General features: G+C 63.4%; 653 protein-coding genes, 10 tRNA genes, 2 rRNA genes and 3 pseudogenes (2 of these 668 cut by a window edge). 379 read left to right on the forward strand and 289 right to left on the reverse strand.

Annotated features, from left to right (window positions below; translation table 11 throughout):
- The 12 genes from H0S73_RS11560 to H0S73_RS11615 form a co-directional block, all read left to right on the forward strand.
- Positions 1-700, forward strand: the 3' portion of a protein-coding gene (locus tag H0S73_RS11560) for an SPOR domain-containing protein (RefSeq protein WP_181052292.1). It extends 698 nt beyond the left edge of the window; the window shows 700 of its 1,398 coding nt (coding positions 699-1,398); its start codon lies off the left edge, out of view; the stop codon is at positions 698-700.
- A gap of 78 nt (positions 701-778) precedes the next feature.
- Positions 779-1,798 (forward strand): beta-N-acetylhexosaminidase, encoded by a 1,020-nt coding sequence (gene nagZ / locus H0S73_RS11565; protein WP_181052293.1) that lies wholly within the window; start codon positions 779-781, stop codon positions 1,796-1,798.
- A 40-nt stretch (positions 1,799-1,838) separates the two neighbouring features.
- A complete protein-coding gene (locus tag H0S73_RS11570; protein WP_181052294.1) occupies positions 1,839-2,639 on the forward strand; it encodes a segregation and condensation protein A in 801 nt (266 codons plus the stop codon).
- Position 2,640: 1 nt separating this feature from the next.
- The gene (gene scpB, locus H0S73_RS11575) at positions 2,641-3,360 is read left to right on the forward strand and encodes an SMC-Scp complex subunit ScpB (protein ID WP_181052295.1); all 720 of its coding nucleotides are present in this window, start codon (positions 2,641-2,643) and stop codon (positions 3,358-3,360) included.
- The gene (locus H0S73_RS11580) at positions 3,357-4,481 is read left to right on the forward strand and encodes an ABC transporter ATP-binding protein (protein ID WP_181052296.1); all 1,125 of its coding nucleotides are present in this window, start codon (positions 3,357-3,359) and stop codon (positions 4,479-4,481) included. The genes scpB and H0S73_RS11580 overlap by 4 nt, the downstream gene beginning before the upstream one ends.
- A 57-nt stretch (positions 4,482-4,538) precedes the next feature.
- Positions 4,539-4,781 (forward strand): twin-arginine translocase TatA/TatE family subunit, encoded by a 243-nt coding sequence (locus H0S73_RS11585; RefSeq protein WP_181052297.1) that lies wholly within the window; start codon positions 4,539-4,541, stop codon positions 4,779-4,781.
- 73 nt (positions 4,782-4,854) lie between these two features.
- A complete protein-coding gene (tatB, locus tag H0S73_RS11590) occupies positions 4,855-5,460 on the forward strand; it encodes a Sec-independent protein translocase protein TatB (protein ID WP_181052298.1) in 606 nt (201 codons plus the stop codon).
- The gene (gene tatC / locus H0S73_RS11595; protein WP_181052299.1) at positions 5,457-6,260 is read left to right on the forward strand and encodes a twin-arginine translocase subunit TatC; all 804 of its coding nucleotides are present in this window, start codon (positions 5,457-5,459) and stop codon (positions 6,258-6,260) included. Before tatB ends, tatC begins: the two co-directional genes overlap by 4 nt.
- Positions 6,261-6,362: 102 nt before the next feature.
- Positions 6,363-7,724, forward strand: a complete 1,362-nt coding sequence (gene serS / locus H0S73_RS11600) for a serine--tRNA ligase (RefSeq protein ID WP_181052300.1) — start codon at positions 6,363-6,365, stop codon at positions 7,722-7,724.
- A gap of 3 nt (positions 7,725-7,727) precedes the next feature.
- The gene (gene surE, locus H0S73_RS11605) at positions 7,728-8,492 is read left to right on the forward strand and encodes a 5'/3'-nucleotidase SurE (protein ID WP_181052301.1); all 765 of its coding nucleotides are present in this window, start codon (positions 7,728-7,730) and stop codon (positions 8,490-8,492) included.
- 13 nt (positions 8,493-8,505) lie between these two features.
- Positions 8,506-9,189, forward strand: a complete 684-nt coding sequence (locus H0S73_RS11610; protein WP_181052302.1) for a protein-L-isoaspartate O-methyltransferase family protein — start codon at positions 8,506-8,508, stop codon at positions 9,187-9,189.
- A 150-nt stretch (positions 9,190-9,339) separates the two neighbouring features.
- On the forward strand, positions 9,340-10,392 hold the full coding sequence (locus H0S73_RS11615) for a peptidoglycan DD-metalloendopeptidase family protein (RefSeq protein ID WP_343058330.1): 1,053 nt from the start codon (positions 9,340-9,342) through the stop codon (positions 10,390-10,392).
- Positions 10,393-10,491: 99 nt separating this feature from the next.
- Here H0S73_RS11615 and H0S73_RS11620 read toward each other — a convergent pair whose 3' ends face one another.
- A complete protein-coding gene (locus H0S73_RS11620; RefSeq protein ID WP_181052304.1) occupies positions 10,492-11,367 on the reverse strand; it encodes an ATP-binding protein in 876 nt (291 codons plus the stop codon).
- 225 nt (positions 11,368-11,592) lie between these two features.
- On the opposite strand from H0S73_RS11620, the gene yajC reads away from it, so the two are divergent.
- The 5 genes from yajC to H0S73_RS11645 all read left to right on the forward strand — a co-directional run bounded on the left by yajC (position 11,593) and on the right by H0S73_RS11645 (position 15,811).
- Positions 11,593-11,925 carry a preprotein translocase subunit YajC gene (gene yajC / locus H0S73_RS11625; RefSeq protein WP_246388841.1) on the forward strand — a complete coding sequence of 111 codons (333 nt, stop codon included), beginning with the start codon at positions 11,593-11,595 and terminating at the stop codon, positions 11,923-11,925.
- A 92-nt stretch (positions 11,926-12,017) separates the two neighbouring features.
- Entirely contained in the window at positions 12,018-13,625 is a 1,608-nt protein-coding gene (gene secD / locus H0S73_RS11630) for a protein translocase subunit SecD (protein WP_181052305.1), read from the forward strand.
- 12 nt (positions 13,626-13,637) lie between these two features.
- Entirely contained in the window at positions 13,638-14,576 is a 939-nt protein-coding gene (gene secF, locus H0S73_RS11635) for a protein translocase subunit SecF (RefSeq protein ID WP_181052306.1), read from the forward strand.
- A gap of 4 nt (positions 14,577-14,580) precedes the next feature.
- The gene (locus tag H0S73_RS11640) at positions 14,581-14,967 is read left to right on the forward strand and encodes an Mth938-like domain-containing protein (protein WP_181052307.1); all 387 of its coding nucleotides are present in this window, start codon (positions 14,581-14,583) and stop codon (positions 14,965-14,967) included.
- Between the two features lies 1 nt (position 14,968).
- Positions 14,969-15,811 carry a phytoene/squalene synthase family protein gene (locus H0S73_RS11645; protein ID WP_181052308.1) on the forward strand — a complete coding sequence of 281 codons (843 nt, stop codon included), beginning with the start codon at positions 14,969-14,971 and terminating at the stop codon, positions 15,809-15,811.
- 27 nt (positions 15,812-15,838) lie between these two features.
- On the opposite strand, the gene H0S73_RS11650 is transcribed toward H0S73_RS11645, so the two are convergent.
- On the reverse strand, positions 15,839-16,063 hold the full coding sequence (locus H0S73_RS11650; RefSeq protein ID WP_181052309.1) for a hypothetical protein: 225 nt from the start codon (positions 16,061-16,063) through the stop codon (positions 15,839-15,841).
- A 152-nt stretch (positions 16,064-16,215) separates the two neighbouring features.
- The gene (trmFO, locus tag H0S73_RS11655; RefSeq protein WP_181052310.1) at positions 16,216-17,634 is read right to left on the reverse strand and encodes a methylenetetrahydrofolate--tRNA-(uracil(54)-C(5))-methyltransferase (FADH(2)-oxidizing) TrmFO; all 1,419 of its coding nucleotides are present in this window, start codon (positions 17,632-17,634) and stop codon (positions 16,216-16,218) included.
- 92 nt (positions 17,635-17,726) lie between these two features.
- Here trmFO and H0S73_RS11660 point away from each other — a divergent pair, with 92 nt between their 5' ends.
- Positions 17,727-18,476 (forward strand): glucose 1-dehydrogenase, encoded by a 750-nt coding sequence (locus H0S73_RS11660; protein ID WP_181052311.1) that lies wholly within the window; start codon positions 17,727-17,729, stop codon positions 18,474-18,476.
- Between the two features lie 79 nt (positions 18,477-18,555).
- Here the strand turns inward: H0S73_RS11660 and H0S73_RS11665 are convergent, their stop codons facing one another.
- Both H0S73_RS11665 and H0S73_RS11670 read right to left on the reverse strand, forming a co-directional pair.
- Entirely contained in the window at positions 18,556-18,711 is a 156-nt protein-coding gene (locus H0S73_RS11665) for a DUF1127 domain-containing protein (protein WP_009764574.1), read from the reverse strand.
- A gap of 297 nt (positions 18,712-19,008) precedes the next feature.
- Positions 19,009-19,893: a calcium-binding protein gene (locus H0S73_RS11670; RefSeq protein WP_181052312.1), complete on the reverse strand. Its 885-nt coding sequence runs from the start codon at positions 19,891-19,893 to the stop codon at positions 19,009-19,011.
- 290 nt (positions 19,894-20,183) lie between these two features.
- On the opposite strand from H0S73_RS11670, the gene H0S73_RS11675 reads away from it, so the two are divergent.
- Together H0S73_RS11675 and H0S73_RS11680 are read left to right on the forward strand one after the other, a co-directional pair.
- Positions 20,184-20,990 (forward strand): hypothetical protein, encoded by an 807-nt coding sequence (locus H0S73_RS11675; protein WP_181052313.1) that lies wholly within the window; start codon positions 20,184-20,186, stop codon positions 20,988-20,990.
- 82 nt (positions 20,991-21,072) lie between these two features.
- Positions 21,073-21,393, forward strand: a complete 321-nt coding sequence (locus H0S73_RS11680; protein WP_181052314.1) for a hypothetical protein — start codon at positions 21,073-21,075, stop codon at positions 21,391-21,393.
- A gap of 39 nt (positions 21,394-21,432) precedes the next feature.
- On the opposite strand, the gene H0S73_RS11685 is transcribed toward H0S73_RS11680, so the two are convergent.
- Positions 21,433-21,717, reverse strand: coding sequence for a porin (locus H0S73_RS11685; RefSeq protein ID WP_181052315.1), 285 nt, complete (start codon positions 21,715-21,717; stop codon positions 21,433-21,435).
- A 58-nt stretch (positions 21,718-21,775) separates the two neighbouring features.
- Positions 21,776-22,327, reverse strand: coding sequence for a DUF2231 domain-containing protein (locus H0S73_RS11690; RefSeq protein ID WP_181052316.1), 552 nt, complete (start codon positions 22,325-22,327; stop codon positions 21,776-21,778).
- A gap of 209 nt (positions 22,328-22,536) precedes the next feature.
- On the opposite strand from H0S73_RS11690, the gene H0S73_RS11695 reads away from it, so the two are divergent.
- The 5 genes from H0S73_RS11695 to H0S73_RS11715 all read left to right on the forward strand — a co-directional run bounded on the left by H0S73_RS11695 (position 22,537) and on the right by H0S73_RS11715 (position 26,237).
- Positions 22,537-23,661, forward strand: coding sequence for a GGDEF domain-containing protein (locus H0S73_RS11695; RefSeq protein ID WP_181052317.1), 1,125 nt, complete (start codon positions 22,537-22,539; stop codon positions 23,659-23,661).
- Positions 23,662-23,877: 216 nt separating this feature from the next.
- A complete protein-coding gene (locus H0S73_RS26355; RefSeq protein ID WP_425488191.1) occupies positions 23,878-24,090 on the forward strand; it encodes a DUF6894 family protein in 213 nt (70 codons plus the stop codon).
- Between the two features lie 207 nt (positions 24,091-24,297).
- Positions 24,298-24,720, forward strand: a complete 423-nt coding sequence (locus H0S73_RS11705; protein WP_181052319.1) for a hypothetical protein — start codon at positions 24,298-24,300, stop codon at positions 24,718-24,720.
- An 84-nt stretch (positions 24,721-24,804) separates the two neighbouring features.
- Positions 24,805-25,032, forward strand: coding sequence for a DUF6894 family protein (locus H0S73_RS11710; RefSeq protein ID WP_181052320.1), 228 nt, complete (start codon positions 24,805-24,807; stop codon positions 25,030-25,032).
- Between the two features lie 302 nt (positions 25,033-25,334).
- Entirely contained in the window at positions 25,335-26,237 is a 903-nt protein-coding gene (locus H0S73_RS11715; protein ID WP_181052321.1) for a hypothetical protein, read from the forward strand.
- Between the two features lie 73 nt (positions 26,238-26,310).
- On the opposite strand, the gene H0S73_RS11720 is transcribed toward H0S73_RS11715, so the two are convergent.
- Positions 26,311-27,120 (reverse strand): class I SAM-dependent methyltransferase, encoded by an 810-nt coding sequence (locus tag H0S73_RS11720; RefSeq protein ID WP_181052322.1) that lies wholly within the window; start codon positions 27,118-27,120, stop codon positions 26,311-26,313.
- Positions 27,121-27,397: 277 nt separating this feature from the next.
- On the opposite strand from H0S73_RS11720, the gene H0S73_RS11725 reads away from it, so the two are divergent.
- A complete protein-coding gene (locus tag H0S73_RS11725; RefSeq protein ID WP_181052323.1) occupies positions 27,398-28,174 on the forward strand; it encodes a bestrophin-like domain in 777 nt (258 codons plus the stop codon).
- A gap of 61 nt (positions 28,175-28,235) precedes the next feature.
- Here the strand turns inward: H0S73_RS11725 and uvrA are convergent, their stop codons facing one another.
- Together uvrA and H0S73_RS11735 are read right to left on the reverse strand one after the other, a co-directional pair.
- The gene (gene uvrA, locus H0S73_RS11730; RefSeq protein ID WP_181052324.1) at positions 28,236-31,217 is read right to left on the reverse strand and encodes an excinuclease ABC subunit UvrA; all 2,982 of its coding nucleotides are present in this window, start codon (positions 31,215-31,217) and stop codon (positions 28,236-28,238) included.
- A gap of 209 nt (positions 31,218-31,426) precedes the next feature.
- The gene (locus H0S73_RS11735; RefSeq protein ID WP_181052325.1) at positions 31,427-32,746 is read right to left on the reverse strand and encodes a calcium-binding protein; all 1,320 of its coding nucleotides are present in this window, start codon (positions 32,744-32,746) and stop codon (positions 31,427-31,429) included.
- Positions 32,747-33,002: 256 nt separating this feature from the next.
- Between H0S73_RS11735 and H0S73_RS11740 the strand changes: the two genes are divergently transcribed.
- From H0S73_RS11740 to H0S73_RS11755, 4 genes are all read left to right on the forward strand, one after another.
- On the forward strand, positions 33,003-33,350 hold the full coding sequence (locus H0S73_RS11740; protein ID WP_181052326.1) for a hypothetical protein: 348 nt from the start codon (positions 33,003-33,005) through the stop codon (positions 33,348-33,350).
- Between the two features lie 131 nt (positions 33,351-33,481).
- Positions 33,482-34,021, forward strand: coding sequence for a single-stranded DNA-binding protein (locus H0S73_RS11745; RefSeq protein WP_181052327.1), 540 nt, complete (start codon positions 33,482-33,484; stop codon positions 34,019-34,021).
- Between the two features lie 340 nt (positions 34,022-34,361).
- Complete coding sequence (locus H0S73_RS11750; protein ID WP_181052328.1) at positions 34,362-34,589, forward strand: DUF6894 family protein; 228 nt, start codon at positions 34,362-34,364, stop codon at positions 34,587-34,589.
- Positions 34,590-34,733: 144 nt separating this feature from the next.
- Positions 34,734-35,852 (forward strand): M20 family metallopeptidase, encoded by a 1,119-nt coding sequence (locus H0S73_RS11755; RefSeq protein WP_181052329.1) that lies wholly within the window; start codon positions 34,734-34,736, stop codon positions 35,850-35,852.
- Between the two features lie 4 nt (positions 35,853-35,856).
- Here the strand turns inward: H0S73_RS11755 and H0S73_RS11760 are convergent, their stop codons facing one another.
- Positions 35,857-36,495 (reverse strand): MarC family protein, encoded by a 639-nt coding sequence (locus H0S73_RS11760; protein WP_181052330.1) that lies wholly within the window; start codon positions 36,493-36,495, stop codon positions 35,857-35,859.
- Positions 36,496-36,564: 69 nt separating this feature from the next.
- Here H0S73_RS11760 and H0S73_RS11765 point away from each other — a divergent pair, with 69 nt between their 5' ends.
- From H0S73_RS11765 to H0S73_RS11795, 7 genes are all read left to right on the forward strand, one after another.
- The gene (locus H0S73_RS11765) at positions 36,565-37,419 is read left to right on the forward strand and encodes a PP2C family serine/threonine-protein phosphatase (protein WP_181052331.1); all 855 of its coding nucleotides are present in this window, start codon (positions 36,565-36,567) and stop codon (positions 37,417-37,419) included.
- A 501-nt stretch (positions 37,420-37,920) separates the two neighbouring features.
- Positions 37,921-38,349 carry a nucleoside diphosphate kinase regulator gene (gene rnk / locus H0S73_RS11770; protein ID WP_181052332.1) on the forward strand — a complete coding sequence of 143 codons (429 nt, stop codon included), beginning with the start codon at positions 37,921-37,923 and terminating at the stop codon, positions 38,347-38,349.
- A 1,371-nt stretch (positions 38,350-39,720) separates the two neighbouring features.
- Positions 39,721-42,411, forward strand: coding sequence for a DNA gyrase subunit A (gene gyrA, locus H0S73_RS11775; protein ID WP_246389268.1), 2,691 nt, complete (start codon positions 39,721-39,723; stop codon positions 42,409-42,411).
- Positions 42,412-42,772: 361 nt separating this feature from the next.
- A complete protein-coding gene (gene coaD / locus H0S73_RS11780) occupies positions 42,773-43,273 on the forward strand; it encodes a pantetheine-phosphate adenylyltransferase (protein ID WP_181052334.1) in 501 nt (166 codons plus the stop codon).
- A gap of 32 nt (positions 43,274-43,305) precedes the next feature.
- Positions 43,306-43,854 (forward strand): peptidylprolyl isomerase, encoded by a 549-nt coding sequence (locus tag H0S73_RS11785; protein ID WP_181052335.1) that lies wholly within the window; start codon positions 43,306-43,308, stop codon positions 43,852-43,854.
- A 32-nt stretch (positions 43,855-43,886) separates the two neighbouring features.
- Complete coding sequence (locus H0S73_RS11790) at positions 43,887-44,363, forward strand: hypothetical protein (RefSeq protein WP_181052336.1); 477 nt, start codon at positions 43,887-43,889, stop codon at positions 44,361-44,363.
- A 51-nt stretch (positions 44,364-44,414) separates the two neighbouring features.
- Positions 44,415-44,882, forward strand: coding sequence for a peptidylprolyl isomerase (locus H0S73_RS11795; protein WP_181052337.1), 468 nt, complete (start codon positions 44,415-44,417; stop codon positions 44,880-44,882).
- Positions 44,883-44,937: 55 nt separating this feature from the next.
- Here the strand turns inward: H0S73_RS11795 and H0S73_RS11800 are convergent, their stop codons facing one another.
- The gene (locus H0S73_RS11800) at positions 44,938-45,384 is read right to left on the reverse strand and encodes a hypothetical protein (RefSeq protein ID WP_181052338.1); all 447 of its coding nucleotides are present in this window, start codon (positions 45,382-45,384) and stop codon (positions 44,938-44,940) included.
- A 189-nt stretch (positions 45,385-45,573) separates the two neighbouring features.
- Between H0S73_RS11800 and queA the strand changes: the two genes are divergently transcribed.
- The 15 genes from queA (at position 45,574) to H0S73_RS11875 (ending at position 59,854) form a co-directional block, all read left to right on the forward strand.
- Positions 45,574-46,650 carry a tRNA preQ1(34) S-adenosylmethionine ribosyltransferase-isomerase QueA gene (queA, locus tag H0S73_RS11805; RefSeq protein WP_181052339.1) on the forward strand — a complete coding sequence of 359 codons (1,077 nt, stop codon included), beginning with the start codon at positions 45,574-45,576 and terminating at the stop codon, positions 46,648-46,650.
- A gap of 116 nt (positions 46,651-46,766) precedes the next feature.
- Positions 46,767-47,948, forward strand: a complete 1,182-nt coding sequence (gene tgt, locus H0S73_RS11810; RefSeq protein WP_181052340.1) for a tRNA guanosine(34) transglycosylase Tgt — start codon at positions 46,767-46,769, stop codon at positions 47,946-47,948.
- A gap of 134 nt (positions 47,949-48,082) precedes the next feature.
- A tRNA-Lys gene (locus tag H0S73_RS11815) sits at positions 48,083-48,158 on the forward strand.
- 727 nt (positions 48,159-48,885) lie between these two features.
- Positions 48,886-49,863, forward strand: coding sequence for a phosphate acetyltransferase (locus H0S73_RS11820; RefSeq protein ID WP_181052341.1), 978 nt, complete (start codon positions 48,886-48,888; stop codon positions 49,861-49,863).
- A 3-nt stretch (positions 49,864-49,866) separates the two neighbouring features.
- A complete protein-coding gene (locus H0S73_RS11825) occupies positions 49,867-51,075 on the forward strand; it encodes an acetate/propionate family kinase (RefSeq protein ID WP_181052342.1) in 1,209 nt (402 codons plus the stop codon).
- A gap of 17 nt (positions 51,076-51,092) precedes the next feature.
- Positions 51,093-51,605, forward strand: coding sequence for a hypothetical protein (locus tag H0S73_RS11830; RefSeq protein ID WP_181052343.1), 513 nt, complete (start codon positions 51,093-51,095; stop codon positions 51,603-51,605).
- 35 nt (positions 51,606-51,640) lie between these two features.
- Entirely contained in the window at positions 51,641-54,055 is a 2,415-nt protein-coding gene (locus H0S73_RS11835; protein WP_181052344.1) for a DUF3141 domain-containing protein, read from the forward strand.
- The gene (gene fabI, locus H0S73_RS11840) at positions 54,052-54,858 is read left to right on the forward strand and encodes an enoyl-ACP reductase FabI (protein ID WP_181052345.1); all 807 of its coding nucleotides are present in this window, start codon (positions 54,052-54,054) and stop codon (positions 54,856-54,858) included. The genes H0S73_RS11835 and fabI overlap by 4 nt, the downstream gene beginning before the upstream one ends.
- A gap of 40 nt (positions 54,859-54,898) precedes the next feature.
- The gene (locus H0S73_RS11845; protein ID WP_181052346.1) at positions 54,899-55,999 is read left to right on the forward strand and encodes an AI-2E family transporter; all 1,101 of its coding nucleotides are present in this window, start codon (positions 54,899-54,901) and stop codon (positions 55,997-55,999) included.
- A gap of 10 nt (positions 56,000-56,009) precedes the next feature.
- Positions 56,010-56,657, forward strand: a complete 648-nt coding sequence (locus H0S73_RS11850; RefSeq protein ID WP_181052347.1) for a CoA transferase subunit A — start codon at positions 56,010-56,012, stop codon at positions 56,655-56,657.
- Between the two features lie 4 nt (positions 56,658-56,661).
- Positions 56,662-57,363, forward strand: a complete 702-nt coding sequence (locus tag H0S73_RS11855; RefSeq protein ID WP_181052348.1) for a 3-oxoacid CoA-transferase subunit B — start codon at positions 56,662-56,664, stop codon at positions 57,361-57,363.
- A complete protein-coding gene (locus H0S73_RS11860; protein WP_181052349.1) occupies positions 57,360-57,830 on the forward strand; it encodes a hypothetical protein in 471 nt (156 codons plus the stop codon). The genes H0S73_RS11855 and H0S73_RS11860 overlap by 4 nt, the downstream gene beginning before the upstream one ends.
- Positions 57,823-59,058, forward strand: a complete 1,236-nt coding sequence (locus H0S73_RS11865; protein ID WP_181052350.1) for an HlyD family secretion protein — start codon at positions 57,823-57,825, stop codon at positions 59,056-59,058. The genes H0S73_RS11860 and H0S73_RS11865 overlap by 8 nt, the downstream gene beginning before the upstream one ends.
- Before the next feature lie 23 nt (positions 59,059-59,081).
- The gene (atpC, locus tag H0S73_RS11870; protein WP_181052352.1) at positions 59,082-59,483 is read left to right on the forward strand and encodes an ATP synthase F1 subunit epsilon; all 402 of its coding nucleotides are present in this window, start codon (positions 59,082-59,084) and stop codon (positions 59,481-59,483) included.
- A 29-nt stretch (positions 59,484-59,512) separates the two neighbouring features.
- Positions 59,513-59,854 carry a phasin family protein gene (locus tag H0S73_RS11875; protein ID WP_181052353.1) on the forward strand — a complete coding sequence of 114 codons (342 nt, stop codon included), beginning with the start codon at positions 59,513-59,515 and terminating at the stop codon, positions 59,852-59,854.
- Between the two features lie 64 nt (positions 59,855-59,918).
- On the opposite strand, the gene H0S73_RS11880 is transcribed toward H0S73_RS11875, so the two are convergent.
- Positions 59,919-60,245 carry a DUF1476 domain-containing protein gene (locus tag H0S73_RS11880; RefSeq protein WP_181052354.1) on the reverse strand — a complete coding sequence of 109 codons (327 nt, stop codon included), beginning with the start codon at positions 60,243-60,245 and terminating at the stop codon, positions 59,919-59,921.
- Between the two features lie 207 nt (positions 60,246-60,452).
- Between H0S73_RS11880 and H0S73_RS11885 the strand changes: the two genes are divergently transcribed.
- Complete coding sequence (locus H0S73_RS11885; protein WP_181052356.1) at positions 60,453-60,779, forward strand: ATPase inhibitor subunit zeta; 327 nt, start codon at positions 60,453-60,455, stop codon at positions 60,777-60,779.
- A 35-nt stretch (positions 60,780-60,814) separates the two neighbouring features.
- On the opposite strand, the gene H0S73_RS11890 is transcribed toward H0S73_RS11885, so the two are convergent.
- The 5 genes from H0S73_RS11890 to H0S73_RS11910 all read right to left on the reverse strand — a co-directional run bounded on the left by H0S73_RS11890 (position 60,815) and on the right by H0S73_RS11910 (position 63,741).
- Positions 60,815-61,348 (reverse strand): hypothetical protein, encoded by a 534-nt coding sequence (locus H0S73_RS11890; protein WP_181052357.1) that lies wholly within the window; start codon positions 61,346-61,348, stop codon positions 60,815-60,817.
- Between the two features lie 96 nt (positions 61,349-61,444).
- Positions 61,445-62,191, reverse strand: a complete 747-nt coding sequence (locus tag H0S73_RS11895) for a hypothetical protein (RefSeq protein ID WP_181052358.1) — start codon at positions 62,189-62,191, stop codon at positions 61,445-61,447.
- 16 nt (positions 62,192-62,207) lie between these two features.
- Positions 62,208-62,726, reverse strand: coding sequence for a hypothetical protein (locus H0S73_RS11900; RefSeq protein WP_181052359.1), 519 nt, complete (start codon positions 62,724-62,726; stop codon positions 62,208-62,210).
- A gap of 111 nt (positions 62,727-62,837) precedes the next feature.
- Positions 62,838-63,419, reverse strand: coding sequence for an HdeD family acid-resistance protein (locus H0S73_RS11905; protein WP_181052360.1), 582 nt, complete (start codon positions 63,417-63,419; stop codon positions 62,838-62,840).
- Between the two features lie 58 nt (positions 63,420-63,477).
- Entirely contained in the window at positions 63,478-63,741 is a 264-nt protein-coding gene (locus H0S73_RS11910) for a hypothetical protein (protein ID WP_181052361.1), read from the reverse strand.
- Positions 63,742-64,224: 483 nt separating this feature from the next.
- Between H0S73_RS11910 and H0S73_RS11915 the strand changes: the two genes are divergently transcribed.
- Positions 64,225-64,725: a hypothetical protein gene (locus tag H0S73_RS11915; RefSeq protein ID WP_246388844.1), complete on the forward strand. Its 501-nt coding sequence runs from the start codon at positions 64,225-64,227 to the stop codon at positions 64,723-64,725.
- Positions 64,726-64,757: 32 nt separating this feature from the next.
- The gene (locus H0S73_RS11920) at positions 64,758-65,108 is read left to right on the forward strand and encodes a hypothetical protein (RefSeq protein ID WP_181052362.1); all 351 of its coding nucleotides are present in this window, start codon (positions 64,758-64,760) and stop codon (positions 65,106-65,108) included.
- A gap of 780 nt (positions 65,109-65,888) precedes the next feature.
- On the opposite strand, the gene H0S73_RS11925 is transcribed toward H0S73_RS11920, so the two are convergent.
- Positions 65,889-67,271, reverse strand: coding sequence for an HTH domain-containing protein (locus tag H0S73_RS11925; protein WP_181052363.1), 1,383 nt, complete (start codon positions 67,269-67,271; stop codon positions 65,889-65,891).
- 451 nt (positions 67,272-67,722) lie between these two features.
- Here H0S73_RS11925 and H0S73_RS11930 point away from each other — a divergent pair, with 451 nt between their 5' ends.
- Positions 67,723-69,429: a methyl-accepting chemotaxis protein gene (locus H0S73_RS11930; RefSeq protein WP_181052364.1), complete on the forward strand. Its 1,707-nt coding sequence runs from the start codon at positions 67,723-67,725 to the stop codon at positions 69,427-69,429.
- A 324-nt stretch (positions 69,430-69,753) separates the two neighbouring features.
- Positions 69,754-70,302, forward strand: coding sequence for a GNAT family N-acetyltransferase (locus H0S73_RS11935; RefSeq protein WP_181052365.1), 549 nt, complete (start codon positions 69,754-69,756; stop codon positions 70,300-70,302).
- Between the two features lie 163 nt (positions 70,303-70,465).
- Here the strand turns inward: H0S73_RS11935 and H0S73_RS11940 are convergent, their stop codons facing one another.
- The 4 genes from H0S73_RS11940 to argH are packed head-to-tail and all read right to left on the reverse strand — an operon-like array spanning position 70,466 to position 74,456.
- Positions 70,466-71,299, reverse strand: a complete 834-nt coding sequence (locus H0S73_RS11940; protein WP_181052366.1) for an ABC transporter substrate-binding protein — start codon at positions 71,297-71,299, stop codon at positions 70,466-70,468.
- Positions 71,300-71,329: 30 nt separating this feature from the next.
- Complete coding sequence (locus H0S73_RS11945) at positions 71,330-72,094, reverse strand: amino acid ABC transporter ATP-binding protein (RefSeq protein ID WP_181052367.1); 765 nt, start codon at positions 72,092-72,094, stop codon at positions 71,330-71,332.
- Positions 72,095-72,097: 3 nt separating this feature from the next.
- Complete coding sequence (locus H0S73_RS11950; protein ID WP_202049960.1) at positions 72,098-72,973, reverse strand: amino acid ABC transporter permease; 876 nt, start codon at positions 72,971-72,973, stop codon at positions 72,098-72,100.
- A 58-nt stretch (positions 72,974-73,031) separates the two neighbouring features.
- Positions 73,032-74,456 carry an argininosuccinate lyase gene (gene argH / locus H0S73_RS11955; RefSeq protein WP_181052369.1) on the reverse strand — a complete coding sequence of 475 codons (1,425 nt, stop codon included), beginning with the start codon at positions 74,454-74,456 and terminating at the stop codon, positions 73,032-73,034.
- Positions 74,457-74,581: 125 nt separating this feature from the next.
- Here argH and H0S73_RS11960 point away from each other — a divergent pair, with 125 nt between their 5' ends.
- Positions 74,582-75,475, forward strand: a complete 894-nt coding sequence (locus H0S73_RS11960) for a LysR substrate-binding domain-containing protein (protein WP_181052370.1) — start codon at positions 74,582-74,584, stop codon at positions 75,473-75,475.
- Positions 75,476-75,657: 182 nt separating this feature from the next.
- On the opposite strand, the gene H0S73_RS11965 is transcribed toward H0S73_RS11960, so the two are convergent.
- On the reverse strand, positions 75,658-76,668 hold the full coding sequence (locus H0S73_RS11965) for a YeiH family protein (protein WP_181052371.1): 1,011 nt from the start codon (positions 76,666-76,668) through the stop codon (positions 75,658-75,660).
- Positions 76,669-76,771: 103 nt separating this feature from the next.
- On the opposite strand from H0S73_RS11965, the gene H0S73_RS11970 reads away from it, so the two are divergent.
- A complete protein-coding gene (locus H0S73_RS11970; RefSeq protein WP_246388845.1) occupies positions 76,772-77,665 on the forward strand; it encodes a LysR family transcriptional regulator in 894 nt (297 codons plus the stop codon).
- Between the two features lie 189 nt (positions 77,666-77,854).
- On the opposite strand, the gene pdxR is transcribed toward H0S73_RS11970, so the two are convergent.
- Positions 77,855-79,336 carry a MocR-like pyridoxine biosynthesis transcription factor PdxR gene (gene pdxR / locus H0S73_RS11975; protein WP_181052373.1) on the reverse strand — a complete coding sequence of 494 codons (1,482 nt, stop codon included), beginning with the start codon at positions 79,334-79,336 and terminating at the stop codon, positions 77,855-77,857.
- Between the two features lie 154 nt (positions 79,337-79,490).
- On the opposite strand from pdxR, the gene H0S73_RS11980 reads away from it, so the two are divergent.
- From H0S73_RS11980 to H0S73_RS12030, 11 genes and pseudogenes are all read left to right on the forward strand, one after another.
- Positions 79,491-80,504, forward strand: a complete 1,014-nt coding sequence (locus H0S73_RS11980) for a TRAP transporter substrate-binding protein (protein ID WP_181052374.1) — start codon at positions 79,491-79,493, stop codon at positions 80,502-80,504.
- Positions 80,505-80,574: 70 nt separating this feature from the next.
- Positions 80,575-81,123, forward strand: a complete 549-nt coding sequence (locus H0S73_RS11985; protein WP_181052375.1) for a TRAP transporter small permease — start codon at positions 80,575-80,577, stop codon at positions 81,121-81,123.
- Between the two features lie 35 nt (positions 81,124-81,158).
- Entirely contained in the window at positions 81,159-82,499 is a 1,341-nt protein-coding gene (locus tag H0S73_RS11990; protein ID WP_181052376.1) for a TRAP transporter large permease, read from the forward strand.
- Between the two features lie 122 nt (positions 82,500-82,621).
- Positions 82,622-82,996 (forward strand): nuclear transport factor 2 family protein, encoded by a 375-nt coding sequence (locus tag H0S73_RS11995; RefSeq protein WP_343058452.1) that lies wholly within the window; start codon positions 82,622-82,624, stop codon positions 82,994-82,996.
- Positions 82,997-83,023: 27 nt separating this feature from the next.
- Positions 83,024-84,421 (forward strand): NAD(P)/FAD-dependent oxidoreductase, encoded by a 1,398-nt coding sequence (locus H0S73_RS12000; RefSeq protein ID WP_181052378.1) that lies wholly within the window; start codon positions 83,024-83,026, stop codon positions 84,419-84,421.
- Between the two features lie 47 nt (positions 84,422-84,468).
- A complete protein-coding gene (xsc, locus tag H0S73_RS12005) occupies positions 84,469-86,244 on the forward strand; it encodes a sulfoacetaldehyde acetyltransferase (protein WP_181052379.1) in 1,776 nt (591 codons plus the stop codon).
- Between the two features lie 64 nt (positions 86,245-86,308).
- On the forward strand, positions 86,309-87,367 hold the full coding sequence (gene pta, locus H0S73_RS12010; RefSeq protein WP_181052380.1) for a phosphate acetyltransferase: 1,059 nt from the start codon (positions 86,309-86,311) through the stop codon (positions 87,365-87,367).
- Positions 87,368-87,434: 67 nt separating this feature from the next.
- Entirely contained in the window at positions 87,435-87,653 is a 219-nt protein-coding gene (locus H0S73_RS12015; protein ID WP_181052381.1) for a hypothetical protein, read from the forward strand.
- A 40-nt stretch (positions 87,654-87,693) separates the two neighbouring features.
- A pseudogene (locus tag H0S73_RS12020) lies at positions 87,694-87,966 on the forward strand (aminotransferase); the annotation flags it as partial.
- Positions 87,967-88,159: 193 nt separating this feature from the next.
- Complete coding sequence (locus tag H0S73_RS12025; protein WP_181052382.1) at positions 88,160-88,588, forward strand: Lrp/AsnC family transcriptional regulator; 429 nt, start codon at positions 88,160-88,162, stop codon at positions 88,586-88,588.
- 115 nt (positions 88,589-88,703) lie between these two features.
- Positions 88,704-91,739 carry an aminotransferase class III-fold pyridoxal phosphate-dependent enzyme gene (locus H0S73_RS12030; protein WP_181052383.1) on the forward strand — a complete coding sequence of 1,012 codons (3,036 nt, stop codon included), beginning with the start codon at positions 88,704-88,706 and terminating at the stop codon, positions 91,737-91,739.
- Between the two features lie 253 nt (positions 91,740-91,992).
- On the opposite strand, the gene H0S73_RS12035 is transcribed toward H0S73_RS12030, so the two are convergent.
- A complete protein-coding gene (locus tag H0S73_RS12035) occupies positions 91,993-92,700 on the reverse strand; it encodes a FadR/GntR family transcriptional regulator (protein WP_181052384.1) in 708 nt (235 codons plus the stop codon).
- Between the two features lie 254 nt (positions 92,701-92,954).
- On the opposite strand from H0S73_RS12035, the gene H0S73_RS12040 reads away from it, so the two are divergent.
- The 6 genes from H0S73_RS12040 to hydA all read left to right on the forward strand — a co-directional run bounded on the left by H0S73_RS12040 (position 92,955) and on the right by hydA (position 98,431).
- Positions 92,955-93,758 carry a transporter substrate-binding domain-containing protein gene (locus H0S73_RS12040; protein ID WP_181052385.1) on the forward strand — a complete coding sequence of 268 codons (804 nt, stop codon included), beginning with the start codon at positions 92,955-92,957 and terminating at the stop codon, positions 93,756-93,758.
- 78 nt (positions 93,759-93,836) lie between these two features.
- A complete protein-coding gene (locus tag H0S73_RS12045) occupies positions 93,837-94,508 on the forward strand; it encodes an amino acid ABC transporter permease (protein WP_181054317.1) in 672 nt (223 codons plus the stop codon).
- Positions 94,505-95,239, forward strand: a complete 735-nt coding sequence (locus tag H0S73_RS12050) for an amino acid ABC transporter ATP-binding protein (RefSeq protein ID WP_202049800.1) — start codon at positions 94,505-94,507, stop codon at positions 95,237-95,239. Before H0S73_RS12045 ends, H0S73_RS12050 begins: the two co-directional genes overlap by 4 nt.
- A gap of 11 nt (positions 95,240-95,250) precedes the next feature.
- A complete protein-coding gene (locus H0S73_RS12055; protein WP_343058336.1) occupies positions 95,251-95,769 on the forward strand; it encodes an ureidoglycolate lyase in 519 nt (172 codons plus the stop codon).
- 8 nt (positions 95,770-95,777) lie between these two features.
- The gene (locus H0S73_RS12060) at positions 95,778-96,992 is read left to right on the forward strand and encodes a cysteine desulfurase-like protein (RefSeq protein WP_181052387.1); all 1,215 of its coding nucleotides are present in this window, start codon (positions 95,778-95,780) and stop codon (positions 96,990-96,992) included.
- Positions 96,993-97,006: 14 nt separating this feature from the next.
- Positions 97,007-98,431 carry a dihydropyrimidinase gene (gene hydA / locus H0S73_RS12065; protein WP_181052388.1) on the forward strand — a complete coding sequence of 475 codons (1,425 nt, stop codon included), beginning with the start codon at positions 97,007-97,009 and terminating at the stop codon, positions 98,429-98,431.
- Positions 98,432-98,480: 49 nt separating this feature from the next.
- Here hydA and H0S73_RS12070 read toward each other — a convergent pair whose 3' ends face one another.
- The 10 genes from H0S73_RS12070 to H0S73_RS12115 form a co-directional block, all read right to left on the reverse strand.
- The gene (locus H0S73_RS12070; RefSeq protein WP_181052389.1) at positions 98,481-99,410 is read right to left on the reverse strand and encodes a dihydrodipicolinate synthase family protein; all 930 of its coding nucleotides are present in this window, start codon (positions 99,408-99,410) and stop codon (positions 98,481-98,483) included.
- Between the two features lie 61 nt (positions 99,411-99,471).
- Positions 99,472-100,941, reverse strand: coding sequence for an ABC transporter substrate-binding protein (locus tag H0S73_RS12075; protein ID WP_181052390.1), 1,470 nt, complete (start codon positions 100,939-100,941; stop codon positions 99,472-99,474).
- Positions 100,942-100,955: 14 nt separating this feature from the next.
- On the reverse strand, positions 100,956-101,969 hold the full coding sequence (locus tag H0S73_RS12080) for an ABC transporter ATP-binding protein (protein WP_181052391.1): 1,014 nt from the start codon (positions 101,967-101,969) through the stop codon (positions 100,956-100,958).
- Complete coding sequence (locus H0S73_RS12085; RefSeq protein ID WP_343058338.1) at positions 101,966-103,069, reverse strand: ABC transporter ATP-binding protein; 1,104 nt, start codon at positions 103,067-103,069, stop codon at positions 101,966-101,968. Before H0S73_RS12085 ends, H0S73_RS12080 begins: the two co-directional genes overlap by 4 nt.
- Positions 102,967-103,839 carry an ABC transporter permease gene (locus H0S73_RS12090; RefSeq protein WP_181052392.1) on the reverse strand — a complete coding sequence of 291 codons (873 nt, stop codon included), beginning with the start codon at positions 103,837-103,839 and terminating at the stop codon, positions 102,967-102,969. Before H0S73_RS12090 ends, H0S73_RS12085 begins: the two co-directional genes overlap by 103 nt.
- A 7-nt stretch (positions 103,840-103,846) precedes the next feature.
- Positions 103,847-104,812 carry an ABC transporter permease gene (locus tag H0S73_RS12095; RefSeq protein ID WP_181052393.1) on the reverse strand — a complete coding sequence of 322 codons (966 nt, stop codon included), beginning with the start codon at positions 104,810-104,812 and terminating at the stop codon, positions 103,847-103,849.
- A gap of 84 nt (positions 104,813-104,896) precedes the next feature.
- The gene (locus tag H0S73_RS12100; protein ID WP_181052394.1) at positions 104,897-106,465 is read right to left on the reverse strand and encodes an ABC transporter substrate-binding protein; all 1,569 of its coding nucleotides are present in this window, start codon (positions 106,463-106,465) and stop codon (positions 104,897-104,899) included.
- Between the two features lie 48 nt (positions 106,466-106,513).
- The gene (locus H0S73_RS12105) at positions 106,514-106,912 is read right to left on the reverse strand and encodes a VOC family protein (RefSeq protein WP_181052395.1); all 399 of its coding nucleotides are present in this window, start codon (positions 106,910-106,912) and stop codon (positions 106,514-106,516) included.
- Complete coding sequence (locus H0S73_RS12110; protein ID WP_181052396.1) at positions 106,905-108,287, reverse strand: dihydroorotase; 1,383 nt, start codon at positions 108,285-108,287, stop codon at positions 106,905-106,907. The genes H0S73_RS12105 and H0S73_RS12110 overlap by 8 nt, the downstream gene beginning before the upstream one ends.
- Positions 108,284-108,928: an aspartate/glutamate racemase family protein gene (locus H0S73_RS12115; protein WP_343058339.1), complete on the reverse strand. Its 645-nt coding sequence runs from the start codon at positions 108,926-108,928 to the stop codon at positions 108,284-108,286. The genes H0S73_RS12110 and H0S73_RS12115 overlap by 4 nt, the downstream gene beginning before the upstream one ends.
- 206 nt (positions 108,929-109,134) lie before the next feature.
- On the opposite strand from H0S73_RS12115, the gene H0S73_RS12120 reads away from it, so the two are divergent.
- A complete protein-coding gene (locus H0S73_RS12120; protein WP_181052397.1) occupies positions 109,135-109,842 on the forward strand; it encodes a GntR family transcriptional regulator in 708 nt (235 codons plus the stop codon).
- Between the two features lie 356 nt (positions 109,843-110,198).
- Here the strand turns inward: H0S73_RS12120 and H0S73_RS12125 are convergent, their stop codons facing one another.
- The gene (locus H0S73_RS12125; RefSeq protein ID WP_181052398.1) at positions 110,199-110,909 is read right to left on the reverse strand and encodes a L,D-transpeptidase family protein; all 711 of its coding nucleotides are present in this window, start codon (positions 110,907-110,909) and stop codon (positions 110,199-110,201) included.
- Between the two features lie 359 nt (positions 110,910-111,268).
- On the opposite strand from H0S73_RS12125, the gene H0S73_RS12130 reads away from it, so the two are divergent.
- The gene (locus H0S73_RS12130; RefSeq protein WP_181052399.1) at positions 111,269-111,532 is read left to right on the forward strand and encodes a hypothetical protein; all 264 of its coding nucleotides are present in this window, start codon (positions 111,269-111,271) and stop codon (positions 111,530-111,532) included.
- 429 nt (positions 111,533-111,961) lie between these two features.
- Positions 111,962-112,195 carry a DUF6894 family protein gene (locus tag H0S73_RS12135; RefSeq protein ID WP_181052400.1) on the forward strand — a complete coding sequence of 78 codons (234 nt, stop codon included), beginning with the start codon at positions 111,962-111,964 and terminating at the stop codon, positions 112,193-112,195.
- Positions 112,196-112,258: 63 nt separating this feature from the next.
- Here the strand turns inward: H0S73_RS12135 and H0S73_RS12140 are convergent, their stop codons facing one another.
- From H0S73_RS12140 to H0S73_RS12150, 3 genes are all read right to left on the reverse strand, one after another.
- The gene (locus tag H0S73_RS12140; RefSeq protein WP_173947258.1) at positions 112,259-112,513 is read right to left on the reverse strand and encodes a hypothetical protein; all 255 of its coding nucleotides are present in this window, start codon (positions 112,511-112,513) and stop codon (positions 112,259-112,261) included.
- Positions 112,514-112,606: 93 nt separating this feature from the next.
- Entirely contained in the window at positions 112,607-113,233 is a 627-nt protein-coding gene (locus H0S73_RS12145) for a 2-dehydro-3-deoxy-6-phosphogalactonate aldolase (protein ID WP_181052401.1), read from the reverse strand.
- A gap of 90 nt (positions 113,234-113,323) precedes the next feature.
- Positions 113,324-113,608 (reverse strand): hypothetical protein, encoded by a 285-nt coding sequence (locus H0S73_RS12150; protein WP_181052402.1) that lies wholly within the window; start codon positions 113,606-113,608, stop codon positions 113,324-113,326.
- A 309-nt stretch (positions 113,609-113,917) separates the two neighbouring features.
- Here H0S73_RS12150 and H0S73_RS12155 point away from each other — a divergent pair, with 309 nt between their 5' ends.
- From H0S73_RS12155 to speB, 3 genes are all read left to right on the forward strand, one after another.
- A complete protein-coding gene (locus H0S73_RS12155; protein ID WP_181052403.1) occupies positions 113,918-114,433 on the forward strand; it encodes an Lrp/AsnC family transcriptional regulator in 516 nt (171 codons plus the stop codon).
- 99 nt (positions 114,434-114,532) lie between these two features.
- Positions 114,533-115,732, forward strand: a complete 1,200-nt coding sequence (rocD, locus tag H0S73_RS12160) for an ornithine--oxo-acid transaminase (protein WP_181052404.1) — start codon at positions 114,533-114,535, stop codon at positions 115,730-115,732.
- Positions 115,733-115,750: 18 nt separating this feature from the next.
- Positions 115,751-116,791 carry an agmatinase gene (gene speB, locus H0S73_RS12165; RefSeq protein ID WP_181052405.1) on the forward strand — a complete coding sequence of 347 codons (1,041 nt, stop codon included), beginning with the start codon at positions 115,751-115,753 and terminating at the stop codon, positions 116,789-116,791.
- A 138-nt stretch (positions 116,792-116,929) separates the two neighbouring features.
- Here the strand turns inward: speB and H0S73_RS12170 are convergent, their stop codons facing one another.
- The gene (locus H0S73_RS12170; RefSeq protein ID WP_181052406.1) at positions 116,930-117,904 is read right to left on the reverse strand and encodes an acetyltransferase domain-containing protein; all 975 of its coding nucleotides are present in this window, start codon (positions 117,902-117,904) and stop codon (positions 116,930-116,932) included.
- Between the two features lie 87 nt (positions 117,905-117,991).
- Here H0S73_RS12170 and H0S73_RS12175 point away from each other — a divergent pair, with 87 nt between their 5' ends.
- From H0S73_RS12175 to H0S73_RS12185, 3 genes are all read left to right on the forward strand, one after another.
- On the forward strand, positions 117,992-118,705 hold the full coding sequence (locus H0S73_RS12175; protein ID WP_181052407.1) for an SIR2 family NAD-dependent protein deacylase: 714 nt from the start codon (positions 117,992-117,994) through the stop codon (positions 118,703-118,705).
- 127 nt (positions 118,706-118,832) lie between these two features.
- Positions 118,833-119,453 carry a cold-shock protein gene (locus H0S73_RS12180; protein ID WP_009491555.1) on the forward strand — a complete coding sequence of 207 codons (621 nt, stop codon included), beginning with the start codon at positions 118,833-118,835 and terminating at the stop codon, positions 119,451-119,453.
- The gene (locus tag H0S73_RS12185) at positions 119,453-119,920 is read left to right on the forward strand and encodes a DUF192 domain-containing protein (protein ID WP_181052408.1); all 468 of its coding nucleotides are present in this window, start codon (positions 119,453-119,455) and stop codon (positions 119,918-119,920) included. Before H0S73_RS12180 ends, H0S73_RS12185 begins: the two co-directional genes overlap by 1 nt.
- 71 nt (positions 119,921-119,991) lie before the next feature.
- Here the strand turns inward: H0S73_RS12185 and H0S73_RS12190 are convergent, their stop codons facing one another.
- The 20 genes and pseudogenes from H0S73_RS12190 to H0S73_RS12275 form a co-directional block, all read right to left on the reverse strand.
- Complete coding sequence (locus tag H0S73_RS12190; protein ID WP_181052409.1) at positions 119,992-120,252, reverse strand: PilZ domain-containing protein; 261 nt, start codon at positions 120,250-120,252, stop codon at positions 119,992-119,994.
- A 542-nt stretch (positions 120,253-120,794) separates the two neighbouring features.
- Positions 120,795-121,904 (reverse strand): tyrosine-type recombinase/integrase, encoded by a 1,110-nt coding sequence (locus tag H0S73_RS12195; RefSeq protein WP_181052410.1) that lies wholly within the window; start codon positions 121,902-121,904, stop codon positions 120,795-120,797.
- Positions 121,905-121,927: 23 nt separating this feature from the next.
- Positions 121,928-122,092, reverse strand: a pseudogene (locus H0S73_RS26360) (helix-turn-helix domain-containing protein); the annotation flags it as partial.
- 372 nt (positions 122,093-122,464) lie between these two features.
- A complete protein-coding gene (locus H0S73_RS12200) occupies positions 122,465-122,893 on the reverse strand; it encodes a hypothetical protein (protein ID WP_181052411.1) in 429 nt (142 codons plus the stop codon).
- Entirely contained in the window at positions 122,890-123,555 is a 666-nt protein-coding gene (locus H0S73_RS12205; RefSeq protein WP_181052412.1) for a hypothetical protein, read from the reverse strand. The genes H0S73_RS12200 and H0S73_RS12205 overlap by 4 nt, the downstream gene beginning before the upstream one ends.
- On the reverse strand, positions 123,548-123,835 hold the full coding sequence (locus H0S73_RS12210) for a DUF551 domain-containing protein (protein WP_181052413.1): 288 nt from the start codon (positions 123,833-123,835) through the stop codon (positions 123,548-123,550). Before H0S73_RS12210 ends, H0S73_RS12205 begins: the two co-directional genes overlap by 8 nt.
- Entirely contained in the window at positions 123,825-124,397 is a 573-nt protein-coding gene (locus tag H0S73_RS12215; protein WP_181052414.1) for a hypothetical protein, read from the reverse strand. Before H0S73_RS12215 ends, H0S73_RS12210 begins: the two co-directional genes overlap by 11 nt.
- The gene (locus tag H0S73_RS12220; protein WP_181052415.1) at positions 124,394-124,666 is read right to left on the reverse strand and encodes a hypothetical protein; all 273 of its coding nucleotides are present in this window, start codon (positions 124,664-124,666) and stop codon (positions 124,394-124,396) included. Before H0S73_RS12220 ends, H0S73_RS12215 begins: the two co-directional genes overlap by 4 nt.
- The gene (locus H0S73_RS12225; protein ID WP_181052416.1) at positions 124,663-125,022 is read right to left on the reverse strand and encodes an HNH endonuclease; all 360 of its coding nucleotides are present in this window, start codon (positions 125,020-125,022) and stop codon (positions 124,663-124,665) included. The genes H0S73_RS12220 and H0S73_RS12225 overlap by 4 nt, the downstream gene beginning before the upstream one ends.
- Positions 125,019-125,453: a hypothetical protein gene (locus H0S73_RS12230; protein WP_181052417.1), complete on the reverse strand. Its 435-nt coding sequence runs from the start codon at positions 125,451-125,453 to the stop codon at positions 125,019-125,021. The genes H0S73_RS12225 and H0S73_RS12230 overlap by 4 nt, the downstream gene beginning before the upstream one ends.
- Entirely contained in the window at positions 125,450-126,067 is a 618-nt protein-coding gene (locus H0S73_RS25735; protein WP_246388847.1) for a trna delta -isopentenylpyrophosphate transferase, read from the reverse strand. The genes H0S73_RS12230 and H0S73_RS25735 overlap by 4 nt, the downstream gene beginning before the upstream one ends.
- The gene (locus H0S73_RS12240) at positions 126,067-126,570 is read right to left on the reverse strand and encodes a siphovirus Gp157 family protein (protein ID WP_181052418.1); all 504 of its coding nucleotides are present in this window, start codon (positions 126,568-126,570) and stop codon (positions 126,067-126,069) included. Before H0S73_RS12240 ends, H0S73_RS25735 begins: the two co-directional genes overlap by 1 nt.
- Positions 126,570-126,836, reverse strand: a complete 267-nt coding sequence (locus H0S73_RS12245; protein ID WP_181052419.1) for a hypothetical protein — start codon at positions 126,834-126,836, stop codon at positions 126,570-126,572. Before H0S73_RS12245 ends, H0S73_RS12240 begins: the two co-directional genes overlap by 1 nt.
- Entirely contained in the window at positions 126,833-126,979 is a 147-nt protein-coding gene (locus H0S73_RS12250) for a hypothetical protein (protein WP_181052420.1), read from the reverse strand. Before H0S73_RS12250 ends, H0S73_RS12245 begins: the two co-directional genes overlap by 4 nt.
- Positions 126,976-127,104, reverse strand: coding sequence for a hypothetical protein (locus tag H0S73_RS26095; RefSeq protein ID WP_281369164.1), 129 nt, complete (start codon positions 127,102-127,104; stop codon positions 126,976-126,978). Before H0S73_RS26095 ends, H0S73_RS12250 begins: the two co-directional genes overlap by 4 nt.
- Positions 127,101-127,295 (reverse strand): hypothetical protein, encoded by a 195-nt coding sequence (locus tag H0S73_RS12255; RefSeq protein ID WP_181052421.1) that lies wholly within the window; start codon positions 127,293-127,295, stop codon positions 127,101-127,103. Before H0S73_RS12255 ends, H0S73_RS26095 begins: the two co-directional genes overlap by 4 nt.
- 166 nt (positions 127,296-127,461) lie before the next feature.
- A complete protein-coding gene (locus tag H0S73_RS12260; RefSeq protein WP_181052422.1) occupies positions 127,462-127,719 on the reverse strand; it encodes a hypothetical protein in 258 nt (85 codons plus the stop codon).
- A 1-nt stretch (position 127,720) separates the two neighbouring features.
- Positions 127,721-127,966, reverse strand: a complete 246-nt coding sequence (locus tag H0S73_RS12265) for a hypothetical protein (RefSeq protein WP_181052423.1) — start codon at positions 127,964-127,966, stop codon at positions 127,721-127,723.
- Between the two features lies 1 nt (position 127,967).
- Positions 127,968-128,228, reverse strand: a complete 261-nt coding sequence (locus tag H0S73_RS12270; RefSeq protein WP_181052424.1) for a hypothetical protein — start codon at positions 128,226-128,228, stop codon at positions 127,968-127,970.
- A gap of 4 nt (positions 128,229-128,232) precedes the next feature.
- The gene (locus H0S73_RS12275; protein ID WP_181052425.1) at positions 128,233-128,655 is read right to left on the reverse strand and encodes a hypothetical protein; all 423 of its coding nucleotides are present in this window, start codon (positions 128,653-128,655) and stop codon (positions 128,233-128,235) included.
- 200 nt (positions 128,656-128,855) lie between these two features.
- Between H0S73_RS12275 and H0S73_RS12280 the strand changes: the two genes are divergently transcribed.
- Both H0S73_RS12280 and H0S73_RS12285 read left to right on the forward strand, forming a co-directional pair.
- Entirely contained in the window at positions 128,856-129,089 is a 234-nt protein-coding gene (locus H0S73_RS12280) for a hypothetical protein (RefSeq protein ID WP_181052426.1), read from the forward strand.
- Between the two features lie 14 nt (positions 129,090-129,103).
- Positions 129,104-129,427, forward strand: a complete 324-nt coding sequence (locus tag H0S73_RS12285; protein ID WP_181052427.1) for a hypothetical protein — start codon at positions 129,104-129,106, stop codon at positions 129,425-129,427.
- Positions 129,428-129,430: 3 nt separating this feature from the next.
- On the opposite strand, the gene H0S73_RS12290 is transcribed toward H0S73_RS12285, so the two are convergent.
- Positions 129,431-130,090, reverse strand: a complete 660-nt coding sequence (locus tag H0S73_RS12290; protein ID WP_246388849.1) for a helix-turn-helix domain-containing protein — start codon at positions 130,088-130,090, stop codon at positions 129,431-129,433.
- Here H0S73_RS12290 and H0S73_RS12295 point away from each other — a divergent pair.
- From H0S73_RS12295 to H0S73_RS12385, 19 genes are all read left to right on the forward strand, one after another.
- Complete coding sequence (locus H0S73_RS12295) at positions 130,089-130,304, forward strand: helix-turn-helix domain-containing protein (protein ID WP_181052428.1); 216 nt, start codon at positions 130,089-130,091, stop codon at positions 130,302-130,304. The two genes, H0S73_RS12290 and H0S73_RS12295, sit on opposite strands and share 2 nt — an antisense overlap.
- A 748-nt stretch (positions 130,305-131,052) precedes the next feature.
- Positions 131,053-131,358 (forward strand): helix-turn-helix domain-containing protein, encoded by a 306-nt coding sequence (locus H0S73_RS12300; RefSeq protein ID WP_181052429.1) that lies wholly within the window; start codon positions 131,053-131,055, stop codon positions 131,356-131,358.
- The gene (locus H0S73_RS12305; RefSeq protein ID WP_181052430.1) at positions 131,358-131,702 is read left to right on the forward strand and encodes a PDDEXK family nuclease; all 345 of its coding nucleotides are present in this window, start codon (positions 131,358-131,360) and stop codon (positions 131,700-131,702) included. The genes H0S73_RS12300 and H0S73_RS12305 overlap by 1 nt, the downstream gene beginning before the upstream one ends.
- Positions 131,702-131,995 (forward strand): hypothetical protein, encoded by a 294-nt coding sequence (locus tag H0S73_RS12310; RefSeq protein WP_181052431.1) that lies wholly within the window; start codon positions 131,702-131,704, stop codon positions 131,993-131,995. The genes H0S73_RS12305 and H0S73_RS12310 overlap by 1 nt, the downstream gene beginning before the upstream one ends.
- Positions 131,992-132,222, forward strand: coding sequence for a hypothetical protein (locus tag H0S73_RS12315; RefSeq protein ID WP_181052432.1), 231 nt, complete (start codon positions 131,992-131,994; stop codon positions 132,220-132,222). The genes H0S73_RS12310 and H0S73_RS12315 overlap by 4 nt, the downstream gene beginning before the upstream one ends.
- Positions 132,219-133,637: a replicative DNA helicase gene (locus tag H0S73_RS12320; protein WP_181052433.1), complete on the forward strand. Its 1,419-nt coding sequence runs from the start codon at positions 132,219-132,221 to the stop codon at positions 133,635-133,637. The genes H0S73_RS12315 and H0S73_RS12320 overlap by 4 nt, the downstream gene beginning before the upstream one ends.
- Positions 133,638-133,639: 2 nt before the next feature.
- Positions 133,640-134,140: a DUF1376 domain-containing protein gene (locus H0S73_RS12325; RefSeq protein ID WP_181052434.1), complete on the forward strand. Its 501-nt coding sequence runs from the start codon at positions 133,640-133,642 to the stop codon at positions 134,138-134,140.
- Positions 134,137-135,045, forward strand: a complete 909-nt coding sequence (locus H0S73_RS12330; RefSeq protein ID WP_181052435.1) for a DUF1376 domain-containing protein — start codon at positions 134,137-134,139, stop codon at positions 135,043-135,045. Before H0S73_RS12325 ends, H0S73_RS12330 begins: the two co-directional genes overlap by 4 nt.
- Entirely contained in the window at positions 135,042-135,371 is a 330-nt protein-coding gene (locus H0S73_RS12335) for a hypothetical protein (RefSeq protein WP_181052436.1), read from the forward strand. Before H0S73_RS12330 ends, H0S73_RS12335 begins: the two co-directional genes overlap by 4 nt.
- Positions 135,368-135,949: an MT-A70 family methyltransferase gene (locus tag H0S73_RS12340; protein ID WP_181052437.1), complete on the forward strand. Its 582-nt coding sequence runs from the start codon at positions 135,368-135,370 to the stop codon at positions 135,947-135,949. The genes H0S73_RS12335 and H0S73_RS12340 overlap by 4 nt, the downstream gene beginning before the upstream one ends.
- The gene (gene nusG, locus H0S73_RS12345) at positions 135,946-136,578 is read left to right on the forward strand and encodes a transcription termination/antitermination protein NusG (protein ID WP_181052438.1); all 633 of its coding nucleotides are present in this window, start codon (positions 135,946-135,948) and stop codon (positions 136,576-136,578) included. Before H0S73_RS12340 ends, nusG begins: the two co-directional genes overlap by 4 nt.
- A gap of 135 nt (positions 136,579-136,713) precedes the next feature.
- Entirely contained in the window at positions 136,714-137,421 is a 708-nt protein-coding gene (locus H0S73_RS12350; RefSeq protein ID WP_181052439.1) for a GIY-YIG nuclease family protein, read from the forward strand.
- 236 nt (positions 137,422-137,657) lie between these two features.
- Positions 137,658-137,858 carry a hypothetical protein gene (locus H0S73_RS12355; RefSeq protein ID WP_181052440.1) on the forward strand — a complete coding sequence of 67 codons (201 nt, stop codon included), beginning with the start codon at positions 137,658-137,660 and terminating at the stop codon, positions 137,856-137,858.
- Positions 137,859-137,887: 29 nt separating this feature from the next.
- A complete protein-coding gene (locus H0S73_RS12360) occupies positions 137,888-138,058 on the forward strand; it encodes a hypothetical protein (protein WP_181052441.1) in 171 nt (56 codons plus the stop codon).
- Positions 138,042-138,524, forward strand: a complete 483-nt coding sequence (locus H0S73_RS12365) for a terminase small subunit (protein ID WP_181052442.1) — start codon at positions 138,042-138,044, stop codon at positions 138,522-138,524. Before H0S73_RS12360 ends, H0S73_RS12365 begins: the two co-directional genes overlap by 17 nt.
- 37 nt (positions 138,525-138,561) lie before the next feature.
- Positions 138,562-139,935, forward strand: a complete 1,374-nt coding sequence (locus tag H0S73_RS12370) for a phage terminase large subunit (RefSeq protein WP_181052443.1) — start codon at positions 138,562-138,564, stop codon at positions 139,933-139,935.
- 262 nt (positions 139,936-140,197) lie between these two features.
- Positions 140,198-142,078 carry a portal protein gene (locus H0S73_RS12375; RefSeq protein ID WP_181052444.1) on the forward strand — a complete coding sequence of 627 codons (1,881 nt, stop codon included), beginning with the start codon at positions 140,198-140,200 and terminating at the stop codon, positions 142,076-142,078.
- Between the two features lie 108 nt (positions 142,079-142,186).
- The gene (locus tag H0S73_RS12380; RefSeq protein WP_181052445.1) at positions 142,187-143,014 is read left to right on the forward strand and encodes a hypothetical protein; all 828 of its coding nucleotides are present in this window, start codon (positions 142,187-142,189) and stop codon (positions 143,012-143,014) included.
- Between the two features lie 3 nt (positions 143,015-143,017).
- On the forward strand, positions 143,018-144,157 hold the full coding sequence (locus H0S73_RS12385) for a phage capsid family protein (protein ID WP_181052446.1): 1,140 nt from the start codon (positions 143,018-143,020) through the stop codon (positions 144,155-144,157).
- Here H0S73_RS12385 and H0S73_RS12390 read toward each other — a convergent pair.
- Complete coding sequence (locus H0S73_RS12390) at positions 144,154-144,687, reverse strand: HNH endonuclease (RefSeq protein ID WP_181052447.1); 534 nt, start codon at positions 144,685-144,687, stop codon at positions 144,154-144,156. The two genes, H0S73_RS12385 and H0S73_RS12390, sit on opposite strands and share 4 nt — an antisense overlap.
- Before the next feature lie 75 nt (positions 144,688-144,762).
- Here H0S73_RS12390 and H0S73_RS12395 point away from each other — a divergent pair, with 75 nt between their 5' ends.
- The 9 genes from H0S73_RS12395 to H0S73_RS12435 all read left to right on the forward strand — a co-directional run bounded on the left by H0S73_RS12395 (position 144,763) and on the right by H0S73_RS12435 (position 153,555).
- Positions 144,763-145,167: a hypothetical protein gene (locus H0S73_RS12395; RefSeq protein ID WP_181052448.1), complete on the forward strand. Its 405-nt coding sequence runs from the start codon at positions 144,763-144,765 to the stop codon at positions 145,165-145,167.
- Positions 145,168-145,172: 5 nt separating this feature from the next.
- Positions 145,173-145,520, forward strand: a complete 348-nt coding sequence (locus H0S73_RS12400; protein ID WP_181052449.1) for a hypothetical protein — start codon at positions 145,173-145,175, stop codon at positions 145,518-145,520.
- Between the two features lie 48 nt (positions 145,521-145,568).
- Positions 145,569-145,910, forward strand: a complete 342-nt coding sequence (locus H0S73_RS12405) for a hypothetical protein (RefSeq protein ID WP_181052450.1) — start codon at positions 145,569-145,571, stop codon at positions 145,908-145,910.
- A 67-nt stretch (positions 145,911-145,977) separates the two neighbouring features.
- A complete protein-coding gene (locus tag H0S73_RS12410; RefSeq protein ID WP_181052451.1) occupies positions 145,978-147,291 on the forward strand; it encodes a hypothetical protein in 1,314 nt (437 codons plus the stop codon).
- Positions 147,291-148,250 carry a hypothetical protein gene (locus H0S73_RS12415; RefSeq protein ID WP_181052452.1) on the forward strand — a complete coding sequence of 320 codons (960 nt, stop codon included), beginning with the start codon at positions 147,291-147,293 and terminating at the stop codon, positions 148,248-148,250. Before H0S73_RS12410 ends, H0S73_RS12415 begins: the two co-directional genes overlap by 1 nt.
- Before the next feature lie 28 nt (positions 148,251-148,278).
- A complete protein-coding gene (locus H0S73_RS12420; RefSeq protein WP_181052453.1) occupies positions 148,279-149,028 on the forward strand; it encodes a hypothetical protein in 750 nt (249 codons plus the stop codon).
- Between the two features lie 69 nt (positions 149,029-149,097).
- Positions 149,098-149,634, forward strand: a complete 537-nt coding sequence (locus H0S73_RS12425) for an HNH endonuclease (RefSeq protein ID WP_181052454.1) — start codon at positions 149,098-149,100, stop codon at positions 149,632-149,634.
- Positions 149,635-149,641: 7 nt separating this feature from the next.
- The gene (locus tag H0S73_RS12430; protein WP_181052455.1) at positions 149,642-151,543 is read left to right on the forward strand and encodes a cell wall hydrolase; all 1,902 of its coding nucleotides are present in this window, start codon (positions 149,642-149,644) and stop codon (positions 151,541-151,543) included.
- On the forward strand, positions 151,543-153,555 hold the full coding sequence (locus tag H0S73_RS12435; protein WP_181052456.1) for a hypothetical protein: 2,013 nt from the start codon (positions 151,543-151,545) through the stop codon (positions 153,553-153,555). The genes H0S73_RS12430 and H0S73_RS12435 overlap by 1 nt, the downstream gene beginning before the upstream one ends.
- A 237-nt stretch (positions 153,556-153,792) precedes the next feature.
- Here H0S73_RS12435 and H0S73_RS12440 read toward each other — a convergent pair whose 3' ends face one another.
- On the reverse strand, positions 153,793-154,068 hold the full coding sequence (locus H0S73_RS12440) for a hypothetical protein (RefSeq protein WP_181052457.1): 276 nt from the start codon (positions 154,066-154,068) through the stop codon (positions 153,793-153,795).
- Between the two features lie 103 nt (positions 154,069-154,171).
- On the opposite strand from H0S73_RS12440, the gene H0S73_RS12445 reads away from it, so the two are divergent.
- From H0S73_RS12445 to H0S73_RS12470, 6 genes are read left to right on the forward strand one after another with little or no spacing between them, the layout of a single operon-like run.
- Complete coding sequence (locus tag H0S73_RS12445) at positions 154,172-154,501, forward strand: hypothetical protein (RefSeq protein ID WP_181052458.1); 330 nt, start codon at positions 154,172-154,174, stop codon at positions 154,499-154,501.
- Complete coding sequence (locus H0S73_RS26100) at positions 154,501-155,553, forward strand: gp53-like domain-containing protein (RefSeq protein ID WP_181052459.1); 1,053 nt, start codon at positions 154,501-154,503, stop codon at positions 155,551-155,553. The genes H0S73_RS12445 and H0S73_RS26100 overlap by 1 nt, the downstream gene beginning before the upstream one ends.
- 2 nt (positions 155,554-155,555) lie before the next feature.
- Positions 155,556-155,975 carry a hypothetical protein gene (locus H0S73_RS12455; protein ID WP_181052460.1) on the forward strand — a complete coding sequence of 140 codons (420 nt, stop codon included), beginning with the start codon at positions 155,556-155,558 and terminating at the stop codon, positions 155,973-155,975.
- A gap of 25 nt (positions 155,976-156,000) precedes the next feature.
- Entirely contained in the window at positions 156,001-156,687 is a 687-nt protein-coding gene (locus H0S73_RS12460; protein ID WP_181052461.1) for a glycoside hydrolase family 108 protein, read from the forward strand.
- Positions 156,687-157,241, forward strand: a complete 555-nt coding sequence (locus H0S73_RS12465) for a hypothetical protein (RefSeq protein WP_181052462.1) — start codon at positions 156,687-156,689, stop codon at positions 157,239-157,241. The genes H0S73_RS12460 and H0S73_RS12465 overlap by 1 nt, the downstream gene beginning before the upstream one ends.
- Positions 157,242-157,243: 2 nt before the next feature.
- Positions 157,244-157,573, forward strand: a complete 330-nt coding sequence (locus tag H0S73_RS12470) for a hypothetical protein (protein ID WP_181052463.1) — start codon at positions 157,244-157,246, stop codon at positions 157,571-157,573.
- A 105-nt stretch (positions 157,574-157,678) separates the two neighbouring features.
- Here the strand turns inward: H0S73_RS12470 and H0S73_RS12475 are convergent, their stop codons facing one another.
- The 4 genes from H0S73_RS12475 to H0S73_RS12490 form a co-directional block, all read right to left on the reverse strand.
- Positions 157,679-157,873: a hypothetical protein gene (locus H0S73_RS12475; RefSeq protein ID WP_181052464.1), complete on the reverse strand. Its 195-nt coding sequence runs from the start codon at positions 157,871-157,873 to the stop codon at positions 157,679-157,681.
- Positions 157,874-157,999: 126 nt separating this feature from the next.
- Positions 158,000-158,371, reverse strand: coding sequence for a hypothetical protein (locus H0S73_RS12480; RefSeq protein WP_181052465.1), 372 nt, complete (start codon positions 158,369-158,371; stop codon positions 158,000-158,002).
- A gap of 78 nt (positions 158,372-158,449) precedes the next feature.
- Positions 158,450-158,845 carry a hypothetical protein gene (locus H0S73_RS12485; RefSeq protein WP_181052466.1) on the reverse strand — a complete coding sequence of 132 codons (396 nt, stop codon included), beginning with the start codon at positions 158,843-158,845 and terminating at the stop codon, positions 158,450-158,452.
- On the reverse strand, positions 158,842-159,684 hold the full coding sequence (locus H0S73_RS12490) for a hypothetical protein (protein ID WP_181052467.1): 843 nt from the start codon (positions 159,682-159,684) through the stop codon (positions 158,842-158,844). Before H0S73_RS12490 ends, H0S73_RS12485 begins: the two co-directional genes overlap by 4 nt.
- A 174-nt stretch (positions 159,685-159,858) precedes the next feature.
- Here H0S73_RS12490 and H0S73_RS12495 point away from each other — a divergent pair.
- The 3 genes from H0S73_RS12495 (at position 159,859) to H0S73_RS12505 (ending at position 160,375) form a co-directional block, all read left to right on the forward strand.
- Positions 159,859-159,935: transfer RNA gene (locus H0S73_RS12495), tRNA-Pro, on the forward strand.
- Positions 159,936-159,972: 37 nt separating this feature from the next.
- Entirely contained in the window at positions 159,973-160,278 is a 306-nt protein-coding gene (locus tag H0S73_RS12500; protein WP_181052468.1) for an ETC complex I subunit, read from the forward strand.
- Between the two features lie 20 nt (positions 160,279-160,298).
- Positions 160,299-160,375, forward strand: a tRNA-Arg gene (locus H0S73_RS12505).
- 10 nt (positions 160,376-160,385) lie between these two features.
- Here the strand turns inward: H0S73_RS12505 and H0S73_RS12510 are convergent.
- Complete coding sequence (locus tag H0S73_RS12510; RefSeq protein WP_181052469.1) at positions 160,386-162,260, reverse strand: PHA/PHB synthase family protein; 1,875 nt, start codon at positions 162,258-162,260, stop codon at positions 160,386-160,388.
- Positions 162,261-162,596: 336 nt separating this feature from the next.
- On the opposite strand from H0S73_RS12510, the gene H0S73_RS12515 reads away from it, so the two are divergent.
- Entirely contained in the window at positions 162,597-163,004 is a 408-nt protein-coding gene (locus H0S73_RS12515) for a hypothetical protein (protein ID WP_181052470.1), read from the forward strand.
- Positions 163,001-163,318: a c-type cytochrome gene (locus H0S73_RS12520; RefSeq protein ID WP_181052471.1), complete on the forward strand. Its 318-nt coding sequence runs from the start codon at positions 163,001-163,003 to the stop codon at positions 163,316-163,318. Before H0S73_RS12515 ends, H0S73_RS12520 begins: the two co-directional genes overlap by 4 nt.
- A 68-nt stretch (positions 163,319-163,386) precedes the next feature.
- On the opposite strand, the gene H0S73_RS12525 is transcribed toward H0S73_RS12520, so the two are convergent.
- Entirely contained in the window at positions 163,387-163,662 is a 276-nt protein-coding gene (locus H0S73_RS12525) for a lipoyl synthase (protein WP_181052472.1), read from the reverse strand.
- A gap of 250 nt (positions 163,663-163,912) precedes the next feature.
- On the opposite strand from H0S73_RS12525, the gene H0S73_RS12530 reads away from it, so the two are divergent.
- Positions 163,913-164,107, forward strand: a complete 195-nt coding sequence (locus tag H0S73_RS12530; RefSeq protein ID WP_181052473.1) for a hypothetical protein — start codon at positions 163,913-163,915, stop codon at positions 164,105-164,107.
- A 108-nt stretch (positions 164,108-164,215) separates the two neighbouring features.
- Here H0S73_RS12530 and H0S73_RS12535 read toward each other — a convergent pair whose 3' ends face one another.
- Both H0S73_RS12535 and H0S73_RS12540 read right to left on the reverse strand, forming a co-directional pair.
- Positions 164,216-165,202 carry a phasin family protein gene (locus tag H0S73_RS12535; RefSeq protein WP_181052474.1) on the reverse strand — a complete coding sequence of 329 codons (987 nt, stop codon included), beginning with the start codon at positions 165,200-165,202 and terminating at the stop codon, positions 164,216-164,218.
- An 81-nt stretch (positions 165,203-165,283) separates the two neighbouring features.
- Positions 165,284-165,481 (reverse strand): hypothetical protein, encoded by a 198-nt coding sequence (locus H0S73_RS12540; protein WP_181052475.1) that lies wholly within the window; start codon positions 165,479-165,481, stop codon positions 165,284-165,286.
- Positions 165,482-165,837: 356 nt separating this feature from the next.
- Between H0S73_RS12540 and H0S73_RS12545 the strand changes: the two genes are divergently transcribed.
- Together H0S73_RS12545 and H0S73_RS12550 are read left to right on the forward strand one after the other, a co-directional pair.
- On the forward strand, positions 165,838-167,043 hold the full coding sequence (locus H0S73_RS12545; protein WP_181052476.1) for an efflux RND transporter periplasmic adaptor subunit: 1,206 nt from the start codon (positions 165,838-165,840) through the stop codon (positions 167,041-167,043).
- On the forward strand, positions 167,043-170,195 hold the full coding sequence (locus H0S73_RS12550) for an efflux RND transporter permease subunit (protein ID WP_343058454.1): 3,153 nt from the start codon (positions 167,043-167,045) through the stop codon (positions 170,193-170,195). The genes H0S73_RS12545 and H0S73_RS12550 overlap by 1 nt, the downstream gene beginning before the upstream one ends.
- An 18-nt stretch (positions 170,196-170,213) precedes the next feature.
- On the opposite strand, the gene H0S73_RS12555 is transcribed toward H0S73_RS12550, so the two are convergent.
- On the reverse strand, positions 170,214-170,588 hold the full coding sequence (locus H0S73_RS12555) for a hypothetical protein (protein ID WP_181052478.1): 375 nt from the start codon (positions 170,586-170,588) through the stop codon (positions 170,214-170,216).
- A 148-nt stretch (positions 170,589-170,736) separates the two neighbouring features.
- On the opposite strand from H0S73_RS12555, the gene H0S73_RS12560 reads away from it, so the two are divergent.
- The gene (locus tag H0S73_RS12560) at positions 170,737-172,782 is read left to right on the forward strand and encodes a prolyl oligopeptidase family serine peptidase (protein WP_181052479.1); all 2,046 of its coding nucleotides are present in this window, start codon (positions 170,737-170,739) and stop codon (positions 172,780-172,782) included.
- Between the two features lie 294 nt (positions 172,783-173,076).
- Complete coding sequence (locus tag H0S73_RS12565; RefSeq protein ID WP_181052480.1) at positions 173,077-175,500, forward strand: helicase-related protein; 2,424 nt, start codon at positions 173,077-173,079, stop codon at positions 175,498-175,500.
- A gap of 3 nt (positions 175,501-175,503) precedes the next feature.
- Here H0S73_RS12565 and H0S73_RS12570 read toward each other — a convergent pair whose 3' ends face one another.
- Complete coding sequence (locus H0S73_RS12570) at positions 175,504-176,673, reverse strand: M20 aminoacylase family protein (protein WP_181052481.1); 1,170 nt, start codon at positions 176,671-176,673, stop codon at positions 175,504-175,506.
- A gap of 98 nt (positions 176,674-176,771) precedes the next feature.
- Between H0S73_RS12570 and H0S73_RS12575 the strand changes: the two genes are divergently transcribed.
- The 6 genes from H0S73_RS12575 to H0S73_RS12600 all read left to right on the forward strand — a co-directional run bounded on the left by H0S73_RS12575 (position 176,772) and on the right by H0S73_RS12600 (position 182,733).
- Positions 176,772-177,458, forward strand: coding sequence for a phosphoribosyltransferase (locus H0S73_RS12575; RefSeq protein WP_181052482.1), 687 nt, complete (start codon positions 176,772-176,774; stop codon positions 177,456-177,458).
- 188 nt (positions 177,459-177,646) lie between these two features.
- Entirely contained in the window at positions 177,647-178,687 is a 1,041-nt protein-coding gene (locus tag H0S73_RS12580; RefSeq protein WP_181052483.1) for an ABC transporter substrate-binding protein, read from the forward strand.
- A 10-nt stretch (positions 178,688-178,697) separates the two neighbouring features.
- Positions 178,698-179,546, forward strand: a complete 849-nt coding sequence (locus H0S73_RS12585; RefSeq protein ID WP_181052484.1) for an ABC transporter permease — start codon at positions 178,698-178,700, stop codon at positions 179,544-179,546.
- Positions 179,543-180,334: an ABC transporter permease subunit gene (locus H0S73_RS12590; RefSeq protein ID WP_181052485.1), complete on the forward strand. Its 792-nt coding sequence runs from the start codon at positions 179,543-179,545 to the stop codon at positions 180,332-180,334. The genes H0S73_RS12585 and H0S73_RS12590 overlap by 4 nt, the downstream gene beginning before the upstream one ends.
- Before the next feature lie 6 nt (positions 180,335-180,340).
- A complete protein-coding gene (locus H0S73_RS12595) occupies positions 180,341-181,405 on the forward strand; it encodes an ATP-binding cassette domain-containing protein (RefSeq protein ID WP_181052486.1) in 1,065 nt (354 codons plus the stop codon).
- Between the two features lie 2 nt (positions 181,406-181,407).
- On the forward strand, positions 181,408-182,733 hold the full coding sequence (locus tag H0S73_RS12600; protein ID WP_181052487.1) for an amidohydrolase family protein: 1,326 nt from the start codon (positions 181,408-181,410) through the stop codon (positions 182,731-182,733).
- A 3-nt stretch (positions 182,734-182,736) separates the two neighbouring features.
- On the opposite strand, the gene H0S73_RS12605 is transcribed toward H0S73_RS12600, so the two are convergent.
- Complete coding sequence (locus tag H0S73_RS12605) at positions 182,737-184,611, reverse strand: adenine deaminase C-terminal domain-containing protein (RefSeq protein WP_181052488.1); 1,875 nt, start codon at positions 184,609-184,611, stop codon at positions 182,737-182,739.
- A gap of 83 nt (positions 184,612-184,694) precedes the next feature.
- On the opposite strand from H0S73_RS12605, the gene H0S73_RS12610 reads away from it, so the two are divergent.
- The gene (locus tag H0S73_RS12610; RefSeq protein ID WP_181052489.1) at positions 184,695-185,618 is read left to right on the forward strand and encodes a nucleoside hydrolase; all 924 of its coding nucleotides are present in this window, start codon (positions 184,695-184,697) and stop codon (positions 185,616-185,618) included.
- Positions 185,619-185,635: 17 nt separating this feature from the next.
- The gene (locus tag H0S73_RS12615; RefSeq protein WP_181052490.1) at positions 185,636-186,163 is read left to right on the forward strand and encodes an ankyrin repeat domain-containing protein; all 528 of its coding nucleotides are present in this window, start codon (positions 185,636-185,638) and stop codon (positions 186,161-186,163) included.
- 2 nt (positions 186,164-186,165) lie between these two features.
- Here H0S73_RS12615 and H0S73_RS12620 read toward each other — a convergent pair whose 3' ends face one another.
- The 6 genes from H0S73_RS12620 to H0S73_RS12645 form a co-directional block, all read right to left on the reverse strand.
- Entirely contained in the window at positions 186,166-187,023 is an 858-nt protein-coding gene (locus H0S73_RS12620) for a class I SAM-dependent methyltransferase (protein ID WP_181052491.1), read from the reverse strand.
- Complete coding sequence (locus tag H0S73_RS12625; RefSeq protein WP_181052492.1) at positions 187,020-188,174, reverse strand: NAD(P)/FAD-dependent oxidoreductase; 1,155 nt, start codon at positions 188,172-188,174, stop codon at positions 187,020-187,022. Before H0S73_RS12625 ends, H0S73_RS12620 begins: the two co-directional genes overlap by 4 nt.
- Positions 188,171-188,842 carry a methyltransferase domain-containing protein gene (locus H0S73_RS12630; protein ID WP_202049804.1) on the reverse strand — a complete coding sequence of 224 codons (672 nt, stop codon included), beginning with the start codon at positions 188,840-188,842 and terminating at the stop codon, positions 188,171-188,173. Before H0S73_RS12630 ends, H0S73_RS12625 begins: the two co-directional genes overlap by 4 nt.
- 50 nt (positions 188,843-188,892) lie before the next feature.
- Entirely contained in the window at positions 188,893-189,984 is a 1,092-nt protein-coding gene (locus H0S73_RS12635) for a type III polyketide synthase (protein WP_181052494.1), read from the reverse strand.
- Between the two features lie 117 nt (positions 189,985-190,101).
- On the reverse strand, positions 190,102-191,025 hold the full coding sequence (locus H0S73_RS12640) for a DMT family transporter (RefSeq protein WP_181052495.1): 924 nt from the start codon (positions 191,023-191,025) through the stop codon (positions 190,102-190,104).
- Between the two features lie 93 nt (positions 191,026-191,118).
- The gene (locus H0S73_RS12645; protein WP_181052496.1) at positions 191,119-191,424 is read right to left on the reverse strand and encodes a hypothetical protein; all 306 of its coding nucleotides are present in this window, start codon (positions 191,422-191,424) and stop codon (positions 191,119-191,121) included.
- Positions 191,425-191,801: 377 nt separating this feature from the next.
- On the opposite strand from H0S73_RS12645, the gene purT reads away from it, so the two are divergent.
- From purT to H0S73_RS12665, 4 genes are all read left to right on the forward strand, one after another.
- Positions 191,802-192,974 carry a formate-dependent phosphoribosylglycinamide formyltransferase gene (gene purT / locus H0S73_RS12650; RefSeq protein WP_181052497.1) on the forward strand — a complete coding sequence of 391 codons (1,173 nt, stop codon included), beginning with the start codon at positions 191,802-191,804 and terminating at the stop codon, positions 192,972-192,974.
- A 147-nt stretch (positions 192,975-193,121) separates the two neighbouring features.
- On the forward strand, positions 193,122-195,242 hold the full coding sequence (locus H0S73_RS12655; protein WP_181052498.1) for a PAS domain-containing protein: 2,121 nt from the start codon (positions 193,122-193,124) through the stop codon (positions 195,240-195,242).
- On the forward strand, positions 195,242-195,673 hold the full coding sequence (locus tag H0S73_RS12660; protein WP_181052499.1) for a response regulator: 432 nt from the start codon (positions 195,242-195,244) through the stop codon (positions 195,671-195,673). Before H0S73_RS12655 ends, H0S73_RS12660 begins: the two co-directional genes overlap by 1 nt.
- Positions 195,670-196,722 carry a sensor histidine kinase gene (locus H0S73_RS12665; protein WP_181052500.1) on the forward strand — a complete coding sequence of 351 codons (1,053 nt, stop codon included), beginning with the start codon at positions 195,670-195,672 and terminating at the stop codon, positions 196,720-196,722. The genes H0S73_RS12660 and H0S73_RS12665 overlap by 4 nt, the downstream gene beginning before the upstream one ends.
- Before the next feature lie 14 nt (positions 196,723-196,736).
- Here the strand turns inward: H0S73_RS12665 and H0S73_RS12670 are convergent, their stop codons facing one another.
- Positions 196,737-197,078 carry a hypothetical protein gene (locus H0S73_RS12670; protein WP_181052501.1) on the reverse strand — a complete coding sequence of 114 codons (342 nt, stop codon included), beginning with the start codon at positions 197,076-197,078 and terminating at the stop codon, positions 196,737-196,739.
- Between the two features lie 414 nt (positions 197,079-197,492).
- Here H0S73_RS12670 and H0S73_RS12675 point away from each other — a divergent pair, with 414 nt between their 5' ends.
- On the forward strand, positions 197,493-199,136 hold the full coding sequence (locus tag H0S73_RS12675; RefSeq protein WP_181052502.1) for a Na/Pi cotransporter family protein: 1,644 nt from the start codon (positions 197,493-197,495) through the stop codon (positions 199,134-199,136).
- A 6-nt stretch (positions 199,137-199,142) separates the two neighbouring features.
- Here H0S73_RS12675 and H0S73_RS12680 read toward each other — a convergent pair whose 3' ends face one another.
- Positions 199,143-199,343, reverse strand: coding sequence for a hypothetical protein (locus tag H0S73_RS12680; protein ID WP_181052503.1), 201 nt, complete (start codon positions 199,341-199,343; stop codon positions 199,143-199,145).
- A gap of 127 nt (positions 199,344-199,470) precedes the next feature.
- Here H0S73_RS12680 and gcvA point away from each other — a divergent pair, with 127 nt between their 5' ends.
- Positions 199,471-200,406, forward strand: coding sequence for a transcriptional regulator GcvA (gene gcvA / locus H0S73_RS12685; RefSeq protein ID WP_181052504.1), 936 nt, complete (start codon positions 199,471-199,473; stop codon positions 200,404-200,406).
- A 21-nt stretch (positions 200,407-200,427) separates the two neighbouring features.
- On the opposite strand, the gene mdoH is transcribed toward gcvA, so the two are convergent.
- Positions 200,428-202,623: a glucans biosynthesis glucosyltransferase MdoH gene (mdoH, locus tag H0S73_RS12690; protein ID WP_181052505.1), complete on the reverse strand. Its 2,196-nt coding sequence runs from the start codon at positions 202,621-202,623 to the stop codon at positions 200,428-200,430.
- Positions 202,599-204,119 (reverse strand): OpgD/OpgG family glucan biosynthesis protein, encoded by a 1,521-nt coding sequence (locus H0S73_RS12695; RefSeq protein WP_246388851.1) that lies wholly within the window; start codon positions 204,117-204,119, stop codon positions 202,599-202,601. The genes mdoH and H0S73_RS12695 overlap by 25 nt, the downstream gene beginning before the upstream one ends.
- 235 nt (positions 204,120-204,354) lie before the next feature.
- Between H0S73_RS12695 and glmU the strand changes: the two genes are divergently transcribed.
- The 3 genes from glmU to H0S73_RS12710 all read left to right on the forward strand — a co-directional run bounded on the left by glmU (position 204,355) and on the right by H0S73_RS12710 (position 208,235).
- A complete protein-coding gene (gene glmU, locus H0S73_RS12700; RefSeq protein WP_181052506.1) occupies positions 204,355-205,731 on the forward strand; it encodes a bifunctional UDP-N-acetylglucosamine diphosphorylase/glucosamine-1-phosphate N-acetyltransferase GlmU in 1,377 nt (458 codons plus the stop codon).
- A 111-nt stretch (positions 205,732-205,842) separates the two neighbouring features.
- Positions 205,843-207,669, forward strand: coding sequence for a glutamine--fructose-6-phosphate transaminase (isomerizing) (glmS, locus tag H0S73_RS12705; protein WP_181052507.1), 1,827 nt, complete (start codon positions 205,843-205,845; stop codon positions 207,667-207,669).
- Positions 207,666-208,235, forward strand: coding sequence for a GNAT family N-acetyltransferase (locus H0S73_RS12710; protein WP_181052508.1), 570 nt, complete (start codon positions 207,666-207,668; stop codon positions 208,233-208,235). Before glmS ends, H0S73_RS12710 begins: the two co-directional genes overlap by 4 nt.
- Here H0S73_RS12710 and recG read toward each other — a convergent pair.
- A complete protein-coding gene (gene recG / locus H0S73_RS12715; RefSeq protein WP_181052509.1) occupies positions 208,187-210,304 on the reverse strand; it encodes an ATP-dependent DNA helicase RecG in 2,118 nt (705 codons plus the stop codon). The two genes, H0S73_RS12710 and recG, sit on opposite strands and share 49 nt — an antisense overlap.
- 89 nt (positions 210,305-210,393) lie before the next feature.
- Between recG and H0S73_RS12720 the strand changes: the two genes are divergently transcribed.
- A complete protein-coding gene (locus tag H0S73_RS12720) occupies positions 210,394-210,690 on the forward strand; it encodes an FAD assembly factor SdhE (protein WP_181052510.1) in 297 nt (98 codons plus the stop codon).
- Between the two features lie 271 nt (positions 210,691-210,961).
- Positions 210,962-214,483, forward strand: coding sequence for a transcription-repair coupling factor (gene mfd, locus H0S73_RS12725; protein ID WP_181052511.1), 3,522 nt, complete (start codon positions 210,962-210,964; stop codon positions 214,481-214,483).
- A 139-nt stretch (positions 214,484-214,622) separates the two neighbouring features.
- On the opposite strand, the gene H0S73_RS12730 is transcribed toward mfd, so the two are convergent.
- Together H0S73_RS12730 and H0S73_RS12735 are read right to left on the reverse strand one after the other, a co-directional pair.
- On the reverse strand, positions 214,623-214,967 hold the full coding sequence (locus H0S73_RS12730) for a response regulator (RefSeq protein ID WP_181052512.1): 345 nt from the start codon (positions 214,965-214,967) through the stop codon (positions 214,623-214,625).
- Between the two features lie 127 nt (positions 214,968-215,094).
- A complete protein-coding gene (locus H0S73_RS12735) occupies positions 215,095-216,909 on the reverse strand; it encodes an extracellular solute-binding protein (protein ID WP_181052513.1) in 1,815 nt (604 codons plus the stop codon).
- Between the two features lie 218 nt (positions 216,910-217,127).
- Here H0S73_RS12735 and H0S73_RS12740 point away from each other — a divergent pair, with 218 nt between their 5' ends.
- Positions 217,128-217,916: an invasion associated locus B family protein gene (locus tag H0S73_RS12740; RefSeq protein ID WP_181052514.1), complete on the forward strand. Its 789-nt coding sequence runs from the start codon at positions 217,128-217,130 to the stop codon at positions 217,914-217,916.
- A gap of 73 nt (positions 217,917-217,989) precedes the next feature.
- On the opposite strand, the gene hspQ is transcribed toward H0S73_RS12740, so the two are convergent.
- Positions 217,990-218,319 carry a heat shock protein HspQ gene (hspQ, locus tag H0S73_RS12745; RefSeq protein WP_181052515.1) on the reverse strand — a complete coding sequence of 110 codons (330 nt, stop codon included), beginning with the start codon at positions 218,317-218,319 and terminating at the stop codon, positions 217,990-217,992.
- Positions 218,320-218,539: 220 nt separating this feature from the next.
- On the opposite strand from hspQ, the gene H0S73_RS12750 reads away from it, so the two are divergent.
- Positions 218,540-219,511 (forward strand): AEC family transporter, encoded by a 972-nt coding sequence (locus H0S73_RS12750; protein WP_181052516.1) that lies wholly within the window; start codon positions 218,540-218,542, stop codon positions 219,509-219,511.
- A 233-nt stretch (positions 219,512-219,744) separates the two neighbouring features.
- On the opposite strand, the gene H0S73_RS12755 is transcribed toward H0S73_RS12750, so the two are convergent.
- On the reverse strand, positions 219,745-220,956 hold the full coding sequence (locus tag H0S73_RS12755) for a UbiH/UbiF family hydroxylase (RefSeq protein WP_181052517.1): 1,212 nt from the start codon (positions 220,954-220,956) through the stop codon (positions 219,745-219,747).
- Between the two features lie 187 nt (positions 220,957-221,143).
- Here H0S73_RS12755 and H0S73_RS12760 point away from each other — a divergent pair, with 187 nt between their 5' ends.
- The 5 genes from H0S73_RS12760 (at position 221,144) to pncA (ending at position 226,609) form a co-directional block, all read left to right on the forward strand.
- A complete protein-coding gene (locus H0S73_RS12760) occupies positions 221,144-222,691 on the forward strand; it encodes an ATP-binding cassette domain-containing protein (protein WP_181052518.1) in 1,548 nt (515 codons plus the stop codon).
- Entirely contained in the window at positions 222,681-223,757 is a 1,077-nt protein-coding gene (locus H0S73_RS12765) for an ABC transporter permease (RefSeq protein WP_181052519.1), read from the forward strand. Before H0S73_RS12760 ends, H0S73_RS12765 begins: the two co-directional genes overlap by 11 nt.
- On the forward strand, positions 223,754-224,671 hold the full coding sequence (locus H0S73_RS12770; protein WP_181052520.1) for an ABC transporter permease: 918 nt from the start codon (positions 223,754-223,756) through the stop codon (positions 224,669-224,671). Before H0S73_RS12765 ends, H0S73_RS12770 begins: the two co-directional genes overlap by 4 nt.
- Before the next feature lie 103 nt (positions 224,672-224,774).
- Entirely contained in the window at positions 224,775-225,857 is a 1,083-nt protein-coding gene (locus H0S73_RS12775; protein ID WP_181052521.1) for a BMP family ABC transporter substrate-binding protein, read from the forward strand.
- A gap of 98 nt (positions 225,858-225,955) precedes the next feature.
- Positions 225,956-226,609 (forward strand): bifunctional nicotinamidase/pyrazinamidase, encoded by a 654-nt coding sequence (gene pncA, locus H0S73_RS12780; protein WP_181052522.1) that lies wholly within the window; start codon positions 225,956-225,958, stop codon positions 226,607-226,609.
- Between the two features lie 135 nt (positions 226,610-226,744).
- On the opposite strand, the gene rimO is transcribed toward pncA, so the two are convergent.
- On the reverse strand, positions 226,745-228,061 hold the full coding sequence (rimO, locus tag H0S73_RS12785) for a 30S ribosomal protein S12 methylthiotransferase RimO (RefSeq protein WP_181052523.1): 1,317 nt from the start codon (positions 228,059-228,061) through the stop codon (positions 226,745-226,747).
- A gap of 403 nt (positions 228,062-228,464) precedes the next feature.
- Positions 228,465-230,438, reverse strand: a complete 1,974-nt coding sequence (locus tag H0S73_RS12790; RefSeq protein WP_181052524.1) for a heparinase II/III family protein — start codon at positions 230,436-230,438, stop codon at positions 228,465-228,467.
- 548 nt (positions 230,439-230,986) lie between these two features.
- Between H0S73_RS12790 and H0S73_RS12795 the strand changes: the two genes are divergently transcribed.
- Both H0S73_RS12795 and H0S73_RS12800 read left to right on the forward strand, forming a co-directional pair.
- Positions 230,987-232,537, forward strand: a complete 1,551-nt coding sequence (locus H0S73_RS12795; protein ID WP_181052525.1) for an oligosaccharide flippase family protein — start codon at positions 230,987-230,989, stop codon at positions 232,535-232,537.
- A 72-nt stretch (positions 232,538-232,609) separates the two neighbouring features.
- Positions 232,610-233,647 carry a glycosyltransferase gene (locus H0S73_RS12800; RefSeq protein WP_181052526.1) on the forward strand — a complete coding sequence of 346 codons (1,038 nt, stop codon included), beginning with the start codon at positions 232,610-232,612 and terminating at the stop codon, positions 233,645-233,647.
- A gap of 335 nt (positions 233,648-233,982) precedes the next feature.
- On the opposite strand, the gene H0S73_RS12805 is transcribed toward H0S73_RS12800, so the two are convergent.
- The 6 genes from H0S73_RS12805 to H0S73_RS12830 form a co-directional block, all read right to left on the reverse strand.
- Entirely contained in the window at positions 233,983-234,855 is an 873-nt protein-coding gene (locus H0S73_RS12805; RefSeq protein ID WP_181052527.1) for a calcium-binding protein, read from the reverse strand.
- Between the two features lie 68 nt (positions 234,856-234,923).
- On the reverse strand, positions 234,924-235,742 hold the full coding sequence (locus H0S73_RS12810; RefSeq protein WP_181052528.1) for a methyltransferase domain-containing protein: 819 nt from the start codon (positions 235,740-235,742) through the stop codon (positions 234,924-234,926).
- Positions 235,743-235,794: 52 nt separating this feature from the next.
- Complete coding sequence (wecC, locus tag H0S73_RS12815) at positions 235,795-237,069, reverse strand: UDP-N-acetyl-D-mannosamine dehydrogenase (protein ID WP_181052529.1); 1,275 nt, start codon at positions 237,067-237,069, stop codon at positions 235,795-235,797.
- Positions 237,066-238,193, reverse strand: a complete 1,128-nt coding sequence (wecB, locus tag H0S73_RS12820) for a non-hydrolyzing UDP-N-acetylglucosamine 2-epimerase (RefSeq protein WP_181052530.1) — start codon at positions 238,191-238,193, stop codon at positions 237,066-237,068. The genes wecC and wecB overlap by 4 nt, the downstream gene beginning before the upstream one ends.
- A gap of 62 nt (positions 238,194-238,255) precedes the next feature.
- Positions 238,256-238,873, reverse strand: coding sequence for a WecB/TagA/CpsF family glycosyltransferase (locus tag H0S73_RS12825; protein ID WP_343058353.1), 618 nt, complete (start codon positions 238,871-238,873; stop codon positions 238,256-238,258).
- A 198-nt stretch (positions 238,874-239,071) separates the two neighbouring features.
- On the reverse strand, positions 239,072-239,806 hold the full coding sequence (locus H0S73_RS12830) for a sugar transferase (protein ID WP_181052532.1): 735 nt from the start codon (positions 239,804-239,806) through the stop codon (positions 239,072-239,074).
- Between the two features lie 604 nt (positions 239,807-240,410).
- On the opposite strand from H0S73_RS12830, the gene H0S73_RS12835 reads away from it, so the two are divergent.
- The 3 genes from H0S73_RS12835 (at position 240,411) to H0S73_RS12845 (ending at position 243,593) form a co-directional block, all read left to right on the forward strand.
- Positions 240,411-241,103, forward strand: a complete 693-nt coding sequence (locus tag H0S73_RS12835; protein WP_181052533.1) for a heparin lyase I family protein — start codon at positions 240,411-240,413, stop codon at positions 241,101-241,103.
- Positions 241,104-241,319: 216 nt separating this feature from the next.
- A complete protein-coding gene (locus H0S73_RS12840; RefSeq protein ID WP_181052534.1) occupies positions 241,320-242,252 on the forward strand; it encodes a Wzz/FepE/Etk N-terminal domain-containing protein in 933 nt (310 codons plus the stop codon).
- Between the two features lie 63 nt (positions 242,253-242,315).
- Complete coding sequence (locus H0S73_RS12845) at positions 242,316-243,593, forward strand: polysaccharide biosynthesis/export family protein (RefSeq protein ID WP_181052535.1); 1,278 nt, start codon at positions 242,316-242,318, stop codon at positions 243,591-243,593.
- Positions 243,594-244,096: 503 nt separating this feature from the next.
- Here H0S73_RS12845 and H0S73_RS12850 read toward each other — a convergent pair.
- Positions 244,097-244,855, reverse strand: coding sequence for a polysaccharide deacetylase family protein (locus tag H0S73_RS12850; RefSeq protein WP_181052536.1), 759 nt, complete (start codon positions 244,853-244,855; stop codon positions 244,097-244,099).
- Positions 244,856-245,190: 335 nt separating this feature from the next.
- Here H0S73_RS12850 and H0S73_RS12855 point away from each other — a divergent pair, with 335 nt between their 5' ends.
- From H0S73_RS12855 to H0S73_RS12885, 7 genes are all read left to right on the forward strand, one after another.
- Positions 245,191-245,859 (forward strand): N5-glutamine methyltransferase family protein, encoded by a 669-nt coding sequence (locus tag H0S73_RS12855; protein WP_181052537.1) that lies wholly within the window; start codon positions 245,191-245,193, stop codon positions 245,857-245,859.
- Between the two features lie 346 nt (positions 245,860-246,205).
- Positions 246,206-247,336, forward strand: coding sequence for a hypothetical protein (locus H0S73_RS12860; RefSeq protein WP_181052538.1), 1,131 nt, complete (start codon positions 246,206-246,208; stop codon positions 247,334-247,336).
- Positions 247,337-247,395: 59 nt separating this feature from the next.
- Complete coding sequence (asnB, locus tag H0S73_RS12865) at positions 247,396-249,345, forward strand: asparagine synthase (glutamine-hydrolyzing) (protein WP_181052539.1); 1,950 nt, start codon at positions 247,396-247,398, stop codon at positions 249,343-249,345.
- A 20-nt stretch (positions 249,346-249,365) separates the two neighbouring features.
- A complete protein-coding gene (locus H0S73_RS12870) occupies positions 249,366-249,635 on the forward strand; it encodes an acyl carrier protein (RefSeq protein WP_181052540.1) in 270 nt (89 codons plus the stop codon).
- 27 nt (positions 249,636-249,662) lie between these two features.
- Positions 249,663-251,207 carry a class I adenylate-forming enzyme family protein gene (locus tag H0S73_RS12875; RefSeq protein WP_181052541.1) on the forward strand — a complete coding sequence of 515 codons (1,545 nt, stop codon included), beginning with the start codon at positions 249,663-249,665 and terminating at the stop codon, positions 251,205-251,207.
- On the forward strand, positions 251,204-252,208 hold the full coding sequence (nadE, locus tag H0S73_RS12880; protein WP_181052542.1) for an NAD(+) synthase: 1,005 nt from the start codon (positions 251,204-251,206) through the stop codon (positions 252,206-252,208). The genes H0S73_RS12875 and nadE overlap by 4 nt, the downstream gene beginning before the upstream one ends.
- Before the next feature lie 145 nt (positions 252,209-252,353).
- Positions 252,354-252,797, forward strand: a complete 444-nt coding sequence (locus H0S73_RS12885; protein ID WP_181052543.1) for a lipid-binding SYLF domain-containing protein — start codon at positions 252,354-252,356, stop codon at positions 252,795-252,797.
- A 463-nt stretch (positions 252,798-253,260) separates the two neighbouring features.
- Here H0S73_RS12885 and H0S73_RS12890 read toward each other — a convergent pair whose 3' ends face one another.
- Positions 253,261-253,782: a GIY-YIG nuclease family protein gene (locus tag H0S73_RS12890; RefSeq protein ID WP_343058355.1), complete on the reverse strand. Its 522-nt coding sequence runs from the start codon at positions 253,780-253,782 to the stop codon at positions 253,261-253,263.
- A 540-nt stretch (positions 253,783-254,322) separates the two neighbouring features.
- Between H0S73_RS12890 and H0S73_RS12895 the strand changes: the two genes are divergently transcribed.
- Positions 254,323-257,112 (forward strand): SH3 domain-containing protein, encoded by a 2,790-nt coding sequence (locus H0S73_RS12895; RefSeq protein WP_181052544.1) that lies wholly within the window; start codon positions 254,323-254,325, stop codon positions 257,110-257,112.
- A 25-nt stretch (positions 257,113-257,137) separates the two neighbouring features.
- Here H0S73_RS12895 and H0S73_RS12900 read toward each other — a convergent pair whose 3' ends face one another.
- The 3 genes from H0S73_RS12900 to H0S73_RS12910 form a co-directional block, all read right to left on the reverse strand.
- On the reverse strand, positions 257,138-258,580 hold the full coding sequence (locus tag H0S73_RS12900; RefSeq protein ID WP_181052545.1) for a porin: 1,443 nt from the start codon (positions 258,578-258,580) through the stop codon (positions 257,138-257,140).
- Between the two features lie 145 nt (positions 258,581-258,725).
- Entirely contained in the window at positions 258,726-260,294 is a 1,569-nt protein-coding gene (locus tag H0S73_RS12905; RefSeq protein WP_181052546.1) for an aspartate:alanine exchanger family transporter, read from the reverse strand.
- 291 nt (positions 260,295-260,585) lie between these two features.
- Positions 260,586-262,142 carry an L-serine ammonia-lyase gene (locus H0S73_RS12910; protein ID WP_246388864.1) on the reverse strand — a complete coding sequence of 519 codons (1,557 nt, stop codon included), beginning with the start codon at positions 262,140-262,142 and terminating at the stop codon, positions 260,586-260,588.
- Positions 262,143-262,773: 631 nt separating this feature from the next.
- Between H0S73_RS12910 and H0S73_RS12915 the strand changes: the two genes are divergently transcribed.
- Positions 262,774-263,763, forward strand: coding sequence for a 2-hydroxyacid dehydrogenase (locus tag H0S73_RS12915; RefSeq protein WP_181052548.1), 990 nt, complete (start codon positions 262,774-262,776; stop codon positions 263,761-263,763).
- 58 nt (positions 263,764-263,821) lie between these two features.
- Here the strand turns inward: H0S73_RS12915 and H0S73_RS12920 are convergent, their stop codons facing one another.
- Together H0S73_RS12920 and H0S73_RS12925 are read right to left on the reverse strand one after the other, a co-directional pair.
- Positions 263,822-264,082, reverse strand: coding sequence for a hypothetical protein (locus tag H0S73_RS12920; protein ID WP_181052549.1), 261 nt, complete (start codon positions 264,080-264,082; stop codon positions 263,822-263,824).
- Between the two features lie 63 nt (positions 264,083-264,145).
- Complete coding sequence (locus H0S73_RS12925) at positions 264,146-264,664, reverse strand: Spy/CpxP family protein refolding chaperone (protein WP_181052550.1); 519 nt, start codon at positions 264,662-264,664, stop codon at positions 264,146-264,148.
- Positions 264,665-265,240: 576 nt separating this feature from the next.
- Here H0S73_RS12925 and cax point away from each other — a divergent pair.
- Positions 265,241-266,371, forward strand: coding sequence for a calcium/proton exchanger (gene cax, locus H0S73_RS12930; protein WP_181052551.1), 1,131 nt, complete (start codon positions 265,241-265,243; stop codon positions 266,369-266,371).
- A 41-nt stretch (positions 266,372-266,412) separates the two neighbouring features.
- On the opposite strand, the gene H0S73_RS12935 is transcribed toward cax, so the two are convergent.
- The 3 genes from H0S73_RS12935 to H0S73_RS12945 all read right to left on the reverse strand — a co-directional run bounded on the left by H0S73_RS12935 (position 266,413) and on the right by H0S73_RS12945 (position 269,626).
- Complete coding sequence (locus H0S73_RS12935; RefSeq protein ID WP_246389281.1) at positions 266,413-268,074, reverse strand: SulP family inorganic anion transporter; 1,662 nt, start codon at positions 268,072-268,074, stop codon at positions 266,413-266,415.
- A gap of 199 nt (positions 268,075-268,273) precedes the next feature.
- Entirely contained in the window at positions 268,274-269,119 is an 846-nt protein-coding gene (ppk2, locus tag H0S73_RS12940) for a polyphosphate kinase 2 (RefSeq protein WP_181052553.1), read from the reverse strand.
- A gap of 237 nt (positions 269,120-269,356) precedes the next feature.
- Positions 269,357-269,626 carry a hypothetical protein gene (locus H0S73_RS12945; protein WP_181052554.1) on the reverse strand — a complete coding sequence of 90 codons (270 nt, stop codon included), beginning with the start codon at positions 269,624-269,626 and terminating at the stop codon, positions 269,357-269,359.
- Between the two features lie 247 nt (positions 269,627-269,873).
- On the opposite strand from H0S73_RS12945, the gene H0S73_RS12950 reads away from it, so the two are divergent.
- Positions 269,874-270,227, forward strand: coding sequence for a hypothetical protein (locus H0S73_RS12950; RefSeq protein WP_181052555.1), 354 nt, complete (start codon positions 269,874-269,876; stop codon positions 270,225-270,227).
- Positions 270,228-271,018: 791 nt separating this feature from the next.
- Here H0S73_RS12950 and H0S73_RS12955 read toward each other — a convergent pair.
- A complete protein-coding gene (locus tag H0S73_RS12955) occupies positions 271,019-272,407 on the reverse strand; it encodes an ATP-binding protein (RefSeq protein ID WP_181052556.1) in 1,389 nt (462 codons plus the stop codon).
- A gap of 962 nt (positions 272,408-273,369) precedes the next feature.
- Here H0S73_RS12955 and H0S73_RS12960 point away from each other — a divergent pair.
- Complete coding sequence (locus H0S73_RS12960; RefSeq protein ID WP_181052557.1) at positions 273,370-274,035, forward strand: hypothetical protein; 666 nt, start codon at positions 273,370-273,372, stop codon at positions 274,033-274,035.
- 108 nt (positions 274,036-274,143) lie between these two features.
- Here the strand turns inward: H0S73_RS12960 and H0S73_RS12965 are convergent, their stop codons facing one another.
- Genes H0S73_RS12965 through H0S73_RS12980 form a run of 4 tightly spaced genes read right to left on the reverse strand, consistent with a single transcriptional unit; the run spans position 274,144 to position 279,928 of the window.
- A complete protein-coding gene (locus tag H0S73_RS12965) occupies positions 274,144-276,018 on the reverse strand; it encodes a TniQ family protein (RefSeq protein ID WP_181052558.1) in 1,875 nt (624 codons plus the stop codon).
- The gene (locus H0S73_RS12970) at positions 276,018-277,097 is read right to left on the reverse strand and encodes a TniB family NTP-binding protein (protein WP_181052559.1); all 1,080 of its coding nucleotides are present in this window, start codon (positions 277,095-277,097) and stop codon (positions 276,018-276,020) included. Before H0S73_RS12970 ends, H0S73_RS12965 begins: the two co-directional genes overlap by 1 nt.
- The gene (locus H0S73_RS26245) at positions 277,098-279,341 is read right to left on the reverse strand and encodes a Mu transposase C-terminal domain-containing protein (protein WP_181052560.1); all 2,244 of its coding nucleotides are present in this window, start codon (positions 279,339-279,341) and stop codon (positions 277,098-277,100) included.
- Complete coding sequence (locus tag H0S73_RS12980; RefSeq protein ID WP_181052561.1) at positions 279,338-279,928, reverse strand: hypothetical protein; 591 nt, start codon at positions 279,926-279,928, stop codon at positions 279,338-279,340. The genes H0S73_RS26245 and H0S73_RS12980 overlap by 4 nt, the downstream gene beginning before the upstream one ends.
- Positions 279,929-281,793: 1,865 nt before the next feature.
- On the opposite strand from H0S73_RS12980, the gene H0S73_RS12985 reads away from it, so the two are divergent.
- Complete coding sequence (locus H0S73_RS12985; protein ID WP_246388872.1) at positions 281,794-283,947, forward strand: AAA family ATPase; 2,154 nt, start codon at positions 281,794-281,796, stop codon at positions 283,945-283,947.
- Complete coding sequence (locus H0S73_RS12990; RefSeq protein WP_181052562.1) at positions 283,944-284,132, forward strand: hypothetical protein; 189 nt, start codon at positions 283,944-283,946, stop codon at positions 284,130-284,132. Before H0S73_RS12985 ends, H0S73_RS12990 begins: the two co-directional genes overlap by 4 nt.
- Before the next feature lie 346 nt (positions 284,133-284,478).
- Here H0S73_RS12990 and H0S73_RS12995 read toward each other — a convergent pair whose 3' ends face one another.
- The 5 genes from H0S73_RS12995 to H0S73_RS13015 form a co-directional block, all read right to left on the reverse strand.
- Complete coding sequence (locus H0S73_RS12995; protein ID WP_181052563.1) at positions 284,479-285,312, reverse strand: shikimate dehydrogenase family protein; 834 nt, start codon at positions 285,310-285,312, stop codon at positions 284,479-284,481.
- A gap of 95 nt (positions 285,313-285,407) precedes the next feature.
- Positions 285,408-286,139, reverse strand: a complete 732-nt coding sequence (locus H0S73_RS13000; protein ID WP_181052564.1) for an ABC transporter substrate-binding protein — start codon at positions 286,137-286,139, stop codon at positions 285,408-285,410.
- Positions 286,140-286,170: 31 nt separating this feature from the next.
- Positions 286,171-286,938, reverse strand: a complete 768-nt coding sequence (gene hpaI, locus H0S73_RS13005; RefSeq protein ID WP_181052565.1) for a 4-hydroxy-2-oxoheptanedioate aldolase — start codon at positions 286,936-286,938, stop codon at positions 286,171-286,173.
- Positions 286,939-286,945: 7 nt separating this feature from the next.
- Positions 286,946-287,728 carry a 2-oxo-hept-4-ene-1,7-dioate hydratase gene (gene hpaH, locus H0S73_RS13010; protein WP_181052566.1) on the reverse strand — a complete coding sequence of 261 codons (783 nt, stop codon included), beginning with the start codon at positions 287,726-287,728 and terminating at the stop codon, positions 286,946-286,948.
- 61 nt (positions 287,729-287,789) lie between these two features.
- Complete coding sequence (locus tag H0S73_RS13015; RefSeq protein WP_181052567.1) at positions 287,790-288,683, reverse strand: dioxygenase family protein; 894 nt, start codon at positions 288,681-288,683, stop codon at positions 287,790-287,792.
- Positions 288,684-289,011: 328 nt separating this feature from the next.
- Between H0S73_RS13015 and H0S73_RS13020 the strand changes: the two genes are divergently transcribed.
- From H0S73_RS13020 to H0S73_RS13065, 10 genes are all read left to right on the forward strand, one after another.
- On the forward strand, positions 289,012-289,728 hold the full coding sequence (locus H0S73_RS13020; RefSeq protein ID WP_181054325.1) for a GntR family transcriptional regulator: 717 nt from the start codon (positions 289,012-289,014) through the stop codon (positions 289,726-289,728).
- Between the two features lie 27 nt (positions 289,729-289,755).
- The gene (locus tag H0S73_RS13025) at positions 289,756-290,574 is read left to right on the forward strand and encodes a sugar phosphate isomerase/epimerase family protein (RefSeq protein ID WP_181052568.1); all 819 of its coding nucleotides are present in this window, start codon (positions 289,756-289,758) and stop codon (positions 290,572-290,574) included.
- 71 nt (positions 290,575-290,645) lie between these two features.
- Positions 290,646-291,314 (forward strand): amino acid ABC transporter permease, encoded by a 669-nt coding sequence (locus tag H0S73_RS13030; protein ID WP_181052569.1) that lies wholly within the window; start codon positions 290,646-290,648, stop codon positions 291,312-291,314.
- Between the two features lie 12 nt (positions 291,315-291,326).
- Positions 291,327-291,968 carry an amino acid ABC transporter permease gene (locus H0S73_RS13035; RefSeq protein ID WP_181052570.1) on the forward strand — a complete coding sequence of 214 codons (642 nt, stop codon included), beginning with the start codon at positions 291,327-291,329 and terminating at the stop codon, positions 291,966-291,968.
- Positions 291,969-292,030: 62 nt separating this feature from the next.
- Entirely contained in the window at positions 292,031-292,864 is an 834-nt protein-coding gene (locus H0S73_RS13040; protein WP_425488222.1) for a transporter substrate-binding domain-containing protein, read from the forward strand.
- Between the two features lie 48 nt (positions 292,865-292,912).
- Positions 292,913-293,674, forward strand: a complete 762-nt coding sequence (locus H0S73_RS13045; protein WP_181052572.1) for an amino acid ABC transporter ATP-binding protein — start codon at positions 292,913-292,915, stop codon at positions 293,672-293,674.
- A 42-nt stretch (positions 293,675-293,716) separates the two neighbouring features.
- Complete coding sequence (gene aroQ, locus H0S73_RS13050; RefSeq protein WP_181052573.1) at positions 293,717-294,166, forward strand: type II 3-dehydroquinate dehydratase; 450 nt, start codon at positions 293,717-293,719, stop codon at positions 294,164-294,166.
- Positions 294,163-295,218, forward strand: a complete 1,056-nt coding sequence (locus H0S73_RS13055; protein ID WP_425488192.1) for a Gfo/Idh/MocA family protein — start codon at positions 294,163-294,165, stop codon at positions 295,216-295,218. Before aroQ (H0S73_RS13050) ends, H0S73_RS13055 begins: the two co-directional genes overlap by 4 nt.
- Before the next feature lie 540 nt (positions 295,219-295,758).
- The gene (locus H0S73_RS13060) at positions 295,759-297,651 is read left to right on the forward strand and encodes a TIM barrel protein (protein WP_181052574.1); all 1,893 of its coding nucleotides are present in this window, start codon (positions 295,759-295,761) and stop codon (positions 297,649-297,651) included.
- A gap of 294 nt (positions 297,652-297,945) precedes the next feature.
- Positions 297,946-298,974: an IS110 family RNA-guided transposase gene (locus H0S73_RS13065; protein WP_181052575.1), complete on the forward strand. Its 1,029-nt coding sequence runs from the start codon at positions 297,946-297,948 to the stop codon at positions 298,972-298,974.
- A 474-nt stretch (positions 298,975-299,448) separates the two neighbouring features.
- Here H0S73_RS13065 and H0S73_RS13070 read toward each other — a convergent pair whose 3' ends face one another.
- The 10 genes from H0S73_RS13070 to H0S73_RS13115 all read right to left on the reverse strand — a co-directional run bounded on the left by H0S73_RS13070 (position 299,449) and on the right by H0S73_RS13115 (position 318,469).
- The gene (locus tag H0S73_RS13070; RefSeq protein ID WP_181052576.1) at positions 299,449-300,048 is read right to left on the reverse strand and encodes a hypothetical protein; all 600 of its coding nucleotides are present in this window, start codon (positions 300,046-300,048) and stop codon (positions 299,449-299,451) included.
- 73 nt (positions 300,049-300,121) lie between these two features.
- Positions 300,122-305,824 (reverse strand): DUF4011 domain-containing protein, encoded by a 5,703-nt coding sequence (locus H0S73_RS13075; protein WP_181052577.1) that lies wholly within the window; start codon positions 305,822-305,824, stop codon positions 300,122-300,124.
- Positions 305,825-306,724: 900 nt separating this feature from the next.
- Positions 306,725-307,309: a hypothetical protein gene (locus tag H0S73_RS13080; protein WP_181052578.1), complete on the reverse strand. Its 585-nt coding sequence runs from the start codon at positions 307,307-307,309 to the stop codon at positions 306,725-306,727.
- Positions 307,302-307,976, reverse strand: a complete 675-nt coding sequence (locus H0S73_RS13085; RefSeq protein ID WP_181052579.1) for an SOS response-associated peptidase — start codon at positions 307,974-307,976, stop codon at positions 307,302-307,304. Before H0S73_RS13085 ends, H0S73_RS13080 begins: the two co-directional genes overlap by 8 nt.
- An 82-nt stretch (positions 307,977-308,058) precedes the next feature.
- Positions 308,059-311,316, reverse strand: coding sequence for an error-prone DNA polymerase (locus H0S73_RS13090; RefSeq protein ID WP_181052580.1), 3,258 nt, complete (start codon positions 311,314-311,316; stop codon positions 308,059-308,061).
- Between the two features lie 16 nt (positions 311,317-311,332).
- Entirely contained in the window at positions 311,333-312,877 is a 1,545-nt protein-coding gene (locus tag H0S73_RS13095) for a Y-family DNA polymerase (RefSeq protein WP_246388875.1), read from the reverse strand.
- A gap of 210 nt (positions 312,878-313,087) precedes the next feature.
- Positions 313,088-314,104 (reverse strand): IS110 family RNA-guided transposase, encoded by a 1,017-nt coding sequence (locus H0S73_RS13100; RefSeq protein WP_181052581.1) that lies wholly within the window; start codon positions 314,102-314,104, stop codon positions 313,088-313,090.
- A complete protein-coding gene (locus H0S73_RS13105) occupies positions 314,094-314,876 on the reverse strand; it encodes an ImuA family protein (RefSeq protein WP_181052582.1) in 783 nt (260 codons plus the stop codon). Before H0S73_RS13105 ends, H0S73_RS13100 begins: the two co-directional genes overlap by 11 nt.
- Positions 314,877-315,130: 254 nt before the next feature.
- Complete coding sequence (gene dinB, locus H0S73_RS13110; protein ID WP_181052583.1) at positions 315,131-316,279, reverse strand: DNA polymerase IV; 1,149 nt, start codon at positions 316,277-316,279, stop codon at positions 315,131-315,133.
- A gap of 72 nt (positions 316,280-316,351) precedes the next feature.
- Complete coding sequence (locus H0S73_RS13115) at positions 316,352-318,469, reverse strand: ATP-dependent helicase (protein ID WP_181052584.1); 2,118 nt, start codon at positions 318,467-318,469, stop codon at positions 316,352-316,354.
- 130 nt (positions 318,470-318,599) lie between these two features.
- On the opposite strand from H0S73_RS13115, the gene recA reads away from it, so the two are divergent.
- Complete coding sequence (gene recA / locus H0S73_RS13120) at positions 318,600-319,640, forward strand: recombinase RecA (protein ID WP_181052585.1); 1,041 nt, start codon at positions 318,600-318,602, stop codon at positions 319,638-319,640.
- 121 nt (positions 319,641-319,761) lie between these two features.
- Here the strand turns inward: recA and H0S73_RS13125 are convergent, their stop codons facing one another.
- Positions 319,762-320,034: a DUF2312 domain-containing protein gene (locus H0S73_RS13125; RefSeq protein WP_181052586.1), complete on the reverse strand. Its 273-nt coding sequence runs from the start codon at positions 320,032-320,034 to the stop codon at positions 319,762-319,764.
- 174 nt (positions 320,035-320,208) lie between these two features.
- The gene (locus tag H0S73_RS13130) at positions 320,209-321,216 is read right to left on the reverse strand and encodes a 3'-5' exonuclease (protein WP_181052587.1); all 1,008 of its coding nucleotides are present in this window, start codon (positions 321,214-321,216) and stop codon (positions 320,209-320,211) included.
- A 312-nt stretch (positions 321,217-321,528) separates the two neighbouring features.
- Here H0S73_RS13130 and H0S73_RS13135 point away from each other — a divergent pair, with 312 nt between their 5' ends.
- Positions 321,529-321,900, forward strand: a complete 372-nt coding sequence (locus tag H0S73_RS13135) for a hypothetical protein (protein ID WP_181052588.1) — start codon at positions 321,529-321,531, stop codon at positions 321,898-321,900.
- Between the two features lie 63 nt (positions 321,901-321,963).
- On the opposite strand, the gene H0S73_RS13140 is transcribed toward H0S73_RS13135, so the two are convergent.
- Entirely contained in the window at positions 321,964-322,632 is a 669-nt protein-coding gene (locus H0S73_RS13140) for a DsbA family oxidoreductase (RefSeq protein ID WP_181052589.1), read from the reverse strand.
- A 261-nt stretch (positions 322,633-322,893) separates the two neighbouring features.
- Between H0S73_RS13140 and yghU the strand changes: the two genes are divergently transcribed.
- The gene (yghU, locus tag H0S73_RS13145) at positions 322,894-323,772 is read left to right on the forward strand and encodes a glutathione-dependent disulfide-bond oxidoreductase (protein ID WP_181052590.1); all 879 of its coding nucleotides are present in this window, start codon (positions 322,894-322,896) and stop codon (positions 323,770-323,772) included.
- A gap of 23 nt (positions 323,773-323,795) precedes the next feature.
- Here the strand turns inward: yghU and H0S73_RS13150 are convergent, their stop codons facing one another.
- Positions 323,796-324,542, reverse strand: coding sequence for an extensin-like domain-containing protein (locus H0S73_RS13150; protein ID WP_181052591.1), 747 nt, complete (start codon positions 324,540-324,542; stop codon positions 323,796-323,798).
- Positions 324,543-324,632: 90 nt separating this feature from the next.
- On the opposite strand from H0S73_RS13150, the gene H0S73_RS13155 reads away from it, so the two are divergent.
- Together H0S73_RS13155 and H0S73_RS13160 are read left to right on the forward strand one after the other, a co-directional pair.
- Positions 324,633-325,493 (forward strand): EcsC family protein, encoded by an 861-nt coding sequence (locus H0S73_RS13155; protein ID WP_181052592.1) that lies wholly within the window; start codon positions 324,633-324,635, stop codon positions 325,491-325,493.
- The gene (locus H0S73_RS13160; RefSeq protein WP_343058358.1) at positions 325,490-326,062 is read left to right on the forward strand and encodes a DNA-3-methyladenine glycosylase; all 573 of its coding nucleotides are present in this window, start codon (positions 325,490-325,492) and stop codon (positions 326,060-326,062) included. Before H0S73_RS13155 ends, H0S73_RS13160 begins: the two co-directional genes overlap by 4 nt.
- A 22-nt stretch (positions 326,063-326,084) precedes the next feature.
- On the opposite strand, the gene H0S73_RS13165 is transcribed toward H0S73_RS13160, so the two are convergent.
- The 9 genes from H0S73_RS13165 to H0S73_RS13205 all read right to left on the reverse strand — a co-directional run bounded on the left by H0S73_RS13165 (position 326,085) and on the right by H0S73_RS13205 (position 338,251).
- Positions 326,085-326,522, reverse strand: a complete 438-nt coding sequence (locus tag H0S73_RS13165; protein WP_181052593.1) for a hypothetical protein — start codon at positions 326,520-326,522, stop codon at positions 326,085-326,087.
- Positions 326,523-326,733: 211 nt separating this feature from the next.
- Positions 326,734-327,189: a ubiquitination-like system serine protease family protein gene (locus tag H0S73_RS13170; RefSeq protein WP_181052594.1), complete on the reverse strand. Its 456-nt coding sequence runs from the start codon at positions 327,187-327,189 to the stop codon at positions 326,734-326,736.
- The gene (locus H0S73_RS13175; protein ID WP_181052595.1) at positions 327,186-328,364 is read right to left on the reverse strand and encodes a ThiF family adenylyltransferase; all 1,179 of its coding nucleotides are present in this window, start codon (positions 328,362-328,364) and stop codon (positions 327,186-327,188) included. Before H0S73_RS13175 ends, H0S73_RS13170 begins: the two co-directional genes overlap by 4 nt.
- Complete coding sequence (locus tag H0S73_RS13180) at positions 328,339-329,070, reverse strand: multiubiquitin domain-containing protein (protein WP_181052596.1); 732 nt, start codon at positions 329,068-329,070, stop codon at positions 328,339-328,341. Before H0S73_RS13180 ends, H0S73_RS13175 begins: the two co-directional genes overlap by 26 nt.
- Positions 329,071-329,152: 82 nt before the next feature.
- Complete coding sequence (locus H0S73_RS13185) at positions 329,153-332,548, reverse strand: UvrD-helicase domain-containing protein (RefSeq protein ID WP_181052597.1); 3,396 nt, start codon at positions 332,546-332,548, stop codon at positions 329,153-329,155.
- Position 332,549: 1 nt separating this feature from the next.
- Positions 332,550-333,131 (reverse strand): hypothetical protein, encoded by a 582-nt coding sequence (locus H0S73_RS13190; RefSeq protein ID WP_181052598.1) that lies wholly within the window; start codon positions 333,129-333,131, stop codon positions 332,550-332,552.
- Entirely contained in the window at positions 333,128-333,919 is a 792-nt protein-coding gene (locus tag H0S73_RS13195; protein WP_246388878.1) for an RNA polymerase sigma factor, read from the reverse strand. The genes H0S73_RS13190 and H0S73_RS13195 overlap by 4 nt, the downstream gene beginning before the upstream one ends.
- 17 nt (positions 333,920-333,936) lie before the next feature.
- Positions 333,937-334,125 carry a hypothetical protein gene (locus H0S73_RS13200; RefSeq protein WP_181052599.1) on the reverse strand — a complete coding sequence of 63 codons (189 nt, stop codon included), beginning with the start codon at positions 334,123-334,125 and terminating at the stop codon, positions 333,937-333,939.
- A 418-nt stretch (positions 334,126-334,543) separates the two neighbouring features.
- A complete protein-coding gene (locus H0S73_RS13205; protein WP_181052600.1) occupies positions 334,544-338,251 on the reverse strand; it encodes a vitamin B12-dependent ribonucleotide reductase in 3,708 nt (1,235 codons plus the stop codon).
- Positions 338,252-338,913: 662 nt separating this feature from the next.
- Here H0S73_RS13205 and H0S73_RS13210 point away from each other — a divergent pair.
- Positions 338,914-339,327, forward strand: coding sequence for an NADH:ubiquinone oxidoreductase subunit NDUFA12 (locus tag H0S73_RS13210; RefSeq protein WP_181052601.1), 414 nt, complete (start codon positions 338,914-338,916; stop codon positions 339,325-339,327).
- A 104-nt stretch (positions 339,328-339,431) separates the two neighbouring features.
- On the opposite strand, the gene H0S73_RS13215 is transcribed toward H0S73_RS13210, so the two are convergent.
- A complete protein-coding gene (locus H0S73_RS13215) occupies positions 339,432-340,049 on the reverse strand; it encodes an LbetaH domain-containing protein (RefSeq protein ID WP_181052602.1) in 618 nt (205 codons plus the stop codon).
- Between the two features lie 233 nt (positions 340,050-340,282).
- Between H0S73_RS13215 and H0S73_RS13220 the strand changes: the two genes are divergently transcribed.
- Together H0S73_RS13220 and H0S73_RS13225 are read left to right on the forward strand one after the other, a co-directional pair.
- Complete coding sequence (locus H0S73_RS13220; protein WP_181052603.1) at positions 340,283-340,438, forward strand: DUF1127 domain-containing protein; 156 nt, start codon at positions 340,283-340,285, stop codon at positions 340,436-340,438.
- 176 nt (positions 340,439-340,614) lie between these two features.
- On the forward strand, positions 340,615-341,610 hold the full coding sequence (locus H0S73_RS13225; protein ID WP_181052604.1) for a bile acid:sodium symporter family protein: 996 nt from the start codon (positions 340,615-340,617) through the stop codon (positions 341,608-341,610).
- Positions 341,611-341,761: 151 nt separating this feature from the next.
- Here the strand turns inward: H0S73_RS13225 and H0S73_RS13230 are convergent, their stop codons facing one another.
- Entirely contained in the window at positions 341,762-342,763 is a 1,002-nt protein-coding gene (locus tag H0S73_RS13230; protein WP_425488193.1) for an SDR family oxidoreductase, read from the reverse strand.
- Positions 342,764-342,999: 236 nt separating this feature from the next.
- On the opposite strand from H0S73_RS13230, the gene H0S73_RS13235 reads away from it, so the two are divergent.
- Entirely contained in the window at positions 343,000-343,593 is a 594-nt protein-coding gene (locus H0S73_RS13235; RefSeq protein ID WP_181052605.1) for a DUF2155 domain-containing protein, read from the forward strand.
- A 2-nt stretch (positions 343,594-343,595) separates the two neighbouring features.
- On the opposite strand, the gene aat is transcribed toward H0S73_RS13235, so the two are convergent.
- The 5 genes from aat to H0S73_RS13260 form a co-directional block, all read right to left on the reverse strand.
- Positions 343,596-344,270: a leucyl/phenylalanyl-tRNA--protein transferase gene (gene aat, locus H0S73_RS13240; RefSeq protein ID WP_181052606.1), complete on the reverse strand. Its 675-nt coding sequence runs from the start codon at positions 344,268-344,270 to the stop codon at positions 343,596-343,598.
- 154 nt (positions 344,271-344,424) lie between these two features.
- Entirely contained in the window at positions 344,425-345,786 is a 1,362-nt protein-coding gene (accC, locus tag H0S73_RS13245) for an acetyl-CoA carboxylase biotin carboxylase subunit (RefSeq protein ID WP_181052607.1), read from the reverse strand.
- A gap of 8 nt (positions 345,787-345,794) precedes the next feature.
- Positions 345,795-346,271: an acetyl-CoA carboxylase biotin carboxyl carrier protein gene (accB, locus tag H0S73_RS13250; protein ID WP_181052608.1), complete on the reverse strand. Its 477-nt coding sequence runs from the start codon at positions 346,269-346,271 to the stop codon at positions 345,795-345,797.
- Between the two features lie 25 nt (positions 346,272-346,296).
- Positions 346,297-346,764 carry a type II 3-dehydroquinate dehydratase gene (aroQ, locus tag H0S73_RS13255; protein WP_181052609.1) on the reverse strand — a complete coding sequence of 156 codons (468 nt, stop codon included), beginning with the start codon at positions 346,762-346,764 and terminating at the stop codon, positions 346,297-346,299.
- 380 nt (positions 346,765-347,144) lie between these two features.
- The gene (locus tag H0S73_RS13260; protein ID WP_181052610.1) at positions 347,145-347,924 is read right to left on the reverse strand and encodes a DsbA family protein; all 780 of its coding nucleotides are present in this window, start codon (positions 347,922-347,924) and stop codon (positions 347,145-347,147) included.
- Positions 347,925-348,109: 185 nt separating this feature from the next.
- On the opposite strand from H0S73_RS13260, the gene H0S73_RS13265 reads away from it, so the two are divergent.
- The gene (locus H0S73_RS13265; RefSeq protein WP_181052611.1) at positions 348,110-349,291 is read left to right on the forward strand and encodes a pyridoxal phosphate-dependent aminotransferase; all 1,182 of its coding nucleotides are present in this window, start codon (positions 348,110-348,112) and stop codon (positions 349,289-349,291) included.
- 6 nt (positions 349,292-349,297) lie between these two features.
- Here the strand turns inward: H0S73_RS13265 and H0S73_RS13270 are convergent, their stop codons facing one another.
- Complete coding sequence (locus H0S73_RS13270) at positions 349,298-349,438, reverse strand: hypothetical protein (protein WP_181052612.1); 141 nt, start codon at positions 349,436-349,438, stop codon at positions 349,298-349,300.
- 12 nt (positions 349,439-349,450) lie between these two features.
- On the reverse strand, positions 349,451-352,132 hold the full coding sequence (locus H0S73_RS13275; protein ID WP_181052613.1) for an Rne/Rng family ribonuclease: 2,682 nt from the start codon (positions 352,130-352,132) through the stop codon (positions 349,451-349,453).
- A gap of 608 nt (positions 352,133-352,740) precedes the next feature.
- Between H0S73_RS13275 and H0S73_RS13280 the strand changes: the two genes are divergently transcribed.
- The 3 genes from H0S73_RS13280 to prfB all read left to right on the forward strand — a co-directional run bounded on the left by H0S73_RS13280 (position 352,741) and on the right by prfB (position 357,818).
- Entirely contained in the window at positions 352,741-353,988 is a 1,248-nt protein-coding gene (locus H0S73_RS13280; protein WP_181052614.1) for an N-acetylmuramoyl-L-alanine amidase, read from the forward strand.
- A gap of 110 nt (positions 353,989-354,098) precedes the next feature.
- Positions 354,099-356,552, forward strand: coding sequence for a penicillin-binding protein 1A (locus H0S73_RS13285; protein ID WP_181054331.1), 2,454 nt, complete (start codon positions 354,099-354,101; stop codon positions 356,550-356,552).
- 137 nt (positions 356,553-356,689) lie between these two features.
- A protein-coding gene (gene prfB / locus H0S73_RS13290) for a peptide chain release factor 2 (protein ID WP_181052615.1) occupies positions 356,690-357,818 on the forward strand; the annotation gives its coding sequence in 2 pieces (ribosomal slippage) (positions 356,690-356,758 and positions 356,760-357,818; 1,128 coding nt in all).
- Between the two features lie 54 nt (positions 357,819-357,872).
- Here the strand turns inward: prfB and H0S73_RS13295 are convergent.
- Positions 357,873-359,240: a matrixin family metalloprotease gene (locus H0S73_RS13295; RefSeq protein WP_181052616.1), complete on the reverse strand. Its 1,368-nt coding sequence runs from the start codon at positions 359,238-359,240 to the stop codon at positions 357,873-357,875.
- An 80-nt stretch (positions 359,241-359,320) separates the two neighbouring features.
- On the reverse strand, positions 359,321-359,791 hold the full coding sequence (gene bcp / locus H0S73_RS13300; RefSeq protein WP_181052617.1) for a thioredoxin-dependent thiol peroxidase: 471 nt from the start codon (positions 359,789-359,791) through the stop codon (positions 359,321-359,323).
- A 158-nt stretch (positions 359,792-359,949) separates the two neighbouring features.
- Here bcp and H0S73_RS13305 point away from each other — a divergent pair, with 158 nt between their 5' ends.
- Complete coding sequence (locus H0S73_RS13305) at positions 359,950-363,411, forward strand: YhdP family protein (protein WP_181052618.1); 3,462 nt, start codon at positions 359,950-359,952, stop codon at positions 363,409-363,411.
- Between the two features lie 142 nt (positions 363,412-363,553).
- On the opposite strand, the gene tyrS is transcribed toward H0S73_RS13305, so the two are convergent.
- Positions 363,554-364,816, reverse strand: coding sequence for a tyrosine--tRNA ligase (gene tyrS, locus H0S73_RS13310; protein WP_181052619.1), 1,263 nt, complete (start codon positions 364,814-364,816; stop codon positions 363,554-363,556).
- Between the two features lie 81 nt (positions 364,817-364,897).
- Entirely contained in the window at positions 364,898-365,566 is a 669-nt protein-coding gene (locus H0S73_RS13315) for an alpha/beta hydrolase (RefSeq protein WP_181052620.1), read from the reverse strand.
- A gap of 233 nt (positions 365,567-365,799) precedes the next feature.
- Here H0S73_RS13315 and H0S73_RS13320 point away from each other — a divergent pair, with 233 nt between their 5' ends.
- The 6 genes from H0S73_RS13320 (at position 365,800) to H0S73_RS13345 (ending at position 372,464) form a co-directional block, all read left to right on the forward strand.
- Positions 365,800-366,972, forward strand: a complete 1,173-nt coding sequence (locus H0S73_RS13320) for a cysteine desulfurase family protein (protein ID WP_181052621.1) — start codon at positions 365,800-365,802, stop codon at positions 366,970-366,972.
- A gap of 69 nt (positions 366,973-367,041) precedes the next feature.
- Positions 367,042-368,514 carry a Fe-S cluster assembly protein SufB gene (gene sufB, locus H0S73_RS13325; RefSeq protein WP_181052622.1) on the forward strand — a complete coding sequence of 491 codons (1,473 nt, stop codon included), beginning with the start codon at positions 367,042-367,044 and terminating at the stop codon, positions 368,512-368,514.
- A gap of 134 nt (positions 368,515-368,648) precedes the next feature.
- A complete protein-coding gene (gene sufC, locus H0S73_RS13330) occupies positions 368,649-369,401 on the forward strand; it encodes a Fe-S cluster assembly ATPase SufC (RefSeq protein WP_009490946.1) in 753 nt (250 codons plus the stop codon).
- Between the two features lies 1 nt (position 369,402).
- Entirely contained in the window at positions 369,403-370,716 is a 1,314-nt protein-coding gene (gene sufD, locus H0S73_RS13335; RefSeq protein ID WP_181052623.1) for a Fe-S cluster assembly protein SufD, read from the forward strand.
- Between the two features lie 124 nt (positions 370,717-370,840).
- Positions 370,841-372,070, forward strand: coding sequence for a cysteine desulfurase (locus H0S73_RS13340; RefSeq protein WP_425488194.1), 1,230 nt, complete (start codon positions 370,841-370,843; stop codon positions 372,068-372,070).
- A 19-nt stretch (positions 372,071-372,089) separates the two neighbouring features.
- A complete protein-coding gene (locus H0S73_RS13345; protein WP_181054332.1) occupies positions 372,090-372,464 on the forward strand; it encodes an SUF system Fe-S cluster assembly protein in 375 nt (124 codons plus the stop codon).
- A gap of 155 nt (positions 372,465-372,619) precedes the next feature.
- Here H0S73_RS13345 and H0S73_RS13350 read toward each other — a convergent pair whose 3' ends face one another.
- Positions 372,620-373,372, reverse strand: coding sequence for an SDR family oxidoreductase (locus tag H0S73_RS13350; protein WP_246388880.1), 753 nt, complete (start codon positions 373,370-373,372; stop codon positions 372,620-372,622).
- A 199-nt stretch (positions 373,373-373,571) separates the two neighbouring features.
- Between H0S73_RS13350 and H0S73_RS13355 the strand changes: the two genes are divergently transcribed.
- From H0S73_RS13355 to H0S73_RS13365, 3 genes are all read left to right on the forward strand, one after another.
- Positions 373,572-374,792 carry an FAD-dependent oxidoreductase gene (locus tag H0S73_RS13355; protein ID WP_181052625.1) on the forward strand — a complete coding sequence of 407 codons (1,221 nt, stop codon included), beginning with the start codon at positions 373,572-373,574 and terminating at the stop codon, positions 374,790-374,792.
- 160 nt (positions 374,793-374,952) lie between these two features.
- Positions 374,953-375,333 (forward strand): HesB/IscA family protein, encoded by a 381-nt coding sequence (locus tag H0S73_RS13360; RefSeq protein ID WP_181052626.1) that lies wholly within the window; start codon positions 374,953-374,955, stop codon positions 375,331-375,333.
- A gap of 18 nt (positions 375,334-375,351) precedes the next feature.
- Positions 375,352-375,735 (forward strand): TfoX/Sxy family protein, encoded by a 384-nt coding sequence (locus tag H0S73_RS13365; RefSeq protein WP_181052627.1) that lies wholly within the window; start codon positions 375,352-375,354, stop codon positions 375,733-375,735.
- Here the strand turns inward: H0S73_RS13365 and H0S73_RS13370 are convergent.
- Positions 375,725-377,209, reverse strand: a complete 1,485-nt coding sequence (locus H0S73_RS13370) for a DEAD/DEAH box helicase (RefSeq protein WP_181052628.1) — start codon at positions 377,207-377,209, stop codon at positions 375,725-375,727. The genes H0S73_RS13365 and H0S73_RS13370 overlap by 11 nt on opposite strands.
- Positions 377,210-377,397: 188 nt before the next feature.
- Between H0S73_RS13370 and H0S73_RS13375 the strand changes: the two genes are divergently transcribed.
- The 3 genes from H0S73_RS13375 to H0S73_RS13385 all read left to right on the forward strand — a co-directional run bounded on the left by H0S73_RS13375 (position 377,398) and on the right by H0S73_RS13385 (position 379,472).
- Entirely contained in the window at positions 377,398-378,096 is a 699-nt protein-coding gene (locus tag H0S73_RS13375) for an alpha/beta fold hydrolase (RefSeq protein WP_181052629.1), read from the forward strand.
- Between the two features lie 311 nt (positions 378,097-378,407).
- Complete coding sequence (locus H0S73_RS13380) at positions 378,408-379,037, forward strand: outer membrane protein (protein ID WP_181052630.1); 630 nt, start codon at positions 378,408-378,410, stop codon at positions 379,035-379,037.
- Positions 379,038-379,121: 84 nt separating this feature from the next.
- Positions 379,122-379,472, forward strand: a complete 351-nt coding sequence (locus tag H0S73_RS13385; protein WP_181052631.1) for a VOC family protein — start codon at positions 379,122-379,124, stop codon at positions 379,470-379,472.
- A gap of 64 nt (positions 379,473-379,536) precedes the next feature.
- On the opposite strand, the gene H0S73_RS13390 is transcribed toward H0S73_RS13385, so the two are convergent.
- From H0S73_RS13390 to H0S73_RS13400, 3 genes are all read right to left on the reverse strand, one after another.
- A complete protein-coding gene (locus tag H0S73_RS13390) occupies positions 379,537-379,707 on the reverse strand; it encodes a hypothetical protein (protein ID WP_181052632.1) in 171 nt (56 codons plus the stop codon).
- 221 nt (positions 379,708-379,928) lie between these two features.
- Complete coding sequence (gene glnA / locus H0S73_RS13395; protein WP_181052633.1) at positions 379,929-381,338, reverse strand: type I glutamate--ammonia ligase; 1,410 nt, start codon at positions 381,336-381,338, stop codon at positions 379,929-379,931.
- A gap of 69 nt (positions 381,339-381,407) precedes the next feature.
- Positions 381,408-381,746: a P-II family nitrogen regulator gene (locus H0S73_RS13400; RefSeq protein WP_009490961.1), complete on the reverse strand. Its 339-nt coding sequence runs from the start codon at positions 381,744-381,746 to the stop codon at positions 381,408-381,410.
- 178 nt (positions 381,747-381,924) lie between these two features.
- Between H0S73_RS13400 and H0S73_RS13405 the strand changes: the two genes are divergently transcribed.
- Entirely contained in the window at positions 381,925-383,412 is a 1,488-nt protein-coding gene (locus H0S73_RS13405) for an NAD(P)H-hydrate dehydratase (protein ID WP_181052634.1), read from the forward strand.
- On the opposite strand, the gene H0S73_RS13410 is transcribed toward H0S73_RS13405, so the two are convergent.
- Positions 383,405-384,745, reverse strand: coding sequence for a multicopper oxidase family protein (locus H0S73_RS13410; protein ID WP_181052635.1), 1,341 nt, complete (start codon positions 384,743-384,745; stop codon positions 383,405-383,407). The genes H0S73_RS13405 and H0S73_RS13410 overlap by 8 nt on opposite strands.
- Positions 384,746-384,918: 173 nt before the next feature.
- On the opposite strand from H0S73_RS13410, the gene H0S73_RS13415 reads away from it, so the two are divergent.
- The 7 genes from H0S73_RS13415 (at position 384,919) to H0S73_RS13445 (ending at position 391,971) form a co-directional block, all read left to right on the forward strand.
- Positions 384,919-385,003: transfer RNA gene (locus H0S73_RS13415), tRNA-Leu, on the forward strand.
- A 111-nt stretch (positions 385,004-385,114) separates the two neighbouring features.
- Positions 385,115-386,482 (forward strand): trigger factor, encoded by a 1,368-nt coding sequence (gene tig / locus H0S73_RS13420; protein WP_181054334.1) that lies wholly within the window; start codon positions 385,115-385,117, stop codon positions 386,480-386,482.
- 76 nt (positions 386,483-386,558) lie between these two features.
- On the forward strand, positions 386,559-387,191 hold the full coding sequence (locus H0S73_RS13425) for an ATP-dependent Clp protease proteolytic subunit (RefSeq protein WP_181052636.1): 633 nt from the start codon (positions 386,559-386,561) through the stop codon (positions 387,189-387,191).
- A gap of 221 nt (positions 387,192-387,412) precedes the next feature.
- On the forward strand, positions 387,413-388,681 hold the full coding sequence (gene clpX, locus H0S73_RS13430) for an ATP-dependent Clp protease ATP-binding subunit ClpX (protein ID WP_181052637.1): 1,269 nt from the start codon (positions 387,413-387,415) through the stop codon (positions 388,679-388,681).
- 229 nt (positions 388,682-388,910) lie between these two features.
- Complete coding sequence (lon, locus tag H0S73_RS13435; protein ID WP_181052638.1) at positions 388,911-391,337, forward strand: endopeptidase La; 2,427 nt, start codon at positions 388,911-388,913, stop codon at positions 391,335-391,337.
- Between the two features lie 196 nt (positions 391,338-391,533).
- Entirely contained in the window at positions 391,534-391,812 is a 279-nt protein-coding gene (locus tag H0S73_RS13440; protein ID WP_009490969.1) for an HU family DNA-binding protein, read from the forward strand.
- 83 nt (positions 391,813-391,895) lie between these two features.
- Positions 391,896-391,971: transfer RNA gene (locus H0S73_RS13445), tRNA-Val, on the forward strand.
- A 35-nt stretch (positions 391,972-392,006) separates the two neighbouring features.
- On the opposite strand, the gene H0S73_RS13450 is transcribed toward H0S73_RS13445, so the two are convergent.
- The 6 genes from H0S73_RS13450 to H0S73_RS13475 all read right to left on the reverse strand — a co-directional run bounded on the left by H0S73_RS13450 (position 392,007) and on the right by H0S73_RS13475 (position 395,812).
- The gene (locus H0S73_RS13450; RefSeq protein ID WP_343058360.1) at positions 392,007-392,546 is read right to left on the reverse strand and encodes a DUF1003 domain-containing protein; all 540 of its coding nucleotides are present in this window, start codon (positions 392,544-392,546) and stop codon (positions 392,007-392,009) included.
- Between the two features lie 370 nt (positions 392,547-392,916).
- Positions 392,917-392,994: transfer RNA gene (locus H0S73_RS13455), tRNA-Pro, on the reverse strand.
- Positions 392,995-393,135: 141 nt separating this feature from the next.
- Positions 393,136-393,351, reverse strand: coding sequence for a hypothetical protein (locus H0S73_RS13460; RefSeq protein ID WP_181052639.1), 216 nt, complete (start codon positions 393,349-393,351; stop codon positions 393,136-393,138).
- A gap of 295 nt (positions 393,352-393,646) precedes the next feature.
- Positions 393,647-394,000: a lysozyme inhibitor LprI family protein gene (locus H0S73_RS13465; protein ID WP_181052640.1), complete on the reverse strand. Its 354-nt coding sequence runs from the start codon at positions 393,998-394,000 to the stop codon at positions 393,647-393,649.
- Positions 394,001-394,116: 116 nt separating this feature from the next.
- On the reverse strand, positions 394,117-394,773 hold the full coding sequence (locus H0S73_RS13470; protein ID WP_181052641.1) for a LysE family translocator: 657 nt from the start codon (positions 394,771-394,773) through the stop codon (positions 394,117-394,119).
- A gap of 73 nt (positions 394,774-394,846) precedes the next feature.
- Positions 394,847-395,812: a threonine ammonia-lyase gene (locus tag H0S73_RS13475; RefSeq protein WP_181052642.1), complete on the reverse strand. Its 966-nt coding sequence runs from the start codon at positions 395,810-395,812 to the stop codon at positions 394,847-394,849.
- A gap of 278 nt (positions 395,813-396,090) precedes the next feature.
- Between H0S73_RS13475 and argE the strand changes: the two genes are divergently transcribed.
- From argE to H0S73_RS13520, 9 genes are all read left to right on the forward strand, one after another.
- On the forward strand, positions 396,091-397,245 hold the full coding sequence (gene argE / locus H0S73_RS13480) for an acetylornithine deacetylase (protein ID WP_181052643.1): 1,155 nt from the start codon (positions 396,091-396,093) through the stop codon (positions 397,243-397,245).
- Between the two features lie 195 nt (positions 397,246-397,440).
- A complete protein-coding gene (locus tag H0S73_RS13485; RefSeq protein ID WP_425488223.1) occupies positions 397,441-398,991 on the forward strand; it encodes an ABC transporter substrate-binding protein in 1,551 nt (516 codons plus the stop codon).
- 105 nt (positions 398,992-399,096) lie between these two features.
- Positions 399,097-400,077 (forward strand): ABC transporter permease, encoded by a 981-nt coding sequence (locus tag H0S73_RS13490; RefSeq protein ID WP_181052645.1) that lies wholly within the window; start codon positions 399,097-399,099, stop codon positions 400,075-400,077.
- 10 nt (positions 400,078-400,087) lie between these two features.
- On the forward strand, positions 400,088-401,041 hold the full coding sequence (locus H0S73_RS13495; RefSeq protein WP_181052646.1) for an ABC transporter permease: 954 nt from the start codon (positions 400,088-400,090) through the stop codon (positions 401,039-401,041).
- 11 nt (positions 401,042-401,052) lie between these two features.
- On the forward strand, positions 401,053-402,045 hold the full coding sequence (locus H0S73_RS13500) for an ABC transporter ATP-binding protein (protein WP_181052647.1): 993 nt from the start codon (positions 401,053-401,055) through the stop codon (positions 402,043-402,045).
- A 38-nt stretch (positions 402,046-402,083) separates the two neighbouring features.
- Positions 402,084-403,046: an oligopeptide/dipeptide ABC transporter ATP-binding protein gene (locus H0S73_RS13505; RefSeq protein WP_181054336.1), complete on the forward strand. Its 963-nt coding sequence runs from the start codon at positions 402,084-402,086 to the stop codon at positions 403,044-403,046.
- A 200-nt stretch (positions 403,047-403,246) separates the two neighbouring features.
- On the forward strand, positions 403,247-404,185 hold the full coding sequence (locus H0S73_RS13510) for a bifunctional helix-turn-helix transcriptional regulator/GNAT family N-acetyltransferase (protein ID WP_181052648.1): 939 nt from the start codon (positions 403,247-403,249) through the stop codon (positions 404,183-404,185).
- Positions 404,182-405,069, forward strand: coding sequence for a DMT family transporter (locus H0S73_RS13515; protein WP_343058361.1), 888 nt, complete (start codon positions 404,182-404,184; stop codon positions 405,067-405,069). The genes H0S73_RS13510 and H0S73_RS13515 overlap by 4 nt, the downstream gene beginning before the upstream one ends.
- Before the next feature lie 303 nt (positions 405,070-405,372).
- A complete protein-coding gene (locus H0S73_RS13520; RefSeq protein WP_181052649.1) occupies positions 405,373-405,810 on the forward strand; it encodes a hypothetical protein in 438 nt (145 codons plus the stop codon).
- A gap of 116 nt (positions 405,811-405,926) precedes the next feature.
- Here H0S73_RS13520 and H0S73_RS13525 read toward each other — a convergent pair whose 3' ends face one another.
- Positions 405,927-408,203 (reverse strand): CDC48 family AAA ATPase, encoded by a 2,277-nt coding sequence (locus H0S73_RS13525; protein WP_181054338.1) that lies wholly within the window; start codon positions 408,201-408,203, stop codon positions 405,927-405,929.
- Positions 408,204-408,372: 169 nt separating this feature from the next.
- Positions 408,373-408,897: a hypothetical protein gene (locus tag H0S73_RS13530; RefSeq protein WP_181052650.1), complete on the reverse strand. Its 525-nt coding sequence runs from the start codon at positions 408,895-408,897 to the stop codon at positions 408,373-408,375.
- Positions 408,898-409,028: 131 nt separating this feature from the next.
- On the opposite strand from H0S73_RS13530, the gene H0S73_RS13535 reads away from it, so the two are divergent.
- Together H0S73_RS13535 and H0S73_RS13540 are read left to right on the forward strand one after the other, a co-directional pair.
- The gene (locus H0S73_RS13535; RefSeq protein WP_181052651.1) at positions 409,029-409,805 is read left to right on the forward strand and encodes an extensin-like domain-containing protein; all 777 of its coding nucleotides are present in this window, start codon (positions 409,029-409,031) and stop codon (positions 409,803-409,805) included.
- A gap of 66 nt (positions 409,806-409,871) precedes the next feature.
- Entirely contained in the window at positions 409,872-410,861 is a 990-nt protein-coding gene (locus H0S73_RS13540) for a L,D-transpeptidase family protein (protein WP_181052652.1), read from the forward strand.
- A 5-nt stretch (positions 410,862-410,866) separates the two neighbouring features.
- Here the strand turns inward: H0S73_RS13540 and H0S73_RS13545 are convergent, their stop codons facing one another.
- Entirely contained in the window at positions 410,867-412,783 is a 1,917-nt protein-coding gene (locus H0S73_RS13545) for a PAS domain-containing sensor histidine kinase (RefSeq protein WP_181052653.1), read from the reverse strand.
- A 320-nt stretch (positions 412,784-413,103) separates the two neighbouring features.
- Between H0S73_RS13545 and H0S73_RS13550 the strand changes: the two genes are divergently transcribed.
- Entirely contained in the window at positions 413,104-413,673 is a 570-nt protein-coding gene (locus H0S73_RS13550; RefSeq protein ID WP_181052654.1) for an NAD(P)H-dependent oxidoreductase, read from the forward strand.
- A 2-nt stretch (positions 413,674-413,675) separates the two neighbouring features.
- Here H0S73_RS13550 and H0S73_RS13555 read toward each other — a convergent pair whose 3' ends face one another.
- From H0S73_RS13555 to H0S73_RS13565, 3 genes are all read right to left on the reverse strand, one after another.
- Entirely contained in the window at positions 413,676-414,851 is a 1,176-nt protein-coding gene (locus H0S73_RS13555) for a GNAT family N-acetyltransferase (RefSeq protein WP_181052655.1), read from the reverse strand.
- Between the two features lie 76 nt (positions 414,852-414,927).
- Positions 414,928-415,680, reverse strand: coding sequence for a glycerophosphodiester phosphodiesterase family protein (locus H0S73_RS13560; protein ID WP_181052656.1), 753 nt, complete (start codon positions 415,678-415,680; stop codon positions 414,928-414,930).
- The gene (locus H0S73_RS13565) at positions 415,677-416,147 is read right to left on the reverse strand and encodes a RidA family protein (RefSeq protein WP_181052657.1); all 471 of its coding nucleotides are present in this window, start codon (positions 416,145-416,147) and stop codon (positions 415,677-415,679) included. Before H0S73_RS13565 ends, H0S73_RS13560 begins: the two co-directional genes overlap by 4 nt.
- 125 nt (positions 416,148-416,272) lie before the next feature.
- On the opposite strand from H0S73_RS13565, the gene H0S73_RS13570 reads away from it, so the two are divergent.
- Positions 416,273-417,112 carry a cell envelope integrity EipB family protein gene (locus H0S73_RS13570; RefSeq protein ID WP_181052658.1) on the forward strand — a complete coding sequence of 280 codons (840 nt, stop codon included), beginning with the start codon at positions 416,273-416,275 and terminating at the stop codon, positions 417,110-417,112.
- Position 417,113: 1 nt separating this feature from the next.
- On the opposite strand, the gene H0S73_RS13575 is transcribed toward H0S73_RS13570, so the two are convergent.
- A complete protein-coding gene (locus H0S73_RS13575) occupies positions 417,114-418,382 on the reverse strand; it encodes a DNA polymerase IV (protein WP_181052659.1) in 1,269 nt (422 codons plus the stop codon).
- Between the two features lie 11 nt (positions 418,383-418,393).
- The gene (locus H0S73_RS13580; RefSeq protein ID WP_246388884.1) at positions 418,394-418,684 is read right to left on the reverse strand and encodes a DUF3572 domain-containing protein; all 291 of its coding nucleotides are present in this window, start codon (positions 418,682-418,684) and stop codon (positions 418,394-418,396) included.
- Positions 418,685-418,784: 100 nt separating this feature from the next.
- On the opposite strand from H0S73_RS13580, the gene H0S73_RS13585 reads away from it, so the two are divergent.
- Both H0S73_RS13585 and H0S73_RS13590 read left to right on the forward strand, forming a co-directional pair.
- Entirely contained in the window at positions 418,785-419,156 is a 372-nt protein-coding gene (locus H0S73_RS13585) for a response regulator (RefSeq protein WP_181052661.1), read from the forward strand.
- Between the two features lie 622 nt (positions 419,157-419,778).
- Positions 419,779-421,617, forward strand: a complete 1,839-nt coding sequence (locus H0S73_RS13590; RefSeq protein ID WP_181052662.1) for an adenine deaminase — start codon at positions 419,779-419,781, stop codon at positions 421,615-421,617.
- Positions 421,618-421,639: 22 nt separating this feature from the next.
- Here the strand turns inward: H0S73_RS13590 and H0S73_RS13595 are convergent.
- The 3 genes and pseudogenes from H0S73_RS13595 to H0S73_RS13605 form a co-directional block, all read right to left on the reverse strand.
- Positions 421,640-422,663 (reverse strand): annotated as a pseudogene (locus tag H0S73_RS13595) (linear amide C-N hydrolase).
- Between the two features lie 117 nt (positions 422,664-422,780).
- Positions 422,781-423,899: an FUSC family protein gene (locus tag H0S73_RS13600; protein ID WP_181052663.1), complete on the reverse strand. Its 1,119-nt coding sequence runs from the start codon at positions 423,897-423,899 to the stop codon at positions 422,781-422,783.
- A 73-nt stretch (positions 423,900-423,972) separates the two neighbouring features.
- A complete protein-coding gene (locus tag H0S73_RS13605) occupies positions 423,973-424,155 on the reverse strand; it encodes a hypothetical protein (protein WP_181052664.1) in 183 nt (60 codons plus the stop codon).
- A 133-nt stretch (positions 424,156-424,288) separates the two neighbouring features.
- On the opposite strand from H0S73_RS13605, the gene H0S73_RS13610 reads away from it, so the two are divergent.
- Both H0S73_RS13610 and H0S73_RS13615 read left to right on the forward strand, forming a co-directional pair.
- A complete protein-coding gene (locus H0S73_RS13610; protein WP_181052665.1) occupies positions 424,289-424,453 on the forward strand; it encodes a hypothetical protein in 165 nt (54 codons plus the stop codon).
- A gap of 84 nt (positions 424,454-424,537) precedes the next feature.
- Complete coding sequence (locus tag H0S73_RS13615) at positions 424,538-425,089, forward strand: hypothetical protein (protein ID WP_181052666.1); 552 nt, start codon at positions 424,538-424,540, stop codon at positions 425,087-425,089.
- Between the two features lie 101 nt (positions 425,090-425,190).
- On the opposite strand, the gene rpmG is transcribed toward H0S73_RS13615, so the two are convergent.
- The 5 genes from rpmG to parE form a co-directional block, all read right to left on the reverse strand.
- The gene (gene rpmG / locus H0S73_RS13620) at positions 425,191-425,358 is read right to left on the reverse strand and encodes a 50S ribosomal protein L33 (RefSeq protein WP_009491004.1); all 168 of its coding nucleotides are present in this window, start codon (positions 425,356-425,358) and stop codon (positions 425,191-425,193) included.
- A 200-nt stretch (positions 425,359-425,558) separates the two neighbouring features.
- Entirely contained in the window at positions 425,559-426,284 is a 726-nt protein-coding gene (locus H0S73_RS13625) for an NUDIX hydrolase (RefSeq protein WP_202049971.1), read from the reverse strand.
- A complete protein-coding gene (locus tag H0S73_RS13630; RefSeq protein ID WP_181052668.1) occupies positions 426,262-426,744 on the reverse strand; it encodes a DUF983 domain-containing protein in 483 nt (160 codons plus the stop codon). The genes H0S73_RS13625 and H0S73_RS13630 overlap by 23 nt, the downstream gene beginning before the upstream one ends.
- Before the next feature lie 18 nt (positions 426,745-426,762).
- Positions 426,763-429,087, reverse strand: coding sequence for a ribonuclease R (rnr, locus tag H0S73_RS13635; RefSeq protein ID WP_246388894.1), 2,325 nt, complete (start codon positions 429,085-429,087; stop codon positions 426,763-426,765).
- A gap of 403 nt (positions 429,088-429,490) precedes the next feature.
- Positions 429,491-431,551: a DNA topoisomerase IV subunit B gene (gene parE, locus H0S73_RS13640; protein WP_181052669.1), complete on the reverse strand. Its 2,061-nt coding sequence runs from the start codon at positions 431,549-431,551 to the stop codon at positions 429,491-429,493.
- 223 nt (positions 431,552-431,774) lie between these two features.
- On the opposite strand from parE, the gene H0S73_RS13645 reads away from it, so the two are divergent.
- A complete protein-coding gene (locus H0S73_RS13645) occupies positions 431,775-431,987 on the forward strand; it encodes a hypothetical protein (RefSeq protein WP_181052670.1) in 213 nt (70 codons plus the stop codon).
- Here the strand turns inward: H0S73_RS13645 and H0S73_RS13650 are convergent.
- The 3 genes from H0S73_RS13650 to H0S73_RS13660 form a co-directional block, all read right to left on the reverse strand.
- On the reverse strand, positions 431,975-432,481 hold the full coding sequence (locus H0S73_RS13650; RefSeq protein ID WP_181052671.1) for an MgtC/SapB family protein: 507 nt from the start codon (positions 432,479-432,481) through the stop codon (positions 431,975-431,977). The two genes, H0S73_RS13645 and H0S73_RS13650, sit on opposite strands and share 13 nt — an antisense overlap.
- 5 nt (positions 432,482-432,486) lie before the next feature.
- Positions 432,487-435,180: a type I DNA topoisomerase gene (gene topA / locus H0S73_RS13655; RefSeq protein ID WP_181052672.1), complete on the reverse strand. Its 2,694-nt coding sequence runs from the start codon at positions 435,178-435,180 to the stop codon at positions 432,487-432,489.
- A 136-nt stretch (positions 435,181-435,316) separates the two neighbouring features.
- Complete coding sequence (locus H0S73_RS13660; RefSeq protein ID WP_181052673.1) at positions 435,317-436,954, reverse strand: isovaleryl-CoA dehydrogenase; 1,638 nt, start codon at positions 436,952-436,954, stop codon at positions 435,317-435,319.
- Between the two features lie 253 nt (positions 436,955-437,207).
- On the opposite strand from H0S73_RS13660, the gene H0S73_RS13665 reads away from it, so the two are divergent.
- The 4 genes from H0S73_RS13665 to dprA are packed head-to-tail and all read left to right on the forward strand — an operon-like array spanning position 437,208 to position 441,260.
- Positions 437,208-438,155 carry an aspartate carbamoyltransferase catalytic subunit gene (locus H0S73_RS13665; RefSeq protein ID WP_181052674.1) on the forward strand — a complete coding sequence of 316 codons (948 nt, stop codon included), beginning with the start codon at positions 437,208-437,210 and terminating at the stop codon, positions 438,153-438,155.
- Between the two features lie 8 nt (positions 438,156-438,163).
- Positions 438,164-439,456: a dihydroorotase gene (locus H0S73_RS13670; RefSeq protein WP_181052675.1), complete on the forward strand. Its 1,293-nt coding sequence runs from the start codon at positions 438,164-438,166 to the stop codon at positions 439,454-439,456.
- A 10-nt stretch (positions 439,457-439,466) separates the two neighbouring features.
- On the forward strand, positions 439,467-440,069 hold the full coding sequence (plsY, locus tag H0S73_RS13675) for a glycerol-3-phosphate 1-O-acyltransferase PlsY (protein WP_181052676.1): 603 nt from the start codon (positions 439,467-439,469) through the stop codon (positions 440,067-440,069).
- A 3-nt stretch (positions 440,070-440,072) separates the two neighbouring features.
- Positions 440,073-441,260, forward strand: coding sequence for a DNA-processing protein DprA (gene dprA, locus H0S73_RS13680; protein WP_181052677.1), 1,188 nt, complete (start codon positions 440,073-440,075; stop codon positions 441,258-441,260).
- On the opposite strand, the gene H0S73_RS13685 is transcribed toward dprA, so the two are convergent.
- On the reverse strand, positions 441,257-441,499 hold the full coding sequence (locus tag H0S73_RS13685; RefSeq protein ID WP_181054436.1) for a hypothetical protein: 243 nt from the start codon (positions 441,497-441,499) through the stop codon (positions 441,257-441,259). The two genes, dprA and H0S73_RS13685, sit on opposite strands and share 4 nt — an antisense overlap.
- A 289-nt stretch (positions 441,500-441,788) precedes the next feature.
- On the opposite strand from H0S73_RS13685, the gene arfB reads away from it, so the two are divergent.
- Complete coding sequence (gene arfB / locus H0S73_RS13690) at positions 441,789-442,211, forward strand: alternative ribosome rescue aminoacyl-tRNA hydrolase ArfB (RefSeq protein ID WP_181052678.1); 423 nt, start codon at positions 441,789-441,791, stop codon at positions 442,209-442,211.
- Between the two features lie 4 nt (positions 442,212-442,215).
- On the opposite strand, the gene H0S73_RS13695 is transcribed toward arfB, so the two are convergent.
- The 3 genes from H0S73_RS13695 to epmA form a co-directional block, all read right to left on the reverse strand.
- Positions 442,216-442,584 (reverse strand): hypothetical protein, encoded by a 369-nt coding sequence (locus H0S73_RS13695; protein ID WP_181052679.1) that lies wholly within the window; start codon positions 442,582-442,584, stop codon positions 442,216-442,218.
- Between the two features lie 96 nt (positions 442,585-442,680).
- Positions 442,681-443,730: a lysine-2,3-aminomutase-like protein gene (locus H0S73_RS13700; protein WP_181052680.1), complete on the reverse strand. Its 1,050-nt coding sequence runs from the start codon at positions 443,728-443,730 to the stop codon at positions 442,681-442,683.
- Entirely contained in the window at positions 443,727-444,791 is a 1,065-nt protein-coding gene (epmA, locus tag H0S73_RS13705) for an EF-P lysine aminoacylase EpmA (RefSeq protein WP_181052681.1), read from the reverse strand. Before epmA ends, H0S73_RS13700 begins: the two co-directional genes overlap by 4 nt.
- 188 nt (positions 444,792-444,979) lie before the next feature.
- On the opposite strand from epmA, the gene efp reads away from it, so the two are divergent.
- From efp to H0S73_RS13740, 7 genes are all read left to right on the forward strand, one after another.
- Positions 444,980-445,501 (forward strand): elongation factor P, encoded by a 522-nt coding sequence (gene efp / locus H0S73_RS13710; protein ID WP_245272918.1) that lies wholly within the window; start codon positions 444,980-444,982, stop codon positions 445,499-445,501.
- Positions 445,502-445,578: 77 nt separating this feature from the next.
- Positions 445,579-446,016, forward strand: a complete 438-nt coding sequence (locus H0S73_RS13715) for a DMP19 family protein (RefSeq protein ID WP_181052682.1) — start codon at positions 445,579-445,581, stop codon at positions 446,014-446,016.
- 172 nt (positions 446,017-446,188) lie between these two features.
- Positions 446,189-447,373 carry an aminotransferase gene (locus H0S73_RS13720; RefSeq protein ID WP_181052683.1) on the forward strand — a complete coding sequence of 395 codons (1,185 nt, stop codon included), beginning with the start codon at positions 446,189-446,191 and terminating at the stop codon, positions 447,371-447,373.
- Between the two features lie 169 nt (positions 447,374-447,542).
- Positions 447,543-448,604 carry a Ppx/GppA phosphatase family protein gene (locus tag H0S73_RS13725; RefSeq protein ID WP_425488195.1) on the forward strand — a complete coding sequence of 354 codons (1,062 nt, stop codon included), beginning with the start codon at positions 447,543-447,545 and terminating at the stop codon, positions 448,602-448,604.
- Positions 448,601-449,299 carry an RlmE family RNA methyltransferase gene (locus tag H0S73_RS13730; RefSeq protein WP_181052684.1) on the forward strand — a complete coding sequence of 233 codons (699 nt, stop codon included), beginning with the start codon at positions 448,601-448,603 and terminating at the stop codon, positions 449,297-449,299. The genes H0S73_RS13725 and H0S73_RS13730 overlap by 4 nt, the downstream gene beginning before the upstream one ends.
- 39 nt (positions 449,300-449,338) lie before the next feature.
- Positions 449,339-450,274: a Gfo/Idh/MocA family protein gene (locus tag H0S73_RS13735; protein ID WP_181052685.1), complete on the forward strand. Its 936-nt coding sequence runs from the start codon at positions 449,339-449,341 to the stop codon at positions 450,272-450,274.
- A 140-nt stretch (positions 450,275-450,414) separates the two neighbouring features.
- Entirely contained in the window at positions 450,415-450,909 is a 495-nt protein-coding gene (locus H0S73_RS13740; RefSeq protein ID WP_181052686.1) for a hypothetical protein, read from the forward strand.
- A 60-nt stretch (positions 450,910-450,969) separates the two neighbouring features.
- Here H0S73_RS13740 and H0S73_RS13745 read toward each other — a convergent pair whose 3' ends face one another.
- Positions 450,970-451,827 carry a dienelactone hydrolase family protein gene (locus H0S73_RS13745; RefSeq protein WP_343058366.1) on the reverse strand — a complete coding sequence of 286 codons (858 nt, stop codon included), beginning with the start codon at positions 451,825-451,827 and terminating at the stop codon, positions 450,970-450,972.
- Positions 451,828-451,890: 63 nt separating this feature from the next.
- Positions 451,891-453,327 (reverse strand): DHA2 family efflux MFS transporter permease subunit, encoded by a 1,437-nt coding sequence (locus H0S73_RS13750; protein ID WP_181052688.1) that lies wholly within the window; start codon positions 453,325-453,327, stop codon positions 451,891-451,893.
- Positions 453,328-453,501: 174 nt separating this feature from the next.
- Between H0S73_RS13750 and guaB the strand changes: the two genes are divergently transcribed.
- Together guaB and H0S73_RS13760 are read left to right on the forward strand one after the other, a co-directional pair.
- Positions 453,502-454,995: an IMP dehydrogenase gene (gene guaB, locus H0S73_RS13755; RefSeq protein WP_181052689.1), complete on the forward strand. Its 1,494-nt coding sequence runs from the start codon at positions 453,502-453,504 to the stop codon at positions 454,993-454,995.
- A gap of 21 nt (positions 454,996-455,016) precedes the next feature.
- Complete coding sequence (locus tag H0S73_RS13760) at positions 455,017-455,448, forward strand: MAPEG family protein (RefSeq protein ID WP_181052690.1); 432 nt, start codon at positions 455,017-455,019, stop codon at positions 455,446-455,448.
- A 41-nt stretch (positions 455,449-455,489) separates the two neighbouring features.
- On the opposite strand, the gene H0S73_RS13765 is transcribed toward H0S73_RS13760, so the two are convergent.
- Positions 455,490-455,639, reverse strand: a complete 150-nt coding sequence (locus tag H0S73_RS13765; protein WP_009491032.1) for a hypothetical protein — start codon at positions 455,637-455,639, stop codon at positions 455,490-455,492.
- Positions 455,640-455,761: 122 nt separating this feature from the next.
- Here H0S73_RS13765 and H0S73_RS13770 point away from each other — a divergent pair, with 122 nt between their 5' ends.
- Genes H0S73_RS13770 through H0S73_RS13780 form a run of 3 tightly spaced genes read left to right on the forward strand, consistent with a single transcriptional unit; the run spans position 455,762 to position 459,021 of the window.
- Positions 455,762-457,060 (forward strand): RsmB/NOP family class I SAM-dependent RNA methyltransferase, encoded by a 1,299-nt coding sequence (locus H0S73_RS13770; RefSeq protein WP_181052691.1) that lies wholly within the window; start codon positions 455,762-455,764, stop codon positions 457,058-457,060.
- A 53-nt stretch (positions 457,061-457,113) separates the two neighbouring features.
- The gene (gene guaA, locus H0S73_RS13775; RefSeq protein WP_181052692.1) at positions 457,114-458,670 is read left to right on the forward strand and encodes a glutamine-hydrolyzing GMP synthase; all 1,557 of its coding nucleotides are present in this window, start codon (positions 457,114-457,116) and stop codon (positions 458,668-458,670) included.
- A gap of 3 nt (positions 458,671-458,673) precedes the next feature.
- Positions 458,674-459,021, forward strand: a complete 348-nt coding sequence (locus tag H0S73_RS13780) for an ArsC family reductase (RefSeq protein WP_181052693.1) — start codon at positions 458,674-458,676, stop codon at positions 459,019-459,021.
- Positions 459,022-459,171: 150 nt separating this feature from the next.
- Here the strand turns inward: H0S73_RS13780 and H0S73_RS13785 are convergent, their stop codons facing one another.
- The gene (locus tag H0S73_RS13785; protein WP_181052694.1) at positions 459,172-461,073 is read right to left on the reverse strand and encodes a TRAP transporter large permease; all 1,902 of its coding nucleotides are present in this window, start codon (positions 461,071-461,073) and stop codon (positions 459,172-459,174) included.
- 39 nt (positions 461,074-461,112) lie between these two features.
- Positions 461,113-461,742: a TRAP transporter small permease subunit gene (locus H0S73_RS13790; protein WP_181052695.1), complete on the reverse strand. Its 630-nt coding sequence runs from the start codon at positions 461,740-461,742 to the stop codon at positions 461,113-461,115.
- A gap of 289 nt (positions 461,743-462,031) precedes the next feature.
- Here H0S73_RS13790 and H0S73_RS13795 point away from each other — a divergent pair, with 289 nt between their 5' ends.
- From H0S73_RS13795 to der, 3 genes are all read left to right on the forward strand, one after another.
- Positions 462,032-462,622 (forward strand): NnrU family protein, encoded by a 591-nt coding sequence (locus H0S73_RS13795; protein ID WP_181052696.1) that lies wholly within the window; start codon positions 462,032-462,034, stop codon positions 462,620-462,622.
- A gap of 86 nt (positions 462,623-462,708) precedes the next feature.
- The gene (locus H0S73_RS13800) at positions 462,709-463,383 is read left to right on the forward strand and encodes a tetratricopeptide repeat protein (protein ID WP_181052697.1); all 675 of its coding nucleotides are present in this window, start codon (positions 462,709-462,711) and stop codon (positions 463,381-463,383) included.
- 15 nt (positions 463,384-463,398) lie between these two features.
- Positions 463,399-464,745 carry a ribosome biogenesis GTPase Der gene (gene der, locus H0S73_RS13805; protein ID WP_181052698.1) on the forward strand — a complete coding sequence of 449 codons (1,347 nt, stop codon included), beginning with the start codon at positions 463,399-463,401 and terminating at the stop codon, positions 464,743-464,745.
- A gap of 57 nt (positions 464,746-464,802) precedes the next feature.
- Here the strand turns inward: der and H0S73_RS13810 are convergent, their stop codons facing one another.
- On the reverse strand, positions 464,803-465,855 hold the full coding sequence (locus H0S73_RS13810) for a DUF2125 domain-containing protein (protein WP_181052699.1): 1,053 nt from the start codon (positions 465,853-465,855) through the stop codon (positions 464,803-464,805).
- 71 nt (positions 465,856-465,926) lie between these two features.
- Between H0S73_RS13810 and H0S73_RS13815 the strand changes: the two genes are divergently transcribed.
- Entirely contained in the window at positions 465,927-466,463 is a 537-nt protein-coding gene (locus H0S73_RS13815) for a gamma-glutamylcyclotransferase (RefSeq protein ID WP_181052700.1), read from the forward strand.
- Here H0S73_RS13815 and H0S73_RS13820 read toward each other — a convergent pair.
- From H0S73_RS13820 to ftsE, 5 genes are all read right to left on the reverse strand, one after another.
- A complete protein-coding gene (locus H0S73_RS13820; protein ID WP_181052701.1) occupies positions 466,451-466,849 on the reverse strand; it encodes a hypothetical protein in 399 nt (132 codons plus the stop codon). The genes H0S73_RS13815 and H0S73_RS13820 overlap by 13 nt on opposite strands.
- Positions 466,850-467,097: 248 nt before the next feature.
- Positions 467,098-467,865 carry a lysophospholipid acyltransferase family protein gene (locus tag H0S73_RS13825; RefSeq protein WP_181052702.1) on the reverse strand — a complete coding sequence of 256 codons (768 nt, stop codon included), beginning with the start codon at positions 467,863-467,865 and terminating at the stop codon, positions 467,098-467,100.
- Positions 467,866-467,938: 73 nt separating this feature from the next.
- Positions 467,939-468,718, reverse strand: a complete 780-nt coding sequence (locus H0S73_RS13830; RefSeq protein ID WP_181052703.1) for a YdcF family protein — start codon at positions 468,716-468,718, stop codon at positions 467,939-467,941.
- A gap of 69 nt (positions 468,719-468,787) precedes the next feature.
- A complete protein-coding gene (locus H0S73_RS13835) occupies positions 468,788-469,762 on the reverse strand; it encodes a cell division protein FtsX (protein ID WP_181052704.1) in 975 nt (324 codons plus the stop codon).
- A 5-nt stretch (positions 469,763-469,767) separates the two neighbouring features.
- Positions 469,768-470,472 carry a cell division ATP-binding protein FtsE gene (gene ftsE / locus H0S73_RS13840; protein WP_181052705.1) on the reverse strand — a complete coding sequence of 235 codons (705 nt, stop codon included), beginning with the start codon at positions 470,470-470,472 and terminating at the stop codon, positions 469,768-469,770.
- Between the two features lie 406 nt (positions 470,473-470,878).
- On the opposite strand from ftsE, the gene hpt reads away from it, so the two are divergent.
- Positions 470,879-471,451 (forward strand): hypoxanthine phosphoribosyltransferase, encoded by a 573-nt coding sequence (hpt, locus tag H0S73_RS13845; RefSeq protein ID WP_181052706.1) that lies wholly within the window; start codon positions 470,879-470,881, stop codon positions 471,449-471,451.
- On the opposite strand, the gene H0S73_RS13850 is transcribed toward hpt, so the two are convergent.
- On the reverse strand, positions 471,452-471,961 hold the full coding sequence (locus H0S73_RS13850; RefSeq protein WP_181052707.1) for a TspO/MBR family protein: 510 nt from the start codon (positions 471,959-471,961) through the stop codon (positions 471,452-471,454).
- A 73-nt stretch (positions 471,962-472,034) separates the two neighbouring features.
- On the opposite strand from H0S73_RS13850, the gene H0S73_RS13855 reads away from it, so the two are divergent.
- From H0S73_RS13855 to H0S73_RS13875, 5 genes are all read left to right on the forward strand, one after another.
- Entirely contained in the window at positions 472,035-473,186 is a 1,152-nt protein-coding gene (locus tag H0S73_RS13855) for a trans-sulfuration enzyme family protein (RefSeq protein WP_181052708.1), read from the forward strand.
- A gap of 122 nt (positions 473,187-473,308) precedes the next feature.
- Positions 473,309-475,252 (forward strand): bifunctional 2',3'-cyclic-nucleotide 2'-phosphodiesterase/3'-nucleotidase, encoded by a 1,944-nt coding sequence (locus H0S73_RS13860; protein WP_181052709.1) that lies wholly within the window; start codon positions 473,309-473,311, stop codon positions 475,250-475,252.
- A gap of 367 nt (positions 475,253-475,619) precedes the next feature.
- The gene (locus tag H0S73_RS13865; protein WP_181052710.1) at positions 475,620-476,288 is read left to right on the forward strand and encodes a hypothetical protein; all 669 of its coding nucleotides are present in this window, start codon (positions 475,620-475,622) and stop codon (positions 476,286-476,288) included.
- Positions 476,289-476,375: 87 nt separating this feature from the next.
- Entirely contained in the window at positions 476,376-476,600 is a 225-nt protein-coding gene (locus H0S73_RS13870; RefSeq protein WP_181052711.1) for a hypothetical protein, read from the forward strand.
- 145 nt (positions 476,601-476,745) lie between these two features.
- Positions 476,746-476,901, forward strand: coding sequence for a hypothetical protein (locus H0S73_RS13875; RefSeq protein ID WP_181052712.1), 156 nt, complete (start codon positions 476,746-476,748; stop codon positions 476,899-476,901).
- 32 nt (positions 476,902-476,933) lie between these two features.
- Here the strand turns inward: H0S73_RS13875 and H0S73_RS13880 are convergent, their stop codons facing one another.
- Positions 476,934-477,824 (reverse strand): YihY/virulence factor BrkB family protein, encoded by an 891-nt coding sequence (locus tag H0S73_RS13880; RefSeq protein ID WP_181052713.1) that lies wholly within the window; start codon positions 477,822-477,824, stop codon positions 476,934-476,936.
- Positions 477,825-478,035: 211 nt separating this feature from the next.
- Between H0S73_RS13880 and H0S73_RS13885 the strand changes: the two genes are divergently transcribed.
- On the forward strand, positions 478,036-478,902 hold the full coding sequence (locus H0S73_RS13885; protein ID WP_181052714.1) for a DMT family transporter: 867 nt from the start codon (positions 478,036-478,038) through the stop codon (positions 478,900-478,902).
- Between the two features lie 50 nt (positions 478,903-478,952).
- Here the strand turns inward: H0S73_RS13885 and H0S73_RS13890 are convergent, their stop codons facing one another.
- From H0S73_RS13890 to H0S73_RS13905, 4 genes are all read right to left on the reverse strand, one after another.
- Positions 478,953-479,117: a hypothetical protein gene (locus H0S73_RS13890; protein WP_181052715.1), complete on the reverse strand. Its 165-nt coding sequence runs from the start codon at positions 479,115-479,117 to the stop codon at positions 478,953-478,955.
- A 120-nt stretch (positions 479,118-479,237) separates the two neighbouring features.
- On the reverse strand, positions 479,238-480,329 hold the full coding sequence (locus tag H0S73_RS13895) for a TRAP transporter substrate-binding protein (protein ID WP_181052716.1): 1,092 nt from the start codon (positions 480,327-480,329) through the stop codon (positions 479,238-479,240).
- A gap of 839 nt (positions 480,330-481,168) precedes the next feature.
- The gene (locus tag H0S73_RS13900; protein WP_181052717.1) at positions 481,169-481,783 is read right to left on the reverse strand and encodes a hypothetical protein; all 615 of its coding nucleotides are present in this window, start codon (positions 481,781-481,783) and stop codon (positions 481,169-481,171) included.
- A 119-nt stretch (positions 481,784-481,902) separates the two neighbouring features.
- Positions 481,903-482,625 carry a DUF4142 domain-containing protein gene (locus H0S73_RS13905; protein ID WP_181052718.1) on the reverse strand — a complete coding sequence of 241 codons (723 nt, stop codon included), beginning with the start codon at positions 482,623-482,625 and terminating at the stop codon, positions 481,903-481,905.
- Between the two features lie 145 nt (positions 482,626-482,770).
- Here H0S73_RS13905 and H0S73_RS13910 point away from each other — a divergent pair, with 145 nt between their 5' ends.
- On the forward strand, positions 482,771-483,874 hold the full coding sequence (locus H0S73_RS13910; protein WP_181052719.1) for a S1C family serine protease: 1,104 nt from the start codon (positions 482,771-482,773) through the stop codon (positions 483,872-483,874).
- A 100-nt stretch (positions 483,875-483,974) separates the two neighbouring features.
- Positions 483,975-484,415 (forward strand): ribosome hibernation-promoting factor, HPF/YfiA family, encoded by a 441-nt coding sequence (gene hpf / locus H0S73_RS13915; RefSeq protein ID WP_181052720.1) that lies wholly within the window; start codon positions 483,975-483,977, stop codon positions 484,413-484,415.
- A 116-nt stretch (positions 484,416-484,531) separates the two neighbouring features.
- Here hpf and H0S73_RS13920 read toward each other — a convergent pair whose 3' ends face one another.
- The 13 genes from H0S73_RS13920 to rpsF all read right to left on the reverse strand — a co-directional run bounded on the left by H0S73_RS13920 (position 484,532) and on the right by rpsF (position 499,505).
- Entirely contained in the window at positions 484,532-486,931 is a 2,400-nt protein-coding gene (locus H0S73_RS13920; protein ID WP_425488224.1) for a putative bifunctional diguanylate cyclase/phosphodiesterase, read from the reverse strand.
- Positions 486,932-487,442: 511 nt separating this feature from the next.
- A complete protein-coding gene (locus tag H0S73_RS13925; protein WP_181052722.1) occupies positions 487,443-488,186 on the reverse strand; it encodes an SDR family NAD(P)-dependent oxidoreductase in 744 nt (247 codons plus the stop codon).
- 8 nt (positions 488,187-488,194) lie between these two features.
- Positions 488,195-489,682 carry an amidophosphoribosyltransferase gene (gene purF, locus H0S73_RS13930; RefSeq protein ID WP_181052723.1) on the reverse strand — a complete coding sequence of 496 codons (1,488 nt, stop codon included), beginning with the start codon at positions 489,680-489,682 and terminating at the stop codon, positions 488,195-488,197.
- A gap of 214 nt (positions 489,683-489,896) precedes the next feature.
- The gene (locus H0S73_RS13935) at positions 489,897-490,502 is read right to left on the reverse strand and encodes a CvpA family protein (protein WP_181052724.1); all 606 of its coding nucleotides are present in this window, start codon (positions 490,500-490,502) and stop codon (positions 489,897-489,899) included.
- Positions 490,503-490,680: 178 nt separating this feature from the next.
- Positions 490,681-490,935 carry a hypothetical protein gene (locus H0S73_RS13940; protein WP_181052725.1) on the reverse strand — a complete coding sequence of 85 codons (255 nt, stop codon included), beginning with the start codon at positions 490,933-490,935 and terminating at the stop codon, positions 490,681-490,683.
- 277 nt (positions 490,936-491,212) lie between these two features.
- The gene (locus tag H0S73_RS13945) at positions 491,213-492,409 is read right to left on the reverse strand and encodes a cadherin domain-containing protein (protein ID WP_181052726.1); all 1,197 of its coding nucleotides are present in this window, start codon (positions 492,407-492,409) and stop codon (positions 491,213-491,215) included.
- Between the two features lie 161 nt (positions 492,410-492,570).
- Positions 492,571-493,971, reverse strand: a complete 1,401-nt coding sequence (gene radA / locus H0S73_RS13950) for a DNA repair protein RadA (protein ID WP_181052727.1) — start codon at positions 493,969-493,971, stop codon at positions 492,571-492,573.
- On the reverse strand, positions 493,971-495,137 hold the full coding sequence (gene alr, locus H0S73_RS13955) for an alanine racemase (RefSeq protein ID WP_181052728.1): 1,167 nt from the start codon (positions 495,135-495,137) through the stop codon (positions 493,971-493,973). The genes radA and alr overlap by 1 nt, the downstream gene beginning before the upstream one ends.
- Complete coding sequence (locus H0S73_RS13960) at positions 495,134-496,627, reverse strand: replicative DNA helicase (protein WP_181052729.1); 1,494 nt, start codon at positions 496,625-496,627, stop codon at positions 495,134-495,136. Before H0S73_RS13960 ends, alr begins: the two co-directional genes overlap by 4 nt.
- 407 nt (positions 496,628-497,034) lie before the next feature.
- On the reverse strand, positions 497,035-497,601 hold the full coding sequence (gene rplI, locus H0S73_RS13965) for a 50S ribosomal protein L9 (RefSeq protein WP_009491072.1): 567 nt from the start codon (positions 497,599-497,601) through the stop codon (positions 497,035-497,037).
- Positions 497,602-497,624: 23 nt separating this feature from the next.
- Positions 497,625-498,587: a DUF2232 domain-containing protein gene (locus tag H0S73_RS13970; RefSeq protein WP_181052730.1), complete on the reverse strand. Its 963-nt coding sequence runs from the start codon at positions 498,585-498,587 to the stop codon at positions 497,625-497,627.
- 253 nt (positions 498,588-498,840) lie between these two features.
- On the reverse strand, positions 498,841-499,101 hold the full coding sequence (rpsR, locus tag H0S73_RS13975) for a 30S ribosomal protein S18 (protein WP_036353512.1): 261 nt from the start codon (positions 499,099-499,101) through the stop codon (positions 498,841-498,843).
- A gap of 2 nt (positions 499,102-499,103) precedes the next feature.
- Entirely contained in the window at positions 499,104-499,505 is a 402-nt protein-coding gene (rpsF, locus tag H0S73_RS13980) for a 30S ribosomal protein S6 (protein ID WP_009491075.1), read from the reverse strand.
- A 605-nt stretch (positions 499,506-500,110) separates the two neighbouring features.
- Between rpsF and H0S73_RS13985 the strand changes: the two genes are divergently transcribed.
- From H0S73_RS13985 to era, 5 genes are read left to right on the forward strand one after another with little or no spacing between them, the layout of a single operon-like run.
- Positions 500,111-500,869, forward strand: coding sequence for a pyridoxine 5'-phosphate synthase (locus H0S73_RS13985; protein ID WP_181052731.1), 759 nt, complete (start codon positions 500,111-500,113; stop codon positions 500,867-500,869).
- Positions 500,866-501,264, forward strand: a complete 399-nt coding sequence (gene acpS / locus H0S73_RS13990) for a holo-ACP synthase (RefSeq protein ID WP_181052732.1) — start codon at positions 500,866-500,868, stop codon at positions 501,262-501,264. The genes H0S73_RS13985 and acpS overlap by 4 nt, the downstream gene beginning before the upstream one ends.
- Positions 501,265-501,305: 41 nt before the next feature.
- The gene (gene lepB, locus H0S73_RS13995; RefSeq protein ID WP_181052733.1) at positions 501,306-502,244 is read left to right on the forward strand and encodes a signal peptidase I; all 939 of its coding nucleotides are present in this window, start codon (positions 501,306-501,308) and stop codon (positions 502,242-502,244) included.
- A 3-nt stretch (positions 502,245-502,247) separates the two neighbouring features.
- Positions 502,248-502,958 carry a ribonuclease III gene (gene rnc, locus H0S73_RS14000; protein WP_181052734.1) on the forward strand — a complete coding sequence of 237 codons (711 nt, stop codon included), beginning with the start codon at positions 502,248-502,250 and terminating at the stop codon, positions 502,956-502,958.
- The gene (gene era, locus H0S73_RS14005) at positions 502,945-503,862 is read left to right on the forward strand and encodes a GTPase Era (protein ID WP_181052735.1); all 918 of its coding nucleotides are present in this window, start codon (positions 502,945-502,947) and stop codon (positions 503,860-503,862) included. The genes rnc and era overlap by 14 nt, the downstream gene beginning before the upstream one ends.
- Before the next feature lie 172 nt (positions 503,863-504,034).
- Here era and H0S73_RS26250 read toward each other — a convergent pair whose 3' ends face one another.
- Positions 504,035-505,051, reverse strand: coding sequence for an OmpA family protein (locus H0S73_RS26250; RefSeq protein WP_343058371.1), 1,017 nt, complete (start codon positions 505,049-505,051; stop codon positions 504,035-504,037).
- 236 nt (positions 505,052-505,287) lie between these two features.
- Here H0S73_RS26250 and H0S73_RS25755 point away from each other — a divergent pair, with 236 nt between their 5' ends.
- The 3 genes from H0S73_RS25755 to parC all read left to right on the forward strand — a co-directional run bounded on the left by H0S73_RS25755 (position 505,288) and on the right by parC (position 509,136).
- Positions 505,288-505,791 (forward strand): hypothetical protein, encoded by a 504-nt coding sequence (locus H0S73_RS25755; RefSeq protein WP_181052736.1) that lies wholly within the window; start codon positions 505,288-505,290, stop codon positions 505,789-505,791.
- A gap of 300 nt (positions 505,792-506,091) precedes the next feature.
- Positions 506,092-506,823 (forward strand): DNA repair protein RecO, encoded by a 732-nt coding sequence (gene recO / locus H0S73_RS14020; RefSeq protein WP_181054342.1) that lies wholly within the window; start codon positions 506,092-506,094, stop codon positions 506,821-506,823.
- A gap of 66 nt (positions 506,824-506,889) precedes the next feature.
- Positions 506,890-509,136, forward strand: a complete 2,247-nt coding sequence (parC, locus tag H0S73_RS14025; RefSeq protein WP_181052737.1) for a DNA topoisomerase IV subunit A — start codon at positions 506,890-506,892, stop codon at positions 509,134-509,136.
- A 218-nt stretch (positions 509,137-509,354) separates the two neighbouring features.
- Here parC and wrbA read toward each other — a convergent pair whose 3' ends face one another.
- The 6 genes from wrbA to hemB form a co-directional block, all read right to left on the reverse strand.
- The gene (gene wrbA / locus H0S73_RS14030) at positions 509,355-510,035 is read right to left on the reverse strand and encodes an NAD(P)H:quinone oxidoreductase (RefSeq protein WP_181052738.1); all 681 of its coding nucleotides are present in this window, start codon (positions 510,033-510,035) and stop codon (positions 509,355-509,357) included.
- 95 nt (positions 510,036-510,130) lie between these two features.
- A complete protein-coding gene (locus H0S73_RS14035; protein WP_181052739.1) occupies positions 510,131-510,877 on the reverse strand; it encodes an arginyltransferase in 747 nt (248 codons plus the stop codon).
- A gap of 340 nt (positions 510,878-511,217) precedes the next feature.
- Positions 511,218-511,700, reverse strand: a complete 483-nt coding sequence (locus H0S73_RS14040; protein WP_181052740.1) for an RDD family protein — start codon at positions 511,698-511,700, stop codon at positions 511,218-511,220.
- A gap of 10 nt (positions 511,701-511,710) precedes the next feature.
- Positions 511,711-512,982: a threonine ammonia-lyase gene (locus tag H0S73_RS14045; RefSeq protein ID WP_181052741.1), complete on the reverse strand. Its 1,272-nt coding sequence runs from the start codon at positions 512,980-512,982 to the stop codon at positions 511,711-511,713.
- A complete protein-coding gene (locus tag H0S73_RS14050; protein ID WP_181052742.1) occupies positions 512,982-514,406 on the reverse strand; it encodes a branched-chain amino acid ABC transporter permease in 1,425 nt (474 codons plus the stop codon). Before H0S73_RS14050 ends, H0S73_RS14045 begins: the two co-directional genes overlap by 1 nt.
- A gap of 109 nt (positions 514,407-514,515) precedes the next feature.
- On the reverse strand, positions 514,516-515,559 hold the full coding sequence (hemB, locus tag H0S73_RS14055) for a porphobilinogen synthase (RefSeq protein WP_181052743.1): 1,044 nt from the start codon (positions 515,557-515,559) through the stop codon (positions 514,516-514,518).
- Between the two features lie 311 nt (positions 515,560-515,870).
- Here hemB and H0S73_RS14060 point away from each other — a divergent pair, with 311 nt between their 5' ends.
- The 3 genes from H0S73_RS14060 (at position 515,871) to H0S73_RS14070 (ending at position 518,902) form a co-directional block, all read left to right on the forward strand.
- The gene (locus tag H0S73_RS14060; protein WP_181052744.1) at positions 515,871-516,923 is read left to right on the forward strand and encodes an enoyl-CoA hydratase/isomerase family protein; all 1,053 of its coding nucleotides are present in this window, start codon (positions 515,871-515,873) and stop codon (positions 516,921-516,923) included.
- Positions 516,923-517,384 carry a DUF6163 family protein gene (locus H0S73_RS14065; RefSeq protein ID WP_181052745.1) on the forward strand — a complete coding sequence of 154 codons (462 nt, stop codon included), beginning with the start codon at positions 516,923-516,925 and terminating at the stop codon, positions 517,382-517,384. The genes H0S73_RS14060 and H0S73_RS14065 overlap by 1 nt, the downstream gene beginning before the upstream one ends.
- Positions 517,385-517,633: 249 nt before the next feature.
- Positions 517,634-518,902 (forward strand): L,D-transpeptidase family protein, encoded by a 1,269-nt coding sequence (locus H0S73_RS14070; RefSeq protein WP_181052746.1) that lies wholly within the window; start codon positions 517,634-517,636, stop codon positions 518,900-518,902.
- 104 nt (positions 518,903-519,006) lie between these two features.
- Here the strand turns inward: H0S73_RS14070 and H0S73_RS14075 are convergent, their stop codons facing one another.
- Positions 519,007-520,785, reverse strand: coding sequence for a cadherin domain-containing protein (locus tag H0S73_RS14075; protein ID WP_181052747.1), 1,779 nt, complete (start codon positions 520,783-520,785; stop codon positions 519,007-519,009).
- A 248-nt stretch (positions 520,786-521,033) separates the two neighbouring features.
- On the opposite strand from H0S73_RS14075, the gene glyA reads away from it, so the two are divergent.
- The 9 genes from glyA to H0S73_RS14120 all read left to right on the forward strand — a co-directional run bounded on the left by glyA (position 521,034) and on the right by H0S73_RS14120 (position 530,275).
- Positions 521,034-522,338: a serine hydroxymethyltransferase gene (glyA, locus tag H0S73_RS14080; RefSeq protein WP_181052748.1), complete on the forward strand. Its 1,305-nt coding sequence runs from the start codon at positions 521,034-521,036 to the stop codon at positions 522,336-522,338.
- A 15-nt stretch (positions 522,339-522,353) separates the two neighbouring features.
- Positions 522,354-522,857, forward strand: a complete 504-nt coding sequence (nrdR, locus tag H0S73_RS14085; RefSeq protein ID WP_181052749.1) for a transcriptional regulator NrdR — start codon at positions 522,354-522,356, stop codon at positions 522,855-522,857.
- Positions 522,854-523,993, forward strand: coding sequence for a bifunctional diaminohydroxyphosphoribosylaminopyrimidine deaminase/5-amino-6-(5-phosphoribosylamino)uracil reductase RibD (gene ribD / locus H0S73_RS14090; RefSeq protein WP_181052750.1), 1,140 nt, complete (start codon positions 522,854-522,856; stop codon positions 523,991-523,993). The genes nrdR and ribD overlap by 4 nt, the downstream gene beginning before the upstream one ends.
- Positions 523,993-524,628, forward strand: coding sequence for a riboflavin synthase (locus H0S73_RS14095; protein ID WP_181052751.1), 636 nt, complete (start codon positions 523,993-523,995; stop codon positions 524,626-524,628). Before ribD ends, H0S73_RS14095 begins: the two co-directional genes overlap by 1 nt.
- A gap of 168 nt (positions 524,629-524,796) precedes the next feature.
- Positions 524,797-525,285, forward strand: coding sequence for a 6,7-dimethyl-8-ribityllumazine synthase (ribH, locus tag H0S73_RS14100; protein WP_181052752.1), 489 nt, complete (start codon positions 524,797-524,799; stop codon positions 525,283-525,285).
- Between the two features lie 2 nt (positions 525,286-525,287).
- A complete protein-coding gene (gene nusB / locus H0S73_RS14105; RefSeq protein WP_181052753.1) occupies positions 525,288-525,770 on the forward strand; it encodes a transcription antitermination factor NusB in 483 nt (160 codons plus the stop codon).
- Between the two features lie 28 nt (positions 525,771-525,798).
- Positions 525,799-526,788 (forward strand): thiamine-phosphate kinase, encoded by a 990-nt coding sequence (gene thiL / locus H0S73_RS14110; RefSeq protein WP_181052754.1) that lies wholly within the window; start codon positions 525,799-525,801, stop codon positions 526,786-526,788.
- Between the two features lie 13 nt (positions 526,789-526,801).
- On the forward strand, positions 526,802-527,992 hold the full coding sequence (locus tag H0S73_RS14115) for an MFS transporter (protein ID WP_246388898.1): 1,191 nt from the start codon (positions 526,802-526,804) through the stop codon (positions 527,990-527,992).
- 156 nt (positions 527,993-528,148) lie between these two features.
- Positions 528,149-530,275 (forward strand): sodium-translocating pyrophosphatase, encoded by a 2,127-nt coding sequence (locus H0S73_RS14120; protein ID WP_181052756.1) that lies wholly within the window; start codon positions 528,149-528,151, stop codon positions 530,273-530,275.
- A gap of 124 nt (positions 530,276-530,399) precedes the next feature.
- On the opposite strand, the gene H0S73_RS14125 is transcribed toward H0S73_RS14120, so the two are convergent.
- On the reverse strand, positions 530,400-530,852 hold the full coding sequence (locus H0S73_RS14125; protein WP_181052757.1) for an outer membrane protein assembly factor BamE: 453 nt from the start codon (positions 530,850-530,852) through the stop codon (positions 530,400-530,402).
- Between the two features lie 102 nt (positions 530,853-530,954).
- Here H0S73_RS14125 and H0S73_RS14130 point away from each other — a divergent pair, with 102 nt between their 5' ends.
- From H0S73_RS14130 to lpxB, 46 genes are all read left to right on the forward strand, one after another.
- Entirely contained in the window at positions 530,955-531,485 is a 531-nt protein-coding gene (locus tag H0S73_RS14130) for a ubiquinol-cytochrome C chaperone family protein (protein ID WP_181052758.1), read from the forward strand.
- Positions 531,486-531,497: 12 nt separating this feature from the next.
- A complete protein-coding gene (locus tag H0S73_RS14135) occupies positions 531,498-532,013 on the forward strand; it encodes a YceD family protein (RefSeq protein WP_181052759.1) in 516 nt (171 codons plus the stop codon).
- A 139-nt stretch (positions 532,014-532,152) separates the two neighbouring features.
- Positions 532,153-533,187: a phosphate acyltransferase PlsX gene (gene plsX / locus H0S73_RS14140; RefSeq protein WP_181052760.1), complete on the forward strand. Its 1,035-nt coding sequence runs from the start codon at positions 532,153-532,155 to the stop codon at positions 533,185-533,187.
- Positions 533,188-533,199: 12 nt separating this feature from the next.
- A complete protein-coding gene (locus H0S73_RS14145; protein ID WP_181052761.1) occupies positions 533,200-534,177 on the forward strand; it encodes a beta-ketoacyl-ACP synthase III in 978 nt (325 codons plus the stop codon).
- Between the two features lie 130 nt (positions 534,178-534,307).
- Entirely contained in the window at positions 534,308-534,619 is a 312-nt protein-coding gene (locus H0S73_RS14150; RefSeq protein ID WP_181052762.1) for an integration host factor subunit alpha, read from the forward strand.
- A 7-nt stretch (positions 534,620-534,626) separates the two neighbouring features.
- Positions 534,627-535,145: a MerR family transcriptional regulator gene (locus H0S73_RS14155; RefSeq protein ID WP_246388901.1), complete on the forward strand. Its 519-nt coding sequence runs from the start codon at positions 534,627-534,629 to the stop codon at positions 535,143-535,145.
- 122 nt (positions 535,146-535,267) lie between these two features.
- Positions 535,268-535,344: transfer RNA gene (locus H0S73_RS14160), tRNA-Asp, on the forward strand.
- Between the two features lie 185 nt (positions 535,345-535,529).
- Positions 535,530-535,958, forward strand: a complete 429-nt coding sequence (locus tag H0S73_RS14165; protein WP_181054344.1) for a low affinity iron permease family protein — start codon at positions 535,530-535,532, stop codon at positions 535,956-535,958.
- 174 nt (positions 535,959-536,132) lie between these two features.
- Entirely contained in the window at positions 536,133-536,498 is a 366-nt protein-coding gene (locus H0S73_RS14170; protein ID WP_036351452.1) for an NADH-quinone oxidoreductase subunit A, read from the forward strand.
- Entirely contained in the window at positions 536,489-537,073 is a 585-nt protein-coding gene (locus H0S73_RS14175; RefSeq protein ID WP_181052763.1) for a NuoB/complex I 20 kDa subunit family protein, read from the forward strand. Before H0S73_RS14170 ends, H0S73_RS14175 begins: the two co-directional genes overlap by 10 nt.
- 14 nt (positions 537,074-537,087) lie before the next feature.
- Positions 537,088-537,690: an NADH-quinone oxidoreductase subunit C gene (locus H0S73_RS14180; RefSeq protein WP_181052764.1), complete on the forward strand. Its 603-nt coding sequence runs from the start codon at positions 537,088-537,090 to the stop codon at positions 537,688-537,690.
- A gap of 18 nt (positions 537,691-537,708) precedes the next feature.
- Positions 537,709-538,899, forward strand: a complete 1,191-nt coding sequence (locus H0S73_RS14185) for an NADH-quinone oxidoreductase subunit D (protein ID WP_181052765.1) — start codon at positions 537,709-537,711, stop codon at positions 538,897-538,899.
- A gap of 115 nt (positions 538,900-539,014) precedes the next feature.
- Entirely contained in the window at positions 539,015-540,070 is a 1,056-nt protein-coding gene (gene nuoE, locus H0S73_RS14190; protein WP_181052766.1) for an NADH-quinone oxidoreductase subunit NuoE, read from the forward strand.
- 14 nt (positions 540,071-540,084) lie between these two features.
- Positions 540,085-541,386, forward strand: a complete 1,302-nt coding sequence (nuoF, locus tag H0S73_RS14195; RefSeq protein ID WP_009491121.1) for an NADH-quinone oxidoreductase subunit NuoF — start codon at positions 540,085-540,087, stop codon at positions 541,384-541,386.
- Positions 541,387-541,394: 8 nt separating this feature from the next.
- On the forward strand, positions 541,395-543,473 hold the full coding sequence (nuoG, locus tag H0S73_RS14200; RefSeq protein WP_181052767.1) for an NADH-quinone oxidoreductase subunit NuoG: 2,079 nt from the start codon (positions 541,395-541,397) through the stop codon (positions 543,471-543,473).
- A 12-nt stretch (positions 543,474-543,485) separates the two neighbouring features.
- Positions 543,486-544,511, forward strand: a complete 1,026-nt coding sequence (nuoH, locus tag H0S73_RS14205) for an NADH-quinone oxidoreductase subunit NuoH (protein ID WP_009491123.1) — start codon at positions 543,486-543,488, stop codon at positions 544,509-544,511.
- A gap of 12 nt (positions 544,512-544,523) precedes the next feature.
- On the forward strand, positions 544,524-545,012 hold the full coding sequence (gene nuoI / locus H0S73_RS14210; RefSeq protein ID WP_009491124.1) for an NADH-quinone oxidoreductase subunit NuoI: 489 nt from the start codon (positions 544,524-544,526) through the stop codon (positions 545,010-545,012).
- A 226-nt stretch (positions 545,013-545,238) separates the two neighbouring features.
- The gene (locus H0S73_RS14215; RefSeq protein ID WP_009491125.1) at positions 545,239-545,853 is read left to right on the forward strand and encodes an NADH-quinone oxidoreductase subunit J; all 615 of its coding nucleotides are present in this window, start codon (positions 545,239-545,241) and stop codon (positions 545,851-545,853) included.
- Positions 545,854-545,864: 11 nt separating this feature from the next.
- Positions 545,865-546,173 (forward strand): NADH-quinone oxidoreductase subunit NuoK, encoded by a 309-nt coding sequence (gene nuoK / locus H0S73_RS14220; protein ID WP_181052768.1) that lies wholly within the window; start codon positions 545,865-545,867, stop codon positions 546,171-546,173.
- A gap of 29 nt (positions 546,174-546,202) precedes the next feature.
- Positions 546,203-548,254 (forward strand): NADH-quinone oxidoreductase subunit L, encoded by a 2,052-nt coding sequence (gene nuoL, locus H0S73_RS14225; RefSeq protein ID WP_181052769.1) that lies wholly within the window; start codon positions 546,203-546,205, stop codon positions 548,252-548,254.
- Positions 548,254-549,765 (forward strand): NADH-quinone oxidoreductase subunit M, encoded by a 1,512-nt coding sequence (locus H0S73_RS14230; protein ID WP_181052770.1) that lies wholly within the window; start codon positions 548,254-548,256, stop codon positions 549,763-549,765. Before nuoL ends, H0S73_RS14230 begins: the two co-directional genes overlap by 1 nt.
- A 7-nt stretch (positions 549,766-549,772) precedes the next feature.
- Positions 549,773-551,215, forward strand: a complete 1,443-nt coding sequence (gene nuoN, locus H0S73_RS14235) for an NADH-quinone oxidoreductase subunit NuoN (protein ID WP_181052771.1) — start codon at positions 549,773-549,775, stop codon at positions 551,213-551,215.
- A 2-nt stretch (positions 551,216-551,217) separates the two neighbouring features.
- Positions 551,218-552,042 (forward strand): biotin--[acetyl-CoA-carboxylase] ligase, encoded by an 825-nt coding sequence (locus tag H0S73_RS14240; RefSeq protein ID WP_343058373.1) that lies wholly within the window; start codon positions 551,218-551,220, stop codon positions 552,040-552,042.
- A gap of 5 nt (positions 552,043-552,047) precedes the next feature.
- Positions 552,048-553,721, forward strand: a complete 1,674-nt coding sequence (locus tag H0S73_RS14245) for a ribonuclease J (RefSeq protein WP_181052772.1) — start codon at positions 552,048-552,050, stop codon at positions 553,719-553,721.
- A 23-nt stretch (positions 553,722-553,744) separates the two neighbouring features.
- Positions 553,745-554,149 (forward strand): methylmalonyl-CoA epimerase, encoded by a 405-nt coding sequence (gene mce / locus H0S73_RS14250; protein ID WP_181052773.1) that lies wholly within the window; start codon positions 553,745-553,747, stop codon positions 554,147-554,149.
- Positions 554,150-554,156: 7 nt separating this feature from the next.
- Positions 554,157-554,495, forward strand: coding sequence for a DUF1467 family protein (locus tag H0S73_RS14255; protein WP_181052774.1), 339 nt, complete (start codon positions 554,157-554,159; stop codon positions 554,493-554,495).
- Between the two features lie 391 nt (positions 554,496-554,886).
- Positions 554,887-556,215 carry a proline--tRNA ligase gene (gene proS, locus H0S73_RS14260; RefSeq protein ID WP_181052775.1) on the forward strand — a complete coding sequence of 443 codons (1,329 nt, stop codon included), beginning with the start codon at positions 554,887-554,889 and terminating at the stop codon, positions 556,213-556,215.
- Positions 556,216-556,221: 6 nt separating this feature from the next.
- Positions 556,222-557,511, forward strand: a complete 1,290-nt coding sequence (locus H0S73_RS14265; protein WP_181052776.1) for a lipoprotein-releasing ABC transporter permease subunit — start codon at positions 556,222-556,224, stop codon at positions 557,509-557,511.
- A 2-nt stretch (positions 557,512-557,513) separates the two neighbouring features.
- On the forward strand, positions 557,514-558,209 hold the full coding sequence (locus H0S73_RS14270; RefSeq protein WP_114943812.1) for an ABC transporter ATP-binding protein: 696 nt from the start codon (positions 557,514-557,516) through the stop codon (positions 558,207-558,209).
- A gap of 130 nt (positions 558,210-558,339) precedes the next feature.
- Entirely contained in the window at positions 558,340-558,483 is a 144-nt protein-coding gene (locus H0S73_RS14275; protein ID WP_181052777.1) for a hypothetical protein, read from the forward strand.
- 108 nt (positions 558,484-558,591) lie between these two features.
- Complete coding sequence (gene dnaE / locus H0S73_RS14280; protein WP_181052778.1) at positions 558,592-562,065, forward strand: DNA polymerase III subunit alpha; 3,474 nt, start codon at positions 558,592-558,594, stop codon at positions 562,063-562,065.
- Positions 562,066-562,188: 123 nt separating this feature from the next.
- Complete coding sequence (locus H0S73_RS14285) at positions 562,189-562,674, forward strand: hypothetical protein (RefSeq protein ID WP_181052779.1); 486 nt, start codon at positions 562,189-562,191, stop codon at positions 562,672-562,674.
- Between the two features lie 260 nt (positions 562,675-562,934).
- Positions 562,935-563,957 (forward strand): 30S ribosomal protein S2, encoded by a 1,023-nt coding sequence (locus H0S73_RS14290; RefSeq protein ID WP_181052780.1) that lies wholly within the window; start codon positions 562,935-562,937, stop codon positions 563,955-563,957.
- Between the two features lie 105 nt (positions 563,958-564,062).
- A complete protein-coding gene (gene tsf, locus H0S73_RS14295) occupies positions 564,063-564,992 on the forward strand; it encodes a translation elongation factor Ts (protein WP_181052781.1) in 930 nt (309 codons plus the stop codon).
- 71 nt (positions 564,993-565,063) lie between these two features.
- Complete coding sequence (gene pyrH, locus H0S73_RS14300; RefSeq protein WP_410055108.1) at positions 565,064-565,777, forward strand: UMP kinase; 714 nt, start codon at positions 565,064-565,066, stop codon at positions 565,775-565,777.
- A 72-nt stretch (positions 565,778-565,849) separates the two neighbouring features.
- Complete coding sequence (gene frr / locus H0S73_RS14305; protein ID WP_181052783.1) at positions 565,850-566,410, forward strand: ribosome recycling factor; 561 nt, start codon at positions 565,850-565,852, stop codon at positions 566,408-566,410.
- A 27-nt stretch (positions 566,411-566,437) separates the two neighbouring features.
- The gene (locus H0S73_RS14310; protein WP_181052784.1) at positions 566,438-567,205 is read left to right on the forward strand and encodes an isoprenyl transferase; all 768 of its coding nucleotides are present in this window, start codon (positions 566,438-566,440) and stop codon (positions 567,203-567,205) included.
- Between the two features lie 2 nt (positions 567,206-567,207).
- Positions 567,208-568,065 carry a phosphatidate cytidylyltransferase gene (locus H0S73_RS14315; protein ID WP_181054346.1) on the forward strand — a complete coding sequence of 286 codons (858 nt, stop codon included), beginning with the start codon at positions 567,208-567,210 and terminating at the stop codon, positions 568,063-568,065.
- A gap of 6 nt (positions 568,066-568,071) precedes the next feature.
- Positions 568,072-569,253 carry a 1-deoxy-D-xylulose-5-phosphate reductoisomerase gene (gene dxr / locus H0S73_RS14320; protein WP_181052785.1) on the forward strand — a complete coding sequence of 394 codons (1,182 nt, stop codon included), beginning with the start codon at positions 568,072-568,074 and terminating at the stop codon, positions 569,251-569,253.
- A gap of 20 nt (positions 569,254-569,273) precedes the next feature.
- Positions 569,274-570,437 (forward strand): RIP metalloprotease RseP, encoded by a 1,164-nt coding sequence (gene rseP, locus H0S73_RS14325; protein WP_181052786.1) that lies wholly within the window; start codon positions 569,274-569,276, stop codon positions 570,435-570,437.
- Positions 570,438-570,602: 165 nt separating this feature from the next.
- Positions 570,603-572,987 carry an outer membrane protein assembly factor BamA gene (gene bamA, locus H0S73_RS14330; protein ID WP_181052787.1) on the forward strand — a complete coding sequence of 795 codons (2,385 nt, stop codon included), beginning with the start codon at positions 570,603-570,605 and terminating at the stop codon, positions 572,985-572,987.
- Between the two features lie 38 nt (positions 572,988-573,025).
- Positions 573,026-574,090 (forward strand): UDP-3-O-(3-hydroxymyristoyl)glucosamine N-acyltransferase, encoded by a 1,065-nt coding sequence (gene lpxD / locus H0S73_RS14335; protein ID WP_181052788.1) that lies wholly within the window; start codon positions 573,026-573,028, stop codon positions 574,088-574,090.
- Positions 574,091-574,130: 40 nt separating this feature from the next.
- Positions 574,131-574,595 (forward strand): 3-hydroxyacyl-ACP dehydratase FabZ, encoded by a 465-nt coding sequence (gene fabZ / locus H0S73_RS14340; protein WP_181052789.1) that lies wholly within the window; start codon positions 574,131-574,133, stop codon positions 574,593-574,595.
- Entirely contained in the window at positions 574,592-575,404 is an 813-nt protein-coding gene (gene lpxA / locus H0S73_RS14345; protein ID WP_425488225.1) for an acyl-ACP--UDP-N-acetylglucosamine O-acyltransferase, read from the forward strand. The genes fabZ and lpxA overlap by 4 nt, the downstream gene beginning before the upstream one ends.
- Entirely contained in the window at positions 575,404-576,267 is an 864-nt protein-coding gene (locus H0S73_RS14350) for an LpxI family protein (protein ID WP_181052791.1), read from the forward strand. The genes lpxA and H0S73_RS14350 overlap by 1 nt, the downstream gene beginning before the upstream one ends.
- Positions 576,254-577,432, forward strand: coding sequence for a lipid-A-disaccharide synthase (lpxB, locus tag H0S73_RS14355; RefSeq protein ID WP_181052792.1), 1,179 nt, complete (start codon positions 576,254-576,256; stop codon positions 577,430-577,432). Before H0S73_RS14350 ends, lpxB begins: the two co-directional genes overlap by 14 nt.
- Before the next feature lie 77 nt (positions 577,433-577,509).
- Here lpxB and gltA read toward each other — a convergent pair whose 3' ends face one another.
- On the reverse strand, positions 577,510-578,802 hold the full coding sequence (gene gltA, locus H0S73_RS14360) for a citrate synthase (RefSeq protein ID WP_181052793.1): 1,293 nt from the start codon (positions 578,800-578,802) through the stop codon (positions 577,510-577,512).
- Between the two features lie 174 nt (positions 578,803-578,976).
- Positions 578,977-580,407, reverse strand: coding sequence for a glutamate--tRNA ligase (gene gltX, locus H0S73_RS14365; protein ID WP_181052794.1), 1,431 nt, complete (start codon positions 580,405-580,407; stop codon positions 578,977-578,979).
- A 181-nt stretch (positions 580,408-580,588) separates the two neighbouring features.
- Here gltX and H0S73_RS14370 point away from each other — a divergent pair, with 181 nt between their 5' ends.
- Positions 580,589-582,550, forward strand: coding sequence for a ComEC/Rec2 family competence protein (locus H0S73_RS14370; protein WP_181052795.1), 1,962 nt, complete (start codon positions 580,589-580,591; stop codon positions 582,548-582,550).
- Entirely contained in the window at positions 582,547-582,822 is a 276-nt protein-coding gene (locus H0S73_RS14375) for a hypothetical protein (protein WP_181052796.1), read from the forward strand. Before H0S73_RS14370 ends, H0S73_RS14375 begins: the two co-directional genes overlap by 4 nt.
- A 79-nt stretch (positions 582,823-582,901) precedes the next feature.
- Here the strand turns inward: H0S73_RS14375 and lexA are convergent, their stop codons facing one another.
- The 8 genes from lexA to H0S73_RS14415 all read right to left on the reverse strand — a co-directional run bounded on the left by lexA (position 582,902) and on the right by H0S73_RS14415 (position 591,367).
- Positions 582,902-583,606, reverse strand: coding sequence for a transcriptional repressor LexA (gene lexA, locus H0S73_RS14380; RefSeq protein ID WP_181052797.1), 705 nt, complete (start codon positions 583,604-583,606; stop codon positions 582,902-582,904).
- A 113-nt stretch (positions 583,607-583,719) separates the two neighbouring features.
- Positions 583,720-584,976, reverse strand: a complete 1,257-nt coding sequence (locus H0S73_RS14385) for a molybdopterin molybdotransferase MoeA (RefSeq protein WP_181052798.1) — start codon at positions 584,974-584,976, stop codon at positions 583,720-583,722.
- Complete coding sequence (gene moaC, locus H0S73_RS14390) at positions 584,973-585,449, reverse strand: cyclic pyranopterin monophosphate synthase MoaC (protein ID WP_181052799.1); 477 nt, start codon at positions 585,447-585,449, stop codon at positions 584,973-584,975. Before moaC ends, H0S73_RS14385 begins: the two co-directional genes overlap by 4 nt.
- A complete protein-coding gene (trpC, locus tag H0S73_RS14395) occupies positions 585,446-586,246 on the reverse strand; it encodes an indole-3-glycerol phosphate synthase TrpC (protein ID WP_181052800.1) in 801 nt (266 codons plus the stop codon). Before trpC ends, moaC begins: the two co-directional genes overlap by 4 nt.
- A gap of 8 nt (positions 586,247-586,254) precedes the next feature.
- The gene (gene trpD, locus H0S73_RS14400) at positions 586,255-587,268 is read right to left on the reverse strand and encodes an anthranilate phosphoribosyltransferase (RefSeq protein WP_181052801.1); all 1,014 of its coding nucleotides are present in this window, start codon (positions 587,266-587,268) and stop codon (positions 586,255-586,257) included.
- A gap of 5 nt (positions 587,269-587,273) precedes the next feature.
- Positions 587,274-587,900 (reverse strand): anthranilate synthase component II, encoded by a 627-nt coding sequence (locus H0S73_RS14405; protein ID WP_181052802.1) that lies wholly within the window; start codon positions 587,898-587,900, stop codon positions 587,274-587,276.
- A 58-nt stretch (positions 587,901-587,958) separates the two neighbouring features.
- Positions 587,959-589,479 carry an anthranilate synthase component I gene (trpE, locus tag H0S73_RS14410; RefSeq protein ID WP_181052803.1) on the reverse strand — a complete coding sequence of 507 codons (1,521 nt, stop codon included), beginning with the start codon at positions 589,477-589,479 and terminating at the stop codon, positions 587,959-587,961.
- A 4-nt stretch (positions 589,480-589,483) separates the two neighbouring features.
- Positions 589,484-591,367, reverse strand: coding sequence for a peptidylprolyl isomerase (locus tag H0S73_RS14415; RefSeq protein WP_246388912.1), 1,884 nt, complete (start codon positions 591,365-591,367; stop codon positions 589,484-589,486).
- 147 nt (positions 591,368-591,514) lie between these two features.
- Here H0S73_RS14415 and tpiA point away from each other — a divergent pair, with 147 nt between their 5' ends.
- From tpiA to pyrG, 3 genes are all read left to right on the forward strand, one after another.
- Positions 591,515-592,282, forward strand: coding sequence for a triose-phosphate isomerase (gene tpiA, locus H0S73_RS14420; protein WP_181052805.1), 768 nt, complete (start codon positions 591,515-591,517; stop codon positions 592,280-592,282).
- A gap of 120 nt (positions 592,283-592,402) precedes the next feature.
- Positions 592,403-592,810 carry a preprotein translocase subunit SecG gene (secG, locus tag H0S73_RS14425; protein WP_181052806.1) on the forward strand — a complete coding sequence of 136 codons (408 nt, stop codon included), beginning with the start codon at positions 592,403-592,405 and terminating at the stop codon, positions 592,808-592,810.
- 105 nt (positions 592,811-592,915) lie between these two features.
- Positions 592,916-594,544, forward strand: coding sequence for a CTP synthase (gene pyrG, locus H0S73_RS14430; protein ID WP_181052807.1), 1,629 nt, complete (start codon positions 592,916-592,918; stop codon positions 594,542-594,544).
- Between the two features lie 78 nt (positions 594,545-594,622).
- Here pyrG and H0S73_RS26105 read toward each other — a convergent pair whose 3' ends face one another.
- Positions 594,623-597,127, reverse strand: coding sequence for a calcium-binding protein (locus H0S73_RS26105; RefSeq protein WP_181052808.1), 2,505 nt, complete (start codon positions 597,125-597,127; stop codon positions 594,623-594,625).
- Positions 597,128-597,274: 147 nt separating this feature from the next.
- Between H0S73_RS26105 and H0S73_RS14440 the strand changes: the two genes are divergently transcribed.
- Positions 597,275-598,138 carry a VOC family protein gene (locus H0S73_RS14440; protein WP_181052809.1) on the forward strand — a complete coding sequence of 288 codons (864 nt, stop codon included), beginning with the start codon at positions 597,275-597,277 and terminating at the stop codon, positions 598,136-598,138.
- A gap of 48 nt (positions 598,139-598,186) precedes the next feature.
- Positions 598,187-598,591, forward strand: coding sequence for a DUF350 domain-containing protein (locus tag H0S73_RS14445; protein WP_181054347.1), 405 nt, complete (start codon positions 598,187-598,189; stop codon positions 598,589-598,591).
- Positions 598,592-598,649: 58 nt separating this feature from the next.
- Here H0S73_RS14445 and H0S73_RS14450 read toward each other — a convergent pair whose 3' ends face one another.
- On the reverse strand, positions 598,650-598,919 hold the full coding sequence (locus H0S73_RS14450) for a transcriptional regulator (protein WP_181052810.1): 270 nt from the start codon (positions 598,917-598,919) through the stop codon (positions 598,650-598,652).
- 263 nt (positions 598,920-599,182) lie between these two features.
- On the opposite strand from H0S73_RS14450, the gene kdsA reads away from it, so the two are divergent.
- The 3 genes from kdsA (at position 599,183) to H0S73_RS14465 (ending at position 601,953) form a co-directional block, all read left to right on the forward strand.
- Complete coding sequence (gene kdsA, locus H0S73_RS14455) at positions 599,183-600,031, forward strand: 3-deoxy-8-phosphooctulonate synthase (protein ID WP_181052811.1); 849 nt, start codon at positions 599,183-599,185, stop codon at positions 600,029-600,031.
- A 169-nt stretch (positions 600,032-600,200) separates the two neighbouring features.
- Positions 600,201-601,379 (forward strand): MFS transporter, encoded by a 1,179-nt coding sequence (locus H0S73_RS14460; protein WP_181052812.1) that lies wholly within the window; start codon positions 600,201-600,203, stop codon positions 601,377-601,379.
- A gap of 49 nt (positions 601,380-601,428) precedes the next feature.
- Positions 601,429-601,953 carry a DUF305 domain-containing protein gene (locus H0S73_RS14465; RefSeq protein ID WP_181052813.1) on the forward strand — a complete coding sequence of 175 codons (525 nt, stop codon included), beginning with the start codon at positions 601,429-601,431 and terminating at the stop codon, positions 601,951-601,953.
- A 1-nt stretch (position 601,954) separates the two neighbouring features.
- On the opposite strand, the gene queF is transcribed toward H0S73_RS14465, so the two are convergent.
- Entirely contained in the window at positions 601,955-602,404 is a 450-nt protein-coding gene (gene queF / locus H0S73_RS14470; RefSeq protein WP_181052814.1) for a preQ(1) synthase, read from the reverse strand.
- A 147-nt stretch (positions 602,405-602,551) separates the two neighbouring features.
- Between queF and eno the strand changes: the two genes are divergently transcribed.
- The 10 genes from eno to H0S73_RS14520 all read left to right on the forward strand — a co-directional run bounded on the left by eno (position 602,552) and on the right by H0S73_RS14520 (position 613,554).
- Positions 602,552-603,835, forward strand: a complete 1,284-nt coding sequence (gene eno / locus H0S73_RS14475; protein WP_181052815.1) for a phosphopyruvate hydratase — start codon at positions 602,552-602,554, stop codon at positions 603,833-603,835.
- A 210-nt stretch (positions 603,836-604,045) separates the two neighbouring features.
- Positions 604,046-604,360, forward strand: a complete 315-nt coding sequence (locus H0S73_RS14480) for an FtsB family cell division protein (RefSeq protein ID WP_181052816.1) — start codon at positions 604,046-604,048, stop codon at positions 604,358-604,360.
- 226 nt (positions 604,361-604,586) lie between these two features.
- Positions 604,587-605,594, forward strand: coding sequence for a pyruvate dehydrogenase (acetyl-transferring) E1 component subunit alpha (pdhA, locus tag H0S73_RS14485; RefSeq protein ID WP_181054348.1), 1,008 nt, complete (start codon positions 604,587-604,589; stop codon positions 605,592-605,594).
- 59 nt (positions 605,595-605,653) lie between these two features.
- A complete protein-coding gene (locus tag H0S73_RS14490) occupies positions 605,654-607,099 on the forward strand; it encodes a pyruvate dehydrogenase complex E1 component subunit beta (RefSeq protein WP_181052817.1) in 1,446 nt (481 codons plus the stop codon).
- A 6-nt stretch (positions 607,100-607,105) separates the two neighbouring features.
- Entirely contained in the window at positions 607,106-607,567 is a 462-nt protein-coding gene (locus tag H0S73_RS14495) for a DUF6980 family protein (protein WP_181052818.1), read from the forward strand.
- A complete protein-coding gene (locus H0S73_RS14500; RefSeq protein ID WP_181052819.1) occupies positions 607,564-607,860 on the forward strand; it encodes a DUF5076 domain-containing protein in 297 nt (98 codons plus the stop codon). Before H0S73_RS14495 ends, H0S73_RS14500 begins: the two co-directional genes overlap by 4 nt.
- Before the next feature lie 30 nt (positions 607,861-607,890).
- Positions 607,891-609,324: a pyruvate dehydrogenase complex dihydrolipoamide acetyltransferase gene (locus H0S73_RS14505; RefSeq protein ID WP_181052820.1), complete on the forward strand. Its 1,434-nt coding sequence runs from the start codon at positions 607,891-607,893 to the stop codon at positions 609,322-609,324.
- A gap of 111 nt (positions 609,325-609,435) precedes the next feature.
- Positions 609,436-610,875: a dihydrolipoyl dehydrogenase gene (gene lpdA / locus H0S73_RS14510; protein ID WP_181052821.1), complete on the forward strand. Its 1,440-nt coding sequence runs from the start codon at positions 609,436-609,438 to the stop codon at positions 610,873-610,875.
- 245 nt (positions 610,876-611,120) lie between these two features.
- Complete coding sequence (locus H0S73_RS14515; protein WP_343058457.1) at positions 611,121-612,032, forward strand: GGDEF domain-containing protein; 912 nt, start codon at positions 611,121-611,123, stop codon at positions 612,030-612,032.
- A gap of 187 nt (positions 612,033-612,219) precedes the next feature.
- A complete protein-coding gene (locus H0S73_RS14520; RefSeq protein ID WP_181052823.1) occupies positions 612,220-613,554 on the forward strand; it encodes a dicarboxylate/amino acid:cation symporter in 1,335 nt (444 codons plus the stop codon).
- 9 nt (positions 613,555-613,563) lie between these two features.
- On the opposite strand, the gene H0S73_RS14525 is transcribed toward H0S73_RS14520, so the two are convergent.
- Positions 613,564-614,481, reverse strand: a complete 918-nt coding sequence (locus tag H0S73_RS14525) for a DMT family transporter (RefSeq protein ID WP_181052824.1) — start codon at positions 614,479-614,481, stop codon at positions 613,564-613,566.
- 150 nt (positions 614,482-614,631) lie between these two features.
- Between H0S73_RS14525 and H0S73_RS14530 the strand changes: the two genes are divergently transcribed.
- The 4 genes from H0S73_RS14530 (at position 614,632) to H0S73_RS14545 (ending at position 619,708) form a co-directional block, all read left to right on the forward strand.
- On the forward strand, positions 614,632-615,990 hold the full coding sequence (locus H0S73_RS14530) for an aminotransferase-like domain-containing protein (protein WP_181054349.1): 1,359 nt from the start codon (positions 614,632-614,634) through the stop codon (positions 615,988-615,990).
- Between the two features lie 29 nt (positions 615,991-616,019).
- Positions 616,020-616,496 (forward strand): GFA family protein, encoded by a 477-nt coding sequence (locus tag H0S73_RS14535; protein WP_181052825.1) that lies wholly within the window; start codon positions 616,020-616,022, stop codon positions 616,494-616,496.
- Between the two features lie 219 nt (positions 616,497-616,715).
- A complete protein-coding gene (locus H0S73_RS14540; RefSeq protein WP_181052826.1) occupies positions 616,716-617,576 on the forward strand; it encodes a GNAT family N-acetyltransferase in 861 nt (286 codons plus the stop codon).
- Between the two features lie 443 nt (positions 617,577-618,019).
- Positions 618,020-619,708 carry an arylsulfatase gene (locus tag H0S73_RS14545; RefSeq protein WP_202049809.1) on the forward strand — a complete coding sequence of 563 codons (1,689 nt, stop codon included), beginning with the start codon at positions 618,020-618,022 and terminating at the stop codon, positions 619,706-619,708.
- Positions 619,709-620,301: 593 nt separating this feature from the next.
- On the opposite strand, the gene H0S73_RS14550 is transcribed toward H0S73_RS14545, so the two are convergent.
- From H0S73_RS14550 to H0S73_RS14560, 3 genes are read right to left on the reverse strand one after another with little or no spacing between them, the layout of a single operon-like run.
- On the reverse strand, positions 620,302-621,384 hold the full coding sequence (locus H0S73_RS14550; RefSeq protein WP_181052827.1) for a tartrate dehydrogenase: 1,083 nt from the start codon (positions 621,382-621,384) through the stop codon (positions 620,302-620,304).
- Between the two features lie 41 nt (positions 621,385-621,425).
- A complete protein-coding gene (locus H0S73_RS14555) occupies positions 621,426-622,589 on the reverse strand; it encodes a mandelate racemase/muconate lactonizing enzyme family protein (RefSeq protein WP_181052828.1) in 1,164 nt (387 codons plus the stop codon).
- 43 nt (positions 622,590-622,632) lie between these two features.
- Positions 622,633-624,339, reverse strand: coding sequence for an IlvD/Edd family dehydratase (locus H0S73_RS14560; RefSeq protein ID WP_181052829.1), 1,707 nt, complete (start codon positions 624,337-624,339; stop codon positions 622,633-622,635).
- Positions 624,340-624,402: 63 nt separating this feature from the next.
- Here H0S73_RS14560 and H0S73_RS14565 point away from each other — a divergent pair, with 63 nt between their 5' ends.
- On the forward strand, positions 624,403-625,080 hold the full coding sequence (locus H0S73_RS14565) for a GntR family transcriptional regulator (protein WP_181052830.1): 678 nt from the start codon (positions 624,403-624,405) through the stop codon (positions 625,078-625,080).
- A 4-nt stretch (positions 625,081-625,084) separates the two neighbouring features.
- Here the strand turns inward: H0S73_RS14565 and H0S73_RS14570 are convergent, their stop codons facing one another.
- The 14 genes from H0S73_RS14570 to pobA all read right to left on the reverse strand — a co-directional run bounded on the left by H0S73_RS14570 (position 625,085) and on the right by pobA (position 650,524).
- The gene (locus H0S73_RS14570) at positions 625,085-625,885 is read right to left on the reverse strand and encodes an MBL fold metallo-hydrolase (protein WP_181052831.1); all 801 of its coding nucleotides are present in this window, start codon (positions 625,883-625,885) and stop codon (positions 625,085-625,087) included.
- A complete protein-coding gene (locus tag H0S73_RS14575; RefSeq protein WP_181052832.1) occupies positions 625,882-626,691 on the reverse strand; it encodes a TatD family hydrolase in 810 nt (269 codons plus the stop codon). Before H0S73_RS14575 ends, H0S73_RS14570 begins: the two co-directional genes overlap by 4 nt.
- A gap of 58 nt (positions 626,692-626,749) precedes the next feature.
- Positions 626,750-628,081, reverse strand: a complete 1,332-nt coding sequence (locus tag H0S73_RS14580; protein WP_181052833.1) for a family 1 glycosylhydrolase — start codon at positions 628,079-628,081, stop codon at positions 626,750-626,752.
- A gap of 45 nt (positions 628,082-628,126) precedes the next feature.
- On the reverse strand, positions 628,127-629,677 hold the full coding sequence (gene metG, locus H0S73_RS14585; protein ID WP_181052834.1) for a methionine--tRNA ligase: 1,551 nt from the start codon (positions 629,675-629,677) through the stop codon (positions 628,127-628,129).
- 46 nt (positions 629,678-629,723) lie between these two features.
- The gene (locus H0S73_RS14590) at positions 629,724-630,788 is read right to left on the reverse strand and encodes a DNA polymerase III subunit delta' (RefSeq protein ID WP_181052835.1); all 1,065 of its coding nucleotides are present in this window, start codon (positions 630,786-630,788) and stop codon (positions 629,724-629,726) included.
- On the reverse strand, positions 630,778-631,452 hold the full coding sequence (gene tmk, locus H0S73_RS14595) for a dTMP kinase (protein WP_181052836.1): 675 nt from the start codon (positions 631,450-631,452) through the stop codon (positions 630,778-630,780). Before tmk ends, H0S73_RS14590 begins: the two co-directional genes overlap by 11 nt.
- Positions 631,452-632,663, reverse strand: coding sequence for a D-alanyl-D-alanine carboxypeptidase family protein (locus tag H0S73_RS14600; protein WP_181052837.1), 1,212 nt, complete (start codon positions 632,661-632,663; stop codon positions 631,452-631,454). The genes tmk and H0S73_RS14600 overlap by 1 nt, the downstream gene beginning before the upstream one ends.
- 172 nt (positions 632,664-632,835) lie before the next feature.
- Positions 632,836-633,834: a septal ring lytic transglycosylase RlpA family protein gene (locus H0S73_RS26255; protein ID WP_181052838.1), complete on the reverse strand. Its 999-nt coding sequence runs from the start codon at positions 633,832-633,834 to the stop codon at positions 632,836-632,838.
- 476 nt (positions 633,835-634,310) lie between these two features.
- Positions 634,311-634,400, reverse strand: a tRNA-Ser gene (locus tag H0S73_RS14610).
- A gap of 131 nt (positions 634,401-634,531) precedes the next feature.
- Complete coding sequence (locus tag H0S73_RS14615) at positions 634,532-643,696, reverse strand: Ig-like domain-containing protein (protein ID WP_181052839.1); 9,165 nt, start codon at positions 643,694-643,696, stop codon at positions 634,532-634,534.
- Between the two features lie 7 nt (positions 643,697-643,703).
- The gene (locus H0S73_RS14620) at positions 643,704-645,152 is read right to left on the reverse strand and encodes an HlyD family type I secretion periplasmic adaptor subunit (protein ID WP_181052840.1); all 1,449 of its coding nucleotides are present in this window, start codon (positions 645,150-645,152) and stop codon (positions 643,704-643,706) included.
- Positions 645,149-647,335, reverse strand: a complete 2,187-nt coding sequence (locus tag H0S73_RS14625; protein ID WP_181052841.1) for a peptidase domain-containing ABC transporter — start codon at positions 647,333-647,335, stop codon at positions 645,149-645,151. The genes H0S73_RS14620 and H0S73_RS14625 overlap by 4 nt, the downstream gene beginning before the upstream one ends.
- Complete coding sequence (locus tag H0S73_RS14630) at positions 647,332-649,032, reverse strand: peptidase domain-containing ABC transporter (protein WP_181052842.1); 1,701 nt, start codon at positions 649,030-649,032, stop codon at positions 647,332-647,334. Before H0S73_RS14630 ends, H0S73_RS14625 begins: the two co-directional genes overlap by 4 nt.
- 322 nt (positions 649,033-649,354) lie before the next feature.
- Positions 649,355-650,524, reverse strand: a complete 1,170-nt coding sequence (gene pobA, locus H0S73_RS14635; protein ID WP_181052843.1) for a 4-hydroxybenzoate 3-monooxygenase — start codon at positions 650,522-650,524, stop codon at positions 649,355-649,357.
- A 144-nt stretch (positions 650,525-650,668) separates the two neighbouring features.
- Here pobA and H0S73_RS14640 point away from each other — a divergent pair, with 144 nt between their 5' ends.
- Positions 650,669-651,562, forward strand: a complete 894-nt coding sequence (locus H0S73_RS14640; RefSeq protein WP_181052844.1) for a helix-turn-helix domain-containing protein — start codon at positions 650,669-650,671, stop codon at positions 651,560-651,562.
- Between the two features lie 84 nt (positions 651,563-651,646).
- Here H0S73_RS14640 and H0S73_RS14645 read toward each other — a convergent pair whose 3' ends face one another.
- The 4 genes from H0S73_RS14645 to H0S73_RS14660 form a co-directional block, all read right to left on the reverse strand.
- Complete coding sequence (locus tag H0S73_RS14645) at positions 651,647-652,144, reverse strand: invasion associated locus B family protein (protein WP_281369167.1); 498 nt, start codon at positions 652,142-652,144, stop codon at positions 651,647-651,649.
- 232 nt (positions 652,145-652,376) lie between these two features.
- Entirely contained in the window at positions 652,377-652,994 is a 618-nt protein-coding gene (locus H0S73_RS26260) for a peptidoglycan-binding protein (RefSeq protein ID WP_343058378.1), read from the reverse strand.
- Between the two features lie 138 nt (positions 652,995-653,132).
- On the reverse strand, positions 653,133-654,188 hold the full coding sequence (locus tag H0S73_RS14655) for a histone deacetylase family protein (RefSeq protein WP_181052846.1): 1,056 nt from the start codon (positions 654,186-654,188) through the stop codon (positions 653,133-653,135).
- 26 nt (positions 654,189-654,214) lie between these two features.
- Entirely contained in the window at positions 654,215-654,658 is a 444-nt protein-coding gene (locus H0S73_RS14660; RefSeq protein ID WP_181052847.1) for an OsmC family protein, read from the reverse strand.
- 134 nt (positions 654,659-654,792) lie between these two features.
- Here H0S73_RS14660 and mazG point away from each other — a divergent pair, with 134 nt between their 5' ends.
- Positions 654,793-655,638: a nucleoside triphosphate pyrophosphohydrolase gene (gene mazG / locus H0S73_RS14665; protein WP_181052848.1), complete on the forward strand. Its 846-nt coding sequence runs from the start codon at positions 654,793-654,795 to the stop codon at positions 655,636-655,638.
- Here mazG and hflX read toward each other — a convergent pair.
- The 7 genes from hflX to dusB form a co-directional block, all read right to left on the reverse strand.
- A complete protein-coding gene (hflX, locus tag H0S73_RS14670) occupies positions 655,633-657,027 on the reverse strand; it encodes a GTPase HflX (RefSeq protein WP_181052849.1) in 1,395 nt (464 codons plus the stop codon). The two genes, mazG and hflX, sit on opposite strands and share 6 nt — an antisense overlap.
- Before the next feature lies 1 nt (position 657,028).
- Positions 657,029-657,283 carry an RNA chaperone Hfq gene (gene hfq, locus H0S73_RS14675; RefSeq protein WP_009491222.1) on the reverse strand — a complete coding sequence of 85 codons (255 nt, stop codon included), beginning with the start codon at positions 657,281-657,283 and terminating at the stop codon, positions 657,029-657,031.
- A 222-nt stretch (positions 657,284-657,505) separates the two neighbouring features.
- Positions 657,506-658,876 carry a nitrogen assimilation response regulator NtrX gene (gene ntrX / locus H0S73_RS14680; protein WP_181052850.1) on the reverse strand — a complete coding sequence of 457 codons (1,371 nt, stop codon included), beginning with the start codon at positions 658,874-658,876 and terminating at the stop codon, positions 657,506-657,508.
- On the reverse strand, positions 658,873-661,122 hold the full coding sequence (locus H0S73_RS14685; protein ID WP_181052851.1) for a sensor histidine kinase NtrY-like: 2,250 nt from the start codon (positions 661,120-661,122) through the stop codon (positions 658,873-658,875). The genes ntrX and H0S73_RS14685 overlap by 4 nt, the downstream gene beginning before the upstream one ends.
- 99 nt (positions 661,123-661,221) lie before the next feature.
- The gene (gene ntrC, locus H0S73_RS14690) at positions 661,222-662,688 is read right to left on the reverse strand and encodes a nitrogen regulation protein NR(I) (protein WP_181052852.1); all 1,467 of its coding nucleotides are present in this window, start codon (positions 662,686-662,688) and stop codon (positions 661,222-661,224) included.
- Positions 662,689-662,697: 9 nt separating this feature from the next.
- The gene (locus H0S73_RS14695) at positions 662,698-663,795 is read right to left on the reverse strand and encodes a two-component system sensor histidine kinase NtrB (protein ID WP_181052853.1); all 1,098 of its coding nucleotides are present in this window, start codon (positions 663,793-663,795) and stop codon (positions 662,698-662,700) included.
- The gene (dusB, locus tag H0S73_RS14700) at positions 663,792-664,811 is read right to left on the reverse strand and encodes a tRNA dihydrouridine synthase DusB (RefSeq protein WP_181052854.1); all 1,020 of its coding nucleotides are present in this window, start codon (positions 664,809-664,811) and stop codon (positions 663,792-663,794) included. The genes H0S73_RS14695 and dusB overlap by 4 nt, the downstream gene beginning before the upstream one ends.
- Before the next feature lie 109 nt (positions 664,812-664,920).
- Here dusB and H0S73_RS14705 point away from each other — a divergent pair, with 109 nt between their 5' ends.
- Both H0S73_RS14705 and H0S73_RS14710 read left to right on the forward strand, forming a co-directional pair.
- Entirely contained in the window at positions 664,921-666,114 is a 1,194-nt protein-coding gene (locus H0S73_RS14705; RefSeq protein WP_181052855.1) for a bifunctional 2-C-methyl-D-erythritol 4-phosphate cytidylyltransferase/2-C-methyl-D-erythritol 2,4-cyclodiphosphate synthase, read from the forward strand.
- Entirely contained in the window at positions 666,111-666,599 is a 489-nt protein-coding gene (locus H0S73_RS14710) for a CinA family protein (protein ID WP_181052856.1), read from the forward strand. Before H0S73_RS14705 ends, H0S73_RS14710 begins: the two co-directional genes overlap by 4 nt.
- Here the strand turns inward: H0S73_RS14710 and H0S73_RS14715 are convergent, their stop codons facing one another.
- From H0S73_RS14715 to H0S73_RS14790, 16 genes are all read right to left on the reverse strand, one after another.
- Positions 666,600-667,085, reverse strand: a complete 486-nt coding sequence (locus H0S73_RS14715; protein WP_181052857.1) for a type II toxin-antitoxin system RatA family toxin — start codon at positions 667,083-667,085, stop codon at positions 666,600-666,602.
- 2 nt (positions 667,086-667,087) lie between these two features.
- Positions 667,088-667,612: a P-loop NTPase family protein gene (locus H0S73_RS14720; RefSeq protein ID WP_181052858.1), complete on the reverse strand. Its 525-nt coding sequence runs from the start codon at positions 667,610-667,612 to the stop codon at positions 667,088-667,090.
- 16 nt (positions 667,613-667,628) lie between these two features.
- The gene (gene lipA, locus H0S73_RS14725; protein WP_181052859.1) at positions 667,629-668,588 is read right to left on the reverse strand and encodes a lipoyl synthase; all 960 of its coding nucleotides are present in this window, start codon (positions 668,586-668,588) and stop codon (positions 667,629-667,631) included.
- 165 nt (positions 668,589-668,753) lie between these two features.
- Positions 668,754-669,821: a 3-carboxy-cis,cis-muconate cycloisomerase gene (locus H0S73_RS14730; RefSeq protein WP_181052860.1), complete on the reverse strand. Its 1,068-nt coding sequence runs from the start codon at positions 669,819-669,821 to the stop codon at positions 668,754-668,756.
- 13 nt (positions 669,822-669,834) lie between these two features.
- On the reverse strand, positions 669,835-671,040 hold the full coding sequence (gene pcaF, locus H0S73_RS14735; protein ID WP_181052861.1) for a 3-oxoadipyl-CoA thiolase: 1,206 nt from the start codon (positions 671,038-671,040) through the stop codon (positions 669,835-669,837).
- A gap of 2 nt (positions 671,041-671,042) precedes the next feature.
- Complete coding sequence (locus H0S73_RS14740; RefSeq protein WP_181052862.1) at positions 671,043-671,831, reverse strand: CoA-transferase subunit beta; 789 nt, start codon at positions 671,829-671,831, stop codon at positions 671,043-671,045.
- On the reverse strand, positions 671,828-672,679 hold the full coding sequence (locus tag H0S73_RS14745; RefSeq protein WP_181052863.1) for a CoA transferase subunit A: 852 nt from the start codon (positions 672,677-672,679) through the stop codon (positions 671,828-671,830). Before H0S73_RS14745 ends, H0S73_RS14740 begins: the two co-directional genes overlap by 4 nt.
- A 21-nt stretch (positions 672,680-672,700) precedes the next feature.
- On the reverse strand, positions 672,701-673,327 hold the full coding sequence (pcaG, locus tag H0S73_RS14750) for a protocatechuate 3,4-dioxygenase subunit alpha (RefSeq protein WP_181052864.1): 627 nt from the start codon (positions 673,325-673,327) through the stop codon (positions 672,701-672,703).
- A complete protein-coding gene (gene pcaH, locus H0S73_RS14755) occupies positions 673,327-674,052 on the reverse strand; it encodes a protocatechuate 3,4-dioxygenase subunit beta (protein WP_181052865.1) in 726 nt (241 codons plus the stop codon). Before pcaH ends, pcaG begins: the two co-directional genes overlap by 1 nt.
- 52 nt (positions 674,053-674,104) lie before the next feature.
- Positions 674,105-674,512 carry a 4-carboxymuconolactone decarboxylase gene (gene pcaC, locus H0S73_RS14760; RefSeq protein WP_181052866.1) on the reverse strand — a complete coding sequence of 136 codons (408 nt, stop codon included), beginning with the start codon at positions 674,510-674,512 and terminating at the stop codon, positions 674,105-674,107.
- Positions 674,505-675,299, reverse strand: a complete 795-nt coding sequence (gene pcaD / locus H0S73_RS14765) for a 3-oxoadipate enol-lactonase (RefSeq protein ID WP_181052867.1) — start codon at positions 675,297-675,299, stop codon at positions 674,505-674,507. Before pcaD ends, pcaC begins: the two co-directional genes overlap by 8 nt.
- Positions 675,300-675,307: 8 nt before the next feature.
- The gene (locus H0S73_RS14770) at positions 675,308-676,024 is read right to left on the reverse strand and encodes an ABC transporter ATP-binding protein (RefSeq protein WP_181052868.1); all 717 of its coding nucleotides are present in this window, start codon (positions 676,022-676,024) and stop codon (positions 675,308-675,310) included.
- Positions 676,005-676,769, reverse strand: a complete 765-nt coding sequence (locus H0S73_RS14775; RefSeq protein WP_181052869.1) for an ABC transporter ATP-binding protein — start codon at positions 676,767-676,769, stop codon at positions 676,005-676,007. The genes H0S73_RS14770 and H0S73_RS14775 overlap by 20 nt, the downstream gene beginning before the upstream one ends.
- Positions 676,766-677,710 carry a branched-chain amino acid ABC transporter permease gene (locus H0S73_RS14780; RefSeq protein WP_246388935.1) on the reverse strand — a complete coding sequence of 315 codons (945 nt, stop codon included), beginning with the start codon at positions 677,708-677,710 and terminating at the stop codon, positions 676,766-676,768. The genes H0S73_RS14775 and H0S73_RS14780 overlap by 4 nt, the downstream gene beginning before the upstream one ends.
- A gap of 70 nt (positions 677,711-677,780) precedes the next feature.
- A complete protein-coding gene (locus H0S73_RS14785; RefSeq protein WP_181052870.1) occupies positions 677,781-678,644 on the reverse strand; it encodes a branched-chain amino acid ABC transporter permease in 864 nt (287 codons plus the stop codon).
- An 86-nt stretch (positions 678,645-678,730) separates the two neighbouring features.
- Entirely contained in the window at positions 678,731-679,912 is a 1,182-nt protein-coding gene (locus H0S73_RS14790; protein WP_181052871.1) for an ABC transporter substrate-binding protein, read from the reverse strand.
- Positions 679,913-680,088: 176 nt separating this feature from the next.
- Between H0S73_RS14790 and H0S73_RS14795 the strand changes: the two genes are divergently transcribed.
- The 12 genes from H0S73_RS14795 to H0S73_RS14850 all read left to right on the forward strand — a co-directional run bounded on the left by H0S73_RS14795 (position 680,089) and on the right by H0S73_RS14850 (position 692,417).
- Positions 680,089-680,868, forward strand: coding sequence for an IclR family transcriptional regulator domain-containing protein (locus H0S73_RS14795; protein WP_181052872.1), 780 nt, complete (start codon positions 680,089-680,091; stop codon positions 680,866-680,868).
- A 158-nt stretch (positions 680,869-681,026) separates the two neighbouring features.
- On the forward strand, positions 681,027-682,376 hold the full coding sequence (gene hemN / locus H0S73_RS14800; protein WP_181052873.1) for an oxygen-independent coproporphyrinogen III oxidase: 1,350 nt from the start codon (positions 681,027-681,029) through the stop codon (positions 682,374-682,376).
- A gap of 120 nt (positions 682,377-682,496) precedes the next feature.
- Complete coding sequence (ccoN, locus tag H0S73_RS14805) at positions 682,497-684,161, forward strand: cytochrome-c oxidase, cbb3-type subunit I (RefSeq protein ID WP_181052874.1); 1,665 nt, start codon at positions 682,497-682,499, stop codon at positions 684,159-684,161.
- Positions 684,162-684,172: 11 nt separating this feature from the next.
- Positions 684,173-684,907, forward strand: coding sequence for a cytochrome-c oxidase, cbb3-type subunit II (ccoO, locus tag H0S73_RS14810; RefSeq protein ID WP_181052875.1), 735 nt, complete (start codon positions 684,173-684,175; stop codon positions 684,905-684,907).
- A gap of 12 nt (positions 684,908-684,919) precedes the next feature.
- Positions 684,920-685,075 (forward strand): cbb3-type cytochrome c oxidase subunit 3, encoded by a 156-nt coding sequence (locus H0S73_RS14815; protein WP_114947708.1) that lies wholly within the window; start codon positions 684,920-684,922, stop codon positions 685,073-685,075.
- Positions 685,076-685,079: 4 nt separating this feature from the next.
- A complete protein-coding gene (gene ccoP, locus H0S73_RS14820; RefSeq protein WP_181052876.1) occupies positions 685,080-685,964 on the forward strand; it encodes a cytochrome-c oxidase, cbb3-type subunit III in 885 nt (294 codons plus the stop codon).
- A 130-nt stretch (positions 685,965-686,094) separates the two neighbouring features.
- Complete coding sequence (gene ccoG / locus H0S73_RS14825) at positions 686,095-687,564, forward strand: cytochrome c oxidase accessory protein CcoG (protein ID WP_181052877.1); 1,470 nt, start codon at positions 686,095-686,097, stop codon at positions 687,562-687,564.
- A 10-nt stretch (positions 687,565-687,574) separates the two neighbouring features.
- Positions 687,575-688,072: a FixH family protein gene (locus H0S73_RS14830; protein ID WP_181052878.1), complete on the forward strand. Its 498-nt coding sequence runs from the start codon at positions 687,575-687,577 to the stop codon at positions 688,070-688,072.
- 13 nt (positions 688,073-688,085) lie between these two features.
- Complete coding sequence (locus tag H0S73_RS14835; protein WP_181052879.1) at positions 688,086-690,323, forward strand: heavy metal translocating P-type ATPase; 2,238 nt, start codon at positions 688,086-688,088, stop codon at positions 690,321-690,323.
- A 3-nt stretch (positions 690,324-690,326) separates the two neighbouring features.
- The gene (gene ccoS, locus H0S73_RS14840; RefSeq protein ID WP_181052880.1) at positions 690,327-690,476 is read left to right on the forward strand and encodes a cbb3-type cytochrome oxidase assembly protein CcoS; all 150 of its coding nucleotides are present in this window, start codon (positions 690,327-690,329) and stop codon (positions 690,474-690,476) included.
- Entirely contained in the window at positions 690,473-691,588 is a 1,116-nt protein-coding gene (locus tag H0S73_RS14845) for a hypothetical protein (RefSeq protein WP_181052881.1), read from the forward strand. The genes ccoS and H0S73_RS14845 overlap by 4 nt, the downstream gene beginning before the upstream one ends.
- Positions 691,589-691,730: 142 nt before the next feature.
- Entirely contained in the window at positions 691,731-692,417 is a 687-nt protein-coding gene (locus H0S73_RS14850; protein WP_181052882.1) for a helix-turn-helix domain-containing protein, read from the forward strand.
- Between the two features lie 132 nt (positions 692,418-692,549).
- Here the strand turns inward: H0S73_RS14850 and H0S73_RS14855 are convergent, their stop codons facing one another.
- The 3 genes from H0S73_RS14855 to H0S73_RS14865 all read right to left on the reverse strand — a co-directional run bounded on the left by H0S73_RS14855 (position 692,550) and on the right by H0S73_RS14865 (position 695,179).
- Entirely contained in the window at positions 692,550-692,918 is a 369-nt protein-coding gene (locus H0S73_RS14855) for a response regulator transcription factor (RefSeq protein ID WP_181052883.1), read from the reverse strand.
- A gap of 124 nt (positions 692,919-693,042) precedes the next feature.
- A complete protein-coding gene (fixJ, locus tag H0S73_RS14860; RefSeq protein ID WP_181052884.1) occupies positions 693,043-693,654 on the reverse strand; it encodes a response regulator FixJ in 612 nt (203 codons plus the stop codon).
- Positions 693,644-695,179, reverse strand: coding sequence for a PAS domain S-box protein (locus tag H0S73_RS14865; RefSeq protein WP_181052885.1), 1,536 nt, complete (start codon positions 695,177-695,179; stop codon positions 693,644-693,646). Before H0S73_RS14865 ends, fixJ begins: the two co-directional genes overlap by 11 nt.
- Before the next feature lie 899 nt (positions 695,180-696,078).
- Here H0S73_RS14865 and H0S73_RS14870 point away from each other — a divergent pair.
- The 4 genes from H0S73_RS14870 to H0S73_RS14885 form a co-directional block, all read left to right on the forward strand.
- Positions 696,079-697,566: ribosomal RNA gene (locus H0S73_RS14870) — 16S ribosomal RNA — on the forward strand.
- A 170-nt stretch (positions 697,567-697,736) separates the two neighbouring features.
- Positions 697,737-697,813: transfer RNA gene (locus H0S73_RS14875), tRNA-Ile, on the forward strand.
- 204 nt (positions 697,814-698,017) lie between these two features.
- A tRNA-Ala gene (locus H0S73_RS14880) sits at positions 698,018-698,093 on the forward strand.
- A 290-nt stretch (positions 698,094-698,383) separates the two neighbouring features.
- A 23S ribosomal RNA gene (locus H0S73_RS14885) occupies positions 698,384-698,893 on the forward strand; it runs 2,302 nt beyond the window's last position.
- The 16S and 23S rRNA genes sit together here with 2 tRNA genes alongside, the layout of an rRNA operon.

A 698,893-nucleotide genomic window follows, 5' to 3' on the forward strand; every position in this document is an offset into this window, starting at 1 on the left:
GCGCGCCAATCAGAACGCGGCGACAAAGGTCGTCAACCGCGAGGAGCAGCCGGTCGACCTGCAGCAGGCCGTGCGCATGAATGGCGGCGCCGTGGCCGACGCCACGGGCGGTACGATCCCTACCAGCTCGGTCAAGCCTCATCAGACCGCCAGTCTGAATCTCGGGGAGCCGAAGAAAGTCCGCACGGTCACCATCCGCCCCGACGGCACCGTGGCGGGCTCGGAGCGTCCAGCCGCCCAGCCGGCGGCTCCCGCAGCCATGACGCTGCCGCCCCAGGCCCAGGCTGCTCCGGTGCAGACCGCATCGGCCCAGCCCCGCGCTGCTGCGAGCACTCCGGTCGCGGCTCCGGCCACGCCCGCTCCGACTCCGAAGCCCGCGGCAGCAACGCCCGCACCGACGCAGGTCGCGTCGGTTCAGCCGGTCGCTCCGGCCGCGGCGGCAGCGGAAACGACGCCCAGCGGCGGCTTTGCCGTGCAGCTCGGCCTCGCCAATTCGGAAGCCGGCGCTCAGACGGCCTTCGCTTCGTTCCAGCGCAGGTACCCCGACCTCGAAGGCATGCCGTCCCTCATCCGCAAGGCCGAGGTGAACGGGAACACCATCTATCGCGTCCGGGTCGGGCCCCTGTCCAAAGACGAGGCCTCTTCCCTCTGCTCCAAGCTGCAGGGCCAGGGCGGCCAGTGCTTCGTCGCCAAGAACTGAGGCGGGATAAACTGAGACAAGATAACTTGGCGGTCGAGATTTCTTGACCCTGCCGAGCAGGAGACTTAAGGCGCGGGTATGAAAACCCGCGCCTTTATTGCTGGATGCTCCGGCACCGAACTCACCCCGGACGAGGTCGCCTTCTTCAAGGAGGCGGATCCCTGGGGATTCATCCTGTTCCGCCGCAATGTAGAGAGCCCCGAGCAGGTGAGGGCGCTCTGCGGTGCCCTAAGGGACGCAGTCGGCCGGGCCGACGCTCCCATCCTGATCGATCAGGAGGGCGGACGGGTTCAGCGCCTGGGGCCGCCGCACTGGCCCAAATATCCTTCCGGCCGCGCCTATGGTCGCCTTCACGCGAACGATCCGCTCGTCCAGCGCGAGATCGCCCGGCTCGGCGCCCGGCTGATCGCCCACGACCTCCGCTCGGTCGGCATCACGGTCGATTGCCTGCCGGTCCTGGACGTTCCCTCGCCGGGCGCCCACGACGTAATCGGGGACCGGGCCTACGGCCAGACGCCGAGTCAGGTCGCGATCCTGGGCCGGGCCGCCGCCGAGGGCCTCCTGGCGGGCGGCGTGCTGCCGGTGGTCAAGCATATGCCGGGCCATGGCCGGGCCGGCGCCGACAGCCACCTGGCGCTTCCCGTGGTCGATGCCTCGCGCGAGGAGCTGGAGCGGCACGATTTCGCGCCGTTCCGCATGCTCACCGACATGCCCCTCGCCATGACGGCGCACGTGGTCTACACCGCCCTGGACCCGGACCGGCCCGCGACCACTTCCCCGGTCGTCATGCAGGAGATCATCCGCGGCCAAATTGGCTATGACGGTCTGGTGATGACCGACGATCTGTCGATGCACGCCCTTTCCGGTTCATTCCGGGGCCGGACGGAGGCCGCCTTTTCGGCAGGCTGTGACATGGCTCTTCACTGCAACGGCAACATGGAGGAGATGAGTGCCGTCGCCGAAGCCGCGCCTACCTTAAGCGGGGAAGCCCTCCGCCGCGCTAACGCTGCGTTAGCACGCATCACCCATGATCCGGAGCCTTTGGATCCTGTGGATGCCCGGTCCAGGCTCGATTCTGCTCTTGCGATGATCGCCTAAAGCTAATGAAGCTTCGAACCCCATGAGTTGAGTACGGTCGATGGCAAATCCCTTACCCTTCGAAGACGTCGAACGCACGGAGCGGGCCGAGAGCGAGCCCGCCCTGCTCGTCGACGTGGACGGGTTCGAGGGGCCGCTCGACCTGCTGCTGGAACTCGCCCGGCGCCAGAAGGTGGATCTCCACCGGATCTCGATCCTGGCGCTGGCCGAGCAGTACATCGCCTTCATCGAGGCCGCGCGCCGCATGCGTCTCGAGCTGGCGGCCGATTACCTCGTGATGGCGGCCTGGCTCGCCTATCTCAAGTCGCGCCTCCTGCTGCCCGAGCCGCCGAAGGGCGAGGAGCCGAGCGCCGAGGAGCTGGCCTCGGCCCTGGCCCTGCGCCTGCGCCGCCTGGAGGCGATCCGCGAGGCCGCCAAGAAGATGGGCGAGCGTGCCTGGCTCGGTCGTGACGTCTTCGCCCGAGGCGCGCCCGAACCCGTGATCATCCTCCGGGATTCCCACTACGAGGCGAGCCTTTACGACCTGCTCAAGGCCTATGCCCAGCAGCGGCAGATCCAGTTCAACGCCCGTGTGTCCCTGCACAAGCGGAACGTCTGGTCGCTGGTCGATGCGCGCGAGGCCCTCGAGCGTCTCGTCGGTCACTTGAACGACTGGGTGACACTCGACACCTATCTGATGGAATACATGGTCGAGCCTTCCATGCGACCGACGATACTGGCTTCGGCCCTTTCCGCCACCCTGGAAATGGTGCGCGAGGGCAAGCTGACGGTTCGGCAGGACGAGGCCTTCGCACCGGTCTGGGTCAAGCCCGTCGCCGATCCGGCCGAGGCAGGAGTTTAAGATGCTGCCCGACATGCAGGAAGACACGACCGAGATGACGGAAGCCGAGGCGCCGGAGATCAGCCATGTCCCCGATCACGGCGAGGCCATGCGGATCGCCGAGGCGCTCCTGTTCGCCGCGCCCGCACCTTTGAGCGCCGAGGAACTGAGCGGGCGTCTGCCTGAAGGCGCGGATGTGGAGAAGATCCTTCAGGACCTGACCGAGCTCTATGCCCCCCGGGGCGTCAACCTCGTCCGGGTGGCCGGGAAATGGACCTTCCGCACGGCCGGCGACCTGTCCTTCGTGCTCGCCCGCGATGTGGTCGAGCAGCGCAGGCTTTCCCGCGCCGCGATGGAGACCTTGGCGATCATCGCCTACCACCAGCCGGTGACCCGCGCCGAGATCGAAGAGATCCGCGGCGTCGCCACGTCCAAGGGCACCATCGATACCCTCCTGGAAACCGGCTGGATTCGTCTGAGGGGGCGCAGGAAGGCGCCCGGCCGTCCCGTGACCTACGGTACGACGCCGGGCTTCCTGGAGCATTTCGGCCTCGATGCCATCGAGGATCTTCCAGGTCTCGAGGAACTCAAGGGGGCGGGCTTCATCGAGGGACGCGTGCCTTCTGATTTCTCGGTGCCGACCCCTTCCGATGCGGATGCCCTGCGCGAGGATGAGGACCCGCTCGACGACGATCTGCTTCAGCCTCTCGACATGCATCAGACCGAGGTGGGCGAGGAATGAACGCCAGACCCGCCGGGTCCGCCCGCGACCTGTTCCGTCTGCCCCGTTGGGGTCAGCGAGGAACGGCCGGCGCGTCGATACCGGCCCAGTTGAGCTTCGAGAGCATCGTCCAGGCCTATGACAGCCAGCGGGCGCTCGACGGCGTGTCGCTGACCATCGAGCCGGGAGAGATCGTCTGCCTGCTCGGTCATTCCGGCTGCGGCAAGACCACCCTGCTGCGCATCGCCGCGGGAGTCGAGATGCCGACTTCCGGCCGGGTGCTCATGGATGGGCGGGAGGTCAGTGGACCTAAGGTGTTCCTGGAGCCGGAACGGCGGGGCATCGGGCTGATGTTCCAGGATTATGCCCTGTTCCCGCACATGACGATCCTCCAGAACATCATGTTCGGCCTGAAGGACCTGTCGGCCTCCGAGGCGGGCATCGCCGCGCGGCGCGCCCTGTCCCGCGTGGGGCTCGAACACTACGCCAACGAGTACCCGCATACCCTGTCGGGCGGCGAGCAGCAGCGGGTGGCGCTGGCGCGCTCGATCGCGCCTCGGCCCGGCGTCCTGCTCATGGACGAGCCGTTTTCGAATCTCGACCGGCGCATGCGCGATGCGATCCGCGACGAGACCGTCGCAATCCTGAGAGAAACCGGCGCTACGACCATCGTCGTCACGCACGACCCGGAGGAGGCAATGCGGATCGCCGACAGGATCGTGCTCATGCGTTCCGGCAGGATCATCCAGCAGGGCGAGGCGGAGGAGATCTATCGGCGCCCGGCGAATCTGTTCGCCGCCCGCTTCTTCTGCGACTTCAACGAGCTTGAGGGCGTGGTTCGCAACGGCCAGGTTTCCTGTCCGGTCGGAATCTTCCCGGCACCGCATCTGGACGATGGTCCCGCCATCGTCTGCGTGCGGCCGCAGGGCCTGAAGCTCAAGCCCGCGGGCTTCTGCCTGCCGGGACGTGTGATGTCTCGTCGCTTTCTCGGCGAGGTCGATCTGGTGCACATTGACGTGCAGGGGGTGGATCGCCCCCTGCAGGCCCGCGTTCACGATCCCGTTGGCGTGAACGAGGGGCAGGATGTGGGCATCGAGATCGCTACTAAGGATGTCCTTGTTTTCGCCGCCTCCGACGCATAGGTTGACGGCGAGTTCATATCGAGAAGCCGCGCCTTCCGGGGCGCAGGAGGAATTGCCATGGGTGGCACGAGTATTTGGCACTGGATCGTCGTGGGTCTGATCGTCGTCCTGCTGTTCGGACGCGGCAAGATCTCCGACATGATGGGCGACGTCGCGAAGGGCATCAAGGCCTTCAAGAAGGGCATGTCCGAGGACGATACGCCGGCAAAGCCGGTGCAGCCGTCCGAGCCGGTCCGCACCATCGATCATCAGAACGGTACGACGACGACCACAGTGACGACCGATCATAAGGTCGGCTAAGCTTTAGTGCGCAGCCACTTTGGTGGCGTGTCAGTACGCGTGAGTACCTAAGAGGCAGGTTCGAGGCCACGTCATGTTGGACATGAGCTGGGGTGAGGTCATGGTGATCGGCGCCGTCGCGCTGATCGTGATCGGCCCAAAGGATCTGCCGAAGGCACTGCGGACGGTCGGGCAGGTGACGGGGAAGCTTCGCCGCATGGCGGCGGAATTCCAGGGGCAGTTCAACGAGGCCATGCGCGAGGCCGAGCTCGACGACGTCAAGAAGCAGCTCCAGGGGATGAACGATTCCGTCTCCTCCGTCGGCAATGCGAGCTTCAACCCCATCCAGACCATACGGGACGAGCTCAAGACCTCCATCGAAGCGCCCGTATCTCCTGACCCGAAGGCTCCCGAGACCGAGACCGGGCCGGCTGTCCCGGCGGTGGCGTCCGAACAGGTGGCGCCTGAGCCGGCGGCACTTGCAAAGGACGCCTCCGACGCCTCGGTCCAAGCGGTTGTGGAAGGACGCGAGCCCGCGCCCACCGATCCCCTGATCGACCTGCCTCCTCCGCCGACCGTCGATCCAGCGACGGAAATCGCCGAATCCTTGCGGCGGGAGGCTGAGTACGAGGCCCAGCAGGCTGCCCTTGCCGAGCAACTTTCAGAAAAACCAGAAAAATCGGACGCGAAAGCCGGATGACCACCGCCGCTGAAGACGATGAGGTCGAAGCTTCGCGCGCGCCTCTGATCGAGCACCTGACCGAGCTGCGTTCACGCCTGATCAAGGCGCTGGTCGCGTTCGTGATCATGTTTTTCATCTGCTTCGCCGCCGCGAAGTACATCTACAACGCGCTCGTCTGGCCCTACGTCCTCGCGGTCGGTTCGCCGGAGAAGGCGCACCTGGTCTATACGCACGGCCTGGAATACCTGTTCACGCAGATCCAGGTGGCGGCCTTCGGTGCCGGCTTCCTGGCTTTCCCGGTCATCGCCATGCAGATCTACAAGTTCGTGGCGCCGGGCCTCTACAAGAACGAGCGTCGGGCCTTCGTCCCGTACCTCTTCGCGACGCCGATCCTCTTCGTCATCGGCGCGGCCTGCGTCTATTTCATCGCCATGCCGCTCCTCATGCGCTTTTCCGTGGGCATGCAGCAGCTGGCGACGGATACGAGCCCGGCCATCGAGTTCCTGCCGAAGGTCAGCGAGTATCTGTCGCTGATCATGACGCTGATCTTCGCCTTCGGTATCTGCTTCCAGCTGCCCGTCATCCTGACCCTGCTCGCCCGCGCCGGGATCATCGACTCGCAGTTCCTGAAGGACAAACGCCGCTACGCCGTCGTCATCGTGTTCGTGATTGCCGCGGTTCTCACCCCTCCGGACGTGATCAGCCAGTTCGCCCTTGCGATCCCCACCTTGCTTCTTTACGAGGCATCCATCTTCTCCGTGACCATGGTCGAGAAGAAGCGTGCGGAAGCCGAGGCCGCGCGCGCGGCAGAGGGGTAGAGACCGAAAGGACTCCACATCGGCCGCCATCCTCGGCATAAGTTGAAGGGGCGGCCTCGTCGAAAAAGGGCAGGTCCGCTCGATGAAGCAGGTCCCCATCCCATGCACGACATCCGTTCCATCCGCGAGAATCCCGCGGCTTTCGACCAAGGCCTCCGGAACCGGGGCATGGAGCCCCTGTCCGCGCAGCTGATCGCCCTCGACGATTCCCGAAAAGGCGCGGTTTCCGCCCTGCAGGCTGCCACCGAGCGCCGCAACGCCCTATCCAAGGAAATCGGTCAGGCGAAGGCCAAGAAGGACGAGGTCCGTGCGCAGGAGCTGATGGCCGAGGTCGCCCGGATCAAGGAGACGATGCCGGAGCTGGAGGAGGGCGAGCGGGCCGCCGAGAAGGCACTGTTCGCGGCTCTCGCCGCCATCCCCAACATCCCGAAGGAGGATGTGCCGGTCGGGGCCGACGAGCACGGCAACGTGGAGCGCCACCGCTTCGGCACGCCGCCGACCCTGAACAGCGCCAAGCAGCATTTCGAGATCGGCGAAGCTCTCGGCCTCATGGATTTCGAAACAGCCGCCAAGCTCTCCGGCTCGCGGTTCGTTGTCCTGAAAGGCGGGCTGGCGCGCCTGGAGCGCGCCCTCGGCCAGTTCATGATCGACCTCCACACCAACGAGCATGGCTACACGGAAGTGAACCCGCCGCTGCTGGTGCGGGACGACGCCATGTTCGGCACGGCGCAGCTGCCGAAATTCGAGGACGACCAGTTCTGGGCCTTCCCCGGCAACTCGCTCGAACAGATCGTGGCCGCCGCGCTCGAAGGTCAGCCGAGCGATGCGATCGCCAAGCTGGTCAAGGACACCCGCTACGGCATGATCCCGACCGCGGAGGTCACGCTCACCAATCTCGTGCGTGAGCAGATCCTCTCCGAGGAGGAGCTGCCCCTGCGCTTCACCGCGCTCACCCCGAGCTTCCGTGCCGAGGCGGGATCCGCCGGACGCGACACGCGCGGCATGATCCGCCAGCACCAGTTCGTGAAATGCGAGCTCGTCTCGATCACGACGCCGCAGACCTCCGCCGACGAGCACGAGCGCATGCTCACGAGCGCCGAGAACGTGCTGAAGAAGCTCGAACTGCCGTTCCGTACCATGACGCTCTGCACGGGCGACATGGGCTTCTCCTCGACCAAGACCTACGACATTGAGGTCTGGCTGCCCGGGCAGGGAATGTATCGCGAGATTTCGAGCTGCTCGGTCTGCTCCGATTTCCAGGCCCGGCGCATGAACGCCCGCTACCGCGCGGCCGGCGAGAAGCAGCCCCGTTTCGTGCACACGCTCAACGGCTCCGGCCTCGCGGTCGGGCGGACGCTCGTGGCCGTACTGGAGAACTACCAGAATGAGGACGGCAGCGTCACGATTCCGTCGGTACTCCAGCCCTATATGGGCGGGATGACCCGCATCGAGCGTCAGGCTTAGACGATGCGCATTCTCTGCACCAACGACGACGGCATTCATGCTCCTGGCTTGAAGACCCTGGAAGCCATCGCCCGCAACCTGTCGGACGATGTCTGGGTCGTCGCCCCCGAGACCGATCAGAGCGGCGTCGCCCATTCGCTCTCGCTCAACGATCCCTTGCGCCTGCGCGAGGTGTCCAGCCGACATTTCGCCGTGAAGGGCACGCCGACCGATTGCGTCATCATGGGCGTGCGTCACCTCATGCGGGACGCCAAGCCTGATCTCGTGCTCTCCGGAGTCAATCGGGGACAGAACGTGGCCGAGGACGTGACCTATTCCGGCACGGTGGCTGGCGCCATTGAGGGCACGATCCTCGGTATCCCGTCCATCGCGCTCTCCCAGGCTTACGGGCCGGGCACGCGCAACGCGCCGCGCTGGCAATGCGCGGAGCATCACGGCCCCAAGGTGGTACGCAGGGTCCTCGAGGCGGGCGTCGACAAGGGCATCCTGGTCAACGTCAACTTTCCCGATTGCGAGCCCGAGGATGTCGAGGGGACGGCTCTCGTCAACCAGGGCCAGCGCACGCAGGAACTCCTGCGCCTCGACGAGCGGCAGGACGGGCGCGGCAACCCTTACTTCTGGATCGCCTTCGAGCGCCGCCCCTTCACGCCCGGCAACGGCACGGATCTCTGGGCCATCGCGAACCGGCGCATCGCCGTCACGCCGCTCCGTATCGACATGACGGACGAGCCGACGCTGACGCGCTACGCGCAGGCCTTCGGCGGTTGAGCGAGCGGACGCGATGAACCAGGACGTGCCTTTCTTAGCCGAAGCGGATCTCCGCGACGAGCAGGAGGCGATCGGCGCTGCGTCCTTCATCCTGTCCCTTCGCGCGAAGGGCATCCGCGACACCGCGCTGCTGCGCGCCATGGAGCTCGTGCCGCGCGAAGTCTTCGCCCCCCGTCGCTTCAGCGATCTCGCCCGCACGGACGTGGCGCTTCCGCTGCCCTGCGGGCAGACTATGACGGGACCTGCCACGGTCGCAGCCATGCTGCTGTCGCTCGGGGTCCAGCCGGGCCAGCGCATCCTGGAGGTCGGCACCGGCAGCGGCTACGTGACCGCCCTGCTGGCGAGGCTCAGCGCGGAGGTCACGAGCGTCGAGCGTTTCAACACGCTGGCGGAAAGCGCCGCGCAGCATCTCAGGATCGTCGAGGCGGGAAAGGTCCGCCTGGAAGTGGGCGACGGCTTGGCTACCCGGGTGCGGGACCGCTTCGACCGCATCCTGCTCAACGGCGCCTGTCCCGAAATCCCCGAGACCGTGACGAATCTTCTCGGACCGGGCAGCCGTCTGGTAGGAGCGGTCACCATCGAGGGCGTGCCGCATCTCGTGCGGATCGAGCGCAACGCCGAGGGGGAACTCGCACAGTCGGTCGGCGCAGCCTTGCGCCTATCGCCGCTCGTCTCGGGGATTGCGGCCACACTCTGACCGGACCGAAATATTTTCGGACAGGGTTACGACAATCCGCACAGCGTCAACCGTTGCTTAACCTGAACAGGCTTTTAATGGCTTCATCGAGTTGCGTTCGGTTGGGGTTGAGTGATGCGGTTGCGTGTGTGTTCTGGGCATTGGGGTGCGGTGTCGCGGATCGCTCTGGTAGGGCTGATCGGCAGTGCGGCGGCGGCTTGCAGTACCGATAGTGCGCGGTTCGCCGAGAACCCGTTCTCGAACCCCTTCGCGGCCAGCGAGCGCATGGACAACACGGCTTCCATGGCGCCTCAGCCCACTCCGTCCTATTCGGCCGCGCCGATGCCGACGCCGAGTGTTCAGGCGCAGGCCCTGCCTCCTGTGCAGTCCCAGCCCCTGTCGCAGCCTGCCCGCATCGCCTCCGCTCCCACGCCCGCTCCGCTTCAGTCTCGGCCCATGCCGGTCGCCCAGGCTGCGCCGGCGCAGCCCGCGAGCCGCCCTCAATTCCGTCTCGTCGATACGTCGAAGGTGCCGGCTGCGACCACGCCTGTCGCGGCGGCCGAACCGGCCAAGCGCGTTCGTCCGGGCATGACCGCGACGGCTCAGGCTCCCGCTCCGGCCGCTGCGGCTCCTGCCCGGTCCGCGCCGATGCAGGTCGCGTCCGCGACCAACGAGCCGCTGGTCTCGGCGCCCAGGCCCCTCGTGTCCGCTCCGAAGCCGGTCGTGGAGCAGCCCAAGGTCGCGGCTCTCACCCAGCCCGAGCAGGTGAAGCCCGCCGTTCAGCCGGTCGCGCCGGCGCCCCAGCCGGAGGCCGCCAAGGCTCCCGTGCAGGAGCCGGAGCAGACTGCCAGCCTGTCGGGCGATTTCCGCTGGCCGGCCCGCGGCCGCGTCATTGCCGGGTTCGGCGCCAATGGCGGCAATGAAGGCATCAACATCGCGGTCCCCGAAGGCACGCCGGTCAAGGCCGCCGAAGCCGGCACCGTGACCTATGCGGGCAGCGAGGTGAAGGGCTACGGCAACCTCGTCCTGATCAAGCACGAGAACGGCTACGTCTCCGCCTACGCCCATAACGGCTCGCTCAACGTGAAGCGCGGCGAGCAGGTGAAGCGCGGCCAGGTGATCGCGACATCCGGCCAGACCGGCAACGTGACCTCGCCGCAGCTCCACTTCGAGATCCGCAAGGGCGCGCAGCCCGTCGACCCGATGAAGCATCTCGGCGGCTGATCAGGCGAATAGTTTAGATCGGTCCAGGGATAACCAGGCTGATCGAATGAGGGGACGGTGGAGCTCAGCCACCGTCCCTTTGTCGTTTCAGATCGGGTTTCAAATCGCCTTGCCCAGGCGCCCGGCCAGATCCTGGATAAACTGCCAGGCCGTGCGTCCGGAACGGGCTCCGCGGGTCGTGGCCCATTCCAGCGCCTCGGCGCGGACAGCGTTGCGGTCCGCCTGCAGGCCGAGATGATCCACATAGGCGAAGACCATGTCGAGATATTCGTCCTGGCTGCATTTGTGGAAGCCGAGCCAGAGGCCGAAGCGGTCGGAGAGCGAGACCTTCTCCTCCACGGCTTCGCCCGGATTGATGGCGGTCGAGCGCTCGTTCTCCATCATGTCGCGCGGCAGCAGATGGCGGCGGTTCGAGGTGGCGTAGAAGATCACGTTGTCGGGCCGCCCCTCGATCCCACCTTCCAGCACCGCTTTGAGAGACTTGTAGGAGGTGTCGTCGGCGTCGAAGGAGAGGTCGTCGCAGAAGACGATGAAGCGGTGCGGATCCGGGCGCAGCAGGCTCATGAGGTCCGGCAGGGTCTCGATGTCTTCCCGGTGGATCTCGATCAGCTTGAGAGGGAGGGCGTCTGCCGTCTTGGTGTGGTTGATTTCCGCATGGACGGCCTTGACGAGGGACGACTTGCCCATGCCCCGGGCGCCCCAGAGGAGGGCATTGTTCGCCGGCAGGCCCCGGGCGAAGCGCTGTGTGTTCTCCGCCAACTGGTCCCGAACCCGGTCGATCCCGCGCAGGAGGCTCATCTCGACACGGTTGACCTTGGGGACGGGGGAGAGCCTGCGCCCGGCGGCCTGCCAGACGAAGGCGTCGGCCTGCGTGAAGTCGGCCTGGGCGGTGCCTGAGGGGGCGAGGTGCTCAAGGGCGTCGGCGATCCGCGTCAAAAGCGCCAGGGATTCGGGGGAGTTCAGATTGGCGGGCATGAATTTCCGGCTTCAAGAAACAGTGAGGATGTCGTGCTTAGCGCGAAAATGGCCGTCCGGTCCACGCAGGAGAGGGCATCGACCCTGCAAGGAGCCTTGGGAAAGGCCTTGAACTTCATTGATTTCGTCGAGTCGATGGGTATAGTCCGCCACGCTTTGTAATCCCGTCCGGCGCGGGCGGGCCCGAAACGGGCCTGCCACGCGCCTTTATCCATGGAGAGCCGCTTGTTCATTTCGCCAGCCTTCGCACAAGGGGCCCCCGCCGGGGGCGGAACGGAGATGATCCTTCAATTCGTTCCGTTCATCCTCATATTCGTCATCATGTGGTTCCTGATCATCCGGCCCCAGCAGCGCCGCGTGAAAGCCCATCAGGAGATGATCAAGAATGTGCGCCGCGGCGACACGGTCGTCACCTCGGGCGGGATCATCGGCAAGGTGACGAAGGTCCTCGAGGATTCGAACGACATCGAAGTCGAGATCGCCGATGGCGTGAAGGTGAAGGTGGCCCGCGCCATGATCTCCGAGGTCCGCTCCAAGAGCGAACCGGTCAAGGCCTGATGTGAAAGGAAGCCGGCCCCCGACTTGTCCGGCAGGGGCCGGTTCGCCGCAGATCCGATGCGGCTTTGTGTGTGAGAAAGGTTGAGCTGACGATGCTGCGCTTCTCGAGGTCGAAGATCATCGCCACCGTGGCGATCATTGTGATCGGCCTGCTTCTTGCGGTTCCGAGCATGATGAATCGCGAGCAGCGTCAGGCCTACCTGAATGCCATTCCGAGCTGGGTTCCGTCCTGGCTCGTTCCGTCCCGGGCCATCGTGCTGGGCCTCGACCTGCAGGGCGGCTCGCACGTCCTCCTGGAGGTCGACGCGCAGGACCTGCTGCGCGGCCAGATCACGCTCCTGCGCGACGACGTTCGCCGCATTCTGCGCGATACCCGGGTTTCGTCCCAGAACGGCATTCAGACCGTCCCGCGGGGCGTGCAGATCCGTGTGCCGGACGCGGCCGACCGCGAGCGGCTGATGCCGCGCCTGAGGGAATTGTCCCAGCCCATCGGCAACGCCATGCTCGGCCAGTCTGGCGGGAATTCGGTCCAGATCAACACCACGCCGGACGGGGTGATCACGCTGACCTACACGGATGCGGGCATCAACGAGCGCATCCGCCGCGCCGTCGACCAGTCCATCGAGGTGGTCCGTCGCCGTATCGATGCCACCGGCACCACGGAGCCGAGCATCCAGCGCCAGGGCGCCGACCGCGTTCTCGTGCAGGTTCCGGGCCTGCAGGATCCGCAGCAGCTGAAGGCCCTGCTGGGTGAAACCGGCAACCTCGAATTCCGCCTGCTGGCTCAAGCAGGCGCCACCGACGTCGACATGCTGCCTATGGAAGACGCGGGCGGCCAGCGCGTTCCGGTCGAGCGCCGGGTGATCGCCGAAGGCGGCGACCTGACGGACGCGCAGCCGGCCTTCGACAGCCAGACCCGTCAGCCCATCGTCAATTTCCGCTTCAACATCCGTGGCGCCCAGCGCTTCGGCCAGGCAACGACGGAAAATCTCGGCCGCCAGCTGGCCATCGTCCTCGACAACCGGGTGATCTCGGCCCCGACGATCCAGTCGCCCATCACCGGCGGCTCCGGCCAGATCTCGGGCAGCTTCACCGTCGAGCAGGTCAACAATCTCGCGGTCCTGCTGCGCTCCGGCGCCCTTCCTGCCAAGCTCACCATCGTCGAAGAGCGCACGGTGGGTCCGGGCCTTGGGCGCGATTCCATCGAGGCGGGCAAGATGGCCACCTATGTGGCGGGCATCTTCGTGGTCATCTTCATGTTCGCCACCTACGGCGTCTTCGGCCTCATCGCGAACATCGCGCTCATCGTCCACGTGGGCCTCATCTTCGGCCTCATGTCGGTGCTCGAGGCCACGCTGACCCTGCCGGGCATCGCGGGCATCGTTCTCACCATCGGCACGGCCGTCGACTCGAACGTGCTCATCTACGAGCGTATCCGCGAAGAGGTGCGTTCCGGACGCTCCATCGTGTCCGGCATTCAGGCAGGCTTCGACCGGGCCTTCGCGACCATCGTCGACTCGAACAGCACCATGGCGATTGCGGCCCTGATCCTGTTCTTCCTCGGCTCCGGTCCCGTGCGCGGCTTCGCCGTCGTGTTCATCCTCGGCATCCTGACGACCGTGATCACCGCCGTCACCCTGACGCGCATGATGATCGCGCTCTGGTATCAGTGGATGCGTCCCAAAGTTCTTCCGTTCTAAGGAGTGCGTATCGTGCGCCTCATTCGCCTCTGGCCCGAAAACTCCCACTTCGACTTCATGCGCCTGCGGCGCTTCTCGTTCCCGCTGTCCGCCATCATTTCGATTGCCACGGCGATCGTGCTCGTGACGATCGGCCTCAACTTCGGCATCGACTTCAAGGGCGGCACGCTCATGGAGATCCAGGCCAAGTCCGGCCAGGCCAATGTCGCGCAGATCCGCCAGACGGCCGAAAGCTTCGGCTTCGGCGACGTGGAGGTGCAGGAGTTCGGTACGGGCGGCGAGGTTTCCCTCCGCTTCCCGATCCAGGCCGGCGGCGAGTCCGCGCAGGCGGCCGTGGTGCAGAAGGCCCGCGACACCTTCAGCAACGAATACGACTTCCGCCGTGTCGAGACGGTCGGTCCGCGCGTGTCGGGAGAGCTCGTGCAGTCCGGCACCATCGGCGTCGTGCTTTCGGTCATCGCGGTGCTGTTCTATCTCTGGTTCCGCTTCGAGCGCGAGCTGGCGATCGCATCCATCATCGGTACGCTCCACGACATCGTGCTCACCATCGGCTTCTTCGTGATCACCCGTCACGAGTTCAACATGACGTCCATCGCGGCGATCCTGACCATCGTGGGTTATTCGCTCAATGAAACCGTGGTGGTGTTCGACCGGACCCGTGAGCTGATGCGCCGCTACAAGACGATGCCGGCCGAAGAACTGCTGAACCTGTCGATCAACCACACCATGTCCCGTACGATCATGACGGCGGCGACGACGGCGCTGTCGCTGCTGGCCCTGGTCCTCTTCGGCGGGCAGGCGATCCAGGGCTTCGCGCAGGTCATGCTCTATGGTGTCGTCATCTGTACTTACTCGGCCATCTGCATTTCGTCCCCCATGCTGATCTATATCGGCCTGCGCGGGTCGGAGAGCGTCAAGGTGCCGGAGGGCAGGGCCGCCGCAGCGGAGTAGGACCATGAGCGAGGGTCGCCTCTACGACGGCTTCCTGCCGGGACGCCATCCGTTCGACGCCTATGGCAATGGCGGCTTTCGCTTCGCGGACATGTCCCATCGCGGGTCGGTGCTCGCCCTGCCGTCGGGGATCAGGGCCTGGCCTGTGAACGCCGTGGCCGAACTCACGGACGAGGTACTGGACCCGATCTTCGCCGAGGCCGGTTCGATCGACCTCCTGCTCCTCGGCACGGGTGCCGACATTGCGGCCATCCCCGGTGCGTTCCGCACCCGGTTCCGTGATGCGGGAATCGGTCTCGACGTGATGCAGACGGGTGCCGCCGCGCGCACGTACAACATCCTACTGGCCGAGAACCGCAAGGTCGCGGCGGCGCTGATCGCCGTCCCCTGACATGGCAGAGGCGATCTCCAACTTCGCCCATTGCGAAGCGCTCGTGCGCGAGGCCGATCCGGATCGCTACTGGGCAAGCCTCTTCGCGCCCGCCGACAAGCGCCCGCATCTCCATGCGCTCTATGCCTTCAACTTCGAGGTCGCCCGCGTCCGCGAGGCGGTCCGTGAAGCGCTCGTCGGCGAGATACGCCTGCAATGGTGGCGCGATGCTCTTCAAGGCGAGGCGAGAGGCGACGTGCGGGCGAACCCGGTCGCCGCCGCTCTCGACGACACCATCGTGCAGTTCCGCCTGCCGCGACAATCGTTCGTCGACCTGATCGATGCCCGGATCTTCGATCTCTACGACGACCCGATGCCGAACTTGAACGACTTGGAAGGCTATTGCGGCGAGACCTCGTCGAGCCTGATCCAGCTCTCAAGCCTCGTCCTCGCCGACGGTTCCAATCCCGGCACGGCGGACGCCGCCGGACATGCGGGTGTCGCTTATGCGATCACGGGCCTTCTGCGCGCTTTCCCGCACCATGCGCGTCAGGGACAGGTCTTCATTCCCGCCGACATCCTGACGCGGCACGGGGTGGTCCGCGAGGATATCGTGACCGGGCGCGGCGGACCGGGGCTCAAAGGGGCCCTGGCCGACCTGCGCGCCATCGCGCGTCGGCATCTCGATCAGGCGCGCCAGTTGCGGACGACGATTCCCGGCGCCTCGAAGCCCGCCTTCCAGCCGCTCGCCTTGGTCGAACCCTATCTCAAGGTCATGGAGCGGCGGGACTACGACCCGTTCCACACCCCCGTGGACCTGCCGCAATGGCGGCGGGTCTGGGCACTCTGGCGCGGGCCGTTCTGAGGATCGGGTGCAAGCCTCCGGGCTCGATCAGCCGTTGTCTCCGTTGTCGATGATGACGTGCTTCTTCCCCAGCGAACAATACTCGATATAAGTCTTGCCGTTCCGGCGGTACTCGATCTTGTGACGGCCCTCGACAGGCTTGCCATCGACAACGCAGTTCAGTTCAGGCTTCGGTTTCGTCTCTTCCTGACCATAGGCGGCAGGAAAGAAGCCGAGAGAAGCTATCAGTCCAAGAACAGCCGTATGCTTCATGAGCGGCACTCCCTAACGTGGATATTGCACTATATATCGTAGCCTAAATCTTGGCCAGGGAGCCAGGGCTTTCGTGTGAAGCGGTTCTTGACGGCGGACAAGAGCCATTTGGCCGAGAACGGCCCTCGTCGCACCGAGAGGCGGTTTGCCCCTTACTCCGCCGCCGCAGGCAAGGCGGCACCCGAGAGCCATGCCGCCAGATCGGCACGCGCCCGATCCGTCAACGCCTTCTTGCGGGCGACGGCCTTGGCCGGGCCGCGCAGGCGCTTGCCATCCTCGGCCTTCGGAGCCTGGGCGAGCGGCGGGAACAGGCCGAAATTGACGTTCATCGGCTGGAAGGAGCGCGGCCCTTCGTCAATGGTCTCGATGTGGCCGCCCGTGATGTGGTTTATGAGGGCTCCCAGGGCCGTGGTGTGCGGCAGGGGCTGGATCGGACGGCCGAGCCGCTCGGCGGCGGCGAAGCGGCCGGTCATCAGGCCCACGGCGGCGCTTTCCACATAGCCCTCGCAGCCGGTGATCTGGCCGGCGAAGCGCAGGCGCGGCATCGCCTTCAGGCGCAGGGTCGGGTCGAGGAGCTTGGGCGAGTTGAGATAGGTATTGCGGTGGATGCCGCCGAGGCGCGCGAATTCGGCGTTCTCCAGGCCCGGGATCATGCGGAGGATGCCCGTCTGGGCGCCGTATTTCAGCTTGGTCTGGAAACCCACCATGTTGAACAGGGTGCCGAGCGCGTTGTCCTGGCGCAGCTGCACGATCGCGTAGGGCTTCTTGTCCGGATTGCGCGGATCGGTGAGGCCCACGGGCTTCATGGGGCCGTGGCGCAGGGTCTCGCGGCCGCGCTCGGCCATGACCTCGATGGGCAGGCAGCCGTCGAAATAGGGGGTGTCGGCCTCCCATTCCTTGAACTCGGTCTTGTCGCCGGCGATCAGGGCATCGATGAAGGCGTCGTACTGTTCCCTGGTCATGGGGCAGTTGATGTAGTCCTTGCCCGTGCCGCCCGGCCCGACCTTGTCGTAGCGCGACTGGAACCACGCGATGTCCATGTTGATGGATTCGCGGTAGACGATGGGCGCTATCGCGTCGAAGAACGCCAGCGATGTCTCGCCCGTCAGCCCGAGGATTGCCTCGGCCAGGGCCGGTGAGGTGAGGGGGCCGGTAGCGACGATCACGGAGGACCATTCCTCGGGCGGCAGGCCGGCGATCTCACCGCGCTCGATGGTGACGAGCGGGTGAGCCTCGAGAGCCGCGGTCACCGCATCGGAGAAGCCGTCCCGATCCACCGCCAGCGCTCCGCCCGCGGGCACCTGGTTGGCGTCGCCCTTGGCCATGATGAGAGAGCCGAGGCTGCGCATTTCCTGGTGCAACAGGCCGACCGCGTTCGTCTCGGCATCGTCCGAGCGGAAGGAGTTCGAGCAGACAAGCTCGGCGAGGCCTTCCGTCTTGTGGGCATCGGTGCCGCGCACGGGGCGCATCTCATGGAGCACGACCGGCACACCGGCCTGGGCGATCTGCCAGGTCGCTTCCGAACCGGCGAGGCCGCCGCCGATGACATGGATGGGTTCGATGGTGCTCATGGTCATTCTCCCGAGCGGCTTTGTTGACTCCCTGGAGAGCCCTGGTCAAGTTGAGCCGGTTTATTGGAAAGGCTTAGAACGCTATGCAATCGATGCGTCCCGTCGTCCTTATTACAGGTGGAAGCCGCGGCATAGGGGCCGCGGTGGCACAGCTTGCGGCGGCGCGTGGTTACGATGTCGCCATCACGTACCGATCCGAGCGGGATGCGGCCGAGCAGGTGCTCGCCGCCTGCCGTGCATCGGGAGCGGCCGTCGCCGCGTGCCAGGGCGATGTAGCCATCGAGGGGGACGTGACGCGCCTGTTCGACGAGGCTGAAGCGGCTTTGGGGCCTATCTCGCATGTGGTCAACAATGCGGGGATCACGGGCAAGTCCAGCAAGCTGGCGGAGGCATCGACCGAGACGATCCGCACCTGCATGGATGTGAACGTGCTGGGAGCCGTCTGGGTCGCACGGGAGGCGGCGCGGCGGCTCTCCACAAGCCGCGGTGGGGCGGGCGGCACGATCGTCAACATCTCGTCCGTCGCGGCCTCCCTGGGGAGTCCGAACGAGTACGTCTGGTATGCGGCCTCGAAAGGAGCCGTCGACTCGCTGACCGTGGGACTGGCCAAAGAACTGGCCGGCGAGGGCGTCCGGGTGAATGCGGTCTCGCCGGGCATGACGAAGACCGACATTCACGAGCGGAGCACCCAGGATGTCGGGCGTCTGGAGCGGATTCGTCCCCTCATCCCCCTCAACCGGATCGGAGAGCCCGAGGAGATTGCCGAGGCCGTGCTGTTCCTGATGTCGGACGCCGCATCCTACATTACCGGCGCCAATATCCCTGTGTCGGGAGGCCGATGACACCCCGGATGCAGGGCTCCAGACAAGCGAAAGCCCGCCGGAGGGCGGGCTAGAGCCTTTGCTGCGATGCAGCGTAAACTTACGCGACAGCGTTCTGGCGAGCGATGCTCTCGATCTGGAAGCGGGAGATGCCGAGATCGTCGAGTTCGCGATCCGAAAGCAGCGACAGCTCACGGACGGTTTCGCGATAACGCATATAAGCGCGGACTTTAGAGAGGATGTACGAAACGAACATGGGAAGCTCCTGAGAAGTGACCGGCCCCTATGACCGGTGGCCTTTGTTCTTGCGTTTGCAGTGCGGATATAAGGGTGTGCAGTGCGGAAGAGGAGTGGTAATAATGTAGGTCTGTTATGCTTTAGTAGCATACCGTCCTAATGCCACATTAACCGTGCTGCGGACCGCGAATGGCTTCCTGGCTCCGAAAACGGAAGCGGCCCCGTTTCCGGGGCCGCTCAGGAGGCTTGGTCAGGTTTCAGATCGCCACCGGAGTGACCGGTTCCCACGGGCTTCGGGCAATGCCCGAGCTTTCGCCTACAGCACGAAGAAATCCGCTTTCGTGAGCGTGAGCCCTGCGTTGAGCTGGGCGAACTTGACCGCCGCGACGCCGCCGTAGCCGTCGGCGTCGTACAGCAGGGCGCCGGTCTGCTTGTTGTAGATGATCCGGTCGGAGGAATCCCGGGCGCCCGAGCCGATGTTGAAGGCCCCGCCTGAGAGCCAGCCATCCCGCCCGACCCGGGTGAAGACCTGATTGTCGAGCATGATCGTATCGTCGCTGGGCCGGAAGTCGACGATGCGGTCGACATTCGTGCGGGACGGGCGCGTGTCGAAAACGAAATAGTCCTTGCCGGAGCCGCCGGTCAGCTGGTCGTTGTCCGCGCCGCCGCTGAGGTAGTCGCTGCCGGCCCCGCCGCTCAGGGCATCGCGGCCGGAGCCTCCGTACAGGTCGTCGTCGCCCCAGTCCCCGAAGAGCTTGTCGCCTCCCTGGTCCCCGTAAACGATGTCGTCGCCGTCATTGGCATATACGAAGTCGTTGCCCGCCCCGGCACGGATGACATCGTCGTAATCGTTGCCGTGGAAAGTATCGTGGCCGCCGTTCAGGTTCACGTACCAGGCATAGCCCTGGAGCGCATCGACCGTCGTGTAGAGGCCGAGATCCTGAATGGTCAGGACGTCCGCGCCGTTGTTCTCGTAGAACAGGTCATCGATGATGACCGTGTATCCGTCGCTCCAATAGCGGGCCGTGAAGTAATCCACCAGCGAACTGCCATACACCTCGTACTCGGCGATCGTGCCGTTGTCATAAACGAGATCCGTCGAGACGGAGGGGTGGGCCCCGATGAATGCCCAGCCTGAGCTGTCGGTGCTGGACATGTCGAAGCCCACACCCGCTGCGTTGAAAGCCTGAAAAACTGCCATGGCTGCGCTATTCCCGATGAACGTCCGATATCGTCAAGCTAGAACGATGAACGTGAACTTAAGCTGTATGCATGCAGGGGTCAGCATTCAGGAGAATGGTAAAGATTTGGTTGGGCGATAGGTTGCCTCCCTCAGGGTTCGTCCCTGTCGGGCGCCGAAACGTCGAATCTTGAACGGATGTTCATCTTCGGATGATAAATCCAGTGTAAAGCCTGTTACTTGAAGTTATTGGGAACACTCCCCGGTGGCCGGCGTTCATCTCCCACCTTTACTATTGTGGAGATTGTTCCGTGAAGAAAATCGCTCTCGGAGCCGCCCTTCTCTTGTTGAGCAGTGCGGCCTACGCACAAACTTCGATGCAGTCGAATACGAACGCCAACACAGGTTCTCAGTCGTCGTCCGAGTCGAATACGCTGCTGCGCAATCAGTCCGGCAGCGGCAATCGGGCCCAGACCGAGACCACCGGCGCGACGCGCAGCGAAACATCTGGTGCGCAGATCAACGTCCGCAGCCGTCAGGAAACAGGCGCGCGCGTCGGCGTCGAGACCCGGGAGCGCTCAGGCGTTTCGGTTCACTCCCGCACGGTTCGCGAGATCGATGAGCCGCGGGTGTCGGTCACCCGCCGCCGCAGCGTGACGACCTATGAAGAGCCCAGCACCGAAATCCATCGCACCGTGGTGAAGAAGAAGCCCACCAAGAAGGTCGCGGTGAAGAAGACGAAGCGCACCAACAAGGTCGTGTCGAAGAAGCGTCGTTATCATGTGGTCGAGGAGCAGCCGGTGGAGGTTCGTCGCCGGACCGTGCGCCGCTATGAGGAGGTCAACGAGCCGAGCGTGTCCGTGCGGAGCCGCACGACGGTTCGCCGGACGCACGACACTTCCCCGAGCGTGGGCGTATCCGTCGAGCAACGTCGCTCCAACGACGTGAATGTCTCGACCACCCGGACGCGATCGAGCGCGCCGGACACGACCGGTTCCGTCTCGACCCGCAGCCGGACGGAGATGAACGGCAACACGTCGAACTCCGGTGGCTCGACCAATATGCGCCTGCCGCAGCAGGGCGGTTCCTCCTCGCAGAGCAACGGCTCGAACCAGTAATCGCGGCGAACAGAGGGGAAGGGGCCTGATGATGGCTCCTTCCCCGGCCCGACTGCCGCCCATCGCGTTCAGGAGACTGACGATGAAGAAGCTCATGGTAACGATCAGCGTAGCGCTCTTGGCTGCTGCTTCCTTCAGCGGCGCTGCCGATGCCCGCCCCGGCAAGGGCAAGGGGCATGCCTATGGACACTACAAAAATCACGCCGCTCAGCGGTATTACGTTCATAGGCGGGGCAGCAACAATGCCGCCATCGCGGCCGGCGTGACCGGCGCAATCCTCGGCGGAGCCCTGGCGGCCACGGCCCGGCCGACCTATCGGACGTATGACAGGTCTTACTACCGGACCTATGAGGCTCCGCGACGGAGCTACTACCGGGAAGAATACTACGACGACGGCTACTGACCGGAAAGAGCGCCTCGGGCGCTCTTTTCTATGGGGCTGTCATCGCCCCATATTTCCAACGGAGATGACGGCCCGGACGGGGCCGTATTCCGTTTGCTTTCTCACGTCGAGACGGATGCGTCCTCCGGATTGCGTCCGGACGGAATCCGAAGCGCGCAGGCGGGACGAGCCGACCAGCGTCTCACCCCGGACGCTGCCGCTGATCCGCACGCAGGTGTCGGAAGCCTGAAGCACGGCAAAGCCGGGCGGGCAGGGCGAGGCGGCTTGCGCCTGACCTGTCAATGCAAGGCCGGAAAGAGCAAGGGCGAAGACATGTCGCTTCATGGCGGGCTCAAGTGTAGCGGTCCCGATCCCGTCATGGCAAGCCGCCGAGCCGGCAGGCTCAGGCCCTGTCCGATCCGCTGCGCCGGCCATAGGAGGCGGCGACATCCGGGCGGTCCACCTCCACGTGAAACTGCTCGGCCTTGGGGCTGTAATCCCGGATGGCGCCGATCCCATAGCGATAGGCGAGCTCGCCGCCGAGCCAGCCGCTGAACAGAAGCAGCGCGGTCTGAATGCCCGACAGCCAGATGCCCCAGCCCTGAACGCCCGTGGCCGGATCGCTCAGGCGCACGCCGACATTGATAAGGGCCAGCGCGACCACCACGAGATTGGCCGCCATATGGGCCCATGAGACCCATACATTGCGCACCCGGTCGATGGTCACGAAATCGATGAGGCCTGGAATGGCGGCGACCAGGGCGGTGACGATGCCGGCGATGAGGAGCCAGTAGGAGACCTGAGCCCAGAAGGGATCCTGGGTGGCCATGAAGGCGATGTCGGTTCCGAAAGCCCCGATCAGGAACGCGACCGGGAAGACGATCAGCATATGGTGCAGCGGATGGCCGGCGACGGCCGCCGTGCTCTGGACGCCGTGACGATGGTACATGCCCATGGTTCCCTCTCCGGTATGGTCTGTGAAGAATGCCCCGGCCCAACCTTCGTTCCGAGTGCCGCCGTGCGGCGCCGCCCGATCCGCCGCAGGGCAAGGTTCTGGACATCGTGGGATGGATGAGAGATAGCGTGAGGTATGTATTCCCTTGCGGAATGGGTCGTGTGAATTCGTCTGCGGCCGTCCGGTCGAACCCTACGGCAGCCGCTTCGATGGTCCTTGATCCTGCTACGCTTACCCTGGCCTTCGTGCTGCTTTCGGCGGCGTTGGGAACCCTGTTGCTGTTTTCCTGGGCCCTGAACCGGAGTGTCGAGGCCCTCGCCTGGTGGGGAAGCGCCTACTGGCTGATCGCCATAGGGATCGGGGTGGCCAATATCAGGCAAGGGCAGCCCGCATACGCGGTTCTTCTCGTGGCCAATGCCTTCAGCATGCTGTGCTACGGCGCCATCTACACGGGCTGCCGCGTATTCAACGGACGCTCCGTGTCCCTGGCGGCCATTCTGGCAGGGGCTGCGATTTGGGTGGCGGCCTTTCCCTTCATCTACACCTCACCGAGCCATCGGCTGCTCCTCGTGTCCTGCCTCACCCTTGTCTATTCGATCCTCTCCGCCTGGGAGCTGGGACGGCATGGGCCAAGACCGTTGGCTTCTTCACGCGTGGTGCTGGCGCTCCTGCTCTGTCTCGCGGCCTTCAATCTATCCCGCATCGCTTTTGCCCTCGCGCCGACTTCGGTGCCCTGGATCGATGGCCTGGCCCATCGCTGGTCGAACTCCATGGCGCTTTTTCTCGTGGTGTTCGGCCCGAGTCTCGCTTTCACGTTTCTGTCCATGGCCAAGGAAAGCGTCGAGTTCGAATACAAGCAGGCGGCCCTGGTCGACCCGCTGACCGGCGTTCCCAACCGGCGCGCCTTCATGCAGAGCGCGTCCAGTCTCATCGGGCGGCCGGGCGACAGGCCCGTGAGCTGCCTGCTGTTCGACCTCGACAACTTCAAGGCCATCAACGACCGCTACGGGCACGATACCGGCGACCGGATCCTCACCATCTTCGGTGAGGTGCTGTCGAGACACCTGCCGCCGCGCCCCTTCGGCCGGCTCGGTGGGGAAGAGTTCGGTGCCATCCTGCCGCTGGCCGCACGGGAGGCCGAACTTCTCGCGGATCGGGTCCGTCATGCCTTTTCGACGGCCAGTGCCGACTTCCTGGGAGACTTGGCCCGGGTCACCGTCAGCGTCGGCTGCGTCACGCGAGCCGGCGTCGATGCGGGGGCGCTGCTTCGGCAAGCCGATGCGGTGCTCTACCAAGCAAAGCGGAGCGGCCGGAACATCGTCATCGCCGCTTGATAAGTCGCACGAGGATCGGAAACCCGGGCATCCGGCGTATGCTGGAGCCGCGTGCCTGATTTCAGTGAGGCTCTGTCCGGCAGGACCGCGGTCATTGCCGGCAGGGCGGGTGAGGCGCGTTCGTTTTTAGGTAGTGTGTATCTGGGCTCCGCAGGATTATAATGCGGAAGAGTATTCCATCATCATGAAGTGTTCGCCGTGATGGAGGGGAGCGATATGCCCCGTTACTTTTTCCATCTCCGTTCGAGAGACCAGTTCATTTGGGATCAGGAGGGAATTGATCTGCCTGATCCCGCCATCGCCAGGGGCGCTGCCGAGAAAGCCGCGACGGAACTCCGCGGTGGCCTCCAGGCGGGCGATCCGGTCTGCTGCTGGACCGTCGCCGTGACAGACGAAAGCGATGAACTCATCCACGTGGCATCGCTCTGATGCGCGTTACGCCAACCATGGCTCCGGGATGAAGAGCCGGCGTCACATCAATGGCGGATGGAACAGAGAAGGGTCTCGATGCAAGTACTAAAGTTTTAACGAGATGCCATTCCTGAATGTACAATCTCACATTACTCTACGTTAATGTCTCTTCAATCAGGTCGTGCAATGGTTCTCACGGGTGGCCTGTGAAGTCTGGGGGCGGACGTGACAGACGAAGAAATCGAAGCCGTTGCTGAAGAACTGGCAAAGGCTGGCGGAACCTCGTGGTATCCTGGGCGCACGCGCGGCGCCCTTCTACGATCCGTGAGTGAGAGATACCGGGATCGGGCGAGGCTGGCGATCGCTGCGCTCGACAGGGTCAGAGCCGGCAACGGCGACGACCCTTCCTCGCAGCCGCCCGAGACCCTATCGTCGCCGGGGCATGCGACCGCAGGATATCCCGATGGAATCCAGGTGGGCGCAACGGTGGTGTATCGTCCTCCGGGAGACCAGAGAGCCATTACATGTCGGATCGAGCGGCTCGAGGATGGTCGCGCTTATCTCGTACCTGTTGCGCGGGCGGATATCGGTTGGGTGGCGCTGGATAGTTTCGACCCTGTGGGGGAAGCCCCGGTCAAGGATGAATGACGATCTCTTCCTTAAGATCTCTTCACTTCGCTGCTAAAAAACGCTAGCAGACTTCATCCTGTTCGTGGGGGTGACGGTCCCGATATGCGCTGCTTCTTTCACCTTGTGAACGATCATGAAGAGATCGTCGACAATACAGGGATCGAAGTTCATGACCTGGAGAGCGCAAAGGCTCAAGCTCTCCTTGCCATCACCGAACTGCGCCAGGAGATCGGCGTCGACATCGAGGATTGGTCCGGATGGCGCCTCGACATCGTTTGCCCGCTGGGCAGACTTCTTCACTCCATGATGCTGAACCATACGGTGCATTGAAGGGCGCCCTCAGGCGCCGCCATTCATCGCCATTTCGACAGCAAAGCTTTCAATCGATATTCTACAGCATCGGACCCGGAGGGCCGCATCAGCGGAAACCGGATCCACTTTTCCGCACGAAGCTCTAAGCAACCCGTGAAAACGATACAGTCTGTTGTCAATGCCGATGCTTAATGCTGTATCGTAAAACCTTAGTGCGAAAGTAAATCGGACTATTTATTTAAAGTTGTGGAACTAATTTCCTGGGAGACGAGTCTTTTCACGCGAGGGGACGAAGGGGGTAACTCCTAGGGAGTAGAGCGATGGATTCCCGTGAACGGTTAGTGCGCCTCGGCCGTGAGGTTACAGTCTGCAGTGCGGCGGTTCTTCTGTTTTCTTCATTGTCCTTGCATCCGGCCGAAGCCCGCGACCGCGGGGGACGTTCGGATGGCATCGGCGGCGGGCTCGGCGTGAGCATCGGCGGCGACAGAGGGATCTCCGCGGGCCTCGGCGCCAATGTCGGTGGTGATCGTGGCCTCGGCGCCGGACTGGGCTTGAGCGTCGGCGGATCGGGTGGAGTCAATGCCGGCCTCGGCGCCGATGCCGGTGGGGCGAATGGAATCTCTGCCGGGGCCGGTGCGAATGTCGGCGGCTCGAACGGTGTTTCGGCCGGCCTTGGCGCGAATGTCGGAGGGGCGAACGGAGTCGATGCGGGCCTCGGAGCCAATGTCGGCGGTTCTTCAGGTGTGAGTGCTGGCGGACGGGCCACCATCGGCGGGTCCGATGGGATCACCGCCGGTCTTGGGGCGAACATCGGCGGTTCCCAGGGCGTGAACGCCGGAGCGGGCGCCGGCATCGGCGGCTCCAATGGCGTCGATGTGGGCGTCGGCATCGGGATCGGCGGCGGCACCGGAAGCCGTGCACCGGGCGGCGGAGCGGGCGATGCCGGCGGGACCGGGAATACGGGCAGCACCGGTGGCGTTGCGAATCCCGGCTCGACGGGAACGGGCAGCGTGCGCAATCCGTCCTCGACCGGCAGCGTCAATCCGGGCCAGCCGGGCCGCTCCGGCCAGATGGATCGCCTCAGGGCCGAGCTCCGCAACATGAACGAGGACGAGCGCTTGAAGCTGCGCCGCAGCTGCGCCACGGTCTCGGCTTCCCCCGGTGCGTTCGAGTCCGACATTCAGGCGCTGTGTAGCCTGATGAGCCGTCTGTCCTCGCGCTGATATGCGCCCCATGCCTAAAGAAGAGGCGCGGCCCTGGATGGGCCGCGCCTTTTTGCTTTGAGGACCACACGGGCTATCGCCAGGCGGTCACCACGAGGGCGCTCATGCGGTTGTCAAAAGCATCCGCGCCGAAGCGCGCCGTGAGGGCTTCCGTCACTTTGGTCGTGATGTCGTCGAGCTGCCCCGGAGCCCGCGCCTCGAGTTCGGGGCGCAGAGGGCTGCCCTGGCACAGGCCGATTGCAGGCTCGCGCGGCGAGGAGGCCCGGGTGACCTTCTCGACCACCTCGATGTCGACATTCTCGAAACCCGCCTGCTGCACCTCTCCGCGGATCCGGTCCGGATCGGAATAGCCGAACGGCACGCGTTCGATGAACCGGGGCGGGTTGTCGGGAAAGAGCTTTACGGCGGCATCGGAGACGATGCGGCTGACCTCGTTGTCGTCGAGGGAGTTCCATACGCTGAAAACGTGGCGCCCGCCGGGCTTGAGCAGGCGCAAGGCTTCCCGATAGGCCGCCTGCTTGTCGGGATAGAACATGACGCCGAACTGACTGACGACAACGTCGAAGGAGGCATCCTCGAACGGAAGTTTCTGGGCGTCGGCCTGCTGCCATTTGACGTTCGGGGCCTGCAGCCGTTGGGCCGCGAGATCGAGCATGGCCTGGTTGAGATCGGTCGCGACGATCTCGACCGTGGGTGGGAGCGCCTTGGCGAGGGCCCGGGTCACGATGCCCGTCCCGGCTGCCGTCTCGAGGATGCGGCCCTGGGTAACGTCGCGCAGACGGGCCGCCATGTCCTCGGCGAAAGGTTCGAACAGCAGGGGGCCGAGATGTCGCTCGTAAAGTGCTGGAATCGAACCGGCAAAGGCTGCATCGGTGGAGCCCATCGTCTCCTCCACGGTGAAAGGATGATGATCGCGCCAATGGTCAAGGCGGGCAAGTGTCTCAAAAGGGTAATGCGAACCGGATTGCCCCGATGCGGGCCGGGTTCTCTCAGGATGCTGTAAGCTTTTGTTTTCTCGCTTCTTTCCGCGTGAAATCGGTTCCTACTTCTGCGCTCGATGCGCCAACCGGAAAACCCATGGCACTGGGCGCGATGGCATGCTCTCTTGGGCGGCCTCCCGACGGTGCTCGCGAGGACGGGCCCACGTTCCAGGAGCAAGCATGGCGGCCATTCTGCAGATACCGGCTTGGCTCGGGGCACTCCTCGCGATGCTGCTCGCCATCACTGTTTCCGCTCTCCCTTTCATCGTGCTGCGTCGGCTCCTGAGCGACGACTTGCCGACGAAGACCCGGGATGTGGCGGAAACGGTCGCGGTGCGTATCGGCACGGTCCATAGCCTCATCCTGGCGCTGGTCTTCGCGGAGGCGCAGTCCACGCACACGAACCTGCAGCAGGAGGTCTCGAAGGAGATCACCACGATCGAGCATGTCGTGCTGGAATTGAACCAGTGGAACGGCCCGGAGAAGGAGGTGCTTCGCGGCCAGCTTGCGGCCTATGTGACGGCGGTCCTGCAGAACGAATGGCACGCCGCCGCGCACCCGCGCGGCAGCAGGGAGGCGCGGCAGGCCTACAACGAGCTCGACATCGGCATCCTCAACCTGAAGGCCGACACGCCCCAGCAGCAATCCCTGCGGGCCCGCATGATCATGAACATGGACGATCTTCAGGACCACCGGAAGGCGCGGCTCGCGCTCGCCCATCGCGGCCTGCCAGACCTGTTCTGGTGGATGGCGCTGACCGGTTTCGCCATCACGGTCGGCTTCTTCCTCATCTTCCCGGCCAACCTCGTGCACATCGCCATCCTGTCCGTATACGGAGCCTATACGGGGCTGGCGCTCTATTTCATCCTGGCCCTGAGCCACCCCTATGCCGGCCCGGCCGCCATCGACACCGCGCCTTACGAGATGGTGCTGGAGGATGAGTTGAGGGGATCCTAAAGCATCGGCTCCAAAGCGGATTGCGCCTTGGAGCCGATGCATTGGCGCTGACGGGGGCGGACTACTCCGCCGCCTGACGCGTCACCTTCTTGTCCTTCTTCGCCGGAGCCTTCTTGGCGGCGTCCTTTGCGGCCGGCTCCTTCTTCAAGGGACGGCGCTCCAGCACTTCCTTGAGAAAGCGGCCGGTGTGGCTCGCCGTGGACTCGGCGATCTCCTCGGGAGTGCCCTGCGCCACGATCTGCCCGCCACCGTTGCCGCCTTCGGGGCCCATGTCGATCACCCAGTCGGCGGTCTTGATGACTTCGAGATTGTGCTCGATCACCACGACCGTGTTGCCCTGGTCGACCAGCTCGTGCAGCACCTCAAGGAGCTTCGCGACGTCATGGAAGTGGAGGCCCGTGGTCGGCTCGTCCAGGATGTAGAGCGTGCGGCCGGTGGCGCGCTTGGACAGCTCCTTGGAGAGCTTCACGCGCTGCGCCTCGCCGCCGGAGAGCGTCGTGGCCTGCTGGCCCACATGCACGTAGTCGAGGCCGACGCGCGCAAGGGTCTGCATCTTCTCGCGGATCGACGGAACCGCCTTGAACAGGTCGCGGGCTTCCTCCACGGTCATGTCGAGCACGTCCGCAATGGACTTCTCGCGATACTTCACCTCCAGCGTCTCTCGGTCGTAGCGCTTGCCCTTGCACACGTCGCAGGTGACGTAGACGTCGGGCAGGAAGTGCATCTCGATCTTGATCACGCCGTCGCCGGAGCAGGCCTCGCAGCGTCCGCCCTTCACATTGAAGGAGAAGCGGCCCGCCTGATAGCCGCGCGCCTTCGCCTCGGGGAGGCCCGCGAACCATTCGCGGATCGGCGTGAAGGCGCCGACATAGGTGGCCGGGTTCGAGCGCGGCGTGCGCCCGATGGGCGACTGGTCGATGTCGATGACCTTGTCGAGATGCTCCAGCCCCTCGATGCGGTCATGCGGGGCAGGGTGCTCCAGCGCGCCGTTGAGCTTGCGCGCCACAGCCTTGTAGAGCGTGTCGATGACGAGCGTCGACTTGCCGCCGCCGGACACGCCGGTGATGCAGGTGAAGGTGCCGAGCGGAATCTCCGCCGTGACATCCTTCAGGTTGTTGCCCTTCGCGCCGACGAGCTTGATCTTGCGCTTCGGGTCGGGCTTGCGGCGCTTGCCCGGCACCTTCACGGACATTTCGCCCGTCAGGTACTTGCCGGTCAGCGACTTCGCATTTGACATGATCTCGTCCGGCGTGCCCTCGGCGACGATCTTGCCGCCGTGGATGCCGGCGCCTGGGCCGATATCGAACACATAGTCGGCCTGCAGGATCGCATCCTCGTCGTGCTCCACGACGATCACGGTGTTGCCGAGATCGCGCAGGCGCTTGAGGGTGCCGAGCAGGCGCTCGTTGTCGCGCTGGTGCAGGCCGATGGACGGCTCGTCGAGCACGTAGAGAACGCCCGTCAGGCCGGAGCCGATCTGGCTGGCGAGACGGATTCGCTGGCTCTCTCCGCCCGACAGGGTGCCGGAGGCACGGGCGAGCGTCAGGTATTCCAGGCCCACATCGACCAGGAAGGTGAGACGGTCGCGGATCTCCTTGAGAATGCGGCCCGCGATGTCGTTCTGCTTCTTGTTGAGCTTCTTGGACAGGCCGCCGAACCATTCATGGGCGTCCTTCACGGACAGCGCCGTGGCGTCGCCGATATCGGAGCCGGCGATCTTCACCGCGAGCGCTTCGGGCTTCAGGCGCTTGCCGCCGCACGCCTCGCAGGGCGTCTCGCTCATGAAGCGGCCGATCTCCTCGCGGGCCCAGTCGCTCTCCGTCTCCTTGTAGCGGCGCTCCAGGTTCGGGATCACGCCCTCGAAGGGCTTCTTCACCTCGTAGGCGCGCAGGCCGTCGTCATACGCCATGCGGATCGCAACTCCATCGGAGCCGTAAAGGATCGCGCTGCGCACGTCTTCCGAGAGCTCGGACCAGGGCTTCGTCATGGAAGCCTTGTAGTGCTTGGTGATGGCTTCCAGCGTCTGGCCGTAATAGGGCGAGGTCGATTTCGCCCACGGCATGATGGCGCCGCGCTTCAGGGAGAGCGTCTCGTCCACCACGAGCGCCTCGTCGATGCGCATTTCATGGCCGATGCCGCCGCAGGTCGGGCAGGCGCCGAAGGGATTGTTGAACGAGAACAGGCGCGGCTCGATTTCGGGGATCGTGAAGCCGGAGACCGGGCAGGCGAACTTGGACGAAAAAACGATGTGCTTCGCCTTGCCCTTCTCGTCCTTATCGTCGGCATATTCGATGACCGCGATGCCGTCCGTCAGCTCGAGCGCCGTCTCGAAGGACTCCGCCAGGCGTGCCGCGATATCGGCCCGCACCACGATGCGGTCCACCACCACGTCGATGTCGTGCTTGAACTTCTTGTCGAGGGCAGGGGCCTCGTCGATGGCGTAGTATTCGCCGTCGATCTTCAGGCGCTGGAAGCCCTTCTTCTGGAACTCGGCGATTTCCTTGCGGTATTCGCCCTTGCGGCCACGCACCACCGGGGCCAGCAGGTAGAGGCGGGGCTTTTCCGGCAGGTCCAGCACCCGGTCGACCATCTGGCTCACCGTCTGGCTCTCGATGGGAAGGCCAGTGGCCGGCGAATAGGGAATGCCGACGCGCGCCCAGAGCAGGCGCATGTAGTCGTAGATCTCCGTGACGGTGCCGACCGTCGAGCGCGGGTTCTTGGACGTGGTCTTCTGCTCGATGGAGATGGCGGGCGACAGGCCGTCGATCTGATCCACGTCCGGCTTCTGCATCATTTCGAGAAACTGGCGGGCATAGGCCGAGAGGGACTCGACGTAACGGCGCTGCCCCTCGGCATAGATCGTGTCGAAGGCCAGCGACGACTTGCCGGAGCCGGACAGACCCGTGAACACGACGAACTTGTCCCGCGGGACCATGAGGTCGACGTTCTTGAGGTTGTGCTCCCGCGCGCCGCGCACGGAGATCACGCGCGCATCCGGATCGCCCGCCTTGGCGCGGTTGAACAATTCGTCGAGTTTAGCCATTGCCCGCAAAGCCTTGAAGTGGAAGGTCCGGCCTGATTCCAGCCGGCTCCCGGATATGTGGTGCCCCGCCCGCCGACGCAATGCGGCGGATGATTCCAGGCTATGATCCTAGAACAAAGAGGGTACGACGGGCAAGCGGAGCCTTTGCGAACTCCGATAAACGGAAAAGGCCCGCCGGTGGCGGGCCTTCGCGTGGCGCAAGGTTGGTTTCAGAGCACGAAGACGAAGTCCGATGCCTTGAGAGCGACCTTGTTGGCCAGGGTTGTCATGTGGACGAGACCGAATCTCAGTCCGGTTCCATCGGCATCGTAGTAAAGCTTGCCGTCGTCCGTATCGTATAAGAACTGCGCCAGGGTCGAGGTGGGCTTCGGGTCGGTGCCGAGAACGACCGGATTGACCTTGTCGAAGGTCGGATAGACATCCATGTCGGTGACGTAGTCGTAATACCGGAAGGTGCTGGCACGGATAAGGAAGTAGTCCTTGCCGGAAAAGTCCGCGATCGTGGACTTCGCATTCGGTGTCAGGATGAATTGGTCATCGCCTTTGCCGCCGATGAGCGTGACGTTGCCGTTGCCGCTCAGCGTGTCGTCGCCCGTCCCGCCATTGAGAACGATTCCATTGGCCGGGTCCGAGTTGTTCCCATAGGCGGAAAGAACATCGTTGCCCGCGCCGCCATTGATCAGGCCGGCCTTGCCGCGGCCCTGGAACGTGTCATTGCCCTTCGAACCCGTGACGACGCTCCCGACATCCATGTCGTCGAAGTAGCCGCTGACCTTCTCGAACTGCCCGGCCTTGATGCCGTGGTAGCCGACATCGGCGGCCTTCTTGCCCGTGATCTTGGAGAAGTCGAGCGCGTATTTCTCGTAGCCTCCGGTCGCGGGCCCATAGATCTGTATGCCGAGCGTGTCGACACCCTTGCCTCCCAGGGCGTTGTCCCCGTCGTCGACCCAGACCTTGTCGTCGCCGTCGCCGCCAAGGAGCTTGTCCTTGTCCGGCATAATCCCGATGCTGGAATAGTTCTCGCGGCCGTCGAGCATATCGTCGCCGGCTCCACCTGACAGGTAGTCGCTCCCATCGCCGGCGTATAGGGCATCGTCGCCCTTGCCTCCCTCGAGACGGTCGTTCCCCTTGTCTCCAAACAGATAATCGTCGTCGTCGCCGCCGAAAAGCTTGTCGTTGCCCTCGCCACCGCTCAGGCTGTCCATACCGGCCTCGCCATAGAGGCTGTCATTGCCGTCGTCGCCAACGAGATAGTCCCGTCCCGCGCCGCCGTTGAGCCTGTCGTTCCCCAGGCCCCCGTAAAGCGAATCGTTGCCTAGACCGCCCAGCAGCTTGTCCGATGCGCCACCGCCAAAGATCGTATCACTGCCGCCACCGCCGTTCAGCTGGTCGGTGCCGTCATCCCCGAAGATATAGTCGTCGCCCGCTTGGCCATCGAGAATGTCCTTGAACTTCGAGCCGAAGAAGGAGTCGTTCCCTGAAGTCCCTTTGAGAGCCTTCCTTTTGGTGGTGATACGGTATGTGGTCATGGGTTCCTCCAAGATGCCGGAGTCACATGACATATTATTTCGTATCATTCAATTCCGTGCTGTGTCGCCTCGTGCTTCTTCGACCTGAGATCGGGCCGTTCCCGTGGGCCGGGAGTGGAGCCTGAAGGTATGACGTATCGGAAGGGCCGGTGGAGACCGGATTAATGCCGTGATCATGGGCCAGCATGGTTCATGGGTCAGCATGCGGCTCGGCAGCAATCTTGCCCGAGCCGGGCAATCTCCAGGAGGGCGGGTCATGGCTCGTCAGACGATCTTATTCGGCAGCGCGTTCCTGTGTCTCGTCGTCCATCCTGCTCTGGCTGGTCCTTGCACGCCGGAGATCGACAGGGCTCAAGCTCAGGTCGATACCAGGCTGGACGCCATGGCTGGAGCGGGTCCGACCGGCACCGAATCCAAGGCCGCCCTTCTCAGAAGGCAGCCGACGCCCGCCTCGATCGCGGCGGCCGAGCAGAAACTCGGCGAAGGCAAGCCGGAGGAGGCCGCTCTGGCGGCTCTGGCGCGGGCCAGGGCAGCCGATGCCTCCGGCGACAAGGGAGGCTGCGACGAGGCTTTGACCCTCGTCCGGAAGGCGCTCGCACAGTGAGCCTTGTCGCCGCGTCGAACGGCTAAACCCCCTAAACTGGGGACAGCCCTGTGCAGAACCCGCTCCACGGCTTGCCGTGGGGGCGCTCCGGCCTCAGAACTCGCCCTCAAGTATGAAAGAGAGGCGCCCCGATGGCAGGCAGTGTGAACAAGGTGATATTGGTGGGGAACCTGGGTCGGGACCCTGAGGTGCGGCGTCTGTCGAACGGGGAGCCGGTGGTGAACCTGCGGATTGCCACGTCGGAGACGTGGAAGGACAAGGGCACGGGCGAGCGCAAGGAGAAGACCGAGTGGCACTCGGTGGTGATCTTCAACGAGAACCTGGGCCGGGTGGCGGAGCAGTACCTGAAGAAGGGCTCGAAGGTGTATCTGGAGGGGCAGCTGCAGACGCGCAAGTGGACCGACCAGAGCGGCCAGGAGAAGTACACCACCGAGGTGGTGCTGCAGCGTTTCCGCGGCGAGCTGACGATCCTGGACAGCCGCGGCAGCGGCGGCGGCGCGTCCGAGTACGGCGACGAGGAGCCGGGCCAGATCAGCCGCGGCGGCGATTTCGGACGCTCGTCCCCGTCGCAGGATCGGCGGCCTGCTCCGTCCTTCGGCGGGGGCGGAGGCAGCAGCAGCGGTGGGGGCGGCTCCCGCTACAACGATCTCGACGACGACATTCCGTTCTAGGATCTCTCGCCGGGGGGGGCGCCTGCCGTTAAGGCACGCGGCAAACCAGGAAGAAATAAAGAAGGGCCATCCGGTTCGATGGCCCTTCTGCCGGCCCAGGGCCTGGATGGCGGAGCGGCCATAAGAGGCGGAGGCCCCCGATTTGTCCCTGAAACGCAACCTTGATTCAGGGCGGATCGCCCGCAGTTGCAATCTGGAACAATCCTCTGCTGCGGCCTCTCGCCTGGCGTAAAGCCGAAAACTGACCTTGCGTTACATCATAGAAGCTGCTCATCTAGCGGCAGCCTCCGGGGCTCTTACGGCTCGGCTGTTGAGTGAATATTTCCAGGATTGTCCTGTCGTGCACTGTTACTTTCATCTTGTGCACACGCACGAACGGATCATCGACGAGGCAGGGATCGAAGTCTCGGATCTGGAAGCCGCCCATTATCAGGCCATGAAAGCCATTCAGGAATTACGCCAGGAGGGCGAGGCCGACGAGGTCGACTGGCGCGGCTGGAACCTCGAGGTCGTCGACGAGGCTGGGAAGGTCCTGCTGTCGATTCCGCTCAATGTGGCGCAGCACTGAAACCACCTCGAACGAGAAGCAGAATGCGAGAAACAGGGCCGTAGCGGAGTAGCGACAAGAACCGCACGAGGGAAATCTCAGGCTTGATGTTTCGGGCGAGGAGTGGTTAGCCAGCAGGCGCCATCATTCGAAAACGAAGACATCATGAGCTCCTCCTCGCCATCCCTCGACACGCTCCTCACCTGGATCCGCACGGAAAGCCCGACCCATGACCGGGCCGGGGTCAACCTGATGATGGATCTCGTCGTCGCGCAGATGCAGGACGCCCCCGTGGCGGTCGAGCGGATCCCGGGCACGGAGGGGCTGGGCGACGTTCTCGTGCTGCGCGCCGGGCCGCAGACGGCCGAGCCCGGCATTCTGGTCATGTCGCATCTCGATACGGTGCATCCCGTCGGCACCATCGAGAACGACCTGCCGCTGCGCATCGAGGGCGATCGGCTCTACGGTCCCGGCATCTACGACATGAAGGGCGGGGCCTGGTTCGCGCTCGAAGCCTTCAAGGATGTCGCCCGCAGGGGCACGGCGGCGCGGCCCATGGTCTTCCTGGTGACGCCCGACGAGGAGATCGGCTCCCCGATCACCCGCCCGATGATCGAGGATCTCGGCCGTCGTTCGGCCTATGCGCTCGTGACGGAACCGGCCCGCGACGGCGGCCAGATCGTCACGGCCCGCAAGGGAGTGGGGCGCTTCGACGTGCATGTGGAAGGCCGCCCGGCCCATGCGGGATCGCGGCACAAGGACGGGCGCAACGCCGTCTACGAGGCCGCGCGGCAGATCCTCGCCATCGAGGCCCTGACCGATTATGCGCGCGGGATCACCACCACGGTCGGGATGGTCTCCGGCGGCACGGCGGTGAACACGATCCCGCAGCATTGCCGTTTCCCTGTGGACCTGCGCGTCGAGACGGTGGCGGACGGCGAGGCCGTGACGGCCACGATCCTCGGGCTGAAATCCTCCAATCCGGACTTCAAGGTCTCCGTCGCCGGCGGCATGAACCGGCCGCCCTACGAGCGGAGCGAGGCCACCGCGAAGCTCTTCGACCATGCCAAGTCTCTTGCCGCCGAGATCGGCTTCGATCTGGTCTCAGCGCCCCGCGCCGGCGGCGGCTCGGACGGCAACTTCACGGCGGCGCTCGGCATCCCGACCCTCGACGGCCTCGGCATCGACGGCGACGGGGCGCACACGCTCCAGGAATACGGCCTGATCTCCTCCATCGCGCCGAGGCAGCAGCTCATGGCGCGCCTGCTGGAGACCCTGCGCTGAGGGTTTAAGCCGCCGGTCCCCGGACCAGCGCCAGCACGCCGTCGATGATGAACTGCACCGCAAGGCCCGCCAGGATGACGCCGAGCAGGCGGGTCAGCACCACGTTGCCCGTCACGCCGAGCCAGCGGGAGACCCGGTCGGCGGCGGAGAACACCACCAGACAGCTCAGGATGCCGAGCGCGATCAGGATCAGCAGGGCGGTGAGATAGGCGATGTTGCCGTCCGCCCGTCCCGCAAGCAGGATCACGGCCGTGATGGCGCCGGGGCCCGCCATCAGCGGAATGGCGAGCGGGAAGGCCGCGACGTTGCGGATGTGGTCCTCGGTGATGGCGATGTCGGCCGTATGCTGCTTGCGCTCGTTGCGGCGCTCGAACACCATCTCGAAGGCGATCCAGAACAGCAGCAGGCCGCCGGAGATGCGGAAGGCCGGAATGCCGACCCCGAGAAGCCGCAGCAGCACCTCGCCCCCCAGGCCGAAGAAGGCCAGGATACCGAACGCGATCATGCAGGCCCGCATGGAGACCCTGCGGCGCTCTTGTGCGTTCATACCCCGGGTCAGCGATACGAAGATCGGCGCCAGAGCCACCGGGTCGAGGGTGACGAGCAGGGTCACGAGAGCGGCGGATATGTAGTCGAGGAGCATCGGCTGGACCTTCCCTTAAGCTTTGCTTTATGGGGTCATCGGGCGGATTTGACGAGGGGCGATGCGACAATGTTCACTGTTTTGGAACGGATCAGCTGGCCTGGGCATCCGGAAAAGCCCAACGAGGACATCTGTGGCGTCTCGGGCGACTGGGCCTGGGTGATCGATACCTCGATCTTTCCCGGGACCAAACCCGTCATGGATGAAAAGAGCGATGCCGCCTGGCTCGCCCGGTTCGCGGACGAGCGGCTCTCCAATCTCGCGTCCCAGGCCGAGGACGGCGTCGCCCTCCTGCGGCACGTCATGGAGGAGGCCCGCACCGCTTACCGCGCCGTCGCGCCCATGGAGAGGCACGAGGATTTCGTCACGTGGCCCCTCGGAGCCATGACGCTGGTGCACCGCAAGGGCAAGGTTCTCGACGCCTGGACCTTCGGCGACACCACGGCCTATGTCCGGCAGCCGGACGGCTCGGTTCAGGTCCTAGGCGACGCTCCCGGTCTGCGCGAGGCCGAGGCCGCGAAGGCGGCCGAATTGATGCGGCAGGCGGGCTCCCGGCCGACGGCCATTCTCGATGAACCGGTGTTTCTCGCGTGGCTCGGCGAGCGTCGGGAGCGCCAGCGGAAGAGCGGCGTCCCGGCGGCGCTTCTGAGCCTCAACCCGGATGCGGCCGGCCGCCTGCGGCACGAGACGGCATCCTGTGAAGAGGGAACGGTCATCCTCCTCGCCTCGGACGGCTTTTCGGCACTCGTCGACCTCTATCGGGCGATGGACGCCAGGGCCCTGGTGGAAGCCGCCCAGGCCGACGGCCTCGAAAAGCTGGCGAAGCTGGCACGGGAGATCGAGGCCGAGCGCGATCCGGACGGCAGGCTCTTCCCGCGTTTCAAGGCCAGCGACGATACGACGGCGCTGCTGCTGAGGGCTTAGCCGGAGGAGGGGCGCCCCAAGGCCTCTCTTCTCCCGGCCGAGCGGGACGAGAGCAAAACCGAACCATCATTTGACAAACGCGGCGAGGTGTAGGAGCCTCGGTTCATCATGTTGAGCTTCTTACGATACCGTCGCGGCCTGCACCGCGCAGGCAACCTCATCGCGGGCAAGTAGCCCCGAGCTCAACGCGCGTCCGCGCCCCCGAGCTCGGGGCGCTTTCCCATTGATCTGAAACGCGGGACGTCCGGCGAGGCCGAGCGTTCTCTTCCGACTTAGCGCCTAGGGCTGCTTCAGGCTTGTGCCTCGACTCGTCGAGAGACCTGCGGCCCCGCGCCAGATCACCAGGGTTCTTCGCCTTCGCGCGCCGTCGCCGGCGAAGTCACCAGCAACCTCGATGCGCAAGCGCATCGATTTTCACCCAAACGACCGGAATCCGAAGACGATTCCGGCCTCTCTTGCAGCGTCTTGAGCTGCGGCGCCTTCATGAACAGGAGACCAGGAATGTCCAGAAAAGCATCCGGCACAGCCAAACCACGGATCACGCTGACCGCGGCCGATTACGAAAAGCTTACAGCCCTTACCGAGGCGGCCATGCACACGATGCCGGACGTGGCGCAGGAACTCTCCGGGGAGCTCGACCGGGCCCATGTTCTGGCCGGCGGGAAACAGCGCGCCGACGCCGTCCATATGGGCTGCGAGGTCGATTTCCGGGACGACACCACGGGACGGGTGCAAACGGTGACCCTGGTCTATCCGCACGAGGCCGACATCTCGAAGGGAAGAATCTCGGTGCTGACGCCGATCGGAACTGCTCTCATCGGCCTCCCGCTCGGTCAATCGATCGACTGGACCACGCGCACCGGAGAGACGAGGCGATTGACGGTACTGCAGGTCAGAAGCCCTGCCACGACGGAGCGCGAGCCCGTCTGAGCAGGACGGGCCGGGAACGATGCCAGGAATACCCGGTATCACTCCCGGTCTGAGGCGTCGAAGCCCTCGGAGGGGAAGAGAAACCGACGCTCCGCGCATGGATCTCTTCCTGCACTGCGTGCGCCAGGACCGATCCCCCACGTCATGGCCGCACATGCTGCGGCCATCCCCGTCCTTCCGTGCCAACACCCTCCGGCCTCATCCTGAGGGCCGCCAAAGGCGGCGTCTCGAAGGATCGTTCAGAGGGCAAGGCGCCCGCGTGCCCGGACACGGTCCAGGACCTCGAGACGCTTCGCTCCTCAGGATGAGGGCGCAGGGTGAAGCTGAACGTTATGTTCTCATTTTGTTCTTGACAGGGCGAATAACCTTGGCTATATCGTTGCCTAGATCTGCTCTGACGAGGGGCGCGCTCGCGAGGCGTCGCAAGAGTGAGAGCAGGCACGGTCCCGCCGCAGGCCTCGCAATCCTGTGGTCGCGGGAGGTCGACCTTGGGGGCTCCCCAGCTGGTCCACCTGAAAAGAACCGTGCGTGACGAGCAGTTCGGCTCTCACACACGAGCGAGCCGGGCTGCCCGACGCGCCACCCTCGAACCCGAAAGGCTCGCAGCGCAAGCTGCGGGCCCCAAGGGGCTGGCTCTTTGACAAGCACCACCACACCCGCCGCGTCATGTCCGGCCTCGTACCGGTCACCCACGCCTTCGGAGCTGCACTGCTGCCAAGGCGCGGATGGCCGCATCAAGTGCGGCCATGACGGAGAGCTTCCCCCGGCTGTCATCCCGGCCGCGCAGCGAAACCCGGGATCCCGATCCGCTGACGGTGCCGAAGGAGATGCGATGCGGCTCGCCCCTTGCGCCTCCATAGGCGGATCCGGATCCCCGCTTGCATGAGCAAGGACAACGTCGCGGTTCCGGCGATGCATCCTGCAGCCGTCCCGGATCCCCCGCAGCGGCAAAGGTCGTAAAATCTGATAAAAAACAATCGTGACAATGGTTTAGAACCGGCACGTGACCCGATTTATCATCTCCCGATCCTGCCTGTGAAAGTGCCGCGGCCGCGGGCCGGTCGGCCGCTGTGCCCGACCTGAGAATAAGTTGCTGAAACGTAAATGGATTTTGGCCTCGCGCTTGCCTCTGGAAAACCCGTCAAAAAGCTTGAAAATTGCGCCGTTCTCGCCCATCTAAGAGACTGATTTCAATTGGATTCGCGGGCCTGCCAGACGGCTTGACGAAGCGGCATCGAAAGTCGCCTCTCGCGAAAGGGCAGCCCGTTTTAAGAAAGACCAACCTTGACCGATCCGAACGATAACCGCCCTGGCGGTCCCGGTGGGGACCAGCCGGCGAGCGACATCAAGCTGATTTCCATCGTCGATGAGATGAAGCGCTCCTATCTCGATTACGCCATGAGCGTGATCGTGAGCCGCGCTCTGCCCGACGCGCGCGACGGCCTCAAGCCCGTGCACCGGCGCATCCTCTATTCGATGCACGAGAACGGCTACACGCCGGACAAGAAATACGTGAAGTCCGCCCGCATCGTCGGCGACGTGATGGGTCAATACCATCCCCACGGCGACAGTGCGATCTACGACGCCTTGGTGCGCATGGCGCAGGACTTCTCGCTGCGCCTCATGCTCGTGGACGGTCAGGGCAATTTCGGCTCCGTGGACGGCGATCCGCCGGCGGCCATGCGCTACACCGAGTCCCGCCTCGCCAAGGCGGCCATGCCGCTGCTCGACGATATCGACAAGGACACGGTCGATTTCACGCCCAACTACGACGAGTCGAAGGACGAGCCGTCGGTTCTGCCCGCGCGCTTTCCGAACCTGCTCGTCAACGGCGCCGGCGGCATCGCGGTCGGCATGGCGACCAACATGCCGCCCCATAACCTGGGCGAGGTCATCAACGGCTGCCTGGCCTTCATCGACAACGACGGAATCTCGACCGAGGAGCTGATCGAGATCATCCCCGGCCCGGACTTTCCGACCGGCGCGCTGATCCTCGGACGTGCGGGCGTCAAGTCCGCCTACACCACGGGCCGCGGCTCCATCGTCATGCGGGCGAAGTCCGAGGTCGAGGAGGTCCGCAAGGACCGCGAGGCGCTGATCTTCACCGAGATCCCGTATCAGGTGAACAAGGCCTCGCTGATCGAGAAGATCGCCGAGCTCGTGCGCGAGAAGAAGATCGAGGGCATCGCGGATCTGCGCGACGAATCGGACCGCGACGGCATGCGCATCGTGGTCGAGATCAAGCGCGACGCCATGGCCGACGTGGTGCTCAACCAGCTCTATCGCTACACGCCGCTGCAGACGAGCTTCGGCGCCAACATGGTGGCGCTCAACGGCGGCCGCCCCGAGCTGATGAACCTGAAGGACCTGATCAAGGCCTTCGTGGATTTCCGCGAGGAGGTCGTCTCCCGCCGCACCAAGTTCCTGCTGAACAAGGCGCGCGAGCGCGCCCACGTGTTGTGCGGCCTCGCCATCGCGGTGGCGAACATCGACGAGGTCATCCGCCTCATCCGCACCTCGCCCGATCCGAACACGGCCCGCGAGGCGCTCATGGGCCGCGATTGGCCGGCGCACGACATCGCGCCGCTGATCGCGCTCGTGGACGACCCGCGCCACAAGATCAACGATGACGGCACCTATCGTCTTTCCGAGACGCAGGCTCGGGCGATCCTCGACCTCCGCCTCCAGCGCCTGACGGCGCTCGGCCGTGACGAGATCGGCGACGAACTCGCCAAGCTCGCGGCGGAAATCTCGAACTATCTCGATATTCTGCGGTCCCGCGCCCGCATCATGGGCATCATCAAGGACGAGCTGATCGAGGTCCGCGATGGGTTCGCGACCCCGCGCCGGACCCAGATCGTCGATTGGGATTCCGATGTCGACGACGAGGACCTGATCGCCCGCGAGGACATGGTCGTCACCGTGTCCCATGCCGGCTACATCAAGCGCGTGCCGCTTTCGACCTATCGGGCGCAGCGCCGCGGCGGCAAGGGCCGTTCCGCCATGACGACGAGGGACGAGGATTTCGTCACGCGTCTCTTCGTGGCGAACACCCACACGCCCGTGATCTTCTTCTCGTCCGAAGGCCAGGCTTACAAGGAGAAGGTGTGGCGTCTGCCGCTGGCCGCTCCCAACGCCAAGGGCAAGGCCCTGGTGAACATGCTGCCGATCAAGCAGGGCGAGCGCATCACCACCATCATGCCGCTGCCCGAGGACGAGGCGTCCTGGGACAAGCTGGACGTGATGTTCGCGACGTCTCGCGGCACGGTTCGCCGCAACAAGCTGTCGGACTTCGTCCAGGTCAATCGCGGCGGCAAGATCGCCATGAAGCTCGATGAGGGCGATCACATCGTCGACGTGCAGATCTGCTCGGAGCACGACGACGTGCTGCTCACCACGGCCAAGGGCCAGTGCATCCGCTTCCCGGTCACGGACGTGCGCGTGTTCAAGGGCCGCGATTCCATGGGCGTGCGCGGCATCAACCTGGCCGAGGGAGACGACATCATCTCCATGGCCATCCTTCGCCACGTGGAAGCCACGGGCGAGGAGCGGGCGGCCTATCTGAAGATGCGCCGCGCGGTCACCGGCGAGCAGATGGGCGCCGATGCCGATGCGTCGGAGGATGCGGAGGAGACAGAGGGCGCCAACTTCTCGCTCTCGCAGGAGCGCTATGCGGAGATGAGCGCGCAGGAGCAGTGCATCCTGACGATCTCCGAGAAGGGCTACGGCAAGCGCACCGTGTCCTACGAGTACCGCATCACGGGACGCGGCGGCAAAGGCATCACGGCCATGGCGGTCAACAGCCGCAACGGCAAGCTCGTGGCGTCCTTCCCGGTCGACAATGCCGACCAGATCATGCTCGTCACCGACGGCGGCCAGCTGATCCGCGTGCCGGTGGAAGGCATCCGCGTCGTCGGCCGCAACTCGCAAGGCGTCACCATCTTCTCCACCCGCGACAAGGAGAAGGTGGTCTCGGTGGAGCACATCGAGGGCGAGGACGAGGATAACGGCGAAGGCGTCGAGGACACCGCGTCCGAGGGCGGCGAGGCGACGGAAGAGTAAGAGCTTCCGGTTTTTCGCGAACAATAGAACCCGCCGATTCAGGTCGGCGGGTTTTCTACATCCTGTTCAGTGCTGCCTCGTCATCACCGGTCCTGTGCAGTGATCCCGATCGGAAAGTGCGGCGCTTCAGGCAATCGGGATGGCCGGCCCATGGCTGGCCAAGACGTGGAGCGTGTCATCCCAAGCTCGCCAGCGCGGCCGGGCTCAGGACGGCGATGGCCGTGATGGCGACGATGAAAAGGCGGAGGATCATGGCGCTCTCCTGACTTAAGGTTAGCCATATCTCTCATGCTTGCGCCCCGGTTGCCGTGTGCCAGCGCACCGCTTGCCCGATGGCGCTAATCCGGCTACGCCTTGGGCCATGACCCGCACCGCGCTCTATACCGGCAGCTTCGATCCCGTCACCAACGGACACCTGGACGTTCTGCGCCAGGCCTGCAGCGTGGCGGACAGGATCGTGGTCGCAATCGGGGTCCATTCCTCGAAGGCGCCGATCTTTCCCGCCGAGGAGCGGGCCGAGATGCTGCGCGAGGTCTGCGGGCCGATCCTGCAGGAGAGAGGCGTGACGCTGGAGGTGGTCACCTTCAACGATCTCGCCGTCGAGGCGGCCCGCCGTCATGGGGCGAGCCTCATCGTGCGCGGCCTCAGGGACGGGACGGATTTCGACTACGAAATCCAGATGGCGTCCATGAACGCCGCCATGGCGCCGGATGTCCAGACCCTGTTCTTCGCGGCTTCGCCTCCGGTTCGCCCCATCACGGCCACGCTTGTGCGTCAGATCGCCGGAATGGGCGGTGAGGTCTCGGCTTTCGTGCCGGGTCTTGTCGCCGAGCGTCTGAAGGCCAAATTCAAGCGGCCATAAAGTTTCATCATCCTCGAAGGAGATATCGACCCATGAAGCGTCTGCTCATTGCCGGAGCGCTCGTGCTCGCAGGCCTCGCTCCCGCCGCCGCCCAGCAGGCCAACGACCCGCAGAACACGGTCTTCCTCGACACCAAGGACGGCCGCATTACCATCCGCCTGCGGCCGGATCTGGCGCCCAAGCACGTGGAGCAGATCAAGACCCTCACAAAGCAGGGCTTTTATAACGGCGTCGTCTTCCACCGGGTGATCGACGGCTTCATGGCCCAGACGGGTGATCCCACCGGCACCGGCACGGGCAAGTCCAACCTGCCCAACGTTCCGGCCGAGTTCACCAAGACCCAGTACAAGCGCGGCTCCGTCGGCATGGCCCGCTCCCAGAGCCCGGATTCCGCCAACAGCCAGTTCTTCATCTGCTACGAGGGCTGCGGCCCGCTGACCGGCCAGTACACCCTCTTCGGTGAGGTCGTATCCGGCATGGACGTGGCCGACAAGATCAAGAAGGGCGATTCGGCAGCCAACGGCATGGTCACGAATCCGGACAAGATCGTGAAGATGCAGCTCGCCGCCGACGCGAAATAATGCGTTCGGGGCAATCATCCGGGGCGCGGCTGTTGATAGCCGCGTTCCTGCTTGAGGCCCTGACGAGCTCTCCGCTCGCCGCGCAGGTCCTTGCGCCATCCCCTGCGTTCGACGAGTGGTACTGGCCCTACGACACGTCGCCTCCGCTTCCGGAGGGCATCATGGGCACGGTCCGGCCGCGTCCCGACGCTCCGAGGATCGACCGGGTCGATCGGATCACCCAGGTGTTCCAGGCGCTCCAGTCCTGCTGGCGTCCGCCGGCCGGCAGCGGGTATTCCGGCCAGGAGATCACCCTGCGCCTGAGCTTCAAGCGTAACGGAGAAGTGCTGGGCCAGCCCCGCATCACCTATTACAAGGCCGGGACGCAGGCGGACCAGCGGGAGCCCTTTACCCGGGCGGTGCGCGAGGCGTTCGAGCGCTGCAGCCCGCTTCCCTTTACGGAAAGCTTTGGGCGTGCCATTGCCGGACGCGTCTTCTCCTTCCGTTTCATCGATGCCCGGCCTATGTGAGCGGGCAGGCAATCCTATTTTCATCCGATCCAGCCAGAACAGGAGATCCCGATGGCAGACCCCGAAAACACCATCATCATGGAAACCACCAAGGGCCGTGTGGTCATCGAGCTGCGTCCGGACCTCGCTCCCGGCCATGTCGAGCGCATCAAGACGCTGTCCCGCCAGGGCTTTTACGACAACGTGCCGTTCCACCGGGTGATCGAGGGCTTCATGGCCCAGACCGGCGATCCGACCGGGACGGGCACCGGCGGTTCCGACCTGCCGGACCTGAAGGCCGAGTTCAACGCCGAGCCGCATGTGCGCGGCGTGTGCTCCATGGCCCGCACGAACCAGCCCCATTCCGCCAATTCGCAGTTCTTCATCGTCTTCGACGATGCCCGTTTCCTCGACAAGCAGTATACTGTCTGGGGCAAGGTGACCGAGGGCATGGAGAACGTGGACAAGATCAAGCGCGGCGAGCCCGTCCGCGATCCCGATCGCATCGTGTCCATGAAGGTCGCTGCCGACGCAGCTTGAGGAAGACGGTTTCACCCTGGTACGTGAACCTCCCACCCGGGTGGGAGGTTCACGGTCACGCCGCTTCGACTTTTCGTTTGGCCGCGACTGCACTGCGCATGGCATTGATGCTGAACAGCAGGGCGAGGATCGCTATGATGGTGCCACGTCCGGGAGCCATTGCGAGCTTCATCGCAACCTCGGCAGCAATCCAGACTAGTCCAATCCCTGTGGCGACAAGGCTTCGGCGTTTCCAAATAAGCCACGCCAGAAGGCATGCCATGAGGATGGCCAGGACGTTCAGGATGATCGTTCCGACGAGTTCCTCTGTATCCGCGAAACCGCCGATCAAATCTTCTCCTTTGAAGATGATCAGGCCTGTTGCCAGGATATAGGAAAGAGCAACATAGACCATGGAGATGGCGCCAGCCTTCGCCGCTTCCTGCCTGCCAGTATCGGTCTTTACGTCCGGCCAGAGAGAGCGAAGAGGATTGGGCTTGGCTTGTGCGTTGTCGTCCGACATGAATCGGTTTCCGCAAAAAAAATGAAATAAAATTTTATTTCATTTGAGGGATGTGCGCAAGCTGCCATCGGCCCTATTTTTCTTATCGGCAGCGCTTCTGCGAGGAGTAGAGAACATGGGGAGACATGTCTGATTGACGGCTGGTAAGCCGTGGACCCATAAGCCCAATCTTCGAATAATAGGGACCCCATGCGCGTCGATCTCTTCGACTTTGATCTCCCCGAGACCAGTATCGCGCTCCGCCCCGTGGAGCCGCGTGATGCCGCCCGCATGCTCGTGGTCCGGCCCGGAACCGGCCTCGAGGACCGGATCGTCCGTGACCTGCCGGATCTGCTGCAGCCTGGCGACGTGCTCGTCCTCAACAACACCAAGGTCATTCCGTCCCGGCTCTACGGCCTGCGCGTCCGCGAGGAGAATGCGGCGCGGGTCGAGATCATGCTGCACAAGCGAGAAGGCGCCGACCGATGGCGCGCCTTTGCCCGCCCGGCCAAGAAGCTTCACGTCGGCGACCGCATCCGCTTTGGAGACCCGTCCGAGAGCACGGCCTGCGAGCTCGTGCGGCTCGACGCTGAGGTCGTGGAGAAAGGCGAGGGGGGCGATGTGGCGCTCTGTTTTTCCTTCGCGGGGGCTTTCCTGGACGAGGCCATCGCTCGGCTCGGCGAGCTTCCCCTGCCGCCCTACATCGCCGGCAAGCGCCCCACCGACGACAAGGACCGGAGCGACTATCAGACCGTCTATGCGAAGGACGAGGGGGCGGTCGCAGCCCCGACTGCCGGCCTGCATTTCACGGACGATCTCTTCCGCCGTCTCGAAGAACGCGGCATTGCCCGTCATTTCGTAACCCTTCACGTGGGAGCGGGCACGTTCCTGCCCGTGAAGGCCGACGATACGGACGAGCACCGCATGCACGCGGAATGGGGTTCGGTCTCGCCAGAGACCGCCCTGGCGCTCAACGAGGCCAGGTCCAGGGGAGGGCGAATCGTGGCGGTCGGCACCACATCGTTGCGCCTTCTGGAGAGTGCCGCCCAGGAGGACGGCAGCATCGCGCCCTTCTCGGGCGATACCGCTATCTTCATCACGCCCGGCTACCGGTTCAAGGCCGTGGATATGCTGATGACCAACTTCCACCTGCCGCGCTCGACCCTCTTCATGCTGGTTTCGGCCTTTGCGGGCTTGGACTGCATGAGAGCAGCCTATGCTCACGCCATTGAAAACGGCTATCGTTTCTATTCCTATGGGGATGCGAGTTTGCTGTTTCGGCGCTGATGCTCCGGCCGTCCCCGGCGCGGAACGCGCGAGAAAGGGGATCCATTGACATGTGCTGCGGATCTTTGGATCCCCTTCCCCTCCGCTGCGGCAGGGGATGACAAGACGAGGTTTGAATGACCACCGAGACCTTCACCTTCACCGTCAATAAGACCGACGGAGCGGCACGTACCGGCGAGATCCGCATGCCGCGCGGCGTTATCCGCACGCCTGCCTTCATGCCTGTCGGAACGGCCGCTACCGTGAAAGCGATGTATCCCGATCAGGTGAAGGCACTGGGAGCCGATGTGGTGCTCGGCAACACCTATCATCTCATGCTCCGTCCCGGCGCCGAGCGGGTGGCCAGGCTCGGTGGCCTGCACAAGTTCATGAACTGGCCCTATCCGATCCTCACCGATTCCGGCGGTTTCCAGGTCATGTCGCTATCGGCCCTGCGCAAGATCGACGAAACAGGGGTTACCTTCCAGTCTCATATCGACGGCTCGACCCATGTGCTGACGCCGGAGCGCTCCATCGAGATCCAGGGGCTTCTGGGCTCCGACATCCAGATGCAGCTCGACGAATGCGTGAAGCTGCCCTGCTCCGACGAGGTGGCTGAAAAGGCGATGCGCCTGTCCCTCCGCTGGGCGGAGCGCTGCCGGGTGGCTTTCGGCGACCAGCCCGGAAAGGCCATGTTCGGCATCGTCCAGGGCGGCGCGGTGGAGCGGCTGCGCATCGAGAGCGCAAAGGAGCTCGCAGCACTGGATCTCAAGGGCTACGCCATCGGCGGCTTGGCAGTGGGCGAGCCGCAGGACGTGATGCTGCGCATGATCGAGACGGTCGAACCCCATATGCCCAGTGAGAAACCCCGCTACCTCATGGGAGTGGGCACGCCCGACGACATCGTGGAGGCGGTGCGTCGGGGTGTCGACATGTTCGACTGCGTCATGCCCACCCGTGCCGGACGCCACGGACAGGTCTTTACCCGCCACGGCCGCATGAACCTGCGCAACGCGCGCTTCGCCGAGGATACCAGCCCGCTCGATCCGGAATCGAAGTGCACGGCCTCGAACACCTATTCGCGCGCCTACCTGCACCACCTCGTCCGCTCGAACGAGATCCTGGGCATGATGCTCCTGACCTGGAACAACCTGGCCTATTACCAGGAACTCACGGCCGGCCTTCGCAAGGCTATCGCCGAGGGACGCCTCGATGACTATATCGGCGAGGTCAAGGAAGGCTGGGCCAGGGGTGAGCGGGACAGCAAGGCGGATATCGGCCGACACGCGGACAACATCGCTATGGCGGACGAGGGATGAAACCCTCGGCTTGGACCAGGGCTTTCTTCAGAGAATGGGCCGCTCAGGGGCTGGAAGCTGAGGATTTGCCCGTCCAGGCAGGGCTTTTCGATTGACCCGAGGCCCGAGACCCCGTATCTCGGGCTCACTTCTGGGAGCGCGTAGCTCAGCCGGTAGAGCATCTGACTTTTAATCAGAGGGTCCTGGGTTCGAGTCCCAGCGCGCTCACCAACAATATCAAAGGGTTACCGGCATCTGCCCTTTGAGCCATTTTTGCCCATGTAACCGATAGGCAGCCAAGCGGCGGGTCCTACAGTATCGGACCCAAAAGCGGATTTGCACTTTGGGATCAATCCGATGCTTTTTCATATGCCGGCGCATGGGTTGGTGCAGAAAACCGGACCCACTTTTCCGCACGATGCGCTAAGAGCCCAACGGTAAATGCGGGCATGAGCCGTCGGGATTGGTCCGCTGGCTCTTCAGAGATCCCCATATTCGTGCCCGGATAACGCGAGCAGCCTGGCGCGAAACGCTGGCCCGCAGCTGCAAAACACATATGCTTTTTTAGGAAAATACCATTCGGTTCAGGCGCTTGCGAGCGATCGAGCGGCTGCCGCGACGGAGCGTCCGATCAGCGGGCGCATTCATCAGTTGACTGATCCGACACGGCCAGATGCGGCGCAAGTCTCCCTTTCCAGCTGAATTTCTGGCGATCACCGGCCAGCTTGCGAAAAGTCAAAACGACCACCGAGGAAGGCGGTAGCAATCCAATCACGACTTTCGTGGCTGGCCGCTCTTGCCCGTCCCAAAACGTCAAAACATTGGCCCAACTGGTCAAGCATCAGGCCCGGTGAGGGCCAAACTAGGCAAAGCCGGTCATCTGCGATGGCGTGCATGCCGGAGGCCATTCCGGCAGCCGTGGCGGCTGGCCATCGAGTAAAGAAAATCAGAGGCGGCTATGACGGTTGTACCATCAACTCAGAGCTCTTCTCAGCCGGCGCGCCAGCATGCCAAATATAACCGGCTCGTGGCGATCGCTCAATCTCTGCCTAAGCTGAAGGTGGCGGTGGCGCACCCTTGCGATGCGGCCTCGTTGAGTGCGGTGTTCGAGGCGGCCGAACTCGGCTTGATCGATCCGATCCTCGTCGGGCCGCAGACGAAGATCACGGCCGCCGCACAGGCGCTCGGCAGGCCGGTCGCCACGATGCGCATTGTCGACGCCCCGCATAGCGCTGCCGCTGCCGAGAAAGCCGTCGATCTCGTCAGGGCCGGCGAAGCCGATGCGCTGATGAAGGGGAGCCTCCATACGGACGAGCTTATGGGCGCGGTGGTTCGCCGCGAGGGCGGACTGCGGACGGCGCGCCGGATCAGCCATTGCTTCGTCATGGATGTTCCGCAGCATGAGACGGCGCTCATCATCACGGATGCCGCAGTCAATATCGCGCCTACCCTGGAGGACAAGATTCACATCGTCCAGAATGCCATCGACCTCGCGCGGGCGATGCGCGTCGATCCGGTGCGGGTGGCAATCCTGTCGGCCATGGAAACGGTGAACCCGAAAGTACCTTCGACCATCGAGGCAGCGGCCCTGTGCAAGATGGCCGATCGCGGACAGATCACGGGCGCCATCGTGGATGGTCCCCTGGCGCTCGACAATGCCATCGATCTCGGCGCGGCGAAGATCAAGAAAATACAGTCGCCTGTCGCCGGGCAGGCGAACGTGCTTGTCGTTCCCGATCTCGAGGCCGGCAACATGCTCGCCAAGAGCCTGACCTTTCTGGCCGATGCGGATGCTGCGGGCATCGTGCTTGGGGCTCGGGTGCCGATCATTCTTACCAGCCGGGCCGACTCGACGATTACGCGCTTGGCTTCCTGCGCCGTCGCATCCCTCGTGGCCGATGCGCAGCGCAAGCAGCTCGGCGTCCCGGAGGTCTGAGCCATGATGCCCGTGCTCATCGTTCTCAACGCCGGCTCTTCGAGCCTCAAGTTCCAGGTTTACGATACGCCGGACGGTGCGGATCCTCGCGTCGCCTTCAAGGGCTTGTTCGAAGGATTGGGCGCGTCGGCGCGCTTCGTCGTCAAGGACGCCCGCGGGCAGCTCCTGGATGAGATGACGTGGAGTTCCGGCGACCGGCTCGGCCATGAGGAGGCGCTCATGCATCTCGTCTCCTGGCTGCGGCAGCATCAGGAGGGGCGCAGGCTCGCGGCCATCGGACACCGGGTGGTTCACGGCGGCGGATCCTTCTCCGGACCTGTCCTCGTTGACGACGCCGTGATCGAGACCTTGGAGACGCTGGTGCCGCTTGCGCCCCTGCATCAGCCTCACAACCTGGAGCCGATCCGGATCGTTCGCCGCCGCCTGCCGGGACTGCCGCAGGTCGCCAGCTTCGATACGGCTTTCCACCAGACCCAATCCGAGATCGCCCGGACGTTCGCGCTCCCGCGCGAGATGAGCGAGCGTGGAGTGCGGCGCTATGGCTTTCACGGGCTGTCCTACGACTACATTTCATCCGTGCTGAAGGACTACGATCCGCGCCTCGCCGAGGGGAGGGTCATCGTCGCGCATCTCGGGAACGGCGCGAGCCTGTGTGCACTCCACAAGGGAGCGAGCATCGCCACCACGATGGGCTTCTCGGCCCTGGAAGGCCTGCCGATGGGAACGCGCTGCGGTGCCCTCGATCCGGGAGTCGTTTTCTTCATGCTCCGGGAGATGAAGCTCACGCCGGATGAGGCCGAGCGCATGCTCTACACCAAGTCCGGCCTTCTCGGGGTGTCCGGTCTGTCGAACGACATGCGCGTGCTGCGGGCCAACGCCGCGAACAATGCGGATGCGCGGCGCGCCATCGATCTCTTCGTCTACCGCATCACGCGCGAGATCGGATCGCTCGTCGCGGCGCTCGGCGGGCTCGACGGGCTCGTCTTCACGGGGGGCATCGGCGAGAACGACGTGGCAACCCGCTCTGAGGTCATCGCCGGCCTCGCATGGGCAGGTTTTTCGCTCAACGAGGCTGCCAATGGCACCGGCGGTCCGCGGATCTCCGCCGGGTCCGGGCCCGCCGCGTGGGTCATCCCGACAAACGAGGAACTTGTGATCGCCCGGCAGACGCGCAGCGTGCTCGGCACGGCGCACGCCAAACTTGCATCCTGACCACGGAGATTGATGCCATGGAAACCCTGAAGACCAAGGCGGACAAGTCAAGCGCCCAGCAGGAGCTTGGAGATGAGACATTCATGTCGGCAGCCGATCTGCGGAACTACATGACCGAGATGCAGATGGCGAAGGCGACCACGTCGATCGAGGGCATGGACCGCGCCGAGAAGGCACGCAACGACTTGATCAAGCGCTTGTCCGTGCCCCTCGACCTGACCCCTGAGGCGTTACGGGACATTCTCCAGCCGTTGAAGTCGAAACTGAAGGCGGCGGCGGAACGCGGGCAGACCGAACTGATGGTCATGCGCTTTCCCAATGCCCTATGCACGGACCACGGCCGTGCGATCAACAACTCGGATCAGACCTGGCCCGAGACCCTCATCGGACGCCCGCGCCAGGCCTACGAGCTATGGCGCGACCAGCTCCGCCCCATGGGGTTCAGGCTTAGTGCCCTGATCATCGAATGGCCGGGTGGCTTGCCCGGAGATGTCGGCTTCTTCCTCAAGTGGGGCGACACCAAGAAGTGAGATCCTCAGGAACACCTTTCGACGGGACAACAACGATGCAGGAAGTCCAATCAAGGACGGGAGGACGAGACGTCGAGGGACAAGATCGCCTGACGGAACTCGGTCGCTCGCAAGCCAAGGTCGCGCAGGTCTACCAGGAACGGTGTACGAAGGCGGTCGAACGCTACTTCGAGGCCGTGAGGGCTGCGGGCGAGCCGCTGAGAGACGGTTCGGTCCGCTCAGTGTCGCCTCTCGACCTCTGGCGAGACGCCAGCGCCTATTGGCTTGACTTCACACAGCGCTCCATCCTGTTCTGGGACACGTTGCGCCAACGCGGCAACAACTGGGTCGAGCACGAGAAGGCCGGCAAGCCGCCGCTGCTGGCCTTCGATTGGGAGATCGTCGCGGACGCTCGTTTATTCGAACAGCCCGTGAACTACGCTCTCGTGCGCATCGTACCGCCGGCAGGCATCAAGACCGACCCGGAGCGCCGGCCCTTCGTCATCATTGACCCGCGCGCCGGTCACGGGCCCGGTATCGGCGGATTTAAGGAGGATTCGCAGGTGGGCGTCGCGCTCAAGGCAGGGCACCCAGTCTACTTCGTGATCTTCTTCCCCGAACCGATGCCCGGACAGACCCTCGCGGATGTCTCCAAGGCCGAGGCCGAGTTCCTCCGCATCGTCGGCGAACGCCACCCCAAGACCCGTAAGCCCGTCCTGTTCGGCAACTGTCAGGGCGGTTGGGCCTCCATGCTGGTCGGCGCGGTCGAGCCGGATCTCGTCGGCCCCATCGTCATCAACGGGGCGCCCATGTCGTACTGGGCCGGAAACGACGGCGAAAATCCGATGCGCTATGCGGGTGGGATTCTCGGCGGCCTCTGGCCGGCACTTCTCGCCAGCGATCTCGGCGCCGGCACGTTCGACGGTGCCTACCTCGTCGAAAACTTCGAGTATCTCAACCCGGCCAATACCTTCTTCACCAAGTACTACACGCTCTTCTCCAAGATCGACACCGAGCCCGAACGCTTCCTGGAGTTCGAGCGCTGGTGGGGTGGCTTCTTCCTGATGAACAGGCAGGAGATCAAGTGGATCGTCGAAAACCTGTTCGTCGGGAACAACCTGGCGGCTGGCGATGCCGAGTGGTCCGAGGGGCGCGCCTTTGACCTGCGCTCGATCAGGTCGCCCATCATCCTGTTCGCGTCGCTCGGCGACAACATCACGCCGCCGCAGCAGGCCTTCAATTGGGTAGCCGATCTGTATCCAACCACTGAGGCACTGAAGGCCAACGGACAGGTCATCGTCGGCCTGATGCACAAGAGCGTTGGCCACCTCGGGATCTTCGTCTCGGGCGCGGTCGCCAAGCGGGAATACAAGCATATCGTCGACCTGATCGAGTATATCGAGCATCAGCCGCCGGGGCTGTACGGTATGCAGATCGAAGAGCACACGACGGATGAAGGCCTGCGCTATGATGTGACGCTGACCGAGATGCGCGTCGAAGACCTGCAGGTTCTGCAGAAATACAGCCGCAAGGACGAGATGCCGTTCGAGGCGGTCGAGAAGACCTCGGAAGCGCTCGCCTCCGCCTACGAGACGTTCGTTCATCCTTTCGTCGCGCCGATGGTCACGCCGGCTGCGGCCGGCCTTGCCAGGGGCTTCAATCCGCAGAGGGTTCAGCGGTGGGTCGTGTCCGACCTCAATCCATTCTTCTGGCCCCTCAAAGGCGCGGCGGATATCGCTAAGGCGAACCGGGCACCGCGTGACAACGACGGGCCGGCCGTAAAGATGGAGCGCTGTGCTGCCGCTCTCACCACGGCCTCATGGGATCTCTATCGCGACCTGCGGGATGCGGCCGTCGAGAACACATTCTTCCGCATCTATGGTCCCGCCAGCATCGGCATGGTCGAAGAGAAGAAAGCCATTGGGGAAGAGCTCATCGACATCCGAAATGCCTCCTTCGTGAAGGAGGCGCTGTCGCGTATCGAGGAGGGGGATCGCACGAGAGCCATGGTCCGCGCGGCCCTTCTGCTCATGAAGGCTGGTACCGGACGGCGGCGGCTCTCGGCGATGAAGCGGACAAGAGAACTTGTCGGGCAGGATATCGGGCTCCTCGATATGCCGATCGAGGCTGCGCGCGACATTATCCGCGAGCAGTCCTACATCGTCGATTTCGAGCCTGTGAAGGCGCTCCTGGCGCTTCCCAAGCTCCTGCAGACGTCGGCGGATCGGCGCAGGCTGCTCGACATGATTGATCACATCGAGGGGCGGATCGAGGCCAATGCCAAGCAGATCGCCCTCTTGGGTGAGATCCGGCGCCTGCTGGCGGAAGACGAGAGCCCCGGCAAACCGAAGGCAGAGCCGATCACATTAACGCTGGTGGAACGCGAGGCAGAGGAACACCCCGGGGTCGGGGTAAAGCACGGTTCCGCCCGTCGCGCCAGCGGCACACGACGCACGAGGGAACATCCATGAACGACCGACCCAACGAACTGGACAAGGCCGCCATTCAATCGAAGATCCTGTTTGGCAAGCGGGCTCTCGTCGTCGGCATCGCCAACGAGCATTCGATTGCCTATGGCTGTGCCCGGGTCTTCCGCGAGCTTGGCGCGGATCTTGCCGTTACCTACCTCAACGAGAAGGCAAAGCCCTATGTCGAGCCCCTCGCAAAGGAACTAGGAGCCTCGATCTTCGCGCCGTGCGATGTGGCTCAGCCCGGGCAACTTGAAGCCGTTTTCGAACAGATCCAGACAACCTGGGGCAACCTCGACATCGCTCTCCATTCGATCGCATTCGCACCGAAACAGGATCTGCAGGGGCGGCTCGTCGACAGCTCGGACGAGGGCTTCAAGGTGGCGATGGACATCTCGTGTCATTCCTTCATCCGCATGGCGCGGCTTGCCGAGCCGTTGATGCGTGATGGCGGTACGCTCCTGGCCATGAGCTACCACGGCGCCAACAAGGTGGTGCCGAACTACAACCTGATGGGGCCCGTAAAGGCGGCGCTGGAGAGCGCCGTCCGCTATCTCGCCTATGAACTGGGGGATAAGCACATCCGCGTACATGCCGTATCCCCTGGCCCTTTGAAAACCCGGGCTGCCTCCGGTCTGAAGGACTTCGACGTCCTTCTTGCCGAAGCCATCGAACGGGCGCCCATCGGCGAATTGGTCGATATCGAGGATGTCGGCCTCACAGCAGCCTATTTGACGACGCCGTTCGCCAGACGGCTTACAGGGACGACCACTTATGTCGACGGCGGTCTCAGCATTATGGCTTGAGAGGCTTTTGGACCGAGATGCCCGAAGAGGGAAGAGAGCCGTGCATGCAGTCGATTCCCAGGAGGCGATGAACAGCCAGGAGCGGATTAGCGCTTCCGAGGCTTCCTATGTGGAGAAGGCGCTCGGGCTCGTGCTCCTTCTGGTGCTGGCCATCGGCTGCATCTACACCCTGGCGCCTTTCCTCAAGGCTATCTTTCTTGCCGTCACGCTGTGCGTGTCGACCTGGTCCCTGTTTCGGAAGGTGGAGAGACGATTGGGCCGGCGCCCGACCGCCGCGGCCCTGCTCATGACCCTGCTGATCGCCTCCCTGCTCGTTCTCCCGCTCCTGACCTTGGGCGCGAACCTGACGGACGATATTGCCCGGCTCACCGCTGCGATCCGGTCCGCCATCGATCAGGGGCTTCCGCCTCCCGGCTGGCTCGGACGCATTCCGCTGCTCGGCCATGAGGCGGAGAGGGTATGGCTCGAAGCGTCCCAACAGGGGAAAGGGCTCGGGCCGGCTTTGGCGCCCTACGCGGTGCCGCTGCGGGATTGGGCGCTGCACCAGGGAAGCACGCTCTTGTCGGGTACGCTTCAAGTAGGATTCGGCATCGTGCTCGTTTTCTTCTTCTATCGCGACGGTGCCTATGTGGAGCGCCGCGTCGAATGGGCTATGGCGCGCCTCGGCGGCTGGCGGGCGCGTCATGTGCTGAAGACGGCGGGCGCCACCATCAAGAGCGTCGTCAATGGAGTTCTTGGCACGGCGCTCATCCAGGGCATCCTGCTCGGCTTCAGCTTCTGGCTTGCGAGCGTGCCCGGCGCCATCCTGCTCGGGGCCGTCGGCATGGTCTTCACTCTTGTGCCCATGGGCCTCCTGTTGCTCTGGCTGCCGGCGGGCCTCTGGCTGATGTCCGAGGGGCATAGCGGCTGGGCGGTCTTCGTAATGGTCTGGAACGGCCTTCTGGTCGGAAGCCTCGACAACGTCCTTCGTCCATACCTGATCAGTCGCGGGATCCGAATGCCGATGGTGGTGATCTTTCTAGGCGTGCTCGGCGGTCTGCTGGCCTTCGGGATCATCGGCGTCTTTCTCGGCCCCGTCCTGCTCGCCGTCGCCTACACCCTGTTCCAGGATTGGGGCCGGAACAATGAAGCCGCGCCATGAGGAGAGCGGGATGAGAACCATCAAACTGCAGGATGCTGTTGCGATGATCCCGACAGGCGCGACCCTGATGGTCGGGGGCTTCATGGGCGTCGGGACCCCGGAGCCCCTGGTCGACGAACTCGTGCGGCAGCAGAAAGGCGATATGACGGTGATTGCCAACGACACGGCCGCACCCGGTACCGGCATCGGCAAGCTGATCACGTCCAAGCTCCTGCGGCGGGTGATCGTAAGCCATATCGGCCTTAATCCCGAGACGCAGCAGCAGATGCTGGCCGGAGAGCTGCAGGTAGATCTGGTTCCGCAGGGCACGCTCGCCGAGCGCATCCGTGCAGGCGGCTTCGGGCTCGGCGGTATCCTGACAGCGACCGGAATCGGCACCATTGCAGAAGAGGGGAAGCAGAAGATCGCGGTCGATGGCCGTGACTACCTGCTGGAGCCCGCCCTGCGCGCCGACTTCGCCCTCGTGCATGCCTTCATCGCCGACTACCTGGGCAACCTTCAATACGCACTGACGGCGCGCAACTTTAACCCGCTGATGGCGATGGCCGCCGACACAGTCATCGTGCAGGCGGAGAACATCGTTCCCGTCGGTGTCGTTGCGCCCGATCATGTCGTGACGCCCGCTCCGGTGGTCGATTACCTCATTGCGAAAGGCTGACGCCATGGATGCGCAATCCCTTATCGCCAGACGCATCGCACAGGAACTACGGGACGGAATGCTGGTCAATCTCGGCATCGGCATTCCCACCCTGGTGGCCAACTTCGTGCCCAAGGGAATCCACGTCTTCTTCCAATCCGAGAACGGCCTCATCGGAACCGGACCCGTGCCGGAGCCCGGCATGGTGCTCCCGTGGCTGACGGATGCGGGCGGAAAACCCGTGACAGCTCTCCCGGGGGCATCCGCCTTCGACAGCGCCATGTCCTTCGGCCTGATCCGGGGAGGTCATCTCGATATCACCGTGCTCGGCGGCCTTCAGGTCGACCGGCGCGGCCTCCTCGCCAACTGGATGGTGCCGGGCAAGATGGTGCCGGGCATGGGCGGCGCCATGGATCTCGTGGCTGGAGCCAAGCGCGTCATCGTCGCCATGCAGCATACCGCGAAGGGACGCCCGAAGATCGTCCGGGAATGCGCGCTGCCGCTCACCTCGAACCGGCCGGTCGATCTCGTCGTCACCGAACTCGCCGTGATCGGTTTCCCGAACGGGCAGGCCACTCTTCTCGAGACGCAGGATGGCGTCAGCATCGAGGATGTCATCGCCGCGACCGAGGCCGAGCTCGCCATCTCGCCCGACCTGACGAAGCCGGCCATCGTGCCGATCTCACCGGGAGCCGTTTCCCTGCCGCCTGTAGGTGAAGCCAAATGAACGCAACGATCAATCCTGCCGCTCCTCAATACCTGCCGATCTTCATCACCGCGCCGGGTGGGACCGATATTCTCATGGTGATCGTGGCGCTGTTTCTGGTGCTCGCCGTGCTGGCGGTCGGGCTCCTGTTCCTGCGCCTGCACACGTTGCCCGAGCGGATTGCCCACAAGGCTCACAAGCTCCAGTTCGAGATCGTCGCCGTGCTGGGGCTGCTGGCGCTGTTCTCCCACATGCACATCTTCTGGGTAGCAGGATTGCTGCTCGCACTGATCGATATTCCCGATTTCGGAGGCACGTTCAACAGGATGGCCGGATCGCTCGAGAAGATCGCGGGCGTCCCGCCGGGCAAGGGTGCGGATGACGTGCCCGACGAGGGCGCTGACGCCGCTGCGCGGAGCGAGAACACGGTCGAAGTGCCGCCGACCGTCACGCCTTATCGTATGCCGAAGGAGCAGTCCCATGCTTGAGCTTCTTCTCTGCTCCATGCTGACGATCCTGCCGGATTATCTCTACCGCCGTTACGCACAGGGCAAGCGGATCGGAAAGGAGATCACGCTCTACTCGGTGTGGTTCGAGCTGCGGTGGGGCATCGTCACCTGCCTCATGCTGACCATCGGGCTGATCACGGTGGTTTTCTACAACCACCCGGCAACCACGAATGCCACGGCGTTCTTCCGCACCATTCCAATCCTGCCCGAGACCAACGGGCGTGTGGCCGAGATCTATATCGATGGCGTAAGCGGTGCCGTCAAACAAGGCGCGCCGATCTTCCGGCTCGACAGCTCCAAGCAGGAGGCGGCAGCTGAAACGGCGCGTCGCAAGATCGCCGAGACCGATGCCGCCATGGTGGTGGCTCAGGCCGATATCCGGGCTGCCGAGGGCAAGCTTCAGGAAGCTCGAAGCGCCTATCAGCAGGCGGTTGACGAACTGGAGACCAAGCAGGAAATCTACCGGCGCAATCCGGGCGCCGTGGCGACGCGGGATATTGAGCGGCTGCAGGTCTCCGTGGAAGGCCGTCAAGGCAGTATTGACGCCGCGACCGCCGCCAAGCAGCAGGCTGAAGCGCAGCTCTCCACGCTGCTCCCCGCCCAGAAGGCCAGCGCCGAGGCGGAATTGGCACAGGCCGAGGTGGACCTGTCGAAGACTGTCATCCGCGCCGGCGTGGGGGGGCGCGTGGAGCAGTTCACACTCCGGGTGGGCGACATCGTCAACCCACTCATGCGGCCGGCTGGGATCCTGATTCCGGAGGGTGCCGGCCGGGGAAACCTGCAGGCCGGCTTCGGGCAGGTCGAGTCTCAGTCGCTAAAGGTCGGGATGGTGGCAGAGGCTACCTGCGCGTCAGAGCCCTGGACGATCATCCCGATGGTGGTCACCGGGGTTCAGGACTATATCTCCGCAGGGCAGGTTCGCAGCGGCGAGCAACTGCTTGACCCGCAGCAGGTGACGCGACCGGGAACTGTCCTGACTTTTCTAGAGCCGCTCTACGAGAACGGGTTCAATGGCGTCACCCCTGGCAGCAGCTGCATCGTCAATGCCTATTCGAACCACCATGAGGAAATCGTCGCACCCGAGACCAGCACGATGCGGCGGCTCGTCCTCCATGTCGTGGACGGAGTCGGACTTGTGCATGCCATGATCCTGCGCATCCAGGCACTCCTGTATCCGATTCAGACGCTCGTGTTCAGTGGGCACTGATATCGACATCGGGGAGAAATGATGTGGCCACTCTGCTCTTTGAACTGATCTCACCCGAGCGTGTTCTGTTCTCCGGCGATGTGCGCGGGGTCATGTTGCCGGCCACCGAGGGTGACATGACCGTCATGGCTGGACACGAGCCGACCATGGTGATGCTCAATCCCGGCATCATAGCAGTCACGGATAGCCAGGGACATGGTCATCGCGCCTTCGTCCGGGGTGGTTTCGTCCAGATTATCAATACCGGGGTGTCGGTTCTGGCCGAGCTGGCGCTGCCCCCGGAGGAGCTTACGCGGGACCGCCTCGACGAGGAGATCCTGCGCCTGGAGACGATGCGTGAAGCCATGCGGGAGGATAAGTCCCGTCGGGAGGCTGACTTCGCCATCGGCCGCCTGGAGCAGGTGAAGACAACCCTTTCGTTCTGAGGAAACTGCCCATTCAAGGAGGATGAGCCATGACCACGGTGCAGAAGAGATCAGGAACGTCGGAGACGCTGCGCAGCGGCGCCGGTGTCACTTTGCCCGATAGCGGTGGCCAGGCCCTGGCGAATGCCACGGAAGCTTGGTTTGCGGCAAGCGCCGAATGCCAGCGAGAGATGATTGGATTTGTATCCATGCGGCTGGAGAAGGACGGAGAAATCGCTCGTGAAATCATGGCTAGCAAGAACTTGGCGGATGTTGCGGCCATCCAGTCCCGCTGGATGGAGGAAACCCTGCGCGACTACAACGACGAGATGGGCAAGCTGATGACAATCTGCACCAAGTCCGTCAATGGCGGAGCCGGTGCAAAGGGGTAATGTCTTCCGCACTCGGCGCGCCCGCCTGACGACGATTGCCCTCGTCAGGCGGGCGCTCGTCCGCTCACCATGTGGTCGAGCGGATCTGTATCATGGCCGCGGCCATGAGCTCGGCCATTTTTTGACGGATCTGCTCGTCGGAAAGGTCGACGCCGTTGGCTTCGAAATCAGATCGAAGTTTTCCGACAAGACCCTCGTCGACGACCCGCGCCACCAGGCTTCGGCCGATCTCGGCGACAAAATCGTCGGCTTTCTGGCCCTTAAGTCCGAGCTGGCTGGCCGCCCATTGTCCAAGCAGCCTGTTGCGTCGTGCCAGTGCGCGGAACCGCGCCTCCTCGTCGTGGGCGAACATCTGCTCGAAGGACCGCTCGCGATCTTCGAAAAGAGTCATGGATCACCTCCAGGCTTATCATGGCTGACAGGTCGAAATGGCATCATACACGAGATCGTGGCTTGCTTGTGCGCGGCTGTCGTTGAATCACGCTCACTCCTGCGCGAGCGATGGAGCACAGCCTGGGTACGAATGGTCGAAATCGGATGGACTGCTTACGCCGCTCCACGAGATGAAGCGCGTAATGCTGCTTAAGGAGGATCACGAATGACCAATCCGAAGGACATTCAACAGACCATCCTCCGCAACAAGCTCATCGGCAGGTGGGCCGCGGAGAAGCTGGGTATCATCGGTCGCGATGCCGACATTTACGCGGATGCTCTAGCGAGGGACGCGGTCGATCCCGAGCGCAGCGACGTGTTCAGCAAGATACGCCGCGAATTCGACGCCGCGGGCGTGGCCATGTCGGATGAGCAGATCCGACGGGTCATGACCGATTTCATGCTCAAAGCCGGGAACCTGATGCTGACGAAACAGGGAGATAACCTTGATGCAGCGGCTGTGGCTCTCGCACGTAATCTCATGTCGCGATAGTGCAGCTTCGGCCTTAGGGTAGGGACGTGGGGCACTCATCCCTCGTCCAGAATTTTCAGGCGTGCGCGCTTCACGAACAGCAGACGATGCAGCTCCGGCTCTCCGACGACCGCGCAGAGTTCACGGAAACCGAAGAAGGGGAGCAGGGCAACGAACAGGAGCAATGTGGTCGTGAGAATACCGAACGGGGTGCCGCCGCCGACATCGGCTAGGCATTCGGCAAGGGCCCTTCCGCGAAAGTACCCGATGGCCAGACTCTCGAAAATCTCACAGGCCGCCAGCAGAACCGAATAGATCGCCGCCTTGAAGACCATCGCATAGATCAGCGGCTCCCGCTCATAGCGCTCGCCGACTTTCAGCTCCTCCGCCACGAACAGGATCTTCGCCAGCACGAGCGCATTCACGACCGCAAAGCTCTGTCGGTAGGGGAGGCCGCTTTCCTCCAGGATCAGCGATTTATGCAAGGAGGAAATGGCCAGCAGGCCCCAGAAATACAGAAAGATCACGCCGAAGCGCTTGAGGCCGCCGACCGTCTTTTGTCTGCGGGTGAGAGGCGCTGCATCGGACATCGAACGTCTTCTTCAATCAAGAAGGGCAATTGTGCGGAATGGGCCGGAGAACCGGCCCCCAGCCCATCCACACCGCGCCGCCTTTGGGCGTGCGCGTCAGGCCGCTTCACGCTTCTCGCGCAGGAGGTGTGCAAGAAGCATGCGGCGCGCACGCCGGCGGCGCAGTATCTGACTTCCGACCAGGAGACGCATGAGCCGGCGCTCGTCACCGCCGCCGTTTTCAACCTCGTCCTCTTCGCCGAAGCCTTCGTCATCCCCACGCTTCTCGCGCAGGAGATGGGCGAGAAGCATGCGACGGACGCGTCGGCGCCTCAGGATTGCGCTGCCGACCAGAAGGCGAAGGACGCGGCGTTCCTCGTCGCTTCCCTCTTCTCCGCCATGAACCTCTTCCTCGTCCTCGTCTTCATCCCGTCCCTCGCGCAGGAGATGGGCGAGGAGTACGCGGCGCATGCGTCGCCGCCGCAGCAGGCGGCTGGCGATCAGAAGGCGTAGGATGCGGCGTTCCTCGTCGTCGCCTTCCTCACTTTCCTCGCCCTCGTCCTCTTCACTGAAATCCTCGTGCTCGCCGCGCCTCTCACGCAGGAGGTGGGCCAGCAGCAGGCGCCGCATGCGCCGGCGTCTCACGGCCCGGGCCGCGAGCGGGAGCCGTAGGATGCGGCCCATCTCGCCGCCTTCCTCTTCTTCCTCGTCGCCGAAGTCCTCCTCGCCGATATCCTCGTCCTCGTCCTCGCGACCTTCCCGAAGGAGGTGGGCGAGCAACAGGCGACGCATGCGCTGGCGCTTCAACATCCGACTGCCGATCAGGACGCGCGCAAGGTCATCATCACGAGCACTTAAAGCCATGATAGTCTCCTCTGTTTCATCGAGTTGGTTGGGGGGCGGCGCGATCAGGGCCCGGCTCCTTCGGCGGTCCTCCCTCGGAGGACTTGGAGCGCGGTTTGAGGCTGTGGTGGATCAACGTCTCGACGATGGCCCGATCCAGCACGTCACGCCGCATCAGGCGCGCAGCCGGGCTTTCATCGATCAGCGGTTTCAGCAGGATGCGACGAAGGTCGGCCTCCTCCTTGGGCTCCCTGGCTCCGACGGCCTCGTCCTCGCCTCCCAGCACGCAGGCGATCCCGGCCTCGAAGGCTTGTTCGAGAAGCTGCTCCAGCCCGGCCCGGCCATTATCCCTGGCCAGCTCGGCCTTCTCGTCCTTCGAGAGTTCATGGCGGGCGCCGGTGGCGTCGATGCCCTCGATCTGGATGATCGTGCCGGTCTTCGCATCCAGGGTCACGGCGAAACGATCCGGCCGTGACGTCTCGTGCGACGACGAGCCGGGTGTGCCTTGCCTGCGGGTTTTCTTGGGCGGCCCGGCGGACTTGTCGATGTGGTTCATGTAGAGCTCCTCCTGCGAATGTACCCCGCCGCCCCTGACTCAAGAGGCCCTGACCCCCGCGTCCTGAACCAAGGGGCAGGCTCCGGCCTGTCGTCTTTCAGGGGATCGCGGCTAGGTCCGATGCCTCAGGGCGAGGCCCATGCTGATCCAGCCGATCCCGGCAAAGACGAGATCGATGCCGAGAAAGATGCCGAGCGCGAAGAGGCTCGAGACAGGCCAATGGGCAAGGATGATCCCGCCCACGATCAGGGTGACGACGCCCGACAGCGCAACCCAGACCCAAGGCGTGCCCCGCGTCATCTGCGTGGACAGGAAAATGCGCAGGCAGCCCGAGACGATCAGGGCAATGCCGAGCATGAGCGTGAGCACCGAGGCGGCGAGGAGCGGGTTGCGGAAGGTCACGACACCCGCGACCACATAGAGCGCGCCGAGCAGAGCCCACAGGAAGAACTTGCCCCAGCTCTTCACGCCGAAGGCGTTGATGATCTCGGCGATTCCGCTTACCAGCATCATGACGCCGACGATCGCTACCGATGCAACCGTCGCCATGACGATACTGCCGAGAGCGATGAGACCGGCGATGACGAAGACCGCGCCGAGGGCAACGATCCATCCCCATTTGACGCGCAACGGTTCGAGTTCCTGATCCATGCGGCCCGGAAGCGGCGTTCCGATATTGGCGGTGTTGGACATGAGAAAATCTCCTCGAGAAATGCTTTCCTTCGATGAGTTCGGACGGCCGGCTCCGCTGTCAGCATCCGTTGCAGATGCCGCGCTCGACCATGCCGTCGATCTGCCGATCCATGCGGTCCATCTCGCCCTCGGCTACCGAGTCGATCGACGAGAAATCGTTCCGCGGATCGCTGAAGACTTCCCGCTCGAGCTCGCGCTGAGACGGGATGGTGATCTCTCCTGAGCGGGTGAACGGGCCGCTTCCATGCTGCGACCATGCCGGTGCCGACGCGAGCAGAACCCCGAGCAGCATCGCGGTGGACGCTACGATGGTAACCTTCATGGCATCGCTCCCTTGGGAACCCGAGCGCCATGGGCTCCCGGTTCTGCCTTCAAGGAAACCGATCAAACCACGTCAGGCCGCCGGCTGCTTGATCGAGCAGGACAATGACTGAACATTTTGCGACAGCGTCGCCGAGAGGGGTGCGCAGGGAGCGATGCGCTATCGATGGTCGGATAGGTTCCCCAAAAGAGGTGGAGGCTACCGCTTTTGCTCAGCGGTGCTGAGCCTCCATCCGCGCGTTCAGACGCAAAGAAGCCACCATGAGCAATACAATGGACAGGCTGGTGAGCTTGGTGCCTTGGATGGTGCTGCTCTCGAGGTCTTGGCGTCTTGCACGGCGCGGTCCTCGACCCTCGCGTCCATGGTGAAGCTTGCGTTCCGCGCCGCATTCTCCTCCGCGCTGCCTGAGACGTGAGGAGACACGCACGAGCGCGGATGTGCGTCCGAGTCGAAGCTGTTTTGATTCGAATCTGGAGGAGCATCATGACCCGATGGCCTGTTCTGGCGATGGCCGCGTTCACCCTCGTCGCCTCGCCCACTTTCTTCCTCGCAGCAGCCATCCCGGCGGCCGCCCAGGAGAACGATTGGGACAGCGGCGATAGCAGCATGAGCGACGGTCGTCTGCGCGATCTCCTGCGAGACTGGGTGCAGGACCGTGCCGATCGTCGCGACATGCTGATGGACTTGGTCCAGGAGCGGCGGGATCAGCGTGACGAACTCATGGATCTCATGCAGGAGCGCAGCGATCGCCGCGGCGAGGTTGGGGACTTCCTGAGAGACCACCCGTGGCTGCGGGAGCGCCTGCGCGAGCGGGCCGCCTCGCGTTGGAACGACGAGGACGATGGCGGCGGCATGGTGCGAGGCCGCCTGCGGGAGCGTTTGGCCGAACGGATGAGCGGGGACTGCTACTTCCTCACTCGCAGCCTCAGGAACCAGGATGGAAGCCTTCTGGTCCTGGTCCGCAGGCGGGTCTGCCGCGATTAGTTCATTCTGGATCTAACCGATAGGAGGCGTGAATGAAGAAGACCCTTCTGGTGGCGGTGGGAATGATGCTGGTTGCCCTGCCTGCCTACAGCCAGAGCTCGGATGATTCCGGCGACCGCGGTTCTTCCTACGGCCGGCAGGATCGCGATCTCGACGATCTCCTGCGCGGACTCGACAGCCGAATGTCGGCACGTGCCCCGCAGCGCGGCGCTGGTTTTCTGCTGCGAGCCGGGGACGCGACCCTGGCGGTGCGGTGCGATCCACGAGACAGCATGAGGGCCTGTGTGGACGCGGCCACGACCCTGATGGAGCGCGCGCGCACGACGATGCCGTCAGGAAGCAGCCCAGGCGGGTCGCCCCCCGGGGCAACGCCATCGAGATAGGGGCACTCCGGCCCGGACCTCCCGAAACGGCTGATGCTGGCCGGGATTGCCCGGCAAGAAGATTCCCATGAGAATCCGTTGCCGTCCTGTCTGGCCCCGATCCGGGGGGCACGCCTTGGCAGCGGTGCGGTTCCGAAGGCGTGGGTGACCGGTACGAGGCCGTCATGACGTGAGAGGGGGCTGATCCGTTCGTGTCAAAGAGCCAGCCCCTTGGGGCCCGCAGCTTGCGCTGCGAGCCTTTCGGGTTCGAGGGTGGCGCGTCGGGCAGCCCGGCTCGCTCTCTAGGGGTGAATGTGAGAGCCGAACTGCTCGTCACGCACGGTTCTTTTCAGGTGGACCAGCTGGGGAGCCCCCAAGGTCGACCTCCCGCGACCACAGGCGTGCGAGGCCTGCGGCGGGACCGTGCCTGCTCTCACTCTTGCGACGCCTCGCGAGCGCGCCCCTCGTCAGAGCAGATCTAGGGCAACGATATAGCCAAGGTTATCCGCCCTGTCAAGAACAAAGTGAGAACATAACGTTCAGCTTCACCCTGCGCCCTCCTCCTGAGGAGCAGCGCAGCGGCCTCTCGAAGGATCGTCCAGGGCTCTCCAGCTCCTCCTTCGCGACGCCACGGCGTGGCGCCTCAGGATGAGGCCGGAGGGATGGCAAGCAAAACGTGCGTGGCCGGCACGAGGCCGGCCACGATCGGGAGACCATCATCTTTCTCCCCCGACCGGGAAAGGGCAGCCCGCCCGGTCATGACGTAAGGAAACTTCACCGGGCCGGGGATGGCGGCAGGCCTCACGCCGCCTTCCAGGCCTGTTGCGCCGTCAGTGCTTCAGCCTGCTCGTCCGCTCGCTTCGCCGCCGGGCGGGTAACGTGCCTGGCGATATAGGCCTCGAAAGCGGGACGCTTCTCGATCATGCCCGTCATCATGCCCCATTGCAGATGGCTCGCGAGCAGGACGTCGGCGGCAGTGAACCGGCTGCCGGCCACATAGGTCCGGTCCTGCAGCCAGTCGGAAAGCGTGTCCAGCACCCGCCCATAGGAGCCGTAGCCGAAGCGGGCTTCCATCTCGGGCGAAGGGTCCCAGCCGAGGACGTGGTTGGAGGCGGCGGGCTCCAGGCACCCTGCCGTGAAGAAGAACCAGCGATAGTAATCGCCGCGATGCTCGGGCGCGGGCGCGAGGCCCGCCTCGGGGAAGGCATCGGCCAGATAGGCGCAGATCGCCGCGGCTTCCGTCACGATCGTGTCGCCGTGCCGGATCGCAGGCACCTTGCCCATGGGGTTGATGGCGAGGTACGCTGGCGTCTTCATCGTGGTGCCGTATTCCAGCGCCTCGATGGTGTAGGGGCAGCCGACCTCCTCCAGCATCCAGTGCACGATGCCGCCGCGCGATTGCGGATTGGTGTAGAAGACGAGGTCCGGGCTCTTGTTTTCCGTGCTCATGGGCATCTCCCTGGTGTTGCATGAACGGGAGATTGAATAGGGTATGCCACTGTCAGATTCTGGCAGTAGCGTGTTCCGCCATTCCTTCATGAGCTGCCGGCGCGGTCGGGGCAGTCGCTCAGGCAGGATCTCCGCCGCCTCGATCCGGTCGGCGCGGAAATGCCGGAAGCCGCCGCGCAGCTCGCACCAGGCCGCCAGCACCCTGGTCGACTCGAAGAAGCCGAGCGATACGGGCCAGACGATCCGCACCGTCCGGGCGCTTTTCTCGTCGGAGTAGGTGAGGGCGAGCTTGCGCCCCTCGGTCAGGGCGCGCCGCAGAAGCGCCAGATCGACCACCTGCGGCCGCTCCCACCCGGCGCCGATCATCATGGCGTCGTCCTCCATGCGCTCGCGCAGCTCGGCGGGAAGCACGGCGGCGACTTTGGCCATGACGTTGCGGGCTGCCTGGCCCATGTCCGCATCGGTCCGCCGTCCGACCCATTGCAGGCCGAGCGCCAGCGCCTCGATCTCCTGGGCGGAGAACATGAGGGGCGGAAGCAGGAAGCCGGGCTTGAGCACATAGCCGAGCCCCGGCTCGCCCTCGATCTGCGCGCCCAGGGCCTGGAGCGAGGCGATGTCGCGATAAAGCGTGCGCAGGGAAATCCCCGCCTCCCGGGCCAGCACTGCGCCGCTCACCGGGCGGCGGTGACGGCGGAGAATCTGCAGCAGGTCGAAGAGGCGTTCGGCGCGGGACATGGGGCGAGCCTAACACAGGATGCTGACGGTTTGCGCCATCGGCAATGCGGTCTCCGCGTTTGAAACTGAGTATCTAAACAGGGTCGGCGTCCTCGGGCATGCGATATTGAAGTCTCGGGCCTAAATGTAGACCCACTCTTGGGATCCCATCCGATGCTCCACTCCTGGAAGACCGTATCGTTCTTCGCGTAAACCCGGGCCACTTTTCGCTGGCGCGGCTCTCTCTGTCCGCGCGATGCGTTAGCCCGGTTGCGGGCGCGACCCCGTGTCGTTCGCCGGTGACACATTGCACGGTGAAAAGGATCGTCGGAGCTTGACCGACTTGGCTGAATGAATGGGTCCGCAGTTTGGCACAAGCTTTATGAGTTAGCTCCTCAAGACCTGAAATCGTGCGCATCCTATGCTGGTATGCGCACCCTGCGGCAATGCAGGCGGGACTAGCAGGGGTATCATGACATCTCAGAATTCTTTCAAAACGCCGAAGATCGGACTCTCCGGCATTTCAGGACGCTTCTACGCAGGGATAGCGGCAGGCATTCTCGCGCTGATCGCGTTGTCCATTTATGGATCGCTCACAATTTCGAGCATCCTTCTCGAGCGCAAGCAAGCGGAGCTCAAGAGCCTCGCTCAAACCGCCACCACCTTGATCGCCGGCTACGAGGAACGCGCAAGAAAGGGCGAGCTTTCTATCGCTGAGGCGAAGAAGAGCGCTGCCGACACGCTGCGCACCATGCGCTACAACGGGAACGACTATTTCGTCGTGCTCGACTATACCAATGCCGTTGTCATGCATCCCAACAAGGACACGGAAGGCAAAGATCTTTCGGATGTGAGGGACGCCAACGGTACCTATGTCACCCGCGAGCAGGTCGAGGCAGGCAAGAAGGGCGGCGGTTTCGTCGACTTTCTCTGGCCGAAGCTCGGTGAGACGGTGCCGTCTTCGAAGACCGTCTATGCTATCGCAATCCCGCAATGGGAATGGGTCGTGGCTGCCGGTATGTATGTCGATGACCTCGCGGCCATCAGTGCTACCTACAGGAACGTGTTTCTCGCATTCGTGGGCGTGTCTGCCTTGGTCCTCGTGGGTATCGCCTTCGGACTTGGGCGGAGTATTTCCTGTCCTATCGGCCGGCTCGTCGACAACATGCGCTCGCTTGCCGGCGGCGATCTCAACGTCGCAATCGAGGGGATCTCTCGTCCCGACGAGATCGGCCAAATGGCCAGCTCCGTGCAGGTGTTCAAGGATGCGCTGATCGCGAAGAAGCAGGCGGATGAGCACGCCGCCCTGGAAGCCGATGCCAAGACCCGCCGGGCCGAGATGCTCGACCGGCTGACCCAACGCTTCGAGCTCAACGTCTCGGCCCTGACGCAGGGGTTGTCCTCGGCCGCCACCGAGATGGAGGCCACCGCCCAGTCGATGACCGCCATCGCCGGCCAGACCACCCGGCAATCCGTCACCGTCTCGTCCGCCGCCCAGCAGACCTCGGCCAACGTGCAGACGGTGGCGGCCGCCACCGAGGAGCTGTCGATCTCGATCCGCGAGATCGCCGGCCAGGTGGCGCAATCCTCGCAGATCGCCGACCGGGCCGTGCAGGGCGCCCGCCGCACCGATGCGGCGGTGCAGGACCTGGCCGCGACCGCGGCCAAGATCGGCGACGTGGTGCAGCTGATCAACACCATCGCGGGCCAGACCAACCTCTTGGCGCTCAACGCCACCATCGAGGCGGCCCGCGCCGGCGAGGCCGGCAAGGGCTTTGCCGTCGTGGCCACCGAGGTCAAGGAGCTGGCGAGCCAGACGGCGAAGGCGACCGACGAGATCTCGAGCCAGATCGCCTCGGTGCAGCAGGCCACCCAGCAGACGGTGGCGGCGATCCAGGAGATCGCCCGCACGATCACCGAGATGAGCCAGATCTCGACCTCGATCGCGGCCGCCATGGAGGAGCAGGGCGCGGCCACGGCCGAGATTGCCCGCAACGTGCAGGAGGCGGCGCGCGGCACCGAGGCGGTCACCGGCAGCATCGAGGACGTGCAGCACGGCGCAGGAGAAACCGGCACGGCCGCCTCCCAGGTGCTCGGTGCTGCCCAGGAACTGTCGCGCCACTCGCACGATCTCGGCCGCGAGGTCGAGCCCTTCCTCCAGGGCGTCAAGGCGGCTTAACGCAATCCTCATCCGGGTGATCATGCGGGATGCAGAAACCTGCGCACGCAGGCGCGAAGATCCAACGTGTGATCCAGTCTCATGAGCGGGCCGCTGGAAACAGCGGCCCGCTTGTTTAAGGGCCGACCGGAAAGTAGATCGACCTCGAGCATCGAACCCGGAGCCGAAGACATCTGCCTCCGAGGGAGATGCATGCGATGAAGCAGGCATTATGGCGTCGGCGCCCTTACGGGGAGCGTTCCAAGTTTCATGCACACTTGGCTCGGCTGGCGCGATGTGAGACGTAGGCGGCGGTGAATGATTGCCATGGGGCAATAAGAAAAGATGGCTATATCGATCCGGTTGGCGCAGAAGGCCGATGCACCGCTGATTGCGCGGCTGCATTTTCATACGTGGCGGGAGACCTATCGGGACCTTGCTCCGCAGGCCGCATTTGACGGCGTGACGGAGGAGGTCAGGCTCGCTCGATGGCAGAGCATGCTTGCGGACGAGGGGAGTGAGCGGATTATCCTGGTTGCGGAGATCGACGGGCAACTGGCAGGTTTCGGCATGGCGGGACCACCCTCTCACGAGATCTTCCAGGGACGAGCCGAAATCAAGTTTCTCTATGTGGGTGCCGCGTTCAAGCGTCAGGGTGTCGGCCGCGAATTACTGCTTCGCCTCGCGCGCCATATGATGAAGGCCGGATATGACGGAGTGGGTCTTGGTGTGGTTGCCGGGAACGATCCGGCCATAGCCTTCTATGAAGGAATGAGAGGAACAAGGGAAGGGAACTACACCGATCCCGGTCCCATCTGGCGCTCCGATAACCACCTGTATGTATGGGATGATCTGCCGGCAATAACGGCGCACGAGGGGAACGGCAGTTCTTAGATGCCGGCTCCCTTGGAGTCTTCACGATGCGGACGGGCTCAAGCGAAGATGCATGAGCCCGCCTTCGTGTTCAGAGCACTCCTCGGTGAAGTGGATCCAGTTCACCGTCAAAGAGTGCGGTCAAACTAAGAAAAGAGGTGATTCCACGTCAGTGGAAGCAGCTCTAGTCCTTGCCCTGATTGATTCCGATCGGCGTGAGCTTATTCGCCTGAAGACCGTATTTCTTCACGATCTCGTCATAGATGCCCTTCTGCTGAAGGCGTTCGAGGCCTTCCTTGATGGCATCGCGCAGTTGGGTTTCCGTCTTGAGCACCGGAATGCCGGAGAGGGAAACCGTGAAAGCCTCGCCGATGAGCACGTAGGTGTTGGGCTCCTGCGACTGGAAGTACGGCAATGTCTCGTTGCCCTGAACGGCTGCGTCGAGGCGTTGCGTCTTCAGCTGCGTGCGGGCGTCCGCCGACCCCTCGGTGCCGATTGCCTCGATGGCGGGTTTGCCCTTCGCCACGCAATTGGCTTGGCTCCATTCGCCGATTTGGCGGGGCCAGTTCGTGGGACGGCTTGCGCCGACCTTCTTGCCGCACAGATCCTCGGGCGTCTTGATGGTCGCCGCCATGGCGGGCGAGGTGTAAAACTGCGCGCCGGATTTCATATAATCGACGAAGTCCACGATCTCACGGCGGGCCGGAAGATCGCTCATGCCGGCGAGCGCGATGTCGACGCGTCCGGTCTGGAGCGACGGGATCATCTGGGCGAAAGCGATTTCCTGCCATTCGATGCCGACGCCGAGCTCCTTCGCGAGAGCCTCGCCCAGATCGATGTCAAAGCCCGAGAGCTTGTTCGTGGCCGGATCCTTGAAGGTGATCGGTGCGTAGTTGGGCATGGTCGCGACAACGATCTTTCCGGCCTTCTTGATCCGATCCGGAAGGTCCGCCGCATGGGATGGAGCCGCAAAGCCTAAAGCGAGCACGCTCGCGAGCAAACCTACTGTCAGTCTCATCGTCGTCGGTCCTTTCCTGGGGAACATTCATCAAGCGAGTACTGCCGCGATGAAATCGCGCGTTCTCTGTTGTTTCGGGTGCACCAGCACCTCCTGCGGCGAGCCCCGTTCCACAATGGCCCCCCGATCCATGAAAACGACTTCGTTCGCGACCTCGCGCGCAAATCCAAGCTCATGGGTCACGACGATCATTGTCATGCCCGAACGGGCCAGATCCTTCATGACGGCCAGAACCTCGCCGACCAGCTCCGGGTCGAGCGCCGAGGTCGGCTCGTCGAACAGCATCAGCTTGGGCTTCATGGCGAGCGCGCGTGCGATCGCCACGCGCTGCTGCTGGCCGCCGGAGAGTTCCGACGGATAGGCGTCGCGCTTCGCCGAAAGCCCCACGCGCTCCAGGAGCGCCGTGGCTTCGTCGATGGCTTCGCCGCGGCGGCGCTTCTGCACGGTGACCGGGCCTTCGATGATGTTCTCAAGGGCCGTCATGTGCTGGAACAGATTGAACCGCTGGAAGACCATGCCGCTCGTGAGCCGCTGGCGGGCGATCTCCGCGTCGGTCAGCTCATAGAGCTTGTCGCCGACGCGCCGGTAGCCGATGAGTTCGCCATCGACCCAGATGGCGCCGGAATCGATCCGCTCCAGTTGGTTGATGCAGCGAAGGAGCGTGCTCTTGCCCGACCCCGAGGGGCCCACGATGCAGAGCACCTGACCGGCGGGAATGTCGATCGAAACACCGTCGAGGGCCTGAACGGAGCCGAATGTTTTGCGCACATCGGCTGCAACGACGATAGGCATCATGGCTCAGACCTCCACCGCCGGGCGCGCGGCGGGACGAGACCGACGGCCTGAGCCCTTCGCGAAATAACGTTCAAGGAAATGCTGGCCGATGCTCAGGATCGTCACGATGATCAGATACCAGCCTGCGGAGACGATCAAAAGCTCGATCACCCGTGCATTGGCATAATAGACCGTCTGCGCGTTGCGCAACACCTCGGCGAAACCGATCACGCTGGCGATGGACGTGAGCTTCACCATGCTGATCACTTCATTGCCGACCGGCGGAATGATCACGCGCATGGCCTGCGGAAGAACGATGCGGCGCAGGGTCGTCAGGCGTGTCATGCCGATGGCCTTGGCGGCCTCCGTCTGGCCCGCATCGACCGACAGGATGCCGGAGCGCACGACCTCCGCCGTATAGGCGCCCTGGTTGATGCCGAGGCCGAGCAGCGTCGCCACGAACGGGGTCATCACATCGACCATGCGCGCCTCGAACAATCCGGGGATGCCGATGCGCGGAAACACGAGAGCGAGGTTGAACCAGATCAGAAGCTGAAGAAGAAGCGGGGTGCCGCGAAAGAACCAGATGTAGAAGACAGCGATGCCCTTCAGGACGGGATTGGGCGACATCACCATGATGGCGAACAGGACGCCGAGCGCGATGCCCAGGGCCATGGCGCAGACCGTCATGATGATCGTGTTCCCGAGACCGCTGATGATGGATTGGGCCGTGAAGAACTGCCCGACCACCGCCCAGTCTATCTGACCCTCGGCGAATGCCTTTATCACGTAGGCGAACGCCGCGAGGATCAGGGCGCTGGCGATCCAGCGCCCATAATGGCGGCGCGGAACATGAGTGAGATGGGCGATGGAAGGATCGAAGCGCTCGACCTTCTCCATCCCGATCGAGGAGGATGCGGTGGTGCTATTCATTCCGGTTTTCTCCGTTCATCCCTGTTCAGATCCGCGGACCGTCATAGCGCATCGCCCATTCGCGCTGCTTATCAAAATCCGAGCGTAGGCGGGCAAGCTGCTCGGCGACCCGGACGGGGGCGGTCCCCCCATAGCCATCACGGGCTTTGACGGCCGCATCGGGCGTCAGGCTGGACATGAGGCCTGCCTTCAGGCGCGGATCGACACTCGCCATATCCTCTTCGCCCAGATCCTCCAATCCGATATTGCGGTCCTCGCAGTAGCGAACCAAATGGCCTGTGATCTCATGTGCCTCCGAGAATGGAACGCCTTGGCGAGCAAGCCAGTCTGCCACTTCGGTTGCAAGCGTGAATCCATCCGTTGCCTGACGGCGCAATTCGCCCGTATTGACCCGCATCGTCCGAACCATCCCGGCCATGGCCGGAAGCACGAGAGCCAGAGTGTCGACGGCCTCGAATGCGGCGCGCTTGTCTTCCACGAGATCGCGATTATAGGCGAAGGGCAACCCCTTCAGTGCCGTCAGCATCGCACCGACGCCGCCGATGAGGCGCGCTGCACGGCCACGCGTCAGCTCCGCGATGTCGGCGTTCTTTTTCTGCGGCATGATGGAGGAGCCCGTCGCATAGGCATCGTCGAGCGCGACCCAGCGAAACTGGCGCGAGGACCAGAGGAAAATCTCCTCGGCCAAACGAGACAGGTTCACGCCGATCATGGCGGCGACGAAAAGGAACTCTGTTACGTGGTCGCGGCTGCCGACCGCATCGATGGAGTTTTCACAAGGAGCATCGTAACCGAGCTCACGGGCCGAGAATTCGGGCGACTTGGCAATGGCTGACCCCGCAAGCGCCGCAGCCCCGAGAGGGGATCGCGACGCGCGACGGTCCCAATCCTGCAGACGGTCGATGTCACGGGAGAAACCCTGCGCATGAGCAAGGAGCTGGTGCGCGAAGCTCACCGGCTGCGCGGGCTGAAGATGGGTGAAGCCCGGGGCTATGGTCCCAAGGTGCTGCTCGGCCTGAAGGGAAAGGGCTTCCTGCAGGCTCAGCAGGTCTATGACGATGCGCCGGGCCTGATCCCGAAGATAGAGTTTAAGGTCGTTGGCCGCCTGATCATTGCGCGAGCGTCCGGCTCGGAGCTTGCCGCCCAGAGGCCCGAGCCGTTCGGTGAGCGCGCGCTCCAGAAAGGTGTGCACGTCCTCGTCCTGCTCGGAGGGAACGAGGGTTCCGGCGGCGATCTCGATCTGAAGAGCCGCAAGGGCCGCCGTAATCGTCTCGCATTCGTCCTGTGTGAGCAGCCCGGCCCTTGCAAGCTCCCGCGCGTGGGAGAACGAGGCCGCGAGATCATATGCAGCCAGGCGGAAATGGCTGGCATCGGAGCGCGAGAGAGCCATGAGCTCCGGAGCCGGACCTGAGCGGAAGCGTGAGGCCCACAGAACGTTCGTAGATGTCATGCCGGTTTCCTTTTTCTTTGGTGTCCCAAGGGAACTTGCGGCTGGCAAATGAAAAATCGTCGCTTTGGTATTCTATTTTGGAATAGAAGGATCGTTGCTCCGCTTTCCTCTCCGTGCATAGGCCCATGACGATCCAGCAGCTCCCCGGCTCCCTGACCGCCCTTCGCGTCCTCCTTGCCGTGGCCGAACACGGCACGGCGTCTGCGGCTGCCGCGGCGGTCAACCTGACCCAGAGCGCTGTGAGTAAGCATTTGCGCGGGCTGGAGGATACCTTGGGGATTTCCCTGTTCGCCCGCAGCAGCCGTGGTCTCGTACCGACGGAGGCCGGGCGGATCTATGTGAAACATGTTCGCCATGCTCTCGCAGCGCTTGAGGCGGGCAGCGCACATGTCTCTGCCCTCAAGGCCTCGCCCTGGTCCGTGAGACTCCATGTGCTGCCGATCATCGGGGATCGTTGGCTCGTGCCGCGCTTCTCACGGTTCGCGGAACTCCATCCCAAGATCGATGTGCAGTTCACGACTTTCGTGACGGCCGACACGGTGGAAGCGGCCGATGGGGTGTTCCGGTTCGGAGAGGGCGAATGGCCGGGGCATCGGGGCGACTATCTGTTCGGCCGCGATGTCGCTCTGGTTGGCGCTCCATCCTTCATTGCACGCCTGGGCGGGATCGAGACGGCGGGGGATGTGCGCCGCTACACGGTGCTCGATCATTTCCAGACGCCCCTGCGCTGGAGTGAGTTCGCAGATGCGCATGGGCTCGACGCTTTCACACCCGTCCACACGATTCGATTCGGGTTCTATTCGCTGGTCATTCGAGCGGCGATCTCGGGGCAAGGCCTCGCGCTGGTTCCGCGCCGCCTTGTGCAGGAGGAACTCGAGACCGGGCGCTTGGTCAATCCGGCCCGGCTCGGATTCAAAAGCCGTAACGCCTATTGGTTCACGACGCCCGAGGATCGCGCCCCGCGGCCCGGTCTGGAGGCGTTTCGGAAATGGCTGCTGGACGAGGTGCAGGCGTCCTGATGGCGGGCGCCGATCCTGATCTCGCTGAGAACAAAGGCAACAGGGCCTGAAGCATTTTCTCGGCGAAGTGGATTCGGTTCGCCCGCAAAATGTGGATCAGCAAAGACGGAAGATCCTTCCACGCGAGTGGAAACAGCGCTCACCGTCGATTGGCATTGGTAGGCTCCCTTCCAATAGTGAAGCTATGTCATTCCGAGCAGATGAATGAGGCCGAGGCTGATCGCCAGGAGAGTGATTAGCGACAGGGTCACGGCGAGCGTCACCCGTCCGCCGACGCGGCCAAGTACCTTCAGGTCCACGCCGAGCCCCAGCGCCGCCATGGAGATGACGGTGAGCATCGTCGCCAGCGGCATGATGGCCTTGAGCACCATATCGGGGATCAAGCCCGCCGAGCGCAGGGCCGCTAGCCCTAGAAACCCGATGATGAACCAGGGCACGAAACGGCTGAGCGAAAAGCCGGTTCGGCTCGCGCCGTTGCGCCCCATGGCGAGCGAGAGCCCGATCACCACGGGGCCGAGCATGAGGACCCGCACCAGCTTCACCAGGGTGCCGAGCTGGGTGCTCACCATGCCGACCGGCAGTGTGGCGGCGAGCACCTGCGGCACCGCATAAACCGTCAGGCCCGCCAGTACGCCGTACTGGGTCTCCGAGAGGCCAAGGACTGGCACGAGCAGGGGCAGGCCGAGCACTACGATCACCCCGAGGATCGCCGTGAAGGCGATCGAGGAGGCGACGTCCTCCGCCCTCGCGCCGATCACCGGCGCCACCGCCGCGATGGCAGAGTTCCCGCAGATGGAATTGCCGCAGGCGACCAGCACGGCCATGCGCTTGGGCAAATGCAGGAGCCGGCAGAGGCCGTAGCTCGCTCCGATCGCAACGGCTACCACTACGGCGATGCCGAGGATGAGGCCGAAACCGGCCTGCATCACGGCCTGGAAGCTGATTGAGGCGCCGAGCAGCATCACGGCGACTTCAAGCAGCGGCTTGGCCGAGAAGTTGATGCCGGGCGCGAACCGGCTGCCTGGGGTCCAGGCTGTGCGGATCATCGTTCCAAGGAGGATGGCGATCACAAGAGCTTCAAGATAGGGGCGTCCGGTCCAGATCTCCTCCAGATGCTGGAGCCCTACGGCTGCGAACGAAACGGCTGCGCTGAGGGCAACTCCCGGGAGCAGGCGCACCAACAAGCTATCCATTCGATCTCCGGGTCCTCGACCAATGCCTGGCACTCACTTGCTCTCTTGCTAAGTATAACGCAAATACATAATTTTCATGTGTCGATGAATTTTGGTTATGGTAATGAACCTCCATCTGCTCAGACTCTTCTCTGCGGTTGCAAGGCACCGGGGTTTCTCCCTGGCTGCCGAGGCGCTCCATATCAGTCAGCCTGCAGTGTCGAAGGGCGTTCGCGAGCTTGAAGGGCAGCTAGGGACCGCCTTGTTGGAGCGCGGCCCAGGCGGTGTGCGCTTGACGGAATCCGGCGAGATCCTGATGGGGTATGCCCAGTCCTTGTTTGCCGTTGAGCAGGCGGCCGAGGAAGCGATGGACGCCTTGCGCGGCCTGCACCGGGGTACTCTGCGCATCGGGGCGTCGACAACGATTGCAACCTACGTCCTTCCGCCCATTCTGAGCTCATTCGCCAAAAGCTACCCGGCTATCGAGCTTCGCTTGACGAGCGCCAACACAGCCAGCATCGCCGATTTGCTGGTGAGCCGTGAACTCGACGTCGCCATGGTCGAGGGCCCGATCAACACGGATGAGCTCATGGTGAGCCCCTGGCGCAATGACGAACTGGTCTTCATCGTTTCACCGGCACATCCTCTCGCCTCGCGTCCGGAAGGCGTTTCGCTCGAAGAGCTCGCGGGCGAAGCCATCGTTCTGCGCGAGCCTGGCTCAGGAACGCGCGATGTCGCATGGGAGGCTCTGCAGTCTTCCGGGATAGCGCTGGGGCGGATCCTCGAAGTAAGCAGCAACGAGGCGATCGCACAGGTCGTCGCGGCGGGGTTCGGGATCGGGATCGTGTCCTCCGCTGTTGTGGCCGATCAGATCGAACTCGGCCGTGTGGTGAGACTTGAGGTCGGTGAACGGACGATCCGGAGAACGTTGTCGCGCCTCTTCCTGCCCGGCCGCCAGCCAAGCCCTGCAGCAATCGCCTTCGATCGGTTGCTCGATGACGCGCGAACCGAGGGTTGAGCCCGATAGCGATCAACGCCATCGGCGCGCGCTTCAGAATATGGCTCAAGTCGTCTGGTTGGTTTAAGCTTTGTTCTCAGCATGCGGCTTGCCGAACGATGCTGCCCGAGCGAGGATCCCGCTCAATCTCGCCATTGTATTTCTTCGGGCTTAAACGACTTCTGTCGAGGTGAGTGTTCTCTACACCTCTCAGGCGACGATCAGATCGTGCATTCTCTTTCGCGTGAGATGAACGCCCTCCTGAATCCTGTTTGTCGGGATCGAGGAGTAAGCCATTCGAAAGAAGCGACAGGTTTGTTCCGTTCCGGCAAAGAAGGGTGATCCCGATTCGATCAGGACACCATCGTTCCTCAGCTCGCGAGATAACAGATCGGCATCAGTGCCTTCAGGGCCTTCAATCCAGAAGGATGTTCCGCCAAAGCTCGATTGCCCCGCAATCCTCATGCCCTCGGCTTCAAGGGCGGCAGCCATGACTTGATAGCGTTTTTGATACTCGCTGCGCATTCGGCCAACCACGGCATCGTAGTAGCCCAAGGCCAGAAAATAGGCGGCAGTCCGTTGCAAGTGCCCTGGCGGATGCCGAAGCATCAGGGCTCTGAGAGCCCTGGCCTCTCTGATAACCGCCGGTGGCGCGACAAGATATCCAAGGCGCAGGCCGGGAAAGAGCGACTTCGAGAAGCTGCCGACATAAAGCACGCGCCCGCGTCGGTCGAGCGATCGCAAGGCGGGCGAGGGCGGCGCCAGGAAGTTCATTTCGAATTCGTAATCGTCCTCGATGACGATGAAGTCCCGCTGCTCTGCCAGTTCGAGAAGCCTCTGACGCCTCTGCATCGGCATCCGCACTCCCGTCGGCGAGTGATGGCTGGGTGTTACCACCACGACATTGGCGTTCTCTGGGAGAGCATCGGGCGGCAGCCCGGCCTCATCGACATCAATGGTCGTGACCTTTGCTCCGCTGAGCCTGAGCGCCGCATAGATGTCAGGGTGGCAGGGGTTCTCGCAAACTGCGTGCGAGCCTCCCTTCAGAAGGAGCTGGATGGCAATCCAAATCGCGTTCTGAGCACCCACCGTCACGAGAACTTCATCGTGTCCCGCCTCGATGCCCCTGCGGGGAAGAGTTCGCGAGCAGATATAGCTGACAAGTTGCAGGTCATCAGCAGAAGCAAAATCACCCGCCATGAACTCGAAGTCGGTTCGTGCGAGGGCACGACGTGTGCAATCGCGCCAGGCGGCGAGATCGAACAGTGACAAGTCGACTTGGCCGTACAGGAATGGATACGGATAGCGCCTCCAATCGAGGGGCTTGCGAATAGTCTTTGCGACAGAGAACTTCGATTGAAGGCGCGCTTCCCAATCGAGCTTGCCATCGAAGCTGGAAGATCCGGTCGATTGCAGCCGTCCCACCGGAGCGCGGTCGGAAACCGCATAGACGCTTCGTGCCGAGGCGATCACGTATCCCTGGGCACTCAGCTCCTGGTAGGCCATCGTGACTGTGATCCGCGAGATCTTCAGATAATCGGCGAGCCTCCGTGTCGACGGCAGGCGCATGCCGGGAACAAGCCGGCCGGCGAGAATGCCGGATACAACAGTCTCACGGATCTGGGCCTGCAAGCCGCCCCGGCGAGACTTGTCGACGAAGAAGATCGCTTCTGATATCGACCGATTGAGCATTGTTGTAACTTATCGATATCTGGACTTATTCAAGAGCCTATCTGGCTATACAAGACCCCAAGAGCCCGGTCCATCCTCCTCAGATGCGTAGAAGGCAGGCGATAGAGCCAGCCCGCGCTCTGGCCACAACGGCCGTTTTGACCCGGAGGAAATCATGAAAGCCGCTACCAGACTCAAAGCCTTCTCCTGCGCCCTTGCTACGGTTGCCGTCATGGCCGCATCGCCGGCCCTGGCCAAGACGTTCAAAATCGCTGTCGGCGACGGTGCCGGCGGAACGCAGCACGAACTCGGAAAAGCCTTCATCAGTGCCCTGGAAGCGAAGACGGGCAAGAAGCATACCGCAACTCTGTTTCTCAACGGTCAGCTCGGCTCGGAGGAAGACACGGTCAACAACGCGGCGACCGGCACGCTCGACATGTCGATCCTCGCCATCAACAACGTGACGCCTTTCTCGCCGACCGTCGGAACCCTGACGCTTCCTTATGTCATTCTCAGTCTTGAGGATGCGGAGAAGCTCACGCAGGGGCCGATTGGGCAGGAACTGGTCGAGAACACCGTCCGCGACGCCGGCGTGCGCATTATCGGGTGGGCCTATTCAGGTTTCCGGGTGCTGACCAATTCCAAGCGCCCGGTCGAGTCCGTTGCCGACCTCAAGGGTCTGGTCGTCCGCGTTCCCAAGAACGAGATCATGATCGAGACCTACAAGGCCTGGGGTATCAATCCGACACCGATGGCCTGGTCCGAAACGTTCTCCGCCCTGCAGCAAAAAGTGGTCGACGGTCAGGACAACCCATACATCACCGTGCACTCGATGAAGTTCGACGAGGTTCAGAAGTACATCACCAACATTCGGTACATCTTCTCGATCGAGCCCTTGATCATTTCGGAAGCCGTTTTCCAGGATCTCTCGGAGCAGGACCGGAAAGCCGTCCTGGAAGCAGGGAAAGAGGCGACGAAGCACAGCGCTCAGTTCCTGCGAGCCAAGGAGAATGCGATCAAGGCTGAGCTCACAGCCCGAGGCATGAAAATCAGCGAACCGGCTGGAGGGGAGGCCGAGTTCATTTCCCTGGCCACCAAGACCGTGTGGCCGAAGTTCTACGACAGCGTCGGCGGCGCCGCCAAGGTGAACGCCGTGCTCAAGGCGCTCGGCCGCGACACAATTCAATAAATCCAACCGACATCAGCATCGAAACGGTTTCAGGAGGGCGGGTTCGCGCCCTCCAACGGGGAATTGTGCCATGAGCCGCATCCGAAATTTCATCGACAACATTGAGAGCTATGTCTGCCGGACTTTGCTCGCAACCTTCGTCGGCCTCCTGTTCACTCAGATCGTAGCCCGCCAGATCTTCGAGCATTCGATCTCCTGGATCGAAGAACTCTCGGTCATCCTGTTCGTATGGTTTGCTTTCTTCGGTGCCAGTTACGCGGCGAAATTGAACGCTCACAACCGAGTGACTTTTCACCTGAAGATGCTTCCCGGAAACGGCGCGAAATATGTGGAAGCGTTCGCAGATCTGTTCTGGATCGCCTTCAATTTGTACTTCGTCTATCTCTCGATCGAGTTCATCTTCAAGCGCATGAACAAGTTCTGGAAGGCCCAAACCTTGGGCATTGAAATGAAGTACTTTTATCTGGTTCTCCCAATCGCGTTCAGTCTCATGGCCTTTCGGGTTGCCCAGGTCCACTACCGACAGCTGGTGAAGGGCGTAAAGATCAAAGACCCGGATGCGATCGATGTCGCAGAACTGAAGACCCAAAGTCCCGCGAGCATCAGCTCGGCCGCGTAGGCGGATCCCATACGCCAGCCCGGGAGGAATTCACCATGGAAACCACGATCACGCTCATCCTGTTCGGCACTTTTGCGCTGCTTCTATTCATTGGAGCGCCCATCACGGTGGCGCTCGGCATTTCGGCCCTCGTATCATTTCTCTATATCGGAGAAAATCCGATCCAATTCGTGCAGATCGCGTTCACGTCCGTCGGTTCGTTTCCGCTGATGGCGTTGCCTGCGTTCATCCTCGCGGGAGCACTGATGGAGGCTGCCGGAATCTCCCGGCGCCTGATCACGGTTGCTGAGAGTCTGGCCGGTCCGTTCACGGGTGGAATGGGCGCGGCCACGGTCATCGCCTGCCTGTTCTTCGGTGCGATTTCGGGCTCCGGCCCCGCGACCACCGCTGCCGTGGGAATGCTGATGATCCCGGCCATGGCAAAGCGCGGATACAACCGCGGCTATGCGTCGTCCCTTACCGCGGCCGCCGGCGGTCTAGGCATCGTCATTCCGCCTTCGATCCCCATGGTCATCTTCGGCATCTCGGCCCTCGGCTTCGCCGCGCCGCCTGAAGCCATCGAGAAGTTCGGCCAGTTCGGATCCGTCTCGATTTCGAAGCTCTTCATCGCAGGCTTCATTCCGGGGGCGCTCGTGGCCGCAAGTCTGCTCACGCTCAATTACTTCATGAGCGCTCGCAAGGGCTATACCGGGTCGAATGAAAACTGGAGCGCCAGGAACGTCGCGAGCGCGGTATATCAGGGGTTCTGGGCCTTGCTGGCGCCCTTCATCATCCTCGGGGGTATCTATACGGGTTGGTTCACGCCCACGGAGGCAGCAATCGTCGCAATCTTCTACACTCTGGTCGTGGGCACTTTCATCTACCGCGAGCTGACGTGGCGTGATCTTTTCGGCGCATTGGAAACGACAACTTGGCTGACCGGCCGGGTCCTCCTCATCCTCTTTACCGCGACCGTGTTCGGCCGTCTCCTCGTGGCCAATCGTATTCCGGCCCTCATCGCCGAGAGCACTCTGGCACTGACGCACGACATCTTCCTCATCTGGGCGCTGTTCATCGGCTTCCTTCTCTTCGTCGGCATGTTCATGGAGACTTTGGCGGCAATCATGATCCTCGTGCCGGTCATGCTTCCCGTCGCCTACAGCGTCGGCATCGATCCGACCCATTTCGGAATCGTCATGATCTGCACCCTGGCCGTCGGCTTCCAGACACCTCCCCTCGGCGAGAACCTGTTCATTGCGTCAGGCATCTCGAATGTCTCACTGGAGGAGATTGCCCTGAAAGCAATCCCGTTCGCCGCCGCTAACACCTTGGCCATAGCAGTCATCGCGGCATTCCCGCAGCTTTCTCTCTGGCTGCCCCGGATGTTCGGTTACTGACCCGACTGATTTCTTCCACATCGCTCTTCCGCTCTGACGGCGTTCTCACCGACGACAGGGCAACGACCAGCTGCGCCTGAACCTGCGGCACATGAAAGGACTGTTTCATGAGTAAACCATCAATCACGGAGAAAGATCTCGCCGATCTTTTCGATGCATTCAACCGGCACGATGTTGAAGCCATCATGGCCTATTTCGCCGATGATTGCGTCTTCGACGCGGTCGCCGGTCCGGAGGTCTATGGCGCCCGCTTCATCGGCGCCGAGGCGATCTCCCAGGCATTCTCCGGAGTATGGGCCGCGATGCCGGATGCACGTTGGGAACATCACGGGCATCTGGTGCACGGGGACAGGGCTGTCTGCGAGTGGACGTTCACCGGGACGAACAAGGACGGCACCCGGGTCGAGGCTCAGGGAGCGGATCTGTTCCGGCTGCGAGATGGCCGCATCGTTCATAAGCAGGCATTCCGCAAGAATCGCCCGCTGCTCCGCGGCTAAGCCTTCGAGATACGTGAGGACAGTGCAATGCTCACTGAACTGACCCAGGCGAAATCCCCAAAGAACCAGTATGACCCGGCATACGACCCCATGGTCGACGAGAGTCCGGGACGGTATCGGGACTATTGTCCAACCTATTGGATCGCCACCGCCGGCGACCCGCCGCAGGATGACGGCCCCATCACAGCGGATATTGACGCTGATGTGGTGGTGATCGGATCCGGATACACCGGCCTGTCTTGCGCTATTCACCTTGCCAAGGAATACGGCATCAAAGCCACCGTCCTTGAAGCCAATAGCGTTGCCTGGGGCTGCAGCACCCGTAACGGCGGTCAGGCGCAGATCTCATCCGGACGCCTCAAACGTTCGCAGTGGATCCAGCGATGGGGCGTCGATGTCGCACGGAGAATGCATGCGGAAGTTGCCGAGGCCTTCGACCTGTTCCGGTCGCTGATCTATTCGGGTGAATTCGACTGCGATCCGCAGGATGGCGGGCATCTTTACATCGCGCACAAGGCGAAGATGATGCCGGCGCTTGAGGCTGAGTCCCATCTCCTCAATAAAACGTTCGGCTACAGAACAAGGATAGTCGGACGGGAGGAACTGCACCGCGACTATCTAAGGGATCAGGAAGCGGCCGGTGCCATGCATGAGCCGGATGGGGTCGGTGTCCATGCCGCCAAGCTTGCCTTCGGCTACCTGGCGATGGCCCGCAGGCTGGGTGCCAAAGTCCATCCCGGCAGCCCGGTCATGGGCTGGCAGACAAGGGGAGGGATACACTACCTCAAGACGCCGGGCGGGATGGTTCGCGCCCGCTCCGTCGCAATCGCCACGGCCGCCTACACGTCGCCAGGAATGCACCATCTGACGAAGCACCGTCTCATGCCGGTGCTGTCGAACTCGGTCGTCACTCGCCCGCTCACCGCGCAGGAGCGCGATGCCTGCGGTTTCAAGACACGGCTGGTGCTGACCGACACACGCACATTGCGTCACTATTACCGGCTCCTGCCGGACGGGCGCGTGCAGATCGGTAGCCGCAGCGCGATTACCGGCGCCGATGCGGATAACCCGCGCCACCTCAGCCTGCTTGTTGAAGGGCTTTATCGCAAGTTCCCCGCATTGCGAGGGATCAAGCTCGATTACTCATGGTGGGGCTGGGTCGATGTCAGCCACGACATGATGCCTCGCATCTTCCAGCCCGATCCGGGCCAGAAGATCTACTACGCCATGGGATATGGCGGCAACGGCGTCATGTACTCGGCTCAGGCCGGGCGTCGATTGGCGCAGCTGGTGGCCGGCGAACCTCCGATCGACCTGCCGATCTTTCGGTCTCCTCTCCCCAGCCATGGGCCGCTGACGCCATTCCGGAGAATTGGCCAGCGAGCCATGTACCACTGGTACGCCCTCAAGGATGAAAAGCTCTAGCACCTGCGGGTGCCTTAACGACTTGGACTTAGACAAGGAAAACCACGATGAAAATGACGACTGAAGAAGCCTTCGTGAAAGTGCTGCAGATGCACGGCATCGAGCATGCCTTCGGCATTATCGGTTCTGCGATGATGCCGGTGTCGGACCTGTTCCCGAAGGCAGGCATCACGTTCTGGGACTGCGCGCATGAGACGAATGCCGGCCTGATCTGTGACGGCTACATTCGCTCCACCGGCAAGATGGCCATGGCTATTGCCCAGAACGGGCCCGGGGTGACAGGCTTCGTGACCGCCATCAAGACGGCCTACTGGAACCACACTCCCATGCTCCTGGTGACGCCGCAAGCTGCGAACAAGACCATCGGTCAGGGCGGTTTCCAGGAAATGCCGCAGATGTCGCTATTTGCCGACTCCGTGTGCTACCAGGAAGAGGTCAAGGATCCCTCGCGGGTGCCGGAGGTGTTGAACCGCGTGATCGAGAAAGCATGGCGGGGTTCCGCGCCTGCCCAGATCAACATTCCCCGTGATTTCTGGACCCAGGTCATCGACGTGGACCTTCCGCAGATCGTGCGGTTGGAGCGCCCGGCAGGCGGCAAGGGAGCCATTTCGGAGGCGGCAAGGATCCTGTCCGAGGCCAAGTTCCCGGTCATCCTGAACGGTGCGGGGGTCGTCATCGGCGGGGCGATCCCTGAATCCGTCGCCCTGGCTGAGCGGCTGGATGCGCCCGTCTGCTCCGGCTACCAGCACAACGATGCCTTCCCGGGCGACCACCGCCTGGCGGTGGGGCCTCTCGGCTACAATGGCTCCAAGGCCGCGATGGAGCTGATCGCTCAGGCCGACGTCGTTCTCGCACTTGGGACGCGCCTCAATCCATTCTCGACGCTTCCTGGCTACGGCATCGATTACTGGCCGAAGAACGCGAAGATCATCCAGGTCGACATCAACCCGGATCGTATCGGCCTGACGAAGAAGGTGACCGTCGGCATCTGCGGCGATGCCAAGCAGGTCGCGCAACAATTGCTGGAGCTGCTCTCGGAAGAAGCGGGAGATGCCGGGCGCGAGGAACGCAAGGCTCGTATCCATCAGACCAAGTCGGCCTGGCTCCAGCAGCTCTCCTCGATGGACCACGAGGATGACGATCCCGGCACGAGCTGGAACGAGGAGGCCCGGGCTCGTGACGCTTACAGGATGTCGCCCCGGCAGGCATGGCGGGCGATCCAGGTCGCTCTGCCGAAGGATGCGATCGTCTCGACGGACATCGGCAACAATTGCGCCATCGGCAACGCCTATCCGAGCTTCGCGGAAGGGCGGAAGTACTTGGCTCCTGGTATGTTCGGACCCTGCGGTTATGGATTCCCGGCGATTGTCGGCGCAAAGATCGGATGTCCGGACACACCGGTGGTCGGCTTCGCCGGAGATGGCGCTTTCGGCATATCGATGAACGAAATGACGTCGATCGGGCGCGATCAGTGGCCGGCAATCACGATGGTGATCTTCCGCAACTACCAATGGGGGGCCGAGAAACGTAATACGACGCTCTGGTACGACAACAACTTCGTCGGCACGGAGCTCAACCCGAACTTGAGCTATGCCAAAGTGGCCGAGGGCTGCGGACTCAAAGGTGTGACCGTCGACACGCAGGATTCCCTTGTCCACGCACTGCGCCAGGCCTGCGAGGAGCAGGCGAGGGGCATTACCACTTTCATCGAGGTCATTCTGAACCAGGAGCTGGGCGAGCCCTTCCGCCGCGATGCCATGAAGAAGCCTGTCGTGGTTGCCGGCATCGATCCGGCGGACATGCAGTCTCAGCGCGCTGCCTGAGACATCACCCGGGGCAGGCATCCGATGCCTGCCCCGCCTGTACTGTTCGCTCAGAGGCTCCGGAATGAAACCCCTTGAGGCCATCATCAATACTGCTCGAACCCATCCGCAGCGCATAGTGCTTGCGGAGGGAGAGGACGACCGCATCGTCGCCGGGGCGTTACGCGCTGCTCAGGACGGAATCGCCCAGCCGATACTCGTCGGCCGCGTCGACGCAATTCGTCGAGAGGTGGAACGGCAGGGTGGTAACCCAGCAGCCGTAACTATGATAGATCCAGCGATGTCTGAGCGAACGGACGCTTATGTCGAGGAATATTTGGCACTCCGACGGCAAAAGGGCGTCGACGCTGATGCCGCCGTCAAGGCCATGCGTGATCCTCTCGGCTATTCCGCCATGATGGTTCGCAAGGATGATGCCGACGGCACTATCGGAGGAGCAATTGCGACGACGGCGGATACCGTACGCGCGGCTTTACAGATCATCGGGCGGGCACCCGAGAGCGCAATCGTATCAAGCTTTTTCCTGATGATGTTCTGCGAGCCGCATCACCTGAAGAAGGGCGTCTTTGTATTTGCAGATTGCGGTCTGGTGGTTGAGCCGGATGCGACGCAACTGGCGGACATTGCCATCAATTCGGCACGGTCCTACCAGGCGCTGACAGGATTGACGCCAAAGGTCGCGATGCTGTCGTTCTCAACGAACGGAAGTGCCAAGCACGAACGCGTCAGCAGGGTGGTCGAGGCAGCACGGATCGCCAGCGCGTCGGATCCGTCGCTGCTGATCGATGGCGAGCTGCAGTTCGATGCCGCCTTCGTAGAGGCAGTCAATGCGGTCAAGGCGCCTGGCTCCGCAACGGGCGGCGCGGCGAATGTGATGGTGTTCCCAAATTTGGAATCTGCCAATATCGGCTACAAGATTGCGCAGAGAATTGGTGGTGCGAAGGCGATCGGTCCTATCCTTCAGGGGCTTGCAAAACCCGCGAATGACCTATCGCGCGGCTGCAGCGCGGAGGATGTCTATCACATGATCGCCATTACCAGCCTGCAAGCGTCCCGTCAGAAGATGGCGCGTGAGAATTTGGAGCGGCGTCAAGCCGAGGCTCTCTGTGAACATCCTCGTTAGAGGACTGAGTTTCACCTCGGATTCAACAACATCTTTCGTGCCCTTGAAATGAATATGAGGACGTCGCATGACCAAGAACGAAGAAACCGTCGCGATTGCGGCATTCATCACTTCACTTGGACATGAAGTTGATTTCTATGACGGTGATAGGGTGGTGCAGATCAAAGGGCCGTTCGATCTGAAAGCTGCGTTGGGCGAGGCATTCGCTGCAGTCGCGAAGCACAACAACGAAGCGGCGATCATGAGAGCGAAGATGGCGGAGGAAGTCGTCATCTTTGATCCTTGATCCTTGATGGAACCGGTCGCCCTTCTGTCAGGTCAACCGCATCAAGGCCGCCGCCCGGGCCAACGGCGCCGACATCATCGACCTCGGCATGGGCAATCCGGACCTCCAGGCCCCCCAGCACGTCATCGACAAGCTCGTCGAGACCGTCGGCAAGCCGCGCACGGACCGCTACTCGGCCTCCAAGGGCATCGGCGGGCTGCGCCGGGCCCAGGCCGGCTATTACGAGCGCCGCTTCGGCGTGAAGCTCAATCCCGACATCCAGGTGGTGGCGACGCTGGGGTCCAAGGAGGGCTTCGCCAACATGGCTCCTGCTAGGATAGGGCGAACAAAGCGCTTTTAGGCACAATGAGTTAAATCGGTAACAGGTCCCAGTCGGTTGCGGCCGGTGTAAGTCTATTTCCCGAACTTTCAGCCCTTATGATAGTGTCGGCGGGACCGACTGCCCGGCCTTGGTTATTCGAGCTGGCCGGCATCTGTTCCGTTAACCGTTCTAGGCCTACCATCGCATGGACGATAAGAACCGCCAGATACTGCAACTTCTTCAGCAGAATGCTCGCCTCCCACTCAAGACCTTGGCTGGCAAGGTCGGCCTGGCGCGCAGCTCTGTCCGCGAGCGGATCGCCCGCATGGAGGCCGAGGGCGTCATCCTTGGCTATAAGGCGGATGTGCAGCCGGATTCCCGGGGAGGGGAGGAGGTTCGGGCTTTGCTCATGATCCGGCTCGGACGGACGCCTGCGCGCGAGACCGTTTCCCGCATCGCAGCCCTCCCATCTGTCCGCCGGTGTTTTTCCGTCAGCGGCGACCTGGATCTCGTGGTTGAAATCGGGGCTGCCGCCATGTCGGGCCTGAATGCCGCCCGGGACGAGATCGCTCTCATGCCGGACATCGCAGATGTCACGACGGCGATTGTCCTCAAGGACGAGAAGCCTGCGTAAGGGGGGCGACCGAGTTTCTGCCGCCGAAAGGGCGGCCAGACCGCCAACTTGACTGGTGCAGCCGCCACTCCTGAGATGCCAATCCTTATGAAACACACGAACCTGGGATTCTGACGTGACTATCCTCAACAACCCTCGCCCTGCCTTTTCAGACGCGGAGGCGCACCAGCATCTGCGAACGCACTTTGGCATCGAAGGTAAGCTGACCTCGCTGCCCAGCGAGCGGGATCAGAACTTCCTTGTCCAAACAGCAGACGGGCGAGAGTTGACGTTCAAGATCATGAATGCCGCGGAGCCTCTCTCAGCCATTGAGTTCCAGACTTCCCTCCTGCATCATTTGCAGCGTTGCGATCCAGCCTTGGACGTCCCGCGCATCCTGCCCACGGTGGACGGGCAGGATTTCGCCACCATCGCGAGCGCGTCCGGGCAGCATGCCGTGCGTCTCGTCTCATACCTGCCGGGGCGACCGCTTGCTGAAGAGGTGAAGACGCCGGAAATTCTGCGGGGCCTTGGGCGGCTCCTCGGGCAGCTCGATCGAGCCCTCGCCAGCTTTGGTCATCCTGGAGCGCACCGCTCCTTCGATTGGGAGATCCGGACAACACCCATGGCTCGGGACCGCCTGCATGCCGTCACCGATCCCGAGCAGCGTCGCCTCGTGGAGACAGCTCTCGACATCTACGATGCCCGTGTCGTGCCCGCTCTCAAGAATTTGCGCTGCGGGGTCATCCATAATGATGCCAACGACTGGAATGTGCTCGTTGCCGACGGGCGCGTGAACGGCTTGATCGACTTCGGCGATGCGGTTCATTCTCCGATCGTTGCCGAGCTCGCCGTCGCTTGCACCTATGCGATGCTTGATGAGGTCAATCCCATCTCAGTGGCAGCCCGGATCGTCGCCGGCTACCATGCTGAGTATCCGCTTCAGGATGCGGAATTCGCCGTGATCCTCGATCTGGTCATGGCCCGCCTTGCCATCAGCGTCACGATGTCGGCAGCCCGCCGTGTGGGCGCGGCCGACGATCCCTACCTATTCGTCAGCGAGAGGCCCGCATGGGACTTGCTGCGAAAGCTTTCCGTGATCGATCACCGGATCGCAACCGGAATCCTGCGCCAAGCTTGCGGGCTCGAGGCCGCTCCGGGAGCGCGCCGCATCCGGGAATGGCTCTCCGCCAACCGCCGCAATCTGGCGCCTCTCATGAACCCTCACCCGTCGCGCCAGGCAAAGCACGTCCTAAACCTCGGCAGCCTTGACGAACCCTTGGCGGCCGCAAGCGCCGTCCAGGACAATGCCGGCGCCGACGACGCTTATGCCGAACTCGTGAGAAAGCATAATTTCTCCCTAGGCCTGGGCCCCTGGGGGGAGCGGCGCGTCATCTACACTGCGCCGTTCTTCGAATCGGTGCTGGCTGAAGGCAAACGCCGCAATGTGCATCTCGGTCTCGATATCTTCGCGCCGGCGGGAACCGAGATGTTCACACCGCTGGCGGCAACGGTCGTTGCAGCCACGATTAACCCGGACCCACAGGATTACGGCGGGCTCCTCCTGCTCGAGCACGAACCGGAACCTGGCCTGCGCTTTTGGACACTCTGGGGCCATCTCGATCATGCTTCAGTCCGGGAGCGCCGCGTTGGGGAGCGTCTCGATGCCGGTAGCTTTGTCGCACGCCTCGGCGATTACGCAGAAAATGGCGGCTGGGTCCCGCATGTCCATCTGCAGTTGATCACGGTGCCTTACGATGATGTCAGCGTCATCCCCGGTGTTGGCGAGGAAGCGTTCGTTACAGTCTGGGAGGACCTTTACCCACGCCCCTACGACTTTGCCGGCCTGATACCCGAGGCCTTCGTGCGGACAGGCCGTACAAGGGAGGAGCTGGTCGAGAAGCGGCGCAGGCGGCTGGGGCGCAATGTCAGCATGTCCTACAGCACCCCACTCAAGATGGTGCGAGGCGAAGGCGTCTGGCTTTTCGACGATTCCGGACGCGCCTATCTCGATTGCTATAACAACGTCGCCCACCTCGGACATTGCCATCCGAACGTCGTGAGGGCGATTGCCAGTCAAGCAGCGGTTCTCAACACCAACACGCGTTATCTCCACGATGCCATCATCGACTACACGGAGAGGCTGGCCACAACCCTGCCGAAGGAGCTCGACACGTTCTTCGTCGTCTGCACAGGAAGCGAGGCGAATGACTTGGCCCTGCGCATGTCGAGAGCCTATACCAGGCGCCACGACGTTCTGGTGCTCGACTGGGCCTACCATGGCCATACGCAGGCTCTGATCGATATCAGCCCTTACAAGTACAAGAGAAAAGGAGGCGGTGGGCGGCCTTCCTTCACCCATGAGCTTCCGATTCCGGAGGTATACCGAGCGCCGATTGCCGGAACTCCGGAGGATATCGCCCGCCATCATGCCGGCGAGGCGGGGAGGATCATTTCCAGCCTCGTATCGGAAGGCCATGCTCCGGCAGCTTTCATCGCCGAGACGATCCCAAGCGTCGCCGGCCAGATCTTTTTGCCTCCGGGATATCTGAAGGAACTCTATTCCCATGTCCGTCGTGCAGGTGGGATCGTGATCGCCGACGAGGTGCAGGTGGGGTTTGGTCGTGTCGGAAGTTCCATGTGGGCTTTCGAGGAGCATGGCGTCATTCCGGACATCGTCACGATGGGCAAGCCCATTGGAAATGGCCATCCTCTCGCGGTGGTCGCGGTCCGCCGGGAAATCGCGGATTCCTTCGCAAACGGCATGGAATACTTCAACACTTTCGGCGGGAATCCAGTCTCCTGTGCCGCGGGCCTTGCGGTTCTCGATACTCTTGAGCAGGAGGACCTGCTTACCAACGCGTCCGACCAGGGGGCCTATCTTCTTGAAGGCATGCGGCGCCTGCAGGAGAGGTACCCGGCGATCGGCGATGTTCGCGGGCGCGGGCTGTTCCTCGGGATCGAGATGGTCCGGGATCGTGCGACCAAGGAGCATGCGGGGGACACCGCGTCCAGGATTTCCAATAGGGCTAAGGAACTTGGCGCGCTCATGGGGACGGATGGGCCCCATGACAATGTCATCAAGCTGCGCCCCTCTATGATCTTCAAGCGTGAGCACGCGGATCTGCTTCTACAGATCCTCGATCAAGCGATGGGCGATACTCTGCCATAATTACGGAAGGCGGAGGCATGTCTCGCGTTTGGAACGCCTGACACAATCGAGGGGAGTGCGTTGGCCTGGCATGCTCCCCTCGTTCCCCTCAAAGCGTTTCGGGCAACGGTTGCGCCGGATTCTGCCGCCGGGACCTTCTCAATCCCGGGGATGGCCGGGCCGCTCTGTCCGGCATTCTCTTCGTCCTGCGCTCAGGCATCTGCGCTGGCGCCGCTATCCGATAAGCCCGCTTCCGACGCGAGCCGCTCATTCCTCAGAGCGTGATGCCGAACCGGCCCGCAGCCGAACGGATGTGGCTTTGCATTGCTGCTTCGGCCATGTCGGGATTTTGACCGACTATCCCTTCCAAAATGGCCTCATGCTCACGAACAGTTTCACTCAGGCGTTCGAGTTGCGCCATGGGAAGTCTTTGACTTTCAACGAGCATTTCGCGGACTGGCCGGTACATGGCAGCGAGAACCGGATTGCCCGAGAACTCAAAGATCATATCGTGAAACTCTGTGTCGCTGACCGCGAGGCTGATCACGTCACTTGCCCTGAGTGCCTCGTGCATGGCGTCGGTGCAGCGCCTAAGGCGTTCCTTGGCGGCTTCGTCGACGCGAGCGGCTGCGAGCCTGGCGGCGTAACCCTCCAGTCCCAGGCGGGCCTCGTAAACGTCTGCGGGGGTGCAGCGGTCTGAGTAGCGCCAGAGCGGCCGGCGTGCATCGGGCTTCGCGACGAACATCCCGCTGCCCACCCGCACCGTCACAAGACCCATGGTTTCGAGCACGGTCAACGCCTCCCGAACCGATGGTCGGCTGACCCCGAGCTGCTCTGCCAGCTCCCGTTGGGAAGGAAGACGCTGGCCAGCCTTAAGGCCGCCTTTCAGAATCAGGCGCTGGAGATGCTCGACGATGCCGCGTGGCACGGGGGTGCGGTCCGTGAGCTCCAATCCCGACAGGTTCACTAGATCACTCGTCATTCTCTATCCCACCCAATTCACACGTCGGAAGCTCATGGGTACCGAGCCACCCTGCCGGAGCCGAGCTTGTTCGTTCTCAAACTGTACAATTGGCCTTGACCATGCGTCAGGATGGCTGCACGATCAACTGGCCAGATTGGTAAGACCAGTTTGGCCAATATGACCGGCTCAGGCGAGTTTTCAAGCAGTCGGCCCGGATAGCAGCAGGGAATCGACCGTCGGACATGGATCCGGCACGCAAGTTGGAGGACGAGATGACAGTGAAATTAACCCGGCGCAGCACATTCGCCGTGACAGTTACCGCCCTGCTGACGATGTCGGCCGGGTCGATGGCGTTGGCTGCGGACATGAAGGTCGGGGCGAATGTCGGCAACATTCCCTGGGAGTTCCAGGACGAGAAGGGCGAGATCGTCGGCTTCGAGGTCGACCTTGCCAAGGAAGTCGGCAAACGCCTGAACATGAACGTGTCCTTCGTGAACATTCCGTTCAACGGCTTGTTCGCGGCAGTGCAATCGGGGCAGGTCGATGCGGCCGTCTCGTCGATCACCATCACCAAGAAGCGGCTCGAGTCGGTGTCGTTCGCTCAGCCCTATTACGACAGCGACCAGTCGCTGGCGGTGCGGGCGAATTCAGGAATCAAGAACCTGGACGGGATGGCGGGGAAGGTGGCCGCGGTCGATACCGGTTCGACCGGTGACATGTGGTCGACGCAGAACCAGCAGAAATACAAGTTCTCCGACATCCGTCGCTATGAAGGTCTGTCGCCCGCGATGCTCGATCTCGCGGCGGGCCGTATCGACGGCTACATCAGCGACATCCCGGCCGTCCAGTATTACATCAAGGACAAACCCGCCTACCAGGTGGTGGAACGCATCCCGACCGGCGAGCAGTATTCGATGATGTTCGCGAAGAACAGCGCGCTTGCGGAAAAGGTCAATGCCGAGATCACCAAGATGAAGCAGGACGGAACCCTGGCGAAGATCCACGAAAAGTGGTTCGGCGCCAAGGCGGAACCGAGCTCGGCGACCGTGAAGGTCATGGAGATGCCGAAGCTCTAGGATGCAACTTTTCGCGAGCGTCCGGCGGACATGCACCGGGCGCTCGGCACCGTCACGAATGCCGAGGCGCTTTCCACAATGTCAATCTTCGACACCTTCCTGAACTGGAAGGTCTTCGTCCAGACTCTCCCGCTGCTCCTGTCGGGCCTGACCACCACCCTGGCGCTGGGCGTCACGGCCATCATTTTTGGGTTCATCGGTGGATTGGCCCTCGCGCTGGTCCGTCTGTATGCCGGATCGCCCCTGCGGCAGGTGGCCATCGCCTATATCGACGTCTTTCGGTCCATTCCGATCCTGGTCCTGCTCGTCGTAATCTACTACGCATTGCCCTTCGTCGGGTTGCGCTTGTCGCCCTTCGCCGCAGCCGCCTCCGCCCTCAGCCTCGTATCCGCCGCGTATTCCGCGGAGATCTTCCGAGCAGGCATCGAGGCCGTGCCTAAGGGACAATTCGAAGCCGCCCACGCGTTGGGCCTGAGCCCGTGGCGGCTCATGGGCGACGTCGTCCTGCCGCAGGCGCTGCGGATCGTGATCCCGCCCATCACGTCGAATTCCATCAACGTGATGAAGGACACGGCTCTCGCCTCCGTCGTGGCGATGCCGGACCTGCTCAAGCAGGCCACGCAGGCCCAAGCGCTTGCGGCGAATCCGACGCCCCTCATCAGCGCGGCCTTCATCTACATCCTGATTCTGCTGCCGCTCGTGCGCCTCGTCGGGATTCTTGAGAAACGACTTGCAGTGAGGGGACGATGACGCGCCCGATTATCGAGATGAACAACGTCGTTAAGACCTTCGGCATGTTCCAGGCCCTGCACGGCATCGACCTCAGCGTGAAGGAGGGTGAGATCGTCGTGATCATCGGCCCTTCCGGTTCGGGAAAATCCACGCTCATCCGCTGCATCAACCAGCTCGAGGAGCACAATGCCGGCGCGATCGTCGTCGACGGGACGGAGGTCGGGCGCGGCCGCAAGCGGGCTGCGCTGACCGAGGTAGGCATGGTGTTCCAGAGCTTCAACCTCTTCCCGCACATGACCGTGCTGCGTAACGTCGCGCTTGGTCCAGTCCGCGTGCGCGGCCTGTCCTGGGCGGAAGCGGAGGAGCGCGCGCGGCGTCTCCTGACCCGGGTCGGGCTCGCCGATCAGGCGGTGAAGTACCCGGCGCAACTCTCCGGCGGGCAACAGCAACGCGTCGGCATCGCCAGGGCGCTCGCCATGGAGCCGAAGGTCCTGCTCTTCGACGAGCCGACCTCCGCGTTGGATCCTGAGATGGTCGGCGAGGTTCTGGACGTGATGCAACAGCTCGCCAGGACAGGAGTCACCATGGTCGTGGTGACGCACGAGATGGGGTTCGCCCGCAAGGTTGCCGATCGGGTCGTGTTCATGGACGGAGGGCGCATCGTCGAGCAGGGGACGCCCGACGAGATCTTCAATGCGCCGCGCGATCCGCGCCTCAGAAGTTTCCTTCAGGCCGTCCTGTCACACTAGGCTAACTATCCGTGCAGACACTTTCGCCCAGGCGCTTGACGCCATCAGCCTTCAGCCCCTTCGGCGAGATGCTGTACTTCGACCAGGAGCGCAGCCGCCTCGTGAACGACGGGCGGGCCTTGCGCGTCGACACCGAAGCCCGTTTCGATTACACGTCTCCGGACGGCGAACCGGTGCTCGCCGTTTACCGGGCCCAAGGCGGACCGTTGCCGATGCGGCTGATGACTTTCGAACGACACCCTCTGTCGTCCCAGACCTTCGTGGCCCTCTCGGCCGAGCGCTTCCTGATCGTCGTCGCACCGCAAGGCCGGGCCGGGTTGCCCGATCTGGACCGTGCGGAGGCGTTCGTCGGTCATCGGGGCGAAGGGGTCAATTACGCTCGCAATCTTTGGCATGCTCCCATCGCCGCAATCGACGCGGATGGCGACTTTCTCATGTTCATGTGGGAACGCGGCGCCCCCGAAGATTGCATTCTTCATCATCTCCATGAGCCGCTTGTCGTCGGCTCCATTCAACCGTCCGCAGCATAGGTGATTCCATGTCTCTCGATCTCGCCTTCGTCCGCTCGCAGTTTCCCGCCCTGAAGGACGATTTCGCGTATTTCGACAATGCGGGCGGTTCCCTCGTCCTGCGCAATGTCGCCGAGCGAATCTCCGACTATCTCCTGACCACGAGCGTTCAGACCGGCGCCAGCTACGAGCATTCCCAACGGGCCACGAACCGGCTCATGGAATCGCGTGCGAAGATCGCACGGCTCCTGGGCGCAGGCCGCCCGGAGGAAATCGTTCTCGGGCCTTCGACCACTGTCCTCGCTCAGTTCCTGTCCCGCGCCATGGAAGGCCGGCTCAAGCCCGGCGACGAGATCGTCGTCACGAACTTCGACCATGAATCGAATATCGGTCCCTGGCGCTCCCTGGAGAAGCGGGGCATCGTCATCAAGGAATGGACCATCGACCGGGACAGCTACGAGATCGACCTGGACCAGCTCGACCAGCTGATGACCGAACGGACACGGCTCGTGGCCGTGACGCACGCCTCGAACATCCTGGGAACCATCAATCCGGTCAAGGAAATCGCGCGCCGCGTGCATGAGCGGGGCGCTCAGATCGTCGTCGACGCCGTCGCCTATGCTCCCCACCGGGCGGTGAACGTGGTCGATCTCGACGTGGACTACTACATCTTCAGCTTTTACAAGACCTACGGGCCCCACTTCGCCGTGATGTACGGCAAGTACGACCATCTGCTCGAACTCGACGGGCTCTATCATTACTTCTACGGGCGCGAGAAGGTGCCGATGAAGCTCGAGCCCGGCAATACGAATTACGAACTGGCTTGGGGCTCCGCCGGGATCGTCGACTACCTCGATCGCCTCGGAGGCGGAGCCGGTGACCGTGCCGCCATCGACGCGGCCTTCGATAAGATAACCGCGCACGAAACCCTGATCGGCGAGCAGCTCCTCGCCTATCTCCGCGATCGAAACGACATCCGGATCGTCGGCCGGCGCCATGGCACGGAGGATGGTCGCGTGCCGACGATCGCGTTCAAGGTCGAGGGTCGCGATTCGTCCGAGATCGTGAAGGCGGTGGATGCTGACCGAATCGGCATTCGTCATGGCGACTTTCATTCGCGCCGGCTGATCGAGTATCTCGGTCTCGCGGATCGCAATGGCGTCGTGCGCGTCTCGATGGTTCACTACAATACCGCCGAGGAGGTGCGCCGGCTGATCGACAGCCTGGATCGCGCACTGGCCTGAGGAGAAGCCAAGCCATGGAACTCGATCTCGCAATCGTCGGCGGCACGGTCGTTACCGCATCCGATACCATCGCGTGCGACGTAGGCATCCTCGGCGACAAAATCGTCACGCTCGGCCGGGAGCTCAAGGCAAAACGGGTGATCGATGCGTCCGGTCTTCTGGTCATGCCGGGTGGGATCGACAGCCACGTGCATATCGCTCAGCCCTCCGGGCCCGAAGTGACGATGGCGGACGACTTCGCGTCGGCGACGGCATCCGCCGCCGCCGGCGGCAACACGATGGTCCTGCCGTTCGCCCTCCAGCAGCGGGGGACCTCCTTGCGCGCCGCCGTTGAGGAATACAGGCGCGAGGCCGAGGGCGAGTGCTATGTCGACACGGCCTTCCATCTCATTATTTCCGACCCGACGCCGGAGGTGCTGGGTCAGGAGCTTCCAGCCCTCATCAAGGACGGGTACACCTCCTTCAAGATCTTCATGACCTATGACGACCTGGTTCTTCGCGACCGCGAAATCCTCGATGTCTTCGATGTCGCGCGCCGGGAAGGAGCCCTCGTCATGGTCCACGCCGAGGGCTACGACGCCATTCGGTACATGACTGAGCGGTTGGAGCGAGAGGGCAAGACCTCATCGTACTACCATGCCGTATCCCGGCCAGAAATCGTCGAACGGGAAGCGACCCACCGGGCGATCAGCCATGCGGAGCTCGTGGATGTTCCGGTCATGATCGTCCACGTGTCGGGCCGCGAGGCGATGGAGCAGATCCGGTGGGCGCAGACGCGTGGCTTGAAGGTCTATGCCGAAACTTGCCCGCAATACATCACCCTCACGGCCGATGACCTGCGCGACCTCAACATGGACATGAGCGGCGCAAAATACGTCTGCTCTCCGCCACCGCGCGACGCGGAGAGCCAGGAGGCGATCTGGGAGGGCCTGCGCAACGGGATCTTCCAGACCTTCTCGTCCGACCACTGCCCGTTCCTGTTCAACAGTCCGGCCGGCAAGCTGAACCCGAAATCCAGAACGTCGTTCCGGTGGGTCCCGAACGGCATTCCGGGCGTGGAGACGCGCCTTCCTATCCTGTTCTCGGAAGGCGTCGTGAAAGGCCGCATTTCCCTCAACCGCTTCGTGGAGCTGACGTCCACCAATCACGCGAAGCTCTATGGTCTCTATCCGAAGAAGGGTTCCATCGGCGTCGGCTTCGATGCCGATATCGTCCTATGGGATCCGGAGCGGAAGGAAACCATTCGCCAGGATATTCTTCACCACGGCTCCGACTACACTCCCTGGGAGGGTTTCGAGGTCACCGGTTGGCCCGTCATGACGCTGTTGCGAGGAAAGGTCGTGTCAAACGCCGGTGCCATTGTCGGCGAGAAGGGTAGGGGGCAAATCCTGGCGCGCGAGCTGTCGACCTATGCCCGGTCCTCGCAGCACGCAAGCTGAGGCGGTCCCGATGCCCATTGCGCGTCGACGCAATGGGCATCCTTGGCTGTCACGCGAGCTCCGCCAGTCGCCGGGCCTGACGGGCAATGAGCCGCTCGATCTCGGCGATATCGTCACGGGAGAGCTCACCACCCGGCTTGCGCAGGGCCGGTGACGCGATGGCCCCGCGCTTCGCCATGATGTATTTGCGGATCGCCAGTCCAAGGCCCGGCTGCTGCTCATAGCGGGCGAGGGGCAGATAGGCGTCGAACAGATCTTGAGCACGCTCCAGGTCGGCCGCGTTGCAAAGACGCACGACGTCGCGCATCATCTCCGGATAGGCGAACCCCGTCATGGCGCCGTCTGCTCCGCGCGCCATCTCCTCCGGCAGGAACATGCCGCCGTTGCCGCAGAGAATGGAGATGCGCCGACCGCCGGATTGAGCCGCCATCGTCCGCAGGGCGGTGATCTTCGCAAGACCCGGCCAATCCTCATGCTTGAGACAGACGCAGGTCGGGATCTGATCGATGATGGCCTGAATGACCGGCACCGGAATGGTGACGCTCGTCGCCAGCGGGAAATCCTGCAGCACGAAGGGAACGTCACCAATCTGATCGGCGGCCTGCTTGTAATAGGTCACGATCTGCTGATCGTTGCGCAGGGACGACGGGGGCGCGATCATGACGCCTGCCGCCCCGTCGCTCACCACCATGTCGGTGAGCGCCTTCATCTGGGCAAAGCCTGGAGCTGATACGCCCGCCACGACCGGGACGCGGTCGTTCACACGCTTCAGGATGCGCCGGACATAGGTCTGAGATTCCTCCGTGGTGAGCTTCTGTGCCTCGCCCATCATGCCCAGCACCGTCAGTCCGGTCGCTCCACGGTCCAGATAGAAATCCACCATCCGGTCGGTGCTTTCCAGATCGAGTGCTCCGTTCTCGGTGAAGGGCGTGAGCGCGATCACATAGACGCCCCTGGCATCTTCATTCAGTCTTGTCATTCCTACCTCGATGGTCATGCCGCTTGGCGGCTGCGTTCAACAATCATTTCCGCCTGCGCGATCAAGCCGACCGCTCTGCATGCGCGAGGGCCGGCAAGGCCGCCACGTCGAGCACACCGTCGCGCCGCATCCTCCAGTCGGGATGAGAACCCGCGAGGCCCGTCACTCGCAGCGGATTGTAGAGGTAGAACCAGGCCGGATCGTCCTGAAGGTGCCGGTAGGCCTGACGATAGAGGGCTTCCCGCGCGGCGTCGTCGGAGGTCTGCCGGGCTGTGTCGAGCAGCCGTTCGACCGCCTCGTTGTGATAGCCCAGCCACCAGGAGCCCGCGACGCGAGCGTCGATCTTCTCGGCCAGCACGCGGAACGTGCTCAAAGGGCTTGAATCGAACACGCACATGTCGCGTACCTTCTTCAGACGGACGCCGTGAGCATAAGCCTCGCGGTCCTCGTGAAGATGGACGTTCAGGGACACGCCGATGGCGGAAACCTGATCTGAGACCGCCTTCGTCAGGGCCTGCGCCTCATCGGGCAGGCGTGTCGGGCAATCGACCTCCAGCACCAGTCCGTTGGCATATCCGGCCTCCGCCAGAAGGCGGCGCGCCTCTTCGAGGTCGGGGCCTTCATCCATGGTCGGATCGCTTCCGAAATGCGCCGGACCCACGAAGCCCGTCAACGGTTGCGCCGCGCCATGTACGATTTGCTCGATCAGCGCCTTCCGGTCGACGGCCAGATTGAGCGCCCGGCGGATGCGCGGATCGGACAGCGGTCCTCTTGCCGCATTGAAGAGATAGATGATGGATACAGGTGCAAGGAACACGACCCGCGTGCGGTCGCCGCGCGCCTCCAGTTCCATTGAGGCACGAAAATCAAGGCTGTTTGCGACCTGCGCCTCACCCGATTGCAGCATGGCCAGCCGCTTCTGGGCATCCGGCTCGAGCTTGAAACGGATCACCGCGTTGGCTGGGCGCTCCCCATGCCAGTTCTCGAACCTCTCCAGCCGAACCTCTTGGCCGTCGATCACCTCCGTCAGCCGATAGGGTCCGGTTCCGACGGGCATCTTCGTGTCGCCCGATTCATAGCGTGCGAGTGCCGAGGGGGCGACCACATATCCGTAGACCAGGATATCGAGCAGGTCCGCGATGGGACGGGACAGGCGGATGTCGACCGTCAGGCGGTCTGCGGGTTCGATGACCGCATCGCCGAGATATTGGTGCCACACGCCGGGAGCGCCGAGGGTATAGCCCTTGTCTGGGCGGGCCATGCGGCGCAGGGAAAGACAGACGGCTTCGGCGTCGCATGGGCTGCCGTCATGAAAGGTCAGTCCTTCCCGGAGCGTGAACGTCCAGTGCCGCGCCTCCGGGTCGGCACGCCATTCGGCCGCCAATCCGGGTACGAAGCCGCCATCACGGCCGTACCGGACGAGCCCGTCGTATATCGCATCGAAGACGGCGAGAATGTCGTTCGCGTCGGTACAGTCGTGGGGATCCTCCAACCGGAGGCGTGGCTGGACGATCGTGACAGCGGAATTCATCATAGTCTCCCGGCTCAGGCCGTTGAATCGGAAAGATGGCAGGCGACGGAGCTGCCATCGGGCTGTTGCCGCAAGGCAGGACGTTCAATGGCGCAGCGGTCGAACGCGAAAGGGCAGCGCGTGCGGAAGCAGCAGCCCTGGGGCAGGCGGAGCGCGCTCGGCACTTCGCCGGCGATTTCGATCTCAGGTTTGCGCAACGCCTTGTCGACAGTCGGCGCGGCAGAAAGCAGGGCCTTCGTATAGGGATGCTTAGGATGATTGAACAACTGATCGCGGCTGGCGGTCTCGACCATGAAACCGAGATACATCACGCCGATCCGGTCGGCGATGTGATGAACGACCGAGAGGTCATGCGAGACGAACAGATAGGACAGGCCGAGTTCATCGCGCAGATCCATCATCAGGTTGAGGATCTGAGCCTGGATCGAGACGTCGAGAGCCGATACCGGCTCATCGGCGATGATCAGCTTCGGACGAACCGAGAGGGCCCGGGCAATGCCGATGCGCTGCCTCTGTCCACCGGAAAACTGGTGGGGATAACGGTTGGCCTGCTCGGCGTTGAGGCCGACTCGGGCGAGCAGGGCCACCGCCTCTTCTTCCAGGGCCTTGCGGCTCAGGGCGCGCCCATCTTGAGCGCGCCGAGGCTCGATCACGATGTCCTTCACCCGCTGGCGCGGATCGAGGGAAGCATAAGGATCCTGAAAGATCATCTGCACCTTGCGCCGCACCGGACGCATCTGCCGGAACGCGAGATGCGAAATATCCTCCCCATCGATGCGGATCTCGCCGGAGGAAGGTTCGTAGATGCGGGCGATGGTCTTGGCGACCGTCGACTTGCCGCAGCCGGACTCGCCCACCAGCGCCATCACTTCCCCGGGTGCGATCGACAGGCTGACCCCATTGACCGCGCGCAGGATCTTCTGCGGCGCTGATAGACGGCCCTTATCGAAACGCAGTCTTTCGAAGAGGCCTCCGCCGATCGGGAAGGCCTTGACGAGTTCGCGAACCTCCAGAACAGGGACCGTCATGCCTCGACCTCGTTGAGCGGGAAATGGCAGGCCGCGTGCAGCGATTGCCGGACAGGAGCAAGCTCCGGAGTCTTCTCTGCGCAAAGCGGCCGCGCCCGGAAGCATCGATCCCGGAAACTGCAGCCCGTTCCGAGCTTCCGGATGTCTGGCACCGTGCCGGGGATCTGCCGCAGCCGATGCTGGCGGTCCGTGATGCGCGGAATGCTGTCGAGAAGACCGCGTGTATAGGGATGGGCAGGCTGGGCAATGACGTCTTCGGTCCGCCCACGCTCGACAACCTTGCCGCAGTAGAGGACCACTACCCTGTCGGCCATTTCCGATACGACCGCAAGGTCGTGGGTGACCAGGATCATCGCCGCGCCACGCTCGGAAATTTGACGGCGCATCAGCTTGAGGATCTGCGACTGCACGGTCACATCCAGAGCCGTCGTCGGCTCGTCCGCGATGATCAGGCGGGACCCGGCCAAAAGAGCGATCGCGATGACGACCCGTTGACGCATCCCGCCGGAGAATTGATGCGGATAGGCATCGAGGCGACTTTCCGCCTCGGAAATCCCCACGTCTTCGAGCATTCGGATGCATCGCGCGCGACGGGCGGTTTCGTCGAGATCCGTGTGCAGCTGAAGCATCTCATCCATCTGCCGGCCGATGGTATAGACGGGATTGAGCGACGTCATCGGGTCCTGGAAGACCATGGCGATCTCGCCGCCGCGAACGGCGCGCAACTCTTCCTCGCTTTTCTTGGCAAGATCATCACCATTGAAGAGTATCTCTCCGGCTTCGATCCGCCCGGGTGGATCGATCAATCGCAGGATCGAGAAGCCGATGACGGACTTGCCGCCCCCGGACTCGCCGACCAGACCGACAACCTCGCCCTTTTTGACGTCGAAGCTGACGCCATCGACGGCTTTCACCAGACCGCCGAACGTGTGGAAATGAGTCTTCAATCCACGGATATCGAGCAACGTCTCACTCATCGTGCTTCTTTCTTCATCATTCATCGCAGACGGGGATTGAGTTCGTCGCGCAGGAAATCCCCGAACAGGTTGATGCCGAAGACGAGGAACATGATGAACAGCCCAGGAAAGGCGGAGGTCCACCAGATCCCCGAGAACAACACGTCGAATCCCTCCTTCACCAGGAGCCCCAAGGACGGTTCGGTGATCGGGACGCCGACGCCGAGGAAGCTCAGCGAGGCCTCGATGAGAATGAAGGTTCCCACCTGGATGGTGGAGACGACGATCAGCGGCGTCATCACGTTCGGCAGGATATGACGCACGATAATCTCAAGATTGCCGAGGCCTGCAACCCGGGCCGCTTGGATGTATTCCTTCTGGATCTCGCTCAAGGTGGACCCACGGACCGTGCGGGCATAGACCACCCATCCGACGGCTGTCAGGGCGATCAGGACCATGATGATCCCGGTACCGAAAGCCGACATAAGGAACAATGCGATCAGCATCGATGGAAACGAGAGCTGGATGTCGGCGATGCGCATGATGACGCTATCGACCGTGCCGCTGTAATAGCCGGACAGGAGCCCCAGCGTCGTGCCGATCACGCAGGAAAAAGCCATCGCAGTGAGGCCGATGAATGCCGAGATGCGGGCGCCGTAGACGATCGAGGCCAGAACGTCCCGACCCTGACCGTCCGTCCCGAGGAGGTAACGGCTGTCACCGCCCTCCAGCCAGACCGGTGGCTTGAAGCTGTCCATCAGCTCGAGCCGCGACACGTCGTAGGGATCCTGGGCTACGATCAACGGGCCGAACAACGCCATGAGGGCAAAAAGGGCAAGCAGCGCGCTGCCGAAGATTGCCGGAAGGTTTCTGCGGTAATTATAGAAGAATTCCGAGGAGAGGAACCGGGTCATATCGCTCTCATTTCACGGTAATGCGCGGGTCGATCAGCGTGTAGACGATGTCGACGATGAAATTGATGGCGACGAAGATGAAGGCGGTCAGCATCAGATAGACCACGATGACCGGGCGATCGCCGCGGTAGATCGAGTCGATCAGAAGCTTGCCGGTTCCGGGCCAGGCGAAGATCGTCTCGGTAATGGTGGCGAACGCGATCAGGTCGCCGAGCTGCAAACCGAAAATCGTCACGACGGGAATGAGCGCGTTCTTCAGGCCGTGGGCAAACAGGATGTGACGTCGTGATGCGCCCTTCGCCCGTGCGAAGCGGATATAGTCCTGCCGCATCACTTCCATCATACCGGCGCGGGTGATGCGCAGGATGATGGCAAGCGTGGCGAGGGCCAGAGTGATTGCGGGCAGGATGATATGAGACCAGCCGTCGCGGGTCAGGATGGACAGGCGCAGGCCCAACACCTCAATGGTCTCGCCGCGCCCCGACGACGGCAGGAATTGGTAGCGGACCGAGAAGAAGAAGATCAGCATCATGCCGACCCAGAAGCCGGGCAGGGAGATACCAAGCAGTGAGCCGGCCATGATGCCGCGGGAAACAGGCCGGTTCGGGTTTGCGCCGGCGAAGACGCCGAGCGGGACCGCAACCACCGTGGCCAGCGTAATCGCGACAAGCACCATCTCGATGGTGGCCGGCAGGCGCTCGAGAATGAGCTCCATCGCGGGCTGGCGGAAGACATAGGAGCGACCGAAATCACCCTGAAGAAGATTGGTCAGGAAGATCCAGTACTGGCTCAGCAGCGAACGATCCAGGCCGAGAAGGCGGCGTGCCTGCTCGATCTCGGCGGCCGTGGAGTCGATCGGGATCACCATGAAAACGGGATCGCCGGTAAAGCTCATCATCAGGAAGACGATGACGGATACCGCGAACAGCACCAGCATCATCTGTAAGAGCCGCTTTATGGTGTAGCCAAGCAAGGCGGTGGTTCCATCGTTTGACAAGTGAAGTGGCATAGAGACGCCGGCGGTGTGGCCGGCGTCTCTTCGCTGGAAGTCGGGGCCTTATTCCTTGATGTCGATTTCATACGCCCAGAGGAACTTGTCGGCGCGCGGCGTCATCTGGATGCTCTTCTTGGCGGCATACAGATCCTGCTCGTAGTGGATCGGGATCATCGGGATGTCGTGCATCAGGATCTTCGTGACGCCTTGGAGATACGCGTCGCGCTCGTCGAGCTTGGGGGTCGCGTCGGCTTTGTCGATGAGGGCATCGACCTCAGGGTTCGAGTAGGAGCCTCGATTGACCTGGCCGTAGCCCTCTTTCTTGCCGCGTGAGTAGAACATCACACTGTACATCGAGCCGCCGTCGCCCGACGGAACGTCCCAGCCGCTCATGATCAGGCTCGACTGGTTGCTCGGGACGCGGATATAGCCGAAGAAGTTCGATTTCGGCATCAGGTTGAGCTTGAGGTCGATCTTGATCTTGCCGAGCATGGAGGCGAGTGCCTGTGCGATCTGCTGATCGTTCACGTAGCGGTTGTTGGTGGTGTCGAGCGTGACCGTGAAGCCGTCGGCATAGCCGGCCTCCGCCATCAGCTCGCCGGCCTTCTTGAGATCGAACGGGTACATCGTGCGGAAGCTCGCGCCGTCGACATGGCCGGTATGCGAGGCCGGCACGTATTGCTCTGACGGGGTCGACAGGCCGTTCATGATGATCTTATTGATCGCGTTAACGTCTATGGCGCGCACCATGGCCTCGCGGACGCGCCGGTCCTTCATGGGGTTCTTGTCGAGCGCAATCGTCGGGCTCTTGTCACGCTGGTCGATCGACACGACGACGTTCAGAAGGCTCGGCTGGGTCAGGACCTTGTAGCGCTCATCGGATTTGACGCGACTGACGTCACGGACGTTGAGATCCTGGATAAGATCGACCTCTCCGGTCAGAAGAGCCGCCGTGCGGGTGGCGCCGTTGGTGATCGGACGGAAGGTTACCGTATCGATCTTTGGCGCACCGGCGAAATAGTCCTTGTTGGCTTCGAGACTGATGTGATCTTCCTTGATCCATTCTGTCAGCTTGTAAGGACCTGTCCCGATCGGCTTCAGGTCCAGCTTCTCGTTGCCGACCTCCTTGGCGTACTTCTCGCTGAGGATGAGCACGGCGGCGAGGTCGTTCGGCAGCACCGCGTAGGGGCGCGGCGTCTTGATTTCGACCGTATAGTCGTCGATGGCCTTGAAGGCCGAGATGTTGGCGCCCAGGTTCGCCATCAGCGACTTCTTCAGCCGGTCGAGCGTGAACACCACGTCCGATGCCTTGAACTCCGTGCCGTTGTGGAATTTCACGCCCTTGCGGAGCTTGAAGACCCAGGTGGTCGGGTCGGCCAACTCCCAGCTTTCGGCGAGGCCCGGTCCGAAGGAGAGATCGGCGTTCCGGCGGACCAGGGGATCGTAGATGTGATAGAAGAGGATGTTGCTGGAGAGTTCCTCGCCCGCCTGCGGGTCGAGATTCACAGCATCCGACGTCAGACCGATCTTGAGAGCCTTGGCGTCGACGACGCTGGTCAGGGCCGTGGAGGCGAGAAGGACGGCTGCGGCCACAAGAGCGCTTCGGCCATTGAGCATGCGTAATTTCAACATGTGAGTTCCCTTTGTTTTCATCTGCCGATCTGTTGCCTGCAGTACGATTTATCGGAGTGCTGTCTGCACCTCGATCTGGTAGCCCTCCGGATCCTCGAGCACGAAGGCCCGGATCCCGAGTGAAGCGCTGTCTCTCGGTTCGGTCAGGGCCGCGACCTTGTGCGCGGCGAGATAACGATGCCAAGCATCGACGTTTGGGACGCGGATGCAGACCTGGACGGGCTTGACCGGGTGGGCGCGGTGCATGCCGCGGGTTTCATCGACGAGGCCGATATAGGCGTGGTCCGCGATGCGCAGGATCTTCGACCAGCCTTGGTCGATCTCAAGGGGGAAACCCATCACTTCGGTATAGAACGCGAACGCCTTCGGCAGATCGACGTAGTAGAGGAATGTGATCGCTTTCTCGACGATGCCGCCGTCGGGCGGACTGAGGGAAATGTCACTCATGGGGCGTGTTCTCCTGAAACCACCGGGAAGTACCACGGGCGACGAAGCGGCCGGCGCCGGGCGTGTTGACGATGGTTGCGCCGTCATAGGCGAGGCGGCCGCCGAGATAGGTGCGGACCACGCGACCCGCGAAGCGACGTCCGTCATAGGGGCTCCAGCGCAGTCCGTCCTCGGCGCGCGACGAATCCCAGACTGTGTCCGCCTCCTCGAAAATAGCGATGTCGGCGTCGGCGCCAGGCTGCAGCGCGCCTTTGCGCGGATGGAGGCCAAAGAACCTCGCCGGCCGTTCCGCCAAGTATTCGGCGGTCATCCGCGCGGCGTCGACACCGCGCATCTTGGCCGCCGTGAAGAAGGCCGGCAGCAGCGTCTCCATGCCCGGAACTCCGGCACCTGCCTCGAAGATGCTGTCGGTTAGCTTATTGTCGATCGGCCAGCTCGAGTGGTCGGAGCTGACGAAGGCGACGCGCCCTTCGATCAACTCCTGCCACAGAGCGTCGATCTGGCCGGGTCGGATCGGCGGGTTGACCTTCATGCGCGCGCCGAGCTCGTCTCCATCGCGCTCGGGATCGAACCACAGGTAATGGACGCAGAGCTCACCCGTCGCCCGATACCCGTCATGGACGTAATGATCGACGAGTTGGAAACCCCGCGGCAGACTGATGTGCACGATGTGTGCATGGGCGCCGGCGCTCGCCGCGAGCTCGAGGAAATGGGCCGTGGAGGCCAGTTCGGCGGCCGGCGGCCGGCTCGGCGAGTGGGCGGCGATTCCCTTGTGTCCGTCGGCACGGGCGGCTGCCACGCGGGCCCGGACGATTTCCTGATCCTCGTTGTGAAGGCCGAGGGGCAGGTCGGTTGCCGCGAGTTCCTCAAGCAGGTCGAGCGTCATCGCGGCGCCGATCCGGGGAAACCGCGTCGGACTGCTCTCGAAGGCAGAGATCTTGAAGGCGACGACGCCGCCTTCCGCCAGTCGCGACACCTCGTCCAAAGACTGACCGGGCATGACGGTCCCGTAAAGCGCGACGTTCGCATGCGCGTAGCGATGGATCGCCTCGACCTTGGCGGCGAGATGCGCGCTGGAACTCAACGGCTCCGGATTGTCATAGGGCATGTCGACAAGCGTCGTGACGCCGCCGGCGATGGCCGAGCGTGTCGTGGGCTCGATGCCGGAAAGTCCAAGATAGCTGCCCGCATGGGTTTGACCATCAATGATGCCTGGCAGGATATAGGCGTCACCGGCATCGTGAGTCTCCCGAGCCTCCGGAGGCTCGCCGGCTCCGACCGCATGGATCATGCCCCGCTCGATGGACACCCATCCGTTCTTCAACGTTGCCCCGGGGGTGACGACGGAGCCTTTGATGACAAGATCGACGCTCATCGGCCCTTCCCCGCGTAGCCGAGTTCGGCATGGGTGCAGGCCAGTGCGACGCCGGCCTGGACCGGATCGATTACGGGCAGGCCGAGTTCCGCCTGCAGTGCGGCGCGATAACTGCCCAGACCGGCGCAGCCCAGGATGACGACATCAGCCCCATCTTCATCGCGAAGCGCGGCCCCGATGCGTGCAACCCGCTCCACCACATTCGAGGCGACAAGGTCGACGATCGCCATGCCCAACGCACGGTCGCCCGCGAGCCTGCGCTCAAGCTTCAGCGTTTCAAGATAGCGGCGGTGCCGGACGATCGACGATGGTCCGAGTGATACGATGCCGAAACGCTTTCCGAGGCCGAGTGCCGCCAGGTAGGCAGCCTCAGCGATCCCTGCCACAGGCAAATTTGTAGCGGCACGGATTCGATCGATCCCCGGGTCCGAGAAGCAGCTGATCACGATGGCATCGGCGCGCGCGGTACTGACGGCATCGAGAAGGAGGGGGATTACCTCGGACACATGATCGTCGGTCTCGATCCCGGGCGGCGCATCCTCCAGCTCGACGCAACGGATCCGATGTCCGTTTCCGTCGAAAATCCGAAGGCATCCCTCCATCGATCGGGTGACTTCCTTCGAACTGTTGGGGTTGATCACCAGTATCTCTGCCAAGGGCCCCTCCAACCGAACTCTCCGGTTCGATCCTTGTGATATTCTTTGTGATATATTACGAAATATGTCAAGTCGAGTCCTGCTTGCGCATGGCCCGAATACAGGGGAGAAAGGCGAGCTCGGCTGAGTGGGATGTGAGGGCGGGTGCGGGGAATGCGATCCGCAGGATTCGAGAGTAGGAGCGCGACATATTGCAGACCCCCGTTTTCACCGGCGACGGAAGAAGTGCCCGCGGCAAAAAGTTGTCGCTGACTGAGACCGCCTACCAAGCCTTGCGTGCGCGGGTGCTTTCAGGAGAACTGAGGCCCAGCGCCGAGTTTTCGGAGTCGGAGCTGGCCGAGCAACTCTCGATGAGCAAAACGCCAGTGCGCGAGGCGCTCGGCCGGCTGGTCGCCGAGGGTCTGATCGAGGCCTTTCCGCGTCGCGGCTACAGGGTCACGCCGGTGACTGTGAAGGACATCAACGACCTGTTTGCCATACGTGCCATGACGGAGGGAACGGCAGCCGCGATGGCGGCGCTGAACCTGACATCCTCCGATCTCGATCGCTTGGAGACGCTGGCAGAAGCTCGGTATGAGCCATCCCAAGACGAGAGCGTGCAATCCTTTGTGAAAGCCAATCGCGATTTCCATATGGCCATTGCCGAAGGTGCCAACAATCCGCGTCTGTTGGCAATGGTCGCCGCTTATCTCGACGAATGTACCCGGCTCTTCTATCTCGGCGCTCTTAGCCGCGACGTAAATCCTGAAACAAGTGACGACCACCGGCGCATCGTGGGCGTCTTGCGTCTACGCGATCCAGATCAGGCGCGGGCCGCGATGGTGGAACACAGTGAACATACACAACAGGGTATTCTGAAGGCGCTGATATCTAGCGATACGACTGCGCTTACTCTGTGACGTGGGCGTGATCGAGGTCAGGAGCTGACACTTCCGAGCGTAAGCCTCCGGCCTATTTCTAGGTTCAGTGGACGTTTGTTGGGTCCTGCCGCAAACACGGTTCAAACGGCGTTGGAGAAACACCTGTATCTCGCGCGTTCGACATGTCTGGACGCCCTGCGCAGCGCAAGAAGAATTTTAGGCTTGGTGTGGTGCAGGATCAGATGCGGACATGCGTGCGGCTCCTGATCCTACCGTTTCTGAGGGAAAAGATTGCTTCGGCGACCTCCCAGTGAACGCCACCCGCACGATGTGCTCAGTCTCTGCGAACGAGCATGTTTTTCGCGCGGCCAGCACCGGCAGCGCCCAGGCCGGGGCTATGCCGGCAGGACGACCACTTTCGTCTTGACAGGCGTTCGTGAATACAGGTGCATCATGTCCTGGCTGAGCAGGCCGACGCAGCCGCTTGTGATGCCCGTGCCGATGGATTCGGCGTCGCTGCTGGCATAGATCGTATAGAGCGTGTAAGCGCCGTTCTGATAGAGATACAGCGTGCGGGCGCCGAGCGGGTTGTCGAGGCCGCCCGGCATGCCGCGGGCATACTTGGCCGCCTCAGGCTGGCGCCGGATCATCTCCTTGGGCGGGGTCCAGGTCGCCCATTCGGCCTTGCGGCCGACATAAGCGTCGCCGCTCCACCGGAAGCCGTCGCGGCCGACATTGGCGCCATAGCGGGTGGCGGAGCCGTCGTCCTCGATGCGATAAACGTAGTAATTGCCAGGGTCGACGATGATCGTACCGGGCGCCTCTTTGGTGTCGTAGCGGACGGTCCGACGGTAATATTTCGGATCGACCTTGCTGATATCGACTGCCGGGATCGGGAATTTCTCATCGGGCACCGGCCCGTAGAGTTTCGCGGCCTCGGCGAGGCTCATGCCGTCGGATGTCGCGCAACCGGCCAGTCCCAGGGCGCCGACACCGACGGCCGAACCGACCAGAAATGACCGCCGCGTGAGGAGTGCCGGCCGACGCCCGAGCAAAGCTTCCTCGTCCGTAGCCCCAGCATCGACATTCCTACCGTCCCTGATCATGATTTGGCCGCTTCCCATGTCCTGTTGCCCGACGAGACAATACTCCGGCATACACCCGCTGAACGTCTTGCCGAGCTTGAGATTGCCGTCACACGGCTCGATTGGCAAGCCCGGGCCTTCGCTTGCACCGGCCACCCGGCGCGGCTCTGCCGGGTAACCCCGAGGCCGGTCCATCGACATCTGCCGTGTCTGGTCGTCCGTCCGGAAGGGGGTTGCGTCGGCTCTGTGGCAGCAAACCAATCCTGGGGCGGCGATCCGTCCCGACGGTTAGGACCTTGACCGCAACCTTCCGAAGCACATCGCGTTGGGAGTTGACCAATAAGCACCACTCCAGGGGCATCGATCGCAAGGAGATCCCCATGCGTCATATTCTGTTGGGTACTTTAACTATCGTGACCATCGCTCTGGGCGCTGCCACAGCCATGGCTCAAAATCCTCCACCGCCGGTTCCGGGCGGTAGCGGATCCCAGACAACGAATCCGTCAATTTACCGGGACACGGCCAAGCGGGACCGTGAGCGCTCGATGCTGCTCCAGCAGAAGCAGCTTGGCATGACCACGGGCAGCGTCAGCAAGCATCATACTACCAAAAAACATCATCGTACGACCCGTCCCGGCATGTGAACAGCCCGGACGTGCTAAGCTCAAGCTTGGAGGCTCCGGGCCATCGACCGGAGCCCTTTTCACGCGCGTCGCTGATGCGGTTCAAAGGCGCTCTTAGGGCAATCGTTCGCAAACGCCACAGGGTCCCATGACGTCCTTATGAGATACCCGTGAGGATCGGCCGCTCACGACCGACACCGCCCCGGCGACGAGCCGTCCCAGGGTCGAGCGGGCTCCAGCGGCATGTCCCTGACGTTGATCCGCTATGGCCCTTGGCGTGCCAATCTCGTGAGAGATCGGCTCCATGGATCGAGCCGGCCTGCGGCACCCTTGCGACAGACGTCATCATTTCTGGAAATTACGTGTATAGGAGAAGGGCAGGTGCCTGATTGAACCTGCCGCCCGCAAGGGCGTTCTTCCCGCCAAACATCGATCTGAAGCTTGATCCCCATGCCCCGTTATTTCTTCAATATCCGAGACGGCTACGACCTTGATGAAGACGAGGAGGGGGTCGAGCTTCCCGATCTCGAGGCAGCCCGCGCCGAGGCCCTGGCTACGGTCGAGGAATTGCGCGACGAGCTGGCCGATGCGGGCAATATCGAACTCGAGATCACCGACGAGACGGGTCGGCGCCTCCTGACCGTCCCTTTCTTCCGAGGCGGACAGGGTGGACGCCGCCGCTAAAGCCGCCGCAAAGGAAAGGCCCGGCGCGAGGCCGGGCCCTGACTCGCGAAGAGAAGAATCCGATCAGCACTCGGTCTTCTTCTTGGTGGTCGTGTCGCCGAACTCGTCCGTCTTCTGCTTGGTTTCCGTGGTGCAGCCAACGGAGCCGGTGGTCGTGGTGACCGAGGTGGACGACGTCGTGCTCGGCTCCGTCTTGCGCTCGATGGTCGTCTGGCTGCCCAGAATCCCTTCTTCCTTCTTGATGGTCGTGGTGGTGTCCTGAGCGAAGGCGGCCGTGCTGAGAAGCGAAGCCGCAAGAAGCAGTACCGTTTTCTTCATCGTGAACTCCTTGAACAAGCATTTCTCCCTGAGAACGGCTTTCGCTCCCAGGGGTTCCTGCTCAGGTCGTTCAGAACGTATCCAGCCTGCGGGTCAGACGGCCGCGAGGTTTCGCCAGGATTGTGCGAAATCGCGAGCATTCCGGTCGATTTCCTCGACCGTCATGGCAGGCGTGAAGAGGGCGGAGCCCAAGCCGAAGCCGTCGGCGCCGGCATCCAGATAGGGCTTCATGTTATCTGGCTTGATACCCCCGACGGGCAGGACGAGTGCATCCTTCGGCAGCACGGCCCTCCAGGCCTTTACGACCGCGGGCGGAATCGCTTCGGCCGGGAAGATCTTGATGGCGTCCGCGCCTGCCTTGAGGGCTGCGAAAGCCTCTGTCGGAGTCGCTACCCCGGGAGTGCAGAGGAGCCGATTCTTCTTGGCTGCCCTGATCACATCGAGGTCCGCATGGGGCATGACGATGAGCTTGCCGCCCACGTCGTGGACACCCACCACCTGCTCCGGCTCCAGGACGGTTCCCGCACCGACAAGTACGTTCCTGGGCATCGTCTTGGCCAGAATCTCAATGCTGCGGAAGGGCTCGGGGGAGTTCAGAGGCACTTCGATGATTCGGAAGCCGGCCTCGACCAGCGAGAAGCCGACAGCTTCGGCATTCTCGGGCTTGAGGCCGCGCAGAATGGCGATCAGAGGAAGATCGGTCGTATATTCCCGCAGCATAACAGCACCTCCAACCCCGACGCGAAACAGCCGCTATCCCAAAAGCGCTGTCGACCAAGCGGTACTAGTTGGCAAAAGGAGAGGCTGGTTTCAACCTTTTGCCGCTCGCTGCGGAAGAAATCGTACCAGATAGGAAACGGCACTGCGAAGCGTATCGCGACCGTCGGCGCTGTGCTCGATGAACCAGTCTTCGAGGGCCGCTTCGGGGTACAGCGCCTCAACCCCGGCGAAGAACTGCATCAGCTTGAGCGAGTCGAACCCGAGAGAGTGGGTCAGTGACATGTCCATGCCGACTGCGCTTCGGTTATTTTCATCAAGGGCTTTACAAAGCGCCGAAATGCTGTCGGCGACATCTGTCTCCGAGAGAAGGTTCACTGATTTTGGTCCCTGAAATGTGACGTAGAGTTATACTAGAACGTGGCTCTGATTCAACAATGAAATGATATACAAGTGTGGAAAGTGACGTAGTGTCATAGGAATTTGATGATACATAGTATCAAATTTGCGACCCGATTCTGAAGAAGCATCCGAGGTCCGGGAGTGAGGCTCCGCTCGTGTCGGCGACCGGTTACCGCGCGGTCTCATTCCTAATGTGGAATTGCAACGCTTATGCTTCGTAGGATAGAGACCTGACCATCTGTTGCCGGCCCATACCGTTCTCATGGGCCCTGTGCGAGCCGAACCATGAAGCCGCCCTCGAAGCTGCTAAGCCGCAGCGTCAAGCCCTCCCTCGACCGGATCGACCTGATGATCCTCGATGCGCTCCGCGACCATGGGCGCATCACCTACCAGGCTCTGTCGGAGCGGGTCGGGCTCTCGGCGCGCCCCTGTCTCGAGCGCGTCAGACGGCTTGAACAGAAGGGCGTGATCCGAGGCTATACGGCCTTGATCGAGCCGTCTGCTCTTGGGCACGACATCATCGCGCTGGCCGGGATCAGCATGCGCGATCCATCGACCGGGACGCGGCAGCGGTTGGAGCGGGCCCTGACAGCCAATCCTGCTGTGATCGAACTGCAGGTCGTCAACGGCGAGTACGATTACATCGCAAGGATCGTGGCGCCGACCCTGGCGGCCTATGAGGCCCTGACTGAGGCTTATCTGGCCGATCCCGGGTTCGGAATCGGTCGTATCCACACGACCTTCGTCCTGAAGACCCTGAAAGACTTCGAGGGCTACCCGGTCGCCGACCACCGGGATTAGGCGCGGCCGCGTCACGGAACGACAGAAACGGCTGTGGGAGCCCGGAGATTCAGCCTCGATCGGGGAGCGAAGCTCATAAGCTTGTCCATGGAGGAACCCATGGATTTCATTGCTCTCGAACGATCGGTCACAGCCGCCAATTACGATCCCCTGCCTGTCGTTCTGAGGGAGGCGAAGGGCGTGTGGGCCACGGATACGGCGGGCCGGCGCTATCTCGACATGATGAGCGCCTACTCGGCCGTTAGCCTCGGCCATGGTCATCCGCGTATTCTGAAGGCGATGATGGAACAGGCGTCCAAGCTCGCCGTCACTAGCCGCGCCTACCACACGGAACTGCTCGGCCCCTTCCTGGAACGGCTCGTCCAGATCACCGGACTCGATATGGCGCTCCCCCTGAACACCGGCGCGGAAGCCGTCGAGACCGCCATCAAAGCGGCCCGCCGCCGGGGCTATAGCCGGAAGGGGATCACGAAGGATCAGGCAGAGATCATCGTCGCGAACAACAATTTTCACGGCCGCACAACCACCATCGTGGGGTTCTCGTCCGACGAATCGTATCGCGAGGGCTTCGGTCCCTTCGCCGGGGGCTTCAAGCTGGTGCCGTTCGGCGATTTCGCAGCCATCGAGGGAGCAATCACGGGCAACACCTGCGCCATCCTGATCGAACCGATCCAGGGTGAGGCGGGGATCGTCCTCCCGCCCGAGGGATACCTGAGGGATTTGCGCGCGCTCTGCGATAGGAACAACATTCTGCTGATCCTCGACGAGGTGCAGTCGGGCCTCGGCCGCACCGGCCGCTGGTTCGCCCACCAGCACGAGAACATCAAGCCGGACGGGCTGATCCTTGGCAAGGCCCTGGGCGGCGGAGTCTATCCGGTCTCGGCCTTCGTGGCGACGCGCGACGTCATGGAGGTCTTCAATCCCGGCTCTCATGGCTCGACCTTCGGGGGGAACGCCCTGGCCGCCAGGATCGGCCTGGAGGCTCTGGCGGTGATCGAAGAGGAACATCTCGTCGAGCGGAGCGCCGAAATGGGCAGCTACCTCCAGGACCGCCTGCGCGCCATGCGCAGCAACATCGTGAAGGAGGTGCGCGGCCGCGGCCTGTGGGTCGGTGTCGAGGTGGATGCCAACGTGGTCTCTGCCCGTGCGGTCTGCGATGCGCTGCTCGAGAACGGCGTCCTCTCGAAGGACACCCATGGGACGGTGCTGCGCTTCGCCCCGCCTCTCACCATCACCCGGGACGAGATTGACTGGGGGATGGAGCGGATCGAGCGGGTTTTCGCCCGCGCCGTTCATTGATGCAGGGGGATTCCATCGATGGCACAGAATCTTAAGAAGATGAGCGAGCCCACCACCCGCGAGCAGCGGCTGGAGACCTACCAGCCGTTGTCCGGCATGGTGGTTCCCCGGTTTGCCGGCATTTCGACTTTCATGCGGCTGCCTTATCTTGCCCCGATCCAGGCCCCAGGCGAGATCGACATTGCGATCCTCGGCATTCCATTCGACGGCGCCACCACGAACCGTCCCGGAACCCGCCTCGGGCCGCGCCAGGTGCGCGAGGCGTCATCGCTCATGCGCCTTGTCAATTATGGAACCCTGGTAGCGCCTTACGATCTCTGTGCCTGCGCGGATGTGGGCGACGTTCCGGTCAATCCCATCGACGTACAGGATACGCTTCGCCGTATCGAGGCGGAGATCTCCTATCTCCACCAAGGCGGTGTGACGCCTCTTTCCATCGGCGGCGATCACATCATCTCGTATCCGATCCTTCGCGCGCTCGCCGCGAAGAGCGGTCCGGTGGGCATGATCCATGTGGATGCGCACAGCGATACGGGTGATACGTATTTCGGTGGCCAGAAGCTCACCCACGGGACGCCGTTCCGCCGGGCCATCGAAGACGGCGTGCTCGATCCCAGGCGCATGGTGCAGATCGGGATACGGGGGCACATGTATGCTGCCGACGAGCGCGAATGGGCTCTCGACCAGGGGATCCGCATCATCGACATGGAAGAGGTGGCGGAGAAGGGCATCCCCTATGCCATCGCCGAGGCGCGCCGGATCGTCGGGGGGGACCCGACCTATTTCACCTTCGACATCGATTCCATCGATCCGGCCTTCGCCCCGGGCACCGGCACGCCGGAGATCGGCGGCTTCACGAGCCGCGAGGCGCTGCAACTCGTCCGCGGCTTCCGTCACCTGAACCTCATCGGCGCCGACATGGTCGAAGTCTCTCCGCCGCTCGACCAGTCGGGCGGCACGGCGCTGGTCGGAGCTTCTATCGCGTTCGAACTCCTTTGCCTTTTGGCGGAGGCGAGGGCGGAGCGCGCCTCGAAGGAGACGCGGTTGAACGTGGTTTAGCGCCCGCATCCTCTTTTGCGAACCATGTCTCTACGTCATCACCGGCCTTGTGCCGGTGATCTCGATTGGGGAAATGAGATGCTTTAAGCAAGCGGGATGGCCGGGACAGGCCCGGCCATGACATTTGGGAGGACGCCTCTACGAGGGTGGCCTCTGGCGCATGCATTGCTGCGCCGCCCGCGAGACGCGCATGTTGTCCTCTTCGGCAGCCTTGTTGGCGAGGAGCCTTTGCCAGAGACCGCGCTCGGGGACCTGCTGCAGGATGCAGGAGCAGACCGACGGGCATAGGGCCGGGTCTCCGTTCTGCATCAGGCAGATCTGCCGGCAGGCCGCCGATGGAGACGGCCCTACGATCTGCGCGACGCCGTAAAGGATCCCGAGCAGGACGATCTGGTGCGTCAGGTAGATCGGCAGGCTCTTGCGCCCGGCCCAGATCATAAGCTTGGAAATCGGACTGGCGGCGCGCCAGCGCGCTAGGCCGAGCGCCTCCCGCCGAGCCAGCAGCCATTGTCCGCCCGCGACCCCGATCAGCACGAGACCGAACCAGGGAAAGATCGGCACGTAATCGTTCGTCACGGGGTCGGCCGCGCCGAGGCCGAGCCAGTCGAGCCAGGGTGCGTCGAGGACAGGGCTCGTGAAGAGACGGGGGCCGATCAGGAAGAACGCGGCGGCGCCTAGGGTCAGGGCGGGATGCAAACGCAGGAAGGGCAGGGCCAGCACGCTAGAGACGGCGATGCAGTGAAGAATGCCGAAGAAGATATAGCTTTCGGGAAAGGCGAAATAGGTCGCCAAGGTTACGGCCAGAGCTGCCCCGCCGACCTTCAGGAGGCGCCTCAGGAAAGGGATTCGCCGAAAGCCCTGGACATGGGCGAGGGCCAGGCCGAATCCCGCCAGCATCAGAAACGACCCGGCGATCCCACGTGCGAACCAGCGCCACGCCGGGACCTGGAGGATGTTCGTCCCGATCAGCTGCAGGAAGCTCAAGTCCCAGCTGAAATGATAGACGATCATCGCGCCGATCGCGAGGCCGCGGGCCACGTCGATGGCATCCCAGCGCTGAGACGCGGTCTTGCGGGCTTCGGGGGAGGTGGCGGTCACGTCTGTCTGTCCCATGGGCAAAGGCATTCCCTCACAGCCTGTCAGCCTTATGTGAGTGACATGACTGAAAGCCTTGCCGCATCAATCGCCACATTACGGGACATGATTCAAGACGCTCAGGTGATCGCCGGCTTCACGGGGGCGGGAATCTCGACCGAGAGCGGCATCCCCGATTTCCGGTCCCCGGGCAGCCCCTGGATGCGGCACAAGCCGATTTCCTTCGAACTTTTCATGCGGAGCGCGGAAGCGCGCCGGGAGGCTTGGCGGCGGAAATTCGCCATGGACGATCTCTATCGGGGCGCAGGTCCGAGCCTGGGGCATCTCGGCTTCGCATCCCTCGTCGCGACCGGCCGCATGCCCGCCGTCATCACCCAGAACATCGACGGTCTCCACCAGGCATCGGGCCTCGGCGAGGATCAGGTCATCGAACTGCACGGCAACGGCACCTATGCCAGGTGCCTGTCCTGCGGCTGTCGCCATGAGCTCGACTGGGTGCGGCAGTGCTTAGACGCGGATGGCGAGCCGCCCAACTGCCGGATCTGCGGGGGTATCCTCAAATCGGCTACCATCTCCTTCGGGCAGACCATGCCGGAGGGGCCCATGCGTCAGGCACAGCGGCTGACGGCCTCGTGCGACCTCTTCCTGGTCGCGGGATCCTCGCTCGTGGTCTACCCGGCGGCGGCTTTTCCGGCCTTTGCCAAGGAGAGCGGAGCCCGGCTGGTGATCGTCAATCGGGAGCCGACCCCCCTCGACGAGGCCGCCGATCTGGTGATTCATGCGGAAATCGGCTCCGTCTTTTCAGAGTTTGTATCGTAACTTCAAGAACATGCAGGTTGCCGAAAATTTCATCGCCCTTCGATGCGCGTTTCTGGCTTCCCCTGATTCAGGACGATGTTATCCTCTTATTAAGAATCGGGTTCATGATTCGAGTTTGGGTATTTTCATGACTGGCGATTACGGCTCCAATTCTTTCAGTCTCCGCGAGGAGAATTCCCCTTTAGATCAGGGCCACCGCGAGGTCGCTCAGCCCGCCTCGGAAGAGGGCGCTCTTGAGCTCGTCCAGGTCAGCGGCCGTATCAAGTGGTTCGATGTGGCCAAAGGCTTCGGCTTCATCGTTCCCGACAACGGCATGCCCGATGTTCTGCTTCATGTGACCTGCCTGCGCCGGGACGGCTACCAGGCGGCCAATGAAGGGGCTCGGATCGTCGTCGAGGCGGTTCAGCGCCCTCGCGGCCTCCAGGCCTTCCGCATTCTCTCGCTGGACGAATCCACCGCCCTGCATCCCTCCGAGCTGCCGCTGCCGCGGACCCATGTCCAGGTGGTGCCCACCAGCGGGCTGGAGCCTGCGGTCGTGAAGTGGTTCAACCGGCTGCGCGGTTTCGGCTTTCTGACCCAAGGGGAAGGCAAGCCGGACATCTTCGTCCACATGGAAACCCTGCGCCGCTACGGCATCGCCGAGCTGAAGCCGGGTGAGCGCGTCTTCGTCCGGTTCGGAGACGGCTCCAAGGGCCTCATGGCCGCCGAGGTCCGTCTGGCCGATATGGCCCTGCCGCACTCCCATTGATGAGCTTGCCCGTGCTGTCGCGTCTCCGGCCTGCGTTGTCGGCCTTTGGTCTTTTCGTCCTGGTCGCCGGGGCTGCCTATGCGCAGGCGTTCGAGAGCCTCTCGATCGCTACTCAGGGCGGGCAGCGGCAGGCCTTCAAGGTCGAGGTCGCCCGCAACGATGCGGATCGGGCCCAGGGGCTGATGTTCCGGCGGTCCATGCCGGCCGATCAGGGCATGCTGTTCGATTTCGGCCGTGTCGAGCCTGTCTCCATGTGGATGCAGAACACCTATCTGCCGCTCGATATGCTGTTCATCCGCGCCGATGGGACGATTGCGCGAATCGCCGCCAACACCGAGCCGCTCTCGACCCGGACCATTTCTTCCGGTGAACCCGTGCTGTCCGTGCTGGAGCTGAATGCCGGCACGGCGGCCAAGCTCGGGATCAAGCCGGGCGACCGGGTGGAGCACCCGCTGTTCAAGCGATAATCCGATGCGTGATCGCCTGTCCCCGGCAGGTCGTTCCGCTTTCTCGGCACACTTGACCGGCTAGGGACGCGTCAATCCGTGAACTTCGCCCCGTAGTGGATGCCGGTCGTCCAGATCAGCCGGACCTTCGCCTTCGCGTCCTCCGAGGGAATCCGGAGTTCGAACTCCACGGGAACGTCCGCCGGCGGGGGCACTACGAGCCGCACTCCGGCCTCCGACAGGTCCCAGACCATGCATTCGATCGGCTCGGCCGTCGTCTCGCTGGCGATCCAGCCTTCCATGAAGGCGCGGTAGCGCTGACTTGCCCGACGCTCCGGTATCCGATGGCTCATGATTGCGATCCTGCCTTCGAGGGAACAACCCTTCTAGAGGCGGAAGCTGGTGTGAGCATGGTCTGAGGAATTTCAAAGAGTTCTGTTGCGTGAGGTCGTCGTGCCCAAAAAAGGAGCGCCTCCGGATGGTTGGCGCTCAGGTACGATCCGTAGGGGCAAACCTGGACCGGGATAGGGATTATGGCTCGGGCGCCGATGGAGGGAAGAACTCCGCCGGCAATCATGCGAGGTATGGGGCGCCCGGAAGAATATCGCATTCGGGATAGGGGGCGCCTATGCCGACCCTTCCGAGGGGCCGGAAGGGCATCCCCAGGATTCGTGTCAGGAAACGGCCGCTTCGTTTGTTCTCCGAGAGTATCGGACTCAAAATGGGGCCACTTTTCCGCATGATGCACTGGAGAGGAACCTCGCCCTTGCGTATCGGTTCTCAAATCGATAGAGAAACCAAGCTGTTGAGGATAACGGGGTGTAGCGCAGTCTGGTAGCGCATCTGCTTTGGGAGCAGCCAGCCCTATTTCTATTCTATCCATAGTTTCAGCCTCTTACGCGGTTTTGCTTTTTCGATCTTGGGACTTTCCCTGGGACTCTGCCGCAGTTTCCATCGCAAGCCTCAAATCCTCGTCCGTGACGTGCGCATACTTGGTCGTCGTGGCGATGTCCTCGTGCCTGAGGAGCTTCTGAACGAGCTTCAGGTTACCACTTGAGCGCAGCAGGCGGGTCGCGGCCGTGTGCCGATTGTCGTGGAAGCGGAAATCAGTCACGCCCGTCTCTTCCTTCGCCAGTGCCCGGCGCCAGGCTGTCTTGGTGCCCTCATAGGTCATCGGGCAATACTCACCCTTGGCCCGGTGCCCCTTCCGAGGCCGGCGCACCTTGTAGGCGAACACGGCTTCCGGGTGGCGCCCCTGGAGCGGGAAGAGCAGCTCACGCAGATCCTTCGTGAGCGGGATCTTGGCCCGCTTGTTGCCCTTGCCGAGCACAGAGACCGTGCGGCCATGCCAATCGATGTCAGACCATTTCAGGTTCACGCATTCGGATAGCCGGAAGCCTGAGAGCAGGGCGAAGCGGAAGACCGCCTGATAGTCCTCGGTCAGGGCGGCGACGATCCGCGCTTCCTCGTCCTTGGTCAGCTCCCGCACCCGCTCATCGGGCTCTTCCAGCAGGTGGCTGTCCCAATTGATCTTGCCAACCTTCTGATCCCAGGCATCGGCCGCCTTGCGCAGTACCCGCCGCAGGGGTTCGGTCACGGTGCGGTTGACAGTGGCGTTCTTCACGCCCTCGCCGCGCCGCGTGGCGACCAGATCCGAAACAAGGCGGTTGGTGACTTCGGAGAGCAAAAGGTCGGCACCTGCATGTTTAACGAGCCACGCCAGAGAGGACTTAAACGTTTTTCTGGCGTTGCCGTTGTAGTATTGACCAATATCGATCCAGAATTTACCACAGGCGATGTCCAATGTCATCGGGGCTTCTGCAAGAACAGCTTCGTTTCGCAGAAGTTCTTTTGCCCTTTCCCGCTCGCGTTCCTCTACCTTGCGGGCTTCTGATTTCGTTCGGCATTCAGTATTGCCGTGAAACCGACGACGTTTGTACTGGAAGTCGTAGACGTAGAACGGCGACGTGTTCCCGTCCTTGTCCTTGGGCCTGTAGACTGACATGTATCGGTCCTTCGTTGGCGAGCAATGAAAGCGGCGAGGTCGTCAGGGTGGAACATTCGCCGTTTGCGCCGCAAGCCTAGACCCTTGGCGATATAAGATATCTCTCCGTTGTTGACGTACTGCCGGAGGAGCTTGTCGGACATCCCCAGCTCTTCGGCCGCTTCGGAAAGGGTGAGTAGTTTGCTCATCGTCCTCAATCATCCATGACCGTAGGGGAAGCGCAGATCCCTTCCGTCTCCGCGCTTCGATTGTTTGAGTTCAGGGGGTTAGGGAAGCGCCCGGCAAGCGGGGTCTGTCGCATTGGCGGGCATAATCTAAGCAGATGCGGGCTCGGCGCAGATGGTATTCACGTTCATAGGGTGTGAGGTAAGCCCGCAAGAGCCAAAGCCGGTAGAACCTGTTCCATGCGGCCGCGGCCAATTCTGCGAACCCTCGGGCGGCTGTGCCTGGGATAGACCAGCCACGCACATCTAAGCCTCGGCGTTCCTGATCGGCTACAAGGGCGTCATTGGCACGGCGTTGGATATCGCCTTTGGTGTAGCCTTCCCGCTCGTGTCGTCTCATACCCCCTTCTCCTGTTCCTGGGAGATTGAAGAGGGGGAAAAGGGCGTCTCGGCTACGCCGACCGCGCTCGCGTCCTTCGGATCAAGCCCTTCGGTCTTGACCCCTTCGGGGCGCAGATCGCTGACGCGAACCATTGCCGCGTCGATGGCGTCCCGGCACGACTTCAGGCCATTTGCCGCCATGTCGTTCAGGTCAACCTTCATGTCCGACAGCAGCAGACGGTTGACGTTGTGGTTGATGACCAGCTCCCATTTGTAGGTCGTGCCCCAGGCCGTATTGAGCCGAGCATTCAGCCCGTCGAGGAAATCGAGCCGCGCGGCGTCCTTCCGCAGCCGCTCGATCTCGCCAGCCGCCTCCACTAAGAGGGCTTTCCCAAACTGGCTGTTCTCGTCCCACTGGCGTAGCCGCTTAACGATGTCACTCATGCCTTCTCTCCTTTGAAGGCTTCTCCAAGGCGCACGGCGAGCGTCGTTAGGTAGGCGGAGACAGGGTGGACGGGCTCTCCTGATGGGATACCTTCGTCCAGCATGTTCTTGGCTTTCTGGATGCCCTCGCGGACAGCTTTAATCTCCGCCTTCAGCCGCTCGTTTTCAGCATCCCTGTCGGCCACAACCAGCATATTCCAATCGGCGGCTTTGTGTGCGCCGTCGCGCTCTCGCTCCAGCCGCTCAATTTCCTGGGCCGGTTCAACCGCAGCATACCGGGCACCGTCAGGTGTCGCGCCTGGGCAGTTGTCCAGAATGCTTTGCGTGATGCGTTCAACATGGCGGCTTGCCTCCGTCTCGCGCAAAGGATCGAAGCCGGAACGGCCATGACCTGAAAGGGCATGGTCCGCAGGACGAGAGCCTGGCCCCGTCAGGGGTGCGCCCTTACTCATACCCCCTCCCGAAGGAGAGGATTGGGACAGGAGGGCGAGTTCCGTCTGAGCCTCAGCATTCTGGCTGCGTTCCAGTTCCGTGGCGCAGAAGTCGTACAGGGTGATGTACTGGTCGTACCAAGCCACATCATCGCAGACACGACCATCTTCGCAGGCTTGCATAATCGAACGGAGGGCGCGCTCGAGGATCTTCTCTCGCATCTCAGTCATGGCGTGTCTCATTCTTGATGGTGGGGCGGGTGAGGGAGGGAGGCTCGGGGAGAGGCATCCAATGGGTCACCTCCCATGTGGGCTGGCCAGAGCAGCGGAACATGCGCTTACCGGCGTCATAGAACCCCAGCCGAATGCCCCATCCGCCGCCCATACGAGCCTCGGTATCGAGAATGCCGCAATGGCCGTTGAGGAAGCACAGCACATCCTCGCTGTCCTGGCCCTGCTCGCCGGGGAGGCGATCATTCACGTCGATCCAATCTGTCATCTTACCGGCCATTGCTCTCGCCTCCCTTTATGGAGAGGGCAGCATCTCCCTCATCCATCTGCCTCATCGAAGGGCGATAGAGCCCGGTGCTGCGCATCTCTCCCTTGAGGGCTTCGCGTAACCGCTTGGCCTCGGAGCGGGCGTGGCTGGCGGTTTCGGTCATGTCGAGCAGTTCCCCCTCCAGACGTGCCTTGACGCCCTGTAGCCGCTCGATCTCGTTGCCCCAATCGCGTTTTGCATCTTCATAAGCGCGGACGATCTTGGCGGACTCCTCCAGAGCCGCCTTCATCGCTTCTGCTTGAGATTGAGAGGCGTCCCTTTGGGCGATCACCTTGCCATGCTCAAAGCATTCGTCGTGCAAATCCGCCCGTAGCCGCTCATTCTCCACTCTCAGCCTCTTGTTTCCCTCTGTAGAGGTGGTGAGGAGGGAGGCGAACTGATCGGCGATTGCGTCGAGTTCCGTATGATGACATGGGTCGCCCCACTCATTGATGGATCGAAACCCGCGCAGTCGGGCTATCACCTTCTCTACATCTCCAGGGGGGAGGGTCTTCTCGGTCTCGGTCGTGCTCATTGTTCAACCCCTCTCGTCCATGCCTCTACGATGGTCTTGGCCCGCTCCAGATCGTCATAGACGCCGAGGCTCTTGGCCGTGGATCCGATGCCGCCGAAGGCCCGCCAGCCGGCACCAGAGGGCCACACAGATCCGACCGTCACGCCATCGAGCCGCATGCGCCAGCGGGATCCGCCGAGCGTGCCTCGGCGCCAGCTCCAGTCCACGCCCTGCTTGCGCCAGGAACCCGGGCGCCACTCCTGCGCATAGCGGTCTTGAACGGTGATCATTTCGACCTCCGAACGACAGACCCATCCATCCGCTTCTTAAATGGCGAATTGCGTCCGAACGGCATGGGCGTCTTTGATCGGTGAACGCCTGTATGGCGATCCTGCCGGCGAACGGCTCGAGCCAGGTTCCCCTTATCCTCGGCCGTCTTGACCTTGTGGCAGTCGACATGCGCAGGCTTCATGTTGTCGTCGGTGTCGGCAAGCTTCCCAAGCATGGAGCGGGGGATGACATGCTCGACTTCCCAGCGCTGGCGGGTGCCGTCGATCTTCATCCCACACAGGTGGCAGACGCCGCCGTGCATGAGGAAGAGCTCCCGGCGCTTCTTGTCAGAGAGGGAGGGGCGGGGATCGGTCATGCTGCCTCCAGGGGAGAAGAGAAGATCACGCCTTGGGCGCCAAAGTGGCGCTGGATCTCATCGAGGTAGCGGGTCTTCTGCGCCACCGACATCAAACGAGTTACGGGAAAGTCGAACGGCTCAGCCATCATTGCCAGCTTGGTCGCATAGGGCAGGGAGCGGATATGCGCGTCGTACTTCTGCGCGAACAGCTCGCTTTCAGACCGCAGGATTGGGATGCCGATCGTTAACTTGCAGTAGGCGCGAACCTCCTCCGCGGTCTGGTCGGTCTGCTCGGCAATCTCGCTCAAGAGTCGGCGCTGCAGCCTGTTTTGATCGACGGAGCGACGCTTGCCCTTCACGATCTCAACCGTGAAGGGAAGCTCGCGGGCCTGGATCAGGCGCATCAGACCTTGCCGGTCAGCTTCCGTGGCGACGACGCGGGTGGTCATGCCGCCTCCCGGAGCTCATGGAGCCGTTCGGTGTAGGCTGTGCGCACCTCATCGACAGCCTTCTCGTTCATCAGATCGATGTACTGCTTGGCCGTCGCATAGACTCCCTTCAGGCTTTCCACGCTGCCGGCCTTCCGGAACTCGGCAATGATGTCGGCCTCGCTCACCTTCGTGCTCTGGCGCTGCTCCTGTCGTTGCTGAGACTGGCCGCGATCCGGTCGGCTCTCCTTGAACTCGTCGGCTTCCTCTTCCGAATACACGTCGCCAGAGAGTTCGATCAGTTTCAGGATGACGCGATCCTTCGCGCGCTTCTCGGCCATGGCATAGGGGTAGGCTGCTTGCTTGCCGGAAACCCGGTAGTTCATGCCGATGGTGGCTTCACCAATGGACCATTCCAGGCGGTCGCCCATCCGGCCCACGACCATCAGGACAGCTTCCTCCTTCTCGGCACGAAGGACGGTCGGAACGTCGAACTGGATCTTTGCCTGCGCTGCGATCCGCTCAAGCGTCTTGTGGTAGATGACTGCTGTCCCTTGGACGCGCCAGATGTTGTCGCCCATAGGCTCGCCAAACTTGGCGAGGGTCTCGGCAATCTTCTTGTCCTTGTGGTTCATCACTTCACCTTTACCGCGAGCGTCTCGCCACCGTTCGACAGCATGGCGCCGGGGATCTCCTTGCCTTCCTGCAGAGCCTCTTTGAGCTTCTGTCGATCGGCGCTCTCCTCGGTCTTGGTCTTCACGTATTCACGCGGGAGCTTGGTCATGTCCGTCACAACGACTGACTGAGGAACGGCCCGGATTGAGAGGGTCGCCTCGGGTAGGGGCATCTTGCGCACCTGGGCCGCACTCATGATGCGGAACGCCAGCTTGCGCATTGCATCGCTGCGGCGGTCGTAGGCAGCCTGACGCGACTTCAGATCGTCTACCCGCTTGCCGATTGCGGAAGCCATGCTCTCGGCTTCCATCATCCGATCAACCACCTTGGAGAGGATCTCCTCGGCATCGGTGGAGCCTTGGACCATATCCGCCCGCAGCGTCTCGTCTTCGGCAAGCTCCGGATAGGAGGCGATCAGGTCTTCGATCTGCCGCTCAAGGGCAGAGATTTGAATGGGGTTCATCAGTACTGTCCGTATGTGAGAACGGGAACACGCGGGGCCTGCTGTGTCATCGGGCGGGCCGCTTTGATCTTGGCGTCCAGCGCTTCCAGGGTGTCGGCGGCGCGGCGCAATTCCTCGACGGCCGGCTCGATGTCGTATTCCGCCTCCCCGGGCCCGTTGGCCGTGGCGCTCATGGAGGCGGGGGCGATGTCGGCACAGTGGGCGAAGTTGTCGACCGAATGCTTGATCTCTCGGGCACGTGGGCCGAAGGCTTTTAGGATGGTCATTTCTGGTCTCCCTTGGGGAGCCGGATCACCGGCTTCTCGCGCCCCAGCTCACGGCACAGACGCGCCGTTGTTTCGATGCGGACACGTTCGGCCCGCTTGGTGAGAGGTCCGCGCCAGCGCGGATTGATCACGACCGGCTTCATGGTGTCTTCATCGCCTGGCAGGCAGCGAAGACGATGAACCCGACCAGAGCGGGGATCGTGGCGATCAGAAAGATCGTGAACGCCTTCTCGCAGTAGGCCTTGCAGCGGGGAGAGCAGAGGTTCATGACTGTGCTCCTTGTTTTGACTTGCGCTTCCATTCAGGAGCCTTCACGCCCAAAACCAGAAGACGCTGCCTGACAGATCCGACCGTGCGTTGCAGGTCTTCGGCGAGCATTTCAGCGGAGACGCCGCACTCGCCGTAGTAGGTCGTTAGAAACCGGTCGTCCGCTTCGCTCCAGGGGCGGCGCTTGCTCATGCCTTCCTCCCTTCGGCGTCCTTGGCTGCATGGTGACGATCGGAGTCCTGCAACCGCTTGAGGGAGCGGGTGAGCTGCCGCCGAGCGTTCTCGTCCTTCGCGTTCTTGGCCCAATCCTCAATGAGAGGGATCAGGACTTCGCGCTCTTCCTTGGAGAAGTGGGGCATTAGGCAGCCCCTCCGAAGTCAGGAGAGATCCGGTCTTCATCAGTCCCACCGCAAGGGCAGGGGGCAGAGTCGAGAAGTCCCGTCTCGGCGTCCTTGAAGATGAAGAGGCCGCGTCCAATGCAGGTCGGGCAGACGATGTTCGCCTTGTGCTGGAGGAGGCTGTTCAGGAAAGCCACATCCGCATGGACCTGCTCGCTTGTTTCGGAGCAGACGAGACGCAGGGCGGGCTTCTGAGGGAATGGAATGACGGTGCCCATTTCAGCGGCCCTCCATGTCTTCGATCATCATCTCGACCAGCGAGAGAGCGGCCGTGATGCGGGATGAGAGGGCGCATGCCGTCTCGTAGGGTTCGTCGGATGAGTGGTCCCGAAGAGCCTTGGCGCGGATGCCATCGGCGATAGCGTCGGCAGCTGCGAGCTTCGCCTTCAGATCGGCGAGGCGCTGGAAGGAGTGGCTAGACTGGCTAGCGGCACGGTCCATGTAGAGTTGCTTGACGGCGCCCATGTCAGTTCATCCTCTTGCGAACAAGTTCAGGCAGATCGCGGAACTGAGGACCTAGTGTGCGAGCGAGGATGTGGAGCGCGTCATCGACATCGCCGCGCGAGAGCCTCCAAGCGGCGTCGTCTAGAATGGCGCTGCGTTGGTCGCCGCTATCGGCTGATTTAACGACGGTGTAGCCGCGAGCCTCAAGCTCATCGACCAATTCGTCGTCTTCGAAATCCCCCAGATCGACCTCAACAGAAGTCTCAATTGTGCGGATTGCCATGGTCCTACTCCGCAGCCTGGAGGAACGGAGCGACATCAACCGGCTCACTCTGGATTGAGGCGCCGATAGCGATGTCGTATTTCTCGCGGACGTAGGCTTCGCCGTACAACTCAGTGGCGCGGCGGATGAGGCGGCCCTGGGCTTCCTTGGAGGCGAGGTCGTCAGAGACGGTCATCCCGCCAAGCGCCCGGGTCTGGACATTGCCCCAGTACTGTTGCTCTTCGCCGTGGACCCTAGCCTCGATGACGCTCTTGGCGTCCCGGTACCAGTCCTCTTCCGTCCAATGCTCGCTGAGATGGGCGTACCGAAGCTTATCGACGGTGATGCGATCTTCGACGGCCTTGGCGATCAGATCTTCGCGCCGTGATCCATCCTCGTTGATGTAGAGCAGGCGATCATTGAGAGGGGCTAGAACTCTGGGCTGCATGTCGGCTCATCCCGTTGCTGATGGGATGAACATACCAAATCGGTATTTATCGTCAATACCAAAATGGAATTATTTTCGATCTCGTGACGCTGCGGCACTTTTCCTAGATATCCACAGGCGCGGTGCAGCCGTGGCGGATTGACTCATATGTTCCGCATTTGTTCTCATAAGGAGGTAATCAGTCAGGGAGGTGATTGATCTTGCGTCTGACGTACTACGTGGTCCTGCCCTTCGTGGAAGCGCCGCGAGGGCTTCTCGCTGAAGAGGGGATCGAGGCTAGAGGCAGCGATGAGGCGGTCCGGATAGGTCGGAGGCTCGCAGAGACGAAAGCAGGGGTGATTGTCTTCTCACGGTCCGGCAACCCGGACCTTGGGGAGTACGAGGACGCGAAGATCTTAGCCAAGTTCGGCCAGGTGCCGAGCGTCGTTGAATAGGAGAGGAATAAGCTATGAACGAGAGCACAGACCCGTACGCATTGACGGAGATCAAGCTTCAGCCGGAACAGATCGCCATGTTCTGGATCAATGGCGCCTATCGAGATGCCGGCAAGAAAATGACTTTCCTTGAGGATGCTGTCTATGCCCTGCGGATCCGAGATGCTGTGAGGGAAGGCAAGCGTACCCCAGAGGATATTGCAATGAGGGCTTTAGAACTTGAAGGCTGGCGGCCGGAATGGGTCACATACGGCGAGATTTCAATCATCAAGATTGAGGCAGCGGATAGTGATGCAGGCCATGGCCTCGGGCATACGGCCTCGCGTGCACGCACGTAAGGCTTAGGACCGAGGCATCATTGCCTTGACTACAGCCGCCCAAGTTACCTCAGCATCATAGATCGGAGGGTCCTGGGACAAGAGGTTGTAGTGTTTGGGGAGCTGGCCCTTCTCAAGTTTCTTGATAAGCACCCGGCCGTCATAGAGCCCCACAACGCAGAGCTTCCCGATCATGTCCGCGGTCGGGGCCTCTCTTACCTCATCATAATATGCGACCCAGCCGTCGAGCATAATACCGAGTGACTCGCCCCGGATCTCCACGCCGACTGTTTTTTCGGATGCATTCTCAGGGGCTTCGACCTCGCCGAGGTTGCCGTCACCTTCGCCGAAATAATGCGCCAGCGAGCCGGCGCCCACGTACCCGACCAAGGGGACCATACGCGGCGGGAAGAGAAGTTCCTCCGCGGAAACGTGTAGGTGAGGGGCAAGGCGCTCCGCCCATTCTTTCGTCAGCTTCCTCTCACCATCCTCAAGTCGTTTGATCTGAGGTTGGGATGTGCCGGCGAGTTCGGCCAGCTGCGCTTGTGAGAGATTGTTTTTCGTTCTGAGCGATCTGAGCCACGTCATACCATTTTGGTAACTGACAGGCTTAAATCCGTCCAAAACCAAAATGGTATTTTTGGGCTTGCAGTCGTTATGCCAAATTGGTATATAGATCTGCATGAAGCTCTCTCAGTACCTCTCCGAAACCCACCAGACTCACGCTCAGTTTGCGTTGAAGATCGGTGCCACCCAAGCAGCCGTGTCGCGCTACGCGAGCGGAAAGCGCAAGCCCAACCTCGCGAAGCTGCTCCGAATTGAGAGGGCGACAGGCGGTAAGGTTCGCGCTCGGGATTTCGTTGACGAGATGCCTGAGGCGACCGGAGAGGCCGCCTAATGCCCTCCATTCCCACTTTCTCCTCAGGCGTCGGCACCTCCTTGGCTGCGCCCTCTGCGACCGTAGGGCAGCTAAACACGCCCGATATGCGCTCCTCTGGTTCTGACACGTCACCAGAGATCAGCGTCAACGCCGTGCTGACGAGCAATACCAAGTGGCCCTGCCAAGGGTCGGCTTCGAACGGCGAATACCGGGAACACGGTCGCACCTCATTCCCCCTCACGACGCTTCTTCGCGGTCTCTCTGACCTTCGGAAGAGCCTCCTTCAGCTTCCGCAGGATGTGAGCCTTTACCTCTCGGTCGCTCACTTCCCGGTCCTTCTTTCCCCCATCTGCCATGTCCGCCCCCGCGTTGAGGGAATTTGTGCCACGCGGATTGGGCCAAAGGTGTCCAATGTTCACTGAATTCGACGTTAGAGACGATATCCACCCCATGGTGGTGCATGTTCTGAAGGTCGAGCGCACAAAGCGCCCCTCACTTCGGGACGCCCAGGAATACGTGGCTTCGCGGCTCGGGAAGTCTGCCCGATGGCTTCGGCGTCTGGTTGGTCGCGCCCCGAACGCAACGGTCGAAGCTCACGACATGCTCAACCTTGTGCAGATGTACGTTGAGCGGAAAGGGGAGAGCGGCCCTCTCAAGCGTCTGTGGCGTCGGGTCATGAAGCGCGATCCAGGCGCCCCGCGCATCCGCATGAAGATCGCTGCACGATTTTTCACATCCGCAAAATCTTCCGTAGCAGGGTGAACCCATGCCAGGACAACCTCTCTCCCCTGAGAAGATTGCTGCCATCAAAGCTCTCCGGGCTAAGGGGCACAGCATCAGCGAGGTCTCTGCTCTCACGAAGGTCCGGGGCAGGGGCACGATCCACCGCCACACGCAGGGCATCCAGCTGCCGTTCGGCCCGCTAAAGCGCGGCGGCAAGAAAAAGATCGCCTTCAACGTCTGCAAGGCCCTCTTCGATCAGGGCCTCACCTACCGCGAGATCGGCAAGCGCCTCGGCTGCGCTCATTCCGCCGTCTACCGCACCCTCAAGACGGGCAGGAGCGCCGCCTGATGAAGTCTGCGATGCTCGCCCTTGGCCGCCTCAAGACCGGCCAGATGAACAAGACAGAGGCTGCCTACGAGGCTCACCTTCGGCTCCGGCAGATCGCAGGCGAGGTAGTTTGGTACAAGTTCGAGCCGTTCAAGCTGCGGCTCGCCGACAACACCTTCTACAGCCCTGACTTTGGCGTGATGCTCTCCGATGGCGTGATCGAATGCCATGAGGTCAAAGGCTTCTGGCAAGACGACGCTCGCGTGAAGATCAAAGTCGCCGCCGAGCAGCATCCTTTCCGGTTCATTGCGGTCAAAGCTCTTCCGAAGAAGTCGGGCGGTGGCTGGGAAGTGGAGACGTTCTGATGAACCGATTTCCTTACCCTTTTGATGCACTCGCCGGGTTTGAAGCCATGGAGGCGGATGCCATGCTCCTCGAACGTCTTGCCGAGGAAATGGATCAGTCGCGCTCTGCTTTGCAACAATTAGGACACCAAAACCGTGATGTGCTTCGCGGTATGGAAAACAGAGCGAAACGTTTGCGTCGGATCGCAGCCTGTCTCGGTTACATGGCCGGGCGCCTGGATCGTCTTCACCTCCTGAGTGAGCCCGTCCGCCGTGAGAGCACCTATGGCGGCTACAATCGGAGCGCAGCATGAATGATCGCGTCATAGATCTGGAAGCCGAGCGCGAACGCCGCATCGAGGAAACCTGGAGCGCTTATTGCGCTGCTCGCATGCAGGCTGAAGCCAGTATGGCGGTCGAGGATGGTATCGCGGCCGGTAAGGCTTGGCGCCGATGGCTCGATCTCTTCATGACCCTTGATCAGCGCGAGGCGCTTGACCGGGCAGGGGAGGTAAAGCCCCTCCAGAGGCAGGCCATATGAACATGCGTCCTGAACCTGCGGAATTCATTGAGCAGCCTCATGCCCTCTCGGCTGAGCAGGGGCTCCTCGGGGCCATCCTCCACAATTCCGACGTCATCGACCGGGTTCGCGGCATTGTTGACCCGGAAGACTTCCACGAGCAGGTGAACGCGGCGATCTTCCGGACGATGTGCGAGCGTCGGGACGCCGGCGAGAACATCGACGGCCGCCTCGTGCGGATTGCAATCGGTGATCAGGATCTCGGCGGGATCACGGTCGGCGAGTATCTCGCCCGCTTGTACGCTCATGCCACCACCGTCTCCAACGCTCCCGACTACGCACGGGCGATCCGCCATGCTGCCATGATGCGCAAGCTTCTGGCGGCAGCCCGGGACGCGGTCGCGGCTATGTCTTCCGGCGCCGTGCAGGATCCGTCCCGGTATGCCGCTCAGATGATCGAGGAACTCGACGTTGTCGCGACATCGGGCACACATGAGAGCCTGAAGCGGGTCAGCCTGGGTTCGGCCTCTCAGCAGGCTATTGATGCCGCCCTTGCCGCCCGGGAGGGCCGGATTGATCGTGGCGCCCCCTATGGCATCCCCAGCCTGGATCGGATGACCCTCGGCATGCGCCCGGGGCAGATGATTGTTCTCGCCGGGCGCCCGGGTATGGGCAAGACGACCGTTGGGGTTGCGCTGGCACTCAATGCGGCAAAGGCCGGCCATGGCGTCTATTTCGTTTCCCTTGAAATGGTGGCGCAGGAGCTCGGCGAACGGGCGCTCGCAGCCATGTCCTTCTCCCCGCGGGACAAGCAGCCTCTCAGCTACCGGGATATCGCCAAGGGCAAGGATCTGACCGATGCCGACGTGTGGGCCATGCAGGATGCTCAGAAGCGTCTCGCTAAGCTCCCGCTGACGATTGAACAGCAGTCGGGCCTCACGATCTCTCAGATTGCCGCTCGGGCGCGGCAGGAACGCGCCTCCATGGAGCGCAAGGGGCAGCGCCTGTCGGTCATCGTCATCGATCACCTCGGGCTCGTGAAGCCAACGGGCCGCTATTCCGGCAACCGGGTACAGGAGCTGACCGAGATCACGGGTGCGATCAAGGTTCTGGCCAAGGAGTTGAACGTCGCCGTCCTCGTGCTGTCGCAGCTCTCCCGTGAGGCCGAAAAGCGCGACGACAAGCGCCCAGTCCTGTCCGACCTGCGTGACTCCGGATCGACCGAGCAGGACGCGGACATGGTGATGGGTCTCTTCCGGGAAGCCTATTATCTCGAGCACAAGTCCAGCCAGACGCCCGAAGACGCCATGAAGCTGGAAGCCTGCAAGGACATCATCGAGGTCGAAGTCCTCAAGCAGCGCCAGGGCCCCACGGGACGTGTGAACCTCTTCTGCGCCATCCACTGCAATGCCGTCAGCGAACTGTCCGAGTACTGATCATGAGCCAGTATCCTTCCCTCCCGCTATTCACAGACGCCTACATTGCCGACACGGCCCACCTGACCAATGAAGAGCATGGAGCCTACCTCCGGCTTCTCATGTTCGCCTGGCGCTCGCCTGATTGCGCGCTGCCTGACGATGATGTGAAGCTGGCCCGAATGCTCGGTCTTACGGCCAAGAAATGGGCCAGTCTGAAGGTCGCTGTAATGGCCTTCTGGCGCCTTGAGGATGGCCGCTGGACAACGGAACGGTGGCACATGGATGTGGGGGTTCACCCATGCCGTTGGGACCGCGGCAATTGGCAGGCGATCAGGGAGGTTATCCTGCAACGGGATGGCCCAGTCTGCCGATACTGCGGCGACATTGAGGGCCCTTTCGATATCGATCACATCCACCCCCGCGCTCGAGGCGGGAAGAACGAGCCCAGCAATCTCACGGTGGCCTGCTGTTCGTGCAATCGGTCAAAAGGAAGCCGTCTTATTTCGGAGTGGCGTCAATGAGCACGAGCAAGATGCCTTGGTTCAAGTGCAGGCCTGATCCCTTCCTCTCCGCACTCGCTGAAATGGATGCTGATTGCCAGCATCTCTACACAGTCGTGATCCTGAAGATTTATGCGCGTGGGGGGCCCATCCGCGCCGATGTCAAGGCTCTGGCCACGTTCTGCCGGCGCTCCGTCCGGACGGTGCAGGCTGCCCTCGATCGCTTAGTTGAGATGGGGCGGCTGACCCTTTCCGATGGGCAGATTTCTAACCCTGCCGCCGAACGCGAACTGGCCGACCGAGACAGCGTGTCTAATTCCCGTTCCCAGAATGGTAAATTGGGTGGAGAAATGAGCGGCATCTCTCGCAAGGAAAAAGCTCAGCATAATCAACAGCGACCCGAAGCAAATGCTTCAGATTCTGGAAGCAAAACGAAGCAAGAACGAAGCGATAAAGATAAAGAAGAAGAGAAGAAGGAAGAGAGCGCGCGGACGGGCGCTCAAATGCCTCAGAACATGCAGGCCCGCATGCTGGCTGAGCTGCCTCCTGGGGTGGACTGGCCAATCCGGATTTCGGTGAAACTGCAACCCATCTTCGAATGCCTGGAAGCCGGGGCCGATTTCGAGAAGCACGTCCTGCCGGTTATCCACGAAGAGGCCAAGAACGCTCACGCGGCAGGCCGGAAGCTGTCGTCCTGGGAGAACGTGGTCCCGCAGATCATGGCTGCCGTCGAGCGTGAGAAGCGCCCGTCTCCGACGAAGGCGGATACCGGCTTCACCGACGAGATGTGGGACAGGGCGCTGGAAGGCTGGAAACGGACGAAATACTGGCCCTACGGCAAGTGGAGCCTCGCCCCTGACATGCCCGGCTGCAAGGTGCCTGCGCACATCCTGGCGGCCCATGGCTGCGGGAGGGTGGCAGCATGAGCGACAGCAACCGCCGCCCGAACAAGCTCAATAGCCTCCAGATCAGGGCTTTGAACGAACGCCTGCTCGCTCGCCGCCAGACGAAAGAAACCTTACAGGCCATCGCGGCCGACTTCGGCGTCACCTATCAGACGGTGAACTATCACGCCAAGAAGCTGCCGGGTCCCATCCGGTACAAGCGCATCCGGCCTCAGGTCGATGATGCTGAGGTTCTTCGCTTGTATGGGATCCACATGAACAAAGGCACGGTTGCCGGCGAACTCGGCGTTCCGCTCAAAGCCATCTCTAAGGCTCTCGCCCGCATGGAATGGAAGGCAGCAGCATGATCAACCTCCCGCTGTTCGCCTATGATTTGGTGATGTGCGACCCGCCATGGCGCTGGGAAACCTACTCCGCCAAGGGGCAGGAGAAATCACCTGAGGCTCAGTACGGCACGATGTCCTTTGACGAGATCGAAGCCCTGCGGGTCGGTGATCTGCTCGCCCCGGGTGGCGTCCTCTTCCTGTGGTGCACCTGGCCTCTAATCGAGCGGCAGGCTGCAGTCATGCGCAGATGGGGCATCGAGCCCAAAACTGGAGGCGCATGGGCCAAGCGCACGCCGGCCGGCAAACTCCGCTGGGGCACCGGGTACATCCTGCGCAGCGTGTGTGAGCCCTTCCTCGTCGGCACTCTGCCTGATGCCGGTGTGAGGGGCGCTTCGCTGACGAACCTCATCGAGACTGTCGAGCACGCCCTTATCGACGGAATCGCCCGCGAACACTCGAGGAAGCCGGAAGAGGCTTACTCGCTGCTTGAGGCCCTGTCTCCGAATGCCCGCAGAGCAGACATCTTCGCCCGCCAATCCCGACCGGGCTGGGATGCCTGGGGCAACGAGTCCACGAAATTTGACGGAGTAGCAGCATGACGAACCTCCCCCGCTTCGGCCTGTCTGACTTCCCTGGTCAGGTTCACTATGCGAGAGCACGGATCCGCCCCCGTGCCCTTCGCACGCCCGTCGTCTCTCCGACATGGTATGTCGTCCTGACCAATCCTAAGTGCGAGGAGAGGGCGATGGCAGGGCTCAATGCTCTCGGCTATGCCACGTTCCTGCCGACAGAGACGGTATGGGCTCGCGTCCCCAAGCATCGGCAGAAGGAAGGCCAGTCCAAGAAGGTAAAGGTCACGCGCCCTCTCTTCCCGGGCTACCTGTTCTTCGGGCTCGACAAGGGAGTCCATCCCTTTGAGCCGGTTCGTCTCACCGATGGCGTCTATTCGGTCCTCATGAACAACGGCGAGTATGTCGCCATGCCTGCCGGCGCTATCGACCGGATGAGAGAGGCCGAGGAACTCGGAGAACACGACAAGACGATCAGGCTGGCTGAGAAGCTGGCCGAGCTGATCGGAAAGCAGGTGGCGGTTCCTGAAGGCTTCCTCGCTGGCTTCGTCGCCACGATCAAGAAGGCGACAGAGAAGGGAGCCGAGGGCGAAGTCATCCACAACGGGAAGAGGGTCAGGGTCAGGATAGGACTTGAATCCTTGCAGGGGCTAGAGTAGTTATGTCGTATAGGGTAACGGTTACGTCATTATCTGTCGGACCTTCTGGTGGGGTGTGGCCCCCGCCGAAGAGAGTTGTAGATACTCTCTCGATTGCAGGTTTATGCCCGTTAAATATGCTGTAGTATTGACAGCATGAGTGATTTCCCGATTGGCTTTTATGTATATCAGCTCGTTGATCCGCGCAGCGGGCTGCCTTTCTACGTAGGCAAAGGGCAGGGGCGACGGGCCTGGGACCATCAGCGAGCCGTCAAGACTGGGAAGTCGGGCGGGAATACTCGCAAGGTCGCCAAGATCCAAGAAATTCTGAAGTCTGGGCAGGATGTCGAGGTCCGCATCGTCGCGGTCTATGATACCGAGGTGGAAGCCCTCGATCATGAGTTCCGTTTAGTAGATGCCGACCCGACGCTGACAAACGTGATGCCGGGCGGCTGCGGACGAGTCGAGAGCCCGGAATGGGCGCGGCGCAGATCCGAAATGCAGCGCCGGAAGCTGTTGGGGCAGCGTGGTCAGATGCTCCAAGCCGCAACGGAACGGGATCTGGAAAGATCCCATCGTATGATCACGCGAGTCTCTGCGCCCAGCAAGCAGAGCGATGAAGTAGAGAATTGGTACTCATCGCTGCCCGAGAAAGACAAAATTGCTCTCGCTCGCGCTAACCCAACAACCAAGCGCCAGCACAAAGCTAGGGTGAGGGCTGAGCGGTTGGTGCGGGATTTGGCCGCTTTAGCGCCGCAAGGCACCGCAAAGGCCGCCGTCCCAGGCGTTAAGCTGTCGAGAGAGCCCAAGCACAGGAAAAGGGCTAGGCTGAAGCGCCTGGCTGCGATGTCAGGCCCGGCCTAGTTCCCGCCAATTCTAATCTGCCCCGAGCTTCGCGCTGCGGGGCTTTTTCATGCCCGCTCCATGCCCCAGCCCCGAACCTACATCCGAGACGATGGCTCAACCATGGTCGAGATCCTCCCCCATGTCTTCGTTGAGCAGGATTGGGCCGAGAGGCAAGGGCTTCTCCGCTAGCCATGCCTGAATGCCTTCACTTCGGCTACCCGCCTCACATCCCTTCCAAACGGAAAGCACTCCCCATGTTTCATCGCAATCTGCCTGAGAATTTCTGTGGGGGCTTCGTCTCATGGAGGCTCATTGTCCTCCACCACGTCGCCAAGGCCCTCGGGCTGCTTGTGAAGGTCGAGGGCTTCCCCTACGGCACGACCCGCAATCTCGACGGGAAGCGCAAGGCTGATCTCATCGACGGGCGAGGAACCTTCGCCGGTCGAGGCCAGTAGCTGAGCCCATAGGAAGACACGAGAAGACAATGGCCGATACACCAATCGTCGTCAGATGGGTTGAGCCTATCGCGCTCACCGCCGATGAGATCGAAGCGTTGGCGAACGGCATTTCGGGCCGCTCCGTCTGGATCAGCGTAGAGGACCTGAAAGGGATGTTCCCAAGCCCGGAGCCTGAGGACAATGCCCGCTCTCGCTAACAACAGACACGAGATCTTCGCCCAGGAACTCGCCAAGGGTAAATCCCAGGTCGAAGCCTATGAGACAGCGGGCTTCAAGAACGGTCAGAAGAACGCTCACCGCTTAGGGACCGATGAAGGAATTCTAAGGAGAGTGGCTGAGATCCAGTCCGAACGGGCTGAGATGGACCGTAAGGCCACAGAGAAGGCGACTGAGGCCCTTGCGATCGACAAGCAGTGGGTGATGGCGCGATTGGTCGAGAACGTCGACAGGGCCATGCAGGCAGAGGCCGTGCTGGACAACGAAGGCAAACCGACCGGCGAATACAAATACCAAGGCTCGGTAGCGAACAAGGCCCTTGAGCTCCTCGGGAAGGAGCTTGGGATGTTCATCGAGCGCACTGAGAACGTCCACGTGGTTCATGACATTACAGACGAGCCTCTCAGCCCCGACCAATGGGCCGACCAGCACACGACTCCCCACTAAGTTCGTATGGCGGCCGCAGCCCGGTCCTCAGAAGGCTTTGGTCGATTGCCCGCTGCCCGAGATCTTCTTCGGCGGGGCTCGTGGAGGAGGGAAGACTGACGGTGTTCTTGGCAAGTGGGCTCTGAAGGAGAAGAGATACGGGGCGGCCTTCAACGCCGTCATGTTCCGAAAGACCACGGTTTCGTCAGAGGACGCTATCGAACGCTCCCGAGAGATCTTCGGCCCCTTGGGTGGCAAGTTCAACGAGGCCAAGTTACGCTGGCGGATGCCAAATGGAGGGCGCGTCTCCTTCGCCTATCTGGATAGCGTCAAGGACGCCCAAGAGTACCAGGGCCGCAACCTGACCGACGCCTGGGTCGAAGAGGCGGGCCAGTACGATAGCCCAGATGCCATCGACCGGCTTTTCGGTGTCTTGCGTTCGGCTCAAGGCGTCCCGGTTCAGCTGATCCTCACTGCCAACCCGGGCGGCCCAGGTCAGCACTGGATCCGAGAGAGATACAAGCTCAACCCGTTCCCGAGAGGCCCGAAGCTCGTCACCCGGCTTCTCTCGAACGGCAACGTGCACAAGATGGCGGTCATTCCGTCCCGCATCACCGACAACAAGGTCATGCTGGCGAGTGACCCGCAGTACATCGACCGCCTTCATCTCGTCGGCTCAGCGCAACTCGTGAAGGCCTGGCTGGATGGTGACTGGACGGCAATCGAAGGCGCGTTCTTCGGAGAGTGGAGCGAACAGCGGCATGTCATCGAGCCATTCCGGATACCTGACGATTGGCTTCGTTTCCGGTCTATGGACTGGGGCTCTGCTAGTCCTTTCTCTGTCGGCTGGTGGGCTGTCGTTGGGGACGATCATCGCATTCCTGGCCTTCAAGGGACTCTTCCTCGGGGCGCTTTGGTGCGTTACCGCGAATGGTATGGAGCCTCGGGCCCGAACAAAGGACTAAAGCTCACGGCCGAAGAGGTAGGAGCCGGCATCAAGTCCCGAGAGGGCGGAGAGAAGATCACCTACGGCGTTCTCGACCCGGCAGCCTTCGCAGAGGACGGCGGCCCATCGATTGCCTCGCGCCTGATGACGAAGAGCGTCGTCTTTCGACCTGCCGATAACAAGCGTGTCGCCTCGCGTGGCGCCATGGGCGGCTGGGACATCATGCGCCAGCGGCTCAAGGGCCAAGACGGCGTTCCGATGATCTACTGCTTCTCGACCTGTGAGGCGTCGATCCGAACCATTCCGGTCCTGCAGCATGATCAGAGCCGGCCGGAAGATCTCGACACGAACACCGAGGACCACGCCGCGGACGAATGGCGCTACGCCTGCATGTCCCGCCCGTGGGTTCCCGTCACCGCACAACCCAAGAAGCCCGATAGCGGCTATCGCTCTACAGGTTCCAAGGTATCCCGTTCATGGCGCTAACGAAATCAGGCAGACTGTTTTGCCGCCAGATCATCTGCGTGGACGGCCTTGGCGGGGCAATCATTCTGTTCTCCCGCTATGTTGTGCGATCCCCGATAAATCTCAGCCTCAAAAGCTGGAACTATGCCGTTCGTGCTGCAGGCCTGCGTAGAGCACTCCTTGGCCGAGGATGGGTACAATAATGGCGCTAGTTCTAGGTGAGACCAAGCCTTCCGTGCTTTGGCCAGGCATCATTGCGCCTGACGACGCCAAGGCTGGAGTTATGCCGTCGACCGACCGACGCGAAGGGTGGGTTCCCCCGTCCGAGCCGAATGGTGTCGTCGCCGTCAAGACCGATCCGGAGCGCATCGAGAAGCTCCGCAAGTTCCTTCGTGACTATGTGGACCTGAAGGCAGAGGAGATCGAAGAGAGGCGCGAAGCCCTTCGCTACTATCACTGCAAACAGTGGACGGCCGAGGAGATCGCCAAGCACGACGCCCGCAACCAGCCGACGATGACATGGAACCGCATCGTCAAGGTCGTGAACGGCACAATCGGCCTCATGGAGCGGCTTCGGCAGGACCCGAAGGCCTTCCCCCGTCATCCCGACCACGAGCCGGGCGCGGACGTGGCCTCTCAGGCACTCCGTTACGCACTCGACGCCTCGGATTGGGAAGGCCAGCACGCCGATTTCGTCCAGGATCTGTGTCTTGCAGGGATTGGAGGCTTCGAGCTCGCCCTTGAGCAGACCGACGACGAGTCCGAAGACCCGACCAGCAAGCGCATCCGGCCGGAAACCTTCTTCTACGACCCGCGCTCGGTCGAATACGATTTCAGCGATGCTCGCTTTCTCGGTATCGCCAAGTGGATGGACAAGGATGAGGCAATCGCCTTCATGCCTTGGGCCAAGGAGCAGATCGAACGCAGCCTTGAGGACCTGTCCTCCAACTCGATCTATGCCGAAGCCCTGGATCCGGACAAGGAAAACCTTTGGTGGGACCGCGATCTGAAGAAGATCCGCATCGTAGAGGTCTACTACCGCGAGGGCGCGACCTGGCTGCACTCCATCCACACGGGGACTGAGGAACTCGGAACCGAGGAAAGCCGGTTTGTCGACGCCAAGGGCAAGAGCGCTCCCGGCTTCCTGATGCAGTCCTTCAACATCGACGAGAAGGGCAACCGCTACGGCGTCGTTCGCAATCTGAAGAGCCCTCAGGATCAGATCAACTTCGCTCAGTCCCGAGCTACCCATGCCGCCAATACCAAGCAGCTGCTCGTCGAAGAAGGCGCGGTCGATGATGTTGAGGCCCTTCGGCAGGAGATCCACAAGCCGGACGGCGTGATTGCCCTTCCGGGTGGCCAGTCAGGCAAGATCTCCATCAACTCGAATGCCGAGATCGTCACCTCGGCTGTCTCCATGCTGCAATTCGCCATCGAGGAGATGGAGCGTCTTGGCCCGAACATGGCTCTGATCGGGCAGGGGATGGACAACAAGTCGGGCCGTGCCATCGCCTTGCTTCAGCAGGCGGCAATCGCCGAGATGGGGCCGTTCATCGTCCGTGTCCGCTCTCTGAAGAAGCGCATCTACAACCAGACATGGGAAGCCATTCGCCGGTACTGGAAGACGCCTCGATACATCCGCCTGACGGATGACAAGGAGCTTGCGGGCTTCCTCCCGATCAACATGCCCCGCACCGACGCGTTCGGAAACGTCATCGGGACAGAGAACCCCATCGGCAAGCTTCTGATGGATTTCGTCATCGACGAGGGCCCGGATACCGTCACCCTCCGCGAGGATGCGCAGCTTGCTATTGGCCAGGCGCTGTCTCAGGCAGGCAATGGACTTCGTCCGCAGGTCGTGGAAGCCCTGACCCGGGCTATGCTCGAGAACATGCAGCTGCCGTCCAAGGCTCGGAAGTACGTCATGGAGGCTTTCGAGGCTCCCGACCAGCCGCCGCAGCCCGATCCGGTAGCCCAAGAGCTTCAGATCCGTGGCGCCGCTGCCGAAATCCGCAAGAAGGAAGCCGACGCTGCTGACAAGGAAGCTTCTGCCGCTCTGAAGACGGAGCAGGCGCGCGGCACCCTCCGGCAGAACGCGATGAACCAGGTGGCGGACGAGATCGCCGCCATCGGCCACGCCTCCATGGTGCCGGCCGTCATCTGATGCCCCTCGAAATTCAGTTCGCCTTGCCCTGTGAGCGTCATCACGGGCTCTCGGCGTTCGCCCGGCCGCACACGGGCGCTCGTAACCCTACCGACGCACAGGTGGACAATGCCCGATCTAGCCGAAGAACAAGAGATTTTCGCCGCAACCGAACTGACTGAGGCACCTCAGACCGCCGCACCGTCCATCGAGACGCCTGCCGCGCCATCTGAGCCCAATCCCGCCCCTGTGGCCGGTGAGGGACAGCCTCAGCAGCCCCAGAGCCCTCAGGAGCCGCAGGAACGGCATGTTCCGTATGCTGCCCTGAAGGAAGAGCGAGAGGCCCGCAAGGCGCTTCAGGCTCGTGTGGACGAGTTGACCAATCTTATGCTCCAAGGGCAGCGACAGCAGCCCGCCAAGCAGGAAGAGCAGCAGCCCGAACCCGAACTGTGGGACGACCCGAACGCCTTCATCCGTCACCAGCTCAGCCCCTTCGAAGCCCGCATTCAGAAGATCGTCGAGACGACCTCTCGCCGTGACGCGATCCGGGAACATGGGGAAGAGACGGTCAATGCCGCCTATTCGGCATTGGATGAGGCAATCCGGCGCGGCGAACTGAACGGCGACGCCGTGAAGGCCAGTCTTCTCCAGTCCGACGATCCCTATGGGGATATCCTCGGCTGGTATCAGAAGAACAAGGTTCTCTCCGAAGTCGGCACAGATCCGAAGGCATTTGAAGAGCGGCTTCGCGCCAAGATCCTCGCAGAACTCCAGGGACAAGCCCCCGCCGGCCAGCAGCCCGCAGGCGCTCCCGCCCAGCAACCCAGCAATAGCAACCAGCAGCCCCTTCCATCGCTGAACCGCTCCTATGGCAATGCCGGGAACGCTCAGGGCGGTGCGATCACGGAAGAGGACATCTTCAATGCAGCCCCGGCCTTTGGACGCAGAAAGGCTTAACCCATGGTCGCAATGACCCCTCCGGACAATCTTGTCGTTCAGAAGTGGCGCAAATCAGTATGGCGCGACTATCAGCGCGACAACCTGTTCTCCGAATTCATGGGGAACGGGAACACCGCCGTCATCCATCGCATCAACGAACTGAAGGACGAGGGCGAGGAAATCACCATCCCGCTCTTCATGGTCCCTCAGGCCGGTGGCGTGACGGGTGATCAGACCCTCGTCGGCAACGAGCACGACCTCAAGCACTATGGCTGGAAGGTCCGCATCGACTGGTGGCGTGACGCTGTGCTTCTCAACAAGAAGCAGATGCGCCGTTCCGTCGTCGATCAGATGGAAGAGGTTCGCCCCGCTCTGACCCAGATCGCGGCTAACCGCCTCCGGGACGACATCATTCGCGCCTTCCACAACGTGGGGCAGGGTGATCTCGGCACGACGCCGGATGTGGCGAACGTGAACGGCGTCTACTATCCGAAAGCGACGGTGGGCCAGAAGAACACCTGGCACGACGCCAACAAGGACCGGGTCGTCTATGGCGCCCTTCGGTCGAACTTCGTTGCTGGCGACCATGCCGCCTCTCTGGCGAACGTGGATGCCGTCAACGACAAGTTCAACGCGAAGGCGCTGAAGATGATGAAGCGGATGGCCAAGAAGGCCTCTCCGCACATCTCGCCGATCCAGATCGAGGGCGGCCGTGAGTATTTCGGCATCTTCGTCGGCTCCAACCTCTTCCGGGACTTCTCCAACGATCCGGATGTGATCGCGGCCAACAAGGACGCCCGCGCTCGTGGCGTGGACTCCAACCCGATCTTCCAGGACGGCGATCTGATCCTGAACGGCGTCTGGGTCCGCGAAATCCCCGAGATGGACGACCTTGCCACGATCACTGGTGCGGGCGCTGCCGGCATCAACGTCGCGCCGGCGTGGCTCGTGGGCCGTCAGGCGCTCGGCTATGCCGTTGGTCAGCTCCCCAAGCCGACCGAGCGCAAAGAGGACGATTACGGCTTCGTCATCGGCCGCGGCATCGAGACCTGCTACGGCATCGGCAAGACGCAGTTCCGCAACCGCGAGCTCGGCGAGACCTCTCCGCTCAAGGATTGGGGCTGCGTAACGGGATTTTTTGCTTCGGTTGACGACGCCTAATCATCCGTGACGTGCCGCCAATTCTCACGACGAGCAATCTTGCCAGCCATGACCTGAGAGATGCCGAACATGGCTCCAATCTCGTGTTGGAGCATGCCTTCGGCGGACAATCGACGGATTTGGCGAACCTGATCCTCAGTGAGTTTGGCGGCACCGTTTCTTGTGCCCGGGTTAGGGTTATTCGGGGCCGGATGATTAAGCACCCTGAATTTGTGCTCTGAGTTCTTGGATGGAGTGCAAATTTCGAGGTTCTCAAGCCGGTTATCAGTCTTGATGCCATTCAAATGGTTGATCTGCATCCCCTTGGGGATCGGGCCATTGAAGGCTTCCCAGACCATCCGATGCACACTTCGATCCGATGCGACACCATCGACGCTAAAATGGGCGATCAGATAGCCCCGCTTTTCTCGTAGAGCGCAAGGTTTCATGATCGGCTTTGGCTTCGTGCCATAAGTAGAGATGCGAAAGACTTTTCCGTCTCTGCTGACTGCGTAAACATTCTCGCAGCCTAAGACACCCTTCAATCCCATTGTAAAACCCGCAAATCAACCATCCCCCATTCTATGGTGGAGGCATGATTTGGTCTACAGGAAAGGTCCACTATCATGGCTTTCTTTGAAATCGACGCGAACAAGCCGTTCCCGTCTCCCCCGATCCCTCAGGCGATCTCGGCAGGCGTCGTCTATGAGGCCACGGCAAAGTACGTGCTTCAGGCGGGGGCCGCGGCCGGCAACGTCATCCCCATGGGTCCGGTCCCGGCTCGTGCTCGCGTCGTCGACGTGATCGTGGCGGCGACGGGCCAGGCCACAACCTTGTCGGTGGGCGATGGCGACGACGACGACCGCTATGTGACCTCCGGTGCCGTGGCGGCCGGCGCGATCGTGCGGCTCAACAGCGGCGTGAGCCGTGACTACAACTACCCGACCGGCGATACCATCGACATAAAGCTCGGTGGCACTCCCGTGGCCGGGGGCGTGGTCCTCCTGACCGTCCAGTACGTGCAGGAGTAACCCCCATGGCGAAGATCACCTATCAGGGCGAGGCCGAGTCCATTCAGTGGTTCGGCGTCACCTTCCCAAAGGGCAAGGCTGTCGAGACCGACAACGAAGCCCTGATCGCCAAGGCTCAGCGCAATCCCTTCTTCAAGACGGCTGCTCTGGTCGACAAGAAGACCAAGGCTGAGATCGAAGCTGAAAATAGGGCCCGTGAGGAGGCCGAAGAGCAGCGTCAGCGCGAGGAAGAAGAAGAGGCGCGCCGCACCCTCGAACTCAATGGCGGCTTCGGTGGCGGCGATGACGGCTCCGAGCCTGAAGGCGGCGAAGAGGCGGAAACCTCCTCTCGCACCCGTTCTCGCCGTTCCTGACAACAGAGGGCGGGGTTCACCTCCGCCTTCCACCCCTGAGGGCATCTCATGCCGTACACCAGCCACGATCTCGCCAAGCGAGCGCTCGGATATCTGCAGCTCCGCCAGGCAGGGCAGGAGCCGGCGCCTGAGGATATCGCAGGCATCCAGGAATATATCGAGCCCTTAGTCGAACAGCTGGGGATCGGAGGCGTGGCCTATGTCGGCGACACGAACCAGATCGACGGCTCGTTCTTCCTGCCGCTGGCGAAGCGCCTCGCCCTTGAGGCCGCGCCTGAATTTGGGCAGCCGGCCGCCGATATCGGCACGACCCAGGATCTTGAAGCCGTGCTCCGCGCCCTGACCGCTTCGAAATCAGTCGGCAACCCCGTCAAGATTGCGTATTTCTGACATGCCAGCCGTCTCTTTCCCCAAATCCTCGACGCCTGGCCTTCGCCCCGGTGAAGGTGAGGGGCGTTTGATCAATGGCTATGCCGAGCAGGCAGGCGATACGATCTATATCCGCCGCACTCCTGGGCTGCTGGGGCTTGCTGATACAGGCAAGACGGGGCCGCGAGGCCTAATCGACGTGAACGGCGTTCTCTATGCCGCGTACACCGATAGCGTGGTGAAGGTCACTGGGACAACGGTTGCGGCGCTCACCGGGACGCTCACCGGTACCGATGGCGTGACGCTTGCCCGCAACAACCGGGTGACGAGTGGCGCGGCGACCCCTGATGTCGTGGCCGTGCGCTCCACCGGAGGCGCCTATCTCCTGTCCTCAACCGCAATTTCCGCCTATCCGGATGCCGACCTTCCCGCGACGGTCAACAGCGTCGACTTCCTGGATGGCTTCTTCGTCTTCACGGTGGCCGATGGCCGGATCTTCGCCTCGGAATTGAACAGCACTGCCACGGAAGCCCTGTCCTTTGCCTCAGCAGAAGCCAAGCCCGATGGGCTGGTCAGAGGCTTCGTTCATGCCGGCACCTACTATGCTTGCGGAACGGAAACCATTGAGCCGTGGAAGAACGTCGGCGCCCAGCCGTTCCCGCTGGTTCGCCATACCTCCGTTATCCCGGTCGGATTGCTGACCGCCATGGCCGTAGCGGGCTTCGAAACCGGATGGGACCGCGAACCCTTCTTCGTGGCCCATGACGGCACGGTTCGGGCCCTGAGGGGCTTCGATGCCACGAAGGTTTCAACCCCGGACGTGGAAGCCTTCATTGCCGAATCGACCGTCTCGACCCTTGAGGCCTGCGTCTACACCGCGAAGGGTAATGCCTTTTGGACGCTTTCGTCCGATCAGGGCACCTGGGAACTGAACGTCACGACGGGCCAATGGCACGAGCGCGCCAGCACGGGCCTCAACCGGTGGCGCGGCTCCCGGTCAGTCAAGAGCGGCGGCCGGTGGATTGTCGGGGACAAGCTTTCGGGCAATCTCCTCGTCGTGTCCGATACCCTGCGCACCGAATTGGGCCAGCCAGTTACGTGGACCATCGTGAGCGCTCCGTTGAAGGACTTCCCGGCTCGGGTGGCCATTCCTGGCCTGTTCGGTGACTTCACACAGGCGGATGGAGCCCTCGTGAATGTGTCGTGGTCGCATGACGGCGGCAAGACGTGGGCCACATCTGTTCCTCGGACGCTCGACACGGCAGACCGCTATCCCGTCCGGGTCAATCGGATCGGGCTTTCGACACAGCATGGCCTCAGGGCCCGCTATTCCTCGTCCTCTGAGGCTGATTTCTCCTTCCTGGGCGCTTCGGTGCCGGATCCGCAGGTAAGAGCCGCCTGATGGCTTCGCAGGACATCGCAAAGCTACTCGATACGCAGCCTCCAGCGCTTCCCGCCAATGTCGCGCGGGTGAAGGCCGACGGCCTGCCGACGCAGCATCTTATCGATTGGGAGTTGTTTCAGACTTATTGGGCCAGGACGAATATCATTGCGACGGACCAGCGCATCGATACGGTCAAGGCGACAGCGGACAATGCCTCAGCCGCAGTCACGACGGAAGCACAGGCCCGTATCGATGGTGACACGGCCCTTGCAGGCCAGATCACGACTGTTTCGGCCCGAGCCAACCAAGCCACGGCGAACGGGCAGATCTTCTTTGCTGCGATGGCTGCCCCGGCCGGTGCGGTAGCGGCCTATGGCATCTTCCTGACGGCTGGCAGCGCCTATACGGGCATGCAGCTGATCGCCAAGAGCGACGGTACGGCGGCCATCGTCTTCGACGCCAACTATTTCGCCCTCAACAAGAGCGGCACGGCGCAGAACGTCTTCACCTACGACGGCTCAGTCTTTCGCTTCAATGTTCCCGTCGAAATTGGAACCACGGATATCCTGGCAGGCGCCGTCAACGCTCCAGAAGCGGCAACGGCTGGCACTTTGCTCCAAGTGGGCGATACAGGTGGCGGCTGGCGGACTATCATTTCCGTCTCGAACAGCGGTGCGCGAGGATATGTTGCCCTCATTCAGGGGGACTTTGAGTACAGGGTCACTCCCGGGTGGAGCGGCACATTCGACGGTGAGTTCCGCATCCTGCGCAGCGACGGGCAGGTTCTGTATGGGCCGAGCGCATTGTTCAACTATGTGAACTTCGCAACCGTCTCTATCTCCCGGCTCGATAAGACATTCGACGCTACGTACACCTACTCCGTCCAGGTGAAATTGAACCTGACGCCCACAAGCGGCGGTGCGGCGAGCGCAGATTTCAGGCGCCGCGGCATCATGATCGACCTGCGCAAGCGCTAACCCATCCACATCACCTCAGGAGACTATCATGGCTTCACCGTTCTCGGGGTCGTCTGGAAGGCGGGCCTCTGTCGCGGTCGCGAACTATCTGAATGACCTTCAGACCACGCTTGACGGGCGTATCAAAGGTGGCGAGCAGCGCAGCATCGAGGCTCTGACCAACGGCTACAAGGACGCCTTCCAGAAGAACTCGGAAGCCTTCGCCCTTTATGAGCCGTACAGGACTCAGGGCATCGCAGCTCTGGGCCAGTATTCCGACGCGATCGGGATGAACGGCGCGGAGGGCAGTGATCGGGCCACAGCCGCTTTCAGGGCGTCCCCAGGGTATGAATGGCAGGTTGGCCAGGCGACGGACGCCGTTGCCCGCAAGGCTGGAGCCATCGGCGCACTTGGCTCCGGCAACACCATGGCGGCGATCTCGGACCGTGCCGGCCACATGGCTGATGCTGAGTATGACGACTATCTCGACCGGCTCAATGGCGTTGTTGGGCTCGGCTACGACGCCACAGGCCGTCAGGCTGGTATCACGCAGGACCGTGGGAACCTATTCGTTCAGAAGGGCCGGGATAAGGCGGGCGTCTATCAGCATGCCTCGGATCTCGGCGCCAGCACCATGCAGAGCACAGGCATGGCCACGGCAGATGCCCTTCAGGGCGGCATGATGGCAGGCCAGAATGCAGCGGCCAACCGCTGGGGCATGGGAATGAGCATTCTCAACCTGGGCGCCAACCTCGCCGGTGGCGGCGGGCTCAAGAACATCAAATCTCTGTTCGTTTAAGGAGAGCGGCATATGGCAAACTACGGACCTTTTGCTTGCGCAACGTATAGTTCCCAGTAAACTATCGTAATGACAAGCAAACAATCCCGCGCTCCGAAGCCGCTCCCGTCAGTTGATGCACTAAAGAGGGCACTGGAATACTTCCCCGACACAGGCGTCATCGTTTGGCGTCGGCGGGAGGATCGGGGCAAAGACTGGAATGCCCACTACGCTGGGAAAATCGCGGGTTGCAATTCAGGTAATGGTTATTTGCAGATCCGGTTTGAGGGCAAAGGCTATCGCTACCATCGGGTGGCATGGGCTCTGCATCACGGGGAAGATCCTGGCGACAGTCTGATTGATCATGCGGACGGTAACCCGTTGAACAATTGCATCAGCAATCTTCGTCTCGCTTCGCGTTCGGATAACCAACGAAACTGCAAGGCGCAGTCCGCGAAATGGCCCAAGGGCGTCAAGTTCGATCACTCTCGCCAGAAGTTCAAAGCACACATCAGGGTCAACGGCCGTCGCTTTGAAAGCCGGCGCTACGACACACCCGAGCAGGCGCACGAAGCATACAAGGCTATGGCACTGAAGTACCACGGCGAGTTCGCAAGATTTAAATGAGGTCGCGATGGCAAACTACGGACCAGCACTCTTAGATTTCAGCCCTATCGCGAACCTCGGGAATACTTTTCTGAAGGCACGTCGCGAAGCCCAGGAGCACGAGCAAAAGCAGCAGATCCGGCAGACCCTCGCCAGTCTCGGCACGGGGGAGCGGAGCTATGACGACATCGGCAAGACGCTTCTGTCGCTTGGCGAGCTCAATGGCGGCCTTGGCTTCCTCAAGCTCGGTCAGGAGGAGAAGCTGAGAGGAGCGCAGGCTGCGGCAGACCGTGAGGCCTACCGGCTGATCGGCGGCGGCGCGCCCACGTACAGCACATCGACCGGAACGCCTCGCGCCAACATCGACAACGGTGTTCACGTCGCAGAGACGGAAGAGGACGTGCAGCGCCTGGAACGCGCCATGGGCCAGAACACGGCGCCTGACCTCGATAAGGTCGTTCGGACGGTCTATGGCGAGGCCGGCAACCAAGGGGCCATCGGGCAAGCCGCCGTCGCGAACGTCATCGCCAATCGGGCGCAGCAATCAGGCATGACGCCGACTGATGTCGTTCTCGCCAAGGGGCAGTTCGAGCCTTGGTCGGATCCGGCCGCCCGTGCGCGCATGGAGTCGCTTGACCCGAACTCGCCCGAATACAAGCAGATTGCCGAGATCGCTCAAAACGCTCTGTCGGGGCGTGGCGCTGACCCCACAGGCGGGGCGGATCACTTCTACGCACCGAAGGCACAGGCCGCTCTTGGCCGCTCTGCTCCTGCCTGGGACAACGGGTCCGGCCGCGATATCGGCGATCACCGCTTCTTCCGGCTTGGATACGGACCTCAGGGCCCGGTGCAGGTTGCACAGGCCGATATTCCGGCAGCCGGCGCGCGGGAGGCTCAGGGCTTCGCCATCCCTGGCCAGGCGCAGGAAGCGGCTCAGTCTCCGCGCATTGCCAACCTCGAAAGGGCTTTGGCCAATCCGAACCTGTCGGAGAATGCACGTCGCACCCTGCAAGCCCGATTGGATCGAGAGTACAAACTGTTCGATGAGGCCCGGAAGCCAAACGTCACGACGCAGGTAATCAATGGGCGCGTCGTCCTTGTGGATCAGAACGCGCGGACGGCCATGGATATCACGCCTGAGGGCCTGCCTTCGGGCTATCGTCCCATGACCGCGCAGGAAAAGCAGGCATTCGGTATTCCCGAAAACACAGGCGCCATGATCGGCCCGGATGGGAAACCCGCGAGCCTGCCCGGAACTGCCAGCACGAAGGTCGAACTCCCCAAGGCCGAAACCAAGTACGACGAGGGCCAGGGCAAGGACTACAGCGACCTCATGACGAGCCTGCAGAAAGCAGGTCGATCGGCTGCAGGAACGAAGAACACTCTTCGCCTGATGGCGCGCCTTACTGAGGACGAGAACTTCTATTCCGGCTTCAACGGAGAGCGAGCGCTGACCGCGAAGAAGTTCCTTGCTTCTCTTGGCGTTGTCGATCCGAAGGCGACGGCTCCGACCGAGGTATTCAGCAGTCTCGTCAATGATGTCGTGCTCGGCAAGTTGGGCGGCTCACTAGGCGCCGGCGTGTCGAACTCGGACGTTGGCTTCCTCCAGTCCACCGCTCCGAACCTGGCGAACACGAGGGAAGGCAACCGCCTCCTGATCGCCATCACTGAAAAGATGATGGACCGTCAGCATGCGGTGGCGAAGCTCGCACGAGACTACGCCAAGAACAATGGCGGGCGCCTCGATGTCGGCTTCGAAGACGAACCTGCCACTTGGGCTGATCAGAACCCGCTCTTCACCGAGCAGGACTTCCAGGCGGCCCCGGCGGCCATGAACGGTTCCCCCGTCGGACGAACGGCGCTTTCGCCGCTCAATCCGGGCGAGAAGCGTGAGGTTCGTCCGGGCGTCACCATCCAGAGGCTGCAGTAATGGCTAAATTCAGGATCACGCACGAGGGCGGCGCCTACGTTATCGACGCCCCCGACGAGAATGCGGCCATGGAGGCGCTGAACTCGCTTGGGGGCAGCAAGCCGGCCAAACCAGAAGTCGGAGCGCTCCAGGCTGGCAATCTCGGCATCCAGCAGGGCGTGACCCTCGGCTTCGGCGACGAGATCATGGCGGGCGCCATGGTCCCGGCAGAACTCATCAAAGGCGCCATCACAGGCGAGGACAGCGGCAAGGGCCTGGATCGCATCAGCGACGCCTATAGCCGCAATCTCGCCCGAGAGCGCGGAAAGCTGGAAGCCGCTCGTGAGCAGCACCCGGTTATGACTGGCGTGGGCGAGGTGGCGGGCGGTCTGGTGACAGGCGGTCAGCTTGCTCGTGGTGGCGCCACGCTCATGCGGCCGGGGCAGAGCCTGCCGAAGATGGTTGGCGCTGGGGCTGTAGAGGGTGCCGCTTATGGCGCTGTCGGGGGCTTCGGCGAAGGTGAGGGCGGGCTTGAGAATAGACTTTGGGACGCTGGTGGCGGAGCGGTCGCGGGTGGAGCTATCGGCGGCGCTGTGCCTCTTCTCGCCCGTGGTGTCGGCGCTGGCGTGTCGGCTGTCCGCGATCGCATGGCGGCATCCCCTGCACAACGCCTGCTCTTGGAGGATATAGCCGCAGAGGGCGTGACCCCCGCTGAACTCGCGACGCGGCGGCAGGCACTCGGTCCTGAGGGCATGCTCGCCGATACCTCCGAGACGCTCCGTCTCCGGGCTGAGCAACTCGCACAATCCGACAATCCGGCCCGACCCGGGGTCATGGAGGCTCTACAGGGGCGCAATGCTCGCGCCGGGGATCGGATCAACTCGGCATTCGACGAAGCAGCTGGTCCGCGCCCTGACGTGCGGCAGACGCTCGACGACATCATCGCGAGGCGGTCGTCCGAGGCGGACCCGCTTTACAGGCAGTCTCTTGATCGGCCGATAGTCTGGACCGACCGCCTGCAACAGTTCATCGACGATCCAATAATGCGGCGCGGCCTTGCGCAGGGCGTACGCATCCAGCGTCTTGAGGCTCTGGCAGAAGGTCGCCCCTTCAATCCGCACGACTACGCCATCGTGGACTTTGATGCTGCCGGGGATCCCATCGTTGGCCAGGTGCCAAACATGCGGACGCTCAATGTCGCCAAGAAAGGGCTTGACGCTCTAGTCGAGGGCTCTCGGAACCAGTTCGGGCGCCTGACTGAAGAGGGCCGCGCACTTGACCAGGTGCGCCGTTCATTCCTGAGCCAACTCGACGCCATGAACCCTGATTACGCAGCGGCTCGGCAGTCATGGCAGGGGAACTCCGAAGTGCTAGAGGCCTTCCAACGCGGGCGCGAGATTTTCGGCAGCGGAACCCACCCGGATTTCCTCGCGGCAGAGATCAACGATATGTCAGAGGCCGGGCGAGAGGCTTTGCGCCTCGGCGTGCGCGCCGCGGCTGATGAGGCCATGGGGCGGGTTCGCAATGGCGCCCTGAAAGGCCGCACGCTGCTCGACTCCGACTGGAACGAGCGGAAGATCCTTCAGGCGCTCGGTGAAGAGGACGGCCGCGCCCTCATCAACGCCCTGACCGGAGAGCAGGAGATGGCGGCCACGGCCAATCAGGCCCTTGGCAACAGCGCCACCTCCCGCCGCATGGATAACCCCTTCCGGAAGCAGCAGAAGACGGATGACCGGGCCGGGATCGTCAAAAATGCCCTTAATATGCGCTTCGGTGACGCCTTCTCACGCTTGGGCGAATATGCTGGAGATGCTTACGCAGGCCGGCGCATCAGCAATCTCGCTCGGGATGTCGGGCCGCTGCTGACGGCTCGCGGCGCTGAGGCGGATAACGTGGTTCAGGCTCTTATCGACGCTCAGACCCGTCGTTCAGGCGTTCAGTCCGCCGCTCCCGTTCTGGAACAAAGAACTCGGGATCTGCTGTTTGGCGGTGCTCGCGCTCGTCCGCTATCGGTGATGGATCTCGGCGGTTAGAGCGGCGCTCGAACCACATTCCGAGGAAGAAACCGATCAGTGCGCCGAGGGCGCCATATCGAAGGCCTGCCCCCGCGAACTCATCGACCGCCCATCTCACGCCCATCACGTAGGGGATGAGGACGGCAAAGAACAGCACCAGCATAAGCAGGCGCCATTTGTCGAAGATGGGTTCGCGGCTCATTCAGAGAATATGCCTATGAGCTGGGGAGGGTGCAATGACCCTCCCCGTAAGACTTACCAGCGATTGCCGCGATGACGGGTCTCACCAGTCCCATAGTTGTAGTAGTTGCCGGAATTGCGGTTATAGGACCAGGAATTGCCGCTGCTGTCCGTCCCGTAGGTCGTGCTGCCAGAGCTGCGGGAATTCCAAGAGCTCCCCGTGTTGGAGTTATAGCCGCTGCTGTAGCCGCCCGAGCCATAGTAGCAGTTGCCGTAGCGGTCGCACTTCGCAAAAGCGGACGTTGAAGCGAGCAGAGTTGCCGCCCCGATCAGAATACCAACGATCTTCATATCAGCCTCCCAGGTGAGGCCGGAACATTAGCAGTTCCCGGGAAGAAAACGACTCAACCCAAAGTATAGGCCGCATCACCTGGCGGCTTTCTATGGAGCCTCCATGGCCAATACAGCCCCCTATGAGGTGAACGTCACCGGTACGGACGACGAGACGTTCCTCTTCGCACTCCCGTTCGAGAACTCGGACGGCACAGCCTTTCCCTTCGCCGATTATGAAATCGAATACTCCCTCAAGGAGAGAGGCGGGGCGCGCCTGCTCCTGACCCAAGGGAACGGTATCTCGATCGATAACGGGAGCGTCGTTTTCAGTGCCGCCCGCCCCATGGGACGCGGCACCTATGAGCATGGCTGCCGGGTGCGCCGGATCGTAAACGGTCAACTGGTTCAAGTCTTCGACGGCACGGTCACCATCGGTGAGGGGAATTTCTAATGCGCGTCCAGATCCGCCCGCGTGGTCCATCCTCTGTCAAACTTAAGTTCACGCCTGGACTGCCTGGCCCTCAGGGGATCCAGGGCATTCAGGGAAGTCTTTGGTACTCGGGGAACGGGGCGCCGAGCGCGGCCTCTTACCGTGTCGGTGATTGGTATCTGAACATTGCCACTGGCGATGTCTACGAGAAGACAGCCGACGCCGCCTGGACCTTCCGCGATAATCTGACTGGCCCTCAGGGGCTTCAAGGCATCCAGGGTATTCAGGGCCTAAAGGGCGATCCGGGTATCCAAGGCATCCAGGGTATTCAGGGTGTCCAAGGTGACAAGGGTTGGTCCCCTGTCCTGGCTGTCGTGACTGACAGCACCCGGCGCGTGCTGCAGGTTGCTGATTGGGCCGGTGGGGCAGGGACTAAGCCTGCAACCGGGGGCTATATCGGCGCAACGGGCTTGGTGGCGGCGATCGCAAACGCCGTAGACATTCGCGGCCCAGCTGGCCCGCCGGTGAGTGTCGACAGCATAGACAACACGTTGCTGGCCAATATGGCTGTCAACACGATCAAGGGGCGTGTCACGGCAGGAACGGGCGATCCCGAGGACCTGACGCCCGCACAGGTCAAGACGGTCATCGGTAGCGCGAGTGAGGCCGCGACGGGTGTTATCGAGATCGCCACCCAAGCCGAAACGAATGCCGGCACAGACGATGTGCGCGCCGTCACTCCCAAAAAACTGCGAGCCGGCTTTGCGATTAGCCTTGGAGTTAATGGTTACATTGCACTCCCTACCTGGCTGGGCGGCTTGGTTTTCCAATGGGGCGCGTCCTTAAATGCGGCGAGCGACTATCGCGTGACCCTTCCGATGGCTTTCCCAACTTCATGCTTGGGTGTGTTTATGAACCAGACCTATAGTGTCGACCCCTCACAGTTTATTGGGATTTCCACAAGCGGCCTTACAACGACGGGGTTTGACATAAGAGGTCGAAATCTCCTGAACGGCGGTTCGCTCACTGTCCAGGGCAATATTCCTGTGGTCTGGTTTTCGCTGGGATATTGATGATGAGCAAAAAAGCGGTCTTTGACGAGAACGGGCTCCCGCTGGGGTTCTATGATCAGAGCATCCATGGCGATGCCATCCCGGCAGATGCGATCGAGATCACTAACGAGCAGTGGCGCGAGTTCATCGACCATCAGGGACAGCGCAGGTTCGTAGACGGCGAGGTTGTCTCATATGAGCCGCCCCCGCCGCAGGCTCCTCCGAGCCGTATCTACAAGGCTCCCATGTTCCGCAAGATGACGGATGCCGAGTATGAGGCTTATCTGCAGATCAGGGGCGGCTTCCCACCGCGGCTACAGGCGATCTTCGACGCGGCTGAGTATCTGTCACCGGATGATGAGTTCTGGCCGGATCTCGTTGCTGCTGCCGAACAGGCATACGGCGTTGAACGGGCCGCCGAGATCCTAGCCCCGAACGCCTAAACCCTCCCCACATCACGAGGACATCATGACCACCGAGACATTCGGGCGGGCGCTTTCGCTCGTCCTCAAGCACGAAGGCGGGTACGTCGATCATCCGAAGGATCCGGGCGGCGCCACCAACCGAGGGATCACGCTGACAACCCTAAGTGCTTGGCGAGGGCGCAGGGTCTCCAAGGCAGAGGTCAAAGCCCTCACCGTAGAGGAGGCCGGTGCTATCTACCGAGCCAACTACTGGAATGTAGTGAAGGGCGATGATCTGCCAGCCGGCCTGGATTATGCAGTCTTCGACTTTGCTGTGCTCTCGGGTCCTGCGCGAGCTGCAAAGCATCTTCAGGCCTTGGTTGGGACCAAGGCCGATGGGGTGATTGGCCCTCAGACCCTGGCGGCGGTGCGAGCTGGACAGCCAGCCGATCTCGTCCGGAAGCTGACCAAGTCTCGGTTTGAGTTCCTCTCCTCACTTCCGACCTGGCCGGTCTTTGGCAAGGGCTGGCGTTCGCGAATTGTGGGGGTAGAGCAGCAAGCGCTCGCCATGATCACAGCGCCCGCCGCTCCTGCTCCAGTGCCACCACCACCCGGCTCTGAACGCGCTCCAGCGCCCCCCCCTCCCGGCATCGACCCTGCTCCGGTCCCCGTCTCCCAGCCCGCCACTTCAGGCGGGCTTTTTGCTGCCCTCAAAGGCCTCCTGGAAGCCCGTTTCGGAAAGAAGGCATGATGTCACCGATCATTGGCTTGCTCCTTCAATACGCTCCCGAGTTGATCGGCATGTTCGCCGGCGACAGGGCGGGCGCCGCAGCCGGCAAGGTCGCCGATGTCGCCAAGGTTGTGTTTGGGACAGATGACCCGAAGGCGGCACAGGCCCAAATCCAGGCGGCTCCGAAGCTTGCCGAAGTCTTTGTCGAGCAGGCCAGGCCCGCCCTTGAGGTCTTCCGTCTGGAACTCCAGGACGCGCAATACGCCCGGCAGCAGGCGATCCCCCTGGCGCAAACCGGCCCGGCGATCTCCTGGGGAGCGCCGCTCGTCTCGATCCTGGTCACGGTGATGTTCGTCGGTGCTCTGTACCTTGTCCTATCCCTGCCTCTCGCCCTGGACGAACGACAGGCGACCGTCGCCAACATCCTGCTCGGCGTCCTCGGGGCGGCCATGACGCAGGTGATCAACTACTGGCTCGGCAGTTCATCGGGCTCCAAGCGGTCGGGCGACGCCGTTCGGACCATTGCCGAGCGGGCCATTGCTGAGACGGTCCTGCCCCGAAAGGTGGGGCCTTAAGAATGCAGTTCAGCTGGGACATCAACCTCTCAACCATCTTCATGATCGGAGGGACTGCGCTCGCCCTCATACGGTTCTGGATCCAGGCAGAGCAGAAGGCCGTCCAAGCCGACAAGCGGGCTACCGCGGCTGAGGAGAAAGCGGACAAGGCTCACGAGAAGATCGCCATCCTGCAGGCTTCCGTGAATGCCTATCAGGTCACCCAGGCGGAGCGCCTCGTCTCTCGAGAGGTTCTGCGAGAGGTTGAGGGACGGCTGGCAGGCTCGATCGAGAAGCTCGGAGACCGGCTGGACAGTCTGCTTCGGGAGGTTATCCAGCACCGGGGAGAGTAGGGACCATCCACCCTTGCCGCCAAGCTTCCCGACTCTATGTCGTGCCCTCCCAGGAGATGCGGCACATCACCTGAAAGGCCTCGTCGGCTCACGCTGGCGGGGCTTTTACGATCTCCACCCCGGCGGCATAGGCAGATCCTTGTAGGGCACGCCCCAAGCCGCATTCCGCACGGCATCTGCCTTCACGCCATAGAGGCGGCCGATCTTGGTCCATCTCCTGTCGCCCACAGCATAGCGTAACCGGATATCGAGAACCTGCTCGACGGTCAGCTTGTGGGAGTTCTTCTTGGGCCTGCTCATCCGTATTCGACTCAACGAGAACGAATAAGGAACATGGCGCTTGAGCAGGAGTGAAGTCGAGTCCTAGCAATAGGGGTGGGGGGGAGGCTGTGGAAACAGTGGATAGTGGCTGCCGCTCGTTCTCGGCTATTCCTTAGTTCCTTCTAGAGGGGGAAGGACGGGCGTCCCGGCTAAAGCCGTCGCGCTGGCAGGCTTCGCCCTCAGCTCCTTCGGATCTTCGCCGTTCCGGTGCTCATCGCTGACGCGGAGGGCGGCGCCGATCATTTCAGCCCATACCCCGCGTGCCCACTTCCTGCACTCGCCCGTTCCGCAAGCGTCGACCATCCCCTCTGTCGGCTCCCGCATGGCCTCAATGGCTAGTCGGGCAGCTCTGTAGGCCCTTCGCTTCTCCTGCGGGTGGTCGTCATTGTCGAACATGCGGCTTGCGAACTCGCCATCGTCAGGATGGTAGTTCGTGCTGAAAATGGCCCTCGCAACCTTCTCCACCATCTCACTCATAGCCACCTCCAACCCTGCGATTGCGTGATCCCTGCATTGCGCTACGAGCGCGAAGCGCGGAGGTCACATAATAAAATCTCATTTCATCCTCCCAGCAGCGATAGGGGAAGGGAGGAACGGCGCCCACATCGTCATGGCGTATTCGAACCTGGGTTGGAGCCATTCCTTGATCGCCGCCTCATCGGCCCGGCAGACATGGACTTCCGCCGAGAGAAGCAGGGCTTTCCGCTGACCAACGAACTGAACGAGGAAGCGGGCGTGGCGGTAATAGTCGTCGCCACTGTACTCCCCGAGATCCCAATCGCTGCCCTCGCGCCAGTCCCACCGGACCACGTAGTTGTAATCAAGGCCCGAGTCGCCCCATTCGCTCAGAAACTCAGCCCATGATTTGAACTCGGTATGGCAGTCGCGGGCGTAATAGTTGCCCTCGGTCATGTAATAAGGGTGCTTAGCCTGCCAGAGGTGTCCGCTCATCCCGTTCTCCCGGATACAAGAGGGGCGGGGAGAGCGGCAATGAACGTCATCCCGTTCTCGGCGCAGTAGCGGCGGAAGGCTGGTTCGTGGAGTTCCCCAGGCTTCATGTCGATGGCATGCCCTAGGGTGCCTCCCTTCCATGATCCCTTGCGGCGGCCGGTCCCGCCCGAGAACTGGATGTCGAGCGAACGGCGGATCTTCGGGGCTCGGAAGAACGATAGCCACTTGAACCAGCCGGTCCCGAAGCGCCATTCCCGCTCCTCGATCCGGGTCTTGGCGGTCAGTTCCTCCCCGTCATAGTCCGTGAAGGCGAACGTCATTGACGGGCAAGCCTCTTGAGCGGCGTGGATGGCCTCCCAATCATAGCCTCGGCCAAGCCGCATATCCCTTTCGGGCTCCGTCCAGAAGTGCTCTCCGTCAAGCCCGTACATGCTGTGGCGAACGTGCCGCCATTGCGTCCAGGGCAGGAACTTCGACCAGCTCTTAGTCGTGCTGCTGTCATGGGTCTGAGGGCCAAGGAAGACCTGTAGGAACCCTTCGGAGCACGAGAAGCCGTATTCTCGCTCGTGCGTGTCCCAGTACCAGTCCCGGCCAAGGCGGGCGACCGTCGCCGCATCCCAGGAGGTGGCAAAGACCTTCTGGCGCCATGGCTTGATGATCGGGGGCAGGGCGACAATCAAAGTGTGCCCGAATGCGCTCGCCCTCAGGCGGCACCCCGGATAATCGTCATCGTCCCCAGAGCCAAGCACGAGGGCAAGGCGCTTGTACTGCCGCTCTCGCGCGTAGGTGAACGGGCCAAAGTAGCGGTCGTTGTCGCTCCAGCGGATTGCTCTGCTCATGACGCCCTCCAGCCTGCGAGAGGGGCGGGAACGCCTCGGGAACATCCCTGGGACTTTTCCTGGGACTTTCGGTCCCACATCGGTCCCATGGGTTCCTTTCTGTTCCCAAACCGGAACAGTAGGGCTTGCCTTGGTGTTCTCAAATCGATAGAGAAACCAAGCTGTTGAGGATTACGGGGTGTAGCGCAGTCTGGTAGCGCATCTGCTTTGGGAGCAGAGGGTCGCGGGTTCAAATCCTGCCGCCCCGACCATCTTCACCGGATGAGTCTTGGAGAGAGTCCAAAACCAATGCCTGCACGGATCTATAAGCCCGCCAAGTCCGCAACGCAGTCCGGCATGGCCCGGACCAAGCAGTGGCTTCTCGTTTTCGAGCAGGACAAGCCTCGCGAGATCGAGCCCCTGATGGGCTGGACGAGTTCGGGCGATACCCGACAGCAGCTCCGCCTGTGGTTCGACACCAAGGAAGAGGCCATGGCCTATGCCGAGCGCGAGGGCATTGCCTATAGGGTCGAGGAGCCGCGCGAGGTCAAGCGGCGGGCGATGTCCTACTCCGACAATTTCAAGTTCAACCGAGTCGGCCCCTGGACCCACTAAGGACAAGGCGCCGGTCGGATGGCTCCGTAGCTCAGCTGGATAGAGCAGCCGCCTTCTAAGCGGCAGGTCGTAGGTTCGAGCCCTACCGGAGTCGCCATTCCCTTGGATCAGGCCTGAAGCACATAGGTGCCGGGCGCCTCGCAGAGAGCCGGGTAGCCTTGTGCCGGTGCCCCCATGGGCGGCGGAGCTGTCAGCTCGCCGGAATGGGAGACGAGCCAGCGCACCCATTCCGGCCACCAGGATCCCTCGAAACGAGGCGCGATCTTGATCCAGGTGTCGGGATCCAAATAATGCCCCGAGGCGGACCGCGTCAGCACCTGGAAGCTGCCTCCCGTCCTGTTGGGATCGGCCACGATGCCGGCATTGTGCCCCCCGGTCGTGAGAAGGAAGGTCACGTCGGTATCGGCCAGGAGATGGATCTTGAACGCCGAGCGCCATGGCGCAACGTGATCGCGCTCGGTTCCGACCGCGAAGATCGGCATGCGGATGTCGCGGATCGCGATGGGGCGGTCGTCGACGAGAAAGCGTCCTTCGGCCAAGTCATTGTTGAGGAAGAGCTGCCGCAGGTAGTCGGCATGCATGCGGTAGGGCATGCGGGTCGCATCGGCGTTCCAGGACATCATGTCGTTGAGCGGCGTGCGCTCGCCCAACAGGTAGTGCCGAATGAGCCGTGACCAGATCAGGTCGTTCGAGCGCAGGAGCTGGAAGGCGCCGGACATCTGCCGCGTGTCCAGATAGCCCTGGCTGCGCATCAGATCCTCGAGGAAGTGGAGCTGGCTCTCGTTGATGAAGAGCGTCAGTTCTCCGGCCTCGCGAAAATCCGCCTGTGCTGCCAGAAGCGACAGGGTTGCCAGGCGCCTGTCTCCGTCCCGTGCCATGGCGGCCGCCGCGATGGAGAGAAGCGTGCCGCCGAGGCAGTAGCCGACCGCATGAATCCTGCGATGGGGCAGGACGGCATTGACCGCATCGAGCGCCGCCATGACCCCGAGCTTGCGATAATCGTCGAGACCGCGATCCCGATCCTCGGCTGTCGGGTTCTTCCAGGAGATGATGAAGACCGTGAAACCCTGGTCGGTCAGATAGCGCACCAACGAGTTCTCGGGCGAAAGATCGAGAATGTAATATTTCATGATCCAGGCCGGCACGATGAGGAGCGGTTCCGGCCGGACCTTCTCCGTCGTTGGACTGTACTGGATCAGCTCGATGAGGGTGTTGCGGTAGATCACTTCGCCGGGCGTGACGGCCACCTTGCGGCCCGGCCGGAAGGATTCTGTGCCGGCCGGCGGCTTGGAGCGAATGATCCTCTCCCAGTCGTCGACGAAGTTGCGAAGGCCCTGAAGAAGGTTCTGCCCGCCAGTCTCCAGAATGCGCCGCTGCACGACCGGATTGGTCGCGATGAAATTGGACGGCGACACCATGTCGAGGACCTGGCGCATGGCGAACTCCACCACCGCTTGGTGCTGCTTGGTCACCCCATCCACATCGGTCGTGGCGTTGTCCCACCATTGCTGCTGCAGCAGAAAGCCCTGTTGAATGACGTTAAAGGGCCAATGCGACCACTCCTTCTCGGTAAAGCGGTGGTCTTGGGGGAGCGGCTGAATGCATGGCTCAGTGATGCCGCCATTGATCGCGCACCGGGAGGCGAACTGCGTCAGCCGTGCCCATTTTCTCGCGGCTTTCGTGGCGAGCTCGACCTGCTTGCCCGGAGAGATCGCAAGATGCACGCCCCAGTCCATGAACGCATCGATGATGGCTGCCGGTGAAAGGCCCGCCGTCAGATGGGCGAGACCGGCATGGGTGGTGTGATCGAGCGCATCCCGGAGCTGATGCAGTTCGGCATCGTCCCAGGGCTCCGGCGAGGGAGGCGGCGCGGAGACCCGAGCGCCCGCCGCGCCGGCGTTGGGGGCCAGCACAGGCCGCATGGATTGTTGAGAGACTGGGATCTGACGATCCTTGGACTTGGAGGATGCATGAGGCGGCATCTCAAACTCCGGGACTTCTCGCCCTGACAGGAGGCAACGGTCACAGTATGGCCGCCGCTCAAGACTGTTCCTTGCGGTGAATCAATTGTTGTGTTCTTTTTTTGTTCACGCCATGCCCGATGCGGGAGGGCGAGCCGGCCCCCTGTTGCTGCGGGCATCCCATGACGCTGTCTTTAGAGGTACCCAATAGATCTTCCACGAGTTTGTCCGGACAGCTTATCGTCGTCCCGCTCATGCCTCATTTTGACGTGAATCAAAGCAGGCGGAGGATTCAATCCTAAGCTTTGCCTCGAGGGCCATGGCCGAGAGAGGCCGGCTCGATGTCGGGAGGGACAATTGCTGTATCACATCACCCTTCATCTTGCCCGCAACAAGCAGTTTCCGGAAGGCAGCCCGAGCTACGGCTATGAGCTGACCGCGCCGCTCGACGCTGACGGACACCTGGATCAGGAAGAATGGGCACGCAAGAGATCTCTGTGCCGAGTCCGCCGCTTCTGGGGCAACGAGGGCGAACGCCAGGGAGTCTTGATCCACCGCCCAGGCGGCTCCGGTGGCGCGACCTGGATGATTGATTACAACCAGGGCCGCTTCGGCGACGAGGAAGCGGGCTATCATCTCAACCAGCATCGTTTCGTCGAAGGTGAGTACGTCACCATCCAAGATGAGGACGAGAAACCTTATACCTTTGAAATCGTTTCGGTCCGGCATGCGGAGCCGTCGCCAGCGGAGGGACGCCGGATATGAGATTTATCGTCATCTGCGGTCTCGGGCTCGTTCTCGGAGCGACGAGCGTCATGGCCCAAGCCGGGCGGATCCAGCGCGGGCAGACTTTCGCGCAGACCAACTGTTCACAATGCCACGCGATCGGACGGATAGGCGAGAGCCCCATTCCCGAGGCGCCGCCCTTCCGGACGCTGCATACCCGTTATCAGATCGAGGACTTGGCAGAGGCCTTCGCGGAGGGCATTACGACGGGTCATCCCTCCATGCCTCAGTTCCAGCTCGATCCCGCCCAGATCAACGACCTCATCGCCTATCTGAACTCCATCCAGGGCTAACTTGGCCTAGGCATTTTGAAACGCTCAGCTTGAATAATGAGGTCTAAAACAGTCATTGGGACCTCCGCTCAGGCGAATGTCTTCTCGATCCGGGAGCGTAGAACCGTGAGTTCCTGGACGTAGGGAGCTCGCCGCTCGCGGTGCAGCCGCCAGAGCCGGTCGATCATCTCGCTTTTGCGGTCCTCGTCAGCTTCGCTGTGCCTGATGAAATCGAGGCTTTTCTCGTAAGCGAAATCGATGTCCGCCAGATCGGCCAGCAACGATTGGAGCTGAGGAAGAATGTCGGGAGAGTAGAATTTATCGGTGCGCGATACCTTTTGGAAATGCTCGGCGTCTGAGTCCATAGCTTCCTCCGACGGTATTCTCTTAGGCTTGATGTCCTTACGCGACCAACATGGATTAAATATATGACGGTGATCTGTATCGGCGGCATGACGTTGCGGAACGCGATCTCGATATAACCATGCACGACACGATGGCCGCAAGCTTTGATTCCGATCAAATCTTCCGAAGAAGTTTCTGCCAGGGTGATTGCCCGATTTTCGGCCGAGCCGTGTAGGATGATGATCCCCGCGCGTGGCCTTGGAGGCATTTATGATCGGATGGGTCGTTCGGTTCTTGATGATTGCGGCCGGTGTCGTGACCGGGTGGTTCGTGGCCAAGGATGCGCCGATCTTCGGCGTGGCGCAGGTCATGGTGGCCCTGCTCCTTCTCACGTTCATCGTCGCAGTCCTGGCTTTCTGGCCGCACCGTTGGACAAGCGCCTTGAACCGCTCGGTGAAAGACTGACGGGAGGACCCCATGGCGCTTGGCTCCCAGGATGACGACCGGGGCGCCAAGCGCGCATCGGATGTTACGTGGTGGGCAGAGCGCAACTCTTTCGGCCAGCATGCTGCGCTAGGCAGCCCGGTTGGCGCGTTCCGCGAATTGTTTGACCTCGACTGTTGCCGAGCGCGTCGTTTCGCCTGCCAGTTGCATCATAAGTTCGGCCATGCGCCGGCTATTGTCGATGGTCTGCTCCACGTTGTCCCGGATGAGCGAGCCATGAATGGCCACGAACTCATTCATGGAGCGGCATCGGGTGAGAGCGTTCAAACCTTCGAGGTTAGTCTGCAGGCGCTTTTGACTGAGCTCCAGCCATTCTCTCGATACATCCTGGAGGCCCATGGCCAGATGGGCATTGGATTGTCCCACGGCCCTGAGATTTCCCGCACCCTGGTCGCTGAACGCGCGAGCCTCGCCGTTGGGGCGGGCGTACATCTGCATCGCTTGCCCAGTCGAGCGGCGAGCCAATTCGGAGAACAACCCGAAGCTGGTCTGTATGGCCTGCTGCATGGCCTGGGCGATACTCTGAGCGTTCTCCGTTCCGGTCTTCACGGTTTCGGCAAAGTCGTCGCTCATCCGCTGAACGGTTTCGACCTGATCGCGCACACGGCGCGCTTCGAACCTCTTCGTCTCGTCGATTGCCGCCATTTCATCCTCCACCTTCTCTGCGACCGCTTCCGCCTCATCGTCGCTCAAGACCTTGAGCACGGCCGGTAGAAGCTCCTTCCTGTCGTCGCGGATGTGCTGCTGGAAAACCCTTCTCAGTTCGGCCACCTTGGAGAGAAACTCTCCCGTGTTCTTCGGCATGCGCTCCAGATCCGTCAGAAGCGTGTTGGTTTCCTCGTTGTCGTCGAGGGCCTGCCGGACGAGATCGTCCATCCCATGCCGGCGAAGGACTGGCAGGAGATGCTGCTCTTGCAGCGCTGCGAGGAGCCTCAGCTCTTCCTGCAGGTCCGTGAACAGGCGTTCTCGGGATTTCACGGCACTGTCGGACGTGGCGAGAAGCTTTTCGAAGAGGTCTCGCGCCTTGTCGGGTGGCGTCTGGGTTATTTTTCTCATGGTGCTGATCCGTTCGCAAACGTCATGTGAAATACGGTCCTGCGCGGAGCGCAGCCGTCCAGGTGCAGAATGGGATGCTGCCTAATGCTGGAGGCCTAACGGCCAGGGAGCAAAGAGGTTCGGCCGTCTCCACAGGACGAAATGGTCCTGCACGGCGAGATCCAGACGCGTGTCTTTTTCCAGAAGCGCAATTTGAGCTTCGATGGCCTTGAGCTCACGTTCGAGCTTGGCGGTCCGGCGAGTTTCGGAGGAAACGATCTTTCTTTTCTTGGTCTTCATCAAGCACTCCATGGTCCGGCGCAGCCCGCTGCATCCTCGGAAGGAGCGGACAGCGTGCGGATGGCCATGTTGGTGCCCCCTGCGATGAGTTCATTCTGTCGTTAGGCTGAATGATACTGAGTCGCGCCTATCCGTCTGTCAGGAACCCGACACAAAGAAAGAAATTGTTAACGCAGGTTAAAGTGCCGCAGGCGCGTGCTCCCGGCAGCCTATCGGCCTTTGCGGCTCCGGCGGAACCCGCGCATGGCCAAGGTGTTCACCCTTGAGGGTGGGGATCCGCCGGCGGCCGCTCGCCCCACGATGTCATAAAGGTCAGTCCTTCAAGGCGCCGAGCCTGAATGAGTCCGGAGGGTCGGGTGATCAAGCGCATTCTCCTGGTCGTCATGGCCGGCGCGGCTCTTGCTGCGGCAGGCTACTTTTTCATGATCCGCACACCACGTCAGGCGCCGCCGCAGCAAACGGCGTCCGCCACGCTGCCGGTCCCCCAGGTCGGTATCGTGGTCGTTCGGCCCACTGAAGTGCCGTACCCGGTGGAGTATGCGGGCCGCGTCTCCGGTTTTCGCGACATCGAAGTCCGGTCCCGCGTAGGCGGGCTGCTGCTTAAGCGCGAGTTCGACGAGGGGGCTCGCGTCACGCAGGATCAGGTGCTCTTTCGCATCGATCCGGCACCCTATGAGTTGGCCCAGAGTCGGGCGGAGGCTCAGCTGCAGCAGGCCCAAGCGGCCGTCCGTCAGGCCGAGGAGAACTTCAACCGGATCGAGCAGCTCGTCCGCCGGGGCGTCTCGACGGCGGCCCAGCTTGAGGATGCCCGCTCCCAGCGGGATCAGGCCAGGGCCGGGGTTCAGCTCGGTGAGGCGGAGGTCCAGAACGCGAAGCTGAACCTGAGCTACACCACCATCACGGCGCCGGGAACCGGGGTCACGGCACTGGAATCGCCGCCAGTCGGAGCGCTCATTCAGGCGCAGCAGACGCTTCTGACCACCATCTCCCAGATCGATCCGGCCTACGTGATCTTCTCCTTCACCGACGAGGAGGGCAGGGCGTTCCGTGCCCTGAACGAAAAGCGGGAAAAACCGATCTCTGAAAGAGATCTGACGGTCGAGCTTCAATTCGCCCAGCAGGGCAAGTATCCGCAGACCGGCAAAATCGACACCGCCGCCCAGCGGGTTGACCTCCAGACCGGGACGATCCAGGCCCGGGCGGTCTTTCCGAACCCGGACGGACTGCTGCTGCCGGGCCAGTTCGTCCGGGTTCGTCTCATGGGCATCACCTTGCCGGATGCCATCGTCGTTCCGCAGCAGGCCGTCAGCCAGGGGCCGCAGGGACCTCTGGTCTATGTGGTCGGCGAGAACAATATCGCGCAACCGCGCCCGATCCGCCTCGGTCCCGAACTGACTTCAGGCTGGGTCGTGCAGGACGGCCTGAAAGGCGGGGAGAGGGTCATCGTCGACGGGGTCATCCGCGTCAGGCCGGGCCAGCCGGTCAGGCCCGTGGAGATGGATCCGAAAGCCGCGCAGACCACGGCCTCTCCGGGCGGCCCGGGATCCGGGGGGCAGCCATGATCTCCAAATTCTTCATCGACCGTCCTATCTTCGCGTCGGTTCTCTCCATCGCCATCGTGCTCATCGGCCTGATCGCCATGCGCATTCTGCCGGTTGCGCAATATCCCGAGATCGTGCCGCCCCAGGTGGTCGTCTCTGCCAATTATCCGGGCGCGAGTGCCGAGACCATCGCCGAGACCGTCGCTGCTCCGCTGGAGCAGCAGGTCAACGGTGTCGAGGACATGATCTACATGCAATCGACCTCCACCGGCTCGGGGACGATGAGTCTGTCGGTCTACTTCCAGACTGGAACGGATGCCGACCAGGCGACGATCAATGTCAACAATCGTGTCCAGCGGGCCACGGCCGTCCTGCCCGAGGAGGTGCGGCGGCAGGGCGTGACCGTGACCAAGCGCTCGTCCTCGATCCTCCAGATCGTCGCCCTGTCCTCGCCCGACCGGCGCTACGACACGATCTACATCTCCAATTATGCGCTCATCAACATCATCGACGAGCTGCGCCGCACACCGGGCGTCGGTGACGCATCGCTCTTCGGCGCATCCGACTATTCCATGCGCGTCTGGCTCCGGCCCGACAAGCTTGCCCAGTACAACCTGACGCCGGGCGACGTCGCCGCCGCCATCCGCGAGCAGAACGCACAATTCGCCGCCGGGCGCTTCGCGGAGGAGCCGACACCGGGGAGGCAGGCCTTCACCTATTCGGTCACGACCCAGGGTCGCTTCGCCGACCCCCGCGAGTTCGAGCAGATCGTCCTGCGCTCGGACGAGAACGGTGGCGCGCTGAGGTTGAAAGACGTGGCCCGGGTCGAGCTCGGATCGCTGAACTATTCCACACAATCGACCCTCAACGGGGCGCCGACGGTGCCTATCGGGATTTATCTCCAGCCTGGAGCTAATGCGCTCAGCGTTTCGGCCGCGGTCGATGCGACGATGAAGCGCCTCTCACAGCGCTTCCCCGATGGCCTGCGCTACGACGTTCCCTACAACACGACGAAGTTCATCCAGGTCTCCATCGACGAGGTGGTCAGGACCTTCGCCGAGGCCATCGTGCTCGTCGTGCTCGTCGTCTTCCTCTTCCTGCAGAACTGGCGCGCGACCCTGATCCCGCTGCTGGCCGTTCCGGTCTCCATCATCGGCACCTTCGGCGGCATGTATGTGCTCGGCTTTTCGGTCAATCTCCTCACGCTCTTCGGCCTCATCCTTGCCATCGGCATCGTGGTCGACGACGCGATCATCGTGCTGGAGAATGTCGAGCGCATCATGTCGACCGAGCACAAGCCGCCGCGCGAAGCCGCCATCCAGGCCATGCAGGAGGTGAGCGGACCGGTGATCGCCGTGGTGCTCGTGCTCTGCGCGGTCTTCATCCCCGTATCCTTTCTCGGGGGACTGGCCGGAGAGCTCTACCGGCAATTCGCCGTGACGATCGCCGTCTCGGTGGTGATCTCCGGCATCGTGGCGCTCACCCTGACGCCCGCCCTGTGCGCGATCCTGCTCAAAGAGGGACACAGTGAGCCGTGGCTGCCGTTCCGGGTCTTCAATCGCGGTTTCGACTGGGTGATGCGGACCTTCACCACCGGCACGGCCTACTTCCTGCGCCACGCCGTGATCGCCCTCGTGCTGATCGGCGGGATGCTGGGGGCGACTTGGTGGCTGTTCGAGCGGGTGCCGGGCGGCCTCGTGCCGGCGGAGGATCTGGGCAATGTCTTCGTCGTCACCGCGCTGCCGCCCGCGGCCTCCCTCGACCGCACCCTCGACATCACCGCGAAGGTGAGCCAGGAACTCAAGGACAATCCCGCCGTCGCAGACGTGGTGACGATCGCCGGATTCGATCTCCTGTCGGGAGCTCAGAAAACCAATTCCGGCGTGTCCTTCGTGACACTCAAGGACTGGTCTGAGCGAAAGGACCCACGCCTCGACGCGCGCAATCTCGCGCCGGCTTTCGCGGGCCTGAACGTCAATTTCCGCGACGGCGTCGTGTTCGGCTTCAACCCACCGCCGATCACCGGCATGAGCACCACGGGCGGCTTCGAATTCTTCCTGCAGGATCGTTCGGGCGGTTCTCTCGAAAGCCTCTCTCAGGCGGCGCAGCAGGTGGTCCAGGCCGCGCGAGAGCGGCCCGAACTCGCAGGCGTCTCCACGACGTTCAACACGAACGTGCCGCAATACCGCATCGACGTCGACCGCGACAAGGCGAAGGCGCTCGGCGTGCCGATCTCGGCGATTTTCGACACGATGCAGAGCACGTTCGGCAGTCTTTACGTGAATGATTTCGGGCTGTTCGGGCGGACCTATCGGGTGAGCCTGTCGTCCGAGCCTCAGTTCCGGATGAGCCCGAACGATCTGCAGCACGTGTTCGTGCGGTCGGACAAGGGCAATATGGTCCCGCTCAGCGTCCTCCTCTCCACGTCCCGCATCGTCGGGCCGGATGTGGTCGACCGCTTCAATCTGTTCCCCGCCGCCAAGATCCAGGGCAATCCGGCGCCGGGATATTCATCCGGGCAGGCGATTGCCGCGATCGAGCAGATCGTGTCGCAGAAACTGTCCTCCGACTATTCCATCGGCTGGACGGGATCTGCCTATCAGGAACTGCAATCGGCAGGCACCGGATCCCAGGGCTTCCTCCTGGGCCTCGTCATGGTGTTCCTGATCCTTGCGGCGCAATACGAGCGGTGGTCTCTGCCGTTCGCCGTCATCACGGCCGTGCCCTTCGCGGTCTTCGGCGCCATCGTGGCGATCTGGCTGCGCGGGATCGAGAACGACATCTATTTCCAGGTCGGCCTCGTCACCCTCATCGGTCTGGCGGCCAAGAACGCGATCCTGATCGTCGAGTTCGCGTCCGAGCGCCACAGGGCAGGGGAAAGCGTCTACGATGCCGCCCTGGATGCTGCCCGCCTCCGCTTCCGCCCTATCGTGATGACGTCTCTCGCGTTCATCCTGGGTGTCGTACCGCTTGCGATATCGTCGGGTGCGGGTTCCGCGAGCCGTCACTCGGTCGGCACCGGCGTCATCGGCGGTATGCTCGCCGCAACCTTCCTGGCCATCCTCTTCGTGCCGCTGTTCTTCCGTCTGGTGACGCGGGAGCGGAAGCGGAAGCGGGCCGACAAGGCGGGCGCGCCCGTCATGCCCGAATCCGCGCCGGCGCGGGAGGTTTGATCGCCGCAGCCCGGCCCGTCAGCGCTTGCGCAGACGCTCGATGGCCTCCTTGTGCGCGGCGGGATCGACATCGTATTCCGTCGCCAGACGTTGGATTTCGGCCTGCCTGTCTTCGGCGGAGAGCCGCGGGTTCAGGCTCGCGACGGCCGCCAGGAAGGACGCCCCCGCGAAAACCGGGTCGCGCCGCCTCGCGGTCTGCTCGCGCTCCTTCTTCAATTCGGCTTGACGCTGCTTGTAGGTTTCGAGCGGCCCGAGAGCCCTCAAGGCCCGATTGCGCAGGGCCGGGAGCGGAAGATCGTGCTCTCCGGCGATATCCGGCAAGGCCTGTTCCGGATCTTCTCCGGCCATAAGGGCTTCAGCGAGTTCTTCAAGTGCGGATACGAATGGATCCATAGTGGCCCCTTTGAAATTCTCTATCGTCAACGGATGGTGATCGATCCGGTTCTGAGCACAGGTGTTGCGCACGGCTTGGCGTGACCAATAATCCCTCCAACCGATTCTCGCCCGCCGAATATCATCAACCTGAACGGAACGCGCAGTCATGGCCGAACGGATGCAAGCACACCACGATCCCTATCTCTGGCTGGAGAACGTGGAAGGCGAAGAGGCCCTTGCCTGGGCGCGTGCCCATAACGAAATCACGAAAGCGGCCCTGTGCGATGCGGCCTTCGACGCCGACAGGCGGGCGCTCTACGAGATATCGACCCGGCCGGACAATATCCCCTTCATCACCAGGAGGCGTGGCTGGCTCTACAATTTCTGGCAGGATGCCGACCATGTGCGCGGCTTGTGGCGGCGCACCTCGATGGACGAGTACCGCAGGGCGGAGCCGTCTTGGGAAACGGTCCTCGACATCGATGCCTTGGCGCGCGCCGAGGGGGAAGACTGGGTCTGGAAAGGCTGTGGCACGCTCGAGCCCGAGCAGCGCTACGGCCTCGTCAGCCTGTCGCGAGGCGGCGCCGACGCCGTCGAACTGCGCGAGTTCGACCTCATCGAGAAACGTTTCATAGAGGACGGCTTTGCCCTTCCCGAGGCCAAGGGCGGAGCCACCTGGCTCGACAGGGACCGGCTGCTGGTCTCCACGACGCTCGGCGAGAACGCGGCGACGGCCTCCGGCTACCCCCGGACAATCCGCCTCTGGCAGCGCGGCTTGGACTTCCAGCAGGCGCCGGTGGTCTTCGAGGGCGAGTTCAACGACATCTACATCTCGGCCTCCGTCGACCTCGAACCCGGCTACGAGCGGGTGTTCTATCGGCGGCAGATCACGTTCGAGGAGGGGATCAGCTATCTCGCCCGGGAAGGGGGCGAGCCTCTCCTCATCGACCTTCCCCGCGATGCCAGGTTCGATGTGGAGAAGGACTGGCTGGTCGTGAAGCTGAAGAGCGAGTGGGTTCTGCCGGAGCGCACCTATCCGGCCGATGCGCTGCTGGCCATCAGCTTCTCCCGCTTCATGGCAGGCGACCGTCGCTTCGAGATGCTCTTCGAGCCGGGTCCCAGGCGTGTGCTCTCCGGCTTCTGGTGGACCAAGTCCCGGCTGATCCTGACCGTACTCGACAATCTCGCGAGCCAGATCTGGCTCGGCGTGCCGGGCGAACCTTGGCACCTGGAACGCCTTCAGGGGCTTCCGGATACCGCAGCGGTGCACTCTATGTCGCTCGATGCCGGGCAGCTCGAACGCACGGATGAATTCCTGCTCTCGATCTCCAGCTTCATCGAGCCTACCAAGCTGGCGCTCGTCACCGAAGACAAGCAGGTCGAGGTGCTCAAGGAAGCGCCTGTCGCCTTCGATGCCTCAGGCTTGGAGGTGACGCGACACGAAGCCGTTTCGGTCGACGGGGAGAGCATCCCCTATTATCAAATCGGCCCGAAGAACCAGCAGGGGCCGCGCCCGACGGTGCTTTACGGCTATGGCGGGTTTTCGGTGTCGATGACGCCGGGCTATCTCGGCGGCATCGGCAAGACCTGGCTGGAGCGCGGCAATGTCTGGGTCGTCGCCAACATCCGCGGCGGCGGCGAGTTCGGGGCCGCGTGGCACAAGGCCGGCATGCGGGAGGGCAAGCGCCTCTCCCATGACGACTTCGCCGCCATCGCCCGGGATCTGGCGCGGCGCGGCGTCACCACGGAGAAGCAGCTGGCGGCCTATGGCGGATCGAACGGGGGGCTGCTCGTCGGCAACATGCTCACCCGCTACCCTGAGCTTTTCGGCGCCATCTGGTGCACGGTGCCGCTCCTCGACATGCGGCGCTACACGCAGCTTCTGGCGGGACCGAGCTGGGTGGCGGAATACGGCGATCCCGAGCGCCCGGAGGATTGGGCCTATATGGCGGGCTTCTCCGCCTATCAGAACCTCGCAGAGGGGCGCTCCTATCCGCCCGTCCTGCTCGTTACCTCGAGGCGTGATGACCGGGTTCATCCGGGCCACGCCCGCAAGATGGCGGCTAGGTTGGAGGCCATGAGGCAGCCGGTCTTCTTCTACGAGCCGGACGACGGTGGGCATGGAGCGGCGAACAAGGAGCAGGCGGCCTTCCTGTCGGCCCTGGGGCTCTCCTTCCTCAGGAAAACACTTGGTGCCAAGGAGGCAACCTGAGGCATTCTCCTGCTCGACAGGGGATAAGCTGTTGCAAATGACGGGCTTCCATAGCCGTCGAACCCTTGATATTGCACTCTGCCATGGACACATGACGGTGAAGGAAAGAGTCAGCGGGTCAAGGCTTTAGAGGCTGATCCTTCCTGTCTCGCCCTGATCCGACCGGGTCATCGACATCCCTGAGAGCGATCCCTGAAAACATCTGAGCCTTCCGCGAGTTGAATCCGAAGCGGCGGGTGCACCCATGAACGAGGCCGGAGCAGCACAGGGCCGCTTCGCCATGCGGAACCGTGAATGCCCAAGAAATCAAAGAACCTTGTCAGCCTCAATCATCTGCCGGGAATCCTCCTAGCTAGCGAGGCCGAATGCGAGCGTTGGATCGAAGCCGGGCTCATTCCGGTGGCCGAGCGGCGGATGTTCCAGAAGCGTGGGCGCACTTTCGAGGCCCCCATGTTCGACCCGGAAGTGGTCGCGCAGCTTGCGGGAGAGGTGCCGGCATGGCGGGAACAGGGTGGCGAGACGTTGAAGAGCGGCTCCCGTTCTTCCCGGAGCGGCAGTGAACAGCAGCCTCTGGACGATGCCGCCCACCGGCGTCGGCAGAGTATCCTCGCGCCGGTCCGGCGGAACACCGGACTCTACATCGCCGAGGACATCCGCCGGATCGAGAAGGGCCCATGGAAACCCGAGCGCGTCTTTGCGGGCTATCGGGCCGTGTTCAGTAAGCCGATGCAGATCCTGCCGGACAGCGCTCCCGTTGACATCGTCGTCGAGTATTCCTTTGCGGAACCTCTCGAGGTGGCGGCGGTGGTGCTTGCGCCCGCGCGCGTGGAACGCACGGAACTTGCGGCGGCGTCGGACGCCCTCGAAGCCAGGGTTGTCGCGCTGCGCGACGCCGTGTTCGAGGCCTGCGAGCAGGAGCTGGAGAGCTGGCGCGACGAGCTCGATACCTATCTCGATGCCTACGAAGATGCGGGTGAGCGCCAGGCGATCCTCGGCGGCATTCAGGCCGCTATCGAAAAGCTCGACCGCATCCAGGCGACGGACAAGGGCGGGCCGGCAGGCGTGGGCCGCAGATTGCGCCAGAAGCTCGACGATTACCGCTCCAAGGCGGCCGCGAGACGGCTCCGGCACCTCCGCGAAGCGCAGATCCGCGAAGCCTCGGGCTACGAGCGCTATGCGGCCATCTTTCCGGTCGCCCGTTCCCTCAACCGCCGTTTCGTTTTCCTCGCCGGCCCGACCAATTCGGGCAAGACCCATGAGGCTCTCAAACTGGCCGGGGAGGCGGAGACCGCCGAGATCCTGTCGCCTCTGCGGCTCCTCGCGCTCGAACATTATGAACGCCTGAGTGGAGACGGTTTCGCAGCCGGCATGATCACGGGCGAGGAGCGGGTTCTGCCGGAAGGCGCGACCCATATCGCCCGGACGATCGAGACGCTCGATCTGCACCGGGTCGTGGACGTCTGCGTGATCGACGAGGTTCAGATGCTCGGCGATCCGAGCCGCGGCTGGGCCTGGACACAGGCCATGATCGGGGCGCCCGCGAGGCTCGTGGTGCTGACCGGCGCGCCGGAGGCGATCCCACTCGTCGAGCCCCTGCTCGCCATGACCGGCGAGCCGCTGGAGGTGAAGATCCTCAAGCGCAGGGGCAAGCTGCGCGTGGAAGGCGTCTCGGCCAATCTCAACAAGCTCACGCGCGGGGACGCCGTCGTGGTTTTTACCCGCCGCGCCGTGCACGACCTGCGCACGCGTCTCGTGGCGGCGGGGCGCACGGTCGCCACCGTGTATGGCGCTCTCGGGCCCGAAGTTCGCCGCGCCGAGGCCGCGCGCTTCCGCAATGGCGAGGCGGAGATCCTTGTGGCGACCGATGCCATCGGCATGGGCTTGAACATCGGGCCGCTGAGGAGAGTGGTCTTCTCGACCCTGCGCAAGTTCGACGGCGTGCGCGAGCGCCAGCTCACGGCCATGGAGATCAAGCAGATCGCCGGCCGGGCAGGGCGCTTCGGCCACCATGACGAAGGGCTCGTAACGGCGCTGCCGGATGCGGGCGCTTACGCGCAGGTCGAAGCCATCGTTCGCAATGCGCTCAATGGCGATGCCGCGAAGCTGCGGGGCAAGGCTTATGTCCGCCCGAACCAGGAGACGGTGCTGTCCGCAAGCGAGGTGCTGCAGACGGATCGCCTCGGCCGCGTGCTGCGCCACCTGTACGACACGCTCGTTGCCGGCCACCCGGATCTGCGCATGGCTGACATGGACGAGATGATCGAGCTCGCGACGCTCCTCGACACGGTCGACATGCCGATCCTCGACCGGTTGTCCTATGCGATGGCGCCGGTCGATGGGCGCGAGCAGCTGGCGGTCGAACTGCTTCTCGAATGGGCGCGGCAGCACGCCCGTGACGGGCGGGTCCAGGCTCCGGATTTCGGCGTGAACGCGGATCTCCTGAAGCTCGAGGCGCGCGTGAAGATCGCGACCAGCTGGCTCTGGTTGGCCCAGCGCTATCCGGCCGTGTTCGAGGATGTGGAGGCGGTTGTCGACTTGCGCGCGAGTCTCAACGCCAAGATCGAAGAGAAGTTGGTTGCGACCTCCGTATCCCATCGGCGCAAGCCGGACGAGAAGGCCCGGCGCGACAGGGGAAAGAAGCCGCATAAGCAGCGCAAGAATCGACGCGGCTGGGCCGATGCTGGGGAGGCCGAGCCTTCCCGCGTGAGAAGGCGGTAGTCCTCAGACCGCAAGCTCCTGTTCCACGAGCGCAATCCAGAAGGCGACGCCGGTCGGGATCGCGTCGTCGTTGAAATCGTACGCCGTGTTGTGATGGAGCGCTCCATCGACGGCGGGGCCGTTTCCGAGCCAGACATAGGCGCCGGGCGCGGCCTCTCCGAAGAAGGCGAAATCGTCTCCGGCCGTCGAGGGCTCGAAATCCGTCACCACTTTGGATCCGCACACGGCCCGCGCGGCCTTGAGTGCGCGCGCCGTTGCATCCGCATGATTGACGACCGGCGGAATGCGACGGTGGAATTCGTATGAGACTTCGATGCCGAACATCGCGGCGACGCCCTGCGCCAGCCGCGCGATTTCCACTTCGAGCTGATCGCGCACTTGCGCGGAATAAGCCCGTGCCGTTCCGCCGATTTCCACGATATCGGGAATGACGTTGAGCGCCCGGGGATCACCCGCCTGAATGGAGCAGGCGCTCACGACGGCGGGCTGCAACGGATTGACCACCCGTCCGACAATGGTCTGCAGGGCGGAGAGGAAATGCCCGCTCGCCGTGATCGGGTCCTTGCCGAGATGCGGCTTGGCGCCGTGGGTGCCGACACCCTTGAACGTCACAAACCATGTATCGGACGAAGCCAGCTGGGGGCCTGCCGTCACAGCCATCTCGTTGACCGCCAAGCCGGGCATGTTGTGCAGGCCATAGACCGCGTCGCAGGGAAATAGGTCGAAAAGCCCATCCTCGACCATCTTCTTCGCCCCGCCACGCCCTTCCTCCGCCGGTTGGAAGATGAAATGGACGGTGCCTGAGAAGTTGCGGGTGCGGGCCAGGTGCCGGGCCGCTCCGAGCAGCAGGGTCGTATGCCCATCATGACCGCAGGCATGCATCTTGCCGGCGAATTTCGACTTGTAGGGACGCTCTGCCTGCTCCGGCATGGCGAGCGCGTCCATGTCGGCGCGAAGGCCGATGGTTCGTGTGCCGTTGCCCGCTCGAAGAGTGCCGACGACACCGGTCTTGCCCAATCCCCGATGCACGCTTACGCCCGCCTCTTCCAGGAGTGAGGCGACGATCCCGCTCGTGCGCTCCTCTTCGAAACCCAGCTCCGGATGAGCATGCAGGTCTTGGCGAAGGTTGCGCAGGAATGGTAGGTCCGCCTGGATGAGGTCCGGAAGGGGCATTGCGCTGTCATCCTGATAGGGTTGGTGAAGCGTGTTCGATAGCGCGATGGCGGCCGGGTCACAATCGTTCAGTGCCGTCAGATTGGAAGATGTGAGCCATGCAGCCCCATGATTTCTGGCAGGAGATTCATCCGCCCCGCACCTTCGAGCGGCTGCCGGATGGCGGGCATCGTGGCTTCTTTCCCGCCGAGTTTGAGGATGGGCGCCAGCTGTGCCTTCCGATCCGTGAATTGGCCGATGGGGAACATGCCCTTGCATCCCTCATCATCAACCAGGCCGGTTTCGCTGTCGAAGAGGCGCTGTGCGCCAGCCTCGCCGAGAAGGTCCGCGCCTTCGACCCGGAGGTGGTGATCGGGTTGCCGACCCTCGGTCTCACGCTGGCGCGCGGCACGGCGAAAAGGCTCGGGCACAGCCGCTACGTCCCGTTCGGGACATCGCGCAAGTTCTGGTATCGGGAGGAGTTCTCGGTCCCGATGAGTTCAATCACCAGCCCCGAGCAGGTGAAGCGCCTGTATCTCGATCCGCGCATGCTGCCGCTGATCGAGAACCGGCGGGTGCTGCTCGTGGATGATGTGATCAGCAGCGGTCGCTCCATCGTCGCGGCCTTGAAGCTGCTCGAGACCTGCGGGATCAGTCCGGTGGCCATCGGAGCGGCGATGCTGCAGACGAATGCCTGGGAGGAGCCGGTTTCAGCCATCTATTCCCATTCGCCGGACCGGGTGGCAGGGGTTCTTCGCACTCCGCGCCTGAAGCGGGCGCCGGCTGGCGGATGGCTTCCTGAATAACCACCTCGATTCTGCGAGTTTTTTGGGCATAAAAAATCATCTGGAGAGCAGAGTCATCAGCCAGCGGGGCTTCCCCGTGCCCATGGTTGTGTTAATGCGTGGTGCCGATAGGGCAGTGATTGTCCCCGTAAAGGGTATCGGCATCAATATCCTCGGCTGTGAAACAATGGAACGCAGGAGATTCTGACATGGTAGGGCGTTGGCGCAAACCGGTTGCGGGCATGGTATTGGCTCTGGCGGCATTGTCCGCGGCTCCCGCCATGGCGCAGAACAAGACCCTTACGATCTCCTGGTGGGGCTTCAACGGCGACAAGCTGGAAGAAATCATCCTCAAGCCGTTCCGCGCCCAATGCGGATGCGATCTGGTCTTTGAGACGGGCAACAACGCCGACCGCCTGAACAAGATCAAGATCCGCGGCGGCGGAGGCGTCGATGTCGTCTACCTGACAGACAGCTATTCGCAGCTCGGCATCCAGGAAGGCCTGTTCCAGCCGGTTGATCGCGCGAAGGTTCCCAATATCAACGGCATCTACGATATCGCCAAGGAGCCTCAGGGCAAGTTCGGTCCGGCCTACACCGTCGGCCGCGTCGGCATCATCTATGACAGCGCCAAGGTCTCGACGCCGATCACCTCCTGGAACGACCTGTGGCGGGATGATCTCAAGCGCCGCGTCTCTCTGCCCGGCATCACCACGACGGCCGGCCCGATGACGGTTCTGGTCGCTGCCGGCAAGGCCGGCGTCGATCCCTACAAGGACGAGAGCGCGGCCTTCAAAGCTCTCGAGCAGCTGAAGCCCAACGTCGTGAAGAACTACAACACCGGCTCGGAGCTCGTGAACCTGTTCTCGACCGGCGAAGTCTCGGTCGCCATGGCGCAGGACTTCACCCTCACTCAGATCCAGGCCGCCGTGCCGACGGTCCGGTGGGCCGAGCTGAAGGAGGGCGATTACGCCACCCTCAACACGGTGAACATCGCCAAGGGCGCGGCCAATCCCGAGCTGGCGCACCAGTTCATCAACTTCATCCTCGACCCCAAGATCCAGCAGACGCTGGCCGAGCGCGGCGTGGACGCACCCGTCGCCACCGCCGTGCAGCTGACGCCAGAACAGGCCTCCCGCTGGACCTATGGCCAGAAGATGATCTCGTCGCTCAGGCGCCTCGACTACGAGAAGATGAATGCGGCCAAGACCGACTGGCTCGATGCCTGGAGCGAGGTCTTCGGGAAGTAACCCTGCCATCATGACAGCAAGACATTTCTGGCGCCCGAGCGGCGCAACCGGGTGGGCGCTGACCGCGCCTGCCACTTTCGCCGTGATCGGTTTCCTGGTCGTGCCCATCGGGGCTGTGATCGCCGGGACGTTCATGGATCCTCGTGGGGTCTTTGCTCCCTACATCTCCTATTTCAACAGCGGCTTCCGCACGACCGTCCTGTTCCGGACGCTGCAGATTTCGGCCCTGACGACGGTCATCTCCCTGATCTTCGGCTTCATGACGGCCTATGTGGTGTCGCGGGCGCCGGGCAAGGTGAAGAGCCTGCTCATCGTCGCGGCGGTCTTTCCGCTCCTCACCGGCGTCGTGGTCCGTGCCTTTGCGTGGCTCATCATCCTGGGCCGCAACGGCATCCTGAACCAGACCCTTCTGGCGCTCGGCATCATCAACGAGCCGCTCGAGATGCTCTATACGCAAGGCGCCGTCATCGTCGGCATGGTGTATCTCTTCGTGCCGCTCATGGTCCTGTCGCTGGTGGGCGTCCTGGAGAACATTCCGAAGGACGTGCTTCAGGCATCCTCGTCCCTCGGCGCCTCGCCTGTGGCGACCTTCTGGCAGGTGTTGATGCCGCTCGCGGTGCCGGGGCTCATCGTCGGCGCCGTGCTGGTCTTCACCGGCAGCTTCACAGCCTACGCCACTCCGCAGCTTCTCGGCGGTGAACGCCAGACCGTTCTCGCGACGCTGCTTCAGCAGCGCGCCATGGTGTCTTTCGACTGGGTCGGCGCCTCGACCATCGCGGCGATCATGACGGTGATCACCATCACCATCGTCCTCGCCATGAGCCACATCGCCCGCCGCATCAACCCCATGGCCACGTGATGTCCTACAGACCTCATCCCCTCCTCATTGTCGTCACGGCACTGGTCTATCTCTTCCTGATGGTGCCGCTCGTCATCGTGGTCGGCGCGGCGCTGAGCGACACGACATACCTGACCTTCCCGCCGCAGGGGCTGTCCTTGCGCTGGTTCACGAACATCTTCGAGATCAGCGCTTTCCGGCGGACCATCGTCACCAGCCTGCAGATCGCCTTCCTGGGCACGATGATCGCGCTCCTGATCGGCATTCCGGCCGCCTATGCCCTCAACCGATTCCGGGTCGAGCTGCCGAAATGGCTCGGCACCCTGTTCGTGCTGCCGATCCTGGTACCCGAGATCGTATTCGGCTTCGCCCTGCTGAAATCGTTCACGGTCGGCACGGGAGCGCCGATCTTCCTGGCGCTGCTCATCGGGCACACGCTCATCGTGCTGCCCTATGTGGTACGGGTGATCAGCGCCAGCCTAGCATCCTTCGACTTTTCCATCGAGGAGGCTGCGATCAGCCTCGGCAGCGCGCCGGTGAAGACCTTCTTCACCATTGTCCTGCCGAATGTCAGGGGAGGGGTGATTGCGGCGTTCATTCTCGCCTTCATCACGTCGCTCAACGACGTGTCGGTATCTCTCTTCCTGACCGGACCGGGCATCAGCACCCTGCCGATCCAGATCCTGGCGCATGTGGAGCAGTTCTTCGACCCGACCGTCGCGTCCGTCTCCGTCCTTCTGATGTTCCTCACCGTGGCCGTCATGGCCATCGTCGAGCGGACACTCGGCCTCACCTTTCTTGCGAAGTAATTTGCCGTGACACAGCCTCTCGATATCAACGCCGTTTCCGCCCATTACGGAACGACCAAGGTTCTCGAAGACCTTTCGCTCTCGGTCCAGGCAGGCGAACTCGTGTCGCTTCTCGGAGCCAGCGGCTGCGGCAAGACCACCACCCTGCGCCTCATCGCCGGGTTCCTGTCGCCGACCAGCGGATCGATTTCGCTGGGCGGGCGCGACCTGACGCGGCTGCCGACCCATAAGCGCGACATCGGCCTCGTCTTCCAGAACTATGCCCTGTTCCCGCATCTGTCGGTCCTCGATAACGTGGCCTTCGGCCTCAAGCAGCGGGGCATTGCCCCGGCCGAGCGCCGCAAGCGGGCTGTCGCCATGCTGGAGCGCGTCGGGCTCGCAGCCCTGGCCGATCGCGCGCCGGGAGCCCTCTCGGGCGGGCAGAAGCAGCGCGTGGCGCTCGCGCGAGCCCTCGTGATCGAGCCGCCGCTTCTGATGTTCGACGAGCCGCTCTCCAACCTCGACGCCAAGCTCAGGGTCGACATGCGCGTCGAGATCCGCCAGCTGCAACGCGCCAACGGTACGACCTCGGTCTATGTCACGCACGACCAGGAGGAGGCGTTCTCGATCTCCGACCGGGTCGCCATCATGAATGCCGGGCGGCTCATGCAGTTCGACAGGCCGGAGGTACTCTACAGGCGCCCGGCCAATACCTTCGTGGCCCGTTTCGTCGGTTTCGAGAACGTCATTCCGTTCAAGGTGGTGGCGCGGGACGGCGACGAGGTGACGGTGGAAGCCGCCGGGATGCGGCTGCGCCTTTCGCAAAGCCTGTTCGGCGCCATTCCCGATACGTTCCTGCTCGCCACGCGGCCCGATGGCCTGATGGTTTCGGCCGATGCAACTGCCGATGGACTATCGGCTCGGCTGGGTTTGCGAACCTATCTCGGCCGCGCCTATCAATATCAGTGCGAGACGGCGGCCGGTCCCCTCATCGCCAATGGCAGCCTCACGAACCCGTTGAAATCGGGCAGCAATGTGAAGCTCGTGCCGGTGCCGGAGCAATGCACGATCCTGGCGTCCGAGGTAGACTGACGATGGCTGCGATCCTCATCCAGAATGCCTGCCTGCTCCCAATTGACGAGGCCATGAGTGTCATCGATCGGGGATGGGTTCATGTCGAGAACGGCTCGATTCAGGCCGTCGGCTCCGGCGAGCCGCCGCGGATCGATGACGCCGAAATCATCGACGTGGATGGCGATGTGATCATGCCCGGCATGGTCAATCCCCATGCCCATCTGGCGATGACCTTGTTCCGCGGTCTCGGCGAAGACGTGGACGACCGGTTGTTTCGTTATGTTCTGCCCATGGAGCGCAAGTTCGTCTCGCCCGAGATGGTGCGCGTGGGCACGCTTCTCGGAGCGCTCGAATCCATCGAGGCCGGCGTCACCACCATCGCCGACATGTACTATTACGAGACGGAGGTCGGGCGGGCCCTGGATCAGGCCGGTTTGCGCGGCGTGGTCGGCCAGACCCTCGCGACCTTCGACCCGCCGGATCACAAGAGCATCGATCAGGGCTTCGCCCTCGTCGAGGAACTCGTCGCCGAGTTCTCCGGCCATGAGCGGATCGTGCCGTCCATCGCGCCACACGCTCCCTATTCGACCGACATCGACGTGATGGCCCGGGTCGCCCTTTGGGCGGAGGCCCATCCGGACGTTCCGGTGCAGCTCCACCTCGCCGAGATGGACAGCGAGATGGAATGGTGCCGGAAGAACCACGGTCTCCGGCCTGTTGGTGTCGTCGAGAAAGCGGGGCTGCTGCGCCCGGGCCTGATCGCCGCGCATTGCCTGCATATCGATCCGTTCGAGATCGAGCGGATGGCGAAGGCGGATGTGCGGGTGGCCCACAATGCCCGCTCGAACGCGAAGGCGGGGCGCGGCATCGCGCCCGTCGAGGCCATGCGCGCCGCCGGTATCAAGGTCGGCATCGCCACCGACGGGCCGATGAGCGGCAACACCCTCGACCTGTTCAGCCAGTTCGGCCCCGTCTCCATGTTCCAGAAGCTGCTCGGCCATAGCCGCAAGCCCATGCCGGCCGCTCAGGTTATCCGCATGGCGACTCTGGAAGGCGCTCAGGTGCTCGGCCTCGACAGCCGCATCGGCTCGCTCGAGCCGGGCAAGCAGGCCGACCTCATCCGCATCGACCTGTCGGCTCCGCGCATGCAGCCGGTCTACGACATCTACGCCACGCTCGTGTTCTCCGCGATGCCGGTCGACGTGCGGGACGTGATGGTCGGCGGACGCTGGATCATGCGGGGGCGCAACGTCGAGAGCCTGGAACGCAGGAAGATCCTGCGCGATGCGGGCCAGATCGCGACGGCGTTCAAGGCCGAGATGGCCAGGATCGACGCCGCCGGGTGATCCCTACCAGACGACCGGGTGCGTCTGTCCAGTCGCCACGTTCACGAAGCCCTGCGGAGCGGCCTCGCACGGCGCGACCAGAACCCAGCGCCAGGGCGCGCAGGTGAGGGTGGCGAATTGCAGCCGCTCCGGAAAGCCCGGAAACCAGCGCGGCGAGAAGGTCGGCTCATAGAGCCACTCGATCTTTTCCGCCGCCGCATAGAGCCGCTGCATCTCGGCGTCGAGTTCCGCCGCAGGACGCCTGGTCATCAGGCCGCCGATCTCGTAGCGCACCTCGGCCACGACCTTGCCGCCGCTGACGAGCACCCAGCCTCCGCCGATCTCCGCCACCCGGTTCGCCACCATGGCCATGGCCTCGTCCGACGAGCCGACGATCCAGAGATTGTGCTTGTCGTGAGCGACCGTGCAGCCGACGGCGGTGTCCGGTGTCTTCGGGCCGCAGCCGAGCCAGAACATGCGGGAGATGCGCCCTTCGCCTGAGAAGCGGTCGACGATGGCGAATTTCGTGATGTTTCGCGCCGGATCACGCTGGACCTCGCCGTTCTCGACAGGCAGTTCCATGGTGATGAAATCATCGTGCCAGTGGAACGGGCGCAACAGCGCAGCCTGCATCGTGCTCCGACCTGACTTCGACGCGATGGCGAAATCCTGAGGCTCTATCCTTCGCCGGATGTTGACGGTCTTCGAAGCCCAATCCGGCCAGTCGATGGAGGGTATTGGCCCGAGGTAGTCCGTGCCCTTGGATACGGGCTTCCCGTCCGCCCAGACCTCGGCAATCGAGAGCGTCGTTACATCGTCGAGCAGCACGATATCGGCGAAACGCCCCGGGGCGATGCTGCCGACCCAGGGCGTCAGGCGCATATGGCGGGCCGGGTTGATGGTCACGCACTGGATCGCGATCTCCGGCGTAAGGCCCGATTCGATGGCAAGTCGGACATTGTAGTCCGTCGCGCCCATCCGCAGCGTGTCCGATGCGCTCCGGTCGTCCGTGGCGAAGGCCACCTGCGACCAGTCCGAGAGACCACGCTGGAGAAGGCCGGAAATGATCTCCGGCATCGAATGCGGCCTGATCTCGATGAAGACGCCATGGCGCAGCTTGTCCCAGACCTCCTCGGCCGTCCAACCCTCATGGTCGGCAGCAAGACCGGCGGCCGCGAAGGCGTTGATGGAATCGAGATCGCGCAGGCCCGCACCGTGGCCTTCCACCACGCCACGCTTCTCGAACGTGGCCTGGATCATGCCCCAGAGCCGCTTGTGCGACGGATTCTCCGGGTTCCACACGGCGGGCCAATCCATCACCTCGTCGAGGCCCGCGACCATGAGGCTCTCTTTCATGAAGCCCGCTTGCTCGTCATCCCCGTAATCCCCGCCGCCCCATTCATAGGCGGTCGGCGGAACCGCCGAGCCGGGCAGGGGGAAGATTTTCATCGGCGAGCCATGACGACGAGAGGTCAGCCAGAATTCGAGGTTGTTCGGGCCTTCCACGTTCGAGAATTCATGGCTCGCCTCGCAGGTCCAGGTATTGCCGCGCGGCAGCACGAGCGCAGCTTCGAATTCCGGTGTGACATGCGAGCTCTCGATATGCTTGTGCACCTCGCCGAAGCCGGGGACAGCCGAAAGGTCGCTCCTGTCGGCATGGGCGACAGCCGTTCCGGGATAGGTTCCGGCAGGCCCTGTCCAGGCGATGCGGCGGCCGCGGATGGCGATCTCCTGGTCCTTAAGCCAAGTGCGTGTATGAACGTCGAGCAGGCGTCTCACACGCAACAGCATATCGGCAGGCCGCTTGCCGAGAGCGACCAGAACGAGATCCTGCCGGATGCGAACCTCGTCCTCGGCATTCACCAGGAGATCGTCGGGAAGCGAGACTGATGGGGTCACAGTGCACCTGCGGCTATGGTCAAATTCGGTCCGATGTCGGATAAGCGGCGGCATGGACTCACTGCAAGGTTTCTAGCCCCGTCATGCCTCACGTAAAACCCCGGAAAATCGTCATCGATACGGATCCCGGCATCGACGATGCCATCGGCATTCTTCTTGCGCTGGCCTCGCCCGAATTTTCGATTGCGGGCGTCACGACCGTCGCGGGGAACATCGGCATCGAAACGACGACACGCAATGCGGGCCGGTTGCTCGCCTTTGCCGGTCGGGAGGACATTCCGGTGTTCAAGGGTGCGGCTGCGCCGTTGTTACGGCCGGGACCCGAACCCTTGAACCTGCACGGAAAGGACGGTATCGGCGGAGTCGGGTTGCCCGCTCCTGCACGGCAGCCGGAAAGCCGATCTGCAGTCGAATGGCTGGGGGCACTCCTGCTCAAAGAACCGGCCGGCACCGTCGACATCTTCGCCCTTGGACCGCTCACGAACATCGCCCGACTCGTTCTCGACAATCCGGATGCTGCCAAGCGGATCGGACGGATCATCGCCATGGGCGGCGTGATCTACGAGGCGGGCAACGTGGGACCGCGTTCCGAGTTCAATCTCTGGGCCGATCCGGAGGCGGCGGACGTGGTCGTGTCATCCGGGCTTCCCCTGGTGCTGGTTCCGCTGGACGTCACGCGCCGGGTCCGCGCCACGCGGGAATTCACGGCGACCCTGTCGGCCTCCGGGAAGCCGCTCGCCTCAATGGTCGCCGATCTGATCGAGTCCTATTTCGAGACCTCGACCCATCAGGAGAGCCGTCCGCTTCATGACCCCTGCGTCATGCTGTTCGCGCTGGCGCCGGACCTCTTCCGCCTGGAGGATCTGCGCCTGAAAGTGAGCACCGGATCCACCGAGCAGGCGGGGGCGTTGACGGTCGATGAGAGCGGAACTCCGGTTCAAGTCGCCACAGGTGTCGACGGATCGTCCGCCCTCGATCTTCTCGCCCGGACGTTGGCGTCTTTTTGAGGCCGCTGGAGTGTGCGATGCAGAATGAACCGCCCAAGCCGGAACTGGACGAGGAAACCATCGCCTTTGCGCAGCGGGTCTTCCAGCATGCCAGGGCCGGGCAGGCGCAGGAACTCGGGGAATTGCTGCGCATGGGGCTGCCACCGAACCTGCGCAACGAGAAGGGCGACTCGCTCCTGATGCTCGCGAGCTATCATGGCCATGTCGACACCGTGCGGGTTCTCCTGTCGCATGGCGCGGACCCGGAACTCGCCAACGATCGCGGACAGACACCGCTCGCGGGCGCCGCCTTCAAGGGTGACATGGCGACGGTTCAGTGTCTTCTGGACGAAGGCGCGGATCCTGACGGCCGGAGTGAAGGCGGAAAGACCCCGCTCATGATCGCCGCCATGTTCAACCGTGTCGGAATCGTCGATGCGCTCCTCGCCAGAGGCGCGGATCTCATGGCAAAGGATGCCAGCGGCCTTACGGCCGAGGCACTGGCCAGTGCTATGGGAGCCGCCGACACGGCGGAACTCCTCGCCGGGGCCGTGCGGAAACGCTGAGGTCAGGTGGTGCCCAGCGGCTTGTACGCCGTCAGGAGTCCATAGATCATCGATCCCGTCGCATAGGCGAGCCAGATGCGCGGAAGGCTCAAGGCGAAGATGCGGTTCCTGGAGCGCGCATCGAGCAGATAGCGTCGATAACGTGCCTGGGTGACGAGCTTCTTCACCAGGCGCCCGGCGCAGAGCGTCCAGGTGCGCTTCACTTTTGCGCTAAGATCTTCAATGCCATCGACCTCGAACCCGGCATTTCCAGCCCAGGCGCGATACTCCGCAACCGTCCCCATTCCAGGCAGACGGCCTTCGCGGCAGATCGGTTCGAGGAGAAACCGTTCCGCCCATGGCCCGGCCTTTTCCCGGGCCAGCCAAACATAGACGGCAAGCCGACCGCCGGGGCGAAGGGTCCGGTAGGCCTCATCGAAGAAGCGCTGCTTGTCGGGCATGTGCTCGGAACTCTCGATGGCGAACACATGATCGAAGGTGCCATCCCCGAATGTGTTCGAGAGCCAGTCCTGACGGATGAAATGGAGCAAGGGCGAGCGGGCCGCGCGCATCTCCGCTTGGCGGAGCTGGGCTGCCGAGAGCGTAATGCCGGTGACGCGAACGCCGTAATGTCCCGCAAGCCATTCCGCCGTGGCGCCATAGCCGCAGCCGATATCACAGACGTGCTGTCCCGGTTCGAGCGCCAATGTGTCGGCCAGATGCGCGATCAGGCCTTCGACAGCCTGCTGCGAGGTTTCCTGCCCGGTCGTCCAGAGCCCATGGTGGACGTGCTCGCCCCAGATCTCGCGATAGAACGGATCGAGCTCGTCGTAATGATCCGCGACGGAGGCGGGTGACTGGACCTCTCTGGAGAGGATCATGGCGCAACGAGCACTTTGTGCATGGAGGCCTCCTGTACGCGGGTCAGGGTCGTGACATGCCCCATGGCGGCAGGCCAAAGGCGCAAGAGCTGAAAGATCGCCTGCTGACCGGCTGCGTGCCGCACGGCCTGGTTCAGGACTGAGGCCAGCCGGATCGAGTGGCGGATGTCGGACCGGATCCGGTGGTGGTAGATGGCGGCCGCTCGGCCCTGATCGAGGTAGACCGATGCGGCGAGGCATCCGCTGTGCAGGGCAATCGACATGCCCTCACCGGTGAAGGACGGAATGACGCCGATCTGGTCGCCGAGACGGAACAAGCCCAGCGGTTCGCATCGATCAGGCGCGTGGAGAAAACCATAGGGAATTTGGAAGATCGACAGGGGGCGCTCGAAGAGCGGCTCGGCGTTTTGCAGACGTTCGCCGAGATGCGGGCATTCATCGGTGATGAAGTTGAGAAGGTCGCCCCAGCTTTTCCCGACCTGTTCGAAGCGATGTCGGGAAACGACGAGGCAGAGATTCGCGATATCCCGCTCCACCATCTGAAGCCCGGCATAACCGCCGCCGAAGAGGACCACTTCGACGGCCCCGCCGAGATTACGCTGCTCATTCGGCGTCAAGCGATAATGCAGCTTGAAGCCGATGAGGTCGTTCATGGCACCGGACGATGCCCGTTTCACCCCTCTGACATCATGCTTGCCGCTTGCCAGAAAAACGCTGTCCGCCACGAGGACGCCGTCCGGTCCCATATCGATGTGGATCTCTGGATGATCGGCCGAAATGGACCGCACGACCTGACCTCTGAAGATCCGCGCTCCGTGAGCTTCGGCCTGCTGCAGCAAAGCCTCGTCCAGAACCTTGCGAGACAACCCCCTGGCGACGAAAGGCAAGCCGACTTCGATCAGCGTGCGCTTCCGGACGAGGCGCAGGCGCGAGATACGGCATGCTCCAAGAGCATCGAGGTCGATGCCGAGATGGGCCAGATAGGCTTGAGCCTCGATGCTCAGGAACTCGCCGCAGACCTTGTGCCGGGCTTCGGCATCGCGCTCAATCACGAGGACGGACCGGCCGGCGCCGGCGAGGATGCTGGCAGCCGACGCGCCGGCAAGGCCGCCCCCGACGACAACGACTTCCTCCTGGGAGCCGCCGCTCATTTCAGCCGGCTCACGCAGAGGCGGAAGGATGGATACCAGCGGATTCGGACCGCACCTTGCTCGAGACCGGCCGAAGCCAGGATCGTCTCCCAGTCCTTCCGGCGAAAACTGCGGGCAATCGAGATCGGGCCGTCGTGCCGGACGAAGCGATGCCAACGGGCCGCCCAGGATAGGGCGCGGAAGAAATGAAATGGGATCGGGTGACGGTACAAGTCCGCGATGAACCAGCCGCGGGTCGCGACCCGCTCCATCCATCGGATAAAGTCCGCAAGCTCGACATTCGTCATGTGATGGGTCGTCTGCGAGCAGATGATGAAGTCGATGGGTTTCTCGGGCTTGAAGTCGAAGACATTGCCGGTTCGGAAGTCGATGGAAACACCGGGAGGTGTTGCGGCGCGGGCGATCGGCTCGCTCATGGGATTGAGATCGACGCCGACCAGATCGACGGGCCGGTTCCGGCGGCGGCTCCAGGCATGGATCCGTCGCAGCAAATCGCCGTAGCCGTATCCAACGTCGAGAACCGTCACGCGATCATGGGGATCCAACTGGCGGGTGGCGTGGTCGAGCCATTTCAGGACAGGACCGTGGGTCATGGTCACGACGTTGACCGCGGCCAGATCCCTCAGGCAGGCGCGGTAATCCTCCAGGCTGATGGACTCGGTGTCCATCCACTCCGTCTCTGGGCTTCGCTCGGCAAAACTCCGGCTCATGGAAGCCTCTATTCGGCAAGGGTGAAGCGGAAGGTTTCGGCCACGAGACCCGGTCCGAAGGCCATGCCGAACCCGTTCGAATTCCGGGGAGCATCCTGCATGATGCGACCAAGAACGAACATCAGCGTGGCGGAGGACATGTTGCCGAAATCCCGCAGGACACCGCGGGACCAGTTCAAAGCGTCGGGTTCGAGGTCGAGGCCCTGTTCGACCGCGTCGAGGATCGTTCTTCCGCCCGCATGAACGGCCCAAAGATCGAAATCGTCCTTGTGCTGTCCGCGCAGAATGCCGCCCTCGTCGTTTCGGGTGGCCTCATGGCGAAGGGCCCTGGTGATCTGCTGAGGAACTTCGCCGGACAGGCTCATCTCGAAGCCAGCATCGCCGATACGCCAGGTGATGAGATCCTGGGTATCGGGGATCGTCGCGACGCGGAAATCCTTGAGCGCGATGCCGGTCGGATCGGCCGAAACGAGACTTGCCGCGCATCCGTCACCGAAGAGCAGGGCACTGAGGATCACCTCGATGTCGGAGGTCTCCTGAAGGTGGAGCGTGCAGAGTTCGAGATTGACGACCAGAACCTTGGCTCTCGGCTCCGAGCGGACGATGTGATGGGCAACCTTCAGGGCATTGACGGCGGCGGCGCAGCCCATGAAACCCACCATGGTCCGCTCGATGGACGGATCGAGCCCCAGCCTCTCCATGATCTGCTGGTCGAGGCCCGGTGCCGTGAACCCCGTGCAGGAGGCGACGACCATATGGGTAATCGAGGCGAGACCCTCGTTCAGATCGAGAGCCTCGATGGCCTGCTGCGCGAGATCGACTGCATGGCTCTCGAAGCGCTTCATGCGGGCGCCCGTCCCGGCGAACTGTCCCGGCCGGAAAAAGCCGTCCTGGTCGGCCGAGGCCTCCAGATTCTCGCTTGGGGGGAGAGTCGAGTAGCGATGTTCGATCCCGGAGCGCTGGACCATTCGCCTGAAGATCAGCTTGTCTTTCCGCTCCGGCAGGAACTGGTCGACGAAACCGATGAAAGTCTGATGAACATCGTGCTGCGGCACGGCGGTGCCGATCCGGTTGATATATGCGCCTGCCAAACGAGCCATCCTGCCGGTCCCAGGCTCCGGCTCGACGATCGAGCGATCAGAGCCCTAGGGAGGCGGAGATAGGGCGGCCTGAGGCTGGAGAAAACGACCGCAGGCGCAGAAGTCGCACCCTCGGGATCACGAACGCGACAGAGGAGAGGCGACGCTCTCGGTCGGGGCCGACCCGGCCGGAGCCGGATCCGGCGGCTGGTCGCGCTTGAGGGTCTGCTCCCGCGCGAAGATAAACAGGCCGGCGGCCACGACGATGAAGATGCCGACCAGAGCCATGGCATCGGGCCATTCGTCGAAGAACAGCGCGCCGATGGCCAGGGCCCAGAGGATCTGGCTGTACTGGGCTGCTCCCAGGCGATCAGCCGGGGCGTATTGGGTCGCGATGATGAACAGGGCCTGGGCGACGAAGGCGGTTGCGGCAAAGGCGAGCAACAGCACCCATTGATGGCTCGCCGGCCAGGCGAACCCCGGGATCATCAGGATGCCGGCGATGGCGGTCGTCGCCAGGAAGACGGTTCCAATCAGGGTGAAACGCTTCTCCGTATGTCCGATCATCCTGCCCGTGATGACGCCGCCCGCCGCGCACAGAGCTCCCGCGAGCGCAGCCATGTGGCCGGGCAGAAGTTCCTTGAATCCGGGGCGAACGATGATCAGGACGCCGATGAAGGCGGCGCAGACGGCAAGGCCGCGGCGCCACCTGACATGCTCCTTCAGGATGAAGATCGACAGGATCGTCACGAGGCTCGGCATCAGGAATAAAAGGGCGAACGCTTCGGCGAAGGGCAGGCTCCGGAAGGCCATGACGCTGAGCGGCGTCGTGATGGCGATCAGGAACACCCGCAGTCCCATGAGCCAGGGCCTTTTCCATCGCACGAGGTCGACGAGTCTGTCGCCGGGTTTCATGAAGACCGGCGAGAGGAGAAATGGGATGAGGTACCCGAAGAATGTCACCTCGAAGGGGTCGAGACCATGGCCGATCTCTTTTACCACCGCGTCGCCCCAGGCGAAGACGGCAAAGGCAAGAAAAGCGAGAACGATACCTTTGACCATGGTCCAACAATCCCGCGGGCGGCGGTGGTGAGGATGCGAAAGGACTGCCTGTCGCGACCGGCGCGCCCAGATGGGATCAAGACGATAAGGGAATTATCTCGGCATGACGAGGCGCGGGCGCTTGCGCTCGACCACCACGACCTTCGGCCCGTCCGCCCGCTCGGGCATCAGCACGCGCTCGGGAAGCCGCTCGGACCGGCGGGGTAGGGGCGCCGACTTCAGCACGACGGGACGCACCTCGTCCTCAGGAAGCCCCATAAGCTGCGCGGCAATCTCGACCTGGCTCTCGATATCATCCGTAAGGCCCTGGGCCGCGATGATCGCCTCCTCGAGAACTGGGGGTTCCACGCGGGTCACACGCCGGTTCCGGCCTTCGGACGATCTCTTTTTCGCTAGCATTGGACTTCTCCTGGGCAGACCCCTTAACCCATTGATCTTCCGATTGCGTAATGCGCGATTGAGACGGCAGGGCTGCATTCAGCGCAAGCGAGGCTGAAATCCTGTCCATGATCCTGAACGCGACCCGATGGTGACTTGATCCATGAGGCGCGGCGAAAATGCGGAAAGCAGCCCATTTTTGCCGGGCGCCTGGATCGGCGCCAATCTATGTGAATAAAGCCCATCGATGATCGAGTTGACGGCGCCGGGACTCGACCGCGCCATGCCGGTCGGCCATTGATGGCCTTCAGCAATGGCTCATCGGCTCCTATCTGGAACATGAGCTTGGCAAGTTGCCAACCGGGCGTCGCAGCCCGCCCCTAAGGAAAGGCATTCCCGTGTTCACAGCCAAGATTCTTCTCCTCGGATCGGGCGAACTCGGCAAGGAGTTCGTGATCTCGGCCAAGCGCTATGGTTGCCATGTGGTGGCCTGCGACAGCTATCCCGGCGCTCCCGCCATGCAGGTTGCGGACGAGGCCGAGGTCTTCTCCATGCTCGACGCGGAAGCTCTCGAACGCGCTATCGAGAAGCACCGGCCCGATTTCATTGTTCCGGAGATCGAGGCGATCCGCACCGAAGTGCTGCAGGATTTCGAGGACAAGGGCTTCACGGTCGTTCCTTCCGCCCGGGCCGCCTCGCTGACCATGAACCGCGACCGGATCCGGGAGCTTGCCGCGACCGAACTCGGCCTGCGCACCTCGAAGTACCGTTATGCGGAGAGCCTGGAGGAAGTCAGGGCAGGGGCCGAGCACACGGGCCTGCCCTGCGTGATCAAGCCCGTCATGTCGTCTTCGGGCAAGGGGCAGAGCACGGTGCGCACCGCCGACCAGCTGGAACAGGCCTGGAGCGACGCCGTGGCGAACATGCGCGGAGACCGGAAGAAGGTGATCGTCGAGGAGTTCATCGCGTTCGAGTACGAAATCACCCTCCTGACGATCCGCTCCCGTGAGGGCGTCTCGTTCTGCGAGCCCATCGGTCACCGTCAGGAGCGGGGCGATTATCAGGAATCCTGGCAGCCGACTCCCATGACCGAGAAGCTGCTCTGGGAAGCTAAGGACATGGCCCGGAAGGTTGTCGACAATCTCGGCGGGGACGGCATCTTCGGGGTCGAGTTCTTCGTCCCCCGCCACGAGGTAATCTTCTCCGAGCTCTCGCCGCGTCCGCACGATACGGGGCTTGTGACGCTTCTCTCTCAGAACCTGTCGGAATTCGATCTTCATGCCCGCGCCATCCTCGGCCTGCCGATCCCCCAGGTCCGGCTGCACGGCCCCACCGCCTCGGCGGTGATCCTGGCTGATCGGGAGTCCGAGCGGTTCAAGATCGAAGGGTTGCCGGAGGCTCTCGCACTCGGATCGGCGGATTCCGACGTGGAGGTGCGCATCTTCGGGAAGCCCACCACCCGGAAACATCGCCGCATGGGTGTCGCCCTGGCCTCCGGACGGACGGTCGAGGAGGCGCGTGAACAAGCCCGGCAGGCGGCTGCCAGGGTGCGGATCGAGTACGATAGCTGAGCGCGTCCGCTCAAGCTTCGCGTGTCGCATCGGTCACAGAGACCGGATGAATCACCTGGCCCTATGGCGCTCGCCATGGAGCAGCCTAGATTTGGACGAATTGTGTCCGGCATCAACGAGGGGGCTGGCGGCTGACCAGCATTGCGATTGAAGACGATCAACTTTGAAGCGCTGTTCAGCGCCTCGCCCAACCCCTATGTGCTGCTCGACCTCTCCCTCACCATTGTCGGGATGAACGACGCCTACCTCAAAGCGACCATGCGCCAGCGGGAAGACCTGATCGGGCGCAATATGTTCGATGCGTTTCCGAGCGATCCGGATTCTCCGAGCCATCGGCAATTGCGCGGCTCCTTCGACAAGGTCATTCGCGAGAAGTCCGCCGACTATATATCGTTAATCGAATACGCCATTCCCTTGCCTAATGGACAGGGCTTCGAGGAGCGCTTCTGGAGCGCCACCCATACGCCGCTTTTCAACCAGGCGGGAGAATTGGCCTTCATCCTCCAGCACACGGTCGACGTGACGGAGCTCCATCGGCTGCGAAATCTGGCTAAGAGCACGGTCCTGTCATCCGGCCCGTCAGCCCTGATCGAAACGGACATGTTCCGTCGGGCCCAGGCGGTCCAGCAGGCGAACGAGGTGCTCAACGCGGAGCAGCAGCGCCTCCGGGGGCTTTTCCAGCAGGCGCCAGGGTTCATGGCGGCTCTGAGCGGGCCGGACCATGTCTTCACCATGGCCAACACGGCCTATCTCCAAGTGGTGGGCCGCGAAAACCTTATCGGCAAGCCTGTTCGCGAGGCTCTCCCGGAGGTGGTGGAACAGGGTTTCATCCAGCTTCTCGACCGCGTTTATAAGAGCGGTCAGCCTTTCGTGGGACGAAGCATCCGCATCTTCCTGGAACAGGGCAACGGGGATGCTCAGGACGAACGCTTTCTGGATTTCGTCTATCAGCCGATTTTCGACCCCAATGGACAGGTGTCCGGCATCTTCGTGCAGGGGCACGACGTTACCGAGCAGAAGCGCACCGAGGAGGCTCTCCGGGAAAGCGAGGAGCGGTTCCGCGCCATCGCCAATTCGATCGATCAGATGATCTGGGCGACGCAGCCCGACGGCTTTCACGATTACTACAATCAGCGCTGGTATGAGTATACGGGTGTCCCGGAGGGCTCGACCGACGGCGAGGCGTGGAACGGCATGTTCCATCCCGAGGACCAGGAGCATGCATGGACTGTGTGGCGCCAATGCTTGAAGACGGGTGAGCCCTATCACATCGAGTATCGACTGAGGCATCGCTCCGGCGAGTACCGCTGGGTCCTCGGCCGGGCGCAGCCGGTGCGCGACGAGGAGGGGCTTATCAAACGCTGGTTCGGAACCTGCACCGACATCCACGATTTCAAGCAGGCCCAGGATGCGCTTCGGGAGAGCCGGGAGCGCGCTCTTCGTACCGAGGCGGAAACCCGCAGGCTGGCGTCGGTCCTGGCCGAGCGGGTCACGGAACTCGACGCGGCGAACGAGGAAATCCAGCGCTTCGCCTACATCGTCAGCCACGATCTGCGGGCCCCTCTCGTCAACATCATGGGGTTCACCAGTGAGCTTGAAGGCGTTCAAGCGCAGATCGAGCAGCTCTATAGGAATATGCAGCAGGCCGATCCCAGCTTGATCTCGCCGACCGTTCGCGAGGCCATCGAGGCCGATCTGCCGGAGGCCATCGGCTTCATCCGATCTTCGACGGTCAAGATGGACAAGCTGATCGGGGCCATCCTGAAGCTCTCCCGGGAGGGAAGGCGGGTCCTGGCACCGGAGCCGATCAGCATGGCCCAGATGCTCGAGGCGCAGCGCCGAAGCGTCGCACACCAATTGTCCGAGCGAGGCGCAGAACTTTTTCTGGAGCCTGTTCCCGATCTCACCAGCGACCGGCTTGCCATCGAGCAGATCTTCGGGAACCTCATCGACAATGCCGTGAAGTATCTTGACCCATCCCGGCCAGGCAGGATCGTGGTTCGGGGGCACGATCTCGGAGCCAGCGTCGTCTACGAGATCGAGGATAACGGGCGGGGAATCGACCCCAAGGATTTCGAACGGATCTTCGACCTGTTCCGCCGCTCCGGTGTCCAGGATCAGCAGGGCGAGGGAATCGGGCTTGCGCATGTGCGCGCTCTTGTGCGAAGGCTCGGCGGCACGATTTCCGTATCGTCAAGCCCAGGGGAAGGCTCGACCTTCACCGTCGTCCTGCCAAGCTATCCCAATATGAGTTCGGAAGCCGCCTGATGCCCCAGCAACAGCCTGTTACCATCATTATGGTCGAGGACGACGAAGGACATGCCCGCCTGATCGAGAAGAACATCCGCCGGGCCGGCGTGTGCAATGAGCTCAGGACCTTCGCCAGCGGGACGGCAGCCCTGGAGCACCTGTTCAGCGACGAAGTGCGCAATGCGGGCCCGTTCCTGGTTTTGCTCGACCTTAACCTGCCGGACATGAATGGGGTCGACATTCTCGCCAAGCTGAAAAGCGACGAGAAGCTGAAGCGTGCTCCCGTTGTCGTACTCACGACCACCGACGATCAGCGCGAAGTGCAGCGTTGTTACGATCTCGGCGCCAATGTCTACATCACCAAGCCGGTGGAATACGAGTCCTTCTCGCAGGCCATTCGCCAGCTCGGGCTCTTCCTTTCCGTCATTCAGGTTCCCGAAAACCTATGAGCCCGGGTGCCGCGGAATCCGCGCCGATCCGGCTTCTGTACATCGATGACGATCATGGGCTGGGCCGCTTGGTCGAGCGGTCTCTCTCACGCCATGGCTTTGAGGTCAGACATGCCCTCAGCGGCGATGAGGGGCTGAGCCGGCTTGCCGCCGAGCGGTTCGACGTGGTCGCTCTCGATCATTTCATGCCCGGCAAGGAAGGTCTCGAGGTCCTCACCGAAATTCGAACCCTTTCCGACCCGCCGCCGGTCGTCTACGTGACCGGAGCCGATGAAGGCAGGATCGCGGTCGCGGCGCTTAAGGCGGGAGCGGCCGATTACGTGATCAAGGATGTCGGCGGGGTCTTCCTCGATCTCCTCCGGACGGCAGCCGAGCAGGCTCTGGCCGCTGAGAGGCTCCGGCAAGAGAAGGAAGCCGCCGAAAGGGAGATGCGGGAGGCGCGCGAGCGGGCCGAGATGCTGCTGCGCGAGGTCAATCACCGCGTCGCCAACAGCTTGCAGCTGGTCGCGTCCCTCGTTGCCATGCAGCAGCGGGCACTCGGCAGCGATACGGTTGCGAGGGATACGCTGACCGAAACGCAGAGCCGCATCACGGCCATCTCGCACATCCACCGGCGCCTTTACACCTCCAACGATGTGCGCTTCGTCGAGATGGACACTTATCTGGAAGGGCTCGTGGAGGAACTCGAAGGCGCGATGCGTGCAGCCGGGCGGGAGCATACGATCACGTTGCAGGCTCAGCCGGTGTCGATCCCGACCGACAAGGCCGTCTCGGTGGGCGTGATCGTGACGGAGCTTGTCACGAACGCCTTCAAATATGCCTACCCGGCCGGCACAGCCGGCGATATCCGGGTTGCCCTGTCCTCCGACGGTGGGCATGCGGTGCTCATCGTCGAGGATGACGGGATCGGATGGAAGGGGACCGGGGTGGTACAGGGAAGCGGCCTTGGCACGAAAATCGTGAAGGCCATGGCATCCAATCTGCAATCCGCCATCGAGTTCGAGCAGAAATATTCAGGGACCCGGGCCGTCGTTTCCTTCGCAATCTGAACTGCCTGAAACGCTCAGCGGGACTGGTTGTTCTTCGAGACACCGCCGCTCAGGCGGGCTCGAATTTCTGCGACAATGATATTCAGCTCCCGTTGCAGCCGATTGAGCCGCGAGAGCAATTCTCCGTCCGGCATCCCCGTCGTGTTCGGTCGCTCCTCTCCATTGGGTGCGGCATGCGTCATGCTCCGCAACTCCTCCAATGTCGTCGGGCCGATATTGGGGACGGTCAACCACTGGGCATCTGAGATGCTGGCGACCTCGCGGATGGTGGGGCACCGCCCTTTGAACTCAGCCAGGATCGCCCCCCGGACACGTCCGGAGCATTTCTCGATTGGAAATGGATCATCCAAACCCATCTCACGCCCTCGCACACCAACCAGTGAGATCCCGTCCATCAATGCCCGCCACCCTGGAACTTAGCTTTTAGGACCTTCAATGCGTAACGATTATATGCAGAAAAGAGCAGACGACCTTTAGGGGATGAGGACATGCGTTAGGAGTAGCCAAATTGATAATGGCCGAAAGCTCCGCTGTTCTTGCGTTAATGCAAGATCCCACAATCCAAGCGGAAGCGGGCGGAGCATGCCCGCATGTCCGTTGCGCTTCTCTGCCTTTCCTTTGGGACAGGTCTGCGACTCGTCGCTTCCTAGGCGATTTTCTGAATATTAATCCGGCACATGATCATTATTAGCCGGCAACCTTATTGCCGTCGCGGCCTTTGGTGGGTAAGCAGGGGAATTGTGCCTTGTTTCGCGAATCCAGAGGGCTGAATGTCTGCAACCTCCGTCTTGATCAACCTCTTCGGTGAGATCGCCCTGCTTCTCTGGGGCATCAACATGGTCAACAGCGGGGTGCAGCGCGCGTTCGGAAGCGATCTGCGCTGGATTCTCGGGATGGCGCTGCGGACGCGCCTGCAGGCCTTCCTCGCCGGCCTCGGCGTGACGACGGTTCTTCAGAGCAGCACGGCAACGGCATTGATGGTGGCATCCTTCACTGCGGGCGGCGCCGTCGACATCGTTCCGGCCCTGGCCGTGATGCTCGGCGCGAATGTGGGCACGACGCTCATCGTACAGGTGCTTTCGTTCGACGTGTCGCTGATCTTCCCGGCCCTGATCTTCGGCGGTTTCGTTGCCTATCGCCGCGGAAGGACGAGCCGGATCAAGGATCTCGGCCGCGTGACCATCGGCCTCGGGTTGATGCTGCTGTCGCTCCATCTCCTGAGCGAAACCATCAGACCCATCGAGTCGTCGAAGGTCATCAAGGACCTTCTCGCCGTCATAGCGCCCGATCCGCTGATCCTGGTGCTTCTGTCTGCGATCTTCGCATGGCTCGCCCATTCCAGCGTTGCTGCGCTGCTCTTCATCATGTCGCTCGCGGGCGCAGGCGTGATCGACGCCCATTCGGCCCTGGTGATGGTGCTGGGCGCCAATCTCGGCAGCTCCCTCAACCCGCTGCTGGAGGGTACCGGCGGGGATCCGGTCAAACTGCGTGTGCCGTTCGGCAACTTCGCCATGCGGGTCATCGGCTGCCTTGTGACGTTTCCGCTGATCGATCCGATCCTGTCCGCCATGGCGGTGTTCGACCCGCATCCGGAACGTCTGGCGGCGAACTTCCACACGCTGTTCAATCTCGTGGTCGCGGCACTCTTCATCCTGCCGCTGCCCTGGATCGCGGATCTCCTGCTGAAGGTCTTCCCGGAGAAGCTGCGTGCCTCCGATCCGGGCACGCCGCAATATCTCGACAAGGATGCTCTCGATACCCCGTCCGTGGCCCTGTCAAACGCCGCCCGTGAAGTCCTGCGGATGGTCGACACCGTCGAGTCCATGCTGAGGAGCTCCCAGGATCTCTTCCGGGAGGACGATATCAGCCGGGTCGATCAGGTGAGCCGCACGGATGACGTGCTCGACAGGCTGTTCAGCGCGATCCGCCGCTATCTGAGTTCGATCAACCATGAGACCTTGAGCGAGGCGGAGGCGAAGCGCCTCTCGGACATCCTCGCCTTCGCCATCAACCTTGAACATGTGGGCGACATCATCGACAAGAACCTGATGGAACTGGCCGCCAAACGCATCAAGAACCATCTGCGCCTGCCGAAGGACAGCCTGGAAGACATTACCAGCATGCACGGGAAGCTCCTGGAGCATCTGCAGCTTGCGGCATCGGTCCTGATGTTCCAGGACCTGGGCTCCGCCCGAAGGCTCGTCTCCGAGAAGGAGCGGTTCCGGGATCTCGAGCGCGCGGTCGCGCAGAAGCACCTCGAACAGCTCCGGTCCGGACGGGCCGTCGGCGATACCAGTGCGCTTCAGCTCGACATCGTGCGCGATCTCAAGCGTATCGAGGCGCATATCGCCTCGACCGGGCATTCGCTCCTCGAACAGAGCGGTGAACTCAAGCCCAGCCGCCTGACGTCCTGATAGGAGCTACATCTTATCCATTAGGGCGCGCCAATCCATATAGCGGACAGGCTCGGGCAGGCCGATGTCGCGCCGTTCGTGATCGGATAGGGCGCCCAGGTCCCGGATGATGGGTGCCGTCTTGCGGAAATCTGGGCGGAACCAGAGCTTCAACCGCAGCCAAGGGTTCTCGACGCCGCGAAGGCGGCGGGCATCTTCGTATCTCATGACAGCCTACCGTGAAGGTTTGCCAGGGCTTCAGCGCCTCTGGTGATGGGAGTGAAGATGCACCTGTCGGGAGACCTTGACAAAGCGAATGCCAATGGGCTGGCATAAGGTAGCCTTATGGATCGTCATGCCTAGACCACCGTCCAAACTGCCACCCATGAGCGCCGTCAGAGTCTTCGAGGCGGCGGCGCGCCATCAAAGTTTTACCCGCGCGGCCGAGGAACTCGGAATGACGCAGGCCGCCGTGAGCTATCAGATCAAGATCCTGGAAGATCGGGTCGGGGCGCCGCTGTTCAATCGCCTTCCCCGACAGGTGACGCTGACGGCAAAGGGCCGCCAGCTCGCGCCGGCGATCACGGAAGCCTTCGAGGCCTTGCGCAATGCGTTCTCGGGTGTCGAAGATGCGGTTCAATCGGTCCTGTCGCTCACGACCCTGTCCACCTTCGCATCCAACTGGCTCGTGCCGCGCCTGGGACGTTTCCGGCAGATTCACCCGAACATCGCCGTTCAGATCTCGGTCTCGACCGAGATGGTGGAGCTTGCTCGCAGCGAATTCGATATCGGCATCAGGAGCGGCACGGGAGAATGGCCGGGGCTTGAGAGGCATGCTCTGTTTCCCAACCAGTTCATACCCGTCTGCAGCCCGGACCTGCTCCAAGGCGTCGACGTGCGCGAGCCCATCGACATCCTCAAGCTTCCGCTCATCTCGCCGGGTGATCCCTGGTGGCAGGATTGGTTCACCGCCGCAGGAGAGCCGAATGTCGATCTCTCGCGACGTCCGGACAATTCCCTGGGGGTGCAGCAGCTCGAGGGCATGGCGGCTATCGCCGGCCAGGGCGTCGCGCTCATCAACCCCTTTTTCTTTCCCGAGGATCTGGCCTCGGGACGTCTGGTAAAGCCGTTCGATATGCTGGCTACCACGGACCGGAGCTATTGGCTGGTCTATCCGAAGGCCCGGAGGCGCTCCGCCAAGATCGAAGCATTCAGGGATTGGGTGTTGAGCGAAGTGGCGGGCGACAGCGAGGCGGCGGATTGCAGGGTCGGTACGAAAACCGGGGCATGACGCCCCGGTTTCAAAGGATTTTTATTCAGCCGCCTGAGCCTCTATGGGCTTGGTCTTCAAATGCACGAGCATGTCGATCAGCGCGCGGTCGTGGAGAACGACCATCCGCTCTTTGTTATGCAACCAGCTGACCGCATCGTCGATCGTTTCGGCATCGTCGAGTTTGGCCTCCGCGAGGGCGCGCTCCGTCTCGATCGTGCCACGCTTGCGCGGCAGGGCAGGCGGCAGCATTTCCACGTGCCGTTCCCGTAGATTGGCATCCTCATAGATGGCCCGGAGGCTGTCGGCATCGTCAAAGCCGAAGGTGGCGTTGCGGGCCTGCAGCTCGTTCGCTCGCATCGCGATGGCTGGCGGCTGATGCTCCTCTGGAGTGCGCAGAAGCCCCAGGCGTTTCAAGGCCAGGCCGGCGCCGAGCTGGCCGCTGAGCCAGGACAGGGGAATTGCGAGCAGGAGGCCGATGATCGTGGGGGACATCCACAGGAACAGGGATGTTGCGATCATGAAGGCCGAGATTCCCGCCAGGACGCCAAGAACCGTATGGGCCCGGTGGCGGCGGACAATGTCCTTGAACGGGATGGATCCGTCGTCGCGGCGCTGGGGCTGCCAGCCCGTGTCGCGCCCGAGCAGGATCTGGAAGACCGAGCCCGATTGGATGAGCATCAGGATCGGCGCCAGGAGTGCCGAGAGGATGATCTCGATCGTGGACGAGATGATGAGCCTGATGCCTCCTCCCGACGCCCGTCGGTCGCTGCCGCGGATGAGCATCAGCAGAAGACCGAAAATCTTCGGCGCCAGCAGGATTCCCATGGTCAGCGCGAAGAGCGCCAGGGCTCGCTCGGGATCGAACCGGGGCCAGATCGGATAGAGGCGGAAGTCCCGGGCGAAATATTCCGGCCGGATATAAGTGGTCTGCAGGACGAGCGCGATACCGACGATCAGCTGGAACAGCCAGAACGGCGAAGCCAGATAGGACATGATGCCGGTGGCGAAATGCTGCCGGGTCGGCAGTTTCAGGCCTTTGGCCGTGATGACCCGCATGTGCTGCAGGTTGCCTTGGCACCAGCGCCTGTCGCGCGCCGACAGGTCGATCAGGGACGGCGGGCTTTCCTCATAGGAGCCCTGCAGGTCCGCCAGCATATAGACGGACCAGCCCGCACGGCGCAGGAGCGCCGCCTCGACGAAGTCATGGCTCAGGATATGGCCGCCGAAGGGAGGCTTACCCTTCAGGTCCGGCAGGCCGCCATGAGCCGCGAAAGCCCGGGTGCGGATAATCGCGTTGTGACCCCAGTAATTGCCGTCGCGGCCCATCCAGACCGCCAGGCCCATGGCGATGACGGGGCCGGTGACCCTGGCAGCATATTGCTGGAGCCGGGCAAAGAGCGTGTTGCGGTTGATGATGAGCGGCAGTGATTGAATGATGCCCGCATCGGGATCGGCTTCCATGGCGGCGGCCAGCCGCACGATGCACTCGCCGGTCATGAGGCTGTCGGCATCGAGCACGAGCATGTGCTCGTAATGTCCGCCCCACCGGGAGACGAAATCGGCAATGTTGCCGGCCTTGCGGTGATGGTTCTTCTGGCGATGGCGGTAATAGAACCGCGCTCCGGGGCCGAGACGCTCCCTTAGGGCAAGGAACGCCCGCTCCTCCGCCACCCAGGCATCCGGATTGGTGGTGTCGGACAGAATGAAATAATCGAAATGCTCGCCAAGCCCGGTCGCCTCGACCGATTCATAGATGGCTTCCAGGGCGGCATAAGTCCGGTCCGTCTGCTCGTTGTAGACGGGCATGACGATCGCGGTGCGCTGCTGCAGCGAAGCAGGCAGGGGGCCTCTGTGTCCGGGACGCCGCAGCAGGGCCAGAAAACCCAGGAGGGCGCTGGTGAACGCGACTGCGATCCACGAGAAGTTCACCGTGAACAGCGCAACGAGGACCCACTGGAGCGCCGTCGTACGGCTCACCGACACGACTTGGTACATCTCGTAGGTGCCGTAGCCCGTCAGCAGCAATCCGCCTCCGAAGACGAACAGGCGGGCGAGCCAGGTTCCCAATCTGGGATGCTGGTGCAGCGGCCGGCGCTCCTCCTTGTCCGACCAGCGGCGAAGCGACTGGGTCGGCATGTCGAGGTGCTTTTCGGGCGGCATAGAGGGTGCAGGCCGTCCGAGGGCGGCCACATTCGGGTTTGAGTCGGGACCTATGGTGTCCAACGATAAAGCCATGTCTCGCTAATCGGTTTCCCGCCTGCTTCAAGGATCAGGCGCATCTCACACGCGTTTTCGTTGCCCGGGTCAAGCTCGAACGCAACACGTACTGTCTTTCGTTCCGGATATGGCAAAAGTTTGAGGTTCTGAAACGTTCCAGGGCCAACGGTCAGAACCGATTTTAGGTCCGTCGGCAGATTGTCACCCAGTGCATCGGCCGTAAAGTCGACCGTGAACCGCCGTCTTCTGCCCCCGCTGCCCCGGCCTGAGCGCGTGGCCGATACGGTGGCGAGCGGCGGCCGTTCAGGCGCGTTCCATCCCCAGGATTGCCGGTATGCAATGGCAACTTCGGACCCGGCCGCCATCGGTGCCTTGGGGCGCCAATAGGTTAGGATGTTGTCATTGATTTCCGAGTCGGTTGGGATTTCGAGCAGCTGAACGCTGCCTTGGCCCCAATCGCCCAGTGGTTCGATCCAAAGGCTCGGCTTGCGCTCGAAACGCTGGTCGTCGTCCTGGAAGGCTTCATAGGACCGCTCCCGCTGCAGCAGGCCGAATCCCCGAGGGGAGCTGTCGACGAATGCCGAGATCTGGAGAGTCTCGGGATTATGCAATGGACGCCACAGCCATTCGCCCGAGCCATTCAGCATCTGAAGCCCGGAGGATTCGTAGACAGCCGGGCGTATGTCGTCCGAGTTGAGAAGATCGTTCGGCCCATAGAGATAGGTCGACGCAATGCCGCCGAGACCCACATGCTCTAAGTTGACGCGAGGGAAGAGGGTCATCTCCACGTCGACGATGGTCATGTCGCCCGGACGGAACGTCATGCGCACCGCACCGGTGGTCGATTCCGAATCGAGGACGCCATGCACGGTGATGGCGTTACTCCCCACAGCAGGGCGCTCGAGCCAGAATGCGCGGAAAACGGGAAATTCCTCACCGCGTGCCTCGGCAGGCCGCAAGGTCAGGGCACGGGCGATGGCGCCATAGGACTGGCCGCGTGCGATGGCCCGAAAGAAGGTTCCGCCTTGAACGAAGGCGAAGTCGAACGGTTTTCCGTTTCCGAGCTGCGCGATCAGCTTGAAGCCCGAAAATCCGATATCCGGCAGATTGTTCGGCGGATTGATGCGGCCATAGTCGAACAGGGTGGGATTGAACCCGATCCGGCGGACGGCCCCATCCTCCACGAGGTACAAATCCACCGCATCCCTGAAGACGAAACCGCGATGGAGCGGCTCAACGGAGATGCCGCGGTTGTCCGTACTCCAGATGGCCGGCTGATTGTAGCGGATGGTGGAGTATTGCTCCTGATTCAGGTTGCCGAACACATCCGGCAGATCGTTCGGGGCTGCCACATAAGGCTTTTTGGAGAGCTGCCGTGCGATATCGATCACGACCGCCGGGTCGAAACGCTGATTCTCGCCCATCCTTGCCGAAATCGTCGCTTGGGGTGTTTGGGCTCGGACGGCTGGCGCGTATGCGAGCCCGGCGACGGAGACGCCGATATAGGCCAGCATGTCGCGCCGGCGAAGATGGAAAGGGGAGGAGCCCCTTGGCGGAACCGGCACAGCGATACTCTTGTATGAACGAGGCTCTTCAGCCAGACAGTTGGAATGCCCTATACATATCGACAATCGTGAGCATGAAGTAAACGAGGCCGGTGGTGGAAACCGCCTCATTCACTATGAAAAGATTGCCGAAATACCCCTTCCGACTAAGCTCGATGCTAAAGTGCCACCGGATTGAAACTGTATGACCTCGACTGATTCCTTCAAGACGCCATCACCCCGGAGCTGCCTCGCCGTCGTTCTGGCTGCGGGCGAAGGGACCCGGATGAAATCCGGGAAGCCCAAGGTTCTTCATCAGGTGGCCGGCCGCTCCATGGTCGGCCATGTGCTTGCCACCCTCTCGAAAGCCGGTGCCACGAGTGTCGCGGCGGTGATCGGACCGGACCGTGAAGACGTGGCGAAAGAGGTGCGGAAGAGCTTTCCCGAGGCACGGATCTACATCCAGAAGGACCGGCTCGGCACGGCCCATGCGGTCCTGAGCGCTCGGGAATCTCTCGGTCACGGGGCCGATGACGTCATCATTGCCTTCGGCGATACGCCCCTCGTTCTGGCCGAGACCTTCGCCAAGCTCAGGGCCCCGCTTGCGCAAGGAGCCGGCGTGGTCGCGATGGGCTTTCATGCGAAGGATCCCACAGGCTATGGCCGCTTCATCACGGCGGGCAATGAGCTTCTGGCCATCCGCGAGCACAAGGACGCGAGCGAGGCCGAACGGGAGATCACGCTCTGCAATGGCGGATTGATGGCGATCCGCGGCGATTTGGCGCTCACGTTGCTCGACCGGGTCGGGAACGACAACACCAAGGGCGAATACTATCTCACCGACATCGTAGAGATTGCCCGAACCCTTGGGCATCAGACAGCCATCGTGGTCGTGCCCGAAGAAGAGGTTCACGGGGTCAATGACCGGGCACAGCTCGCAGCGGCCGAGAGGATCATCCAGGGCCGCCTGCGCCGGGAAGCCATGGCATCGGGTGTGACCCTCGTAGCTCCGGAGACGGTCTTCTTCAGCCATGATACGCGGCTTGGCCAGGATGTGGTCGTGGAACCCCATGTGGTCTTCGGGCCCGGCGTGGTCGTCGAGGAAGGCGCCGTCGTTCACAGCTTCAGCCACCTCGAGGGAACCCGGATCGCATCGGGAGCTGGCGTCGGGCCCTTCGCACGCCTGCGCCCCGGCGCTCTGATCGGCCCCAAGGCGAAGGTCGGCAATTTCGTCGAGATCAAGAACACGGAACTCGGCGCCGGCGCCAAGGTGAGCCACCTGACCTATCTGGGCGATGCCAGCATCGGGGCCGAGGCGAATATCGGCGCAGGCACGATCACCTGCAATTACGACGGTTTCGGTAAATACCGGACCGAGATCGGCGAGGGAGCGTTCATCGGCTCCAATTCTTCGCTCGTGGCTCCCGTCACCATCGGCAAGGGAGCATTTGTCGGATCCGGATCGGTTATTACGGACAATATCCCTGATAACGCCTTGGGTCTCGGCCGCGGTCGACAGAGTGTAAAGGAAGGCTGGGCCCTGGAGTTCAGGGAGAAGGCCAAGGCCGCCAGGAAGACATAACGGCTGCTGTCACAATAGGTTACGCAAGTTGATTCCGCTCCAGAGCCGAGCTTCTGTAAGGAAAGCTCGAACCTTAGCGGCTGTCGGATTGGATCGGGGAAGTTTCAGGGCATGTGCGGAATCGTTGGAATCGTTGGAAAGACTTCTGTCGCGCCACAGATCGTGGAGGCTCTCAAGCGGCTGGAGTATCGAGGTTACGATTCCGCCGGCGTCGCGACCCTGGAGGCGGGCCGGCTCGACCGTCGGCGAGCCGAAGGCAAGCTGCGCAACCTGGAGACCAAGCTCTCGCAGGCGCCCCTCTCCGGCGTCATCGGCATCGGCCATACCCGCTGGGCCACCCACGGCAAGCCCAACGAGACCAATGCCCATCCGCACGCGACCGATAAGCTCGCGGTCGTCCATAACGGCATCATCGAGAACTTCCGGGAGCTGAAGACGGGGCTCGAGGCCAAGGGGATCCGCTTCGAGACGGAGACCGACACCGAAGTGGTGGCTCAGCTCGTGACCTACGAGATCCGCCAGGGACGCCCTCCCATCGAGGCCGTCGCCGTGACCCTGCCGCGCCTGCGTGGCGCCTTTGCATTGGGCTTCCTGTTCTCGGGCGAGGATGATCTCCTCATCGGCGCCCGCCACGGCGCGCCGCTCGCCATCGGCTATGGCGAGGGCGAGATGTATCTCGGCTCCGACGCGCTGGCGCTGGCGCCGTTCACCGACGAGGTGGTCTATCTGGACGATGGCGATTGGGCGATCCTGACCCGCCGGGGAGCCGATATCCGGGACGAGAGCGGCAAGCCGGTCCAGCGGGCCCGCCACAAGATCCCGGCAGGATCCTTCCTTGCCGATAAGGGCAACTACCGCCATTTCATGGCCAAGGAGATCCACGAGCAGGCGGAGGTCGTGGGCCGCACGCTCGCACATTATGTCAACTTCGCGTCCGAACGCGTTGAACTGCCTGTCGAATTGCCGTTCGATTTCAGGGAGCTGAGAAAGATCTCGATCTCCGCCTGCGGGACGGCTTATCTGGCGGGCCTGATCTCGAAATACTGGTTCGAGCGATTGGCGCGCATCCCGGTCGAGATCGATGTCGCGTCCGAATTCCGTTATCGGGAGGCTCCGCTGGAGCCCGGCGGGCTGGCGCTCTTCGTGTCCCAATCGGGCGAGACGGCGGATACGTTGGCGTCGCTGCGCTATGCCACGGCCGAGAAGCAGCATACGCTCTCCGTGGTGAACGTTCCGACATCCACCATGGCGCGGGAGAGCAACATCATCGCCCAGACGCTCGCGGGTGTCGAGGTGGGCGTGGCCTCGACCAAGGCCTTCACCTGCCAGCTCACGGTGCTCCTGTCTCTTGCCATCGCGGCCGGGCGGGCGCGGGGTACGCTCAGCGCCGAGGACGAGAAGGAGCTGGTGAACGCCCTCATGGCTATCCCCGGTCATATGACCGAGGCGATGAAGCGCGAGCATCAGATCGAGATCCTCGCCCGGGAGCTCTCCAAGGCCAAGGATGTGCTCTATCTCGGGCGCGGCACGTCCTATCCGCTCGCCATGGAAGGAGCCCTGAAGCTCAAGGAAATCTCCTATATCCACGCGGAAGGCTATGCGGCCGGGGAGCTCAAGCACGGTCCCATCGCTCTCATCGACGAGACGATGCCCGTGATCGTGATCGCTCCGCACGACAACGTCTTTGAGAAGACGGTGTCCAACATGCAGGAGGTGGCCGCCCGGGGCGGCCGCATCATCCTCATCACGGACGAGCGCGGGGCGCTGGAGGCCGGTCTCGACACCATGGCGACCATCGTCATGCCGTCCGTTCATCCCATCGTGGCGCCGATCGTGAACGCCGTTCCGATCCAGCTGCTCGCCTATCACACGGCCGTTTTCATGGGCAAAGACGTTGATCAGCCGCGCAATCTCGCGAAATCCGTGACGGTGGAGTGAACCCAGCCGGTTTCTCCATCCGCCTAGCGCGTTCGGGCGACCTGGACCGCCTCGGTCCTGTCGAGCGTTCCGCCGCGTCCGTTTTTCGGGACGTCGGCCTCGTGTGGCTCGCCGACGGCGATACCATGGATCCCGGCGTCCTGGCCGACCTGTGCCGGAGCGGAACCCTGTGGGTGGCGGCAGACGAGCGCGATGAGCCGGTCGGCTTCCTTGCCGGCCACGAGCTGGATGGATCGTTCTACATCGCGGAGGTCTCGGTGGCCGGATCGCACCAGCGCCGGGGCATTGGCATTCGGTTGGTAGAAGCTGCCATCAATCATGGCAGGCGACTGGGATTCGGTGCCATTACGCTCACGACCTATCGCGACCTGTCGTGGAACGGGCCGTTTTATGCCAGGCTGGGCTTCGCCGAGGTCGATCCGGACGAGGTCGGACCCCGGCACCGGGAGAAGCTGCGGGAGGAGGCGGAGGCCGGACACGATCCGGCCCGGCGCTGCGTCATGGCTTTGCGTCTCGATCAGCCCGCCCTCAGCAGCCGGATCGCCGAGTCCCGCTCGAACAAGTAGAGCAGCACCCGCAGCGCCTGTCCCCGCCCGCTGACGAGATCGGGGTCGCGGTCGACGATCAGGCGGGCGTCGTCCCGGGCGGCTCCGAGGAGATCGCCGTCCGTCTCCAGGCGGGCGAGCTTGAAGCCGGGCGTGCCGGATTGGCGCGTCCCCAGGACCTCGCCCTCGCCGCGCAGGCGCAGGTCCTCCTCGGCGATGCGGAACCCATCCTCGGTCTGGCGCATCATCTCGAGCCGCGCCTGGGCGACCTGACCCAGCGGACCCTTGTAGACCAGGAGGCAGGTCGAGGATTTGGAGCCCCGGCCGATGCGGCCGCGCAGCTGGTGGAGCTGGGCGAGGCCGAAGCGTTCGGCGTGTTCGATCACCATGATCGTGGCGTTGGGCACGTCGACGCCGACCTCGATCACCGTGGTGGAGACCAGGATCTTGGTCTCGCCGCCGGAGAACCGCTCCATGGCGGCGTCCTTGTCCTTGCCGGCCATCTTGCCGTGGACGAGGCCGACCTGATCGCCGAAGAAGCTCTTGAGCATCTCGAAGCGCTCCTCGGCGGCCGCGAGGTCGATGGATTCGGATTCGCCCACGAGCGGGCAGACCCAATAGACCTGATCGCCGTTGGCGATGGCCCGGCCGATGCCGCCGACCACCTCGTCGAGACGGTCGATGGAGATGAGCTTCGTGGCGATGGGCTTGCGGCCGGCGGGCTTCTCGTTGAGCACCGACACGTCCATGTCGCCGAAATAGGTGAGCGCCAGGGTGCGCGGGATCGGAGTGGCGGTCAAGACGAGGATGTCGACCGCCTCGCCCTTGGAGCCGAGCGCGAGGCGCTGGTGCACGCCGAAGCGGTGCTGCTCGTCCACCACGGCGACGCCGAGATCCTGGAACGCGACGCCTTCCTGGAAGAGGGCATGGGTACCGACCGCGATCTGGACGCTGCCGTCGGCGAGCCCCGCCAGGATGGTCCGGCGCGTGACGCCCTTCTCGCGCCCGGTGAGCAGGGCGATGGTCAGGCCCGCCTGTTCGGCCATGGGGGCGAGGCGCTCGTAATGCTGGCGGGCGAGGATCTCGGTCGGCGCCATCATGGCGGCCTGGCGGCCGGCCTCGATGGCGCTCGCCATGGTGAGCAGGCCGACCACGGTCTTGCCCGAGCCCACGTCGCCCTGGAGCAGGCGCAGCATCTTCTTGTCGGAGGTCAGGTCGTGCCGGATGTCCTCGATGGCCTGGGCCTGCGAGCCGGTCAGCCCGAAGGGCAGGGCGGCCTTCAGCCGTTCGACCAGACGCCCGTCTCCGGCATTCGTCCGGCCCGGCAACCGCCGCATGCGGCTCCTCACGAGCGCCAGGGCCAGCTGGGAGGCCAGCAGCTCGTCATAGGCGAGGCGACGGCGCGGGGCGGACTTGGCGATAGCCTCCTCGGAGAGCTGGGAGGCGCTGTCCGGCCGGTGCAGGGCAAGTAGCGCCTGCCGGAAATCGGGCAGGGCGTTCCGGTCGAGCCAGGCGGAATCCTGCCATTCCGGCAGCTGGGGAACGCGGTCGAGAGCGGTTGCGATGTACTTGCCGACCATGCGGGACGAGAGCCCCTCGGTGAGGCCGTACACGGCCTCGACGGCGGGCAGGTCGGCGATGCCCTTCTCGTCCAGGATCCGGTCCGGGTGGACCATCTGGCGCCGTCCGTCCCACAGCTCGATCTTGCCCGACACGTAGCGGCGCTCACCCACCGGCAGGATCTTCTCCAGGCGCGCCTTCTGGCCGTTGAAGAAGACCAGCGTCACGTCCCCGGTCTCATCCTCCACAAGGATCCGGTACGGAGCGCGGCGGCCGGGCGGCGGGGGACGATGCCCTACGACGGTCACGGAGAGCGTCACCGGCTCGCCCACGGGGGCATCGGCGACCGAGCCCTTCATCTCGCGGGAGATGCCGCTGGTCGGCACGTGGAACAGCAGGTCCACGACGCGCGTGGGCTTGCCCGGCTCGCCGAGGAGGCGGTCCAGCAGGGGGGCGATCTTCGGCCCGACGCCGGGCAGGGTGTTGGCGGGGGCGAAGAGCGGATCGAGAATGGACGGACGCAAGGACATTCAAATGGGTGGCAACGGGAAGGGAGATGGTTATATAGCCGCCAAGCCGCCCGGATGCGACGGCATCTTTGATCGATCGGAGCAAAGCCATGAGCGGAACGACACGCAGCAGCGCCGGCCTCGACACCCGCCGCAGGCAAATCCTGTATCGCTCCTGGCATCGCGGCATGCGGGAGATGGACCTGATCATGGGCCGCTTCGCCGATGCGGAGATCGGCGAGCTGTCCGATGAGGATCTCGACGAATTCGAGCGGCTGATCGAGGTGACGGACCGCGATCTTCTCGGCTGGATCACGGGCGAGATCGAAACGCCCTCCAATTACGACACGCCCCTGTTCAAGAGGCTGAAGGCGTTCCACACTCACACGTCGCCGATTCACAGCTGACGCCACCTTGTCATCCCCGGCGCACACAGTGCGGGAAGGGGATCCAAGGCGCTGAGCACGCGGGTGGATTCCCTTCCCCTCCGCTGCGCTCCGGCCGGGAATGACACCAGGGGAGCCTTCCAGTCGAGATCACCGGCACAGGGCCGCTGATGACGTGGGAGGGATGACAGAAGCCCCGGCCTCGGACTAAACCACAATCCTCTTTACCTCGTTTCGACGAACCGGCCCCTCCGGCCCGCGTTCTTCTTGATCTCTGACCCGATACCTCATCATGAAGCCAGCCCTGACCCGTGCTCTCGACGCCCTGAAAAAGGGGCAAAGCCTGACGCTGTCCAGCGTGCCGGACGGCTTCGACGCGCTTGCCGTCGCCGATCTCGCGCGGGGCCTGTCGGGGCAGGTGGAGGGGCCGGCTGTCCTGGTCCATGTGGCGCGGGACGGGCAGCGGCAGCAGAACTTCGCCAACAGCCTCGCCTTCATCGCGCCCGAGGTCGAGATCCTGACCTTCCCGGCCTGGGACTGCCAGCCCTATGACCGGGTGTCGCCCAACGCGGCGATCACGGCGCAGCGGATGACGACGCTCGCCCGCCTGGCCCGCTCCAGGACTTCCGAGGACAAGCCGCGAATCCTCTCGACCACGGTGAACGCCCTGGTCCAGCGCGTGCCGCCGAAGGCGCGCATCGCGGCCGAGACCTTCTCGGCGGCGCCCGGCAACGTGGTCGACACGACGCAGCTCGTGAACTGGCTCGAGTCCAACGGCTTCCTGCGCACCGGCACCGTGCGAGACACGGGCGAATACGCGGTCCGGGGCGGCATCATCGACCTCTTCCCGGCGGGGCTTCCCAACCCGGTGCGCCTCGACTTCTTCGGCGATGCCCTGGAATCGATCCGCGCCTTCGACCCGGAAACCCAGCGCACGGTCGGGACCCTGCGCTCCCTCGATCTCGTGCCTATGAGCGAGGTCCAGCTCACCACGGAGAGCATCAAGCGCTTCCGGCAGGCCTATGTGGCGGCCTTCGGCGCGCCGACGCGGGACGACCGGCTCTATGAGGCGATCAGCGAAGGACGGCGCTATCCCGGCCTCGAGCACTGGATGCCCTTGTTCCACGACCATCTCGACACGCTGCTCGACTACCTGCCGGGGATCCCGGTGGTCTTCGATACCCTGGCCGACGATGCCGCCGCCGAGCGCCTGGCCCAGGTGAAGGATTATTACGACGCCCGTCGCGAAACCATGGGGCAGAACCAGCCCGGCGTGGCGCCTTATCGCCCGCTCCCGCCGGATGCGCTGTACTTCAAGCCGGACGAATGGTCCGAGCGGACGGCCAAGCTGCCGCTCGCGCGCTTGACGCCCTTCGCCATGCCGGAATCCTCCGGCCGGCTCGTCATCGATTGCGAGGCCCGGCAGGGGCGCAACTTCATCGCCGAACGGGCGGACGAGAACGCCAACGTGTTCGAGGCCGTGGTCCGGCATATCCGCGAACTGCAGGCGGGCAAGAAACGGGTCATGCTCGGCGCGTGGACGGAGGGCTCAAGGGAGCGCCTCTCCCACGTGCTGAAGGATCACGACCTGCACCAGACGAAGCCCATCGCGCGCTTCTCGGACGCGATGGCCTATCCGCGCAACGAGATCCCGGTCGGTATCTGGCCGCTGGAATCGGGCTTCGAGACGGCGGATCTCGCGGTCATCAGCGAGCAGGACATCCTGGGCGACCGTCTCGTGCGCCAGAAGCGCAAGTCGAAGCGGCCGCAGGACTTTTTGACCGAGGTGGCAGCGCTGACCCCAGGCGACCTCGTGGTCCACGTGGATCACGGAATCGGGCGCTTCGAGGGCCTGAAGACCATCGAGGCGGCGGGTGCGCCGCACGATTGCCTCGAACTGCATTATGCGGGTGGCGACCGCCTGTTCCTGCCGGTGGAGAACATCGAGCTTCTGACCCGCTACGGGTCGGAGGAGACGGAAGTCCAGCTCGACAAGCTCGGCGGCGGGGCCTGGCAGGCCCGCAAGGCCCGCATGAAGCAGCGCATCCGCGAGATGGCGGGCGCGCTCATGAAGATCGCCGCCGCGCGCATCCTCAAGGAGGCTCCGCGCCTGACGCCGCCGGAAGGGCTCTACGACGAGTTCGCTGCCCGCTTCCCCTATGACGAGACCGAAGACCAGCTCAACGCCATCGAGGCGGTGCTGGACGACATGGCCTCCGGCCGCCCCATGGATCGCCTCGTCTGCGGCGACGTGGGCTTCGGCAAGACGGAGGTCGCGCTGCGCGCCGCCTTCGTGGCCGCCATGAGCGGCAAGCAGGTGGCCGTGGTGGTGCCGACGACGCTGCTCGCCCGCCAGCATTACCGCACCTTCTGCGACCGCTTCCGCGGCCTGCCGCTCAACGTGGCGCAGGCTTCGCGCTTCGTGCCGGCCGCCGAGATGAAGAAGACCAAGGAGGGCCTCACGGACGGGTCGGTCGACATTGTCATCGGCACCCATGCGGTGCTCGGCAAGACCATCAAGTTCAAGGATCTCGGCCTCATCATCGTCGACGAGGAGCAGCATTTCGGCGTGTCCCACAAGGAGCGCCTGAAGGAGCTGCGCGCCGAGGTTCACGTGCTGACCCTCTCGGCCACGCCGATCCCGCGCACGCTGCAGCTGGCGCTGACGGGCGTGCGCGAGCTGTCCCTGATCACGACGCCGCCGGTGGACCGGCTGGCGGTGCGCACCTTCATCACGCCCTTCGATCCGCTGCTGATCCGCGAGGCGCTGCTGCGTGAACGCTACCGGGGTGGACAGGCGTTTTACGTTGTGCCGCGCCTCGACGATCTCGGCGACGTGAAGGCCTTCCTCGACAAGGAGGTGCCGGAGGCCAAGGTGGCCGTGGCGCATGGCCAGATGGCAGCCGGGCAGCTCGAAGACGTGATGACGGCGTTCTACGAGGGCAAGTACGACATCCTGCTCTCCACCACCATCGTGGAATCGGGCCTCGACATCCCGACCGCCAACACGCTCATCGTCCACCGGGCCGACATGTTCGGCCTGTCGCAGCTCTACCAGCTGCGCGGCCGCGTCGGGCGCTCCAAGACCCGCGCCTATGCTCTGTTCTCGGTTCCGGCCAACAAGACCCTGACCGTGCAGGCCGAGCGGCGCCTGAAGGTGCTCCAGACCCTCGACACCCTGGGCGCGGGCTTCCAGCTTGCCTCGCACGATCTCGACATCCGGGGCGCGGGCAACCTGCTCGGCGAGGAGCAGTCGGGCCATATCAAGGAAGTGGGCTACGAGCTCTATCAGCAGATGCTCGAAGAGGCGGTGGCGCAGCTCAAGGCAGGCATCGAGGAGCCCACGGAGGATCAGTGGTCGCCCACCATCGCGGTCGGCGCGCCGGTGATGATCCCGGAGAGCTACATCGCCGACCTGCAATTGCGGCTCGGGCTCTACCGCCGCCTCTCGACCTTCGAGGCCGACCAGGAGATCGACGCGTTCCGGGCCGAACTGGTGGACCGGTTCGGGCCGGTGCCGTCCGAGGTCGACCAGCTTCTCAAGATCATGGCCATCAAGGTGCTCTGCCGCCGCGCCAACGTGGAGAAGGTGGACGGCGGCCCGAAGGGCATCATCATTTCCTTCCGGGACAATTCCTTCGCCAACCCGACCGGGCTCATCTCCTACGTCACCGAGCAGGCTTCCTTCGCGAAGGTCCGCCCCGACATGAAGATCGTGTTCGTCCGCGACACCGAAACCCCGGACGAGCGCATCAAGGCCGCAACCACGATCCTGCGCAGCCTCGTGCGCATCGCGGAGAAGAAGGCGGCGTAATGAACCTCGAAATTGCCCACCACGTCATGGCCGGGCTTGTCCCGGCCATCCCGACGATGTGAAGCACTGCGCTCTTCGGAAGCGAGATCGCCGGCACAAGGCCGGTGATGACGTGGAGGGTTATGGCGCTCTTGAGTGCTCACATGTCCTGCGCCGCGACGGCCTGCATGCCGAGCCGGCTCTGGAGCATCGTGGCGGCTCCGCTGACGCCGCCCGTGAGGATGACCGGGGTGCCGCTCTCGGCGAGGTTCTTGCGCAGGCGGCTGGCGAGTTCCAGGAAACGCCTCCGCTCGGCCCAGCCCGCCTGGCGGGGCATCTGCAGCACCACGGCGGCCGGGCTCGGAATCAGGGCCAGAACATCGTCGGCGGCCTCGAAGGGGGTCGTGACGCTCGCATATCCCATGCCGGCCAGTTCCATCGACAGAGCACTGTCGGGATCACGGTCGCCGTCGTCGACGACGAGAACCTTCGGCATTGCGTTCATGACGATACCCTGCAGTTGGACGCGACAGATGGACAGGAGGTGCTCACCTAACGTCGAAGCAGAGCATTTGTTTCATCTTCTACATGAATGGAAGCTCAACAATAGGGTGTAGCGCCATTCATCCGGGCTAGTTCGGCTGGCGCCACCAGGTATCGATATTGGTCCCCATGAGCGGCGTCCTGTCAGGCCGCCTGAGGTCGCTCTTGTAGGCAAGCCACTGATCCTTCACGTAAAACAGAGGGACCACATAGAAGCCGGACAGGAGGGCACGGTCGAGCGCCCGCACGGATGAGACGAAGTCCTCCCGGCTCCTGGCCTCCAGCAGGCCGTCGATCAGGCGGTCGACCGCCGGCGAGGCGACCCCCGCGTGGTTCTGAGACCCGCCCCTCTGGGCCGCCGCCGAGCCCCAGCGGTTGCGCTGCTCGTTGCCCGGGGAGGGCGTTCCTGGCCAGAGCCACTGGACCATGTCGAAATCGAACCGGGCGAGGCGGCGCCAGGATTGCACGTCGTCGACGAGGCGCACGCGGGCCTGGACGCCGATGCGGCTCAGGGATTGCGAGAAGTTGAGGGCGAGCCGCTCCTGCGAGCGGGAATTGACCAGCATCTCGAAGGCGAAGGGCTCGCCCGTTCCCTTCTTCCGCAGGACATCGTTCTCCAGCGTCCAGCCGGCATCGGCCAGGAGCGCGAGCGCGCGCCGCGCCATCTCCCGGTCCCTGCCCGAGCCGTCGCCGGCGGGCGGCGCCCACCGGCCTTCGAGGACGTCCGCGCGCACGGCGCCGGGGAACGCCGCCAGCAGCGAGCGCTCCCGCTCGTCGGCGGGCCTGCCCGTCGAGGCGAGGTCGGAGCCGGCGAAATAGCTGTCCGAACGGGTCAGCTGGCCGAAATAGAGGTTGCGGTTCCCCCAGTCGAAGTCGAACAGGTAGCCCAGGGCCTCCCGGACCCGGACATCGGCGAAGAGGGGCTTCCGGGTGTTGAACACGAAGCCGTTCATGCCCTTGGGCAGCCGGGTCGTCAGGGTCTCGCGGACGATGCGGCCGTCCCGGACGGCCGGGATGTCGTAGCCCGTGGCCCATTGGCCCGGATCGCCCTCGATTCGGAAGTCGTAGAGCCCCGCCTTGAAGGCCTCGAACAGGGTGTTGGCGTCGCGGTAAAAATCGTACCGGATCTCGTCGAAGTTATAGAGCCCGCGGGTGACGGCCAGGTCCTCGCCCCAGTAATCCTTGCGGCGGGTCAGCACGACCCGCTCGCCGGGCCTGACCTCGGTCAAGGCATAGGGACCGGACCCGATGGGCGGCCTCAGCGAGGTCCTGTCGAAGGTCTCCAGGTTCGTGGCATGGGCCGGGAAGATCGGCATCGTCATGCCGATGAGGAGCGGCAGCTCCCGGTCGCTGGAGCCGGACAGGTCGAACCGGATCCGGTGCGGGTCCAGGATCTCGACCGCCTTCACCTGCCCGAAGCTGGAGCGGTGGAACGGCTTCCCGTATTTCTTCAGGGCCTCGAACGAGAACCGCACGTCCTCGGCCGTCAGGGGATGGCCGTCGGAGAACCGGGCCCTGGGATCGAGGTTGAAGGTAATGGAGCTCCGGTCCTCCGGCATCTCGGCAGTGCGGGCGACGAGGCCGTAGATCGTGAACGGCTCGTCGGTCGAGCGCATCATCAGGCTCTGGAGCACGTAGCGCGGAACTACATCCGGGGCGACGCCGAGGACGATCAGCGGGTTGAGGCTGTCGAAGGTGCCCTGGAGGGCCAGCGTGATTCGGCCGCCCCTCGGTGCCTGCGGGTTCGCATAGGGCAGGTGCTCGAAACCCGGCGCGAGGGCAGGCTCCCCGTGCATCGCGATGCCATGCCGCAGAACTTCCTGCTCGGACCCGGCGGCAGGGCCCAAGGACGGAAGGAGAAAGGCGGCGGCAATCAGCAGATTCCGTAGAAGCCTGAGGCCCATGACGCTCCCGGTGCAAGACGGCAATCAACCTGAGCAATGTTGTACAGAAATTTGCCCGAGGTGACTGGAAACCTATCACATGAAAGGTTAAAGGAGCCCCACACGTCTTGTCTTCGCCACATTCGGCAAGGATTTGGACCCCGTCATTGCAGGTTAAGAACACGCCGGGTAAACGGCCTATTCGAAAGCCGACCTTTCGACTGAAGAGGATCACAAACATGTCTTTCGCGACACGCTTCGCGAGCCTGGGGGGGACCCGTGGCCTGGCGACCGCCTTGGCTCTTCTGGTGAGCGCACCCGTTCTGGCTCAGACCGCCCCGGCCCAGAAGCCCGCCGCTCCGGCGACCCGGCCGGCCGCTCCGGCCCAGCAGCCCGCTCAGGGCGGCGCCCAGCAGCAGAACGCCGGCCCGACGGTCGTGCAGGTGAAGGCCGAGCCGTCCCAGCCGGAATGGACCAAGGTCTGCGGCAAGGACCAGAACACCAACACCGAGATCTGCTACACGACCCGCGACTTCGTGTCGGACCAGGGCCAGCCGGTTCTCGCTCTCGCCGTCTATGACGTGAAGGGCCAGCAGCCGCAGAAGGTCGTCCGCTTCGTGATGCCGCTCGGCCTGCTCCTGCAGCCCGGCCTGCGCTTCGCCGTCGACCAGGGCCAGGCGATCGCCGGCCGCTACGTCATGTGTCTGCCCAACGGCTGCTTCGCCGAGGCGCAGGTGAAGGACGACTTCATCGCCGCCATCAAGAAGGGCAGCAACCTGAACGTCAGCGTCCAGAACCAGATGGGCCGCGAGCTCACCTTCGCCGTTCCGGCCGCAGGCTTCGGCAAGGCCTTCGACGGTCCTCCGATCGACCCGAAGGTGCTCGAGGAGCAGCAGAAGAAGCTCCAGGAAGAGCTGCAGAAGAAGAGCGAAGAGATGCGCCAGCGCATGCTCCAGAGCCAGGGTCAGGGCGGCGCGGCCGCTCCCGGGGCTGCCGCCCCCGCCGCTCCGGCTGCCCCCAAGCCGTAAGGCTCGAAAGCATCCAACAAACAAAAAACGCCGGGCCAAGCCCGGCGTTTTCTTTTGCCTCGATTGAAAAATCTCAGTGGGCCAGGATCGGCTTGGCCTTGTAGATGCCGTTCTTCTCCAAGGTGAACATCTCGGCGATCATCGGATTGCGCAGAGGCTCGTCGGAATGATCGGGCAGGAGGTTCTGCTCGGAAACGTAGGCAATGTACTCGGTTTCCGCGTTCTCGGCGAAGAGGTGGTAGAACGGCTGGTCTTTGCGGGGCCGGACATCCTCCGGGATCGACAGCCACCATTCCTCGGTGTTGTCGAATTCCGGGTCGACGTCGAAGATGAGCCCCCTGAAATCGAAGACCCGATGCCGAACCACTTGGCCGATCGCGAATTTTGCTGAACTCGCTTTCATGGTCTTAACTCCTTGATCTTCATATAGAGATCCCCGCCGGATTCTCCAAATCGGCCTCCTGTCACAATCGAGAGAGCATCGGCTCTCCAGGCCGGAGCCTTGCGTTCCGGGACTGCCGCCCTCGCGAAAGGGAGGATTGTGGCAAGGTTGGAACCTTGCCAGAAGAGGCTTCCACCTCCGGCCTGCCGTTCCTTCCCTCGCTGTTCATTCGGAGCCGCCGATGTCCGACCTGATCGGGCTGTTCAATCTTCTTGCCCCGTTCTTCGGCCTCATCGGCCTCGGTTTCTTCTGCGGCAGGGTGGTGAAGCAGCCCGAGGCCGGGCTCGCCTGGATGCAGTTCTTCCTCATCTACGTGGCGCTGCCCTGCCTGTTCTACCGGCTCATCGCCGACAAGCCCCTGGACGAGCTGGCCAACTGGCCGTTCATCGCGGCCACCACCTTCTCGACTGCCTGCGCGTTCGTGCTCTCGTTCGCGACCGGCTGGCGCTACACGAAGGACCTGCCGCAATCCGTCATGCAGGGCGTGGCCGGGTCTTACTCCAACATCGGCTATATGGGGCCGCCGCTCATCCTCGCGGCCATCGGCACCGCGGCCAGCGCCCCGGTGGTCCTGATCTTCGTCTTCGACAACCTGTTCCTGTTCTCCGTGGTCCCGCTGCTGATGTCGATGGCGGGCCTCGACAAGCTCAGCCTGTCCGCAACGATCCGCCGGATCGTCTGGCGCGTAGTGACCCATCCCTTCAACGTCGCCACGGCCGTCGGCATCGCGGCGAGCTACCTGCATGTCCGGCTCCCCGGACCGGCCGAGCAGATTGTCTCATGGCTCTCCGGAGCGGCCGCGCCCTGCGCCCTGTTCATCCTGGGCGTTACCGTGGCCCTGCGACCCCTGAGGCAGATGCCGGGGGAGGTTCCGGCGCTGGTCTTCATCAAGCTGATTCTGCACCCGCTCCTGGTCTGGGTCGTGCTCTCCGCAATGGGCGATTTCGGCCCGGCCTGGACCTACGCGGCGATGATCATGGCGGCCCTGCCGCCCGCCCTCAACATCTTCGTCATCTCGACCCAGTACAATGTAGGCGTCGAGCGCGCCTCGGCCTGCGTCCTCGTCGGCACGCTGGTGTCGATGTTCACCCTGACCGGCGTTCTCTACCTCACCACGAAGACGGGAGTGCTGCCTTACGATCTGTTTCCGTGAGGGGACGTGCTACCAGTCGTCATCCCTGGACTTGACCCGGGGATCCACGTCTTCTTTGGCCTAAAGGCGTCGGTCGCCGGAACATCCGGCCATGACCGCGAGGGTGTCATCCCCGGCGCACGAAGTGCGGGAAGGGGATCCACGATCACCCTTGGCGCCATGGATTCCCTTCCCCTCCGCTGCGCTGCGGCCGGGAATGACAGTGGACGGTACGATCCTCTTTCAACCCGGCCCTAACCCTGCATCAGCCGGGGCACGCCGACCCGGGGGAGAACGCCTTCGCGCATGACGATCCGGCGCAGGGGGCCGATGTTGCTCAGAGCCAGAAGCCCGGCGCCGCGCAGGAAATCGGTCGGAATCATGCCGGTGAGAAGCGTCCGGTTGAGGCCGTCCACGGCGGCCGTGCGCAGGCGGACGTCGAGATCCCGGCTGCGCTGGTAACCCTTCAGGGTCTCATCCGATCCGGGGGAATGGCCCGCGTCGTGGCCATCGATGACCGCGTCCCGAAGCGAGGCGACATCGCGGAAACCGAGATTGAGGCCCTGGGCGCCGATGGGCGGGAACACGTGGGCTGCCTCTCCCACGAGGGCGAGATGAGGCGACCAGTAGCGATCGACCGAGAGGCCGCTCATGGGCACGAGCCCGCGCGGTCCATCGACGCGCATGGCGCCGAGATGCGACTGCGCCTGCCGCTCGATGGCCAGGGCGAGAGCCGCATCGTCGAGCTTCGAGAGGCGCTCCGCCTCGTCCTTGCTGGTGACCCAGACCAGGCTCGAACGGCGCCCGGGCAGGGGCACCAGGGTGAAGGGTCCGTGGCGGGTGTGGAACTCCGTCGAGGTGTCCCGGTGCTCCCGGTCATGGGCCAGGATGACCGTCACGGCGGATTGCGGGTAGGACCATGTCTTCGCATCGATCCCTGCAATCTGGCGCAGCCTGGAGTTCCGCCCGTCGGCCGCGACGACGAGGCCGGCGCGGATCGTCGCGCCGCCAGCCAGGGTAAGGGCTGCGCCGTTGTCGTCCGTCGTGAAGCCCGTGGCGAATTCCGGGACGAGGGTCAGGTGCTCGGCGTTCCGCGCGGCCTCCGCGAGGGTCTCGACGAGGGCGACGTTCTCGATGTTCCAGCCGAAGGCGTCGAGCCCGATCTCTCCGGCCCGGAACGACGCCGGGGGCGGACGGAACAGGCTGCCCGTGTCGTCGATGATGCGCATGGTTTCCAGCGGCGACGCCACGGAGGCCACCGCTGGCCAGACGCCGAGGGCTTCGAGGAAGCGGACGGAGCCGTTGAGCATGGCGACGGTCCGCCCGTCCCGGCGGACATCGAGTCCACCGACGAGAACGGTTTCGTACCCATCGCGGGCAAAGGCCAGCGCGGCACTCAGGCCCACGGCTCCGGCGCCGACCACGGCGATGTCATAGGTCTTCTCGGTCACGGGCACTCTCACCATCGGGTTGTGGACGGTTCGCGGACTCACAATAAACCACGGATTCGGCATTGCCGACCGGCGCGGCGCTTCCCTATGATTGTTCCATAACGGAAGCTCGCCCCCGTTCGGCCCTTGCCAAGAGCCGCGCGGGCCGTCATCCATGTGCAAATTCCTAACCCGCTGCAACCCTTAAGTCAGAGTCGCTTGTGTGAAGGCAGACGTATCATCATCGGGGCCGCCCCTCGTCGAGCTTCAAGGGATCAGCAAGCGCTATGGCGACCTTCTCGCCAATGACGGGATCAATCTGGCCATCCAGCCCGGCGAGATCCACGCCCTGCTGGGCGAGAACGGCGCGGGCAAGTCCACGCTGGTCAAGATCCTCTACGGGGTCATCGAGCCGAGCGCCGGCGAGATCCGGTGGGAGGGCCGTCCGGTCACCATCGGGTCCCCGGTCGAGGCGCGCAATCTCGGCCTCGGCATGGTGTTTCAGCATTTCTCGCTGTTCGACGAGCTGACCGTCGCGGAGAACATCGCTGTCGCGTTGTCGCATGAGTGGAGCCTGTCCACCGTCCGCAGTAAGCTCGGCGAGATCAGCCGGACCTACGGCCTTGCGCTCGATGCCGACCGGGCGGTCTGGACCCTGTCGGCCGGCGAGCGCCAGCGCATCGAGATCGTGCGCTGCCTGCTCCAGAATCCCAGACTCCTGATTTTGGACGAGCCGACCTCTGTTCTGACCCCGCAGGAGGCCGAGCATCTCTTCACGACCCTGGACCGTCTCTCGGCCGAGGGCTGCTCCATTCTCTACATCTCGCACAAGCTGGAAGAGGTGCGCCGCCTCTGCCGCAGCGCCACGATCCTGCGCGCCGGGCGGGTGGTCGCCACCATCGATCCCAGGGCCAGGAGCGCCCGCGAGATCGCCGCCTTGATGGTCGGCAACGAAGTCGGCGAGGTCCGCACCGATGCGCCGCATCATGTCCTGGGCGAGGTGCTCAAGGTCTCGCATCTGTCCATGCCGCCGGCCGGTCTCCACGGTCAGGCCCTACGCGACATCGATCTCGTGGCCCGGGCCGGCGAGGTCGTGGGCATCGCCGGCGTTGCGGGCAACGGGCAAAGCGAGTTGTTTGCCGCCTTGTCGGGCGAGCGCCTGGCCGACCGGCCGGATGCCATCGTCATCGCCGGGCAGCCCTCGGGAACCATGGGCATCGATGCCCGCCGCCGCCTGGGCGCGGCCTTCGTGCCGGAGGAACGCCTCGGCCATGCAGCGGCCCCGACGCACCGCCTGAGCGAGAACACCCTGATCTCCCACGCGACATCGGAGGTGAGCCGCTCCGGCTTCATCCTGCTGAATGCCGCCAGGCGGCTCGCCCGCTCGATCATCCAGAGCTTCGACGTGCGCACCCCCGAGGGCGATCCGCAGGCGCGCAAGCTGTCCGGCGGCAACCTGCAGAAATTCGTCATCGGCCGCGAGATCATCCGCAAGCCCAAGCTCATCATCGTCGACCAGCCCACCTGGGGCGTCGACGCGGGCGCGGCGCGGCTCATCCGTCAGGCGCTCGTCGATCTCGCCCGCGCGGGCAGTGCCGTCGTCGTCGTCAGCCAGGATCTCGACGAATTGTTCGAAGTGGCCGACCGGATGGCCGTCATTCATCAGGGGCAGTTGAGCCCGCTGAAGCCGGTCGGCGAATGGACCAAGGAAGCCATCGGCCTGGAAATGCTCGGTGTTGCACAAACCCAGGGGGGCGCTCATGCGCTTTGAGCTGACGCCCCGTCCCAATGTGTCTCCCGTCATGCGGGCGCTCGCCCCGGCGGCGGCCTTCGTCACCGCTTTTCTCATCGCGGGATTCGTCATCTGGCTGATGGGCCGCTCTCCCATCGCGGCCTTCGATGTCTACGTGCTCCAGCCCCTGAGCGACTCCTGGTCCCTGCAGGAGCTTCTGGTCAAGGCGACGCCGCTGGCGCTCATCGCTATCGGCCTGTCCTACTGCTTCCGCGCCAATCTCTGGAATATCGGGGCGGAGGGCCAATACGTGATCGGCGCGGTGCTCGGCAGCTGGCTCGCGCTCAAGACGCACGGTACCGAGGCTGGAGCGTGGGTGCTGCCCCTCATGCTCATCCTCGGCATCATCGGCGGCGCCCTCTACGGCTTGATTCCGGCCTTCCTGAAGACGCGCTTCGGCGTCAACGAGATCCTGACAAGCCTCATGCTCGTCTATGTGGCGCAGCTGATCCTCGATTATCTGGTGCGCGGTCCCTGGCGCGACCCGAAGGGCTTCAACTTCCCGCAATCGGTGACCTTCGACCCGTCGGCGACGCTGCATCCGATCCTGGAGGGCGGCCGCGTCCATTTCGGAGCCGTGTTCGCGCTGATCGCCGTCCTGCTCACCGCCGTGATCCTGGGGCGGACCCTGTTCGGCTACCGGCTGAAGCTGACCGGCGACGCGCCGCGCGCGGCGCGGTTCGCGGGCTTCAGCTCCAAGGCGACCACGATGGCGGTCTTCGCCATCTCGGGCGGGCTGGCCGGGCTCGCGGGCATTTCCGAGGTTTCCGGCCAGATCGGGCAGCTGCAGCCGTCGATCTCGCCGGGTTACGGCTTCACGGCCATCACGGTGGCGTTCCTCGGGCGCCTCAACCCCATCGGCATCCTGATCGCGGCGCTCGTCGTCGCCCTGACCTTCATCGGCGGCGAGAGCGCCCAGATCATGCTGAAGCTGCCGCTCGATCTCACGCAGGCCTTCCAGGGCATCCTGCTGCTCTGCGTGCTCGCAGCCGACGCGCTCGTGAGCTACCGCATTCGTTTCGTCTCACGGGGAGGGGGCAAATGACCACTTTCGAGGCGATTCTGCTTACCATCGTGACCGCATCCACGCCGCTCCTGATCGCCGCCCTGGGCGAGCTGGTGGCGGAGCGTTCCGGCGTGCTCAACCTCGGCGTCGAAGGCATGATGGCGATGGGGGCGGCGTGCAGCTTCGCCGCCGCCGTGACCTTCGACTCGACCCTGCTCGGCGTCGCCGCCGGGATGCTCGCGGGCGTCCTGATGGCCGCGCTGTTCGCTCTCGTGGTGCTGGGCTTCGCGGCGAACCAGGTCGGCTCGGGGCTGGCGCTCACGATCTTCGGCCTCGGATTGTCGGGTCTGATCGGTGCTCCCTTCGTGGGCGCGCGGCGCGATCCGGTCGCGCATATCGACATTCCGGTGCTGAGCGACATTCCCGTGGTCGGACGCCTGTTTTTTGAGCAGGATCTGTTCGTCTACGCGTCCATCGCGCTCACGATCCTGGTCGCGATCTACCTCACCCGGACCCGCTCCGGCCTGACCCTGCGCTCCATCGGCGAGAACCACACCTCCGCCAATGCGCTGGGCCTGCCGGTCTGGCGGGTGCGGTTCTGGGCCATCCTGTTCGGGGGCGCCTGCGCAGGGCTCGCCGGGGCCTATCTCGCCCTGGTCTATACCCGCTTCTGGTCGCCCGGCATGACGGCGGGACGGGGCTGGATCGCCCTGGCGCTCGTGGTCTTCGCGGCCTGGCGGCCGGGCTGGCTCCTGGTCGGCGCCTACATTTTCGGCGCCGCGACGGTGCTGCAGCTCCACGCCCAGGCGGCCCAGTTCGGCGTGCCGCCTCAGCTGTTGTCTGCCGTGCCGTATCTGGCCACGATCATCGCCCTTCTGCTCCTCTCCCTGCGGCATGGCAGGGCCGTCGGGGCGCCGGGTTCCCTGGGCGTGCCCTTCGTGCCTGACCGGTGAGCAAACTGGTGTTAATCTGACCAAAGTGTAGGCAGAGGAATTCTTGCCAGAAGCCTTCAGACCTGCGACGGAATGTTTGGAATTCAACCTCGAGGGAACGAGCATGTTTTCAGGGAAAGTCTTCGGAGCCGTTGCGGGGGCAGCGATCCTGGCGCTGTCCGCGACCGGCGCACTCGCGCAGGCCAAGGACAAGATCAAGGTCGGCTTCATCTATGTGGGCCCCGTGGGTGACTTCGGCTGGAGCCACCAGCACGACCAGGGGCGCCAGGCCATCGAGAAGGCCTTCCCGGGCAAGGTGACCACCACCTTCGTGGAGAGCGTGCCGGAGGCCGATTCCGAGCGCGCCATCGAGCAGCTCGCCCGCACCGGCCACGACCTGATCTTCACGACCTCCTTCGGCTTCATGGAGCCGACCCTGAAGGTCGCCAAGAAGTACCCGAACATCAAGTTCGAGCACGCCACCGGCTTCAAGCGCGCCCCGAACCTCTCGACCTATGCGGCGAAGTTCCACGAAGGCCGCTACATCACCGGCGTGATCGCCGGGAAGATGACCAAGACCAACACCATCGGCTATGTGGGCGCCTTCCCGATTCCGGAAGTGATCGCGGGCATAAACGCCTATTATCTCGGCGCCAAGTCCGTGAACCCGGACGTCAAGATCAAGATCGTGTTCGCCAACACCTGGTTCGATCCGGCGAAGGAAGGCGATGCCGCCAAGGCGCTGCTCGACCAGGGCGTGGACATCCTGGCTCAGCACACGGATAGCCCGGCGCCGATCCAGGCGGCCGAGGCCCGGGGCAAGTTCGGCTTCGGCCAAGCCTCCGACATGGAGCGCTTCGCTCCGAAGGCGCAGCTCACCGCCATCACCGACAATTGGGACGACTACTACGTCGCGCGCGCCAAGGCGGTTCTCGACGGCACCTGGAAGTCCCAGGACACCTGGGGCGGCATCGATGCCCACATGGTCGTGATGACGCCCTACAAGAACATGCCCGACGACGTGAAGAAGATGGCCGAGGAGACCGAGGCCGCGATCAAGACGCACAAGCTCAACCCCTTCAAGTGCCCGGTCATCGGCCAGGACGGCAAGGAGATCGAGTGCAAGGGCAACGGCGCCCTGTCCGACGAGCAGGTGCTCGGCATGAACTTCTACGTGAAGGGCATCGAGGACAAGATCCCGCAATAAGCGGAACTGGTTTCGCAACAGGGAAGGGCAGCCGGGAGACCGGCTGCCTTTTTCGTTGCGGCTGCTATATCCACGGTCGGAATCGAAGGGGATGACGCATGACCGAACGGGCGACGATCAAAGCGGGTGAGCACGACGTCCTCATCGTCGTGGACGTGCAGCTCGACTTCCTGCCCGGCGGGGCGCTCGCCGTGCCGGAGGGCGATGCCGTGATCGCGCCGATCAACCGGCTCGCGAAGCTGTTTCGCCATGTGGTGCTGACGCAGGACTGGCACCCGGAAGGGCACGCTTCCTTCGCGTCGAGCCATCCGGAGAAGCAGCCATTCGAGGTCACCGAGCTGCATTACGGCCCGCAGGTGCTCTGGCCCAATCATTGCGTGCAGGGAACGCCAGGCGCCGAGATTTCCCCTGACCTCGACATCCCGCATGCCCAACTCGTCATCCGCAAGGGCTACAATGCCCGGATCGACAGCTACTCGGGCTTCAAGGAGGCGGACCGGCGGACCTCGACCGGGCTCGCTGGCTACCTGAAGGAGCGGGGCTTCAGCCGGGTCTTCTGCGTTGGGCTCGCCCTGGATTTCTGTGTGGCCTGGACGGCCCTCGACGCCGTGGAGGCCGGGTTCGACACCTACCTGATCGAGGACGCATCGCGGGCCATCGACACGGACGGATCACTCGCCAGGGCCCGGCGTGACATGGAGGCGGCGGGCGTTCATGTAATCAGGAGCGAGCAGATCCTGGGTGCTCGATAAATTCGTGTTCGGATCCACGACGTCATGGCCGGGCTTGTCCCGGCCATCTCGATTGGAAAAGCGATGCGCTTGACAGGGTCGGGATCACCGGCACGAGGCCGGTGATGGCGCGGAGTATGTTGAACGGCTTGCGCTTTAAACCACCGTCCCGTGCAGGTCGTACTCGTCCGAGCTTTCGATCTTCACGTTGACGATCTCGCCCGGCTTCAGCGGCGTCTTGGAGGCCACATAGACGACGCCGTCGATCTCGGGGGCGTCGTACTTGGTGCGGCCGGTCGCGACCGTGGCGCCCTGGTCGTCGATGATGACCGGCAGGGTCCTGCCGACCTTGCTCTTGAGGATCTTGGCGCTGACCTTCTGCTGGGTCTGCATGAAGCGGTGCCAGCGCTCTTCCTTCACCTCGGGCGGGACAGCGCCGTCGATGTCGTTGGCGGGCGCGCCCTGGACCGGCTCGTACTGGAAGCAGCCGGCGCGGTCGATCCTGGCCTCCTTCAGCCACTGCATCAGGACGTCCACATCCTCGTCCGTCTCGCCCGGGAAGCCGACGATGAAGGTCGAGCGAATGGCGAGATCGGGGCAGATCTCGCGCCATTTGTGGATGCGCTCCAGGGTCTTCTCCTGGTTGCCGGGACGGCGCATGGCTTTCAGGACGCGCGGCGAGGCGTGCTGGAAGGGAATGTCCAGATAGGGAAGGATCTTGCCCTCTGCCATCAGCGGGATGACCTCGTCCACATGCGGGTAGGGGTAGACGTAGTGCATGCGCACCCACATGCCGAGATCGCCGAGTTCCCTGGCGAGTTCGAAGAAGCGCGTGCGGACCTCGCGGTCCTTCCACAGGCTGGGCTGATACTTGATGTCGAGGCCGTAGGCGCTGGTGTCCTGCGAAATGACCAGGAGTTCCTTGACGCCCGCCTTGGCGAGCTTTTCAGCCTCCCGCAGCACGTCGGCGATGGGGCGGCTGACCAAGTCGCCGCGCAGTTTCGGGATGATGCAGAAGGAGCAGCGGTTGTTGCAGCCCTCCGAAATTTTCAGGTAGGCGTAGTGGCGCGGCGTCAGCTTCACGCCCTGGGGCGGGACGAGATCGACGAACGGGTCGTGGGCCGGCGGCACGGCCTGATGCACGGCCGAGACCACGGATTCGTAGGCCTGGGGACCTGTGATCGCCAGGACGTTCGGGAACTGGTCGCGGATCTGCTCGGGCTCGGCGCCCATGCAGCCGGTGACGATGACCTTGCCGTTCTCGGCCATGGCCTCGCCGATGGCCTCCAGGGACTCGGCCTTGGCGCTGTCGAGGAAGCCGCAGGTGTTGACGATCACCACGTCGGCCCCATCATGCTCCTTGGTCAGCTGGTAACCCTGGGCGCGAAGCTGGGTGATGATGCGCTCGGAATCCACCAGGGCCTTCGGGCAGCCCAGGGACACGAACGAGACTTTCGGCGCGGGAGCATTCATCCGCAACATCCACTTATCTAATCGAAACTGACATCCGCGCGGCACCCGCCCGGAGCGGCGCAGCGTGACGGAATCGCGACGGAAAACCTGTCGATCGAGGGCAGGAACACTCGGCACGTCCGGCAGGATTGCACTGAAAGACCTGCCGACGATGGCGCCTGGATCGATCCAGCGTCTCGCGCAGGCGTTCCAGCACATCAGGACCGCGCGACTTAAGACGCGATGTGCCTTTACAACACCGGGTTGGCCTTTACAACATCCGGTTTGACGCGGGCTCCGGAGCGGCATTCTGGGACGGCATGGCTCTTGTGGGTCCGGGAGCCGGTGGCTGGAGCCTCAGAGCCAGGCTTGTTCACGCGGAGCCTAATCGCAGGGCCGTTGTACCCCGGCGCGGCGTTGCCGTTTACGGAGCGACGGAAATCCTCGTCGTGAAGGCGATGCCGGTTCTGACCTGGCCGCGGATCTGAATGCAGGTCGTTTCGCCGAAATGGCCAAAGCAGGCCGAATAGGGGGCCCGGACAAGCGACGGATCGAAATCTGCCCCCGGGACAGAGGGGGGAAGCACGGATGCAACCGGCGACGAGCCCTTGAGGATCAGGATCCGCTCGTCGTCCATGACCACGCGCAAGGCGGGGTTCACGAGAAACGAGATGTCGATCTCCGTCTCCTTTTCGGCGCCGATCAGGCAGTCGGTCACGAAGATGCCGCCATCCTGGATCTCGACCGTCCTCTCGTGCATGAGGCCGAAGGCCTTGAGGTAGCCGTCGTGGCGGGCACGGACCATGAACGACCCATCCATCCTCGTGTCCATCAGGCGACAGGAAGCCTTGTTCCGCCAGTTGAACGCTCCCGCTGGAGTACTCTGGTTCTCTCCGGCGACGCGGAGCGTGTTGTGGGCCTCGCTCGACCTGAAATAGTCCCGGCGTTCGCGGCCTGCATGATACAGGTAGGTGCCGGCATCGACGAAGACCGGAATGCCCTCGATCGTCAGCCAGAGCGCGAGCGCATCGGCATGGCCATGGGCGGCCAGGGGGGCAAGACCGAGTGGGCCGTGATCGAACGTGAGATGCGTCCGATGCCCAGCGATCTCGCCATGGAAGATGGAATAGCCGCCTTGAGGAAACTGCACCGCTCCGGGCGGGCGGCCCCGGTCATAGCCGATTCCGCCGAACACCAGGCTGCGGAGCTGAAGGTCCGACGTGGGCGGGGCGATGTCAGGATTCTCGACCAGTCCGGCAACGGCGCCCGCGACCGAGGCGACATATCGCGGCTCCCGCGTGATCGGCCCGACGATCACACGCCCCTCGTCGTTGTCGCCGATGTTCGGGGCTTGGCCGTCATCGTCCAGGAAGGCCCTGAGGGCAAAGCCGGCCTTCGAAAGCGCGTCCTTCGGCAGAGGCTGCGCTGTCGGTGAGTTCACGAGCGCAAGCAGGCCATAGGCGATCATTTCGAGCGTGAAGCTCGAATAGGTGGGGGATTGCTCGACGCCGATGCCATCGGGGTGGAACTGGGTCCGTAGCGCCCATTCGAGGACTTTCCGGCCCTCGGCCAGATCGGACGCGGCGTGCTCCAGGTCAGGCGCGAGCAGGGCCCCGATCACGAGGCCCAAACCCTCCGCGACACGATGATTATTGGCGGAAGAGTAGAGCGAAGGGTGCTGGCGCAGCCAGAAGGTGTGGGCCGCTATGAAGGACCTCAGCGTCCGGCGATCTTCTGCGCCTAGATATTCCGAAAGGCCGCTAACCACCACCGAGATGGAGACGAGGCGCAGCGCGATCTCGATTCCCGACGCCCAGTTGACGCCACGAAAGGGCGGATTGGCCCTAATCCAGGACGAGATGGCCCGCATGATCCAGTCCTTGCGCGCCGGAGACGGTTCCGCGACATGCAGGGCTGCTGCGGCCTGCAGGAACTGGAGCCGGTTGATTTCCCAGACGAACTTGACGTCGGCGAACCGGTCGCTGTGACGATATTCGATGTCGAAGCAGTAGGTCTGCGCTCCCGGCCAGGGATTTCCGGTCACCGGATCGACGAGCCACAGGTCCTCCGACAGGCTGGACACCAAGGCGGGCGGCCAAGCCGTGCCGAGGAGATCGAGCTGTCCGGCCTCGACTTGAAGCACGGAGACCCTGATCGCCTCCAGCAGACCCGGGGGCATGGGGCCGGACAACGCGCGGGCAACATTGGCGAGAGGCCTCAGCGTCCCGTCGGGCCGGTCGAACTTGTCCCATCCGGCCTGATCGAGCCGCCATCTCGCCCGCTTCGCCTGTTGGGCGCCGCGATAGACGATTTCCGCCGGCTCCATAGAGCGGATACGCTGGAAGTACCAGGCATATTGCCTGAATCTGGTGCCGACAGGATGAGAAAAGAGCTGCAAATTCTTAATCCGGCAGTTCGTTGGGATAGACCGATGAGGCCCGCAAAGATGGCCTTCCGCGCAGTGCCCTCATTTCCTCAGGCCTCATGCCCACGTCCGAACCGTCATTCATCGAGCGCATGAGAATTCGACCCGACCAGAAACCAAGACCGATAGATAAAACGAGGCCGTTCGATCGCAATATGCCCTGGTAGCTTGTTTCACGTTCATCGGGATTAACTCAGCAGAGCGCTTACTCGCGGCAGGGCGAGAGGTTATGCTTCGTCCCTCTAGAGCGGCGACGGCTGGCCGGATCGTGCTGGTGGAAGGATGCGGCGCCTCCTGGCTGTCCGCAGGTACGGCTAGCGGGATTGTCGCAATGAAACCAATATCGGACGTTTCTCTCTTCACATGCTTCGTGACTTCTTGGAGATCGTAAGTGTTAGGCTCACTCCAGTGGCATCATGCATCCGCATCCAGGGCGTAGCACGAAACGCATGTCCTCTGCCCGGCAGTACAGATCTCAGCTTCGGTGGCTGAAAGTTGACAAGATGAAGGGGCGGGGTCGGATGGCGCCTGGAGCAAGACTGGTCAAGGATCTGACCGCGGCTGCCGTCGTCAGGCTTGGCGTTCTGCTGCTGGGCCTGACGTTTCAAATTCTCGTAGCCAAGGCGATGCAGCCGGCGGAATACGCGGTCTTCTCCGTGGCTCTCGCGGGATCCGTCCTTTTCGTATCCGTCGCCTCTCTCGGGATTTCCCGCGCCATATCGCGGTTCATGCCCGAGCTGGTTGCGTCGGGAAACAGAAGGATCATGGCGGATGCGGCGATCCGGTATGTGCTGTACCGGTTCGCGAGCCTGGTGTCCGTTTCGGTCCTGCTGCTGGCGATCCTGGGGGCCTACCCATTGATCGAGGACGTTCTGCAGGGGCACAACAAATATGTGGTGGTTCTCTGGTTCGCGACCATCATGCTGCAGACCGATGCCGAGGCGCTTTCACAGGGCCTTATGGAGTACAACCTATGGTCTGCGGTAAGCCTTGGAGAGATGATGCTCAGGATAGGCCTGACCACCGGGCTTTTCCTGGCGGACCGCCTTGAGGCTGAAACTCTGATCCTGTGCTGGCTTGTCAGCTCGGGTATCTCGGTGATCGCCATCATTTCGCTGGTGGTCCTGCGCCGCGACTCCTATTGCCGCGCAAAGCCTTCCGTCCAGGAGGTGCATTCGAAATCCAGCCTCAACCCCGATGTGCAGCGTTCCTTCGCGCTCGGGGTTTATATATCGTCTTCCGGCTGGCTTGCGACGAGCCCGTCGGCAGTCCGTCTCGCGGGCGCCGCGGCCCTTCCCGTGGTTCCGCCCGCGGCGATCTCCTTCGTGCACGGCATCATCTCGTCGGCGCAACGGGCCCTGCCGATCCATCTGCTGGCCATAGCCATCGAGCCTGTGCTGATCACGAAGAGCAGGGTCGACGGCAAGATGGCCGAGTCGCAGAAGATTCTCGGCCTGCTGACGAAAGCGGAAACGGTTCTGGTGCTGTTCGGCATCGTCTTCATTGCGCCGATCAGCTCCGTCATTCTCGGCGTCGTGGCCAGGCACGAATTCGCCGAGTACGGCTACATCATTCCCGTCATCATGGCACAGGCTCTGGGCACCAGTTATTACAGGGTCCTGGAAATCGTCGCCGGCATCAAGCTCAAGCATCAGGTGTTTGCCCTGATCACGCCGATCAGCATTGCCTGCCTTGTGCTGGTGTTCTTCACGACGCCTCAACTGGGCCTCGTGGCGGCCCTGCTGTGGCCAAGCGTCGATGTCGTCGTCCGACTGGCGATCCTGCGGCATATGCTTGACCTTCGCGGCGCTCAGCGGGCCCTCGATTTTCGACGTCTGGTACCCTTGTATGCGGCGGCGATGGCGATCCTGCTCGTATCCTATCTGACGGCATCCAGCCTCGAGCTCGAAGGCGGCGGACGCTTCCTGTTGAGTCTCCTGAGCAGTGTCGGCTTCATCGTCCTGCTCTTCATTCTCAGGCCTGTCCGACAGGCCGAGTACCGCCTTGCCATGACGGCTTTCCCGAAGCTGGGACCCTACATGTTCAAGATGCTGCGCTACGTGACACGCTAGCGCGCCACATAGGGATTTTGGATCGGCCAGGGGGCATCAACCGATGAATTTCTCAGGGGTGGAGGTCTGCTTGTGAACGTCAGTGTCATCATAAAGGCCCTGAACGAAGAGACGAACATTGCGCGCGCGATCGAAAGCAGTCTGGAAGCGGTCAAGATCGTCGGGGGCGAGGTCATCCTCGCAGACAGCCTGTCGAGTGACAGGACCGTGGAGATCGCATCGGCCTATCCGATAAAGATCGTTCAGTTGACCGATGCCGCAGATCGCTGCTGCGGCGCCGCACCCCAACTCGGCTTCCAGTATTGTTCGGGGGAGTTCATCTATCTGCTCGACGGCGACATGGCCATCGACCTCTCCTTCCTGCCGGCAGCCCTGAAAGCCCTTCAGGACGATAAGGGACTGGCGGGTGTCGGAGGCATCGTCCAGGACATGAATCTCGACAGCCTTGAATTTGCCTCGAGAGCCGCCCGGGCGAAGGCCGACTTGAAGCCCGGGGAGGTCGATCGCCTGGACGGGGGAGGGCTGTACCGACGCTCGGCCCTCGAGAGCGTATCCTACTTCACGGACCGCAACCTTCATGCTTTCGAGGAGTTCGAGCTTGCGACCCGGTTGCGCGAGAAAGGATGGCGGCTGTCTCGGATCGACAGGCTGGCTGTCGAACATTACGGCTATGAGATCGGCGCCTATCAGCTCCTCTGGCGCCGGGTCACGGGCGGGTATGCCTTAGGCTCGGGGGAGTTGTTGCGGGCCATGATCGGGCGCTCCTCGTTCCTTGAAACGGTACGCAAGATCAGGACGCTTTGGACCTCGGCGGTGGTCATCGCATGGCTGGCTTCGCTCATCCTGGTCTGGGTCGCCGTGGACGGCATGCTGCAGAGGGCCGTCATCTCAGGGCTTCTGTTCGTAGCTCCTTTCGCTTTGATGTCTCTGCGCAGGCTCTCCGTTTCCCTTGGGGTCTATGCGGTTACGGCATGGATCGTCCTGACGTTCACCGCCATTCGCGGTCTGCTGCGTCGGCGCGTCGATCCTCGCGCATGGATTCCCAGCCGCATCGTCCATGACTCTACTCGGTCCACGAGTTCCGAAAGCATCGGCCGGATCAGCGCTTGATCCCCTCCTGCGCCCCCAACGAGGATGAGTGAGGCGATCGGAGGACGCTCCTGTTAAGTCCGGTCAGATTTCATGTAGCCGGTCAAACGGCTTGAGCATCTCTCGACGAAGTGAATCCGGTCCACCGTCAAGAAATTCGGCAAAGGAAAGCAGGGAGATGATTGCACGCAAGTGGGAGCATCTCTGGCGCGAGACCGGCCTCACCGCATGAAAGACTATGTTGCGATTTCGTCCGGAACTCCGCCAAAATGCACGGCAAGAGAAAAGAAAACTGGCTCCACATGGGTGGAGCCAGTTCGAACGGCTGAATTCCAGATATCTGAAGATTCTCGCTATCAGACGACGAAGAAGTTAATCGGCGCGAGATCGATGTTGGGCGTCACATGCGCGAACTTGACGGCGGCTGCCGCGCCGGATCCATCGGCATCGAAGTAGAGCGAGCCCGTGGCTTTGTCGTAGATGATCCTGTCATCCGCATCGAGCGCAGCCGTTCCGATCCTGAACGCGTCGGGGTTGAGAATTCCAGGTGTAAGGTTGAAGAAGGGGCCGCGGTCCAGATTGATCGTATCGTTCGCCTCGAAATCGACGATCGTGTCAATGTTGCCCGCATGCGGCGTCGTGTTGAACACGAAGGAATCGCGGCCCGCGCCACCGGTAAGGAGATCGTTTCCTTCGCCGCCGATGATGTAATCCTCGCCGTTGCCGCCGACAATGGTGTCGTCCCCAGTTCCGCCGTCGAGATAATCATCGCCATCCTGGCCATAGAGCAGATCATTCCCGCTCCCGCCGTAAAGACGGTCGTTCCCGATTCCACCGTCCAGCCTGTCATGGCCGTTGTCACCATAGAGCCGGTCGTTGCCGCTCTGACCGGAAAGCAAATCGTTGCCGTTGCCGCCGCTCAGGTAATCATGGTCATTGCCGCCATAGAGCTTATCGTTGCCGTTGTTGCCGTAAAGCTTGTCGTTGCCGGAATCGCCGAACAAACGGTCATCGCCGTTGCCGCCGCTCAGATAGTCCTTGCCGCTCCCGCCGTAAAGCCGATCGTTGCCGTCGCCGCCATAGAGCTTGTCGTTTCCCGTCCCGCCATCCAGAAGATCGTTCTTGCCAAGACCCCAGAGCTTATCGTTGCCGGAGCGCCCCAGAATCCAATCGATGCTGCTTGTGCCCTTCAAGTAATCATTGCGCGCCGTGCCGATGTACTTACTCATCTTGGGAAGCTCCTGGTTAAACTTATAAAAGCCTTCGAGTAGATGATATGGGAAGAAAATGTTCCGCGTCATGCCCCCAAATGGGTATTTGAGGCGCGGCAGAGGTAGTAAATCCATGGATCTAACGATGTTGAAGACCGATAATCTGCTTGCTGTCCATCGAGGCCATAGACATGGGTTACCTTAAATCCAGCTTCTTCCACCTGCTCGATCTGCTTCGGAACGGAGATGTAGTAGGTCATCAGCGAGTACTCGTGGCATTCATCGTTCATCAGGGCATATGTCTCGTTCTGCTCCTCATTCCTGGTGTTCTTCAAACTGTTCATGATCCCCAGGCTGTAGAGGATGGCTCTCTTGGTAAAGCGCAACGGCGTGATGACCGGGTGCGTGCCGACGAAGTGGGATAGTTCCCAAGATCTTCGGACCCTCGTATCCCGATTATGGGATGAGAACACGAAGACGCCGTCATCGGCGAGAACGCGTCTGATCTCAGCAAGAATCTTCAGCCGGCCGGCATGATCGACGTAATCGATGCCATTGAAGCTGAACATGACGAAGTCGAATGAAGCGGACGGGAATGCAGAGAGGTCGCGCGCATCGCATTCCTTGAATCGGACGTTCGGATAAATCTGGCGACAGCGTTGGATCATCCGCGGCGAGTAGTCGATGCCGATATAGTCCCTGCTCAAGCCCGTGAGATAACGAGTGGTCCTTCCGCCTCCGACGCCGATGTCGAGAATTCTCTTGCCGGCAATCTCCGGTTCCAGGATCGACAGGATCGCAGCCTCTGGAGGCTGCAGCTTGTCCATCCGCCTGTAGCCCTCGATAACACGGCTTCTACTCCAGACCGGGCGGTTCTTCCTGTCCGCATGCAACGCCTGATTCACGCGCGTTCTCCTGCCTACGATCTTCATGGTTGGAAGGTGAGATCCGCAGATCCTATCGTGCGGAAACACCTGGTAAATCGGCAGGTTTGGACATCAGTCCCGCGGCATCGACAACGACCTTGTGCAGGTACCTGTTGAACTCGAGACGCTTGAAAGGTTTGTGTCCCACGAGAAATGCCACGATGTCGGCCTCCTGCCTCGCCGTGTCGGCATCGACAAGATGAAGATCGCCATGGCTCGTGAGTTCGGATGGGAGATGCTTGACGAGCGGATCGCAGACCAGCACACGAATGCCGCCATGCTGGATGAGGCGCCGGACAATCTCGAGGGAGGGACTTTCCCGCAGGTCGTCCACGTCAGGCTTGTATGTGATGCCGTAGCAGGAGACGACGGGATTCTTGAATCGATCTGCCAAAGAAATGACTCTTTGGAAGACATAATCGGGTTTCCTCTCGTTCACTTCGCGCGCTGTCTTGATAAGGCGCGCGTCGTCCGGCGCCGCATCCACAATGAACCAGGGATCGACCGCGATGCAATGCCCGCCGACGCCGGTACCAGGTTGAAGAATCGAGACCCGCGGGTGCTTGTTGGCAAGCTCGATTGCACGCCATACATCGACGCCGATCCGGTCGCAGATCATGGACAGTTCGTTGGCGAAGGCAATATTCACGTCGCGGTAGGCATTCTCGATGAGTTTCACAAACTCCGCCGTGCGCGCGTCGGTCGTGAAGATGCGTCCGGTCACGAAGCTCTCATAGAGCGCACATGCCCGCTGGGAGCAGTTTTCCGTAATTCCGCCGATAATGCGGTCGTTGGACACCAGCTCGCGCAGCATCTGCCCTGGTAGGATTCGCTCGGGGCAGTGAGCCACTGCGATCTGAGCGTCGCTTGCCTCCTTGTAGCGAGGAAAGATGAGATCGGGCCTTGCATCCGCAAGTCGCGATGCCACCATCTCGGTGGTTCCCACGGGCGAGGTCGATTCCAGAATGATTGTCGATCCGGCCTGCAGGTACGGCGCTATAGCGTCACAGGCCGCTTCCACATAGGACAAGTCCGGCTTCTTGCCGTCCCGGAAAGGTGTCGGGACGGCAATGATGAAATAGTCGGCCTCCGAGGGGCGCGTATAAGCTCTTAAACGCCCCGTACTGACCGCGGCCGACAGAAGCATTTGAAGATCGGGCTCGTAGAAATGCGGTTTCCCGGCATTGATGGATTCCACGGCACGCTCGTTGACGTCATAGCCGATGACATCAAAGCCGCGGCTTGCAAGCATTGCCGCTGTTGGAAGACCGATGTAACCTAAACCGACGACGCAAATGGTGCTCATGCGCTCAGTGACTCCGTAATGATGCCTGCGATCTTGATGGATGCGGTTCCATCCCCGTAAGGGAAGACCGCTTTCGCCCGATGCTGATAGTATTCCTCGTCGTCCAGTAAGGAGGACGCGACATTGTAGATCTCATCGGGATCCGTCCCCACCAGGCTGACGGCTCCCGTGGCCAGAGCTTCCGGACGCTCGGTCGTTTCGCGCATGACGAGGACAGGACGTCCGAGGGCCGGACCCTCCTCCTGGATGCCTCCGGAGTCGGTCAGAATGATCTTCGACTTCTTCATGAGCCGAACCATGTCCACGTAGGGGACGGGTGGAACCAGATGAACGTTCGGATGTGATCCGAGGCGCGTCTGCACGACATCCCTCACATTCGGGTTGAGATGAACCGGATAGACGACCTGCACGTCATTCCGGCCGGCGAGGCGGGAAATGCCTTGGCAGATGCCTTCGAAGCCCGCTCCGAAGTTCTCTCTCCGGTGCCCTGTCACGAGAATGAGTGAACGGTCCGGATCAATCCCGTCCAGGGCCTCGATGGGTGACGACGCCCCCATCTCCTCAGCGTCGATCCTGTTGGAAACATGAAGGAGCGCGTCGATACCCGTGTTGCCGGTCACGTAGATCTGGCCGCGGCGGCTGTATTCTCGTCCGAGGTTGTCAGCCGCGACTGTCGTCGGGGCGAAAAGATAATCAGCGATTGCATCGATCGTAACCCGATTGAACTCTTCAGGCCATGGCTGGGATAGGTCGAACGATCGCAGACCCGCCTCGACGTGACCGATGCGCACCTTGCTGTAGAGGGCCGCCATGGCCGTTGCGAGTGCGGTCGTCGTGTCCCCGTGCACAAGGACGAGATCGGGCCTGTCGGCTTCCAGTACAGCGCTCATCTGGCTGATGATCGCACCCGTCAGCTCCGGAAGGCGCTGATTGGGCTTCATGACGTTGAGATCGATGTCCGGCTTTTCCCCGAAGACATCAAAGACTTGGTTCAGCATCTCACGGTGCTGACCCGTGACGACAACGCCGACGCTGCATGTATTGCGCTCGCGTAGTGCTTTGACGACAGGAAGCATCTTTATGGCTTCTGGCCGGGTTCCGAATACGACAAGGATGCGCAGCATTCACTTCGTCCTGATTAATAGATGATAGTTCTTTTGAGGTGGGTGCCCGGCCGGTGCTCCGCTCAATGGCCGCGCACCAGGCTTGAGAGCGCCAGCTTCGTGCTCTTCGCGAAATTGGCAAACATCGCGCGTGAGAGAAGAATGGCAAACGCGTAATTCGTGCTGGCATATCGCCAGAACATTCGGCGTGGCTCCTGAAGCAAGCGGTGCATCCATTCCAGGCCGAGCTTCTGCATCGGAGCCGGAGCGCGCGAAACTTTTCCGGCCAGAACGTCAAACGATCCGCCGACCCCCATCAAGAATGGCACGTTCAAGTGCGGAGCATGGGCGGCCAGGAAGTTTTCCTTGCGTGGCGTCGGCATGCCGATGAACAGACAATCGGCTCCGGATCGGTTGATCTCTTCGACGATGTCTCGTTCTTCGGATGTGGTGAAGTACCCGTTTCTCACACCTGCAAAGCTGAGACCGCTATAGCGGTTTCTCGCTACGGATGCCGCTCTTTGTACGATCTCCTCAGTGGCTCCGAGAAAGTAGGGGCGGAACCCTTGCTTCGAGCATTCTTTCAGGACCTCCTCCATGAGGTCGATCCCGGCCACGCGTTCCGGAACAGGAATGCCTTGAAGCCGGGCTCCGATAACGATCCCTGCGCCGTCGATCCCGATGATGTCGCTGTTGATCACGTCCGCCCTTAGAGCGGGGTCTGATTGCATTTTAACGAGCTTCGCAACGTTGATGGCGACATGCCTGATGCGCTTCCCATGGCGCATCGAATCGATGGCGCATTGAACCGTCTCTTCGGTGCTCAGGACATCAATGGGCGTGTCGAGGAACGTGACTCTCATGTAAACATCCTGAAGGTTATCCGGGTCGTATCGATGTTAGAATGCGTTGGTACGCCCGGTGAGCTCGGTGATCGCAGTGAGCAACAGAATCTTGCAGTCCAGGGCTAGGGACGCAGTACGGATGTATTCCAGATCGTACTGAACGCGGCGTTGCATGTCGCTTAGCTTAGGCGTCGCTCCGCGTGCGCCACTGACTTGCGCCAGTCCGGTTATGCCGGCACGAGCAAGGAAGCGATGCACATAAGTTGGAATTTCCCTCATATACTTTTCGTCGTGCGCGATAGCATGCGGGCGAGGCCCAATGAGGGACATCTCGCCCCGGATCACATTGATAAGTTGGGGAAGCTCATCCATGCTCGTTCTCCGGATGAGCCGCCCGATCGCAGTTACGCGACCATCGCCTTTGACGGCCTGCGGTACGAGCGGGTCGGCACCACAATCGACGTGCATGGAGCGGAACTTCAGGATCTCGAAGGTCGTCTTCTCGGAGCTGTGCCGTTTCTGTCGAAAGATAACCGGCCCCTCGCTCGTCGCTTTGATCGCCAGGGCAATCATCAAGAGCAGCGGAGATGCCGCAATCAGAAGGAGGGTGGCTATGACGATGTCAAAAATTCGTTTCGTCGACGAGTGTAGATAGGGACTTACGCTCGGACGGTAATCGTTGGAGTAATCGACCGTGATGACATCCCGCAGATGTTCGATCGGTCCGGCGGGAGAGAAGTCAACACTCTCAGCACTGTCTTTCCAATAGATGCCGTGACGCAGATCCATGAAGCAAATCCTTCTCGGGATTATGCGCGATATCGCTCTTGCTCGCTCGTAACGAACTATCAAGTTTCATGCGTGTTTGGGTCAATTGAGAATAACGGTATCGCATATGAGCTTTTAGGTCGGATTATGATCATAAGGACTAAGTAATCGGGATTACGATGCGCCACCCGATCCTGTACTTGTGCCTTGTCGAGACCGCGTCAGGTTTCAGACGCGCTTCTGATCTACGCTCCCTGTCTTCACTGGATCAATGCAATGAAGACCCCGTTGGGCACGGTGGATCATGGATACCGGCATTCTTCGGCCATGGTCCGCCACCCGGTTGCGGCGTAGTGCCGCCATAAAAAGAATCGAATAAAAATGCGCACAATCTGTGTCGAAGGACGATCTCTTACCGGATGATGCAACCTACCCCGTCCGAGGTGTGAGAGGCCGATAAGCAGACTTAGTGGGTACACCTTCGTGGAGGCTACTTTCGCCAAGCGTGAAGGGGCATGTTTAAGGCGACTGCGTCTTCCATCGACGCAATCGCAGGGACCGGCTCGTTGATCAGCCGTGTCGAAACACCTGATCGAGACTTCGTCCCCTTGAGAGAAGAAGAAACATGCTCGTGCCATTTGTAAAGCTTGGCGTCATCGGCATCTCCTTGGTGAATTGCCTGGATCCTGAATCCTTCAATCTTCATAATGCAGGGCGCTCCTACAGCTATGCGTATGACGCGTCGGCGGACACGATGCGGTTCGAGGTGCGGGGCGGCGACCCGGCGGTGTTCGCGGCCTCGGGCACGCAGCGCTCGGAGGTGTCGAGCGGCAAGCACTTCGAGTTCGGCCAGACCTACACGATCAGCTACAAGTTCATGATCGAGCCGGGGGCGACGAACACCGCCGACTGGCTGGTGATGGGCCAGACCCACGCGTCGGAGGACGCGGGCGACTATTCCGGCCCGCCGCCCTTCGCGGTCGAGCTGGTCGGCGAGAAGATGCGCGTCGTCGGGCGCTATTCGAAGGAGGCGGTGACCACCGCCGGCAACACGACCTTCATGAACCTGTACCAGGACAGCGCCGACATCCAGCGCGGCAAGTGGTACGACATGCAGATCACCCTGCGCTTCGATCCGGGCGGCAACGGCCAGCTCGACGTGTGGCGCGACGGCGTGCAGATCGTCGATTACAACGGCTCCCTGGGCTATAACGACCAGGTCGGCCCGTACTGGAAGAACGGCGTCTACCGCGAGGATGCCCCCGAAAGCATGGCCATCAAATACGGCGCCATCAAATGCGAAGAGAGCAGGAAGTAAGTGATCCCGGACATTCCCTTAGGGGTTACTCCTTCTGTGTCTTTCGGTTCGCACAATGAACCTCCAAGTCCCCATAGTTGAACTCGACAACGCTGATGGCGACTTATTTATTGTTAGGGCGAAGAGTTAAGGGCAGGCGGGCGCATGCTAGATAGGCCAGAGCGGATCAAATTCGAGACTACGACATATGGGCCTGAGCAACAATCATCCAATGACTTGGCTGATCTGCTGCGGCCCCTGATGAGCCACTGGCTCCTTGTTGCGATTGCGACAGCAATCTGCATGGTGATTGCAGTCATCTATCTCATGATTGCGCCCGTCCGTTACGCGGCGACGGCTCAGATGATCGTCGATACGAACCGGCCGCAAAGCTCGCAGCCATCCGGGGGACTGGATAATCCACTGAATGCTGCCGATATTGAAAGCCAGATCGCCATCATCCGTTCTGGCAGCGTCGCCAAGGCCGTGGTCCAAAGTCTGGACCTGACGAGAGACAAAGATTTCTCGAAGCCCGAGTTCGGCCTCAAAAGCTTTGTGCCATCCTTCGTAAGTTCGATCCTCAGCTCGAACCGCACCGAGGATGCGGAGGCGGCCGCTGAGCGCACGCTTCAACTCGCGATCATCAAGCTTCAGCGCTCTCTGGACGTCCGCCGGATCGGGATAAGTCACGCGATCGACATCGAGTTTAGGGACGCGAGCCCTACTAAGGCCGCTCAAATCGCCAATACCGTGGCCGAAACCTATCGCTCCAGCCAGATCGAAGCGCGAAGCCAGATGATGCGGAACGCCAACGCCTGGCTTGAGGATCGTCTATCCGTCATTCGTGCTGAGATGCTGGCAGCCGAGCGGGCAGCGCAGGACTTCAAGGCACAAAGTAAGAACCTGAATTCCAGCGCGACCTTGCTTGAGCTCGAAAGCAATGCGCAATCGCAAAGAAGGCTGTATGAACGATTCATGGAACAGCATCTGGAAACAAGCCAGCAGCTCTCGTTCCCCTCGCCCGAGGCAAGAATCATCACATTCGCGTCTCCGCCGCTGAACAAAAGCGAGCCCAAGTCGCTCATCGTACTTGCACTGGGGGCATTGGTGGGGTTCGCCTGCGGGGCAAGCATAGCATTCTACCGGGATCGTACGGATCGATACTCTTAATGTTCTCGTCCGTGGTGAAGTTTCAGTAGCGATAGATGCCACTCATTGATGGATGGTTTGAGGATGACGATCGGCGTTAGATGGATGTGCCTGTCACGTTCGCATCAGGTTTTCCAAACCGGAGTCCTGAGACATTGTGCCTTCGCCGCGCTCGCCACGGTTTTCACGCTCGGGTTCTCGGCTGAAGGCAAGGCGGATTTTCTTTTGGGCGTGGGAGATGTCGTTGAGGTCTCGATCGCCGGCATTCCGGACCTGAGGGCCCGGGCGATGGTCAACACCGATGGAAACGTCATCATTCCGATCATCGGTAGCGTTTCCGCCGCTGGACTCGATATCGCCTCCCTGCGGAAGAAGCTCCAGGATGAGTTTTCAACCCGCGCCATTAGCGTTCGGTCCGCCGATGGGCGGACTGTGATCACCCCCGTGTCTCCCGAGGAAGTCTCCCTCACCATTGCGGAATATAGGCCGGTTTACATGTCCGGTGATCTTGCCAGGGCCGGGGAGGTTGCCTATCGCCCGGGCATGACGGTCAGGCAGGCGGTATCGGTGGCCGGCGGCTATGATGTTGTTCGGTTTCGCGTGAACAATCCGCAGCTGGAAGCGGTCACTTTCAGCGCCGAGTACACGACTCTTGAAGGAGAGCTCGCCCAGGCCTTGGAGAAGAAGAAGCAGCTTCAGCTGGAGCTTGGTATCAAGCCCGAGGAAGGGGAGGATTCCGAGCTTCCCAGGACACCCGCGGCGCAGGCCGCCGCATCGCTCGTGGCGCAACAATTCCAGACACAGCGCGAGGACTTTGACCGCGAGGTGAAGCACCTCCAGGATACCTACAAGCGCGTTTCCGTTCGCACCGCTTTTCTCAATCAACAGAAGGACAGGGAAGAGGAGGGCATGAAGGCCGATGTGGAAGAGCTGGATAGGGCAAAGGCCCTGCTCGAGCGAGGAACCACATCGACCCAAAGGGTATCCGAGGCCCGTCGAGCCATGTTGGCATCTGCAACGCGAGCTCTCCAAACCGGCGCAGAGGCGGCTCAAGCATCTCTGGTGCAATACGAGGCCGATCGCGCTGTCGAAAAGCTCCAGGAGCAACGGCACTTACGGTTGCTCGAGGACCTTCAGGAGACCAATACGCGCTTGATCAGGATCCGGGCGCAGCTGAATGCCGCCAAGCAGAAGCTGGCTTTCGTCGGCGCAATGAAGTCGACGTGGTCGACCGCGAGCGGACCGAATGCTCGAATTATGATTCATCGTAATGTCAACGGCGAAAGCAAGTCGTTTCTGGGAACTGGGGCGACTCTTCTAATGCCGGGTGACGCCGTGGAAGTTGCTCTTCAGGGCGATTGATCCGGCAGGTCGTTGAACTTCCACAGGGCGAATAGCCCTGTGCTTGATGACACATCGGTCTGTTCAAGGCGGTCCATAGGGTCGGAATCGGCTCCGAGACGAAGCCAGAGATCCGTCATGTCGCTAGCCGCAATGCTACCTGGGCACGACGGGGTTTCAGGATTGCCTTGCGATAGCGGGTCTTTCATCCCACAATGCTGAACTGGCGATTGGGAACCTCTCAAGGAACTCTGAACTGTTGTTCAAGATTCACGAGGAAGAGAGCGAGTCCTGATGACTTGATTCAATTGCTTCAGGTTTTAGCGTGCTCGGTCTCAACCTATCGCTTTGCGTCACTGATGGTTTGGTCTTGAAGTGGATCTTTCCATCAAGAAGACACGATTGTCGCTCAGAAAGAATCTGCTTTGCACTGACGCGGCTCCTCGAAATTGTCTGGCGCGCTAAGATTCCAGTTTCGCGCACCTTTGCGTGCGAAACGGGTCGCTAGCTTTGCGTTCGATGCGTTAGCCGGCCGTGACCTCCCTGAGTGTCTTGACAGCGAGACCGGCCTGCTTGGCTTTGATCAGAAGCTCCTCAAGCCCATGCGTTCTGCAACCGTGCATGGAGGGCGTATCGGCGAGATCATGAGTGTACACCACCAGCCACTTCCGTTGTAAGGCTGCTTGCTCGATCAGTTCGTTGATATCGAGAAAGCCAGGCTTGTTAGGAGAGTATCCTGCCGCTTGTGTGAGAGAGAGGTTGACTCCAGCAACTTCAGAAAGGTCGATCCAGTTTAAATTGACACCCGTGCCGACACCACGGGCAGTTTTGAACTGGCGAGCGACAGCCAATTTGCTCTGCAGGCTGACATGGTTATAGGGGAAGGCAAAACTGTCCGGCGCCTCACCATTCAACCGTTCGCACAGAAATTCACGGTTCTTCTCGATGGATCTTTCGAACTCTCCAGTGGATACTTCCAAGGCACTATAATGATCGTAGGTATGGCAGCCGATCTCGTGCCCTGCCTCCTGCGCCTCCAAAAGATCCGTCTCTGTAAACTGCTCCATTCCCATATAGGTCTTGTCGCAGAACGCGCCGCTCGCGAAGTATGTTGCGTGAACACCGTACTGAGCGAGGATTGCTCCTCCGATTGTCCAGGCCGTGCGCGGGAAGTCGTCGAAGCAAATGCTCAGGACGCCACAATCAAGGCGCAGGAAACGTGGCTTGATAAAGAATTTATGCCCAATCTTTCTGTTCAAACGCTGGTATACAGTAAGATCCACTTTATGACCTCGGTGGTTTGAGCCTTGTCCTATGGGCCGCCTGATCAAAATAGCCCTTGCTGAGCAATAAAGGTCTTGGATTTTGGAGTTAGTCGAATGCGCATTCGGTCGATAGGTGCCATCCAACGGCTCAGTTTTGCACGATGAGATGCCTTTCGGCCGCGATCAAGGCCCGAGAGAGCGGGGTTGGGAGCAACCTGCTCCGGTTTGAGGCCAAAAATAGCGCCTCGCAGCTCCATGATTCGCTTATACCGAATGGCCAGAAGAGTTACTGTTCACGATCATGGCGGTGAGCTAAACTTCGCAGGTCCCGTATAGCTCAGGGGAATTTGCGGATGATCTCAGGTGGTACGTTATCCTCTGCCGCTCGTTTCATGGGGATTGATCTTGAGACTTCGCCAGGTGTGCTCGTCCCTCGGGAGGAGACGGTTCTCCTCGCAAAGGCGGCAATCAATATCCTGAAAGAGCGGGGAGGCGCCGCTCGTGTCATCGACATGTGCTGCGGCTCCGGCAATCTCGCGTGTGCAGTTGCCATTGCGCAGGAGCATGCGACCGTGTGGGCGAGTGATCTAACCGACGAAACCGTTTCTCTCGCGAAGCGCAATGTAGAAAGGCTGGGCTTGGCGCCCCGGGTTTACGTGCGACAGGGAGACCTGTTCGAAGGTTTAGCAGCCGATCAACTGCATGAGAAAATCGATCTGGTCGTATGCAATCCCCCCTATATCTCGACATCGCGTCTTTCGGGCGAGAAGTCTTATCTGCTCGCCACTGAGCCGAAAGAGGCATTCGACGGCGGGCCTTACGGTCTCTCCATTCATCAGCGCGTCATCAGGGACGCGTTGATTTATCTAAAGCCTGGCGGCTGGATTGCACTTGAGTTCGGGCAGAGCCAGGAGAAGCAAGTTCACTCCCTTATCGTTAGAACTCGTCACTACGGCAGCATTCAATTGATGAGTGACACTCACGGCGTTCCACGTGTGATAATTGCGCAGAAGATGCAATAGTATCGGTGTTCGGCCAGCTCTAAAATTCGAGCTCCTCATTTCCATCTCTGTTGCGGCAGAAGGCTTGGATCGAGGCCGAGAGGCCTCCCGTAACATTTCGTTCTCGAACCGAACGGTCTTGGCAATTTTCCTAAAGCGGTAGAAGTCGGGTTTTAGTAATTGCTCACCTAATACCTTTCACTATTTCGAACAGGACCCGTTGGAAAGTCCCAATCGTACTCCCTCGAAGGAGGTATCGTCCGGAATAGAGCATTGCAGTGCTGGCGTTCACGGCAAACAATGCTTGGCATTAGTCGGTCCGGCAGGGTCATGAAAGCAGTCGAAATCTTTGGATTATTTCCGGAAGATGAGTGAAATTCGTCACCTTGCAGGAGAAGATCTGCCCCAAGTCGCGGACTTGTTTCAGCGTGTTCTGCTGAAAAGGTCCGTAACGGCGCGGGATTCGCTCATCACATATCTGAAAGAGCTATTCGTCGATCCCGTCGAAGCGAGGTCTGGATTTTGCTCGCACGTCTATGTCAAGCCTGATGGGGAGATTGCGGGTTTTATCGGGGTTCTCGCACTTCCAATGCGTCTCCATGGGGCTCCCGTCATGGCTGCCGTCGCGTCTTGCCTGATGGTCGATAACCATGCGGAGAATCCACTCGTCGGCGCGCGGCTTCTCCGCACTTTTCTGGCCGGGCCGCAGGATATTTCCTTGAGCGAGACAGCAAGCGATACCGCAGTTGCCATGTGGAGGGCACTTCGCGGCATTACTGTTCCTTCCTATAGCCTGGACTGGGTTCGTGTCATCAATCCGGCAGGTTTCCTCGTTGAGCTGTTTGCAGGCCGGTTGAGATTCGCTCGGAGTCTGATGCCGCTCTCGCGCTGCATCGATGCATGGGCTCGGCACAGAGCGAATGGGGCAGCTCTTCGTTGGTCAAGTGTTGCCGCAGGATCCCATACGCCGGGCTCGGGCAATTACAGCGATATACCGGTCGATGCGGAGAAGATGGCGGAACTCGTAGCGCAATTCGCCTCGCGGTTTTCGCTTCACCCAAATTGGCCGAGCAGTGATCTCTCCCGTGTCCTGATCGATTCAGAGAGAAAGGACCTGTACGGTAAGGCCCAGTACAGAATGGTCATATCTCATGACGAGACGCCTGTAGGCGCCTTTATCTATTACGGCCGCGAGCGACGGATAGGGCACGTCCTGCAAGTCCTGTCAGCTCCTGGTCGATCGGGAGTTGTCATCGATCGATTGATCGATCATGCGGCCAGATCCGGTGTGGTTGCGCTTCAAGGTCGCACTCAGCCTGAATTGCTGGACGCTATGCTGACGCGCCGATGTGCCTTTGCGCATCGATCGGCTACAGTTGTCCATGCTCGCAATCCCATCTTCCTGAAGCCCTTCCTGAGCGGTGAGGCATTCTTTAACGGGCTAGCCGGGGAGACATGGACCCGATTGATCGGAAATAGCTGGAGCGCCGAGCAGTGAGAGACCGTAGGCGATCACGTTGATTTATTCATCTTCCGGTATCATGGGAGCGCTTCGACATGTGCGGTATAGGGGGCTTTTTCGGAACTGGCGTTGCTCCGGAAAGGTCGCGATCGATACTCCAGGGAATGGTCAATGCCGTCGAACATCGTGGCCCGGATGATCGGGGCATCTTTGTTGGCGATGGGGTGGGGCTTGGACATACGAGGCTGTCGATTGTCGATATTTCCGACGGACATCAGCCGATGTCGAGCGGGAGCGGGCGGTTCTGGATCAGTTTCAACGGCGAAATCTTCAATCACGTTGAACTCCGCCAAGAACTCATGGAGCGTGGGCGCCGCTTCCGGACGAACTCCGATACCGAAGTCATCCTGCACCTATTCGAAGAGCATGGAGCAGACTGCGTTTCCCTTTTGAATGGCGATTTCGCTTTTGCGATCTGGGACGGTCACGAGCGCCGTATGACTCTTGCGCGGGATCGCATGGGCGTTCGTCCGCTCTATTACGCAAGTCACAGGGATACGGTATTCTTCGCGTCGGAGGTTAAGGCAATCCTGCGCGTTCCCGGAATCGACGCAGAAATCGATCCGTTCGCTCTTGATCAGATCTTCACCCTGTGGGCTCCGGTCGCGCCAAGAACCATATTCAAGAACATATCGGAACTTCCGCCGGCGCACATCATGGCGATCGACGCGAATGGGCTGCGCTCCAGGCCCTATTGGCAACTGTCGTTTCCTGACCGGCAAACGACAAGCCGTACCGTCTCGATGAAGGACAGGTCGGAAGAGCTTCTCGATCTCTTGGATGACGCCACACGCATAAGATTGAGAGCTGATGTACCGGTGGGAGCCTATTTATCGGGTGGTTTGGATTCATCGATCGTCAGTGCGCTTGCAGCACGCACGATATCGAGCCGTCTGCGGACGTACTCGGTGACATTCGCCTCCGCCGAACATGATGAAAGCTCATATCAGGACGAAGTCGTGCGTGCTCTTGGAACTGAGCACAGTTCGGTAGAATGCCTTCCGCAAGACATCGCTCGGATATTTCCCGATGTTGTGCGGCATATGGAGACGCCTGTTGTCAGGACCGCTCCGGCGCCGCTCTTCATGTTGTCGGGTCTGGTGCGCGATCACGGGTTTAAAGTCGTCCTGACAGGCGAGGGGGCTGACGAGGTTTTCGCGGGCTATGATATCTTCAAGGAGGCGGCAGTCCGTCGCTTCTGCGCCCGCCAGCCACGCTCCCGCTTCCGGAGCCACTTGTTCAGGCGGCTCTATCCCTACCTGCCGAACCTGAGCCAGCAGACTCCGGAATATCTGACTTCGTTCTTCTGCGGCGGTGACGATGCATCGGATAGTCCCCTGTTCTCTCATCTGCCTCGTTTCCGCAGTACATCTGCCGCCAAGATCTTCTTCTCCGGAGATTTCCGCGCAACGCTGGGAGGATTCGATGCCGCTCAGACCTTGATCGACCGGCTGCCGGCGGATTTCAAGCGCTGGGCCCCCTTGCACCAGGCGCAGTATATTGAAACCACGTTCCTCCTGCCTGGGTACATCCTCTCCAGCCAGGGAGATCGCGTCGCGATGGCTCATGGGGTGGAAGGGCGCTTCCCATTTCTCGATCATCGTGTCGTGGAGTTTGCCGCCAAGCTGCCGCCCGGGGCGAAGCTCAAGGGGCTTAGCGAGAAGCATATCCTGCGCGAGGCAACCAAGAACTTGCTGCCTCCGTCGATAGCTTGGCGCACCAAGCAGCCGTATCGTGCACCGGACTGCGATCCCTTCAGCATGGAAGGTGCGCCCGACTATGTTGCGGAAATGCTTTCACCGCGCGCTGTTGCCCAGGTCGGCATTTTCAGCCCACAGGCGGTTGAGAAGCTTCATGCAAAGTGCCGGCGGCAGAACTCCGCCGGATTCCGCGACAGCACGGCGTTCGTCAGCATCCTGTCGACGCAACTATGGCAACAGGCTTTCGGTGCATCGACCAAGTACCAGAGTACGTATGCCGCCTAGAGTTTGAATGGAGAGAGAAGATGCCTGCTACTATTGCAAATGAACTTCGCAGCTTCATCGTCGATAACTTCCTTTTTGGCGATACGAGCCGCCCGGTTTCCGATGACGTGTCATTGATCGAAAGTGGAATCGTCGATTCAACCGGGATCCTGGAGCTCGTGGCCTTTCTGGAGGAGAGGTACGGGATCGCAGTTGCCGACGCGGAAATCATCCCTGCCAATCTCGATACGATCAGCAGCTTGTGCGCCTACATAGACCGCAAAACCACCGCGGGAGTACGGGCTGCGTGATCGGAAGATATGAGTGGAGAAGATTATATGCGCGTCGAGGAATTTCTGCGCGAGAGTGCGCGCAAGCACGGCCGCAAGGAGGCCTTGATTACCAACAGTCGAAGGCTCACTTATGATGAACTCGACGACCTCTCTGAGCGGATGGCATGGTCTCTTGCGCAGAATGGCGTAGGACGCGATGATCGTGTGGTCATATTCATGGAGAATATCTGGGAGGCGGTGGTTTCGATCTTCGCCGCCCTCAAGGTTGGAGCCACATTCAGTCCCATCAATGCAACGACAAAGACCGACAAGCTGGCGTACATTCTCCAGAACTGTCGGGCGAAGGCTGTCATAACACAGTCTAAGTTGAGTGGTGTTGCTGCTGCCGCAGTGGAAATGTCGCCTACCGTTGAGCTCACCGTCGTCGCCGGAGACGGGGAGAACAAGCTACCGTTCGCCCTGTCCTTCTCGGATTGCGTTTCGCATCGGTTCTCGGCGCCCTTGCGCCATGGCGGGATCGATATGGATCTTGCCATGCTGATCTATACATCCGGATCGACGGGGCGGCCCAAAGGCGTGATGATGACGCATCGCAATATGGAAGCTGCCGCGACATCGATCTCGACGTATATCCAGAATGTGTCATCCGACATCATCCTCAACGTGCTCCCGATCGCATTCGATTATGGTCTTTACCAACTCATCATGTCGATCAAGCTCGGAGCTACCCTCGTGCTTGAGAAGTCCTTCGCTTTTCCTCAGGCAATTTTCGCTGTCATGCGGCGGGAACACGTGACCGGGCTGCCGCTCGTCCCTACCATGGCGGCGCTGATCCTTCAGATGAAGGATCTGGTGCCGGGTTCGTTTCCTGATCTCCGCTATATTACCAACACGGCCGCGGCCCTGCCGCCGTCTCATATCGCGCAGTTAAGGAAGCTTTTCCCCGACGTTCGGATCTATTCGATGTACGGTCTGACGGAATGCAAGCGTTGCACCTATCTTCCGCCGGAGAAGCTGGACGTTAAGCCCGACTCTGTGGGAATTGCCATTCCCAACACCGAGGCCTTCGTCGTGGATGATGACGGTAAGAAGGTGCCCTCAGGTGTGATCGGGGAACTCGTCATCCGCGGGCCACACGTCATGCAGGGATATTGGGAGGACGATGAGGCTACAAGAAAAGCACTCAGGCCTGGCCCGCACCCCTGGGAGAGGGTTCTTTACACGGGAGACCTGTTTAGAGCCGACGAGGATGGATATCTCTACTTCGTGGGACGTAAGGACGACATCATCAAGACCCGCGGTGAGAAGGTTGCACCCAAGGAGGTTGAAGCCGTCATCCATGCCTGCCCAGGTGTCATCGAGGCCGTTGTCGTGGGTGTTCACGACCCCATCCTAGGACAGGCCCTCCATGCCATCGTCGTCGCACAAAGTGAGACCCTTACGGAGCAGAGTATCATTCGTCACTGTGCAGCCCATCTGGAAGACTACATGGTTCCCAAATCGGTAGTATTCCGCATGGAGTTGCCTAAAACCGACACCGGCAAGGTCAGCCGCAGACTTGCTGCGGAGACACTGGAGCAAGTTCAATGAGTCTGACCACAGCGGCCAAGAAAAGAGATATGTCGGATCCGATGCTTGCGATTGATCCGGCCGTTGAAGCGGACCGCATCGCTTCCCTGCTTCGGACGCAGGTTCAGACGACCTTGAGGAAGCGCGGTCTGGTGTTGGGCTTATCGGGCGGGATCGATTCCAGCCTGTGCGCCGCACTCGCGGTGCGGGCTGTCGGTCCAAAGAATGTATTCTGCCTCCTGATGCCGGAAAACGACTCCGATCCGGACAGCCTGAGGCTTGGAAAGCTTGTGGCAGAGACTTATGGAATCCGGAGCAAGGTCGAGGATATCGGTTCGTCCCTTGACGCCATGGGCTGTTACACGCGGCGAAATGAGCTCATTCGCGACATTGTTCCGGAATACGGTGAAGACTGGTCGTGCAAGGTCGTCATCGCCAACGGCGCAGAGGGAAGCGGCTACAATTTCTTCTCGTTGGTGGTGGAGAGCCCGGAGGGAGAGACGCGTCGAGTGCGGATGCCGCCGGCGGCCTATCTCGGCATCGTTGCCGCTACGAATATGAAGCAGCGGACGCGGAAGATGATGGAATATTTCCATGCGGAACGCCTGAACTATGCTGTCATAGGAACGCCAAACCGGCTGGAATACGATCAGGGCTTCTTCGTCAAGTATGGCGATGGGGCTGCCGATGTGAAGCCGATTGCCCATCTCTATAAAACCCAGGTTTATGAATTGGCCGCTTATCTGGGCGTCCCGGATGAGATCCTCCGTCGCCCTCCGACCACGGATACCTGGTCCTTGGCACAGACCCAGGAGGAATTCTATTTTGCCCTTCCTTATGATCAGATGGATCTCTGCCTCTACGGATTGAACCATTCCATCCCGGCAGCGAAAGTGGCGGCTGCTGCAGGATTGTCCGCCGCCGTCGTCGAGAATGTCTGGAGAGACATCATCGCCAAGCGGAAGGCGACGCAGTACTTGCATATGAAGCCGCTCTTGGCCGGGGAGGTGGGCGAAATATAGTCTCCTGCCACGCCAGCCCGATTGAATGAGCCTCTCGTTTCCATCCGGGTTGCTCCTGACCGTGACGGCATGTGTCGAATGTCCGTGAACAGGAGCATGATGTGGCTTGAGAGCGTCTCTGCACGAGAGAAGGGGGGAGGGATTCATGATTGGATTCAGACGCGCATTCCGCTGTGGTTTGGCGGCCCTTGCCGTAACGCTCGCGCCGGCTTCGGTGACGCCAGTTTGGGCGGCGACCGGGACGGTTCGCATCGAGGTCGTTAAGGCCGGGTTCATCGTGGGCGTCGGCGGTGGTCGGGGGACGCTCGTCTTCCAGGGGCGGCGTTATCCGCTGCGCGTCGGTGGCTTGAGCCTCGGCGCGACCATTGGAGCCTCGAAGGCCGATCTGGTCGGACGCGCCTACAACCTGCGCCGGGCTTCCGATATCGCCGGCACCTACACGGCAGTCGGGGCGGGCGGCGCGGTCGGAGGCGGGGCATCCGGCATTCGGTTGCAGAATGCAAGGGGTGTCGTGCTCGACCTGCGTGGCCGCAACGTCGGACTGGAGTTGAACGCCAGCGTGAGCGGAGTGGAGATCGGCCTGCGCTGAGGCGGGACGCTGCTCTCATCAAAGAAGGAAGTATCGAACCTAAAAGTGGAGTCCCTTTTGGGGTCGATGCTTTAACGGTCTGACGCCGTTTCCCTGATGTGGACGATCCTGTCGAGCTTGGGTTGTTCGACGCCGAGCTGGCCTGCCCATTCCGCCAGCGCGGAGTCATAGAGCATGGCTCGAAAGCGCCTCGGGCCCTCCGCGCTTCTTTTCAGCCTGACGAGTTCATCCAAAGCGCGCCGCAGAGATCTCCGGTCCACAGGCATCGTTGCACCTCCCGCGAAATCGCCACCCTGCATCCTTACGACCATGTCGTCAAAAACTCAAAAGTCGTATGGTCCGACGTCAAGGAACGTACCTTTCATCGATCACGCTTCTCGTCGGTTCGCCTATAAGATGGTGGTACATTCCGCTTTCACGCAGGGCAGGATTGAAATCGAACCTGATCAGTCTGTCCGCAGCGTCAGCGCGAACAGCGCTCATATCGGGTTCCGAGCGTGTCCTGCTCATTGGAAAAGCGTTTGAGCGAGCCGTCCGGCTGAGGAGCCATGAGAACCCGCAACTCGTTGCCCGCGACGGCATTGGCGCAGTCGAGGGTGAGAAGCTGTCGATCGCTGGCGGGCCGGACCGATTTGATGCGACACGATGCGCTCGGCGTTTTCAAGCGGTTGCCCGAGACGATCATGGCCGGCACGAAGATATCGACTGGTTTCTTGAACGAGGTGCCTTTCCCGGCATCCGAGAAAACCTCCGCGCATTCGGGACCTCGCTCGAGCCAGCTTCCCTGATAGGCCGAGAGATTTCCTTGCGCCCTTGCGCCTGTCCCTGTAGCCAACACGGCAATGCACAGACCAAGCCCCACGCGCGCCAGATATCCCGCGAGATCCATCATAATTTCCCTTCGTCCCTCCATTGTCGTCCTCCTCTTCCCCAGTCTTCTCCCCCGGTCTTCGCGAACTGCAAAGCTTTCTAGAGACTTGAACATCGAGATCCGTGACTGCGAGCAAACGCAGATACGATGCGCCGATATGACGTCCTTGCAGTCTAACGCTCGGGCCGGGCCCTGCATCGCTCGAACTCAAGGTCGCGAGTAAACTACTCGAGACGGAGCGTTCGGCTTGACCGATAGGGACAGTCTCTTGACAGTTTGGGCCCTACGTCTGCTCCGAGGGCGCTCGAATACCTGCCCCGGTAGTATCGCCGGAGCACATCCGCGGAGAGGCCGTTCAGCCACCGATTGGGTTGGCCCCAAGTGTCAAGCGCCTGTCCAGATCGGTCAAGCAGCTCTTCCAGCTGAACTATAGTGTGCTTTGTCGATGGTGGTATGCGCCAGAGGGGACGTTGGGGGGACGCTCTTGGCGCGATGCGCGTTTTGGTGAGACTCTTCGCAAGGACCTCTGCGTGCCGATGAGCCGCTGTAGGGAAGAGATGTGTGCTCGACCTGTCGGCCACCGCAGGAGCCGAACCGGAGAGGCAGCCGGCAGCTGGAACTTCCCATTGCCGGAACATGCAGGAGTGATGTCCGATGCGTCAGCTGATCGTGTTCGCGCTCGTTCCGATCCTTGCCACCACGACGGTGCTCGCCGCCCCGGGCGTGACCACCACTAACGTGAATTTCCGCTCAGGTCCCGGAACCAGCTTCTCCTCCATCCGGACCCTGCCTGCCGGCACGGCGGTCGAGATCGGCGAGTGTGAGGAATCCGGAAGCTGGTGCGCTGTCACGGTGAAGGGGCAGAGCGGGTTCATCAGCGGGCGCTTTCTGGAGGAGAAAAAGGACTCCGAGGGCTGGCCTCGCTCCTATGAAATCGGCGAAGGCCTGATGGTGCTTTTCCAGCCGCAATTCACCGACTGGACCGATTTCAAGACCATCGAGGCCCTGGTTGCGGCTGAATATGTGAAAGCGCCCGACGTCAACCCGGTCTTCGGCGTAATACGGCTCAAGGGCACAACATACTACGATGAGGATGCGGGCGAGATTGTCATCAGCGACATCACCGTCTCCGAACTCAACTTCTCAGGCCTTGATCGCGATGCCCTGAAAGGGCTCTCGGTGGAGACCGGCAAGCTCCTGCCGACAGGACCGATCACGGTCCCGGAGGCGCGGGTGACGGCAAGCCTCGCCGAACAGAAGCGCATGACCGACGTGATGGGGCTCAAGGCGGATCCGCCGAGGATCCTCGTCTCGAACACTCCGGCGATCCTAGTGCAGACCGATGGGGAGCCTGCTTATGCGCCCGTGAAGGGCAAGACGGGGCTCTCGTTCGTAGTCAATACAAACTGGGATCTCTTTCGGATCGACGACACCGGCGCTTTCTACCTGCGCGACGATACCCATTGGCTGACCGCACCCGCGATCCACGGCCCCTGGACGGCTCTGACGGAACTGCCCGCGCTGCTAACGGAGCTGCCCGATGACGGCAATTGGGCCGATGCCCGTGGAGCCGTTCCGCCGGAGCGGTATCAGGACGGCAAGGCGCCCAAGGTCCTGTCCACGGACGGCCTGGCCGAGATGATCCTGTTCCAAGGCGAGCCCAAGCTCCAGGACGTGCCGAAGACTTCGTTGCAATGGGCTTCCAATACCGAGTCCGACGTCTTCTTCGACAAGGCCGGGAAGCAGTGGTACGTGCTTCTGTCAGGGCGATGGTTCCGCGCGCCGTCGTTGGAAGGCCCCTGGAGCTTCGCCACGCCCGATCTGCCTGCCGATTTCAGGAACATTCCCGAGGACGCGCCGTATTATGCCGTGCGCGCGACCGTGCCCGGAACGTCGGAGGCCGCCGAGGCGCGGCTCAAGGCCAGCATCCCCACGACGGCGCGGGTCGAGACCGGATCGATCACGCCGACGGTCGCCTACGCTGGCGACGCTCAATTCGCTCCCATCGAGACGACCGATCTTGCTTACGCGACGAACACGACGGACACAGTAATCAAGGTGGGCGGGCAGTATTTCCTGCTCCAGGACGGTGTCTGGTTCGTGTCCGACAGCCCGAATGGCCCATGGCAGCTCGCCCGCGAGGTGCCTGACGCGATTTACGCGATCCCGCCTTCGTCGCCCGTTTACGACGCAACCTATGTTCGCGTGTACGACACGGAGCCGGATGCGGTCTGGTACGGTTACACCATGGGGTATCTGTCGGGCTTCCTGGCCTGGGGCACCTATGTCTACGGCTCCGGCTGGTATTACCCTCCATACTGGTACAACTGGCCGGGTTCGGCATACCCGATCTACTACCCACGACCAGCCACCTGGGGAATTGGGGCCTATTACAACCCTGTCCGCGGCATGTATGGCCGCTATGGCTATGCGTATGGGCCCTATCGCGGGATCGCTGGAGCACGGACCTGGAACCCGGCGACCGGCACCTATGGCCGAGCGGGCGCGGCCTGGGGGCCCCGCGGAACAGCCGGCTTCGTCGGGGCCTACAATCCGCGCGGGGATGCGGGCGGCTACCTTGCAGGTGGGCGCAACGTCTATGGAGCGTGGACATCGGCTGGGGTCAAGCGAGGTTCCGAATGGGCGCGGGCGACGGCGCGTGATACCGCCGGTGGCGGTTCGGCGCTTCGGTGGAATACATCGAACGGGCAGGGCTTCATCCGCGAGGGCCGGCGCGGTGACATCTACGCAGGCCGGGACGGCAATGTTTACCGCAATACCGGTGAGGGTTGGCAGCGTTTCGATGGCGGCTGGCAGGATGTGGGTCGACCGGAGCAACGTGATCTGCTCCAGCGTGGCGAAGGGCGCGAGGGCTTGTCGCCGGAAGCCCGGCAGCGGTTCCAGGAGCGCGGCGGCGGCGAAGCGCTCAAGGGGCTTGCCGGAGCCGGTGCTGCCGGGGCTGCGGGTGCTGCGCTCGGCCAGCGCCTGAGCGGGGGTGGGCCGCCCCGGAGGGATATGGCAAACAGCGAAGCCGTTCGTGAACGGCCGCAGCAGCGCCAAGTGCCTCAGCAGCGTCCGGCAACGCAACAACGTCAGGCTTCGCAGCAACGCGAGGCGGCCCCGCAGCGCCGTACGGCGGTAGACCGACCGGCCGCCCAGCAACGATCGGCCTCACAGCAGAGACAGGCGCAGCCGCAACGTCCAGCGCAACGGCCTGCCGCGCAACGTCCGGCCCCTCGTCAGCCGCTTCCGTCAAACGTCATGCGCGATGCCCAGGTGCGGCAGCTCGGCAATCAGCGGCAGATGGCGAGCCGACAGTTCAACCGGCCTCCGCCCCAGTTCTCCCGCTCGGGATCCTTTGGGCCTTCTCGCAGCATGGGCGCGCGCGGCGGCTTCGGCGGTGGCGGGCGTGGTGGAGGCTTCAGAGGAGGGGGGCGGCGTTAACGCTTCAGCGGCTCCCTCCGACCGCTCAGAAGTCGCGCTGGATGCGCAGTCGGCCTGCCCAAGTGCTTTCCGACCCTGTCGGCCGGAAGGCGCCGGTGGGATCGCCGGATGCCGTCTCGATCGGAACGGCGACGCGCTCACGCGGTTCGACCCTGATGTAGAGCGCCTCGACCCCGATCAGGAAATCCTTCACCGGTGTCCAAATCACATTGGCGCCGACGCGAATCTCATCGAAGTCGACGAGGCCCGTGGTCGTCCCCGCCGTCCCGGCCGCAATCGTCGCGGCCGTTGCGGGGACCGTGTACTGGGCAATGCCTGGAGCATCGAAGCGCATCCAGGACCCGAAGACGTTCGTCTGCCAGGTCGGACTCCAGTTGTGATTGAAGCCGCCCGCGATGGAATAGGCCTTGTTGGTCTTGAACTCGCCGGTCAACGGATCGACGAAGGCATCCGTGAAGGGCATGGAGAGCGCGCCGGCGCCGATGAACCCGTTGCTGATCGGGTCCGTCTGACCGGCATTGAGGTAGCCGATCGCGCCGTCCGTATACGTCGCCATCATCCATACGGTATCGCCGACCCCGAGAGCCGGCACATTGGCATAGCCCAGAGCGGCAACGGCAAAGCCGTAATCCGTATCCGCATGGGTCGGATTGGGCAGGCCGGTGATCGGGTTGAGCACCGGGACGTCTACGCCGTTGACGGTCGTGATGCCAGCCGCCACGTCACGGATCTGGTGCAGGGCGCCGGACAACTGCACCTCGCCCCAGGTGCCCTTGTAGCGGAGGTTTGCGACCACGTCCGGCACGCGCTCACCGCCATAGGTCGAGGCGATCGGAGCGAAAACCGGAAATGGACTGCCGGCTCCGAAGAACGGGAAGTCGAGCTCATTGTTGACGCTGCGCTGGGTTCCGTCCTCGAACGACAGAGTCGCGGAGAGGCCGTTGCCGAACGAGAAGGTATAGGCGAACAGGTTCACTTCGGCGTTCGAGGGATCATCGAAGCGCAGGTCACCGAAGTTCGGGACCGGCAAGTCCGGGCTCGTGAAGAAGGATACCGCGCGACCGGCGGTCAGTCCGCCGAACTGGACGAAGGCCTGAGAGATCTTCGGGCTCGTGGAACTGAAGCCGTATGCCCCGGTGTTCCGGGTCATTTCCATGCGGATGTAGGTGCGCAGCAGGCCGTATGCGGTGGCGGTCCGCGCGTCGAGGTTGATGCGCCCACGCCCGCGGAAGCCGATCGTGTCCTGCGAGCGCTCGAATGGTTCGAGATAGAGGAATTCGGCGCGAGCGCGGCCACTGACCCGCAGGCAGGTTTCTGTGCCGGGAATGAAGAAGAAGCCGTTTCCGTGCGTGGAGCAGATCCGGACGTAATCGACGGGGCTTGCGGTCTTGGCGGGCAGGTCGGCGGCCTGTGCTCCACCGGTGATGATCGCCGCGCATCCAAGCAGCAGAGTTCGGACAGACGCCATGGTACAAACTCCAAGACAAAGCCCAGCCGTATCATGGAGGATTGTGCAGACCTGAGAATAACCGTCAAGAAGACCCTAACAGACGGATGACGGGTTTCATTGAATTCTTACAGGGTGTTGCCGGCCAGCACCATGTAGAGGATTCTCAGCTCAGCAGAACCTGAACGGCGATGATTTTGACGACGGTCATGCTTGGGAAACAAATCGCATAGCCAAGATCAGTCCTCTCTGTCGGGGCCAGACGTCCGGCGGCGAAAAGGATGGCAGGATTGCCGGTCGAACCAGCACAGACACCGAGCAGGTCGTCGAAGGGGATGCGCAGCAAATACCCGGCGACCAGCACGACCAGGACCAGGGTGAGCAGAACGGCGGCGCCGCCGAGTAGGATCTGTATCCCGTTGCTGGCGACGGTTTGAACGAAGGGGCTGCCCGCCCCGATGGCGACCGAGCCTATGAACACCGCCAAGCCGAGGTTTCGCAGAACCAGGTTGGCCACCACCGGGATACGCCAGCCCAGCGGGCCGGTTCGACCGAGCCAGCCCAGGACGAGGGCCATGACGAGTGGACCGCCGCCAACGCCCAGGCTGAAGCTGCCGCCTCCCGGCAGAGGAACCGGGATCATGCCGATCAGAAGGCCAAATGCGATCCCGACGCCGATTGAGACAAAGGACAACTCGGCGTTGCCTTTGATGCTGTCGCCGAAATGTCGTTGGAGTTCAGCCTTCCGGTCCGATGGCACTGCCGCCACCAGCAAATCGCCGAATTCGATCGTCAGGTCCGCCGATGCGATGATCTCGGCGTCTCCCCGCCGGATGTGCGATATGACGACAGGAAAATCGGGAAGCGGGATTTCCTGAATGGTCTTGCCGACGAACGCAGCCTTGGAAACGTAGACACGCACCACGTCGAAATTGGAGCGGTCACGGCTGATGCGCCCGGGCTCCTCGTGGCCCACGGCGATCTTGGCTTTCTCGATGCTGGTTGGGCTGCCGACCAGCAGCAATCCATCACCTTCGTGCAATCGTGTTCCTGCCAGGGGCGGCGCATTCACATGGTGCTGGCGAATGGCAACGATCTTGATGTCCGCCGGCAGGATCTCAGCGACTTGCTCAACCGTCCGATCCTCGCAGTTCGACTCGAGCGTCAACTCCGCCACTCGCACGTTCTGGGACGGCGTCTTGAACGTCGGTTTGATCAGCGCAGTCATGATCGTCATCAGGACGATCGGGCCAATGACGCCGAAGGGATAGGATACGGAGTAGCCAATGGCCGGATCCTGATTTCCCGCCGCAGCCAGTGCCGCCTGCAAGGTCGGCGTGCTCGTGCCGGAGCCTGCGAACAATCCTGCCGCTGTCGCCATCGAGATCCTGAGGGGAGAAGCAAGCGCCATCGCGACGAAGAGCGAAGCGACCACGGCCACGGTTGAAAGGGCGATATACTTGAGGCCAGGCCCTTTCAGGCTCATGAAGAACTGCGGTCCATATTGGATGCCGACGCCATAGACGAACATCACGAGGCCGAGCGTGCCGACCAGTCCGGGCGGTGCCGCCTTCGGCGCAATGGCGCCGATGATCAGGCCGGTGAACAGCACGGCACCGGCCCCGAAGGAAACTCCGGCAATCGAAATCTGTCCGACCGCATAGCCGGTGGCGATGGCAAGGAACAGCGCCAGCAGGGGCGAGGCTTCGAGCAACGTACGGACGATATCGAGCATGGGTCCCTCTCATCTTGCGCGACAGCCAGCGTCATGAAATTGACCTAGAGCTGTTTCCACTGACGTGGAATCACCTCGCTTCTTTGTTTGACCGCATCTGTTTGACGGCGAATCGGATCCACATCACCGAGAAATGCTCCAACACCCACGCCACAAGGTCAGGCGAGGGGCGGGGGTCTTTGAAAGCTCGTAGTTGAGGCCCAACGCCTTCAAGTGGAAGGCAACCATCTGGTGGAACGGCAGAACTTCGACTCATTCCACCTGGCATGCATGCGATCTCTCGTCAGACGCTCAGCAGAGCACCAGGTTTTGAGCAAGGCCGGCCTCGCTCGTTTCCTTGTATTTCGGGTTCATGTCCCGGGCGGTGTCGGCGAGCGTCTGGATCGTCGTATCGAGGTCGACCCGATGCCTGCTCGCGATCTCGTTGGTGGCGATCATCGCGGCCACCCAGGCCTTCACCGCTCCGAACGCGCAACGCTCGATGCAGGGAACCTGCACATAACCCGCAACGGGATCGCAGGTCATGCCGAGGTGATGCTCCAGAGCTGACTCGGCCGCGTTCTCGATGACGCGCGGCGGGCTGCCCAGGATCTGCGTGATCAGCGCGGCGGCCATTGCGGAGGCGACACCGATCTCGGCCTGGCATCCGCCTTCGGCGGCAGCCAGGGTCGCGTTGTGCTTACACAGGTAGCCGACGGCGGCACCGGCCAGCAGACCTTCTCGGATCTTGTCCATCGGAATGGCGCGGTCGCTCTGCGTCAGCGCATAGACGATAGCCGGCATCACGCCCGCCGATCCGCCGGTCGGCGCCGTGATGACCAGATGGCCGCGGGCATTCTCCTCGGAGGCGGCCAGAGCAAAGGCCGAAACCAGCCCGATGGCGCGGTCTGTCATGTAGGTATCGTCGTTCGCACGCTCGAACACCGTCGCGGCCTTGGAGTGGAGCTTGATCGGCCCAGGCAATACGTCGTCCTTGTAGGACAGGCCGGTCTTCACCGTGGCGATCATTGCATTGGCGATCTTGTCGAGAAAGGCGTTGACCTGCTCCTCGTTCTTGCCGGATACGGCAATTTCGTTCGCCATCACGACGTCGGCAATCGAGAGATTGTTGCTCTCCGCGTGCTGCCGCAGCTCCTTCATCGTCGCGTAAGGATACTTCGGCTGCCCTTTCTTGGGCGGCTCGTAGCCTTTCCATTCGATGAAGCCGCCGCCGACCGAATAATACTCCTGCTCATAAAGGACCTTGTCGCCCGCCAAAAGCTGGCAGGTCATGGTGTTCGGGTGCGGGAAGTCGCCCTTCGTCGCATCGTAGACGATGTCGGCCAAAGACAGGTTGAACGTCTTAGTGCCCAGCTTTACCGGATAGATCTGCTGGGGCTTCGCGATCATCTCGTCGAGGAACCGCGGGTCCACGGTGGCCGGTTCCTTGCCGACCAGGCCGGCGAGCGCGGCGCGCTCGGTGCCGTGGCCCTTGCCTGTGGCGCTCAGGCTGCCGAAGAGATGAACCTTGAGGCCGCTCGCCTGCGTGAGCTGATCCGCAGGAAGCTTCGTGCAGCGCTGGTAGAAATCATAGGTGATCCGCATCGGCCCGATCGTGTGCGAGCTCGAAGGGCCGGGACCGACCTTGTAGAACTCGTCAGCGACCGTCATGACCGGCCCCCTCGACGACTTGACGACGTCGAGATCCGGGGAAAGGGCTGAACTCATCTTGAGACCCGCATCGCCTCCTGCTGCCTCTCTTTTCGCCTGTTGCACGGCCGCTTCCGTTTCCGCCTGCTGCGCGCGCGCTTCGGGAGACCAAGTCGTACCGGTCATCACGGCCGCCGCCCCTATAGCGGCGTTGCGCATCAGAAAACTCCGGCGGTCAATGCCCGTGGGTGGGTTAGCCGGTTCTGACGATGGGGGAAACAGATCGCTGTCCGTCGTGGAGTGAGTCATGAGCGCGTCCTCCTGGTCGAGGTCCGGAGACACGACATGCGTTTGAAGCAGCTCCGGCCTCTTTCTGTGCGGAAGAATATTTCCTCCGATTGAGCATCATCTTAGGTGGTGACAGAAGAGCGTGCTTGATCGAAAGGGACAATCGATTGACAGTTTGCGCCGCTCCGCTCCAGATTGCCGTCACAGAAGGACTGCGGCTCCCTGGGGAGGACCAACCGGCCTGCGAAAGAGACCCTGGACGGGACTAAATGCCAAGTACTTGTCCCAAACGATCAAGCAGGCTCCTCAAGCCAAGCACATCGTATTCGACACATGGCAGCATGTTCCGCCTAATGCAGTGGTTGGGCAGCGGCGGGAGGATGCCCATGAACACGATGCTCTTGGCTCTTTTAGGGTCTCGGGTTGGTTACGTCATCGGGCTGAAATTCAGTGCAAAGCTGAGCGGATCGGAGGTTGGCCTGCACTGAGACCGACCGGGGCTTCGGAGGTCCATCCGGCTGCCGCTTGTCGGCTTGCGGCGACTCAGAATGGGGATATTCAGATGCGGATCGCAATATTCAGCGCGAAGAACTACGAACGCACGCTGCTCGACGAATTGAACGCAACTCACCACCACGACATTGTCTACTTCGAAACTCTCCTCGAGCCCGACACGGCGTCGCTCTCAGCGGGGTTTCCAGCCGTCAGCGTGTTCGTCAACGATATTGTTGATGGCGACGTTCTCGGACAACTCGCCGCCGGTGGCACGAAACTGGTCGCGACCCGCTCGACGGGCTTCAATCATATCGACCTGGAAGCGGCCAAGAAGCTCGGGGTGACGGTTGTGCGGGTCGCCAACTACTCTCCGAATTCAGTCGCCGAATTCGCGGTCGGGCTGATCCTCGTGCTCAATCGCAAGATTCACCGGGCCTATAATCGTACGCGTGAAGGTAACTTCGAGCTCGATGGTCTCATGGGCTTCGATCTCGTCGGCCGTACCGTGGCGGTCATCGGCACCGGCAAGATCGGGACCATCTTTGCCCGGATCATGGCTGGTTTTGGTTGTAAAGTGATTGGATTCGATAAGTATCGTTCGCCCGAATTCGAACGTATCGGCGGGCGTTACGTCGAGGCCGAGGAAATCGAGGACGCCGACATTATCTCGCTGCATTGCCCTTTGACGCCTGAAACATATCACATCGTCAGTGCCCGTACGCTTAACCGTTTGAAGAGGGGGGCTCTGTTGATCAACACGAGTCGCGGCGGTCTCGTCGATACCGAAGCGGCGATAGAAGCGCTCAAGTCCGGCCAGCTTGGCGGGATGGCCATCGATGTCTACGAGCAGGAGGCCGGTCTCTTCTTCAAGGACCTGTCGAGCACGGTGATCCCGGACGATGTGATCCAGCGTCTAGTCTCGTTCCCGAACGTGATCGTTACAGGCCATCAGGCGTTCTTCACGCGCGAGGCCTTAGGCACGATCCTCGAGACGACGCTTGCAAGCGTCTCGGATTTCGCAGAGGGCCGGCCGCTGACGAACGAGATCACGATGTGATCGCCGCATGTGATCTCGATCCGCGCGGGCAACCGGGCACGTTCCCGCAATGCGTATGTCAGCGCCGACCGACGCGGTTGACCGGACCGCCGCGATTCATCGGAGTGCCAGGGCGTATGCCGACGCCCGGGGCGCCTACGCCGGGCGTCACCACTGCACGGCGGGCCACGGGCGCGACCGGGCGCGCTACGCAGCCTTTAGGCACGCCGACCGTCTTGCAGTAGACGACGGCGTTGGCGGGCACCGGAGCGGCCAGGGAGACCATAGTGAACGCGGCCAGCGCCAATCCGGCATGGTGCAGTGGCTTCGTGAGCAGCATGACCATTCTCCATTGCTGTAGTCCCTGCGCCCGCCATCAGGCGCAGGCCGTTCCGGGTCAGCCTTAATGAGGGAGGTCCCAGACATCGACGTCGTCCTCGTCGTCCATTTCCATGCGGCGGTTCTCCACGCCGGCTCGTAGACCTTCGATGGCATATACCGTCACGAGACGCAGCCGCGTCTTCTGATCGGGCGTGAGGCTCTGGTAAAGCGGCTGCCAGGCATCAGCGAGCTTTCTCAGATTTGCGGCGCGTTCCGCCAGTACGTCGGAACGCTGACGAACGAGTTGCACTGGATCGACGTCACGCGACTGATCCATGCGCTCTCTCAATACGGTCAACCGGCGATAGCGTGTCTCGGCCCTTGCGCGGATTGCGTCCTCCACGGCTGGCCAGAGCTTCTCCTGTTCCGGTGTGAGTTGCAACGCGGCCTTGATCACCCCGACCCGAATGTCGGTCAACATTTTGAAATCAGCCTGGCTCATCCGCCCGTTTTCCGGCGCGCCGGATGGGCTCGAGGTGGCTTGCTGAGCATAGGCCATTGGTGCGCCGACGACGAAGAGGGCCGTCACGATGCCGATCATTCCATTTCGCATCTTGGTCTCCTACTGATTCCAGCAGACGTCAGACTACAGAATCGATTGAGGGTCGCTTGATGGCTTGGGACTTCATCTTGGCACTTTGAGACAATGCCGAAGCTGTGGCCAATGCCCGATTCCGGCCATTCGGATGGCTTCGAGGGTTGCTGCCATACGCAAGGATCTGGAGGTTAGGGTCCCGAAATGTAAAGCGGATTGTCCAAAGTGGACAAGCGATAGGCCTGGGGACGAAGCAGTGCACGACGTGTCCACATCCTGCGGGAAGATGGGGAGCATGTCACGCTTCTTCTGTCACGCAAGGGGGGACCAAGAACTGCGCCGAGACGATTTCGGGTTCGACTTTCCTGACGTGGAGATCGCCTTTCGTCTGACGTTCTGCGCGGTCCTCGATCTCCGAGGCGAATTACGGCCCGCGGACATAAACCATGCGGTTGTCCCATTGAGGTCATGAGCGCGCTGACGAATGGCTGGCCCGAACTGTCAATGAATTGTCCCCGACGATCAAGCGTTGCGGGTAGATCCCTCTAGGGTGATCCCTCACCGGACTCAGGGGACGTGGCCATGACGGACAAACCCTATCCCGTTGCACACCCGGCAACTTTGTCATTCCTGTTCAGGCCGTCCCTCCTGTGGCTCCTGGTCCTTGCGCCGGTTGCGGCCCTTCTCGACCAGGTCGGGGCGGTTCCGGCCGGAGTGGTCTTCTTCTGCGCTGCCCTGGCGATCGTGCCGTTCGCCAAGCTCATCGTCCAGGGCACCGAGCAGGTCGCTGCTCATACCGGCGCCACGATCGGCGGCCTGCTCAACGCCTCCTTCGGCAACCTCCCGGAACTGATCATCGCCATGGCGGCCTTGCGGGCTGGCCTCCTGGAAATGGTGCGGGCATCGCTTGTCGGAGCGCTGCTCGCGAACCTGCTGGTGGCCCTCGGCCTGTCTTTCCTGCTCGGCGGCCTGCGTCACCACAGCCAGGAGTACAACCCGAATGCGGTCCGTACCTATTCGTCGACAATGGTCCTAGCCTGGATCAGTCTGGCGTTGCCGAGCGCGTTCCACCGTGCGCTCGAATCCGAGCCGCATGTGGGCGTGCATGCAACGCTGGATCTCGTCGTGGCCGTCGTCATGCTCGGCCTTTATGGGCTCTTCCTGCTTTACTCCCTGAAGACGCATCCGGAAATCTTTTCCGAATTGAGCGCCTCCGCGCAGCACGAGGAAAGCGGGGAGCACCCAAGCCTCACGTGGGGTGTCGCGACGCTGCTGGTGGCGTCCCTCGGCGCAGCCTGGATGAGCGAGATCCTTGTCGGTGCTGCCGAGCAGGCCGGTCACTCGCTGGGCATGTCGCAGGCATTCATGGGCGTGATCGTCCTTGCGCTTGTCGGCGGGGCGGCCGAGACCGGATCGGCCATTGCCATGGGGCGGGCTAATCGTGTCGATCTCAGCATCGGCATCGCCCTGGGAAGCTGCGTGCAGATCGCTATTTTCGTCGCTCCCATTCTGGTGCTGGTCGCCCCCGCCATGGGGCAGCCGCAGTTCCGGCTGGTGTTCTCGCAGGCCGAGATGTGGATGTTGTTCGGAGCGGTTCTCCTGGGATCGGTCGTTGCGACGACGGGGCAGGCGAACTGGTTCAAGGGCGCCCAGCTGCTGGCGCTATACCTCATCATCGCGACGGTGCTTTATCTGGTTCCAGCCGTCGGGTGATAGAGGGTGATCAATGCTGCTGCAGCCATCGCCAACGCCCTTCACGTCGTGCCTTGGTATCGCGATACGGCTGCGTCGATGGTGGGAGAGAACCGAGTCTCGCCGAAGCGGTCGAACAGCCCGAACCGCCGCAGCTTGTCCTTGACGGGATCCTTCAGCTCGGCAAATCGGAACTCGATGCCTTGCGCCATCAGGGTCTCATCGAGTTCCGTCAGGGTATCGGCCGCCGTCACGTCGACGCTCGTGACCGGTGCTGCCGCGACAACCACGCACCGCACGGAAGTCGGCGATTCCGCCACGGCGGCGAGAACCCGCTCGCGGAACAGCTCCGCGTTGGCAAAGAACAGGGGAGCATCCCAGCGGAACAGGACCAGGCCGGGAATCCTGCGAGCCTCCGGATAGCGCGTGACGTCATGGTATCCTTCCACCCCGGCCGGACGCCCGAGGACCGCAGAATACGGACGCCAGCCGTCCCACAGGAACTCGATGATGGCGATCACGATGGCCAAGCCGATCCCCGGGATGGCTCCGAACACGGCCACGCCGGCGAAGCAGGCGATCGACAGCCAGAATTCCCAGCGCTGGATCCGGTAGATTCGCTTGAGATCGGTCACCTCGAACAGCCCGATCGCCGACGCGATGACGACCGCAGCCAGGGCGGAGGTTGGCAGGTTCCGCAGGAGGTCTGGTGCCACAAGCAGCAGCAGGGCGATGGCGAGGGCGCCGACGATGCCGGTCAGCTGCGTGCGGGCTCCGGCCGCCTCGGCCACGGGCGTGCGCGAGCTGCTGCTGCTGATCGGAAAACCCTGGAAAAAACCGGTGACGAGATTGGCGGCTCCCAAGCCTGTCATCTCCTGGTTGGGATCGACCGTAGTGCGCAATCGTGCGGCGTAGGTGCGGGAGAGCACGCTCGTGTCGGCAAACGACACCATGGCGACAGCGCAGCCCCCGATCAGCACGGGAACGATGTCGGTAACGCCGATCCAGGGTACCGCGAAACGGGGCATTCCCTGCGGGAGCGATCCCAGGATCGCCACGCCGTGGCGCTCCGCGAGGTCGAGCAGGCCGACGAGGAGGGCCGCACCCACCACCGCAACCAGAATTCCCGGTATGCGCCGGCTTCCCCGCAGCAGCAGGATGGTCGCCAGCGTTCCCAAGCCGACCGCAAAGGCGACCCAGTTCGTCCGACCGGCCAGGATCGCTCCGCTGATCGCCCACAGGTCCCGCAGCGGCCCCGTGCTCTCGACGGAGAAGCCAAACAGCTTGGGGAGCTGACTGATCAGGACGGTCAGCGCAATGCCGTTCATGTAGCCGTAGCGGATCGGCTTCGACAGGAGCTCGGTCACGAAGCCCAGCCGGGCCAGTCCGGCCAGGATCAGGACCGTCCCCGATACGAGAGCCATCATGCCGCCGAGGGCGATGGCGCGCTGCGGATCCCCGCCCGACAACGGCAGCACGACCCCGAGGATAACGGCCGCGAGGGCCGAGTCCGGACCGAGCACGAGGATGCGGCTCGGCCCGAACGCCGCATAGACCAGCAACGGGATGATCGTGGCGTAGAGGCCGCAGATTCCGGGCAGGCCGGATGCCACGGCATAGGCGATCCCGACAGGAACGAGCATCGTCGCCAGGACAAGGCCGGCCACCACATCGTGGCCTAGCCATGCCGCCTCGTACCGGAGGAGGATCTCGAGACCGGGCATCCAGCGGGACCATCCGACGTCACGGGTGGCGTCACGAGCGGCCGGCGCCTCAGCCTGATTGCCGGAGCTGTCGGCCTCACGTCCACGTGTCGCACGGTCCCCATCCGTGCGCGGCGTCATCGCGCCCTCCATCCGGCTGGGAGGAAGCGGATCCACTGGATGCGTGCTAGCCATGACCGCGCTCCGGGTTACATGGCCCTCAGTACCGGGCTGGCACGATGTGTGCGACCGGCAACCCGTCCTCTGCTCCCTTGGGCCTGGGTTCCGCCTTCGGCACTTTCGGCAGGTCGACCTTGATCTTCTTGTAAGGGATCTGTTTCAGCATATGGTCGATCAGGTTGAGGCGCGCCCGGCGCTTGTCGTCGGACGGGACGATGAACCATGGATTGGCAGGGGTGTCGGTGGTGCGCAGCATGTCCTGGTAGGCGAGGGTATAATCCCACCAGCGACGCACGGACTCGGTGTCCATCGGGCTGAGTTTCCAATGCTTCATCGGATCCTCGATCCGATCGGCGAACCGCCGCCGCTGCTCGTCGCGGCTGACGTCGAGAAAGTACTTGAGCAGGATGATGCCGTTGTCGACGATCTCCTGCTCGAACGACGGCACGAGGCGCATGAAGCGCTCGTACTCGTCGTCCGTGCAGAAGCCCATCACGCGCTCGACCCCGGCCCGGTTGTACCAGGAGCGGTCGAACAGCACGATCTCGCCGGCGGCGGGAAATTGCGCCACGTAGCGCTGGATGTAGAGCTGGCTTTTTTCGCGCTCGGTCGGTGCCGGCAGGGCGATGTGGCGAAACACCCGTGGGCTCACGCGCTGGGTGATCCGGCTGATCACGCCGCCTTTCCCGGCGGTGTCCCGGCCTTCGAAGACCACGATGATCCGCGCGCCGGTTTCCTTGGCCCAAGTCTGCAGGCGCACGAGTTCGACCTGGAGCTTCCTCAGCTCGCTCTCGAACTTCTTCCGCTTCATTCTCTTCTGAATATCGGAGGAAACCGCGACGCCGAGCTCGGCTCTCTCGCTCTTCGGAAGCTTTTGACGCTTCATGTCATGCTCCGCGGCACTGAAGGACGGCTTCGCAGGCACGGGAACGACGGCTGCATCATTCCCGGTTCGCCGCGGGTGCCGATCGATAGCCAGCATACAGAAGCACGCCGCCGTCGCTTGACCGGACGTGACAATGGTTTTGCATTTTGGGACATCGTTCGCCCTTCCTCCGCCGGGACGGCACGGGGGAAAATCGCCAGGAACGAGTGGGCCGGGATTGGTCAATGAGAGCGCTCTTTATTCGGCGAAGGCCGGCAAGGACGGCAAGGCCGCCTGGCACTCTGCCGCAGGAGACGAAGGGCGTCGGTCACGCGTCCGCGCTCCGGCCATGGTCCTGCCGGCGATCCGCTCGACCCCTGCGCCGTCTCGGCCATTGCCCGGCGGAAGAAGGGCGGCGGGACCGCCGCCGACGACGATGCAGAAGAACCCACGGCGGGCCGCGCGCTCCGCCTCGATCGTCCGGGCGGAGAACACGGGGCGGGGACGGGAACCCGGGCGCGAGCCCATTGACCCCGCACCCCTGTTGCGTGTTACCTCGTCACCGGAGCCGGACGCATCCGGCTCTGGGGCGTGAGAACCCCTCACAGAGCGGCGGACATCGCCGTCTCGATGTCTCCCTTACCTTACGGTCGGGGAGGCGCTGTCGCATGTCCAGGGCGAAAGCCTAAAGGGCAGCGCGGTCGACTCTGTGCGGCTTCTCAACTCCCCGGCCACCAGGGCTCCTGGTGGTCGCTTCAATCAGGGAGTTGTCGCGATGGACCAGCCTTATTCCGCATGGGCCAATTGGCTCTCGAAGTTCCACACCTGGCCCGAATTCATTCAAGGATTGTGGCTCGTGAGCGTGCCGCTGTCGCTCATCGGTGTCACATGGCTGGTGATGCGCGGCCTGCGCGATCTCGTCCGTCTCTCGCGCGGCGAGCGCGACTGGCGCGGCCACGGCGCGTGGCGCGGCCATCTGATCTACGGCGTGTATCAGGACCCGCAGGGTCGCTGGATGGTCTACTGGCACGACCGCCAGCCTCAGGAAGTCGACTGGACCAACCCGCCGCCCGAACTCATCGGGCGAGGGCAGGTGGTGCAGGGCATGTTCCGCAGGCCGGAGGCGTGAGCGGGGGAATGACACCCGCGCCGTCATGGCCGGGCTTGTTCCGGCCACCCAGGTTTTATCCCCCCGCGTCGAAAAAGGCATGGATGGCCGTGACCGATCCCCGGATCAAGTCCGGGGCCGGTCATGACGTGAGAGGGTGCCGATCCGTTCGTGTCAAAGAGCCAGCACCTTTGGGCCCGCAGCTTGCGCTGCGAGCCTTTCGGGTTCGAGGGTGGCGCGTCGGGCAGCCCGGCTCGCTCGTGTGTGTTGATGGAAGAGCCGGACGGCCGCTTCGCGCACGGTTCTTTTCAGGTGGACCAGCTGGGGAGCCCCCAAGGTCGACCTCCCGCGACCACAGGATTGCGAGGCCTGCGGCGGGACCGTGCCTGCTCTCACTCTTGCGACGCCTCGCGAGCGCGCCCCTCGTCAGAGCAGATCTAGGCAACGATATAGCCAAGGTTATCCGCCCTGTCAAGAACAAAGTAAGAACATAACACAGCCCTCACGGCACCTGCTCCGTCATCACCTCCCCGAACTTGATCCGGGGACCTATGCCGGTGAGCCCGATTCATTGAGACATGGCACTTCGAACAATCGAGATAGCCGGGACATGCCCGGCCATGACGTAGGAAGGTGTCATTCCCAGCGGGCAGGAATGACAGCGGAATGACAGCCATGCGCCCTGAACAATCCTCCGAGACGCCACTGCGTGGCTCCTCAGGATGAGGTCAGGTGGCGGAAAGCAAGGTCTCGGCCAGGACAAGGCCTGTTAGTGCGAGCGGTAAGTATTTTTAGTAGATGATTGAAACGTCCTATTGCCTTTGAAGAAAGCCAGCAAATTGCGCATGCCTTCTAAGAGTTGTCTGAACAGCTTGGCAGATAGTAGATGGCATTGTGTTTTCTGGAGAGAAGGCTTTTATTTCAACGATAACGTTAGGGGGGGTCATTGGTGACCGTTCAATCAAAACATCTGCTCGGACACGTCCATGAGGCGATCCAACGGTTTGCTCGTACGCAGCAGAGACCCCAAGTTCTCGCAAGCACCTAGCTATCCGATTCCCCAACTTGGTCGGGTCTGTTGTAACGGTGCTATACCAATCCCTAGCTTCATCAGCGCGCTTTGACTCTCTTTCTCGAAGTGGAGCATAATTGTCAGGGTTCCAATTGCCTTTTATTATTGAATAAAAGTGTGTATTCTCAAGTCTCTCCAAATAACTTTTGCTCAATTTGAAATTTTCTTTATCAAGATCTTTGCAAAGTGGGTGGAGGTCGGCAGCTGCAATAGGTATAAGTCTAATATCAAAGTACAGACGTGCTCTATTATACTCTCTTAGAGGTAATTGCTTCTGGTCATCGGAGTTTAATTGCCTAAACCACGCATTCCAATCGAGTTTGTAGCCTTGGCGCGGATCGGTAAATTGTTGAATGCGAGTGATTCTAAGTCCGTCTGTGACAGGCCAAAGCATTACTACTTGATATGTCGACAGGTCATGCAAAGACGTTGTGTATTTTTGAAGTCTATTTCCTGTCTCTTCGATGGCTGCGCCAATTGTTGGTTGTTGATCGCTAATATCAAGCAAATCGTTTTCAAGAATTTCGTAATCGCTTAGCGTGCGTTCTTGATTGTGAAACTGAAAAGTTTCCTGGATGACTTCAGGCCAATCTTTTGATGGCAGTCCCTCCATAACGAAATCAGAAGCAGATAAAATTCTCCTATTTCGTGTGGTCGCGTCAGACAAAGATTTCTGAAATTCGCGGCTCGTTGTTAGCCAAATGAATAGGACGCCAGCGTCGCGCAGGTCTCCCCGATCCATAAGGCTCAATGCTTCAACAAAGTTCGTTGGAATGGCAGTTCGCTGAGCGGCAACCTCTTCATACTGATCTATGACGACAATAGTTTTTCTACCTTTGGCACGCTGCTGTATTCCTTTAACCGCTGCAGTCAGTGTCTCTGGCTTCTCGATAATATCTCTAGGTAGCTGCTCGACATACAGATCCGGCAGGTGAGTGCCGATCTCTAATGCTGCTGACGTTTTTCCACTTCCGCTAATGCCGAATATCGGGAGAAAGCGGATGCCGCCACTGATCTCCATTGAGCTAAAAGCTCGCTTTACTACTTCTAAAAGCGATTGATTGGGCTTGAGGCGCCCCCTGAAAGGCAAATCAAGGTCTTCATAGCGCGACGGCAGGCGTAGTGACATCGAAAGTCCAGAAAAATAGCTATAGATTGTGGTTGTATCGTACCTAGCTTCAGCTGCCTCTTTACAGGATGCTGAATAGGTTTAGTTGCTGCTATCCATACCGGAGACCGAGGAGTTATCCTCGGTCTCCTGTGCCGAGGGGGTAAGTTTGTCGGTAGCGGTTCCGCTAATCCGTTGTTTTCATTGACCCCGATTTTGGAGGCGCGCAGTAGGTTTGTCGGCTGTCGCGGGCATAGTTTGTCGGTTCTGACGAACAACGGCATGGCGAGCCTAGCCCAACAGCATCGGGACTACAGATCACATCATCTTGGCTTCCTTCGTATCGCCCTCAGTCAGTCGGCTTGATGCAGATCTTGCGTGGATTGGCACGCGCGCCCAAATATGGCCAACGGCCGCGCTTGACCGTGCAACTATCCGATGGGGTGCTATGGCCTACCAAGAAGAAACCAGGATTGTAGCCTGTCCATCCTGCGGGGCGACGAACCACGTTATTATCGCTTATGCTGGCGACGACCGTGCTAACGAGCGGGAGCGCGAAGAGTGCTTCTCCTGCGATGAGCATTTGCTGACCGAAAAATGCTTCGCAATCTATTCTGGAGCAACTCCTGAGGATGCACTCCTAAGGCTCCGGCGCATGCAGAATAGAGCTTAGAGCAAAACTTCAGCTACCTATATGCTGTGGATCTGGCTGTAAGGGGGCCATGCTTCTCCAAGAGACAGCACGCCGATCCAGAATCCCTGAGATTGTCTATCAGCCCTTCGGGGCAAATCCCTCCAGAACACTATCGCCAAGAGGCCGGATATACATGCTTCCGAACGGAAACTCGCCCCTTTATGAGCACGCACGTGACCGCATCGCGTTGTCCACGGTCGGCTTTCTCTCTGTTCCGAGAGCGGGAGGCCCTCCTCCTAGTAACCTAGGATCCGGGACGCTCGCCAAGGTTGGCGAGCGACGAGGCATTGTGACGGCAGCCCATGTTGTCTCTGCGCTGAAGGCGTCGGGCCAAGTCGGTCTCGTACGCTTCCTTACGACACAGGTCGCCGAGCAGCGTGTGACCTTGGATATGAGCCAGATTGGTGACGTGATATTCGGCTCCGAGCCCTGGACTGAGCATGGTCCGGATCTCGCTTTCATGACTCTTCCCTATGACATCGCAGGATCATTGGCCGGCGCAGGATGCGTGTTCATTGATCTGGAGCGTCGACGCGAGATCTTGGCAACTGGCCAATTCGGGGCGAGCGGCTTCTGGTGCCTGGCGGGCGCAGTCGGCGAGCGAATGCATCTGACCGGACAAACGGCGACGAGGGCCATCGTTCACGTGGAAGCCTCCGTCGAGCCTGGGACTGTGTCGCCGCTGACCTTGGCGGACAACTTCGACGGATATGACTTCACCCCTGACACGCACCCCGCTTACCAAGCGCCGGAGAGCTACGAAGGGATGAGTGGAGGCGGACTTTGGATTGCCCACGCCGACGCCCCGGATGCGGAGAAGCTTTCCACACTGTCGTTCGTCGGAGTTAACTTCTGGCAGACGGACGTTGAAATACCTGGGCGGCGCGTCCTCTGCCATGGCCCAAGCGGCATCTACGGCCGACTGGTCTCTGAGGTGGCCCAGAAATTCTCGTAAGGCTTTGACGGCTTGAAGGCCGCCATGGGGCGGCTTTCAAGCCGCGGCATAGCCTATTGGAGCACGGAGCAATAGGGCCCAATGCCTGTCGAAGGCACCGGCTTTGCGTCACTCGGATCGTGTGCCTTTTGGGAACAGCCGCGAACTCACTTTGCGAACGTGCTCACGCTCATAGAATGTCACCCGCATCTCCGCAGGATCGAAAACCGGCCTGACGCCGCTGGCCACCAAGGCTTTCTTCAGCGCCATAGGGTGCAGGCCGAGAATGCGTGCCGCCTCGAAAAGCGTGACGTACTGAGCTTGAAACCATTTGAACTCGGCGAAGGGCACGATCCGGAGGGGCGTGCGGCTTGCCGGATGCCGCTGCACCACCGTCTTCAGGACGCCCTTGTCGATGAGGGCATTCACGGCGTGTGAGTTGATCCGCAGGCGCTTGTAGGTCTGGTTTAGGGTGTACCCTTCGAGCTCCGGGCCGCGCACACGCTCCCGGATTTCCCGATCCTCTACCAGGATGCTGTTGTATCCGTGCACGGCGCCGAGGCGGCCCACCCATGCGAGACGGCGCTGGCGGATGAGGTCGACAATTTCAGTCGAGTGGCAGTTCGCACGCTTCGCGGCGTCCGGAATTGAGAAGGTGCCCTCGGGCGCCGCGTCGACATCCCGGGCTTCCGCAGTCAGCGTCTGGAGGAACTGGTCCGCGTCCTCACGGGCATAGCATCGCCAGCCAACCTCCTCATCGGTGCCTTCGACAATCGGCCTGAGGAAGCCTTCACGGATCAGAATGTCGACTTGCACACGATTTGCGTTGAGGTAGGGCATGAGTTCCACGTGGGTCAGAGCGTCACTCAGGCGCCGCAGGAGATCAGCGGTCGCAACGGCGTCGAAGACGACCTCATGGTCCGACTTGCCCAATTGATCCGCTTTGAGATGGCCCGTCTTGGTCAAGATCTTGCGCAGGCGGGACGGGTGAACGCCCGTTTCCAGAAAGGCCGTGCGGAGCGAATGGACCTTCCGCTGGCGCACCGGCTTGCCGAAGAGCTCGTTGCCCGGGCCGAGCGGGGTGTTGTCGACGAGATTGCGGGTGAAGATGTCCCGGAGCTCGTCGTAGGCCGGATCCGAGGTCCCGAAGGCCAGCCACTGGTAGACCCGGCCGAACCAGGCCTGCGGCCCATTTGCGGCGAGCCAGCCGTCCTGGTGGCTGACCCGAAGCTCCGTCAGGAACACGTCGATGGCGGCCTCGCCGGCGGAGGCGATCCCGAACCCAACGTCGCCCGCCCGGATCCAGTCGGCATCGCCCAGGTGGTTGAGGTTCTGCCGGCGGCCGAATACGGCAACCGCGCCGAGCATCTCGCAGGTCCGGGCGGCGGCGTAGAAGGGCAATTTGTCCAGCCAACGGGACGATGAGGTTCGCCCATCAAGCCGCTCCAGGAGATACGTTTCGAGCCTCGATGGAGACGCCGGCACGCTTGCCGCGGCCATGTGCTCAATTTGGTCGATGACGGGCTCGATCAACCGCGCGAAGTCATGGTTGAAGTTGTTGCGCTTGGCGCGGGCAAGTTCAACGAGAGGCGTGCCATGGACCGGGCAGCGTCGGATGTGGGTCAGGTTCCAGATCATGCGGCCGTAAGGGGCGGCCTCCCGCGGCAGATCCGACGAGGCGATGTCCTTGCTCAGGCAGCTCGCGCAGCCCATGACCCGTTCCCGACGCAGGGAGAGCCGCGTCAGAACGGCCTCCTGCCCGGCCCGATACGCCTTGCCCTCGCGCATGATGGCCCCCTTGAGCAGGTTCTCCGACGGGATCCCGACGAGCTCGGCGATCCGTCCAAGCGCCGTCGGGGAGCCATCGACGATGCCCTGGAACGGCACGGCCATCTCAGAGCAGAACACGCGCATCGACGGCCGCCAATTGCGGCACGCAAGACGCGAGACGAAGCTCGCGGGCGTTTCACCGGGCATGAGGCGGACGGTCGGGTGCAGACGCACTAGCGATCCCCCTCGCGCTTCTTGGCCAGCACGACGGAGCAATCCACCTTCAGCCATTTTATGGCGAGGAAGGGGTTCGCGCGGTCGGCGCTGCCGGTTCGCGTGCGCCAAGCGTCCGCGTAATGCTTGATGACCAGTGACGCCGCCTTTGCCTGCAAGGCTTTGGTGATGGCGTCATGGGTGAGCTCCATGCAGATTCCAAGCTCATAAAGACCGGCATGGATTAACCGGGGGACGATATCGCTGGCGAGATCGGCGGGGGCCTCCAGGCCGGCAATCGACGCCAAGTCCTTTACCGCCGCCGCCATCATTCTTGCGTCATGCGGCAGCCGCAGGGAGGGGAGCTCAACGAAGCGGAAGCGGCGGCGGACCTCCCCCCTCGTGTCGGGCTGCTGGCCCTCTGGGCGGATTTCCTCCTCATCCAACTTCTCGAAAAATCCCTTCACCTCCGGCAGGCCGGAGACGACCAGGGCCACTGGCCATGCGGGATCGATCATCAGGGTCTTGAAGGTCTTGCGGATCTCCACGATCTCTCTGGTGTTCGCCGCCTGGAGAACGTTGTGCACCTCGTCGAGATGCAGCACGAGGATCCCTAGGTGCCGCAGTCGTTCCGTCACCAGCTGCCAGATCAACGGGACCGAACGTTCCTGCTGCAAGGGATAGCCCAGCTGCGCCAGCAGGATGATGCCGAGGGCCTTCAAATTGCATGGCGACGGCACGTTGACTGTGATCAGGGCGCATCCGGAGTTCGGGACGTTGTACCCGGGAAAGGCCGGATGGCCTGCGAAGAGGCGGGACAGCAGGCTGCTCTTCCCCGCGCCTGTCTTGCCCAGCACGCCGAGGGAGCGTGCTTCGCGGCGATTGCCTGGGCCGAACGGCTTGTCCGGGTCGACCCTCATTGCAAGCTCCAGAAGGATGTCGGCAAAGGCGCTTTTCACCTGCTTGTCGCGGTCAGTCCACAGCACCCGCGCCTTGACGCGCTCCATGATCTCCAAGCGCCTGTTTTCCTCCTGATCGAAGCTCTGGAACAAGCGCTCGACGGACGCAGCTCCCGCAGGGCTCAGATGAAATTCGGTCATCTACTCATCCTTTCGAGTTCCCATGTGCCAGTCCGGTGTCTCCGTCTCGTCCGATCCGTCCTCGCCTTCACAGGACTGTGGGGCAGCGGGGTAGGGCGGTGGCAATTCGGAGGGCGCATCCGCCGCGCTTGGCGCCTGGCCGGTGCGAATGATGCCATCGAGGATATCGCCCGAGGCGAGTCCGTCGGGCGCATCGGGCCAGTCCGGCAGGGAGAATGCAATTGTGAGACGCGCCTCTGCCTGCTCGATCTCCTCCGGCGTGCTGAGCTCGTTGGCGATACCGGCCTGCTCTTGGAGATCCCGACTGAGCGTCTCAATGGCCCGTACAGCTTCCAGCACGACCGGCCGTACCAATGCCGCCGCCTTCTGGAAGCGGGCCCGCAGTTCGGTTGAGGCCGCGATCCAGGTACGCAGCGAAACGCTGTCGAACTCCGGCTTAAGGCATGGCACGGTGACCCAATATGGGCCGCACTTCACTGAAATCCGTCCGATGTCCTCAGGATCGAGGCGGATCTCCAGGTCCACGCTGCCCTTCCTGAGCAGCCACTCGTGGAGTTCCCTGCTCTGGTACCGCAGGCCGAGGATCCGGACGCCGCCGTTGGACAGCTTGCGGGTGAGCAGGATGCCGAAAATTGCCCGTTGTGTGTCGCGGTCGGGGAGCCCGATGCGCCCGAACTCCCTGGAAATGCGGATCCATGCGTCCCGAGGGGTTTCGCCGCCCAGTCCCTCGTGCGGGCGGTTGTGGTAGTCGTCGACGACATACCGGACGAGCGCCCAAGCGAGTTCTTCTAGTGGCACGCTCGCGTTGTCCTCTGAGTTGTAGTCGCCCTTCTGAACGATGTTCGCGAAGGTGCGGCCCGAGAAACGCGAGATCAGCCCCGTGTGGATGGTGGAGAACATGCGCTCGACGTAGGGGCGCAGATAGGACATTCCTGCTGGCGGATGTTCGAAGGTCGCACCCAGGCCCAACGCGGCGCGCCGAAAGGCGTCGCTCGAGTAGCTGCTGCCCCAGTCGGTCACGATGAGGCCGATACCGGTCGCCATGAACCAGGGCTTGAGGGCCCCGACAGCGTCTGAATAGATTTGCTTGTCGCGGATGGCCATCTGGAGCGTCGCACAGGCCTCCATGGCCTTCGGGGTCGGTGAAAGCCGCATGCCGAGAACGCAACGGCTCGCGACGTCGATGGCGACGTAGAGCCACCAACGCTGCCGACCGACGGCCTTGCGCTCCTCCTTCGTCATGAGGCGCCAGGCCCCCGACTTCACAAGCAGGGTCTGCAATGGGACATTCCACTCGTCCATCTCGACTCGCTGGCCGACGCGGGTGACATCAGGACCGTTGCCGAGCATCGGGTACTTCAGCTTGGCCGCGTCCCAGTGCTTGCGCCTGGCATACACCCAGAACGGGTCGAGGTTGGCGATCTCCTTATAGAACCTCCGTTTGCTCGGCACCGGGATCTTGTCCTTCTCGGCGCGGCCTTCGTTGAGTTTGTCGATGTCGCCTTCCAGGAGGTCGTAGAGATCCTGCCGGTCAGGACAATGTGGAGCAGCGAACTCGATGGCACGTATCACCAGGGCGTTGTGAGCCTCCGGCGTCAGCCGCGACTGGCGGTTGCCGCTGTTGCGATAGCCGTCCCGCAGGGACATCGGATCCCACTCGTGTTCTTCCAGAATGGCGAGCCAGCGCTCAAGGGAGCGCACGGACGGCTGCCATACGTCGGCCTTCCTGTTGCCGAAGCGTGGTTTACGCGGCATGCCATCCTTGCGCGGCGACAAAGCCTTCCTGGCCGCCTTCTCCTTGCGGCGGTTCAGAACCTCGTTCAGCGCCGCGATCTCGTTGACTTCGACCGAGATCTTCGCGATGGCGCGGTCAATGTTGTCGTGGGAGCGGTTGGTCGAGCCAGCCCGTTCCATCCTCCGGAAGCGGTGGCAGTATTCCCATTTCAGAAGAACCTGGGGGACCTCCTTGTGGGGAATATCGGCCCACCGCTCGACGCCACCGCGTTGGCGCGCCTTGACCTTCGCTTCCCTGAACCAGCCGGGGTCATAGCGATAATTGGGCTGCCTCTCGATGACCTCCATTTGGTTATGAGAGAAGCCCTCGATCATGTCGGGATCGTCTACACGCGCGAAACGGTGCCCGCGCCCGTCGCTGTCGATGCAGCGGTAGGCGATTTTCCCGATGAGGATGCGGTCATCGCGCTCGTACCGGATCGGGGAGACGGGGACTGGCTGAGTGATCACGGACGCTCTCCCGCCTGCTTGGCCTGACGGACCCACATGGCGCGGTTGATCCGTCCGTTGCTGCAAGTTTCCAGCGTGCCGTCGGCGATGGCCCGCACCACGGCTCGGAAGCCGTCCCCCTCCAGTCCGGCCGCCTTGATCAGGCAGTCGGCCGTCGTGGCGCCCGAGAGTGTTGCTGCCACCTCGCGGATGCGCTGGTCAACATCGGCGTCGGGATGCCGCTTGCACTCATGGATGAGGGTGGCGTTGTGAACGAGGGCTCGTCCCAGCGTCTTTTCGGTGATGAGCCCCACGCTGTGCGCGAAGCTCGTGGACAACTGCGGAGCGATATGGGCGAGCAGGCTTCGCAGGCCATGCTTGGCCGCGTACTTCTCCGGCTTGACCATAAATGCTACGCGAGAGCCGTCGCTGCGGGTGAGCAGCAGGTCGAACCAGTGCCTGTGTTCTACGCCATCGTAATCGACATATTTGACGAACGGCGGCTGCTCCACCAGGGACGCACAGTCCCGGCGGGCCAGGAGAACATAGACCGCCTTGGCCTCAAGGCCGCTTTCGGTAAGGATTTCGCGCGGGTCGTCGGCCGTCACCAGAGATACGCGCGAGGAGAACCGCGGCTTCGGCGCAGGCCAGCGTTCGGCTTGGGACGGAGTTGGTTCGCGCCAGCGGTGGGGGAATGTCGCAGGTTCACAATGGCCGCCAAGAGTGGCTTTGTTTATCTCTGAAGGCATTGGCTCACCTCACTAGGCGAACCACCCCGATGACGGATCGTCTGCAGTGCTTGCTTTCGATAAAGCAAGCGTGCGAGTCTGTCGTCGCTGGCGGCAACGCCGGCTAAGGACGCCGCTCCAAAGCGGCGGTTCGGGGGGAGAGCTCGCTGATGCTGTTCGGCAGGGCGAGCATCACTGATGGGGACGTTCTAGGTGGCCGCCTGGGGCGTCCCTTATCGTATGCACGTTTAAGGCTTCGTCATCGCAACCTCCTGGAACTTACGCGGCTCGCAACGGCCAAGAGGCGATCTGCAAACCAATTGACCGAGGATATCCCTGGACCCTCGGCGGACATATCGAAGGCACATCCATTGCCTGAGTCGAGTCTAAACGGCTGAGAGAGAGGGGCTGGAATTTCGGACTCAGCGGGACACAAGGAATCGTTTGGAGACGCCGCGCAGCAAGGACTCCGATGAGATTGTGGAAGGATGTCTTGAAACTATGCGGGGCTTGGTGGCGAGGCACGAGATCCCTGTTTTTGCCGTACTGCTAGTGCATCATGTATCCTTCCGCAGTAAAACGAACGACGTTCTTGCCGTATCCTTGAGAGACTCCTTGTAGGAGCGGCATTTTGTCCTGGGCTTCCTAGACGTGTTTTTCGAGCTGGATAGCAGCTGTATGGCCGCTCGCTTCGCGAGCGAATCCACCTCCAAATGAAAAGACATCCACTTAAAGAGCTCAGCATTCTGACTGCCCCGAGCATGGTTTAAACCGACATCGTCAACATCGGCGCGAGTGCAGACTCCACGCGTTTCGGCCTACGGACGACCGACTCCGGTGTCAGATGTTGTGAAATGTCGAGCGAAAGAAGTCCGGTGCAGACCATCGCAAGAACGGCCTCGACAGCATCCACGTCGGGAGATCTGACTAGGAGGCTAAGCTGCGAGAGCGGCAAGCCATCGGGAGCCTCAGACAAGTGCTGCAGAATCCGAATTCTGTCACCGGGAGCGACTGGGACGCGGCGGGTCGACCATACCATGCATGCAGTCGAGGCACGTGGCTCGGACAGTACATACGCCCGAGGCAGAACCACAAGTGGATACCCCGAGGTCTGTCCTGTTCCCTCGTTCATATCCGACAGGCCAACGATTAATGCGGAAGATCTGTAGATTGCGAGGAATGCGAAGCCCACATCCCAGGGTAATTCAGGAGCCGGGATGGGAGATGGGTCCATCCGAACGATCGTGGGATCGAGTGCAGCCTGTAAAAGACCGTCTCGATGCCACCGCAAAGGGTAGCGTAGAGGCTGTTCATTCTTGAACGATAGGAATCCGGGATACTCGCCGCGCGCGGCGTCTGTGGAGGCTAAACGCATGGGGAGACCTGCAGGCCCTCCCAGCCGTTGGATGATCGCGGATCAGAGCCGCGGGAGGGGACGGCTCAGGGGGCGCTGATGCGCCAGACGTTTCAGTCCAAGTGCCATTTTGCAGTCCGCCGGCCGGCTTCATCGGTCCGTCCCTTATGAAAGGAACAAGAAAAGAATCCCGTCAAGTGCTACTCGAGTGCTACTAAAGCCAGGTATTGCAGTACGCATCCGGAGCTGCATAAATCACGCTCGATCTCATCACGCATGTCGCGCGTGATCGTAACGACGCCCGTTGCTGCGAGGCTCATGCCCGCGAACCGCGTCGCGATCTTCCTTCCAAACCTCTGACCATCAGGCGCCTGCGCCCGAAGGAGATCCCATGCTCAAGCGACTGTCTCGGCCCAAGCGCGGGCCAATGCCTCCACCGCTGGCTTCCAGCGCAACTGCGGAAGCTGACCTTCTGGCGCGAGGCTTCCTAGACGCCCTTGCAAGAGAGGAGGCGGATCGTATTCGATGGGGGCTCCGGGTCGCAACGGATCCGGACGATCCTGTGGAGCCACTCACGAGCGATGGCCCAACTGAGATTGCTGATGAAATACGTCGGCCTCCTTTGCGCGCCGACCTCGCCGCGGTGGCGATTGGGCTTGCCCGCGCCATGGAGCGACAGCCTGATCTGATCCGGCGACTTCGTGGTGAAGCGCCGGTCGTCGTTATTGAGGCCAGCACCGGCGCGATTGTTCCCTTGGTAAGACGCGTCCTGACACGATGCGCACTGCCGGAGAATGCTTCTGTGTATGGCGCTGAAATCGGCTCTCATCGACCTGAAGGGCCTGCTGCGCTCATTCTGGCGCGGGAGGGTGGACGAGACGACCGACCCGATGTTGGGAACGAAGTCGTGGCCCATGCGCGCAACATTCCGATCCCGCTGATTGGTATCGCGCCGGATCCCCACAGCCATCTGCCCCGGGACCTGATGAGGATTGCTGAATGGCACTTGGCGCTGCCTCCGCTCGACATGGCAGCGCTCGAGTTGATCATAGAGGCGGTCACGGGGGAAACGCCGACCCGCCTTCTGGCCCCTGAAGGATTGCGCGGCCTGACGGTGGCGGATCTGCCGCTTGCGATCTGCCCTGACCGCAGCGCAGATCGCTGCATTGAGGCACTCGAATGCATCGCTGCTCGGGAAGACATCCTGCCAGACGGTCCAACCCTCGACGATCTTGCTGGTTATGGCGACGCCGGTACCTGGGGGCAGGAGCTCGCAGCCGACCTCGTTGCCTACAAGGCAGGCAGACTGAGCTGGGATGAGATCGATCACCCGGCCCTTCTTCTGAGCGGCCCGCCCGGGGTGGGTAAAACGTTGTTCGCCCAGGCTCTCGCCCAGACAGCAGGAGTGCCACTCATCGCAACATCGGTGGCGCAGTGGAACGCATCCAAGTACCTCAGCGGAACTCTTCAGGCGATCCGCTCAGTATTCGCCGAAGCGCGGAGGCGGGCGCCATGTGTTCTCTTCATTGATGAGGTCGATGGAATTTCGGACAGGGCCGTCCTCCGCGGTGAGTACGTCGAATACTGGGGCCAAGTCATCAATTCGGTTCTTGAAGAACTTGCAGGCGCGGAGGACCGGCCTGGGGTCGTTGTTGTTGCGGCGACGAATTATCCAGAGCGGCTCGATCCAGCTCTCAAGCGCGCAGGGCGCCTCGACCACGAGATCAGGATCGAGAAGCCGGATCTACCTGCACTGACCGCGATCTTTCGGCATCATCTCGGAGCGGCTTTGCCCAATGACGACACGGTGCCAGCGGCGATTGCAGCCCTCGGCTGCACCGGGGCCGATGTCGAAGCGTTCGTTCGGCGGGCGAGGGGAGTGGCACGCCGGGCAGGGCGCGCGCTCGCGTTGGACGATGTGCTCGATCAGATACGGGCCAGTCGGCCCCAGCTGGGACCCGAAGCCCGGCGGCGGATTGCAATCCATGAGGCGGGTCATGTCGTGGTGGCTTCGATCCTTGGGCCAGGCTCTGTTGTCGGTGCGAGCCTGCACTCAGAGGGCGGAGTGGCAGAGGTGAGCGCCACGTTGGATGGCACCGCCACCCTTGAGATGTGTGAGCGGCAGCTCGCGATCCTGATGGCTGGACGTGCTGCGGAGGCTCTGGAAATGGACGAGATCTCGATCGGAGCAGGAGGAGGGGATGAATCGGACCTATGTCGCGCTACCGAACTCGCTCGTGCAATCGAGACGCAGTTCGGGCTCGGGCTCACAGGAAATGCTTATGTCCCTGACAGCCAGAGCTTTCTGGTTCCTGGGTTGATCGACGCTGTGCGTAACCGCCTCGGGTACGCCGAGGAGCGGGCGGCATTGATCCTCACTGGGCATCGATCGGCACTTCAGAAGATCGCGGACGCTCTTGAAAGCAAAGGCACTCTCTCAGCCCAGGAAATCAAGGAACTTCTCTCGTCGTCCGAGAAAAGTGACGTCGGGAGGCTGGACGTATTTGAGCCAGCCCTTGTCCAGATCAAAGGGAGGAACCCATGACACAGGGCAAGAATGGTGATGACAACGCATTGGCAGAACTCGCCAGCGCCGCGGAGGTACTCGCGAGTGTGCTTGAGGTCGAAAAGAATGAGATCCTCAAGCAGCTAACTGAGCTTGTGAACCGCCGCGCCGCACTTGAGAGGGTGAAGAAGCGGCCGAGCCTTCGCCTGGTTCTGGATCTCTGACGACAGGCCGCCACCTGCGTAAGGCGGGTGGCGGCTCAATGGAGTGCTTACCCCCAACGTGCACCGTTCCCGCAGCTCTTCATCTCAAACCAGTGGTGTCCAGGCGGGGCAGTCGGGAAAGAGAGGGCCGCTTTCCAGCGAACAGCGGACATTTAGTCCGGATGCGGGATTTCCGGGTTTGACCCGCAGCAGACCCTCGCAAGCTATAAACCCGGCGCCGGCTAGTCACTTTGTGACTTCGCCGATCTGTATCGCCGAAACCTCATACTGAAGTTCGCTATGCCTTATAGGTGGATCTGGCTAGCTCTGTAGTACCCAAGCGATCCCTATCGCTCCAAGGCATGAATTAGTATGCAATCTGGGCGACAGCCCGAAGTTCTTCCGGTGTCGTGCTGCGGAAGCCGAAGAATTCCAAGTATGCGGGGATCTGCTCGAACAGCATGTCGGTTCCGACTTGGATTGGACATCCCTTGTCTCTGGCGGCGCGAAGAAAGGGGGTGATCTCCTGCTTCATCACGACCTCACCGACGAAGGTACTCGGCGCGATCCGTGTGACGTCCATTGGGAGCGGATCGCCATCCTTCATGCCAAGTGGTGTCGCGTTGACGACGACATCGTACCCCGTGGGATCGTTGGATCCTATCACGGTTTGAAGCTGAGGATAGTGCTGGCGTAGTCGGTCGCTGAGTGCCTCCGCCGCTGCGGAGTGGTTATCGAATAGACCAATCGCGCTGATTCCCGCGGCAGCCAGTGAGGCCGCTATGGCCGACCCAACTCCCCCGCTACCGACAACCAGGACCTTCGCTCCGGTGAGCTTCTGTCCTTTGCGCATGAGCCCGCGCACGAACCCTGCGCCGTCAAACATATCGCCCAGGAGAGAGCCGTCGGAACGCCGCAACACGGCATTGCATGATCCAGCGACCTTCGCCGTTGTGCTCACCTCGTCCAGGAGAGAGATCGTCGTGATCTTGTGCGGCATGGTGATGAGGGCGCCGCGAATATTGGTGAGGCGAAACAGGCTTCGGAAAACATCCGGGTAGTCCTCGGCTTTGACGCCCATAGGCATCACCACGGCATCGATCCCGTGCTTCTCGAAATAGGGATTGTAGATCATCGGTGCCCGAAAGGACTCGGTCGGATATCCGAGATGCGCGATCAAGGTTGTCTTTCCGCTGATCATCTATGTCTCCAATTCTGATCGTTTGCCGGTTTCCTCCCTTGCGAGGAACCAAAGTGTTATGAATTGTCGAAAGACCTGAGTCCCGAATGGCTCTGTCAGGGCCCTGCAATTGGAACGCCGGCTTGGCCGTTCCGATCGAGAACCGCACGCAAAGAACCCGACGTTTTCAGATTTTCGATGAAGTCGTTCAGATACTGCCCTCCGACCTCTCGGCCCTGGGGCGTCGCCAATGCCTGCCTGATCGTCATAAAGGGGTCCGGCAGGACGCGGAAACCCGGCCGTTGAGTCGCAAACGCCTCCAGCGCCTGTCGAACGCCGGCCGCGGCTTCCAGCCCTTCAGTCGCAAACATCTCGAGGGCGGCGTTAGGGGTAGGAGCCCGAACGATCTCTGCATGCTCCAGATGGCGGCTCAGATACAGATCGTAGGCCGCATTCAAGCCAACCGCGATTTTTGTCCCTGTGCGGTCGAGTTCCGCGACCCTGGTGAAGGTTGCGTCAGAGCGGACGAGGTATGTGCCCTCGATGACCACATAGGGCGACGAGAAGATCACCCGGGTTGCCCGGGCCGGCTCAATGGCGAGAAACGCCAAATCCCATTCGCTCCGGTCGAGTGCGTCGAAGACCCGTCCAGCGGTTTCGTAGGCGATGAGCTGGACGGGGCGGCCGAGGGACCGGCCGAGTTCCTGAGCGATGTCGACCGAGACACCTTGCGGAAGTCCATCAGGACCTTTGCGGGCAAGAACCGGGTTGGCCGTATTGATGGCGGCGCGTACGACCCCAGTTGGTGCAAGGTCGCGAATGGCAGCATCCCGCATGCTGGGGGGCATGTCGATCCTCCTCAAAGGTAAGAGTGGCCGCTCACTTGGACTTGAACTGCGCTGCAATCTTCTCCGACGTGCGGGCCAAAATGCCGACATCGATCGCAACGGCCGTGAAGGTGGTGCCGAGAGTGATGCATCGCTCAGCGAAGGCGGTGTCCGGCGTCAGAATACCGGCCGGCTTCCCGCAAGCCCGAATGCGACGGATCGCATCCTCGACAGCTGCCACGACATCCGGATGTCCAGGCTCGCCGACGTGACCGAGACTTGCGGCCAGATCAGCTGGCCCGATGAAGGCCCCGTCCACTCCCTCAACCGCAGCAATTTCCTCCAGGCTGGCAAGAGCCTCAACCGTCTCGATTTGCACCAGAAGGCAAAGCTCCTCGGACGCTCGCTCGGCGTAGCCGGCGGCTCGCCCGAACCGGGTCGCGCGTGTCAATCCCGAGACGCCGCGAACCCCGGCGGGCGGATAACGCATAGCCGCAACAGCCTGACGGGCCTCATCCGCATTCTGCACGTAGGGAACGAGCAGCGTTTGCGCCCCGATGTCGAGAAAGCGCTTGATCAATACGGTGTCGTTGCTGGCAGGCCGCACGACGGGGGATACGGCATAAGGTGCGACGGCCTGCAACTGGCTCAGAACCGTGAGGGGATCGCCTGGCGAGTGCTCGGTGTCGAAAAGGAGCCAGTCGAATCCAGATCCTGCAACGGCTTCCGCGACATAGCTACCGGGTAGGCTGCACCAGAGACCGACTTGCTGGCGCCCTTCAAGGAGGGCGCGTTTGAAGGAATTTTGCGGGATTGTCATCATGGCCTCAAATAAACGAGACGCCAATGGCACCGAGCGGTCCGTAGTCCGCATGGATCACGTCGCCCTTTGCAATATCGACCGGACGGGTGAATGACCCTCCGAGCACAATCTGCCCCCGTTTCAACTTGGCTCCGACTGCGTGAAGCTTATTGACGAGCCACGCAATTCCGGCCGCCGGATGCCCCATCACCGCCGCCGAGACGCCCGATTCCTCAATGATCCCGTTCTTAGACAGGGTCGCACCAACCCACCGGACATCGATGTCCATGGGTCGGATCGTTCGACCACCGACAACAATCGCGCCAAAGGCCGCGTTGTCTGCAATCGTGTCGACAATGGCGCGGGGAACCTCGGTGCGATAGTCGATAATCTCAAGCGCTGGAAGGACGAACTCGGTTGCCCGCAAAACATCGTAGGTCCGGATCCCAGGACCCTCAAGATCCTCGCCCATGATGAAGGCGAGCTCAACTTCAAGGCGCGGCTTCAAGAACAGGTCAGCACGGATCTGGGCACCGTCATTGTACATGGCATCGTCAAGAATGCGGCCGTAGTCCGGCTCGGTTATCTTCGAGGCCATCTGCATGGCGCGCGAAGTCAGGCCGATCTTATGGCCGATCACGCGGGCACCCTTGGCGATCCGAGCCTCAGCCCAGAGATCTTGAACCCTATAAGCGTCCTCAATTTCCATATTCGGAAAGGTGCGGCTCAGTTGCTGGATCGGAACTCGCTCACGCTCAGCGCGCAGGATCTCCTCAGCGGCGCGACGGCGCTCGTCTTCAGTCAACATAGGTGTTTCCTCTCGTCCGGTCGGTTAAAATCTTGATCTGAAAATGCGGGTTCCGCATTCGCTACTTGATGGGGGCGCGCGGGAGGATCGCCTCGCCAGGCTCCATCACGTAGACGTAATCGAGCGAGTACCATGGTGCCGCGACATCAGGGTACGTGGGATGCGGTTCATCGTGCCGGATGAAATCGCCGATAAGCGCTTTTGTGACGCCGAATTGAACGTCGGTGTCGATGTGTGGATCATGCGGGTCGTAGACCTGCGAGATCAGAACCTTAAACCCTGGCTTGTAGATGAGCGCGTGAAGGTGCGCCGGCCGGTACGGGTGCCGATCCTGTGCCTTGAGGAGCCGCCCAACGACAGTATCAGTCGGAATAGGGTAGCCAACCATTTTCACGGTGCGGAACCAGAAACGACCGTCCTCGTCGGTCGTGAACTTGCCACGGAGGTTCATCTCCGCCTGCTCGGGATCTTGGTTCTCGTACAGGCCCACGGGGGAGGCATGCCAGACGTCGACTTCGGCACCAACGACCGGATTTCCGGCAGCATCCTGAACACGGGCATTGACGAAAAGCGGGTCGCCCGGCGTGTCGGAACGGATGATTGTCCCGCCGTTAGGAACGGCTGGCGAGTTCAGCCGCCAGAACGGACCCAGAAGCGACTGTGATGTCTCAGTGTTGCCGTTGTCGCCGTTGTTGAGCAGGCAAACCAAGGACGAAACGCCGAGTGAGCCAGCCATCAGCACCATCTCGTTATGGGTATCGCTCGCGAGCTTGCCCATCTCGTTCAGAATGGCAGTCGCCTCTCGAAACTCGGCTTCGGTCAGCCTGACGTCGCGAACGAAGCCGTGCAGGTGCTTCACCAAGGACGTCATAATCTCGCGTAAGCGCGGGTCGCGGGTACGCCCCATGACTTCAAGGACGGCTGGCGTAACATCTTCTTGGCGTTCGATGAGCATGGTCGCACCTCCTGCCTCAGATACCTCCATTATAATCGATTATTTGTCAATAAACGATCCGCTGGATCGAGCCAAGCAACACCCGGAAGAACAGGCGATTAGTCTAAATACTTGTTTTAAATAGTAACTTTGCTCGTTGTCGCGCTAATCAGCCTGCTTACGCGGTTGTTTCCGCCGCAGTTTGACAAGAATAATCGTTTATCCTATCGATTGTCGATGAAATGCGCCCGTCGCTAAGCGCGGCTGATCTGAGGAGGCCGGAGCAGTGCCAAAGCCGACTACTCGCCATCAAAGGCGAGCCGCTCCTATTGCCTCGCCCCCGCCTCCGATCGAGTCAGGCGAGCTTCGCCAAGCTCATAGTTCCACAGCTCTGATTGATGACGGAAAGAATACTATCGCAAGTCAGCTGGTCGATCGTCTGCGTGAGGCAATCGTGTCGGGCCAGCTTGAGGCGGGTAGCAAAATTAACCTGGAGAGAGCGCGTGAGAGCTTTGAGGTCAGCCTCAGTCCGTTGCGCGAAGCCCTCGCCAGGCTGATCTCAGATGGATTGGTCGAGTTCGAAGATAATCGCGGTTACCGCGTCTCGCCGATTTCTCTTTCTAATTTGGAAGAACTCACCAAGCTTCGTGAAGAATTCGAGACATATGCACTAAGGCAGGCCATCGCTGTCGGGGATGTCGATTGGGAAGGCGATGTCATGCGCTCGCTCCATCGCCTGAATCGCGCGGTTCGTGATCCGGCTATGCCCGAGACGCTTGAGCAGTGGGAAGCCTATCATCGCGAATTCCATCTCACCCTGATTGCAGGCTGCCGAATGCCTCAACTCCTGAGCTTCTGCCGAAGGATGCTCAACCTGAACGACCGCTATCGCCGAACGTTCCTCCGGGCGACATCAGGAGACCGAAACGTGAGCGCCGAACACAGTGAAATTGCCCAGGGTGCTGTCGCCAGAGACGTCGAGTTCGCCTGCAAGCGATTACGCGAGCACATTCATCGGACAGGCACCAACCTTCTCCACCATCTAACCGGCAAAATCGCGCCGTAACGATTGGCATTGAACGGAAGCGCCAGAATGAAGCCACATACGCCTCCACCACTGGGCCTTGCACACTTTACCTGCATCGACGTGGCCCCTCTCGATCTTGTCCCTCTTGCGGCGACAATCGGTTATAAGGCCGTTGGGCTTCGCCTGTACCCAGCGTTTCCAGGTGCACCCTTCTACGCGTTGCCAGCTGGAAGTGACGTTTCCCGAGAGATGTGCCGCCGCCTCGATGGGGAAGGCGTCCACGTCTATGACATCGAGTTCGTGCCAATTACTGAAGACTTCGTTCCGGCTTCCCTCACTGAAACGCTTGAGGCTGCCGGAGCGCTGGGGGCCAAACGTCTCAGCGTCTGTGGCGATGATCCCGATCGCGCCCGCCTGATTGCGAACTTCGCGGGTCTGTGTGATCTGGCCGATCAGTTCGGCATGGGTGTTGATCTCGAGGTCATGCCCTGGCGCCAGGTTGGGACGATCCATGACGCTGCGGCTGTCGTGCGGGATGCAGGCCGCCGCAACGGCGGTCTTCTTGTCGATGCCCTTCACCTCTCCCGATCCGGTGGGGACCCTGCGGATGTGAGCGCGCTACCGCCCGAATTCATCATGAGCGCTCAACTCTGCGACGCACCTGCAATACGGCCCACGAGCACGGAGGCCATCGTTCAAGAGGCGCGAGCTGGTCGTCTCCCCCCGGGGCAGGGTGACCTGCCCCTCTCCCGACTGATTGCCGAACTGCCTGACCATACAACGCTTTCCGTCGAAGTTCCGAATGCGGGCCTTCCGGCGGAGGAGCATTTGCGGCGCGTTTTCCAAGCGGCGCAGCAGACAATCACAGCCGCGACGCTCTCCTGAGGATAGCAGAGCGGCAACACACTCGTAGACTGATCCAATTGAGAAGATCGGCTTGAGACAGAGGAAGCGCTATGGACTATCAGCTCGATTTTGGCCCGGTGATCGAGGGGCTGCCCAACCTGCTGTGGGGCTGCCTTGGCACAGTCGGCCTTGCGCTCGGTGGAATGGCGCTTGCGATTGTGATCGGGATCGGCGGCGTTGTTCTACGGGACTCTCACATTAAGCCCCTGCGTTGGCTTGTCAGGGCCTTTGTCGAACTCATCCGAAACACGCCTTTTCTCGTCCAGATTTACTTCATCTTCTTTGCGTTGCCTCTTGCCGGCGTACGTCTCAATCCGACGGTAACCGCAATCATTGCACTTGGCATCAATGGCGGAGCCTATGCCATCGAGATCATCCGCGGTGGAGTGCAGTCGATCAACAAAGGGCAGATCGAAGCCGGCCTTGCCCTTGGCCTTCACAAGGCGGACGTGTTCCGCATGATCGTCCTCAAGCCGGCTCTCAGGGCAATTTATCCATCACTGACGAGCCAATTCATTCTGCTGACCCTGACGACCAGCATCACGTCGGCCATTGCCGCGTACGAGCTGACCTCCGTCGCGCAGATTATCGAGTCTAACTCATTCCGCAGCTTTGAGGTCTACGGGGTCGTTTTGGTCCTTTACCTGATCATGTCTTGGCTGCTGATGAGAATGTTCGCGCTCATCTCAAAGCATTATTTCAATTATCCGGTGAAGTGAGAGGGAAAGAGAATGGGTTGGGATGAATTTCTTTTTCTCCTCAAGGGGCTGCAATGGACGGTGGCCTTGTCAGCAGTTGCCTTTATCGGTGGTGCGGCCGCAGGCTTGCTTGTTGCGCTCGCCCGTACCTCGGGCATTCGCGTCCTCGAGCGTATCACAGCGGGCTATATCGCGGTGTTTCAGGGGTCGCCCCTGCTGTTGCAACTGTTTGTCGTTTATTACGGACTTGTCCTCGTGGGGATTAAGCTCGACGCCTGGGTTGCCGTTGCAATCGGCTTCACCCTGCATGCAAGCGCCTACCTCGGCGAGATCTGGCGAGGGGCTATTGAGGCCGTGCCGCGCGGCCAGACTGAGGCGGCCAACGCCTTGGCCCTTCGATACATGTCGCGCATGAAGGACATCATCCTGCCGCAAGCAATCCGGATCTCCCTGCCAGCAACGATCGGATTCCTTGTCCAGCTCATCAAGGGCACCTCGCTTGCGGCGATCGTCGGCTTTACGGAGCTGGCACGTGCGGGAAGCATCATTTCGAACCAGATATTCCAGCCCTTGCTCGTCTTTGGGATCGTGGGCGCCCTGTATTTCATCCTTTGCTGGCCGCTGTCCGTCTACGGCACATGGCTGGAACAACGGTTTGCCGCCGCTGCCCGGTGAAGCAGCCCGGCGACATCCCCTGACCTGTAAAACTTCACCGGAGGAAGAACGCCATGGATAGTATCAACAAATCGAGATTCAATCGGCGTCATGTTCTGATGGGTGGCGCTGCCCTGCTCGCAGCCCCCGCCTTGATGACCAAGTCGGCCCTGGCCATCACACCCGAGGAAATCAAGAAAAAAGGAAAGATCGTCGTCGGTATCCAAGGCGACAACCCGCCGTGGGGGTTCGTCACGAGCGCCGGCAAACAGGACGGGTTTGACGCTGATATCGCGGAACTCTTCGGTAAGGAACTCGGCGTTCCTGTGGAGTTCGTTCCGCTCGCCGTGGCAAACCGTATCCCGGCTCTGACGACCGGGCGCGTCGACATCCTGTTCGCGACGATGGCGATGCTGCCGGACCGGGCCAAGTCCGTGCAGTTCAGCAAGCCCTATGTGGCAAACGTGATCTCGCTTGTGGCGGCGAAGACGACCGAGATCAAGACCAATGCCGACATGGGCAAGTACGTGATTGGCGTGCCACGCTCCAGCACTCAGGATACCCAGGTTACCAACAACGCGCCCTCTGGCACGACGATCCGCCGTTTCGATGATGACGCCGCGACGATCCAAGCTCTCTTGTCAGGGCAGGTCCAAGCGGTCGGCGCCAACATGTTCTATGTCCAGCGTCTTAACCAAGCCAAGCCCGACACCTTCGAGAACAAACTCGAGTTCTCAAAGCTCTACAATGGGGCCTGCACCCGGCTTGGGGAAAAAGAGATCAACGCGGCCGCCAATGCATTCATCGACAAGATCAAGGCCAATGGGGAACTCGCCAAGGTCTATCAGAAGTGGATGAAGATGGATCCGCCGGAGTTCCCGGCGAGCCTGGATGGCATTCCCTTCACCGTCAGCTGAATCGGACCGCATCAACAATAACTGCATCAATAAAAAGTGGAGCCCGCCATGCCATCTTCCAACTCAACCATTGTCCCGCTGATCGCTATGGAAGGCGTCGAGAAGTGGTATGGCGGCTTCCACGCCCTCAAATCCATCAACCTCCAGGTTCGCTCCGGCGAGAAGATCGTGCTCTGCGGCCCTTCCGGTTCGGGGAAATCGACGCTGATCCGGTGCATCAACCATCTGGAGCCAATCCAGGAGGGCCGCATTATCGTCGATGGCACGGCACTCGATAACAGTGCCCGTACCATCGATACTGTACGGCGCGAGGTTGGAATGGTGTTTCAGCAGTTCAATCTCTTTCCGCACATGACAGTGCTGCAGAACTGTACACTGGCGCCGATGCGTGTTCGAGGAGCCTCAAAAGCGGAAGCCGAGGCAACGGCCCGAAGGTATCTGGATCGGGTCCGCATTCTCAACCAGGCCGAAAAATACCCGGCGCAGCTCTCGGGCGGGCAACAGCAACGTGTGGCCATTGCCCGCGCCCTGTGCATGGAACCCAAGGCCATGTTGTTCGACGAACCGACTTCAGCCCTTGATCCCGAAATGGTCAAGGAGGTGCTCGATACGATGATTGGCCTTGCCCGGGACGGCATGACCATGATCTGCGTCACTCACGAGATGGGTTTCGCCCGTCAGGTCGCAGATCGCGTGATCTTTATGGCGGACGGCCAGATCGTGGAAGAGGCGGAGCCGAACACCTTCTTCCGCGACCCGCAACATCCGCGGACACGTGCCTTCCTGGGTGAAATCCTGGCCCACCACTAGATCCCACTCCTCTCTCAAGCACTATACTGCAAAGGACCTCTTATGAGCCGCCTCGTCTACGTATTGAACGGACCTAATCTTAATCTCCTGGGCAAACGCCAGCCGCATATTTATGGCCACGAAACCCTTGCCGACGTGGAAGCCGAGTGCCGGAAAGTCGCCGAAGAACTCCGGCTCGACATCCGGTTTCACCAGAGCAACCGCGAGTACGAGATCATCGACTGGGTCCACGAGGCGCGGGAGGTTGCCGGTGGTATCGCCATCAACCCAGCCGCCTTCACCCACACATCGGTTGCGATCCTGGACGCACTGAACACCTTCGAGGGTCCAGTCATCGAGATCCATATCTCGAATGTCCACAAACGTGAGGCGTTCAGGCATCACTCCTTCGTCTCGACCCGTGCCGACGGCGTCATTGCCGGGTTCGGAACGCAGGGCTACACCCTCGCGCTGCGCCGGCTGGCGCGGCTTATCGACGAGAAGGCCTCATGACCGTTGCGGACAGTCTGTTGCAGCCCGTCAATCTGGCGGTGCTTGGCGCCGGGCTGATTGGCAAGCGGCACATCGAGCATGTGCTGTCCCAGGCTGACGCCAAGCTGATGGCCATCGTGGATCCCTCGCCCACGGCGCGGGCTCTGGCGGAGGAGAAGGCGGTCGCCTGGTATCCAGATTTTGCGGCGATGATGGAGATCCAGAAGCCGGAAGGCGTCATCATCGCGACTCCCAACCAGTTGCACGTTGAAAACGGGCTGGCATGCATCGCGGCGGGTGTACCCACACTAGTTGAAAAACCAATTGCCGATGATGTGGCTGGAGCAACGACGCTCGTCGAGGCGGCCGAGCGTGCCTGTGTCCCCCTGATGGTCGGCCATCATCGGCGTCACAATCCGTTAATCCAAGAGGCCAAGCAGGCGATCGACGACGGACGCCTGGGTCAGATCGTTTCCGTTCACGGGACTTGCTGGTTTTTCAAGCCGGACGAGTATTTTGAGGTTCCCTGGCGCCGGGAGAAGGGCGCAGGCCCGGTTTTCCTCAACTTGATCCACGATGTGGATCTCCTCCGCTATCTGTGCGGCGACATCGTTTCAGTCCAGGCGCTCGAGTCTAATGCCCTTCGTGGGAATGCGGTTGAGGAAACTGCCGTCATTCTCCTGCGGTTCGCAAGTGGTGCGATGGGAACGATGAACGTTTCTGACACCATTGCCGCACCCTGGAGTTGGGAGTTCACCAGCGGCGAGAACCCTGCCTACAGCCACACTCAGGAAACCTGCTATTGGATTGGTGGTACCCGAGGTTCTCTCACAGTTCCCTATCTCGACCTGTGGCGCCATGAAACCGAGTCGAACTGGTGGAAGCCAATCGCCCGTGAACGCTTACCCGTAATCTCTAAGGATCCGCTAGGCCTGCAGGTTCGTAACCTCTGCGAGGTCATACGGGGCGCCGCGGCTCCCGTTGTTTCAGGCCGGGAGGGACTAAAGACGCTGAAAGTGATCGCCGCCGTAAAAGAGGCCGCGGCATCGGGTCGAGCGATCGAGATTCTGTAGGCTGTAACTTTATGCAGATCGGCATCCTCACACTCCGACCTGAAGCACTTGAACATGTAAGGCATGCTTAAAGCCGAGAGGCGGAAATGACACGACGGACTATACTGGAAGCGGGTGCGACGGCATTGCCGCTCTTGCTCAGCGGCTCGCTCGCATGGGCTCAAGGCTCCATATCGATTGGGATAAGTTGGGCTGATTTTGCCGATGACAGGCCCATTCGCCTCAACGGACCGCCAAATCGGGGCTGCGGCTAGGCTGTACCTGCAGCAAAGCGGCGACACCATTGCGGGTAAAAAGATCCACCAACACGTCCGGGTCAACAATCCTGACAGCGTCGGACCGGGAAGAGAAGCTTTGGTCACCGTGGCAGGGGCCGACTGCCCCCCAGTCCTGTTGATCTCGGGGCGTGTTACACCACTTCATAAGGCAGGGTTTGCCAACTGATCGGCCCTAAACAAAAACTGAACCGAGGCATCGGTGGGGTGGTCCTGGTCGATCAATCCTGGCGGACCGACAAGTGACAGGAAAAGGGAGAGAGCCGTGCAGACTGCCATTGCCACCGTTTGTCTCAGCGGCACCCTTGAAGAAAAGCTCCAAGCCATTGCCGCCGCCCAGTTCAAAGGGGTCGAGATCTTCGAGAACGATCTCCTTTCGTTCAACGGCACCCCGACAGACGTGCGCCGAATGGTCGAGGATCTTGGGCTTGTGACCTCAGTTTTCCAGCCTTTCCGCGATTTCGAAGGCATGCCAGAGCCGCAACGAGCCAAAGTATTCTCGCGCGCTGAACGGAAGTTCGATGTGATGCAGGAGCTTGGCTGCGATTTCCTGATGGTCTGCAGCAATGTGTCGTCGGACAGCCTAGGGGGCATCGATCGAGCGGCGGCCGATTTTCGTGAACTTGGCGAGCGGGCGGCAGCGCGCGGTATGCGGGTTGCCTTCGAGGCGCTGGCCTGGGGAAGGCATGTCAACGACTATCGTGATGCGTGGGAGGTGGTCCGCCGCGCTGATCATCCCGCTGTCGGGCTCGTGCTCGACTCGTTCCATATCCTGGCGCGCGGAACCGACCTGACGGCGATTCGGTCCATCCCGAAGGACAAAATCTTCCTGGTCCAGATGGCCGATGCGCCAGTCCTCAGTATGGACTACCTGTCCTGGAGCCGTCACTACCGCTGCTTTCCGGGACAGGGGGAACTCGCCGTCGACGCCTTCATGGATGCCCTGCAGGCCACGGGCTTCGACGGCCTGCTTTCGCTTGAGATCTTCAATGACCGTTTTCGAGCCGGCTCCGCTCGCAGTGTCGCGGTTGATGGACAGCGATCGCTGCTCTTCATGCTCGATCAACTCCAGAAGCGTACCGCCGTCCCCGTGACGGGCCTGCCCGTCCTTCCGCCCTGGGCAACCTGCCAGGGCGTGGAGTTTGTCGAGTTCGCCATGGATGAGCGCAGCGCGAGCGCATTTGAGCATGTGCTCACAGGGCTAGGCTTCGTTAAGGCTGGCACGCACCGCTCGAAAGAAGTCACCCGCTGGCGCCAGGGGAATATCAATATCGTGGTGAACTGCGACAAGGAAGGCTTTGCCCACTCGTTCAACATTACCCATGGGCCCGCCGTATGTGCCCTTGCCTTGCGAGTTGACGACGCTCCGGCAACGATCGAACGAGCATTAGGGCTTCTCGATCAGCCCTTCCAACAGGCTGTGGGACCGGGGGAGTTAGATATCCCGGCCGTCCGGGGCCTTGGAGGCAGTCTGATTTACTTCATTGACCGCAAAAGCGGTCTCGACCGTCTCTGGGACCGTGACTTCGAACCCATTGAGTACAGCAATGGTGATTCTGCGGAAGCCGGGCTCACGACTTTCGATCACTTATCGCAGTCAATGTTCTATGAGGAAATGCTGACGTGGCTTCTCTTCTACGTCTCTCTTCTCGATGTGAAGAAGACCCCGGTCCAAGCCGTGATTGACCCAGGAGGGGTCGTGCAGAGCCAAGTGGTCGAGACGCAGGATGGATCTTTTCGCCTTGTTCTCAATGCCTCCCAAAGCCGGCACACGCAATCCTCGCGCTTTCTGACCGATATGTTCGGTTCAGGTGTTCAGCACATTGCGCTCGCGACAACAGATATCTTCGCAACTGTCGAACAGCTCAAAGTAAATGGCGTTGAGCTTTTGCCTATACCGGAAAACTATTACGAAGACCTGGAAGCCCGGACTGATCTGTCGGAGGAGGACTTGTCACGGCTGCAGGCCGGCGACATCCTCTATGATCGGGACGGTGCAGCGGAGTTCTTCCAGGTCTATACGAAGACACTGGAGAATGGCTTTTTCTTCGAGATCGTCGAGCGTCGCGACTATCAGGGCTTCGGTGCCGCCAACGCACCGATACGTCTGGCCGCCCAGACCCGGTTGGCGCCGCATCCAGGGATGCCGAGGCTTTGATCAGCCCCCGGAGCCTTCGAATGTATGGCGAGAGCTTCTCAGGCGAAGGCGCCTACCTGTGCCACACCCGCGCTGAATGAGACGCGGCGGATCAAGACGCCGGGGATGATGCATGGCTGAAGATGCGGTGGACCTGAGTGAGCTCCAAGGAAATCTCAATGAGTGCTTGCATCGCGGGCGAGTAGTAACCCTGAGGCAAGAATCCGGAACGCCCGCTTTTGATGCTGTGGACGGCTCCCACCCAGAGGTGAGGTAGCATGGCTGTTGTCAGCAGCCAGCGCACAGGAGCAGCCCATGAACACGGTCACCACCATTGGTCTGGACATCGCCAAATCCGTTTTCCAGGTGCACGGCATCAGCGCCACCGGCGAGGTATTGATCCGGCGCCAGGTCAGACGAGGGCAGGTACTCAAGTTCTTCGCCAGCCTGCCGCCATGCCTGATCGGCATCGAGGCCTGTGCTTCGGCCCATCACTGGTCGCGGGAGCTCCAGAGCCTGGGCCATGAGGTGAAGCTCATGCCGCCAGCTTACGTCAAACCGTACCTCAAGCGGCAGAAGAACGACATGGCCGATGCCGAGGCGATCTGCGAGGCTGTCACCCGGCCCACCATGCGCTTTGTCGAGACCAAGACGTGCGAGCAGCAGAGCATCCTGATGCTTCATCGGGTGCGGCTCATGCAAGTGCGGCAGAGGACTATGCTCACCAACGCCATCCGAGCACATCTGGCGGAGTTTGGCCTTGTGGCGAAGATTGGCCGAGAGGGTGTCGACGAACTGCTGCTGATGGTCCGTGATGGAGATGAGCGCGTGCCAGAACTGGCTCGGGCCTGCATCCTAGCGCTCGCGGAGCAACTGATGCTGGTCAAGCGTCAGATCCTGGAGATGGACCGGCGCATCACGGCCTGCCACCGGGCCAGCGAGGTCAGCCGCCGCCTGGCCGAGATCCCCGGAGTAGGTCCGCTGCTGGCTTCTGCTCTCGTGGCCCATGTTCCGAACCCGAAGGCCTTCTCATCCGGGCGCAATCTGGCGGCCTGGATTGGGCTGGTGCCGAAGCAGAACTCCAGCGGTGGCAAGGAGCGACTCGGCGGCGTGACCAAGCAGGGCAATCGCTATCTACGATCCATGCTCACGGTGGGAGCCCTGGCGGTGATCCGTTTTGCTCAGCGGCATGGAACGAAGCGGCCGTGGATCGTGCAGTTGCTGACGCGGCGAGCGACCAAGGTGGCAGCGGTGGCCCTGGCCAACAAGATGGCCCGGATGGTGTGGGCGATCATGGCCACGGGCGAGCGCTACCGTGAGCCGGTGACCAGGCAGGCGGCGTAAAACCTCGTCGGGTTACTCGACGAGACTCAGGTTGGGAAGGGCATCTGGACACTAATGCAGGATCCGGTCGAACCGGGAAGCGGGACACCCCACTCGTGCCAGAGCATCTTGGAATGCGAGCTTTTGGTCGGGACCCCTTCGCGGAGGGCATTATGGCCAGCGGTCATGAGCACCGCAGCAACAGGTCGAACACATGGCCGCACCGACCAGCCTTGCAGAAGCGTTAAACGAATCCCTTGCCAACGGGGAGCCGTCCACACATGGCACGAGGCCGACCTTATCCGTACTTCTGCACTGCTGGGATGAGCGGACCATTACGCGATCACGCTTAAAGACCGTACCCGACCCAAAGCAGAAGTTCGTGCCGCTTGTTAGCGATGTCGGCTTTGCGCTCTATGTCAGAGATTTGGAGCGGTCATTGCGCAACCAATGGTCAAAGGTTGGTATGAGCCTGATAGCTGCCGGCACGTTGAATCAAATCGGTTCCATTTTCCTCAGCTCGGCACCCAAGGTGACATCAACCATTTCCCGGGCATCGAATGCCGACATGCCCGACGCCATTAGATCATTGAGTTCATCCCACATCCGAAGATGATAGGCGGGATATTTTCGAAGCGCCTTGGGAAGCCTCACTCCACACCGAAATGCGTGCCTGCCTCCATCACCTGTATCCAGCCACTCGATGAAGGGATCGGGGATGAATTGGAACTGTGAAGGTGCCTGCACCGATTGCGGCGTCAGACAAAGCCAATGCCCGCGCGTCTCTACAACCGAATGCAAGATGAGATCCGAACCGTAGATCAACCATCCAAAAACATGACGGCTCACCCGGTCCGGATCGTTTGCCGCCTGTGCGAAACAGTTTGCATGGCAATCGTATGGAAGCATGCCAGCGGCCAACAACTGCTCCTCGGGTGGCCGCGTGACAGTGACGCGCGGCAGGGCGAGAACCTCCGCAAGGGTGTTCGCCTCCCATTCGGTTGCTGGGAATGCCATTTGCTCGGCATTTCGCAGGGCTAGCTCCCCCAGTGTTTCTCTTCGGAGCGTGTTGGCAGCCATTGTGTCGTCGCCCATGTTGCTGTCGATCAGTTGATAGTTATCGGCTCCTCGTCCGACCAGGGGGCTAATGACCGAGATGAAGTAGGCCTCAGTCCTCCATTCGCCCTATTATGACGCATATCTCCTCAAGGTAGTCCTTCTGCCGAGGATCGGTGCCACGCCGGAGAACATCCGGGATCTTCGCGAAGAAGTCGTCCGGATCGTCGAACCGGCGCGCCAGCATCACATCGATCATCTGCTTGCGCAGGATGCACCGCTGGGGCTCAGCACCTGGATACTCAACTTCGATCCGGGTCCGCCGGAACTCCTCCAGCTCCGCGCGGGCCTGCTCGAGGGTGATCTTGGCTGCAGACCTAGTCGATGATGGTTTGGGTGCATCGGCCTTGAGCGATCCAAATCCTAGGGGCAGGGCAGCCTGCGTTGCAGCGTTCCGCTTCGATGCGGGAGCGGGCTCCCAATCAAAAAGCGTTCCGTCAGCGCTCGGGCGAGTGGACGCATGCTCCGCCGGCTTTTCCTCAGCCAGCATCTCGGTTTCTGGCTCAGCTGCCGGATGGTATTCCGGAATGGCCACCCGATATTCGGGGTAGGTTGTGATAGGCGCGCTGCGCAGGGCCTCTATCTGCTTGACCAAGCGCTCCGTCTGGGTTTCGGCGTTGTGGAACCAGTCGGTCGACCACACCCGCAGGATGTTCCATCCCAGGCCGCGGAGAACCTCCTCCCGCAGGCGATCACGGTCGCGGGCGCTCTTGCTCGAGTGGTAGGTCGCCCCATCGCACTCGATGCCAGCAAGATAGACGCCCGGCTGGTCGGGATGGCGGATGCCGAGATCGATCCGGAAGCCCGAGGCGCCGATCTGCTTGTCCACCTTGTAGCCGCGGTCCTCAAGCCGACGGGCGACCTCCATCTCGAAATCGCTCTCGAACTCGGAGCCGACGCTCTCCGCCGTCGCCCGGCCGCGGGCCTCGGCGTAGGCGAGATAGCGCTTGAGCACGTGGACACCCTGGCTGCTGGTCTCGGACGGCTTCACGTCCATCGACGTCATTGACGAGAATAGGACGACCCGGACACGAGCACGCGAGAACAGAACGTTTAGGCGCCGGTGGCCCTGCTTGCCGGCGATGGGGCCGAAACGCTGCAGGACCTGCTTGGAGCCAGGGGCGGGACCATAGGGCAGCGAGATGAATACGTAGTCGCGTTCATCACCCTGCACATTCTCCAAGTTCTTCACGAAGACCGGCTCGCCCCTGGCCGACACCTTCTCACGATAGAGCTTCACAAGCTCGTCGCCAGCCTCGAGCCGCCGCAGCTCCTCGAAGATGAGGTCGCGCTGGTCGGTGTTGACCGCGACGATCCCGATAGTCGGAATGGCGTCCTCGGGGAGCTCAGCGTGGTGGCGCATGAAGGCAACCGCCTCCTCGGCCGCATGCTGGGCCTCAATGACATTGCGCCGCTGTTGATAGGTTCCGCGGACCGGCACGAGGTCGATCGAGAACGAAGCCGGCTTAGCCATCGGGAAGGTGATCAGGCCACCCTCGTAGAACTCCTTGTTTGAGAAGGCGATCAGGCTCTCGCACCGGCTGCGATAGTGCCATTTCAGACGACGGACGGTCCGGAAGGTCTTCTGGCAGGCTTCGAGGATGGACTCCGAGTCGATGTCCTCGAAGTCCTCCGCGTCGTTCGCGACCTCGACCGAGCGATTGAAGAAGTCGGTCGGGGGAAGCTGCTTGGGATCGCCGACGACGATCACCTGCTTGGCCCGAAGAAGCGCGCCGAGCGCGTCTTCAGGCTTCATCTGAGAAGCCTCGTCGATCACCAGGATATCGAAAAGGAATCCGGAGCGCGGAAGGTACTTCGCGAGTGAAAGCGGAGACATCATGAAGCACGGCTTCAGGGACCGGATCGACTTCGACGCCCGGTCAAGCAGGGTCCGCACCGGGGTGAACCGGCGCGACTTCCTGAACTCGTTCTCCAGCAGAGCCATCTCGGTCCATGAGCGGCGCGGCCCGCCGTTGTTTCCGGAATGGGTCCTGGTGCTGGACAGAAGGTTCGCCAGGATCTCCCGGCGATCCTTCTGAACCTTCAGGGAGTCCTGCTCGGCGAAGGCCCTGCGCATGGCGTCGAGGGTCATACCGGAGGCCTGCGCCAGGACGGCGTTCTGCCTGCGGGCACGATCCGCCCTCTGGGCCGTCACGAGATGGTCGAAGAGCTTGCCCCAGGTCACGTAGTTCCCCGGAGCTGCCTTCTCGAGGGCCCGCACGACGTTGCCGAGCCCCGCGGAGGCGATCTCGGAGCGGCTCTCCAGAAGCCCCAGGTAATCAGCGAGTTCGTGGCCATGGTCGAGAAGCTGGGTCGCCGCCTCGACAGCCTCGGACGGCGTCCCGTCCTCCCCAAGATCGCTCACCCCGAACCGAGACCCGAGATCGCCCACCGTGCGATCAAGCTGCTCGACATCCGCCTGCGTCTCATAGGCAAGCTGCCTCAGCTCCTCGAGAACGGCGGCCCCGTCCGCGGCAACCAGGTTTTCGCGGACCCGCACCGGCAGATTGCTCTCCTCGACGAGACCGATCCACTTGAGGACATCCTCAAGCCGGTCGATGCCGCGAGGCGTCGCGCTCAGCCGGTCGAGCAGACCACAGGCCGGATGGGCCCGCAGGTCCTTGGCGAGCGACCGGCGCTCCAATTCGGCCGACGCGACGCCGGCAAGGTCGGCCAGTGTCAGATCGATCAGGCCAAGGGCGTTGGTGGGATCAAGCCCGATGAAGGCGTTCAGGTGGGCGTAATGCTTCTTCCAGGCGTCGATCCGCTGATCCAAGGGCCCTTCGCCGATCAGGTCAGGATGGGCCGTGACGGCCTTGAGGGAGGCCGAACCGTCGGCTAAGGCGAGGAATTGGGCCAGGGCGTCCGTACCAAGGCCGAGAAGGCGCCGCGCAACGCCATCCCCGTCATACGCCTTCCCGAGCTTGGACTGCAGAGCGTCCCGGTTGTCCAGGGCCGTCGCCAACTCCTCGAACGGCGTCGCAAAGCCCATCCAGCAGTCGCCGACGATCCGCTTGTTATCGGAACCACTCTCAAAGGCTGCCACGGCCCGAAGATGGCGTGCCAGTTCACCAATCGTCTCTCCGACCTTCTCGGCCTTCGGGTCGAGCCCGAGCGAGGCGGCGACCGCACGGGCCTGCTTCAGCTCACCCGCGAAGCTGGCGAACATCCGCCCGATCATTCCCTTGTTCAGAACCTCAGCAGCGGCCTCGAGGGACGCGGCATCCGGACGCTTCGCCGGGTCATAGGACGGAACCCGCGATCGCAGATCCCGGTCAGCCTGCCACAACGAGCGCCACTGTTCGAGAACCTTCCGGAAGGATCTCACGTCGCCTGTGGGCAGCCATCCCCAAAGCCGGGCGTGCTCGGTCGACTTGCCCGCCAACAGGTCAACCGTCGTGGCAATGGCAAGGCCCAAGGTCTCAAGAGCCCGCGCATCGCGAACCGACATTTTGAGTATGTCGTAGGCCGGCCGGAGATGGCCCGCCGCGGCGATCAGGGCTGCCACGCCATCCGCCAAGACCTTGGCCTCGTTCTTCGCGACTGCCGGGGGCATCCTGTTCCGCACGTCAGCCGACCAGGCGAATTCGTCCACCCGCTTGGCCAGCTCCAGCGTGCCGTCCGGAAGGCCTGCGACGTCCCTGTTCTGGGCGACTGCCGCTTGAAGATGCGCGATCCTCCGGCGGATCGAAACGGCTTCGCCGACCTCCTCGACCCCGATCTCCAGAACGTCCGGCACCAGATCGAGGTCCGGCGGGCTCGGAAGGGAGGGGACGGCCGCAATGACCGACCTAAGGTCGGGAAGCGTCTCCACCCCAATCTCATCGCGCCTATCGAGGGCAGTTCCGGTCCGTCCCGCAATCTCCAGGAAGGTCTGGATCAGGGTAAGGATCTCCTCGGACTCGTAGCGGGCGCCCCGAAGCGCCTCGAATGACGACCATGGCGAATCCGAGATCGGTCCGAAGGCAGCCTCGAAGTCGGTCAGGATCCGCGCAAGGACGTTGATCCTGCTTCTGGCGACGAGCGCCTCGTCAGGAACGCTCAGCAGGATGTCCGGCATCCTGACCGCGCTCAATGAGCGAAGAGCCTCCGGCTCGAACTCAGACCGCCCAGCGATCGCCCGCCACATCAGGGTGAAGGGGGTCTGCTCATCGTCACCGGGGGCGTGCAGGGCCGACAGATAGGTCTTGGTCAGATCCTTGGCGTTCTCCCACGTCTTGAGGTCCATTCGCCTCGCGCTGGGATCGAACCTCGGACGCCCGAGCTCGGCCCTCCGCCGCAGGCTGTCGATGACTGCCCTCGGGGAGGCCTTGTCGGAATGGAGCTCGAGGCAGAAGTCGCCCAAGCCGGCCCGGTCGAGACGGCGCTTCACGACCTCGAGGGCCGCGAGCTTCTCGGCGAGGAAGAGGACCGACTTACCCTCGTTCAGGGCGTTCGCGATGATGTTAGTGATCGTCTGCGACTTGCCGGTGCCGGGGGGGCCCTCGACGACCAGATTGTTCTCCTTCATCACATCGATGATGGCGGAATGCTGGGACGCATCAGCGTCGTGGATCAGGACCGGGGCGATGGCCTCGATCTCGGGGGTGTCGATCTCGTAATCTTGGGGAACGGCTAGGGACGCACCCTCTCCGGAGCCTTCGGCACCGGTCAGGATGGCCTTGACCAGCGGATCGCCGGCCGGCGTCAGCTTCCAGTTCTCAGGATTGAGGTCCTCGTACATGGCGAGGCGACCGAAGGCGAAGTGGCCGAGGACCATGTAGCGGCGCACTTTCCACCGCTCCAGCCCCTTGATGGCCTCCTGGACCTCGGCGAAGTACTCCTCGACCGACGGCTGGTTCTCCTCGTCCGCACCAAAGGCGGGCAGGTTCCGGCCATGCTCCTTCTCGAGATACTTCTCGAGGTTGACGTTGGTCTCCGCCCATTCGGCCGCCGCCGCCAGCGAAAACACGGTCTTGCCCCGGACGGTCCGCTGATCCAAGCGCACCGGCAAGAGGAGGAGAGGGGCGTAGTTCGCTCGATCGGAATGCTCGGACTCGTACCATTCGAGGAAGCCGAATGCGAGAAACAGCGTCGAGAGGCCCATTTCCTGCTGCGACAGGCGGGCTGCATCGGAAATCTTCTCCAGCCGAGCCTCAAGGTCGTCCGGGAAGAGCATCGTCTGGAGCTTGTTTCCCTTGCCTCCGGCCTGCTTGGAGGCGGATGGCAGGTTCATGTCTGGATTGATGCCGTGCTTGCGAGCGTGGGCGATCAGGTCGAGTTCCTTCCGCGCCTTCAGTTTCGGCATCCCGAGGGAGGCCCGGACCTTGTCGCTCAGCCAGCGATCAAGCTTGGCGATCTCGAACTCGTCGTCCCGTGCAAGCCCGTCCAGCGCCTCGAGCTTCGTCAGGTACTCCAGATCGGAGACCTTGGCGTGGGCGAGGGCAGACTGGAATTCCTCGGTCTTCTCATCTTCAGGAATGTCGTCCGGCTCCGGCAGAGCCTCGATGTCGATCGAAGCCTGCTCGTAGGCGAGCCTGTCATGAACGTCCTCGGGAGACCGGTCGACGAACTGCAGGTATCTCTTCAGGCGCGGCGACAGCTTGAAGTTCAGCATCGGGTTGCGCCGGGAGAGGTCTAAGAGCTTCTCGCGCAAACCATCGTAGAGGCCAGACAGGCGCCGTTTCTCTACCTCGTCGAGGTTGTGGAATGGATCGTCAACTCGGTAGGCAGACGCTGCAGCGTTGTCGGAGGCTCGGAACTGGGATGCGCTCATTGCTGAATACTTGACCACTGAATTGTGTAACTTCGAAGCCGAATCTTTGGATTCTGCAGGCTGATACCCAGACCATCTAGCGGGTCGTATGACCTCTGGCGTTCTTTGAGCTGAGCTCAAGCCAGTTGCATCGCTAGGTGCTCCTCCGGCAACAGCCAGATCAACCTTCTGAGGAAAAATCTTCGCGCCCTGGGCTTTCGCGAGAAGCTCCCGAGATCGTGGCGTGCTCCGATGCCTGAGTTCATCGATGAGCACATTGAGAGCACGGATATCTGACCTGCAGTTCTCGAAAAGTGCCTCAAGTTCATTGATCTTGAGCTTGCTGTATGGGCGATCTGGCATGCTTCCGATGGTACTTGGTGGATAGGACGATCAGATGGGCGAGCCTTATCAAGGGCGGTCCCACACGTTGGACTGTCCGAAGATTGCTCGGTGACGAATCTGAGTACATACGCCAGCCCCTCAGCAGTAACTGCATTGTTCGGAAGCAGTGTTGCATGAACGGTCAGGCAAAGGGAAATAGGACCCTGGTATCATTCTTACGTATTCCCAAGCTCATTGGTGCTGATCCCTATGTGAGAGCACAGACAGGTTCTAGTGACTGGGTTTCGCTAAGGTAAGGATTTGAAGCTCTTGAAGGTAATTGAATAACATAAGAAATCTGCTGCCAGGATGCGGTAAATTGTGCCGGACGGGTGTGCCTTTTTCTGCTCTCGGATAGGAAGCAGCAACGTTCGATAATGCGACTTGTTGGAAACAAACCGAACTTCTGCACCGAGGCGGTAAGCCGACCTTCACGGAACGTGGCCGTGGATAAAATTGGTGTGGCCGCGCCGATCGGTTCTAAAAGGATGTTCGGGCTGCTGGGACTGCCAACGTGAACCTGATAGGATCAGCCGTTCACATGCATTCCGAAAGAAGCTGACGCATCCTCTCCGCGCGGTCGGGCTGGTTGATCCAGTCCTTCACTTCGAAATCCGCAATCCGCAGCGTCGGCGCGAATCCGTAGCGGGGCGGGAGGATGTCGGTCAAAGCGTCTCGGAAGGCACGCTGCCGATGTCGACCTCCATCGCCGGGGAACAGCGGCGGCATGGGCCGGCCGAAGCCGCCCCCCTCGAGTTTGAGCTTCGCGTCGGAGCGCGCGATCCAGAGGTCGGCATCGAACGCGAGCGGCACGTCGTCTTTGTAGTGCCGCAGCGTCGCCGAGCGATACCCATTGAAATGCTGTTTCTCGTCCACCTCAAGGATGCGCGGCGGTGAGCCCGGCAGAACGAGGACAGCGTCGACCGCCCGGCGCTCGACTTTGCGCATCTCGTCAGGAAGCTCGAGCCCCGTCAGCTCCGAATAAATCGTGCAGACGAGTGGCCAGCTATCGCCGCACTCGACCCGGCCGGGACGCACTAGCCATTCGGGCGTTGCCGTTGTGGAAGCCCCAAGGATCTCGGTCGCCAGCTCCACGACGGCGTATTCGATCTCCTTAGGCATGTGAGTTGACCGCGCTTCGTTCACCCTCGGGTTGGTCGGATCGAGCGCCTTCCGCGACGATCTTGAGCATGTCGTCCGGCAGCGGCCGCTGCAGTTTGAGCGCGACTTCCGCCGGTGCGGTGAGCCAGGTCTTGTACTCCTCTGGACTGGTCAGGATTACCGGCATCGCCTTCGGATGGATTGGAGCCACGACGCTATTCGGCTCGGAAGTCAAAAACGAGAAGAGCAGATGCTCGCCCTCGACCGGTTCGGCCTTCGTGCCGCGAATACCGGTCCATGGTCGCCAGATGCCTGCGAAGGCGGCTAATGGGCGATCCTGGCTCAAGGCGAACCAAACGGGGGTCTTGCGTGGTTTGGTATCCTTATACTCGGAGAAGGAGGTCAGCGGCACTAGGCACCGGTACTGGGGCTTGAGCCAGGCGCGCCAGAACGGTGAGGACACGTTGCGGACATTCGTGACGGGCTGCGTGCCGACCTTCGGCGGCGGCGGGAAGCCCCAGCGCATCCGGATCAATTCACCCTCACCCTCGTGGAGACGGACAATGGGAGCCATTTGGTCGGGAAAGATCGCGGGCAACGGAGGCACGTTGCCCGCACTGTCGCGACTGACCTCGAAGGCCCGTCGCATGGCCTCCTGAGTCGTGTAGGACGAGTACAGGTTACACATATAGTGCGCTCTCCTTCGTCGTATGAGCCTTGCGTTTAGGGGAACACCGGCAGGCTCTGTGATTCGCTCCCGTTGAGGGCTGTCACCGAAAGTCTCTGACTGAAAGCCGGATCGTCGGCCTACTCACATGTTCCATTAGATCTTCATCTGGCTGATCTGTCATCTCCCTGGCTCCCGGTCGCAGCCTGTCACGGGTTCCGATCCTGGCTTCGTCGCCACGCCCAGGCTGAACCAGGAAAGCTTCATCCCGGTTGCTGAGGCTGCGCAACAGAGGTGACAGGTCCATGAGGTGCTCAGCGATGAGATGCGTTACATCGCCATCCCGCTGCAGACGGCCCCGACAGGCGATCATGCCCGAGGACAGAATGAGCCGGCGCTGCCTTTCGAAGAGAGAGGACCAGATCACAAGGTTGGCGACGTCCGTCTCATCCTCGATGGTCATGAACATTACGCCCTTGGCCGAGCCCGGCTTCTGGCGCACGAGGACCAAGCCAGCGACCGTCACGCGATGACCGTCTTTGATGCTCCGCAGAGACGAGCAGCGGTGGATCCGGCGCTCCCGCAACTCCTGCCTCAGGAAAGCAAGTGGGTGCTGGCGAAGCGTCAATCCCTTTGCCCGGTAATCCTCCACGACCTCGCGTCCTTCGGTCATCCGAACGAGCTCAACGCCTGGCTCTTCTCCCTCGGGCCGGATGACCGTGTCCCGTGCATCCGCGGCGGCAAAGAGCGGCAACGGCTCGTCGGACAAGCCCCGGATCGTCCAGAGAGCGTCTCGTCGGCTGATGCCGATCGAACCGAACGCGTCGGCGTCCGCCAGGCGCTCCAGAGCCGAGATGGGGATTCCTTCACGCCGCCAAAGATCCTCGATCGAGGTGAACGGGTGCTCGGTCCGGGCCAGCGGGATCAGTGCGCCATCGGCATTCGCAAGGCCCCGCACTAGGCGCAGCCCAAGACGGACGGCAAAGCGCCTCGGGCTGCGGGTCGGCTCCAGAGTGCAATCCCAGCGCGAATGGTTGATATCGACCGGCCGGACCTCCACCCCGTGGTTGCGTGCATCCCGGACGAGTTGTGCCGGAGCATAGAAGCCCATGGGCTGCGCGTTCAGGATGGCACAACAGAACACGTCCGGGTGATGGCACTTCATCCAGGACGAGGCATAGGCGATCTTGGCAAAGCTCGCTGCATGGCTCTCCGGAAAGCCATAGGAGCCAAAGCCCTCGAGCTGCTTGAAGGTGCGCTCGGCAAAGGCCGCGTCATAGCCGCGGGCGATCATGCCGCGAACCAGCTTGTCGCGGAACTTGGTGACGCCGGCTGTCAGCTTGAAGGTCGCCATGGCACGACGAAGCTGATCGGCCTCGGAGGGCGTGAAGCCGGCGCACTCGATGGCGACCCGCATGGCCTGTTCCTGGAAGAGCGGCACGCCGAGCGTCTTCTCCAGAACGCGTTTGAGTTCAGGGCGTGGATATTCGGGTGTCTCGTAACCCTCTCGGCGGCGCAGGTACGGATGCACCATGTCACCCTGAATTGGACCGGGACGCACGATCGCGACCTGGATCACGATGTCGTAGAACTTGTCCGGTTTGATCCGCGGCAGCATCGCCATCTGGGCGCGGCTCTCGATCTGGAATGTGCCCACCGTGTCAGCCTTCTGGATCATCTGATAGGTTGGGCGATCGTTGAGCGGGATCGTCGACAAGTCGCGGTCCTCACCCTTGTGTTCGCGCAGCAGATCGAAGGCTCGCCGCATGCACCCCAGCATGCCGAGGCCGAGCACATCGACCTTCATGAACTTCAGGGTATCGATGTCGTTCTTATCCCACTCGATGACCTGACGGTTCTCCATTGCCGCCGGCTCGATAGGCACGAGATCATCGAGACGATCCTGGGTGAGCACGAACCCGCCCGGATGTTGTGAGAGATGGCGCGGCGCGCCGATGAGTTCGCGCGCGAGCTCCAACGTCATCCGCAGGCGCGGATCATCGAGATTGAGATTGAGTTCCTTGGCCTCTTTCTCTGACACGCCATCATTGCCCCAACCCCAAACAAGTCCCGAGAGACCGGCCGTGACATCTTCGGGCACGCCCAGCACCTTACCGACCTCGCGGACGGCGCCACGGGCACGGTACGTGGACACAACGGCCGTGAGCGCCGCCCGATGCCGGCCGTAGGTGTCGTAGATCCACTGGATCACCTCCTCCCGCCGCTCGTGCTCGAAGTCGACGTCGATGTCAGGCGGCTCGCGGCGTTCCTGAGAGACAAAGCGCTCAAACAGAAGGTCGTGCTCGACAGGGTTGATCGATGTGATGCCGAGCACGAAGCAGACGGCGGAGTTCGCCGCGGAGCCGCGTCCCTGGCACAGGATGCCCCGGCCTTTGGCAAACTGGACAATTGCATTGACAGTCAGGAAGTAGGGCGCATAGCCCAACTCTTCGATTAGGTGAAGTTCATGCCGGATCGTCCCGGCGACGCCATCGGGAATGCCGTCGGGGTAGCGGCGATTCGCTCCGTCCCAGGTCAGCCGCTCCAGTTTCTCCTGCGCTGTCTCTCCGGGTTCCGTCTCGCTCGGATACTGGTAGCGCAACTCGTCCAGAGAGAACGTGCATCGGTCCAGGATTTCGTGGATGCGCTCAAAGGCTTCTGGATGCCGCTCGAAGAGGCGCCGCATCTCGACCGGCTCCTTGAGGTAGCGGTCGGCATGATGCTCCAGCCGGTAACCCGCCTCGTCGATGGTGCAGCCTTGTCGAATGCAGGCAACCACGTCCTGCAGGCGTCTGCGCTCGGGGTAATGGTAGAGCACGTCACCCATGGCCACGGTCGGCACTAGTGCCGCTTGGGCCATCTGTTCGATGTAGTAGAGCCGGAGATGCTCGTTGGGAGCAAAGCGCCGGATCAGGGCCATGTAGGCGCGATCGCCGAAGGTGGCTCTCAGGCGGACGAGGTTAGCCTTGAGTTCATGACCTGCCTCATCGCCTAGCAGGATGGCGATCATCCCTTCGTTCCAGGCAACCACATCGTCCCAGGTCAGGAGACACCTGCCTTTCCCACCACGGCTCTTGCCGATGCTGAGAAGGCGGCACAGGCGGGAGTAGGCGGCGCGGTTGGTCGGATACACAAGTAGGGACGGTCCGTCTGTGAGGCCGAGCCGGCAGCCGACGACAAGCCGAACTCCGGTTTCCTTCGACGCCTCGTAGGCGCGCACGATCCCGGCCAACGAATTGCGGTCGACAATGCCGAGTGCGGTGATGCCGAGTTGCTTTGCCTGCGCAAACAGTTCCTGGGGGCTCGAGGCGCCACGGAGAAACGAGAAATGGGTGGTGACCTGCAGTTCCGCGTAACTCATTCGGAAGTTCTTTCACTCACTCGAACAGCCCGTGCAGCCACCAGCGCCCGCCCTGGTCGGCCGGCGCGTCACGGAAGATCCAGAACCGCCCGCCCTGGTCCGTCTCGACCCGGTAGTAGTCCCGTGGAGCCGCGCGCTTGTCGCCGTTCCACCACTCAGGCGTAATCCGTTCCGGACCATCGGCCTTATGGACTTTGTGACGGAGCCTGCGCCAGATGAAGAAGGCCGGCGGATGATCCGGGAGCAGGGCGGTCGCCACGACCGGCTCTGGCGGATCAAGCAGCCGCGTTGGCCTCAACAGAGTTTCGGGCCAGACGGAACCGGTGGGTGGCGCAAGAGGCGAGATCTTTCGCGCCATACGCTCCGGCACCAGGGTTGGGACTGGAGCAATACGATAGACGCGATGGGCGCCCACGCGCGCGCCGAGACGGTCGACGAGCCGGCTGATGTCTGCATCGACGGTGTCGTCCTGGGCGATACCAGGAACCTCCGTCTGCTGCTCGACGAGCAGCTCGGTGCGGCTGGCGATGAGAGCCACCTCCTCAATGCCAAAGCCGGGATCGATCGTCGGCAGGCGCTCGTCGAACAACCTTGCCAGATGAACATGATCCCGCGTTGCTTTCGCCGTTCCTACACGCAGAGAGGCTCCTTTCTCGTCGACCCGGCGGATCACCAGATCGAGCCTGCGGATGCCTTCTCCCCGCTGGGTCAGCGTGCGGCAGAGATCCTGGGAGAGCCGGCGCACCACCTGCTTCAGGTCCTCAAGCCGTGCGATCGGCTCAGCGAAGGTAAGGGTGGCGATCGCCGTTTCGTGTGGGATCAGCGGAGAGATCGGTTCGAAGACATGGCCCATCGCCTGATCGAGCCGTAGCGCGACCTCCTTGCCGAACCGCCGCACCATGGGAGCCCGGGGCATGGCGGCCAGTTGGCCGACCCGCTCGATCCCAAGCCGGTGCATGGCGTTCAACGTCTCGGAGGACAGACGGAGGGCGGCAACGGGAAGGGGAGCCACAGCATCGACGGTACGCCCGGATGGCACGACGCAGCCCTTGCCGTAACGGGCCACGCCCCAGGCCGCCCCGGGTGCGTCGGCGACAGCCGCCCGCGCAGCGATGCCTCGATCACCGAGACGAGTGGTCAGGTCGGCCAGCAAGGCCTCCTCTCCGCCAAGCAGATGGTCTGCTCCGGCGATGTCGATCCAAAGACCGTCAGGCGGATCGGGCGCGACCACAGGCGAATAGCGAATGGCCCAGCAGGCGAGTTGCCGCAGCGATGTCTCATCATCGTCAGGCGTGGCATCACACACATGCAGGTCAGGCACGAGTGCCTGCGCCTGAGCGAGTGGCATACCGATGCGCAATCCTAGACCATCCGCCGTTGCGTCAACGGCCGCAATCAGGCGGCGGGAACCCGTGGCACTCACGGTCACGAGCGGCTTATCGCGTGGCGGCTCGCCGAACCTGCGCCGGATCCGGTCGGTCGGCCAGGTCGGCAGGTAAAGCGAGACGACCCTTCGCATCGCATGTGTGGACAGCCCTCGGGGCGCAAGTGGTTTTTCCATAATCAGCATCCGGAACGAGTGCGTTCATGTGTCCGGCCTGTTCGCGCGATCTGCATGACCGCTGGCCCAGATGGGTTCCGCCGAAAACTCCCCAAACAAGCCTACGGCGTCGCAATGCGCCTGTGCGATGCAAGGGGTGCCTTTTCGTCGGCTCGACCGAATGCCATCTCCTGGAAGTGCCCTTTGCGCTCCTATGAGGATGACGAACGGTCAGGCAGTACGAGCAGGGTGCCGGTACTCCTCTCCATTCATCATCATGGCCCATGCGATGCGGGCCATCTTGTTCGCCAGGGCGACGGCCGCGAGCTTGCGCGGCCGTCGCTCCAGCAATGACAACAGCCATGACGTTGCGGCCTTACTGCCGTTTACGGCATGCCTCACAACCGCCATTGCGCCAACCACCAGTAGTTGACGGATGCGCTCATGGCCGGCGCGTGAAATACCACCCAGCCTGTGCTTGCCGCCGCTTGAATGCTGCTTTGGTGTCAGCCCGAGCCAGGCCGAGAAGTGACGACCGGACTTGAATTGCTTGGGATCGACTTGGAGTGCCAATGTGAGCGAAGAAATCGCGCCGATTCCCGGGACCGCCGAGAGCAGTTGAGCCACCGGATGGCTCTTCTGTTGTGTAACCAGCCGGCGATCAATCTCTTCAAGCTGACTATCAAGATAAGCGATCTGTTTGCCGAGTTGAGCCAGCGCCGTTTTCGCGGTCGGCGGGACGTCCAGGCTGGCCTCGATCACTTCAAGGAGTTTCTCAACGCGGTGGAGGCCCTTCGCGGCCACGACCCCGAACTCGGCCGCATGACCGCGAAGCGAGTTGACCAGAGCGGTGCGCTGCTCGACCAAGATCTGCCGGCTATTGAGTTCGATCCCATCTGCCTGCATCTCTGCTGACTTGAGAGGGACAAAGCGCATGTTCGGCCGTGATGCAGCCTCGCTGATGGCCTCGGCGTCGTTCCGATCGTTCTTGGAACGCTTCACGAACGGCTTCACATATTGCGGAGGGATGAGCTTTACCTCATGGCCCATGCTGCTGAGCAGGCGGCCCCAATGGTGCGAGCCGCCGGTCGCTTCCAACACGACAACCGTCGGTGGCAGCTTAGAGAAGAATGTCTGGAACTGGCTTCGGCTTAGATCTCGCCGGACGACCGGATGCTCGTCATTGTCAACAGCGTGAATTGTAAAGACTGATTTCGACGTATCAACCGCAACCCGCTTAAATTGCATGGTGGATGTTCCTTCCTTTGACGAGCTCCTCGTCATTAGTGGCCCCTGATCCTTGTTCTGGGCAAGAATCAGGGACGAGGGACATAAGGGGCTGTCCACCCCAACAAGCCTCCAGGATCCAGGATCGGGATTCAGCGCCACGGCAGCGCACAAGGTCGACCCGCCAACGGGCCCGGCCGAGACCGGGAGCCGGCAGGAGTTCGGATTCCACCGGCGCCACGCGCCAGCGGGTGGAGGCGGCGGTCGGGAGCTGCGTCAGGTCCTTCTCGGCAACGGTCCACCAGCGCCGGAGCAGGAGAGCGGTGACCCCTGAGGCTTCTGCCGCCAGCTGCAGCCGGCGTGAGGCGGTGAGACCGAGCCGGGTGACCTCGCCGACAACAGCCCCAAGGCCTTTCTCATGAAGGCCCTCTTCGACGAGGGGCAGGACATCACGGTCATGGGAGGTCTCGGCATAGATGACGCGATCCGGATGCAAACCAGCCCGCAGCAGGCCAGGGGCGAAGAGGTCGCGCCGGGTCAGGCACCAGAGAACCGGTCCCCTGAGCCTGGCGGCGATGCCGGCCGTGAACAGGGTGGCGGCGCCAGCAAACTCGGAGGCCAGTCCTGCCTCGATGATCTCGTGCAGGGTGCCGCGAGCCAGGCCATGGTCGGGAAGGTGTTCGTCGATGAGTGGCACGCCGAAGGGAAGGGGCCTGCGGCGCTGCGATCCACGCTCGAGGTGCGCGATCTGCCGCCGTAACTCCGCGATGGCCTCCGGGGGCTTGGCATGCATGGGTCCTGCTCATGCGGGCAAGGCAGCGAGGCTCAAGGGGCGGACGGGCGATGAGGAACTTGGGGACACCGTCATGATCCATGACTCACTGCGACAAAATGGAACAAAACATGAACATGCTCCCACGGGCAGAGTCAACGTGAGAGGCCTAACCAAGGGCTGTGGATAACGGGGAGGAACTGTGGCGCGGCCACAGCGAGAGGGGCATGAGCCGACTCTTCTGATGGGTTGAGGACCTACCGCGGCGCCAAACCTCAGAGCGCCAGAGTCAGTTGTGGGCTCTCGTGATCCTCACCCGCCCCGAGCGCCGACAGGGTAATCCCGAGCAGGCGCACACCCTTCGTCACGGGCAGCAGGGGTTTCAGAAGCTCGACGCATGCGTGTTCCAATGCCGCCTTATTGTCCATCGGGGTTGCAAAGGATCGGCTGCGGGTGACTAGCTGGAAATCCGCATACTTGACCTTCAACGTGACCGTGCGTCCGCGGACACCTGTTCCCTCGCAGTACCGCCAGACCTTGTCGATGATCGGCACGAGGCTTTGCTTCATCTCCTCGAAGGCAATCAGATCGCTCGAGAAGGTGTTCTCCGCTCCAACTGACTTGCGGATCCGGTCCGGTTGCACGGGACGGTGATCCACGCCACGGGAAATCCAATAGTAGTAAGATCCGGCCTTGCCGAACTGCTCCTGCAAGAACGGAAGGGACTGGGATCGCAGGTCTAGGCCGGTGTGGATCGCCAGCCGGTTCATCTTTGCCGTGGTGGCAGGTCCGATGCCATGGAACTTGCCCACCGGCAGAGCCTCGACGAAGGCAGGACCCATCCGGGGTGTGATCACGAAGAGGCCATCCGGCTTGCGGTAGTCCGAAGCGATTTTGGCCAGGAACTTGTTGTAGGACACGCCAGCCGAGGCGGTCAGGGCCGTCTGCTCACGGATCGTCGCCCGGATTTCCTCTGCGATCTGCGTGGCCGATGTGATGCCTTTGAGGTTCTCGGTGACATCGAGATACGCCTCGTCGAGCGAGAGCGGCTCGATGAGCGGCGTGTATTCGGCGAAGATCGTGCGGATCTGCTGCGAGATCTCCCGGTACACATCAAACCGTGGTGGCACGAAGATGAGGTCGGGACACTGACGCCGCGCCATGGTCGAGGCCATGGCGGAGCGGACACCGAACTTGCGGGCCTCGTAACTGGCAGCCGCCACGACGCCCCGCTCACCTGCTCCACCTACCGCGACGGGTTTGCCGCGAAGTTCCGGATTATCGCGCTGTTCGACGGAGGCAAAGAACGCGTCCATGTCGATGTGAATGATCTTGCGCTGCTGTCCGGTGAGTGCCGACGGCTCGCTAAACGCGTGAGAGGCTTGCCTCTGAGCTTCTTCCGGGTCGGGGACCGGCCTTACCATTTGGATATGACCTCCGCTTCGGCTCATTCTTGCCCGAGGTGGCAACGTGAGCATCCATCTCGGCAGCCTTGGCTATCGCCACATGCTACGCATCTTTGCGCCGACATCCACGCGAATGCTCTTTGTCGCAGCAGGTGACGTTGCCGGGTCCGGCACAGCCACAGGCCACGACACCCGTTCGAACAGCTTCAGGAGGCTACTCGGGATGAAGCGGGTGCGGGCAGCGTAAACATGACGATCGCCCGTGGCGGATTGTTGATGGGTGAAGAACCGCTGCGGCACAATGAGGTGCAGATGGTCCTTGGCCCGGGTCATGGCCACGTAGAGCAGCCGCCGCTCCTCCTCGATCTCCGCCGTGGTGCCGGTGCCGAGATCCGACGGGATGCAGCCGTCGACCACGTTCAGCACGAACACCGATTTCCACTCCTGGCCCTTGGCGGAATGGATCGTCGACAGGATCAGGTAGTCCTCATCGCGCAGAGGCACGCCGGCTTGGTCGCTCGTGGCATCCGGCGGATCGAGCGTGAGTTCGGTCAGGAAGCGCTCGCGCGAGGAATAGCCCGCCGCAATCTGCTCCAACTGGATCAGGTCGGCTTTGCGGGTCGCGGCATCATCGTGCATGCGCTCGAGGTGGGGCTCGTACCAGGTCCGCGCCTGTTCAAGTTCTGCCGGCCATCCTGCGGTACCCGCGCGAAGCTGTGCAATTGCATTGACGAATGAGGGCCACTCGTCTCCCGCCCGGGGCGGGGAAGGCGCTTCCATGAGCGCTCCGATCGGATCGGCGGCGTCATGCATGCGATCGAGCACCCGCTGGGCCGAGGTCGGGCCGACGCCGGGCAGAAGCTGCACCAGCCGGAAGCCGGCCACCCGATCGCGCGGGTTCTGGACAAACCGCAGCAAGGCGAGCAGGTCCTTGACGTGAGCGGCATCAAGGAACTTGAGGCCTCCGAACTTCACGAAGGGTATGTTGTGGCGGGTCAGCTCCACCTCCAGCGGCCCGCTGTGATGTGAGGTTCGAAAAAGCACCGCCTGCTGTTTGAGGCTCATGCCATTCTCGCGGTTCGCCAGCACCTGCTCGACCACGTAGCGGGCCTGATCGGTCTCGTCGCGCACCGCTACCAGTTGTGGCCGGTCCGCGGAGGTTCTGTCGGTCCAGAGATTTTTGGTGAAGTGCTCCGAGGCGAGCTCGATTACTGCATTCGCGGCGGCCAGGATCGGCTGGGATGAGCGGTAGTTGCGGTCGAGGGTGATGATTGCAGCCGGTGGGCTGAACTGGCCGGGAAAGTCCAGGATGTTGCGGACGGTGGCCGCGCGGAACGAATAGATCGACTGGGCATCGTCCCCGACCACCGTCAGGCCCTGGCCGCCCGGCTTGAGGGCGAGCAGGATCGAGGACTGAAGCCGGTTCGTGTCCTGGTACTCGTCGACCAGGACATGATCGAAGCGTCCACCGAGTTCAACTGCGATCGAGGGCTCGGCCACCATCTGGGCCCAATAGAGCAGGAGATCGTCATAATCGAGCACGTTCTGGCGCTGCTTCGCTTCGACGTAGGCGGCGAACAACTGCCGCAACTCGGCGGCCCAGCCGGCGCACCATGGGTATGAAGTGCGGAGCACCTCCTCCAGGGCTGTCTCGGCATTCACGCAGCGGGAATAGATCGCCAGACAGGTCGCCTTCGTGGGGAAGCGGCTCTGGGTCGTGGAGAACCCGAGCTCGTGTCGGACGAGGTTCATCAGGTCGGCCGAGTCCTCGCGATCATGGATCGAGAAGGCCGGGTCGAGACCAATTTCGGGCGCGTAGTCGCGCAGGAGCCTAGCGCCGATGCCATGGAATGTGCCGGCCCAGGTGAGGGCGTCGGTCATCACGCCTGCGTTCTGTCCCAGAACTTGGCCTGCAATCCGCTCGACCCGGCGCGCCATCTCGGTCGCGGCCCGGCGGGAGAAGGTGAGCAGGAGGATGCGGCGCGGATCGGCGCCCTTGACGATCAGATGGGCTACGCGATGGGCCAGGGTGTTGGTCTTGCCCGAACCGGCTCCGGCGATAACCAGAAGTGGCGCAGCCGAATGTAAGCCATCGGCCAGCAGACCGTGTTCGACTGCCTGACGCTGCCGTGGATTGAGTTGATCAAGGTAGGTAGGGTTCGCAGGCACAGTCGAATCATTCCTCTCTGGCCCATCATAGACCCTCATTCCTGTTTTGTTCGCAATGGCTCAGCTTGTCACCGCAGGACCAGGTCGCGACAATATGTTCGCTCTTTGTTCTTTCTTTCGCCACACAAATCCTTAGGGTCAGGCTCTTCTGTTTAGCACTGGATTCGGGATGACCACGGATAAGACAAAAGCAATCGAGACTGCCGTCAGTCAGATTGAACGGGCCTTTGGCAAGGGCGCCATCATGCGCCTCGGCGGCGATCAGGTTGTCGAAGTGGAGACCGTCTCCACCGGATCACTGGGACTCGACATCGCTCTCGGCGTCGGCGGTCTGCCGCGCGGCCGGATCATCGAGGTTTATGGACCAGAGTCATCGGGCAAGACGACGCTCGCGCTCCAGACCATAGCCGAGGCTCAGAAGAAGGGTGGCGTCTGCGGCTTCATTGACGCCGAACATGCGCTGGATCCGGTCTATGCCCGCAAGCTCGGGGTGAACTTGGATGATCTCCTCGTGTCTCAGCCGGACAACGGCGAGCAGGCACTTGAGATTGCTGACACGCTCGTGCGGTCAAGCTCGGTGGATATTCTCGTTATCGACTCAGTGGCAGCCCTCACGCCGAAGGCCGAGATCGAGGGCGAGATGGGCGAGAGCCGTCCCGGTCTCCAGGCCCGCCTGATGAGCCAGGCCCTGCGCAAGCTTACCGGTTCGATCAGCCGCACCAAGACGATGGTGATCTTCATCAACCAGATCCGCATGAAGATCGGTGTCATGTACGGCAGCCCTGAGACCACGACGGGCGGCAACGCGCTGAAGTTTTATGCGTCCGTGCGCCTCGACATCCGCCGCACGTCCACTCTGAAGGACCGGGATGAGCCGATCGGCAACCAGGTGCGGGTGAAGGTCGTCAAGAACAAGGTCGCTCCACCCTTCAAGCAGGTCGAGTTCGACATTATGTTTGGTGAGGGCATTTCGAAGATGGGCGAACTGATCGATCTCGGGGTCAAGGCCAACGTGGTCGAGAAGTCCGGCGCCTGGTTTTCCTATGACAGCCAGCGCCTCGGCCAGGGCCGCGAGAACGCGAAGACTTTCCTGAAGGACAATCCCGAGGTTGCAGCCGAGATCGAAGGCAAGATCCGCCAGAATGCCGGTCTCCTGATTGCGGAGCTACAAGGGAACGACGATGTGGGCGCTTCAGAGGATGCCGCCTGAGGACACCCCTGTAGCAGAGCCCCTATCCCTGTGCCGCAGAGGGCTCTTCATTATGCAGGAAAGTAAAAAGGCCGCCTCTTTGTAGGCGGCCTTCTCGCAACCTGATTTGTTCAAAACGCTATTAAGCGGCCTCGGCGACAGGAGCCGGGCCGGCTTCATCCATGGCCCGCATGTAGACGTCGAGCAGGCTGTCATGCTCGTCGCGCTCGTCCTGATCCTGCTTGCGCAGCTTGATGATTTCCTTGAGGATCTTCACGTCAAAGCCCTCTCCCTTGGCCTCGGAGAAGACTTCCTTCTTGGCCTCCATCAGGTCCTTGATCTCGCTCTCGATCTGCTCGATGCGCTCCACGAACGAGCGGATCCGGTTGCCGGGAATTCCAACGACGTCACTCATGGCTTCTCCTTTGCCGTATGTGGACCGGCACTATCGGGCAGGGGAGTAAGCACCCCGTTAATCCGGAGCTTCAGTCCGGAGGAACAGCTTAAACAAGACCGCATCGGGTTCGGACGAACCGATGACGAGGGATAGGAATGAATCTCAGGTGCGCTTCGTGACATCCCGAAGAGGTCATGAGGCTGCCCTGAATCTCTCGAAAGCAGTGATCCGCTGAGTAAACGGCTCCACGTCCCGACGGTAAATCTCATGCCGCAGGAACTTCATCTCCGACTCGTACGCGTCCTCGGCAATCTCGATGAACCAGGACTTGGGGCGGCCGTTCGTGCCATCGTTCCAACGGTACCCTCGCTTCTTGAGGTTGTCCTTCATGTCGAAGGGTGAGCCTTCGGCCCAGATCCGCAGCAGGGTCTTCCGGGCTGAGGCCAGCAAATGGGTCATGGCACAACCTGCGTCCCCGTGAAGCGGAGCCGCCAGGACTTCCAGCAGGGCATGGCAGTCCTCGACCGCCCGGTGGCCCTGGTGGAACCAGCCGCACTGAGACAGCAGATAGCCGAGCTTCGAGCCCTCGAAACCATAGTCCGCCCACGACACCTCCGCATGGGAGCAGGCCCAGGCCTTCAGCGAAAAGCCATGAACCAGACGTTCACAGAAGGGTCGGTCGAAGCGGGCGTTGTGGGCGATCACCAGGTGAGCCGGCTGGATGAATGCCTCGACGGCAGCCAGGTCAATCGTATGCCCCTTCACCATCTCGGGTGTGATCCCGGTCAGGCGCGTGATGTCAGGGGTGATCGGGATCGCCGGCTCCCGCAAGGCGTTGTAGGTGTCGATGACATCGCCGATGCGGCCGTCCTCGTTATATGAGAGCGCCACCATCCCGAGTTCGATGACCTCGTCCCGGGTGTGGTCGAGACCGGTGGTTTCGGTGTCCACGATGACGGCGACCCTTTCGCCTGGAACCGCCATGCGGGCCGTCACCACGGGACGAGGCTGAAGGCGGCGCAGGACGCGGTACTGCCCGCTGGCTTGCAAGATGTCGGCAGCCGCCTCAAAGTCGGTAGACCTCAGCTGGAAGGTGCGCTTCTGTTCCCGCGGCTTAACCTGGATGGTGGAGGCGACGGGCTTCTGGATAGGCGGAGTAGCCTCGTCCAGTCCAAGAAACAGATCGGCCTGTCCCTGCATTCAGTCCCACTCCTGCGGCAGTCATCGGGCGGCTGTGATGGAAGCCGCGAACGTTAGGGCAGGATCCGTCGCTGTTAGGTTAACGACAGGATTGCAATGCTGGACGCATGGAGGTGGCTCGTAGGTCAGGAATGCAGCAGTGACCAGATCGTCATATGGCTGCACCCGAGGGTCGTCTGCTCCAGGGAGCAGACCTGAGATATCGGCCCTGGACGGCTCACTACCGAAACGGTCGGTTAACCCAGCAAGGGCACTCTCTCTCTTCATGTGAATCAGGGACTGGGTGGGCCCCTCTTTCGGAGATGAATGCCCATGACGGAGAAGACCCTCGATGACGCCATCCACGAGAAGCTCAACCTGATTGCTCCAACCCTGAAAGCCATCCAAAGCGGCGGAGAGCGGGCCTACCTCGGCGACCTGCAGACGCTCCTGAGAAAGAACTTGGCGAGCCTGCTTGCCTTGTTTGAACGCGATCCGGGTCTGGATGCCGCAACAGCCGATCTTTACGCTGCCGCGGCCGCCATCGTGCAGGACGCGACGGCGGCGACCCAGCCGTACACGCGCAAACGGCGCCTGCTTCAGGAGGCGCAAGCGCGCTTCGAGGAGCGGATTGCGCTGGCAAGGCCTCGAGAGCGGCGATCGTCCGCCTCATGGCGTCAGAGTGAACTTTTCCGGGCGGCCTGACGGGTGCTCAGGTCAGGTTCTGCCTGTGCCAATCCTCGGCCTCCGCCCGAATTCAACCCACGGTCAGGTGCCGGCCGAGGATTGCCCAAGCTCGGCGGCGATGCCGCGCAGAGCCTGCTCGAAGGCTCCGGCCGGCTGGCCGCCGGAGATCAGCCATGTCCTGTTGATGACAACGGCTGGGACGGATCGGATGCCGGCGGAGATCCATTCCTGCTCAGCTTCACGAACGTCCTCGACATAGCGCCCCGACGCCAAAACCTCGCGCGCCACGTCCCCGTCGAGCCCGGCCGCAACGGCCGCATCCACCAGCACCCCATGGTCAGACACGTTCGCGCCATCCGTGAAGTTCGCCTTGAACAGCGCGTGCTTCAGCTCCCGCTGGCACCCAATGGTGCCAGCCCAGTGCAGCAGGCGGTGAGCATCGAACGTGTTGTAGATCCGGCTCTCCTCAGACATGTTGAACGTGAAGCCGACCTCGCCCCCGCGCGCTCGGATCATCGCGCGGCTCGCGACTGACTGCGCCGCCGTGGAGCCGTACTTCTCGGAGATATGCTCCCCGAGGTTCTGTCCCTCTGCAGGCATATTGGGATTGAGCTCGAACGGTTGGAATGTGATGGCGGCCTCCACCGCATCGGCAGTATTGGCCAGTGCCTGCTCAAGCCCCCGCAGGCCGATGACGCACCACGGGCAGGCCACGTCGGAAACAAAGTCGATCTTCAGGTGCTGGGTCATGGCGCGGCTCGTGGTTGTTCTTGGAAAGCTTAAGGTCACGGAATCGCTGGGATACCATAGTGTCGAGACGTCCAGGGATGAACCTTTCAGGCGCTCGTTCACTTTCAAGAGATCCCTACGGCGGGTTCGCGCCACCGGATGCTAGACCGATCCTTCGCGACTTCACCGATGGAGGCGCATAGCCTCATCATGCGCTACAACCGTCCGGCCGCGGGGTTCGTCAATTCAGATGAATGCCCCACAGTTTCAGGAGCAGCAGGAATGACCGATTCATCCGACTACGTGCCGCCGAAGGTCTGGACCTGGAACAGGGGCAGCGGCGGGAGCCCCGTCACAAGCCACAACCGCCCGATCGCCGGCGCCACGCACGAGAAGGAATTGCCTATTGGCCGCCATCCCTTGCAGCTCTACTCGTTGGGAACGCCCAACGGCCAGAAGGTCACGATCCTGCTGGAGGAGTTGCTGGCGCTGGGTCATGCGGGCGCGGAGTACGATGCCTGGCTGATCAGGATCGGCGACGGCGACCAGTTCGGCAGCGGCTTCGTGGCGGTGAACCCGAACTCCAAGATCCCCGCCTTGGTGGACCGTTCCGGCCCGAACCCGATCCGGGTCTTCGAGTCGGGCGCGATCCTGCTCTACCTCGCGGAGAAGTTCGGGGCGTTCCTGCCGAGCGAGGCCGGTCCGCGTGCCGAATGCCTGTCCTGGCTGTTCTGGCAGATGGGCAGCGCACCCTATCTCGGCGGAGGCTTCGGGCATTTCTACGCCTACGCGCCGGTGAAGATCGAGTATGCGATCGATCGGTTCGCGATGGAGACCAAGCGGCAGCTCGACGTGCTCGACCGGCGGCTCGCGGACAACGAATACGTCGCAGGGCCCGAATACACGATCGCCGATATGGCCATCTGGCCGTGGTACGGCGGCCTTGTGCAGGGGCGGCTGTACGAGGCTGGCGAGTTCCTGTCCGTGCAGGAATACCGGCACGTTCGCCGCTGGGCCGATGCGATCGGCGGCCGCCCTGCCGTCAAGCGTGGGCGGATCGTGAACCGCACCTCCGGCGAGCCCTCCGAGCAGTTGCACGAACGCCATGATGCCGGCGACTTCGACACCATGACCCAGGACAAGGTGGCTGCCCGGGAGTAACGACACGGGGAGGGATCGTCGCCCTACTGGCAGATGCGGTAACGGTCGCTGGATCCGTGTTGCTCGATGTCGACGTGCAGGTGATCGTGATGCGCCTCGTCCGAACCGGGACCGAGGATCGTCGTGAACCAGCCGCAGGCCGCCGTCCGGAGAACTGCGAGCGCCGGATCCGGCGCGGTGTCGGTTGCAGGTTTGATCCGCAGGCTCGTTCCATCCGCGAGGTCGAAACCGGCGATGTCGATCGCGAGCCCTTGCGCATGGGCCGAGAGCTTGCCCGTCGTCGCCCGGTTCCGGTTGCGGCACTCGAAGCCGGGGCCGGTCTGGACGGCTTTCAGGTCGCTCCCCTTGATGCCGGCAATCAGCGGAGCCACGAGATCGCCGATCCAGTGCCCAAAGGGTCCAGCGAAACGGCAGGCCAGGACGGGCTGATTGGCCAACCGGACATGCGTCTCAGGTTTCGTCGGAACCGGCACGGCCTTGAGCCGCACCGGCGTCTCGATCCGGCAGAGCTCGTTCGAGACATGGGGCGGCTCCGCAGGCTCGATCTCGAACCCGGCCGCCTTCAGGCTGGCCAGGCAATCCTCGGATGCCGGGACAGCTGGTGGCGTGTCTGCCGTCGGCGCCAGTGGAGCCTGAGGCTGTGGGGCAGGGGGCGTCGCGCCAGAAGGGGTCTCGATGGGCCGTGGAGGCGGCAGAGGTGGCACTGGCTGTGCCCAGGCGACTTGAGCCATCAGCACGGGAACGATGACCGCGACGGATCTGATCAGCATCGGCTCCTCCGGTCCCCCACAGACCAACGTCAAGCTGAGCTGAAGGGTTGCGGGCTGTCCGACGGGGCCCCGGCCCCCCACATAGGGTGTATGAGCCAGGAACTTCGCCGTCAGGAACCGCTTCCAGCGCCCGCAGGCCATGCCGCGCCACCCGAAATTGCCCTTTCGGACGAGGACCGCGCGGCGCTGCGGCAGGCCGTGCTCGCGCTCGAGGGACCCAGCTACGTGGCCCGCCTGTCGGCCCTGGCGGGCCGGCCGGTCGAGCTGCTCGGGCAGGCGCTTCCTCAGGCGGCGTCCGACATGATCTCGAAGGCCACGCAGGCGGCGCTCACCCGCGCGCTGCGTTACGCGCTGAAGACGATTCCGAAGGAGGGCAGGGACCCCGAAACCCGCGTCCACAAGGCGCTGGCGGTCCTGTCAGGCGCCATGGGCGGGGCGCTCGGCGTCTCGGCGGTTCTGGTGGAACTGCCGGTCTCGACCGCGATCATGCTGCGGTCGATCGCCCGCATCGCCCAGAGCGAGGGCGAGGACCTCCAGGATTCGGAGACGGCGCTGGCCTGCCTGCAGGTCTTTGCCCTGGGCGGGCACTCCGGTTCGGACAACCTGCACGAGGCCGGCTACTTCGCCGTGCGGGCTGCGATGGCGAAGTCCGTCACCCGCGCCCTGCAGCAGATGGCCGGGCGCGGCGTCGTCGACGAGAGCGCCTCGGCCCTCGTGCGCCTGCTGGCCCAGATCGGAGCCCGCTTCGGAGTGGTCGTGTCGCAGAAGGTCGCCGCCCAGGCGGTGCCGGTGCTCGGTGCGATCGGCGGCGCGGCCGTCAACGCTGCCTTCGTCGATCACTTCCAGACGCTGGCCCGCGGGCACTTCACCGTGCGCCGGCTGGAGCGGATCTACGGTAAGGGGACGGTGCAGATGGCCTATGACCGGATCCGGGCCCAGGAACACCTGTGAGCACGCGCGTGCCGAAGGCCGAGATCCTGTCGTCCGCGTTCTTCGCCCGGGATGCTGTCACCACCGCTCGGGATCTTGTCGGCGCCACTCTGCTCGTCGATGGAATCGGCGGTGTGATCGTCGAAACTGAGGCCTACACGGGCGACGATCCGGCCTCGCACAGCTTCTGCGGCCCGACTGCCCGGAATGCAGCCATGTTCGGTCCGGCCGGGCATGCCTACGTGTACCTGTCCTACGGGATCCACTGGTGCCTGAACGTCGTCTGCCTGCCGGGGAGCGCTGTGCTGATCCGATCCCTGGAGCCCATCATCGGGCACGCGGCGATGATGGCGCGGCGTGGACTCGACGATCCTCGCCTTCTCTGCTCGGGTCCCGGCCGGCTCTGTCAGGCGTTAGGCGTGACGAGCACCCATAACGGGCTGCCATTGGACCAGGCGCCCTTCCAGGTTTTCCGCCGGGAGGAGCCAGTCGAGGTAACTGCAGGGCCGAGAATTGGGATCACGCGCGCCACCGATAGGCTCTGGCGCTTTGCGCGCGCGGGATCGCGCTTCGTCAGTCGGAAGATCTGAGCGGGATTCCGGGCCGGCCCGGTCACCATCGGGGCCGTGGCTCGTCACGGCGTGGATCGTCGGTGAAGCCGGGCTGGGGGCCATAGGGCTCGCCGCGCCGGGTTTGTTCCGGCTCCTCCGGCCAACGCGGCTCCCGCCCCGGCTCGGATTCGGAGAGGCCATTCAGGAGGGCGAGGCTGCCCCGGAGCACGGAGCGGACCGCGTCCACCGCCATGTCGGCGATGTCGCGCAGGCGCAGGTCGCCGATGTCCGCGGCAGGGCGATGCTGGGCCTCTCCATATGGCGCATAGGGGTCGGCGGTGGAGCGCTCCGGCATCAGGCCGGAGACCACGCCGGCTCCGCCGAGGAGCACGACCAGGACCAGGGGAACCACGAGGCGGAACGCCAGGCCGACGATCCTCGACACGATAACGTAGCCGATGATCAGGATGATTGCAGTCGTGACGATGCCGGTGCTCAAGGACCTCGTACCCCCATGATGGTCGATGCGGAGCGGGGTCCTTCCGAAACATCGACGGCTTTTTTGTGAGTCCGATGAACCGCGGGCGGTAGCCCCGGCCGCGCCGCGTTCCGTGAGCCGGGTCTAGACGAACCGCGCCGCTTGGCGGAATGTCGCCGCCGCGCAGGGGCACCCACGCCCGTCCAGCGCCGAAGCCAGGAAGACAACCTCCTTAGCCACCGAGTTTCGCCCAGCGCTTGAAGCGATCCCAAAGGCTCCTTCGGTCAGACAGTGGTGTCGCCGGAGGCGACTGTGCTGGAGGCTGAGCCTCGACAGGTTCAGATACGCCATAGTGGCGAGCCTTGGCAGCCTTGTCGCGCCGTCGCTCGGCAGCGATCTGCTCGTCCGTCCACGGACGGGCCTCGATCACCTTGCCACGCTTGATCACGTAGTGTGAGCGGCAGGGAAGCGTCCAACTGCCGATGGATGGACTGAGGGAGACCGTTTCGCCATCGAAGGTCATGTTCCAGTCCGTTGGGGTGAGGGGCGTTACAACCTCTTCCCCACACCCGCAGCAGCAGCTGTGGGCGGCGGTGCCATATTCCATCGAGAGGTAGAGCACTCCCGGCTCCAGGTGCTCCGGGAGGTGCTGCACGAATCGGTGTTCCAGGTGCGAGTACCGCATCATTCCTGGTCTCCGTTTTCCAGCTGGTTGCCATCGGTAGTGTAGGTGCTGTGGTGCTCCCGTTCGAGATCACGGTAGAAGCCTTGGATCTTCTTCCACTTCACGACCGCGAGTGCGGCGTTGAGCGCGTTCAGGTCTGCCACCTGGATGTTTGAGGAGTAGAGGTCGTCGCCACCACCGCCAGCGAAGGAGATGCGGCCCCTGCGAACGTGGTCACGCTTTTGGGGCGTACTCGCGGTGACCCGCAAGATGCCACCCAGGGAACCCTCGACAAGCTCCAGCCCCATGCCGACATCGACAAAGGCCACACCAATCGCCTCCAGCTTCTCGACGATGAGACGCTTCGCTTCGCCCGCATCCATGCAGAGGAAGGCGAAGGTGATCCCATCGAGAAGATGCAGGTTGCTTGCACCCAAGGGCTCGGCATGGGCTACGATCCCGCGGTGCATCTTGGAGTAGATCCCCTTCAGATAGTCGACCTTCCGAGGTGCTTCGCGAAGCTCGTCGATGGATGGAGCGCCTGGAGCACGGAAGGCGTTGTGCTGAAGGAACTCGTCGCCGTCGAAGGTCCGGATCTCCCGAACCGGGGTCTTGGCGACCAGGTCAAGGACGTACGCCCCTGTGCCGCCGAGACCGATAATCGCAACCCGCTCCGATGCAAGCCGCTCGGTCAGGGATCCGATACCGGCGCGGTCCGACGCGGTCTCGGTGTAGTTGAAGACACTATCCTCCTCGACTTCCGGCGCGCGAAAGACACGGGGCGTGGCGTCGGGTTTCAGGATCGCGGCAGGGCCGGACAGGATGCCGACGTAGCTCGTCATCTTGTGGTAGTAATCTGTATAGCCGGTATCCGGCTTGCTGGAGAATGATTGCCGGGCTGTCAGACCGTGACCAAGATTGATCGTGGTATCGGTCTGGTGGGCAATTCCGGTGATTGGCGTGCCGTCGGCGCGGCAGGGATAGTCGCCATCGAAGTGGACGACGTGGGTGTCAGGCGTGCGGGTCTCATCTCCAGCCATGGTCAGGCTGGAGATGAGCGTCCCGGTGCGCACCTGCTTCTGCCGGTCGACATATGGCACTTCGCGCATGACGAGGAAGCCGCCCTGGATCTGGACGAAGTAGCCCTCGTCACGGAGGCGCCTGAGGTCGGCGCTACGACTGAACGGTGCGTGTGACATTGAAGATGGTCCCCTTCTTCTTGACTTCGACGACACCACCGGCGGCGAGCTCGCCAGCAGGAGGCTTCGACGCTGCGTGGCGGTAGGTCATCGAGAACTCGACGTTCGGTGCGTGCTGACCCGGGAAGGCGAGCTGAACGATCTGTTCGAAGGTGACACGCTGGTCGTCCACCGTACGCGGGCGGGAGTTGACGATGATTTCGAAGGTGGGCGGCCCCTTCGGCGCCGTGATAAACCGCTCGATGCCCGGCGCGTTGAGATCGATCAGTTCGCCGGGCTGGATCAGGCGGTCCTCGCCGCCCCTCACTTCCAGGAAGACGCCTTCGTCTTCGGCAGGACCGGCGAGCTTGTAGAGCACCGCGCCGCTGATGACGGGCTTGCCCCACTCAAGCTGGGCATCGTTGATGGTCAGCTTGAAGTCGCGGTCCGTCTGGAAAGCGATGAAGCGTCCGGTGCCGCGTCCGCGAAGGTCGAAGGGCTCGTCGAGGCGGACGTCCTCGAAGTCGCCCGAGGGCAGAATGGCGAAGAGGCTGTAGCCGTCGCGAACATCGAGACCGGCGCTTGCAAGGATCTGGCGACCGAGCGGCATCGGGTCGGTCATCTCGATGCCGCGGAAGTTGAGATCGCCCTGTGCGAGCAGGATGGTGTGGTCGCGGGCCGGGTGCAGCGCTCCGGCCCCGTGGTTGCTGGGATCGTTGGTATCCATCGTCTTTATCCTCAAATTGGCCGGGCGGCGCCTGGCTCTGAGGGTTCAATCGGTGCGACGATGGGCGACCGGTAAAGCTTGCCTAAAATTTTTTTCGGAGAATGCCGGCAGGTACGGGGCCGCAGATGAAAAAGGCGGGGCATCCGGGGCACGTGCGGCCAGAAGGAACTGCCGGAAAGCGCCCTTGACGAATCTCTGCGAGGAATCCGGCCAGCTTGTTCCTCCGATGCTGGAGTTCCCGGTCTGACAGAACGATGGGTCTTGCGGCCTGGTCGGAAAGGTGAACGAGTTCGACGGTCGCATCGGGATGCTTATCCTTTACGGCAAGCACCAGAGCGGCCGCCCCCACGTCCTTGCTCTCAGCCGAACGCAGGTGACCGGTTTTGACGCGTCGCAGTGTAAGTCCTCCATCGGGGCCTACGAGGACGTCGTCGGGGCGAAAAACGATCCGCTCTTCTCCAAAGGCCAGTTCGAGGCTCGCCGGCGGTTCCGGCCTATGGCCCTCCCTGATTGATAGAAGATATTGGACCATTGAAAGGGCGAGCGTTTTGTACTCAGCCAGATATCCGTTCTCGCCGAGCCCGTGCGTTCGAAGAGAGGCGTCTACCCTTTGATCCAGTTCGCTGCCATCAATCTCTTCGCAGTCGCCGATCAGCCTCTGGACCACGGAACGGACGGCCTCGTGCATCTGCATAAAGGCCGTGGTCGTTCTGCGCCCGCCGACCTGCAGAACATGCGTATAGAAGAACCGCCGCGGGCAGGTTTCGTAGAGAGCGATCTGGGATGCGCTGAAACGCAGTCCACCTTCGACGTGAAGCTCGACGTCGCCAGCCTCCGGAGGGGATGGGATGTTCCTGACCGGGGTTACAGTCCGACGCTCCAGAAAACTCCCCAACGCATCCAAGAAGGGGGATACTGCGCGCCTCTGGCCGTTGGCCTTCTGTGTTGGCGCATAGAGGAGCAGTCGATCGCGGGCCCGCGAAAGGGCCACGTAGAAAAGGCACTCCTGCTCTTCGGCCTGCCCCGCGCGGTAGATCTCCAAGGCCGTACCTTCTCCCCCCTCCACCATGCCGTCCGGTGCCGGGCACGGCGGCGCGGAAGGCGTTCGGGGCAGGGTGTCGGAGTTCAGGCCGGGCACATGGACGATTGGAAACTCGAGACCCTTCGCGCCATGGATGGTCATGAGTCGCACGGCGTCGATGGCTTGGGCGGCAGCAGGAAGCTGGCGAAGGTCCCGGTCGTCTCCAAGACGAACGAGCCGCCGTACTCGGTCGAGAAGGCGGCTGATGGGTAGGCCCTCACCGGATGGCTGGGTCCGAAGGAAATTCATGAACTGCCAGATCGCGATGCCCCGGGTCCGGTCCAGGATTTCGCCCGAAGATGCGATCCTTGCTGCGATCCGCGTCCGGTCGAGCAGAACGGTCGCCAGTACTGACCAGGGCGACTTGCTCCGATCGAAACCGTGCAGGACGCGCGCAACCTCTCGGAGGGCAGCTCGTCCTTCCTCCGAAAGGCCGGTCAGGGCATCCAAGTCGCTTAGCCAATCGCCGGCTTCGCACTCATCGGTTCGAAGATGACCGAGCACGGTCGCAACATCGGCCACAGGCATGGAGAACTCGGGCAGACACGCGATCCTGGCTAGCCCCATGGCCCGACCGTCCGCCAATATCGATAGGAGAGAAAGCAGGTCCTTGATTTCCGGCCGCTCGAACAGACTGCCGAGGAACAACACTGGCACGCCTAGGCGCTCCAGATCCTGGCCGAGCGTCGAGAGCTTTTCGTTCCCTGTGCAGAGTACCGCCTGATCGCGATAGGCATAGCCCTGGCGGCGCATCTCCTCGATGGCCTCGGCGAGCGCTACGGTCTGCTGGTCGGCGCGGTCCACGGTTCGAAGTTCCGGTTTCGCTCCTTGATCCCGGTCCGCCTCCAGCCCGCTGCCTTCACCACCCGCACGCATTCGGCCGGCGAAAGTGGAGAAGGCACTCACGATCTCTCCAACCGACCGATAGTTCCGTTTCAGGCGCCCGCGTGCACCTCCGGGGAAGTCATCCTTCCCGAACCGGGCCATGTTGAAGGACGAGGCTCCCCTGAACCGATAGATGGACTGCTTCGCATCGCCGACGGCCCAGAGATTGTTCCCGCTGCGGGACAGAGCGTCGAGGAGGCGGACGCTGCCCCTGTTCACGTCTTGGTATTCGTCCACGAGGACGTGATCGTATCGCCCCTGCAGGGTTGCGCGGATGGTGTCGTTGTTTTCCAGAAGCCGTACCGGCAGGGAAACCAGATCCCCGAAGTCGATGCACTCGGCCCTTCGCTTCAGATCCTCGTAAACTGCATAAACCTGCGCGACCTCCTGCGCCCGTTCAGCTGCCTCCAGGTCTTCCGCCGTAGAGGCACGGCGGGCCATTGCCTCAGCCAGTTCCGCATATCGCTTAGGATCGACAACTTCGTCCTTGGCCCGCGAGATGGCTGCGAGCATATCGGCGATGATCTGGGTTGGGTCATATAGGTTGCGGTAGTGGACAAGACGAAGCCGCGGAAACTCACGCTCAAGGAGTTCCGCCGCCTCCATGCGGTCCATGAGCCGCGGATCGCTGGGTAGGCCCAGTTCCGTGTGGAAACGGCGGATGAGGTCGAGTCCGAAGGCGTGGAATGTTCCAATCCACATCGCCGCGGCGGATTCCTTGTTCTTGTCCGCAATCCGCTCGGCCATCTCACCAGCGGCCTTGTTGGAGAAGGTCAGAAGCAGGATCCGCCGCGGATCGACACCTTCCTCCAGCAATCCTTCGACCCGAGACGTCAGGGTCTGCGTCTTGCCTGTACCTGGGCCGGCTTCGAGCAGATAGGCCGGGCCTCGATGTCGAGCGGCGGCGGCTTGGAGCGGGTTGAGAGGTCTCTCAACCCGCTCCCGCTCCGGCTCTGGCATAGCCGGAGGCAAGAGAAGAGCGTCAAACAGCTGCTGCGCTACTACATCGTATGGAGCGCCCAGACGTTCCGCGATCTGCAAGGCTGTCAGGCCGTCCTCAAGGTGTAGCTTACGGACAACGGATCGGGGGATCAGGAACTCACGGGCGAACAGGTCCATCTGGACCTCGCGCCGCTGACGGCGCCCATAGTCCACGACGCGATCCTCACCGACCGGCGAAACTTCCGCCGGCCGCGCCGGATCGATTGCGCGGACCGGTTCCTCACCCGGATCGTCCCCTAGTTCTACGTGGCCGATCTCGTGGGCGACGAGGAAGGCCTGGTCGAAGGCACTTCCAAGGTTCTCATGAAGGATAAGGCGGTCCTGAGGAACGAAGCTCGCCCGCCCTCCATCCAACAGAGCCGCCCCTGGAGCCGTGGCCTCGACATCCAACCCTCGGCGCTCTGCCTCGGCTACAGCGAATGCATACGGTTGCCAGGGGTCACAACCTCTGGCAACCGCCTGAAGGTAGAGGCTGGATGCGATCTGTCGGGCGAGCTCGACAGCATCCATGTCAGTCGTCGTCCGACAGCAGGAGGTCCCGCTTCTCCGCTGGCACTCCAGCCTCAGTCAGAAGCTGCTCAAAAGTCAGCGGTAGACCAGGATCGGGTTTGCCATCGGATTTATAGCTTCTTGCTAGATCCGGCACCATACGGGGCGCAAACGCTTCCATCATCCGGTCGGCCGCGACTCCGACTAGCGCCGCAAGCCGCGTGAGGAATCGTCGGGGCACGGAGGTGAGGATCACGCGACCCTCACGGAACGCCGTGATGACCTGCCGGGGAACGTCCAGGCTCTTCGCGATCTCGCGGAGGTCGGTCACCGACAGCTTGGCGAAAGGGTCTGTGACGACCTTCCGGTCGTCACCTTGGTGCCGCTGCCAAGCCATGTCAATCAGGGCGACTTCATCGGACGAAAGAGGATCCTCATCCTCACAGAGATCGCGCGCCAGCTCTCTAGAAAGGTCTACAAGCTCGGGGCCAAACTGTGGGTATTCACGCAGATAGCGCTCTAATGTCTCGCGATCCGGCGATGGTTCGACCGCGAAGGCATCCAGTACGTCCTCGCGGGCAGGGAACGAGCGTCCAGGCGTCATGGGGCTTCTCCCTCAGTCAGCGCTGCACGCAGGGCGTCATAGGCCTTGTCCCGATGGGTTCTGATGGTCTTCTCGGACTTTCCAAGGGTTTTCGCGATTGTGATAGCGCCGGCCTCCTTCGAGTCGATGGGAATGCCTCTCCTTATCATCTCGACTATCCTGCTTTGGTGTGGGGGTAAGGCCTCAATCGCCGCATCCAGACGAGAACGGTAACCTGCGTCGTCATTTTCTGATGCCACGAATGGGTCATAGCTCCCCGCAGCGCGCTCCACCTCAGGCGTTGGCTCCCCGGTTTCGTCATTGAATTCAAGAGCTTCCGAGCGATTCTCGTCCCGCCAGGCCTGCTCCTGGGCATCACACCGCAGGCTGGCCAGGGCTCCATCGAACCGCACCTCGAAGTAGTCTAGCTTCTCCGTGTACTCGGAGCGGTCCATGGAAAGCAGTTCGACGAAACGGCTGAAGACCTTGTCTCGGATGACGCCTTTGGTCAACGATGCGGTCTTCCCGTCGTTGCTCTCGGGCTTGGGCAGGCACCTGAGCACGCGTTCAGCCAGGATCCTGTAGAGCCTTTCGAAATGAACCTCCGAGTTGTCCGCGCGGCAAGTGCGAACAAAGTACAGAAGGCACTCAGTACGGACATATAGCAGGTCGTCCCGACGATTGATCGAACACCTCTTGACCAGCTCGTCCCGCGGCAGGGCTGCGAGTTCAGCCAGTTGAGCCTCGACCTTTGGATCGCGTTTGTACAAGGTGCCGTCGAGAGTTCTTTTCCTCAGTGGAGTGATCATCGCGTGCTCCAGATGGCTCAGGACCTGTCGGTGTCCCGACCGTCGGGCTCCTTCGCGATTCCTTTGAAGGGCCCTGAGGTCTGCTTGACCTCCATAAGACGTCCGGTGCGCTCGTCCCGCTTCTGGTACGAGCCGTCCGTGCGCTGGAACTGGGTACGCGCCGTCACGGCGCCCTTGCGATAACCGTCTCCGGTGTTCTTGGCCATCATCTGCCCCTTGGGCCGGCCCCGAGGTTGGCCCTCGGGTGCCGGTTCGGTCTGGTCAGGGTGGTCAGGCTTCCCGCGAAGGAAGCCTTTTGAGTGGCGGAAGGGAAGACTACCCCCTCAGAAAGGAAGAACTATCCGTGCCGCCACAATTTCAATCAAGTCGTCATATTCAGGAGAACCCAGTCGTACTCTCCCATTTCTGACATCTGAGGCATCTCCCAATCCGCCCCACTCGGTCCTTACAAGACTCGGATGAGGCGGAGTTAGGGTGGCGTTGAGGACGCACTATGGATGATTTTGGCCATCCTATGAGAGCGTCCACACCTACTTGCCGACAAACTATGCGCGTTGCGACCGACATACTTAGGGTCACTGCCGACAAACTACGGGGTGCCGGACATCTCCGGTGTCTAATTTCTTACGAGCACCCCGTCGTGCTGCCGCAAGTATCGCACTTCAGACACGTCCCGTTCCGCACCAGCGTGAAGTTCGCGCATTCGGGGCAGGCTTCGCCGACATAGCCCTTCATCTTGGCCTCGGCGCGCCGGTCGGCGACCGAGGGGGCGGGGGCTGAGAAGGCGAGCTTGGACATCTCGGCTTCGCCGACCTTCTCCTCCGCCTGCACGGCGGGCTGGGCGAGTTCGCTCTTGAGAGCGTTCGCGCCGACCGTCATGCCGGGCGAGCGCTGAACGTTGCTTCCGGCGCTGCCACCGCCACCTGGGATCAGCATGAGGCGGTCGACGGAGCCGCGGGTGAAGCCGCGGGACACGACGGCCGTGGCGGGTGCGGGCTCCGGCGCCTTCGACTGGGCTTCGCCCTGGCCGATGGTGGTGGGGCCTGCTTCCGACGGGTCCACGTGGGCGAGGTCGTTGCGGGAGAGATACGACACCGCGAGCTCGCGGAACACGTAGTCGAGGATCGAGGTCGCGGACTTGATGCGCTCGTTGCCCTGGACGAAGCCGGCCGGCTCGAAGCGCGTGAAGGTGAAGGCCTCCACGTATTCCTCCAGCGGCACGCCGTATTGCAGGCCGAGCGAGATCGCGATGGCGAAGTTGTTCATCATGGCCCGGAAGGCGGCGCCTTCCTTGTGCATGTCGATGAAGATTTCGCCGAGGCGTCCGTCGTCGTACTCGCCCGTGCGCAGGTACACCTTGTGGCCGCCGACGACGGCCTTCTGGGTGTAGCCCTTGCGGCGGTCGGGCATCTTCTCGCGGTCGCGCAGGGCGACGACACGCTCGACGATCTTCTCCACGATCTTTTCCGACACGTGGGCGGCTTTTGCCGCGGTCGGCATGGCGGCGACCTGCTCGACGGCGTCCTCCGCATCCTCGTCCTCATCGGCAATGAGAGCGGAGTTCAGCGGCTGCGAGAGCTTGGAGCCGTCGCGGTAGAGGGCGTTCGCCTTCAGCGCCAGCTTCCAGGACAGCATGTAGGCGTTCTTGCAATCCTCGACGGTGGCGTCGTTGGGCATGTTGATGGTCTTGGAGATCGCGCCCGAGATGAAGGGCTGCGACGCCGCCATCATGCGGATGTGGCTCTCCACCGAGAGATAACGCTTGCCGATCTTGCCGCAGGGATTGGCGCAATCGAACACCGCGTAGTGCTCGGTCTTGAGGTGCGGGGCGCCTTCCAGCGTCATCGCTCCGCAGATGTGGATGTTCGCGGCCTCGATGTCGGCCTTCGAGAAGCCCAGGAAGGAGAGCAGGTCGAAGGACGGATCGTTGAGCTTCTCAGGCTGCACTTTGAGCGTGCCGGTCAGGAAGTCCTCGCCGAGGGTCCAGCGGTTGAACACGAACTTGATGTCGAAGGCCGATTTCAGGCCCTTCTCCACCGCGTCGATCTTCTCGTCCGTGAAGCCCTTCGCAGCGAGCGAGCCGGGGTTGATGGCGGGAGCCTGCTTCATCGAGCCGTGGCCGACCGCATAGGCCTCGATCTCGGCGATCTCGGATTCGCGATAGCCCAGGGTGCGCAGCGCGTCCGGCACGGCGCGGTTGATGATCTTGAAGTAGCCGCCGCCGGCGAGCTTCTTGAACTTCACGAGCGCGAAGTCGGGCTCGATGCCGGTGGTGTCGCAATCCATCACGAGGCCGATGGTGCCGGTCGGCGCGATGACGGTGGCCTGCGCGTTGCGGTAGCCGTTGGTCTTGCCGAGCTCCAGGGCGCGGTCCCAGGCGGCCTTCGCATGGGCGACGAGATCGGCGTCCGGGCAGGAGGCGTGATCGAGCGGGACCGGGTTGACGGCGAGGCCCTCATAGCCCTCCGCCTGTCCATGCGCCGCGCGGCGATGGTTGCGGATCACGCGCAGCATGTGCTTCGCGTTGGCCTTGTAGTTCGGGAACGGCCCGAGCTCGCCTGCCATCTCGGCGGAGGTGGCATAGGACACGCCGGTCATGATCGCCGTGATCGCACCGCCGAGGGCGCGGCCCGCGTCGGAATCGTAAGGAAGGCCCATGGTCATGAGCAGGCCGCCGATATTGGCGAAGCCGAGGCCGAGCGTGCGGTACTCGTAGGAGAGCTGCGCGATCTCCTTCGACGGGAACTGCGCCATCATGACCGAGATTTCGAGCACCACGGTCCACAGGCGGCAGGCATGTTCGAACGAGCCGGCATCGAACTTGTGGTTCTGGCGGTCGAAGAACTGCAGCAGGTTGGCGGAGGCGAGGTTGCACGCCGTGTCGTCCAGGAACATGTATTCCGAGCACGGGTTCGACGCCCGGATGCGGCCACCGGCGGGGCTGGTGTGCCAGTCGTTCATGGTGGTGTTGAAGTGCAGGCCCGGATCGGCCGACGCCCAGGCGGCGTGCCCGATCTGCTCCCACAGGTCGCGGGCCTTCAGGGTCTTCAGGACCTTGCCGTCCTTGCGGGCCTTGAGGTGCCAGTCGGCGTCGTTCTCCACCGCGCGCAGGAAGTCGTCGGTGAGCGAGACGGAGTTGTTGGAGTTCTGGCCGGAGACCGTCAGGTAGGCGTCCGAATCCCAATCCGTGTCGTAGATCGGAAAGTCGATATCGGTGTAGCCCTGCCTAGCGAACTGGATGACGCGCTTGATGTAGTTGTCCGGGATCATGACCCGGCGCGCCAGCTTGATCTCCTTCTTCAGGGCCGGGTTCTTCTCCGGATCGAAGCAGGCATCGCCCTCGGCCTCGCAGTTCACGCAGGCCTTCATGATGGCCTTCAGGTGCTTGTTGCCGAGCTTGGAGCCGGTCACGAGGGCGGCGACCTTCTGCTCCTCCTTCACCTTCCAGTCGATATAGGCCTCGATGTCCGGGTGATCGACGTCGACCACCACCATCTTGGCCGCGCGGCGCGTGGTGCCGCCCGACTTGATCGCGCCGGCGGCGCGGTCGCCGATCTTGAGGAAGCTCATGAGGCCGGACGAGCGGCCGCCGCCGGAGAGTTTTTCACCCTCGCCGCGCAGCTTCGAGAAGTTGGAGCCGGTGCCGGAGCCGTACTTGAACAGGCGCGCCTCGCGGACCCACAGGTCCATGATGCCGCCCTCGTTCACCAGATCGTCCTCGACGCCCTGGATGAAGCAGGCATGCGGCTGCGGGTGCTCGTAGGCAGACTTCGACTTGGTCAGCTTGCCGGTCTTGTAGTCCACGTAATAATGGCCCTGGCCGGGACCGTCGATCCCGTAGGCCCAGTGCAGGCCGGTGTTGAACCATTGCGGGGAGTTGGGCGCCACCATCTGGTTGGCGAGCATGAAGCGCAGCTCGTCATAGAACGCCTGGGCGTCCTCCTCGGAGGAAAAGTAGCCACCCTTCCAGCCCCAATAGGTCCAGCAGCCGGCGAGGCGGTCGAAGACCTGCTTGGAGGAAATCTCGGAGCCGAAGCGCTGATCCTCGGGCAGCTGACTAAGCGCCGCCTCGTCGGCCACGGAGCGCCACAGCCAGGAGGGAACGTCGTTCTCCTCCACCTTCTTCAGGCGGGCCGGAACGCCGGCCTTGCGGAAGTACTTCTGGGCCAGGACATCGGACGCCACCTGGCTCCAGGTCTCGGGCACCTCGATGTTCTCGAGCCTGAAGACGACCGAACCGTCCGGATTGCGGATCTCGCTCGTGGCGAGCCGGAAGGCGAGGGAGGAATAAGGCGATTGGCCCGTTTGCGTATAACGCCGCTCGATCCGCATAGTCATTTTCCCAAGTATGGAGACAAAAGGTCTCCTGGCCGCGATTTTGCCCCGCAGCTCATCAGCCCAAATTATTGTTCGACGCCCCAACGACCCGTTCTTTCGGATCGCCACACGCAACCGCCCGAGTTAGGGGCCTCCTCCAGTCGCCACGGGCCGCGCGGCAACGGGTTGCCACGGAGCTCTGACGCTTACTCTGGGGAGGTTCCGGCCGTCCTTTTCAGGTCGGCCGCCGGTCTCTGATCGGTACCCCGGCAAGCTAGTCGTGTTGCGAGCCTTACGTCAAGAACTTGTGTCGCGGCTCGTTGTTCCGACTATATATAGTGGAAGGATGTTAAGAATGTGGAAAACTGGCTAAGCCTTGGAGACTCCTCTGAGAATCCTTTCAGAGATTCCACAGGGGGTAAATTGTGCCGGCTCAGGGCCGGCGCAAAATGACCCGAGATGTTGTGCCGGCGCATCAACCGGGAGGTTGTGGGCGCGGACTTCCAGAAAGCCGGTCCCATACCTCGAAATGGCCAAAATGCGGGAGTTTTGCCCGGCGGCGGGGAACAGGTGCCGCGTCCGAGAATCAGCGGTGGGATTCGGCTGTTCGGAAGGCTGGACTTCCTGGCGCGCTGCCGCCATATTCCGCGCAACTTTGGCTCCCCTAGGCAGCAGCGATGAAACAGTTTTGGACCCAATTCTTCACCTGGTGGAACGGACAGACCCTCGGCACCCGGTATTTCACCTGGCGCAAGGGGCAGTTCGTGGGTGAGGACGAGTTCGGCAACCGCTACTATCGCTACACGCAACCCCAGGCCATCGACTCGAACGTGGGCGCCGAGCGCCGCTGGGTCGTCTATAACGGCTATGCCGATGCCTCGAAGGTCCCGCCGGGCTGGCGCGCCTGGCTGTGCCATAACGGCGACGTGGCTCCGAGCGAGGAAAGCTACAAGCCGCATGCCTGGGAGAAGTCCTACGTACCCAACATGACCGGCACGTCCCAGGCCTACCGTCCGCAGGGCTCCAGTCTTGCCCTCGGCCAGCGTCCCGCCGCGACGGGCGATTACGTGCCCTGGACCCCAGGGGAGTAAGGCCGGGCCTAAGCCTTTCCTCGACACCTTTGCCTTCATGGCCGTCCCTGGACTTGAACCAGGGGCGGCCATTTCGATTCTGGACAGCGCAAGCCGGGCTGAGATCAGCCCTTCGGATGGAAATAGGATTGTCGCCGCATGACGGCCTCATGGAAGAGGCCGAATGCCTGGATCACGTGGCCCTGGGGAATCGCGATGCCGCGTGCCACGCCTGAACCTTTCAGGACGCCGCCTCGCTCATCCGGCTCCGGATCGCGATAAGTCCCGCCATCGCCCAGGGTGCAGTTCTGGCACCGGATAGGGCCGAGGATCTGGGCGCCTCGTCCGATTCGATTCGTCAGGGTGAGGGATCCACCGCCGAGAAGCCGGGTTCCGTTCCCGATGGCGATGGTGTCGCCGACGCCGGCCTTGATCGTGAAGCCGCCTTCCTCCCCGATCTCAGCACCGGAACCGATCGTGACCGCCCCGCCCGACGCGACGACCCGGGTGCCGGGAAAAAGGTTCGTCCCGGGGCCGATGGCGATGCGTCCGTGGGAGGAAGCCTGGAGAATCACGCCAGGCCAGAGCACCACGTCCTCATCGAGCCTGACGCCGGGCGAGACCAGAACGGAACCTGGATCCGGCAGCAGAATGCCGCGATGACCGAGGGCGGCTGTTTCCTCTCGCGACAGGAAGCCCAGGCGTTGCTGTGCCTCGTCGTTTCGTAGATCCGCTTCGTTCATCTGAGTGAGCTTCCGGTCCATCTGCCGTCGGAGCTTAACCGATCGGTCCGGGACACAAAGGCCGTCTTGCGTAGGGGGTAAGTACGGTGCGGATCTCTCTGGGCGTTATGCCGCCAGGGCATAACGGACCTCAGTTCTTATGGCTCCTCAAGGTCAGGGCGCATCCGTATATCCGCACCGCAGCAAGAGCAAAAACAGCCGGCCGCGAGGCCGGTCCACTTCCGGGGCTTTCCATGTTCGTTTCCTATATCCTTTCGAAGGTTCGCAGCTACCATCTGTATCGCAAGACCGTCCGCGAGCTGGCGCAGCTCTCCGACCGCGAGCTCGCCGATCTCGGCATTGCCCGCTACGACATCGCCCGGGTCGCCCGCGAGGCGACCTTCGCATAAGCGGCACGGCACCGGCACTCGAAGCGATCGCCCGCCCTCGGCGGGCGTTCGCTTTTCAGAAGGCGCCTTCAGTCAAGCCATCGAGGCGAGGCCGAAGATGACCGGGTTTCACGAGCTTCAGGCATAGGGCAGGGCACAAAACGTCGGCTCAGGCGTCAACCATAACGAAGGTAACCATGGCTTCTCTCATCTCACGGGAATGGTACACGATCGCCATCTTCGGCATGGTCGTGCTTGCGTCGATCCTTCCCATCGGCGGCGCGCCGGCGGAAGTGTTCTCGGTCGCGACCAATCTCGCGATTGCCCTGCTGTTCTTTCTCCACGGCGCGCGCCTGTCGCGCGAGGTGGTGATCGCCGGCATGATCCATTGGCGGCTGCACCTCTTCGTGCTGGTCACCACCTTCGTGGTCTTCCCGATTCTCGGCCTCATCGTCCTGGCCGTGCCGAACCTGATGACCCCGGCGCTGGCCACGGGCATCCTGTTCCTGTGCGTTCTTCCTTCGACCGTTCAGTCGTCGATCGCCTTCACGTCGATCGCCGAGGGCAACGTGCCGGCAGCCATCTGCTCGGCTTCCGCCTCGAACATCCTCGGCATGTTCCTGACCCCGCTTCTCGTGGGGCTGCTGTTCCACACTCAAGGCGGCGGAGGCTTCTCCCTGGGCGCGCTCGAAGGCATTCTGCTGCAGCTTCTCGCTCCCTTCATCCTCGGTCAGGTGCTCCAGCCCTATCTTGGCCGATGGCTCGCCCGGCACAGGACGCTGACGCAGTTCGTCGACCGCGGCTCGATTTTGATGGTCGTCTACGGGGCCTTCAGCGAGGCGGTGATGGAGGGACTCTGGCACAAGCTGTCCGCCACGGATCTCATCGCCGTTGTCGTGATCGACATCGTGCTGCTGGCGGCCGTGCTGTGCTTCACGTTTTATGTCAGCGGCTGGTTCGGCTTCAATCGCGCGGACCGCATCACCATCACCTTCTGCGGCTCCAAGAAGAGCCTCGCCTCCGGCGCGCCCATGGCGAACGTGATCTTCACCGGGCAGGACGTCGGTTCCATCGTGCTGCCGCTCATGATCTTCCACCAGATCCAACTCATGACCTGTGCGGTCCTGGCGCGTCGTTTCGCGAGCAGCGCGAAGGCAGCGACCGTCCCGGAGAAGGCGAAGATCGTCTCGTGACGACCCCTTAGCGCGCACCGCTCCTCGGAGTTGGGCTTATCATCGCGCCACCTCAGCCCTCATCCTTCGAGACGGTCACTGAGGTGACCTCCTCAGGACGAGGATAGAGATTTGTGCAGCCGCTTCTTACGCGTCGTCCGAGGATGCAGAATTACGGCTGACCGCTGCCCCCGGCCGCCCCGTAGACCTGCCCCGTCGCATAGCTTGCATCGGCCGCGGCGAGCTGAACATAGATCGATGCGAGCTCGGCCGGCTGGCCGGGTCGGCCCATGGGCGTATCGCCGCCGAACTGCTGCAGCTTCTCCTGGGTCGCGCCGCCGCTGACCTGAAGCGGGGTCCAGATCGGTCCCGGAGCGACGCCGTTGACGCGGATTCCCTTGGGGCCGAGCTGCTTCGCCATGGACTTGGTAAAGTTCATCATCGCCGCCTTGGTCATGGCGTAGTCGACCAGGTTCTCAGACGGGTCATAGGCCTGTTCCGAGGTCGTCTGGATGATCGCCGAGCCCGGCGTCAGGTGAGGCAGGGCCGCCTTGGTCAGCCAGAACATGGCATAGACATTGGTCTTGAAGGTTGCGTCGAAATCCTCCGACGTGATGTCGAGGAGCGCTTGCCGCTGCTGCTGGCGGGCGGCGTTGTTGACCAGGATGTCGAGGCCTCCGAGCTGCTGCACGGCATCCGCCACGATGCGGGCACACAGGGCCTCGTCGCGGATGTCGCCCGGAAGGGCCACGGCGATCCGGCCCTCCTTCTTGATCAGGTCGATCACTTCCCGTGCATCGGGCTCCTCGTCCGGGTGATAGCTGATCGCCACATCGGCGCCCTCGCGGGCGAAGGCGATGGCGGCCGCCCGGCCCATGCCGGAATCGCCGCCCGTGATCAGGGCCTTTCGACCGCGCAGCCGTCCCGATCCCTTGTAACTCGCCTCGCCATGGTCGGGGCGAGGGTCCATTTTGCCGGCGAGGCCGGGCCAGGGCTGGGATTGGGACTTGAAGGGAGGCTTGGGGTACTTCGTCGTTGGGTCTTCCTTGGCAACTCCGCCGCTCGCGGCCGTCTGGGCCGAGGCCGGACCTGGTGCGGCCACCGTCGCGAGCCCGGCCGCCGCTCCCCCCATCACTCCCCGTCGTGAGATCCCGTTGCCGTCGCTCATGTCCATGTTCCAGCCTCTCGCCATCGATAGAGGCCGGTTAACCTGTGGCGCGACCGGAGGTTCAGAATTTTCTTTGACGTTGGCGTGATAGGGAATACCCAGGGTTCCCGTCGATCCTTGGGGTCTTTTCCCGCTTGCCCTTTTTCCATCATGGTTCGCGTGTTATCGCGTGGCCGGGATAAGGGGTACGACCGGGCAGACCGGACAAGAACCGCCAAATCGGACCTGGCTTGGATGATATGATGAAACTCGGATGGACGCGGGCGGCTGTCGTGCTCGCAGGGGTAATCGGCGCCGCGGGCGCGGCTCAGGCGGACCGGATCAAGAATCCCACGGCCGTCTTTTCGGGACTCGACAAGATCACCGGGCGCATCGTGTCGTTCGAGGTCGGGATCGACGAGACCGTTCAGTTCGGCGCCCTGCAGATGACGCCGAGGGTCTGCTTCACCAAGCCGCCCACGGAAACGCCGAACACCACCTCGTTCATCGAGGTCGACGAGCCCGGCCCCGAGGGGCAGAACAAGCGGGTCTTCTCGGGCTGGCTCTTCGCCGCGAGCCCGGGCCTGCACGGGCTCGAGCACCCGGTTTACGATATCTGGCTCGTGGATTGCAAAGGCGGCACGGAGGTGATCGCGGAGCCCAAGGAAATGCCCGAGGAGCTTCCGCCGATCCAGGATTCCGCCCGCGCGCCGGCCGATGCCGGACGGCCGGGCGACATCATGGCGCCTAGCGGCGGCGCCACGGCCCCGCGCCCGCCGGCCGTCCCGACGGCCCCTCTGCGCCCGCCGACGCGGCGCCAGGCTCCCGCGGCCCCGATCATCAATACGGATCGCTGACCTTAGGTAGGCTGAATGGCGGCGAGGGCCTCCTCGCCGCTGACGATCTTGCCGGGCGGCCAGGAATCCCAGTCGGCGCCATGCTCCATGGCGTTGCGCAGCATTTGCTTGTAGGTGCGCCTGGGAACCTCGGTTGCGCCGAATTGCGCGAGATGCGAGGTCACGAACTGGGTGTCGAGAAGCGAGAAGCCGCCCCGGCGCAGGCGCGCCACCAGATGCACCAGCGCGACCTTCGAGGCGTCCCGTTCCGTGTGGAACATGCTCTCGCCGAAGAAGGCCCCATTGAGCCGCACCCCATAGAGCCCTCCCACGAGGCGGCCGTCCCTGTAGACCTCCACCGTATGGCAGTAGCCCGCATCGAAGAGCTCGCCATAAAGCTCGCGAATGCGCCGGCTGATCCAGGTCTTCTCCCGGTCCGCCCCGGGGGCGGCACAGCCGGCGATGACCCCATCGAAATCCTGGTCGATCCGGATCTCGAACTGGTCCGAACGGACGGTGCGTGCCAGGCGCTTGGAGATGTGGAAGCTGCCGAGGGGGATGATGCCCCGCTCCCGGGGCTCGACCCAGAAGAGAGAAGGATCGTCCGCATCCTCCGCCATGGGAAAGATGCCGGCCGCATAGGCTTTCAGAAGGATGTCGGGGGTAATTTCGATCGCGTGGTCAGACGCATGGCTCATGGCGCGCTTTGTACCAAGGAACGGCAATGCCGTCCATTTGCAGGCCTTCTCTGCAACGACAACGTCTCAGGGCGGCAACTTTCTCCGCATTGCGTTACGCATGTCGTGCCGGGCATGAGCAGCTGCACTCTACGCCGCTCATGCCGGCCGACTTTTATGCCTGCTCGTCGCCCAGGCCGCCGGTCTTCAGGAAGTTCTCCAGCCAGTGGATGTCGTACTGGCCGTTCTGGATGTCCGGGTTGCGCACGAGGGTGCGGAAGAGCGGCAGGGTGGTGTCGATCCCGTCCACCACGAACTCGTCGAGGGCCCGGCGCAGGCGCATGAGGCACTCGTTGCGGGTGCGGCCATGGACGATGAGCTTACCCACGAGGGAATCGTAGTGCGGCGGGATGCGGTAGCCCTGATAGGCGGCCGAATCGACGCGCACGCCGAGACCGCCCGGCGGGGGGAAGTAGCTGATCGTCCCGGGAGAGGGGCGGAAGGTCGAGGGATGCTCGGCATTCACGCGGCACTCGATGGCATGACCTTCGATCTTGATGTCTTCCTGCCGCACCGAGAGCGGGTGGCCGGCCGCCACGCGGATCTGCTCGTTCACGAGGTCTATGCCGGTGATCATCTCGGTGACCGGATGCTCCACCTGGATGCGGGTGTTCATCTCGATGAAGTAGAACTCGCCATCCTCGTAGAGGAACTCGATGGTGCCGGCGCCTGCGTATTGCAGGTCCTGCATGGCCTTGGCCACGACGCCGCCGATACGCTCGCGCATCTCGACATTGAGAGCCGGCGACGGGCCTTCTTCCCAGACCTTCTGGTGACGGCGCTGCAGGGAGCAGTCGCGCTCGCCCAGATGGATGGCGTTGCCCTTGCCGTCGCCGAGGACCTGGATCTCGATATGGCGTGGCTTCTCGAGATACTTCTCGATATAGACCGCATCGTCGCCGAAGGCGGCCTTGGCCTCGGTGCGGGCGGTCTGGAAGGCGTGGACGAGGTCGTCCTCGTTGCGTGCCACCTTCATGCCGCGCCCACCGCCACCGGCGGCCGCCTTGATGATGACCGGGTAGCCGATCTCCTTGGCGACCTTCTTGGCCTCGGTCTCGTCGTTGATGCCGCCCTCGGAGCCGGGGACGCAGGGAATGCCCAGGCGCTTCGCGGTGCGCTTGGCCTCGATCTTGTCGCCCATGATGCGGATATGCTCCGCCTTAGGGCCGATGAAGGCGATGCGGTGATGCTCCAGCACCTCCGCGAAGCGCGCGTTCTCGGACAGGAAGCCGTAGCCGGGATGGATCGCGTCGGCCCCGGTGATCTCGCAGGCGGCGATCAGGGCCGGGATGTTGAGGTAGCTGTCGCGGGCGGCCGGAGGGCCGATGCACACGCTCTCGTCCGCGAGGCGCACATGCATGGCGTCCGCGTCGGCGGTGGAGTGCACGGCCACGGTGGCGATGCCCAGCTCCTTCGCGGCACGCAGGATTCGCAGGGCGATCTCGCCGCGATTGGCAATGAGGATCTTATCGAACATGTCGCGCCTTATTCGATGACGAGGAGGGGTTCACCGTATTCAACAGGAGTTCCGTCTTCGACATAGATGGCGGTCACGGTGCCGGCTCGGGGCGCCACGATCTCGTTGAAGGTCTTCATGGCCTCCACGAGCAGGACCTTGTCGCCGGCCTGGACCTTGGAGCCGATCTCGACGAAGGACTTCGCGTCCGGCGAGGGCTTACGGTAGGCGGTGCCGACCATGGGCGAGAGCACGGCACCCGGATGGGGAGCGCTGGGCTTGGCCGCCGAGGCTTCCCCGGCTGCGGCCGGAGGCGGGGCGATGACCGGGGCGGGGGCGAGGGCGGCAGGAGCCGCGACCGGTACGGAGACCGCGGCCGTGATCGTGCGAGCCACGCGGATACGAAGGTCGCCCTTCTCCACTTCGATCTCGCTGAGGTCCGTGTCGGCGATCAAATTCGCCAGCTCACGGACGAGATCGGGATCGAAAGGGTTTTCCTTGGCCATGGGCTTACCTCTACTTCCTGAGGAACTAGTGCTGGGAGGGCTTCGCCTGCCGCGCGCGCTCGGCCATCACCTGGTGAACCGCTTCCAGGCCGAGCACGTAGCTCATGGGCCCGAAACCACAGATCACGCCGACGGAGACGGGCGCTATGAGCGAACGATGGCGAAAGCCCTCGCGGGCATGAACATTCGAAATGTGGATCTCGACCGTCGGAGCGCCGCTGCCGGAGATGGCATCGCGGAGGGCGATCGAGGTGTGGGTATAGGCACCGGCATTGATGACGATACCGGCACCCTGGGCTCCTGCTTCCTGGATCCAGTCGACGAGCTGTCCCTCGTGGTTAGACTGGCGAAACATGATCGCCGCCCCCAGGGTCTCGGCCTTCTCGCGCACGAGCGTCTCGATGTCGGCCAGCGTGGTGCTGCCATAGACGTGAGGCTCTCTGCGGCCGAGCAGGTTGAGATTGGGCCCGTTGAGGACGAAGACGGTGGTCATCGGAAAAGGAGCGTTCCTTGCAGCCCCGTCTGGCGGAGCAGAAACGCCCTCTTAGCCAAAAGGCGAGCAGGGGGGAAGGGGAAAACCAAGGCTTTCCCAAGCTTGGCGAGGGTTCCGTAGCGGAATAGAGCCATTCTCTCGTCCGGTCAGGGCCGGTCCCGGCCATCTCGATGATGCAGACACGCCGCTGTCATCCCCGGCCACGCAGTGCGGGAAGAGGATCCAAGGCATTGCGCCTGATCGTCGATTTCCTTCCCCTTCGCGGCGCTCCGGCCGGGAATGACAAAGAGGGGGCTTCCCCATCCGAAGCGCCGGCCCTGGTCCCCGGATCAGGTCCGGGGATGTAATGACATAGCGGGCCTAGGGCCGAGCTTGAGGCCTTAACCGCAGCTCGCCTTGCCGCACTGGCGCACATTGTCCACGAGCTGCTTCAGGGGCTCGATGCCAACGGCGCCCGGGATCACCGTCTCGCCGACGATGAAGGCCGGCGTTCCGGTCAGGTTGAGCTTGTCGCCGAGCGCCATGTTCTCCTGCAGGGCGTTGCGGACCTCGGGGCTCTCCACGTCCTTCTGAAGGCGAGCCATGTCGACGCCCATCTCCTTGGCCACCGCCATGGCGCGCTCGCCGTTCACGCGGCCGCGGCTTTCCAGGACCTTGGTGTGGTAATCGAAGAGCTTCTGGCCCTGGAGCTGGTTCTTGACCGCCAGCGCCACCCGGCTCGCCTCGACGGAATCCGGCCCAAGAACTGGGAAATCCTTCAGGACGACCCGAAGCTTCGGGTCGCTCTTCATGAGTGTCTGGAGGTCGGACAATGCCTTCTTGCAGTAGCCGCAATTGTAATCGAAGAACTCCACCAGGGTAATGTCGCCGGATGGATTGCCGACCACGTAGGAATGGGATGCGTTCAGGAGCGACTGCTTCGTTTCCTTCACGGCGCTCGCCTGAGCGACCTGCTGAGCTTCCGCCTGGCGCTTCTCGAGCTCGGCGATCACCTCGGTCAGAACCTCCGGGTTCTTGAGAAGATAATCCTTCACGATCTCGCCGATGGCCTGCTTCTGCTGGTCGTTGAAGACCGTGCCCTGCGCCATCGCGGCGGGTGCGACCGCCAGAGCGCCGAGCAGGGCTGCGGTCCGGCCGATGGTGAGAAGCGAAAAGCGCATATTCGGTCCTTTGTGGAAGTCCTTGACGCCCCTGTCTAGCAACGGTTCGAGGCGGAGTTGAGACTCGGTGTTCTACCGCGAGTTAGCGGCTTGTACCCTGCGTCGTCAAATCACGGGTTCGTATTAGGCGCTCCATTGCCATGAACCGCCTTGAGACCCGCCCGGCAAAGGGATACGAGCCTTCCATGACCAAATCAGCCGCCGATCTCCATTCGCCCCTCATCGCCCGCCGCATGGATCGCGTCGCCTCCTTCCTCGCCATGGACGTTCTGAGCGCGGCCGCCGCCAAGGAACGACGGGGCGACAGCGTCATCCACATGGAGGTCGGTCAGCCATCCGCCCCAGCTCCGCGCCCGGCCCGGGAGGCCGCCAAGGCGGCTCTCGACCTCGGGCGCATCGGCTACACCGAAGCCCTCGGCATCGCGGCCTTGCGGGAGCGCATCGCCCGGCACTACCGCGATGCATACGGCGTGAGCATCGCGCCCCAGCGGGTCGTGGTGACGACCGGCTCCTCGGCCGGGTTTGTCCTGGCTTTCCTGAGCCTCTTCGATCCGGGGCAGCGGGTGGCGATCACCGCGCCGGGCTATCCGGCCTACCGGAACATCCTGGAGGCCCTGGGCATCGAGCCGGTCACGATCCCGCTCGCCAAGGCCGACGGCTGGATCATGACCGCCCAGGCCATCGAGAAGGCCCATGCGGAAAAGCCGCTGCACGGCATTCTCGCCATGAGCCCCGCGAACCCCTCCGGCACCATGATCGGCCGCAAGGCCCTTGCCGAGCTGGGCGAGACCTGCCGCCGCCTGGGGCTGTGGTTCGTGTCCGACGAGATCTATCACGGGTTGACCTATGGTGAGGCCGCGTCCACGGCGCTCGCCTCCGACGACGATGCCGTCGTGATCAACTCATTCTCCAAATATTATTGCATGACCGGCTGGCGCATCGGATGGATCGTGGTGCCGGACCGGCTGGTCCGCCCCATCGAGCGGTTGGCGCAGAACCTCTACATCTCGCCCCCCTATCTTTCCCAGGTGGCGGCGCTCGCCGCCTTCGACGCAGCGGAGGAATTGGAGGCCGTGAAGGCTGCTTACGCCCACAACCGCGCCTATCTCCTGGAGGAGCTGCCCAAGATCGGCATCACCGAGATGCACCCGGTGGACGGCGCCTTCTACATCTATGCCGACATCGCCCGCTTCACGAACGATTCCATCGGCTTCTCCAAGCGCATGCTGGAGGAGGCGGGCGTCGCCGCCACCCCGGGGCTCGACTTCGACCCCATCGAGGGCTCGCACTACCTGCGGTTCTCCTTCGCCGGATCGGAGAACGATTGCCGCGAGACGGTGGCGCGGCTGAAGGGGTGGTTGAAGTAATTCCGCTCACGTCATCACCGGCCTCGTGCCGGTGATCCCGATCACTTCAGGCGCAACGCTCTTCCAATCGAGATGGCCGGCACAAGGCCGGCCATGACGTAATGAACCAATCCCTTTCAGCAAAATGCCCGGCTTCGTGCCGGGCATTTTGTTTTGTCCTTACGATCCGCTCAGGACCGACTTGGCCTTGGACCACCAGCCGGCGCGCTTGGGGCGATTGGGATCTTCCGGGGTCAGGACGACCGCGACCGGCTCCGGCTCGGGAGCGACGGGAGCGGGCGGCGGAACGGGGGCTTCTGCCACCGGATGGGACGGCGTGACGATCGGCTCGTTTCCGGCGGCTTGCTGCGGCTCCAGGGTCTCGGAGCCTGCCTCTGCCGGGGCGGCTTCGGTCGGAGCCGGAGCAGCCTGAACCTCGTCGGGAGCGACGAAACCCTCTTCGAGGGCGAATTCCTCGGCCGTCTCGTCACGGCCACGCCCGCGACCGCCGCGGCGCCCGCGACGACGGCGACGTCCGCCACGGGATTCCTCGTCCGTCTCGCCGGCTTCGGCGGCAGGAGCTTCGGCTCCGGAAGCCCCGACCTCGGCCTCCTCCTCGTCGGATTCGCCCTCGGCCTCTCCGGCTTCCACGCCTTCCTCGCCCTGGGCTTCACCAGCAAAGCCGTCCCGGTCGCGACCACGGCGGCGGCGGCGGCGGCGGCGGCGGCGTCCACCGCCTTCGCCGTCCTCGCCGCGCTCTTCGCTGCCTTGTGTCTCCTCGGCGGCTTCATCCTCGGCCTCGGCCTCGATCTCCTCGACGGGTTCGTCGATGGCAATCGCGTCGATCTGGATGCCGGTCGCGGCCGACTTGTGCTCGAGCTTGAGGGCGGGTTCGCCACGCTCGATGGCATAGGTCGTCGTGCCGTGGAGGCTGTCGTCGGCCACGATGGAAATCGCCACGCCGAAACGCATCTCCAGGTCACGCAGGTGGATGCGCTTCTGGTTCAGGATGTAGAAGGCTGCCTCCATCCGGGTGCGGACGACGAGGTTGTAGCCTGAATTCTTGATGAGGGTTTCCTCGATCGAGCGCAGCACCTGGAGGGCCACCGACGGCGTCGAGCGCACGAAGCCGGTGCCGGCGCAATGCGGGCAGGGGATCGAGGAGGATTCCAGCACGCCGGTGCGGATTCGCTGGCGCGACATTTCAAGGAGCCCGAACGGCGAGATGCGGCCCACCTGGATGCGGGCGCGGTCGTTCTTCAGGCACTCGTTGAGCTTCTTCTCGACGGCGCGGTTATTGCGCTTCTCCTCCATGTCGATGAAGTCGATCACCACGAGGCCGGCGAGATCGCGCAGGCGGAGCTGGCGGGCGATTTCCTCGGCCGCTTCGAGGTTCGTGCGCAGCGCCGTGTCCTCGATGTTGTGCTCGCGGGTCGAACGGCCGGAGTTCACGTCGATCGAAACGAGGGCTTCCGTCGGGTTGATGACGAGATAGCCGCCCGATTTCAGGGTCACCACGTTCGAGAACATGGCATCGAGCTGGGCCTCGACGCCGAATTTCGCGAAGAGAGGCTGAGGATCGCGGTAGGGCTGGACCAGCTTCGAATGGCTCGGCATGAGCATCCGCATGAAGTCCTTGGCCTCGCGATAGCCCTCCTCACCGGCGACCATCACGTCGTCGATGTCCTTGTTGTAGAGGTCGCGGATCGCGCGCTTGATGAGGGAGCCTTCCTCGTAGACGAGGGCGGGGGCCGCCGACTTGAGGGTCAGCTCGCGCACGCTCTCCCACAGGCGCATCAGGTATTCGTAGTCGCGCTTGATCTCGGGCTTGGTGCGCGAGGCGCCGGCCGTGCGCAGGATGATGCCCATTCCCTCGGGCACCTCCAGCTCCTGGGCGATTTCCTTCAGGCGCTTGCGGTCGGCCGCGTTGGTGATCTTGCGGGAGATGCCGCCGCCCCGGCCCGTGTTGGGCATGAGCACGGAATAGCGGCCGGCAAGCGACAGGTAGGTGGTGAGCGCCGCGCCCTTGTTGCCGCGCTCTTCCTTCACGACCTGGACCAGCAGGATCTGGCGGCGCTTGATGACTTCCTGGATCTTGTACTGCTTGCGCGGCGCGCGCCGGCGCTGCGGCAGGTCCTCGATGGCGTCGTCTCCGCCGAGCTGCTCGACGATCTCGTGCTCTTCCACGTCGTGATCGTCTTCGTCCTCGTCGGCTTCCGTGTCGCCCTCGGGCGCCCGGGCCTCGGCACCGTGCGCGGCTTCGATTCCCTCCGGGGCTTCCACATGGGCCGAGCCCTCGATCGCCTCGACGGCGGCCTCCTCGGCGCCTTCGCCGGGAGCCTCGCCGTCGGCCATCACCAGGGGGACGGCATCCTGCGTGTCGGAGCCCGATGCCTCACCCTCTTCGCCTGCAGACTCGGTATGGGCCGAACCCTCGACCGCCTCGAGGGCACCCTCGGTTCCGGCTTCCGCTTCCGTCGAGACCACGGTCTCGTCGTTCTCGGCGCGACGCGGCGAGGACCGGCGGCGGCGACGGTTGCTGCGGCGTTCCTCCTCGCGCTCCTCCTCGGCCTGTGCCTCGGCCTCGGCCTCGAGCAACGCCTGACGGTCGGCGACGGGGATCTGATAATAATCGGGATGGATTTCGCTGAAAGCGAGGAACCCGTGGCGGTTTCCGCCGTATTCCACGAAGGCCGCCTGGAGCGACGGTTCGACCCGGGTGACCTTGGCGAGATAGATATTCCCGCGCAGCTGCTTCCGGTTAGCGGATTCGAAGTCGAATTCTTCGACCTTCTGACCGCGTACCACCACGACCCGGGTTTCTTCCGGGTGTGAGGCATCGATGAGCATCTTGTTTGCCATGTTGAACTCTCGACATGGCGATCGAGGGCAGGACCTGAGGCAGGGGCCGCATTGTGGGCGGATGGCCGCGCCGCCAAGAAGGACGGCGGGCTGAAATTGCGTTCGGAGTGCTGTCGATCGCCATCGTGCGCCGCGTCGGGGCGCATTCTGGGTTGAATTGGGCCGGCTCTGGGCCGGAAAGGGTGAAGCCAGGGCGTGCGCGGGTTGAGACGCGCGATTCGAACGGTGCAGAAACGAAGGTCAGAACTGACTTCGTGTGCGCAACCATTCGACACGGCCCTTTCGTACTAGATATCGATGAGCCGAAACTCGGTCATCGGCGGGTGACGACAAGCGTCGCCATATGGTCCTGTCCGTGAGCCTGTCGAGGGTGACGGGTCTCCTGGAGGATCGGTCAAGACAACCGTCTCCTCCGGATCCGCCGTCAGATTCGGCCATGCCGAACGGGATTAAGATCATTACAGAGCGATTGGGGCATTTGGCAAGATCCCGTGTCACTGTGCTATGAATGCAACAGAGTGTCAGTATTCCAGCATGCGACGTGAGGTTCCGTTAACCACGAGGCGTCTATCAGTATAGGAAGGACGCTAGACAGCTCAGCGATACCAATGCCCGTTTTTCCCTTCACCCGCCTTGCCCGCGCGTGCCTCGTGGTGGCCCTTGTGGCCGCGTGGACCGGTCATGCCCATGCGGCTGGAGAGGGGGCGAAGGCCGGCTCTCCCACCATCGCGGCCGCCGTTGCGGTCGAGGCGGAGGGGGCGAAAACTCGTTTTAAGGTTACCTTGTCGAAACCCGTGATGGCGCAGGTCTCCCTGATGGAGCGCCCGGACCGGGTCATCATCGACCTGCCCGAGGTTGCCTTCCATCTCCCGCAGGAGGCGGGGCGCGGCAGGGAAGGCCTCATCGCCTCCTACCGCTACGGCCTTTTCGCTCCGGGCCGCTCCCGGGTGGTGATGGAACTGACGCAGCCTGCCGTGGTCTCGGGGATGACCACCGCGCCCGATGCCACGGGCGCGGCGACGATCCTGACCATCGAGCTGTCCCGCGCCGAGCGGGAGGAGTTCCACAAGGCGGCTGTTGACAGCGCGGCCGTCACCAAGGAGGCCTCGTCCGCGCCTGCGGTTCAGGGGCCCAAGGACGCCCGCCCGGTCATCGTGATCGACCCCGGTCATGGCGGAATCGACCCGGGGGCCAACGCCTCCTCGGGCAATGTCTATGAGAAGGATCTGGTCCTGGCCTTCGCCCAGAGACTCAAGAGGAAGCTGGAAGAGGCCGGCCGCTACAGGATCGTCATGACCCGCGACGAGGACGTGTTCGTCTCCCTCGGCGACCGGGTGCGGGCTGCCCGCGGGGTCCAGGCCGATCTTTTCATCTCCGTCCATGCGGATTCGATCTCCGGCGGCCAGGAGGTGAGGGGGCTGACGGTCTATACCGGGGCCGAACGGGCCTCGGACGCCGATTCCGCCCGCCTCGCCGACCGCGAAAACAAGGCGGATGCGGTGGCCGGCGTCGAATCGCGCGATATTCCCGATGACGTGTCGGACATCCTGATGGAGCTGACGCTCCGGGAAACGCGGGGCTTTTCCCACGGCTTCGCCAGCCGTCTCGTGGGCGAGTTCGATTCCGTTGCCCGGCTCAACAAGAATCCTCACCGTCAGGCCCGTTTCCAGGTGCTGCGGGCGCACGACGTGCCGTCCGTCCTGGTCGAACTCGGCTATCTGTCGAGCCAAAAAGACCTGGACCTGTTGATGTCGGAGGACTGGCGCGCCAAAATGGTCTCGGCCATGTCGGTCGCGGTGGATCGCTTTTTCGCCGCGCGGTTTGCCCGCAGGGGCGCTGCCGCAGTTTTACCATAGAGAGAGTGTGGATACCCCATAGCGGGGGCGCGATTCATCGGGTAACGAGGATGCGCGTTTCAAGATCTGCATAAACAGGCGCCATGGGCGCCGTCATGGAATACCATCGGATGCGCTTCGTCCTACGATTTTTCGGCTTCCTCTTCAGCGTCGGAGCGATCTTCTTCCTGATCGGCGCCGTGGGGCTCGCCTATGGATTCTGGTTCTATTCGAAGGACCTGCCGGATCACGCCCAGCTGGCCAATTACGAGCCTCCGGTGATGACCCGCATCCATGCGGCGGACGGTAGCTTGATTGCCGAATATGCCCGTGAGCGCCGCCTCTACGTACCGATCCAGGCCGTCCCCAAGCTCGTGATCGGGGCCTTCCTCTCGGCCGAGGACAAGAACTTCTACAAGCATGTCGGCGTCGATCCCGAGGGGCTCGTCCGTGCCGTCGTGGCCAACCTCCGCTCCGGCGGAGCCAGGGAGCAGGGCGCTTCGACCATCACCCAGCAGGTCGCCAAGAACTTCCTCGTCGGCAACGAGCGGAGCTACGAGCGCAAGATACGCGAGGCGCTGATCGCGCTGCGCATGGAATCGACCTTCTCCAAGGACAAGATCCTCGAGCTCTATCTCAACGAGATCTTCCTCGGCACCCTGACCCCGGGCCGTAACCTGCACGGCATCGCGGCCGCGGCGCTCGATTATTTCGGCAAGTCCATCCACGAACTGACCATCGCGGAGGCCGCCTACATCGCCGCCCTGCCCAAGGGGCCGAACAATTATCATCCCTTCCGCCAGCGCAAGGCCGCCATCGATCGCCGGAACTGGGTGATCGACCGCATGGCCGCCAACGGCTACATCTCCAAACAGGACGCGGAGGCGGCCCAGAAGGAGCCCCTCAACGTCAAGCCGCGCGTGGTCTCCCCGAACAGCATCGCGTCGGGCTACTTCGCCGAGGGCGTGCGCCGGGACATCGCCGAGCGCTACGGCGAGGAAACCCTCTACGAGGGCGGCCTGCTCATCCGGTCGACACTCGATCCCAAGATGCAGGCCATGGCCCGCAAGGCCCTGGTCGACGGTCTCGTGCGCTTCGACGAGGCGCGCGGCTGGCGCGGATCCCAGCAGAAGATCGACCTCGCGGGTCGCGAATGGGGCCAGGCCCTCGCGGAAGTGTCGTCGCTCGGCGATGTGCAGCCCTGGCGTCTGGCCGTGGTGCTGGAAGTGGCCGGAGGGCGTGCGAAGATCGGCCTGCAGCCCAAGCGCGAGGCGTCCGGTCAGGTCGGCAAGGACCGCGAGACCGGCCTCGTGACGGCCGATGGCGCAAAATGGACCCGCCGGCCCGTCGAGCGCGCCGTTTCCGTGGGCGATGTGGTCTATGTGGAGCCCCTGGCCGACAAGCCGGGCCAGTTCCGCCTGCGCCAGATCCCGGAAATTTCGGGCGCCATCGTGGCCATGGATCCCAATACGGGCCGCGTTCACGCCATGGTGGGCGGCTTCTCCTACGACCAGAGCGAGTTCAACCGGGCCGTCCAGGCCATGCGCCAGCCGGGCTCCTCGTTCAAGCCGATCGTCTACGCGACCGCCCTCGATAACGGCTACACGCCGTCGAACCAGATCATGGATTCGCCCTTCGTGCTCGACATGGGGCCGGGGCAGGCAGCCTGGGCGCCGTCCAACTACGACGGCAAGTCGGGCGGCCTGCGGACCCTGCGCTACGGCATCGAGCATTCCAAGAACCTGATGACGGTGCGCCTCGCCAACGAGGTCGGCATGCCGGCCATCTCGGAATATGCCCGTCGCTTCGGCGTCTATGACGACTTGCTGCCGCTGCTCTCCATGTCGCTCGGCGCCGGCGAGACCACGGTCATGCGCATGACGGCGGCCTATTCCATGTTCGCCAATGGCGGCCGCCGCATCAAGCCGACCCTGATCGACCAGATTCAGGACCGCAACGGCCGGACCCTCTATCGCCACGACGACCGCAAATGCAACGGCTGCGACGCGGAGAAGTGGGATGGCGCCGCCGCTCCCAAGCTGACCGAGACCCGCGAACAGGTGCTCGACCCGCTGACCGCCTACCAGATCACCTCGATCCTCGAAGGCGTGGTCCAGCGCGGCACGGCCCAGTCCGTCAAGGCCGTCGGCAAGCCGCTCGCCGGCAAGACCGGCACCACCAACGACGCCAAGGACGTGTGGTTCGTCGGCTTCTCGCCCGATCTCGCCGTGGGCGTGTTCCTCGGCTACGACCAGCCGAAGTCGCTCGGCAGCGCGGCGACGGCGGGCCAGTACGCAGCGCCCGTCTTCCGCGACTTCATGCAGATGGCGCTCAAGGACAAGCCGGCGACGCCGTTCCGTGTTCCTGCTGGCATCAAGCTGATCCGCGTCAATGCCGCCACCGGCACCCGCGCGGGCGGCGAGGGCGGCGGCACCATCCTCGAGGCGTTCAAGCCGGGCCAGTCTCCGCCGGAATACGTGCCGCCGGAGCCTTCGGCGGACGAAGTCCCGCAGGCCGAGTATGCGCCGGCTCCTCCGCCAGGGGGGCAGCGGGCGGTGGGCGTGGGACCGGGCGGATTGTACTGAGCGGCTTTGCTCCCATATAGAAATCGCCCATCACACATGACAATCGACGACTGAGTCATTGGGCTCGAAAGTGCATTCCACTTTCGGGCTCGATGCTCTAAGACGCCACCATCACAGGCACGGACATAAGAGAACCCATGCGCGCCGAAATCCAACATCTCGTAGAAGAGACCAAGCAGTCAGTCGGGCTGCTGAGGAGGCATCTTTGACTGGGATACTGCCCAGCGACGCCTCGCGGAACTGAACGCCCAGGCCGAGGATCCCAACCTCTGGAACGATGCCGACGCCGCGCAGAAGATCATGCGCGAACGCACGTCGCTCGAGGATCAGATCTCGGCCGTGAAGCGCCTCGAGCAGGATCTCGAAGACGCCATCACGCTGATCGAACTCGGCGAGACGGAAGAGGACGAGGACACGGTCCGGGAGGGCGAGGAGACGATCCGCAGCCTTCAGGCCGAGGCGGCGCGCCGCCAGGTCGAGACCCTGCTTTCGGGCGAGGCGGATGCCAACGACACCTATGTGGAAGTGCATTCGGGCGCGGGCGGCACGGAAAGCCAGGACTGGGCCAACATGCTCCAGCGCATGTATGCCCGCTGGGCCGAGCGCCGGAAGTACAAGGTCGAGCTTCTCGAAATCACCGACGGTGAAGAGGCCGGAATCAAGAGCGCCACGCTCCTGATCAAGGGCCTCAATGCCTATGGCTGGCTCAAGACCGAGTCGGGCGTGCACCGGCTCGTGCGCATCTCGCCCTACGATTCCAATGCCCGCCGCCATACGAGCTTTGCATCGGTGTGGGTCTATCCGGTGGTGGACGACCGCATCAACATCGAGATCAAGGAATCGGACTGCCGCATCGACACGTTCCGGTCCTCGGGCGCCGGCGGTCAGCACGTGAACACCACCGACTCGGCGGTGCGCATCACGCACATTCCGAGCGGCATCGTCGTGGCCTGCCAGCAGGAGCGCTCCCAGCACAAGAACCGGGCGACCGCCTGGAACATGCTGCGCGCGCGCCTCTACGAGGCGGAGCTGAAGAAGCGTGAGGAGAAGGCCAACGCCGAGGCCGCCGCGAAGACGGATATCGGCTGGGGCCACCAGATCCGCTCCTACGTGCTGCAGCCCTACCAGATGGTGAAGGACCTGCGCACCGGCGCCCAATCGACGAGCCCGCAGGACGTGCTCGACGGCGACCTGGACCCCTTCATGGAAGCCTCGCTCGCCCAGCGCGTCTATGGCGGCGCCGCGGAGGTCGAGGATATCGACTAAAATGGAAAAGGGCCCACTCTATCGGGTGGGCCTTTCTCATGGCAGGCGCAAGACTCAAACGACCAGGAAGTCGGAGGCGTTGAGCGTCACCGTGCCCAGTAGCTTCGCGAAGCGCACGGCCGCTAGGGGACCGGTGCCGTCCGGGTCGTAGGAGAGGAATTGCTCCGCCGGATCGAAGAGAATCTTGTCGGTGGAATCCTGTGCGGCCGCTCCTTTTACAAACGCCTCATCTCTTAGGAGGCCTTTCGCGAGGGTGCTGAAGATTGCCGACGACAGGATGATCTTGTCCTGTTCATACTCATCGTACCATGCCTCCTGCGGGTTCTGGTTGAAGTCCGCGATCTGGTCGACGTCGTCGATTCCGCTGAATGGGGTGTCGAAGACGAATTGATCGCTGCCGTCGTTGCCGGTCAGAACATCGCTGCCCAGGCCTCCGTACAGCGTATCGTTGCCGTCCCCTCCTTTCAGGCTGTCGTTCCCGTCGTCGCCGTAAAGGACATCATTGCGCGACCCGCCGCTCAGGAGGTCGCTGCCGGCGCCTCCCTGCAGAACGTCGTCGCCATAGCTACCACTCAAGGTATCGTTGCCGGCTTCTCCCAGCAGGGCGTCGTCACCGTCCCCGCCGCTCAGGACATCGTTGCCGTCGCCGCCAAGGAGCGTGTCGTCACCGTCGAAGCTGTAGATCCTGTCGTCACCAGCTCCACCCTTGATGACGTCCTTGACGGCGACACCATAGATGACGTCCGCCTTGCTCTTGCCGATCTGAGTGAGGGTCTGCGCCGCCTTGCTCCAGCTCCATTTCGCGACTTGTTTTCCGTCCTTCGATGGGCTGCCGTAGAGCGCGCGGATTGCCTGGATGTCGAGGGCGCCGAGTCCGAGTGGCTGCATGTTGATGTCGGCTCCCGTGTAGCTCATCACGGTATGATTCACGTGATCGAGTTCCGACTTCAGCAATTGCTTGTTGTAGTCCATCCTGTGGAAAGGGTGCTTGAGACCGAGCGCATGGCCGATCTCATGGAGCAGGACATACAACTTGAACCCCTTGTTGCTTCCCAGTTCGGAACGGTAGTGCGCGTTCAGGTAGATGTTGCCGCCATCGTCGTCCCGGACGAGGCCCTCGTCGAAGTAGTCGCGCTCAAGCAGCGGGAATTCGGCCCAGCCGGAATGGTCCCCGTAATCCCATTGCCATTGAAACTTCAGCTCGGCATCCTCGCCCTTGACCTCGATGAAGCGAATGCCCGATGCATCGCCCCACATCTTCAGGGCCTTTCGCGCCAAGGACATGTCGCTGCTGCCGAACTTCGACGCGTTCCAGCGCGGGCCGTTGAACGTATAGGTCAGGAAAACAGGCGTCTTGGCGACCTTGAGGCCGGACAGAGCGTTCCAGCTCTGGCCCGAGAGAATGGCTTTGTAGTCCGGCATGAAGGAAACCTTGCAGCGTAGCGGGGGAACTGTTTCCTAATATTATTACGTATCTGTTCCGCGCTGCAAGGCCTGTCCGGTCAGGTGCCGAAAGCCTGCGCGGCCTTCAGCACCTCCTCCGCATGGCCCGGGACCTTCACCTTGTGCCAGACCTGGGCGATGTTGCCCTCGCGGTCGATCAGCACCGTGGTGCGCTCGACCCCCATGTACTTGCGGCCGTACATGCTCTTCTCGACCCAGACCCCGTAGGCTTCCAGCATGGTCTTGGCCTCGTCCGACGCGAGGGAGAAATCGAGGCCGTACTTGGCGCGGAACCTGTCGTGGCTCTTCATCGGATCCGGCGAGACGCCCACGATTTCCGTATCGGCAGCGGCGAAATCCGCCTTGAGGGCCTGGAAGTCCTTTGCCTCGATCGTGCAGCCGCTGGTATCGTCCTTGGGGTAGAAGTACAGCACGACCTTGCGGCCTTTCAGGCTGTCGAGGCTGATCTCCCGACCATCTGTCGCAGGCAGGGAGAAGGCCGGAGCTTTGGTTCCGATGGTAAGAGGCATGAGTCGCCTTCCTTTTGGCGGAATGTGCTGTTTGGAAACCTCTGGTGTGCACGACTGACGGGAACGGTCGCGGGAGCCACCTGAGGCGGTTAAGGTCTCTTCTCTGATTCCCCTATACGCGCCCAGGCGCAAGAACCGGATTGTCCAACGTCACAAGAATGAAGCGTCCATTTCGCACCACGTTGTCCCGGCAAGACCCGGTCAAACGGAGCCTACTCAAGCGCGTTCTTCGTGGCACTCTTTATGTGAAGCTTGGCCTCGTCGTCTTCCTGGTCGCCGCGTTCGGCCTGCTCTACCTGCGTCTTTCCGCAGCCCCCATGAGCTTCGGACGCCTGCCGGAGCGGGTTGCCGAAGCCCTCGCGTCCCGGATCGGGCCCGGCTGGAACGTGACGCTCCGAAACACCGCCATCGAGCTCCACGACGGCTCGCCGGCCTTGCGCGCGAACGGTCTCGATATCCGGGCGCCCGGCGGCGATCTCGTCCTGCGGGCGCCGTACGCGATCTTCAGCGTCAATCTCACGTCCCTTCTCACCGGCAACCTTCAGCCCAAGTCCATCACGGTCCGCGACCTGCAATTGCGGGTCCTCGTGAACCGGGACGGCTCGCTCGCCTTCTCGCCCGTCCAGACCGCCGAGGGCGAGGCGGCGGCTTCGCCCCCGCCCGTCGCGCCGGAGCCGTCCAAGGAAGCGGCGGCCTCCCTGGCGCGCGATGCCGATGGTCCTTCTCCCGTGTCGGGGGTCGTCGGATCGCTGCTTGAACTCATGGTCGGGCCGGGGAGCGTCCTCAATTCGCTCGGCCAGGCCGAGCTGACCAACGCGCGCCTCGTCTTCGTCGATGCGGATGGTCGGGAAAGGGCCAGGTTCCAGCGTGTCGACGCCACCTTCGACTGGACGGACAAGGGCGGACGGCAGTTCGCCGCGACGGTCGAAGGGGATCAGGGGCCCTGGGAGCTCAACGGCGACGCCGTCGTGGAGGGTGATGGGGCCTATCGCGCCGGCGTGGTCGCCAGGGAAGTGCCGATCAAGGACATTCTCCTCCTCGCCGGAGCCTCCGAGCTGCCGGCGAGCACCGATATCGAGTTCTCCGGCCGTTTCGACATCGCCTTTGCGGCGGGGCGGGTTACGGAGCTGAAGACGCGGCTCGAAAGCAATTCGGGCACGTTCCAGATCGAGGACAAGGACACGTCGCCCTTCCCGGTGGAGCACGCCACGATCGAGGCGCAGTGGAACGAGGCCGAGAAGGCCCTCGAACTCCAGCAACTCGACCTGAAGGGCGGCGATACGAAGCTGCGGCTCCAGGGGCGCCTGGCAACGCACAGCGCCGACAAGCCATGGCATCTCTCGCTCAGCGGGCGCGATCTCCAATGGTCCGGTGCGACACCGGGCGATCGCCCGCTTCAGGTGAGCGAGTTCGCCGCAGACCTGTCCGGCCCGGACGGCATCAAGATCAACAGCGTCACCCTGAAAGGTCCCGAGCTGTCGGCCCGCATCTCCGGTATTCTGGCGGCCTCCGCTGACCCGAAGGGCCTTCACCTGGATGTCCACGCCGACAGGACCAACATCCGGTCCGCGCTGCGCATCTGGCCCGAGGCGGTCGCCCCTCCGGTCCGGCGGTTCCTCGTGTCCAACCTGAAGGCGGGGATGCTGGACGCCATCGATCTCAAGGTGGCGATGAGTGGCGCGGACATCGCGAAGGCTGTCTCGGGCGGCCCGACGCCGCCCGAGTCCTTGAAGATCGATTTCACCATTTCCGACGGCACCCTCCAGGTCGCCGACGGCCTGCCGCCGATCTCCGGCATGAACGTGATCGGACGCGTGACCGGCAAGCAGGTCGGCGTACGCGCATCGACCGGGCTGGTCCAGATGGCGGAGGGCCACTCCCTGGCGGCCTCGGATGGAGCTTTCGTCCTCGACAATTACTGGGACGACAGGGCCCTGGCCCGCATCGATTTTCGCCTCGGCGGCGGAGCCGACGGATTGGGTGCCCTTCTGCTGGAGCCCCGCATCAAGGAAATCGCGGGCTTCAACATCGATCCCGCGACGATGAAGGGCAAGGCGGATCTGCGTGTCGGCATCGGGCTCCCCGTCAACGACATTCCGCCCTTCGCCGACCTGCCCCTGAAGGTCAGCGGAACGATCAATGATTTCGCCGTCGACAAGTTCTTCGGCAAGGACCGCCTGGAAGGCGCCAACCTGACGGTCGCCTACGACAAGGGCGAGCTCGCCGTCAAAGGCGAAGGCAAGCTCGCCGGAAGCCAGGCCGCCATCGATCTGCAGAAGAACCGGCAGGGCGGCCAGGCCAGCGTCGCGTTCTCCCTCGACGAAGCGGCCCGCAGCCGGCGAGGACTCTCCTTCGGCTCCCAGCTCACGGGAACGATCGGCCTGAAGGCTAGCCTGCCGCTCGGTGCCTCGGCTCCGTCGAACATCCTGGTCGAAGCGGATCTTGCCAAGGCCGGGGTCGATCAGCTGATCCCCGGCTGGGTGAAGCCGGTCGGTCGGCCGGGAAAGCTGGCCTTTACCATGGTCGAGGGGCCGTCCAACGAGATCCGGGATCTGGTTCTCGAGAGCGGCGCGGTGCAGTTGAAGGGCAATGCGGTTCTCACGAGCGAAGGCGGCTTGGAAAGGGCCGAACTCTCGACCTTCAAGCTCTCCCCGGGCGACGACATGCGCGCCCAGGTCGAGCGCGCCAACAACGTCTACAAGGTCGCGATCCGAGGCAATGTGGGCGATGCCCGTCCCTTCGTAAAAGGCGGCGCGACGGGCTCCGCCGCGTCCGGCCGGAATGCGGCCGCCCAGAAGGACGGTAAGGATTTCGACCTCGATCTCAACCTGAACATTCTGACCGGCTATAACGAGGAGGCGATCACCAACGCGGTGATCAAGGCCTCCGTGCGCAAGGACAACCTGCGCCAGCTCGATATGAAGGGGCGGCTCGGCGCCACCGACGTCATCGGGCGAACCATGCCGGATGCCGGCAACCAGGTCGTGATCCTGCAGGCGGAAGATGCCGGCGCGCTCCTGCGCTTCACCGATGTGTACCGACGCATGTCTGGCGGCGACCTCATCCTCCAGCTCGCCACCGGCGACGGCCCGCAGGCCGGGCATGTGATCCTCCACTCGTTCGCCCTCGTCAACGAACCGGCCCTTCGCCGGATCATCCCGACCCAGACGCAGATCGTTGCCGGACAGGACCGGGCCGGCAATCCGCAGGCGGTGCGCGTGGACGTGAACGAGGTGCAGTTCACCAAGGCCCGGCTCGAATTCACCCGCAATTCCGGCCGGCTCGATTTCAAGGACGCTGCCATCTGGGGCAACCAGATCGGGTTTACGCTCGGCGGCTTCATCGATTACGCCCGCGACCGGCTCGATATCGCCGGCACCTTCGTGCCCGCTTATGGCCTCAACAACGTCTTCGCCCAGGTGCCGCTCTTCGGGCCGCTCTTGGGCGGGGGCCAGTACGAGGGATTGTTCGCGGTCAATTTCCGCCTGAACGGACAGGCGAGTTCGCCGTCCCTCACGGTCAATCCGCTCTCGGCCGTCGCCCCCGGCTTCCTGCGCAAGCTCTTCGGCGTGGGAGCGGATCCACAGACCGGCTCGCTGCCGACTGTGCCGGAGCGTTAGGGCTTCGAGCGCAGACGAAACGGGGCAGGGCTTGCCATTTGTCATCACCGGCCTCGTGCCGGTGATCTCGCTTCCCTAGAGCGCGGTGCTTCACACAATCGAGATGGCCGGGCACAAGGTCGGCCATGACGTTGGGGGGCGCTCAGACGGCGCGCAGGAGGACGTGCTTCTTCTTGCCGAAGGACAGCTTGATCACGCCTTCGCTCGTCAGGTCGGACAGGCTCAGCGTGGCGCGTTCGTCCGAGACCGTTTCGTCGTTCACCTTCAGGCCGCCGCTCTTCACCTGGCGGCGCGCTTCGCTCGATGACGGCACGAGCTTCGCGTAATCGGGGCCGAAGGCCGTCAGCACGCCGAGTCCGTCCTGCAGGATTCCTGACTGCACTTCGACGGTCGGCAGGCTCTCGGCCAGCGCGCCCTGCTCGAAGGTCTTCTGTGCCGTCTCGGCGGCGAGCAGCGCGGCCTCGCGGCCATGGAGGAGGGCCGTGGCTTCCGTCGCCAGCACCTTCTTCGCCTCATTGATCTCCGCGCCCTGGAGGGCCGAGAGCTTGGCGATCTCTTCCAACGGCAGGATGGTGAAGAGCTTCAGGAAGCGCCCGACATCCGCGTCCTCGGTGTTGCGCCAGAACTGCCAATAATCGTAGGGGCTCAGCATGTCGGCGTTGAGCCAGACGGCTCCGGATGCCGTCTTGCCCATCTTGGCGCCGGAAGCCGTCGTCAGGAGCGGACAGGTGACCGCGTAGAGCTGCGGCGTGCCGAGGCGGCGGCCGAGATCGATGCCGTTGACGATGTTGCCCCACTGGTCCGAGCCGCCCATCTGCAGCACGCAGCCGTAACGCTTGTTGAGCTCAACGAAGTCGTAGGCCTGGAGGATCATGTAGTTGAATTCCAGGAACGACAGCTCGTGCTCCCGGTCGAGGCGCAGCTTCACGCTGTCGAAGGACAGCATGCGGTTGACCGAGAAATGCCGGCCTACGTCGCGCAGGAACTCGATGTAGTTGAGCTTGGTCAGCCACTCGGCATTGTCGACCATCATCGCGTCGGACTTGCCGTCGCCGAACGAGATGAAGCGCGAGAAGACGGTCCTGATGCTCTCCTTGTTGCCCTCGATCTGTTCGACGGTCAGGAGCTTGCGGCTCTCGTCCTTGCCCGAGGGGTCGCCCACTCGGGTCGTGCCGCCGCCCATGAGCGTGATCGGCCTGCCGGCGCCCGTCTTCTGGAGCCAGTGCAGCATCATGATGGAGAGCAGGTGGCCCACATGGAGCGACGGGCCCGTGCAGTCGTACCCGACATAGGTCGTCAGCCGGTTCTCGAGGGCGGCCGCGTCCACTCCGTCGAAATCGGACGTCTGGTGGATGAAGCCCCGCTCAGTGAGGACTTTGAGGAATTCTGATCGGGGCGCGTTCATCGCGGCTCTCGTCTCTAATCGGTCGTCTCAAGGGAGCAGGAAGACCAAGAGGACGATTCCTCTTGGTCTTACACGGAACTCTTATTCCGACGCTTCCGCCGGAGCGGCCGTCGTTCCGAGCCGCTTGTCCAGGTACTCGTCGACGGACACCATCAGCTCGTCGACCTTGCCGTCGAAGAAGTGGTTGGCACCGTCAATGACGGCATGCTCGAGTTTCACGCCCTTCTGGGTCTTCACCTTCTCGATGACGCTGACCACGTCCTTGACCGGGGCGACCCGATCCTCGGAGCCGTGCACGAACAGGCCGGAGGACGGGCAGGGGGCGAGGAACGAGAAATCGTAGCGGTTCGCCATGGCGGCGATGGAGATGAAGCCCTCGATTTCCGGGCGGCGCATGAGGAGCTGCATGCCGATCCAGGCACCGAAGGATACGCCGGCGATCCAGCAGGCGCGGGCGTCCGGGTTCATGGCCTGGGCCCAGTCGAGCGCCGCGGCGGCATCGGAGAGCTCGCCCTGGCCGTGGTCGAAGGCGCCCTGGCTGCGGCCGACGCCGCGGAAGTTGAAGCGCAGGACCGAGAAGCCGCGCTTCACGAAATCATAGTAGAGGTTATAGACGATCTGGTTGTTCATCGTCCCGCCGAATTGCGGGTGCGGGTGCAGGATGATGGCGATGGGCGCGCCCTTTTCCTTGGCAGGCTGGTAGCGTCCCTCGATGCGACCGGCAGGACCCGTGAAGATGACTTCAGGCATATACGCGAACCTCTTGATCACCTCTCCATGGAGAGGGAAAACCCTGACACGACCTTGACTTCGGGTCGCGGATTCTCCTAAAAGAACCCTTAGAATTATTCTAAAGTGTTCCAATGTTTCATTGATCCGCGCAAAGACGGCTCTCGGCAGAAACACGGGACAGATGTGGTTGGGGTGCTTTAGCACGGCAACCAGGGTCGATTGCAAGAATTTCGTGAGGCTTCAGGGCAGCTATGACGTTCAGCCCGCGCACCTATCTCGACCATAATGCGACTTCGCCCCTGCGGCTAGAGGTTGCAGAGATGGTCGTGCGCGCGCTCCAGCTTCCCGGCAATGCCTCCTCTGTCCATGCCGAGGGCCGCGCGGCGCGGGCCGAAATCGAAAAAGCCCGGGAAAAGGTGGCGCGACTCGTCGGCGCCAAGGCGAAGAACGTCGTCTTCACGAGCGGCGGGACCGAAGCGGCCAATCTCGTCCTGACGCCGGGCTTCCGGCGCCTGGGGCAGGCCGGGCCGACAGGGCTTCTGATGGGGGCCGTCGAGCATCCCTGTGTCCTCAACGGACATCGCTTCCCTGGCGATGCCGTCGGCATTATTCCTGTCGACCGCGACGGCATCCTTGATCTCGCCTGGCTCAAGAGCCACCTGGAGAAGGGTGGTACCGAGCCGGTCCTGGTCTCGGTTCAGCTCGCCAACAACGAGACCGGGGTGCTGCAGCCGGTGGCCGAGGCGGCTCGGCTGGTCCACGAGCATGGCGGCCTGATCCACACGGACGCGGTTCAGGCGGCGGGCAAGGTCCCGGTCGATATCGCCGCGCTCGGCGTCGATGCGATGACGCTCTCCGCCCACAAGATCGGTGGCCCGAAGGGAATCGGGGCCCTGATTCTGGCCTCGGACCAGTTCGAGATCGGCGACAAGCTGATCCGTGGCGGCGGGCAGGAGAAGGGGTTCAGGGCCGGAACCGAGAACGTGGCGGCCATCGCGGGCTTCGGCGCCGCGGCCGAGCTGGCTCAGGCTTGCCTGGACCGGGAAGCGGGACGGCTGCGGAGCCTGCGGGATGAGGCCGAGGCGCAGGTTCGCCGGATCGCCCCGGATGCACTTGTTGTGGCTTCCGCTGCGGAAAGGTTGCCTAACACCTTCGCCTTTGCCATACCCGGCCTCAAGGCCGAAACGGCACTGATCGCCTTCGATCTGGCAGGCGTGGCCCTGTCCTCCGGTTCGGCCTGCTCGTCCGGAAAGGTCAAGCGATCGCATGTGCTCGACGCCATGGGCGTGGAGCCGACCCTCGCCGAGGGTGTTTTGCGTGTGAGTTTGGGGTGGTCGACCACGAAAGAGGACGTGATCCGCTTTGCGGAGGCGTGCGAAAGGGTGGTCGGCACCTTATATAAGCGGAAGGCGAGCGCGGCCTGAGAGTGCCGGTTCGCGTTCCTTCAGTCATCAACCCGCGGCCCTTGAAGCCGTGAGCGGTGGGAGAGACAGATGCCTGCAGTGCAGGAAACGATCGATCAGGTCCGTCTGATCGACGTCGATCAGTACAAGTACGGCTTCGAGACCGAAGTCGAGATGGAGAAGTCGCCCAAGGGCCTCTCCGAGGACGTGATCCGCTTCATCTCGGCCAAGAAGGGCGAGCCGGAATGGATGCTCCAGTGGCGCCTCGATGCCTATAAGCGCTGGCTCACCATGAAGGAGCCCAACTGGGCGCGCGTGTCGTACGACAAGATCGACTACAACGACATCTATTACTATGCGGCGCCTAAGAAGAACCCGGCCCCGAAATCCCTCGACGAGGTCGATCCGGAAATTCTCAAGACCTACGAGAAGCTCGGCATTCCGCTTCGCGAGCAGGAAATCCTCGCGGGCGTCGAGCCGGAGCGCCGGGTCGCCGTGGACGCGGTGTTCGACAGCGTCTCGGTCGCCACGACCTTCAAGGAAGAGCTCGCGAAGGCCGGCGTGATCTTCATGCCGATCTCCGAGGCCATCCGGGAATATCCGGACCTCGTGCGCCAGTACCTCGGCTCGGTCGTGCCGGTCACGGATAACTTCTTCGCCACGCTCAACTCGGCCGTGTTCACCGACGGCTCGTTCGTCTACATCCCGCCGGGCGTCCGCTGCCCGATGGAGCTGTCGACCTATTTCCGCATCAACGAGAAGAATACCGGCCAGTTCGAGCGTACCCTGATCATCGCCGACAAGGGCTCCTACGTCTCCTATCTCGAAGGCTGCACGGCGCCCAAGCGCGACGAGAACCAGCTTCACGCCGCCGTGGTCGAGCTCGTCGCCCTCGACGATGCCGAGATCAAGTACTCCACGGTGCAGAACTGGTACCCGGGCGACGCCGAGGGCCGGGGCGGCATCTACAACTTCGTGACCAAGCGCGGCGATTGCCGTGGCAGGAACTCGGTCATCACCTGGACCCAGGTGGAGACGGGTTCGGCGATCACATGGAAGTATCCGTCCTGCATCCTGCGCGGCGACAATTCGCGCGGCGAGTTCTACTCGATCGCCGTGTCGAACGGCATGCAGCAGGTCGATTCCGGCACCAAGATGATCCATCTCGGCAAGAACACCACGAGCCGGATCATCTCGAAGGGCATCGCGGCTGGCCGTTCCGAGAACACCTATCGCGGTCTGGTCTCGGCTCACCGCAAGGCGACCGGCGCGCGCAACTTCACGAACTGCGACTCGCTCCTCATCGGAAATCAGTGTGGCGCGCATACGGTGCCCTACATCGAGTCGAAGAACGCCACCGCCGTCTTCGAGCACGAGGCGACGACATCGAAGATCTCCGAAGATCAGATGTTCTACTGCCAGCAGCGCGGCCTCTCGGAAGAGGAGGCGACGGCGCTCATCGTGAACGGCTTCGTGAAGGACGTCCTACAGCAGCTCCCCATGGAGTTCGCCGTGGAAGCCCAGAAGCTGATCTCGATCTCGCTGGAAGGCTCGGTCGGGTAATCGCCTCACAGCCCCTCATCCTGAGGAGCCGCCAAGGACGGCGTCTCGAAGGACGAGGGGCGTCTCGCTGAAGTCATCCTTCGAGACGCGCGCCGGAAGCGCGCTTCTCAGGATGAGGGTTTAGGAAAATCACAATGCTCGAAATCAAGAATCTCGTCGTCCAGATCGAGGACAAGCGCATTCTCAACGGTCTCAACCTCACCGTGAACAAGGGTGAGGTGGCGGCCATCATGGGCCCGAACGGCTCCGGCAAGTCGACGCTCTCCTATGTGATCGCCGGCAAGGAGGATTATGAGGTCCTCGACGGCGAAATCCTGCTCGACGGCCAGAACCTGCTGGAGATGGAGCCGGACCAGCGCGCCGCCGCCGGCGTGTTCCTGGCCTTCCAGTATCCGCTGGAGATCCCCGGCGTCGCCTCGATGACCTTCCTGAAGGCCACCCTCAACGCCCAGCGTAAGGCGCGCGGCGAAGAGGAGCTGACCACTCCGGACTTCATCAAGCGCGTGAACGCCGCCGCCCAGCAGCTCGAAATTCCGAAGGACATGCTCAAGCGTGCCCTCAATGTCGGTTTCTCCGGCGGCGAGAAGAAGCGCATGGAGATCCTGCAGATGGCGCTGCTCCAGCCGACCTTCTGCATCCTCGACGAGACCGATTCCGGCCTCGACATCGACGCCCTGCGCATCGTGTCCGAGGGCGTGAACGCCCTGCGTTCGCCTGATCGCGCCTTCCTGGTCATCACGCACTACCAGCGTCTCCTGAACCACATCGTGCCGGATACGGTGCACGTGATGCATGCGGGCCGCATCGTGAAGACGGGCGGCAAGGAGCTGGCGCTCGAGCTCGAGGCCAACGGCTACGCCGATTACCGGGAAAGCGAGGCCGCCTGACATGGCTGACGTGACCCTCATGAAGACGCCGGCGGAAACCGCGCTGGTGCAGGCTTTCGAGAGTGCGAAGACGGCGTTGCCCGGCAACGGGGAGTCTCGCGCTCAGGCCTTCGAGCAGTTCAACTCGCGCGGTCTCCCGCACCGCCGGGTCGAAGAGTTCAAGTACACCGATCTGCGAAGCCTCCTGCGCGAGGTCGCACCGTTCGCGGGTATTCCTTCCTCCGACGAGGCAAAGGCTGCTCTTGCGAATGCCAAGGCTCTCGCGGGTGTCCAGGCCCTGCAGGTGCCGTTCGTGAACGGCCATTTCGTGCGCGATGCGGTCGATTTCCACGCGCTGCCCGAGAACCTCGAGATCGTGCCGCTGGCCGAGGCCCTGGCGAACGGCCACGAGTGGCTGACGCGCTTGAGCCCGGTGCCGTGGGCGAACGACAACCCGGTCTACCAGCTCAACACCTCCTTCATGGCCGATGGCGTCATGATCCGCGTGGCCGGGCCGGTCGAAACGCCGGTGCACCTGCGCTTCGTGACGGCGGCGAGTTCCGCAATCGCCACGGCGACCCGCGTTCTCGTGGTCGTGGAGGAGGGGGCGTCCGTGACCCTGCTCGAAACGCACGAGAGCACCGACGGCGCCAACCACCAGCCGAACGACGTGGTGGAGATGATCGCGGGTGATCGCACCAATGTGCAGCACGTGCGCGTCAATGCGGAAGGCGACAAGGCGCTCGCCCTGTCGACGCTCGCGGCCAAGATCGGCGGCGAGGCCGTGTTCAACAGCATCAACGTGACGGCCGGTTCCGCGACCTCGCGCCATCAGGTTTTCGCTGTGCTCGACGGCGAGAACACCCATCTGCGCGTCAACGGCGCGACGATGCTGAAAGGCTCGCAGCACGGCGACTCGACCCTGGTGGTCGAGCACGGCGCGCCCCATTGCGAGAGCCGCGAGCTGTTCAAGACGGTCATCGACAACGAGGCGACCGGCGTCTTCCAGGGCAAGATCATCGTTCCGCATCACGCCCAGAAGACCGACGGCCGGATGATGTCGGCGGCGCTCCTCCTGGAGGAGGGCGGCTCGATGAACAACAAGCCGGAGCTCGAGATCTTCGCCGACGACGTGCAATGCGCCCACGGCGCCACCTGCGGCCAGCTCGACGAAGATCTCCTGTTCTACCTCATGGCCCGTGGACTGCCGAAGAAGGAGGCCGAAAGCCTCCTGGTCCAGGCCTTCCTGGGCGAGTCGCTGGAGTTCGTGGAGAACGAGACCGTCCGCGAGGCGCTCGTCGGCACGGTCGAGGGCTGGCTGAAGGCGCGAGCATAACCTTCCTCGTCATGCCCGGCCTTGTGCCGGGCATCCACGTCTTCGCTTCGCGCCGACGTGGGACGACGTGGGTGGCCGGGACAAGCCCGGCCATGACGGCAGAGAAACGGTCAAGCCGATGAACATGCAAATGAAGCCGTACGACGTCGAAGCGATCCGGGCGGAGTTCCCGATCCTGGCGAGCCAAGTCTATGGCAAGCCGCTCGTCTACCTCGACAACGCCGCCTCGGCCCAGAAGCCGAAAGCCGTGATCGACGCCATGGTGAACACCATGCAGACGGGCTATTCCAACGTTCATCGCGGCCTGCACTACATGGCGAACGTGGCGACCGAAGGGTTCGAGCGGGCGCGGGAAACCGTGCGGGAATTCCTCAATGCCGGATCCATCGACGAGATCGTGTTCACCAAGTCGGCGACGGAAGCCTACAATCTGGTGGCGGATTCCTTCGGCCGCATGAATATCGGGGAGGGCGACGAGATCGTCCTCTCCATCATGGAGCATCATTCCAATATCGTGCCGTGGCATTTCCTGCGCGAGCGGAAGGGCGCGGTCATCAAATGGGCTCCCGTGGACGACGAGGGCAACTTCCTCATCGAGGAGTTCGAGAAGCTCATCACGCCGCGCACCAAGATCGTCGCCATCACGCACATGTCCAACGTGCTCGGCACCGTGACGCCCGCGAAGGAGATCATCCGCATCGCCCACGCCCATGGGGTCCCGGTCCTGATCGACGGCGCCCAGGGTGCCGTACACCTCCAGGTGGACGTGCGCGACCTGGATGCCGATTTCTACGTCTTCACCGGCCACAAGGTCTATGGGCCCACCGGCATCGGCGTGCTCTACGGCAAGCGCGAATGGCTCGCGAAGATGCCGCCCTACTCGGGCGGCGGCGAGATGATCCGCGAGGTGAAGCAGGACGCGATCACCTACAACGACCCGCCGCACCGGTTCGAGGCGGGCACGCCCCCGATCATCGAGGCCATCGGCCTCGATGCGGCCCCGCGCTTCATGATGGAGCTCGGGCGCGAGAACATCCAGGCGCACGAGGCGGCGCTTTCCACCTATGCCCATGAGCGCCTGGGGGCCATGAACTCGATCCGGATCATCGGCCGCGCCGAGGGCAAGGGCGCCATCCTGTCCTTCGAGATGCAGAACGCTCACGCTCATGACGTCGCGACCATCATCGACCGGCAAGGCGTAGCCGTCCGGGCCGGCACCCATTGCGCCATGCCGCTGCTGGAACGCTTCGGCGCGACCTCGACCTGCCGCGCCTCATTTGGCCTCTACAACACCATGCAAGAAGTCGATAAGCTGGCGGAAGCCCTCCAGAAGGCGGAAGCCCTGTTTGCTTGAGGATTGACCTGTGAACGACATGACCCCGACCCAGGATGGGCCCAACGCGCCGCAGGTGTCCCCGGGCTCGACGATTCCGCCGGAAGAGCTCGACCGTATGACGGACGACATCATCGCGGCGCTCAAGACCGTCTACGATCCGGAAATTCCGTCTGACATCTACGAACTCGGCCTGATCTACCGGGTCGATATCGACGATGACCGCAACGTCGTCATCGACATGACCCTGACGGCGCCGGGATGCCCGGTCGCGGGCGAGATGCCCGGCTGGGTCGAGAATGCCGTCGCGACGGTTCAGGGCGTCCAGAGCGTCAAGGTGAACATGGTCTTCGATCCGCCATGGGACCAGAGCCGCATGTCCGACGAGGCCCGCGTCGCCCTCGACATGTGGTAAGCTTGGCCCTCTTATTCGCTTCGATGTCATGGCCGGGCTCGTCCCGGCCATGGTCGTTTTTGGAACGCTCCGCGTTGTCGTTCCGGTGCGACTCGTCAACCTCCGACCTTCTCAGGACGAAGGCTCAGGTCGGTGCTGCTTCATGAGCCGAACATTCACGTCCGGTTGATGGACACACCGCCATCGACGAGTAGCGCCGTGCCCGTGGTGAAGCTCGATGCGTCGGAGGCGAGGTAAAGCGCCGAGCGGGCGATCTCGTCAGGATGAGCCCTGCGCTTCAGAGCATGCATCCCCTCAACGAAGGCAAGGGCTTCGGGGGTGCTGACCCAGGCTTCCGCCAACGGCGTGTCGGTACCGCCCGGCAACAGGGCATTGACCCGGATTCCACGTGGCCCGAACTCGCTGGCAAGCGATTGCGTGAGCCCGATCAATCCTGACTTGCTCGTAGCGTAGGCCGCGACACCCGGCATTCCGGCCGTGTAGCCGACGAACGTGGAGGTGAAGATGAGGGAACCTCCGCCCCGGTCGAGCATGGCCGGGATCTGATGCTTGGCGCCAAGAAACGCGGCCGTGAGATTGACCGCGAGCGTCTCGTTCCAGCCGGCAAGCGTCAGGCCGGGCGTAGGTCCCATTTCCCCATTCGTGCCCGCATTGTTGAACGCGATATCGAGCCCGCCGAAACGCCTGATGGCGGTCTCGACGAGGGCTTGGGCCAGGCCTTCGTCCTTGATGTCGCCGGCAACGGCGACGGCATGTCCGCCCTCCCTTTCGATCTCGGCCACGAGCGCGTCGAGCGCGTCGGAGCGCCGGGCGGTCACGACGACGTTCGCCCCTTCCCTGGCAAACAGCCGGGCCGTGGCGTAGCCGATCCCGGAGCTTGCTCCCGTCACGATGGCGGTCTTGTTCATAAGTGTCGTCAAAACTGAGTCCCTTTCGTTCATGAGCTCTCCGCTCACGGTTTGGATCTCAGATCGGGCGGCTGCTTCCGACCCGTTTCCTGTGCCCGATTTCTGTGATGAAGCGGCTCCCGATTGGGACTTGGGCGGAAAAGCTGTAGGCTTCGGGCGCGCGATGGACGTTCGGAGCGGGCCGCTCGGGAGATCACCCATGAACACGTCTCAATCCCCTGAAGCGCTGCACGCCCGCTGCTGTGTCGTCGGAGGCGGGCCTGCCGGGATGATGCTGGGCTTCCTGCTCGCCCGGCAGAGGATCGACGTGCTGGTCCTCGAAAAGCATGCCGATTTCCTGCGGGATTTTCGTGGCGACACGATTCATCCCTCGACTCTCGAGGTCATGGACGAACTCGGCCTGCTGCAGGAATTTCTCGCCCGGCCGCATCAGGAGACGCAGGCCGTCAGTCTCGTCATCGGAGGCGAGACCCTGAAGCTGGGCGACTTTTCGCACCTGCCGACCCGGTGCAAGTTCATCGCCTTCATGCCGCAATGGGACTTCCTCGACTTCCTGGCCGAACATGCGCGGGCCTACCCGCATTTCCACCTGCGGATGCTGGCGGAGGCGACGGATCTGATCGAAGAGCAAGGCAAGGTCGTGGGCGTGCGGGTCTCGACGCCCGATGGTCCTCTCGAGGTGCGGGCCGACCTCGTCGTGGCGGCCGACGGGCGGCGCTCGATCATGCGCGAGAAGGCGGGTCTCGAGATCCTGGATATCGGCGCGCCCATGGACGTGCTTTGGATGCGGGTATCGAAGCTCCCGGGCGATCCCAGCCAGTTGCTCGGGCGGATCGAGGCCGGGCAGATGCTGGTGATGATCGACCGCGGCGAGTACTGGCAATGCGCCTATCTGATCCCGAAGGGAACGGTCGAACGGCTCCGGCAGGAGGGGCTGCCGGCCTTCCGGGCGAAGCTGGCGGGCTTGGCTCCTTTTCTCGGGAGCAGAGTCGAGGAGCTGCAATCATGGGACGATATCAAGCTTCTCACCGTCGCCGTGGATCGGCTGAAGCAATGGTTCCGGCCGGGCCTCCTCTGCATCGGCGATGCCGCCCACGCCATGTCGCCGGCCGGCGGGGTGGGTATCAACCTCGCCATTCAGGATGCGGTCGCGACCGCCAATATCCTGGGACCCTTGCTGAGACAGGGGCCGGTTGGGCCTGAATCTCTCGCCCTCGTGCAGAAGCGGCGCGAATGGCCGACACGGATGACGCAAGGGCTCCAGGTCCTGCTGCAGAACCGGCTGATCGATCCGGTCCTGAACAGCAAGGGGCCCGTCTCAGCGCCCTGGCTCGTCAGGCTGCTGGCCCGGTGGCCGCTGTTCCGCCGGTTGCCCGCCCGCATCATCGGCATCGGCTTCCGGCCCGAGCACGTCCGGTAGCGGCTCATTGCCGTTCTTGCACCGGCGAAAAGCCCGTCGGAACGATGCCCATCGGGGCAACCCTGAAACGGTCTCGACGTTTGCCCTTCCAGCTCTTATTTATGGCATATGGAACTCGTTCTGCCCGGGCCTTGAACCCGGCCGTCAGGAGAGAAGGCTTATGGCATTACCCGGCTTCAAGGTCGTCACCTTGACCGACGCGGCGGCGAGCCGCGTCAAGGACATCATCGGCAAGGCGGACCGTCCCATCGTGGGCGTGCGCGTCGGCGTCAAGAACGGCGGCTGCGCCGGCATGTCCTACACGATGGAATACGCGGAAAGCGTCAACCCGCTCGACGAGGTGGTCGAGGACAAGGGCGTGACCGTCCTGATCGATCCCAAGGCCGTGCTGTTCCTGCTCGGCACGGAGATGGATTTCCAGACCAGCAAGATGTCGTCCCAGTTCGTGTTCAACAATCCGAACCAGACCTCGGCCTGCGGCTGCGGCGAGTCGGTGGCGATCACGCCGGCGACGCCCACGGCCCTTCAATCGGCCAATTAGCGCCAGCGGAATCACACCATGGATACCGAGGACCTTCGCGACATCTTCCGCAGCCTCGGCCCGGTTCATATCCGCCGGATGTTCGGCGGGCAGGGGGTCTATCAGGGCGAGCTGATGTTCGCCCTGGTGGCGTCCGGCGAGGTCTATCTCAAGGCCGACGACGAGACGGCCGGATTCTTCCGGGATCGGGGCTCGCGGCCCTTCACTTACGAGACCCGGGACGGCCGCAGGAGCATCATGAGCTACTGGCTCATGCCGGAATCCGCCCTCGACGATCCCGACGAGGCGGCCGAGTTGGCCGCCATAGCCGTGGCGGCTGCCCGGCGGGCGAAGTCCGCCCAGGTGCGGAAGGGTAGCCGGGCCCGCACGGCCCGGACGACGGCCGCGGAACCTACGACTTAGCCTTCTTCGTCGTCACCGGCCGCATGAGGAAGGCCGGCACGTGGTCACCGAGGCCGATCACCTTCTCGTCCATGTCGTCGTCGCGCCGCGAGCGTCCCTGGTAGCCCCGATCCGACGAGCGCTCATGGCGCTCCTGGCGTTCGTGGCGCTCCTGCCGGGGCCTGCGGGCCTCGTGCTCCTCGCGGGCCGGCTGGGCCGCGCGTGCGACGGGAGTCTCCTCCCGGGCCTCCTCGGAAGGTCCACGGCTCCTGCCGGAAGACCGGACCTTGACCTTGCGGCCGCGCGAGCGCTCCTCGCCCCGTCCGCCGCCGCGACGGCGGGAGGAGCCTTCCGACGGCGGGCGCTCGGCAAGCGTTGGGCCCTGCCACTCGATCGGCTGGCCGATCAGCTTCTCGATGGCCGCCAGGGACTTCTCGTCGCCCGGACCCACGAGCGTGAAGGACTGGCCGCTGCGTCCTGCGCGGCCCGTACGGCCGATCCGGTGGACGTAATCCTCCGCGTGGTGCGGAATATCGTAGTTGAACACATGGCTGACGGCCGGGATGTCCAGGCCGCGGGCCGCTACGTCGCTGGCGACCAGGATCGGCATCTCGCCGCTGCGGAAGCTGTCGAGCGCCGCCATGCGGGCATGCTGGTCCATGTCGCCGTGCAGCGCCGCCGCGTCGAACCCGTGCTTCTGCAGGGAGCGATGGAGGACCGCCACGTCGCGCTTGCGGTTGCAGAACACGATGGCGTTCTGCAGGTCCGTGGCGCCCCGGATCAGCTCGCGCAGGGTTTCGCGCTTCTCGTAATCCTCGCGGCCCGTCGCCACGAGGCGCTGGGTGATCGTCGACGCCGTCGAGGCCGCGCGGGCGACCTCCACCTTCACCGGGTTGTGAAGGAAGGCGTCGGCGAGGCGCTGGATCTCCGGCGGCATGGTGGCGGAGAAGAACAGGGTCTGGCGGGTGAACGGCACCAGCTTCACGATCCGCTCGATATCCGGGATGAAGCCCATGTCGAGCATCCGGTCGGCTTCGTCGATCACGAGCAGCTCGACGCCGGTGAGCAGGAGCTTGCCGCGCTCGAAATGGTCGAGCAGGCGGCCCGGGGTGGCGATCAGCACGTCGACGCCGCGGGTGATCTTGGCGTCCTGGTCGCCGAACGACACGCCGCCGATCAGCAGGGCCACGGAGAGCTTGTGGTTGATTCCGTACTTGTCGAAGTTCTCCTCGACCTGGGCGGCCAGCTCGCGTGTCGGCTCGAGGATCAGCGTGCGGGGCATGCGCGCCCGGGCCCGCCCGGTTTCGAGCAGGGTCAGCATCGGCAGCGTGAAGGCCGCCGTCTTGCCCGTGCCGGTCTGGGCGATGCCCAGCACATCGCGGCGGGAGAGGACGTGCGGAATGGCCTGGGCCTGGATCGGCGTCGGCTCCGTATATCCGGCGCTGGCTACGGCCTGTTGAACTTTATCGCTAAGTCCGAGTTCGGCGAACGACATGAATGCTAATTACCGTTGAGGGGCTGGGCGCGCTCTTAAGTGCCGGCCGCGCTCTACGGCAACAAACAGGCGCGAGACTGGTTTCACCTGAGGTTCTTGCTCAGGTTAAGGAGTGGCGGGACCATAGGACAAGCTATGGGCTTGTCAATCCAGGGAAACTTGCCGAGAGGCGACAAAGGAACGTTTGAATGGCCGAAACACTGGTTCTGATTCCCGGATTGGCCTGCACGGCCCGGCTTTTCGAGCCGCAGGTCGCCGCCCTGTCGGCAGACCGCACCATCGTGGTGGCTGACACCACCCGGGGTGATTCGATTGCCGCGATAGCCGGCGGACTCCTGCGGGACGTGCCCGGGACATTCTCTCTCGCGGGACTCTCCATGGGCGGCTACATCGCCATGGAGGTGATGCGGCAGGCGCCGGATCGGGTAGAGAGACTTGCCTTGCTCGATACCAGCGCGCGCCCCGACACGCCCGAAGCGAGCCAGGATCGAAGGAGGTTGATTGCGCTGGCGGAGGCAGGGCGATTCGACGAAATCCATTCCGCGCTCTGGCCCCGCCTCGTCCATCCCGACCATCGGAGCGACCAGGACCTCCAGGAAGTCGTTCTCGGCATGATGCGGGAGACGGGAGCTGACGCCTATATCCGGCAGCAGCGGGCCATCATGGCGCGTGTCGACTCGCGTCCCTCGCTGCCCGGCGTCGAAATCCCGACTCTGGTGCTGGTCGGGGAGGGCGATGCGATCACGCCGCCGGAGATTGCCCGGGAGATGGCAGAGATGATCGAGTGGGCCTCGCTGGTCGTGGTCCCGGGCGCAGGGCACATGTCGACTCTCGAACAGCCGGAACGGGTGATTCAGGCCATGCAATTATGGCTTGACCGCAATTAACCACAAATCCGACGTCCGCTTGCGAAGCTCCTCGCGGACATGGTCAATAAGTGGTTACTGGACGTGCCAGGCGTCTGAAGGTCCTTTTGAAATTTTCGTAAGCTTTTGTTCTAAAAGGTACATTTTCGTTTGCGGGTTTGGCGTGATGTGCCCTGGAGGCAGGTCGGCAATGCGGCGTGATCCGCCTATCTTCGGTTGCGGATCCGAGAAGACGCGCTTCTTGTCCTAACTGTGGCAGGAAAGTGACAGACGGTAGGTCAGGTCTGAGCTACAAGCTGCGTCACATCCTTCTAGCAGATGGACCAAGACAAATGAAAAAGATCCTCCTCTCCTCGGTTGCCCTCCTCGGCCTCGCCTCCGGCGCTCTGGCTGCTGACCTTCCGTCCCGCCGCGCTCCGGCTCCGGTCATCGCTGCCGTTCCGGTCTTCACCTGGACCGGCTTCTACGTCGGTGTGAACGCCGGCTACGGTTGGAACACGAACGACGACTTCGTCTTCAACAACGTTCGTTACAACCTCAATGACGACGGCGGCTTCGTCGGCGGCGCCCAGGCTGGCTACAACTTCCAGATCGGTTCGTTCGTGGTCGGTCTCGAGGGCGACATCCAGTACGCCGATTTCGGCGGCAACGACATCCTCCTCGCTGACGGCACCGTTGCCGACTTCAACAACAGCGACTGGTTCGGCACGGTTCGTGCTCGCGCCGGTGTGGCCTTCGACCGCGCCCTGATCTACGCAACCGGCGGTTTCGCCTTCGCTGACGGCGCCACGGGCTGGACCGTCGGTGGTGGTATCGAGTACGCCATCACCAACAACCTGTCGGCCAAGGTCGAAGGTCTGTACGTGAACCTCGATCAGGACGACAACTTCCTGGGCATCAACAACGATGCCGAGTTCGGTGTGGTTCGCGCTGGTCTGAACTTCCGCTTCGGCACCTACTAAGATCCGTCGCTTCGGCGATAAGGAAAGGCCCGGTGGCGACACCGGGCCTTTTTTGCGTCCGAGGCTCATACGAAGGGACAGGTCATGGCCGTGAGGCGCATCGTTGCGAATGTGGCAGTCGATCGGGTCGATGCCGCGAAGGTCTTCTATGGCGATGTGCTCGGGATGAGCGTCGCTATGGATCTCGGGTGGATCATGACCTTTACGGCCAAAGGCAGCATGACGCCACAGATCAGCATGATGACCGAGGGCGGATCGGGGACGCCCGTGCCCGACCTATCCATCGAGGTCGACGACCTGCCCGACATTCAGCGGAAGATGCAGGCCGCCGGGTTCGAGATCGAGTACGGTCCGGCCTCCGAGCCGTGGGGCGTGACCCGCTTCTTTGTCCGTGACCCGTTCGGACGCCTCGTCAACATCCTGGTGCACCGTTGAGAGGTGGGATCGGGGCCGGGCGCAAAGCAGCTTGATCGACCCCTGATCCGAATCTCCCGCCCGCTCATGCGGCGATCAGGTAGAGAATCGCGATGGCCGCGATGAACAGGGCGGACGCCGTGTCGATGGTCTCCCATCGGGCCCGCTTGTCGTTGCGCACATGCTGCAGTCCCGCGAGGCCATAGAAGACGGCTCCCACAATGGAGCATTGTTCGGTGAAGCGGGTCCGGTTCACCGTCAAACAGATGCGGCAGGGCGATCATGCCGAGATATATCGGCACCTCCATTCGTGCCTGTCCCGGAAAACGCCTCCGGTCCGATATGGCGCCTGATCTGACGCGAAGGGCCGAGCGTCGCGATTCTGATCCGGAGGCACGTAATAAAAAACCGGGGCTCGAAGCGAGCCCCGGGTGAAGGGAGGCCGCGGGTCCGCGGCCGGGAGGAAAGTGCGTCCGATCAGACGGAATAGTACATCTGGAACTCGACCGGATGCGGGGTCATCTCGAAGCGGGCGACCTCCGTCATCTTCAGCTCGATGTAGCTGTCGATGAAGTCGTCGGTGAACACGCCGCCGGCCTTGAGGAACGCGCGGTCCTTGTCGAGGCTGGCGAGGGCTTCGCGCAAGCTGCCGCACACGGTCGGGATCTTCTTCAGCTCGCGCGGAGGCAGATCGTAGAGATCCTTGTCCATTGCCTGGCCGGGATCGATCTTGTTCAGGATGCCGTCCAGGCCGGCCATCATGATCGCCGTAAAAGCGAGGTACGGGTTGGCGGTCGGATCGGGGAAGCGAATCTCGACGCGCTTGGCCTTCGGCGAGGTCGTCCACGGAATACGGCAGGAGGCCGAACGGTTACGGGCCGAGTAGGCCAGAAGGACCGGAGCCTCGTAGCCGGGAACGAGACGCTTGTAGGAGTTCGTCGACGGGTTGGTGAAGGCGTTCAGCGCCTTGGCGTGCTTGATGATGCCGCCGATGTACCACAGGCATTCCTGGCTGAGGTCGGCATACTTGTTGCCCGCGAAGAGGGGCTTGCCGCCCTTCCACAGGGACTGGTGCACGTGCATGCCCGAGCCGTTGTCGCCATAGACCGGCTTCGGCATGAAGGTGGCCGTCTTGCCGTAGGACTGGGCGACGTTGTGGATGCAGTACTTGTAGATCTGCATCTCGTCGGCGGTGCGCACGAGGGTGTTGAACTTCGTGCCGAGCTCGTGCTGGGCGGAGGCGACCTCATGATGGTGCTTCTCGACCGTGACGCCCATGGCCTTCATGGCGGCCAGCATCTCGCCGCGCATGTCCTGAGCGGAATCGAGCGGGGGAACCGGGAAGTAGCCGCCCTTGATGGGGATGCGGTGACCCAGGTTGCCGCCTTCGTACGGCGTGTCGCCGTTGATCGGCAGCTCGGAGGAATCGAGCTTGAAGCCGGTGTTGTAGGGGTCGGCCATGAACTTCACGTCGTCGAACACGAAGAACTCGGCCTCGGGGCCGACATAGACCGTGTCGGCGATGCCCGTGGACTGCAGATAGGCCTCGGCCTTCTTGGCAATGCCGCGCGGATCGCGGTTATAGGGCTCGCCCGTGGCCGGCTCGAGAATGTCGCAGTTGATGACCATGGTGGAGGCCGAGAAGAACGGGTCCATCTGGGCGGTCGTCGGGTCGGGCATGAGGGTCATGTCGGACTCGTTGATCGCCTTCCAGCCGGCGATGGACGAACCGTCGAACATGATGCCGTCGGCGAACATGTCCTCGTCGACCATCGAGACGTCGAACGTCACATGCTGCCACTTGCCGCGCGGGTCGGTGAAACGGAAGTCGACGTATTGGACGTCGTTATCTTTGATCGCCTTGAGCACATCCTTGGCGGTCTGCATGATCGTCTGGTCCTCTTCTGCCCTTAGAGATAGTCCTCGGCCCGGAGGCCTTGGCTTGGGAAAGCGAGCTTAGATCGCGTCGGATCCGGTCTCGCCCGTGCGGATGCGAACGGCCTCCTCGACCGTCGAAACGAAAATCTTGCCGTCGCCGATACGGCCGGTCTGAGCGGCCTTGCGGATGGCCTCGATGGCGCTCTCGGCCATGTCGTCGTTGAGGACGATCTCGAGCTTCACCTTGGGGAGGAAGTCCACGACGTATTCCGCGCCGCGATAGAGCTCGGTGTGGCCCTTCTGGCGGCCGAAGCCCTTCGCCTCGATCACGGTGATGCCCTGAAGGCCGACTTCCTGGAGAGCTTCTTTGACTTCATCGAGCTTGAAGGGCTTGATGATGGCTTCGATCTTCTTCATCCCGGTCAACCGTTTCGTTCGAGGTTTTGCCGCTTTTAGCACCAGCCCGGAGCGCCTTCCATGCGGTCGTCGATTCAAAGTGGGCCAATCTGCCGAGTTGATGGGCATATTATGATCAAAGTTTGTGCAGTTGCGGAAAAGCTCGCCAAATCCAACAAAACCGGTCCATTTTGCTCCCATGACAGCCCCTGAACTCGTTCTGAACCCCTCCGAGATGAAGCACGCCGACCTGGAGGCGATGGCCCGGGGCGTTCCGGGCATCGATCTCATGAGACGGGCAGGGCGCGCGGTGGCCGATTCTGCCGAAAAATTAGCCTCTCCGGGCGACAGGATCGCTGTCGTCTGCGGGCCCGGTCAGAACGGCGGCGACGGCTTCGTGGCGGCGACGATCCTGGCCGGGCGGGGCTACCGGGTGAGCCTCGGCCTCCTAGGTTCCCTGGAGCGCCTGACGGGCGATGCGGCGGAAGCTGCGCGGGGCTGGGCGGGAGCGGTCTTGCCGGTCGAGGAAATGGCTCTTCATGAGGCGGACCTGATTATCGATGCCCTCTTCGGTACCGGCCTGTCCCGCGATCTCGACGGTGCCGCCCGTCATGCGGTCGATCGCATGAACGGCTCGGGCAGGCCGATCCTGGCCGTGGACCTGCCCTCCGGGATCGACGGCGGGACCGGGGCTGTGCGGGGCATCGCGGTCAAGGCTGTTCGCACCGTGACCTTCGCGGCACGCAAGCCCTGTCATCTCCTGATGCCGGGCCGCGCCCATGGCGGGCCCGTCGAGGTGGCGGATATCGGGATCGGACGGGATATCCTCGCGGCCAAGGGCGGGAGCCTGTTCGCCAACGGCCCGGCCCTATGGCTGACCTCCCTACCGAGACCCGGCCTCGCCTCCCACAAATACGAGCGCGGCCATACCCTCGTGGCCTCCGGGGGCGCGACCCGGACGGGCGCGGCCAGGCTCGCGGCCCGGGCGGCGCTCAGAATGGGCTCGGGACTCGTCACCGTGGCGTCCCCGCCGGAAGCCCTCGGGGTCAATGCCGCCCACCTGACCGCGATCATGCTCAAGGGCTGCGATGGTCCGGAAGGTCTGCACACGATCCTGCAGGATGCCCGCTTCAACGCCATCGTCCTGGGACCGGCGCTCGGGGTCCATGCCGGCACCCGCGCCATGGTGGCCGTTGCCGTCCAGGCGCGGCGGAGCCTCGTCCTGGACGCGGACGCCCTGACCTCCTTCGAGGGGTTGGCCTCGGAGCTTCACGGGGCATTCCGCCACGCCCCGACGGTGCTGACGCCCCATGACGGCGAGTTCGGTCGCCTGTTCAAGGGGCATCCGGACATTCTCGATCCGGAATCGAAAATCGAACGCGCCCGCCGCGCAGCCGTCTATTCGGGAGCCGTGGTCTTGCTGAAGGGACCCGATACGGTCGTCGCCGCGCCGGATGGCAGGGCGGCCATCAACGCAAACGGTACGCCCTACCTGGCGACTGCCGGTTCGGGCGATACGCTCTGCGGCCTCATCGCCGGCCTGATGGCGCAGCACGTCCCCGCCTTCGAGGCCTCCTGCGCCGGAGCCTGGATCCACGGCGAGGCCGGCGCGAGCTTCGGACCGGGACTGATCTCAGAGGACCTGGCGGATCTGGTTCCCAGCGTGCTGCGGAACCTGCTCAGGTAACCTCGATCCAGGTCCAGAGCCCCGCGTCGAACCGTTCCATCACGGTCGAGGCCAGGAGCCACTTGCCCGGATTGTCGGCCACGAAAGCGATCCGGATCGTCTTGTTCTCCGGCACCTGAACCGTGTCGAGCCAATAGGGTTCCCATCCATCGTCGAGCGGGTGCAGCAGCCGGAAGGAGTGACCGTGCAGGTGCATGGGCTGGACGAAGGCGGTCTCGTTCTTGAGAGCGAGGACCACGGGCGTACCACGCTTGACCTTGACCAGGGGGGAGCCCGATGGATTTCCGGCCGCCCCGTTGACGGTCCAGGGAATGTCGGGAGCCTTCGGATCGCCCTTGATCACCACGTCCTTACGGCTGGCGTTCTGGAGCTTGATGGCCTCCGGGAGCTTTGGGTTTGGCGGCAGGGGCGCGACGGTGGGGAGTTCCGGCCGCTTCTCTCCAGCGGTCACGATCTCGACGAGGGGCATACCGTCTCCGATCAGGGCCATCACGGCGCCGGGGGCTCCCGGTTCCTGGGCCAGATCGACCAGAAGGTCATAGCGGGTGCCGGGCGCGAAGGGCAGGGAGGCCTTCAGAGGCTCGAAGGTGCTTGTCGGCTGTCCGTCAATGGCGATCACATAGGCCTTCATGCCGTCGAAGCGCAGGCGCATGGTCCGGGCGTTGCAGGCATTGGCGAGCCGCAGGCGAAGGCGCCCGCCGGGAGGGGCTTCAATCCGTTGCGGCGTCGCCTTGCCGTTGACGCTGAGCCAGCTTCCGAGCCGTCCGGCAGGGGCGATCTCGGACGGCTTCTCGAAGGGGGCAAGGGACCCGTCATCGTTCAGGCGCCAGTCGTCGACAAGGAGGGCGAGGTCCTGATCGACCCGAGGGGGCGTGGGTTCCTCGACGATAAGAAGCCCCGACAGGCCACGCTCCAGCGGTTCGGCGCTGCCGCCGAGGATGCAGGGGCGGATCAGGAAGGTGCCGGGATCGGGGGGAGTGAAGCGGTATTCATGGCTTTTTCCGGTGGCCACCGGGTCCTGGGTCAGTCCGCCGACACCGTCCATGGCGTTCACGCCCCGAACTCCGTGGAAGTGCAGCGACAGGGGAAGGGCGGTCTCGTTCTCGAGCCTGAGCTTCAGCTCCACGTCCTGCTTGACGCGAAAAGCAGGGGTCAGGCTCCCGTTGAAAGTCCAGGTTTCGGCTTCGCCTACGGCATCGGGGCGAAGTTTCATAGGGGTCGGCTTCGCCGCGAGGACCTGTTCGGAGTGATCCGCGCTCTGAGCCCGGGCCTGCCGGGAGGCGGCGAATAGGATCGTGGCGAGACCGGCGGTGACGGCGCGGCGGGTAATCATGGGAACAGTCTCGTCTCAGGACGTGCGGATGGGAAACAGCGGTACAGGCTTGAACGTGAACGGCCAAGTTTGGTTGCCAGCCAGCCGCACACGAACTTTTTTGATGCACTGTCTTTTAACCGTGCTATAGAGCCGCGTCCCGGAAGAGGGGTGCGCTCGCGCGCCGCTCCCGCGCGGGCGTGGCGGAATTGGTAGACGCACTGGATTTAGGTTCCAGCGACGAAAGTTGTGGGGGTTCGAGTCCCTCCGCCCGCACCAATCCCGTCAGGGTTGGTAATCCGGAGGCTCCGAGTGGCCTGGTTGACGGCTTAACGCCGCATCGGCCGGAGCCTGACAGAAATTTTCGAGTGAATGAAGGCGAACAGAACCATGCAGGTGACGGAAACACTGTCCCAAGGCTTGAAGCGAGAGTTCAAGGTCGTGCTCCCGGCCACCGAGTTGGAAGAGCGCCTGAACAGCGAATTGACGACCCTCAAGGATCGCGTGCAGATCAAGGGCTTCCGTCCCGGTAAGGTGCCGGTGGGACATCTGCGTCGGGTCTATGGCCGTTCCGTCATGGCCGACGTCCTGCAGAACGCCGTCAACGAGGCCAACCGCAAGATCGTCGAGGACAACGACCTGAAGCTCGCCAACGAGCCGCAGATCCAGTTCCCTGAGAGCCAGGAAGAAGTCGAGAAGGCCATGGAAGCCAAGGGCGACCTGGCCTTCACCGTTGCCCTCGAAGTCCTGCCGGTCTTCGAACTGGCCGACCTCTCCGACGTGTCGGTCAAGAAGCCGGTCGCCGAGGTCACCGATGCCGAGATCAACGAATCGCTTGAGCGCATGGCCAAGCAGAACCGCTCCTTCGACACGAAGGAAGGTGCCGCCGCCGAGGGCGACCGGGTGGTCGTGGACTTCGTGGGCCGCATTGACGGCACGGAGTTCGAGGGCGGCAAGGGTGAGGACATCCGGGTCGAGCTTGGCTCGAACACCTTCATCCCCGGTTTCGAGGACCAGCTCCTCGGTCTGAAGGCCGGGGACACCAAGCTCGTGAAGGTCACCTTCCCGGTGAACTACATGGCGGCCCATCTGGCCGGCAAGGATGCCGAGTTCGACGTGACCGTGAAAGAGGTCGAGGCTCCCGGCGAGCTGAAGATCGACGACGAGATGGCCAAGGGCTTCGGCATGGAATCCCTGGACAAGCTCAAGGACGCGATCCGCGACGCCATCAAGCGCGACTTCGACGCCCAGTCCCGTCGGAAGGTCAAGAAGGGCCTCCTCGATTCCCTCGATGCCAAGTACAGCTTCGAGCTGCCGCCGACCCTGGTTGAGCAGGAGTTCTCGGCCGTGTGGGCGCAGGTCGTCGGCGACATGAAGTCGAACAACCGCACCTTCGAGGACGAGAGCACCACGGAAGACGAGGCCAAGGCCGAGTACCGCAAGATCGCCGAGCGTCGTGTTCGCCTCGGCTTGGTCCTTGCGCAGATCGGAGAGAAGTCCGATATCAAGATTTCCGACGACGAGGTGACTCAGGCCCTCATCGAGCGGGTCCGCCAGTATCCCGGCCAGGAGCGGCAGGTTTGGGAGTTCTACCAGAAGAACCCGCAGGCCCTCGCTGAAATCCGGGCTCCTCTGTTCGAGGAGAAGGTCGTCGATCAGATCCTCTCGCAGGTGAAGGTCGATGAGGAGACCGTCTCCAAGGACGTCCTCTTCAGCGACGAGGACGAGGGCGGAGAGAAAGCCGGCAAGGGCGAGTAACGCTCCTTTAAGCGTCTCGCTGCTTGCTGAAATGCACGGCCGCGCATCCGCGCGGCCGAATTGGAGCAGTGAGACAATGAGAGATCCGGTAGCGCTCTTTAACAATACGCTCGTCCCGATGGTGGTTGAGCAGTCGAACCGCGGCGAGCGCGCGTTCGACATCTATTCGCGCCTCCTGCGCGAACGGATTATCTTCCTCACGGGTCCGGTTGAAGATTACTCGGCCTCGCTGATCGTGGCACAGCTGCTGTTCCTCGAGGCCGAGAACCCCAAGAAGGAAATCTCCTTCTACATCAACTCCCCCGGCGGCGTCGTGACCTCGGGCCTGTCGATCTACGACACGATGCAGTTCATCCGCTGCCCCGTCTCGACCCTCTGCGTCGGCCAGGCAGCCTCCATGGGCTCCCTCCTGCTGACCGCCGGCGAGAAGGGCATGCGCTTTGCCCTCCCGAATGCCCGCATCATGGTCCACCAGCCCTCCGGCGGCTACCAGGGCCAGGTCACGGACATCATGATCCACGCCCGCGAGAGCGAGGCCCTCAAGCGCCGCCTGAACGAGATCTATGTCGGCCATACCGGCCGGAATTACGAAGAGATCGAGCGGGCCCTCGAGCGCGACAACTTCATGACCGCTCAGGCGGCACAGGAGTTCGGCCTGATCGACCAGGTGATCGAGAAGCGCCCCGAGCCGGTCGCCACCCCGGCTTAACCCTTAAAACCTGGGGACAAAATTCCCCCAGGTGCGTCTTTTTGCCGAGTAACCTCGTTTCTATTGATCAGGCGGCCTCCGCATGATTGCATATGGATTCGGGAGCATGGCGATTTGGGCGTTCAATTCTTAGCGGCGGAACATTTTGTTAGTTTCGTCGCCTATAACTTAGGTGTGTTGGGTCGGCAGGGGCTGTCCCGGCACGGATTGGAGATGTGATAATGACCAAGGCTGGCGGCAACGACTCCAAGAGTACGCTGTACTGCTCCTTCTGCGGCAAGAGCCAGCATGAGGTTCGCAAGCTGATCGCTGGCCCGACGGTTTTCATCTGCGATGAATGCGTCGAGCTGTGCATGGACATCATCCGCGAGGAGTCGAAATCGTCCCTCGTGAAGTCCCGTGACGGGGTGCCGACCCCCAAGGAAATCAGCCGCGTTCTGGATGACTACGTGATCGGCCAGGAGCACGCCAAGAAGGTGCTCTCCGTGGCGGTCCACAACCATTACAAGCGCCTGGCCCACGCGACGAAGCACAACGACGTCGAACTCGCCAAGTCCAATATCCTGCTGATCGGGCCCACCGGCTCGGGCAAGACCCTGCTCGCGCAGACCCTGGCCCGGATCCTGGACGTGCCGTTCACCATGGCGGACGCGACGACCCTGACCGAGGCGGGCTATGTCGGCGAGGACGTGGAGAACATCATCCTCAAGCTGCTCCAGGCCTCCGACTACAATGTCGAGCGGGCCCAGCGCGGCATCGTCTATATCGACGAAATCGACAAGATCTCCCGCAAGTCCGACAACCCGTCGATCACCCGCGACGTGTCGGGCGAGGGCGTGCAGCAGGCTCTTCTGAAGATCATGGAAGGCACCGTCGCCTCCGTGCCTCCCCAGGGCGGCCGCAAGCATCCGCAGCAGGAGTTCCTGCAGGTCGACACCACGAACATCCTGTTCATCTGCGGCGGCGCCTTCGCCGGCCTGGAGCGGATCATCTCCGGCCGCGGCAAGGGAACGTCGATCGGCTTCGGCGCTTCGGTCAGCTCCCCAGATGATCGCCGCACGGGCGAGATCTTCCGGTCCGTCGAACCCGAGGACCTGCTGAAATTCGGCCTCATCCCCGAGTTCGTCGGCCGTCTGCCGGTTCTGGCGACCCTCGAGGATCTCGATATCGACGCTCTGAAGACCATTCTGCAGGAGCCGAAGAACGCCCTCGTCAAGCAGTACCAGCGCCTCTTCGAGATGGAGAACGTGCAGCTGACGTTCCAAGACGAAGCGCTGACACTCATTGCCAAGAAGGCGATCGAGCGAAAGACCGGCGCTCGCGGTCTGCGCTCCATCATGGAGGGCATCCTCCTGGAGACCATGTACGACCTGCCGGGGCTGGATTCCGTCGAACAGGTGGTGATCGGGCCCGAGGTCGTGGAGGGCAAGGCCAAGCCGCTCTTCATCCACGGCGAGCGCAACGAACAGGCCGCAAGCGCGAGCGCGTAAGGGCCGCCGGGGGACTTCCCATGAACAGAAGCGTTGCGGGCAATCTCCTTGAAACCCAAGGCCCGCAACGCCACATTGTCTCTTGCGCCGGTGCTGTCCGCTCATCGTTCGAGGGAGAGCCCGGCGTACCGGATGCAGCCCATAACAAAAGCCTGAGCATTCCGGTTATCCGTCTGACTTCCAGCTCATCCGAGGGGACCGTCGGACGCAGTCAAAAGGATACCGTCTCATGACACAATCGAAGCCACGTCAGCCTGTCGTTCCAGGCTCGACCGGAACCTATGCGGTTCTGCCTCTGCGCGACATTGTTGTCTTCCCACACATGATCGTGCCGCTCTTCGTCGGCCGTGAGAAGTCGATCCGGGCGCTTGAGGAAGTGGTCAAGGGGGACCGTCACATTCTTCTGGCCACCCAGATCGATGCGACGGACGACGATCCGTCCACGGATGCGATCTACAAGGTCGGGACCCTGGCCAACGTCCTGCAACTGCTGAAGCTGCCCGACGGTACCGTGAAGGTGCTGGTCGAAGGCGCGAGCCGGGCCCAGGTGAAGGCCTATACCCGCACGGATGAATATTACGAGGCCGAGGCGGAGGCGCTTCCGGATTCCCTCGGCGATCAGGTGGAGGCCGAGGCTCTCGCCCGCTCCGTCGTGTCCGAGTTCGAGAATTATGTGAAGCTCAACAAGAAGGTGTCGCCGGAGGTCGTGACCGCCGTGACCCAGATCGACGAGCCCGCGAAGCTCGCCGACACCATCGCTTCGCATCTGGCCATCAAGATCGCCGACAAGCAGGCCATCCTGGAGACGCCGACCGTCGCTCAGCGCCTGGAGAAGGTGCTCGGCATGATGGAGAGCGAGATCTCCGTCCTCCAGGTCGAGAAGCGGATCCGTACCCGCGTGAAGCGTCAGATGGAGAAGACGCAGCGCGAGTACTATCTCAACGAGCAGATGAAGGCGATCCAGAAGGAGCTCGGCGACGACGAAGGTCGCGACGAGCTGGCCGAGCTCGAGGAGAAGATCGAGAAGACCAAGTTCACGAAGGAAGCCCGCGAGAAGGCGCTGGGCGAGCTGAAGAAGCTCCGCCAGATGTCGCCCATGTCGGCGGAGGCGACCGTCGTGCGCAACTATCTCGACTGGCTGCTCGGGATCCCGTGGAACCGCCGCTCGAAGATGAAGAAGGACCTCAAGGCCGCCCAGGATCTGCTCGACGCTGATCACTACGGCCTCGACAAGGTCAAGGAGCGCATCGTCGAGTACCTGGCCGTGCAGCAGCGCGCCAACAAGCTCACGGGCCCGATCCTCTGCCTCGTCGGTCCTCCCGGCGTGGGTAAGACCTCGCTCGGCAAGTCGATCGCCAAGGCCACGGGCCGCGAGTTCGTGCGCATGTCGCTCGGCGGCGTCCGTGACGAGTCCGAGATCCGCGGTCACCGCCGGACCTATATCGGCTCGATGCCCGGCAAGATCATCCAGTCGATGCGGAAGGCCAAGACGTCCAACCCGCTCATCCTGCTCGACGAGATCGACAAGATGGGCATGGACTTCCGCGGCGACCCGTCGGCGGCCCTGCTCGAGGTTCTCGACCCTGAGCAGAACTCGACCTTCAACGACCATTACCTGGAAGTCGATTACGACCTCTCCAACGTGATGTTCGTGACGACGGCCAACACGCTCAACATCCCGGCTCCGCTCCTCGACCGTATGGAAGTGATCCGCATCGCGGGTTACACGGAAGAGGAAAAGGCCGAGATCGCCCGCACCCATCTGATCCCCTCGGCCATGCAGAAGCACGGTCTGGCGGAGAAGGAGTGGAAGATCGGCGATGAGGCCCTCCTCATGCTGATCCGCCGCTACACCCGCGAGGCGGGCGTGCGTAATCTGGAGCGCGAGATCGCCAATCTCGTCCGCAAGGCCGTGAAGGAGATCCTGATCTCCAAGGTCAAGGCGGTCGAGGTCACGACGGACAACCTGCCCGAGTTTCTCGGACCGCCGCGCTACCGCTACGGCGAAGCCGAGACGGAGGACATGGTCGGGGCCGTCACGGGCCTGGCCTGGACCGAGGTCGGCGGCGAGCTGTTGACCATCGAAGGCATCATGATGCCGGGCAAGGGAAAGATGACCGTCACGGGCAACCTGCGTGACGTCATGAAGGAATCGATCTCGGCTGCGGCGTCCTATGTCCGCTCCCGTGCTCTCGATTTCGGCGTCGAGCCGCCCCTGTTCGACCGTCGGGACATCCACGTGCACGTGCCGGAAGGCGCGACACCCAAGGACGGTCCTTCGGCCGGCATCGCCATGGCGACCGCCATCGTCTCCGTCATCACGGGTATCCCGGTTCGCCGCGATATCGCCATGACGGGCGAAGTGACGCTGCGGGGCAGGGTGCTGCCCATCGGCGGCCTCAAGGAGAAGCTCCTGGCGGCTCTGCGCGGCGGCATCAAGAAGGTGCTGATCCCCGAGGAGAATGCCAAGGATCTGGCGGATATCCCGGCCAGCGTGAAGAACGGCCTCGAAATCGTGCCGGTCGCCATGATGGATCAGGTCCTCCAGCACGCTCTCGTGCGCATGCCGGAGCGGATCGAGTGGGACGAGGCCGCGGAGCTCAAGGGTCACAAGCCGAGCGTCGAAGACGATTCGGCCGGGGTGATTGCTCACTAAAACCCTGTTCCTTACGTAACGAAAGAAGCCCCTGGACCCCGGTTCAGGGGCTTCTTTTTTGATGAAAACTCCTAAAAAACGGCTGATTTCAGCGACTTCGGGACTTGCGTATGGACAAGCTTTGCGCCAAACGGGTTGTCCCTGAAACGGTGGACCATTTCCTTTGCGACTGCCGTGATCACTGGAGGATACGATTATGAATAAAGGCGAGCTCGTTGCGGCCGTCGCCGACAAGGTGGGCCTTTCGCGTGGCCAGGCTGGTGACGCGATCGACGCCGCCATCGAGGCGATCACCGGCGCTCTGAAGAAGGGCGACGAAGTCAAGATCGTCGGTTTCGGCACGTTCGTTGTGACCAACCGCGCTGCCGGCGAGGCGCGCAATCCGCGCACCGGCGAGAAGGTCAAGGTTCCCGCTTCCAAGACCCCGAAGTTCCGCGCCGGCGCGGGCCTGAAGGACGCCGTCAACGCAAAGTAATCGCTTTTCCCGCGATCTTCGCCTGCGAAAGAGGGCCGACGACGCTTGCGTTGTTGGCCTTCTCTTTTTATGTCAGGTCCATCGGGCGGTTAGCTCAGTTGGTAGAGCTTCGGTTTTACACACCGCAGGTCGGGGGTTCGAGTCCCTCACCGCCCACCATTTCCTAAAGTTCCGAGCCTTCAGCGGGTGTTCTCTCACGGTGAGCGGCCTCTCTCGCTCTCGGTCAGCCGGTCGAGAACTTTCTCAGGCGCGACGTGGCGCTCCAACTCCTCCAGTTCCGGATCGTTCGCTTCCCTGATGCCGAGATGCGCGGCAATGGCGCGGGTCAGGGTCAGCAGGCGCGTGATCTCATGCTCGGACAGCAAATTGGTCTGCAGGTCGAGTTCCGCGCGCCTGTCGGCCTCCGCAGCTGCGCGATTTTGGCTGATCAGCACAAAAGTCGAGAGGAAGATCGCCTCGACGGAGGCAAAGGTCGCGAGGATAACGAAAGTCGGATCGAAGACCGGAATGCCGGGCACGAGCCCGAGATTGATCGCGATCCAGCTCGCCACCAGCACCAGATGAACATAGACGAAGGCCATGCTGCCGGAGAAACGGGTGATGAATTCCGCGATCCGGTCCTGCAGGCTCGCCTTCCGCTCATCCTCCCGTCGCTTGTGGTGCAGGGCATCGATATTGCGCTCGAGGACCGATGCCAGGACATTGGGCTCTATGGGAGGAGTGCTCGGGCTCACGCTCTGTTCCTCCACTCTGTACACGGACTGAGTTTCCTTCACGGCAAGGTCCTTCGCTCCCGCCTTATCGGCTGGATATGAACGGCCGTTGCGTCGAACAAGTTCAGCCTCCCGGACAGCCGAATCTCACACGACACGCCGGGTGGGCTGGAACGTCGCACCTTGACCGATGAAGTATTCAGGTCCGGATCGAGTTTGGGACAATTCCTCCAAGGATTGCCCTCCAAGGATTGCTCCTGAGACTCACCCGCTCCAGCTTCTCTGGACGGGTTTTCGCGCATGTGTGCTACGCTGGTCCGAGTGGGGAGCCAGAAAGCAAAAAGCCGGCCTTGCGGCCGGCTCGTGCGAGCTTCGAACTTCAAGAAATTAATGGTCGGAGCGAGAGGATTTGAACCTCCGACCCCTAGTCCCCCAGACTAGTGCGCTAACCGGGCTGCGCTACGCTCCGACTGCCGAAAGGCTTGGTTCCTCTAACTTTTAACGGGCGCTCGCGCAACCCCTGAAATCGCGTGCGGCGTGGAAAGTCGCTGTTGGCGACCGCGGAGGGCAAGTTCCCGCATCCTCGACGAGAAATCGATCAGGGGGACAATTATGGCCGTGAGCCCGTCCAGGCGTCGATCGCCTGTTTCAGTCCTTCGGGGAGGTCAGTCGCCGTTCCGATGCCGGGCGGCGTCCCTGCGGACGCAAGTTCCGACAGGAATGCCCGATACTTCTCGGTCTTCTCCTGGGTCGCGTCGAAGCCTTCCGCCGGCGTATCGTCCGGCAGCCCCGAGAAGAGGCAAAGCAGTGCGAGAATAGCGCGCATGTTTCGTCCTGTTTGGTTGACGTTAAGGAAGTGCGGCCAAGGTGGCATTTTCACGGCAGGGGAGGTGTGCGCCACGTCACGCCATCGCGGATCCCTCCAATGAGTGAGACGGAAGCTTAACCATTCCAACGAAGAAGTGTAGGTTATAACGCCAGGAAGGGATATGAATCTCCCTGAGAGCGTCCCACGGCGCCCCCAGTGCCACGGCGCTCTCGGCAACCGCTTATTGCGCTTGCTTTACTCCTGCGTTGTTGCGCAAGACCCCGCCTCCGTGCGGGGCTTTTTGTTGGTGCTGTCAGAAGGGGCCGCGCTTCGCGAGGGCGTCGAACCCGCTTCTCAGCTGCAGCACGCGTTCGTCATAGGCTTTTCCCAGGCACGCCCGGTCGCCGCCACAGGTCTCTCGCTGCTTGAGCCATGCGACCTGCGCGTCTTCCATATCGCCGCGGGCTCCCATGCCCAGAAGCGGCTTGAGTTGCGTGTAGAGCACGGACATCTCGACATCCTGGTCGTTCAGCGCCGGATCCGCGCAGACGGCTTTCTCATCGAGCGTTTCAGCCTTGGCGCAATCGAAGCTCGCGGCCTCGGCGGGCTGCCGTCCGGCGAACAGCAGGAGTGCCAGGACGGCGAGACAGAACGAATTTCGCTTCATGACGACTATCCTCGAAAGAACTCACGCTGGTGAGAGAACGGCTCCCATCCCTGGAGGCTCCATGAAGGACGGGACGCTTTCGAGACAGCCTTAATGAAAAGTAAGGCGAGGGCCGCTCAACGGCGCAGCGCGGAAGCATCGCCGGATAGCGCAAGGCGAAGGCCAAGCCCCACCATGATGAGACCGGCGCATCTTTCCTGCCAGGCGATCAGGCCCGGGCGCCGGGCAAGCCATTCGCCGATCGTCCCGGTGCCGACCGCGACGGCGCCGAGAATGAAGAAGCCCGAAAGCTTCTGGACACCGCCCAGGAACAGCAACTGGGCCGTCACGGGCCAACCGTTGCCGGGGTCGACGAATTGCGGAAGGAAGGCGAGCATGAACACCATGGCCTTCGGGTTGGTCAGGTTGTTGATCATGCCCTGCCGCAGGGCTGCGAGGTCCGATACGGGCTGCGGAGCCTTGCGGACGAGGCTATGGGGTCCGAACGAACCGATCAGCAGCTTGGCGCCGAGCCACACCAGATAGCCGGCGCCCGCCCAGCGAAGCATCTCGAAGGCCAGGGGCGAGGCCTTGATCAGCGAGGTGACGCCCAGAGCCAGGAGAGGCAGCTGGATGAGGCCGGCCAGCAGGGTCATGCCGATGGCCGTTAGGACAGCCGTTCGGCGCCCCTGCCCGACACCGCGGCTGAGCAGGAGAACCATATCGGGCCCAGGGGCGAGCTGCAGGGCCAGGACGGCGGCATAGAAGGTGAGAAAAGTCGAAAGATCCGGCATGCCTTGGCCTTTGGGCAGGTCCCGTGCCTGCTACGGATAGAGCAGGTTCATCGAGAACCCGGCAGACGTCAACCTAGACCGATTGACTGCGCCAGGCGTCGAGATCCTCCAGGGACAGATTCGAGCCGCAGAGCACGAGGCCGATCACGCTGTCATCCGGCAGGGATGGGGCGACGGCCTCGGCGGCGGTCAGGACGCAGGCGGCTGCCGGCTCGCAGAGGAGCTTCTCCGTTTGGAGCAGCCAGCTCACGTCCTTGATGACCGGCTCGTCGTCCACAAGCAAAATCTCCTTCAGGAAAAGCTTGGCGGCTGCGACGGTCCGGTGGGTGGCGAAGGGTGCCGCCAGGGTGCGGGCGATGGAAGTCGGGCGAATCGTCACCGGCTGATCCGCCTTGAGCGCTTCCGTCATGGTCTGCGCGCCGGTCGGCTCCACTCCGTAGACCGTCAATGACGGGCGCATGGCCTTCAGGGCTGCCGCCACGCCCGACATGAAGCCGCCGCCGCCGATGGACACGAACACATGGGTCAGGTCCGGAATGTCCTCGAGGAACTCGAGGCCGAGCGTTCCGTGTCCGGCGATGATGGCCGGGTCGTCATAGGGATGCACGAAAAGCCGCCCCTGGCGTTGGTAATCCTCGGCCTTCGCGAAGGCTTCCGCCGCATCGTCGCAGAGCTCGACCCGTGCGCCGAATTTCGTGGTCAGGTCGATGTTGAACCGTGCCGCCGTCTTCGGCATCAGGACGAGGGCATCCAACCCGAGGGTTCCCGCCACACGGGCGACGGCAATGGCGTGATTGCCGCCCGAGACGGTGACGAGGCCGCGGCGGCGCTCATCGTCGTTCAAGGTCAGCACTTTGTTGAAGACGCCCCTGACCTTGAACGAGCCTGCGAGCTGAAGCGCTTCCATCTTCAATGCGGTGCGCCGGCCGAGCCGAGCGGAAACATCGGCGCTTTCGTAAGCCGGAGTGCGTCTGACTCGTCCCGCGATACGGATGCGGGCGGCTTCGATGTCGGAAAGCGTCACGTCGAATGCGGTCATTGAAGGTGTCCGTGGGAGGAGCGTTCAGAATGGGAACGGATCTGCCGGGCAAAGCGGCGACGGGATCATGCGAGCGACATCGTCGCTTCGTCAACGGGCGGAGATTGAAATAAGCGCCGATAAACCGGCTTGACCACGGGCTCGATAGAATCGGATGCTTACGCCTTGTTCAGCGGCATCGGGTCCAAAAGTCGACTTGCGCTTGCGAGGGCATCCGATGCTCAATCCCTCGAACGGCGCATCGTCACAGCCGCACGATGCGCAAGGAGATGTGCCTGATGCCCCTGTCACCTCGCGAAATGCTCGCGCGTCTCGTTGCCTTCCCGAGTGTTTCGACCAGCAGCAATCTCGACATCATCCACTTCTGCCGAGACTGGCTGAACAGTCACGGCGTCGAAAGCCGTCTGGTCATGAGCCCAGAAGGGGACAAGGCGAATCTCTACGCGACGATCGGCCCGCAGGTCGAAGGAGGCGTCGTTCTATCCGGCCATACGGACGTGGTGCCGGTGGAGGGACAGAACTGGTCCACCGATCCGTGGACGCTCACCGAGAAGAACGGTCGTCTGTACGGTCGCGGCGCAACCGACATGAAGGGCTTCGACGCCCTCGTGCTGGCACTGGTGCCCGAGATGGTGCGCGCGCCTCTCAAGCGGCCCATTCACATTGCCCTGTCCTATGACGAGGAGATCGCCTGCCGCGGCGCGCCGTCGATGGTGAAGGTGATGGCGGAGACCATCCCGGCGCCGTCCGCCGTGATTGTGGGCGAACCCACCCGCCACGCGGTGGTGACGGGGCACAAGGCGTCCGTGCAGCTGCGCACCCAGGTGACCGGATACGCCGTCCATTCCAGCCGGATCGATCAGGGCGTGAGCGCCGTCATGAACGCGGCGCGCCTGATTGCCTGGCATGAGGACGTGATGGAGGAGAACCGGCGGAATGCGGACCCGGCTAATCCGTTCGAGCCGCCTTACACGACGCTGCATTGCGGCATGATGGCGGGTGGCAATGCCGCCAACGTGGTCTCGTCGTCCGCATGGTTCTTCAGCGATATCCGGGCGATTCCGACGGAAAGCCCGATGGATTATCTCGCCCGCTACGAGTCCTATATCCGCGACGTCGTCGAGCCCCGGATGAAGGCCATCGCGCCCGACACGGGCGTCACGGTCGAACTCATCGCCGAGGTGCCGGGGCTCAGGCCGGAAGCGGACGGGGCGGCCGAGCGCCTGATGCGGCGCCTCACCGGCGACAACGGAACCCATGTGGTGTCCTATGGGACGGAGGCCGGTCTGTTCCAGCGCGTCGGCTGGTCGACGGTGGTCTGCGGGCCCGGCGACATTGCGCAGGCTCATCAGCCGGATGAATACATCGAGGTCAGCGAGTTCCAAGCCGGGGAGGCGATCCTGCGCCGCCTGATCGGGGATCTCTGTGTCTAAATGCTGAGCAGGCCGGTCCAAGTCAGGGCTAGACCGTCGGCCACTTTCCTGCCTAACTTCATGCCCGACGGAAGAAACAACGGGAAATCCGGGCTTCCGACAAAAGAACATCGCGCAAAGACGCGGGACTCCAGAGGAGAATGACACAACATGACGATCCGTTCGAAATTTCTCGTCGCGAGCGTCGCGACGCTTATGGCCGGCGTTGCCGTTCCGGCGATGGCCGTGACGTTGCGCTATGCCAACCAGGGCGATCTGAAATCCCTCGACCCCTATACGGTGAATGAGACGACCACCAACGCCCATCTCGGCCATGTCTATGAGGGCCTGACGAGGCGCGGCAAGGATCTGGCCATTCAGCCCAGCCTCGCCGAGCGTTGGGAAATCAGTGAGGATGGCCTGACCTGGCGCTTCTTCCTGCGCAAGGGCGTCAAGTTTCACAACGGCAATCCCTTCAACGCCGATGACGTGATCTTCTCGGCGAACCGGGTGCGCGCGCAGGGCTCTAACTTCCAGACCCGGGTGCCGACCAACTCGGAGTGGGTGAAGGTCGACGATTACACCGTCGACGTGAAGCTCAAGTCGCCCAACCCCATCCTGAACTCCCAGTGGGATACCTGGTACATCCTGGATAAGGAATGGGCCGAGGCGAACAATGCGGCGTCGCCGACGCCCGCGGCCGCAACGACTCCGAGCTATGCGTCGCTCAATGCCAACGGCACGGGACCATTCAAGATCGAAAGCCATCAGCCGGGCGTCAAGACTGTCTTCAAAGCCAACAAGGAATGGTGGGACAAAGCCCAGCACAACCTCGACGAGATCGTCTTCACGCCGATCGGCTCCGACGCCACGCGTGTCGCCGCGCTGCTCTCCGGCGAAGTGGACGTGATCGAGCCCGTTCCGCTGCAGGACATTCAGCGCGTCAACGGCAGCGCCAACGCAAAAGTGCTGTCCGGGCCTGAACTGCGCACGATCTTCCTCGGCATGGATCAGACACGCGACGAGCTGTTGTTCTCGAATGTCAAAGGCAAGAACCCGTTCAAGGACAAACGCGTCCGCGAGGCCTTCTACAAGGCCATCGACATCGAAACCATCAAATCCCGCGTCATGCGTGGCATGTCCACGCCTTCCGCACTCATGATCGCGCCGGATCTCTTCACTTATTCGAAGGATTTCGTGCGTCCGAAATACGATCTCGAAGGCGCCAAGAAACTGCTTGCGGACGCCGGTTACCCGAATGGCTTCGAAGTCGGCATGGACTGCCCGAACGATCGCTATGTCAACGACGAAGCGATCTGTCAGGCCGTGGTCAGCATGCTGGCTCGCGCCGGCGTCAAGGTGAACCTGATGGCCCAGCCGAAGGCTCAGTACTTCGGAAAGGTGCTGAAGTCCGGCAACTACAACACCTCCTTCTATCTGCTTGGATGGACGCCGGGCACGTTCGACAGCCACAACGTGCTGCATGATATCGAAGGCTGCCGCGACAACCCGCAATCGTCCCGCGGCGAATCGAATCTCGGCAACTTCTGCAACAAGCAGCATGACGAGCTGACCGACAAGATCCTGGTCGAGAGCAACAAAGACAAGCGCGACCAGATGATCAAGCAGGCCTTCCAGATCACGTTCGACGAATATGGCTACATCCCGCTGCATCAGCAGGCGCTGGCCTGGGGCGTCTCCAACAAGGTGAAGCTCAGCCAGCGCGCCGACAACTCGGTGCTGCTGTATTGGGCGACGAAAGAGTAGTGCGCGCCTGATCGCTCGTCCCGGGCAGAGTGCTGCCCGGGACAATTCATTGAGAAGGTCTCAGGTGGAGTTTTCGCCGGAGCCTGTGCGATCAAGAGATCATAAATGTTTGCTTTTATTATCCGACGTGCCCTTCAGGCCATCGGTGTACTATTCGCCGTCGGGATCATTTCGTTTGCGATGTTCCGCTTTGCAGGCGATCCGGTCAATCAGATCGTATCGCTCGATACACCGGCTGCGGAGCGGGAGCAGGTCCGTCGCTCCCTTGGCCTTGATGATCCCGTGCCTTTGCAGTTTGTCCGCTATCTCGCGAAAGCCGCTCAGGGCGATTTCGGAGTTTCCTACCAGTTCCGTCAGCCTGTGGCCGATCTCTTGGCCGAGCGCATGCCGGCAACGCTCGAGCTGGCGTTGTGCGCCACTCTGTTTGCGACTGGCTTCGGTGTTCTCATGGGCGTCTATTCGGGACTGAAACGGGACAGCGTCCTGGCGAAGGTGTTCCAGACGGTTTCGCTTGTCGGCATCTCGCTTCCGACCTTCCTGATCGGCATTCTGCTGATCTACCTTTTCTCTGTCACCCTCGGTTGGCTCCCGTCCTATGGGCGAGGCGACACCGTGCGGATCGGCTGGTGGTCGACCGGACTTCTCACCCTGTCGGGTCTGAAGGCGCTCATCATGCCGTCGATCACACTCGGCCTGTTCCAGATGACGCTGATCATGCGCATCGTCCGGGCCGAGATGCTCGAAGTGCTGCGCACCGATTACATCAAGTTCGCGCGGGCGAGGGGGCTGACGACACGGGCCATCCATTTCGGACATGCGCTCAAGAACACCCTGGTGCCGGTCATCACCATCGTGGGCCTGCAGTTCGGCTCAGTGATCGCCTTCGCGATCATCACGGAGACCGTGTTCCAGTGGCCGGGCATGGGTCTGCTGTTCGTCCAGGCCGTGCAGAACGTCGACATCCCGATCATGGCCGCTTACCTCATGCTCGTGGCGCTCATCTTCGTGGCGATCAATCTCGCGGTCGATATTCTCTACACCATCGTCGATCCTCGCCTGAGGACGTCGATCCGGCAGCCGGCCTGAGGAGGCAGAGATGGCGGAAGCAATTCAAGCGGCGCCCGCGCCTCGATCGCAGCCGATGTCATGGGCCGGCCGCTTTCTCGACAGCGACGTCTGGGCCAGCTTCAAGCGGTCCAAGCTGACGATGGCGGCAGCCTTCCTGACATTCCTGTTCATGGCGGCCGCCGTTCTGGCCGGCCTTGCGCCGCGGGATCCGTTCGATCCGGCGCAGCTCGACCTGCTGAACAGCCGTCTGCCGCCGCTCTGGGATGCGGAAGGGCAGGCGCCCTTCCTGCTCGGCACGGACGAGCAGGGCCGCGACATCTTCTCGGCCATTCTCTACGGCCTGCGGATCTCGCTCGCCGTCGGCTTCCTGGGCGTCGCCTTCTCGGCCACGCTCGGCATCGCGCTCGGCCTCATCGCGGGTTATGTAGGCGGTACCACGGACGTGATCATCATGCGCGTCGCCGACGTGCAGCTCACATTCCCGGCGATTCTCATCGCTCTGCTCGTCGACGGCGTAGTGAAATCCGTGCTCGGGGGGCAGCTCGACGGCGTGACGACTCTGTCCGTGCTCGTCTTCTCCATCGGCCTGAGCTTCTGGGTGCAGTATGCGCGCACGGTGCGCGGCTCCGTGATGGTGGAGAAGAACAAGGACTACATCGCCGCCGCGAAGCTCATCGGCCTGCCGGCGCCGGTGATCATGTTCCGGCACGTCCTGCCCAATGTGCTGGGTCCCGTGCTCGTCATAGCCACGATCAACCTCGCGCTCGCGATCATCACCGAGGCGACCCTGTCCTTCCTCGGCACCGGCATGCCGGAGACGATGCCCTCGCTCGGCACCCTCATCCGCATCGGCAACAATTACCTGTTCTCCGGCGAGTGGTGGATCATTGCCTTCCCGGGCGTCGCCCTGGCGCTGCTGGTGCTCGCCATCAACCTCCTGGGCGATTGGTTGCGCGACGCGCTCAATCCGAAGCTGCGATGAGAGGATCGCTCATGGCTCAACCTGTCCTCTCCGTCCGCGACCTGCGGGTCGAGTTCGTCACCCGGCGCGGCATCCTGAAGGCCATCGACGGTATTTCGTTCGACATCGCCAAGGGCGAGGTCCTCGGCGTCGTCGGTGAATCAGGCGCCGGCAAATCGGTGACGGGCTCTGCCGTCATCGGCCTCATCGATCCGCCCGGACAGATCGCCGGCGGCGAGGTTCTCCTGTCGGGGCTTCGCATCGACAATCTGCCGCCGGAAGAGATGCGCAAGGTGCGCGGCAAGCGCATCGGCATGATCTTCCAGGACCCGCTCACCAGCCTGAACCCCCTCTACCGGGTCAGCGAGCAACTCGTCGAGACCATCCGCACACATACGAATCTCTCGGCCTCGGCTGCGCGAAAACGCGCCATCGACCTTCTGGCCGAGGTCGGCATTCCGGCGCCGGACAAGCGGATCGACAGCTACCCGCACGAGTTCTCGGGCGGCATGCGCCAGCGCGTCGTCATCGCGCTCGCCCTGTGTGCCGAGCCGGAGCTCATCATCGCCGACGAACCGACGACCGCCCTCGATGTGTCGGTTCAGGCGCAGATTATCGCGTTGCTGAAGCGGCTCGGGCGCGAGCACGGCACGGCCATCATGCTGGTCACGCACGACATGGGCGTGATCGCCGAAACGGCCGACCGGGTCGCCGTCATGTATGCGGGCCGCATCGCGGAGATCGGGCCCGTGCGCGAAGTCGTGCAGAGCCCGCTCCATCCTTATGCCAAGGGGCTGATGGGCGCGATCCCGTCTCTCGAGAACGATACGGATCGCCTCGTGCAGATTCCCGGCTCCATGCCGCGCCTTTCGGCCATTCCGCCCGGATGCGCCTTCAATCCGCGCTGCCCTTATGTGTTCGACCGCTGTCGGGTCGAACGGCCCGAGCCCGTCCAGCACAGCGAGCATCGCGTCGCCTGCCATCTCTACGATCAATCTTCCGTCCGCTCGGAGGCCGTCGCGTGACCGAGAACTCTTACGTCGAAGTCAAAAACCTGCGCCGCGTGTTCGACGTCTCCAGGCCCTGGCTCAACCGGGTCCTCGAGGGTGGTGAGAAGCAGTACCTGAAGGCGGTCGACGGTGTCTCCTTCAGCATCGCCAAGGGCGAGACCTTTGCCCTCGTCGGCGAGTCCGGGTCTGGCAAGTCGACGGTGGCCCGTATGGTCGTCGGCCTCCTGCCGCCCACGAGCGGGGAGGTGATGATCGACGGCGTGTCCATGTCGAGCAGGGCCGCTTCCACCGAGCGCCAGCGCCTGCGACGGCGCATCCAGATGATCTTCCAGGATCCCTATGCCAGCCTCAATCCCCGCTGGCAGGTCGACCGCATCGTCGCCGAGCCGATCCGCGCCTTCAATCTGATCGGTAGCGAGAAAGACATCGCCGACCGGGTGGGCGAGCTCCTATCGCTGGTGGGATTGCATCCGGCGGACGGTCGGAAATATCCGCATGAATTCTCCGGAGGCCAGCGCCAGCGCATCGCGATCGCGCGCGCGCTCGCGTCCAATGCGGAGTTCATCGTCTGCGACGAGCCGACTTCCGCCTTGGACGTGTCCGTCCAGGCACAGATCCTGAACCTCATGCGCGACCTGCAGGATCGCCTGGGGCTGACCTACCTGTTCATCAGCCACAACCTCGCCGTGGTGCGCCATATGGCGAGCCGCATCGGCGTGATGTATCTCGGGCGCATCGTCGAGATCTCCAACGGCCGAGAACTTTTCGCCCATCCGAAGCATCCCTATACCCGCATGCTGCTGGATGCGGTGCCGGACGTGGGCATGACGGGACGCCAGCGCATCCCCGTTCAGGGCGAGATCCCGAACCCGATCAATCCGCCGAGCGGCTGCACCTTCAATCCGCGCTGTCCCTTCGCCAACGACCGCTGCCGGGCAGAGATCCCGCCTCTGGTCGGAGGCGTGGCCTGCCACGCGATCCATGAGGGGCGTCTGTCAATCGACGCGGCGGCGTGAGGGGTAGGATACCCACCATGTCATAGCCGGCCTTGTGGCGGCTGTCTCACTTCGGTGAGGCACGACGGTTCAATTAACCGGGATCATCGGAATAAGGACTGTGATGACATAGAGTTCGGCTCTGAGGCCAAGCTTCCCAGTCGTCAAAATAGTTGACTCAGTCAATCATCTGCAGGATTCTCCTCGGCAGGGAGGCGGTCATGTCTCACATGCCGAATGTGCCGACGAACGAGCAGATCGAGAAGGTGAGGAGCTTCAACCGCTTCTACACGCGTCATATCGGTCTTTTGAACGAGGGGCTGCTGGAAAGCGCATTCTCGCTCACGGAAGCGCGGGTGCTCTACGAGCTGGCCCATCGCCATCCGGTAACGGCCGCCGACCTGGGACGGGACCTCGGGCTCGATGCCGGCTATCTCAGCCGTCTGCTCAAAAGGTTCGACGCTAAGGGCCTGCTCCGGCGCACTCCTTCTCAGGACGACCGGCGCCAGCTTCTTCTGTCCCTGACGGAGGAGGGCATCGCCGCATTCGCGCCGCTGAACCAGGCATCCGCGACCCAGGTGGCTGCCATGCTGTCGGAACTCTTGCCCGGCGATCGGGAGCGGCTCGTTCAGTCCATGGCCACGGTCGAGCGTCTGGTCGGGAATGGGGCGACATCCGATCCTTCCTACAATCTGCGTCCGCACCGGATCGGGGATATCGGGTGGATCGCGTACCGGCAGGGGCTTCTCTACGCCCAGGAATACGGTTGGGATGAAAGCTTCGAGGCGTTGGTAGCGGAGATCGCCGCTTCCTTCGTCAGGAATTTCGACCCGCGATGGGAGCGCTGCTGGATTGCCGAACGCCATGGAGAGATCATCGGCAGCGTCTTTCTCGTGCGCTCGTCCGATGAGGTCGCGAAGCTCCGGCTGCTCTATGTGGAGCCTTCCGCGAGGGGGCTCGGCCTCGGACGCCGTCTGGTCGACGAATGCATCGGCTTCGCCAGGGAGAAGGGCTATAGGACGCTGACCCTGTGGACCAACGATGTGCTCGTTGCGGCGTGCGGCATCTATCGAGCGGCGGGCTTCAGGCTGGTGAAGGAAGAGGCGCATCATTCCTTCGGGAAGGACCTCGTCGGGCAGACCTGGGATCTCGACCTGTGAGACGGCAGGAGAGGCTTGCCCTTGCGGCGGCCGCCGCGACGGGCGTCCAGGTCGGCGCCGCCATGGTCGCGACGCGCTTCGTGGTCCAGGATATCGGCCCGGCATCGCTGGCTTTCCTACGCTACGCCATCGCTGTTCTCTGCCTCGTCCCGCCCTTGCTGATGAGCGCGCGGGTTCGGTTCGCCATCCGCGACCTCATGGTCGTCTTGGGCCTCGGCATCGTGCAGTTCGGTATTTTGATTGCGCTCTTGAACCTCGGACTCCGGTTCATCTCGTCCACCCGGGCAGCTCTCTTGTTCGCGACCTTTCCGCTGATGACCATGATCATCGCGGCGTTTCTAGGCCGGGAAGATCTCAGCCGTGCGAAAGTCGCAGGCGTCGTCCTGACGATCGTCGGCGTCGGGATGGCGTTGGGCGAGCGGCTGATCGTGCAAAGCGCAATCGAGGAATGGATCGGAGCCCTGCTGGTGCTCGCCGCTGCCCTGTGCGGCGCCATATGCTCGGTGCTCTACCGCCCCTATCTCGCCCGCTATCCGACTCTGCCCGTCGGGGCCTGGGCCATGCTGGCCTCGGTCATGTTCCTGGCAGCACCCGCCGGTGTGGAAGGGCTCTTCACCGAAGAACCGCGTCTAGGTCCATCAGGCTGGATCGCTGTTCTGTTCATCGGCCTGTCGAGCGGGATCGGTTACGTGCTCTGGCTTTGGGCGCTCAAGAACACCACTCCGACCCGAGTCACGGTGTTCCTCTCACTGAGCCCGATCACGGCGGCATTGCTCGGTATCTGGTTTCTCGGCGAGCCCTTGACGGCTGGCGTTTTGCTGGGACTTGCCGGTGTCGCGGCCGGGCTTTGGCTTGCGACCAGGAACCCACGGGCTCTCGGGTAACGGCCATGCACCCTCAACGACACTTGCCGCTTCGGAGCATCCAGGATGGCATCAGGTGTCAGGCGCTGCTTGAGGTGATGAAGATTAACATGGTGATAATGTCGGGATTGGCCAGTAAAACATCATAAATCGACGCAACTAGTAGATTCATAGCGTAGCTTTATCGAAGCTGTGCCTTATTCAAGTGCGACAATCACAACTCTGTGTGGTGGAATTAGCTTTGGAAACGATCTGCTCTGTGCGCGTTTAGTCTCTGTCTTACATGGCGAACAGCCACCCTCAACGAAAGCACTGGAGACACTGATGAAGAAGCTCGCGATTTTCGCTGGCGCTGGATTTATGGTTCTTGGCGGCATGGGTGCTGCTCTGGCGCAGTCCTCCCCGGCGATTTCCGGAACGCCCGGCTCGCTCTTCCCGGAGGCCGCTCCGCATGAGATCCGCATGATCAACGGCGTTCCCTGCCGCACGGTCCTCGATCCGAACACGCGCGATACGCGCATTCCGATTGCCTGTGCCGGTCAGGTGAGCGGCGTCGTGGCCCCGATGGGTGGCGATGTCGTGACCACGGGCAGCATTGTTCCCGCACCGGTCGGACCCATGATGGCAGCCCCGATGCCGATGGCTTCGCCCGATCCCTATGCGGCTCCGCATGAGATCCGCACGGTGAACGGTGTTCCCTGCCGTACTGTTCTGGACCCGAACACCCGCGATACCCGCATTCCTGTGTCCTGCGGCTACTAACTACGCATTCACTCATGAAAGGCGCGGGCTGAAACGCCCGCGCTTTTCCGTATGCGTCCATCAAAGAAAAACCCTCATGGCGTGCCATGGGGGTTTTCCGTTGTCGCGATGCGGGCTTATTCGGCCGCCTGCCTCAGCGGGAGGAATCCGATGGACTGACGCTGCGGACCTTCCTGCTTGAGGGTCCGAAGCATGTCCTCGTATTCCCGTTCCATCTCGGGAGTCACGGACGGGCGGGTCTCGCGCAGGGCCTGTTCGAAATGGGCCATGGTCACATGCTCCGCCTGGAGCGATTCCCTCAAGGCGAGAAGCCCCGCGCGGCGGGTGAGATCCTCGAGGTCCGCCCCGGTGAAGCGGCTCGTCCGTTCGGCGATGGCGTCGAGATCCACGTCCGGGCCGAGCGGCATCGTCTTGGTGTGTATGCCCAGGATATGGCGGCGCCCCTGCGCGTCGGGAACCGGCACGTAGATCAGCTCGTCGAAACGGCCCGGACGGAGCAGGGCAGGGTCGATGAGGTTCGGCCGGTTCGTGGCCGCCATGACGACGACGCCCTGCAACTCCTCGAGGCCGTCCATTTCCGCCAGGATCGTGTTGACGACCCGCTCCGTCACGGCGGGCTCGCCCAGCCCGCCGCCACGAACGGGAGCAAGGGAGTCGATCTCGTCGATGAAGATCACGGTCGGGGCGACCTGACGGGCCCGGGCGAAGAGGCGCGACACCTGCTGCTCGGATTCGCCGTACCATTTCGAGAGAAGGTCGGAGGATTTAGTCGCCACGAAATTGGCCTGGGCTTCCCGGGCGACGGCCTTCGCCAGGAGAGTCTTGCCGGTGCCTGGAGGGCCGAACAGCAGGAAGCCCTTGGCCGGGCGGATGCCGAGGCGGCGGAAGGATTCCGGACTCTTGAGCGGCAGTTCCACACCCTCGCGCAGCCGGGTGCGAGCCTCTTCGACGCCACCGATATCGTCCCAGGTCACGTTGGGCACCTGGATCATGATCTCGCGCAGGGCCGAAGGCTGGACGCGCTTCATGGCGTTCATGAAATCCTGCCGGGTGACTTGCAGGCTCTCGAGCACGTTGGACGGGATCCCATCCCTCAGGTTGATGCCGGGCAGGATGCGCCGCAGGGAATCCATGGCGGCTTCCCGAGCCAGCGCGGCCAGATCGGCTCCGACGAATCCGTAGGTCGTGCGGGCGATGTCCTCCAGGTCGACGTCCTCGGCCAGGGGCATGCCGCGGGTGTGGATGCCGAGGATCTCCCGGCGTCCGGACTCGTCAGGCACGCCGATGACGATCTCGCGGTCGAAGCGGCCCGGACGGCGAAGAGCCTCGTCGATGGCCTCGCGCCGGTTGGTTGCGCCGATCACCACGATATTCTGGCGGGGCTCCAGGCCGTCCATGAGGGTGAGCAGCTGGGCGACGATCCGCCGCTCGACCTCGCCCGTAACCTCTTCGCGCTTGGGCGCGATGCTGTCGATCTCGTCGATGAAGATGATGGCGGGGGCGTTCTGCTGCGCTTCCTGGAAGACCTGCCGAAGCCTCTGCTCCGACTCGCCGTAATGACTGCCCATGATCTCGGGGCCGGCAATGTGGAAGAACTGCGCCTCCGTCTCGTTGGCGACGGCCCGCGCCAGCCTGGTCTTGCCGGTACCGGGAGGCCCGTAGAGCAGGACGCCTTTCGGCGGATCGATGCCGAGGCGCTGAAAGAGCTCTGGGTGGCGAAGCGGCAGTTCCACCATCTCGCGGACCTGATCGACCGTGCTGCCGAGGCCGCCGATATCGTCATAGGTCACGTCGGCGCGGCGCGCCTCCCGCGGCTCCTCGAATTGCGGTCGAAGTTCGATTTCGGTCTCGGCCGTCACATGCACGATGCCGCGCGGCTGGGTCGAGACGACGACGAGGCGGATCTCCTGCAGGCCATAGGCCGGGATGTTGAGAAAGCCTCGCATCTCCTCCGGCAGCCGCTGGCCCGACGAACGCTGCGAATAGACCGAGGTGGAAATCACGTCGCCCGCCGTCAAGGGACGCTGGTAGAAGGTCCGCTTCAGGGCATCGCCCGAGCCCTGGAGGCGCAGCCCTTTCTGGGCCGGCGCGAGCACGACGCGGGTCGCCGGCCGCACGTCCGCGCGCTTCACCTCCACGTGGTCGCCGCTGCCTACGCCTGCATTGACACGCTGCAGGCCGTCGAGACGAATGATGTTCAGGCCTTCGTCTTCAGGATAGGGTGTGACGGCGATGGCCGTAGTGTGACGCTTGCCGACGATTTCGACGGCTTGACCTTCCTGGATGCCGATTTCGGCAAGCGACTGCCGGCTCATGCGTGCGAGGCCCCGGCCCGAATCGTCCGGCCGGGCATTCGCGACCTGAAGGCGTACACTCTGCCCATCGTCTGCCATTGCTGTCATCCCTTGTTCGTGCGCTTCCGATGCGGTGGCAGGCGAGGAGAGGCGCATGCCGTCTCAAGGCCTCCCGGGTGCCACGCAGACAGGCTTCGCGGGCGGCGAAACCGCAGGGCCAACGCCACATACTTGGAATTGTTGCAGGCAACGCTCTGCAGGTACGACGCTACGAGGTAGCCCGGTCCGACGGCGCCCAAAGCCGCTTGAGCGCTTCTTCCACCTCGACCTCGTCCGAGGGGGCGGCGAGCAGGACGCCGGCGATGGGCATGAAGGGCGCGATCTTGGGGAGCCTCATGGAGCCCTCTGCACCCTTCTCGGAATTGTCATCCACCGGCGCATCGATCAGTTCCCAGCTGTCGAACAGGTCCATGGACGAGTGGCCGGGAAGATTCGGGCCGAGATAGGGGACGATCTCCACCCATGGCCTGCCGTTGGATCGGGGAGTCACCTTGGTGACCTGTCCGAAGAAGCGGGTGAGCGGACAGCGGACGAAGTCGCCCGGCACCGGCATTCGAGCCTTCTCGATCTCCAAAGCCGTTTCGGCTTCGCCAAGCTCCGCGCGTAGCTTGGCAATGCGTTCCACCAGCTCCGCAACGCGCTTCGTGCAGGGGCTGCCATGGTCCCCGTTCAAGGTCGAAACGAGCGACAAGCTCGTAGCGGAATCGATATCCGTCACTGGAAACGCCCTCATGACGGCCCTCCTCTGATCCTTCAATTGTGGAGCGTCTCGGCGGGAGAGCAAGGAGCCATGAAGACTCAGATGGAACTCAACCTTGGCGCATGGGGGTTATAGGAAGAGGTAGCTTGAGAGTAGGAGGCGGCATGGGTCGCGGTCGCCGTGCGCTGGTTCGGATTGTGAGCATCATGGGAGGATTGGTGCTCGCGTCTGTCGTTTGGGCCCAGGATCCGGCACCGCCGCTGCCTCCGCCCAGGCCCGACAGCCCGGTCGAGCCAATGCCATTGCCCCCGCCGAGGCCGGATCGTCCCGCCGCGCCGGAGCCTAGCGCCGAAAATGCGCCGGAGGAGGGCGCCTCTTCCGAACAAAAGGCCGAAACCGGAAGCGAAACCGGCGATGCCTGCCTCCAGCGCCTCACCCAGCTCGGGCTCCATTTCGAAAAACGCCCGCCCGTGAAGGAGAACAGTTGCAGCATCGAAAACCCGGTTCTGGTCTCCGCGCTGCCCAATGGGGTCACGGTCGTGCCGGCCTCGCTCATGGGATGCCCCGTGGCCGAGAGCATCACCCGTTGGATGAGCGACGCGGTCGCGCCCGAGGCCGAGCGTCAGTTCCAGAGCGCGCCGACGAAGCTTCTCATCGGCACCTCCTATCAATGCCGGGATCAGCGGAATGGCGCGAAGCTGAGCGAACATGCCTTCGGCAACGGCCTCGACGTCATGGGCTTCGAATTCGCCAAACGGCCTGCGCTGACGGTCGGAAGCCATGAGGAGAATTCGCCGGAGGCGTCGTTCCAGGCGGCGATCCGGAAAGCCGCCTGTCCGATCTTCAATACGGTGCTCGGACCGGGCTCGGATTCGGATCACGGCAATCACCTTCATCTCGATCTGCGCCAGCGCAAGGGCGATTACCGGATCTGCCAATAGATCCACGGGAACAGAGACCCCGGCCAGCGCCTTTTCTGTGCACGACCTTTTCCGGTGGAGTTCGCCATGAGATGCGTTGCGTATGCTGCCCTTGGAATCATGTGCCTGTTGGGTTCGGCTTCCGCCGCACCTCAGGCGTTGAACCTGGACGCCGTGAACAAGGCCGAGTGGTCGGCCGAGACAGGCAAGGGCAAGGAGATCGATCCGGCTCTCGTCAAGATACAGGTTCTGCTCGACCGGGCCCGATTCTCGCCCGGCGTCATCGATGGGCATAATGGCGAGAACCTTCGCAATGCGATCAAGGCCTTCGATGCTGCGCACGATCTCAAAGCCGACGGGAAACTCGATGAGGAATCCTGGGCCAAGCTCAACGAGACTTCGTCCGAGCCCACCCTGATCGAGTACACGATCAAGGCTGAGGACGTGAAAGGCCCCTTCGTTGCCATTCCGGAAAAGATGGAGGACCAAGCCAAGCTCGACCATCTCGGCTATTCCAGCGCGGAGGAACTCCTGGCCGAGAAGTTTCACATGGACATGGATCTGATCAAGACCCTGAATCCCGGCAAATCCTTCGACAAGGCCGGGACGTCCATCCTCGTCGCCAATGTCCGGACGAAACAGTCGGAGCCGGAGAAAGTGGAGAAGGCCTCGAAGATCGAGGTCGTGAAGAACGAGCACATCCTGCGCGTTCTGAACAAGGACGGCTCCGTCGTCGCGACCTATCCGGCGTCCATCGGCAGCGAGGAGAAGCCGGCGCCCAGCGGATCGTACACGGTTCGCGCCGTGGCTCCGAACCCGAACTACACATACAATCCGGACTATGCCTTCAAGGGCGTCAAGACCAAGGAGAAGTTCGAGATCAAGCCTGGACCGAACAATCCTGTCGGAAGCACATGGATCGATCTATCCATCGAGTCCTACGGCATCCACGGGACGCCCGAACCTGAGAAGGTCGGAAAAGCCTACTCACACGGTTGCGTGAGGCTGACGAACTGGGACGTCGAAGCCTTGTCCAAGATGGTCGAGAAGGGGACGCCGGTCGATTTCATCGACTGACGATCTCAGGCCTGCACGATCGGCGCATCCACGGTGCAGATGACCCCTGACGGGGCGAACGTGATGTGCACTTCGCCGTTCAAATCCTGTGCGAGGCTTCGCTCGATCAACCGAGTGCCGAAGCCGCGCCGTCGAGGGGGCTCGACCACCGGCCCGCCACTTTCGGACCATGTGAGATGCAGGCGCTTCTCACCTGTCTGCTTGACGAACCAGGCGACCTGGACCTCACCGGACGTGTTCGACAGAGCCCCATATTTCACGGCATTGGTGGCAAGTTCCTGCAGGGCCATTGCGATCGCGAGCGCCATGCGCGGTGTCAGGCGGACATCCGGCCCTTCCAGATGAAGTCGGTTCTCGCGCTCGTGGCGATAAGGAGCCATGGCTCCCCTGACGATCTCGATCAGGCCGGCTCCTTCCCAGTTTTCCCGCGTCAGCACGTCGTGGGCTCGGGACAGGGCGAGCAGCCGCGCCTCCATCGAGGCGCGGGCCGCTTCCGGATTGTCTGCGTTGCGAAGGGTTTGGGATGCGATGGATTGAACGGTCGCCAGGGTGTTCTTGACCCGATGGTTCAGTTCATTGATCAGAAGCTCACGGTGCTCCTCGGCCTTCTTCCTCTCGGTGATGTCGACGGAGATGCCTGGAAATCTCACGGGCTGGCCGGCGGCTCTGTAGCAACGCCCCTGGGCGAACACCCAGTGGATCCGCCCGCTCTTGTCGATCGTGCGGTACTCGGCAGCCAGGGTCTCGCCTGTTTCCAAGGTCTGCTGGATCTGTTCCTCTATCCGGCTCCGGTCGTCCGGGTGAATGCCGCTGACGAAGTCTGCGATGGGAGCACCCGCCGCAGCGGCCTCGGTTTCGACACCGTAGAGGGAGGCGAAGCGCTCGTCCGCATAGACGAGATCGGATTGAATATCCCAGTCCCAGGTCCCCACGACGCTCGCTGCGGTCAGCGCGAGCTGGAGCCGTTCCTCGCTTTTGCGCAGGGCCGCCTCCGATCGAAGGCGCTCGACCGCATCCCAGGTCCGCTCGGCGACATCCTCGATGAGCTTGATCTCACCCGAACTCCAGAGGCGAGGCTCCTTGTCATGAACGTAGAGGGCGGCGACCATGCGTCCGCGCTTGATCAGGCTGACCGTGATGACGGCGCGGAGTTCGAGATACGCAAAGGCGCTAAGGTGATCGGGCGAGTTGGTGCGCGGATCGGCAGCGGCATCATTGACCACAAGCGTTTCGCCACGCTTAAGAGCGCCGTGGATCTCCGGGCCGAACGCCGCGAGGTCGTGGGTTCCCGTCCGATGGGCAACCGAGCCGTCCGTCCAGTTGTGCTCCGTCGTGAAGTAGCGGGCCGTTGCCTCGACCTCACCATAGCCGACGCGGCTCGCACCGAGATGCTGGCCGAGCATTTCCTGTGCCGCCGCGATCACGTCGATAGGCTCGTTCAAGCCGCGCAGGCGGTCGCTCAGGCGCACGAGAAACTCAAGGCGACGCTCGCTGAGAACCTTTGCGGTCGTGTCATGAACGATGCAGAGGATCCCGCCGACACCACCGGTCTCGTCATGAATGGGGCTATAGGAGAACGTCCACCAAGTTTGTTCCGGATAACCGTTGCGCTTGAGGATAATGGGCAGGTCCTCGAAGTAGCTGGCTTGTCCGAGGAACGCCCGTTCGGCAATCGGGCCGACCGTGTCCCAGGCTTCCGCCCATACTTCGCGGAAGGGTCGTCCCAAGGCGTCAGGTTTCGAGCCTAAGACCGGCGCATAGGCATCGTTGTAGAAGCTCGTCAGCTCCTGTCCCCACAGCATGTAGGTCGGGAACTTGGAATGGAGCATGATGCTCACGGCGGTCCGCAGGGAATGCGGCCATGTCTCGATTCGGCCGACAGGTGTGGATGCCCAATCGTGATGGCGAATGCGCTCACCCATGGACCCTCCGTGTGCAAGGAAGTCAGGTCCAGGTTTCATACGCTCCTGCATCAAGTGGGCTCGCTAACACGCAGACAAATACAATGTTCATGGACGATAGAAAGTTCGCCAGGCGGCTGTGAGGTCCACAGTCTACATATGAAACGCCGTCCCGCTTTTTCCAGAGCTTGGCTTTAGATGTGGTGAAGCGGCATTCAAACGGTAAATTGACACGCTGTCGTGTTTGACTTGCTTTGGTGCGAACCGATAGCCTTGTTGAGTGATGCTGAAGCCAAGATCTGCATCCATGGTTTGGGTTCCCAGCAAGCGATGAGGACGATGTGACGAAGCTGATTGGTATCTCGGGAAGCCTCCGCCAAGCCTCCTACAACGCCGCGCTGCTGCGGAACGCGGCGGGGCTGATGCCCGAGAATGCGGAACTCGTTGTCGAAACGATACGGGGGATCCCACTTTACGATGCGGATGTCGAGGTCAACGAGGGTATTCCCCAGCGGGTCATGGAGTTGAAGGACGCCGTTGCGGCTGCGGACGGCCTGCTTCTCGTAACTCCGGAATACAACAATTCGATTCCTGGCGTGTTCAAGAACGCCATCGATTGGCTCTCTCGGCCGGACTCGGACATCAAACGCGTTTTCGGCGGCAAACCTGTGGCCGTCATCGGAGCCTCGCCGAGTGGGTTCGGGACGATCCTGTCACAGAATGCGTGGCTTCCGGTTCTGCGGACGCTCAGGACCGATTTCTGGGCCGGCGGCCGCCTGATGGTGTCGCGCGCACAGACGGTCTTCAACCAGGACGGCAGTTTCGCGGATCAGAAGATCGAGGAGCAGCTGCGCCAGTATCTCGCGGGTTTTACCGCCTACGTCCAGTCGACGCGGCGAACTGCGCCCTGATCTCAGTCTTCGTCGCGATGCCGGAACGGGGTGGCTTCCGACAGCTCTCCGGCGGCCTCGGAGACATAGAGGCGTTCCTGCTCCAGGTAGTCCTGAACCGCCCGCCGCAGGGACGGATCGGCGATGTCGTGCGCCGATGAGGTAATGACGGGTCTATAGCCCCGGGCGAGCTTGTGCTCTCCCTGGGCTCCGGCTTCGACCCGTGCGAGGCCGCGAGCAATGGCGAACTCGATCGCCTGATAGTAGCAGACCTCGAAATGCAGGAAGGGGTGATCCTCGATGCAGCCCCAGTTGCGGCCGTAGAGGCGCTTGTCGCCGATGAAGTTGATCGCCCCGGCGATATAGCGCCCGTTCCGCTTGGCCATGACGAGCAGGATCCGGTCGGCCATCCGCTCGCCCACGAGGGAGAAGAAGCGGCGGTTGAGATAGGGGCGTCCCCATTTGCGCGAGCCCGTGTCCATGTAGAACGCGAAGAAGGCGTCCCAATGGGCCTCCGTGATCTCGCGGCCCGTCACCCATTCGATGGAGATGCCGTTCGAGAGGGCATCGCGCCGCTCGCGCCGGATGGCCTTTCGCTTGCGGGAGGCCAAAGCCGCCAGGAAATCGTCGAAGCTGCCGTAATGGTCGTTGAACCAGTGGAACTGCTGGTCGTCCCGGCGCAGGAACCGTTCCGAGGTCAGCGCCTCGAGGTCCGTCTCCTGCAGGAAGGTCGCGTGGATGGAGGAGGCGTTCGTCTGATCCCGCAGGGCGCGCAGTCCCGCGATCAGATAGGAGCGGATCTCCGCCGCCCGAGGGCCGTCCGGCACCAGGAGGCGGGGCCCCGTCACCGGCGTGAACGGCACCGCGACCTGGAGTTTAGGGTAATAGTGCCCTCCCGCCCGGGTATAGGCGTCAGCCCAGGAATGATCGAACACATACTCGCCCATGGAATGGGACTTGAGATAGCAGGGCGCCGCGCCGAGAATTTTTCCGGCCTCATCCTCGAACAGGACATGAAGGGGGGCCCAGCCGGTCTTTGCCCCCACGCAGCCGGAATCCTCCAGGGTGGACAGGAAGGCATGGGATACGAACGGGTTGAACGGGTCGTCGTCGCCCGAGCGCATCCCGATGGCACAAGCGTCCCAGTCGGCGGCGGCGACCGCACCGAGACCTTGGGCAATTTTGACCTGGATCGTCACCGCGTGGAAGGATCTCGCCTTTGCGAACTAAGAGCTAAGCGCTTGGCGGGATCCTTGCAACCATTGCGGCAAAGCGTCAGGGGATGAAGCCCTCGAAGACCATCTGGTCGGCGTGCTTCTCCGCGCGGGCGCGGTCTTCCGGGTTGCGCACGGTCCAGGTCATGACGGGCAGGTGGCCCAGGATCCGGCTCAGATGGGTCGACGCGCAGGGGATGTCCTTCACGCGCCAGGACAGGAAGTGCGGCTGCGTCTCGGAGAAATGCAGCAGGTTGGCCATCCGGTGCTTCTGCTCGGGGGACAGGAAGCTGTCCGACTTGGAGGCATATTCCAGCTCCCCGATGAAGCCGCGGGTGATGGTCGGCGTGTTCTCGCGAAGATAGGCCACGATATCCGGGTCGAAGGACTTCACGACGAAGGGGCCGCTGTAATCCGCCAGGATCTCGATGACCCGCTTGGTGAGCCGCATGTCGCCGTTGAACTTGCTCTTGATCTCGATGACCAGCGGCGTACGGCCGGCGATCGTGCCGAGATAACCCTTGAACGACGGAATCTTGTCCCCGCCCATGGTGCCGGAGATATCGATGCGGGTCAGCGCCGAGAGGTTGCGCTCAGCCACAAGCCCGGTCTCGCCCGTGAGGCGGTCGAGCTCGAAATCGTGGAAGACGACGGCCTCGTTGTCGGCGGTCAGCTGGACGTCGAGCTCGATGGGGAAGCCGCGCGCGATGGCGGCCTCCGCGGCCGAGATCGTGTTCTCGATGATGCCGTTGGCTTTGTTGTGGAGGCCGCGATGGGCGATGGGCTTCGCGACGAGCCAGCTCGGGGTGCTCATTGGACTTCGAACATTCCTTCGACTTCGACGCAGGCATCGAGGGGCAGTTCCGCGACGCCGATGGTGGAGCGGGCATGGCGGCCCGCGTCGCCCAGGACCTCGACCATCAGGTCGGAGGCGCCGTTCATGACGGGGGCAAGGGCCGCGAAGCTCGGCACCGCATTGATGAAGCCGCCGAGGCGGACGCAGCGCGTGACCTTGTCGAGATCACCGACCGCGGCCTTGAGCTGGGCGAGCAGGTTGATGGCGCACAGGCGAGCCGCCTCCTGGCCGGTCTCGGAGGAGATTTCCGCTCCGAGCTTGCCCTTGTGACCGTCGGCGATCTTGCCGTCGAGGCCGAGGCAGAGCTGCCCGGAAATGACGATCAAATTCCCGGTCCGAACGAACGGGACATAATTCGCGACCGGCGCGGCCGGTGTCGGGAGAGTGATACCCAAATCCTGAAGTTTCTTGTCGATTGCGCTCATGGAAGCCTCGTTCCGTGACATCATCCGGACGGAGTAGTGGCGGATGAGCCGTAAGGACGCAAGCGGGAACATTGCCCTGTCCGCAAGAGGATCCTATCTTGGCTGCCATTGGATCGGGAGTAGATATGCGGTTCCTCGTTGTAGCCTCGGGTCTGTCCATCGCCTTGCTGGCGACGGCTTCTGCAGAAACGGCGAAACCGCCGGTCCAGCTGGTGCCTCATAGAGCCGTCTATGACCTCACCCTTCTGCGGGCCGGTGGCTCCAATGGCGTCGAGAATGCCAGGGGGCGCATCGCCATGGAATTCGGCGGCGATGCCTGCGACGGCTACACCCTCAAGTACCGGCAGGTCACCATCCTCAACAGCAGCGAGACCGGCTCGAACACCGTCGACATCCAGACGGCGACCTACGAGACCGGCGATGGCCGTTCGATGCATTTCAAGTCCACCTCGTTCCGCCAGGGCATGATCAAGGACGGCGAAGTGGACGGCGACGCCAAGCTCACGCCCCAGGGCAGCCTCAACGTCGATCTCAAGCAGCCGAAGAAAAAGGCCTTCCAGGCGAAGGGCGAGACGGTGTTCCCGACCGAGCACCTCAAGCGCCTGATCGAGGCCGGGCGGCGCGGGGACAGCACCCTGTCCGTGAAGGTCTATGACGGCTCGAACAAGGGCGACAAGGTTTACGACACGCTGGGCCTGATCGGCCGCAAGATCGAGGCAGGCGCCGCCACGGCATCTCTCGAGGACGTTGCCCAGGGCGAAAAGCTCGCCTCCGTCGCACGCTGGCCCGTGACCATCAGCTACTTCGAGGAGGGCAAGGGCGACCGGGGGCCGGTCTACACGATCTCGTTCGAGCTCTACGAAAACGGGGTCAGCCGCAACCTGAAACTCGATTACGGCGATTTCGCCCTGAAGGGCGACCTGAAGAGCCTGGACGTGCAGGCACCGAGCGCCTGTCAGCGCTGATTCAGCTCTTGCGCAGCACGATTCCCTTCTGGACTGCGTTCACGCCGAACTTGTCGCGGATCCTGTCGATGGCGGCCTCCATATGGGCCTGCCGCACGACGCTCTGATCGGCCAGATCGCCCTTGTCCGCGTCGGCCGCGTCGCAAAGGTCGGCCGCTCCGATGCCGATCAGGCGAAAGGCCGTGCCGTCGCAGGAGGCTTTGAGGAGCTGCCGGGCCGGATCGAACAGGCGCGCGGCGAGCTGGGTGGGCGCCAGGCCCGAGCGGGTGCGGGTCAGAAGCCGGAAATCCCTGTCCTTGAGTTTCAGGGTCACGCTCCGCCCGGCGAGGCCGGCGGCCTTGAGGCGGCGGGAGACCTTTTCCGAGAGCCGCCACAGAATCGGCTCCAGATCCTCGAAGGAGCGCAGATCCGTCTCGAAGGTGGTTTCCGCCGAGACGCTCTTCGTCTCCCGCTCCGGGTTGACCGTCCGGCGGTCCTCGCCCCAGGCCAGCCGGGAGAGACGCTGCGAGTCGCGGCCCAGGGCTTCGAACAGGGTCTTGAGAGGCACATCGCGCAGATGGACGATCTGCGTCACGCCCACCTTGGCAAGCCTGGCCTGGGCCGAGGCGCCGATCCCCGGAATGATCCCCACGGGTTTGTCGGCGAGGAAATCCGCCGCCTCCTCGCGTCCGATGATGGAGAACCCTCGCGGCTTCTGAAGGTCCGAGGCGATCTTGGCCAGGAACTTGTTGTAGGAAAGCCCGACGGAGATGCTGATCCCGATCTCCGTCTCCACCTTGCGGGCGAAGCGGGCGAGGGTGAGGGCGGGGCTTCCGTGGTGCAGCCGTTCCGTCCCCGTCAGGTCGAGAAAGGCCTCGTCGATGGACACGGGCTCGACCAGCGGGGTCAGCTCCCGCATGAGCTGGCGCACATCGCGCCCGGCCTTGCTGTACTTCTCCCCGTTGGGCTTGATCACCGTGGCGTGGGGGCAGAGCTTGAGCGCCTGGAACATGGGCATGGCCGAGCGCACGCCATAGGTGCGCGCCACGTAGCAGGCCGTAGAGACGACCCCGCGCTTGCCGCCGCCGATGATGACGGGCTTGTCCGCGAGGCTGGGATCGTCCCGCTTTTCCACAGCTGCGAAGAAGGCGTCGCAATCCACATGGGCGATGGAGAGGCTGTCCCGCTCCTTGTGCCTGAGAAGGCGAGGGGAGCCGCAGGCCGCGCATCGTTCCGCCAGCGGGCTGGGGGCGAGCGTCAGGCAGTCACGGCAGAAGGGCGCTTCGCTCATCGATGGCGGAATTATTCGAATTCGGAGGGCGAAAGGGTCCAATGGGCCTGCACGATGTGCTCCGGCTTGGTATTCAGCTCCTTGGCGAGCGCCAGCAGCAGCGGCTCGTCGGACACGACATAGTCCAGGATTCCGGCGAAGAACCCTGGGGAGGACGCGGCCGAGCGGATCGTGTCGGGCCTCAAGCCCGACACCGCCATGAAGCGGCCGAGGCGCTCCTCGTCGCCCGTGAGGAAGGAAAACGCCCCGAGTGCGACATTTTCGGCCTCCTCGCGGGTAACTCTTTTTAAGGGAGTGTTCATGCTGTCAATTTGCATTTCATCAATAGGTTTGGACCTAACTATACCATCAATTGAACCATTGGGCCGGTGAAGTACATCCGGAGCCCCGGGGAAAACGGCCATGAAGAAGACTGTGCTCATCGTTGAGGACAACGAACTCAACATGAAGCTCTTCAACGACCTCCTCGAGGCCCACGGCTATGCGACCTTGAAGACCAGTCACGGGATCGAGGCCATGGAGCTCGCCCGTGCCCACAAGCCGGACCTGATCCTCATGGACATCCAGCTGCCCGAAGTCTCCGGCCTCGAGGTGACCCGCTGGCTCAAGGCCGACGACGAGTTGAAGTCGATTCCTGTGATCGCCATCACGGCTTTCGCCATGAAAGGCGACGAGGAGCGGATCAGGGAAGGGGGCTGCGAGGCGTATATGTCCAAGCCGATCTCCGTCTCCAAGTTCATCGCGACCGTGAAAACCTACCTGGAAGCGGACTGAAGGTCCTTTCAACCGGGGCAAATCCATGGCGCGGCATTGGCCGAAGCTTGAAGAGGCCAAGACATCTCCTTGAGAAGCCTCGGCTTTAACTTTTTTGTGAAAATGCCGCTTTTTGGCCACATAGGAGCTTGCATCGCTCCATGTTTCCTATACGTTCAGCCTAAATTTCCGCCTTGGCGCATCATAAGGAAAACTGGATCCTATTTTCCTGACTCGACGATGCGCTCATCAAGGATTGGAGCACCGGACGGATTCGGTATTGGGTCCGATGCTCTCAAGCGGAAGAAATGCCCTACGGATGCTCAGGTCCGCCGCATCTCCTGGGACTTCGTGGGCTCGGCCAGCCTGGGGGCAGATCGTTGCCTCCTCAACGCTGCTCCCGGCTGGCCACCAAATTCCTCCATCTCGTTTCCTCGTTCAGGCGCCGCAAGGCGCCTTTTGTTTTTCCGGTGCCTGTTCCGCTTGGCGCATCGGGCCCAATCGCCATGCCTTCCGGGTTCAGCCGAGCTTGGTGTTAAGAGAACTTGTCCATAGGGAAGGGCCGCCTTGGAGCCGATCCGGGATGCGGTTCCCGGTCCGCCCTGCTAAGTTGCACCAAACTGACCTAACGGGATGAGGGACCATGGATCATCGCACACCTTCGCTGCCGCCCAAGACGGCGCTGACCCGCTTTTCCGTGCCCCCCCTGTGGACCCTGACCCGCCGCCTCGCGGATGTCGCGTCGGGGCGCGCCCCCGCCGATCTGGTGATCACGGGCGCCCGTGTGCTGTCGACCTACAGCGAGCGCATCGCGCCCGAGCGGGAGGTCTGGATCGCGGGAGGGCGCATTGCGGCGGTGAAACCCGCCGGAGCCTATCGACAGGTCGCCGGGGCGCCGGGACGGGTCTATGACGCGAAAGGCGGCATCGTCGCTCCGGGCCTCGTCGATCCCCACATCCATATCGAAAGCAGCATGGTCACGGCCTGCGCCTATGCGGAGGCGGCGCTGCTGAACGGCACGACGACGATCTTCTGCGACAGCCACGAGATCGGCAACGTGATGGATTCGGCCGGGATCGAGATGATGCTGGAGGATGCCCGCCATGCGCCGCTCTCCATCTTCCTGACGGTGCCGAGCACCGTGCCGGCCACGTCGCCGGACCTGGAGACGGCGGGCGGCGACCTCACGCCGGACAAGATCGCCGCCCTCTTCGACCGCTGGCCGGAGGCCGCGGCGCTCGGCGAGAAGATGGACTTCGTCCCGGTCACCATGGGCGACGAGCGCAGCCATGCGATCCTCGCGGCCGCCCTGGAACGCGGCAAGCCGGTCTCGGGTCACATTTACGGCCGTGAGTTCGTAGCCGCTTATGCGGCAAGCGGGGTCACCGACACCCATGAGGCCATCGACCGGGACATCGCCGACGACCTGCTCGACGCGGGCGTCTGGATCTTCCTGCGCGGCGGCCCTCCCACGACTCCGTGGCACTCGCTGCCCGAAGCCATCAAGACCATTACGGAGCTGGGCTCCTCGCACAAGCGCATCTGCGTCTGCACCGACGACCGCGATGCGGATGACCTCATGATGTTCGGCATGGATTGGGTGACACGGGAGGCGCGCCGCGCCGGCATGAGCCGCGAACAGGCCTGGAGCATGGGCTCTCTCCATCCGGCCACGCGCTTCGGCATGGAAGGAGAGATCGGCGGCCTCGGCGGCGGGCGCCGGGCCGATATGGTGCTGCTCAACGACGAACTCGAAGTGCAGAACACCTGGTATGGCGGCGAACTCGTTGTCGAGGACAAGAGGATTACGCCGGTGCTCGATCAGGCGCTGTCGAACCGCTACCGCTATCCTGCCGAGGCCTATCGCACGGTCCACGTCTCGAAGCGTCCGAAGCTCATTCCCGAGCTGCCTGCAAAGGCCTGCGAAGCAAACGTGATCCGCGTGGCGCTGCCCGGCATCGTGCTCTTCCACGACAAGGTGAACCTCCAGCCTGAGAAGGATTGGGATACCCTTCTGTCCAGGAACGACCTCACCTTCGTGTCGGTCATCGAGCGCCACGGCCGTACGGACGGCGCCCGCATCGCCCACGGCCTGCTCAAGGATTTCGGCCTGAGGAGCGGCGCGGTCGCGAGCAGCGTCGGCCATGATTCCCACAACCTGATCGTGGCGGGAACGAACGAGGGCGACATGCAGGTCGCCCTCGATGCGATCATCGAGGCGCAGGGCGGCGTCTGCGTCGTGGATCAGGGCAAGGTCGTCGCCATGGTGCCGCTGCCCATCGCGGGCCTGCTCTCCGACAAGCGCGTGACGGAAGTGGCCGAGGAGACCCGCACCCTGAAGGCTGCCTGGGAGAAGGCCGGCTGCAAGATCCCCTATATGGGCTTCAACCTCATCCCCCTCTCGGTCATCCCGGAGATCCGCATCACCGACAAGGGCCTCGTGCTCGTGCCGGAGATGGAGCTGGTGCCGCTCTACGAGTGAGCGCGGCCGGGATGCGGGGCGTTCAGATTCCCAGGAATCGGAAGGGCTCCGCATCCTTGAATTCCCGCGTCGCATCGCCGGAGAACGTGTGGTTCTGATTGGGGCCGAGGTCCAGCTTCTTCACGCGGCCTGTTTCAGGCGAGAAGTCGACGGTCTTGAGATCGATCCAGAAGGTGTTCGGCGTCAAAGCGGATTCGAAGAAATTAGAGTTTGCGCCGATGGTCCGCGACCGTGCGCCAGCGCGTGGACGAGATGTTCGGCTGGTCGGGCGTGGTGATGCCATAGGGCACGGACACATTGCGGATGACGCTGAAGACGCTCGCCAGGGCGAGATTGGCGTTCTCTTCCTTCGGGATCGTCGTCACGTAGAAGGACGCTCTTGCGAACCGGTCTGCCGACCGGTTCGTCCCGGGCAGCATCACCGTGCCGCCGATCTCCTTCCAGTACGCGTTGAGGGCAAGCTGTTGCTCGAAAACCGGCGAGTTCGTCATGACCTGGTATTTGCGGTCGTGATGGATCACCTGCTTGCCGTCGATATATTCGACGATGGCGCTGTCACCCGATGCGTCCGAAATCGACAGGTGCAGCGTCGCCAATCGGTTCTCGCCCGGCACGTAATCGGTGATGATCGTGAACGGCTCCCGCTCCAGGGCGCTCACGGCCTCTTGGACGGTCGCGAAATTGTCGAGGACGTATTGTGCCCAGGCGGCAATCGACAGTCCCGGCTTCGATCCGTCGAATTTCGGGTACTGGGATTCAACGAGCCAGAGAACATTGGCCGAAAGTCCCGCCTCGTTCAGTCCGTCGGTCGTGGAGATGTCGTAGCCCGATGCGATCAGGCTTCCATATTTCGATGTCCATTTCAGCGAGTTGGGGCCAGCCTCGCCGCTCCGCTCCATGCCGCGCGGGAAGATCCAGAGATTGGTCTCGATATCGCTTTTCCAATCCATGGAGCGAGCGGTGATCACGTTGTCGTTCGGGCCGAGATAGACGAGCCGGGTACAGGCCCAGGCGGGTGCCGGCGCTCCTGCCAGAAGGCCGGCCATGACGCCGGCAATAAGCGATCTTGCACTTGGTCGATTCCAATCGAGCATGGCGTCGTCCTCGCTATCCAATCCACCCAAGAAATCTATGCGGTCACGGAGGCGGGAGTTTGGCCGTGCTCATTCCACCGACTCGCCGGCCGGTCGTCCGGCCAATTCCTGCGCCCGCTCGAGTAGGTCCTCTAAATCCTGCCTGAACTGCTCGAAGGCGAAGCCGAGGGCGAAGATCTGTCCGAAAGTCTTGCCGGGGAGCTCCCGGATGTGAGTGTCCGCCCTGAGCGCTTCCGCTTCGCTGCTGAAGGCGTTCAATGCATCCTCGAAGGCGGCTGGCTCAGGGGGAGCCTTGCGGTGCTGAAGCGCCTGCGCGAGGTCCAGAAGCAGCCTTTGGGTCGCCTCATGCAGGGCCATGAGCGAAGGGGCGAGCTTGTCCCGCGCTGGCGCGGGCAGAGGGCTCGATGAGGCGCGGCCGATCATCACGAGATCGTGGCGCACCCGGTAGAGCGTGCGGATGAGCGGCTCCGGATCGGGGGCCTCGGTCAGGTGACTCTTGCGCTCCCGGGTCGCTTCCTCGGCGGCCGCCTCCGCCTTCTTCAGGGCGGCACGGATCTGGGGATGGAGCTTCTGGAGAGCCGACCGCCCTTGAGGGCTGGCCGTCAGCTCCGCGATGAAGACGGAGAACAGCTCCGCGTTGAGCGATACGACCCTGGCGGCCGCATCGGTCAGCAGGACATGCGCCCGCGCCGGCAGGATGAACAGCGAGACGACGACGCCGACGATGTTGCCGAGGGTGATCTCCAGCACCCGATCGAAGGCGGAGGCGAGGGGGGCGATCGCCTGCCCGGTCGGGGGCAGGAGCATGATCAGCGAAGTGATGGGCGCGACCCGGAATGCCGGCTTGATCGCAGCCAAGAGCGCCAGGGGAAACAGGGCCACCACGATGGCGGTTCCCAGGCTCAAAGGGGAGTTGTGGGGGACGAAGGCGGCGACGAGGCCGCCATAGATGGCCCCGGCCAGGGTGCCGGTGAACCGCTCCACGGCGGCTTTGAGCGAAGCGCCGACGCTGGCCTGCATCACGACCACGGCGGTGATCACGGCCCAGTAGCCCTGGGGCAGGTCCAGGATCCTCGTGACGACGTAGGCCAGCATTCCCGCGATGGTGACCCGCAGCGCCAGCTTCAATTCGGCGGAACGTGCTCCGATGCGGTCGCCTATGCGTTCGATCCACCCAGGCAGTGCCATGCGATTCTCCGGCGCAGAGCATAGAGGGTGGTCGGCGGGGCCTGCTATGGAAAAGTCCGCCCTCGGGTGGGCCTTACTCGTGCGGCAGGACGACAAGTTCGGAGCCGCATTCCTCGCACATGCCGAGGGTGGGCGATGCGATCATCTGCGTCGTCCGGCATTGGGGACAGCCCTTCAGGGCCATATGGAGCGATCCTTGCATCTGGTGTGCGCTTTGACGGAACGCTTCACTCACTTGGACGGCCTGCTCGAACATGGACGCCTCCCATGATGGCTCCCCCGATGCTGCGCCTATCGGGCGCGACCGTCAACCGAGCGTCCTGTTTCACTTCTGGGTCCGAAGCTCTGGTTGCCGAGAATCGACAGGCGAACGGCGGAGGGAGGTCCCGATGGGCCATATCGTTCTGCCGGGCGACAGCGTCTTCGATGATCTCGCCGATCTACGCCCGGTAGGGAGGGCCCACGCCTCGGAACAGGAGGGTTTCCGGGGTTCGGCTCGCGTGAGTATGAACAAATTGTCAGAATTAGATATGAAAACCCAAGAAATTGATTAAATATTCGGCCAAGCTACGAACCAGATTTCATGTTCCGAATTGATCCTCATGGCTTTCAGTTCGCCACTTCTTAAGAGGTCGATCATGAAGAAGTTTGCTTTAGTGGCCGGTGCCGCAGTGATTACGCTGGCAAGTGTCGGTGGTGCGCAAGCTCAGTACTGGCGTGGTGGTGGCTGGCATGGCGGCTATTATCCTGGATATTATCGTGGCGGCGGATGGAATAACGGCGGCGCGGTCGCTGCGGGCCTCGTCGGCGGTGCCGTTCTCGGCGGCCTCCTGACCGCGGCCGCAACCACGCCGGCCTATTCCTATCCGGCCTACGGTTACCCGACTTATGGCTATGGTTACGGATATGGCTATCCCGCGGCTTACGGCTACCCGGCGACCAGCTATCCCGCTTACGGCTATTACTCGGCCCCCGCGACCCGGGTCGTCTACCAGCCGGTCCCGGCCTATCGGACGCGCGTGGTCTATCGCGAACCCGTCTACCGGACCCGAGTCGTCTACCGTCAGCCGCGCGTAGCGACGCGAGTCGTCTATCGTGATGCGACCCGCGTCGTCCGCCCGGTCCGCCGGGACGTGGTGACCACGGGCTCCGTGAACCGGGTCCACAGGGTCAACGGCGTTTACCGTTAAAACCACCATGGAAGGACGCCACTAGGCGCCTCACGCTCTCAGCAATAAAAAACCGCCCCGATGAGGGGCGGTTTTTTATTCGACCAGTTCGGTCGGAAACCTTACTTAATCTTGGCTTCCTTGAACTCGACGTGCTTCTTCGCGACCGGATCGTACTTCTTCAGGTTCAGCTTCTCGGTCATCGTGCGCGAGTTCTTCTTCGTCACGTAGAAATAGCCCGTGTCGGCGGTGGAGACGAGCTTCACTTTGATCGTTGCGGCTTTGGCCATGGTCGGGACCTCTTGTTCGGTTCAGGCGCTCGGTTGGCCCACGGCATGGCCGAAACGCAAAGGCCGGGCGAACCCGGCCGGAAAATCGTGGGTTTCCCATGCCTGATTATCGCAGATCAGTCAAGGGCGGAGGCGGTTTCTTCGATGCTTCCGGTGTCATCCCGCCCGGGATGCTTCGCTCGGGAATGCCCGGAAACCCGCTATAGCAGCTCCCTCACGAAGCGGCCACGCTGCTGATGATAGAAGGGCACCGGCAATTGATGGCCGAAACCGGCTGCGATCCGGGCCTCCAGCTCGTCCAGAATCACCGTCGTGATCGGGGGCAGGTCCAGGGCCTTGGCCTGGGCGATGCTGACCCAGGCGAGTTCCACCAGTTCCGCCTCAGGCCCGACGATGCCCTCGATTTCCTCGGCAATGGCGGTGCGGTCCACGGCGAAGAAACGGGTGTCGAACCGACGGACGCGCTTGGGCGGCGTGACGGCCCGGCCGATGAAGTGCAGCGCTTCCAGGTCGGGAAAGATGCCGCGCTCCTGGAACGTCGTCCAGGCGGTACCGGTCGGGGCGCTGTCGGGGGCGCCGTAATCCTTGGTCCCGAGCAGGAGCCCGGTTTCCTCGAAGGTTTCGCGGATCGCCGCGAGCGCCAGGGCCCGGCTGCGCTGGGCGGAGGGGCGGGTCACGCGGGCCATGAGGGCCTGCTCCGCCCGAGGGTGGAGGGCACCGGTCACCGTCATGGAGCGGTCGCCGGCCTCGATCCGTCCGCCGGGGAAGACGAACTTCCCGGGCATGAACTTCAGGCCTTCATGGCGCCGGCCCATGAGCACCTTCGGGTTCCTGCCCTTGCGGTCGATGATGATGAGGGTCGCGGCGTCGACGGGACGGAGGGTCGGGAGCTTGGGATTGGTTTCAGAGGAAACGAGGCGATCCATCCTCGCCAAGGTCTCGGTGTCCGTCACGGGCATCATCCTTGTCGGCATTCTTCCTGGCTCGGGCGGCCCCGAAGCCGTGCATACCTAGCGCGTATTGCAGCCCCACGACAGCGCCTTTCACGGGCTGGAGCAGGGCGAGGCAGAGAACCAGCGTGAGGGCCGGCCAGAGCGCCAGATGCACCCACAGCGGCATCTCGAGTTTCGTCTCGGTCATGAGGATTCCGTAGCCGATCAGATGGCCGACGAGGAAGATCACGATGTAGGGCGGCAGGTCGTCGGCGCGGTGATGGTGGAACTCCGTGCCGCACTCCTCGCAATGGTCCACGACCTTGAGAAACCGGCCGAAGAGCCTGCCTTTGTCGCAGGCGGGGCAATGCCCCAGAAATCCGCGCTTCATGGCCGGGATGGCCTTCACCTCTTCCGTCATGACAGCGGATGGCGTCTCGATGGTCAAAGACATCCTCAAATCCCTTAAACATCAGGCGCGGTCGCGCCGCTTCACCTTTACGCGGGTCGGAGCACGGCCCTTCGGAGACGGGGCCTTGCCCGCCTTGAAGCCGCGCGGCGGACGCTTCGCGCCACCCTTGGACGGCCCGCTCCTTCCGGTGACGTGGCCCTTGGTCAGAATCTCGAAGCGCAGAGCCCCGGCGACGGGAGCCGCCTCGACCAGCTTCACCTCCACCTTGTCGCCGAGCCGGTAGGTTTCTCCCGAATCGTCGCCGCGCATGGAGTGGGTCCGCTCGTCGTAGCGGTAGTAATCGTCCCCGATGGTGGCCGCCGGGACGAAGCCGTCCGCGCCGGTTTCGTTCAGCTTGATGAACAGGCCCGCCTTCGACACGCCGGAGATCTGTCCATCGAATGTGGCCCCGATCCGGTCGGCAAGGAAGTGCGCGATCAGGCGGTCGATTGTCTCACGCTCCGCCGCCATGGCCCGGCGCTCCGCGGCCGAGATCTTGGCGCTGATCTCGATCAGCTCGGCCCGGGTGGTCTCCGGCGGCAGACCGTCCTTGCCGAGCTTGAGCGCGGCGATGAGGGCGCGGTGCACGATGAGATCGGCATAGCGGCGGATGGGGGAGGTGAAATGGGCGTAGCGGCGGAGATTGAGGCCGAAATGGCCGTAGTTCTCCGCCGAGTATTCGGCCTGGGACTGGGAGCGCAGCACGACCTCGTTGATGAAGAGCTGATGCTCCGTATCGTCGACGCTGCGCAGGATGCGGTTGAACAATTCCGGCCTCAGCGCCCCCTGGGTCGGAACCTTCAGGCCGATGGAGGCCAGCACTTCGCTCAAGGCGCGCATCTTCTCGAGCGATGGCTCGTCGTGGACGCGGTAGATCAGGTCGGTCTCAGCCTTCTCCAGGCTTTCCGCCGCAGCCACGTTGGCGAGGATCATGAACTCCTCGATGAGCTTGTGCGCCTCCAGCCGCTCGGGCACGAAGATCCGGTCCACGGTGCCGTCGGGCTTGAGGACGATCTTGCGCTCGGGCAGGTCGAGAGACAGCGGCTCGCGGGCGTCGCGGGCCTTCTTCACGAGCTCGTAGCCGGCCCAGAGGGGCGTCAGGACCGTGTCGAGGATCGGCCCCGTCACGTCGTCGGGCCGGCCGTCGATGGCGGCCTGGGCCTGCTGGTAGGAAAGCTTCTCCGCCGAGCGCATCATGACCCGGTGGAAGCTGTGGCGAATCTTCTGCCCATTGGGGCCGATCACCATGCGGACGGCCAGGGCAGGGCGATCCTCTCGCGGCCTCAAGGAGCACAGGTCGTTGGAGATCCGCTCCGGCAGCATCGGCACCACCCGGTCGGGGAAATAGACCGAGTTGCCGCGTTCCTGCGCCTCCCGGTCCATCGCGGAGCCGGGGCGCACATAGGCCGCTACGTCGGCGATCGCGACGGTGAGGATGAAGCCGCCTGCATTGTTCGGATCCTCGTCCGGAACCGCATGCACGGCGTCGTCGTGGTCCTTGGCGTCCGGCGGGTCGATGGTGATCAGGGGAAGGTCGCGCCAATCCTCCCGGCCGTCCAGGGTCGCGGGCTTCGCCTTCTCGGCCTCGTCGAGGACCGTCTTCGGGAACTCGCTGGGGATGTTGTGAGCGTAGATCGCGATCAGGCTGACGGCTTTTTCGGACTTGATCGTCCCCAGGCGCTCTTTCACCTTGGCGGTCGGCAGCCCGAAGCGGCCGTGCTTCACCACGGAGACTGAGATGAGGTCGCCATCCTGCGCCTCGCCCTCGTCGCCGGGCTTGATCTGCAGCTCCTGGTCGCGGGCCTTCTTGTCCACGGGCACGAGCCGCCCGCCGCCCTCGGGCAGGGCCCGGAAGAGGCCCAGCACCTGCGCCTGCTTCTTGGCGATGATCTTGATCGCACGGCCCGAATACCGGTGAATGTCGCCGGGCTGGAGCGGATCGACCCGAAGCAGGGCCCGGTCGCCTACCCCCGCCACGGGCATGCCGGGACGCGGCTTGCGGGGCGCCACGAGGATGATGGTCGGGATGGGGCCGTGCTCCTCCTCGTCCCATTCCGTCGGGACGGCGATCAGCTCCCCGTCGCGATCCCTCTTCGTGATGTCCGCCAGGACGACGGGCGGCAGCTGGCCTGCCTTGTGGACCGTCTTGCCCCGTCGGTCGACGACACCCTCGATTTCCAGATCCTTGAGGATCTGCTTCAGCCAGATCCGGTCGCTGCCCTTGATGCCGAAGCGCTGCGCGATCTCGCGCTTGCCGACCTTGCCCTGGGCATGGGTGATGAAGGAGACCACCTCCTCACGGGAGGGCAGGGTGCCGGATGGGGCGGCTTTCGAACGTTTGACCAAGGGAGAAGCTCGTCGGTTTTACAGGGTCTTGTCGCATGCGGGCGTGGCTGCGGCTAGTCCGGCCCGCTTGGCATCCTTGATGACGCTCGGGCGGAACAAGAGATCCATGCCGGGACGAGGCCATGCGACCAAAAAATAAGGCCCCGATGTCGGAGCCTTTGAGGTACCGGCCCGTGGGGGCAGAATGAGCCGGTGAGTTCATAAAACGTCCGTATCCAGGGATGGTTCCGCCGGTTTCGGAAATTTTTTGAAAAAATTTTAGCGGTGCCTGGAACGACGCTCCGTCACGTCATGGCCGGCTGTGTGCCGGCCATGACGATATGGAAAAGCTTGGTGCTTTGAGGGATCGAGATCACCGGGACAAACCCGGTGATGACATGGGGTGCGAGTCCCTACCCTTGGCTCAGATATCCAGGTCTGCCTCGTCCGCGAAGGCGGCCCGTTCCTGGATGAAGGCGAAGCGGGCTTCGGGCTTGTTGCCCATCAGGCGCTCCACGGCGTCACTGGCTTCCGGCTTGTCCTCGGCTTCCACCACGACCTTCAGGAGCAGGCGCTTCTTCGGATCCATGGTGGTTTCCTTCAACTGGGCCGGAAGCATCTCGCCGAGGCCCTTGAAGCGGCCGATCTCGACCTTGCCGCTGCCCTTGAACACCGTCTTCATCAGTCTTTCCCGGTCGGCGTCGTCACGAGCATAGGCTGATTTCGACCCCTGGGTCAGCCGGTAGAGGGGCGGGACCGCGAGGTAGAGATGGCCCCCGTCGATGAGGCGGGGCATCTGCCGGTAGAAGAAGGTGATGAGCAGCGAGGCGATGTGGGCGCCGTCCACGTCCGCGTCGGTCATGATGACGACCTTCTCGTAACGCAGGTCGGAATCCTTGTAATGGGAGCCCGTGCCGCAGCCGAGCGCCTGGACGAGGTCCGAGAGCTGCTGGTTCTGGTGCAGCTTCTCCCGCCCGGCCGAGGCCACGTTCAGGATTTTTCCACGCAACGGAAGCACCGCCTGAGTGGCGCGGTCGCGGGCCTGCTTGGCGGAGCCACCTGCGGAGTCTCCCTCAACGATGAAGAGCTCGGAGCCCTTGGCGCCGGCATTGGAGCAATCCGCCAGCTTGCCGGGCAGGCGCAGCTTGCGGGTCGCGGTCTTGCGGGCGACCTCCTTCTCCTGGCGGCGGCGCAGGCGCTCTTCCGCCCGGTCGATCACCCAGTCGAGGAGCTTGTTGGCCTGCTGCGGCGCCGCCGCGAGCCAGTGATCGAACGTGTCGCGAATCGCGTTCTCGACGATGCGGCCGGCTTCCACCGTAGCCAGCTTGTCCTTGGTCTGGCCCTGGAATTCCGGCTCGCGGATGAAGACCGACAGCATGGACGCGCAGGTGGCCATCACGTCGTCGGTGGTCACGGCCGCCATGCGCTTCGACTGGCCGACGCGCTCGGCATGCTCGCGCAGGGCACGCAGCAGCGCGATGCGCAAGCCGTTCTCGTGCGTGCCGCCCTCGGGGGTCGGCACGGTGTTGCAGTATGAGATCGAGAACCCGTCCTCGTTGGTCATCCAGGCGACCGCCCATTCCAGGGAGCCGTGGCTGCCGGGCTTGGTGATCTTGCCGGAGAAGAGCTGGTCCGTGACCAGTTCCTTCCCCTCGATGTCGTGGAGCAGGTAATCCTTCAGGCCGTTCGGGAACTTGAAGGTCGCCTCGGCCGGAACGTTCTCGGCGCCCTCGATCAGCGAGGGGGCGCATTTCCAGCGGATCTCGACGCCGCCGAAGAGATAGGCCTTGGAGCGGGCCATCTTGAACAGGCGGCGGGGCTGGAAATGGGCGTCCTTGCCGAAGATCTGCCAGTCGGGCTTGAAGCGCACCTTGGTGCCGCGCCGGTTGAGGACGCGCCCCACGGTTTCCAGCTTGCCCTGCGGGATGCCGCGCGAGAAGACCTGGCGATAGAGCTGCTGGCCCCGCGCCACTTCCACCTCGAGGATCTCGGAAAGGGCGTTCACCACCGACACGCCGACGCCGTGAAGGCCGCCGGAGGTCTCATAGACCTTCGAATCGAACTTACCGCCCGCGTGGAGCGTGGTCATGATGACCTCGAGGGCCGACTTCTTCGGGAACTTCGGGTGCGGATCGACCGGAATGCCGCGGCCGTTGTCGGTCACGGAGAGCCAGCCGCCTTCCTCCAGCTCCACCTCGATGAAGGTCGCGTGCCCGGCGACGGCCTCGTCCATGGAGTTGTCGATCACCTCGGCGAAGAGGTGGTGCAGGGCCTTCTCGTCCGTGCCGCCGATATACATGCCGGGACGGCGGCGGACGGGCTCTAGCCCCTCCAGCACCTCGATGGCGGACGCGTCATAGCCGGCTTCCCCCGGCGTGCCTTGCGGGGGCGCCGGTCGGGACACCTTGACGGCGGCGGTGCGGGCCGAGGCGGGCGCGGCGCGCTTGGGCCCGGCGCCTCCGAAGAGATCGTCATTGTCTGTCATTGGGACCTTGGTCCGGGGGGATGATTCGCGCTTCTTTACACTATTTCTCATTCCGTTTTTATACGAGAACAAAACGGAAACGAAAAGGGCGGTCTGTCGTTACGATCCAAAAATTCGACAATCAGGCTAGGCCATAAAGGTTACCAGCGGTTTCCATCCAAAGAATGTCTTCCGGGTGTCATGCGGAACTGTTTAAATCTCATTCACGTTGGAAGTGTTAAGCATGAGCTTAACGGGGGAGACGGGCGTGACGACGCGGACGAGTTTGAGACCGGCACAGAAGCTTCATCTTGACCGCGCCGCGCGCAATGCGGGTGAGGCCTTCGCCTTCGAGGAGCCGGACACCGCGCCCGTGACCCAGCGGTCCTACGGGTCGAGCCTGGTCTGGCTTTCCATGGCGGCCGTGGCCGTGCTGGGGCTCAGCTATCTCTTCTGATCGTCGCCACCCGGCTTTGCGCCTGACGAGAAGAGCCGGGTGAGCATATCCTCGAGAGACTTCCCAAGGGTCAAAACCAGCAGCGTGACCACCGTGCCGGCGATGGTGATGAACCAGGCGCCCAGTCCCGCGGCGACGCCGAGACCTGCGGCGATCCAGACGGTTGCCGCGGTCGTAAGCCCATGAACCTCCATCTTGTGCGGGGCTCTCAACACTGCGCCGGCGCCGAGAAAGCCGAGGCCGGTCATGATGCCTTGGATCACGCGGCTGACCGCATCCTGCCCGAAATGGGTCCCTTCGTAGACTGACCCAGCCAGGATCACGATGGCCGAACCGAGCGAGACGAGGCCTAAGGTCCGCATCCCGATAGGCTTGTCGTGAATGTCCCGGTTGATGCCTACCGCCATTCCGGCGATTGTCGCTGCGCAAAGGCGCAGCGACATCTCGATCTGGTTCGCATAGTCGGTCGAGAGGGAGGTCAGCCACTCCGACATCGTGCTCAGCCCGCCTTGGCAGCCTTCTTGGCCGGGGCCTTTTTCGCAGCGGTCTTTTTAGCAGCAGCCTTCTTAGGCGCGGCCTTCTTGGCAGCGGTTTTCTTGGCTGCCGGTGCCTTGGCGGCCGCCTTCTTGGCCGGAGCCTTGCGTCCGCGGGCGCCTTTCTTCGACGGCCCCGCCGCGCGCCGGGCCTTGAGAAGCTCGATTGCCTCCTCCAGCGTCACCGCCTCGGCCACCATGGCGCGGGGCAGGGTGGCGTTGGTCTCGCCGTCGGTCACGTAAGGGCCGAAGCGGCCGGCCTTCACCACGATCGGCTTGCCGGATTCCGGATCATCGCCCAGGGGGCGCCCCGGATCGGCCGCGCGACGTCCGCCGCCTCCGCCGCTCTCCTTGGTGACGATCAGGTCGATGGCGCGGTTGGCGCCGATCTCCAGCACGTCGTCGCCGGGGCCGAGATTGGCATAGACCTTGCCGTGCTGAACGTAAGGCCCGTAGCGGCCGATGCTCACCAGGATCGGCTCACCCGATTCGGGATGGGTCGCCACCTGGCGCGGCAGCGCCAGCAGCTTCAGGGCCTTCTCCAGGTCGACCTGGGAGGGCGTCATGCCCTTGGGCAGGGACGAGCGCTTGGGCTTCTCGCCTTCGCCGAGCTGCACGAAGGGGCCGAAGCGGCCGTCGCGCAGGGTGACTTCGAGGCCCGTCTCCGGATCCGTGCCGAGCACCTTCACGCCGGGCTGGCCGCCGTTCTCCGAGGAGCCATCGCCTTCGCCCTCGACGCCGCTGGCGGCGAGCTGGCGGGTGTATTTGCACTCAGGATAGTTCGAGCAGCCGATGAAGGAGCCGAACTTGCCGAGCTTGAGCGAAAGCTGGCCCGTGCCGCAGGTCGGGCAGGTGCGCGGGTTCGAGCCGTCGCCCTTGTCCGGGAAGATGTGGGGCCCGAGCAGCTCGTTGAGCGCGTCGAGCACCTCGGTCATGCGCAGCTCCTTCGTCTCGCCGATGGCGGCGGAGAAGTCGCGCCAGAAGTCGCGCAGCACCTGTTTCCAGTCGATCTCCGAGTTGGAGATCCGGTCGAGCTGCTCCTCCAGGTCCGCGGTGAAATCGTATTCCACGTACCGGCGGAAGAAACTCTCCAGGAAGGCCGTGACGATGCGGCCCTTATCCTCGGGTACGAGCCGCTTCTTCTCGATCCTGACGTATTCGCGGTCGCGCAGGGTCTGCAGCACGGCCGCATAGGTCGAGGGACGGCCGATGCCGAGCTCTTCCATGCGCTTGACCAGGGAAGCTTCCGAGTAGCGCGGCGGCGGCTCGGTGAAGTGCTGGCTCGCGTTGATGCGGCGGCGCTCCAGGGGATCGCCCGCCTTCATCGGCGGCAGGCGGCCCTCGTCCTCGTCCGCCTCGTCGTCCTTGCTCTCGTTGTAGAGCGTGAGGAAGCCGTCGAACTTGATCACCTGGCCGGTCGCGCGAAGGTCGAGTTTGCGGGGGCCGACCAGGGCGGCGATGTCGGCCGTGGTGCGCTCCAGCTCGGCCGATTCCATCTGGCTCGCGATGGTGCGGGTCCAGATCAGGTCGTAGAGGCGGGCCTGCTCGGGCTCCAGATACTTGGCAACCTGCTTCGGCAGGCGGCCCATGTCCGTCGGGCGGATGGCTTCGTGGGCTTCCTGCGCGTTCTTGGCCTTGGTCGTGTACTTGCGCGGGGCGCCCGGCACGTAGCGGTCGCCGTATTCCTTGCCGATCACCCGGCGGGCCGACTGAACGGCTTCCGGCGCCATGTCGACGCCGTCCGTACGCATATAGGTGATGAGGCCGACCGTCTCGCCGCCGATATCGACGCCCTCATAGAGCCGCTGCGCGATGCGCATGGTCTGGGCCGGAGCAAGACCCAGCTTGCGCGAGGCCTCCTGCTGCAAGGTCGAGGGGGTGAAGGGCGGGTAGGGGTGCCGCTTGGCGGGCTTCGCCTCGATATTCGCCACCGAGAAGGTCGCGAGCTCCAGGTCCTTCTTGAAGGCTTCGGCGTCCTGGCCGTTGCCGATGTCGAGGCGCTGGATCTTCTTGCCGTCGGCGCCGACGAGGCGCGCGTCGAACACCGCGCCTTCCTTGGTGGCGAGGGTCGCGATCAGGGACCAGTATTCGCGCGGCTTGAAGGTCTCGATCTCGAGCTCGCGGTCGCAGACGAGACGCAGCGCCACGGACTGCACGCGGCCGGCCGAACGGGCGCCGGGCAGCTTGCGCCAGAGCACCGGGGACAGGGTGAAGCCGACGAGATAGTCCAGCGCCCGGCGGGCCAGATAGGCGTCGACGAGCGCCTGGTCGATCTGGCGCGGCTGGCGCAGGGCCGCCTGGACGGCATCCTTGGTGATGGCGTTGAAGGTCACGCGCTCGACCGGCAGATCCTTGAGGGCGCGCTTCTCGCGCAGAGCTTCCAGGACGTGCCAGGAAATCGCCTCGCCTTCGCGGTCCGGGTCGGTGGCGAGGATGAGCTTCTCGGCTCCCTTGATCGCCTTGGCGATGTCGGACACCCGCTTCGAGCCCCGGTCCTCCAGCGTCCAGATCATGCGGAAATCGGCATCCGGGTCGACCGAGCCGTCCTTGGCGGGCAGATCGCGGATATGCCCGAAGGAGGCCAGGACCTCGTAATCCTTGCCGAGATATTTGTTGATCGTCTTGGCCTTCGCAGGCGACTCGACGACGAGGACTTTCATGAACGAGTTCCTAAAAGCGGGAGCAGACGGAGGCCCTGCGGACAGGGCAGACTCGACGGCCGGCCCCTGACTGTCGCAGGGCGCGATAAGTGGTTGATGATCGCCGACAAGTCAAATCGGACTTGTCCATATGGCCCTATATGGCCGTGAAGGCCCGCTCCAACAAGGGATTCACCGCCTCCCCGAGGTCGTTGGCGCCGATCATCCGGGCCGGCGTGGCCAGGCGGGACAGGGCATAGGCCTGGGCGATCGGGGCTGGGGCGGAGCGTGCGAGAGTTGCCGTCGCGGCGAGAACGAAGAGCCTCTCAGTCACGAATCTCGCCTTGGCCTCCGCCTCGGTGGATTGGAGGGCCAGCACGATGTCCCGCGCCGCCTCCGAAGCACCCGGAAGGCCGGCGACATCGGCCATCAGGCGCTCCAGAACAGACGCGGCAACCTCCGGCTCCCGGTTCTCGGCGCGCAGGATGTCGAGGGCGATCACGTTGCCGGAGCCCTCCCAGATCGCGTTGACCGGAGCCTCACGGTAAAGCCGGGGCAGGGCGCTCTCCTCCACGTAGCCGTTGCCGCCGAGGCATTCCATGGCCTCGTAGAGGAGACGCGGGGCCGCCTTGCAGATGCCGAACTTGGCCGCCGGGGTGACGAGCCGGGCATAGGCCGCCTCATGGCCATCGGTACGCGCCAGATCGAAGCTATGGGCCGCCCTCAGGGCGAGCGCCGTCATGGCCTCGCTCTCCAGAGCCAGGTCCGCCAGCACCATCCTCATGGCCGGCTGGTCGATGAGCTTCTTCTGGAAGACGCTGCGGTGGCGGGCGTGGTGCAGGGCAAGAACCAGTCCCATCCGCACGAGACCCGCCGAGGCCACGGCGCAGTCGAGGCGGGTCAGCTGCACCATCTCGATGATGGTCCGCACCCCGCGTCCTTCCTCGCCGATCCTCCAGGCGAAGGCGTCCCGAAACTCGACCTCCGAGGAGGCGTTGGAGCGGTTCCCGAGCTTGTCCTTCAGCCGCTGCAGGCGCAGCGTGTTGAGGGACCCGTCGGGACGAAAGCGTGGAACCAGGAAGCAGGTGAGCCCACCGGGAGCCTGGGCGAGCATCAGAAACGCGTCGCACATGGGCGCCGACATGAACCATTTATGCCCTGTGAGCGCGTATTCGTCGCCCGCCCTGGATTCCGCCCGGGTCGTATTGGCCCGGACATCCGTTCCGCCCTGCTTCTCGGTCATGCCCATGCCGAGGGTGACGGCGGTCTTCTCCCAGAAGGGAATGAAGCGGGAATCATAGTCCCGCGAGCGGATCCTCGGCAGCCACTCGGCGAGACGGTTCGGTGACGCCGCTAGTGCGGCCACCGACGCATGGGTCATCGTGATGGGGCAGATGTGCCCGCTCTCCACGCCTGCCGCCGTATAGATCCGCGCAGCCCGCGCCGCATGGGCATGTCCGTTCGTGGGCTCGTCCCAGGTCGAGGCATGGAGGCCGTCCTCCATGCTGGCTCGCATCAGTACATGATAGGAGGGGTGAAACTCGACCGCGTCGATCCGATAGCCTCTCGGGTCATGGGTCCGCAGCTTCGGCGGGTTCTCGTTGGCGAGGCGGCCGATGTCGAGCCGCTCCGCCGAACCCCATGCTTGGCCGAAGCCCATAAGCCCTTCCGCCTCCGCATCGACGCCGTTCGCTTTCAGGGCCTCGAGCAGGGGAGTGTTCGTGGCGATCAGGTTGACGTCGCCGAAGGGTGGCGTCTGGTTGAAGACGTCGTGGCTGTCATGGGCGGGTGACATGGCGTGACCCTTGAAGAAGACGTTTCAGCTAATTTAGGGCGGCTGGCGTGAAGTGGTGACGGCCCGTTGCCGCATTCTCGACGTCATGGCCGGCCCTGTGCCGGCCATCCCGATTTCGCGAAGCGTCGCGCTTTTCCGATTGGGATCACAGGCACGAGGCCGGTGATGACGTGCAAGGTGATGACGTAGAGCAGGATGAACAAGAAGTCGTCTTGCCGCCGTTTCCCGGAGCGCCTATAGCCATCGCTTTAAGATGACTGACGCCCCCCGATCCATTTTCCCCCACCGGCATCTCCTCGGCATCGAGGGTTTGTCTCCTTTGGACATTCAGGCACTTCTCGACCTTGCCGACGAACAGGTCGAGGTGAGCCGCCAGATCGAGAAGAGCAAGTCGAGCCTGCGCGGCCGGACGCAGATCAACCTCTTCTTCGAAGCCTCCACCCGAACGCAATCATCCTTCGAGATCGCGGGCAAGCGCCTGGGCGCCGACGTGATGAACATGCAGGTCGCTTCCTCTTCGGTGAAGAAGGGCGAGACCCTGATTGACACGGCCGTGACGCTGAACGCCATGCGGCCGGACATCATCGTCGTGCGCCATCACGCGGCCGGCGCGGTGCATCTCCTCGCCCAGAAGGTCGATTGCTCGGTGGTCAACGCGGGCGACGGCGCCCACGAGCACCCGACGCAAGCTTTGCTCGACGCCCTCACCATCCGCCGTAACAAGGGGCGCATCGCCGGTCTCACCGTGGCGATCTGCGGCGACATCCTGCATTCCCGCGTGGCGCGGTCGAACATGATCCTGCTGGCCGCGATGGGGGCACGGGTGCGCCTCGTCGCGCCCTCGACGCTGCTGCCGCCCGGCATCGCGCGCCTCGGCTTCGAGACCTTCACCAGCATGGAGGAGGGGCTGAAGGACGCGGACATCGTCATGATGCTGCGCCTTCAGCGCGAGCGCATGAACGGCTCCTTCGTGCCCTCCGTGAAGGAATACTTCCGCTTCTACGGCCTCGACCAGGAAAAGCTCGCCTTCGCCAAGCCGGACGCCCTCGTGATGCATCCGGGTCCGATGAACCGGGGCGTGGAGATCTCCTCGGACGTGGCGGACGGCGCGCAGTCGCTGATCCGCGAACAGGTCGAAATGGGCGTCGCCGTCCGCATGGCGGTGCTGGAGGCTCTGGCGAGCCATCTGCCGAACAGGTGAGAGGCGTCATGAGCAACCAACCCATCCTCTTCAAGAACGCCCGCCTCGTCGACCCGACAAAAGACCGCGAGGAGCGCGGCGGCGTGCTGGTACGCGACGGCGTGATCCAGGCTCTCGGTCCGCAGGTGACGGAAGCCGCTGGCGCGCAGGTGATCGATTGCGCGGGCCAGGTGCTCGCCCCAGGCCTCATCGACATGCGCGCCTTCATCGGCGAGCCGGGCGGGCCCTATCGCGAGACCCTGAAAAGCGCCGGCGAGGCGGCGGCTGCGGGCGGCGTCACGACCGTCGTGTCCATGCCGGATACGGTTCCCGCCCTCGACGATCCGGCGGTCATCGATTTCATCGTCCGCCGTGCGCGCGACACCTCCGTGGTCAACATCCGCCCGGCCGCCGCCCTGACCAAGGGGTTGGAGGGGCAGGAGATGGCTGAGATCGGCCGCCTGAGGGAAGCCGGCGCCATCGCGTTCACGGACGGGGCGCGCTCGGTCACGAACGCCCAGGTCATGCGCCGGGCGCTCACCTATGCCCGTGACTTCGACGCCCTGATCGTCCACCACGTGGAGGATCCCGACCTCGTCGGGCAGGGCGTGATGAACGAGGGCGAATTCGCCTCGCGGCTCGGGCTTCCGGGCATCCCGCGGGAGGCCGAAACGGTGATGCTGGAGCGGGACGTCCGCCTCGTGCGCCTCACCGGTGGCCGCTACCATGCGGCGATGATCTCCTGCGCCGATTCGGCCGAGATCATCCGCGCCGCGAAGGAAAAGGGTCTGCCGGTCACCTGCGGCGTGTCGATCAATCACCTGGCGCTCAACGAGAACGACATCGGCGATTACCGGACCTTCATGAAGCTCTCGCCGCCCCTGCGGCACGAGGACGACCGGCAGGCGATGATCGAGGCCCTGGCCGACGGCACGATCGACGTGATCGTGTCGGACCATAATCCACAGGACGTCGAAACCAAGCGGCTGCCCTTCGCCGAGGCGGCCGACGGGGCGGTAGGGCTCGAAACGCTCCTTTCGGCCGCCTTGCGCCTCGTCCACGAGGGCCGTATCTCCCTGCCCAGGCTCCTGCGGGCCATGTCTACGAGACCAGCCGAAATCCTCGGACTGCCCGCCGGGCGCCTGAGCGTCGGCGCGCCGGCCGACCTTATCGTCTTCGATCCCGATGCCCCTTACGTGCTCGACAAGCGCCAGCTGCGGTCCCTGTCCAAGAACTCGCCCTTCGACGAGGCGCGTCTCGAAGGCCAGGTTTCCACGACGATGGTAGCCGGCAGGGTGGTTTTTCAGCGCGATACGATGTAACGAGAGATGAATGTCTGACGAAGCCAACCTCCTGCACCTGCTGGTCGCCCTGATCTTCGGCTACCTCCTGGGTTCGATCCCGTTCGGGCTGATCTTCACCCGCATGGCGGGCCTGGGCGATGTGCGCAAGATCGGCTCCGGCAATATCGGAGCCACGAACGTTCTCCGCACCGGACGGAAGGGCCTTGCGGCCGCCACCCTGCTGGGCGATGCCCTCAAGGGAACCGTCGCGGTGGTGGTCGCAGCGCAATGGGGGACGCAATTCGCCATCGTGGCCGCCCTGGGGGCTTTCCTGGGGCACCTCTTCCCCGTGTGGCTGAGGTTCAAGGGCGGCAAGGGCGTCGCCACTTTCATCGGCGTGCTGATCGGCCTCAAGCCGCTGGCGGCGCTGATCTTCTGCCTGATCTGGCTCGGCGTGGCCTTCGTCAGCAAGTACTCCTCGCTCTCGGCCCTGATCGCCAGCGCGGCGACCCCGGTCGTTCTCTGGCTCCTCGGCGAGCCCGGCATGGCCGGCGTGGCGATCATCCTCGTGGCGCTGCTCTGGTGGAAGCACAGCCAGAACATCAGCCGTCTGCTCGCCGGGACCGAGGGCAAGATCGGACAGAAGGGATAATTCATGATCCTGACGGATGAGCAGCGTCTCGATTGGCTTCGCCTCATCCGGTCAGAGAAAGTCGGGCCGCGCACCTTCCGCGCCCTCGTGAACCAATATGGCGGCGCGGCCGCCGCCCGGGAGGCGCTGCCGGCCCCCGCCCGTCGCGGCGGGCGCCTGATGCTGAAGGTCTGCAGCCGGGCCGAAGCCGAGAAGGAGACGGCCGCCGCCGCGCGCCTCGGCGTCCGTTTCATCGCCATGGGCGAGCCGGATTATCCCAAGACCCTGAAGGCCATCGATTCCGCCCCGCCTCTGATCGCCGTCCGCGGCTCGGCCGCCATCATGGCCCGGCCTTCGGTCGCCATCATCGGGTCGCGCAACGCCTCCGCGTCAGGCTTGACCTTCGCGGAGCGCCTGTCGCGCCAGCTCGGCGAGGCGGGTTACGTGGTCGTGTCGGGGCTGGCGCGCGGGATCGACACCAAGGCCCACAAGGCGAGCCTGGAATCCGGGACGGTTGCCGTACTGGCTGGCGGGCACGACCGCATCTACCCCGCCCAGAACGAGCCCCTGCTGCAGGCCATCGTGGAACAGGGCGGGGCGGTGGTGTCCGAGATGCCGATGGGCTGGGAGCCGCGCGGGCGCGACTTTCCGCGCCGGAACAGGATCGTCTCCGGACTCTCTTACGGCGTCGTCGTGGTCGAGGCGGCGCGCCGCTCCGGCTCGCTCATCACGGCGCGCTTCGCCCTGGAGCAGGGGCGAGAGGTCTTCGCCGTTCCAGGCTCACCCCTCGATCCTCGGGCCGAGGGCACGAACGACCTTATCCGCGACGGCGCAACTCTCTGTGCGGGAATCGAGCATGTGACGAGCGTCCTGGAGCCGCTGATCGCTTCCGGTCCGGATCTGGACCGAGGAGCCGAGGAACCGCAGCACGTCATCGGCGTGGAGGAACTCTGGGACGAGCTGGATCTGCCCGACGTCGTCCGCGCGCCCACGCGGCCGGTTGCGCCCGATGCGGGCTTCGACGAGGAAAGAGGTGAAGCGGAGGGCGACCTGACCGTGTTTCTCGGCCCGTCGCCCGTGGCCATCGACGATCTCGTCCGACAATCGGGTCTTTCCATCCGCAACGTTCAGATGGCGCTCCTGGAGCTGGAAATGGCCGGGCGTCTCGAACGCCACGGCGGCAACGCGGTATCGCTCATCGTGGGGAGCTAACCCTTCACGGAATCCCTGTCCGCCGCCTGCAGGGCCCGGATCGCCTCCAGCCGCGCCATGTCGAGGAGATAGGCCAGGAGGTCGAGCTTCGTCTCGCGGGCGAGAAAGGACAGCTCGGCCGAGAACTCGGAGATGTACTGGGCCGTCTCCTGGGGGGACATGCTCCCCTGGCTCGGGGGGATCGTCTCCGCCTCGTTCGGCGCCTGGACACTCGGGGAGTAGCGCGGGGATTTCGACATTGAGGCTGCCGTTGTCTCCTTGTTTCAATGTGTCTAGATAGCAGCACAACCTAAAATAAGACAATAGCTAAGTATTTAACCTAAGATTGTATTTGCCGGTAAATGCGGAGATCCATGGTAGCATCTTGACGCGCACCGGCCGTGACCGGGAGCCGGAAGACAGCTTCCAGGTTGTCTGACACCATCTGCCTGAAATCTGCCAAGGCCATCGACAGGACCCGAATATGCTTGCATGGAAGTCTGATCTCCCATTTCGGTCGTGTTGCCCGCGTTAAGGTCCGAGGCCCTGATGATCCATGTGACGAATTCCATCGCGCTTGATGAGGCCGAGCTTCAGGAGAGCTTCATTCGCGCTTCGGGACCGGGCGGTCAGAACGTCAACAAGGTCGAGACGGCCGTTCAGCTGCGTTTCGATGTGCGTAATTCGCCCTCTCTGCCCGACTATGTGAAGGAGAAATTGCAGCGGATCGCCGGAAAGCGGCTCACTAACGAGGGCGTTCTGATCATCACCGCCCAGCGCTTCCGCATGCAAGAGCGCAACCGGGAGGACGCGGTGGAGCGTTTGGTCGAGCTGATCCGGCAGGCGACCGAGCGCCCGAAAATCCGCCGTCCCACCCGGCCGACGCTCGCCTCGAAGAAGCGCCGGCTCGAGGCGAAAGGGCGGCGGTCCGACATCAAGAAGGGTCGCAGCGGCAAGCCCGGCTTCGATTGAGGCGTCACCCCTGGAGGACGATGCCGCCCATGCCCAGAAGATCGGCGAAGACGGCGAGCACGACGCCGAGACCGACAAGGATGAGGCCGGTGAGGAAGAACCGGACCGACCGGTTGTACCGCTTGAACTGAAGCGAGGAGACCAGGAGAAGGTCCGCCAGCGCCTTCACCTGCAGGGCAAGTCCCACCGTGATCAGCGCCACCGAGACGAGATCTGACCGGGTCCATTCTCCGGGAACGGCCGACCAGCGGCTCAGGAACCCGAGGGAGAAGCCGACGACGACGCCGATGGCCGTGATGGAACCGTTGCGGAAGGTGGAATCGACCCGTTGCAGTTCTTCGGATTCGACAGGTTCGGCAGCATCCTTGGCCATCGTCAGGCTCCACCCATGGAAGGACCGCAGGCCCACTTGCCAGGCGATCTTATCCCACTCCGCTGCAAGCCATGAGCGAAAACCGGCGCCGACGCTTCACTCCGAGGGAGGATAGACGTGCTCGCCGCCCTTGAAGTCCGAGACTGTGGTGCAGCCGTCGGATTCGCGGATCGCGTTGGGCCCGATGACGGCCTTCCCGTATCCGCCGGGAATGTCGAGGATGTAGGTCGGCTGGCAAAGTCCTGAGATCCGGCCGCGCAGGCCTGCCACGAGGGCCTGCCCCTCTTCAATCGAGAGCCGGAAATGACTCGTCCCGGGGGCGAGGTCCGGGTGGTGGAGGTAGTAGGGCTTCACTCTCGTCTCCACGAAGGCGCGCATGAGAGCCGCGAGCGTATCCGGATCGTCGTTGATCCCTTTGAGCAGGACCGACTGGCTGATCATTACGATGCCCGCATCCACGAGCCGGGCGCAGGCCGCCCGGGCCTCGGGCGTCAGTTCGCGCGGATGATTGGCATGGAGCGCCACATAGGCGGTCTTGCCGCTCGCCTTGAGGGCCGCGATCAGGGCGTCGTTGACGCGCTCCGGCTCGACAACGGGTACGCGCGTATGAAAGCGCACGATCTTCACATGGTCGATGGTGGAAAGCCGCTCCATGATCTCGGCAAGGCGCCGGGGCGAGAGCACCAGCGGATCGCCGCCGGTGAGGATCACCTCCCAGATCTCCGGGTGACCGGCGATATAGGCGAAGGCCTGGTCCATGGCCTCCGGCGAGAGGGTGCCGAGCCCCTGCGGACCCACCATCTCGCGGCGGAAGCAGAAGCGGCAGTAGACAGGACACACATGAACTGCCTTGAGCAGCACCCGGTCCGGATAGCGATGCACGATGCCTTCGACAGGGCTGTGCGCAAGGTCGCCGATAGGGTCCGCGCGCTCCTCCGGCATGACGGTCAACTCCGAGGGATCGGGCACGAACTGGCGTGCGATGGGGTCATTTGGGTCGTTCCGATCGATGAGCGCGGCCATGGCGGGACTGATCGCGATGGCGTAGCGCTCGGCTACCGCTTGGATCGCCGGGGCGTCTTCGGGAGCGACCAAGCAGGTTTCGACCAGTTCGCCGGGTGTGCGGATGGGGCGGATCGCGTTCAACGGCTCGTCTCCGGAACGGGCGCCCAGATTACCTGATCGATGCGGGAGGCGCCGGTGGCGAGCATCACCAGCCGGTCGAAGCCGAGCGCGATGCCGCTCGCTTCAGGCATCTGGGCCAGGGCGGCCAGGAAATCCTCGTCCACAGGGTAGCTTTCTCCATAGACCCGCATCTTCTCCGCCATCTCGGCCTCGAACCGCCGTCGCTGCTCGGCCGCATCTGTCAGCTCGCCGAAGGCGTTGGCGAGTTCCACCCCGCAGGCATAGAGCTCGAACCGTTCGGCCACGCGCGGTTCGCGGGCCGTTGGGCGGGCAAGGGCCGCCTCTGCCACGGGGTACTCGTCCAGGATCGTGGCGCGCCCGAGGCCGAGCTGGGGCTCGACCCGCTCGACGATGACGCGGCTGAATAAATCCGCCCAGGTATCGTCCTCCGCCACCCGCAGGCCCGCTTGGCGGAGATCGGAGGCCAGACGGTCCCTGTCCGTCGCGCCGCTCCGGTCAATGGAGGCGAGAAGATCGATGCCGGCGAAGCGCCGGAAGGCCTCGGCCACGCTCAGGCGCTCGGGCTCCCGGAAGGGATCAGTCTCACGGCCGCGATAGGCGAGGGTGCGAGTGCCCGTTATCTCGGCCGCCAGCCCGAGGATCTCGCCGCAATCCCTCATGAGCGCTTCGTAGCTCTCTCCGGCCCGGTACCATTCGAGCATGGTGAATTCCGGGTGGTGCAGGGGGCCGCGCTCACGGTTCCTATACACGTGGGCGAAGCAGGCGATCCGCGTCTCGCCGGCGGCGAGCAGCTTCTTGCAGGCGAATTCCGGGGAGGTGTGCAGGTAGAGGGGCGTCCGGGCTCCGTCATGGCCGATGGCTTCGGTCGCGAAGGCATGGAGATGCGCCTCGTTCCCCGGCGATACCTGGAGCGTGGCCGTATCGACTTCCACGAAGTCCCGGGAGGCGAAGAATCCGCGCAGGGCCGCCTGGATCCGGTTCCGGCCCATCAGGAACGGGCGCCGGTCCGCATGGACGTGGGGCGTCCACCAGGGAGAGGGGGCAGATGCGGGCTTATCCATTCCAAAGATGCTCGTTAAGGTCGGACTGGCGATTTGCGCGAAGATAGGCTACTTGCGGCACCGAAACCGTTTTTCGGTGCCACTGGGGGCAGGACGACCCGACCCTCACGACGCGCCCCTATCTGTCACAAGGAAAGCTTCTCGTGAAGGTCATCGCCTCTACGCTCCGCAAAGGCAATGTCGTCGATATGGACGGCAAGCTCTATGTGGTTCTCACCGCCCAGAACATCCACCCCGGCAAGGGCACGCCCGTCACCCAACTCGACATGCGCCGTATCTCCGACGGCGTGAAGGTGTCCGAGCGCTATCGGACGACCGAGCAGGTCGAGCGCGCCTTCGTGGAGGACCGCGAGCACACCTTCCTGTATCAGGACGGCGAGGGCTTCCACTTCATGAACCCGGAGACCTACGATCAGGTGGTCGTGCCGGAAGACATCATCGGCGACCAGAAGGCCTATCTCCAGGAAGGCATGGCCGTGATGCTCTCGACCCACAACGGCGTGGCGATCGCCATCGAACTGCCGGCCCGCGTGACCCTCGAGATCACCGAGACCGAGCCGGTCGTGAAGGGCCAGACGGCCTCCTCGTCCTATAAGCCCGCTATGCTGTCCAACGGCGTGCGCACCCTCGTGCCGCCCCACATCCAGGCCGGCACCCGCGTCGTGATCATGACGGAAGACGGCTCCTACGTGGAGCGCGCGAAGGACTGACGTCCGATATCGAAGGCGGAGGAGATCTCGCAATCTCGCCGCCTTCCCTTTATTGTGTAATTGAGTTACAGTTAGGTATGGATAAGAATCGATACCTTCTTGAGCTTTCTGAGAGTGACCAAATCGACTTTGGAAAAGTCGATTTTCAGGATCAATCCGAGGAGCAGAGAGTCTTTTCAGCGGTATGGGCTCTCGAAAGCCACGTTAATAGTGGCGGCTTTTTACAGTATTTTTCTAGCTGGGATGGTGATACCGCAAACTTTGCTCCCGACGCTCTTCGGCGCATTGGCGCAAATGCTTGTGCTGAAATCGTTGAGCGTGCCCTCAGATCAGTGACTCAAGAGCAGCTCCCAGATAACTACGATCAGCGCAAAGCCCTTATCAGTTCTTTGATTCAGATAGATCCTGATAAGTTAGAGCACAGCGATGCAGATTTTTTTACTTATCCAGACGATCTTACTAATCTATTATATGAATATGTTCAAAAAAATCAGAGTGCCTTCAGCAAATCTTGATTTCCAAAATATATTTTCTGAGGGTTCTACGTTTCGGGCCCTTTCGTTATGAAAAGAGCGTGAGCAGCTACCGTAAGGCAAAGAGCAGTCCAGCGACCGTACTTTGAAGGTTCCCATTTTTCGGCGATGCTGCCAAATCACTTATTCCTGCTGATAAGGATTCGAAGGCAGTATGGCGCCCGGTCCCGTAAAACCCATCAACCCACTCGTCGCGGATGTGGGAAGCCCACCGATCCCCGAAGCGCAGAGCTGGACCAGGCGCTATGATGGCTCCTTTGGGCCGCTGATCAACCTGTCCCAGGCCGTTCCGGGGAATGCGCCCCATGCCACTTTGCTGGAGCGGATGGCCGCCGCCGCAGGTTCGGCGGCGGGCTCGCAATACGGCCCCATCAACGGCGACGCGGACCTCCGGCAGGCCTATGCGGACGATCTTTCTCGCCTTTATGAAGGCCGGATCGCCCCGGAGGATACGGCGGTCACGGCCGGCTGTAACATGGCCTTTTTCGCCGTCATGATGCTGCTCGCCCATCGCGGCGAGGCGGTCCTGCTGCCGACCCCTTGGTATTTCAACCATCAGATGACCCTCGATATGCTCGGTATCGAGCCGCGCCCGCTGCCCTGCCGCCCCGAGAACGGCTTCGTGCCTCGGGTGGAGGACGCGGAAGTGCTGATCGACGAAAAGGTCAGAGCCATCGTCCTCGTCACCCCCAACAACCCGACCGGGGCGGTCTATCCTGCTCACGTCATCGAAGCCTTCGCGCAGCTCTGTCGCAGAAGAGGCATTTATCTCGTGATCGATGAGACTTACCGGGATTTCCTCCCGCAGGGGATGAACCGCTCGCACGGGTTGTTCACGTCCGGGGAATGGCGGGACACGGTGATCCAGCTCTATTCCTTCTCGAAATCCTACGCGATCCCGGGGCACCGCACCGGGGCCATCGCCGCCGACGTCAAGCTCGTCGAGCAGATTGCCAAGATTCTCGACTGCATCCAGATCTGCGCCCCACGGACCGCTCAAGCGGCGCTGCCATGGGCCATCAACGCCTTGCGCGACTGGCGCGAGGATAACCGGGCCGAGATCAACCGACGTGCACAGGTTTTTCAGGATGCTCTCGCGCCTCTGCCGGAATGGAAGATCGAGTCGGTCGGCGCCTATTTCGCCTATCTGCGCCACCCGTTTCCGGACGCCAAAGCGCAGCAGGTCGCTGAGAAGCTCGCTACGGAACGGGGTGTCCTGTGCCTGCCGGGAAGCTATTTCGGACCCGGGCAGGAAGGGCATCTGCGCGTCGCCATCGCCAATGTGGGAGGCGACGTCCTGAGCGGTTTGACGGAACGTTTCCGGGGTCTGTCGCTCTGACCCTCCCCGTGAGGATGAGGCACAATCTGCAGGCCCTGCCCTTGGCAGGACGGCAGGGCGATGGTTACTCTCTCCTGCAAACAAGGCGTCCGATAGGGATGCCTGGGGATTCGTTTTGACCGTCAAAGTGGACGTGACAGCAGAACCAGGAGACCGACATGCGGAGCCATTGGACGGTTCCGCAAACGGCGCTGCCTTGGTTGCGGAGCGTCCTTCGCCGGCGCGGACGGATTACAGGCGCCGCTCATCCCGAAGCTACGCGGCGCTCGATCTCGGCACGAACAATTGTCGCCTTCTCATTGCTGAGCCTGCGCATTTCGGCTTTCGCGTCGTCGATGCGTTCTCGCGCATCGTGCGGCTCGGCGAAGGACTTGGCCGAGGCAATCGCCTGAGCGAGGACGCAATTTCGCGGACCTTCGACGCACTTCGCGTCTGCCGTGAGAAAATGGCCGCAAAGGATGTGACGCGCGCGCGCCTCGTGGCGACGGAGGCCTGCCGGCTGGCCGAGAACGGTCCGTCATTCATAAAGCGCGTACGCGACGAACTCGACCTGGAGCTCGAGGTTGTCGATCGCAAGACGGAAGCCTATCTCGCCGTCACAGGCTGTGCGTCCCTGGTCGATCCCAAGGCTCATTCCGTCATCGTGTTCGATATCGGTGGCGGCTCGACGGAGATCGCCTGGCTCGACGGTCAGGCCCCGCACGCCTTCGCCGATCCCTGCAAGCGCATCCGCGCGTGGGATTCCCTGCCCGTCGGCGTGGTGACGCTGGCCGAGCGCCACGGCGGGATCGATGTTACGCCAGAGACCTTCGAGGGCATGGTCGAGGAAGTGTCCGAGCTTCTGCTCGATTTCGCGCTCGTCGCGGCGTCGGCAGGGCGCGCGCACAACTTTCATCTGCTCGGAACCTCGGGAACCGTCACCACGGTCGGGGGCATTCACCTTGGCCTTGCGCGCTATGACCGGCGCCGGGTCGACGGAATGTGGATGCGCCATGGCGAGATCTCGACGGTGATGCAGCGTCTGCTGCATTCGGACTTTACGCAGCGGGCCGAGAACCCCTGCATCGGCAAGGATCGCGCCGATCTGGTTCTCGCCGGCTGCGCCATTTTGGAAGCGATCCGGCGGGCTTTTCCGTCAGAGCGCCTGCGCATCGCGGATCGCGGACTGCGCGAAGGAATTTTGATGAAGATGATGAGAGAGGATTCTGTGTGGCGTGGGGGGCAGCGGTGAGTGCCAAGACAGGTTCCGGCGTCCGCAATCTCAAGCAGCGCGTGAAAACCGCCAACAAGCGGTCCCTCTCGTCCCAGAAATGGCTGGAGCGCCAGCTCAACGACCCTTATGTCGCCCGCGCGAAGCGCGAGGGCTACCGGTCGCGGGCGGCTTTCAAGCTGATCGAAATCGACGACAAGTACAAGATCCTGAAGCCCGGTCAGCGCATCATCGATCTCGGCGCCGCGCCCGGCGGCTGGTCGCAGATCGCAGCCAAGAAGGTGGGGCCGAAAGGAAAGATCGTCGGCATCGATCTCCTGCCCATCGACCCGATGGCGGGAGTCGAGTTCATCCAGCTCGACTTTCTGGACGAGAGCGCGCCGGCCAAGCTGATCGAGATGCTCGGCGGTCCGGCCGATGTGGTCATGTCCGACATGGCGGCCAATACGACCGGACACAAGAAGACCGACCACCTGCGCATCATCGGCCTTGCCGAGGCGGCGATCTATTTCGCCCGCGAGGTTCTGGCTCCCGGTGGGGTTTTCGTCGCCAAGGTATTCCAGGGCGGTACAGAGAACCAGCTCCTGGCCGACCTCAAGCGAGACTTCGCCGTCGTACGCCACGTGAAGCCGGCGGCGAGCCGGGCCGATTCGGCGGAACTCTATGTGCTTGCCACCGGTTTCCGGGGGCGGGCGGACGAGACGCCGGCCGCCTGAGGAGTCTTTGCCGACGCCTTCGATCACAGGGAAACGACCATGGCACCGCACCAGATCGGCATCATCGGCCTCGGCAAGATCGCGCAGGACCAGCATCTGCCGGTGATCAAGGCCAATCCGGATTTCGAGCTTCTGGCCGTTGCGAGCCAGCGCGGATTGCAGCCGGACGAGGCGAAGTACAGTTTCCAAGACTACCAGGACCTCCTGAAGATTCCGGAGGTGGAGGCGGTGTCCATCTGTACGCCGCCCCAGGTGCGCCACCAGATCGCCCGGGATGCACTTCTGGCCGGGAAGAGCGTGCTTCTGGAGAAGCCGCCAGCCGCCACCCTGAGCGAACTCGAGGATCTCAAGGAACTCGCCGCGAAGGTGGGCAAGGTCGTCTTCACCACATGGCACGCGCAGTACAACAAGGCGGTCGAGGAGGCGAAGAAAGCGCTGGCCGGCTGGACGATCAAGCGCCTCCTGGTCACCTGGAAGGAAGATGTGCGGCATTGGCATCCGGGCCAGCAATGGATCTGGCAGGCCGGTGGCTTCGGCGTCTTCGACCCTGGGATCAACGCGCTCTCCATCGTAACCCGTATCATGCCCGAGCCGGTCTTCATCAAGACGTCCAGCCTGGAATTTCCCGCCAACCGCGATGCCCCGATCGCTGCCCATCTCACGTTCTCCATGAGCCACGGCCAGGGCGACCTAGAGGCGATTTTCGACTGGCGTCAGACCGGTCCGCAGACCTGGGACATCGAGGTTGAGACGGAAGCGGGCTTAAGCCTCAAGCTCACCCACGGCGGAAGCTGCCTCGAGATCGGCGGCCGGCAGGTCGTGCAGGAGGAGCCCAGGGAATACGAGGGGATCTATCGCCGTTTCGATGAACTGCTGAACACCCGTCAGTCGGAGGTGGACGACGCCCCTTTCCGCCTGGTGGGCGATGCGTTCATGGTCGGGAAAAGGGTGCAGGTCGAGGCGTTCGAGGATTGAGCAGCAGACCGGAAGGGAACCTATCCGCTCCTTCCGACATGGTTTAAGGGCTCGCCTGTCGAGCCACGACAGGAAGCATTGCTCTCTCGCATGCAAAGAGCGTTGCGCGACTGGCCAGCCCATCCTTCGGGAGGTTGATCATGCAACGGCATCTCATTGTGTCTGTCATCCTGGCCGGGACCGCAGGTCTGATCCTGGCCCATCCGACGCCTGCTTCCGCCCTGACGATGAAGGAGTGCAGTGCCAAGTATAAGGCCGCTCAAACGGCTGGAACTCTCGGCACGACGTCCTGGAACGACTTCCGCAAGGCCCAATGCGGCTCGACCGCCTCGACGAGTCCGGCTGCGGTCAGTCCTTCGGCTCCGGCGACGACGGGAGCGGTCGCACCCCAGGGTCAAACCAATCCATCCACGGCTCGGCCCGCGGCGCCGATGACGCGCGGCAATGTGGTGTTCCCGACCTCCGTATCGTCCAAATACTCGACTGAATCGGCCGGCAAGGCACGGATGCATACCTGCCTCGATCAGTACAAGGCCAACGAGGCGGGCGGCGGAAACGGCAATGGGGGCCTAAAATGGATCGAGAAGGGTGGTGGCTACTACTCGCAGTGCAACACCCGCCTCAAAGGGGGATAGGGACGGCCACGGTCATTCCGGGCAGCCCAAGCTCAAGCCCGGAATGACGGCGTCACGCTGCTAGGCCAAGTATTTCTTGAGAAAGGCGAGCGTGCGGCCCCAGGCCAGGTCTGCGGCTTCCTTGTTGTAGCGGGCTGCGCCCGTGTCATTGTTGAAGGCGTGGTTGGCGCCCTCGTAGACGTAGATCTCGTAGGTCTTGCCGGCCTGCTTCAGGGCAGCCTCGTAGGCGGGAATGCCGGCATTGATGCGCTCGTCGAGGCCGCCATAGTGCAGCAGCATCGCGGCCTTGATCTTCGGAACGTCGTCCGCTTTCGGCTGGCCGCCGTAATAAGCCACGCCCGCATTCAGGTCGGGGTCGTTGACGGCAAGGTTGTTCACCGCGCCCCCACCCCAGCAGAAGCCGATGGCCCCGACCTTGCCGTTGCCCTCCGGTAGCCCCTTCAGGTAGGCCACCGCCGCCTTGCCGTAGGCGATCACGTCCGGAACCTTGAGTTGGCCGATCATGTCGCGGCCCTTGTCCTCGTCGGCGGGCGTGCCGCCCATGGGCGATAGATAATCGAGGCCTAGCGCGATGAAGCCCTGAGTCGCCACGCGCCGGGTCACATCCTTGATGTGCGGGTTCAGTCCCCGGTTCTCATGGATGACGATCACGGTCGGCAACTTGCCTGTGGCATCCTTCGGTTTGACGAGATAGCCCTTCAGGCCCTGAGCGCCTGGAATATCGACGGTCTCGGTCACGATCCGCGGGTCGGTCTCCTCAACGGTCTGCGCCTTGGCATAATTGCTCTGCAGGACAGACAGCAGGGTCGTGGCGGCGGCGGTGCTGCCCGCCAAGGCAGCTAGCTTGTCGAGAAAGTTGCGGCGGTTCAGGCCGCCATGGGTGAAATCGTCGTAAAGGTCGATGATGCGCTGGTCCACTGGCGGCCTCCCAAGCACCGGATCGATCCGATGCACTTGTTCCCGGCCTGAGGTTAGCGCAGCCTATCGGCCGGAAATACCATCCCCAAGGCCCGTCGAGGGAGGTTTGCCCTTCACAATTCTGTGTCCGGACATCTCGGCGCCGGCCGTCGGCGACAGGCCGATGAAAACGAAGCCTGCCAGAGCGGACACGGTCGCAACCGCCCAGAAGGCCGGACCGAAATCGGAGGCCGTGATGGCGGGATTACCGTCGAGGCCGGCCGCCATCTCCAGTACGAAGGCCCCGAAGGCCACGCCGATGCTGAGCGATACCTGCTGCAGGGCACTCGACAGGCTGGTGGCGTAGCTCATCTCCCGGTTGGAGATCTCCGCATAGCCGATGGCGTTGAGGCTGGTGAATTGCAGAGACCGGAAACAGCCGCCGACCAGCAGGATGGCCATCATCAGCCAGTGCGGCGTCTCGGGCGTGAAGAAGCCGTTGGCGGCCACGAAGGCGGCCCCGATGAAGGCATTGATGGTGAGGAGACGTCGGAAGCCGGTTCGCTCCAGGATCCGCTTGGCCATGGTCTTCATGAACAGCGCGCCCACGGCGGCGATGAATGTGAGAGAGCCGGACGCGAGGGGGCTCAGGCCGAATCCGACCTGCAGCATGAGCGGCAGGAGGAACGGGATTGCCCCGATGCCGATGCGGAAGAGGAACCCGCCCACCACGCTGATGCGGAAGGTCGGGATCTTCAGCAGGCTGAGACGCAGGACCGGATGGGGTGTGCGCCGTGCATGGAAGACGTAGAGGACGAGGCAGACCGCGCCGATCACGACGCAGCCGAGCGAGATCTCCTCCGGGATCAGGTGCCGCCCGCCCGAAGCGAAGCCGAGCATGAGCAGGGCGAAGCCGAAGCCCGAGAGCAGGAAACCGATGAAATCCAGCGGCGGCGTGTCGTCTTCCTTAATGTTCGGCACGAACATTGTCGCCATCACGATCCCGAGGATACCGATGGGGATGTTGATGAAGAAGATCCAGCGCCAGTTGAAAAACTCGGTGATGAAGCCGCCGAGAGGCGGACCGACGATGGGGCCGACGAGGGCCGGGATCGTCAGGGTCGCGAGCGCCTGCACCACTTCGCTGCGCGGGACGCTCCGCAGGAGCACGAGTCGGCCCACGGGTACCATCATGGCCCCCCCGGCGCCCTGGACGAACCGGGCGATCACGAACCATTCGAGGGAGTTGGCGGCCGCGCAGGCGAGGGACCCCGCCATGAACACGCCGATGGCAGTGGTGAAGATCGTACGCGCCCCGTACTTGTCAGCCATCCATCCGGAGATTGGAATGAAGATGGCAAGGCTTACCAGATAAGATGTCAGGGCGAGCTTGAGGGCGATCGGGTCCGTCCCCAGGCTCTGCGCGATCATCGGCAGGGACGTAGAGATGACCGTCGAATCCGTGTTCTCCATGAACAGGGCTGTGGCGATGATCAGCGGGAGAAGGCGGGATTGACGCATGACTCGTGGGACTTAGCGCCCGGCAAGCCTCTTGCAAAGACCAAAAGGGCGCAAGGCAGGTCTTCTGGAGAAGCGGCACTCGACCCTTTGCTAATTGACAGGCCCGTGCTACGGACCCGTGCCAACTCGCCAAAGCGTTATTCTCTTAAATCCGCACCCCTGAAGGAGTTGGTTATGGCCTCTGTTTTCGCCGATAAGTTCATCGAAGGACTGACCTTCGATGACGTGCTCCTCCGGCCCGGCCGCTCCGAAGTCCTGCCCGGCGACGTCGATGTCGCGACCCGGCTGACCCGGACCATCCGCCTCAACATGCCGATCGTCGCCTCCGCCATGGATACGGTGACGGAAGCCCGCATGGCCATCGCCATGGCGCAGAACGGCGGCCTGGGCGTCATCCACCGCAATCTCGAGCCGGAAGCCCAGGCCGAGCAGGTCCGTCTCGTGAAGCGCTACGAGTCGGGCATGGTGATGAACCCGATCACCATTCATCCCGACGAGACGCTCGCCGAAGCCCTCGCCATGATGAAGCATCACGGCATTTCCGGCATTCCGGTGGTGGAGCGCGGGCCCGGCGGGACGAAGGGCAAGCTCGTCGGCATCCTGACCAACCGCGACGTGCGCTTCGCCAACAATCCCGGCCAGAAGGTCTCCGAGCTGATGACGAAGGACCGCCTGATCACGGTCCGTGAGGGCGTGAGCCAAGACGAGGCCCGGCGCCTTCTGCATCAGTTCCGCATCGAGAAGCTCCTTGTCGTCGACGATCATTACCGCTGCATCGGCCTGATCACGGTCAAGGACATCGAGAAGCAGGTCGCCTATCCCAACGCCGCCAAGGACGCGCAGGGTCGCCTCCTGGTCGCCGCCGCCACGACCACGGGCGAACAGGGCTTCGAGCGCGCCGAGCGCCTCATCGATGCGGGCTGCGACGTGGTGGTGGTCGATACCGCCCACGGCCATTCGGTGAAAGTGCTGGAAAGTGTGACCCGGGTGAAGAAGCTCTCCAACGCCGTCCAGGTGGTGGCCGGCAACGTGGCGACCCGGGAAGGCGCACAGGCGCTCATCGACGCGGGAGCGGATGCGATCAAGGTCGGCATCGGCCCCGGCTCGATCTGCACCACCCGCATCGTGGCGGGCGTCGGCGTGCCGCAGCTCACGGCCATCATGGAGGCCGTCGAGGCGGCTTCGCAGGCCGATGTCCCGGTGATCGCCGACGGCGGCATCAAGTTCTCGGGCGATCTCGCCAAGGCTCTCGCGGCGGGCGCGTCCTGCGCCATGGTCGGCTCCCTGCTCGCCGGTACGGACGAGACTCCGGGCGAGGTCTTTCTCTACCAGGGCCGCTCCTACAAGTCCTACCGGGGCATGGGCTCGGTCGGCGCCATGGCGCGGGGCTCTGCGGACCGTTACTTCCAGGCGGAGGTGCGCGACACCCTCAAGCTCGTACCGGAGGGCATCGAGGGGCAGGTGGCCTACAAGGGGCCGGTCTCGGCCGTGCTGCACCAGCTTACAGGCGGCCTTCGTGCGTCCATGGGCTATGTGGGCGCCGCGACCCTGCCGGAATTCCAAGAGAAGGCCAAGTTCATCCGGATCACCAGCGCTGGCCTGCGTGAGAGCCACGTCCATGACGTGACGATCACCCGGGAAAGCCCTAATTACCCGACTCGTAGCTAAGCTTGAGTCGAGTTTTCACCCATGAGCATCACCGCCATCCTTCTTCCCGTTTACGTCCAGGTCGCGCTGACCGTCCTGCTGCTGCTCTGGATGGGCAGTTCGCGGTTTGGCAGCCTTAAGGCAGGCGAGGTGAAGGTGAAGGATATCGCCTTGGGCGAGCGCAACTGGCCCACGCGGATCCTGCAGGTCCAGAACTCGTACCATAACCAGTTCGAGCTTCCGGTCCTGTTCTACGTGCTGGTGGTGCTGGCGCTGATCACCCGTAAGGCCGATATGCTGTTCGTGGTGATGTCCTGGATGTTCGTGGCAAGCCGCCTCGTCCATGCGGCGATCCACACGACGTCCAACAAGGTGCCCTTGCGCTTTCAGGCCTTCGTGGTCGGGGTGCTGATCCTGGTCGCCATGTGGGTCATCTTCGGCATTCGGGTGCTGGCGGCCGAGACTGGCGTTTAGGAACGGGCGGGACGGGCAATGTACCCATCCCGCGCATTGCATCAGTACTTCCGGCCGCTCTCGAGCTGCGTCTTGGCATCCATCTGCTTGACCGGAGGCGGGGTGAGGTCGGCCGCCGGGGCCGTGGCGCAGGCGGCGATGGTCAGGGTGAGGCCGACGGCAACGAGGCCGCGGGTCAGTCGGGTCAACATAGAGAGTGGCTCCAAAGAGGATTCGTGCGGAATGCACGCACCCTCACCATCCACTCCCGATGAGGACGGAAAATAGGTAACAATGTGTCGTTTATACGGCCGAGCTTGAGTGTGCTTTTTCGATGACACCTGCAGCCCGCATCTCCGCCGCCACCGAAGTCCTAGCCGATATCGAGGCCCGGCGCCGTCCGGCGACCGAGGCCCTGAAGGATTGGGGACTGTCCCATCGCTTCGCCGGTTCCAAGGACCGGGCCGCCATCGCGAGCCTCGTCTACGACGCCCTGCGCCGGAAGGCTTCTGCGGCCTGGATCATGGGCGCCAATACGCCCCGCGCGGTCGTGCTCGGCATGCTCCGGCTCCAACGCGGTCTCGGAATGGATGCCGTCGCGGCCTTGTGCTCGGGCGAACGCTTCGCGCCGGAACCTCTCTCGGAAGACGAACGGGAGCGCCTCGAGAAGGCGGATCTCAGCGGCGCGCCGGCCCATGTGGCGGGCGACTTCCCGGATTGGATCGAGCCCTCGCTCCAGCGCTTCTTCGGCGAGGATCTCGTGGTCGAGATGCAGGCGCTTGCGACCCGCGCCCCGATCGATCTTCGGGTGAACACCCTCAAGGTGTCTTCCCGGGAGGAGGCGCACGATGCGCTGCCGCATCTCGGTGCCATCGAGACGCCGCTCTCTCCGCTGGGCCTGCGCATCGCGCCGAGCGAGGACGGGCGCGGGCCGGCCGTGCAGTCCGAGCCCGAATTCCTGAAAGGTTGGATCGAGATCCAGGACGAGGGCTCGCAGCTCGTGGCGCTGCTCTCGGGAGCCAAGCCCGGCGAGCAGGTGGTCGATCTCTGTGCGGGCGGCGGCGGCAAGACCCTGGCGCTGGCGGCCATGATGGAGAACCATGGGCAGATCTACGCCACCGATAACGATTCCCGGCGCCTCGCGCCGATCCACGATCGTCTGGCACGGGCCGGGGTGCGCAATGTCCAGGTACGGACGCCACGGGCCAAAGCCGATGCCGTGACGGATCTCGACGGTAAGATCGACTGCGTCCTGGTGGACGCGCCCTGCACGGGCGTCGGCACCTGGCGGCGCAACCCGGATGCGAAATGGCGCCTGCGCCCCGGCAGCCTGGAAACCCGGCGCAAGGAGCAGGAAACGGTCCTCGACCGGGCGGCCCGGCTCGTGAAGCCGGGCGGCCGCATCGTCTACATCACCTGCTCGATCCTGCCCGAGGAGAACGACGAGGCGCTGTCGGCCTTCATGGCCCGTCACGACGGCTTCAAGCCCATGCCGGCCGAAAAAGCCCTGGGGGCGGCGCAGCTCGGCCATCTGAAGACCCTCGTGCGTTCGACCGCCTACGGGCTCCAGCTGACCCCGCACAAGACCGGGACCGACGGTTTTTATGCCGCGATCCTGGTGCGAAACCCATGAAAAGCCTCATATTCCGATTGCTGCTCTGACCCCGAAGGCCGTAAGAACCCGCCATGACCCAGACCCACGACAAAATCCTCATCGTCGATTTCGGCTCCCAGGTGACCCAGCTCATCGCACGGCGCGTGCGCGAGGATGGCGTCTATTCCGAAGTGGTTCCGTTCCAGAAGGCCGCCGAGGCCATCCGGACCATGAAGCCCAAGGGCGTGATCCTGTCCGGCGGCCCGGACTCCGTTACGTCGGACGTGTCGCCCCGGGCCCCGCAGGAGCTGTTCGACACGGACCTGCCGGTGTTCGGCATCTGCTACGGCCAGCAGACCATGGCCGCGCAGCTCGGCGGTGAGGTCGAGAGCGGGCACCATTCTGAATTCGGCCGCGCCGAGGTCGAGGTTCTGACCGAGAGCCCGCTGTTCCAAGGCGTGTGGCAGGTCGGCAAGAAATATCCCGTGTGGATGAGCCATGGCGACCGGGTTACCCGGCTGCCGGAAGGCTTCGAGGTGCTGGCGATCTCCGAGAACGCGCCCTTCGCGGCGGTCGCTGACGAGGCGAGGAAGTTCTATGCCGTGCAGTTCCACCCGGAGGTGGTGCATACCCCGCAGGGCGCGCAGCTCATTCGCAACTTCGTGCGCGATATCGCAGGCTGCAAGGGCGACTGGACCATGAAAGCCTTCCGCGAGGAGGCCATCGAGCGTATCCGCGCCCAGGTCGGAACCGGCCGGGTGATCTGCGGCCTGTCCGGAGGCGTCGATTCCGCCGTGGCGGCCGTGCTGATCCATGAGGCTATCGGCGACCAGCTCACCTGCGTGTTCGTCGATCACGGCTTGCTGCGCGCGGCTGAGGCCGAGCAGGTGGTCACGCTTTTCCGCGACCATTACAACATCCCGCTCGTGCACGTGCAGGCGCAGGACCTCTTCATCGGCGCTCTCGAAGGCGTGTCGGACCCGGAGGTCAAGCGCAAGACTATCGGCAAGCTCTTCATCGATGTGTTCGACGAGGAGGCCAAGAAGATCGGCGGCGCGGACTTCCTGGCGCAAGGCACGCTCTATCCCGACGTGATCGAAAGCGTCTCCTTCACGGGCGGACCATCGGTCACCATCAAGAGCCACCACAATGTGGGCGGCCTGCCCGAGCGCATGAAGATGAAGCTCGTGGAGCCCCTGCGCGAGCTGTTCAAGGACGAGGTGAGGGTGCTCGGCCGCGAGCTCGGCCTGCCGGACGCCTTCGTGGGCCGCCATCCGTTCCCCGGTCCGGGCCTCGCCATCCGTGTCCCCGGCGAGATCACCCGCGAGAAGCTCGACATCCTGCGCAAGGCCGATGCCATCTATCTCGAAGAGATCCGCAATGCCGGCCTCTACGACGAGATCTGGCAAGCTTTCGCCGTGCTGCTTCCCGTGAAGACGGTGGGCGTGATGGGCGATGCGCGCACCTATGACCACGTCTGCGCGCTCCGCGCTGTGACCTCCATCGACGGCATGACGGCCGACTTCTACCCCTTCGACATGACGTTCCTCGGCCGCGTCGCCACCCGGATCATCAACGAGGTGAAGGGTATCAACCGCGTCACCTACGACATCACCTCGAAGCCGCCGGGCACCATCGAGTGGGAGTAAGAGATGCCGGTCACGATCTACGGCATCAAGAACTGCGATACGATGAAGAAGGCGCGTGTCTGGCTCGACGCCAAGGGCGTGCCTTATGCCTTCCACGACTACAAGGCGGCGGGCATCGGCCGCACGCAGCTCGAAGCCTGGGCTCGCGATGTGGGCTGGGAGACGCTGCTCAACCGCGCCGGAACCACGTTCCGCAAGCTGCCCGATGCCGACAAGGCCGGTCTCGATGAACCCAAGGCGCTCGCGCTCATGATCGACCAGCCGTCCCTGATCAAGCGGCCGGTGCTCGATCTCGGCGGGCGGATTGTGGTCGGCTTCAAGCCGGAGATTTACGAAGAGGCTGTTCGGTAGGGCCCGTCTCGCGCAAGTTTCTCCCTGCCGCCACCGGCGCAAGGCCGATGCTGCCGTCGCGTGGCCGGCAATGCTCTCGTGCACTCTTCCGTGCCAACAAAAAAGGCGGGCTTTGCGGCCCGCCTTTTTCGTTGTTCGCTTGAGCCGTCCTTACTGGATCTTCGGCGGCTCGTCGAAATTCAGGCCGGGGAGGCCGCCCGGTTCGCCGGGAGCCCCTGGGGCACCGAGGCCCGGGACCAGCAGCTCGTCGAGCTTCTTCTGCACGGCCGCCGGGTCGACGGTCGGGCCGGCGGCCTTGTAATGGGTGACGATTTTCGGGAAGGCGATGACGATGCCTACCATGATCAGCTGGATCACCACGAAGGGTACGGCACCCCAGTAGATCTGGCCCGTGGTCACCGGCTCCATCTTCTTGCCCGTCACGCGATCGACATACGGCACCTTGGGGGCCACCGAACGCAGGAAGAAGAGGGCGAAGCCGAAGGGCGGGTGCATGAACGAGGTCTGCATGTTCACGGCCAGGATCACGCCGAACCAGATCAGGTCGATGCCGAGCTTGTCGGCAGCGGGGCCCAGGAGCGGGATGATGATGAAGGCCAGCTCGAAGTAGTCGAGGAAGAAGGCCAGGAAGAACACCAGCACGTTCACGACGATCAGGAAGCCCACCTGCCCACCGGGCAGCGACGTGAGCAGATGCTCGACCCAGATGTGACCGTTCACGCCGTAGAAGGTGAGCGAGAACACGCGGGCACCGATCAGGATGAACAGCACGAAGGCCGAGAGCTTCGCGGTTGCTTCCGTGGCTTGGCGGACGAGGGTCCAGTTGAAACGGGCCGGGTTGTTGTCGAGCTTGCGCTTGACGGCTGCCAGGATCACCGAGCCCAGGGCGCCCATGGCGCCGCCTTCGGTCGGCGTGGCGAGGCCGATGAAGATGGTGCCCAGCACGAGGAAGATGAGCAGGAGCGGGGGCACCATGACGAAGGTGACCTGCTGCGCCATGTTGGACATGAGACGCAGGCCCGTGAAGCGCTCAATGATGCCGACGATGAGCGCATAGATCGTTCCGGCAAGGACCATCTCGAATGTGAGAGCGAGGCCTTCATGGCCTTGGCTGTGAAGATAGGCGTACAGACCCACCAGGGCGGCCGTCAGGACGGCCGAGATCACAATGCGCTTCGCGCCCAGCATCTTGTTCATGAGGGCGCAGATCAGGGCCACGACGGTGGCGACGCAGATCGTCAGGATGACGAAGTCGGCCCCGGCCTTGGTGCCGGTCTGCGACAGGACGTAATAGCCGACGAGACCCGAGAACAGGACCAGGATGCCGAGCTGCCACACGCCGCGCGCGCCGTCGGGCTCGCGATAGCCGATCGCTTCAGGCGGAAGCCCGGGGGCCGATTTCGGGAAGAAGACCGACATCATCATGATGTAGCCGGCATAGAGGCCGGTCAGGATCAGTCCGGGCAGAAAAGCGCCCTCGTACATGTCGCCCACCGAGCGGCCGAGCTGGTCGGCCATGACGATGAGGACGAGCGAGGGCGGAATGATCTGGGCGAGCGTGCCGGAGGCCGCGATCACGCCGGAGGCGAGGCGTCGGTCATAGCCGTAGCGCAGCATGATGGGCAGGGAGATCAGGCCCATCGAGATCACGGATGCCGCGACGACGCCCGTGGTGGCGGCGAGCAGCGCGCCCACGAAGATCACCGCGTAGGCAAGGCCGCCGCGCACCGGTCCGAAAAGCTGGCCGATGGTGTCGAGCAGGTCTTCCGCCATGCCGGAGCGTTCCAGCACCAACCCCATGAAAGTGAAGAACGGGATCGCCAGCAGCACCTCGTTCGACATGGTGCCGTAGATGCGGTCGGGCAGGGCCTGGAGGAGCGGCCAGGACAGGGTGATGGTCTCAGGCGCGTATGGAGCGAGCTCCACCGCGATGAAGAAGAACAGAAGCCCGTTGGCCGCCAGGGCAAAGGCGACCGGGTAGCCGAGTAGGAGGAAGACCACGAGCGCCGCGAACATGATCGGCGCGAGGTTCTGGGCAATCAATGCAGCCATTGATGGAAACTCCGGAAAACTTGGATCAAGCGCCGAGGATCAGCTGATGCCGTCGCCGGGGGGCGTTCCGCCTGCGCCCGGCGTGTTGACTGTCCCGATTTCTTGAATGAGACGCTCCGCCTCCGCGGCGGCGCTGTGATGTCCGACGGCGTCGTTCTCGTCCACCAGCTGGCCCTTCATGATCGCCACACGCTTGATCAGCTCGCTCAGCCACTGGAAGAACATGGACAGGAAGCCCAGCAGGATCAGCCCCTTGGCCGGCCAGATCAGCAGGCCGCCGGCATTCGAGGAGACCTCGCCGGAGCGATACGAGTTGATGAAGTAGGGGATGCACAGCCAAAGCAGCAGGGCCACGAAGGGGAACAGGAAGAAGACATGGCCGAACACGTCGATACCGTCCCGGCTGCGCTTGGAGAGCCTGCTCGACACGATGTCGATGCGGATGTGCTCATTCGCCTTCAGGGTCCATGCGGCGCAGAGCATGAAAACGGCGCCGAACAGGTACCATTGCAGCTCCAGCCAGGCATTGGACGAGACGCCGAAGATGCGCCGGATGATGGCATTGACGGCCGAGACCAGGATAGCCACCACGATGGCCCAGGCCGCAGCCTTGCCGAGGCGTTCGTTGATCGAGTCGATGACCCGGGATAGCCCAAGAAGCGCCGTCACCTGTCTCCCCCCTTGATACTATTGAAATGTTGCTGCCTAGCTATCGGACTTCAGGCGGCATCGCTAGTGCCGATTAGTCTAAGCAAGGTTTGTGGCCCTCGTAGCGGGGAAATTTTCGTGCTGCAAGATGGTCCATTGTTAAAAGTTTAGGCAGACTAAGGCTTTGAGTGCGATAGGAAACTTGCGGGTTCGCCGTTCAGGTTTTTCGTCTTACGTTGCGTCGCCTGCGAGTCCAACTTGGTCTTCCGGCTTTGCCATGGTTATAAGTTCCTAGAACTCGGAGGTGACCGTGACGCTGCTGATCGTCGGACTCGTGATCTTTCTCGGCATGCATTCCTTCAGCATGGCGCGTGCCCGCCGGGCTGCCCTGATCGGGAGGATCGGGGAGGGGCCGTACAAGGGCCTCTACTCCATCATGTCCCTGCTCGGCATCGTATTGATCGCCATCGGCTTCGGCCAATACCGGGCCAACGGCTACATCCCGGTCTGGGACCCGCCGGTCTGGACGCGCCACCTTGCCCTTCTCCTGGTCTGGCTCGCCTTCATCTGCCTCGCGGCGGCATACCTTCCGGGACGGATAAAGGCACGGCTGAAGCACCCGATGCTCGCCGGGGTGAAGATCTGGGCCCTGGCGCATCTTCTCGCCAACGGCGATCTCGGGTCGATCCTCCTGTTCGGATCCATCCTGGGCTGGGCGGTGCTCGCCCGCATCAGCGCCAAGCGCCGCGACGTGGCTGCCCAGCATGGCGGCACTGCGGCACCCGCGGGATGGCGGAACGACCTCCTGGCGGTGGCGATCGGAACGATTGCCTATGCGGCCTTCGCATTCTGGCTGCATCCGTGGCTGATCGGCGTTCCGGTCCTGCCCGTAAGGGCATGAAGCCTCTCGCATTGCGCGGGAGCCTGTGCTAGGCGACCTCCTTCGATTGCAGGAGGCGGCTGGTTTCAGGCCGCAAGAGTGAGACGATGGCCCCGAACGACGAGTTCATTCGCGAAGTCGATGACGAATACCGCCGCGACCAGATCGCCCAGATCTGGAAGCGCTACAACGGAATCATCATCGGCGTGGTGGTGCTGGTCGTGGCCGGCGTCGGCGGCTGGCGCTTTTGGGAACACACCCAGCAGACCAGGGCGCAGGAGGCGGCCGTGCGCTACGAGGAGGCCCTGCGCCTCTCCTCGGAGGACAAGGGGCAGGACGCGCAAGGTGCCTTCGAGGCCGTGGTGAAGGAGGACGGCGCCACCGGCTATGCCATGCTCGCGCGCTTCCGCCTCGCGGCCGAGCTGGGCCAGCAGAATGCCGAGAACGGCGCATCGGCTTTCGATGCCCTCGCGAACGATGCCGCCGTGCCGCCCCTGTGGAAGGATCTCGCGCGCCTTCGCGCCGCCTGGCTGCGTGTCGACACGGCCGAGCCCGCCAAGTTGCGGCAGGCCGTGGAGCCGCTCGCCGCGCCTTCCGGCGCCTGGCGCCACTCCGCGCGGGAACTCTTAGGCTTATCCGGCCTTAAGGCCGGTGATATGGATTATGCCGGTCGCTGGTTCGACCAGATCGCCGCCGATCGCGAGACGCCTTCCTCCCTGAGGCAGCGCCTTGCCGTCTATACCGCCCTCGTGGCGGGCGGTCCCGTGCAGGCGACCCAGTAGGATAGGACACAGGACATGACGGCGACCGTCGCCATTGTCGGGCGGCCGAATGTCGGCAAATCGACTCTTTTCAACCGTCTCGTCGGCAAGAAGCTGGCGCTCGTGGACGACCGGCCGGGCGTGACCCGCGACCGGCGCGAGGGCGAAGCCAGGCTCGGCGATCTCGAATTCCGCATCATCGATACGGCGGGCCTCGAGGAGGCGACGGAAGAGTCGCTCCTCGGCCGCATGCGCGCACAGACCGAGGCCGCCATCACGGATGCCGACGTGATCCTGTTCGTGGTCGATGCCCGGGCCGGGATCCTGCCCGCCGACCGGCCCTTCGCCGAGATGGTGCGCCGCTCCGGCAAGCCCGTGATCCTTATCGCCAACAAGGCCGAGGGCGGGGCCGGCATGGCCGGCGCCTACGACGCGTTTTCGCTCGGGCTCGGCGATCCGGTTCCGCTTTCCGCCGAGCACGGGGAGGGCATGGCCGACCTCTTCGAGGCTCTCATGCCCCACTTCCCCGATCCGAACGAGATGGAGGACGAGGAGGACGACCCGAACAAGCCGTTGCAGGTCGCCATCGTCGGGCGTCCGAACGCGGGCAAGTCTACCCTCATCAACCGCATGGTCGGCGAGGAGCGCCTGCTCACCGGTCCCGAGGCCGGCATCACCCGCGATTCCATCTCCCTCGATTGGGAATGGCGTGGACGCCCGATCAAGCTTTTCGACACGGCGGGCCTGCGCAAGCGCGCCCGGGTCGAGGACAAGCTCGAAAAGCTCTCCGTCGCCGATGCGCTGCGCGCCGTGCGCTTCGCCGAGGTGGTGGTGGTGCTGCTCGACGCCACGATCCCGTTCGAGAAGCAGGACCTGTCCATCGTCGATCTGGTTGAGCAGGAGGGCCGCGCCCTCGTGATCGGCCTCAACAAATGGGACCTGGTCGCCGACCAGCAAGGCCTCCTCAAGGACCTGAAGGAGAAAGCCACCCGGCTGCTGCCGCAGGTGCGGGGAGCCCCGGTGGTGCCGCTCTCGGGGCTCGCCGGCAGTGGTATCGATCCGCTCATGAAGGCCGTGTTCCACGTCTATGAGAAGTGGAATACCCGCATCTCGACCGCCAAGCTGAACCAGTGGCTTTCCGAAGCCCTGGAGGCCAACCCGCCGCCCGCCGTCTCGGGCCGCCGGATCAAGATCCGCTACATGACTCAGGTGAAATCGCGCCCGCCGCATTTCGCCGTGTTCGGCAATCAGCTCGATGCCCTGCCGAAAAGCTATACGCGCTACCTCGTCAACGGTTTGCGCGAAGCTTTCGACCTGCCCGGCACCCCGATCCGCGTATCCCTGCGCATGGGCCAGAACCCGTTCGACAAGGAACGGAGATAAGCACTTTCCGCCGCGACAGAATGGCCGGCATTGTGCCGGCCATGGCATAGGGCTCTCTCAATAGAGCGGCTGCAGTCTCACGTTCGGGATCACGAAGGGGCCCATCGCCAGAAAGCCGTTTTCGAGGCGCAGGGGCGGCAACGAAGCGAGTTGGGGCTTCGCGTTGGGCTGGCCCTGCTGCGAGCGCGGGCCCTGCCCGAGAAGCATGCCCAGAAGATTGCCTCCGACACGTCCACCGGTCAGGTTGCCCAGGAGCCCGTCGAGGCCCGCGGCCGAGACGGTGAGCTGGCCTGCGGGACGATGCTCCTCGTCGAGGCGCAGCTCGCCCTTGGTCTCGATCTGGCGGGGACCCTTGACGGCCGAGAGCATCAGGATGTCGAGCTTGCCGCCGGCATTGCGCCAGAGCTCCAGCTCCTCGACGATGGTGCGGCCCTTGAAGCCGTCGGCCTGGGTCACGGTGACGTCCGCGCTCAGGTTCGTTGGCTCTGCGCCGCCGACCAGCGCATCGAGGATGGGGATGCGGGCCTCCGTCAACGAAGCGGCCAAGTCGCCGGCGAGTTCGGCCCGCCGCGAAGGGTTGGGGCGCAGATGAAGTTCCAGATGCCTGCCGGATCCCGCGATCTCACCGGAGCCGAGACCGGTCACGGACACCTTCGGAGCGTCTGCCGCCAGGGAGAGGCGCTGCAGGCCGGCCTGCGAGGCATTGATGCTGGCCTGCATGAGGCTCCAGCTTCCGTCGACGGTCACCGTCCCGTCCGTCACGCGCAAGGGGCCTGCCACCTCCACGATCACCCGGCGGGGCTGATAGATCTGAGCGACGGCCTCGGTGCGCCCGAAGGAGGCGGACACGGAGCCCCGCTTCAAGTCGAGGGATTCGCAGATGATTTCGATGCGGAACGGGTAACCCGCGATGCTGCGGTCGCCGCAGGTCCATTGCCGCCCGCTCCTCGCCTCCGCGGCGATCCAGCCGTCGAGCGCCTCGGCCGTGCGGCTGCGGATCACGAACCACGCGATGCTCCAGGCAATGGCGACGAGCAGCAGCAAGACGAAGGGTGTGTAGAGCCAGAAACGGCTGCGGCGAACGCTCGCCGTCGGGGCAGCCTGATCCATGCGCGATCTCCTGTTGTGCTGGTGTGTGGTTACTGGTAGCGCCGGATGCAGGCAAGGTTCGGGCGCGTCACATGAAGGATCTCACGGAGGATTTATGGGTTTTCGGCTACGGCTCGCTCATGTGGCGTCCGGGCTTTCCTTTTGTCGAGCGCGCCCACGCTCATCTTTACGGCTATCACCGCTCCCTTTGCGTCTTCTCTCATGTTCATCGCGGCACGCCCGAGCATCCGGGGCTCGTCATGGGCCTCGACCGGGGAGGGCGCTGCCACGGGGTCGCGTTCCGGGTCACGCCCGAAGAGGCAGAGGCGACGGTCCAATACCTGCGCGAGCGCGAGCAGGTCACCTCCGTCTATCTGGAACGGCATCTGCCCGTGCGGCTCGCCGATGCGCGCAGGGTTCGCGCCCTCGCCTACGTGGTGGACCGCAACCACGGGCAATATGCGGGACGGCTGTCCTATGACGAGGTGATCCGCTTCGTGCGGCAGGGGCAGGGCATCTCCGGACGCAACCCCGACTACGTGCGCTCTACCTACGAGCATCTCATCGGCATGCACGTGGTCGATCCGCTGCTGCACAGGATCGTCACCGACCTCGATCAGGAAACCTGAGTCTCGTCCTCGCGCAGATCCTCGAAGATCGCGCGGCGGTCGTCCTCGGTCGCGGCGAGACGGTGGATGTGGAGTTCCGTGGCGCCGAGCTCCTGAACCTTGGCGAGCCAGCGCAGTCGGGTCTGCGCACTCGGATCCGACGCCGCCATGGCGGCGTCGACCACGATGCCGTTTCCCGTCCGGCCCCGCTTCACGGCCAGGATCACCGCATCGGTGACCTCGAGAAGCTCCGTCTCGTTCAGCGGATGCACGCCGACGATATAGCGGCGCCCCGAACGGCCGCGCCAGGAACTCAGAGTGGAAGAGGAGCGAAGCCCAGCGGTCGCCCGTAGCCTTTCCTCGCGCACACCAGCCCTCCGCATTCGGTCGTTGCGGAGGTCCCGCATGGCCGCATTCCAGGATATGGTTCGTTTGTTCGCCATATGTTCTTATATGTAAGAACGGCCGGCTGAGTCGTCAAGGACGATGAAAGCTTGGCTGGACTTGGGTTTGAGGGTTTTTCGGCGCGTTGTCTCCCTCAACGTCATGGCTGGTCTTGTGCCGGTCATCTCGATTGGAAAGGCATTGCGCTCTACACAATCCCGGCCATGACATGGGAGGGGTTGATGTGCCGCAGCACCTCCCGGTAGCTTCGTCACACCTTCGACAGCGACGTCTCCGGCCTGGAGTCCGGCCCCATGCCGAGTTCCGCCCGGCCTTCCTCCAGAAGCCGGTTCGAGGCCGTCTCGATCCTCTCTTGAACCAGCTTGAAGAACTCCTCCCGAGCCAGCCCCGGAGCGATGGGGTCCTGCACCTCGATCCGCACGGTGCCGGGACGGCGGATGAACTGGCGGCGGGGCCAGTAGAGGCCCGAGTTCATGGCGATGGGAACACAGGGGAAACCGAGATTCTGGTAGAGGTGGGCCACGCCGTACTTGTAGGCCGGCGGAGCGCCCGGCGGGCGGCGCGTGCCCTCGGGGAAGATGATGATCTGCCGACCGTGCTGGGCCTCCTCCTTGGCCCGTGCCGTCATCTGCACCAGGGCCAAGGATCCCGCCTTGCGGTCGATGGGTACGCAGCGCGCCTTGGCCAGGTACCAGCCGAAGAACGGGATCCACATCAGCTCGCGCTTCAGGATGTAGGTCGGATCGTCGAGAAGCGGCAGCAGGGCGAAGGTCTCGAGGAACGACTGGTGCTTGGCGGCCACCAGCGCTCCGCCCGCCGGAATCTTCTCCTGTCCGGTGATCACGACCTTGGTTCCAGCGATCACCCGCAGAAGCCAGACCGATGTGCGCGCCCACATCTTCACCAGCTCCATGAACTGGCGGCGAGGCACCAGCGCGCCGGGGATCAGGAGGATCAGCCACAGGACCAGATTGGCGTAGAAGGCGACGTTGAAAAGCAGGGAGCGGACGATCAGCATGGCTTCTTGAAAATGAAAAGCGGAGCATCTTGCTCCGCGGGCGCCGCACCTTAATGGGTTTTTGCGCCGTACTCTAGCGCCAGAGCGGATCGGCGACGATCTGCGCCTTGATGGGCGCACCGCCGCTGATGATCTTGGCCACCGAGGAACGCTCCGGATCGTCCTCGAAGCGGGTCCTGATCCAGACAGCCAGGAACTTCACGTACTCCGTGAATACCAGACGGGCCACGGCCGGCTTGTGCCACCACTCATGCGGATCGATGGTGGCCGCGACCGGGTAGGGGATCTTCTGGAGGTTCGGCAGCGCATGCTCAAGTTCCACCAGGGTGCGCGGCATGTGGTAGTTCGAGGTCACCACGATGATGGTGTCGAACCCGTTCGCTTCGGCCCAGCGTCTCGTTTCGATGGCGTTGCCGATGGTGTTGCGAGCCCTGTAGTCCAGATCCACGCAGCAATCAAAGAACCGTCGCTGGCCCGGATTGAGGCGGGCGATCTGGTCCCTGCTGGTGTTCTCGTTGACGCCGGAAATCAGAAGTCTCTTGGCATAGCCCTTGGCGAGGAGGTCGATGGCGTCGCCGATCCGCTGCGCGCCGCCGGTCATTGCCACGATTCCATCTGCCCGGGTCTCAGGCGGCTGTTCGAACCGGTCGAGGCTGTAGACGAAGCCCAGGAAACCGAGGAAACTGACCACCAGAGCCGCAATGAAGCTCCAGAATCCGAGTTTGAGCAGGCGGCTCGTCAGGGACCGCCTGACAGGGGGCCTAGTCGATGCCGGCATCGTCCAGCCCCAGCCCACGGCCTCTGTGGAATCCACGGCGCCCGGCGCTACCCAACTCTGCGTTCGCGAGGTCATCTTGGACGAACATAACGGAGAATGCGGCAATGGAGAGGCAACCTGCTCTTTCCTTGTTAACCCTCAACATCAACCACTTTCGTTAAGAAAGCGTCTCACGGTCAAGCGCGAGACGATGCCGGCGATGAGCGCGACGAGGAGTGCAATGAGGATCACCACCGTATAGCCGCTCCAGCTGATCGTGAAGGCGCCGAACAGGGCCTCGAGTTGGTCGCCGGTGGGGCTTGCCCGCCAGGAGCGGGTCACGAAACCGAGGATCAGGGTGAGGACCAAGGCAGCGGCGGCCCCGATGGCGCTCCCGCGCAGGCCGAGTCGGAAGAAGCGGCGCTGGAATTCCTTGGCGATGAAATCGTCGTTCGCGCCGACGAAATGCAGCACCTCCACCACTTCCCGGTTGCCCGCCATGGCCCCCCTCGTGGCGAAGATCACCGCAAGGCCGGCGGCGAGGAGCACGAGGGCCACGAGGAAAACCCCGACGCCGATAATCGTGTTGGCCATGGTCGAGAGCCGCGACACCCAAAGAGCGTGGTCGTCGAGGCTGGCGCCAGGCACGTCGCGCTGCAAGGATTGCCGCAACGGGCCGAAATCGGGCTTCGTATCCGGCTTGATCTTGATCACGATCAGGCGGGGAACCGGCAGGTCCTTGAAATCGAGGCCGGTCCCGAGCCACGGTTCGAGCAGGCGCTCGGATTCCTCTTTCGTGAAGGCCTGGGCCTGCTCCACGCCCGGTGCCTGCCGGGCCAGCGCCACGGCGCGTTCCACATCCTGGTCGATGGAGCGCTGGGCATTGGGGCGGATCTGGATCGTGACTTCCCGGGCGATCTCCGACCGCCACTGGGCGGAGGATGCCGAGACGAGTTCGGCGCCGCCGGCGCAGAGCGCAGCGAGGAAGGTCAGGATGGCGATGACGGCGGCAAGGGCCTGGCCGCCCGCCGAATCTACCGGAACAAGCGGGGCGTTCCGGCTCAAGGAAGCGGGCAGGGCGCGCTTCTGGCCCTCGGCGGCGACGCTCTTCTTGGGGCGATGCTGAGGCGCGGCGTTCATCCGGCTCACTCGTCGATATGCAGCCGACCGTCGCCGAGCACGAGCCGGCGCACGTCGAGCTGATCCATGAGGCTGAAATCGTGGGTCGCGATGACCACCGAGGTTCCGAGCCGGTTGAGCTCGATGAAGAGGCGCAGCAGGCGGCGGGCGAGCGACGGGTCCACATTGCCCGTGGGTTCGTCCGCGAGCAGCAGGTCGGGGCGCACGATCAGGGCGCGGGCGATGGCCGCGCGCTGCTTCTCGCCGCCGGAGAGGACGGGCGGCAGCATGTGCATGCGATCGCCAAGGCCGACCCAGCGCAGGAGCTCGACAACCTCGGCCCGGTAGCTCGATTCTTCCTTGCCCTGGACACGCAACGGCAGGGCCACGTTCTCGTAGGTGGTCAGGTGGTCGAGCAGGCGGAAATCCTGAAAGACCACGCCCATGCGGCGGCGGACGCTCGTCAGCTCGTCCTTGGAGATCCGCGACACGTCCTCGCCGAACAGGGAGATCAGGCCGCGGGTCGGCTTTACCGAGAGCAGGATGAGGCGCAGCAGCGTCGTCTTGCCGGCGCCGGACGGGCCGGTGAGAAACTGGAAGGAGTTGGGCTCGATGGAGAAGGTCAGGTCGCGCAGGACCTCGGGCCCCATGCCGTAGCGCACGCCCACATTCTCGAAATGCACGGCCGGGGCCGCGCCCTCGTCATAGTCCTCGGTGTAAAGCGCCTTCACGCGTGCTCAAGCCATCCTTGGAGGTTCGTCGGTTCTTGTGGAGGAGAAAGACCGCGATTCGCCTCCTTATCGCCCCTGTATGGTTAGCAAGCCATAAACTCGGCGGCGGACGACGGGAAGCGAGCGTTTCGCGGGACATTGCCGCAGGAACACCTTCTCCGCGACGTCGTCACCGGCCTCTTGCCGGTGATCTCGTTCGATGGAGGCGCGGCCCCTTTCCAGTCGGGAGGACCGGCAAGGGGCCTGCCATGGCATGGCGGGTGGGGTCACGAATGGGTGCAAGGGGAACGACGCTGAGCCCCTGTGGCGGCCGCAAAATCCATCGGGCCGGTTTGACATCCTCGCCCAGGCATGGTCGTGAAGAAGGAAGCCCAAGGCTTATGACATTTTTGCTGGATTGATGACGATGAGCACTGCCCCCCGGATCCGGGTCCTTTTCGACGAAGACACCATTGCCAAGCGTAACGAAGCCCTGGCCCAGGAAATCGCGGCCGCCAAGCCCGAGAACCTCCTCGTCGTCGCCGTGCTCAAGGGCAGCTTCATGTTCGCCGCGGACCTGATCCGGGCCCTGCACCGGAGCGGGTTGGCGCCGCAGGTCGAGTTCGTGCACCTGTCGAGCTATCTCGACGGCACCGTCTCCACCGGCAATGTGACGATCCTGCGCGACGTGGAGAGCGACGTGCGCGGACGCGACGTGCTGCTCGTGGACGACATCTTGGAATCCGGCCGCACGGTCACCTTCGCCAAGGACCTGCTGATGGCGCGTGGCGCCAAGAGCGTGAAGACGGCCGTTCTCCTGGAAAAGCCCGGCAAGCGCGCCGTGCAGATTCATCCGGATTACGTGGGCTTCACCTGCCCCGACGTGTTCGTGGTCGGCTACGGCATGGACGTGGCCCATTCCTATCGCCAATTGCCCTTCGTCGGTGTGGTCGACCATCTCGACAGCAGCCCGGACCTGTTCGACAAGCCCGAAGCCTGATCATCCGTTCAGCCGCCAGATCGTCCCGTTCAGCAGGGTGGCGTAAGACACCCAGGCGAGATAGGGCACGAGCAGCAGGCCGGCGGTCCGGTCGAGAGGCCAGAAGGTGCGGATCGTGGCGATGATCGCCACGATCAGGGCGACGATTACGACGAGCCCAGCGATCGGGCTCTGTCCGCCGAAGAAGGCGAAGGACCAGAGGCCGTTCAGCACGAGCTGCGTGAAGAAGGCGACGACGGCCGTCGAGCGTCCGGGGCGGTTCTCCGGCAGGGCGAGAATGCGCCAGAACGCGTAGGCCATCATGGCATAGAGCAGCGTCCAGGCGACGGGAAAGGCCCAGTTCGGCGGCGTGAAGCCGGGTTTCTGGAGGCTGGCATACCACGTCGGGATATTCGGCTGTGTGATGAGGCTCGCCGACACGGCCACCGCGACCACGGGCACCACCGCCACCAGGAAGCGCGGCAGCGGCCGCATTGCATGGCTGGCCGGTGCAGTTTGATCTGTATGCATGCTCGGAATCTCTTTATGACGGACGCATTGTCATCCCTGTGACGCAACCTGTCACGCTTGCGGAGGTTCCCTCATGTCGTCATCGCGTCCCTCATGGTCGAAGCGCAGCCTGACCGCCCAGGCCATGGGCCATGTGGATCCGATTACCAAAGCAATCGTCCCTCCGATCCATGTGACGACGACTTACATCCGCGACGAGGACAACGCCTACTCGTCCGGCTTCGTCTACGGCCGGCCCGACAATGCCACCGTCCGTGAGGCTGAAGAGGTTCTGGCCATGCTGGAGGAGGCCGAGGCCGGCGCGCTGCTGTTCTCGTCCGGCATGGCGGCAGCGACCGCCGTGTTCCAGGCGCTCGATCCGGGCGACCACATCGTAGCCTCCAAGGTGATGTACTGGGCCCTGCGCAACTGGCTGATGACGGAAGCCGTGCGCTGGGGCCTCAAGGTCGATTTCGTGGAAACCGACGACCTTGAGGCCCTGCGCGCCGCCGTGAAGCCCGGCGAGACCAAGCTGGTATGGATCGAGACGCCCTCGAACCCGCTCTGGACCATCACCGACATCGCTGCCGCCGCCGAGATCGCCCACGCGGCCGGCGCCCGACTCGCCATCGATTCCACCACCGCCTCGCCGATCCATACCCGCCCGCTGAACCTCGGAGCCGACATCGTCATGCATGCGGCCACCAAGGTGCTCAACGGCCATTCCGACGTGGTGGCGGGCGCACTCGCGGGCGCGAAGGCCGATGCATTCTGGGCCCGGGTCGTCTCCATCCGCAAGATGCAGGGCGCGATCCTTGGCCCCTTCGAAGCCTATCTCCTGATGCGCGGAATGCGCACGCTCCATGTTCGGACTGCCGCCCAGGCCAAAAGCGCACTCGACTTGGCCCAGCGCTTCTCAAACCATCCCAAAGTGGCCCGCGTGCTCTATCCGGGCCTGCCGCAGCATCCCGGCCATGACATCGCCGCCCGGCAGATGGAGAACGGCTTCGGCTACATGCTGTCGATTCAGGTTACGGAGGGCGAAGCTGCTGCGATCCGCACAGCCGCCCGCGTCGGCTTGTGGAAGCGGGCGACGTCGCTCGGGGGCGTCGAGAGCCTGATCGAGCACCGCGCCTCGATCGAAGGGCCCGGAACCCCGTGTCCGCCGGACCTCCTGCGCCTCTCCACCGGCATCGAGGACGTGGAGGACCTGTACCGGGACCTGGATGAGGCGCTGAGGGCGTGACGCGAAAGGCGCAGTGGATTGTGGGCGCTCTTAGCCAGCTATCTTGATCCTGTCATAAAACCTGTGCTTCTCTCGGCTAAGGGCGAACCCTGTTTCGCAATAAGACCAGCCGAGGGAAGACCATGACACAATCCATCACCCGCCGCCGCGCCCTGCAGACCGGCGTGGCCGCTGCCGCCATTGCCGGAATGCCCCGGTTCGCCTGGGCGGCCGGTCCGGTCGTGAAACTCCGCATCCTGGAGACGACCGATCTTCACGTGAACATCTTCCCTTACGATTACTACCGCGACGCCGCAGACGACACGGTCGGTCTGGCGCGCACCGCGACCCTGGTGAAGGGCGCGCGGGCCGAGGCCAAGAACAGCCTGCTCTTCGACAACGGCGACCTGATCCAGGGCTCGCCCCTCGGCGACTTCATCGCGTATCGCCGTGGCATGAAGGCAGGCGACGTCCATCCCATGGTCGCGGCGATGAACGAACTGAACTACGATTGCGGCACGCTCGGCAACCACGAGTTCAACTACGGGCTCGAATTCCTGCAGAACTCCCTCGGCGCCGCGAAATTCCCGCTAGTCTGCGCCAACGTCATCAAGGCGAACGGTGAAACGCTGCTGAAGCCCTGGCTCGTTCTCGACCGCGAGTTCGTCGATGAGGCCGGTGCGAAGCAGAAAATCAAGATCGGCGTGATCGGATTCGTGCCGCCGCAGATCGTGCAATGGGACAAGGCCAATCTCGACGGCAAGGCAACAACCATCGACATCGTCGATGCGGCGAACAAGCATGTGCCCGATCTCAAGAAGGCCGGTGCCGATATCGTGGTGGCGTTGTGCCATTCGGGTATCGCAGGTGGCGAACGCAAGGGTGGCGAGGAGAATGCGGCGCTGCATCTTGCGAAGGTCGACGGCATCGACGTGATCCTCACCGGGCACCAGCACTTCACCTTCCCGGGCGGCAAGGAGTTCAACAACATCGACGGCGTCGATGTGAAGGCTGGCACGCTGCACGGCAAGCCCGCCGTCATGGCCGGTTTCTGGGGCAGCCATCTCGGCCTCATCGACCTCGAGCTCACCAAGGACGGCAATGCCTGGAAGGTGGCGAATTTCCGCACGGAGGCGCGCCCGATCTATGACCGCGTCGACCGCAAGGTCGTGGCGAAAGTCGATTCCGACGCTGCCGTGATGGCGGCCGCCCAAGCAGGCCACGACGCGACGCTGAAATACGTGCGCGAACCCGTCGGCACGACGGCCGTTCCGATCCATTCCTATTACTCGCTCGTGGCGGACGACGCTTCGGTAAAGCTCGTCGCCGAAGCGCAGGCCTGGTACGTGGCCGACCAACTCAAAGCCTCGCCCTTCAAGGACCTGCCGATCCTCTCGGCGGCGGCGCCCTTCAAGGCCGGCGGACGCGGCGGCCCGAACTACTTCACCGAGATCAAGCCCGGCCCGCTCGCCATCAAGGACATGGCGGACATCTACATCTATCCGAACACGATCCGTGTGGTGAAAGTCACCGGCGCGCAGGTGCGCGAATGGCTGGAACGTTCGGCAGGAATCTACAACCAGATCGATGTCGCCAAGGGTGGGGAGCAGGAGCTCATCAATCAAAAGTTCCCCGCTTACAACTTCGACGTGATCGCGGGCGTTCAGTACAAGATCGATCCCAGCCAAGCCTCGCGCTACGACGACAACGGCAAGGTCGTGAATGCCGACGCCCATCGCATCAAGGACCTGACCTATAACGGCAAGCCCGTGACGGAGGATCAGCAGTTCATCGTGGTGACCAACAACTATCGCGCGGGCGGCGGCGGCAACTTCCCCGGCGCGGACGGCACCACCATCGTGTTCGAGGCGCCCGACCTGACGCGCGATGCGATCATGCGCTACATCATCGAGAAGAAGGAAGTGGCACCCAAGGCGGACGGCTCGTGGTCGCTCGTCGCGCCCGCGGGCGTCACCATGACCTTCACCACGGGTCCCAACGCCGCCCAGTATCAGCCTGCCGGCATCAAGGTCGAGAGGATGGGCGATGCGCCGGAAGGCTTCGTGAAGTACCGCATCGTGAGCTGATTGCAGTTCACCGCGAATGACGAGGCGGCCGGGCTCACGCCCGGCCGTTTTGCTTCATGCCCCGATGTCGGGAAGAAGAACATCACACTTGCGTGAGCACGCGCTGCGTCACTTTGCCTATTGAGGTCGAAGCGGGCAGAAATTTCGGCCACGTGTCTGAAGCCGCAGTCGAATTCCCGTGCATCTTCCGAGCTCCTCGCGGCTATAACAACGTCGCTTGCGGCGCTTGAAGCAAACTTAACCTCGCGCTAACCAACGACGCTCCGAATGACGGCATCGTTGCATTCCCGCTTTTTGTTTTATTCTGGCTTTTTAGATGATTTTTCTTCTTCTCCGATTGGTCTGCCTTGTACTCGCAGTGGCGGCAATGACACCGCATGCCGCCGCAAATGAGGACGAGATCTGGAGCCAGAACATCACACCCGCCTGGCTTGATGAACATGTGGCGGCGAAGCGTGCGAACCATAAGAGGGCGGTGCCGCGCCTGAGCCGCACACAGGTCTGGGCCAACGGCCTTGCGCGTTCCGACATGCAGGCCTTCGCGCCGACGGATTTCGACCGGGCGGTCGGCGCCAAGCTGCAGCCGTTCCAGGATTACAATTTCCTCGTCGGGACCGAACTGATCCGCACAGGCAGCGAGTCCGGCCTCGTGTCGTCCAAAGCGACCTGGGAGGCCTTCCTGAAGCGGGATTGGGAATCTCTCGGCGTGACTGTGGGCCTGTCAACGGCCGGCTTCGTCGACAGCGTACAGAACGGCTATTCGCAATCCATCAGCGGAAGCATGGATATTCCGTTCCATCTTCCTCTCCCGACCTGGAACACGCAGCTGCGGCTGTCTCCCAGCATGAATCTGGACAGCATGAGCGGCGCGGTCGGAACGGGCCTGCTATCGGAGATCATCGGCCAGACCCGGCTGAGTTCCCGTTCGGATCGTTTCCGCTCGGACCTGAACGTCAGGCTGGGATACGGCGTCGCGCCCGACACGCGTCCCACGGCGTCCGCAAGGCTCGAATTGCGGATCGCGCCCAATCTCTGACCGAGGGCCGGCGCAGCGCTCGGGCGGCCGTTCCGAACCTGTCAGGCTTTCGTCCGTTGACGGTCAGGCTTGTGAGTGGAGAGACATGTGGGACAGCTGACCTTCGACGGCCTTGGGCCTTACGATCTGCCCGATGCGACCCATGCGGATGCGCAAAGGGACGGCGACGGGTTCATGATCTCGTTTCGGCTGTGGAAGTCGGAGAACGCCTGGACCCTGGTCCGGGTGCACGTGAGCGACGAGGAGGCGGTGAAGCTCGCCCGCCAGATCGGCGATGCCCGCATGCGCTCTGACGGGTCGACCATCATCTGAAGCCCGACAAAGCCATCGTTGCGGACAGTCTTACAAATGGCCCGTCGAGGCTTTATGATGCCATGATCGGCGGTTCCCTAGTCGGCCGCTGCCCTTTTGGGCGCATGGGGCGTCTCGAAGCTTCCTGGGCTTTGGAGAGTGACTCATGCCAGTCGATCTGCCCCCGAAAAAGAAATCCGCCCTCTCTGCTGAAGCCACTTTCAACCTGTTGCTCGACCGGTCTTTGAACTGGCTGGCGGTTGTCGTGGTGATCGCCTTGCTGCTGTGGGTCTACAAGCTTGGACTCATGCCCCTGGCTTGAAGCTTTCGCGCCCCGATTCTGCGTTCGATGCTTTACGGAAGCGGGATCAGGTCGCTCATGGTCTCCGGCTTCGGCTCCTTGCCGAGCCGCTTGCGCTTGGCAAGGATGATGGTGCCGTTGAGTTCTCCGCCGAAGAGGAAGATGGCCCCCAGAGTATAGAGGAAGATCAGGGCCACCATGGCGGTGGCAAGGCCCCCGTAGGTCGACGCGTAGGCGCCGGGGTAGAATTCCAGATACCAGCTGAACGTGAAGCCGCCGAGCAGCCAGAGGAGCAGTGTCACACCCACCCCCGGCAGGACGGTCCGGAAGGGGCGGCGGCCCGCAGGAACGAGCTTGTGGGCGAGCAGAAGGCCCGTCACGATCACGATGGTCGCGACGCTGATCCGCAGGAAGCCGATCAAAATGGCGAGAGGCTCGAGGGCCGGCACCCAGGAGAGGGCGACGCGCCACATGAAGGGGCCGAGCACCACCAGGAAAGCCAGGGCCAGCAGCATCATGGCGCCGGCGATCACGAAGGCGATGGATTCGAGCCGCGTCAGCCACCAGGGTCGGGTCTCGCGGACGCCATAGGCGCGGTTCAGTCCGACCCTGAGGCTCTCCACCCCGCTCGACGCGAAATAGAGCGCCAGCACGAGGCCCAGGGTGAGCACGTCGCTGCGCCGCCCGGTGAGGATGGTGTGCACCTCGCGGGCGATCGGCCCGGCGACCTCCCGCGGCCATGCCTCGAGGATGATATCCGCCACCTCGTCGGCCAGGGACCCCGTTCCGAAAAGGCTCGCCAGGGCGGTGACCAGGATCAGGAAGGGGAACAAGGACGTCAGGACCGAAAGGGCGATATGGCTCGCGATCGCCCAGGAATCGTGCAGCACGAAGCGGGTGGATGCGATGGCCAGGAGTTCGAGCGAGAGGCGAAGGCGATTCAACAGAAGGGTCTCCAGGGTGCTGGAGATGGTGCGCCGGAAGCCGAGGGCAAGGAAGGGGCAGGCGGGTCTGACATGCGATAACGCTCCGCCCCGCGATGAGGGGAGAAACGCACCTTGAATGTCGACGTTTGGATGAGGGCTCGCGCATCGACAAAGGCCAAGGATCGGGCCTACAAGCCGATGACCGATCTGCATCCAACTCAATCCCGCCATGAACCCGACCCTCTTCGCCCGCCTCGCGCCGCCTCTGTTCGTGCTCATCTGGGCGACAGGGTTCATCGTGGCTCGGTTCGTGGCGCCCTATGCCGAGCCGCTGACCTTCCTGTTCGTCCGTTATGTGCTGGCGATCATCGTCCTCGGCGTCATCGTTGCCGTCGCGGGCGTAACTTGGCCCCGGAAGTGGCACGATTGGCGCAACAGCCTGATTGCCGGGGTTCTCCTGCACGGGCTGTATCTCGGCGGCGTCTTCTGGTCGGTGAAGCATGGGCTGCCTGCCGGGATCTCGGCCCTCGTGGCCGGGCTTCAGCCGCTGGCGACCGGGCTTCTCACCGGGCCATTGCTGGGCGAGCAGGTCTCGGCGAGGCGCTGGACCGGGATCGGCATCGGATTCATGGGCGCTGCCCTCGTAGTGGCGCCGAAGCTGGGGGCGGGCGGCGTGCCGCCTCTTGCGCTCGGAATCTGCATCCTCGGGATGCTCTCCATCACTTTCGGCACGATCTGGCAGAAGCGCACCGGCAGCAACCTCGATCTGCGGGTGAACGCAGCCATTCAATATATGGGCGCGGCGGCCGTCACCTTGCCCCTCGTGCTCCTGACCGAAGAAGGCCGCATGGAGCTGACCCCGCCGCTTCTCGGCGCCATGGCCTGGGCCGTGCTGGGCTTGTCCATCGGGGCCATCGGCCTTCTGCTCTTCCTTATCCGCCAGGGGGCCGTGGTGGGTGTGGCGACGCTGCTCTACCTCGTGCCGCCCGTCGCGGCCCTGATGGCCTTTGCTCTCTTCGGCGAAACCTTGAGCCCGGTCCAGCTCGCGGGCATGGCGCTGGCGGCGCTCGGCGTCGCGGTGGCGAGCCGGAACTGACGCGCGAAAAGCCCCGGACGCACGACCCGGGGCTTCATCTCACATTCGCGTCATCGCGTGATTTTCACCGATACGGGATCGCTGGCCGGGAAGGTCTCCTCCACACCTTCATCGAGCAGCTCGTCCTGGTGTTTCTTTCCGTTTTCGGACGCCTTCTCGTTCTTGCTCTCGGGCTTGTCCTTCGGCGCATCGTGCTTGCGGTTCTTATCCGTCATGGCGTGGCTCCATCCTTCGATCGGAAATCCTCTTGAGAGGACAACGCCCCGGGCCAAGCTTCGATCCTTGTTCGGTTGCCCTAAATGAAAACGGCGCCTGACGGCGCCGCTTCCGGAATTTTAGCGAGGCTGGCCCTGCTGCTGGTTGACGAAGTAGTCGAAGGGCAGCTCGGCGATGCGGAACCAGGTGAGTTCCTTGTCGCGGAAGGTGCTCCAGGAATCGTACATCTTCTTGAACTTGGGGTTGGAGGCGGCAAGGTCGTTGTAGAGCTTGTAGGCTTCCTTGTAGCTCTGCTCCATCACGTCGCGCGGGAAGGGGCGCAGCTGCACGCCCTGGCCCACGAGGCGGCGGATCGCGTCGGCGTTCTGGGCGTCGTATTTGGCCACGCACATGGCATTGGCTTCCGCGCAGGCCGCTTCGAGGATGGCCTTGTAGTGGGCCGGAAGCTCGTTCCACTTGTTCATGTTCACATAGAGCGAGGGCTGGGCGCCGCCTTCCCAGAAGCCCGGATAGTAATAATACTGGGCCACCTTCACGAATCCGAGCTTCTCGTCGTCGTGCGGGCCCGAGAACTCGACCGCGTCGAGGGTGCCGCGCTCCAGGGCGGGGTAGATGTCGCCGGCGGCGAGAACCTGGGGCACCACGCCGAGCTTCTGCATGATCTGGCCGCCCATGCCGGCGATGCGCATCTTGAGGCCCTTCAGGTCCTCGATGGACTTGATCTCCTTGCGGAACCAGCCGCCCATCTGCGCACCGGTCTGGCCCGCCGGGATCGGGTAGATGTTGTAGTCCTTCATGAACTCGCGAACGAGATCGAGGCCGCCGCCGTAATACATCCACGCATTATGCTGGCGCACGTTCATGCCCCACGGCACGGAGGTCTCGAACATGAAGGTCGGGTCCTTGCCGATGAAGAAGCTCGACAGGGTATAGGCGCATTCGACCGTGCCGTTCTGCGCCGCATCGAGGCTCTGGAGAGCGCCGACGATTTCGCCCGCGGCGAAGACCTGGATCTGGAACTTGTTGTCGGTGGCCTGTGCCACCCGCTTGGAGATCATCTCGCCGGCGCCGAAAAGGGTATCGAGGCTCTTCGGATAGGCCGAGGTCATGCGCCAGCGGATTTCCGGCTGCGCCTGAGCGACGGCCGGAGAGGCAACGGCACCCGCCGCGGCTGCCAGTCCCGCACCCTTGAGAACTTTTCTTCTATCCATGAGCATTTCCTCGACCGATTTATGTCGTCATTGCCGGTTTGGCTGAACATTCCATAAAGCGGGAGGAGGGGCGCTGTCACTCCGCATTCCGTTGGGGTAGGTATGCGCGGAGACGGACAAGCTATGCAATGGCGTCATCGACGGAAAAGCTGGGGAATATCTCGATGTCATGACGACCGTGGTTCCGGGTATCCGCGTCTTGCCATCGCGGCGGTTCCGAAGGCGTGGGTGACCGGCACGAGGCCGACCATGACGGGCGGTGCTGATCCGTTTGTGTCAAAGAGCCAGCCCCTTGGGGCCCGCAGCTTGCGCTGCGAGCCTTTCGGGTTCGAGGGTGGCGCGTCGGGCAGCCCGGCTCGCTCTCTAAGGGTGAATGTGAGAGCCGAACTGCTCGTCACGCACGGTTCTTTTCAGGTGGACCAGCTGGGGAGCCCCCAAGGTCGACCTCCCGCGACCACAGGCGTGCGAGGCCTGCGGCGGGACCGTGCCTGCTCTCACTCTTGCGACGCCTCGCGAGCGCGCCCCTCGTCAGAGCAGATCTAGGGCAACGATATAGCCGAGCTTATCCGCCCTGTCAAGAACAAAGTGAGAACATAACGTTGCCCCGATGACATTCGCCGCCCCCATCCTGAGGAGCAGCGCAGCGGCGTCTCGAGGTCTCGGACCGTGTCCGGGCACGTGGGCGCCTTGCCCTCTGAACGATCCTTCGAGACGGTCGCTCTGCGACCTCCTCAGGATGAGGCTGGAGGAATGTAAGGAAGACGTGAATGGCCGGCACAAGGCCGGCCATTCACGAGAGGGTGTCCTGCTTCCTAGCGGCAGGAAGGTTTGAGGAGCGCTCACCGCTCCTCGGAGCCGCCCTTCGACAATGGGCGCTGCTGCTCGCCGCTATGGGCGCGAGCGGAGCGCTTCGGGGGCTTCTCGTCGCCGGTTGAGGACGTGGAATGTCCACCCGACTGGCTGGCCGTGGGATGGCCACGCACCAGGGTGCCCTTGGGCACATCGACCGCATTGCCCGGCGCTGGAACGCGAGCGCGGGACGCGGCGCCGCCGCTCATGCCGGTTGGGCCCGAGGTGCCTTCGGTCTGGGCACCGCGGGGGGCGGGGCTCTTCGCGGCGGTGGTGTTCACACCTCCGGCGATCTCCTCGTTCGACAGCTGGAAGCCTGCCTCGTCGTCTTCCTCCTCGGGCACTTCCTTGAAGGAGCGAATTCCCGCTTTCGAGCCGCTCGTCGGGCGATTGTCGTCCACGTGGTCGATATCGAGATCGGGGTCGAGCTTCTTCGAAGCCCCCATGAGCCCGGTCGCCTTCGCAGCCGCGCGCTTGGTGTTGCCGACATCGTTGCGCTGGGTCGGGCCCGCGACGAAGCTGTCGCCGGTCTCTTCCTGGGTGACTTCGTTCAGCACCTCGTCGACATCCGGCTCGGGAGGGCGGCCTCGCTTGTCTTGCGCCATGGGCTATTCCTCTTCTTTGGTTTCGAGCAGGTCTTGCCGGCCCGCGTTTCCAGGAGGCAACGTCCCGTCGCGGACGGGTGTTCCGGCCCCGCATTCGTGAAAAAGCGGGGCCGGAAACCTTAGCGGCCGAGCTCTTTCTGCATGTCCTGCAGCAGCGCCAGATGCTCTTTGATCTGGCCGCGGGCGAGCTTGGCGAGGTTCATCATCTCGCGGTTGCCGGCGGCCTGCTGGAGCTGATTTTCCTGAAGCTTCAGCAGCTCCTGATGTCCCTCGATCTGCAGCGCGACATAATCCTTGTCGAACGCCGCGCCTGCCTGTGCCTTCGACAGACGTTCCATGGCCTGCGCGTCCTTCTGCGGCAGCTCGGGCGCCGTCGCGGCGGATTGCTGCGCGCCCTGCGTGGTCGAAGCGGTTGCGTTCGGATCGGCGAAGGAGTGCATGATGTCGGTGAGCAGGTTCTGCTCGGCGATCTCGAAATCCGCGAATTGCTTGACGCGCGGGTTCTGAGCCTTGCCGTGGGCGAAGTTCGATTGCTGCAGCGAGACGGTGCTCAGTGCCAGCATCTGCTGGATGTACTGGCGGTCGGCCTGCGATTGCTGCTGGCCCATGGACGCCGGTGCGCTCGCCTGCCCCTGGCGCATGGGCGTTTGCGTATCCTGCGGAGCGCCGCCCTGCTGCGTGCGCTGCTGGCGCTGTTGGGCATTCTGGCCGAGAGCCGGGTTGGCCTGTGTTTCGGCGGGCTGCGGCGTGGCGGGCTGCGTGATAGCCTGGTTCTGCTGCTGGGCGAGGGCGGGAAGGCTGATTGCGGCCATGAGGCCTGCGATCACGAGGCTGCGTGACATCAAGTTTCTCCTGCGAGCAAGTTGTGAGGGCGAACGTTCGCGGGGGAGATTTGTTCGAGGCGATCGTTTCGTCCGTTCGCTTCGGCGCGGGTCGAACTTCGGACAAGCGTGTCCGTTGTGAGACTGAGCGAGTGAGGGAAGCAAGATGCAGGACCGGGCAACACGAATCGTCATGCTGGTGATCGCGGTGCTGCTCGCGATCTTCGTGCTGCAGCCCTACGTGACAGGCTATCTGTTTTCAGCCCGCGAGCCGCGTCCCGTCGCGGCCCGTGGGGATCTGTCGGACTACGAACGGTCCACGATCCGCGTCTTCGAGACCGTCGCTCCCTCGGTTGTCCAGGTGGTCGCCCTGTCGGGACGAGGACCCGCGGCCGGGCAGCCCGCCGGGTCGGGCACCGGCTTCATCTGGGATGCGGCCGGCCATGTGGTCACGAACCACCACGTGGTCGAGAACGGCGCGTCCTTCGTGGTGCGCCTCGCGTCGGGCGAAGTGCTGCCGGCCGACGTGGTCGGTCGCGCGCCGAATTACGATCTCGCCGTGCTGAGGGTCCAGCGCCAGGGCGGATTGCCGGCGCCGGTTCCGGTCGGAAGCTCGGCCGATCTGAAAGTGGGACAGACCGCTTACGCCATCGGCAACCCGTTCGGCCTGGACCAGTCGCTCACGACCGGCATCATCAGCGCCCTCAAGCGCCGCCTGCCCACCAGCGGCGGCCGCGAGGTCGCGGACGTGATCCAGACCGACGCGGCCATCAATCCCGGCAATTCGGGCGGTCCGCTGCTGGACTCGGCGGGTCGTCTCATCGGTGTCAACACGGCGATCTTCTCACCCTCCGGCACCAATGCGGGCATCGGCTTCGCCATTCCCGTCGACGTGGTCAACCGGGTGGTGCCGGAACTCATCCGCAACGGACGCGTGCCGACGCCGGGGATCGGAATCCTGGCGGGCGACGAGACGCTCGCGGCGCAGCTCGGCGTGAACGGGGTGATCGTGGCGGATGTCGTGCCGGGCTCTCCCGCGGACAAGGCCGGATTGCGCGGCGTCGATCTCCGCGCCGGCATCATCGGCGATGTGATCGTGGGGGTCGAAGGCGATCCCGTGCGGCACCTTTCGGATCTGACGGACCGGCTGGAGCGGACCGGTGTCGGAAACACCGTCTCCCTTACGATCCTCCGGAACAACCAGAGGCAGAATGTCGACGTGGCCATCGTGGATGTGGGCGAACAGACACCACGCGGGCGCAGGCCATAAAGAAAACACAACCTTGGTAGGGGCTGATTTGTTTCCTTCAGGCCGAAACTTTCATGGGTTACCGCCGTTAGCCATCGAACCTTCACCAACGGAGGAGCGAATGAAACCTGACAGCACCGAACCTAACATCCTGGTGCAAAGCTCGGCAGTCGACCTGGGCGATGCGTTTCCCGAATATGCGAAGACCAACGTCAATCAGGTTGCCGGAAAATATTTCGGCCATCTGAGCGCGGCATCGGTCTACGTCACGCGGGAGGGCATTACCTATCGCTGCACCGTGAACATGCAGATGGGCGCGCTCAAGATGATGACGGGCGAGGCCAAGAACAAGGATCTCTACGCTGCCTTCCGGGCCGCGTTGCAGAAGACGGCCAAGCAGCTTCGCCGTACCAAGCGCGAGCTGCGCGAGGACAAGGCCGCGCGCACGGACAAGGACATGCTCCTGCGTGAGGGAACTGCGCCGCGTCGCACGCAGAGGCGCAGCGAAGAGGTCGCTCCGCCGGCCAACGACGAGGGCGACTACCGCGTCGCCGCTGAATAATCCGACAGCCTCATCCCTTGTGGCCTCCGGTGGTCATCGCCGGCAAGGCCGCTTGTGTCTCTGCGTGATGTCCTGGGCGGGAACGACGTTTCCCGGCCAGGACGCATCGCGCCGGTTCAATCCCCGACCGCCCGAATGAGAGGCTTCGGCAGCACCATGATGTTGTCGGAGATCAGCTGCATGAATTCCATGATGGGCGCCGGGCGGCCGAACAGGTAGCCCTGCGCCTCCGTGCAGCCCTCGAGCCCGAGGAAACGCAGCTCCTCGGAGGTCTCCACGCCCTCGGCAATGACAGGAAGGCCCAGGCCCCGCCCGAGCCCGAGCACGGCGCGTACGATGGCCGCCGCCTGCGGGTTCGCATGAACCGCCTGGATGAAGGATCGGTCGATCTTGATCTTGTCGAACGGGAAGGCGCGCAGGTTCGAGAGCGAGGAATAGCCCGTGCCGAAATCGTCCATGGCGATGTTGACGCCGATCTCCTTCAGTCTCTGGAGGGAGACGAGCGCTCGGTTGGGATCGCGGATCAGGGCCGTCTCGGTGATCTCGATCTCGAGCCGCTTCGCCGGCAGGTTCGTCTGCTCCAAGGTGGCCTGCACGAACTCGACGAAGCCGTCGCTGGTCAGCTGCAGCGCCGAGACATTCACCGCGACCGTTAGCGGCCGCTTCCAGCTCGCGGCTTCCCTGCAGGCCTCCCGCATCACCCATTCGCCGATCTTCAGGATCAGCCCGCTCTCTTCCGCGATCGGAATAAAGAGGGCAGGCGAGACATCGCCCCGCGTCGGGTGTTTCCAGCGCAGCAGGACCTCGAACCCGTTGACCTCGCCCGTATCGACCTGCGCCTGCGGCTGATAGGCGAGACCCAGTTCGTTGTTGGCGATGGCGCTGCGCAAATCGTGCTCGATGCTGCGGCGCTCCCGGATCTGTGCGCCCATGGACGCCTCGAAGAACCGATAGGTGCCCTTGCCCTCGGTCTTAGCCCGGTACAGGGCGGCGTCGGCACTGGAGAGGAGCTCCGTGCGGTCCTTTCCGTCGGACGGATAGAGCGCGATGCCGATGCTCACCGAGACGAGGCCGACCGGAACACCTTCCTCATCCCATTTGAGGCCTTTGAGAAGCGCGTCGGCGAGTTGGCCCACCTGGGTCGGATCCGTCACATGCGGCGCGATGATGGCGAATTCGTCTCCGCCGAGCCGAGCGAACATCTGCCCGTCGACGAGGGCGGAGGAGAGATGCTTCGCGATGTCCTGGAGCACCTGATCGCCGGTGGCGTGGCCATAGAGGTCGTTGACGTCCTTGAAGCCGTCGAGGTCGAGGCAAAGCAGCGCCATCTGCCGCTTGGTTCTCCGGTGCAGGCGGATCTCGCGGTCGAGGCGGTGATCGAAGCTCGCGCGGTTGCCGAGGCCAGTGAGCGGGTCGTGGTGAGCCAGATAGCGGATCCTGGCTTCCGCATCCCGGCGATCGCGAAGGTCACGGAACGCGACCACGTTGTGGGGAGCGCCGTTGTAGGTGATCTGCCGGGCGATCAGCTCGACGGGAACGAGGGTGCCGTCCGCTTTCCGCAGGTCGGCTTCGACGGCCTGTCCCGGCCACCCGAACAGCTTGTCCCGCTTGGCGCTGTCGGGGATCCAATCGGCCAGGGACTGGCCGGCGATCTGCTCGGATGTGAGACCGGTCAGGCGCGCGAAGCTCTGGTTGACCGTCACGATGGAACCGCCGTCGCAGAGGACGAGGCCCTCCACCGCCGCGTCCGTGAGATCGCGCATGCGCTGCATCTCCAGGGAGGCGCGACGGCGCTCCCGGATGTCGAGGCTCAGGGCGACGACGGCGAGCAGCAGAATCGACAGGCTGACGAAGGCCACGCCGCTGGCGAGCCATTCGGTATGGATGGAGGAAGGAGAGAGCGCGATGCTGGGATCGGGCGTGATGCTGACCGCCCCCATGGCGGTGAAATGGTGGCTGCAGATTGCCAGGGTGAGCAGCAGCGCGCCGAGGAGAATGCCCCCACGCGACGATTGGCCGAGCGCCATCGCGAGGGCGGCCGCGCCGAGAAGGCCTCCCAGCAGGATCGAGGCTGCCACGAGCGCAGGATCCCAGGCGATGGTGCCGGAAACCTCGAAGGCGGCCATGCCGGTATAGTGCATCACGGCGATGCCGCCGCCGACGATGGCGCCACCGATCCAGGACGCGAGAGCAACACCCGACAGCAGCGCCGTGCCAAGGCCGATGCCTGTCAGCATCACGGCGGCGATCAGGGAGATGATCGTCAGCGTGACGTTGTAGGCCGTCGGCAGGGACGGGGAGAAGGCCAGCATCGCGATGAAGTGCGTGGACCAGATTCCGAAGCCTGTCGAGGCAGCCGCGATGGTCAGCCAGGCGAGGCGTCCGCGGCCGTCCATGCGGCGCGCGTGATGAAGCAGGTTGATCCCCGTCAGCGACGCCAGCGCGCAGACCAGGGCCGCCAGGGCGACGAGCCGGAGATCGTGTTCGGAGACGATGCAATCGTAGACGGTCAGCATGGTGAGCCTTTGCAGATCGCCCGCCGCATCGATGGTATCGCGCGAAAGGGAATCTGGCCGGTAACAGAGATAGGGAAAGATCATCCGGTCTCTTACCGGTATGGCGGGACGGCATCATGCCTTTGGATCGGCATCATTCACGTGAGCCCCAATCCGCCAAGGATTTCGGGACATTGTCCCGCCCGGTAAGATGAGGCATCGCATCGGCAAGTCAACGAAGGACGGAGCGGACGCAATGCCTATCGGGCAGCAAAGTTAACGGCGCATGCGGGCGTGCGTGGCGCTGAAGACATGCCTGATCACCGGCACGGGGCCGGTGACGACATGGTGCGACTCTAGCGCATCGTGCGGACCCAGAGGGCCGCGTCAGCGAAAAGTGGATCCGGTTTTCCGCCCGAACGATGCGCCAGCCAAAAGAAGGAGCATCGGATTCGATCCCAAAAGTGGATTCCACTTTTGGGTCCGATGCTCTAGGGGAGAGCCGCGTTCTGGCATAATGGCGGCGAACGCCTCAAGCCGGCATCTGCGGCTCGATGATCTTTCCGTCTTGCGTGAAATCGTAGATCTTGCCGGTCTCGCTCCAGGAAGGAAGGGCGAGCTTCACGATGTGAGGGGCAAGGTCCTCGGGCGTCTTCAGCGTCAGCGGATCCTCGCCGGGCATCGCCGTGCGGCGCATGGCGGTGCGGAGCGGGCCGGGATTGAGCAGCATGGCCCTGACCGGCGTCGTCGCCGTCTCGGCGGCATAGGTGCGCACCAGGGCCTCGAGGGCGGCCTTCGACACGGAATAGACGCCCCAATAGGCTTTGTGCTTGTGGGCGGCCCCGGACGTGATGAAAATCGCGCGGCCCGCATCCGAGGCGCGCAGCAGCGGATCGAGGGAACGGATCAGGCGATAATTCGCCGTCACGTTCACGGCCATCACCTCGTCCCAGACGGGCTGGTCGATATGGGTGATCGGGGCGAGCTCGCCGAGCTGGCCCGCATTGCCGAGCAGGATGTCGAGCTTGCCCCAGCGCTCGTGGATCGCGGCCCCCAGGCGGTCGAGGGCGTCGAAATCCTTCAGGTTCACCGGCACGAGGGTGGCCGAGGCACCCTTGGCGCGGATCTCGTCATCGAGGGATTCGAGGGCGCCCTGCGTCCGGGCGAGCGCGATGACATGCGCGCCGGCTTCGGCGAGGGCGAGGGCCGCCGCGCGGCCGATGCCGCGCGAAGCGCCGGTGACGACCGCGACGCGGTTGTGAAGAGGCTTGTCCATTGGGATTCTCAGTCGGCTTCGGCGAGAACGGCGAGACGGCGCGGGGTGGCGACGGCGAGGTCCGTCAGCGGCGTCGGGTAATCGCCCGTGAAGCAATGGTCGGTGAATTGCGGCTGCGCCGGGTTGCGGCCCTTCTCGCCCATGGCGCGATAGACGCCCTCGATGGACAGGAAGGCGAGCGAATCCGCCCCGATATACTGGCGCATCTGCTCCAGGTCGTGGGTGGCGGCGAGGAGCTTCTCCTTCTCCGGCGTGTCGATGCCGTAGAAGTCGGGATGGGTGATCGGCGGGCTGGAGATGCGGAAATGCACTTCCTTCGCGCCGGCCTCGCGCATCATGCGTACGATCTTCACCGAGGTGGTGCCGCGCACGAGGCTGTCGTCCACCAGCACGATGCGCTTGCCGGCAATCGCCGAACGGTTGGCGGAGTGCTTCATGCGCACGCCGAGCTCGCGCACCGACTGGGTCGGCTGGATGAAGGTGCGGCCCACATAATGGTTGCGGATGATGCCGAGCTCGTAAGGCAGGCCGCAGGTCTGGGCATAACCGAGGGCGGCCGGAACGCCGGAATCCGGCACCGGGATCACCACGTCGGCGTCGGCCGGCGATTCCAGGGCGAGCTCGCGGCCCATGCCCTTGCGGACCTCATAGACGCTGCGGCCGTTCACGACGGAATCGGGACGGGCGAAATAGATGTATTCGAAGATGTCCGGGCGGGCAGGCTGCTCCGGGACGAACCGGAAGGATTCGATGCCCTCGTCCGAGATCACCACGCATTCGCCGTTCTCGATGTCGCGGACGAAACGGGCGCCGATGATGTCGAGGGCGCAGGTCTCGGAGGCAAGGATGTAGCGGCCGTCGAGCTCGCCCAGCACCAGCGGGCGGATGCCCAGCGGGTCGCGGGCGCCGATCAGCTTCTTGTTGGTGAGCGCCACCAGGGCATAGGCGCCCTCGAGCTTCTGGATGGCCTCGACGAAGCGGTCGATGACCCGGTCCTTGCGGCTGCGGGCGACGAGGTGGACGATCACCTCCGTGTCCGTTGTGGATTGGCAGATGGCGCCGTCGCGGATGAGGTTGCGGCGAAGCGTCAGGCCGTTGGTCAGGTTCCCGTTATGGGCGACGGCGAATCCGCCGCCGTCGAGCTCCGCGAAAAGGGGCTGCACGTTGCGCAGGACCGTCTCGCCGGTGGTCGAGTAGCGGGTATGGCCGATGGCCGAGAGGCCTTCGAGGCGCTCGATGGTCGCCCGGTCGGAGAAATTGTCGCCTACGAGGCCGAGCTTGCGCTCCGAGTGAAAGACCGATCCGTCATAGGAGACGATGCCTGCGGCTTCCTGGCCACGGTGCTGCAAGGCATGGAGACCGAGCGCCGTGATGGCGGCGGCATCCGGGTGCCCGTAGATGCCGAAGACGCCGCATTCTTCGCGCAGGGTATCGCCGTCGAGGTCCAGGTTCACCTGCTTCGGAGTGACCTGCCACGTCTCAGACAAAGCAGACATGATCATACCTTTGGGATTCGCGCCCCCACCGGCGCCGCCCTTATGTAGTCGGCATTCGACTAAACGCCAATGGCTATTCTGCCGCTGCCGGAAACGTGATGCCGGACCGGATGCAGATGCGGGCTTGCACTTTCATATCCGGTTCCGTGTCTCTTGGACCGCACAGCGGGTGGCGCCGAAAATCGAAGCCTTTCCCGGCCGATCCGCAGATGGCTCAGCTCCGGCGCTGAGGCGGCTGGGGTGCCGCGGGAGCCGCCGGGGCGGCCGGGCGCTGCGGGTCGGGCTCGGCCGGCTCGGCCTCCGACGGCGCTTCCTTGTTGCGCAGGCGCTGGAGCAGGGCCTCGGCATTCTCGGGCAGCATGGCGATGATGTTGTCGCGGGTGTTCTCCATGGCCGGCCGGGTGCGCGAGGAGGCCGCCCATTCGGGCTCCTTGCCCTGGAGCAGCCAGCCGAGGAAGGCCCAGCCGATCACGCAGATCAGGAAGCCGCGGGCCGCGCCGAAGAAAAGCCCGAGCGTCCGATCAAGGGCGCCGATGCGGGAATCGAGGATGAGGTCGGAGATCTGGACCGTGATGATCGACACGATGATCAGCGTCACCACGAAGATGCCGCCGATGGCCGCGACGAGCGCCACCGTGTTGCTGCTGATATACTGATGCGCAATCGGCAGGGCGGTCGGATGCAGGTACCAGGCCGCGGCGGCCGCGACGACCCAGGCCACGATGGCGAGCACCTCGCGGGTGAAGCCGCGCACGGCAGCGAGAAGAGCCGAGATCAGGACAATACCGATGACGACGAGGTCCAGAACGGAAACGGGCATGGGCCGGGCCTACGCAAAATGACAGGAATGAAGCCGCCTTCGCGGATTTGGAGCCTGGCTCTATAGCGTTAACAAAGGCTTTCGTCACCCTTGCAGTGGGACCTGCGGCTGCGGGACGAGTGCAAAACACCCCGCCCGCGCAAAAAAACCGGCGCGACGCCGGGTTGAAGGCACGTCGTTAAATGAAGATCAAATCATCAGCCTTGAAGTTGAAAGTGGTTTCCGTCGTGGAATCGAGATTGTGAGAGTTGAATTCGGTGATGTCGAAGCTGCCCTTCTTGGCCAGGCTGGGGCTGCTGAACTCGGTGATGTCGAAGCTCCCCTTTTTGGCGAGGCTCGGGCCGCTGAATTCGGTGATATCGAAGCTGCCCTTCTTGGCGAGGCTCGGGCTGTCGGGCTTGGCGGTCGGAGCGTTTGAAAGATTCTTCGCCATCTTCATTCCTACAGGTTCGAGGCTTGACCGATCGTAAGGCCGGTCCCGCAGTCGGCTTTCCATATAATGTTGTACTGTAAGAATATTCCGTCAAGGGGTATTCTGTCCTGACGGAACGGAAGGCAATCCTTTCAGCCTTTCCGTCTGAGCACTCCGGCATGCGCACCGTGTAGGGGGCGGTGCCGCGTCCTCCATCTGAGGATCTGCGAGACACGCTCGACCACAAAAAAGCTCCGGCGGATGCCGCCGGAGCCGGAAAAGCGGATGGTGTTCGATGTCAGATGAACAGGAAGTCGTTGAATGAGACGGCCGTTCCAGGCTTCAGCTTCAGAATCTCAATCGGCTTCGCGCCGCCGGAGCCGTCGACATCAAGATAAACGGTGCCGTTCTTCTTGTTGTAGACGACGTAGTCGTTCCCATCCTTGGACGTGGTCCCGACGGTGAAGAACTTCTTCTCGAGCTTGCCTTCCTTGAAGATCTTGTCGAGTCCGACCGAGGACTTCTTGTCCGGATGGCCCTTCTTGGAGAGGCCAAAAAGATCCTTCTGGGAGGCTTTGACCTTGAAGGATTTCAGCGCATCGAGGTCGAAGAGGATCTTGTCCTCTCCGGACTTGAAGTCCCTGATCTGATCGAAATGGCCCTTCTTGAAGGGGGTATCGAACACGAAGGTGTCAGCGCCATTGCCGCCGAAGAGGATGTCCTTGCCGCTGCCACCGTTGATGGTGTCGTCGCCGCCGTTGCCCCAGATCCAGTCGTTGCCTGCGCCGCCATTGATGATCTCGGCGCTCTCGGTTCCGCGGAGCTTTTCGTTGCGTGCCGAACCGCCGATCTCGCTCACGTCCGTCACGCCGATCGAAAGCGTCTTCTCGAAGCTCAGGCCGCCGGAATCGGTCACCTTGACTTTGACCTGAACCGAAGAGGCTGTCTCGTAGTCGAACTTTGCGCCGGCTGCGACGACGAGCTTGTTGTTGTCGCCGATCGTGAAGCGCCCGCCGGCATTATCCGTCAGGCTGAACGTGAACGTCTCGTTCGCATCGGGATCAAGAGCCATAAGGGGGCCGACTTCAGCGCCAGCTGCGGCATTCTCGGCGACCGTCGGTGCAACGATGCCTCCGAGAGTGAGGTCGGTCGGGGCTTCGTTGACGTTTGTGACGCTGATCTGGAACGACTTGTCGGCAACCACCGTCCCACCGCTGGCCGCCGTGCTCGTTGCGGAGATCGAGATATCGAAGTGATTCAGATCGACATTTTCGAAATCGAAAAGGCCTCTGCCGGTCTTCACGACGAGAACGGAATAGGTCCGGTTATTCTCCGTCACATCTTTGATCTCGAACCGGTCGCTGAGGCTGCTCGCCAGGGTGAAGGTGAAGGCCTCATTCTGTGCGCCGCCATCGACGCCCAGTCTGCCGATGATGGTGCCGTTTTCCGGGTTTTCGGCCACGTTCAGGGCCGAGAGGGTAATCGTTGTGGGCATGTTTGGTCCTTTTCCAGCGGCAGAAGCTCAGGGCTTCCGGACATACCCACTAGGAATTTCCGATCATGGGCCAGATCCTGAGATAGGATAAATGTAATCAAATATCAAATAGGCCAAATGGACGAGGCAGGCCTCCTGGGCAGAGAACCCCGCCTGACCCGTTATGAGGCCCTCCTGCGCGGCGCGGCAATCCCGGCCACGAGGTCCGTGATATGCTGGATGGCCGAGGCGGGGAGCGGGAGGCGTTCCTTCTTGCCCTTGTCGCCGCGCGGCGCCGGAGCGACCGCTCCTGAAAACCCGAGCTTCGCCGCCTCCTTCAGCCGCGCCTGCTCCTGGGCCACGGGACGGATGGCGCCGGAAAGGCCCATTTCGCCGAAATAGACCGTATCCGGCGGCAGGGGCTTGCCGGACAGCGAGGACACCAGGGCCGCGGCGGCGGCGAGGTCGGCTGCGGGCTCCGTGATGCGCAGGCCCCCGGCGACGTTGAGATAGACGTCGTGCATGCCGAGCTTCAGCCCGCCATGAGCCTCCAGCACCGCCAGCACCATGGACAGACGGCTCTGGTCCCAACCGACCACGGCCCGGCGCGGTGTGCCGAGGGATGTCGGTGCCACGAGGGCCTGGATCTCGACGAGGAGCGGGCGCGTGCCCTCCATCCCGGCGAAGACCGCCGTTCCGGGCGTGGCCATGTCGCGTCCAGCGAGAAAAAGTTCGGATGGGTTGGAGACCTCGCGCAGGCCCTGGTCCGACATCTCGAACACGCCGATCTCGTCGGTCGGACCGAAGCGGTTCTTGACCGCGCGCAGGATCCGGAAGTGGTGGCCCGTATCGCCCTCGAAGGAGACCACCGCATCGACCATGTGCTCGACGACGCGGGGTCCGGCGATCTGCCCGTCCTTCGTCACGTGTCCGACGAGGATCACGGCGGTGCCGGTCGTCTTGGCGAAGCGGATCAGGGCCTGGGCCGAGCCGCGCACCTGGGTGACCGTGCCGGGGGCCGATTCCACCGTCTCGGTCCACATGGTCTGGATCGAGTCGATGATCGCGAGAGCCGGGGGGCGGCCCTGGCTCAGGGTGGCGATGATGTCCTCGACATTGGTCTCGGACGCGAGTTCCACGGGGGCCTGGCCGAGGCCGAGGCGCTCGGCCCGCAGGCGCACCTGGGCCACCGCCTCTTCGCCCGAGATGTAGGCGACGCGCTCGCCCCGGTTGGCCAGGGCCGCGGAGGCTTGCATGAGAAGGGTGGATTTGCCGATGCCGGGATCGCCGCCGAGCAGGATGATCGAGCCGTGCACGAAGCCGCCGCCGGTGACCCGGTCGAGTTCGGCGATGCCGGAGGGCGTGCGCGGGGCTTCCTTGGTCTCGCCGGAGAGCCCTTCGAGCGGAAAGATCCGCCCCTTGGCGCGGGACGGGCGGGTGGCGACGGGGCCCGCCATGGGACTCGCGGAACCGGCCTCTTCGGCGATGGTGTTCCAGCCGCCGCAGGCCTCGCACTTGCCTTTCCAGCGGTTGTAGACCGCACCGCATTCCTGGCAGACGAAGGAGGGGTGACGCTTGGCCATCAGCCCTGCACTCCACGATAGGCACGGGCATAGCGAGCGCCGAGATTGGTCAGGATCTCGTACCCGATGGTGCCCGCGCGGCGGCCGACCTCGTCGATGGTCAGGTCGCCGCCGATCAGGGTCACCGTGTCGCCACGCTTGATCCGGTTCTCAGGCACCGCCGTGACGTCGATGGTGATCAGATCCATGGAGACGTTGCCGGCGAAGGGGCAGGGATGGCCCGCCACCAGGGTCATGCCGGCGAGCAGGTCCTCGCCGCTCCTGCCGCGCGCGCTCGAGGAACGTGGGTAACCGTCCGCATAGCCGACGGAGAGGGTTGCGATGCGGCGCTTCTCCACGGCCAGCCAGCGGCCGTTGTAGCCGACCGTGTGGTCAGCCTCGACCCAGCGCAGCTGCACGATGCGGGCCTCCAAGCCCACGACCGGCTTCATGGGATTGGCCCGGTCCGGCGTCGGGTTGCCGCCGTAGAGCGCATAACCGGGACGCACCAGATCGTAGGGCGGCTTGCCGTTGAGGAAGATGCCGGAAGAGTTCGGGAGCGACGCGGGAATGCCGGGCAGGGACGACCGCAGGGCCTCGAAAGCCTCGATCTGCTGACGGTTCAGCGGATTGTCGCTCTCTTCCGCGCTCACGAAATGGCTCATCAGGAGTGCGGTCTCGAAGTCCTCGCGTTCCGGCCGGTCCCTGAGCGCCAGCCCCTGCGGAACCGTGAGGCCGAGCCGGTTCATGCCGGTGTCGACATGGATCGCGGCGGGCCTTTTCCGGTTTTCGGCGCGGCAGAACCCCGCCCATTCCTCGATTTCCTCGAAGGAGCCCAGGACCGGGCGCAGATTGTGCGCCGCATAAGTCGGTCCGGTGCCGGCGAAGAGGCCGTTCAGCACATAGATCGTCGCGTCCGGCGCCACGGCGCGGGCGCGTATCGCCTCGCTCAAGTGCGCCACGAAGAAGGTGCGGCAGCCGGCTCGGCCGAGGGCGGGAACGGCCTGCTCGATGCCGATGCCATAGGCGTTCGCCTTGACGACGGCGGCCGTTTCCGCGCCGCCCGCATTGTCGCGCAGGGTACGCCAGTTCGACGCGAGGGCGTCGAGGTCGATGTGGAGGATGCCTCCGGCGGCGTTCTCGGGAACAGCGCCGGCGGCGTCATGCTGAGAGGTGAGTTGGGTCAATCGCCAATCCGTTCGGGAAGTTTGTCTTCATCCGCAAGGTCGGTGAAGCGGGTGATGTCGGCCTGGAAGGCGAGCTGCACGGTGCCCGTGGGACCGTGACGCTGCTTGCCGATGATGACCTCGGCCTTGCCATGGACCTGATCCATCTCCGATTGCCACTTGAAGTACTCCTCGGTGCCGGGTTTCGGCTCCTTGTTCTTCAGATAGTACTCCTCGCGGTAAACGAACATGACCACGTCGGCGTCCTGCTCGATCGAGCCCGATTCACGAAGGTCGGAGAGCTGCGGCCGCTTGTCGTCGCGGGATTCCACCTGACGGGAGAGCTGGGAGAGGGCAATGAGCGGGACGGAGAGCTCCTTGGCGAGCGCCTTGAGGCCGGTGGTGATCTCGGTCAGCTCCTGAACGCGGTTCTCCCCCTTCTTGGCCGAACCGGAAAGAAGCTGCAGGTAGTCGACGATGAGGATGTCGAGGCCGCGCTGGCGCTTGAGGCGGCGCGCACGGGCCGTGAGCTGCGCGATGGAGATGCCGCCGGTCTGGTCGATGTAGAAGGGAATCGACTGCATCTCGCGGGCGGCTTCCGTGATCTTGTAGAAGTCGTCCTCGCGCATGTCGCCGCGGCGGATCTTGTAGGACGGCACGCCCGATTGCTCGGCGATGATACGGGTCGCGAGCTGCTCGGCCGACATTTCGAGGGAGAAGAAGCCCACGATGCCGCCGTTGACGGTCTTAAGGTTCCCGTCCTGCTGCTTTTCGGCCCGATAGGCCTTCGCGATGTTGAACGCGATGTTCGTCACCAGCGAGGTCTTACCCATCGCCGGACGGCCCGCGAGAATGACAAGGTCGGACGGCTGCAGACCGCCCAGCGACTTGTCGAGGTCGATGAGCCCGGTCGAAATGCCCGAAAGGGCGCCCTCGCGCTTGTAGGCGGCGGCGGCCATGTCGATGGCTGCGGTAAGGGCATCGGAAAAGCGCTGGAAGCCCCCGTCGGCGCGGCCCGTTTCCGCGATCGCGTAGAGACGCCGCTCCGCCTCCTCGATCTGCTCGCGCGGCGAGTTCTCGACCGGGGCGTCGAAGGCGTTGTTGACGATATCCTCGCCGATATTGATGAGGTTGCGGCGGATCGCGAGGTCGTAGATCGTGCGACCGTAATCCTCGGCGTTGATGACGGTGGTCGCCTCGGCCGCCAGACGCGCGAGGTATTGGGAAACCGTAATGCCGCCGAGATCCTGGTCGCCCAGGAAGGTCTTCATGGTGATCGGGGTCGCGATCTTGCCCGCTTTGATCAGGCTCGTGGCGACCTCGTAGATGCGCCGGTGCAGGTCCTCGATGAAGTGGCTGGCCTCGAGGAAATCCGAGACGCGGTAATAGGCGTCGTTGTTGACCAGAATCGCGCCCAGCAGAGCCTGTTCGGCTTCGATGTTGCTGGGGGGCGTCCGAAACTGCGGCTCGGCGGTTTCGAGGCGGGCGATCAGGGCATTGGCGGTGGCCATCTGGCGCTCCGGAAACAGATAAGGGTTTAGAGTCTCTTAGACCGCAATTGGTGTCCTAAAGGTTGCCGGGCGGACACGAAGCCGGGACTCCTCCCGATCTGTCCTCGCTGTCCTCGATTCTCACACCGTTCCTTGTCTCGCGGGCGTCTCACCTTGACTCTTCCACAAGCCTGAAAACGAAAGAAAAACGCTCCCCGTCGAATCGACGGAGAGCGCGATTTTAGAACAAATCAGGAACTAGAGCAATCTGTCCAGCTTGAAGCCTCTGTTCCGTCATCGCTGGCCATGTGCCGGTGATCCCGAACCGAAAAGCGCAGTGCTCTTCCAATCGGGATGGCCGGCACAGGGCCGGTCATGACGTCGAGGAGGTGTTCCCAGCCGATTTCAGCCGGGAACGACGGCTGGTCTCAGAGCTCCTCGTCGCCGCCGGCTTCCGCCAGGGCGGCGCCGACTTCGAGGCCGAGGTCGTCGAGGTTGGTCTCCTCGCGGGTCGTGACCGACTCGCCGCGGGCCTGACGCTCGGCTTCCTCGGGGCTGCGGGCGACGTTGATCGTCACCTGGACCTCGACCTCCGGATGGAGGGCGACCGGCACGTTGTGCAGGCCGATGGTCTTGATCGGCTGGTTGATCGCGATCTGGTTGCGGTCAACGGTGAAGCCGTTCTGGGTCATGATCTCGGCGAGGTCGCGGGTCGAGACCGAACCGTAGAGCACGCCGGTCTCGCCGGACTGGCGCAGGATGATGAAGCTCTGGCCGTTCAGCTTCTCGCCGACGGCTTCCGCTTCCTTGCGGCGCTCGAGGTTGCGGGCCTCGAGCTGGGCGCGCTGCGTCTCGAAATGCTTCTTGTTGGCGTCCGTGGCGCGCAGGGCCTTGCCGCGCGGCAGGAGGAAGTTGCGGGCGTAGCCGGAACGGACCTTCACGGTCTCGCCCATCTGGCCGAGCTTTGCGACGCGCTCGAGAAGGATCACTTCCATGGTTGTCTCCTTTAGGTTCGTGATCAGGTGGAAAGGGTTGGAGGCGGGTTCGGCCCCGAGCCGAAACGGCGGCGCAGGCCGAAGACGGTGTCGGCAATGCCGAACAGGGCCAGGGCGACCATCAGGATGCCCTGGGTGACGAAGATCAGCACGTACAGCGCCGACAGGATGAACGAGCGGCCCGACTTGCCCCGCGTGCGGTCGTGGATCGCCGCGAGGCCCTGAAGGGCAAAGGCCATCAGGAAGGCTCCCGACAGGGCCATTCCGAGGGCGCCGATAAAGCCGCCGAAGCTGGCGACGACGAGGGCGCCGACCAGGATCAGGCCGGCCGAGCGCGGCATCACGAGTTCCGGCACCGGGGCCCAGGGGCGCGGCAGGCGTTTGGACGCCTGGACGATCCGGGCGGCCGCCCAGAGGTAGAGCGCCAGGACGGTCGTGAAGCCCTGGGCCGACAGGAAGGGCGTCAGGCGCGCGAAGATGCTGATCAGTTCCTCACGGGTCTCCGCGTCGAGCGCGCCGGGTCCAGACGTGGTGAACTGCGCGCCGACGAAGGCCTCGGCGACCGCGCGGGCATTCTGATCGAAGGCTTCGTAATCGCCGCCCGTCGAAATCACCCCGGCGGCGATGATGGTGAGCGCCGCCGTCGCGGCGATCCAGGCGAGAAGCCGGCCGACGGGATACCATTCCATGGCGCCGTCAGGGCCGGGGCGCCCGAGCAGGGCGAGGTAGGACAGCCACCAGGCGGGCAGGGCCGTGATGATCGCGAAGCCCAATCCGCTGAGGGGCGACAGGATCAGGGCGATCGCGATGCCGCCGACGAGGGCTGCGATGAGCCCGGAGCGGTGGTCCCAGCCGAGGGATACGATCAGGACGGGAATGGGGGCAAGCAGATACAGCACGGCCGCGAGCGGGGTCGCCTTGACGATCACCGCGGTCAGAAGGGCCGAAACGAGGCCCGCGCCTATGCCTGTCGCAACAAAATTCATCGTCTCGCTGTCCCGCTGCTCGTCGGCAGGGTTAGGGGGCTGGCCCCAACTGACCCGGCGGGATCTCACCGCTGGGCGAAGGATGGAAACTCTCCACCTCATCCTGAGGAGCAGCGAGGCTGCGTCTCGAAGGAGGCTCCCGAGAGCGCTGGAACCGCCATCCTCGTCCTTCGAGATGCCGCCGATGACGGCTCCTCAGGATGAGGATGGCTATCCGGGAGACTGCCCGACCTGAGATCGGGCAGATCAGATTTTAGCGGATCACGTAGGGCAGGAGGCCCAGGAAGCGGGCGCGCTTGATCGCCTGGGCGAGCTCACGCTGCTTCTTGGCCGACACGGCCGTGATGCGCGAAGGAACGATCTTGCCGCGCTCGGAGATGTAGCGGGACAGGAGCTTCGTGTCCTTGTAGTCGATCTTCGGAGCGTTCGGGCCCGAGAACGGGCAGGTCTTACGACGACGGAAGAACGGACGACGGCCGCCGCCGGCAGCCCCACCAGTAGCACCAAATGCCATGATTAAGCCTCCTCGCCTTCGTTACCGCCCTCAGGGCCGCCATCGCGCTCGCGGCGCTCGCGGTCCTTGCGCTCATCGCGGTCGCGCTTCTGCATCATCACGGACGGCTCGGTCTCGAGCTCCTCGACCTTGATGGTCATGAAGCGAAGGATGTCTTCGTTGATGCGCATCTGACGCTCCATCTCGGCCACGGCCGGGGCCGGAGCGTTGAGATTGAACATCGTGAAATGCGCCTTGCGGTTCTTCTTGATCCGATAGGCGAGGGACTTCACGCCCCACATCTCGGTCTTGTCGACGCTGCCGCCGTTCTGCTCGATGACGCCCTTGTACTGGTCGACCATTGCTTCGACCTGCTGCGGGGTGACATCCTGGCGAGCCAAAAAGATATGCTCGTAGAGAGGCATAGTGGGCCTTTCTCAGGTTTGAGGTTCAAGCCGTGCACTGTTTTGACGAGTGTTCCGGCCGTTTCGCGCGTCCGATCGGCGCCAAGCCCTTCGAGCCTGCAAGGCCCGAGCGGTTGTCGAAGGCGGAGACACGGGACGACGGAGCGTTAAACCCCTATGCGGCAAGCCGCACCGTCCGTTCAGCCCCCGGCCGGAGCGAACGCGAAGCGGGGGCTATAGTCGATCTGGGGCGGGAAGGCAAGGGACGGCCGTTGCCGTTGAGTTGCCTACCGTCTGCGAGGAGCGCATTTCCCATTTGCCATTCTGTAGCCTGCGCCTCCACGGCACCCGCACCCGCGGCAAGCCTCTTGAATGAGCCCGTTCATTCGCGACGTTTGTTTTTCTCCGGATCCGGGCCCAGTCCCAAAGAAGGAAGGCTGTAGGTGCTTTGCTTGGACAGGGCCTGAGCAGAGAAGAGCGAAACCTGCAATGATGAGCAACGACCGCATGTCTTCACCATATTGAACGGCGTGAATAAACTACAGGTAGTATTATGATATAATACAACTAAAAGAGTCAATGCGTGTCGCTTTGGATTTCGCGGATTGTTGCGCTAGAACGCCTACATGACTGCTCCTCCTCTACGCCTCGGCGTCAATATCGATCACGTCGCGACCGTGCGGAATGCGCGGGGCGGCGTCCATCCCGATCCGGTCCGGGCCGCGAATCTGGCGGTGCTGGCCGGGGCGGACGGGATTACCGCGCATCTCAGGGAAGACCGGCGCCATATCCGGGACGCGGATATGTGGCGGCTCAAGCAGGAATTGTTCGTGCCGCTCAATTTCGAGATGGCGGCCACCTCCGAGATGGTGGCGCTCGCCACCCGCATCCATCCCCATGCGGCCTGCCTCGTACCCGAGAAGCGCGAGGAGCGCACGACGGAAGGGGGGCTCGACATCATCGGTGCCCATGCCCATCTGCGTCCGGTGATCCAGGAACTGAAGGGCGAGGGCATCCGCGTGTCGCTGTTCGTCGAGCCGGACATCGCCGTCATGGACGCCGCCTGCGACCTGCGGGCGCCCGTGGTCGAGCTCCATACGGGAACCTATTGTGAGGCGGTCGCCGATGGGGACCAGGCCAGAATCACCCATGAGCTGGAGCGCCTGAGGCGCGCGGCCGAGCATGGGGCCGGGCTCGGCCTCGAAATTCACGCAGGCCACGGTCTCGCCCTCGACTCGGTGCGTCCCGTCGCGGCGATCCCGCAGATCGTGGAACTCAATATCGGCCATTCCCTGATCGGAGAGGCGATCTTCGTCGGCCTCGACGAAGCGGTCCGGGCCATGCGCGCCGCCATGGACCAGGGCCGGGCGCAGGTGACGGCGTGATCATCGGCATCGGCTCCGACCTCTGCGACATCCGGCGCATCGAAAAATCGATCGAACGCTTTGGCGAACGATTCACGCACCGCATCTATACGGAAGGCGAGCGGGCGCGGAGCGACAGGCGGGCCGCACGCGCGCCGTCCTATGCCCGGCGCTTCGCCGCCAAGGAGGCCTGCGCCAAGGCCCTGGGAACGGGATTGAGTCATGGGGTCTTCTGGCGCGACATGGAGGTGGTCAATCTTCCGACCGGCCGCCCGACCATGCGGCTGACCGGGGGAGCGCTGGAGCGCCTCCAGGCCATCACGCCGGCGGGGCATAGGGCGGTGGTCCACGTGTCGCTGACCGACGATCCGCCGCTGGCTCAAGCCTTCGTGATCATCGAGGCGCTGCCCATATGAGGCGTGGCCGCGTTGCGGCAGGACGCGCCTTAGGTTAGAGCATGCCGCAACAGGACGGATTCCGGCTTCCCGAAGAGCGGGCCGGAGCCAACATATCCATCGAGAGTGGTTTGCCCTTGGGGCTTAAGTGCAAACCACTCTCGACCTGCCACCGGATGAAGACGGCCCCCGCCGTCGCGGTCCAAGAGCATAGGTCGACGGACGTGAGCGATAAAAGCAGCAAATACGCAGGTAGCAGCGCGAAGAGCGAAGAAGGCGGCCTTTGGGAGACCATCAAGGTCATCGTCCAGGCGCTTCTGATCGCCGTGGTCGTGCGCACCGTGCTCTTCCAGCCCTTCAACATCCCGTCGGGGTCCTTGATCCCGACCCTGCTGATCGGCGATTACCTGTTCGTCTCCAAGTATTCCTACGGCTATTCCAAGCACTCGATCCCCTTCAGCCCGGCGCTCTTCTCCGGCCGCATCCTCGGGTCCGAGCCGAAGCGGGGCGAGATCGCGGTGTTCAAGCTGCCGAAGGACAACTCGACCGACTACATCAAGCGCGTCATCGGCCTGCCGGGAGACAAGATCCAGGTGATCGGCGGCGTGCTGCACATCAACGGCCAGCCGGTCCAGCGCGAGCGCGTCGAGGACTATAAGACCACGGATCTCTACGGCCGCACGATCTCCGTGCCGCAATACAAGGAGACGCTGCCGGGCGGCGTGTCCCACTTCGTCATCGAGCGCGACGGCGACCGCGGCTACTGGGACAACACCAACGTCTACACGGTGCAGCCGGGCCACTTCTTCATGATGGGCGACAACCGCGACAACTCCACGGACTCGCGGGACGAGGCGAGCGTCGGGCAGGTGCCGTTCGAGAACCTGGTCGGCCGCGCCGAGATCATCTTCTTCTCCATCGACGAGAGCGCCTCCCTGTGGCGCCCTTGGGAATGGCCGCAGAAGATCCGCTGGAATCGTCTCTTCGAACGGATCCAGTAGCCCGTGGCACGCCGCAGGCCGAATCTCGACGAGCTTCTGAACAAGCTCGATTACCGCTTCGAAAGGCCCGAGCTCCTGGACGAAGCCCTGACTCATGTCAGTGCCCCCCAGGCGGCCGGGCAGAGCTATCAGAGGCTGGAGTTCCTGGGCGACCGGGTGCTCGGTCTCGCCATCGCGGCGCTGCTCTACAGGAAGTTTCCCGACGCACCCGAGGGCGAGCTCTCGCGGCGCCTCGCGGAGCTCGTGCGGCGCGAGAGCTGCGCGGAGATCGCCATCTCGTGGGATGTCGGGCCCTATCTCAAGCTCGGCGCCGGCGAGGCCCATTCGGGCGAGCGGCGCAACCAGACCATCCTGGCCGATGTGTGCGAGGCGATCATCGGGGCCGTCTTCCTGGATAGCGGCTACGAGGCGGCCCGCGCTCTCGTCGAGCGCTCGTTCCAACCCCTGCTGGAGGCGCCCCGCCGCCCCTTGCGGGATCCGAAGAGCGCCCTGCAGGAATGGGCGCAGGGACAGGGGCTGCCTCCCCCGACCTATTCCGTTGCGGAGCAGACCGGGCCCGACCACGCGCCGAAATTCCGGGTCATGGTCAAAGTGAAGGGTGCCGAGGGCGAGTTCGGCTCCGGCACTTCGAAGCGCATCGCGGAACAGGCGGCTGCGCGAAGCCTTCTCATGAGAGAGGGCGTATGGACGGAGGAAGAGCATGGAACAGCCTGAGCAGACCAACACGAAGGCCGGTTTCGTCGCTCTCATCGGCGCGCCGAACGCGGGCAAGTCGACCCTCCTGAACTCGCTCGTCGGGTCCAAGGTCTCCATCGTGTCGCGCAAGGTGCAGACGACCCGCGCCCTGGTCCGCGGCATCGCTATCGAGGGCGAGGCGCAGATCGTCTTCGTGGATACCCCCGGCATCTTCAAGCCCAAGCGCCGCCTCGACCGCGCCATGGTCACGTCGGCCTGGGGCGGAGCAGGGGACGCCGATGTGATTGCCCTCCTGCTCGACGCCCGCAAGGGTATCGACGAGGAAGCCGAGGCGATCCTGGACAAACTGCCCGACCTGAAGCGCCCGAAGGTTCTGATCCTCAACAAGATCGACCTGATCGAGCGCTCCAAGCTCCTGGAAATGGCCTCGAAGCTGAACGAGAAGGTGCCCTTCGCGCACACGTTCATGATCTCGGCCCTGAAGGGCGACGGCATCCAGACGCTGAAGCGCCAGCTTGCCGAGATGATGCCGGAAGGGCCCTGGCTGTATCCGGAAGACCAGATATCCGACGCGCCCCTGCGCATGCTGGCCGCCGAGATCACCCGCGAGAAGATCTACGAGCGCCTGCACGAGGAGCTGCCCTACCAGTCCACCGTCGAGACCGACCAGTGGCAGGTGCGCCCCGACGGCTCGGTGCGCATCGAGCAGACCGTATTCGTGGAGCGTGACAGCCAGCGCAAGATCGTGCTCGGCAAGGGCGGCCAGACCATCAAGGCTATCGGCCAGGCGGCCCGCAAGGAGATCGCCGAGATCGCGGAGAGCCCCGTTCACCTCTTCATCTTCGTGAAGGTGCGCGAGAACTGGAGCGACGATCCGGAGCGCTACCGCGAGATGGGGCTGGAGTTCCCGCGGGGAGGATAAGCACCCGCTGTCGTTTCCGCTCAAGCGCGACTGCCGCACCCTCGCGTCATCACCGGCCTTGTGCCGGTGATCTTGCTTCTGTCACGTGCGGGATCGTTCAGCATCGGAATGTTACTCGGACGGGCTTCCCATAGAAAAACCGGGAGGATCATCTCCTCCCGGTTCCGCTTTCTTACTGCTGGTTCTGGCCCTGCAGCAGTGGTGTGATCCGGCGCATGGTCACGCGGCGGTTCTCGCGCTCCGGTCCTGGCGTGTTCACCTTCAGATATTGCTCGCCGTACCCCTGCGTGGTGAGGTTCTCGGCGGGGATCTGGTAGCGCTGCGTCAGGATGGTCGCGACCGTTTCCGCGCGCCGGTCGGACAAGGTCAGGTTATCCTCGTCCGAGCCGACCGCATCCGTGTGACCCTCCACCAGGAAGATCTCGTTCGGGTTGCGGGAGATGGCCTGACGCAACCCGTCCGCGATGCCCCTGAGGGAATCGATCTGATCCGGCGGCAGCTCCCAGGAGCCGAACTCGAAGTTGATCGTGTCGACGTCCACGCGGCGCATGCGCTCGCGCAGCGGCTGGCTGCGGCGCACCTCGTCGAGGGTATAGGCCCGCTCGATGCGCTCCACCGGCGGAGCCGTGAAGGCCCGCACGATATCGGCCTCGGAGGCGCGTTCGGTCTCGACGATGTACTCCTCCCGCGGAATCCGGACAACCGGAGGAGGCATGCGGATGACTTCCTCCTCCACGTAGCCGTAGCCGGGGCGTCGCTCGATACCGCTGCGCCGGTTCTCGATGAGCACGACCTCGCGCCCGGCCGGTTCGCGCCGCACGCGGCGGACGAGGTTGCCGTACTGGTCGCGCACGGTCACGATCTCGGACCCGTCAGGGCGGCGCACGATGGTCACCTCCTCGTCGGCGCCGCGCCGTTCGGTGCGGATGTCGGCGTCGCGATAGGTCCGGCGAAAGCGCTCGGTATCATCGTGCCGGATGATGACCTGATTGCCCTCGCGGATGATCGTGCGGTCGCCGGGCTCCTCGATGATGACCCGGTCGCCCTCGCGCCGCTCCCGGCGCTGGCTGCGCAGGTCGTCGATGCGGACCCGCGACGGATCGAGGGGCTCGACGCGGTCCGGCCCCGCCTCCCGCGCCCCCGGCCGTCCGGGCGCCGGCTGGATCTGCCCGCTTGGGGCGGGAGGCACAGGCTGCTGGGCACGGGGTGCCGGAGCGGGCGCCGCAGGAGCAGGAGCAGGAGCCGCAGGAGCGGGGGGGTGCCGGTATCGCGGCGGGGGGCGGGAGGCGCGCTCGGCTGTTCCGGCCGCTGGCCGCGCGTACGGTCGGGGTTCTCCGTATTGTCGGAGCGGCCCGGGCGCTGGCGTTCCGCTGGCGGCGCGGCATTGGGAGCCGGCTGGGGAGCAGGAGCCGGAGGTGCAGCCTGTTGCGGGGCTGGGGAAGGCGCAGCCGGGCGGTTCTGACCCGCCGGTGCCTGCGGCCGGGGACGTTCGGCCGGTGCCTGTTCGCGCTCCTGCGTGGCAGGGCGTTGCGGTCGCGCCGGTGCCTCGGCCGGTGCCTGAGGCCTTTCAGCGGGAGCCTGGGGTCTCTCGGCCGGCGGGCGGGGTCTCTCCGCGGGAGCCTGCGCCGGGCGAGGCGGGGCGGCTTCCGCGGGCGGAGCCGGTCGCTCGGCGGGTTGGCCGCCCGGCGGGCCGGGCTCGCGACGGGGGCGCTGGGCGCCCGGTTCCTCACCGGGACGCTGCCCTCCCGGGCCTGCGCCACGGGGCGGTCGCTGGCCGCGTTCCTCGGAGGCGCCGGGACCTCCCTGATCCTGTCCACCCTGCCGGCGTTCCTGGCCGGGGCGTCCGCCGCGCTCTCCGTCCGGTCCCTGGCGCCTCTGGCGTGCGCCGGGCGGCAGCTCTTCATCGGTGTCCGGGCCGGCCTGGGCTAGGACGAGGGGTTTGGCGGGACCCGATGGGAGTGCCGAGACATGCACCGGCATCAGCATGAGAGGAAGGGCGGTACTCGCAAGAAACAGACGGGAGAGCTTCATGATCCTCAATTCATCGTTTGGCAGAGTGAAGTCATCGACAATGACAAGCTGCAGGTTTGGTTCCGAAAAAAGGCAGGATTCCGCTTCCGAAACAGAATTTTAGAAGTTCGCCGATATCGTTGAAAAACATGGATGAATGCCGCCTGAATGCTTACATCGAGGGATCAGGAAGCACTCTCGCCGAAGGCAGCCGAGCGGATGCAATGGACTGATGAAGGCGTCGTTCTCGGCGTTCGCAAGCATGGGGAAACGAGCGTCATCCTCGAGCTGATGACCCGTGGGCACGGCCGTCATCTCGGCCTCGTCCATGGCGGTCGCTCGAAGAGCCTCCAGGCGGTGCTCCAGCCCGGCAACACCGTGCAGGCCACCTGGCGGGCAAGGCTCGACGAGAACCTGGGGGTGTATCAGATCGAGGGCCTGAACCTGCGCGCCGCGCGGCTCATGGGCTCCTCCATGGCGCTCTATGGTCTCGCCGCCCTGGCCCACCTGATGCGCTACTTTCCCGAGCGCGATCCGCATTTCGCCCTCTACGAGACGATGACGGTGCTGGTGGACCACCTGGACGATCCCGATCTCGCGCCGCCGCTTTTCGTGCGCTTCGAGCTCGCCATGCTGACCGAACTCGGCTTCGGTCTTGATCTGTCCTCCTGCGCGGCGACCGGGTCCGAGCGGGATCTCGTCTATGTGTCTCCGAGGAGCGGCCGGGCGGTCAGCGCGGAGGCCGGGGAGCCTTACAAGGACAGGCTTCTGAAGCTGCCGGGCTTCCTGATCGGCCGATCGAGGTCCAACCGCCCGGGCGAGGAGGAGATCAGGGCGGGATTTGCCCTGACGGACTTCTTCCTGCATCAGAACGTCTTCGAGCCCCTCGGGAAGAGGGCTCCGGAGGAGCGGGCGCGTTTCGTCGCACTGGCCACGGCTGGGGATGAATGAGGTTTGTTTCTGTTATGTTCTCATTTCAGATGATAAGAAGCGATTCGCAATTGAGGATTTCGAGGAATGGGTAAGCCGGTCAATCCGCCGTCAGGGGGCGAGATCGAGAACATCAATCTCAAGGACGCCCTGGAGGAGCGCTACCTCGCCTATGCGCTCTCCACCATCATGCACCGGGCCCTGCCGGACGCGCGCGACGGCCTGAAGCCCGTCCACCGCCGCATCCTGCACGCCATGCGCCTTCTGCGCCTGGACCCGAAGTCGGCGCCCAAGAAATGCGCCCGCATCGTCGGCGACGTGATGGGTCAGTTCCACCCGCACGGCGACCAGTCGATCTACGATGCCCTCGTGCGCATGGCGCAGGATTTCGCCCAGCGCTATCCGCTGGCGGACGGGCAGGGCAATTTCGGCAATATCGACGGCGATAACGCGGCTGCCATGCGCTACACCGAGGCGCGCATGACGGAAGTCGCGCGCCTGCTGCTGGAAGGCATCGACGAGGACGCGGTCGATTTCCGCGAGACCTACGACCAGACCAACGAGGAGCCGGTGGTGCTCCCGGCCGCCTTCCCGAACCTGCTCGCCAACGGCTCGCAGGGCATCGCGGTCGGCATGGCGACGTCGATCCCGCCGCACAACGCCGCCGAGCTCTGCGACGCGGCGCTCCACCTGATCGCGAAGCCGAACGCCACTTCCGAGCAGCTGATGCAGTTCGTGCCGGGCCCGGACCTGCCGACCGGCGGCATCATCGTCGATACGCCGACCGCCATGGCGGAGACCTACCGGACGGGCCGCGGCTCGTTCCGCGTCCGCGCCCGCTGGACCAAGGAGGATCTCGGCCGCGGCAACTGGCAGATCGTCGTCACCGAGATTCCCTATTCGGTGCCGAAGTCCCGTCTGATCGAGAAGATCGCCGAGCTTTTGCAGGAAAAGAAGCTGCCGCTGCTCGCCGACGTGCGCGATGAATCGGCCGAGGACATCCGCGTCGTCCTGGAGCCGCGCGCCAAGACGGTCGATCCGATCATCCTGATGGAATCGCTCTTCAAGCTCACCGAGCTGGAGAGCCGCATTCCCATGAACGTGAACGTGCTCGCCGGCGGCAAGGTGCCCAAGGTGCTAGGGCTCGTGGAATGCCTGCGCGAATGGCTCGACCATCGCCGCGAGGTGCTGATCCGCCGCTCGGGCTTCCGTCTGGCGGCCATCGACCGGCGCTTGGAGATTTTGGGCGGCCTGCTCATCGTCTATCTCGACCTCGACCGGGTGATCAAAATCATCCGCGAGGAGGACGAGCCGAAGGCCGAGCTGATGCGCGTCTTCAAGCTCACCGAGGTTCAGGCCAACGCCATCCTCGACACCCGCCTGCGCAGCCTGCGCAAGCTCGAGGAGATGGAGCTCAAGCGCGAGCAGAAGAACCTGCAGGACGAGAAGGCCAAGATCGAGGAGCTTCTCGGCTCCGAGAAGGTGCAGTGGAAGACGATTTCCGCCGAGATCAAGGAGGTCCGCAAGACCTTCGGGCCGGATACGCCGCTGGGCCGCCGCCGCACCTCCTTCGCCGAGGCTCCGGACACCTCCGACATCGACTTCGCGGAGGCCATGATCGAGCGCGAGCCGATCACGGTCATCGTGTCGGAGAAGGGCTGGATCCGCGCCATGAAGGGGCACCAGGCCGATCTCTCGGGAGTGCAGTTCAAGGGCGACGACGCGCTGAAGACGGCGTTCTTCGCCGAGACCACGTCCAAGATCGTCGTGGTGGCGGATAACGGCCGCTTCTTCACCCTCGATGCCTCGAAGCTTCCGGGCGGGCGCGGCTTCGGCGATCCGATCCGCCTCATGGTCGACCTGGAGGAGGGCGCCGACTTCATCGCAGCCTTCCCCTACCGGGCGGGCTCGAAGCTGCTCGTGGTCGCCACCGACGGACGCGGCTTCGTGGTGCCGACCGACGAGATCACGGCAAACACCCGCAAGGGCAAGCAGATCCTCAACCTCGATGCGCCGGCCAGGATGGTGGTCTGCACCGAGGCCGAGGGCGATCACGTGGCGATCATCGGCGAGAACCGCAAGCTCCTCGTCTTCCCGGTGAAGCAGGTGCCGGAAATGACCCGCGGCAAGGGCGTACGCCTCCAGCGTTACAAGGACGGCGGCGTCTCCGACGCCAAGGTCTTCACCCTGAAGGAGGGCCTGACCTGGAAGGACACTTCCGGCCGCACCTGGACGGTCGCCAAGGAAGACCTTCGCGACTGGATGGGCGACCGCACCGAGGCCGGCCGCCTGCCGCCGAAGGGCTTCCCGAAGTCGAACAGGTTCGGGGAATAGGGTCTCGCACCTATCACGTCATGGCCGGGGCAAGCCCGGCCATTTCGATTCTGTGAAACACTCTGACGTCATCCCCAGCGAGCGAAGCGAGGGAACGGGATCCACGATCACCCGCTCAGCGATGGATTCCCTTCCCCTCCGCTACGCTCCGGCCGGGAATGACACCGAGTCGCCTCTTCCAATCGGGATCACTGCACAAGGCCGGTGATAACGGCGTCTCACGATTGCCCCACCGTTCCGCCCGTCGTCTCCGACGGGTTGTTCATCTCCGGCGGGACGGGGCCGCGCTCTCCAGCTCCGCGTTCCAGGCGGGCTGCGATCTCGGCCACGTGACGGCCCTGGAAGCGGGCGCCGCCGAGTTCGTTTTCGCTCGGCCGGCGCGAGCCGGCGCCGCCGGCGAGCGTCGTCGCGCCATAGGGCGTGCCGCCCGAAATCTCGTCCATCTTGGTCTGTCCCGGATAGGAATACGGCAGGCCGACGATGATCATGCCGTGATGCAGGAGCGTGGTGTGGAACGACGTGATGGTGGTCTCCTGTCCGCCGTGCTGCGTCGCCGTGGAAGCGAACACGCTGCCGACCTTTCCGACCAGCGCGCCCTTCACCCACAGGCCGCCGGTCTGGTCGAGGAAGTTGCGCATCTGCGCGGCCATGTTGCCGTAGCGGGTCGGCGTACCGAAGATGATGGCGTCGTAGTCGCCGAGCTCGTTCGGGTCAGCGATGGGGGCGTCCTGGTCGACCCGCATGCCCGATTTGCGGGCGATTTCCTCCGGCACCAGTTCCGGCACGCGCTTGACGACGACGTCGGCACCCGCGACCGAGCGGGCGCCCTCCGCGACGGCCCGAGCCATCGTCTCGATATGGCCATAGGACGAGTAATAGAGGACGAGGATCTTGGCCATGGGGCACCTTCGTTCGCGTGAGTGTCACGCAACGAACAAGGGGCAGGGCTTGTTGTTCCTGAAATGAACCGACGACGCCTTCCTTCGGATGCGGGTCAATCCACCCGCGCCCAGCCGTGGGCGAGCAGGCGCTCCTGGGGCTTGAAGCGGGCCTTGTAGCCCATCTTCTTGGAGCCCTCGACCCAGTAGCCGAGGTAGAGATAGGGCAGGCCCATCGCCTTCGCGCGGCGGATATGGTCGAGGATCATGAAGGTGCCGATGCTGCGGTCCAGCATCTCCGGCTCGTAGAACGAATAGACCATGGAGAGGCCGTCGCTCATCTCGTCCGTCAGGCAGACGGCGATCAGGTCGCCCGATCCTTTGCCCGTAATTCCGCTGTCGATCCCGCGCCGACGATACTCGATGATCTTCGTGTCTACATGGCTGTCCTCGACCATCATGGAATAGTCGAGCACCGTCATGTCGGCCATGCCGCCATCGGCGTGGCGCGTGTCCACGTAGCGGCGGAAGAGCGAATACTGCTCCGAGCTGGGGCGGTTGGGCAGCGCGTTGCCGATCAGGTCGGCATTGTCCTTGAGAACGCGTCGCAGGTTGCCGGAGGGCTCGAACTCGTTCACGAGCACCCGCACGGACACGCAGGCGCGGCACGCGTCGCAAGCGGGCCGGTATGCTATGGTCTGCGACCGCCGGAAGCCGCCCTGCGTGAGGATCTCGTTCAGCTCCCGGCCGCGCCGTCCCACGATATGCGTGAAAACCTTTCGCTCCTCCTTGCCCGGCAGGTACGGGCATGCGGACGGGGAGGTAAGGTAGAATTGCGGGGCGTCGCGGGGCTGGCTCGTCAATCGGGAAAGCCTCGTGGAGAAACCTTGAGCGCTAGGTCAACGCTCAAGGATAACATTGGTGTCCGGGACGTCCAGGAAAAGTGGGGGGTATGTCGCAGGGGGGCGCTGTCTAGAGGATGAGTTCGGTGTCATCCCCGGCGCCCGAAGTGCGGGAAGGGGGTCCATAGCGCTGCCCTGATCGTGGATTCCCCTCCGCTGCGCTCCGGCCGGGAATGACACTCGCCACGTCATCACCGGCCTTGTGCCGGTGATCTCGGTCGGAAAGGTGCGGCGCTCATCAGAAGCGGGATGGCCGGCACAAGGCCGGCCATGACGTGGCGGGTTTAAAAGGTCCGACGGCTTAAGCCCGGACCACCATCATGCCGGTGAGCAGGTCGCGGATGAAGCGGCGGTCGTCGCGGACGAAGCCGACGAGCACGTCGCAGGCCCAGAGCAGGAAGGTCGAGATGGCCACGTAGAAGAACAGCGCGTGCACGGCCGCGGCCAGGGGCGAGGGGCCGCGGCCCGTGTTCGGATCGATCACGCGCAGGCCCATGTAGCGCATGCCCACCGTCGCCTGCGAGGCGCCCCCGATGGTGACGGCGTTGTAGACGATGAAGATCAACGCCGTGAGCGGCAGGGCGAAGAACAGGCCCCAGCCGAGGCCGAGCGTGATGATGCCGAGGAAGAAGATCCCGATGGAGACGAGCACGACCCACAGGGCGATCACGACCAGGTCGATCATATAGGCCCAGAAGCGCCGCGAGATGACGCCTTCCGTCAACCGGGTGTCCGGAGTGTAGGACGGGTAGTTCAGGGTCGGCGGATAGGGTTGATTGACCATAGGTCACTCCTCAGAAGGCGGTCTCGGGCAGGCTGCGGGATACGATCCGCTGCGGCGCGAGGCCCTCTGCTGCCAGGGCCTCGAACACCTCTAATGTATGTGCTCGATCCCGCGTTTCGATAGTGATGTCGATGGAAACGCCTTTCGCCGGTACATCCAGGAACAGGCGGCCGTGGGAGACTTCGAGGATATTGGCCCCGAGAATGCCGAGAAGGCTGGCCACACGGCCGAGCAGGCCCGGCCTGTCGTTGGAGGTGATGCGGAACGATGTGATCCGGTCGTCGCGTTCCAGCTCGCGCACCATGACGGAGGCGAGGATCCGCGCGTCGATGTTGCCGCCGCAGAGCACGAGGCCGACGCGCTTGCCCTGGAAGTGCTCGGGTTGCGCCAGCATGGCCGCGAGCCCCGCCGCGCCGGCGCCTTCGGCCATGGTCCTCTGCAGGGTGGCATAGGCGTTGACCGCGCGCTCGATCAGGGGCTCCTCCACGGCGATGATGTCCGGCACCAGATCCCGGACGATGGGCAGCGGGAGCTGGCCCACGGTCTTGACCGCGATGCCTTCTGCCAGCGTCGCGCCCCCGATGGGACGGTTCTCGCCCAGGATGGCGTTGCGGAAGGACGGGTAGAGGGCCGCTTCCACGCCGACGATCTCGATGGACGGCTTGATCGCCTTCGCCGCGACGGCGATGCCGGAAATCAGCCCGCCGCCGCCGATCGGCACGACGATCTGGTCGAGATCGGGCGCGTCGGCCAGCATTTCGAGCGCGATGGTGCCCTGTCCCGCCATCACCTTCGGATCGTCGTAGGGATGGACGAAGACGAGGCCCTCGGCCTCGGCGATCTCGCGGGCGCGGGCGGCGGATTCGTAAAGAGTCTCTCCGTCGAGGATCACCCGCGCGCCGTAGGCGCGGGTATTCTCCGCCTTCACCATGGGGGTGCCGACGGGCATCACGATGGTCGCCGGGATGCCGAGGCGGCGCGCATGATAGGCGACCGCCTGGGCATGGTTTCCGGCCGACATGGCGATGACGCCGCGCTTGCGCTCGGCTTCCGTGAGGCTCTCCAGCTTCGTGGTGGCGCCGCGCTCCTTGAAGGAGCCGGTCGGCTGCATGTTCTCGTGCTTGACGAACACGGTCGCGCCGGTGAGCTGCGACAGGCGAGGGGACGGCACGAGGGGTGTCCGCAGGACCTGCCCCCGGATCGTCTCCGCCGCGCGCTTCACGTCCTCGATGGTAATGGCGTAATCGGCCACATCGTCCTCCAGAATTTTATTATACGCCATTAAACGGCTCTTGGTGTCGGATCCCTGAAGCCCAGCAGACCGCCGGGCCGGAAAATCAGAAACACGACAAGGGCCGCGTAAAGCGCCATGTCGCGTATCTCGATGGGGAGATACGCCGACCAGAGCGTCTCGAACAGCCCTACGGCGAAACCTCCTAACATTGCTCCGGGGATAGAGCCAATGCCCCCGATGACGGCGGCGATCAGTGCCTTGAGGCCGTATTGGAAGCCTCCTGCGAATCCCAGGCCGCCGTATTGCGCCACGATCAGCATGCCCGAGAGCCCCGCCATGGCGCCGGCCAGGGCGAGTGTCTGGACCAGGAGGCGCACCCCGTCGACGCCCATGAGCGCCGCCGCCTTCGCGTCGTCCGCATAGGCCCGCCAGGACCGGCCGAACCCCGTGGCCTGGACGAGCCACAGGAGCCCGAGCGCCGCCGCAAGGCCGATCCCCGCCGTGATGACGGTAATCGGCGTCAGGCTGACGAGGAAGTCCTCCGCGCGGGCAAGAGGCCAGGCCTCGGACCAGATCGGCGGCAGCCAGACCGTCACGGGGCTCTGCACGAGGCGCAGGTACTCCATCAGGAAGAGGCCCATGCCGACGGTCGCGATCAGGCTCGGCTGCGAACTCGGGCCGGGGATGCGTCCGATGGTGAAATAGCCGCCCGCCGCGCTGTGCATCGCCCCGGCGAACAGGGCGGCCGCCAGACCGGCCGCGAGGCCGAGAACGGGCGAGCTCGTGCCGTAGACCAGCAGGATCGAGGCGCCGGCGATGGTGGCCGCGGAGCCCACCGCCGCGAGTTCCCCGAAGGCGAGGTTGATCCGCCCGGTCAGGCCGAAGACCAGCGCATAGGCGACCGACAACAGGGCATAGATCGCTGTTCGCGGCAGGCTCACCAGGATCTGCTGGAGCCAGTAGGCGACACTTTTGGGGATCTCGAACGCATCGGCGGCGGGACGGCTTCCCGGATCCCCGGCGATCCCTTCCGGCGTTTCGAGATAATAGCGCTTGAGCAGGTAAAGGCTGGCGCCGGAAAGCGGGCCTTCTTCGGTGGCCAGGCCTTCCAGCTCGGCCTTGTTGGGGGAGAGCCCCTCGGCCATGAACTGGCAGATCGCGAAGCGCTGGAGGATCGGGCGGTCCGGGTACTCCGCCAGATAATCGACCCGCAGGCTCCGCGGCCCGGGACCGGCCTGGACGCGCTCGACGGTGATTGCCGCCTTGGGATTGAGGGCGGGCAGGGCGGACCGGCACACCCGCGCCTGGTCCGAGTCGATGGTGAGCCCGCAGGCGGCGAGGAAGCAGAGGCCGAATAGGAGTGCTGCGAGGCGCGCGAGCTTCCGGACGAGGCTCGGGAGTAAGGATGCCGGCTTCCTCGCTTCCCTTTGCGGGGTGAGGAAGCGGGAGAGCTGGGTGCACCCCTCCGTCATGGCCGGGCTGGTCCCGGCCATCCCGATGCTGTGACGCGCGGCGCTTTTCGAATCGCGATCACCGGCACAGGGCCGGTGATGACAATGTGAAGCGCCTTGCCAGGAATGGTCAGCCCCGGTTTTTCAGCTTCTGCGCGACATGGGGAGCGAAATAGGTGAGGATTCCGTCCGCGCCGGCACGCTTGAAGGCCAGGAGGCTTTCCATCATCGCCCGTTCCCCGTCGATCCAGCCGTTCCCGGCCGCGGCCTGGATCATGGCATACTCGCCGGAGACTTGGTAGGCGAAGGTCGGGACCGCGAAGGTCTCCTTCACCCGTCGTACGATATCGAGATAGGGCATGCCGGGCTTGACCATGATCATGTCCGCGCCTTCCTCGAGATCGAGGGCGACCTCGCGCAGGGCCTCGTCGGAATTGGCCGGATCCATCTGGTAGGTGCGCTTGTCGCCGACCAGGGTGGCGCTCGTGCCGATGGCGTCCCGGAACGGGCCGTAGAAGGCGGAGGCGTACTTGGCCGCGTAGGCCATGATCTGAACGTCCAGGAACCCGGCCGCGTCGAGTCCCTCGCGGATGGCGGCCACGCGGCCGTCCATCATGTCCGACGGGGCGATGATGTCGGCGCCTGCTTCCGCCTGAAGCACGGCCTGACGCACCAGCAGGGAGACCGTCTCGTCGTTGAGGATGCGCTCGCCGTCCATCACGCCGTCATGGCCGTGGCTCGTATAGGGATCGAGCGCCACGTCGCAGATGATGCCAATGCTCGGCACGGCCTTCTTGATCTCGCGCGCCGCGCGGCAGACGAGATTGCGGCTGTTCAGGGACTCCGACCCGGTTGGGTCGCGGAGCGCCGGATCGGTATAGGGAAAGAGTGCAATGGCCGGGATGTCGAGGGATGCGGCCCGTTCGGCCTCGCGCACGGCCTCAGTGATGGTCAGGCGGTCGACGCCCGGCATCGAGGCGACCGGCGTCCGCCCGCTGGCACCCTCGACGACGAAGATCGGCCAGATCAGGTCGTTCACCGTCAGCACGTTCTCCTGCACCAGCCGCCGCGCCCAATCGGCCTTGCGGTTGCGTCGCAGGCGGTGGGACAGGTTCAGGGAAGAGGCGGGGGCTTCTTCCGAGGAGCGGCGGGGGAGCGGCGACAGTTTCGACATGATCCTCACACGGCGCCGGCTTCGATGCGCCGGCGAAGGTCCAGAGGGTTAGCACATTTAAATTGCTCTAAAAAAGGGTTCGAGGTCGCAGTTCGGCCCGATCCGTGTGAAATTGCCCTCAACCCAGCCATGCGTCGTGGGCACCTCGCTGTCATTCCCGGTCGGAGCGTCAGCGGAGGGGAAGGGAACCCATGGCTCGGTGCGTGGTCCTGGATCCCTTCCCGGCCTGCGGCCGCCGGGGATGACAAGTCTGTCCATTGACGGCCGGGCGGGGCCTTGTTTTAAGCCGAAGGGAAACGAAGGAGTGTTCCATGGACGAGAGCGTTGAAGTCCTCTGCGAGAAGCAGGGCGAGGCGGGCCTCATCACGCTCAACCGTCCGAAGGCGCTCAATGCCCTGACGCTGCCCATGGTGCGCGAGATGCGCCGGGCCCTCGATGCCTGGGCGCGGGATCCCGCCGTGACGCGGATCGTCGTCCAGGGGGCGGGCGAGAAGGCGTTCTGCGCCGGGGGCGATATCCGCCAGCTCACGGAAGACCTGAAGGCCGGACGGCGCGAGGAGGCGCTCGCCTTCTGGCGCGAGGAATACCAGCTCAATACCGCCATCAAACGCTATCCCAAGCCGTATATCTCCCTGATCGACGGGATCGTCATGGGCGGAGGCGTCGGCGTGTCCCTGCACGGCGCCTACCGGGTCGCGGGGGACCGCTATCTCTTTGCCATGCCGGAGGTCGGGATCGGCTTCTTCCCCGATGTCGGCGCGACCTATGCGCTCCCGCGCCTGCCGGGCCAGACCGGTATGTATCTCGCGCTCACGGGCGAGCGCGTGAAGCGCGCCGACGCGATGATGCTGGGGCTCGCGACCCATGCAGTGCCGAGCGGGAACATCCCGGGTCTCCGGGACGCCCTGATCGGCGGCGATGCTGTCGAGGCGGCTCTCGCCCGGGTCGCGACCGATCCCGACGAGGCTCCTCTGGAAGATCAGCGGGAACTCATCGATTCCTGTTTTTCCGCCGGAAGCGTGATCGAGATCCTGGCGCGCCTCGACGCGGCCGCCGCGAAGGGTTCGGAGTTCGCCGCGAAGACCGCCGCAGGCATGCGGACGAAGTCGCCGACGAGCCTGTGCCTTGCCTTCGAGCAGGTGCGCCGGGGGGCATCGATGGATTTCGAGGACGCCATGAGAACCGAATTCCGCATCGTCTCCCGCATCGGCGACGGCCACGACTTCCATGAGGGCGTGCGGGCGGTCCTGATCGACAAGGACAACCGCCCCGCCTGGCGGCCCGCCTCCCTGGAGGACGTGGAGCCGGCCGCCATTGAGCGTCACTTCGCCGATCTGGGCGACCGGGAACTGGAGATCGCCTGATGTTCCGCAACGGCAATCAAGGCACGTCCGCCCAGGCGACCCGGGAATACCTCTCCGACCGGATCGAGGAGCGCCCCGTCGCCACCTCGATCATGCGCTGGAGCTTCGTTCTCACCTGGTTCATGAGGGTCCTGGCGATCCTCTGGATCATGAAGGGCCTGAGCGCCTGGGCGGTGATCCTCGGAATCTGGACGCCGATCGGGCATTTCGAGGGGCGCTCGACGGGCTATCAGGCCACGATCATCTATTTCGCCCTGATCGACCTGGTCGCGGCGGTCGGCCTTTGGATGGCCAGCACCTGGGGCGGGATCATGTGGCTGCTCGCCATCATGAGCCACCTGATTCTCGCGGCGTTCTTCCCGGGCATCGTGTCCGGCGGCGTCATGACGATGGCGTTCTTCCTGACCCTGATCGCCGTCTATCTCGGAATCTCCTGGCTGGCCGCTCAGGAGAACCGCTGAACCGCCCGGCTCCTCACGCAGAAGTGTATCCTCAAGAGCACAGTTCAAAGTTACATGTGCCCTGAAGGCGGATCCTCGACGCCGGAAGCATAGGGCCGGCCGGTTTGCCATAAAACGGCCCCGATGTTCGCCGTTTTCGATACCGTTCTTTAATCCTATCCCGGCACTTATGCTGGGAACGGGGGCAGAGGCGGGCGCTGGGCCGCCGCCCCCATGTCGATCACTTCTAACCGGGAAGAGCCTGCGCTCATGTTGTCTCGCCGTACCCTCCTGACCGGATCGCTCGCCCTGATCTTCACGCCGGCCACCGGAGCCCTGGCCCAGCAATTCGCTCAGAGCCAGGCCGAGTGGTCGCAGAACTACGAGGCCGTGTCGCGCACCCGCGTGCAGCGCACCTCGACCCCCATGCTCTCGCAGGAATCCCTCGCCGCGACCGAGCAGATGATCGAGTATTACCGCAACATCGCGGCCCGCGGCGGCTGGATGCCCGTCCAGGGCGTGCAGGGCCTGCGCGTCGGCTCCAAGAGCCCGGCGGTCGTCGCCTTGCGCCAGCGCCTCATCATCACCGGCGATCTCGATCAGGCCGCCGGCGAATCGCCGATCTATGATTCCTACGTCGAGGCCGGCGTGCGCCGCTTCCAGGCCCGGCACGGCATCAGCTCCACCGGCACCATGACGGCCCCGACCGTGATCGCCATGAACGTGCCCGTGGACGTGCGCATCCGCCAGCTCGAGATCAACGTGTCCCGCCTGCGCACCCTCGTGGCCGGCGGACTGCCCAACCGATACGTGGTCGCCAACATCCCGGCCGCCCTGGTCGAGACGGTGGAGGGCGGCGTCGTCCATACCCGCCACGCCGCCGGCGTCGGCAAGAGCGACCGTCAGTCGCCGCTCCTGAACACCAAGGTGGTCGAGGTCAACTTCAACCCGTTCTGGACCGTGCCCGCTTCGATCATCAAGAAGGATCTGATCCCGAAGATGCAGAAGGAGCCGAACTACCTGACGGACAACAAGATCCGCATCTTCAACGGCAACACGGAGATCGCGCCCTCGCAGGTGAACTGGTTCTCCGACGAGGCGACCCGCTACCGCTTCCGCCAGGATCCGGGCGGCGAGCTCAACTCCATGGGCTTCGTGCGCATCAACATCCCGAACAAGGATGGCGTCTACATGCACGATACGCCCTCCAAGGGCATCTTCGGCGACGATTTCCGCTTCGTGTCCTCGGGCTGCATCCGCGTGCAGAACGTGCGCGATTACATCGAATGGCTCCTGAAGGACACCCCCGGCTGGAGCCGCGAGCAGATCGACGCCACGTTCAAGTCCGGCGATCGGATCGACGCCCGTCTGGCGCAGCCGGTTCCGATCCACTGGATCTACATGACCGCCTGGGCGACCCCGGACGGCCTCGTCCAGTTCCGCGACGACATCTACAACAAGGACGGCCTCGGCAACGCGATCCCGGTCGCCAGCCGCACCCCGACCGAGCCGGACGAAGAGATGTTCCTGCAGAACTGAGATTGTGCAGGAATGGTACTCTTTACTGCGACAGCCCGCCTTCCGGCGGGCTGTTTTCATTGAAAATGGGGATGTACCGTGACAATCTTGCCGGTGCGTGATCCTTAGATGACGAAGAAGTGCTGAGAGGTCAGTGAGAGGCCTTTCTTAAGAATGGCAATCTCAACGGCCAATTTCGAGCCCGAACCATCGGCATCATAGGACAATACGCCGGTCTTCTTGTTGTAGATCAGATAATTGCTCTTGTTCTTGGAATGATCGCCGACGCTGAAAAACTTGGCAGTGAGTTTGCCGGGCTGAGCAAGAGTACCTTTGCCGAGCTTCGTGAAATACTTGTTGTCGAGCCAGATCGAATCGTCATTAACGTTGAAGTCGGTAATCTTGTCGAAGTTCACTTTCCGATCCGTTGCGGCTGTGCCCGGCTTCGAATCGAACACGAAGATGTCTCGACCGAGCCCTCCTGTGAGGGTGTCGTTGGAGAGACCGCCGAAGATGATCTCATCTGCCACAGTTCCTTTCAGGATATCCTTTTTGGCCGAACCCCTGATCGTCATCCGGTCCGCGATCGGCTGATCGGGGCCGGAGGTGCCATCCTCCGCCACGTCGGTAAGAGTAATGACGAAGGATTTTTCAATAGTCAGACCGCCTCTGTCCGTCGCCTTGACCCTAATCGTATGAGAATGCGCCTGTTCGTAATCGAGCTTGCCCGCATCCTTGACGAACAGCGTGCCATCCCAGCCTAGCGAAAAGCGTCCGCCTGCATCGTCCAAAAGCGAGAAGTTCATGCGATCGCCCTCGTTGGGATCGGATGCAGTAATCTTGCCCATTTGAGTTCCCGAGCGAGTATTCTCAGCGACTGTCGCCTGAGAAAGAGTCAGATCTGTCGGCGCGTTGTTCTGATAAGCGAGGGTGAATTTCGACTTCGCGGACCGATTGCCCGAATCGATCACTTCGACGCTCACTTCATTGCTCCCGAAGGGCATTGCTGACCCGTTGTATTTGAACGTGACGGCACGGATAAGCTCTTGGACGAGCGCTGGTGTTGCGCTCGCATTGAAGGAGAATCGAAACTCGCTTGCCCAAGTGATGCGTGTCACCGTTCCGATTTCGATGCTGTTGACGAAGACTTTCTCGTTGAAATTTGTTGGCACAAGATCGACGTTTCCAGCCGTATCGATATCGAGCATTGCATTCGCATCGAAAAAATTATCCAATTCGATGTTCATACTACTTAAAGTATGGTCTTCAGTGATCACCGCATTCTGACCGATATCGACATGGTAGGTTTGTCCAGCCTGGATCGTCGTTATGTCGCCGCCAATACCGGAAAGCTGCGGTGCCGTATCGGTGCTCGTCACCCCACTGGCATCGGTGATGTTGTCGATGCCCTTGTTGTGAAGAGTCTGCCTCTCGGCTGCCGTAAGGGTGACGCCCTCCAGGATGAGATGCATTCCCGGCGCATGGCGGCCATATATTTTTTCGGCAAGCGCCTTGCTGTTGACCGTCACCGTGGCCGAGGAAGTCACAGGACTAATTTGAATTGGTCCTATAATTGCTTTGTCACGGAGATCGATAGTTGTGCCTCTGATCTGGAGAAAATCGATATAGCCGTCGCCGCCACTGTCGTAGGTGGATATTGAGGCCAGTTGCGAGCTGGACAAGGTAATATAATCTGTCGACGTCGAGCCGCGGATGGTTTCGAATCCACTCAGAAGTGTTGCGCTTGTAAAATCAAATGACAGTGCGGTGCCTGAGGAAGTGTTCCCGGTCAGTTGAAGGGTATCGTTCCCTAACTTTCCGTCGAAACTGCCGCCGGCTACTTGATTCTCCGCGATAAGGTAGATGTCGTCCCCATCGGTCGGGGTAGTTGTCTGTATCGCCATGGTGAAACCTCGAATTTGCGCGGCATAGTTGTCTCTTAACAACATATTTACACGTTATTATATATCGAGCAATCATAATAGCTGCGCTCTGCGTGCCATAAATTCCCACCATTTGAGGATGGCACCGTTGTTCACACTGAAGCATTCGACCAGCGGCAAAGGGCGGCTTGGCGCTTTGGTGCTAGGCGTGATAAAGGCCCCGCAGGTCGGTAGAGGCTCCCCCGGGGGCGGCAGAAGGTTTGGATCCCATGAGCGCGAGTGAAGCGGCACACAGCCATCTCTCCAACAGCTTTTTCTCGGCCAGCCTGGCCGACAGCGATCCTGAGATCGCCCGCGCCATCGGGCTCGAACTCGGCCGCCAGCGCGAGGAGATCGAGCTGATCGCCTCCGAGAACATCGTCTCCCGCGCCGTCCTGGAGGCCCAGGGCTCGGTGATGACGAATAAGTATGCGGAAGGCTATCCGGGTCGCCGTTACTATGGCGGCTGCCAGTTCGTCGACATGGCCGAGGAGCTCGCCATCGAGCGGGCCAAGCGCCTGTTCGACTGCAAGTTCGCTAACGTCCAGGCCAATTCCGGCTCGCAGGCCAATCAGGCCGTGTTCATGGCCCTGATGAAGCCCGGCGACACCTTCATGGGCCTCGATCTCGCCTGTGGCGGCCACCTGACCCACGGCTCCCCGGTCAACATGTCCGGCAAGTGGTTCAACGTGGTGAGCTACAAGGTGCGCGAGAGCGACCAGATCATCGATATGGATGAGGTGGCGGAACTGGCCCGCACCCACAAGCCGAAGGTGATCGTCGCCGGCGGCTCGGCCTATTCCCGCTTCTGGGACTTCGCCCGCTTCCGCGAGATCGCCGATGAGGTCGGGGCCTTCTTCATGGTCGACATCGCCCATTTCGCCGGTCTCGTGGCCGGCGGCGCGCATCCGTCGCCGTTCCCGCACGCCCACGTGGTCACCACCACGACTCACAAGACCCTGCGCGGTCCGCGCGGCGGCATGATCCTCACCAACGAGGAGGACATCGCCAAGAAAGTCAATTCCGCGATCTTCCCCGGCCTCCAGGGCGGCCCGCTCATGCATGTGATCGCCGCGAAAGCCGTCGCCTTCGGCGAGGCCCTGCGTCCCGAGTTCAAGCTCTATGCCCGCTCGGTCGTCGAGAACGCCAAGGTCCTGGCCGACACCATGCTGGCGAACGGCTATGCCATCGTGGCCGGCGGCACGGACAACCACCTGATGCTGGTGGACCTGCGCCCGAAGAAGCTCACCGGCAAGGCGGCGGAAGCGGCCCTCGGCCGCGCCCACATCACCTGCAACAAGAACGGCGTGCCCTTCGATCCCGAGAAGCCGATGGTCACCTCCGGCATCCGTCTCGGCACCCCCGCCGCCACCTCGCGCGGCTTCGGCGTGGCCGAGTTCAAGCGCGTGGGCGAGCTGATCGTCGAGACCCTCGACGGTCTTGCGAAGCACGGCGACGAGGCGAATGCCTCGGTCGAGGAATCGGTCAAGCAGCGCGTTCATGAACTGACCCGCCGCTTCCCAATCTACGCCTGAGGTTTAGGCTGATCCATGCGTTGCCCCTATTGCGGGAGCCTGGATACCCAGGTGAAGGATTCCCGCCCCACGGACGATTCCTCGTCCATTCGCCGTCGCCGCATCTGCCCGGATTGCGGCGGCCGATTCACAACCTTCGAGCGCGTGCAGCTGCGTGAGCTGACCGTGCTGAAGCGCTCGGGACGGCGGGTGCCTTTCGACCGGGACAAGCTCCAGCAATCGGTGGAGGTCGCGCTCCGCAAGCGTCCCGTGGACCCGGAACGGGTCGAGCGGATGATCAACGGCATCGTCCGCCAGCTCGAGAGCATGGGCGACGGCGAGGTGCCGAGCGAAACCGTGGGCGAACTCGTCATGGAAGGCCTGAAGGGCCTCGACGACGTGGCCTATGTGCGCTTCGCCTCCGTTTACAAGAACTTCCGCGAAGCCAAGGACTTCGAGGAAATTCTTGGCAAACTGGCTGAGAGCGAGGACGATCTTCCGCCGCCGCCGAAGAAGAAGCGCGCTCCGAGCGAGCCATGAACGCATCGGGGGCGGCAGGGCGGCCATTCGACCGGGGCAGCCGGGATGAGCGCCTCATGCGCTTGGCGATCGCTCTCGGCGAGCGCCATCTCGGCCTGACATGGCCGAACCCGTCGGTCGGCTGCGTCATCGTGGACGAAAGCGGCGACTTTCCGGTCATCGTCGCCCAGGGCGCCACCCAGCCGGGCGGTCGTCCCCATGCGGAGCGCATGGCCCTGGCCGCCGCGGGCGAGCGCGCCCGGGGTGCCACCCTGTACGTGTCCCTCGAACCCTGCTCGCATCACGGCAAGACCTCGCCCTGTGCCGATGCCGTGGTCGAAGCGGGTGTTGCCCGGGTAGTGTCGGCTCTTGAGGATCCCGATTCCCGCGTGGCCGGGCTCGGCCATGCCCGGTTGCGGGAGGCCGGGATCGAGGTGGTTGCCGGCTGCCTCGCGAGGGAAGCCCGCCGCGCCCATCTTGGCCATATCACACGCGTCACCCGGGGGCGGCCCGCCGTCACGGTGAAGCTCGCGCGCAGCACGGAGGGCCTCGCCGGTTCGCGTCACGGTCCGCGCCTGCTGCTCACGGGCGAGATCGCCAACGGGAAGGTCCACCTGATGCGCGCCCACGCGGATGCGATCGTGACCGGGGTTGGAACGGTTCTCGCGGACGATCCGCTGCTGAACGTGCGCCTGCCGGGGCTCGAGAGCCGCTCTCCTGTCCGCATCGTGGTCGATACGCATCTGCGCACGCCGCTATCGGCGCGCGTGGTCGCCGGAGCGCGGGAGATCCCGACCTGGATCATGACCAGCGTCGCGGCTCCGGTCGAGGCGGAGTGGGCCCTGGCCGCCCAGGGCGTGGAGGTCCTGCGGGTTTCATCGGATGTAAGCGGCCGCGTCTCCTTGCCCGAAGCCCTGCAGCTTCTCGGCACCCGCGGCCTCACGCGGATATTCTGCGAAGGCGGCCCCGAACTGGCGGATGCGCTGGCCGGAGCCGACCTCGTCGACGAACTGGTCCTGATCACCGGTCGTTCGGCCAGGGGGCAGGGCGATGTGCCGGCTCTCGGCCTCTCGCTGCAGGACCGGATGGATTTTCTCGTTTGCCGGGCCGAGGAGCAGATCGGCCCCGATCTTTTCATGTTCTGGGAGAGACCCTGATGTTCACGGGTATCGTCACCGATGTCGGTGAGATTGCAGCTGCCGAGGGCGCTCAGGGGACCCTGAAGCGCCTGCGTATCCATTCGTCCTACGATCCGGCCACCATTGCGCTCGGCGCCTCCATCGCCTGCGGCGGTCCCTGCCTGACCGTTGTTGCGGTCGGAGCCCGCGAGGGCGGTTGCTGGTTCGACGTGGATGCGGCCGCCGAAACCCTGGACCGCACAACCGTGGGCGACTGGCGGGCTGGCACCAGAATTAACCTGGAACGGTCCCTGAAGATCGGCGACGAGCTCGGCGGCCATATCGTGACCGGGCATGTGGACGGGGTCGCCACCATCGTGGCCAAGGAATCGATCACCGCGGGCGACGATCCGTGGGGGCCGACCGCCCGCTTTACCATCAAGGCGCCGCACGCGCTGGCGCCCTTCATTGCCGAGAAGGGCTCCGTCTGCCTCGACGGAACGTCGCTCACGGTCAATTCCGTCAACGACGACATGTTCTCCGTGCTCATCATCCCCCATACCCTCACGGTCACCACCTGGGGCGACCGGCAGGTGGGCGACAAGCTCAATCTCGAAGTCGATCTCATGGCCCGCTATGCCGCGCGGCTTGCGGATGCGCGCCGGGCGGAGTAGGGACGTTTAACTTTCCTCGACATAGCCCTCATCCTGAGGAGCCGCTGCAAGCGGTGTCTCGAAGGACGAGGGCGCCTCCGGTGCTCTCTGGACTCTCCTTCGAGACGCAGCTCCGCTGCTCCTCAGGACGAGGGCTGAGATGCTATTGGAACTCTGAACGGATTTCTCATGGTCGCGCCTTCCGATAAGCCGAAAAGTCCCCGTCCGCCGGTTCCCGGCGCCCGCATCCTGGTCGTCGAGGCCCGGTTCTACGACGATATCGCCGACGAGCTCCTGCGCGGCGCCAGGGGCGCCGTCGAAGAGGCGCAGGCCACCATGGACGTGCTGACCCTCGACGGCGCGCTCGAGATCCCCGCCACCATCGCCATCGCGCTCGACGCGGCCGATAAGGCCGGGAAGCCCTACGATGCCGTCGTGGCCCTCGGCTGCGTCATCCGCGGCGAGACCGGGCATTACGACATCGTCGCCGGCGAGAGCGCCCGCGCCCTCATGGACCTGTCCGTCGCCCGCAGGATCCCGCTCGCCAACGGCATTCTCACCGTGGAGAATGACCAGCAGGCCTGGACCCGCGCGAGCGTGAATGAATTGAATAAGGGCGGCGGAGCGGTGGATGCGGCTCTGGCCGTGCTGCGCATCAAACAGAAACTGGAGGCCTGATCATGACGAAGCCAGCAGAGCGCTCGGCCGCTCGCCTCGCTGCCGTCCAGGCCCTGTATCAGATGGACGTGTCGGGCAAGACCGTGCTCGATGCGCTCGCCGAGTTCGAGGCCTTCTGGATCGGCCGCGAGGTCGAGGGCATCGAGTTCCAGCCGTCCGACAACACCTTCTTCCGCGACATTCTCTCGGGCGTGGTCAAGAACCAGCGCGAGATCGACGTGAAGATCGACAGCGCGCTCGCCACCGACTGGCCGCTGAAGCGCATCGAGGCCGTGCTGCGCGCCATCCTGCGCGCGGGCGGCTATGAGCTCATGTTCCGCAAGGACGTGCCGGCCCGCGTCGTCATCACGGAATATGTCGACGTGACCCACGGCTTCTACGGCGAGGACGAGCCCGGCCTCGTCAACGCGGTCCTCGACAAGCTCGCCCGCGAGGTCCGTCCGGGCGAGCTCGAAAAGAAGGCGGCCGGCCAGGGCAAACGGTAGGAATCATGCGGGCGAGGGCGGTCGGCCGATGAGTTCGAGAGAACGCCCCGGCGAGGACGGTCTCATCGCCCGCTACTTCGCGCCCATCGCCGGAGAGGGCGGCCTGGGCCTCACGGACGATGCGGCCCGCATCACTCCGGAGCCGGGGCATGATATCGTCCTCACCGTGGACGCCCTGGTCGAGCGCGTCCATTTCATGCCCGAGGATGCTCCCGGGTCCATCGCCCGCAAGGCATTAGCCGTCAACGTCTCCGACCTTGCCGCCAAGGGCGCCGATCCGGCCGGTTTCCTGCTCAGCCTCGCCCTGCCCGAGAATTGGACCGAAGACTGGCTCGCCGCCTTCGCGGCCGGCCTCGGCGAGGCGGCGCGGGATTTCGCCTGTCCGCTCCTCGGCGGCGATACCGTGAAGACCGCCGGACCCCTGACCCTGTCGGTCACGGCCCTCGGCGAGGTTCCGACGGGCCGCATGGTCCGGCGAACGTCAGCCCAAGTCGGCGACCTGATCTGCGTCACCGGCACCATCGGCGACGCGGCCCTGGGCCTGAGGCTTCGGTCCGAGCCGGCCTGGGCCGAAACCCTGTCCCCGGACGAGCGGGCCCACCTCGCCGACCGCTATCTGCATCCGCGACCGCGTCATCGTCTCGCCGCCGCCCTGCGCGACCATGCCGGCGCCGCCATGGACGTGTCGGACGGCCTTGCAGGCGATCTCGCCAAGATGATGCGGGCCAGCGGGACGAGCGCCCTCATCGATGCCGATCAGGTGCCGCTCTCGGGCGCTGCCGCGAAGGCGATCCAGGGTTCGCCGGAACTGCGCGACCTCGCCCTGACCGGCGGGGACGACTACGAAATTCTCTGCACTGTCCCGGAAATGAATCTCGACAGGTTCCGGAAAGAGGCCGATAGGGTCGGGATCACCCTCTCCGTGATCGGCCGAGTCGTCTCAGGACATGACCTGTCCGTCTTTCGGATGAACGGTCGCGAAAGACGCTACGATGTCGGCTCCTACCAGCATTTCTGATACCTCCTTCCACATGGCTGCCAGTGACGCCATCGCCAAGCGCAATGCCGTCGTTCTCGCCGTCGCGATGGCGCTCGGCGGCTCCAGCCCGGCCATCGTCGTGTCCCTCGGCGGCTTGGTCGGGCAGTCGCTCGCCTCGAACAAGGAACTGGCAACCCTTCCCGTCAGCCTGCTCAATCTGGGCCTCGCCATCGGCACCATCCCGGCCGCCATGCTGATGCGCAGGGCCGGGCGGCGCCTCGGCTACATGGTCGGCGCCGGCATCGGCCTCGCCGGCGGCTGCCTCGCCGCCTTTGGGATCGCGGCGTTCAGCTTCCCCCTGTTCTGCCTCGGGACCCTGATCATCGGGAGCTACGGCTCCTTCAACCAGAGCTACCGGTTCGCCGCGACCGACGCGGCCTCCGAGGCTTTCAAGCCGAAGGCGATTTCCTGGGTGATGACAGGAGGCCTCGTGGCTGGCGTGATCGGGCCGCAAACCGTGATCTGGACAAGGGATGCGGTCGAAGCGGCCCCCTTCGCGGGAGCCTTCCTGGGGCAGGCGACACTGGCGATGCTCTCGATGATCGCCGTATCCTTCCTGCGTCCCGCCCCCTTGAGCATCGCGGCCGCGAAAACGGGCGGACGTCCGCTGGCCGAGATCGTGCGTCAGCCCCGTTTCATCGTGGCCGCCGCGAGCGGTCTCGTCTCCTACAGTCTCATGACCTTCATGATGACGGCGGCGCCCCTGGCGATGATCGGCTGCGGCCACCCGGTCGGCGCTGCGGCGCTCGGGATCCAATGGCACATCCTGGCCATGTTCGGGCCGAGCTTCTTCACCGGCCGGCTGATCGCGCGGTTCGGCAAGGGACCGGTGACGGCTGCAGGCCTCGTGCTGATCGCGCTAGCGGCCATGGTCGGCCTGTCCGGCATCGGCATCGCCCATTTCTGGGCGGCTCTGATCCTGCTCGGGCTCGGCTGGAATCTCGGCTTCATCGGAGCCACGGCCCTGGTCACCGACTGCTACCGCCCCGAGGAGCGCGCCAAGGTCCAGGCGGCCAACGACCTCCTCATCTTCGGCTCGGTCGCCATAGCGTCCTTCTCGTCGGGCAAGCTCCTGAGCGCCGGCGGCTGGGAGAGCGTGAACTGGCTGGTCTTCCCACCGGTCGTCGTCGCTCTACTTCTGCTAGCTTGGCAGCAGAAGGCTAAGCTCATCGCACCCGCTTAAAGTATTAAGGCCTTCCTGTGGGTTGAGCCGGTAGGATTGTTGCGTACTGCCTAGTTTTTTGCCACCAAATATAAAGTTCGCTGGGGGTAGGGGCCATTCGAGGCCGAGAAACGGGCCTTGAGGAGCGGCTTTCTGCTTTCCCATAACAAGGATGGCATGATGGCACTCACCCTAATTATCGTGGGCGGCGTTCTCTCGATCGTCTATGGCTTCTGGGCCATTGGCGACGTGATGAAGCGGGACGCCGGTTCTCAGCGCATGCAGGAGATCGCCGGTGCGATCGCCGAGGGCGCGAAGGCCTATCTTCGCAGGCAATACGCCACAATCGCCATCGTGGGCGTCGTCCTGTTCGCCATCATCGCCTATTTCCTCGGAATCCGGGTCGCCATCGGCTTCGCCATAGGCGCCGTTCTCTCGGGAGCGGCAGGCTTCATCGGCATGAACGTGTCGGTCCGGGCGAATGTCCGCACGGCCCAGGCGGCCACGCAGTCGCTCGGCGGCGGTCTTGATGTCGCCTTCAAGGCGGGCGCCGTCACCGGAATGCTGGTCGCGGGTCTCGCCCTTCTCGGCGCGGCGCTCTACTACGGGTATCTCACCCGGATTGCGGGCCTGAACCCCTCCGACCGCGTGGTCATCGACAGCCTGGTGGCTCTCGGCTTCGGAGCCTCTCTGATCTCGATCTTCGCCCGGCTCGGCGGCGGTATCTTCACCAAGGGCGCCGACGTAGGCGGCGACCTCGTGGGCAAGGTCGAGGCCGGCATTCCCGAAGACGATCCGCGCAATCCGGCGACCATTGCGGACAATGTCGGCGACAATGTCGGCGACTGCGCAGGCATGGCGGCGGACCTTTTCGAGACCTACGCGGTGACCGTGGTCGCCACCATGGTGCTCGCGGCGATCTTCTTCGCCGGCCAGGCAACCCTCGACACCATGCTGATGTACCCGCTCGCCATCGGGGCGGCCTGTATCGTGACCTCGATCATCGGCACCTTCTTCGTCAAGCTCGGGCAGAACGAGTCCATCATGGGCGCGCTCTACAAGGGCCTGATCGCCACCGGCATCCTGTCGGCGGCGGCGATTGCCCTCGTCACCTGGCAGATGATCGGTTTCGGACCGGTCGCCGGCGCCGAGTTCACGGGGCAGGCCCTGTTCTGGTGCGCGGTCATCGGTCTGGCCGTGACGGCGCTGATCGTGGTGATCACAGAGTACTATACCGGCGTGGGCTTCCGTCCCGTCCGCTCCATCGCGCAATCCTCCGTCACCGGCCACGGCACGAACGTGATCCAGGGGCTTGCGGTCTCGTTGGAAGCCACGGCCCTGCCGACGATCGTGATCATCGCGGGCATCATCGTGGCCTTCAAGCTCGCCGGCCTGTTCGGCATCGCGATTGCTGTGACGGCCATGCTTGCTCTGGCCGGCATGATCGTGGCCCTCGATGCCTTCGGCCCGGTGACGGACAATGCCGGCGGCATTGCCGAGATGGCGGGCCTGCCGAAGGAGGTCCGCAAGTCGACGGATGCCCTTGATGCGGTCGGCAACACCACCAAGGCGGTGACGAAGGGTTATGCCATCGGCTCCGCGGGCCTGGGCGCGCTGGTGCTGTTCGCGGCCTACACCTCCGACCTGAACTACTTCACGCAGAACGCCGCGCGTTATCCGTACTTCCAGGGCGTGGCGCCGAACTTCTCCCTGACCAATCCCTATGTGGTGGTCGGCCTGCTGTTCGGCGGCCTCATCCCGTTCCTGTTCGGCGGCATCGCCATGACGGCGGTCGGCCGGGCGGCTGGCTCCGTGGTTGAGGAAGTGCGCCGTCAGTTCCGCGAGAGGCCGGGCATCATGGCCGGGACGGATCGTCCAGACTATGGGCGCGCCGTCGACATGCTGACCCGCGCGGCGATCAAGGAAATGATCGTGCCGTCACTCCTGCCGGTGCTGGCACCCATCGTGACCTACTTCGTCGTCTACTGGGTCGCGGGCAAGTCCGAGGCGTTCTCCGCCGTAGGCGCCATGCTGCTCGGCGTGATCGTGACAGGGCTTTTTGTCGCCATCTCCATGACGTCGGGCGGCGGCGCGTGGGATAATGCCAAGAAGTCGTTCGAGGATGGGTTCACGGATGCGTCCGGCACGACCCATCACAAGGGCTCGGAGGCTCATAAGGCTTCGGTCACGGGCGACACCGTCGGCGACCCCTACAAGGATACGGCGGGCCCCGCCGTGAACCCGGCGATCAAGATCACGAACATCATCGCCCTGCTGCTCCTCGCGATCCTCGCGCATTCGTAAGGGCATCGGGCGGCAAAGAACTTCAAGCCCGCGGCAGGAGCCGCGGGTTTCCTTTTTGAGGCACAACGCAAAAAAAATGGCCGGGACGGGCCCGGCCATATGGAATGCCTTTGCCGCCAGGGGATCAGCTGAACGGGTTGAAGCTCGTCATGCCCCTGAAGATCTGGCCGAGGAAACTGGCCTCTTCGCCGCCGGCCGGAGTGGTGCGGCTGATGAAATCGAAGACCTTTCCGTCCTGGAGGCCGTAAAGCGCGACGCGCTCGACCCTCAGCCCCTTGTCGAAATAGACGGCGGTCACCTGCTGGTCCACCACCTGCTCGCCCATGAACTGGAGCGTCCTGCGGGATTTCTGGCTGATGTAATACCAGTTGCGGTTGCCGACGGTGGATACCGTAGAGGGTGTTCCGAGGGTCTGGAGGACTTGATCGGCGCTCATCCCCTTCTTCACCTGAGCAAGCGCGCGCTCATCCACGACATAGCCGCGCTGGAACTCTTCGCCCATCGTGCAGGCGGCCACGGAAGAGGCGAGAACGGTTGCAGTAGCCAAACGCACCAAAAGGGTATGATATCGACGCATCGTACGGTTCTTCCAGAAATGCGGCGCGGATAAGCTTGCGCCTACGGATGGTGATGGCGTAACCCGAGGCTAGGATTTTGACAAGCTTGGAAGGGCAGAGCCGTGATCTTCAGTCTCTTCCGCAAAGACCCTCGGCGAGCCACCATCGCGACGCTCTACAAGAGAATCGCGACGGCATCGCGCGTCCCTGGGCTCTATGCGGCACTTGGCATTCCGGACACATTGGAAGGGCGCTTCGAGGCCCTGTCCCTGCATATGGTGCTGGCCTTGCGGGCCCTGCGCCAGCTCCCGCACCCTGCGGATGAGGTGGCCAAGGATCTGACGGACGCCTTCTTCCGGGACATGGATGCCTCCTTGAGGGAAATGGGCGTCGGCGACACGGTGGTGCCGAAACGCATGAAGAAGGTTGCGGAATCCTTCTACGGGCGGGCTCATGCCTATGATACACCTCTCAATGGCGGCGACGAGGCGGGTCTGGCGCTTGCTCTCGGCCGCAACGTCTATGGCAGCGAGGCACCGGCCGCTCCCCTGGCGCGTTATGCATTCGCAGCCGATCGGGGATTGAAGACGGTGGATCTGGACGCGCTTCTAGAAACAGGCCCCAATTTCCCTGAACCTGAGACCTTTGCTTAAGGAGGCAAGCTGATGACACCCGAAACCGTGGGCCCCTTGTCGCGGCTGATCGACGTCATGAGAATCCCGCCTCGCGGGCAGGAGGTCCATGTAGAGGCAACGGCCGAGGAATGCGCTGCCCTGGCGCAGGATTTTGGGCTGCCGGGGATCCGGGCTCTTTCCGGCGATTACCAGCTGAAAGCTTCCGCCAAGGGCATTCACGTCACGGGTGTAGTTAAGGCCTCGATCACGCAGATTTGCGTCACCTCCCTGGAGTCCTTCGATTCGACGATCGAGGAAGAGGTCGAGGTCGATTTCGCGGAACCGTCCGGGATGCCGGCGGAGCCCCCCACCGATATTAACGAATATGAGCCCCCGGACGAGATCGTGAACGGCCAGATCGACCTCGGCGCGCTCACGGCCGAGTTCCTGGCTCTCGGTCTGGATCCCTATCCGCGCAAGCCTGGAGTTGATTTCAGCTACCGGGATTCCTCGGATGCGAAGGATTCGCCTTTCGCCGCCTTGAACAGGCTGAAGGGGAGCGAATAGGGGCTGGCGGCATCGGTCCTCAACGCATATCTGCACGTTACGTAAGGTAGTCGCAGGCCAGAGAATTCAGTTGCGGAGCGACCGCAAACCGCTATTTTCCGCCCTCTGTTGAATGACTTAAAAGAAAGAACAATCCTTTATGCCGAAGCCGGTGCGTATATCGCTTGATGCGATGGGGGGCGATCACGGTCCTTCCATCGTGGTCCCGGGCGCAGCCTTGGCCTTGGAGCGCCACCCGGATCTCCGTTTTCTGATGTTCGGCAATGAAGCGATTGTTGCGCCCCTCCTGAACGCTCATCCCAAGCTGAAGGAAGCCACTGAGCTACGCCATACCGATATCGCCATCGCGATGGACGAGAAGCCCAGCCAGGCCATCCGGATGGGACGGGGGAAATCGTCCATGTGGCGCGCCGTCCAGGCCGTTCGGGATGGGGAAGCGGATGCGTCCGTCTCGGCGGGCAATACCGGGGCCCTGATGGCGACAGCCAAGGTCTGCCTCAAGACCATGGCCCATATCGAACGCCCGGCCATCGCCTGCATGTGGCCGACCATGCGGGGCGAGAGCATCGTGCTTGATGTCGGCGCGACCATCGGGGCGGATGCGGGACATCTGGTCGATATGGCGATCATGGGCGCCGCCATGGCGCGCATCGTGTTCGACCTGGACCGCCCGACGGTCGGGCTCCTCAATGTCGGCACGGAAGAGATCAAGGGAATCGAGGCGGTCAAGGAAGCAAGCCGGATCCTGAAGGAAGCGAACCTCCCGCACCTGGATTATCGCGGCTTCGTCGAGGGGGACGATCTCGGGAAAGGCACGGTCGATGTGGTCGTGACCGAAGGATTCACGGGCAACATCGCTCTGAAGACCGCCGAGGGAACGGCCAAGCAGATCGCTCAATACCTGCGCTCGGCCATGAGTCGAACCCTGATGGCGAAAATCGGCTATTTGTTCGCGAAACAGGCCTTTAACGCTCTGCGTGACAAGATGGACCCCCGCAAGGTGAATGGCGGCGTCTTCCTGGGCCTCGAAGGTGTCGTCGTCAAAAGCCATGGCGGCACGGACGATCTCGGCTTCGCCAGTGCCATCGATGTCGCCTACGACATGGCGCATTTTGAATTGATGAACACAATCCGGAGCATGCTCGACCATGACCCGGTGGGCCAATCGGCCTGAGGAAGGCGCATCTTGAAACGCATTCGTTCCGTTGTACGCGGCGTCGGCTCGTATCTGCCTAGGCGCAAGCTGACAAACCAGGACCTCGAGAAGCTGGTGGAAACCTCGCACGACTGGATCGTGCAGCGGACCGGCATCGAGGAACGCCATATCGCCGAGGAAGACGAGACCACATCCGTCCTGGGGATCAAGGCGGCGGAGGCGGCCTTGGCCGATGCGGGGCTTCGCGCCGACGATATCGATCTGGTCATCTGCGCCACCTCGACGCCGGATTACACCTTCCCGTCGACCGCCACGATGATCCAGACCGGCATCGGCATGACGCATGGGGCAGCCTTCGATCTCCAGGCCGTCTGCACAGGGTTCGTCTATGCGGTGGCGACGGCGGACAAGTTCCTGCAGTCCGGTTCGCACAAGCGAGCCCTCGTTGTCGGCGCCGAGACATTCTCCCGCATTCTCGACTGGAACGACCGGACCACCTGCGTTCTGTTCGGCGACGGAGCGGGGGCCATCGTGCTGGAGGCCCAGGAGGGAGAGGGCACGTCCTGCGACCGCGGCGTCCTGACCTCCCACCTCCGGTCCGACGGCCGCTACCGGGACAAGCTCTACGTCGATGGCGGTCCGGGTTCGACCAAGACGACGGGCGTTCTGAAGATGGAGGGGCGCGAGGTCTTCAAGTTCGCCGTTGGCATGGTGGCCGATGTCGTACAGGATGCCTTCAAGGCGACCGGCACGAGTGCCGAGGATCTGAAGTGGTTCGTACCGCACCAGGCCAATAAGCGCATCATCACGGCGAGCGCCGACAAGCTCGGCATCGCACCGGAAAAGGTCGTCATTACGGTCAACAAGCACGGCAACACGTCGGCGGCATCGATCCCTCTCGCGCTCGATACCGCTCGAAAGGACGGGCGGATCAAGGACGGAGATCTCGTCATGATCGAGGCGATCGGCGGCGGCTTCACCTGGGGCAGTGCGCTGATCCGCTGGTAGTCCACCGGCAGAAGGAATCGACTCTGGTGGTATCCGGTCTACCGACCTTGGCGGTTGACCATAGGGAGCCATCTGCATAGCGTCGTCCTGGACGACAAGACCAACGAACTCATTCGCGCTGGGGAGCTCAATGGCTGGCAAGACGATAACGAGAGCGGATCTGAGCGAGGCCGTCTACCAGAAGGTGGGGCTCTCGCGGACCGAATCGGCTGAATTGGTGGAGCGGGTCTTGGCCGAAATCTGCGACAGCCTTGCCTCCGGTGAGACCGTCAAGCTGTCGTCCTTCGGGTCCTTTATCGTGCGCAGCAAGGGCGAGCGCGTCGGCCGCAATCCCAAGACCGGCGTCGAGGTTCCGATCGATCCCCGCCGCGTCATGGTTTTCAAGCCTTCCAACGTCTTGAAGGCGCACATCAACGGCGAGACCTTCGAAGGCGAGGATTGATCCGGCGATGGCGAGCGGCGTCATGGACAAGAGCCCCGACGCATTCCGCACGATCAGCGAGGTCGCCGAGGACCTCGATGTTCCTCAGCATGTGCTGCGCTTCTGGGAGACGCGTTTCAGCCATATCAAGCCGCTGAAGCGCGGCGGGGGACGGCGCTACTACCGCCCTGACGACATTGACCTGCTCAAGGGGATCCGCCACTTCCTCTACGGCGAAGGTTATACGATCAAGGGCGTGCAGCGGATCCTGAAAGAGGAGGGGGTCCGCTTCGTCCAGGCGATCGGGCGCGGCGAGCAGAGCGTCTCCTCGCTTCCTGCCGGGGCCGGTCAGGCCGCCGCCGAGGACGTGGCGCCCTCCCACGGAACCCACCTTTACGAAGAAGATGATACGGACCCCATGCCTCTTCGGCAGGGCCTGTCTCCGGAAACTCTCCGTGGGCTCCAGGCTGCCCTTGAGGAACTCTACGAGTGCGACCGAGTGCTGTCCTCCTTGAAGGGCACGGGCGAGGTCCCGGCGGTCGAGTAAGAGACCGCCTGGAGCCGGAGAAATCCCGTCTGGTGCGGCTTTCTGGAACGATTGCATTCAGCGCTTGACAGAGGGCAGGGCCGCCCTTAAACCGCCCTCACACCGCTTCGGCGGTCAAATGCGCGGGCGTAGCTCAGTCGGTTAGAGTGCCGGCCTGTCACGCCGGAGGTCGCGGGTTCGAGCCCCGTCGCCCGCGCCACTTTCCCTCCCGAAAATCAGGTTCGATAGGGCTCCGGACGAAGTCTCCCGGAGCCGATGGCCCGTTGCAGCGGCCGGGCTTTTCCTCTGAAGCGACCTTTCCGGCAGGAATGCGCGTTCTCCCTCCGGTTTCGGAGCGTTTGGCGTAGCTGGGCGTTATCGACGGTAAGTGTGAGGCCGCTGCCTATGTTGATGTCTAGATTGTTTACGAGTTTCTCCAATTGGGTCGCTCAGGTCGCAGGCCGGCCCATCACCTTCGGGGTCAGTCTCCTTATCATCCTTGTCTGGGCTCTCAGTGGTCCCTTGTTTGGGTTCTCCGATACCTGGCAGCTCGTCGTGAACACCGGAACGACGATTGTTACGTTCCTGATGGTGTTCCTGATCCAGAATACCCAGAATCGCGACGGCGCCGCCATTCAGGCCAAGCTTGACGAGTTGATCCGGGCAAGCGCCGCCCAGAATGTGTTCATCGGTATCGAACACCTGACCCAGGAAGAGCTCGATGAGATTCGGGCAAAATGCGAGGCCAAGGCCAAGGCTGAGGCCGCCGCAGGGCAGGCTGAGGCCGCCGCCAACCGAAAAGCGGCGAAAGCGGCGGAAGAGGCCACTTCCTAATTTGGAATGGTTCTTTTTGCGGCAGTGCAAACACTTGTCACGGAAGGGGAACTCGGTTAAGCCTCCCGCGCAATCAACGTGTTGCCGCAGGGGGCTTTTGCAGGGCTCATCTGTGGCTTAAATGCGTTTCAGGTTGCCGGTCCTAGGCCGCGCTCCGTACCTTCTAGGTGTCGTATGACGAATCTCCTCGCCGACTACCTGCCTCTCGTAATCTTCATCGGCGTATCGCTCCTGATCGGGGTGGCGCTGCTCGTGGCTCCGTTCATCGTTGCCTACAGCCGTCCCGATACCGAGAAGCTGTCCGCCTACGAGTGCGGTTTCAATGCCTTCGACGATGCCCGCATGAAGTTCGACGTGCGGTTCTACCTCGTCGCCATCCTTTTCATCATCTTCGACCTCGAAGTGGCATTCCTGTTTCCCTGGGCCATCACGTTCGGGAACCTGGGCTGGTTCGGTTTCATCTCCATGATGATCTTCCTCGGTGTCCTGACGGTCGGATTCATTTACGAGTGGAAGAAGGGGGCCCTGGAATGGGATTGATCTCCGATACCCAGTCGACCTTGGTCGCTCCCGCGCCAAGGGGCATCATCGACCCCAATACCGGCAAGCCGGCCGGATCGACGGACCCTTATTTCGTCTCCATCAACGAGGAGTTGTCCGACAAGGGCTTCCTCGTGACCTCGACCGAGGATCTGATCACCTGGGCGCGCACGGGCTCGCTCATGTGGATGACCTTCGGCCTGGCGTGCTGCGCCGTCGAGATGATGCAGATGTCCATGCCGCGCTACGACGTCGAGCGGTTCGGCTTCGCGCCGCGCGCCTCGCCGCGCCAGTCCGACGTGATGATCGTGGCCGGTACGCTGACCAACAAGATGGCTCCCGCCCTCCGCAAGGTCTATGACCAGATGCCGGAGCCGCGCTACGTCATCTCCATGGGCTCCTGCGCCAATGGCGGCGGCTATTACCACTATTCCTATTCCGTGGTCCGTGGCTGCGACCGGATCGTTCCGGTCGACATCTACGTGCCGGGCTGCCCGCCGACGGCTGAGGCGCTCCTGTATGGGGTGCTGCTTCTGCAGAAGAAGATCCGCCGCACCGGCACCATCGAGCGCTGAGCAAAGGTCGTTGCATGAGTGCTGATCTCCAAGCCCTGAGCGATCACATCGCCTCGTCCCTCGGCGAGGCGATCGAGAATCGGGCTATCGCCTTCGACGAGCTGACGATCGTCGCCCGCCGCGAGGACGTCGTCCGCGTCGCGACTTTCCTGCGGGACGACCCGCAGTGCCGGTTCGTCTGCTTCATCGATATCTGCGGCGCCGATTATCCGGCTCGCGACAAGCGCTTCGACGTGGTCTACCACTTCCTCGCGCCGCACCATAACCGGCGCATCCGCCTGAAGGTCGAGACGGACGAGGTGACGCCGGTTCCCTCGCTCGTGGGCCTTTGGCCCGCCGCGAACTGGTTCGAGCGCGAGGCCTATGACCTCTACGGCATCCTGTTCTCCGGCCATCCGGATCTACGCCGGATTCTGACCGATTACGGGTTCGAGGGGCATCCGCTCCGTAAGGACTTCCCGCTCACCGGCTATGTCGAGGTCCGTTACGACGATGGCCAGGGCCGCGTGGTCTACGAGCCGGTGAAGCTCAACCAGGAATTCCGCAACTTCGATTTCCTCTCGCCCTGGGAAGGCACGGACTACGTGCTGCCCGGCGACGAGAAGGCCAAGGCATAAGGAGCGGAGAGGCGACCCATGGGCGAGCATAATATCCGCAACTTCACCATCAACTTCGGCCCGCAGCATCCTGCGGCGCACGGCGTGCTGCGCCTCGTGCTGGAACTGGACGGCGAGGTCGTCGAACGCGTCGATCCGCATATCGGCCTGCTGCATCGCGGCACGGAGAAGCTGATCGAGTACAAAACCTACGTTCAGGCGAATCCCTATTTCGATCGGCTCGACTATGTCGCGCCGATGAACCAGGAACATGCCTTCTGCTTGGGCGTGGAGAAGCTGCTGGGCATCGAGGTGCCCCGGCGCGCTCAGCTGATCCGCGTTCTGTTCTCGGAAATCGGCCGTCTCCTCTCCCACCTCCTGAACGTGACCACGCAGGCCATGGACGTCGGCGCGCTCACGCCGCCTCTCTGGGGCTTCGAGGAGCGAGAGAAGCTGATGATCTTCTACGAGAGGATCTCCGGCTCCCGGATGCATGCCAACTACTTCCGTCCCGGCGGCGTGAGCATGGACATCCAGCCGGAGCTGATCGACGACATCGAGGCCTTCTGCGATCCGTTCCTGCAGGTGCTCGAAGACCTCGACACGCTCGTCATCGGCAATCGGATCTTCAAGCAGCGTAATGTCGATATCGGCATTCTCACGCTGGACGATTGCTTCCGCTGGGGCTTCTCCGGCCCGATCGTCCGCAGCTGCGGCGTCGCCTGGGACCTGCGTAAGTCGCAGCCTTACGAGTGCTACGAGGAGATGGAATTCGACATCCCCGTGGGCAAGAACGGCGACAACTACGATCGTCAGGTCATCCGCATGGAGGAGATGCGCCAGTCCGTCAGGATCATGCGCCAGTGCCTCACCAAGCTGCGAGCGCCGGACGGGCAGGGGCCGGTCGCGACCCTTGATGGCAAGGTTGCTCCGCCGTCGCGCAAGGACATGAAGCGCTCGATGGAAGCGCTGATCCACCACTTCAAGCTCTACACGGAAGGCTTCCACGTCCCGGCGGGCGAGGTCTATGCCGCCGTTGAAGCTCCGAAGGGTGAGTTCGGTGTGTATCTCGTCTCGGACGGCACCAATAAGCCTTACCGTTGCAAGATCCGCGCTCCGGGCTTCGCTCACCTTCAGGGCATGGATTTCATGTGCCGCGGCCACATGCTGGCCGACGTCGCGGGCATCCTGGGCTCCATCGACATCGTGTTCGGCGAAGTCGACCGCTAACAAAGACCGCCCCGGTTCCGGGGCGGGTATCCACGCTCTTTCAAGGCGTGCTGGACAATTTCAAGTCGCGATTGGCCGGGCTGATGCCCGGCCATGGCGATGAGGAGAAGAGTGTATGGCCGTTCGTAAGCTCGCGCCTGAAAACATGCAGCCCGAGAGTTTCGTTCTCTCCGCCGAGACCGAGGCTTTCGCGGAAAAGGAAATCGCCAAGTATCCGCCGGGCCGGCAGGCTTCGGCCGTGATCGCCCTCCTGACCAAGGCTCAGGAGCAGGCCGGCGGCTGGCTGCCCCGCAAGGCCATCGAGGCCGTCGCCGCCCGGCTCGACATGCCGGTGATCCGCGTGATGGAGGTGGCGACCTTCTACACGATGTTCAACCTCGAGCCGGTCGGGAAGTACTTCATCCAGTTCTGCGGCACCACGCCCTGCGTGCTGCGCGGTGCGGGCGACATCAAGAAGGTGCTGGAGCGCCGCGTCGGCGACCAGAACCACGTGACGGCGGACGGGACTTTCTCGTGGCTTGAGGTCGAGTGCCTGGGCGCCTGCTCGAATGCCCCCATGGTGCAGATCAACGACGACTATTACGAGGACCTCACCACCGAGAACTTCGAGAAGCTGCTCGACGATCTCGCAGCCGGCCGTCCCGTGAAGGTCGGATCCCAGATCGGACGTAACCGCTCGGAGCCCTTCGAGGCCGTGAACACCCTTCAGGACCCGGCTCTCTACGACGGCTCCGTCGTAGGCGCCTGGCGCAAGCGCTTCGAGGAGCAGGCGAAGGCCGCGGAAACCGGCGAGACTGCCGCCGCGATGGCGAGCGTGCCCCAGGAAGCCAAGGCCGCGAAGCCGACGGCCGGACGCCCCATCGAGAGCGACGTCGCCGATACTCCGGCCAAGCGCGCCAAAGAGGGCGAGAAGCCGGTCAGCACGGCGGACCAGAAGGAAGCGGCGGATTCCTCCAAGGCCACCAAGGTCGAGCCCAAGGAGGCGGGCGCTCAGCCGCCCCCCCAGAGCGGCAAGTCCTATGTGGCCTCGCCGAAGAAGGAGGGGCAAGCGGTGCCTGCGAGCCCCACGACGCCTTCCGCAGGGACGCCGCCGGCACAGGCGGAGACCCGTCGCGACGGCAGCGAGAGCAAGCCGGGCGTGGTCGTCGACAAAGACAACAAGTCGTCCTGATGGAGTGATCGGGAATGCTTCAGGACAAAGATCGTATCTTCACCAATCTCTACGGCTTCCATTCGCCGGACCTCAAAGCCGCGAAGATGCGCGGCGCCTGGGACGGGACGAAGTTCCTGCTCGAGCAGGGCCGTGACTGGATCGTCAACGAGATGAAGGCGTCGGGCCTGCGCGGTCGCGGCGGCGCCGGCTTCCCCACGGGCCTGAAATGGTCCTTCATGCCGAAGCAGTCGGACGGCCGTCCGCACTATCTGGTCGTGAACGCGGACGAGTCGGAGCCGGGCACCTGTAAGGACCGGGAGATCATGCGGAACGATCCGCATCTCCTCGTCGAGGGCTGCCTCATCGCGTCCTTCGCCATGGGAGCCCATGCGGCCTACATCTATATCCGCGGCGAGTATGTGGCTGAGCGTCACGCGCTCCAGCGGGCGGTGGATGAGGCCTACGAGGCCAAACTCATCGGCAAGGACAACATCCACGGCTATCCCTTCGACCTCTACGTCCACCACGGCGCAGGCGCTTATATCTGCGGCGAGGAGACGGCTCTCATTGAGAGCATGGAAGGCAAGAAGGGCATGCCGCGCCTGAAGCCGCCTTTCCCGGCCAATATGGGCCTCTACGGCTGCCCGACGACGGTCAACAACGTCGAGTCGATCGCGGTCGCCGGCACGATCCTGCGCCGCGGGGCTGCTTGGTTCTCCGGTATCGGTCGCCCGAACAACGTGGGCACGAAGCTCTTCTGCGTGTCGGGCCACGTCAACAAGCCCTGCAACGTGGAAGAGGCGATGGGCCTCACCTTCCGCGAGTTGATCGACCGCCATTGCGGCGGCATCCGGGGCGGCTGGGACAACCTGCTCGGGGTGATCCCCGGCGGCTCGTCGGTGCCGATCGTTCCGGCTCACGAGATCGCCGACGCCTACATGGATTTCGACACGCTGCGGAACCTGAAATCGGGTCTCGGCACCGCCGCCGTGATCGTCATGGACAAGTCGACCGACATCGTCCGGGCCATCGCCCGCATCTCGTACTTCTACAAGCACGAGAGCTGCGGCCAGTGCACGCCGTGCCGCGAGGGGACAGGCTGGATGTGGCGCGTGCTCACCCGCATGGCCGAAGGTCGTGCCCAGAAGCGCGAGATCGACATGCTCCTCGAAGTCTCGACCCAGATCGAAGGCCACACCATCTGCGCGCTCGGCGACGCGGCGGCTTGGCCGGTCCAGGGTCTGATCCGCCACTTCCGTCATGAGATTGAGAAGCGGATCGACGATTACGCGGCAAACCCGCATTCCGAATCCGTCCTGATCGCGGCGGAGTGAGATTGAAGATGGCGAAAATCATCGTTGATGGCGTCGAGGTCGACGTCCCCGCGGAATACACCCTGCTCCAGGCCGCCGAAGCGGCCGGGGCGGAAATTCCGCGCTTCTGCTACCACGAGCGGCTTTCGATCGCCGGCAATTGCCGAATGTGCCTCGTCGAGGTGAAGGGCGCGCCAAAGCCGGTGGCGTCTTGCGCCTGGGGCGTGCGCGACTGCCGTCCGGGCCCGAACGGTGAGCCGCCGGAAATCTCGACCAAGTCGCCGACGGTGAAGAAGGCGCGGGAAGGGGTGATGGAGTTCCTCCTCATCAACCACCCGCTCGACTGCCCGATCTGCGACCAGGGCGGCCAGTGCGACCTGCAGGACCAGGCCATGGCCTACGGCGTCGACACCAGCCGCTACCACGAGAACAAGCGCGCGGTCACCGACAAGTATCTAGGCCCGTTGGTGCGCACCTCCATGAACCGGTGCATCCACTGCACCCGTTGCGTGCGCTTCTCCGCCGAAGTGGCTGGCGTGCCGGATCTCGGCGCCATCTGGCGCGGCGAGGACATGGAGATCACGAGCTACCTCGAGCGGGCTCTCGGCTCTGAGCTGCAGGCCAACGTGGCGGATCTCTGCCCGGTCGGCGCGCTCACCCATAAGCCGGAAGCCTTCCACTACCGTCCCTGGGAGCTCACCAAGACCGATTCCGTCGACGTGATGGATGCGGTCGGCTCCTCGATCCGCGTCGATTCCCGCGGCCGAGAGGTCATGCGCATCCTGCCGCGCGTGAACGAGGCGGTGAACGAGGAGTGGATCACCGACAAGACCCGCCAGATCGTGGACGGCCTGCGCCTCCAGCGTCTCGACCGTCCCTTCGTGCGCGAGAACGGCCGTCTTCGCCCCGCCACCTGGCAGGAGGCCTTCGCGACCATCGCCGGTCGTGTGAAGGGTGCGGACCCGAAGCGGATCGGCGCCATCGTGGGCGATCTCGCCGCCGTCGAGGAGATGTATGCTCTGAAGCTCCTCATGGAGAGCCTGGGCGTCACCAACATCGATGCACGCCAGGACGGCACGGTGCTGACGCCGGTCTACGGGCGCGGCTCCTATCTCTTCAACACCACCATCCAGGGCATCGAGGATGCGGACGCGATCCTGATCGTCGGGGCCAACCCGCGCATCGAGGCTTCGCTCGTCAACGTGCGCATCCGCAAGCGCTGGCGCATGGCTCCGCCGCCGATCGCCCTGATCGGCGAGCATGCCGACCTGACCTATCCCTACGACTACCTCGGCGCCGGCCCCGAGACGCTGGCCGAACTGACCGGCGGCCGTCACAGCTTCATCGAGAAGCTGCGTGGCGCCGAGCGTCCCCTGATCATTGTGGGGCAGGGCGCTCTCTCGCGTCCCGACGGATTGGCCGTTCTCTCGGCCGTGGCGCAACTCGCCCGCGACGTGGGCGCCGTGAAGGACGGCTGGAACGGCTTCTCGGTCCTCCACACCGCCGCGTCTCGCGTCGGCGCCCTCGATCTCGGCCTCGTCCCGGGCGAGTGGGGCCTCGATGCCCGGACCATGGCGCAAGGCGAGGTGGACGTGCTGTTCAACCTCGGCGCGGACGAGATCGACATCGCGCCCGGCGCCTTCGTGATCTACCAGGGGACCCACGGCGATCGCGGCGCTCACCGCGCCGACGTGATCCTGCCGGGGGCGACCTACACGGAGAAATCCGGCACTTACGTGAACACGGAAGGCCGGGTGCAGCTCGCCAACCGGGCCGCCTTCGCACCGGGCGAGGCTCGCGAGGACTGGGCCATCCTGCGCGCCCTCTCGGACGTGCTGGGTCACCGGCTGCCCTTCGACTCGCTCAACGCGCTGCGGGCGAAGCTCTATGTGCATTACCCGCATTTTGCCGCCATCGACACGGTCCAGCCGGCCGACGGGTTCGCGGCCGTTCAGGCGCTCGCCGGGATCGGCGGCACGCCGGGGCGCGAGGTTTTCATGAGCCCGGTGAAGGACTTCTATCTGACGAACCCGATTGCCCGCGCCTCCGGCGTCATGGCCGAGTGCTCCGCGCTCGCCCGTGAGCTGAAGCTCGAGGCGGCTGAGTAAGAGGAACGGATCATGGAATTTGGAGACATCCTCCTCGCAGTCGCGATCATGCTGGGCAAGAGCCTGCTCATGCTGGTGGCGCTTCTCATCTTCATCGCCTACGCGCTCTACGCCGACCGCAAGGTCTGGGCGGCGGTGCAGCTTCGTCGCGGTCCGAACGTGGTCGGCCCCTGGGGCTTGCTTCAGTCCTTCGCCGATCTGCTGAAGTTCGTCCTGAAGGAGCCGGTCATCCCGGCGCCGGCGAACAAAGGCATGTTCCTGCTGGCTCCGCTGGTGATGTGCACCCTGTCGCTCGCCGCCTGGGCGGTCATTCCGCTCAACGCGGGCTGGGCGATCGCCGACATCAACGTGGGCATTCTCTACATCTTCGCGATCTCGTCGCTCGGCGTTTACGGCGTCATCATGGGCGGCTGGGCGTCGAACTCGAAGTACCCGTTCCTCGGAGCGCTTCGCTCGGCGGCCCAGATGGTGTCCTACGAGGTCTCCATCGGCTTCGTCATCGTGACCGTGCTGATGTGCGCGGGAACGCTGAACTTGTCGGCCATCGTGGAATCGCAGAATACCCGCCTGGGGATATTGGGATGGTACTGGCTGCCGCTCTTCCCGATGTTCGTGGTGTTCTTCATCTCGGCCATGGCCGAGACGAACCGTCCGCCCTTCGACCTTCCGGAAGCCGAATCCGAGCTCGTGGCCGGCTATATGGTGGAATATTCCTCCACGCCGTACCTGCTCTTCATGCTCGGCGAGTACGTGGCCATCATGACCATGTGCGCCCTCGGCACGATCCTGTTCCTCGGCGGCTGGCTGTCGCCGATCCCGTTCGCGCCCTTCACCTGGGTGCCCGGCGTGATCTGGTTCGTGCTCAAGGCCAGCTTCCTGTTCATCCTCATAGCCATGGTGAAAGCCCTGGTGCCACGCTACCGCTACGATCAGCTCATGCGCCTCGGCTGGAAGGTCTTCCTTCCTCTCTCCCTGGCGATGGTCGTGATCGTGGCAGCTGTCCTGATGGCGACCGGCAATGCGCCGGGCGTCCGCTAAAGGAGATCGGCCATGCAGCTCGACCGCATTGCCCAATCCCTCCTGCTGAAGGAGTTCATCTCAGGCTTCGTCCTGACGGTGAAGTACTTCTTTAAGCCGAAGGCGACCCTCAACTACCCGTTCGAAATGGGCCATCGGGGACCTCGGTTCCGCGGCGAGCACGCCCTGCGCCGCTACCCCAACGGGGAAGAGCGCTGCATTGCCTGCAAGCTCTGCGAGGCCATCTGCCCGGCCCAGGCCATCACGATCGAAGCCGGTCCGCGACGCAACGACGGCACCCGCCGCACGACGCGCTACGACATCGACATGGTGAAGTGCATCTATTGCGGTATGTGCCAGGAGGCCTGCCCGGTGGACGCCATCGTGGAGGGCCCGAACTTCGAGTTCTCCGTGGAGACCCGCGAGGAGCTCTACTACGACAAGGCCAAGCTTCTTGAGAACGGGGAGCGCTGGGAGCGGGAGATCGCGCGCAACATCGCGAAGACCGCGCCGTATCGGTAGGCGAAGCATTTTCCGGTTAAGTGGACCCCGGTTCACCTCGGAAAATGCGGCTAAGGAATAGGAGCTGATCCTGCGAAGCAGGGCAGCTCCGGGCTTTCTACCCGACAAGGGTAGGGGGCAAGCAGGTCCGGCGGGTTGTGCCCGTCGGATTCGGATTTTATAGACAGGCCGCCGGATTCTCCGGGGCCACGTCGGAAGGGGCCGCCTTGGGCGGCTTAAGCTGAGCATGACGGTTACCGCCGCCTTCTTCTATCTGTTCGCGACGATCACGATCGCCTCCGGCTTCATGGTGATTGCCTCCCGCAATCCCGTTCAGTCGGTGCTGTTTCTCATTCTGGCCTTCGTCAATGCTGCGGGCCTGTTCCTGATGATGGGAGCCGAGTTCCTGGCGATGATCCTGGTCATCGTGTACGTGGGCGCGGTCGCGGTGCTGTTCCTCTTCGTCGTGATGATGCTCGACGTAGACTTCGCGGCGCTCCGCCAGGGTTTCCTGCAGTACCTGCCCATCGGCGGGGTGATCGGTGTGATCTTCCTGCTCGAGCTGATCCTGGTCGTCGGCGCCTATTCGATCGATCCGGGCCTCGTCCGCTCGCCGGCCGTTCCGATCCCGTCGCCCGAGGTCATGACCAACACCGAGGCCCTCGGCCAGGTGCTCTACACCCGGTACTTCTATTTCTTCCAGGCTGCCGGCCTGATCCTGCTGGTCGCGATGATCGGCGCCATCGTTCTGACCCTGCGCGAGCGTGTCGGCGTCCGGCGCCAGGATATTTCCAAGCAGAACGCCCGGACGCAGGAAACCGCCGTCGAGGTGCGGAAGGTTCCCTTCCGCCAGGGCATCTAAGGAGGCACGCAATGGTTATCGGACTGGGCCATTATCTCACCGTCGCCGCCGTGCTCTTCACGCTCGGGGTCTTCGGCATCTTCATCAACCGGAAAAACGTAATCGTCATCCTGATGTCCATCGAGCTGATCCTGCTCGCCGTGAACATCAACATGGTCGCCTTCTCGACCCACCTGAACGACATCGTTGGCCAGATCTTCGCCATGCTGATCCTCACGGTCGCGGCGGCAGAGGCGGCCATCGGCCTTGCCATTCTGGTGGTCTTTTTCCGCAACCGCGGCACCATCGCGGTCGAGGATGTCAACAGGTTGAGGGGCTAAGCCCGAACGGACTGGCGAAGTAAACGAACATGTATCACGCAATCGTCTTCCTGCCGCTCGTCGGCTTCCTCATCGCAGGCATCTTCGGGCGCGTTCTCGGCGCCCGGCCGAGCGAGCTCATCACCACGGCCCTGCTGTTCGTGGCGGCGGTTCTCTCCTGGGTGTCCTTCATCCATGTGGGCTTCGGCGATGAGCCGATGGTCCGCGTGCAGGTGGCTCAGTGGATGTCCGTGGGTGACCTCCAGGTCGATTGGGCGTTCCGCATCGACACGCTGACCGCCATGATGCTGGTGGTGGTCAATACCGTCTCGGCGCTCGTGCACCTCTATTCCATCGGCTACATGCACGAAGACCCGCATCGCCCGCGCTTCTTCGCCTATCTGTCGCTCTTCACGTTCGCCATGCTCATGCTGGTGACGGCCGACAACCTCGTCCAGATGTTCTTCGGCTGGGAAGGCGTGGGCCTCGCCAGCTACCTGCTGATCGGTTTCTGGTACCAGAAGGACTCGGCGAACGCGGCGGCCATGAAGGCCTTCATCGTCAACCGCGTCGGCGATTTCGGCTTCCTGCTCGGCATCTTCACGATCTTCGTTCTGTTCAACGGCGTCACCTTCGATCAGATCTTCCCGCGCGTGGCCGAGTTCGCCGAGGCGAAGTTCCACTTCCTCGGCATCGAGTGGCATGCCCTGACGATCGCCTGCCTGCTGCTCTTCATGGGCGCTATGGGCAAGTCGGCGCAGTTCCTGCTGCACACCTGGCTGCCCGACGCGATGGAAGGTCCGACCCCGGTCTCCGCACTCATCCATGCCGCCACCATGGTGACCGCCGGCGTGTTCATGGTCGCTCGTCTGTCGCCGGTCTTCGAGTACGCTCCGGCGGCTCTCACGGTCGTCACCGTGATCGGCGGCATCACGGCCTTCTTCGCCGCGACCGTCGGTCTGGTGCAGAACGACATCAAGCGCGTCATCGCATACTCGACCTGTTCGCAGCTCGGCTACATGTTCGTCGCCCTCGGCGTCGGAGCCTACGGGGCAGGCGTGTTCCACCTGTTCACGCACGCCTTCTTCAAGGCGCTGCTGTTCCTCGGCGCCGGCTCGGTCATCCATGCCATGCACCATGAGCAGGACATCCGCCACATGGGAGCGCTCCGCCGCTACATCCCGTTCACCACGGCGATGATGGCCATCGGTACGCTCGCGCTCACCGGCTTCCCGTTCACGGCAGGCTATTATTCCAAGGATGCCATCATCGAGGCGGCCTATGCGGCCCATTCGTCGGCCGGATCCTTCGCCTTCCTGGCGACGGTCGTCGCGGCCTTCATGACCTCCTTCTACTCGTGGCGCCTGTTCTTCCTCACCTTCGAGGGCAGCGCCCGCTGGGGGCATGGACACCATTCGCCGAGCGCCCATGAGGGTGTCGAGCACGACGAGTCCGGCCACGACGTCGAGCCTGCCTCTCACGCTCAGCACGAGCATGGGCATGACGACCATGCCCACGGACATCATGGCTCGCACATGCCTCTCGAAAGCCCGCTCGTGATGCTGCTGCCGCTCCTCGTGCTCGCCATCGGGGCCGTCGTCGCCGGCTTCATGTTCCACGGCGCCTTCATCGGCGAGGGTTACCAGGAGTTCTGGAAGGGTGCCCTCTTCACCCGTCCCGAGAACAAAATCCTGGAAACCATGCACCACCTCCCGGGATGGGTGCCGCTGCTGCCCACGATCATGATGATCCTCGGCTTCCTGGTCGCCGTGTACATGTACATCATCGACAACAAGCAGCCGGCGAAGCTCGCGGCCGATCACCCGATCCTGTACCGCTTCCTCCTGAACAAGTGGTACTTTGACGAGCTGTACGACGCGATCTTCGTGCGGCCCGCCATGGCCATCGGGCGCTTCTTCTGGCGCACGGGCGACCAGCGCATCATCGACGGGCTCGGCCCTGACGGCATCTCGGCTCGCGTCCTCGACGTGACGCGCGGCGTGGTGCGGGTTCAGACGGGCTACGTCTACCACTACGCCTTTGCCATGCTGATCGGCGTTGCCGCTCTCGTGACCTTCTATCTCTTCAGGGGAGCCCACTAATGCTCGGCTTCGGCATCCTCTCCGGCCTTCTCATCCTTCCTCTCGTCGGAGCGGCCTTCATCCTGACCCTGCGCGGCGACAGCGAGTCTGCTCGCTCGAACGCCCGCTGGGCCGCTCTCGCCACGACGATTGCGACCTTCCTCCTGTCGCTCGTAGCCTGGGCGCGTTTCGACATCACCTCGGCGTCGTTCCAGCTGGTGGAAAGCCATGTTTGGCTGACCGACACGATCCGCTTCAAGCTAGGCGTCGACGGTTTCTCCATGCCGCTCGTCCTGCTCACCACGTTCCTGATGCCGTTCTGCATCCTGGCGTCGTGGGAGTCGATCGGCACCCGGGTGAAGGAGTACTTCGTCGCCTTCCTGGTGCTCGAAACCACGATGATCGGCGTGTTCTGCGCGCTCGACCTCGTGCTGTTCTACCTGTTCTTTGAGGCGGGCCTCATTCCGATGTTTCTCATCATCGGCATCTGGGGCGGCAAGCGGCGCATCTATGCGAGCTTCAAGTTCTTCCTCTACACGCTGCTCGGCTCCGTCCTGATGCTTCTGGCCATCATGGCCATGTATTGGACTGCCGGCACGACCGACATCCCGACCCTGCTGGCCTACAAGTTCGCGCCGAACCTGCAGATCTGGCTCTGGCTGGCCTTCTTCGCCTCGTTCGCGGTAAAAATGCCCATGTGGCCGGTCCATACCTGGCTGCCGGACGCTCACGTGGAAGCGCCTACAGCCGGCTCGGTGATCCTGGCGGGCGTTCTCCTGAAGATGGGCGGCTACGGATTCATCCGAGTGTCGCTGCCCATGTTCCCGGACGCGTCGCTCTATTTCGCCCCGTTGGTCTTCGCTCTCTCGGTCATCGCGATCGTCTATACCTCGCTGGTCGCCCTGATGCAGGAGGACATCAAGAAGCTCATCGCCTATTCCTCGGTGGCGCATATGGGCTTCGTGACCATGGGCCTGTTCAGCATGAATGAGCAGGGCATCCAGGGCGCCATGTTCACCATGATCTCCCACGGTCTCGTGTCGGGCGCGCTGTTCCTCTGCGTCGGCGTGATCTACGACCGGATGCACACCCGCGAGATCAAGGCCTATGGTGGACTGGTGAACCGGATGCCGCTCTACGCCGTGGTATTCCTCATCCTGACCATGGCCAACGTGGCTCTGCCCGGCACCTCGGGATTCATCGGCGAGTTCCTGACTCTCATGGGAGCCTTCCGGTCCAACACCTGGGTCGCATTCTTCGCTGCCAGCGGCGTGATCCTGTCGGCCGCCTATGCGCTCTGGCTGTACCGGCGTGTGGTCTATGGACCCCTCGACAAGCCGGCTCTCCAGGGCATCACGGACCTGAACCGTCGCGAGATCATCACCTTCGCGCCGCTCATCCTGCTCATCATCTATTACGGCGTGCAGCCCGGCCCGATCCTCGATGCCTTCGCGGCTCCGACGGATGCGCTCATGAACAGCGTCCAGGCCGCGCTCGCCACCGTGAAAACGGCCGCTGTCGCCGCACACTGAGGTTCCGATGAATCCCGCCCTCACCATCCCAGCTTTCGGTCCGATGCTGCCAGAGATCCTCATGGCAGTCGGCGTCCTCGTCCTGGTCCTGTTCGGCGCGTTCCGCGGCGAGCGTCCCGGCTACGGCATGAGCATCATCGCGCTGGCGCTTCTCGCTGTCACCTTCGTGGCGGTGCTGATGCTGCCGGGCGAACGGGTCGAGACCATGGCCGGCTCCTTCGTGGTCGACGGCTTTGCCAAGTTCATGAAGGCTCTGACGCTCCTGGCCTCGGCCGGGGGCATCATTCTCTCCCTGGACTATATGCGCCGCGAGGGGATCTACCGCTTCGAGTACCCGATTCTGATCATCCTATCGACTATCGGCATGATGATGGTCATTTCGGCGAACGATCTGATCGCTCTCTATCTCGGCCTCGAGCTGCTCAGCCTCTCGTCCTATGTGATCGCGGCCTTCGACCGTGACAACGCACGCTCGACCGAGGCTGGCCTGAAATACTTCGTGCTCGGCGCACTCTCGTCGGGCATGCTGCTCTACGGTGCTTCGCTGGTCTACGGCTTTGCCGGCAGCGTGTCCTTCCCGGTCATCGCAACGGTGCTGCAGGGCAATGTTGGCATCGGGGCCATCGTGGGCCTCGTGTTCGTGGCCGCCGGCATCGCCTTCAAGATCTCCGCCGTGCCGTTCCACATGTGGACGCCGGACGTCTATGAAGGCTCGCCGACGCCTGTGACGGCCTTCTTCGCCGCCGCTCCCAAGATGGCCGGCATGGCCATGGCCACCCGCGTCTTCATCGATTGCTTCCCGGGCATTCTGGTCCAGTGGCAGCAGATCATCGTGTTCATCTCGATCGCCTCGATGGCACTCGGATCCTTCGCGGCCATCGGCCAGCGCAACCTCAAGCGCCTGATGGCCTACTCCTCCATCGGCAACGTGGGCTACGCGCTGATCGGCCTCGCGGCCGGTACGCCCGAGGGCATCCAGGGTGTGGTGATCTACATGGCGATCTACCTTGCCATGACGCTCGGCACCTTCGCGGTCATTCTCGGCATGCGCCGGGGCAACGTGATGTTCGAGTCGATCGACGACCTCTCGGGCCTCGCCCGCACTCACCCGGCGCTGGCGTTCTGCCTGGCGATGATGATGTTCTCCCTGGCCGGCATTCCGCCCCTGGCAGGCTTCTTCGCCAAGTTCTACGTCTTTGCCGCCGCGATCCAGGCCAACCTGGTGACGCTTGCCGTGATCGGCGTCGTGACGAGCGTGATCGGCGCCTATTACTACCTGCGCATCGTGAAGGTCATGTACTTCGATGCGCCGGTCGAGCGGTTTGAGCCCATGTCTCCCGGCGTGAGCTTCGTTCTCGCCGTGTCGAGTGCCGTCGTGCTGCTGTTCTGGCTGGTGCCGGCTCCCATCGTCAACGCAGCGGGCGCCGCCGCGCGCTCCTTGTTCCTCTGATCGTGCATCTGTCGCCTGAGACTGAGGCTGCCGGCTATCGGCTGCTCTCGCTTGAGGCGACAGGCTCGACGAATGACGATGCTCTGCAGGCCGCACGCGCTGGTGATCCGGGACAGCTCTGGATCACTGCGGCGGAGCAGCTCGCGGGTAGGGGGCGGCATGGCCGGCAATGGTCGTCGCCTCCGGGCAACCTCTATGCCAGTCTGCTCCTGATCGATCCCTGCGAGATGCCGTCGGCCCCGCAGCTCGGCTTCGTCGCCGGGCTCGCGTTGCATGAGGCCGTCGAGGCCGTGACCGGAATCGGCACGCCGCGTCTCTCGCTGAAGTGGCCCAACGACCTGCTGCTCGACGGTGCCAAGGTCTCCGGCCTCCTGCTCGAGGGGCATCGCCTTCAGCCGAACGGGCCTCTTGCCATCGTCATCGGGTTCGGGGTGAACGTCGCCTTCGCGCCCACCGGGACGCCCTACCCAGCTACGACCTTGCAAACGCTTCGTCCGGAGCTCGACAGGGGGGAGGTTCTTCGCGCCCTGTCCTCTGCCTTCGCACGGACGTTCTCGGCATGGCGTACGTCATCGAGGATGAATGCGTCGGATCCCTTCGGTGCCATACGGCGCCTCTGGCTGGAGCGAGCCGCCGGCGTCGGCCGAGAAGTGACGCTCCGGTTGCCCTCGGGCGAGAAGAAGGGAACATTCGAGGGGCTCGACAGGTTCGGACGCTTGCAGTTGAAGAGCCTCGACGGCTTGGAGCTCATCGATGCAGGCGATCTTTATTTCCCTAATTTGCTGCACGATATAGCCAAGCATGAGGCTGGCTCGAAAAGGTTTTGAATTTAATGGCTTCCAACCAGGATGAATTGGTCTTTCTCCCCCTTGGGGGGCTCGGCGAAATCGGTATGAACGCTGCGCTTTATGGCTTCGGGCCGGAGGCGGAACGGCAGTGGATTCTGGTCGATTGCGGCATGGGCTTCGGTGGCGAGGAGAACCTGCCTGGCATCGATCTCGTTTATCCCGACCTGCGCTTCATCGAGGAAGAGCGCCACAACCTGCTTGGCATCTTCATTACCCATGCCCATGAGGACCATATCGGCGCGCTCGTCGAGATGTGGCCACGCCTCCGAGCCCCGGTCTATGCAACTAAGTTCGCTATCGGGCTTCTGGAGACACGTCGACTTTCGGAGGCCGACGCACCGAAGGTCGATCTCAACGAGATCGTGCCGGGCCAGCGCTTGAAGCTTGGCCCGTTCGATATCGAGTACGTGCCGGTCGCCCACTCGATTCCGGAGTCGAACGCTCTCGCAATCCGGACTCCCCAGGGCCTCGTGGTGCATACGGGCGACTGGAAGCTCGACAATACTCCCTATCTCGGCAGCCTCACATCGGAAGAAGCCTTCCGCGCCCTGGGCGACGAAGGAGTGCTGGCACTCGTCTGCGACTCCACCAATGTGGTCCGCGAGGGCACGAGCCCCAGCGAATCCGATGTCGCGAAAAATTTGGCTCAGCTGATCAAGGATTCGCCCCACCGGGTCGCGGTCACCACCTTCGCGTCCAACGTTGCCCGTATCCGCTCGATAGCGGAGGCGGCCCGTGAGTGCGGCCGCGAGGTGGTGGTGGTCGGCCGCGCCATGGACAGGGTTGTCGATGTGGCCAAGGAATGCGGTTACCTGGAGGGCCTGCCCGAGTTCCGCTCCGCAGATAACTTCGGCTACATTCCTCGCGACAAGATCGTCGCGATTCTGACAGGCTCCCAAGGCGAACCCCGCGCAGCCCTTGCCCGGATTGCTCAGGACGAGCATCCGGATATCGCGCTCTCGTCGGGGGACCGGGTGATCTTCTCCTCCCGGGCCATTCCCGGCAACGAGAAGGCTGTCGGATCGATCATCAACAGTCTGATCGAGCAGGGTATCGAGGTCATCACCGATCGCACGGAGCTTGTGCACGTTTCCGGCCATCCCCGCCGGGGCGAGCTGGAGCAGATGTACCGGTGGACACGGCCGCGCATCGCCATTCCCGCCCATGGCGAGCCGTTGCACCTGAGCGAGCACGCAAAGTTCGCCCGGGCCCAAGGCGTGCCGGAGGTGGTTCGCGCGAAGAACGGCACCCTCGTGCGCCTCGCTCCGGGCCCGGCCGAGATCGTCGACAATGTTCCGGCGGGCCGTCTCTACCGCGACGGCAATATCGTCATCGGCGCGGGCGAGCGGGCGCTGCCGGAGCGCCGTAAGCTTGCATTCGCCGGAATCGTCACCGTGGCCATCGCCATCGACGATCGTGGCGAACTCGTCGGAGACCCCGTCATCGACGCCATGGGCCTGCCGGACAAGAACCGGCAGGGGCGGGACCTGACGGACATTATCGCCGACACGGTGGGCGATCTGCTCGATGGCCTCTCGAAAGCCAAGCGGCGGGATCCGGAAGCGGTCGAGAACGCCGTCCACCGGGCTGTCCGCGCAGCCGTGAATCAGGAATGGGGCAAGAAGCCCGCGTGCCACGTACTCGTCATCGAGGCCTGAGGGCCTGAAAAGGGAAAGATCCGATGATCGGACGTCTCAACCATGTCGCCATTGCCGTGCCGGACATCTCGGCCGCGGCCGAGATGTACCGTAAGACCCTCGGGGCCGAGGTCTCGGCCCCGGAGGCGCTGGAGGAGCATGGCGTCACGGTCGTATTCATCACCTTGCCCAACACGAAGATCGAGTTGCTCGAACCATTGGGGGGTGAATCGCCCATCGCCCGGTTCCTGGAGAGGAACCCGGACGGTGGCATGCACCATATCTGCTATGAGGTGGACGATATCCTGGCGGCGAAGGATCGGCTTGTGAATTCCGGGGCAAGGGTGCTCGGCTCGGGCGAGCCACGGATCGGGGCCCATGGAAAGCCTGTGCTTTTCCTGCATCCCAAGGATTTCAACGGCACATTGATCGAGCTTGAGCAGGCCTGAGGACAAGGTGTTGATAAGCGTTGTAAAAAACTTGGCGGGATCGCTCTGGTCCACCATCGCCGTCGTGGTGATCATATCGACCATCGCGGTTGCCATCAGCGTCAGTGCATTCGGCCTTCGGGTGAGCGGAGGCTTGGCGCTCTATTTCGTGATCTGGTGGATCCTGCTCTTCGCCGTTCTGCCCTTCGGCATCCGCAGCCAGGCCGAAACCGGCGAAGTCGTCCAGGGAAGCGAACCTGGAGCCCCGGTGCTGCCCGAACTGAGGGAAAAGGCGATCTGGACGACACTCGTCGCATCGGTCGTCCTGGTGATCGCTGCGGCTGTCTTTCCCCTGGCAGGTCTCTGACGGGGGCAGGAGCGGGGAGGCCAAAAAAGAAAAGCAAGGCTTTCGCCTTGCCTAAACTGCCTTTTGGCAATTTTTGATCCCTGGCTTTCTCAGGCCAGCGCCTCTGGGCGCTTGGGGATCTTGTTCCTCCCGAAACTCGGGCCGTAGCCTCTGACCTTTGAAGGTCTAAGACGTTAGGGTTTTGTTTATAGTCACCTTGTTCAGCGGTGTCACCTTTTGTAGGCAGGCCCTGATGCATTTTTCGGCATTTCTTGTATTGATCTTTGGTCTAATCCATCTCGCCGCAGGCCCGTTCAGGCGATGACAGCTTGTCTTTTGGCCGGTGCCTGTGTTGTGTGCTGGAAGCGAGTCGCTACCTATTCCATATTCGTTCGAGACCTAAAGGCGTCCCATGCGTTTGAGCCGCTACTTCCTCCCCATTCTCCGTGAGACGCCGAAAGAGGCGGAGATCGTGTCTCACCGCCTGATGCTGCGCGCCGGCATGATCCGCCAGGAATCGGCCGGGATTTATGCCTGGCTGCCGCTAGGCTTGAAGGTGCTCAACAAGGTCAATGCCATCGTCCGCGAGGAACAGAACCGCTCCGGCGCCGTCGAGCTTCTCATGCCTACGATCCAGTCCGCCGACCTGTGGCGGGAATCCGGCCGTTACGACGCCTACGGCAAGGAGATGCTGCGCATCCAGGACCGGCACGAGCGCGAGATGCTCTTCGGGCCGACCAACGAGGAGATGGTGACGGAGATCTTCCGGGGCTATGTGCGCTCCTACAAGGATCTGCCGCTGAACCTGTACCATATCCAGTGGAAGTTCCGCGACGAGGTGCGGCCGCGCTTCGGCGTCATGCGCTCGCGCGAGTTCCTGATGAAGGACGCCTATTCCTTCGACTTGGATCAAGCGGGCGCCGTGCATTCCTACAACAAGATGTTCGTGGCCTATCTTCGCACCTTCGCCCGCATGGGTCTGAAGGCGATCCCGATGCGCGCCGATACGGGCCCCATTGGCGGAAACCTGAGCCACGAGTTCATCATCCTGGCCTCGACGGGCGAGAGCGAGGTCTTCTGCCATGCGGATTACCTGAACTTCGACATCCCCGCGGCCGATACGAATTTCGACGACATTGCCGGTCTTCAGAGCACCGTCGACAAATGGACCTCGCTCTACGCCGCCACGTCCGAGATGCACGACGAAGCAGCCTTCAACGCGGTCTCGGAGGACAAGAAGATGTCCGCCCGCGGCATCGAAGTGGGTCACATCTTCTACTTCGGCACGAAGTATTCCGAGCCCATGGGCGCGAAGGTCATGGGGCCGGATGGGCAGGAGACGCCGGTCCATATGGGCTCCTACGGCATCGGCCCGAGCCGCCTGATCGCCGCCATCATCGAGGCGAGCCACGACGAGAACGGCATCATCTGGCCGGAAGCGGTCGCTCCCTTCGACGTGGCGATCCTGAACCTGAAAGTCGGCGACGCTGCGACCGACGCTGCCTCGGAGCGCCTTTATCGCGAACTGGGTGCTGCGGGGCGCGACGTCCTCTATGACGACCGGGACGAGCGTCCCGGCGGCAAGTTCGCCACTGCCGATCTGATCGGCGTTCCGTGGCAGGTCCTGATCGGCCCGAAGGGGCTTGCCGAGGGCAAGGTGGAATTGAAGAATCGCGCGACCGGAGAGCGCGAGCACCTTGCGCTCGAGGACGTGCTCGCCCGGCTCACCACGCGCAAATAGGCGGTTATGGCCAAGGAAAGAGACGTCAAGACGGCCCCGACGGGGACGAAGCCCTTTTCGCTCTTCGAGTGGATGCTCGCCGGGCGCTACCTGCGCACGCGGCGGCGGGAGGGTTTCGTCTCGGTCATTGCGGGTTTCTCCTTCCTCGGCATCATGCTCGGCGTCGCCACGTTGATCGTGGTGCTCTCGGTCATGAACGGCTTCCGAAAGGAATTGCTCGACAAGATCGTCGGCATCAACGGCCATATCTTCGTGGCGCCGCTCGAGAGCCCGCTCACCGACTATCCCGAGGTCGCGGCCCGCATCGCGGTGGTGCCGGGTGTCAAGAGGGCGATCCCGCTCGTGGAGGGGCAGGCCTTCGGCTCCTCCCAGTACAACGGCAGCGGTATCCTCGTGCGCGGCATCCGGGCGGAGGATCTGCGCAAGATCGACCATATCGCCGGCAATCTGCGCCAGGGTACGCTGGAGAACTTCGAGGACGGCGAGGGGGTCGCCATCGGCCGCCGTCTCGCTGACGCGCTTTCGCTCCAGGCCGGCGATACGCTGACGATCATCACGCCGCGCGGCGCCTCGACGCCTTTCGGTACGGCGCCGAGGGTGAAGGGGTATCCCGTCAAGGCGATCTTCGAGATCGGCATGTCGGAGTTCGATTCCACCTTCGTGTTCATGCCGCTGACCGAGGCGCAGAATTACTTCAACCGCCAGAACGACGTGCAGCTCATCGAGGTCTATCTCGACAACGCCGACCGGGTCGACGAAGCGCGCGTCGCCATCGACGAGGCGGCGGGGCGCCCGATCCTTATGACCGACTGGCGCCAGCGCAACCGAACGTTCTTCGGCGCGCTCGAAGTGGAGCGGAACGTCATGTTCCTCATCCTCACGCTGATCGTGCTGGTGGCGGCGCTCAACATCATTTCCGGCCTCATCATGCTCGTGAAGGACAAGTCGGAGGACATCGCGATCTTGCGCACCATGGGGGCGACACGCGGCGCCATCATGCGGGTCTTCCTAATCACGGGTGCCTCGATCGGCATCGTCGGCACCATTGCCGGATTCGGTCTGGGGCTTCTGCTGGCGCTCAATGTCGAGACGATCCGAGACGTCATTTCCCGCCTGACGAACACAAATCTCTTCCCGGCTGAGCTCTACTTCCTGAGCCGGTTGCCGGCCGAGGTGAACCCCACGGAAGTGGCGACGATCCTCATCATGGCCATGGTTCTGTCGCTCCTGGCGACCCTGTATCCCTCCTGGCGGGCCGCGAAGCTCGATCCCGTCGAAGCGTTGCGTTACGGATGAGCATGTCGCCGACTCAAGCCCAACCCGCCCTATACCTTTCCAAGGTCGAACGCCGTTACCCGCAAGGGGACAGCTTCCTCGAAGTGCTGCGAGGTGCCGATCTCGCGATCTGGCCGGGCGAGATCGTGGCGCTCATCGCCCCGTCCGGCACGGGCAAGTCGACCCTGCTCCATCTGGCGGGCCTGCTCGAGCGGCCAGACGGCGGCGAGGTGTTCGTCGGTTCTAAGCAGACCGCTGCCATGAACGATCAGGAGCGCACCCGTATCCGGCGCGAGGAACTCGGCTTCGTGTACCAGTTTCACCACCTGTTGCCGGAGTTCTCGGCTCTTGAGAACGTGGTGATTCCGCAGCTCATCCGTGGGTTGTCCAAGGCGGAAGCGCAGGATCGCGGGACGCAGCTCCTGACATTCCTAGGGTTGGGCAAGCGCCTCGACCATCGCCCCGGCGAACTCTCCGGCGGCGAACAGCAGCGCGTCGCCATCGCCCGTGCCGTCGCCAATGCGCCGCGTTTGCTCCTAGCCGACGAGCCGACCGGCAATCTCGATCCCAACACGGCGGACCGCGTCTTTCAGACGCTTGTCGCCATCGTACGCGCATCGAAGCTCGCGGCCTTGATCGCCACGCACAACCTGGATCTCGCGGCTCGGATGGACCGGCGCGTAACGATCCGAGATGGGCTGATCGTCCAGCTGCCGTAAAGGCCTCACATCAAGATTGAGCCTGCGAAAGTGCGTTCGGCGCTCGCGAAGCCGCGCGTCTGCGCATCTTAACGTTCCGTTGACTCCGTCCCGAGCCCGGACCCTGCACAGGCTTTACACAGAACATCCAATGAACAAATATGAACATATTGGGAACACGGAGAAAAACACCATGCTTCGCTTCATCCTTGAGACCACCGCTGAAATCGCGTCGCTGGCAATGTTCGGCTCCGCCGTGGCAATCTGGGCTCTGGTCCTTTCTCCCATCGCTTGATAGCAGCCGTCCACAGGTGATCCTGTGGATTCACAGGAAGGAAATCCTTCAATCCTTTCTTAGAAAAGAATCGTGCCACTATGCGTGCCGTTTTCTGAGTAGAGTTTCATGGCGCGCATTCTTCACGACATCGGTTTCGTCCATCTGCATGTCCATTCCTCGTATTCGTTGCTCGAGGGGGCGCTGAAGGTCGCGCAACTGGCCAAACTCGCAGCAGCGGACAAGCAGCCGGCCCTGGCGCTCACCGACACCAACAACCTCTTCGGCGCCCTCGAATTCTCCGAGAAGCTGGCGGGTTCCGGCATCCAGCCCATCGCAGGCGTTCAGCTGTCCGTCTGCTTCGAGGAGCCGGATCCGGTTGCCCGCGTGGTGCCGCAGCCGTCGAACATCGTGCTGCTCGCGCAGAACGAGGAGGGCTACCGCAACCTCATGCGCCTCGTGAGCCACGCCTATTTCGGTGTGCCGCTGGGCGAGGATCCGCGCGTGATGGCGCCGGTGCTCTCGGCTCACAGCGAGGGGCTGATCGCCCTGACGGGAGGTTTCTCGGGTCCGCTCGATTGCGCCCTGCGCAACGGCGCGCGCCAGGATCTGGCGCAGGCGCGGCTCGACCTGCTGAAGAACGCGTTCGGTCATCAGCTCTATGTCGAGATCCAGCGCCATGGCCTCGAGGACGAGCGTCTGATCGAAGGCGAGCTGCTTGCGCTGGCGGACCGCAACGGACTGCCCATCGTGGCGGCAAACGAACCCTTCTTCTCCTCAGCGAAGGACTACGAGGCGCACGACGCGTTGCTCGCGATCGCCGAAGGGCAGATCGTCTCCAATCCAGACCGCCGCCGTCTGTCGCCGGAGCATCATTTCAAGACCCGGCAGCAGATGATGGAGCTGTTCGCGGATCTGCCGGATGCGCTGCAGGCGAGCGTCGAGATCGCCATGCGCTGCGCCACGCGCGTGAGAACCCGCAAGCCCATCCTGCCGAACTTCGGTACGGGTCCGGACGCCGCCGCGCTGGACGAGGGTGAGGAGTTGAAACGGCAGGCGGAGGAGGGGCTGGAGAAGCGCCTCGCCGCCCATGGCCCCGCGCCGGGCCTGACCGAACAGGATTACCGCGACCGGCTCGCCTATGAGATCGGCATCATCCGGAACATGAAGTTTCCGGGCTACTTCCTCATCGTGGCGGATTTCATCAAGTGGGCGAAGGATCACAACATTCCGGTCGGCCCCGGCCGCGGCTCGGGTGCGGGCTCGTTGGTGGCCTATGCGCTCACCATTACCGATCTCGATCCCCTGCGGTTCGCCCTGCTCTTCGAACGCTTCCTCAACCCGGAACGCGTCTCGATGCCGGACTTCGACATCGACTTCTGCGTCGAGGGACGCGAGCGCGTCATCGAGTACGTGCAGCAGCGCTACGGCGAGGAGCAGGTCGCTCAGATCATCACATTCGGTACGCTGCTCGCCCGCGGCGTGATCCGCGACGTCGGCCGCGTGCTCGAAATGCCATATGGCCAGGTCGACAAGCTCACCAAGCTCGTGCCGCAGAACCCGGCGAACCCGGTGACGCTCGCGCAGGCCATCGAGGGCGAGCCGAAGCTGCAGGCGGCCATCGACGAGGAGCCGGTCGTCAAGCGCATGCTCGACATCGCGCAGAAGCTCGAAGGTTTGCACCGGCACGCCTCGACCCACGCGGCCGGCGTGGTGATCGGCGACCGTCCGCTTCAGGAACTGGTGCCGCTCTACCGAGACCCGAAGACCGGAATGCGCGTGACCCAGTTCAACATGAAATGGGTCGAGCAGGCGGGCCTTGTGAAGTTCGACTTCCTGGGCCTGAAGACGCTGACCGTTCTGCGCACGGCGGTGGATCTCATCCGGCGCAAGGGAATCGAGGTCGATCTCTCGGCCCTGCCGCTCGACGACCGCAAGACTTACGAGATGCTCCAGCGCGGCGAGACGGTCGGCGTGTTCCAGGTGGAATCGGCGGGCATGCGGAAAGCCCTCGTCGAAATGGAGACCGACCGCTTCGAGGACATCATCGCCCTCGTGGCGCTCTACCGTCCGGGCCCGATGGCGAACATCCCGGTCTATTGCGCGCGCAAGCTCGGAAAGGACGAGCATAATAAGAAGGATTGGTATCCTCACGACAAGCTGGAGCCGATCCTTCGCGAGACGTTCGGCATCATCGTGTACCAGGAGCAGGTGATGGAGGTGGCGAAGGTCCTCTCCGGGTACTCGCTCGGTGACGCCGACCTTCTGCGCCGCGCCATGGGTAAGAAGATCAAGGCCGAAATGGACGCGCAGCGCGAGCGCTTCGTCTCCGGCGCGAAGGAGGGCGGCCTCGACAAGGCGAAGTCGAACGAGATCTTCGACCTGCTCGCCAAGTTCGCCGATTACGGTTTCAACAAGAGCCACGCGGCAGCCTACGCGCTGGTCGCGTTCCAGACGGCGTACCTCAAAGCCAATCATGCGGTCGAGTTCCTTGCCGCATCGATGACGCTCGATCTCGACAACACCGACAAGCTCTCGGAATTCCGCCGCGAGGCCCAGCGCCTCGGCTTCAAGGTCATTCCGCCCTCGATCAACCGCTCCGGAGTGGTCTTCGACGTGAAGTACGACCAGGAAGGCAAGGGGCAGATTCTCTATGCCCTCGCGGCCGTGAAGGGCGTCGGTCGGCAGGCCATCGAGGCGGTGGTCGAGGCGAGGGGCGATGAGCCCTTCAAGGATCTTGCCGACTTCGCTCGTCGCATCAATCCGAAAGCCATCAACAAGCGCACGCTCGAAAATCTCATCGCTGCCGGCGCCTTCGACGAGCTGGAGCCGGACCGCGCGAAGGCCTGCGCGTCCATCGACGCCATGATGAGCCTCGCCCAGCAGTCGCACGAGGCGGCCAATGGCGGTATGATGGACATGTTCGGCGGGGTCGCGGCGGCCGGCGTGCAGCTGCGTATCGGACCCTACGAGCCCTGGCCCTCCGCCGAGAGGCTGCAGCGCGAATACGACGCCATCGGGTTCTTCCTCTCGGGCCACCCGCTCGACGAGTACGGCGACCTCCTCAAGAAGCTGCGCGTCCAGACCTGGATGGAGTTCTGCCGTTCGGTAAAGGCAGGCAACTCCGTGGGGCGGGTCGCCGCCACCCTCCTCGACAGGCAGGAGCGCCGGACCAAGACCGGCAACAAGATGGGCATTCTGACCCTATCGGATCAGACCGGGCAATTCGAAGCCATCATCTTCTCCGAAGGGCTGCAGCGCCTGCGCGAGGTCCTGGAGCCCGGTTCAGCCGTGGTCCTGATGCTCCAGGCCGGACTCGAAGGCGAAGAGGTGAGGGCGCGCATCGGCATGGCCGAGCCGTTGGACGAGGCCGTCGCTAAGCATCAGAAGAGCATGCGGATTTTCCTGCGCGACGAACGGCCGATCACGAGCGTCTATGAACGGCTTAAGGCCAGGGGCGAGGGGGAGGTGTCCCTCGTCCTCATCCTCGACGACGGCGACCGGGAGGTCGAGGTCAAGCTTCCCGGCAAGTACATGGCCACCCCTCAGATCGCCGGAGCGCTTCGCGCCGTGCCAGGGGTCGTGGACGTCCATGTGAACTGAGGCCTTTGGGAAGAGATGCCTTATGCTCCATAATCAAGTCGGGCATCCTATACGTGATGGATTGACGTATTTGCCATAGATTAGTAACATAATAACATATATTATAGTACTAGGGGACTAATAGTGGCTTCAATACGTGGATCAATTTTTCGGAAGGTTGCCGGTCTTCTCGCGTTTTTGATCATCATATGGTTTCAGGAATTCGGTGAAATCTTATGGTCTCTGATTATTGGAGAGTTGAAGAGCATTGAAAATGAATTCCCATTCTTTGCAGCTGATGCCTTATTATTTATAATAATATCTTTCTTGATCTACGTGCTTGCTTTTGGGGTTGGAATTTGGGGTGCTTTCGGCTTATCGCGGCCTCGACAAAATATGCAATCTAATAGTCGGCCTAGCTTCAGGCTTTTAATGTTATTTGCAGCGTCATCGATCCCAAATATTTTTCTCCTGCTGCTTGTAGCCAAAGAACTGGAGTTTACGGGGCGTAAGACATTCCATTTGTCTGTGCCAATCATTATCACGCCCATTATTCTTGGAAGCATCTGGTTTCAGTTGCAACGGGGTGATCGTGAGTCATCTGATAGCGAAGCGACTGGAGGGGCTTAGGAAAGCTATCCTTAAGTGCGATTTGGCTGATCGGCCGATAGTTTTCGGATCAACCTAGTTATAAGTTATCAGGATGCCCCTTTAGGCTGTTTATAGTCTCCGATTCTGAGGGCGCTGAGAGCGAGCTTGCATTCCAGCCGCTTTACCCCTATATGCGCGCCTATCCCACACGCGGAATCAACCTCATAAGTCCATGAGGTATCCCGGTGGCCGGCAGGGCCGGTCCACTGTTCCGCGGAGGCTTAACCGGAGAAAAGACTATGGCGCTTCCCGATTTCTCGATGCGCAGCCTGCTTGAGGCTGGCGCTCACTTTGGCCACCAGGCCCACCGTTGGAACCCGAAGATGGGTCAGTACATCTTCGGCACCCGCAACAACATCCATATCATCGACCTCGCCCAGACGGTTCCGATGCTGCACCGCGCCCTCCAGGCCGTCAGCGACACGGTGGCCAAGGGCGGTCGCGTGCTCTTCGTCGGCACGAAGCGTCAGGCTTCCGACGCGGTTGCCGAAGCTGCCAAGCGTTCGGCCCAGTACTACGTCAACTCCCGTTGGCTCGGCGGCATGCTGACCAACTGGAAAACGATCTCCGGCTCCATCTCCCGCCTGCGCAAGGTGGACGAGATTCTCGCCGGCGGCGGCCAGGGCCTCACGAAGAAGGAGCGTCTGATGCTCGCTCGTGAGAAGGAAAAGCTCGAGCGCGCCCTCGGCGGCATCAAGGACATGGGCGGCACGCCCGACCTGATCTTCGTCATCGACACCAACAAGGAGCAGCTGGCGATCCAGGAGGCCAAGCGCCTCGGCATCCCGGTGGCTGCCATTGTCGATACGAACTGCGACCCGGACGGCATCACCTTCCCGGTTCCGGCCAATGACGACGCCGGCCGTGCGATCGCGCTCTACTGCGACCTGATCGCCCGCGCGGCTCTCGACGGTATCTCCCGTGGCGCCGGCGCCATGGGCATCGATATCGGCGAGTCCGAGAACCCGATGACCGAAGAGCTTCCGGCGAATGACACGGCTGTTGCCGCCTACGAAGGCGAGCAGTTCGAGCGTCTGGCCGCTCCCCGCGGCGCTCCCGACGATCTGACCAAGCTGAACGGCGTCGGCCCGCAGCTCGAGAAGAAGCTCAACGAGGCCGGCATCTTCCATTACTGGCAGCTGGCCGCCATGCAGGCGGGCGATGTCGCCCAGCTCGACAAGGACCTGAAGCTGAACGGCCGCCTCGAGCGTGACCGCTGGGTCAACCAGGCCCGCCCGATGATCGAAGCCGCTGCTGCGTAAGCCTTACGGCGCCGCAGGATGCAGCGCCGCTTGAACGAATGATCGAGCCCGGCGTTCCATGAGCGCCGGGCTCCCTCTATGCGTGAACCTTTGAAAGGAAAAGCCATGGCGAACATTACCGCTGCGATGGTGAAAGAGCTGCGTGAGACGACCAGCGCCGGCATGATGGACTGCAAGGCCGCCCTCGCCGAGACCAACGGCGACATGGAGGCCGCGATCGACTGGCTCCGCAAGAAGGGCCTGTCGAAGGCCGCCAAGAAGGCCGGTCGCGTGGCGGCCGAGGGCCTCGTGGCCGTCGAGTCCTCCGGCCACACGGCAACGATCCTCGAGGTCAACTCCGAAACGGACTTCGTTGCCCGCAACGACCAGTTCCAGGCCTTCGTGCGCGAAGCCGCCAAGATCGGCCTGATGGGCAACGGCACCATCGAGTCGCTCGAAGCCGCCACCTTCCCGGGCTCTTCCACGACCGTGAAGGACCGTCTGCAGGAGCTCATCGCCACCATCGGCGAGAACATGACTCTCCGCCGTATCGCCAAGCTCGAAGTTTCTAAAGGCGTGATCGCCTCCTACGTGCATAACGCCGTCAGCGAAGGCCTCGGCAAGATCGGTGTCCTTGTGGCGCTCGAGTCCGAGGGCGATGTCGATGCGCTCAGCACCCTCGGCCGTCAGATCGCCATGCACGTGGCCGCCACCAACCCGGTGGCCCTCGATGCGTCGGGCGTCGATCAGGCGACCGTCGAGCGCGAGAGCGCCATCCTGCGCGACAAGAATGCCGGCAAGCCGGATCACGTCATGCAGAAGATCATCGAGAGCGGCCTGAAGAGCTACTTCAAGGAAGTCACCCTCCTGGAGCAGCCCTTCGTTCACGATCCCTCCAAGACCGTGACCCAGGTTCTCAAGGAAGCCGAGTCCAGGGCCGGCAAGCCGGTGACTCTCAAGGCCTTCGTCCGCTACGCCCTCGGTGAGGGCATCGAGAAGGAGGAGGCTCCGGACTTCGCGGCCGAAGTAGCTGCCCAGGCCGGTCTCAAGGCCTAAATCGAACCCAGCAAAACGGCGGCTCTTCAGCCGCCGTTTTCATGAGAGGTCTCGAAAAGAAAGGTCTGATGATGGCAACGTTCCGGCGCATCCTGGTGAAGCTTTCCGGTGAGGCCTTGATGGCTCCCGACGGCTACTGGCTCGATACTCAGATCCTGTCCTCTCTGGCGGAAGATCTGGCCCAGGCGACGAGGGCCGGCTTCGAGATCGCCGTCGTCATCGGCGGCGGCAACATCATCCGGGGCGCCCGCATGAGCGCCGCCGGCTGGATCGATCGCCCCACGGCGGACTCGATGGGAATGCTCGGCACCGTCATGAATTCGCTTGCCGTCGAGACCGCCCTCAATGCGGCGGGCGTACCTGCCCGCACCATGTCGGCGGTTTCCATGCCGACGATCTGCGAGACCTATGCCCGCCAGCCGGCTCTCCACCACCTCGACAAGGGGCAGGTCGTGGTCCTGGCGGGCGGTACCGGCAACCCCTTCTTCACAACCGACACCGCTGCCGTCCTGCGTGCCGCCGAGCTGCGTTGCGATGCGGTCCTGAAGGCGACGCAGGTGGACGGCGTCTACTCGGCCGACCCGAAGAAAGACCCGTCTGCGATCCGATTCGACCGCCTGACCCATGATGAGGCCATCGCCAAGGACCTGAAGGTCATGGACACCGCGGCCTTCGCCCTGGCGCGAGAGAGCAAGCTCTCCATCATCGTCGGTTCCGTGCACGCTCCGAGCTCCGTGACCGCTCTTCTCCAGGGGAAAGTGCCCTCGACGGTCGTCGCCCCTTGATCCAAGGGCCTTGATGCTGGACCCTGGGAAGCGTAAGCCCGTTTTAACTAGTTCGCGTAAGGACAAATTCTGATGGCCACGACCTTTGATCTCGCCGATGTGAAGCGCCGCATGCAGGGCGCCATCAACGCTTTCAAGAATGACCTGGCTAGCCTTCGCACCGGGCGCGCCTCCCCGAACCTTCTCGATCCCATCCAGATCGACGCCTATGGCTCCATGATGCCGATCACCCAGGTTGCCACGATCAACGTTCCGGAGCCTCGCCTCCTGAGCGTCCAGGTATGGGACCGGGGCATGGTCGCCGCCGTGGAGAAGGCGATCCGGGAGTCGGACCTCGGTCTCAACCCCCAGACTGAGGGTCAGGTGATCCGCCTCCGCATCCCTGAGATGAACGAGCAGCGCCGCAAGGAGATGGTGAAGGTCGCCCACAAATACGCCGAGGAAGCGAAGATCGCCGTCCGCCATGTGCGACGCGACGGCCTCGACCTCCTCAAGAAGCTTGAGAAGGACAGCGCGATCAGCGAGGATGACGGCAAGCGTCACGCGGACCAGGTTCAGAAGGCCACCGATCAGTTCGTAGCCGAGATCGATACCCTTCTGGTGACCAAGGAAAAGGAAATCATGCACGTTTGATCCTCAGACGCGCATCGGGACGGAAATATGAGCGGCGAAGCCAAGCGGTCGGCCCCCATCCTCGCACAGCAAGAGGCGGGCGAGGGGATGCCAAGCCATGTTGCCATCATCATGGATGGAAACGGACGCTGGGCCGCTCAGAAAGGGCTGCCCCGGTTCGAAGGGCATCGGAAGGGGATCGAGGCAATCCGCCGTGCGGTGCGGACCGCGACGGATCTCGGCATCGGATACCTGACGGTTTACAGCTTCTCAGCCGAGAACTGGCGCAGACCCGCCGATGAGGTGTCCTACCTCATGGGCCTGCTCAAGCGTTTCGTCAGGCACGATCTGGCCGAGCTTCACGCCAACAATATCCGGGTCCGGATCATCGGCGAGCGCGAAGGGTTGGCATCCGACATCCGCCTGCTGCTTGATGAGGCGGAGCATCTCACCCGGTCCAATACAGGCCTGACGCTCGTCATCGCATTCAATTATGGCGGGCGCCCGGGAAACGTGAGCGCCGGGCGGGCTCTTGCGCGCAGGGGGAAGGAAGGGGCGCTCGACCCGGCCGATATCGATATGGCTATGATTGGGATGGCCCTCGATACCCGTGATATTCCCGATCCGGATCTTGTGATCAGGACCTCGGGCGAGCAGAGGGTGTCGAACTTCCTTACGTGGCAGACCGCTTATTCCGAATTCGTTTTCCTGCCGTGCTTCTGGCCGGATTTCGACGAGGCTGCATTCAAGTCGGCCATTGACGAATATGTCAGGCGTGACCGCAGGTTCGGCGGCCTGAGCGCCCGGGCAGGCTGATGATGGTCTCGGACCAAGACTCCAGTTCGCCACCCATCTCCAAGCCGGCCCCATCCAAGGAACTGACGGCACGGGTTCTGTCCGCACTCGTCATGGTCGCCATAGCTCTGCTGACGGCTTATTGGGGCGGGTGGCCCTTCGCCCTGTTCTGGTTGGCGGCCGGCATCGCCATCATGATCGAATGGACCCGTATGACGGGCGTGGAGCCGCGTCTGCCGGTCCAAGGCGTCCTCGCGATCGGCCTTGGGGTTCTGACCACTCTTTTCCTGTCCGAAGCGAGGACAGTCCTCTTCCTTGCTGCGGGGCTGTTCTTCCTGGCCGCGGGCACGCTCCTGACGCGCGGCGCCGCCAGCAGAATCTGGTCTGCATCGGGCTTCCTCTACGCATTGCCGATCATTCTCGTTCCGCCGATTGTGCGCGACCACCCCGAACTCGGCATTCTGGGTCTTCTGTGGATGTTCGCCGTCGTATGGGCCACGGATATCGCCGCGTATTTCACGGGGCGGACGTTCGGCGGCCCGAAACTCTGTCCGCCGATCAGCCCGAAGAAGACCTGGTCAGGATTCATAGGCGGCGTCGTTGCCGCGGCCCTGGGCGGGGTGCTGGTCGCCTGGGCGGGGCAGAATTATGGTCTGAACCTGCCCTTCGGCCTTCTTGGCACGGCCGTGCTTTCCGTTGTCGCATCGGTCGCGAGCCAGATCGGAGATCTCGGTGAGTCGGCTCTCAAGCGCCATTGCAACGTCAAGGATTCGAGCCATCTTATCCCTGGCCATGGCGGCGTGATGGATCGTCTGGATGGCTTTTGGGCCGTCTGTCTCATCGTTGCGGCCGTTCTTTCGACGATTCATTTCATTCCATAGGCTTTGATGACCCGATCCCTTACGATTCTCGGAGCCACCGGTTCGATCGGCCGCTCGACGGCTGACGTCGTTCTGGCCCATCGGGACGAGTTTCGCGTTCAGGCCGTCGTCGGCGGGCGTGATGCCGCTGCTCTGGCGAAGGTCGCCCGGATGCTGGGGGCCCGGTTCGCCGCTTTGGCCGACGAGCGAGGCGGCGAGGCGCTGAGGGAAGCCCTGTCCGGGACCGGAATCGGGAACGGTGCGGGGCAATCCGCTGTACTCGAAGCGGCTGAGCGGGATAGCGACATCGTCCTGGCCGCCATCAGCGGCACGGCCGGTCTGGCTCCGACCCATGCGGCGTTGAAGCCGGGACGTCGGATCGCTCTCGCCAACAAGGAAAGCCTCGTCAGCGCGGGCGCCGCCTTCATGGCCGATGCCCGCCGCTTGGGCGTCGTGGTCATGCCGGTGGATTCCGAGCATAACGCCCTGGATCATGCTCTTGCGGCGGGCCTCGGCAGGGATGTGGAAAAGGCGGTGATAACCGCGTCCGGCGGCCCCTTCCGCTCCTGGACGAGGGAGGACATCGCGAAAGCCAGTGCCAAGGAGGCATCGGCTCATCCGGTCTGGTCGATGGGATCGAAGATCAACATCGACTCGGCCACTTTGATGAACAAGGGCCTCGAGCTGATCGAGGCGCATCACCTGTTCGACCTCGAGGAGGGGCGGCTCGACGTTCTCGTTCACCCGGAGGCGATCGTCCATGGCCTCGTGCAGTGGAGCGATGGTGCCGTTACGGCCGGGCTTGCCCTTCCGGATATGAAGGTCCCGATCGCCAACGCCTTGCGCGACAAGGGGCGCCTGACGATGGACCTGCCCCGTCTCGATCTTGCCGCGATCGGACGATTAAGCTTCGAGCGGCCTGACGAAGAGCGGTTTCCGTGCCTATCTCTGGCTAGGGCGGCACTCAGGGCCGGGGGGGCAATGCCCACCATCCTGAATGCCGCCAATGAGATCGCCGTTGAAGCCTATATGGCAGGTCATATCAGATTCTATGATATCTCAGAGATGGTTGAGCGCGTCTGCTCCACTTTCTTGGGAAGACGGATCTCCGCACCGGCGACCGTGGCGGAGGCCCTCGGAATCGACCAGGAGGCCCGGCAAGTGACACGGCAGCTCATTCCGACCTATGCTGAAGCGACGCGGCTCTAGAGCCCGCGAAAGGGATGACGATGGATTTTCTTGCGACGATCAGCGGTGCGACAGGCTCGCTGTTCCTGACCCTGATCTCCTTCCTGGTGGTTCTCACGGTCGTGGTGTTCATCCACGAGTTCGGCCATTTCTGGGTCGGTCGCCTGTGCGGCGTCGGCGTGACGGCTTTTTCCATCGGATTCGGGCGCGAGCTGATCGGCTGGACCGACAAGAAGGGGACCCGCTGGAAGATCTGCGCGATTCCCCTGGGCGGCTACGTCAAGTTCGTCGGCGACCTCAATGCCGCGAGCGTCCCGGACCAGGATGAGCTCGACCGCATGCCCCTGGCGGAGCGGTCGATCAGTTTTCCCCACCAGAATGTCGCCAAGCGGGCCGCTATCGTCGCGGCGGGTCCCATCGCCAATTTCATCCTGGCCATCGCCATCTTCGCGGGCTTCAATTACTTCAGCGGACGGCAGGTTCTGGAGCCGAGAATCGAGGCGGTCCAGCCCGGCAGCGCGGCGGAGAAGGCGGGCTTCCAGCCCAAGGACCTGATTCTGACCGTCGACGGCCGGCAGATCCAGACCTTCGCCGACATGCAGCTGATCGTGAGCTCCAGCGCCGGAGAGCCTCTCGACTTCACGGTCGAGCGCAACGGTCAGATGGTTGCCCTTACGGCAACGCCGAATCTCGTCGAGCGGACCAGCCCCTTCGGCAAGCAGCGCATCGGGCTTCTCGGGGTCGAAGCCTCGCGCGATCCCGCGGCGATCAAGCGCCTGACCTATTCCCCGTGGGGAGCCGTCAAGGCCGCCGTGGGTGAAACCTGGAGCCTCGTCGAGAGGACGCTCAACTTCATCCGTCGCCTGGCCATGGGCTGGGAATCGACCGATCAGCTCTCCGGTCCCATCGGAATCGCAAGGGCCTCGGGGACCGCGTTCGACGTGGGAGGAGTGTACAGCCTGGTCAGCCTGATCGGATTCATGTCGGTTTCGATCGGACTTATTAACCTATTTCCCATTCCGCTGCTGGATGGCGGCCATCTTCTGTTCTATGCCATTGAGGCGGTTCGCGGGCGTCCTTTGAGCGAGAAAGCCCAGGAAATCGGCTTCAGAATAGGGTTTGCCCTTGTGGCGATGCTCATGCTGTTCGCCACCTGGAATGATCTTGTTCACCTTGGCACCAGTTTTCTGGCCCGGGGATCGTGACAAGGACGCCACGCTCCTTAAAAATTGGTACTCTGTTGTGGATGTGCCGTTTGCAATGACGGCGAAAGTTTGTACAAGCGGTCCACACAGATAAGGTTGGCGGCTCTCGTCTCCAACCTGCGGGGCCTCCTCGCTAGGGACAGAATATAAAGAACGGGCCAGTTGATGATGTCGACGACCACGCCTCGCCGGAAAAAGCCGGCCACTACCGCCATTGTCGCGATCAGCGCGCTCATGGCCGGGATTACTGCCGGGCAGAGCGCGTTCGCGCAGCAGATGGCTCCGGGCAACCGCCGCGCTTCGGCCGCGCAGGGCCCCATCGTCAACCGGGTTGTCGTCGAAGGTAACAAGCGGGTCGAGAAGGCCCTGATCGAGGACCAGCTTCAGGCTCGGGCCCGTGCGCCCTACAGCCAGGCGGCCGTCGATGCCGACGTCCAGCGAATCCTCGAAGTCTATCGCCGCTCGGGCCGTGGCCTCGCTCAGGTGACGCCTCGTCTGGTCGACCTGCCGAACGGCACGGTCGATGTGGTCTACACCATCAACGAGGGTGACAAGACCGGCGTGAAGGATATCCGCTTCGTCGGAAACGCCCAGGTCTCGTCCAGCCGCCTGCGCGGCATCATGCAGACCACCGAGACGAATCTCCTGAGCTTCCTCAAGAGCACCGACGTCTACGATCCGGATCGCCTCTCGAACGACCTGGATCTCATTCGCCGTTACTACCTGAAGAACGGCTACGCGGATTACCAGCTCGTCTCCAGCGACGTTCAGTTCGATCCCAATGCCGGCGGCTATGTGATCACGATCACGGTCAACGAAGGTGAGCAGTACCGCTTCGGCAATGTGAGCGTCGATCCGCGCCTTACCGGCGTCGATGCCGAGGCCGTGCGCAGGGGCATCGTGAGTTCCGAGGGTTCGACCTACAACGCTGAATCCGTCGAGAAGTCCGTTCAGGCTCTGACCACGAACGTGGCTCGTCAGGGCAATCCCTTCGCCCAGGTGCGTCCGGTCGGCACGCGCGATCCTTCGACCCGTACGGTCAACGTTTCCTACGTGATCGAGGAAGGTCCGCGGATCTACATCGAGCGCATCAACGTGCGCGGCAACAGCCGTACGCGCGACTACGTGGTCCGTCGCGAGTTCGAGCTGGGCGAGGGCGATGCCTACAACCAGGTTCTGGTCGATCGCGCCGAGCGCCGCCTGAACAACCTCGGATACTTCAAGCGCGTCCGCATTTCGAACGAGCCGGGCTCCTCGGCCGACCGCGTGGTCGTGAACGTGGATGTGGAGGATCAGTCCACCGGTTCGTTCGCCATCTCGGGCGGTTACTCGACAGCGGATGGCTTCATCGGCGAAGTCTCGGTCACCGAGACCAACTTCCTCGGCCGTGGCCAGTTCGTTCGTCTGGCCGGTCAGCTCGGCCAGCGCGCCCACGGCGTCGACTTCTCCTTCACGGAGCCGTATTTCCTCGGCTACCGGATGTCGGCCGGTATCGACCTGTTCTCGAAGTTCAGCGACCAGACCCGGTATGCCCGTTACGAGAACCGCATGACCGGCGGTACGCTGCGCCTCGGCCTTCCGATCACGGAAGAGTTCTCGATCACGGCCCGCTACTCGCTCTATCAGCAGTCCGTGGACATCCCGAACGATCTGAAGCAGCCCTATAACGACTGCTCGGCTCCGATCCCGGGCTACACGCTGCTGAACGCAGACGGCGTGCCGAACCGCGCCTTCTGCGAAGGCAACGGTGAAGCCTCCCTGGCCATCAAGCAATCGCAGGGCGACACCATCACGTCGCTTGCCGGCCTGACCTTCAACTACAACACCCTCGACAATATCCGGGAGCCGCGCAACGGCTTCTACGCCGAAGTGAAGACGGACTTCGCCGGCCTCGGCGGCGACTCGCGTTACTTCCGCGTGACGGGTGACGCGCGCTACTACCGCGAGCTGTTCGAGGACGTGGTCGGTATCGCCCGTGTCCAGGGCGGTCACATCATGGGCTTCGACAGCGGCAGCGATGGCGGCGACAACGGCGACCTGCGCATCGTCGACCACTTCTTCATGGGCCCGTCGCTGGTTCGCGGCTTCGCCCCGAACGGCATCGGTCCGCGTGACATCTCGAGCCTCGACAGCCGTGCGAACGCCGTCGGCGGCACCACGTATTTCGGCGGCTCGCTCGAAATGCAGTTCCCGATCTGGGGTCTGCCGCGCGAGCTGGGCCTGAAGGGCGCGGTCTTCGCCGATGCCGGTACGCTGTTCGGCTACGAAGGCCCGACCAGGTTCGGCACGAGCACCGGCAGCATCTTCGATCCCGCCGATACCTGCGTGCAGAATCCCAACGTGCCGCAGAACTGCATCAACGTTCTCGACAGCAAGGTGATCCGCTCCTCCATCGGTGCTTCGATCCTGTGGAGCTCGCCGCTGGGTCCGATCCGCTTCGATTACGCCTATGCGCTCTCCAAGGAAGAGGGCAGGCTCCTTCCGGACGGAACCCGGGTCGGCGAGGACCGCACCCAGGCCTTCCGGTTCACGGGCGGCACTCGCTTCTAATCGGAGAGGGCGCCGATGGGCGCCCTCACTTATTTTACATGACAGAATCCAATTTCTTTCCGCAAACCCAGACGTTGACCTTGCGTCAGGTGGCGGAGATGGCAAAGGCAACGCTCCCCGACGGTATCGACGGGGAGTTTTTGCTTAAGGGCGTCGCTCCGCTGGAGAGCGCCGGCCCTGGCGATCTCGCCTATATGGACAACCCGGCCTATGTGGGCGCCTTGGCGGCGACGCAGGCACGGGCCTGTCTCGTGACGCCGCGCTACGCCGCGAAGGTTCCGCCCCAGACCGTAGCGATCGTCACCCCGCAGGCCTACCGGGTGTTCGCCCAGGTGCTCGCGATCCTATTCCCGTCTTCCATGCGGCCGGAATCCTCCTTCGCGTCGACGGGAATCTCGCCGGGATCCTTCGTCCACCCGTCCGCACGGCTGGAGCACGGGGTACGGGTCGATCCCGGTGCGGTCGTCGGCCCCCATGCGGAGATCGGGGCCGGCACCCTGATCGGTGCCCATTCGGTCATCGGTGCCCACGTCAAAATCGGCCGCGACTGCTCTATTGCCGCCCACGTGACGGTGTCCCATGCCTTCCTCGGCAACCGGGTCATCCTTCATCCGGGCGTGCGCATCGGGCAGGATGGGTTCGGCTTCGCCATGGGGCCGCAGGGGCACCTGAAAGTGCCCCAGGTCGGTCGGGTCATCATCCAGGACGATGTGGAGATCGGCGCCAACTCGACCGTGGACCGGGGCGCCAGCCGCGACACGGTCATCGGGGAAGGCACGAAGATCGACAACCTCGTACAGATCGCCCACAACGTGGTGATCGGCCGCCATTGCGTCATTGTCGCCCAAGTGGGTATTGCCGGTTCCACGACGATCGAGGATTACGTAGCTCTCGGCGGAAAGGTTGCCGTCAAGGGCCATGTGCGGATCGGCATGGGAGCCCAGATCGCCGCAACCAGTGGCGTCAACGGCGATGTCCCGCCCGGTGCCCGGTGGGGCGGTACTCCTGCCCGACCCATGCGGGACTGGTTCCGCGAGATCACGGCCCTGAAAAAGCTTGCATCCCGGGGCGATTCCGCCAAAGACGACGATGCGTCTTCATAGCGTTCGTTGAAGGCATCCACTACCGCCTGGAGTTCACGTCATGTCCGAAGCGCCCACCACGCTTCAAACCGCCGATATCATGGAGATTCTGGAGCTTCTGCCGCACCGGTATCCCTTTCTCCTGGTCGACAAGATCATCGAGATCGACGGCGACAATTCGTGCATCGGCATCAAGAATGTCACCTTCAATGAGCCACAATTCACGGGCCATTTCCCGTCTCGGCCCATTTTTCCCGGCGTTTTCCTGATCGAGGCCATGGCCCAGACGGCAGGCGCCATCTGCGTCAAGGCCAAGATGGCCGAGCAGGCCAAGCCGAAGCAGGTGTTCTTCATGACCATCGACAAGGTGAAATTCCGCAGGCCGGTCGAGCCCGGAGACCGGGTCGAGTTCCACATGCGCAAGCTGAACAACCGCCGCAACATGTGGTGGTACAAGGGCGAGGCCAAGGTGGACGGCACCCTCGTCTGCGAAGCCGAAGTCAGTGCCATGCTGGTGCTCGAATAATGGAAACCGTGATTCATCCGACCGCCGTCGTCGAAGACGGCGCGAAGATCGGCCAGGGCGTCAGGATCGGCCCCTTCTGCACGGTAGGCCCTGAGGTCGAACTGGGCGAAGGCAGCCAGCTCATGAGCCACGTGGCTCTGGCCGGGCGGACGACGATCGGCCCACGGACGCGGATCTTCCCGTTCGCGTCCATCGGCCATATCCCGCAGGACCTGAAGTACAAGGGCGAGGCCTCGACGCTCGAGATCGGCGCCGATTGCATGATCCGCGAAGGCGTGACCATGAACCCCGGCACGGAAGGCGGCGGGCTGCGCACGGTGATCGGCGACCGCTGCACCTTTCTGGCCAACTCGCATGTGGGCCACGACACGAAGGTCGGCAACGACTGCATCCTGTCCAACAACGTGATGCTGGCGGGCCATGTCACCGTGGGTGATTTCGTGATCTTCGGCGGCGGCTCAGCCGTGATCCAGTTCGCCCGTGTCGGCTCCCACGCGTTCGTGGGCGGCATGTCGGGCCTGGAGAACGACCTTATCCCCTACGGCATGGCCATGGGCAACCGGGCGCATCTGGCCGGTCTCAACATCATAGGCCTGCGCCGCCGCGGCTTCACCCGCGAGCAGATCCACGACATTCGTCGGGCGTATCGCCTTCTGTTCGCCGATGAGGGCACCTTGTCCGAGCGGGTCGAGGACGTGGCCGGCGAGTTCGACGAGCATCCCTTCGTGCACGAGATCCTCGACTTCATCCGTGAGGGCGGCGACCGCGCGATCTGCACGCCGCGGGATCCGGTCAGCTCGGCAAGCTGATGCCGTCAGGCCCGATTGCGATTCTCGCCGGGGCCGGGCAGCTTCCCATCCAACTCGTGGACCACCTCGAGCGGACGGGACAGGAAGTGCGGGTTCTGGCCTTCCGCGGCTTCGCGGAAGCGGAGCTGCGCCGCCGCGCCCATGCCACCGTCGATCTTCTCGACCTCAAGACCATCATGAGCACCCTGGAGGGGTGGAGGCCGCAGGCCGTCTCTCTCGTCGGGGCTGTCCGTCGTCCCGGCTTCTCCGCGCTCCTGAGCGCCTATTCGCTTCTGCGCAATATGCACGAGGTGAAGGAGGTCATCACCCGCGGCGACGATCAGGTCCTGCGTGGGGCCGTGATGCTGCTGGAAGAGCGCGGCCACCGGGTCGTGGGCGCCCATGAGCTCGCGCCCGATCTCGTCGCTTCCCGGTCGTTGAGCGGTACACACTCGCCCAATGCGGACGATCGCGAAGCTGTCACCGTCGGTCTCGATCTCCTCAAATCCCTGTCGGCCTTCGATATCGGTCAGGGCGCCGTCATCGCCCGCAGACATGTCCTGGCGATCGAGGGGCCGGAAGGTACCGACCGGATGATCCGGCGGGTCATGAAGATGCGCCAGTCCTGGTTCGGCCTTCGCCGGCGCGAGGAGGGTGGGGTGCTGATTAAGGCCGCCAAGCGCGGTCAGGACCTGAGGGTCGACATGCCGACCATCGGTCCTCGCACCGTCACCGAGGCCGCCAGGGCGGGCCTCTCCGGCATCGCCGTGGGGGCAGGCTCCACCTTCGTGCTGGAGCAGGAAAAGACCTTGCGCACGGCGGATCGTCTCGGCCTGTTCCTCGTGGCCGTCGACCTTCCCTGGATGGAGGATGCCCTTGGCTGAGGAAAAGCCGCTCACGATCTGGATCGTCTCTGGCGAGGAATCGGGCGATCAGCTCGGCGCCAAGCTGATGCGCTCCCTGAAGGCGAGGCTCGGCAACGGGCGCCTGCGGTTCGGCGGGGTTGGCGGACATGCGATGGAACGGGAAGGCCTGAAAAGCCTGTTCCCGCTCGAGGAGATCGCCGTGATGGGTTTCTCCGCGGTGATTGCCCGGCTTCCCTCGATCCTGAAGCGCATCCAGTTCACGGCCGACGCGGTGGTCGCAGCGAAACCCGACATGCTCGTCATTATCGACAGTCCGGATTTCACGCACCGAGTCGCCAAAGCCGTCCGGCGGCGGGCGCCGGAGATCCCGATCGTCGATTACGTCAGCCCCTCCGTCTGGGCCTGGAGGCCCGGCCGCGCACCGAAGATGCGGATCTATGTGGATCACCTGCTGGCCCTGCTGCCCTTCGAGCCGGAGGCGCATCGGCGCCTCGGCGGCCCGCCGACGACCTATGTCGGGCACCCGTTGATCGAGCGGCTTGGCGAGATCAGGCCCGCGCCGGGCGAACGGACGGATGAAGGCCCGATCAAGCTGCTCGTTCTGCCGGGCAGCCGCCGCTCCGAGGTCAGCCGTCTCATGGAGCCCTTCGGCGAGGCTCTGGCGCTGCTGGCGAACCGCGCCCCGCGTCCTTTCGAGGTCACGATTCCGGCAGTCCCGCACCTTACGCAGGAGATCAGGACACGGGCGGAAACCTGGAGCGTGAAGCCAAGGATCGTGGAGGGCGAAGCGGCCAAATGGGCCGCTTTCCGTCAGGCGGACGCAGCGCTCGCCGCCTCCGGTACCGTGACGCTGGAGCTTGGGCTCTCCGGCGTGCCGATGGTCGTCGCCTACCGAGTCTCGAAGATCGAGGAAGTGCTGAAATACCTCATCAAGGCCCCGTCCATCGTGCTGACAAACCTGGTCCTCGGCGAGAACGTCATCCCGGAGCTGATTCAGTGGGATTGCACGCCCGAGAAGCTGGCCGATGCACTTCTGCCGCTTCTCCGCGATACCCCGGAGCGGCAACGGCAGCTGCAGGCCTTCGGCAAGCTCGACGTGCTGATGAAGATCGGCGACGAGGCGCCGAGCGAGCGAGCGGCACGGATTGTGGAAGAGGTGCTGGGTTCGAGGCTGCGGGCCTGAGCCTTCGATTTAGAACCGGTGCATAAGAAAAAAGGGGCCTTTCGGCCCCTTTTCCATTATCAGCATGTCCGCCCGTCTTAGCCGCGCTGCGCGACCGTCACGTAGTCGCGTTCCCGTTCGCCCGTGTAGAGCTGGCGCGGGCGGCCGATGCGCTGGGACGGGTCCTCGATCATCTCGCTCCACTGGGCGATCCAGCCGACCGTGCGGGCCAGCGCGAACAGCACCGTGAACATGGACGTGGGGAAGCCCATCGCCTTGAGGGTGATGCCCGAATAGAAGTCGATGTTCGGGTAGAGCTTCTTCTCGATGAAGTATTCGTCCTTCAGGGCGATCTGCTCGAGTTCCACGGCCACGTCGAGGAGCGGGTCGTCCTTGATGCCGAGTTCGTTGAGAACCTCGTGGGTGGTCTTCTGCATGATGCGCGCGCGCGGGTCGTAGTTCTTATAGACCCGGTGACCGAAGCCCATGAGGCGGAACGGATCGTTCTTGTCCTTCGCCTTGGCGATGTATTCCGGAATGCGGTCGGGCGTGCCGATCTCTTCCAGCATCTTGAGGGCCGCTTCGTTGGCGCCGCCGTGAGCCGGTCCCCACAGGCAGGCGATGCCGGCAGCGATGCAGGCAAAGGGGTTGGCGCCCGAGGAGCCGGCGAGACGCACGGTCGAGGTCGAGGCGTTCTGCTCGTGGTCGGCGTGCAGGATGAAGATCCGGTCCAGCGCCCGCGAGAGCACCGGGTTGACCTTGTATTCCTCGGCCGGGACCGCGAAGCACATGCGCAGGAAGTTGGACGTATAGTCCAGCTCGTTCTGCGGATACACGAAGGGCTGGCCGATCGAATACTTGTAGGCCATGGCGGCCAGCGTAGGCATCTTGGCGATCATGCGCATCGACGCGATCATGCGCTGGTGCGGATCCGAGATGTCGGTGGAATCGTGATAGAAGGCCGAGAGGGCGCCCACGGAAGCGACCATGATCGCCATCGGGTGCGCGTCGCGGCGGAAGCCGGTGAAGAACCGGTTCATCTGGTCGTGCACCATGGTGTGGCGCGTGACGCGATAGTCGAAATCGGCCTTCTGGGCGGCGGTCGGCAGCTCTCCGTAGAGCAACAGGTAGCAGGTCTCGAGGAAGTCGCCGTGCTCGGCCAGCTGGTCGATGGGATAGCCGCGATAGAGCAGGACGCCCTTGTCGCCGTCGATATAGGTGATCTTCGACTCGGTCGCGGCAGTCGAGGTGAAGCCGGGATCGTAGGTGAACATCCCGGTCTGACCGTAGAGCTTCGAGATGTCGATGACGCTCGGGCCGATGGTGCCTTCTTTGACCGGCAGTTCCACGGACTTGTTGTCGACGGTGACGGTGCTGGTGTTGGAACTCATGCGTCATGGCCCTTTCAAAACGGAGGCCGGGCAGAACCTAGTGCAACCGGTGGATCGGAGAAGGCCTCCGGGGTTGCGGAACCGAGGTTTGCCGGTCGGTCGGGAGGATGATGGCGCCCTGGGTAGCTTATCCGTGGGAACGGAGCAAGCACGTCTAAAGGCGAGAAACGCCTGCTATGCAGCAGGCGCATCCTTGGTTTGGTCGCGCAGGCGCGACAGGGTTTCGTCCTTGCCGAGAACCACCATCACGTCGAAGATTCCCGGCGAGGTGGCCCGTCCCGTCAGGGCGGCCCGGAGAGGCTGCGCGACTTGGCCGAGCTTGGCCCCGATGGCCTCGGCGTGCTCGCGCACGATCGCTTCCACGCTCGTGGCCGACCAGTCGGAAACGGCTTCGAGCCGCTCGGGAAGGCCGGCGAGGCGCGTCCGGCCGTCCGCGATCAGGCTCGTCGCCTTCTCGTCCATGTGCAGCGGCCGCTGCGCATAGAGGTAATAGGCGCTGTCGAGCAGTTCCACGAGGGTCTTGGCGCGTTCCTTCAGGCCCGGCATGGCGGCGAGCAGCTTTTCGCGCAGGGCTGGCTTGAGGGTGCGTCCGAGATGGTGTTCGTCCTTGTCGAGCTCCGGCAGCAGGTCCTCGAGGGCCTGCACCAGCCGCTCGTCGTCGGCTTGGCGCATGTAATGGCCGTTGAGGTTCTCCAGTTTGGCGAAGTCGAAGCGGGCCGGCGACCGGCCGATGCTGCCGAGATCGAAGGCGTCGATCATCTCCTGAGTGGAGAAAATCTCCTGGTCGCCATGGCTCCAGCCGAGACGGACGAGATAGTTGCGCAGGGCCTCCGGCAGATAGCCCATGCTGCGATAGGCCTCGACGCCGAGTGCGCCATGCCGCTTCGAGAGCTTGGCTCCGTCGGGACCATGGATGAGCGGGATATGGGCCATCTTCGGCACGTCCCAGCCGAGCGCCTGATAGATCTGGGTCTGGCGTGCCGCGTTGGTCAGGTGATCGTCGCCGCGAATGACGTGGGTCACGTTCATGTCGTGATCGTCCACCACCACGGCGAGCATGTAGGTGGGCGTGCCGTCCGAGCGCAGGAGAACGAGGTCGTCGAGATCCTTGTTCTGCCACACGACCCGGCCTTGCACCTCGTCCTCCACCACGGTCTGGCCCTCGGTCGGCGCCTTGAGGCGGATCACCGGCTTGACGCCTGCGGGCGCTTCGGACGGATCGCGGTCGCGCCAGCGTCCGTCATAGCGCAGGGGACGGCCCTCCTTGCGGGCGGTCTCGCGCATCTCCTCCAGCTCCTGCTGGCTGGCATAGCAGTAATAGGCGCGCCCCTGCGCCAGAAGGCTCTCGGCCACCTCCTTGTGACGGGCGGCACGGGAGAACTGGTAGACCACGTCTCCGTCCCAATCGAGGCCGAGCCATTTCAGGCCATCCAGAATGGCCGCGATGGCGGCGTCCGTGGAGCGTTCCCGGTCCGTGTCTTCGATGCGCAGCAGCATCTTGCCCCCATGCCGCTTGGCATAGAGCCAGTTGAACAGGGCCGTGCGTCCCCCTCCGATGTGCAGGAAGCCGGTGGGAGAGGGGGCGAAGCGGGTGACGACGGTCATCGCAGGAAACCTTGAGTAAAAACGTGTGGCCGCGCGGCTTTTCCATCCGCAGCGTCATCCGACTCAATCCACAGGGCGGTTTGGGCCGGAGCGTGCGGTCGTCTAGCATGCAACCGAACCCGCGTTAAGCCGAAGCCCAATGGAAGACAACCAAGGAAAGCCCCGCAGGATCCCGCGCAGCATGGCGCGGAGTATCGCGTTTCCGTCGCCTTGGAGTCTTCCTGCAACCTGGGCCCTTCCGGACGGCCGGAGCTGGCTATCCCGGAACATTTCCCTGGAGGTCGAGCAGCGCCGGCTTTTCCCGTGGATCGCGATCTTCTTCGGCATCGGCATCGTGCTGTTCTTCCAGGCCGAGGGGGCGCCGGCCCTCTGGGCGCCGGTTGTCACATTCACGCTTTTCAGCGCCGCCGCGATCGGCTTTCGCCGAAATCTGGCGGTCTTCTCAATGATGATAGCGCTGGCGGCGCTCTTTGCAGGTTTCACGGCGGGCGTCATTCGCACCCGGAGCGTAGCGGCGCCCGCTCTGACCCGCCTCGTGATCGCGCCGGTCACGGGCTTCATCGAAACCATCGAGGAGCGGGAGGGTGGAAAGCGGCTGCTCCTGCGCGTGACCGGGATGAAGGGTGTGGCAGATGCCGAGCGTCCCGAGCGGGTACGCGTTTCCGTGCGCAGCGGCGAGGGTATGTCTCCCGGTCAGCTCATTGCCGGCACGGCGCGGCTTCTTCCGCCGCCCCAAGCGGCATGGCCCGGCGGGTACGATTTCGCCCGCGATGCCTCTTTCAAGGGAATCGGCGCCGTGGGTTCCATGGTCGGGCCGGTGCGCCGGATCGACACGTCCGAAAGGCCGGACTGGTCGCTTCGGCTGGCGGCCCGCGTCGACGAGGCGCGTAACGCGCTGACCGAACGCATCGCGGTGTCGATCGGCGGGGCTGCCGGAGGCGTCGGCGCCGCACTGGTGACCGGCAAGCGCGGCCTCATTCCGGAGCCGACGAACGACGTGCTTCGCGGCGCGGGAATATATCACATCGTGTCGATCTCGGGCCTGCACATGGTGCTGGCCGCAGGCACCTTCTTCTGGCTCGTGCGGGCGCTCCTCGCCCTTGCCCCAGGTGCCGCGCTGCTCTGGCCGGTGAAGAAGATCGCCGCCCTTGCGGCCATGATCGGAGCCACGATCTACTGCATCTTCTCGGGCTCGGATGTCGCTACCGAGCGTTCGCTCATCATGACGCTCGTGATGTTCGGCGCTGTTCTCGTGGACCGTCCCGCCTTGAGCATCCGCAACCTGTCGATCGCCGCGCTCATCGTTCTGGCGCGGGAACCGGAGGCGTTGCTCGGGCCGAGCTTTCAGATGTCCTTCGCCGCCGTTGCCGCCATGATGGCGCTCGTGCCCATGATGCACGGGCCGAAATGGGAAGGAGCGGGCGGCGGGATCGTAGCGCGAGGCGTCATATGGATCGGTCGGGCCATGCTCGGCCTCGTCACGACGACGCTCGTGGCGAGTTTCGCAACGGCTCCCTTCGCGGCTTACCATTTCCAGAGCCTCAATCCCTATGGCCTTATCGGCAATGCGCTCGCTCTGCCGCTCGTCTCGCTGATCGTCATGCCGTCCGCTGTTCTCGGCGTGCTCGCCTATCCTTTCGGTCTCGACCGTCCGATCTGGCAACTGATGGGAGCGGCCGTGTCGCAGGTCCTCGACGTCTCGGCCTGGGTCGGCGGCTTCAGCGGCTCGACCCTGATCGTCCCGGCCCTGGGGAGCGCGGCTCTCGTTCTCCTGAGCCTTGGGCTGGTCCTCGTATCCATTCCCGCGTCGGCCCTGCGGTGGTTCGCCGTCGTGCCCGCCGGCGCGGACTGGCCTTCGCCGCGACGCCGGATCGCTACGATGTCTTCATCGACAGGGACGGGGCGGGGGCGGCCATTCGCGGCAAGGGGGGGCGGCTGTCGCTCGTCGGGCGTCCATCTGATTTCGTCTTGGAGCAATGGCTGCGCGCCGATGGGGATGCGAGAAGCGCCGATGACGAAAGCCTCAGGCAGGAGGCGAAATGCGATGCCGCGGGCTGCGTGGTCGCGGCGTCGGGCGGACGATGGATCGCCTTCGTCCAGGATTTTTCGGCTTTCGAGGAGGATTGCCGGCGCGCCGCGGTGATCGTCACGCGGCTCAAGGCGCCGCCCACATGCCGGGCATCCTTCGTCCTGGACGGCGATGCTCTGAAGGAGCGCGGCGCAGCGACGGTCCGCTTTAGCCCCGAGGCCATCGAACTGCGCTCCGTCCGAAAGGGACGGGAGGTCAGGCTATGGTCCGGCGTGGAAACGTCCCGGGCCGATATGTCGCCTGCTCCGGAACGTCCACGCCGCGCGCAGCCCGTCCCGGAGCAGGATTTTCCGGAGGAAGATCTTCAAGCACCGGACGAGAACTAGAAGTCACATCGATGCTTGAAGTTTTGGGCTTTGCGCATCTTTTCACGCAAAACCGGTTCCCACTTTTGCGCGCAATAATCTAGTACCGGCGAACCAGGCTGACGAGCTTGCCCTGGATCTTGACCCGGTCGGGACCGAGCACGCGGGTCTCGTAGGCCTGATTGGCGGCTTCGAGCGCAATGGAGGAGCCGCGACGGCGGAAGCGCTTCAGGGTCGCTTCCTCGTCGTCGATCAAGGCCACGATAATGTCGCCCGTATTGGCCGTATCCTGACGGCGGATCACCACGAGATCACCATCGAGAATGCCGGCCTCCACCATCGAGTCGCCTCGGACCTCAAGGGCGAAGTGATCGCCCTGGGCCAGAAAATCGCCCGACAGGGTGATGGAATGGCTGCGGGTCTGGATCGCCGAGATCGGCACACCGGCGGCGATCCGGCCCATGACGGGGATCGACATTTCCCGGTCCCGCGGATCGGAAGCCGGTTGGGGCGTGGCTTTGGCCTTGCCGGCAAGGCCACCCTCGACCACGCTCGGCGTAAAGCGCCGCTGGCTGCCGGCCCCGCTGGTGCTCTCCGGAAGGCGGATCACCTCAAGGGCCCGGGCGCGATTCGGGAGGCGGCGGATGAAGCCGCGCTCTTCGAGCGCCGTGATGAGGCGGTGGATCCCCGACTTGGACTTGAGATCCAGCGCATCCTTCATCTCGTCGAAGGATGGCGGAACCCCGGTTTCACGCAGCCGCTCATGAATGAAGCGGAGCAATTCGTGCTGTTTGCGCGTCAGCATGGCTGGCCCTTACTGCCCCCTATGGAGGCGATTCTGAAACAAATCAAGAACAAGGTAACCGTTCTTGCTGTGTTCCGCAAGCCTGAGTATTCGGAGCCTGTCATAAAGTTTTATCAGCAGAACCGCTCGAGCCGAATGATACGGCAGGGCTCGCCTGCTGCGGCCGCCGGAGCGTGAGGGGGACGCACGAGCAGGGCATCGGAGCGCTCCAGGATGCTCAGCATGGATGAATCCTGCAGCAGATGCGGCATCGCCACGGGCAGCATCACGCGCTCCGCGGCGTGAGCAAGGCTCAAGGGAACATCCTGGAGGGTGAGGGCCGCACGCATGTAGTCCTGCCTCTCCCGATTGGCCGGGAGATCGGCTCCCAGGATAGCATCTTCCGTCGGATCTTCGGCGGCCCTCTGATCGCCCAGAAGGGCACGAATCGCGGGGATCAGGAACAGGACGGCGCAGACCAGGGAGGAGACCGGGTTGCCGGGAAGACCCAGCAGCAGGGTCGATCCGAGACGGCCATGCATGAGCGGCTTTCCGGGCCGAAGGGCCACGCGCCAGAAGCCGAGATCCATGCCGTGGTGGCTCAAAGCCTTCTGAACGAGATCGTGCTCGCCCACGGAAGCGCCACCCAGCGTCACGAGAATGTCGGCCTGCGCATGCTTGGCCGCCTGGATGCGCTCGTCGAGGGATTCGAGCGTGTCGCGGGCAATGCCGAGATCAATGGCTTCGGCCCCGGCCTTCTCCACCATCAGGATCGTGGCAGGAAGGCTCGAAGCCGTGATCTGATCGGGGCCGATGGGTTCGCCCGCCCGCACCAGCTCGTCCCCCGTGGCGAGAACTGCGACGCGCGGCTTGCGGTGGACGGACAAAGCTCCGTGGCCCATGGCGGCTGCGAGAGCGATGTGGCGGGAATCGAGACGCAGGCCACCCTGCAGGAGCACGTCGCCGGAGAGGAAGTCGAGCCCCGCCGCGCGGATATGCCGGTTGGGGCGGGCCGCTTCCTTCACCATCACCCGGTCGCCGGAGCGTTCCGTATCCTCCTGCAGCACCACCGCGTCCGCTCCTTCGGGAACGGGCGCGCCGGTGAAGATCCGTACCGCTTCCATGGCTCCGACGGTGCCGACGAAACGGTTGCCCGCCGCGCTCTCCCCGATGATCCGGAGACTGGCAGGAATATCGGAGCAATCGGCGCTTCGGACCGCATAACCGTCCATGGCCGATGCCGGGAAGGGCGGCTGGTCGCGTAGCGCGCCGACATCCTCAGCCAGCGTCCGCCCCGCACAGGCGGCCAAGGGGATGCGCTCGGTTCCGACCGGCTTGTCGACATTCGCCAGCACGCGGGAGAGAGCATCCTCGACCGAAATCAGGCTCATGGCGCTTCGAAATCCCCCGAACGGCCGCCGCTTTTGCGCCGCAGGCGGATGTGTTCGATCCGCATGCCCTTATCGGCCGCCTTCACCATGTCGTAGATGGTCAGGCAGGCGACGGAGACGGCTGTGAGCGCCTCCATCTCGACGCCGGTCTGGCCCGACACCTTCACCTCGGCGGTCACGCGGATGCCGGGAAGGCCGTCGTCGAGGGCGCAATCCACCTTCACCTTGGAGATGAGGAGTGGATGGCAGAGCGGAATGAGTTCGTGTGTGCGCTTGGACGCCATGATCCCGGCGAGCCGGGCCGTGCCCAGGACATCGCCCTTCTTTGCCTCGCCGTGGCGGATCAGGTCGAGCGTTTCCGCCTGCATGACCACGCATCCCTCGGCGATCGCGGTGCGGCTGGTGACGCCCTTGTCCGAGACGTCGACCATGCTGGCCTGGCCGGATGCATCGATATGCGTGAGTTTCGTCATGCCGCCTCGCCGAACAGGAGCCTCCGGGTCGCCGCCGCCACGTCCGCCTGCCGCATCAGGCTCTCGCCCACGAGGAAGGTGCGGATATCGACCTTCGACAGGCGCTCGATGTCGGCCAGCGTGAAGATACCACTCTCGCCCACGACGATCCGGTCGGACGGGATCAGGGGAGCCAGCTCCTCGCTGACGCTAAGGGATACCTCGAAGGTCCGCAAATTGCGGTTGTTGATGCCGATGAGCTTCGTGTCGAGCGGCAGGGCGCGCTCCAACTCCGCGCGGTCATGCACCTCGACCAGCACGTCCATGCCGAGATCGTGCGCCGTGTCGATCAGGGCGCGGGCCTCGTCGTCGGAGACGCTCGCCATGATCACGAGAATGCAGTCGGCCCCCCAGGCGCGGGCCTCGTAAACTTGGTAAGGCTCGAACAGGAAGTCCTTGCGCAGGGCGGGCAGGCCTGAGGCTTCGCGGGCCTGCGCCAGATATTCGGGCTTGCCCTGGAAAGACGGCTCGTCGGTGAGCACCGACAGGCAGGTGGCGCCGCCTTCGGCATAGGCCCTCGCCAGGCTCGGCGGGTCGAAATCCGGGCGGATCAGGCCCTTGGACGGGCTCGCCTTCTTCACCTCGGCGATCAGGGCAGGCCGCCCCTCCGCGAGGTGACGCTCGATAGCCTTGGCGAAGCCGCGAGGCGCAGAAGCCGCGCGGGCGCGGCGTTCGATTTCGCCCGCAGGAACAGCCGCTTTTGCTGCCGCGATCTCCTGGCGCTTATAGGCTTCGATCTTGCTGAGAACGTCGGCCATGGGGTCGCTCAAGCGTTCGAGACTTTGACGAGGCGCTCGAGCGTCGCCTTGGAGGCGCCGCTGTCGAGTGCTCGCGAGGCGCGGTCGAGCCCGTCGCGCAGATTCTCGGCCTCGTCGGCGATCACGAGGCCGGCCGCCGCGTTGAGCAGGGACACGTCGCGATAGGGCGTGCGGGCCCCGTCCAGGACCGCGCGGAGCTGGGCCGCATTGTGCTCAGGGTCGCCGCCGCGCAGCTCGTCGAGCGACACGGTCGGCAGGCCGACCTCCTCCGGAGTCACGGTGAAGCGGCGGATCGCGCCGTTCTCCAGCGCGGCCACGAAGGTCGGGCCGGTGGTCGTCATCTCATCGAGCCCGTCGGAGCCGTGAACGGTCCAGACCTTCTGGGAGCCGAGCTCCTTGAGAACCTGCGTGAGAGGTTCGAGCCAAGCCTCTGAAAACACGCCGAGAAGCTGCCGTTTCGCCCCGGCGGGATTCGCCAGCGGCCCGAGCAGGTTGAAGATCGTGCGGGTTCCGAGCTCGACGCGCACCGGCGCCACATGGCGCATGGCGGCATGGTGGGTCTGCGCGAACATGAAGCCGAGATTCGTCTCGTTCAGGCAGCGCTCCAGCCCCTCAGGGGCGAGACCGAGCTTCAGCCCCAGGGCTGCCAGAACATCCGCCGTGCCGGATTTCGAGGAAGCCGCCCGGTTGCCGTGCTTCGCCACGGGAACGCCGCAGGAGGCCACGATGATCGAGGCCAGCGTCGAGATGTTGTAGCTGCCCTTGTGATCGCCGCCGGTGCCGACGATGTCGATGGCCTTCTCGGGAGCCTTGACCCGCAGCATGCGGCCGCGCATGGCCGTCACGGCGCCAACGATCTCCTCGAGCGCCTCGCCGCGAACCCGCAGGGCCATCAGGAAGGCGCCGCCCTGGGCGGGTGTCACTTCACCGGAGAGCAGGTCGTCGAAGGCATCCCGCGCCTCGTCGCGCGTCAGCGATGCGCCGGTGGCGACCTTGGCGAGATAGGATTTGAACGATTCCATCGGTTTCAATGTCCTGCTGGAGCGGCTGCGCCGGCGGCGCGGTGCTGGGCATTCCAATCCGCCGCGAGTTCGAAGAAGTTGCGCATGATCGTCACCCCATGCTCCGACAGGATGCTCTCGGGATGGAACTGCACGCCGTGGATCGGCAGCGAGCGGTGCGAGAGCCCCATGACGAGGCCGTCCGCGGTCTCGGCCGTCACCTGCAGGTCGGCCGGGCAGGTTTCGCGGTCCACGATCAGCGAGTGGTAGCGGGTCGCCTTGAAGGGTCCGTTGATGCCGCGGAACACTGCTTGGCCGCCGTGCTCCACCTCGGAGACCTTGCCATGCATGGGAAGGGGCGCGCGCGAGACGGTGCCGCCGAAGACCTGCCCGATGGTCTGAAGGCCGAGGCACACGCCGAAGGTCGGGATTTCGGGCGAAACGCGCTTCACGAGGTCGAGGCAGATCCCCGCCTCATTGGGCGTGCAGGGGCCGGGAGAGAGCACGATGGCATCCGGCCGGGACGCGAGCACCTGGTCGGTCGTGATGGCATCGTTGCGCACCACCTCGACGGAGGTCGCGAGCGGACCGAGCAGATGCACCAGATTCCAGGTGAAGCTGTCGTAATTGTCGATGACGAGAACGCGGGTCATGGCGCGCCGACGTTCGCGTAAGCGACGCTCCCGGTCAAGGGAAGCATCGTCGCCCGGCTCATTGTCCGATCCTCGCTTGGCTGGCGAAGCGCACGGCTTCCTCGGCGGCCCGGAACAGGGCCTTCGACTTGTTGATGCATTCCTGCTGCTCGGAGGCCGGATCGGAATCGTACACGATGCCGGCGCCCGCCTGAACGGCCATGCGCCCGTCCTTCACGAGGGCCGTGCGCAGTACGATGCAGGTATCCATCTCGCCATTGGCGCCGAAATACCCGATGCAGCCCGCATAGGGGCCACGCTTGTGCTTCTCCAGCTCGTCGATGATCTGCATGGCGCGCACCTTCGGCGCGCCGGAGACCGTGCCGGCCGGGAAACCCGCCACGAGCGCGTCGAGGGCGTCGAAGGACGGGTCGAGCCTGCCTTCGACATTCGACACGATGTGAATCACCTGGCTGTAATATTCGAGGAAGAAGGAATCGGTGACTTCCACCGACCCCATTTCGGCCACGCGTCCCACGTCGTTGCGGCCGAGATCGAGGAGCATCAGATGCTCGGCGCGTTCCTTCTGGTCCGCCAGCAGGCTTTCTGCATGGGCCCGATCCTCGGCGGCCGTCGCGCCGCGCGGCCGCGTTCCGGCGATGGGACGGATCGTGACCTTGCCGTCGCGCACCCGCACCAGGATCTCCGGCGAGGAGCAGACGATCTGGAAATCCTCGAAATCCAAGTAGCACAGGAACGGCGCCGGATTGACGCGCCGCAGGGAGCGGTAGAGCGCGAAGGCGGGCAGGGGAAAAGCCGACTCGAACCGCTGCGACAGCACCACCTGGAAGATGTCGCCGGCGCGGATGTAGTCCTTCGCCCGGGCGACCATCGCCTCGAATTCCTGCGGCGTCGTGTTCGAAACCGGGGGCTCGAACTGGATCTGCGTCGGGTCGCTGCGGTCGTCGATGGGCAGCGGACGCTCGAGGGCCGCCGTCACGCCGTCAAGGCGCGCGAGCGCCGTCTCGAAGGCCGCCCTGGCCGAGGTCCTAGCCTGCGGGCGTACGGGCGTGATGAGCGAGATCTCGTCCTTCACCGCATCGAACACCACCATTACGGTGGGTCGGATGAGGATCGCGTCGGGAACCTTCAGCACGTCCGGATTGGGCTCGGGCAGGCGCTCCATGAGCCGCACCATGTCGTAGCCCAGATAGCCGAAAAGGCCCGCCGCCATGGGCGGCAGATCGTCCGACAGGGGCAGGGCGCTTTCCTTGATCAGCGCGCGCAGGCTCTCCAGGGGCGGAGTCTCCTCCACGGTGAATTCCTGAAGACGGCTCAGCGCCTGGCGATCGATGGCCGCGACGCCGTCCTGGCAGCGCCAGACGAGATCCGGATCGAGCCCGATCATGGAGAAGCGGCCGCGGGTCGCGCCGCCTTCGACGGATTCGAGCAGGAAGGCGGACCCCTTGCGGTCATGCCGCAGCTTCAGGAAAGCCGCCACGGGCGTGAGCAGGTCGCCCACGAGGGTGGCGCGCAGGACGCCGGCCTCCCCAGCCTCGTAGGCTGCCGCGAACGTCTCGAAATCGGGCGTGATCGTCATGGGACTACGATTCGCCGCCCGTTGCCCGACGCAGCGCCTGCTGGTTGATCGTGACGCCGAGATCCTGGCGCACCTGGGCGATGTACTCGTTGAGCAGGTCGTCGCCGAAACCGGTCCGGAGCTGGTTTTCCGTGTTCTGCGCCGCCTGAGTGGTGGTGACGAGCGGCGGCACCGTGGCCGAGGTGACGCTGAACACCGCGCGGGCATCCGTACCGTTCGCCGCATGGCCCGTCTTGCCGACCGGAACCGAGAAGATGCGGTTCACCGCTTCCGCCGTGAGATCGTCCTTCGCCGTGTTGCGGGCGAGGTCGGTGGCGTTCCGGACTGGCGCATTGGCGGACTGGGCGACGGCCTCGATGGTCTCGCCCTTCTCCAGGCGTCCGGCGAGTTCGTTGGCCTTCTCCGACAGACGTTGGGCCACCTGGTCTTCGCGCCACTGGGTGGCGACCTGATCGCGAACCTCGTCGAGATTCTTCTCGCGGGAGGCTTCGATGCCGGTCACATCGTACCAGACATAGCCCGCGGCCATGCGCAGAGGCTCATTGTCGACCCCGATGTCGGACGCGAAAGCGGCCTTCACGACGGCGTCCTTCTCGGGCAGATTGACTGGATTGCCCGTCTTGTCCCGACCTGTGGCATCGACAGCCGGGACCTGAACCAGGGCGAGGCCCTTCTCCTTGGCGATGTCCGCCAGAGGCTTGGCGCCGGCGCGCAGGTCCTCGATCTCGTCGTGGATCCGCTCGATCTGACCCTTGGCGCGCTCCTGAGCGACGTCCTGGCGAAGCTCTCCGGCCACCTCCTCGAAGGGACGGACGGATTCGGGCTGGATCTGTGTCACCCGCACGAGTACCGGCCCGAAGCGGCCGGCGATCGGGGCGCTGACGGCATTCTGCTCGAGGGCGAAAGCCGCATCCGCCACGGTCTGATCGAGCATCTCGGTCTTGGTGAAGGTGCCAAGCTCCAGATCCTGCGGCGAGACGTTGCGCTCGGCCGCGATGGCGTCGAACGTCGTGCCTTCCTTGATCTTGGCGGCGGCGGCCTCGGCCTCCTCCTGGGACGGGAAGGTGATCTGCTGGATGGTGCGGCGCTCCGGTGTGCCGTACTTGGCCTTCTGCTGCTCATAGGCCTGGCGGGCATCGGCATCGGACACGGAATCGGGCTTGGCGAGAGCGGCGGCATCGAGCGCCAGGGCAGATACGGAACGGTATTCAGGCGCACGGAAGCTGCTCCGGCGCTCGTTGAAGAAGGTCTGGAGCTGCTCCGCGGTCGGGGCCGGGATGTCGCCCGCCATGGCCGGGGTCAGGAGCAGGTAGGAGGCCGCGCGGCGCTCGGTCCCATAGCGGTGCAGGGCCTCCTTGGCGGCGATCGGTACATTGACGTCGCCGGCAATGGCCTCGGCCAGATGGAGGCGAACCATGGCGGAGCGCTGCTCCTGCACGAATCCGGGCTCCGAGAGACCGACATTGCGCAGGGCCTGATCGAACTGGCCGCGGTTGAATTGCCCGTCAGCACCCTTGAAGGCCGGATTGTTCATGATCGAGCCGGCAACGAGCTGGTCAGAGACGGAGAGGCCCATCTTCTTGGCCTGCTCGGCCATGACGGCTTCCGTCACGAGATTGGAGATCACCTGCTGCTCGAGGCCGAAGGCGCGGGCCTGCTCGGGGCTGATAACGGTGCGGAACTGCCGCCCGAGCCGCTGAAGCTCATTCGTATAGGCAGTGCGGACCTGGTCGACCGTGATCTTGGTGCTGCCGACCTCGGCCACCGTGGAGGCAGGGGTTACGCGGAAGATGTCGCCGATGCCCCAGATGGCGAAGCTGACGATCAGGGCGCCGAAAAAGATGGTGGCGATGGCTTTGCCGACCACAGTCTGCCCAGCCTTGCGCATGTTCCGAAGCATCGTGAACCCGTTTTCCAAAAACTCGTTAAACCTGCCGATAACCGATCAGGGGCTCTACGAAAAGGGCAAGTCTGGTTGAAAGAGGGCTCAAGGCTCTGTACTGCCGGATTATCAAGCGTGACAGGAGTACCGTGAATGAGCGTCGATAGGCCGCGCCCGCTGGTGGCGGGTAACTGGAAGATGAACGGATTGAAGAGCTCGGCCCAGGTTCTGGCCGAGATCCAAGCCGGCTACACGCCCGGCTTGAAGGCCAAGGTCGAGCTGGCAATCTGTCCGCCGGCGACGCTAGTGTCCGTCCTGGCCTATGCGTCGGTCGGCTCGCGCGTCGCCATCGGCGGCCAGGATTGCCACGCCAAGGAATCGGGCGCCTTCACGGGCGATCTCTCGGCCGAGATGCTGGCTGATGCAGGCGCGACCTACGTGATCGTCGGCCATTCCGAGCGCCGTCAGTACCACAAGGAAAAGGACGCGGATGTCTGCGCCAAGGCGGTGGCTGCCCACCGCGCCGGCCTGACGGCCATCGTGTGCGTCGGGGAAACCCGGGAGGAGCGGGAATCCGGCAAGACCCTCGCCGTCGTCCGCAAGCAGCTGCGCGGCTCGATCCCGGTCGATTCGAACAGCGTCAACCTCGTGGTCGCCTACGAGCCCGTCTGGGCCATCGGCACTGGCCTGACGCCGACCGCCGCGGATGTGGCGGAGGTCCACGCCCTGATCCGAGACGAACTGCGTCGCCTGGTCGGAAAGGCGGAGGCGCCCAAGGTGCGCATCCTCTACGGCGGCTCTGTCAAACCCTCGAATGCCGCCGAGCTCATGGCGGTGGACAACGTCAATGGTGCTCTCGTAGGCGGCGCCAGCCTCGTGGCGGCCGATTTCCTGGGTATCGCGGGGGCCTATCTCGGGTAACTGAGAAAAGGCGTCTTGCGGGTCTTTGATCCTGCGCCCACCTATGCTACAGGCCGCCGCAACGAACGGATTGCGAGCGGCTGACGCCTTGTGCGCAGCCGCTTGAGGTTTTTGAAAACGATGCAAACAGTTCTCATCATTGTCCACCTGGTCATTGTGCTCGCCCTGATCGGCGTGGTTCTTCTGCAGCGCTCCGAGGGCGGCGGCATGGGGCTCGGCGGCGGAGGCGGGGGCGGCGTGTCCGGCTTCATGACCGGTCGCGGCCAAGCCAATGCGCTCACCCGCGCGACGGCGATCCTGGCGGGTCTCTTCTTCGTCACCAGCATCGCGCTGACAGTCATGGCGACCTCGACCCGGGCTCCGCGCTCGATCCTCGATGGCGCCGCTCCGGCGGCTCCGGCTCCGGGCCAGCAGGCCCCGGCGGCTCCGCAGGGCGGCAACGTGCTCGAGCAGCTGCAACGACTCCAGGGCGACCAACCGGCGGCTCCGGCCCCCGCGGCACCGGCGCCCACAGCGCCTCAGCAGTAAGTGAACAGCAGGGCCGGTCCTCCGGCCCTCTCTTTTTGTGGATGGGTTTCGGGGCACGCAGTTCGCGATTGCGAATCGGCGCCCGATCTTTATGGATAGGGGTCCATGACGCGGTACGTATTCATCACCGGCGGCGTGGTGTCTTCGCTCGGCAAGGGTCTGGCTTCGGCGGCCCTGGGAGCGCTTCTCCAAGCACGCGGTTACAAGGTTCGGCTTCGCAAGCTCGACCCATATCTCAACGTCGATCCGGGGACGATGAGTCCCTACCAGCACGGTGAGGTCTTCGTGACCGACGACGGCGCTGAAACCGATCTGGATCTCGGGCATTACGAGCGCTTCACCGGCGTGCCGGCCACCAAGGCCGACAACATCACCACCGGGCGCATCTATCTCGACATCATCACCAAGGAGCGGCGCGGCGATTACCTCGGCGCCACCATCCAGGTGATTCCGCATGTCACCAACGCCATCAAGGACTTCGTGCTCACGGGCAACGAAGGCTTCGATTTCGTGCTGGTCGAGATCGGCGGCACGGTCGGCGACATCGAGGGCCTGCCATTCTTCGAGGCCATCCGCCAGCTCGGCAACGACCTGGAGCGGGGGCAGGCGATCTATGTGCACCTGACGCTCCTGCCGTTCATCCCGTCGGCCGGAGAGCTGAAGACCAAGCCGACCCAGCACTCGGTGGCGGAGTTGCGCTCCATCGGCATCCAGCCCGACATCCTGCTCTGCCGCACCGATCGCGAGATCCCGAAGGACGAGCGCCGCAAGCTCGCCCTGTTCTGCAACGTGCGCGAGACGGCGGTGATCGAGGCGCGCGACGCCCGTTCGATCTACGACGTTCCGCTCGCCTATCACGAGGCCGGTCTCGACAGCGAAGTCCTGGCGGCCTTCGGCCTCGACAGCGCCAAAACGCCGGATCTCTCCCGCTGGACCACCATCTCGGGCCGTGTCCACAATCCGGAAGGCGAAGTCACCATCGCGGTCGTCGGCAAGTATACCGGCCTCAAGGATGCCTATAAGTCCCTGATCGAGGCGCTTCACCACGGCGGGATCGCCAACCAGGTGAAGGTGAACCTGGAATGGATCGAGAGCGAGATCTTCGAGCACGAGGATCCGGCACCGTTCCTGGAAGGCATCCACGGCATCATGGTGCCCGGCGGCTTCGGCCAACGCGGCGCCGAGGGCAAGATCCGGGCGGCCCGTTTCGCCCGCGAGCGCAAGGTGCCGTATTTCGGCATCTGCTTCGGCATGCAGATGGCGGTCATCGAGGCGGCCCGTTCGCTCGCCGGCATCAAGGATGCCAGCTCGACGGAATTCGGCCCGACCGCCGAGCCGGTCGTCGGCCTGATGACCGAGTGGCTCCGCGGCAACGAGCTGGAAAAGCGCGCTTCCGGCGGCGATCTCGGCGGCACGATGCGACTTGGCGCCTATCAGGCCTCGCTCAAGCCCGGCAGCAAGGTGGCGGAGATCTACGGCGGCACGGAGATTTCCGAGCGCCACCGGCACCGTTACGAAGTCAACATGACCTATCGCGACAAGCTGGAGCAGAAGGGTCTGCGCTTCTCGGGCGTCTCGCCTGACGGCGTTCTGCCGGAGATCGTGGAATACGAGGACCATCCCTGGTTCATCGGCGTCCAGTATCACCCGGAGCTGAAGTCCCGCCCGTTCGAGCCGCATCCGCTCTTCAAGAGCTTCATCCACGCCGCCGTGGAGCAGAGCCGGCTGGTCTGATCGGCGCGACGATCGATAGGCCTTCCAGGAGGCAGAATAGGCCATGGCTGATCTTCGCGTCAGTCATGGCCTTCTCACTTAGATCACCACAAAGTCGTGAAAGTAGAGCTTTGACTTATTGGTGAGGACGGCAATCTTCACGGCGGCGGTCCGGCCGGTGCCGTCGACGTCGTAGTAGAGACTGCCCGTGCCCTTGTCGTAGATGATGCGGTCGCCGGAATCCTTGGCCGTCTTGCCCGTAACGAAGGCGCCGCTCGCCAGCACTCCCTTCGGCATTGCCTTGAAGATCGTACGATTGAGCTGAAACGTGTCATCGCGCGACGAGAAATCCGTGACGACATCGGGATTGAGCTTGTTCGGCTTTGTATCGAACAGGAACACGTCCTTGCCTGCATTGCCTGTCAGCATGTCCTTGCCGTCGCCGCCGGACAGGGTGTCATTCCCGGCTCCGCCGACGAGGGTGTCGTTGTCAAGTCCGCCGCCCAAGCGATCGTTGCCGACGCCTCCTACGAACCGGTCCGCAGCATTGGTTCCCGATGTCACCTCGACCGCGAGGTCGGTCACCGTGACGGTCAGGTCCTTATCGCGGCTGAGTCCACCGGCATCCTTGGCGCGGACCTTGATCTGGTAGGAACGCACCTCCTCATAATCGAGCAGGGAACCGTTCTTGACGACAATCCTGTCGCCTTTGAGCGCGAAGCGGCCGCCGGCATCGTCGAGGAGTTCGTAGTCGAACTCGTCCCCGGCATTTGGGTCCACCCCCTGCAGGGTTCCCACGGCCATGCCGGTGCCGGACAGCTCGAGAGCGATCCCGCCCGTGAAACGGATGTCGGTCGGACCGGAGTTGGTATAGGTCCCAGTGCTGTCCGTCACCGTCTCAATACCATGCTGGAAGAGCAGGCCGCGCTCGCGGACGGTGAAGGCGTCGCCGACGAGGATCACCCGGTCATTGGCGCCAGCCGTCCCATCCAGCAAGCCTGCGGCGGCCTTGTCGTTGAGCGTGACCTTCGTGCCTGCCGTGTATGTCAGCTTGATGCCGAGGTTAAGAAATACCTTGTTGCTCAGGTCGAAAGCACTGCCCGAGAGCTGAAGCATGTTGGTGCCGCCGCGCCCATCGATCGCAACGAAATCCGCCAGCCGCGCCGCGTTCGCAATGATCGTATCATTGCCGGCCGAGCCCCGAATGGCTTCGAAGCCGGTCAGGGACGCTGGGGCCGTCAGGTCTAGGATTCCGGCTGCGTTGATGGAGAGCGTGTCGCTACCCCCGCCGCCGTCGATCCGGTCGCCAATGCTCAGAGACGCACTCGGCACAAAAAGGGTTTCGCTCGCATTCGTGCCGCTGGCAATGTCGCTGGCGATCGTCAGGACTTCCGAACTCGATGGCGAGAAGTGGCGGACATAGACGCTCGCTCCATTGACCGCGTCGAACGACTGGTACGTAACGATCCAGCTCCCATCAGCCAAGGCTGTCATATGGGAAAACCGTTGGTCTCCCACCGTAATGTCCGTCACCCGCATTTCCGCGCCCGCCGGTGAACCGTCGGCGTAGTAGCGCTGCATGTAAAGGCCTCGTCCGTAGCCATCCTGCCCCTCGGACTGCCACGCGACTACCCAGCCGCCATCGAGCAGAGCAACGATGCTCGAGCGTTCCTGGTCACCCGCCACGGTCGTGTTGACCTGACTCGTCGTGCCGACAGGGGCTCCTTGCGCATTGTAGCGCTGCTGGAAAACGCCGCGCCCCCATCCATCCTGGTCGATGGCCTCCCAGGTGACGACCCATCCGCCGTCCGCAAGAGCTGCCGTGTTCGGGACGAATGAAAAGTACCCCGCATTGGGGACGACGATCTCGCCTCCATCGGGCACCACATTATTACCTGAGTCGATGTGAAAGCGCTGCTGTCGGATGTTGGCGGTCGTTGCGGCAGCCGAAGTCCACGTCACCACCCAGCTCCGGTCGCTCAGGATCGTGACGCTCGGGTCATACTCGCTATCGGCATCAACGGTATTGACCTTGATTTCACCTCCGATCGCAGTCCCGTCGGATCTATAGTATTGTTGGAAGATATCGAAACCGCTGGGCGATTCCGATTTGGATGACCACGTCACCACCCAGCCGCCGGAATCGTCTTGCGCTGCCGGAAACACGGCGACACTCGGGGCCTGCTGATTGCCAGCAGTCGTGGTGTTGACCCTTTTATCCTGCTGATTTCCCGATCCATCGACGAAAAGAGCCTGCCCCTGCGCGTTGAATCTTTGCTGAAACACGCCGCTGCTTCCATCGGAATCTTGCTGTGATTCCCAGGTGGCAAGCCAGCCGCCATCGGGGAGGGCGGTCAGAATAGGATTCAGCTGCCAGGTACTGGCAGATTGGGCACTGATCGGCGATTTCTGGCCGACGGGGTATCCTTGAGCGTCGAAACGCTGCTGGTAGACGTTGTAGCCGGTGCCGTCCGACTCGTAGGCTTCCCACGCAACGACCCAACCTCCGCCTGCAAGGGCCGTGACGTTCGGATTTTGCCAGTTTGTCTCCGGCGATGTGCTTACAAGTGTCTCGGCTCCGGCCCTGATAACGGATATCGCCATTGGTTCGATCCTTAGATATAGTCAGTATAACAGGCAAATAGCCAATTTTAGGATATAAAGTAACATATAAGTCTTCCTCCGCAACTGACCGGCAACTCCGCCGACAGTTGCCTTCTTTCGTTCAGATGCCGTTTCCAAAGGAGCCCGATGACCCGCCGGATCGATCACCTCGTCATTGCCGTCCACGACCTCGATCAGGCCGGGAGTTTCTATCGGCGGCTCGGTTTCCAAGTCGGGGCCCGCAACCGCCATCCCTGGGGGACTGAGAACCGGATCGTGCAGCTTCCCGGCTCGTTCATCGAGCTGATCGCCGTGGGCGAGGAGGCGGCGATCGCGCCGCATCGGGCGAGCGCGTACAGCTTCGGTGCCTTCGTGCAGGACTATCTCAGGGACCGCGAAGGCCTCGCCATGCTTGTGCTCGACAGCCGGGATGCCGAGGCGGATGCGGCTTTGTTCGCGCAGAAGAGCATCGGTTCGTTTGAACCGTTCCATTTCGAACGCAGCGGAAAACGGCCCGACGGCAGCGAAACGAAGGTCGCTTTCACCCTGGCTTTCGCGTCAGCCGAGGACTCTCCGAAGGCCGGTTTCTTCGTCTGCCAGCAGCACTATCCGGAAAACTTCTGGAACCCGGAATTCCAGCGCCATGACAATCGGGCAACGCAGATTTCATCGGTCACCCTGTCTGCGCCGGCTCCGGAGCGGCTCCGCGCCTTCCTGACCGCGTTCACGGGCGTCGATCCTGCGAGCCCCGACGGAGACGATCTGGCCTTCCGACTGGGCGAGGGCCATATCGACGTGCTCACGCCCGACGACGCGGCTGAGAATTACGGTTCGGTAGAGGCCGAGCTCGATCAGCCATCCTTCGTGGCCTTCGCGGTCCGGGTGGAGGATATCCACGTCCACGCGAAGTGGCTGGACGCGGCCGAGATTCCCTACCAGCACATCGGCAGCAGACTCATCGTGCCGGCCAGCGCCGCCTTCGGGGTCGCCATCGCCTTCGAGCCAACGTAATATTAACCATGATCCCCTAGACGATGAAAAACATCATGTGGGGGACTGATCGTGGCTTCATCTCTGGCGGGCTTGGCCGATTTCCTAATTTTCTTCGTACTCGCGGTCGCCCTCGTGGGCCTTTATCTAGCGGTCTATACGCTCGCGTCCATGCACAATGAGTTCGCCCTGATCCGCGAGAACGTGATCTCGGCGGCGACCGCCCTCGGTTTCAGCCTCGTGGGCTTCGCCCTTCCGCTGGCGAGCGCCATCGTCCACGCCCAGACCATCGTCGATTGCCTCGTGTGGGGATTGGTGGCCCTAGCCGTGCAGATTCTCGTGTACTGGCTGGTGCGTATCGCCATGCCGAACCTGTCCCAGCGCATCGCCGGGGGCGAGATGGCCGCAGCGCTGTTCCTCGGCGCCGCGTCGCTCGCCGCCGGAATCATCAATGCGGCGGCGATGACCTTCTGAAGCATCAAACGTGAAACCGGGAACCGGTCTTGCGTGAAAAGACGCTTCAATAACCCTGTCAGGCGCTCGCCTCGACCATGCGGGCGAATTGAACGGCTTCGGCCCGCAGGGCCGGGGGCACCAGCATCGGGTTCTTGTGCCGGACAGCATAAAGCATGGCGATCCGCTCGATGGCTCTGAGATAAAGGTCCGGGATCTCGCTCTCGCCCCATTCGAAGGCTTGGTAGTCACGCAGGTTCAGGTCGATCTCATGGGCCATCTTGCTCTGGGTAAATCCGAGCGCGGTTCTGAGAGCCACGAGTTCGTGCACCTTGTTCTGTTCGGACATGAGAGCGCCCCCCAAGCGCGGCGATGTGATCGAGTGAAGCGGTTACGGATCGATTTAAGGTAAATTTTCTCAATCTTTCCATGCGGATAGGAGCATGTTTTAGCACGCTCTCAAAGTAAATCGACCTTTCGTTGGAAGAGGGCGTCCTCCACGGATTTCGGCTTGAAGGGCGGCAAGCCGTTTCCGTTCGCCGCGACGCCGAGAAAAGGCTGTTATGCACATCGCCGCTTTGCTTGGTGCCGCAGACAGGATAGAGACGGCCCATGACCGATACCAAACAGCATCCCGCCGTCGTCGAGGCCGGTAATGTCCGCTTCGGCAATCATCTGCCGCTCAGCATCATTGCCGGGCCCTGCGCCATGGAAAGCCGCGAGCATGCGCTTGAGATGGCGGCTGCCCTGAAGGAGATCACGGGGAGGCTGGGCCTGGGCCTCGTCTACAAGTCGTCATTCGACAAGGCTAACCGCACGTCCATCGCCAGCGCCCGTGGCATCGGGCTCGATAAAGCCCTCGCCATCTTCGCCGAGGTGAAGGAGACCTATGGCCTGCCGGTGATCACCGACGTGCACGAGAACGACCAATGCGCCCCCGTGGGCGAGGTGGTCGACATCCTGCAGATTCCCGCCTTCCTCTGCCGCCAGACGGATCTCCTGATCGCTGCCGCCAGGACAGGCCGGGTTGTCAATGTGAAGAAGGGGCAGTTTCTGGCCCCCTGGGACATGGCCAACGTCGCGGCCAAGGTGACGGCTGCCGGCAATCCCAACGTGATGCTGACCGAGCGCGGCGCCTCCTTCGGCTACAACACGCTCGTGTCCGACATGCGCTCCCTGCCGATCATGGCCGAGACGGGCGCCCCGGTGATCTTCGACGCCACCCATTCCGTGCAGCAGCCCGGCGGCCAGGGCACGACTTCCGGCGGCCAGCGCGAATATGTGCCGGTGCTCGCGCGCGCCGCAGTCGCCGTGGGTGTCGCGGGCGTCTTCATTGAGACGCACCAGGACCCGGACAAAGCGCCGTCGGACGGTCCCAATATGGTGCCGCTGAAGGATCTCGAGGGGCTCCTCGCGCAGCTGAAGGCGTTCGATGCACTGGCGAAGGGCAGGGCAGCATAAAAGTATAATGATCGATCGCTTCTTCGTCGTCGCGGCCTTTTGCCGGCGATGACGAAGGGGTCGCCCATGCCTTTTCAAGAGGTCAGGTCTGCGCTCCTGCCGCTCGATTAACGTTGGTCCCGTGGTATGGAGCCTATGCTCCCTCTACGGCTTCAATCGTTAGGATGCCATGTCCTCCCGCAATCTGATCCTGATCCTCGCCACCAGCGGCTTTGCGAGCACTTTCTCCGGCCGCGCGGTCGAGCCGATGGTCGGGATCATTGCGCGGGATCTGAGCTCGGATCCGCAGACCATCGCACTCCTTTCGGCCGCCTTCGCGCTGCCTTATGCTTTCATCCAGCCGGTGCTGGGGCCCATCGGCGATGCGCTCGGCAAGGAGCGCGTCATGAAGGTGGCGCTGTCGATCCTTTTTCTGGCTTTGGCCTGCTCGGCCTTCGCCCCGAACGCGGCGACGCTCTTCACCCTTCGCATCATCGCCGGCGCGGCCGCGGGCGGTGCGGTACCGCTGTCCATCGCGCTGATCGGCGACCGGGTCGAGATGGCCCAAAGGCAGATAGCGCTGAGCCGCTATCTCGTAGCCGTCATCATCGGGCAGCTTGCTGGATCGTCCCTCGCGGGGCTCCTCGCCGAATGGATCGGCTGGCGCGGCGTGTTCGGCCTTTCCACGATCATGATGGCGTTGGCGCTGACCGCGACTGTTATCGGCTTCCGGGGCGCCTTGCCCGGCGGTCGGTTCGATCCACGGGCGGCGATTCTGCGGTATCGGGCCATCCTGTCCAATCCGCGAGCGCTGTTTCTTTTCGGCTCCGTCTTCGTCGAAGCCATCGCTCTGTTCGGCATCTTCCCTTACGTGGCGCCGCTGCTCGAGGAGAGGGGCGGGGGTGGGGCGGCACAGGCGGGCTTCGCCATCGGCGGGTTCGCCCTCGGCGGACTCGTTTATTCCGCCCTGGTGACCTGGATGCTGCGGCGGCTCGGTATCGGCAGGATCCTTCTGGGAGGAGGTTTCTTCGCCGGAGCCGCGCTCCTTATCCTGGGAACCGGCGGCGGTTGGAAGCTCGACGCGGCGGCCCTGCTGCTCATGGGCCTCGGCTTCTACATGCTCCACAACACGTTCCAGGCCCAGGTGACGGAGGTGGCCCCCGGGGCCCGCGCCTCGGCGGTCGCGCTTCATGCCTTCTCGTTCTTCTGCGGACAGGCGCTCGGCGTCGTTCTGATGGGCTTCGGCCTTCGGAACATCGGCCTCACGGCGTCGACGGGCGTGGCCGCGCTGGTCATCGTCTGCGTCGGCGTGGCGGCCGCCACCGTTCTCGGCCGGACTGCGAGGCCAGCGACCGACGCGAAACAATAGGGCGGCCGATCCGTTGGTCCCGGGTGAAACCCAAGCGGGATCGGTGACGATGAGCTACGGACGTTTCGGGGCCATGATCGTGACTTCCACGGTCGTTATGTTCGGCCTGATGTACCTGAACACCTATGCGCTGGACCACGTGTTCTACAGCCAGACGCGGACCTGGATGGCCGTCGTGATGGGCGCAGTGATGGGCGTCATCATGCTCGGCTTCATGTGGTCCATGTATGGGAACAGGGCCGCCAACATGGCGATTCTGGCGGTCAGTGCGGTGGTGTTCGCCGGGGCCCTGTGGCTGGTCCGAAGCCAGGAGACCGTCAGCGACGTCTCCTACATGAAGGCAATGATTCCTCATCATTCCATTGCGATCATGACCAGCGAGCGCGCCCATATCCGTGATCCGCGGGTGAGACTGCTCGCGGATCGCATCATCGAGGCTCAGGTCCGTGAAATCGGCGAGATGAGGACGCTGATCGCTGACCTCGAGCGGAATCCGGTGGCGAACGGGGCGCCCGATCTGCCGTCCTATCGAGACCGGGGAGCCCCACCGCCGCCTCCGGCCAAGCCTGACTGATTCAGCGGGCGCGATAGGGCGCCACGCCCTGCTCGGGCAGCCACAGGTTCTTCGGCAGCTCGCCGGTCTGCCAGAACACGTCGATAGGGATGCCGCCCCGAGGATACCAGTAACCGCCGATCCGCAGGTACCGCGGTTCCAGCAGGTCGGCGAGGCGCTTGCCGATGGCGACCGTACAATCCTCATGGAAGGCGCCATGATTGCGGAAGCTGTGCATGTAGAGCTTGAGCGATTTCGATTCGACGAGCCATGGCCCCGGCACGTAATCGATCACCAGAATCGCGAAGTCGGGCTGGCCTGTGACCGGGCAAAGAGAGGTGAATTCCGGCACAGTGAAACGGGCCAGGTAATCGGTGTCGGAATGGGGGTTCGGCACCCGGTCGAGCTGCGCTTCCTCGGGGGATTGGGGCAGGGCGGCTGCATGGCCGAGCTGGAGGGTGGTTTCCGTCATCTGGAATTGACCTTGGATTGATAAAGGGAATGCTCTTGCCGTCCTTGCTCACATGGGCATTTCGGTCAATAAGCCAATTCATGACGAGAGGCCGCACCCGTCCGCAAGGGCGGACAATGCGGCGCTTCAGCCAGCAGGAGCCTGCTCATGACCGCGATTATCGATGTTTTCGCCCGCCAGATCCTCGACAGCCGGGGCAATCCCACGGTCGAGGTGGATGTGACCCTCGAAGATGGCTCCATGGGCCGCGCCGCCGTGCCCTCCGGCGCCTCCACGGGCGCCCATGAGGCGGTCGAGCTGCGCGACGGGGACAAGTCGGTCTATCTTGGCAAGGGTGTGCTCAAGGCCGTCGATGCGGTCAACAATGAGATCCTCGACGCCATCGGCGGCATGGACGCGGAAGAGCAGGTCGCCATCGACGAGACCATGATCGAGCTCGACGGCACCCCCAACAAGGCCCGCCTGGGCGCGAACGCGATCCTGGGCGTCTCCCTCGCCGTCGCCAAGGCCGCCGCCGAGGCCTCGACGCTACCGCTCTACCGCTACGTGGGCGGCACTCAGGCCCGCGTCCTGCCGGTGCCGATGATGAACATCATCAACGGCGGCGCGCATGCGGACAATCCCATCGACTTTCAGGAATTCATGGTGATGCCGGTCGGCGCGCCGACCCTTTCGGAAGCCGTGCGCATGGGCGCCGAGGTGTTCCACACCCTCAAGAAAGCCCTGAAGGACGCCGGCCACAACACCAATGTGGGCGACGAGGGAGGCTTTGCACCGAACCTGCCTTCCGCCGAGGCCGCCCTCGACTTCATCATGAAGTCCATCGAGCAGGCCGGCTACAAGCCCGGCAAGGACATGGTGATCGGCCTGGATTGCGCCGCCACCGAGTTCTTCAAGAACGGCGCTTATGTCTATGAAGGCACGGGCCAGAAGCTGAACCCGCAGCAGCAAGCCGAGTATCTTGCCAAGCTCGTCTCCGTCTATCCCATCGCGACCATCGAGGATGGCATGTCCGAGGACGATTGGGAGGGCTGGAAGGCTGTCACCGACCTCATCGGCGCCAAGTGCCAGCTCGTGGGCGACGACCTCTTCGTCACCAACGTGAACCGCCTGTCCCAGGGCATCAAGCAGGGCGTCGCCAATTCGCTCCTCGTCAAGGTGAACCAGATCGGCTCCCTCACCGAGACGCTGGCCGCCGTCGACATGGCCCACCGTGCCGGCTACACCGCCGTCATGTCCCACCGCTCGGGCGAGACGGAAGACTCCACCATCGCGGATCTCGCCGTCGCCACCAATTGCGGGCAGATCAAGACCGGGTCGCTCGCCCGCTCCGACAGACTGGCCAAGTACAACCAGCTCATCCGCATCGAGGAGGAGCTCGGCTCGCAGGCGATCTACGCAGGCAGGGCCGCGCTGAAGGCGCTCGCTTGAACTGAGACGCCAGTCGACGCGTTGAGGAAGCCGCCGCAAGGCGGCTTTTTCTTTTCCGCTTCTCGTCCTGGCCGGATTTGTCCCGGCCATCCATGTCTTCGGAGCCGCTCGGTAGAAAGGGCGGCATGAGGCTAGGCACGACGGTGACAGTGTGAGGCGGAGCCTAATTTCTAACGCCTCCTTAACCATGCCGATGTAAGACTAGGCTCCATGGTAATCCGCAGACGATTGAGACGATTCCTCATCCCGCTGGTGCTCTACGGCATCTCGGCGGGGGTGGCTGCCTATTTCGTGCACCACGCCCATAGCGGCGCGCGGGGCATCGAGGCTCAGCAGAAATATGAGGCGCAGGTGGCCGAACTTTCCGCCGAGCTCGATGGTTTAAAGACCCAGCGCTCCGAGTGGGAGCGCCGCATCGCGCTGCTCAGGAGTGATCAGATCGACCGTGATCTGCTCGAGGAGAGAGCGCGCGTAATGTTAGGACGTGTGCACAAGAACGACCTTGTGATCATCACAGGTCCATAATTAACAATAACTTAAAAGTTCTGCTTAACTGAATTTCAGTTGATCTTAAATACGTTCGCCATATCAATAAGTTGCGCATTTTATTGTGCAGCGCAAAACACCTTTTGGGGCTCTCGATTTCCGATTCCGTCTGCGCTACAACTTTCGTCGAGGAAACCCTTCGGAGGACCCGATGGCTGTTGCTGCCCGCAAGGCGGGCCGTGCCGGTGCTGGCGCGGCTAACAAGATGACTTCCGGTAAAGGCTCCACTCGCGGAGCTGCCCCCAATATCCCACAATTCGACAAGAACCAGGACCTGTCGGCCTACAACGAAATGCTGCTGATCCGGCGCTTCGAGGAGAAGTCCGGCCAGATGTACGGCATGGGCCTGATCGGCGGTTTCTGCCACCTCTATATCGGCCAGGAGGCCGTGGTCGTCGGCATGCAGATGGCGACGAAAGAGGGTGACCAGGTGATCACGGGCTACCGCGATCACGGTCACATGCTTGCCTGCGGCATGGATGCGAAAGGCGTCATGGCCGAGTTGACGGGCCGCCGTGGCGGTCTGTCGAAGGGCAAGGGCGGCTCCATGCACATGTTCTCCAAGGAGAAGCATTTCTATGGCGGCCACGGCATCGTCGGTGCCCAGGTGTCGCTCGGCACCGGCATCGCCTTCGCGAACCATTACCGCGAGAACGGAAATGTCTGCCTGACCTATTTCGGCGATGGCGCGGCCAACCAGGGCCAGGTCTACGAGAGCTTCAACATGGCGCAGCTGTGGAAGCTGCCGGTCGTCTACGTGATCGAGAACAACCGCTACGCCATGGGCACAGCCGTGACGCGCGCATCGGCTCAGACCGATTTCTCGAAGCGCGGCGTATCCTTCGGCATCCCGGGCGAGCAGGTGGACGGCATGGACGTCCGCGCTGTTTACGCGGCAGGCCAGCGCGCCATCGAGCATGCCCGATCCGGGAAGGGCCCCTACATCCTCGAGATGCAGACCTACCGTTATCGCGGCCACTCCATGTCCGACCCGGCGAAGTACCGCACGAAGGACGAAGTGGCTCGCATGCGCGAGGAGCATGACCCCATCGAGCAGGTGCGCCGTCGTCTGCTGGAGAGCTGGAAGCTGTCGGAAGAAGAGCTGAAGGCTATCGACAGCAAGGTGCGCGAGATCGTCAACGAGGCGGCCGAGTTCGCCACGCACGATCCGGAGCCCGATCCGTCCGAGCTCTACACGGATATCCTTCTATAAGCGGCGTCAAACGCGCCGCCCCCAATTCTCGCCTTAGCGACAATCAACACGAGTCTTTCATGGCGATCGATATTCTCATGCCTGCCCTCTCACCCACTATGGAGCAGGGCAAACTGGCCAAGTGGCTGAAAAAAGAAGGCGATCAGGTCAAGCCCGGCGACGTGCTGGCCGAGATCGAGACCGACAAGGCGACCATGGAGGTCGAGGCTATTGACGAGGGCGTCCTCGCCAAGATCCTGGTCTCCGATGGCACGGACAATGTGGCGGTCAACACGCCGATCGCGATCCTCGCCGGCGAGGGCGAGGATGTGTCCTCGGCGGCTTCCTCGGCGAAGGCGCCTGCGGCTCCGGCGCCGGAAGCGCAGCCCGCTCCCACACCCGACATGCAGGCCGAAGGGATGGCCGACCGTCCGGCGCCCGATCAGCGCCCGCAGCAGACGGATCTTTCGACGCCTGCGGCTCCGTCGGTCATCACCAACCGCAGCTCCTACAACGCCATGGCCGAAATCCCTGAGGGCACGGAACTGGTCAACATGACCGTCCGCGAGGCCCTTCGCGATGCCATGGCCGAAGAGATGCGCAAGGACGACAAGGTCTTCGTCATGGGCGAAGAGGTGGCCGAGTACCAGGGCGCCTACAAGGTCACGCAAGGGCTGCTGCAGGAATTCGGCGCCAAGCGCGTGATCGACACGCCCATCACCGAGCATGGCTTCGCCGGTGTCGGCGTCGGCGCGGCCTTCACGGGCCTGCGCCCCGTCGTCGAGTTCATGACCTTCAACTTCGCCATGCAGGCGATCGACCAGATCATCAACTCGGCGGCCAAGACCCTTTACATGTCCGGTGGCCAGCTCGGCGCGCCCATCGTGTTCCGCGGCCCGAACGGCGCCGCCGCCCGCGTGGCCGCGCAGCACAGCCAGGACTTCGCCGCCTGGTACTCTCAGATCCCAGGCCTCAAGGTCGTGGCGCCCTATACGGCCTCCGACGCCAAGGGCCTGCTCAAGAGCGCCATCCGCGATCCGAACCCGGTGGTTTTCCTGGAGAACGAGATCCTCTACGGCCAGTCCTTCCCGGTGCCGAAGCTCGACGACTTCACCGTGCCGATCGGCAAGGCGCGCATCCATCGCGAGGGCAAGGACGTGACCATCGTGTCCTTCGCCATCGGCATGACCTATGCGCTCAAGGCCGCCGAGGAACTGGCGAAGGAAGGCATCGAGGCCGAGGTCATCGACCTGCGCACGATCCGCCCCATGGACACCGATACCATCGTCGCCTCGGTCATGAAAACTGGCCGCTGCGTCACGGTGGAGGAGGGCTATCCGCAATCGGGCGTCGGCGCCGAGATCGCCATGCGCATCATGGAGAACGCGTTCGACTACCTCGACGCCCCCGTGATCCGCATCACTGGCAAGGACGTGCCCATGCCGTATGCGGCCAACCTCGAGAAGCTCGCGCTTCCGTCCGTGGCCGAAGTGGTGCAGGCGGCGAAGGCCGTTTGTTATCGGTAAGGCACTATGTTGTCGGACCAGGAAACTAGTCTGCGTTCCTTCCATAAGTATTCGGATGTCGAATACACCGAAGAGGAATGGGCTATCGCTTGGGTTGGAATATGGGCCTTCCTTTGCAACTCTAAGCGAGAAGCCAAGGAGGCATTACAGTTCGATCCTAAAAGGTCGGTACTGTACGGCGACCATCCTGAGCTTCTAAAACACGCCTGTGATACTGAGGTGCCAATCATCTATGATCCAAGCATCCGGGAATTTGGTGTGTCGGTACTGGATGGAGGCTATTGCCAAATGAGCTTCCGGTTTGATCCCTGGTCAGGAAAACCTCTGCCAACTTCTCTGAGAGACGAATGGTTCGAGGCGATTGAAGCGCTTGGAATTGATCCATGGAACGACAAAGACAAGACACCCGCTCGGTTCAACGATGAAACGTGGTGGAAGGACAGCTACGTTTCGGAGAAAAGCGCATGACCGACAAAAAATTCGAAGCCCTCAATGTTCCGCCTGACGCCCTCGAAAAGGGGGGCGTCGAGATCCTGAGGGCTTCCGTGGTCGACGGGGCGGTGAGCATCGCGCTGCGCCGCGCCTTCGACGATCCGTTCACCTGGGGCGTGCTCCTGGTGGACCTCGCCCGTCACGCCGCGCGTGTCTATGCCATGGAAACGGAGTTCTCCGAGGAGGAGGCTCTCGCCGAGATCACAGCCGGCATCCAGGCCGAACTGGACGATCCGAGCGATCCCGGCTCGACGCAGGCCTTAAACTAAACCCTTTCAAGATCAGGATCCCCAAACGCCATGCCCATCAATATCCTGATGCCCGCCCTGTCTCCCACCATGGAAAAGGGCAACCTTGCCAAGTGGCTGAAGAAGGAAGGCGACACGGTGAAGTCCGGCGACGTGATCGCCGAGATCGAGACCGACAAGGCCACCATGGAAGTGGAAGCGGTCGACGAGGGAATCCTCGCCAAGATCGTCGTTCCCGAAGGCACGGCTGACGTGCCGGTCAACGAACTCATTGCGCTGATCGCCAGCGAGGGCGAGGATCCGAAGAGCATCACGGCTCCCGCCGCAGGTGGTGCCGCTTCGGCGCCCGCGCCGAAGGCGGAGGCCGCGCCTGCTCCTGCTGCTCCGGCCGCTGCGTCCCAGCCTCAGGCCAATACCGTTCCCGGCGACGCATCAGCTCACATGAGCTATGCGCGTGTGGACCAGGCGCCCACCGGTCCCGCCCAGGCTGCCAAGTCCAACGGGGCAGGGCAGGCGACAGGCAACCGGGTCTTCGCCTCGCCGCTCGCCAAGCGCATCGCCCGCGAGGCAGGGATCGACATCGGATCGGTCCAGGGCTCCGGCCCGCATGGCCGCATCGTCGAGAAGGACGTTCGCACAGCCCTCCAGGGCGGCGGCGCGAAGGCTGGCGCTGCTCCCGCTGCCGCCGCAGCGACCGCTCCCGCGCCGTCTGCAAAGCCCGCAGCTCCGCAGCTCGCATCGAGCATGGGCGCCGATCAGGTCAAGGCCATGTTCGAGGCCGGCAGCTACGAGGAAGTGCCTCTCGACGGCATGCGCAAGACCATCGCCAAGAGGTTGGTCGAGTCCAAGCAGACGGTGCCGCATTTCTACCTGTCTCTCGATTGTGAGCTCGACGCGCTCATGGCTTTGCGCGAGCAGGTCAACAACGCGGCCGGTAAGGACAAGGACGGCAAGCCGGCCTACAAGCTCTCGGTCAACGATTTCGTCATCAAGGCGCTCGCCATCGCGCTCCAGCGCGTGCCGAACGCCAATGCGGTCTGGGCCGAGGACCGGATCCTGAAGATGAAGCATTCGGATGTGGGCGTGGCCGTCGCCATCGAGGGCGGCCTGTTCACGCCGGTCGTGCGCAAGGCCGAGCAGAAGACCCTCACGGCCATCTCGGCCGAGGTGAAGGACATGGCGGGCCGGGCTCGCAACCGCCGCCTGAAGCCGGAAGAGTACACCGGTGGGTCCACGGCCGTGTCGAACCTCGGCATGTACGGCATCAAGGACTTCCAGGCCGTCATCAATCCGCCCCACGGCACGATTCTTGCGGTCGGCGCCGGCGAGCAGCGGGTCGTGGTGAAGAACGGCGCCCCGGCGGTCGTGCAGGCCATGACCGTGACGCTCTCCTGCGACCACCGTGTGGTCGACGGCGCTCTCGGCGCGGAACTCCTTGCGGCCTTCAAGCAGCTCATCGAGAACCCGATGGGAATGCTGGTTTAAACACGCGACGTCATGGCCGGCCTCTTGCCGGCCATCCACGCCTTTTCAACGGTCCGGCACGCGAAGACGTGGATGCCCGGGCCAAGCCCGGGCATGACGGGGGACAATTCCATGGCAAACCAATACGACATCATCGTCATCGGCGGCGGGCCGGGGGGGTATGTGGCGGCGATCCGCGCCGCGCAGCTCGGGTTCAAGACCGCCGTGGTGGAGCGCGAGCATCTCGGCGGCATCTGCCTCAACTGGGGCTGCATCCCGACCAAGGCGCTCCTGCGCTCGGCCGAGATCTACCACTACATGGAGCACGCCAAGGATTACGGCCTGTCGGCTCAGGGGATCGGTTTTGACGCTGCGGCCATCGTCAACCGCTCGCGCGGGGTCTCCGGGCGACTGAACGGCGGCGTCGGCATGCTGCTCAAGAAGAACAAGGTCGACGTGATCTGGGGCGAGGCCACCATTTCCAAGCCCGGCGAGGTCGTGGTCACCGCGCCGAAGAAGCCCGCCATGCAGCCGCAGAATCCCGTGCCGAAGGGCGTGCTGGAGCCCGGGACCTATGCAGCAAAGAACATCATCGTCGCCACGGGCGCGCGTCCTCGCGCGTTGCCCGGTATCGAGCCGGACGGCAAGCTGATCTGGACCTATTTCGAGGCCATGGTGCCGCCCTCCATGCCGAAATCGCTCATCGTCATGGGCTCGGGCGCTATCGGCATCGAGTTCGCCTCCTTCTATCGCACCATGGGCGTGGAGGTGACGGTCGTCGAGGTGATGCCGCAGATCCTGCCCGTCGAGGATGCCGAGATCGCCGCGCTGGCCCGCAAGCGCTTCGAGAAGCAGGGCATGAAGATCCTGTCGGGCGCCAAGGTCACGAAGGTCGAGAAGGGCGCGAACTCCATCACGGCCACCATCGACGACGGCAAGGGCGGGACGCAGACCATCACCGCCGACCGGATGATCTCGGCGGTCGGCGTCGTCGGCAACATCGAGAATCTCGGCCTCGAGAAGCTCGGAGTGAAGATCGAGCGCGGCGTCGTCGTGACGGATGGGCTCGGCCGCACCAACGTGCCAGGCATCTATGCCATCGGCGACGTGGCGGGCCCGCCCATGCTGGCGCACAAGGCGGAGCATGAGGGTGTGATCTGCGTCGAGACCATCAAGGGCTTGCACACGCATGCCATGGACAAGGCCAAGATCCCGGGCTGCACCTATTGCAACCCGCAGATCGCCTCCGTGGGCCTCACGGAAGCCAAGGCCAAGGAGCAGGGCTACGACATTCGCGTCGGCCGCTTCCCCTTCATCGGCAACGGCAAGGCGATCGCGCTGGGCGAGCCGGACGGCCTCGTGAAGACGATCTTCGACAAGAAGACCGGTCAGCTGCTCGGCGCCCACATGGTCGGCGCGGAAGTGACCGAGCTGATCCAGGGCTTCGTGATCGCCATGAACCTGGAGACGACCGAGGAAGAGCTGATCCATGCCGTCTTCCCGCATCCGACCCTGTCGGAGACCATGCACGAGAGCGTGCTGGATGCCTATGACCGTGCGATCCACATCTGATCGGGAAAGCTTTTACGATCGACCTTTCGGCGGCCGGCCAACTCGGAATATGAGGGGCCGGCCGCTGCATTTCCCCACCGGTTCGTCGGGAATCTGCCTTCTTCGTGCGGGGGCTCGTCCATCGGAGAAAGCTGGACATTTGCGGTTCTATCCCCCTCCAGGTAGAGTGCTATCATCCGCTCGTCCTGAAATGCCCCATGGGTCGGTTCACTTCTCAACTGAATGATGAGACTCTTCGATACTTGGTGGAAGCCCTCGACGAGAGTGGCCAGGCGGTCTCCATCTATGACCAGGACGACAACCTTCGTTATGCGAACAAGACCTACCAGAACATGTTTCTGGAGGGATACGAGGGTCCGTTCACTTTCACGGAAATCCTTCGCCACGGCGCCAGGAACGGCGTAGGGGTGAGGATCGATGATGGTGATGTCGAGGCCCTGATCGCCAGGACGTTGCCCCGTCGCCGGAGCGTACCACGCAAATCCTTCGAGACCGATTTCCTGGACGGACGCTGGTTCTGGATGGATCATACAATCCTGCCGAACGGCTGGGTCCTCACAGTGGGCGCCGACATCACGGCTCTCAAGCACAATGAGAAGACACTGCGCCAGGCGCACAGCGCGGCCGTCCTCGCCTCCCAGACGGATCTCCTCACAGGCCTGCCGAACCGACGCCACATCATGGAACTGCTCGACGAGGCCTTGGTCGCGAGCACAGCATCGGGCTCGAGCCTGTGCGTGACCATGATCGACATCGACAGGTTCAAGGTCATCAACGACACCCACGGCCACGATGCCGGCGACGCGGTTCTTCGTCACTTCGCGTCCGTCTCCCGGGAGACGCTCGGGAAACAGGAATCCATCGGGCGCATGGGCGGCGAAGAGTTCCTTCTCATTCTGCCGGATACGAGCCTCATCGATGCGGCTCGCCTCATCGAACAGATCAGGCAGCAATGCGCGAGGGGGCAGCCCTGGAACGGCGAGATCGTCCGGTCGTATTCCTTCAGCGCGGGCCTCGTGGAAGCTCATCCGGGGGATGACCGTAACACCATCCTCAATCGAGCCGACCGCGCGCTCTATGCCGCCAAGCGACAGGGCCGGAACCGCACCAAGCTCGGGCTGCAGGCGGGGAAATCGGCCGAGTCCAGTGGTCGATAGCCAAGCCCCCTAGTGTCGCGCAAGGGGCGGGAGAGGGGCAGGGCCCGGGCGCGATCGCCGTTCGCAACTTCGTGTGGACCCAAGGTGAGTTCCAGGAATTAACAGCCAGGACCTGCTCGAAAGGTCTGGCCGTGCCGTTTCGAAATGACGACGGCCGCCCGCGCCATCTTTGTGTCAGGAGGCGGCGATGATAACCGTTGCAGTAAGAGACCGGCTCGAAGTCACGCGGCCTCGCAAGAAACCCTGGTACAAGGTTCTCTACATCCAGGTGCTGATCGCAATCTTTTTCGGCGTCCTCGTGGGATGGCTCTTTCCGGACCTGGCCAAGAACGATTGGGTCAAGGCCCTGGGCGACGGTTTCATCAAGCTGATCAAGATGGTCATCGCGCCGATCATCTTCTGCACGGTGGTGTCGGGCATCGCCCATATCCAGGATGCCAAGAAGGTAGGGCGCGTCGGCATCAAGGCGCTGATCTATTTCGAGGTCGTCTCGACCTTCGCCCTCATCATCGGCCTTCTCGTCGGCAATATCGTGAAGCCCGGCGCGGGTTTCTCCGGAACGCCCGATCCCGCTGCCGTCGCCGGTTACGCCAAGCAGGCGGCCGAGCAGAGGCCGGTCGATTTCATCCTGCACATCATCCCGGACAGCGTTGTCGGGGCCTTCGCGCAGGGTGACATTCTGCAGGTGCTCCTGTTCGCAATCCTCTTCGGATTCGCGCTGCTCGCCTTGGGCGAGCGCGGCACGACGGTGCGCAGTTTCATCGACGACGTGGCGCATGCGATGTTCGGCGTCATCGCCATCGTCATGAAGGCAGCTCCCATCGGGGCCTTCGGGGCCATGGCCTATACCATCGGCCGCTACGGTCCCTCGGCCCTGGGAAATCTCTTCGGACTGATCGTGACCTTCTATGCCACGGCGGCCCTCTTCATCTTCATCGTGCTCGGAACGATCGCCAGGATCGCTGGATTCAGCATCTTCAAGTTCATTGGCTACATCAAGGACGAGCTCCTGATCGTGCTCGGCACGAGTTCCTCCGAGAGCGCGCTGCCGCAGCTTATGGAGAAGCTTGAGCGGCTCGGCTGCTCGAAATCCGTCGTCGGTCTCGTTGTCCCCACGGGCTATTCCTTCAACCTCGACGGCACCAACATCTATATGACGCTCGCGACCCTGTTCATCGCGCAGGCGCTGGGTTACGACCTCACCCTCGGCCAGCAGCTCACCATCCTGCTCGTGGCGCTGCTCACCTCGAAGGGCGCCAGCGGTGTCACGGGCGCAGGATTCATCACCCTTGCGGCGACATTGGCCGTGGTCAATCCGGCTCTCGTGCCGGGCATGGCCGTCATCCTCGGCATCGACAAGTTCATGAGCGAGGTGCGCGCACTCACCAACATCACCGGGAACGGCATCGCGACCGTCATCGTCGCGTGGTGGGAGGGCGAGCTCGACCGTGAAAAGCTCAATGCGGGCCTCACCCGTGAGATCGACCCGTCCGATATAGAGACGGCCGTGACGACGGACTGAGCTCCGAGCTCACGAGCTGGCGCCCGCTTCCGCCGATGCGACGTGCTGGGCTCTCGCCGGATCCGGTTTGGAAAAGCGCTTGGCGCCCGCCACGCAGAGGATCACCCCGAGGGTCACGGCGATCATCGGCCAGCCCACAGCCTCGTTCAGGAGCACGGCCGACCATGCGAGGCCGAAGAAGGGCTGGAGGAGCTGCAATTGCCCGACGCCCGCAATGCCGCCGAGCGCCAGCCCGCGATACCAGAAGACGAAGCCGATCAGCATGGAAAACAGGGACACATAGGCAAGGCTCAGCCATGCGGGCAGGCCGATTGCGGACCAGGAGGAGGGCAGGGTGAGGAGCGACAGCGCGACCATGAAGGGGAGGGACAACACCAGCGCCCAGGAGATGACCTGCCACCCGCCCAGACGCCGGGCGAGCGTCGCGCCCTCCGCGTAGCCGAGGCCGCAGAGGAGGACCGCCGCCAACATCAAGAGGTCGCCGACCGGCGAAGCCGAGACACCTTGGAACAGGGCGAACCCCGCGACGAGGCATCCGCCGATCCCGGAGAAGATCCAGAAGGCGGGCCTGGGCCGCTCTTTACCGCGCACGACGCCAAAGATAGCCGTAGCCAGCGGCAGGAGCCCGATGAACACGATGGAATGAGCCGCGGTGACATGCCGAAGGGCCAGTGCCGTCAGCAGCGGAAAGCCGACCACCACGCCAAGGCTCACGATGGTGAGCGGCAGGAGATCGCGACGTGCCGGCCGCGCCTGGCGAAGGGCAATTAGAAGCGCTGCGCCGAGCAGGCCAGCGATGGAGGCCCGGGCCACGGTCAGGAACAGCGGATCGAGATCGGCCACCGCGATCCGCGTTGCCGGGAGGGATCCGCTGAAGATCAGCACCCCGAGAAACCCACTGAGCCAGCCTTCCGTCGTCTTGTCCATGTCCGAACCTCCTGGGCCGATTTCAACCGAGCGGGATCGCATTTCCAGAGACAGTGCAGTACAGTTATACTAAACTGTCTTGTAGGGAAGGGCGGTACAGTGGACGATCTTTCTCCGACCAAGGCTGATGGAACGCTCGTCGAGCGGGTGATGCTCTCGATCCGGGACCAGATCGCCCGTCGCTCCCTGACGCCCGGTGCGAAGCTCCCATCGATCCGCGCCGTTGCCCGAACCATGCGGGTGTCCAAATCCACCGTCGTGGAAGCCTACGATCGTTTGGCGGCGGAAGGGGTGATCCGCTCCCGCCCCGGCTCCGGATTCTACAGCGCGGCACCGCTGGCGCCTCTGTCGCTGGCGGAGCTCGCGCCGCGTCTCGACCGCGCCATCGATCCGTTTTGGGTCTCGAGGCAATCCCTTGAGGCGAAGGACGAGGTACTCAAACCCGGCTGCGGCTGGCTGCCGGGCACCTGGATGCCCGAGGAAGAGACACGCCGCGCCTTGCGGAGCCTCGCGCGAACGAAGGACATGGCTGCGCTCACGGATTACGGCACGCCGCTCGGATTGGGCTCCCTGCGCCAACTCCTCTCGCGGCGCATGGCCGAGCAGGGGTTCGAAGCGCGGCCAGAGCAGATCCTGCTGACGGATTCGGGTACGCAGGCGATCGATCTCGTGTGCCGGCTCCTCGTCCAGCCCGGCGATGTCGTCCTCGTCGACGACCCGTGCTACTTCAACTTCCTCGCCCTCCTGCGAGCCCAGCAGGTTCATGTCATCGGCGTTCCCTATACGCCGGCCGGGCCGAACCTGCAGCTTTTCGAGGAAGCTCTCGCGCGGCATCGACCGCGCCTCTACATCACGAATTCCGGCCTGCACAACCCGACCGGGGCCTCGCTCTCGGCCGGCACGGCGCACAGGCTCCTCAGGCTCGCTGAAGACCACGATCTGATCGTGATCGAGGACGATATCTTCGCCGATTTCGAGGTCGAGCCCGCCGCCCGTCTCGCGGCGCTCGACGGCCTCGACCGCGTCGTGCGGATCGGCAGCTTCTCCAAAACCCTCTCGGCCTCCTTCCGCTGCGGCTACATCGCCGCGCGTCGGGATTGGATCGACAAACTCACCGATCTGCGCATCGCCACCGGTTTTGCGAGCAGTCGCCTTTCGGAGGAACTCGTCTTCTGCGTCCTGGGCAGCAGCGGCTACCGGAAATACCTGGAGGCACTGCGCATGCGGCTCGGCAGTGCCATGGTGGCGGTGGCCGCGCGTCTGCGATCCCTCGATATTGAGCCCTGGGTGATGCCGAAAGCCGGTATGCTCGTCTGGTGCAGGCTCCCACATGGACTCGACGCCGCCGAGGTGGCACGCCACGCGTTGAGCGAGGGCGTCGTGCTCGCACCAGGCAACGTGTTCAGCGCGTCGCAGACGGCCTCGGGCTTCATGCGCTTCAACGTGGCTCAGTGCATGGATGACAGGATTTTCGCCGTGATCGAAAAGGCGATGCGGCAAGCCGCGTGAGGCGAGGGCGATTGAAAGGAGATGAAGCGATGGCGGATCATGATGAAGTGCGGAACGGGCAATGCCGGTGCGGGCAGGTGAGGTTTCGCATCAGGGGCGCGCCCATTGTCACCATGGCGTGTCACTGCACCGGTTGCCAGCGCATGACCGCGAGCGCCTTTTCCCTGAGCGTCCTGTATCCGAGCGATCAAGTCGAAGTCGTCCAGGGCGAACCTGTCATCGGCGGTCTGCACGGCGCGACACGCCATTTCTTCTGCCAGCATTGTATGAGCTGGCTCTTCACCCGGCCCGACGGCATGGACGAGTTCGTCAATGTGCGCACTACCATGCTGGACGACACATCCGGTCTGGCGCCGTTCATCGAAACCTGGACACGCGAGAAGCTGCCCTGGGCCGTGACGCCAGCGATTCACAGCTTCGAGGCCCTGCCGCCGATGGAGCAATATCCGGCCCTAGTCGCCGAGTTTACGGAGCGTCGAGGCCTCGGTGGTGAGTTCGCGCAATAAGATTTCTAAGAGCCTGATCTAATGCCGGGGCAATGTGCTTTCGAGAATACACTCCTGTACCCGTTCAACGTGACCTTGCGATGCATCTTCGAACGATGCCGCTGCAGCCATGGCAGTCGAAGGGCAGGGCGGATCGGAACATTGTCTCGATGCCACGACAATGTAATCTGGTGACCCGACTATTGAGAAGCGCGTCGTCGGGCGCGAAAAAGGTGATGGATGAACCCGCTCGTATTCCGTTCCGACTATGCACATTCCAGAGAGGGATTGTCGGAACTGACACGGCTCATATACGACGTATTCGAGGTCGATGTTTCGCCGCTGGACCGGTTGGGCCATGATCCGAGCGTTGTCGCGTTCGGTTGGTGGCTCGGGGGGCAGTTGGTGGCCAATGTCAGCCTCTATGAGCGGCGGCTATGGCTCTTGGGAGAACAGGTCCAAGCCTTCGGCGTTCAATCCGTTGCGGTTCGACCAGAGTGGCGAGGGAAAGGTTTGTTTCGCGATCTGATGCGGCGAGCGCTCAGTTACGCCGATGCGCGGGCGGATCTCGTGATCCTGGGAACCGGCACGCCGGATCTCTATACGCCGTTCGGCTTCCGTCAGATCCTGGAAACGACGTTCAGTGCCAGTCTAGCCCCGAAGCCGGCGAAGCCCGCATACCGTCTTTTGACGCTCGCCGAGGACCGGGATGTCGCGTTACTGAAGGATCTCTTCGCCCGTCGGAGCCCAACGTCGCAGGTGGCATCGGCCTGCGATCACCCGGCCTTGTTCATGTTGATGGCGGTTACGGCGCCTGAAATGGAATTGATCCACTTGTCCGATCTCGACGCGGTCGTCGCGGTCGAAGGGCGGCAGGAAACATCGATGACACTGCTCGATATCGTTGCACCATCGATCCCATCGCTCGACGCAATCGTTTCAGCGTTGGGCTATGCCGGTGAGCGGATCGAGGTGCATCTGACGCCTGATCGGCTCTCGTGGACGCCCGAGCGGGAAACACGGATCGACAACGGCCACATGGTTCGCGGCGTCTTCTCACCAGAGGCGCATCCATTTATGTTGTCCGGGATGCAGATTTAACCCGGAAGCATGACGGCTCGATGCGGCAGGGGACGAGAGGGCAGCCATGCCCAATGCCAACGCAAGATAGAGGTGTCCCGCTTCCGGCCGAGTGAGGCTGATCCGACCTCCGGGAGAGCTCAGGCGGTATGCCTGATCGAGGTCGAATATCTGTTTGTCGGCCTGCACCCATGCCGCCGAAGTAAGCACCACCATCTTGGTGCCGCATGGTTTTAATCTGCGTAAAACCTCTGAATCCTGGCGCGAGTTCAGGGTTTGACCTAATGGCACAACGGTACGCGGCAGTCGCATAATGACACATCGGGACGGAGGTTTCGGGGCTGCCACAGCACCTGTTCCGTCTACCGGTCCGCCCGTTGCCGATTGTTATCCTTGAGTGATCGAGCGCGTACCCAGACTAGCTCCAGCGCATGCCAACGCACGCTAAGAGAACGGGGCACCCCATGATCAACGATGTGACAAAGATGCAGCAGAATGGCATCCAAGCGGATGAGGCGGGCCATGGCCTCAACCGACGCAAGCTACTTCTGACGGGTACCGCGATCGCGGCCGCCATGGCGGTCGGCAACGAAGCATCGAGCCAGCCCGCACCATCGCAGCCCCGACCGGCCACGCCATCGGGGCGGCCGCCGAACATCCTCGTCATCTGGGGCGATGACATCGGCTGGCAGAATGTGTCCGCCTACGGCATGGGAACGATGGGCTACACGACCCCCAACATCGACCGCATCGGCAACGATGGCATCCGCTTCACCGACCATTACGCGCAGCCGAGCTGCACCGCAGGACGCGCGGCCTTCATCACGGGTCAGTATCCGATCCGTTCCGGCATGACCACCGTCGGACAGCCCGGCTCGGCGCTGGGCTTGCAGGCCGCCTCGCCTTGCCTCGCCGAGGTGATGAAGGCGGCGGGATACCGGACCGGGCAGTTCGGCAAGAACCATCTCGGTGACCGCAACGAGCATCTGCCGACGGTCCACGGCTTCGACGAGTTCTTCGGCAATCTCTACCATCTCAACACGCAGGAGGAGTCCGAGCAGCGGGATTACCAGCGCTTCGGCAGGGCCTTCTCCGGCAACATCGAGGACTATGAGAAGCGCTTCGGCACACGCGGCGTGTTGCATGCCAGGGCAAGCACAAGGGACGACCCGACGGAGGATCCACGCTTCGGGCGAGTGGGCAAGCAGACGATCGAGGACACGGGTCCCTTGACGCAGGAGCGGATGAAAAATTTCGATGAAGGCGAGGTCATTCCGAAGGCGCTCGCCTTCATGGGGGCCGCGAGACAGGCGAATGAGCCCTTCTTCGTCTGGCTCAACACAAGCCGCATGCATCTTTATACGAGGCTGAACGACAAGTGGCGCTACGCCGCAGAAACCTACACGTCCGAAGCCGACTTCCACGGATCCGGGATGTTGCAGCACGACCATGATATCGGCCTGGTCCTCGACTGGCTCGATCAGCAGGGTCTCGCGGACAACACCGTTGTCTGGTACTCGACCGACAATGGGCCCGAGCACTCGTCGTGGCCTTATGGCGGAACAACCCCGTTCCGCGGCGAGAAGATGACCACCTACGAGGGCGGCGTCAGGGTCATCTCTATGGTGCGCTGGCCGGCTGCGCTGCCGAAAGGCAAGGTGCTCAACGGCATCCAGGCGCACCAGGACATGTTCACCACGCTTGCAGCCGCAGCGGGCATCGCCGACGTCAACGCCAGGATGTTGCAGGACAAGAAGCAATACATCGACGGCGTCAACAATCTGGCCTACTGGAAGGGGGACGCCGCCGATTCCCAACGCAACCACATCTTCCACTACTACGAGAGCAAGCTGACCGCAGTGCGCATGGGGCCGTGGAAATTCCACTTCTCCACGAAGGAGGATTACTACGCCGACGTGCTGCCGAGGACGGTTCCGCTCGTCTTCAATATCCGCATGGACCCGTTCGAGAGCTTTTCCTCGGCGGATGCCTACGGCCACCTGATGCAGAAGGTGTCCTGGCTGATCCAGCCCATGGGCGTCCTGATGCAGCAGCATCTGAAAACGCTGGCGGATTACCCGCCCGTCCAAGGAGGCTCATCGTTCGACATGTCCAATGTCGTCGAGCAGTTCATGAGCAAGGCGCAACAGTAGGCGTGCCTCACCGTTTGAGCATATCGCATCAACCCAATTCCAGCAGGCCCAGTGACGCATGCTGTTCATGCCGCATAGTCGATCACCGTCACGTATTGGCCGGCGAGGGGCCCTTGTAATCTCGTTCGGTTCGACGATGAACATCACCTTGCCGGACTGGAGCTTGAGGTTGCAGGCGACCGTGCGCAGTGCACCGACATCTGTGTATGGCAGCCACATCTAAAGTTCGCATAAGATATATTATGGAACTTATATGGGCCGTCGTATTGCCGTATGGCCGTGACATGCTGCCCCCGTCCGTATCCTACCGACCAAGAAGCCAACTCCGGGTCCGAGGGTCGGCAAGATACCGTCCCACTTGGTAACGGATGCGGCGGACGGTCCGTTGGATCGGACCGAGCCGGAAATCGAAACCGTTCCGGTCGCGGCGGTGGCCATCGTGCCCAAGAGCCACCGGCTCGCATTGCACGATGATGGGGATCGGTCGAGGATCAACCCGGCTCTTGTCGTCGTTCCTCGAATAATCTCGCTCGAAGCACCTTTATCCCACATCGCCTGCCTTTTGGTAGCCAACGGTGACGGCGTCGGCCTCGTCAGCTCACGGCATCGGCCACCGCTTTACCGAGCGTTTCGGTAGCGGCGTTTCCACCGAGATCGCGTGTGCGCAGGGTCCGCTCGCTCAGGACCTCTTCGATGGCCCGAACGATGGCGGCGGCGGCCTCCGTCTCTCCCAGATGCTCCAGCATCATCGCGCCCGACCAGATCTGGCCGATAGGGTTCGCGATCCCCTGCCCTGCAATGTCCGGCGCCGACCCGTGGACGGGCTCGAAAAGGGACGGGAAGGTCCGATCCGGGTTGATGTTGCCCGACGGCGCAATGCCGATCGTGCCGGTGCAGGCCGGGCCCAGATCGGACAGGATGTCGCCGAACAGGTTCGAGGCGACGACCACGTCGAACCAGTCCGGGTGCAGCACGAAATGCGCCGTGAGGATGTCGATATGGTACTTGTCCCATGTCACATCGGGATAGTTGCGGGCCATCTCCTCCACACGCTCGTCCCAATAGGGCATCGTGATCGAGATGCCGTTCGATTTGGTCGCGGAGGTCAGGTGCTTCCTGGGCCGCTTCTGCGCCAGATCGAACGCGAACCGCAGGACCCGGTCGACCCCGATGCGCGTCATCACGGTTTCCTGGATCACCACCTCGCGGTCCGTGCCCGGGAACATCTTGCCGCCGACGGAGGAGTACTCGCCCTCGGTGTTCTCACGCACGACCCAGAAGTCGATATCGCCGGGCTTGCGGTTGGCGAGCGGCGTCGGCACGCCGGGCATCAAGCGCACAGGACGCAAGTTGATGTATTGATCGAACTCGCGCCGGAACTGCAACAGCGAGCCCCAGAGCGAGACGTGGTCCGGGATCTTCTCCGGCCAGCCGACGGCGCCGAAGAAGATGGCCTCGTGCGAGCCAATCTGCTGCTTCCAGTCCTCCGGCAGCATGCGCCCGTGCTTGGCATAGTAGTCGTAGGAGGAGAAATCGAAGTGATCGAGCTGCAGCTCGAAACCGAACTTCTTGGCCGCCGCCTCCAGAACCCGCACGCCCTCGGGCGTCGTTTCCTTGCCGATGCCGTCGCCCGGAATGACCGCCAGTCGATACCGCTTCTTCTGTTCAGATGACATGGTAACTCTTGCTATTCGTTGTCAGAGGAATGTGAGGTCGGTTATTCCGCCAACTCGCGCATGACCTTGATCAGGTCCGACTTGCCTTCGAATCCGATGCCCGGAAGGTCGGGCATGACGATATGGCCGTTCTCGACCCGCACGCTGTCCGGGAAGCCGCCATAGGGCTGGAACAGGTCCGGATAGCTCTCATTGCCTCCGAGACCAAGGCCTGCCGCGATGTTAAGGGACATTTGGTGCCCGCCGTGTGGAATACAGCGGGAGGGCGACCAGCCGAACTGCGCCAGCACGTCGAGAGTGCGCAGGTATTCCACGAGCCCATAGGCCAGAGCGCAATCGAATTGCAGCCAGTCGCGATCCGGCCGCATGCCGCCGTAGCGCAGAAGATTCCGGGCATCCTGATGCGAGAACAGGTTCTCGCCGGTCGCCATCGGGCCGGGATAGAACTCGGAGAGCGCGGCCTGGAGCGAATAATCGAGGGGATCGCCCGCTTCCTCGTACCAGAACAGCGGGTAGTTGCGGAGCATCTTGGCATAGGCGATGGCGGTTTCGAGGTCGAAGCGGCCGTTCGCGTCGACGGCGAGCCGCGCCTGCGAGCCGATCTCCGTCAGCACCGCCTCGATCCGGCGCTGGTCCTCTGCAATGGAGGCGCCGCCGATCTTCATCTTCACGACATTGTAGCCCCGGTCGAGATAGCTGCGCATCTCGGCCCGCAAAGCGCTGTCGTCCTTGCCCGGGTAATAGTAGCCGCCAGCGGCATAGACGAAGACCCTCGGGTTGGCCTCGCGCCCCTCACGCTCCGCCAGCAGGCGGAAAAGCGGCTTGCCGGCGATCTTGGCCGTGGCGTCCCAGATCGCCATGTCGAGGGTGCCTACCGCCACCGAGCGCTCGCCATGCCCGCCGGGCTTCTCGTTCTTCATCATCGTGGCCCAGATCCTGTGCGGATCCAGGTTGCTGCCGCTGTCGTCGAGAAGGCTCTCAGGGCTGGCCTCCAGGATCCGGTCACGGAAGCGCTCGTGAATGAGGCCGCCCTGCCCGTAGCGGCCGTTCGAGTTGAACCCGTAGCCGACGACGCGGCGACCGTCGCGCACCACGTCGGTCACGACGGCGACGAGGCTGGTCGTCATCTTCGAGAAATCGATGTAGGCGTTGCGGATCGGCGAGGCGATCGGTTGGGTGATCTCGCGGACGTCGATGATACGCATGTGAACCTCGTTCAGGGGCAGTGTGGGTTAGAGCAGGCAGCCGTCAGCAGAAATCGAAATCGCAGCCTTCGTCGGCCTGCAGCACGCTCTTCAAATAGAGGCCGCGGTATCCACGGCTCTCCTCTGCGAGATGGCTTGGTGGCGTCCATTCCTGAGCGCGGCGCTTCAGTTCGTCTTCGTCCACGAGGAGTTCGAGGCGCCGCTCGGGTACGTCCAGCCGGATCATGTCCCCGTTCCGGACGAGGCCAAGGGGGCCGCCGGTCGCTGATTCCGGGGCGATATGCAGGACGATCGTGCCGAAGGCGGTGCCGCTCATGCGGGCGTCGGAAATTCTGACCATGTCGATCACGCCTGCCTGGGCGAGCTTCCTCGGGATCGGCAGATAGCCCGCCTCGGGCATGCCCGGCGCTCCTTTCGGCCCGGCATTTCGCAGGACGAGAATGTCCTGCGCCGTCACATCGAGATCCGGATCGTCGATGCGGGTGACGAGATCCTCGGCCGATTCGAACACGATTGCGCGGCCGGTATGCTGCAGAAGGTTGGGAGACGCCGCCGAGTGCTTGATCACCGCCCCCAGAGGCGCGAGGTTCCCGCGCAGGACGGCCATCGCCCCGGTCGCCTTGAGAGGATCGGCCAGACTACGGATCACCGTCTGCTCAGGCACGTCCTCGGCGCCATCGGCGATTGCCCCGATGGTCTCGCCCGTGATCGTTACGGCGTCCAGGACGAGGTGGCCGCGCAGCTCCCGCAATAGACGGGGTACGCCCCCGGCCCAGTGGAAATGCTCCATGTATTGGCCGCCCGAGGGCTTCAGGTCTACGAGAACCGGAACCTCGCGGCCGATCCGGTCGAACTCCTCCAGATCGATCCGGAGGCCGCGACGGCGCGCGATCGCCGCCAGATGGACCAAGCCGTTGGTCGAGCCTCCGATCGCCTGGAGCACCACCATGGCGTTGCGGAAGGCCGCCTCGGTCAGCAGCTCGCTCGGGCGTGGCCCCTGCCCTGCCAGCGCGACCGCCCGGCGACCGCTCGCCTCGGCGGCCCGGATCCGGTCCGCATGGGTCGCCGGGATCGTTCCCGTCCCTGGTAGGGCGATGCCGAGCGCTTCGACGAGACAGCCCATGGTGCTCGCCGTGCCCATGACCATGCATGTGCCCTGGGTCGGGGCCAGGCGTCCGCTGACGATCTCCACCTCGTCCTGATCCATGACGCCGGCCCGGTGCCGCCCCCACAGGCGGCGGCAATCGGTGCAGGCCCCGAGCATTTCACCCTTGTGATGGCCGACCAGCATCGGCCCCGTAATCAGCTGGATGGCCGGAACGTCGGCACTCGCGGCCGCCATCAGCTGGGCCGGCACGGTCTTGTCGCAGCCCCCGATGAGCACCACCGCATCCATCGGCTGTGCGCGGATCATCTCCTCCGTGTCCATGGCCATGAGATTGCGCAGGAACATGCTGGTCGGGCTGGCGAAGGATTCGTGGATGGAGATCGTCGGGAACTCCATCGGGAGCCCGCCTGCCAGCATGACGCCACGCTTTACCGCCTCGAGCAGCCGGGGCACGTTGCCGTGGCAGGGGTTGAAGTCGCTGAAGGTGTTGGTGATCCCGACGATGGGCCGCTCCAGCGCATCGTCCGAGAAGCCGGCCGCCTTGATGAACGCCTTGCGCAGGAACAAGGAGAATTCGGGGTCGCCGTAGCTGGTGAGATTGCGGCGCAGGCCGAATGCGGGAGGTTTGGGATCATCGCTCATGACGAGCGATCATTGATGTGCTATCAAGATTGTCAACAATAATGTTGATGAGAATGGACCGGAATGGACGGTGCGGAACGTCAGGCCTCGACTGCCAGGGCGAGGCAGGTGGCGCAGGCTCTCGAGGAGGACATCGTCCTCGGCTGGCTGCAGCCCCGGGAAAGGCTGATCGAGGAGAACCTCGCAGCACGATTCGAGGTCAAACGGCACGTGGTGCGCGAGGCCATCGCCGAGCTTGAACGGATGGGCCTGGTCGAACGCGTTCAGAACAAGGGCGCCACGGTACGCATGCTGAGCCCGACCGATGTGCGCCAGATCTATTTCGTGCGGGAGGCCCTGGAAACGCTGGCGGCGCAGCAGATCCCGCTGCCGCCCGGGCCGGAGACGCTGGCCGCGCTCACGGAGATCCACGAGCAGCATTCCGCCGCCGTTGACCGAATGGATTCCCGGGCCGCCTTTCGGACGAACATAGCCTTTCACAATGCGCTGTTCGGCATCTGCGGCAATCCGCATCTCATCGAGCTCATCCGGAACCTCGCACAGAAGGCTCATGGCGTGCGCTCCTATACGGCGGCGGATCCCGGACATCTCGCTAAAGCCAAAGAGGATCACGGGGCGATGATCGAAGCCCTCAGGGCCTCGGATCGCGAGAGGCTGGTGCAGCTGTGCCGCGACCACCTGAAGCCGTCCCGCGACGCCTATATCGCGGCCCTGGAGCAGCGCTTCGGCAAGGCGGTCTGAAGCCTCAGGGAGCCTCGATCTGCAACCCGTCAAAGGCGGGTTCGACGTGCTGCGGCAGTTTGCGGCGCAGGGTTTCGTAGTCCAGATCCGTATGCAGGTTCGTCAGGATAGCCCGCTTCGGCCGGACCCTGTCGATCAGCTCCAAGGCTTCCGATACGGAAAAATGCGTCGGATGCGGCGTGTATCGTAAGGCATCCAGGATCAGGACATCGAGACCCTCGAGGACCGGCAGGCTCTCCTCGGGCATACGGCTCACATCCGGTGCGTAAGCGATCTTACCAAACCGGAAACCCAAAGCGTCGATATCCCCGTGGACCATCCTGAACGGCAAGGCCTCGATCGTGCCCCCGGCGCCCGGAACCGCCGTCGTCGCGCCGGGCTGAAGGTGGCGCATCTTCAGGATCGGCGGATAGCTGCTCCCCGCCGGCGTTTCGAAGCAATAGCCGAACCGCATCTGGAGAAGCTCGGACGTCATTCGATCCGCATGGATCGGGATCCGCTGACGCTGCACGAGGGCGAGCGGACGCAGATCGTCGATCCCATGGATGTGGTCCGCATGCTCATGCGTGACGAGAATGGCATCGAGGTGCCGGACGTCGGCGCTCAGAAGCTGCTCGCGCAGATCCGGGCCGGTATCGACCAGCACGGTCGTCTTCGCCCCGTCCGGGCCGATTTTCTCGACCAGGATCGAGCAGCGGCGGCGGCGATTCTTAGGGTTCGAGGGGTCGCAGGCGCCCCAGCCGACGCCCACGCGCGGTACGCCTGCCGAGGATCCGCAACCGAGAATCGTGACTTTCAAGGTCATGACGCGAGCGCCTGGCCCTCGACCGCATCGGCGGCGGCTGCCTTGGAAAACAGACGATAGAAATTGGCTGTCGTCAGCCGGGCAATGTCCTGATCGCTCACTCCGACGACCTCCCCGAGCACGCGGGCCGTATGGGCCACGAAGGCCGGTTCATTGGTCTTTCCGCGATGCGGCACGGGGGCCAGATAGGGTGCGTCCGTCTCGACCAGCAGGCGATCATGGGGAACGGCCGCCGCGATCCGGCGGATCTCCTCCGAGTTCCGGAAGGTCAGAATGCCCGAGAAGGAGACGTAGAGACCGAGTTCGACGCCGACCTGAGCCAGCTTCTCGCCGGACGAGAAACAGTGAAGCACCGCATCGAAGCGCCCTCGCCTCATCTCCTCGGTCAGGATCCTGATCATGTCCTCGTCGGCGTTGCGGGCATGGATCACCAACGGCAATCCGGTCGCCCGCGCCGCCTCGATATGGGTGCGGAAGACCCGCTGCTGCACGTCGTGAGGGCTCTTGTCGTAATGATAATCGAGACCGGCCTCGCCTATGGCGATGCAGCGGGGATGGGCCGAAAGCTCGGCCAAGCGCTCGGCCGGCACGTCCGGTTCATCGGCGGCATTGTGCGGGTGGGTGCCGACGGAGCAGAAGATACTCTCATGCGCCTCTGCCAGGGACCGGTAGGTGTCGAAACGCGCCACATGGGTCGAGATCGTCACCATGCGACCGACGCCGGCTGCGGCCGCCGCAGCCAGCACCTCGGGAAGGCGCGTCTGAAAGTCCGGAAAGTCCAAGTGGCAATGGCTGTCGACCAACATGGGTGAAGGCGCCCTCCTCTGCGGCGGCTAGCTGAATAAAGCGGTTCAGCCCATCCGTCTACCGACGGACGCCCTGGGCGGTCGCCACCGGCTCCTCGTCCTCCTTCGACTCCTTATGGAGCATCTTGCGCATCCGGTCCTGATGTCGGCGGATGGGAGCCTCGTCGTGATCCTGAGGACGGACGACGGGTACCGTCAGGCACACGCTCTGGGCGGGAAGCACGTCGCACCAATCGTGGATCAGCTTTTTGTAGCGGCGCCCCACGGGACGGATGTTCCGGTCGAGATCGTAAAGACCCACCGGAGTCACTCTGTTGTTCTCCTCCCGGAGCGCCGTATCCCAATCCATCTGATCGGTGAGCGAGTACCAGGTGAATCCGACGATCGGAACGCCCGTGTTGCGGACCCTCAGCACATTCGCCCATTGCTTCCAGAGCCAGTTGACGGCCTCGTCGCCATGGGGCCCCTGCATGAGGTTCGTCTCGGTATGCATCACGGGAAGCCGATAGCGGTCATAGTACTGCCTGGTGATCTCGTCGTAACCGAAAACATCCCCGGCGGCCTCGGTGGTGCCGTCCTCCCGAACCCGGTGCTCATTGGTGAGGTAGTAGTCGTTGCCCATGATGCAATGGTGGCGCAGGGACGAACGGCTGAGGAAGAAATGGTACTCGTCCCGGGTCATGCCACTGTCCATCAGGAACTCGTACATTTCCGAGTCGACCCGTCGCCCGTAGTTCAGGTCCAGGGACAGGAAACGCCGGGAGTTCATGATTTCGGAAGGCTTGATGGCCGCCGGGTTCTCGGCGTGGAAATATTCGGAAGACTCGCTCTGAATAAAGAGAGCATCCGGCCGAACCTTTAGAATCCGCTCCATGGCCAGGACATTGGCCTTCACGATGTGCTTGAGAGCGGTCACGAACCCCTGGTCACTGGTCAGCTGCTCGTTCCACCAGCCATAGGCGGCCGAGAACTGGGCGCAGATGAACATCTCGTTGATGGGAGTGTAGAGCTGAAGCCAGGGAAAGCGGCGCGCGAAGTCTTCCGCGTAAGATGCGAACAGAGCTGGAAAATCCGGATTCTGGAAGTTGCCGATCCAGTCGGGAACGCCGAAATGGCAAAGATCGACGATGGGTATCACGTTGCGGCGCTGAAGCTCGGCGAAGGTCATGTCCGCGAAGGCCCAGTCGTACCGCCCCGGGCCGATGAATGTCTTGTGGAGCGGCGGACCGTAACGCAGGACCTGGATATCCAGCTCCTCCAGGAGTTCGAAATCCGTGCGCCAATGGGTATAATGGCCGCACTTCTCCATCTGGTCGATGCGGGTGCGGCCATTGTTGATAGTCGGGATGCTGTTCTCGATCCCGGTGGCGAACATGAAGGTGGTGTACATCGCGCTTCCGCAGAGGGCCCGGGAGGGCCGATCAAAGCGGATGCGTCAGGACGCTTCCGCCTCGATATAACGCGGGAAAATCGGCGCAGGTTGCGGAAGGGCCGTTCCGGACATCAGGCGATGCTCCGGGCCGACCGCCGCAAGTACCCTGCCCTCCGGCGGAACCGCCAGCAGGTCGAGCAGCTTGGCCGCAGCCGTCGGCACGAAGGGCTGGGCCAGGATCCCGACCGCCCGCAGCACCTCGGCCGTCACGTAGAGCACCGTGCTCATGCGCGCCGGGTCGCTCTTGCGCAGCACCCAGGGCTCTTGGGAAGCGAAATAGCGGTTGGCTTCCGCCACCACGGCCCAAATCTCGGCCAGGGTGGTATGGACGGCGAAGTCCTTCATGGCCGCCCGCGTCTTGCCGGGCAAGGCGTCGGCCAGCCAGAGCATGTCCTGATCGGCCTGGGTGAACTCACCCGGCTGCGGCACGGCGGCGTCGCAGTTCTTGGCGATCATCGACAGGGAGCGCTGGGCGAGGTTGCCGAGATCGTTCGCCAGATCCGCGTTGATGCGGTTGACGATAGCCTCGTGGGAGTAGTTTCCATCCTGGCCGAAGGGCACTTCCCGCATGAAGAAATAGCGGATCTGGTCGACCCCGTAGGTATCGGCGAGATCGAAAGGATCGACCACGTTGCCGACCGACTTCGACATCTTCTCGCCCTTGTTGAGCAGGAACCCGTGCCCGAAGACGCGCTTCGGCAGCGGCAGCTCGGCCGACATGAGGAAAGCAGGCCAATAGACCGTGTGGAAGCGCACGATATCCTTGCCGATGATGTGCACGTCCGCCGGCCAGTAGTGCCAGCGCGGATCATTCTCGTTCGGGAAGCCGCAGCCGGTCATGTAGTTGTTGAGGGCGTCGATCCACACATACATGACGTGCTTCGGATCGCCCGGCACCGGAAGACCCCAGTTGAAGGTGGTTCGGCTGATCGAGAGGTCCTGCAGGCCGGAGCGCACGAAGCTCGCGACCTCGTTGCGGCGGGTTCCGGGGCTGATGAAGTCCGGATTGGCCTCATAATGGGCAAGCAGCCGGTCCTGGTAAGCGGACAGGCGGAAGAAGTAGCTCTCCTCCTCGATCCATTCGACCGGCGCTCCGGTCGGCGCCCGCCAGCTCCCGTCGGGTTGCTTGGTCAGCTCGCTCTCGTCGTAGTACGCTTCGTCCCGGACCGAGTACCAGCCGGAATACTTGGAAAGATAGATATCTCCCTTCTCCTGCATCCGGCGCCACAATTCCTGGGTCGACGGCAGGTGGTCAGCGTCGGTCGTGCGGATGAAGCGGTCATAAGAGCAGTCGAGCCGGTCGGCCATGGCCTTGAACTTCGCCGCCATCTCGTCGACGAAGGCCTTGGGCGTCGTGCCGTTCTTGTCCGCCGTCTGCTGGATCTTCAGGCCATGCTCGTCCGTGCCCGTCATGAAGAACACGTCATAGCCGTCGATACGCTTGAAACGCGCGATCGCGTCCGATGCGACGACCTCGTAGGCATGGCCGATATGGGGAGCCCCATTCGGGTACGAAATAGCCGTGGTGATGTAGAATTTCTGCTTGTCGGCCATGTCGAATCCTAAGTCCTGAAATCGAAACCCTTCGGACGATGGGGCTTCAGGCCGCCCGCCGAACCGCGTCGGCGAGATCGTCGAACATCGTCAGAATGAAGGGCCGGCGGTCGAGGTTGAACACATCGATCTCGCGCGCCGAACGGCCGATCTTGTCACATACCTCCACCAAAGGCGCAAGGCGGGACGCGCCCAGGCCAGCCCGCTCATGGAGCCGGTCGGAAACCCAGCGCTGCACCGTTTCAAGGGCAAGCTCGTAGCTGTCGTCCGCATCGCGCTTGGACAGGGCTTCCGCAAGGGCTAGGACCTGCTTGGTGTCGGCTTTCGGCAGGCCGTTCAGGAGCCGGTTCACCTGCTCGATGAAGGCCACCTTTTCGGCGTCGAGAAGCTCCAGGGTGCGCCGGACCGAGCCTTCCCCGTACCGAAGCGCCTGATCCACCACGTCCTGCGAGATATCGGTCCAGGGGGAGCCGAGGGACGCGATGGCCCCCCTGATGTCCTGGTCCTCAAGGGGGCGGAGCAAAAGCCTGCGGCAGCGCGACCGGATGGTGGGCAGAACTCTCTGCGGCGCGTGGCTGACGATCAGGAACAACGAACGCGGCGGCGGCTCTTCGATCACCTTGAGCAGCGCATTGGCACTCGAAACGGTCAGGTCCTCGGCGCTGTCGACGATACAGACCCGGTAGCCGCCATCGGCGGCCGTCGAGCCGAACATGCCGAGCGCTCGGCGCACCGCATCGACCGGGATCGTCGCGGAAGGACCTTTCTTGTCCGTGGCCGGCGCGCGCCTCAGCACGGAAAGATTGGGATGGGAGAGAACCGCCACCTGGCGCGCCACATGCGAGCCGGCCGGCACGTCCAGGCTCGAAATGGTCCGGTCGTTGGATCTTTGCGGGTCGAGCACCGTGCGGGCCACGCGATAGGCCAGGGTGGCCTTGCCGATTCCCTGGGCTCCGCCGATGAGCCAGGCATGATGAAGCCGACCGCTGCGCAGCCCCTCCAGGAAAGCCTCCTCGCCGTCCCGGTGGCCGAAGAAGGCGAACTGCTCCCGGGGATGCCGCGCATTGTCGAGCTGATCCGGCTCCGCAACGCCCTGATCGTCACGCGACATCGAGAGGCCTCACCGCATGTTCGGTCACTTGGGGAAGTCGCTCCCGCACGGCAGCCCAGATCGCCGTCTCGACCTCGTCGGGATCCTGGTCCGCATTGATGACGGCGCACCGTTTCGGTTCGGCCCGAGCGATGGACAGGTAGGCCTGCCTCAGGGACTGATGGAAGGAGATATCCTCCCCCTCGAAACGATCGGCCCCCTCGCCTTTCCCTGCCTGTCGGGCTCCGGCCCGGGCCAGCCCCGTTTCGGCGGGCAGATCGAGGATCAAGGTGAGATCGGGTTTCACGCCCTGCAGGGTCACCGCCTCGAGCTGACCGATCAGATCTTCGTCGATATTGCCCAGGGAGCCCTGATAGGCACGGGTCGAATCCGCAAACCGATCGCAGAGGACGTGGGTCCCGCTCTTGAGCGCCGGCTTGATGGTCTTGTCCAGATGGTCGATCCGGGCAGCGGCGAACAGGAGAGCTTCCGCCAGCGGCCCCAGATGCTTGGCCCGGCCGCTGAGGATGAAGGCACGAATCTCCTCGGCATGCGGAGAGCCGCCGGGTTCGCGGGTCACGAGGACCGGCTGGGCAAGGCGCTCCAGCCGGATCTTGAGCCTCTGGATCTGGGTCGACTTGCCTGCGCCCTCCCCGCCTTCGAACGTAATGAAGCAGCCTGCCATCAAATGCCTTCGATCACGCTCGTGAAAGCGCGGCGGACCCATCCCGTGCTGAACTCCAGCAGGCCATCCAGGGCCCGCTGGCTCAGCGTCCCTTCCTGAATGTCCTCATCGGCATAGAGCGGCATGTCGAGCGCCTGCATGTCCCCGCGGTTGACCTGGAGCCGGGCCACCTCCGCTCCCTTCTGGACAGGAGCCTTCAGCGGTCCGGTGTAGACAATGCGAGCGGTGACCCGTTCGCTCTCTCCACGGGGCACAAGTACACGAACAGGCTTCTTGGACACAAGCGGCAGTGACCGCTTGTTACCGCCGAACACTTGAGCCTCGCCCACGACCTGCCCCTCGGCGAAGAGCTGCTGGGTCTCGAAGGCCCGGAAACCCCAGTCCAGAAGCTTGCGGGCCTCGTTGGCGCGATCCTTAGCCGTCTTAAGGCCGTTGACGACCACGATCAGACGCTGGTCGTTCTGGACGGCGGAGCCCATCAGGCCGAAGCCGGACTCGTCGATATTGCCGGTTTTCAGCCCATCCGCGCCGATATCCATGAAAAGCAAGGGATTGCGGTTCTGCTGACGGATCTTGTTCCAGGTGAACTCGCGCTCGCCGAACATCTTGTAGAGGTCAGGGTAAGCCTCGATCAGATGAAGGGCGAGCTTCGCCAGATCGCGGACGGTGACCTTCTGCTCGGGATGGCCGTAGCCCGTAGCGTTGCGGAATGTCGATTGCGACAGGCCGATCTGCTTGGCCCGCTCGTTCATCTTGCGGGCAAAATTGTCTTCCGTTCCGGCAACGCCCTCGGCGATGGCGATGGCCGCGTCGTTGCCCGATTGAACGATGAGCCCACGAAGCAGATCCTCGAGACGGACCGGCGTGTTCACCTTGGCGAACATGGACGAGCCGCCCGATCCCCCACCGCCCTTGCGCCAGGCGTTCTCCGAGATCATGAACTCGCTGTCGAAGTTCAGGCGGCCGTTCTTGATTTCGTTGAAGACCACTTCGGCCGTCATGGTCTTGGCCATGCTGGCGGGTGCCGTCAGCTCATCGGCGTTCTTCTCGAAGAGAACCGCGTGGCTTCCTGCGTCCATGAGGATGGCCGTGGGGGCGCTCGTCTGAAAATTCTGCGCCCGCGCCGCTTGCGGCCAAGCGAACGAAAGTGAGACAGCGCTCCACACGAATCCAACCGCCGCCAGGGCTCGGGCGACTTTAACATGACGCATCGTCAGCTTCTCCAGGCTCTTCCCCTAGGAGACCCCGAATCTGTGGCGCGTCAACAACAAATCAACCGCTGCTACGCTCGTGCGACGACCCTGAAAGTGGGTTACATTCCGGGATCGATCAGCTGCGCCAGCCGGTGCGTGATGTTGTTTTAATCAGGCAGGAAGGGATTGCTTATCGAAGCACGAACTTCGTGGGATCGGCTGCCGTATAGGCGCCGCTTCTCTGGAAGCCGGGGCGCGCATCGTCAGCCGGCGATCCGTAGAGGCTTGCCACCACGGGACGCGACGCGGGAGTTGCGGAACTGATCCGGGCAACCGGGCTTGCCGCCCCGGGGATCGTGCCGAGATCGAACGGACGCTCGGGCGGAAGCGGTACATTGCTGGCAACCACTCCGGAGCCTGCCGCCTGCGTCGGACGGGCCGGTGCCGCATACGCTCCGTCATCCGGCTCGTAGGTGCGAAGCGCAATGGCCTGACGCGGTACATTGGTCTGGGGCGCCTGGGCAATCATGGTCGGCGCCGAGCCGGTCAGAGCCGCAGGCGTTCCGTCGGTCCGCAGGCTCGCCAGGAGGATGCGATCGTCGCTGCCGTTCGTGGACGCGCGGCCGACGTAATCCACGCGCACCCGGGCCGTTCCGGCCTGCCGGAACCCAAGGGCAGCGGCGGCGCGCTCGGACACGTCGATGACCCGGTTGCCGTGGAACGGCCCGCGATCGTTCACGCGGACGATCATCGAGTGGCCGTTCTGCAGGTTGGTCACACGGGCATAGCTCGGAAGCGGCATGGTGGTGTGGGCGGCCGCAATCGAATCCCGGTCGAAGACCTCCCCGTTCGCCGTCATGCGGCCATGGAAATTGGACCCGTACCAGGACGCCAAGCCTTCACTGGAGCGAGGCGTTTCGTTGGGGACATAGGTCCGGCCGGCCACGGTGTAGGGTTTGCCGACCATATCACGGCCGCCGCCCTTGGGAACGGGCTGGCCATCGGCGACCACCTTCGGACTCGGGGCGACGCCGTATTTGGGATCGATGCCTCCGCGGACATTGGAGGAGCAGTTGGCTGCAGTCAGCGCAATGGCGGTCACGCCTGCGACGCGAAGGAGAGTCCATCGATTGAAGGAAGAGGCATTCCCCTTCAGCTCGGTCGTCACTTCTGCGCGATTCGAAGGCATGTGGTCTCGCATTCCATTATCCGCACCGTGCATGGCAGAGCCGGGGTTAGCCCGGGCATCGAGCCAAAGTGCTTTCGGGTCCTTAAAGGAAAGTTAAATAGCCGCGCTTGTCAATGGCAAAGCTATGAATTTCGAAACATCATATCGATTTTATGTTTATCCAATATTTTCAGTTGGATACATCAGTTTCTTCCGTTAAAGCTTCAGCGCATGCTCGTTCCCGAGGACCAAGCTGACTCTTGAGACTTCGGCCGGGACCGCATTCGGAGCTTTAAGGGATGAAACCAAAAACCCTTATTCGCCAGCACCTTATATCGTGATGATCGCCGTCAGCCGTTATTCGGCCTAGCGAATCCTCCCGAAGAACGGCCCGGAAGCATGCTCAAGCCTGTCCCATGGTCTCGTTTGAGATGTTTTGGTTAATGAATCGGTCCCGCCGAAGCAGCCCTGACGACTGGAAACGCGAAACTGGACGATGGCGGAGAGGGTGGGATTCGAACCCACGGTGGGCTTGCACCCACGGCGGTTTTCAAGACCGCTGCCTTAAACCACTCGGCCACCTCTCCGGAAACGGTGAGCACCGCCCTGCCGTCAAATCCTCTCTAAGGCCGGGGCCCGTGACACGTCAACAGAAACGGGTCGTCGGGAGCATCGGATCCGATGCTCCGGCCGTCCAGGGATGATGCGCGCCGACGCCTCACGACCAGTGGGTCCTGGCGGATTCGATCTGGAGGTCGTCGACGGGCTGGACGTGATCTGCGACGGGCTGATCGAGCTCCACGGGCTGGTGCATCGCCGTCTCCGGAGCCTGACCGGCGTCTATCTGTTCGGTCCAGGCTCCTCCGGCGCCATGGCCCGGATCGATCGTGCCATCGGCCATCATCAAGAGAATGTCGGACCCGGACAGATCCTGGGTGGTCCCGGAAGCCGCGGCCGCCATGAGGCCATGGGCCTCGACCGTGGATGGCGGAGGCTCATCCACGACCACCTCGATGGTCTGCGGCACCGAGGCGGCTCCCTCGCTGTCGAAGAGCGTCACGCCGATGCTGCGGGATCCGGCCGCGAGGCCGCTCGTGTCCACGCTCTCCAGCACGAGGGATTGCAGCACGGCCGAGTAGACCTCAGGCGCCGCAGACCCGCTCAGGGTCAAAGTCCCCATATGCGCCTCATAGCCTCCGCCGACGACCTCGATGCCTGTGTCCCCGATCATCATGCGCCCGTTTTCCTCGTGCAGCACGAAGCCGTCGAAATCGAGCCTGTCGCCGGCCTGCGCGCCGGCGAGCGTTACGGTCGCGCCGCCGAGCTGGGGACTGTCCACGTCATGCGCCGCGACGAGGCCTAGCGCGCTTGCCTGATGGGCGCCCGCCTCTGCATGAGCCGGTGCGGTCAGGGCAAGTTCCGGCGCATCGTTCACGGCGTCGATTGTCACGGTGAAGGGCGTCGTCGTCGTCGCGGTGCCGCCTGCCGTTTCGGTGCTCGTGGCCTGGAGCATTAGGTGAAGAGTTCCGTTCCAGTCCTGCGCGGGATGGAGCTGCAGCCCCGGGAGAACGTCGGCCGCAACCCGCCACACGCCGCCTCCAAGGGATGTGCCCTGGGACAGGGTGAAGCCGTCCGGAACGCCCAGGATGCTGACTGTCAGCGCCTCCGAGCCGTCCGTGTCCAAGAGGGCGGCGGACAGGTTCAGCGCGATGGCATTGTCCTCCTGCCCGGCCGCATCCTGGGCCGTTGCGACCGGCGCGTCGGCGACCGCATGGACGGTGACCGCGTGCGTGCCCGTCACCTCCCGGCTGACGGAGATGCCGTTGCCCGTATCCGTGATCGTCGCCTTCAGGGTCAGGGTGAAGTCCGCATCGCTGTGCTCAGCCGGATTGACCTTGATCAGGCCTGCCCGCAGATCGGCCGTCGCGACCAGCCATGTGCCCGGCGCGAGCTGCGATCCGAGATTGAGGCTCGCACCTGTCGGCAGGCCAGACACCTGGGTGAACTCGGACCAAGTCTCCGAGCCATCGTTGTCCATCAGCGTGAAAGTCGGATTGAGGACGATCGACGTACCCTCGTCTCCCGTGCTCGCACCGCTGATCGTGCCGGCATCCGCCACCGGGTTGACGCCGATGGTGAAGTCCCGGGACGTGCGGGCCACCGACCCACCGGAGCTTTCGGTCGCGATGCCGGTGAGCGTGAGGGTAAACTGCCCCGACACGTTCGCCGGAGGTGTGAAACTCAGGTTGCCGAGTTGGGCCGGCGTGAGCAGCCAGCTGCCGTCGGGCTGCCTGGTTCCCGCGTTCAGGCTCGCTCCGGCCGGCAGTCCGCTGAGGACGAAGCTCAGGCTTTCCGAGCCATCCGTGTCGAAAAGGGCACCCGCCAAGCCGGTCAGCCTGATGGAGGTGTCCTCGTTTCCGGTGAAATCGCGCACCGTGACGTTCGGCGCATCGGCCACCGCCTCGACCTGCACGCGGAAGCTTGCCTCGCTCGTGGCCGTGTCGCCATTGGTTTCCCGCGCGGTGGCCCGCATGGTGAGGCCGAAAGTGCCGGAGAAGTTCTCCGGGGGAACGATGGCAAGACCCGGCAGGTCGGCAGGCGCCACGATCCAGCTCCCGTCGGATTGCCGCGTGCCGTAGGTAAGGCTCGCCCCGGAGGGTAACCCCAGAATGACCACGGACAGCACCTCGGAGCCGTCCCGATCCGTCAGGGCCGCCGAGAGATTCAGGGCAATCGGCTGGTCCTCCAGGCCGGTCGCATCGCGGACGGCCACTACGGGGGCGTCGGCGACGGCATCGACATCGACCCGGAACGTCGCCTCCGTGGTTGCAACAGAACCGTTGGAGACTTCCCGTGCATGCGCCTGAACGGTCAGGTTCATGGTGCCGCTCCAGTCGGCAGGCGGCTTCACGGTCAGTCCCGCGAGTTGCGACGGCGTCAGAGTCCAGCTGCCGTCGCCGTTGTTGATGCCCTTGGAAAGCCTTGCGCCCTCGGGCAGTCCCTGGATGACCACCGAGAGAACTTCCGAACCGTCGGTGTCGACCAGGGCAGCCGACACGTCGAGAGCAATCGTCCCGTCCTCCTGTCCCGATGCATCATGGACTGTGACAGTCGGTGCATCCGCCTTCGGCGCGACGGTCACGGCGATCGTCCGCTGCGTCTCGTGCGTGTCGTCGTTGCTCCTCTCCTGCGTCGTCGCCGTCACCGTAAGCTGATATGTGCCATGGCTGTTGGCCGGCGGCACGAACTGGAGGCTCGCGATCTGGGCGGGGTCGACCGACCAGCGGCCGCTCCCAAGATCGACGGCGCCTGCACCTTCGAGGCGGCCTCCCGCCGGGACGCCGGAGACGATCACGGCTGCCACGAATTCGCTGCCGTCACTGTCGCCGGGCGTGACGGTGAGCTTCAAGGGAACGGCGCCGTCCTCTTCGCCGACCGAGGGATCGGCATTGATGACGGCATTGTCGGCGACGGCGTCGACATTGACGCTGATCGTGGCCGAAACGGCTTTCTGGTCTCCCGTGCCCTCCGTCGATATGGCGACAACCTCAAGATCGATCCGACCGGAGAAATTCGCCGGAGGGATGAGACGGACGTCCTTCAGCTGGTCCGGATGCAGCGCCCAGGCTCCCGTCAGCGGATCCCTCACGCCGACCGACAGGCTCGCGCCCGGGGGGAGGCCGTTGATACGGATGCCGAGGGATTCACGACCTCCGTCATTGTCCTTCGTCTCGGCCTCGATGGACAGAAGGACGCTGCGATCCTCGAGGGTATCGGCATTTCGGACCACGAGCGAAGGGTCCTGCGCCGACGGGGCGTCGTCCGGATCGGGACCCGGGCCCGTTCCACCGCTTCCATCCCCGCCCCCATCACCGGGTACCGTGATGGTGACCGGGACTCTCACCGTCAGATCGGTCTGGTCGCCCTCACGCTCCACGGCCACGGCGGTGATCGTCAGCTCGAAGCTTTGGGTGAAACCTGCCCTCGGGCGAATGGAGAGGGTCGGAAGATCCTGGACCGGCACCAGCCATATGCCGTCGCCGACGGCGATGCCGGACGAGAGAACGGCCCCTGCCGGCACATCTCGGACCCACATTTGTAGGGTTTCCGAACCGTCCTTGTCCCCCGGCACGGCCGCGATCTGGAGAGGGATCCAGCCCTGATCCGGGTTCAGGCTCTTATGGGCGCTCCCAGTCGACGGCTCGAACGCTATTTCCGGCATGTCGGCATCGCCGAGCGGATCCACCACCATCTTTCCGCCGACGGACACCCGAACGCCGCCGCTGTCCTCGATGGTCATCACCACCTTGAGCGTGTGCGCTTGGTCGCTGTCGTGAGGCATCGTCAGCGTCACGCCAACCATATGCGCCGAGGCGATCCTGTAGATCCCATGCTCGTCGGGATTGACGACGGTGCCGTCGGCCAGGCGCAGAACCGCCCCGGCGGGGACGTCGCCGATGAGAATGTCACCCACCACCTTCTCGGACCCGTCGGTATCTCCGAGGCCGGGATCGAGACGCAACAGGATCGGCCGGTCTTCCGTGCCGTGCATCGTTCCCCAATCGCCGGATACACCGTCGAGGCCGCCGACTGCGGGGGCATCGACAACGGATTCGACCTCGACGCGGAATTCCACGGTGGTCGATGCCTGATCGCCTCCCCGCTCCTCCTGGGTGATCGCCGTGACGGAGAGTTTGATGGTTCCCGAAAAGTTGGCGGGCGGCAGCAAGGTCGCCAGCCTGGCCTCCTCGGCCGTCAGGGACCAGATTCCGGGACCGCGATAGGTGCCGTGGGACATGACGGCGCCATCGGGCACTCCCCTGATCACGAAACTCAGAGTCTCGGATCCGTCGTTGTCCGGCATCGTCGCAGAGAGATTGAGTGCGATCGGAGTATCTTCGAAGCCGTTCGCGCCGGTCACGTTCATGACGGGAGCGTCGGCCACGGCGCGGACCGTCACACGCAGATCGAGCGGCGGGCTTTCGGCCGTGCTGCCGTTGGGCTCCGCGGAGATTGCGGACACTTTGATGGTGAAATCATCGTCCGAATGGGCGGGAGGTGTAACGGTCAGGCTGTTCGCCACGGCCGGATCGACCAACACGCTACCGTTGACCACGACGAGCGCCACGCCGCCGGCCCGCACCACCGCTCCTTCCGGAATGCCGGTGAGCCGAAACCCGACGATCTTCTCCGAACCGTCCCGGTCGGTCGTCCAAGCTGTCATGGTGAGCGGAATCGCCTTGTCTTCGTCTCCTACGGCCGGTGCCACGCGCAGTCCCGGCTCGTCCGCCACCGCGTCGACCTCCACCTGAAAGGATGCTTCCCTCCAGGCGGTCTTTCCGTTCGAGCTTTCCGTCGCGGTCGCTCGGATCTTGAGGTCCAGCGTGCCGGAGAAATCAGCGGGCGGCTTCAGGGCGACGTTCGGCAGGTCGGCGGCCTGGACGATCCAGGAGCCGTCGGATTGCAACACTCCCTTCGTCAGAGTGGCGGAGGCCGGAACGCCGTAGATCCTGACAGTCAGCGTTTCCGACCCATCGGTGTCGACGAGGCTCGCGGACAGATTGAGGGGGATCTCATGGTCTTCCCGGCCCGTGACGTTCGATGCGGTCACGTTCGGTTTGTCGGCCACGGCATTCACGGTCACGAAATTCGTGCCCGTCAGCTCCTGGCTGACGGATTTCCCGTTGCCTGAGTCCGTCAGCGTCGCGGTAAACGTCAGGGTGAAATCCGCGTCGCTGTTCAACGGCGGCTTGATCCTGACGAGCCCCGCCTGAAGGGAACTCGTCGGAACCTTCCACACGCCTGGCTCCACCATCGCACCGCGGTCGAGCGACGCGCCGGCGGGAACACCGGAGATCATGGTGAATTCGGACCAGGTTTCGGAGCCGTCCTTGTCGGGGGTATCGAATTTCGGGCTGAGCTTGATCCAGGTATCCTCATCGCCGGCGGCGGAACCGGTGATGGTGCCTGGGTCCAGAACGGGATCGAGGTCGACCGTGAATTTCGCGGAATTGCGCGCACTCGGCACGCCGGGCTCGCTTTCGGTCGCAACCGCCGTGAGGGTCAGCTCGAACCGTCCGGAGCCGTTCGCCGGGGGCGTGAGGACGAGGCCGTTGAGCTGCGCGGGCGTCAGGAGCCAAGTGCCGTCTGCCTGCTTTGTCCCGGCGTTGAGTGTCGCACCGGGAGGCACCGTGAGGATGAAACTCAGGGTTTCCGAACCATCGAGGTCACGCAGAGCGCCGCCGAGGCCCGTGAGCGCAACCGGCTCGTCTTCGCGACCCGTGTAATGGGCCACGGTGACGTCGGGCATGTCGGCGACCGCGTGGACCTGCACGCGGAAATCGGCCGTGCTTGTCGCAGTATCGCCGTTGCTCTCCCGGGCGGTGGCCTCGATGCGAAGATCCACCGGGCCGGAAAAGTCGGGCTTGGGGATGAATTTCAAGTCGGCCAGGTCGGCGGGAGCGACATTCCAGCTGCCGTCGGGCTGGCGGGTGCCGTGCGACAGCGCGGCGCCGTCCGGGACGCCCCGGATCACCACCGCGAGCACCTCGGAGCCGTCCCGGTCCTTCAGCATTGCCGACAGATCCAGCGCCACCGGCGTGTCCTCGCGGCCGGCCACGTCCTGCGCCGCCACCTGCGGCGCATCCGCCACCGCTTCCACGGCCACGCTGAACGGGGCCCGCACGGTCGCGGTCGAGCCGTTCGAACTCTCCCGCGCCTGCGCCACCAGGGTCAGGTCCATGCGCCCGCTCCAGTCGAGCGGCGGCGTCAGGGTCAGGCCGGCAAGCTGGCCGGGCGTGAGCGTCCAGCGGCCGTTGCCGGTGTCGCTGCCCGCCGACAGGCGCGCGCCCGGCGGCAGGCCTTCGATCACCAGCAGGAGCACCTCCGAGCCGTCGGTGTCGGTCAGCGCCGCCGCCAGATCGAGGGCGATCGGCTGGTCTTCCCGGGTGGCGGCGTCGTGCACGCCGACGACGGGCGTGTCGGCGACGGCCTCGACATGGACCCGGAACGGCGCCTCGTGGGTGGCGGTCGCGCCGTTGGGGCTCACCGCGGTGGCGCGCAGGGTCAGGCTGAGGGGGCCGGAGAAGTTCTCTGGTGGGAGAATGGCAAGATCTGCCAGTTCACCTGGCAGCACCTGCCAGCTGCCGTCCGGCGCGCGGGTGCCGTGTGACAGCCGCGCCCCGGACGGGACGCCGAGAATGGTCACCGACAGCGTCTCCGAGCCGTCGCTGTCAGCGAGCGTCGCCCCGAGGTCCAGGGACGTCCATTCGTCCTCACGCCCCGCGGCATCGTGGACGCTCACCAGCGGGGTATCCGATACATCCTCCACATCCACCCGGAAGCCGATGCTCCGCGTCGCGGTTGAACCGTTCGAGCTTTCGCGGACGGTTGCCTCCAGCGTCAGCTTGATCGTGCCGGAGAAGTCCTGGGGCGGGGTGATGGAGAGATGGGCCAGGTCGGCGGGGGCGACGCCCCAGCTGCCGTCGGGCTGACGCGTACCGGGCGACAGCGAAGCGCCGTCCGGCACGCCGAGGATGCGCACCGTCAGGGCCTCGGAGCCGTCCGTGTCCACGAGGGCGGCCGAGACGTTGAGCGGGATCGGCCGGTCCTCGTCCCCCGTCACGTCGTGCGCCGCCACCAGAGGTTCGTCGGCGATGGCCTCGACCGTCACCATGTGAGATCCCGTCACCAACCGGCTGACGCTCTTGTCGTTGCCGGAATCCGTAAGGGTAGCCGTCAGGGTGAGCGTGAAATCATCGTCGCTGTGCTCCGCCGGGCGGATCATTACGAGGCCGGCGCGCAAGTCCGCCGTCTGGACCTGCCACAGACCGGGCGCGATCTCGGAGCCGAGATTGAGCGAAGCGCCCGGCGGCAGTCCCGCCACCTGGGTGAACTCCGACCAAGTTTCCGAGCCGTCCTGATCGGACGTATCGAAGGCGGGGCGGAGCTGGATCAGCGTATCTTCCGAACCCGCGCTCGAGCCGGCGATGCTGCCTGCATCCACCACCGGGTCCACGTTCACCGTGAACGTGGCAGAGGTCCGAGCGCTGGGCACGCCCGGCTCGCTTTCGGTCGCGATGGCCGTGAGCGTCAGGGTGAACTGGCCCGACATCTGGGGCGGCGGGAAAAGGGTCAGGCCCGCCAGCTGCGCGGATGTCAGGGCCCAGCGGCCGCCGCCGAGCGGGGTGCCGGCGCTGAGCGTTGCATCGGCGGGGACGCCGCTGAGGACGAAGCTGACGCTCTCGGAGCCGTCAGTGTCGCGCAAGGCGCCACCCAGGCCCGAAAGGCTGACCGGCATGTCCTCGTAGCCATGGGCGTCGGCGACCGTCACATCCGGCGCATCGGCGACCGCGTGGACCTGCACGCGCAAATCGGCCGTGCTTGTCGCAGTATCGCCGTTGCTCTCCCGGGCGGTGGCCTCGATGCGAAGATCCACCGGGCCGGAAAAGTCGGGCTTGGGGATGAATTTCAAGTCGGCCAGGTCGGCGGGAGCGACATTCCAGCTGCCGTCGGGCTGGCGGGTGCCGTGCGACAGCGCGGCGCCGTCCGGGACGCCCCGGATCACCACCGCGAGCACCTCGGAGCCGTCCCGGTCCTTCAGCATTGCCGACAGATCCAGCGCCACCGGCGTGTCCTCGCGGCCGGCCACGTCCTGCGCCGCCACCTGCGGCGCATCCGCCACCGCTTCCACGGCCACGCTGAACGGGGCCCGCACGGTCGCGGTCGAGCCGTTCGAACTCTCCCGCGCCTGCGCCACCAGGGTCAGATCCATGCGCCCGCTCCAGTCGAGCGGCGGCGTCAGGGTCAGACCGGCAAGCTGGCCGGGCGTGAGCGTCCAGCGGCCGTTGCCGGTGTCGCTGCCCGCCGACAGGCGCGCGCCCGGCGGCAGGCCTTCGATCACCAGCAGGAGCACCTCCGAGCCGTCGGTGTCGGTCAGCGCCGCCGCCAGATCGAGGGCGATCGGCTGGTCTTCCCGGGTGGCGGCGTCGTGCACGCCGACGACGGGCGTGTCGGCGACGGCCTCGACATGGACCCGGAACGGCGCCTCGTGGGTGGCGGTCGCGCCGTTGGGGCTCACCGCGGTGGCGCGCAGGGTCAGGCTGAGGGTGCCGGAGAAGTTCTCTGGTGGGAGAATGGCAAGACCTGCCAGTTCACCTGGCAGCACCTGCCAGCTGCCGTCCGGCGCGCGGGTGCCGTGTGACAGCCGCGCCCCGGACGGGACGCCGAGAATGGTCACGAGCAGGACCTCCGACCCGTTCGTACCGGTCAGAGCTGCCGATAGGTCAAGAGCAATCGATTGATCCTCTTGGCCCGCCGCATCTGCGACCCGTACGCCCGGGGGTGAGGGCGGATCGTCCTGCGGGTCTTCGGGTTGCGGCTCGGAATGCCCGGGATTCGGAATCGTGACAGGTTCATCCCTCACGACGGGGCGCGTCGTTGCAGGCTCGGACGAGATCGCCATGCCATGCAAGGAGTTCGATGGTTCAGGCATCCCGTGGGACCCCGTGACCTTCGGCGTCGCGGCCGGTCGGGATTCGGGGACCTCGACGAGGATCGGCGGCTCGGTCGGTGCAGCATCCAAGGACATTGCCTTGGATGCGGGAGCCGCTTCACGGAGCGGCTCCAGCCGAACCTCCTCCGGACGAGGAGCCGATTCTTCGGTCGTCGGCAGGATGCCGCCCATCTCGCCCAGACCGCCACCGGAGGGCATGCCCCGCATCATGCCGAAGGCCGCGACCGCCTCGGTCCCCCCGGCGAGGTTGCCGGCTGCTCCGCCATCACCGACGGGGACTGTCCGCTGCACGGCGCGAAGGGCACGGAGGGCTTCCTCGTCCACGACGCTGGCGTCGAACGGGATGGTGAGGTCGGGTTGCCGGGTCATGATGCGCTCAGCGTTCGTGGAAGGATGCGGCCATGGCCGAATAGATCGGCTTCAGCAGGTATTGCAGAACCGTCTTGGTGCCGGTGGTGATATCCGCCTGGACGGTCATCCCCGCCACGAGCTGCGCATGACGCGGATCGTGGCCGACATATTGCTGCTTGAGCGCGATGCGCGCGCGGTAATGCGGCTGCCGCTGCTCGTCGAGGAAGGTGCCGGCCGACACGCGCTCCACCCTGCCCTCCACGGACCCGAAGCGCGCGTAATCGAAGGCCTGCACTTTCACATGGACCTGCTGGCCGACCTCGATGAAACCGATATCGCGGGGCATGAGGCGGACATCGGCCACGAGCTGCGCATCCTGCGGCATGATTTCGGCCACGAGACCGCCGGGAGGGAGAACCGTTCCGGGCCGATGGACCGCGAGTCCGCGCACGACACCCTCGATCGGGGCCCGGAGCATGACACGATCCGCGCGGTCTTCCAGCTTGCGGACGAGTTCGGTCGTCTCGGCAACGTCCAGGGCGACCCTCGCCGCTTCTTGACGCGCCTCGTCCACGGCCGCCGACTGCGCTTCGGTGATGCGGGCTTCCGCCTCGGCCAGGCTGCGCTGCGCCGTCACGCGCTGGCCGTTGAGCCGCTCGTGCTCGGCCTTCGCGCTCATGAAGAGCCGCTGGGCCTCCAGCACCGAGAGGCGCGTCGTCAGGCCATTGCTGGCGAGGTCTTCCCGGATGCTGAGCTCTTTGGAATGCAGCGCCATCTGCTCCTGCACCGAGGAGATTTGCCCCCCGAGCGTCAGAAGATCGCTCCGGCGCTGCGCCACCTGCTCCTGCAGAACCGCGACACGGTCCGCCAGCACCCGCAGGCGCGAGTTCAATGCGGCGCGCTGCGGTTCGGCGAACATGCCGGAGCTCATTGGCGGCATGGCCTGCGCGTCTCCGCCGGCACTGGCGACGATTCCGGCCGAAGGCGTCTGGCGCCCGCGCAGGTCGAGAGCCACGATGTGGCCGTCCGCGGCGGCTGCAAGGCGCTGCGCCTGGAGCTGCAGGGATTCCAGCCGGTGCCGGGCCTGCGACAGCTCGGATTGCGCTATTGCGTCGTTCATGCGCAGTAGCGGCTGTCCCGCCTCGACCGTCTCGCCCTCGTTCACCAGCACTTCCGCGACGATGCCGCCCTCGAGATGCTGGATGGGAGCGGCGGCCACAACCGGAGAAATTTCACCTGTACCGACCGCGACTTCGGGGACCCGGGTCAGCGCCGCCCAGGACACGCCTGCGGCCACCAGGATCCCGGTCCCCAGCACGACGGCCCGCTCCAGGCCTTTCACACGCAGCTCTTCGAGGGCCAGCACGTGGCCGTCCGGACGCGGTTGGCGGCTGGCCCGAGGCAGAGCGTGACGCTCGACGCTCGCGGGCAGGATCTCGCCGTTGACGGCAGGTGTCGCGGTCTTGCTCATCATGCAACCTTCGGACTGTTGGCGGCCGACATGTTCGCGAAGGCGGCATTCGCCAGCGATGGGCCGATCGGGGCTCTCGTGGGGCGCGGGCCGCCGGGAGCCGTCTGCTGTTCGAGTTCTTCGACCTGCCCATCGCGCAGGCGCAGGACGCGGTCGGCCAACCGGATGTGGCTCGGCCGGTGCGTCGCCATGAGGATGGTGCAACGGCCGCGACGCGAGGCGATGACGTCGGTGAAGGCTTTGGCGCAGGCATCGTCGAGACCCGCAACCGGCTCGTCGAGCAGCAGGATGGGCGCATCGCGCAGCAGGGCGGCCGCAAGGGAGATCCTCTGCAGGATGCTGCGCGGAAGCCGTCCGCTCTGGTTGTCGCCGACGCGCGTGTCGAAGCCCTGCGGCAGAGACTCGATGGCTTCGAGCACACCGGCCTCATCGGCTGCCGCGCGAAGGTCCGCGTCGGACGCGCTGGGACGGGCGAGACGCAGGTTCTGGGCCACGGTGCCGTAGAGAAGCCCGGGTGATTGCGGCACCCAGCCGATGCTGCGCCGGAGAACCGCCGGATTGAAGGACCGCACGTCATGGCTGTCGATCCGCACCAGACCGCCTTGCGGCCGGTACAGGCCCGCCGTCAGCAGCAACAGGGTCGACTTGCCGCTCCCTTCCGCACCCGTGACGGCGACGACCTGCCCGGGCTTGATGGAGAAGCTGGCACCGGCGAGAACCGGCTCGGATTGCGGAAGATAGCGGAGGGTCACGCGGTGGAACACGATGGCGCCGTGCTCCGGCGGCGCCATACGCGCCTCGAGCGGCGGAGGCCGCTCGGTCTCCAGCGACATCAGGCCGTCCACCTGCCGGATCGACGCCTGCGTCTGCTCCAGGCGGGAGAGCATGACGAAGCAGGTCTGCATGGGGCCGAGAATGCGCCAGATCAACATCATGCCGGCGATGAGCGCACCGGCCGTCATGGCGCCGCCCAGAACCGACAGCACACCCATCACCACCGCGGCCAGTCCGGACAGCGTCACGAGCGCCTGGCTCGCCGCAAGGACGGATCCGGCGAGCGTGCTGACGCGCGCCGACGAGACGGCGGCCGCTGCGGCGGCGGACGTGTAACGATCGATCCAGCGCTCCTCGGCTCCGACAAGCTTCAGGGTCCGCACGGTTTCGAGGGCTTCCACGGCCAGTGCTTCCCGCATCTGGTTGGCGCGGGCCGCCTGCTCGATGGCAAGCCGCATCGATCCACGGGACACCAGGAACAGGATCACGAAACCGACGGCCGTGCCGACGGGCACGATGGCGATCCAGCCCCCCAGCAGCACCATGAGCATGATGACGAGCAGCGTGAACGGCATATCGAGAAGCGCGACGGCGAAGCTTCCGGTGAGGAACTCGCGGATGGCCGCGAAATCCCGCAGGCGCGACACCTGCGAGGCCGTTCCCGCACGCTCCACCAGGGCTGTCGGCAAGGACATGAGCTGGGTGAAGACGGCGCTTGGAACCAGCCGGTCGAGCCGCTCGGCGATGCTGAGCAGGGCGCGCTGGCGGACGGCGCGAAACGCCACTTCGAGGAGGATGGCCGCAACCGCACCCGCCACGAGCATCGGCAGGGTTTCCGGGCTGTATCCCGCGATCACCGTGTCGAAGACCGACATGGTGAAGACCGGCACGGCGAGCCCGAGCACGGCCATCAATCCGCTGATCCCGAGAAGCGCCGGCAGATCGCCCCGGAAGCGCCGGGCGATGCCGCCGAACCAGCTCTTGCGCGGAGCCCCGGCATCCATGTCGATGACCAGCATCAAGGTGCCGCGAAGGGTCTTCGGATCGCAGGGCTCCACATCGCCGGTCTCGCCGTCGAGGAGCAGGACGCGCCCCTGTTCATCGCGATAGACGATGGCCGCGGGCTCGCCAGCCGGGAGGAGAATCGCCGGAAGGCGTCTCGGATCCAGGGCCCCCTGCGACACCCGCTCCATGCGGGTCGGATAGCCGAGAATGGCGAGGGTGTTCCGTACATCGGTGATGTCGATATCGGGCTTGACGTGAGGCAGGGCCGACAGGAGATCGTCTACGCTGCCCGGCCATTCCAGCAGCCACAGCATCGCGGAAAGGCAGCGGGCGAGATCGGACGGAGCCAGGAGATCCTCCGGCAGCTCCAGCGGCGCGCACGAACGGTCTTCTCTGAATGGCCTCATGCCACACGCTCCAATCGACCCTCACGGATCGCATAGACCCGGTCGGCAATGTTCAAGGTGGAGGGCCGATGAGTGACGTTGACCACCGTCACCCTGCCCCGCAGATCCGCCAGCAGCCGGGCAAGACGCGCATCGCTGTCGCCGTCGATCTGCGAGGTGATGTCGTCGAGGAGGAGAATGCGCGGCTCTTCCACCAGGGCACGGACGACGCCGATGCGTTGGGCGGCGCCGCGCGGCAGAGGCGTCGCGGCCACGCCGACCTGGGTGTGCCAGCCGCCCGGAAGAGCGCTGGCGACCTGATCCAGACCCAGCTCCGTTGCCAGGCGAAGCGCCAGGGCCTCGCGCTGCGGCTGATGCATCGTCAGATTCTGCAGGAGGGTGCCGCGCACCAGCGCCGGATCCGGCGGAACCAGCGCGACAAGCCTGCGGGCCGATCCGACATCCACATGGCCGAGATCCTGTCCGTCGATCAGGACCTGCCCGTCATTGGCCTTCAGCTCGCCGGCGATCAGGCGCAGCAGGGCGGAACGGCCCGATCCATTGGAACCCGTGATGCCAACGATCTCGCCGGGCTGCACCTCCAGGTCGATTCCTTCGAACAGCCAGTCGGAATAGCGAGGCGTTCGGAACCGGACACCCTGAAGGAAGATGTGTCCGGCCGTGATCTGCAGCAGCGGCCTGTCGGGGCTGCGCTCCTGCGGCAGCGCACCGATTTCAGCGACGCGCCTCTTGCTCTCCCTGAGCGATTGCAGGCGCGACCAGAGGGCGACACCGCCGAGAAGAGGCTGCATCGTGCGGCCGACGAGCATGGTGCACGCGCTGAGGCCGCCGACGCTGAGCTGTCCCTCGAGGACCATCAGGCAGCCGAAGGTCGCGACGCCGATGGTGGCGACCTGGGACAGGAGCATGCCGCCCTCCTGCCCGGTCGAAATGGTATGCGACAGCTTGCGACGCAGTTGGGCGGAGCCATTCTGGAGACGCTCGTAACGCCGCTCGAGCAAGGGCTCGGCGCCCAATACCTTCATCGAATGGATGCAGTTCAACGTGTCGAACAGAAAGTTGAAGCGGCGCTCCTCGGCCAGGGCGAGATTCTGGGCGGCACGGCGGACGCGACGGCCGGTCAGCACGGCCAGAAGACCCACACCTGCCAAGAGCGTCAGGGGCACGAGCACGAGTGGGCCGGCCAGATACCAGATGCCGACGAGGTAGAGGAGCGCAAAGGGCAGATCGAGCATCGCCTGCAGGGCGGGGCCGGACCACGCCTCGCGCAGCGTGCCGATGGCGGAGAGACGCTCCGCATAATAGCCGTTGCCGTGAGCTTCCAGAGCCGAGAGCGGTGCGTTCAGCAGGCATTGCATGGCCTGGCGATGCGCCTGGGCCTCGGACGTCGCGGCAACACGGGCGAGCACCCGGCCGCGCACATGGCGCAACAAAGCCTCCAGCAGGATCGCGAGCGTCACCGTCGTCGCGAGCACGGCCAGTGTCCCGACGGCCTTGTTCGGGAGAATCCGGTCATAGACCTGCAGCAGCGCTACAGGGAGCGCGAGCGCCAGGAGGGTGATGAGCAGGGTGGCTTCGACAACCGGGATCAGGAATCCGATTCCGAAGCGGCCGATCAGACCTCTGAACGGGCGTGTCAGCCAGGGGCCGGCGGACACCAGCGATGGTGCCGCGGATGAAACGGCGGACCGGTCCATAACGCTACCAATGGCCTTGCGGCCGATAAGGGACGGATGATGAAGCTGGTGAAATATACCGGGCTTTCACCGGTATGGCGGGGCGGCATCATGCCTTTGAGACGGCATCACCTCTGTGAGCGCTCAATCCGCCATGAGTATCAGCATAGTGATAGTTAGAATTCGGAAATATTTTCTTATTAGTCAACGTAACGTCATATCAGATTTCACATTAATGCTCTGGTAAAGTTAATGGTGCGATCAATGCAAGCAATCTGATGATCTTCTGTTTTTGCCGAAGGCGATGACGTTCGAAAATTCAAAGGGCGTCATGGCGGATATCTCAGATCCGCAGTCCGGTGTAGTTCTCCGCCAGGGAACGAGCGGCGGCTTCCGAACCCCTGAGGTAGTCGAACTCCGCCCGCTGGATTCGGCGGCTGAAGGAATCCGTGTCGGGAAATGTGTGAAGGATGGAAGTCATCCACCAGGAAAAGCGCTCGGCTTTCCAGATCCGCGACAGCGCGCGAGCGGAGTAGCCATCGATCCCGGCCGGGGAGTGCTCGTCGTAGAACTCGACAAGCGCCTCGGCCAGCGCGCCGACATCGCTCGCTGCGAGGTTCAGCCCCTTGGCGCCGGTCGGCGGAACGATGTGAGCGGCGTCGCCCGCGAGAAAGAGGCGCCCGAACCGCAGAGGCTCCGCCACGAAGCTCCTCAACGGCGCGATGGACTTCTCGATGGAAGGGCCCGTCACAAGATTGCCTGCCGTTTCCCCGTCGAGCCTGCGGCGCAACTCGTCCCAGAACCGGTCGTCCGACCATTCCTCGACTTTTTCGTCCGCAGGGACCTGGACGTAGTAGCGGCTGCGGGTGTGCGAGCGCATGGAGCAGAGCGCGAAGCCGCGCTCGTGATGGGCATAGATCAGCTCCTCGGCCACCGGGGGGCTGTCGACGAGAATGCCGAGCCAGCCGAAGGGATAGACCCGCTCGAAGGTGCGGATCGCCGCCTCGGGCAGGCTTGCGCGGGCCACGCCGTGATAGCCGTCGCAACCCGCGATGAAATCGCAGGTTATCTCGTGCTCGACGCCGTTCTTGACGTAGCGCACCTTGGGCCCGTCACCGTCGAAATCATGCAATGATACGTTCTCGGCCTCGTAGATCGTCGTCGCACCGGAGATGTCGCGGGCCTGCATGAGATCGCGGGTGACCTCGGTCTGCCCATAGACGGTCACCGTTCGCCCGATCAGCGCGCGGAAATCGAACCGGTGCCTGTCGCCGTCGAAGCAGAACTCGACCCCGTCATGGACGAGGCCGTCCGCATGAAGCCTTTCGCCGACGCCTGCCTTGTCGAGAAGCTCCACCGTGCCCTGCTCGAGCACGCCGGCGCGGATTCGTCCGAGCACATAGTCGGGACTGCGCCGCTCAAGGATGACGGTCTCGATCCCGGCCTTGTCCAGAAGGCGTCCGAGCAGAAGCCCGGCCGGTCCGGCGCCAATGATGGCCACCTGGGTCCGCATGCTCATGTCCTCCGCAACGACGGTCTGAGCCGTCTATTTCACGTTGCCGCAGAATGAACCCGACCCGTCGAAGGGCCAATAGACAAAGCGAGCATCGGATTGGACATTTCGAACATTCGACAATGCAGGACGGATCGCAAGAATTTGGCCTTCGGAGACATCCCTTCTTACGCACTCTATGGAGAATCGGGCGAGGATCCCGGCGCGGACTGGGTTCATTGCGAAACCATTCAAAGCCGCAGCCGATTGCATAATTACAGGATTTTACCGCACCGGCACGAGAAGCTGTTCCAGATCCTTCATCTCGCCTGCGGCACCGCCGACATCGTGGTCGACGGCCAGGGTGCGACGTTGGCCGGTCCCGCAATCGTGGCCCTGCCGCCGATGACGGTGCATGGCTACACGTTCTCGCCGGACGTGCAGGGAACAGTATTCACCCTGTTCGACAGCCGCTTGACCCATATCCTCGCAGAGATGGACGGCATCCGGGAGACGGTCCGGTCTATTCGGATTATCGGCCTTCATGACCATGCGGATGCCGCGCGCGGCTTGGCTGACGACATCGCGGCCCTGACGGCGGAATTCACCGGACGCGGCCTTGGGCGCTCGGAGGCCATTCAGGCGCGCCTGCTGCTCGTTCTGATCGCACTCCACAGGATTGGAGGCTCGACAAAGGCCGGGACCCGCAGCCCCGGAGGCCGGGCGCTTCAGCATGCCCTCCGCTTTCGCGAACTCGTCGACCAGGATTTCCGCAAGCATCACCCTGTTGAGGCCTATGCCCGCAGGCTCGGCCTGACGCCGACCCACCTCAACCGGATCTGCCGTGAACATCTCGGCGACACCGCACTGGGTGTCGTCCATCAGAGGATCATCCTCGAGGCCAAGCGCTATTTGACCTTCACGAGCCTGAGCGCCAAGGAAATCGCCTTGGCGCTCGATTTCGACGACCCGGCCTACTTTGCCCGCTTCTTCAAACAGAAGACCGGCCTCCCGCCCCTCGCCTTCCGGGCCATGCGACGGTCCTCAACGCACGAGTGAAATGCCGATCGTGGAGCCTTTGAAACGGGCAGAGCTTGCAGGTCGGAAGCTCCCCGTCCGCTCCTGTTCAGCGGCGGCATCATGTCACCGACATGCCTGACGGGCTTTCTTCATGACGGCGGTAAATCCTTTGAGAGGGAAGGTGTAAGTCGTCTTGTTTCCACGCTTCGAGGTCGCCTCCACGACCGCCACGCGTCCTTTCTCCAGAGCGCGCACGAACTCGGTCTCGCGCTCGGTGCGCCTCAACCACGCATGGTTCCCGCGCGGGATCATGGTGAAGGAGCGGCCGTCCACCGCAATGCGGATCGCCGTGGGAGCGAAGTCGTAGCCCGCCTGCAGGCTGGCTTCTGTTCGGAACTTGCCGTGATCAAGCCTGCGCACGAACAGGGTGACACGTCCGTGATCGAGATGCTCGGGCTTCATGGATGAAGCGTCGGAATAGACATAGCAGGCAGCAGACTTGTTCTCGTAGTCTTTCCACGCGCTCCAACTTTCGCTTGTTCCGATCGCTCGCGGGGACTGTGCAAGGGCAAAGGTGCTCGAGAGGACAAGGATTGCGGCAGCTGTGCTTGTGGCCTTCATCTACGGGATACTCGCTTTGGCGGTTGCAGAGCCCGCAACCTTCCAAGGCGAGGTTACCTGAGGGTTAACCGCGCTGGTCTAGGACCGGCCAAGCGAAAAATGCCCCAAATTCCGGCAAAAGGCGCAAGGGCTTACAGCGCGTTCAAGAAAATGTGAGCGCATGCCGAATGACGCAGTCCCGGTGCTCACCGGGACCGCGTCGTGGTGTCAGGGCTCATCTTTATCCTAGAGGTTATTCCGTGCGCTCATTCTGTGCGGCCACGACCTTCGCGGACCGCATGAGAGATTGCAGTGTTTGGGCATGAAGCTGGCCGGTGACGGTCAGTCCGACGAGACGCTGATATTCTTCGATCGCCTGACGCGTCGTTGCTCCGACGACGCCGTCGGCCTCGAGTTTGCCAAAGCCGAGATCCGTGAGGGCCTTCTGCGCTGCGATCACATCCTGCTTCGTGGGCAATGGCGTAACGCCGCGCAGGGCGACCGCGCCGTCGAGGGCCGGAGGGGCATGGATGTCCTGGAGCGATGCCAGTTGTTCTCTCGCGGCGGAAAGGCTTGCCTCGGTTTCCGTGTGCTTCACCGTCAGCTGCTCTATCTCGCCCTTAGCCAGCGCGAGCTGCTCCTGGAGTTTTCTAATCTCTCCCGCTTCATTCTCCGCCTTCCTGCGCTCCGACAGGAACTGGGCTTGATATTCTCGGAGCGCGGCCGTCTGGCCACTCACCTGCTGTTCGAGCTGCGTGGATGAAAGAACCGAATAGGCATAGGCTCCCCATCCCGTGATGGCTGCAACGGCGAGGCCTGAGATCGTGAGGCGGCTGATCGACGAGCCCCTGCGTTCTGGCGTCCGAGTCACGATGATCCTTTCAACGGTCAAGGCCTCAAGGGCCGGGTGAAGTACCCGGCCAAGGTGAGCAAGAACGTGGTCAAAGAATGACCGGCCTCGAAGGAAACAATGAACAGTGATGCCGTCGACCGTACCCGGCGCAGATCCTTACGCGGCGGAGTTCGAGCGGAACGCCGTGATGAAGGCTGGAGCCGCTTCGGCGACAGCTGCCAGCGAATAACCGCCTTCCTGGACTATCAAGGTCGGCAGGTCGATCTTGCCCCAGATGTCTCCGACCCGTGCGAAAGCATCCGAGGTCACGTTGAGCTTGGACAAGGGATCGTCCCGGTGAGCGTCCCAGCCTGCGGACAGGACGAGCGCCTCGGCTCCATGGGCCTGCACGGCCAACGCCAGACGCTGGTTGGCGTCGATGAAGGCCTCGTCGTCGGCACCCGGTGCGAGGGGCAGGTTGTGGTTGGCCCCCTCGCCGGGACCCGCACCGGTCTCGTCGGCATAACCAGCATAATGCGGGTAGTAGGACGAGGGGTCGGTATGCACGGAGCCGTAGAAGACGTCCTGGCGGGTGTAGAAGATCGCCTGCGTGCCGTCGCCGTGATGCGTATCGAAATCCACGATGGCCACTTTGGGAAAGTGGCTCCGCAGCACCGCGGCCGCGATGGCGGCGTTGTTGAAGAAGCAGAATCCCGAGGCTCTGTCGGCATAGGCATGATGACCGGGCGGACGGCAAAGTGCGTAGGCGGCTCGTTCGCCTGCCAACACTGCCTGGGCACCGGCAACCGCCGCCTGTGACGACGCATAGGCAGCCTGGAACGTGCCCGCCATGATCGCGCAGGACATGCCGCCGATGTACCATCCTGCCTGGCCGAGAATCCCGGTCGTGCGCGGCTTGCCGCGTTCCTCCAGGTCGATCCCGGCCCCGCGATAGGGATGGACGTTCGGCAGGACTTCCGGGCCGTGATCGGGAAGTTCCATGAAGCGGGCATAGGCGTCTTCGAGAAAGTCCACGTAATGGGCGGCATGGACCGCCAGGATCGGGTCGCGTCCGAAATCGCCGGGATCGGTCCGCGTCAATCCTTGTCTCTCCAGGACTGTGAGGAGCGTCGTGGCCCGATCGGGGTTTTCGAAGGGATCCACGATCCGCCCATGCACCATGTATTGCGTCGGCCGGTGGGCCAATTGTGCTTCGGAAAAGAACAGCTTCATGACCGTGGATCCCGGATGCGAATGGTTCAGGAGGAAGCCGCTTCCGCCTCCTCAGCCTCGTCGATCGCCGTCCAGGAATGGGTGATCTTGGCCACGGCTCCCAGCATGATCGAGGCGGAGCAGTATTTTTCCTTGGAAAGATCGATGGCTCTTTCCACCTTGGCCGGTGCAAGGCGCCTGCCTTTGACCTTGTAGTCGAGGTGGATTGCGGTGAAGACCTTCGGGTCCGTCTCCGCGCGCTCGGCGGTAACCTCGACGTCGCAATCCGTCACCTGCTCGCGGCCCTTCCTGAGGATCTGGACCACATCGAAGGCCGTGCAGCCTCCAAGCCCGATGAGGAGCATCTCCATGGGGCGAATGCCGACATTGCGGCCGCCATATTCCGGCGCCCCGTCCATGACGACGGCATGGCCGCTGCCGGACTCTCCCACGAACATCATGCCGTCGACCAGTTTCACCCGCGCTTTCATATGATTCTATCCTCGTTGTGGCTGAAGCCTTCATCCTCCCTTATACCGCTAACGCAAGGAAATGGCGCGAATCCAGCTAGCCCGGCGTTTTGTCCTCAGGCTATGACACGGGCCGAGCGACCAGGGATCTCATCATGACGCCTTCCAAGGACATCACGCGGCTTATCGAAATCATGGCGGCCCTGCGGACGCCTGGAACCGGGTGCCCTTGGGATATCGAGCAGGATTTCGCCTCGATTGCTCCCTACACCCTCGAAGAGGCCTACGAAGTCGTCGACGCCATCGAGCGGGGCGATCTGGCCGATCTGCGGGACGAACTCGGGGATCTGCTGCTTCAGGTCGTCTTTCACGCCCGGATGGCCGAGGAGCAGGGTGCCTTCGCCTTTCCCGACGTGGTCGAAGCCATCACGAGAAAGCTCATCCGGCGCCACCCACACGTCTTCGGGGACATCAAGGACCTGTCGCCCGAGGAGGTGAAGAACCTCTGGGATACGATCAAAGCCGAAGAGAAGGCCGAACGGCGCGCGGCCCGCGAGACGATGGGGCACATGCCCGAGCCTCACGAAGCTGGCCTTCTCGGAGGCATCCCGACTACCCTGCCCGCCTTGACGCGAGCCCAGAAGCTGACGGCCAAAGCCGCGAAGGTGGGCTTCGACTGGCCCGAGGCGGTACAGGTCATCGACAAGATTCATGAGGAGCTGGAGGAGGTCAAGGAAGCGTCCTCTTCCGGACAGAAAGACAGGATCGAGGACGAGATCGGCGATCTCCTGTTCTCCGTCACCAACCTTGCCCGGCATTTCGGCATCGATCCGGAGCGGGCTCTGCGGCGGACGAATGCCAAGTTCGAGCGGCGGTTCAAAGCCATCGAGACGGCTCTCGGAGAGCGGGATCGGAGCCTCGACGAGGCCTCACTCGAAGAGATGGAGGAGCTTTGGGTCGCGGCGAAGCTGGCCGAGCGCGAGCCCGGCCCGACATCATAGGACGCGGGCGTCGGGAAAACGGTTCAGGAACCGGGGCTCCTTGCCGGCGACGAGGCGGATCCGCAGGATGGTATGCCCGTTTTCCTTCGTCTCGCGATCCAGGATTTCTGTATTCTCGTGCAGCCAGGCGAGCCCCTGCCCGTCTTCCGGCGCGACATCGACCTCGTAGGTCGGCCGCCCCATGGACAGGTGCTGTTCGATCGTCGCGAGAAGCTCGGGAATCCCGTCCCCCGTCAGAGCCGAGATGAGGATCGGCCGCCGCTCCTCGCCAGTTCGGTGCGAGGCGGTCGCAAGCCGCTCGCGATCCTCCGCCGACAGCAGGTCCGCCTTGTTCCAGACCTCGACGATGCGTCTCGTATCGTCCGGATCGATGCCGAGTTCCCGCAGAACAATGGCGACGTCGCCGGCCTGGGCCTCGGTCTCCCCGTGCGATACGTCGCGGACGTGCAGCAGGACGTCGGCTTCGACCACATCCTCGAGCGTGGCGCGGAACGCCGCCACCAACATTGTCGGAAGATCCGAGATGAACCCGACCGTGTCCGACAGGATGGCCTTCTCGCCATGGGGAAGCTCGATGGCGCGGGACGTCGGGTCGAGGGTCGCAAACAGCATGTTCTCGGCCAGAACGTCGGCCTGGGTCATGCGGTTGAACAGGGTCGACTTCCCCGCATTGGTGTAGCCGACGAGGGCGATGATCGGGTAAGGCACCCGTCTGCGGCTCGTCCGGTGCAGGGACCGCGTCTTCACGACGCTTTCCAGATCCCGCTCGATCCGGTTCATCCGCTCCTGGATCAGGCGGCGATCCGCTTCGATCTGCGTCTCGCCCGGCCCCCCGAGGAAGCCGAACCCGCCGCGCTGGCGCTCGAGGTGCGTCCAGGATCGGACCAGCCGGCCCTTCTGGTAGGACAGATGTGCCAATTCGACCTGAAGGGTGCCTTCCTTGGTCCTGGCCCGCCGTCCAAATATTTCGAGGATGAGGCCCGTCCGGTCGATGACCTTCGCCCCCCAGGCCTTTTCCAGGTTGCGCTGCTGCACCGGGCTGAGGGCGCAATCCATGACTACGAGGCCGATGTCCTCTGCCCGGATCAGCCCCGCCAGTTCCTCGACCTTGCCGCTACCGATGAAGGTGGCGGGTCGCGGGGATGAGAGAGGCGCGATCAACGATTGGCTGATGGTCAGATCGATTGCGAGCGCAAGCCCGGTGATTTCATCGAGGCGAGCTTCCGGAGGGCGCGGATTGCCCCCCTCCCCATCTGCTTCGGCTGCACCGCGCCGCCGGCGTGTGAGATACGGACCGATAACGAGCGTCCGCGTTCCTGCCGCAACCTCTTTTTCCGGTTCGGCAAGCTGAGCGAGACGTTCTTCCCCCGGACTGCGTGGTTCCGTCACCTCAAGCCTTCTCGCCAGCCTCGTCGATCTGATCGAACAACTGGACGGGCTGTCCCGGCATGATGGTGGAAATGGCGTGTTTGTAAACCAGCTGGGAATGACCATCCCTGCGCAGGAGGACGCAGAAGTTGTCGAACCAGGTGACGACACCCTGAAGCTTCACCCCGTTCACGAGAAAGATCGTCAGGGGAATTTTTTGCTTCCGGACGTAGTTCAGAAAAGTGTCCTGAAGATTCTGCGCGCGATCGCCCGCCATTGAAGTTGCCTCGCCAGCCCATCGCCGCCGGTCTTGGCTATGGGGCCGCCTGGATATGGTTGTCCGCATTCGTGCGGTCGGTGACCGGCAGATCTATTACAGGGCGAACGGCAGCGTTCGGCAAGAGGCAGTCAATGCTTCTACCTCCCTGGGGTTATATTTTCCCGTGGATTGTAGATTTTCGACCTTCCCGACCGGCGGGAGAAACGCAGGAACGCGTTCTCAGCCGCCAATGCCGAGGGATTTCAGCTTCCGGTGCAGCGCGGAGCGCTCCATGCCGATGAACTCCGCCGTTCGTGAGATATTGCCGCTGAATCGGGCAATCTGCGCCAGGAGATATTCCCGCTCGAAGATCTCGCGGGCCTCGCGAAGGGGCAGGCTCATGAGCTTCTCGCCTCCTGCCCCGCCCGGAGTGCTCGGAACGAGCGCGCCGATCTCGGTGGGCAACATGTCGGCCGTGATCTCGGCGTCCGGGTCGCCCGAGGTGAGAATCATCAGCCGTTCAACATTGTTGCGAAGCTGACGGACGTTGCCGGGCCAGTCATGCGACTGAAGAACTGCCATGGCATCCTCGGCGATGCGCCGCTTGGGCAGGCCCGTCGTGGACGAGATCTGCTCCATGAAGAACTCGATCAGCTCCGGCACATCCTCGCGCCGCTCGGCGAGGGACGGAACCCGGATCGGGATGACGCCGAGCCGATGGAACAGGTCCTCCCGGAACTGACCCGCCGCAATGGCGGCGGGTAGGTCGCGGCTGGACGACGAGACGATTCGGACGTCCACATGCACCCGCGTCGTCCCGCCGACGCGCTGGAAGTTCTGATCGACCAGCACGCGCAGGATCCGGTTCTGCGTCTCCCGCGGCATGTCGGCGATCTCATCGATGTAGAGAGTGCCGCCATGGGCCTCTTCGAGGGCGCCGACACGGCGTCCCCCGCCCTCGCCGCCTTCGGTGCCGAAAAGCTCCGCCTCCATGGTGTCGGGGGTGATCGTTGCGGCCGACAGGACGATGAAGGGGCCGTTGGCCCGGGTCGAAAGACCGTGAATGGTTCGGGCCGTCAGCTCCTTGCCGGATCCGGGCGCGCCGGTGATCAGGATGCGGGCGTTCGTCGGCGCCGCCCGCTCCACCGCCTGCCTGAGCTGGTTGATGATGATCGACCGGCCGGCGATGCGGCTGGCCTGAACCGAACGCGAGCGCAGGTCGCGGACCTCGCGTTTCAGGCGGGAGGCCTCCAGGGCGCGCTCGGCCACCAGAACCAGGCGATCCGCCTTGAAGGGCTTCTCGATGAAATCATAGGCGCCCGCCTTGATAGCGGACACGGCTGTCTCGATGTTGCCGTGGCCGGAGATCATCACGACCGGCAGGTCCGGGTGCTGGGACTTGATGATCTCCAGAACCTGAAGGCCGTCGAGACGGCTTCCCTGCAGCCAGATATCGAGAAATACGAGGTGGGGACGCCGGGTTTCGATGGCGGCCAGAGCCTCATCGGACGTGCCGGCCGTGCGGGTGCGGTTGCCTTCATCCTCGAGAATGCCGGCGACCAGCTCACGAATATCGACTTCGTCGTCGACGACGAGAATATCTGCGCTCATAGGCTTGCCCTGCGGGAGTCGTTTCGGCTGGAAGCGGCCGATGTCTCTTCCGATACAACGTGCTTCGTCTTTGGGATCCACATGCGAACCTGCCCGCCCCTGCCGGTTGGATTGTCGGCGAGTTCCATGCCACCTCCATGGTCTTCCAGAATCTTTGCAACGATCGGCAGCCCCAGTCCGGTTCCGCCCTCGCGCGTCGTCATGTAGGGCTCCAACAGGCGCTGTCGGCCTTCGACCGGGAAGCCCTTGCCGTTATCCGTCACGGCCAGGATCAGATAATCCGGATGCGTGTCATCGAGCAGCACCGAGATCCGCGCCTGCCCTCTCTCTTCCTCCGGCACCGCCGCAATTGCCTCGGTGGCGTTCTTGACGATGTTCGTCACCGCCTGCGAGACCAGCCGCCGGTCGAAGGGAGCGATGAGGGACCCGGGCGGGACCCGATCGTCGAACTCGATCTCGGGATGGGCGATCTTCATCATGAAGATCACCTGCCTGATCGTCTCGGCCAGATCCTCGTCGCCGATGGTCGGCTTCGGCATGCGGGCGAAGGACGAGAACTCGTCCACCATCCGCTTGATATCGTCGACCTGCCGCACGATGGTGTCGGTGCACTGGTCGAACACCTCCCGGTCCGTGGTGATCACCTTGCCGTATTTCCGGCGGATGCGCTCGGCCGACAGCTGGATGGGCGTCAGGGGGTTCTTGATCTCGTGCGCAATGCGCCGGGCCACGTCAGCCCAGGCGGAGGTCCGCTGCGCCAGCACGAGGTCCGTGATGTCGTCGAGGGTGATGACGAGGTCCCTCTGTCCCCCGCGCGCCTGCTCGCTGGTGACGCGGACGTTGATGGTGCGCTCCTTGCCCTTGCGGGAAATGTGGATCTGCTGCTGCATCAGGCGCTGGCGGCCCTGGCTCATCTCCTCAACGAGCGGGGCCACCTCGGGCAGAACCATGGTGATCGGCTGGCCGAGCAGTTCCTTGTGCGAGGTGCCGAGCAGGGCCTCCGTCGACGGGTTGACGATGGTGATCTGCGCTCTCGCATTGACGCCGATGACGCCGGCCGACACGCCCGCCAGGACCGCCTCGGTGAACCGGCGCCGCCGGTCCATGAGGTCGCTGGCTGCCGTCAGCCCGTCGTGCTGGCGGCGCAGTTCCGAGGTCATCTTGTTGAACGTCTCGCCCAGATGTCCGAGATCGCCCTCGCCTCGCTTCACCGGGACCTGGACATAGAAATTGCCGGTCGCCACCTGATCCGTCGCATGGATGAGACGCCGGATCGGGGCAACGAGGCGGTTCGCGAAGTTCAGCCCGAACCAGACGGCCGAGAGCAGGACGATCAGCGCGATCAGCGTGAACATGGACGCGAAGGCGATCTGGATGCCCGCCTTCTTCTGGTCGAGAGCCTCGTAAAAGGCCACGCCGGCTTCCGCCACCTGAGGGAATTCGAGCGCGCGCGGATCGACCTCCCTGGCCACGTAGAGGATGCGACCGCCATGGGCGTCCAGCTTCAGGGCCGAGCGGAAGATGTTTCCGGTTTTCGGGAAAAGGCAGAGCGCCTCCCGGTTGCTTGCCTCCCGAAGGTCCGTCTCCGTCGGCAGAGGGACGTTATCGAGCTTCTTGGCGTCGATGCGTTCGACGACCGATCCGTCCGTATCCACGATCATGGCAAGCGGGAAGCCGAGAAAGACCGCGCGGGAATTCATGAACTCCCGAAACAGATTGCGGTCCGCGTCGAAGAGGACCTTGGCGCGGTTGAGATCGGCCGCCATGAGTTGGGTCTCGCGGGCGAGCGTGCGGCACTGCACCTCGCGATAGGACCGGGCAATGGCAACCGTGTTGGTCATCAGGTCCTTGAGCGCGCCAGTGAACCAGGGGTCCAAGCCGCGTTCCAGGGTAACGGTGGCGACGGCCGCGACCAGAATCGCCGGCAGCACCGCCACGAGGCTGAACAGCCCGACGATCCTCACGTGAAGTCCGGCCGCAGCCGCGCCAGCCCGCCGCTCGCGGACCAGCTTTCGGGTCTGCCAGGCGACGATGCCGAGCAGGAGCGCGATCAGCACGCCGTTCAGCAGGAAGACCCACACCACCACGTTGTGGGTGGGCAGGAGCGGGGTCGCGCCGGCGAGGATAAGGAACGTGGCCAGGGCCGAGGCCAGAGCGGACAGCACGGCGCCATAGCCCAGCCAGCCGAGGCCGCTCTGGGACGGTTCGGCCGCCTGCCGTTGTGCAATGGTGTCCTGTTCGATCAAGACTGAAGCCCCGCCAATCGGGTGCTTTCGGTCCAGCACCCCCGCCACGGGTGATGCACCAACACAACACTGTGGTCAAATTATTACAGCGGCCAAGGCTCAGCCGCGGTTGGAGCGGACCACCATGAGCTCCAGATCCCGTACTTTCTTGCGAAGGGTGTTGCGGTTGACGCCCAGAAGCTCGGCCGCGCGGATCTGGTTGCCCCTGGTCGCGGCCAGGGCCGCACCGATCAACGGGCCCTCGATCTCTCGCAGGATGCGGTGATAGAGGCCAGGAGGCGGCAGCGTGTCCCTGAAGCCCGAGAAATACTCGTTGAGATGCCGTTCGACCGCATCGGACAGCCCTTCCGCGTTCTGCTGGGACGATTGGGCTGTCTTTCCGACCGGCTGAGGTGGCAGCAGGGGCTGAGAATCGAGTTCTGCTTCGATGATGGCGCCTGTGATGGTGTCCTGCGGGTACAGGGCCGCCAAGCGTCGCACCAGGTTCTCCAGCTCGCGGACGTTGCCCGGCCAGCGGTACCGCTTCAGCCGGTCCATGGCTTCCGTGTCGAGCTGCTTGCGAGCCAGCCCCTCCTTTTCCACCAGCATGAAGAAATGCCGGGCCAGATCCGGGATGTCCTCGACCCGTTCCCGCAGCGGCGGAAGGCGCAGGGGCACCACGTTGAGCCGGAAGTAAAGATCCTCGCGGAAGAGGCCCTGCTGGATCAGCACGCGCAGGTCCTTGTTCGTGGCCGCCACGATGCGGACATTCGTCTTGATCGGCACCCGGCCGCCGACGGTCGTGTACTCGCCCTGCTGGAGAACGCGCAGGAGGCGGGTCTGCGCCTCCATGGGCATGTCGCCGATCTCGTCGAGGAAAAGCGTGCCGCCTTCCGCCTGTTCGAAACGACCCGTATTGCGGGCGGTCGCGCCGGTGAAGGCGCCCTTCTCGTGGCCGAAGAGCTCGGATTCGATGAGTTCGCGTGGAATCGCCGCCATGTTCACGGCAACGAACGGCCCCTGACGGCGCTTGCCGTAATCGTGCAGGGCCTTTGCCACGAGTTCCTTGCCGGTCCCGGACTCGCCCGTAATCATCACCGTGAGGTCGGTCGGCATGAGGCGTGCGAGCGCCCGGTAGATCTCCTGCATGGCATGCGAACGGCCCACGAGCGGGATATCCTCGTTCTCCGGCGGCGGACTGGCCCCGGCGGGAACATTCCGGGGGCGGGACAGGGCCCGGCCGACGACCGCAACGAGTTCCTTCAGATCGAAGGGCTTCGGCAGGTACTCGTAGGCCCCGCGCTCGGAGGCCTTGATGGCGGTCATGAACGTGTTCTGAGCGCTCATGACGATGATCGGCAGATCCGGGCGCATCTTCTTGATGCGGGGCAGGAGATCGAAGGCATTCTCGTCCGGCATCATGACGTCCGTGATGACCAGATCGCCCTCCCCTTGAGCAATCCATCGCCAGAGGGTCGCAGCATTGCTGGTGGAGCGAACCTCGTATCCGGCCCGAGACAGGGCCTGGTTCAAGACGGTCCGGATGGCCGCGTCGTCGTCGGCGAGAAGAATCTGTCCGCTAGGCATCGCTCAATCTCACAATTCGGCCCCGCGACCGTCGTCGGCGCGGTGCATGGGCAGGAGAATTCGAAAAGTGGTTCGTCTGGGCGCCGGCTCGCATTCGACGATTCCGCCGTGATCGCCCACGATCTTCGCCACGAGGGCGAGCCCCAGGCCGCTGCCCTGAACCTTCGTCGTTACGAACGGATCGAAGAGATCGGTCATAAGCTCGGGAGGAATGCCGGGACCGTTGTCCGTGACGCTCAGATCGATCGGAAGGCTGACCCGCTCCTGGGAGCCGGGCACCTGGAGCCGGACGCCGGTACGGAAGGCCGTGGAGAGAACGATCTCGCCGTCCGGCGCATCGATGCCGACGGCTTCGGCCGCGTTCTTGACCAGGTTCAGAATGACCTGGATCAACTGATCGCGGTTGCCGAGCACGGGCGGGAGCGACGGATCGTAGTTCTCGACGAAGCGGATATGCCGGGCAAAACCCGACTGCGCGAGGCGCTTCACGTGATCGAGCACGCCATGGATGTTCACGGGTCCCCGTTCCACGGGCCTTTCCTCGCCGAACAGCTCCATGCGCTCCACGAGCTTCACGATCCGGTCGGTCTCGTCGCAGATCAGGCGCGTCAGCAGCCGGTCATCCTCGCTGGCCGATTGCTCGAGGAGTTGCGCCGCACCACGGATGCCCGACAGGGGATTCTTGATCTCATGCGCCAGAAGCGCGCCCAAGGCCGTGATCGACCGGGCAGCGCCGCGATGGGTCAGCTGACGGTTCATCTTGTCGGCGATCGTCCGCTCCTGGAGCATGACGATCACATGATCGGTGTCGTCGCCCAAAGGGCTGGCTGATACGTCGACGATGCGCTCCGCACCAAGGCGCGGGCTGCCGATATCGACCCGATGCTCGCTGACGCTGGAGCCGCGCTGGCGAACATCCTCCACCAGGGCCATCACCGGCGAGCCGAAGGGCAGGAAATCGCTGAGCTTCTGGCGCAGCATCATGCGCAGGCTCATCTCGAAGAAGGATTCGGCCGCCGCATTGGCATGCACGATGCGGTGCTCCGGCCCTATCATCAGAACCGGGATCGGCAGCGCATTCATGATCAGGTCGTTCATGCCCGTCATGCCGCCTCTCGATCCTGATGGCGGTAAAGGGAGCGCAGCAAGTCAGTCACGGCCCTGGGTTCCTCGGATGTGACGAGCGCCGTCCTGACGCTCGGCGGGATGTGGAAGCCCGAAGCCCTGGCCACGTCCGCATAGGCGGCGAGATGCTTGCGGGCATGGCGAACGCCGGTCCTTTCCCCGTAGAGGGACAGGAGGCCCTCGTAATGCTCGACGGCAATCCCGGTCATGTCTTCGGGCGAGGGATCGGGGATCGTTACACCCTGCAGGGCACCGCCGATCTGGCCCACGAGCCAGGGTCGGCCGACGGCGGAGCGCCCGATCATCACGGCAGCCGCACCGGAAGCCGACAGGCATTTTCTCGCATCGTCGAGCGTGCCGATATCGCCATTGGCGATCACAGGGATGCCGACGTTCCGGACAACAGCCGCGATCGCGTTCCAGTCCGCTTGGCCCTTGTAGAATTGCTGACGTGTCCGGCCGTGCACCGTCACGGCCTGCACGCCAAGGCTCTCGGCGCGGCGGGCCAGCTCCGGCGCGTTGAGGGTGTCATGATCCCAGCCGAGCCGCATCTTGACCGTCACGGGAACGCTGGCGGCCTGGACGGTCGCCTCTATCAGCCGGGCCGCATGGTCGAGATCGCGCATGAGCGCCGACCCGGCATAGCCGCCGATCACGCGCTTGGCCGGGCAACCCATATTGATGTCGATGATGCGCGCCCCTGCCCCCTCGGCGACCCGGGCGGCCTCGGCCATCCAATGCGGCTCGCAGCCGGCCAGCTGGACGACGTGAGGCTCGATTCCGGCCCCTTCGGCTCTCAGCTGCGCTTCTTCCGAACCTTGGACCAGCTCGTCGGAAGCCACCATCTCGGACACGACGAGACCAGCCCCCAGACGGTTGGCAATGCGCCGGAATGCGACATCCGTAACTCCGGACAAAGGTGCAAGAATGGCCGCCGCCTCGACACGCACAGGGCCGATGTCGAAACCGTTTGCGCCTATTTTTTGATCAAAACTCATTGTGCCTAATCAATAGACAATTCGACGTTCGGTGCAAGCCCCTCGCATGGGGATTTGCCTTCCCTCTGCGTCACGCTTAGGAGAGCATCCGTTACAAAGAGGTCCTTGAATGTCAGTTGCCGCCCTCATCGTTGCTGCCGGTCGCGGATCAAGAGCGGGCGAAGGGGCACCCAAGCAATATCGGGAACTTGGCGGGATGCAGGTCCTGGCGAGGACGCTCTCCGCCTTTCTCGAATATCCCGAGATCGGCCACACCGTGGTAGTGATCCATCCCGACGACCTGGCGCTCTATGAAGAAGCCGTCGCGGTCCTGCCAACTCCCTCCGCGACATTGCTGCCATGCGTTCATGGTGGTGCGACAAGGCAGGATTCGGTGAAGAACGGCCTGGAGGCCCTCTCGGGCCTCGATCCGGAACTCATTCTCGTTCACGATGCCGCGCGTCCATTCGCCGGCTCCGACCTGATCGAGAGGGCCATCGAGGCGGCTCGGCGCTGGGGCGCCGCCGTTCCGGGAACGCCCGTCACCGATACGATCAAGGTGATCGGAGAGCAATCGGAAGTGCTCTCCACGCCGGACCGTTCGACGCTCAGGGCCGTGCAGACGCCGCAGGCTTTTCGTTTCCCGCTTCTTCTCGATGCGCATCGCCGGGCCGCGGCGGCAGGCCTCCACGCCTTCACGGATGATGGCGCTCTCGCGGAATGGGCCGGTCTGCCGGTCCATGTCTTCGAAGGCGATGGCGGCAACATCAAGCTCACGCATCCGGCGGATTTTCAGGAGGCTGAGAGGCGTTTGAAAGGAAACACAATGGCTTACGTAACCCGCCTCGGGACGGGATTCGACGTCCATGCCTTTGGAGATGGTGATCATATCTGGCTCGGCGGCATCAGGGTTCCCCATGACCGCGGGGTGCTCGCCCATTCGGACGGGGATGTGATCCTTCACGCCCTCACGGACGCGATCCTCGGCGCCCTCGCGGACGGTGATATCGGCACTCATTTCCCGCCGAGCGACCCGCAATGGCGCGGCGCTTCCTCCGACCGGTTCCTGGCCCACGCGGTTGGGCTCGTCGCCGAACGGGGCGGCCTCCTGGATCATCTCGACGCCACCCTCCTGTGCGAGAAGCCGCGCCTCGGCCCTCATCGGGAGGCGATGCGGCAGCGGATCGCCGGGATCGCCGGGCTTCGCCTGGACCAGGTCTCGCTCAAGGCGACGACGACGGAGAAGCTTGGATTTACCGGCCGCGCCGAGGGAATCGCCGCTCAGGCGGCCGCAACGATCCGCCTGCCGGAGGTGAGCGCATGACGCCCGAAATCAAGGCTCGCGTCGCGGCGCTGCTCGACGCCTACAAGGCCAAGGGCCTGAAGATCGCCACCGCCGAATCCTGCACCGGCGGCCTCGTGGCCGCCCTGCTGACGGAGATCTCCGGCTCCTCGGCCGTCGTGGAGCGTGGATTCGTGACTTATTCCAACGAGGCGAAAACCGAGCTGATCGGTGTCCCGGCGGACCTGATCGCTGCGCACGGAGCCGTCAGCGAGCCGGTGGCCCGCGCCATGGCCGAGGGGGCGCTGGCCCATTCCCGGGCCGACGTGGCCGTCGGCATCACGGGCGTGGCCGGCCCGAGCGGCGGAACGGCCGCGAAGCCGGTGGGTCTCGTCCATTTTGGCCTCACCCGCAAGGGAGCCGCGACGGTTCATCTGGAGCGGCGCTACGGCGATCTCGGCCGCGAGAACGTCCGCCGCCGGGCGGTGGAGGACGCCCTGTCCCTGCTGGAGCAGGCCCTTCGCTGATCAGGCCCTTCTCGCCCCGGCCTGCGCCTGGGAGGGCGTGCCGTAGATCTCGTCCGCCCGCTCCTCGAAGGCCTCGGTGAACTTGCGGAAGGCCTTGTCGAAGACGGACCCCATGAGCAGGCCCAGGGCGAAGCTCTTGAACTCGTAGTTGATGTAGAACTCCACCTCGCAGCCGCCGCCGGGCGTTTCCCGAAAGGTCCAGCGGTTCTCGAGATACTTGAATGGGCCGTCCACGTATTCGACCGTGATCTTCCGGCGCGGATCGTCCAGCGTCACCCGGGTGGTGAAGGTCTCCTTGATGGCCTTGTAGCCCACCGACATGGTGGCCACGAGGGACTCGATGCCTTCGCCGCTCTGGACCCGACGCATGATTCTCAAGTCCTCGCACAGCGGCACGAATTCCGGATAGCGCTCCACATCGGCCACGAGGGCGAACATCTGGGCCGGACTATGCTGGACGGAACGCGTGGTGCGAAAGGTCGGCATGCTCAGGCGGCCTCTTTGACGGTTGAAAGCGCGGCCTCCAGGGCCGGAATGTCGGAACGGGAACGCAGCACGTGGACCTTCTGGTCCGCGCGCAGACGCTCCAGCATGCGTAGGGTCTTCGGCCGCATCCTGTCGGGATAGGACCAGATCCAGCGCATGAAGGACCAGTCGAAGCGCTCGGGCCCGGCGGACCCGAGATCCGGCCGCGAGCGGCCGTAATTGCGCGCCACGCGCCAGAGCACGCTGGAAGCGCATTGCCAGCGCGGCAGGTCGAGCCAGACGATCGTCGTAGCGCGGGGCACACGGATATCGAAGGTGCTGGCGTAATTGCCGTCCATGATCCAGGCCGGCCGGGCAGCAAGCGCCCGGACCCGATCGCGCCACTCCTCCTTGGACGGCATGGTCCAGCCTGGGCCGAAATATTCCCGGTCGAGATGGATCAGCGGCAGGTCGAGGCGTCCGGCGAGGCGGCTCGCCAGGGTGCTCTTGCCCGCGCCCGGGCTGCCGATGACCAGAATGCGCTGCATTGGCTCTCGCGAATCTCTAGCCGAGCTTCGTCAGACGAGCCGCCTTCAGCTTGGCAAAATCCTCGCCGGCGTGATGCGAGGACCGCGTCAGTGGGGTCGAGGAGACGAGGAGGAAACCCTTGGCATAGGCGGTGGTTTCATAGGCCTTGAACTCGTCCGGCGTCACGAAGCGGATCACCTGATGGTGCTTCTTCGTCGGCTGGAGGTACTGGCCGATGGTCATGAAATCCACATCCGCCGAGCGCAGGTCGTCCATAAGTTGCAGGACCTCGTTCCGCTCCTCGCCCAGGCCGACCATGATGCCGGACTTGGTGAAGATGGTCCGATCCAGCTCCTTCACCTGCTGCAGCAGGCGGATGGAATGGAAATAGCGCGCGCCGGGGCGGACCTTCAGGTACTTGGACGGAACGGTTTCGAGATTGTGGTTGAACACGTCGGGCTTGGCCGCGACCACGATCTCGAGCGCGCCGGGCTTGCGCAGGAAATCGGGCGTCAGGATCTCGATGGTGGTCTTCGGCGAGCGCGCCCGGATGGCGTGGATCACGTCGGCGAAGTGCTGCGCCCCGCCGTCGGCCAGGTCGTCCCGGTCCACCGAGGTGATGACCACGTGCTCCAGGCCGAGCTTCTCGACCGCCTTCGCCACGCTTTCTGGCTCATTCGGGTCGAGCGCCTGCGGCATTCCCGTCTTCACGTTGCAGAAGGCGCAGGCCCGGGTGCAGGTATCGCCCATGATCATGAAGGTGGCGTGCTTCTTTTCCCAGCACTCGCCGATGTTGGGGCAGCCCGCCTCCTCGCAGACGGTCACGAGCTTGTTCTCGCGCACGATCCGGTTGGTCTCGGCCCATTTGGGCGATCCGGGCGCCTTCACGCGGATCCATTCAGGCTTGCGCTGCTGAACGGGCTGGTCCGGCCGGTGCGCCTTTTCCGGATGGCGAGGACGCTGATCCTTGTTGAGGAGGTCGAGAACGACGGCCATGAAGCTAAACCCCTGAGGCGAAGGGCCCCGCCCTTCCTGACATGCCGCTGATTTAAGACTTTCGGAGCACAATCGCAATTGCTCAGATGGCAGGGCTGCGTTTCCCGGCGGAACGGCGGGTCGGGTTCTGCCTCATTGGTGGTTCAGGGTCTCGGAGCCACGCGGCTACGCTTCCGTCGACATCGAAGATGCGAAGCCCATGGTCGCAACAAGGCCCTGAGCCTTGCTCAGGGCCGAGGCGGCGGCGACAACCATCTGCGGCAGAACCATCCATTCCAAGGTCCAGGCCGCTCCCGAACGCTCGCCCTCATGCACCAGGGCCTGGTGCAGTGTCCCGAGCATTCCGGCATTGAAGCGCGCAAGCGTCACCAACACCTCGGCCGGGACAGGGTTCGATTTGTGCGGCATGGCGGACGAGCCGCCGCCCGTTGCAAGCCGCACCTCGCCAACCTCGTTCTGGGCCATCAGGGCAATGTCCTGACCGATCTTGCCCAGCGTTCCGGTGAGGAGAGACAGGAAGGCGCCGAACTCGCCGATCCTGTCGCGCTGGGAATGCCAGGAGGGGGCAAGACCAAGCTCCAGGATCTCGGCCATGGCATCCGCCACGGCGTCGCCCTGCCCCTTCAGCTCGCCCCGGGTGCCGATGGGGCCGCCGAGCTGGACGACGAGCAGGCGCGGTGCGAGGTCCTGCAGTTGCTCCCGGTGCCGCTCCAGCGGCTGGAGCCACGTATCGATCTTATCGGCCGCGCTGAACGGGAGCGCCTGCTGCATCCGGGTATGCGCCATAACGCGCGTCGCGCCGTCCCGGCGCTTCAACCCATCGAGATTATGGATCAGCGTAGCGAGGCGCTGCCCGAGAATCTCGACGACGCTCCTGAGGCGCAGAACCAGGGATGTGTCGATGATGTCCTGGCTGGTCGCTCCCACATGAACCGATCGGGCATGAGGTTCACCGACGGCGGCCCGCAGCTGCCTGACGAAATCCGGGACGATCACGCCGTCGCGGGCCAATCCTTCAGCGAGCCTGGACCAATCCGCCTGGAAGGTGCGACTGACTTCGGCGATGCGCTTCGCAGCCCCCTCGTCGATCAGCCCGACCTTCGCCTCGGCTTCGGCCAGGGCGGTCTCGACACGCAGCATGGCGGCAAGTTCCGCCTCGTCGGAGAAGAACGCCCCCACCTCCCCGTCGCCGACGAGGGCCTGCAGGATGGGATGCGGGGGCGTCTGTGTCATGAGGACCTCCGCGTCACACGGCTTCGAGGGCGACGGCGATGCCCTGCCCTACGCCGATGCACATGGTGGCGAGCGCTCGCTTCTTACCCCTGAGCTTCAGCTCGAGCGCCGCCGTGCCGGTGATGCGCGCGCCGGACATGCCGAGCGGATGGCCGAGCGCGATGGCTCCGCCGTTCGGGTTCACATGCTCCGCATCCTCAGGGATGCCGAGATCGCGCAGCACCGCGATGCCCTGGCTGGCGAAAGCCTCGTTCAGCTCCACGATGTCGAAATCTGTCGGCTTGAGGCCGAGGCGGGCGCAGAGCTTCTTTGTCGCCGGCGCCGGCCCGATGCCCATGATGCGAGGCGCAACGCCTGCGGCGGCTCCGCCGGCCACGCGGGCGATCGGTTCGAGGCCGAACTTCCGGACGGCCTCCTCGGACGCCACGATCAATGCGGCCGAGCCGTCATTGACGCCGGAGGCATTGCCGGCCGTCACCGTTCCGTCCTTGCGGAAAGGCGTCGGCAACTTGGCGAGTTGCTCCAGGGTAGCGTCGCCACGCGGGTGCTCGTCCTTGTCGACAATCACCGGGTCGCCCTTTCGCTTCAGGATCGTGACCGGCACGATCTCCTGCGCCAAACGCCCATTGGCCTGCGCCGCTGCGGCCTTCTTCTGGGAGCGCAGCGCAAACGCGTCCTGATCTTCGCGCGAGACGTTGAAATCCGCCGCCACGTTCTCGCCGGTCTCCGGCATGGAATCGACGCCGTACTGGCTCTTGATCACCGGATTGATGAAGCGCCAGCCGATGGTGGTGTCGTAGATCTCTGCGTTGCGCGAGAAGGCCGTCTCGGCCTTCGGCATCACGAGGGGCGCGCGCGACATGGATTCGCCGCCGCCCGCGATCATGATCTCCGCTTCGCCTGCCTTGATGGCGCGAGCCGCCGCGATGACCGCATCCATGCCCGAACCGCAGAGGCGGTTCATGGTGGTTCCGGGAATCGAGCCGGGCAATCCCGCCAGCAGCACGGCCATGCGGGCCACGTTGCGGTTGTCCTCGCCGGCCTGGTTGGCGCAGCCATAGATCACGTCGTCGACGGCCTCGAAGTCGAGGTTCGGGAGGCGTTCCCGCAACGCTTTCAACGGCACCGCCGCGAGGTCGTCCGCACGGACGCCGGAGAGAGAACCGCCGTAACGGCCGATGGGCGTGCGCACGTAGGCGCAGATAAAGGCTTCGCGCATGTTCAATGTCCCTTCTTGCCGCCGTGAGCTTTCTCGGTCCTGGCCTGAAGCTCGCGCAGGGTGGTGAGTTCGAGTTCGGATGGCGGAGGCGTCTCCTCCAGATAATCCGAGAATCGCACCTTCCAGCCGCAGGTTTCCTGCACCTTATCGCGAGTGACGCCGCGATGCATCGACACAACGGTGAATTCCTTTGTCTCGGGATCCGGCTTCCAGATCGCCAGATCCGTGATCAGGAGTGTCGGCCCCTTGGTCTTGATGCCGAGACGCTCGCGGTGGTTCCCGCCTTCGCCATGGCCGAAGGAGGTGTAGAAGTCGATCTTTTCCACCATGCCGCGGGTCGCCTGCTTCATGGTGATGAAAACTTCCTTGCAGGAGCTGGCGATTTCGGGCGCGCCACCGCCGCCGGGCAGGCGCACCTTGGGCTTGTGATAGTCGCCGATGACCGTGGTGTTGATGTTGCCGAAACGGTCGAGCTGGGCCGCTCCGAGGAAGCCGATGGAAATGCGCCCGCCCTGAAGCCAATAGCGGAACATCTCCGGCACGGACACGGTGGTGACCGCCGTCTCGCACAGCTCGCCGTCGCCGATGGAGAGCGGAAGCACGTTCGGCGCCGTGCCGATGGTGCCGCTCTCATAGATCAGGGTGATGTCGGGCGCATGGGTCAGCCGGGCCACGTTGCAGGCCGCCGAGGGAGCCCCGATGCCCACGAAGCACACATCGTCGTTGGACAGGGCGCGGGCCGCCGCGATGGTCATCATCTCGGTGGGCGTGAAATCGGAAACACTGGTCATTCTTGCAATCCCTTCACGCGCTCGGCGAACACCTCTGGGCCTCGACCGAGCACGTTCTCATTCATCCAGGCCGTGAATAGGTCACGGTCGGCGGAGATCCTGTCCCATTCCAAATAGGAGGCGTTGTCGCGCTCGTAATACCCATGGGTGTAGGATGGGTGCGCCCCGCCCGGGACCTGCACGATGGAAGTCACGGTCCAGTGCGGCAGCACGCAGAGGTTCGGATGCAGGTCGTCGAAATCCTCCACGATCTCCTCGACCGTCACCACCGAGCGCCTGGATGCCAGGACCGCCTCCTTCTGCACGCCGACGATGCCTTCCACCAGAACGTCACCGCGCCGGCTTGCCTTCTGCGCGTGGATCACCGCCACATCCGGACGATGGGCCGGCACCGCCGCGAGCTCCTCGCCCGTGAACGGGCAGGTGATGCTCTTGATCGCCGGGTTCACGTCCTTCAGGCCTGCCCCGAGATAGCCTCGGAACACGGCGCAGGGCAGTCCCGCGGCTCCCGCCTCATAGGCATTGGCCATGGCCGCGTGGCTGTGCTCCACCGTCTCGATGGATCGGGGCCAGCCGTTCTCGATGGCGTCGCGCATGCGGCGCAGGAGTCCGACGCCGGGATTGCCCGCGTAGGAGAAGATGATCTTCTTCACGAGGCCCATACCGATCATCTGATCGTAAATGATGTCCGGGGTCATGCGGATCAGCGTGAGATCCCTGATCCCTTGTCGGATCACCTCATGGGCGGCCGCATGGGGAATGAGGTGGGTGAACCCCTCGAAGGCGACCGTATCGCCGTCATGCAGGTTCTCGGCAACGGCCTCCTTGAGGCTTTGAAACTTGGCCATGATATGCTTTCAGCTCGGCAATCAGATATCGAAGAACACGGTTTCCTTCTCACCCTGCAGGTGAATGTCGAAGGTGTAGGTCGGCATCCCGTTCTCCTCGCTGCGCGAGGCGATGAGGGTCGGAACCCGGAACTTGTGCTCGATCCGCGCTAGAACCGGACATTCCGCGTTGGCGGCTTCCTCGTCGCCGAAATACATCCGCGTGTGCAGGCCGATATTGATGCCGCGCGCCACGATCCAGAACGTGATGTGCGGCGCCATCGGACGGCCGTCCCTGTAGGGAACACGGCCCGGCTTGATGGTCTCGAAGCGATACTCGCCCGTCGTGGCGTCCGTCGGCTGACGGCCCCATCCGGCGAAGTTCGGATCGGCTTGCCCGCGCATCTCCTCGCGGCTATTGTAGAGGCCTGCCGCGTCGGCCTGCCAGCTCTCGACGAGCGCATCCTTGATCGCGTTTCCGCTGCCGTCGAAGATGCGGCCCTTGACGATAATCCGCTCGCCCTTGGTCTCAGGCCCGACGATGACGAGGCCGAGATCCTCCTCCCACACGCCGGTGATCTCGACCCAATTCGGCGTAGCGCCGATATGGACGTAGGGCCCGGCGGTCTGGGAGGGCGATTCCTTGAGTGTCGTCGGCTTCTGGAACATCAGTTCCCCTCCATCCTGTTCTCGAACATCGTGGAGCGGCGTCCGCGCAGGACGATGTCGAACTTGTAGGCGAGCGCGTCCATGGGCAGCGTGGCGTTGCGGTCGAGCACGGCAGTCAGCTGGTCGATGGCGGCCTTGTCGGCAATGGTCGAGACGATCGGGCATTGCCAGATCATCGGGTCGCCCTCGAAATACATCTGCGTGATCAGGCGCTGCGCGAAGGCGTGGCCGAAAAGCGAGAAATGGATGTGCGCCGGGCGCCAGTCGTTGACACCGTTCGGCCAGGGATAGGCGCCTGGCTTGATGGTGCGGAACCAGTATCGCCCCTCCCCGTCCGTGATCGTGCGCCCGCAGCCGCCGAAATTAGGATCGATGGCAGCCAGATACGTCTCTTTCTTGTGCCGGTAGCGTCCGCCCGCATTGGCCTGCCAGAACTCCACAAGGGTGCCCGGTACGGGGCGAGCGTTCTCGTCGAGCACGCGGCCATAGACGACGATGCGCTGGCCGATGGGATCCCCCGTCTTGGCGAAGTTGCGGATCAGGTCGTTGTCGAGCGGGCCGATCTTGTCGTGACCGAACCGTGGTCCCGTCATCTCGGAAATGGTGTTGTCGAGGGACAGCAGCGGATATCGCGGCGAGCGCAGCACCGAGGTCTTGTATTGCGGCGTAAGCGCGGCCGGATGCCAGCTCCGGTCCCTCTGGTAGTATGATCCCTGATCCGACATCCTGGCTCTCCCTCGCAGCCCTAACCGAAGCTGCGCCAACAACCCTCACCTCTTACTTTTGAGGCTCGGGATCCGCTTCCATTTCGGCAAAAGTCTTCTTGACGATCTTGATGGCATGGTTGGCCGCCGGCACGCCCGCATAGACCGCCACGTGCAGCAGCGCCTCCTTGATGTCGTCTTTCGTCGCGCCGGTGTTGCGCGTCGCTCGGACATGCATGGCGACCTCGTCGTCCTGGCCGAGCGCAGCGAGGAGCGCAATGGTCACGATGGAGCGCTCTCGCTTCGTGAAACCGGGACGCGACCATACCGAACCCCAGGCGCCTTCCGTGATGAAGGTCTGGAAGTCGGCGTCGAATTCCGTCATCTGGGCGCTCGCCCGGTCCACATGGGCATCGCCGAGCACCTCGCGGCGCACCGCCATCCCGGCCTTGTAGCGTTCGCTGTGTTCGTTCTCAGACAAGTCCAGCCTCCTGCATATGCCGGTTGATGAGGTTCGACAGCACGGCAGGCTTCTCGACGCAGGGAATGTGTCCAGCTCCGTCGATCAGCGCGAACCTCGCGCCAGGGATGAGCTCGGCCGTGTCCTTGACCACGTCCGCGGGAGTCGACCCATCCTGATCGCCGGCGACGCACAGGGTCGGCGCCGCGATCCGGCCGGCATCGGGTCTCAGGTCCGCATCGCGGATCGCCGCGCAGGTCCCGGCATAGCCGTGAGCGGGCGTGCGAACCAGCATGTTGCGCCAGCCAGCGACCTCGTCCGCATGGCTTTCCCGGAACGAAGGCGTGAACCAGCGCTGGAGGACGTTGTCCGCGAGCGGCTCGATTCCACCCTTCTCGACGCCAGCAATCCGCTCGGCCCAGAGTTCCGGCGTCCCGATCTTCGCAGCCGTGCAGCACAGCGTGAGAGCCTGTACCCGCTCGGGTGACCGCACCGCCAGGCGCTGCGCGATCATCCCCCCGACCGACAGGCCGATGAGGGCGGCCTTGTCGATATCGAGATGATCGAGGAGCGCGATCAGATCGCCCGTATGATCGTCGATCGTATAGGGCGCAGGCGGCGCGTCCGAGAGGCCATGCCCGCGCTTGTCGTAGAGGACGACCCGGAACCGATCCGCGAAGGCGGGCACGACCTCCTGCCAGATGCGGAAATCGCTCCCCAGGGAATTGATGAAGACAAGGGCCGGTCCCTCGGCCCGGCCGAGAACTTGATGGTGCAGAACGATCCTGTTGACGCGTATGAATGCCATGCCCCACCTCAATGCAACGAGCCGACGCCGATGTAATGCTCGACCAGTCCCTGGTCGGCGCGCAGAGCTGCGCTCGTTCCCTGCCAGGCGATCTGCCCACGCTCCAGGATCAGGACGGACTCCGCGAAGTCGAGTGCGCTTTCCAGGCGCTGTTCGACGAGCAGGATCGTCATTTCGCCGCTGGACGCGAGCCGCGTGAAAGCGGCCATGAGTTCCTCGCAGATGACGGGCGCCAAGCCTTCGAGCGGCTCGTCGAGAAGCAGAACCGAAGGCCGGCCGAGGATGCTCCGGGCGGTCGAGAGCATCTGCTGCTCGCCGCCGGACAATTGCCAGCCGAGGTTGCTGCGTCGCTCACGGAGACGCGGGAACATCTCATACGCCTCATGAATGACGCTGCGCGGCCGGTCCTTCACGCCCACGATCAGGTTCTCCTCGACGGTCAGCGAGCGGAAGATGTCCCGCGTTTGCGGCACAAGCCCGATGCCCTTGCGCGCCCGTTCCGAGCTCCTGAGGGACGTGACGTCGGCGCCGCCAATCAGGATTTCACCGCCGTAGCGCCGGTTCAGGCCCATGAGAGTCGAGAGCAGCGTCGTCTTGCCCATCCCGTTCCGTCCGAGGATGGACAGGCGCGCGCCGGCGGGCACAGAGAAGGACACATCCTCCAGGACGATCGTCGGGCCGTAGCCCGCGCTCAATCCTCGCACTTCAAGCGACGCTGCGGGCATGGGCATAGTTCCCCAGATAGGCTTCACGGACCTTTTCGTTGGCGGCGACCTCCGAGGGCCGTCCCTCGAAAATGATCTCGCCCGCCGCCAGCACGACTACGCGCTTGGCGAAGCGGAAGACGAGATCCATGTCGTGCTCGATCATCAGCACCGCCAGGCTCGGCGGCAGGCGCTCCAGCGCCTGTTCGATCCTCGGCGTATCGCTGGACGGAACGCCGGCCGCCGGCTCATCGAGAAGCAGCACCTTCGGGCGCAGCGCCAGGGCGATGCCGATCTCCAGCAGGCGCTGCTGGCCATAGGCGATCTCGCCGACTTTCCGCCGGGCCACGTCCAGCAATCCGAGGGCGGACAGGATGCTCTCGACTTCCCCTGCCACCTCGGAGTTTCCGGTAAAACGGCTCAGGATCCGCGCGGCCTTGCCTTGCCGTTGAAGCACCGTCAGCGTCACGTGCTCCTCGGGGGTCATCTGCGAGAACAATCGCGTGACCTGAAATGTCCGGACAAGCCCGCTGCGAACCCGCTGTACGGCGCCAAGTCCCGTGACGTCCTGTCCGTTGAGGGTCACGCGACCGGCACTCGGGCGAAGCTGCCCGGTCACCAGATTGACGAAAGTGGTCTTGCCGGCGCCGTTCGGCCCGATGAGGGCAAGCCGCTCGCCCGCCGTCATCGACAACGATATATCCCGGCTGACGGCGAGGCCGCCGAAATTCCTGGTGAGGCCTTCGACGCGGAAGAGGTCGCTCATCCCCGGCCTCCGTTGATGCGCTTGCCGTCTCTGAAGAACCTTTCGTAGAGGCCGCTAAGGCCGTCGGGCGCCGCGAGCACGACGGCGATCAGCAGGGCCCCGACCATCGTCATCCAGTGAAATGGGTTGATGGCCGAGACGATATGCTCGAATCCCATGAAGATGACGGTTCCGGCGATCGCGCCGTAAAGGGTGCCGAGTCCGCCGAGCACCAGCATGACCAGCGCGTTGGCGGAAAGCTCGAAACTGACGCTGTCGAGACCGACCACCTGGGTCGAGATGGCAGCCAGGGCTCCACCCGTTCCGGCCACCGCCCCTGCGATCACGAACATCTTCAGCAGAACCGGAAACACGTAGGAGCCCATGGCGCGGATGCGGACCGGATCCTGCTTGATGCCCCGGCACAGCATGCCGAACGGCGAGGAGACGATGAACTTCAGGGCGACGAACACGACGACCAGTAGGGCGAGCCCGAAGAGATAGGCCGTCTTTCCCCAGAGATCGAACTCGAACATGCCGAAGAGCGGGCTCACCATGAGGCCCGCGAGCCCGTCGCTGCCGCCCGTGTAAGCCGATGCTTTGTTGGCGGCCTCGTGGAAGAGCTGGACGATGGCGATCGACAGGACGAGCTGGGCAAGTCCGTGGGCGCGCAGCATGATCGTGCCCATGAGAAGTCCTGCCATCGCTCCCGCACCGGCCCCGATGGCGACGAGCGTCAAGGGTTCGGTGACGCCGTTCACACAGGCGATCCCGGCCGCATAGGCGCCGGCTCCGAATAACGACGCCTGCCCGAGGGAGGCCACGCCGCAATAACCCGTGATGAGATCGAGCGAGAGGACGAGAAGCGCCACGGCAATGACGCGGGTGAGCAGCGCGAGGTTGTCCGGGAACAGCCAATACCCTGCAAGGCCCGCGGCGATGATCAGGATCACGCCGGCCATATCCCGCAGCCATCGGCCTCCCACGGAAGGAGTGGCGGCAACTCTCTCTGTCCGAGCGATGACCTGCACGTTACTGGGCCCTTCCGAAGAAGCCGCGCGGGAACACGCAGACGATGGCGATGACGGCCGCATAGAAGAAGAAGTTGCCGAACTCCGGCATCAGGTAGCGGCCCGTGGTGTCGACGGCGCCGAGCAGGAGGCAGGCCACCACGGCGCCGGGGATCGATCCTGCCCCACCGACGGACACGACGACGAGGAAGGTCACCATGTAGCGGAGCGCGTAGTACGGCTCGATCGGGAGGAACTCGGCGCCGACAACGCCGCCCAGGGCCGCCAGACCGATGGCGATGGCGAAGCTGATGGCATAGATCGCCGGGGTGCGCACGCCGAGCGCATCGGCCATGGCCGCATTGTCGACCGTTGCCCGTAGCTTGATGCCGAAATCGGTTTTCTCGATCAGGTACCAGAGGCCGCCGGCCACGACGACACCGCAGGCCATGACGAAGAGGCGATGCCCAGCAATGGTCCGGATCCCCACATCAACGGGCTGGCTCAAGCTGCCGGGAAGCGGAATGGTCTTGAGGGTCGGGCCGAAGAAGTAGTTGGTGATGCCGATGATGCAGAACGTGATGCCGATGGTCATCAGCACCTGGGTGAGCTCGGGGCTGCCGTAGATGCGACGGTAGAGAAGACGCTCCAGGGGAATGGAGATGATGACGGTGCCGATGATCGCCAGGAAGATGGCGACCGCATATCCCAGCCCGAGATCACGGGCCGCATAGGAAGCGATGTATCCCGCGATCATCGCGAAGGCACCATGCGCCAGGTTCACCACCCGCATCAGGCCCATCGTGAGCGACAGGCCGATGCAGATGATGAACAGAGCCATGCCATAAGCAAAGGCGTCGATCGCAATGCTGAGGATGGTCTGCATGCATATTCCCGGGCGCTTGTCTGGCCTGCCGATGAGAAGACGCGGCATCGGATGGCCGCGCCTTCTGAATTGCTAATGTCATAGCCTCACTGCGTCGCGAGGCCGGGATCCTTCTGGTTCGGGAAGGTCTGGATTTCCTTGTTGTAGGTTTTCCCATCGGCGCCCTTGGCGACTTCGCGAAGATAGATGTTCTCCGTGATGTGGCGCGTCTCGGCGTCGATGCTGACCGGGCCGCGCGGGCTCGTCCAGGACAGGCCCTTCACGGCATCCACGGCCTTCTGGGCATCCTGCTTGCCGTCCGTCGCCTCGATCATCTTATAGATCACGTGCATGCCGTCATAGGCACCCACGGACGGGAACGACAGCTGATCGGCACCGCCGATGGCTTTGCTCGCCGCTTCGACGAATTTCTTGTTCTCCGGTGAGTCGTGCGAGACGGCATAATGGAAGGTAGTCAGGAGGCCGAGGGCGCCGTCTCCGAGGGCCGGCAGGTCGGATTCCTGCGTCAGGTCGCCGGGCGCGAAGAACTTGATGCCGGCCTGCTTCAAGCCGGTCTCATTGTAGGCCTTCACGAAGCCCAGGGTCGTCGGTCCTGAAGGAAGGAAGGCGAAGACAGCCTCGGCGCCGGAATCCTTGATGCGCTGCATGATCGGGCTGAAATCGTTGGTGTTCAGCGGCATGCGAATGGCCTCGACCACCTGGCCGCCGGCCGCCTCGAAAGCCTTCTTGAACGCCACTTCCGCGTCAACGCCCGGTCCATAGTCGCTGACCGCGGAGATGACCTTCTTCACGCCGCGCTCGACGGCGATCTTGCCGAGAGGCGTTGTCGTTTGCGCCGTGGTGAAGGACGTGCGCACCACGAGCGACGACTGGGTCATGATGGCGGAGGTCGCGGCGTTGAAGATCACGAGCGGCACATTCGCCTGCTTGAGCAGGGGCGTGATGGCCATGGCGTCCGGGGTGAAATAGACGCCGCCGAGGTACTGAACCTTGTCCTTCACCACCAGTTCCTGCGCGAGGGCGCGCGATTGCGCTGGATTGGCGGCCGGAAGGTCGCGGTAGATCACCTCGATCTCGTGACCCTTCACGGACTTGCCGTTCAGGGCCATGTAGGCCTCGACGCCGGCCTGGAAGTTCTTGCCCTGCAATGCGAAGGGGCCGGAGAACGGGCCGATGATCCCGACTTTGATCGTATCCGCATAGGCCGAGACCGTGCCGGCCAGCAGGGCGCCGATGGCAACGCCGAGAACCTTCTTTGAAACTTTCATTCCGTTCCTCCCTCAGAGCTGCCTCGATCTCATTGCGCTGGATCGCGGTTTTCTCATCCTATCGTCTAGCCGATTGTGCGCATTGCGTACATTGAAAGCTATATCGCACATGTAGTACGATTTGCCGAGGTAGTGTCAAGGCTACCAAAGTTCACCATACTCCTTCGGGGAACGAGATGCAGGGTGCCAATATCGAGGATCAGGGCGGCGACCGGGACTTTGTGGCAAGTCTCGAAAAGGGCCTCCTCGTCATCGAGGCCTTCGACGCCAGCCGGCCGCGCCTGACCCTGTCCGACGTGGCGAAGCTGACCGGCATCACCCGCGCAGCCGCCCGCCGCTATCTTCTGACGCTTACCAAGCTCAACTATGCGGATTTCGACGGGCGCTACTTCTCCTTGAGCCCCCGCATCCTCAGGCTCGGATACGCCTATCTCTCCTCGGCCTCGCTCTCGACCCGGGTGCAGCCCTTTCTCGAACAGATCTCGGAGGCGACGGGCGAATCGAGTTCGGCGGCGATCCTCGACGGCGACGACATCGTCTACATCGCCCGTTCCGCCACGCGGCGGATCATGTCCATCGGCCTCGGGGTCGGAAGCCGCCTTCCGGTCTATTGCACCTCCCTGGGGCGGGCCATTCTGGCCCACCAGTCCGAGGACACGATCGAAGCCTATCTCGGGCGCGTGCGTCTGGAGGCGAGGACGCCGAAGACCGTCACCGACAAGACAGAACTCCGCAATGTCCTGGAAAAGACCCGCGATCAGGGTTTCGCCATCGTCAACGAGGAACTGGAATTCGGTCTGCGCTCCATTGCCGTGCCTGTGATCCAGAAGAACGGCCAAGTGACGATCGCCCTCAATCTCAGCGCCCAGGCCGGTCGCGTCTCGGCGGACGACATGCGGGAACGCTTCCTGCCATCCTTGAGGGCCGCGAGCGAGTCCCTCCGGTACTTGCTCTAAAGCATGGGGCCCAAAAGCGCATTCCACTTCTGGCATCCAATCCGATGCTTTCTTCTTGAATGAGAGCATCGTTCCGAGCGGACCCAGTGGGCCGGTGCGCAAAAGGCCTTTGATTCAGATCAAGGCTCCGGACCGTGCCGTCATGCAAGGCTTTCGGCATGAAACCAGAACTCATCGCCCGCTACGATCAGCGCGTCCCCCGCTATACGAGCTATCCGACGGCGCCACACTTCAAGCCGGATGTCACGGCTGAAACCTACGCATCCTGGCTGGCTGAACTGGCGCCGGTCCGGCCCGTGTCGCTCTATCTGCACGTGCCGTTCTGCGCGGAACTCTGTCTCTATTGCGGGTGCAACACCGCGGTGACCCGGAGCTACAAGGCCGTCGCTGCCTATGTGGAGTGCCTGGAGCGTGAAATCGACCTTGTGGCGCGCCACCTGCCCGGCCGCATGGCCGTCTCCCATATCCATTGGGGCGGCGGAACGCCGACCATTCTGTCTCCGGACGATCTGCAGCGCATCTCGCGTCATCTCGGAAACGCCTTCAGGATTCTGCCGGAAGCCGAGATCGCCGTTGAGATCGATCCGAGAACCATCACTCCGGAGCATGTGACGGCCCTTGCCGCATCCGGCCTCAACCGGGCGAGCCTGGGCGTCCAGGATTTCGACCCGAAGGTCCAGGAGACTATCCGCCGGGTGCAGTCCTTCGAGCAGACGGCGCAGGTCGCTTCCTGGCTCAGGCAGGCGGGTGTGAGCGGCTTGAACCTCGACCTCATGTACGGCCTGCCGTACCAGAGCGTCGAGAGCGTGAAGCGCTCCGTGGATCTTGCCCTGAAGCTCGATCCGGACCGGATCGCGCTTTTTGGCTACGCCCATGTCCCCTGGATGAAGCGCCATCAGGCTCTCCTGCCGGAGGCCTCGCTTCCCGATTCCGTCGCTCGCGTCGAGCAGCGCGAGGCGGCGACCGAGGCCTTCATCCGCGCAGGCTACGTCCAGATTGGTCTCGACCATTTCGCCCAGCCTGAGGATCCCATGGCGGTTCGCCAGAAGGATGGGCGGCTTCATCGCAACTTCCAGGGTTACACCACCGACGAGGCGACAGCCCTGATCGGTTTCGGCACCTCGGCCATCGGCTCCCTGCCCCAGGGCTACATCCAGAATGCGCCGACCACGGTCGCGTATCGCGAGGCTGTCCAGAAAGGCCAATTCCCTGTCGTGCGCGGCGTCGCTCTGTCCGACGACGACCGCCTTCGCCGCACGATCATCGAGCGCCTGATGTGCGACTTCTCGGTCGATCTCAATGAAGTCGCTTCAGATTTTCAATCGACGGCGGATGGCTTCAGGCCCGAGATCGACGCAATCGACGAGCTGGCGCGGGATGGTCTCGTCAACCGCAAGGGGCTTGTCCTGACGATTCCCGATGAGGGTCGCGCCCTGGTCCGGAATGTCTGCGCCGTCTTCGACCGCTATCTCGAAAGCGGCGCCCAGCGGCATTCCCACGCCCTGTGAGGCGCCGGCCCGACCGGGGCGTTTGATCTGCGTCAATGCCCCTTCCCATTACGACACGTAAACGAATTGACTGACGGCGAAGCTCACCGCATCGCCGATTTTCTCAAAAGGTTGAAGCCTATGGCTCAAGCGGTAGCACCCTCAAAGGGCATGACATTCGGCGAGATGGGCTCAGCCCTTGCCCTCGCCGGACTGGCATTCCTCAGCATCATCATCGCGGCGAAGGCCTATACGCCCGAATACGCCTTCCACGCCTATCTCTTCGCCGCAGCCAGTGTGGCGTCCGTGTTCGCCATCGTGAACCGGTACTACGAGCGCCCTGCGCAACTGCCCCCGCTGACCATCGGCGGCAAGCCGAACTACAACATGGATCCGGTGAAGTTCGGCACGATCGCCTCCATCGTCTGGGGGATTGCGGGCTTCACCATCGGGTTGCTGATCGCCCTCCAGCTCGCCTTCCCCGCGCTCAATTTCGACATCGCATGGCTCTCCTTCGGCCGGATGCGCCCGTTGCACACCTCTGCGGTGATCTTCGCCTTCGGCGGCAATGTGCTCATCGCCAGCTCCTTTTACGTGGTCCAGCGCACCTGCCGCGCGCGGCTAGCCGGCGAGATCGCCCCCTGGTTCGTGGTGCTGGGCTATAATTTCTTCATCGTCATCGCCGGAACGGGCTACTTGCTCGGAATCACCCAGGGCAAGGAATACGCCGAGCCGGAATGGTACGCGGACCTCTTCCTGACCATCGTATGGGTGACCTACTTCCTGGTCTTCCTCGGCACGATCATGCGCCGCAAGGAGCCGCACATCTATGTGGCGAACTGGTTCTATCTCGCCTTCATCCTGACCATCGCGGTGCTGCATCTCGGCAACAACGCGTCGATCCCCGTGTCGATCTTCTCGCCCAAGAGCTACATCGTATGGTCGGGCGTACAGGATGCCCTGGTGCAGTGGTGGTACGGCCATAACGCGGTCGGCTTCTTCCTCACCGCCGGCTTCCTCGCCATCATGTACTATTTCATCCCGAAGCGGGCCGAGCGGCCGGTCTATTCCTACCGCCTCTCGATCATTCACTTCTGGTCGCTGATCTTCATGTATATCTGGGCGGGTCCCCACCACCTGCACTACACTGCCCTGCCCGATTGGGCGCAGACGCTCGGCATGGTATTCTCGGTCATGCTGTGGATGCCGTCCTGGGGCGGAATGATCAACGGGCTGATGACCCTCTCGGGCGCCTGGGACAAGCTGCGCACCGATCCGGTCCTGCGCCTCATGGTCGTGTCGGTCGCCTTCTACGGCATGGCGACCTTCGAGGGACCGCTCATGTCCGTGAAGGCCGTGAACTCCCTGTCGCACTACACCGACTGGACCATCGGCCACGTCCATGCCGGCGCCCTCGGCTGGGTCGCGTACATCTCCTTCGGGGCGATCTACTGCCTCGTCCCATGGCTGTGGAACAAGAAGTCGCTCTACTCCATGAAGGCCGTGTCCTGGCATTTCTGGATCTCCACCCTCGGCATCGTCCTCTACATCTCGTCGATGTGGGTCGCGGGCATCCTTCAGGGCCTCATGTGGCGCGCCTATACCAGCCTCGGTTTCCTCGAATACTCCTTCATCGAGACCGTCGAGGCGATGAACCCCTTCTATGTCATCCGTGCTCTCGGAGGCGCGTTCTTCGTGGCCGGCAGCCTGATCATGGCCTGGAACGTCTGGAAGACGATCACGGTCGGAGAGGCGGTCGAGGAAGCTCCTCAGGCCATGCAGCCCGCGCTCATCGCCGCGGAATAAAGGAAACGATCATGTCATTCTGGTCCCGTCACAAGATCTTCGAGACCAACTCGATCATCCTCATCATCGGCGTGCTGATCGTGATATCCATCGGCGGCCTGGTGGAGATCGTGCCGCTCTTCTACCTGAAAAGCACCATCGAGAAGGTGGCGGGCGTCAGGCCCTACACCCCGCTCGAACTCGCCGGCCGCAACATCTATGTGCGCGAGGGTTGCTACAACTGCCACAGCCAGATGATCCGTCCGCTGCGGGACGAGGTCGAGCGCTACGGCCATTACTCGCTGGCGGCCGAGAGCATGTACGACCGGCCTTTCCAGTGGGGTTCCAAGCGCACCGGGCCGGACCTCGCGCGTGTCGGCAACAAATATTCCGACGACTGGCATCGAGATCACCTGAAGGATCCCCGCGCGGTCGTGCCGGGTTCGATCATGCCGGGCTATCCCTGGCTTGAGAGGACCGAGCTCGACACGTCGACCATCGCGCAGGACCTTCAGGTGCAGGCGACCCTCGGCGTTCCCTATACCGAGGAGATGATCAAGCATGCCGAGAGCGACATCCGCATCCAGGCCGCGGCCGACGATCCGAATGCCATCGACCTCGCCAAGCGCTATCCGAACGCCCAGTCGCGATCCTTCGACGCCAACCCGCAGAAGGTCACGGAAGCCGACGCCCTGATCGCCTATCTGCAGATGCTGGGAACGCAGGTCGACTTCAAGCTCTACGACAACAAGGCCAACGTGCGCTGAGGATCGGGAATCATGCCAGCCGCCTATAAATTCTTCGCAGAATTCGCCCAGACCTGGGGGCTCCTCTACTTCGTCGTCGTCTTCCTAGCGATGCTGATCTACGCCCTCGCCCCCTCGCGGAAGGACCGCTTCGACGCGGCCGCCCGCATGCCTCTCCAGGAGGATTGATCCCATGGCCCATGACAAGCACGAACAGGTCGACGCCATTTCGGGCGTCACCACCACCGGGCACAGCTGGGACGATATCCAGGAACTCAACAACCCGCTTCCGCGCTGGTGGCTGTGGACCTTCTATGCCTGTATCGCCTGGGCTATCGCCTATTGCATCGCCTACCCGGCCTGGCCGATGGTCTCGTCCTACACCAAGGGCGTCCTCGGCTGGCAGTCACGGGACGCGGTCGTGGCCGATCTGGAAGCTCTCAAGCAGCAGCGCTCCGGCATGACGGCGAAACTTGCCGGGAGTTCGCTGGAAGAAATCAGGCAGAACCCCGAGATGTTCGCCTTCGCGCGGGCTCAGGGCAAGGCCGCCTTCGGCGACAACTGCGCTCCGTGCCATGGGGCCGGCGGCGCCGGCGCCAAGGGATATCCGAACCTGAACGACGACGACTGGCTCTGGGGCGGTTCCCTCGCTCAGATCGAGCAGACCATCCGCTATGGAGCGCGCTCCACCAGCGACCAGGGGCATTCCGGCGCCATGCCCGCCTTCGGCCGCGACGGGATGCTCAAGCGGGAGGAGATCCTGCAGGCGGCCGATTACGTCCGCTCCCTTTCGGGCCTTCCTACCGACAAAGGAGCCGATCTGGCGGCCGGCGCCAAGGTCTTCGCCGACAATTGCGCCGCCTGCCACGGCGACAAAGGCCTGGGCAACCAGGAACTCGGGGCTCCCAATCTGACCGACCAGATCTGGCTCTTCGGTTCCGACAAGGCGGCGATCGTGGAGGGATTGATGAACGGGCGCGGCGGCGTCATGCCGACATGGCACGGACGCCTGGACGACACGACCATCAAGTCGCTGACGCTCTACGTCCACTCCCTGGGCGGCGACCAGCGGCCCTGAAAGTTCCGAAACCTGCGTGATGAAAGGCCGGGGGGCAACCTCCGGCCTTTGCTTGATATGGATCAAGGCGGTTTGGACGGCCTCATCGTATCCCATCGTCATACCTGATTGAGACGAACCGACGGATTCGATGGCCGACGCCCCTCTCCCCCATTCTCTCGGAGCTTCATCTTCGGCCTCGACCGACGACGCACCGCTCTATGCTCCCCGCAAGCAGATCTATCCTCAGGCCGTGAAGGGACGCTACCGTACGATCAAGTGGATCGTTCTCGCCGTGACGCTCGGCATTTATTACTTTCTGCCATTCATCCGCTGGGATCGTGGCCCCAATGCGCCGGACCAGGCCATCCTGGTCGACCTCGCCAACAGCCGCTTCTATTTCTTCTTCATCGAGATCTGGCCGCAGGAGGTCTATTATATCACCGGCCTGCTCGTGCTGGCGGCCCTCACCCTCTTCCTCATGAACGCGGTCGCCGGCCGCATCTGGTGCGGCTATCTCTGCCCTCAGACGGTCTGGACCGATCTGTTCTACGCGGTGGAGCGCTTCATCGAGGGCGACCGGCGCGAGCGCATGCGCCATGACAAGGAAAAGCTCAGCCTCAAGGTTCTCGGCCGCAAGTCCTTGAAGCACTTCATCTGGATCATGATCGCCTGGTGGACCGGCGGCGCCTGGGTTCTCTACTTCGCCGACGCTCCGACGCTGGTCTATGAGCTGGCGACGTTCCAGGCTCCGTTCGTCGCGTATCTCTGGATCGGCATCCTCACCTTCACGACCTACACCCTCGCCGGCTTCATGCGCGAACAGGTCTGCACCTATATGTGCCCCTGGCCTCGGATCCAAGCCGCGCTGACCGACGAGTACGCGCTCAACGTCACCTATCGCTACGACCGCGGCGAACCGCGCGGTTCGATGAAGAAGAACGAGGCTTTGAAGCTGCAGGGCCTGCCTGCGGGCGACTGCATCGATTGCGATCAGTGCGTCGCCGTGTGCCCCACGGGCGTCGATATCCGCAAGGGCCTGCAACTCGACTGCATTCAGTGTGGCCTGTGCATGGATGCCTGCGACAATGTCATGGCCAAGATCGGTCGTCCGCAGGGACTGATCGCCTACGATACCGACATGAACGTCCAGGCCCGGATTGAGGGCAGGCCGGAGGTGCGCCGCATCGTGCGTCCGCGGACCCTCTTCTATGCCGGCCTCATCGCTCTCGTCGGCTCCGTGATGATCGCCTCGCTCGCGATGCGTCAAAGCCTGTACCTGAGCGTGATGCACGACCGGAACCCGCTCTTCGTGCGCCTCTCGGACGGTTCGATCCGCAACGGTTTCACCATCCGCGTCGCCAACAAGAACCTGGACGAGCGCCGTTACGTGCTCTCTGTGGACGGCCTGCGCGGGGCCAGGATCGACGTGGTCGGCGGAGAAGTGGATCAGCAGGGCCGCTCCGTCGTGACCGTCGGGCCGGATCAGACCCTGGAGGCCCGCGTGCTGGTGACCGACACCGGATCTTCGACGGAAGAATCGACCGTCCTCCGGTTCGTCCTGACCGACCTCGCCAACGGCAATACCGTCAGCACAAGCGATCATTTCAAAGCTCCCTAAGGAACGGTCCATGTCCATGAAAGCAAACGCGGGACGACAGCCCCGCCACCTCACAGGACGCACGGTCCTCCTTTATTTCGTGACGTTCTTCGGCGTCATCTTCGCCGTGAATTTCTACATGGTGCGCGTCGCGATCTCGAGCTTCAGCGGAGTCGAGACGGAGAGCGTCTACAAGGCCGGGCTTTCGTTCAAGAACGATGTCGAAGCGGCCCACGCCCAGGATGCGCTTCATTGGAAGATCGAAGCGGCCCTGCAGCACGGCGAGGCGCCTGGCATCGTCATCACGGCCCGCGACGCCAAGGGGCAGGCGCTCACAGGCCTATCGCCGGAGATCCGCCTCGCCCACCCGACCGACAAGCGCCGCGATGTGCCCTTGGAATTCGTCGAGCTGTCGCCCGGCCGCTTCAGGAACCTCACCCCCATGCCGGAGGGCCAGTGGGATCTCGTCATCGGTTTGAAGCGCGATGCGGAAACCCTCTTCCGCTCTAAGAGCCGCATTGTGCTCTGAGGATCCGTTGGTCATGGCAGAAACCCTCGATCTCTCCATCTACGTCACGCGACAGGGCGATGGAACGGCTCATCTCGACCTCGCCGTCGAGGGCATCGATTGCGCCGCTTGCATCGACGACATCGAGGGTGGTTTGTGCCGACTGCCGGGTATCGTCGATGCCCGGCTCAACTACACGAACCATCGTCTCGCCGTCGAATGGCGCGACGGCGCCATTTCGCCCGCGCAGGTCGTGGAAGAGCTGCGGCAGCTCGGCTACCGGGCCCACCCCTTCTGGGCCAAGCTGATCGAGGAGGAGGAGACGCGCCGTGCCCAATGGCTTCTGAAATGCCTTGCGGTGGCGGGGTTCGCTTCCATGAACATCATGCTGCTGGCGGTTTCGGTCTGGTCCGGGAATGTCACGGACATCACGCCCGAGACCCGGGACTTCTTCCATTGGCTCGCCGCTCTCATCGCCCTCCCGGCGGTCGCCTATGCGGGCCAACCCTTCTTTCAGAGCGCCATGAGCGCCCTTCGCAACCGTCGCACCAACATGGACGTGCCGATCGTCATCGGCATTCTACTTGCGTTGAGCGTATCGGTGTACGAAACGATCAATTCCGCCGAGCATACGTATTTCGACTCGGTTGTGATGCTGCTGTTCTTCCTGCTCTGCGGCCGTTACCTCGATCAGGCCATGCGCCGGAAAACCCGAGCCGTCGCGAGCAATCTGGCCTCGTTCAGGGCCGAGGTCGCGCACAGGATCGAGGACAATGGCGAGGTCGTCCTGGTGCCGACCGCCGCCGTGAACCCCGGCGACCGGGTCCTCGTCCGCCCGGGCGAGCGCATCGCCGTCGATGGTATCGTGCTCTCCGGGGCCTCCGATGTCGATGAGAGCCTCGTCACGGGCGAGACCGCCCATCGTTCGGTCAAGGCTGATTCTCAGGTCTATGCCGGAAGCATGAACCACAACGGCACTCTGACCCTTCAGGTCACCGCAGCCGGCAAGGGGACGCTGCTTGACGAGGTCGAGCGCCTTCTTGAGAATGCAGCCGCGGCGAAATCCCGCTATGTGCAACTGGCGGACCGGGTCGCGAAAATCTACGCGCCGGTCGTGCACACGGCCGCTGCCGTCACGGCCGTCGCATGGATCGCGACCGGGGCCTCCGTTCACGATGCGCTTCTGACGGCCATCGCGGTTCTCATCATCACCTGCCCCTGCGCTCTGGCGCTTGCGGTGCCGGTCGTCCAGGTGGTCGCATCCGGCGCCCTCTTCCGCGCGGGCGTGTTCCTCAATGCGGGCGACGCCTTCGAGCGGCTGGCCAAGGTGGACACGATCGTGTTCGACAAGACCGGGACCCTGACCCTGCCGACCATGAGTGTGATCAATGCGGGTGATGTGGCGCCCGACCTGCTGGAGGCTGCAAGCCGGCTGGCGCTGTCGAGCCGCCATCCCCTCGCCGCCGCCGTAGCGCAGATGGCGCGTGACCGCCGTCCCTATGACGATGTAGCCGAGGAGACCGGCCAGGGCGTCCGTGCCGTCGTGGGCGGCATGGAGATGCGCCTCGGCAGCCCGACCTTCTGCGGCGCTGCGGAGATCGCCGACAAAGCGGCCGTAACCGATCCAGCGGCCTCCGTGATTGCGTTTTCCTGGGGTGAAAAGCGGAGCGTCCTCCTGGTGCGGCAGGCCCTGCGCCCCGATGCGGTCGCCATTGTGCAGAACCTCCGCGAACGCGGCTTCGATTGCCGCATCCTTTCCGGAGACCGGCCCGAAGCCGTGGCGCCGATCGCCGCGACGCTCGGCATCGCCACATGGCGCGGCGGCTGCAAGCCGTCCGACAAGATCGAGGCTCTCGAGGCTCTCAAGGTTGAAGGCTGCAAGGTCCTGATGGTGGGCGACGGGCTGAACGACGCGCCTGCGCTGGCGGCCGCCTATGTGTCGCTCTCACCCATCAGCGCCGCCGATCTCACCCAGGCCCATGCCGATGCCGTCTTCCTGGGCGACCGGTTGAAGCCCGTGCAGGACACGATCGACATTGCGCGCCGGGCCCATCGCCTCATGCGGCAGAACCTGGGAATTGCCCTGGTCTACAACCTCATCGCCGTTCCGCTGGCCTTCCTGGGCTTCGTCACGCCTCTCGTCGCGGCGCTCGCCATGTCGGGTTCATCGACCCTCGTCACGCTCAATGCCCTCCGGGCTCGCGGGCGCAGGTCGGAGCCCCGGCCCGAGACGGCGCAATATCCCATCGTTCCCGTCACGCAAGGAGCCTGAAAGATGGAAGTGCTGATCTATCTCGTTCCCATGGCGCTCCTGCTCGGCCTGTCCGGCCTCGCGGCCTTCATGTGGTCTCTGAAGAACGGCCAATATGACGATGTGCAGGGCGCGGCCGTGCGCGTCCTGTCAGACGACGATATCCGGAAATGACGTCCTCGACGGTGATACCCAGAGCGGGGCATCTGGAGTGCATCTGCGAGCCGGGCGCGCTCGACGACACCGTTGCGGATGTGCGCGGGACAGCGCCCCTTGCGGCTGGCTTCGCCCTCTCCGTCCTCGCCCAGGTCCTGACCCTCAGCATTCTGCCCTTGGCCGGATTGGCGCTTGCGCCGAGCCGGAGCCTCGCAACGCTTCCCTATACGGCCTTCTATGTCGGAGCGGCTCTTGCGAGTCTCCCCGCCTCGCTCCTCCTCGATTCCTTCGGCCGCCGCGCGGCCTTTTCCCTCGGCGCCAGCCTTGGTGCCGCCGGCGGCCTCGTTCTCGTCTGGGCGCTCGTGTCGATGCACTTCAACGCCCTCGTGCTCGGCGGGTTCTGGCTCGGAATCGCATGCGGCTTCAGCCTGTTCTATCGCCACGCCGCCGTGCCGGTCGGCGGCAAGGGAGCCGGTGGCGTCCTGATCGTTTTCGGAGCCGCCACCCTGGCGAGCCTGGCAGCCCCCACGATTTCCGGCATGGCCGAGTCACTGGCCTCGCCATGGACTTTCGCGGGCACGGCCGCCGCTGCCGCCCTCGCGCACGTGGCGTCCCTCTTTGCGACCGCATCTCTGCCCTACCGGCGTCTCAGGAACACGAAATCGAAAGCAGCCGGCTTTCAGGGATGGCGCTCCATCCTCCTTCCGACTGCGGTCGGGGCCCTGGGATGGCTCGCGATGACGGCCTTGATGGGCGCAACCCCCATGGCGGTCATCGGCTGCGCGCCGTCGGAAGCGGTTGTGGGCGCGGTGGCGTGGCATGTCATGGCCATGTATGCCCCGTCGCTGATCCTCGCGTTCTTCCCACGTCTGGCGCTCCCCGCCCCCCTGACGATGTTGGGCTGCATCCTGCTCGCGGCGGGAGCGGCGGCTTTCATGCTCTCCGGGACCGTCGGCGGCTTCTCCGCAGCGGCGGCCCTGGTCGGCTCCGGATGGTCGTTGACCACGCTTGGAACGACGCTCTGGATCCACCGAGCCGGTCCGGTCTCGCAATGGCTTCTGGGCCTGCATGACGCAACCCTGCTGTCGGGGGCGATCCTGGGCACTTTTGCGGCAGGTCTTTTCACTTAGGTTTCGCTGCTCCCGAGCCGTCTCTGGTCGCCCATAAGGCGACCTAAGGAAAACCCCTTAGGTATCAGACCTGAATTTTAGCCCAGCCCCTGCAGCTGTACCCATGAACTGCAACGTCAATTCAAAAGTTCACGAGGGTTCGATGCACACTGCGCTCCTCACCAAAGCCTCTTCTTCGGCCCTTCCTTCCCTTGATCTGAACATCCCGCCGCTGCGCCCCTATGCGGACGCCTCCACGCCCTCCGTCGGCTCCGTCCGGTCCTTCGCCAAGGACGAGGAGATCTTCGGCGAGGGGGACAGGGCCGCTTTCGTCTACAAGGTTCTCTCGGGCGTGGTGCGCACCTCCAAGCTCCTGAGCGACGGACGCCGCCAGATAGACGCCTTTCACCTGACGGGCGACATCTTCGGCATCGAAGCCGGCGAGGAGCACCGGTTCTGCGCCGAGGCCGTCGGTGATTGCATGGTCATCCTCTACCGCCGCACTCATCTCGCCTCTTCGGTCGGCAAGGATGCCCAGCTCGTTCAGGACATGACGACAGGCATGATGCGGTCCCTGGTGCGGGCCCAGAACCACATGCTTCTCCTGGGCCGCAAGTCGGCGGTCGAGAAGATTGCAACCTTTCTTCTCGACATGGCCGAGCGGACCGCCGACGACGACGCGCTGGATCTCCCCATGTCGCGGACGGATATCGCCGACCATCTTGGACTGACGATCGAAACCGTCTCCCGGTCCTTCACGCAGCTCGAGCGGCAGGGCATCATCGAGCTTCCTTCGGCACGCCATGTCGTGCTGGCGAACCGGGCCGCTCTCGAGCGCCTGAACACCTAACTTAAGCTCCTCAAGACCCGAGAGCCGCAACAGCCCTGCCGTTGCCGACGGCAGGGCTGTTGCGTCTTGAAAGCGCCCGACAAGCCGCCGGAACCGAATTGCGCCGCATCCTGAGACCGTTTCTACGGGAACTCAGGCCAGAGCCGCATGGATGCTGTCGAGAAGCTCGCTGTCGTGCAGGGGCTTCTCGAGAACGTTCCGGAAGCCGGATCGGGCCGCGCGAGCATAAAGGTCGTCGCTGACCCGGGACGCAATGAGGATCGCCCGGCAATCGCCCCGGCGCTGGCGCAGCCGGTTGACGAGTTCGATCCCCGTCATGCCCGGCATGTTGTAGTCGATCACGAAGCATCCGTTCTGCGGGAGATCGGCCTCGGACAGGAGCTCGGGGCCGTCCTTGAACAGGCGCACGGTCAGGCCCTCGAGCTCCAGGGCAAACTTCAATGAGTTCCTGACCGCTTCGTCATCGTCTACCACGATGACCGGCCCCAGGGGCTGAGACATCCGAAAAGCCTGCATCATCCTCGATCCCGGCCGAAATATATTCGGCCGGCCAGTCTCGCGGATTATGCACGAACACGGCTCTCGCCCTATTCAGGGATATTCCTTAAGGGGCTTATTCAGGAGACTACCTGGCCTCGATCAGCAAAGCGAGCCGGACGAGTTCCGACAGGCTCTTGGCATGCATCTTGGCCATGACGTTCGCCCGGTAGATTTCCACGGTGCGCGGGCTGATTCCGAGATCGTAGGCGATGACCTTGTTGGCCTTGCCGGCCACGAGCCCGTCGAGAACCTGCTTCTCCCGTTCCGACAGGGCCTCGAACCGGCCCTGGATCTCTGCCACCTGCAGGCCGTGGTGGCTGCTCTTTTCCTGGCGGGCCAGGGCGGATCGGACGGACGCGAGAAACACCTCGTCTCCGAAGGGCTTCTCCAGGAAGTCGACCGCCCCTTCCTTCATGGCCTCGACGGCCATCGGAACATCCGCGTGGCCCGTCATGACGATCACCGGGAGCACGATGCTGCGCGCCTTGAGCCTACGGATCAGTTCGATGCCGTCGATGCCGGGCATGCGCACATCCGTGACGATGCAACCGGCTTCCAGGCCCGGTGCGGCATCGAGGAAGGCGGAGGCGGATTCGTGCAGGCGGACCGGCACTCCCTCCGAGGCGAGCAGAAACGCCAGCGACTTGCGTACCGCCATGTCATCGTCAACCACATGCACGGCAACATCACTCTGCATGGGCCATCTCCTCCCGTCCGACCATCCTCAATGTGAAGCGAAAAGCGGTTCCCTCGCCCTGCTTGGAATCCGCCCAGATCTTCCCGCCATGGGCCTCCACGATCGTACGGCAGATCGACAGGCCGACGCCCATTCCATGTTTCTTGGTGGTCACGAAGGGCTGGAAGAGCTGGGCTGCGACCTCCGGAGCAAGGCCGGGTCCGGTATCCGCGACGCTCAGCTCCACATGCCCCTCATCCACATTGCGGGTTGCGACCCTGAGCTCCCGGCGCTCGGTCTCCTGCATGGCTTCGATGGCGTTCCGGATCAGGTTCAGCAGGACCTGCTGGATCTGAATGCGGTCGGCGAGCACGAAGGGGGCATTCGGATCGAAGTCGAAGACGACCCGGACACCCTGCTCTTTGGCCCCCACGAGAGAGAGAGCGCTTGCTTCCTCGATGAGCTTTGGCAGGTTCTCGATATGGCGCTCGCTCTCGCCGCGGGCGACGAATTCGCGCAGGTGACGGATCACCTGCCCTGCCCGCAGCGCCTGCTCGCCCGCCTCGTTGACCGCATCCCGCAGCATGGGGACCGTGTCGCCCTCCATGCGCTCCAGAATTCTTCGGCATCCTTTGAGGTAATTGGTGATGGCGGTCAGCGGCTGGTTGATCTCGTGAGCGAGGGTCGAGGCCATCTCGCCGAGGGCCGTGAAACGCGACATGTGGACGAGTTCGGATTGCAGTTCCTGCAGGCGGGTCTCCGTCCTTTGCCTCTCGGTCAGGTCGCGAATGAAACCGGTGAAGTAACGGATGCCGCCGGAATGCATCTCGCCCACGGCCAATTCCATCGGAAAGGTCGATCCGTCCTTGCGCTGGCCGACGACCACGCGCCCGACGCCGATGATCCGCCTCTCTCCTGTCGTGCGATAGCGCAGCATGTAGTTGTCATGCTGTTCACGATACGGCGACGGCATGAGGATCTTGACGTTCTCGCCGATCACCTCCTCCGGCTCGAATCCGAAGAGCCGCACGGCTGCCGCGCTGAAGGACTGGATCCGCGCGTCCTCGTCGATGACGACCATGGCGTCAGGAACGGTCTCCAGGATCGACCGCAGGTGAGCCTCCCGTGTCCTCAGCGCCTCTTCGGCCATCACCCATTCGGTGATGTCCCGCGTGATCATGGCGATTCCGCCCGGGCGGCCCTCCCCGTCTTCGACTTGGGCCATCGTGATCTGCGCCATGAACGTGGAACCGTTCTTGCGCGCCCGCAGTCCCTGAGCCTGGTGATGCCTCCTCTCATGAGCCGCCTGGAGGTCAAGCCGAAGAGCCTCCGAGCCCTGCTCCGGCATATAAAGAAGGACAGCGGAATGCCCGATCACCTCGCCGGCGCTCCATCCGTGGATATGCTCCGCTCCGCGGCTCCAACTGGCGATATTCCCGTCCGCGTCCAGGAGAATGAACGCGGTATCGGTCACGGTGTCGATGAGACGCTCGGCATAGCCGTCACGAACGACGGCCTGACCATCTATGGAACCTGACTGCGACACGAAGACCTCTCTGTGACGGACCGAACATAGCAATCGTGCGGCCCGACCCACCAGTGGCTAAACACCACAATGCACCATGATGCAAAATCGATGGTCATCGGAGTGCTATTGGCACGCTTGAAATATCAGCTAAGCGAACTATATCACTTAGGCTTCCTGAATAACGGCATTACGCGACCCCGGACGCAGATTTCATCCGTCGTCCGTCAAATCCCGTTTGCAAAACGGGTTGGAGGGTTTATAGGAGCGCCTCCTTCTGGGGGCTGTTTGCGAGAGCGTGGCCCTGAGGGGGGCTTTTCACCAGGATGGCGGCTGCCGCGGGTCCGGGCCCTGATCGGGGTTCGGGGCGGGGTGCTGCCGGGCGGTGCGGACCGGTCTCGTTCCGGGTCCGGGTCACGAGCGTCGGCGGTTCGAGGGATCGGGCCGGCCCGTTGCTCCTCTGGCGACGATCTTTTCCAGCAACGGCTGGGGTGCTGTCGAGCATTCCGGCACGGTGGCGCAGCAACGGCGACGTTTCTGCGGACGCTGTTGCTTGGCCTTTACTTGGGAGAGGCCCTGCAAAAGCTCTGACGATCGCGACGAAAGCTTGCAAAAACTTTCGTCGGGCGGTTGACAGGGCGGCGGCCGGGGACTAGATCAGACCCATCGGCGGCGGGGTTCGAACGGATCCTTCGCCAGGACCTTTCGGGGTTCGGACCTTCCGGGGTCTATGTTCTTTGACATTGTTGAGAGGGAAGAGAAGCGTAGGCGGCGGTGTCCTTGCGCCGGACCTTTTGGTTCGGGTGAATAGACATCGACCCGTTCTATGCTTTGATTGGTGAGTACACCGCTTCAGGGCGACCTGGAGTGAGATGGACTCTGTCAATTTGCGTAGTGACGACAGTCGAGATCAAATTCTTCAACTTGAGAGTTTGATCCTGGCTCAGAACGAACGCTGGCGGCAGGCTTAACACATGCAAGTCGAACGGGCCCTTCGGGGTCAGTGGCAGACGGGTGAGTAACGCGTGGGAACGTGCCCTTCAGTTTGGAATAACCCAGGGAAACTTGGGCTAATACCGGATACGCCCTTTGGGGGAAAGATTTATCGCTGAAGGATCGGCCCGCGTCTGATTAGCTGGTTGGTGAGGTAATGGCTCACCAAGGCGACGATCAGTAGCTGGTCTGAGAGGATGATCAGCCACATTGGGACTGAGACACGGCCCAAACTCCTACGGGAGGCAGCAGTGGGGAATATTGGACAATGGGCGCAAGCCTGATCCAGCCATGCCGCGTGAGTGATGACGGCCTTAGGGTTGTAAAGCTCTTTCGCACGCGACGATAATGACGGTAGCGTGAGAAGAAGCCCCGGCTAACTTCGTGCCAGCAGCCGCGGTAATACGAAGGGGGCTAGCGTTGTTCGGAATCACTGGGCGTAAAGGGCGCGTAGGCGGCTTTGTAAGTCGGGGGTGAAAGCCTGTGGCTCAACCACAGAATTGCCTTCGATACTGCGAGGCTTGAGACCGGAAGAGGTTAGTGGAACTGCGAGTGTAGAGGTGAAATTCGTAGATATTCGCAAGAACACCAGTGGCGAAGGCGGCTGACTGGTCCGGATCTGACGCTGAGGCGCGAAAGCGTGGGGAGCAAACAGGATTAGATACCCTGGTAGTCCACGCCGTAAACGATGAATGCCAGCCGTTGGCGAGCTTGCTCGTCAGTGGCGCAGCTAACGCTTTAAGCATTCCGCCTGGGGAGTACGGTCGCAAGATTAAAACTCAAAGGAATTGACGGGGGCCCGCACAAGCGGTGGAGCATGTGGTTTAATTCGAAGCAACGCGCAGAACCTTACCAGCCTTTGACATGTCCCGTATGAGGAGTGGAGACACACCTCTTCAGTTCGGCTGGCGGGAACACAGGTGCTGCATGGCTGTCGTCAGCTCGTGTCGTGAGATGTTGGGTTAAGTCCCGCAACGAGCGCAACCCTCGCCCCTAGTTGCCAGCATTTAAGGTGGGCACTCTAGGGGGACTGCCGGTGATAAGCCGCGAGGAAGGTGGGGATGACGTCAAGTCCTCATGGCCCTTACGGGCTGGGCTACACACGTGCTACAATGGCGGTGACAAAGGGCAGCGAACCCGCGAGGGGGAGCTAATCCTCAAAAGCCGTCTCAGTTCGGATTGCACTCTGCAACTCGAGTGCATGAAGGCGGAATCGCTAGTAATCGTGGATCAGAACGCCACGGTGAATACGTTCCCGGGCCTTGTACACACCGCCCGTCACACCATGGGAGTTGGTCTTACCCGACGGCGCTGCGCCAACCGCAAGGAGGCAGGCGACCACGGTAGGGTCAGCGACTGGGGTGAAGTCGTAACAAGGTAGCCGTAGGGGAACCTGCGGCTGGATCACCTCCTTTCTAAGGACGATCTCTTATGAGAAGGCTTCTCGCCTGCTCTATCGGATCGCTTGGAACAAAGAGCTTCAGTCAGAAGCTCATTCTGCGGGACGCTGCCGTCTTCGCTTCTCTTCTCAATTCCGGAACACATCGGTCGGGGTTGGCGCGGATGCCGCGCCTTGCTTCGATTGGGGCCTGTAGCTCAGGTGGTTAGAGCGCACCCCTGATAAGGGTGAGGTCGGACGTTCGAGTCGTCCCAGGCCCACCATTTTGGGGAAGCCTCAAGCGCCGGCAGGGACGTCCGTCCCTTTGGCTGTCCGCCGAAACGTCGGCGGCGCCCGGTCGGGCTTGCGACGCTCGCGCGTCGGTCCTGGCGCCAGCTCTTGCGAAGGCCGACCGGCCGCCGCGCCCCATGGCGCGGGAAGCCAAGAAAGCGGACGCTTTCGCCGGCGTCTGAGGCCAAAGCCAAAACGGGGCCTTAGCTCAGCTGGGAGAGCGGTAGCTTTGCAAGCTTCAGGTCGTCGGTTCGATCCCGACAGGCTCCACCATTTTTTGTGTTCTGGAAGTCCATAGGCCATGACCTTGTTCATGGCCGTGGATCGTCAAAGGAATTCGTGCCCTCCCCTTGGGGGTGAGCGGCGCGGATGTTTGAAATCGTAAAGAGGCAGCATCTTCGACCAGCGGACGACCTAGTTCCGCGCACCAGCCCCGGCCCGCAGCCGGGAGCGTCGGAGATGCTTGGCAAGCAAAATCGTCTTCAACGTTTGACGCGTTGAAGACAGGTCTTTCTTGAAGATCCGTGTTCGGCTTTTGCCGGGCGGACATGGATCATGAGAGTAATCAAGTGTCGTAAGAGCATCTGGTGGATGCCTTGGCGCTGAGAGGCGATGAAGGACGTGGTACGCTGCGATAAGCCTTGGGGAGCTGCGAACGAGCTTTGATCCAAGGATCTCCGAATGGGGAAACCCCCCTTCGACCCTTTGTATTGTCAGGGCAGGAGCGATCCTGTTCTGGCACTACGGAGGGTCAGATGAAGGGATTAGATCCTGAATACATAGGGGTTTAAGGCGAACCCGGGGAACTGAAACATCTAAGTACCCGGAGGAAAGGACATCAAACGAGACTCCGTTAGTAGTGGCGAGCGAACGCGGACCAGGCCAATGCCGACCTGATCTTCACCGGAACTGTTTGGAAAAGCAGGCACCAACGGGTGATAGCCCCGTACGGATAAGGGTGATGGTTGGATATGAGTAGGGCGGGACACGTGAAATCCTGTCTGAACATGGGGGGACCACCCTCCAAGCCTAAGTACTCCTCAGCGACCGATAGTGAACCAGTACCGTGAGGG

This window comes from Microvirga mediterraneensis (assembly GCF_013520865.1).
GTDB classification, from domain to species: Bacteria; Pseudomonadota; Alphaproteobacteria; order Rhizobiales; family Beijerinckiaceae; genus Microvirga; species Microvirga mediterraneensis.

Bases quoted from the DNA above. Each gene is read 5' to 3' on its own strand.
- H0S73_RS11945 (WP_181052367.1), bottom strand. From the start codon at position 72,094: ATGATGCCTATCGTCGTTGCAGCCGATGTGCGCAAAACATTCGGCTCC.
- H0S73_RS14465 (WP_181052813.1), top strand. From the start codon at position 601,429: ATGAGCTACGGACGTTTCGGGGCCATGATCGTGACTTCCACGGTCGTT.
- H0S73_RS12795 (WP_181052525.1), top strand. From the start codon at position 230,987: ATGGCGCCTGGAGCAAGACTGGTCAAGGATCTGACCGCGGCTGCCGTC.
- H0S73_RS13490 (WP_181052645.1), top strand. From the start codon at position 399,097: ATGTTTGCTTTTATTATCCGACGTGCCCTTCAGGCCATCGGTGTACTA.
- nagZ (WP_181052293.1), top strand. From the start codon at position 779: ATGAAAACCCGCGCCTTTATTGCTGGATGCTCCGGCACCGAACTCACC.
- queA (WP_181052339.1), top strand. From the start codon at position 45,574: ATGCGCGTCGATCTCTTCGACTTTGATCTCCCCGAGACCAGTATCGCG.
- ccoN (WP_181052874.1), top strand. From the start codon at position 682,497: ATGGCTCAAGCGGTAGCACCCTCAAAGGGCATGACATTCGGCGAGATG.
- H0S73_RS11830 (WP_181052343.1), top strand. From the start codon at position 51,093: ATGGAAACCCTGAAGACCAAGGCGGACAAGTCAAGCGCCCAGCAGGAG.
- H0S73_RS12180 (WP_009491555.1), top strand. From the start codon at position 118,833: ATGACTGGCGATTACGGCTCCAATTCTTTCAGTCTCCGCGAGGAGAAT.
- H0S73_RS14125 (WP_181052757.1), bottom strand. From the start codon at position 530,852: ATGCGTCGATATCATACCCTTTTGGTGCGTTTGGCTACTGCAACCGTT.
- H0S73_RS14845 (WP_181052881.1), top strand. From the start codon at position 690,473: ATGACGTCCTCGACGGTGATACCCAGAGCGGGGCATCTGGAGTGCATC.
- mdoH (WP_181052505.1), bottom strand. From the start codon at position 202,623: ATGGCTTTATCGTTGGACACCATAGGTCCCGACTCAAACCCGAATGTG.
- H0S73_RS13285 (WP_181054331.1), top strand. From the start codon at position 354,099: ATGCGCTTCGTCCTACGATTTTTCGGCTTCCTCTTCAGCGTCGGAGCG.
- hpaH (WP_181052566.1), bottom strand. From the start codon at position 287,728: ATGTTGACTGAAGACGAGCGCCGTCGCGCCGCTGAGGAGATCCTGCGC.
- H0S73_RS13535 (WP_181052651.1), top strand. From the start codon at position 409,029: ATGGGTCGCGGTCGCCGTGCGCTGGTTCGGATTGTGAGCATCATGGGA.
- H0S73_RS13855 (WP_181052708.1), top strand. From the start codon at position 472,035: ATGTCGTCATCGCGTCCCTCATGGTCGAAGCGCAGCCTGACCGCCCAG.
- H0S73_RS12455 (WP_181052460.1), top strand. From the start codon at position 155,556: ATGAGCAAAAAAGCGGTCTTTGACGAGAACGGGCTCCCGCTGGGGTTC.
- H0S73_RS13910 (WP_181052719.1), top strand. From the start codon at position 482,771: ATGCAGGACCGGGCAACACGAATCGTCATGCTGGTGATCGCGGTGCTG.
- H0S73_RS14290 (WP_181052780.1), top strand. From the start codon at position 562,935: ATGGCGCTTCCCGATTTCTCGATGCGCAGCCTGCTTGAGGCTGGCGCT.
- H0S73_RS13940 (WP_181052725.1), bottom strand. From the start codon at position 490,935: ATGGCGAAGAATCTTTCAAACGCTCCGACCGCCAAGCCCGACAGCCCG.
- H0S73_RS11570 (WP_181052294.1), top strand. From the start codon at position 1,839: ATGGCAAATCCCTTACCCTTCGAAGACGTCGAACGCACGGAGCGGGCC.
- H0S73_RS14095 (WP_181052751.1), top strand. From the start codon at position 523,993: ATGTTCACGGGTATCGTCACCGATGTCGGTGAGATTGCAGCTGCCGAG.
- H0S73_RS12310 (WP_181052431.1), top strand. From the start codon at position 131,702: ATGAACCGATTTCCTTACCCTTTTGATGCACTCGCCGGGTTTGAAGCC.
- dxr (WP_181052785.1), top strand. From the start codon at position 568,072: ATGACCCGATCCCTTACGATTCTCGGAGCCACCGGTTCGATCGGCCGC.
- H0S73_RS13590 (WP_181052662.1), top strand. From the start codon at position 419,779: ATGGATCATCGCACACCTTCGCTGCCGCCCAAGACGGCGCTGACCCGC.
- trpE (WP_181052803.1), bottom strand. From the start codon at position 589,479: ATGACGATCACGCCCGATTTCGAGACGTTCGCGGCAGCCTACGAGGCT.
- H0S73_RS11610 (WP_181052302.1), top strand. From the start codon at position 8,506: ATGAACCAGGACGTGCCTTTCTTAGCCGAAGCGGATCTCCGCGACGAG.
- H0S73_RS13540 (WP_181052652.1), top strand. From the start codon at position 409,872: ATGAGATGCGTTGCGTATGCTGCCCTTGGAATCATGTGCCTGTTGGGT.
- H0S73_RS12265 (WP_181052423.1), bottom strand. From the start codon at position 127,966: ATGGGCGCCGTCAAGCAACTCTACATGGACCGTGCCGCTAGCCAGTCT.
- H0S73_RS12440 (WP_181052457.1), bottom strand. From the start codon at position 154,068: ATGAAGATCGTTGGTATTCTGATCGGGGCGGCAACTCTGCTCGCTTCA.
- wecC (WP_181052529.1), bottom strand. From the start codon at position 237,069: ATGAGCACCATTTGCGTCGTCGGTTTAGGTTACATCGGTCTTCCAACA.
- H0S73_RS11935 (WP_181052365.1), top strand. From the start codon at position 69,754: ATGGCTATATCGATCCGGTTGGCGCAGAAGGCCGATGCACCGCTGATT.
- H0S73_RS13260 (WP_181052610.1), bottom strand. From the start codon at position 347,924: ATGCGCTTTTCGCTTCTCACCATCGGCCGGACCGCAGCCCTGCTCGGC.
- H0S73_RS12730 (WP_181052512.1), bottom strand. From the start codon at position 214,967: ATGAACGCAATGCCGAAGGTTCTCGTCGTCGACGACGGCGACCGTGAT.
- H0S73_RS13900 (WP_181052717.1), bottom strand. From the start codon at position 481,783: ATGGCGCAAGACAAGCGAGGCCGCCCTCCCGAGCCGGATGTCGACGAG.
- thiL (WP_181052754.1), top strand. From the start codon at position 525,799: ATGAGTTCGAGAGAACGCCCCGGCGAGGACGGTCTCATCGCCCGCTAC.
- H0S73_RS14795 (WP_181052872.1), top strand. From the start codon at position 680,089: ATGCAGGGTGCCAATATCGAGGATCAGGGCGGCGACCGGGACTTTGTG.
- H0S73_RS12140 (WP_173947258.1), bottom strand. From the start codon at position 112,513: ATGAAGAAAACGGTACTGCTTCTTGCGGCTTCGCTTCTCAGCACGGCC.
- aat (WP_181052606.1), bottom strand. From the start codon at position 344,270: ATGAGCCATGCGTCTGACCACGCGATCGAAATTACCCCCGACATCCTT.
- H0S73_RS12845 (WP_181052535.1), top strand. From the start codon at position 242,316: ATGACGATCGGCGTTAGATGGATGTGCCTGTCACGTTCGCATCAGGTT.
- H0S73_RS14780 (WP_246388935.1), bottom strand. From the start codon at position 677,710: ATGGCCGGCGTGATCCTGATCATCGCCGCGGGCCTTGCAGGGTATTGG.
- H0S73_RS13305 (WP_181052618.1), top strand. From the start codon at position 359,950: ATGAAGCGTCCATTTCGCACCACGTTGTCCCGGCAAGACCCGGTCAAA.
- H0S73_RS12540 (WP_181052475.1), bottom strand. From the start codon at position 165,481: ATGAAGACCAAGAAAAGAAAGATCGTTTCCTCCGAAACTCGCCGGACC.
- H0S73_RS12225 (WP_181052416.1), bottom strand. From the start codon at position 125,022: ATGACCGATCCCCGCCCCTCCCTCTCTGACAAGAAGCGCCGGGAGCTC.
- H0S73_RS14850 (WP_181052882.1), top strand. From the start codon at position 691,731: ATGCACACTGCGCTCCTCACCAAAGCCTCTTCTTCGGCCCTTCCTTCC.
- H0S73_RS13625 (WP_202049971.1), bottom strand. From the start codon at position 426,284: ATGGATCGCCTCGTTTCCTCTGAAACCAATCCCAAGCTCCCGACCCTC.
- H0S73_RS14270 (WP_114943812.1), top strand. From the start codon at position 557,514: ATGTCGCCGACTCAAGCCCAACCCGCCCTATACCTTTCCAAGGTCGAA.
- H0S73_RS12990 (WP_181052562.1), top strand. From the start codon at position 283,944: ATGACACAGGGCAAGAATGGTGATGACAACGCATTGGCAGAACTCGCC.
- H0S73_RS12985 (WP_246388872.1), top strand. From the start codon at position 281,794: ATGCTCAAGCGACTGTCTCGGCCCAAGCGCGGGCCAATGCCTCCACCG.
- H0S73_RS12195 (WP_181052410.1), bottom strand. From the start codon at position 121,904: ATGTCAGTCTACAGGCCCAAGGACAAGGACGGGAACACGTCGCCGTTC.
- H0S73_RS12870 (WP_181052540.1), top strand. From the start codon at position 249,366: ATGCCTGCTACTATTGCAAATGAACTTCGCAGCTTCATCGTCGATAAC.
- H0S73_RS12525 (WP_181052472.1), bottom strand. From the start codon at position 163,662: ATGGACTCAGACGCCGAGCATTTCCAAAAGGTATCGCGCACCGATAAA.
- H0S73_RS11905 (WP_181052360.1), bottom strand. From the start codon at position 63,419: ATGTCCAACACCGCCAATATCGGAACGCCGCTTCCGGGCCGCATGGAT.
- H0S73_RS11915 (WP_246388844.1), top strand. From the start codon at position 64,225: ATGACCCGATGGCCTGTTCTGGCGATGGCCGCGTTCACCCTCGTCGCC.
- H0S73_RS13905 (WP_181052718.1), bottom strand. From the start codon at position 482,625: ATGTCACGCAGCCTCGTGATCGCAGGCCTCATGGCCGCAATCAGCCTT.
- H0S73_RS12535 (WP_181052474.1), bottom strand. From the start codon at position 165,202: ATGAGAAAAATAACCCAGACGCCACCCGACAAGGCGCGAGACCTCTTC.
- H0S73_RS12805 (WP_181052527.1), bottom strand. From the start codon at position 234,855: ATGAGTAAGTACATCGGCACGGCGCGCAATGATTACTTGAAGGGCACA.
- H0S73_RS14045 (WP_181052741.1), bottom strand. From the start codon at position 512,982: ATGGCGTATAATAAAATTCTGGAGGACGATGTGGCCGATTACGCCATT.
- H0S73_RS13800 (WP_181052697.1), top strand. From the start codon at position 462,709: ATGGCCCCGAACGACGAGTTCATTCGCGAAGTCGATGACGAATACCGC.
- H0S73_RS13440 (WP_009490969.1), top strand. From the start codon at position 391,534: ATGAATAAAGGCGAGCTCGTTGCGGCCGTCGCCGACAAGGTGGGCCTT.
- H0S73_RS14775 (WP_181052869.1), bottom strand. From the start codon at position 676,769: ATGAGCGACCTCTTCCGCGTCGAAGGCCTCACCAGGAATTTCGGCGGC.
- H0S73_RS12675 (WP_181052502.1), top strand. From the start codon at position 197,493: ATGTCTGCAACCTCCGTCTTGATCAACCTCTTCGGTGAGATCGCCCTG.
- H0S73_RS13665 (WP_181052674.1), top strand. From the start codon at position 437,208: ATGACTGACGCCCCCCGATCCATTTTCCCCCACCGGCATCTCCTCGGC.
- H0S73_RS12405 (WP_181052450.1), top strand. From the start codon at position 145,569: ATGCCGTACACCAGCCACGATCTCGCCAAGCGAGCGCTCGGATATCTG.
- H0S73_RS13720 (WP_181052683.1), top strand. From the start codon at position 446,189: ATGGCGCCCGGTCCCGTAAAACCCATCAACCCACTCGTCGCGGATGTG.
- nuoL (WP_181052769.1), top strand. From the start codon at position 546,203: ATGTATCACGCAATCGTCTTCCTGCCGCTCGTCGGCTTCCTCATCGCA.
- ribH (WP_181052752.1), top strand. From the start codon at position 524,797: ATGGTCGCGCCTTCCGATAAGCCGAAAAGTCCCCGTCCGCCGGTTCCC.
- H0S73_RS14740 (WP_181052862.1), bottom strand. From the start codon at position 671,831: ATGACCAGTGTTTCCGATTTCACGCCCACCGAGATGATGACCATCGCG.
- H0S73_RS12480 (WP_181052465.1), bottom strand. From the start codon at position 158,371: ATGAGTGAGATGGTGGAGAAGGTTGCGAGGGCCATTTTCAGCACGAAC.
- H0S73_RS11760 (WP_181052330.1), bottom strand. From the start codon at position 36,495: ATGCTCCTCGACTACATATCCGCCGCTCTCGTGACCCTGCTCGTCACC.
- H0S73_RS26095 (WP_281369164.1), bottom strand. From the start codon at position 127,104: ATGAACCTCTGCTCTCCCCGCTGCAAGGCCTACTGCGAGAAGGCGTTC.
- H0S73_RS12520 (WP_181052471.1), top strand. From the start codon at position 163,001: ATGAGATTTATCGTCATCTGCGGTCTCGGGCTCGTTCTCGGAGCGACG.
- dnaE (WP_181052778.1), top strand. From the start codon at position 558,592: ATGGCGCGCATTCTTCACGACATCGGTTTCGTCCATCTGCATGTCCAT.
- H0S73_RS13105 (WP_181052582.1), bottom strand. From the start codon at position 314,876: ATGCATGCCAAGCCCCCGGAGGCCATCGCGGAGTTACGGCGGCAGATC.
- proS (WP_181052775.1), top strand. From the start codon at position 554,887: ATGCGTTTGAGCCGCTACTTCCTCCCCATTCTCCGTGAGACGCCGAAA.
- H0S73_RS11620 (WP_181052304.1), bottom strand. From the start codon at position 11,367: ATGCCCGCCAATCTGAACTCCCCCGAATCCCTGGCGCTTTTGACGCGG.
- H0S73_RS12395 (WP_181052448.1), top strand. From the start codon at position 144,763: ATGGCTTTCTTTGAAATCGACGCGAACAAGCCGTTCCCGTCTCCCCCG.
- accB (WP_181052608.1), bottom strand. From the start codon at position 346,271: ATGGCCAAGGAAAACCCTTTCGATCCCGATCTCGTCCGTGAGCTGGCG.
- H0S73_RS11880 (WP_181052354.1), bottom strand. From the start codon at position 60,245: ATGACTCTTTTCGAAGATCGCGAGCGGTCCTTCGAGCAGATGTTCGCC.
- H0S73_RS12570 (WP_181052481.1), bottom strand. From the start codon at position 176,673: ATGCCCCTTCCGGACCTCATCCAGGCGGACCTACCATTCCTGCGCAAC.
- H0S73_RS14370 (WP_181052795.1), top strand. From the start codon at position 580,589: ATGGCGCGGAGTATCGCGTTTCCGTCGCCTTGGAGTCTTCCTGCAACC.
- H0S73_RS14785 (WP_181052870.1), bottom strand. From the start codon at position 678,644: ATGCAGACCATCCTCAGCATTGCGATCGACGCCTTTGCTTATGGCATG.
- wecB (WP_181052530.1), bottom strand. From the start codon at position 238,193: ATGCTGCGCATCCTTGTCGTATTCGGAACCCGGCCAGAAGCCATAAAG.
- H0S73_RS11985 (WP_181052375.1), top strand. From the start codon at position 80,575: ATGAGCCGCATCCGAAATTTCATCGACAACATTGAGAGCTATGTCTGC.
- H0S73_RS13085 (WP_181052579.1), bottom strand. From the start codon at position 307,976: ATGTGTAACCTGTACTCGTCCTACACGACTCAGGAGGCCATGCGACGG.
- H0S73_RS12995 (WP_181052563.1), bottom strand. From the start codon at position 285,312: ATGATCAGCGGAAAGACAACCTTGATCGCGCATCTCGGATATCCGACC.
- H0S73_RS13460 (WP_181052639.1), bottom strand. From the start codon at position 393,351: ATGCGCGCTATTCTCGCACTGCTTTGCCTCTTCTCGGGGCTGCCGGAC.
- H0S73_RS12285 (WP_181052427.1), top strand. From the start codon at position 129,104: ATGAACGAGAGCACAGACCCGTACGCATTGACGGAGATCAAGCTTCAG.
- H0S73_RS14655 (WP_181052846.1), bottom strand. From the start codon at position 654,188: ATGAAGCTGTTCTTTTCCGAAGCACAATTGGCCCACCGGCCGACGCAA.
- H0S73_RS11925 (WP_181052363.1), bottom strand. From the start codon at position 67,271: ATGTCCCGCGCCGAACGCCTCTTCGACCTGCTGCAGATTCTCCGCCGT.
- pdxR (WP_181052373.1), bottom strand. From the start codon at position 79,336: ATGCTCAATCGGTCGATATCAGAAGCGATCTTCTTCGTCGACAAGTCT.
- H0S73_RS14535 (WP_181052825.1), top strand. From the start codon at position 616,020: ATGGCGGATCATGATGAAGTGCGGAACGGGCAATGCCGGTGCGGGCAG.
- hpaI (WP_181052565.1), bottom strand. From the start codon at position 286,938: ATGACAATCCCGCAAAATTCCTTCAAACGCGCCCTCCTTGAAGGGCGC.
- H0S73_RS12835 (WP_181052533.1), top strand. From the start codon at position 240,411: ATGCTCGTGCCATTTGTAAAGCTTGGCGTCATCGGCATCTCCTTGGTG.
- nuoK (WP_181052768.1), top strand. From the start codon at position 545,865: ATGGTTATCGGACTGGGCCATTATCTCACCGTCGCCGCCGTGCTCTTC.
- tpiA (WP_181052805.1), top strand. From the start codon at position 591,515: ATGAGCGTCGATAGGCCGCGCCCGCTGGTGGCGGGTAACTGGAAGATG.
- H0S73_RS12615 (WP_181052490.1), top strand. From the start codon at position 185,636: ATGCAGAATGAACCGCCCAAGCCGGAACTGGACGAGGAAACCATCGCC.
- H0S73_RS11865 (WP_181052350.1), top strand. From the start codon at position 57,823: ATGCTTGAGCTTCTTCTCTGCTCCATGCTGACGATCCTGCCGGATTAT.
- H0S73_RS14065 (WP_181052745.1), top strand. From the start codon at position 516,923: ATGTTCCGCAACGGCAATCAAGGCACGTCCGCCCAGGCGACCCGGGAA.
- H0S73_RS13565 (WP_181052657.1), bottom strand. From the start codon at position 416,147: ATGAGCGCAATCGACAAGAAACTTCAGGATTTGGGTATCACTCTCCCG.
- H0S73_RS13155 (WP_181052592.1), top strand. From the start codon at position 324,633: ATGAGCCAGGAACTTCGCCGTCAGGAACCGCTTCCAGCGCCCGCAGGC.
- H0S73_RS13405 (WP_181052634.1), top strand. From the start codon at position 381,925: ATGACAGCCCCTGAACTCGTTCTGAACCCCTCCGAGATGAAGCACGCC.
- tatC (WP_181052299.1), top strand. From the start codon at position 5,457: ATGACCACCGCCGCTGAAGACGATGAGGTCGAAGCTTCGCGCGCGCCT.
- H0S73_RS13735 (WP_181052685.1), top strand. From the start codon at position 449,339: ATGGCACCGCACCAGATCGGCATCATCGGCCTCGGCAAGATCGCGCAG.
- H0S73_RS12350 (WP_181052439.1), top strand. From the start codon at position 136,714: ATGAGTGATTTCCCGATTGGCTTTTATGTATATCAGCTCGTTGATCCG.
- lpxB (WP_181052792.1), top strand. From the start codon at position 576,254: ATGCCCTTGGCTGAGGAAAAGCCGCTCACGATCTGGATCGTCTCTGGC.
- H0S73_RS12090 (WP_181052392.1), bottom strand. From the start codon at position 103,839: ATGACCCGGTTCCTCTCCTCGGAATTCTTCTATAATTACCGCAGAAAC.
- H0S73_RS12860 (WP_181052538.1), top strand. From the start codon at position 246,206: ATGAGTGAAATTCGTCACCTTGCAGGAGAAGATCTGCCCCAAGTCGCG.
- H0S73_RS13140 (WP_181052589.1), bottom strand. From the start codon at position 322,632: ATGACCCAGCACCTGAAGATCGACTTTGTTTCCGACGTGGCCTGCCCG.
- glyA (WP_181052748.1), top strand. From the start codon at position 521,034: ATGAGCGCGAGTGAAGCGGCACACAGCCATCTCTCCAACAGCTTTTTC.
- bamA (WP_181052787.1), top strand. From the start codon at position 570,603: ATGATGTCGACGACCACGCCTCGCCGGAAAAAGCCGGCCACTACCGCC.
- H0S73_RS13575 (WP_181052659.1), bottom strand. From the start codon at position 418,382: ATGAGCGAAGCGCCCTTCTGCCGTGACTGCCTGACGCTCGCCCCCAGC.
- trpD (WP_181052801.1), bottom strand. From the start codon at position 587,268: ATGGAATCGTTCAAATCCTATCTCGCCAAGGTCGCCACCGGCGCATCG.
- H0S73_RS11825 (WP_181052342.1), top strand. From the start codon at position 49,867: ATGATGCCCGTGCTCATCGTTCTCAACGCCGGCTCTTCGAGCCTCAAG.
- purF (WP_181052723.1), bottom strand. From the start codon at position 489,682: ATGTCTGCTTTGTCTGAGACGTGGCAGGTCACTCCGAAGCAGGTGAAC.
- H0S73_RS13355 (WP_181052625.1), top strand. From the start codon at position 373,572: ATGAACACGTCTCAATCCCCTGAAGCGCTGCACGCCCGCTGCTGTGTC.
- H0S73_RS11645 (WP_181052308.1), top strand. From the start codon at position 14,969: ATGGCAGAGGCGATCTCCAACTTCGCCCATTGCGAAGCGCTCGTGCGC.
- rpsF (WP_009491075.1), bottom strand. From the start codon at position 499,505: ATGCCTCTCTACGAGCATATCTTTTTGGCTCGCCAGGATGTCACCCCG.
- H0S73_RS12060 (WP_181052387.1), top strand. From the start codon at position 95,778: ATGTCTCTCGATCTCGCCTTCGTCCGCTCGCAGTTTCCCGCCCTGAAG.
- ntrX (WP_181052850.1), bottom strand. From the start codon at position 658,876: ATGAGCGCAGATATTCTCGTCGTCGACGACGAAGTCGATATTCGTGAG.
- H0S73_RS13495 (WP_181052646.1), top strand. From the start codon at position 400,088: ATGGCGGAAGCAATTCAAGCGGCGCCCGCGCCTCGATCGCAGCCGATG.
- H0S73_RS13370 (WP_181052628.1), bottom strand. From the start codon at position 377,209: ATGTCGTTCGCCGAACTCGGACTTAGCGATAAAGTTCAACAGGCCGTA.
- H0S73_RS12670 (WP_181052501.1), bottom strand. From the start codon at position 197,078: ATGGGTTTGGATGATCCATTTCCAATCGAGAAATGCTCCGGACGTGTC.
- H0S73_RS14215 (WP_009491125.1), top strand. From the start codon at position 545,239: ATGACGGTTACCGCCGCCTTCTTCTATCTGTTCGCGACGATCACGATC.
- arfB (WP_181052678.1), top strand. From the start codon at position 441,789: ATGATCCATGTGACGAATTCCATCGCGCTTGATGAGGCCGAGCTTCAG.
- rnk (WP_181052332.1), top strand. From the start codon at position 37,921: ATGTCCAGAAAAGCATCCGGCACAGCCAAACCACGGATCACGCTGACC.
- H0S73_RS14180 (WP_181052764.1), top strand. From the start codon at position 537,088: ATGAGTGCTGATCTCCAAGCCCTGAGCGATCACATCGCCTCGTCCCTC.
- H0S73_RS12485 (WP_181052466.1), bottom strand. From the start codon at position 158,845: ATGAGCGGACACCTCTGGCAGGCTAAGCACCCTTATTACATGACCGAG.
- hemB (WP_181052743.1), bottom strand. From the start codon at position 515,559: ATGTCGAAACTGTCGCCGCTCCCCCGCCGCTCCTCGGAAGAAGCCCCC.
- H0S73_RS13695 (WP_181052679.1), bottom strand. From the start codon at position 442,584: ATGGCCAAGGATGCTGCCGAACCTGTCGAATCCGAAGAACTGCAACGG.
- clpX (WP_181052637.1), top strand. From the start codon at position 387,413: ATGACCAAGGCTGGCGGCAACGACTCCAAGAGTACGCTGTACTGCTCC.
- fixJ (WP_181052884.1), bottom strand. From the start codon at position 693,654: ATGCAGAGTGATGTTGCCGTGCATGTGGTTGACGATGACATGGCGGTA.
- H0S73_RS11960 (WP_181052370.1), top strand. From the start codon at position 74,582: ATGACGATCCAGCAGCTCCCCGGCTCCCTGACCGCCCTTCGCGTCCTC.
- H0S73_RS14565 (WP_181052830.1), top strand. From the start codon at position 624,403: ATGGACGGTGCGGAACGTCAGGCCTCGACTGCCAGGGCGAGGCAGGTG.
- H0S73_RS13065 (WP_181052575.1), top strand. From the start codon at position 297,946: ATGAACACGGTCACCACCATTGGTCTGGACATCGCCAAATCCGTTTTC.
- H0S73_RS11715 (WP_181052321.1), top strand. From the start codon at position 25,335: ATGGATTCCCGTGAACGGTTAGTGCGCCTCGGCCGTGAGGTTACAGTC.
- H0S73_RS26255 (WP_181052838.1), bottom strand. From the start codon at position 633,834: ATGCCTTCGAATCGCGCAGAAGTGACGACCGAGCTGAAGGGGAATGCC.
- tyrS (WP_181052619.1), bottom strand. From the start codon at position 364,816: ATGAACGCGCCCCGATCAGAATTCCTCAAAGTCCTCACTGAGCGGGGC.
- H0S73_RS14050 (WP_181052742.1), bottom strand. From the start codon at position 514,406: ATGACGGAGGGGTGCACCCAGCTCTCCCGCTTCCTCACCCCGCAAAGG.
- H0S73_RS11930 (WP_181052364.1), top strand. From the start codon at position 67,723: ATGACATCTCAGAATTCTTTCAAAACGCCGAAGATCGGACTCTCCGGC.
- H0S73_RS12905 (WP_181052546.1), bottom strand. From the start codon at position 260,294: ATGCTCGATATCGTCCGTACGTTGCTCGAAGCCTCGCCCCTGCTGGCG.
- H0S73_RS12185 (WP_181052408.1), top strand. From the start codon at position 119,453: ATGAGCTTGCCCGTGCTGTCGCGTCTCCGGCCTGCGTTGTCGGCCTTT.
- H0S73_RS12830 (WP_181052532.1), bottom strand. From the start codon at position 239,806: ATGGATCTGCGTCACGGCATCTATTGGAAAGACAGTGCTGAGAGTGTT.
- H0S73_RS14855 (WP_181052883.1), bottom strand. From the start codon at position 692,918: ATGTCTCAGCCCCTGGGGCCGGTCATCGTGGTAGACGATGACGAAGCG.
- H0S73_RS13100 (WP_181052581.1), bottom strand. From the start codon at position 314,104: ATGCAATTTAAGCGGGTTGCGGTTGATACGTCGAAATCAGTCTTTACA.
- H0S73_RS14695 (WP_181052853.1), bottom strand. From the start codon at position 663,795: ATGACGGGCATGAACGACCTGATCATGAATGCGCTGCCGATCCCGGTT.
- H0S73_RS13475 (WP_181052642.1), bottom strand. From the start codon at position 395,812: ATGACCGCATTCGACGTGACGCTTTCCGACATCGAAGCCGCCCGCATC.
- pcaF (WP_181052861.1), bottom strand. From the start codon at position 671,040: ATGCGCGAAGCCTTTATCTGCGCCTACGTGCGCACGCCCATCGGCCGT.
- H0S73_RS14245 (WP_181052772.1), top strand. From the start codon at position 552,048: ATGGCTTCCAACCAGGATGAATTGGTCTTTCTCCCCCTTGGGGGGCTC.
- lipA (WP_181052859.1), bottom strand. From the start codon at position 668,588: ATGGCCGTCGTTCTCGACCTCCTCAACAAGGATCAGCGTCCTCGCCAT.
- H0S73_RS11990 (WP_181052376.1), top strand. From the start codon at position 81,159: ATGGAAACCACGATCACGCTCATCCTGTTCGGCACTTTTGCGCTGCTT.
- radA (WP_181052727.1), bottom strand. From the start codon at position 493,971: ATGGCCAAGCGTCACCCCTCCTTCGTCTGCCAGGAATGCGGTGCGGTC.
- H0S73_RS12425 (WP_181052454.1), top strand. From the start codon at position 149,098: ATGACAAGCAAACAATCCCGCGCTCCGAAGCCGCTCCCGTCAGTTGAT.
- H0S73_RS14540 (WP_181052826.1), top strand. From the start codon at position 616,716: ATGAACCCGCTCGTATTCCGTTCCGACTATGCACATTCCAGAGAGGGA.
- H0S73_RS14710 (WP_181052856.1), top strand. From the start codon at position 666,111: ATGACGCCCGAAATCAAGGCTCGCGTCGCGGCGCTGCTCGACGCCTAC.
- pncA (WP_181052522.1), top strand. From the start codon at position 225,956: ATGACCGAACGGGCGACGATCAAAGCGGGTGAGCACGACGTCCTCATC.
- H0S73_RS14150 (WP_181052762.1), top strand. From the start codon at position 534,308: ATGGCTGGCAAGACGATAACGAGAGCGGATCTGAGCGAGGCCGTCTAC.
- surE (WP_181052301.1), top strand. From the start codon at position 7,728: ATGCGCATTCTCTGCACCAACGACGACGGCATTCATGCTCCTGGCTTG.
- H0S73_RS11885 (WP_181052356.1), top strand. From the start codon at position 60,453: ATGACCAATCCGAAGGACATTCAACAGACCATCCTCCGCAACAAGCTC.
- H0S73_RS12215 (WP_181052414.1), bottom strand. From the start codon at position 124,397: ATGAGCACGACCGAGACCGAGAAGACCCTCCCCCCTGGAGATGTAGAG.
- fabZ (WP_181052789.1), top strand. From the start codon at position 574,131: ATGTCCGAAGCGCCCACCACGCTTCAAACCGCCGATATCATGGAGATT.
- H0S73_RS12575 (WP_181052482.1), top strand. From the start codon at position 176,772: ATGCAGCCCCATGATTTCTGGCAGGAGATTCATCCGCCCCGCACCTTC.
- H0S73_RS12945 (WP_181052554.1), bottom strand. From the start codon at position 269,626: ATGGGCTCGCGCCCGGGTTCCCGTCCCCGCCCCGTGTTCTCCGCCCGG.
- nuoI (WP_009491124.1), top strand. From the start codon at position 544,524: ATGCAGCTCGACCGCATTGCCCAATCCCTCCTGCTGAAGGAGTTCATC.
- H0S73_RS12335 (WP_181052436.1), top strand. From the start codon at position 135,042: ATGAGCGACAGCAACCGCCGCCCGAACAAGCTCAATAGCCTCCAGATC.
- H0S73_RS12240 (WP_181052418.1), bottom strand. From the start codon at position 126,570: ATGAACCCCATTCAAATCTCTGCCCTTGAGCGGCAGATCGAAGACCTG.
- glmU (WP_181052506.1), top strand. From the start codon at position 204,355: ATGACCTCGACTGATTCCTTCAAGACGCCATCACCCCGGAGCTGCCTC.
- H0S73_RS12750 (WP_181052516.1), top strand. From the start codon at position 218,540: ATGTCCGACCTGATCGGGCTGTTCAATCTTCTTGCCCCGTTCTTCGGC.
- H0S73_RS14645 (WP_281369167.1), bottom strand. From the start codon at position 652,144: ATGAAGGCCACAAGCACAGCTGCCGCAATCCTTGTCCTCTCGAGCACC.
- H0S73_RS11665 (WP_009764574.1), bottom strand. From the start codon at position 18,711: ATGTTCGTTTCGTACATCCTCTCTAAAGTCCGCGCTTATATGCGTTAT.
- H0S73_RS14120 (WP_181052756.1), top strand. From the start codon at position 528,149: ATGATGGCACTCACCCTAATTATCGTGGGCGGCGTTCTCTCGATCGTC.
- H0S73_RS13740 (WP_181052686.1), top strand. From the start codon at position 450,415: ATGCAACGGCATCTCATTGTGTCTGTCATCCTGGCCGGGACCGCAGGT.
- H0S73_RS14630 (WP_181052842.1), bottom strand. From the start codon at position 649,032: ATGGACCGGTCCGCCGTTTCATCCGCGGCACCATCGCTGGTGTCCGCC.
- H0S73_RS12610 (WP_181052489.1), top strand. From the start codon at position 184,695: ATGCCTCACGTAAAACCCCGGAAAATCGTCATCGATACGGATCCCGGC.
- H0S73_RS12050 (WP_202049800.1), top strand. From the start codon at position 94,505: ATGACGCGCCCGATTATCGAGATGAACAACGTCGTTAAGACCTTCGGC.
- scpB (WP_181052295.1), top strand. From the start codon at position 2,641: ATGCTGCCCGACATGCAGGAAGACACGACCGAGATGACGGAAGCCGAG.
- H0S73_RS14615 (WP_181052839.1), bottom strand. From the start codon at position 643,696: ATGACCCGGCAACCCGACCTCACCATCCCGTTCGACGCCAGCGTCGTG.
- argH (WP_181052369.1), bottom strand. From the start codon at position 74,456: ATGACATCTACGAACGTTCTGTGGGCCTCACGCTTCCGCTCAGGTCCG.
- ntrC (WP_181052852.1), bottom strand. From the start codon at position 662,688: ATGCCTAGCGGACAGATTCTTCTCGCCGACGACGACGCGGCCATCCGG.
- H0S73_RS11660 (WP_181052311.1), top strand. From the start codon at position 17,727: ATGCGTCCCGTCGTCCTTATTACAGGTGGAAGCCGCGGCATAGGGGCC.
- H0S73_RS14830 (WP_181052878.1), top strand. From the start codon at position 687,575: ATGTCCATGAAAGCAAACGCGGGACGACAGCCCCGCCACCTCACAGGA.
- H0S73_RS13920 (WP_425488224.1), bottom strand. From the start codon at position 486,931: ATGCTGACCGTCTACGATTGCATCGTCTCCGAACACGATCTCCGGCTC.
- H0S73_RS12580 (WP_181052483.1), top strand. From the start codon at position 177,647: ATGGTAGGGCGTTGGCGCAAACCGGTTGCGGGCATGGTATTGGCTCTG.
- H0S73_RS14495 (WP_181052818.1), top strand. From the start codon at position 607,106: ATGTTGTCGGACCAGGAAACTAGTCTGCGTTCCTTCCATAAGTATTCG.
- H0S73_RS13075 (WP_181052577.1), bottom strand. From the start codon at position 305,824: ATGAGCGCATCCCAGTTCCGAGCCTCCGACAACGCTGCAGCGTCTGCC.
- ribD (WP_181052750.1), top strand. From the start codon at position 522,854: ATGAACGCATCGGGGGCGGCAGGGCGGCCATTCGACCGGGGCAGCCGG.
- trmFO (WP_181052310.1), bottom strand. From the start codon at position 17,634: ATGAGCACCATCGAACCCATCCATGTCATCGGCGGCGGCCTCGCCGGT.
- ppk2 (WP_181052553.1), bottom strand. From the start codon at position 269,119: ATGAAGCGTCAAAAGCTTCCGAAGAGCGAGAGAGCCGAGCTCGGCGTC.
- H0S73_RS11970 (WP_246388845.1), top strand. From the start codon at position 76,772: ATGAACCTCCATCTGCTCAGACTCTTCTCTGCGGTTGCAAGGCACCGG.
- H0S73_RS13225 (WP_181052604.1), top strand. From the start codon at position 340,615: ATGGCTTCTCTCATCTCACGGGAATGGTACACGATCGCCATCTTCGGC.
- H0S73_RS13685 (WP_181054436.1), bottom strand. From the start codon at position 441,499: ATGTCGAAATCCCCGCGCTACTCCCCGAGTGTCCAGGCGCCGAACGAG.
- queF (WP_181052814.1), bottom strand. From the start codon at position 602,404: ATGACGGAAACCACCCTCCAGCTCGGCCATGCAGCCGCCCTGCCCCAA.
- H0S73_RS12330 (WP_181052435.1), top strand. From the start codon at position 134,137: ATGAGCACGAGCAAGATGCCTTGGTTCAAGTGCAGGCCTGATCCCTTC.
- ccoP (WP_181052876.1), top strand. From the start codon at position 685,080: ATGGCCCATGACAAGCACGAACAGGTCGACGCCATTTCGGGCGTCACC.
- H0S73_RS11910 (WP_181052361.1), bottom strand. From the start codon at position 63,741: ATGAAGGTTACCATCGTAGCGTCCACCGCGATGCTGCTCGGGGTTCTG.
- H0S73_RS11890 (WP_181052357.1), bottom strand. From the start codon at position 61,348: ATGTCCGATGCAGCGCCTCTCACCCGCAGACAAAAGACGGTCGGCGGC.
- H0S73_RS12735 (WP_181052513.1), bottom strand. From the start codon at position 216,909: ATGGGCCTCAGGCTTCTACGGAATCTGCTGATTGCCGCCGCCTTTCTC.
- H0S73_RS12075 (WP_181052390.1), bottom strand. From the start codon at position 100,941: ATGAATTCCGCTGTCACGATCGTCCAGCCACGCCTCCGGTTGGAGGAT.
- metG (WP_181052834.1), bottom strand. From the start codon at position 629,677: ATGGCCGACAAGCAGAAATTCTACATCACCACGGCTATTTCGTACCCG.
- nuoN (WP_181052771.1), top strand. From the start codon at position 549,773: ATGAATCCCGCCCTCACCATCCCAGCTTTCGGTCCGATGCTGCCAGAG.
- H0S73_RS14770 (WP_181052868.1), bottom strand. From the start codon at position 676,024: ATGCCCGCAGCGTCGCTTGAAGTGCGAGGATTGAGCGCGGGCTACGGC.
- H0S73_RS13830 (WP_181052703.1), bottom strand. From the start codon at position 468,718: ATGACCTCGCGAACGCAGAGTTGGGTAGCGCCGGGCGCCGTGGATTCC.
- H0S73_RS12415 (WP_181052452.1), top strand. From the start codon at position 147,291: ATGGCTTCGCAGGACATCGCAAAGCTACTCGATACGCAGCCTCCAGCG.
- accC (WP_181052607.1), bottom strand. From the start codon at position 345,786: ATGTTCGATAAGATCCTCATTGCCAATCGCGGCGAGATCGCCCTGCGA.
- H0S73_RS13025 (WP_181052568.1), top strand. From the start codon at position 289,756: ATGAAGCCACATACGCCTCCACCACTGGGCCTTGCACACTTTACCTGC.
- H0S73_RS12255 (WP_181052421.1), bottom strand. From the start codon at position 127,295: ATGAGCAAGCGCCGCCCCTGGAGCGAAGCGGACGACCGGTTTCTAACG.
- H0S73_RS11950 (WP_202049960.1), bottom strand. From the start codon at position 72,973: ATGGAGAAGGTCGAGCGCTTCGATCCTTCCATCGCCCATCTCACTCAT.
- H0S73_RS11860 (WP_181052349.1), top strand. From the start codon at position 57,360: ATGAACGCAACGATCAATCCTGCCGCTCCTCAATACCTGCCGATCTTC.
- H0S73_RS12375 (WP_181052444.1), top strand. From the start codon at position 140,198: ATGCCGTCGACCGACCGACGCGAAGGGTGGGTTCCCCCGTCCGAGCCG.
- H0S73_RS13715 (WP_181052682.1), top strand. From the start codon at position 445,579: ATGGATAAGAATCGATACCTTCTTGAGCTTTCTGAGAGTGACCAAATC.
- trpC (WP_181052800.1), bottom strand. From the start codon at position 586,246: ATGGCCGACGTTCTCAGCAAGATCGAAGCCTATAAGCGCCAGGAGATC.
- H0S73_RS13780 (WP_181052693.1), top strand. From the start codon at position 458,674: ATGCCGGTCACGATCTACGGCATCAAGAACTGCGATACGATGAAGAAG.
- topA (WP_181052672.1), bottom strand. From the start codon at position 435,180: ATGAAAGTCCTCGTCGTCGAGTCGCCTGCGAAGGCCAAGACGATCAAC.
- H0S73_RS13280 (WP_181052614.1), top strand. From the start codon at position 352,741: ATGCCCGTTTTTCCCTTCACCCGCCTTGCCCGCGCGTGCCTCGTGGTG.
- H0S73_RS13150 (WP_181052591.1), bottom strand. From the start codon at position 324,542: ATGCTGATCAGATCCGTCGCGGTCATCGTTCCCGTGCTGATGGCTCAA.
- wrbA (WP_181052738.1), bottom strand. From the start codon at position 510,035: ATGGCCAAGATCCTCGTCCTCTATTACTCGTCCTATGGCCATATCGAG.
- H0S73_RS12100 (WP_181052394.1), bottom strand. From the start codon at position 106,465: ATGTTGAAATTACGCATGCTCAATGGCCGAAGCGCTCTTGTGGCCGCA.
- H0S73_RS14580 (WP_181052833.1), bottom strand. From the start codon at position 628,081: ATGTACACCACCTTCATGTTCGCCACCGGGATCGAGAACAGCATCCCG.
- H0S73_RS13000 (WP_181052564.1), bottom strand. From the start codon at position 286,139: ATGCCCCCCAGCATGCGGGATGCTGCCATTCGCGACCTTGCACCAACT.
- H0S73_RS14175 (WP_181052763.1), top strand. From the start codon at position 536,489: ATGGGATTGATCTCCGATACCCAGTCGACCTTGGTCGCTCCCGCGCCA.
- H0S73_RS13410 (WP_181052635.1), bottom strand. From the start codon at position 384,745: ATGATTACCCGCCGCGCCGTCACCGCCGGTCTCGCCACGATCCTATTC.
- H0S73_RS13520 (WP_181052649.1), top strand. From the start codon at position 405,373: ATGAAGAAGCTCGCGATTTTCGCTGGCGCTGGATTTATGGTTCTTGGC.
- H0S73_RS13580 (WP_246388884.1), bottom strand. From the start codon at position 418,684: ATGAACACTCCCTTAAAAAGAGTTACCCGCGAGGAGGCCGAAAATGTC.
- rplI (WP_009491072.1), bottom strand. From the start codon at position 497,601: ATGGAAGTGATCCTTCTCGAGCGCGTCGCAAAGCTCGGCCAGATGGGC.
- H0S73_RS13585 (WP_181052661.1), top strand. From the start codon at position 418,785: ATGAAGAAGACTGTGCTCATCGTTGAGGACAACGAACTCAACATGAAG.
- hydA (WP_181052388.1), top strand. From the start codon at position 97,007: ATGGAACTCGATCTCGCAATCGTCGGCGGCACGGTCGTTACCGCATCC.
- H0S73_RS13560 (WP_181052656.1), bottom strand. From the start codon at position 415,680: ATGAGCACCCCGAGCTGGCTCGTCGCGAAGCCCATCGCCCATCGCGGC.
- H0S73_RS12925 (WP_181052550.1), bottom strand. From the start codon at position 264,664: ATGATCGGCATCGTGACGGCCCTCTTCGTCGTCGGCGCACCAATGGCC.
- H0S73_RS14350 (WP_181052791.1), top strand. From the start codon at position 575,404: ATGCCGTCAGGCCCGATTGCGATTCTCGCCGGGGCCGGGCAGCTTCCC.
- H0S73_RS13045 (WP_181052572.1), top strand. From the start codon at position 292,913: ATGCCATCTTCCAACTCAACCATTGTCCCGCTGATCGCTATGGAAGGC.
- H0S73_RS14705 (WP_181052855.1), top strand. From the start codon at position 664,921: ATGTCAGTTGCCGCCCTCATCGTTGCTGCCGGTCGCGGATCAAGAGCG.
- H0S73_RS14265 (WP_181052776.1), top strand. From the start codon at position 556,222: ATGGCCAAGGAAAGAGACGTCAAGACGGCCCCGACGGGGACGAAGCCC.
- H0S73_RS13400 (WP_009490961.1), bottom strand. From the start codon at position 381,746: ATGAAGAAGATCGAAGCCATCATCAAGCCCTTCAAGCTCGATGAAGTC.
- H0S73_RS12560 (WP_181052479.1), top strand. From the start codon at position 170,737: ATGGCCGAACGGATGCAAGCACACCACGATCCCTATCTCTGGCTGGAG.
- H0S73_RS11745 (WP_181052327.1), top strand. From the start codon at position 33,482: ATGGCAGGCAGTGTGAACAAGGTGATATTGGTGGGGAACCTGGGTCGG.
- H0S73_RS13615 (WP_181052666.1), top strand. From the start codon at position 424,538: ATGAAGAAGTTTGCTTTAGTGGCCGGTGCCGCAGTGATTACGCTGGCA.
- H0S73_RS26355 (WP_425488191.1), top strand. From the start codon at position 23,878: ATGCCCCGTTACTTTTTCCATCTCCGTTCGAGAGACCAGTTCATTTGG.
- H0S73_RS12035 (WP_181052384.1), bottom strand. From the start codon at position 92,700: ATGACGAGTGATCTAGTGAACCTGTCGGGATTGGAGCTCACGGACCGC.
- H0S73_RS14660 (WP_181052847.1), bottom strand. From the start codon at position 654,658: ATGAAAGCGCGGGTGAAACTGGTCGACGGCATGATGTTCGTGGGAGAG.
- H0S73_RS12625 (WP_181052492.1), bottom strand. From the start codon at position 188,174: ATGAGCGGCGGCTCCCAGGAGGAAGTCGTTGTCGTCGGGGGCGGCCTT.
- H0S73_RS13645 (WP_181052670.1), top strand. From the start codon at position 431,775: ATGAGCTTAACGGGGGAGACGGGCGTGACGACGCGGACGAGTTTGAGA.
- rimO (WP_181052523.1), bottom strand. From the start codon at position 228,061: ATGAATGCTCCCGCGCCGAAAGTCTCGTTCGTGTCCCTGGGCTGCCCG.
- hspQ (WP_181052515.1), bottom strand. From the start codon at position 218,319: ATGAAAGCGAGTTCAGCAAAATTCGCGATCGGCCAAGTGGTTCGGCAT.
- H0S73_RS13080 (WP_181052578.1), bottom strand. From the start codon at position 307,309: ATGCCTAAGGAGATCGAATACGCCGTCGTGGAGCTGGCGACCGAGATC.
- H0S73_RS12360 (WP_181052441.1), top strand. From the start codon at position 137,888: ATGGCCGATACACCAATCGTCGTCAGATGGGTTGAGCCTATCGCGCTC.
- dinB (WP_181052583.1), bottom strand. From the start codon at position 316,279: ATGGTAAGGCCGGTCCCCGACCCGGAAGAAGCTCAGAGGCAAGCCTCT.
- H0S73_RS11800 (WP_181052338.1), bottom strand. From the start codon at position 45,384: ATGTCGGACGACAACGCACAAGCCAAGCCCAATCCTCTTCGCTCTCTC.
- H0S73_RS13835 (WP_181052704.1), bottom strand. From the start codon at position 469,762: ATGAACGCCGCGCCTCAGCATCGCCCCAAGAAGAGCGTCGCCGCCGAG.
- rocD (WP_181052404.1), top strand. From the start codon at position 114,533: ATGGATTTCATTGCTCTCGAACGATCGGTCACAGCCGCCAATTACGAT.
- H0S73_RS13530 (WP_181052650.1), bottom strand. From the start codon at position 408,897: ATGAGGGCGTTTCCAGTGACGGATATCGATTCCGCTACGAGCTTGTCG.
- H0S73_RS12955 (WP_181052556.1), bottom strand. From the start codon at position 272,407: ATGTCACTACGCCTGCCGTCGCGCTATGAAGACCTTGATTTGCCTTTC.
- H0S73_RS11920 (WP_181052362.1), top strand. From the start codon at position 64,758: ATGAAGAAGACCCTTCTGGTGGCGGTGGGAATGATGCTGGTTGCCCTG.
- H0S73_RS12025 (WP_181052382.1), top strand. From the start codon at position 88,160: ATGGACGATAAGAACCGCCAGATACTGCAACTTCTTCAGCAGAATGCT.
- H0S73_RS12500 (WP_181052468.1), top strand. From the start codon at position 159,973: ATGCCTGCACGGATCTATAAGCCCGCCAAGTCCGCAACGCAGTCCGGC.
- H0S73_RS12320 (WP_181052433.1), top strand. From the start codon at position 132,219: ATGAACATGCGTCCTGAACCTGCGGAATTCATTGAGCAGCCTCATGCC.
- H0S73_RS12855 (WP_181052537.1), top strand. From the start codon at position 245,191: ATGATCTCAGGTGGTACGTTATCCTCTGCCGCTCGTTTCATGGGGATT.
- H0S73_RS12295 (WP_181052428.1), top strand. From the start codon at position 130,089: ATGAAGCTCTCTCAGTACCTCTCCGAAACCCACCAGACTCACGCTCAG.
- H0S73_RS11725 (WP_181052323.1), top strand. From the start codon at position 27,398: ATGGCGGCCATTCTGCAGATACCGGCTTGGCTCGGGGCACTCCTCGCG.
- lexA (WP_181052797.1), bottom strand. From the start codon at position 583,606: ATGCTGACGCGCAAACAGCACGAATTGCTCCGCTTCATTCATGAGCGG.
- H0S73_RS14590 (WP_181052835.1), bottom strand. From the start codon at position 630,788: ATGTCGCGTGACGATCAGGGCGTTGCGGAGCCGGATCAGCTCGACAAT.
- H0S73_RS14185 (WP_181052765.1), top strand. From the start codon at position 537,709: ATGGGCGAGCATAATATCCGCAACTTCACCATCAACTTCGGCCCGCAG.
- H0S73_RS13885 (WP_181052714.1), top strand. From the start codon at position 478,036: ATGAACCCGACCCTCTTCGCCCGCCTCGCGCCGCCTCTGTTCGTGCTC.
- nusB (WP_181052753.1), top strand. From the start codon at position 525,288: ATGACGAAGCCAGCAGAGCGCTCGGCCGCTCGCCTCGCTGCCGTCCAG.
- H0S73_RS14545 (WP_202049809.1), top strand. From the start codon at position 618,020: ATGATCAACGATGTGACAAAGATGCAGCAGAATGGCATCCAAGCGGAT.
- tatB (WP_181052298.1), top strand. From the start codon at position 4,855: ATGTTGGACATGAGCTGGGGTGAGGTCATGGTGATCGGCGCCGTCGCG.
- lpdA (WP_181052821.1), top strand. From the start codon at position 609,436: ATGGCAAACCAATACGACATCATCGTCATCGGCGGCGGGCCGGGGGGG.
- H0S73_RS11650 (WP_181052309.1), bottom strand. From the start codon at position 16,063: ATGAAGCATACGGCTGTTCTTGGACTGATAGCTTCTCTCGGCTTCTTT.
- H0S73_RS13485 (WP_425488223.1), top strand. From the start codon at position 397,441: ATGGCCGGCGTTGCCGTTCCGGCGATGGCCGTGACGTTGCGCTATGCC.
- H0S73_RS12935 (WP_246389281.1), bottom strand. From the start codon at position 268,074: ATGCCCGGTCTCGAGATCCTCCTCCGGTACGAGGCGGCATGGCTAGGC.
- H0S73_RS13895 (WP_181052716.1), bottom strand. From the start codon at position 480,329: ATGGATAGAAGAAAAGTTCTCAAGGGTGCGGGACTGGCAGCCGCGGCG.
- H0S73_RS13510 (WP_181052648.1), top strand. From the start codon at position 403,247: ATGTCTCACATGCCGAATGTGCCGACGAACGAGCAGATCGAGAAGGTG.
- H0S73_RS11785 (WP_181052335.1), top strand. From the start codon at position 43,306: ATGAAGCGTCTGCTCATTGCCGGAGCGCTCGTGCTCGCAGGCCTCGCT.
- fabI (WP_181052345.1), top strand. From the start codon at position 54,052: ATGAACGACCGACCCAACGAACTGGACAAGGCCGCCATTCAATCGAAG.
- H0S73_RS11740 (WP_181052326.1), top strand. From the start codon at position 33,003: ATGGCTCGTCAGACGATCTTATTCGGCAGCGCGTTCCTGTGTCTCGTC.
- H0S73_RS14490 (WP_181052817.1), top strand. From the start codon at position 605,654: ATGGCGATCGATATTCTCATGCCTGCCCTCTCACCCACTATGGAGCAG.
- argE (WP_181052643.1), top strand. From the start codon at position 396,091: ATGCCCCTGTCACCTCGCGAAATGCTCGCGCGTCTCGTTGCCTTCCCG.
- H0S73_RS13630 (WP_181052668.1), bottom strand. From the start codon at position 426,744: ATGTCTTTGACCATCGAGACGCCATCCGCTGTCATGACGGAAGAGGTG.
- H0S73_RS12600 (WP_181052487.1), top strand. From the start codon at position 181,408: ATGGCTGCGATCCTCATCCAGAATGCCTGCCTGCTCCCAATTGACGAG.
- glmS (WP_181052507.1), top strand. From the start codon at position 205,843: ATGTGCGGAATCGTTGGAATCGTTGGAAAGACTTCTGTCGCGCCACAG.
- frr (WP_181052783.1), top strand. From the start codon at position 565,850: ATGGCCACGACCTTTGATCTCGCCGATGTGAAGCGCCGCATGCAGGGC.
- H0S73_RS14505 (WP_181052820.1), top strand. From the start codon at position 607,891: ATGCCCATCAATATCCTGATGCCCGCCCTGTCTCCCACCATGGAAAAG.
- H0S73_RS12770 (WP_181052520.1), top strand. From the start codon at position 223,754: ATGACCACTTTCGAGGCGATTCTGCTTACCATCGTGACCGCATCCACG.
- H0S73_RS12205 (WP_181052412.1), bottom strand. From the start codon at position 123,555: ATGACTGAGATGCGAGAGAAGATCCTCGAGCGCGCCCTCCGTTCGATT.
- H0S73_RS13860 (WP_181052709.1), top strand. From the start codon at position 473,309: ATGACACAATCCATCACCCGCCGCCGCGCCCTGCAGACCGGCGTGGCC.
- H0S73_RS12490 (WP_181052467.1), bottom strand. From the start codon at position 159,684: ATGAGCAGAGCAATCCGCTGGAGCGACAACGACCGCTACTTTGGCCCG.
- H0S73_RS12015 (WP_181052381.1), top strand. From the start codon at position 87,435: ATGACCAAGAACGAAGAAACCGTCGCGATTGCGGCATTCATCACTTCA.
- recA (WP_181052585.1), top strand. From the start codon at position 318,600: ATGACCACGGATAAGACAAAAGCAATCGAGACTGCCGTCAGTCAGATT.
- H0S73_RS12175 (WP_181052407.1), top strand. From the start codon at position 117,992: ATGATTCAAGACGCTCAGGTGATCGCCGGCTTCACGGGGGCGGGAATC.
- H0S73_RS14070 (WP_181052746.1), top strand. From the start codon at position 517,634: ATGTTGTCTCGCCGTACCCTCCTGACCGGATCGCTCGCCCTGATCTTC.
- H0S73_RS12895 (WP_181052544.1), top strand. From the start codon at position 254,323: ATGCGTCAGCTGATCGTGTTCGCGCTCGTTCCGATCCTTGCCACCACG.
- H0S73_RS12300 (WP_181052429.1), top strand. From the start codon at position 131,053: ATGCCAGGACAACCTCTCTCCCCTGAGAAGATTGCTGCCATCAAAGCT.
- H0S73_RS12510 (WP_181052469.1), bottom strand. From the start codon at position 162,260: ATGCCGCCTCATGCATCCTCCAAGTCCAAGGATCGTCAGATCCCAGTC.
- H0S73_RS13115 (WP_181052584.1), bottom strand. From the start codon at position 318,469: ATGAGGGTCTATGATGGGCCAGAGAGGAATGATTCGACTGTGCCTGCG.
- moaC (WP_181052799.1), bottom strand. From the start codon at position 585,449: ATGACGAAACTCACGCATATCGATGCATCCGGCCAGGCCAGCATGGTC.
- rseP (WP_181052786.1), top strand. From the start codon at position 569,274: ATGGATTTTCTTGCGACGATCAGCGGTGCGACAGGCTCGCTGTTCCTG.
- asnB (WP_181052539.1), top strand. From the start codon at position 247,396: ATGTGCGGTATAGGGGGCTTTTTCGGAACTGGCGTTGCTCCGGAAAGG.
- H0S73_RS13825 (WP_181052702.1), bottom strand. From the start codon at position 467,865: ATGCTGATCGTCCGCTCCCTGCTTTTCAACGTCGCCTTCTACGCCAAT.
- H0S73_RS12200 (WP_181052411.1), bottom strand. From the start codon at position 122,893: ATGAGTGACATCGTTAAGCGGCTACGCCAGTGGGACGAGAACAGCCAG.
- H0S73_RS12890 (WP_343058355.1), bottom strand. From the start codon at position 253,782: ATGTTCAAGTCTCTAGAAAGCTTTGCAGTTCGCGAAGACCGGGGGAGA.
- pyrH (WP_410055108.1), top strand. From the start codon at position 565,064: ATGGCAACGTTCCGGCGCATCCTGGTGAAGCTTTCCGGTGAGGCCTTG.
- H0S73_RS13360 (WP_181052626.1), top strand. From the start codon at position 374,953: ATGGCATTACCCGGCTTCAAGGTCGTCACCTTGACCGACGCGGCGGCG.
- efp (WP_245272918.1), top strand. From the start codon at position 444,980: ATGGACGGCAAGCTCTATGTGGTTCTCACCGCCCAGAACATCCACCCC.
- H0S73_RS13875 (WP_181052712.1), top strand. From the start codon at position 476,746: ATGCCAGTCGATCTGCCCCCGAAAAAGAAATCCGCCCTCTCTGCTGAA.
- H0S73_RS13345 (WP_181054332.1), top strand. From the start codon at position 372,090: ATGACCCCGACCCAGGATGGGCCCAACGCGCCGCAGGTGTCCCCGGGC.
- der (WP_181052698.1), top strand. From the start codon at position 463,399: ATGACGGCGACCGTCGCCATTGTCGGGCGGCCGAATGTCGGCAAATCG.
- H0S73_RS13945 (WP_181052726.1), bottom strand. From the start codon at position 492,409: ATGCCCACAACGATTACCCTCTCGGCCCTGAACGTGGCCGAAAACCCG.
- gltX (WP_181052794.1), bottom strand. From the start codon at position 580,407: ATGACCGTCGTCACCCGCTTCGCCCCCTCTCCCACCGGCTTCCTGCAC.
- H0S73_RS14075 (WP_181052747.1), bottom strand. From the start codon at position 520,785: ATGGCGATACAGACAACTACCCCGACCGATGGGGACGACATCTACCTT.
- H0S73_RS12435 (WP_181052456.1), top strand. From the start codon at position 151,543: ATGGCTAAATTCAGGATCACGCACGAGGGCGGCGCCTACGTTATCGAC.
- H0S73_RS13850 (WP_181052707.1), bottom strand. From the start codon at position 471,961: ATGCATACAGATCAAACTGCACCGGCCAGCCATGCAATGCGGCCGCTG.
- pta (WP_181052380.1), top strand. From the start codon at position 86,309: ATGAAACCCCTTGAGGCCATCATCAATACTGCTCGAACCCATCCGCAG.
- H0S73_RS14165 (WP_181054344.1), top strand. From the start codon at position 535,530: ATGTTGATGTCTAGATTGTTTACGAGTTTCTCCAATTGGGTCGCTCAG.
- H0S73_RS13095 (WP_246388875.1), bottom strand. From the start codon at position 312,877: ATGGAAAAACCACTTGCGCCCCGAGGGCTGTCCACACATGCGATGCGA.
- parE (WP_181052669.1), bottom strand. From the start codon at position 431,551: ATGACAGACAATGACGATCTCTTCGGAGGCGCCGGGCCCAAGCGCGCC.
- H0S73_RS12250 (WP_181052420.1), bottom strand. From the start codon at position 126,979: ATGAAGCCGGTCGTGATCAATCCGCGCTGGCGCGGACCTCTCACCAAG.
- nuoF (WP_009491121.1), top strand. From the start codon at position 540,085: ATGCTTCAGGACAAAGATCGTATCTTCACCAATCTCTACGGCTTCCAT.
- H0S73_RS11585 (WP_181052297.1), top strand. From the start codon at position 4,539: ATGGGTGGCACGAGTATTTGGCACTGGATCGTCGTGGGTCTGATCGTC.
- H0S73_RS13385 (WP_181052631.1), top strand. From the start codon at position 379,122: ATGGCCGTGAGGCGCATCGTTGCGAATGTGGCAGTCGATCGGGTCGAT.
- lon (WP_181052638.1), top strand. From the start codon at position 388,911: ATGACACAATCGAAGCCACGTCAGCCTGTCGTTCCAGGCTCGACCGGA.
- H0S73_RS12130 (WP_181052399.1), top strand. From the start codon at position 111,269: ATGCGTCATATTCTGTTGGGTACTTTAACTATCGTGACCATCGCTCTG.
- H0S73_RS13265 (WP_181052611.1), top strand. From the start codon at position 348,110: ATGACCAAATCAGCCGCCGATCTCCATTCGCCCCTCATCGCCCGCCGC.
- H0S73_RS12740 (WP_181052514.1), top strand. From the start codon at position 217,128: ATGTCTTTCGCGACACGCTTCGCGAGCCTGGGGGGGACCCGTGGCCTG.
- H0S73_RS13070 (WP_181052576.1), bottom strand. From the start codon at position 300,048: ATGGGCGACGACACAATGGCTGCCAACACGCTCCGAAGAGAAACACTG.
- H0S73_RS12950 (WP_181052555.1), top strand. From the start codon at position 269,874: ATGGACCAGCCTTATTCCGCATGGGCCAATTGGCTCTCGAAGTTCCAC.
- plsX (WP_181052760.1), top strand. From the start codon at position 532,153: ATGCCGAAGCCGGTGCGTATATCGCTTGATGCGATGGGGGGCGATCAC.
- H0S73_RS14155 (WP_246388901.1), top strand. From the start codon at position 534,627: ATGGCGAGCGGCGTCATGGACAAGAGCCCCGACGCATTCCGCACGATC.
- H0S73_RS14575 (WP_181052832.1), bottom strand. From the start codon at position 626,691: ATGTTGGTCGACAGCCATTGCCACTTGGACTTTCCGGACTTTCAGACG.
- H0S73_RS12660 (WP_181052499.1), top strand. From the start codon at position 195,242: ATGCCCCAGCAACAGCCTGTTACCATCATTATGGTCGAGGACGACGAA.
- H0S73_RS13175 (WP_181052595.1), bottom strand. From the start codon at position 328,364: ATGTCACACGCACCGTTCAGTCGTAGCGCCGACCTCAGGCGCCTCCGT.
- H0S73_RS14730 (WP_181052860.1), bottom strand. From the start codon at position 669,821: ATGACACAGACGCCCCCGCATCCCATCCTGCAGGCCCTCGTCGGCGAC.
- H0S73_RS14460 (WP_181052812.1), top strand. From the start codon at position 600,201: ATGTCCTCCCGCAATCTGATCCTGATCCTCGCCACCAGCGGCTTTGCG.
- H0S73_RS12380 (WP_181052445.1), top strand. From the start codon at position 142,187: ATGCCCGATCTAGCCGAAGAACAAGAGATTTTCGCCGCAACCGAACTG.
- pcaH (WP_181052865.1), bottom strand. From the start codon at position 674,052: ATGTCGGATCAGGGATCATACTACCAGAGGGACCGGAGCTGGCATCCG.
- H0S73_RS11835 (WP_181052344.1), top strand. From the start codon at position 51,641: ATGCAGGAAGTCCAATCAAGGACGGGAGGACGAGACGTCGAGGGACAA.
- H0S73_RS13925 (WP_181052722.1), bottom strand. From the start codon at position 488,186: ATGGACAAGCCTCTTCACAACCGCGTCGCGGTCGTCACCGGCGCTTCG.
- H0S73_RS13765 (WP_009491032.1), bottom strand. From the start codon at position 455,639: ATGTTGACCCGACTGACCCGCGGCCTCGTTGCCGTCGGCCTCACCCTG.
- eno (WP_181052815.1), top strand. From the start codon at position 602,552: ATGACCGCGATTATCGATGTTTTCGCCCGCCAGATCCTCGACAGCCGG.
- dprA (WP_181052677.1), top strand. From the start codon at position 440,073: ATGATCCTGACGGATGAGCAGCGTCTCGATTGGCTTCGCCTCATCCGG.
- H0S73_RS13220 (WP_181052603.1), top strand. From the start codon at position 340,283: ATGTTCGTTTCCTATATCCTTTCGAAGGTTCGCAGCTACCATCTGTAT.
- H0S73_RS12070 (WP_181052389.1), bottom strand. From the start codon at position 99,410: ATGACAAGACTGAATGAAGATGCCAGGGGCGTCTATGTGATCGCGCTC.
- H0S73_RS13170 (WP_181052594.1), bottom strand. From the start codon at position 327,189: ATGATGCGGTACTCGCACCTGGAACACCGATTCGTGCAGCACCTCCCG.
- H0S73_RS26105 (WP_181052808.1), bottom strand. From the start codon at position 597,127: ATGGCGATATCCGTTATCAGGGCCGGAGCCGAGACACTTGTAAGCACA.
- H0S73_RS12110 (WP_181052396.1), bottom strand. From the start codon at position 108,287: ATGAGCGTCGATCTTGTCATCAAAGGCTCCGTCGTCACCCCCGGGGCA.
- H0S73_RS13960 (WP_181052729.1), bottom strand. From the start codon at position 496,627: ATGGCCACCGCCAATGCCCTGATCGCCCGCCTCGAAACCGCCGAGCCG.
- H0S73_RS11895 (WP_181052358.1), bottom strand. From the start codon at position 62,191: ATGGCTTTAAGTGCTCGTGATGATGACCTTGCGCGCGTCCTGATCGGC.
- H0S73_RS12000 (WP_181052378.1), top strand. From the start codon at position 83,024: ATGCTCACTGAACTGACCCAGGCGAAATCCCCAAAGAACCAGTATGAC.
- H0S73_RS12170 (WP_181052406.1), bottom strand. From the start codon at position 117,904: ATGGGACAGACAGACGTGACCGCCACCTCCCCCGAAGCCCGCAAGACC.
- H0S73_RS12355 (WP_181052440.1), top strand. From the start codon at position 137,658: ATGTTTCATCGCAATCTGCCTGAGAATTTCTGTGGGGGCTTCGTCTCA.
- H0S73_RS12765 (WP_181052519.1), top strand. From the start codon at position 222,681: ATGCGCTTTGAGCTGACGCCCCGTCCCAATGTGTCTCCCGTCATGCGG.
- H0S73_RS11710 (WP_181052320.1), top strand. From the start codon at position 24,805: ATGCGCTGCTTCTTTCACCTTGTGAACGATCATGAAGAGATCGTCGAC.
- coaD (WP_181052334.1), top strand. From the start codon at position 42,773: ATGACCCGCACCGCGCTCTATACCGGCAGCTTCGATCCCGTCACCAAC.
- nadE (WP_181052542.1), top strand. From the start codon at position 251,204: ATGAGTCTGACCACAGCGGCCAAGAAAAGAGATATGTCGGATCCGATG.
- H0S73_RS12665 (WP_181052500.1), top strand. From the start codon at position 195,670: ATGAGCCCGGGTGCCGCGGAATCCGCGCCGATCCGGCTTCTGTACATC.
- hemN (WP_181052873.1), top strand. From the start codon at position 681,027: ATGAAACCAGAACTCATCGCCCGCTACGATCAGCGCGTCCCCCGCTAT.
- nuoE (WP_181052766.1), top strand. From the start codon at position 539,015: ATGGCCGTTCGTAAGCTCGCGCCTGAAAACATGCAGCCCGAGAGTTTC.
- plsY (WP_181052676.1), top strand. From the start codon at position 439,467: ATGTCTGACGAAGCCAACCTCCTGCACCTGCTGGTCGCCCTGATCTTC.
- H0S73_RS12585 (WP_181052484.1), top strand. From the start codon at position 178,698: ATGACAGCAAGACATTTCTGGCGCCCGAGCGGCGCAACCGGGTGGGCG.
- ccoG (WP_181052877.1), top strand. From the start codon at position 686,095: ATGGCCGACGCCCCTCTCCCCCATTCTCTCGGAGCTTCATCTTCGGCC.
- H0S73_RS14275 (WP_181052777.1), top strand. From the start codon at position 558,340: ATGAACAAATATGAACATATTGGGAACACGGAGAAAAACACCATGCTT.
- H0S73_RS12270 (WP_181052424.1), bottom strand. From the start codon at position 128,228: ATGGCAATCCGCACAATTGAGACTTCTGTTGAGGTCGATCTGGGGGAT.
- H0S73_RS12875 (WP_181052541.1), top strand. From the start codon at position 249,663: ATGCGCGTCGAGGAATTTCTGCGCGAGAGTGCGCGCAAGCACGGCCGC.
- H0S73_RS12210 (WP_181052413.1), bottom strand. From the start codon at position 123,835: ATGGCCGGTAAGATGACAGATTGGATCGACGTGAATGATCGCCTCCCC.
- yghU (WP_181052590.1), top strand. From the start codon at position 322,894: ATGACCGATTCATCCGACTACGTGCCGCCGAAGGTCTGGACCTGGAAC.
- H0S73_RS13770 (WP_181052691.1), top strand. From the start codon at position 455,762: ATGACACCTGCAGCCCGCATCTCCGCCGCCACCGAAGTCCTAGCCGAT.
- H0S73_RS12080 (WP_181052391.1), bottom strand. From the start codon at position 101,969: ATGACGGTCCCTGTTCTGGAGGTTCGCGAACTCGTCAAGGCCTTCCCG.
- sufD (WP_181052623.1), top strand. From the start codon at position 369,403: ATGGCTGACGTGACCCTCATGAAGACGCCGGCGGAAACCGCGCTGGTG.
- H0S73_RS12145 (WP_181052401.1), bottom strand. From the start codon at position 113,233: ATGCTGCGGGAATATACGACCGATCTTCCTCTGATCGCCATTCTGCGC.
- H0S73_RS13185 (WP_181052597.1), bottom strand. From the start codon at position 332,548: ATGGATGCTGTCGAGCTCGCCCGACAGATCGCATCCAGCCTCTACCTT.
- H0S73_RS14520 (WP_181052823.1), top strand. From the start codon at position 612,220: ATGATAACCGTTGCAGTAAGAGACCGGCTCGAAGTCACGCGGCCTCGC.
- aroQ (WP_181052573.1), top strand. From the start codon at position 293,717: ATGAGCCGCCTCGTCTACGTATTGAACGGACCTAATCTTAATCTCCTG.
- H0S73_RS13760 (WP_181052690.1), top strand. From the start codon at position 455,017: ATGAGCATCACCGCCATCCTTCTTCCCGTTTACGTCCAGGTCGCGCTG.
- H0S73_RS13380 (WP_181052630.1), top strand. From the start codon at position 378,408: ATGAAAAAGATCCTCCTCTCCTCGGTTGCCCTCCTCGGCCTCGCCTCC.
- mce (WP_181052773.1), top strand. From the start codon at position 553,745: ATGATCGGACGTCTCAACCATGTCGCCATTGCCGTGCCGGACATCTCG.
- gyrA (WP_246389268.1), top strand. From the start codon at position 39,721: ATGAAGCGCTCCTATCTCGATTACGCCATGAGCGTGATCGTGAGCCGC.
- H0S73_RS12420 (WP_181052453.1), top strand. From the start codon at position 148,279: ATGGCTTCACCGTTCTCGGGGTCGTCTGGAAGGCGGGCCTCTGTCGCG.
- xsc (WP_181052379.1), top strand. From the start codon at position 84,469: ATGAAAATGACGACTGAAGAAGCCTTCGTGAAAGTGCTGCAGATGCAC.
- glnA (WP_181052633.1), bottom strand. From the start codon at position 381,338: ATGCAGACCGCCAAGGATGTGCTCAAGGCGATCAAAGATAACGACGTC.
- H0S73_RS13210 (WP_181052601.1), top strand. From the start codon at position 338,914: ATGAAACAGTTTTGGACCCAATTCTTCACCTGGTGGAACGGACAGACC.
- H0S73_RS12920 (WP_181052549.1), bottom strand. From the start codon at position 264,082: ATGCTGCTCACGAAGCCACTGCACCATGCCGGATTGGCGCTGGCCGCG.
- H0S73_RS13815 (WP_181052700.1), top strand. From the start codon at position 465,927: ATGAAGGATCTCACGGAGGATTTATGGGTTTTCGGCTACGGCTCGCTC.
- H0S73_RS12105 (WP_181052395.1), bottom strand. From the start codon at position 106,912: ATGAGTGACATTTCCCTCAGTCCGCCCGACGGCGGCATCGTCGAGAAA.
- recG (WP_181052509.1), bottom strand. From the start codon at position 210,304: ATGTCCTTGCGTCCGTCCATTCTCGATCCGCTCTTCGCCCCCGCCAAC.
- H0S73_RS11685 (WP_181052315.1), bottom strand. From the start codon at position 21,717: ATGAAGCGACATGTCTTCGCCCTTGCTCTTTCCGGCCTTGCATTGACA.
- H0S73_RS14415 (WP_246388912.1), bottom strand. From the start codon at position 591,367: ATGCGCAAGGCTGGGCAGACTGTGGTCGGCAAAGCCATCGCCACCATC.
- H0S73_RS11680 (WP_181052314.1), top strand. From the start codon at position 21,073: ATGAAGAAGCTCATGGTAACGATCAGCGTAGCGCTCTTGGCTGCTGCT.
- H0S73_RS13820 (WP_181052701.1), bottom strand. From the start codon at position 466,849: ATGCGGGACCTCCGCAACGACCGAATGCGGAGGGCTGGTGTGCGCGAG.
- H0S73_RS13545 (WP_181052653.1), bottom strand. From the start codon at position 412,783: ATGGGTGAGCGCATTCGCCATCACGATTGGGCATCCACACCTGTCGGC.
- H0S73_RS13935 (WP_181052724.1), bottom strand. From the start codon at position 490,502: ATGCCCGTTTCCGTTCTGGACCTCGTCGTCATCGGTATTGTCCTGATC.
- H0S73_RS14440 (WP_181052809.1), top strand. From the start codon at position 597,275: ATGACCCGCCGGATCGATCACCTCGTCATTGCCGTCCACGACCTCGAT.
- H0S73_RS13090 (WP_181052580.1), bottom strand. From the start codon at position 311,316: ATGAGTTACGCGGAACTGCAGGTCACCACCCATTTCTCGTTTCTCCGT.
- H0S73_RS14720 (WP_181052858.1), bottom strand. From the start codon at position 667,612: ATGCAGCGCATTCTGGTCATCGGCAGCCCGGGCGCGGGCAAGAGCACC.
- H0S73_RS14405 (WP_181052802.1), bottom strand. From the start codon at position 587,900: ATGACCCGCGTTCTCGTCATCGACAATTACGACAGCTTCACCTGGAAT.
- H0S73_RS12430 (WP_181052455.1), top strand. From the start codon at position 149,642: ATGGCAAACTACGGACCAGCACTCTTAGATTTCAGCCCTATCGCGAAC.
- H0S73_RS12125 (WP_181052398.1), bottom strand. From the start codon at position 110,909: ATGATCAGGGACGGTAGGAATGTCGATGCTGGGGCTACGGACGAGGAA.
- H0S73_RS13180 (WP_181052596.1), bottom strand. From the start codon at position 329,070: ATGGATACCAACGATCCCAGCAACCACGGGGCCGGAGCGCTGCACCCG.
- H0S73_RS14560 (WP_181052829.1), bottom strand. From the start codon at position 624,339: ATGAGCGATGATCCCAAACCTCCCGCATTCGGCCTGCGCCGCAATCTC.
- H0S73_RS13660 (WP_181052673.1), bottom strand. From the start codon at position 436,954: ATGTCACCCGCCCATGACAGCCACGACGTCTTCAACCAGACGCCACCC.
- H0S73_RS12465 (WP_181052462.1), top strand. From the start codon at position 156,687: ATGTCACCGATCATTGGCTTGCTCCTTCAATACGCTCCCGAGTTGATC.
- H0S73_RS12040 (WP_181052385.1), top strand. From the start codon at position 92,955: ATGACAGTGAAATTAACCCGGCGCAGCACATTCGCCGTGACAGTTACC.
- H0S73_RS14745 (WP_181052863.1), bottom strand. From the start codon at position 672,679: ATGGCCAAGTTTCAAAGCCTCAAGGAGGCCGTTGCCGAGAACCTGCAT.
- H0S73_RS14790 (WP_181052871.1), bottom strand. From the start codon at position 679,912: ATGAAAGTTTCAAAGAAGGTTCTCGGCGTTGCCATCGGCGCCCTGCTG.
- H0S73_RS14555 (WP_181052828.1), bottom strand. From the start codon at position 622,589: ATGCGTATCATCGACGTCCGCGAGATCACCCAACCGATCGCCTCGCCG.
- H0S73_RS12900 (WP_181052545.1), bottom strand. From the start codon at position 258,580: ATGGCGTCTGTCCGAACTCTGCTGCTTGGATGCGCGGCGATCATCACC.
- H0S73_RS12645 (WP_181052496.1), bottom strand. From the start codon at position 191,424: ATGCTAGCGAAAAAGAGATCGTCCGAAGGCCGGAACCGGCGTGTGACC.
- H0S73_RS11980 (WP_181052374.1), top strand. From the start codon at position 79,491: ATGAAAGCCGCTACCAGACTCAAAGCCTTCTCCTGCGCCCTTGCTACG.
- H0S73_RS11900 (WP_181052359.1), bottom strand. From the start codon at position 62,726: ATGAACCACATCGACAAGTCCGCCGGGCCGCCCAAGAAAACCCGCAGG.
- H0S73_RS13890 (WP_181052715.1), bottom strand. From the start codon at position 479,117: ATGACGGATAAGAACCGCAAGCACGATGCGCCGAAGGACAAGCCCGAG.
- H0S73_RS12135 (WP_181052400.1), top strand. From the start codon at position 111,962: ATGCCCCGTTATTTCTTCAATATCCGAGACGGCTACGACCTTGATGAA.
- secD (WP_181052305.1), top strand. From the start codon at position 12,018: ATGCTGCGCTTCTCGAGGTCGAAGATCATCGCCACCGTGGCGATCATT.
- H0S73_RS13275 (WP_181052613.1), bottom strand. From the start codon at position 352,132: ATGGCAAACAAGATGCTCATCGATGCCTCACACCCGGAAGAAACCCGG.
- hpf (WP_181052720.1), top strand. From the start codon at position 483,975: ATGAAACCTGACAGCACCGAACCTAACATCCTGGTGCAAAGCTCGGCA.
- H0S73_RS13605 (WP_181052664.1), bottom strand. From the start codon at position 424,155: ATGTTCGAGCAGGCCGTCCAAGTGAGTGAAGCGTTCCGTCAAAGCGCA.
- H0S73_RS14450 (WP_181052810.1), bottom strand. From the start codon at position 598,919: ATGTCCGAACAGAACAAGGTGCACGAACTCGTGGCTCTCAGAACCGCG.
- mfd (WP_181052511.1), top strand. From the start codon at position 210,962: ATGAAGCCAGCCCTGACCCGTGCTCTCGACGCCCTGAAAAAGGGGCAA.
- H0S73_RS13315 (WP_181052620.1), bottom strand. From the start codon at position 365,566: ATGCCTGAAGTCATCTTCACGGGTCCTGCCGGTCGCATCGAGGGACGC.
- H0S73_RS14500 (WP_181052819.1), top strand. From the start codon at position 607,564: ATGACCGACAAAAAATTCGAAGCCCTCAATGTTCCGCCTGACGCCCTC.
- H0S73_RS13340 (WP_425488194.1), top strand. From the start codon at position 370,841: ATGCAAATGAAGCCGTACGACGTCGAAGCGATCCGGGCGGAGTTCCCG.
- guaB (WP_181052689.1), top strand. From the start codon at position 453,502: ATGGCCTCTGTTTTCGCCGATAAGTTCATCGAAGGACTGACCTTCGAT.
- pyrG (WP_181052807.1), top strand. From the start codon at position 592,916: ATGACGCGGTACGTATTCATCACCGGCGGCGTGGTGTCTTCGCTCGGC.
- pcaG (WP_181052864.1), bottom strand. From the start codon at position 673,327: ATGTTCCAGAAGCCGACGACACTCAAGGAATCGCCCTCCCAGACCGCC.
- H0S73_RS12325 (WP_181052434.1), top strand. From the start codon at position 133,640: ATGAGCCAGTATCCTTCCCTCCCGCTATTCACAGACGCCTACATTGCC.
- H0S73_RS14060 (WP_181052744.1), top strand. From the start codon at position 515,871: ATGGACGAGAGCGTTGAAGTCCTCTGCGAGAAGCAGGGCGAGGCGGGC.
- H0S73_RS12400 (WP_181052449.1), top strand. From the start codon at position 145,173: ATGGCGAAGATCACCTATCAGGGCGAGGCCGAGTCCATTCAGTGGTTC.
- H0S73_RS12910 (WP_246388864.1), bottom strand. From the start codon at position 262,142: ATGCGCAACGCCGCTATAGGGGCGGCGGCCGTGATGACCGGTACGACT.
- H0S73_RS13570 (WP_181052658.1), top strand. From the start codon at position 416,273: ATGCGGTTCCTCGTTGTAGCCTCGGGTCTGTCCATCGCCTTGCTGGCG.
- H0S73_RS14815 (WP_114947708.1), top strand. From the start codon at position 684,920: ATGCCAGCCGCCTATAAATTCTTCGCAGAATTCGCCCAGACCTGGGGG.
- tsf (WP_181052781.1), top strand. From the start codon at position 564,063: ATGGCGAACATTACCGCTGCGATGGTGAAAGAGCTGCGTGAGACGACC.
- H0S73_RS12755 (WP_181052517.1), bottom strand. From the start codon at position 220,956: ATGGTGAGAGTGCCCGTGACCGAGAAGACCTATGACATCGCCGTGGTC.
- H0S73_RS12445 (WP_181052458.1), top strand. From the start codon at position 154,172: ATGGCCAATACAGCCCCCTATGAGGTGAACGTCACCGGTACGGACGAC.
- H0S73_RS26100 (WP_181052459.1), top strand. From the start codon at position 154,501: ATGCGCGTCCAGATCCGCCCGCGTGGTCCATCCTCTGTCAAACTTAAG.
- gltA (WP_181052793.1), bottom strand. From the start codon at position 578,802: ATGAGTTCCAACACCAGCACCGTCACCGTCGACAACAAGTCCGTGGAA.
- H0S73_RS14385 (WP_181052798.1), bottom strand. From the start codon at position 584,976: ATGAGCCTGATTTCGGTCGAGGATGCTCTCTCCCGCGTGCTGGCGAAT.
- H0S73_RS12720 (WP_181052510.1), top strand. From the start codon at position 210,394: ATGAGCGGAACGACACGCAGCAGCGCCGGCCTCGACACCCGCCGCAGG.
- H0S73_RS14480 (WP_181052816.1), top strand. From the start codon at position 604,046: ATGGTAATCCGCAGACGATTGAGACGATTCCTCATCCCGCTGGTGCTC.
- H0S73_RS13320 (WP_181052621.1), top strand. From the start codon at position 365,800: ATGACGTTCAGCCCGCGCACCTATCTCGACCATAATGCGACTTCGCCC.
- H0S73_RS13470 (WP_181052641.1), bottom strand. From the start codon at position 394,773: ATGCCGGATCTTTCGACTTTTCTCACCTTCTATGCCGCCGTCCTGGCC.
- H0S73_RS13135 (WP_181052588.1), top strand. From the start codon at position 321,529: ATGACGGAGAAGACCCTCGATGACGCCATCCACGAGAAGCTCAACCTG.
- aroQ (WP_181052609.1), bottom strand. From the start codon at position 346,764: ATGACCACCGTCTTCGTCCTCAACGGGCCCAATCTCAACCTGCTCGGC.
- serS (WP_181052300.1), top strand. From the start codon at position 6,363: ATGCACGACATCCGTTCCATCCGCGAGAATCCCGCGGCTTTCGACCAA.
- mazG (WP_181052848.1), top strand. From the start codon at position 654,793: ATGACGCCTTCCAAGGACATCACGCGGCTTATCGAAATCATGGCGGCC.
- H0S73_RS11820 (WP_181052341.1), top strand. From the start codon at position 48,886: ATGACGGTTGTACCATCAACTCAGAGCTCTTCTCAGCCGGCGCGCCAG.
- H0S73_RS12190 (WP_181052409.1), bottom strand. From the start codon at position 120,252: ATGAGCCATCGGATACCGGAGCGTCGGGCAAGTCAGCGCTACCGCGCC.
- H0S73_RS12970 (WP_181052559.1), bottom strand. From the start codon at position 277,097: ATGACCGAATTTCATCTGAGCCCTGCGGGAGCTGCGTCCGTCGAGCGC.
- H0S73_RS13030 (WP_181052569.1), top strand. From the start codon at position 290,646: ATGGACTATCAGCTCGATTTTGGCCCGGTGATCGAGGGGCTGCCCAAC.
- H0S73_RS13350 (WP_246388880.1), bottom strand. From the start codon at position 373,372: ATGAACAAGACCGCCATCGTGACGGGAGCAAGCTCCGGGATCGGCTAC.
- H0S73_RS14570 (WP_181052831.1), bottom strand. From the start codon at position 625,885: ATGACCTTGAAAGTCACGATTCTCGGTTGCGGATCCTCGGCAGGCGTA.
- H0S73_RS12775 (WP_181052521.1), top strand. From the start codon at position 224,775: ATGTTTTCAGGGAAAGTCTTCGGAGCCGTTGCGGGGGCAGCGATCCTG.
- H0S73_RS12620 (WP_181052491.1), bottom strand. From the start codon at position 187,023: ATGATCCTCTCCAGAGAGGTCCAGTCACCCGCCTCCGTCGCGGATCAT.
- H0S73_RS12230 (WP_181052417.1), bottom strand. From the start codon at position 125,453: ATGACCACCCGCGTCGTCGCCACGGAAGCTGACCGGCAAGGTCTGATG.
- H0S73_RS13230 (WP_425488193.1), bottom strand. From the start codon at position 342,763: ATGGACATGAGCGACGGCAACGGGATCTCACGACGGGGAGTGATGGGG.
- H0S73_RS11965 (WP_181052371.1), bottom strand. From the start codon at position 76,668: ATGGATAGCTTGTTGGTGCGCCTGCTCCCGGGAGTTGCCCTCAGCGCA.
- nusG (WP_181052438.1), top strand. From the start codon at position 135,946: ATGACGAACCTCCCCCGCTTCGGCCTGTCTGACTTCCCTGGTCAGGTT.
- H0S73_RS14715 (WP_181052857.1), bottom strand. From the start codon at position 667,085: ATGCCGACCTTTCGCACCACGCGTTCCGTCCAGCATAGTCCGGCCCAG.
- H0S73_RS13375 (WP_181052629.1), top strand. From the start codon at position 377,398: ATGGCCGAAACACTGGTTCTGATTCCCGGATTGGCCTGCACGGCCCGG.
- H0S73_RS13205 (WP_181052600.1), bottom strand. From the start codon at position 338,251: ATGCGGATCGAGCGGCGTTATACGCAAACGGGCCAATCGCCTTATTCC.
- H0S73_RS13525 (WP_181054338.1), bottom strand. From the start codon at position 408,203: ATGGCAGACGATGGGCAGAGTGTACGCCTTCAGGTCGCGAATGCCCGG.
- nrdR (WP_181052749.1), top strand. From the start codon at position 522,354: ATGCGTTGCCCCTATTGCGGGAGCCTGGATACCCAGGTGAAGGATTCC.
- H0S73_RS13810 (WP_181052699.1), bottom strand. From the start codon at position 465,855: ATGGATCAGGCTGCCCCGACGGCGAGCGTTCGCCGCAGCCGTTTCTGG.
- H0S73_RS13750 (WP_181052688.1), bottom strand. From the start codon at position 453,327: ATGCGTCAATCCCGCCTTCTCCCGCTGATCATCGCCACAGCCCTGTTC.
- H0S73_RS13130 (WP_181052587.1), bottom strand. From the start codon at position 321,216: ATGCAGGGACAGGCCGATCTGTTTCTTGGACTGGACGAGGCTACTCCG.
- dusB (WP_181052854.1), bottom strand. From the start codon at position 664,811: ATGAGTTTTGATCAAAAAATAGGCGCAAACGGTTTCGACATCGGCCCT.
- lepB (WP_181052733.1), top strand. From the start codon at position 501,306: ATGCCGCAACAGGACGGATTCCGGCTTCCCGAAGAGCGGGCCGGAGCC.
- H0S73_RS14530 (WP_181054349.1), top strand. From the start codon at position 614,632: ATGCTCTCGATCCGGGACCAGATCGCCCGTCGCTCCCTGACGCCCGGT.
- H0S73_RS14835 (WP_181052879.1), top strand. From the start codon at position 688,086: ATGGCAGAAACCCTCGATCTCTCCATCTACGTCACGCGACAGGGCGAT.
- ccoO (WP_181052875.1), top strand. From the start codon at position 684,173: ATGTCATTCTGGTCCCGTCACAAGATCTTCGAGACCAACTCGATCATC.
- H0S73_RS14625 (WP_181052841.1), bottom strand. From the start codon at position 647,335: ATGAGGCCATTCAGAGAAGACCGTTCGTGCGCGCCGCTGGAGCTGCCG.
- H0S73_RS12290 (WP_246388849.1), bottom strand. From the start codon at position 130,090: ATGCAGATCTATATACCAATTTGGCATAACGACTGCAAGCCCAAAAAT.
- H0S73_RS14230 (WP_181052770.1), top strand. From the start codon at position 548,254: ATGCTCGGCTTCGGCATCCTCTCCGGCCTTCTCATCCTTCCTCTCGTC.
- hfq (WP_009491222.1), bottom strand. From the start codon at position 657,283: ATGGCGGGCGATCGCGCGCAGAATCTTCAGGACACTTTTCTGAACTAC.
- H0S73_RS12045 (WP_181054317.1), top strand. From the start codon at position 93,837: ATGTCAATCTTCGACACCTTCCTGAACTGGAAGGTCTTCGTCCAGACT.
- H0S73_RS13235 (WP_181052605.1), top strand. From the start codon at position 343,000: ATGAAACTCGGATGGACGCGGGCGGCTGTCGTGCTCGCAGGGGTAATC.
- H0S73_RS13015 (WP_181052567.1), bottom strand. From the start codon at position 288,683: ATGCTCATCGAACGCCAAGAAGATGTTACGCCAGCCGTCCTTGAAGTC.
- H0S73_RS12315 (WP_181052432.1), top strand. From the start codon at position 131,992: ATGAATGATCGCGTCATAGATCTGGAAGCCGAGCGCGAACGCCGCATC.
- secG (WP_181052806.1), top strand. From the start codon at position 592,403: ATGCAAACAGTTCTCATCATTGTCCACCTGGTCATTGTGCTCGCCCTG.
- H0S73_RS13500 (WP_181052647.1), top strand. From the start codon at position 401,053: ATGGCTCAACCTGTCCTCTCCGTCCGCGACCTGCGGGTCGAGTTCGTC.
- H0S73_RS14040 (WP_181052740.1), bottom strand. From the start codon at position 511,700: ATGGTCAATCAACCCTATCCGCCGACCCTGAACTACCCGTCCTACACT.
- speB (WP_181052405.1), top strand. From the start codon at position 115,751: ATGGCACAGAATCTTAAGAAGATGAGCGAGCCCACCACCCGCGAGCAG.
- guaA (WP_181052692.1), top strand. From the start codon at position 457,114: ATGACCCAGACCCACGACAAAATCCTCATCGTCGATTTCGGCTCCCAG.
- H0S73_RS14525 (WP_181052824.1), bottom strand. From the start codon at position 614,481: ATGGACAAGACGACGGAAGGCTGGCTCAGTGGGTTTCTCGGGGTGCTG.
- H0S73_RS11795 (WP_181052337.1), top strand. From the start codon at position 44,415: ATGGCAGACCCCGAAAACACCATCATCATGGAAACCACCAAGGGCCGT.
- H0S73_RS11765 (WP_181052331.1), top strand. From the start codon at position 36,565: ATGTTCACTGTTTTGGAACGGATCAGCTGGCCTGGGCATCCGGAAAAG.
- parC (WP_181052737.1), top strand. From the start codon at position 506,890: ATGGGTAAGCCGGTCAATCCGCCGTCAGGGGGCGAGATCGAGAACATC.
- H0S73_RS13650 (WP_181052671.1), bottom strand. From the start codon at position 432,481: ATGTCGGAGTGGCTGACCTCCCTCTCGACCGACTATGCGAACCAGATC.
- H0S73_RS13785 (WP_181052694.1), bottom strand. From the start codon at position 461,073: ATGGCTGCATTGATTGCCCAGAACCTCGCGCCGATCATGTTCGCGGCG.
- nuoH (WP_009491123.1), top strand. From the start codon at position 543,486: ATGGAATTTGGAGACATCCTCCTCGCAGTCGCGATCATGCTGGGCAAG.
- H0S73_RS12245 (WP_181052419.1), bottom strand. From the start codon at position 126,836: ATGACCATCCTAAAAGCCTTCGGCCCACGTGCCCGAGAGATCAAGCAT.
- H0S73_RS14620 (WP_181052840.1), bottom strand. From the start codon at position 645,152: ATGATGAGCAAGACCGCGACACCTGCCGTCAACGGCGAGATCCTGCCC.
- pobA (WP_181052843.1), bottom strand. From the start codon at position 650,524: ATGCGGACCCAGGTGGCCATCATTGGCGCCGGACCGGCCGGGCTTCTG.
- rpmG (WP_009491004.1), bottom strand. From the start codon at position 425,358: ATGGCCAAAGCCGCAACGATCAAAGTGAAGCTCGTCTCCACCGCCGAC.
- H0S73_RS11755 (WP_181052329.1), top strand. From the start codon at position 34,734: ATGAGCTCCTCCTCGCCATCCCTCGACACGCTCCTCACCTGGATCCGC.
- H0S73_RS12305 (WP_181052430.1), top strand. From the start codon at position 131,358: ATGAAGTCTGCGATGCTCGCCCTTGGCCGCCTCAAGACCGGCCAGATG.
- H0S73_RS25735 (WP_246388847.1), bottom strand. From the start codon at position 126,067: ATGAACCACAAGGACAAGAAGATTGCCGAGACCCTCGCCAAGTTTGGC.
- H0S73_RS12340 (WP_181052437.1), top strand. From the start codon at position 135,368: ATGATCAACCTCCCGCTGTTCGCCTATGATTTGGTGATGTGCGACCCG.
- H0S73_RS11850 (WP_181052347.1), top strand. From the start codon at position 56,010: ATGAGAACCATCAAACTGCAGGATGCTGTTGCGATGATCCCGACAGGC.
- gcvA (WP_181052504.1), top strand. From the start codon at position 199,471: ATGCCTAGACCACCGTCCAAACTGCCACCCATGAGCGCCGTCAGAGTC.
- H0S73_RS13610 (WP_181052665.1), top strand. From the start codon at position 424,289: ATGGGCCATATCGTTCTGCCGGGCGACAGCGTCTTCGATGATCTCGCC.
- H0S73_RS13865 (WP_181052710.1), top strand. From the start codon at position 475,620: ATGACACCGCATGCCGCCGCAAATGAGGACGAGATCTGGAGCCAGAAC.
- H0S73_RS11640 (WP_181052307.1), top strand. From the start codon at position 14,581: ATGAGCGAGGGTCGCCTCTACGACGGCTTCCTGCCGGGACGCCATCCG.
- pcaD (WP_181052867.1), bottom strand. From the start codon at position 675,299: ATGGCATTCATACGCGTCAACAGGATCGTTCTGCACCATCAAGTTCTC.
- H0S73_RS11695 (WP_181052317.1), top strand. From the start codon at position 22,537: ATGGTCCTTGATCCTGCTACGCTTACCCTGGCCTTCGTGCTGCTTTCG.
- lpxD (WP_181052788.1), top strand. From the start codon at position 573,026: ATGACAGAATCCAATTTCTTTCCGCAAACCCAGACGTTGACCTTGCGT.
- H0S73_RS11855 (WP_181052348.1), top strand. From the start codon at position 56,662: ATGGATGCGCAATCCCTTATCGCCAGACGCATCGCACAGGAACTACGG.
- H0S73_RS12555 (WP_181052478.1), bottom strand. From the start codon at position 170,588: ATGGATCCATTCGTATCCGCACTTGAAGAACTCGCTGAAGCCCTTATG.
- H0S73_RS12470 (WP_181052463.1), top strand. From the start codon at position 157,244: ATGCAGTTCAGCTGGGACATCAACCTCTCAACCATCTTCATGATCGGA.
- H0S73_RS14310 (WP_181052784.1), top strand. From the start codon at position 566,438: ATGAGCGGCGAAGCCAAGCGGTCGGCCCCCATCCTCGCACAGCAAGAG.
- H0S73_RS11720 (WP_181052322.1), bottom strand. From the start codon at position 27,120: ATGGGCTCCACCGATGCAGCCTTTGCCGGTTCGATTCCAGCACTTTAC.
- H0S73_RS14170 (WP_036351452.1), top strand. From the start codon at position 536,133: ATGACGAATCTCCTCGCCGACTACCTGCCTCTCGTAATCTTCATCGGC.
- H0S73_RS12460 (WP_181052461.1), top strand. From the start codon at position 156,001: ATGACCACCGAGACATTCGGGCGGGCGCTTTCGCTCGTCCTCAAGCAC.
- hpt (WP_181052706.1), top strand. From the start codon at position 470,879: ATGAGCACTGCCCCCCGGATCCGGGTCCTTTTCGACGAAGACACCATT.
- H0S73_RS14115 (WP_246388898.1), top strand. From the start codon at position 526,802: ATGGCTGCCAGTGACGCCATCGCCAAGCGCAATGCCGTCGTTCTCGCC.
- ccoS (WP_181052880.1), top strand. From the start codon at position 690,327: ATGGAAGTGCTGATCTATCTCGTTCCCATGGCGCTCCTGCTCGGCCTG.
- recO (WP_181054342.1), top strand. From the start codon at position 506,092: ATGCAATGGACTGATGAAGGCGTCGTTCTCGGCGTTCGCAAGCATGGG.
- H0S73_RS13190 (WP_181052598.1), bottom strand. From the start codon at position 333,131: ATGACGCCTGGACGCTCGTTCCCTGCCCGCGAGGACGTACTGGATGCC.
- H0S73_RS13465 (WP_181052640.1), bottom strand. From the start codon at position 394,000: ATGAAGCGAAATTCGTTCTGTCTCGCCGTCCTGGCACTCCTGCTGTTC.
- sufC (WP_009490946.1), top strand. From the start codon at position 368,649: ATGCTCGAAATCAAGAATCTCGTCGTCCAGATCGAGGACAAGCGCATT.
- H0S73_RS13270 (WP_181052612.1), bottom strand. From the start codon at position 349,438: ATGCCCGGCACGAAGCCGGGCATTTTGCTGAAAGGGATTGGTTCATTA.
- H0S73_RS13215 (WP_181052602.1), bottom strand. From the start codon at position 340,049: ATGAACGAAGCGGATCTACGAAACGACGAGGCACAGCAACGCCTGGGC.
- cax (WP_181052551.1), top strand. From the start codon at position 265,241: ATGACGGACAAACCCTATCCCGTTGCACACCCGGCAACTTTGTCATTC.
- pdhA (WP_181054348.1), top strand. From the start codon at position 604,587: ATGACTTCCGGTAAAGGCTCCACTCGCGGAGCTGCCCCCAATATCCCA.
- H0S73_RS12630 (WP_202049804.1), bottom strand. From the start codon at position 188,842: ATGGACACCGAGTCCATCAGCCTGGAGGATTACCGCGCCTGCCTGAGG.
- H0S73_RS13970 (WP_181052730.1), bottom strand. From the start codon at position 498,587: ATGAATTTTGTTGCGACAGGCATAGGCGCGGGCCTCGTTTCGGCCCTT.
- rpsR (WP_036353512.1), bottom strand. From the start codon at position 499,101: ATGGCATTTGGTGCTACTGGTGGGGCTGCCGGCGGCGGCCGTCGTCCG.
- epmA (WP_181052681.1), bottom strand. From the start codon at position 444,791: ATGGATAAGCCCGCATCTGCCCCCTCTCCCTGGTGGACGCCCCACGTC.
- H0S73_RS13425 (WP_181052636.1), top strand. From the start codon at position 386,559: ATGAGAGATCCGGTAGCGCTCTTTAACAATACGCTCGTCCCGATGGTG.
- H0S73_RS14600 (WP_181052837.1), bottom strand. From the start codon at position 632,663: ATGCGTCATGTTAAAGTCGCCCGAGCCCTGGCGGCGGTTGGATTCGTG.
- H0S73_RS12365 (WP_181052442.1), top strand. From the start codon at position 138,042: ATGCCCGCTCTCGCTAACAACAGACACGAGATCTTCGCCCAGGAACTC.
- H0S73_RS13195 (WP_246388878.1), bottom strand. From the start codon at position 333,919: ATGATCACTCCACTGAGGAAAAGAACTCTCGACGGCACCTTGTACAAA.
- bcp (WP_181052617.1), bottom strand. From the start codon at position 359,791: ATGCCTCTTACCATCGGAACCAAAGCTCCGGCCTTCTCCCTGCCTGCG.
- kdsA (WP_181052811.1), top strand. From the start codon at position 599,183: ATGACCGATACCAAACAGCATCCCGCCGTCGTCGAGGCCGGTAATGTC.
- H0S73_RS12915 (WP_181052548.1), top strand. From the start codon at position 262,774: ATGCGGATCGCAATATTCAGCGCGAAGAACTACGAACGCACGCTGCTC.
- H0S73_RS11735 (WP_181052325.1), bottom strand. From the start codon at position 32,746: ATGACCACATACCGTATCACCACCAAAAGGAAGGCTCTCAAAGGGACT.
- H0S73_RS11670 (WP_181052312.1), bottom strand. From the start codon at position 19,893: ATGGCAGTTTTTCAGGCTTTCAACGCAGCGGGTGTGGGCTTCGACATG.
- H0S73_RS14135 (WP_181052759.1), top strand. From the start codon at position 531,498: ATGACACCCGAAACCGTGGGCCCCTTGTCGCGGCTGATCGACGTCATG.
- H0S73_RS12565 (WP_181052480.1), top strand. From the start codon at position 173,077: ATGCCCAAGAAATCAAAGAACCTTGTCAGCCTCAATCATCTGCCGGGA.
- H0S73_RS13035 (WP_181052570.1), top strand. From the start codon at position 291,327: ATGGGTTGGGATGAATTTCTTTTTCTCCTCAAGGGGCTGCAATGGACG.
- H0S73_RS12260 (WP_181052422.1), bottom strand. From the start codon at position 127,719: ATGGGCACCGTCATTCCATTCCCTCAGAAGCCCGCCCTGCGTCTCGTC.
- H0S73_RS13295 (WP_181052616.1), bottom strand. From the start codon at position 359,240: ATGCCGGACTACAAAGCCATTCTCTCGGGCCAGAGCTGGAACGCTCTG.
- H0S73_RS13985 (WP_181052731.1), top strand. From the start codon at position 500,111: ATGACTGCTCCTCCTCTACGCCTCGGCGTCAATATCGATCACGTCGCG.
- H0S73_RS12635 (WP_181052494.1), bottom strand. From the start codon at position 189,984: ATGGCTCGTTTGGCAGGCGCATATATCAACCGGATCGGCACCGCCGTG.
- H0S73_RS11690 (WP_181052316.1), bottom strand. From the start codon at position 22,327: ATGGGCATGTACCATCGTCACGGCGTCCAGAGCACGGCGGCCGTCGCC.
- nuoG (WP_181052767.1), top strand. From the start codon at position 541,395: ATGGCGAAAATCATCGTTGATGGCGTCGAGGTCGACGTCCCCGCGGAA.
- H0S73_RS11580 (WP_181052296.1), top strand. From the start codon at position 3,357: ATGAACGCCAGACCCGCCGGGTCCGCCCGCGACCTGTTCCGTCTGCCC.
- H0S73_RS12390 (WP_181052447.1), bottom strand. From the start codon at position 144,687: ATGGGATTGAAGGGTGTCTTAGGCTGCGAGAATGTTTACGCAGTCAGC.
- H0S73_RS12220 (WP_181052415.1), bottom strand. From the start codon at position 124,666: ATGATCACCGTTCAAGACCGCTATGCGCAGGAGTGGCGCCCGGGTTCC.
- H0S73_RS13670 (WP_181052675.1), top strand. From the start codon at position 438,164: ATGAGCAACCAACCCATCCTCTTCAAGAACGCCCGCCTCGTCGACCCG.
- uvrA (WP_181052324.1), bottom strand. From the start codon at position 31,217: ATGGCTAAACTCGACGAATTGTTCAACCGCGCCAAGGCGGGCGATCCG.
- H0S73_RS12680 (WP_181052503.1), bottom strand. From the start codon at position 199,343: ATGAGATACGAAGATGCCCGCCGCCTTCGCGGCGTCGAGAACCCTTGG.
- H0S73_RS13600 (WP_181052663.1), bottom strand. From the start codon at position 423,899: ATGGCACTGCCTGGGTGGATCGAACGCATAGGCGACCGCATCGGAGCA.
- H0S73_RS11875 (WP_181052353.1), top strand. From the start codon at position 59,513: ATGACCACGGTGCAGAAGAGATCAGGAACGTCGGAGACGCTGCGCAGC.
- tmk (WP_181052836.1), bottom strand. From the start codon at position 631,452: ATGGCAGGCTGCTTCATTACGTTCGAAGGCGGGGAGGGCGCAGGCAAG.
- H0S73_RS14315 (WP_181054346.1), top strand. From the start codon at position 567,208: ATGGTCTCGGACCAAGACTCCAGTTCGCCACCCATCTCCAAGCCGGCC.
- H0S73_RS13055 (WP_425488192.1), top strand. From the start codon at position 294,163: ATGACCGTTGCGGACAGTCTGTTGCAGCCCGTCAATCTGGCGGTGCTT.
- H0S73_RS13200 (WP_181052599.1), bottom strand. From the start codon at position 334,125: ATGGCCAAGAACACCGGAGACGGTTATCGCAAGGGCGCCGTGACGGCG.
- H0S73_RS12475 (WP_181052464.1), bottom strand. From the start codon at position 157,873: ATGAGCAGGCCCAAGAAGAACTCCCACAAGCTGACCGTCGAGCAGGTT.
- sufB (WP_181052622.1), top strand. From the start codon at position 367,042: ATGCCTGCAGTGCAGGAAACGATCGATCAGGTCCGTCTGATCGACGTC.
- tgt (WP_181052340.1), top strand. From the start codon at position 46,767: ATGACCACCGAGACCTTCACCTTCACCGTCAATAAGACCGACGGAGCG.
- H0S73_RS11940 (WP_181052366.1), bottom strand. From the start codon at position 71,299: ATGAGACTGACAGTAGGTTTGCTCGCGAGCGTGCTCGCTTTAGGCTTT.
- H0S73_RS12275 (WP_181052425.1), bottom strand. From the start codon at position 128,655: ATGCAGCCCAGAGTTCTAGCCCCTCTCAATGATCGCCTGCTCTACATC.
- H0S73_RS13125 (WP_181052586.1), bottom strand. From the start codon at position 320,034: ATGAGTGACGTCGTTGGAATTCCCGGCAACCGGATCCGCTCGTTCGTG.
- H0S73_RS12885 (WP_181052543.1), top strand. From the start codon at position 252,354: ATGATTGGATTCAGACGCGCATTCCGCTGTGGTTTGGCGGCCCTTGCC.
- H0S73_RS13365 (WP_181052627.1), top strand. From the start codon at position 375,352: ATGGATACCGAGGACCTTCGCGACATCTTCCGCAGCCTCGGCCCGGTT.
- H0S73_RS14550 (WP_181052827.1), bottom strand. From the start codon at position 621,384: ATGTCATCTGAACAGAAGAAGCGGTATCGACTGGCGGTCATTCCGGGC.
- H0S73_RS12385 (WP_181052446.1), top strand. From the start codon at position 143,018: ATGGTCGCAATGACCCCTCCGGACAATCTTGTCGTTCAGAAGTGGCGC.
- H0S73_RS12530 (WP_181052473.1), top strand. From the start codon at position 163,913: ATGATCGGATGGGTCGTTCGGTTCTTGATGATTGCGGCCGGTGTCGTG.
- H0S73_RS12640 (WP_181052495.1), bottom strand. From the start codon at position 191,025: ATGGTCAAAGGTATCGTTCTCGCTTTTCTTGCCTTTGCCGTCTTCGCC.
- tig (WP_181054334.1), top strand. From the start codon at position 385,115: ATGCAGGTGACGGAAACACTGTCCCAAGGCTTGAAGCGAGAGTTCAAG.
- H0S73_RS12695 (WP_246388851.1), bottom strand. From the start codon at position 204,119: ATGCTGGCCTATATCGGCGTCTCCGTCGCCGGGCTCGCATACGCGCCA.
- era (WP_181052735.1), top strand. From the start codon at position 502,945: ATGGAACAGCCTGAGCAGACCAACACGAAGGCCGGTTTCGTCGCTCTC.
- H0S73_RS12155 (WP_181052403.1), top strand. From the start codon at position 113,918: ATGAAGCCGCCCTCGAAGCTGCTAAGCCGCAGCGTCAAGCCCTCCCTC.